The 922,746-nt window shown below is 35.3% G+C and carries 840 protein-coding genes, 14 tRNA genes, 1 rRNA gene, 1 other RNA gene, 113 pseudogenes and 1 riboswitch (2 of these 970 running past the window's edge); of the genes and pseudogenes, 480 read left to right on the top strand and 489 right to left on the bottom strand.

Annotation, left to right across the window (positions count from 1 at the left end; all coding sequences use genetic code 11):
* Positions 1-13: the 3' end of a transcription antitermination factor NusB gene (nusB, locus tag AAGD70_RS05135; RefSeq protein ID WP_065094707.1), read on the top strand. It extends 470 nt beyond the left edge of the window; the window shows 13 of its 483 coding nt (coding positions 471-483); its start codon lies off the left edge, out of view; the stop codon is at positions 11-13.
* 26 nt (positions 14-39) lie between these two features.
* Here nusB and AAGD70_RS05130 read toward each other — a convergent pair whose 3' ends face one another.
* Complete coding sequence (locus tag AAGD70_RS05130) at positions 40-225, bottom strand: hypothetical protein (protein ID WP_156518002.1); 186 nt, start codon at positions 223-225, stop codon at positions 40-42.
* 36 nt (positions 226-261) lie between these two features.
* Here AAGD70_RS05130 and AAGD70_RS05125 point away from each other — a divergent pair, with 36 nt between their 5' ends.
* On the top strand, positions 262-513 hold the full coding sequence (locus tag AAGD70_RS05125; protein WP_082941394.1) for a hypothetical protein: 252 nt from the start codon (positions 262-264) through the stop codon (positions 511-513).
* A gap of 114 nt (positions 514-627) precedes the next feature.
* Here AAGD70_RS05125 and AAGD70_RS05120 read toward each other — a convergent pair whose 3' ends face one another.
* The 4 genes from AAGD70_RS05120 to yihA form a co-directional block, all read right to left on the bottom strand.
* The gene (locus tag AAGD70_RS05120) at positions 628-1,062 is read right to left on the bottom strand and encodes a hypothetical protein (RefSeq protein WP_245611029.1); all 435 of its coding nucleotides are present in this window, start codon (positions 1,060-1,062) and stop codon (positions 628-630) included.
* Between the two features lie 249 nt (positions 1,063-1,311).
* The gene (gene dut, locus AAGD70_RS05115) at positions 1,312-1,773 is read right to left on the bottom strand and encodes a dUTP diphosphatase (RefSeq protein WP_065094705.1); all 462 of its coding nucleotides are present in this window, start codon (positions 1,771-1,773) and stop codon (positions 1,312-1,314) included.
* A 400-nt stretch (positions 1,774-2,173) separates the two neighbouring features.
* A complete protein-coding gene (gene argB, locus AAGD70_RS05110) occupies positions 2,174-3,085 on the bottom strand; it encodes an acetylglutamate kinase (RefSeq protein WP_065094715.1) in 912 nt (303 codons plus the stop codon).
* A gap of 4 nt (positions 3,086-3,089) precedes the next feature.
* Positions 3,090-3,683, bottom strand: coding sequence for a ribosome biogenesis GTP-binding protein YihA/YsxC (gene yihA, locus AAGD70_RS05105; RefSeq protein WP_010962460.1), 594 nt, complete (start codon positions 3,681-3,683; stop codon positions 3,090-3,092).
* A gap of 98 nt (positions 3,684-3,781) precedes the next feature.
* On the opposite strand from yihA, the gene prfA reads away from it, so the two are divergent.
* Positions 3,782-4,861, top strand: coding sequence for a peptide chain release factor 1 (prfA, locus tag AAGD70_RS05100; RefSeq protein ID WP_065095337.1), 1,080 nt, complete (start codon positions 3,782-3,784; stop codon positions 4,859-4,861).
* 27 nt (positions 4,862-4,888) lie between these two features.
* On the opposite strand, the gene AAGD70_RS05095 is transcribed toward prfA, so the two are convergent.
* A complete protein-coding gene (locus AAGD70_RS05095; protein WP_065094703.1) occupies positions 4,889-6,052 on the bottom strand; it encodes a multidrug effflux MFS transporter in 1,164 nt (387 codons plus the stop codon).
* Positions 6,053-6,068: 16 nt separating this feature from the next.
* Between AAGD70_RS05095 and AAGD70_RS05090 the strand changes: the two genes are divergently transcribed.
* From AAGD70_RS05090 to AAGD70_RS07810, 11 genes and pseudogenes are all read left to right on the top strand, one after another.
* The gene (locus AAGD70_RS05090) at positions 6,069-6,626 is read left to right on the top strand and encodes a GNAT family N-acetyltransferase (protein ID WP_065094702.1); all 558 of its coding nucleotides are present in this window, start codon (positions 6,069-6,071) and stop codon (positions 6,624-6,626) included.
* Positions 6,627-6,894: 268 nt separating this feature from the next.
* Complete coding sequence (locus AAGD70_RS05085) at positions 6,895-7,824, top strand: AEC family transporter (RefSeq protein WP_065094701.1); 930 nt, start codon at positions 6,895-6,897, stop codon at positions 7,822-7,824.
* A gap of 209 nt (positions 7,825-8,033) precedes the next feature.
* Positions 8,034-8,168, top strand: coding sequence for an IS3 family transposase (locus AAGD70_RS05080; protein ID WP_007548354.1), 135 nt, complete (start codon positions 8,034-8,036; stop codon positions 8,166-8,168).
* Entirely contained in the window at positions 8,165-8,299 is a 135-nt protein-coding gene (locus AAGD70_RS05075) for a hypothetical protein (protein WP_259349141.1), read from the top strand. Before AAGD70_RS05080 ends, AAGD70_RS05075 begins: the two co-directional genes overlap by 4 nt.
* A 53-nt stretch (positions 8,300-8,352) precedes the next feature.
* Positions 8,353-8,505 (top strand): IS3 family transposase, encoded by a 153-nt coding sequence (locus tag AAGD70_RS07825; protein ID WP_146038203.1) that lies wholly within the window; start codon positions 8,353-8,355, stop codon positions 8,503-8,505.
* A 289-nt stretch (positions 8,506-8,794) separates the two neighbouring features.
* A pseudogene (locus tag AAGD70_RS05070) lies at positions 8,795-10,132 on the top strand (IS110 family transposase).
* 244 nt (positions 10,133-10,376) lie between these two features.
* Positions 10,377-10,547 (top strand): DDE-type integrase/transposase/recombinase, encoded by a 171-nt coding sequence (locus tag AAGD70_RS07820; protein WP_082941434.1) that lies wholly within the window; start codon positions 10,377-10,379, stop codon positions 10,545-10,547.
* A 77-nt stretch (positions 10,548-10,624) separates the two neighbouring features.
* Positions 10,625-11,449 (top strand): annotated as a pseudogene (locus tag AAGD70_RS05065) (IS5-like element ISWpi1 family transposase).
* A 265-nt stretch (positions 11,450-11,714) separates the two neighbouring features.
* Complete coding sequence (gene rmuC, locus AAGD70_RS05060) at positions 11,715-13,046, top strand: DNA recombination protein RmuC (RefSeq protein ID WP_065095210.1); 1,332 nt, start codon at positions 11,715-11,717, stop codon at positions 13,044-13,046.
* Positions 13,047-13,130: 84 nt separating this feature from the next.
* A pseudogene (locus tag AAGD70_RS07815) lies at positions 13,131-13,654 on the top strand (transposase).
* Positions 13,655-13,688: 34 nt separating this feature from the next.
* Positions 13,689-14,346, top strand: a pseudogene (locus tag AAGD70_RS07810) (IS256 family transposase).
* A gap of 64 nt (positions 14,347-14,410) precedes the next feature.
* Here AAGD70_RS07810 and AAGD70_RS07805 read toward each other — a convergent pair.
* From AAGD70_RS07805 to AAGD70_RS05040, 4 genes and pseudogenes are all read right to left on the bottom strand, one after another.
* Positions 14,411-14,575, bottom strand: coding sequence for an IS3 family transposase (locus AAGD70_RS07805; protein WP_081600772.1), 165 nt, complete (start codon positions 14,573-14,575; stop codon positions 14,411-14,413).
* Positions 14,565-14,840 (bottom strand): DDE-type integrase/transposase/recombinase, encoded by a 276-nt coding sequence (locus AAGD70_RS05050; RefSeq protein WP_082942384.1) that lies wholly within the window; start codon positions 14,838-14,840, stop codon positions 14,565-14,567. Before AAGD70_RS05050 ends, AAGD70_RS07805 begins: the two co-directional genes overlap by 11 nt.
* Before the next feature lie 124 nt (positions 14,841-14,964).
* Positions 14,965-15,045, bottom strand: a pseudogene (locus tag AAGD70_RS05045) (hypothetical protein); the annotation flags it as partial.
* Between the two features lie 147 nt (positions 15,046-15,192).
* Positions 15,193-15,477 carry a transposase gene (locus AAGD70_RS05040; RefSeq protein WP_041573518.1) on the bottom strand — a complete coding sequence of 95 codons (285 nt, stop codon included), beginning with the start codon at positions 15,475-15,477 and terminating at the stop codon, positions 15,193-15,195.
* A 139-nt stretch (positions 15,478-15,616) separates the two neighbouring features.
* On the opposite strand from AAGD70_RS05040, the gene AAGD70_RS05035 reads away from it, so the two are divergent.
* The 3 genes from AAGD70_RS05035 to AAGD70_RS05025 all read left to right on the top strand — a co-directional run bounded on the left by AAGD70_RS05035 (position 15,617) and on the right by AAGD70_RS05025 (position 18,070).
* Positions 15,617-16,117, top strand: a complete 501-nt coding sequence (locus AAGD70_RS05035) for a hypothetical protein (RefSeq protein WP_245611081.1) — start codon at positions 15,617-15,619, stop codon at positions 16,115-16,117.
* A gap of 39 nt (positions 16,118-16,156) precedes the next feature.
* Positions 16,157-16,798: a fructose-6-phosphate aldolase gene (fsa, locus tag AAGD70_RS05030; RefSeq protein WP_065095095.1), complete on the top strand. Its 642-nt coding sequence runs from the start codon at positions 16,157-16,159 to the stop codon at positions 16,796-16,798.
* A 336-nt stretch (positions 16,799-17,134) separates the two neighbouring features.
* A complete protein-coding gene (locus AAGD70_RS05025) occupies positions 17,135-18,070 on the top strand; it encodes an ankyrin repeat domain-containing protein (RefSeq protein WP_065095415.1) in 936 nt (311 codons plus the stop codon).
* Here AAGD70_RS05025 and secA read toward each other — a convergent pair.
* Together secA and AAGD70_RS05015 are read right to left on the bottom strand one after the other, a co-directional pair.
* Complete coding sequence (secA, locus tag AAGD70_RS05020; RefSeq protein ID WP_065095097.1) at positions 18,054-20,714, bottom strand: preprotein translocase subunit SecA; 2,661 nt, start codon at positions 20,712-20,714, stop codon at positions 18,054-18,056. The genes AAGD70_RS05025 and secA overlap by 17 nt on opposite strands.
* A 1,196-nt stretch (positions 20,715-21,910) precedes the next feature.
* A protein-coding gene (locus AAGD70_RS05015) for an IS5 family transposase (RefSeq protein WP_341814070.1) occupies positions 21,911-22,743 on the bottom strand; the annotation gives its coding sequence in 2 pieces (ribosomal slippage) (positions 21,911-22,377 and positions 22,377-22,743; 834 coding nt in all).
* Between the two features lie 69 nt (positions 22,744-22,812).
* Here AAGD70_RS05015 and rhuM point away from each other — a divergent pair.
* From rhuM to AAGD70_RS04965, 10 genes and pseudogenes are all read left to right on the top strand, one after another.
* On the top strand, positions 22,813-23,187 hold the full coding sequence (rhuM, locus tag AAGD70_RS05010) for a RhuM family protein (protein ID WP_341814069.1): 375 nt from the start codon (positions 22,813-22,815) through the stop codon (positions 23,185-23,187).
* 890 nt (positions 23,188-24,077) lie between these two features.
* Positions 24,078-25,547 (top strand): annotated as a pseudogene (locus tag AAGD70_RS05005) (DUF4815 domain-containing protein); the annotation flags it as partial.
* 17 nt (positions 25,548-25,564) lie between these two features.
* Positions 25,565-26,739 (top strand): annotated as a pseudogene (locus AAGD70_RS05000) (hypothetical protein).
* A 4-nt stretch (positions 26,740-26,743) separates the two neighbouring features.
* On the top strand, positions 26,744-26,938 hold the full coding sequence (locus AAGD70_RS04995; RefSeq protein WP_065094988.1) for a hypothetical protein: 195 nt from the start codon (positions 26,744-26,746) through the stop codon (positions 26,936-26,938).
* Positions 26,935-28,359, top strand: a complete 1,425-nt coding sequence (locus tag AAGD70_RS04990) for a hypothetical protein (protein WP_065094987.1) — start codon at positions 26,935-26,937, stop codon at positions 28,357-28,359. Before AAGD70_RS04995 ends, AAGD70_RS04990 begins: the two co-directional genes overlap by 4 nt.
* Before the next feature lie 24 nt (positions 28,360-28,383).
* Positions 28,384-28,944, top strand: a complete 561-nt coding sequence (locus AAGD70_RS04985; protein WP_065094986.1) for a hypothetical protein — start codon at positions 28,384-28,386, stop codon at positions 28,942-28,944.
* Positions 28,937-30,112, top strand: a pseudogene (locus AAGD70_RS04980) (phage tail sheath subtilisin-like domain-containing protein). Before AAGD70_RS04985 ends, AAGD70_RS04980 begins: the two are co-directional and overlap by 8 nt.
* Before the next feature lie 20 nt (positions 30,113-30,132).
* Positions 30,133-30,639 (top strand): phage major tail tube protein, encoded by a 507-nt coding sequence (locus tag AAGD70_RS04975; protein ID WP_065094985.1) that lies wholly within the window; start codon positions 30,133-30,135, stop codon positions 30,637-30,639.
* Between the two features lie 88 nt (positions 30,640-30,727).
* Positions 30,728-30,985, top strand: a complete 258-nt coding sequence (locus AAGD70_RS04970; protein ID WP_065094984.1) for a phage tail assembly protein — start codon at positions 30,728-30,730, stop codon at positions 30,983-30,985.
* Between the two features lie 109 nt (positions 30,986-31,094).
* A complete protein-coding gene (locus AAGD70_RS04965; RefSeq protein WP_245611003.1) occupies positions 31,095-33,230 on the top strand; it encodes a phage tail tape measure protein in 2,136 nt (711 codons plus the stop codon).
* Between the two features lie 2 nt (positions 33,231-33,232).
* On the opposite strand, the pseudogene AAGD70_RS04960 reads toward AAGD70_RS04965, so the two are convergent.
* Positions 33,233-34,057: pseudogene (locus tag AAGD70_RS04960) on the bottom strand (IS5-like element ISWpi1 family transposase).
* A 75-nt stretch (positions 34,058-34,132) separates the two neighbouring features.
* Between AAGD70_RS04960 and AAGD70_RS07800 the strand changes: the two are divergent.
* The 7 genes and pseudogenes from AAGD70_RS07800 to AAGD70_RS04930 all read left to right on the top strand — a co-directional run.
* Positions 34,133-34,315, top strand: a pseudogene (locus AAGD70_RS07800) (hypothetical protein); the annotation flags it as partial.
* Positions 34,315-34,662 carry a phage tail protein gene (locus tag AAGD70_RS04955; protein ID WP_015589018.1) on the top strand — a complete coding sequence of 116 codons (348 nt, stop codon included), beginning with the start codon at positions 34,315-34,317 and terminating at the stop codon, positions 34,660-34,662. The pseudogene AAGD70_RS07800 and the gene AAGD70_RS04955, both read left to right, overlap by 1 nt.
* The gene (locus tag AAGD70_RS04950) at positions 34,659-34,868 is read left to right on the top strand and encodes a tail protein X (protein WP_065094611.1); all 210 of its coding nucleotides are present in this window, start codon (positions 34,659-34,661) and stop codon (positions 34,866-34,868) included. The genes AAGD70_RS04955 and AAGD70_RS04950 overlap by 4 nt, the downstream gene beginning before the upstream one ends.
* Positions 34,869-35,813 carry a contractile injection system protein, VgrG/Pvc8 family gene (locus tag AAGD70_RS04945; protein ID WP_065094612.1) on the top strand — a complete coding sequence of 315 codons (945 nt, stop codon included), beginning with the start codon at positions 34,869-34,871 and terminating at the stop codon, positions 35,811-35,813.
* A 52-nt stretch (positions 35,814-35,865) separates the two neighbouring features.
* Positions 35,866-36,399 (top strand): ankyrin repeat domain-containing protein, encoded by a 534-nt coding sequence (locus AAGD70_RS04940; protein ID WP_065094613.1) that lies wholly within the window; start codon positions 35,866-35,868, stop codon positions 36,397-36,399.
* A gap of 67 nt (positions 36,400-36,466) precedes the next feature.
* Positions 36,467-36,688: a hypothetical protein gene (locus AAGD70_RS04935; RefSeq protein WP_019236453.1), complete on the top strand. Its 222-nt coding sequence runs from the start codon at positions 36,467-36,469 to the stop codon at positions 36,686-36,688.
* 8 nt (positions 36,689-36,696) lie between these two features.
* Entirely contained in the window at positions 36,697-37,617 is a 921-nt protein-coding gene (locus AAGD70_RS04930) for a patatin-like phospholipase family protein (RefSeq protein ID WP_065094614.1), read from the top strand.
* Between the two features lie 54 nt (positions 37,618-37,671).
* On the opposite strand, the gene AAGD70_RS04925 is transcribed toward AAGD70_RS04930, so the two are convergent.
* From AAGD70_RS04925 to AAGD70_RS04905, 5 genes are all read right to left on the bottom strand, one after another.
* Positions 37,672-38,586 carry a helix-turn-helix domain-containing protein gene (locus tag AAGD70_RS04925; protein ID WP_065094615.1) on the bottom strand — a complete coding sequence of 305 codons (915 nt, stop codon included), beginning with the start codon at positions 38,584-38,586 and terminating at the stop codon, positions 37,672-37,674.
* Between the two features lie 38 nt (positions 38,587-38,624).
* Positions 38,625-39,539, bottom strand: coding sequence for a helix-turn-helix domain-containing protein (locus tag AAGD70_RS04920; protein WP_082941390.1), 915 nt, complete (start codon positions 39,537-39,539; stop codon positions 38,625-38,627).
* Between the two features lie 94 nt (positions 39,540-39,633).
* A complete protein-coding gene (locus AAGD70_RS04915; protein WP_065094617.1) occupies positions 39,634-40,821 on the bottom strand; it encodes a hypothetical protein in 1,188 nt (395 codons plus the stop codon).
* Positions 40,822-40,928: 107 nt separating this feature from the next.
* Entirely contained in the window at positions 40,929-41,585 is a 657-nt protein-coding gene (locus tag AAGD70_RS04910) for a RadC family protein (protein WP_065094618.1), read from the bottom strand.
* Positions 41,586-41,755: 170 nt separating this feature from the next.
* Positions 41,756-42,679, bottom strand: a complete 924-nt coding sequence (locus AAGD70_RS04905; RefSeq protein WP_065094619.1) for a helix-turn-helix domain-containing protein — start codon at positions 42,677-42,679, stop codon at positions 41,756-41,758.
* 97 nt (positions 42,680-42,776) lie between these two features.
* Here AAGD70_RS04905 and AAGD70_RS04900 point away from each other — a divergent pair, with 97 nt between their 5' ends.
* A complete protein-coding gene (locus AAGD70_RS04900) occupies positions 42,777-43,670 on the top strand; it encodes an Rpn family recombination-promoting nuclease/putative transposase (RefSeq protein WP_065094620.1) in 894 nt (297 codons plus the stop codon).
* Positions 43,671-44,001: 331 nt separating this feature from the next.
* Here AAGD70_RS04900 and AAGD70_RS04895 read toward each other — a convergent pair whose 3' ends face one another.
* On the bottom strand, positions 44,002-55,923 hold the full coding sequence (locus AAGD70_RS04895; RefSeq protein WP_341814068.1) for an ankyrin repeat domain-containing protein: 11,922 nt from the start codon (positions 55,921-55,923) through the stop codon (positions 44,002-44,004).
* 204 nt (positions 55,924-56,127) lie between these two features.
* Entirely contained in the window at positions 56,128-57,378 is a 1,251-nt protein-coding gene (locus AAGD70_RS04890) for a hypothetical protein (RefSeq protein WP_341814067.1), read from the bottom strand.
* A 786-nt stretch (positions 57,379-58,164) separates the two neighbouring features.
* Here AAGD70_RS04890 and AAGD70_RS04885 point away from each other — a divergent pair.
* From AAGD70_RS04885 to AAGD70_RS04865, 5 genes and pseudogenes are all read left to right on the top strand, one after another.
* Entirely contained in the window at positions 58,165-59,502 is a 1,338-nt protein-coding gene (locus AAGD70_RS04885) for a hypothetical protein (RefSeq protein ID WP_065095437.1), read from the top strand.
* A gap of 54 nt (positions 59,503-59,556) precedes the next feature.
* A complete protein-coding gene (locus tag AAGD70_RS04880; protein ID WP_341814066.1) occupies positions 59,557-61,524 on the top strand; it encodes a hypothetical protein in 1,968 nt (655 codons plus the stop codon).
* 37 nt (positions 61,525-61,561) lie between these two features.
* Positions 61,562-62,386: pseudogene (locus AAGD70_RS04875) on the top strand (IS5-like element ISWpi1 family transposase).
* Positions 62,379-62,621 carry a hypothetical protein gene (locus AAGD70_RS04870; protein ID WP_065095233.1) on the top strand — a complete coding sequence of 81 codons (243 nt, stop codon included), beginning with the start codon at positions 62,379-62,381 and terminating at the stop codon, positions 62,619-62,621. Before AAGD70_RS04875 ends, AAGD70_RS04870 begins: the two are co-directional and overlap by 8 nt.
* Before the next feature lie 729 nt (positions 62,622-63,350).
* On the top strand, positions 63,351-65,297 hold the full coding sequence (locus AAGD70_RS04865; protein WP_065095082.1) for an ankyrin repeat domain-containing protein: 1,947 nt from the start codon (positions 63,351-63,353) through the stop codon (positions 65,295-65,297).
* A gap of 438 nt (positions 65,298-65,735) precedes the next feature.
* Here AAGD70_RS04865 and AAGD70_RS04860 read toward each other — a convergent pair whose 3' ends face one another.
* From AAGD70_RS04860 to AAGD70_RS04810, 11 genes and pseudogenes are all read right to left on the bottom strand, one after another.
* A complete protein-coding gene (locus AAGD70_RS04860; RefSeq protein WP_065095081.1) occupies positions 65,736-67,211 on the bottom strand; it encodes a recombinase family protein in 1,476 nt (491 codons plus the stop codon).
* A gap of 2 nt (positions 67,212-67,213) precedes the next feature.
* Positions 67,214-67,645: a DUF2924 domain-containing protein gene (locus AAGD70_RS04855; protein ID WP_065095080.1), complete on the bottom strand. Its 432-nt coding sequence runs from the start codon at positions 67,643-67,645 to the stop codon at positions 67,214-67,216.
* A 4-nt stretch (positions 67,646-67,649) separates the two neighbouring features.
* Positions 67,650-68,132 carry an ankyrin repeat domain-containing protein gene (locus AAGD70_RS04850; protein WP_065095079.1) on the bottom strand — a complete coding sequence of 161 codons (483 nt, stop codon included), beginning with the start codon at positions 68,130-68,132 and terminating at the stop codon, positions 67,650-67,652.
* Between the two features lie 25 nt (positions 68,133-68,157).
* Positions 68,158-68,868 carry an ankyrin repeat domain-containing protein gene (locus AAGD70_RS04845; protein WP_065095389.1) on the bottom strand — a complete coding sequence of 237 codons (711 nt, stop codon included), beginning with the start codon at positions 68,866-68,868 and terminating at the stop codon, positions 68,158-68,160.
* A gap of 168 nt (positions 68,869-69,036) precedes the next feature.
* On the bottom strand, positions 69,037-70,203 hold the full coding sequence (locus AAGD70_RS04840) for a phage tail protein (protein WP_065095145.1): 1,167 nt from the start codon (positions 70,201-70,203) through the stop codon (positions 69,037-69,039).
* A 289-nt stretch (positions 70,204-70,492) separates the two neighbouring features.
* A complete protein-coding gene (locus AAGD70_RS04835) occupies positions 70,493-71,293 on the bottom strand; it encodes a baseplate J/gp47 family protein (protein ID WP_065095146.1) in 801 nt (266 codons plus the stop codon).
* A gap of 2 nt (positions 71,294-71,295) precedes the next feature.
* Positions 71,296-71,631 (bottom strand): GPW/gp25 family protein, encoded by a 336-nt coding sequence (locus AAGD70_RS04830; RefSeq protein ID WP_065095147.1) that lies wholly within the window; start codon positions 71,629-71,631, stop codon positions 71,296-71,298.
* Between the two features lie 2 nt (positions 71,632-71,633).
* A complete protein-coding gene (locus tag AAGD70_RS04825; RefSeq protein ID WP_065095148.1) occupies positions 71,634-71,888 on the bottom strand; it encodes a PAAR domain-containing protein in 255 nt (84 codons plus the stop codon).
* Positions 71,889-72,353 (bottom strand): phage baseplate assembly protein V, encoded by a 465-nt coding sequence (locus AAGD70_RS04820; protein ID WP_065095149.1) that lies wholly within the window; start codon positions 72,351-72,353, stop codon positions 71,889-71,891.
* Complete coding sequence (locus AAGD70_RS04815; RefSeq protein ID WP_065095150.1) at positions 72,340-72,813, bottom strand: hypothetical protein; 474 nt, start codon at positions 72,811-72,813, stop codon at positions 72,340-72,342. Before AAGD70_RS04815 ends, AAGD70_RS04820 begins: the two co-directional genes overlap by 14 nt.
* A 46-nt stretch (positions 72,814-72,859) precedes the next feature.
* Positions 72,860-73,684: pseudogene (locus tag AAGD70_RS04810) on the bottom strand (IS5-like element ISWpi1 family transposase).
* A 55-nt stretch (positions 73,685-73,739) separates the two neighbouring features.
* Here AAGD70_RS04810 and terL point away from each other — a divergent pair.
* Together terL and AAGD70_RS04800 are read left to right on the top strand one after the other, a co-directional pair.
* Positions 73,740-74,264 (top strand): annotated as a pseudogene (gene terL, locus AAGD70_RS04805) (phage terminase large subunit); the annotation flags it as partial.
* A 21-nt stretch (positions 74,265-74,285) separates the two neighbouring features.
* Positions 74,286-74,429: a hypothetical protein gene (locus tag AAGD70_RS04800; protein WP_156518057.1), complete on the top strand. Its 144-nt coding sequence runs from the start codon at positions 74,286-74,288 to the stop codon at positions 74,427-74,429.
* A 292-nt stretch (positions 74,430-74,721) separates the two neighbouring features.
* Here AAGD70_RS04800 and AAGD70_RS04795 read toward each other — a convergent pair whose 3' ends face one another.
* Positions 74,722-75,771: a class I SAM-dependent methyltransferase gene (locus tag AAGD70_RS04795; protein ID WP_065095119.1), complete on the bottom strand. Its 1,050-nt coding sequence runs from the start codon at positions 75,769-75,771 to the stop codon at positions 74,722-74,724.
* Between the two features lie 101 nt (positions 75,772-75,872).
* On the opposite strand from AAGD70_RS04795, the gene AAGD70_RS04790 reads away from it, so the two are divergent.
* The 3 genes from AAGD70_RS04790 to AAGD70_RS04780 are packed head-to-tail and all read left to right on the top strand — an operon-like array spanning position 75,873 to position 76,629.
* Positions 75,873-76,244 (top strand): hypothetical protein, encoded by a 372-nt coding sequence (locus AAGD70_RS04790; protein ID WP_065095118.1) that lies wholly within the window; start codon positions 75,873-75,875, stop codon positions 76,242-76,244.
* Entirely contained in the window at positions 76,245-76,529 is a 285-nt protein-coding gene (locus AAGD70_RS04785; protein ID WP_064125056.1) for a DUF2610 domain-containing protein, read from the top strand. It begins immediately after the preceding gene.
* Positions 76,501-76,629 (top strand): hypothetical protein, encoded by a 129-nt coding sequence (locus AAGD70_RS04780; RefSeq protein ID WP_255356252.1) that lies wholly within the window; start codon positions 76,501-76,503, stop codon positions 76,627-76,629. The genes AAGD70_RS04785 and AAGD70_RS04780 overlap by 29 nt, the downstream gene beginning before the upstream one ends.
* 198 nt (positions 76,630-76,827) lie before the next feature.
* Here AAGD70_RS04780 and dapD read toward each other — a convergent pair whose 3' ends face one another.
* A complete protein-coding gene (gene dapD, locus AAGD70_RS04775) occupies positions 76,828-77,658 on the bottom strand; it encodes a 2,3,4,5-tetrahydropyridine-2,6-dicarboxylate N-succinyltransferase (RefSeq protein ID WP_065095117.1) in 831 nt (276 codons plus the stop codon).
* A gap of 77 nt (positions 77,659-77,735) precedes the next feature.
* Here dapD and AAGD70_RS04770 point away from each other — a divergent pair.
* From AAGD70_RS04770 to AAGD70_RS04750, 5 genes and pseudogenes are all read left to right on the top strand, one after another.
* A pseudogene (locus tag AAGD70_RS04770) lies at positions 77,736-77,792 on the top strand (hypothetical protein); the annotation flags it as partial.
* 42 nt (positions 77,793-77,834) lie between these two features.
* Positions 77,835-78,164: a hypothetical protein gene (locus AAGD70_RS04765; RefSeq protein ID WP_245611470.1), complete on the top strand. Its 330-nt coding sequence runs from the start codon at positions 77,835-77,837 to the stop codon at positions 78,162-78,164.
* A gap of 111 nt (positions 78,165-78,275) precedes the next feature.
* Positions 78,276-78,956 carry a ribulose-phosphate 3-epimerase gene (gene rpe, locus AAGD70_RS04760; protein WP_065095429.1) on the top strand — a complete coding sequence of 227 codons (681 nt, stop codon included), beginning with the start codon at positions 78,276-78,278 and terminating at the stop codon, positions 78,954-78,956.
* A 37-nt stretch (positions 78,957-78,993) separates the two neighbouring features.
* Positions 78,994-79,119 carry a hypothetical protein gene (locus tag AAGD70_RS04755; protein ID WP_281178724.1) on the top strand — a complete coding sequence of 42 codons (126 nt, stop codon included), beginning with the start codon at positions 78,994-78,996 and terminating at the stop codon, positions 79,117-79,119.
* Positions 79,120-79,301: 182 nt separating this feature from the next.
* A protein-coding gene (locus tag AAGD70_RS04750) for an IS5 family transposase (RefSeq protein WP_264718686.1) occupies positions 79,302-80,134 on the top strand; the annotation gives its coding sequence in 2 pieces (ribosomal slippage) (positions 79,302-79,668 and positions 79,668-80,134; 834 coding nt in all).
* A gap of 25 nt (positions 80,135-80,159) precedes the next feature.
* On the opposite strand, the pseudogene tnpC (AAGD70_RS04745) reads toward AAGD70_RS04750, so the two are convergent.
* From tnpC (AAGD70_RS04745) to AAGD70_RS04735, 3 genes and pseudogenes are all read right to left on the bottom strand, one after another.
* A pseudogene (tnpC, locus tag AAGD70_RS04745) lies at positions 80,160-81,387 on the bottom strand (IS66 family transposase); the annotation flags it as partial.
* A gap of 112 nt (positions 81,388-81,499) precedes the next feature.
* Positions 81,500-82,582, bottom strand: a complete 1,083-nt coding sequence (ribD, locus tag AAGD70_RS04740) for a bifunctional diaminohydroxyphosphoribosylaminopyrimidine deaminase/5-amino-6-(5-phosphoribosylamino)uracil reductase RibD (RefSeq protein ID WP_065095007.1) — start codon at positions 82,580-82,582, stop codon at positions 81,500-81,502.
* On the bottom strand, positions 82,582-83,781 hold the full coding sequence (locus tag AAGD70_RS04735) for a deoxyguanosinetriphosphate triphosphohydrolase (protein ID WP_065095416.1): 1,200 nt from the start codon (positions 83,779-83,781) through the stop codon (positions 82,582-82,584). Before AAGD70_RS04735 ends, ribD begins: the two co-directional genes overlap by 1 nt.
* Positions 83,782-83,828: 47 nt before the next feature.
* Here AAGD70_RS04735 and AAGD70_RS04730 point away from each other — a divergent pair, with 47 nt between their 5' ends.
* A complete protein-coding gene (locus AAGD70_RS04730; protein ID WP_010081891.1) occupies positions 83,829-84,290 on the top strand; it encodes a HesB/IscA family protein in 462 nt (153 codons plus the stop codon).
* 305 nt (positions 84,291-84,595) lie between these two features.
* Positions 84,596-85,270 carry an ABC transporter ATP-binding protein gene (locus tag AAGD70_RS04725; protein WP_065095009.1) on the top strand — a complete coding sequence of 225 codons (675 nt, stop codon included), beginning with the start codon at positions 84,596-84,598 and terminating at the stop codon, positions 85,268-85,270.
* Between the two features lie 238 nt (positions 85,271-85,508).
* Here AAGD70_RS04725 and AAGD70_RS04715 read toward each other — a convergent pair whose 3' ends face one another.
* Positions 85,509-86,207 carry an alpha/beta hydrolase gene (locus tag AAGD70_RS04715; protein ID WP_065095010.1) on the bottom strand — a complete coding sequence of 233 codons (699 nt, stop codon included), beginning with the start codon at positions 86,205-86,207 and terminating at the stop codon, positions 85,509-85,511.
* Between the two features lie 155 nt (positions 86,208-86,362).
* On the opposite strand from AAGD70_RS04715, the gene AAGD70_RS04710 reads away from it, so the two are divergent.
* Positions 86,363-87,499, top strand: coding sequence for a cysteine desulfurase family protein (locus tag AAGD70_RS04710; RefSeq protein ID WP_065095011.1), 1,137 nt, complete (start codon positions 86,363-86,365; stop codon positions 87,497-87,499).
* 532 nt (positions 87,500-88,031) lie between these two features.
* Here AAGD70_RS04710 and AAGD70_RS04705 read toward each other — a convergent pair.
* Positions 88,032-88,142, bottom strand: a complete 111-nt coding sequence (locus AAGD70_RS04705; protein ID WP_255356256.1) for a WPE palindromic element domain-containing protein — start codon at positions 88,140-88,142, stop codon at positions 88,032-88,034.
* Between the two features lie 186 nt (positions 88,143-88,328).
* On the opposite strand from AAGD70_RS04705, the gene AAGD70_RS04700 reads away from it, so the two are divergent.
* Positions 88,329-89,066 carry a hypothetical protein gene (locus AAGD70_RS04700; RefSeq protein WP_065095012.1) on the top strand — a complete coding sequence of 246 codons (738 nt, stop codon included), beginning with the start codon at positions 88,329-88,331 and terminating at the stop codon, positions 89,064-89,066.
* Positions 89,067-89,084: 18 nt separating this feature from the next.
* On the opposite strand, the gene AAGD70_RS04695 is transcribed toward AAGD70_RS04700, so the two are convergent.
* Together AAGD70_RS04695 and AAGD70_RS04690 are read right to left on the bottom strand one after the other, a co-directional pair.
* Positions 89,085-89,273 carry a WPE palindromic element domain-containing protein gene (locus AAGD70_RS04695; RefSeq protein ID WP_341814065.1) on the bottom strand — a complete coding sequence of 63 codons (189 nt, stop codon included), beginning with the start codon at positions 89,271-89,273 and terminating at the stop codon, positions 89,085-89,087.
* A complete protein-coding gene (locus AAGD70_RS04690; protein WP_255356255.1) occupies positions 89,266-89,388 on the bottom strand; it encodes a hypothetical protein in 123 nt (40 codons plus the stop codon). Before AAGD70_RS04690 ends, AAGD70_RS04695 begins: the two co-directional genes overlap by 8 nt.
* Positions 89,389-89,508: 120 nt before the next feature.
* Between AAGD70_RS04690 and tsaD the strand changes: the two genes are divergently transcribed.
* Positions 89,509-90,516, top strand: coding sequence for a tRNA (adenosine(37)-N6)-threonylcarbamoyltransferase complex transferase subunit TsaD (tsaD, locus tag AAGD70_RS04685; RefSeq protein WP_065095013.1), 1,008 nt, complete (start codon positions 89,509-89,511; stop codon positions 90,514-90,516).
* A gap of 352 nt (positions 90,517-90,868) precedes the next feature.
* Here the strand turns inward: tsaD and AAGD70_RS04680 are convergent, their stop codons facing one another.
* The 4 genes from AAGD70_RS04680 to AAGD70_RS04665 all read right to left on the bottom strand — a co-directional run bounded on the left by AAGD70_RS04680 (position 90,869) and on the right by AAGD70_RS04665 (position 94,041).
* Positions 90,869-91,384: an IS110 family transposase gene (locus tag AAGD70_RS04680; RefSeq protein ID WP_065095460.1), complete on the bottom strand. Its 516-nt coding sequence runs from the start codon at positions 91,382-91,384 to the stop codon at positions 90,869-90,871.
* On the bottom strand, positions 91,374-91,637 hold the full coding sequence (locus tag AAGD70_RS04675; protein WP_007552904.1) for a hypothetical protein: 264 nt from the start codon (positions 91,635-91,637) through the stop codon (positions 91,374-91,376). The genes AAGD70_RS04680 and AAGD70_RS04675 overlap by 11 nt, the downstream gene beginning before the upstream one ends.
* A 505-nt stretch (positions 91,638-92,142) precedes the next feature.
* Positions 92,143-93,309: a hypothetical protein gene (locus tag AAGD70_RS04670; protein WP_245611002.1), complete on the bottom strand. Its 1,167-nt coding sequence runs from the start codon at positions 93,307-93,309 to the stop codon at positions 92,143-92,145.
* Positions 93,310-93,465: 156 nt separating this feature from the next.
* Entirely contained in the window at positions 93,466-94,041 is a 576-nt protein-coding gene (locus tag AAGD70_RS04665) for a hypothetical protein (protein ID WP_065095120.1), read from the bottom strand.
* Positions 94,042-94,178: 137 nt separating this feature from the next.
* Between AAGD70_RS04665 and AAGD70_RS04660 the strand changes: the two genes are divergently transcribed.
* Positions 94,179-95,534 carry a phosphomannomutase/phosphoglucomutase gene (locus tag AAGD70_RS04660; RefSeq protein WP_065095121.1) on the top strand — a complete coding sequence of 452 codons (1,356 nt, stop codon included), beginning with the start codon at positions 94,179-94,181 and terminating at the stop codon, positions 95,532-95,534.
* Between the two features lie 106 nt (positions 95,535-95,640).
* Here the strand turns inward: AAGD70_RS04660 and AAGD70_RS04655 are convergent.
* Together AAGD70_RS04655 and ltrA (AAGD70_RS04650) are read right to left on the bottom strand one after the other, a co-directional pair.
* Positions 95,641-96,389 (bottom strand): annotated as a pseudogene (locus AAGD70_RS04655) (Rpn family recombination-promoting nuclease/putative transposase).
* Positions 96,390-96,484: 95 nt separating this feature from the next.
* Positions 96,485-97,735 (bottom strand): group II intron reverse transcriptase/maturase, encoded by a 1,251-nt coding sequence (ltrA, locus tag AAGD70_RS04650; protein ID WP_218914941.1) that lies wholly within the window; start codon positions 97,733-97,735, stop codon positions 96,485-96,487.
* Positions 97,736-98,517: 782 nt separating this feature from the next.
* On the opposite strand from ltrA (AAGD70_RS04650), the gene ppdK reads away from it, so the two are divergent.
* Entirely contained in the window at positions 98,518-101,253 is a 2,736-nt protein-coding gene (gene ppdK, locus AAGD70_RS04645) for a pyruvate, phosphate dikinase (protein WP_174525409.1), read from the top strand.
* 33 nt (positions 101,254-101,286) lie between these two features.
* On the opposite strand, the gene AAGD70_RS04640 is transcribed toward ppdK, so the two are convergent.
* From AAGD70_RS04640 to AAGD70_RS04630, 3 genes are all read right to left on the bottom strand, one after another.
* Entirely contained in the window at positions 101,287-101,469 is a 183-nt protein-coding gene (locus AAGD70_RS04640; protein ID WP_167347042.1) for a hypothetical protein, read from the bottom strand.
* Between the two features lie 133 nt (positions 101,470-101,602).
* Positions 101,603-102,379 (bottom strand): ankyrin repeat domain-containing protein, encoded by a 777-nt coding sequence (locus AAGD70_RS04635; protein ID WP_245611466.1) that lies wholly within the window; start codon positions 102,377-102,379, stop codon positions 101,603-101,605.
* 50 nt (positions 102,380-102,429) lie between these two features.
* Positions 102,430-102,876, bottom strand: a complete 447-nt coding sequence (locus AAGD70_RS04630; RefSeq protein WP_245611066.1) for a hypothetical protein — start codon at positions 102,874-102,876, stop codon at positions 102,430-102,432.
* Positions 102,877-103,000: 124 nt separating this feature from the next.
* Between AAGD70_RS04630 and glpX the strand changes: the two genes are divergently transcribed.
* Positions 103,001-103,918 (top strand): class II fructose-bisphosphatase, encoded by a 918-nt coding sequence (glpX, locus tag AAGD70_RS04625; RefSeq protein ID WP_065095050.1) that lies wholly within the window; start codon positions 103,001-103,003, stop codon positions 103,916-103,918.
* A gap of 81 nt (positions 103,919-103,999) precedes the next feature.
* Entirely contained in the window at positions 104,000-105,400 is a 1,401-nt protein-coding gene (locus tag AAGD70_RS04620) for a hypothetical protein (RefSeq protein ID WP_082941415.1), read from the top strand.
* On the opposite strand, the gene AAGD70_RS04615 is transcribed toward AAGD70_RS04620, so the two are convergent.
* Positions 105,361-105,687 (bottom strand): hypothetical protein, encoded by a 327-nt coding sequence (locus AAGD70_RS04615; RefSeq protein ID WP_245611065.1) that lies wholly within the window; start codon positions 105,685-105,687, stop codon positions 105,361-105,363. The two genes, AAGD70_RS04620 and AAGD70_RS04615, sit on opposite strands and share 40 nt — an antisense overlap.
* Here AAGD70_RS04615 and AAGD70_RS04610 point away from each other — a divergent pair.
* Positions 105,681-105,818 (top strand): hypothetical protein, encoded by a 138-nt coding sequence (locus tag AAGD70_RS04610; RefSeq protein ID WP_156518105.1) that lies wholly within the window; start codon positions 105,681-105,683, stop codon positions 105,816-105,818. The two genes, AAGD70_RS04615 and AAGD70_RS04610, sit on opposite strands and share 7 nt — an antisense overlap.
* A gap of 197 nt (positions 105,819-106,015) precedes the next feature.
* Positions 106,016-106,840: pseudogene (locus AAGD70_RS04605) on the top strand (IS5-like element ISWpi1 family transposase).
* 10 nt (positions 106,841-106,850) lie between these two features.
* Here AAGD70_RS04605 and AAGD70_RS04600 read toward each other — a convergent pair.
* From AAGD70_RS04600 to rpsD, 7 genes and pseudogenes are all read right to left on the bottom strand, one after another.
* Positions 106,851-107,393: pseudogene (locus AAGD70_RS04600) on the bottom strand (ubiquinone/menaquinone biosynthesis methyltransferase); the annotation flags it as partial.
* Positions 107,394-107,431: 38 nt separating this feature from the next.
* Positions 107,432-108,310 carry a lipoyl synthase gene (lipA, locus tag AAGD70_RS04595; protein WP_065095488.1) on the bottom strand — a complete coding sequence of 293 codons (879 nt, stop codon included), beginning with the start codon at positions 108,308-108,310 and terminating at the stop codon, positions 107,432-107,434.
* Positions 108,303-108,617 (bottom strand): 50S ribosomal protein L28, encoded by a 315-nt coding sequence (rpmB, locus tag AAGD70_RS04590; protein WP_006279619.1) that lies wholly within the window; start codon positions 108,615-108,617, stop codon positions 108,303-108,305. The genes lipA and rpmB overlap by 8 nt, the downstream gene beginning before the upstream one ends.
* 37 nt (positions 108,618-108,654) lie before the next feature.
* Positions 108,655-108,996 (bottom strand): DUF721 domain-containing protein, encoded by a 342-nt coding sequence (locus AAGD70_RS04585; RefSeq protein WP_010082513.1) that lies wholly within the window; start codon positions 108,994-108,996, stop codon positions 108,655-108,657.
* A 422-nt stretch (positions 108,997-109,418) separates the two neighbouring features.
* Positions 109,419-109,619: a Fe-S cluster assembly protein IscX gene (iscX, locus tag AAGD70_RS04580; protein ID WP_010962556.1), complete on the bottom strand. Its 201-nt coding sequence runs from the start codon at positions 109,617-109,619 to the stop codon at positions 109,419-109,421.
* Between the two features lie 30 nt (positions 109,620-109,649).
* Positions 109,650-109,736: transfer RNA gene (locus AAGD70_RS04575), tRNA-Leu, on the bottom strand.
* A gap of 9 nt (positions 109,737-109,745) precedes the next feature.
* Positions 109,746-110,360: a 30S ribosomal protein S4 gene (gene rpsD, locus AAGD70_RS04570; RefSeq protein WP_065095068.1), complete on the bottom strand. Its 615-nt coding sequence runs from the start codon at positions 110,358-110,360 to the stop codon at positions 109,746-109,748.
* A 113-nt stretch (positions 110,361-110,473) separates the two neighbouring features.
* Here rpsD and AAGD70_RS04565 point away from each other — a divergent pair, with 113 nt between their 5' ends.
* Positions 110,474-112,615, top strand: coding sequence for a transketolase family protein (locus AAGD70_RS04565; protein ID WP_065095412.1), 2,142 nt, complete (start codon positions 110,474-110,476; stop codon positions 112,613-112,615).
* A 17-nt stretch (positions 112,616-112,632) separates the two neighbouring features.
* Positions 112,633-112,881 carry a hypothetical protein gene (locus AAGD70_RS04560; RefSeq protein WP_156518052.1) on the top strand — a complete coding sequence of 83 codons (249 nt, stop codon included), beginning with the start codon at positions 112,633-112,635 and terminating at the stop codon, positions 112,879-112,881.
* 25 nt (positions 112,882-112,906) lie between these two features.
* On the opposite strand, the gene AAGD70_RS04555 is transcribed toward AAGD70_RS04560, so the two are convergent.
* Positions 112,907-113,596 (bottom strand): ankyrin repeat domain-containing protein, encoded by a 690-nt coding sequence (locus AAGD70_RS04555; protein ID WP_245611042.1) that lies wholly within the window; start codon positions 113,594-113,596, stop codon positions 112,907-112,909.
* Between the two features lie 39 nt (positions 113,597-113,635).
* Positions 113,636-114,865 carry an ankyrin repeat domain-containing protein gene (locus tag AAGD70_RS04550; protein ID WP_065095413.1) on the bottom strand — a complete coding sequence of 410 codons (1,230 nt, stop codon included), beginning with the start codon at positions 114,863-114,865 and terminating at the stop codon, positions 113,636-113,638.
* A 91-nt stretch (positions 114,866-114,956) separates the two neighbouring features.
* On the opposite strand from AAGD70_RS04550, the pseudogene AAGD70_RS04545 reads away from it, so the two are divergent.
* Positions 114,957-115,781, top strand: a pseudogene (locus AAGD70_RS04545) (IS5-like element ISWpi1 family transposase).
* On the opposite strand, the gene AAGD70_RS04540 reads toward AAGD70_RS04545, so the two are convergent.
* The 5 genes from AAGD70_RS04540 to AAGD70_RS04520 form a co-directional block, all read right to left on the bottom strand.
* A complete protein-coding gene (locus tag AAGD70_RS04540) occupies positions 115,756-116,652 on the bottom strand; it encodes an ankyrin repeat domain-containing protein (protein WP_065095407.1) in 897 nt (298 codons plus the stop codon). The pseudogene AAGD70_RS04545 and the gene AAGD70_RS04540 overlap by 26 nt on opposite strands.
* 132 nt (positions 116,653-116,784) lie before the next feature.
* Positions 116,785-117,948: a multidrug effflux MFS transporter gene (locus AAGD70_RS04535; protein WP_065095039.1), complete on the bottom strand. Its 1,164-nt coding sequence runs from the start codon at positions 117,946-117,948 to the stop codon at positions 116,785-116,787.
* A 402-nt stretch (positions 117,949-118,350) separates the two neighbouring features.
* Positions 118,351-119,166, bottom strand: coding sequence for a hypothetical protein (locus AAGD70_RS04530; RefSeq protein WP_065095037.1), 816 nt, complete (start codon positions 119,164-119,166; stop codon positions 118,351-118,353).
* Between the two features lie 57 nt (positions 119,167-119,223).
* Entirely contained in the window at positions 119,224-122,550 is a 3,327-nt protein-coding gene (locus AAGD70_RS04525; RefSeq protein ID WP_065095408.1) for a glycoside hydrolase TIM-barrel-like domain-containing protein, read from the bottom strand.
* A gap of 356 nt (positions 122,551-122,906) precedes the next feature.
* Positions 122,907-123,053, bottom strand: coding sequence for a hypothetical protein (locus tag AAGD70_RS04520; protein ID WP_156518044.1), 147 nt, complete (start codon positions 123,051-123,053; stop codon positions 122,907-122,909).
* 254 nt (positions 123,054-123,307) lie between these two features.
* Between AAGD70_RS04520 and AAGD70_RS04515 the strand changes: the two genes are divergently transcribed.
* Positions 123,308-124,030: a hypothetical protein gene (locus AAGD70_RS04515; protein WP_245611064.1), complete on the top strand. Its 723-nt coding sequence runs from the start codon at positions 123,308-123,310 to the stop codon at positions 124,028-124,030.
* Here AAGD70_RS04515 and AAGD70_RS04510 read toward each other — a convergent pair.
* A pseudogene (locus AAGD70_RS04510) lies at positions 124,010-124,834 on the bottom strand (IS5-like element ISWpi1 family transposase). The gene AAGD70_RS04515 and the pseudogene AAGD70_RS04510 sit on opposite strands and share 21 nt — an antisense overlap.
* 104 nt (positions 124,835-124,938) lie before the next feature.
* Here AAGD70_RS04510 and AAGD70_RS04505 point away from each other — a divergent pair.
* The gene (locus tag AAGD70_RS04505) at positions 124,939-125,241 is read left to right on the top strand and encodes a hypothetical protein (protein ID WP_341814064.1); all 303 of its coding nucleotides are present in this window, start codon (positions 124,939-124,941) and stop codon (positions 125,239-125,241) included.
* Between the two features lie 5 nt (positions 125,242-125,246).
* On the opposite strand, the gene dcd (AAGD70_RS04500) is transcribed toward AAGD70_RS04505, so the two are convergent.
* On the bottom strand, positions 125,247-125,804 hold the full coding sequence (dcd, locus tag AAGD70_RS04500; protein WP_006280485.1) for a dCTP deaminase: 558 nt from the start codon (positions 125,802-125,804) through the stop codon (positions 125,247-125,249).
* Between the two features lie 170 nt (positions 125,805-125,974).
* On the opposite strand from dcd (AAGD70_RS04500), the gene AAGD70_RS04495 reads away from it, so the two are divergent.
* On the top strand, positions 125,975-126,142 hold the full coding sequence (locus AAGD70_RS04495; RefSeq protein WP_156518055.1) for a hypothetical protein: 168 nt from the start codon (positions 125,975-125,977) through the stop codon (positions 126,140-126,142).
* An 18-nt stretch (positions 126,143-126,160) separates the two neighbouring features.
* Here AAGD70_RS04495 and AAGD70_RS04490 read toward each other — a convergent pair whose 3' ends face one another.
* Positions 126,161-126,331 (bottom strand): hypothetical protein, encoded by a 171-nt coding sequence (locus AAGD70_RS04490; protein WP_156518056.1) that lies wholly within the window; start codon positions 126,329-126,331, stop codon positions 126,161-126,163.
* Positions 126,332-126,445: 114 nt separating this feature from the next.
* Here AAGD70_RS04490 and AAGD70_RS04485 point away from each other — a divergent pair, with 114 nt between their 5' ends.
* Positions 126,446-127,462 (top strand): substrate-binding domain-containing protein, encoded by a 1,017-nt coding sequence (locus tag AAGD70_RS04485; RefSeq protein ID WP_065095420.1) that lies wholly within the window; start codon positions 126,446-126,448, stop codon positions 127,460-127,462.
* 55 nt (positions 127,463-127,517) lie between these two features.
* On the opposite strand, the gene AAGD70_RS04480 is transcribed toward AAGD70_RS04485, so the two are convergent.
* On the bottom strand, positions 127,518-127,646 hold the full coding sequence (locus AAGD70_RS04480; RefSeq protein ID WP_255356249.1) for a hypothetical protein: 129 nt from the start codon (positions 127,644-127,646) through the stop codon (positions 127,518-127,520).
* Positions 127,647-127,774: 128 nt separating this feature from the next.
* On the bottom strand, positions 127,775-129,013 hold the full coding sequence (locus AAGD70_RS04475) for a hypothetical protein (protein WP_065095421.1): 1,239 nt from the start codon (positions 129,011-129,013) through the stop codon (positions 127,775-127,777).
* A 131-nt stretch (positions 129,014-129,144) separates the two neighbouring features.
* Here AAGD70_RS04475 and AAGD70_RS04470 point away from each other — a divergent pair, with 131 nt between their 5' ends.
* Positions 129,145-130,605: a TrkH family potassium uptake protein gene (locus AAGD70_RS04470; protein WP_065095162.1), complete on the top strand. Its 1,461-nt coding sequence runs from the start codon at positions 129,145-129,147 to the stop codon at positions 130,603-130,605.
* 518 nt (positions 130,606-131,123) lie between these two features.
* Complete coding sequence (locus AAGD70_RS04465; RefSeq protein ID WP_065095215.1) at positions 131,124-132,137, top strand: IS110 family transposase; 1,014 nt, start codon at positions 131,124-131,126, stop codon at positions 132,135-132,137.
* 23 nt (positions 132,138-132,160) lie between these two features.
* Here AAGD70_RS04465 and AAGD70_RS04460 read toward each other — a convergent pair whose 3' ends face one another.
* On the bottom strand, positions 132,161-132,532 hold the full coding sequence (locus AAGD70_RS04460; RefSeq protein ID WP_065095214.1) for a phage tail protein: 372 nt from the start codon (positions 132,530-132,532) through the stop codon (positions 132,161-132,163).
* 134 nt (positions 132,533-132,666) lie between these two features.
* Positions 132,667-134,037 carry a magnesium transporter gene (gene mgtE, locus AAGD70_RS04455; protein WP_065095184.1) on the bottom strand — a complete coding sequence of 457 codons (1,371 nt, stop codon included), beginning with the start codon at positions 134,035-134,037 and terminating at the stop codon, positions 132,667-132,669.
* A 153-nt stretch (positions 134,038-134,190) separates the two neighbouring features.
* Between mgtE (AAGD70_RS04455) and prfB (AAGD70_RS04450) the strand changes: the two genes are divergently transcribed.
* Positions 134,191-135,307, top strand: a protein-coding gene (prfB, locus tag AAGD70_RS04450; protein ID WP_410541897.1) for a peptide chain release factor 2 whose coding sequence is annotated in 2 segments (ribosomal slippage) — positions 134,191-134,256 and positions 134,258-135,307 — 1,116 coding nt in all. Because the reading frame shifts where the segments join, the coding sequence is not laid out codon by codon here.
* A 1-nt stretch (position 135,308) separates the two neighbouring features.
* Here prfB (AAGD70_RS04450) and AAGD70_RS04445 read toward each other — a convergent pair.
* Positions 135,309-136,141 (bottom strand): IS5 family transposase gene (locus AAGD70_RS04445; protein ID WP_264718686.1). Its coding sequence is split into 2 segments (ribosomal slippage): positions 135,309-135,775 and positions 135,775-136,141, totalling 834 coding nucleotides; the frame shifts between segments, so codons are not numbered across the junction.
* 121 nt (positions 136,142-136,262) lie between these two features.
* On the opposite strand from AAGD70_RS04445, the pseudogene AAGD70_RS04440 reads away from it, so the two are divergent.
* Positions 136,263-137,087: pseudogene (locus AAGD70_RS04440) on the top strand (IS5-like element ISWpi1 family transposase).
* Here AAGD70_RS04440 and AAGD70_RS04435 read toward each other — a convergent pair.
* Positions 137,062-137,496, bottom strand: coding sequence for a hypothetical protein (locus tag AAGD70_RS04435; RefSeq protein WP_065095199.1), 435 nt, complete (start codon positions 137,494-137,496; stop codon positions 137,062-137,064). The pseudogene AAGD70_RS04440 and the gene AAGD70_RS04435 sit on opposite strands and share 26 nt — an antisense overlap.
* A 201-nt stretch (positions 137,497-137,697) precedes the next feature.
* Here AAGD70_RS04435 and carA point away from each other — a divergent pair, with 201 nt between their 5' ends.
* From carA to AAGD70_RS04255, 36 genes and pseudogenes are all read left to right on the top strand, one after another.
* Positions 137,698-138,789 carry a glutamine-hydrolyzing carbamoyl-phosphate synthase small subunit gene (gene carA, locus AAGD70_RS04430; protein WP_065095447.1) on the top strand — a complete coding sequence of 364 codons (1,092 nt, stop codon included), beginning with the start codon at positions 137,698-137,700 and terminating at the stop codon, positions 138,787-138,789.
* Positions 138,790-138,904: 115 nt separating this feature from the next.
* Positions 138,905-138,987: transfer RNA gene (locus AAGD70_RS04425), tRNA-Tyr, on the top strand.
* 4 nt (positions 138,988-138,991) lie between these two features.
* Positions 138,992-139,062: transfer RNA gene (locus AAGD70_RS04420), tRNA-Gly, on the top strand.
* Between the two features lie 78 nt (positions 139,063-139,140).
* Positions 139,141-140,313 carry an elongation factor Tu gene (gene tuf / locus AAGD70_RS04415; protein WP_341814063.1) on the top strand — a complete coding sequence of 391 codons (1,173 nt, stop codon included), beginning with the start codon at positions 139,141-139,143 and terminating at the stop codon, positions 140,311-140,313.
* Positions 140,314-140,327: 14 nt separating this feature from the next.
* Positions 140,328-140,648, top strand: coding sequence for a 30S ribosomal protein S10 (gene rpsJ / locus AAGD70_RS04410; RefSeq protein WP_065094535.1), 321 nt, complete (start codon positions 140,328-140,330; stop codon positions 140,646-140,648).
* Between the two features lie 9 nt (positions 140,649-140,657).
* Positions 140,658-141,380 (top strand): 50S ribosomal protein L3, encoded by a 723-nt coding sequence (rplC, locus tag AAGD70_RS04405; RefSeq protein WP_065094536.1) that lies wholly within the window; start codon positions 140,658-140,660, stop codon positions 141,378-141,380.
* A gap of 2 nt (positions 141,381-141,382) precedes the next feature.
* A complete protein-coding gene (rplD, locus tag AAGD70_RS04400; protein WP_065094537.1) occupies positions 141,383-141,997 on the top strand; it encodes a 50S ribosomal protein L4 in 615 nt (204 codons plus the stop codon).
* Entirely contained in the window at positions 141,994-142,281 is a 288-nt protein-coding gene (locus tag AAGD70_RS04395; RefSeq protein WP_065094538.1) for a 50S ribosomal protein L23, read from the top strand. The genes rplD and AAGD70_RS04395 overlap by 4 nt, the downstream gene beginning before the upstream one ends.
* Before the next feature lies 1 nt (position 142,282).
* Positions 142,283-143,107 (top strand): 50S ribosomal protein L2, encoded by an 825-nt coding sequence (gene rplB, locus AAGD70_RS04390; RefSeq protein ID WP_012673181.1) that lies wholly within the window; start codon positions 142,283-142,285, stop codon positions 143,105-143,107.
* 3 nt (positions 143,108-143,110) lie between these two features.
* Positions 143,111-143,395 carry a 30S ribosomal protein S19 gene (rpsS, locus tag AAGD70_RS04385; protein ID WP_006279181.1) on the top strand — a complete coding sequence of 95 codons (285 nt, stop codon included), beginning with the start codon at positions 143,111-143,113 and terminating at the stop codon, positions 143,393-143,395.
* A gap of 5 nt (positions 143,396-143,400) precedes the next feature.
* Positions 143,401-143,748, top strand: coding sequence for a 50S ribosomal protein L22 (rplV, locus tag AAGD70_RS04380; RefSeq protein ID WP_007549821.1), 348 nt, complete (start codon positions 143,401-143,403; stop codon positions 143,746-143,748).
* Positions 143,749-143,787: 39 nt separating this feature from the next.
* Positions 143,788-144,402, top strand: a complete 615-nt coding sequence (gene rpsC, locus AAGD70_RS04375) for a 30S ribosomal protein S3 (protein WP_010962753.1) — start codon at positions 143,788-143,790, stop codon at positions 144,400-144,402.
* A 14-nt stretch (positions 144,403-144,416) separates the two neighbouring features.
* Positions 144,417-144,830 carry a 50S ribosomal protein L16 gene (gene rplP, locus AAGD70_RS04370; RefSeq protein ID WP_065094539.1) on the top strand — a complete coding sequence of 138 codons (414 nt, stop codon included), beginning with the start codon at positions 144,417-144,419 and terminating at the stop codon, positions 144,828-144,830.
* A gap of 11 nt (positions 144,831-144,841) precedes the next feature.
* Positions 144,842-145,045 (top strand): 50S ribosomal protein L29, encoded by a 204-nt coding sequence (rpmC, locus tag AAGD70_RS04365; protein WP_064124648.1) that lies wholly within the window; start codon positions 144,842-144,844, stop codon positions 145,043-145,045.
* Complete coding sequence (rpsQ, locus tag AAGD70_RS04360; protein WP_064124649.1) at positions 145,038-145,274, top strand: 30S ribosomal protein S17; 237 nt, start codon at positions 145,038-145,040, stop codon at positions 145,272-145,274. The genes rpmC and rpsQ overlap by 8 nt, the downstream gene beginning before the upstream one ends.
* A gap of 13 nt (positions 145,275-145,287) precedes the next feature.
* On the top strand, positions 145,288-145,647 hold the full coding sequence (gene rplN, locus AAGD70_RS04355) for a 50S ribosomal protein L14 (protein WP_006279348.1): 360 nt from the start codon (positions 145,288-145,290) through the stop codon (positions 145,645-145,647).
* Positions 145,647-145,964 (top strand): 50S ribosomal protein L24, encoded by a 318-nt coding sequence (gene rplX / locus AAGD70_RS04350; RefSeq protein WP_065095310.1) that lies wholly within the window; start codon positions 145,647-145,649, stop codon positions 145,962-145,964. The genes rplN and rplX overlap by 1 nt, the downstream gene beginning before the upstream one ends.
* 6 nt (positions 145,965-145,970) lie before the next feature.
* Positions 145,971-146,504, top strand: coding sequence for a 50S ribosomal protein L5 (gene rplE / locus AAGD70_RS04345; RefSeq protein ID WP_064124652.1), 534 nt, complete (start codon positions 145,971-145,973; stop codon positions 146,502-146,504).
* A 16-nt stretch (positions 146,505-146,520) separates the two neighbouring features.
* A complete protein-coding gene (rpsN, locus tag AAGD70_RS04340) occupies positions 146,521-146,829 on the top strand; it encodes a 30S ribosomal protein S14 (protein WP_006279345.1) in 309 nt (102 codons plus the stop codon).
* Between the two features lie 21 nt (positions 146,830-146,850).
* Entirely contained in the window at positions 146,851-147,246 is a 396-nt protein-coding gene (gene rpsH / locus AAGD70_RS04335; RefSeq protein ID WP_007551150.1) for a 30S ribosomal protein S8, read from the top strand.
* A 16-nt stretch (positions 147,247-147,262) separates the two neighbouring features.
* The gene (gene rplF, locus AAGD70_RS04330) at positions 147,263-147,808 is read left to right on the top strand and encodes a 50S ribosomal protein L6 (protein WP_007551152.1); all 546 of its coding nucleotides are present in this window, start codon (positions 147,263-147,265) and stop codon (positions 147,806-147,808) included.
* 5 nt (positions 147,809-147,813) lie between these two features.
* Positions 147,814-148,185: a 50S ribosomal protein L18 gene (gene rplR / locus AAGD70_RS04325; RefSeq protein WP_065094541.1), complete on the top strand. Its 372-nt coding sequence runs from the start codon at positions 147,814-147,816 to the stop codon at positions 148,183-148,185.
* 12 nt (positions 148,186-148,197) lie between these two features.
* Positions 148,198-148,710 carry a 30S ribosomal protein S5 gene (rpsE, locus tag AAGD70_RS04320; RefSeq protein WP_010962748.1) on the top strand — a complete coding sequence of 171 codons (513 nt, stop codon included), beginning with the start codon at positions 148,198-148,200 and terminating at the stop codon, positions 148,708-148,710.
* 3 nt (positions 148,711-148,713) lie between these two features.
* Positions 148,714-149,184, top strand: a complete 471-nt coding sequence (gene rplO / locus AAGD70_RS04315; RefSeq protein WP_006279863.1) for a 50S ribosomal protein L15 — start codon at positions 148,714-148,716, stop codon at positions 149,182-149,184.
* 3 nt (positions 149,185-149,187) lie between these two features.
* On the top strand, positions 149,188-150,516 hold the full coding sequence (secY, locus tag AAGD70_RS04310) for a preprotein translocase subunit SecY (protein ID WP_065095309.1): 1,329 nt from the start codon (positions 149,188-149,190) through the stop codon (positions 150,514-150,516).
* Entirely contained in the window at positions 150,513-151,154 is a 642-nt protein-coding gene (locus tag AAGD70_RS04305; protein WP_007550178.1) for an adenylate kinase family protein, read from the top strand. Before secY ends, AAGD70_RS04305 begins: the two co-directional genes overlap by 4 nt.
* Positions 151,155-151,213: 59 nt before the next feature.
* A complete protein-coding gene (rpsM, locus tag AAGD70_RS04300; RefSeq protein ID WP_010962745.1) occupies positions 151,214-151,582 on the top strand; it encodes a 30S ribosomal protein S13 in 369 nt (122 codons plus the stop codon).
* Positions 151,583-151,606: 24 nt separating this feature from the next.
* A complete protein-coding gene (gene rpsK / locus AAGD70_RS04295; protein WP_065094543.1) occupies positions 151,607-151,993 on the top strand; it encodes a 30S ribosomal protein S11 in 387 nt (128 codons plus the stop codon).
* A 21-nt stretch (positions 151,994-152,014) separates the two neighbouring features.
* On the top strand, positions 152,015-153,082 hold the full coding sequence (locus AAGD70_RS04290; protein ID WP_065094544.1) for a DNA-directed RNA polymerase subunit alpha: 1,068 nt from the start codon (positions 152,015-152,017) through the stop codon (positions 153,080-153,082).
* A gap of 7 nt (positions 153,083-153,089) precedes the next feature.
* Positions 153,090-153,518 (top strand): 50S ribosomal protein L17, encoded by a 429-nt coding sequence (rplQ, locus tag AAGD70_RS04285; RefSeq protein WP_007550873.1) that lies wholly within the window; start codon positions 153,090-153,092, stop codon positions 153,516-153,518.
* 30 nt (positions 153,519-153,548) lie between these two features.
* Positions 153,549-153,875 (top strand): annotated as a pseudogene (locus tag AAGD70_RS04280) (YraN family protein); the annotation flags it as partial.
* 41 nt (positions 153,876-153,916) lie between these two features.
* Complete coding sequence (atpH, locus tag AAGD70_RS04275; protein ID WP_010962742.1) at positions 153,917-154,477, top strand: ATP synthase F1 subunit delta; 561 nt, start codon at positions 153,917-153,919, stop codon at positions 154,475-154,477.
* Entirely contained in the window at positions 154,474-156,015 is a 1,542-nt protein-coding gene (atpA, locus tag AAGD70_RS04270; RefSeq protein WP_065094545.1) for a F0F1 ATP synthase subunit alpha, read from the top strand. Before atpH ends, atpA begins: the two co-directional genes overlap by 4 nt.
* A 9-nt stretch (positions 156,016-156,024) precedes the next feature.
* The gene (gene greA, locus AAGD70_RS04265) at positions 156,025-156,519 is read left to right on the top strand and encodes a transcription elongation factor GreA (protein WP_065094546.1); all 495 of its coding nucleotides are present in this window, start codon (positions 156,025-156,027) and stop codon (positions 156,517-156,519) included.
* Between the two features lie 6 nt (positions 156,520-156,525).
* Positions 156,526-157,170, top strand: a complete 645-nt coding sequence (gene ribB / locus AAGD70_RS04260; RefSeq protein WP_007549343.1) for a 3,4-dihydroxy-2-butanone-4-phosphate synthase — start codon at positions 156,526-156,528, stop codon at positions 157,168-157,170.
* 71 nt (positions 157,171-157,241) lie between these two features.
* Complete coding sequence (locus tag AAGD70_RS04255) at positions 157,242-158,522, top strand: M48 family metalloprotease (RefSeq protein WP_065094547.1); 1,281 nt, start codon at positions 157,242-157,244, stop codon at positions 158,520-158,522.
* 27 nt (positions 158,523-158,549) lie between these two features.
* Here AAGD70_RS04255 and AAGD70_RS04250 read toward each other — a convergent pair whose 3' ends face one another.
* Both AAGD70_RS04250 and fabG read right to left on the bottom strand, forming a co-directional pair.
* Positions 158,550-158,879 carry a TrbC/VirB2 family protein gene (locus AAGD70_RS04250; RefSeq protein WP_065094548.1) on the bottom strand — a complete coding sequence of 110 codons (330 nt, stop codon included), beginning with the start codon at positions 158,877-158,879 and terminating at the stop codon, positions 158,550-158,552.
* Positions 158,880-158,974: 95 nt separating this feature from the next.
* The gene (gene fabG / locus AAGD70_RS04245; RefSeq protein ID WP_065094549.1) at positions 158,975-159,709 is read right to left on the bottom strand and encodes a 3-oxoacyl-[acyl-carrier-protein] reductase; all 735 of its coding nucleotides are present in this window, start codon (positions 159,707-159,709) and stop codon (positions 158,975-158,977) included.
* Positions 159,710-159,975: 266 nt separating this feature from the next.
* On the opposite strand from fabG, the gene AAGD70_RS04240 reads away from it, so the two are divergent.
* The 7 genes from AAGD70_RS04240 (at position 159,976) to AAGD70_RS04210 (ending at position 170,217) form a co-directional block, all read left to right on the top strand.
* On the top strand, positions 159,976-161,496 hold the full coding sequence (locus AAGD70_RS04240) for an HlyD family type I secretion periplasmic adaptor subunit (RefSeq protein ID WP_174525401.1): 1,521 nt from the start codon (positions 159,976-159,978) through the stop codon (positions 161,494-161,496).
* Positions 161,497-162,998: 1,502 nt separating this feature from the next.
* Positions 162,999-163,763, top strand: a complete 765-nt coding sequence (coxB, locus tag AAGD70_RS04235; RefSeq protein WP_065094994.1) for a cytochrome c oxidase subunit II — start codon at positions 162,999-163,001, stop codon at positions 163,761-163,763.
* A 15-nt stretch (positions 163,764-163,778) separates the two neighbouring features.
* Positions 163,779-165,329 carry a cytochrome c oxidase subunit I gene (gene ctaD, locus AAGD70_RS04230; RefSeq protein WP_065094993.1) on the top strand — a complete coding sequence of 517 codons (1,551 nt, stop codon included), beginning with the start codon at positions 163,779-163,781 and terminating at the stop codon, positions 165,327-165,329.
* Between the two features lies 1 nt (position 165,330).
* On the top strand, positions 165,331-166,218 hold the full coding sequence (locus tag AAGD70_RS04225; protein WP_065094992.1) for a heme o synthase: 888 nt from the start codon (positions 165,331-165,333) through the stop codon (positions 166,216-166,218).
* Between the two features lie 176 nt (positions 166,219-166,394).
* Positions 166,395-166,832, top strand: coding sequence for a ribonuclease HI (gene rnhA / locus AAGD70_RS04220; RefSeq protein WP_065094991.1), 438 nt, complete (start codon positions 166,395-166,397; stop codon positions 166,830-166,832).
* Positions 166,825-169,920 (top strand): AsmA-like C-terminal domain-containing protein, encoded by a 3,096-nt coding sequence (locus AAGD70_RS04215; RefSeq protein WP_065094990.1) that lies wholly within the window; start codon positions 166,825-166,827, stop codon positions 169,918-169,920. Before rnhA ends, AAGD70_RS04215 begins: the two co-directional genes overlap by 8 nt.
* Positions 169,921-170,082: 162 nt before the next feature.
* Complete coding sequence (locus AAGD70_RS04210) at positions 170,083-170,217, top strand: WPE palindromic element domain-containing protein (RefSeq protein ID WP_082941409.1); 135 nt, start codon at positions 170,083-170,085, stop codon at positions 170,215-170,217.
* Positions 170,218-170,247: 30 nt separating this feature from the next.
* Here the strand turns inward: AAGD70_RS04210 and AAGD70_RS04205 are convergent, their stop codons facing one another.
* The gene (locus AAGD70_RS04205) at positions 170,248-171,843 is read right to left on the bottom strand and encodes a hypothetical protein (RefSeq protein ID WP_065094989.1); all 1,596 of its coding nucleotides are present in this window, start codon (positions 171,841-171,843) and stop codon (positions 170,248-170,250) included.
* Positions 171,844-172,145: 302 nt separating this feature from the next.
* On the opposite strand from AAGD70_RS04205, the gene AAGD70_RS04200 reads away from it, so the two are divergent.
* The 4 genes from AAGD70_RS04200 (at position 172,146) to lpdA (ending at position 175,833) form a co-directional block, all read left to right on the top strand.
* A protein-coding gene (locus AAGD70_RS04200; RefSeq protein ID WP_264718686.1) for an IS5 family transposase occupies positions 172,146-172,978 on the top strand; the annotation gives its coding sequence in 2 pieces (ribosomal slippage) (positions 172,146-172,512 and positions 172,512-172,978; 834 coding nt in all).
* Positions 172,979-173,461: 483 nt separating this feature from the next.
* Complete coding sequence (locus AAGD70_RS04195; protein WP_156518010.1) at positions 173,462-173,629, top strand: hypothetical protein; 168 nt, start codon at positions 173,462-173,464, stop codon at positions 173,627-173,629.
* A 323-nt stretch (positions 173,630-173,952) separates the two neighbouring features.
* On the top strand, positions 173,953-174,384 hold the full coding sequence (locus AAGD70_RS04190; RefSeq protein ID WP_065094780.1) for an IS110 family transposase: 432 nt from the start codon (positions 173,953-173,955) through the stop codon (positions 174,382-174,384).
* A 75-nt stretch (positions 174,385-174,459) separates the two neighbouring features.
* Positions 174,460-175,833, top strand: a complete 1,374-nt coding sequence (gene lpdA / locus AAGD70_RS04185) for a dihydrolipoyl dehydrogenase (protein ID WP_065094779.1) — start codon at positions 174,460-174,462, stop codon at positions 175,831-175,833.
* Positions 175,834-175,838: 5 nt separating this feature from the next.
* On the opposite strand, the gene AAGD70_RS04180 is transcribed toward lpdA, so the two are convergent.
* Positions 175,839-176,231 carry a hypothetical protein gene (locus AAGD70_RS04180; RefSeq protein ID WP_006279962.1) on the bottom strand — a complete coding sequence of 131 codons (393 nt, stop codon included), beginning with the start codon at positions 176,229-176,231 and terminating at the stop codon, positions 175,839-175,841.
* Positions 176,232-176,300: 69 nt separating this feature from the next.
* Here AAGD70_RS04180 and murG point away from each other — a divergent pair, with 69 nt between their 5' ends.
* Positions 176,301-177,332, top strand: coding sequence for an undecaprenyldiphospho-muramoylpentapeptide beta-N-acetylglucosaminyltransferase (gene murG / locus AAGD70_RS04175; protein ID WP_065094778.1), 1,032 nt, complete (start codon positions 176,301-176,303; stop codon positions 177,330-177,332).
* Here murG and gshB read toward each other — a convergent pair.
* Positions 177,317-178,246 carry a glutathione synthase gene (gene gshB / locus AAGD70_RS04170; protein WP_065094777.1) on the bottom strand — a complete coding sequence of 310 codons (930 nt, stop codon included), beginning with the start codon at positions 178,244-178,246 and terminating at the stop codon, positions 177,317-177,319. The genes murG and gshB overlap by 16 nt on opposite strands.
* 60 nt (positions 178,247-178,306) lie before the next feature.
* On the bottom strand, positions 178,307-178,903 hold the full coding sequence (locus AAGD70_RS04165; RefSeq protein WP_065094776.1) for a BON domain-containing protein: 597 nt from the start codon (positions 178,901-178,903) through the stop codon (positions 178,307-178,309).
* A gap of 140 nt (positions 178,904-179,043) precedes the next feature.
* Between AAGD70_RS04165 and AAGD70_RS04160 the strand changes: the two genes are divergently transcribed.
* The 5 genes from AAGD70_RS04160 to lon all read left to right on the top strand — a co-directional run bounded on the left by AAGD70_RS04160 (position 179,044) and on the right by lon (position 185,002).
* Positions 179,044-179,125, top strand: a tRNA-Leu gene (locus tag AAGD70_RS04160).
* A 158-nt stretch (positions 179,126-179,283) separates the two neighbouring features.
* Positions 179,284-180,618 (top strand): trigger factor, encoded by a 1,335-nt coding sequence (gene tig, locus AAGD70_RS04155; RefSeq protein WP_065095348.1) that lies wholly within the window; start codon positions 179,284-179,286, stop codon positions 180,616-180,618.
* An 11-nt stretch (positions 180,619-180,629) separates the two neighbouring features.
* The gene (clpP, locus tag AAGD70_RS04150; protein ID WP_006280254.1) at positions 180,630-181,256 is read left to right on the top strand and encodes an ATP-dependent Clp endopeptidase proteolytic subunit ClpP; all 627 of its coding nucleotides are present in this window, start codon (positions 180,630-180,632) and stop codon (positions 181,254-181,256) included.
* A complete protein-coding gene (clpX, locus tag AAGD70_RS04145; RefSeq protein ID WP_065094774.1) occupies positions 181,256-182,533 on the top strand; it encodes an ATP-dependent Clp protease ATP-binding subunit ClpX in 1,278 nt (425 codons plus the stop codon). The genes clpP and clpX overlap by 1 nt, the downstream gene beginning before the upstream one ends.
* A gap of 15 nt (positions 182,534-182,548) precedes the next feature.
* Positions 182,549-185,002 (top strand): endopeptidase La, encoded by a 2,454-nt coding sequence (gene lon / locus AAGD70_RS04140; protein ID WP_065094773.1) that lies wholly within the window; start codon positions 182,549-182,551, stop codon positions 185,000-185,002.
* On the opposite strand, the gene AAGD70_RS04135 is transcribed toward lon, so the two are convergent.
* Together AAGD70_RS04135 and AAGD70_RS04130 are read right to left on the bottom strand one after the other, a co-directional pair.
* A complete protein-coding gene (locus tag AAGD70_RS04135) occupies positions 184,999-185,256 on the bottom strand; it encodes a hypothetical protein (protein WP_245611034.1) in 258 nt (85 codons plus the stop codon). The two genes, lon and AAGD70_RS04135, sit on opposite strands and share 4 nt — an antisense overlap.
* A gap of 72 nt (positions 185,257-185,328) precedes the next feature.
* A pseudogene (locus tag AAGD70_RS04130) lies at positions 185,329-186,744 on the bottom strand (ABC transporter ATP-binding protein); the annotation flags it as partial.
* Positions 186,745-186,973: 229 nt separating this feature from the next.
* Between AAGD70_RS04130 and AAGD70_RS04125 the strand changes: the two are divergent.
* The 10 genes and pseudogenes from AAGD70_RS04125 (at position 186,974) to AAGD70_RS07795 (ending at position 194,491) form a co-directional block, all read left to right on the top strand.
* Complete coding sequence (locus AAGD70_RS04125; RefSeq protein WP_065095349.1) at positions 186,974-188,272, top strand: Na+/H+ antiporter NhaC family protein; 1,299 nt, start codon at positions 186,974-186,976, stop codon at positions 188,270-188,272.
* 3 nt (positions 188,273-188,275) lie between these two features.
* Positions 188,276-189,108 (top strand): IS5 family transposase gene (locus AAGD70_RS04120; RefSeq protein ID WP_264718686.1). Its coding sequence is split into 2 segments (ribosomal slippage): positions 188,276-188,642 and positions 188,642-189,108, totalling 834 coding nucleotides; the frame shifts between segments, so codons are not numbered across the junction.
* A 113-nt stretch (positions 189,109-189,221) separates the two neighbouring features.
* On the top strand, positions 189,222-190,472 hold the full coding sequence (locus tag AAGD70_RS04115) for a cbb3-type cytochrome c oxidase subunit I (RefSeq protein ID WP_174525415.1): 1,251 nt from the start codon (positions 189,222-189,224) through the stop codon (positions 190,470-190,472).
* A 600-nt stretch (positions 190,473-191,072) separates the two neighbouring features.
* On the top strand, positions 191,073-191,276 hold the full coding sequence (locus AAGD70_RS04110) for a hypothetical protein (RefSeq protein ID WP_082941427.1): 204 nt from the start codon (positions 191,073-191,075) through the stop codon (positions 191,274-191,276).
* Positions 191,273-191,506: a hypothetical protein gene (locus tag AAGD70_RS04105; protein WP_010962507.1), complete on the top strand. Its 234-nt coding sequence runs from the start codon at positions 191,273-191,275 to the stop codon at positions 191,504-191,506. Before AAGD70_RS04110 ends, AAGD70_RS04105 begins: the two co-directional genes overlap by 4 nt.
* Positions 191,507-191,566: 60 nt before the next feature.
* A complete protein-coding gene (recJ, locus tag AAGD70_RS04100) occupies positions 191,567-193,306 on the top strand; it encodes a single-stranded-DNA-specific exonuclease RecJ (protein WP_065095138.1) in 1,740 nt (579 codons plus the stop codon).
* Between the two features lie 118 nt (positions 193,307-193,424).
* Complete coding sequence (locus tag AAGD70_RS04095; RefSeq protein WP_038198869.1) at positions 193,425-193,709, top strand: transposase; 285 nt, start codon at positions 193,425-193,427, stop codon at positions 193,707-193,709.
* Positions 193,710-193,730: 21 nt separating this feature from the next.
* Positions 193,731-193,937, top strand: a pseudogene (locus AAGD70_RS04090) (IS3 family transposase); the annotation flags it as partial.
* 124 nt (positions 193,938-194,061) lie between these two features.
* Complete coding sequence (locus AAGD70_RS04085; protein ID WP_082942384.1) at positions 194,062-194,337, top strand: DDE-type integrase/transposase/recombinase; 276 nt, start codon at positions 194,062-194,064, stop codon at positions 194,335-194,337.
* The gene (locus AAGD70_RS07795) at positions 194,327-194,491 is read left to right on the top strand and encodes an IS3 family transposase (protein WP_081600772.1); all 165 of its coding nucleotides are present in this window, start codon (positions 194,327-194,329) and stop codon (positions 194,489-194,491) included. The genes AAGD70_RS04085 and AAGD70_RS07795 overlap by 11 nt, the downstream gene beginning before the upstream one ends.
* 64 nt (positions 194,492-194,555) lie before the next feature.
* Here the strand turns inward: AAGD70_RS07795 and AAGD70_RS04080 are convergent.
* Both AAGD70_RS04080 and AAGD70_RS04075 read right to left on the bottom strand, forming a co-directional pair.
* A pseudogene (locus tag AAGD70_RS04080) lies at positions 194,556-195,771 on the bottom strand (IS256 family transposase).
* Positions 195,772-195,996: 225 nt separating this feature from the next.
* Entirely contained in the window at positions 195,997-196,803 is an 807-nt protein-coding gene (locus tag AAGD70_RS04075) for a YgfZ/GcvT domain-containing protein (protein WP_065094752.1), read from the bottom strand.
* A gap of 168 nt (positions 196,804-196,971) precedes the next feature.
* Between AAGD70_RS04075 and AAGD70_RS04070 the strand changes: the two genes are divergently transcribed.
* The 7 genes from AAGD70_RS04070 (at position 196,972) to AAGD70_RS04040 (ending at position 204,655) form a co-directional block, all read left to right on the top strand.
* Positions 196,972-197,253, top strand: a complete 282-nt coding sequence (locus tag AAGD70_RS04070) for a co-chaperone GroES (RefSeq protein ID WP_173862895.1) — start codon at positions 196,972-196,974, stop codon at positions 197,251-197,253.
* 100 nt (positions 197,254-197,353) lie between these two features.
* Positions 197,354-199,003 carry a chaperonin GroEL gene (groL, locus tag AAGD70_RS04065; RefSeq protein ID WP_065094753.1) on the top strand — a complete coding sequence of 550 codons (1,650 nt, stop codon included), beginning with the start codon at positions 197,354-197,356 and terminating at the stop codon, positions 199,001-199,003.
* Between the two features lie 287 nt (positions 199,004-199,290).
* A complete protein-coding gene (locus AAGD70_RS04060) occupies positions 199,291-199,794 on the top strand; it encodes a protein-disulfide reductase DsbD domain-containing protein (RefSeq protein WP_065094754.1) in 504 nt (167 codons plus the stop codon).
* A gap of 102 nt (positions 199,795-199,896) precedes the next feature.
* Positions 199,897-200,097, top strand: coding sequence for a hypothetical protein (locus tag AAGD70_RS04055; protein WP_156518028.1), 201 nt, complete (start codon positions 199,897-199,899; stop codon positions 200,095-200,097).
* Between the two features lie 198 nt (positions 200,098-200,295).
* Positions 200,296-201,639, top strand: coding sequence for an alanine:cation symporter family protein (locus AAGD70_RS04050; protein ID WP_065094755.1), 1,344 nt, complete (start codon positions 200,296-200,298; stop codon positions 201,637-201,639).
* A gap of 35 nt (positions 201,640-201,674) precedes the next feature.
* On the top strand, positions 201,675-201,833 hold the full coding sequence (locus tag AAGD70_RS04045) for a hypothetical protein (protein ID WP_156518029.1): 159 nt from the start codon (positions 201,675-201,677) through the stop codon (positions 201,831-201,833).
* A 152-nt stretch (positions 201,834-201,985) separates the two neighbouring features.
* Entirely contained in the window at positions 201,986-204,655 is a 2,670-nt protein-coding gene (locus AAGD70_RS04040) for a hypothetical protein (RefSeq protein WP_065094756.1), read from the top strand.
* Here AAGD70_RS04040 and AAGD70_RS04035 read toward each other — a convergent pair.
* From AAGD70_RS04035 to AAGD70_RS04015, 5 genes and pseudogenes are all read right to left on the bottom strand, one after another.
* On the bottom strand, positions 204,647-205,243 hold the full coding sequence (locus AAGD70_RS04035) for a Maf family nucleotide pyrophosphatase (RefSeq protein ID WP_065095376.1): 597 nt from the start codon (positions 205,241-205,243) through the stop codon (positions 204,647-204,649). The genes AAGD70_RS04040 and AAGD70_RS04035 overlap by 9 nt on opposite strands.
* On the bottom strand, positions 205,221-205,484 hold the full coding sequence (gene infA / locus AAGD70_RS04030) for a translation initiation factor IF-1 (RefSeq protein WP_007550159.1): 264 nt from the start codon (positions 205,482-205,484) through the stop codon (positions 205,221-205,223). The genes AAGD70_RS04035 and infA overlap by 23 nt, the downstream gene beginning before the upstream one ends.
* A gap of 112 nt (positions 205,485-205,596) precedes the next feature.
* A complete protein-coding gene (locus tag AAGD70_RS04025) occupies positions 205,597-208,089 on the bottom strand; it encodes a hypothetical protein (protein ID WP_065095377.1) in 2,493 nt (830 codons plus the stop codon).
* Positions 208,090-208,340: 251 nt separating this feature from the next.
* Positions 208,341-209,069, bottom strand: a pseudogene (locus tag AAGD70_RS04020) (IS5 family transposase).
* A 103-nt stretch (positions 209,070-209,172) separates the two neighbouring features.
* Positions 209,173-210,450: an adenylosuccinate synthase gene (locus tag AAGD70_RS04015; RefSeq protein WP_065094759.1), complete on the bottom strand. Its 1,278-nt coding sequence runs from the start codon at positions 210,448-210,450 to the stop codon at positions 209,173-209,175.
* A gap of 180 nt (positions 210,451-210,630) precedes the next feature.
* Between AAGD70_RS04015 and AAGD70_RS04010 the strand changes: the two genes are divergently transcribed.
* The 3 genes and pseudogenes from AAGD70_RS04010 to AAGD70_RS04000 all read left to right on the top strand — a co-directional run.
* Complete coding sequence (locus AAGD70_RS04010) at positions 210,631-211,872, top strand: hypothetical protein (protein WP_245611095.1); 1,242 nt, start codon at positions 210,631-210,633, stop codon at positions 211,870-211,872.
* Between the two features lie 27 nt (positions 211,873-211,899).
* Positions 211,900-212,724: pseudogene (locus AAGD70_RS04005) on the top strand (IS5-like element ISWpi1 family transposase).
* 19 nt (positions 212,725-212,743) lie between these two features.
* Positions 212,744-213,061: pseudogene (locus AAGD70_RS04000) on the top strand (hypothetical protein); the annotation flags it as partial.
* Between the two features lie 51 nt (positions 213,062-213,112).
* Here the strand turns inward: AAGD70_RS04000 and AAGD70_RS03995 are convergent.
* Both AAGD70_RS03995 and ccmC read right to left on the bottom strand, forming a co-directional pair.
* Positions 213,113-213,385 carry a GNAT family N-acetyltransferase gene (locus AAGD70_RS03995; protein WP_341814062.1) on the bottom strand — a complete coding sequence of 91 codons (273 nt, stop codon included), beginning with the start codon at positions 213,383-213,385 and terminating at the stop codon, positions 213,113-213,115.
* A 136-nt stretch (positions 213,386-213,521) separates the two neighbouring features.
* Positions 213,522-214,232 (bottom strand): heme ABC transporter permease CcmC, encoded by a 711-nt coding sequence (gene ccmC / locus AAGD70_RS03990; protein WP_065095173.1) that lies wholly within the window; start codon positions 214,230-214,232, stop codon positions 213,522-213,524.
* A gap of 150 nt (positions 214,233-214,382) precedes the next feature.
* On the opposite strand from ccmC, the gene AAGD70_RS03985 reads away from it, so the two are divergent.
* The 5 genes and pseudogenes from AAGD70_RS03985 (at position 214,383) to tnpC (AAGD70_RS03965) (ending at position 218,617) form a co-directional block, all read left to right on the top strand.
* Positions 214,383-215,213 (top strand): pyruvate, water dikinase regulatory protein, encoded by an 831-nt coding sequence (locus tag AAGD70_RS03985; protein ID WP_065095439.1) that lies wholly within the window; start codon positions 214,383-214,385, stop codon positions 215,211-215,213.
* A 49-nt stretch (positions 215,214-215,262) separates the two neighbouring features.
* Positions 215,263-215,391 (top strand): type B 50S ribosomal protein L36, encoded by a 129-nt coding sequence (gene ykgO, locus AAGD70_RS03980; RefSeq protein WP_006279631.1) that lies wholly within the window; start codon positions 215,263-215,265, stop codon positions 215,389-215,391.
* A gap of 49 nt (positions 215,392-215,440) precedes the next feature.
* Positions 215,441-215,755, top strand: coding sequence for an FtsB family cell division protein (locus tag AAGD70_RS03975; protein ID WP_010962526.1), 315 nt, complete (start codon positions 215,441-215,443; stop codon positions 215,753-215,755).
* A gap of 283 nt (positions 215,756-216,038) precedes the next feature.
* Positions 216,039-217,157, top strand: a pseudogene (locus AAGD70_RS03970) (IS4 family transposase).
* 106 nt (positions 217,158-217,263) lie between these two features.
* A pseudogene (gene tnpC / locus AAGD70_RS03965) lies at positions 217,264-218,617 on the top strand (IS66 family transposase).
* A gap of 36 nt (positions 218,618-218,653) precedes the next feature.
* Here the strand turns inward: tnpC (AAGD70_RS03965) and AAGD70_RS03960 are convergent.
* Positions 218,654-219,736, bottom strand: coding sequence for an efflux RND transporter periplasmic adaptor subunit (locus tag AAGD70_RS03960; RefSeq protein ID WP_065095177.1), 1,083 nt, complete (start codon positions 219,734-219,736; stop codon positions 218,654-218,656).
* Positions 219,737-219,937: 201 nt separating this feature from the next.
* Positions 219,938-220,957: a Fic family protein gene (locus tag AAGD70_RS03955; protein WP_245611099.1), complete on the bottom strand. Its 1,020-nt coding sequence runs from the start codon at positions 220,955-220,957 to the stop codon at positions 219,938-219,940.
* 100 nt (positions 220,958-221,057) lie between these two features.
* On the opposite strand from AAGD70_RS03955, the pseudogene AAGD70_RS03950 reads away from it, so the two are divergent.
* A pseudogene (locus AAGD70_RS03950) lies at positions 221,058-221,882 on the top strand (IS5-like element ISWpi1 family transposase).
* Between the two features lie 286 nt (positions 221,883-222,168).
* Here AAGD70_RS03950 and dnaG read toward each other — a convergent pair.
* The gene (dnaG, locus tag AAGD70_RS03945; RefSeq protein WP_065095058.1) at positions 222,169-223,908 is read right to left on the bottom strand and encodes a DNA primase; all 1,740 of its coding nucleotides are present in this window, start codon (positions 223,906-223,908) and stop codon (positions 222,169-222,171) included.
* 214 nt (positions 223,909-224,122) lie between these two features.
* On the opposite strand from dnaG, the gene AAGD70_RS07790 reads away from it, so the two are divergent.
* Positions 224,123-224,305 (top strand): hypothetical protein, encoded by a 183-nt coding sequence (locus AAGD70_RS07790; RefSeq protein ID WP_410541898.1) that lies wholly within the window; start codon positions 224,123-224,125, stop codon positions 224,303-224,305.
* Between the two features lie 257 nt (positions 224,306-224,562).
* Here AAGD70_RS07790 and AAGD70_RS03930 read toward each other — a convergent pair.
* Positions 224,563-224,616 (bottom strand): annotated as a pseudogene (locus AAGD70_RS03930) (WPE palindromic element domain-containing protein); the annotation flags it as partial.
* Between the two features lie 164 nt (positions 224,617-224,780).
* Between AAGD70_RS03930 and ubiG the strand changes: the two are divergent.
* Positions 224,781-225,956: a bifunctional 2-polyprenyl-6-hydroxyphenol methylase/3-demethylubiquinol 3-O-methyltransferase UbiG gene (gene ubiG / locus AAGD70_RS03925; protein ID WP_065095057.1), complete on the top strand. Its 1,176-nt coding sequence runs from the start codon at positions 224,781-224,783 to the stop codon at positions 225,954-225,956.
* A gap of 11 nt (positions 225,957-225,967) precedes the next feature.
* Here ubiG and AAGD70_RS03920 read toward each other — a convergent pair whose 3' ends face one another.
* Entirely contained in the window at positions 225,968-226,390 is a 423-nt protein-coding gene (locus AAGD70_RS03920; protein ID WP_245611072.1) for a TrbC/VirB2 family protein, read from the bottom strand.
* A gap of 157 nt (positions 226,391-226,547) precedes the next feature.
* On the opposite strand from AAGD70_RS03920, the gene metG reads away from it, so the two are divergent.
* The gene (metG, locus tag AAGD70_RS03915) at positions 226,548-228,185 is read left to right on the top strand and encodes a methionine--tRNA ligase (protein ID WP_065095055.1); all 1,638 of its coding nucleotides are present in this window, start codon (positions 226,548-226,550) and stop codon (positions 228,183-228,185) included.
* A gap of 73 nt (positions 228,186-228,258) precedes the next feature.
* On the opposite strand, the gene AAGD70_RS03910 is transcribed toward metG, so the two are convergent.
* The 3 genes and pseudogenes from AAGD70_RS03910 to AAGD70_RS03900 form a co-directional block, all read right to left on the bottom strand.
* On the bottom strand, positions 228,259-229,344 hold the full coding sequence (locus AAGD70_RS03910; RefSeq protein WP_341814061.1) for a hypothetical protein: 1,086 nt from the start codon (positions 229,342-229,344) through the stop codon (positions 228,259-228,261).
* An 88-nt stretch (positions 229,345-229,432) separates the two neighbouring features.
* Positions 229,433-230,257, bottom strand: a pseudogene (locus AAGD70_RS03905) (IS5-like element ISWpi1 family transposase).
* A gap of 184 nt (positions 230,258-230,441) precedes the next feature.
* Positions 230,442-231,893 (bottom strand): replicative DNA helicase, encoded by a 1,452-nt coding sequence (locus tag AAGD70_RS03900; protein WP_065094820.1) that lies wholly within the window; start codon positions 231,891-231,893, stop codon positions 230,442-230,444.
* 107 nt (positions 231,894-232,000) lie between these two features.
* On the opposite strand from AAGD70_RS03900, the gene AAGD70_RS03895 reads away from it, so the two are divergent.
* From AAGD70_RS03895 to AAGD70_RS03875, 5 genes are all read left to right on the top strand, one after another.
* A tRNA-Leu gene (locus AAGD70_RS03895) sits at positions 232,001-232,083 on the top strand.
* Positions 232,084-232,107: 24 nt separating this feature from the next.
* Complete coding sequence (locus AAGD70_RS03890; RefSeq protein ID WP_065094819.1) at positions 232,108-232,704, top strand: RDD family protein; 597 nt, start codon at positions 232,108-232,110, stop codon at positions 232,702-232,704.
* 142 nt (positions 232,705-232,846) lie between these two features.
* The gene (locus AAGD70_RS03885) at positions 232,847-233,077 is read left to right on the top strand and encodes a hypothetical protein (protein WP_065095364.1); all 231 of its coding nucleotides are present in this window, start codon (positions 232,847-232,849) and stop codon (positions 233,075-233,077) included.
* Positions 233,052-233,726 (top strand): RadC family protein, encoded by a 675-nt coding sequence (radC, locus tag AAGD70_RS03880; protein WP_065094817.1) that lies wholly within the window; start codon positions 233,052-233,054, stop codon positions 233,724-233,726. Before AAGD70_RS03885 ends, radC begins: the two co-directional genes overlap by 26 nt.
* 106 nt (positions 233,727-233,832) lie before the next feature.
* Positions 233,833-233,982, top strand: a complete 150-nt coding sequence (locus AAGD70_RS03875; protein WP_156518014.1) for a hypothetical protein — start codon at positions 233,833-233,835, stop codon at positions 233,980-233,982.
* Between the two features lie 133 nt (positions 233,983-234,115).
* Here AAGD70_RS03875 and AAGD70_RS03870 read toward each other — a convergent pair whose 3' ends face one another.
* Positions 234,116-237,502 carry a UvrD-helicase domain-containing protein gene (locus AAGD70_RS03870; RefSeq protein ID WP_065094816.1) on the bottom strand — a complete coding sequence of 1,129 codons (3,387 nt, stop codon included), beginning with the start codon at positions 237,500-237,502 and terminating at the stop codon, positions 234,116-234,118.
* 81 nt (positions 237,503-237,583) lie between these two features.
* Here AAGD70_RS03870 and AAGD70_RS03865 point away from each other — a divergent pair, with 81 nt between their 5' ends.
* From AAGD70_RS03865 to AAGD70_RS03840, 6 genes are all read left to right on the top strand, one after another.
* Positions 237,584-238,450 carry a 4-(cytidine 5'-diphospho)-2-C-methyl-D-erythritol kinase gene (locus tag AAGD70_RS03865; protein WP_065094815.1) on the top strand — a complete coding sequence of 289 codons (867 nt, stop codon included), beginning with the start codon at positions 237,584-237,586 and terminating at the stop codon, positions 238,448-238,450.
* 4 nt (positions 238,451-238,454) lie between these two features.
* Positions 238,455-238,811, top strand: a complete 357-nt coding sequence (locus tag AAGD70_RS03860; protein WP_065094814.1) for an Mth938-like domain-containing protein — start codon at positions 238,455-238,457, stop codon at positions 238,809-238,811.
* Position 238,812: 1 nt separating this feature from the next.
* Positions 238,813-239,622, top strand: coding sequence for a metal ABC transporter permease (locus AAGD70_RS03855; RefSeq protein WP_065094813.1), 810 nt, complete (start codon positions 238,813-238,815; stop codon positions 239,620-239,622).
* A gap of 124 nt (positions 239,623-239,746) precedes the next feature.
* On the top strand, positions 239,747-239,926 hold the full coding sequence (locus tag AAGD70_RS03850) for a hypothetical protein (protein ID WP_010082539.1): 180 nt from the start codon (positions 239,747-239,749) through the stop codon (positions 239,924-239,926).
* A 5-nt stretch (positions 239,927-239,931) separates the two neighbouring features.
* A complete protein-coding gene (gene holA / locus AAGD70_RS03845) occupies positions 239,932-240,924 on the top strand; it encodes a DNA polymerase III subunit delta (RefSeq protein WP_065094812.1) in 993 nt (330 codons plus the stop codon).
* Between the two features lie 169 nt (positions 240,925-241,093).
* Complete coding sequence (locus AAGD70_RS03840; protein ID WP_065094811.1) at positions 241,094-242,140, top strand: Fic family protein; 1,047 nt, start codon at positions 241,094-241,096, stop codon at positions 242,138-242,140.
* A 37-nt stretch (positions 242,141-242,177) separates the two neighbouring features.
* On the opposite strand, the gene AAGD70_RS03835 is transcribed toward AAGD70_RS03840, so the two are convergent.
* The gene (locus AAGD70_RS03835) at positions 242,178-242,456 is read right to left on the bottom strand and encodes a hypothetical protein (protein ID WP_341814060.1); all 279 of its coding nucleotides are present in this window, start codon (positions 242,454-242,456) and stop codon (positions 242,178-242,180) included.
* A 91-nt stretch (positions 242,457-242,547) separates the two neighbouring features.
* Here AAGD70_RS03835 and dapB point away from each other — a divergent pair, with 91 nt between their 5' ends.
* The gene (gene dapB, locus AAGD70_RS03830) at positions 242,548-243,333 is read left to right on the top strand and encodes a 4-hydroxy-tetrahydrodipicolinate reductase (protein ID WP_065094810.1); all 786 of its coding nucleotides are present in this window, start codon (positions 242,548-242,550) and stop codon (positions 243,331-243,333) included.
* Positions 243,330-244,088 (top strand): phosphate ABC transporter ATP-binding protein PstB, encoded by a 759-nt coding sequence (pstB, locus tag AAGD70_RS03825; RefSeq protein WP_065094809.1) that lies wholly within the window; start codon positions 243,330-243,332, stop codon positions 244,086-244,088. Before dapB ends, pstB begins: the two co-directional genes overlap by 4 nt.
* A gap of 219 nt (positions 244,089-244,307) precedes the next feature.
* Here pstB and AAGD70_RS07785 read toward each other — a convergent pair.
* Together AAGD70_RS07785 and AAGD70_RS03820 are read right to left on the bottom strand one after the other, a co-directional pair.
* A pseudogene (locus AAGD70_RS07785) lies at positions 244,308-244,421 on the bottom strand (winged helix-turn-helix domain-containing protein); the annotation flags it as partial.
* Positions 244,422-244,446: 25 nt separating this feature from the next.
* Positions 244,447-245,271: pseudogene (locus AAGD70_RS03820) on the bottom strand (IS5-like element ISWpi1 family transposase).
* A gap of 121 nt (positions 245,272-245,392) precedes the next feature.
* Between AAGD70_RS03820 and AAGD70_RS03815 the strand changes: the two are divergent.
* Positions 245,393-246,225 (top strand): IS5 family transposase gene (locus AAGD70_RS03815; RefSeq protein ID WP_264718686.1). Its coding sequence is split into 2 segments (ribosomal slippage): positions 245,393-245,759 and positions 245,759-246,225, totalling 834 coding nucleotides; the frame shifts between segments, so codons are not numbered across the junction.
* A 1-nt stretch (position 246,226) separates the two neighbouring features.
* On the opposite strand, the gene prfB (AAGD70_RS03810) is transcribed toward AAGD70_RS03815, so the two are convergent.
* Positions 246,227-247,343 (bottom strand): peptide chain release factor 2 gene (gene prfB, locus AAGD70_RS03810; protein ID WP_410541897.1). Its coding sequence is split into 2 segments (ribosomal slippage): positions 246,227-247,276 and positions 247,278-247,343, totalling 1,116 coding nucleotides; the frame shifts between segments, so codons are not numbered across the junction.
* 153 nt (positions 247,344-247,496) lie between these two features.
* Between prfB (AAGD70_RS03810) and mgtE (AAGD70_RS03805) the strand changes: the two genes are divergently transcribed.
* Together mgtE (AAGD70_RS03805) and AAGD70_RS03800 are read left to right on the top strand one after the other, a co-directional pair.
* Positions 247,497-248,867 (top strand): magnesium transporter, encoded by a 1,371-nt coding sequence (gene mgtE, locus AAGD70_RS03805; protein WP_065095184.1) that lies wholly within the window; start codon positions 247,497-247,499, stop codon positions 248,865-248,867.
* Positions 248,868-249,001: 134 nt separating this feature from the next.
* Entirely contained in the window at positions 249,002-249,373 is a 372-nt protein-coding gene (locus tag AAGD70_RS03800; protein WP_065095214.1) for a phage tail protein, read from the top strand.
* Positions 249,374-249,396: 23 nt separating this feature from the next.
* Here AAGD70_RS03800 and AAGD70_RS03795 read toward each other — a convergent pair whose 3' ends face one another.
* Together AAGD70_RS03795 and AAGD70_RS03790 are read right to left on the bottom strand one after the other, a co-directional pair.
* Entirely contained in the window at positions 249,397-250,410 is a 1,014-nt protein-coding gene (locus AAGD70_RS03795; RefSeq protein ID WP_065095215.1) for an IS110 family transposase, read from the bottom strand.
* Positions 250,411-250,928: 518 nt separating this feature from the next.
* The gene (locus AAGD70_RS03790; protein WP_065095162.1) at positions 250,929-252,389 is read right to left on the bottom strand and encodes a TrkH family potassium uptake protein; all 1,461 of its coding nucleotides are present in this window, start codon (positions 252,387-252,389) and stop codon (positions 250,929-250,931) included.
* A 131-nt stretch (positions 252,390-252,520) separates the two neighbouring features.
* On the opposite strand from AAGD70_RS03790, the gene AAGD70_RS03785 reads away from it, so the two are divergent.
* A complete protein-coding gene (locus tag AAGD70_RS03785) occupies positions 252,521-253,759 on the top strand; it encodes a hypothetical protein (protein ID WP_065095421.1) in 1,239 nt (412 codons plus the stop codon).
* Positions 253,760-253,887: 128 nt separating this feature from the next.
* A complete protein-coding gene (locus tag AAGD70_RS03780; RefSeq protein WP_255356249.1) occupies positions 253,888-254,016 on the top strand; it encodes a hypothetical protein in 129 nt (42 codons plus the stop codon).
* A 55-nt stretch (positions 254,017-254,071) separates the two neighbouring features.
* Here AAGD70_RS03780 and AAGD70_RS03775 read toward each other — a convergent pair whose 3' ends face one another.
* Positions 254,072-255,088: a substrate-binding domain-containing protein gene (locus tag AAGD70_RS03775; RefSeq protein WP_065095420.1), complete on the bottom strand. Its 1,017-nt coding sequence runs from the start codon at positions 255,086-255,088 to the stop codon at positions 254,072-254,074.
* A gap of 114 nt (positions 255,089-255,202) precedes the next feature.
* Between AAGD70_RS03775 and AAGD70_RS03770 the strand changes: the two genes are divergently transcribed.
* Positions 255,203-255,373 (top strand): hypothetical protein, encoded by a 171-nt coding sequence (locus AAGD70_RS03770; protein WP_156518056.1) that lies wholly within the window; start codon positions 255,203-255,205, stop codon positions 255,371-255,373.
* Positions 255,374-255,391: 18 nt separating this feature from the next.
* Here the strand turns inward: AAGD70_RS03770 and AAGD70_RS03765 are convergent, their stop codons facing one another.
* Complete coding sequence (locus AAGD70_RS03765) at positions 255,392-255,559, bottom strand: hypothetical protein (protein ID WP_156518055.1); 168 nt, start codon at positions 255,557-255,559, stop codon at positions 255,392-255,394.
* A 170-nt stretch (positions 255,560-255,729) separates the two neighbouring features.
* Between AAGD70_RS03765 and dcd (AAGD70_RS03760) the strand changes: the two genes are divergently transcribed.
* A complete protein-coding gene (dcd, locus tag AAGD70_RS03760) occupies positions 255,730-256,287 on the top strand; it encodes a dCTP deaminase (RefSeq protein ID WP_006280485.1) in 558 nt (185 codons plus the stop codon).
* Positions 256,288-256,292: 5 nt separating this feature from the next.
* Here dcd (AAGD70_RS03760) and AAGD70_RS03755 read toward each other — a convergent pair whose 3' ends face one another.
* Positions 256,293-256,595, bottom strand: coding sequence for a hypothetical protein (locus AAGD70_RS03755; RefSeq protein ID WP_341814064.1), 303 nt, complete (start codon positions 256,593-256,595; stop codon positions 256,293-256,295).
* 104 nt (positions 256,596-256,699) lie between these two features.
* On the opposite strand from AAGD70_RS03755, the pseudogene AAGD70_RS03750 reads away from it, so the two are divergent.
* Positions 256,700-257,524 (top strand): annotated as a pseudogene (locus AAGD70_RS03750) (IS5-like element ISWpi1 family transposase).
* Here AAGD70_RS03750 and AAGD70_RS03745 read toward each other — a convergent pair.
* Positions 257,504-258,226 (bottom strand): hypothetical protein, encoded by a 723-nt coding sequence (locus tag AAGD70_RS03745; protein WP_245611064.1) that lies wholly within the window; start codon positions 258,224-258,226, stop codon positions 257,504-257,506. The pseudogene AAGD70_RS03750 and the gene AAGD70_RS03745 sit on opposite strands and share 21 nt — an antisense overlap.
* A 254-nt stretch (positions 258,227-258,480) precedes the next feature.
* On the opposite strand from AAGD70_RS03745, the gene AAGD70_RS03740 reads away from it, so the two are divergent.
* The 14 genes and pseudogenes from AAGD70_RS03740 to AAGD70_RS03675 all read left to right on the top strand — a co-directional run bounded on the left by AAGD70_RS03740 (position 258,481) and on the right by AAGD70_RS03675 (position 271,605).
* Entirely contained in the window at positions 258,481-258,627 is a 147-nt protein-coding gene (locus AAGD70_RS03740) for a hypothetical protein (RefSeq protein ID WP_156518044.1), read from the top strand.
* A 356-nt stretch (positions 258,628-258,983) separates the two neighbouring features.
* The gene (locus AAGD70_RS03735) at positions 258,984-262,310 is read left to right on the top strand and encodes a glycoside hydrolase TIM-barrel-like domain-containing protein (protein ID WP_065095408.1); all 3,327 of its coding nucleotides are present in this window, start codon (positions 258,984-258,986) and stop codon (positions 262,308-262,310) included.
* Positions 262,311-262,367: 57 nt separating this feature from the next.
* Positions 262,368-263,054 carry a hypothetical protein gene (locus tag AAGD70_RS03730; RefSeq protein ID WP_341814107.1) on the top strand — a complete coding sequence of 229 codons (687 nt, stop codon included), beginning with the start codon at positions 262,368-262,370 and terminating at the stop codon, positions 263,052-263,054.
* Positions 263,017-263,277: pseudogene (locus AAGD70_RS03725) on the top strand (radical SAM protein); the annotation flags it as partial. The gene AAGD70_RS03730 and the pseudogene AAGD70_RS03725, both read left to right, overlap by 38 nt.
* Positions 263,278-263,326: 49 nt before the next feature.
* Positions 263,327-264,151: pseudogene (locus AAGD70_RS03720) on the top strand (IS5-like element ISWpi1 family transposase).
* Between the two features lie 25 nt (positions 264,152-264,176).
* Positions 264,177-264,620: pseudogene (locus AAGD70_RS03715) on the top strand (lipoyl synthase); the annotation flags it as partial.
* A gap of 38 nt (positions 264,621-264,658) precedes the next feature.
* On the top strand, positions 264,659-265,375 hold the full coding sequence (gene ubiE / locus AAGD70_RS03710) for a bifunctional demethylmenaquinone methyltransferase/2-methoxy-6-polyprenyl-1,4-benzoquinol methylase UbiE (protein WP_065095410.1): 717 nt from the start codon (positions 264,659-264,661) through the stop codon (positions 265,373-265,375).
* The gene (locus AAGD70_RS03705; protein WP_065095091.1) at positions 265,372-266,490 is read left to right on the top strand and encodes an FtsW/RodA/SpoVE family cell cycle protein; all 1,119 of its coding nucleotides are present in this window, start codon (positions 265,372-265,374) and stop codon (positions 266,488-266,490) included. The genes ubiE and AAGD70_RS03705 overlap by 4 nt, the downstream gene beginning before the upstream one ends.
* A 68-nt stretch (positions 266,491-266,558) precedes the next feature.
* Positions 266,559-268,268: an ABC transporter ATP-binding protein gene (locus tag AAGD70_RS03700; protein ID WP_065095090.1), complete on the top strand. Its 1,710-nt coding sequence runs from the start codon at positions 266,559-266,561 to the stop codon at positions 268,266-268,268.
* A 226-nt stretch (positions 268,269-268,494) separates the two neighbouring features.
* Positions 268,495-268,713, top strand: coding sequence for a hypothetical protein (locus tag AAGD70_RS03695; RefSeq protein ID WP_065095089.1), 219 nt, complete (start codon positions 268,495-268,497; stop codon positions 268,711-268,713).
* A 104-nt stretch (positions 268,714-268,817) separates the two neighbouring features.
* Positions 268,818-270,524 carry an arginine--tRNA ligase gene (argS, locus tag AAGD70_RS03690; protein ID WP_065095088.1) on the top strand — a complete coding sequence of 569 codons (1,707 nt, stop codon included), beginning with the start codon at positions 268,818-268,820 and terminating at the stop codon, positions 270,522-270,524.
* 94 nt (positions 270,525-270,618) lie between these two features.
* Entirely contained in the window at positions 270,619-270,843 is a 225-nt protein-coding gene (locus tag AAGD70_RS03685; RefSeq protein WP_010962565.1) for a hypothetical protein, read from the top strand.
* On the top strand, positions 270,821-271,123 hold the full coding sequence (locus AAGD70_RS03680; protein ID WP_233395579.1) for a type II toxin-antitoxin system RelE family toxin: 303 nt from the start codon (positions 270,821-270,823) through the stop codon (positions 271,121-271,123). The genes AAGD70_RS03685 and AAGD70_RS03680 overlap by 23 nt, the downstream gene beginning before the upstream one ends.
* 326 nt (positions 271,124-271,449) lie before the next feature.
* A complete protein-coding gene (locus AAGD70_RS03675; RefSeq protein ID WP_167347043.1) occupies positions 271,450-271,605 on the top strand; it encodes a hypothetical protein in 156 nt (51 codons plus the stop codon).
* A gap of 234 nt (positions 271,606-271,839) precedes the next feature.
* Here AAGD70_RS03675 and AAGD70_RS03670 read toward each other — a convergent pair.
* Together AAGD70_RS03670 and AAGD70_RS03665 are read right to left on the bottom strand one after the other, a co-directional pair.
* Positions 271,840-272,664, bottom strand: a pseudogene (locus AAGD70_RS03670) (IS5 family transposase).
* Positions 272,665-272,686: 22 nt separating this feature from the next.
* Complete coding sequence (locus AAGD70_RS03665; RefSeq protein WP_245611749.1) at positions 272,687-273,217, bottom strand: phospholipase D family protein; 531 nt, start codon at positions 273,215-273,217, stop codon at positions 272,687-272,689.
* On the opposite strand from AAGD70_RS03665, the gene AAGD70_RS03660 reads away from it, so the two are divergent.
* Positions 273,216-274,139 carry a patatin-like phospholipase family protein gene (locus AAGD70_RS03660; protein ID WP_065095196.1) on the top strand — a complete coding sequence of 308 codons (924 nt, stop codon included), beginning with the start codon at positions 273,216-273,218 and terminating at the stop codon, positions 274,137-274,139. The two genes, AAGD70_RS03665 and AAGD70_RS03660, sit on opposite strands and share 2 nt — an antisense overlap.
* A 92-nt stretch (positions 274,140-274,231) precedes the next feature.
* Here AAGD70_RS03660 and AAGD70_RS03655 read toward each other — a convergent pair whose 3' ends face one another.
* The 5 genes from AAGD70_RS03655 to AAGD70_RS03635 all read right to left on the bottom strand — a co-directional run bounded on the left by AAGD70_RS03655 (position 274,232) and on the right by AAGD70_RS03635 (position 279,175).
* Complete coding sequence (locus tag AAGD70_RS03655; RefSeq protein WP_065095474.1) at positions 274,232-275,143, bottom strand: helix-turn-helix domain-containing protein; 912 nt, start codon at positions 275,141-275,143, stop codon at positions 274,232-274,234.
* A gap of 25 nt (positions 275,144-275,168) precedes the next feature.
* On the bottom strand, positions 275,169-276,083 hold the full coding sequence (locus AAGD70_RS03650) for a helix-turn-helix domain-containing protein (protein WP_065095187.1): 915 nt from the start codon (positions 276,081-276,083) through the stop codon (positions 275,169-275,171).
* Between the two features lie 65 nt (positions 276,084-276,148).
* A complete protein-coding gene (locus tag AAGD70_RS03645) occupies positions 276,149-277,330 on the bottom strand; it encodes a hypothetical protein (protein ID WP_065095186.1) in 1,182 nt (393 codons plus the stop codon).
* Positions 277,331-277,429: 99 nt separating this feature from the next.
* The gene (locus tag AAGD70_RS03640) at positions 277,430-278,086 is read right to left on the bottom strand and encodes a RadC family protein (protein ID WP_065095434.1); all 657 of its coding nucleotides are present in this window, start codon (positions 278,084-278,086) and stop codon (positions 277,430-277,432) included.
* 171 nt (positions 278,087-278,257) lie between these two features.
* Positions 278,258-279,175: a helix-turn-helix domain-containing protein gene (locus AAGD70_RS03635; protein WP_065095433.1), complete on the bottom strand. Its 918-nt coding sequence runs from the start codon at positions 279,173-279,175 to the stop codon at positions 278,258-278,260.
* A gap of 120 nt (positions 279,176-279,295) precedes the next feature.
* On the opposite strand from AAGD70_RS03635, the gene AAGD70_RS03630 reads away from it, so the two are divergent.
* Positions 279,296-280,174 carry an Rpn family recombination-promoting nuclease/putative transposase gene (locus tag AAGD70_RS03630; RefSeq protein WP_341814106.1) on the top strand — a complete coding sequence of 293 codons (879 nt, stop codon included), beginning with the start codon at positions 279,296-279,298 and terminating at the stop codon, positions 280,172-280,174.
* A gap of 198 nt (positions 280,175-280,372) precedes the next feature.
* On the opposite strand, the gene AAGD70_RS03625 is transcribed toward AAGD70_RS03630, so the two are convergent.
* From AAGD70_RS03625 to AAGD70_RS03610, 4 genes and pseudogenes are all read right to left on the bottom strand, one after another.
* Positions 280,373-280,495: a hypothetical protein gene (locus tag AAGD70_RS03625; RefSeq protein WP_341814105.1), complete on the bottom strand. Its 123-nt coding sequence runs from the start codon at positions 280,493-280,495 to the stop codon at positions 280,373-280,375.
* Positions 280,496-280,517: 22 nt separating this feature from the next.
* Positions 280,518-289,016 (bottom strand): ankyrin repeat domain-containing protein, encoded by an 8,499-nt coding sequence (locus tag AAGD70_RS03620; RefSeq protein ID WP_341814104.1) that lies wholly within the window; start codon positions 289,014-289,016, stop codon positions 280,518-280,520.
* Positions 289,017-289,205: 189 nt separating this feature from the next.
* Positions 289,206-290,462 carry a hypothetical protein gene (locus AAGD70_RS03615; RefSeq protein WP_341814103.1) on the bottom strand — a complete coding sequence of 419 codons (1,257 nt, stop codon included), beginning with the start codon at positions 290,460-290,462 and terminating at the stop codon, positions 289,206-289,208.
* 711 nt (positions 290,463-291,173) lie between these two features.
* Positions 291,174-292,006 (bottom strand): annotated as a pseudogene (locus tag AAGD70_RS03610) (IS5 family transposase).
* 124 nt (positions 292,007-292,130) lie between these two features.
* Here AAGD70_RS03610 and AAGD70_RS03605 point away from each other — a divergent pair.
* A pseudogene (locus tag AAGD70_RS03605) lies at positions 292,131-292,982 on the top strand (IS630 family transposase).
* 89 nt (positions 292,983-293,071) lie between these two features.
* A pseudogene (locus AAGD70_RS03600) lies at positions 293,072-293,896 on the top strand (IS5-like element ISWpi1 family transposase).
* Here AAGD70_RS03600 and AAGD70_RS03595 read toward each other — a convergent pair.
* The 3 genes from AAGD70_RS03595 to bioB all read right to left on the bottom strand — a co-directional run bounded on the left by AAGD70_RS03595 (position 293,871) and on the right by bioB (position 297,635).
* Positions 293,871-294,728: a hypothetical protein gene (locus AAGD70_RS03595; protein ID WP_341814102.1), complete on the bottom strand. Its 858-nt coding sequence runs from the start codon at positions 294,726-294,728 to the stop codon at positions 293,871-293,873. The pseudogene AAGD70_RS03600 and the gene AAGD70_RS03595 overlap by 26 nt on opposite strands.
* Before the next feature lie 7 nt (positions 294,729-294,735).
* Positions 294,736-296,076, bottom strand: coding sequence for a hypothetical protein (locus AAGD70_RS03590; RefSeq protein WP_065095352.1), 1,341 nt, complete (start codon positions 296,074-296,076; stop codon positions 294,736-294,738).
* Positions 296,077-296,684: 608 nt separating this feature from the next.
* Positions 296,685-297,635, bottom strand: a complete 951-nt coding sequence (gene bioB / locus AAGD70_RS03585) for a biotin synthase BioB (protein WP_395462600.1) — start codon at positions 297,633-297,635, stop codon at positions 296,685-296,687.
* A 24-nt stretch (positions 297,636-297,659) separates the two neighbouring features.
* Here bioB and AAGD70_RS03580 point away from each other — a divergent pair, with 24 nt between their 5' ends.
* The 6 genes from AAGD70_RS03580 to AAGD70_RS03555 all read left to right on the top strand — a co-directional run bounded on the left by AAGD70_RS03580 (position 297,660) and on the right by AAGD70_RS03555 (position 303,612).
* Positions 297,660-298,796, top strand: a complete 1,137-nt coding sequence (locus AAGD70_RS03580; RefSeq protein WP_065095354.1) for an aminotransferase class I/II-fold pyridoxal phosphate-dependent enzyme — start codon at positions 297,660-297,662, stop codon at positions 298,794-298,796.
* Positions 298,793-299,446, top strand: a complete 654-nt coding sequence (locus tag AAGD70_RS03575; protein ID WP_065095355.1) for a hypothetical protein — start codon at positions 298,793-298,795, stop codon at positions 299,444-299,446. Before AAGD70_RS03580 ends, AAGD70_RS03575 begins: the two co-directional genes overlap by 4 nt.
* Positions 299,409-300,167, top strand: coding sequence for a methyltransferase domain-containing protein (locus tag AAGD70_RS03570; protein WP_065095356.1), 759 nt, complete (start codon positions 299,409-299,411; stop codon positions 300,165-300,167). The genes AAGD70_RS03575 and AAGD70_RS03570 overlap by 38 nt, the downstream gene beginning before the upstream one ends.
* Positions 300,152-300,763, top strand: coding sequence for a dethiobiotin synthase (gene bioD / locus AAGD70_RS03565; protein ID WP_065095357.1), 612 nt, complete (start codon positions 300,152-300,154; stop codon positions 300,761-300,763). The genes AAGD70_RS03570 and bioD overlap by 16 nt, the downstream gene beginning before the upstream one ends.
* A complete protein-coding gene (gene bioA / locus AAGD70_RS03560) occupies positions 300,760-302,040 on the top strand; it encodes an adenosylmethionine--8-amino-7-oxononanoate transaminase (protein ID WP_065095358.1) in 1,281 nt (426 codons plus the stop codon). The genes bioD and bioA overlap by 4 nt, the downstream gene beginning before the upstream one ends.
* Before the next feature lie 255 nt (positions 302,041-302,295).
* Complete coding sequence (locus AAGD70_RS03555) at positions 302,296-303,612, top strand: hypothetical protein (protein WP_156518013.1); 1,317 nt, start codon at positions 302,296-302,298, stop codon at positions 303,610-303,612.
* Between the two features lie 549 nt (positions 303,613-304,161).
* Here the strand turns inward: AAGD70_RS03555 and AAGD70_RS03550 are convergent.
* Together AAGD70_RS03550 and AAGD70_RS03545 are read right to left on the bottom strand one after the other, a co-directional pair.
* A complete protein-coding gene (locus AAGD70_RS03550) occupies positions 304,162-306,255 on the bottom strand; it encodes a hypothetical protein (RefSeq protein WP_065095360.1) in 2,094 nt (697 codons plus the stop codon).
* Positions 306,256-306,263: 8 nt separating this feature from the next.
* Positions 306,264-307,655 (bottom strand): hypothetical protein, encoded by a 1,392-nt coding sequence (locus AAGD70_RS03545; protein ID WP_065095361.1) that lies wholly within the window; start codon positions 307,653-307,655, stop codon positions 306,264-306,266.
* Positions 307,656-307,993: 338 nt separating this feature from the next.
* Here AAGD70_RS03545 and AAGD70_RS03540 point away from each other — a divergent pair.
* Positions 307,994-308,778 (top strand): annotated as a pseudogene (locus AAGD70_RS03540) (IS5 family transposase).
* An 8-nt stretch (positions 308,779-308,786) separates the two neighbouring features.
* Here AAGD70_RS03540 and AAGD70_RS03535 read toward each other — a convergent pair.
* From AAGD70_RS03535 to ltrA (AAGD70_RS03520), 4 genes and pseudogenes are all read right to left on the bottom strand, one after another.
* Positions 308,787-308,975 (bottom strand): annotated as a pseudogene (locus tag AAGD70_RS03535) (transposase); the annotation flags it as partial.
* Between the two features lie 20 nt (positions 308,976-308,995).
* A complete protein-coding gene (locus AAGD70_RS03530) occupies positions 308,996-309,517 on the bottom strand; it encodes a pyrimidine dimer DNA glycosylase/endonuclease V (protein ID WP_065095448.1) in 522 nt (173 codons plus the stop codon).
* Between the two features lie 20 nt (positions 309,518-309,537).
* Entirely contained in the window at positions 309,538-310,464 is a 927-nt protein-coding gene (locus AAGD70_RS03525) for an Rpn family recombination-promoting nuclease/putative transposase (protein WP_245611115.1), read from the bottom strand.
* 14 nt (positions 310,465-310,478) lie between these two features.
* Positions 310,479-311,729 carry a group II intron reverse transcriptase/maturase gene (gene ltrA, locus AAGD70_RS03520; protein ID WP_218914941.1) on the bottom strand — a complete coding sequence of 417 codons (1,251 nt, stop codon included), beginning with the start codon at positions 311,727-311,729 and terminating at the stop codon, positions 310,479-310,481.
* Positions 311,730-312,397: 668 nt separating this feature from the next.
* Between ltrA (AAGD70_RS03520) and AAGD70_RS03515 the strand changes: the two genes are divergently transcribed.
* Both AAGD70_RS03515 and AAGD70_RS03510 read left to right on the top strand, forming a co-directional pair.
* Positions 312,398-313,327, top strand: coding sequence for a helix-turn-helix domain-containing protein (locus tag AAGD70_RS03515; RefSeq protein WP_065095428.1), 930 nt, complete (start codon positions 312,398-312,400; stop codon positions 313,325-313,327).
* A gap of 49 nt (positions 313,328-313,376) precedes the next feature.
* Positions 313,377-314,288 (top strand): helix-turn-helix domain-containing protein, encoded by a 912-nt coding sequence (locus AAGD70_RS03510; protein ID WP_065095427.1) that lies wholly within the window; start codon positions 313,377-313,379, stop codon positions 314,286-314,288.
* Positions 314,289-314,380: 92 nt separating this feature from the next.
* On the opposite strand, the gene AAGD70_RS03505 is transcribed toward AAGD70_RS03510, so the two are convergent.
* The 7 genes and pseudogenes from AAGD70_RS03505 to AAGD70_RS03475 form a co-directional block, all read right to left on the bottom strand.
* Positions 314,381-314,965, bottom strand: coding sequence for a hypothetical protein (locus tag AAGD70_RS03505; protein ID WP_065095426.1), 585 nt, complete (start codon positions 314,963-314,965; stop codon positions 314,381-314,383).
* An 11-nt stretch (positions 314,966-314,976) separates the two neighbouring features.
* Positions 314,977-315,894 (bottom strand): patatin-like phospholipase family protein, encoded by a 918-nt coding sequence (locus tag AAGD70_RS03500; RefSeq protein ID WP_065095425.1) that lies wholly within the window; start codon positions 315,892-315,894, stop codon positions 314,977-314,979.
* 27 nt (positions 315,895-315,921) lie between these two features.
* Positions 315,922-316,155, bottom strand: coding sequence for a hypothetical protein (locus AAGD70_RS03495; RefSeq protein ID WP_065095424.1), 234 nt, complete (start codon positions 316,153-316,155; stop codon positions 315,922-315,924).
* Positions 316,156-316,215: 60 nt separating this feature from the next.
* Positions 316,216-316,681, bottom strand: a pseudogene (locus AAGD70_RS03490) (ankyrin repeat domain-containing protein).
* A gap of 81 nt (positions 316,682-316,762) precedes the next feature.
* Entirely contained in the window at positions 316,763-317,707 is a 945-nt protein-coding gene (locus AAGD70_RS03485) for a contractile injection system protein, VgrG/Pvc8 family (protein WP_065095423.1), read from the bottom strand.
* Positions 317,708-317,917 carry a tail protein X gene (locus AAGD70_RS03480; RefSeq protein WP_065095422.1) on the bottom strand — a complete coding sequence of 70 codons (210 nt, stop codon included), beginning with the start codon at positions 317,915-317,917 and terminating at the stop codon, positions 317,708-317,710. It abuts the gene before it with no gap.
* A pseudogene (locus AAGD70_RS03475) lies at positions 317,914-318,024 on the bottom strand (phage tail protein); the annotation flags it as partial. The gene AAGD70_RS03480 and the pseudogene AAGD70_RS03475, both read right to left, overlap by 4 nt.
* Positions 318,025-318,241: 217 nt before the next feature.
* Here AAGD70_RS03475 and AAGD70_RS03470 point away from each other — a divergent pair.
* Complete coding sequence (locus AAGD70_RS03470) at positions 318,242-319,255, top strand: IS110 family transposase (protein WP_065095215.1); 1,014 nt, start codon at positions 318,242-318,244, stop codon at positions 319,253-319,255.
* A gap of 23 nt (positions 319,256-319,278) precedes the next feature.
* Here the strand turns inward: AAGD70_RS03470 and AAGD70_RS03465 are convergent, their stop codons facing one another.
* The 16 genes and pseudogenes from AAGD70_RS03465 to AAGD70_RS03390 form a co-directional block, all read right to left on the bottom strand.
* The gene (locus AAGD70_RS03465; protein ID WP_065095214.1) at positions 319,279-319,650 is read right to left on the bottom strand and encodes a phage tail protein; all 372 of its coding nucleotides are present in this window, start codon (positions 319,648-319,650) and stop codon (positions 319,279-319,281) included.
* Positions 319,651-319,686: 36 nt separating this feature from the next.
* Positions 319,687-319,929: pseudogene (locus AAGD70_RS03460) on the bottom strand (phage tail protein); the annotation flags it as partial.
* Positions 319,929-322,229, bottom strand: coding sequence for a phage tail tape measure protein (locus AAGD70_RS03455; protein WP_065095402.1), 2,301 nt, complete (start codon positions 322,227-322,229; stop codon positions 319,929-319,931). The gene AAGD70_RS03455 and the pseudogene AAGD70_RS03460, both read right to left, overlap by 1 nt.
* A 100-nt stretch (positions 322,230-322,329) precedes the next feature.
* Complete coding sequence (locus tag AAGD70_RS03450) at positions 322,330-322,587, bottom strand: phage tail assembly protein (RefSeq protein ID WP_065095401.1); 258 nt, start codon at positions 322,585-322,587, stop codon at positions 322,330-322,332.
* Between the two features lie 144 nt (positions 322,588-322,731).
* Positions 322,732-323,022, bottom strand: a complete 291-nt coding sequence (locus AAGD70_RS03445) for a type II toxin-antitoxin system RelE family toxin (protein WP_065095400.1) — start codon at positions 323,020-323,022, stop codon at positions 322,732-322,734.
* Positions 322,998-323,234, bottom strand: a complete 237-nt coding sequence (locus AAGD70_RS03440) for a hypothetical protein (RefSeq protein ID WP_065095399.1) — start codon at positions 323,232-323,234, stop codon at positions 322,998-323,000. The genes AAGD70_RS03445 and AAGD70_RS03440 overlap by 25 nt, the downstream gene beginning before the upstream one ends.
* Positions 323,235-323,356: 122 nt before the next feature.
* Positions 323,357-323,863 carry a phage major tail tube protein gene (locus AAGD70_RS03435; protein ID WP_065095398.1) on the bottom strand — a complete coding sequence of 169 codons (507 nt, stop codon included), beginning with the start codon at positions 323,861-323,863 and terminating at the stop codon, positions 323,357-323,359.
* An 11-nt stretch (positions 323,864-323,874) separates the two neighbouring features.
* A complete protein-coding gene (locus tag AAGD70_RS03430; protein ID WP_065095403.1) occupies positions 323,875-325,062 on the bottom strand; it encodes a phage tail sheath subtilisin-like domain-containing protein in 1,188 nt (395 codons plus the stop codon).
* Positions 325,055-325,615, bottom strand: coding sequence for a hypothetical protein (locus AAGD70_RS03425; protein WP_065095397.1), 561 nt, complete (start codon positions 325,613-325,615; stop codon positions 325,055-325,057). Before AAGD70_RS03425 ends, AAGD70_RS03430 begins: the two co-directional genes overlap by 8 nt.
* Before the next feature lie 6 nt (positions 325,616-325,621).
* Positions 325,622-327,091, bottom strand: coding sequence for a hypothetical protein (locus AAGD70_RS03420; protein ID WP_065095396.1), 1,470 nt, complete (start codon positions 327,089-327,091; stop codon positions 325,622-325,624).
* Positions 327,088-327,282 carry a hypothetical protein gene (locus tag AAGD70_RS03415; protein ID WP_065095395.1) on the bottom strand — a complete coding sequence of 65 codons (195 nt, stop codon included), beginning with the start codon at positions 327,280-327,282 and terminating at the stop codon, positions 327,088-327,090. The genes AAGD70_RS03420 and AAGD70_RS03415 overlap by 4 nt, the downstream gene beginning before the upstream one ends.
* Before the next feature lie 4 nt (positions 327,283-327,286).
* Positions 327,287-328,465: a hypothetical protein gene (locus tag AAGD70_RS03410; protein WP_065095394.1), complete on the bottom strand. Its 1,179-nt coding sequence runs from the start codon at positions 328,463-328,465 to the stop codon at positions 327,287-327,289.
* 17 nt (positions 328,466-328,482) lie between these two features.
* The gene (locus AAGD70_RS03405) at positions 328,483-330,435 is read right to left on the bottom strand and encodes a DUF4815 domain-containing protein (RefSeq protein ID WP_065095462.1); all 1,953 of its coding nucleotides are present in this window, start codon (positions 330,433-330,435) and stop codon (positions 328,483-328,485) included.
* A gap of 1 nt (position 330,436) precedes the next feature.
* Positions 330,437-337,735 (bottom strand): neuraminidase-like domain-containing protein, encoded by a 7,299-nt coding sequence (locus AAGD70_RS03400; RefSeq protein ID WP_065095318.1) that lies wholly within the window; start codon positions 337,733-337,735, stop codon positions 330,437-330,439.
* A gap of 17 nt (positions 337,736-337,752) precedes the next feature.
* Entirely contained in the window at positions 337,753-338,049 is a 297-nt protein-coding gene (locus tag AAGD70_RS03395) for a hypothetical protein (protein WP_065095317.1), read from the bottom strand.
* 21 nt (positions 338,050-338,070) lie between these two features.
* Positions 338,071-338,754 carry a hypothetical protein gene (locus AAGD70_RS03390; protein ID WP_065095316.1) on the bottom strand — a complete coding sequence of 228 codons (684 nt, stop codon included), beginning with the start codon at positions 338,752-338,754 and terminating at the stop codon, positions 338,071-338,073.
* Positions 338,755-339,005: 251 nt separating this feature from the next.
* Here AAGD70_RS03390 and AAGD70_RS03385 point away from each other — a divergent pair, with 251 nt between their 5' ends.
* From AAGD70_RS03385 to AAGD70_RS03360, 6 genes are read left to right on the top strand one after another with little or no spacing between them, the layout of a single operon-like run.
* Complete coding sequence (locus tag AAGD70_RS03385) at positions 339,006-339,494, top strand: sigma-70 family RNA polymerase sigma factor (protein ID WP_065095315.1); 489 nt, start codon at positions 339,006-339,008, stop codon at positions 339,492-339,494.
* A gap of 52 nt (positions 339,495-339,546) precedes the next feature.
* Positions 339,547-340,359 carry an ATP-binding protein gene (locus AAGD70_RS03380; protein ID WP_065095314.1) on the top strand — a complete coding sequence of 271 codons (813 nt, stop codon included), beginning with the start codon at positions 339,547-339,549 and terminating at the stop codon, positions 340,357-340,359.
* Positions 340,360-340,382: 23 nt separating this feature from the next.
* Complete coding sequence (locus AAGD70_RS03375; RefSeq protein WP_065095313.1) at positions 340,383-341,189, top strand: AAA family ATPase; 807 nt, start codon at positions 340,383-340,385, stop codon at positions 341,187-341,189.
* A gap of 32 nt (positions 341,190-341,221) precedes the next feature.
* A complete protein-coding gene (locus tag AAGD70_RS03370; protein ID WP_065095312.1) occupies positions 341,222-341,713 on the top strand; it encodes a hypothetical protein in 492 nt (163 codons plus the stop codon).
* Positions 341,698-342,894: an AAA family ATPase gene (locus AAGD70_RS03365; RefSeq protein ID WP_245611004.1), complete on the top strand. Its 1,197-nt coding sequence runs from the start codon at positions 341,698-341,700 to the stop codon at positions 342,892-342,894. The genes AAGD70_RS03370 and AAGD70_RS03365 overlap by 16 nt, the downstream gene beginning before the upstream one ends.
* 35 nt (positions 342,895-342,929) lie before the next feature.
* Positions 342,930-345,011 carry an AAA family ATPase gene (locus AAGD70_RS03360; protein ID WP_082941387.1) on the top strand — a complete coding sequence of 694 codons (2,082 nt, stop codon included), beginning with the start codon at positions 342,930-342,932 and terminating at the stop codon, positions 345,009-345,011.
* Between the two features lie 701 nt (positions 345,012-345,712).
* Here AAGD70_RS03360 and AAGD70_RS03355 read toward each other — a convergent pair.
* The 7 genes and pseudogenes from AAGD70_RS03355 to AAGD70_RS03325 form a co-directional block, all read right to left on the bottom strand.
* Complete coding sequence (locus tag AAGD70_RS03355; RefSeq protein WP_410541903.1) at positions 345,713-346,198, bottom strand: phage tail protein; 486 nt, start codon at positions 346,196-346,198, stop codon at positions 345,713-345,715.
* Positions 346,195-346,506: a hypothetical protein gene (locus AAGD70_RS03350; protein WP_065095020.1), complete on the bottom strand. Its 312-nt coding sequence runs from the start codon at positions 346,504-346,506 to the stop codon at positions 346,195-346,197. Before AAGD70_RS03350 ends, AAGD70_RS03355 begins: the two co-directional genes overlap by 4 nt.
* Complete coding sequence (locus AAGD70_RS03345) at positions 346,506-347,510, bottom strand: major capsid protein (RefSeq protein ID WP_065095021.1); 1,005 nt, start codon at positions 347,508-347,510, stop codon at positions 346,506-346,508. Before AAGD70_RS03345 ends, AAGD70_RS03350 begins: the two co-directional genes overlap by 1 nt.
* Positions 347,511-347,547: 37 nt before the next feature.
* A complete protein-coding gene (locus AAGD70_RS03340; RefSeq protein WP_065095022.1) occupies positions 347,548-347,919 on the bottom strand; it encodes a head decoration protein in 372 nt (123 codons plus the stop codon).
* 77 nt (positions 347,920-347,996) lie between these two features.
* Positions 347,997-349,007, bottom strand: a complete 1,011-nt coding sequence (locus AAGD70_RS03335; RefSeq protein ID WP_065095026.1) for a S49 family peptidase — start codon at positions 349,005-349,007, stop codon at positions 347,997-347,999.
* A 33-nt stretch (positions 349,008-349,040) separates the two neighbouring features.
* Positions 349,041-349,919 (bottom strand): annotated as a pseudogene (locus AAGD70_RS03330) (phage portal protein); the annotation flags it as partial.
* 24 nt (positions 349,920-349,943) lie between these two features.
* A protein-coding gene (locus tag AAGD70_RS03325; RefSeq protein WP_264718686.1) for an IS5 family transposase occupies positions 349,944-350,776 on the bottom strand; the annotation gives its coding sequence in 2 pieces (ribosomal slippage) (positions 349,944-350,410 and positions 350,410-350,776; 834 coding nt in all).
* Between the two features lie 47 nt (positions 350,777-350,823).
* Between AAGD70_RS03325 and sfnG the strand changes: the two genes are divergently transcribed.
* From sfnG to AAGD70_RS03295, 6 genes and pseudogenes are all read left to right on the top strand, one after another.
* Positions 350,824-351,609, top strand: coding sequence for a dimethylsulfone monooxygenase SfnG (gene sfnG, locus AAGD70_RS03320; protein ID WP_218914935.1), 786 nt, complete (start codon positions 350,824-350,826; stop codon positions 351,607-351,609).
* A gap of 159 nt (positions 351,610-351,768) precedes the next feature.
* Positions 351,769-352,076: pseudogene (locus AAGD70_RS03315) on the top strand (transposase); the annotation flags it as partial.
* 347 nt (positions 352,077-352,423) lie between these two features.
* Entirely contained in the window at positions 352,424-352,693 is a 270-nt protein-coding gene (locus AAGD70_RS03310) for an IS110 family transposase (protein WP_082941384.1), read from the top strand.
* Positions 352,694-352,730: 37 nt separating this feature from the next.
* Entirely contained in the window at positions 352,731-353,384 is a 654-nt protein-coding gene (locus AAGD70_RS03305; RefSeq protein WP_082941385.1) for a transposase, read from the top strand.
* Between the two features lie 551 nt (positions 353,385-353,935).
* Positions 353,936-355,663, top strand: coding sequence for an ankyrin repeat domain-containing protein (locus AAGD70_RS03300; protein ID WP_065094552.1), 1,728 nt, complete (start codon positions 353,936-353,938; stop codon positions 355,661-355,663).
* Between the two features lie 62 nt (positions 355,664-355,725).
* Positions 355,726-358,167: an ankyrin repeat domain-containing protein gene (locus AAGD70_RS03295; RefSeq protein WP_341814101.1), complete on the top strand. Its 2,442-nt coding sequence runs from the start codon at positions 355,726-355,728 to the stop codon at positions 358,165-358,167.
* A 124-nt stretch (positions 358,168-358,291) separates the two neighbouring features.
* Here the strand turns inward: AAGD70_RS03295 and AAGD70_RS03290 are convergent, their stop codons facing one another.
* From AAGD70_RS03290 to AAGD70_RS03250, 9 genes and pseudogenes are all read right to left on the bottom strand, one after another.
* Positions 358,292-359,788 (bottom strand): recombinase family protein, encoded by a 1,497-nt coding sequence (locus AAGD70_RS03290; protein WP_065095307.1) that lies wholly within the window; start codon positions 359,786-359,788, stop codon positions 358,292-358,294.
* Complete coding sequence (locus AAGD70_RS03285; RefSeq protein ID WP_065094555.1) at positions 359,782-360,216, bottom strand: DUF2924 domain-containing protein; 435 nt, start codon at positions 360,214-360,216, stop codon at positions 359,782-359,784. The genes AAGD70_RS03290 and AAGD70_RS03285 overlap by 7 nt, the downstream gene beginning before the upstream one ends.
* A 42-nt stretch (positions 360,217-360,258) precedes the next feature.
* Positions 360,259-360,660, bottom strand: a complete 402-nt coding sequence (locus AAGD70_RS03280; protein ID WP_245611047.1) for an ankyrin repeat domain-containing protein — start codon at positions 360,658-360,660, stop codon at positions 360,259-360,261.
* On the bottom strand, positions 360,657-360,791 hold the full coding sequence (locus tag AAGD70_RS03275) for a hypothetical protein (RefSeq protein ID WP_255356257.1): 135 nt from the start codon (positions 360,789-360,791) through the stop codon (positions 360,657-360,659). The genes AAGD70_RS03280 and AAGD70_RS03275 overlap by 4 nt, the downstream gene beginning before the upstream one ends.
* Positions 360,792-360,975: 184 nt before the next feature.
* Positions 360,976-361,599 carry an ankyrin repeat domain-containing protein gene (locus AAGD70_RS03270; protein ID WP_156517992.1) on the bottom strand — a complete coding sequence of 208 codons (624 nt, stop codon included), beginning with the start codon at positions 361,597-361,599 and terminating at the stop codon, positions 360,976-360,978.
* A 17-nt stretch (positions 361,600-361,616) separates the two neighbouring features.
* A complete protein-coding gene (locus AAGD70_RS03265) occupies positions 361,617-362,354 on the bottom strand; it encodes an ankyrin repeat domain-containing protein (protein WP_065094557.1) in 738 nt (245 codons plus the stop codon).
* A 184-nt stretch (positions 362,355-362,538) separates the two neighbouring features.
* The gene (locus AAGD70_RS03260; protein WP_065094558.1) at positions 362,539-363,699 is read right to left on the bottom strand and encodes a phage tail protein; all 1,161 of its coding nucleotides are present in this window, start codon (positions 363,697-363,699) and stop codon (positions 362,539-362,541) included.
* On the bottom strand, positions 363,699-364,499 hold the full coding sequence (locus AAGD70_RS03255) for a baseplate J/gp47 family protein (protein ID WP_065094559.1): 801 nt from the start codon (positions 364,497-364,499) through the stop codon (positions 363,699-363,701). Before AAGD70_RS03255 ends, AAGD70_RS03260 begins: the two co-directional genes overlap by 1 nt.
* Positions 364,500-364,501: 2 nt before the next feature.
* A pseudogene (locus AAGD70_RS03250) lies at positions 364,502-364,838 on the bottom strand (GPW/gp25 family protein).
* Positions 364,839-364,879: 41 nt separating this feature from the next.
* Between AAGD70_RS03250 and AAGD70_RS03245 the strand changes: the two are divergent.
* The 10 genes from AAGD70_RS03245 to AAGD70_RS03200 all read left to right on the top strand — a co-directional run bounded on the left by AAGD70_RS03245 (position 364,880) and on the right by AAGD70_RS03200 (position 372,609).
* A complete protein-coding gene (locus AAGD70_RS03245) occupies positions 364,880-366,094 on the top strand; it encodes a hypothetical protein (protein ID WP_245611062.1) in 1,215 nt (404 codons plus the stop codon).
* A gap of 22 nt (positions 366,095-366,116) precedes the next feature.
* The gene (locus AAGD70_RS03240) at positions 366,117-366,683 is read left to right on the top strand and encodes a hypothetical protein (RefSeq protein ID WP_065094566.1); all 567 of its coding nucleotides are present in this window, start codon (positions 366,117-366,119) and stop codon (positions 366,681-366,683) included.
* Between the two features lie 54 nt (positions 366,684-366,737).
* Positions 366,738-367,886, top strand: coding sequence for a phage tail sheath subtilisin-like domain-containing protein (locus AAGD70_RS03235; protein WP_065094560.1), 1,149 nt, complete (start codon positions 366,738-366,740; stop codon positions 367,884-367,886).
* 15 nt (positions 367,887-367,901) lie between these two features.
* Entirely contained in the window at positions 367,902-368,408 is a 507-nt protein-coding gene (locus AAGD70_RS03230; protein WP_065094561.1) for a phage major tail tube protein, read from the top strand.
* Between the two features lie 52 nt (positions 368,409-368,460).
* The gene (locus AAGD70_RS03225) at positions 368,461-368,670 is read left to right on the top strand and encodes a hypothetical protein (RefSeq protein WP_245611063.1); all 210 of its coding nucleotides are present in this window, start codon (positions 368,461-368,463) and stop codon (positions 368,668-368,670) included.
* A complete protein-coding gene (locus tag AAGD70_RS03220) occupies positions 368,654-368,926 on the top strand; it encodes a type II toxin-antitoxin system RelE family toxin (protein ID WP_065094562.1) in 273 nt (90 codons plus the stop codon). The genes AAGD70_RS03225 and AAGD70_RS03220 overlap by 17 nt, the downstream gene beginning before the upstream one ends.
* 92 nt (positions 368,927-369,018) lie before the next feature.
* Complete coding sequence (locus AAGD70_RS03215; protein ID WP_065094563.1) at positions 369,019-369,276, top strand: phage tail assembly protein; 258 nt, start codon at positions 369,019-369,021, stop codon at positions 369,274-369,276.
* Between the two features lie 109 nt (positions 369,277-369,385).
* Positions 369,386-371,962: a phage tail tape measure protein gene (locus tag AAGD70_RS03210; protein ID WP_065095308.1), complete on the top strand. Its 2,577-nt coding sequence runs from the start codon at positions 369,386-369,388 to the stop codon at positions 371,960-371,962.
* Positions 371,962-372,216 carry a phage tail protein gene (locus tag AAGD70_RS03205; RefSeq protein WP_065094565.1) on the top strand — a complete coding sequence of 85 codons (255 nt, stop codon included), beginning with the start codon at positions 371,962-371,964 and terminating at the stop codon, positions 372,214-372,216. Before AAGD70_RS03210 ends, AAGD70_RS03205 begins: the two co-directional genes overlap by 1 nt.
* Positions 372,217-372,237: 21 nt before the next feature.
* Complete coding sequence (locus AAGD70_RS03200; protein ID WP_065095214.1) at positions 372,238-372,609, top strand: phage tail protein; 372 nt, start codon at positions 372,238-372,240, stop codon at positions 372,607-372,609.
* A gap of 23 nt (positions 372,610-372,632) precedes the next feature.
* On the opposite strand, the gene AAGD70_RS03195 is transcribed toward AAGD70_RS03200, so the two are convergent.
* Complete coding sequence (locus AAGD70_RS03195; protein ID WP_065095215.1) at positions 372,633-373,646, bottom strand: IS110 family transposase; 1,014 nt, start codon at positions 373,644-373,646, stop codon at positions 372,633-372,635.
* A gap of 324 nt (positions 373,647-373,970) precedes the next feature.
* On the opposite strand from AAGD70_RS03195, the gene AAGD70_RS03190 reads away from it, so the two are divergent.
* The 6 genes from AAGD70_RS03190 to AAGD70_RS03165 are packed head-to-tail and all read left to right on the top strand — an operon-like array spanning position 373,971 to position 377,538.
* Positions 373,971-374,180 (top strand): tail protein X, encoded by a 210-nt coding sequence (locus AAGD70_RS03190; RefSeq protein ID WP_065094821.1) that lies wholly within the window; start codon positions 373,971-373,973, stop codon positions 374,178-374,180.
* Between the two features lies 1 nt (position 374,181).
* Positions 374,182-375,126, top strand: coding sequence for a contractile injection system protein, VgrG/Pvc8 family (locus tag AAGD70_RS03185; RefSeq protein ID WP_065094822.1), 945 nt, complete (start codon positions 374,182-374,184; stop codon positions 375,124-375,126).
* A 59-nt stretch (positions 375,127-375,185) separates the two neighbouring features.
* Complete coding sequence (locus tag AAGD70_RS03180; RefSeq protein WP_341814100.1) at positions 375,186-375,668, top strand: ankyrin repeat domain-containing protein; 483 nt, start codon at positions 375,186-375,188, stop codon at positions 375,666-375,668.
* Between the two features lie 56 nt (positions 375,669-375,724).
* A complete protein-coding gene (locus AAGD70_RS03175) occupies positions 375,725-375,958 on the top strand; it encodes a hypothetical protein (protein WP_065094824.1) in 234 nt (77 codons plus the stop codon).
* A 27-nt stretch (positions 375,959-375,985) separates the two neighbouring features.
* A complete protein-coding gene (locus tag AAGD70_RS03170) occupies positions 375,986-376,906 on the top strand; it encodes a patatin-like phospholipase family protein (RefSeq protein WP_065094825.1) in 921 nt (306 codons plus the stop codon).
* An 11-nt stretch (positions 376,907-376,917) separates the two neighbouring features.
* A complete protein-coding gene (locus AAGD70_RS03165) occupies positions 376,918-377,538 on the top strand; it encodes a hypothetical protein (RefSeq protein ID WP_065094826.1) in 621 nt (206 codons plus the stop codon).
* Between the two features lie 82 nt (positions 377,539-377,620).
* Here the strand turns inward: AAGD70_RS03165 and AAGD70_RS03160 are convergent, their stop codons facing one another.
* Complete coding sequence (locus AAGD70_RS03160) at positions 377,621-378,208, bottom strand: ankyrin repeat domain-containing protein (RefSeq protein WP_065094827.1); 588 nt, start codon at positions 378,206-378,208, stop codon at positions 377,621-377,623.
* Between the two features lie 423 nt (positions 378,209-378,631).
* Here AAGD70_RS03160 and AAGD70_RS03155 point away from each other — a divergent pair, with 423 nt between their 5' ends.
* The 4 genes from AAGD70_RS03155 to AAGD70_RS03140 all read left to right on the top strand — a co-directional run bounded on the left by AAGD70_RS03155 (position 378,632) and on the right by AAGD70_RS03140 (position 381,960).
* Positions 378,632-379,657, top strand: a complete 1,026-nt coding sequence (locus tag AAGD70_RS03155) for an IS110 family transposase (protein WP_065094828.1) — start codon at positions 378,632-378,634, stop codon at positions 379,655-379,657.
* A 27-nt stretch (positions 379,658-379,684) separates the two neighbouring features.
* A complete protein-coding gene (locus AAGD70_RS03150; RefSeq protein ID WP_218914939.1) occupies positions 379,685-380,305 on the top strand; it encodes a DNA adenine methylase in 621 nt (206 codons plus the stop codon).
* A gap of 486 nt (positions 380,306-380,791) precedes the next feature.
* Positions 380,792-381,601, top strand: coding sequence for an ankyrin repeat domain-containing protein (locus AAGD70_RS03145; RefSeq protein WP_065094830.1), 810 nt, complete (start codon positions 380,792-380,794; stop codon positions 381,599-381,601).
* A gap of 5 nt (positions 381,602-381,606) precedes the next feature.
* A complete protein-coding gene (locus AAGD70_RS03140; RefSeq protein WP_065094834.1) occupies positions 381,607-381,960 on the top strand; it encodes a hypothetical protein in 354 nt (117 codons plus the stop codon).
* Between the two features lie 641 nt (positions 381,961-382,601).
* Here the strand turns inward: AAGD70_RS03140 and AAGD70_RS03135 are convergent.
* Positions 382,602-383,462, bottom strand: coding sequence for a helix-turn-helix domain-containing protein (locus tag AAGD70_RS03135; protein WP_065094831.1), 861 nt, complete (start codon positions 383,460-383,462; stop codon positions 382,602-382,604).
* A gap of 201 nt (positions 383,463-383,663) precedes the next feature.
* Here AAGD70_RS03135 and ligA point away from each other — a divergent pair, with 201 nt between their 5' ends.
* Complete coding sequence (gene ligA, locus AAGD70_RS03130) at positions 383,664-385,580, top strand: NAD-dependent DNA ligase LigA (RefSeq protein ID WP_065094832.1); 1,917 nt, start codon at positions 383,664-383,666, stop codon at positions 385,578-385,580.
* Between the two features lie 57 nt (positions 385,581-385,637).
* Here the strand turns inward: ligA and AAGD70_RS07780 are convergent.
* The 3 pseudogenes from AAGD70_RS07780 to AAGD70_RS03120 form a co-directional block, all read right to left on the bottom strand.
* Positions 385,638-385,754: pseudogene (locus tag AAGD70_RS07780) on the bottom strand (transcriptional regulator); the annotation flags it as partial.
* Positions 385,755-385,853: 99 nt separating this feature from the next.
* A pseudogene (locus AAGD70_RS03125) lies at positions 385,854-386,836 on the bottom strand (helix-turn-helix domain-containing protein).
* Positions 386,837-386,918: 82 nt separating this feature from the next.
* A pseudogene (locus tag AAGD70_RS03120) lies at positions 386,919-387,137 on the bottom strand (transcriptional regulator); the annotation flags it as partial.
* An 85-nt stretch (positions 387,138-387,222) separates the two neighbouring features.
* Between AAGD70_RS03120 and AAGD70_RS03115 the strand changes: the two are divergent.
* A protein-coding gene (locus tag AAGD70_RS03115; RefSeq protein ID WP_264718686.1) for an IS5 family transposase occupies positions 387,223-388,055 on the top strand; the annotation gives its coding sequence in 2 pieces (ribosomal slippage) (positions 387,223-387,589 and positions 387,589-388,055; 834 coding nt in all).
* An 86-nt stretch (positions 388,056-388,141) separates the two neighbouring features.
* Here the strand turns inward: AAGD70_RS03115 and AAGD70_RS07775 are convergent.
* Positions 388,142-388,378: pseudogene (locus AAGD70_RS07775) on the bottom strand (dimethyl sulfone monooxygenase SfnG); the annotation flags it as partial.
* Between the two features lie 770 nt (positions 388,379-389,148).
* Here AAGD70_RS07775 and AAGD70_RS03105 point away from each other — a divergent pair.
* Together AAGD70_RS03105 and AAGD70_RS07770 are read left to right on the top strand one after the other, a co-directional pair.
* A complete protein-coding gene (locus AAGD70_RS03105) occupies positions 389,149-391,122 on the top strand; it encodes a hypothetical protein (protein WP_341814099.1) in 1,974 nt (657 codons plus the stop codon).
* 404 nt (positions 391,123-391,526) lie between these two features.
* A pseudogene (locus tag AAGD70_RS07770) lies at positions 391,527-391,988 on the top strand (DEAD/DEAH box helicase); the annotation flags it as partial.
* Positions 391,989-392,286: 298 nt separating this feature from the next.
* Here AAGD70_RS07770 and AAGD70_RS07765 read toward each other — a convergent pair.
* The 3 genes and pseudogenes from AAGD70_RS07765 to AAGD70_RS03090 all read right to left on the bottom strand — a co-directional run.
* Positions 392,287-392,385, bottom strand: a pseudogene (locus tag AAGD70_RS07765) (DDE-type integrase/transposase/recombinase); the annotation flags it as partial.
* 151 nt (positions 392,386-392,536) lie between these two features.
* A pseudogene (locus AAGD70_RS03095) lies at positions 392,537-392,617 on the bottom strand (hypothetical protein); the annotation flags it as partial.
* 147 nt (positions 392,618-392,764) lie between these two features.
* Entirely contained in the window at positions 392,765-393,049 is a 285-nt protein-coding gene (locus AAGD70_RS03090) for a transposase (RefSeq protein WP_038198869.1), read from the bottom strand.
* 118 nt (positions 393,050-393,167) lie between these two features.
* On the opposite strand from AAGD70_RS03090, the gene AAGD70_RS03085 reads away from it, so the two are divergent.
* Positions 393,168-393,479 (top strand): NUDIX domain-containing protein, encoded by a 312-nt coding sequence (locus AAGD70_RS03085; protein WP_065095072.1) that lies wholly within the window; start codon positions 393,168-393,170, stop codon positions 393,477-393,479.
* 374 nt (positions 393,480-393,853) lie between these two features.
* Here AAGD70_RS03085 and folD read toward each other — a convergent pair whose 3' ends face one another.
* The 5 genes from folD to AAGD70_RS03060 form a co-directional block, all read right to left on the bottom strand.
* On the bottom strand, positions 393,854-394,732 hold the full coding sequence (gene folD, locus AAGD70_RS03080) for a bifunctional methylenetetrahydrofolate dehydrogenase/methenyltetrahydrofolate cyclohydrolase FolD (RefSeq protein ID WP_065095073.1): 879 nt from the start codon (positions 394,730-394,732) through the stop codon (positions 393,854-393,856).
* Positions 394,716-395,396: a UbiX family flavin prenyltransferase gene (locus AAGD70_RS03075; RefSeq protein ID WP_156518053.1), complete on the bottom strand. Its 681-nt coding sequence runs from the start codon at positions 395,394-395,396 to the stop codon at positions 394,716-394,718. The genes folD and AAGD70_RS03075 overlap by 17 nt, the downstream gene beginning before the upstream one ends.
* Entirely contained in the window at positions 395,389-395,655 is a 267-nt protein-coding gene (locus AAGD70_RS03070; RefSeq protein WP_065095074.1) for a DUF2312 domain-containing protein, read from the bottom strand. Before AAGD70_RS03070 ends, AAGD70_RS03075 begins: the two co-directional genes overlap by 8 nt.
* Before the next feature lie 13 nt (positions 395,656-395,668).
* Positions 395,669-396,952, bottom strand: coding sequence for an HlyC/CorC family transporter (locus AAGD70_RS03065; RefSeq protein WP_065095075.1), 1,284 nt, complete (start codon positions 396,950-396,952; stop codon positions 395,669-395,671).
* 88 nt (positions 396,953-397,040) lie between these two features.
* Positions 397,041-398,219, bottom strand: a complete 1,179-nt coding sequence (locus tag AAGD70_RS03060) for an aspartate aminotransferase family protein (protein WP_065095076.1) — start codon at positions 398,217-398,219, stop codon at positions 397,041-397,043.
* Between the two features lie 275 nt (positions 398,220-398,494).
* Between AAGD70_RS03060 and AAGD70_RS03055 the strand changes: the two genes are divergently transcribed.
* The gene (locus AAGD70_RS03055) at positions 398,495-399,667 is read left to right on the top strand and encodes an NADH-quinone oxidoreductase subunit D (protein ID WP_065095077.1); all 1,173 of its coding nucleotides are present in this window, start codon (positions 398,495-398,497) and stop codon (positions 399,665-399,667) included.
* A gap of 27 nt (positions 399,668-399,694) precedes the next feature.
* On the opposite strand, the gene AAGD70_RS03050 is transcribed toward AAGD70_RS03055, so the two are convergent.
* On the bottom strand, positions 399,695-399,838 hold the full coding sequence (locus AAGD70_RS03050) for a hypothetical protein (RefSeq protein WP_153296793.1): 144 nt from the start codon (positions 399,836-399,838) through the stop codon (positions 399,695-399,697).
* Between the two features lie 198 nt (positions 399,839-400,036).
* Here AAGD70_RS03050 and AAGD70_RS03045 point away from each other — a divergent pair, with 198 nt between their 5' ends.
* From AAGD70_RS03045 to AAGD70_RS07760, 4 genes and pseudogenes are all read left to right on the top strand, one after another.
* Positions 400,037-400,321 carry a transposase gene (locus tag AAGD70_RS03045; protein WP_038198869.1) on the top strand — a complete coding sequence of 95 codons (285 nt, stop codon included), beginning with the start codon at positions 400,037-400,039 and terminating at the stop codon, positions 400,319-400,321.
* A 21-nt stretch (positions 400,322-400,342) separates the two neighbouring features.
* Positions 400,343-400,549: pseudogene (locus AAGD70_RS03040) on the top strand (IS3 family transposase); the annotation flags it as partial.
* 124 nt (positions 400,550-400,673) lie between these two features.
* Complete coding sequence (locus AAGD70_RS03035) at positions 400,674-400,949, top strand: DDE-type integrase/transposase/recombinase (RefSeq protein ID WP_082942384.1); 276 nt, start codon at positions 400,674-400,676, stop codon at positions 400,947-400,949.
* The gene (locus AAGD70_RS07760) at positions 400,939-401,103 is read left to right on the top strand and encodes an IS3 family transposase (RefSeq protein ID WP_081600772.1); all 165 of its coding nucleotides are present in this window, start codon (positions 400,939-400,941) and stop codon (positions 401,101-401,103) included. The genes AAGD70_RS03035 and AAGD70_RS07760 overlap by 11 nt, the downstream gene beginning before the upstream one ends.
* Before the next feature lie 372 nt (positions 401,104-401,475).
* Here the strand turns inward: AAGD70_RS07760 and gltX are convergent, their stop codons facing one another.
* Positions 401,476-402,837: a glutamate--tRNA ligase gene (gltX, locus tag AAGD70_RS03030; RefSeq protein ID WP_065094790.1), complete on the bottom strand. Its 1,362-nt coding sequence runs from the start codon at positions 402,835-402,837 to the stop codon at positions 401,476-401,478.
* A gap of 150 nt (positions 402,838-402,987) precedes the next feature.
* On the opposite strand from gltX, the gene AAGD70_RS03025 reads away from it, so the two are divergent.
* Together AAGD70_RS03025 and AAGD70_RS03020 are read left to right on the top strand one after the other, a co-directional pair.
* Positions 402,988-403,692: a hypothetical protein gene (locus AAGD70_RS03025; RefSeq protein WP_065094791.1), complete on the top strand. Its 705-nt coding sequence runs from the start codon at positions 402,988-402,990 to the stop codon at positions 403,690-403,692.
* Positions 403,693-403,762: 70 nt separating this feature from the next.
* A complete protein-coding gene (locus AAGD70_RS03020) occupies positions 403,763-405,829 on the top strand; it encodes an acetyl-CoA carboxylase biotin carboxylase subunit (RefSeq protein ID WP_065094792.1) in 2,067 nt (688 codons plus the stop codon).
* On the opposite strand, the gene AAGD70_RS03015 is transcribed toward AAGD70_RS03020, so the two are convergent.
* The 6 genes from AAGD70_RS03015 to AAGD70_RS02990 are packed head-to-tail and all read right to left on the bottom strand — an operon-like array spanning position 405,778 to position 410,604.
* The gene (locus AAGD70_RS03015) at positions 405,778-407,052 is read right to left on the bottom strand and encodes a COX15/CtaA family protein (protein ID WP_245611037.1); all 1,275 of its coding nucleotides are present in this window, start codon (positions 407,050-407,052) and stop codon (positions 405,778-405,780) included. The genes AAGD70_RS03020 and AAGD70_RS03015 overlap by 52 nt on opposite strands.
* Positions 407,010-408,608 carry a glycosyltransferase family 2 protein gene (locus AAGD70_RS03010; protein WP_065095486.1) on the bottom strand — a complete coding sequence of 533 codons (1,599 nt, stop codon included), beginning with the start codon at positions 408,606-408,608 and terminating at the stop codon, positions 407,010-407,012. The genes AAGD70_RS03015 and AAGD70_RS03010 overlap by 43 nt, the downstream gene beginning before the upstream one ends.
* 14 nt (positions 408,609-408,622) lie before the next feature.
* Positions 408,623-409,099, bottom strand: coding sequence for a hypothetical protein (locus AAGD70_RS03005; RefSeq protein WP_065094793.1), 477 nt, complete (start codon positions 409,097-409,099; stop codon positions 408,623-408,625).
* A gap of 8 nt (positions 409,100-409,107) precedes the next feature.
* Positions 409,108-409,587 carry a hypothetical protein gene (locus AAGD70_RS03000; protein WP_065094794.1) on the bottom strand — a complete coding sequence of 160 codons (480 nt, stop codon included), beginning with the start codon at positions 409,585-409,587 and terminating at the stop codon, positions 409,108-409,110.
* 3 nt (positions 409,588-409,590) lie between these two features.
* Positions 409,591-409,818, bottom strand: coding sequence for a F0F1 ATP synthase subunit C (locus tag AAGD70_RS02995; RefSeq protein WP_006014985.1), 228 nt, complete (start codon positions 409,816-409,818; stop codon positions 409,591-409,593).
* 60 nt (positions 409,819-409,878) lie between these two features.
* Positions 409,879-410,604, bottom strand: coding sequence for a F0F1 ATP synthase subunit A (locus AAGD70_RS02990; RefSeq protein WP_065094795.1), 726 nt, complete (start codon positions 410,602-410,604; stop codon positions 409,879-409,881).
* Between the two features lie 231 nt (positions 410,605-410,835).
* Here AAGD70_RS02990 and AAGD70_RS02985 point away from each other — a divergent pair, with 231 nt between their 5' ends.
* Entirely contained in the window at positions 410,836-411,117 is a 282-nt protein-coding gene (locus AAGD70_RS02985; RefSeq protein WP_065094796.1) for a hypothetical protein, read from the top strand.
* Positions 411,118-411,140: 23 nt separating this feature from the next.
* On the opposite strand, the pseudogene AAGD70_RS02980 reads toward AAGD70_RS02985, so the two are convergent.
* Positions 411,141-411,293 (bottom strand): annotated as a pseudogene (locus AAGD70_RS02980) (WPE palindromic element domain-containing protein); the annotation flags it as partial.
* 153 nt (positions 411,294-411,446) lie between these two features.
* Between AAGD70_RS02980 and pheT the strand changes: the two are divergent.
* Positions 411,447-413,786: a phenylalanine--tRNA ligase subunit beta gene (pheT, locus tag AAGD70_RS02975; protein ID WP_065095350.1), complete on the top strand. Its 2,340-nt coding sequence runs from the start codon at positions 411,447-411,449 to the stop codon at positions 413,784-413,786.
* Here the strand turns inward: pheT and AAGD70_RS02970 are convergent.
* On the bottom strand, positions 413,777-416,152 hold the full coding sequence (locus AAGD70_RS02970; RefSeq protein ID WP_245611035.1) for a hypothetical protein: 2,376 nt from the start codon (positions 416,150-416,152) through the stop codon (positions 413,777-413,779). The genes pheT and AAGD70_RS02970 overlap by 10 nt on opposite strands.
* A gap of 193 nt (positions 416,153-416,345) precedes the next feature.
* Here AAGD70_RS02970 and AAGD70_RS02965 point away from each other — a divergent pair.
* Positions 416,346-417,170, top strand: a pseudogene (locus tag AAGD70_RS02965) (IS5-like element ISWpi1 family transposase).
* A gap of 101 nt (positions 417,171-417,271) precedes the next feature.
* On the opposite strand, the gene AAGD70_RS02960 reads toward AAGD70_RS02965, so the two are convergent.
* The 3 genes from AAGD70_RS02960 to AAGD70_RS02950 all read right to left on the bottom strand — a co-directional run bounded on the left by AAGD70_RS02960 (position 417,272) and on the right by AAGD70_RS02950 (position 421,856).
* Positions 417,272-418,636, bottom strand: a complete 1,365-nt coding sequence (locus tag AAGD70_RS02960) for an ankyrin repeat domain-containing protein (RefSeq protein ID WP_065095203.1) — start codon at positions 418,634-418,636, stop codon at positions 417,272-417,274.
* A gap of 855 nt (positions 418,637-419,491) precedes the next feature.
* Complete coding sequence (locus tag AAGD70_RS02955; protein ID WP_065094372.1) at positions 419,492-420,913, bottom strand: AAA family ATPase; 1,422 nt, start codon at positions 420,911-420,913, stop codon at positions 419,492-419,494.
* Between the two features lie 268 nt (positions 420,914-421,181).
* Positions 421,182-421,856 (bottom strand): septal ring lytic transglycosylase RlpA family protein, encoded by a 675-nt coding sequence (locus AAGD70_RS02950; RefSeq protein WP_065094371.1) that lies wholly within the window; start codon positions 421,854-421,856, stop codon positions 421,182-421,184.
* Positions 421,857-421,882: 26 nt separating this feature from the next.
* On the opposite strand from AAGD70_RS02950, the gene AAGD70_RS02945 reads away from it, so the two are divergent.
* From AAGD70_RS02945 to fumC, 6 genes and pseudogenes are all read left to right on the top strand, one after another.
* On the top strand, positions 421,883-423,499 hold the full coding sequence (locus AAGD70_RS02945; protein ID WP_065094398.1) for a UDP-N-acetylmuramate--L-alanine ligase: 1,617 nt from the start codon (positions 421,883-421,885) through the stop codon (positions 423,497-423,499).
* 193 nt (positions 423,500-423,692) lie between these two features.
* Positions 423,693-423,812: pseudogene (locus AAGD70_RS07755) on the top strand (WPE palindromic element domain-containing protein); the annotation flags it as partial.
* A gap of 57 nt (positions 423,813-423,869) precedes the next feature.
* Positions 423,870-425,144, top strand: coding sequence for a phosphopyruvate hydratase (gene eno / locus AAGD70_RS02935; protein ID WP_065094370.1), 1,275 nt, complete (start codon positions 423,870-423,872; stop codon positions 425,142-425,144).
* Complete coding sequence (gene cgtA, locus AAGD70_RS02930) at positions 425,132-426,154, top strand: Obg family GTPase CgtA (RefSeq protein WP_065095390.1); 1,023 nt, start codon at positions 425,132-425,134, stop codon at positions 426,152-426,154. The genes eno and cgtA overlap by 13 nt, the downstream gene beginning before the upstream one ends.
* Before the next feature lie 15 nt (positions 426,155-426,169).
* Positions 426,170-426,325 carry a hypothetical protein gene (locus AAGD70_RS02925; RefSeq protein ID WP_179943761.1) on the top strand — a complete coding sequence of 52 codons (156 nt, stop codon included), beginning with the start codon at positions 426,170-426,172 and terminating at the stop codon, positions 426,323-426,325.
* Between the two features lie 221 nt (positions 426,326-426,546).
* Positions 426,547-427,941 carry a class II fumarate hydratase gene (gene fumC / locus AAGD70_RS02920; RefSeq protein ID WP_065094368.1) on the top strand — a complete coding sequence of 465 codons (1,395 nt, stop codon included), beginning with the start codon at positions 426,547-426,549 and terminating at the stop codon, positions 427,939-427,941.
* On the opposite strand, the pseudogene AAGD70_RS02915 reads toward fumC, so the two are convergent.
* A pseudogene (locus tag AAGD70_RS02915) lies at positions 427,932-428,069 on the bottom strand (transposase); the annotation flags it as partial. The gene fumC and the pseudogene AAGD70_RS02915 overlap by 10 nt on opposite strands.
* A gap of 80 nt (positions 428,070-428,149) precedes the next feature.
* Here AAGD70_RS02915 and AAGD70_RS02910 point away from each other — a divergent pair.
* Positions 428,150-428,735 (top strand): annotated as a pseudogene (locus tag AAGD70_RS02910) (DUF6444 domain-containing protein); the annotation flags it as partial.
* A 7-nt stretch (positions 428,736-428,742) separates the two neighbouring features.
* Here the strand turns inward: AAGD70_RS02910 and AAGD70_RS02905 are convergent.
* The 6 genes and pseudogenes from AAGD70_RS02905 to AAGD70_RS02880 all read right to left on the bottom strand — a co-directional run bounded on the left by AAGD70_RS02905 (position 428,743) and on the right by AAGD70_RS02880 (position 433,820).
* Positions 428,743-430,125 (bottom strand): annotated as a pseudogene (locus AAGD70_RS02905) (IS4 family transposase).
* A 216-nt stretch (positions 430,126-430,341) separates the two neighbouring features.
* Positions 430,342-431,174, bottom strand: a protein-coding gene (locus AAGD70_RS02900) for an IS5 family transposase (protein WP_264718686.1) whose coding sequence is annotated in 2 segments (ribosomal slippage) — positions 430,342-430,808 and positions 430,808-431,174 — 834 coding nt in all. Because the reading frame shifts where the segments join, the coding sequence is not laid out codon by codon here.
* Between the two features lie 52 nt (positions 431,175-431,226).
* Positions 431,227-431,710 (bottom strand): annotated as a pseudogene (locus AAGD70_RS02895) (IS66 family transposase); the annotation flags it as partial.
* Positions 431,711-431,828: 118 nt separating this feature from the next.
* The gene (grxD, locus tag AAGD70_RS02890; RefSeq protein ID WP_065095060.1) at positions 431,829-432,185 is read right to left on the bottom strand and encodes a Grx4 family monothiol glutaredoxin; all 357 of its coding nucleotides are present in this window, start codon (positions 432,183-432,185) and stop codon (positions 431,829-431,831) included.
* Positions 432,186-432,200: 15 nt separating this feature from the next.
* Positions 432,201-432,419, bottom strand: a complete 219-nt coding sequence (locus AAGD70_RS02885) for a BolA/IbaG family iron-sulfur metabolism protein (RefSeq protein WP_065095061.1) — start codon at positions 432,417-432,419, stop codon at positions 432,201-432,203.
* 78 nt (positions 432,420-432,497) lie between these two features.
* Positions 432,498-433,820, bottom strand: coding sequence for a malic enzyme-like NAD(P)-binding protein (locus AAGD70_RS02880; RefSeq protein WP_082941419.1), 1,323 nt, complete (start codon positions 433,818-433,820; stop codon positions 432,498-432,500).
* 134 nt (positions 433,821-433,954) lie between these two features.
* Between AAGD70_RS02880 and pgsA the strand changes: the two genes are divergently transcribed.
* The 15 genes and pseudogenes from pgsA to AAGD70_RS02800 all read left to right on the top strand — a co-directional run bounded on the left by pgsA (position 433,955) and on the right by AAGD70_RS02800 (position 445,690).
* Entirely contained in the window at positions 433,955-434,497 is a 543-nt protein-coding gene (gene pgsA, locus AAGD70_RS02875; protein ID WP_065095062.1) for a CDP-diacylglycerol--glycerol-3-phosphate 3-phosphatidyltransferase, read from the top strand.
* A gap of 111 nt (positions 434,498-434,608) precedes the next feature.
* The gene (locus tag AAGD70_RS02870; protein ID WP_245611075.1) at positions 434,609-435,058 is read left to right on the top strand and encodes a hypothetical protein; all 450 of its coding nucleotides are present in this window, start codon (positions 434,609-434,611) and stop codon (positions 435,056-435,058) included.
* Between the two features lie 3 nt (positions 435,059-435,061).
* The gene (locus AAGD70_RS02865) at positions 435,062-435,550 is read left to right on the top strand and encodes a hypothetical protein (RefSeq protein ID WP_245611076.1); all 489 of its coding nucleotides are present in this window, start codon (positions 435,062-435,064) and stop codon (positions 435,548-435,550) included.
* A 60-nt stretch (positions 435,551-435,610) separates the two neighbouring features.
* The gene (locus AAGD70_RS02860; protein WP_065095064.1) at positions 435,611-436,318 is read left to right on the top strand and encodes an outer membrane protein assembly factor BamD; all 708 of its coding nucleotides are present in this window, start codon (positions 435,611-435,613) and stop codon (positions 436,316-436,318) included.
* 60 nt (positions 436,319-436,378) lie between these two features.
* Positions 436,379-437,119, top strand: coding sequence for a YebC/PmpR family DNA-binding transcriptional regulator (locus tag AAGD70_RS02855; RefSeq protein ID WP_065095065.1), 741 nt, complete (start codon positions 436,379-436,381; stop codon positions 437,117-437,119).
* A gap of 351 nt (positions 437,120-437,470) precedes the next feature.
* Positions 437,471-438,400: a M23 family metallopeptidase gene (locus AAGD70_RS02845; RefSeq protein ID WP_245611078.1), complete on the top strand. Its 930-nt coding sequence runs from the start codon at positions 437,471-437,473 to the stop codon at positions 438,398-438,400.
* A 7-nt stretch (positions 438,401-438,407) separates the two neighbouring features.
* Positions 438,408-438,638 (top strand): annotated as a pseudogene (locus AAGD70_RS02840) (SPFH domain-containing protein); the annotation flags it as partial.
* A gap of 58 nt (positions 438,639-438,696) precedes the next feature.
* Positions 438,697-439,521: pseudogene (locus tag AAGD70_RS02835) on the top strand (IS5-like element ISWpi1 family transposase).
* A gap of 16 nt (positions 439,522-439,537) precedes the next feature.
* Positions 439,538-440,164: pseudogene (locus tag AAGD70_RS02830) on the top strand (SPFH domain-containing protein); the annotation flags it as partial.
* Between the two features lie 76 nt (positions 440,165-440,240).
* A riboswitch (TPP riboswitch) is annotated at positions 440,241-440,343 on the top strand.
* The gene (locus AAGD70_RS02825; RefSeq protein WP_065095373.1) at positions 440,332-440,607 is read left to right on the top strand and encodes a SemiSWEET family sugar transporter; all 276 of its coding nucleotides are present in this window, start codon (positions 440,332-440,334) and stop codon (positions 440,605-440,607) included. (Overlaps the previous riboswitch by 12 nt.)
* A complete protein-coding gene (locus AAGD70_RS02820) occupies positions 440,588-441,280 on the top strand; it encodes a thiamine diphosphokinase (protein ID WP_065094867.1) in 693 nt (230 codons plus the stop codon). Before AAGD70_RS02825 ends, AAGD70_RS02820 begins: the two co-directional genes overlap by 20 nt.
* 469 nt (positions 441,281-441,749) lie before the next feature.
* Entirely contained in the window at positions 441,750-443,144 is a 1,395-nt protein-coding gene (locus AAGD70_RS02815) for a malonyl-CoA decarboxylase (RefSeq protein ID WP_065094868.1), read from the top strand.
* 75 nt (positions 443,145-443,219) lie between these two features.
* Positions 443,220-445,016 (top strand): translation elongation factor 4, encoded by a 1,797-nt coding sequence (gene lepA, locus AAGD70_RS02810; RefSeq protein WP_065094869.1) that lies wholly within the window; start codon positions 443,220-443,222, stop codon positions 445,014-445,016.
* Between the two features lie 352 nt (positions 445,017-445,368).
* A complete protein-coding gene (locus AAGD70_RS02805; RefSeq protein WP_167347054.1) occupies positions 445,369-445,554 on the top strand; it encodes a hypothetical protein in 186 nt (61 codons plus the stop codon).
* Complete coding sequence (locus AAGD70_RS02800; protein WP_156518025.1) at positions 445,535-445,690, top strand: hypothetical protein; 156 nt, start codon at positions 445,535-445,537, stop codon at positions 445,688-445,690. The genes AAGD70_RS02805 and AAGD70_RS02800 overlap by 20 nt, the downstream gene beginning before the upstream one ends.
* Positions 445,691-445,749: 59 nt before the next feature.
* On the opposite strand, the gene AAGD70_RS02795 is transcribed toward AAGD70_RS02800, so the two are convergent.
* Positions 445,750-445,914, bottom strand: coding sequence for a hypothetical protein (locus tag AAGD70_RS02795; RefSeq protein WP_156518026.1), 165 nt, complete (start codon positions 445,912-445,914; stop codon positions 445,750-445,752).
* 130 nt (positions 445,915-446,044) lie between these two features.
* Here AAGD70_RS02795 and AAGD70_RS02790 point away from each other — a divergent pair, with 130 nt between their 5' ends.
* Complete coding sequence (locus AAGD70_RS02790; protein ID WP_006279664.1) at positions 446,045-446,419, top strand: TrbC/VirB2 family protein; 375 nt, start codon at positions 446,045-446,047, stop codon at positions 446,417-446,419.
* Here the strand turns inward: AAGD70_RS02790 and AAGD70_RS02785 are convergent.
* Together AAGD70_RS02785 and AAGD70_RS02780 are read right to left on the bottom strand one after the other, a co-directional pair.
* Positions 446,395-447,393: a pyruvate dehydrogenase complex E1 component subunit beta gene (locus AAGD70_RS02785; protein WP_012673123.1), complete on the bottom strand. Its 999-nt coding sequence runs from the start codon at positions 447,391-447,393 to the stop codon at positions 446,395-446,397. The genes AAGD70_RS02790 and AAGD70_RS02785 overlap by 25 nt on opposite strands.
* 547 nt (positions 447,394-447,940) lie before the next feature.
* Complete coding sequence (locus AAGD70_RS02780) at positions 447,941-449,041, bottom strand: ATP-binding protein (RefSeq protein WP_065095374.1); 1,101 nt, start codon at positions 449,039-449,041, stop codon at positions 447,941-447,943.
* 581 nt (positions 449,042-449,622) lie between these two features.
* On the opposite strand from AAGD70_RS02780, the gene AAGD70_RS02775 reads away from it, so the two are divergent.
* The gene (locus AAGD70_RS02775) at positions 449,623-450,096 is read left to right on the top strand and encodes a hypothetical protein (RefSeq protein ID WP_065094871.1); all 474 of its coding nucleotides are present in this window, start codon (positions 449,623-449,625) and stop codon (positions 450,094-450,096) included.
* 368 nt (positions 450,097-450,464) lie between these two features.
* Here the strand turns inward: AAGD70_RS02775 and AAGD70_RS02770 are convergent.
* A pseudogene (locus AAGD70_RS02770) lies at positions 450,465-451,763 on the bottom strand (IS4 family transposase).
* Between the two features lie 399 nt (positions 451,764-452,162).
* Between AAGD70_RS02770 and AAGD70_RS02765 the strand changes: the two are divergent.
* Positions 452,163-452,480: an ankyrin repeat domain-containing protein gene (locus tag AAGD70_RS02765; RefSeq protein WP_065094874.1), complete on the top strand. Its 318-nt coding sequence runs from the start codon at positions 452,163-452,165 to the stop codon at positions 452,478-452,480.
* 210 nt (positions 452,481-452,690) lie between these two features.
* Here AAGD70_RS02765 and AAGD70_RS02760 read toward each other — a convergent pair.
* From AAGD70_RS02760 to AAGD70_RS02750, 3 genes and pseudogenes are all read right to left on the bottom strand, one after another.
* Positions 452,691-453,938 (bottom strand): annotated as a pseudogene (locus AAGD70_RS02760) (IS4 family transposase).
* Positions 453,939-454,081: 143 nt separating this feature from the next.
* On the bottom strand, positions 454,082-454,294 hold the full coding sequence (locus tag AAGD70_RS02755; RefSeq protein ID WP_065094866.1) for a hypothetical protein: 213 nt from the start codon (positions 454,292-454,294) through the stop codon (positions 454,082-454,084).
* Positions 454,295-454,365: 71 nt separating this feature from the next.
* On the bottom strand, positions 454,366-454,932 hold the full coding sequence (locus tag AAGD70_RS02750) for a hypothetical protein (RefSeq protein WP_065094865.1): 567 nt from the start codon (positions 454,930-454,932) through the stop codon (positions 454,366-454,368).
* A 189-nt stretch (positions 454,933-455,121) separates the two neighbouring features.
* Between AAGD70_RS02750 and AAGD70_RS02745 the strand changes: the two genes are divergently transcribed.
* Positions 455,122-456,327 (top strand): MFS transporter, encoded by a 1,206-nt coding sequence (locus AAGD70_RS02745; RefSeq protein WP_065094864.1) that lies wholly within the window; start codon positions 455,122-455,124, stop codon positions 456,325-456,327.
* A 157-nt stretch (positions 456,328-456,484) separates the two neighbouring features.
* Positions 456,485-456,691, top strand: a complete 207-nt coding sequence (locus AAGD70_RS07750; protein WP_410541902.1) for a hypothetical protein — start codon at positions 456,485-456,487, stop codon at positions 456,689-456,691.
* 193 nt (positions 456,692-456,884) lie between these two features.
* Here AAGD70_RS07750 and AAGD70_RS02735 read toward each other — a convergent pair whose 3' ends face one another.
* The 4 genes from AAGD70_RS02735 to secG all read right to left on the bottom strand — a co-directional run bounded on the left by AAGD70_RS02735 (position 456,885) and on the right by secG (position 459,723).
* Complete coding sequence (locus AAGD70_RS02735) at positions 456,885-457,295, bottom strand: nucleoside deaminase (protein WP_065094863.1); 411 nt, start codon at positions 457,293-457,295, stop codon at positions 456,885-456,887.
* 153 nt (positions 457,296-457,448) lie between these two features.
* Entirely contained in the window at positions 457,449-457,763 is a 315-nt protein-coding gene (locus tag AAGD70_RS02730; protein ID WP_065094862.1) for a hypothetical protein, read from the bottom strand.
* A 26-nt stretch (positions 457,764-457,789) separates the two neighbouring features.
* Positions 457,790-459,403 carry a CTP synthase gene (locus AAGD70_RS02725; protein ID WP_065094861.1) on the bottom strand — a complete coding sequence of 538 codons (1,614 nt, stop codon included), beginning with the start codon at positions 459,401-459,403 and terminating at the stop codon, positions 457,790-457,792.
* Positions 459,403-459,723 (bottom strand): preprotein translocase subunit SecG, encoded by a 321-nt coding sequence (gene secG, locus AAGD70_RS02720; RefSeq protein ID WP_007548880.1) that lies wholly within the window; start codon positions 459,721-459,723, stop codon positions 459,403-459,405. Before secG ends, AAGD70_RS02725 begins: the two co-directional genes overlap by 1 nt.
* 144 nt (positions 459,724-459,867) lie before the next feature.
* Between secG and AAGD70_RS02715 the strand changes: the two genes are divergently transcribed.
* Positions 459,868-460,383, top strand: a complete 516-nt coding sequence (locus AAGD70_RS02715) for a gamma carbonic anhydrase family protein (RefSeq protein ID WP_065094860.1) — start codon at positions 459,868-459,870, stop codon at positions 460,381-460,383.
* 53 nt (positions 460,384-460,436) lie between these two features.
* On the opposite strand, the gene AAGD70_RS02710 is transcribed toward AAGD70_RS02715, so the two are convergent.
* Entirely contained in the window at positions 460,437-461,678 is a 1,242-nt protein-coding gene (locus tag AAGD70_RS02710) for a hypothetical protein (protein WP_065094859.1), read from the bottom strand.
* Positions 461,679-461,842: 164 nt separating this feature from the next.
* Here AAGD70_RS02710 and AAGD70_RS02705 point away from each other — a divergent pair, with 164 nt between their 5' ends.
* From AAGD70_RS02705 to AAGD70_RS02690, 4 genes are all read left to right on the top strand, one after another.
* Entirely contained in the window at positions 461,843-464,503 is a 2,661-nt protein-coding gene (locus AAGD70_RS02705) for a valine--tRNA ligase (RefSeq protein WP_065094858.1), read from the top strand.
* A gap of 66 nt (positions 464,504-464,569) precedes the next feature.
* A complete protein-coding gene (locus AAGD70_RS02700; RefSeq protein WP_065094857.1) occupies positions 464,570-465,550 on the top strand; it encodes an AAA family ATPase in 981 nt (326 codons plus the stop codon).
* Entirely contained in the window at positions 465,547-466,119 is a 573-nt protein-coding gene (locus AAGD70_RS02695; RefSeq protein ID WP_082941401.1) for an AAA family ATPase, read from the top strand. The genes AAGD70_RS02700 and AAGD70_RS02695 overlap by 4 nt, the downstream gene beginning before the upstream one ends.
* Before the next feature lie 171 nt (positions 466,120-466,290).
* The gene (locus AAGD70_RS02690; RefSeq protein WP_245611730.1) at positions 466,291-467,379 is read left to right on the top strand and encodes a hypothetical protein; all 1,089 of its coding nucleotides are present in this window, start codon (positions 466,291-466,293) and stop codon (positions 467,377-467,379) included.
* On the opposite strand, the pseudogene AAGD70_RS02685 reads toward AAGD70_RS02690, so the two are convergent.
* Positions 467,354-468,178: pseudogene (locus AAGD70_RS02685) on the bottom strand (IS5-like element ISWpi1 family transposase). The gene AAGD70_RS02690 and the pseudogene AAGD70_RS02685 sit on opposite strands and share 26 nt — an antisense overlap.
* Positions 468,179-468,545: 367 nt before the next feature.
* On the opposite strand from AAGD70_RS02685, the gene pyrF reads away from it, so the two are divergent.
* Together pyrF and AAGD70_RS02675 are read left to right on the top strand one after the other, a co-directional pair.
* The gene (gene pyrF / locus AAGD70_RS02680; RefSeq protein WP_065095194.1) at positions 468,546-469,220 is read left to right on the top strand and encodes an orotidine-5'-phosphate decarboxylase; all 675 of its coding nucleotides are present in this window, start codon (positions 468,546-468,548) and stop codon (positions 469,218-469,220) included.
* Positions 469,221-469,269: 49 nt separating this feature from the next.
* Positions 469,270-470,046 carry a hypothetical protein gene (locus tag AAGD70_RS02675; protein WP_065095193.1) on the top strand — a complete coding sequence of 259 codons (777 nt, stop codon included), beginning with the start codon at positions 469,270-469,272 and terminating at the stop codon, positions 470,044-470,046.
* Positions 470,047-470,238: 192 nt separating this feature from the next.
* Here AAGD70_RS02675 and AAGD70_RS02670 read toward each other — a convergent pair whose 3' ends face one another.
* The gene (locus AAGD70_RS02670) at positions 470,239-470,511 is read right to left on the bottom strand and encodes a hypothetical protein (protein WP_156518015.1); all 273 of its coding nucleotides are present in this window, start codon (positions 470,509-470,511) and stop codon (positions 470,239-470,241) included.
* 92 nt (positions 470,512-470,603) lie between these two features.
* On the opposite strand from AAGD70_RS02670, the gene AAGD70_RS02665 reads away from it, so the two are divergent.
* Positions 470,604-471,803 (top strand): phage major capsid protein, encoded by a 1,200-nt coding sequence (locus AAGD70_RS02665; protein WP_065094900.1) that lies wholly within the window; start codon positions 470,604-470,606, stop codon positions 471,801-471,803.
* A 389-nt stretch (positions 471,804-472,192) separates the two neighbouring features.
* On the opposite strand, the gene AAGD70_RS02660 is transcribed toward AAGD70_RS02665, so the two are convergent.
* Genes AAGD70_RS02660 through AAGD70_RS02650 form a run of 3 tightly spaced genes read right to left on the bottom strand, consistent with a single transcriptional unit; the run spans position 472,193 to position 474,199 of the window.
* Positions 472,193-472,834, bottom strand: a complete 642-nt coding sequence (locus AAGD70_RS02660; protein ID WP_065094901.1) for an amino acid ABC transporter ATP-binding protein — start codon at positions 472,832-472,834, stop codon at positions 472,193-472,195.
* On the bottom strand, positions 472,818-473,465 hold the full coding sequence (locus AAGD70_RS02655) for an amino acid ABC transporter permease (RefSeq protein WP_065094902.1): 648 nt from the start codon (positions 473,463-473,465) through the stop codon (positions 472,818-472,820). Before AAGD70_RS02655 ends, AAGD70_RS02660 begins: the two co-directional genes overlap by 17 nt.
* Positions 473,465-474,199 carry a substrate-binding periplasmic protein gene (locus AAGD70_RS02650; protein WP_065094903.1) on the bottom strand — a complete coding sequence of 245 codons (735 nt, stop codon included), beginning with the start codon at positions 474,197-474,199 and terminating at the stop codon, positions 473,465-473,467. The genes AAGD70_RS02655 and AAGD70_RS02650 overlap by 1 nt, the downstream gene beginning before the upstream one ends.
* Before the next feature lie 125 nt (positions 474,200-474,324).
* On the opposite strand from AAGD70_RS02650, the gene AAGD70_RS02645 reads away from it, so the two are divergent.
* Positions 474,325-474,780, top strand: coding sequence for an arginine repressor (locus AAGD70_RS02645; protein WP_065094904.1), 456 nt, complete (start codon positions 474,325-474,327; stop codon positions 474,778-474,780).
* Positions 474,781-474,833: 53 nt separating this feature from the next.
* On the opposite strand, the gene tatC is transcribed toward AAGD70_RS02645, so the two are convergent.
* Positions 474,834-475,595 (bottom strand): twin-arginine translocase subunit TatC, encoded by a 762-nt coding sequence (gene tatC / locus AAGD70_RS02640; RefSeq protein ID WP_065094905.1) that lies wholly within the window; start codon positions 475,593-475,595, stop codon positions 474,834-474,836.
* On the bottom strand, positions 475,592-476,689 hold the full coding sequence (locus AAGD70_RS02635; protein WP_065094906.1) for a type I glyceraldehyde-3-phosphate dehydrogenase: 1,098 nt from the start codon (positions 476,687-476,689) through the stop codon (positions 475,592-475,594). Before AAGD70_RS02635 ends, tatC begins: the two co-directional genes overlap by 4 nt.
* Positions 476,690-477,184: 495 nt before the next feature.
* On the opposite strand from AAGD70_RS02635, the gene AAGD70_RS02630 reads away from it, so the two are divergent.
* Together AAGD70_RS02630 and AAGD70_RS02625 are read left to right on the top strand one after the other, a co-directional pair.
* Complete coding sequence (locus tag AAGD70_RS02630) at positions 477,185-477,718, top strand: HK97 family phage prohead protease (protein ID WP_065094908.1); 534 nt, start codon at positions 477,185-477,187, stop codon at positions 477,716-477,718.
* 135 nt (positions 477,719-477,853) lie between these two features.
* Positions 477,854-478,711 (top strand): hypothetical protein, encoded by an 858-nt coding sequence (locus tag AAGD70_RS02625; protein ID WP_065094909.1) that lies wholly within the window; start codon positions 477,854-477,856, stop codon positions 478,709-478,711.
* Here AAGD70_RS02625 and AAGD70_RS02620 read toward each other — a convergent pair.
* Together AAGD70_RS02620 and AAGD70_RS02615 are read right to left on the bottom strand one after the other, a co-directional pair.
* On the bottom strand, positions 478,695-479,870 hold the full coding sequence (locus AAGD70_RS02620) for a CCA tRNA nucleotidyltransferase (protein WP_065094910.1): 1,176 nt from the start codon (positions 479,868-479,870) through the stop codon (positions 478,695-478,697). The two genes, AAGD70_RS02625 and AAGD70_RS02620, sit on opposite strands and share 17 nt — an antisense overlap.
* Before the next feature lie 87 nt (positions 479,871-479,957).
* A complete protein-coding gene (locus AAGD70_RS02615; protein WP_065094911.1) occupies positions 479,958-480,884 on the bottom strand; it encodes a hypothetical protein in 927 nt (308 codons plus the stop codon).
* 126 nt (positions 480,885-481,010) lie between these two features.
* Between AAGD70_RS02615 and ychF the strand changes: the two genes are divergently transcribed.
* The 6 genes and pseudogenes from ychF (at position 481,011) to AAGD70_RS02585 (ending at position 488,680) form a co-directional block, all read left to right on the top strand.
* Positions 481,011-482,129 carry a redox-regulated ATPase YchF gene (gene ychF, locus AAGD70_RS02610; protein WP_065094912.1) on the top strand — a complete coding sequence of 373 codons (1,119 nt, stop codon included), beginning with the start codon at positions 481,011-481,013 and terminating at the stop codon, positions 482,127-482,129.
* A gap of 27 nt (positions 482,130-482,156) precedes the next feature.
* Positions 482,157-482,981 (top strand): annotated as a pseudogene (locus tag AAGD70_RS02605) (IS5-like element ISWpi1 family transposase).
* Between the two features lie 25 nt (positions 482,982-483,006).
* A pseudogene (locus AAGD70_RS02600) lies at positions 483,007-483,702 on the top strand (ankyrin repeat domain-containing protein); the annotation flags it as partial.
* Positions 483,695-485,500: a pentapeptide repeat-containing protein gene (locus tag AAGD70_RS02595; protein WP_065094598.1), complete on the top strand. Its 1,806-nt coding sequence runs from the start codon at positions 483,695-483,697 to the stop codon at positions 485,498-485,500. The pseudogene AAGD70_RS02600 and the gene AAGD70_RS02595, both read left to right, overlap by 8 nt.
* Complete coding sequence (gene gmk, locus AAGD70_RS02590) at positions 485,484-486,089, top strand: guanylate kinase (RefSeq protein WP_065095341.1); 606 nt, start codon at positions 485,484-485,486, stop codon at positions 486,087-486,089. Before AAGD70_RS02595 ends, gmk begins: the two co-directional genes overlap by 17 nt.
* Positions 486,090-486,802: 713 nt before the next feature.
* On the top strand, positions 486,803-488,680 hold the full coding sequence (locus AAGD70_RS02585; protein ID WP_065094599.1) for an ankyrin repeat domain-containing protein: 1,878 nt from the start codon (positions 486,803-486,805) through the stop codon (positions 488,678-488,680).
* Here AAGD70_RS02585 and sdhA read toward each other — a convergent pair.
* Positions 488,652-490,457: a succinate dehydrogenase flavoprotein subunit gene (sdhA, locus tag AAGD70_RS02580; protein WP_065094600.1), complete on the bottom strand. Its 1,806-nt coding sequence runs from the start codon at positions 490,455-490,457 to the stop codon at positions 488,652-488,654. The two genes, AAGD70_RS02585 and sdhA, sit on opposite strands and share 29 nt — an antisense overlap.
* 183 nt (positions 490,458-490,640) lie before the next feature.
* Here sdhA and AAGD70_RS02575 point away from each other — a divergent pair, with 183 nt between their 5' ends.
* Positions 490,641-490,787, top strand: coding sequence for a hypothetical protein (locus tag AAGD70_RS02575; RefSeq protein WP_156518125.1), 147 nt, complete (start codon positions 490,641-490,643; stop codon positions 490,785-490,787).
* Positions 490,788-490,835: 48 nt separating this feature from the next.
* Here AAGD70_RS02575 and AAGD70_RS02570 read toward each other — a convergent pair whose 3' ends face one another.
* Complete coding sequence (locus AAGD70_RS02570; protein ID WP_281173531.1) at positions 490,836-490,961, bottom strand: hypothetical protein; 126 nt, start codon at positions 490,959-490,961, stop codon at positions 490,836-490,838.
* A gap of 678 nt (positions 490,962-491,639) precedes the next feature.
* Here AAGD70_RS02570 and AAGD70_RS02565 point away from each other — a divergent pair.
* The 4 genes from AAGD70_RS02565 to AAGD70_RS02550 all read left to right on the top strand — a co-directional run bounded on the left by AAGD70_RS02565 (position 491,640) and on the right by AAGD70_RS02550 (position 496,238).
* Positions 491,640-492,152, top strand: coding sequence for a hypothetical protein (locus AAGD70_RS02565; RefSeq protein WP_065095339.1), 513 nt, complete (start codon positions 491,640-491,642; stop codon positions 492,150-492,152).
* Positions 492,121-492,381 (top strand): hypothetical protein, encoded by a 261-nt coding sequence (locus AAGD70_RS02560; RefSeq protein ID WP_065094602.1) that lies wholly within the window; start codon positions 492,121-492,123, stop codon positions 492,379-492,381. The genes AAGD70_RS02565 and AAGD70_RS02560 overlap by 32 nt, the downstream gene beginning before the upstream one ends.
* A complete protein-coding gene (locus AAGD70_RS02555) occupies positions 492,353-492,829 on the top strand; it encodes a hypothetical protein (protein WP_065094603.1) in 477 nt (158 codons plus the stop codon). Before AAGD70_RS02560 ends, AAGD70_RS02555 begins: the two co-directional genes overlap by 29 nt.
* A gap of 313 nt (positions 492,830-493,142) precedes the next feature.
* The gene (locus tag AAGD70_RS02550) at positions 493,143-496,238 is read left to right on the top strand and encodes a hypothetical protein (RefSeq protein ID WP_065094604.1); all 3,096 of its coding nucleotides are present in this window, start codon (positions 493,143-493,145) and stop codon (positions 496,236-496,238) included.
* A gap of 622 nt (positions 496,239-496,860) precedes the next feature.
* Here AAGD70_RS02550 and AAGD70_RS02545 read toward each other — a convergent pair.
* The 4 genes from AAGD70_RS02545 to AAGD70_RS02530 form a co-directional block, all read right to left on the bottom strand.
* A complete protein-coding gene (locus AAGD70_RS02545) occupies positions 496,861-498,429 on the bottom strand; it encodes a hypothetical protein (RefSeq protein WP_065095340.1) in 1,569 nt (522 codons plus the stop codon).
* Positions 498,430-498,482: 53 nt separating this feature from the next.
* On the bottom strand, positions 498,483-499,049 hold the full coding sequence (locus AAGD70_RS02540; protein ID WP_341814097.1) for a hypothetical protein: 567 nt from the start codon (positions 499,047-499,049) through the stop codon (positions 498,483-498,485).
* Positions 499,050-499,279: 230 nt separating this feature from the next.
* Positions 499,280-499,945: a hypothetical protein gene (locus AAGD70_RS02535; protein WP_341814096.1), complete on the bottom strand. Its 666-nt coding sequence runs from the start codon at positions 499,943-499,945 to the stop codon at positions 499,280-499,282.
* Positions 499,946-500,103: 158 nt separating this feature from the next.
* Positions 500,104-500,985 (bottom strand): Rpn family recombination-promoting nuclease/putative transposase, encoded by an 882-nt coding sequence (locus tag AAGD70_RS02530; RefSeq protein WP_065095473.1) that lies wholly within the window; start codon positions 500,983-500,985, stop codon positions 500,104-500,106.
* A gap of 120 nt (positions 500,986-501,105) precedes the next feature.
* Here AAGD70_RS02530 and AAGD70_RS02525 point away from each other — a divergent pair, with 120 nt between their 5' ends.
* From AAGD70_RS02525 to AAGD70_RS02505, 5 genes and pseudogenes are all read left to right on the top strand, one after another.
* Positions 501,106-502,023, top strand: a complete 918-nt coding sequence (locus AAGD70_RS02525; RefSeq protein ID WP_065095433.1) for a helix-turn-helix domain-containing protein — start codon at positions 501,106-501,108, stop codon at positions 502,021-502,023.
* Between the two features lie 171 nt (positions 502,024-502,194).
* Positions 502,195-502,851, top strand: coding sequence for a RadC family protein (locus AAGD70_RS02520; RefSeq protein WP_065095434.1), 657 nt, complete (start codon positions 502,195-502,197; stop codon positions 502,849-502,851).
* Between the two features lie 99 nt (positions 502,852-502,950).
* On the top strand, positions 502,951-504,132 hold the full coding sequence (locus tag AAGD70_RS02515; RefSeq protein ID WP_065095186.1) for a hypothetical protein: 1,182 nt from the start codon (positions 502,951-502,953) through the stop codon (positions 504,130-504,132).
* 65 nt (positions 504,133-504,197) lie between these two features.
* On the top strand, positions 504,198-505,112 hold the full coding sequence (locus tag AAGD70_RS02510; RefSeq protein ID WP_065095187.1) for a helix-turn-helix domain-containing protein: 915 nt from the start codon (positions 504,198-504,200) through the stop codon (positions 505,110-505,112).
* Between the two features lie 25 nt (positions 505,113-505,137).
* A pseudogene (locus tag AAGD70_RS02505) lies at positions 505,138-505,500 on the top strand (helix-turn-helix domain-containing protein); the annotation flags it as partial.
* 23 nt (positions 505,501-505,523) lie between these two features.
* On the opposite strand, the pseudogene AAGD70_RS02500 reads toward AAGD70_RS02505, so the two are convergent.
* Positions 505,524-506,348 (bottom strand): annotated as a pseudogene (locus tag AAGD70_RS02500) (IS5-like element ISWpi1 family transposase).
* Between the two features lie 80 nt (positions 506,349-506,428).
* On the opposite strand from AAGD70_RS02500, the gene AAGD70_RS02495 reads away from it, so the two are divergent.
* Both AAGD70_RS02495 and AAGD70_RS02490 read left to right on the top strand, forming a co-directional pair.
* Positions 506,429-509,182 carry a tetratricopeptide repeat protein gene (locus tag AAGD70_RS02495; RefSeq protein WP_065094676.1) on the top strand — a complete coding sequence of 918 codons (2,754 nt, stop codon included), beginning with the start codon at positions 506,429-506,431 and terminating at the stop codon, positions 509,180-509,182.
* Positions 509,163-509,813: a tetratricopeptide repeat protein gene (locus AAGD70_RS02490; RefSeq protein ID WP_082941392.1), complete on the top strand. Its 651-nt coding sequence runs from the start codon at positions 509,163-509,165 to the stop codon at positions 509,811-509,813. The genes AAGD70_RS02495 and AAGD70_RS02490 overlap by 20 nt, the downstream gene beginning before the upstream one ends.
* A gap of 75 nt (positions 509,814-509,888) precedes the next feature.
* Here AAGD70_RS02490 and odhB read toward each other — a convergent pair whose 3' ends face one another.
* Positions 509,889-511,061 (bottom strand): 2-oxoglutarate dehydrogenase complex dihydrolipoyllysine-residue succinyltransferase, encoded by a 1,173-nt coding sequence (gene odhB, locus AAGD70_RS02485; protein WP_065094674.1) that lies wholly within the window; start codon positions 511,059-511,061, stop codon positions 509,889-509,891.
* Positions 511,062-511,829: 768 nt separating this feature from the next.
* Here odhB and AAGD70_RS02480 point away from each other — a divergent pair.
* The 3 genes from AAGD70_RS02480 (at position 511,830) to murB (ending at position 513,983) form a co-directional block, all read left to right on the top strand.
* Positions 511,830-511,958: a hypothetical protein gene (locus tag AAGD70_RS02480; RefSeq protein ID WP_281173538.1), complete on the top strand. Its 129-nt coding sequence runs from the start codon at positions 511,830-511,832 to the stop codon at positions 511,956-511,958.
* A gap of 268 nt (positions 511,959-512,226) precedes the next feature.
* Positions 512,227-513,105 (top strand): hydroxymethylbilane synthase, encoded by an 879-nt coding sequence (gene hemC / locus AAGD70_RS02475; RefSeq protein WP_065094673.1) that lies wholly within the window; start codon positions 512,227-512,229, stop codon positions 513,103-513,105.
* Entirely contained in the window at positions 513,096-513,983 is an 888-nt protein-coding gene (murB, locus tag AAGD70_RS02470; RefSeq protein WP_065094672.1) for a UDP-N-acetylmuramate dehydrogenase, read from the top strand. Before hemC ends, murB begins: the two co-directional genes overlap by 10 nt.
* Here the strand turns inward: murB and AAGD70_RS02465 are convergent.
* From AAGD70_RS02465 to AAGD70_RS02445, 5 genes are all read right to left on the bottom strand, one after another.
* The gene (locus AAGD70_RS02465; RefSeq protein WP_167347032.1) at positions 513,980-514,207 is read right to left on the bottom strand and encodes a hypothetical protein; all 228 of its coding nucleotides are present in this window, start codon (positions 514,205-514,207) and stop codon (positions 513,980-513,982) included. The two genes, murB and AAGD70_RS02465, sit on opposite strands and share 4 nt — an antisense overlap.
* Before the next feature lie 118 nt (positions 514,208-514,325).
* Positions 514,326-514,460, bottom strand: a complete 135-nt coding sequence (locus AAGD70_RS02460) for a GIY-YIG nuclease family protein (protein ID WP_245611025.1) — start codon at positions 514,458-514,460, stop codon at positions 514,326-514,328.
* 124 nt (positions 514,461-514,584) lie between these two features.
* Positions 514,585-516,396 (bottom strand): glutamine--fructose-6-phosphate transaminase (isomerizing), encoded by a 1,812-nt coding sequence (gene glmS / locus AAGD70_RS02455; protein ID WP_065094677.1) that lies wholly within the window; start codon positions 516,394-516,396, stop codon positions 514,585-514,587.
* Between the two features lie 80 nt (positions 516,397-516,476).
* Positions 516,477-516,848, bottom strand: a complete 372-nt coding sequence (gene yajC / locus AAGD70_RS02450) for a preprotein translocase subunit YajC (RefSeq protein ID WP_015589055.1) — start codon at positions 516,846-516,848, stop codon at positions 516,477-516,479.
* Between the two features lie 140 nt (positions 516,849-516,988).
* A tRNA-Asp gene (locus AAGD70_RS02445) sits at positions 516,989-517,062 on the bottom strand.
* Between the two features lie 191 nt (positions 517,063-517,253).
* Between AAGD70_RS02445 and rpsB the strand changes: the two genes are divergently transcribed.
* From rpsB to AAGD70_RS02410, 7 genes are read left to right on the top strand one after another with little or no spacing between them, the layout of a single operon-like run.
* Entirely contained in the window at positions 517,254-518,102 is an 849-nt protein-coding gene (gene rpsB, locus AAGD70_RS02440) for a 30S ribosomal protein S2 (protein ID WP_065094671.1), read from the top strand.
* Positions 518,083-518,943 carry a translation elongation factor Ts gene (tsf, locus tag AAGD70_RS02435; RefSeq protein ID WP_065094670.1) on the top strand — a complete coding sequence of 287 codons (861 nt, stop codon included), beginning with the start codon at positions 518,083-518,085 and terminating at the stop codon, positions 518,941-518,943. Before rpsB ends, tsf begins: the two co-directional genes overlap by 20 nt.
* A 10-nt stretch (positions 518,944-518,953) precedes the next feature.
* A complete protein-coding gene (pyrH, locus tag AAGD70_RS02430; protein ID WP_065094669.1) occupies positions 518,954-519,697 on the top strand; it encodes a UMP kinase in 744 nt (247 codons plus the stop codon).
* A 7-nt stretch (positions 519,698-519,704) separates the two neighbouring features.
* A complete protein-coding gene (gene frr / locus AAGD70_RS02425; RefSeq protein WP_065094668.1) occupies positions 519,705-520,262 on the top strand; it encodes a ribosome recycling factor in 558 nt (185 codons plus the stop codon).
* 6 nt (positions 520,263-520,268) lie between these two features.
* Complete coding sequence (locus AAGD70_RS02420; RefSeq protein ID WP_167347031.1) at positions 520,269-520,643, top strand: hypothetical protein; 375 nt, start codon at positions 520,269-520,271, stop codon at positions 520,641-520,643.
* A complete protein-coding gene (uppS, locus tag AAGD70_RS02415; protein WP_065095335.1) occupies positions 520,644-521,339 on the top strand; it encodes a polyprenyl diphosphate synthase in 696 nt (231 codons plus the stop codon).
* Positions 521,329-521,955, top strand: coding sequence for a phosphatidate cytidylyltransferase (locus AAGD70_RS02410; protein WP_065094666.1), 627 nt, complete (start codon positions 521,329-521,331; stop codon positions 521,953-521,955). The genes uppS and AAGD70_RS02410 overlap by 11 nt, the downstream gene beginning before the upstream one ends.
* A gap of 24 nt (positions 521,956-521,979) precedes the next feature.
* Here AAGD70_RS02410 and AAGD70_RS02405 read toward each other — a convergent pair whose 3' ends face one another.
* Together AAGD70_RS02405 and coaD are read right to left on the bottom strand one after the other, a co-directional pair.
* On the bottom strand, positions 521,980-522,171 hold the full coding sequence (locus AAGD70_RS02405) for a zinc-finger domain-containing protein (RefSeq protein ID WP_065094665.1): 192 nt from the start codon (positions 522,169-522,171) through the stop codon (positions 521,980-521,982).
* A 68-nt stretch (positions 522,172-522,239) separates the two neighbouring features.
* Complete coding sequence (gene coaD, locus AAGD70_RS02400; RefSeq protein ID WP_065094664.1) at positions 522,240-522,746, bottom strand: pantetheine-phosphate adenylyltransferase; 507 nt, start codon at positions 522,744-522,746, stop codon at positions 522,240-522,242.
* A gap of 81 nt (positions 522,747-522,827) precedes the next feature.
* Here coaD and AAGD70_RS02395 point away from each other — a divergent pair.
* Both AAGD70_RS02395 and AAGD70_RS02390 read left to right on the top strand, forming a co-directional pair.
* Positions 522,828-522,900, top strand: a tRNA-Phe gene (locus AAGD70_RS02395).
* Between the two features lie 89 nt (positions 522,901-522,989).
* The gene (locus AAGD70_RS02390) at positions 522,990-524,003 is read left to right on the top strand and encodes a glutamine amidotransferase (protein ID WP_065094663.1); all 1,014 of its coding nucleotides are present in this window, start codon (positions 522,990-522,992) and stop codon (positions 524,001-524,003) included.
* Here the strand turns inward: AAGD70_RS02390 and AAGD70_RS02385 are convergent.
* Positions 523,975-524,256: a WPE palindromic element domain-containing protein gene (locus AAGD70_RS02385; RefSeq protein WP_156517999.1), complete on the bottom strand. Its 282-nt coding sequence runs from the start codon at positions 524,254-524,256 to the stop codon at positions 523,975-523,977. The two genes, AAGD70_RS02390 and AAGD70_RS02385, sit on opposite strands and share 29 nt — an antisense overlap.
* A 170-nt stretch (positions 524,257-524,426) precedes the next feature.
* Here AAGD70_RS02385 and AAGD70_RS02380 point away from each other — a divergent pair.
* Positions 524,427-524,805: pseudogene (locus AAGD70_RS02380) on the top strand (IS4 family transposase); the annotation flags it as partial.
* Between the two features lie 89 nt (positions 524,806-524,894).
* Here AAGD70_RS02380 and AAGD70_RS02375 read toward each other — a convergent pair.
* From AAGD70_RS02375 to AAGD70_RS02360, 4 genes and pseudogenes are all read right to left on the bottom strand, one after another.
* Positions 524,895-525,059 (bottom strand): IS3 family transposase, encoded by a 165-nt coding sequence (locus AAGD70_RS02375; protein WP_082941436.1) that lies wholly within the window; start codon positions 525,057-525,059, stop codon positions 524,895-524,897.
* Positions 525,052-525,324, bottom strand: a complete 273-nt coding sequence (locus tag AAGD70_RS02370) for a DDE-type integrase/transposase/recombinase (RefSeq protein ID WP_341814095.1) — start codon at positions 525,322-525,324, stop codon at positions 525,052-525,054. The genes AAGD70_RS02375 and AAGD70_RS02370 overlap by 8 nt, the downstream gene beginning before the upstream one ends.
* A gap of 124 nt (positions 525,325-525,448) precedes the next feature.
* Positions 525,449-525,529 (bottom strand): annotated as a pseudogene (locus AAGD70_RS02365) (hypothetical protein); the annotation flags it as partial.
* A 147-nt stretch (positions 525,530-525,676) separates the two neighbouring features.
* The gene (locus tag AAGD70_RS02360) at positions 525,677-525,961 is read right to left on the bottom strand and encodes a transposase (protein ID WP_038198869.1); all 285 of its coding nucleotides are present in this window, start codon (positions 525,959-525,961) and stop codon (positions 525,677-525,679) included.
* A gap of 85 nt (positions 525,962-526,046) precedes the next feature.
* Between AAGD70_RS02360 and AAGD70_RS02355 the strand changes: the two genes are divergently transcribed.
* Positions 526,047-526,640 (top strand): hypothetical protein, encoded by a 594-nt coding sequence (locus tag AAGD70_RS02355; protein ID WP_341814094.1) that lies wholly within the window; start codon positions 526,047-526,049, stop codon positions 526,638-526,640.
* Between the two features lie 180 nt (positions 526,641-526,820).
* On the opposite strand, the gene gatA is transcribed toward AAGD70_RS02355, so the two are convergent.
* On the bottom strand, positions 526,821-528,290 hold the full coding sequence (gene gatA, locus AAGD70_RS02350; protein ID WP_065095094.1) for an Asp-tRNA(Asn)/Glu-tRNA(Gln) amidotransferase subunit GatA: 1,470 nt from the start codon (positions 528,288-528,290) through the stop codon (positions 526,821-526,823).
* A gap of 389 nt (positions 528,291-528,679) precedes the next feature.
* Between gatA and mtaB the strand changes: the two genes are divergently transcribed.
* Together mtaB and AAGD70_RS02340 are read left to right on the top strand one after the other, a co-directional pair.
* Positions 528,680-529,906 carry a tRNA (N(6)-L-threonylcarbamoyladenosine(37)-C(2))-methylthiotransferase MtaB gene (gene mtaB / locus AAGD70_RS02345; protein ID WP_065095093.1) on the top strand — a complete coding sequence of 409 codons (1,227 nt, stop codon included), beginning with the start codon at positions 528,680-528,682 and terminating at the stop codon, positions 529,904-529,906.
* Between the two features lie 66 nt (positions 529,907-529,972).
* Positions 529,973-530,911 carry an outer membrane protein gene (locus AAGD70_RS02340; protein ID WP_065095414.1) on the top strand — a complete coding sequence of 313 codons (939 nt, stop codon included), beginning with the start codon at positions 529,973-529,975 and terminating at the stop codon, positions 530,909-530,911.
* A gap of 7 nt (positions 530,912-530,918) precedes the next feature.
* Here the strand turns inward: AAGD70_RS02340 and AAGD70_RS02335 are convergent, their stop codons facing one another.
* Positions 530,919-532,406: a type II secretion system protein GspD gene (locus AAGD70_RS02335; RefSeq protein ID WP_065095092.1), complete on the bottom strand. Its 1,488-nt coding sequence runs from the start codon at positions 532,404-532,406 to the stop codon at positions 530,919-530,921.
* A gap of 119 nt (positions 532,407-532,525) precedes the next feature.
* Between AAGD70_RS02335 and AAGD70_RS02330 the strand changes: the two are divergent.
* Positions 532,526-533,350: pseudogene (locus AAGD70_RS02330) on the top strand (IS5-like element ISWpi1 family transposase).
* Positions 533,351-533,375: 25 nt separating this feature from the next.
* Here AAGD70_RS02330 and AAGD70_RS02325 read toward each other — a convergent pair.
* Positions 533,376-533,627 (bottom strand): annotated as a pseudogene (locus tag AAGD70_RS02325) (hypothetical protein); the annotation flags it as partial.
* Positions 533,628-533,685: 58 nt separating this feature from the next.
* Positions 533,686-537,018 carry a class I tRNA ligase family protein gene (locus tag AAGD70_RS02320; protein ID WP_065094721.1) on the bottom strand — a complete coding sequence of 1,111 codons (3,333 nt, stop codon included), beginning with the start codon at positions 537,016-537,018 and terminating at the stop codon, positions 533,686-533,688.
* Between the two features lie 176 nt (positions 537,019-537,194).
* On the opposite strand from AAGD70_RS02320, the gene AAGD70_RS02315 reads away from it, so the two are divergent.
* Entirely contained in the window at positions 537,195-538,661 is a 1,467-nt protein-coding gene (locus tag AAGD70_RS02315; protein WP_065094722.1) for a peptide MFS transporter, read from the top strand.
* A 139-nt stretch (positions 538,662-538,800) separates the two neighbouring features.
* Here AAGD70_RS02315 and miaB read toward each other — a convergent pair whose 3' ends face one another.
* The 3 genes from miaB to hemJ all read right to left on the bottom strand — a co-directional run bounded on the left by miaB (position 538,801) and on the right by hemJ (position 541,117).
* Positions 538,801-540,120, bottom strand: a complete 1,320-nt coding sequence (gene miaB / locus AAGD70_RS02310; protein WP_065094723.1) for a tRNA (N6-isopentenyl adenosine(37)-C2)-methylthiotransferase MiaB — start codon at positions 540,118-540,120, stop codon at positions 538,801-538,803.
* A gap of 185 nt (positions 540,121-540,305) precedes the next feature.
* Entirely contained in the window at positions 540,306-540,635 is a 330-nt protein-coding gene (locus AAGD70_RS02305) for a hypothetical protein (protein ID WP_156518006.1), read from the bottom strand.
* A gap of 53 nt (positions 540,636-540,688) precedes the next feature.
* Complete coding sequence (hemJ, locus tag AAGD70_RS02300; protein ID WP_010082641.1) at positions 540,689-541,117, bottom strand: protoporphyrinogen oxidase HemJ; 429 nt, start codon at positions 541,115-541,117, stop codon at positions 540,689-540,691.
* A 55-nt stretch (positions 541,118-541,172) separates the two neighbouring features.
* Between hemJ and pdhA the strand changes: the two genes are divergently transcribed.
* On the top strand, positions 541,173-542,153 hold the full coding sequence (gene pdhA, locus AAGD70_RS02295) for a pyruvate dehydrogenase (acetyl-transferring) E1 component subunit alpha (RefSeq protein WP_065094725.1): 981 nt from the start codon (positions 541,173-541,175) through the stop codon (positions 542,151-542,153).
* 105 nt (positions 542,154-542,258) lie between these two features.
* On the opposite strand, the gene AAGD70_RS02290 is transcribed toward pdhA, so the two are convergent.
* Positions 542,259-542,381: a hypothetical protein gene (locus tag AAGD70_RS02290; protein ID WP_255356226.1), complete on the bottom strand. Its 123-nt coding sequence runs from the start codon at positions 542,379-542,381 to the stop codon at positions 542,259-542,261.
* 180 nt (positions 542,382-542,561) lie between these two features.
* On the opposite strand from AAGD70_RS02290, the gene AAGD70_RS02285 reads away from it, so the two are divergent.
* Positions 542,562-543,485 carry an RluA family pseudouridine synthase gene (locus AAGD70_RS02285; RefSeq protein ID WP_006279888.1) on the top strand — a complete coding sequence of 308 codons (924 nt, stop codon included), beginning with the start codon at positions 542,562-542,564 and terminating at the stop codon, positions 543,483-543,485.
* A gap of 7 nt (positions 543,486-543,492) precedes the next feature.
* Here the strand turns inward: AAGD70_RS02285 and AAGD70_RS02280 are convergent, their stop codons facing one another.
* Together AAGD70_RS02280 and aspS are read right to left on the bottom strand one after the other, a co-directional pair.
* Complete coding sequence (locus AAGD70_RS02280) at positions 543,493-544,755, bottom strand: MFS transporter (RefSeq protein ID WP_065094726.1); 1,263 nt, start codon at positions 544,753-544,755, stop codon at positions 543,493-543,495.
* A 61-nt stretch (positions 544,756-544,816) separates the two neighbouring features.
* A complete protein-coding gene (gene aspS / locus AAGD70_RS02275) occupies positions 544,817-546,619 on the bottom strand; it encodes an aspartate--tRNA ligase (RefSeq protein ID WP_065094727.1) in 1,803 nt (600 codons plus the stop codon).
* A gap of 196 nt (positions 546,620-546,815) precedes the next feature.
* Between aspS and AAGD70_RS02270 the strand changes: the two genes are divergently transcribed.
* From AAGD70_RS02270 to ruvC, 8 genes and pseudogenes are all read left to right on the top strand, one after another.
* The gene (locus tag AAGD70_RS02270) at positions 546,816-547,247 is read left to right on the top strand and encodes a hypothetical protein (protein ID WP_065094728.1); all 432 of its coding nucleotides are present in this window, start codon (positions 546,816-546,818) and stop codon (positions 547,245-547,247) included.
* A 3-nt stretch (positions 547,248-547,250) separates the two neighbouring features.
* Positions 547,251-547,874 carry a heme ABC exporter ATP-binding protein CcmA gene (ccmA, locus tag AAGD70_RS02265; RefSeq protein ID WP_065094729.1) on the top strand — a complete coding sequence of 208 codons (624 nt, stop codon included), beginning with the start codon at positions 547,251-547,253 and terminating at the stop codon, positions 547,872-547,874.
* A 752-nt stretch (positions 547,875-548,626) separates the two neighbouring features.
* Positions 548,627-549,922, top strand: coding sequence for a Na+/H+ antiporter NhaC family protein (locus tag AAGD70_RS02260; RefSeq protein WP_065094730.1), 1,296 nt, complete (start codon positions 548,627-548,629; stop codon positions 549,920-549,922).
* 354 nt (positions 549,923-550,276) lie between these two features.
* Positions 550,277-551,101, top strand: a pseudogene (locus tag AAGD70_RS02255) (IS5-like element ISWpi1 family transposase).
* Positions 551,098-551,769, top strand: a complete 672-nt coding sequence (locus AAGD70_RS02250; RefSeq protein ID WP_065095151.1) for a TenA family protein — start codon at positions 551,098-551,100, stop codon at positions 551,767-551,769. The pseudogene AAGD70_RS02255 and the gene AAGD70_RS02250 overlap by 4 nt, the downstream one beginning before the upstream one ends.
* Before the next feature lie 44 nt (positions 551,770-551,813).
* Positions 551,814-552,473, top strand: coding sequence for a TenA family protein (locus AAGD70_RS02245; RefSeq protein ID WP_065095152.1), 660 nt, complete (start codon positions 551,814-551,816; stop codon positions 552,471-552,473).
* Positions 552,474-552,520: 47 nt separating this feature from the next.
* On the top strand, positions 552,521-553,348 hold the full coding sequence (locus AAGD70_RS02240) for a cytochrome c oxidase subunit 3 (RefSeq protein WP_065095153.1): 828 nt from the start codon (positions 552,521-552,523) through the stop codon (positions 553,346-553,348).
* Positions 553,349-553,837 carry a crossover junction endodeoxyribonuclease RuvC gene (ruvC, locus tag AAGD70_RS02235; protein WP_038199503.1) on the top strand — a complete coding sequence of 163 codons (489 nt, stop codon included), beginning with the start codon at positions 553,349-553,351 and terminating at the stop codon, positions 553,835-553,837.
* Between the two features lie 44 nt (positions 553,838-553,881).
* On the opposite strand, the gene ruvX is transcribed toward ruvC, so the two are convergent.
* Both ruvX and AAGD70_RS02225 read right to left on the bottom strand, forming a co-directional pair.
* Positions 553,882-554,349, bottom strand: a complete 468-nt coding sequence (ruvX, locus tag AAGD70_RS02230) for a Holliday junction resolvase RuvX (protein ID WP_010082183.1) — start codon at positions 554,347-554,349, stop codon at positions 553,882-553,884.
* A 294-nt stretch (positions 554,350-554,643) separates the two neighbouring features.
* Positions 554,644-554,955 (bottom strand): hypothetical protein, encoded by a 312-nt coding sequence (locus AAGD70_RS02225; protein WP_156518065.1) that lies wholly within the window; start codon positions 554,953-554,955, stop codon positions 554,644-554,646.
* A 565-nt stretch (positions 554,956-555,520) separates the two neighbouring features.
* On the opposite strand from AAGD70_RS02225, the gene gatB reads away from it, so the two are divergent.
* Both gatB and AAGD70_RS02215 read left to right on the top strand, forming a co-directional pair.
* Complete coding sequence (gene gatB, locus AAGD70_RS02220) at positions 555,521-556,945, top strand: Asp-tRNA(Asn)/Glu-tRNA(Gln) amidotransferase subunit GatB (protein ID WP_065094585.1); 1,425 nt, start codon at positions 555,521-555,523, stop codon at positions 556,943-556,945.
* 132 nt (positions 556,946-557,077) lie between these two features.
* The gene (locus AAGD70_RS02215) at positions 557,078-560,044 is read left to right on the top strand and encodes an ankyrin repeat domain-containing protein (protein ID WP_065094586.1); all 2,967 of its coding nucleotides are present in this window, start codon (positions 557,078-557,080) and stop codon (positions 560,042-560,044) included.
* Positions 560,045-560,076: 32 nt separating this feature from the next.
* On the opposite strand, the gene AAGD70_RS02210 is transcribed toward AAGD70_RS02215, so the two are convergent.
* From AAGD70_RS02210 to AAGD70_RS02185, 6 genes are all read right to left on the bottom strand, one after another.
* Positions 560,077-560,496: a hypothetical protein gene (locus tag AAGD70_RS02210; protein ID WP_065094587.1), complete on the bottom strand. Its 420-nt coding sequence runs from the start codon at positions 560,494-560,496 to the stop codon at positions 560,077-560,079.
* 6 nt (positions 560,497-560,502) lie between these two features.
* Entirely contained in the window at positions 560,503-561,876 is a 1,374-nt protein-coding gene (gene cysS, locus AAGD70_RS02205; RefSeq protein ID WP_065094588.1) for a cysteine--tRNA ligase, read from the bottom strand.
* Positions 561,869-562,525, bottom strand: a complete 657-nt coding sequence (locus AAGD70_RS02200) for an exopolysaccharide biosynthesis protein (RefSeq protein WP_007549323.1) — start codon at positions 562,523-562,525, stop codon at positions 561,869-561,871. The genes cysS and AAGD70_RS02200 overlap by 8 nt, the downstream gene beginning before the upstream one ends.
* Before the next feature lie 90 nt (positions 562,526-562,615).
* Positions 562,616-563,272 (bottom strand): exopolysaccharide biosynthesis protein, encoded by a 657-nt coding sequence (locus AAGD70_RS02195; RefSeq protein ID WP_065094589.1) that lies wholly within the window; start codon positions 563,270-563,272, stop codon positions 562,616-562,618.
* A 166-nt stretch (positions 563,273-563,438) separates the two neighbouring features.
* Entirely contained in the window at positions 563,439-563,606 is a 168-nt protein-coding gene (locus AAGD70_RS02190; protein ID WP_006013840.1) for a twin-arginine translocase TatA/TatE family subunit, read from the bottom strand.
* Positions 563,607-563,734: 128 nt separating this feature from the next.
* Positions 563,735-564,508 carry an ABC transporter ATP-binding protein gene (locus tag AAGD70_RS02185; RefSeq protein WP_010082304.1) on the bottom strand — a complete coding sequence of 258 codons (774 nt, stop codon included), beginning with the start codon at positions 564,506-564,508 and terminating at the stop codon, positions 563,735-563,737.
* Positions 564,509-564,656: 148 nt separating this feature from the next.
* Here AAGD70_RS02185 and AAGD70_RS02180 point away from each other — a divergent pair.
* Positions 564,657-564,733: transfer RNA gene (locus AAGD70_RS02180), tRNA-Arg, on the top strand.
* A gap of 101 nt (positions 564,734-564,834) precedes the next feature.
* Here AAGD70_RS02180 and uvrC read toward each other — a convergent pair.
* From uvrC to def, 11 genes are all read right to left on the bottom strand, one after another.
* A complete protein-coding gene (uvrC, locus tag AAGD70_RS02175; protein ID WP_065094590.1) occupies positions 564,835-566,652 on the bottom strand; it encodes an excinuclease ABC subunit UvrC in 1,818 nt (605 codons plus the stop codon).
* Positions 566,636-568,753, bottom strand: a complete 2,118-nt coding sequence (glyS, locus tag AAGD70_RS02170) for a glycine--tRNA ligase subunit beta (protein ID WP_065095326.1) — start codon at positions 568,751-568,753, stop codon at positions 566,636-566,638. Before glyS ends, uvrC begins: the two co-directional genes overlap by 17 nt.
* Before the next feature lie 3 nt (positions 568,754-568,756).
* Positions 568,757-569,596 carry a glycine--tRNA ligase subunit alpha gene (locus AAGD70_RS02165; RefSeq protein WP_082941389.1) on the bottom strand — a complete coding sequence of 280 codons (840 nt, stop codon included), beginning with the start codon at positions 569,594-569,596 and terminating at the stop codon, positions 568,757-568,759.
* 44 nt (positions 569,597-569,640) lie between these two features.
* Positions 569,641-570,399 carry a phosphatidylglycerophosphatase gene (locus AAGD70_RS02160; protein ID WP_065094593.1) on the bottom strand — a complete coding sequence of 253 codons (759 nt, stop codon included), beginning with the start codon at positions 570,397-570,399 and terminating at the stop codon, positions 569,641-569,643.
* Positions 570,400-570,535: 136 nt separating this feature from the next.
* A complete protein-coding gene (gene hemB / locus AAGD70_RS02155; protein ID WP_065094594.1) occupies positions 570,536-571,540 on the bottom strand; it encodes a porphobilinogen synthase in 1,005 nt (334 codons plus the stop codon).
* Positions 571,533-572,558, bottom strand: coding sequence for an NADH-quinone oxidoreductase subunit NuoH (gene nuoH, locus AAGD70_RS02150; RefSeq protein WP_065094595.1), 1,026 nt, complete (start codon positions 572,556-572,558; stop codon positions 571,533-571,535). Before nuoH ends, hemB begins: the two co-directional genes overlap by 8 nt.
* Positions 572,542-574,611, bottom strand: a complete 2,070-nt coding sequence (gene nuoG / locus AAGD70_RS02145; protein ID WP_245611023.1) for an NADH-quinone oxidoreductase subunit NuoG — start codon at positions 574,609-574,611, stop codon at positions 572,542-572,544. The genes nuoH and nuoG overlap by 17 nt, the downstream gene beginning before the upstream one ends.
* Entirely contained in the window at positions 574,596-574,808 is a 213-nt protein-coding gene (locus tag AAGD70_RS02140) for a hypothetical protein (protein WP_017532424.1), read from the bottom strand. The genes nuoG and AAGD70_RS02140 overlap by 16 nt, the downstream gene beginning before the upstream one ends.
* A 66-nt stretch (positions 574,809-574,874) precedes the next feature.
* Entirely contained in the window at positions 574,875-575,081 is a 207-nt protein-coding gene (locus AAGD70_RS02135; protein ID WP_065094596.1) for a hypothetical protein, read from the bottom strand.
* Between the two features lie 893 nt (positions 575,082-575,974).
* A complete protein-coding gene (locus AAGD70_RS02130) occupies positions 575,975-576,775 on the bottom strand; it encodes a uracil-DNA glycosylase family protein (protein ID WP_065094804.1) in 801 nt (266 codons plus the stop codon).
* Entirely contained in the window at positions 576,765-577,304 is a 540-nt protein-coding gene (gene def / locus AAGD70_RS02125) for a peptide deformylase (protein WP_065094805.1), read from the bottom strand. Before def ends, AAGD70_RS02130 begins: the two co-directional genes overlap by 11 nt.
* A gap of 138 nt (positions 577,305-577,442) precedes the next feature.
* Here def and ftsA point away from each other — a divergent pair, with 138 nt between their 5' ends.
* The 3 genes from ftsA (at position 577,443) to AAGD70_RS02110 (ending at position 580,126) form a co-directional block, all read left to right on the top strand.
* Positions 577,443-578,681 (top strand): cell division protein FtsA, encoded by a 1,239-nt coding sequence (gene ftsA / locus AAGD70_RS02120; protein ID WP_065094806.1) that lies wholly within the window; start codon positions 577,443-577,445, stop codon positions 578,679-578,681.
* A 41-nt stretch (positions 578,682-578,722) separates the two neighbouring features.
* Positions 578,723-578,968: a hypothetical protein gene (locus tag AAGD70_RS02115; protein ID WP_065094807.1), complete on the top strand. Its 246-nt coding sequence runs from the start codon at positions 578,723-578,725 to the stop codon at positions 578,966-578,968.
* A gap of 144 nt (positions 578,969-579,112) precedes the next feature.
* Entirely contained in the window at positions 579,113-580,126 is a 1,014-nt protein-coding gene (locus AAGD70_RS02110) for an IS110 family transposase (protein ID WP_065095215.1), read from the top strand.
* Positions 580,127-580,149: 23 nt separating this feature from the next.
* Here AAGD70_RS02110 and AAGD70_RS02105 read toward each other — a convergent pair whose 3' ends face one another.
* Positions 580,150-580,521, bottom strand: a complete 372-nt coding sequence (locus tag AAGD70_RS02105; protein ID WP_065095214.1) for a phage tail protein — start codon at positions 580,519-580,521, stop codon at positions 580,150-580,152.
* Positions 580,522-580,537: 16 nt separating this feature from the next.
* On the opposite strand from AAGD70_RS02105, the gene AAGD70_RS02100 reads away from it, so the two are divergent.
* Complete coding sequence (locus tag AAGD70_RS02100) at positions 580,538-580,792, top strand: hypothetical protein (protein ID WP_265040193.1); 255 nt, start codon at positions 580,538-580,540, stop codon at positions 580,790-580,792.
* 150 nt (positions 580,793-580,942) lie between these two features.
* Positions 580,943-581,725, top strand: coding sequence for a type I methionyl aminopeptidase (map, locus tag AAGD70_RS02095; protein ID WP_082941408.1), 783 nt, complete (start codon positions 580,943-580,945; stop codon positions 581,723-581,725).
* A 19-nt stretch (positions 581,726-581,744) separates the two neighbouring features.
* Here map and AAGD70_RS02090 read toward each other — a convergent pair whose 3' ends face one another.
* Positions 581,745-582,986, bottom strand: a complete 1,242-nt coding sequence (locus AAGD70_RS02090; protein ID WP_065094966.1) for an MFS transporter — start codon at positions 582,984-582,986, stop codon at positions 581,745-581,747.
* 218 nt (positions 582,987-583,204) lie between these two features.
* Here AAGD70_RS02090 and rsmH point away from each other — a divergent pair, with 218 nt between their 5' ends.
* Both rsmH and AAGD70_RS02080 read left to right on the top strand, forming a co-directional pair.
* On the top strand, positions 583,205-584,086 hold the full coding sequence (rsmH, locus tag AAGD70_RS02085; RefSeq protein WP_065094967.1) for a 16S rRNA (cytosine(1402)-N(4))-methyltransferase RsmH: 882 nt from the start codon (positions 583,205-583,207) through the stop codon (positions 584,084-584,086).
* Positions 584,083-584,388 carry a hypothetical protein gene (locus AAGD70_RS02080; protein WP_065094968.1) on the top strand — a complete coding sequence of 102 codons (306 nt, stop codon included), beginning with the start codon at positions 584,083-584,085 and terminating at the stop codon, positions 584,386-584,388. The genes rsmH and AAGD70_RS02080 overlap by 4 nt, the downstream gene beginning before the upstream one ends.
* Before the next feature lie 51 nt (positions 584,389-584,439).
* On the opposite strand, the gene AAGD70_RS02075 is transcribed toward AAGD70_RS02080, so the two are convergent.
* Positions 584,440-584,739 (bottom strand): NADH dehydrogenase ubiquinone Fe-S protein 4, encoded by a 300-nt coding sequence (locus AAGD70_RS02075; RefSeq protein ID WP_065094969.1) that lies wholly within the window; start codon positions 584,737-584,739, stop codon positions 584,440-584,442.
* Between the two features lie 145 nt (positions 584,740-584,884).
* On the opposite strand from AAGD70_RS02075, the gene AAGD70_RS02070 reads away from it, so the two are divergent.
* On the top strand, positions 584,885-585,496 hold the full coding sequence (locus AAGD70_RS02070; protein ID WP_010962412.1) for a 50S ribosomal protein L25/general stress protein Ctc: 612 nt from the start codon (positions 584,885-584,887) through the stop codon (positions 585,494-585,496).
* Positions 585,496-586,044, top strand: a complete 549-nt coding sequence (gene pth, locus AAGD70_RS02065) for an aminoacyl-tRNA hydrolase (RefSeq protein WP_065094970.1) — start codon at positions 585,496-585,498, stop codon at positions 586,042-586,044. Before AAGD70_RS02070 ends, pth begins: the two co-directional genes overlap by 1 nt.
* A gap of 2 nt (positions 586,045-586,046) precedes the next feature.
* Here pth and AAGD70_RS02060 read toward each other — a convergent pair whose 3' ends face one another.
* The 3 genes from AAGD70_RS02060 to ubiH form a co-directional block, all read right to left on the bottom strand.
* Positions 586,047-586,934 carry an IS481 family transposase gene (locus tag AAGD70_RS02060; RefSeq protein ID WP_245611733.1) on the bottom strand — a complete coding sequence of 296 codons (888 nt, stop codon included), beginning with the start codon at positions 586,932-586,934 and terminating at the stop codon, positions 586,047-586,049.
* On the bottom strand, positions 586,931-587,071 hold the full coding sequence (locus AAGD70_RS02055) for a hypothetical protein (protein WP_007548293.1): 141 nt from the start codon (positions 587,069-587,071) through the stop codon (positions 586,931-586,933). The genes AAGD70_RS02060 and AAGD70_RS02055 overlap by 4 nt, the downstream gene beginning before the upstream one ends.
* A 380-nt stretch (positions 587,072-587,451) precedes the next feature.
* Positions 587,452-588,600, bottom strand: a complete 1,149-nt coding sequence (gene ubiH, locus AAGD70_RS02050) for a 2-octaprenyl-6-methoxyphenyl hydroxylase (RefSeq protein ID WP_065094972.1) — start codon at positions 588,598-588,600, stop codon at positions 587,452-587,454.
* 568 nt (positions 588,601-589,168) lie between these two features.
* Between ubiH and AAGD70_RS02045 the strand changes: the two genes are divergently transcribed.
* On the top strand, positions 589,169-589,798 hold the full coding sequence (locus AAGD70_RS02045; protein ID WP_065094973.1) for a hypothetical protein: 630 nt from the start codon (positions 589,169-589,171) through the stop codon (positions 589,796-589,798).
* Between the two features lie 74 nt (positions 589,799-589,872).
* Here AAGD70_RS02045 and AAGD70_RS02040 read toward each other — a convergent pair whose 3' ends face one another.
* The gene (locus AAGD70_RS02040; protein ID WP_065094974.1) at positions 589,873-590,886 is read right to left on the bottom strand and encodes an Mrp/NBP35 family ATP-binding protein; all 1,014 of its coding nucleotides are present in this window, start codon (positions 590,884-590,886) and stop codon (positions 589,873-589,875) included.
* 7 nt (positions 590,887-590,893) lie between these two features.
* On the bottom strand, positions 590,894-591,427 hold the full coding sequence (locus tag AAGD70_RS02035; protein WP_245611050.1) for a hypothetical protein: 534 nt from the start codon (positions 591,425-591,427) through the stop codon (positions 590,894-590,896).
* 154 nt (positions 591,428-591,581) lie between these two features.
* On the opposite strand from AAGD70_RS02035, the gene AAGD70_RS02030 reads away from it, so the two are divergent.
* On the top strand, positions 591,582-591,875 hold the full coding sequence (locus AAGD70_RS02030; RefSeq protein WP_065095232.1) for a transposase: 294 nt from the start codon (positions 591,582-591,584) through the stop codon (positions 591,873-591,875).
* 55 nt (positions 591,876-591,930) lie between these two features.
* Here the strand turns inward: AAGD70_RS02030 and AAGD70_RS02025 are convergent.
* Together AAGD70_RS02025 and AAGD70_RS02020 are read right to left on the bottom strand one after the other, a co-directional pair.
* A pseudogene (locus tag AAGD70_RS02025) lies at positions 591,931-592,790 on the bottom strand (IS630 family transposase).
* Between the two features lie 88 nt (positions 592,791-592,878).
* Positions 592,879-593,711 (bottom strand): IS5 family transposase gene (locus AAGD70_RS02020; RefSeq protein ID WP_264718686.1). Its coding sequence is split into 2 segments (ribosomal slippage): positions 592,879-593,345 and positions 593,345-593,711, totalling 834 coding nucleotides; the frame shifts between segments, so codons are not numbered across the junction.
* Positions 593,712-593,751: 40 nt separating this feature from the next.
* Here AAGD70_RS02020 and AAGD70_RS02015 point away from each other — a divergent pair.
* Genes AAGD70_RS02015 through AAGD70_RS02005 form a run of 3 tightly spaced genes read left to right on the top strand, consistent with a single transcriptional unit; the run spans position 593,752 to position 594,499 of the window.
* Complete coding sequence (locus AAGD70_RS02015; protein WP_341814093.1) at positions 593,752-594,189, top strand: IS3 family transposase; 438 nt, start codon at positions 593,752-593,754, stop codon at positions 594,187-594,189.
* 3 nt (positions 594,190-594,192) lie between these two features.
* Positions 594,193-594,354 (top strand): DDE-type integrase/transposase/recombinase, encoded by a 162-nt coding sequence (locus AAGD70_RS02010; protein ID WP_010082071.1) that lies wholly within the window; start codon positions 594,193-594,195, stop codon positions 594,352-594,354.
* Positions 594,347-594,499, top strand: a complete 153-nt coding sequence (locus AAGD70_RS02005; protein ID WP_341814092.1) for an IS3 family transposase — start codon at positions 594,347-594,349, stop codon at positions 594,497-594,499. Before AAGD70_RS02010 ends, AAGD70_RS02005 begins: the two co-directional genes overlap by 8 nt.
* Before the next feature lie 415 nt (positions 594,500-594,914).
* On the opposite strand, the gene AAGD70_RS02000 is transcribed toward AAGD70_RS02005, so the two are convergent.
* From AAGD70_RS02000 to AAGD70_RS01990, 3 genes are all read right to left on the bottom strand, one after another.
* A complete protein-coding gene (locus tag AAGD70_RS02000) occupies positions 594,915-595,685 on the bottom strand; it encodes a hypothetical protein (protein WP_065095083.1) in 771 nt (256 codons plus the stop codon).
* A 65-nt stretch (positions 595,686-595,750) separates the two neighbouring features.
* On the bottom strand, positions 595,751-596,140 hold the full coding sequence (locus AAGD70_RS01995) for a phage tail tube protein (protein ID WP_065095084.1): 390 nt from the start codon (positions 596,138-596,140) through the stop codon (positions 595,751-595,753).
* Positions 596,115-596,525: a DUF3168 domain-containing protein gene (locus AAGD70_RS01990; protein ID WP_065095085.1), complete on the bottom strand. Its 411-nt coding sequence runs from the start codon at positions 596,523-596,525 to the stop codon at positions 596,115-596,117. Before AAGD70_RS01990 ends, AAGD70_RS01995 begins: the two co-directional genes overlap by 26 nt.
* 31 nt (positions 596,526-596,556) lie before the next feature.
* Here AAGD70_RS01990 and AAGD70_RS01985 point away from each other — a divergent pair, with 31 nt between their 5' ends.
* Entirely contained in the window at positions 596,557-596,694 is a 138-nt protein-coding gene (locus AAGD70_RS01985) for a hypothetical protein (RefSeq protein ID WP_245611010.1), read from the top strand.
* 157 nt (positions 596,695-596,851) lie between these two features.
* Here AAGD70_RS01985 and AAGD70_RS01980 read toward each other — a convergent pair whose 3' ends face one another.
* The 8 genes from AAGD70_RS01980 to AAGD70_RS01945 all read right to left on the bottom strand — a co-directional run bounded on the left by AAGD70_RS01980 (position 596,852) and on the right by AAGD70_RS01945 (position 603,935).
* A complete protein-coding gene (locus tag AAGD70_RS01980; RefSeq protein ID WP_065095086.1) occupies positions 596,852-597,400 on the bottom strand; it encodes a head-tail connector protein in 549 nt (182 codons plus the stop codon).
* 134 nt (positions 597,401-597,534) lie between these two features.
* Positions 597,535-597,846: a hypothetical protein gene (locus tag AAGD70_RS01975; protein WP_065095087.1), complete on the bottom strand. Its 312-nt coding sequence runs from the start codon at positions 597,844-597,846 to the stop codon at positions 597,535-597,537.
* 362 nt (positions 597,847-598,208) lie between these two features.
* The gene (locus AAGD70_RS01970; RefSeq protein WP_082941381.1) at positions 598,209-600,395 is read right to left on the bottom strand and encodes an ankyrin repeat domain-containing protein; all 2,187 of its coding nucleotides are present in this window, start codon (positions 600,393-600,395) and stop codon (positions 598,209-598,211) included.
* Between the two features lie 141 nt (positions 600,396-600,536).
* Positions 600,537-600,677 (bottom strand): hypothetical protein, encoded by a 141-nt coding sequence (locus AAGD70_RS01965; protein WP_156517984.1) that lies wholly within the window; start codon positions 600,675-600,677, stop codon positions 600,537-600,539.
* 156 nt (positions 600,678-600,833) lie between these two features.
* Positions 600,834-600,977 (bottom strand): hypothetical protein, encoded by a 144-nt coding sequence (locus AAGD70_RS01960; protein ID WP_156517983.1) that lies wholly within the window; start codon positions 600,975-600,977, stop codon positions 600,834-600,836.
* Between the two features lie 484 nt (positions 600,978-601,461).
* Complete coding sequence (locus AAGD70_RS01955) at positions 601,462-602,040, bottom strand: RlmE family RNA methyltransferase (protein WP_065095430.1); 579 nt, start codon at positions 602,038-602,040, stop codon at positions 601,462-601,464.
* Positions 602,041-602,116: 76 nt separating this feature from the next.
* A complete protein-coding gene (locus AAGD70_RS01950; protein WP_065095125.1) occupies positions 602,117-602,692 on the bottom strand; it encodes a PopZ family protein in 576 nt (191 codons plus the stop codon).
* 19 nt (positions 602,693-602,711) lie between these two features.
* On the bottom strand, positions 602,712-603,935 hold the full coding sequence (locus AAGD70_RS01945) for a TolC family protein (RefSeq protein WP_065095431.1): 1,224 nt from the start codon (positions 603,933-603,935) through the stop codon (positions 602,712-602,714).
* Between the two features lie 129 nt (positions 603,936-604,064).
* Here AAGD70_RS01945 and rplM point away from each other — a divergent pair, with 129 nt between their 5' ends.
* From rplM to AAGD70_RS01930, 3 genes are all read left to right on the top strand, one after another.
* Positions 604,065-604,523, top strand: a complete 459-nt coding sequence (rplM, locus tag AAGD70_RS01940) for a 50S ribosomal protein L13 (RefSeq protein WP_010082596.1) — start codon at positions 604,065-604,067, stop codon at positions 604,521-604,523.
* A 10-nt stretch (positions 604,524-604,533) separates the two neighbouring features.
* Positions 604,534-604,989, top strand: a complete 456-nt coding sequence (rpsI, locus tag AAGD70_RS01935; RefSeq protein WP_006279875.1) for a 30S ribosomal protein S9 — start codon at positions 604,534-604,536, stop codon at positions 604,987-604,989.
* A gap of 146 nt (positions 604,990-605,135) precedes the next feature.
* Positions 605,136-605,447, top strand: coding sequence for an HU family DNA-binding protein (locus AAGD70_RS01930; RefSeq protein WP_006279876.1), 312 nt, complete (start codon positions 605,136-605,138; stop codon positions 605,445-605,447).
* On the opposite strand, the gene AAGD70_RS01925 is transcribed toward AAGD70_RS01930, so the two are convergent.
* Complete coding sequence (locus AAGD70_RS01925) at positions 605,444-606,151, bottom strand: pyridoxine 5'-phosphate synthase (protein WP_065095127.1); 708 nt, start codon at positions 606,149-606,151, stop codon at positions 605,444-605,446. The genes AAGD70_RS01930 and AAGD70_RS01925 overlap by 4 nt on opposite strands.
* Positions 606,152-606,287: 136 nt before the next feature.
* Here AAGD70_RS01925 and AAGD70_RS01920 point away from each other — a divergent pair, with 136 nt between their 5' ends.
* From AAGD70_RS01920 to AAGD70_RS01910, 3 genes are read left to right on the top strand one after another with little or no spacing between them, the layout of a single operon-like run.
* Complete coding sequence (locus tag AAGD70_RS01920) at positions 606,288-606,551, top strand: transposase (RefSeq protein ID WP_341814091.1); 264 nt, start codon at positions 606,288-606,290, stop codon at positions 606,549-606,551.
* Positions 606,552-606,602: 51 nt separating this feature from the next.
* Positions 606,603-607,025, top strand: a complete 423-nt coding sequence (locus AAGD70_RS01915; RefSeq protein ID WP_341814109.1) for an IS3 family transposase — start codon at positions 606,603-606,605, stop codon at positions 607,023-607,025.
* A gap of 3 nt (positions 607,026-607,028) precedes the next feature.
* Positions 607,029-607,190 (top strand): DDE-type integrase/transposase/recombinase, encoded by a 162-nt coding sequence (locus AAGD70_RS01910; protein ID WP_010082071.1) that lies wholly within the window; start codon positions 607,029-607,031, stop codon positions 607,188-607,190.
* Positions 607,191-607,804: 614 nt separating this feature from the next.
* Here AAGD70_RS01910 and AAGD70_RS01905 read toward each other — a convergent pair.
* The 6 genes from AAGD70_RS01905 to AAGD70_RS01880 form a co-directional block, all read right to left on the bottom strand.
* A complete protein-coding gene (locus tag AAGD70_RS01905; protein ID WP_010962341.1) occupies positions 607,805-608,440 on the bottom strand; it encodes a membrane protein in 636 nt (211 codons plus the stop codon).
* 128 nt (positions 608,441-608,568) lie between these two features.
* The gene (gene leuS / locus AAGD70_RS01900; RefSeq protein WP_065095001.1) at positions 608,569-611,046 is read right to left on the bottom strand and encodes a leucine--tRNA ligase; all 2,478 of its coding nucleotides are present in this window, start codon (positions 611,044-611,046) and stop codon (positions 608,569-608,571) included.
* 12 nt (positions 611,047-611,058) lie between these two features.
* Complete coding sequence (locus AAGD70_RS01895) at positions 611,059-611,655, bottom strand: murein hydrolase activator EnvC family protein (protein WP_065095002.1); 597 nt, start codon at positions 611,653-611,655, stop codon at positions 611,059-611,061.
* A gap of 53 nt (positions 611,656-611,708) precedes the next feature.
* Positions 611,709-612,035, bottom strand: coding sequence for a MerR family transcriptional regulator (locus AAGD70_RS01890; protein ID WP_065095003.1), 327 nt, complete (start codon positions 612,033-612,035; stop codon positions 611,709-611,711).
* Positions 612,035-612,340, bottom strand: coding sequence for an integration host factor subunit alpha (locus AAGD70_RS01885; protein WP_065095004.1), 306 nt, complete (start codon positions 612,338-612,340; stop codon positions 612,035-612,037). The genes AAGD70_RS01890 and AAGD70_RS01885 overlap by 1 nt, the downstream gene beginning before the upstream one ends.
* A 61-nt stretch (positions 612,341-612,401) precedes the next feature.
* On the bottom strand, positions 612,402-613,523 hold the full coding sequence (locus tag AAGD70_RS01880; RefSeq protein ID WP_341814090.1) for an MFS transporter: 1,122 nt from the start codon (positions 613,521-613,523) through the stop codon (positions 612,402-612,404).
* A gap of 700 nt (positions 613,524-614,223) precedes the next feature.
* On the opposite strand from AAGD70_RS01880, the gene ltrA (AAGD70_RS01875) reads away from it, so the two are divergent.
* Together ltrA (AAGD70_RS01875) and AAGD70_RS01870 are read left to right on the top strand one after the other, a co-directional pair.
* Positions 614,224-615,474, top strand: a complete 1,251-nt coding sequence (ltrA, locus tag AAGD70_RS01875; RefSeq protein ID WP_218914941.1) for a group II intron reverse transcriptase/maturase — start codon at positions 614,224-614,226, stop codon at positions 615,472-615,474.
* Positions 615,475-615,846: 372 nt separating this feature from the next.
* A complete protein-coding gene (locus tag AAGD70_RS01870; protein ID WP_156518069.1) occupies positions 615,847-616,005 on the top strand; it encodes a hypothetical protein in 159 nt (52 codons plus the stop codon).
* A 47-nt stretch (positions 616,006-616,052) separates the two neighbouring features.
* Here AAGD70_RS01870 and AAGD70_RS01865 read toward each other — a convergent pair whose 3' ends face one another.
* Positions 616,053-617,555, bottom strand: coding sequence for a leucyl aminopeptidase (locus AAGD70_RS01865; protein WP_174525416.1), 1,503 nt, complete (start codon positions 617,553-617,555; stop codon positions 616,053-616,055).
* Between the two features lie 96 nt (positions 617,556-617,651).
* Positions 617,652-618,293, bottom strand: a complete 642-nt coding sequence (locus tag AAGD70_RS01860; RefSeq protein ID WP_065095006.1) for a protocatechuate 3,4-dioxygenase — start codon at positions 618,291-618,293, stop codon at positions 617,652-617,654.
* Positions 618,294-618,716: 423 nt separating this feature from the next.
* Here AAGD70_RS01860 and AAGD70_RS01855 point away from each other — a divergent pair.
* The 5 genes and pseudogenes from AAGD70_RS01855 to AAGD70_RS01835 all read left to right on the top strand — a co-directional run.
* Positions 618,717-619,329 (top strand): annotated as a pseudogene (locus AAGD70_RS01855) (DUF6444 domain-containing protein); the annotation flags it as partial.
* Positions 619,330-619,383: 54 nt separating this feature from the next.
* Positions 619,384-620,756 (top strand): annotated as a pseudogene (locus AAGD70_RS01850) (IS4 family transposase).
* Positions 620,757-620,763: 7 nt separating this feature from the next.
* Positions 620,764-621,105 (top strand): annotated as a pseudogene (locus AAGD70_RS01845) (PD-(D/E)XK nuclease family transposase); the annotation flags it as partial.
* Between the two features lie 451 nt (positions 621,106-621,556).
* Entirely contained in the window at positions 621,557-622,429 is an 873-nt protein-coding gene (locus AAGD70_RS01840; RefSeq protein ID WP_218914940.1) for a reverse transcriptase N-terminal domain-containing protein, read from the top strand.
* On the top strand, positions 622,311-622,700 hold the full coding sequence (locus AAGD70_RS01835) for a reverse transcriptase domain-containing protein (RefSeq protein WP_410541904.1): 390 nt from the start codon (positions 622,311-622,313) through the stop codon (positions 622,698-622,700). Before AAGD70_RS01840 ends, AAGD70_RS01835 begins: the two co-directional genes overlap by 119 nt.
* On the opposite strand, the gene AAGD70_RS01830 is transcribed toward AAGD70_RS01835, so the two are convergent.
* The 3 genes and pseudogenes from AAGD70_RS01830 to AAGD70_RS01820 all read right to left on the bottom strand — a co-directional run bounded on the left by AAGD70_RS01830 (position 622,680) and on the right by AAGD70_RS01820 (position 624,810).
* A protein-coding gene (locus AAGD70_RS01830) for an IS5 family transposase (protein WP_341814088.1) occupies positions 622,680-623,512 on the bottom strand; the annotation gives its coding sequence in 2 pieces (ribosomal slippage) (positions 622,680-623,146 and positions 623,146-623,512; 834 coding nt in all). The two genes, AAGD70_RS01835 and AAGD70_RS01830, sit on opposite strands and share 21 nt — an antisense overlap.
* A gap of 86 nt (positions 623,513-623,598) precedes the next feature.
* Positions 623,599-624,423: pseudogene (locus AAGD70_RS01825) on the bottom strand (IS5-like element ISWpi1 family transposase).
* Between the two features lie 27 nt (positions 624,424-624,450).
* Positions 624,451-624,810 carry a DUF2163 domain-containing protein gene (locus AAGD70_RS01820; RefSeq protein WP_082941402.1) on the bottom strand — a complete coding sequence of 120 codons (360 nt, stop codon included), beginning with the start codon at positions 624,808-624,810 and terminating at the stop codon, positions 624,451-624,453.
* A 174-nt stretch (positions 624,811-624,984) separates the two neighbouring features.
* On the opposite strand from AAGD70_RS01820, the gene AAGD70_RS01815 reads away from it, so the two are divergent.
* Positions 624,985-625,248 (top strand): WPE palindromic element domain-containing protein, encoded by a 264-nt coding sequence (locus AAGD70_RS01815; protein ID WP_065094881.1) that lies wholly within the window; start codon positions 624,985-624,987, stop codon positions 625,246-625,248.
* On the opposite strand, the gene AAGD70_RS01810 is transcribed toward AAGD70_RS01815, so the two are convergent.
* The 7 genes from AAGD70_RS01810 to AAGD70_RS01780 all read right to left on the bottom strand — a co-directional run bounded on the left by AAGD70_RS01810 (position 625,211) and on the right by AAGD70_RS01780 (position 632,577).
* Positions 625,211-625,429 (bottom strand): TA system antitoxin ParD family protein, encoded by a 219-nt coding sequence (locus AAGD70_RS01810; protein WP_065094882.1) that lies wholly within the window; start codon positions 625,427-625,429, stop codon positions 625,211-625,213. The genes AAGD70_RS01815 and AAGD70_RS01810 overlap by 38 nt on opposite strands.
* A 111-nt stretch (positions 625,430-625,540) precedes the next feature.
* Positions 625,541-627,541, bottom strand: coding sequence for a porin (locus AAGD70_RS01805; RefSeq protein ID WP_065094883.1), 2,001 nt, complete (start codon positions 627,539-627,541; stop codon positions 625,541-625,543).
* 207 nt (positions 627,542-627,748) lie between these two features.
* Positions 627,749-628,570 carry a 3'-5' exonuclease gene (locus tag AAGD70_RS01800; protein WP_065094884.1) on the bottom strand — a complete coding sequence of 274 codons (822 nt, stop codon included), beginning with the start codon at positions 628,568-628,570 and terminating at the stop codon, positions 627,749-627,751.
* Entirely contained in the window at positions 628,563-629,447 is an 885-nt protein-coding gene (era, locus tag AAGD70_RS01795) for a GTPase Era (RefSeq protein WP_065094885.1), read from the bottom strand. The genes AAGD70_RS01800 and era overlap by 8 nt, the downstream gene beginning before the upstream one ends.
* 250 nt (positions 629,448-629,697) lie before the next feature.
* Positions 629,698-630,720, bottom strand: coding sequence for a cytochrome d ubiquinol oxidase subunit II (gene cydB / locus AAGD70_RS01790; RefSeq protein WP_010962802.1), 1,023 nt, complete (start codon positions 630,718-630,720; stop codon positions 629,698-629,700).
* Positions 630,713-632,119, bottom strand: coding sequence for a cytochrome ubiquinol oxidase subunit I (locus AAGD70_RS01785; RefSeq protein WP_065094886.1), 1,407 nt, complete (start codon positions 632,117-632,119; stop codon positions 630,713-630,715). The genes cydB and AAGD70_RS01785 overlap by 8 nt, the downstream gene beginning before the upstream one ends.
* Positions 632,120-632,352: 233 nt before the next feature.
* Positions 632,353-632,577 (bottom strand): hypothetical protein, encoded by a 225-nt coding sequence (locus AAGD70_RS01780; RefSeq protein WP_065094887.1) that lies wholly within the window; start codon positions 632,575-632,577, stop codon positions 632,353-632,355.
* 583 nt (positions 632,578-633,160) lie between these two features.
* Here AAGD70_RS01780 and AAGD70_RS01775 point away from each other — a divergent pair.
* Complete coding sequence (locus AAGD70_RS01775; protein ID WP_065094888.1) at positions 633,161-633,772, top strand: superoxide dismutase; 612 nt, start codon at positions 633,161-633,163, stop codon at positions 633,770-633,772.
* The gene (locus tag AAGD70_RS01770; protein WP_065094889.1) at positions 633,769-635,040 is read left to right on the top strand and encodes a M16 family metallopeptidase; all 1,272 of its coding nucleotides are present in this window, start codon (positions 633,769-633,771) and stop codon (positions 635,038-635,040) included. The genes AAGD70_RS01775 and AAGD70_RS01770 overlap by 4 nt, the downstream gene beginning before the upstream one ends.
* 51 nt (positions 635,041-635,091) lie before the next feature.
* Here AAGD70_RS01770 and AAGD70_RS01765 read toward each other — a convergent pair whose 3' ends face one another.
* The 4 genes from AAGD70_RS01765 to nuoE all read right to left on the bottom strand — a co-directional run bounded on the left by AAGD70_RS01765 (position 635,092) and on the right by nuoE (position 640,979).
* The gene (locus tag AAGD70_RS01765; protein WP_065094890.1) at positions 635,092-637,005 is read right to left on the bottom strand and encodes a hypothetical protein; all 1,914 of its coding nucleotides are present in this window, start codon (positions 637,003-637,005) and stop codon (positions 635,092-635,094) included.
* Positions 637,006-637,310: 305 nt separating this feature from the next.
* Positions 637,311-638,143, bottom strand: a protein-coding gene (locus AAGD70_RS01760; RefSeq protein ID WP_264718686.1) for an IS5 family transposase whose coding sequence is annotated in 2 segments (ribosomal slippage) — positions 637,311-637,777 and positions 637,777-638,143 — 834 coding nt in all. Because the reading frame shifts where the segments join, the coding sequence is not laid out codon by codon here.
* Positions 638,144-639,260: 1,117 nt separating this feature from the next.
* Positions 639,261-640,478, bottom strand: coding sequence for a tRNA guanosine(34) transglycosylase Tgt (gene tgt, locus AAGD70_RS01755; protein ID WP_065094689.1), 1,218 nt, complete (start codon positions 640,476-640,478; stop codon positions 639,261-639,263).
* Positions 640,479-640,979, bottom strand: a complete 501-nt coding sequence (gene nuoE / locus AAGD70_RS01750) for an NADH-quinone oxidoreductase subunit NuoE (protein ID WP_065094690.1) — start codon at positions 640,977-640,979, stop codon at positions 640,479-640,481.
* Between the two features lie 224 nt (positions 640,980-641,203).
* On the opposite strand from nuoE, the gene AAGD70_RS01745 reads away from it, so the two are divergent.
* From AAGD70_RS01745 to rnpB, 3 genes are all read left to right on the top strand, one after another.
* Positions 641,204-641,842 (top strand): hypothetical protein, encoded by a 639-nt coding sequence (locus tag AAGD70_RS01745; protein ID WP_245611030.1) that lies wholly within the window; start codon positions 641,204-641,206, stop codon positions 641,840-641,842.
* A gap of 6 nt (positions 641,843-641,848) precedes the next feature.
* Complete coding sequence (locus AAGD70_RS01740; protein WP_245611031.1) at positions 641,849-643,306, top strand: hypothetical protein; 1,458 nt, start codon at positions 641,849-641,851, stop codon at positions 643,304-643,306.
* 157 nt (positions 643,307-643,463) lie between these two features.
* Positions 643,464-643,813, top strand: an RNA gene (gene rnpB / locus AAGD70_RS01735) — RNase P RNA component class A.
* Between the two features lie 51 nt (positions 643,814-643,864).
* Here the strand turns inward: rnpB and AAGD70_RS01730 are convergent.
* Complete coding sequence (locus AAGD70_RS01730) at positions 643,865-644,635, bottom strand: response regulator transcription factor (RefSeq protein WP_065095299.1); 771 nt, start codon at positions 644,633-644,635, stop codon at positions 643,865-643,867.
* Positions 644,636-644,960: 325 nt separating this feature from the next.
* On the opposite strand from AAGD70_RS01730, the gene AAGD70_RS01725 reads away from it, so the two are divergent.
* From AAGD70_RS01725 to AAGD70_RS01710, 4 genes are read left to right on the top strand one after another with little or no spacing between them, the layout of a single operon-like run.
* Positions 644,961-645,944, top strand: coding sequence for an NAD(P)H-dependent glycerol-3-phosphate dehydrogenase (locus tag AAGD70_RS01725; RefSeq protein WP_006280098.1), 984 nt, complete (start codon positions 644,961-644,963; stop codon positions 645,942-645,944).
* A gap of 19 nt (positions 645,945-645,963) precedes the next feature.
* The gene (locus AAGD70_RS01720; protein ID WP_006279290.1) at positions 645,964-646,446 is read left to right on the top strand and encodes a phosphatidylglycerophosphatase A; all 483 of its coding nucleotides are present in this window, start codon (positions 645,964-645,966) and stop codon (positions 646,444-646,446) included.
* Positions 646,436-647,215 carry a GNAT family N-acetyltransferase gene (locus tag AAGD70_RS01715; RefSeq protein ID WP_006280097.1) on the top strand — a complete coding sequence of 260 codons (780 nt, stop codon included), beginning with the start codon at positions 646,436-646,438 and terminating at the stop codon, positions 647,213-647,215. The genes AAGD70_RS01720 and AAGD70_RS01715 overlap by 11 nt, the downstream gene beginning before the upstream one ends.
* Positions 647,216-647,257: 42 nt before the next feature.
* Positions 647,258-648,394, top strand: a complete 1,137-nt coding sequence (locus AAGD70_RS01710) for a hypothetical protein (RefSeq protein ID WP_065094692.1) — start codon at positions 647,258-647,260, stop codon at positions 648,392-648,394.
* A 3-nt stretch (positions 648,395-648,397) separates the two neighbouring features.
* Here AAGD70_RS01710 and AAGD70_RS01705 read toward each other — a convergent pair whose 3' ends face one another.
* From AAGD70_RS01705 to AAGD70_RS01675, 7 genes are all read right to left on the bottom strand, one after another.
* Positions 648,398-649,186, bottom strand: a complete 789-nt coding sequence (locus AAGD70_RS01705) for a succinate dehydrogenase iron-sulfur subunit (RefSeq protein WP_065094693.1) — start codon at positions 649,184-649,186, stop codon at positions 648,398-648,400.
* A gap of 86 nt (positions 649,187-649,272) precedes the next feature.
* Entirely contained in the window at positions 649,273-649,725 is a 453-nt protein-coding gene (gene ybeY / locus AAGD70_RS01700; protein ID WP_065094694.1) for an rRNA maturation RNase YbeY, read from the bottom strand.
* Positions 649,719-650,054 carry a WPE palindromic element domain-containing protein gene (locus AAGD70_RS01695; protein ID WP_174515860.1) on the bottom strand — a complete coding sequence of 112 codons (336 nt, stop codon included), beginning with the start codon at positions 650,052-650,054 and terminating at the stop codon, positions 649,719-649,721. Before AAGD70_RS01695 ends, ybeY begins: the two co-directional genes overlap by 7 nt.
* Positions 650,055-650,109: 55 nt before the next feature.
* Positions 650,110-650,508: an EVE domain-containing protein gene (locus AAGD70_RS01690; protein ID WP_065094695.1), complete on the bottom strand. Its 399-nt coding sequence runs from the start codon at positions 650,506-650,508 to the stop codon at positions 650,110-650,112.
* A complete protein-coding gene (gene ftsZ, locus AAGD70_RS01685; RefSeq protein ID WP_010962790.1) occupies positions 650,508-651,704 on the bottom strand; it encodes a cell division protein FtsZ in 1,197 nt (398 codons plus the stop codon). The genes AAGD70_RS01690 and ftsZ overlap by 1 nt, the downstream gene beginning before the upstream one ends.
* Before the next feature lie 246 nt (positions 651,705-651,950).
* A complete protein-coding gene (locus tag AAGD70_RS01680) occupies positions 651,951-652,409 on the bottom strand; it encodes a hypothetical protein (RefSeq protein WP_065094697.1) in 459 nt (152 codons plus the stop codon).
* Between the two features lie 84 nt (positions 652,410-652,493).
* Positions 652,494-654,002, bottom strand: a complete 1,509-nt coding sequence (locus AAGD70_RS01675) for a YifB family Mg chelatase-like AAA ATPase (protein WP_065094698.1) — start codon at positions 654,000-654,002, stop codon at positions 652,494-652,496.
* A gap of 122 nt (positions 654,003-654,124) precedes the next feature.
* Between AAGD70_RS01675 and AAGD70_RS01670 the strand changes: the two genes are divergently transcribed.
* The 4 genes and pseudogenes from AAGD70_RS01670 to AAGD70_RS01655 form a co-directional block, all read left to right on the top strand.
* Positions 654,125-654,964, top strand: coding sequence for a polysaccharide deacetylase family protein (locus tag AAGD70_RS01670; protein ID WP_065094699.1), 840 nt, complete (start codon positions 654,125-654,127; stop codon positions 654,962-654,964).
* The gene (locus tag AAGD70_RS01665) at positions 654,919-656,493 is read left to right on the top strand and encodes a penicillin-binding transpeptidase domain-containing protein (RefSeq protein WP_065094700.1); all 1,575 of its coding nucleotides are present in this window, start codon (positions 654,919-654,921) and stop codon (positions 656,491-656,493) included. Before AAGD70_RS01670 ends, AAGD70_RS01665 begins: the two co-directional genes overlap by 46 nt.
* A 476-nt stretch (positions 656,494-656,969) precedes the next feature.
* Complete coding sequence (locus tag AAGD70_RS01660) at positions 656,970-657,131, top strand: hypothetical protein (protein ID WP_156518074.1); 162 nt, start codon at positions 656,970-656,972, stop codon at positions 657,129-657,131.
* A 58-nt stretch (positions 657,132-657,189) separates the two neighbouring features.
* Positions 657,190-657,801, top strand: a pseudogene (locus AAGD70_RS01655) (terminase); the annotation flags it as partial.
* Positions 657,802-657,811: 10 nt separating this feature from the next.
* Here AAGD70_RS01655 and AAGD70_RS07745 read toward each other — a convergent pair.
* The 7 genes and pseudogenes from AAGD70_RS07745 to AAGD70_RS01630 form a co-directional block, all read right to left on the bottom strand.
* Entirely contained in the window at positions 657,812-657,982 is a 171-nt protein-coding gene (locus AAGD70_RS07745; RefSeq protein WP_082941434.1) for a DDE-type integrase/transposase/recombinase, read from the bottom strand.
* A gap of 244 nt (positions 657,983-658,226) precedes the next feature.
* Positions 658,227-659,564: pseudogene (locus AAGD70_RS01650) on the bottom strand (IS110 family transposase).
* A gap of 289 nt (positions 659,565-659,853) precedes the next feature.
* On the bottom strand, positions 659,854-660,000 hold the full coding sequence (locus AAGD70_RS07740; RefSeq protein WP_080717648.1) for an IS3 family transposase: 147 nt from the start codon (positions 659,998-660,000) through the stop codon (positions 659,854-659,856).
* Between the two features lie 59 nt (positions 660,001-660,059).
* Positions 660,060-660,194: a hypothetical protein gene (locus AAGD70_RS01645; RefSeq protein ID WP_259349141.1), complete on the bottom strand. Its 135-nt coding sequence runs from the start codon at positions 660,192-660,194 to the stop codon at positions 660,060-660,062.
* Complete coding sequence (locus AAGD70_RS01640) at positions 660,191-660,325, bottom strand: IS3 family transposase (RefSeq protein ID WP_007548354.1); 135 nt, start codon at positions 660,323-660,325, stop codon at positions 660,191-660,193. The genes AAGD70_RS01645 and AAGD70_RS01640 overlap by 4 nt, the downstream gene beginning before the upstream one ends.
* Positions 660,326-660,392: 67 nt before the next feature.
* Positions 660,393-660,488 (bottom strand): annotated as a pseudogene (locus AAGD70_RS01635) (IS110 family transposase); the annotation flags it as partial.
* Positions 660,489-660,782: 294 nt separating this feature from the next.
* Positions 660,783-661,493, bottom strand: a complete 711-nt coding sequence (locus AAGD70_RS01630) for a class II aldolase/adducin family protein (RefSeq protein ID WP_065095388.1) — start codon at positions 661,491-661,493, stop codon at positions 660,783-660,785.
* Between the two features lie 280 nt (positions 661,494-661,773).
* Here AAGD70_RS01630 and AAGD70_RS01625 point away from each other — a divergent pair, with 280 nt between their 5' ends.
* Entirely contained in the window at positions 661,774-662,391 is a 618-nt protein-coding gene (locus AAGD70_RS01625) for a hypothetical protein (protein WP_065094942.1), read from the top strand.
* A gap of 1 nt (position 662,392) precedes the next feature.
* Here the strand turns inward: AAGD70_RS01625 and tsaB are convergent, their stop codons facing one another.
* From tsaB to AAGD70_RS01610, 3 genes are all read right to left on the bottom strand, one after another.
* Positions 662,393-662,977 (bottom strand): tRNA (adenosine(37)-N6)-threonylcarbamoyltransferase complex dimerization subunit type 1 TsaB, encoded by a 585-nt coding sequence (gene tsaB / locus AAGD70_RS01620; RefSeq protein WP_065094943.1) that lies wholly within the window; start codon positions 662,975-662,977, stop codon positions 662,393-662,395.
* Complete coding sequence (locus AAGD70_RS01615) at positions 662,977-664,107, bottom strand: cation:dicarboxylate symporter family transporter (RefSeq protein WP_049973631.1); 1,131 nt, start codon at positions 664,105-664,107, stop codon at positions 662,977-662,979. The genes tsaB and AAGD70_RS01615 overlap by 1 nt, the downstream gene beginning before the upstream one ends.
* 138 nt (positions 664,108-664,245) lie before the next feature.
* A complete protein-coding gene (locus tag AAGD70_RS01610; RefSeq protein ID WP_065094944.1) occupies positions 664,246-665,235 on the bottom strand; it encodes a ribonucleotide-diphosphate reductase subunit beta in 990 nt (329 codons plus the stop codon).
* A 131-nt stretch (positions 665,236-665,366) separates the two neighbouring features.
* Between AAGD70_RS01610 and AAGD70_RS01605 the strand changes: the two genes are divergently transcribed.
* The 4 genes from AAGD70_RS01605 to AAGD70_RS01590 all read left to right on the top strand — a co-directional run bounded on the left by AAGD70_RS01605 (position 665,367) and on the right by AAGD70_RS01590 (position 667,473).
* A complete protein-coding gene (locus AAGD70_RS01605; protein ID WP_006279908.1) occupies positions 665,367-665,705 on the top strand; it encodes an outer membrane protein assembly factor BamE in 339 nt (112 codons plus the stop codon).
* 306 nt (positions 665,706-666,011) lie between these two features.
* A complete protein-coding gene (locus AAGD70_RS01600) occupies positions 666,012-666,671 on the top strand; it encodes a RadC family protein (RefSeq protein ID WP_065094945.1) in 660 nt (219 codons plus the stop codon).
* A 102-nt stretch (positions 666,672-666,773) separates the two neighbouring features.
* A complete protein-coding gene (locus tag AAGD70_RS01595) occupies positions 666,774-667,109 on the top strand; it encodes a helix-turn-helix domain-containing protein (protein WP_065094946.1) in 336 nt (111 codons plus the stop codon).
* A gap of 1 nt (position 667,110) precedes the next feature.
* A complete protein-coding gene (locus AAGD70_RS01590; RefSeq protein ID WP_065094947.1) occupies positions 667,111-667,473 on the top strand; it encodes a helix-turn-helix domain-containing protein in 363 nt (120 codons plus the stop codon).
* Between the two features lie 188 nt (positions 667,474-667,661).
* Here AAGD70_RS01590 and AAGD70_RS01585 read toward each other — a convergent pair whose 3' ends face one another.
* Positions 667,662-668,744: a hypothetical protein gene (locus tag AAGD70_RS01585; protein ID WP_065094948.1), complete on the bottom strand. Its 1,083-nt coding sequence runs from the start codon at positions 668,742-668,744 to the stop codon at positions 667,662-667,664.
* Positions 668,745-668,921: 177 nt separating this feature from the next.
* On the opposite strand from AAGD70_RS01585, the gene AAGD70_RS01580 reads away from it, so the two are divergent.
* The 8 genes and pseudogenes from AAGD70_RS01580 to AAGD70_RS01555 all read left to right on the top strand — a co-directional run bounded on the left by AAGD70_RS01580 (position 668,922) and on the right by AAGD70_RS01555 (position 673,148).
* Positions 668,922-669,866, top strand: a complete 945-nt coding sequence (locus AAGD70_RS01580; protein ID WP_245611053.1) for a hypothetical protein — start codon at positions 668,922-668,924, stop codon at positions 669,864-669,866.
* A 51-nt stretch (positions 669,867-669,917) separates the two neighbouring features.
* Complete coding sequence (locus tag AAGD70_RS01575) at positions 669,918-670,247, top strand: helix-turn-helix domain-containing protein (protein ID WP_007549995.1); 330 nt, start codon at positions 669,918-669,920, stop codon at positions 670,245-670,247.
* Between the two features lie 22 nt (positions 670,248-670,269).
* Entirely contained in the window at positions 670,270-670,644 is a 375-nt protein-coding gene (locus AAGD70_RS01570) for a helix-turn-helix domain-containing protein (RefSeq protein WP_007549999.1), read from the top strand.
* Between the two features lie 303 nt (positions 670,645-670,947).
* Complete coding sequence (locus AAGD70_RS01565) at positions 670,948-671,079, top strand: ankyrin repeat domain-containing protein (protein WP_265017781.1); 132 nt, start codon at positions 670,948-670,950, stop codon at positions 671,077-671,079.
* 3 nt (positions 671,080-671,082) lie between these two features.
* Positions 671,083-671,295: an ankyrin repeat domain-containing protein gene (locus AAGD70_RS07735; RefSeq protein WP_082941406.1), complete on the top strand. Its 213-nt coding sequence runs from the start codon at positions 671,083-671,085 to the stop codon at positions 671,293-671,295.
* 8 nt (positions 671,296-671,303) lie between these two features.
* Positions 671,304-671,363 (top strand): hypothetical protein, encoded by a 60-nt coding sequence (locus AAGD70_RS07730; protein WP_406833392.1) that lies wholly within the window; start codon positions 671,304-671,306, stop codon positions 671,361-671,363.
* Positions 671,364-671,390: 27 nt separating this feature from the next.
* Positions 671,391-672,215, top strand: a pseudogene (locus tag AAGD70_RS01560) (IS5-like element ISWpi1 family transposase).
* An 88-nt stretch (positions 672,216-672,303) separates the two neighbouring features.
* Positions 672,304-673,148: pseudogene (locus AAGD70_RS01555) on the top strand (IS630 family transposase).
* Here the strand turns inward: AAGD70_RS01555 and AAGD70_RS01550 are convergent.
* The 3 genes from AAGD70_RS01550 to AAGD70_RS01540 form a co-directional block, all read right to left on the bottom strand.
* Positions 673,143-673,403, bottom strand: a complete 261-nt coding sequence (locus tag AAGD70_RS01550; RefSeq protein ID WP_065094363.1) for a DUF6444 domain-containing protein — start codon at positions 673,401-673,403, stop codon at positions 673,143-673,145. The pseudogene AAGD70_RS01555 and the gene AAGD70_RS01550 overlap by 6 nt on opposite strands.
* Positions 673,404-673,875: 472 nt before the next feature.
* The gene (locus AAGD70_RS01545) at positions 673,876-675,972 is read right to left on the bottom strand and encodes a hypothetical protein (RefSeq protein ID WP_065094362.1); all 2,097 of its coding nucleotides are present in this window, start codon (positions 675,970-675,972) and stop codon (positions 673,876-673,878) included.
* An 8-nt stretch (positions 675,973-675,980) separates the two neighbouring features.
* On the bottom strand, positions 675,981-677,453 hold the full coding sequence (locus AAGD70_RS01540; protein ID WP_065094361.1) for a hypothetical protein: 1,473 nt from the start codon (positions 677,451-677,453) through the stop codon (positions 675,981-675,983).
* 409 nt (positions 677,454-677,862) lie between these two features.
* On the opposite strand from AAGD70_RS01540, the gene AAGD70_RS01535 reads away from it, so the two are divergent.
* Together AAGD70_RS01535 and AAGD70_RS01530 are read left to right on the top strand one after the other, a co-directional pair.
* Positions 677,863-678,768: a DMT family transporter gene (locus tag AAGD70_RS01535; protein ID WP_065094360.1), complete on the top strand. Its 906-nt coding sequence runs from the start codon at positions 677,863-677,865 to the stop codon at positions 678,766-678,768.
* Between the two features lie 47 nt (positions 678,769-678,815).
* Positions 678,816-680,123: a UDP-glucose dehydrogenase family protein gene (locus AAGD70_RS01530; RefSeq protein WP_065094359.1), complete on the top strand. Its 1,308-nt coding sequence runs from the start codon at positions 678,816-678,818 to the stop codon at positions 680,121-680,123.
* A 17-nt stretch (positions 680,124-680,140) separates the two neighbouring features.
* Here AAGD70_RS01530 and AAGD70_RS01525 read toward each other — a convergent pair whose 3' ends face one another.
* The 12 genes from AAGD70_RS01525 to AAGD70_RS01470 all read right to left on the bottom strand — a co-directional run bounded on the left by AAGD70_RS01525 (position 680,141) and on the right by AAGD70_RS01470 (position 696,812).
* The gene (locus AAGD70_RS01525) at positions 680,141-681,286 is read right to left on the bottom strand and encodes an MFS transporter (RefSeq protein ID WP_065094358.1); all 1,146 of its coding nucleotides are present in this window, start codon (positions 681,284-681,286) and stop codon (positions 680,141-680,143) included.
* 140 nt (positions 681,287-681,426) lie between these two features.
* Positions 681,427-682,470, bottom strand: coding sequence for a threonine aldolase family protein (locus AAGD70_RS01520; RefSeq protein ID WP_065094357.1), 1,044 nt, complete (start codon positions 682,468-682,470; stop codon positions 681,427-681,429).
* Complete coding sequence (locus AAGD70_RS01515; protein ID WP_065094367.1) at positions 682,467-683,516, bottom strand: threonine aldolase family protein; 1,050 nt, start codon at positions 683,514-683,516, stop codon at positions 682,467-682,469. Before AAGD70_RS01515 ends, AAGD70_RS01520 begins: the two co-directional genes overlap by 4 nt.
* Complete coding sequence (locus tag AAGD70_RS01510; RefSeq protein WP_065094356.1) at positions 683,500-685,293, bottom strand: ABC transporter ATP-binding protein; 1,794 nt, start codon at positions 685,291-685,293, stop codon at positions 683,500-683,502. The genes AAGD70_RS01515 and AAGD70_RS01510 overlap by 17 nt, the downstream gene beginning before the upstream one ends.
* Positions 685,294-686,283 (bottom strand): phytanoyl-CoA dioxygenase family protein, encoded by a 990-nt coding sequence (locus AAGD70_RS01505; protein ID WP_065094366.1) that lies wholly within the window; start codon positions 686,281-686,283, stop codon positions 685,294-685,296.
* 4 nt (positions 686,284-686,287) lie between these two features.
* On the bottom strand, positions 686,288-687,964 hold the full coding sequence (locus tag AAGD70_RS01500) for a WG repeat-containing protein (RefSeq protein ID WP_065094355.1): 1,677 nt from the start codon (positions 687,962-687,964) through the stop codon (positions 686,288-686,290).
* Entirely contained in the window at positions 687,925-690,252 is a 2,328-nt protein-coding gene (locus AAGD70_RS01495) for a glycosyltransferase (protein ID WP_065094354.1), read from the bottom strand. The genes AAGD70_RS01500 and AAGD70_RS01495 overlap by 40 nt, the downstream gene beginning before the upstream one ends.
* Positions 690,209-691,162: an NAD-dependent epimerase/dehydratase family protein gene (locus tag AAGD70_RS01490; protein ID WP_065094353.1), complete on the bottom strand. Its 954-nt coding sequence runs from the start codon at positions 691,160-691,162 to the stop codon at positions 690,209-690,211. Before AAGD70_RS01490 ends, AAGD70_RS01495 begins: the two co-directional genes overlap by 44 nt.
* 125 nt (positions 691,163-691,287) lie before the next feature.
* Entirely contained in the window at positions 691,288-692,037 is a 750-nt protein-coding gene (locus AAGD70_RS01485; RefSeq protein ID WP_065094352.1) for an NTP transferase domain-containing protein, read from the bottom strand.
* 120 nt (positions 692,038-692,157) lie between these two features.
* Entirely contained in the window at positions 692,158-694,758 is a 2,601-nt protein-coding gene (locus AAGD70_RS01480) for an ankyrin repeat domain-containing protein (protein ID WP_065095276.1), read from the bottom strand.
* A gap of 899 nt (positions 694,759-695,657) precedes the next feature.
* Positions 695,658-696,578: a patatin-like phospholipase family protein gene (locus AAGD70_RS01475; RefSeq protein ID WP_065094350.1), complete on the bottom strand. Its 921-nt coding sequence runs from the start codon at positions 696,576-696,578 to the stop codon at positions 695,658-695,660.
* Between the two features lie 9 nt (positions 696,579-696,587).
* The gene (locus AAGD70_RS01470; protein ID WP_065094365.1) at positions 696,588-696,812 is read right to left on the bottom strand and encodes a hypothetical protein; all 225 of its coding nucleotides are present in this window, start codon (positions 696,810-696,812) and stop codon (positions 696,588-696,590) included.
* A 131-nt stretch (positions 696,813-696,943) separates the two neighbouring features.
* On the opposite strand from AAGD70_RS01470, the gene AAGD70_RS01465 reads away from it, so the two are divergent.
* Complete coding sequence (locus AAGD70_RS01465; protein ID WP_065094349.1) at positions 696,944-697,471, top strand: ankyrin repeat domain-containing protein; 528 nt, start codon at positions 696,944-696,946, stop codon at positions 697,469-697,471.
* Here the strand turns inward: AAGD70_RS01465 and AAGD70_RS01460 are convergent.
* The 30 genes and pseudogenes from AAGD70_RS01460 to AAGD70_RS01315 all read right to left on the bottom strand — a co-directional run bounded on the left by AAGD70_RS01460 (position 697,448) and on the right by AAGD70_RS01315 (position 722,306).
* A complete protein-coding gene (locus AAGD70_RS01460) occupies positions 697,448-698,416 on the bottom strand; it encodes a phage late control D family protein (protein WP_065094348.1) in 969 nt (322 codons plus the stop codon). The genes AAGD70_RS01465 and AAGD70_RS01460 overlap by 24 nt on opposite strands.
* Before the next feature lies 1 nt (position 698,417).
* The gene (locus AAGD70_RS01455; protein ID WP_245611407.1) at positions 698,418-698,591 is read right to left on the bottom strand and encodes a tail protein X; all 174 of its coding nucleotides are present in this window, start codon (positions 698,589-698,591) and stop codon (positions 698,418-698,420) included.
* A 10-nt stretch (positions 698,592-698,601) separates the two neighbouring features.
* Positions 698,602-699,009 (bottom strand): phage tail protein, encoded by a 408-nt coding sequence (locus AAGD70_RS01450; RefSeq protein WP_065094346.1) that lies wholly within the window; start codon positions 699,007-699,009, stop codon positions 698,602-698,604.
* Between the two features lie 3 nt (positions 699,010-699,012).
* Complete coding sequence (locus AAGD70_RS01445) at positions 699,013-701,184, bottom strand: phage tail tape measure protein (RefSeq protein ID WP_065094345.1); 2,172 nt, start codon at positions 701,182-701,184, stop codon at positions 699,013-699,015.
* Positions 701,185-701,296: 112 nt separating this feature from the next.
* Positions 701,297-701,548: a phage tail assembly protein gene (locus AAGD70_RS01440; protein WP_065094344.1), complete on the bottom strand. Its 252-nt coding sequence runs from the start codon at positions 701,546-701,548 to the stop codon at positions 701,297-701,299.
* Positions 701,549-701,565: 17 nt separating this feature from the next.
* Positions 701,566-702,066 carry a phage major tail tube protein gene (locus tag AAGD70_RS01435; protein ID WP_065094343.1) on the bottom strand — a complete coding sequence of 167 codons (501 nt, stop codon included), beginning with the start codon at positions 702,064-702,066 and terminating at the stop codon, positions 701,566-701,568.
* Between the two features lie 14 nt (positions 702,067-702,080).
* Entirely contained in the window at positions 702,081-703,268 is a 1,188-nt protein-coding gene (locus AAGD70_RS01430) for a phage tail sheath subtilisin-like domain-containing protein (protein ID WP_065094342.1), read from the bottom strand.
* Between the two features lie 11 nt (positions 703,269-703,279).
* The gene (locus AAGD70_RS01425; protein ID WP_065094341.1) at positions 703,280-703,837 is read right to left on the bottom strand and encodes a hypothetical protein; all 558 of its coding nucleotides are present in this window, start codon (positions 703,835-703,837) and stop codon (positions 703,280-703,282) included.
* Positions 703,838-703,843: 6 nt separating this feature from the next.
* Positions 703,844-705,307, bottom strand: a complete 1,464-nt coding sequence (locus AAGD70_RS01420) for a hypothetical protein (RefSeq protein ID WP_065094340.1) — start codon at positions 705,305-705,307, stop codon at positions 703,844-703,846.
* Entirely contained in the window at positions 705,304-705,498 is a 195-nt protein-coding gene (locus AAGD70_RS01415; RefSeq protein ID WP_065094339.1) for a hypothetical protein, read from the bottom strand. The genes AAGD70_RS01420 and AAGD70_RS01415 overlap by 4 nt, the downstream gene beginning before the upstream one ends.
* Before the next feature lie 4 nt (positions 705,499-705,502).
* Positions 705,503-706,698: pseudogene (locus tag AAGD70_RS01410) on the bottom strand (hypothetical protein).
* A 13-nt stretch (positions 706,699-706,711) separates the two neighbouring features.
* Entirely contained in the window at positions 706,712-708,634 is a 1,923-nt protein-coding gene (locus AAGD70_RS01405; RefSeq protein WP_065094338.1) for a DUF4815 domain-containing protein, read from the bottom strand.
* Positions 708,635-708,650: 16 nt separating this feature from the next.
* Positions 708,651-709,337, bottom strand: a complete 687-nt coding sequence (locus AAGD70_RS01400) for a hypothetical protein (protein ID WP_065094337.1) — start codon at positions 709,335-709,337, stop codon at positions 708,651-708,653.
* Between the two features lie 20 nt (positions 709,338-709,357).
* Positions 709,358-710,575, bottom strand: a complete 1,218-nt coding sequence (locus tag AAGD70_RS01395) for a phage tail protein (RefSeq protein WP_065094336.1) — start codon at positions 710,573-710,575, stop codon at positions 709,358-709,360.
* 6 nt (positions 710,576-710,581) lie between these two features.
* Positions 710,582-711,379: a baseplate J/gp47 family protein gene (locus AAGD70_RS01390; RefSeq protein ID WP_065094335.1), complete on the bottom strand. Its 798-nt coding sequence runs from the start codon at positions 711,377-711,379 to the stop codon at positions 710,582-710,584.
* Positions 711,380-711,388: 9 nt separating this feature from the next.
* The gene (locus AAGD70_RS01385; protein ID WP_065094334.1) at positions 711,389-711,724 is read right to left on the bottom strand and encodes a GPW/gp25 family protein; all 336 of its coding nucleotides are present in this window, start codon (positions 711,722-711,724) and stop codon (positions 711,389-711,391) included.
* A gap of 5 nt (positions 711,725-711,729) precedes the next feature.
* A complete protein-coding gene (locus tag AAGD70_RS01380) occupies positions 711,730-711,984 on the bottom strand; it encodes a PAAR domain-containing protein (RefSeq protein ID WP_065094333.1) in 255 nt (84 codons plus the stop codon).
* A gap of 8 nt (positions 711,985-711,992) precedes the next feature.
* The gene (locus AAGD70_RS01375) at positions 711,993-712,448 is read right to left on the bottom strand and encodes a phage baseplate assembly protein V (protein ID WP_065094332.1); all 456 of its coding nucleotides are present in this window, start codon (positions 712,446-712,448) and stop codon (positions 711,993-711,995) included.
* Complete coding sequence (locus AAGD70_RS01370) at positions 712,435-712,908, bottom strand: hypothetical protein (RefSeq protein ID WP_065094331.1); 474 nt, start codon at positions 712,906-712,908, stop codon at positions 712,435-712,437. Before AAGD70_RS01370 ends, AAGD70_RS01375 begins: the two co-directional genes overlap by 14 nt.
* Positions 712,889-713,386: a phage tail protein gene (locus AAGD70_RS01365; RefSeq protein WP_065094330.1), complete on the bottom strand. Its 498-nt coding sequence runs from the start codon at positions 713,384-713,386 to the stop codon at positions 712,889-712,891. The genes AAGD70_RS01370 and AAGD70_RS01365 overlap by 20 nt, the downstream gene beginning before the upstream one ends.
* Positions 713,379-713,699 (bottom strand): hypothetical protein, encoded by a 321-nt coding sequence (locus AAGD70_RS01360; RefSeq protein WP_065094329.1) that lies wholly within the window; start codon positions 713,697-713,699, stop codon positions 713,379-713,381. The genes AAGD70_RS01365 and AAGD70_RS01360 overlap by 8 nt, the downstream gene beginning before the upstream one ends.
* A gap of 83 nt (positions 713,700-713,782) precedes the next feature.
* The gene (locus tag AAGD70_RS01355) at positions 713,783-714,787 is read right to left on the bottom strand and encodes a major capsid protein (protein WP_065094328.1); all 1,005 of its coding nucleotides are present in this window, start codon (positions 714,785-714,787) and stop codon (positions 713,783-713,785) included.
* 26 nt (positions 714,788-714,813) lie between these two features.
* Positions 714,814-715,185 (bottom strand): head decoration protein, encoded by a 372-nt coding sequence (locus AAGD70_RS01350; protein WP_065094327.1) that lies wholly within the window; start codon positions 715,183-715,185, stop codon positions 714,814-714,816.
* Positions 715,186-715,212: 27 nt separating this feature from the next.
* A complete protein-coding gene (locus tag AAGD70_RS01345) occupies positions 715,213-716,283 on the bottom strand; it encodes a S49 family peptidase (RefSeq protein ID WP_065095277.1) in 1,071 nt (356 codons plus the stop codon).
* On the bottom strand, positions 716,280-717,698 hold the full coding sequence (locus AAGD70_RS01340; protein ID WP_065095278.1) for a phage portal protein: 1,419 nt from the start codon (positions 717,696-717,698) through the stop codon (positions 716,280-716,282). Before AAGD70_RS01340 ends, AAGD70_RS01345 begins: the two co-directional genes overlap by 4 nt.
* Positions 717,699-717,923, bottom strand: a complete 225-nt coding sequence (locus AAGD70_RS01335) for a gpW family head-tail joining protein (protein ID WP_065094324.1) — start codon at positions 717,921-717,923, stop codon at positions 717,699-717,701.
* Positions 717,916-719,733 (bottom strand): phage terminase large subunit family protein, encoded by a 1,818-nt coding sequence (locus AAGD70_RS01330; protein WP_065095279.1) that lies wholly within the window; start codon positions 719,731-719,733, stop codon positions 717,916-717,918. Before AAGD70_RS01330 ends, AAGD70_RS01335 begins: the two co-directional genes overlap by 8 nt.
* Positions 719,730-721,214, bottom strand: coding sequence for an ankyrin repeat domain-containing protein (locus tag AAGD70_RS01325; protein WP_065094963.1), 1,485 nt, complete (start codon positions 721,212-721,214; stop codon positions 719,730-719,732). The genes AAGD70_RS01330 and AAGD70_RS01325 overlap by 4 nt, the downstream gene beginning before the upstream one ends.
* 18 nt (positions 721,215-721,232) lie before the next feature.
* A complete protein-coding gene (locus AAGD70_RS01320) occupies positions 721,233-721,703 on the bottom strand; it encodes a hypothetical protein (RefSeq protein ID WP_065094962.1) in 471 nt (156 codons plus the stop codon).
* Between the two features lie 132 nt (positions 721,704-721,835).
* Positions 721,836-722,306 (bottom strand): Holliday junction resolvase, encoded by a 471-nt coding sequence (locus AAGD70_RS01315; protein ID WP_065094961.1) that lies wholly within the window; start codon positions 722,304-722,306, stop codon positions 721,836-721,838.
* Between the two features lie 892 nt (positions 722,307-723,198).
* Between AAGD70_RS01315 and AAGD70_RS01310 the strand changes: the two genes are divergently transcribed.
* The 6 genes and pseudogenes from AAGD70_RS01310 (at position 723,199) to AAGD70_RS01285 (ending at position 729,671) form a co-directional block, all read left to right on the top strand.
* Positions 723,199-723,690 (top strand): sigma-70 family RNA polymerase sigma factor, encoded by a 492-nt coding sequence (locus tag AAGD70_RS01310; protein ID WP_065094960.1) that lies wholly within the window; start codon positions 723,199-723,201, stop codon positions 723,688-723,690.
* 51 nt (positions 723,691-723,741) lie between these two features.
* The gene (locus AAGD70_RS01305) at positions 723,742-724,539 is read left to right on the top strand and encodes an ATP-binding protein (RefSeq protein ID WP_065094959.1); all 798 of its coding nucleotides are present in this window, start codon (positions 723,742-723,744) and stop codon (positions 724,537-724,539) included.
* 23 nt (positions 724,540-724,562) lie between these two features.
* A complete protein-coding gene (locus AAGD70_RS01300) occupies positions 724,563-725,051 on the top strand; it encodes a hypothetical protein (RefSeq protein WP_065094958.1) in 489 nt (162 codons plus the stop codon).
* 179 nt (positions 725,052-725,230) lie between these two features.
* Entirely contained in the window at positions 725,231-726,268 is a 1,038-nt protein-coding gene (locus tag AAGD70_RS01295) for an AAA family ATPase (protein WP_265017850.1), read from the top strand.
* A 22-nt stretch (positions 726,269-726,290) separates the two neighbouring features.
* Positions 726,291-728,345, top strand: coding sequence for an AAA family ATPase (locus AAGD70_RS01290; RefSeq protein WP_065094956.1), 2,055 nt, complete (start codon positions 726,291-726,293; stop codon positions 728,343-728,345).
* Positions 728,346-728,846: 501 nt separating this feature from the next.
* A pseudogene (locus AAGD70_RS01285) lies at positions 728,847-729,671 on the top strand (IS5-like element ISWpi1 family transposase).
* Here AAGD70_RS01285 and AAGD70_RS01280 read toward each other — a convergent pair.
* The gene (locus AAGD70_RS01280; protein ID WP_245611097.1) at positions 729,646-730,527 is read right to left on the bottom strand and encodes a hypothetical protein; all 882 of its coding nucleotides are present in this window, start codon (positions 730,525-730,527) and stop codon (positions 729,646-729,648) included. The pseudogene AAGD70_RS01285 and the gene AAGD70_RS01280 overlap by 26 nt on opposite strands.
* A complete protein-coding gene (locus tag AAGD70_RS01275; protein WP_065095438.1) occupies positions 730,493-731,689 on the bottom strand; it encodes a hypothetical protein in 1,197 nt (398 codons plus the stop codon). Before AAGD70_RS01275 ends, AAGD70_RS01280 begins: the two co-directional genes overlap by 35 nt.
* Before the next feature lie 319 nt (positions 731,690-732,008).
* Here AAGD70_RS01275 and AAGD70_RS01270 point away from each other — a divergent pair, with 319 nt between their 5' ends.
* From AAGD70_RS01270 to AAGD70_RS01260, 3 genes are all read left to right on the top strand, one after another.
* Entirely contained in the window at positions 732,009-732,713 is a 705-nt protein-coding gene (locus AAGD70_RS01270; protein WP_245611098.1) for a recombinase family protein, read from the top strand.
* A 58-nt stretch (positions 732,714-732,771) separates the two neighbouring features.
* Positions 732,772-733,604 (top strand): IS5 family transposase gene (locus AAGD70_RS01265; RefSeq protein ID WP_264718686.1). Its coding sequence is split into 2 segments (ribosomal slippage): positions 732,772-733,138 and positions 733,138-733,604, totalling 834 coding nucleotides; the frame shifts between segments, so codons are not numbered across the junction.
* A 9-nt stretch (positions 733,605-733,613) separates the two neighbouring features.
* On the top strand, positions 733,614-734,648 hold the full coding sequence (locus AAGD70_RS01260; RefSeq protein WP_245611452.1) for a zinc ribbon domain-containing protein: 1,035 nt from the start codon (positions 733,614-733,616) through the stop codon (positions 734,646-734,648).
* An 80-nt stretch (positions 734,649-734,728) separates the two neighbouring features.
* On the opposite strand, the gene AAGD70_RS01255 is transcribed toward AAGD70_RS01260, so the two are convergent.
* Both AAGD70_RS01255 and AAGD70_RS01250 read right to left on the bottom strand, forming a co-directional pair.
* The gene (locus AAGD70_RS01255) at positions 734,729-734,896 is read right to left on the bottom strand and encodes a hypothetical protein (RefSeq protein WP_245611019.1); all 168 of its coding nucleotides are present in this window, start codon (positions 734,894-734,896) and stop codon (positions 734,729-734,731) included.
* Between the two features lie 78 nt (positions 734,897-734,974).
* A complete protein-coding gene (locus AAGD70_RS01250) occupies positions 734,975-735,595 on the bottom strand; it encodes a hypothetical protein (protein WP_022626225.1) in 621 nt (206 codons plus the stop codon).
* A gap of 172 nt (positions 735,596-735,767) precedes the next feature.
* Here AAGD70_RS01250 and AAGD70_RS01245 point away from each other — a divergent pair.
* From AAGD70_RS01245 to AAGD70_RS01230, 3 genes and pseudogenes are all read left to right on the top strand, one after another.
* Positions 735,768-736,798 (top strand): annotated as a pseudogene (locus AAGD70_RS01245) (PDDEXK nuclease domain-containing protein).
* Between the two features lie 200 nt (positions 736,799-736,998).
* Entirely contained in the window at positions 736,999-737,721 is a 723-nt protein-coding gene (recO, locus tag AAGD70_RS01235; RefSeq protein WP_065094880.1) for a DNA repair protein RecO, read from the top strand.
* 80 nt (positions 737,722-737,801) lie between these two features.
* A complete protein-coding gene (locus tag AAGD70_RS01230) occupies positions 737,802-737,966 on the top strand; it encodes a hypothetical protein (RefSeq protein ID WP_156517994.1) in 165 nt (54 codons plus the stop codon).
* 122 nt (positions 737,967-738,088) lie between these two features.
* On the opposite strand, the gene AAGD70_RS01225 is transcribed toward AAGD70_RS01230, so the two are convergent.
* The 12 genes from AAGD70_RS01225 to AAGD70_RS01170 all read right to left on the bottom strand — a co-directional run bounded on the left by AAGD70_RS01225 (position 738,089) and on the right by AAGD70_RS01170 (position 755,649).
* On the bottom strand, positions 738,089-739,471 hold the full coding sequence (locus AAGD70_RS01225; RefSeq protein ID WP_065094879.1) for a PleD family two-component system response regulator: 1,383 nt from the start codon (positions 739,469-739,471) through the stop codon (positions 738,089-738,091).
* Positions 739,443-739,739 carry a hypothetical protein gene (locus tag AAGD70_RS01220; protein ID WP_065094878.1) on the bottom strand — a complete coding sequence of 99 codons (297 nt, stop codon included), beginning with the start codon at positions 739,737-739,739 and terminating at the stop codon, positions 739,443-739,445. The genes AAGD70_RS01225 and AAGD70_RS01220 overlap by 29 nt, the downstream gene beginning before the upstream one ends.
* 4 nt (positions 739,740-739,743) lie before the next feature.
* Entirely contained in the window at positions 739,744-744,495 is a 4,752-nt protein-coding gene (locus tag AAGD70_RS01215) for an NAD-glutamate dehydrogenase (protein ID WP_065095322.1), read from the bottom strand.
* A 27-nt stretch (positions 744,496-744,522) separates the two neighbouring features.
* Positions 744,523-747,084 carry an ATP-dependent chaperone ClpB gene (gene clpB / locus AAGD70_RS01210; RefSeq protein ID WP_065095323.1) on the bottom strand — a complete coding sequence of 854 codons (2,562 nt, stop codon included), beginning with the start codon at positions 747,082-747,084 and terminating at the stop codon, positions 744,523-744,525.
* Between the two features lie 347 nt (positions 747,085-747,431).
* Positions 747,432-747,587 (bottom strand): reverse transcriptase N-terminal domain-containing protein, encoded by a 156-nt coding sequence (locus tag AAGD70_RS01205; RefSeq protein WP_245611460.1) that lies wholly within the window; start codon positions 747,585-747,587, stop codon positions 747,432-747,434.
* A gap of 482 nt (positions 747,588-748,069) precedes the next feature.
* On the bottom strand, positions 748,070-748,513 hold the full coding sequence (locus tag AAGD70_RS01200; RefSeq protein WP_065094925.1) for a PD-(D/E)XK nuclease family transposase: 444 nt from the start codon (positions 748,511-748,513) through the stop codon (positions 748,070-748,072).
* A gap of 62 nt (positions 748,514-748,575) precedes the next feature.
* Positions 748,576-750,405, bottom strand: coding sequence for a translational GTPase TypA (typA, locus tag AAGD70_RS01195; protein ID WP_065095324.1), 1,830 nt, complete (start codon positions 750,403-750,405; stop codon positions 748,576-748,578).
* A 97-nt stretch (positions 750,406-750,502) separates the two neighbouring features.
* Positions 750,503-751,099, bottom strand: a complete 597-nt coding sequence (gene pyrE / locus AAGD70_RS01190; RefSeq protein ID WP_065094923.1) for an orotate phosphoribosyltransferase — start codon at positions 751,097-751,099, stop codon at positions 750,503-750,505.
* Positions 751,100-751,102: 3 nt separating this feature from the next.
* On the bottom strand, positions 751,103-752,287 hold the full coding sequence (locus tag AAGD70_RS01185; RefSeq protein ID WP_065094922.1) for a dicarboxylate/amino acid:cation symporter: 1,185 nt from the start codon (positions 752,285-752,287) through the stop codon (positions 751,103-751,105).
* 198 nt (positions 752,288-752,485) lie between these two features.
* Complete coding sequence (locus AAGD70_RS01180) at positions 752,486-753,811, bottom strand: dihydroorotase (RefSeq protein WP_022626228.1); 1,326 nt, start codon at positions 753,809-753,811, stop codon at positions 752,486-752,488.
* Positions 753,812-753,933: 122 nt separating this feature from the next.
* Positions 753,934-754,824 (bottom strand): hypothetical protein, encoded by an 891-nt coding sequence (locus tag AAGD70_RS01175; protein ID WP_245611021.1) that lies wholly within the window; start codon positions 754,822-754,824, stop codon positions 753,934-753,936.
* A protein-coding gene (locus tag AAGD70_RS01170; protein WP_341814070.1) for an IS5 family transposase occupies positions 754,817-755,649 on the bottom strand; the annotation gives its coding sequence in 2 pieces (ribosomal slippage) (positions 754,817-755,283 and positions 755,283-755,649; 834 coding nt in all). The genes AAGD70_RS01175 and AAGD70_RS01170 overlap by 8 nt, the downstream gene beginning before the upstream one ends.
* 45 nt (positions 755,650-755,694) lie before the next feature.
* Here AAGD70_RS01170 and AAGD70_RS01165 point away from each other — a divergent pair.
* The 5 genes from AAGD70_RS01165 to ubiA all read left to right on the top strand — a co-directional run bounded on the left by AAGD70_RS01165 (position 755,695) and on the right by ubiA (position 761,440).
* Positions 755,695-756,177 carry an efflux RND transporter permease subunit gene (locus AAGD70_RS01165; protein WP_245611084.1) on the top strand — a complete coding sequence of 161 codons (483 nt, stop codon included), beginning with the start codon at positions 755,695-755,697 and terminating at the stop codon, positions 756,175-756,177.
* 88 nt (positions 756,178-756,265) lie between these two features.
* Positions 756,266-757,837, top strand: coding sequence for a transcription termination factor NusA (gene nusA, locus AAGD70_RS01160; RefSeq protein ID WP_065095046.1), 1,572 nt, complete (start codon positions 756,266-756,268; stop codon positions 757,835-757,837).
* 9 nt (positions 757,838-757,846) lie between these two features.
* Entirely contained in the window at positions 757,847-760,171 is a 2,325-nt protein-coding gene (gene infB / locus AAGD70_RS01155) for a translation initiation factor IF-2 (protein ID WP_065095417.1), read from the top strand.
* Between the two features lie 9 nt (positions 760,172-760,180).
* Complete coding sequence (locus AAGD70_RS01150; protein WP_065095048.1) at positions 760,181-760,579, top strand: ribosome-binding factor A; 399 nt, start codon at positions 760,181-760,183, stop codon at positions 760,577-760,579.
* 3 nt (positions 760,580-760,582) lie between these two features.
* Positions 760,583-761,440, top strand: coding sequence for a 4-hydroxybenzoate octaprenyltransferase (ubiA, locus tag AAGD70_RS01145; RefSeq protein ID WP_065095049.1), 858 nt, complete (start codon positions 760,583-760,585; stop codon positions 761,438-761,440).
* Positions 761,441-762,405: 965 nt separating this feature from the next.
* On the opposite strand, the gene AAGD70_RS01140 is transcribed toward ubiA, so the two are convergent.
* The 3 genes from AAGD70_RS01140 to AAGD70_RS01130 form a co-directional block, all read right to left on the bottom strand.
* On the bottom strand, positions 762,406-763,884 hold the full coding sequence (locus AAGD70_RS01140) for a UbiD family decarboxylase (RefSeq protein WP_065095405.1): 1,479 nt from the start codon (positions 763,882-763,884) through the stop codon (positions 762,406-762,408).
* 95 nt (positions 763,885-763,979) lie between these two features.
* Positions 763,980-765,050, bottom strand: coding sequence for a Fic family protein (locus AAGD70_RS01135; RefSeq protein ID WP_065095106.1), 1,071 nt, complete (start codon positions 765,048-765,050; stop codon positions 763,980-763,982).
* A 10-nt stretch (positions 765,051-765,060) separates the two neighbouring features.
* Positions 765,061-765,213, bottom strand: coding sequence for a hypothetical protein (locus AAGD70_RS01130; protein ID WP_167347041.1), 153 nt, complete (start codon positions 765,211-765,213; stop codon positions 765,061-765,063).
* A gap of 258 nt (positions 765,214-765,471) precedes the next feature.
* Here AAGD70_RS01130 and AAGD70_RS01125 point away from each other — a divergent pair, with 258 nt between their 5' ends.
* A complete protein-coding gene (locus AAGD70_RS01125) occupies positions 765,472-766,230 on the top strand; it encodes a DsbA family protein (RefSeq protein WP_065095105.1) in 759 nt (252 codons plus the stop codon).
* Positions 766,231-766,420: 190 nt separating this feature from the next.
* Positions 766,421-767,017, top strand: coding sequence for a TIGR02217 family protein (locus tag AAGD70_RS01120; protein ID WP_065095104.1), 597 nt, complete (start codon positions 766,421-766,423; stop codon positions 767,015-767,017).
* A 130-nt stretch (positions 767,018-767,147) separates the two neighbouring features.
* Here the strand turns inward: AAGD70_RS01120 and AAGD70_RS01115 are convergent, their stop codons facing one another.
* The 7 genes and pseudogenes from AAGD70_RS01115 to purE all read right to left on the bottom strand — a co-directional run bounded on the left by AAGD70_RS01115 (position 767,148) and on the right by purE (position 774,961).
* Complete coding sequence (locus AAGD70_RS01115) at positions 767,148-767,837, bottom strand: hypothetical protein (RefSeq protein ID WP_245611083.1); 690 nt, start codon at positions 767,835-767,837, stop codon at positions 767,148-767,150.
* A pseudogene (locus AAGD70_RS01110) lies at positions 767,830-768,654 on the bottom strand (IS5-like element ISWpi1 family transposase). The gene AAGD70_RS01115 and the pseudogene AAGD70_RS01110 overlap by 8 nt, the downstream one beginning before the upstream one ends.
* A 37-nt stretch (positions 768,655-768,691) precedes the next feature.
* The gene (locus AAGD70_RS01105; protein WP_156517980.1) at positions 768,692-768,847 is read right to left on the bottom strand and encodes a hypothetical protein; all 156 of its coding nucleotides are present in this window, start codon (positions 768,845-768,847) and stop codon (positions 768,692-768,694) included.
* A gap of 245 nt (positions 768,848-769,092) precedes the next feature.
* Entirely contained in the window at positions 769,093-771,756 is a 2,664-nt protein-coding gene (locus AAGD70_RS01100) for a 2-oxoglutarate dehydrogenase E1 component (RefSeq protein ID WP_065095163.1), read from the bottom strand.
* A gap of 185 nt (positions 771,757-771,941) precedes the next feature.
* The gene (locus AAGD70_RS01095; protein ID WP_156517979.1) at positions 771,942-772,079 is read right to left on the bottom strand and encodes a hypothetical protein; all 138 of its coding nucleotides are present in this window, start codon (positions 772,077-772,079) and stop codon (positions 771,942-771,944) included.
* 565 nt (positions 772,080-772,644) lie between these two features.
* The gene (gene mutL, locus AAGD70_RS01090) at positions 772,645-774,462 is read right to left on the bottom strand and encodes a DNA mismatch repair endonuclease MutL (protein WP_065094468.1); all 1,818 of its coding nucleotides are present in this window, start codon (positions 774,460-774,462) and stop codon (positions 772,645-772,647) included.
* 7 nt (positions 774,463-774,469) lie between these two features.
* Entirely contained in the window at positions 774,470-774,961 is a 492-nt protein-coding gene (purE, locus tag AAGD70_RS01085) for a 5-(carboxyamino)imidazole ribonucleotide mutase (protein ID WP_174525399.1), read from the bottom strand.
* Between the two features lie 436 nt (positions 774,962-775,397).
* On the opposite strand from purE, the gene AAGD70_RS01080 reads away from it, so the two are divergent.
* From AAGD70_RS01080 to AAGD70_RS01040, 9 genes are all read left to right on the top strand, one after another.
* Positions 775,398-775,694 (top strand): helix-turn-helix domain-containing protein, encoded by a 297-nt coding sequence (locus tag AAGD70_RS01080; RefSeq protein WP_012673420.1) that lies wholly within the window; start codon positions 775,398-775,400, stop codon positions 775,692-775,694.
* A 60-nt stretch (positions 775,695-775,754) separates the two neighbouring features.
* Positions 775,755-776,162 (top strand): DNA-directed RNA polymerase subunit omega, encoded by a 408-nt coding sequence (gene rpoZ / locus AAGD70_RS01075; RefSeq protein ID WP_065094470.1) that lies wholly within the window; start codon positions 775,755-775,757, stop codon positions 776,160-776,162.
* Positions 776,163-776,190: 28 nt separating this feature from the next.
* A complete protein-coding gene (locus AAGD70_RS01070) occupies positions 776,191-776,436 on the top strand; it encodes a monovalent cation/H+ antiporter complex subunit F (RefSeq protein ID WP_007548527.1) in 246 nt (81 codons plus the stop codon).
* A 6-nt stretch (positions 776,437-776,442) separates the two neighbouring features.
* On the top strand, positions 776,443-776,730 hold the full coding sequence (gene mnhG, locus AAGD70_RS01065) for a monovalent cation/H(+) antiporter subunit G (protein WP_006279703.1): 288 nt from the start codon (positions 776,443-776,445) through the stop codon (positions 776,728-776,730).
* Between the two features lies 1 nt (position 776,731).
* Positions 776,732-777,259 carry a DUF4040 domain-containing protein gene (locus AAGD70_RS01060; protein ID WP_065094471.1) on the top strand — a complete coding sequence of 176 codons (528 nt, stop codon included), beginning with the start codon at positions 776,732-776,734 and terminating at the stop codon, positions 777,257-777,259.
* Positions 777,252-777,671 carry a Na(+)/H(+) antiporter subunit B gene (locus tag AAGD70_RS01055; protein ID WP_006279705.1) on the top strand — a complete coding sequence of 140 codons (420 nt, stop codon included), beginning with the start codon at positions 777,252-777,254 and terminating at the stop codon, positions 777,669-777,671. Before AAGD70_RS01060 ends, AAGD70_RS01055 begins: the two co-directional genes overlap by 8 nt.
* The gene (locus AAGD70_RS01050; RefSeq protein ID WP_006279706.1) at positions 777,668-777,979 is read left to right on the top strand and encodes a cation:proton antiporter subunit C; all 312 of its coding nucleotides are present in this window, start codon (positions 777,668-777,670) and stop codon (positions 777,977-777,979) included. Before AAGD70_RS01055 ends, AAGD70_RS01050 begins: the two co-directional genes overlap by 4 nt.
* Before the next feature lie 138 nt (positions 777,980-778,117).
* Positions 778,118-780,031, top strand: coding sequence for an RNA polymerase sigma factor RpoD (gene rpoD, locus AAGD70_RS01045; RefSeq protein ID WP_065095295.1), 1,914 nt, complete (start codon positions 778,118-778,120; stop codon positions 780,029-780,031).
* A 140-nt stretch (positions 780,032-780,171) separates the two neighbouring features.
* The gene (locus AAGD70_RS01040) at positions 780,172-781,152 is read left to right on the top strand and encodes an SGNH/GDSL hydrolase family protein (RefSeq protein WP_065094473.1); all 981 of its coding nucleotides are present in this window, start codon (positions 780,172-780,174) and stop codon (positions 781,150-781,152) included.
* A gap of 175 nt (positions 781,153-781,327) precedes the next feature.
* On the opposite strand, the gene AAGD70_RS01035 is transcribed toward AAGD70_RS01040, so the two are convergent.
* Together AAGD70_RS01035 and carB are read right to left on the bottom strand one after the other, a co-directional pair.
* Positions 781,328-781,924 carry an IS110 family transposase gene (locus AAGD70_RS01035; RefSeq protein ID WP_245611006.1) on the bottom strand — a complete coding sequence of 199 codons (597 nt, stop codon included), beginning with the start codon at positions 781,922-781,924 and terminating at the stop codon, positions 781,328-781,330.
* A 376-nt stretch (positions 781,925-782,300) separates the two neighbouring features.
* Positions 782,301-785,735 carry a carbamoyl-phosphate synthase large subunit gene (gene carB, locus AAGD70_RS01030; RefSeq protein WP_065095294.1) on the bottom strand — a complete coding sequence of 1,145 codons (3,435 nt, stop codon included), beginning with the start codon at positions 785,733-785,735 and terminating at the stop codon, positions 782,301-782,303.
* Positions 785,736-785,873: 138 nt separating this feature from the next.
* Here carB and AAGD70_RS01025 point away from each other — a divergent pair, with 138 nt between their 5' ends.
* The gene (locus tag AAGD70_RS01025; protein ID WP_245611005.1) at positions 785,874-786,014 is read left to right on the top strand and encodes a hypothetical protein; all 141 of its coding nucleotides are present in this window, start codon (positions 785,874-785,876) and stop codon (positions 786,012-786,014) included.
* 139 nt (positions 786,015-786,153) lie between these two features.
* Here AAGD70_RS01025 and AAGD70_RS01020 read toward each other — a convergent pair whose 3' ends face one another.
* Together AAGD70_RS01020 and AAGD70_RS01015 are read right to left on the bottom strand one after the other, a co-directional pair.
* Positions 786,154-786,909, bottom strand: coding sequence for an SDR family oxidoreductase (locus AAGD70_RS01020; RefSeq protein ID WP_006279711.1), 756 nt, complete (start codon positions 786,907-786,909; stop codon positions 786,154-786,156).
* On the bottom strand, positions 786,896-787,711 hold the full coding sequence (locus AAGD70_RS01015; protein ID WP_065094475.1) for a YihY/virulence factor BrkB family protein: 816 nt from the start codon (positions 787,709-787,711) through the stop codon (positions 786,896-786,898). The genes AAGD70_RS01020 and AAGD70_RS01015 overlap by 14 nt, the downstream gene beginning before the upstream one ends.
* Before the next feature lie 134 nt (positions 787,712-787,845).
* On the opposite strand from AAGD70_RS01015, the gene AAGD70_RS01010 reads away from it, so the two are divergent.
* Positions 787,846-788,166 (top strand): TrbC/VirB2 family protein, encoded by a 321-nt coding sequence (locus AAGD70_RS01010; protein ID WP_015589492.1) that lies wholly within the window; start codon positions 787,846-787,848, stop codon positions 788,164-788,166.
* Positions 788,167-788,308: 142 nt separating this feature from the next.
* Positions 788,309-788,437 (top strand): hypothetical protein, encoded by a 129-nt coding sequence (locus AAGD70_RS01005; protein WP_255356231.1) that lies wholly within the window; start codon positions 788,309-788,311, stop codon positions 788,435-788,437.
* A 537-nt stretch (positions 788,438-788,974) separates the two neighbouring features.
* On the opposite strand, the gene recF is transcribed toward AAGD70_RS01005, so the two are convergent.
* The 3 genes from recF to AAGD70_RS00990 all read right to left on the bottom strand — a co-directional run bounded on the left by recF (position 788,975) and on the right by AAGD70_RS00990 (position 792,155).
* The gene (gene recF / locus AAGD70_RS01000; protein WP_065094476.1) at positions 788,975-790,054 is read right to left on the bottom strand and encodes a DNA replication/repair protein RecF; all 1,080 of its coding nucleotides are present in this window, start codon (positions 790,052-790,054) and stop codon (positions 788,975-788,977) included.
* Between the two features lie 16 nt (positions 790,055-790,070).
* The gene (gene bcp, locus AAGD70_RS00995) at positions 790,071-790,538 is read right to left on the bottom strand and encodes a thioredoxin-dependent thiol peroxidase (protein ID WP_065094483.1); all 468 of its coding nucleotides are present in this window, start codon (positions 790,536-790,538) and stop codon (positions 790,071-790,073) included.
* Between the two features lie 189 nt (positions 790,539-790,727).
* Entirely contained in the window at positions 790,728-792,155 is a 1,428-nt protein-coding gene (locus tag AAGD70_RS00990) for a sensor histidine kinase (protein WP_065094477.1), read from the bottom strand.
* A gap of 65 nt (positions 792,156-792,220) precedes the next feature.
* On the opposite strand from AAGD70_RS00990, the gene AAGD70_RS00985 reads away from it, so the two are divergent.
* The 4 genes from AAGD70_RS00985 (at position 792,221) to AAGD70_RS00970 (ending at position 795,262) form a co-directional block, all read left to right on the top strand.
* Positions 792,221-793,396 (top strand): aspartate aminotransferase family protein, encoded by a 1,176-nt coding sequence (locus tag AAGD70_RS00985; protein WP_065094478.1) that lies wholly within the window; start codon positions 792,221-792,223, stop codon positions 793,394-793,396.
* Positions 793,397-793,410: 14 nt separating this feature from the next.
* Positions 793,411-793,917, top strand: coding sequence for a ribosome maturation factor RimM (rimM, locus tag AAGD70_RS00980; RefSeq protein ID WP_006279718.1), 507 nt, complete (start codon positions 793,411-793,413; stop codon positions 793,915-793,917).
* Between the two features lie 62 nt (positions 793,918-793,979).
* The gene (efp, locus tag AAGD70_RS00975; RefSeq protein ID WP_006279719.1) at positions 793,980-794,546 is read left to right on the top strand and encodes an elongation factor P; all 567 of its coding nucleotides are present in this window, start codon (positions 793,980-793,982) and stop codon (positions 794,544-794,546) included.
* 8 nt (positions 794,547-794,554) lie between these two features.
* Positions 794,555-795,262, top strand: a complete 708-nt coding sequence (locus AAGD70_RS00970) for an inositol monophosphatase family protein (protein WP_065094479.1) — start codon at positions 794,555-794,557, stop codon at positions 795,260-795,262.
* On the opposite strand, the gene hemA is transcribed toward AAGD70_RS00970, so the two are convergent.
* From hemA to AAGD70_RS00955, 3 genes are all read right to left on the bottom strand, one after another.
* Positions 795,225-796,439, bottom strand: coding sequence for a 5-aminolevulinate synthase (hemA, locus tag AAGD70_RS00965; RefSeq protein WP_065094480.1), 1,215 nt, complete (start codon positions 796,437-796,439; stop codon positions 795,225-795,227). The two genes, AAGD70_RS00970 and hemA, sit on opposite strands and share 38 nt — an antisense overlap.
* Positions 796,440-796,510: 71 nt before the next feature.
* Positions 796,511-799,408 carry an ankyrin repeat domain-containing protein gene (locus AAGD70_RS00960; RefSeq protein ID WP_065094481.1) on the bottom strand — a complete coding sequence of 966 codons (2,898 nt, stop codon included), beginning with the start codon at positions 799,406-799,408 and terminating at the stop codon, positions 796,511-796,513.
* 2 nt (positions 799,409-799,410) lie between these two features.
* The gene (locus AAGD70_RS00955) at positions 799,411-800,349 is read right to left on the bottom strand and encodes an ankyrin repeat domain-containing protein (RefSeq protein WP_065094482.1); all 939 of its coding nucleotides are present in this window, start codon (positions 800,347-800,349) and stop codon (positions 799,411-799,413) included.
* A 45-nt stretch (positions 800,350-800,394) separates the two neighbouring features.
* Here AAGD70_RS00955 and AAGD70_RS00950 point away from each other — a divergent pair.
* A protein-coding gene (locus AAGD70_RS00950) for an IS5 family transposase (protein ID WP_341814070.1) occupies positions 800,395-801,227 on the top strand; the annotation gives its coding sequence in 2 pieces (ribosomal slippage) (positions 800,395-800,761 and positions 800,761-801,227; 834 coding nt in all).
* 1 nt (position 801,228) lies between these two features.
* On the opposite strand, the gene AAGD70_RS00945 is transcribed toward AAGD70_RS00950, so the two are convergent.
* The 4 genes from AAGD70_RS00945 to ispH all read right to left on the bottom strand — a co-directional run bounded on the left by AAGD70_RS00945 (position 801,229) and on the right by ispH (position 806,427).
* Entirely contained in the window at positions 801,229-802,080 is an 852-nt protein-coding gene (locus AAGD70_RS00945) for a hypothetical protein (protein WP_065095158.1), read from the bottom strand.
* Between the two features lie 37 nt (positions 802,081-802,117).
* Positions 802,118-804,022: a molecular chaperone HtpG gene (htpG, locus tag AAGD70_RS00940; protein WP_065095160.1), complete on the bottom strand. Its 1,905-nt coding sequence runs from the start codon at positions 804,020-804,022 to the stop codon at positions 802,118-802,120.
* Positions 804,023-804,630: 608 nt separating this feature from the next.
* Positions 804,631-804,888: a hypothetical protein gene (locus tag AAGD70_RS00935; RefSeq protein ID WP_065095159.1), complete on the bottom strand. Its 258-nt coding sequence runs from the start codon at positions 804,886-804,888 to the stop codon at positions 804,631-804,633.
* A gap of 609 nt (positions 804,889-805,497) precedes the next feature.
* Positions 805,498-806,427 carry a 4-hydroxy-3-methylbut-2-enyl diphosphate reductase gene (gene ispH, locus AAGD70_RS00930; protein ID WP_065094716.1) on the bottom strand — a complete coding sequence of 310 codons (930 nt, stop codon included), beginning with the start codon at positions 806,425-806,427 and terminating at the stop codon, positions 805,498-805,500.
* 20 nt (positions 806,428-806,447) lie between these two features.
* Between ispH and AAGD70_RS00925 the strand changes: the two genes are divergently transcribed.
* On the top strand, positions 806,448-808,283 hold the full coding sequence (locus AAGD70_RS00925; RefSeq protein WP_065094719.1) for a peptidoglycan D,D-transpeptidase FtsI family protein: 1,836 nt from the start codon (positions 806,448-806,450) through the stop codon (positions 808,281-808,283).
* A gap of 2 nt (positions 808,284-808,285) precedes the next feature.
* On the opposite strand, the gene AAGD70_RS00920 is transcribed toward AAGD70_RS00925, so the two are convergent.
* Positions 808,286-808,594 (bottom strand): hypothetical protein, encoded by a 309-nt coding sequence (locus tag AAGD70_RS00920; protein WP_010081942.1) that lies wholly within the window; start codon positions 808,592-808,594, stop codon positions 808,286-808,288.
* A gap of 146 nt (positions 808,595-808,740) precedes the next feature.
* Positions 808,741-809,448, bottom strand: coding sequence for an isoprenoid biosynthesis glyoxalase ElbB (gene elbB / locus AAGD70_RS00915; RefSeq protein ID WP_065094717.1), 708 nt, complete (start codon positions 809,446-809,448; stop codon positions 808,741-808,743).
* A 293-nt stretch (positions 809,449-809,741) separates the two neighbouring features.
* Between elbB and AAGD70_RS00910 the strand changes: the two genes are divergently transcribed.
* A complete protein-coding gene (locus AAGD70_RS00910; protein ID WP_341814087.1) occupies positions 809,742-810,632 on the top strand; it encodes a hypothetical protein in 891 nt (296 codons plus the stop codon).
* A 36-nt stretch (positions 810,633-810,668) separates the two neighbouring features.
* On the opposite strand, the gene AAGD70_RS00905 is transcribed toward AAGD70_RS00910, so the two are convergent.
* The 9 genes from AAGD70_RS00905 to AAGD70_RS00865 form a co-directional block, all read right to left on the bottom strand.
* The gene (locus AAGD70_RS00905; protein ID WP_065094444.1) at positions 810,669-811,220 is read right to left on the bottom strand and encodes a 5-formyltetrahydrofolate cyclo-ligase; all 552 of its coding nucleotides are present in this window, start codon (positions 811,218-811,220) and stop codon (positions 810,669-810,671) included.
* Positions 811,204-811,824, bottom strand: a complete 621-nt coding sequence (locus AAGD70_RS00900; RefSeq protein ID WP_065094443.1) for an oxidoreductase — start codon at positions 811,822-811,824, stop codon at positions 811,204-811,206. Before AAGD70_RS00900 ends, AAGD70_RS00905 begins: the two co-directional genes overlap by 17 nt.
* A 103-nt stretch (positions 811,825-811,927) precedes the next feature.
* Entirely contained in the window at positions 811,928-813,073 is a 1,146-nt protein-coding gene (locus AAGD70_RS00895; protein WP_065094442.1) for a SurA N-terminal domain-containing protein, read from the bottom strand.
* 168 nt (positions 813,074-813,241) lie between these two features.
* Positions 813,242-813,332: transfer RNA gene (locus tag AAGD70_RS00890), tRNA-Ser, on the bottom strand.
* Between the two features lie 403 nt (positions 813,333-813,735).
* A complete protein-coding gene (gene ppa, locus AAGD70_RS00885) occupies positions 813,736-814,242 on the bottom strand; it encodes an inorganic diphosphatase (RefSeq protein ID WP_065094441.1) in 507 nt (168 codons plus the stop codon).
* A gap of 59 nt (positions 814,243-814,301) precedes the next feature.
* Entirely contained in the window at positions 814,302-815,525 is a 1,224-nt protein-coding gene (locus tag AAGD70_RS00880) for a hypothetical protein (RefSeq protein WP_065094440.1), read from the bottom strand.
* Between the two features lie 107 nt (positions 815,526-815,632).
* On the bottom strand, positions 815,633-816,745 hold the full coding sequence (gene mnmA / locus AAGD70_RS00875; protein ID WP_065094439.1) for a tRNA 2-thiouridine(34) synthase MnmA: 1,113 nt from the start codon (positions 816,743-816,745) through the stop codon (positions 815,633-815,635).
* A 316-nt stretch (positions 816,746-817,061) separates the two neighbouring features.
* Positions 817,062-818,138, bottom strand: coding sequence for a rod shape-determining protein (locus AAGD70_RS00870; RefSeq protein WP_007548791.1), 1,077 nt, complete (start codon positions 818,136-818,138; stop codon positions 817,062-817,064).
* Positions 818,139-818,161: 23 nt separating this feature from the next.
* Complete coding sequence (locus AAGD70_RS00865; protein ID WP_065094438.1) at positions 818,162-819,574, bottom strand: carboxypeptidase; 1,413 nt, start codon at positions 819,572-819,574, stop codon at positions 818,162-818,164.
* A 275-nt stretch (positions 819,575-819,849) separates the two neighbouring features.
* Between AAGD70_RS00865 and AAGD70_RS00860 the strand changes: the two genes are divergently transcribed.
* From AAGD70_RS00860 to AAGD70_RS00845, 4 genes are all read left to right on the top strand, one after another.
* On the top strand, positions 819,850-820,329 hold the full coding sequence (locus tag AAGD70_RS00860) for an OmpA family protein (protein ID WP_065094437.1): 480 nt from the start codon (positions 819,850-819,852) through the stop codon (positions 820,327-820,329).
* 169 nt (positions 820,330-820,498) lie between these two features.
* Positions 820,499-821,794 carry a tRNA lysidine(34) synthetase TilS gene (gene tilS, locus AAGD70_RS00855; protein WP_065094436.1) on the top strand — a complete coding sequence of 432 codons (1,296 nt, stop codon included), beginning with the start codon at positions 820,499-820,501 and terminating at the stop codon, positions 821,792-821,794.
* 12 nt (positions 821,795-821,806) lie between these two features.
* A complete protein-coding gene (gene ftsH, locus AAGD70_RS00850) occupies positions 821,807-823,645 on the top strand; it encodes an ATP-dependent zinc metalloprotease FtsH (protein ID WP_065095472.1) in 1,839 nt (612 codons plus the stop codon).
* A 154-nt stretch (positions 823,646-823,799) separates the two neighbouring features.
* Entirely contained in the window at positions 823,800-824,468 is a 669-nt protein-coding gene (locus AAGD70_RS00845; protein WP_010081999.1) for a hypothetical protein, read from the top strand.
* On the opposite strand, the gene tmk is transcribed toward AAGD70_RS00845, so the two are convergent.
* Positions 824,461-825,051: a dTMP kinase gene (tmk, locus tag AAGD70_RS00840; RefSeq protein WP_010081998.1), complete on the bottom strand. Its 591-nt coding sequence runs from the start codon at positions 825,049-825,051 to the stop codon at positions 824,461-824,463. The genes AAGD70_RS00845 and tmk overlap by 8 nt on opposite strands.
* A 108-nt stretch (positions 825,052-825,159) precedes the next feature.
* Here tmk and AAGD70_RS00835 point away from each other — a divergent pair, with 108 nt between their 5' ends.
* From AAGD70_RS00835 to AAGD70_RS00825, 3 genes are read left to right on the top strand one after another with little or no spacing between them, the layout of a single operon-like run.
* Positions 825,160-825,732, top strand: a complete 573-nt coding sequence (locus tag AAGD70_RS00835) for a thioredoxin family protein (RefSeq protein WP_065094434.1) — start codon at positions 825,160-825,162, stop codon at positions 825,730-825,732.
* Positions 825,733-825,737: 5 nt separating this feature from the next.
* Positions 825,738-827,456 carry a monovalent cation:proton antiporter-2 (CPA2) family protein gene (locus tag AAGD70_RS00830; protein ID WP_065094433.1) on the top strand — a complete coding sequence of 573 codons (1,719 nt, stop codon included), beginning with the start codon at positions 825,738-825,740 and terminating at the stop codon, positions 827,454-827,456.
* Between the two features lie 54 nt (positions 827,457-827,510).
* Positions 827,511-827,747 (top strand): hypothetical protein, encoded by a 237-nt coding sequence (locus AAGD70_RS00825; protein WP_156517982.1) that lies wholly within the window; start codon positions 827,511-827,513, stop codon positions 827,745-827,747.
* On the opposite strand, the gene AAGD70_RS00820 is transcribed toward AAGD70_RS00825, so the two are convergent.
* From AAGD70_RS00820 to AAGD70_RS00805, 4 genes are read right to left on the bottom strand one after another with little or no spacing between them, the layout of a single operon-like run.
* Positions 827,710-828,357 (bottom strand): SURF1 family protein, encoded by a 648-nt coding sequence (locus AAGD70_RS00820; RefSeq protein ID WP_065094432.1) that lies wholly within the window; start codon positions 828,355-828,357, stop codon positions 827,710-827,712. The genes AAGD70_RS00825 and AAGD70_RS00820 overlap by 38 nt on opposite strands.
* Before the next feature lies 1 nt (position 828,358).
* The gene (gene bfr, locus AAGD70_RS00815; RefSeq protein WP_065094446.1) at positions 828,359-828,835 is read right to left on the bottom strand and encodes a bacterioferritin; all 477 of its coding nucleotides are present in this window, start codon (positions 828,833-828,835) and stop codon (positions 828,359-828,361) included.
* A gap of 59 nt (positions 828,836-828,894) precedes the next feature.
* Positions 828,895-829,380, bottom strand: a complete 486-nt coding sequence (locus tag AAGD70_RS00810; RefSeq protein WP_065094431.1) for an RDD family protein — start codon at positions 829,378-829,380, stop codon at positions 828,895-828,897.
* Positions 829,380-830,018 (bottom strand): HAD family hydrolase, encoded by a 639-nt coding sequence (locus tag AAGD70_RS00805; RefSeq protein ID WP_065094430.1) that lies wholly within the window; start codon positions 830,016-830,018, stop codon positions 829,380-829,382. The genes AAGD70_RS00810 and AAGD70_RS00805 overlap by 1 nt, the downstream gene beginning before the upstream one ends.
* Before the next feature lie 151 nt (positions 830,019-830,169).
* Here AAGD70_RS00805 and AAGD70_RS00800 point away from each other — a divergent pair, with 151 nt between their 5' ends.
* The 3 genes from AAGD70_RS00800 (at position 830,170) to AAGD70_RS00790 (ending at position 833,052) form a co-directional block, all read left to right on the top strand.
* Entirely contained in the window at positions 830,170-831,006 is an 837-nt protein-coding gene (locus AAGD70_RS00800; protein ID WP_065094429.1) for a hypothetical protein, read from the top strand.
* Between the two features lie 863 nt (positions 831,007-831,869).
* The gene (locus tag AAGD70_RS00795) at positions 831,870-832,400 is read left to right on the top strand and encodes a phospholipase D family protein (protein ID WP_065094428.1); all 531 of its coding nucleotides are present in this window, start codon (positions 831,870-831,872) and stop codon (positions 832,398-832,400) included.
* 109 nt (positions 832,401-832,509) lie between these two features.
* The gene (locus AAGD70_RS00790; protein WP_065094427.1) at positions 832,510-833,052 is read left to right on the top strand and encodes a hypothetical protein; all 543 of its coding nucleotides are present in this window, start codon (positions 832,510-832,512) and stop codon (positions 833,050-833,052) included.
* Positions 833,053-833,174: 122 nt separating this feature from the next.
* Here the strand turns inward: AAGD70_RS00790 and AAGD70_RS07725 are convergent.
* The 11 genes and pseudogenes from AAGD70_RS07725 to atpG form a co-directional block, all read right to left on the bottom strand.
* Positions 833,175-833,310 (bottom strand): annotated as a pseudogene (locus tag AAGD70_RS07725) (IS66 family transposase); the annotation flags it as partial.
* 81 nt (positions 833,311-833,391) lie between these two features.
* Positions 833,392-834,090, bottom strand: coding sequence for a ribonuclease III (gene rnc / locus AAGD70_RS00785; protein WP_065094445.1), 699 nt, complete (start codon positions 834,088-834,090; stop codon positions 833,392-833,394).
* A 205-nt stretch (positions 834,091-834,295) separates the two neighbouring features.
* Positions 834,296-835,372 carry a quinone-dependent dihydroorotate dehydrogenase gene (locus tag AAGD70_RS00780; RefSeq protein ID WP_065094426.1) on the bottom strand — a complete coding sequence of 359 codons (1,077 nt, stop codon included), beginning with the start codon at positions 835,370-835,372 and terminating at the stop codon, positions 834,296-834,298.
* Between the two features lie 130 nt (positions 835,373-835,502).
* Positions 835,503-835,574 (bottom strand) — tRNA-Cys (locus AAGD70_RS00775).
* A 5-nt stretch (positions 835,575-835,579) separates the two neighbouring features.
* On the bottom strand, positions 835,580-836,476 hold the full coding sequence (locus AAGD70_RS00770) for a class I fructose-bisphosphate aldolase (RefSeq protein ID WP_065094425.1): 897 nt from the start codon (positions 836,474-836,476) through the stop codon (positions 835,580-835,582).
* A 58-nt stretch (positions 836,477-836,534) separates the two neighbouring features.
* Positions 836,535-837,545 (bottom strand): molecular chaperone DnaJ, encoded by a 1,011-nt coding sequence (locus tag AAGD70_RS00765; RefSeq protein ID WP_065094424.1) that lies wholly within the window; start codon positions 837,543-837,545, stop codon positions 836,535-836,537.
* A 55-nt stretch (positions 837,546-837,600) separates the two neighbouring features.
* Complete coding sequence (locus AAGD70_RS00760) at positions 837,601-839,907, bottom strand: AAA family ATPase (RefSeq protein WP_065095378.1); 2,307 nt, start codon at positions 839,905-839,907, stop codon at positions 837,601-837,603.
* A 204-nt stretch (positions 839,908-840,111) separates the two neighbouring features.
* Complete coding sequence (locus AAGD70_RS00755; protein ID WP_174525407.1) at positions 840,112-841,320, bottom strand: DEAD/DEAH box helicase; 1,209 nt, start codon at positions 841,318-841,320, stop codon at positions 840,112-840,114.
* Positions 841,321-841,373: 53 nt separating this feature from the next.
* Entirely contained in the window at positions 841,374-841,625 is a 252-nt protein-coding gene (locus AAGD70_RS00750) for a cold-shock protein (protein ID WP_006279919.1), read from the bottom strand.
* Positions 841,626-841,799: 174 nt separating this feature from the next.
* Positions 841,800-843,134: a TldD/PmbA family protein gene (locus tag AAGD70_RS00745; RefSeq protein ID WP_065094421.1), complete on the bottom strand. Its 1,335-nt coding sequence runs from the start codon at positions 843,132-843,134 to the stop codon at positions 841,800-841,802.
* 18 nt (positions 843,135-843,152) lie between these two features.
* Positions 843,153-844,025 (bottom strand): ATP synthase F1 subunit gamma, encoded by an 873-nt coding sequence (gene atpG / locus AAGD70_RS00740; protein WP_065094420.1) that lies wholly within the window; start codon positions 844,023-844,025, stop codon positions 843,153-843,155.
* A 231-nt stretch (positions 844,026-844,256) separates the two neighbouring features.
* Between atpG and AAGD70_RS00735 the strand changes: the two are divergent.
* Positions 844,257-845,081 (top strand): annotated as a pseudogene (locus AAGD70_RS00735) (IS5-like element ISWpi1 family transposase).
* A gap of 53 nt (positions 845,082-845,134) precedes the next feature.
* Here the strand turns inward: AAGD70_RS00735 and AAGD70_RS00730 are convergent.
* The 4 genes from AAGD70_RS00730 to AAGD70_RS00715 all read right to left on the bottom strand — a co-directional run bounded on the left by AAGD70_RS00730 (position 845,135) and on the right by AAGD70_RS00715 (position 849,359).
* Positions 845,135-846,355: a heme biosynthesis protein HemY gene (locus AAGD70_RS00730; protein ID WP_065095435.1), complete on the bottom strand. Its 1,221-nt coding sequence runs from the start codon at positions 846,353-846,355 to the stop codon at positions 845,135-845,137.
* Positions 846,352-847,083: a hypothetical protein gene (locus tag AAGD70_RS00725; RefSeq protein ID WP_065095110.1), complete on the bottom strand. Its 732-nt coding sequence runs from the start codon at positions 847,081-847,083 to the stop codon at positions 846,352-846,354. Before AAGD70_RS00725 ends, AAGD70_RS00730 begins: the two co-directional genes overlap by 4 nt.
* Complete coding sequence (locus AAGD70_RS00720) at positions 847,076-848,305, bottom strand: lipoprotein-releasing ABC transporter permease subunit (protein WP_065095109.1); 1,230 nt, start codon at positions 848,303-848,305, stop codon at positions 847,076-847,078. Before AAGD70_RS00720 ends, AAGD70_RS00725 begins: the two co-directional genes overlap by 8 nt.
* A gap of 133 nt (positions 848,306-848,438) precedes the next feature.
* A complete protein-coding gene (locus tag AAGD70_RS00715; protein WP_245611091.1) occupies positions 848,439-849,359 on the bottom strand; it encodes a sugar phosphate nucleotidyltransferase in 921 nt (306 codons plus the stop codon).
* Positions 849,360-849,876: 517 nt separating this feature from the next.
* Between AAGD70_RS00715 and ltrA (AAGD70_RS00710) the strand changes: the two genes are divergently transcribed.
* Positions 849,877-851,127 carry a group II intron reverse transcriptase/maturase gene (gene ltrA, locus AAGD70_RS00710; protein WP_218914941.1) on the top strand — a complete coding sequence of 417 codons (1,251 nt, stop codon included), beginning with the start codon at positions 849,877-849,879 and terminating at the stop codon, positions 851,125-851,127.
* A gap of 155 nt (positions 851,128-851,282) precedes the next feature.
* Here the strand turns inward: ltrA (AAGD70_RS00710) and AAGD70_RS00705 are convergent.
* From AAGD70_RS00705 to AAGD70_RS00685, 5 genes and pseudogenes are all read right to left on the bottom strand, one after another.
* Positions 851,283-851,594 (bottom strand): annotated as a pseudogene (locus AAGD70_RS00705) (sugar phosphate nucleotidyltransferase); the annotation flags it as partial.
* A 112-nt stretch (positions 851,595-851,706) separates the two neighbouring features.
* A complete protein-coding gene (locus AAGD70_RS00700; protein ID WP_065095123.1) occupies positions 851,707-852,942 on the bottom strand; it encodes a hypothetical protein in 1,236 nt (411 codons plus the stop codon).
* Positions 852,943-853,026: 84 nt separating this feature from the next.
* Positions 853,027-853,383 (bottom strand): succinate dehydrogenase, hydrophobic membrane anchor protein, encoded by a 357-nt coding sequence (gene sdhD / locus AAGD70_RS00695; protein ID WP_010963113.1) that lies wholly within the window; start codon positions 853,381-853,383, stop codon positions 853,027-853,029.
* Positions 853,380-853,757 (bottom strand): succinate dehydrogenase, cytochrome b556 subunit, encoded by a 378-nt coding sequence (gene sdhC / locus AAGD70_RS00690; RefSeq protein WP_010963112.1) that lies wholly within the window; start codon positions 853,755-853,757, stop codon positions 853,380-853,382. The genes sdhD and sdhC overlap by 4 nt, the downstream gene beginning before the upstream one ends.
* A gap of 100 nt (positions 853,758-853,857) precedes the next feature.
* Positions 853,858-855,362: ribosomal RNA gene (locus AAGD70_RS00685) — 16S ribosomal RNA — on the bottom strand.
* 153 nt (positions 855,363-855,515) lie between these two features.
* Here AAGD70_RS00685 and AAGD70_RS00680 point away from each other — a divergent pair.
* Positions 855,516-856,130, top strand: a complete 615-nt coding sequence (locus tag AAGD70_RS00680; protein WP_065095124.1) for a hypothetical protein — start codon at positions 855,516-855,518, stop codon at positions 856,128-856,130.
* A gap of 509 nt (positions 856,131-856,639) precedes the next feature.
* Positions 856,640-856,816: a hypothetical protein gene (locus AAGD70_RS07720; protein WP_410529688.1), complete on the top strand. Its 177-nt coding sequence runs from the start codon at positions 856,640-856,642 to the stop codon at positions 856,814-856,816.
* A gap of 191 nt (positions 856,817-857,007) precedes the next feature.
* Here the strand turns inward: AAGD70_RS07720 and AAGD70_RS00670 are convergent.
* The 3 genes and pseudogenes from AAGD70_RS00670 to AAGD70_RS00660 form a co-directional block, all read right to left on the bottom strand.
* Positions 857,008-857,859: pseudogene (locus tag AAGD70_RS00670) on the bottom strand (ParB/RepB/Spo0J family partition protein).
* Positions 857,856-858,698: a ParA family protein gene (locus tag AAGD70_RS00665; RefSeq protein WP_006280226.1), complete on the bottom strand. Its 843-nt coding sequence runs from the start codon at positions 858,696-858,698 to the stop codon at positions 857,856-857,858. The pseudogene AAGD70_RS00670 and the gene AAGD70_RS00665 overlap by 4 nt, the downstream one beginning before the upstream one ends.
* 90 nt (positions 858,699-858,788) lie before the next feature.
* The gene (locus AAGD70_RS00660; protein ID WP_065095054.1) at positions 858,789-861,269 is read right to left on the bottom strand and encodes a response regulator; all 2,481 of its coding nucleotides are present in this window, start codon (positions 861,267-861,269) and stop codon (positions 858,789-858,791) included.
* 160 nt (positions 861,270-861,429) lie between these two features.
* Here AAGD70_RS00660 and hemF point away from each other — a divergent pair, with 160 nt between their 5' ends.
* The 7 genes and pseudogenes from hemF to AAGD70_RS00625 all read left to right on the top strand — a co-directional run.
* The gene (gene hemF / locus AAGD70_RS00655) at positions 861,430-862,254 is read left to right on the top strand and encodes an oxygen-dependent coproporphyrinogen oxidase (protein WP_064124995.1); all 825 of its coding nucleotides are present in this window, start codon (positions 861,430-861,432) and stop codon (positions 862,252-862,254) included.
* Between the two features lie 80 nt (positions 862,255-862,334).
* Positions 862,335-863,132, top strand: a complete 798-nt coding sequence (locus AAGD70_RS00650) for a hypothetical protein (RefSeq protein ID WP_245611068.1) — start codon at positions 862,335-862,337, stop codon at positions 863,130-863,132.
* A 50-nt stretch (positions 863,133-863,182) separates the two neighbouring features.
* Entirely contained in the window at positions 863,183-863,533 is a 351-nt protein-coding gene (locus AAGD70_RS00645) for a hypothetical protein (protein WP_245611069.1), read from the top strand.
* Positions 863,534-863,601: 68 nt separating this feature from the next.
* Positions 863,602-863,673: transfer RNA gene (locus AAGD70_RS00640), tRNA-Glu, on the top strand.
* A 28-nt stretch (positions 863,674-863,701) separates the two neighbouring features.
* Positions 863,702-864,223: pseudogene (locus AAGD70_RS00635) on the top strand (16S rRNA (uracil(1498)-N(3))-methyltransferase); the annotation flags it as partial.
* A 40-nt stretch (positions 864,224-864,263) separates the two neighbouring features.
* Positions 864,264-865,088 (top strand): annotated as a pseudogene (locus AAGD70_RS00630) (IS5-like element ISWpi1 family transposase).
* A 31-nt stretch (positions 865,089-865,119) separates the two neighbouring features.
* Positions 865,120-865,299 (top strand): annotated as a pseudogene (locus tag AAGD70_RS00625) (RsmE family RNA methyltransferase); the annotation flags it as partial.
* A gap of 158 nt (positions 865,300-865,457) precedes the next feature.
* Here the strand turns inward: AAGD70_RS00625 and AAGD70_RS00620 are convergent.
* Both AAGD70_RS00620 and AAGD70_RS00615 read right to left on the bottom strand, forming a co-directional pair.
* A protein-coding gene (locus tag AAGD70_RS00620; protein WP_341814070.1) for an IS5 family transposase occupies positions 865,458-866,290 on the bottom strand; the annotation gives its coding sequence in 2 pieces (ribosomal slippage) (positions 865,458-865,924 and positions 865,924-866,290; 834 coding nt in all).
* Between the two features lie 90 nt (positions 866,291-866,380).
* Positions 866,381-867,001, bottom strand: coding sequence for a ribonuclease D (locus tag AAGD70_RS00615; protein WP_341814086.1), 621 nt, complete (start codon positions 866,999-867,001; stop codon positions 866,381-866,383).
* A 172-nt stretch (positions 867,002-867,173) separates the two neighbouring features.
* Here AAGD70_RS00615 and AAGD70_RS00610 point away from each other — a divergent pair.
* Positions 867,174-867,246 (top strand) — tRNA-Gly (locus AAGD70_RS00610).
* A 716-nt stretch (positions 867,247-867,962) separates the two neighbouring features.
* Here the strand turns inward: AAGD70_RS00610 and AAGD70_RS00605 are convergent.
* Both AAGD70_RS00605 and AAGD70_RS00600 read right to left on the bottom strand, forming a co-directional pair.
* Positions 867,963-868,103 (bottom strand): hypothetical protein, encoded by a 141-nt coding sequence (locus AAGD70_RS00605; protein WP_156518032.1) that lies wholly within the window; start codon positions 868,101-868,103, stop codon positions 867,963-867,965.
* A 127-nt stretch (positions 868,104-868,230) separates the two neighbouring features.
* Positions 868,231-871,047 (bottom strand): WPE palindromic element domain-containing protein, encoded by a 2,817-nt coding sequence (locus AAGD70_RS00600; RefSeq protein ID WP_174525408.1) that lies wholly within the window; start codon positions 871,045-871,047, stop codon positions 868,231-868,233.
* Positions 871,048-871,147: 100 nt separating this feature from the next.
* On the opposite strand from AAGD70_RS00600, the pseudogene AAGD70_RS00595 reads away from it, so the two are divergent.
* The 4 genes and pseudogenes from AAGD70_RS00595 (at position 871,148) to AAGD70_RS00580 (ending at position 878,980) form a co-directional block, all read left to right on the top strand.
* Positions 871,148-874,351 (top strand): annotated as a pseudogene (locus AAGD70_RS00595) (phosphoribosylformylglycinamidine synthase subunit PurL).
* Between the two features lie 1,009 nt (positions 874,352-875,360).
* Entirely contained in the window at positions 875,361-875,513 is a 153-nt protein-coding gene (locus AAGD70_RS00590) for a hypothetical protein (RefSeq protein WP_156518033.1), read from the top strand.
* Positions 875,514-875,929: 416 nt separating this feature from the next.
* The gene (uvrA, locus tag AAGD70_RS00585) at positions 875,930-878,725 is read left to right on the top strand and encodes an excinuclease ABC subunit UvrA (protein ID WP_065095384.1); all 2,796 of its coding nucleotides are present in this window, start codon (positions 875,930-875,932) and stop codon (positions 878,723-878,725) included.
* A gap of 54 nt (positions 878,726-878,779) precedes the next feature.
* Positions 878,780-878,980 (top strand): hypothetical protein, encoded by a 201-nt coding sequence (locus tag AAGD70_RS00580; RefSeq protein WP_065094950.1) that lies wholly within the window; start codon positions 878,780-878,782, stop codon positions 878,978-878,980.
* 1 nt (position 878,981) lies between these two features.
* Here the strand turns inward: AAGD70_RS00580 and AAGD70_RS00575 are convergent.
* Together AAGD70_RS00575 and AAGD70_RS00570 are read right to left on the bottom strand one after the other, a co-directional pair.
* Positions 878,982-879,814 (bottom strand): IS5 family transposase gene (locus tag AAGD70_RS00575; protein WP_341814070.1). Its coding sequence is split into 2 segments (ribosomal slippage): positions 878,982-879,448 and positions 879,448-879,814, totalling 834 coding nucleotides; the frame shifts between segments, so codons are not numbered across the junction.
* Positions 879,815-879,900: 86 nt separating this feature from the next.
* Positions 879,901-880,725 (bottom strand): annotated as a pseudogene (locus AAGD70_RS00570) (IS5-like element ISWpi1 family transposase).
* Between the two features lie 58 nt (positions 880,726-880,783).
* Between AAGD70_RS00570 and AAGD70_RS00565 the strand changes: the two are divergent.
* Positions 880,784-881,236: pseudogene (locus AAGD70_RS00565) on the top strand (ComF family protein); the annotation flags it as partial.
* On the opposite strand, the gene AAGD70_RS00560 reads toward AAGD70_RS00565, so the two are convergent.
* The 5 genes and pseudogenes from AAGD70_RS00560 to AAGD70_RS00540 all read right to left on the bottom strand — a co-directional run bounded on the left by AAGD70_RS00560 (position 881,207) and on the right by AAGD70_RS00540 (position 888,109).
* Complete coding sequence (locus tag AAGD70_RS00560; protein WP_065094921.1) at positions 881,207-882,772, bottom strand: UDP-N-acetylmuramoyl-L-alanyl-D-glutamate--2,6-diaminopimelate ligase; 1,566 nt, start codon at positions 882,770-882,772, stop codon at positions 881,207-881,209. The pseudogene AAGD70_RS00565 and the gene AAGD70_RS00560 sit on opposite strands and share 30 nt — an antisense overlap.
* A pseudogene (metC, locus tag AAGD70_RS00555) lies at positions 882,747-883,980 on the bottom strand (cystathionine beta-lyase). The gene AAGD70_RS00560 and the pseudogene metC overlap by 26 nt, the downstream one beginning before the upstream one ends.
* Before the next feature lie 7 nt (positions 883,981-883,987).
* The gene (locus tag AAGD70_RS00550; RefSeq protein ID WP_065094920.1) at positions 883,988-884,272 is read right to left on the bottom strand and encodes a BolA family protein; all 285 of its coding nucleotides are present in this window, start codon (positions 884,270-884,272) and stop codon (positions 883,988-883,990) included.
* A 70-nt stretch (positions 884,273-884,342) separates the two neighbouring features.
* Positions 884,343-886,265 (bottom strand): molecular chaperone DnaK, encoded by a 1,923-nt coding sequence (gene dnaK / locus AAGD70_RS00545; RefSeq protein WP_065094918.1) that lies wholly within the window; start codon positions 886,263-886,265, stop codon positions 884,343-884,345.
* 86 nt (positions 886,266-886,351) lie between these two features.
* Complete coding sequence (locus tag AAGD70_RS00540) at positions 886,352-888,109, bottom strand: ribonuclease E/G (RefSeq protein WP_065094917.1); 1,758 nt, start codon at positions 888,107-888,109, stop codon at positions 886,352-886,354.
* Positions 888,110-888,258: 149 nt separating this feature from the next.
* Here AAGD70_RS00540 and rpmG point away from each other — a divergent pair, with 149 nt between their 5' ends.
* Together rpmG and AAGD70_RS00530 are read left to right on the top strand one after the other, a co-directional pair.
* Positions 888,259-888,459: a 50S ribosomal protein L33 gene (gene rpmG, locus AAGD70_RS00535; protein ID WP_006279743.1), complete on the top strand. Its 201-nt coding sequence runs from the start codon at positions 888,259-888,261 to the stop codon at positions 888,457-888,459.
* 25 nt (positions 888,460-888,484) lie between these two features.
* Entirely contained in the window at positions 888,485-888,760 is a 276-nt protein-coding gene (locus AAGD70_RS00530; RefSeq protein ID WP_065094916.1) for a helix-turn-helix domain-containing protein, read from the top strand.
* 67 nt (positions 888,761-888,827) lie between these two features.
* Here the strand turns inward: AAGD70_RS00530 and AAGD70_RS00525 are convergent, their stop codons facing one another.
* Positions 888,828-889,709, bottom strand: coding sequence for a zinc ABC transporter substrate-binding protein (locus tag AAGD70_RS00525; RefSeq protein WP_065094915.1), 882 nt, complete (start codon positions 889,707-889,709; stop codon positions 888,828-888,830).
* Here AAGD70_RS00525 and AAGD70_RS00520 point away from each other — a divergent pair.
* Entirely contained in the window at positions 889,701-890,441 is a 741-nt protein-coding gene (locus tag AAGD70_RS00520; RefSeq protein ID WP_065094914.1) for a metal ABC transporter ATP-binding protein, read from the top strand. The genes AAGD70_RS00525 and AAGD70_RS00520 overlap by 9 nt on opposite strands.
* Complete coding sequence (gene ubiB / locus AAGD70_RS00515; protein WP_065094913.1) at positions 890,438-891,868, top strand: 2-polyprenylphenol 6-hydroxylase; 1,431 nt, start codon at positions 890,438-890,440, stop codon at positions 891,866-891,868. The genes AAGD70_RS00520 and ubiB overlap by 4 nt, the downstream gene beginning before the upstream one ends.
* 48 nt (positions 891,869-891,916) lie before the next feature.
* Here the strand turns inward: ubiB and AAGD70_RS00510 are convergent, their stop codons facing one another.
* From AAGD70_RS00510 to AAGD70_RS00495, 4 genes and pseudogenes are all read right to left on the bottom strand, one after another.
* Complete coding sequence (locus tag AAGD70_RS00510) at positions 891,917-892,051, bottom strand: hypothetical protein (protein WP_259349199.1); 135 nt, start codon at positions 892,049-892,051, stop codon at positions 891,917-891,919.
* A 248-nt stretch (positions 892,052-892,299) separates the two neighbouring features.
* Positions 892,300-893,124: pseudogene (locus tag AAGD70_RS00505) on the bottom strand (IS5-like element ISWpi1 family transposase).
* 20 nt (positions 893,125-893,144) lie between these two features.
* Positions 893,145-893,561 (bottom strand): hypothetical protein, encoded by a 417-nt coding sequence (locus AAGD70_RS00500; protein ID WP_065095452.1) that lies wholly within the window; start codon positions 893,559-893,561, stop codon positions 893,145-893,147.
* Positions 893,562-893,718: 157 nt separating this feature from the next.
* Positions 893,719-895,101 (bottom strand): annotated as a pseudogene (locus AAGD70_RS00495) (IS4 family transposase).
* An 81-nt stretch (positions 895,102-895,182) separates the two neighbouring features.
* Here AAGD70_RS00495 and AAGD70_RS00490 point away from each other — a divergent pair.
* The 5 genes and pseudogenes from AAGD70_RS00490 to AAGD70_RS00470 all read left to right on the top strand — a co-directional run.
* Positions 895,183-895,797: pseudogene (locus AAGD70_RS00490) on the top strand (tRNA pseudouridine(55) synthase TruB); the annotation flags it as partial.
* Between the two features lie 12 nt (positions 895,798-895,809).
* On the top strand, positions 895,810-896,082 hold the full coding sequence (gene rpsO, locus AAGD70_RS00485; protein WP_006279944.1) for a 30S ribosomal protein S15: 273 nt from the start codon (positions 895,810-895,812) through the stop codon (positions 896,080-896,082).
* A gap of 14 nt (positions 896,083-896,096) precedes the next feature.
* Entirely contained in the window at positions 896,097-898,370 is a 2,274-nt protein-coding gene (gene pnp / locus AAGD70_RS00480) for a polyribonucleotide nucleotidyltransferase (protein ID WP_065095169.1), read from the top strand.
* 205 nt (positions 898,371-898,575) lie between these two features.
* A pseudogene (locus AAGD70_RS00475) lies at positions 898,576-899,392 on the top strand (IS66 family transposase); the annotation flags it as partial.
* Between the two features lie 62 nt (positions 899,393-899,454).
* A pseudogene (locus AAGD70_RS00470) lies at positions 899,455-900,314 on the top strand (IS630 family transposase).
* A 54-nt stretch (positions 900,315-900,368) separates the two neighbouring features.
* Here the strand turns inward: AAGD70_RS00470 and AAGD70_RS00465 are convergent.
* Positions 900,369-901,193, bottom strand: a pseudogene (locus tag AAGD70_RS00465) (IS5-like element ISWpi1 family transposase).
* Positions 901,194-901,314: 121 nt separating this feature from the next.
* Between AAGD70_RS00465 and AAGD70_RS00460 the strand changes: the two are divergent.
* The 3 genes from AAGD70_RS00460 (at position 901,315) to AAGD70_RS00450 (ending at position 906,312) form a co-directional block, all read left to right on the top strand.
* Positions 901,315-902,147, top strand: a protein-coding gene (locus tag AAGD70_RS00460; RefSeq protein ID WP_341814070.1) for an IS5 family transposase whose coding sequence is annotated in 2 segments (ribosomal slippage) — positions 901,315-901,681 and positions 901,681-902,147 — 834 coding nt in all. Because the reading frame shifts where the segments join, the coding sequence is not laid out codon by codon here.
* A gap of 408 nt (positions 902,148-902,555) precedes the next feature.
* Positions 902,556-905,132 (top strand): DNA polymerase I, encoded by a 2,577-nt coding sequence (gene polA, locus AAGD70_RS00455; RefSeq protein WP_065094661.1) that lies wholly within the window; start codon positions 902,556-902,558, stop codon positions 905,130-905,132.
* Between the two features lie 49 nt (positions 905,133-905,181).
* Positions 905,182-906,312 (top strand): hypothetical protein, encoded by a 1,131-nt coding sequence (locus tag AAGD70_RS00450; protein WP_065094660.1) that lies wholly within the window; start codon positions 905,182-905,184, stop codon positions 906,310-906,312.
* A 36-nt stretch (positions 906,313-906,348) separates the two neighbouring features.
* Here AAGD70_RS00450 and AAGD70_RS00445 read toward each other — a convergent pair whose 3' ends face one another.
* From AAGD70_RS00445 to AAGD70_RS00430, 4 genes are all read right to left on the bottom strand, one after another.
* A complete protein-coding gene (locus AAGD70_RS00445) occupies positions 906,349-907,128 on the bottom strand; it encodes an exodeoxyribonuclease III (protein WP_065094659.1) in 780 nt (259 codons plus the stop codon).
* A complete protein-coding gene (locus tag AAGD70_RS00440; RefSeq protein ID WP_065095285.1) occupies positions 907,128-907,835 on the bottom strand; it encodes a uroporphyrinogen-III synthase in 708 nt (235 codons plus the stop codon). Before AAGD70_RS00440 ends, AAGD70_RS00445 begins: the two co-directional genes overlap by 1 nt.
* Positions 907,836-908,088: 253 nt before the next feature.
* The gene (locus AAGD70_RS00435) at positions 908,089-908,559 is read right to left on the bottom strand and encodes a hypothetical protein (protein ID WP_065095286.1); all 471 of its coding nucleotides are present in this window, start codon (positions 908,557-908,559) and stop codon (positions 908,089-908,091) included.
* Positions 908,560-908,629: 70 nt separating this feature from the next.
* Positions 908,630-908,714, bottom strand: a tRNA-Leu gene (locus AAGD70_RS00430).
* A 62-nt stretch (positions 908,715-908,776) separates the two neighbouring features.
* Between AAGD70_RS00430 and tldD the strand changes: the two genes are divergently transcribed.
* The 3 genes from tldD to AAGD70_RS00415 all read left to right on the top strand — a co-directional run bounded on the left by tldD (position 908,777) and on the right by AAGD70_RS00415 (position 911,729).
* Entirely contained in the window at positions 908,777-910,195 is a 1,419-nt protein-coding gene (gene tldD / locus AAGD70_RS00425) for a metalloprotease TldD (protein ID WP_065094657.1), read from the top strand.
* 55 nt (positions 910,196-910,250) lie between these two features.
* Positions 910,251-910,391, top strand: coding sequence for a hypothetical protein (locus AAGD70_RS00420; RefSeq protein ID WP_156517969.1), 141 nt, complete (start codon positions 910,251-910,253; stop codon positions 910,389-910,391).
* A gap of 90 nt (positions 910,392-910,481) precedes the next feature.
* Positions 910,482-911,729, top strand: a complete 1,248-nt coding sequence (locus AAGD70_RS00415) for an IscS subfamily cysteine desulfurase (RefSeq protein ID WP_065094656.1) — start codon at positions 910,482-910,484, stop codon at positions 911,727-911,729.
* Positions 911,730-911,784: 55 nt separating this feature from the next.
* On the opposite strand, the pseudogene AAGD70_RS00410 reads toward AAGD70_RS00415, so the two are convergent.
* The 5 genes and pseudogenes from AAGD70_RS00410 to AAGD70_RS00390 form a co-directional block, all read right to left on the bottom strand.
* Positions 911,785-912,696: pseudogene (locus AAGD70_RS00410) on the bottom strand (Rpn family recombination-promoting nuclease/putative transposase).
* Between the two features lie 208 nt (positions 912,697-912,904).
* The gene (dxr, locus tag AAGD70_RS00405) at positions 912,905-914,068 is read right to left on the bottom strand and encodes a 1-deoxy-D-xylulose-5-phosphate reductoisomerase (protein WP_065094655.1); all 1,164 of its coding nucleotides are present in this window, start codon (positions 914,066-914,068) and stop codon (positions 912,905-912,907) included.
* Between the two features lie 82 nt (positions 914,069-914,150).
* On the bottom strand, positions 914,151-914,648 hold the full coding sequence (locus tag AAGD70_RS00400) for a hypothetical protein (RefSeq protein WP_065094654.1): 498 nt from the start codon (positions 914,646-914,648) through the stop codon (positions 914,151-914,153).
* 206 nt (positions 914,649-914,854) lie between these two features.
* Entirely contained in the window at positions 914,855-915,556 is a 702-nt protein-coding gene (locus AAGD70_RS00395) for an ABC transporter ATP-binding protein (protein ID WP_065094653.1), read from the bottom strand.
* Positions 915,549-916,331 carry an MlaE family ABC transporter permease gene (locus AAGD70_RS00390; protein ID WP_065094652.1) on the bottom strand — a complete coding sequence of 261 codons (783 nt, stop codon included), beginning with the start codon at positions 916,329-916,331 and terminating at the stop codon, positions 915,549-915,551. The genes AAGD70_RS00395 and AAGD70_RS00390 overlap by 8 nt, the downstream gene beginning before the upstream one ends.
* Before the next feature lie 196 nt (positions 916,332-916,527).
* Here AAGD70_RS00390 and AAGD70_RS00385 point away from each other — a divergent pair, with 196 nt between their 5' ends.
* The 5 genes from AAGD70_RS00385 (at position 916,528) to AAGD70_RS00365 (ending at position 919,542) form a co-directional block, all read left to right on the top strand.
* The gene (locus tag AAGD70_RS00385; RefSeq protein ID WP_156517970.1) at positions 916,528-916,782 is read left to right on the top strand and encodes a hypothetical protein; all 255 of its coding nucleotides are present in this window, start codon (positions 916,528-916,530) and stop codon (positions 916,780-916,782) included.
* Between the two features lie 148 nt (positions 916,783-916,930).
* A complete protein-coding gene (rpmF, locus tag AAGD70_RS00380; protein ID WP_065094662.1) occupies positions 916,931-917,113 on the top strand; it encodes a 50S ribosomal protein L32 in 183 nt (60 codons plus the stop codon).
* A 10-nt stretch (positions 917,114-917,123) separates the two neighbouring features.
* Entirely contained in the window at positions 917,124-918,161 is a 1,038-nt protein-coding gene (gene plsX / locus AAGD70_RS00375) for a phosphate acyltransferase PlsX (RefSeq protein ID WP_065094651.1), read from the top strand.
* On the top strand, positions 918,154-919,110 hold the full coding sequence (locus AAGD70_RS00370) for a beta-ketoacyl-ACP synthase III (protein ID WP_065094650.1): 957 nt from the start codon (positions 918,154-918,156) through the stop codon (positions 919,108-919,110). Before plsX ends, AAGD70_RS00370 begins: the two co-directional genes overlap by 8 nt.
* A 240-nt stretch (positions 919,111-919,350) precedes the next feature.
* Positions 919,351-919,542: a hypothetical protein gene (locus tag AAGD70_RS00365; RefSeq protein WP_156517971.1), complete on the top strand. Its 192-nt coding sequence runs from the start codon at positions 919,351-919,353 to the stop codon at positions 919,540-919,542.
* Positions 919,543-920,082: 540 nt separating this feature from the next.
* On the opposite strand, the gene AAGD70_RS00360 is transcribed toward AAGD70_RS00365, so the two are convergent.
* The 3 genes from AAGD70_RS00360 to mnmE all read right to left on the bottom strand — a co-directional run.
* A complete protein-coding gene (locus AAGD70_RS00360) occupies positions 920,083-921,099 on the bottom strand; it encodes an NAD(P)/FAD-dependent oxidoreductase (RefSeq protein WP_065094373.1) in 1,017 nt (338 codons plus the stop codon).
* 168 nt (positions 921,100-921,267) lie between these two features.
* A tRNA-Ser gene (locus AAGD70_RS00355) sits at positions 921,268-921,355 on the bottom strand.
* A gap of 47 nt (positions 921,356-921,402) precedes the next feature.
* A protein-coding gene (mnmE, locus tag AAGD70_RS00350; RefSeq protein WP_065094374.1) for a tRNA uridine-5-carboxymethylaminomethyl(34) synthesis GTPase MnmE crosses the window boundary here: on the bottom strand, positions 921,403-922,746 show its 3' portion. Its footprint extends 201 nt past the window's final position; only the last 1,344 of its 1,545 coding nucleotides appear in the window; its start codon lies off the right edge, out of view; its stop codon occupies positions 921,403-921,405.

Genomic DNA, 922,746 nt, shown 5'->3' with positions numbered 1-922,746 from the left:
TAAAAATCCTTAGCAGTTATAACCAGCAAGCACAAGGTGTCATCCGAGTAGCTGACACTGGCTTCCATGTAACCTCATCAAAAATAGACTTCTTGCGTTATCTCCTGTCATCCCAGTGCCCCGACACTGGGATCCAGTCCTTTCGCACAGTTCCATCAAAAACGTTGTAAAGGCTTTCGTGTTTATCAACTTAGTGCCCAATCTGGATCCCAGTGTCAAGCACATAACTGTACGAACATTGTAGTTTGGGCCACCAGTGGGGTGTCATCCCAGTGCCCAGACACTGGGATCCAGCTTCTATGCAACTTAATTAAAAACGTTTATTTTAGCGTAAGACAACTACCTTTAGCTCATCAGCTCAGTTATAAGCAAAATTTCTGGATTCCAGTGTCAAGCACTGGAATGACATCATCTGTTGTGCAATTTACCTTCAAAAATGAATGTTCGTACAGTTATATGTCAAGCACTGGGATAACAAGAAAGGGAACACTGGAATTTTTGTTTCAGCATTAGCCATGCATCTAAACAGATACGTTGCCTTGAGAATCGCAACATCCATGCAGTTATGCGCGTAACACTGAAAATCAAAAAAAACAAAGAGGCAGACTTGATCTACCTCTTTTATACTTAGCTGTCTAGTCTCTTCTCTTGAGCAACTTGTTTAGCAATAACTGAGCCTAAATAAGTGTTAACCTCTTTAGCACCATCTTTGTCTAAACCTAATGTTTTATTCCACTTTGTTTCATTTACTGCCTCGAACTTACCTTCATCGCTTTTCTCTTTTAGTGAACCTATCTTGAAGAGTAAAGTATTGCCTATCGTCTCGTCATTATCAAACTGACCATCAACAGCAATACGGTAGTTCTCGCCTTTTAAGCTGAAGTCTATATACCATTTATCCTCTTCCGCATTATCTTTAACTTGGTTATCCTTTTTCATTTCCTCATACACCTCTTTTGTTACTAGCAATTTTGCTTCACCATTAACAACAATCTTCGGAGCTTTCAACTCAGATATTTTGTTGTTTCTGCTAATAGTATATATTGCTAAATAAGCCAGCATAATATTAATACCTGCTAATATAAATGCTTCAGGTGTAGTTGCAAAAGCTGCAGTTGAAGACCTCCAAAGCGGTGCTGAAAGTGCTACTATTGCACCTATGGCACACAGAGCAGCAAGTGCTACAAATGCAATGTTTGTTTTGTGGGACTAACCACGATGATTCTTGAAATATTTGGAAGTTAGCATAAACGACCTCAAATATTAATATGCTTAAATAAAAAAACTGTCATAGTCAAGCTTTTTCGTAAGCTACCTGCCGCTTGAGCCAAAGCCCCCTGCATTGCGACCGGTTTCTTCTGTGCAGAACTCTTCTCTGTCATCCCAAATTACCTGAGATACAGGAGAAATAAGGATTTGTGCGATTCTATCTCCTCTTTTTATTTCGTATGGCTGATTACTTAGATTAATTAGACAAATTTTAACTTCACCTCGATAATCAGAGTCTATAGTGCCCGGAGAATTTAAGACAGTGATTCCATGTTTTGCAGCAAGACCAGAACGTGGGCGGATTTGCCCCTCAAAACCGTTTGGTATTGCAATCACAATTCCAGTTGGAACAAGTAATCTTTCAAGTGGATTTAAAACAGCAGAATCATTCAATGCAGCATAAAGATCCATGCCAGCACTCTGCGTAGTTGCATAACATGGAAGAGACAAGTCTTCTCCGTGTGATAATCTTTTTATTTCTACTTTAATTTTACTTCTTTGCACTCCAATTTACCATCTATGAAGACTCAATTATAGCATGTAAATTGTATCTGCAAAAGTGATAAATGTTACATCGTAAATGATGTCATTCCAGCGCTTGACGCTAGGCCATAAAATTCCTTGACAAGTTCAGTGCTCCTTTTTTTGTCATCCCAGTGCCCCTATGATGTCATTCCAGCCTGGAATCTAGTCCTTATTATGCAGCCACTTGGTTGAAATTAAGTCTTCTGGATCCCAGTGTCTGGGCACTGGGATGACACCCTGACAACCGTCATCCCGCTACTTGTTAGCGGGATCTAGAGATACCGCGATTCATTTGCGGTATGACGTAGATTGCTGTCATTCCAGTGTCAGCTACTTGAATGACACCCTCTTGGTATTCGTATAGTTGTAAGCAGTATAGCTATAAATCACTCACAATCGATATACTTGAATTATTCTCAGTAAATAAATCAAGCATAATGTTAGGTATTCTACCATCAACTATGTGAACAACTCCAGCACATTCCTCCGTCATTTTAACGTATGCCATAAGCCTTTCAATAAATTTTTCCCCTTTAATTTTCCCACAATCAATCGATGCATTTAAATTTTTAACAGATATCTTCCTGCCACCAATTTTATCTATTTCTTCATCTGTGTCACTCAAGATTATCATTTTAGATGCAGAAACTGCAATTGCAATTGCGCTTGCAGTGCTATCGGCATCAATATGATATGTTTCCCCATCTTTTCCATGACCAATTGGTGCAATAACTGGTATAAAATCTGATTCTTCAATAAAAAATAATATATCAGGATTAATTTCAGTGGGTCTACCGATGAACCCCATGTCTAATATCTTTTCGATATTATTTGATCTATCTTCTCTAAGCGTAGCGGTTATTTTTTCGGCTTTAATTAAGTTACCATCTTTTCCACATAATCCAATAGCTGAACCACCAGCAGAATTTATATGCTGAACAATTTTTTTATTAACTGAACCACACAGTGCCATTTCAATGATTTTCATAGTGTCTTTGTCTGTAAGTCTGATACCATTCACAAACTTACTGTTCATATCCAGCATTTTTAACACCGAGTTAATTTCATATTCTCCGTCATGAATTATTACCGGATTTATACCAAGCTGCTTCAACAAGACAACATTATGCACAAAAGTATTAAATAGTGTTTCATTTAAGATTATTGTACCACCGCATTTAATGACAAAAGTCTCGCCTACAAAGCTAGGTATGTTAGATAGCACTTCAAGTAATATTTCTGCTTTTTGTTCAAATGATACCTCACCCTTTAAAAATTCACTACTCTTCATTTTTTTATCTTGTAAACTTGAAAAACTCATCTCTTACCTTGGTTATTTTATGCTTAACACGGATGCTCATTTGATGAATTGACACATTCTCATTATTAATCCATTTTTGAATATCTTCTATAACAGCACCTAAGCTTTTTTGACTTACTTTATCTATTTTTGTTAGCACAATGTTAAAGTTAATGTTATTATATATTAACCAATAAATGAAGTCTTTGTCTATTTCTTTTAATCCTACCTTGCTATCTATCAACACAAACACTCTTCTTAGATTTTCTCTTTGAATTAGATAATACTCAATTAAGTTTAAATATTGTATAATTTCCTCCTTGCCTGCATGAGAGTAGCCATACCCTGGCAGGTCAACAAGCCTGAACTTATCATCGTACATAGAGTAAAAATTTATTTGTCTAGTGCATCCAGGTTTAGAGGAAACTCTGGCAGCTTTTTTGCTGTTTATCAGTAAGTTGATCAGACTGGATTTTCCTACATTTGATCTACCAGCAAACGCAATCTCTGGAGCCGACTCATTTGGTAATGATTTTATGTCCGAAGCTCCAAATATGAAATTGCAGTTTGATGTTATCTGTTTTGCCATTATATTCAACTAGAAGGTAGTAGGTATATTATAGTGTTATTGCTTGATATAAGAAATTTTTTATTTCAGTATATATTACTTAGCTAGATCTGTGCTATATGGATATGGAAAATAATTTACAAGACTTAAAGAAAAAATTTAATGATATAGAGAGAAATTTGGAAAATCCTACCAATTTAAGTCAAAAAGAATTCATTACCCTTTCAAAGGAATACTCTGAGCTCAGGCCAATAATCAAGATAATTGATGAATATAACACGCTGAAAGAGGAAATTTCAGACTTAGAAGAAATAATGAAAGATGAAAACAGCGAAGGTGATATAAAAGAGTTAGCAAAAGAAGAATTCTTCGAAAAGCACAAGGTATTATTACCAAAAATAAAAGCAAAATTAAAGTTAGCATTATTGCCCAAAGATGAAGATGACTCAAGAAATGCAATATTAGAAATTAGAGCAGGCACAGGCGGAGAAGAAGCAGCATTATTTGCAACAATGTTATTTCGTATGTACCAAAAATATGCAGAAAGAAGAAATTGGAAGTTCGAGCCAATAAGCATTTCTAATACAGGTATAGGTGGCTATAAGGAAGCTTCTGCACTCATTAATGGAACAGAAGTTTTTGCAAGGTTAAAATTTGAATCAGGGGTGCACAGAGTACAGAGAGTGCCAGAAACTGAATCCTCAGGAAGGTTGCATACCTCTGCCGCTACTGTTGCGATATTACCTGAAGTAGAAGAAGTTGACTTTAAAATAGAAGAAAAAGACTTACGCATAGATGTTTATAGATCCAGTGGTCCTGGAGGGCAATCAGTGAATACAACTGACAGCGCAGTAAGGGTCACCCACTTGCCAACAGGGATAGTTGTGATACAGCAAGATGAAAAATCGCAGCACAAAAATAAAGCTAAAGCGCTCAAAGTATTGAGGGCAAGGCTATACGAAATTGAAAGACAAAAAAAAGAAATGGAAAGGTCAACAATGAGGAAAAGTCAGATTGGCTCTGGGGATCGCTCCGAGCGCATAAGAACATATAATTTTCCACAATCAAGAATAACAGACCACAGAATTAATCTAACTTCACATCGATTAGAGCAGATTATAAAAGAAGGTGAACTAGATGAGTTTATTGAGGCATTAATTTCACGTAATGAAGCAGAAAGATTGGCCGGGGAAAGTTAGCAGCCTACAATGGAATATCTTTATTAATTACATAGGATCTTTTAAACGCAATAGATAGACAGTAAAAACAAGTTCTAGTACTATCGCGGATAGAACAAGAACAGCTACACTAATTGTTTGACCATTGTAAATGTAGCTTGTTAAGCCGATAAAAATAGCCATGATAAAAGCTCTAATGAACGAAAGTGCAGAAGAAGCCGTACCTTTAATTTTAGGGAAAACATTTAATGATGCATTAAAAACTACTGCCTGGCAAATTGCACAACCGATAGAAAAAATAATCATAGACAGTGTTACTAAGTAGAAAGAGTGGGGTACAATTATACTGAATATTACAAGCAATAGAGACCCAATAGCACCCACGCTCGTACCAAAAATTACACACTTTATTGCTCCAAGTTTCTGCAAGATTTTGCCAGCAAATAGACTGATGAATGAGAAGCACCCAACTATTGCACCTTGATGTAGTGCATAAATAGTGCTAGATAAACCAAAAGTCTTCATATACAGAAAAGGTCCACAAGTGATGAATGACATATAAGCGGCAGAAAAGAGGCTTGACATCAAAGACAACGTAACAAACCTCGGATTAGATAGTAGTTTTCTGTAATCTTTCATCGTTTTTTTTAAGCTGAAAATATCGCGGTCCTTTTTTGTTTCTGGTAACGCTAAAAGCAGCAAAACCCAAGAGATTAAACAAAGTATTGCAACAGTTGCATAATTACCACGCCATCCTACAATTTCATTGATGAAACTGCCTAACACTGGCGCAATTGCCATGACAACTGTAAGAACAGAATTCATGATTCCAATAAATTTCACCGCTTCGTCACCTTTATAGCTGTCTGCAACGATTGCAAACACAACTACAGATGTGCTGGCACCAATGCCCTGAACAAAGCGAGAGATTAAAAGCCAAAAAATCGACGGTGCAAAAACACAACCAACAGCGCCGACGAGTAGCAAAGTGTTGCCTATGATCATAATCCTTCTTCTGCCATAGCATTCAGACAATGGACCGAAAAACAACCCTCCTATGCAAAAGCCTAGGAAATTATAAGCAATAGTTAATTGAATTGTTCCTTCTGATACGTTAAAATAGCGCACCATATCAGGAAAACTAGGTACGGAAATGTCAATTTCAATGAACTTGGCAATTAGAGACAGGATTAACAGAAATGGTAGTAACATTTGAGATTTTCAATTAATGAATAAAAATATCACATTTGAAGCGTTGAAAGAAGAACATTTTTTACTGTTATTAAAATGGTTAGAAACACCTCACGTAAAGCTATGGTGGGATGCGGATATAAATTGGACACCAGAGTTAATTGGGAAAAAATATAGCAATTATATCAAAGGATTCAAACGTTTGAAACTTAAGACACAAATTATTGAAAAACCAATGCATGCATTCATTATTAATTGTGATGGAGTTGATATTGGTTATATTCAATACTATAACAAACATGATTTTCCACCTGAGCAGGGCTACGATACTTCTGAGCTTCCAGAAAGCTGTGCTGCTATAGACTGGTATATCGGAGAGCTGGGTTATGTGGGCAAAGGCATTGGTCCACAAGCTTTGAATATATTTTTAAACGAATTTGTCTTTAAAGTTTCTGAAAATGCTTTTGTTGACCCAGATACAGCAAATGTTCGTGCAACCCGTGTTTACGAAAAAGTTGGATTTAAAAAAATTAGGGAAAGTAATGGTACAATCTTAATGATCAAGGCAAGAATTCCTGAGAACCATGCAAGATGAGTGTTTTTTCAACAGTCCTTCTAAATTACTACAAGCAGTTTAATTTTTAGTAAATATGTCATTATTCAAAAATATGCAAGAAGCTTTATAGAAACTTAACATAATTTTATCATAAAAATGTCATTCTTAAGTCCTGTGTAAAAACAAATTTTGGCACTAATTTAATTAACTATGAGCTGGATAAATTGGGAAATAAATTTTGTTTACTTTTACAATACCTTAAGATCTAATGTTACTTTATCAGTCAAAAGTATCACAATAGGCTAGTATGTTCTTTACTCTTTTCCTAAAAATATTACCTATTTATATTACGATATTTATTGGTTATTTAGCAGGAAAATGTCTTAAAATTGATAGAAACACTATATCTCAAATACTCTTTTATATAGCTAATCCAATAGTGATTTTATATGGAGTCTCTCATACAGAAGTTAATTTAAAAGTAATTTCTCTGCCGATTTTGATATGGTTTATAGGTAGCACTATGTCTTTATCAGTGTATTATCTTTCTTCTTTTTTATTTAAGGATAACACGAGAAACATATTAGCGTTTAGCTCGGGCAGCACAAGTATGGGTTATTTTGGCCTGCCGATTGCCATGGCTTTATTTGATGAAGATTCAGTATCTGTATATGTTGTTTGTTATGTAGGAATGGCGCTATTTGAAAACAGCTTAGGATTTTACATAGCTGCAAATGGTATTTATACCGCAAAAGAATGCATATTAAAGTTGTTCAAACTTCCTTCGCTTTATGCGATGGTTCTGGGCTTCTTTTTAAGTATATACGATATACAAATACCTACTTTTTTAACAGATGTTATGATGAATATTAGAAGTACATTTGTCACATTAGGGATGATGCTACTTGGAGTGAGCATTGCAAATATTACAAGCTTTAAAGTAGATTGGAAGCTTGCTTTGATCACTATTACAGCAAAGTACGTATTCTGGCCATTATTTGTTTTAGGAATCGTTCTTATAGACAAACATGTTATAGGTGTATACGACGAGAGCATATATAAAGCACTGATGTTGCTAGCTATTATTCCAGTTTCTGGGTCCAGTATAATACTTGCTAATATTTTGAATTATCAACCAGATAAAGCTACTCTGTTGCTTTTAATCAGTACTGCAGTGGGACTGTTTTATGTTCCACTAATAATATCATTATTTTTTACTAAACTTGTTCCTTTTTGATCAAAAATTCAAGCGCTTGCATAACCATTATTTGGGTAACAACACAAGACATTGATAAAACTTGAATTTATGGCTAAAGCAACTTCTACAATTTGGTAACCCGTCATCCCGCTACTAGTTAGCGCCGCGGCGGTAAATTGACCTTACCCAGAAAAAGTAGAGAGAAAGTTAAGACGTTTTTGGAGTAAAATAAAACGTTTTTTCAAAATATGACAAATAGAAGAGAATATACAGCAGAATTCAAATTAGAAGCTGTTAAGCTGGTTAAAGAAACAGGTCAAGCAAGTACAAAAATAGCAAAAGATCTAGGTATAGATGGCAGTATGTTAAGTAAGAAAATATGATGGAAAAATGTCTGGAGCATACGCATTTCCAGGCAAAGGCTCCTTATGACAAAGAAAGATTTGATCTAAAAAAAGAACTAACAAGAGAAAGAGACATTTTAAAAAAAGCCCTGGGCAAAGAAAAAGAGTAAAGTATTCTTTTATATAGAAATTGCTATAAAACACAGGAACTATGTAGGGTTTTGTGCTGGTGGTATGGGTTGCTAAGGAAAAAAGCAGTAAAGAATTAGCAAAAGAAGGGCTTCTAGCAGATATTCAAAAAATACATCAAGCTTCTAAATGCAGATATGGAGCCCCTAAAATTCACGCTGAATTAAAAGCTTTAGGCAAAAATTAAAACAGTACAAAGTGTTATGCAAGCATCGAACAGACGAAATCTGTCAAATCAGAAAGAAACACACAAATTTAAGTTTTTAGTAGTTTTCAAGTATAGTTGTACAGGGAGCGCCTTTGCAGTTATGACCGACATTTTCAATGGTGCCTAAGTGCCCGTATGCAAGCATGGTTTTGGAAGGAACGGTCAAATCATTGATGGAGTCATTTAGACTACCTCGGTTAGGAGATTGTACTATCAACCGTTCCAAGCTGAAGCGTTTCCCTATTACAAATTATATGTAGGAGTTACCATGAAAAAAGCAAAAAGTAAATTAGAAATAGTGAATCCTAATGCAGCAGGAATAGACATTGGTTCAGCTGTACACTATGTGTGTGTACCTGAAGGAAGAGATGAACAACGCGTTCAGAAATTTGGCTGCTTTACTGAAGACCTTCATAACTTAGCACAGTGGTTGAAAAAGTGTAAAGTTACAACAGTAGCTATGGAATCAACAGGAGTATATTGGATTCCTTTATTTCAAATACTTGAGTCATACAAATTCGAGGTAAGATTGGTAAATGCACGGCATGTAAAGAATGTACCTGGTAGGAAGTCTGACGTTCAAGATTGCCAATGGCTCCAACAACTGCTTAGCTACGGACTGCTTCATGGATCGTTTAGGCCAGATAATCAGATGTGTGTATTGCGCAGTTACGTGCGGCAACGCAAAAATCTCACTGAAAGTGCATCTACACATATTCTGCGTATGCAGAAGGCATTAATTCAAATGAATATACAATTACACAAGGTTATTAGTCATATTACTGGGATAACTGGTATGAAAATCATTGAAGCTATAATTGAGGGCGAAAGAGATTCTGAAAAATTGGCAGAATTCAGGGACGTGCGAATGAAAAATGATCAGTCTACTATTGCAAAAGCGTTAGCTGGTGACTATAGAGAGGAACACTTATTCACGCTAAAGTAAGAATTTGAACTATATAATATTTATCAAGAAAAAATAGCAGAATGTGATAGAAATATTGAAGCCTATTATAAAACGTTTGAAACAAAGTCTTGTGAAAGCAAACAGCTAAGTAAGCAAAAGAATAAAAATAGCAAAAGTAAGCCAAGCTTTGCTTTGTATGAGGAACTGCACCGAATAACTGGTATGGATTTCACTAAAATTCCTGGATTTGATGTATTAAGTATACAAACCATAATTTCAGAAGTTGGTATAAACCATAGTAAATGGCCAACAGAAAAGCACTTTTCATCGTGGTTGGGACTCAGTCCTGCTAATAAAGTTACAGGGGAAAAAGTGTTTAACACAAGAACACGTAAAGTCATTAACCGTGCTGCAAATGCTTTGCGAATAGCTGCTCATTCTGTAGGAAATAGTAAAAGTGCATTGGGTGCATACTACAGAAGATTGAAAAAACGACTAGGAGCACCAAAAGCAATAACAGCTACTGCAAGAAAAATGGCATGCATATTTTATAGTATGCTCAAATACGGACAGGAATATGTAGAAAAAGGAATGGAATACTATGAAACACGCTATAAAGATAGAACTGTAAAAAATTTGATCAAAAAAGCGAGCGAATTTGGCTACATATTAGTTCAACAAGAAGAGTTAGTTGAGTGAGTTTCTTAGGAGAAAATGGCATTAAAGCCAAGTTTAGACGAAGGTTCAAAAATAAAAAACAGCAAATAAGCAACCGAGTTGTGGCTCCGAACATATTGGATCAAAATTTTACTACTGATCAGCCAAATAAAGTTTGGGATTACCTACATAAAAACTAAAGAAGGTTGTTGGCGGCAATAATTGACCTATATTCACGCATGGTGGTTAATGAGTAACATGATAATTAGTTATAGATTCTTTATTGATGGCCGTTGATAAACGCAAACCCGATAAAAATCTGCTGTTACATAGCGATCAAGGGTCAGAGTATACCTCTCAAAATTACCAATTTCTATTGAATACAAAAAACATCATTTCCAGCATAAGCCATAAGGGCTGTTGTTACGATAACTCTGTTGCAGAAAAGTTCACTTAAAAGGGAGCTGCTTATTGAGAGGTTGTCCGGAAACAAGTAAAAGGCTATAATATCTGAAATTTTAGTACGTGGTAAAGATGAGAAAAAAGTATCCAACAGATCTAAGCGAAAGGGAATGGGCAAGAATAGAAAAACACTTCAGAGTATCATACAAGAAAGGAGGAAGGCCGCCAAAGTATAGCAAAAGAGAAATATTAGAAGCAATTTTCTATGTATTGCGTACAGGGTGTCAATGGCGGTATTTACCAAATGATTTTCCGCTATGGAAGACTGTGTATGAGCAGTTCAGGCAATGGAAGAAGCAGGGAATTTTTGAGAAAATGAATTATGAAATATAGTAGAAGAAAAATAGGAAGGAATGAGCAGCCGAGTGCCTGTATAGTAGATAGTCAATCTGTAAAGACTACAGAAAAGGGGGGATCAAAGGCTATGATGGAAGTAAAAAAGTAAAGGGTAGAAAAAGGCATATAATTACAGACACTCAGGGTTTTATACTAGGTTGTTACGTAGGCGCTGCTAACGAAAATGATAGAGATGGTATTAAAATAGCATTAAACAATATGAGAACAAAATATACTAAAGTTAAAAAAATGTGGGCTGACATGGGATACCAAGGAAGAAATTTAAAGAATCACATAAAGGAAGAATATGACATAGATATTGAAATTGTTAAAAGGCCTCCATGTAGATTTTGGGTGCACAAAGATACGCCACCTGAGCTACTACCAACAAGAGAACAAGGGTTTAAAGTACAGCCAAGAAGATGGGTTGTAGAAAGGACTTTTGCTTGGGTTAATAGGAATAGAAGGCTATCGAAGGAGTATGATTTACTCACAACATCCACTGAGAATTTCATATACCTAGCTATGAGTAGGGTTATGTTAAAGAGGGAATATGCTTGAATTTACTTGTTTCCGGACAACCTCTGATACTTCTCGCTCAACAAACCAGAACTGCCATATTTGAATACATAGAAATCTTTTATAACAAATAACGTAGACATTCTACTATTAACTATTGCATTCCTGCACAATTTATTCTCATGATAAAAACGTCTTAACTTTCTCTCTACTTTTTCTGGGTAAGGTCACCTCTTTAGGTGCTCCTTTTTTCTTTCTTATACACACAAAAATCATATAGAATTGTAAATACAGCTTTTTTATTCTGATGCTTTTCAATTCTATAGCTCTGGTTGTCTCTCTATTACTATTTTTCTACATTATCGTAAAAAAACTGAGCGAAAAGAAAGCAAACCTTGAGGGTAATTTATGTAAATTAGAGCAAGAACTTCAAGAAACAAAGCAAAGTTTGCTTACGAAGAATGAAGAAATAGTTGATTTAAGGGTCAAAAGAGCAGAACTTGAAGTAACTCTGCAAAAAGAACGTGAGGAAAAGAAAAAGGAAATAGAATTACTAACAAAAGCAGAGGAGAGATTAACAAACACTTTTAAAGCGCTCTCTCTTGATGCCTTGCAAGTGAACAATAATAATTTTCTGAACTTAGCGAAGGAAGTCATTGATAACAAATTAAAAGAAACGGAAAGCGATTTCAAAAAAAGACAAGCAACGATCAACGAAGTTGTAACTCCAATAAAAGAAAAATTAGAAAAATTCGATAATGAAATACGTGAGCTAGAAAAAGAGAGGGTAGGGGCCTATGAAGGTTTAAAGGAGCAAATTGGAGCGCTGATGAACCAAACTTCCAGCCTTGCTAATGCCTTGAGAAAGCCTCACATCAGAGGAAAGTGGGGTGAAATGCAGCTCAAAAGGGTGGTAGAAATAGCAGGAATGATTGAATATTGCGATTTTTTTACTCAACCGTCAGTGGTTGATAAAAACGAGGATAATTTATTGCGTCCTGATTTAATAATCAAAATGCCATCTGGAAAGCAAATAATAATAGATGCTAAAGTGCCGCTTGATTCTTACATGGATGCTATATCACAAAATGATTTGCAAATACAAAAGGAGAAATTAAAGAATCATTCCCTGGCAATAAAAAAACACATAAATGACTTGGGTAAAAAAGAGTATTGGAATCAATTTGAAAATACGCCAGAACTTGTGGTGCTTTTCTTAACAGGGGAGGGGGTTTTTAGCGCAGCACTGGAATATGAGCCTGCTTTGATAGAGATTGGAGTGGAAAAAAAAGTGATCATTGCAACACCGATCACTCTAATTGCGTTGCTGAGAGCAATAGCGTATGGATGGAAGCAAGAGATGATAGCTGAAAACGCAAAGAAAATCAGTGAACTAGGTCATATTTTATATGAGCGCATTTGCACAATGGGTGAAAACTTTGATAATTTGCGCAGGAGCTTAAAAAGTGCTGTTGATCATTATAATAAAACTGCTGGCTCTCTTGAAGTAAGGGTGTTTCCTGCTGCTCGAGAATTCAATAAGCTTGGTATACATGCAAAAAATAAAAGTTTAAGTGCTGCAAAGGAATTAGAGTCTTTACCACGCAGTTTACATACTGAGGAGCTGAAAGTAGATTAGGCATCTTAACAGGGAATGTTCAAAAAAGTGTGTCAAACCAAAAAAAAAGTAATGAATTGATATAAAAAAAATGGAGGTTTGACAATGAGTCAAAAAATAGTAAACAGAATTACCGGATTGGTAGATTATAAAGAATTAGAAACAAATATCCTGTCGTCTATACGAGAAGGAAGGCCGTTGACAGGAAGGGATGGAGCATTTACACCATTTATAAAAAGACTGCTGGAGGCAAGTTTGGAAGGTGAAATAGAAAATCACTTATTAGCTGAAAGTGAAGAGAATAATCGAAGAAATGGGAGAAATGGAAAGACTTTACGGACAAGTGCAGGTTCATTTGAGCTTTTGACGCCTAGAGATAGGGAGGGAAGCTTTGAACCCCAAATAGTCAAAAAAAGGCAAACAAACCAGAGCTTGAAACGAAGATTTTGAGCACATTTGCCAGTGGTATGGGCTATAGAGATATAGCGTCACATGTTGAGGAAATTTATGATCACAAAATGTCGGCGGCAGAGATATCAAGTATTACCGACAAATTACTGCCGGTAATCAATGAATGGCGCAGTCGTCCATTACAGTCTGTGTATCCAATAGTGTTCATGGTTTTTTAAAGTCAAAGAGGACGGACATTGTGTAAGTAAATGTATGTACAATATATTGGGCATAGACCAAAATGGCAGAAAAGAAGTATTAGGTTTTTATTTGGCTGAAAGTGAAGGAGCTAACTTCTGGTTGGGAGTACTAAATGATCTCAAAGAAAGAGGAGTAGAAGATATTCTAATTGCCTGTGTAGATGGGCTAAAAAGCTTTCCTGCAGCCATAAATAGTGTATTTCCTAATGCAGAGGTACAGCTATGTGTGGTACATCAGATACGCAATTCTCTAAAATATGTATCTAGCAAAGATGTGAAGATTTTTATGAGTGATTTGAAAAAAGTATATCAGGCTTCAAGTAGAGAAATTGCTGAAAATTATCTGCTTGAGTTGGAAGAAAAATGGGGAGAAAAATATCCACTAGTCATAAAATCCTGGCAGAATAATTGGATCCGGCTATTTCAAGTATTCTGGCCCAGTCAGGAGGCTAATTTATACTACCAATCCTATTGAGGGACTGCATAGACAGATTAGAAAATTTACTAAAACTAAGGGCTCATTTACCAGCTTGTATAAACAGGTATATTGTGCTATAAAAAAGGCAGAGCAAAATTGGACTATGGCCATACCCAATTGGGCTTTAACTATATCTCAACTTGATATCTTCTTTCCCGGCAGATTGAAAATTGACCTTACCCAGAAAAAGTAGAGAGAAAGTTTGGAATGTTTTTCACAAAGAGAATGATGAATCAAAATGCTCAGGAATGCAATAGTTAATAGTGACGTTGTTTGTTATAAAAAATTTCTATATATTCAAATATAGCAGTTTTGATATGCTGTTTAGAGTGCCGAGAGGTGTCTATTGGTAACTCCCTTTTTAGAGAACTGAAGAAGCTTTCCACAACAGAATTGTCGTAACAACAACCTTTATGACTCATCTATGTTTTTTATGGATAAGAGATATTGATAACCTTGCGAAGTATATTGTGAACCTTGATCACTATGTAATAGTAGATTTTTGGCAGGTTTACGCTTGTTAACGGCCATTAATAAAGAGTCCATAACCAATTGTTTATTTATTGAACTGCTCATTGACCAGCCAACTACCATGCGTGAATATAGATCGATTATTGTTGCCAAATATAGCCATCCTTCTTTGGTTTTTATATAAGTAATCCCATACTTTATTTGGTTGATCGACAATAAAGTTTTGGTCTAATATATTGGGAGCTACGACTCTACTGTCCGTTTGTTGTTTCTTAATTTTAAATTTTCTTCTCAATATAGCCTGAATACCATTTTTCTGCATAATACTTTGCACTGTTTTTAAGTTGCAACTTTTACCCAAAGCCTTTAATTCAGCATGAATTTTAGGAGCTCCATATCTACATTTAGAAGCTTGATATATTTTTTGAATATCTGCTAATAACTCTTTATTTGCTGATTCTCTACTGCTTATTTTCCTTGTAGTCCACTTATAGTAGCCACTAGCAGAAAACCCTACATAATTCCTGCACTTTATAGTGTTTACTATGCTCTTTTATGAAAAAATATTTTACTCTTTTTGACTGGCCAGGGCTTTTTTTAAAATGTCTCTTTCTCTTGTTACTTTTGCTAACTCTTTCTGTAAATCAAATCTCTCTTTGTCATAAGGTGCTACATCTGGAAATGCATTTGCCGCTGACTTTTTTTCGTTATATTTCTTCATCCATTTTCCTAATACACTATCCCTTATTCCTAGATCTCTTGCTACTTTTGCAACTGGTTGACCTACCTTTCTTTGTTCATTTGCCAGCTTAACAGCTTCCAATTTGAATTCTGCCGTATATTCTCTTACCATTTCTAATCCTCCAAAATTTTATTTTACCCGAAAAAACTCCTTTCTTTCTCTCCACTTTTTCTGGGTAAGGTCACTCTATTTATAGTACAGATGAAGAGAATTGGATTTATATACCAGTGCCGAAAATAGTTGACAAAGATTGTGTATACTTATTACAATTGTTTGGGTACCAGAAGTTTTTACGGCAACAAAGTATGCACTAACTATAAGTAAGGAAGACTTTAAGCAGGCAATAAAAAAAGTGAAGGAACGTTTAAAAGAGATTAAAGGAGAGAAGAAAAAGGGAATACGGCAGAAAATGAATCTTATTACAAATAGCATAAAGGGCTTTTATTCTAGTGTTAAATCGGACCTAGATTGGCAAGCCAAACGTAGTCTTATTAGGACATTAGTAAAAGAAGTCAACATTGATCTTGATAAAGTAGATGTAGTATTTAAGATCAAAGAACTTGAAAACCCCGCCCAGAATGGACAAAATCAAAAGATGGTACATTGTCTAAGGGGTCTGGGCACTGGGATGACATCTTTTTTCTTGGTACAAATTACTCTTATGTCTCAATATTTGTACAGTTGTGTTATCGGCCGTTTGATGTTTACAACGCAGGAAGTTCATACGGTTGTAAGTCAAGCGGTAGGATGACAAGATTTTGCAAGGGTATTTTTTTTATGGGAGATTAATATGGAAATTTTTCTTGATAGCGTTGATTTAAATGAAATTAAAGAACTAAAGGAGTTCATTGACGGCATAACAACTAATCCTTCTTTAATAGCAAAGTCCGGGCGTAAAGATAAATACGAGGATTTAGTGCGTGAAATATGCTCTATTATAAAAGGGCCTGTTAGTGTTGAAGTTGTTGCAGATAGCCATGAAGAGATGATCACAGAAGGTCTGAATTTAGCAAAAATTGCTGATAATGTTGTGATCAAATTACCTCTTACACATGAAGGATTAATTTCTTGTAAAAAGTTGTGGACAGAGCATAAAATACCTGTTAACATCACATTATGTTTTTCTCCTGGACAAGCACTGCTTGCCGCTAAGGTCGGTGCTTGTTTTATTTCCCCCTTTGTTGGTCGCCTTGATGATATAAGCTATGATGGCTTATCGCTAATAGAAGATATATGTACTATATATTCTAATTACGGTTTTGATACTAAAGTTCTTGTTGCATCAGTGAGAAGCCCAGCGCATGTAATAGAAGCTGCAAGGCTTGGTGCTGATTCAATTACTGTGTCAGCAAAAGTACTTAGACAATTAATTAATCACCCACTTACTGACCAAGGACTAGCAATATTTGAAAAAGACTGGGGTGTAAAATAATAAACGGTTACAAATGAACATAAAAATTGGCGTATCCGTTCAGGCAATGGCGTCAACTTAAGAGCCTTCATTAGCAAACTCTCCTAAAGACATGATGGCGTTTGCTACCTTATTGCGGCTGCCCTGGTCGAATTTTAACTTTATAGCTAACCCAAGAAAGGTTTCCCTACATCATACCGCCGAGGCGCTAACGAGTAGCGGAATGACGAATTTGTTGTTTTTCAAATTGTAGGTAAACCTAAAGCTATAGAAAAAAAGAAGAACCAGTTTCTTAGTTTTTCATTGACATAATCCACTCCATATGCCATAATAAAATTTTATATCTTGGAGAAGGAAATGACATTAAGGTTAATACTACAAGAAGTCAACAGTAGTCCAGATCTGAGTAAGGAAAATTTAATTGATAGAATTAAAGATAAGCTGCAGCAGGAAAATCAACTTATATATGATGAGTGGAAAAAAAGCGAATTTGATATAAATTACACGTTTATAGTGCTCAAGTGCAATTTATTACTTATAGCAGCTGAAAATGGCTATGAAAAAGTAGTAAGATACTTAACAAAAAACGGAGCTAATGTTAATGTACAAGATGAATGGGAAAAAACCTCCTTACATTATTCTGCTCAGCATGGGCATGCACAAGTAGTAGAAGTTTTGCTAGAAGAAGGAGCAGACGTTAATGCACAAAATGAAGATAAAGGGACTCCTTTGCATTATGCAGCTTATAGTGGTCATATAGAAGTAGTAAAACATCTTATAAAAAAAGAGGCAGATGTTAATGTAGTGGACAGATATGGAAGAAGTCCTTTACATTATGCTGCTGAGAATGGATACACACAAGTAGTAGAAGTTTTGCTAGAAGAGGGAGCAGACGTTAATGCACAAGATAAAGACGGAAGAACTCCTTTATATTATGCTGTTTATTACACTCATGGTGAACATCCAAGACTAAATTATCAACATCCAAAAGTAGCGAAACTTCTGCTAAATTATGGTGCAGATCCATCATTTATTCATAGACCTAAAGCTATAACAGCAGGAATTACTGTAGGTATATTAGCTGCCATTGTTGCTCCATTAGCACTCATTTATGCTACTGCATTACCTGCACTAGCAATAGTTGGAATTACTGTGGCATCTGCACTGATCGTTGGTGGAATTTCCTATGGGGTTGCATATAAGTCATCAGAGCATTCATTAAACAGTAAGCTAAGTGAGGTTAGATGCAGTAACATAGGTGGACAGACTACAGCTCCTAATTCACCACAGTAACCGCGCCGTGGCAGTGTTTGTACTTCTTTCCAGAATTACAAGGGCACTTGTCGTTTCTTGAGACTTTGGGAAGTCTGCTATTTCTAGCAGAATGTAATCTATTGCCTATCTCTTGGTTGTCTGCCAACTTAAAGTGCGCTAGGCGATGAATGGTGAGTTCCTTCCATTTTTCAAGCATCGACTCAAACATCAAGAAAGCTTCGCGTTTAAATTCATTCAGTGGATCTTTCTGCCCCATAGCACGTAAGCTTATGCTTTGTCTTAGGCTCTCTAGAACTGAAAGGTGTTCCCTCCATAAATGATCAAGTGTCATTATCATCATTTGCTTCACGATCGTATTCCACAAATCTGTAGTGTGCTGACTGTTGAAATATTTTTCTTTCTCAGTAAAAAATTCTTGTATCTTATCATTTACATAATTCAAAGCTTCTTGTTTATTCAAAAACTTTGCCAAGTCTTCTTTATCAAGCGTTGTTCCATACCTTGTATGAAATTCTTTGACTATATCTTCAATATAATCCTCATAATAGCCACTTTGGATTATACCTTCTACTACGCTCTCATTTACTTCGCTATACACTTCAAACAAATCATTAATTTCGTTGCCTAAGATATTGTTTCTCTGCTTAAAAATAACTTTACGTTGGTTATTGATTACGTCATCAAACTTAAGTAGAGATTTCCGCACGTCATAGTTTCTAGCTTCAACTTTCTTTTGCGCTTTCTCGAGTGCCTTATTGATCCATGGATGATGAATAGCTTCGTTATTCTTTAACCCTACTTTTTGTAAAAAGCTTCTCATTCTATCAGAACCAAATATTCTCATTAGGTCATCTTCGAGCGATAAAAAGAACTTAGAAAGTCCAGGATCCCCCTGACGACCAGAACGGCCGCGTAATTGATCATCTATTCTCCTGCTTTCATGTCTTTCGGTTCCAACCACACATAAACCACCAGCTTTTATAGCAATTTCCTTATCTTTTTTTACTCTTTCAACTATTTCTTGGTATTTTTTTTCTCTTTCATCAGCATTTTTTATCTTCTTTAGCTCCACCTTTGCAATCATTTCAGCATTTCCACCAAGCTGAATATCAGTTCCACGTCCTGCCATGTTAGTTGCTATAGTGATACTACCTGGCACTCCAGCTTGCGCTATTATGTACGCCTCTTGTTCATGATAACGAGCATTCAATACTGAATGCTTAAGAGAATGGCTTTGCAAAAGCGCAGAAAGCTTCTCAGAGTTTTCGATGCTCACCGTGCCAACAAGGACCGGTTGAAGGCGTTTGTAGCATTCTTCTATAAACTTCAACACAGCATTAAATTTTTCCTTTTCTGTACCGTAAATTTCATCATCAATATCAACTCTTTTTACAGGTACATTGGTTGGAATTTTTACTACATTTAATCTGTATATATCACGAAACTCTTCTGCCTCTGTTGCTGCTGTTCCCGTCATTCCGGAAAGTTTATTGTACATACGAAAGTAATTCTGAAATGTGACCGATGCTAAAGTTTGGTTTTCATGCTGAATTTCAAGATTCTCCTTCGCTTCAAGTGCCTGATGAAGACCATCGGAATATCTCCTGCCCTCCATCATACGCCCAGTAAATTCATCAATAATCACTACCTTGCCATCCTTTACTATATAATCTTTATCAGCAGTAAACAGCTTATATGCACGTAATGCTTGGTCTATATAATGAGTCATTATCATGCTGTCAGTATCATAGAGCGAGGAATTTTCAGGAATGAGATTGTATGACCTTAGTAGTTCCTCCACTCGTGAAATACCATCTTCAGTCAAGAATACCGTTCTACCTTTTTCATCTACTTCATAATCGGAGTCAACTAATTTAGTTACTATTTTATTGATATGCTTATATATCTGATTGTTTTCCTCAACCGGGCCAGAAATAATAAGCGGAGTGCGAGCTTCATCAATGAGTATTGAGTCCACTTCATCAACTATTCCGTAGTGAAAGCCTCTCTGAACCATGTCTTCTTGAGAAAATTTCATATTGTCTCGCAGGTAATCAAAGGCAAGCTCGTTATTTGTGGAATACACGATATCTGCACTGTAAGCCTCTTTCCTCTCTTCGTCTGTCAAGTTATTCGTAATAAACGCAACAGAAACCCCAAGAGAATTATATAATTTGCTCATCCACTCTGTGTCTCGTTTTGCAAGGTAGTCGTTAACAGTTACGACATGTACGCCTTTCCCTTCTAAGGAATTTAGATATGCTGCTAAAGTTGCAACGAGTGTCTTTCCCTCTCCTGTTTTCATTTCTGATATCATGCCATTGTGGAGCACCATTCCACCAATCAGTTGAACATCAAAGTGCCTCATGTTAAGAAACCTTCGAGAGGCTTCACGCACAACTGCAAATGCAGGTACGAGAAGATCATTTAACGTTTTCCCATTTTTCAATTCTCGTTTGAATTCTTCAGTTTTACCAGCAAGCTCCTCATCAGATAAGCTCTGCATTTCTGTTTCTAATGCATTTATTTGCTGAACAATTTTCCTAAAGGATTTTATTATCTTCTTGTTTGTGGAACCAAATATCTTTCTTATAAAAAAGAATGACAACGTAAAAATGAAAAATATAAGAATGGCTGTCAAAATTAGCGGAGAATCTAGCATAAACTTAAGTAACGTCTTATTTAATATGAGATTATATTACTAAATGCAGCCTACAGCAATTACATATTAGATTTGGGGAGTCTTTGGAAAGTCTTTTTTAAATCAAGAATTAAGAGTTTGCCAGGCAATTCCTACCCTCGAAGGCCTTTCTATCAACACATAAAGACTCTATTGCATTATTTTAGGTGTTTGGTAATCTTTAATTCTAGATCAAACAAATTTATAGCAGCCTGTATGAGGTAACTAGTTATGCACGGTAATATCTACCAGCTAAAGGTATTGATGCTATTTTTGCATCGAGGAGTGCTCTATCAGCACTCTTTTCGCTTAGGTACAGAAATAGAAGAGGCCAGAAAGTTCGATGATTTAGTATTTGAATGTACCCAAGGTAGTAAGAAAGTATACCGTTTTTTGCAGGCTAAACACACACAAGATGAAGATAACAAGAAAATTGGAGTAGGGAACTTACTTACAAAAGATAAAAGTGGTGAGTTTGGATTAGCAAAGTATTTTGTTTCTTACCTAAAGATCAAAAATAATCAAGATTTTGCAGATGGTAACCTGAAAGATTTTATTATCTGTACTAATATCGATTTTGATCTGGATCAAAGCACAGCACGAAACACAGTGAAGAAGTTGAAGGTAAAAACTTTAGGACCAAACGAGGAAATAGAAATTTTAGTTGAAGTAATCGACACTAGTGATGTCTTTTTTAAAGATGGTGGCACTAGATATAAGTTCTCTTATATTCACAATAACATGATTTCAGTAGTGCAACCAGCATTTGAAAGTGCTGTAGAAGAAGCGATGGAAGAATTAGAAGAGGAGATAAAAAAACTCCAAAACAAGCCAGATCAGAACTCAAAAAGGAAATTGGAAAGAAATCAGACGTGGCAACGTGAATTTGGACGAATGATGAATGAAGGTAGGTTGGAAGACAATATAAAAGAATTTTTTGATAAGTTAGTATTTGCAGTAAATCAGCCTAACGAGATAAAACTAGCAGAGATCATTAAGAATGAGCTGGGCGAGCAATTTAATGATATTGACAGAAAAAATGTTTATGCTCGCTTCCAAGAAAAAATGCTAGATTGGATGAAAGAAAAAGGGAGACGTTTTCTTACACATGAAGACGGAAGAGAATTCTTTCGCAAGATGAAAGAAGAAATCTTAGAGGTTGTCCACAAACCAGTAAATCAAGCATATTCCCTACTTAACATAACTTTACTCATAGCCAGATATATGAAACTTTCAGTAGATGTTGTAAGTAAATCGTACTCCTTTGATAGCCTTCTATTTCTATTGATCCAAGCAAAAGTCCTCTCTACCACCCACCTTCTCGGCTGTACTGAAAATCCAGGATCCCGTTGTGGCAATAGTTCTAGTGGTGTATCTTTATGCACCCAAAACCTACATGGAGGCCTTTTGACAATTTCAATATCTATCCCATATTCTCTCTTTACGTAATCCTTTAAATATTTTCCTTGGTATCCCATATCAGCCCACATTTTCTTAATATTGCTGTATTTTTCCTTCATATCGTCCAATGCCATCTTCACCCCATCTCTGTCATTTTCGCTTGCAGCTCCTACATAGCAACCAAGCACAAATCCTTGAGTATCTGTGATTATATGTCTTTTTCTCCCCTTTACCTTTTTCGCACCATCATAACCTTTGACCCCCCTTTTTCCGTGGTTTTTACCGATTGACTGTCCACTATGCATGCGCTCGGCTCCTCATTTCTTCCCATTTTTGACCTACTATATTTAGTGATATCATAGTTCATTTTCTCAAAAATTCCCTGCTTCTTCCATCTTCTAAACTGTTCATGCACAGCCTTCCACGGCGGAAAATCGTGTGGTAAATAGCACCATTGACATCCTGTGCGCAGTATATAAAGAATTGCATTTACTATCTCACACTTACTGTATTTTGGTGGCCTTCCTCCTTTCTTGTACGATACTCTGAAGTGTTTTTCTATTCTTGCCCATTCCCTTTTACTTAAATCTGTTGGATATTTTTTCCTCATCTCTTACCTCAATATTCTTTCTTTATATACTACGTATTCCTTGGTTTGTGGACAACCTCTAAACCTAATATGGGTTTAACAAATTGGCGTAAAGCACCTAAGGGAAAAATCTTTTTTTCTGACACGCAAGTAGCAAAAAATGAAATTGCTCAGCTAAACAGGATAGTAAATATGTATATAGATTATGCAGAGTTTCAAGCTGCTAGAGGTAAAGTAATGTATATGAAGGATTGGAAAGAGAAACTTGATGCATTTCTAAAATTTAATGAGCAAGATATATTGCAGAGTTATGGCAAAGTTTCTCATGAAGTGGCAATTACCTTAGCTACAAAAGAATATGAGATATTTAGAAAAACACAGGATAAGTCGTACAAATCAGACTTTGATAAATTGATAGAAGAAAAGAAAAGTCTTGATCAAAAAAGTGTAAAAGCTCAGGGCTAAATCTCATAAAAATAAAGAAATCAAGAAGAGGTAAAAATTGCTTTATATTGTTTCTTCTAAGCATTTATCTTTCATTTCTTTTGCCAGATAGCTTGAAAGAGGTGCATATGAGCTGAAAAATATCAAGTTAGTTTCCTAAATAAAACCTTCATACAAATTTTTTCTTTACAATGAATAAAAATGACGTTAAACTTACACGTAAGTTTATTTGCACCAATGAAATCATTAAGAGTACCTTTCATTTGCCTTTTAAAGGGTGTTACAAGCGTTAGTTAGGTCAGGGTATTTCTATCCTCAGATCATAGAATCGTCTTAAAACGCAATTACGGGCCATTTGTTTTTATTTGTCTTTCATTTCTTTTATCAGATAACTTTGAAAGAGAGCTTTAGCCACACACACATATCCATAGCTTATTATTATTGTAAGTAAAAGGGAAACGAACAGAGTAGTATGTTTTAAAGTCATACTACTTATTATTATTATATAATAATAGGGGTTATTTTGAAAACTGAAAATCGAACAAAGTCCTCTATATTCCTACCATCTTGCCTTCTTGTTCAGACTGCAGTCTCAAAATCTAAAGATGCTCTTAAACTATTGAAAATCTGGTATTTTTTTAATTATTAACAAATTCTGACTTCGTAGACTGAGCAGAATCTGAACAAAATTGGCCAAGACTGAAAACTGAAATATTTAAGCAGTAAAGGATTTTGGTAAAAAAGTTTAGATATCTAAAATTTGATCATTATAAACCCAAACATTTGGATTTTCTTCTAGAACAATATCCCCATACTCCGGTGATTTATAATCAGTAGGTAAAATTTTCTCATAAACTGTAACATTCTTGTTTAGTTGACTGTCAAATCAAGCAGAGAGTGTTACTGTTAACTCTACAAATGGGGAATTTTATCCAATTTATAACATTGAAAATGGGATGCTGATAGAACATTCACCACCTCCACAAGCAAATATAGTAACCACAGCTCTTGCCCGTTATGACAAAGAGGCAAATGGTTCCTACGTTGTAAATGGCCTTGAAGTAATGTTTTTGCAAAAGGAAGAAGAGGGCAAAAAGCAAGTATTCGTGATTAATGAGGGTAAAGCTCATGTTGATGGTTATGAGATTGAGTTACCTCACAGTATTCGTGTTTCTTTTGATGAAGATCCGAATATAAAATCAGTTGAATCAGAACCACACACTTTTCAGCCAAATAGCCAAAGAGTAATGGAACTTAAAGTTAATGATTTTCCAATCAGTGAAATTAAAAAAGTAGATATCACTGTTCAAAAAACCATTACCATTACTCATGGTTCATATTCTGGAGCTATTGATCCGATACCTGACTCTGCAGTACTTGAGATTATTCAAATTAAACAAGGCAATGTTATTTATGAAAACAGTATAGATTACAAACTAAACGCAGGAAATGTTGATTGGTCACTACCAGGAAAAGAACCAGCACCTGGAAGTAGTTACCTGATAACCTATCGCTGTCGCACTCATGTAAGCCCTGAAGATATAAGTGAAGAAGGGTGTAAAGTAAAAGGAGCAGTTGATAATAGTCTGGTTTTGATTGATTATACCTGGAAAATGCCACGCTATGATTTAATTACTATCGATAGCAAAGGAGTGGTAAGGAGAATAAAAGGAATTTCCCACTCTTGGAAACCATCGATGCCTCAAGCACCTTCTGGACAACTTTTGCTCTGCTACATTCATCAGACATGGAAAAACGGAGAAAAAGAAGGGGTAAAAATAGTGAATAATGCTATTCATGCTGTACCGATGAATGAGCTTGAAGCAATGAAAAAAGGAATAAATGATCTTTATGCGCTGGTTGCACAGGAACGTCTACGCAGTGATGCAAATTCAAGAGAACCTACTACCAAAAAAGGAGTATTTGTAGATCCGTTCTTTGATGATGATATGCGTGATCAAGGAATTTCACAATCTGCAGCAATAGTAAATAGGGAGCTGATATTGCCGATAAACGTAGAAATCATTGATATTGAAAGAGGTAGAGAACCTTATCTTTTACCTTATAAACTTGAACCGGTACTGGAGCAGCTTTTACAGACTAAAGGAGAAAAGATTAATCCATATCAAGCTTTTGATCCAGTTCCGGCACAAATTACTCTAAATAAAAACATTGACCACTGGACAGAGGTTACCACTAATTGGAAAAGTCCAGTAACCAGAGTATTTAATGTTAAAGAAACAACAGAATTGCTGTCAAGTACTTCATACGAAGCTGAATTTATGAGAGAAGCAGTACAAGATTTTGAAATTGAAGGTTTTGAGCTAGGTGAAAGGCTTAAAGAAGTAAAATTTGACGGCATCATTATCCAACCTATGTAAAAATAAAAAGAAAAAAAGTGGAAAATCAAGGACAAATAAGTGGAAAAATAAAAATCCCAGCAAATATTCCAGCAGGTACTAAATTAGTACAGTTTTGTGGTGATAAAGGAAGCTATGGAGAAGCAACGTACACTGGTAAAAAACTATTACCATAGAAGAGAGAAGAAGAGTTATCGCAGCAAGAAGAGTTGATCCTTTAGCACAAACATTTACTTTAAATGAGAGCAGACACATAGGGGGTCTAGATTTATGGTTCACAAACAGCGGCAAAAAACGTGTTGTTGTGCAGATTAGAGAAACAGCAGTGGGAATGCCCTCGCAGACTGTTATTGCTGAAAGCTATATTGAGCCGAAAGATATAAAAGTAGATGGCACAGCAACACGTATAGAATGGTCGCCAGTGTTTTGCCATGCAGGAGAGGAGTATGCAATAGTGCTACTCACTGATGATGCAGATACTGCAGTAAAAATAGCAGAACTTGGCAAATATGATGCAGTAAATAGCCGTTGGGTAACAAGCCAGCCATATCAAGTAGGAGTATTACTGTCGTCTAGCAATGCAAGTACGTGGACTCCACATCAAAATTTAGATTTAACGTTTCGATTACTAGCTGCAAAATTTAGCGAAAGTTCTCACGTTATTGATCTGGGCAAAGTTACTGCAAATAACGTATCAGATTTAATTGTTTTGACGAACGTCGAAAAAGTAGCATTTGATACCAATGTAGAATTTATCTTAACAGATGAAGAGGGAAAAGAGAACTTTTTGTCTGATAATTTGCCATTTGCACTGCGTGAAAGATTATCTGGAGAGCTAACGGTAAAAGCAAGCCTAAAAGGAGGGCGAGAAAAAAGTCCAGTGCTATATCCTGGGTTACAGCTAGTTATGGGCAATCTTTCAGAGTCTGGGGATTATGTTACAAGAAGCATTACAGCAGGAGCTAACACCAAGATCACCATAACATATGATGCGCTAATACCTGGCACTGCAGATGTAAAAGCATATGTGCAAAAAAATGTGGATTGGCAATTAGTAAATTTAACATCAGGAAAACCAATTGGAGAAAATTGGGTAGAGAGAGTCCACATACTGACAAACTTTAATGGCAATGAGACAAGGATAAAATTGGTTTTAAGTGGAACAGTTGTCTATCGTCCTAAAGTCAAAAATTTGCGAGTGATTATTACTTGAATCAATGCCAAATGACCAAAGCAAACGAGGATATACACTACCACATCCAGAAAATATTGCTGTGCAGGATGTTGTTCGTATCCGTACCACAATTGAGAAAATAGATGAAGATATTACCGAAAGAGAAGATGAGCATAATCAACTTAAGAGTAATTTTGAGCGGTTTAATTTTGAGACTTTTTTAAATTTTTGGAAATGAAAGAAGCAATATACCAAAGGATAAAGGATTTAGCAGCAAATAGCACACCTGATCAACTGGCATATCTTGCAAAATCGCTGGAATTGATAGCAGATAAAAAAGCTATTTCCAACGTTGTGCAGATGACTGAAGTAAAAGGAATAATTGATGCACTACAAAAAAGACTTAAGGATTTAGCAGAAAACAGTACTCCAGATCAATTAGCATATCTTGCTAAAGCATTGGAATCAATAGTCGACAAAAGTGCAGTTTCTGAAATTGTACAGATGACTGATGGTAAGCTAAAAGAACTTCTTGATAGTACAAAAAAACACTTAACTGATCTGGATAATAAAAAAGCTAGTTCTTTAGCAGTGATCTCTGAATCAGAGAAGCAGTTATTAAAGAGAATTGATGAAAAAGGAACAACAAATTTATCGCTACTTGATACGAGAAAGAATGCAAATATTGCAGCAATAAATAGTATTAGTAACAGTCATAAAGATGGTCTTAAAGGTTTAGTAGAAGATTTTCGTGCTGTTACCACTGGCTCATCAATTATTAGGGAAATAGAAACTCGTGATAACCAATTAAAAACATCCCTGATAAATGAGGTAAAAACTCGGGATGAACAGTTAAAAGCGTCTCTTATAAATGAAATAAGAAAGCGCAACATGGTTGAACCAGGGTCATTACCTTTCTTATTTGGTGTACTTGGCAGAAAAAATAATTATTTTGGCCACGGAACTTTTACGACAGAGCTTGGAAAGTGGAGTAGTGATATAACAAAAACTGACTATATGTTACAACTACTAGCAGGTAGCCATACGTACAATACAGATTACGTTAGTTTTTATCGGCCAAGACAACTAAGTTTTATAGAGGGAAGCAAGGGAACATTTATTTACGGAGAGTTATGCACAAAAAGCTTTTCGGGTAGTTATGATGAGATATACTATTACCCATATGCTGCACTTGGAGTAGTATTTGTAAAAAATACAACCAATGTGAACATAAATAAAGCAATAGAATTTGTTGGATCATCGTATTCGAGTACGGAGTATGGAGGTGCAGGATTATTTGTGGGAACATCAGATAATACCAATTCTAATAAATCAAGAATTTCAAGAATAATATGGAAAAATGTTTACCAATACACGAGTTCTGATAGCAAATTAGCTGGATCTGGTAATGTGGAGATTCCAGCAGGAAAAACAGTTGCAATATTACTTTACACATCATCTTATCTGTATTCCAGAACACAAGTTAGTCAAGGTATGCTTGCATCAAATTATGTACACAACTATGGTCAATTTATTCAGTGGGGGATTTATAACATACGTAGCAATTTTCTGACCACAGGGCTTGAAGTAGATGTGGAGAGAACGCTAAAAGCTTGGCAATGTCCAGGGTTATCTAGCACATGTGAGATTTGGCAGTAAATCAAATAGGGAGGGAGAAAAACTGTGAGCATTTACATACGTTTTGAAAACCACAAGCAGATTGAAACAACAACACTTGAAAGCAAGCCAACTGGAAATGATTGGTATGAAGCACCAGAAGATTTTGATTGGCAAAAAAGTTATTGTTTAACAGAGGGAGGCAAAATTGCTCAGCGAAACCAAGAAGATATTGAATTGGAATTACTGCAAAATGCGAAGTTTTCTGCACTTTCTAATCTTCGTGCTTATTATGATAACTATACTAACCAATACACAGGAGTATCTCATCAAAAATCTAAATCGTATCAAATACAAGAGAAAGCCGCAGCGAACATCTTAGCAGCACCAGAATCTACAAATGACAGGGATACAGAAATTATAGAGCCTTTAGCAAAAGTCCGTGGTATTACGGTTATTGAAATGGCAAGAATAATTGAGGAAAAAGTGAAAAAAGCAGTAAAAGAAATAATGAAATGTGAAGAGCTTGAAGATTTAGCCAAGAGAAAGATTGAAGAAGCCAAGAGTGAAAATGAGCTACAGACTTTGCTCGATGATTTCAGGAAAAAAATACAAAGAAATGGCTGAAGAATTTTTACATGGCGTAAATGTTATTGAGGTAACCTCAGGAGCAAGAACAGTACGCACAGCTAAATCATCAGTGATAGGTATAATTGGTACTGCACCTGAAGCTGATGAGCAAAAATTTCCGCTAAATAAACCAGTGTTAATTGCAGGAAGCTTAAAGGAAGCAGCAAAGCTCGGAAAGAGTGGCAGTTTACCTTCTGCAGTAAATGGAATATTTTCCCAAATCGGTGCAACAGTAGTAGTTATTCGAGTTAAAGAAAGTGATCCAAAATTAAAAGAAGAAGAGACGCTGAAAAATATAATTGGCGGTGTTGATAAAGAGACTGGAGAGTATCAAGGGATTCAAGCATTCCTCAGTAGTGAAAGTATAGTTCATGTTGCTCCAAGAATATTAATTGCACCTCAGTTTACTCATCAGTTACCTGAAATAGATGGAGTAAATTCAGTAGTGAGTGCTTTAATTTCCATAGCAAAAAAATTAAGAGCAATTATTGTTGCAGATGGACCAAATACTAATGATGAAGAAGCAATAAAATGGAGAAAAAGTGTAGGCAGCTCAAGAGTTTACGTAGTTGATCCTTGGGTTAAGGTATTTATTGAAGGAAAAGAAGAAATCTTGCCATCGAGTCCATTTGTAGCTGGTTTAATAGCTAAGATAGACAGCGAGTAAGGCTTCTGGCATTCACCTTCAAATAAAGAGATAAATGGCATTGTTGGAACAAGCAGGCCTATTGATTTTACGCTCGGTAATACAAATTGTAGAGCAAACCACTTGAATGAAAATGAAGTAACAACGATAATTCATCAAAATGGCTATAGGCTTTGGGGAAATAGAACATGTTCAAGCGATTCGAAATGGGCTTTTCTATCAGTGAGGCGTACTGCAGATTTAATTAACGACAGTCTACTTCGAGCTCATTTATGGGCAGTTGATTGCAATATTACCAAAACTTACATAGATGATGTGATTGAGGGGGTGAATTCTTATCTAGCAAGTTTAAAAGCACAAGGAGCAATTATCAGTGGAAAATGTTACGCAACTCCAGAACTCAATACACCAACAAACATTGCAAGTGGAAAAGTATACTTTGACTTTGAGTTTACACCACCATATCCGGCTGAGCAGATTACTTTTCGTTCACGGTTGGTGAATAGTAAAATATCGTAAATTTTATTAAGGGAAGAAAGATGCTACCAAAGATTTTAAAGAATTTTAATGTATTTGTTGATGGTCGTGGTTATGCAGGAAAAATAGATGAAATAACCTTGCCAAAACTTACCATAAAAACAGAGGAATACAGAGCTGGTGGTATGGATATTCCAATAAATATTGATATGGGCATGGAAAAGCTTGAAGCAGACTTTACTTTTGCTGAATACGATACAGAACTTTTTAGGCTATTTGGGCTGATAAATGGGAATTCAGTAGCTTTGACGCTCCGTGGTGGAATGCAAGGGAGTGGTAGTAACGATATTGAAGCTGTAGTAATCAATCTCAGAGGCATATTCAAAGAATTTGATTTTGGTAATTGGAAACCTGCTGAGAAAGCAATGCTGAAGTGCACTGTAGCTGCCCATTATTATAAACTTACTATAGGTGGTAATGAATTAATAGAAATCGACGCTGAGAATATGATCCGTAAGATTAACGGTGTTGATCAAATGGCCTTGCTACAAACAGTTTTAGGAATATGAAAACTTATTTGAAATTTTATTTTTTAAGGAGAAGTATATTAAAATAACTTTAAAAGTGTAAAAATATTTTATTTTTTAGGAGAATTTTATGGAAACTATAACACTTAATAACCCAATAGAAGTTGATGGTATTTCTGTCTCAGAGCTTACTGTCAGACGTCCAAAAGTAAGGGATTATTTAGCAATAGAACGCCTTAATGGTAGTGATCTAAGTAAGGAAGTAACTTTGACTGCCAATTTGACATCAGTTGCAAAAGAAGCGATTGAAGAGTTAGATATTGCTGATTATGTGAAAGTGCAAGAGGTATTAAAGGATTTTTTTTCACCAATTATCCAAAAAACTTGAGATTAGAAATACTAGTGCTTGGCTCTATCATAGGCGGTGGAGTTGAGCACATTCTTGATATGGAGATTAGTGAGTTTATTTTATGGAGCAAATTAGCTAGGAAGTTCAAATGTCAGTATTATCGATAAAAATAGGTGCGGTACTTGATGGCAGTTTTAATACTGTAATAAAGGGAAGTAGTAGTCAACTTACCCGTCTTGGTGAGAATATGAGAAAGCTTGACTCATCTTTAAAATCAGTATCAAAGTTTAAGCAGTTGGGTAGTGATGTTTTAACTAGCAGAAGGTCATGGAAAGGTTTTGAGGATCAGGTAAAATCTTTAGCTAAACAAATGAAAGCAATAGAGAAACCAAGCAAAACTTTAAAAGCTGAGTTTGATAAAGCTAAGTTTTCTGCAACAAAAGCAAAAGAAGCATATTTGAAAAAGAGAGATGCCTTGCATTCATTCAATGAAGAAGTAAGAAAAAGTGGAAGAAATATTAAGTACTTAGTAAGTGACCAACATAAACTTGGCTCTTCTATTGAAGTATTAAAAGGTAAGTATGGTAAGCTTGGATCTGCAATACGTAGTCACCAAAGTTTTTTAGCAAGCAAAGCACATTTTAAGTCACAAATTATAGAGACTATTGGGCTAGGGCTAACGCTTGCAGCTCCAGTTAAAGTTGCAATTGACTTTGAAAGTGCTATGGCTGATGTTACAAAAGTGGTAGATTTTAAAAAAGGAACGGATGAAGCAACTAAATTTGCAAAGAAGTTAAAAGAGATGTCACGTACTATACCATTATCAGCCGCAGAACTGGCACAAATAGCTGCAAGTGGTGGTCAACTTGGTATCAAGAAAGAAGATCTTTTTATGTTTACAGAAACAGTGGCAAAAATGTCTACAGCATTTGATATGTCTGCAGAGCAAGCAGGTGATTCTATAGCTAAACTCTCTAACGTTTATGGAATTGATGTTAGTAAAATGGAATACGTTGGTAATGTAATCAATCACTTATCAGATAACACTGCTGCCAAAGCAAAAGATATGGTTGAAGCTCTAGCAATAGTTGGTGGTACTGCAAAACAATTTGGTCTTGACATCAAGGAAACAAGTAGTTTAGTAAATGCCTTCGTTAGTTTAGGTAAACAACCAGCAAAAGCTGCAACTGCTATAAATGCTCTACTTAGTAAACTTCAGACTGCTGAAGAACAAGGAGGGGATTTTAAAGCAGCATTAGAGCAAATGGGCATAACTGCAGAAGAAATAGTACAAAGAATAAGCGAAAACGGCGAAGAAGCATTACTCTACTTTTTTCAAGCTCTAAAGAAAATGGATAACCAGGAACGTTCTACAATCCTTATGAAACTTTTCGGTCAGGAATATCAAGATGATATTGCATTATTAGCTGGAAGTTTTAACAAATACGAAGATGCTATAAGGTTACTATCTGACACAGAAGAGTACAAGAGCTCGTTGCAGAAAGAATTTCAAAACCGTGTAGACACCACAGCCAGTAAATTACGACTTCTTCGCAACGCAATAGCTGAAGTTGGTATGAACCTGGGTTCAGTGATGCTGCCTACTTTAAAATCTATAGCTGAATTTTTACAAGAAAAAACTAGAAGCATAGCGTTATTTGCAGAAAAATATCCAACTTTAACCAAAGCAATCATGGGTACTGTAGCAGCCTTGATAAGTTTAAAAATTGTAGCAGTGGGACTAGGATACGGATTTACATTGCTAGGAAGTACGATTTTTAGTCTGAAAGCAAACCTACTTGGAGTATTTTCATTTTTATCAGCTACAGTTTTTCCTGCAGTAGTAACAGGACTAAGAGCAGTAACACTCGCTATAATGAGTAACCCTATAGGACTTTTAATAGCAAGTCTTGCTACTGGTGCAGCACTTGTTATAACTAACTGGCAAAAGGTAAAAGACTTTTTCTCTAACTTTTTGGAGTACATAAAATCACTCATTAAACCTATAGGAGAAGCTTTTTCATGGATAGGGGAAAGTGTATTTGGAAAAGTATTGGGGAATAGCACATTGAAAGAGCTTAAAAAAAAGAAAAGTATTGTTACTGAAGTAAAAGCAGTCCATACTCCCTTAAAGAGCAACATTTTCAACAGTGGAAATCCTTTGTTAGGTAACAGTATAATTAAAGAATTTTCCAAGAGAAATAAGAATATCTTTAGAGTCAAAAGCCTTATCGAAGAGAAAAAGTCCACAGAAAACGATAAGAGGTTGTCCGGAAACAAGTAAATTCAAGCATATTCCCTCTTTAACATAACCCTACTCATAGCTAGGTATATGAAATTCTCAGTGGATGTTGTGAGTAAATCATACTCCTTCGATAGCCTTCTATTCCTATTAACCCAAGCAAAAGTCCTTTCTACAACCCATCTTCTTGGCTGTACTTTAAACCCTTGTTCTCTTGTTGGTAGTAGCTCAGGTGGCGTATCTTTGTGCACCCAAAATCTACATGGAGGCCTTTTAACAATTTCAATATCTATGTCATATTCTTCCTTTATGTGATTCTTTAAATTTCTTCCTTGGTATCCCATGTCAGCCCACATTTTTTTAACTTTAGTATATTTTGTTCTCATATTGTTTAATGCTATTTTAATACCATCTCTATCATTTTCGTTAGCAGCGCCTACGTAACAACCTAGTATAAAACCCTGAGTGTCTGTAATTATATGCCTTTTTCTACCCTTTACTTTTTTACTTCCATCATAGCCTTTGATCCCCCCTTTTCTGTAGTCTTTACAGATTGACTATCTACTATACAGGCACTCGGCTGCTCATTCCTTCCTATTTTTCTTCTACTATATTTCATAATTCATTTTCTCAAAAATTCCCTGCTTCTTCCATTGCCTGAACTGCTCATACACAGTCTTCCATAGCGGAAAATCATTTGGTAAATACCGCCATTGACACCCTGTACGCAATACATAGAAAATTGCTTCTAATATTTCTCTTTTGCTATACTTTGGCGGCCTTCCTCCTTTCTTGTATGATACTCTGAAGTGTTTTTCTATTCTTGCCCATTCCCTTTCGCTTAGATCTGTTGGATACTTTTTTCTCATCTTTACCCCGTACTAAAATTTCAGATATTATAGCCTTTTACTTGTTTCCGGACAACCTCTAAGATACTTGCTGACTTTGCAAGGAGTAAATTTGAAAATAAAGAACAAAATAAAACTCAGAACATTACTAATAATTACACTATCAGCATTAAAGCAGAACCTAACCAAGATGTACGTAGTCTTGCAGATGAAGTAATAAAAAGGATAAGAGAAAAGTCACGTGATGTTTTATTTGATACGGTAGAGACATTTTATTGATGCTATCTCTTGGTCCGTATAAGTTTGCTCCCACAAGTTTAAAGTATAGCAGAGAAAATCGTTGGAGCACGATTGAGTGTATTGAAAATATGCCACTATTACAAAATATCGGTCAAGGTGTAGAAAATATAGATTTAGAAGGAATGATTTATCTGCATAATCTCAACGGGCTAAATCAATTAAAGAGTGTGAAAGAAGCTGAAAAACCACATATTTTAGTAGATAGTTTAGGTAATATTTTAGGACAATTCGTAATTACTAGGTTAGAAGAAAAGCAGATGTATTTTTTACCTAATGGACTACCAAGAAAAGTTGAATTTAGTTTGAGTTTAAAAAGCTATAGATGACTGTATACTATGTGAGTAAAGAAAATGAGATGTTAGATCTGATTTGCTGGAAACATTACGGATTTACTGATGGAGTAGTGGAATTAGTACTAGCAGAGAACTTAGGTTTGGCAGAATACGGAAGCTTTTTGCCTGCAGGATTAAAGATAAAGCTTCCTACTATTAAGAAAACAGTACAAAAGTCAAAATTAAAGGTCTGGGAATAAATGCAGCCAGATTTTATAATAGATAAATGTGAATCAATTAAAGATAGAGTTATATCATTGCACCTTACAGATGAATCAGGAATAATAGATGATGTAGTTGAAGTGTGTGTTGATTACAGGGATGAAGACATAGATATTCCGAATGAATTGAACATAGCACTAGGTTATAAGGAATTTGGAATCTTTCCAATGGGTATATATACAGTCAACGAAGTGACTATACAGGGTCCACCTAAGACTCTACTAATCAAAGCTCATGCAACAAATTTAAGAATATCTTTGAAGGCAAAAGTATCAAAAGAATGGCGCCAAATTACCATAGAAAACTTAGTAAAAGAAATAGCCCAAAAACATGGATATGGATACAAAGTCGCTGAGGAATTTAAGAATGTATTGATACCCCATATTAATCAGGCAGATGAAAGTGATATAAGTCTGTTAACAAAGATCGCAACAGAGCGTGAAGCAATGGCAAAATTAGCTGGTGGGTATATATTGTTTATTTCAAAGAATATGGCAAAATCAGCCACAGGAAAAGCTTTAGGAACAACGACTATTAGACCTCAAGATACAATTAACTGGAAAGTGCATTTTACCGTACGTGATAAGTATAATTCAGTAGTGGCAAAGTGGCATAGCTATGAAAAGGGTGAAACTATTAAAGAAACAGTTGGTAGCGGCGAGCCAAGTTATATTATGTTAGAAATGTACTCAAATGCAGAATCAGCACTAAGTGCAGCAAATGCTAAGTTAAAACAACTAAAGCGAAATAATGCAGTATTGGATATCACTATACCTGGTAATCCAGAGTTATTTGCAGAAGCTAAACTTAATCTTATAGCTTTTAATCAAGCAGTAGATGGTGAATGGATAGTTAACAGAGCGGAGCATACTTTAAATAGCTCAGGTTACCTTACTATGTTGTCAGCATCTTTGAGTAAGTAATGTTAATAAAAAATGAGTAAATGATCTATTTAATATTAAAAAGATGTTGAATATGGATAAATTGGGTCAAGATACAAAAAACAAGCTGCATTTTTGGTGGCTTATAACAGTAATAGTATGTATTATTGCTACCTATTCCTACATGAAGGCAAGAGCTGCAGATAATTATAAAACGATGTTACGCATTGCTTCTCAAAATTGTAACTTAGAGACTGTAAAATTCTTAGTAGAAAATCTATTAGATATTAATGTGCAGATCCCTAAATTAACAGCACTACATTATGCTGCAGAAGAGGGATGTGCAGAGGTTGTAAAATTCCTAGTAGAAAAAGGAGTTGATATAAATGCTACAAAATATGAAAGATGGACACCTTTACATGCAGCTACATATGAAAGCAAATTGGAGATAATTAGATTTTTATTAGACAAAGGTGCAGACCCTACCATTAGAGACACAGATGGAAAAAATCCAAGAGATGTAGCTGTATTAAGGTCAAGGCACAATAAAGATAAACCTTACAAGGAAATCATAAAGCTACTTGCTAAAGCAGAAGATCAATACGAATCAACAAAAAGTAATCACTAAAGCTGTAAGTTTTCTATAATCTGCATATAAATTTCCAAAACTATCCATAACAAGTTAATATTTTCACATGAAAAAGCAAAAAATCCCAATAGCGGTAATAATAACAATAGTTCTACAGACTGTAGGATTCATATGGTGGTTGGCAAAACTTGACTTACGTGTACACATCCATGATAAATTTATAGAAAAAAACCAAGAACTAATCGAAATAGTCTATCGACTTGAAGAGAGAGTGAAAAACCTCACTGAAGAAGTCAACGAACTTGAAGCTATTCACAAACACAAATAAATTTTACAGTGACAAAGTACATTTTATCTGTAGATGGAGGTGGCATTAGAGGGATAATACCTGCCATTATTCTTGCAGAAATTGAATCTAGGACAAAAAAGCCAATTTCCCAGATTTTTGATTTAATGGCAGGCACCTCAACCGGTGGGATTATTGTTGCTGGACTTTGTAAAAGCAATAAACTTCAATACTCTGCCAATGATTTGGTTGAACTTTACCAAGAGTATGGAGCATATATCTTTCAATCATCATTTTGGAGAAAATCAATTGCTTCTTGGCTGAGTGGTTCTCAGTACTCGTATAGAAATATGGAATTTATTCTCAACAAATACTTTGGTGAAAGTACTATGGCCGATGTTGCGAGTAATCTACTACTCACCAGTTATGACATTCACAATAGTTGTGAGTTTTTCTTCAAAAGTTGGAAAGAAGAAAACATTAAGTTGAAAGATGCACTCAGAGCTACAACAGCTGCCCCAACGTACTTTACACCAAAACGTCTAAAAATTAGCCAAACAGAGAGAGTGTTGATAGATGGCGGAGTGTTTGCTAATAATCCAGCGGCTTGTGCATATGCAAGTGCTAAGAGGTTATTTCCAAATGATGAGATTATACTGCTATCAATAGGCACTGGTGGAACAGATAGAAGTATAAAGTATGCTAACTCAAGGAAATTTGGCAAAATAGGGTGGGTCAAGCCACTACTGAATGTGATGTTTGCCTCTGGATTGGATTGCGTTGATTATCAACTAGAACAAGTAATAGACGATAAATATATAAGAATACAATCGGAATTGAAAGTAGCATCGACTGAGATGGATAACATTACATCAAAAAATATCAAATTTCTTCAACAGGAGGCAAAGGCAATGATAGAGGACAATCAAAAAGTGATAAACAAATTCTGTATAGAAATATTAAATATATAACTATTTTTACTTATATCTTAATATAATATTTCTTAGTACCGTCTTTAACACAATTCAATTTTCACACTCATCAGTAGTTAGGCCACTTGCTCGCACAATAATATCAATAGCAACACCTGCCTTTGCTAGATTTTTTGCAACCTTGATCCTTTCTGTTTTTTTAACTTTTTCCTTGCCACTTTTCATATCTTCAGATAGAGATTTGACTAACGCATCTAATGATTCTTGTTCTCCGTACTCATCCATTAAACTCAATAGCTTTTTGCTTTCTCTTGTTTTAGGTAGCAGAACTTTAATATTCACTGATAATGCATCTGATATTTCATATAATTTATCAAATGTTATAGCAGTATGCCCTCTTTCATAGTCGTGTATTTCCTTGAGTGTTAAACCAACTTTATCAGCCAAATCTTTTTGAGTGTATCTCCTTATCAATCTCCATTCTCTTATTCTTTGTCCTATTCTGTAATATATAGAATCAGTGCAGATTTCTCTCTCTGTACTATCATACTCGTAAATAGATAAACCCGTTGCCTGGGAAATAACATCAGTAGAAACTCCTTCTTTCACTAGATTTTTTGCTATTTCCAACCTTGCCTCTTCTTGATTAATTTTTTCGCTAATATGAACAAACCTGACTAATGAAGGTACTATTTTGCCTAACTTTTGATTCTCGTATATTTTCGTTAGATAGAGTATTTCTTCGTCTTCATCTTTATACTCTCTTACTGTTATTGGTTTAGGTAATAGATCTACAGCATTAACTGATAATACTCTTGCTATTATATATAGTACTCCAATTGGAATAGGAGTATAACCATTCTCATAGCTGTTCACTTCTTGGTATGTTAAACCTACTTGACCTGCTAATCCTATTTGAGTATGACCTCGCATTAACCTACTATTTTCTATTTTTTGCCCTATTCCATAACTAACATTGCTTGCAGAAACAAACACATATACCTCCATTTAAGAAAAAAACTTTATTGCTATAATTTTTTCATGAGCTACCCATCTAAAACTATATCAACAGGTAAACCTACCGCTTGCAAAATAATATCAATAGAAATTCCCCCTTTTACTAAATTCTTTGCAACTTTGATCCTTTCCGCTTTTCTCACTTTTTCTTCACAAATCCGTATCCCTTCAAACAAAGACTTTATTAGTGCATGCCGTAGTTCTTGGCTCTCAATTTCTTTGTATTCTTTAATCAAATCAAGCAGCTCATTTTCCACTGTACTACCTTCATCTTTCTCTATTAGTAGATCTGTAATATTAATCGATAACGCTTCTGCCATTTCATATAATTTATCAAGTGGAACAGCAGTCCTTCCTTGTTCATAGTTGCTTATTTCGTCACGTGTTGTATTCATTTTCTCTGCTAAATCCTTTTGAGTATACTCTCTCACTAGCCTCCATTCTTTTATCTTTTTTCCTATTTGGCAGTATATAGAACCAACTTTTTCTTCAATACATTCATCAGCAGGCAGACCAATTGTTTTTGCAACAATATCAACAGAAACTCCTGCTTTAACCAAACCCTTTGCAATTTTTATTTTTTCTGATTTTTTACTACTTTTTTCACTAACTTTGACAAATTTAGTTAATAAACAAAACATCTTACGTAACTCCTGATCATTAATCTTTTTATATTCTCTTACTAGATTTAATATTTCTCCTTCCTCATTTTTAAAGCCGATTTTCTCCTTTGATGCAGTAATGAGATCGGTAATACTTACTGACAATGCACCTGCTATAGCGTACAACCTTTCGATTGAAATTCTACGGTTCCCTTTTTCATATTGAAGTATTACCCAGTACTTTACACCAAGTTTCTCTGCTAAATCTTTCTGAGTGTACCCTCGCTCTAACCTCCAATTTTTTACTTTTTGCCCTACTTCATAGTCTAAACTTCTTTCCACAAAAAGAACCTTGCATATAATATTTTCTATTATAGCTCAAAGGCTCCAGATATAATAGCTAGACTCTGGAACCTTTAAATTGGTTGTAGATGAATTAAAGTGCCCTACAAGTTTCTTTACTATTTTCACGTACTTTGTCTGCCCATGAAAACAATTTTTCACTTACTTCCTTCTGCTTTTCACTCCATATGCCACATCTAGTGAAACTACCTTTCTCTACTGCTTCTTTAAGTTTTACTCCCCCGAAAAGGCAATTTTTTCCAATTTCTTCCCCTATTTGTTGTAATTCAGCCCACATTTCCTTGTTTTCTACTCTGACTTGTACTTGATCATATTTTTTTACATCGTGGTACAATATAACATTTAGCTTACCAATGCTTGTAGGAAATTCTAACACAACAGAGCTACCATCTGATACATCAACGTAATTTCTTGCACCTCCTTGCTCCCTTCTAACCTCAACTGCATCATTGCCAATTTTTAAAATATTACTTCCTAACTTTCTGTTTTGATCCATACCTTCCAGTATTTTGGCTACTTCTACCTTGCTATCTTCAGAAAATTCCATGAAAAGCATTTTGTTATCTATTTCGATACCTATTAATGCTCCTTCCTGAACAGCACTTTCACCAGCTTTTCCTAGTTCTTCTAGTTGCTTATCTATCTGTGGCTGAATTTCTGGTTGTAGCTCATTATAGATTTCACCTATCAGTTTATTCTGTAGTAGAGTATCATGAAACTCTGCACCGCTTAACATTAATTTACGTATTACCTTTTTACGATCAACCTTATCAAATTTATGAAAATGTGTACCTAATACTACATACTCTGCGAAACTCCATTCCCCATCATTACATGCATTTAGCCTTGCTCCATCATCTATTACTTCATCTATAACTTTATTCATCTCTTTTAAACTTTTTGCTCTTACCACAGCACTTTTAAACCAGCTCAATTTTTCGCTTTCGCTTATACTTGGCTTTATTTTTTGCAAGGCAGAGGTAAATGGATTTTTATCTTCTTGATCACTTATAGGTTTTGTGCCATATATGTAATCAAGTCCCTTTCCGTAGTTGATTTGAACGTCTCTATTAGGGAAGGGCACTTCTCCAGGTTTTTTAGCCTTATTGGTTTTGCTTACAAAGGTGGACTGCTGGTTAACACGACCAATTCCTATAATAGCATTTAACATCTCACCTTCTGATAATTTATCAAGATCAACGTTTAATTGATAAGTACCTCCTTTCTTATCATCAAAAGGTACAATTATTTTATTACCCATATTATCCTCACTATTAAAAATACTTTTTAAGCGTACAATAAACTTTATTATTATACATTCTATTACTCATTATAAATTATAGTGAGTAGATTTGCAAATATTTTCTGCTATAACAATCCGTTTTCTCGAAAGCTGAAATAGCCTCCACTTGTGATGATAATATGGTCAAACAATTTTACGCTTACAGTACTACATGCTGCTGCTAAGCTCTTCGTTACTTCTTGATCTTCTTCTGATGGTTCTAAGCGTCCCCCAGGATGATTGTGTGACATTATTACTAATGTTGCATTCTTTATTAATGCTTTTCTTATAATTTCCTTTATGTACACTGGTGCTTTTTCCATTTCACCAATATAGGATTCTTCTCCGATTAGTTGGCGCCTTTTATTCAAGTACAGTATTTTTACACATTCCCTCTCTGCATGACCTATACTTACGTTCAAGTATTCTACTAGCCCTTGTAAGTCCATGATTGGTTCTCCCTTGAGCTTTTCTCTCAGTACCCTTTCTAGTGTTTCCTTAACGCACATAATCATTGCTACTGCAGAATCAGTTACTCCTTCTATAACTTTCAGGTCATCCATTTCTCTACCTAAAATCCTTCCTACTCCCGTATAGCTATTCACCAGATTTTTAGCAATTTCTTGAGCTTGTGGCCTTTCATGTACTGCACTTAAAAACGTTTCCATTATTTCACGATCAAGTAGTGCTTTGCCTTTGCTTTCTAATATTCTGAATTCGATTTCTTCTTTACTTTTATTCATATAATTTACCCTTCACTAACAACAAACTTTTTTTAGATATTTACTGCTGTTTTTATCAGCATTGGCATAGAGCCATAGCTTTCGAGTGAAGTCAAATCAATTTCTCAATCTTTTTTACTTATTTTTTCATCTAAGAGTAAAGATATTAATATATATACTGATTTTTTATTTTAAATCTGTTGAATTTCGCCTAAAGAGAGGCCTGTTATTTGCAAAATAATATCGGTAGAAATTCCTCCTTTCACTAAATCCTTTGCAATTTTCATCTTTTCTGCTCTTTTCACTTTTTCCTCGCAAATTTGTATGCTTTCAAACAGAGATTTTATTAGCGCATAGCGTAATTCTTGACTCTCAATTTTTTTGTATTCTTTTATTAAATCAGGTAGCTCACTTTCTACTATCTCATCTTCCTCTATGAGCAGATCTGTAATGCTAATTGATAATGTTTCTGCTATTGCATATAATTTTTCCAGTGGAATGGCCACACGTCCTTGCTCATAGTTGCTTATTTCATCACGTGTTGTATCCATTTTCTCAGCCAAATCCTTTTGAGTATACTCCCGTACTGCCCTCCACTCCTTTATCTTTTTTCCCATTTGGCAGTAGATAGAACCAACTTTTTCTTCAACACATTCATCAGCAGAGAGGCCAATTGCCTGCGAAACAATATCAACAGAAATCCCTGCTTTAACCAGGCCCTTTGCAATTTTTACTTTCTCTGCTTTTTTACTACTTTTCTCACCAACTCGGGTAAATTTTGTTAGCAAGTAAAACACCTTGCGCAACTCTTGATCATTAATCGTTTTATATTTTCTTACTAGATTTAATATTTCCTCTTCCTCGTCTTCAAGGCGGATTTTTTCATTTGATACAGGAATCAGATCCGTAATACTAATTGATAACACCTTTGCTATAGCGTATAACTTTTCAATCGAAATTTTTCGTGTTCCTTTTTCATATTGTAGTACTATTTGATACGTTACTCCGATTTTTCCCGCTAAATCTCTTTGAGTATATCCTCGCTTTAACCTCCAGTTTCTTACTTTTTGTGCTATTTGGTATCTTAGAGAGACAGTAGTAGTATGCTTTGCCATACAGAAATAAATATTATACAGGTTAACATAAATCAAAATTGTTGAACATTTCTTCACAATTGTGTATAATTATTAATGCTTTTTATCTTACTTTCTCATGGCTCTTTCGAAGTTTCTTGACGCACGCAACGATTATGCATTTAAAAGAATATTTGGCACCGAGAAGAATAAAGATATTCTTATTCATTTCTTGAACGATATTTTGGGCTTCACTGGCTTAGCTGCTATTCACGATGTTGAATTCTTAGCTACCATTTTGGATCCTGAAATTGCCGCTAAAAAGCAGAGTATTGTTGATGTTCTTTGTAAGGACTCTCAAGGTTCAAGATACATCATAGAAATGCAGTTCACTAAGAGCAAAGGCTTCGAAAAGCGTGCTCAATATTATGCTGCTAAAGCCTACTCAAGTCAAGCTGATCAAGGTGATAATTATCATAATCTCAAGGAAATTATCTTTATTGCTGTTGCTGATTGTATTATTTTTCCAGATAAGGATGAGTACAAATCTAATCATGTCATTTTAGATCAAAATAGCTTTGAACATGACTTAAAGGATTTTTACTTCGTATTCATAGAACTACCAAAATTTACAAAGACAAAAGAAGACCAACTAGAAAATATAGTAGAAAAATGGTGTTACTTTTTTCGCTATGCAGGAGAAACAAGGGAAGAGGATCTAGATAAGATAGTTGGTAGTGACGTAATAATAAAACGAGCTTATGAAGAGATGGATAAGTTTAATTGGTCAGAAGAAGAGTTACTAGCATATGAACAAATGAAAAAACGTATAATGGATGAGATTGCTGCTTTTGCTCAAAAATTTGATGAGGGTCTTAGACTAGGTCAAGAAAAAGGTAGACAAGAAGGTAGACAAGAAGAAAAAATCGAAGTTGCAAAAAACTCACTCAAGGCCGGTGTCTCTATTGATGTTATAGCTCAAATTACAGGTCTCTCTCATTCTGAAATTTCACAACTCAAAGAAAAAACATGATATTCCTACTTATTCGCTTTAACATTTATGAAAACCTTCTCTAAGTTAGACATATCCCCTAATTAAGAATCTAGTGAACTGTCTAAAATGGCTATAAAGATTGCACATAGAATTATATAAATTACTATCATAACGTTATCCAAATTTCTGTATCAAAGCTACGTGCTGTAAGTTCAATATGGAAAACACATTAACCACTTAGCATTTAATGTCTACTTCATCCATTTTAGTATTAAGACTATCAAACTTGCTACTGGTTTCCCTAATTATTTTGGCTACCCTCACTTTAAATTTTCCACTACTTGGCATATTATACCTTCCGTATTCTCATCTACTTACTCAAAGTATTTCCAAGCTTGGTTACTCCTACATCAGAAAGACAAGTTGATACTTTATCCTTTGGTAGGACATTTGTACAAAAGCACTTCTTGCACTTTTCTAAAACATTATTTAACCCAACATTACCACTAAATTCAACTCCTCTTTCAAGACTTGCTGTTATTTCTGGATATGCGTCTTTAATTTCAACACGTATTCTAGCTTGTTCTTTTGAGCCCAAATTTCTTATTTTACCTTCTACAAATGAATCAAATTTTCTAAGAGCGAACTCAACTGCAACTTCTCTACTTGGTATAACTTCTACTCCTTTGCTTATTAAGTTTTGATAGCGTCTACCTGGAGTATCATCTAACGCATCGGCAACACAACTCGCAAGGGCAATATTTTCATTATTTAGGAAATTATTCCAACCAACAGATGATATACTTTGTGGTATGTTGTTATTATCACTTTTTACATTAATATCATCATTCTTATCTGCAATGTTGTATTGAGTAGGTAATCCAGGAATTATAGAGAAAGTGCTAGCTGCTAATTTTTTTGCCCAGGAAATACAATTATTTATCCACGAATATGGTCTTGTGCCACTACTTGCTGCTATCTCATGTTGATTACTTGAATCTATAGCAAGAGTTTTACGTGATAAGTGATTCTGATGACGATTGTGATCTCCATGGTGATGACGGCGTCTGCGTTGTACAGGCTTTTCTCTTTCTTGATTAAGTTTTTCTTCTAAATATTTTACAATGTTACTATGTCCTCTGCCTCTAGCAATATCTAGTGGTGTCCTATCAGCTTCACATTTAGCATTAATATTGGCCCCTTTATCTATCAGGTACTTCACCATATCCAAATGACCGCTCCAAGAAGCCCAGTGCAGTGGTGTATGACCTTGTTTATCAGCACTATTAACTATTATCCCTTTATCGAGAAGAAACTCTATAATATTCCTGTGATCATTTATAACAGCAAAATGTATAGGCTTTCTGCCAAGAATATCCTCAGCATTAACATTAGCTCCCTTACTAGTAAGAAACTTAGCAACATCTAAATGACCTTTCAATGTAGCCCAATGTAGTAATGTACACCCATATTTATCAGTAGCGTTTACATCAACATCTCTCTCAACAAGAAACTTGACCATGTTCAAGTTACCACTCCAAGCATAATAATATGCACCATGCCTATCTTTGCTCACATCCTGAGCAATAAGACCTTTAATTTTTTCAAGATAATTACCTTCTACAGTAGTCAATAATTCTTTATCTAAGTGTGCCTGCATTAAAACTCTTTTTGCATCTGAATTAAAACCAGAACCATCTAGAGGTGTTTTACCATTGTTATCTTTAGCATTAATATCAGCATTATTGCTTATAAGGCACTTCATTGCATCTAAGCGATTGAACCATGAAGTAAGGTGTAGAGGAGTTTTACCATACTGGTCTCTAGCGTTAATATCAACACCTTTATTTATAAGGTATTCTGCCATATCTGAGTAATTATAAATAGAAGCAAAATGTAATAACGTCCAGCCATAACTATCTTTAGTTTCTAAGCTAGTACCTTGACTTACAAGATTTTTGACTTTAATAAGATTATTTTCCAGTACAGCAATCAACAACTCATTATATTTTTTATATAGGCCTGATTGCGCTTGCTTTAAAATTTCTACTATATCTGTGTAACCTTTTTGATCAGCAATATCTAGAGGTGTTTTTCCATCTTTGTCTTTAATATTAACAAGATTAGCTCCTCTACCTATAAGATACTTTGCTACATCTAAGTGACCATTCCAAGAAGCCCAATGTAGTGGTGTCCAACCACTATTATCCTTAATGCTAGCATCAATTTTCTCCTCATCTACAAAATATTTTACTATATCCAGCTTACCGTTGGAAGCAGCGCAGTGTAGAGGAGTTTTACCACTATTATCTTTGACTTCTAAACTATTTTCTTTGCCTATGAGACATTTCATTGTATCGAAGTAACTATTCACAAGATCTGAGGCACTATCTAGAGATGTGTTGCATGAAAAAGTTCTACCATCATTGTATTTTATCTCTAAAATAGCCCATTTGTCTACGAGATATTTTACTATATCTAGCCTACCCTCATAAGCAGCATAATGCATAAGAGTCCAGCCATCATTATACTTAGTGTCTAAACTAGTGCCTTGACTGACAAGATTTTTAACTTTGCTAAGATCACCACCTTGTACTGCAGCTATCAATTGTTTATTCAGACTTAATTGAGTTTGTTGCAAATACTCTACAACATCATCATGTTTTTGACCAGTAGCAACATCTAAAGGTATTTTACTATTCTTGTCTTTAGCATTAATATTAGCCTTTTTATCTATAAGATACTTTACTACATCCAGATGACCACCCCAGGAAGCCCAATGTAGAGATGCCCAACCATTATTATCTTTTATGTTAACATCAATTTTCTTTTCATCTATAAAATATTTTACTACATCTAGCTTACCATTGTAAGCAGCATAGTGTAGGGAAACTCTACCACTATTATCTTTGACTTCTAAACTACTTTTTTCACCTGCAACGAGATATTCTACTACATCTAACTTACCTCCATAAGCAGCACAATGCATAAGAGTCCGGCCATCAATATACTTAGCACCTAAGCTAGCTCCTTGACCTACAAGACTTCTAATTTCATCAAGATTACCATATTGTGCTGCAATCAATAATTCTTTATCTAGTTGCACTTGTTTTAAATACCTTTCTACATCATCGTGTTTTTGATCAGTAGCGGCATCTAGCGGTGTTATGCCACCTTTATCTTGAATGTAAATATCAGCTCCCTTATCTATAAGGTACTTTACCATGTCTAAATGACCATTCCAAGAGGCATAGTATAGAGGAGTGCGACCATCTCTATCAGTATCATCAATGCTCATTCCTTTGCTGAGGAAAAATTCTATAATGTCTTTGTTATTATTTTCAGCAGCAACATGTATGGGTTTCCTGCCAAAAATGTTCTCAACGTTAATATTAGCACCCTTTTCTATTAAAAAGTTAGCAACTTCTAAGTAACCTCTCCATGCAGCAAAATGTAGCGGTGTCCAACCATTTTTGTCAGACTCATTAACATCAACACCTTTCCCAATAAGGTACTTTAGTATATCCAAATTACCACTATAAGAAGCATCACATATAGAGGGACCACAACGATGATCTTTACCCTCTAAACTAACACCATTTTCAACAAGGTATTTAAATATACCAAAGTGACCTTTTAATACAGCATTGCGCGAAGGAGTGTTACCATCTCTGTCTTTAGTATTAACATCAGCTCCTCGATTGACAGAATCTTTTACTTTGCTCATATCTCCAACTTTTGCAGCATCTAGCAATTCTTGATCTAATTCTTCTCTAGCATTACTGACAATATCTCTAACTTTTCTTACAGTAGACCCACAATCTTCAATTATCCACATCCCTTGCAGAACCTGACCTCCTGGAATCCAAGTAAATACTCTACGCCTATCATTGTCATATTTAGCATAATCAGCAGCATATAAATGTTCTTTAAGCTTAACATTCATTATAGAACAGTTGTTACCATCAGGTTTAATCATCCACACATCTCGTGCAACTCTTCCCCCTGAAATCCAAGTAAATACCATTCGTCTATCATTATCATAATTAAAATAGTTACTAGCAGCATACAAGGTTTCATTAAATGCAACATTCACTATATAAAAATTGTTACCATCAGGTTTAATCTTCCACCTAAACTTATCATTTTCTTCATTCTTTGGAGTCCAAGTAAATGCCATTCGTCTGTCATTATCATAATTGAAACATTTGTTAGCAGCATATAAATATTCATCCTGATAAACGTTCTTTATACATACTTTTGAAGCAAATATTGCATTCCTTACTGATTTTGGTAATCTATTTTCTAGCTTTTCAAGGCTAGATCTTGTTTCTAAAGGAACTTTAGGATAATACTTCATCTCCATTGCTTCTTTAATGTAAGAAGCTAACTTAAATATTGCATTATCATTTAGATCACCACTCTTTTGCATTGCATCAAATACAGCTATGTAACCTGAAATCAGCTGACCAATATAACCATGACTGCGTACACAGCTTAATATTTTTTTCGTATCTACTCTTCCATATGCATCATCTACAACTTCTTTAATTATATTATCAAATAAGTTTTTATCAAAATTATAAATTCTATTAGTAAGTTCAGTGGTCGAAGCACTACAATTACTCGATATATTACCATCCAGCTTTCTCTTTGCTTTACTTTTTATTGAATATCTTAACTCTTCTATAAAAGACTTTGCCCACTTTTTTACATTAGATGAAGCATCTACTTGATTTATAATTTCCTTCCTTATACTCTCAATCTTTCCCATCATCTTATCTGGGTCATTACTTTCAGACTCGATATCAACACTCTTATTAAGGAAGAATTTGACCATATCTAGATTACCATTGCAAGCAGCTACACGTAGAGGTGTTCTACCATTATTATCTTCAGCAATAATATTAGCACCTTTATCAACAAGAAGCTTAGCTATATTTAACTTACCTTCTTGAGCAGCCCAGTGTAAAGAATTACAACCATGAATATCTTTGTCTTTAACATTAACGGATCCTCTATTAAAAAGAAGCTTAACCACATCTAATCTACCTTCTTGAATAGCTACATATAAAGGTGTTAATTCGTGCTTATTTTCGGTATCAATATTTCCAATTCTTCTGATTAAGTCTTCAGCTTCACTGATGTTATTTTGTACTATAGCATTAAACATCTGATTTTTTAATACAACCACTTTTTCTTTATTAAGGTCCCCTATAATATCTTCTGAGTTACAAGTAGAAATTATACATTTCGAGTTAGAGAGTATTGTATCATTAAAAGCAAATATCATCTCTCTTGCTGGCTGGTAGGTATTCCAATTCTCTACTTTTATTAGAGTATTATTTTTATGTAATAGAACTAAGCTATCATTAATAACTTCTGCATCAAAACCTAATATAGATTTATCTCTGAAATCGACTAAACCAATATCATTATTATTAATTGGCTGATTATGGTAAATCTGTAATCCTTGTTCATCTGGTTTGTAATATCTGAAAAAATTAGGATTTGTTTCTATATGTTTAAGTTCTAGATTTGCACTATCGATTTTGTAAAATTTATTGTTTATCCGCAATATAATGTATTGATGTTCTGGACTTTTTAAGTAATCAATTAAACCAATAGATAAAGACCATCTGATGCCCTTACTATCTAATATTGTAATATTTTGTATTTCTAAACTGTCTTCCGTAAGATCAGAAATTGGTTTGTTATAGCATTCGTTTATATAATTCCTTTCACCTTCCCTTATATTTATACTATTAATATCCATTACATTTAATTCAGCAAAATCGATAATGTCATAAGGTATGCTTTGATGAAGCACCGCTCTATTTTTTATCTTTAAATTAAGTCTTATAGGAGATGAAAGGGGATCATACTCTAATGTATGATTATATTCTGGTAGTTTGATAATATACTGATATTGCCCTTTTCCCCCTTCTACTATGATGTCTTGATAGTGATTACATTCTATCATATAGCGATTATAATCATACTTTCCTCTATTGTCGTGGTATCTTTGGTAACTACTTGCAAAATCGGAATTATTATAACTGAAATCAACAATTATCTGATCTGAATATACACCACCAATTATCACTTTTTCTGCAGGTATTCCCATGTAATTTTTAGTGACTTCTATTTTAGATACTGGAATGTTTAAATTATTATTGTTAGCAATATCTTTTGTAATTTGGTATGCATTAGGTAACTCTAGATTTAAAATATTTGCTTGTATAAATGCTTTTAATTTTTTTTCACCATTTTGTACAACTTCTCCATCAATATCCTTTCCTAAACCATTTAACTCTTGATACCAGATATCCTTTACTATATCAGATAAAGACTTATCTTGTATTACTACAGATTCTGTTATTCCCTGATATTTTGCTTGAATTACTAAGTTTTTAAAATCATCTATTTTAGTACTCGAAACAATACTTTCCATATCATCAGCTAAAAGATTTAAACTATAGCCACCTTTTCCTATATCTTCACTTATCTCCAACTGTGTAATATTAGCACCTTGAACATCTATTACATCAAAGTTTTCTTTTCCTGTATCACTTAAATCACTCACTATCTTAGCGTTATCACTATTATCATTAACAATAAATATTGTTTGTTTTAACCCTCTATAATGCACATTTTCTTTATTTACTACTCTAACTTCATAATCTTGATCTTGACAATCAAATGAACCCTGATGCACTTCTGTATTTTTTACGTTAATTAACCTTGTTTTACAGTGAGTAGTAATATTTTGTTTGCTATCAGAGTTTGACACATAGTTATACGTATTAACTAATTTTATATTATTACTACCATAATGTATTACTCCTTCATGCAAATCTACTACAACATTATTAGCTTTAACATTCATTACTAGAGTATTTTCTTTTCCTGCTCCACCTTTGAGGGTACCAGACATAGAATTATTAATAATAAAAATAGTTTCATTGTTTTTAGAGCCAATATAACGTATATTACTACCCTCTGGAATATGCATTACTGCTGGATAATTTGCTGCTGCTGTTAACGTTTTTGGCCCTGAAATATATAATATCGATCCTCTAGGAAATGTTTGCTTTTTTGTATTGCCAGGATCTTTCCTTTTCGGATTAGTAAAAATAAAAGGTTCGCCTGAGAGAGTAAAGCTCTCTTGACAGTTTCTATAAATTTTGCCACTGTTACATGGAGCGAACGCATCGTCACCTGTGTGCTTTGTATTGATTATTTTGCTGCATTGAGATTTTTGTATCGGATTTGTTAATGGTGCATCTACAACTCTTAAACCAAGATTTTCATATTCATATTCATATTCATATTTTGTTAGATGAGGGATATGTTTTGCACCTGTATTAACAATATAAACTTTCTTTTCTTCGATCTCTTGATAGCATTGAGGACTATTCTTTATACCACAGATAAACCTTTCCCAACCTTCACTCATAACCAAAGTATAAGGTGTCATAGTCAATATCTTAGAGATATCAATAGAAGACAAATCTCTTTTTACACTAGAAGCTATATTAATCTTGTCAAAAGAGATATCTTTATATTTTTTTTCTAAATCACATGTCCACTTCATCTGCGTCGCACAACCAGGACCATACGATGATGGCATAATACATATAGGCTGTGCACCCATATTTTTAATCACCTCACTATGTTTCTCTTCAATGGAGATTACGTATTGTACAACCGCATCTATGTCATAATTGTCATTTAACAGTTTAATAGCTGCTTCTTTTACGTAAGTTAAATAACCTTTTATTCTAATTGTATCTTCATATTCTTTTTCTACATCTCTTCCTGTAAAAAACTTAATCACCCCTGCAAAAAATACTTCCGCTTGTTCACCACCAGGTAATAGAGGCACTTGCTCTGCTATTGCTTTAGTATACTCCATTCTTTCATGAATTTTTACGCCCATTGTTATCAATACATCAGCAACCATAGTAACTACTGCTGCCCTACCTAAAACTTTGCCTGCAGCAGATAAACCCCTTAAAATCTTAGTAGTAGCACTTACACTTTTTATCGTAAAACTAACCCCTGCACTTATAGGCCTTATGCTCATACTTGCTAGTTTTACACCACTACTTGTTGTCCAATAATAATTTAGTGGATGATTATTACCTTGAGCTATTTCGTTTATACTGTATCCAAATTGATAAGCAATGGTTGCAAATGTAATACTTTGAACTACAGGATTACTGATAACCTTAACAAAAGCTTGACGTGCAGGCCCTGGTATTTTACCAATCAGTTTTCCTACTTTACTACTAGGAGAAATATTTACACTCGTCCTAACATCATCCATAGCATCTAGTATACCATTGATACCAAATACTTGCTTTAAAGCATCATTATCATGCCGTCCAAGTGTTGCTGTATCACCTATACTATCAAGCAAGTCATATATAGCCATAAGGGAGAAAAACTTTCCACCTTTTACTCCTTTTATTTTTGCTGAATCAAATTTATTACGATCAAATGCAATTCCTTTTTCTTTAAGGCTGCTTTCTACATTACTAATATAATCTGCAAAAACTTTTTCACCAAGATCATCAAAATGACTTTTAAACCTGTCGAAAGTATCTTCCCTAACTCCTTTTGCTAATAAATTCTGTTTAATTTCCTTTACAATATCATTGTAATCTTGATTAGTTTGAACATCACCTATGTCTTCAATGTATTTTTTATTCTCTAACAACTGCTTATCATTTGATAGTTGATGTAATTTATCAAAGATTACTTCTTTTCCATCTTGAAATATACTATCTAGCTTTATTCTATAATCATCAATTTTTAAATAATATTCGCTACCTTGCTCTTTAATTTCTTCTATTATAGCATACTCTTTATCGCTGCTTACTTTTAACTTTATCTCAAGATTTTTCTCATCCAGTATATAATTTTCTATACTCTTAATATTTGCAGCATCATCTATCATTAATTCTTTATCATTACCACTATTGTCTTTGAATTTTACATTTACTTTACCACCATCAATCCTCACTTGAGGAGAATCTATTGTTATAATTTTTGTGTCATGAGCTTCAATACCAAATAACTCTTTAATAAGTCTTTCTTTTTCATCCTCTGTAATCTTTTCTTCATCAAACGAATCTATGCAGGCCATACTTACACTTCTTTCTCTTCTTGGCTTTTTACTTGGTGAATACTCCGGCGATGAAGATTTTCTTTTAGAACACTGCCCTACAGTAGGCAACATATGATGTGAACTATGAACTACTCCAACAGGAATAAATCCTTCCTCAGCTGTCCTACTTGTTAAAATAAGTTTATTCGGATTATTAGATCCTTTATCGAAAACAACACCGATAAATTTTACCTCATCACCATCTGTAAGTGTTTTATAGGTAACACCTTCTTTGTACTCTTCATTTATTTGATCATTTGCTTCCCTCAATAAAGCTTGAGCCCCTTTACCCTGCCTTGATGCCTTAAGTTCTAACCCTATTGGAGTGTACTCCTCAGCATTTCCACCTTGAGCCACAAACTTAATACCATGAACTAGCATGTCAATACGTTCCCCTCTACCAGTTTGAAACTCAGTTAAAACTAATGCTCTAGTTTCTGGTGATTCCTGTAATTTTAAGTCACTATAATAACTAAACACTCCATTCAATATTCCATGGAAATGAGCTTCTTTATTAACGAGACTCTTAAAAGGAAAGATTCCTTCTCCAATTTTTTCTAATAATCTACTATATCCTCTTATTGATAAGGATTGGATATCTAGTGCTTTATCAAATGTTTCTTTTAACTCATTAGGATAAGTAACTTCTTTAAAAGTACCTTGAAATCTATTATCTCCGTTGTTGTACTCTTGTAAAGAATTGTATTTTTCAGTCCAAATAGTAAGATATCTTTTAAAATCTGACTTATATCTAGTATCAAAATTAAGATTTAATTCGACTATTTCCCTATTCTCTATTTCCCTATTTAATCTATCAAGAGGAAGCACTTCATTCATCCCGTTCAAAACATCTTTTCTGTTAGCTTCAACAATATTTATTACATAAACCAACTTTTCTGTATTTTCTGGAATAAGCACCATTGTTACAACTGCATGACTCGCATCAAGATTAGCTGACAGCCTCTCCCTGGCTCTTGCAGCTGCTGTACGTCCAAGCCCACGAAGATTAGGATGTACCTCGGTAGGTATATTGTTTCCATAGATAAAAATGTATTTTTTGAAACCAGTTTTTAAATCTTCAATTCTATTTAACAGTAGTGATTGCCCCAGTAAAAACCTGCTAAAATAATGATTATCTCCCTTCTCCGATGTACCAGGAAACGTATGATAAATACGCTCTAAATTATCTTTCACCTGTCCTTTTAATTCTATTGTTCCAATCCTTTGCGTATCCCAGTCATCAGCAGATTTTAGCATATCTTGAAAAAGAGGGATTATTTCTTCTCCACGATTTGATACTTTAATATCAGAGATAGGAGATGGATTATCAAGATTTACACCAACACATAAAATGTTATCCGCAGTAGTTAAAACTCGCTGAACGTTTGGCTGGAAGCCTTGTGCATACTTTTCTGCTTGTTGCAAAGCTTTATCTGGAGTAGCATTAGTACCTGCTCCCGCTTTTAACTCAATAATAATAGGAATAGAGTCTAATGCACGATCAGGACCACGAGCTAGCAGGATAATATCTGCATAACCCCTACCTGCAAATTGCTCTGGATAAACTCTAAGATTATACCTATAGTGGAAATTCATGAAAACGCCTACCATAAATCCATGATGTGCTGCTTCACGTGCACTACTATCATAGGTTAATGAGTTTTCATATTTAGAATGAACTTTACTAATCTCTCTAAGAATTCCCTCAAGAGATTCTTTAGCTGCTTCTTTATCAGAATTAGCAAGTTTTTCTATATCACCTTCTGGATTACTCCATACTCCTTTTTCTATTTCATGAAATTCTTTGCTAGTAGCAGAATCAAGTATCCCTTTAGTTTCCATATTAACAAAAATACCATCCTTTCCTTTATAGATCTGTACTAATCTAGATTCCATTTTACCATTAATTTCATTCTTAATCTCTTCAATTCTATTCTTAATATCTTGTTCAGTCAGTCCCTTAGACGCTATGTTCTCCTTTAATATGCTCTCCAACTCATTAACAGTAAACTGATGGCCACGCTTACCTTCTGAAATGGAAAATAAATCTATATTATTAATAGCGTCTTCAGCATTTCCAATTTGACCATTTTTAACAATAGCTACTTTTAAAGTTTTCGAAGTATCAAAACTAAAATAAATCTTTTTAATATTTAACTTTTCTGCAATCCCTGTATCCAGCAAAGTAGAAAAGCTCCCTAAGAAGAAGTGAGTAAAAAATCCTGCTTTTTCTACAGAGTGTAAATAAGATGGAATCTGATCCACAAATGACTGAAATCTTGTTTCAAAAGATCTAAAATCCTCTTCTTGCTTGCTTGTGCCAACTTCTGTACCTGCTTCTTCTATTAATAACTGTATTAACTCAAAGTCTTGTGGCCTTACTTTACCCATGACTCTTTTTAAGCCTTTTGCAAGCTCTTTATCATTATCAACAATACTTCTTTCAAGACCAAAATTATAATGGTTTCGTTTACCTGGTGCACCAACATGAAATAATTGTATTTGAATATCCCCATTACCATATGGAGGAAGTTGCACTTCACCAGAAACACTAATTGTTGCACTAAGCATCCCACTCATTGCTCTTATTTCAGGTTCACCTCCCCAAGTATTAAGTTTTCTCATGTTTTCTAAGTAATCTTTGAAACTTAGTCCACTTTCACCTTCAACAAAATTTCTAAACTCGCTTTCATGATAACTTATGTGATAAACTACTCGATTGCGAAATACATTTCTTACTAAGTTTGCAAATGTATCATCATAATTCGCAGTACCTAAATTCCGAACCAAACCTCTAATATGATCTAAATTTTGGGTTACAGTTCCATCATTTCCAAATAGTACTTCATACCTTTGTCGAAATAAAGCATCGTCGTTTCTGACGGGTATTAAGTAAGCCATAGTAACAGACCAAAACAAGCAACTACCGTCTCCTGGAACATCGATTCTCTTAATCCGACTTCCACTTTCGGAATCAACATCAGATCTCCGATAACGCTTGAAATGAGGAATTTCTTTAGCTTGCTCTATATATTGTATCTCATCCGATGATTCAGTAATCTTTGAATTAACACCTTCTTTTTTTAAATGATCTGTTGGATATTGTATCTTGAACATAAACCCCCTTCATTATATTATACTAAACCTACTATACCAAGCTTATTATATAACAATTAGAGATATCAATAATAAAAGCTATTTTTACCCATATGCTGGCTTATGTATATAACATTTGTATTATAATGCAACATCTTTTTGACAGAAGCTAAAGTAGTAACAAGAAACCACCACCTGCTTTATAGAATTGCCTTATAATACTTCTCAATCACCCAAACCTAATTGCTCACATGCCTTGCTTAATTTAACCTCAGTTAAGCTAGCAGGCTCTTCAGATCTAGGCTTACCGTATGATGAAAATTTATTTAGTGAATCAACATCTCTTTTCTCTAACACAGATCGTATATACTCCGCTTGCCTAGAATCCATAAATTCTTTGATTTGATCAGGATTAGCCTTATCTAGTATTGCCCATACTGGTACCATATAACCTTTATCAATTAGAGGTACTAATAACCTTCCTTGAAATACGGAATTACTTCTCATCTCTTTATTTAACAATAAGGTACGATGGCTATTAAATCCATCTCTCATCCACATATACATAAAAAGATTTACTCCTTCATCTATACAAGACCTTGAATAATTTTCTAATTCTTTTATATATTTCAACCAAATATAATAATAATCTTCTGAAATACTACTTGGCTTTAAGCAGTCAAACAATTTTTGAAACTGATCAAAGCGAAGTGCACTCTGTAGCGTGCCTAAACTACCATAATAACCATTTTCAGCTAAGTCTCTTTTTAGAAATTCTGGATATTTATCAGGGCTTATCTGGCTGAAACAAAACTCGAATATTTCAGGATAACTATTACAACGACTACCTGCTGCATACACTGCTGTTTTCATGAAGATCTCATCCTTTTTCTGTTCGCTCATCTCACTTTCAGGTAATGATTTTATTTTATTCCAGAAGAATTCCACTGCCTGCTCTTGCTTAAAACTCATAGCACATTTAAGCCCGTACTCATATGGATGACAGCCATCTAAATTTAGTTTAGAGATGTAACCACTGATAAAATGTGACCAAAACTGCGCTAAAAGACCTGACCCGCAACACCTAACTAAGTGCTCATACTCCAATAGACTACTCTTACCTTGAGCTGATAGGCTTTTTTTTCTTTCCTCAAATAAAGCAATAATATCTTCTTCTAGACAGTACCGACAGGCAATAGCATACTTATCAAAGAGATTACCTGAATCTGGCGCAATTAACTTTTTGCCTACCACTTGCCTATCAAGCTTAACTCCACGTAAATTGTCTACTTTTTTCCAACAATCCTCACTAGACAGAACTTGTGCAAGAAAATTACGTCCTTTCTTGCCACTTTTTTGATGTAAACGCCAATTTGCATAGCACCAGCGTTCAATTTGAAAAAGCTTAGATGCTCTATAGGGATCATCCTCTTTAATAGACGAAAATAAAACTTTTGGAATATCTGAACGCAGCATGATCACCTCTCTATCAATGAAAAAACATGGAAACTGTTACATCTAACATACACTATAGTAACTTGATACCATTTGAAGTAAGATATCCCGTTTCTAAGTTTTGTCAATCCTTAATTTGAATTTTTTTTAGACTTGAATAACCTTCGACAAAAGGCGCTTAATAGGTCCAATATATAGTCTTTTATTACTTTTAAATTCTGTTTTTATTATAAGTTTACCTTAATTATTCTTTCTTAGGTAAATTGCTATTAATTTAGCAATACACATCATTAATAACTTAAACAACACAGCCATTTCCAGCACCCAAAACCAGCTAATGAGAGAAGAGTTTTTTTTGGGATCAGCCGGTCTACCAAACGATACATACGAACTTTTTTATATGGTAGTTTCATTATACGCTAAAACTAACCACATTAGCCCATTTCACCCACATCTACATACGAACTATTTTGCCTAAGCTTATGAAAATAATTTAAATCTTCTATTTTTATAACCTTATTTTTACGCGGCTTGTTCTCACAAATATACGACCCTTTTTGCAATCTTAGGAAGAGTCAATAATTCAAATTTTTGTGGCACTAAAATAGGAATTTCTTTAGTTACAGCAAGGTCTATTTTTTCGTAAGTAAAAGTGTTTTACAATTAATTATTAGAATGAAAATATCATACTTGGCTCTCAAGAAATTTCCTGTTGTACAGTGGTAAGGTTTGGAGAAAAAGATTGGCTTGGCAACGATAATTTACTAGACTAAAGTTTATATTAAAATACAAAATGGGGTTGCGGGTATGGAATCTGGTTTGGATCACAATTACAATAAAATACTTGATATATTAAAAGGTGCTATTAAAGGCGACGATAATCAAGTTAAAGCAAGAAAACATCTTAGAGTAGAAAGATGGTTGAGGGTTTATATTCAATTAATTGAAGATTTTGATGAGGGAAAATTAAAATTTTTCTCTGATATATTCTCTGATAATTCTTGTTGGGATGGAGTAAGATTAAAAAATGAAATTGTTGGTGAAAGGTTAACTGAAGAAAAAAATAAAAATGGAAAAGAGAATCCATTAAACATTTCTAAAAGATATTACTTAGCATGTAAATACTGCTTAGAAGGTGAGATACCTAGATTATTTGAGCAAGTATTTATAAAGTTTAAAAATAGTGCATTTGAAGAAGATGTTTCTGATGATGAGCTAAAAGATGAACTTTTGGATCACCATAAAGAGAGTAGCCCTATAAAAGCTTTTTGGTCTTCCCTTATTAATAAACAGATTGGAAAACTAAACGAATATACAACAGTTGAAGGTTTAAAAGAAGCCATACGAGTAAACTCACGTAAAAATTGGGAAGAGGGTATAGAATACTTTTATAATAAATTGCACAGAGATCCTAATATTTCTAGTCAAGATAAAGATGATCTGTTAATTGAAGCAGCTTTATCTGCAGTAAAGGGTTACAAAGAAGTAGACACCATAGAGTTTTGCCTGTCTAAAATGGATGATGAGCAAAAGAAAAAATTACTAGATAGAGATTATAAGGAAAATACTTATTATGCAGTGTTGAATGTGCTAGTAGGTCAGTATTACTTTGATTCTTTTATGGAATTAAGCCGATTGTGTAGTCAGATTGAATGTGAACGTTACACAACTTTTTTATCTTCATTATCAGATCAAGTACTGAAGAATCCAGATCTGTCTGAAGAAACAAAAAAATGTATGATGAATGTTTGGGAACGTATAATAAAATTAAAAACTCAAGACCGCGGGGAGCAATCTATTTCCTCTATTTTTGTAGACTATTCAGTTACATATACAATAGCAAATTTAATTGTGGATCCAAGTAGACAAGGGGTAAGTAAAGAAGAAATATTAGGGAAGATATTAAAGCACGTAAAAGAAATGAGTGGTGAAGAGATGATAAAGGTTAAAGATTCTGTATTAAGTAAAATTCAGTTATTTCATGGGGGTAAAAAATTGCAATTAGGAGAACAAGTATTTTCTAAATTAGCTCAAGAAGCTTCTAAAGAATCAATTTTGCGTGAAGCTGGTGATACTTTGCCACAGTCAAGTCTCAGTACGACTGATACCCCATATAATATAAAATCTTTAGGCCATAGCAAATAGGAGAGTAATATGCCAAGTAATGTCAAGCCGCTTGAGTTGGTACAGCTTCTGTTAATGAGAAATAAATCAAAAGACGAGTTCCTAGATTTTCAAAAAAGGTTCCAATCGTTTATCAATCAATCTCCTTCTTTTTTGCATTCAGTTGGAAAGCCAGGCTTTTTCCCTAGTTTCTTTTTTGGTATGTTTGCTACTGTATTAGACACAGAACTTGCTACTAAAATTGGTATCAAAAAACTTCATTTTCGTTTTGATGATAATAGAACTTTAAAAATAGCTATATTAACTAATGAGGGACTTAAGTGTATAACGGTGTCTGATCAAGTTGATGGTAACATGCATCTAAAGTTCTCTCAAGGAGAGTTAGAAAAAATAGCACAGAAATGGAAAATGGGAGCAGAGTTTGATAAACTAGAAAAAGAAGAGCATGAAATAACAATTACAGGAAAAGAAGTAAAGTACGGAAAGGTTGATCCAGCTTTTAGTAAAAAGACTGATTATTCACAAAAAGGTTTTACAGAAATAGAAAAAGATCGTGACCAACAAGACCTAGAGAGCTTAATTTCAAAATTGAGTAATCAAGATTTCGAAGAAGTAAAAAAGAACGCTAGAAGAATGTTTAATTATATTACAAATGTCTATAAGAAATATGAAAAAGAAACTCTATTTAGCGGTAAAGAATCAAGTCATCATGGGTTTTTAGCTGGGTTTTTGATAAATTTTAAGTATCGTTTTCACCTAAAACTTTATCTCGAATTATTTGCTGGAAAAGGTTACGCAGACATTATTTTACTTGTGCGCGGTTCTGATAAGTCGCTAAGCTCTATTCCTATTATTATTGAGCTTAAAGCAGGTACTGGTGAGATAAGTACAGTGATAAAAGCATTGAAGCAAGCACAAGATTATGTTAAGGGCTCTTTTTCTAACTCTATAAGAATGATTACTATAGCTAATGAAGCTATTTGTGTAGGATTAAATTTTGACATGGTTCATCACGAAAATGTTAAAATTGATGTAGAAAATTTTCTTAGTCGAGAAGGTAATTCTGTAATAGAAAAGTTACTTGGCACTGAAGCAGCAAATGCTGAGGTGATAAAAACACAGCTAGAGTATCTTTACTATGGAATTGTTTGGAGCAATGGTGGAAGTGATAATATTAATTATGTCAGCAGAATGATCTTAGGTCAGCTAGTACTTATTTCTAATATTATTAAGCGTGAAAAGTTAGGTAAACATATTTTTATTTATGATCAAAATGATAAAATGGCTACTGGATCACAGAAGCGCCCAGAAGCAGCAAAAGAAAGTATTGCGGATTGTGTTACAACTATAGTGCTAACTTTAGGTAAGAAGGTGCTTATACTCAACATAAATGAAAAAAATGAATTTGCATTGAGAGTGCCAGATAATAAAGGAATTCCTATTGAAAATATTAGGGGAATTCAAAACGTCAATGACATAAAGATACAAGAAATAACCTGTAACTTATACAGTACACCTAGTAATAAGAATCCATTTGATCAGTACTGTAATAAGAATAAGGGAATTACAGTAAATACGTATGACTCATTGGACAAATACAAAAGAGGTAAAGAAATTTTACAAGGTAATTTTACTCCAATTGTGGAAAATAAAAAATTTAAAGCAGCTTTGAGCAAAGCTATAAAATCTGGTAAATATGATGATTACAAAAAACTATTTGAAGAAATTTCTCATATACTACATCCTTTCAAATCATTAATAAGCAATGAGGCTACATTTCAAGCTGTATTGCATGGTTTATTTAGTAGCTACGGAGAAGATAATATAAAAGTTATTACTGAATTTCAAATAGGTGGTGGAGAGAAGTTGGATGTTATGTTGGTTATAAATGCTACTGATCAAAAAAAAGAATACCCCCCAGTTGGAATAGAGCTAAAATTTGCTAAGAAAGGAGATTTGGATAAAAAAGAAAAAGAGGCTAAGGACCAGTTGACAAGATATAAAGAAGGTGAAGCGTATAAGAGGTTGTCCGGAAACAAGTAAAAGGCTATAATATCTGAAATTTTAGTACGGGGTAAAGATGAGAAAAAAGTATCCAACAGATCTAAGCGAAAGGGAATGGGCAAGAATAGAAAAACACTTCAGAGTATCATACAAGAAAGGAGGAAGGCCGCCAAAGTATAGCAAAAGAGAAATATTAGAAGCAATTTTCTATGTATTGCGTACAGGGTGTCAATGGCGGTATTTACCAAATGATTTTCCGCTATGGAAGACTGTGTATGAGCAGTTCAGGCAATGGAAGAAGCAGGGAATTTTTGAGAAAATGAATTATGAAATATAGTAGAAGAAAAATAGGAAGGAATGAGCAGCCGAGTGCCTGTATAGTAGATAGTCAATCTGTAAAGACTACAGAAAAGGGGGGATCAAAGGCTATGATGGAAGTAAAAAAGTAAAGGGTAGAAAAAGGCATATAATTACAGACACTCAGGGTTTTATACTAGGTTGTTACGTAGGCGCTGCTAACGAAAATGATAGAGATGGTATTAAAATAGCATTAAACAATATGAGAACAAAATATACTAAAGTTAAAAAAATGTGGGCTGACATGGGATACCAAGGAAGAAATTTAAAGAATCACATAAAGGAAGAATATGACATAGATATTGAAATTGTTAAAAGGCCTCCATGTAGATTTTGGGTGCACAAAGATACGCCACCTGAGCTACTACCAACAAGAGAACAAGGGTTTAAAGTACAGCCAAGAAGATGGGTTGTAGAAAGGACTTTTGCTTGGGTTAATAGGAATAGAAGGCTATCGAAGGAGTATGATTTACTCACAACATCCACTGAGAATTTCATATACCTAGCTATGAGTAGGGTTATGTTAAAGAGGGAATATGCTTGAATTTACTTGTTTCCGGACAACCTCTAAGGTAATTACTGATGCTGGCAAAGTGAAACTGGTGTATGCTGTTTTTAATGAAGGTGCAACAGATGAAGGTTCCCTTATAAAAATTAGTGATGAGTTTGTAGAGGTAGATGTAAGACATAGTTCTGTGGTTGCTTTTGGTCAACAGCCAGGTAATCTCCAACAACCTTATGTTCAACAAGCAGGTCCATCTCGAGCAGTTAATCAGTGATCTAGTCTTAAGAAATAGTCGTCTTACTTCTTTTTATATCACATTTTTATTTAAGTTTGCCCTGTACGTAAATTTGATCATTGCCTATTTCATCCATATCTATATACGAACTATTTTGCCTAAGCTTATGAAAATAATTTAAATCTTCTATTTTTATAACCTTATTTTTACGCGGCTTGTTCTCACAAATATATGACCTTTTTTGAAGGAGTAAACAATTGAATTCTTTATAACACTAACTATAGTAGTTTCGAAAATGAATGATAAATTTTCATTACGAGATTACCCCCTAAAAGCTGCGAGTTTGTATGTTAGTGCACTATCATTTATTTTAGAAAACACTATAGCATGGTACTTTCACTAAAATATTTTTTAAAAAAGTTAGTTGACTTATAAATAATTCTCTACTAATACTGGCATGTGTTTTTTATTCTGCTGAAGTGGCTCCGCAGGTTACTGTATAAGCTTCAGCAGTTTTTGCACTCCTTTAAAGCATCATATTCCTATATATTAAATATCGCTAGTGCTTCTCAATTTTGTTGATCTATAGTAAAACTGGCTAAAACTTGGAGTCATAAGCAACTTTTAACCTCTCTATATACTCCATTGTTACTCACCATGAAAACTTAACAAAAGCTTAACGACGTGAGTAGTAAAAAAATTATGGTTATTGACTTAATGTTATAGATCGCATACAATATACCATATATCTTAGCTTAAGGGGTAAGTATGGGTGAGTCTACTGGGATAGTAAAATCTATCATCAATCTACTAAAACCAAAATCCAAACCAGAACCATCTGATTTTGAATATGAATCCATTATAGAACATTTATCATCTAAAGAGCATTTATTAAATGAACTGATGAATGATATGTGGTACTCAGGAGATTTACCATCAGTTAGAAACTATAATGAACCATCATCTTTGATAGATAGCAAACTTGGATTAAGTGAACAGATTTGTGTTTGGTTTGCTCTAGATCATGATCTTACACCAAGTCAAAAAAATTTAAACAAAAAGTTACTTAGTGCTCTAAAATGTTTAGCTTCTAACTGTGGTTCATTTGATAATACTGAACCTCTTGAAGAATTTTTATATGACAATAAAAACAATAAAGATTTAAAAATAATTCTTAACCTCAAAAGAGGAGAATCTCAATCAACAGTATTGCATGCGGTTGCAGGAGCAAATATTGGTGGATTTCGTCGCACAGGAAATCAGGCTATAGATTTACTCTTAGAAGCAGGCGCAGATCCTAACATACAAGATAATAAAGGAAAAACACCATTATACCTTGCTGCTGCCAAAGGTCATTACAATAATGCAAACTCTCTTCTCTTAAAAGGAGCTAACCCTAATATAACAAGTAGAAAGGGCAAAACTCCACAACGAATAGCAACTAATAACCTCTACTATAATATTGAAGAATTATTTTTAACTGATAAACAGAAAAGGATGAATAAGGAATTGTATGACTTACTTGTACTCGATTCAGACTGCACTGAAAATTTAAAGGAGTTTTTAAGTAAGCATAAAAGAGATTCAGACCTAAAAGTGGTGCTAAATATTCGGCAAGGAATGGGTGAATCAAAAGTGTTTTCGTATGTTGATCGTTTTGCTTGGGACAATGAAGGTCTTGCTCAAGAGTTAAGAAAGATATTTTTAGAAGCAGGAGCATTAGATTATGATATAAATATTTATCGTCAGCAAAAGAAAGGACAGGCCAGTAAATTACTCGTTAATTTAACTTCAAATCAAAAGGAGAAGTTAAATAAGTTTTCTGATAAGGTATTTCGAGCTCAAAACATGGCTGAACTTGAAGAGATTGTAAATGATGCTATAAAGTCTGGTGTACGTTTAAATTATTCTTCTTCACAAGATTTTTTTTTAGGTAATGAGTACACTTTTACCGATTATGTGATGAAAAAAATCAGTGAGTTAGAAAAGAATCCTAAAGTTGCTAGTAATATAATATGTCAATTAGTATCAAAAGGGGCAGTGTTTGGTAATACAGTTGATGCTAACACACTGACATCAGAATTTAAAGAGCATAAAACTAACCTAAAAAAAGCTTATAGAGATTATATTAGCAATTCTCATAAGTTTATTGAAATCGCAAAAAGTGCAACCAATAGCGAGCTAAAAGATGCAAGAGTAGACAACTCCGTTTTTTACTTAGAATATTCTAAAGATAGTAAAATAGACATTATAAAGATAACAGATGGGGCAAGGGATTTAGGTCTAACCGATGGAGATGTAAAGTGTGGAAGAAATATAGTAAAGATCGGTAGTAGTGAAGTAGAAATTCAAACTGAAGGTGGAATAAGGTATTACACAGATCTTACAGAAGGCAGCGATATAGTATTAACCTTCTATACTAGTTTGGGAAATGTAGATGTTAGACTGTATCCTGACATACAGGATAAAAGCAAAATTATAGTAAAAGTGAGTAATAGAGAGGAAATATTAGAAAAATTCAAAGATCGAAAAGAAGAATTAGGTAATGATTGCGCACTTGGTGAAGATTTGGTTTATGATGCTATTGAAAATGGGTACTTTGAAAGATCTGGTGGATTAATGCGCCCTGAGGTAATAACCGAGTCTAACAACAAATGGACAGAACGTGAAGAGTTAAGAAGGACTTCTGATCCTAGGAGAGAAGTTTCTAGGTAGATTAATTTGCTAAAAAAGTTGAAGATTATTATTTAAATATAAACTACTGTAATTTATAGATTAAGGAGTTCGTATCAATGTCTATGATCTTTTAAGAATACTCTTTTATATTGTTTTTAAGCTGGCTACAAAATGAGGATATGGAACATACAATTGGCTGAGCCGCCTTTTACAGAATTTCTCTCCAGATCTACTATTAAAATATGCAGCTAAAATTGGATACATCTTCTACCGCTGTTGCAGCTAATATGTCAAAATCTTCATCATTTATATTGATATTTTCGCATAATTGATTTTGTAACATTTATTTGCTCTTCTGTATCAATTTCAACATCTTTTTGTGTGGCTCTTTGTAGTAGCTCCTTTTGCAATAACCTTTTTTAATTTTCTGGCACATACTTTTTTCGATGTTTTTTCATATTGTTGTTTTTATAAACGTTACGATGCTGAGCCGTAAAATTTCTTCAATTGCTCACCCCAAAGCATCGGTATTTCCCTTAATTCAGCTAACTTCAAATCTCTTGGCTGCCTCCCCTTTACTATGTCTTCCTTTATTTTTGGAGCTAAATAATTTAATCTTAAAATTTGCTGTATACGTCTTGTACCTATATTAATTTTGGCACTTAGCTCTTTTATATTTGCGTATTTTCCTTCCTCTAGTTGCCGTTTCCACAGGTAGGCTCTTACCACTGTTTTCAGTAGCGCATTATTTGTTTTTCCTTCTGGCTCTACTACTGTACATTTGTTTCCTTTCTTTTTTATTGGTATAAATTCTATCTTATCCTCTGAACTCACTTCTATTCCATCCTCTCTTACCATTACTCCCTTTATTAACTTTTTCACTACTTCTTTCTGCTTTCCAAAACTTAGATTTCTCCACTCTTCTTCCCATTTTTCATATAGCTGTTCAGCTTTCTTCATCACTTCTTTTTCCACTTCTCCAGCAATTATTGTTCTGTTCACTGATCCACAATCCTTCCCCCTTAAATGGTTATTGCACACATAATATCGGTACCTTTTATTTTCCTTTTTTGCATAGGTCAACGTCATATTTACATCACAGCTCTTGCACTTTATTATCCCCTTTAGTAGCGCTTCCTCATATTTTGCTTTTCTATATGGCTGATTCTTTATTAATTCTTGCGCTTTTTGCCATTTTTCTTCTTCTATTATTGCTTCATGTTTTCCCTCATATTGCTTCTCATAATGTCTGATTTTTCCCATATATGTTGGATTTGTTATTATTCTCCTTACCGTGGCCTTTTTAAAGATATCTGATTTTGTTCGGTACCCTTGGCTATTTAACTCTCTTGCCAGTTCTGCCATTGATTTCAGCTCCATGTACCTATCAAATATATGTTTCACCGTCTTTGCTTCTTTTTCATTTATTATTAATTCTTTATCTTTCACATCATACCCTAGCGGCAAAGTTCCACCCATCCATAACCCCTGCTCCTTTGATGTTGCTATTTTATTTTTTACTCTCTCTACTATCATCTCTCTTTCTAACTGTGCTGCTCCTGATAACACTGTTTGTACAAACTTTCCCATTGGCGTATTATTATCAAATATCTGCGTTACTGCTACAAAATTTACTCTATGCCTTCTAAAAAATGATGTTACTTCGATGCTGTCTTTTGTTTCTCTCGAGAGCCTATCTAGCGTATATACTACTACACAATCTACTTCTCCTGCCTTTACATCTTCAAATAATTCCTTTATCGCTGGTCTTTCTAAATTTTTCCCTGAAAATCCTCCATCATCGTACCTTTTGGCCAATGCTACCCAGCCTTCTTTGCTCTTTATATATTTCTCACATGCTACTCGCTGCGCATCAAGACTGTTAAACTTTTGTTCTAGTCCATCCTCATTTGACTTTCTCGTATATATTGCACATCTTACTTCTTTTAGCATTTTCAACTTCCATTTTTTTCACGCATTCCAAATAATAAAGGGCCGTTGTAACTCATTCCCATTATTTTTCCGGCTACTGCTGACAATGACGTAAAAAATTCTTCTCTGTAGATTAAACCCTTATCTGTTACCATTACCGCATGCATCTCTTCTCCTCTCTCTAATATTAGCTCTGTTCCTGCTACTGGAAGTTTGTCACTACTTATTCTTTTTCCCTTCTCTAGTTGATCTGCTAGATACTCTAGTCTTTTTGCTCCTTTTCTTGACATTTTTCCATAAGCTTCCTCCTGCATTCTATACGCTAATCTAGGTATCAGATATTTCTTTGAGTGTTTAGGTGCCTCTTCCCCAAATACCTTCTTCCACGTTTTTCTCAGCTCACCCAAAGGTTTTCTCTCTAAATTCATTACTTTCTTTTCTGTTTCTCTTTCCATATTTTCAGCCTCTCATAGAAGGTTCTATTTGTTCAAATAACTTTTCAATTCTGTCCGTTTCTTTCTTCAATATCTCGGTTATCTCTTTGCTATTTTTCGCATAATCCATCGCTGTTATTCCAAATTTATCTGCTTGCTCTATTTCAGCCCCTGCTTTTACTAGCTCCTCCACTATTTCTTTTTCTCCTACCATACATGCAAGATGCAGCGGAGTGCATTTATTGCCATACTCTTCAGCATTTACATTCCCTCCTGATTTTATCAATTCTCTAACTGTTTCTAGACGTTTCTCCGTTATCGCTAGATGCAGTGCTGTATGTCCTCTTACATCTGCTGCATTCACATCTACTCCTTTTTCGATTAATAACCTCACTGTTTTTACCTCTACTGCATAATGTAGAGCTGTTCTTCCTTTTTCGTCTCTTTCATAAATATTTTTAAACGAGTTCTCTAATAGTGACTCATCTTTTTTACCCAGCTTTACCATAACTTACCCCACCTTTTCTTTAAACCTAAGCCTTCCTTTTTACCACCTCATCTATCATTGCATTCACTTGGCTGATTATCTTGCTTGCTAAATTTTGACATTCTTTCTTTATTAGCGATTTGTCTCTCTTCCTTATTTCTCCTATCTCTATTATTTTTAGCTCCGGCATGTAGCTTCCATTCAACATGTCTGCTATTTCTCCCACTAGCCCCTCTATTCCATAGCACGTCAGTTCTCTACTTTTTGTTATTCCTCCTTTTTCTCTCAAAAATTTACTCGCCTTTTCACTCTCTTTGCTATCACATAGACGATACTTTTCACTTTCCCAGATGTAATACATTGGCGTTGCGCCGTACTTATTCAGTTGATTAACTTCAGCTCCAGCCTTTACCAGCTCTTTTATTATTTCAACTCCTGCTCCTCCCATCTTGCACGCAGAGTGGAGTGGCGTACATCCAGTGACATATTGAGTGGCATTTACTTCTGCTCCCGACCTTAGCAGCACTTTTACATTTTCTAAACTCTTTGCGAATACTGCACAGTGTAGAGGTGTATAACCATTTTTATCTCTTGCATTTACCTCTGCTCCTTTTTTTATTAATAATCTCACTGTTTTGTAATCAGAGATTTCTACTGCTTGATGCAAGATCGTCTCTCCTTCTTCATTTCTTTTATTAATGTCTTTAAATCCGTTACTTGATACTTCTTTAAAAAACTTACTCTTGCTAAAACTCATTTCATACCTCACAAAATTAGCTTTTCTAGCGCCAGACAAATTTCTTATATTTACCTGCTGCTATTCAAGTCATGTCCTTTTTAGCATGAGAAAGCAAGTCTTTTTCTTTTTATTTCATACACTTTTACCTATTATTAATATAATATATGAGTATCTAAATATAAGTACTTAACTTATTAGAGATATTATTCGACTATCTTTCCAACTTCTGTGCAAATGTCGATGTTCATGCCACTTCAGTACTCCCGGGTAAAATACTAAAATGTGCTTTTCTAATTCGTGTATTGAGTCTTTTTGCTCTGAATCCAAATCATTTTTATAGTAAACGTTGTGTTCTGCTAAAACATATTTTCTGACCTTCTGATCTGTATAATTTTCTACTTTATAGTTGTGAGTAACGCTAAATCTTTCTAAAATTGGCTTGTGTTTTAAATTCCAATATTGCCCTGAAAGTTTATCGCTTCCCAATACAAATTTATTTCCTCTTTCTTCTACGCTACTAACTGGAAAGCACGTATTTATGTCTCCTAAATCCCAACTGTCTGATAATACTATCTGCGCTTTTGCAAATTTAATCGATGGTAATAAACTCTGTGGTAATGGATATAGTGCTTTTAAGTTGTACCACAAATGATTTCTTTCATAAATACTGTTATAATTCTTTGTGTGAGGCTCGGTTTCTCCAAGGATTGCTACATCTAGGCGATATATATCATTGCTTAAAGCTCGTTCATAATGATCGCGTAGATAGTTTTCTATAATCCTAATAACTGGACCACTAGACCTGAAAAAATTTACTCTTCCAAATGATAACACTGGTCCATCTTTTTCTATTTTTACCCCTGAATAATCAGAAAGAAGATCTCCAAATAAACTCTCATCCAATATAAATCTCTGCGCATTATAATAATCGTTAAAAATCCTCATCAATCTGGATCTTACAGGCAGTGATAGTTTTGCCAGCTCTACTACTGCATCTACGAAGAAGTCATTTGGTACCTCTTTTATCCCTACTTGCAACTCAAAAAAATGTTTACCAGGTGGTTCTTCGATAATTTTAATATCTTCTATATTTGCCCATTTTAGTGCTATTTTTAGTGATGCTGGAGTTCCTCTCAGTCTTTGAAATTTTACTCCTTCTATTACGGCTTTTCTTCTATCTTTTACCCAACGCAGTATCTCTTCTAAACCATATTCCTCAATCAACCACGGCAATGTTTCTTCTTCTAATCTAAATTTAAACCCTCTTATGCAACTTGGATTAACTTTATAGTCGATTGTTTCTACTAGCGCTTTTTCTTGCTTTGTTGCGTTTGGCGGTAATAAACTTTTCATTTGTCTTTTCTTTCAAGTTGCTTTAATTTCCTTTATTTAGGTAGCTTATGAGTAAGCAAGAGATCATTGCAGAACTGATCAAAAATAAAGATGTTCTTAATATCGAAAACACTTTCCATAATATTTGACCATATTATCCATACTTTAAAAAACAAATTACAACTTCTGGAAGAAAATCGATACTTTCGTCTCCCTAACATCGGTCATTTTTATCCAGTAAACCACTTATTGCACGTAATCCTCTCACTTGGTAAAACTTTTATGATTCCACAAAGCAAAAAAATACGTTTTAAGTCCTATCTAACTTGACGTAGCCAAGCACTGTACACTCATTCCCCAGAACCACAACATCCTCTCTTGGCTCGATTAATTCTACGTTTTCTACACCCTCTACAAACAAATTTGCTATTATCCAAGATCTTGTAACATTCCATCCCAGCCTTCTATTTGCTTCAAACTTCTTAATGAACTGCTTCTTGATTTCCTCCTTCGATATTACAGGACTTATGCTCATTCTGCTGTGAATATCTATTTCCGTAATATTGCAACCAATTACTGTTACTGTATCTGTTAAAACCCTTATATCATCTCTAGTAACCTGCTTTTTTACAATTTCAAGTAGCTCTTCTGAAGCTATGCCAGTTGTGGATAATTGTGTTGATAAGATTGAAATTTGTACTTTCCCTGGTATAGTTGATTCCACTAGTGCATCTTTTACTCTACTATCTGCTGACAGTGCATAATACCTATAATACTCCTTGCTTCCACACGTGCTTGAGCCTACTATCTTTGCTTTAATTCTTTTTCTAAATCGTTCATCATCTTCCCCTTTTTCCCTTTCTACACCATAAAACTCAGCTAAATTATCAAGATCTTCTCCCATTGCAAACTTCAGTACATTACTTTTTACTGCCTCATTTATTCTTTGTCTTAGTAACAATTCCCTCCATGCTGCTACCTCCAGAACTTTCATTGCTGGATCCGATTCTACTAATCCTGAAAAGGTTTCATCTCTACGGACTAACTCTTCTTTCATTCTTGAAAATATTTCCTCGAAATTTGGCTTTTCTACAATATTTAGCTGCTGCATCTTTAAACTACAATTTCATCAAAATGAATGTTTTTCCCGCTTGGTAAGTATAATCCTTCTAGGTCAAGCGTTACTTTTCCTTCTTTCACCTCTGTCATTTTTACTTTTTCTAGCTTAAATCTTTCCTCCCACCTTTGTAGAGCTTCTGCTACTGCTGAATAGATTTCCAAAGTTAAATCTCTATTTATTGGCTTATCTACTAATTCAAATAGTCTTGACCCATAATCTCTCCTCATTATTCTACTGTTAATAGGAGTGGTCAGTATATCAATTATTGATTGTTTCAGATGTTCTATTCCTTCTAATTCTTTTCCTGTTTTGGAGTCCATCCCTTTCATTTTTAGCCTGCAAACACGTTTTCACTACCTTTTATTACTTTAAAACCACATGAAACTATATCTCCTACTCTTCCTACACTAAGACCATTTGCAAACACTGTTTTTGATCCTTGAATCATTACTTTTCCTTCACTAAAACTGTCTCCTTGTCTACATATTGACTTACCGTTTACAAAAACATTATTACTTCCGCTAATGCAGAAATGCGGTGTTACTTCTACACAATAATCTCCTACTCGTACAACCGATTTATTCATTTAATTAAGGTTTATTCTATCTGCTTTCAGTTTTATTTCGCTCTTCGTCATCTCTATGCTCGATTCCCCAGCTTTCAGTGTTATTTTGTCTACTACTTCAATCTCTAAATGATGCTTCTCTTTATCATATAACAATCTTGTTCCATCCTGAAACTTCACACTATTTATTTCTTTTTTATTCTCTGGTGCAGAGTATTTTTCCTGATATATTCCTCCTAATACCACTCCTAATGATAGTTCACCAAGAGGAGAAAATACCATTACTTGTTCATCGATATCTGGAGGAGACCAATCTCTATCTTTTCCTGCTTTGCTTGTTATCCATGGCAGATAATCTGTTACAATATCTCCTATTTTCACTCTTACTTTTGCTTTTTCATAATCTACTTCTTTCACCAATCCAATACGGATAATATTCGCTAATTTTCTATTTAGCTCTGAAATTGCAAAACTATGGTCTAACATGCACTTCACCTATCTCAATAACATGTGGCATTATGCCAGTTGACCATACTGATTTACCCACGTGTACCTCATGAAACCATTCAACTAGCCACACAAGATAAGCATCCAATTCTGGCCTAAATCCGTCAATTTCTGCAGATATAAATTCACCTGGTGAAATATTTTTCATATTCCAAGTATTCTTATTTACTACTCTCACAACCTCAGCAGCTAGTGTTCTAACAACTACCGAGGAATCCTCGACTGTTCCATCAACGACAATCCTCGCTTCAAACCTGGCTTTCAATGCTAATTCTTCTGTTCCAGGATCTTTTCCAGATTCTAAACTCACAAGCTCTACAAATAACGCTGGCGCTAATAATTCTTTTCTTATCGATGGATAAATTTCACAAGTTTGAATTGCTGGTATTTCTCTCTTCAGCGTAGTGCAGATTGCGTTATGCAAATCTTTGAAATTCATACACTTTCTGTAATATAACTTAGAGGTTGTCCGGAAACAAGTAAATTCAAGCATATTCCCTCTTTAACATAACCCTACTCATAGCTAGGTATATGAAATTCTCAGTGGATGTTGTGAGTAAATCATACTCCTTCGATAGCCTTCTATTCCTATTAACCCAAGCAAAAGTCCTTTCTACAACCCATCTTCTTGGCTGTACTTTAAACCCTTGTTCTCTTGTTGGTAGTAGCTCAGGTGGCGTATCTTTGTGCACCCAAAATCTACATGGAGGCCTTTTAACAATTTCAATATCTATGTCATATTCTTCCTTTATGTGATTCTTTAAATTTCTTCCTTGGTATCCCATGTCAGCCCACATTTTTTTAACTTTAGTATATTTTGTTCTCATATTGTTTAATGCTATTTTAATACCATCTCTATCATTTTCGTTAGCAGCGCCTACGTAACAACCTAGTATAAAACCCTGAGTGTCTGTAATTATATGCCTTTTTCTACCCTTTACTTTTTTACTTCCATCATAGCCTTTGATCCCCCCTTTTCTGTAGTCTTTACAGATTGACTATCTACTATACAGGCACTCGGCTGCTCATTCCTTCCTATTTTTCTTCTACTATATTTCATAATTCATTTTCTCAAAAATTCCCTGCTTCTTCCATTGCCTGAACTGCTCATACACAGTCTTCCATAGCGGAAAATCATTTGGTAAATACCGCCATTGACACCCTGTACGCAATACATAGAAAATTGCTTCTAATATTTCTCTTTTGCTATACTTTGGCGGCCTTCCTCCTTTCTTGTATGATACTCTGAAGTGTTTTTCTATTCTTGCCCATTCCCTTTCGCTTAGATCTGTTGGATACTTTTTTCTCATCTTTACCCCGTACTAAAATTTCAGATATTATAGCCTTTTACTTGTTTCCGGACAACCTCTAAAGCGCTATAAAAATGTTCCTGATAATCTCTCGCATGTAACACAAAGTTGGGATACTGCGGTTTCAACAAGCGACATGAGCAACTTTAGTGTCTGCACCACCTGGGCAAAAATAGATAATAAATTCTATTTACTTGATGTATATCGCGCAAAGCTTGAGTATCCAAAGCTTAAAGAACAAGTTTTATCACTAGCTGCAAGATGGTCACCACACGCGATTTTGATCGAAGCCAAAACAAGTGGTCAGCAATTAGCACAAGAGCTGAAGGCAAACAGTCATTTGCCCATTATCGAAATAGTGCTACATGATGGTAAGCTCACTCGATTCCACCGGATTGCTCCGATGATAGAGTCTGGCAAGGTTTTTCTGCCGCACCAAGCAGTATGGCTGAACGATTTTGAGTATGAAATTTTAATGTTTCCAGAAACGCGCCACGACGACCAAGTGGACAGTACCGTGCAATATTTGCAGTGGGTGAGAGATAGTAGCTCTAGGGTTGCAGCTATACGAGCATTGTGATTTGAGTCTACCAGTACTGGGATGACAGCTAGGAGACAACCGTCATCCCGCTGCTTGTTAGCGGGATCTAGAGATACCGCGAATGAATCGCGGTATGACGTAGGACTGCTGTTATTCCAGTGTCTGGGCACTGCCGTCTTGGATGGAAAGGCTGGATCCAAGTAGTCAGCTACTCGTATGACATCTTTGTGTTTGAGGCAAAACCAGCTATAACATTTCTTCGCAAACAAATGTTCGTACAGTTGTGGGTCGTGCACAACTCTATTCCTATAGTGAGTAGCTCCCTCCTATCTCATTTATATCATATTTTTAACTTACCCAATAACATAAATTACTTTAGCTATGCTATAGCTAAAGTGGCTTAGGTTTACTTACAATTTGAAAAACAACAAATTCGTCATTCCGCTACTCGTTAGCGCTGCGGCGGTATGATGTAGGGAAACCTTTCTTGGGTTAGCTATATCAATAGCATTGCTTTAAAAAGAGTGCCCATATTTTCAGTCAACCTTAAGAATTCACTAAAGATCCTATTCTTTTGTTCATCACTTGCGTTTTTCATTAAAGCCTGGGTTCTTTCTTTTATGCCAAAAAGATATAAAAATTCTCTTTGAGTTAAAATCTCGCAATCTACGTGTTTTAATGAATCTTTTAATGCTTGAAAGTTCACAAGTGCGGTAATATCACTATTACCAACATTCTCAAGAAAATTAGCATACTTATGTTGTTTTATCGATTGCAAAGTGCTCTTATATGCGGGGTATACATAACCGTAATCTACAATCAAAGCAGCTCCTTTATTATTATATATCTTCTTCTCAAGTTTTTTTAATATTTCAACCCCAACTGAACATATTTCCACCACTGCACCATTAAAAAATTTTCCATTTGTCATCTGAGTAGCTGACACTGGAATCCATGATTCTTTTTTTCTGGATTCCAGTGTCACGCACTGGCATGACACCAAGAGACTGCCATCATCTTGTTTTGTCACCATATTTTCATACCACCCCTCATCATGATATACAAACTGATCTATCGGAAGAGCGTCAAAGAACTCATTTGCTAAAAAAATGGTTGGTTGTTCTGGTAGGTCGTCAATATTTTTGTGCCAATTAACATCTAAGCCTTTTAATTTTTCCTTTTGTATCTTCCGTAAAGTAGGGCTTATTTCAACTAAGTGGATCAACATTGAATTAAAAAAGCTGCTGTATTTTTTAGTGACTCTTATTATATCGTGAATGAGTGTTCCTTTGCCTGGCCCAAGTTCAACTAGAGAAAATTTTGATGGCTTTCCTAATTTTTCCCATGTATGCATTATCCAAACTGCAATTACTTCACCAAATAATTGGCTGATCTCAGGTGCGGTAGTAAAATCACCATCCTTACCAAGCGGTAATTTACTTGTATAATAGCCGTATTTTTCATGGTACAAAACGGCATTCATGAAATCACTGATGGATATTGATCCTTGACTTTTGTCAATTAATTCGTGTATATAAGTGAGCATGTTATTAATAAATGTTTAACTATAGCGTGCCATAATATAAAATAGTAGAGTATTTATATATATAGTATAAACTTAAGTTTGTGAGTAATAGTGCTTCAGTTATGGACGACAAAAACACCGATTATGTTGCCCTTATACCTCAAGATGATAGTATTGAATACAAATTTGAAGAAGCTGTCAATTTTATAGAAAACAAGGTTATAAATGCTGATGGGCTAACTTTAGCGGAAGTGTTTCAAGTGCTAGTTCAAATGCTAGATGGTGATCTAGCATTGGTAAAAAAAGTACTAGCATATGCTAATATTATGGCAAAGCATGGAATGAAGGTAGCAAAAGAGTCGCAATTAAGCAGAGCTGATGTTCGCCGAGCTTTGGAAGGTAGAGAAAGTGTTATCAATAGACAAGATTTTATAAAGAAACCACCTCTTCCACCTGCTATAAAATCGACCAAAAAGAAAAGTAGAGGTCTTTAAATGGCCGAATCTATAAAAAAATTTACTGTACAATGTGACTTCAAAGGACAAAGTTCACCTTTTGCAATATACATAGGAAATCCAAAAAGTGATGCTCATCCAATTCATCATCAAGATTCCTGGCTTGTAAAAGAACGTGGAGGGAATATTCCTAATAAAGTAAAAGAAAGTCTACAAAAATTATATAAACTATCTCAAGAAAATGGAGTCTCTTTCTCAGAGTTATGCGCGTATGCCATTACTGTGGTTAGTAATAATGATAAAAAAAGCGATAGCAAAAAATAGCAAACTGCTCTCTTATCATCCAATATCTTCTTCCTGTCTTTCCTATACCTTCTCTCTTGTCATCCCAGTGCTTGACACTGGGATCCAGCTAGGTTGGTGAATATAAAAGTAGCTAATCTCATTTATATTAAAACACTACGTTTTTGATGGGGTTGCGTGAAAAACTGGATTCCAGTGTCAAGCACTGGAATGACACCACCTGCCACACAAATTGCCTACAAATTACAATGTTCGTACAGTAAGTACTGAAATGACATCATTTACTATGTAATATTGTGTCATATTACAGATATATAGTTTAATCCCTCAATATTTCATTTATAGAGATTTTCGATCTCGTCTTTTCATCCACTTTTTTTACTATGACTGCACAATAGGTTGAAATATTATTTTTAGATGGAATAGACCCTGATATCACTACAGAATAAGGCGGTACTTCGCCATAAAATACCTTGCTAGTTCCTCTATCAATAATCTTTGTTGATGCCCCAATAAACACACCCATGCCAAGGACTGATCCTTCTCTCACTACCACACCCTCGGCTACCTCGCTACGTGCTCCAATAAAGCAATTATCTTCTATAATGACAGGTGAAGCTTGAATAGGCTCAAGGACTCCACCTATTCCCACTCCACCGGAAATATGACAGTTTTTTCCTATTTGCGCACAGCTACCAATCGTTGACCAGGTATCTATCATTGTTCCTGAATCAACATATGCACCAACGTTGATAAAACTTGGCATTAGAACAACATTTGTACCTATATAAGCAGATCGGCGAACAAAACACCCAGGAACTGCTCTAATTTTTAACCGGCGAAATTTCTCCTCATTCCATTCACTAAACTTGTTACCGATCTTATCAAACCAGCAATTAGTATTATCTATTATTTTATTTTCTTCGGTGAGAAAATGTAATAATATTGCCTGCTTTATCCACTTATGTACTACCCATTCTCCACTTGATAGCTTTTCTGCTACTCTAATTTTGCCACTATCAAGGAGCTCAATTACCTCTTTAATTGCTATTCTTGCTGTTTTCTTTAGATTACAGTCATTAAATTTTTCTCTATTTTTCCAAATATCTTCTATCTCACTCTGTGCTTTTTTTAGTTGCAAATCTTCCATTTGTTATATATATATATTGATATTAAATTTGTAGCTCTGTATCATTTAAGCTTGTTACTACTTTATATGTAAGTGTTATGAAAATACAATGTAATAGTTGTACTAAAACTTACTTAGTATCCCCCGAGCAAATTGGCGCATCTGGAAGAAAGGTAAAGTGTACGAACTGCAATCACATGTGGCATGAATATCTAGAAGAAGTGTCAAACAAATCGCACTCTGCTAATATACAGGAAAAAAAAGTTAGCGGAAGGAATTTTTTACAAAATCTAGCATTTACCACTCTAGCTTTTGCAACAGCTACAGGATTATGCGTCGTAATTGCTAATGGCATCTTTCCTAGAGAGATGAACAAAGCATACAAAACGATCAGTTCATATAAGGATTCAATAAGCTATAAATTAGGGTACAAAAAAGAACAAACAGAAAGTCCAAATGTAAAAGAACTTGCTGTAAATAAGTTTTATCAAGACTACCTTTTTTTATCTAATTTAAGATCTAGTTAAATAGGCATAAGCCGTCGCCGGTATCGGTATTCAGTTTCTCTAGCTACTCAGATGGTGCTTAGGGTGACAGAGTTTTAAAAATAAGTTATTTTTTAGCAAAAAAGGCAGCTCATGAGTATTAAAATTGCACCTTCTATACTTTCAGCAGATTTTGCAAAATTAGGGGAAGAAGTAAGAAAAATTAGCGATTTAGGTGTGGATTACATACACATAGACGTTATGGATGGGAATTTCGTTCCAAATATTACAATTGGTCCTAGCGTTGTCTCTGCAATACGTAAATATAGCAATCTTCCTTTTGATGTGCATTTAATGGTCAAATCTCCTGGTAACCACATTGAAAGCTTTATAAATGCTGGTGCTGATATTATCACTGTACATGCAGAAGCAGAGACACACCTTGAGAGGTTGATAAGAAAGATAAAGTCATACAAAAATGTAAACGACGAAAAAAAACCGATTCAAGTTGGAGTTTCAATTGTTCCTTCAACTTCTCCAAGTGTGCTTGAATACATAATACATGAGCTAGATATTGTGCTGATTATGACAGTCAACCCTGGCTTTGGAGGACAGGAATTCATTCATTCACAGTTGAACAAGATATCTACTATAAAAAAAATGATACAAGAGCGTAACCTTAAAACACAAATTTCAGTAGATGGTGGAATTAACTTTTTTAACGCAGCTGATATAATAAAAGCAGGTGCAGATATTTTAGTTGCGGGATCGGCGATATTCAAGGCTGAAGATATTAAGAAGGCCGTAAACGATCTTAAAAATCCATCGTTGTGACCCTATATAGCTAAAGTGGCTTAGGTTTACCTACAATTTGAAAAACAACAAATTCGTCATTCCGCTACTCGTTAGCGGAATCTATGCTGAGATACCGCGGCGGTATGACGTAGAAAAACCTTTCTTGGGTTGTATCCGTTCAGCTAAGCGGTGTGAGAGATGATAGATAAGAGGTTTTGGAAAGGATTGAGACCCCTTTGTTTCCATGTTAAGTATAATGAAATTATCCGTTCAAGTTCCCCGCTTCGATTGGGTAAAATATGAATTTTTGCGATAAACGACATAAGAGGTTGTCCACAAACCAAGGAATACGTAGTATATAAAGAAAGAATATTGAGGTAAGAGATGAGGAAAAAATATCCAACAGATTTAAGTAAAAGGGAATGGGCAAGAATAGAAAAACACTTCAGAGTATCATACAAGAAAGGAGGAAGGCCACCAAAATACAGTAAGTGTGAGATAGTAAATGCAATTCTTTATATACTGCGCACAGGATGTCAATGGCGCTATTTACCACACGATTTTCCGCCGTGGAAGGCTGTGCATGAACAGTTTAGAAGATGGAAAAAGCAGGGAATTTTTGAGAAAATGAACTATGATATCACTAAATATAGTAGGTCAAAAATGGGAAGAAATGAGGAGCCGAGCGCATGCATAGTGGACAGTCAATCGGTAAAAACCACGGAAAAAGGGGGGTCAAAGGTTATGATGGTGCGAAAAAGGTAAAGGGGAGAAAAAGACATATAATCACAGATACTCAAGGATTTGTGCTTGGTTGCTATGTAGGAGCTGCAAGCGAAAATGACAGAGATGGGGTGAAGATGGCATTGGACAATATGAAGGAAAAATACAGCAATATTAAGAAAATGTGGGCTGATATGGGATACCAAGGAAAAGATTTAAAGGATTACGTAAAGAGAGAATATGGGATAGATATTGAAATTGTCAAAAGGCCTCCATGTAGGTTTTGGGTGCATAAAGATACACCACTAGAACTATTGCCACAACGGGATCCTGGATTTTCAGTACAGCCGAGAAGGTGGGTGGTAGAGAGGACTTTTGCTTGGATCAATAGAAATAGAAGGCTATCAAAGGAGTACGATTTACTTACAACATCTACTGAAAGTTTCATATATCTGGCTATGAGTAAAGTTATGTTAAGTAGGGAATATGCTTGATTTACTGGTTTGTGGACAACCTCTAATGCCGTATCTGCTGTTCAGCATGGTTGTTTGTCAGCGGAATGTTTTCTGGGTCATCTAAAAAATTCCACATCATTCTTTCAGATTTCAAAATATTTTTCGCAACTCGAGAAGCTCCAATTGCTTCAGGTAAGTAGGATATCTCCTTCAAGTAATACCTTGTACGTTTTCGCAATTTCCTGGCACGTCTGGTAAATCTAAAAACATAGTTGATCTATCTCATTTTTCAGTAGAGCTTTTTTTAGCGCAAACAACTCAATGGTAACATTTCTCAAATAACAACCGAGAACTTTAACTTCAATGTTCCAACTATGCGCTAACCTTTCAAAGTCTCGTATCAAATGAGCCCAGCAGATTTGCCTGTTTTTATCGGCAAAGTAGTTGTATGCTGCGTACCTGTCGTAAGCTATTGCGATTGCAGAACTTACTATTTTGTAAAACCTTCATTCCTCTTGACTCTGTCAATTTTATAAAACTTGCTGTATTACTGGCAAACATCCAGCACCAACCAAGTTTACTTTTGTTATAATGGCTCGTTTCATCGATATGCAGAACTTCACTTTTACTTACTTCTTGCTCGATTTGCTCATATGCTTCTTGGCATTTTTCTGCAACTCTAGCCTCGCTATTTGACACGCTACCAACACTGATGTCCAGGTTGAAAATATTTTTTATAATATTTGCTACTTCTCTTTTCGAGTTCTTGTAAAATCCGCTCAGCGCCGCGATTGTTGACTTAACTTTTGGACCAAATGTATCCGCAGTAACACCTTCTGGTAGCCTGCTACTTTTTCTTTTTCCACACTTGCAACAGCGGCCATTGGTATTCCACAACATAAGCTGGCAAATCAACTTTTTGATGAATGTATGGCTCTTTCGATATCGCAATTTCTCCTCCGCACTCGCAAGAACTCTATTTTCACCACTTCATCTGCTTCCATTTTAGGGCGATACTTTCCTTCATGCCCAATCTGTGCCCCTATTTTCCTGTCACTTTTTTTCTTTTTCTTCTTTAGCTTGTATAACTCTTTTGAGCTCGGTATCGATGAATTTTGTGAATTCAGACCTAGTCTTTCTTTCAATTCAGCATTTTCGATTCTTAGCGCCTTATTCTCAGATCTAAAATTTTCGTTTTCTATCTCTAACCTCTTTATCTCTGCTTTTAGTTGCTCTATCTCTATTTTAAAGCTTCCACAGAGCTTGAGAAGACTAGCTAGTAGATCAGACATATTTACCACACATACTACTTGTGATATTATGTTTTTAGCACTCCTTGTCTACTTTTTATTTTACCGCTCCGCTGAACGGATACCTTTTTTTTACTGTTTGAGTATGTAAGGATTATGACGACCTATCCCAAACCTCAACTATATCCTCACTAAACTCTATTATCTTTGTTTTTTTAAACTGATAACAGTTGTTAATGAATTGAATCCCTAAATCTCCTACAAAAGGAGTGGCATCATTGCCTAAAATTTTACCACTGCGGCATATTATCAACCTGTCGATTAAATTACACTTTAATAGTTCTGTGATTAACACTCCTCCACCTTCAACTAATAACCTTGTTATACCGATTTCTGAAACAAGTTTTAATGCCATGTCCTTTAGGCAGGCTTTGCCTGCATCGTTTGAATTGACTTTCAAGTAGTTAATATTTTTTATTTTTTCTTTTACTTCTTTATTCGTTATCACCCAAGTTGTTACTTTATCTGCAGTCTTTGCAATGTTATGCTCTTCCTTTAATCTCCCTTGGCTATCTATAATTAGCCTTATTGGCGATCTACTTCCGAGTCCTGGTAATCTGCAAGTTAAGAGTGGATCATCATTAATAAGAGTATTGCTGCCAATCATAATTGCATCATATTTCGTTCTGAGCTCATGCACCCAGTTTCTCGTATTTTCACTTGTTATCCATTTGCTATCGCCTGTAAATGTTGCGATTTTTCCGTCAAGAGTTGTTGCGACTTTGCAAGCTATAAATGGTCTATGTAATTCTTTAGTGGTGAAAAAACCGACATTCAGTTCTTCTGCTTCTTTTTGCATAATACCTTGCTCAACTTCAATTCCTGCTTCTTTCAGAGCTTTAATGCCTCCACCTGAAACTCTACTATCTGGGTCAATAGTTGCAATTACTACTCTTTTTATGCCAGTTTTTATGATTTTTGCAGTGCAAGGCCCCGTGACTCCGTGATGACAACATGGCTCAAGAGTGATATATATAGTTGCGCCATGAGTTGAATCTTTAGCGTTTTGCAAAGCGACTACCTCCGCATGCGGACGCCCACCAATCCCTGTATATCCCTCACTAACAATTGTACCATCTTTTACAATAACACACCCGACAGCAGGATTTGGTGCAACATTTCCAAGATTTTTTTCTGCAAGCCTTAATGCAATTGACATGAAATGATCATCAGTCATTAGAAAGAAGTCATTTCGTATGAGGTATCAAAAATTCTTCTGTGCTCGTGTATAGCAAATCTATCTGTCATACCTGAGATATAGTCACATATTATTACTGAACGCTGAGATTCACAAGCGAGTTTGCTCCACTCTGTGGGAAGTAATCCTGGGTTTTCATAAAAACATTGAAAGAGTTCCTGTATTATGCGTTTTGCTTTGTTCATCGTTCTACTCAGTTTATAGCTTCTGTATATTTTCTCCATGTTGAATCTTTTCATTTCTTTTGTAGCATTCGCAACTTCTGGTGAAAATGTGACTAGCATTTTATTTAGACTTCTTACGTCTTTTACGCTTTTTATTTTGTGATCTTCAATATTTCTTTCAGTCTGAGAAACAACATCACTTATCATAGTTCCTATAGTTCCACTCAGTGATTCATGTATGAGTTTGCTCTGAGGCAATTCTGAATATCTGCTCCTTATGTCTTTAAACATTTTTTCAATTAAAGGAACATTCAGCAAATCTTCGATGGTTACTAAATTCGCCCTGAGTGCATCATCAAGATCGTGAACACTGTAAGCAATATCATCGGCAATTGAAGCAACTTGCGCTTCAATGCTTGAAAATTCTTCAAGTTTTAGATCATATTTTTTGTTGTATTCTAATAACAGCTGATTACTTGTAGAAGACTCCGCGTTTTGACCAAGCAAGGGACCGTTATGTTTTGCAACTCCTTCAATCACCTCCCAACTTAGATTCATACCATCAAAATCAGCATGTTTTTGTTCAAGATAAGTTAAAATCCTTATAGCTTGAACATTATGATCAAACTCATACTTCTCATTATCAAGATTCAAATCTTGAACTGATTTCTTTAGAGCATCTTCACCTGCATGACCAAATGGAGGATGACCAAGATCATGTGCGAGCGCTATGCATTCAGTGATATCCTCATTTAAGCCAAGTCTACGCGCAATGGACCTTGCAATTTGTGCAACTTCAAGGCTATGAGTAAGCCGAGTGCGATAGTAGTCGTGCTCATAATTGATAAAAACTTGTGTTTTGTACTCCAACTTTCTAAACGCATTAGAGTGAATGATACGGTCCCTATCACGCTGAAAGCAGCTGCGATTCTCATCTTCTGGCTCTTTGAAGTATCTCCCTTTTGTTTTGCTTGGAAAACATGCATAATTTAATAGAAAATTATTGTTTGACATGTAAAATTTCTACTATAATAAGTTATCAATAATAAACGGTGGTTACTATGTCAACAAATTACAACATCAACTTAACTGATAATGCACTAAAAAAAATCCACTCTCTTGCAGAGCAGGAAGGGGATAAGAGTTCCATTTTACGGGTTGCAGTTTCAGGTGGTGGATGTTCTGGCTTCAAATACAATTTTCTTATGGATCAAATGAATAAAAATCTATCTTTGGATGATGAAGACGATGATTACGATGATGAGTTTGATGACGAAGACGAAGATGATGATTATGAAGAAAGCGAGGACTATAGAAGCCACTCCAGTTTTAGCGAAAAAGGTAAAGATATAGTAATTAATGATGAAAATGGCAATCCTGTATTAATGGTTGATAATTGTTCAGCAAAATTTTTAAATAACTCAGTTATAGATTATACTGAGGATCTCAGTGGTTCTGGTTTTCAAATAAAGAATGCCTTTGCTAAATCCCAGTGTGGTTGTGGCAACAGCTTCTCAGTTTAGTCAAAAATTTGATGTCATTCCAGTGCGTGACACTGGAATCCAGCCTTTTACGAAATCCCATCACAAACGTTGTGTTTTAACATAGGATTAGCTACTTTTATGCTCACCAACTTAATAAAATTCCTGGATCCCAGTGTCAGCTACTTGGATGACACTCTTCTCTGGTGGAGGGTGCTCTCAAGTCACAACGTTCATATAGTTGTATACTTGACACTGAGGTTTATTCTTCTATTTCTTTTTTACTGGTTATGCACTATCATTTGCTATGCAAGCACAACATTTGTATGGTTATAGGTCTTTTAAACATGGGTGGTAATGTAGCACTAGAACTAACTTCTGTAGATAAAAGCTTCAAGGACAATTCTGCTGTTGTAAAGGATATCAACTTAAGTGTTACAAGAGGGCAAGTAGTAGCGCTGATTGGCAATTCAGGTGCAGGGAAAACAACTATATTGCAAATCGCAGGCTTGTTGGATAAGCCAACTTCAGGTATAGTTACGATAGATGGAATAAATTGCACACAAGCCAGTAATAAGCATAAAACTCATGTAAGAAGAAATTTTCTTAGTTTTGTTTATCAATTTCACTATTTGTTACAAGAGTTATCGGTGTTGGAAAATATTATGCTTCCTCAACTCATTGCAGGAAAAAGCAAAGCTGAAGCAAAAAAAAATTCGCAAGCAACATTGGAAAAATTTGGTCTGGAAAACAAAGCAAGTAGCATGGTATCTGAAGTTTCAGGTGGGGAAAGGCAGAGAGTTGCAATTGCAAGAAGCATTGTAAATTCTCCAAAGCTTTTACTTGCAGATGAGCCAACAGGAAACTTAGATCCAACAAATTCTTTTAACGTGTTTTTACTGCTACATTCATACGTAAAGGAAAATAACAGCTCTATGCTTATAGTAACACACAATCATCTCCTTGCAGAAAAGGCAGACTGCATTTTCCAATTGAGAGATCGATCATTAGTGAAGTTGTGAGTAGGAAAAATAGCACAATTTCTATGCCTTATACTTATCTAACCAATGATCATTAACAGAGTACAACTCGCATGAAATGCTTTCATTGCTTTTTATACACGGACTTTTTAACTTACGCTGTTTACTTAGGGAACACCCCGATAACATAAACACAGCTAAAACAAAAAATAATAGCTTTTTAAACATAACAAAACCTTTTCATTTATATTACTACACTCATTTCTCTTGTTTGTAAAGATTAGGCATATTCTTTTACCCTTACCTCTTTTTTGACCTTTTGAGAAGAAATAGTTGCACTATTCAAGCGCAGTTTTATATAATTGTCCACGATTTGAGTCACTTCCTCTTCTTTATCCTTTAGAAAGTGATTAGTATCATCTATTATATGGTATTTCATGTGATCACTTCTTACTGAATTTATCAACCTTTTTGCTAATTCTGTTACATCGCTTTCTTCTGAGATTGTATCATTACTGCTTTGTATTATAAGCCCAGAAACTGGACAGGGAGAAAGAAAAGAAAAATCGTACTTAGTTACCGGAAGAGAAAGAGCAATAAAACCCACTATCTCAGGGCGGCGCATTGTTAGCTGCATAGCCACCCATGCTCCAAAAGAAAAACCAGCGATCCAAATTGGAACATTGCTAGGATTATGTTCCTGAAGCCAATCAATGGCTACCGCAGCGTCAGTTAATTCTCCTATACCCTTATCAAAAGTTCCGGTAGATTTTCCCACACCACGAAAGTTAATTTTCAATGCAGAAAAATTGTTATCGATAAAAGACGTATATGTACTATGTACAATTTTACTATCCATATTACCACCATATTGAGGATGATGATGTAAAACCAGCACAACCGGCGAGTTGGCATCTTTGCTTTGGTGGTATTCACCTTCTATCTTTCTTGTTGCATTATTTAAAAAAACTTCAACCATGATAACTCCTAATAAGAACCCGCTTGACAGGTATTGATGACGTGAGTTATTAATTATGTATTAATTTCGCTGTTTTTGCAATAAATTTTTTATCGTGTTAAAGCTAACGTACATAGTTATGATTATAGTTGATGGTAAACTTATTTAAGTGACAGATGAGTCCATTCTCTTTAGAAAACAGTGGTTGCGTATATGCTGATTACAATGCAACTGCTCCAATTAGTGAAAATGTAAAAAAAAGTATATTTGAGGTCTTGTCAAAACAAACGCTCAATCCATCATCACTACATAAGAGAGGACAAGAAGCGAGGAAGATTCTTCAGGATGCAAGAGATAACGTACGTGGTGCTATTGGCGTCTCAAGTGATAAAGAAATAGTTTTTACGTCTGGTGCAACTGAAGCGAATAACCTTGTTATGAGAGGAATAGCAGGCTACCTGCATATAATTTCAGCTATAGAGCATCCTTCAATTCTTAATTCTGCATGTAATCCATATATAATACCTGTTAATCAGGAGGGCATTGTTGACTTTTTAGAGCTAGAAAAAATTCTAAGCGAACTTAAAGGAAACAAAGCAATAGTTTCAGTTATGATGGCAAATAACGAAACCGGAGTTATTCAACCTATTGAGGAAATAGCTAAAATAGTACACAAGTTTGGAGCAATTTGCCACACTGACACTGCTCAAAGTGTTGGGAAAATTAAAGTTAATATGGAAGATTTAGGAGTGGATTTACTCACTTTATCCGCCCATAAATTTGGCGGTGTAGCAGGCAGTGGAGTTTTAATATTCAATAAAGAACTTGCGATAGAACCTATTATAATAGGTGGTGGACAAGAGAAGGGATTTCGTGGTGGTACGGAAAATATTGTTGCAATTGCAGGCCTTTCTGCCGCATTGCAAAATATTCCAGATCTTCTATCAAAAATGGATGAAGTAAAGGAGCTACGCGATCAATTAGAGTGTGAATTATTAAATCTTGCCAGTGACATAAGGATCTTCGGTAAAGACTCAAAGAGGCTGCCAAACACAAGTTTTATTTATATGCCAGGAGTAAAGAGTGATGTGCAGCTCATGCATTTTGACTTGAATCATATTGCAGTTAGTAATGGTTCCGCATGTTCTTCTGGAAAAGTTGAGCCTTCCCATGTTTTGCTTGCAATGGGGGCAACAAAAGAGCAAGCAGAGTGTTCAATTAGAATCAGTATAGGTCCAGAAACTAAACCACAAGACATAAAAAAAATAGTGGATTGTTGGTATAATATCTACAAGCAGAACACCTTGGTATAGATAATACGTGGTATCATGCAGGGAGCTATAAATTAGATGTAAAAAATTCCTTTACAAGTTTCGCCAGCCCCCTTATCATGAAACTGAAGCTATTTATTTATCTTCTCTGTACAGATTAAATGACAAAAAAACTCACGTATCTGGCGTCTCATGTTTAATTTTTTGCACTATGTGCATTCTATGTCTTTATCAAATTTCTGGGTTTTTACCTACACAAGCTGAAATACGCTTATAAAGCATTTAAAACATTAAAAAACGCCAACTTAAAAAATGGATAGTGAATAACTAGCTACCCTAGGGTTTCTTTTGCCTTTTTTTCTGTTTAATAAATTTCTTAACGTTTATAATTTAGATTAGTTGCAGCTTAAAAGCAGCTGAATCGCGGTTATTAAGTGTTTAGAATAAAAAAACGCCATACTTGAAAGTATAATGTAAGTAATTAGCCAACCACGGGGCTTCTTTTGCCTTTTTTTTCATTTGGTAAATTTCTTAATGTTTATGGCTAAAGCAATTTAAGAGACCGAAAATGGTGTCATTCCAGCGCGTGACGCTGGAATCCAGTTCTTATTACCTGGTGTAAAGTTAAGTTTCCTGGATCCCAGTGTCTGGGCACTGGGATGACGCCTCTGGGCACTGCCGTCATAAAGGAACCAGTGTCAGCTACTTGAATGACATCATAGGGGGTGCTGCCCTGACAATCGTCATCCCGCTAACAAGCAGCGGTATGACGGTTATCAGTAAACATGAATTACTTTAGCCATGCAATCAGGCTCCCTAAAAACACTTTATAGCTCTTGAGTATAAAAAAAAATTCCTTTAATAATAAGGCATGCTAATCAGGAATTTAATAAAACAAGCAACTCAAGTAGGAAGCAGTGAAAATGCAATACGGTATGTCGAATATCTCTATCAATTTGAGAAGTTTAGAAACACATTAAACCTCACTTTATCACTAATAAAGCAAAATAGGCTCTCATTTGAAATATACCAAGAGGGATTAGTGGATATGGAAGAGGGAGTGTGTAAGACAATCAGGTCTTCCAGTGTAAATAGATATGTTATTGTACTGAGGAAGTCAAACCCATACATTATAGTGCATGAACTTTCACACATGGTTGAAAATGAACTGAACTTAAGTTTGGAACAGGAATTTCTCCATAAAGTTTACCAGGATATTGAGCAGAACCTAAAGCAAGCAAATATTCTTGTGCAGAAAATTATCGGCCAAGTTATATTTAAGGAGATACAGGCTTATCAAACTGCAAAATCACGTGCATCTGAATTATTTGCACGCTACTTTGAGCTGTTTGCTTGGGCGCAGGAGGTTTACCCTAAAGATAAAGAATACTTAATCCGCACTCAAGACTTAAACAAAGTGTTCCTTGCTACTGATCAATGGAAAAAGAGCTACCTGGATCCACAAATGATGGAGAGAATAGATAAGGAAATTAAGGAATACAGCAATAAAACTGCCACTAAAGACGTAACCAAAGTGCAAAGCAGTTGGACTAATAAATTTTCTCCTGGGGGCAAAAAAATTAGCTCCATATTTGAAGATGATGATTAGCTTATAGTGCAGGTTTTCCTACGTCATACCGCTGCGAACCGTCATACCGCGATTCATTCTTTTGGTGTACGAACATTGCAATTTGCAGGTAATTTGAGTAGTAGATGGTGTCATTCCAGTGCTTGACACTGGAATCCAGTTTCTATTGTACAGCCACCTGGTGTGCTCATTTAAAGTGAAGTTTTCTGGATCCCAGTGTCTAGGCACTGGGATGACACCATTCTTTTTCCTGGATCCCAGTGTCTGGGCACTGGAATGACACCTTCCTAGTGGAAATTGCTCTCAAATCATAATGTTCGTACAGTTGTGCGCGGCATCTCATCAGCTAACAAGCAGCGGGATGACGGTTGTCGGTAAATCTTTTAGCTGTAGAAGTTAACTTTGCAGTTAACTTCTACAGCGTTTCAAGATATAGTTTTGACAATAAAGTGCTCGAATATACATGAAAACCATTTTAGCTGTTGAAACAAGCTGCGACGAAACTGCAGTAGCGATTGTAAATAGTGACAAGCAAGTCCTTGCTCACGAAATTCTCTCCCAAGCAGAACACAAAAAACGTGGTGGAGTGATCCCTGAAATAGCTTCACGTGCTCATATGAAGCATTTAAGTGGTCTAATAAAAAGCGCCGTGGAAAAATCTAACCTTAACTTTTGTGACCTCAATGCGATTGCAGCAACATCAGGACCAGGACTCATAGGTGGATTAATAGTTGGTACAATGATGGCTAAAGCAATTGCGCATGTAGCACAAAAACCGTTCATTGCAGTGAATCACTTAGAAGCGCATGCATTGGTTATTAGGTTACTGCATGAGGTAAAATTTCCATTTTTAGTCCTACTAATATCAGGTGGTCACTGTCAATTTTTAATTGCACAGGATGTAGGTAAATACATTAAACTTGGAGAAACGCTCGATGATTCACTAGGAGAAGCATTTGATAAAGTTGCTAAGATGCTGGGTTTAAGCTATCCCGGAGGGCCATTAATTGAAAAGTTAGCTAAAAAAGGCAATGGTGCAAGATTTAAATTGCCAAGGGCAATGATAAAACGTTCTGGATGTAACTTTTCGTTTTCTGGAATTAAAACAGCAGTAAAAAACTTAGTGCAAGAACTTAAAATGAGCGAGCAAGATGTGTGTGATGTATGTGCTTCGTTTCAAGAGTGTATTAGTGACATACTGCTGGACAGGGTTAGTAATGCGATTATTATGGCCGAATCTTTAAATATCAAAATCAATGACTTTGTGATTACCGGCGGAGTTGCAGCAAATAATTTCTTGAGAGAAAAATTAAAACAACACATAAACTTAAACATATTTTTTCCTCCCAACAACCTATGTACAGATAATGCAATAATGGTTGGATGGGCAGGAATTGAAATGTTACAGAAAAGCTATATAGATTCTCTCAATTTTGCACCAAGACCTAAGTGGGAGTTAGAGAGTTATTAAAAGCTCTCAATTCTGAATTATAGCTAAAGTGACTTAGGTTCTCTAATTGCACATAAGTCAACAATAATTTTCACACAAATCAAAACAGCATATCTTCTCCATAATCCTTGGTAATTTTACATAAGTTAAAAGTAGCATATGGTTTTCTCCGCGGTCTGAGATGACAATAAATTTGTCAAGCCGCATTATACTTGTTAGGCGGAAGTGGACGGCAACATATTTACCACGAAGTCTAACTAAGTTCTTGCTTGTCCCTTCCATCGGCATTGCTATCTTTATTTTCAATAAAATTATTGTCCTATGCTCTTTTGATGTTTATTGATAATAAAATTCTGTTTTATCAACCAACATCCTATGCATAATTACAGCTAATTTTCTTGCTACTGCTACAATTGCTTTTTTCATTCCTTTTTTCTTCGCAACCCCAGTTTTTTAATTTAAATGTCCTCTTGGTAACTGTAAGCATTGTTTGTGCAGCTTCATATAACATACTTCTACATTCCGCTGGTCCCATCTTTGATATGCTGCCATGCCGATCAACTTCTCCAGAAGAATATTGCCTTGGTGTCAACCCTATATATGCTCCAACTGTATCAGATTTCTCAAACCTATGTGGGTTATCAATTGCAGCTTTATACGTCATTGCTACTATAATCCCCACTCCTGGAACAGTAGTTAACAATTTACAATCATCGTCTTTTTCACCTTGTTCTGAAAGCATTTTGTCAAGCTTTCTTAATGACTTTTCTATTGCTTCCAAACTACAAACTAACGCTTCAATTGAACTCCTACTGATTTCATCCAAATTATTTATTGCCTCTTGTATTCTTAAAGCGAAAGTTTCAAATTTTGATCCTTTATCGACCATGTATCTTCAACAACCCTCTTATTGTTCCAATAACCTGCTGTTTGCTACACATTAGCTGTCTTCTGCTTCCAAGCGCTATTTTAATTTGACAACTGATTTTACTAACACTTCTCATCATCTGCGCTATACCCCTTGCATCGTTTTTATCATTCTTATTGATTCTTGCAGACAACGCTGCTGCCATATGCCTTGCATCTACACAAATTACTGGTAATCCAAAACTCCTTAACTCTTTGCACATTGATATTGACAACTGTCCACTTTCTATTCCTATGGATTCGTATTTTTTGCCTTGGCTAATCTGCTATTGCCTTACTTTCGCTTGCAACAACTTCTTCCTTAACAACTTTTCCTTTCTCATCAACGATACTTATAAAAGTTTCTTTTAATGAGATCGCTATAATATTTCATGACCTACTGTAAAAGTTTAAATTATTTTTGAAGAACCAATTCATTGAATTTGTTACTTCGTGCTAAAATAATGGACTCCATCATTCAATAGCAATTACAGTATGTTTAGCTATAATTTGAAAAACAAAAATTCGTCATTCCGCTACTAGTTAGCGGGATCTAGAGATACCGCGGCGGCATGACGTAGGATTGCTGTCATCCCGCTGCTTGTTAGCGGCTAAGAGATACTGTGAATAAATCACGGTATGACGGTTAAGTATCCCGCTACTTGTTAGCGGGATCTAGAGATACCGCGAATAAATCGCGGTATGACGTGTTGCTTGGGTCAGCTATAGAAGCAAAACTCATCATTTTGAAAGAGGAGGAGATTTTTCCGGACCTTCAGCAGGGATTGATTTTGGATCTGATAATTCTGTATTTACCTTGATTGGCTCTAATGGAGTTTTCTGCTCTTCCGGTTTATCGTCTGGAATTGGAACAGGCCAATCCATAATGTTTTGCGGTATAGCTTCTGCTTCTTTAGCCTCTCTTTGGTCTGTTGAAGATGATGCATCAACTCCTGCATTTTTGGTAACTTCTTGTTTTAGTTGTTTATTTTCTTCTTGTAATTGTTTCAAATCTTCTTTTAATTTTTCTATCTCTAAATCTTTCTGTTTTATTTCCTCACCCTTTCTCGCATCTCCTTTACTCATCTCATCTGCAAGAGACTTTTCACCTATATTAGGTTGTTGACTTGCCAATTCTAAAGTCTCTATTTTTTTCTGTAGCTGATTTAATTCTCTAGCTAATTCTTGATTATTTAACCGCTCTTCATTCAATTGACTTATTGCATCAGTCAATTTCTCCTCTCTTTCTAATAACTGTTCTACTAACTGCTTTTTATGATCATCCTTTAAACCTTCCACTATTTTCTTCACATCATTTCTCAGCTCTGTGTTTTCTGCTCTCAATTTACTTAGTTCAATCTCACCTTGATCCAATTTTTTCTGTAGTTCCTCATTTGCTCTATTTGTTGACTGAATCTCACTTTCTTTGTCTTTTAACTGATGATTTAAGCTCTTTATTACATCACTTTTATCCTCTGCTGATGCGCTTACCACTTGTTTTAACTGTTCATTTTCTTCACGTTTTTCAGTTAGTTCTTTTTCCAGTTTTTTCAATTCGTGTTCAAGCTCTTTAACTTTTTCTTCTGATATGTCTAACGCTAATCTATACTTCTCACCTTCTTCTGTTATCTCTTGATTAAGTCTTTGCAATTCTGCTTTGTCTTTCTTTAGTTGCGTATTCTCTTCCTCTAATTCCTTTACTCTATTTTCTAATTCCTCTCCTTCTTGTTTATATTCTTCTTCATCATCAAACGTACCACTCTCAAATATTTCATCTTCACTACCAAATTCACTACTAGTGGACACAGAGCTTCTACACGAAGAAGGTGTGCCAGGAGAAAAATACCCACTACTATTTGGTGTAGGTAATTGCGATGATAGATCTTGTGTGGGCTCGAGACTGTCCATACCTTGACCTATATCAGTAAAAGCTTGATGCAGAGTTTTTCCATTGATAAAAACTTCTTTGTTTTGCTTAACTAATTTTAATATTTCGTCTTTTGTCTCCTTTGGTAATGGATCTGTGAACTTTAAATCACCAAATTTTGGCTCACCAATGACACTTTATATACCACCAGAATCCAATTTTACAGTCATGCTGCAGTCTATGTTATTACCTTCAGAGTCCTTAGCCTGCCAGTTAATGGTCATTTCACATGAGCTTGAACCAGTAAAATCATAGTGCCTTTCGCTGCCTTTTTTGGTCGCAGTTATTTGACTATCTTTCCCTAAAGATATGTTATAAACCTTACCTTCACTGCTGGCCCTTAAAATATTGCTAATTTCTATTGGTTTTTCTTCATTTTCAAATCTAATTTTGAAGTCATTATCTTTTGTTGAATACGCTAAGAAATTTTGACTAGGCAGAGACGACTTAAGTTCTTTATGCATTGCGTCTATTGATTGCTCAAATTTTTGGAACTCCTTTTCCCACTTTAAATTTATCTGTCCTGTAATGTTTTCATCTTTACGTAAAGGACCAATAAAATACCAGATTAAGTTTTTTTTCTCCAATTGTTTTATAGTCTCCCGAAAGCTGCTGCAAGATTCAATCACATCTAAAATATCCTTTTTCTGCTGTTCATCTACATTTAAACTTTGACCCTCAGCTATAAATACACTTTCATCCTCCTCTGGCATAATTTTATATTTTTAGAGAATATGCTTAAATAGTAATATTTTTAATTTAAAAATTAATTAACAGAAAGCGTAAATTAAATTGAGTATTTGTAGATTCTCCCTATATACTATAAGGTAGTTACCACTTAAGAAGCAGTATGGACAATACCATTATAAGAAAATACGATATTAGAGGTATAGTAGGCAAAGACTTGCAGATTAATGATGGGTACGAAATAGGCAGAAAGTTTGGCCAAACCGTAGCTAATGTTTGTGTCGGCTACGATAGTAGAATAGATTCACCAGGTATAGAAAGAGAATTAATTAGGGGCTTAACTTTATCCGGTGCAAATGTTATACGCGTTGGACTATGCTCTTCACCTATGCTTTACGCTGCAACACAAATCACACAGGCGGATCTTGGTATCATAATAACTGCCTCTCATAACCCCAGCGAATATAATGGCTTTAAATTTTTTAGTAATAAAAAAGTCTTCTCAGATCAAGAAATGAAGGAAATTATAAGCAGTCCAATTAAAAACAGCACAAGAATTGGAAGCTTAATTAACATAAATATATATAGTGAGTACATTAGCATATTGAAAAGTGCAGTGAAGAATAATACTACACAGAAATTAAAAATAGCCTGGGATTGTGGAAATAGTCCAGCCAGTGGAATTATAAGGTATATTGAAAAGATCTTGCCTGGTCATACGCACATCGTAACCAATAACTCTATAGATGGGGCATTTCCACTGCATGATCCAGATCCCATAGAGGAAAAAAATCTCGCTCAATTAATTGACATTGTGAAGGAATATGGATGTGATCTTGGCATTGCGCTAGATGGCGATAGCGATAGGGTGCGCTTAATTGATAATAAAAGCAGTGTTGTTTCCAATGACCATTTATTCATAATTTTTGCACGTGAAGTGTTGGAGGAATATCCAGAAAGCAAAGTTATTGCCAACGTAAAAATGAGTATGAAAGTGCATGATTTTGTTAGTAAGTTAGGAGGGCAAGTTATTACCTGCGCTACTGGACATTCACTAGTTAAGAAGAAGATGGTAGAGGAAGAAGCAAAGTTTGCTGGTGAATTGAGCGGGCACTTCTTCTTTTCTGAGCTAGGTTTTGATGATGGGCTATATTCTGCTGTTAAAGCAGTTGACATTTTGCTTAAGAAAAACCAAAGCCTATCTCAGGTAATTGAGGATTTACCGAAGTTATATATCACTCATGAAGTAAAGATTGTAGTGAAAGATGAGAAAAAATTTCAAATAATTGAATCAATAAAGAAAACACTGGAGAAGCAAAATATTGTATTTTCAGATCTTGATGGTGTTAAAGTAACCGATAATAAAGGTTGGTGGCTTCTTAGGGTATCAAATACGCAAAACTGCATTACAGCAAGATGCGAAGGAGAGACTTTAGAGGGTTTTGAACTTACTAAAAAGGTTTTGTTCCATTACATTGATGAAGCAAGGTCTTTAAATTGTAGCTACTCACAGAAATAAATTTGATTTATAAAATTGACATGAAAGTATAAAGATAAATAGGCTAAATGTACTTATCACCTGGTCAGGCTGCAGCATTATTTCGTGTAACCGTTTGCGGGTCCACTTAATTCTGCAATTCTTTGATCTCACTCATGGAGAGGCCAGTAAACTTAACAATAGTGGTGACATCAACATTATTAGCCAGCATTGTTTTTGCAATTTCAATTTTTCCTTCCTTTTTAGCATCATCAAGTTTTTGTTCAAGAACAGCCCGTTCATCACGAATACGTTTTATTTCCTGTTCGTAGGCAATAAATTCTTTCTCTGACCAGTTGAATCTATTTAGTTCTTCATATGCCTTTTTAATTATTACATCACTACCTATTATCTTTTCCAATTCTTCTTCGCTAGTTTCATCTGCATATTTAAAATAATAGATCCATTTTTCAACTATACTCTCCAATTGGTCTTCTTTAGTTTTAGGAAATTTTGGTAACTCAATAAATGTAAAATAAAAATCTTTTAAATCATGTTCATAGCTATCTTTGTCTAACATTACATGATCTGACTTATACTCAGATTTATTAGGAAAGAGAATACAATCAGCAATAGCTATAAATAAGCTTTAGCAGCGTAATATTGAGCGCGTTTTTCAAAGCCTTTAGTTTTGGCAACTTGCATTTCGACTATTACTTGCACCCCATTTTCATCCCTGCAAAGAACATCAACGATACTTTGTTTTTTAGAGGCAATTTCAGCATCTTGAATAGTGCTGAGGAATTCTATTTCTTTTATTTCATCTTTGCCAGTGAACCCCAAAATATCATTGAGAAAGTGAATGAGGATGTCTTTATTTTTTTCAGTACCAAAAATACGCCGGAACGCAAGGAGAGTAGACCAGGAGAACTTCCCTCCTGGCCCCTTCCAGAACCCTACGTGAAACTCGCGCTTCATAAGGCTCCCACTAGTCATTGCCCTAACCCTATACTCAATTTCCAGTGCACAAACAGACTTGGTCTGCTCTTTGCAGTTCTTTCTAGTACCTTAGCTGCTTTGGTTTTGTGTCCTCTCAGCTTTTTGTACTTTGTCTGGAACCACTTTCTGAGTTTCCTATTAAACATTCTTATTATGCTATCTAGTGCAGTTATATGATGCTTCCCGTAATAGTTAAACCATCCTCTCAGGATTGGATTACATATTCGTGATATATCTTCTATTTCCAAGTTTGTTCTTCTAGCAAATTTCCAGCTTCTAATTTCTTTCTTCATCTTGTTCAGACTTTCTTTACTTACAGTTGGAGTAAAGCTTACAAACAGACTACTATCTTTTCTATTTCGTACAAGTCTTTTTCGAAATTCATATCCAAGAAATGTAAATGATACATTCTCATGATTATCCCTTCGTTTTCCATCTTGACAATAGATAATTTTGGTCTTCGTATGTTTTATTTCCAATTTGCAAATCTTCAGTCTCTGTTCAAGTTGACCAAGAATTAGTTGTGCTTGACTCTTGCTTACACAATGTATAACACCATCATCAGCATATCTTGCCCACTTTACACTTGGATATTCTCTTCTCATCCACATATCAAAGCTGTAGTGCATAAATAGGTTGCTTAAGATAGGACTTACTACACCCCCTTGCGGCACCCCACTGAGACGCTTTATTTTTGTCCCATCTTTTTGCTGTATCTCTGCACTTAGCCATCTTTGTATATATAAGAGAACCCACTTATTTGTGGTATGCTTTCTGACTGCTTTCATCAGTAGATTGTGGTCTATGTTGTCAAACATTCCCTTGATGTCGAACTCTATTAACCAATCTTGGTCGAAGCATCGCCTTCTCGTTTTTCCTATGGCATCTAATGCTGACTTATTTGGCCTATAACCATATGAATCCTCATCAAATACCTTCTCAAGTTCTGGTTCTAAAACACTTCTCACCACTTCCTGTGCTATACGATCGGCAACAGTTGGTATCCCAAGTGTCCTTGTTCCTCCTTCTGTCTTAATTATATCACAAGCCTTGACTGCTGGTGGAAAATAACTACCAGAAGATAGCCTATTCCATAGCTTGTAAAGGTTCTTGCTTAAGTCTTGATCAAACTTTTCAATTGTTAGATCATCAATACCTGCTCCTCCTCTGTTTTCTTTAACTCTTTTATAAGCCGAAAACACTAGAGATTTCGGTATATCAAAAGGCTTTGTTCGTTCAATCATTTTCATCCTCCTTCAAGTTGAATGATTTACTAAAGTCGACTAGCTCAACCCCTTCGCTCCATAGTCATTACAACCACTTCTTCACTACTACGAGTTGATCCGCCCCAGTGATTTGCATTGCTACTCTAAAGCTTGAGGATTAGCCTCTTGCTTATCTCGCTTTTCATCAAATCGACTGGTTCCTGCAGTTCCTTATTAAAGCCCAGATCAGACTCGCGCCACCTTTATGCCGAACACCACCTACACAGTAATCAGGTTTCTTGTAAGCTCATTAAGAGGAGAACGACTCACTCCTCCTTTCGATGTTCACTTCCCTTTTCGACACGTTCATCAGTGGTTCACTTACGTTCGCCTTTCTGATCCACACCTTCCAGCTCTTACGCTGATTTTTCCTTAACGCTTATGACCCTATCTCTTAAATAGAGCCACTTAAGGTGGTTTGAAACCTGCTCCTGAAAACCGATTTCGAAGGACCTTCCTTCATCTTCAATAAAGCTTCTCACAAACATTACTTTGTTTGTTACTGCAGCACACCATCATTCTTGGGGTCGAGAAATTTAGAAAGAGCCATAAAAAAAATTTTTAAATGTATCTTTATATTATATATTCTTATTGATAATAATTCAATAATTTGTCATCTTTTTTGTTAACTTTACTGATGTTGCCAGAAGGAACGTTGTTGCAAAATTTTGTAAAATTTATTATCCTAAGGTTTCAAGTTCTCACAGGTTTATTGGAACTATATGTACAATGTGTTTATCAGTGAAAATCCGGAGAAAATGATGGGGGAAAAGTTAATACATTACTTTAGCCAGGGTAAATGCGAAGGCAATGCAGAAATGAAAAATCTGCTGGGAGGAAAGGGGGCAAATTTAGCAGAAATGTGCAATGTTGACATTCCTGTTCCACCTGGTTTCACAATTTCCACCTCTGCTTGCAAAGTCTATTATCAAGACAATAGATCTTCTGTCATCCAAGTAGCTGACTACTCGGATCCAGAAAAAAATGTGGTCACGCACTGGAATGACATATGTAGTGGAATCAAAAACTACATGGCGATGCTCGAAAATGACATCGGTTGTAAATTTGGGGATTTAAATAATCCCTTATTAGTTTCAATACGCTCTGGTAGTGTTAGTTCAATGCCGGGCATGCTTGATACTATTTTAAATGTTGGTCTAAATGATGAAACCGTTGTTGGGCTTGCAAAAAAAAGTGGCGAACGTTTTGCTTACGATAGCTACTGCCGTTTCATCATGATGTACTCCAATGTTGTACTACAGCTTGATCATCACCTATTTCAAGATGTTGTTGATAATAAGCAGCAAAAGAGTGGAGCAAAAAGCTTAGCTGATCTTGATGTTGATGTTTTAAAGAGAATTGTTAACGATTTTAAAAAGATAGTATATGAAAAAACTGAGAAACATTTCCCGCAGAACGTTGAAGAGCAATTGTTAAACTCAGTTAATGCAGTATTTGCCTCTTGGAAAAATGATAGGGCTGTTTCCTATAGAAGAATACATAATATTCCTGAAAACCTTGGAACAGCGGTCAACGTGCAAGCAATGGTTTTTGGTAATTTAAATGATAATTCTGCAACTGGTGTGATATTTACACGAAATCCTTCAACTGGAGAAAAAAAGCTTTTTGGTGAGTTTTTGGTTAATGCTCAGGGTGAGGATGTGGTTTCTGGTGTTTATACTCCTATGCCAGTTGACGGAGAGCAAAAAAACACCATGGAGAAGTTGCTGCCAAGTGTTTACCTGGAATTATGCGCAGTATGTGAAAAACTTGAAAGGCATTATAAAGACATGCAGGATATCGAATTTACTGTGCAGGACGGTAAGTTATGGATTTTGCAAACTAGGTCTGGCAAGCGTACGGCTGAAGCTGCTATTCGCATAATAGTTGATATGGTAAACGAAGGAACGATTACAAAGGAAGAAGGAATATTGAGAATTGATCCAAAAACTTTTGACAATTTGTTGCATCCAGTTCTTGACGTTAAGAGTGACCAGAAAGTAATAGGGAAGGGACTGCCGGCTTCTCCAGGGGTTGCTTCTGGATATGTAGTGTTTAGTGCAAGTGATGCTGAAAAAGCTGCAGAGCAGGGTAAAAAAGTGATTTTAGTAAGGTCAGAAACGAGTCCTGAAGATATTAATGGAATGAATGCTGCAAGTGGCATAGTAACAGCACGTGGAGGGATGACCTCGCATGCTGCTGTTGTAACTCGTGGAATGGGTAAGCCTTGTATTTGCAGTGTGAGTGGACTTTATATCGATAAAGATGGAACTTTCTTTTCTGTGTGGGATACAAAAGTAAATCAAGGTGAACCAATTACCATCAACGGAGGAACAGGGGAAGTTATGCTTGGCATTCTTCCTACAATTTCACCTGAATTATCGCAAGAATTCAAAACGATAATCAACTGGATAGATGAAATTAAAACGATCAAAGTGAGAGCGAACGCTGATACTCCAAAAGATGCAAAAATTGCAAAAGAATTCGGTGCAGAAGGCATAGGCTTATGTCGCACAGAACATATGTTTTTCGCTAGTGATAGAATCGAATTCATTCAAAAATTGATAATAGCTGATGATGAAAATGAAAGGACAAATGCATTAAATAAACTCGAAGAAATGCAAAGGTCTGATTTCAAAGAAATATTTTCTATTATGGAGGGCAGGGAAGTCACTATACGTTTGCTTGATCCACCTTTGCATGAATTTTTACCCAATAATCAGTCTACTATAGAAAAAATTGCTAAATCACTGAATAAGTCAGTTGAATCAGTAAAAAATAAAATAGCACAGTTATCGGAAAAAAATCCAATGCTTGGCCATCGAGGTTGTAGACTTGCCATTTCTCATCCTGAAATATATAGCATGCAGATTAGGGCAATACTTAGTGCTGCAAGTGAATTAAAGAAAGAAAAGAAGATAGAAGTGGAGCCTGAAATCATGATTCCTTTTATCATGAGCGAGAAAGAATTTATTCTGATATGCGAGCTAGCAAAGAAAGAATCCTCTGTTATCTCAGCTGGGATCCAGACGCAGATTCCAGCGTCACGCGCTGGAATGACATCAGACAAGGCTTATTCAATTGGAACGATGATAGAACTGCCACGAGCGGCACTGATTGCTGATAAGTTAGCAAAACATGCAGAGTTTTTTAGTTTTGGCACTAATGATTTAACGCAAACAACCATGGGACTTTCAAGAGATGATTCAGTTAATTTCCTTGATTCTTATAAGGAAAGCAACATATTCGAAAACGACCCATTTGAAGTGCTGGACATCGAAGGGGTAGGGGAGTTAATCAAGATGGCCATTGAAAGAGGCAAAAAAACCCGAAAAGAAATAAAACTGGGTATATGTGGAGAACATGGTGCAGATCCAGGATCTATAGAGTTTCTCATCGAATCAGGGGTGGATTATGTTTCATGCTCACCCTATAGAGTACCGATTGCAAAGTTAGTGGCAGCACAGTTTAGCATAAAATCTAAGTTTGTTGGGTAAGTGAAAAACATTGGACCGCCTTGTGGAGCTCTATCATTCAAGTGCTCCTTTTTTTGTCATTCCCATGCGTGACACACAACTGTACGAACATCGTGATTTGAGAGCAATCTTCATAAGGGAGGATGTCATCCCAGTGCCCAGACACTGGGATCCAGTTTTCCATGCAATCTCGCAAAGACATTTGTTTGAGTATAAGACAGCTACTTTTACGCTCACCAGTTCAGTGTGCTTCTACAATAAAATTTCTGGATGCCAGTGTCACGCACTGGCATGACACCATCTGTTGTGCGAATTACCTCAACAAAAGCAAATGTTCGTACAGTTATGTGTCACGCACTGGCATGACATCCTATATTTTTACAACTTGTGAATTTACGTGTTCAACTTTATTTTCTTCCATTTCTCTATAGCTTGGTAATGTAGAATTTTTTATATGCAACCCGGTATATATTGCAACCAAAGCAGCTATAATACCACAAACTATAGCACCAGCCACAGATGGAACCATCACAGCAGCAGCAATGAATAATCCTGTAACAACAACTCCAACAACATCTTTTGTCAATGAGGTGTAAAAATCCTTTTTGCTCTCTTTATATTTAGTTTCTTGTTCATTTGGCATAGAAAATTGAGCATCTACAAAGCCGTTAGCTTTATTATCATTATTTGGTGTGGCAGTTTGCTTAGTATTTGTTTCCTCTGGTATTACAGGCGTTTTATTTTTGTTATTATGATTATCACCATTGGTACTGGTTAGAGGAACTGTTGCTATAGGTCTACTACCAATGTTCCCATTACTGCTGCAAGGTTTTGCTCTGTTTTCTTCATTAAGCTTACCACTATTCAAGAACGCATTAACAATTTCAGTTTTACCTACCTGTATGGCCACTTCTAAAGCCTCTTTCCTGTTTGCAGGACTCACGTAACCTAAAATTAGCTCAACTTCTTGGACATTACCTTGAACAATAGCAGAATTCAAGGCATGCAATTTTTCTTCTTCATTAAATTTGCCACTATCCAAAAGTACCTTAACAACGTCAGCTTGTTTTGTTATTGCAGCTATATCCAATATAGTCCTGGAAGCAGTATCTGTAAGATGGATTACAGCATCTAAATCTGTAAACAATTTTACAAAATCTAGAAATACGCTACGATCGCCGGTAATATTGGACTCTCTTACAGCATTTGCAAACGAGTCAAAAATTGCCGAATTTGTTTTTTTCCTTGTATTAGTTGCCCGTAAAGTACTTCAGCAGTCATACCAGGGTTTATGGAGTTACTAGAATCTACTTCATTGCTGTCTGCTTTATTTTCTCTTATATCAGGTGTGTTTTGCTCCTCTTCTTCCTTGTTTATTGCTGCGGTTATTTGCTCTTGTTGAAGGGGTTTACACCCATTTTGGAGGAGAAAATCCTTAACGCGTGTGTTGTTATTTTCGGTTGCATGTTTTAGAAGTAAGTCTTCTAATGAATTGTCTCCTTCACATTTATCTTGGAAATTAACTTCTTTCCACTTTGGTTCCTTTTGCAAATCTTTAAGACTAGCAATTCCCTTATCATCATATTTTACAATTGTAGCTATCTTTCGATACAACTCTCTAATATCATCATTACTATATATCATAACTAAACCTACTACTATATGTTAGTTTATTACAGCAACTTTCCCAAAACCAGTCAAGACATATTGCAGTTTCAAGCAGCATGATATATATTCAATGCTTTATTTATAGTTCTTAAAGCAAATGATGGAAGATTTAGCCTATAAATTAGTTAAAGTGACCGAAGCTGCGGCGCTTGCTGCATATAAACTAGCAGGCTTCGGCGATGAAAAAAAGGCTGATCAGGTTGCAGTTGATGCCATGCGTACAGTATTAAATTCAATGGAAATAAATGGTACTATCGTAATTGGTGAAGGTGAGAGAGATGAAGCGCCGATGCTATATATTGGCGAGAAGGTTGGCACTGGAAATGGTCCTGAGATTGACATTGCTGTTGACCCACTTGAAGGCACTACAATCTGCGCTCACTACAAACAGGGGGCAATGTCTGTTCTTGCTGCAACGAAAAAAGGTAATTTTTTACATGCACCTGATGTTTATATGGAAAAGATAGCGGTAGGAAAAAATCTTCCAGAGGGTGTAGTCTCACTAAAAAATAGCCTTGAGAAGAATCTAGACAATTTAGCCAAGGTAAAAAAATGCAAAGTGAATGATCTTGTGGTAACTGTACTTAAACGTGAAAGGCACAATGAATTAATAGAGAAAATCAGGAAATTAGGAGCAAAAGTTAAACTAATAGATGATGGTGATATTGCGGCCGTAGTTTCACTAGTAAATGGCAATCATGATATGTATATCGGTATAGGAGGAGCACCAGAGGGAGTGCTTGCGGCTGCAGCGCTAAGCTCTATCGACGGACAGATGGAGGGAAGATTAGTACTTGATACGGATCAGTTAAGAGAAAGAGCAAAAAATTTAAATATTGATGACCCAGAAAAAGTCTACGCCGTAAAAGATATGGCAAGAGGTGAATCAGTGTTCATTGCAACTGGAGTAACAAGCGGAGAACTTGTGGATGGAGTTGATAACGTCTGTTCAACTAGTTCTTTAATAATTCTACCTAATAAGCTGATAAAGCTGCAAACAATGCAGAACTTATGTTAGCTTTTTTAGTTTCTAATTTTAGCTTTACAACATTTAGCATTAAGATATAATCAAGTTTACTTATAACAATAGAGGTGTGAAATGTTTTCTAGTATTATAAATCTATTTAATGGTTTGTACAAAAATTCGAGTACCAAGGAAAGTGAAGAAAAGTTGACTCTTCTATCTCCTCAAGCAAATCTTCAATTCGATGAGATTCAGGTACAAAGTGTGCTCTCAGATTTTGAGGAATTGGAGTTTAAGGATAATAAGTGTTTTGACAAAATAGCAGACGATTATGAAAAGAAGGGGGAGAGTGCCCTTTTTAACTATGTAATATTGAATAAGCGGAAAGAAATAATCGATATATTAGATAGGAATCTTCCTCTTCTCGAAGAACAGGAGGAGTTTAGAAAGAAATATAGTCAATATGTTCTTCAAGTTGACAAAGGAATGAGTTATGGAAAAGAACTTCAAGATGGACTTCGGTCTTTTAAAGATAGGGCAGAAGAAGTGTTATCAGATTTTGAAAAATTGAATTTCAATTTTAAGGATAATAAATGTCAAGATTCTTCTGATTCTGTAAATTATAATAACGGCCGGCCAGCAGATCCATTTGAAAAAATAGCAAACTATTATCGACGGGAGAAGGAGAGCATTTTCCTTTTTAACTATGTGGTATTAAGTAAGCAAAGAGAAATAATGGATATATTGGATAAGAAGCTTACTTCTAAAGATCAGGAGGAGTTAAAAGAAAATTTTAAAAAGAGGTTGGGTAGATATCTTCTTCGAATTGACGAAGGAATGAATGATGCAAAAGAATTTCTAAACGAAGATGATCTAACTGGTTTCTTTGATGGATGTTATTGGCCAGACAAAAAGGCAGGACATCTTGTTAATCATTATGATAATCTTAGTATTAATATTACTAAACCTGGACAGAGTTTAGAAACTAGTCGTCTTTTTAGCAAAAAAACTAAAAGGATGGAAACAATTAAAAATGAGGTACAAAGGGTAAAAATATACAGTAATGATAAAAGAATAGTAACAATTGAGAAGAATGAGAAACAACAGAGGAACTACTCCTTTACAGAATTTGCAATATGTGACATCGAAATTAGTTGGGGTGCAAAAGATGAATCTGGAAAAGACCTTAACTGTACTGTTGTTCTAAATATAAATTTAGGTCAAGTTAGTATTAAAAAATCAACTATTGACGGTAAAGATGTTGAACCAAAGAAAATTTTAGAGTTAGCTAAGCAAAACGAGGCTGTGCTTATAAAAGGTAAAGCTTTACATGAAGTTTTAGCAGCACATTTCATTAAGCAAACACCATGTGAGGAAAAGAAGGATACGCAATCGCACGAGAATATTGTTGTACCTGGTTCTGGTGCACCTCGCTCGGCTATTGATGAGGAAATAACTGTAGAGCATCCGTCCGGGAAAGCGGCAAATAAAGATAATCATAGAGAAAATGTGAGTTTACAACAAATGGTGCCATGAAAGTAGCTGATACATAACTGTACGAACGTTTGTTTGCGAAGAAATGTTATAGCAGGTTTTGCCTCAAACACAAAGGTGTCATTCCAGTAGCCTCCTTCCCCTGTCATCCCAGTGCCCAGACACTGGGATCCAGGAAACTTAATTGCAAGCAATGCATTGGGTTTGGTGAGTATGGGTTTTGCGTTATAGAATGAAGCACTTTTGGTGAATTTATAAAGAAAACTGGATTCCAGACTGGAATGATACCATCTTGGATGGAAACCAGTGTCTGGGCACTGGGATGACATCCTCCCTAGTGGATTCAAATCACAATATTCGTATAGTAAGCACTGACCACTTTTGCTTCAATATTTGCGATGCCCCTGAGCAGATACAATTATTCTATTATCAGGAGGATGCCGTTAATCGCCTTGTATGATGCTACTTGTAACACTTATACCCTGAACGGAGACAGTTTAGGCTGTTATGCCTGGCGGCTTTATTGAAATAAGTTTTTCAACACTGCTAACAATAAAGTCAGTTATATCGTCAGCTACCTTATCGAATTTATTGTTTAGAGGTTGTCCGGAAACAAGTAAAAGGCTATAATATCTGAAATTTTAGTACGGGGTAAAGATGAGAAAAAAGTATCCAACAGATCTAAGCGAAAGGGAATGGGCAAGAATAGAAAAACACTTCAGAGTATCATACAAGAAAGGAGGAAGGCCGCCAAAGTATAGCAAAAGAGAAATATTAGAAGCAATTTTCTATGTATTGCGTACAGGGTGTCAATGGCGGTATTTACCAAATGATTTTCCGCTATGGAAGACTGTGTATGAGCAGTTCAGGCAATGGAAGAAGCAGGGAATTTTTGAGAAAATGAATTATGAAATATAGTAGAAGAAAAATAGGAAGGAATGAGCAGCCGAGTGCCTGTATAGTAGATAGTCAATCTGTAAAGACTACAGAAAAGGGGGGATCAAAGGCTATGATGGAAGTAAAAAAGTAAAGGGTAGAAAAAGGCATATAATTACAGACACTCAGGGTTTTATACTAGGTTGTTACGTAGGCGCTGCTAACGAAAATGATAGAGATGGTATTAAAATAGCATTAAACAATATGAGAACAAAATATACTAAAGTTAAAAAAATGTGGGCTGACATGGGATACCAAGGAAGAAATTTAAAGAATCACATAAAGGAAGAATATGACATAGATATTGAAATTGTTAAAAGGCCTCCATGTAGATTTTGGGTGCACAAAGATACGCCACCTGAGCTACTACCAACAAGAGAACAAGGGTTTAAAGTACAGCCAAGAAGATGGGTTGTAGAAAGGACTTTTGCTTGGGTTAATAGGAATAGAAGGCTATCGAAGGAGTATGATTTACTCACAACATCCACTGAGAATTTCATATACCTAGCTATGAGTAGGGTTATGTTAAAGAGGGAATATGCTTGAATTTACTTGTTTCCGGACAACCTCTAAATGAATATAAGTCATAAAGTTTGGTAAATATCTCATTTTGATAGTGCATAGGGGCAAATTCTAAGCAGATAAATTTTCCATGTGGTTTTAATACCCTGTGCGCCTCATTTAAAGCCTTCTTACGGTCAGAAACATTTCGAATGCCAAAAGCTATTGTGCAATAATCAAATTCGGAGTCTTCAAATGGTAAACTTTCTGCACTTGCACATACCCAATCAAAATTAATTTGGTTTGAATTTATAGCTTTATCACGTCCTCTGCTTAGCATATTTTGATTTATATCGCATACTGTAACCTTAGCACTTGGCTCTTTTCTTACTATTCTTATTGCTATATCTCCAGTTCCTCCAGCAACATCTAAAACCTGAGAGTTTTTTGTAAAATGCACACTATTTACCATCTTATCCTTCCATAATCTGTGCATTCCGAGGCTCATTATATCATTCATGGTGTCGTAGCGACTTGCCACGGAATCGAATACCTCTTTAACTAATTGCGATTTATTCTTGATTTTTATAGTAGACATTACGTAAAGTCTCTCAACTCCTTTATAATTGGTAAAAATTAATTTGAATTAACATAACGACAGGCCTTGAGCCTGTTAAAATCTTCTTCAGCGTGGTATGATGACCGAATTAGTGGGCTTGATGCAACCACTAAGAAACCTTTGGAGTAAGCAATGTATTTATAATGCTCAAATTCCTCTGGGGTAACATACCTATCAAGTTTTGCATGTTTTGGAGTTGGTTGTAGATATTGACCAATTGTAATAAAATCAACCTCAGCACTGCGCAAATCGTCCATAACCTGAAATATTTCCTCTTTTGTTTCTCCAAGACCAACCATAAGCCCCGACTTTGTGAAAACTTTAGGATTAATCTGCTTTACCATCTTCAGTAAATATAGTGAATGAAAATAGCGAGCTCGTGGTCTTATTTTTGCATACAATCTCGGCACTGTTTCAATATTGTGGTTATAGACATCAGGTGATGCAACAGCGATTGCTTCAAATGCTCCTTTCTTATTTAAAAAATCAGGAGTTAAAATCTCTATTGTTGTTTCTGAAGTTATCTTTCTAATTTCTTCTATGCACTGTATAAACTGATTTGCGCCACCATCTGGTAAATCATCACGATCAACGGAAGTAATAACAACATGCTTTAAGTTTAACTTTTTTATCGCTTTTGCTAAATTTTCTGGCTCATGAGGATCTAGTTTATCAGGAATGCCAGTTGCAACGTTGCAAAATGCACAAGCACGAGTGCAAACAGAACCGAGAATCATCACAGTAGCATGACGCTTATTCCAACACTCACCAATATTTGGACATGCAGCTTCTTCACATACTGTATGTAAGTTATGCAGTTTAACGGTGTTTAAGGTCTCATTAAATACTTCACCGGTCGGAGCTTTTGCTCTAAGCCATGGAGGCTTACTATGCATCTGAAACGGCTAACTCTACCTCTTGCTTTACTAAAACTTTTTTCAACCTTCTTTTTATCTTCTGCGCTTTCTCACTTAGTTTAATCGTTCTTGTGTTGAGCAAAAAAGCATCCAAATCACCTTTGTAATCTATAGTTCTCAAAGTTCTTGTTGCTACACGAAATCTAAACTTTTTATTCAATATATCACTCGTCAACGTAACCTTATGTAAATTTAAAAGAAAGGTACGCTTTGTTTTACGATTCGAATGTGATACCTTATTACCAAAAGATTTTTTTCTATTTGTTAATTCACAAACTCTACTCACTTCAATATACCAAATTATTCTATGTACTTAGATTACCTTATATAGTCAAATAGTCAATACTCTCTTGCTTAATTTTTATACCATATACTGCTTTATAGCCAAAAAATATCGTGATTTTTTCTATTATAAGAGAAATCATATGCTGAATTTCCAATGCTTTGCTGCCATTTGTTACTACCAGATGCAACACACCCGAATTTATATTCTGTGCATATGAGATCTTTTTCGGTTTTGTACACTCTGCTATTTCTTTCCCTACTATATTTCGCCAGTTTAAAATCAGACGTATTTCATTTTTGCTAATCTTATTTTTCATGCATTTTAATGCATAGTTTTCTATTATAGACTTTAATTTTTTTGGACCGCTACGTTTGAGCATTTTTCTGTTTTTTTAGTAGGTAGATAATATAAAAGTATACATATAACTTGAGATTTTGTCATTACTGCTACATGTTTGTGAGATACCGTGACGGTATGACCATAGTCGTCATTCCGCGGCGTGTTCGCGGAATCTAGCCCTGGTCACGCTACTTAGATGACAACCTTCTAACTGCTTTACAAAGACTCTACCCTCTGGCCTCACACCATAAAAAGCAGTATTTTTATGTAAAACTTATCTCAACGTAGCACTTGTCAAGTAAGTCGTTCCATTCAAAAATTTTTGTTTTGCCTCATAATTAACCTTATAGCTGTTTTAATTGTAATTGGTTAAATTATTATTAACTTGCTAGGCTAGATCCAAAAAATAGCATAATCAATATGCAAATTGTAATAGAAATCACGTTTGCGTATGGTTTATTGCTATGCGGTTAATCTTTCCTCAATCCAAGCTGCTTGAATAGCTTCGAGTATTTTTTCGTTACAGCGTTTTTCATCATCATCAAATTCCTCTAAACTCAAGACCTTTTTTTTAAGCTCAGTGAATCTGATACTAATTATATTCTCATCTGGAAATTTTTCCTCCAGAGCTTCTACAATATCTTCTATATCAAGCCATTTCATACTTTTTTGTATTTATCTGCTAAGTTAAATTGGTGCCCATGGGGAGACTTGAACTCCCAAGGTCGCAAAACCCACGGATTTTAAGTCCGCTGCGTCTACCGATTCCGCCACACGGGCTTTTTTTATCTATCTAGAGTAAAACTCTACTACTAAATTGACTTCCATGTCTGCTGAATAAGGAACCTCAGAATATTGAGGTGACCTCAAATACTTCACTGAATGCTCTTTACTATCTGCTTCTAAATAATCCGGAGCCTTGCGCTCTTGTTTTTGTTCAGCCTCTACTACTACAGGAATTTTTGCTACCCTTTCTCTTATTTTTATTATATCACCTGGCTTCACTCGATAACTCGATATGTTAACCACCTTATCATTAACTGTAACGTGCTTATGAGATATGAGCTGCTTTGCTGAGTAAATTGTTGGAACAAGACCAGAGTGGTATAAAACAGAACTTAATCTCGATTCTAAGATACCGATAAAATTATCAGCCGTATAACCCTTTCTGTTATAAGCATCTAAAAATGTACGTCTGAGCTGCTTACTTGAAATCGCATAGTAAAACTTAAATTTCTTATGTGCAGCAAACTGCTTACCAAAGTCGGATAACTTCTTGAATCCAAGAATACCATGTTGACCTGGAGGGTATTTCCTTTTGTTTACTGGGTCTTTAGCTCTACCCCATAAATTTACACCAAGTCTACGGCTAATCCTATACTTTCTAGTGATAACAGTTGTCATATAAAAACTCTCACGATTTAACTTTAGATTATTAAGGATTTTAGCACTCAGTGTCAACTTGTTTTTGCTGATATAATCTTTTATACTTCATTTTTAAGTTTTTCTATTAACACATGAATCATTCACATTTAAAATCTATGGCAAACGCCATCCGTTTTTTATCAATTGATGCAGTACAAAAAGCAAACTCTGGACACCCAGGTATGCCACTTGGCATGGCAGATGTTGCAACTGTTTTGTTTGCTAAATATCTGAATCATAATCCTGATGATTCTAAATGGTTCAATAGAGATCGCTTTGTTTTATCAAACGGTCATGGGTCAATGTTACTATATTCAATATTATATTTGACAGGTTATATTAGCATAGATGAGCTAAAAAACTTCAGGCAAATGGGATCCAAGACCCCAGGTCATCCAGAGTTTGGCTTGACTTCCGGAGTAGAGGCAACAACAGGCCCGCTCGGTCAGGGGTTTGCCACTGCTGTTGGCATGGCACTTGCTGAATCGATTCTTAAAGAACAATTTGGAGATAGCTTAATTAATCACTACACTTACGTGATGCTAGGGGATGGCTGTCTTATGGAAGGAATAAGCCATGAAGCAGCATCACTTGCTGGGCATCTTAAATTGAATAAGCTCATAGCCCTTTTTGATGATAATGATATCTCTATAGATGGCGCTACTTGTCTTTCCTGCTCTGATGATGTAGAGAAACGCTTCTTAGCGTATGGATGGAATGTTGACAAAATTGATGGCCACGATTTTGATGCCATATCCTTTGCAATAGAGCAAGCAAAAAAGTCTGGTAAACCTACAATGATCTGCTGCAAAACCATTATCGGAAAGTTTTCAAGCCGTGCTGGCACATCCTCTGCTCACAGTGGTGCTTTTTTGGAGGAAGACATTAAACAGATGAGAGAGAAATTAAACTGGAATTATGAACCATTCCATGTGCCAGAAGATGTGAAAAATGCCTGGAAGAAAACTGTTGAGAGAGCAAAACAAAACTACACGATGTCATTCCAGTGCTTGACACTGGAATCTAGGAAAGAAGAAAAAGAATGGATTCCAGTGTCAAGCACTGGGATGACAGAAGAGAATGCTGAGATGACAGGGTATCATGCAGAACTTCAAAGGCGACTAGATGAGCGTCTGCCGGATAACATCAATTCGGTGTCATTCCAGTGCTTGACACTGGAATCCAGTGAAAATAAAGAACTTCAAAGGCGGTTAGATAAACGTCTACCAGATAATATCGCTGGTGTTTTAGCTGACCTGAAGAAACAAATATGTGAGCTAATGCCAAACGAAGCTACACGTTCTTCTTTCGGCATGGTAATGGAACTTTTAACACAACATATGCCGGAATTAATCGGCGGTTCTGCTGATCTTACTGGGTCAAATTGCACTAAATATAAGCACATGCAGGTAATAAATAGCAATAATTATAGAGGCTCTTATGTCCACTATGGAGTGAGAGAGCACGCTATGGCAGCATGTATGAATGGTATGGCACTTCACGGCGCGATTCTTCCTTATGGCGGCACTTTTTTGGTATTTTCCGACTATTGCCGTCCTGCTATACGTCTTTCAGCTCTGATGAAGCAGCAGGTTATGTATGTCATGACTCACGACTCAATTGGAGTGGGAGAAGATGGCCCAACTCATCAGCCAATAGAGCATTTAGCCTCTTTGCGTGCTATACCAAATCTATATGTTTTTAGGCCAGCCGATGCAGTTGAAACTCTGGAGTGTGTTAGCATTGCACTCGAAAAAAAAGAGTCACCTGCACTGTTTGCGCTCTCAAGGCAAAACGTAAGTTACATGCATTCTGATATCGATCAATCTACTAATCTATCGAAGTTTGGTGCATATATTTTGTGTGAATGTTCAAAAGAATTAAAAGTGACGATATTTGCTACGGGGTCCGAGATTGAAATTGCAGTTGAAGCAAGGAAAAAATTGCAGGAAAAAGGTATAGGTACAAGGATTGTTTCTATGCCATGCTGGAGGCTTTTTGACGAGCAAAGCGATGAATATAAAGCGGCAATATTAAATAATGACAGCATTAAAGTTGCAATTGAAGCCGGAAGTGAAATGGGTTGGCATAAATATATAGGTTCAAACGGTATATTTATTGGCATGAAAAGCTTCGGAGAATCAGCACCTTATAAAACACTTTATGAGCATTTTAATATCAGTGCTGATCACGTAGTAAAATGTGTGTGTGAGAAACTGGTTTACATTCAGTAGACTTCTTGCATAACCATATGAAAGCCCACTCTTCTTTGTCATTCCAGCGCGTGACGTTATCCAAGATGATGTCATGCCAGTGCTTGACACTGGAATCCAGTTTTCCATCCAAGACGGTGTCATCCCAGTGCTTGACACTGGGATCCAGTTTTCTTTACAAATTCACCAAAAGTGTTTCATTCTATAACGCAAAACCCATACTCACCAAACCCAATGCATTACTTGCAATTAAGTTTCCTGGATCCCAGTGTCAAGCACTGGGATGACACCTTTTCCGGTAGAAGATCACTATCAAATCACATTGCTCTGGTCATTATGATCACCATTATTTTGTTCAACTGATTGATCGACCCTAGGTGAAGAAGAATCATCATAAGGTTGTGTGTCAGACTTTTCTTCGTCAGACCCAAATAACCATGAAAAAAAGCCACCAAGAAATGATCCTATTAATGAAAAAGGCTTCATAAGTATACTAAACAAACTACCAAAAAAAGAGCTCGGCTGTTCTTCTGTTTGTGCAGGTTCTATGGGAGCAACAGCCTCCACACCTTCAGCTTTTATATCAGTTCCTTTTTCTGCACTGGTGGTGCTGGTTTGTCCTCCATGATTTTGTGTTGGTGTGCTAGGTTCTCCAGAAGCACCAGCATCTTCCCCTTGACCCCCTTCACTATCTGTCGATGATTCATTCACTGGATCAGTTTTTTCTGCGTTTTGCAATAGAGCTTTTATTTCTTCGTTAGTAGTCAAATCGAAAGGAGTTTTCCCATCTTCATCTACTGCATTAACATTGATTCCGTCTGCTTTTAATAGAACTTGCACTATCTTCACATGGCCATTTTTAGCGGCATAATGTAAAGGAGTCTTTTCACTTTTATCCATTGCATTAACATCTGCACCTCCAGCTAATAGATCGTTTACGTTCGAAAGAAGTTCATCGCCAAGTTTGGCAAGAGTATGTAAAGGAGTTGTTTCATATTTAATCTCGGATTCTAGTGTAATATCTTTAGAAGTGTTAGAGTATCATATAGAAGTGAGTTTTGTTTTGTTATTCACATCAGTAATAATCTTTACAAAATCTACATCATTTTCAACAAAATCTTTGTTCAGTGATGCGTAATGATCAATGACTTGCTTTTTTATTGATTGATGAGATCTTTTAATATTTTCTATAATTTGATTTACTTCTGTTCGTGAGAAGCTAAAAACTTCAGTATTGCTAAGGGAAGATTGCTCACCATCCGAAGAACCAAAGAGTGGAGGGTATACACGATAATTAAAATCTTTGTATTTAAATGTAAGTGGCCCAGTTCCTATAAAATCTACTTTGTGATCTCCCTCAAGTTGTGATAAAAAATTATTCCATTTATCTTGGTTAAACTGATTGATATCAAGCCATGAGTAAACTAATACTTTATCTTGAACGTCTCCAGATCTTACATGAATACTGTTCTTCCAGTACTTCTCTTTACTGGATTTTATTTCTCTTTCTTTGAACTCGTCAGTATCAAGCTTTCCAATATCAAAAACACCGATCCACATACTATAGATGTTATTGTCAGCGTATTTCGAAAAGATTTGTCTAATCTGATGAATATTTTCAGCTAATTGCATTCTTTCACCCCCATTTAGAGAGCAATGAGAATTTATAAAAATGTTAGTTAGTTTATCTTGGTAATCGTGGTCTAATATTTTGCTACCAGAAAAATATTCACTTTTATCATAGTTTTTTCCTTCTTCTTTAATACTTACAGTTGAATTAGTACTTGTTTGTGTTTCTTCTTTAGCATTACCTTCTTGTTTTTCTTTCTGTTGTGTACCAGTATCTTCCCCTGGATTTCCTTCATTACTTTCCGGTGATTTACCACCTAGACCATCATCAGATTTTTCTGCAGGTTGCAATAGAGTTTTTATTTTGTCATCAGTGGCTAAATCAAAAGGAGTGTCTCCATTTTTATCTTTTTTATTAACATCTGCTCCTGCTCTTATTAGATCCTCTACTATTTCTTGGTCGTTATCTTGAGCAGCCAAATGTAGAGGAGTCTTTTTTCCATGTTTACCTTCTATATTAACATCGATTCCTTCTGCTCCCAGTAGCGCTTTCACTTTGTCTATCCTGTTCTTTGAAACAGCCCAATGTAAAGGAGTCCATTCTCCAAATTCATCTTTTACATTAACATTGATTCCTTCTGCTCCCAGTAGAGCGTTCAATACATTTATATCTATGTTGTCCTTTTTAACAGCTAAATGCAAAGGAGTATTGTTATGTACATCTACTGCATTAAGAGGTTGTCCGGAAACAAGTAAAAGGCTATAATATCTGAAATTTTAGTACGGGGTAAAGATGAGAAAAAAGTATCCAACAGATCTAAGCGAAAGGGAATGGGCAAGAATAGAAAAACACTTCAGAGTATCATACAAGAAAGGAGGAAGGCCGCCAAAGTATAGCAAAAGAGAAATATTAGAAGCAATTTTCTATGTATTGCGTACAGGGTGTCAATGGCGGTATTTACCAAATGATTTTCCGCTATGGAAGACTGTGTATGAGCAGTTCAGGCAATGGAAGAAGCAGGGAATTTTTGAGAAAATGAATTATGAAATATAGTAGAAGAAAAATAGGAAGGAATGAGCAGCCGAGTGCCTGTATAGTAGATAGTCAATCTGTAAAGACTACAGAAAAGGGGGGATCAAAGGCTATGATGGAAGTAAAAAAGTAAAGGGTAGAAAAAGGCATATAATTACAGACACTCAGGGTTTTATACTAGGTTGTTACGTAGGCGCTGCTAACGAAAATGATAGAGATGGTATTAAAATAGCATTAAACAATATGAGAACAAAATATACTAAAGTTAAAAAAATGTGGGCTGACATGGGATACCAAGGAAGAAATTTAAAGAATCACATAAAGGAAGAATATGACATAGATATTGAAATTGTTAAAAGGCCTCCATGTAGATTTTGGGTGCACAAAGATACGCCACCTGAGCTACTACCAACAAGAGAACAAGGGTTTAAAGTACAGCCAAGAAGATGGGTTGTAGAAAGGACTTTTGCTTGGGTTAATAGGAATAGAAGGCTATCGAAGGAGTATGATTTACTCACAACATCCACTGAGAATTTCATATACCTAGCTATGAGTAGGGTTATGTTAAAGAGGGAATATGCTTGAATTTACTTGTTTCCGGACAACCTCTAACATCAATTCCCTCTTTTCTAAGTAGAGCGTTCAATACATTTATATCTATGTTGTTCTTTTGAAGAACAGAATGTAAAGGAGTATCTTTATTCTTATCTGCTAAATTAACATCGATTCCATCTTTTCCCAATAGGGCTTCTACTACCTCTTTATGGCCCTTTACAGCAGCCCAATGTAAAGGAGTGTTTCCACCTTGATCTTTTGCATTAACATCGATCCCTTCTACTACCTTTTTGTTGTTATCTCGAGCAGCCCAATGTAAAGGAGTCTTTCCATCTTGATCTGTTGCATTAACACTTGCTCCTTCACTTATTAGACGCTTTACTTCATCAATATCACCACTTTCAGCAGCCTCAAGTAATTCAGCTGCGTTTTGCAATAGAGTTTGTATGTCTTGATTAGCGGCTAAACCTAAAGGAGTCTCTCCTTTATCATCCTCTGCATTAACATTTGCCCCTTTGTCCAATAGATCTTTTACTATCTCTGCATGGCTATTTTCAGCAGCCCGATGTAAAGGAGTCTTTCCATCTTTATCTTGTGCATTAACATCGATCCCTTTTACTTTCAGTAGGGCATCTACTGCATCTTTACGGCCATGTGCAGCAGCCCAATGTAAAGGAGTCTTTTCATCTTGACCTACTGCATTAACATCTGCCCCATTATCCAATAGATCTTTTACTATCTCTGCATGGCCATTCGTAGCAACATAATGTAAAGGAGTGTTGTTATATTCATCTACTGCATTAACCTCAGCTCCTTCACTTATTAGACGCTTTACTTTATTAGTATTACCTTTTATAATAGCAGAAAACCAATCATTATTTATACTTTGTAAATTACTCATCCCACACCTCCTGTAAAACTATATTGTTATGATAAAGTCGTTAATAATCTATGAGCTCTCACCCCCTGTAAAATTATATTATCATGATAAAGTCATTAATAACCCATGAGCTCTGGATCACGCAAATAATGGTTATTCCCTGTGTTTTTCAGTACATTTGAGCTGGCTGTACATAAGAATTGCAATTGTAGAGCATGCTATTGTTAATAGTAAATTTGGTAAAATACCATAGCGAAAAAATTTTCCTACTATATATATTCCAATAGCCCCAAACATCATATTGCAGAATGAGAGGACTGCACTACCAAGCCCTATACCTTTGATCGTTTCTAAAGCAGAGGTTACGTTATTGCTTATTATTAATGCAAGTCCGATATTGGCTGGAATCCAGGCGACTTGAAGAATGAATATATTCAACTTGTCCGCGAAATAAAAATATACCAATAAACTATCGGATATTATCGGTAACACCAAACCTATTATTAGCATTTTGCTAACCCCTACTTTTGGTACATACCTTCTATTAATTAAAGTTCCAATTATGTAAAATATGACTATGATCGATATGAGGTAGCCAAAATACTGTACTTCAATGCCCATCGATTCAAATATGAACGGGTAATTAGCAATGTATGCCCAAAGCCACATGAAAGTTAATCCATGAATGGCTGAAAACCCAAGGAAACGATAATTTCTAAATATTGATATATATTGCTTGAAGATATTAGTAGTTATGTTAGTTATACTGGTTTCATTTTTATTTACAGTGAGTGTTTCTTGTAACTTAAAGTAGATAAAAATAAGTATAGCAATTGCTGCGAGTGACATAATAAAAAACAAAAATTTCCAATGATAACCATGTGAAATTATATAACTGCCCACCACTGGAGCTATTCCAGGTGAGAGTGCCACAACCATATTTAATTTTGAAATTACTCTCGAGTATTCACTACCCGAGTATATATCCCTTATTGCTGCATACCCAACAACACCTGCAACACCAGCCCCTGTTCCTTGTATGAAGCGAATTAGTATCAAGAGCGCAATGCTGTCGGCTATATAACACATGACACTTGCCAAAGTAAAAATTGTCATACCAATCAGCATCATTGGACGCCTACCATAATGGTCCGATAATGGACCATAAATTAAGCCAGATACCGCAAATCCAACTAGATTTAAGCTAATTGTAAGCTGCACTACACTGCCTTCTACTTTAAAATAATTGGCAATGCTTGGTAGTGCAACTGAGTATAGGTCAGTTGCCATATCGACAATTGCTACAGACAATATCATAATAAGAGAGATGATATTTTGCGAAAGAGCTGTTTTCACTTAATGATTTACTGGATTAAATATACTTAATTATAATGTATTTTTTTCATTAGTATATTAATTTAACTACTGAAATTAAGAGTAGCTATTCGAGAAAAAGCCTGTGAAGGCTCTATCCAGTAGGGTGTCATCCCAGTGCCATGACTACTTGGATCTAGTTTCCATTATACAATTTCATCAAAGCAGTTTACTTACTTGCAATTAAGTTTCTGGATCCAAGTAGTCATGGCACTGGGATGACAGGAGAAGGAGGCTACTTAGATGACACCCTCCTAGTGGATTCAAATCACAATGTTCGTACAGTTATGTGCTTTGACACTGAAATCTTAAGCTAAAATCATGAAAAGCACGAATTTCAATATCTTACCTTTGATTATTCACTTTAAGCTTTAAGTCTTCAACAGAAGATGCATTTGCCTCACTTACTACCTTTAGTGGTTCACCAAGGCTATGTTCCACTTTTGTCTCAAATTTAAAGCCCAATTTTTCGCAAAGCTTCTGAAAATATTCAACAATAACATCAAACAAATTCTTACCACTTACTTTGTAGTTTTTTAGCTCTTTAGGAATGGTAAGAAGTACTTTACCATCTTCATATGTTACATTTTTATCTTCACATTTCAGTTTAAACTCCGCTGAACTGCAAAAACCTGGTGTTTCGATATATGTACAATCATCATAGTTAAGCATTTTTGTATATTTCATGCTAAAACTAAGCTTTATACAATTGGGTTCACAACAATCCATAATATACTCTCTTGTCATACAGTTGCTTTGCGTTGACAAATGAAAAGATCCAAGAGCTTGACTCATATCATTAGGAAGAAAATGAGTATATCCGCCCTGATAATAGTTATTTATTAACTCCTCAATAATAGAGTTATTGGGAATTATTGCACCAACGTGTTTAAACATTTCTGTAAAAATTTGTCTGAGAAATGGACGATAATTCCCTTTTCCGTTTTCATCCCGTAGAATTAGATTTTTATGTTTTGAATACAGATTGTTAATAAATTCGTTAGTTATTTTTTGTCCGTTAATAGCAAGGCCGTGTGTTCTATTAAGATCCTTATATGTTCCCTCACCAGAAATTACTTCGTCCCAAGTGTTAGCTTTGAAATCAGCATATTTGAGCTTCTTCACTTCAGCTTTCAACGCATTGACCATTTCCTTTGACATGTTATATCTCTACCATTAATACCTGTATATTAATTCTAGCACTTACTTTATTAAATTTCAATTACTAAATGAATTTATCACTTTCACTTCCGTACTTTCCAGCGAGTCACCGTAAGTCACTGCTTTTAGGTAAAACTTTTTCCCCATTTGCACTTCGAAAGATATTATTGAATCATCAAGTAGAACAAATTTTTCACCTGCAGTCTCTTTAGTGCCTTCTTGCCCTCTAATTAGGTTGCTAAGCTTATATTTATTTTTATCTATAAGTTCAGCACTCTGGAATTTCACTATCTCTTTTCCAACCAGTGCTAAATTGCTTACATTTATAGTACTAACGTTAGTGCTTGTAAAACCCTCTTCTGTCATCCCAGTGCCCAGACACTGGGATCCAGGAGAAATATGGTCAAGCGCTGGAATGACACCATCACTTAAATAATGGTTATATGAAGAACTCAATACACCAAAACGTAACACTACTATAAGCCCCTCGTCGGTAGATTCCATTACATATCCGTAAGTAGACTGCTTATTTGTGCTTGCGATAGGCTTATAATCCTTATCGTTGTACGAAATAAAGAGCGTTGCTCCCTTCCAATTCCTTTCCTCACCAATTAAAGTAAAGCTTGCAATATTACCTTTAATATGCGGTAAATCTATCATTTCTACGATGGTTTTGCTGATATGAGAAGGAGGGTATTCCTTCAGCATAAGAGACCTTGTTGAAGGAAAAGAAAGCTTATATATGGAGCTGTCATAACCAACACCACTTACTTGAATGGACATGCTTTCAAATTTCGTTTTTATAATTCTCACCGTATGTTTTTTCTCACTGTCTAAAATCGTTATTACATCACTTGGCACAAGCCATGCATATTTTATCGGTAGCTTGAAATTGTATATATTTCTCTCTTGCCACGAAGAATAAAGTAAAACCTCAGCGATATTTTGCGCCTCCCCCTCCTCTATAATCAGCGGTATTTCAACTGTTATAGCAGTGCCTTGCTTTGGCAACTCAGCGTATTTAACATCAATTGGATAGCCAAAATTGCGGTTAAAGTAAACGATGTTAACTTTATTGTTTAAATCTAATTGACTGATATTAGCAAGTTTTGAATTGTTACTGAAAACCGTTTCACCAATTGGTATTTCAGTCGTAACTCCCCTGCCCTTTTGGACAAATTTCAGTTTAGAGTCCTGTTCAACCACATCAAAAAAATAGCAACTTTGCAGCATTTTAATAATTGAACGTACCGATTGCTGGTCATTTATCACATACCCAGACAATAACCCTTTGACGTTGCTTGTATCGAACTGATCGCTTTTTAAACCTGTTTTTTGTAACAGATCCGATAAAACATCGGAAATATTAAGCTGTGAAAGCTTTCCCTGAATCCAATGTCCTGTCTGCCAATTATGGCAGTCAGTCCACATATCACACAAATTGGGGAAATAAGGAAATGGCCTTGCATCCCACGCCCAGAGAAACATTTTTTCTACCATTTCCGAGCTTTGCCACTTCTTTAGCGTTCCTTCAATTGCAATTTTTTGCGAAAGAAAGCTCACCTCTCCGTTTGAATATCGTAGATATTTGCTCTCTATGCTGCCTTTATCAACAAACACATTTGGCTCATTAGTGCAGCCGTTCATACTGGGAAATCCATACTCAGTAAACCATATTTTTTTCATTTTTGGTTGCCATTTCGTTTTACTACCACATGGATTTATGTGAGTTTCACTCCACCATTTTGCTATGTTTTTCCACGCATACCTGCTGTCGTTATACTTTACTCTTTCAGGCTCACCCTTTGAGTAATCATAGAAATAATCATACCCCACTCCACTGCTCCAACCGCCCATTACATCTTCCGCAGAATAGCCAAAAGGAGGCTCTGGACCATCAGTCAGTGGAAAATAAGCATCTATGCCAACAACGTCGATGTACTCTGAAGACCACAGTTCATCCATATTATACCAACCATCATATGAATGGTATTCACTCCAATCAGCAGCGTAAGTTACCGTTACTTCTTTTCCAAGCTGAAGTTTTATTCGCTTTGCAAGCTTAACTAGCTCTATAACGGCAGGGTAATTACCTTGTTCATCTCTAATTTTGGTAAGCCGCACAAGTTCAGAACCGATGATAAACCCTTCCACTTTAGTTTGTTTGGCAATGCTTGCATAATGCTCTATAAATTTGTTATATTGATTCTCAAAAAAATCACTTATATCCCCAGGAGTCCCGCTCAATTTTCCTCGCCACTCTTTGTTCTTTGTGTCAAGCAAGGGCATTGGATAGAGCATCACCTTGTAGCCTCTGCTGCGTAACTCTTCTATATATCTTATCAACGCTGCATCACTAACTGTGCCACCATACATTGGGTTTCCACTCGCATCTTTTGAAATTAGCTGAGCATTATCTCTGGTTACACCCCCTACTTGCCAATCATCAGGTAATATTGCGGAATCATCTTGAAATTCAACTGCAGGATATATTTTACAATCTTTAATGTTCAGATCATTCACAAACCAATTGACTACTACCGATACCCTCTCAACATTTGGCAAATCTTCTTTTAATTGATCCAAAGAAAGCATTGCATCGCTCTTTTTAGTGTGGTTGTTGTGATTTACCCTTTGCGCCAGCCCATATGGGATATATTGGTTGCTGCTTATTTTCTCTTGCGCGATTTTCTTCTGTATTTTTGTATCATACACAAATTCTCCTGAGCCTGGTATAATATTGATATTTCGAATATTTTCTGCTATTGAAAATCCACTAGGCTTTAATGCAGTTTGCACTTCAAATGTGAATATCGGGACGCGATTGTTATAGTCTGCTAGAAGAAAATTCTTGATGACTATGTAAGATATTCCCCTATAAGCCGGCATGTTTCCTTCACCTTCAATTGATGACATAAATGGATCAGGATTTTGGTCTTCTGCACCGCGGTAAAAAGTATAATCTATTTCATCAAAGCTAAGTGATGTTGTATCTGCCCAGATTCTGTTTAATTTTTCTACTTTCCCCTTGCAGATCGCAATTGCAAGCGTTGCATAGTAATTATATGTAACGTTCATACCTCTTCCAATTTTACTTTTGGTGGTTATCGCCTCTTCTTTTATTGGCTGTGACCAAATAATGTTCCCTGCAACACGAGCAGTGCCATAGATAATTGGGATCGTTCTGCCGTAGGTTGAGGTTTGAACCTGCAGATTCTTTAGTCTCGCTCCATGCGTTACTTTCTGTTCTGCATCCAAACCAAATATTGCACCATCGAGCTGTGCACCAAGAAGAGCACCTAGTTCTGAGCCGATAATCTGGCCAATTGGCCCAAAAATGCTGCCTGCTTGACCAAAAATTGATGATAAAACTATTGTGGACATAATGATCCTCCTTTTGATAGATTTTTTTGAAATTGTTGAGAAAGATCCAAGTGTCACGCTACTTGGATGACACCTATAACCTTGTCATCCCAGTGCGTGACACTGGGATCAAGGAATTTTGATTGGACAACGAGTTGGTAAGTGTAAAGGTAGCTAATCTTATGTTAAAACACAACGTTTTTAATGGGATTGCGTGAAGACTGGATTCCAGTATCAGCTACTTGCATGACACCATCCTTTTTTCTGGATCCAAGTAGTCAAGGCACTGGGATGACAAAAACGGTACAGTCCGCGGTAGCGCGTAACGCTGGAATCTAGTACCTCATTCTCTTGTCATCCCAGTGCTTCCTCCTTTGTCATCCCAGTGCTTGACACTGGGATCCAGGAATTTTAATTGTAAGCAAGCACACTGAGTTGATAAGTATAAAAATGGCTGAAAAATAAACATTTTTGATGAGGTCACATAGAAAGCTGGATCCCAGTGTCAAGCACTGGGATGACACCCTTCCCTGGTGGACTCAAATCACAATGTTTGTACAGTTGTGCATAGGATGACGCAGATTAAGAATAAAAATCAAGGAAATTCAATAACTTACAATAAATAGTTGAAGTTTTTAATTAAGAAAAGCACATGAGTAAATCGTGTAGCTATAATCATTGTAAGCAACAATGAAAAAGTGCGGAAGTAGAAATTTGGGTTGACAAAATAAGAAAAAATATAGTATATTAATAATATTGATATTAACTTGAACTAATTATGCCAGCAGTAGTAAATACACCAGACAACATACAAAGACCGTCAAAATTAAAAAAAGCAAAAGAAATTCTGCTAGCTCCTGTAAGGTGGCTAATCACAGGTTTATTTATAGTATTACTTATAATGCTCATTATCTCGGCCCTAGTCTTTATTCTAGCCTTCATGGCATTGGATAAACTGTATCATCTTGCAGGAGGCAAAGCACCAGAATGGTTAGAGCAAAGAGCTGAAGCATTTATGGAGGCAGCACGTATTCCACAAACAACGCATGATACTGATGTAAATGATGCAATTAATATTAACGTTCAAAAGCTAAAAGAAAACTACGGTGAGCCTGATATTGATGATAAGTTTATAGAGGAAATAGAAGGATTTATTGATCAGTTAGAGTGCATAGCAAATGGCACACAAAAAGCTGCAGATAAAGATCAACTTACAGAAGATGAGAAAAAACATGCACTTGAGTGCTTGAAGCGTATAAAAAATAACCCTGGTACACATAGTGGAAGCGGGTTAACATTGAAGCAAGTTTTAAATTTAGTTTGGAAGGCTTGCAACGATCAAACTAGAGCAAATAATATAGCTATTAATACCCGCATATCACAGAGAAAATATCAACTGGTTAAACATTTAGTAGAATCGCAAACAGAATACGGAGTGCATGGTGGTCGTGGTTCAGAGGTTGTCCGGAAACAAGTAAATTCAAGCATATTCCCTCTTTAACATAACCCTACTCATAGCTAGGTATATGAAATTCTCAGTGGATGTTGTGAGTAAATCATACTCCTTCGATAGCCTTCTATTCCTATTAACCCAAGCAAAAGTCCTTTCTACAACCCATCTTCTTGGCTGTACTTTAAACCCTTGTTCTCTTGTTGGTAGTAGCTCAGGTGGCGTATCTTTGTGCACCCAAAATCTACATGGAGGCCTTTTAACAATTTCAATATCTATGTCATATTCTTCCTTTATGTGATTCTTTAAATTTCTTCCTTGGTATCCCATGTCAGCCCACATTTTTTTAACTTTAGTATATTTTGTTCTCATATTGTTTAATGCTATTTTAATACCATCTCTATCATTTTCGTTAGCAGCGCCTACGTAACAACCTAGTATAAAACCCTGAGTGTCTGTAATTATATGCCTTTTTCTACCCTTTACTTTTTTACTTCCATCATAGCCTTTGATCCCCCCTTTTCTGTAGTCTTTACAGATTGACTATCTACTATACAGGCACTCGGCTGCTCATTCCTTCCTATTTTTCTTCTACTATATTTCATAATTCATTTTCTCAAAAATTCCCTGCTTCTTCCATTGCCTGAACTGCTCATACACAGTCTTCCATAGCGGAAAATCATTTGGTAAATACCGCCATTGACACCCTGTACGCAATACATAGAAAATTGCTTCTAATATTTCTCTTTTGCTATACTTTGGCGGCCTTCCTCCTTTCTTGTATGATACTCTGAAGTGTTTTTCTATTCTTGCCCATTCCCTTTCGCTTAGATCTGTTGGATACTTTTTTCTCATCTTTACCCCGTACTAAAATTTCAGATATTATAGCCTTTTACTTGTTTCCGGACAACCTCTCAAGTGCATGTTTTACTGGTACCTTCAACAGTATTGTCTCTTCCTTGTACACTTTTGAAGAGTTTTCCTTCTTGCAAAAAGCAGATAAGAATACTATAAAGCAGGAATTTGAAAATGAGCTGCAAAAAAAGGGAGAAGAACTATTTAATCAGCTTTCCAATGATAAAGAAAAAAAAGAAGTTGCAGAAGCCTTAAGTAATCCTTCTACAAATTTCTTTTCAAGCTATGTAGAGTCATTTAAAAACCACTCTGCACGTGCAGTTTTAGGTGATAAAGAATGCGACAAATTAGTTAAAACTCATCTTAGTAATCTTCAGTACAATAGCACAATATCTTGCTTTACCTAAAGTAATCACTTAACTAACGGCAAAGTGATACCATGCTGATTCATATATTTTCCTTTCATATCATCATATGATTTCTCGCATTCACTTTCGCCGCTTAAAAATACGAATTGGCATGCGCCTTCATTAGCGTAAATTTTCGCAGGAAGTGGAGTGGTGTTTGAGAATTCGAGTGTAACATGACCTTCCCATCCAGGTTCTAAGGGAGTAACGTTTACTATAATTCCACATCTTGCGTAAGTTGATTTACCAACACAAATGACCAGTACATTCCTTGGTATACGAAAATATTCCACTGTACTTGCAAGCACAAAGCTATTTGGTGGAATTATGCATACGTCTGTTTCTTTATCTATAAAACTATTCTCAGAAAAATTTTTAGGGTCCACGATAGCTGAATTAACGTTAGTAAAAATTTTAAATTTATTATCCACTCTTGCATCGTAACCATAAGATGATAGTCCGAAAGATATAACACCTTTGCTGCTTTTGTGATTCACAAAAGGTTCTATCATTCCAAAATTTTCAGCTTTTTCTCTTATCCATTTATCTGGCATAACTGCCATAACTGTTCCTTAAAGTTGTGTAATACTTACAATAATATAAAATAAAATTTAAATGTAAACTGTAGCTTTTGTCATGCAAGTAGCTTGTATCAAATCACAATGTTCGTACAGTTATGCGCATGGCGCTGGGATGACAATGGATTATTAACTAACAAATTGTACTTCGTCACATGGTAAACGATGTCATTCCAGTCTGGAATCCAGAAAACTTACCAGGTAATAAGAACTGGATCCCAGTGTCTGGGCACTGGGATGACATCCTCCTAGTGAAAATTGCTCTCAAATCACAATGTTCGTACAGTTATGCGCATGGCGCTGGGATGACAATGGATTATTAACTAACAAATTGTACTTCGTCACATGGTAAACGATGTCATTCCAGTCTGGAATCCAGAAAACTTACCAGGTAATAAGAACTGGATCCCAGTATCTGGGAACTGGGATGACACCCTCCTAGCGGAAATTGCTCTCAAATCACAATGTTCGTACAGTAAGCTGCTTGCAGACACCATTGTTACAATGTTCATGCAATTAAAATAGCGGTAATTGGATTAGCTATAGGTCAATCACAAGAGAAAATCAAAGCTTTTCAGTTTGATTTTTTGTTACAATAATTAGATTTATGTTCTTAACTAAAAATAATGCTTAGAAACTTTCTCCTGATTTTTGTATTCGTATTATTCACGCCGCTGTCAAATGCTGATGCCAGGAAATACATCAGAATTGTTGGATCTTCAACCGTTTTTCCTTTTATCTCGTTTATAGCCGAGGAGTTCAATCGTGTATTCCCTTTTAAGACTCCAGTTGTGGAATCAATAGGAAGTGGATCAGGGTTCAAAATGTTTTGCTCAGGAATAGGGGAAGACACGCCAGACATCACCACTTCATCTCGCCCTATGAAGGAAGTAGAAAGAGAACTATGTAAAAGGAATAAAATTAATGAAGTGATAGAGATCATCATTGGCTATGATGGAGTTGTCATTGCAAATTCAAATCAAAGCCATAGATTTGATTTCACAAAAAAGGACTTATTTGAAACTTTATCTGCATATTCTCAAGAAAATGATAAATTAGTAAAAAATAATAAGAAGTTTTGGTCTAATGTAAATCAAGCCTTACCAAAAACAGAAATTGAAATTTATGGTCCACATCAAAATACAGGCACATACGAAACTTTGGTTAATTCTATTATGCTTGATCAATATTCATGCATGAACTCAAGAATTTTCAAAGAGAATTACAAAGATCAGGAAGAAAGAAAGAAAGCATGTGGTAATATAAGGGATGACGGAAGGTATATAGAAGTTGGAATTAATGAAAACATAATAATACAAAAATTGAAAAGTAACAAGAATGCCTTAGGGATATTTAGTTTTAGCTTTTTAATGAGGAATCAAGATAAAATACAAGGGAGCACAATTGCAGGAATTGAGCCAACTTACGAAAATATATCATCGGGAAAATATATATTAGCAAGACCTCTATACCTTTACATAAAGAAAGAACACCTGGATACTGTTGATGGATTAAGAGAATTCATTAAAGAAATTATAGATTCGATCGGCATTGAAGATGGGTACCTATCTAGGCTTGGTCTGATCCCACTTTCAAGTGAAGATATAAAGAAAGCTTCAGCAAAGGTTTATGATATAACGTGACGGCAACACTTTTTTTATATTCTTTGTTCTAGCGGTGCGCACAACTGTACGAACGTTATGATATAAAAGTAATTTTTACTAAGAGAGGTGTCATTCCAGTCTGGAATCCAGCTTTCCATCCAAGAGCCAGTGCCTCTTTCTTGTCATCCAAGTACCCTCTTCTTGTCATTCCAGTGCTTGACACTGGAATCCAGCCTTTTCATAATCATCAAAACGTTGTATTTTAACATAAAACGGCTACTTTTATGCTTACCAACTTAATAAAATTCCTGGATCCCAGCGCGCCGCGCTGGGATAACAATGGATTACTGATTAACAGCTTTTTGCATTATTGCAATACTCAGAAACAACTGGGTCCGAGCTTTTCGTATTTGGGCTTTCTGATTTCTCACAAACCTTAGCAATACCAGCACCTATTAATATAACTGCTGCTAAAACTGTTAAAGCCAGTGCAACTGCAGGATACGCTAGCACATAGGCTGCAACAGCACCAACTGCGCATAGTCCACCAACACCTAGAGAAATCTTCCCTTTGTGTTCACTCCAGAAGGTTGTTTCGTTCTTTTCTGGGGTTTTGTTGTCTGCAGTCAGTGCAGAGTTTTCGGTGTCTTGACCTAGATCAGTGTCATCCATAAAAGCATTAAATTCATCATTCTCAAACAAATCATGATTGATTTCTTGTGAAAATCGAGTCGCATACGCTTTATCCCATGCTATCTGATCATCAGTCTTGGCATTATCTAGTGTATCTTTACTAAGTTTTTCCTCAAATTCTTGAATCAAATCTTGAAAGCATTGCTCACCTACTCCAGGTATTTTAGCAAGATATTTTTGTGCCCTTACAAGTTTACTCATTACATAGTTATTTCCATTGGGCTCGAACCCAAGGAGCCCTGGAGAAGCAGCATCAAACATTAATTTAAAGCTTTCTTTTATCTTTTCCACATCTTCTTGGTTCAATTCTCTATCATAGTTAATCATCAGAGGACAAACTAAAAGGGCATCTATGCTTCCATCATTCCAATATACCCCTAGCTCTAAAACCCTTGCTGCATTTTCACCACAATTCTCTAATGCTGCTTTAACTTGATCAATATCAAGGTTTTCTATTGCTTCTTCTAAGTTGGAACCAAGATCCATTACCCTCTTGTGCTCTTCCATTTCTTGAATAACTTTTCCAAGAACAGGTCCGTTATTAGAATCGTTGGTCCTTTCTTGCAGGCCTCTAAGCATATTTATTGTGTTAACACTATCACCTCTTGCTAGATCGTATTCTGTATTACACAAAAAATCACGAGTTTTTTGATCAGCTTCCTTCCAAATTTGTTCAATGATCTCTACTTGAGCTTTAATTGTAATGCTACAACACATAACAAAATCTAAAATTGTACCTTTGTCACTAGTCAAAGTCCACTCGTGGCTCAAAACTGCTTGTATATCATTATGTTCATTATTGTCGAGTACGTTCTGGACTTCCTGAAAATTGCCATTCCGGACTGCCTGTCTTAATGAATCTAGAATTTCTTCTTGTGCATTAGTTAATTCAACCATATCTTACCTCTAATAAAAATTTAATTATCACACATATTTACAAGTAAATCAAGTATACTGTTAATAAAGGCCAACAAAATGCTTGACGTTAGAGTAGCTTTTATGGCTTTGTATAGCGAGGAAGTAACTCTATGAAAAATCATCAACGTTTACAAACTTTACGTTCAATTGCATTTATTGTGGGAATATTCCTATTGCTGTTTAGCTTAGCAATGCTTATTCCTGCTATTACTAATAAATGTCTCAGCTACAAATGGAAAAATTTCCTCGCTGGATTCATAATTACCTGCACATCTGGCGCAATTTTTATTTTACTCGGTAAATTAAGTAGATTGCATGGAATGCCAGCAATTTTTGCGATTACTAGTTGCACCTGGATTGCCTTGTCTCTGTTTGCAGCTATTCCTTTCTATTTTGATAATCTGAGCTATGTTGATGCATTGTTTGAAACGATATCTGGCATCACAACCACAGGGGCAACTATATTTAATGATATTGAAAAACAATCTCCAGGAATATTGCTGTGGAGAGCAATGCTACACAACATGGGGGGTTTTGGTGTAATAACTATAGGAATTGCAGTGTTTCCTATGCTCAAGATTCTCAGCCTAAATAATTTACTTTATTCTGAATATTCAGATGCTACCAAAAGGAAGTTGCCGAACACGCGAAGCGTAGTGATTCATGTTACAGCAATATATTATGGCCTAATTTTGTTATGTATATCTTCCTATTATCTAGCTGGTATGCCACTGTTTGATGCAATATGTCACGGAATGTCCGCCGTATCAACTGGTGGATTTGCTAACTATAATGATTCTATAGGGCACTATAATAACCCTATGTTAGAAGTCATAACGATCATTTTTATGATTTTGGGTTCTCTGCCTTTTCTTAGCTATTTAAAAATTATAAGACGGTTAGACATTTGCTATGATGAACAGGTCTCTTACTTTGTTAAGATAGCTACTATCTCATCTTTATTTGCTTGTTTTTGGTTGTATAAAAATGTTGATTTAGGAGTGTCATTATCATTTAGATGCAGCACATTTACCATCACTTCCTTGATTACGTCAACTGGTTATGCAATCTGTAGTCATATAGATTGGAGTTTCATTTCAGTCTTAGCTTTTTTTCTAACCTTTGTTGGTGGATGTAGCGGTTCTTCAAGTGGTGGTGTCAAAATCTTTCGTTTGATCATTTTTCTAAGATCTATAGAAAATCACTTTCGCCTTTTATTGAACCCAGGCGCAGGCAATAGGGTAAAATTCAATGGAAAAACCCTGGAGAATGATGAAGTTCACTCTGTCTTTATATTTTTTGCAATTTTCATGTTAACGTTTACCATTTCATCAATAGTGATGTCTTACTTAAGCAATGCAGACTTTATAACTAGCATCAGCTCAGTCTCTGCAACGCTTACAAACTCTGGCCCGGGATTTAGTAATTTAATAGGTCCTTCGGGTAATTATTCCTCTTTCAGTAATGAAGTAAAATTATTTCTATCGTTTTTAATGCTGCTTGGCAGACTTGAAATATTGCCAATCTATTTTTGTATAGGCAATTTATTCTTATTTAATAGAAAGAAATAGTTGGTGAAGTTGTGAAATTTGATATTATAGCTAAACTGACTTACGACAATTTGAAAAACCGTCATTCCGCTACTCGTTAGCGGAATCTATACCGCGAATAAATCTACAACTGTACGAACATTGCAATATGGCACATAGTAAACGATGTCATTCCAGTGCTTGACACTGGAATCCAGCTTCTATGCAACCTCATCAAAAACATTCATTTAGTGTAAGATCAGCTACTTTCCATACTAGTTTACAAGCAAACTTTTCTGGATCCCAGTGTCAAGCACTGGGATGACATCATAGGGGCTTGTATCTTGTCAAAAGCATCTAATGTTTTAAGCTTATGCATTAGATGGAGAAGGGAAGAACTTTGTAAATTGCCCTAGATACAAAATCTGTGTTTTAGAAAAGAGCTCCCTTCTCAAAAGTAGAGGCTGGACGGTATCGTAGAAAGACCTAAATGGTTCTAATTCTGTATTCACAAGGTTAGCCTTACTTTTCATTTTAAATGGTAACGTATGAGGTTATATATGATCAACAACTTTTTAGGTATAGACATATCAAAAGATCGCTTTGATATTTTTCTCTCATTTATAAGTAAAAAAGGAAAACGTGAAACTAGGAAAAGGAGCTTTAAGAACGATGATCATGGGTTTCAAGGTCTGCTGAGCTTTCTACAAAAACATAATATAGAACAAGTAAAAGCCTGCATGGAAGCTACTGGTTGTTATAGTGAAGCTCTGGCTGAATTTCTACACAATGCTGGACATTTTGTTAGTGTTGTAAATCCTTATTGTATTAAGTCTTATGCAAGGAGTAAGCTTGTACGACAAAAGAATGACCAGATTGATGCAGAGATTATTGCAGATTATTGCCAAAGACAGGAACCAACTCGCTGGACACCACCTTCTTCTGAAAAGAAAAAATTAAAGCATCTTTATCGTTGCTCAGCTGCATTAAAAGATGGATTAACATTCGTAAATAATCATTTAGAAAAGAAGGAGAGACTGCCTGAAGAAGTTGCAAATGCTTGGGAAAACCTTGCAGTGAACATAGAACAATCAATAGAAACAATAAAAAACTCCATACGTGAACTATTAAAACAGCACAAAGAGTTGTTGGAAAACTTTCAACTCTTATTGACTATTCCAGGAATAGGAGAGGAATCAGCAATAGCTATTTTAGCTGAAATTCCTGACATAAAAGCTTTTATAAATGCCAGACAATTGGCAGCATATGCTGGAACTATACCACGAAATATAACATCAGGATCATCTGTATATGCCAAGCCCAGATTAAGTAAATCAGGTTCACGAACATTGCGTAAGGCAATATATTTTCCCGCTATAGTAGCTAAAAATCACAACCCTATTATTGTGATTTATTGCGAGAGGTTAAAAGAGAAAGGCAAGCATAATATGGCAATTGTGGGAGCTGCAATGCGTAAGTTACTTCATGTAGTTTTTGGTGTTTTAAGTTCAAAAAAGGCCTTTGATCCAGATCATATCAAGAACTATAGAACTAGGAGGTTGACTGAAGTTTAAAATCAAAAATTGAATGTAGTTGGTTAGTGAATATGTGTACCACTATAACTCTTTAAACTTAAACTAAATTCAACTTTTTTCGGCAGCCCACCAGGAAAAAAAGATATCTGTCTTTCCTCTAATTGTGTAATCACAAACTGTCCTAAAAAATTACCTAAACTATCTACTAAAGTGTGTGGGATCTGATCTTTTTCAGCTTCTTTCATATTCTTTAGTTGATTTAGCCCCTTAAGACTATTAAGGTAAATGGTTATTTCTAGCTCTATATTTTCTACTCCTTGTCCTATGTTTTGAAGTGACGGCATTACATCAATACATTCAATTACGCTCCAGCGATTCTTTTTGTTATACTTTAAACTTGTTGGAACAAACTTATATGGACCAAAAGATAACATTTTTATATTTTTCTCGTTGACTTACAAGACGGTATCTACTCGGATGACATCATAGGGGCTACTTGGATGACACCATCTGCCACCTGCAAATTGCAATGTTTGTACAGTTGTGGGCGGTATAGCTATAGATAGTATTAGCTATTTAATAAAAAGATCGTAGCTAAACCAAGAAATATAAAAGCTGAGAGAATATCAGTTGTTGCCGATGTTAGGATTGAAGAAGAAACGGCAGGGTCAGAGTTTAAACGGTGAAGCATTATAGGAATGAAAGTTCCGATGAACGTTGCAATAATTGACATCATAATCATGGAGACCACAAAAATCATCTCCACTTTGAAGCTGTGAAACCTTATTGCTAACACTACTAATGAAATAGTAGATAAGATCACCCCGTTTATAAGACCTATTAAAAATTCTTTCATCAGTATTCTTTTTGCATTTTGCTCAGTTAGATATTTTGTTGCGATTGCCCGGATGGTTAGCGTTACTGTTTGGGATCCTGCATTTCCGCTCATTGATGCAATTATCGGCATGATTATTGGCAGTACTATAAAACTTTTTATTACATCATCGAAAAAGCCAACTACTATGGAACACATTGTTGCAGCTAAGAGGTTAAACAGTAACCAAGGTAGCCTTTTAATTATAGTTTTATGTATAGGGGCATTTATATCGGCTTTAGAAGATACACCGCTTATTTTGAGTACATCCTCTTCTGTTTCTTGTTGAACAACTTTTATCACATCTTCAATTAAGATCACACCAATAATTTTACCATTCTTATTTACTACCGGAGCCGATAATAGAGAGTAATCTTTAAATATTCTTGCTACTTCCTCTTGGTCTATTCCAGTTTTAATGATTTTTATGTCATGATCCATTATCTCTTTTATTATTGTGTCTCCTGAGTGAGATATTACCTTATTTAAATTAACACTGCCTATAGGCTCTAATTTTGAGTTGATAATGAATATCTGGTGAAATTTTTCTGGTATTTTTTTATAGTTGCACACAAATTCTGTCAGTTGATTTATTGTCCAATAATATGGAGCTATAACCATATCTTTATGTATTAACCTTCCTGCACTTTCTTCTGGATATGATAGCAACTCCTCTACCGATTTCTGAGTTTTGCTGGGCAAATAGTAAAGTATATTTTCTACAGACTTTCTATCTAAATCTTTCACTATGGTTACTATATCTTCTACATCAAGGAGCATTAGTAACTTTGCTGTATTTTCTATTCCCAATGTTTCTATGATCTCTATTTGTAAATCTGGCACTACATGCACTAGGGCATCACTTAACAAATGTTGATCGAGGATATTAACTAATTTCTCCCTGTGATCACTGATTGAAGTAGATAAAAAATAAGCTAACTGAACGCTATCTATCGTTTTTACAATACTACGAACATTCTCTAGCTCCTCGTTATCAAGTGACTCTATTAAGTCATCAATAGCCTTTTTGTCTAAACCATAATGGGAACTTATTTCAATATTCATTACTTTACCTTGTTTTTTAATAAATATACGCGCTTGATTTCTTTAAACATTAAAGTATAATGAAATTATTTAAATTAACTATCATATGGTTAAATTTCTATTTTGTTTACTGTTATTGTTATTGATAGTAAATATATTAAAATCTAAAGTATAATGAAAACTTATCCAGAAATTCTTGAACACTTTCAAAGCTTAAATAAAAGTATTTCTCTTATCAGGAGGTGTCTTTGACATAGAAAAATTAAAGTTGCGTCTTGAAGAGCTTGACTCCCAAGCGTCGAATGATGACCTATGGCAAGATAACCAAAAAGCACAAGAAGTTTTAAAAGAACGTTCTAAAATTAAGAATGACGTAGAGTCGTTTTTAAAACTGGAAAGCGATTACAACGATGCCATCAGCTTAATGAAGTCTGCTATTGATGAAAATGATGAAGAATTTTTCTCTGAAGTTGAAAATGAATTAGCTAAGCTAGAGAAATTAATCAAGTGTAAAGAAACAGAGTCCTTATTTACTGGTGAAGCAGATAATAATAACTGCTTTTTAGAAATCCACTCAGGAGCTGGCGGAACCGAGAGCAATGATTGGGCTGAAATGCTGATGCGCATGTATATAAGGTGGGCAGAAATTTATCACAACTTTAAAGTTGAAGTTGTAGAAAAATTAGAAGGAGAGTCAGTTGGTATAAAGTCTGCAATGATAAAAATCGTTGGAGAAAAAGCTTATGGGTGGGCAAAAAGTGAAAGTGGAATTCACAGGCTGGTTAGAATATCGCCATTTGATGCAAATGGTAAACGTCATACCAGTTTTGCAAGTGTAGGAGTAACTCCAGTGATCGAAGATTCAATTGATATTGCTGTGGATGAAAAGGATCTAAAGATCGACACCTACCGTGCTTCCGGAGCAGGCGGTCAGCATGTGAACAAGACTGAAAGTGCGGTACGCATTACGCATATTCCAACTGGTGTTGTAGTTCAATGCCAAAATGGTCGTTCTCAACACAGAAATAAAGATGAGGCGTTAAAATTACTTAAAGGACGTTTATACCAAATTGAACTGGAAAAAAAAGAACAGAAAATGGCTGAAGAATATGGTAAAAAATGCGATATAGGCTGGGGCAATCAGATCAGATCGTACGTTATGCATCCATATCAAATGGTGAAGGATTTAAGAACCGGACATGAAGTGGGCAATATAAATTCTGTTTTTGATGGTAATATAGATTGTTTCATAGTTAGTGTGCTTACTAAGAGGTTGTCCACAAACCAGTAAATCAAGCATATTCCCTACTTAACATAACTTTACTCATAGCCAGATATATGAAACTTTCAGTAGATGTTGTAAGTAAATCGTACTCCTTTGATAGCCTTCTATTTCTATTGATCCAAGCAAAAGTCCTCTCTACCACCCACCTTCTCGGCTGTACTGAAAATCCAGGATCCCGTTGTGGCAATAGTTCTAGTGGTGTATCTTTATGCACCCAAAACCTACATGGAGGCCTTTTGACAATTTCAATATCTATCCCATATTCTCTCTTTACGTAATCCTTTAAATCTTTTCCTTGGTATCCCATATCAGCCCACATTTTCTTAATATTGCTGTATTTTTCCTTCATATTGTCCAATGCCATCTTCACCCCATCTCTGTCATTTTCGCTTGCAGCTCCTACATAGCAACCAAGCACAAATCCTTGAGTATCTGTGATTATATGTCTTTTTCTCCCCTTTACCTTTTTCGCACCATCATAACCTTTGACCCCCCTTTTTCCGTGGTTTTTACCGATTGACTGTCCACTATGCATGCGCTCGGCTCCTCATTTCTTCCCATTTTTGACCTACTATATTTAGTGATATCATAGTTCATTTTCTCAAAAATTCCCTGCTTTTTCCATCTTCTAAACTGTTCATGCACAGCCTTCCACGGCGGAAAATCGTGTGGTAAATAGCGCCATTGACATCCTGTGCGCAGTATATAAAGAATTGCATTTACTATCTCACACTTACTGTATTTTGGTGGCCTTCCTCCTTTCTTGTATGATACTCTGAAGTGTTTTTCTATTCTTGCCCATTCCCTTTTACTTAAATCTGTTGGATATTTTTTCCTCATCTCTTACCTCAATATTCTTTCTTTATATACTACGTATTCCTTGGTTTGTGGACAACCTCTTAGAGGTTGTCCGGAAACAAGTAAAAGGCTATAATATCTGAAATTTTAGTACGGGGTAAAGATGAGAAAAAAGTATCCAACAGATTTAAGTAAAAGGGAATGGGCAAGAATAGAAAAACACTTCAGAGTATCATACAAGAAAGGAGGAAGGCCGCCAAAGTATAGCAAAAGAGAAATATTAGAAGCAATTTTCTATGTATTGCGTACAGGGTGTCAATGGCGGTATTTACCAAATGATTTTCCGCTATGGAAGACTGTGTATGAGCAGTTCAGGCAATGGAAGAAGCAGGGAATTTTTGAGAAAATGAATTATGAAATATAGTAGAAGAAAAATAGGAAGGAATGAGCAGCCGAGTGCCTGTATAGTAGATAGTCAATCTGTAAAGACTACAGAAAAGGGGGGATCAAAGGCTATGATGGAAGTAAAAAAGTAAAGGGTAGAAAAAGGCATATAATTACAGACACTCAGGGTTTTATACTAGGTTGTTACGTAGGCGCTGCTAACGAAAATGATAGAGATGGTATTAAAATAGCATTAAACAATATGAGAACAAAATATACTAAAGTTAAAAAAATGTGGGCTGACATGGGATACCAAGGAAGAAATTTAAAGAATCACATAAAGGAAGAATATGACATAGATATTGAAATTGTTAAAAGGCCTCCATGTAGATTTTGGGTGCATAAAGATACGCCACCTGAGCTACTACCAACAAGAGAACAAGGGTTTAAAGTACAGCCAAGAAGATGGGTTGTAGAAAGGACTTTTGCTTGGGTTAATAGGAATAGAAGGCTATCGAAGGAGTATGATTTACTCACAACATCCACTGAGAATTTCATATACCTAGCTATGAGTAGGGTTATGTTAAAGAGGGAATATGCTTGAATTTACTTGTTTCCGGACAACCTCTTATATCTTTTCCTATTTCTTCATTTTTAACATATTCGTGTAGAGCTAAAGAAGTTATAGCTGCACATGCTGCAATCAAGCCAGTTTGTGCTATAATGAATAGTGATAATCCTCCTACAAGTATAGATGTTAATCCAATAGCTAGGTTTATAATTTTACTTTGTGTTGTTTGTTGCGTCGCTTGGCTTTGATCTGCCTGTTTATCCTCTAAAGCATTCGATGTTGTTTTTGAGGCAATTTTTACCGCGATTGTTGCAATTGCGGTCATAGCTAATCCTATGGCTATTTTTGCTAAGAGAAAAAATGATGGCAATATCATTGCAAAGAATAGTAAGCCAGCTCCTACAATTAGTAACTTATTTTTAGGTTGGATTTCATTTGACATAATAAACCTCTATTTCATAACTGCCGGAGTATACCTAATATAAAATATGGAGATAGTCAACATATTTTATGAAAGGGCGCGTTAAAAATTTTTTTCATATTGTTCTTCGCCGCCTCGTGGTTAAATTTGGAATTTTAGAAAGAGTTACGTATTATTTGAAATTCTTGTATACTGTTTTGAATCAATTAAATAGATAATGAAGTGCAGGACGCAGTTTTAATTTTACAAGATGGCAAGTGCTTTTGGGGAAAATCAGTAGGTAAAAAAGGCAAATGCATAGGTGAGGTCTGTTTTACCACTGGTATGACCGGTTATCAGCATACTATAACTGATCCTTCTTTTGCCGATCAAATTATAACGTTCACTTTTCCTCATATTGGTAACGTTGGAATAAACCATAAGGATAATGAAGGAGAGAAAATTTTTGCAAGTGGTGTGGTTATGCGTGAACTTTCTTCTATGTCCCACCCTTCTTCATATATCAGTTTAAATGATTGGTTAGAGAAAAATAACGTGATTGGGATATCAGGAGTTGATACTAGAGCTTTAACGAGACATTTGAGAGAACATGGGTCTCAAAATGGAATGATATGCCCGTTAAGCGAGACGCATGCGTTGGACAAATTGAAGGAATACAAATCTGTAAATGGGATAGAAATAACCAATAAAGTTAGCTTGCATAGTAATTTTAAAAGTGACCTTAATGCAAAATATAGGGTTGTAATCGTTGATTTTGGCGTAAAAATCAGTATAGTTTCACGCTTAATAGAACTTGGTTGTACAGTTGAATTAATCAGACCAAGCACAGGTTTTGCTCAAAAAGTGTTGAGTATGAATCCAGATGGTATAGTGCTTTCAAATGGTCCTGGTGATCCGCAAGAAATAGGAAAAAGTGTAGTTTCAGAAATAGACATTATTATAAAATCTAAAATACCAATTTTTGGCATATGCATGGGCCATCAATTACTTGCGATTACTTTGGGGGCAAAGACCATCAAGATGGATATAGGTCACCGAGGGAGTAACCATCCAGTTTATGATGTAATTAGTGGAAAAGTTGAGATCACTAGCCAAAATCATGGTTTTGTTGTTGATTCAGCTTCTCTTCCAAGGAATGTTGAAATTACTCACATTTCTCTATTTGATAATAGTGTAGAGGGAATAATGATGGAGGATTACCCAGTCTTTTCTGTGCAATACCATCCAGAAGAAGCGCCAGGTACGCATGATTCGCATTATCTATTTAAGCATTTTATTGATAATATTGCGTTATATAAAATGAAATCTGCATGATTTTAATCAAGGTAGGTTTTATTGCTTGATTTTTTAATTTTAGGTGTTTAGTATTTAAATACAATAAAAGCTTGAGTTAAGGTACTAAAATAGCGTTCTCTTAACAAATTTTTGTGGAGGAGTGACCGAGTGGTTAAAGGTAACAGACTGTAAATCTGTCCGCGTGAGCGTACGTAGGTTCGAATCCTACCTCCTCCATTGTGCGGGTATAGCTCAATGGTAGAGCTCTAGCCTTCCAAGCTAGTGACGTGGGTTCGATTCCCACTATCCGCTCTTTTTTTTGTTGTATTTTTATAAAATCAACATATTATTTATTGATGTATTTGTATTTTAGGTAGAAAAGTTTAAATTATGACAGCAATAGTGGAAGCATTTGGAAAGCCGCATGTAAATGTGGGAACAATAGGACATGTGGATCATGGGAAGACAACGTTGACAGCGGCGATAACGAAGCATTATGGAAATTTTGTAGCGTACGATCAGATAGATAAAGCGTCAGAAGAAAGGAAGAGGGGGATAACGATAGCAACAGCGCATGTTGAGTATCAGACGGAAAAAAGGCATTATGCACACGTTGATTGTCCTGGACATGCTGACTATGTAAAGAACATGATAGTAGGTGCAGCACAGATGGATGCGGCGATATTGGTAGTGTCAGGGGTTGATGGGCCAATGCCACAAACGAGAGAGCATATATTGCTGGCGAAGCAGGTGGGTGTTGGATATATCGTGGTGTATATAAATAAAGCTGATGTTGCTGATGCTGATATGATAGATTTAGTGGAAATGGAAGTGAGGGAATTGCTGAATAAATACGGATTTCCAGGGGATGAAGTGCCTGTTGTGGTTGGTTCAGCACTCAAGGCGCTGGAGGATGACAGCAGCGAATATGGAAAAAAATCAATAGACAAATTGATGGAAAAGTTAGATGAATATGTGGCGGTTCCACCAAGGCCTGTGGATTTACCATTTTTATTGCCAATCGAAGATGTATTTTCGATATCGGGGCGAGGAACAGTGGTAACAGGAAGAATAGAGAAGGGAGAGATAAAGACGGGAGAAGAGATAGAGATAATAGGTCTGCAAGCGACGCAAAAGACGATATGCACAGGGGTTGAGATGTTTAAGAAGTTGCTGGATAAGGGAAGTGCAGGACTCAATGTAGGAATATTGTTAAGAGGAACAAAAAGAGAAGAAGTGGAGAGAGGGCAAGTATTAGCAAAACCGGGGACGATAACGCCGCATAGAAAGTTTAAGGCGGAGGTTTATATATTAAAGAAAGAGGAAGGAGGAAGGCATACACCATTTTTTGCGAATTACCAGCCACAGTTTTATTTAAGGACAACGGATGTAACTGGGAGCATAAAATTACTAGATGGGAAGGAGATGGTAATGCCAGGAGATAATGTGAGTGTAGAAGTAGAATTGCAAGTACCGATAGCAATGGATAAGGGATTGCGTTTTGCGATAAGAGAAGGCGGTAGAACTGTTGGTTCTGGTGTTGTTTCTGAAATTTTGGAGTGAGTGTAGTAACTAAGATGAAGCAAGATATATATATTAACATTAAGGCTTTCGATTGTTCTTTGTTGGAGGAGTGTGTTCGAAAATTTGTTGATGAATTAAAGCGGTCCAGTGCAAAATTATCTGGTCCGATTGCGTTGCCAAGAAAAGATTCTAAATTTATTGTTAATAGATCTCCTCACGTTGATAAAAAATCTCGTGAACAGTTTGAAATAAGAACTTCTAGGCGTTTGATTGTTTTACATGATCTTACTCCTACTATGATGCAGATGCTTACAGGTTTATCTTTTTCTGCTGGCGTAGAAGTGGATTTAAAAGTCAAGGAAGTTAAGGTTTAGGAGAAGGAAATGAAGAGAATAAATTCGCTGAGGAGAATTGGTTTACTAATGATGAATATTGGTCATACTGCTATGTATTCTGACAATAGTCGCATGGCTGTAACTTTATTGCATCTCAGCGAAACTTATATTATTGATATGAAAGGACAAGATAAATGTGGCTATAATTCAGTTATTTTAGGCACAGGAGATTTTAAAAATATAGCAAAACCTCAGTTGGAATATTTAAAGAAAAAGGGTATAAATAATAAATGTAAGTTATACGAAAGTAGATTAAATGACCTGTCGGGAATAGAATGTGGTAAAAAAGTGGAAATCAATCATTTTGTGGTTGGTCAATATCTTGATATTACGGGTTATTCTATAGGTAAAGGATTTGCTGGTGTGATGAAGCGGCATAATTTCAGTGGGCTTAGGGCATCTCATGGTGTTTCTATTGCTCACAGGTCACAAGGTTCCACTGGCCAATGTCAGGATCCTGGTAGAGTATTCAAAGGAAAGAAAATGGCTGGTCATTTAGGTAACAGCAGGATAACTGCACAAAATATGAAGATATTATCCATTGATCATGAAAATAGTATAATTGCTGTGAAGGGTAATAATGTTCCTGGGTTTAAAAATTCCTATGTTTTTGTAAGAGATGCAGTTAAAAAATCTTTACATAAAGATGTTCCTTTTCCGGTAGGTCTGCTGTTAGATGTAAATGATGATGCTAGTAATTTGGTAAGTTAGTTATGGAATGTAATTTAGTTAATCTATCTAATAATAATGTAGGTACTGCTCAGCTCAATCCTTTGATATTTTCTGCTAAGCAAAAATTGAGTATTTTGCATGATATAGTGAGATGGCAATTAGCGAAGAGAAGAGCTGGTACTCATAAAACAAAAGGTATCAGTGATGTCTCTGGTACAACAGCTAAACCTTATGGTCAAAAACGTACCGGTAGGGCAAGACAAGGGAGCTTGCGATCTCCTCAATTTAGAGGTGGTGGGGTTATTTTTGGCCCTGTTGTGAGGAGTCATAGTTATTCTCTTAATAAGAAGGTACGCAAATTTGGTTTAAAAATTGCTTTATCTCTAAAGTATTTAAATAATCAAGTAATTATTCTGGATAATTTAAATATTGATGTGAAGAAAACGTCTGAAGTGTGTAAATGTATTAAAAATTTTAAATTTTCTTCCTTTTTGATAGTTGGTGATTATGGAGATGATTTGTTGCGTGCGGCTAAAAACTTGCACTATGTAGACTTAATCAAACCTATTGGGTTAAATGTTTTTGATATATTGAATCACGAATGCGTGATGTTGACAAAGGATACTTTAAAGCATCTTGAAGGTAGATTGTTATGATCAAATATAATAATATAATAAAATCTCCTATAATTACAGAAAAGGCCTCTTTTTTGAGGGAGAAGTTTAATAAATATTCTTTGTATGTTTTTGTAAATGTAAATAAGCGTCAAATAAAGTTGGCAATAGAGTCTCTATTTGATGTTAAAATTTCTTCTATAAATGTTGTTAGAGTTAAGCCTAAATATAGGCGTTTTAGGGGTGTGATTGGTTGTGAAAAACAGAAAAAGAAAGTTTATTTTTCTTTGATGGATGGTCAAAAATTAGATATAATGAGCGTTTAATATGGGTATGAAATTTTTTAATCCTGTTACTCCGTCTTCTCGTGGGACTGTGTTAGTAAGTAAAGTTGGTTTATCAAAAGATGAGCCAGAAAAGTCTCTTACATCTGGTAAAAAGTCCAGTGGTGGAAGAAATAATCATGGTAGAATTACAACTCGTCATAGGGGTGGTGGTCACAAAAAGAAGTATAGAGTGATAGATTTTAAGCGTAATAGAAGTGGTCAAGGTATAGTTGAAAAAATAGAGTATGACCCAAATAGAAGTGGGTTTTTGGCGTTAATATCATATAAGGAAGATGATATTAAGTCTTATATATTAGCTCCTCAAGGTATGAAGCCAGGTGATGTTGTTACAGCTGGGAATGATGCTGATATTTTGCCAGGGAATTGTTTGCTACTCAAGCATATACCTGTTGGTTCTTTCGTTCATAATGTTGAGCTGAAGCCAGGTAATGGTGCTGCGATTGCTAGAGCTGCTGGTTGTTATGCACAAATCGTTGGTCGTGATGGCCAATATGTTTTATTACGACTCAGGTCTGGTCAAATTAGGTTGATTTTATCTTCTTGCAAGGCTACTATTGGTGTAGTATCTAACCCTGACCATAAGAATAGAAAGTTGGGTAAAGCTGGGAGAAGTAGGTGGCTTGGGATTAGACCTACTGTACGTGGAGTTGCAATGAATCCGGTTGACCATCCTCATGGGGGCGGGGAAGGAAAAACCTCTGGTGGTCGTCATCCTGTTACTCCTTGGGGTGTTGCAACAAAAGGAAAGAAAACTCGGAAGAGAAATAAATCTAGTGATAAGTATATAAAACAGTTGAAAGGTTAGTTTATGAGTAGATCTGCATGGAAGCCTCCTTTTTGTCATCCTTCTATATTAAAGTCGGTGAATAATGCTTTAAACAAGGGGTTTGTTAACATGGCTATAAAAGTTCATTCCAGGGCTTCTGTAATTCTTCCTAATTGTTTAGGTTTAAAATTTGCTGTTTATAATGGTAAGGATTACATTCCTGTGAATGTTAATGATCAGAATATGATAGGTCATAAGTTTGGTGAGTTTTCACCCACTCGTAAATTTACTGGGCATAGTGGTGATAAAAAGGCGACAAGAAGGTAATTGATATGAAAAACAGAGATGTAATAGTTAAAGCTGGTTCTAGGGTTTTAAAATCAACTCCTCGTAAATTGAATTTGGTTGCTGGTTTAGTACGTAATAAAAAAGTTTCTTTTGCCACTGTGCAATTAAGATTTTGTGAAAAGAAAGCTGCAGGTCTTATAAGGAAGGTATTAAATTCTGCGATTGCTAATGCTCAAAATTATGGATTGGATATCGATAATTTATATATAAAAGAAATTTTAATAGGTAAGTCTCTTACTTTGCGTAGGGTATGTCCAAAAGCTATGGGTAGAGCTAATAGAGTTAGTAAACGTTATAGTAATATAACTGTAAAATTGGGGGAAATTATATGATTCATAAAAATAGAAAATTAATAAGGAAAGTGCAAAAATATGGGAAACGTTAATCCTAAAGGATTTAGGTTAAAAATAATTAATACTTGGTCATCTATTTGGTATGCTGAGAAGGGTTATAAACAAGGGTTGCATCAAGATTTATCTATTCGCAGTTATATAAATGAATCTTTTAAGCATGCTGGTGTTTCTAAAGTAATTATAGAGCGTACGATCGATTTGGTATCTGTAATAATACATTCTTCTAGACCTGGAGTGATAATAGGTAAGAAAGGCTCGGATATTGAGAAGATAAAGCAAAAGATAGCTGAAAAAGTAAAAAATAATGTGGAAGTGAATGTAGTAGGGGTTAAAAGGTCTGAAATAGATGCAGTTTTAATATCAAACAGCATTGCACAGCAGTTAGAAAAAAGGGTTTCATTTAGAAGAGCGATGAAAAAAGCTATTCAAAGTTGTTTGAGGATGGGTGCTAGAGGTATTAAAGTAAGTTGTTCTGGGCGCCTTGGCGGAGCTGAGATAGCTCGTACTGAGTGGTATAAAGAAGGCCGTTTGCCTTTGCATACTTTACGTGCTAATATAGATTATGCTTTTGCTGAAGCAAAAACTATATATGGCATCATAGGAGTTAAGGTCTGGGTTTATATTGGTAACTAATTAGGTATATTGAAATGTTTGTTCCTAAAAAAAGTAAATATAAAAAAGTATTTAAAGGACGAATTAAGGGTAACACGAAAGGTGGTAGCACATTATCTTTTGGAGATTATGGTCTAAAGGCTATAGAAGTAGGTAGGATTCAATCTAAGCATATTGAAACTGCAAGGCGTGTAATATCTAGAACATTAAAACGCTCTGGTAAAGTGTGGATAAGAATTTTTCCTGATACCCCTGTTAGTAAAAAGCCGGCGGATGTGCGTATGGGTAAAGGGAAAGGTAGTGTTGAGTTTTGGGTATTTAAAGCTAAGCCCGGTAGAATGTTGTTTGAAATTAGCAGTGATGTTCCCATGCATTTAGCAAGATTGGCGCTTGAAAAGGCAACTGCTAAGCTTCCTATGAAGTGTAAATTTGTATCTAATCATAATTAAATGGAGTTGCAATGGATATAGCTGACATTGAATCGAGGTCCTCGCAAGAATTGCATGAAATTCTTGTGAATTTGAGAAAAGAGTTTGTTAATTTGGTTTTTCAAAAAAAGCTGGGCCAGTGCAACAATATTTCGCGTTTTAGCTTAATAAAAAAGAGCATAGCTCGTATTCTAACTACATTAAATAAAAGAAGAAGAGAGGAAAAGAATGCCTAAAAAGGTTTTTTGTGGTACTGTAACTAAGGCTGAGTGTGATAAGACTGTAAAGGTTTCGGTATTACAAGTGTATAAGGATGAGCTGTATAAAAAGGTTATAAAAAAATACAAGAAGTATACAGCACATGATGAGAATAATAGTTGTAAAGAAGGGGACAAGGTTTTAATACAAGAACACAAGCCTATTTCTACTACTAAAAAATGGGTTGTTGTTAATAGCTCACATTGAATAGGATATTTACATGATTCAAAAAAATACATTATTGGAAGTAGCTGATAATTCTGGTGCGCGTGCAGTGCTTTGTATTGGTTTATTGGGTGGTAGAAAATCTGCATCTATAGGTGACACAGTTATTGTATCTACTAAATCTATTACTCCAAGAGGGAAGGTTGAGAAGGGAAAAGTATATAGAGCAGTTGTGGTGAGGGTGAAAAGCCCTATTAGAAAATCTGATGGTTCTGTAATTCGTTTTTCTAGCAATGCTGTAGTTTTGATTAATGATCAAGGTGAACCACTTGGCACTCGGGTGTTTGGTCCGGTAAAAAAGTTATCATCTGGTTCTTTTATGAAGATAATGTCATTAGCTGTTGAGGTTTTATAATGAGTGCTAAAATAAAAAGTGGTGACGACGTTATAGTTTTAACTGGTAGAGATAAGGGAAAAATTGGTAAGGTAATCAAAGTTATAGCACGTGATGCTAAAAAGAAAGTAATTGTTTCTGGAGTGAATGTGCATAAGAGACATACTAAACCAAAAGCTGGTAGTAGTGGTGGTATATTAAATAAAGAGTTAGCTATTGATATATCCAACGTTGCAACATTGGACCCTAAATATAAAACTCCAACTAAAGTGGGGTTTAAGGTTATAGACGGTAGAAAAGTGCGTTTTGCAAAAGTTTCTGGAGAAGTGATAGATTAGGTTGATATGTTTAAAGAATTATATAAAGATAGCGTAGTAAAGTCCTTAAAGGATAAGTTTAATTACGGCAATATAATGCAAGTGCCTAAACTTGTCAAGGTGTGTATCAATATGGGCGTTGGAGATGCTGCTACAGATAGTAAAGCAATAAATGAACCACTTGATAGCCTATATTTGATTGCTGGGCAGAAGCCTTTATCAACTTTTGCAAAAAAATCTATTTCTGGCTTCAAGATCAGAAAAGGTGCTACAGTAGGTTGCAAAGTAACTTTGCGTAGAGATAAAATGTATGAGTTTTTAGAAAGATTGATATATATTGCTTTGCCAAGGGAAAAAGATTTTAGAGGATTTAGTGTGAAGCAATTTGACGGTAATGGTAATTTTTCCTTTGGTATAAAGGAACATATCTCGTTTTTAGAAATAGACTATGATAAAATAAGTAAAATTAGAGGTATGGATATTAATATTATAACAAGTGCAGTTAGTGATAAGGAAGCAAAGGAATTATTACTGGCTCTTAAATTTCCTTTTTTTGATTAATTAAGAGGAGAAATATATGGCAAAAAAATCTATGATAGAAAGAAATCTTCGCAGAATAAAGTTGTGCGATCAATATAAAGAAAAAAGAGAAAAATTGAAATCTATAATAAATAATAAGAATTTGTCTATTGTAGAAAGGTTTACAGCTCAAAATAAATTAATTAAAAAATTGCCTAGAAATTCTTCTAAAACCAAAATTAGAAATAGGTGTGCTTTAACTGGGAGACCAAGAGGAGTATATAGAAAATTTGGTTTATGTAGAATTGTTTTGCGTGATTTATGTTCTTTTGGGCAAATTCCAGGAGTTACAAAGTCTAGTTGGTAAATATAATATAAGGAGTATATTGTGGCGTTATCTGATAGTATTGGTGATTTTTTAACAAGGATACGTAATGCTCAATTGGCAATGCATAGGGCAACAAGGGTACTATTTTCTAAGATGAATTCTTCTATATTGGAGATTTTAAAAGAGGAAGGGTATATCCTTGATTATGAAAAGCAAGTTGTAGATAATTTACCTTCTTTCATTGTAAAATTGAAGTATTATGAGAAGTCACCTGTAATTAGTGACATAGTTAGGGTGTCAAAGCCTGGTTGTCGTCGTTATTCTAAGTATAAGGACATTTCTAAAGCATATAATGGTCTTGGTATTTTTATTATATCGACACCCAAAGGAGTGATGACTGATTATAATGCACATAAGTTAAAGGTTGGTGGAGAAGTTTTGTGTCGTGTGTTTTAAATAATAGGAGAAATTCATGTCTCGTATAGGTGCTGCTCCTATCAATATTCCTGCTGGTGTTTCAGTTGAATATAATAATGGTAGTATGTTAATAAAGAGTGCTAAGGCTGAAAAGGAAGTTAGCTTGATCAGGGATGTTGTGTGTCAGATTATTGATAATCAGCTATTGCTTTCTGTTGATCAAGATAAAGATAATTATGATAAAATAAAGCCTATGTGGGGCACTTATAGGAGTAATATTAATAATATCATTAACGGCATGGTTGATGGTTTTTCTGTTAATCTTGAGATTAACGGTGTGGGATATAAGGCAGAGTGTGATGGTAAGTATTTGACTTTGTATCTTGGTTATAGCCATAATGTTAAATATAAAGTGCCTAAAGATGTTGAGATTAAGTGCATAAAGCCAACTCACTTAGTAGTTAGTGGTATGGATAAGCAGAAGGTCTATATGGTGGCGTCTGATATATGCAAAATTAGAAAATATGATCCTTATAAAGGTAAGGGTGTTGTAATAAAAGGCAAATTTATGCTGCGTAAGGTTGTAAGTAAAAAGAAGTAATAAAAATGAAAAGATCGTATAATTTTTTAAGTAATTCTGAAAAAAGGAAGTTACGTAATGGAGCGAAGCTTGACAAGAGCGCTGAACGTTTACGTATATCCATATTTAAATCTAATAGGCATTTTTATGTCCAGTTAATTAATGATGTAAAAGGAATAACTCTCACTTCAGCTTCTACTTTGGATGCTAAAATTAAGGATGTATGTAAAGGGAAAGTCAACGCTGAAACTATAAAACAGGTTTCTTCTTTAATGGTTGAGCGTCTGTCTGGCATGAAATTAGAGCAGCAGCTTACGTTTGATCGTGGAGCGTATAAATACACAGGATTAGTTTCTCAATTTGCTGAGGCTTTAAGAAGTTCTGGATTTGAATTTTAGAAGGTTTTGAATATGGCTATAAAGAATTTACAAAATAATAATGATTTATCAGAGCTTTTAGTTTCGGTACGAAGAGTGACAACGGTTACCAAAGGTGGTAGAAGATTTTCATTTTCAATTTTGGTTGTTGTTGGCGATGAGAAGGGTAGGGTAGGGTGTGGAATAGGTAAGCACGCAGAAGTTGCTGAAGCAAGAGTCAAAGCTGTAAATGCTGCAAAGAAATCAATGATTAGAGTGTACTTGCGTGAAGGTAGAACTTTGCATCATGATATTAAAGCTAAATTTTGTTCTGGTGAGATAGTTTTAAGAACCGCAAGAGCCGGAACAGGTATTATTGCTGGTGGAGCGATTAGATCAGTTTTTGAGGTGTTAGGTATAAAGGATGTGGTAGCTAAATCCACTAGATCAAATAATCCTCATAACGTTATATGTGCGGTGTTTAAGGCTTTTGATAGTATGTTATCTCCTCGTCAGGTAGCAAGCAAAAGAGGCAAAAAGATTAGCGAGATAGTTGGAAACAGGTAAAGTATGAATAATGCTGTAAAATTAAACTCTATATTTACTAAATTATCTAAGAAAAAGAAGCCTAAGTTGCTGGGTAGAGGTATCGGTTGTGGTAAAGGTAAAACATCCGGTAGAGGGCATAAAGGGCAGAAGGCTAGAAGTGGAGTTTCTATAAATGGTTTTGAGGGTGGACAACAGTCTATATATACTCGTTTGCCTAAAAGAGGTTTTAAGCCTATACGTAGGAGCATATACTCTATAATTAATGTTGGCGATATACAGCGCTTAATGGAAGCTAAAAAAATAGTGAAAGACTCTGTTATAGATAAGGAGAGGCTGTATAAATTAGGTTTTATAAAGTCTATTAAGGATAAAATTAAACTTCTTAATAAAGGTAAGTTGAGCGAAAAATTTGTGTTTCATGTTGATTTTGCGTCAGAAGCTGCAAAAAAATCTGTAGCTTCAGTTGGTGGTAGTGTGGAAATACTATCGTAAGTCATGGGCAATAAATCAGCATTTAATAGCTTGGATCCTACGTTGTTATATAAAGGCGATTTATTAAAGCGTATATTTTTTACGCTAATAGCTTTAATTTGCTATCGCTTGGGTACTTATGTGCCTATTCCTGGAATTAATCTTGATGTAATTAATGATATATTTCCCAAAGATGGCTCAGGCGTTTTTGGAGTATTTAATTTATTTTCTGGTGGTGCATTGGCTAGAATGACAATTCTAGCATTGAACGTTATGCCATATATAATGGCTTCTATCATTATTCAGTTACTTTCTTCTGCGATTAAAGGAATGAAGGAAGTTAAGAATGATGGAGAGTCAGGCCGTAGAAAGATGAATTCTTATATACGCTATCTGACCATAGTAATTTGTGTATTTCAATCAATTCCAATTTTGGTTGGATTGGAAGGGATGAATAGGGAAGGGGTATTGGTTGTAATCGAACCTGGTGTTATGTTTCGTACAATAGGTGTTTTCAGCCTTTTAGGTGGAACTATGCTTTTAATATGGCTTGGTGAACGAATCAGCGCTAGCGGTATAGGCAATGGTATCTCATTAATCATTTTCACGGGTATAATATCAGAGTTACACAGCGCTTTGTCATCTTTGTTAACGTTAAATAAAAACAGTAGCGTATCGTTATTTATTATCCTTTTTGTTTTGGTATTGTTTTTTTTGCTGCTACTCTTAGTCATTTTTGTAGAGTCTTCTTATAGAAAGGTTATTGTTCAACATCCTAAAAAGCAATTTAAAAGATTACATAATGACGATTTTACTTATATTCCATTGAAGATTAATTTATCTGGTGTAGTACCAACCATTTTTGCTAATGCAATTTTATTGACACCTATTTCAATTGCAAATTTCTATAAGGGGCACGCTTTTTCTGATTTTATTTTGAATTACTTTATGGCAAATAAAGTAGTATATATTGTAGCCTATTTGGTGCTGATAGTATTTTTTAATTTTTTCTATACCAATTTTATATTTAATCCAGAGGAAAACGCAGATTTTCTTAAAAAAAATGGTGGTTTTATACCTGGTAGAAGGCCTGGGAAACATACTTCTGATTACCTTCAAGATATAGTTTTTAAGTTGACATTCATTGGCTCTGCGTATTTGGTAGTCATATGTACTGTACCTGAAGTTATGAGATATTATTATGATATACCATTTATTTTTGGTGGGACGAGCTTACTGATTATAGTGAACGTTATTACTGATACTATTATGCAAATACAATCTTATATTTTTTCAAATAGGTACGACAACTGGATAAAGAAATATGAGTCTAAAACGAGGAAAGTAAGATGATCATTACGATTTTTGGTCCTCCAGGTTCTGGTAAAGGTACTCAGTCAAGCTTGTTAATAGCAAAATATAATTTAAAATTAATTTCAGTAGGGGATTTATTAAGGAATATTATATCTAGCAGTAGTGAGTTAGGTAAAAAAATAAAGGGTACCGTGGAATCTGGTAATTTAATTCAAGATGAAATTATATGTGGATTATTACGTGACCAGCTTGCATTAGTGGATGATAATTGCTTATTAGATGGTTTTCCGAGAAATTTAAACCAGGCTCATTTTTTGACTCAAGTTTTGCAAGAAAAATATAATAGGGATGTTGACATTGTAGTTGAGCTGCAGCTTGACGATAATATTGCAATCGATAGGTTAAAAAATCGTCTCGCGTGTTTGGACTGTAAAAGCATATATAGTGTATCTTCTTTTAAGAGTACTACTTGTGCTAAATGTAAAAGTACGAGGTTAGAGAAAAGAATTGATGATGCTGATATGTCTGCAATTAATAAGAGAATAAGTGAATATCACCTTCAAATGAAAGGTTTACGCGAGTATTATAAAGGCAAATTATTAACAATTGACGCTAATTTGAGTGTTGATGAGGTAACGCAAGAGATTGAAAGTAAAATTTCTTGTAATTTGGTTTGACTCTGAGTTGTTTTATGGTATAAATTAAGAGTTGTTATTAATAAAGTATCGAGGTACCAGTGGCACGTATTGCAGGCATAAATATTCCAGTGAGGAAATGTGTTCCTTTTGCATTAACTTATATATATGGTATAGGTATTGCTACTGCGAATGTAATTTGTCACGCTTGCGAAGTTGATAAGCGCAAACGTGTTTCAGAATTACGAGATGAAGATATAGAAAAGATCAGCGGTTTCATTAGACAAAATTATGTTATAGAAGGTGAGCTCAGAAAAGAAGTGGCTATGAACATAAAATCTTTAGTGGAAATGGGATGCTATAGAGGGGTGAGACATAGAAAAGGTTTACCTGTGAGAGGGCAAAGGACTCATACTAATGCTAAGACTCGTAAAGGTAGATCTCGGTTGCCTATTGCTGGGAAAAAATAAAATTTATTATTATTGTGAGTTTTAATGAAAAAAGTCAAAACGGTTGGTAAGAGTAAGAAGGAGTTTATTACTGGTGTTGTCCATATTCGTGCAACTTTTAATAATACTTTTGTAAATGTAACTGACGTTCATGGTAATACGCTATGTCAAACTTCTGTGGGTGCATGTGGTTTTTCAGGTTCGAGAAAATCCACACCTTATGCTGCAGGTAAGGCTGCGGAGTCTGCTGCAAAGAACGCAATGGAGAGATTTGGTATGAAGGTTGTCTCTGTAATAATTCGCGGTCCTGGCTTTGGTACCGAAGCTGCGGTTAAAGCACTTCAGAGCTGTGGGTTGACTGTGACTTCAATTGCAGATAAAACCGCAATTCCTCATAATGGGTGCAGGTTAAGAAAAAAAAGAAGAGTATAGGATATTTGAAAAGGTTGTTTTATGTATTATAATAATGATGTTTCTCTCTGTAGCAATTTAGATAAATTGATTAAACCTAGTTCAGTTAAGGTAATATCAGATGATTCAAGTGAAAAAAGTGATATAGTGCTAGAACCGTTGGAAAGTGGTTTTGCTTTAACATTAGGTAATGCATTAAGACGTGTAATGTTATCTTCTCTTAAAGGTAGTGCTGTTTATGGAATAAAAATTGAAGGTGTAACTCATGAGTTCACTTCAATTCAAGGGGTGAGAGAAGACGTAACTGATATAGTATTAAATATGGGTATGTTGAGGTGTAAATTAAATGGTGCTTCTAATAAATGCTTAAATTTAAACGCTAAAGGGCCTTGCCAGGTATTAGCTGGGATGATAGAAACTGATGATCAATGCTCTATTGTTAATAAAGATTTGTTAATATGTACGCTGGGGCAAAATGTGGAGCTTAACATGACCATATATGTGGCTAGCGGAAAAGGTTATCTTCTTGTAACTAAATATAAAGAAAATGAACTTTTGAAGCTTATGAGTGAACAGGATTTAATTGGTTTTATTCCAGTTAATGCTTTGTATAGCCCTGTCAACAGGGTTTCGTACAGGGTAGAGAACAGTCGTGTTGGCCAAGTGACTGATAAGGATAAGCTGATATTGTCAATTGAAACTGATGGTACAATTTCTCCGAGTCAAGCTGTTGACTCTGCTGCAAGAATATTACAGGAGCAACTTCAGCCCTTTATTAGTTCTGATGTAAGTTATAAAAAATCGCAGGTTTCTTCGTCTAGTGGTGCTAAAGATTTGGGTTATGACCCTGTCTTATTGCGTAAGGTAGATGAAATGGAATTATCTGTCAGGTCTCATAACTGTCTGAAAAACGAAAACATCACTTATATAGGTGATCTTGTGCAAAAGACAGAAGGTGAAATGTTAAGAACTGCTAATTTTGGCAGAAAGTCTTTGAATGAGATTAAGGCAGTTTTGACTAATTTTGGCTTGTCTTTGGGTATGAATGTGCTAAACTGGCCACCTAAGGATATAGATGAGTTGGCTAAACAACATACTGATGAAGATTAGGTGATATATGAAACATGGAATAAAAAAACGTAAACTATCTCGTTGTACTGAACATAGATTATCGACGTTAAAGAATCTATCTATCTCATTAATTAACCATGAGCAGATTGTAACTACTTTACCAAAAGCTAAGGAACTTCGTCCATATGTCGAAAAGTTTATTACAATTGCTAAGAATAAGAATACTTTACATGGTAGAAGACTTTTGCTTTCACGCCTTCATAATAGTAAGTTAGCAGTTGATAAGTTATTAAACGTCTTAGCCAGCCGTTATCAAGATCGTAAAGGTGGGTATTCTAGAATAATAAAATTTAGCACTCGAAAGGGTGATTGCGCTTCAATGGCAGTGATAGAACTGGTTGATAGGGATATTGCAGCAAGAGGTAAGGTTTATAGTAAAAATAAAGAAGGAGGCAAAGTAGTTACACAAAGTTAATTGTTATCATAATTGTTCTTCTTGTGGTAAGTAGGTTACTTTGGCGAGTTATTAGTTTTAGTATATTTAAAACTGAAATGGTATAATGTTATAAAACGCCGTTACCGTTGCAAGTTCGGTGAAATTGACTTAATTGTATCTAAAAAAAAGGAGCTGATTTTTATAGAAGTTAAAACAAGTTTACTTGGAAAAGAAATACCGATATCTCATCTTCAATGTCAGTCTATTATAAATTCTTCTAAGTATTTCTTAAGTAAAAACCTTAGTTTTTTAGATTATTCAGTCAGATATGATTTATATTTTCTTTCCTTAAAGAGAAGACCTGTTTATATAAAAAATGCTTGGATTGAAGAATGAAAGATTTGTAGCTGAATTAATTTAGATTTACTGGATTTAATATGAAAAAGACCCAATACAATAATTTAGTTTCATCTTACGCTAGAGTGCTATTTCATGTCTCAGGAAGCAGGTTAGGTATTATAAGGAAAGAAGTAGAATTTTTGTTGGCTTTTTTTAAGGATCAACGTGATGTTTTTGTGTACCTATCTCATCCTATGATTTCTTTTGCACACAAAAAAGAAGTGATGCTTTCTATAAATGAGCACTTGAGTGAGAATTTAGTAAAATTTATTATGGTTATATTTGCAAATAAACGCTCTAGTTTATTGATCCTTATATTAGAAAAATTCTTAAGTCTTGCAAGAGAAAATGAAAATGAATTCGAAATTACTATAAAGTCAGCAGAAACTTTAAAGGAATCTGATATAAAAATAATTACTGAATCTTTGAGCTTTCTTGGTAAAATAATAAAAGTAAGCAATGTGGTTGACCCTTCTATACTAGGTGGCTTCGTAGTTAGGTATGGTTTTAATTTGATCGATGCTTCGCTAAAAAGTTACTTGGATAGGTTAGTTGACTTAAGTAAAATGGAAATATTAAAAGTAAGGAATTTTGTATGAAGAACAGTATGAATGTTTCTGAGATAGCAAGTGTAATAAGGGAAAAAGTTGAGACGTTTGATAATCCTATAAAGCGGGAAAATATAGGTGAAGTAATTTCAGTAACAGATGGTATCGCATTGGTTTATGGGCTGGAAAAAGCAAAATTCGGTGAAAAGGTATTTTTTGCAAGTGGTGTAGAAGGAATAGTTCTCGATTTAGATCATGATACGGCTGGAATAGTTGTGCTTGGTAATGACCGTGATGTGAAAGAAGGGGACGTTGTAAAATGTAGTGGTGATGTTGTGCAGGTGCCTGTAGGGCATGAATTGTTAGGGAGAGTTGTAAATGCGTTGGGCCATCCTATGGACGACGGTGGGGAAATTAGAGCCAAAAACAGAATGGATATAGAATCTAAAGCGCCAGGCATTATTGATCGTAAGTCTGTGCATGAGCCACTGCAAACAGGAATTAAAATTATAGATTTGCTAATTCCAATAGGTAGAGGGCAGCGTGAATTAATTATTGGTGATAGACAAATTGGTAAAACTACTATTGCGCTTGATACTATTATCAATCAGAAGAAGATTAACGATGAGGTAAACGAAAATCAAAAAGTTTACTGTGTTTATGTTGCTATTGGGCAAAAAATTTCAACAGTAGCAAAAGTGGTAAATAAGCTGAAAGAAAGCGGAGCATTAGAGTATACAACTGTAGTTGTGGCTAGTGCATCTGACTGCGCGCCTATGCAATTTTTAGCACCTTATGCTGGTTGCACTATTGGGGAATTTTTCCGTGACAAAGGAATGCATTGTTTGATTATATATGATGATTTATCTAAGCATGCTGTGGCATATAGGCAGATGTCTTTATTGCTCAGACGTCCTCCTGGTCGTGAAGCTTACCCTGGAGATATATTCTATGTACATTCTCGCTTGCTTGAAAGAGCTGCTAAAATGTCTGATAAAAAAGGGCAGGGTTCTTTAACTGCTTTGCCAATTGTCGAAACTCAAGCTGGTGATGTATCTGCATATGTGCCAACAAATGTTATTTCAATTACCGATGGGCAGATCTTTCTTGAGTCTGAATTATTTTATAAAGGATTTCGACCTGCAGTAAATATAGGTTTGTCAGTTTCACGGGTTGGTTCTGCTGCACAACTAAAGTCTGTGAAGAAAGTTGCTGGTTCTATAAAGCTAAGCTTAGCTCAGTATAGAGAATTAGAAGATTTCGCAAAATTTGGTTCTGATCTTGATGCTAGTGTTCAATTATCCTTGAATAAGGGTAAATATCTTGTCGAGTTATTAAAGCAAAAACAACATTTATCTATGTCAATAGAAGAGCAAGTAGTGCTGATGTATATTTTTTCTAACCTATATAATCAGTTAAGTAAAATACAAATAAGTTACATTAATAAATTTGAACATGATCTTATTAATTATTTTCATACTGTGCATCCTGGGGTTTTAAAAAAGTTGTCAAATGACATGAGTGATGATATAAAAGGTGATATTTTTAACATTGTGAGTAATTTCGTTACTCAATTTAATTGCGTTTAGGTGGTGATTATGGCTTCATCCATTATTAATAAATTTCCTATAACGAGTGAAGGTTTTGAGAATATGCAAGCCGAACTTGAAAAATTAAAGGAAGAAAAACCTTCTGTGATACAGGCTATTTCTGATGCTCGTGATCAAGGTGATTTGTCTGAAAACGCAGAGTATCATGCAGCACGGGAAAGGTTAGGTTTTATTGAAGGCCGTATAATGGAGATAGAAAGTAAGCTCTCACATGCGGAAGTAATAGAAGTAAAAAATTTGTCTGGTGATTCAGTAATGTTTGGTGCAATTGTGACATTAAGCATGTTAAGTGATAATAACGGTGAAGTGGAATATGTTTATAAGGTTGTAGGCGAATATGAAGCTGATGTTTCAAAGCAGTTAATATCTACTAGTTCACCACTTGGGAGTGCCTTAATCGGCAAAAAAGTCGGTGAATATGTGGAAGTGACAGTGCCAAATGGAGAGAAATTGTATAAAATAGTTAAGATTGAATTTAAGTAAATTATTATGGTACAGGCCACTTATGCTTCAATGAGTCTACCAGGTATTTCTTCTGTGGAAGATGTATTAGAGGATGCTCGTTCCGGTAAATTATTCATTTTAGTTGATGATGAAAATAGAGAAAATGAAGGCGATTTGATTGTCTTAGCTGAGAAAATAAAGCCGGAACATATGGCTTTTATGGTTAGGTACGGTACAGGGGTTGTTTGCTTAGCAATGACTAAATTTCACATGAAAAGGTTGGGCCTTAATTTCATGGAAAAGAAAAATATTGGTGAAAATCATACCGCATTTACTACATCAATTGATGCACGTTATGGCATTACAACCGGTGTTTCAGCAGAGGATAGAACGAAAACTATACATGCTGCTATCAACAAGGATGGTACTCAGGATGACATCATAACTCCAGGTCATGTTTTTCCTGTAATTGCACATAAAGGTGGGGTGGCACAACGTGCTGGTCATACTGAAGCGAGTGTTGAAATGGCGAAGTTAGTAGGGTTTGATCATTCAGCAGTTATTTGTGAATTAGTGAATGATGATGGCTCTATGATGCGCTTACCTCAGTTACTTAAATTTGCTGAACAACATAAAATTAAGTTAACTACCATCGACAAACTTATCAGTTACGTTAAAAATTTAAACTAGCGTTTATAAATTTGTATAATTTAAGTGTTAAAATATAGAATTTCTATAAATTATACAAGCACAGAATTTTCATGTTTAGAGTTGCTAAGTTTTTGACCTTATTGTTCTTTTTTGCATATTATAATAATGCTTACTCTATTAACATTATTAGAGATAGTGAAGTGGAAGCAATAGTGAAAGAGCTAGCGCAACCTTTATTTTCTGCTGCGGATATTGATCATGAGCAAATAAAAGTTTTTATAATTAATGACAATTCGATTAATGCTTTTGTAATTAACAATAACAGTATTTTCATTCATTTAGGACTTTTACAATATTCGGCTAAACCTTATGTCCTGCTTGGTATATTAGCACATGAGATTGCTCACATATCTGCTGGTCATATATTGCAAATGAGTAGTGCTATGGGTTATTTTCAATCGATAGCAATGATTAGTTATATGGTAGGATTAGTTTCTAGTATTATCATTAACCCTCAGGTTGCTGGTGCAATTTTGCTTAGTGGTGTAGCGTTTAGTTCAAGGCTATTTTTTAACTATTCTCAAGAGCAAGAAAGTGTAGCAGATAGCTATGCTTTAAGGTATCTTGATGAATCTGGCTATGATAATTCAGGTATGAAAGAGATTTTTGATTATTTTAAAAGTATTGAGCATGAGAACACCGAGGAATATTTCCGCACTCACCCACTTAGTGAGAAACGTATATTTGCTGTACAAAATTATAAGGTTAAAAACAACGTAAAACCAATTTTTGCGGATAAGTTACTAAAGTTTGAGCGTGTGGTTGCCAAGCTAGACTCTTTCTTTGCTCCTATTCATGTGTTATCTAATAAATATGAAAATAATTCTGAGTATGTAAATGCTATAGTTTGCTATAGGCAAGGAAAGATAGAAGAGGCTATTGCTAAAGTTAATTCATTGATTCAAGAGTCACACAGTGATCCATACCTATATGAATTAAAAGCAGAAATGCTATACAAGGCCGGAAATTTAAGTGAAGCAATAAAAATGTATGAGGAATCGCTTAGGTATTTATCTGAGAAAAACAGTTATTTAGTGAAACTTGCATTATCTCATACTTTATTATTACACGGTGATGCAAAAAAGGCGATTTTTTACCTGGAGCAGATTTTGAATGTAGAACCAAATAACGCTTTTGTCTGGAAATATTTAAGCATTGCATATAAATGTGAAGCTGATACGGCAATGCATTATTTTGCCTTGACAAAAAAGGCTTGTATTGAAGGTGATTTAAAGCAATTTACAAAATATGCTGAGCTAGCTGTTAAAACTCTACCAAAAGATAGCCCTTATTTGTTGCAAGTTGAAGATATGAAGCGGTTTAATGGATAACAAAAAAGCATTTCTGCACTTTTTGGATTATTTTTGTCCACACTTTTCCAACATAGTTTTTGCTTCATCGCTTACGTTGGGCATAATTTTCGTTATGATAGTTTTAGCGCCAAAAAATACACCACAGAACACGCCAAGAGCAAAGAGGGCTGGCCACGGCATCCTGCCAAATATTGCAAGCAAAGCTGCACCAATTATTACTACCGTCATAAGTGGACCGCCTATCCCCCAAACATAACCAATAATATTGCATATTACTTTAGTTGTGTCATCCATATCAGGGTCAGCTGCATAACCTGAGAAAGAGAAAAGCAATACTACGCAAAAAACACTAAAAAATTCCATTATAGAGCTCATTTTTTTGCCTCTAAATAATAAATTAACGTAAACCTAAACCTACACATATTTTTGTTTTAAAGTAAAAATTATAATTTGTCCATACATAAGTGTTGCTACATAAATAACCCACCATTAATGTTAAGCACATGCCCTGTTATATATTTTGCTTCATCACTTGCTAAAAATAAGACCCCTGCTGCTATTTCTTCCCCTGTTCCCATTCTTTTCATTGGAATATTATCTAATATTTTTCCCTTTTGCACTTCATTTAAAACTTCAGTCATTTTAGTATCTATAAACCCAGGAGCAATACAATTTACTGTTATATTACGACTTGCAACTTCTTTTGCTATAGATTTGCTCATAGCTATTATTCCAGCTTTAGACGCCGCATAATTTGCTTGCCCGGCGTTTCCTGTCAGCCCTATTATTGAGGAAATATTTATAATTCTTCCCCAATTATTCTTAATTAGTTTTCTGCATGCTTCTCTACTCAGCTTAAATGTAGAGCTCAAGTTAATATCAATTACTTTTTGCCATGCTTCATCTGTCATTCTCAATAATAAACTGTCTCGCGTAATACCCGCATTGCATACGAGCCCGTCAAAGCCTTCCATCAGCTCACTTGCTCTATTTATTAGTTGATTTACTTCCTCAGCATTTGATAAATCACAAGGGAGTACATGCATGTTTTTTTCATATTGTTTAGCAACTTCTTCGAGCACTTCTTTTTTTGTGCCAGAAATACATAAAGTTGCTCCGGCTTTGTGCATAATTTTTACAATTGCTTGCCCTATTCCGCCTGATGCGCCAGTGATCAGGAACTTTCTGCTTTCCAATCCAAACATAATAACTTTATATTATCTTAATTCCTAACAGAATATTGACTAGTTGGCAATAGATTTCTTACATAATATAAGTAACTCAGATATTCACAAAATAAAGGAAAAGTTATAATAAAGTTAAACATCAAAAAATTTTAAAAACATAGTTGATGCAGGAATTGTTACTAAATAGTTTATTCTGGTGTTCTACAGTCTAAATGGAATGCTTAAATTATAGATTCTTTGTTTTTGTGTGTTATCTTGAGTTAACACAAATTCACAGTAGTATTATGATAAGTAAGTTGAAAAAGCTTAGCACTGGATTTTCTTTGACAGGCCTGATTGGCCATAGTGATAATATAAATATGCAAGGAGCAAAAAATAAAAAGAAGAAGTACCCAAAGTTTTTAGATAAGACGTTCGCATTGATTGATGCGATGATAAATTTTATTTTAAAACGCGAAAGTAATAACGTAAATGAAGTCCTGAAAGTAACATGGGGACCACTATTTTTTGGTCTGGTAGTAATACTCATCTTTTTTGGGATAGGTGGTATTTGGTCGGCTATAGCTCCAATTGACGGTGCGGTGCATGCAAGTGGAGAAGTTATTGTATCTTCAAATAGAAAAATAGTTCAACACTTGGGCGGAGGAATAATAAGCAAAATTTTAGTAAAAGAGGGTCAAGCAGTTAAAAAAGATGAGCCTCTAGTTTTGTTGAGTGATGTTAACGAGAAGGCGAATTTAAGTATCATCAAAGAGAAGCTCTTATCATTTTTAGCAACAGAAGCAAGGCTTCTTGCAATCAGAGTAGATTTGGACACGCTCGAGTTTCCTGATGAGGTTAAAAAATTATCTCACGATGAACTTGTAAATAAAGCGATAAAGAATCAAGTAAAGTTGTTCAACTCTCAGAGAAAGAGCATATTGGGAAAAACAGACATACTGCAACAACGTATAAAGCAGTTAAATGATGAATTAGCGGGGCTAAACTTTCAACTAAATGCAGCTCATAAGCAATATGACTTGATAACTGAGGAGTTGGAAACAAAAAGACAATTACTTGATAGTGGCCATATAAGCAAACCACACATTTTAGCTTTAGAAAAGCAGTTTGCTGAAATTGAAGGCAGAGTTGGACATTACCGTTCTGCAATATCTCAAGTGCAGCAAAAAATTGGAGAGAACGAATTAGAAATTATAAACGTGAGAAATGATTCTCAAGAAAGAGCAAACGCTGAACTTAAGGAAGTTAGTACGTCTATTGCAGACTTGAAAGAGAGACTGATGGTTGCTGAAGATTCATTAGCACGTACAATAATTAAATCGCCTCAAGATGGGATAGTCACAGATATAAGATACCATACTGAAGGTGGTGTTATACAATCTGGAGTTCCGATCATGAGCGTAGTGCCATCGGATGATGACCTAATAATAGATGCTAAAATTCAGACCAGAAACATAGAAGAGATACTGTCAGCACAAAAGAAAGATAGCAACATAGTCTCTATTGATGGGCTAGAAGGGCTAAAGGTTAAAGTTCGTTTAAGTGCTTACAGTGCACGTCGTTTAAGTTTAATTAATGGTATAGTAAGCAATATTTCTCCCGATGCCCTTGATGATCCAAGGCTAGGGCGTTATTATTCAGTACGTGTAGTGATACCAAAACCAGAGCTTGCTCAGTTTAAAAACGTATACCTATACCCTGGTATGCCAGCAGAAGTGTACATAGTTACTCAATCCCGTACTCTTTTATCATTCTTGTTTACGCCTATAATTGCAACAGTCGATAGGTCTTTTATAGAAAGGTAGCTCACTCGTTAAAGTAGTAGTGAAAGTGCCGTAATAAAATTTAGGTACATAATTAGACAATAGGCTTCTTGCACTACCTCCCAGTGTCATTCAATAGAAACGAAAAACCTACTTGACACCCTTCGCCAGCGCCCTTATCATGATAGTGAAGCTATTGTATTTGCTTTCGCCAATCTGCAGATTAAAAGGTAAGGATTACTTAATGTATCGGCGTCTTATGTTCAATTTTTTGCAGTATATAGATACTGTATGTCTTTACAAAACTTCATCTACATCTAGATTTTTATCTAAATAAGCTGAACGCGCTTATAAAGCGTTACAAGACATCAAAAAATGCCAATACTCGACAGAGATAGTAAAAGACTAGCTAACTCGGGGATTCTTTGTCTTTTTTTCTGCTTAGTAAATTTCTTAAACATTTGCAGCGTAGGTTAGTTGCAATTAAAAGCAGCTGAATTTCGCTTGTCAAGCGTTTAAAACATAAAAAACGCCAATATTTTAAAGCGGATAATAACCCCAGGGCTTCTTTTGCCTTTTTTTTATTTGGTAAATTTCTTAATATTTATAGCTAAACGACAATCGTCATCCCGCTACTTGTTAGCGGGATCTAGAGATACCGCGGCGGTATGACGGTTTGTGGCGGTATGATGATAAGGTTTATACCTTGTCATCCCAGTGCTTGACACTGGGATCCAGGAATTTTATTAAGTTGGTGAGCATAAAAATAGCTGTTTTACGTTAAAATACAATGTTTGATGATTATGGAAAGGCTGGATTCCAGTGTCAAGCACTGGAATGACACCATAGGGGCACTGCCATCATAAAGGAACCAGTGTCAGCTACTTGAATGACATCATAGGGACACTGCCCTGACAACCGTCATCCCGCTACTTGTTAGCGGGATCTATGCTTTGAGATACTGCGAATGAATCGCGGTATGACGGTTAAGTAAGGGATCTATGCTAAGAGATGCCAAAGACCTTCATGAAACTTTGCCCATTTGGCTTCTCTAAAGATTTCGTTTACAGAATCTAGTAACTCAGCTATGCAGAATGAAAAAAGTTTGTATGGTATACAAATAGTGTGCTTTTTTATAATTATTTTCTATAATGCATAAACCTTTGGTCCAAGCTATAAATGCTACCATAGGCATTAAAAGTTAATTAACAACAAGATTTTGATCTTGCAAATCATAAACTTATCATAAATTAATAGTGTCTGTTACTGCTTTTAGGTGTGAGGCTAGAGGGTTATTAGCAGTAACAGACACTATTAAACTTATTATAGAATTTACTTAAAGTAAATACTTAATTTAAAATATTATAATATTTTTACTTACAATAGATTTATGTAAATGCTTTTTTCCTCAAATTAGTATTGTACTATTATACTTGTTGAATGCTAAAAAATTATTAACCATCACTAATCTCTATTTGCATAGTAAGTTTATATATACTATTATACAGTATATCACTTAGTTTTATAGCAAACAAACAAAAGATATGGTGAAGTTATTTGCACTATTGATAATATTTTACTCAAATATATCTGTTGCCTCTGCTCCTACTTCCTGGCAATTTGGATTTCCTGCTCCTGCAACTGAAGTAATGGAGGCTGTAGTTAGGTCACATTCGTTTGTGATGCTTGTGATGGTTGCAATAATGCTCTTTGTGTGGGCGCTGCTTGCTTATATAGCGTTTCGCTTTCGTAAAAGCAAAGTAACAAACATAAGTAAAACTACCCATAGTGTTCCTTTAGAAATTATTTGGTTTGTTATACCAACTATCATTGTTGGAATATTAGCCTTTGAAAACGCTAAATTACTGAAGCTACAGGAAGAAATACCGAAAGCTGATATAACACTAAAAGTTATTGGCCATCAATGGTATTGGAGCTACCAATATCCAGAATATCAAGGTGTGTCATTTGATAGTTATATTAAGGGAAAAGAAGACTTTATCGAAGGAGATTTAAAGCTATTCTCTGTTGATAACAACATCGTTTTACCCGTTAATGCTAACGTTCGTTTACAAGTTACAGCAGGAGATGTGATACACAGCTGGGGAGTACCAGCTTTCGGTGTAAAAATTGATGCAATACCAGGAAGGCTGAATGAGGCGTGGTTTAATATCAAAAAGCCTGGTGTTTATTACGGGCAGTGCTACGAATTGTGTGGTCAAGGCCATGGATTTATGCCAATTGTTGTTGAAGCAGTAAGCAAAGAAGATTTTAATAAGTGGATTGAAAATAGAAAATTAGTGAGTTAAATTTGGAGTATAGATATGAGTGACGTACCAAAGGGCATAAAGCGTTGGTTGTTTTCCACTAATCATAAAGACATAGGGACACTGTACATTATTTTTTCCATATTAGCTGGAATTATTGGTGGATTATTATCGGTGATTATTCGCACTCAGCTAATGCACATTAATATACTTAACAATAACTATCAATTATATAACGTAATGGTTACAGGGCATGCGTTGATAATGGTGTTTTTTATGATAATGCCAGCCCTCATGGGAGGATTTGGTAACTGGTTTGTGCCTCTTATGATCGGTGCACCCGATATGGCATTTCCTCGTATGAATAATTTAAGTTTTTGGTTATTAGTGTCATCTTTTATTTTGCTCATTCTCTCAGCATTTGCTGGCGAAGGTGCAGGTACGGGTTGGACTTTATATCCACCTTTATCACAGGTAATGTCCCATCCAAGTGCAGGAGTTGACCTTGCTATACTTGCACTTCATGTTGCTGGTATGTCGTCAATTGTTGGGGCGATCAACTTTATAGTTACTATATTTAACATGCGCGCAAAAGGCATGTCATTAACTAAGATGCCACTATTTGTTTGGTCTGTCTTGCTAACAGCATTTATGCTGATTGTCGCCTTACCAGTGCTTGCCGGTGCTATAACTATGCTTCTTACTGATCGCAATATTGGTACTTCCTTTTTTGATCCTGCCGGTGGTGGCGATCCTGTGTTATTTCAACATCTATTTTGGTTTTTTGGTCATCCAGAAGTTTACGTAATTATTTTTCCTGCATTTGGCATCATAAGTCAGGTTGTATCAACTTTTTCTCACAGACCTGTATTTGGTTACATAGGGATGGTTTATGCAATGATAGGTATAGCAGTATTTGGCTTTATGGTTTGGGCTCATCATATGTTCACTGTTGGGCTTAGTGCTGACGCTGCTGCATTTTTTAGCACTACCACAATTTTTATCGGTGTTATAACCGGTATAAAAGTCTTTAGTTGGATTGCAACTATGTGGGGCGGAGCAATTGAGTTTAAAACCCCTATGCTATTTGCGTTGGGTTTTATTTTCATGTTTGTTGGCGGTGGCATAACGGGAATAATTCTTTCTCATGGTGGAATAGATAAGCTCCTGCACGACACCTATTATGTTGTTGCTCACTTCCATTATGTCATGTCACTTGCTGCATTATTTGGAGCTTTTGCTGGCTTTTATTATTGGATTGGTAAAATGTCGGGTAAACAATATAATGAGCGCTTAGGTCAAATCCACTTTTGGCTTACTTTTATTAGCACCAATATCACTTTTTTACCTCAACATTTCTTAGGATTAGCTGGTATGCCAAGGCGTATACCTGATTATCCTGATGCGTTTATCCCTTGGAATTATATATCCTCAATTGGTTCGTATATGTCCTTTGTTTCAGTTATGTTTTTTGTGTTTATAGTTATACATCTCTTCAAATGGGGCAAAAAAGCTGGAGATAATCCTTGGGAAGGTGACACCTTGGAATGGACGGTATCTTCACCACCGCCTTTTCATACTTTCGAAAAACCACCAGTGATAAAATAGAATGCATACAAGTGTTTTGCTCAATGTTGAATCAACAATACTGGATTTTTGGCGTTTGCTGAAGCCAAGGATAATGTATCTTGTGGTATTTACTGCAGTTGCTGGTATGGTTACTGCACCAGGTAGTATGCACCCTTTTCTAGCACTAATATCTCTTATATGTGTTGCTCTTGGCTCAGGATCTGCAGGTGCTATAAATATGTGGTATGACAAAGACATAGATCTGCTCATGGAAAGGACAAAAAACCGCCCTATACCTTCAGGTAGAGTTTCTGCAGAAAGCGCGCTTGAATTTGGTATAACTCTTGGAATATTGTCAGTATTTATCATGGCAATAGCAGTAAATTATATTTCTGCTGCTTTGCTTGCAGTTAGCATATTATTTTACGTTTTCGTATATACAATTTGGCTAAAAAGGCGTACTCCGCAGAATATCGTTATCGGTGGTGCAGCAGGTGCTTTTCCTCCAATGATTGGCTGGGCAGCTGTAACTAATTCTGTCAGTTGGGAAAGTTTCATTTTATTTTTAGTAATTTTTATGTGGACTCCGCCACACTTTTGGGCCCTATCTTTAAATAAGTCTGAAGACTATGCAAAGGCATCGATTCCAATGTTCAATATTGTTTATGGTCCGGAAAAAACAAGAAAATATATATTAATTTATAGTGTCTTGCTGGTGCTAACTAGCTTGCTTCCAGCTCTATTCTTGAAAAAGGCTTTACTTTATCTAAGCATGGCAATTTTTGTAGGTTGCATCTTTATTTGGTACGCTGTATCTGTTATGAAGTTCAAGAACCACAACTCACAGAAACAAATGTTTTCTTATTCAATTTCTTATCTATTTTCCCTATTTGCCAGTATTATTTTTTGTTCTATTGATTTATTTTAGTTATGAAAGAACGGCAGAAGTATAAAAACTATTTTTTACTTTTCCTTTTGGTAATGCTCGTTGTCACACTTTTTTTTGTTTCTATAATAAAATTTAAAGGTGCAGCTTAAACTACCTTTAGAAATTGTGCTTTCATAGAAGCAACTATATACTTTATTAATTCATTACAGTGAAAGATGAGCAAAAAGGAAGTGACAATATATACGGATGGGGCGTGTTCTGGTAATCCTGGAGCGGGAGGATGGGCAGCTATCATATTATTTCAAGATTATAGAAAAGACATTTATGGTAGAGAAGAAAATACCACAAATAATAAAATGGAGTTAACAGCAGTAATCAATGGACTGAAAGCGTTAAAATTTTCTTGTAATATTAATTTATATACGGATAGTCTCTATGTTAAACATGGTATAACAGAGTGGATAAATAAGTGGAAAATGAATGGCTGGAAAACAAGCAATAAAAAATCAGTAAAAAATATGGAATTGTGGAAAGAGCTAGACAACGTTGCTTCACAACACGAAATTGATTGGAAGTGGGTTAAAGCACACAGTGGCGATAAGTATAATGAGGAGGCTGATAGTTTAGCAAGAAAAGCAATAATCGATGCTTAAAAAAATTACTATATTATTTTCCGTAGCTTTATTATTCATATTGTGCTTCTTTATTTTTTTTAAGCCTTTAGAAATCAATATTAATTATATTAATTTCTATGTTAAACATAAAATATCAAAAATATTTGTTGGCTCAAGCGTTAATATGGAGAATACCTCAGTTGTTTGGCAGAAAGATGGCAAAGATCCGTATTTAGTCATTACAGATTTGGCAATAGCAAACCCTAATTTTACTATAAAAGTTCCTGAGCTTTTTGTACATTTTAAGTTAAGTTCCTTATTTAAAGCTAGCACAAATCTCTCTCAGGTTTCAGCTGATAATGTGCATGTATGTATCAAGAGAGAAGAAACTAATGTTAATCCGCAAAACTCATTAGACCTTTTGGATAATCATTATTTAAGTAATAACCGCCTTCCTTCGGTGTCATTCCAGCGCGTGACGCTGGAATCTAGAAAAAAAGAAACAAGTAGTCAAGCTACTTGGATGACAAGGACGAGTGCTGGGATGACAGGAAAAAAAGATACTGGGATGACAGGGAAGAATTTCAAGATGACAGAAAGTAGTGCAAAAAATCTATTAAAAACAATAAGGGAATTTTTTTTTGACTTAAATGCGGATTCAAAAATTGAATTTACTAACATCGCTATTAATAAAGGCACGGAAGATGAATTTTTTATTGATAAATTGTATATAGGGAAGGGGGAAGATTTTAATGTTTTAGATATTCATGTGAATACAAAAGATGGAAAGGGATTTTTGGATGATTTATCAATTACGATAAAAAATCGCAACAATTTGTTAAATGTGTACGGGACATTTTATGATCTAAAATTGGGACTATTGAGCGAGTTTTCTACATTAGTTAAAAGCTACAATTTGGACAAAAATGTAGGATTCAAAGGAAGCTTCTCAGTGAAAATTAATAAAAAGGATGAAATTGTAGATGGAAATATATACGTATTGAATACAGAAAATTATTTGAACAAAAATTTAGCCTTAACTAATGTAAATATAAATTTAACATATAGTGATGGAATTATTAGTGTAAAAAACTTCCATTTTAAGTTAAATGACACGTATCTCTCTTTAATAGGCAAGATGAACTTTAGTACAAGCCATGCTTTGCTTAGAATTAATATTAGTAAGTTTGCTGCAAAGGATTTATGTACTTATGTACCAGATGGTGTAGTAAATAGTAAATTTAAAAGCTGGTATTGTGATAATATTGATGGGAATGTTTTAAACACAATTGTAAGTTTCAATGGCAAAATTAAAAATTTATTTAATAACGATCTGTCAGATATCGTAGTAGTTGCTGATATAGAAAACGGTAGCGTAAAATTTGATGAAGATTTTGAGCAAGTAAAGGAATTAAAGGGTGATTTGATCATCAAGAATAACGATCTTGAAATTACTGTAAATAGTGCTAAGTTTCAGAATTTCACTATTAATGGTGGTGATATTGAAATGAAATCTCTCAATAAGGAAAATTCAGTTCTAACCATTAATGGCCAAGCTGTAAGTGATGCATATGGTTTATATGAGCCTATAAGATTTAAGCTGGATGATGTGGTGAAGGTTGAAAGGGATAAAGTAAGTGGAATGGCAAAATCTGTATTCAGTTTTCGCATTTTTAATCTAAATGCTGATGACAAAAAAGTAGATTTTTCGGCCAATTTTCATTCCGAAATTGACAATTTGGCCGTCTATAATGCAAGTCTTGGTAAATATGATATTAAGCTTAGTTTTGGCAGTGACTTTATAGATTTAAATGGTAGTGGTATGGTGAATAACACACAGCTATTATTTGACCTGAAAAGTAGCAATAGGAATGAAAGTTTCGCCTGGAATTTGACCGGAGATTTACCTGCTCAAATATTTAATTTTGATAGTGGCTATGTCAGTGCAAATTTAGAGTCAGTGATAAATCAAGATAAGACGGGGTATGTTAATGGTGATATAGATTTATCAGAATTTGAATCACATTCAAGCTACTTAGGGTGGAAAAATCGCTTTGAAGATCACAATAAAATTTTGTTTTCTACAAGGTTAAAAGGAGCAGGTGAATTGTTAGTAGATAAATTAGACATTGTAGGAAATGACCTAGATATAAAATTCAGCGGAAGAGTAGAAAATGGAAATTTATATTTAAATTCTAGTAGCTTTAAATTGCCTGATAATGATTTTAGTATAGAAATTGAATCAGGTAAGGAGAAAAATGCCATAACTATTTATGGTGAGGAAATTAACTTAAGTGATATTTTAGGCTTGCTTGGCAAAAACAGTAATGGATTAAATAAAGATATAGAGATTAGTATGAATGTTGACAATGTAATTATGAAAGAAGGCATCGTTATCAAAAATGCTAAGCTGAATGTAACCTGTACTAAAGGTAATTGCAATGGAAGTCAATTTACAGGGCAGTTTCTGGAAGATAGCAGCAACATACTAGCAGAATACAGTGGAATAGGGCTCGAAATATATGCGGATAATTCAGGTATGCTTTTGCGTTCCTTAGGCATTAGTAAATCAATTAAAAACGGCAAATTGTCTTTTTATCTCTCTCCTCAGAGAGAAAGTGGAGAACATTATGGTACGTTATCCATTAGCAATTTCTACATCAAAGATGCTCCACTACTTACTACTTTATTGTCGATGTCTTCATTGCCTGGCATTGTAAATGCCATAAAAAATGAAGGTGTATACTTTTATAAATGTAATGCACCTTTCTCATACAAAGACGGCTCTGTCGAAATTGAAGAATCTTGGCTTGAAGGAGCGGAATTAGGCATTAGCACTAGCGGTAAGCTCGACATTAGAAATTATAAATTCCAAGTTGAAGGACAGGTAATACCAGCATATTCAATTAATAAATCTTTGTTAAAAATTCCTATAATTGGGAAACTTCTTACTGGCGGGAAAAGTAGGGGAATCGTTTCAATAGACTATAAAGCAAGTGGTGATGACAAAAACAATAACGTATCTGTTGATCTTATCTCTTCGCTAACTCCAAACCTATTAAAGAGGTTATTGGGAGTGTTTGATCGCATTATGACAAAAACTAACAAGGCTATTGTCAGCAATTAAAGTGGTATGAAAAAAAAAATTTGGTTCAATATGACCAAAAGGGAAGTTGTTCAACAGTATCTGTTCAGCGGAGTGGCAAAATAAGGTAGACGAGAAAAGACAACTATAGGAACAAATGGGTGTCATGCAAGTAGCTGACACTGGTTTCCATCCAAAAGGGCAGTGCCCAGACACTGGGATCCAGAAAATTTGATTGTGTACTATATAGCATTTTCGATCAAAAGCTGGATTCCAGTGTCAAGCACTGGAATGACATCAAGGGGCACTGGAATTTTTGTTTCAATATTTGTACATTAGCCATGCATCTGAACAGATACTGTAAATTAGCTATAGCCCATCAGATGAGTTGTAATGGTTATAATTGTCTGATAAGTGATCTCTAACATCGTGACCTAACTCATTGGCATCAGGCTTAACATCGTGATCTAACTCATTAGCATCGAGCTTAAACAAAGAAAGATTGTCATCAGATTTTTCCTCTTTAGACCCAAATAACCATGAAAAGAGTGATGAGATAGAATCAATAATAGATTTAATTGTTGAAAAAATATTGGATAAGAAACTACTGGGTTGCTGAGTATCCTCTTCGGCTGATCCTGGTTCAGGCTCTTTTCCTGCTGTGTCATCCACATCTTGTTCAGGTTTACCTCTGCTTATGAGTGTCTTATCTAACCATTTAGATATATTCTTGTCGGGATTATGAAAATACATTTGACTTATCTCCTTATTTTCATCAATGTAAATCACTAAAGTTGTATTCTCGTTTCCCAATCCATCACATTCACTAACGAGCGATTCATGAGAGTTCTTAATGTCTTTAATAAATTGAAGTTTTTCTTCTTCTGCTGAAAGATAATCTCTGTGTTCTGCTCTATAAGTGGTGCCTTTGTATTTAAAACTAAACATTGATCCATGGTCTTCATATTCATCTACTAGTTCATGAATACTCTTGACATTTTGTATAGCTTTAAATTTTTCTTCTTCTGAAAGGTTCTTGTGATATTTATAAAGTGTACCTTTATATTTAAATTGAAACATCGATCCACGGTCTTCATATTCATCTAATCCAGAGTTCTTGATACGTTGTATAATTTGAAATTTTTCTTCTTCTGAAAGATCTTTGCGGTATATACTACCAGTTGTATCCTTATATTTAAATTGAAACATCCATCCACGGTCTTTATATTCATCTACACCCATCTGCTTGCAAATAGCTTTATAATTTTTTTCTTCTACCTCTCGTCCAACAACATTTGCTATGAGTTCAGTATCCAGAATATTCAAAGTTCGGACTGTTGCTGATGGTGAAAAACGTAATTGAAATATGTGACCTAGCTCATGACCTAGAACAAAATCCATGGTACTTTGCTTATATGTCAGAATATTCTGATAATCTGTTACTCCTCGTGTAATATATCCTGGACCACCATCTTCATCTATGCTGAGAAGATTGTTATACTTTGTATAATCGCTTCTATTATTGAAAATGTAAACCGTTATATCTTTACTTATGCTACTATCTTTGAAGCAAAACTTTTCTTTAAATGCCTCATAGGCAGTTTTAATGTCTGTTTCTATTTGGTTTTGTTCCTGCTCAGATAAGTTGTCGTATTTTATAGTACAATTTATATACCCGTATTTAACGGTAAAGCTGTTAGACAAAACATCATGTATATTTGTGGAAAAATAATTGAACTGCTTTGACTCAGCTTCCTTGTACAATTGATGCCCATATTTATCACTAGAATACTTTGGTAGTTTAGGTACTTTGGCAATTAAGTTTTTGTTACTATCAAAAAAAGAAATGTCTGTATTACCAATTTCACAATTTTGTATAGATTGTCCACAAGTGCCATCATTTGCACAATCGTGATGATTTGGGTCAGTCTTCTTATAAAACCATGCATTAGTGTATTTTCCCATTTTGATACCTCACTACCAAACCTTACTATATTATTATCTTGGTAAAAATCATAATAATTCGTTAACTTGTATTTTAAATCTGTATCAAATGTGCTTTTCTCGTAAGGTATCAATTGTGAAGTAATTAACTTTATTTGTTTAAAATTTTGCTAAAATAGCTCTTTTTATACTATGTTTTATATAGCTAAACTGACTTAGATTTACTGACAATTTGAAAAACAAAAATTCGTCATTCCGCTACTAGAGGTTGTCCACAAACCAAGGAATACGTAGTATATAAAGAAAGAATATTGAGGTAAGAGATGAGGAAAAAATATCCAACAGATTTAAGTAAAAGGGAATGGGCAAGAATAGAAAAACACTTCAGAGTATCGTACAAGAAAGGAGGAAGGCCACCAAAATACAGTAAGTGTGAGATAGTAAATGCAATTCTTTATATACTGCGCACAGGATGTCAATGGCGCTATTTACCACACGATTTTCCGCCGTGGAAGGCTGTGCATGAACAGTTTAGAAGATGGAAAAAGCAGGGAATTTTTGAGAAAATGAACTATGATATCACTAAATATAGTAGGTCAAAAATGGGAAGAAATGAGGAGCCGAGCGCATGCATAGTGGACAGTCAATCGGTAAAAACCACGGAAAAAGGGGGGTCAAAGGTTATGATGGTGCGAAAAAGGTAAAGGGGAGAAAAAGACATATAATCACAGATACTCAAGGATTTGTGCTTGGTTGCTATGTAGGAGCTGCAAGCGAAAATGACAGAGATGGGGTGAAGATGGCATTGGACAATATGAAGGAAAAATACAGCAATATTAAGAAAATGTGGGCTGATATGGGATACCAAGGAAAAGATTTAAAGGATTACGTAAAGAGAGAATATGGGATAGATATTGAAATTGTCAAAAGGCCTCCATGTAGGTTTTGGGTGCATAAAGATACACCACTAGAACTATTGCCACAACGGGATCCTGGATTTTCAGTACAGCCGAGAAGGTGGGTGGTAGAGAGGACTTTTGCTTGGATCAATAGAAATAGAAGGCTATCAAAGGAGTACGATTTACTTACAACATCTACTGAAAGTTTCATATATCTGGCTATGAGTAAAGTTATGTTAAGTAGGGAATATGCTTGATTTACTGGTTTGTGGACAACCTCCTATAGTATTTTCTAAAACGAATGATAAACGTCTAAAATGGTATTACCAACTAAAAGGTGTAAGTTTGTACATTGATGCATTAGAGGTCTGAGGCGACTTTTGATGGTGTGCCAACAATGCTCTATCGGATTTAGATCTTACTATTACCCACAAATATAAATGTTTGTTGCATAGCTCTTAATGGCATAACTTTTGCTTGAAATAACTGTTTATATGGTGCAATTTACAGCTTTTAGTTGCTAAAATTATAACTCTTAGTTTAATAATTTTAATCTAATAAGCTTTCAGGTTAATAAAATTAAATTATTTGAGTAAATACAATACTATGTTTTTATTTGTGGGTAATAGTAAGGCTTAAAGCAAAATGTAGTACGAACGGTAGGTGGATCTAAAAGATCGAATTACAATCCTGTATACAGCATTTTGCATTATTGTTTGATTATATTTATAGGTACAAAAATGGCTAGAATAATTTTCATGGGAGTAGATGTTTCCAAGGAAGCATTGGACATCTCAATTAATGGCAAGCATACGCGCATAGCAAACGTGAGTGATGCTATATCTAAGTTTATAGAAACAAATATAGTCGATTTACCCATCAAGTTATGTGTAAACTGGTGGCTATGAAAAGCTCATTATAAAATTGTTGCAAGATAACTGTCCATAAAGCTCACCCGAATCGGGTATATGCATTTGCCAAAGCTTGCAATCATTTTGCAAAAACTGACAAGTTAGATGCTAAATTACTGGAAAAATACGCTGAATTTGTCAGTAAAGACGGTGAAGTAAAAGGATGTATAATTTCACAAAAGCAAGAGGAATTAAAGGAGCTGGGGGCAGTTGAGCGTAATTTAAATGATGCAATTCATGCAAACAAGTGTCGCCTGCAAAGTGCGACGGGAAAAGCTAGAGAATACATAGAAAGACAGATAGGGTTTGCTGAAAAACAATTGAAAGAAATTAGGCAAGACATAGAAGACACAATAGATTCTGACCCTGAATTGAAAGGAAAAAATGAGCTTTTAATCAGCTATAAAGGTATTGGGTCAAAGACGGCGAGCGTTCTACTGACAGAGGTGCCTGAGCTTGGTAGATTAGAGAATAGAGAAATTGCATGCTTAGTTGGAGTTGCACCTAAAACTAGTGAAAGTGGAAGAAAAGTTGGCAAAGCTCAAATCAAAGGAGGCAGGTTTTATGCAAGGAAAGCACTATACATGTCAGCTCTTGTTGCTATGCGCCACAACAGAAAAATGAAAGCGTTTTATCAGCGTTTGGTTGATTCTGGCAAAGCTGCTAAGGTTGCATTAGTTGCTGTCATGAGAAAAATTATCGTTTGTTTAAATGCCATGATAAAAAATAACAACTTTTATCTTGACTCTTAAGACGGTAGATGACAGACCATTGATTGTATGGGTTCCATCTGTTATATATAATCTTTTTGAATACGAAGAAAACTGATGAATGAGTATGATATTACGGTTATAGGTAGCGGTCCTGGTGGTTATATAGCGGCAATTAGGGCGGCACAGCTTGGGTTTAAAACTGCAATTGTGGAAAAAGAAAAAAATTTAGGCGGTATATGCTTAAATTGGGGATGTATACCAACAAAATCACTGCTTAGAGCATCTGAGGTTTATAGGCTAATAAAAAGATCAAAAGAGTTTGGTATAGAAGTAAAGGGAGCGAATTTTGATATACAATCAATAGTGAAATACTCAAGAAACGTTGTTGATAAATTGTCAAGCGGTGTTGCATATTTGATGAAAAAAAATAATATCAAAGTTCATCAAGGTTTTGGTAAACTTGCAGGCAATAGTACTATAAAAGTCGTTAGCGATAAGGAAGAACAAGAAATTGTTTCCAAGCATATCATTTTAGCAACAGGCGTGAGGGCACGGAATCTGCCTGGAATAGAGGCAGATGGAGATTTAATATGGAATGCGCAGCACGCTATGACTCCAGAGAGATTACCAAAATCGCTACTAATTGTAGGGTCTGGTGCAATTGGAATAGAATTTGCAAGTTTTTATAGTACTTTGGGGGTTGATGTAACAATCATAGAGATAAAGAGCACTATTTTGCCGCTGGAGGATAAGGACATTTCAGATTTAGCACAAGAAATATTCACAAAACAGGGGATAGAAATATATACAAGCAGTAGCGTAAAAGCTCTTACTAAAAGTAAAGACTCTGCTCAAGTGCTACTAAGTAGTGGTGAGAGCAAAGAATTTGAGAGGGTGATTGTTGCGGTTGGAATTCAAGCAAATATTGAAAATATAGGTTTAGAAAATACAAAAATTAAATTAAGCCCTTCTGGCTTTATTGAAACGAATGAATGGTATGAAACTAGTGAATCAAATGTGTATGCAATAGGTGATGTAGCTGGCCCACCATGTTTAGCACATAAAGCGAGCCATGAAGCCGTGATCTGCATTGAAAAGATTGCTGGTAAAAATGCTCATGCGTTAAAAAAAGAATGCATACCAAATTGCACTTATTCTCATCCACAAATAGCGAGCATCGGCCTTACTGAGGAACAGGCAATAAAAGGTGGGTATGATATAAAAATAGGAAAATTTCACTCTAACTTTAATGGTAAGTCTGTTGCACTCAGTGAAACTGAAGGGTTAGTGAAAACGATTATAGATAAAAAAACCGGAGAAATTCTGGGTAGCCACATGATAGGTGCAGAAGTAACGGAGTTAATTAGCAATTTTGCTCTTGCAAAGCAACTAGAAGGAACAGACTTCGACATAAAATCTACGATTTTTCCTCATCCAACCATTTCAGAGATGATACATGAATCAGTGCTTGCTGCAGATGTTAAATAGTTGAACTAACGTTCCATCGTTTTAGAGTTGTCAATGTCTTGAGTAGTAGTTTGATTAGGCACTTTAGTTTCAATAGATTGATTACCACCAGCATCAGAATTCTGTAACTCTTCTTTCAATCCCTTAGCTGCTTCTTTAACTTCAAGCTTTGCCTTTGGATGAAGATCTTCTGGGCCTTTTCCTTTAGTATCCAAACCTTGTTGTAGATTAGTGCTTTTCATTTTATTATGCTGCTCGTGCTCAGGTAGGTCAACGACCGAATTGAAAAGAATTTTTATTATATTTTTTAGCAGTTCTAAAAAACCTCCGCTTCTGCCTTCTCTTTGTTCTTGAGGTTTATTTTTCTCATTAGGTTCTTTTTTACTATTACTTTTAGGCATTTTTAACTCAACTATCATAACGCTTAATAAAATTCTACGTGCAAATTGTTAAATAACAGTTAACAATCTAGGATTTATTATTTACAGATGGATATTATTTTAGCAACAGGTGGCACAGGTGGGCATATCTTTCCGGCCATAGCTTTAGCAAAAGCACTAAAGACACAAGGATACAATTGCATATTATTCACTGATAAAAAAACAAATAAAAATACCGACATAGAAAGCTACACCTTACCATTACGTAGACCAAGCAGCAACAAATTTAAGTTTTTCCTTTTCTTGATATACAGCTCTATGTTAGCACTGTATCAAGTAAGAAAATTAAAACCAAAATCGGTCATTGGTTTTGGTAGCTATGCTTCTTTTCCAACTCTTCTTGCAGCAAGAGTTCTTTCTATACCTATAATTTTACATGAACAAAACACAGTTTTAGGGAGAGTAAATAGATTCTTTTTCAAGAGTGCAAAATTAATTGCAACCAGCTTTCCGGAGACTAAATATGCAGAGGGCAATAAATGTATTTTTACAGGAAATTTTGTTGATATAAAAGCACAGAGCCATTCTAGCACTGAGAAAATCCTAAATATATTGGTCATAGCAGGCAGCCAAGGTGCAAATTTTTTTGATGATGTAGTAAGCAGCGTGATTTGTGATTTACCTATTAAAATGAAAAAGAAAATTAGAGTGACGCAGCAATGTACGAAGAAAAATATAAACAAGGTCAAGAGTCTATACAAAAGTGAAAAGATCGATTGTGAATTGAGTGAATTTTTTGATGATATGGAGAATAGACTGGCCAATGCTCACTTGGTAATTAGCAGAGCAGGAGCAACTTCAATAGCAGAGATCACTCTTGCTAGGCGTTCTGCTATATATATTCCTTACCCTTACTCAAAAGATAATCACCAATTTTATAACGCAAAATATATTGAAGACTCGAGAGCAGCTATAATAGTTGAGCAGAATAGTGAAGCAAAAAAAAATCTAACAGAGGTACTATTTGATCTATTAAATAATTCTCAAAAATTGCGTGATATGACCAATAGTACAGAAAAAACAGGGATAAAGAATGGGACTACTGAGTTTGTTAAGGTGATTGTTCACAGGTTTAGTTGATGGCTGCTTGCTTTTTCTTCAAACACGTCCCAAAGATCCTTTTCTAGCGATATATTATACAATTTATTGATATAAACTACTCCCGTGGGTGAAGTTGTGTTAATTTCGAGCAGGAAGTCATCTATAATATCAATACCAACAAATATTAGCCCCCTTTTCTTTAATTCAGGACCAATTTTGTTACATATTTCATTGTCCCTATCGTTCATTTGAGCGGGTTCAAAACTTGCTCCAAGCCGCACATTTGTCCTGATCTCTCCACTGATTTTTGGAATTCGTTTCATTACACCAATTGGTTGGCCATAAAGTAGCAATATTCTTTTATCTTTATCTATGTTTTTACAAAATGATTGTGCAATCACAGGGCATTCGTATTTTGCTATCATGAGATCCACTACTACTTGAATACTATTCTCATCTTGTATTCTTATCACATCGTTTCCTCCATAACTATACAATGGCTTCAGAATAATATCTTGATAGTTGTAGTAGAAATCTCTAATCATTGATATATTTTCAGTAATCAAAGTTGGCGGAATTAGCTCTGGAAATAATGAAGTTATCAATTTTTCAGGACAATTTCTTATTTCTGTTGGATTGTTAATTACCAATGCGCTGGTTTTTTCTAAGATATATGTTGTTGTAATATAACGCATATCAAAGGGTGGATCCTGTCTGATAAATATGATGTCCATTTCATTCAGGTTGATTGCTACATCCTCTTGAGAGATAAAACTAAAATCATCAACGCTGACTTTCTGAGCCAGAGCAATTGGATGGTTTAGCTTTAGTGCTAAATTGTTAGGAGCATAGACAAAAACTTCGTGCTTCCTCCTTTGTGCTTCCTTTATTAGCACGAATGTAGTGTCAGTTTCAAAATTTATATTTTCATCCATCTGAAAGGCAACTTTCATTTATGTTCTCTACCTATTGTCACAATTGTACAAATGTTATAATTTGAAAGCGATTTTTGCCTAATGGCGTAACTTACTGTACCTATATCGTACATAACTCACAACTTGTTTTACTCCCTTTACTTTTCTTGCAATTGATATTACAGCTTTTAATTCCGCTTTATTTTGGGCTATACCCATCAAATAAACAACTCTATCAACCGTATTAACGCTATAATTAATTGATTTAATATTTCTTTTCCCCAGAAGTCTTGTTCTTATTTCCGCTGTTATCATGCCATCTACAGTAGTGTCTAGCATGGAAGCCATTTGTATTGGTATTACTCTTATTTCATTTATCACTTCTTTAATTTCTTTTTGCTGCCAAGCTATTTTTTCTGCTGTAAGTTGTTTTTCAGGAGTGTCAACACTTCCAATGAGCAATACTCTTCCTTCACTTACTTTAACCTTTATGGATGAAAATAGCCCATGTTTTAAGAGCCCCTTATTAATTCTGATGACCATAGTCGTATCATCAATGATATTTCCCAAGGATTTGTCCTGCATTGTTATTGCTGTTGCTGTCGCTGTAGCCACCACACCACCTATTATAAGGGTTGTGCAACCACTTTGTGTAATCAAAAAAATTGCGAGTAAGAAGCTTGTTATTAATCTCATTATTGATTTTCAGGGTTTAGAGCTTTCATTAAGAAATGTTAATAAGCTTTTTTGATTGTGTAAATACTATAAATTAAGTAAGACTTTAAACCTTGAATATTTTTAATGGAATACCTATAATAGGGTACTGAAAATTTCTTGCGGATATGGCGGAATTGGTAGACGTGCCAGGTTTAGGTCCTGGTGAGCTTGCTCGTGGGGGTTCAAGTCCCTCTATCCGCACTTTAAAGTCATGTAACTTAGGTTTTAAGGGAAAATTTATAATCACTAAATACACTTTTGTTTGTGTAAAAACCTGTTCTTAAGGATTGTGTTTAACTTAAATTCTGGTAAAATGACTCTATTAAGATATGAATTAAAATGTTAATAAATGAATTATGATGTCTAATAATATACCTCAAAATACAGTCGAAGTAAGTAGCGTATATACCTACAAAGAGCTTAGTATAGATAAACTAAAGTATGAGTATGAAATCACAGTTGGTAGTGATTATATAAAACAAAAGGTAAATTCCAGGTTGCAAGAGATAGCAGAAAATGCAAAATCACCTGGATTTAGGGCTGGAAAGATGCCCTATGACCTTGTTATTGCAAATTATAAAAACGAGGCTTTGGAATATGTGATAAATAATACAATTGATTATTGCTCAAGTGATTTGATGAAAAAAATTGAAGTCAAGTCTCACATTTATTCTAAGGTTGATGTTATATCATTACCAGATCTGGGCAAAGAAAATGAGGAGGGCAATTTTGTATACAAGCTGTCTTTTGAGTCGATGCCTGAAGTACCGATGATAGATCTTGACAAAATAAACTTAAAGAAAATTGAAGCAAAGATTGAAGAGGAAGATATAAAAGAATTTATTGATTCTATCAAAACAAAGTTCCCCAATTTTGCCTCTGTTGATGATGCTTCTTATCAAGCGAAAGATGGGGATAAATTGATAATTGATTTTGAAGGGCGGATTAGGAATAAGCTCTTTCAAGGTGGAAGTAGCAAAGATTTTGCCGTTAATTTAGGGTCTGGCACATTTATTAATGGTTTTGAAGATCAATTAACTGGTATGAAAAAGGGAGAAACAAAGAACTTTAAGTTGAAATTTCCTGAAAATTACCAAGCCATTTCCCTTGCAGGACAGGAAGCTGATTTTTCTGTGCGAGTTAATGAGATTCAAATTGCCAAAGATTTTGAAAATGATGATGAAATAGCTAAGAGTATTGGGTTTAAAGATTATTCTTTGCTAATAAATCATGCAAAAAAAATGATTGGTGATCAGTGCACCGAAATGAGAAATCTCTTAATTAAAAAGGAGCTGTTTGATTATTTGGATGCTAATTATAGTTTTGATTTACCCACAGACATAGTAAAACAGGAGCAACAAAGAATGGAAGGAGAATTGGGTGCTCAAAATGATTCTCGTAAAGAAGCTGAAAAACGTGTAAAGCTTGCTATGTTATTTATGAAATTTAGTGCAGAACATAAAATATCATTAACTCAAAATGATGTTTTGAGTGTTATTGTAAATCAATATGTCAGTAAAGATGTGCAATTTGACAGAGTACTTAAGCATTTTGAATCAAATAAACAATTTCAAGAATTAGTTAGAGGGCAAGCGCTTGAGTATAAAGTGACAGATTATATAATAGAAAAAGTTAGTAAAGAAGAGCAGATTGTTTCTGTGAAAGAATTAAAGGAATTATTTGATAATATTTAATAGGAAAAGGTATGACTCTTATACCAATTGTAGTTGAACAAACTAGTCGCGGTGAGCGCGCTTATGACATATATTCAAGACTAGTGAAAGAAAGAATAATTTTTGTAACAGGTCCTATTGAAGACAATATGGCCAGTGTAATAGTAGCACAGCTTTTATTTTTAGAATCGGAAAATCCCGATAAAGACATTTGTATGTACATCAACTCACCAGGTGGTGTTGTAACTGCTGGTTTGTCGATCTACGATACAATGCAGTATATAAACCCAGACGTTTCAACTTTATGTATAGGTCAAGCTGCATCTATGGGTTCTTTATTGCTTGCAGCTGGTACGAAAGGTAAGCGCTACTCTCTACCTCATTCAAGAATTATGATACATCAGCCATCTGGTGGTTATCATGGTCAAGCAACTGATATAGAAATACATGCTAATGAAATTTTGCGGGTTAAGAAAAAACTAAATCAAATTTATGAAAAACATACTGGAAATTCACTGAAGAAAATTGAAGGAATGATGGAAAGAGATAAATTCATGGATCCTGAAGAAGCAAGGAAAATTGGCTTAATTGACAGGGTGATAGCTGAGCGTACAGATATTGAAATTGAAAATATTAAAGTTAAACAAAAGGTGGGTTAATGGATAACAATAATGATTTACACTACTGTTCTTTTTGCAACAAGGCGCAAGATGAAGTAGATAAATTGATTACTAACTCTTCGGATGGTTTAAAGGTGTTTATTTGTAATGAGTGCATAGAATTATCCCATAAAGCAATAAGTCAAAAGAAAGATAGATCTTTTAATTCAGATCGTATATCTGATATGAAGCTATTACTAAAGAAACCTGAGGATATAAAAAACTTTCTCAGCAAGCATGTTGTAGGTCAAGAACACGCGCAACACGTTTTATCTGTAGCTATGTATAACCATTGTCAATCCATGGTACAATTTCATGCTATAAGTGATATTGAAATCGAGAAGTCAAATATAATGCTTATTGGTCCCACTGGTTCTGGTAAGACTTTGCTAGCCAAAACACTTGCTAAAGTTTCAGATGTGCCATTTGCTATGGCTGATGCGACAACTTTAACTGAGGCAGGTTATGTGGGTGATGATGTAGAAAGCGTGTTGTCGCGTTTATTACAAGCTGCAAATTATGACGTTGTAAAAGCACAGCGTGGTATAGTGTTTATAGATGAAATAGACAAGATTACAAGAAAATCTGAAAGCACTTCAATAACCCGTGACGTTTCAGGTGAAGGGGTCCAGCAAGCTCTGCTTAAGATTATGGAGGGTACAGTTGCTTATGTTCCGCCACAAGGAGGGCGAAAACACCCACAACGAGAGTTTATACAAGTGGATACTAGTAACATACTGTTTATTTGTGGAGGAGCTTTTGAAGGCCTCGATAAAATTATTGAAGCGAGAAAAAAGGGAACGTCAGTTGGCTTTGGAGCAGATATAAGTCAGTCTAAAGAGCAAAAGAAAAAGAATGCTTTACATGATGTTCAACCTGAAGATTTAATCAAATTCGGTTTAATACCCGAATTTGTAGGGCGGGTTCCAATAACTGCTGTTTTAGATGAGCTGGATCATGAAGATTTAATACATGTGTTGACAGAGCCAAGGAATGCACTAATAAAACAGTACAAAGCATTGCTTGCGTTTAGCAAAGTAAACCTTGAGTTTTCAGATGAAGCAATATCAGCTATTGCTAAAAAGGCTATAAGCTACAAAACAGGTGCAAGAATGTTACGTGCTATCTTGGAGTCACTTTTGCTTGACATTATGTATACATCTGGAAACGGAGGCTTTGAAGGTAGCACTATAGTAATCACTAAGAAAATGGTAGAATTAGGAAAAGCAACGGTTAATCATAATAACAATGGCAATGTTATAACGGTTAATGATTAATTTGAGGCATATATTATGAACATTGAACGTGCTGTAAGCTCTAGTTTTACTGCATTGCCAGTATTACCTTTAAGAGATGTAGTAATTTTTCCAAATATAATGGTGCCTTTATTCATAGGCAGAGAAAAATCTGTTAATGCACTAGAGTATGCAATAAGTAGTAGTAATCACCAAAATGAGATTTTTCTTGTAGCACAGAAAGATGGCTCTGTTGATAATCCAGAGCCTGAAGATCTTTATGAAGTAGGTGTGTTAGCAAGCATTGTACAACCGTTAATAAAATTACCTGACAATGCAGTAAAAGTTATAATCCGGGGGATAAGAAGGGGAAGAGTTGTAGAATATATTAGCTCTCATACTTTATTACAAGCCAGGGTAGAGTTAGACAATCATTATAAAGAAGATGAAGACAATATTGATTTAGAAGCTTTAAGGCGGTCTGTTGTAGACGCGTTCGATAGCTGGTGTAAGCTAAACAAGAAAAATCAACCCGAGGTTGCCATTAACTCCATTGATCAAATCAAAGAAGTTGATCAACTTGTAGACACGGTAGCTTCACATTTAAATATAAAAGTATCAGATAAACAAAGTATACTTGAGGCTTATGACCCAGAAGAGCGTTTAAAAAAAGCTTTTGCTTTTATTGAGAGAGAAATGAGTATTTTGAACGCACAAAACCGTTTATATAAGACAATTAAATCGCAAGTTGAAAGCACTCAGAAAGTTTACTACCTTAACGAGCAATTGAAAGCTATACAGAAAGAATTAGGCGAATTTGAGAATGGTGATGAAGGGAATATGCTCAATGAATTTGAAAAAAAGATAAATGAAACAAAGCTTTCTCAGGAAGCAAGAGAGAAAGCTATAACTGATTTGAAGAGATACAAGAAAATGAATCCCATTTCTCCTGAAGCTACAGTTATATCTAGTTACTTGCATTGGTTGCTTGAGTTGCCATGGGGAAAGTACAAAGATGCAAAAATTAACTTAAATGCAGCTAAGAAAATCTTAGATGAAAATCATTATGGCATAGAGAAAGTAAAAGATAGAATAATAGAATTTTTAGCGGTATTAAAAAGAGTAAAAGAGATAAAAGGTCCTATACTTTGCTTAGTTGGACCGCCAGGTGTTGGTAAAACTTCTTTAGCTAAGTCTATGGCAAGAGCAGTAGGAAGAGATTTTGTTCGCATAGCTCTTGGTGGTGTGCGTGATGAGTCTGAGATACGAGGGCATAGGAAAACTTATATTGGCTCAATGCCTGGTAAAATCATTCAACACATGAAAAAAGCTAATTCATGCAACCCGCTTTTTCTGCTTGATGAAATAGATAAGATGGGTTCTGATTCGCGTGGCGATCCTGCATCTGCATTACTTGAGGTTTTAGATACTGAGCACAATAAACACTTTACGGATCATTACTTGGAAGTTGAGTTTGATCTTTCAAGTGTAATGTTTGTAGCTACGGCAAACAGCTTAAATTTACCACATCCTTTGCGTGATAGGATGGAAATTATACAATTGTCCGGGTATACTGAAGATGAAAAAATCAGTATTGCTACACACCACCTTATTCCGAAGTTAAAGAAGGAGCATGGTTTGTATCAGAAGGAATGGGACATAACTAATGAGGCGTTATACGAGTTGATACGTTTATATACACGTGAAAGTGGTGTGCGGAGTATGGAAAGGGAGCTTGCAAAGCTCATGAGAAAGGCAGTTAAAGAAATATTGACTGATAAAAATAAGAAAATATCCGTAGGGGTTGACAATTTACAAGATTATTTAGGGGTACGTAAATATACCTTTGGCATTGCGGAAAATGAGAGTTTAGTAGGAATAGTAACTGGGCTCGCCTATACTGAAACAGGTGGTGATATTTTGATGATAGAATCAGTCCTAATTCCGGGCAAGGGAGAAATAAAATACACAGGAAAGCTTGGAGAGGTTATGCAAGAATCTATAAAAGCTGCGTATAGTTATATTCGATCAAATTGTTTGTTTTTTGGTATAAAGCCCGAAAAATTCCAAAATAATGATATACATTTACATGTACCTGAGGGTGCGGTACCAAAAGATGGCCCTTCTGCTGGCGGCGCGGTATGTACGTCTATTGTTTCTCTTATGACGAATATACCAGTTAACAAAAATGTTGCTATGACAGGCGAAGTGACATTGCGTGGTAGAGTTTTAGCTATTGGGGGCTTAAGAGAAAAATTGCTTGCAGCGCTCAGAGGATCAATCAAAACTGTGATTATACCAAGTGAAAATGAGAAAGATATGCAAGAGATTCCGGCAAGCATCAAAGAGGGGATCAACGTAGTTTTTGCTAAGAATATTGATGAAGTTATGAAAGTTGCTTTAATGCACCCTACTACTCCAATTGATGGTGATGATAATCAAAATAGTGTGCCTTCCTCTATAGAAAGTAAAGATGATACTTTTCCTATGTCGGAAACATTGAAGCATTAGATTAAAAAAATATTATCAATCTCCATTTCTCTTTTATCCGGCAAAAATCCACCAACTTGCGCATTCCATAGGGCCTTATACATTCCGTTTTTATCGAGAAGTTCCTGATGCGTGCCATCTTCTAAAATCTTACCTTGATCAAACACTAAAATGCGATCCATATGCAAAAGCGTAGATAGGCGGTGGGCTATTACTATTGTAGTTTTATCTTGCATCAACTCCCATAGAGATTCTTGAATATTACTTTCAGTCACAGAATCAAGTTGTGATGTTGCTTCATCCAGAATTAATATAGGAGCATCTTTTAAAATAGCTCTTGCAATTGCAATACGCTGCCTCTGTCCTCCTGAAAGTTTTACACCTCTTTCTCCAACGAGAGACTCATAACCTTAGGGTAATTTTGAAATAAACTCATGAGCATGTGCTTTTTTTGCCGCTTCAATTACTTCATCATCGCTAGCATCTGTTTTTCCATAGCGAATGTTTTCCATCAGAGTTCTATGAAAAAGTGATGGATCTTGTGGAATCATGCCAATATTTTTGTGTAAAGAATCCTGGGTTACATTGCGAATATCTTGTCCATCAATTAAAATTTTTCCAGATTGTACATCATAAAGCCTAAGAATCAGGTTTACAAATGTTGATTTACCAGCACCTGAATAACCAACAAGTCCTACTTTTTGACCAGACTTAGTTATTATGGATTTGTCTTCAAATATTGGTTCTGCATCTTTATAATGAAAATGAACTTTATCAAAACTAATTTTCCCCTTTTGAACGACCAGATCTGCTGCATTTAGCTGATCTTGGATTTCAGGGATTGAAGTAATTGTTCTCAAAGCTTGAGTAATCCTTCCCCATGACTTAGAGAATTGTGAGAAATCTTTAGCTATCATCCAAAGAAAATTAGCTATTGCTATATTAACAGTAAGAACAAAAGCAAAATCTCCAGCAGTAATTGACCCTTGCCCTCTTCCTTTAATTAGGAAATATAAATTAAGTATTTGCATGATTAGAAATAAGAAGCCATAGAAAGTAAAAATCCACGTATACAGCCACTGAAGTCTTTGCTCTGCTTTAACAGCCTCGCTATGAGTAGCTCGCAAAGATAATCTTTCTTGGTATTTGCTGGCAAATAACCTTACAGACATGATATTTGAGAAGACATCTACCATTTTACCAGTAATGCTTGAGCCAAGCTCTGACCATGCATCTGCAAGACGCGTTACCTTTCCTGCAAGTAAGAGGGAAGACAGAACAAATAATGTAGACCAAGTCAACATCAATAAAGCAAAATTAATATTTACTTGCCATAAAAAGTAAATTGCGATACTAAGCGCTAATGCACGACCCATGACCCTGTCAGCCATAATTTGCATGATATCTGGAATATAATTTGTCAAATCATTAACCTTGTTAGCAAGACTGCCGGAGAAGTTATTTTGATAGTAGCTATTATCCTGATTTAATAATATGGCAATACTCGATTCAACAATGTTTTTACGGAGATTAGGGATCATCTTAATTTCAAAAAAATAGTTGTATAATCTATTCATACACTCAAGTAAAAATAGTATTAGTACATAGGATATAGCAGGAGTTGCTATGCTACGAAAAAGATCATCTGCACTGATACGATCTATAATAACTTTTATTAAATATGGATTAAAGGAAATATCGATAGCCCAGACTAATGCTGTCAGTAATACTATCCCAATATGAAACAGAAATGGACGCAGCATTTTCAAGATGAAAGATACAACCTGCTTTGTTGTTATGTCATTCATATTTTTTACTTATTCTATCTCCCAGTTTTATTCAAGTAGATGATATATTATAATAGTCCTTTTCATGGAAACCTTTTCTGGTAGATTGCTTTCTAGAAAAACCTTGGTCAAGGTGCTAACTGTGGTTTATAATAATATAAATTATATCATAGTTGATAGCGTTTATCAGAGCTGGAGTAGAGGTATGTTTTATCTTACAAATTTTTTGCCTATTTTACTGTTCCTATTTCTTTTTGTAGGAAGTGGTATATATTTTACTGTTCTTGGCGTGTCAAATGCTTTTTATCAGTTATCTCCACTGGTAGCCATTGCTCCTGCCATAGCTCTGGGCTGGGTTTTATACAAGGGCAATACTGAAGAAAAAATGTATGCCTTTCTAGATGGGGTAAGAGATCGTAATATTATCACTATGTGCATCATTTTTTTACTTGCAGGTGCATTCAGTGAAGTAACTAAAGCAATCGGTAGTGCTGATGCCACAGTTAATTTGGCTCTTTCATTTATACCAACACAATTTTTACTCATAGGATTATTTTTTGTAGCAGCTTTCATCTCCACTGCTATTGGTACATCAATGGGCACCATTGCAACAATTGCTCCTATTGCAGTTGAACTGACACAAGCTGGGATTTCTCCTTCCTTAGGAGTTGCAACTGTTGTAGGAGGAGCAATGTTTGGCGACAATTTATCTATTATCTCTGATACTACAATTGCATCTGTGATGTCTCAAAAGGCTGATATAAAGAAAAAATTAAAACTGAATGCAAAAGTGGCACTAATTGCTTCTATATTCACAATAATTATATTATTTTATAGCTCAAGCAATAGTGCTGCTATTTCAGTTAAGGAGTATTCTTTATTGCTTGTGACTCCTTACATAATACTTATATTGCTTGCAAACTTTGGAATTAATGTATTTACGGCATTGGTTTTAAGCATAACTTTTGCTGGAATCATTGGATTTATAAATAACAACAATTATGGTTTATTGTTTTTAAGCCAAAATATCACTAAGGGGTTTATGAGTATGCATGAAATTATGCTACTGTCATTAATGGTTGGCGGGCTTTCAGGACTGGTAGGTAAAAATTCTAAGGAGTTTGCAGATAAACTTTCATCTTGGGTTATGATACAACGTGGTGGACAAAAAACAGCGCAGTTATTTATTGCAAAAATAGTCAGTATATTTGATATTTTACTTGCAAATAATACCATCGCTATAATTTTTAGCGGTGAAATTGCTAGAGATATTGCTAAGAAATATGAAATACCGCCTCACTATAGTGCAGCATGGCTAAGCATATTTTCTTGTGTATTTCAAGGATTAATACCGTATGGCGCTCAATTGCTTTTGGCTAGCACTATTGCTGGAGTTTCACCTTTGGCAGTCGTGCCACACGTATACTATTGCTATGTTTTAGGTATTAGAGGTTGTCCACAAACCAAGGAATACGTAGTATATAAAGAAAGAATATTGAGGTAAGAGATGAGGAAAAAATATCCAACAGATTTAAGTAAAAGGGAATGGGCAAGAATAGAAAAACACTTCAGAGTATCATACAAGAAAGGAGGAAGGCCACCAAAATACAGTAAGTGTGAGATAGTAAATGCAATTCTTTATATACTGCGCACAGGATGTCAATGGCGCTATTTACCACACGATTTTCCGCCGTGGAAGGCTGTGCATGAACAGTTTAGAAGATGGAAGAAGCAGGGAATTTTTGAGAAAATGAACTATGATATCACTAAATATAGTAGGTCAAAAATGGGAAGAAATGAGGAGCCGAGCGCATGCATAGTGGACAGTCAATCGGTAAAAACCACGGAAAAAGGGGGGTCAAAGGTTATGATGGTGCGAAAAAGGTAAAGGGGAGAAAAAGACATATAATCACAGATACTCAAGGATTTGTGCTTGGTTGCTATGTAGGAGCTGCAAGCGAAAATGACAGAGATGGGGTGAAGATGGCATTGGACAATATGAAGGAAAAATACAGCAATATTAAGAAAATGTGGGCTGATATGGGATACCAAGGAAAAGATTTAAAGGATTACGTAAAGAGAGAATATGGGATAGATATTGAAATTGTCAAAAGGCCTCCATGTAGGTTTTGGGTGCATAAAGATACACCACTAGAACTATTGCCACAACGGGATCCTGGATTTTCAGTACAGCCGAGAAGGTGGGTGGTAGAGAGGACTTTTGCTTGGATCAATAGAAATAGAAGGCTATCAAAGGAGTACGATTTACTTACAACATCTACTGAAAGTTTCATATATCTGGCTATGAGTAAAGTTATGTTAAGTAGGGAATATGCTTGATTTACTGGTTTGTGGACAACCTCTTATTGCAGTGTTATACATTGTATTGAACAAAATTGAGAAAAAAGATTGTGCTTAACATACAAGACAACGCTCCGCTCTGTAGAAAATGGATGTTCTTGGCAGTATGTGCTCTTGCTTGCTCTGGGTTACTGTCAATAATTGTTATTTTTCTACGATTGCCTTTTATCTCTTCTCTTATTCCTTCTGCACAATATATTTTTGATAATGCGCTGGTGATACACGTGAACTTGTCAATTTTAGCGTGGATGTGCTCTATAATATCTCTGCTCTTTATCATAAACCTACAAAATACCAATAGTTGGTTTAACTTTTCATGGGTTCTATCAACCCTTTCGATGCTGCTCATGTTTATATCCGCATTCGTTCCAAACACTGAAGTTATCAAAAATAACTATATTCCCGTGTTACAAAACAAATTATTTTTGTTTGGACTCAGTTTGTTTATTGCCAGTATATTAGTAAATACAATGCTAGCATACACATCAAAAAAAGAGGTTTCATATCTCTCTGTGGGGCAAATTGGGCTGGTTATTATACTTGTATCGTCATTTCTTTGCTTTGTTTTAGCATATAATAATATGCCTCCAGGTCTATATCACTCAGATAATAATTTATTTTACGAATATCTCTTTTGGGGAGCTGGACATTTATTGCAGTTTGCTTTTACTCAAGGAATGTTTTTAGTGTATTTAATAATCAGTGATGTTAGTTTAGCGTCAAACAGTAAAATTACTATTTTACCACTATTTATAAACACAATTTTAGCTGTAGGCGCACCGTTTATATATTTTGTTTGTCCAGTTGATAGTGCCAAGTTAATACAGTTTTTTACTTGGCATATGAGGATTGCTGGAGCAGTTTTGCCGTGCTTTTTGATAATATTAGTGTGCTACAACATCAGAAATTTTATTAATGATAAAAGCAACTATTTATTACATTCATTTTTGTTGTTCACTTATGGAGATGTGCTCGGAGTGTTGACTATTGAAGGAAATGTCACCATTCCCGCTCATTATCACGGTTCTGTAGTTGGGATCACTATAGCTTTTATGAATTTCATTTATTGGCTGTTACCCAAATTAAACTTTAAAGAGGTAAAAAACTCCATGGTAAGATTACAGATTTATGCCTACAGTATAGGGCATTTTCTCCATATCACTGGTCTTGTGTGGCTTGGTGGATATGGTGCCTTAAGAAAAGTTGCAGATCTGCCAAGTATTTCATCAATGTTAGCACGCACGTGCTTCATTATAGGTGGCGCTATATCAGTTGTTGGTGGAATGTTGTTCGTAATAATTGTGCTTTTACATCTGTTAAAAGGCAAAGCGCGTACCAACTGACCCATAGAAACAAAAAACTTACTTGACAAACTCCGCCAGCGCCCTTATCATGGTACTGAAGCTATTTATTTATCTTCATCTGTGCAGATTAAACAGCAAGAAAACAACGTAGTTGGCGTCTTATTTTTAATTTTTTGCACTATGTGCACCTTATGTCTTCACAACATTTCTAGGTTTTTACCTATATAAGCCGAAACGCGCTTATATAGCGTTTAAGACAGTATAGTACGCCAATTTGCAGGATTAGAGAGTGACAACTAGCTAACACGGGGTTTCTTTTGCCTTTTTTTCTGTTTAGTAAATTTCTTAACGTTTATAATTTAGATTAGTTGCGGTTTAAAAGCAACTGAATCGCGGTTATTAAACGTTTAGAATAAAAAAACGCCATACTTGAAAGTATAATGTAAGTAATTAGCCAACCACGGGGCTTCTTTTGCCTTTTTTTTCATTTGGTAAATTTCTTAATATTTATGGCTAAACGACAATCGTCATCCCGCTACTTGTTAGCGGGATCTAGAGATACCGCGGCGGTATGACGTAGGACTGCTGTCATTCCAGTGCTCCTTTTTTTGTCATCCGAGTAGCTGACACTGTCCTCCTTTGTCATCCCAGTGCCCAGACACTGGGATCCAGCATTTCACGCAATCCCATCAAGAACGTTGTATTTTACATAATACTTTTATGCTTACCAACTTAATAAAATTCCTGGATCCCAGTGTCAAGCACTGGGATGACAAAAAAAGGAGCACTGGGATGACAGGAGAGGGAGGCTACTTGGATGACATCATAGGGGCACTGGGATGACACCATTCTTTTTCCTGGATCCAAATAGTCAAGGCACTGGAATGACAAAAAAAGGAGGCACTGGAACGACAAAGTGGAGTGTCTGCTTCTGTCATCCTATGATAGCTAAAAAGACCTGGTCACGCGCTGGAATGACACCGAAGGGGCTACTGCCCTCTTGGATGGAGACCAGTGTCAGCTACTTAGATGATACCTTTTTTCTACTTAGTTTAGGTTATGCAGAAGTCTAATACAATTATAGAACAAGCTTAAAAATTCTGGTAAAGTAGTTTTATTTACAAAGAAAGAATATGCTACTTGAAATTGAAAAGCGCAGCATAACAAATGCATTGTGGAAGTTGCAAGAAGCAGATCAAAGGCAAATCTTAACTCTTACACAGAGATTTGAGTTACCAGAAATATTAGCAAGAATATTGGTTACTCGTGGTGTTAACATAGAAAATGCAAGCGACTTCTTATATCCACTAATCAGATCGCTATTACCAGATCCCTTTCACCTTCTTGATATGGATAAAGCTGTTTCTCGTATAATACGGGCAATAAAAAATGATGAAAACCTTGCAATATTTGGTGACTATGATGTTGATGGTGCAACGTCGTCAGCATTGATTAACAGGTACCTGAGAGCAATCGATATACACTCTATAATCTACATTCCAGATCGTGTTGATGAGGGCTATGGATTAAACACAGATGCTTTATTACAACTTAAAAAGAATGGAATTGATTTATGTATTTCCGTTGATTGCGGTACGCTTGCATATCAACCGATAGAAGATGCAAAGGCTTTTGGTCTTGATATTATAGTTGTCGATCATCATCTTGGTACGGAAAAATTACCAAGCGTCGTAGCAGTTGTGAATCCAAACCGCCTTGATGAGAGCTCTCCTTATAATAACCTAGCAGCAGTTGGAGTTTCATTTCTGCTAATTGTTGCTCTTAATAAAAGCCTACGTGAGCAAGGATTTTTTACCAACAAAAAAGAACCAGATTTATTTGATCTGCTGGATTTGGTTGCCCTGGGAACTGTCTGTGATGTTATGCAGATCACAGGCCTCAATAGAGCACTTGTCTCACAAGGATTAAAAGTTATGTCAACAAGAAAAAACGTTGGCTTGCGTGTTTTATTTGATGTTTTGGGAATCCTTGAAAAACCAAGTGTTTCTCGATTAGGGTTTAGTATTGGGCCATGCATAAATGCTGGAGGAAGAATTGGAGAAGCATCGCTTGGTGCAAGGTTGCTTTCCACCGATGATGATGAAGAGGCACATTCAATCGCGCTAAAATTAATAGATTTGAATAATGCAAGAAAAGTGTTAGAAAATGAGGCTCTCTTGGAAGCTACAGCACAAGCGGAAAAGTCTGCCCAATCAGGTGCGAATTTTATAATGATAAGTGGCAATTGGCACCAGGGAATAATTGGTATAATTGCATCAAGGCTAAAGGAGCAGTTTCACTTGCCAACAGTAGTGATATCTTTAAATAATGGAATAGGAAAAGCAAGCTGTAGATCAATTTTTGGAGTTGATATCGGTGCTGCAGTCCTTTCCGCAAAGTTTATAAATTTGATTATTGAAGGTGGTGGCCATAGTATGGCGGCAGGATTTTCAATTAAAGAAGACAAAATAAATGATTTGCATGATTTTTTTACTGAAAGATTTTCAAACTCTATAAATGAGAAAACTTTAAAAGCTGATAGTATAGTAACTGCTAAAGCAATAAATTTGTCTTTATGGAATCAATTGCAACGCTTGGGACCATTTGGAGTTGGAAATCCTGAACCAAGGTTTATTATCCAAGGAGCAAAGATAAGAAAGCCTGAAGTTATAGGAGTTGACCATATAAAATGTTTTATTGTTGATGATAATGTTATGGTAAGAGCTATTGCATTTCGTTCTGCAAATACTCATCTTGGCTCTGCTATCATGCAGGGTAATGTTAAAGCTATTTTGGGTAAGATCTCTATGAATTACTGGAATGGCAATAAATTTGTACAATTTTTAATAGAAGATGTATTGACCATTAGTTGAGTATATCTGTTCAGCAGAGTGGCAAAATAGGTAGACAAGATAAACTGACCTTACCCAGAAAAAGTGGAGAGAAAGAAAGGAGTTTTTTCGGGTAAAATAAAATTTTGGAGGATTAGAAATGGCAAGAGAATATACGGCAGAATTCAAATTGGAAGCTGTTAAGCTGGCAAATGAACAAAGAAAGGTAGGTCAACCAGTTGCAAAAGTAGCAAGAGATCTAGGAATAAGGGATAGTGTATTAGGAAAATGGATGAAGAAATATAACGAAAAAAAGTCAGCGGCAAATGCATTTCCAGATGTAGCACCTTATGACAAAGAGAGATTTGATTTACAGAAAGAGTTAGCAAAAGTAACAAGAGAAAGAGACATTTTAAAAAAAGCCCTGGCCAGTCAAAAAGAGTAAAATATTTTTTCATAAAAGAGCATAGTAAACACTATAAAGTGCAGGAATTATGTAGGGTTTTCTGCTAGTGGCTACTATAAGTGGACTACAAGGAAAATAAGCAGTAGAGAATCAGCAAATAAAGAGTTATTAGCAGATATTCAAAAAATATATCAAGCTTCTAAATGTAGATATGGAGCTCCTAAAATTCATGCTGAATTAAAGGCTTTGGGTAAAAGTTGCAACTTAAAAACAGTGCAAAGTATTATGCAGAAAAATGGTATTCAGGCTATATTGAGAAGAAAATTTAAAATTAAGAAACAACAAACGGACAGTAGAGTCGTAGCTCCCAATATATTAGACCAAAACTTTATTGTCGATCAACCAAATAAAGTATGGGATTACTTATATAAAAACCAAAGAAGGATGGCTATATTTGGCAACAATAATCGATCTATATTCACGCATGGTAGTTGGCTGGTCAATGAGCAGTTCAATAAATAAACAATTGGTTATGGACTCTTTATTAATGGCCGTTAACAAGCGTAAACCTGCCAAAAATCTACTATTACATAGTGATCAAGGTTCACAATATACTTCGCAAGGTTATCAATATCTCTTATCCATAAAAAACATAGATGAGTCATAAAGGTTGTTGTTACGACAATTCTGTTGTGGAAAGCTTCTTCAGTTCTCTAAAAAGGGAGTTACCAATAGACACCTCTCGGCACTCTAAACAGCATATCAAAACTGCTATATTTGAATATATAGAAATTTTTTATAACAAACAACGTCACTATTAACTATTGCATTCCTGAGCATTTTGATTCATCATTCTCTTTGTGAAAAACATTCCAAACTTTCTCTCTACTTTTTCTGGGTAAGGTCAATTTTCAATCTGCCGGGAAAGAAGATATCAAGTTGAGATATAGTTAAAGCCCAATTGGGTATGGCCATAGTCCAATTTTGCTCTGCCTTTTTTATAGCACAATATACCTGTTTATACAAGCTGGTAAATGAGCCCTTAGTTTTAGTAAATTTTCTAATCTGTCTATGCAGTCCCTCAATAGGATTGGTAGTATAAATTAGCCTCCTGACTGGGCCAGAATACTTGAAATAGCCGGATCCAATTATTCTGCCAGGATTTTATGACTAGTGGATATTTTTCTCCCCATTTTTCTTCCAACTCAAGCAGATAATTTTCAGCAATTTCTCTACTTGAAGCCTGATATACTTTTTTCAAATCACTCATAAAAATCTTCACATCTTTGCTAGATACATATTTTAGAGAATTGCGTATCTGATGTACCACACATAGCTGTACCTCTGCATTAGGAAATACACTATTTATGGCTGCAGGAAAGCTTTTTAGCCCATCTACACAGGCAATTAGAATATCTTCTACTCCTCTTTCTTTGAGATCATTTAGTACTCCCAACCAGAAGTTAGCTCCTTCACTTTCAGCCAAATAAAAACCTAATACTTCTTTTCTGCCATTTTGGTCTATGCCCAATATATTGTACATACATTTACTTACACAATGTCCGTCCTCTTTGACTTTAAAAAACCATGAACACTATCGGATATACAGACTGCAGCGGGCGACTACGCCATTCGTTGATTATCGGTAGCAATTTGTCGGTAATACTTGATATCTCTGCTGCAGATATTTTGTGATCATAAATCTCCTCTACATGCGATGCTATATCTCTGTATCCCATACCACTGGCAAATGTGCTCAAAATCTTCGTTTCAAGCTCTGGTTTGTTTGCCTTTTTTTGACTATTTGGGGTTCAAAGCTTCCCTCCCTATCTCTAGGCGTCAAAAGCTCAAATGAACCTGCACTTGTCCGTAAAGTCTTTCCATTTCTCCCATTTCTTCGATTATTCTCTTCACTTTCAGCTAATAAGTGATTTTCTATTTCACCTTCCAAACTTGCCTCCAGCAGTCTTTTTATAAATGGTGTAAATACTCCATCTCTTCCTGTTAATGGTCTGCCTTCCCTTATTGATGACAGTATATTTGCTTCCAGTTCTTTGTAATCTACCAAACCGGTAGTTCTGTTTACTACTTTCTGACTCATTGTCAAACCTCCATTTTTTTATATCAATTTATTACTTTTTTTTCGGTTTGACACACTTTTTTGAACATTCCCGGAAATGCAGAAAAAAAATGTTCAACATTATATCAGGAGTCCTTGTCGTTTTAATCTGCACAGATTGCGAAGTTAAATGAAATAGCTTCACTGTTATGATAAGGGCGCTGGCGAAGGGTGTCAAGCAAGTTTTTCGTTTCTATATGCGCTACCTTAAGACTTCAACGTCTTAACGCACCTAACTCCATCTGCATATAAATTTGCATGGCTCTTTCCAGTATTAAGCAATGCAAGTCCAATGTTGTCTACACTAGAGCGCAGTTCCCCTATTTCCTCATTATTTTCATTCGTTACTTTAGTGCCAATATCTGGAAGTGCGTTATCTCCCTCAACAAGGTAAAGTTTTCTTCTGAATATTTCTTGTCTGCTCATTCGATTTACGACTTCCTGACCTATATAACACCCCTTATTAAAGCTTATACCGTTTACTTTATTGATTAAAAATTGCAGCGGAAATGATGAATTCTGCACCATATCTTTCGCTCCATCTGGAACAAGGTTTTGAATTCTAACTTTTTCATACTGAGTAAAATCCCCAACCGGCTCTTTCATTTCATCTTTATGTATGATCCTCATTCCTAGCAGCTTGTGCCTTGGATCTTGAAAAATAACTTGTGATTCACTACTACACTCCGCCAACTTAGTATTAAACAAAACTCCAACCTTATATAGTGCGCTAACGTCTTTAATTTTCACTTTCAAATAAGTTTTAAGCAAATCCAGTTTCTCGATTATTTGCTGCAAGTGCATGTTTTCGCACTCCAAGAGGGTGTATTTACCATATTCAATAAGAAAAAAATCATATAGATATTTTCCCTGAGGGCTAAGCAATAAAGAGTAAATGGCTTTTTGGCTATCCAACTTATTAATATCATTGGTTATAATACCCTGCAGAAAATCTCTAGTGTCAGGCCCATATAGCACTATCACACCACGACTTAAGAATGGTATATAACTCATGAAATCTCTATAAATAAATCTAAATTTTATTATATAACATTAGGCTCTTTTTAAAAACTGCTTTTGGCGTGCATATTTTACAAGCTCCAGCCCTTGAAATCTAACTTACGAGTATATATATATAAACTTATAAGTTAATTTGTTGATGAGGAAAAACAAATGTCAAGTATAAGTTTAAATGTATTAGATGATAGCGTGCTGATCAAGCCTATTAGCGAAGAAAAGCAAGGTGGAATTGTGCTTCCATCAAGTGCTGAAAAGAAACCTACTAAAGGTGAAGTTATAGCAATTGGTGAAGGTTCACGCAATTCAAGTGGCGAACGCGTAACTTTAACTGTGAAAGCTGGTGATAAAGTGTTCTATCGCCAATGGGCTGGTACAGAAATAGAACATAATAATGAGAAGCTTATCGTGATGAAGGAATCCGATATACTTGCTGTCATTAAGTAGCAGTCTTTATTTTACTAAACTGAAACAAAGCGCAACATAGCGCATTGTAAATGGTTTTATTATAGTTTTCTAAATTTTTTATTAACAAGAGGTGATAAAAATGACTAATGTAGTAGTATCAGGTGAGCAGTTGCAAGAAGCCTTTCGTGAAGTCGCAGCAATAGTGGATTCAACGGTAGCAATAACTGCGGGACCTAGAGGAAAAACAGTAGGGATTAATAAGCCCTATGGAGCACCAGAAATTACAAAAGATGGTTATAAGGTGATGAAGGGTATCAAGCCTGAAAAACCATTAAACGCTGTGATAGCAAGCATCTTTGCACAAAGTTGTTCTCAATGTAACGACAAAGTTGGTGATGGTACAACAACGTGCTCAATACTAACTAGCAACATGATAATAGAAGCTTCAAAATCAATTGCTGCTGGAAACGATCGTGTTGGTATTAAAAACGGAATACAGAAGGCAAAAGATGTAATATTAAAGGAAATTGCGTCAATGTCTCGTACAATTTCTCTAGAGAAAATAGACGAAGTGGCACAAGTTGCAATAATCTCTGCAAATGGTGATAAGGATATAGGTAACAGTATCGCTGATTCCGTGAAAAAAGTTGGAAAAGAGGGTGTAATAACTGTTGAAGAGAGTAAAGGTTCAAAAGAGTTAGAAGTTGAGCTGACTACTGGCATGCAATTTGATCGCGGTTATCTCTCTCCGTATTTTATTACAAATAATGAAAAAATGATCGTGGAGCTTGATAATCCTTATCTATTAATTACAGAGAAAAAATTAAATATTATTCAACCTTTACTTCCTATTCTTGAAGCTATTGTTAAATCTGGTAAACCTTTGGTTATTATTGCAGAGGATATCGAAGGTGAAGCATTAAGCACTTTAGTTATCAATAAATTGCGTGGTGGTTTAAAAGTTGCTGCAGTAAAAGCTCCAGGTTTTGGTGACAGAAGAAAGGAGATGCTCGAAGATATAGCAACTTTGACTGGTGCTAAGTATGTCATAAAAGATGAACTTGGAATCAAGATGGAAGATCTCACGCTTGATGATCTTGGTACGGCTAAAAATGTTAAAATTACTAAAGATAATACCACAGTTGTCAGCGAAAATAGCGATTCTGACAGTGTGAAAGCTAGAATCGAGCAGATTAAATCTCAAATTGAAACTTCAACTTCTGATTATGATAAAGAAAAGCTAAGAGAACGTTTAGCGAAATTATCAGGTGGCGTTGCTGTGCTCAAAGTTGGTGGAGCAACTGAAGTGGAAGTTAAAGAACGTAGAGATAGAGTCGAAGATGCGCTGCATGCAACAAGAGCTGCAATTGAAGAAGGTATAGTTCCAGGTGGTGGGGTTGCGCTTCTTTATGCTTCATCTGTTCTCGACAAATTAAAAGGTGCAAGTGACGAGGAACAAATAGGCATAAACATTATCAAGAAAGTTCTCAGTGCTCCAATTAGAAGGTTAGTCAAAAATGCTGGTCTTGAATCTGCTGTTATAATTGACTATTTGATTAAGCAGAATGATAAAGAGCTTATATACAACGTTGAGGCTATGAATTACGCTAATGCATTTACAGCTGGTGTGATTGATCCAGCAAAAGTGGTTCGTATCGCTTTTGAAACAGCGGTATCTGTTGCGAGTGTGCTGATAACTACTGAATCTATGATAGTTGATGTACCAAGCAAAGAAAATGCTTCATCTCCTATGGGTGCAGGAGAAATGAGTGGCATGGGTGGATTCTAAGTAGAATGAAACCGTGGAGCAATTGCTCCACGGTAATTCCAAAAAATCTCACATTTTACTATTCGTTAAAGGTAATACGTTTGGTGCAGAAAGGCACCACTGTTTGCATCCGTTTCACTCCTTTATATTGTGGTTGTCTAATAACAAAAAGGCAGCATAAAAGAACTATAATCCCTAGTATATTTATGCTAGTATAATGCTATGTTAATAAATAATCTATATAATGCTATTAAATATAATAATTAAAATCTAAATCACTTTCTCTATAAAAGGAGAAATTTACCTTAATGAAAATACATATATATTTAATATTGTTTTTATTTTTTTCTTGCACTCAACTATATGCTGACGAGGAAATTGCAAAATTTGATTTACTTATTGGCGAGATAAATGAAGCAAGCCTCACTCTCAAAGGTGCAATAAGGGTTACAGTAAAACCAGGCTGGCACATATATTATAAAGATCCTGGAGATTTCGGTTTTCCCACTTCTTTTGATTGTAAGGGTAACACATTAAACATAGATATTTACTGGCCTACTCCAAAAAAACATAGAGATAAAGTAGGAAGAGAGATATTTATCAGTAACGTATATGAGGACATGGTGTTATTTCCCTTTAAGATGAATGTGTTTTCAAATCAAGGGTATATTGACCTTAACTTCCATATAAATTATGCGATATGTAAAGATAGGTGCATCCCTAAAAATGCTGAGATAAAAATCAAACAGCCACTGAAGAATTTTATAGATTCTGATGTCAATGAACTTATAAATGAGTGGTATGAAAAATAGGGTTCTCATGGGGTAGGTGTCATTCCAGTGCGTGACACTGGAATCTCATTTACTTTTTTGTTCACTATGTGAGGAACTTGGGCCTACAAGTATATAAACATAATGGTTTCGCATAAAAAATTTAGATCCCAGTGTCACGCACTAACTGTACGAACATTGAGATATAAGAGTAATTTGTACCAAGAAAAAAGATGTCATCCCAGTGCCCAGACACTGGGATCCAGATTGGACACTAAGTTGGTGAGTATAAAAGTAGCTAACCTTATGTTAAAACACAATATTTTTGGTGAGGGGTTGCATTAAAAGCTGGATTCCAGACTGGAATGACATCGTCTTAACATTGTACCATATTACAATGTTCGTACAGTTATGTGTCAGCTACTTGGATGACAAGAAAAGGTTTCTAGAATGACGGAAACGAAGTCATACATAGAAAATAGGTTGGGTATTTTCAACTTTTGTATGTATACTTAAGTCAAAACACTCACTTTTAGTATGTAAATGGATATAGTAAAGTTTGTTTTATTACTGCCAACAATATTACTCATGCTAGTTGCTGGTGTTTACCTATCGATTAAACTAAAATGGCTACAGGTATTTAGATTACCATACGCCCTTTCACTCCTTGGAGCTAAAAAAGGAGAAAATAAATTTTCTTCTATAGCCGCTCTGTTTACAATTTTAGGGGGAAATTTAGGAGTAGGAAATATTTCAGGAACTGCTGTTGCTCTAAAAACCGGAGGACCGGGCTCTATTTTATGGATGGCAATAATTATTGTTATCACTTCTGTGATAAAATATGTCACTTGTTATCTAAGTATAAAAACCAGAAAGGAAAAGAACGAACGGTTTATAGGTGGCCCTGTAGCCTACATGACTGATGCGTTTAACTCTAGGAAGGCCACAATTGTCTTTCTAGTTATCATGATGATGGTTTCAATAACAGTTGGTAACCTTGTTCAGGTAAATTCTCTATCAATACCACTTAATATGATAGATGTGCCTGTAGTTGTTGGTGGCATTGTAATGGCCATAATATTTTTTGTTGTTGCAGCTCTCAGCTTAAAAAAAATTAAAATTTTTATATCGGCTATGATACCGATAATGACGGTAAGTTACCTCACACTTTGCGGTATCATATTATTTAAATTTAGTGAAAATATTCTTCCTTCTCTAAAACTAATAACAAGCAGTTTTTTTACAACCAGTAGCTTTAACTCTGGTTTATCTCTAGGTTTGATTCTAGAAATGTTGACTATTATTCAAGTCGGAACTTTGCGAGGTATTTTTGCAACAGATATAGGGCTTGGCCTTGAAGGAATCGTACATTCTTCAATTGTTCCTAAGAAAAATAATAATAAATTTATTATTGAGCAGAGTCTAATTACGATAATATCGCCTTTTATAGTTGCGTTTATAGTGTTTATTACAACAATGGTACTGCTTGTCACAGATTCTTGGGTCACTGATTTAGAGAGCACTAACATGTGCATATTTGCTTTTAGAAAGGCAATGAATTGGCCTTATATTGACTATTTAATTATGGCCATAATGTTTTGTTTTGCTTTTACTACTATTTTTACTTGGTTTTTTTGCTCAAAACAGACAATACGCTATGTGTCTATGGATAATAAATACACTAAAATCTGGATTGTAATTTTTACCATGATCATTCCGCTTGGTGCGATAGGTAAAGTCCGGTTGCTATGGGATGTTGCTGATATCTCGATTGCTGCTTTGTTGTTTATCAACATACTCGCTATACTCAAGCTAACCTCTCAAGATCCAGAAGTGTTTACTATGAGTAGCAGATATTTGAAGTTGCAAAAACAGAGCTATAGCTAAAGCAATTTAGGCTATGCAGCTGTTGTGATATAAGAGTGATTTCCGCCAAGAAGGATGTCATCCCAGTGCCCAGACACTGGGATCCAGGAATCTTGATTGGCACTAAGTTAGTGAGCATAAAAATAGCTAATCTTATGTTAAAACACAACATTTTTGATGGGGTTCGTGAAAGGCTGGATTCCAGACTGGAATGACAACTTAAATCGTTTGATGTTACCATAAAATAGCTTGTGTCATCACATTAGTAACACAACCTTCCTTAATAAAAATTCAACCAATGCTTGTGATAATTATATTAGCTAGTATTAGCTAGAACTAAAGGCAGAGGGTTATTAGTGAGGGATATATGGGCACTAACGATACACAACAAGAACACATTTATAATGAGCGCATTCAAGAAATTTTTCCTTTATTTGATAAAATAAAAAAGGAAGACGACCCAATTTATAATGCTAGAGTTGATTTTAACACAGTAAAGTTTTTAACAAAACACGCCAACTGGAATTGGGACGAAGAAGAAAACAAAGATAAAGCATATGGAGTTATTCTTCAGAAATGCGACAAGACAAAGAAAGCTGGACAAGAGCTTGAAAGTGAAGTTAAAGAAAGGTTGAAAGAGTATGTTGATGATGTTGCAGGAGTTTCAATATACGGTAATCACGCAAGTATTACGCTGGAAGATAACAAAAAAGAGTTTAAAATTAGCGAATTTTTAAATAGTGATTTTTGTGAGAAGAATGAAATCTCGGGATTTTCAACATTGCATAGTGATGGAAAGAGCGGAATGCATGGTTTTGTTGCCAAGGAAGAAGGGAAAAAAATAAGACATTATGTCGTAACTGATGGTTCATATGAAATGACTTTAAAGTGGTATGCGGAGGGGAAGGAATGTAAGATCAAAATTAAGATTGATGCTAACGGTGTAGACCTTGTTAAAGGTGATGATTTTTCTCTAGAACGGTTAGAAGTAAACAGAGATGTAAAAATAGGTGGTTTATTCTTGCATGAAATACAATTCAGGGAGAAAGGACAAGGAAAAGCGAATGAGATGCAACATAATAAAGACAGTAACGAGCTATCATCTGAAACTACGACAAGAATTGATGTTAATAGAGGTGTTAGCGTTCAAGCTACTGATATAACTCAAAAAAAAGAAGACCACCATTCACATTTTGGACTACAATCTAACAGCAGAAGGCAGTCTTACGATAACGGAATTGGAAAAGATTTTGACGATAAAATTAATTCTCAGGAGGCTAAAGAAAAGCGTGAGCTTAGACAAGCAGCACGAGAAGCAAATTCGGGAGGTCAAGTTTATAACCTACAATCGCTTTTTGAGGAGAATCCTCAGAACAAAAAAACTCCTCCGCCACTTCCACCTAGAACTAGTTCACTACCACCTGAAAAAGGTGTTTTCGATGAGCAAGGGGGAGCCAAATCTGGAAGCCAAAAACCAGATGACTTGCGCGAAAATGAGCAAACACCTAATAATCAGCAAAAAGGTGCAACTTCTGATTCTTCAGATAGTTCTACTTTCACCAAGTCTGTAAGCCACAATCAAGATAATAGGCAAGAAGATGAACGGTATGACAATCCTACATTTGGACATGCTGTACCTGGAAGCCAAAAACCAGATAGAAGTGAGCAAACACCTAATGATCAGCAACAACCTAAAACCCAGCAACAAGAAGGAAATAGCAAAGGCGATCTGTTACAAGACATCAGAAATTTCAAGAAAAACAACTTACGGCACATTGATGTTGATGATAGAAAAGCATCAATTGCAGGAAGTAGAAAAAATAACCCATCACCGTTAGAGACATTAAAGGACAGAATTCCTTATTCATCTTCTCCAGATAACAGTGATAACCAAGATGCTAGTGATGCTAAGTGGAAAGAAAGTGAACAGCCGCTCTCTGCTACAGCACTCAATAATAAAAGTGACTCGGGCTATTCATCTCCAACTCATGACAATAATGAACAATCTCAAGTAAATCCTGAACAGTTAAAGAAGAGCTTAGAGAACATTGAACAAAGTGATCAAACTCCACCTGAAAATCTTCTTAAAGAAATCAGAGATAGATCACAGCAGGATAATAGAGGATTAAGGCAAGTTGATCCTACTGATAAACTGTCACAAGATAAAGAAGATGGATTGCAAAAAGACGATTTAGCAGATGTAAAAATAGTGGAAGGTCCAACTGTTAGTGTCTCTGCTTCAACACCAAATAGTATAAGTGATTCAGGCTATATATCTCCAACTAATAGTGATAGTAAATCTCAAACAGATTTAAAACAGGTAGGAAGGAAATTAGAAGAACATATTAGACAAAGTAATCTAACTCTATTTGAAGAACTTAAAAATACATTAGGTCAAGAAAATCTCGGGTTAAAACCAGCTGATCAGAGTCAGATTAGCGAAGAAACTAAAAAACGCTTGAGAGAAGTTGGGTTGCTCAAAGACAGCTCAACAGACATAAAAACAAACGATTCGGGCTATTCATCTCCAACTCATGCCAATCATGAACAATCTCAAGTAAATCCTGAGCAGTTAAAGAAGAGCTTAGAAAACATTGAACCAAAAGAAATCGGAGATACGAGTGAGTTAAAAGAAGCATTGGATAAAGGGTTAAGAGAACCGGCACAACAGGCTACTAAAGAAAATATTCCTAAAGATTCATTCTCAGAAAACGTTTTAGAAAAGATAGGAGAAGGTAAACAATATGACCCTATACGTAAGTGGTTAGAAAAAACAGTGGCAGAACGAGAAAATGCTGACACTAATCCAACCGTAGATAAAAATAGCGAACTATATAAATTACTAGAGAAAGATGAAGCACAACTGAAAGCTGGAGTAATAGAAGAAGAAAGAGGAGATACTTTAACAGAACACACTGATGGTTATGATCGCAATAGAATTGCATTAGCTAACAGAAATAAAAGACCACTAGATTGGGCTAAACAGGTTGCTGAGTCACAACAAAAAAAAGATACTAATAAAGGTATTTCAATATAAATTGAAGTTAAAATAATTGCTTAGCAAACAATAGGTTTCATGTAATGGTAACCCTATAACGGAAGAGTAGGAGCCGCGTAAGAACAATACGAACACTCCAGCTAGGCCTTGTATATTGCATCCCCCCGCCCTATTTTTCCACTCTTCTGATGCTAAATAATACTTAATTTCTTGTTCACTGAGACGTTTAAATTTCACTATTGTAACCACAGTCCTGATATGTTGTTTAGATTGATCGGGAGTTAATAGACATACACTGGTGTATACTCTATGCCTTCTTCCTGATAACAAGAGGATACATTTTTCTGCTTGCTCAACGTTTTCAGCTTTGAGCAATATCCTTCTACCACAAGCAACAACTGTATCAACACCAAGCACAAAGTAATTTGGATTTGAGCTTTGTATTTTCTCCGCTTTACTTTTTGCCATACGGATTGAGTAATCCTTCGGAAGTTCCTTTTTTAAAGGGGCTTCATCTATATCTGCTGGCAAAATTAAACCTGGCTCAATGTTTATTTGTCTTAGTAAAGCTATACGCCTTTTCGATGATGAAGCAAGAATAAGATTATTTAGAGATCGTTCTGTCACTTGTACCTTTAAGCCTTCTAATGATCCTACCCTTTCTCGCATTCCTATCGTAAATGCTCATCTCAACTAACACCCTATCCCCTATAATGATGCGTATTTTACTTCTTCTCACTTTCCCTGATACATGACAGATAATCTCATGTTCATTGTCCAGTTTCACTCTAAATTCTGCTGCAGGTAGTAAAGCAGTTACTGCCCCTTCCACTTCAAAAATTGTTTTCGATTTCTCGTCTTTTATCATATGTTATATTATAATTTAATAATCTTTTTTAGTCTACTATAGATTTTAAATTATTATCAACACAAAAGACCTTTTGCGCCCTACTTAAGTTGCAACTTAACCCCAACCATCTTCACAATGATACCCTACCTACGTTTCTACTCTCTGCCACCTTCTCAATAGAACTTATAGGACTTATGTTGAAAGATAAATCATTATCACAATTTTCTTCATCGCTATCAAGTCCACTATCAACGCTTAAAGATCTGAGTAATGTTGTCTTCTCTCTCAGTGGAACATAAGACTCATTATCAACGCTTGAAGATTTTGATAACCCGCTCTTCTTTTGTGGAGCATTACCAGACTCATTAGAAATTTCTCCCGTTAATTGATTGTTGAAGCTCCTTTGTTCATCAGCACGAATTTTTTCTTCCAGTCCATCAAGCATTCCTACCAATTCATCACCCCATTCATTTTCTTCTTCTAATAATTGTTTACACTTTTCTTTCTCACGCTCTAGCTCGTTTCTTAACTCTTCGACTTTATCTTCATCTTCATCTTCATCTTCATCTTCATCTTTAGTGAGTTTAAGTGTAAGTACCGTATCTCCTGGAAATTCCTCGTACTCGTTTTCTAGCTCTTCAATGTTGAGTTTTAGTCTCTCTTCTCCAAGTGTATCTTGTAAATCGCTATCCTGCCTATCTGATTCTTTAATCTTTTGCTCAATTTCTACTTGTACCTTATATTCCTGATCTAATTCTCTTAGCTGATCTTTCAAGCGCTCTTTCTGCTGGCGTTGTTCAACCATTATCTGTTCCGCATCTTCTCGTGCTTGATTTAGCTCTTTTTCCAAATTCTTCTTTCCTGCATTAACAATTTTCAGCTCTTCCTTTAGCTTTCTTTTTTCTTCATATACACCTTTAAGTTCTTGTGCTTTCCCTTGTAGCTCTTTTAACACACCTGCTAATTCTTCATTTTTTTGTGCCAGTTCAGTTTGCAATTCCGTGTTTTTTTGCTCCTCTTTTTCAAACCTGTCTTGTAAATTGCTATTCTGCTTCTCTAACTTTACAATTGTTTGATTAGCTTCTGCTTGGGTTGTTTCTAGTTTCTCCTGTAGTCGCTGGTTTTCTTGTATTAATTCATGGTGCTTTTTATTTATCACTTGCAACCCTGCTTCTATTTCTTGCTTCAATTCAACAGCTTCTTTTTTCAAATTTGACATTTCTTGCTTCAATTCAACGTTTTTTTCGGACAGCATCTGATTATTTAAAATCAATTCATCCATTTGTTGTGAAGCAAATTCTGTCTGAGTTCCAGTGTGCTGTAAATTGACTTCCGTTTTAGTTTCGATTTGTTGTGAAGCAACTTCTGTTTGAGTTTCAGTGTGTTGTAAATTGACTTCCGTTTTAGTTGATGCATTGCTATTAATAGAAGGAGGAAGGCTATTGTCAGCATCAACTTTAGGGTCTAATTCCTCCTCTGGTTCCTTATCTTGATAGGCCGTTATAGATTCATTTTGAAAATTATTATTAGCAGTAGGCACAACATCAGCAGCCTTACCCTTTTCTAGTACAGCATCATATAAGGAGAGACTTTGAATATATAATTCATCATTTTGCTTTATCAATTCTAAGATCTCCTCCGATAGCACAAAATCTTCATCATTAAATTTTAGTACTTCAGTTATGCCATCACTACTCACATTCATAATCATGGTACAAATTGAAACATTCCCGGACTCATCCTTTACAGGCCAAGTACTTGTCATTTCATAACATGCGCCTTCTTTAAATTCATAATATCTTTTCTTATCTTCTTGATGAGCGTGTATTTCATGTTTTTTATTGCAATAGATATTCAATTCTTTAATATCTTTCTCTTGCTGTAAAATATCACTAACTCTGGTTGGCTCACTTCTATTGTAATTAATAAGATTGATATTCAAAACTCTATGAGTGTTATCAGTTTCTGTGTAATAAGCTCGAAGCTCTACGCCTTTCTCTCCAAGATATTTACTTGCAGCTTCTTTTCCCTGCTCTGCCAACTTTATACATTTATCTATATCTTCCTTAAAGCTCTTATTAGCAGACTCTGTTACTGCTTTATCTATGTACGTTTGTTTAAAATCTCTATCGTTTATTAGGTCATAAAAACTCCACTCATCTCTATAAGCCTTCTGTATAGCAGTGAAGTCACTTTCTTCTTTCAAAAGCATTAAGAAGCCTACCTTGTCTTCTAGGTCTTTTAGTTTAAAGCCTGTTATTATCTTCTCTAATTGAGAATCAAATTCTTTATTGGCAAAATTTTCAGCAGGATTATTTAAATTTTTTAACTCTTTGTATAATTTATTATTTTCTGCAATTGAGTGGCAGAACTTTATTATAGCAGAGTCCTTAGTGAAAGAATTGTCTTTTTCCATTTTATTGATACAGTCCTTGAGGGATGTAAAATGCGATTCAAGCCATGACGAATATAGATCGTATTCATAAGATGCCAACAAGCAATGTATTGCATTCCAAGCACATGATGCTACCCTTATAACTGATTCAACATCATAATTCTCTGACTGATTACTTGTTTTTCCTGCCTCTGCTGTTTTTTCTTCCTTAGCCAAACTTCCAGTCATAATACGCCTCCTTAACTATATTTATATTATATCAATTAACATATATCAAAAGAAATCAAACTGTATAACCTTGTCCTACACTAACTTTTATGATTACTTAATTGTGTAAAAATAACTGCAAGTGTTAAACTTGAGCTTTTATTTTTCATTATACATTTCTTACTACATGTTTATACTGCTGTCTTGCATAATAGACTATTCGAAGTTACACAAGTATTTTTTTTATTAGATAAGAGTTAGTAAGAGCCTGTTCATAATTTTTTCAGAAGTAAGGCAGTGAAAGCCAGAACTACCATTTGTAGGCTAGTATTGAGTTTTCGCTCACAATTTTTCCACAATCTTCTACATTTTTCTAACCAAGCAAAAGATCGCTCCACAACCCATCTTTTGGGCAATACAACAAAGGAACGTAATTCATTTCTTTTGATCACTTCAACGGTTGCACCAATAATCGTTTTTATTTGAGTTACAAAATTCTCTCCAGTATAGCCTGCATCAACCAGTACATTTTTAACTCCCGAGAGGTTTTCTTTTGCATTTTCGACCATTCTCACAGCACTGCTACGGTCAGTTATCTCTGCTGTTGTTGTATAAATTGCATGCTTGCGTATCTACTGCAATACGGCCCTGAAATCTTCTTGCCTGCATCATAGCTTCAGCAGTATCTGCATTTTTTATACTCTGTGCATCAATTATGCAGAAGCTTTTCCGACCATTGTTTTGTCGCAATTATTTTTTTTTAATACCAGCTCCAGAACACTTTCTTTATTTGCATCTGGTTTTTCACTCCACTTCTTAAAATAGTCGTAACAATTGCGCCATTTTGGGAACTCTTTTGATACCATTCTCCACTGGCAACCACTTTTTAACACGTATAACACTCCACAAAATACATCATGTAAATCAAGTGTTCTTGGTTTTGTCTTCTTTCTGCAAGATTCCAGATCTGCTACAATAATCTCAAACTTTTCTCGACTTATGTCACTTGGTTATAAACTTCGCATATCCTACTTTATATACTTTATCCTCTCACTTTATCTCTTTTTTGAGATTACGTACAGGCTCTAAGATACAAAGACGTTTTTAGAAATCTTTAAGCTTAATAACATCCTCTCTCTTTGGACTAGTTGAGATTAGATGAATTGGTACACCTATTAATTTTTCTAACCTGTCTATATATTTTATTAAATTAATAGGCAATGCTTCAATCGACCTTTTACCTTGAGTGTTTTCCTTCCAGCCAGGAAATTCTTCATATATTGGCTCTAATTCCTCTTGTATTGAATGTGATGCGGGTAAATAATCATACATTTTCCCGCTGTACTTGTAATCAGTGCATATTTTAATTGTATCAAAAGAATCAAGCACATCTAATTTGGTTAATACAATGCTTGAAACTCCAGAGAGTTGTACGGCCTGGCGCACTAAACCCGCATCGAACCATCCGCAACGCCTTCTTCTATTGCTCACTGTTCCAAGCTCCTTGCCTATAGTAAATAAGCTATTCCCCACTTCGTTCTTTTGCTCAGTAGGGAATGGACCATTGCCCACTCTTGTTGTATAAGCTTTTGCCACACCAATAATGTAAGCATTGTAGGCTAATCCTGAGCCTGTTATTGCTTGCGACGCTACAGTATTGCTTGAAGTAACAAAAGGGTAAGTTCCGTGGTCGATATCTAAAAATGTACCTTGGGCGCCTTCAAATATTATTTTCTTACCTTCTTTCATCAAGTCATTTAATATCTTCCATACAGGTTTTTTATATGGAAGAATTTTTTCTGAAATCTCTCGAATTTCCTTTAATATTTCTTCTTTTTTAACCACCTGGTAGTTAAGGCCTTTCCTGATAGCATTGTGATAATTCAAAAGAGTATCCACTCTTTTATTGAGCTCATCTGCGTTTTCTAAGTCACAAAGGCGTATAGCTCTCCTGCCAACTTTATCTTCATAACATGGCCCTATCCCTTTGTTTGTTGTACCAATTTTGTGATTTCCATTTAAATCTTCAAATAGCTTTTCCTTGTCCTTATGTACGCTAAGTATTAATGGGCAGCTCTCGGATACCATCAAGTTGTTATAGTTTACGTCTACTCCTTTAACTTTCAATGACTCTATTTCTGAGATTAGAGCGTGTGAATCAAGAGCAACGCCATTTCCTATGATAGATATTTTGCCCGTTCTCAAAACAGCAGAGGGCAGTAAATTTAATTTATAAACCTCATCATCTACTACTATAGTGTGCCCTGCATTATTTCCTCCCTGAAATCTCACAACTACATCTGCATTCTCAGAAAGATAATCTACTATTTTACCCTTGCCTTCGTCACCCCATTGCAGACCAACAATTACAATATTATTCATCATTATTTTCTAGATTAATACATAAATATTAATGCAATATGCTACAAATGAAAAGAGAAATCTACGCCTTTCCTACACCTCTTAAATAAAGAAATATACTGTCGATTTTCTTAATATATTACCAAATTATTCATCATTATATGATATAACTTACAGCATATTTACAGTAAGGTGTTATTTATGAAAGAGACAAAAGGAAAAAATAATAAGAGTCCAGTAGTTAGATTAAAGGCCACAGCTAAAGAGTTCAATTTTAGTAAATTAAGAGCAGATCAAGATAATAAATTAGCGAATTCCGGTGAAACAATGTTCTTAGATTTTCAAAGGATGAATTTTATTATTAACGGAAAAGAAATAGATAAAAATCTTATTATTGCATTTAAGGAAGGAGCTAAGCACCGCAAAAGCGAACTTTTTAATAGTGATGATATATATAATGACGAAATATTTAACAAAAAAGGAACAAGAGAAATAGATACGGATCATGGCAAAGCTTTTGTTGCTTCAGTACTCGAAGATATTGAGAAAGAGCTTGTAAGTAATGCATTGGGTGAGCTATGGAAAAATCACTGTGAAAATCCCAAAACTGCCAATCATCAAAAAACCGATTCATATAAGAAAGAATTTGAAGAATTTTACAATGCTGGCCACGGGTATATCCATCTATTACCTACAGAGAGAGATAAAAACAAGGATTACCGTTCCTTTGCAAAAGAAGTTTTCAAAAAAATGTTCAGATACGCTGGGGCAGAAGTTCCAAGTAATGCTATTTTAGAAGAGCTAGTCACCAATTGTAATCAAGCAGGGTATGAGGCTGCTCCATTTATACAAACCCAACTTGCACTTGGACAGTCGTTCATAGTAGAAAATCCTAAAAAAGTAATAAATATTGATTGTGCTAACCAAAATAATGTGAGAATTAGATCTGATATGAGGCTACCAATACTCTCTGTTAAAAATCAAGTTATGCATGGCGATAAGATATGTAATCTGTCTAGTTCATTGGAATTTACAATTGAATCTCACAATGGTGAAGACTTTGTAACATACAGAGATGGTAAATTGTCACTTACTATTCCTAAAGAGTTAAAAAATTATAAAGATAATGGCAAGAGCTTGTTTGACATTGTTAAAGAATATTTTCAGAAATTCTGTGCAAAATTAGGATTTAAACCTGAGACAAAAATACAAATAGAGCATGGCTTCGGTGCTCAAAGTAACTATTTAGATGGTACAATATCAACCACAGGATCAGATGCAAATGAAGAATTTATCAATCTTTTAAGCGAAAATCTCAGAGAGAGGTTATTGGGGTCAGGAGTTGCTCTAGAAGATGAAGATGTTGATGATATTGTTGAAGTCAGAGTATCTACCGTTATAGATCTATTGAGAGGTTGTCCGGAAACAAGTAAAAGGCTATAATATCTGAAATTTTAGTACGGGGTAAAGATGAGAAAAAAGTATCCAACAGATCTAAGCGAAAGGGAATGGGCAAGAATAGAAAAACACTTCAGAGTATCATACAAGAAAGGAGGAAGGCCGCCAAAGTATAGCAAAAGAGAAATATTAGAAGCAATTTTCTATGTATTGCGTACAGGGTGTCAATGGCGGTATTTACCAAATGATTTTCCGCTATGGAAGACTGTGTATGAGCAGTTCAGGCAATGGAAGAAGCAGGGAATTTTTGAGAAAATGAATTATGAAATATAGTAGAAGAAAAATAGGAAGGAATGAGCAGCCGAGTGCCTGTATAGTAGATAGTCAATCTGTAAAGACTACAGAAAAGGGGGGATCAAAGGCTATGATGGAAGTAAAAAAGTAAAGGGTAGAAAAAGGCATATAATTACAGACACTCAGGGTTTTATACTAGGTTGTTACGTAGGCGCTGCTAACGAAAATGATAGAGATGGTATTAAAATAGCATTAAACAATATGAGAACAAAATATACTAAAGTTAAAAAAATGTGGGCTGACATGGGATACCAAGGAAGAAATTTAAAGAATCACATAAAGGAAGAATATGACATAGATATTGAAATTGTTAAAAGGCCTCCATGTAGATTTTGGGTGCACAAAGATACGCCACCTGAGCTACTACCAACAAGAGAACAAGGGTTTAAAGTACAGCCAAGAAGATGGGTTGTAGAAAGGACTTTTGCTTGGGTTAATAGGAATAGAAGGCTATCGAAGGAGTATGATTTACTCACAACATCCACTGAGAATTTCATATACCTAGCTATGAGTAGGGTTATGTTAAAGAGGGAATATGCTTGAATTTACTTGTTTCCGGACAACCTCTCAAGATAAAACAGCACCAGAAGTATTGATGGAATTAGGCTCTTTACCTTCTTTGATAAAAGGTCAGGTTAATCATAATCAAGTGCAGTCTGTTGTAAATACTTTTATTAAGTTAATTATTGAAGGGAAAAGCGAAGTATACAAAAAAGGAGGTGCGATTAATGCAATTGATGCAATTCATAAGGAGATAGATAAGGCAATTGTTGAACAAGAAAAAAAAGCAACCAACAAACAAGATATAGAAAATGATAAATGGACAGATAGAATCAAAAAACAGAAATTATCTGTGGAATCACATGAACATCTACCTTAAAGATACTAGTAGGCTCTTTAAATATTTTAGAGTTCATGGTTACAACGGTTGCTATTTTACAGTGCATCTCACAACACTTTCTTCAAAAATATACATGTTAACATACCCTGGACGTACAAGATCACACTTATACCCAAGCTTTTCATAAAATACTTTCGCTTTTTGAAAATTCATGGTTGCAACGGTTGCTATTTTACAGTGCATCTCACGACCATAATCATGAACTTCTTCCATTAGCTGCTTTCCCATACCTTTTCTTCTATAATCAGCAAAGCAAGTCAGTGTAAATTGAACCATAGATAACAAAACCGCTACAACCTGCAATAATTTGTTCAGTATCATCGCGAATAAAAAAAGCAAATGGGTCCTTTATCAACGGTTTCTTCATTAATCTTTTTGAGTAGGAATTCAATGTCTTTGCTACTTGGTGATGTGGTGTGTTCTATTTTCATCTCTCGGCCTAATACCGCATACTGATTTCTCTCTTTATCTTATATAAATTAATTAAGTAAAGTGAATACAGTATCCACACTACTAAAAAAAATGTGGCACAAAACATAAACATTGCAACCAGTGGCAACAGCAGGGAACTTTCTATTGCTATTCCACCTTTTCTCAAAATGCTTGCTGGCTGATGGAGAGTGGACCATAAATTCACGGAAAATTTTACTATAGGAATATTTATAGCACTAAAGATGGCAAATACTGCTGCTGATTTTTCTGCCCTCGCTTCATTATCAAAAGCGCTCCACAATGAAAGGTAGCCAACATATAGGAAAAGTAAAATCAGCATTGAAGTAAGTCTTGCATCCCATACCCACCAAGTGCCCCAGGTTCCTTTTCCCCAGATGCTGCCTGTGATTAAACATATTGCCGAAAAGACTGTCCCTGCAGGAGCAGCAGCATGTGCCAAGACACTAGCAATGCTATTGTTCCATACCAATGAAATGAAACTGAGTGATGCAATTAATCCATATATTCCAAGAGCAAGCCATGCAGAAGGCACATGAATGTACATGATTCGTACAATTTCTCCTTGTTTATAATCTTCTGGAGAGAAGAATAACGCCAAAGACATTCCAATTAAAAAACATGCGAAACAAATAACCCCAAGCCAAGGTAGAGCTTTCTTAGAAAAATAAGAGAAATTTGTAGGCTTTAATAAAAACATTCGTTTTGAGAATAATTGTGTTAAGAATTTACCAATTAGTTTGAGTTTTATCAACAGGATAGTTTTTCTATATTTACGTAGGTCAACAAATTAGCATAATTTCAGTAGCAGATTGCTAGCCATTATTTTTAGTATAACACTATATAAAACATGACCATTAAAAAGCTTAATCTACACTTAGTATCAGATTCAAGTGGTGAAACTGTTATATCAGTTGCAAAATCAGCTCTGAAACACTTTCGTTCTATAGAAACGATCGAATATGTTTGGTCTTTTGTGAAAAAAGAGGAGCAGATTGACAAAATTCTGGAGGAAATTAATAGGAAAAGTGATGAGCATAATTTTGTTATATGCACTATTACTGATGATGAGCTAAGAAAATATTTAAAAGATAACTGTATAAAGTTGAAAATTCCCTATAGAGCAATATTATCACATATTATTAGAGAAATTTCGTCCTATCTTGAAATTGAAAAAGACGAAAAGCTTGACTTGCATACTGAGATAAATAACGAATATTTTCAGCGCATTGAGGCAATAAACTACACTATTAATCATGATGATGGACAAAATATTCAAGATATTGATAAAGCAGATATAATTTTGGTTGGAGTTTCACGTACATCAAAATCTCCCACCAGTACGTATTTAGCTTACCGAGGCTATAAAGTTGCAAATATTCCTTTTGTTAGTGGAGTACCCTTTTATGTTGACTTGGCAAAATTAAAAAATAAACTAACGATAGGGGTAACAATAGACATAAGTAGGCTAATAGAAATACGCAAAAATAGACTTACTTCAATTAACAACGAAGATAACAATATATATGCTAACCCTGAGAAAGTAGAAAAGGAAATTAAAGAAGCAGAGGAACTATTTAAGCAGAATAACTGGCCAATTATTGATGTCACGCAAAAGTCAATCGAAGAAGTATCAGCAACAATTATACAGTATTTTAATAAAATGTTATCAATTGACTAACTCTTGATAAGTGATTATAATGTAAAGTAATTTAATTCTTACTATAGATATGAAAGTCAAAGGGTCGCTAAAATCTCATCGTAACAGAGATAAAAATTGTAAAGTTGTGAAAAGGGGTGGTAAGATTTACATTATAAATAAGGTAAAGCCAAGGTGTAAAGCGCGTCAAGGTTCTTAGCTTTTTGTTCACCTTTTCATGTTATATATTTTTTATATGTGAAAGTACGGTGCTTATATCTAAAAAGAAGCAAAAGTTACTGTGTTTAAGCGCAGCCTTACTCATTTCTTCCCTTACATTATATTTCAGCATTAGCACAATTACAGGTAAACGTGGCTTATTGACGTTAATCGATTTAAAAAAAGAAATTGAGTACAATAAACTTTTGCTAAAGGATGTCTCTTCTGAAAAGGAAAAGTTGGACAACAAAGTATTTGGCTTATATGAAAAAAGCTTAGATTTAGATCTGCTTGATGAGCAAGCAAAAAATGCTTTAGGTTATGTGAACCCTAATGAACTTATGGTTGTTCTTGACGTGGAATAGCAGTAGAGATCTCCCTACGTCATACCGCCGCGGCGCTAACACGTAGCGGGATGACGGTTTTTCAAATTGTCGGTAAATCTAAGTCAGTTTAGCTATATTGTCTCTCACACCGCTTAGCTGAACAGACAATGGCGTCAACTTAAGGAAAAATGTCAGAGATTGTGTATAAAATTTCTCTCTAAAATTTTTACCATTAAATTACCCAAAAGCTGCAATAAACAGCACTTTTGTTTCTGTTTTATTTCAACAAAGAAGTCTAAAATGTGTCCTTTTTAGGTGAAATATGCAAAAAGGAAAAAACCTTATTCTACAAATTAAAAATATAATATACTCGAAAACTTTTCAGAAAATCCATTGTGTTGAGTTTTACACGAACAAGCTTTTTCGACAGTATTTTCTATGATTTTAAAGTTAGTTAAAAAAAGTTTGGGAATAGAATGTGAACTTATGGAGCCATTGACATGTACCCTCAAAGCAAGCTTTTTCTAAAGCAAGGTATAAGATTTGCCATACAGGCTTTCAAGAATTTAAGCATCCAAACAGCCTATCAGGATGAACCTGAGTTGGAGAGGCTATAGACTTATTGCAGCAGATGGTTCTGGTACCCAGCTCTGGGGAAATTGTATCCGAGTTTGAACCAAATGGAACAACAGGCACCATTGGCAATTTGTTTGTTGATTTGTGTACTTCGCTGATTTGTAGTGCTCGTCTTGCAGCTTGGAATATAGGTGAACAAACGTTGGCGGCAGAGCAATTACCCGAAGTTATCACTCAAATGCGTTTATTAAATCAAGAGAAATTATTATTTATCTATGATCGTCTTCAGTAAAATTCATTCAGCAGCATTATGATTTGGAAGTAGATTTTATTTTTCGCTTGCAAAAAAGAAATTATAGTAAGCTATGGGAACGCTGGCGAATTAGATTTTGATTTTATATTAGAAAATGAAAAGCTAAAAAATAAAATGAAAGGACAGAAAGTAAGAGTTATAGTGCTGACATTAGCCAACTGAGAAACAGAGCTTTTGACCGAGACTTTGGAGCAAAGCTGATGTGTTAAGGTGGCACATAGAGGAAACGACTCAAAGTAGGAGCAGAGTTAGAGAATTTTTCTGGAGAGGCTGTATACAAGAATTTTGGGCAAACTTGGTCATGTGCAATATATTATCGCTTCATATGTGTGATGCACAAGGGCCTTGGAACCCAGATCAAATTACTGAGTATCGTTTAAATTTTTCAGTTTTATTTGGTGTAATGAGGCAGAAACTCTATCAGGTACTTATTGCGCCAAAAAACTTTCAAGCCCTTTTTAAGTATACGCGCTAAAGTTAAAATCCGACCGGGACAGCCGCAATAAAGTAGATAAGCCTAAACGCCATCATGTCTTTAGGAGAGTTTGCTAATGAAAGTTCTTAAGTTGACGTCATTGTCCGTTCAGCGGAGCGGTAAAATAAAAAGTAGACAAGGAGTGCTAAAAACATAATATCACAAGTAGTATGTGTGGTAAATATGTCTGATCTACTAGCTAGTCTTCTCAAGCTCTGTGAAAGCTTTAAAATAGAGATAGAGCAACTAAAAGCAGAGATAAAGAGGTTAGAGATAGAAAACGAAAATTTTAGATCTGAGAATAAGGCGCTAAGAATCGAAAATGCTGAATTGAAAGAAAGACTAGGTCTGAATTCACAAAATTCATCGATACCGAGCTCAAAAGAGTTATACAAGCTAAAGAAGAAAAAGAAAAAAAGTGACAGGAAAATAGGGGCACAGATTGGGCATGAAGGAAAGTATCGCCCTAAAATGGAAGCAGATGAAGTGGTGAAAATAGAGTTCTTGCGAGTGCGGAGGAGAAATTGCGATATCGAAAGAGCCATACATTCATCAAAAAGTTGATTTGCCAGCTTATGTTGTGGAATACCAATGGCCGCTGTTGCAAGTGTGGAAAAAGAAAAAGTAGCAGGCTACCAGAAGGTGTTATTGCGGATACATTTGGTCCAAAAGTTAAGTCAACAATCGCGGCGCTGAGCGGATTTTACAAGAACTCGAAAAGAGAAGTAGCAAATATTATAAAAAATATTTTCAACCTGGACATCAGTGTTGGTAGCGTGTCAAATAGCGAGGCTAGAGTTGCAGAAAAATGCCAAGAAGCATATGAGCAAATCGAGCAAGAAGTAAGTAAAAGTGAAGTTCTGCATATCGATGAAACGAGCCATTATAACAAAGGTAAACTTGGTTGGTGCTGGATGTTTGCCAGTAATACTGCAAGTTTTATAAAATTGACAGAGTCAAGAGGAATGAAGGTTTTACAAAATAGTAAGTTCTGCAATCGCAATAGCTTACGACAGGTACGCAGCATACAACTACTTTGCCGATAAGAACAGGCAAATCTGTTGGGCGCATTTATCAAGAGATTTTGAAAGATTAGCGCATAGTTGGAATATTGAAGTTAAAGTTCTCGGCTGTTACTTAAGAAATGTAGCTACTGAATTATTTGCACTAAAAAAGGCTTTGCTAAAAAATGAAATAGATGTTTTTAGATTTGCCAGACGTGCCAGAAAATTGCGAAAACGTACATGGTATTACTTGAAGGAGATATTCCACTTACCTGAAGCAATTGGAGCTTCTCGAGTTGCAAAAAATATTTTGAAATCTGAAAGAATGATGTGGAAATTTTTAGATGACCCAGAAAATATTCCGCTGACAAATAACCACGCTGAACGGCAAATTCGGCATTATGTCGTTTATCGCAAAAATTCATATTTTACCCAATCGAAGCGGGGAAATGCATTCCTTGAACGGATAATTTCGTTATACTTGACATGGAAATAAAGGGCCTTTTCACAATCTCCTATCTATCGTTTCTTAAACCACTCTGCTGAACGGATACAAAGGATCTTATGTCTTAAACCTTATCACCAGGCTTAACAAATAGGTGGCCCAATACTATTAACTTTATGGGTTTACCTTCGTTATTTGCTACTATCCAAACCCCATCGCTCTCATGATCAACAATTTCTATTGGTGCAAATACTACATAATTATTATCATCAACAATCTTTATTCCAAGAGCACCATCGTCACTTAAGCTCAGGGCTGAAGAAGGAACTTTATATGCAAATCTTTTGCCTGAAGGTAGTCTTACGTTAGCAGTTAGTCCCTGCAAGGATATCATTTTATTATTAGTTACCTTTACCTCTACCCTATAAGACCCAGTTTTAGGTTCAGCAATTTTACTAATAAAACTTACTTCACCTGCTAATTCTTTTCCGTCCAGCAAATTAATTTGAGCTGTACTGCCTAGCTCTATTTTATTTACTTCATTCTCCGAAACGTATAACACCACAAGAATTTGATTGAAATCAACCACGTCAGCTATTTTTTGCCCAACATTAACAAAATCTCCTTCATTTGCATTGATTTTATCAATATAACCATCTATAGGAGATTTGACTGCAGTGTTTTCTAAATCCAATTCTAGCCTTTTTAGGTCAGCTTTTGCACTTTGTAACGCAGTAAAAGCTGCTTCTACTTTTATTTGTGCTCCATAGCCTTTTTTATTCAGTTTGTGAGAGGAATCATACTCAATTTCACGCTGCTTTAATAAAGCTTTAGCTTTCTGAGCTTGCTCAATTCTGTCATCATTTTCTATCTTTAACACTACATCATCTCTTTTTACCTTTTCACCATCAGGTAAATAAATAGCAATAATCTTACCACTTATTTTTGAGACAAGGCTAGCTCTATGTAAGGGATTTACTGTACCAGAAAAATTTAAATATATAGTGCGGTTTTGCGGCGCACATTCTTGAGTTTTTACTGAAAAGTTACTAGTTGCATTATCACTGTAAACCGCCTGATCTTTTTTTAAAAATGCACTGCTGATAAAAAACAGTAGAATAAAAGCAATACTGGAAATGATGATTACTTTATTTCTCATCTTTAAACAATAGAATTTGTTAACTAATTTTGTTAGAAACAACTGCATAAATTTTCGAATCAGAAATGTAAGTATAATACATGCACCATTGTCACTCCATAAATAATTTTATATGAGAACAAACACAAGATTTTCCTACAATCAGTAAGTTTTTTATTGCTAAAATGCAATTTTTAATCGAATAAAATTGCAAACAAAGTTGTGCATAAGACTGGATTTAAAAAAATCTCGAAAAACATACTAAAACTTTTAAATAATAACTTTATATCTAGTGGCTTTGCCTTCTCCAAGACGCTGTAAGTATTTCATCCCTAGCAGTTTCTTTGTAATTGCCTCTACTGTTCTTGGAGGAAATCCTAGAGCTTCTATAGCATCTTTTCTACTAAATTCTTTATCTGCAAGGCTAAGTGCCCACTCCCAGAAGAATAATTGTTTTCTTGATAATAAATATTCAGTATTCTCCCTCTCAAGAATATAATGCGCCTCATTTGCTTGCGTTTTGAGCACATTAAGAAAAAATATTAACCATGGGGAAATATCTTCTTTGCCACTTTTCCAGCTACTTTGTGTTTTATTAAGCGCTAAATAGTAATCAAGTTTGTTAGTTTCAATTATCTTTTCATGTGATACAATAGATACAAAATCATAACCCTGCTGCAACAGCATTAAATTAGTCATCAATCTACTAGTTCTGCCATTCCCATCTTGAAAAGGGTGTATTGCCAGATACTCAAAAACAAAGTTAGCAACAATAATAAGAGGATGCTTAAATTTATTATTTAAGGACCAGTGATACCAATCAATAAGCTCTTGTACTTCCTTTCTAACAAGGTAAGGTGGTGTGGGATCAAAAATTATACTAACAACTTTTCCATTCTGATCTTTTGCCTCAACTCTATTAGAACTTGCTTTGTATTTTCCTCTATGATACAAATCTTTTTCACTATAAAGTAGCATCTGGTTGTTAATGTGCAATATTGATGACTCACTAATTGGAATATCCGTATAATCATGAAATATTAGTTTAAGCATTTCTAAGTAGCCAGCAATTTCTTGCTCATCTCTATTTTTAAATTTTTTGACACGTAGGTTTTTATATAGATCCTCAACTTCTTTATCGGTTAGACGATTTCCTTCAATACGGTTAGAAGCGCCAGAAGATGTAACAATAACTGAATGAGTTAATCTTTCAATTGTTTGTGGTAGTAGTTTTTTCGTTATCTGCCAGCTATTTTTAACACTATCAACTGCAGTAATTAACTCGTACACTTGCTCAATTACAGGCCCTTCTAGGTTGAGACGTGTACTAAGAGGTTGTCCGGAAACAAGTAAAAGGCTATAATATCTGAAATTTTAGTACGGGGTAAAGATGAGAAAAAAGTATCCAACAGATCTAAGCGAAAGGGAATGGGCAAGAATAGAAAAACACTTCAGAGTATCATACAAGAAAGGAGGAAGGCCGCCAAAGTATAGCAAAAGAGAAATATTAGAAGCAATTTTCTATGTATTGCGTACAGGGTGTCAATGGCGGTATTTACCAAATGATTTTCCGCTATGGAAGACTGTGTATGAGCAGTTCAGGCAATGGAAGAAGCAGGGAATTTTTGAGAAAATGAATTATGAAATATAGTAGAAGAAAAATAGGAAGGAATGAGCAGCCGAGTGCCTGTATAGTAGATAGTCAATCTGTAAAGACTACAGAAAAGGGGGGATCAAAGGCTATGATGGAAGTAAAAAAGTAAAGGGTAGAAAAAGGCATATAATTACAGACACTCAGGGTTTTATACTAGGTTGTTACGTAGGCGCTGCTAACGAAAATGATAGAGATGGTATTAAAATAGCATTAAACAATATGAGAACAAAATATACTAAAGTTAAAAAAATGTGGGCTGACATGGGATACCAAGGAAGAAATTTAAAGAATCACATAAAGGAAGAATATGACATAGATATTGAAATTGTTAAAAGGCCTCCATGTAGATTTTGGGTGCACAAAGATACGCCACCTGAGCTACTACCAACAAGAGAACAAGGGTTTAAAGTACAGCCAAGAAGATGGGTTGTAGAAAGGACTTTTGCTTGGGTTAATAGGAATAGAAGGCTATCGAAGGAGTATGATTTACTCACAACATCCACTGAGAATTTCATATACCTAGCTATGAGTAGGGTTATGTTAAAGAGGGAATATGCTTGAATTTACTTGTTTCCGGACAACCTCTAAGACGAAAATTCTTCCAGTTCATATTCTTCTCACATGCATATTATGTGAGATAATGTGAGATAATGTGATAAAAGTCAATAGTAAGCTTTATATGCACAGCAGAGCTAACTACAAAAATTATACATTTTCAAGTGATCCTAACCATATCAAAAACTACAGGGCAAAGCTGTTAGAGGAAGGCTTAATTAGTTAAAAATTTCAATCTTATGTAAAATATTGTCTTATTTTGTAATTTTCTTGTTGACTAACGAGATGATATCTACTTTTCAATAAACTCCATTTGCATTTCTTGTATACTGCTTTCTATTTGCTTTATTTGTTCTATCAACCTTTCCTCTAAGTCAAGATTACCGCTCAGCCTCGCTTCGGTTCTTTCTTTTCGTAATGCATTTAACTCTTTTAGTAACACTATATTATTCCACACAATTTCTGCAGATTTTCTCTTGTTCAGTTGGCTATTTAGTACACTAGTTTTTTCAAATACATACTTTATAACGTTAGACTGCTTCAATTCTTGCTCTTTATCGAGTTTGCTTTTGTTACTTATTACATCAATTACACGCTGTTGTAATTTTTTCATCTCATTAGTAAATTCAAAATGAGAAAATTGCTCAAAAAATATAGGACGGTTCAAGATTTCAGGAAATTCTACGGCTATACGCAAAATTACGGCCTGATTTTGCTCTGCTTCAATTAGCTCTGGAGATTTATTATGAAGATACTCACCTTTTGTTGCTCTAGTTTTACTATTAAAAATCTGTTTTTTGAAGCTACTTCTTAGTTCACTAGCCTTATTGTAAAAATAATCTCTGTAATACCTTCTAATACTGCTGTTGCTAATAGTATTTACATATTCCATGAACTTGTGCTCAAGAATTGAATATTTTTCCGGAGCCAGTTTTTCATAATTTTGCAAATTGCTATCGATTATGTGATGCCATAAATATTCAGAATGCAGTTTTGTTGAATGGTCAAGAGCAGTCAACACGTCTTCTTTCTTGTATTCCAGTTCGTTACATATATCGTATGGATCTTTATTACTCGGCAAAGTCACAAACTTTAACGTGTATCCAGGCTCTAATATTGGCAGAGCAAGTTCTGCAACTCGGGTAGCAGCATGACGTCCAGCACTATCGCCATCCATACAGATGGAGATTTCTTTAGCAAATCTCCATAGATTTTTTATCTGTTCTGCAGAAATTGCGGTACCAAGCGGAGCAACTGCATTACTAATTCCCGCTTGATGTAGCGCTATAGTGTCCATATATCCTTCAACAACAAATATGTGCTGTTTTTTACGTATTTCGCTTAAAGCAAAGTTTAACCCGTATAAATTCTCCCTCTTCTTGAAGAGCTGACTCTCTGGGCTGTTTAAATATTTTGGCTGTTGCTCAAAGCTCAGCGCACGTCCGCCAAAACCAATAACTCTTCCTGCAATGCTCTGTATAGGAAATATCAGCCGGTCATAAAAATAATCACGAAAATTTTTGTTTACTAATCCAATATCAATTAAAATTTTGTCTTCAATACCTGAAGAGTTTAAATACTCTTTCAAACCAGAGCTTGGTGCATAACCTATCTTAAATTTATCTATGATTTTAGGTGAAATCTTACGCTGCTTTAAATAATCTACAACACCTTGATTTTTTTGTGCAAACCAATTTGCAGCTAAATCAAGCGCTAAAAATAGTTTATTGTCCTCTTTTGTAATACTAAGACTTTTGGGCAGTTCAACACCTGTAACCGATGCTAATTTTTCCAATGCTTCTTTAAAGCTTAATCCTTCAGTTTGTGAAATAAATTCAAATGCATCACCACTGGCTGAACAACCAAAACAGTAATATAACCCCTTAGTATTGCTCACCGAAAAAGATGGGGTTTTTTCGTTATGGAATGGACAGAGCCCAACAAAACTATCTCCTCTTTTTATTAATCTGACTTTTTTACCTACTATGTCGGATAATAATAATTTTGATTTTATAATATCTATGTGATCCATCTTGTTAAATTAGTAGTAGGATAAAAATTATATAGAATTTATACACATCTGACTCGAAATTTATTTCTATAACTAAAGCAATTCAGATTTACCGATAATTTGGTAAGCTATGAACTCGTCATTCCGCTGCATGTTAGCGGAATCTATGCTGAGATACCGCGAATGAATTCATAACTGTACGAACATTCATTTTTAAAGGTAAACTGTACAGCGAATGGTGTCATTCCAGTGCTTGACACTCACTGGAATCCAGCTTTTCGGTAATTTTATCGAAAATGTTTGCTCGTTTACAATCAATTTTCCTGGATCCCAGTGTCTGGGCACTGGGATGACACCCTACTTAACCGTCATACCGCGATTCATTCCACAACTGTACGAACGTTGCAATGTGACATGATGTTGCATAATAAATGATGTCATTCCAGTGCGTGACACTGGAATCCAGCTTTTCGGTAATTTTATCGAAAATGTTTGCTCGTTTACAATCAATTTTCCTGGATCCCAGTGTCTGGGCACTGGGATGACACCCTACTTAACCGTCATACCGCGATTCATTCCACAACTGTACGAACGTTGCAATGTGACACGATGTTGCATAATAAATGATGTCATTCCAGTGCGTGACACTGGAATCCAGTTCTTATTATACAGCTATCTGGTGTACTTATTTAAAATTAAGTTTTCTGGATCCCAGTGTCTGGGCACTGGCCCTTCCTTGGTGGACTCAAATCGCAACGTTCGTACAGTTGTGGAATGAATTGCGGTATGACGTAGGAAAACCTTAGCTATAGCTTTAGAACTCCCAAAAGATCAGAAGCATTGAATGACTTGACAGAAAGTTCAAACCCATATAAAATGTCCTTATTTCTTATATGTTAGATGTAATATCAATTGCTTCAGATCATGCTGGTTATGAATTAAAATCAGAAATAAAACCTTACCTGGAAACCCTAGGTTATAGAGTGGTAGATCAAGGCTGCACTGCTCAGCAAAAGTGCGTGGATTATCCAGACTATGCTGTTAAAGTTGTAGAAGATATAACAAGCAAAAAAGCAAATTATGGGATATTAATTTGTGGTACAGGTTTGGGCATGAGTACTGTGGCAAATCGTTTTGAAGGAATCTACGCTGCTTTGTGTAATAGTGTTGAAATCGCAAAATTAGCTCGCGAGCATGGCAACGCAAATGTACTGTGTCTTGGTGCAGGATTTACTGCGAGTGGATTAGCAAAAGACATAGTCAAACAATTCCTCGAAACAGAATTTTCAAAAGAAAGCAGACATAAAAAACGCCTTGATAAACTCAGCAATATAACCTCTAAGAAAAAAAAAACAAAAACTTATAACGAAGATGAAATATCAAAATTCGCTAAAATGGCAGGCCAGTGGTGGGATGAGAACGGCAAATTCAAACCATTGCACATGATGAATCCTGTTAGAGTATCTTACATTATTGAGAAAATAAAAGAGTTAAAAAAATGCAATTTAAAAGAATTATCATTGCTTGATGTCGGGTGTGGTGGTGGCATTTTGTCAGAGTCAATGGCACGCGTTGGCATTAACGTTGTGGGAATAGATGTATGTGAAGAAAACATAAAAGTAGCGCATTCACATGCGAAAAAAGTAGGGTTAAATATAGAATATATACACACCAGCATTGAAGAGCTAAGCAATGACAAGAAGTACGACGTGGTTCTGCTGATGGAAGTAGTTGAACATGTGGATAATTTAGAGCTTTTCATGAAAAAAGCGATAGAACTGCTAAAACCGGAGGGGTTAATCTTTATATCCACAATAAATAGAACTATTAAATCCTTTTGTCTTGCAATAATTGGTGCAGAGTACATATTAAATTGGCTGCCAAAAGGTACACATAACTGGAATAAATTTCTCAAGCCGTCAGAAATTGCAAATCACTTAAGAGAAAATAATGTAACGCTGCAAAACATGGCTGGCATGGAGTACAACGTAATAAAGCGTGAGTGGAATCTAACTAAAGGCGTGGATGTTAATTATATACTCTGCGGTTTGTTAGATTTAACTCTATAAAAGCACCATTTTCACTTCCAATACTTTGAAGGATCTTGGCCAGCTTTTATACAGTAGCCTTTATTAGTTAGCGCCCAACCGGAACGACAAGCATAACCTGTACCTACACGTTCATATCCAGGAGCAGCAACACACTTTCCATTCTCCAAGGTTTGACCTTTAAAAAGACAACAAACTTCTTTTTCTGTTACCTTTGTTACAATTTGAGGAGCACCAAAAAACACAGCAACAAACATACCCAGTGCGAAAAGTGCAGGCCAAGGCATTCTGCCAAATATTGCAAGTAAGCTTGAACCAATTATTACCACTGTAATCATTGGTCCACCTATTCTATGAACGTAACCTATTACATTACACATTACATCTGTTGCTCCATCAGCGTGTGCATCAAATGCATAGAAAACTATAAATAGAATTACAAGAAAATTTCTCATTGTTCTTTCAATAATCATGCCTGATTGTTTCTTATTTTAATAAAATTTCAGTAAATAGCTTTTTTCAAAAATTATGCTTAACCCAATCAATATTTATTTATTACTGCCTTTTTAATACTATAATTAACTCAGTTGATTTTTATCAAAATGCTAAACCATGGAACAATTCGAGAACTTTTACATCACCACGCCAGTATATTACGTAAACGATAAGCCGCATATTGGTCATGCATACACTTCTCTCTTGTGTGACGTGGTGGCAAGGTTCATGAAACTAGCTGGGAAAAATGTCAAATTTACCACCGGTACAGATGAACATGGACAAAAAATAGAAAAAGCAGCTAAAGCAAAGGAAATGCAGCCAAAAGAATTTACAGATGAAGTGAGCGTTTCATTTAAAGAATTGGCTAAGTTCATGAATTTTGAGTATGACGATTTTATTCGCACTACGGAGGAACGTCACAAAAAAGCAGTTATAGCTTTATGGAATAGACTTGAAGAGAGAGGGCAAATATATTTGGATTCCTATTCGGGTTGGTATTCAGTTCGTGATGAAGCATTTTATCAGGAATCAGAGCTGATAGATGGCAAAGCACCAACAGGCGCAGAAGTTCAGTGGATAAAAGAAGAGAGCTACTTTTTTCGCTTGTCAAACTGGCAAGACAAATTACTGGAACTCTATAAAAATCAGCCAAGTTTTATCTTTCCTGAGAGCAGAAGAAATGAAGTGATATCGTTTGTAAGATCAGGGCTCATTGACCTCTCAATCTCTCGCACTAGTTTTAACTGGGGAATAAAAGTACCAGGTAATGACAAACACGTAATCTATGTCTGGATAGATGCATTAACCAATTATCTTACATCAATAGGTTTCCCTAGTACTGAAGGTGAGGAATATAAGAGGTTTTGGGCAGAACCAGAAACACAGATTCCAGTGTCAAGCACTGGAATGACACCAAACCAAGGGAAAACGCAGATTCCAGTGTCAAGCGCTGCAAACCTAGCTGACAACTCTTTCAACGTTCATGTAATCGGTAAAGACATATTGCGCTTTCATGCTGTATATTGGCCAGCGATTCTCCTTGCAGCAGACCTGCCACTGCCAAAACAAATTGCAGTTCATGGTTGGTGGTTGAACGAGGGAGAGAAAATATCCAAGTCCCTTGGTAATGTCATAGATCCAATTGGCCTCGCTCAAGAGTTTGGTGTTGATCAGCTACGCTATTTTCTCCTTCGGGAAGCAAGCTTCGGTCAGGATGGCAACTTTAGTAAGAAAAATATGATCAGCCGGATAAATTCAGAACTGGCAAACAACATAGGCAATTTAGTACAAAGAACAATTTCATTTTTACACAAGCAATGTTCTGGAATTGTACCAACAATCGATCAAAGCCTACTTAAAGGTGAAGAAAGTCTTCCAGGTTGCAAAGCTATACTCGATCAAGTGATGAATCACCTATCAAAGTATGAATTTAACCATATCATACTTCTAATCATCAACATCTCTTCTGAAGCAAATGCCTACATAGACAAAAGTGCACCCTGGACACTAAGCAAAACTGACAGAGAGCGCATGAATTTAGTAATTTACAAGTTACTGGAATATATCAGGATAATAGGCATTTTATTGCAGCCAATCGTTCCCAAGTCAGCAGAGATGATACTAAATCAACTGCAAATTCCGAAAGAACAACGAGATTTAAAATCTTTGTGCGACGCGTGCGTAAGTTCAGGCATAACATTGCCTAAACCTACGCCGGTTTTTTTGAGGGTTGATGCTAAAGAGGAGAAATAGTGTAAAAACTATTTCTCCTGGATGGGATTATCTTTAGTTAACAACGGTGCACACCGCTGTCTACATATTCAAGTTAGGTGGCAAGTGCCTTAGTTACTTTAGCAAAATATGGTTTAGTAACATCAGCATCTATCACTACTACTTCAGTCATTGCCGACTTAACCTTTCCTAGGCTCCATGCAAACCAGCCTTGACCATTTTCTTCTTTAGTTGGCTGACTTTCTGGGCTAGAAATCTCAGTACCTTTTTCATCACCAGATTCTGCATCATAAAATACATCCTGATCCTCAGAAAGACTCATTAAATAACTTTTAGCAGCATCAACATTTAAATGATCAGGTTGCTTAGGAACGTTATCAATATTTAAATAATCCAAACTATTAGCTCGTTGCTTTTGCTCACTGGAAAGAACCTCAAGATTTAAATAATCCAAACGAGTTAGTTCTTGCATGCTAGGTTTAGATCCATCTTCACGCTTAAACTGCTCTTCCGGACTAGAAACCTTAGTACCATAAATCCTACTGTACAAGCTGCTTCCAACGCTGTTAAGTGCTCCTCTTACAGATGCAATTGACGCATCATAAGTATTTTTCAAGCCACCTCCAATACCACTAAGTGTTCCTTTTGTAGACTCAGTTGATGGCACATAATTATCGTAAGCATATTTGCCAGAATACAAGACACCATTAACTGCTTCTTTTGCAAACCAAACAGCGCTATTAACTGTTCCTTTTGCAAGCTGAACAGTGCCATCAGCAATTGCCACTTTTAATTTGTCTTCTTCTATCTTTTTATTTTTTTCAGCTAGTTGAGTTTTTTGCTCAGAACTTTTCTGCTTTTGAGTGCGTACTTGATCTTTTAACTTAGAATTTTCTTCCTCTTGAGCTTCTACTTTATTTTTTAACTTAGAATTTTCTTCCTCTTTAGCTTTTACTTCCGCTTCTTTTTTAGCTAGTTGAGTTTTTTGCCCAGAAATTGTTTGCTCTTGAGCTTTCATTTTATTTTTTAACTCAGAATTTGTTTTGTTCTCACTAATTGCTTTATACGAAAGTGCAATAGTTACAACAGAAAACACAGCATAACCAATAATAAATGGCAAGCCAACACTTAATGCTGCAACTGGAGCTAAGAAACCAATATAAGGAGCTGCAGCAAACACTCCAGATGCTAATAAAGTGAAAGTAGCCAGAGTTCCAGCTATATAATAGGGTACATTGTTTTTAGAGGTTGTCCGGAAACAAGTAAATTCAAGCATATTCCCTCTTTAACATAACCCTACTCATAGCTAGGTATATGAAATTCTCAGTGGATGTTGTGAGTAAATCATACTCCTTCGATAGCCTTCTATTCCTATTAACCCAAGCAAAAGTCCTTTCTACAACCCATCTTCTTGGCTGTACTTTAAACCCTTGTTCTCTTGTTGGTAGTAGCTCAGGTGGCGTATCTTTGTGCACCCAAAATCTACATGGAGGCCTTTTAACAATTTCAATATCTATGTCATATTCTTCCTTTATGTGATTCTTTAAATTTCTTCCTTGGTATCCCATGTCAGCCCACATTTTTTTAACTTTAGTATATTTTGTTCTCATATTGTTTAATGCTATTTTAATACCATCTCTATCATTTTCGTTAGCAGCGCCTACGTAACAACCTAGTATAAAACCCTGAGTGTCTGTAATTATATGCCTTTTTCTACCCTTTACTTTTTTACTTCCATCATAGCCTTTGATCCCCCCTTTTCTGTAGTCTTTACAGATTGACTATCTACTATACAGGCACTCGGCTGCTCATTCCTTCCTATTTTTCTTCTACTATATTTCATAATTCATTTTCTCAAAAATTCCCTGCTTCTTCCATTGCCTGAACTGCTCATACACAGTCTTCCATAGCGGAAAATCATTTGGTAAATACCGCCATTGACACCCTGTACGCAATACATAGAAAATTGCTTCTAATATTTCTCTTTTGCTATACTTTGGCGGCCTTCCTCCTTTCTTGTATGATACTCTGAAGTGTTTTTCTATTCTTGCCCATTCCCTTTCGCTTAGATCTGTTGGATACTTTTTTCTCATCTTTACCCCGTACTAAAATTTCAGATATTATAGCCTTTTACTTGTTTCCGGACAACCTCTTATTCATCATCTCACGTATTATAAAATATAATACCATTATAAAAGGATTTTTAAGAAGTTGTCAAGCTATCTTTACATAAAAAAAATAATTGATAAACTTGGGAACAAGAAGATTGCTGCCAAGCTATGAACTATGCCTTTCCGTGTAATCTTTAAATGCACCTCTGTTAGAGTCAAAATATAGCTTCACACTGCCAATTGGTCCATTTCTCTGCTTTGCAATAATGAGCTCTGCAATGTTTCTAATTTTTTCCATTTTCTCTTGCCATTCCCGATGTTTATTGTTTCCTTCATTTGGCTGTTTTCTTAGTTCATAATACTCTTCTCTATAGAGAAACATTACTATATCTGCGTCTTGCTCTATGCTCCCTGAATCACGTAAATCAGAAAGTTGTGGTTTTTTATCATCCCTCTGCTCAACAGAACGAGAGAGCTGAGATAGTGCAACAATGGGAATATTTAGCTCCTTTGCAATTGCTTTCAAACCCTGCGTCACTTCCGAGATTTCTTGCACTCTATTTTCATTACTCCTTTTTGTTGTTCCTCTGATTAGCTGCAAATAATCAATGAATACCACTTCTACATTATATAATTGATACAGCAAGCGTATTCTGGTGCGAAGGGCACTAATTGATAGCGCAGGGGTGTCATCTATGATGAAAGGCAGTTCAGATAATTCTGTACTAGTATTGATAAATTCATGCAATTCAAAATCACTAATTCTCCCGGTTAATGCCTTATAATAACTAATCCCTGAATCTATAGTGATCAGCCTTGCAGTTAATTGCTCTGCTGACATTTCGAGCGAGAAAAACGCTACATAGTGTTGCTTATCTGCTCTTTTTTGCAACATCTTACAAGCATTAAGTGCGATGTTTAGCGCCAATGCTGTTTTACCCATAGAAGGCCTTGCAGCTAAAATTAATAAATCAGATTTTTGTAGACCACCAAGAAGCTGATTTAGATCTTGAAGTCCGGTTGTAACGCCTAGCGCTTCTGGATTATTTTTCAGTGTGCTGATCTTCTCAACTACATCTTTAATTGAACTTGCAAGTTTTATATATGTTTTCTCACCTTGTTTTTTTACTGCCAAATTGAACAATTTTGTCATTGCTTGTTCAATTTGCGCCTGTGCAGGATTTTCAATATCGTAGTTGTAGCTATCACCAACTATTTCTTGCCCGAGCTTAATTAAACATCTCCTTAAGTAAGTATCACGGATTATTTTAGTCAAACTATAGATATCAAGCGCAATACTTGCCTTCGCTGCAAGCTTTGCTAAGTACTCTACCCCACCACATTCGGTAAACGCTTGGTCGTTCTCAAAAAACATTTTGAGGCTTAGTTCATTGGCAACTATACCGTGTTTCCTGGTTTTGGATATTTGCGTAAAGATACTCTGATGTAATGGATCATAGAAATTCTCTGCCGTAATTGTATCTTCAACTGCATCACAGATTCTATTATCACGAATCATTGCACCAATAAGCATCTGTTCAGCTTCTAGATTATGCGGTAATTTACATATTTCCTTGTCTACACTTCTTGAACTGAGGAGACTAGCTAATTCATTCATTTTAAGTTTTGAGAGTAACTGTTGATTATTGTAGAATATTTAGTTTTGATTTGAAAGACATATAAAATTTGACTAATTTTGTGCTACCTATAGCATTAAACCTTAAGGCCCCTGTGGTGGAATGGTAGACACGGCAGACTCAAAATCTGTTGCTTGCAAAAGCATGCTGGTTCAAGTCCGGCCAGGGGCACGTTAAATATTGGAAAGCATATATATGTTACATAAATTTTTTAATCGTTTATTCTCTATTTTTTCTTCTATAAATGTTATTCAAAAGGTAAAGAAAGACGAAAATGGAATATGTTATGTAACGGGCCTCAGGCGCTATATATCAGTATTGCTTGATTTGATTATTATCGTTTTGTTCTTGCAGTTTTGCGGCCAAGCCTTAAATCAGCTCTTTATGAACTCAGAGGATAGCAAAATATTAAGCCAAATTGCCGCGAAATATGAAATGCAAGTGCCATTATCTACAGAGGAAACAGTAACGCAGAGTAGACTCATTAAGTTACTGATCCTAAATCAAATAGTCCAGTTTATTATGCTCTTTTGCTATGTAATATATATGTGGGTAAAGTTTGCTACTACACCTGGAAAACTATTATTTGGGCTCAGAGTTGTGGATGCACAAACCTTCGGAAAAATGACTTTAAGGCAAGCAACCAAGAGATTTTTTTCCCTCATACTATCAGTTGCACCATTATTCTTGGGCTTTTTATGGTCAAATTTCAACAAACGCTGTCAAACTTGGCATGATAAGATCGCAGGCACAGTGGTTGTCACGAGTAAAAGCCTTGGAAAGCAGAGCTAAAAACTACTTGACACCCTTCGCCAGCCCCTTTATCATGATACTGAAGGTATTCATTTATCTTCAATCTGTGCAGATTAAACGACAACAGTATTACGTATTGGCGTCTTATTTTTAATTTTTTGCACTATGTGCACGCACTGGGATGACACCTCTGGGCACTGCCGTCGTAAAGGAACCAGTGTCAGCTACTCTGATGACAAAGGAGGACAGTGTCTCAGCTACTTTCATGACACCATTTGCTGTCTTTAAAAATGAATGTTCTTACAATTGTGCGTCATGCGCTTTATTAAATATTTTACTTAAAAATCTAATTTCTTATTATACAAGAGATAAGCAATTCATTGATGATGAAAAATTACAAAAAGGGGCATAGAAAGCGCCTAAGAGAGAAAATTATTTTAGATAATGGACAATCATTACTTGATTATGAAGTTTTAGAGCACATTTTATATTCAGCATATAGTAGAATTGATGTAAAACCGGTGGCAAAGAGTTTGATAGAAAGTTTTGGCAGCTTAAATAAAGTTTTTAATGCTGACCTGGAAGCGCTGCAAAACGTTGATGGTGTCAGCAATGCAGCGATATCTGCCATCTTTTGTGTAAAACAAGCCTTTGTTCGTTCTGCAAGAGAAGAAATAAAAAACCTGCCTGTAATCGATAACTGGGAAAAATTGCTTGATTATTTAAGAATAAGTATAGGAAGCCTCAATAAGGAAAATTTTCGCGTCATCTACATGAATAAGAAGTATCGTCTAATAGCGGAAGACCTGCAAAATATTGGTACAGTAGATCAAACTCCTCTTTATGTCAGAGAGATCATCAAGCGCGCACTTTTGATTGGTTCAACATCCATTGTAATATCTCACAATCATCCAAGCGGAGATACACAACCTTCAAATAGCGATATATCTCTCACTAGACAACTAGCAGAAGCTTGCCAAAGTATAGGAATAGAATTAATAGATCACATTATTATTACATTCAGTAGCTATTTTAGTTTCAAGGAAAATAGGTTGTTGTGAAAGCCTTTATAGCTACAGTAACTTAGATTTACCGACAATCGTCATTCCGCTACGTGTTAGCGGCTAAGAGATACCGTGACGGGATGACGTAGGGGTTGCCGAGAACTTGTCATTCCAGTACTTGACACTGGAATCCAGTTTTCTTTACAAATTCACCAAAAGTGCTTCATTCTATAACGCAAAACCCATACTCACCAAACTCAATGTATTACTTGCAATTAAGTTTTCTGGATCCCAGTGTCACGCACTGGGATGACAAGAAAGAGGGCACTGGAATAACAGGAGAAGAAGGCACTGGAATGACGAATTTGTCGTTTTTTAAATTGGTTGCTAAACCAGAATGACTTTAGCTATAGATTCTTTTACCGCACTCTTGCAATCAAGTTTCATCAAAAGTCAGATTGCAGAGTTAAATCTTCCACCCAAATAACCACACACTCTACTTGCTTGTTTGGATATATTTCTTGTACTAAGGTTTTATAGATTAACATCTGTTTTTTTATTTCATTTAATAAGGAAACAGAAACGTTACGGTGTGATTTGTAGTCAATTATGATTGCTTTATCTTGCGTTATGCATAGCCTATCTAGTCGTACTAATACTGACTTGCCATCAATTGTTCCACTCAGTGTAATCTCTGATTTGCCTTCCAAGTCAAACAAATAGCCATATTTTTCATTAAAGGCCAATATTTTACTGTAAATTTCATCCTTATCTTCACTGGTGTTTATATTGTCAAGATATTTTCTGACCCAATTTTTTCTCCTTTCTTTTTCTATCTTGGGCATATATTGTAATATGCTGTGAATGATCAGGCCTCTTGTATAACCATCTGTCATCCAAGTAGCTGATGCTGATTTTCCTTCTTTTTTACTGGATCCAAGTGTCAAGCACTGGGATGACAGGGGAGGACGCTGGGATGACAAGGAAGGATGTTGGAATGACGAAAGAGGGCGCTGGAATGACATTGATAGGTTTGGCGGAAGCGAAATGACCGGAATATCAAAATAATCACGTTTTTTATAAATATAAGGGTAGTTTGCATTCACACATAGCACTTCAACTTTTTCTTTAAATATTGGCTGTAAACCCCTTTGTTTCTTTTCATATGGTTCTCCATACTGAGTGATTAGATCATACCAAGAGCCCTTTTGCACTGGCTCTTTACTTAAGATGTATAACTCATCTTCAGCACGTGTGAGTGCTACGTATAATAAACGCAAATATTCATTATAATCCTCTAGTTTTTTCTCTCTTTTTACTTGATCACAATAAGCGTTGTTGTTTTTTCCACACCAAAATGGCACTTCTGTTCCATCAAAGATAATGCTTTCACTGTTTCTTGGCACTGTGTTTGTATCAACCAAAAATACTATGGGAGCTTGCAGACCTTTTGATTTATGAATTGTCATTATTCGCACAGCATTGCGTTCTGATTGCATATCATTCTTAATCTCCGGATTATTCTCCTTGATCCATTGAACAAATGCTTGAAGAGATGGATTTTCAAATTGCAACACAAGGTTCATAAATTCGTCTAGAACCTCGAAGCACTCAAGACCTAGCCTTGCAGCAAATTTCTTCTTACCTGTGCGCAGTATATGCGTGAATAATGCGAGAGGGGATTCTGTGCGAGATAAGTTAATGAGATAGTTTAATTCACTATAGATAACCACAGAATAATCCTGAATTCTTTCCCATAGTGAATGCTCTTTATGGTCGTATGCAATGTTAAATAAATCATCCTCGGTGAAATTAAATAGCGGTGATCTTAAAGCATTTGCAAGAGCTAAATCATTTGCCTGGAGGAGTAAAAATTCGGCCAAAGCTATTAAGTCCTGCACGGCTATATAGTCCATAATTCTAAAATAATCCCGGCCTACAACTGGCACGTTTGCTTTTTTAAGTTCGCTTATTATGTAATCAACTAATACGTTTCGTTGTCGTACCAGAACCATAATGTCTCTTGGTTCTATATGGCGATCTTTAGCGACTAAAATCCGCCCTTCGTTTAACCAATTGTGAATTCTGTTAGCTATTGTTTGAGCAAGTAATCGATCTGCTATTGTATAACCTTCCTTGCATGTCAGAGGAATTTGTAAAGCTTGCTGTTCTTTCTCTTTGCGCCTTGGTAACGCTGGCCAAATTTCAATATATCCTTGGTCATTTTCTCTATGTGGAACATGTTTTATTTCATTATCATTAAAAGATATTTCTGCGCGGAAGTTATTAAATATTCTATCTACAAGCATCAAAACTTCTGGAGTTGAACGAAATGACTTTTCAAGTTGGCATGATATCCAATCTCTACCACCAGTTTTCGTATGAAAGTATTGTTGCATATAGTTGAATAGATGGGGATTTGCTCCTTGAAATCTGTATATGGATTGTTTTACGTCACCAACTACAAATAAGGTTCGCTTTTCATCATCACCGGCAAAAAATTCATCGCAGAGATTTGTTATAATTTTCCACTGGCTGATGCTATTGTCTTGTGCCTCGTCAACAAGGATGTGATCTATTTTTTGATCCAAGTTAAACAATATCCAATCTTTATAGTTTGGATTGCTGAGAAGATTTGTTGCTAAGTTGATTATATCATTGTAGTCAAGCAGTGCATTTTTTGATTTTTCACTATTATATAAATCAACATATACTTTAAATACACCAAGTAAGCTACTGGTTCTCTTGAATATTTGATAAGAGTTCATGTCTCTTATATGGGTAAATACTACATTCTGAACGCTCTCTATTATTTGCTCTGCATCTCTAAATTTCTCCAAAATACTTTTTGTTGCAATGGATGATATGCTCTTTTTTTCGTGCGATTCTGATTTTAGAAATACCTTGGCTAGGTTTTCTATTTTGGTGTCATTCCACTTTATTCCGGTGTCATCCGAGTAGCTGACACTGGTTCTTTTTTTCTGGATTCCAGTGTCAAGCACTGGAATGACAGTAGAATAAAGTATTGCACTATAACTCTGATCTCTTTTACTGCCTTCACTTAATATCTCGGCTAGTCTTTCCACGTGCTCAATTGTTTCACTCTGTAAGTCATGAATTTCATCTGGGGCGCTCAATTTATCTTTGATATATTTCGAATCATTTGCTGATATCGATCTTTTTATACATAAAGTATAAAGCAAATCGCGTAGTTTATTTTCATCAATTTCAGTTGCAATAAGGTTGATATCATCCTGCACAGTTTCGTTATGAAGCACTTTATTGAATATGATGGAATGTAATTCTTTACATTCACTCAGCGTGCAATTTGGAGCAATGCCAGCTTCTATAGGAAAGCTGGAGATTAATTTGTAACAGAAAGCGTGTATGGTTTGTATAGTTAGACCAAGATTTTCCAGTTCAGAGAAAAGCCTTCTTGCTCTTGTTAAGTGACGATCAAGTGCTTCATTTTTTCTGGATCCCTCCGTTATCCCAGCACTCTCCTTTGTCATCCCAGTGCTTGACACTGGGATCCATTCTTTTTTTTTACTGGATTCCAGCGTCACGCGCTGGAATGACATCGGAAAGAAATCTAGTTGTTCTAGATCTGCTGCCAACACACTATCTGAACATATTGCCCACTTACTGAGTATGCTGTGAATGCGATTCTCCATCTCGTTTGCTGCAGCATTGGTGAACGTTAAGCAGAGAATATTTCTTTTGTTTTCTAATAAAAGTCTCAATACCCTGTCTATTAAGATTTTTGTTTTGCCTGTACCAGCAGATGCATTTACCCACACAGAGAAATTAGGATTTATGGCATTTGATCTCATCAGAAGTGCGAAAACCTTATAAAAGTTGACTAGAATAGCATTATACATATAATGTAAAAATAATCTTAGTGAAGATATATAATGAAAAGTTTTTGTGTAAAGGCGCCTGCAAAAATCAATCTTTTTTTGCATGTTGTAGACAAAAAAGAAACAGGGTATCACTTGATTGAAGGTTTATTTGTCTTTGCTAATCTCTCTAATTTTTTGGAAATAAAAGTAGGTGAGAAGGATTCTAGATACGATAACTCTACAGTTGAATTTATAAACTCCGAGTCTAAAATAAATAACCAATATAACACTGTAATGAAAGCGGTTAATCTGCTGCTTAGGCATGCTCCTGTACGCACTAAAGTCACTGTAAAGGTTGTAAAAAACATACCAATTGCTGCAGGACTTGGTAGCGGATCCTCAGATGCTGGAGCTGTGGTACGTACGCTAGGGAAGCTGTGGAAGATTGATAGGACGATTTTAAATGAAATAGCCTTAAACGTTGGCGCTGATGTTCCCGCAAGTGTAGATAGCAAGCCTGTTTTTGTTAGAGGTATTGGTGAAGAATTGTGCCACATAAAAAAGTTCTCTTTACCCACGAATGTGGTGCTTGTGAAACCGAAAAAAAAGTTTTTGAGTACACCAGAGGTATTTTCCAAACATGAAGGAAAATTTTCTGAGCCAATTAAATGGAGCGATGACGCTGAAAAGGATTTGTTGAAGTTTCTTAAAGAGACGAGAAACGATCTTCAAGAAATAGCAATAAGCCTTGTACCTGAAATTAAGGATGTGATATCAACACTTGAGTCACAAGAAGGCTCTATACTTTCTCGCATGTCAGGCAGTGGTGTAGCATGTTTTGGAATATTCGATAGTGAGGAAAATGCAAAAGCTGCTGCAGTTAATATCGGAAAAAAGCAACCAGAATGGTGGGTATGTGACACTCAATTAATAGTTTGACTTTATGCCCTTAATTTCCGAGAATAAAAATCTTATAAATGGTTACAGGGAAGGAAAATTTTTGGTAAACAATCAAGAATATTATGGCTCAATTATAATTTTTCCTGAAAAGGTGATTAAATTGAAAGAAAGTGATATAAATAGCAAGGAACATTTTAAATCTTTTTTAACAGAGGAAATAGAAATTTTGATAATAGGTACTGGTAAAACACGCAATATACTAAGTTCTTCAGTGAAGTCCTATCTTATGGAACAAAAAGGTTTAAATTTTGAATTTATGACAACAGGTTCTGCATGCAGAACCCATAATATTCTGATATCCGAAGATAGATTTGTTGTCAGTTATCTAATAGCCATATAGCATGTTTGAAATGTTTACCCAGGATTTTTTCATCAACAGTCTAGTTGCAGTAGTCGTAATTAGCCTAGTAACAGGCGCTTTAGGATCGTTTATGATATGGCAAAGGTTATCTTATCTTGGTGATAGTTTGTCCCATTCTTCATTGCTTGGTATTGCACTTGCTTTGATCTTTAAGATTAGCCCATCGCTTAGCATAATGCTCATTGCAATTACATTTGCTATACTACTTTCTCTTAATTTTAACAGATTATATTCTGCTGATACGATATTGAACATTGTTACCAATGTAGTTTTATCATCGAGTTTAATACTTATGTCTTTTCTTCCATCTGGCAATAATAGTATTATTAGCTCACTGTTTGGTGATATATTAACGCTCGATCAAAGTGATATAGTATTGATTTTTTTAACCTCTGCAGTAGTTACTTTGATATTAATATTTAGATGGCGTTATTGGTTAATGATTTCAATTAATCAAGATTTAGCAGTAGTTGAAAAAATTAATGTTACCTTTGTTAGACTAGAATTTTTAATCACTCTTGCTATATTTATAGCAATTGCTGCCCAATTAATAGGAATATTACTCATTGCTGCATTTTTGCTAATACCAGCAGCATCTGCAAGGCTCATTTCGAAAACTCCAATGGAGATGATTATTGTTGCAACAGTTTTTTCTGTAATCTCTGGGATATCAGGTCTCATGTTATCTGCAAGTTTTGATTTGTTAACTGGACCTGCAATTATACTTGTTGCAGCCGTATATTTAATTATCGCTTATTTTATAAGGCTAGTATTAAGCAGGTTGGCTTAATTTTAATCTCGAATGTTAATAATTTTGTAATATACTCATTATAAAACATCACTATCTTAGCACAATTTGCTATATTATTGTTTATGTGCTAATGATAAGTTGTTAGTTTTATGGAGTAAGCAATATGAGCGAAGAAGGATTTTTTTCCAAATATATATCTCAACCTGTGAAAAAATTTTATAATTATATTACAGGAAAAACAGAAGAGTCAGATGATGTAGCAGGTGATGTGCATAATATTGCACAAGGAGACTCAGAGTCTTTGGATACTCATGTACAGTCAAATGAGAATGATATCATATAGGTGGCATGAGGGTTACACCATCCAAAGTTAAAAGATTCCTAGAGAAACCTGATGCTTTAAGTGGTGTGTTAATTCATGGAAGTGATAACAGTAGGGTTGATTTTTATGTACAAGAAATAATTGCCAGTTTGGATGAGTATTCAGTTCAGGTGATGGATTTTGCAATAGTGAATAAGTCACCCGGTTTACTGTTTTCTGAATTGGCAAACATTTCGATGTTTACCAGCAAAAAATTAATTAAGCTGATAAATGTGAGTGGAGGTATATCCAAAGAGTTAAAAAACGTGTTGGATTATAACGCAAGTGGTCATTATGTAATGATGACAGCAACTGATCTTCCACACAATTCTGCAACCAAAAGTTATATGGAGAGTTCAAAAATTTTTGGTGTAATTGCTTGCTATAAAGACAGCAACAGCAATCTTTATGATATTATATCAAGTTACTTAAAACAAAATGATATAAAATGCACAAATGAGATAATTCATCATTTGCAGTCTTATTTTAACCATAGAAAGCTGCCTATATGTTCAGAACTTGAGAAGTTAGTTTTGTACTTAGGGGAGAGAAAAGACCTAAAACTTACTGATATAGAATTATGCTTTTCAACTTCCGGCAATGACTATGCTACACTTGATGATTTATGCTCTGCCATAGCAAGTAAAGATATGTCGCGCTTCATTAGAATTTCTGATGCATTGATATCGCAAGAAAATTTTTCACCGATAGCACTAATTCGCATTATATCAAATTATTTCCTACGCCTTGAAACCGTTTTGCTGTCAGTGCAAGGTGGAATGAGTGAGCAGGCTGCGATTGATCAGCTATGCCCTCCATTGTTTTTTAAACAATTGCAGAGTTTTAAATCTCATTTGAAAAGTTTGCAACTTTCAGAACTTAAGAAGATCTTGGAAAAATTGATAAGCTTAGAAGTTACCTGTAAAAAAACTGATTTAGATCATAAAATGATTTTTCAACATGCACTGACGGGTAGCTGACTACTCGGATCCAGCCTTTCTTATAATTTCATCAAAATGTTGTATTTTAACATAAAATAGCTGCTTTTATGCCTACCAAAATTCATTCTTTAGTGTGTGTCTCACAAGTATTCTTTGCTAATAGGATATTTTCGAATATAATTGAATATAACTAGATAAAAATACAGATATGTTTGACATTTCAAAAATTGTAATAACACCTGAAATGTTAAAATTAGTTGCTGAAATTGATGAATTTAAAGGAGCATGGCAATTGTTTGGTAATTTAGCTCCAGAACGTTTACAAATGCTCAAAAAAATCGCAGCAATTGAAAGTATCGGTTCTTCTACTCGTATTGAAGGGGCAAGATTATCAGACCGTGAAGTTGAGCAATTACTATCCAAACTTGATACACGCTCATTTCGTTCTCTAGATGAACGAGAAATAGCTGGATATGCGTATGTGTGTGAAGAAGTATTTCAAAACTTTAACAAGATGCCATTTACAGAAAACACTATAAAACAGTTTCACATCTGGCTTTTACAATTTTCATATAAAGATCAAAGGCACATGGGAGAATATAAAAAATTCCCCAATCATGTTGAAGCGTTTGATGAATCTGGAAAAAGCTTGGGCATAGTTTTTGAAACAGCCTCTCCATTTGAGACAGCAACACAAATGCAAGAACTTATTTATTGGACTAGCCAGCAATTAGAGGTGAAATCGTTACACCCTCTATTAATTATTGGCATCTTTATAGTTACTTTTTTGGCTATCCACCCCTTTCAAGATGGAAATGGAAGGTTATCACGTATTCTTACAACTTTCTTACTGCTAAAGTTAGGGTATACATACGTACCTTACAGCTCTCTTGAAAGTGTAATTGAAGGTAACAAGGAGAGTTATTACTTAGCTTTACGTCGTACTCAACAATCCTTGAAGACGAGCAGCTATGATTTTAATCCATGGCTTATATTCTTTTTAAGGTCACTACAAAAGCAAAAATTTCATCTTGAACAAAAGGTGTCACATGAAAAAGTGTTAAATCTCTATTTACCACCACTTTCTGCTAAAGTATTAGCACTACTCAGCAAACATGGACGTCTTACAATTAAGGATTTGGAAAATATTACTAAAGCAAACTGCAATACCTTAAAGAAGCACGTATCTAATCTCGTAAAGAGTAATCACATCACTCAGCATGGAAAAGGCAAAGCAACCTGGTATGTAATATAGAGCTCAATAGGATATGTATTCATTTTGAATTGTTAAATTATTCAGCTATAGAATATAGATCACAGCTGTACAAACATTGTAGTTTGAGCCCACTAGATCCCAGTGCCCTATTCTTGTCATCCCAGTACCTTCTCCTGTCATCCCAGTGCCCAGACACTGGGATCCAGAAAAGTTTGCTTGTAAGCAAGCAAACTAGCATAGAAAAACGTTTTCGATGAGATTGCAGAAAGGCTAGATTCCAGACTGGAATGACATCGTTCACTATGTACCATATTGCAATAGTTGTGGTCAAGGCACTGGGATCTGGTAGACCCAAATTGCAGTGTTCGTACAGCTATAGAATATAGATCAGAAGTGACAGAGCTTAAAAAAAGGCCTAATATTCTTAATAAACGCTAGAAAGCTTTATGAAAATCAGAGTTGGAGTAATAGGCTGCTTAGGCAAAATGGGCAAGAAAATACTCAATGAATTAATTACAAATACCAAAGTGGAAATAGCAGGTGCTGTTGCCCGTTCAGGCAGTAAGTACATAGATTCAGATATTGGACCAATTATAGCCAATCTAGGAATCAAGGTTACAAGTTCTATCAGTGACGTATTTGAGTTATCCGACGTTGTAATAGATTTTACAACTAAAGAATGTATGTTAGACTGCCTTAAAGCAGCTGTAAAATTTAAAACACCGCTGGTTAGTGGCACAACTGGAATAGAAGGTGTCGATTTAAAAGAGTATGCTGCTGAAGTTCCAATATTGTGGTCAGCAAATATGAGTGTTGGGGTTAATGTGTTGCTGAAATTGGTAAAAAAAGCTGCTGAGCTTTTAGGTAATGAATATGACGTTGAGATTTGGGAAATGCATCATAACTTAAAAAAGGATTCACCATCTGGAACAGCTATAGAACTTGGCAAAACAATTGCTAACGCTTCAAAAGTGGATTTTCAGTCCAATCAATATTTACATAGTGGTTCAAACATAAGGAAAAAGGGGGGAATAGGTTTTGCAGTATCTCGTGGAGGTGGAGTAATAGGAGATCACAGCGTGATGTTTGTTAATTCTGATGAACGGATAGAACTAAACCACAAAGCAATTGATCGCACAACATTTGCTAGAGGAGCTGTTCAAGCAGCAGTATGGCTATACGAAAATAAAAGAGAAATTCCGGGGCTCTATTCAATGCAGGATGTGATATGAGCAATACACGTGCCTCTGTTAAAGATTTAAATCTCTGGTACGGCTCTAAGCAAGTTTTATTCGATATAAATTTGAATATTTATAAAAGAAAAGTTACTACTTTTATCGGACCATCCGGGTGCGGTAAATCAACATTTTTGCGTTGTTTTAATCGTATGAATGACTATGTACCAGGTTGCAAAACTGTTGGTGAATTAGATATCGATGGGCTGGGTGATATATATTCACGCGATATGGATGTTGTACTACTTAGAGCAAAAGTTGGTATGGTATTTCAAAAGCCAAATCCTTTTCCAAAATCAATATATGATAATGTTGCTTATGGGCCAAAATTGCATGGTATGGCGAAGGATAAGCAAAAATTGAATGAGATGGTGGAAAATAGTTTAACCAAGGTTGGTTTATGGGAAGAATTGAAGGACAGATTGCAAGATAGCGCACTCAATTTATCCGGTGGCCAACAACAGAGGCTATGCATCGCTCGCGCAATTGCAGTGAAGCCAACTATTTTATTAATGGATGAACCGTGCTCTGCTCTTGATCCAATGGCAACCAATGCAATCGAAAATCTTATACAAGAGCTGAAATTAAGATTTACTATAATTATGGTGACTCATTCAATGAAGCAAGCTAAAAAGTTATCTGATAGTGTAATTTTCTTTCATAATGGCAGAATTGTTGAGTCTGGAAGCACTCAAGAAATATTCGAAAATGCTCAATCTCCCTTAACAAAGGAGTATATCCTGGATCATTAAATTTCTGTCATCCTATGGCTTTGCGATTAAATCCATTAGCTTCAAAAATTGTAATACTTAAAAATATAATTGAATAATTATTAATAATAGTGTATAATTATTAACGTTTTTCAGGCATTTTTGTTATGGGTGCGCCAAGTAAGCGTTTAGAATACAGTTGGTGAAAATCCAACTTAGGCAAAGTCTAGCCAACAGCCTAGAACAGACCATTATGCTGCGTGGTCTTGATGTGATATATGAGAATTTCATTCTTTGCATATTACGGTGTACTGTAGATTTGCTGATATTCAAACCAAACTTTTCTTGAATTCTTATTTTCATTTCTTTTATAGTAGAGGTTGTCCGGAAACAAGTAAATTCAAGCATATTCCCTCTTTAACATAACCCTACTCATAGCTAGGTATATGAAATTCTCAGTGGATGTTGTGAGTAAATCATACTCCTTCGATAGCCTTCTATTCCTATTAACCCAAGCAAAAGTCCTTTCTACAACCCATCTTCTTGGCTGTACTTTAAACCCTTGTTCTCTTGTTGGTAGTAGCTCAGGTGGCGTATCTTTATGCACCCAAAATCTACATGGAGGCCTTTTAACAATTTCAATATCTATGTCATATTCTTCCTTTATGTGATTCTTTAAATTTCTTCCTTGGTATCCCATGTCAGCCCACATTTTTTTAACTTTAGTATATTTTGTTCTCATATTGTTTAATGCTATTTTAATACCATCTCTATCATTTTCGTTAGCAGCGCCTACGTAACAACCTAGTATAAAACCCTGAGTGTCTGTAATTATATGCCTTTTTCTACCCTTTACTTTTTTACTTCCATCATAGCCTTTGATCCCCCCTTTTCTGTAGTCTTTACAGATTGACTATCTACTATACAGGCACTCGGCTGCTCATTCCTTCCTATTTTTCTTCTACTATATTTCATAATTCATTTTCTCAAAAATTCCCTGCTTCTTCCATTGCCTGAACTGCTCATACACAGTCTTCCATAGCGGAAAATCATTTGGTAAATACCGCCATTGACACCCTGTACGCAATACATAGAAAATTGCTTCTAATATTTCTCTTTTGCTATACTTTGGCGGCCTTCCTCCTTTCTTGTATGATACTCTGAAGTGTTTTTCTATTCTTGCCCATTCCCTTTTACTTAAATCTGTTGGATACTTTTTTCTCATCTTTACCCCGTACTAAAATTTCAGATATTATAGCCTTTTACTTGTTTCCGGACAACCTCTAAGAGGTTGTCCACAAACCAAGGAATACGTAGTATATAAAGAAAGAATATTGAGGTAAGAGATGAGGAAAAAATATCCAACAGATTTAAGTAAAAGGGAATGGGCAAGAATAGAAAAACACTTCAGAGTATCATACAAGAAAGGAGGAAGGCCACCAAAATACAGTAAGTGTGAGATAGTAAATGCAATTCTTTATATACTGCGCACAGGATGTCAATGGCGCTATTTACCACACGATTTTCCGCCGTGGAAGGCTGTGCATGAACAGTTTAGAAGATGGAAAAAGCAGGGAATTTTTGAGAAAATGAACTATGATATCACTAAATATAGTAGGTCAAAAATGGGAAGAAATGAGGAGCCGAGCGCATGCATAGTGGACAGTCAATCGGTAAAAACCACGGAAAAAGGGGGGTCAAAGGTTATGATGGTGCGAAAAAGGTAAAGGGGAGAAAAAGACATATAATCACAGATACTCAAGGATTTGTGCTTGGTTGCTATGTAGGAGCTGCAAGCGAAAATGACAGAGATGGGGTGAAGATGGCATTGGACAATATGAAGGAAAAATACAGCAATATTAAGAAAATGTGGGCTGATATGGGATACCAAGGAAAAGATTTAAAGGATTACGTAAAGAGAGAATATGGGATAGATATTGAAATTGTCAAAAGGCCTCCATGTAGGTTTTGGGTGCATAAAGATACACCACTAGAACTATTGCCACAACGGGATCCTGGATTTTCAGTACAGCCGAGAAGGTGGGTGGTAGAGAGGACTTTTGCTTGGATCAATAGAAATAGAAGGCTATCAAAGGAGTACGATTTACTTACAACATCTACTGAAAGTTTCATATATCTGGCTATGAGTAAAGTTATGTTAAGTAGGGAATATGCTTGATTTACTGGTTTGTGGACAACCTCTTAGTAAGCACACTAACTATGAAACAATCTATATTACCATCAAAAACAGAATTTATATTGCCCACTTCATGTCCGGTTCTTAAATCCTTCACCATTTGATATGGATGCATAACGTACGATCTGATCTGATTGCCCCAGCCTATATCGCATTTTTTACCATATTCTTCAGCCATTTTCTGTTCTTTTTTTTCCAGTTCAATTTGGTATAAACGTCCTTTAAGTAATTTTAACGCCTCATCTTTATTTCTGTGTTGAGAACGACCATTTTGGCATTGAACTACAACACCAGTTGGAATATGCGTAATGCGTACCGCACTTTCAGTCTTGTTCACATGCTGACCGCCTGCTCCGGAAGCACGGTAGGTGTCGATCTTTAGATCCTTTTCATCCACAGCAATATCAATTGAATCTTCGATCACTGGAGTTACTCCTACACTTGCAAAACTGGTATGACGTTTACCATTTGCATCAAATGGCGATATTCTAACCAGCCTGTGAATTCCACTTTCACTTTTTGCCCACCCATAAGCTTTTTCTCCAACGATTTTTATCATTGCAGACTTTATACCAACTGACTCTCCTTCTAATTTTTCTACAACTTCAACTTTAAAGTTGTGATAAATTTCTGCCCACCTTATATACATGCGCATCAGCATTTCAGCCCAATCATTGCTCTCGGTTCCGCCAGCTCCTGAGTGGATTTCTAAAAAGCAGTTATTATTATCTGCTTCACCAGTAAATAAGGACTCTGTTTCTTTACACTTGATTAATTTCTCTAGCTTAGCTAATTCATTTTCAACTTCAGAGAAAAATTCTTCATCATTTTCATCAATAGCAGACTTCATTAAGCTGATGGCATCGTTGTAATCGCTTTCCAGTTTTAAAAACGACTCTACGTCATTCTTAATTTTAGAACGTTCTTTTAAAACTTCTTGTGCTTTTTGGTTATCTTGCCATAGGTCATCATTCGACGCTTGGGAGTCAAGCTCTTCAAGACGCAACTTTAATTTTTCTATGTCAAAGACACCTCCTGATAAGAGAAATACTTTTATTTAAGCTTTGAAAGTGTTCAAGAATTTCTGGATAAGTTTTCATTATACTTTAGATTTTAATATATTTACTATCAATAACAATAACAGTAAACAAAATAGAAATTTAACCATATGATAGTTAATTTAAATAATTTCATTATACTTTAATGTTTAAAGAAATCAAGCGCGTATATTTATTAAAAAACAAGGTAAAGTAATGAATATTGAAATAAGTTCCCATTATGGTTTAGACAAAAAGGCTATTGATGACTTAATAGAGTCACTTGATAACGAGGAGCTAGAGAATGTTCGTAGTATTGTAAAAACGATAGATAGCGTTCAGTTAGCTTATTTTTTATCTACTTCAATCAGTGATCACAGGGAGAAATTAGTTAATATCCTCGATCAACATTTGTTAAGTGATGCCCTAGTGCATGTAGTGCCAGATTTACAAATAGAGATCATAGAAACATTGGGAATAGAAAATACAGCAAAGTTACTAATGCTCCTTGATGTAGAAGATATAGTAACCATAGTGAAAGATTTAGATAGAAAGTCTGTAGAAAATATACTTTACTATTTGCCCAGCAAAACTCAGAAATCGGTAGAGGAGTTGCTATCATATCCAGAAGAAAGTGCAGGAAGGTTAATACATAAAGATATGGTTATAGCTCCATATTATTGGACAATAAATCAACTGACAGAATTTGTGTGCAACTATAAAAAAATACCAGAAAAATTTCACCAGATATTCATTATCAACTCAAAATTAGAGCCTATAGGCAGTGTTAATTTAAATAAGGTAATATCTCACTCAGGAGACACAATAATAAAAGAGATAATGGATCATGACATAAAAATCATTAAAACTGGAATAGACCAAGAGGAAGTAGCAAGAATATTTAAAGATTACTCTCTATTATCGGCTCCGGTAGTAAATAAGAATGGTAAAATTATTGGTGTGATCTTAATTGAAGATGTGATAAAAGTTGTTCAACAAGAAACAGAAGAGGATGTACTCAAAATAAGCGGTGTATCTTCTAAAGCCGATATAAATGCCCCTATACATAAAACTATAATTAAAAGGCTACCTTGGTTACTGTTTAACCTCTTAGCTGCAACAATGTGTTCCATAGTAGTTGGCTTTTTCGATGATGTAATAAAAAGTTTTATAGTACTGCCAATAATCATGCCGATAATTGCATCAATGAGCGGAAATGCAGGATCCCAAACAGTAACGCTAACCATCCGGGCAATCGCAACAAAATATCTAACTGAGCAAAATGCAAAAAGAATACTGATGAAAGAATTTTTAATAGGTCTTATAAACGGGGTGATCTTATCTACTATTTCATTAGTAGTGTTAGCAATAAGGTTTCACAGCTTCAAAGTGGAGATGATTTTTGTGGTCTCCATGATTATGATGTCAATTATTGCAACGTTCATCGGAACTTTCATTCCTATAATGCTTCACCGTTTAAACTCTGACCCTGCCGTTTCTTCTTCAATCCTAACATCGGCAACAACTGATATTCTCTCAGCTTTTATATTTCTTGGTTTAGCTACGATCTTTTTATTAAATAGCTAATACTATCTATAGCTATACCGCCCACAACTGTACAAACATTGCAATTTGCAGGTGGCAGATGGTGTCATCCAAGTAGCCCCTATGATGTCATCCGAGTAGATACCGTCTTGTAAGTCAACGAGAAAAATATAAAAATGTTATCTTTTGGTCCATATAAGTTTGTTCCAACAAGTTTAAAGTATAACAAAAAGAATCGCTGGAGCGTAATTGAATGTATTGATGTAATGCCGTCACTTCAAAACATAGGACAAGGAGTAGAAAATATAGAGCTAGAAATAACCATTTACCTTAATAGTCTTAAGGGGCTAAATCAACTAAAGAATATGAAAGAAGCTGAAAAAGATCAGATCCCACACACTTTAGTAGATAGTTTAGGTAATTTTTTAGGACAGTTTGTGATTACACAATTAGAGGAAAGACAGATATCTTTTTTTCCTGGTGGGCTGCCGAAAAAAGTTGAATTTAGTTTAAGTTTAAAGAGTTATAGTGGTACACATATTCACTAACCAACTACATTCAATTTTTGATTTTAAACTTCAGTCAACCTCCTAGTTCTATAGTTCTTGATATGATCTGGATCAAAGGCCTTTTTTGAACTTAAAACACCAAAAACTACATGAAGTAACTTACGCATTGCAGCTCCCACAATTGCCATATTATGCTTGCCTTTCTCTTTTAACCTCTCGCAATAAATCACAATAATAGGGTTGTGATTTTTAGCTACTATAGCGGGAAAATATATTGCCTTACGCAATGTTCGTGAACCTGATTTACTTAATCTGGGCTTGGCATATACAGATGATCCTGATGTTATATTTCGTGGTATAGTTCCAGCATATGCTGCCAATTGTCTGGCATTTATAAAAGCTTTTATGTCAGGAATTTCAGCTAAAATAGCTATTGCTGATTCCTCTCCTATTCCTGGAATAGTCAATAAGAGTTGAAAGTTTTCCAACAACTCTTTGTGCTGTTTTAATAGTTCACGTATGGAGTTTTTTATTGTTTCTATTGATTGTTCTATGTTCACTGCAAGGTTTTCCCAAGCATTTGCAACTTCTTCAGGCAGTCTCTCCTTCTTTTCTAAATGATTATTTACGAATGTTAATCCATCTTTTAATGCAGCTGAGCAACGATAAAGATGCTTTAATTTTTTCTTTTCAGAAGAAGGTGGTGTCCAGCGAGTTGGTTCCTGTCTTTGGCAATAATCTGCAATAATCTCTGCATCAATCTGGTCATTCTTTTGTCGTACAAGCTTACTCCTTGCATAAGACTTAATACAATAAGGATTTACAACACTAACAAAATGTCCAGCATTGTGTAGAAATTCAGCCAGAGCTTCACTATAACAACCAGTAGCTTCCATGCAGGCTTTTACTTGTTCTATATTATGTTTTTGTAGAAAGCTCAGCAGACCTTGAAACCCATGATCATCGTTCTTAAAGCTCCTTTTCCTAGTTTCACGTTTTCCTTTTTTACTTATAAATGAGAGAAAAATATCAAAGCGATCTTTTGATATGTCTATACCTAAAAAGTTGTTGATCATATATAACCTCATACGTTACCATTTAAAATGAAAAGTAAGGCTAACCTTGTGAATACAGAATTAGAACCATTTAGGTCTTTCTACGATACCGTCCAGCCTCTACTTTTGAGAAGGGAGCTCTTTTCTAAAACACAGATTTTGTATCTAGGGCAATTTACAAAGTTCTTCCCTTCTCCATCTAATGCATAAGCTTAAAACATTAGATGCTTTTGACAAGATACAAGCCCCTATGATGTCATCCCAGTGCTTGACACTGGGATCCAGAAAAGTTTGCTTGTAAACTAGTATGGAAAGTAGCTGATCTTACACTAAATGAATGTTTTTGATGAGGTTGCATAGAAGCTGGATTCCAGTGTCAAGCACTGGAATGACATCGTTTACTATGTGCCATATTGCAATGTTCGTACAGTTGTAGATTTATTCGCGGTATAGATTCCGCTAACGAGTAGCGGAATGACGGTTTTTCAAATTGTCGTAAGTCAGTTTAGCTATAATATCAAATTTCACAACTTCACCAACTATTTCTTTCTATTAAATAAGAATAAATTGCCTATACAAAAATAGATTGGCAATATTTCAAGTCTGCCAAGCAGCATTAAAAACGATAGAAATAATTTTACTTCATTACTGAAAGAGGAATAATTACCCGAAGGACCTATTAAATTACTAAATCCCGGGCCAGAGTTTGTAAGCGTTGCAGAGACTGAGCTGATGCTAGTTATAAAGTCTGCATTGCTTAAGTAAGACATCACTATTGATGAAATGGTAAACGTTAACATGAAAATTGCAAAAAATATAAAGACAGAGTGAACTTCATCATTCTCCAGGGTTTTTCCATTGAATTTTACCCTATTGCCTGCGCCTGGGTTCAATAAAAGGCGAAAGTGATTTTCTATAGATCTTAGAAAAATGATCAAACGAAAGATTTTGACACCACCACTTGAAGAACCGCTACATCCACCAACAAAGGTTAGAAAAAAAGCTAAGACTGAAATGAAACTCCAATCTATATGACTACAGATTGCATAACCAGTTGACGTAATCAAGGAAGTGATGGTAAATGTGCTGCATCTAAATGATAATGACACTCCTAAATCAACATTTTTATACAACCAAAAACAAGCAAATAAAGATGAGATAGTAGCTATCTTAACAAAGTAAGAGACCTGTTCATCATAGCAAATGTCTAACCGTCTTATAATTTTTAAATAGCTAAGAAAAGGCAGAGAACCCAAAATCATAAAAATGATCGTTATGACTTCTAACATAGGGTTATTATAGTGCCCTATAGAATCATTATAGTTAGCAAATCCACCAGTTGATACGGCGGACATTCCGTGACATATTGCATCAAACAGTGGCATACCAGCTAGATAATAGGAAGATATACATAACAAAATTAGGCCATAATATATTGCTGTAACATGAATCACTACGCTTCGCGTGTTCGGCAACTTCCTTTTGGTAGCATCTGAATATTCAGAATAAAGTAAATTATTTAGGCTGAGAATCTTGAGCATAGGAAACACTGCAATTCCTATAGTTATTACACCAAAACCCCCCATGTTGTGTAGCATTGCTCTCCACAGCAATATTCCTGGAGATTGTTTTTCAATATCATTAAATATAGTTGCCCCTGTGGTTGTGATGCCAGATATCGTTTCAAACAATGCATCAACATAGCTCAGATTATCAAAATAGAAAGGAATAGCTGCAAACAGAGACAAGGCAATCCAGGTGCAACTAGTAATCGCAAAAATTGCTGGCATTCCATGCAATCTACTTAATTTACCGAGTAAAATAAAAATTGCGCCAGATGTGCAGGTAATTATGAATCCAGCGAGGAAATTTTTCCATTTGTAGCTGAGACATTTATTAGTAATAGCAGGAATAAGCATTGCTAAGCTAAACAGCAATAGGAATATTCCCACAATAAATGCAATTGAACGTAAAGTTTGTAAACGTTGATGATTTTTCATAGAGTTACTTCCTCGCTATACAAAGCCATAAAAGCTACTCTAACGTCAAGCATTTTGTTGGCCTTTATTAACAGTATACTTGATTTACTTGTAAATATGTGTGATAATTAAATTTTTATTAGAGGTAAGATATGGTTGAATTAACTAATGCACAAGAAGAAATTCTAGATTCATTAAGACAGGCAGTCCGGAATGGCAATTTTCAGGAAGTCCAGAACGTACTCGACAATAATGAACATAATGATATACAAGCAGTTTTGAGCCACGAGTGGACTTTGACTAGTGACAAAGGTACAATTTTAGATTTTGTTATGTGTTGTAGCATTACAATTAAAGCTCAAGTAGAGATCATTGAACAAATTTGGAAGGAAGCTGATCAAAAAACTCGTGATTTTTTGTGTAATACAGAATACGATCTAGCAAGAGGTGATAGTGTTAACACAATAAATATGCTTAGAGGCCTGCAAGAAAGGACCAACGATTCTAATAACGGACCTGTTCTTGGAAAAGTTATTCAAGAAATGGAAGAGCACAAGAGGGTAATGGATCTTGGTTCCAACTTAGAAGAAGCAATAGAAAACCTTGATATTGATCAAGTTAAAGCAGCATTAGAGAATTGTGGTGAAAATGCAGCAAGGGTTTTAGAGCTAGGGGTATATTGGAATGATGGAAGCATAGATGCCCTTTTAGTTTGTCCTCTGATGATTAACTATGATAGAGAATTGAACCAAGAAGATGTGGAAAAGATAAAAGAAAGCTTTAAATTAATGTTTGATGCTGCTTCTCCAGGGCTCCTTGGGTTCGAGCCCAATGGAAATAACTATGTAATGAGTAAACTTGTAAGGGCACAAAAATATCTTGCTAAAATACCTGGAGTAGGTGAGCAATGCTTTCAAGATTTGATTCAAGAATTTGAGGAAAAACTTAGTAAAGATACACTAGATAATGCCAAGACTGATGATCAGATAGCATGGGATAAAGCGTATGCGACTCGATTTTCACAAGAAATCAATCATGATTTGTTTGAGAATGATGAATTTAATGCTTTTATGGATGACACTGATCTAGGTCAAGACACCGAAAACTCTGCACTGACTGCAGACAACAAAACCCCAGAAAAGAACGAAACAACCTTCTGGAGTGAACACAAAGGGAAGATTTCTCTAGGTGTTGGTGGACTATGCGCAGTTGGTGCTGTTGCAGCCTATGTGCTAGCGTATCCTGCAGTTGCACTGGCTTTAACAGTTTTAGCAGCAGTTATATTAATAGGTGCTGGTATTGCTAAGGTTTGTGAGAAATCAGAAAGCCCAAATACGAAAAGCTCGGACCCAGTTGTTTCTGAGTATTGCAATAATGCAAAAAGCTGTTAATCAGTAATCCATTGTTATCCCAGCGCGGCGCGCTGGGATCCAGGAATTTTATTAAGTTGGTAAGCATAAAAGTAGCCGTTTTATGTTAAAATACAACGTTTTGATGATTATGAAAAGGCTGGATTCCAGTGTCAAGCACTGGAATGACAAGAAGAGGGTACTTGGATGACAAGAAAGAGGCACTGGCTCTTGGATGGAAAGCTGGATTCCAGACTGGAATGACACCTCTCTTAGTAAAAATTACTTTTATATCATAACGTTCGTACAGTTGTGCGCACCGCTAGAACAAAGAATATAAAAAAAGTGTTGCCGTCACGTTATATCATAAACCTTTGCTGAAGCTTTCTTTATATCTTCACTTGAAAGTGGGATCAGACCAAGCCTAGATAGGTACCCATCTTCAATGCCGATCGAATCTATAATTTCTTTAATGAATTCTCTTAATCCATCAACAGTATCCAGGTGTTCTTTCTTTATGTAAAGGTATAGAGGTCTTGCTAATATATATTTTCCCGATGATATATTTTCGTAAGTTGGCTCAATTCCTGCAATTGTGCTCCCTTGTATTTTATCTTGATTCCTCATTAAAAAGCTAAAACTAAATATCCCTAAGGCATTCTTGTTACTTTTCAATTTTTGTATTATTATGTTTTCATTAATTCCAACTTCTATATACCTTCCGTCATCCCTTATATTACCACATGCTTTCTTTCTTTCTTCCTGATCTTTGTAATTCTCTTTGAAAATTCTTGAGTTCATGCATGAATATTGATCAAGCATAATAGAATTAACCAAAGTTTCGTATGTGCCTGTATTTTGATGTGGACCATAAATTTCAATTTCTGTTTTTGGTAAGGCTTGATTTACATTAGACCAAAACTTCTTATTATTTTTTACTAATTTATCATTTTCTTGAGAATATGCAGATAAAGTTTCAAATAAGTCCTTTTTTGTGAAATCAAATCTATGGCTTTGATTTGAATTTGCAATGACAACTCCATCATAGCCAATGATGATCTCTATCACTTCATTAATTTTATTCCTTTTACATAGTTCTCTTTCTACTTCCTTCATAGGGCGAGATGAAGTGGTGATGTCTGGCGTGTCTTCCCCTATTCCTGAGCAAAACATTTTGAACCCTGATCCACTTCCTATTGATTCCACAACTGGAGTCTTAAAAGGGAATACACGATTGAACTCCTCGGCTATAAACGAGATAAAAGGAAAAACGGTTGAAGATCCAACAATTCTGATGTATTTCCTGGCATCAGCATTTGACAGCGGCGTGAATAATACGAATACAAAAATCAGGAGAAAGTTTCTAAGCATTATTTTTAGTTAAGAACATAAATCTAATTATTGTAACAAAAAATCAAACTGAAAAGCTTTGATTTTCTCTTGTGATTGACCTATAGCTAATCCAATTACCGCTATTTTAATTGCATGAACATTGTAACAATGGTGTCTGCAAGCAGCTTACTGTACGAACATTGTGATTTGAGAGCAATTTCCGCTAGGAGGGTGTCATCCCAGTTCCCAGATACTGGGATCCAGTTCTTATTACCTGGTAAGTTTTCTGGATTCCAGACTGGAATGACATCGTTTACCATGTGACGAAGTACAATTTGTTAGTTAATAATCCATTGTCATCCCAGCGCCATGCGCATAACTGTACGAACATTGTGATTTGAGAGCAATTTTCACTAGGAGGATGTCATCCCAGTGCCCAGACACTGGGATCCAGTTCTTATTACCTGGTAAGTTTTCTGGATTCCAGACTGGAATGACATCGTTTACCATGTGACGAAGTACAATTTGTTAGTTAATAATCCATTGTCATCCCAGCGCCATGCGCATAACTGTACGAACATTGTGATTTGATACAAGCTACTTGCATGACAAAAGCTACAGTTTACATTTAAATTTTATTTTATATTATTGTAAGTATTACACAACTTTAAGGAACAGTTATGGCAGTTATGCCAGATAAATGGATAAGAGAAAAAGCTGAAAATTTTGGAATGATAGAACCTTTTGTGAATCACAAAAGCAGCAAAGGTGTTATATCTTTCGGACTATCATCTTATGGTTACGATGCAAGAGTGGATAATAAATTTAAAATTTTTACTAACGTTAATTCAGCTATCGTGGACCCTAAAAATTTTTCTGAGAATAGTTTTATAGATAAAGAAACAGACGTATGCATAATTCCACCAAATAGCTTTGTGCTTGCAAGTACAGTGGAATATTTTCGTATACCAAGGAATGTACTGGTCATTTGTGTTGGTAAATCAACTTACGCAAGATGTGGAATTATAGTAAACGTTACTCCCTTAGAACCTGGATGGGAAGGTCATGTTACACTCGAATTCTCAAACACCACTCCACTTCCTGCGAAAATTTACGCTAATGAAGGCGCATGCCAATTCGTATTTTTAAGCGGCGAAAGTGAATGCGAGAAATCATATGATGATATGAAAGGAAAATATATGAATCAGCATGGTATCACTTTGCCGTTAGTTAAGTGATTACTTTAGGTAAAGCAAGATATTGTGCTATTGTACTGAAGATTACTAAGATGAGTTTTAACTAATTTGTCGCATTCTTTATCACCTAAAACTGCACGTGCAGAGTGGTTTTTAAATGACTCTACATAGCTTGAAAAGAAATTTGTAGAAGGATTACTTAAGGCTTCTGCAACTTCTTTTTTTTCTTTATCATTGGAAAGCTGATTAAATAGTTCTTCTCCCTTTTTTTGCAGCTCATTTTCAAATTCCTGCTTTATAGTATTCTTATCTGCTTTTTGCAAGAAGGAAAACTCTTCAAAAGTGTACAAGGAAGAGACAATACTGTTGAAGGTACCAGTAAAACATGCACTTGAGAGGTTGTCCGGAAACAAGTAAAAGGCTATAATATCTGAAATTTTAGTACGGGGTAAAGATGAGAAAAAAGTATCCAACAGATCTAAGCGAAAGGGAATGGGCAAGAATAGAAAAACACTTCAGAGTATCATACAAGAAAGGAGGAAGGCCGCCAAAGTATAGCAAAAGAGAAATATTAGAAGCAATTTTCTATGTATTGCGTACAGGGTGTCAATGGCGGTATTTACCAAATGATTTTCCGCTATGGAAGACTGTGTATGAGCAGTTCAGGCAATGGAAGAAGCAGGGAATTTTTGAGAAAATGAATTATGAAATATAGTAGAAGAAAAATAGGAAGGAATGAGCAGCCGAGTGCCTGTATAGTAGATAGTCAATCTGTAAAGACTACAGAAAAGGGGGGATCAAAGGCTATGATGGAAGTAAAAAAGTAAAGGGTAGAAAAAGGCATATAATTACAGACACTCAGGGTTTTATACTAGGTTGTTACGTAGGCGCTGCTAACGAAAATGATAGAGATGGTATTAAAATAGCATTAAACAATATGAGAACAAAATATACTAAAGTTAAAAAAATGTGGGCTGACATGGGATACCAAGGAAGAAATTTAAAGAATCACATAAAGGAAGAATATGACATAGATATTGAAATTGTTAAAAGGCCTCCATGTAGATTTTGGGTGCACAAAGATACGCCACCTGAGCTACTACCAACAAGAGAACAAGGGTTTAAAGTACAGCCAAGAAGATGGGTTGTAGAAAGGACTTTTGCTTGGGTTAATAGGAATAGAAGGCTATCGAAGGAGTATGATTTACTCACAACATCCACTGAGAATTTCATATACCTAGCTATGAGTAGGGTTATGTTAAAGAGGGAATATGCTTGAATTTACTTGTTTCCGGACAACCTCTGAACCACGACCACCATGCACTCCGTATTCTGTTTGCGATTCTACTAAATGTTTAACCAGTTGATATTTTCTCTGTGATATGCGGGTATTAATAGCTATATTATTTGCTCTAGTTTGATCGTTGCAAGCCTTCCAAACTAAATTTAAAACTTGCTTCAATGTTAACCCGCTTCCACTATGTGTACCAGGGTTATTTTTTATACGCTTCAAGCACTCAAGTGCATGTTTTTTCTCATCTTCTGTAAGTTGATCTTTATCTGCAGCTTTTTGTGTGCCATTTGCTATGCACTCTAACTGATCAATAAATCCTTCTATTTCCTCTATAAACTTATCATCAATATCAGGCTCACCGTAGTTTTCTTTTAGCTTTTGAACGTTAATATTAATTGCATCATTTACATCAGTATCATGCGTTGTTTGTGGAATACGTGCTGCCTCCATAAATGCTTCAGCTCTTTGCTCTAACCATTCTGGTGCTTTGCCTCCTGCAAGATGATACAGTTTATCCAATGCCATGAAGGCTAGAATAAAGACTAGGGCCGAGATAATGAGCATTATAAGTAATACTATAAATAAACCTGTGATTAGCCACCTTACAGGAGCTAGCAGAATTTCTTTTGCTTTTTTTAATTTTGACGGTCTTTGTATGTTGTCTGGTGTATTTACTACTGCTGGCATAATTAGTTCAAGTTAATATCAATATTATTAATATACTATATTTTTTCTTATTTTGTCAACCCAAATTTCTACTTCCGCACTTTTTCATTGTTGCTTACAATGATTATAGCTACACGATTTACTCATGTGCTTTTCTTAATTAAAAACTTCAACTATTTATTGTAAGTTATTGAATTTCCTTGATTTTTATTCTTAATCTGCGTCATCCTATGCACAACTGTACAAACATTGTGATTTGAGTCCACCAGGGAAGGGTGTCATCCCAGTGCTTGACACTGGGATCCAGCTTTCTATGTGACCTCATCAAAAATGTTTATTTTTCAGCCATTTTTATACTTATCAACTCAGTGTGCTTGCTTACAATTAAAATTCCTGGATCCCAGTGTCAAGCACTGGGATGACAAAGGAGGAAGCACTGGGATGACAAGAGAATGAGGTACTAGATTCCAGCGTTACGCGCTACCGCGGACTGTACCGTTTTTGTCATCCCAGTGCCTTGACTACTTGGATCCAGAAAAAAGGATGGTGTCATGCAAGTAGCTGATACTGGAATCCAGTCTTCACGCAATCCCATTAAAAACGTTGTGTTTTAACATAAGATTAGCTACCTTTACACTTACCAACTCGTTGTCCAATCAAAATTCCTTGATCCCAGTGTCACGCACTGGGATGACAAGGTTATAGGTGTCATCCAAGTAGCGTGACACTTGGATCTTTCTCAACAATTTCAAAAAAATCTATCAAAAGGAGGATCATTATGTCCACAATAGTTTTATCATCAATTTTTGGTCAAGCAGGCAGCATTTTTGGGCCAATTGGCCAGATTATCGGCTCAGAACTAGGTGCTCTTCTTGGTGCACAGCTCGATGGTGCAATATTTGGTTTGGATGCAGAACAGAAAGTAACGCATGGAGCGAGACTAAAGAATCTGCAGGTTCAAACCTCAACCTACGGCAGAACGATCCCAATTATCTATGGCACTGCTCGTGTTGCAGGGAACATTATTTGGTCACAGCCAATAAAAGAAGAGGCGATAACCACCAAAAGTAAAATTGGAAGAGGTATGAACGTTACATATAATTACTATGCAACGCTTGCAATTGCGATCTGCAAGGGGAAAGTAGAAAAATTAAACAGAATCTGGGCAGATACAACATCACTTAGCTTTGATGAAATAGATTATACTTTTTACCGCGGTGCAGAAGACCAAAATCCTGATCCATTTATGTCATCAATTGAAGGTGAAGGAAACATGCCGGCTTATAGGGGAATATCTTACATAGTCATCAAGAATTTTCTTCTAGCAGACTATAACAATCGCGTCCCGATATTCACATTTGAAGTGCAAACTGCATTAAAGCCTAGTGGATTTTCAATAGCAGAAAATATTCGAAATATCAATATTATACCAGGCTCAGGAGAATTTGTGTATGATACAAAAATACAGAAGAAAATCGCGCAAGAGAAAATAAGCAGCAACCAATATATCCCATATGGGCTGGCGCAAAGGGTAAATCACAACAACCACACTAAAAAGAGCGATGCAATGCTTTCTTTGGATCAATTAAAAGAAGATTTGCCAAATGTTGAGAGGGTATCGGTAGTAGTCAATTGGTTTGTGAATGATCTGAACATTAAAGATTGTAAAATATATCCTGCAGTTGAATTTCAAGATGATTCCGCAATATTACCTGATGATTGGCAAGTAGGGGGTGTAACCAGAGATAATGCTCAGCTAATTTCAAAAGATGCGAGTGGAAACCCAATGTATGGTGGCACAGTTAGTGATGCAGCGTTGATAAGATATATAGAAGAGTTACGCAGCAGAGGCTACAAGGTGATGCTCTATCCAATGCCCTTGCTTGACACAAAGAACAAAGAGTGGCGAGGAAAATTGAGCGGGACTCCTGGGGATATAAGTGATTTTTTTGAGAATCAATATAACAAATTTATAGAGCATTATGCAAGCATTGCCAAACAAACTAAAGTGGAAGGGTTTATCATCGGTTCTGAACTTGTGCGGCTTACCAAAATTAGAGATGAACAAGGTAATTACCCTGCCGTTATAGAGCTAGTTAAGCTTGCAAAGCGAATAAAACTTCAGCTTGGAAAAGAAGTAACGGTAACTTACGCTGCTGATTGGAGTGAATACCATTCATATGATGGTTGGTATAATATGGATGAACTGTGGTCTTCAGAGTACATCGACGTTGTTGGCATAGATGCTTATTTTCCACTGACTGATGGTCCAGAGCCTCCTTTTGGCTATTCTGCGGAAGATGTAATGGGCGGTTGGAGCAGTGGAGTGGGGTATGATTATTTCTATGATTACTCAAAGGGTGAGCCTGAAAGAGTAAAGTATAACGACAGCAGGTATGCGTGGAAAAACATAGCAAAATGGTGGAGTGAAACTCACATAAATCCATGTGGTAGTAAAACGAAATGGCAACCAAAAATGAAAAAAATATGGTTTACTGAGTATGGATTTCCCAGTATGAACGGCTGCACTAATGAGCCAAATGTGTTTGTTGATAAAGGCAGCATAGAGAGCAAATATCTACGATATTCAAACGGAGAGGTGAGCTTTCTTTCGCAAAAAATTGCAATTGAAGGAACGCTAAAGAAGTGGCAAAGCTCGGAAATGGTAGAAAAAATGTTTCTCTGGGCGTGGGATGCAAGGCCATTTCCTTATTTCCCCAATTTGTGTGATATGTGGACTGACTGCCATAATTGGCAGACAGGACATTGGATTCAGGGAAAGCTTTCACAGCTTAATATTTCCGATGTTTTATCGGATCTGTTACAAAAAACAGGTTTAAAAAGCGATCAGTTCGATACAAGCAACGTCAAAGGGTTATTGTCTGGGTATGTGATAAATGACCAGCAATCGGTACGTTCAATTATTAAAATGCTGCAAAGTTGCTATTTTTTTGATGTGGTTGAACAGGACTCTAAACTGAAATTTGTCCAAAAGGGCAGGGGAGTTACGACTGAAATACCAATTGGTGAAACGGTTTTCAGTAACAATTCAAAACTTGCTAATATCAGTCAATTAGATTTAAACAATAAAGTTAACATCGTTTACTTTAACCGCAATTTTGGCTATCCAATTGATGTTAAATACGCTGAGTTGCCAAAGCAAGGCACTGCTATAACAGTTGAAATACCGCTGATTATAGAGGAGGGGGAGGCGCAAAATATCGCTGAGGTTTTACTTTATTCTTCGTGGCAAGAGAGAAATATATACAATTTCAAGCTACCGATAAAATATGCATGGCTTGTGCCAAGTGATGTAATAACGATTTTAGACAGTGAGAAAAAACATACGGTGAGAATTATAAAAACGAAATTTGAAAGCATGTCCATTCAAGTAAGTGGTGTTGGTTATGACAGCTCCATATATAAGCTTTCTTTTCCTTCAACAAGGTCTCTTATGCTGAAGGAATACCCTCCTTCTCATATCAGCAAAACCATCGTAGAAATGATAGATTTACCGCATATTAAAGGTAATATTGCAAGCTTTACTTTAATTGGTGAGGAAAGGAATTGGAAGGGAGCAACGCTCTTTATTTCGTACAACGATAAGGATTATAAGCCTATCGCAAGCACAAATAAGCAGTCTACTTACGGATATGTAATGGAATCTACCGACGAGGGGCTTATAGTAGTGTTACGTTTTGGTGTATTGAGTTCTTCATATAACCATTATTTAAGTGATGGTGTCATTCCAGCGCTTGACCATATTTCTCCTGGATCCCAGTGTCTGGGCACTGGGATGACAGAAGAGGGTTTTACAAGCACTAACGTTAGTACTATAAATGTAAGCAATTTAGCACTGGTTGGAAAAGAGATAGTGAAATTCCAGAGTGCTGAACTTATAGATAAAAATAAATATAAGCTTAGCAACCTAATTAGAGGGCAAGAAGGCACTAAAGAGACTGCAGGTGAAAAATTTGTTCTACTTGATGATTCAATAATATCTTTCGAAGTGCAAATGGGGAAAAAGTTTTACCTAAAAGCAGTGACTTACGGTGACTCGCTGGAAAGTACGGAAGTGAAAGTGATAAATTCATTTAGTAATTGAAATTTAATAAAGTAAGTGCTAGAATTAATATACAGGTATTAATGGTAGAGATATAACATGTCAAAGGAAATGGTCAATGCGTTGAAAGCTGAAGTGAAGAAGCTCAAATATGCTGATTTCAAAGCTAACACTTGGGACGAAGTAATTTCTGGTGAGGGAACATATAAGGATCTTAATAGAACACACGGCCTTGCTATTAACGGACAAAAAATAACTAACGAATTTATTAACAATCTGTATTCAAAACATAAAAATCTAATTCTACGGGATGAAAACGGAAAAGGGAATTATCGTCCATTTCTCAGACAAATTTTTACAGAAATGTTTAAACACGTTGGTGCAATAATTCCCAATAACTCTATTATTGAGGAGTTAATAAATAACTATTATCAGGGCGGATATACTCATTTTCTTCCTAATGATATGAGTCAAGCTCTTGGATCTTTTCATTTGTCAACGCAAAGCAACTGTATGACAAGAGAGTATATTATGGATTGTTGTGAACCCAATTGTATAAAGCTTAGTTTTAGCATGAAATATACAAAAATGCTTAACTATGATGATTGTACATATATCGAAACACCAGGTTTTTGCAGTTCAGCGGAGTTTAAACTGAAATGTGAAGATAAAAATGTAACATATGAAGATGGTAAAGTACTTCTTACCATTCCTAAAGAGCTAAAAAACTACAAAGTAAGTGGTAAGTGCTTGTGCATTTTGCAACGTTGCAACTGGCATTCCTGATAAACTAGATCCTCATGAGCCAGAAAATTTAGCAAAAGCGATAAAAAAGTTAAACTTAAAGCATGTTGTTATTACTTCCGTTGATCGTGATGATTTACCAGATGGTGGCGCAAATCAGTTTATACAGTGCATAGAAGAAATTAGAAAGATAACTTCAGAAACAACAATAGAGATTTTAACTCCTGATTTTTTAAATAAGAAAGGAGCATTTGAGAGGTTGTCCGGAAACAAGTAAAAGGCTATAATATCTGAAATTTTAGTACGGGGTAAAGATGAGAAAAAAGTATCCAACAGATCTAAGCGAAAGGGAATGGGCAAGAATAGAAAAACACTTCAGAGTATCATACAAGAAAGGAGGAAGGCCGCCAAAGTATAGCAAAAGAGAAATATTAGAAGCAATTTTCTATGTATTGCGTACAGGGTGTCAATGGCGGTATTTACCAAATGATTTTCCGCTATGGAAGACTGTGTATGAGCAGTTCAGGCAATGGAAGAAGCAGGGAATTTTTGAGAAAATGAATTATGAAATATAGTAGAAGAAAAATAGGAAGGAATGAGCAGCCGAGTGCCTGTATAGTAGATAGTCAATCTGTAAAGACTACAGAAAAGGGGGGATCAAAGGCTATGATGGAAGTAAAAAAGTAAAGGGTAGAAAAAGGCATATAATTACAGACACTCAGGGTTTTATACTAGGTTGTTACGTAGGCGCTGCTAACGAAAATGATAGAGATGGTATTAAAATAGCATTAAACAATATGAGAACAAAATATACTAAAGTTAAAAAAATGTGGGCTGACATGGGATACCAAGGAAGAAATTTAAAGAATCACATAAAGGAAGAATATGACATAGATATTGAAATTGTTAAAAGGCCTCCATGTAGATTTTGGGTGCACAAAGATACGCCACCTGAGCTACTACCAACAAGAGAACAAGGGTTTAAAGTACAGCCAAGAAGATGGGTTGTAGAAAGGACTTTTGCTTGGGTTAATAGGAATAGAAGGCTATCGAAGGAGTATGATTTACTCACAACATCCACTGAGAATTTCATATACCTAGCTATGAGTAGGGTTATGTTAAAGAGGGAATATGCTTGAATTTACTTGTTTCCGGACAACCTCTGAAGCAATCGCTGTTGCATCACCTGATGTCTATAACCACAATATTGAAACAGTGCCGAGATTGTATGCAAAAATAAGACCACGAGCTCGCTATTTTCATTCACTATATTTACTGAAGATGGTAAAGCAGATTAATCCTAAAGTTTTCACAAAGTCGGGGCTTATGGTTGGTCTTGGAGAAACAAAAGAGGAAATATTTCAGGTTATGGACGATTTGCGCAGTGCTGAGGTTGATTTTATTACAATTGGTCAATATCTACAACCAACTCCAAAACATGCAAAACTTGATAGGTATGTTACCCCAGAGGAATTTGAGCATTATAAATACATTGCTTACTCCAAAGGTTTCTTAGTGGTTGCATCAAGCCCACTAATTCGGTCATCATACCACGCTGAAGAAGATTTTAACAGGCTCAAGGCCTGTCGTTATGTTAATTCAAATTAATTTTTACCAATTATAAAGGAGTTGAGAGACTTTACGTAATGTCTACTATAAAAATCAAGAATAAATCGCAATTAGTTAAAGAGGTATTCGATTCCGTGGCAAGTCGCTACGACACCATGAATGATATAATGAGCCTCGGAATGCACAGATTATGGAAGGATAAGATGGTAAATAGTGTGCATTTTACAAAAAACTCTCAGGTTTTAGATGTTGCTGGAGGAACTGGAGATATAGCAATAAGAATAGTAAGAAAAGAGCCAAGTGCTAAGGTTACAGTATGCGATATAAATCAAAATATGCTAAGCAGAGGACGTGATAAAGCTATAAATTCAAACCAAATTAATTTTGATTGGGTATGTGCAAGTGCAGAAAGTTTACCATTTGAAGACTCCGAATTTGATTATTGCACAATAGCTTTTGGCATTCGAAATGTTTCTGACCGTAAGAAGGCTTTAAATGAGGCGCACAGGGTATTAAAACCACATGGAAAATTTATCTGCTTAGAATTTGCCCCTATGCACTATCAAAATGAGATATTTACCAAACTTTATGACTTATATTCATTTAAAGTAATTCCTAAAATTGGCAGCATAGTTGCTAAAGACAAGAGTTCTTATGAATATTTAGTGAAGAGCATCAGAGAATTTCCAACTCAGGCTGATTTTAAAATGGAGATTGAAGAGGTAGGTTTTAAGAATGTTGAGTTTCATAATATGAGCTATGGAATAGTGGCATTACACATTGGAACAAAATGAATATTAAACTCTGGTATAGAACCCTAGATTATTATCTCATCCTTCCAGTGTTTTTTTTGCTCACTATAAGCTTCATTCTTGTTTATTCAGCAAGCCCTGTAATTGCGCAGCGTCTTTCTCTACCACAGGATTATTTTATACGGCGCCATACAATTTATATAGTCCTGTCACTAATTACCTTGGTGACATTTTCTTTTCTCAACACAAGAACTATACTTAACCTCTCATTCGCAGGTTTCATTTTATTTACTATTCTAGTGGCAGCTGCGATAATACTTGGTATAGAGGTAAAAGGTGCGAAACGATGGTTACATATTGTCAAAATTTCAGTTCAACCATCTGAGTTCGTAAGGCCATTTTTTTCTATTGTTATAGCTAGTATCTTAGCCAGCGAAATGAAGTTTAAAATACACATATCAATCATAATATTTCTGTTAGTTTTTGTGTTGTTACTTTTGCAACCTGATTTCAGTATGTCTATGCTTTTAACATATTCTTTTATTGGTCAAATGTTTATTGCATGTATACCATTTTTATACTTTCTATGCATAATAGGAATGGCCACAACTGGAACTACAATAGCTTACTTATGCCTCCCACATATAAAGCAAAGGATTTACAATTTTGTCTTTTTTACGCAGCGGGATAACTTTCAAGTCACAAAATCATTAGAAGCATTCAAAAGAGGTCAATTAACTGGGGTTGGACCTGGTGAAGGTAGCGTAAAAGCCTCTCTTCCTGATTGTCATACAGATTTTGTGTTTTCTGTTTTAGCAGAAGAATTTGGTTTGATTACGTGCTTAGCCACATTGATGTTATTTGGTATCATTTCCGCCCGCTTGCTTTACGTTGCATATAGGGAAAATGAATTATTCAATCTGTTGGTGATTCTTGGTATCTCAATTCAATTCATCACACAATTCATAATAAACACAGGGGTAACATTGAGTATTTTTCCCACCACCGGCATAACCCTGCCACTACTTAGCTATGGTGGCTCTTCTCTTTTATCTTCGAGCATCGCACTTGGCATAATGCTGTCTTTTAGTAGAAATCAAGCTATCGCATTAAAGTTTCATGAGCGTATTGCGCTTAGAAGACATGCTGTAGACTAATGCCATACCTTTCCCCTTTCCCCTGAAACTAAAATCTATATACTTAACTTTAGAAACTTTAAAATACGATGCGATCTAATATTAGGCAGTTATTTTACTATATAAAGCCTAATCTATCTTATTTCATCATAGCTTTTATTGCAGTTTTATTTTCAGCCTTAACGATCCTCCTCTTTGGCAGGGGTTTGAGCAATATAATTGATTCTGGCGCAGGGCATAATTTTACTACCAAACTATTAATTGCAATACTTATAGTTTTAGCCATTTCTCTCACTGCATTTACTCGGTTATATTTCATTGGCATTGGCAGCGAGAAAGTTATCGCAAGAATCAGATACGACTTATATAGCAGTATCACTAACTTGCAACCAAGTTTCTTTGAGAACACAGGCGTACAAGATGTTATCTCAGCGTTAGTTACTGATACATCTGTGTTGCAATCAATAATAAACAGCAGCTTACTAACCATATTACGAAATTTTGTGATTCTGATTGGCAGTGTTGCCATGTTATTATATACAAATATACAACTAACTGCGTATGCAGCCGCAATAATACCTATACTACTCATTATCATGACCTCACTTGGAAAAAAAGTGCGTAGCTATGCACGCTTTGCCCAGGATAAATTAAGTGAGCTTGCGTCATTTAGTGAGGAAAATTTTAGATCTATAGTGACTATCAAATCGTTTGTACTCGAAGAAAATGAAAAAACCCGTTTTAAGGAGTATTTAAACTCAGTATCAAAATCATACGTAAAATTAGTACTCTTGCGTGCTATTTTAGTAACTCTAGTTATCACGTGTGTGATAGGTTCACTAGTTGTTTTGCTCTTTTTTGGTATTAAAGAAGTCTTAAGCAATAATATAACTATTGGAGAACTCTCCTCATTTGTGTTTTATTCAGCGCTTGCGACAGGAGCTATAAATAATTTGAGCGATAATATCAGTGATTTACAACGAGGTCTTGGAATAGTAGAGCGTTTATTTGAATTTAAAAATATGAAAAGCTCTATAGTAGATCCCGATGATCCTATAAAAATTTGTAGTGTTCAAAAAGGAATTTCGTTTAATGGTGTAACATTTTTTTATGAATCTCAGTCTGATAAGCCAGCGTTAAATAACGTATCATTTTCTATAGAGGCAGGTCAAGCAGTATCAATTGTTGGACCATCTGGCAGTGGTAAAAGCACCATTTTAAAGCTTCTGCTCCGTTTTCATGATCCAAACAAAGGCAGCATTACTATCGATGGGCACAACATTAAGTCAATTGCACTAAATGACCTCAGATCGTTGTTTGGCTTAGTGCCACAAGATCACATGATATTCTCTTGCTCAATAATGGAAAATATACTATACGGCAAACCTGGTGCTGAATATGAGGAAGTAAGGCAAGCAGCTATCAGCGCTTACGCGATGGAATTTATTGATAAGCTGCCTGATAAATTTGATACATTTGTAGGAAAAAGAGGGTTAAAACTTTCTGAAGGACAAAAACAACGTATTGTAATAGCAAGGGCCATACTCAACAATCCTCAGATTTTAGTACTGGATGAAGCAACCTCTGCCCTTGATTATAAAAGTGAAAACCTCGTGCAAAAAGCCTTGAGCAAGTTAATGCAAAACAGAACAACGATCGTAATTACACACAGACTATCAACCGCACTCAAGACTGACAAGATTATAGTAATTAATCATGGAAAAGTGGAAGAAGTAGGAACTCATGACTCTCTAATAAGTAAAGACGGGCTGTATGCAAAACTGGCGAAGATACAGTAGGCATGAAATATTGTGTAAATTAAAAGAGAATTTAAGCTATATCGTTGTTGATTTAATGAGTATGCTAGATTTAATGTTAAAATTATTAATTTTTTAATTTTATTATTTTATAATGGTTCCATAGTTATCCGGAAATTTCGTGATCTGTAGTTTCTTTCATTCACGTTATATTCATAGCTTGTTCTATCTTAATGTAATTCTAATTTTGACTGTATAGGAGGTCTCTATGTTAAAACATAACTATAGTGATAAAATCAATAATCGCTATTCATATACTAACAAATTTTCTTATAGTGATGAGGGTGTAGACGAGACGATCAAGGATAAAATCACAACTGAAGATCAGGTAGTAACTGATGATGTTAAAGAGCCTGATGCTGGTAATGATGGTTACAGCGAAGGTATGGCTTTCTCTTACCATGATTACGACAATGTCTTAATATAAACTATGACTTTCCTGATCTAGGAAGATAAAATAGTTAAGATAAACCTTCAACTAGTCCCACTTATTCGCTATATTGTTGGAGGTTTTCATAGTTTTTCTAGTTGATGAACATTTTCAAGCAGGTTTCCTCTCTAATTTCCAGCAAATTAAACGAGTTGAAGCAAAGGGGTATTATAAGCACGAATGCAACAAACTTTATCGTAGAGCCTCCAAGCAATAGAGCGCATGGAGATATTTACACAAACATTGCCATGGTACTTGCAAAGCATGAAAAGAAGAATTCAGTCGAGATTGCAGGGATGTTAGCAAGAGAATTTGAACTTTTTGATGAAGTTGCAAAAGTGGAAATAGCAGGCCCTGGTTTCATCAACATGCACTTAAAAATAGAAGTGTGGCATGGAATTTTAAAACAAATAAATGAGCTAAAAACAGAGTTTGGCACCCTAGATATAGGGAACAATCAGGCCATCAATGTTGAGTTTGTATCTGCAAATCCAACTGGTCCACTGCATATTGGTCATGCAAGAGGAGCAGTATTTGGTGACGTTCTGGCAAACTTACTAAAAAAAGTTGGTTATAAAGTTACTAAGGAATACTATATTAATGATGCTGGAGCGCAGATAGATACACTAATTCGGTCAGTGTATTTGCGATATAAAGAAGCTCTGGGAGAAAAAATTAGTGTTGAAAAAGGTTTGTACCCAGGTGAATATTTAAAACCAATAGGGGAGGGGCTAGCTAAAAAATATGGCAAGGAATTTCTAAAAAAGCAAGATAATCAAATAATTAGGGAATATACTTTAAGTTTTATCTTAGAACTCATAAAGGAAGACATGAACTTGCTTGGAGTAAATCATGATGTTTTTACTTCAGAGTATGAGCTGCAAAAAAGTGGCAAGATCGAAGAGAGTATAAAGATATTATCTGACAAGGGTTTGGTGTATGAAGGGTACCTGGAGAAACCAAAAGGCAAAGAAAGTGAAAATTGGACTTCCAGAAAAGAAATGTTATTTTGCTCTACAAAATTTGGTGACGACGTTGACCGAGCATTGAAGAAAAAGGACGGCATTTGGACTTATTTTGCCTCGGATATTGCTTACCATTTTGATAAGATATCACGTGGTTTTAATAATATGATTGTAGAGCTTGGTAGTGACCACGGTGGTTATGTCAAAAGGCTAAAAGCAGTCGTTTCTGCGCTAAGTGATGATCAAGCAAAAATAGAGGTAAAACTGCATAATATTGTGAATTTTTTCGAGAATGAAAAACCTGTTAAGATGTCCAAAAGATCAGGAAACTTCCTAACAGCAAGAGATGTAGTGGAGGAAGTTGGCAGGGATATCACTCGTTTTATAATGCTGACACGCAAGAATGATATGGTCTTGGACTTTGATTTTGCTAAAGTTAAAGAACAGTCAAAAGATAATCCTATTTTTTATGTGCAATATGCGCATGCTCGTGCTCATTCGTTAATGCGTAATGCTCCAAAAGAGCTCCCAACAGCAGATCCTTCACTTTTAAGGACAGGTGGAGAGCTCTTCCTCATAAAAACCTTAGCAAAGTGGCCAGATGTGGTAGAAATTGCAGCAAGGCTTTGTGAGCCACACAGAATTACTTTCTACTTACTTGAAGTTGCAGAAGCGTTTCACGTTTTATGGGGGTATGGCAAGAGTGATTTAAACATGCGTTTCATACTGGAAGACAACTTAAACCTCACCGCTGCAAGAATGTTTCTCGTGCAGGCCTTAGCACACGTCATCGCTTCTGGACTTTCTATCTTCAATATAGAGCCTTTGGAAGAGATGAGTTGATTTTTTTATGCAAGATTGTTTTTTCAACGAATAGAGAAGTTGACAAAATTAAGTAAAAATGTTATAGTTTATAGTAGTATTTTCTGGTTAATATATGGCTCACAGTCAAAAAAAGCTCAATGTTAATGTAAGTTTTGACAGTAAATTGGCTCAGTATCTTACAGAAATGGCAGAGACTCAAAATAAAACTATTCCTGAAGTTTTAGTAGATTTAGTGGAAGAAGAGTTCGAAGAAGATGTAGAGCTATCCAAAATAGCTGACGATCGCCTCTCTGAAGGTGAAGAAGAAGTAGAGGATGATGAAAACATCTGGAAATAAAACTTACACTATAAAATTCTTAAAAAATGTTATTGAAAAAGAAATTCCAGCTCTTCCGGCAAAGATTAAATTAATGGTTCAGGAGGCCATAAAGAAACGCCTTACAGTTGATCCTTTTAATCTAGGAAAGCCTTTATGTCATAGCTTTAGAGGGCAATATAGGATAAGGGTTAGCAACTACCGTATAATTTACATCATAAATCATTCAGAACGTAAAGTACTTATTACTGCAGTGGGGTATAGAAAAAACATTTACAAACACAGAAGATTACACAATTAAAAATATAAGAAAGATCTCACCGCTGCAACTTGTCCAAGCCTTAGCACACGTCATTGCTTCTGGACTTTCTATCTTTAATATAGAGCCGTTAGAAGAAATGAGTTGATTTTTTTTTGTTACAATATGTAATGATCAAAATATTATTCAAAGTAGGGTAAAGTTATGACGATCAGTTTGAGGGAGTATTCAACTGTATTCACTGAAGTTGCGGAACAGACAGATTTAAATGGAAATAACATAATTGAAAGAATAAAAGGGCATTAGCATAGATCCCGCTAACAAGCAGCGGGATGACGGTTGTCAGGGTGTCAGGCTAGTACCTTCTCTTGTCATCCCAGTGCCCAGACACTGGGATCCAGAAAAGTTTGCTTGTTCACAAGCAAACTAGCATGGAAAGTGGTTACAACATTTTCGATGAGATTATATGGAAAACTGTATTCCAGTGTCAAGCACTGGAATACATCACAGGGGCACTGGAATGACACCCTTTACGGGCTCTTAAATTGCAACTATAAATGTTTAAGAAATTTACCAAATGAAAAAAAAGGCAAAAGAAGCCCCATGGTGGTTGGCTATTTACTATGTACTAAAATATCGGCGTTTTTTTTATTCTAAAACGCTTGATTAAGAGCGATTTAGCTGCTTTTAACTTGCAACTAACCTACACCGCAAGTGTTTGAGAAATTTACTAAGAGGTTGTCCGGAAACAAGTAAATTCAAGCATATTCCCTCTTTAACATAACCCTACTCATAGCTAGGTATATGAAATTCTCAGTGGATGTTGTGAGTAAATCATACTCCTTCGATAGCCTTCTATTCCTATTAACCCAAGCAAAAGTCCTTTCTACAACCCATCTTCTTGGCTGTACTTTAAACCCTTGTTCTCTTGTTGGTAGTAGCTCAGGTGGCGTATCTTTGTGCACCCAAAATCTACATGGAGGCCTTTTAACAATTTCAATATCTATGTCATATTCTTCCTTTATGTGATTCTTTAAATTTCTTCCTTGGTATCCCATGTCAGCCCACATTTTTTTAACTTTAGTATATTTTGTTCTCATATTGTTTAATGCTATTTTAATACCATCTCTATCATTTTCGTTAGCAGCGCCTACGTAACAACCTAGTATAAAACCCTGAGTGTCTGTAATTATATGCCTTTTTCTACCCTTTACTTTTTTACTTCCATCATAGCCTTTGATCCCCCCTTTTCTGTAGTCTTTACAGATTGACTATCTACTATACAGGCACTCGGCTGCTCATTCCTTCCTATTTTTCTTCTACTATATTTCATAATTCATTTTCTCAAAAATTCCCTGCTTTTTCCATCTTCTAAACTGTTCATGCACAGCCTTCCACGGCGGAAAATCGTGTGGTAAATAGCGCCATTGACATCCTGTGCGCAGTATATAAAGAATTGCATTTACTATCTCACACTTACTGTATTTTGGTGGCCTTCCTCCTTTCTTGTATGATACTCTGAAGTGTTTTTCTATTCTTGCCCATTCCCTTTTACTTAAATCTGTTGGATATTTTTTCCTCATCTCTTACCTCAATATTCTTTCTTTATATACTACGTATTCCTTGGTTTGTGGACAACCTCTTAGACTGCGATTGGCGATTTTTCCAATTTTTGACGTATTGTTCAACTAGTGAAGAATCTCCTGTTATGATCAGTAGGTTTTCAGCATTTCTTTGCTGAGCGGCATCTGAAAAGTTAAATGATCCGGTTATGATTTTTTGCTCATCAATAATAATTACCTTGCTATGAGCAATAGCGGGTTTAAAGTCAATCCATATCGGAATTTTGTGCTCAAATAATTCGTTAATTACACTATGTTTTGAACTAGTTTGTGATTCATCTAGAATAACCTTAATATCAACTCCACGCTTTTTAGCTTGAACCAAGGACTCAGCAATAGGCTTTGAGGTAAATTGGTATGCCTGAACCAACACGGATTTTTTAGCATGATCCACGGAATCAATTATTAGGTTGGTGCAATTTTCTCCAGGAGTAAAACATACTGTAGTTTTTGGACAACTAGAAAATCCTGATAGAAGCAACCAAGTTAATAAAACTAATAAATATCTACTCATGACTAAATACATCCTTTCAATTGACGGCGGAGGCATAAGAGGCATCATACCAGCCATAATATTAGCAGAAATAGAAAAGAGAGCAAGGAAGACAATTTCCCAGATTTTTGATCTTATGGCTGGTACTTCAACTGGTGGGATTGTTGTAGCAGGGTTATGCAGGAAAGATGAACAAGGAAATCCCCAATACTCAGCCAATGATTTAGTTGAATTTTACCAAGAATACGGGTCATATATTTTTAAATCTTCATTCTTCAGGCGATCAATATTATCTTGGTTTAACTGTGCACAATATCCACATAAAAATATTGAATTTGTACTGGATAAATATTTTGGAGAGGATATTCTAAAAAATACATTAAGTAAGGTACTGATAACAAGTTATGATATTCACAATAATCGTCCATTTTTCTTTAAAAGCTGGAAAGAAGGTAATATTAAGCTGAAAGATGCACTCAGAGCTGCAACGGCTGCCCCTACTTATTTCATACCAAAACATCTAAAAATCAACCAAAAGGAAATGGTATTAGTGGATGGAGGGGTTTTTGCAAATAATCCAGCGGCTTGTGCATATGCAAGTGGTAAGAGGTTATTTCCAAATGATGATATTCTACTGTTATCGATAGGTACTGGAAGAACAGACAGAAGCATAGAGTATGCCAATTCAAAGAGATTTGGAAAAATAGGCTGGATAAAACCACTAATACATGTGATGTTTTCTTCAAGTTTAGATGCAGTAAACTATCAACTTAATCAAGTTATAGCTGATAAATATATACGCATACAATCGCAACTAAAAATAGCATCACCTGACATGGATAATATTACATCAAAAAATATCAAATCTCTTCAGCAAGAGGCAAAGGCAATGATAGAGGACAATCAGGAACTGATAGATAAATTCTGTGATGTTTTATCTTGATACGTAGAAATGCCAAAAAAATTCTGCAGAGCTAAATAAGGGTTTAGAATAGATAATATATTAACCATTTTTACTTATATCTTAAACACAATTCAATTTTCACACTCATCAACAGTTAGGCCACTTGCTCGCAAAATAACATCAGTAGAAACACCCGCCTTCACTAGATTTTTTGCAACCCTGATTTTCTCTGCTTTTTTAACTTTTTCCTTGCCACTTTTCATATCTTCAGATAGAGATTTGACTAATGCATCTAATGATTCTTGTTCTCTGTACTGATCCATTAAACTCAATAGCTTTTTGCTTTCTCTTGTTTTAGGTAGCAGAACTTTAATATTCACTGATAATCCTTCTGCTATTTGATATAATTTATCAAATGATATGGCAGTGTATCCTATTTCATACTCGTGTATTTCCTTGAGTGTTAAACCAACTTTGTTTGCTAAATCTTTTTGAGTATACCTTTTTATCAATCTCCATTCTCTTATTCTTTGCCCTACTCTATAGTATATAGAATCAGTGCAGACTTCTTTCTCTGTATTATCATACTCGTAAATAGATAAGCCGGTTGCTTGGGAAATTATGTCAACTGAAACTCCTTCTTTAACTAGATTTTTTGCTACTTCTAATCTTGCCTCCTCTTGATTGATTTTCTCGCTAATATGAACAAACCTGACTAATGAAGGTACTATTTTGCCTAACTTTTGATTCTCATATATTTTTGTTAGATAGAGTATTTCTTCGTCTTCATCTTCATACTCCCTTACTGTTATTGGTTTAGGTAATAGATCTACAACATTAACTGACAGTACTCTTGCTATTACATATAGTACTTCAATCGGAATAGGAATATACCCATTTTCATAATTGGTTACTTCTTTATATGCTAATCCGATTTTACTTGCTAACTCTGCTTGAGTACACCTTTGCATTAATCTACAATCTTCTATTTTTTGCCCTATTTTATAACTTATAGAACTAATATCTCTTACAGAAACAAACATATATACCTTACTTAGAAATAAATTTTCATGCAATTTGATCAGCGGATAAACCAACTATTTGCAAAATAATATCAATAGAAATTCCCCCTTTTACTAAATCCTTTGCAACTTTGATCCTTTCCGCTTTCCTCACTTTTTCTTCGCAAATATGCATCCCTTCAAATAAAGATTTTATTAATGCATTACGTAGTTCTTGGCTCTCAATTTCTTTGTATTCTTTAATCAAATCAGGTAGCTCATTTTCTACTGTACTACCTTCATCTTTCTCTATTAGTAGATCTGTAATATTAATCGATAACGCTTCTGCCATTTCATATAATTTATCAAGTGGAACAGCAGTCCTTCCTTGTTCATAGTTGCTTACTTCGTGACGGGTTGTACTCATTTTCTCTCCTAAATCTTTTTGAGTATACTCTCTCACTAGCCTCCATTCTTTTATCTTCTTTCCTATTTGGCAGTAAATAGAACCTCCTTTTTCTTCAACGCATTCATCAGCAGACAGACCAATTGTTTTTGCAACGATATCAACAGAAATTCCTGCTTTAACCAGACCATTTGCAATTTTTATTTTTTCCGATTTTCTACTACTTTTTTCACTGACTTGGACAAATTTGGTTAGCAAACAAAACATCTTACGTAACTCCTGATCGTTAATCTTCTTATATTTTCTTATTAGGTTTAATATTTCTTCTCCCTCATCTTCAAGACAGCTTTTTGATACAGGAATAAGATCCGTAATACTGATTGATAGTGTCTCAGCTATAGCATACAACCTTTCAATTGAAATTCTACGGTTCCCTTTTTCATATTGCAGTATTACCCAGTACTTTACACCAATTTTCTCCGCTAAATCCTTTTGAGTATACCCTCGCTCTAACCTCCAACTTTTCAATTTTTGCCCTACTTCATAGTCTAGACTTTTTTCCACGCAAAAAACCATATATATAATATTTTCTACTATAGCTCAAAGGCTCCAGTAAACTCTGGAACCTTAAAATAAATGAATTAAAGTTCCCTAAAGGTTTCTTTACTACCTCCAAATACCCTATTTACCCATGAAGACAATACTTCATCATTGCTAATCTCTTTTATAGCATACTTTTCACTCCATATGCCACATCTAGTGAAACTACCTCTCTCTACTGCTTCTTTAAGTTTTACTCCCCCAAAGAGGCAATTTTTTCCTATTTCTTCGCCTCTTTTTTGTAACTCAGCCCACATTTCCTTGTTTTCTACTCTGACTTGTACTTGATCATATTTTTTTACATCGTGGTACAATATAACATTTAGCTTACCAATGCTCGTAGGAAATTCTAATACAATAGAGCTTCCATCTGACATATCAGTATAGTTTCTTATATCTCCTTTCTCGCTTTTAACCTCTACTGCATTATTGCCCATTCTTAAAATTAAACCTCTGTTTGCTTCCAGTATTTTGGCTACCTCTACCTTGCTATCATCAGAAAATTCTATATATGATGTTGTATTGTCTATCTCGAAATCTATTAAGGATCCTTCTTGAACAGCACTTTCGCCAGCTTCCTCTAGCTCTTCTAGTTGCTTATCTATCTGTGGCTGAACTTCTGGCTGTAGCTCATTATAGATTTCACCTATCAGTTTATTCTGCAGTAAAGTATCATGAAACTCTGCACCGCTTAGCATTAATTTACGTATTAGCTTTTTTCGATCACTTTTTTCTAATCTGTGAAAATGTGTACCTAATACTACATATTCTGCAAAACTCCATTCCCCATCATTACATGCATTTAGCCTTGCTCCAGCAGCTAGTGCTTCGTCTACAGCCTTGTGCAGTTCATTTGGACTTTTTGCTCTTACCACAGTACTCTTAAACCAGCTCAACTTTTCACTTTCACCTCTACTTGGCTTTATTTTTTGCAAGGCAGAGGTAAATGGATTTTTATCTTCTTGATCACTTATAGGTTTTGTGCCATATATATAATCAAGTCCCTTTCCGTAGTTGATTTGAACGTCTCTATTAGGGAAGGGCACTTCTCCAGGTTTTTTAGCCTTATTAATTTTGCTTACAAAAGTGGACTGCTCTTTAGCACGACCAATTCCTATAATAGCATTCAACATCTCACCTTTTGATAATTTATCAAGATCAATGTTTAATTCGTAAGTACCTCCCTTTTTATCATTAAAAGGTACAATTATCTTATTACCCATATTAGCCTCCGCTATTAAATATACTTTTTAAGTGTATAGTTGTTATACACTCTACTACTCATTATAAATTATAGTGAGTAGATTTGCAAATACTTTCTACTATAACAATCCGTTTTCTCGAAAGCTGAAATAGCCTCCACTTGTGATAATAATATGATCAAATAATCTAACGCTTACAGTACTACATGCTGCTGCTAAGCTCTTCGTTACTTCTTGATCTTCTTCTGATGGTTCTAAGCGTCCCCCAGGATGGTTGTGTGACATTATTACTAATGTTGCATTCTTTATTAATGCTTTTCTTATAATTTCCTTTATGTATACTGGTGCTTTTTCCATTTCACCAATATAGGATTCTTCTCCGATTAATTGGCGCCTCTTATTCAAATACAGTATTTTTACACATTCCCTTTCTGAGTGTCCTATACTTACGTTCAAATACTCTACTAGCCCTTGTAAGTCCATTATTGGCTCACTCTTAAGCTTTTCTCTGAGCACCCTTTCTAGTGTTTCCTTAACACACATAATCATTGCTACTGCAGAATCAGTTACTCCTTCTATAACTTTCAGGTCATCCATTTCTCGGCCTAAAATCCTTCCTACTCCTGTATAAGTATTCACCAGATTTTTAGCAATTTCTTGAGCTTGTGGCCTTTCATGTACTGCACTTAGAAACGTTTCCATTATTTCACGATCAAGTAATGCTTTGCCTTTGCTTTCTAATATTCTGAACTCTATTTCCTCTTTACTTTTATTCATATAATTTACCCTTCACTAACAACAAACTTTTTTTAAATATTTACTGCTGTTTTTTTATCAGCATTGGCATAGAGCCATAGCTTCCGAGTGAAGTCAAATCAATTTTTCAATCTTTTTTACTTATTTTTTCATGAATAGGTGAAGATATTAATATATGGTGATTTTTTTATTTTAAACTTGTTGAATTTCGCCTAAAGAGAGGCCTGTTATTTGCAAAATAATATCGGTAGAAATTCCTTTTTTAACTAAGTTCTTTGCAATTTTGATTCTTTCTTCTTCTCTAATTTTCTCCTCACAAATTTGTATGCTTTTAAACATAGATTTTATTAGTACATTACGTAGTTCTTGGCTCTCAATTTCTTTGTATTCTTTAATCAAATCAGGTAGCTCATTTTCCACTTTACTACCTTCATCTTCTTCTATTAGTAGATCTGTAATATTAATCGATAATGTTTCCGCTATTGTATACAATTTTTCCAGTGGAATAGCCACACGTCCTTGTTCATAGTTGCTTATTTCGTCACGTGTTGTATCCATTTTCTCAGCCAAATCCTTTTGAGTATACTCTCTCACTAGTCTCCATTCTTTTATCTTCTTTCCTATTTGGCAGTAAATAGAACCTCCTTTTTCTTCAACACATTCATCAGCAGAGAGACCAATTGTTTTTGCAACAATATCAACAGAAACTCCTCCTTTAACCAGACCTTTTGCAATTTTTATTCTCTCCGTTTTTTTACTATTTTTCTCACTAACTTGAACAAATTTGGTTAGTAAACAAAACATTCTACGTAATTCCTGATCATTAATCGTTTTATATTTTCTTACTAGATTTAATATTTTCTCTCCCTCATCTTCAAAACAGATTTTTTCATTTGATACAGGAATTAGGTCTACAATACCAATCGACAATATCTCTGCTATAGCATACAACTTTTCAATCGAAATTTTACGTGTTCCTTTTTCATATTGTAGTACTATTTGATACGTTACGCCAATTTTTCCCGCTAAATCTTTTTGAGTATAACCTCGCTTTAACCTCCAGCTCCTTACTTTTTGTGCTATCTGATACTTTATCAAGGTATTTGCCATAAATATTATACAGGTTAATACTACCAAATAAAGATATACAAAAACTTCTACGTTTCAATTTTAGTTGAATATTTCTTCACAATTGTGTATAATTATTAATGCTTTTTATCTTACTTTCTCATGGCTCTTTCCAAGTTTCTTGATGCTCGCAATGATATAGCTTTTCGCCGTATCTTTGGTACCGAAAAAAATAAAGATATTCTTATTCACTTTCTCAATGATATACTAGGTCTTACCGATGACAATAAGATTAAAGATGTCTCCTTTCTCAGTCCCATTCAAGACCCTGTCATCGCCTCTCAAAAGCAAAGCATTGTTGATGTTCTCTGTGTTGATTCTACAGGAATAAAAACAATAATTGAGATGCAAGTCGCTAAAACTACTGGCTTTGAAAAACGTGCCCAATACTATGCCGCTAAGGCCTATTCAAGTCAAGCTGATGTAGGTGATCAGTATCATGATCTTAAAGGCGTTATCTTTATTGCTATTGCTGATTTCATCTTATTTCCTAATAAGCTGGCTTATAAGTCTGATCACGTTACTTTTGATAAGATGACCTTTGAACATGATCTCAGAGACTTTAGTTTTACTTTTATAGAGTTACCTAAATTTAAAAAAAGAGAAGATCAATTAGAAAATATAGTAGAGAAATGGTGTTATTTTTTTAAACACGCCGGTGAAACAAGTGAAGAGGATCTAAAAAAAATAATAGGAAGTGATTTAATTATTGGCAGGGCTTATGATGAGCTGAACCAATATAATTGGAGTAAAAAAGAACGTCTTGCTTATGACCAAGCTAAGAAACGTACCGATGATTATTTATCTAGTCTTGAAGAAAAACTTCATGAAGGCATCCAAATCGGCCATCAAAAAGGTAAAATTGAAGGTAAAATTGAAGTTGCAAAAAACTCACTCAAGGCCGGTGTTTCTATAGATGTTATAGCTCAAATTACTGGTCTCTCTCATTCTGAAATTTCACAACTCAAAGAAAAAACATAATACTCCTACTTATTCACTTTAACATTTATGAAAACCTTTTCTAAGTTAGACATATCCCCTAATTAAGAATCTAGTGAACTGTCTAAAATGGTTATAAAGATTGAACATAGAATTATATAAATTACTATCATAACGTTACCCAAACTTCTATATCAAAGCTACGTGCTGTAAGTTCAATATGGAAAACACATTAACCACTTAGCATTTAATGTCTACTTCATCCATTTTAGTATTAAGACTATCAAACTTGCTACTGGTTTCCCTAATTATTTTGGCTACCTTTACTTTAAATTCTATTATAAGCTTTCCACTATTTGGCATATTATATCTTCCATATTCTCATCTACTTACTCAAAGTATTTCCAAGTTTGGTTACTCCTATATCAGAAAGACAAGTTGATACTTCTGAATGGCTGTGAACTGAAGCACTACTTAAATAACTTTGAGGCTCTAAACTCATTTGCTTTGCATCATCAACTTCTAATCTACCATCTCTGTTGTGTAATATCTGCTCTATTGATTGATTTAGCAGACCCTTATTAAATTGAGCTATAAACTTGTCAAATTTCTTCGGACTTAATTTACCAGCTTCTTTACCAGGACATGCTTTCTCTACATATGAGTTTAAAATCCCTGAAATTTCATTGAATTTACCACTCATGACTTTTCTAGTAATCTCTTTCTGCATTCCCATATAATCAATATTTAATCGATGCATTGATACACCACTTTTTAATCCAGCTTGCTCTACTACTTTCTCAAATCTCTTTGTAATGTTTAATGTATAACCCTGTGCCTCTAGTGGAGATATAGACTGATCTACTGTAGAAATATATTTCTGACCTGTAAACTTTCTAGCCAGCAGGTCAAGTAACATTATTGTACCATTTACATCTACTTGCGCATCAACTTGTGAGATTGAATCCTTAGTGCTCGATATTTTCTCAGGTTTAGGATTTAATAACCCACCCACAGAGCTTTTTACCCAACTAAACAAATCATTTATCCATGAAGATGGTCTTGTGCCACTGCTTGCTGCTATCTCAGGTTGATTACTTGAATCTATAGCAAGAAGATTACGTGATAAGTGACTACGATGACGAGCATGATCTCCATGGTGATGACGGCGTCTGCGTTGTACATGTCCCCCTCTTTCTTTATTGAGTTTTTCTAAGCACTGCACAACATCACTACATTCTTCACTTTTATCATTTACTCTGAGTTTTTCTCTAACAATATCTAGTGATGTTCTACCGTCAGCAGTTAAAGCATTGATATCAGCACCCTTTTCAACAAGATATTTAACTACATTTAATGAATCCAACTGCACAGCCCAATGAAGAGGTGTCCAACCTTCATTATCTTTGACCTTAATATCAGCATTGTTATCTAAAAGAAGTTCAATTATATTAAAATTGTTCTTTTGAATGGCCCAGAACACAGGAGTCCAATCCTGCCTACCCTGAACATTAACGTTAGCACCTTGTCTGATACTGTCTCTAACTTTCTCAAGATCTCCTTCTTCTGTAGAAATTAATAATTCTTTATCTAGATCCAATTGTTTTTGTTTCAAAACTTCTATTATATCTTCGTAACCCTTTTGAATAGCTAGGTCTAAAGATGTCTTGCCGTACATGTCTGTAGCCTTTAAATTAGCACCCCTGTCAAGAAGTAGATTTACTACATTCAACCTGTTTGCGTCAACAGCAATATGCAAAGGTTTCCTATTGTATGCATCTTGAGCCTCAATATTAGCACCATTTTCAACAAGGTACTTTACTATATCCAAATGACCATTCCAAGAAGCAATAAATAAAGGAGTTCTGCCATAGCGGTTTTTTGCCTCTAAATTAGCTCCACTTTTAACAAGATATTCTAATACATCTAAATAATTATTCCGAGAAGCAATGTGTAGAGGAGTACTACCGTCACCATATTTGGCTTCTAAGTTAGCACCCTGGCTAATTAGATTTTTAATCTCATTAAGCTCACGACTCACTACAGCAAATAACAACTTTTTGTCTAATTGTACTTGTCTTAAATATCGTTCAACATTATCATATTTTTTATCAATAGCAATATCCAGCGGTGTTTTTCCATCTTTATTTTTAGCTTCAATATTAGCCCCTCGACTTGAAAGTACTCTAACTATATCAAGCCTGTCTTTGAAAACTGCATGATGTAAAGGTGTCTGGTCATCTTTGATTTTAGCTTCAATGTTAACACCTTTATCTATAAGAAATTCAATTATTTTAGGTGTAGTATTATTGTGCTGAATAGCCACATGCAAAGGTGTTAAACCATCATTAGTTTTAGCTTCAAGGCTAGCCCCTTTATCTACAAGAAGCTCAATTATTTTCAATTGACCATAAGCATTTGCTATATGTAAAGGCGTTTCCCCAATGTTAGTTCTAGCCTCAATATCAGCATTTCGATTTAAAATTGCCCTAGATATATCAAGCTTATTATCATTGTCAGCAGCACAGTGCAAAGGCGCCCAACTACGTTTATCTCTAATATTAACATCTGCACCCATACTGAGAAGATCCTCAACTTCACTAAGATTATTTCGTCTCACAGCATCAAACAGTTGCTCTGTCGATAGAATTGCTTTTTCTTTATTAAATTCCACTATAACATCTTCTGAGTTACAAGTAGAAGCTATACACTTTGAGTTAGAAACTATTACATCATTAAAAGCAAACATCACCTCTCTTGCTGGCTGGTAAGTATCCCAATTCTCTACTTTTACAAGAGTGTTATTTTTATGTAATAACAATAAGGTATCATTCATAACTTTCATATCGAAATCTAATATAGACTTACCTTTCAAATCAACCAGACCAATGTCATTCTTATTAATAAGCTGATTATGATAAATCTGTAACCCTTGTTCATCTGGTTTGTAATACCTGAAAGAACTAAAGTCATCAGCTCTTTCTCCAAATTCTTCTGGTTCCATAATTCTATTATTCAGTTCTATAGATAAATCCCAGTTTTTATTAACAGAAGAATAGTAATCCGATATTGATAATGCTCCTCTATCTGATAACAATAGCAAATCATTATTTAGCTTCAAAAAAAGTACTTTGTCTGAGTCAAATGTGAAACAATTATGATGATTTAAAAGGTTAGTACCATTAACACTAAACCTTCCATCTACTTTTAAGCTATGAGAGCAATAATCTCGCTCTAATTCTCCATTCTGAAGTTTATAATATTCTTCCCCATTAAATGTAACTGTAACATCTTTATAATTTGGCAGCAGGGTTACATTTAGGCCATTTTTATTAATCTTTATTTCTCCTTTATTATTTTCTATAAATGGTATATCATCTAATGTACAATTTAATTGGCTAAAATCTAATATACCATTTGCTTGAGCAATCGTAATATTAGCGTTTTTGTTATCGAAAAGATAAAGATGACTTATATTACTTGGAGCTTCCCAGTAAAAATTATGATGTTCTTTATCAGGATAAAAAATATGATTACTGGAACTACCTATAGTACTATGATAATTAGCACTTGATAATTGCTTTGTAATATTAAAGTTTGAATTGTCTATCTTTCGTAAATTATCTAATTCATCATCTAATACAACGTCACTATCTACACTTTTTGCCACATGCAAGTTTGTTACTACGCTGGTCTTACCATCTACTTTTATTAGAGTTGGAGTTACAAATAAACCATCTTTTGTTTTTATCAATGTTTGGTTATCTACGCTTATAAAGTTCCCATTTTTATTATAGATATTTGCCATGCCGTCAGCACTAGTCACCTTATCTATATCACTAAAATTCATCGGCAATAACACCAAACCTTTTCCATGAATGGAATCACCAAAATAACCCTTTATTGTGGTAAAATTCTTTACTGTTATTACATCATTGCCACCTTTACCGTCCACATAATCTGCATAAGAAACTTTTATGTGATTAGCTTTATTGCTACCAATAATAGAATGTATGTTTACTGAATCTGTAGTAAGATTACCTTGTGTTATGACTATGTTCTTTTGTCCTTCTATTCCTAATTTACACACAAAATTATCCTTTGCTATGTAGAAGAAATTAGTGCCTTCTTTATAAATTTTGCAGTTATTTAACTGATTATTGAAATAATATCTATTTTGTACATCAAGTCCTTGACTACTGACTCCATAATTATCAAGCAATATGTTTTTGCCATTAAAAATAACATCAATGGTATAATTAGAAGTTACATTTATAAAAGCGTTATTATTTGACATATAAAATAACATCTTTACAGACTCAGAAGGATTACTTCTGTTATATGAAACTGCATTATAGCAATCAGTTGTATATTCTTGTAAAAACCACCTTTCTACTATCTTCTTTAGTATAGCGCCCTGATTCCCTCTGGATTTGTCATCATAAGGATCACAACTCATTGGTAGTTCTGCTAGCTCCTGTGTACTGACAACTTGTTTAATAACGTTATCCCCCTGAGGTCCACAAACAAGATTATAACCTCCTATTGTACTTGGAACCACCCTGTTAAAATTTCGAGCAATTTCTACATTGCAGAATGGGTATATAGCTCTTACCTCTTGCTCAAAATTAAACTTAGTGCTAATTATTCTCATCTTACGATCACACAGACTCTGTGCCTTAAGCATACCAATACCAATTCCTTCCCATTGCCTCTTATTACGAGAATAAGAATTAGTAGCATATTCTTCTTTCTTAATCAGTATAGAAGGTAACGACATGACTACCTGAGTATAGCTATCCTTATCAAATTTATCTAAGATCCTTGATATATACTGTTTATATATCTCTTTTGCCTGTAGATCATTTTCTATATAATCTGGTACTTTTTTATCAAGAAAGAAATCCCAATACAAGTCATGTTTCTCTTGATCTGTAAGTTTTATATGTTCTTCTAATTTTTCTACTTCAAGTCCTGCTTCTACAAATTGTGCTATAATGATTACAGCAACTGAAATAGCAGCGCCAACCGGACCGGCAAATTCTCCTATTATTCCTGCTTCCATACCTATAGCTGACATTGTTTCCGTAACAACTGCAGGTACATCTGCAGCTATAAAGATGGAATTAGTTGCGATGTTTAGGTCAGCAATCTTTATATCTACAGGATCTGTTGCATTTTGTCTTGCTTTAATTGATTCTGCTAGCCCTAAAAATGCCGCAAAATTACTTATAGCACGCCCCATAACTGGAGCAAACCCCTTCAACATCTGAGAATCAAGCTTTGTTCCCAACTCTAATATCTTTCCAGAGATTTTTTCACCAATCTTTGGCATTACCCAGAGATTTAATGCATCGTAGCCTAATCCCTCTATGTCTCTATTTGCTATATGCTTACCAACTAAGAATACTGTAAAGGCAAGACCTGCACCTTCTGCTACTTTTCCTATTTTTTCTGCTACTCCGGATCTTCTCAGAATATTTTTCACTTCTTCTTTGTTCTCTATATTATCCTTCATTTCTTTCACAATATCCCTAATCTCTGGGTCTATTGAATCCAGATCTATGTCTTTAATCTTTGCTACAAATGCTTCTTCAACATTTTTGTCTATAACTTCACCTTCAGATATCTTCTGAGAAACCTTGAAAAGCTGATCATAAAACTCAATATTCTTTACTCTTTCTGCTACCTTGTCAGCATTGAATAACTCTTTGATACGTTGTTCTTTTTCCTCCTCTGTAATCTTTTCTTCATCAAACGAATCTATGCAGGCCATACTTACACTTCTTTCTCTTCTTGGTTTTTTACTTGGTGGATACTCCGGCGATGAAGATTTTCTTTTAGAACACTGCCCTACAGTAGGTAACATATGAACTGAACTATGAACTACTTCAACAGGAATAAATCCTTCCTTAGCTGTCCTACTTGTTAAAATAAGTTTATTTGGACTATTAGATCCTTTATCGAAAACAACACCGATAAACTTTACCTCATCACCATCTGTAAGAGTTTTATAGGTAACACCTTCTTTGTATTCTTCATTTATTTGATCATTTGCTTCTCTCAATAAAGCTTGAGCTCCTTTGCCCTGCCTTGATGTCTTAAGTTCCAACCCTATTGGTGTGTACTCCTCAGCATTTCCACCTTGAGCTACAAACTTAATACCATGAACTAGCATGTCAATACGTTCCCCTCTACCAGTTTGAAACTCAGTTAAAACTAATGCTCTGGTTTCTGGAGATTCTTGTAATTTTAGGTCGCTATAATAACTAAATACTCCATTCAATATTCCCTGGAAATGAGCTTCTTTATTAACGAGACTCTTAAAAGGAAAGATCCCTTCTCCAATTTTTTCTAACAATTTATTATACTCGTTTGTTGATAAAGACTGAGTATCCAATGCTTGATCAAATGTTTCTTTTAATTCATTAGGATAAGGAACTTCTTTGAAAGCACCTTGAAATCTCTCAGCTCCGTTGTTGTACTCTTGTAAAGAATTGTATTTTTCAGCCCAAATAGTAAGATATCTTTTAAAATCTGACTTGTATCTAGTATCAAAATTAAGATTTAATTCGACTATTTCCCTATCTCCTATTTTTCTGTTTAACCTCTCAAGAGGGAGCACTTCATTTAGCATGTTCAGAACATCTTTTCTATTAGCTTCAATAATATTTATCACATAAACCAACTTCTCTATATTTTCTGGAATGAGCACCATCGTTACAACTGCATGGCTTGCATCAAGATTAGCTGACAATCTTTCTCTGGCTCTTTCAGCTGCTGGACGTCTAAGCCTACGAAGATTAGGATGCACTTCGGTAGGTATATTATCTCCATAGATAAAAATGTACTTTTTTAAACTTGTTCCTGAATCTTCACTTAATAATAATGATTGCCCTAGTAAAAACCTACTGAAATAATGATTATCTCCCTTCTCCGATGTACCAGGAAATGTATGATAAATACGCTCCAAATTATCTTTTACCTGTTCTTTTAATTCCCTTTTACCGATTGTCTGTGTGTCCCAATCCTTAGTAGATTCTAATATATCTTGAAAAAGAGGAATTATTTCTTCTCCACGATTTGATACTTTAATATCAGAGATAGGAGACGGATTATCAAGGTTGACACCAACACATAAAATGTTATCTGCAGTAGTTAAAACTCGCTGAACATTTGGTTGGAAACCTTGTGCATACCTTTCTGCTTGTTGCAAAGCCTTATCTGGAGTAGCATTAGGACCTTCTCCCGCTTTTAACTCAATAATAATGGGAATAGAGTCTAATGCACGATCAGGACCACGAGCTAGCAGGATAATATCTGCATAACCCCTACCTGCAAATTGCTCTGGATAAACTCTAAGATTATACCTATAGTGGAAATTCATGAAAACGCCTACCATAAATCCATGATGTGCTGCTTCACGTGCACTATTATCATAGACAACTGATCCTACATACTCAGAATGAACGTTATTAATTTTTTCAAGAACTTTTTTTAAAGACCTGCTAACTGTTTGCGCATCAGAATCAGATAGCTTCGCTATATCACCTTCGGGATTATTCCATATTCCTTTCTCTACTTCATGAAATTCCTTGCTAGTAGCAGAATCAAGTATCTCTTTAACTTCCATATTAACAAAAATTCCATCCTTTCTTTTGTAGATCTGTACTAATCTGGATTTTATTCTATCTTGAATTTCATTCTTAATATTTTGCTCAACGTTCCGATCTCTAATCTTACTCCTATCTATACTATTTCTTAATATGCTCTCCAACTCATTAACAGTAAACTGATGGCCACGCTTACCTTCTGAAATGGAAAATAAATCTATATTATTAATAGCGTCTTCAGCATTTCCAATTTGACCATTTTTAACAATAGCTACTTTTAAAGTTTTCGAAGTATCAAAACTAAAATAAATCTTTTTAATATTTAACTTTTCTGCAATCTTTGTATCCGGCAAAATAGAAAAACTACCTAGGAAGAAGTGCGTAAAAAACCCTGCTTTTTTTACAGAGTGTAAATAAGATGGAATCTGATCCACAAATGACTGAAATCTTGTTTCGAAAGATCTAAAATCCTCTTCTTGCTTGCTTGTGCCAACTTCTGTACCTGCTTCCTCTATTAATAACTGTATCAACTCAAAATCTTGTGGCCTTCCTTTACCCATGACTTTTTTTAAACCTTTTGCAAGCTCTTTATTATTAGAGATAATATTCCTTTCAAGACCAAAGTTATAATGATTTCGTTTACCTGGTACACCAACATGAAATAACTGTATTTGAATATCTCCATTACCATATTGAGTTTCAACTTCACCAGAAACACTAATTGTTGCGCTAAGTATTTCACTCATTGCTCTTATTTCAGTCTCACCTCCCCAATTATTAGGGTTCCTCATGTTTTCCAAGTAACGCTCAAAATCACCTTCAACAAAACCTCTGAACTCGTTTCTATGAGAACTTATGTGATCAACTACTCGATTACGAAATACGTTTCTTACTAAATTTGCAAATGTATCATCATAATTGGCAGTACTTAAATTCCTTACCAAATTCCTAATACGATCTAAATTTTGAATTACAGCTCCTTCATTTCCAAATAGTACTTCATACCTTTGTCGAAATAAAGCATCGTCGTTTCTCACAGGTATTAAGTAAGCCATAGTAACAGACCAAAATAAGCAACTACCGTCTCCTGGAACATCGATTTTCTTAATCCGACTTCCACTTTCGGAATCAACATCAGATCTCCGATAACGCTTAAGTTGAGAAAATTCTCTAGCTTGCTCTATATATTGCATTTCATCCGATAATTCAGTAATCTTTGAGTTAACATCTTCTTTTTTTAGATGATCTGTTGGATATTGTATCTTGAACATAAACCCCCTTCATTATATTATACTAAACCCACTATTTATTATCAGAGATATCAATAATAAAAGCTATTTTTGCTTATATGCTGACTTGTGTATATAACATTTGTATTACAATGCAACATCTTTTTGACAGAAGCTAAAGTAGTAACAAGAAACCACCACCTACTTTATAGAATTGCCTTATAATACCTCTTAATTACTCAACTCTAATTGCTCACACGCTTTGCTTAATTTAACCTCAGTTAAGCTAGTAAACTCTTCAGCTGTAGACTTACCGTATGATAAAAATTTATTTAGTGAATCAGTATCTCTTTTTTCCAACACAGATCGTATATACTCCGCTTGTCTAGAATCCATAAATTCTTTAATTTGATCAGAATTAGCTTTACTTAATACCGCCCATACCGGTTCCATGTAATTTTGATTTACCCAAGGTACTAATAAACTTGTAACAAGAAAGCAAGATCTATTACAAACTTCTTCCTTCAGCACATAAGTACGATGGCTATCAAATCCCTCCTTTCTCCACATATGCATAAAAAGCTTTGCACCTTCACCAGCATAATATGAGCTGTTCTCTGTTTTTATATAGTGTAGCCAGACAAGATATTTATCTTCTGAAACATTACTTGGTTTCAAATAGTCAAACAATTTTTGGAATTGATCAAAGCGAAGTGCACCCTGTAGCGTGTTTAGACTACCATAATAACCATTTTCAGCTAAGTCTCTTTTTAGAAGTTCTAGATATTTATCAGGAGTTATTTGACTAAAACAAAATTCGAATATTTCAGGATAACTATTACAACGACTACCTGCTGCATATACCGCTGTTTTCATCAAGATCTCATCCTTTTTCTGTGCGTTCATTTCATTTTCAGGTAATAACTTTATTTTATTCCAGAAAAATTCCACTGCCTGCTCTTGCTTAAAACTCATAGCACATTTAAGCCCGTACTCATATGGATGACAGCCATCTAAATTTAGTTTAGAGATGTAACCACTAACAAAATGTGACCAAAAAACTATTAAAAGGTTGCCTCCTAGAGTCTTAACTAAGTGACCATACTCCAACAGACTGCTCTTACCTTGAGCTGATAGTTTATTTTTTCTCTCTTCAAATAGAGCAATAATATCTTCTTCCAGGCAATAACGACAGGCAATCTCATATCTTTTATCAGTACTAAAAGGATTATTTGAATTTTGCACAATCAATTTTTTACCTACCATTTGCCTATCAAGCTTAACTCCGTGTAAATTGTCTACTTTTTTCCAACAATCCTCACCAGACAACACTTGTGCAAGAAAATTACATCCTTTCTGTCCACTTTTTTGGTGTAGACGCCAATTTGCATAGCACCAGCGTTCAATTTGAAAAAGCTTAGATGCTCTATAGGGATCATCTTCTCTAATGGATGAAAACAAAGCTTCTGGAATATCTGAACGTAGCATGATCACCCCTTTATGAATGGAAAAAAATGGAAACTGTTACATCTAACATACACTATAGTAACTTGATGGCACTTCAAGTAAGATATCCCTTTTCTAAGTTTTGTCAATCCTCAATTTGAAATTTTTTTTAGGCTTGAATAACTTTTTGCAAAAGGCTCTTAACAGGCTCAATACAAGGCCTTTTATTTGCTTTTAAATTCTGTTTTTTATAAATCTACCTTAATTATTATTCTAAAATAAACTGCTATTAATTTAGCAAGACATATTATTAAGATCTCAAGTAAAACAACCATTTTCAGCACTCAAAACCAAGAGCGGTGAGAACTATTTTTCTTGGAATGCGTTGGTCTACCAAGTGTACCGTTCGAACTTTTCTTTATAATAATTCTACTATACCACAAAACTAGCTATATTAGCCTATTTTTGCCGCATTTAGATATGAATTAATTTACTTAGTTTTGTTACAACAATTTCAAGCTTTTATTTTCACAACGCTGCTTTTATTTAAATCGCTCTCACGAAGGTAGGTACTTTTTTGTGGTTTTTGTAAAAAGTAAATAACTAAATTTGTCATGGCACTAATAGGCTGATGTTTTTATAAAATCTTTTCTATATTAGTTCAAGCCTTTCAAAAATTTTAAATCTCTCATATCTGCCAAGAAGGACCTGCAACTGGTTCATTAGTTAGAGGTTGTCCGGAAACAAGTAAATTCAAGCATATTCCCTCTTTAACATAACCCTACTCATAGCTAGGTATATGAAATTCTCAGTGGATGTTGTGAGTAAATCATACTCCTTCGATAGCCTTCTATTCCTATTAACCCAAGCAAAAGTCCTTTCTACAACCCATCTTCTTGGCTGTACTTTAAACCCTTGTTCTCTTGTTGGTAGTAGCTCAGGTGGCGTATCTTTGTGCACCCAAAATCTACATGGAGGCCTTTTAACAATTTCAATATCTATGTTATATTCTTCCTTTATGTGATTCTTTAAATTTCTTCCTTGGTATCCCATGTCAGCCCACATTTTTTTAACTTTAGTATATTTTGTTCTCATATTGTTTAATGCTATTTTAATACCATCTCTATCATTTTCGTTAGCAGCGCCTACGTAACAACCTAGTATAAAACCCTGAGTGTCTGTAATTATATGCCTTTTTCTACCCTTTACTTTTTTACTTCCATCATAGCCTTTGATCCCCCCTTTTCTGTAGTCTTTACAGATTGACTATCTACTATACAGGCACTCGGCTGCTCATTCCTTCCTATTTTTCTTCTACTATATTTTGTAATTTCATAATTCATTTTCTCAAAAATTCCCTGCTTCTTCCATTGCCTGAACTGCTCATACATAGTCTTCCATAGCGGAAAATCATTTGGTAAATGCCGCCATTGACACCCTGTACGCAATACATAGAAAATTGCTTCTAATATTTCTCTTTTGCTATACTTTGGCGGCCTTCCTCCTTTCTTGTATGATACTCTGAAGTGTTTTTCTATTCTTGCCCATTCCCTTTCGCTTAGATCTGTTGGATACTTTTTTCTCATCTTTACCCCGTACTAAAATTTCAGATATTATAGCCTTTTACTAGTTTCCGGACAACCTCTTATAGCTCTTTCCATAAAAGTCCGGATGTGATAGGATAAGGGTAGATGATGATAAGGAGGTTGAATGCCAGCAGCATATAGTTATGATTTAAGAAAAAAAGCAATGGAAGCGCTAGACGAAGGAGAAAGCAGAGAAACAGTGGCAGCAAGATTTAAGATTGGACGAACTACTTTATGGGAGTGGCAGCAAAGAAGAAAAGAAACAGGAGACTTTCAATCAAAAAAACTTGGAAATGGGGGTTACAATCACAAAATTACCGACTGGGATACCTTTGCCAAATTTGCCAGAGAACACGGAGGAAAGACTCTATCGGAAATGGCTAAACTTTGGAACAACGTTAGTATCCAAACGATCTATCGAGCCCTTAAAAAAATTGGATTTACGCGCAAAAAAAGACATATGGATACAAGGAAAGAAACGAAGAAAAACGTGCTGAATTTTTGAAAATTATAGCGACAAAAGAACCTAAAAACTTAGTGTATATAGATGAGTCTGGCATTGATAACACCGAACTACGGATATTGCCAGAAAGGACAGCGGTTTTATGCCTTAAAATCTGGAAAGAAAACTCAACGAATCAGTATGGTTGCAGCCTTAAGTGGAAGAAAGATAGTTGTTCCGTTAACCTTTGAAGGCCACTGTAATATGGATGTTTTTAATGGATGGTTTGAGCAATTTTTGACACCGATCTTGGAACCTGGACAGACTGTCATTCTTGACAATGCTACTTTTCATAAGTCTGATAAGATTATCGAGCTTGCTAAAGGGGTTGGTGCAGAAATTTTGTATCTGCCGCCTTATTCTCCAGATTTCAACAAAATTGAGCATCATTGGTTTGCTATAAAAAACAGAGCCAGGAAAAACATTCCTCTATTCGAATCCTTTCGTCGTGCTGTTGATTCTGCCTTCCTATGACCTGTTTGGACTATTATGAGAAATGCTATAGAGGTTGTCCGGAAACAAGTAAAAGGCTATAATATCTGAAATTTTAGTACGGGGTAAAGATGAGAAAAAAGTATCCAACAGATCTAAGCGAAAGGGAATGGGCAAGAATAGAAAAACACTTCAGAGTATCATACAAGAAAGGAGGAAGGCCGCCAAAGTATAGCAAAAGAGAAATATTAGAAGCAATTTTCTATGTATTGCGTACAGGGTGTCAATGGCGGTATTTACCAAATGATTTTCCGCTATGGAAGACTGTGTATGAGCAGTTCAGGCAATGGAAGAAGCAGGGAATTTTTGAGAAAATGAATTATGAAATATAGTAGAAGAAAAATAGGAAGGAATGAGCAGCCGAGTGCCTGTATAGTAGATAGTCAATCTGTAAAGACTACAGAAAAGGGGGGATCAAAGGCTATGATGGAAGTAAAAAAGTAAAGGGTAGAAAAAGGCATATAATTACAGACACTCAGGGTTTTATACTAGGTTGTTACGTAGGCGCTGCTAACGAAAATGATAGAGATGGTATTAAAATAGCATTAAACAATATGAGAACAAAATATACTAAAGTTAAAAAAATGTGGGCTGACATGGGATACCAAGGAAGAAATTTAAAGAATCACATAAAGGAAGAATATGACATAGATATTGAAATTGTTAAAAGGCCTCCATGTAGATTTTGGGTGCACAAAGATACGCCACCTGAGCTACTACCAACAAGAGAACAAGGGTTTAAAGTACAGCCAAGAAGATGGGTTGTAGAAAGGACTTTTGCTTGGGTTAATAGGAATAGAAGGCTATCGAAGGAGTATGATTTACTCACAACATCCACTGAGAATTTCATATACCTAGCTATGAGTAGGGTTATGTTAAAGAGGGAATATGCTTGAATTTACTTGTTTCCGGACAACCTCTTAGCGACTTATCAGAACCGCGCACAAGTAAAATAATGTCTGCGTAACCTTTTCCAGCAAATAATTCGAGATAAAGTTTTAGGTGAAAACGATACTTAAAATTTATCAAAAACCCAGCTAAAAACCCATGATGACTTGATTCTTCACCACTAAATAAAGTTTCTTTTTCATATTTCTTATAGACATTTGTAATATAATTAAACATTCTTCTAGCGTTCTTTTTTACTTCTTCGAAATCTTGATTACTCAATTTTGAAATTAAGCTCTCTAGGTCTTGTTGGTCACGATCTTTTTCTATTTCTGTAAAACCTTTTTGTGAATAATCAGTCTTTTTACTAAAAGCTGGATCAACATTTTCGTACTTTACTTCTTTTCCTGTAATTGTTATTTCATGCTCTTCTTTTTCTAGTTTATTAAACTCTTCTGCAATTTTCCATCCCTGTGCTATTTTTTCTAACTCTTCTCGAGAAAACTTTAGATGCTTGTTACCACCAACTTGATCAGACAAGGTTATACACTTAATTTTCTCATTAGTTAATACAGCTATTTTTAAAGTTCTATTATCATCAAAACGAAAAGAAAGTTTTCTGATACCAATTTTAGTAGCAAGTTCTGTATCCAATACAGTAGCAAACATACCAAAAAAGAAACTAGGAAAAAAACCTTCCTTTCCAACTGAATGCAAAAAAGAAGGAGACTGATTGATAAACGATTGGAACCTTTTTTGAAAACCTAAGAACTCATCTTTTGATGTATTTCCCATTAACAGAAGCTGTACCAACTCAAGCGGCTTGACATTACTTGGCATATTACTCCTATTTGCTATGACCTAAAGATTTTATATTATGTGGGGTATCAGTCGTACCGAGACTTGACTGTGGCAAAGTATCACCAGCTTCACACAAAATTGACTCTTTAGAAGCTTCTTTAGCTAATTTAGAAAATACTTGTTCTCCTAACTGCAATTTTTTACCCCCATGAAATAACTGAATTTTACTTAATACAGAATCTTTAACCTTTATCACCTCTTCACCACTCATTTCCTTGTTATTTACGTGCTTTAATATCTTCCCTAATATTCCTTCTTTACTTACCTCTTGTCTACTTGGATCCACAATTAAATTTGCTATTATATATGTAACTGAATAATCTTTGAAAATGGAGAAAATAGTCCGGTCTCCACGGCCTTGATTAAATCTTATTATACGCTCCCAAACATTCATCATACATTTTTTTGTTTCTTCAGACAGATCTGGATTTTTCAGTACTTGGTCTGATAATGAAGATAAAAAGGTTGTGTAACGTTCACATTCAAACTGACTGGACAATTTGTTTAATTCCATAAAAGAATCAAAATAATACTGATTTATTAGCACATTAAATACTGCATGATAAGTATTTTCCTTATAATCTCTATCTAGTAATTTTTTCTTTTGTTCATCATCCATTTTGGATAGGCAAAACTCTAGAGTGTCTACTTCTTTGTAACCCTTCACTGCAGATAAAGCTGCTTCAATTAACAAATTATCTTTATCTTGACTAGAAATACTAGAGTCATTGTGCAGCTTATTATAGAAGAACTCTATACCTTCTGCCCAATTTTTATTAGAATTTATCTGTATGGATTTTTGCAAACCTTCAACTGATTTATATTCGTTTAGTTTTCCAATCTGCTTATCAATAAGAAAAGACCAGAAAGCTTCTATAGGGCTAGTTTCTTCGATATTTTCCAATAATTCTCTTCTCAGATCATCATCAGATCCATCTTCTTCAAAGGCACTTCTCTTAAATCTCATAAATACTTGTTCAAATAATCCAGGAATCTTATCTTCTAGACAATATTTACATGCCAAGTAATATCTATCTGCAAGATCAAGCGGACTTTCTTTTCCATTTTTATTTTTTTCTTCAGTTAGCCTTTCACCAACAGCTTTATTTTTTAATTTTATTCCATCCCAACAAGAATTATCAGAGAATATATCAGAGAAAAACTTTAATTTTCCCTCATCAAAATCTTCAATTAATTGAATATAAACCCTTAACCATCTTTCTACTCTAAGATGTTTTCTTGCTTTAACTTGATTATCGTCGTCTTTAATAGTACCTTTCAATGTATCAAGTATTTTATTGTAATTGTGATCTAAGCTAGATTCCATACCGCAACTCCATTTTGTATTTTAATATAAACTTTAGTCTAGTAAATTATCGTTGTCAAGCCAATCTTTACCACTGTACAACAGGAAATTTCTTGAGAGCCAAGTATGATATTTTCATTCTAATAATTAATTGTAAAACACTTTTACTTACGAAAAAATAGACCTTGCTGTAACTAAAGAAATTCCTATTTTAGTGCCACAAAAATTTGAATTATTTACTCTTTCTAAAATTGCAAAAAAGGTCTTATATTTGTGAGAGCATGTTGTGTAAAAATAAGGTTGTCAAAATAGAAGCTTGAAATCTTTGTAACAAAGTTAGGCAAATTAGTTCATATGTAAATTTAGCTGAAGTAAGCTAATATAGCTAGTTTTACCGTATAATAAAATCACCATATAAAAAAGTTCGTATGTATCGTTTGGTAGTCCAATCCATCCCAAAACAAAAAGCTCTCACCGCTCTTGGTTTTGACCACTGGAAATGGTTGATTTGCTTGAGATTTTAATAATATATAATGCTAAATTAATGGTAATATATCCAAGAATGAAAAAAATTTTAGGCAAAATTATAATAAGAAATAGATCTTTTTTCTGTCAATGCAGAAATTCCTTTAATTTCCTATATGAAGTTTTCGTAACCCCAATCTTTGAAATAGGTGATTGTCTTGCTCAGGTACTGGATTTTGAGCTGTAAGTAGCTTTTCACCGTAAAAAATTGAATTAGCACCTGCAAGGAAACACAATGCTTGCAATTCATCTGACATTTTTTCTCGCCCAGCTGATAAACGTACATAAGATTTTGGCATCATAATTCTGGCTATTGCAATAGTACGAACAAAATCAAACGGATCAACGTCGGCCACATTCTCAAGTGGAGTTCCAGGAATTTTTATCAGCATATTAATTGGTACTGATTCTGGAGGATTATCCAAATTAGCAATGAGAACTAGCATTTTTATTCGATCCTCATTAGTCTCACCCATACCAAGAATACCACCACAACAGACCTTAATCCCAGATGCGCGTACGTGTTCTAACGTTTTTAAGCGATCTTGGAGAATACGTGTAGTTATGACTTTATGATAATATTCTTCAGATGTATCAATATTATGGTTGTAAAAATCTAAGCCAGCTTCCTTTAGCATATTTGCTTGGTAATCTTTTAACAACCCAAGAGTCACACACGTTTCAAGGCCCAATTTTTTCACCTCTTTGACCATTTCGCAAACAATTTTTAAATCTTGATCACGTGGACCACGCCAAGCTGCTCCCATACAGAAACGACTACTTCCAGCCTCTTTTGCACATTTTGCTGCTTCAATTACCTCAGCAATTTCTAACAAAGGCTCTTTTTGTAACCCGGTGTTATAGTGTGCTGATTGGGGACAGTAAGAACAATTTTCTGGGCAGCTACCTGTTTTAATACTTAAAAGTGTACTAATTTGCACTCCACTAGGATTAAATTGCTTCCTATGTTCTGTTTGTGCTGTATAAATTAGCTCAGGAAATGGAAGATTAAAGATTTGTTCTGCCTTGGCAAAAGCCCATTCTTCTGTCATAATTTAACACCTCTTAATAGATAGGTTATGTATAAACCATATGAAAAATATCATAATATACTAAAGAGTAAAAGAAAATATCGCCAATTGCCAAAAGCTATCCTGGAGAGTTTTATCAACTTTTCTACCAACGATTACCTTGGCCTAAGTCAGTCAGAAGTACTATTTGATGCAGCAAAGCTCTCTGGAGTACAGCTTGGAGTAGGATCCACTGGTTCTCGGTTGCTTTCAGGTAATAAAAAAATATTTGAAGACCTTGAGAAGAGGATTGCCCAAGACAAAGGAACTGAGTCAGCTCTTATCTTTAATTCAGGTTTTCAGGCCAATATAACGGTTCTTGCAAGCTTGTTAGATCAATCAGTGTTGGGTAACAAGCCTATTGTCTTTTTTGATAAATTAAATCATGCAAGTTTATATCAAGCTGTATTTTTAAGTGATGCTGAGCTTGTACGGTATCAACATAACGATATGAATCACTTGAGTAATTTACTTATAAAATTTAAAAATGACTTAAGATCGAAGTTCATTGTTACTGAAACAATTTTCGGTATGGATGGAGATATTGTATCAATAGAGGAAATCTTTGCTCTTAGTAAAGAATATGAGGCTTTTCTGTATTTAGATGAAGCACATGCAACAGGCATTATTGGTCGTAATGGATATGGCTTATCTACCTACATTAACCTTCAGAAAGTTCCACATCTAGTCTTGGGTACTTTTAGTAAAGCTTTAGGGTGCTTTGGTGCGTATGTTGCTTGTTCTAATGTTATAAAGAATTACCTAATCAATAAATGTCCAGGGTTTATTTATTCAACCTCTCTTTCTCCAATGATAATTGGTGCAGCAGCCAAAAGTTGGGATTTAGTAAAACATTTTACTAATCAACGCCAGACTTTATCCTTTAAGGCTGCAAATTTAAGAAACAACCTGCAAAATCTTGGATTTAACACAGGTGATTCAGTTACACACATTATACCAATAGTTCTAGGTGATGAGGATACTGTAATGAGTGCAAAAGAAAAGCTTTTGAAACAAGGGTTGGTTGTTTCTGCTATACGTCCACCTACTGTTCCTTCTGGAACATCAAGATTACGTATTGCACTCAATGTGAATCATACTGAAAGCAACCTAGACTATTTAGTGCATGTTCTTCAGCAAATATGAACTATTACTTTGTATTTTGTCACGGTTGGGGATTTGATTATAAGTTCTTTCAACCTCTTATAAATAAATATTTTTCTAAAATTCCTTACTATTGTTTAGATCTTGGTTATTTTGGAGAAGAAAACCTAAACTTACCAGAAGATGGTGCACTTATTGGTATTGGACATTCTCTTGGACTAATAAAACTAGCTTCCTTAAATGTAAAGTTTAATGGACTTATCGGTGTACAAGCTTTTATCAATTTTTTAGGATTTGATTTACGATTACACAAAAAACGCAAGTTAGAGTTGAAAACGATGATACAGCACTTTCGAATGGATCCAGTAGATACCCTGATGTCCTTCCATAAAAAATGCGGCTTAAACTACAACTCTTTCAATCGGTTAAATAAAGCAAAACTAATGCAGGATTTAGAGCTACTCACCACAGTACATCAGCTACCACGCACATCACTATTAATATTAGGTGCAACAAATGATACAATCGTACCCCAGGAACTTATCTATGATAACTTCAATAAAGATGTTAAAGTTGTTATGCATAGCAGAGGTTACCATAGTCTAGGGTTATGCGAATATCATTTTGTGTACGAGCAAATTATAAGTTTTTGTAATGGAATTACAAAAGAGATACATACAGGACAATTTTAGCAGAGCAAGCTCGTCTTATGATAATGTAGCTTTTATTCAAAAAGAATGTGCTGCAAAGTTAATCAATTTGTTAAAAAGTTGTTTTCCTGAATTTCATCCACGATCTATTTTAGATTTGGGTACAGGTACAGGCTACATTCCAGAAATTTTGTTTAGTTTCTTTCTGCAAAGCAAGTTCACTTTAAATGACATATCACCTAGTATGTTGGCAAAAACAAAAGAAAAATTAGCAGTATATAAGGAAGTTGCATTCATCTTAGGCGATATGGAAACACTAGACTTTGGCTTTCACGATCTTACCATTTCAAACCTAGCACTTCAATGGGTGCGCAATTTAAAAAAGATGATAAAGAAATCATACAATAGTTCAAATGTCTTTGTTTTTTCGTGTTTACTGGATGGTACATTTAATGAATGGTCTAGAGTCTTTACAAAATCCTTATTACCTGCACCAACTCATCAGTATCCATCTAAACAAGAATTAGAAAGCTATTTACTTCACCTGAAACCAAAAAAATATTTTTTCGACTCGCAAGAATTCACATTGTGTTTTCCAAGCGCAAGTGAATTTATTAGATACCTTAGGAATCTAGGAGCAAATCAAAGTAGCCAAGCAATTTTTTTTCCTGATCTAAGGAAGATCGTAAAAACCTATACTGGCAAGATTAATGTTACCTATAAAGTATTTTTTGGAATTTTAAGTAGATGCAGATCTTTGTAACAGGAACAGATACCGACGTTGGTAAGACTACTATAAGCAGTTGGCTCTGCCTACACACTGGGTATTCGTATTTCAAACCCATCCAGACTGGAAGTACTCTAGGTACAGATAGTCATCAAATGAGCAATTTGACTAACGCCAACGTTTATAAAGAAAATTTTGTTTATAAAAGACCCCTATCTCCCCACTTGGCAGCTTCGCTGGAGAATGATAGCATTAATATCGATAGGATTAGCTTGCCCAAAACACATAACTTAATCGTAGAGGGTGCTGGAGGAGTTTTAGTTCCAATCAATAAAACCACACTAATGGTCGATTTAATCAAAAAACTCGCCATTCCAACAATTCTAGTTGCAAGGTCTACACTTAGCACAATTAATCACACATTGCTCAGCTTAGAAGCGCTACGTGCTAGAAATATTCCTATTTTGGGGATAATCTTAAATGGACTACCCAATCAAGATAATCTTGAAGCAATAGAATTTTATGGTAGAGCACAGGTGTTAGCATCAGTACCCAAACTGCAACAAGTTGATAGAGAACATCTGATGCAAATACCACTCTCAAATCGATTAAAAGCTATCTTGGAACAATGAATTTAAGCGAACGTGACAGAAAAATCATATGGCATCCTTTTACGCAAGAGAAAGTAGCCAAATTTCCAATTGCAATTAAGAAAGCTCATGGGTCATATCTTTATGATGAGAATAATAAACCATACCTCGATCTGATTTCCAGTTGGTGGGTAAATCTGCACGGTCACGCTCATCCCAAGATTGCTCAGGCTATATATGAGCAAAGCATGACTTTAGAACATGTAATTTTTGCAGGATTTACTCATGAGCCTGCAGTAACGCTTTGTGAAAAGTTAAAAACTCTACTACCAGATAAATTATCCAGATTTTTCTTTTCAGACAATGGTTCAACTACTGTTGAGGTAGCACTAAAAATGGCCTATCAGTACTGGTGGAATCAGGGTAACCGTGAAAGAACTACTTTTCTGAGTTTTGAAGGAGGGTATCATGGAGATACATTTGGCGCGATGAGTGTAGGCGTTAAGTCCGGCTTCCATGACGCATTTTCAAATCTGTTATTTTCTGTCTTAACAGTACCTTTTCCAGAAACCTGGGACGAAGATGAAAAAATAGAAAATAAAGAGGAACATTCTCTTAAAGTACTAGAGGGTCACTTACGTGCTGGTTCTCGTAAAATTGCTGCATTAATTCTAGAGCCTTTGGTGCAAGGAGCAAGTGGCATGAGGATGTGCTGTCCAGAGTTTGTTAGAAAAGTTGTCAATTTGGTACGCCAGCATGGAATTTTGATAATTTGTGATGAAGTTATGACCGGCTTTGGCCGTACTGGTACTTATTTTGCTCTTGAACAAACTCAAATTGTACCAGATTTTTTATGTATTTCTAAAGGATTAACAGGAGGTTTTCTTCCACTTGCTCTCACAATTACTACCGAAGAAGTTTACTCAGCATTTTTAAGTGAACATTTTACTAAAGCGTTCGCTCATGGTCACTCCTACACTGCCAATCCCCTGGGTTGTGCAGCCGCAATTGCTTCTTTAGACTTGTTAGTTAAACACGATACCATGGAGTCAATTAAGAGGATTCATAGTATACATAAAAAGGAATTAGCAAATTTGTCTGAAGCTTGTAAGAACGTCGAGCGTGCACGTGTGACTGGTACAATAGCAGCTTTTGATGTTCATGATGCACAAACACTAAAGATAAAATTTTTAGAGCAAGGACTTTTAATAAGGCCACTTGGTAATTCAGTTTACTTACTACCGCCTTATTCAATAAGCACTTTTGAGCTTGAAGAAGCTTATAATAAGATCAGAAATATTCTCAGGATTTTTTCATAGTGACTTTACCAGACCACGCGATTCCAAGAAAAAATCTTCTCGCGCTAGCTGCTTTTTGTTGCTAGAAATGGTTGTATCAATTAAGTTTTTATTGAAAATTACTGGTAAATTAATAGTGATTTCGCAAAAAAGTTAAGGCAATTTTTATGATTGGTTTTTTATAAAAAAATGTTGCTTTGTGGAAATATTCAAGTAGTTATATATACAGTGGTGTTTCACTGGCTTAAGCGATATGACAATGTAGGAGGGCTTATAATGGAATTTAATTCAGGGGGTATTGGTGAAGATCCTTTAACATGTCAAAATGTTAAAAATCTTTCACTCAAAGAAAATAGTATAAGTAATCTAAAAAAAATAGGTAAGGAAAATAGTGAATCAGCAGCAATTAGTGTTGCTAGAATCGGTGCAAGTGTTGAAAAAAAAATTGCTGCAAGAAGTTATCCTTACGCAAGGAAGACTAAAACTCGAATTAAAAATCTTTCACCCAAAAGAAATGGTATACATAATCTAGATTTAAACAGAATAGGTAAGGAAAATAGTGAATCAGCAGCAATTAGTGTTGCTAGAATCAATGCAAATGCTGAAAAAAAACTGCTGCAAGGAAGTAGAAATCCTGCTATGAGATTGAATAATAAAATTGAAGAGATTTCAGATAAACGAGATCAGCTAGAGCGAGAATTGGAGGGAAGTAGCAATGCTGCTATAGAGTTGATTAATAAAGTGGAAAAGTTGAAGAAAAAGAGTGATAAAGTTAAGGAGCTTAATGAAAAAGTTTTCTCAATCGAGGCAGAAAGAAACACCCTAAAAGATCAGATTACAAAGATACAAAATGAGTTAGCACGAAAGGAAAGTGAAATTGGTAGGTTTAATGATCAGGTCAGTAAAAGCAATCAGCAGATTGAGCAGCTTAAACAACAGTTTAAGGAAAAGGAAGAACCGAAGTCTGTCAGAAATCTAGAGCAGTTGCAGAACATATCAGGGCGGAATAAAATTGAAACTACAGTACCTGAAAATAGTGCAGAAAGTGAACTTAATTCTACTCGGTTGACAGAATTTGAAGGAAATAACACACATGTACAAGCTTCTGCTACACCTGCTGAAACGGTAACTTCAACGAATGTAAAAAATATAGTAAAAGTTCCTGTTATGCTGGAAACTCCATCTGATAAAAGCGGAAGTCAAAAACTTGTTTCTGTTCAACAAGAAATGTCTTCGGTAGCTAACGAAAGCTCTGGACAAGTGAATAGTTCTCAAACCAATGGCATGCAGCCTAATAATTCAAGCAATGGAAGTATTCTTGTAACACAAAGCGTACAAAAAAATAAGTGGCCTACCACAGCTACATGGAAATTAGCGATAGCTGGAGTGCTTGCAGGAATTGCTGCATCAGTTGCATATTTTACTTTCAGTGCTAGTTTGCTGGTAACAGGAGTAATATCAGGTGTTGGAGCTTGTTGTCTGGTTGCTGCTGCAATTGTATGTTATTGTAATAAACTTTCAAGTTCACTTGAAAAGATTAGCATCGATAAAGTTGCAGTCAATGGATATACTGCAGCAGCAAGTTGTGAATAAATACAGTGGTCTATTGTTGAATAATTTGCTATGATTGTTCAATTATTAACAGATGAAAGCTTGGTAGTCCAACTCATCCCAAAAAAACTTCTTCTCACGTTCCTTGATTTTAACCACTGGAAATAGTTGTTTTATTTAAATTTTTAGTAAAATATATTACTAGATTAATATTAATTCATTTGATATGAGAAAGAAAAATTGAGGCAAGTCTATAGTAAAAATAGATACCTGTTCAATTTTTCATCTTTTTGCATAAAGTACTAAAAACTAGACAAATTATATTATATTTAACCTATCTTAGCCTTACAACTTTGCCTATGTGACCACTTTCTACCAAGTTGCTAATAGATACTAAATTAGGCAAATCTTTTTTGTCAGTAAATTTATTTGACCTGATAAGGCTGGCTTTAGCTTAAGAAGATATAAAATAAGCCCTATTCTTCAAGAATCTTATTTTTCTCCCTTCAACCTTACCTACACTCTCTGGACTTAATATGTATGTTTCACTATAAGCACATCCAAACCCTGAGCACTTCCATTGGTAAAAGATCATCTATAAAACTGTCCTAAGTTATCTCTTACGTTAAGAACATCCCTAACCGATATTAGAGTATCTGGTCCTCGCGCACCGTTATTGAATACAGCATATGATAAAACCATTTGATCTCCATCAGTAATACGTTCGCATCCTCCACATTGTGTATATCGTTGTAATTGTCGATTCGCTTCTGCACTTTTTTGTCGTATCTGCCCTGCAGTTCTAGCAAATTTTAGCTCTATCCCAATTGGATGAGTATCATCTCTTTCCACAAATCTTGACAACACTAGATCTATTCTTCCCCCTCTTTCTAATTGAAACTCAATAATTACTCTAGCAGGATTGCCAAGAGTATAAAATAACCCATGTAATACAGCTTGAAATTCAGCTTCACTCGTTACCAATGCTTGCCTTAACGGAAACAACACATTAGAAATTTCCTGAAATAATTCCGTATGCCTATTGACATCTTGCCAGCCGGTATTCATCATTACACTTGCAGCTCTGTGTACTTGTCCAACACCACCTATTCGTAAAAGATCACCTTGGAAATGCCCAAGATAATTTCTTGAATAATCATCAGGTGACTGAAATGGTGTTAAAATAACGTTTACTTGAGGATTATCATCAATCATTTCACACAATACTTCATGCACTCTAGCACCTTGCCAATGTGGACGTAATAGATCTAAGGCCATTACTGGAAATTGGTGACGCAATATTTGACGGATGTTAAGCACAACTAGTGAGTTAATACTTAGTGCAAACAGAACCATGGTCAAAGCTCTCTCTCGAACATTTATTCTTGCAATTCTTTGTCCTTGCTGGCCTAGCATTCTATCATCATTATGGTAATTGAATAGATATTTTGTTACTCTTACCAAATCTCTCCCTATCCGAGCAGTACCTTTTTCAAATGCAATACTTGCAAACGCAAACCTAGATGTGTAGGAAAATGGGCTAGAACCAGGTACTGCACGTGTGCAAGAGGCTGGATATAATAAATAGTTTTCTACATCTCTTGCAACCTCTCTCTCAGTAGGATTAAGTAATCTTTTTATCAAAGAAGGTTCTTGCTCTAAAAAGTGTTCTGCATCAAGCTGCAGACGTTGAGCATTATGGTTAAAGTTTAGCCCTACACAAACAGCATTTCTTGACGAAGTATGAGCAGATACAGATGAAATGGGACAGTTTCTAACATAACCCCTAGCTTGTTCCAACGCTTGTCCAGCGTGTTCTTGACCTGCTTTGAGCTCAATTATAATGGGAACTGAATTATTTAATTTTTCCTGACCACGCACAAGCAAAGTAATATCTGCATATCCTCTTCCTATAAGTAATTCTAGGTAGATATCAGCCATAGCGCGGTACCTAAAATTTACTAAAAATCCGGATAAAAAACCATGATCGTCAGACTCACTATCAAAATTCAATTCTTGGCGATATGCATCGTAGACATTGACGATGTATTGTAAAATTCTTCTAATGTCTCTTCTTACTTCTTGACTGTTATTATTTGCTAACCCATTTGCTCGATCTAATAAGTTGCCTTGCTGCATGATTGGAGCAATTTCTCTAAAATTATCGATGGGAGATGCATGATTTCCATTAAAATCTCTTCCTTGAGGAAAAAATACACACTCTTCTCCCCGCTGAAATATTTTATATTCTTCCCAAGCCAGATCTTCCTGTAAGTGCTGTAGCTGATTTTCTTCTATCCATAGCCTTTCTTCTTCACTGAATCTTGATCCAGGACTGTTCTCATTATCAGCAATAGTGTAGCATCTTACTATTCTCATGCCATCTTCATCTACGTCATTAGTTAGAACAGCAATTTTTAGATTTCCTTTCCCATTATCATAATTATCAAAACGAAAGTAAATTCTTTCACCATTTGCAATATCAGGGTCAAAATCTATAATACCAGAATCAAATGCAGTAGCAAACATACCGAAGAAGAATGCAGGAAAAAAACGACTCCTACCAACCGAGTGTAAAAAAGATGGACACTGGTCTAAAAAAAGTCCAACTTTTCTATTTAGCTCATCACAATCTCCATTTAACAAATCTTGAATTAATTCAGTATCTTCATCATTATTTCGCATAAACACTCCTAATTATAACTACGACTAGCCACACCACTAACACCAGCACTTTCTAACACGGTCTGTGGATCACTGAAACCACTACCTTCAGGAGACAAATGCACAGACTTCCCTAGCTGAGAAAATAACCCCTCTGCTAACTTGCTATAGTCGATGCCATCTTTCATACCTGACACATAAACCGTTTTTAGATCATTAGTGATACCATCTTTAAATAATTTAAAATCCTTATCTGAACAAAAATCTTTGACAAATTGCAAAATTTCCAGTATTTCACGCTTCTTTACAACGTTACTACTGCTATTATCACGTTGCCAATCAACAATTAACCCTGCAAGCACATCTGTTATCGGATCTATGTTCTTGGAAAATTTAACCACAGCTTTTTTATGCTCATCAAAAAGATCGCATTTCCAAAGATTCACAATAATCATTCTTGCCTTAATTTGAATATCTATTTCAGGATCTTCTAACATCAAATTTGAAAGCGAGGAAAGGAGAAACGCGTAACCACAATGTGAAAGTATTTTCTTCTCCTCAGACACTAAAACTTTTTCCTGAGACAAGTGCTTTACTACATATTGAACTGTATCAACGAACCCGCACTGTATTAATGTGTTAAGAGGTTGATACATAACTCCTTTGCCTTTATTTGATAACTCAAGTAATAATTTATGCTTTATTGGATCAGTGATTATTTCATGCAGAAGAAAATCTAAAACGGTAGCAACATTATGGTTAGCTTGAATAGCAGATAAATTAGCAACAGCTTTAACCATCAGGTTATCAATCTTTTCCTTTCCTTCCTGATTTATACGACGATAGAAGTATTCTACTCCTTCACTCCACTTGAATTCCACAGCTTTATTAAAACCCTCTACTGCATTATCATGCTTTTTAAATTCTCCAGATTTTTTATCAATCCAAAAGCTAAGTACAGGATCTTCACTATTCATAGCATTTAACAATTCATTTCTGACATATTTGCGGTTGTTAGTTGCAGGCCTGCCATTATCATCTACTTCTTCGGAAGAGAAGCCACTTTTGTAAGACTCAAGTTGCTTCTGAAATAGTGGATGAATTTTATCTGTCATACAGTACCTACAAGCCATATTGTATCTGCAAAGTGGATTCTTTACTTCATCTATTTCTTCTTCAGTTAACATTCTTCCTAGAGTAGCAGTGTTTAACCTTGCACTTGACCAACAATTCTCATCACGAAATACGTTATATAAGAACTGTAATTCATCATCTTTTAGATATTCTACCTCTCTAGTGTAGGTTTTTACCCATTTTTCAATAGCTAAACGCCTTCCGGCAGCAATATTAGAATCTGGATGTTTAATGATATTCTGCAATTTCTTAAGTATTGTAGCATGGCGATCTGTCCATCTTGGCATTGTATCCTCCATATAGAAATATTTACTGCATTATGCAAAAGTTAGAATCAAATAGCAACACTAAAATTATCAAGGACAAGAAAAATTTTATGAAAAATATTTTTTATATTTAAATATCATCTATTTTGCGCTTAACTGATGCGTAGAATTAGTGAGAAAATCAAATAGGCCATAGCGAGAATAGCGGAAGAGTTAGATGTAGGCTTTAATATATTAGACTAATGGATAAAGAAGTATAATAAGTTGAAAAGAGCTCTAAGGGAGTTACAGTACTTAGAACCTGTACATGATCTCAAGAAAGGAATAAACTAAGAGATAATGTATATAAGTTAGGATATATGAGGAGTTTATACCCAAGTGATATAAGTCGGGAAAGATTTGAGATTATGTTACCAGATCTAGAGTCCTGTAGAAAAAAAACAAAACCAAGAAAACTTGATTTGTATGATGTATTTTGTGGAGTGTTATACGTTCTGAAAAGTGGTTGTCAGTGGAGAATGCTACCAAAAGAGTTTCCAAAATGGCGCAATTGTTACGACTATTTTAAGAAGTGGAGTGAAAAACCAGATGCAGATAAAGAAAGTGTTCTGGAGCTGGTGTTAAAAAAAAATAGTTGGCGTGGTCCGACAAAACAATGGTCGGAAAGAAAAAACCAGCTTCTGCATAATTGATGCACAGAGTGTAAAAAATGCAGATACTGCTGAAGAAAAAGGCTATGATGCAGGCAAAAAGATTTCAGGAATAAAACGCCATATTGAAGTAGATACGCAAGCATGCAATTTATATAACAACAGCAGAGATAACTGACCGTAGCAGTGCTGTGAGAATGGTCGAAAATGCAAAAGAAAACCTCTCGGGAGTTAAAAATGTACTGGTTGATGCAGGCTATACTGGAGAGAATTTTGCAACTCAAATAAAAACGATTATTGGTGCAACCGTTGAAGTGATAAAAAGAAATGAATTACATTCCTTTGTTGTATTGCCCAAAAGATGGGTTGTGGAGCGATCTTTTGCTTGGTTAGAAAAATGTAGAAGATTGTGGAAAAATTGTGAGCGAAAACTCAATACTAGCCTACAAATGGTCGTTCTGGCTTTCACTGCCTTACTTCTGAAAAGATTATGAACAGGCTCTTAGGCTTTTTCCTTAGGTTTTGAAATTTCAGCTTTAGGAAGACCGGTAGACTCAGCTATTAATTCAACAGATACACCTGCTTTAAGTAGGTTTTTTGCAACTTCAATTTCTCTTTCTTTTCTACCTTGCTCTTCCCCAATTTGGATGCCTTCCTCCCTGCCTTTTTCATGGCCGATTTGGATAGCTTCTCTATTTATGACTGATCAGACTATAGCATTCTGTCTAGCAACCAATCTGGTGCTTCTCTGCCTTTTTCCCACTTGGCAAACTTCATCTTTTCTTTTAAGTAATACTCTCTATAGGCTTCTATTGGATTACTACATTTATATCGATCAGGTAACGCTTGTGTAAAAGCTTGTATATCAGCTGATTGAAAAATTAGCAAATCCTTATTATTATCACACCAATCTATAACTTCTTCAGATTTATGCGTTCTTTTATATCGCCAGGTGTACTCTTTACATAATTCTTTTCCATATCCTATCAACCAATTAAAGTTTCCTTTTGAGTGTCTAGCCCATAGAGAACAAGGGTGGTTTTTGTGAGTAAGTTTATATGGAACTTCTATATTTTGGTTTGTGATACTGACAAAAGGATTTGGCGCTTTTAATGCGATTGAAAAAACACTACTAAGTAATTGAGCAGTTTCTAATGGCATTTTCACTATGTGCTTATCGCATAACATTCGTGCTGCAATTACTGGGTTTTCATCTAGTACAAAGATGTTCATCTAGGTGTCAAAAGATAAAATCAGATTAAGTCTTTGACTTCGTTAACTGTAAGACCAGTAGTTTGAGCTATAATATCAATAGAAACACCTGCTTTTAGTAGATTCTTTGCGACCTCAATTTTCTCTGCTTTTCTGCCTTTTTCATGTCCGATAAGGATGCCTTCTTCTCTACCTTTTTCAGTAGCATCATCGAGTTTTTGAGCAAGGACAGCCTGTTCATCACGAATACGCTTGATTTCTTGTTCATAGGCAATGAATTCTTTTTCTGACCAGTTAAATCTATTTAATTCTTCATACGCTCTTTTAATTATTAGATCACTTCCTATTATTCTCTCTAGCTCTTCTTCACTAGTTTCATCTGCATATCTAAAGAAGTAGACCCATTTTTCAACTATACTTGAAAGCTGATCTTCTTTGGTTTTTGGAAATTTAGGCAACTCAATAAATATAAAATAAAAATCTTTAAGATCGTGTTCATTAGTGTCTTCATCGCGAATAGTGTGCTTTGATTTATACTCAGACTTATCAGGAAATAAAATACAATCTGCTATAGCAATAAAGATAATTTCCTTAAGGTCATGATATTGATCGCCTTTGTCAGCCTGTCTTGAATAGGCTTTAGCAGCATAGTATTGAGCACGTTTTTCAAAGCCCTTAGTTTTAGCGACCTGCATTTCGACTATGACTTGCAGCCCATTTTCATCCCTACAAAGAACATCAACAATGCTTTGTTTTTTAGAAGCAATATCAGGGTCTTGAATAGTACTTAAAAACTCTATATCCTGTATTGCACTTTTGCCAGTGAAGCCAAGAATATCATTAAGAAAGTGAATAAGGATATCTTTATTTTTTTCAGTGCCAAAGATGCGCTTGAACGATAGGAGAGTAGACCAGGAGAACTTCCCTCCTGGCCCCTTCCAGAACCCTACGTGAAACTCGCGCTTCATAAGGCTCCCACTAGTCATTGCCCTAACCCTATACTCAATTTCCAGTGCACAAACAGACTTGGTCTGCTCTTTGCAGTTCTTTCTAGTACCTTAGCTGCTTTGGTTTTGTGTCCTCTCAGCTTTTTGTACTTTGTCTGGAACCACTTTCTGAGTTTCCTATTAAACATTCTTATTATGCTATCTAGTGCAGTTATATGATGCTTCCCGTAATAGTTAAACCATCCTCTCAGGATTGGATTACATATTCGTGATATATCTTCTATTTCCAAGTTTGTTCTTCTAGCAAATTTCCAGCTTCTAATTTCTTTCTTCATCTTGTTCAGACTTTCTTTACTTACAGTTGGAGTAAAGCTTACAAACAGACTACTATCTTTTCTATTTCGTACAAGTCTTTTTCGAAATTCATATCCAAGAAATGTAAATGATACATTCTCATGATTATCCCTTCGTTTTCCATCTTGACAATAGATAATTTTGGTCTTCGTATGTTTTATTTCCAATTTGCAAATCTTCAGTCTCTGTTCAAGTTGACCAAGAATTAGTTGTGCTTGACTCTTGCTTACACAATGTATAACACCATCATCAGCATATCTTGCCCACTTTACACTTGGATATTCTCTTCTCATCCACATATCAAAGCTGTAGTGCATAAATAGGTTGCTTAAGATAGGACTTACTACACCCCCTTGCGGCACCCCACTGAGACGCTTTATTTTTGTCCCATCTTTTTGCTGTATCTCTGCACTTAGCCATCTTTGTATATATAAGAGAACCCACTTATTTGTGGTATGCTTTCTGACTGCTTTCATCAGTAGATTGTGGTCTATGTTGTCAAACATTCCCTTGATGTCGAACTCTATTAACCAATCTTGGTCGAAGCATCGCCTTCTCGTTTTTCCTATGGCATCTAATGCTGACTTATTTGGCCTATAACCATATGAATCCTCATCAAATACCTTCTCAAGTTCTGGTTCTAAAACACTTCTCACCACTTCCTGTGCTATACGATCGGCAACAGTTGGTATCCCAAGTGTCCTTGTTCCTCCTTCTGTCTTAATTATATCACAAGCCTTGACTGCTGGTGGAAAATAACTACCAGAAGATAGCCTATTCCATAGCTTGTAAAGGTTCTTGCTTAAGTCTTGATCAAACTTTTCAATTGTTAGATCATCAATACCTGCTCCTCCTCTGTTTTCTTTAACTCTTTTATAAGCCGAAAACACTAGAGATTTCGGTATATCAAAAGGCTTTGTTCGTTCAATCATTTTCATCCTCCTTCAAGTTGAATGATTTACTAAAGTCGACTAGCTCAACCCCTTCGCTCCATAGTCATTACAACCACTTCTTCACTACTACGAGTTGATCCGCCCCAGTGATTTGCATTGCTACTCTAAAGCTTGAGGATTAGCCTCTTGCTTATCTCGCTTTTCATCAAATCGACTGGTTCCTGCAGTTCCTTATTAAAGCCCAGATCAGACTCGCGCCACCTTTATGCCGAACACCACCTACACAGTAATCAGGTTTCTTGTAAGCTCATTAAGAGGAGAACGACTCACTCCTCCTTTCGATGTTCACTTCCCTTTTCGACACGTTCATCAGTGGTTCACTTACGTTCGCCTTTCTGATCCACACCTTCCAGCTCTTACGCTGATTTTTCCTTAACGCTTATGACCCTATCTCTTAAATAGAGCCACTTAAGGTGGTTTGAAACCTGCTCCTGAAAACCGATTTCGAAGGACCTTCCTTCATCTTCAATAAAGCTTCTCACAAACATTACTTTGTTTGTTACTGCAGCACACTATCATTTTTTGGATCGAGAAACTTCGAAAGAGCCATGACGGGTTAACCTAGAAAACATTAATAATTATACACAATTTTGAAGAAATGTTCAACAATTTTGATTTATGTTAACCTGTATAATATTTATTTCTGTATGGCAAAGCATACTACTACTATCTCTCTAAGATACCAAATAGCACAAAAAGTAAGAAACTGGAGGTTAAAGCGAGGATATACTCAAAGAGATTTAGCGGGAAAAATCGGAGTAACGTATCAAATAGTACTACAATATGAAAAAGGAACACGAAAAATTTCAATTGGGAAGTTATACGCTATGGCAGAGGTATTATCAATTAATATTAAGGATCTTATTCCTGTATCAAATGAAAAAATCTGTTTTGAAGATGAGGGAGAGGAAATATTAGATTTAGTAAGGAAATATAAAAAGATTAATGATCAAGAGTTACGTAGGATGTTTTGTTTATTAACCAAATTTGTTCAAGTTAGTGAGAAAAGTAGTAGAAAATCGGAAAAAATAAAAATTGCAAATGGTCTGGTTAAAGCAGGAATTTCTGTTGATATTGTTTCACAAGCAATTGGCCTCTCTGCTGATGAATGTATTGAAGAAAAAACAGGTTCTATCTACTACAAAATAGGAAAGAAGATAAAAGAATGGAGGCTAGTGAGAGAGTATACTCAAAAAGATTTAGCAGAGAAAATGAATACAACACGTCATGAAATAAGCAACTATGAACAAGGAAGGACTGCTGTTCCACTTGATAAATTATATGAAATGGCAGAAGCGTTATCGATTAATATTACAGATCTACTAATAGAGAAAGATGAAGGTAGTACAGTGGAAAATGAGCTGCTTGATTTGATTAAAGAATACAAAGAAATTGAGAGCCAAGAACTACGTAATGCACTAATAAAATCTCTGTTTGAGGGAATACGTATTTGTGAGGAGAAAGTGAGAGAGATAGAAAGGATTAAAGTTGCAAAGGATCTAGTAAAAGGGGGAATTTCTATTGATATTATTTTGCAAGCGGTAGGTTTATCTATTGATATGGTTTTAGATGGATAGCTCGTAAAAAAATTATAGCAATAAAGTTTTTTCTTAAATGGAGGTATATATGTTTATTTCTGCAAGTAATGTTAGTCCTATAAGCTACAAAATAGGGCAAAAAATAGAAGAGTGTAGATTAATGCAAAGGTGTACTCAAGCAGAGTTGGCAAGTAAGATCGGGCTAGCATATCAAGAAGTAAACAGCTATGAACAGGGATATATCGTTATTCCAATTGAAGTACTATATATAATAGCAAGAGTATTATCAGTTGATGCTGTAGATCTATTACCTAAACCAATAACAGTAAGAGAGCATGAAGATGAAGACGAAGAAATACTCTATCTAACAAAAATATACGAGAGTCAAAAGTTAGGCAAAATAGTACCTTCATTAGTCAGGTTTGTTCATATTAGCGAAAAAATTAATCAGGAAGAAGCAAAGTTGGAAATAGCAAAAAATCTAGTAAAAGAAGGAGTTTCAGTTGACATAATTTCCCAAGCAACCGGCTTATCTATTTACGAGTATAATGATACAGAACAAGAAATTTACACTGATTCTATATATTACAGAATAGGGCAAAGAATAAGAGAATGGAGATTGATAAGAAGATATACTCAAAAAGATTTGGCGGATAAAATTGATTTAACGCTCAAGGAAATACACGAATATGAAAAAGGATATACTGCCATCTCATTTGATAAATTATATGAAATAGCAAGAGCATTATCAGTGAATATTAAAGTTCTACTGCCTAAAACAAGAGAAAGCAAAAAGCTATTGAGTTTAATGGATGAGTACAGAGAACAAGAATCATTAGATGCATTAGTCAAATCTCTATCTGAAGATATGAAAAGCGGCAAGGAAAAAGTTAAAAAAGCAGAGAAAATCAAGATTGCAAAAGATCTAGTTAAGGCAGGTATTGCGATTGAGATTATTGTGCGAGCAAGTGGTCTAACTGTTGATGAGTTGAGTGAGTGATGAAGTAACAACTTGAATTCTGGATTAAAAACAGAGGTACTCAGAAATAATATATTAAGATATAAGCAAAAGTAATTGTTTATTTAATAAATCTATTTACCATCTCTGAAAATTTGCTTAGATTTCGCTTGTTCAACAGATACCTCTTCTAGTTTTTCTGGCTCATCTTCGGATCTTACTGCTAATTTGCGTTGTTTGATAACTTTCTTTAACGTCTTCACAGCTATAAAATTAATACTGAAAACACATGCAGAAGTTACCGCTAATGCTGGCAAGGGAGCTAAACTGAATGTTGGTAAAATTGCCACGATTGTAGCAGATGTTAGTAAAAATGCTAGTCTTTTGCTCCCGATTATCTTGTTTTTCTTGGACTTTATGGGGTTTAGGCTTTTTATTTTCCCTTTTAGCTTTTTGAAGCCTTTTTTGAATATGTTACCCTTTTTCAGCTCTTTTTCTACGGGTTTTATTTTAAAGCTTTTTATTTTTTCTTTTATTCCTTTTTTATCTTTTTTTACTTTAGAGGTCTTCTCCATCAACTTTAGAGGTTGCTCATGTAGCGGTTTTGGCTTATCGTTTGAAGTTTTAGCTTCTTGGCCCTTAGTATGTTTTTCGGACGAAACTATGTTTTTTAAACCTTTCTTTGCTTTGTGGTATAATTTTTTTAGTTTGCTTGGCATTTTTATGTAAATTAAGATACGATATCGCAAAATTTATCGATTACTTTTTGATTACCTTCTATCATTGCATTTGCCTCCTGCTGAAGAGATTTGATATTTTTTGATGTAATATTATCCATGTCAGGTGATGCTATTTTTAGTTGCGATTGTATGCGTATATATTTATCAGCTATAACTTGATTAAGTTGATAGTTTACTGCATCTAAACTTGAAGAAAACATCACATTCAGTAGTGGCTTGATCCATCCTATTTTTCCAAATCTCCTTGAATTAGCTATGCTTCTATCTGTTCTACCAGTACCTAGTGATAACAGTATAATCTCATCATTTGGAAACAATTTCTTACCACTTGCATATGCACAAGCCGCAGGATTATTGGCAAACACCCCGCCATCCACTAATACTCTATCTATCTGGTCAATTTTTAGATGTTTTGGTATGAAATAAGTAGGTGCAGCCGTTGCAGCTCTGAGTGCATCTTTCAGCTTAATAGTACCTTCTTTCCAGCTTTTAAAGAAAAATGGGCAATTATTCTGAATGTCGTAACTGGTAAGCAGTACATTATTTAAAGTGTTTTGTAGAGTATCATCACCAAAATATTTGTCCAATACAAATTCAATATTTTTATATGGGTATTGTGCACAGTTAAACCAAGATAATATTGATCGCCTAAAAAATGAAGACTTGAAAATATATGGTCCATACTTTTGGTAAAGCTCAACTAAATCATTGGCTGAATATTGAGGGTTTCCTTGTTTATCTTTTTTACATAATCCTGCTACAACAATTCCACCGGTTGAGGTCCCTGCCATAAGATCAAAGATTTCTGCTACCTTTTTTCTTGATCTTTTTTCTATTTCTGCTAGTATTATGGCTGGTATTATTCCTCTTATGCCTCCGCCGTCAACGGATAAAATATATTTAGTCATTGTGAAATGAAAATTTAGATAAAGATGTTAAGATTTAATTTTCCCGCTTAAGACTTGTAATTTAAACTCATCAAGTTCCTCAGAAAGATTTTTTACCCGTTCTTCCAGACGATATACCGTAACGGTCAATCCGTTGTTCTGCTCTATAAATTTATCATGAATGTGAACCCGTAAATCCAGCTTGGCAAGCCACCAAATTGTTGCTATGGTCTGTATTACCATCGTTACTATTACTGTGATTGGAATCTTTTGATTCTGCATGTTTCTCCTAACTGTGTAATAAAAAACTTTCAACTACTTCTCGTTTCCAGTTACGAAATATTACCGATCAGACTCGTGTTTCTTTTCAGCATTATAGAGCAAGTGTATAATTTCATCGTATGGTTTATCTTTATTATGCCGCGATCTTAGTACAGCTACATCTCTTGGGTTTTTTCCATCTGTGTCTCTAATGTTAGGGTTTGCGCCTTTTTCTAACAAAAATTTAATTATCTCTAGGTTACCTTTGTATGAAGCTGCATGTAATGCTGTCCATCTTTCATATTTTTCTGTGTTTATATCAACTCCTTTTTCTATTAAAAATTTAACAATCTCCAAACATCCTGCACCAGATGCATAATGTAATGCTGTTAATTCGGGAATCTGTGTATTAATATCTAATAGATTATTTGCTGAAAATTTTACAGTCTCTAAGTTACAATTTTCAGATGCAATCCGCAGTATTGTTTTATAATTGTCTGTCGCTTTTGCTTTCGTATAGCAATAGGTAATATACTACTGTTGCTATAAACCACCAAAAGTATAGCTTATTTCTTGCTCATGTTTAACACTTTTCTTAACATTGAATATTTATTTTACTGATTTTCGTTTAACATTTACTGATAGATGCTGATAATGCAGTGCGATAACCTGAACCATCTAACAAATGTTCTGCTCTGTCAATTATCCATTCACCGTCTATATCTTGATGAAATTCTAATAAGCTAAGTTTCGCCTCTGCAAATAGTTCTGGATTACCAGGCATAGTGATATCCAACACTGCATTATTTCGCTTGAGTTGTTTAATTTTAGCATTTGCTGCACTTAGTGCTGATTCTGCATTCGAATAAAGCGTTTGTATAATATAACTTGGACTACCAGAGCCAACTGTTTCTGATATAGTTGCACCTTTTTCATAGCTATGCCATTTTGCAATCACTGAGTTGTACCTGCTTACGGTAAAATGCACTTTCCAATTTATCGTGTCTTGAGGTCTAATAGCTGTTGTTCCTAAAGCTTTTCCAGTTGCCGATTTTGCTTTGCCTTTTGGAATAAAAAGTATATATCCGCCAGCTAGCTTTGCCATTGCTTCACGCTCTGTTGCGATCTTTGTTAACAGACTTATATCACTTTCTTCTATTTGGTTAATATGTGGAATCAACACACTTGCAAATTCTTCTGCAACTCTGCATCCATATCCGTGCTTTTCTGCTATTTCCTTAACCAAGTTACCCAGAGTAATTTGATGCCATTCTTTTGATACTTTCTCCTTTAATGATAGTCTTAAATTTGTTGCATGAGCCTTTATTAGTAAGGTTTTAGGTGGACTCTGCACCGTAATTTCATTAACTGTATATATACCCATAGGTACTACTCCAGTTTCTCTGTAACCCAGAGCGATATTTAATTCATTCGGAACATTTAAGTTTTCATCTCTGTAATCAACATGTACTTCAACTATATCATCTATAGTTCCAGATTCATCGGTAAGGCGTAACGATATAACTCTATCTCTAATTGATTCACATTTATCTATTACAAAATCTGGCTGCATTTATTCCCACACCTTTAATTTTGACTTTTGTACTGTTTTCTGAATAGCAGAAAGCTTTATCTTTAATCCTGCTGGCAAAAAGCTTCCATATTCTGCCAAACCTAAGTTCTCTGCTAGTGCTAATTCCACTACTCCATCCGTAAATCCGTAATGTTTCCAGCAAATCAGATCTAGCATTTCTCCTTCTTTGGTTAAGTAATATATAGTCATCTATAGCTCTTCAAACTCAAACTAAACTCAACTTTTCTTGGTAGTCCATTAGGTAAAAAATACATCTGCTTTTCTTCTAACCTAGTAATTACAAATTGTCCTTGTATCTTGTCAAAAGCATCTAATGTTTTAAGCTTATGCATTAGATGGAGAAGGGAAGAACTTTGTAAATTGCCCTAGATACAAAATCTGTGTTTTAGAAAAGAGCTCCCTTCTCAAAAGTAGAGGCTGGACGGTATCGTAGAAAGACCTAAATGGTTCTAATTCTGTATTCACAAGGTTAGCCTTACTTTTCATTTTAAATGGTAACGTATGAGGTTATATATGATCAACAACTTTTTAGGTATAGACATATCAAAAGATCGCTTTGATATTTTTCTCTCATTTATAAGTAAAAAAGGAAAACGTGAAACTAGGAAAAGGAGCTTTAAGAACGATGATCATGGGTTTCAAGGTCTGCTGAGCTTTCTACAAAAACATAATATAGAACAAGTAAAAGCCTGCATGGAAGCTACTGGTTGTTATAGTGAAGCTCTGGCTGAATTTCTACACAATGCTGGACATTTTGTTAGTGTTGTAAATCCTTATTGTATTAAGTCTTATGCAAGGAGTAAGCTTGTACGACAAAAGAATGACCAGATTGATGCAGAGATTATTGCAGATTATTGCCAAAGACAGGAACCAACTCGCTGGACACCACCTTCTTCTGAAAAGAAAAAATTAAAGCATCTTTATCGTTGCTCAGCTGCATTAAAAGATGGATTAACATTCGTAAATAATCATTTAGAAAAGAAGGAGAGACTGCCTGAAGAAGTTGCAAATGCTTGGGAAAACCTTGCAGTGAACATAGAACAATCAATAGAAACAATAAAAAACTCCATACGTGAACTATTAAAACAGCACAAAGAGTTGTTGGAAAACTTTCAACTCTTATTGACTATTCCAGGAATAGGAGAGGAATCAGCAATAGCTATTTTAGCTGAAATTCCTGACATAAAAGCTTTTATAAATGCCAGACAATTGGCAGCATATGCTGGAACTATACCACGAAATATAACATCAGGATCATCTGTATATGCCAAGCCCAGATTAAGTAAATCAGGTTCACGAACATTGCGTAAGGCAATATATTTTCCCGCTATAGTAGCTAAAAATCACAACCCTATTATTGTGATTTATTGCGAGAGGTTAAAAGAGAAAGGCAAGCATAATATGGCAATTGTGGGAGCTGCAATGCGTAAGTTACTTCATGTAGTTTTTGGTGTTTTAAGTTCAAAAAAGGCCTTTGATCCAGATCATATCAAGAACTATAGAACTAGGAGGTTGACTGAAGTTTAAAATCAAAAATTGAATGTAGTTGGTTAGTGAATATGTGTACCACTATAACTCTTTAAACTTAAACTAAATTCAACTTTTTTCGGCAGCCCACCAGGAAAAAAAGATATCTGTCTTTCCTCTAATTGTGTAATCACAAACTGTCCTAAAAAATTACCTAAACTATCTACTAAAGTGTGTGGGATCTGATCTTTTTCAGCTTCTTTCATATTCTTTAGTTGATTTAGCCCCTTAAGACTATTAAGGTAAATGGTTATTTCTAGCTCTATATTTTCTACTCCTTGTCCTATGTTTTGAAGTGACGGCATTACATCAATACATTCAATTACGCTCCAGCGATTCTTTTTGTTATACTTTAAACTTGTTGGAACAAACTTATATGGACCAAAAGATAACATTTTTATATTTTTCTCGTTGACTTACAAGACGGTATCTAAAATATTACCTAAACTATCTACTAAAACATGTGGTTTTTCAGCTTCTTTCATATTCTTTAGTTGATTTAGCCCGTTGAGATTATGCAGATGAATCGTTCCTTCTAAATCTATATTTTCTATATCTTGGCCGATATTTTGTAATAGTGGCGTATTTTCAATACACTCAATCGTGCTCCAACGATTTTCTCTGTTATACTTTAAACTTGTAGGAGCAAATTTATACGGACCAAGAGATAACATCAATAAAATGTCTCTACCGTATCAAATAAAACATCACGTGACTTTTCTCTTATCCTTTTTATTACTTCATCTGCAAGGCTACGGATATCTTGATTTGGCTCTGCTTTAATGCTGATAGTGTAATTATTAGTGATGTTCTGAGTTTTATTTTGTTCTTTATTTTCAAATTTACTCCTTGCAAAGTCAGCAAGTATCTTATCGTTTTCTGTGGACTTTTTCTCCTCAATAAGGCTTTTGCTTCTAAAGCTATTCTGATTTCTATTGGAAAATTCTTTAATTATACTGTTACCTAGCAAAGGATTTCCACTATTGAGAATATTACTCTTTAGGGGAGTATGTACTGCTTTTATTTCAGTAACAATACTTTTTCTTTTTTCAAATTCTTTCAGTGGACTATTTTCAGCAAATATGCTACTAACTGTATCTCCTATCCATGAAAAAGCTTTCCCTATAGGTTTAATGAGTGATTTCCAAAAGCTAGAGAAAAAGTCTTTTACCTTTTGCCAGTTAGTGATAACAAGAGCTGCACCAGTGATAAGACTTGCTATTAAAAGTCCAACTGGGTTACTCATTACAGCGAGCGTTACTGCTCTTAGTCCTGTTATTACTGCAGGAAAAACTGTAGCTGATAAAAATGAAAATGTTGCAATTATTTTTGTCCTTAAACCGAGAACTGTACTTGCTAAAAAAGTAAATCCATAACCTAAGCCCACTACTAAGATTTTCAAACTTATTAAAGCTGCTATAGTTCCCATGATTGCTGTAGTTAAGGTTGGATATTTTTCTGCAAATAAAGCTATGCTCCTAGTTTTTTCTTGTAAAAATTCGGCTATAGATTTTAAAGTAGGCAGCATTACTGAACCCAGATTCATACCAACTTCAGCTATTGAATTTCGAAGAAGTCGTAATTTATTGGCTGTAGTGTCTGCACGATTTTTAAATTCTTTTTGCAGAGAGCTTCCATACTTTTCTGTATTAGCCAATAACTTTATTGCATCTTCGTATTTATTAAAACTTCCAGCTAATAATGCAATATCATCTTGATATTCCTGACCGAAAAGTTTCATAAGGACTGTAGAACGTTCCTGGTTATCCATTTTCTTTAGAGTTTGAAAAAAGTAGAGTAACGCTTCTTCGCCGTTTTCGCTTATTCTTTGTACTATTTCTTCTGCAGTTATTCCCATTTGCTCTAATGCTGCTTTAAAATCCCCTCCTTGTTCTTCAGCAGTCTGAAGTTTACTAAGTAGAGCATTTATAGCAGTTGCAGCTTTTTCAGGTGTTTTACCTAAGCTAATGAAAGCATTTGCTAAACTACTTGTTTTCTCGATATCCAAACCAAACTGCTTTGCAGTACCACCAACTATTGCTAGAGCTTCAACCATATCTCTTGCTTTAGCAGCAGTGTTATCTGATAAGTGGTTGATCACATTACCAACATGTTCCATTCTACTAACATCAATTCCATAAACGTTAGAGAGTTTAGCTATAGAATCACCTGCTTGCTCTGCAGACATATCAAATGCTGTAGACATTTTTGCCACTGTTTCTGTAAACATAAAAAGATCTTCTTTCTTGATACCAAGTTGACCACCGCTTGCAGCTATTTGTGCCAGTTCTGCCGCTGATAATGGTATAGTATGTGACATCTCTTTCAACTTCTTGGCAAATTTAGTTGCTTCATCCGTTCCTTTTTTAAAATCTACCACTTTTGTAACATCAGCCATAGCACTTTCAAAGTCAATCGCAACTTTAACTGGAGCTGCAAGCGTTAGCCCTAGTCCAATAGTCTCTATAATTTGTAACTTAAAATGTGCTTTACTTGCTAAAACATTTTGGTGACTACGTATTGCAGATCCAAGCTTACCATACTTACCTTTTAGTACTTCAATAGAAGAACCAAGTTTATATTGATCACTTACTAATGACTTAATATTTCTTCCACTTTTCCTTACTTCTTCATTGAATGAATGCAAGGCATCTCTCTTTCTTAAGTATGCCTCTTTTGCTTTTGTTGCAGAAAACTTAGCTTTATCAAACTCAGCTTTTAAAGTTTTGCTCGGTTTCTCTATCGCTTTCATTTGTTTAGCTAAAGATTTTACTTGATCTTCAAAGCCCTTCCATGATCTCCTGCTAGTCAAAACATCACTACCCAACTGCTTAAACTTTGATACTGATTTTAAAGATGAATCAAGCTTTCTTATATTCTCACCAAGACGAGTAAGTTGACTACTACTTCCCTTTATTACAGTACTGAAACTGCCATCCAAGATTGCTCCGATTTTTATAGATAACGTTGACATTTCGCTGCTTCATTCCATAGGATAAATTCATTAATTTCCATTTCAAGTAAAGGCTCAATTCCACTACCAATAATAGAACTAAGCGTGATTACTTCTGACCTCAAGTCTTTTGGATAATTGGTGAAAAAAAATCTTTTAATACTTCTTGCACTTTCACATAGTCTGCAATATCTAACTCTTCAATCGCTTCTTTTGCAACTAATGTCAGATTGGCAGTCAAAGTTACTTCCTTACTCAGATCACTACCATTAAGTCTCTCAATAGCTAGATAATCTCTAACTTTTGGACGTCTAATGGTAAGTTCTGAGACAGAAATACCATCAACTGTTATTGGGTTATTAAGTGTTATAGCTTGCATATTTCTCCTTAAAAAGTTAATTAAATAAAAGTCTGCTTGGCTTTTACATAACTAATTTTTTTATTATGATTGTGGTTCTATTACGCTTGTGCTTTATTGAAGTCCATTTTTCTAAATTTTTTCAATAAAAAAGTTAAAATATATTTAATGTCTACGCAGTATCTTTCTAGCCTTCTCGTAAATTGTATCTCTATGTCCTATTGTAACTATGGTTACTTCATATTTTGCAGTGTTGACATGATATATAGTACGGTAATCACCAACCCTTAGTCTTCTGCATCCCTTAAGACTATGGTGTAGCACTTCACCAAGATTAATAGGATCAACTGTAAGCCGCTCTTTTATTGCACTTATAACCCTTGATCTTACTGTTTTCGGAAGACTTGGGAGATCTCTTTCGAGAGCACTGTCTAGGAAGATAATAGTGTATCCCAATCTACGTCCTCACTTTTAGTCTTTTTTGCACCTTCAATATCATACTCATCAGCAACTGCAGATAATAAAATGTCCTCCTCTTCAAGCTCAATTGCTTCCCTGATTAACCTTTCTGCCAGTTCTTGAGCAGGCTGCTTAGTGAGCTTGGCCAGTTCAGCAAGATGCTGTGAAGTTTCTTTGCTAAGAGCTACATTAGTTCCAAGATTTGCCATATACTTTACTAAAATCCACCACTATGATTATTTTATAATGTTTTTCTAAACTTTTCAATAAAAAAAGCGTTCAAAATATATGCTTTATATTTTAGCATTTTTGTTTAATTTTATCAACCATATCAAATCCCTAAAACCGTTTGTAGAAAGGCCATCTGATCAACACCATTTATCTTTCTAATCATATTTTCAGCATCGATTTCTATTAATTCATTACCACCGATAGTAAGTTTATAGTAATGGGCAGCTACAGTGCATTTGAGAGTTGCTTTTTCAGCAGGTTTCCAGTTACCAAAGTCAAATTCTTTAAAAATGCCTCTTAAATTGATTATTACTGCTTCAATATCATTACTTCCACTACCTTGCATTCCACCTCTGAGCGTCAAAGATACCGAATTTCCATTTATCAACCCAAATAGCCGAAAGAGCTCTGTATCGTATTCAGAAAAAGTAAAGTCTGCTTCTAATTTCTCCATGCCCATGTCAATATTTATTGGAATATCCATACCACCAGCTCTATATTCATCTGTTTTTATGGTAAGTTTTGGCAAGGTTATTTCATCTATTTTTCCTGCATAACCCCGGCCATCAACAAATACGTTAAAATTTCTCAGTATTTTCGGTAACACTTTACTTTCTCCTAACTTATTACACTATTATTTACAAGATGAGACCTGAATATTATTTGCTCAGCCGGATATGGCGGTGTAAACTCAAAATCAAAATACACTTTTCCGCTTGCAATATTTGCCGGTGTATTGAGTTCGGGAGTTGCATAACATTTTCCGCTGATAATTGCTCCTTGTGCTTTTAAATTGGCCAAATAAGAATTCACCCCCTCAATCACATCATCTATATAAGTTTTAGTGATATTGCGATCAACTGCCCATAAATGAGCCCTAAGTAAACTATCGTTAATTAAATCTGCAGTTCTTCTCACTGATAAAAAAGCCCATTTTGAGTCATTTGAACATGTTCTATTTCCCCAAAGCCTATAGCCATTTTGATGAATTATCGTTGTTACTTCATTTTCATTCAAGTGGTTTGCTCTACAATTTGTATTACCGAGCGTAAAATCAATAGGCCTGCTTGTGCCAATAATACCGTTTATTTCTTTATTTGAAGGTGAGTGCCAGAAGCCTTGCTCGCTGTCTATCTTAGCTATTAAACCAGCTACAAATGGACTCGATGGCAAGATTTTTTCTTTTCCTTCAATAAATAACTTAATCCATGGGTCAACTACGTAAACTCTTGAGCTGCCTACACTTTTTCTCCATTTTATTGCTTCTTTATCATTGGTATTTGGTCCATCTGCAACAATAATTGCTCTTAATTTTTCTGCTATGGAAATTAAAGCACTCACTACTGAATTTACTCCATCTATTTCAGGTAACTGATGAGTAAACTGAGGTGCAATTAATATTCTTGGCGCAACATGAACTATGCTTTCACTGCTGAGAAATGCCTCAATTCCCTGATATTCTCCGGTTTCTTTATCAACTCCACCGATTATACTTTGAATAGTTTCACTTTCTTTGAGCTTTGGATCGCTGTTTTCACTTTCTTTAACTCGAATAACTACTACTGTTGCACCAATCTGGGAAAATATTCCATTTATTGCAGAAGGTAAACTGCCACTCTTTCCGAGCTTTGCTGCTTCCTTTAAGCTTCCTGCAACTAACACTGGTTTATTTAGCGGAAATTTTTGCTCATCTGCTTCAGGTGCAGTACCAATTACACCTATCACTGATGATTTAGCTGTACGTACTGTCTTTGCTCCTGAGGTTACCTCAATAACATTTACGCCATGTAAAAATTCTTCAGCCATTTCTTTGTATTTTTTTCCTGAAATCATCTAGCAAAGTCTGTAGCTCATTTTCACTTTCGGCTTCTTCAATCTTTCTTTTGGCTAAATCTTCAAGCTCTTCACATTTAATTATTGCTTTTACTGCTTTTTTCACTTTTTCCTCAATTATTCTTGCCATTTCAATAACCGTAATACCACGGACTTTTGCTAAAGGTTCTATAATTTCTTTATCCTTTTCATCTATAGATTCTGGTGCTGCTAGAATGCTTTTTGCGGCTTCCGCTTGAATCTCATAAGATTTAGCTTTTTGGTGAGAATGACCTGCATATTGGTGAGTATGATTATCATAATAGAAACGCATACTATCAAATGCACAAAGCTTCGCATTATCCAGTAACTCCTTTTGTATATCTTCTTTAGTACGCTGAGCAATTTTTCCTCCTTCTGTTAAACAATAGCTTTTTTGCCAATCAAAATCTTCTGGTGCTTCATACCAATCATTTTCAGTTGGCTTACTTTCAAGCGTTGTTGTTTCTACTTGTTTATCATTCTCAAATCTAATGTAGATAGACATTCTTTGTTACCTCCAGAGTTCATAAGTTTCAGATAACCCAGGACATTGCCAAGCTTTTAGCGTTCTCTCTACATCTATTTCAAGCCCCGTGGTTAGAAAATTGCTACGTATGTTATATATTCCCCACTGGATAAATTGACCATAGTTGTATACATAATTTGATGCAAGCATACCTTGACTGACTTGTGTTCTGGAACATAGGTAAGATGATGTGTAAAGTAATATTGCAACTGTTTTTCCTGCTGGAATTTCTACATTGCCAGATCCAGCTAACTTGCTATCAGAACTTGTGTATTGGTAAACATTTTTCCATATTATTCTTGAAATACTTGATTTATTGGTATTATCTGGTGTTCCCACAAATAATCCTGCACCCCCATACTCCGTACTTGAGTACGATGATCCAACAAATTCTATTGTTTTATTTATGTTCACATTGGTTGTATTTTTTACAAATACTACTCCAAGTGCAGCATATGGGTAATAGTATATCTCATCATAACTACCAGAAAAACTATTTGTGCATAACTCTCCGTAAATAAATGTTCCTTTATTTCCCTCTATAAAATAGAGTTGTCTTGGCCGATAAAAACTAACGTAATCTGTATCGTATGTATGGCTACCTGCTAGTAGTTGCAGCATATAGTCTGTTTTTGTTATATCACTGCTCCACTTTCCAAGCTCTGTTGTAAAAGTTCCGTGGCCAAAGTAATTATTTTTTCTGCCAAGTACACCAAACAAGAAAGGTAATGACCCTGGTTCAACCATATTCCTCTTTTTCACTTCTCTCATAATTGATGAACTGCTAGGCACATCATTGATGGAGTTAAATTTGGTTGTCAGTGTTTTTAGTTGGTCTTCCCTGGTTTTTATTTCCTTCATGATCGATGAACCACCTGGCACATCATTAACAGCACGAAAGTTATCCACTAAACCTTTAAGACCATCTTTATGATCATTGCCAACACTATTTATTGCCGCAATATTGGTATTTTTACGAGTATCAAGTAGCGATATATGTGAATCTGATGATGCTTTTAAAGTGTTTAAGGAACTATCCCTAAGCTTGTTGATTTCACTTACAGATTCTGTTTTTGCTACAGTTATCGCCGATATAGAGCTTGCTTTATTGCTGTTTATGTCACTTAAGTGTTTTTTTGCACTATCAAGAAGTTCTTTTAGCTTACCATCTGTCATCTGTACAATTTCAGAAACCGAACTTTTGTCGACTATCAATTCCAATGCTTTAGCAAGATATGCTAATTGATCTGGTGTACTATTTGCTGCTAAATCCTTAAGCCTTCCTTGTAGTACATCAATTATTTCTTTTATTGTGGTCATTTGCACAACGTTGGAAATAGTTTTTTTATCTATTATTAATTCCAGCGATTTTGCAAGATATGCCAGTTGATCAGGTGTGCTGTTTGCTGCTAAATCCTTTATCCTTTGATGTAACGCTTCTATTGCTTCTTTCATTCCCAAAAATTCAAAAAAGTTTCAAATCTAAATCGTTTAAAATTATTTTTTAGTTGATTATGCTCATCTTCTCTTTCGGTAATATCTTCATCTATTTTCTCAATTGTGGTACGGATACGAACAACATCTTGCACAGCAATGTTTTCTGGATGAGGCAGTGGATACCCTCTGCTTGTTTTATCATCTGACATTCTGCTAAGTGATAATGATTCGTAGATTTTTGACTTTAGGGCGATAAACAACCGTTCCACTAAGTACTAACTTTACCCTCGTCTCATTACCATTAAAGTTTGTTAGCACATGAGTTCTTTCCACCCAGTTGTCTCCAATAGGTTTTCCTACTGTTAAATCTACTAATTGCCATTCTCCCACGTTTTTCTCTACATAAGTTTTAACATCTGCAGTGCCAGGTATCAGCGCATCATATGTTATGGTAATCTTAGTGTTAGCTCCTGCTGTAATGCTCCTAGTTACATAATCTCCTTTTTCCCCTATATTACCCATAACTAGCTGTAACCCAGGATATAGCACTGGACTTTTTTCTCGCCCTCCTTTTAGGCTTGCTTTTACCGTTAATTCCCCACTTATTCTTTCACGCAGTGCAAGTGGCAAATTATCAGACAGAAAGTTTTCTTTTCCTTCTTCGTCTGTTAAAATAAATTCTACATTGGTATCAAATGCTACTTTTTCGACGTTCGTTAAAACAATTAAATCTGAAGTATTGTTTGCAGTAACTTTACCAAGATCAATAACGTGAGAACTTTCGCTAAATTTTGCTGCTAATAGCCGAAACGTTAAATCTAAATTCTGATGCGGTGTCCACGTACTTGCATTGCTAGATGACAGTAATACTCCTACTTGATATGGCTGACTTGTTACCCAACGGCTATTTACTGCATCATATTTGCCAAGTTCTGCTACTTTGACCGCATTTTCCCCGTCATCGGTAAGTAAAACTATTGCATATTCCTGCCCAGCATGACAAAACACTGGCGACCAAGTAATACGTGTTGCTGTGCCATCTATCTTTATATCTTTTGGCTCAATATAGCTTTCAGCAATGACAGTCTGCGAGGGCATTCCCACTGCTGTTTCTCTAATCTGCACAACAACACGTTTTTTGCCTTTATTTATAAACCATAGCTCCACGCCTCCTATGTGTCTGCTCTCATTTAGCGTAAATGTTTGGGCTAAAGGATCAACTCGTCTTGCTGCGATCACTCTTCTTCTTTCTTCTATGGTAATAGTTTTTTTACCAGTATACGTTGTTTCTCCATAGCTTCCTTTATCCCCGTAAAACTGTACTAATTTAGTACCTGCTGGAATATTTGCTGGGATTTTTATTTTTCCACTTATTTGTCCTTGATTTTCCACTTTTTTTCTTTTTATTTTTACATAGGTTGGATAATGATGCCGTCAAATTTTACTTCTTTAAGCCTTTCACCTAGCTCAAAACCTTCAATTTCAAAATCTTGTACTGCTTCTCTCATAAATTCAGCTTCGTATGAAGTACTTGACAGCAATTCTGTTGTTTCTTTAACATTAAATACTCTGGTTACTGGACTTTTCCAATTAGTGGTAACCTCTGTCCAGTGGTCAATGTTTTTATTTAGAGTAATTTGTGCCGGGACTGGATCAAAAGCTTGATATGGATTAATCTTTTCTCCTTTAGTCTGTAAAAGCTGCTCCAGTACCGGTTCAAGTTCATATGGCAAAAGATATCTTTCCCCACCTTTTTCAATATCTGCAACTTCTACATCTATTGGCAGAACTAGCTCTCTATTTACTATTGCTGCAGACTGCGAAATTCCTTGATCGCGCATATCATCATCAAAGAACGGATCTACAAATACCCCTTTTTTTGTGGTAGGCTCTCTTGAATTTGCATCACTGCGTAAACGCTCCTCTGCAACTAATGCATAAAGATCATTTATTCCTTTTTTCATTGCTTCAAGTTCATTCATCGGTACAGCATGAATAGCATTATTCATTACTTTCACCCCTTCTTTTTCCCCATCTTTCCACGTCTGATGAATGTAGCAGAGTAAAAGTTGTCCGCTAGGTGCTTTTGGCATTGATGGTTTCCAAGGGTGGGCAATTCCTTTTATTCTCCTTACTACCCCTTTGCTATCTATAGTAATTAAATCAAAGCGTGGCATCTTCCAGGTGTAATCAATCAGAACCAAGCTGTTATCAACTGCTCCCCTTACTTTACATCCCTCTTCATTTATATCTTCAGGGCTTACATGAGTGCGACAGCGATAGGTTATCGAGTAACTACTTCCAGGAGCTGGTTCTTTGCCGGGTAATGACCAATCAACGTTTCCTGCGTTTAACTTATAGTCTATACTGTTTTCATAAATAACATCACCTTGTTTAATTTGAATAATCTCAAGTACCGCAGAGTCAGGTATCGGATCAATAGCTCCAGAGTATGAACCGTGAGTAACGGTAACTGTTTTTTGAACAGTGATATCAACCTTTTTGATTTCGCTGATTGGAAAATCATTAACCTTCAGTTCCATTACTCTTTCGCTGTTTGGCTGAAAAGTATGGGGTTCTGATTCAACTGATTTTATATCTGGATCTTCATCAAAAGAAACACGAATACTGTGAGGCAACTCAATTTCATAACCATCAACATGAGCTTTGCCCTCATTAATCACAAAAATTTCTTTTTTACCCTTTTTTACCCCTTCTTCTCCCTTTTCTTCTTTGTGGAGGAACATCACTTCTAGCCCATTTACGACGTAGGAACCATTTGCCTCCTTGTCATAACGAGCAAGCACTGTGGTTACTATGTTTGCTTGTGGTGGCGGTGAATGCTCTATTAATACTCCGTTTTCAATGTTGTAAATTGGATAAAATTCTCCATCAGTAGAAAAAGTGGGAGAAACATTCTCTGCTTGATAACCCCAAATGGTGGAAACTTTAAGTCTTGCTGCCCCTACTTCTTGATAATTACGTGTACCAACGGCAGGATCACGAAGATTCTCATCCTCAAGTTCTGTAATAGTGGATAGGGCGAAAAAAACACCGATGCGAACTGTGGTATTCAGTGGAATAATAAATCTTTTTCCCCCTACTTTTCTCACCGCTCCACGAAGATAGATTTTTCCCGATTCAAGTGTGACTTCGCCGGTTTCCCCATCTATGATACAGTTGCTTCCTGTTATAACATCACCATCACGAAATATCGCATCTCCTATGCCTTTGAGCTTGAAAAGAGCATACTCTTGAGTCTCGTTTAATTCTGCTGACTGTAAACCCCTTCCTGCCAGGAATAAGCTTTTTTCGTACTCTTTGTCAGGATCAAAGCGATTGTAATAGCCGTTTAAACTCATGTTACTTCCAATTGACTTCAGCCTTATAAGGGATTATCACCGTAATCTCCTCTATTTTATTCGCATTAGTTGCTTTAATGACCCAATCATTCTCCAGCTCAGTTACAGTTACTTTATGAGTATCCTTATCCCAAACATTATTACCCAGTTTTATATTTACCTCACTCCCATCTGCTATTTTTGGTACGAGATAAACACCGTTATAACTTAAATCAATTTCTGGATTTTTAATTCGAGTCGAAAAAGAAGGTTTAAACTTAAACTCTCCTGATTGTTTAAATCTTTGCCACTTTTCTTGATCTACCTCACTTAACTTCACTGCCAACATGTCATAATAGTATTTTAGCTTCGGCAGAGCTTTTACTTTGTTACTTAACTCTTTTCCTCCGTTAAATGCAGTATAATCAAGATGTATAATCACATCAGAAACTTTTTCAGTATTTTGTAGCTCTAAAATCCAATCAGATACCGCCCCTGTACCTTCAAATGGTAGATAACGTTCATCATTGAAGTTTAATTCGAATAATCCACTATCTTCTTGGTTTCCTTTTGATATTGCTATCTGCTGATTTGTATTACAGTTTACTCTTAATGATTGATTATCACTGAGTTCATTATTTTCATCGAGTAATGACCTTATTGCCTCAATCTCAGGTTTCAGTACTACTCTGTTGGCTGTTTGTTGCAATGTAGCATGAATATCCTGATAAGGAGCAACTTCTGCTTTAATAGTAATTCTTATACTTTTAATCTTACGACAATAATGACCTGGAAAATCAAGATCAAACATTTTTTCTGTTAATGCAAACTTACAGCTTCCTTGAGTTTTTAACTCATTGATTGCAATAGGACTTAGAGGTATTGTTTTAGTAATCTCCAGAGCTCTTTCATTATTATCAAGATACTCTTTGGCCATTTGCTCAAGAGCAAACTTCAAGCTATGACCTGCAAGTAATCCTTCTTTTAAGCTGTTCCAAGAGCTTGCTGTAACAAATACTCTATCGTTATTCAACTCATACTGATAAGTTTTTTCCACCTGTTTTACCATCTCTAAAGCCATCTTATAAGCTTGGAAATATATTATTGCTATTTGCCCTTTCATCCAGTCATAGAGCTCTTTACTTGTAAACTTACTTTCAAAGAATTCCCTTTTTTCCTGGTTTTGCTTGATTGACTCTTTATGTACTTTTAATTCTTGCTCAGCAATGGTTTGATTAATTTGATTTGCCTCTATTGTGTGGTTGATCTGCTTCACATCACAGGCAGCTAATTTTTTCTGTAGATCCCAATCTTCAGCACGTCTTTGATAACTTGCTATGATATTGGATAATTCTGCACCTTCTTTCTTAATATCTGCTAGAGTAGTCAGAAAATCTGCTCCTGTTTGTGTAGAAAAGCCAGGTTTAGCACCACCAAAAGAAAAACCAAATACTGTAGGTATCCAATGTGCTAATGCTGCAGCTCCAAATATACCACAAGCTCCAAGTCTTGTTGAAGTTGCTTCAGAATATGATAAGATTCCTTTCACTTCATGGTATGAACGTCCAGCATTGATTAAACTTTCATAATGCGATTCACGCTCCTCAGCATTATTTAAACTTGCACTCAGTGCATCTTTTTCTTTCTTTAAGGCTTCTATGGTCTTTTCTTTAACCGATGAGATTAAATTACTGATTATTCCTTCTTGTTTGTTGTAAAGAATAGTCAGTGACTCAGCGTCTCTCTTTTCCAGAACATCAAGTAATTCTGAGCCAAATTCTATCACCGTTTCAACTATCGATTTTGCATAACTTACCATTTTACTGAAGCGATAATGTGGTATTAGCTTCACCTCTGGTAGTGCTAGAGAATAACTGCCAGTTGCTGCTGCTAATTGCTTAGGATTAAGTGGTGGTTGAAATAAAGGTAATACTGCTTTTTTTCCTCTAACATCTAAACAATGTCTTATTTTATATAAGCGATCTTCAACTTTATCCCATAGACCAATAAAGCTCTTATTTTCAGGTGTGCAGAAGTAATTGCTGTATTTGATAAGATCATGAGCTTCATCAGATTGAACTGCGAGTTGTGAACCAGCTGGTAGTTCTGTTTCCATTTTCAATAAATCATGGTCTTTTAATTCACTGAAGGATTGAGGTTGAACTGAAAAATTTCCTTTTTTAATAGGTTTTGGGCCAAGTAAATCCCAAGCTCTGATATACAGCATCGTAGCTTGATTTAATGCTTCCCAAGATCCCTTAGCAAAGAGCATATCTCCCCAATCAATGAGGTTATCTATGTAGGAGATGATGATATACTTTTCAAATGCAGTGGTACGTTGTTTTGCAATGGTGTATGGGTCAAATGGATCAATTGCCAGTTCTTCAGCAGTTTGAGTATCATTTATCGACTCAACGATATTATCACTGTTATGCTTTTCAAAAGGCAAAAACTGCCATTCTTTATTATTATTGGTAGGGTTAAAGATATATTGATACCATTTCCTTGCTGTAGCAAAGTCCTGTTCTTTGTGCAAGTGCCAAGCAACCAGCATTGGAATATGGAAAAATATTTCCCATAGATAAAGGCCATAAGCGCCACTGAAGTCCAAAGTATCACTTGGACGATGAGAGATACTATCTGTTGGATTAAATCTTGAAAATGGAAGTTGTTCTATTTTCTGTGACTTTAGAGTTAAAATACTTTTTGGCCCACCAGCATAAGCTTTTTGACGTAAATGGCGAACATTGCCGGTGATGTTTAACCTCGTAAAAGAGAATTTTATATCTTGAAAGTTAGATTTTTGGCTTTTACCATCATATTCAAACTCAAGCTTATTTTCACTTTTGTTTATCTTGTAAGTTGATTTCTCACTAATTGCAGGTAGATCGTAATCTTTAGGTAAAAGCAAGAAAGACTCACGAATATTTTCACGCTCGAGGTTACCTTCAACGATGAACCAACCAGGTTTATTGATTACTTGCTGGGATAAGGACTTTTTAAAATTACTTAGCAATGTTAACCACTTTTTATCATCATCTTTATGTAGAAGTTCAGCATTATCCTTTTTATTAGTAACGTTAGTTTCAAAGATATTTTTAGTTTTCCCTAAATGAAGTTTATCATCACGGTTAATTACATCATAAGAAGGGTATGAAATGCTTATTTGTATTTCTTGTTTGAATACGTTATTATTTTCATCAGTACCGAAAAATGATACTTTATCACCTCGAATGATAGAGCAGGCATCGCTTTTAATATTTGAAGTTATGGTTGTCCAATAATCAGCCTCATTGTTGTAAACATATACTTTTTCACAATACTTACCATCTAATTTGCTACGAAAGAAAATAACGTTATCGCCAACTACTGCAACTTTGTCTTTACCTAGTTCTCCACTTAAGGTGTGTGAAGTCCATTTTTTATTTTCATCAACTTCATCGTCATTATAGATATCTACCTGCGAAGAGTATATAAAATTACCATTTCTCAAACCTTTATTTCCTCCAAGGAAAATAGCCTTTTTGCCAATTACTGCTACTGCTGCAAAAGCCCTCGCTTCACTAGCAGCATGTACTGTCCATTCTCCAGTTTCATCATCATAAATATCTATCTGTGAGGATTCGTAACCTCCAAAGAAAATAGCTCTCTTATCTACTACTGCTACCGATATCCATTCCCGTGCTTCACTAGTGGTGTGAGTAGTCCAACTTCCTGTTTCACTGTCATAAATATCTATTTTTGAAGAATTACCTATAGTTTTTATATCTACAAAAAAAATAGCTTTTTTGCCGACTACACCTACTCTTGCACTATACCTTCCTTCACTAGCAGTATGAGTAGTCCAACTTCCTGTTTCACTATCATAGATATCTACTTGCGAAGAACATATTACATGATTACTACTATCATAACCTTTATTTCCTGCGAAAAAAATAGCTTTCTTTCCTACTACCGCTACTGTTACACTCATTCTTGCTTCACTAGTAGTGCATGTTGTCCAACTTCTTGTTTCATCGTCATAAATATCTATTCGTGCTGAGCATTCACCATTAATCTTCTTACCTCCAAAGAAAACGGCTTTGTGATTTACTACTGCCACTGCTACATCCCACCGTCCTTCACTAGCAGTATGAGTAGTCCAGCTTCCTGTTTCACTGTCATAAATATCTATTTTTGAGGAAAATAGCTCCTTTGAGAACCGATTATTTGTAGTACCCCCAAAGAAAATAGCTTTGTTGCTTACTATTCCTACTGTTGGTTGATATCGTGCTTCGCTAGAAGTATGAGTTGTCCAATTTCCTGTGTTATCATCGTAAACATTTACTTGTGAAAAGTATTGATAATTTGGATAATTGCCACTCCTGCCACCAAAAAAAATGACCTTATTGCCAACTCCTGTAATCGTTATACTCTTTCGATTAAGGAAACTTTTGTTTAGGTCGATAATACGATATTTATAAGGAAGATTATTAATAAACTTTCCTTTCTGATTCTTACTAGCAACTAAATCTTCATCAAGAGTAAATAGATTAGATAAACTTACACTATCAAACTTTGTTTTGCCGATAACAATTACTATCCGTTTTTCTTTTCCGTTCTCTTCTTGAAGGTAAAAAGCTGCCACTTTCTTCCAGTATAATTTTTTTGCTTCATCAACTGGATCTATTTTAATATCACTTGCAAGCTTCTGTGGTGCTGTCCAACTGCCACTTGGTTTTTGAAATATGTAATTAATCGTTGCATCGATTCTTTTTTCGTTATTTTCACTTTTTTCAATTTGTTGCACCCAAAATATAAATAATCTGTTGAATGCATGTATTGGGGTTATTGTTTCAACTGGAATCGATGCCTCTATTTTCTCCCACGCAGTCCAGTAAAGTATATTTTGATTTTTCTGATCAAATACTGCTGCGCGGTAATAATAATCGTATGGTTGCGCAAGAGTTCTGCCAATAACGTACAGTGTGTTTTTTCCTTCTACTTTTTCATAACAACTATCAACTATTTTTAAACTAGTTACTTGTTCAAAATCTTCAAAATACTTCATGTATGCATCACTTACTCCTTCGTCGGTGATATTTCCTTGCATGAGCGTGTTTTGTAGTTTCTTATACTCTGGAGTAACAATTTTACGTAATGTTGGATTTAAGTAGTTTTCTGGATATAATTTTATCTTATTGCTTGCTTCCCATTCACGATAACTGGACAGCCATTTCCATTCTTCTTCCGTCAGGCCTTTAATCTCCACATCCTTATCTTTATCTTTTTCTATCTTCATCATAGCGCGATGAATGTATAGCTGAACACTATTTAGTGCTGCTTTAATCGGCGAAATCTTTGAACATTCACTCATTTCAACATCGATCAACAAAAATCCATAAAGATCTCTCATGTTTTTCAGACCTGGATTAGTATGTATCATGTACCTTGCTAGAATATCTCGCTTTTCTCTTGCTAAATATCCTTCGTCTTTTTCAGTGATCAGTTCTAAATCTTTTTCAGTATCGGTATATTTTTTCCATCCTTCACTTGCTTTTAAATTGTATAAATCCTGAAGCTTCAGTAGAACTTTGACATTGATTTCAGCTATATCCATGAGAGACTTAATCTTCATTAAAGAATTCACCGAATCTTGCTTGCCAAAACATTGCTTAAATATTTCGACTTTTTTAATAGCTTCGAGTGTATCTTTACTCCAACCAGTAAGCTGAACCATTTTCTCCGTTACTTTATCACTGCTGTAGTCATTGCCAAATAACCAGTTAATGTATTCAGGTAGTGTAGAATATGATGCTTTAAGTGTTTTATAGTTTAACAGAGTCCGAATCTGCTCAATTGACCATTTTCCCTCTACTCCATAGACACTTTTGTAACTTGTAATACCCTCTACTTCAAACTTTAGCGTTGTAAATACATCTATGTTATGAATGAGCTTTTCTAAAAATCCTTTGTCTGAAAATGACTGTGGTTTATTGGGATCAACAGTAAATGCATAAATAGCATCGAGTATTTCAGGTTGAATGTTGCCTACACACTTATATACTTCGTTATAGAAACTCTGCGAATCTTTTACTTCTTTTGTTGATTCATATAATTGTTTCGCAAGTTGCTTACTTGAAGCAGGATCAATCAATCTGCGTATTTGCTCTGTCGTAATTGCATGTTTTGTGAGCCAATCATTAAATTCAACCACATTTTCCAGATTTATTCCTTCTACGCTTAATTGTAATAAGAGCTCTGCTATTGGTATGTTTACTAATCTTGCAAGCAGAACTTGTTTATATACTTTTAAAATTTTTTCTCCGAATACCTCTTGATCATTGTGGTAGTTAATCAAAGCAGTTAATTCATTACTGTTTACTTCTAAAATATTTTGCAATGCGCTATAATTACTTGCTGTAGCAGCTAGATCTTTGAGGCTTTTTTGACTTAAAAGTGCTTTAAATTCTGGTAGACTGTCAATTTTACTTGATACACTCTCTGGTAAACTATCAGCATACAATGCAAATATCTTAGCTAAAGGTTGCTTAAATCTTTCTTGTAGATTTTTAATCTTTGCTATTTTTTTCTGATCAATTTTACTCCCATTTAGTGCTTGAGTTAATTCAGCAAATGACCAATTAAGTTTGTTTGCTAAACGAATGAAGCGATGTAGAAAGCTCAGTGCTTGATTATCAAGATTATTTATAGTTTGTTCTGTAATAGTAAGTTTTTTTGCACCTTTATAGCTATCAAGTAATGGTTGAAGCTTATCATGCTCTATACCTGTTTGTGCAATGAATTTATCAACATTTTTCAATTGATCTATTTTTCCATCTTTTATTCCATATACCTCTTTTAAATAAGCTTCTGTTTCATTATCAGACGTAATTACTTCATATTCCTCCGGAGAAAGACTCAAAAATTCTGCATCAGTGTCAGCATTTTCAATCAGTATTTTATATATCTCTGCTAAGCTTGTCTTATGCTTCTTAAGGTAAGCACGTATACTCATTAGCGGAAAATTTGCTGGAAGATTAAAAGGATATTTGGCAGTTGCAAGCTTACATAGGACATCATCTTCTTTAAGCGTAAGTTTTAGATTTTTCTCCATTATTTCATTGACAATTTCAAGATATAGCTTTTCCTTGTTGGTATTGTCACAATCGAGTTTAATATCGTAGAGATCAGGACGACGTTTTTTAAGTAATTTAGGTGGCTGCTCATATTTATCAACTATTTCCAATAATTTAACCAGATAAGCTGCAGGACTAAGTACCGATTGGCAACTTTCACATTGATTGTAATCGTCGGTATTAAAGATTTTTGGTATTTGCATTTTTTCTCCTGTAAATTTTAATGTATGTTACAACAACGTTGAGCTCGATAATGAGGCTCAGAGATGTTCCTAGCGTTTGCCATGTAAATTGAGATAAACTTTTTCCTGGCCACAGCTTTTTGATAGATATCCCGTGCTGTGCTTTCTAAAAATATATCTTTTACCGCTTCGACAAATCTATCTTCGAATAAGTCGGTAATTTTAAATGCTGAGTCGTATAAGAAGTTTTCATTATCTTTAAAACTAAGCAGCTGCTTTGCAGTTAAATCATCAAGTCCCATCTTCTGAAGACGGACAATAGCATCATTTATCATTTTTTTCTCCCTTTAAGTTTTTTAAAATGTGACAACAAAGGAAAAAGTTTCCCGAGTTGCTGCAGTTCGAATAAGTGGTACCGTATGTTCAAGTACCAACAAAATTCCTGAATCTTCAATGTCTTTTGGCTCAAAATATCTCTGTCCTGTAGGTAATCCTTTTTTTACTTTAGTACCAACCATAACCCCAAGTTCCCTGATAACTTGATTTGCTGCGTCCGTGAAATCGAAAGTAAATTTAAGATAGAGATTATTAGTTGGTACATTTGAGGGCCTAAACCTTCCGGAGGGAGTAACAAGCTCTCCATTCTCATCACCTGTGCAGAAGAGCACTTCGTTCGCAGTACGTCTGCCAAGCTCATTGAGCAGTTTTTCAGAAGTTATCAGCTCTGGTGGTGTGCTTTCACTATATTCTACAGTAACTGCACTATTTGCCCTGATAGAGCTATTTTCCGTACGTTTTATTACACCACTACTGCTATCAACTATATAATCTATACTTGACTGATAAGTTGTTTGTCCTGTAAAAACCCTTACATCTTTAATAGTGTGGTGATCTAGAGCTATTTCACCCTCAACAAAAACTTTTTCGACCTGATGGCTACTTCCAGAGCTTGAATCACCTGTTCCCCAAGCAAGATGTATAACTTGCTCTTTTATGCTGGCTGCTATTGCTGCTCTTCCTGATTGTGTAAGAATTGACACCTGTGATGAGTTTGAAAGGCTTATATAATATATATTCAGGATTTGGAAAATTTTTGTCCAAAAAAAATGAATTTTTGCCTAATTTTTTGTTGCAGTATTATTTAAAAATCGAACTGTATTATTCTCGAAAAAAAACAATAGAATATCAATAGGTTAAAAATTGCATCTGTATTATTTATTTTTGCTCCTGTCCTACAAAGTGCACCTATAAGTTCTCATCCTTAAAGCATTAATTGTTTTAGGGAAAAGTTATGAAACTAAAAACTGCCATAGTTGTTCAAAATATACGGTATCAAGCTAAGAGATTAAAACTTTTTGAATGCTTTGCTCATGAAACTCATGAAGATCTTGAGCAAGAACTTTTCTGTGAAATTTGGACTTATCTTGATAGATATGATGAAAGTAAAGGTAGCTTTAACACTTTTGTAGCAAGATTAACTGAACGTCGTGCCAATAACTTATTGGAGAAACAACTATGTATTAAACGCAACATTAATAACTACGTCAATATTGAGAAAACAGAAGCTTTTGAAGATGAAGTAGCAAAACGTACTGATGTAGATTACATGATTTCAACGCTACCAAGAAAGATGCAAAAGATATGCGAACAACTCAAGTACTTTAACTTATATGAAGTTGCTAAGATGAACAACATATCAAGAACTACTTTAAATACTATGGTAAGAAAAATACGTATAAAACTCTCTTCCATCTACTACAAGAGCAAAAAGAAAAATTGAACATAAATTCTACCTTTCCTGAATATATAACATATACCATTGAGGTGAATAAATGACTTTTAAAATTTTAAACAATAATGAAAGATTGAAAACAACTACAGGCATAAAAGTAGTAATTTTTGGTCCTTACGGTATTGGTAAAACCAGCCTCTTAAAGACTATAAGTGAACCAACACTATGTCTTGACTTTGAAGCAGGTCTGCTTGCTGTTCAAGATTGGCAGGGAGATTCAATTAGTGTTCGTACTTGGAATCAAGCTCGGGATATTGCCTGCCTAATTGGTGGTCCAAACCCTGCGCTGAAATCTGACCAAGCATACAGTCAAAAACACCATGAACATGTATCTGGCAAGTATAAAGATCTTCTTTCTGAGACTTCTAAATACCGATGCATCTTTGTAGATAGTATAACCGTTGCTTCACGTTTATGTCTTTTATGGGCAAGGATGCAACCTGAGTGTTTTTCTGATAGATCGGGAAAAGAAGACAAAAGAGCTGCTTATGGGTTACTTGCTCAAGAGATGATGGCTTGGCTCAATCAGTTTCAACATATCAGAGATAAAGACATCATCATAGTTGGCACATTAGGTCAATATCTCGATGACTGCAATCGTCCAACTTGGCTACCTCAATGTGAAGGAGCTAAAACTGCTAGTGAGATTCCAGGTATTGTTGATGAGGTAATCAGCATGGTTGGAATTAAGAAAGATAATGGCACAGAAGTACGTTCATTTATCTGTCAGACTATTAATACTTGGGGATACCCAGCTAAAGATCGAAGTGGCTGCCTGAATATGGTTGAAGAACCACATTTGGGTAAATTACTTGCGAAAATTAAAGCCAAAACTTTGGCTCCTATTGCTTAATTAAAAATTGGAGAATAATTATTATGGAACAAAGCTTTTTCAATATCGGTCAAAAAATTCCCTTTTTCAGTGTGAAAGAATATTTGAATGATCAATCGCCAATACCAGAAGATATAATCGCACCAAGGATTCTAACTAAAAGAGGTCTATTGGTACTGGGTGGCCCACCTAAGATTGGCAAGAGTGATTTTCTTATTTCCTGGTTGATTCACATGGCTGCCGGAGTTTCATTTCTCAGTATGACTCCTAGTCGTCCTATGAAAATTTTCTACATGCAAACTGAAATTGAGTATGAATACATGAAAGAGCGTTTACAGCAACTGACATTCGACCAAGAACTTTTGGATATAGCTGCCAATAACTTAATTATCACGCCAAGAGTGCAATTATCTTTCAGCAGTGAAGAAATAGATGAGATCAAAAGCACCGTTAAAGAGCGTTTCAAACCTGATATTATTGCAATTGATCCTCTTCGTAACATTTTTAACTCAAGTGAATATGGTAATGAAAATGACAACAGCGCTATGCTATTCTTTTTGCAAAAAACGCTTGAAAGACTGAGGAACATTATTAATCCAGATGCAGGTATAATCCTTACCCACCACACAAAAAAACTATCCAAAAAGATGCTGGAAGAAGATCCATTTCAAGGCCTAAGCGGTGCTGGATCTTTACGTGGATTTTATAGCACTGGCATGGTGATGTTTGCTCATGATGAAGAAAGCACTACCCGTCAAATAGTGTTTGAGCTGCGAAATGGTGAACGTGTGGCAAGCAAGCTTGTCGATAAGATAAATGGTCGTTGGAAACTTGTAGACCAATGGAGTTGATTCTTTTTTTTACTTAATTTATAGGGAACAATATGCTAACAGATTTTTTAACTGATTTTAATACTGCAAAATTACAGAGTAATTTAATACCAAAAGGTACAATAGTCAAGGTAAAAATGGCAATTAAACCAGGAGGTTATGAAAATTGGTTCACGAAAAGCTACACTACTGGCAGCATCTATTTAAACGTTGAATTTACTGTCACTGAAGGTCCATATGCAAAACGCAAGATTTTTCAAGTAATTGGTATTAAAAGTGGCAAAGCAAGAGTTGAAGGAGAAGATACTTGGGGAGAATCTGGTCGTTCTATGCTTAGAAGTATTTTGGAGTCAGCACGGAACATTCATTCAAATGACACTTCAGAAAAAGCAGCTATTGCTAGAAAAGTCAACTCTATAGCTGACTTTAACGGGGTAGAGTTTACTGCAAAAGTTGGCATTGAAGCTGATCGGTATGGAGAAAAGAACAAGATTGCTACGGTTATTACTCCAGAACAATCTGAAGTTGATTGGTTGCCATTTTGAAGTACGACGAAGAGAAGCTCTGGATTGCTGTAATTGAGAGAGCTATCAAAGATGCAGCAGGAAAAAATCTAGAGCTAAAGAAAGAAGCAATTAAATGGTTTGATTCAGAGTCTTTTGAAACTGTTTGTGAGCTAGCTAATCTCAGCTCTAAACGTATGAAAAGTATGTATGGGGGTTTTATGCAGAGAAAGGAAATAAAAGGATTATTGATTGATAATATTAAGGAGTGTGTACCTTACCTAATTCCAAACGGTAATTTTTATCGAGAGAGGACTTATGTTGGCAACTGTGACGGGGATATGATTACAGTTAAAATAGTGGGTAAAGAAGCTGGAAATTGGCATAATTTTACTAAAGGAATTAGTGGTGATATCATTGATCTTTGGACTTTAGTGAAAGGTGATATAAATTCCGCTAAGAAGTGGTTAAATACTAAAGAAAACACAACAAAACATAAAATTACATCGTTTTCAGCAAGGCATTACTTGAATGATAAATCACCAATGCCAAAAGATATAATAGGCCCAAGAATTCTAACTCCAAGTGGTCTTTTGGTCATAGGTGGAACTCCAAAAATAGGAAAAAGTAATTTTCTACTTTCCATGTTAGTACATTTAGCTGCTGGAGTATCATTTCTTGGTATGAAGCCTGCAAAGCCACTTAAGATATTCTATCTACAGAATGAAATGGAATATGATTACATAAGAGAGCGCTTACAGAAGCTAAGAATCAGCAAGAAAATCCTTGATGAAGGAACAGAAAACTTAGTTATTACTAAAAAAGTACAGTTAACTTTGAATGTGGAAAAAATAAAGGAAATTATGTCGGAAAATCTCGATGTAAAAACAGTTGATCTTATAGTAATAGACTCTGTTTTTGATTATAGGAGTATGATCTCTTTTCTGCAAAATAGTATTGATGAACTACGCTCTATAACTAATCCTACGGCTGGAGTAATAGTTACACATTACACAAAAAAAGTGTCAACAACCACGTTAAAAAAGAATCCATTTCAAGCATTGAGTGGTGCTAATGTTTTAAGAAGTTTATATACATCTGGAGTAATGATATTTAGGCCAGAAAGGAATACTCTGCAATTGATGTACGAACTTAAAAACGGCAAACCAATACCAACAAAATTCATAAACATGGTTAACGGACGCTGGATAGCCACAGCTTAACCAAATTTCTAAACTTTAAATATATTGGAGATTTTATGGGTATCTATTGTGATTTTAATACTGCAGCTCCACGAAAAAATGCACCGTTAGTAGAAAAAGAACAACTTAAAGCTCAGCTTCTGTTAAATATCAGATCATGCCTTTCATATCTATTACCAAGAGGAACTTTTCGTGGTGATAAGTTTTATGTAGGCAATGTACAAGGTGATAAAGGAAAGAGTCTAGTAGTAGAATTAAGTGGTAGTGAAGCTGGCCTATGGCATGATTTTGCAACAGGAGAAGGTGGTGACATTATCGACCTTTGGGCGGGAGTAAATAGAAAAAGTACAAGAATAGAGTTTCCTGAAGTAATGGCTTCTATAGCTGAGTGGCTTGGTCATTTCAAAACTTCAAGTAGTCCAACTGCATATTGGGATTATTACGGTGAAAACGGCCAAGCTATTGTTAGAATCTATCGTTACGATGATGATAATGGGAAGCGATATCTTCCTTTTGATATAAAAAAGTCCGACTTTGGTGCACCGAAGATAAGGCCACTCTATAATATTCCAGGTATTTTGAAGTCCGATAAAGTTATTCTTGTTGAAGGAGAAAAATGTGCAGAAGCGCTGATAGAGAAAGGAATAACTGCAACAACAGCAATGTCTGGAGCAAATGCACCTATTGAAAAAACAGATTGGACTCCACTTAAAGGTAAACACATTATTATATGGCCAGATAATGATGAAGCAGGTAAGAAATACGCTGAAAAATCTGCTATGAAACTTACTTGTCTTGGAGTTGAAGAACTTTGCATTTTGGAAATACCTAAAGATAAACCAAAGGGTTGGGACGCTGCTGATTGCGTGAAAGAAGGTGTAAATGTTAAAGAGTTCATCCTTAGTACAAAAAAGGCTCCTTCAAAAAAATCGTTGAGAATAGATACCAGAGCTTGGGCTAATATTGCTCCAGAAAGAGAATGGATTGTTAAAGATTGGCTTCCTATTGGAAGTGTTACGGCTCTCTACGGTGATGGTGGTATGGGAAAGTCTCTACTTGCTCAACAACTAATGACAGCAGCGAGCACAGGTAAATCTTGGTTGGGAATGGAAATTGAGCAGATGAAGACATATGGTGTATTTTGTGAAGATGATACAGAAGAGCTGTGGCGAAGACAGTGTGCTATAAATAGATTATATCAGTTAGATATGGAATCCTGTGACTTTCATGATAATATTGGCTTTTTATCGAGAGTGTGGAAAGATAATCTACTCATGATATTTGATAACAAAGATATAGGTAAATTAACTCATTGCTTTGAAGAATTACTTGAAGATATTAAATTGTTTCAACCAAAGCTAGTAGTTTTAGATACAGCAGCAGACTTATTTGGTGGCAATGAAAACAATCGCTCTCATGTGAGACAATTTATTCAAAGTTGTTGTGGAAAAATAGTGAAAGTAATAAAAGGAGCTGTATTATTATGTGCTCATCCTTCTGATTCAGGAATAATACGTAAAACAGGTACAGGTGGTTCAACTGCGTGGAATAATACAGTAAGATCTCGTTGGTACTTGTCAAAGCCAGATAAAGCTGATGCTTCTGGTAATGAACGAGTACTTTGCCGTAAGAAGTCAAATTATTCTGCATCTAACGAAGAAAAGATTTCATTTTATTGGCATAACGGTGCGTTTGTACAATCTGATGATACATTAAATTCAGAAAGAATAGTAAGGTCTAGCTATAATACTAAATTGGATTTAGAACGTCTAAGAAGATGTGATATAATTTTAGAGTTAATCTCTAATGAAGCGTATAGAGGAGAAGTATATACTGCAGCTAGCTTTGCAAAGTGTTTTGAAGGAAAGTTCGGACTTGGTAGTGATCGTAGCATTCGTGAAAGAATTAGTAATCTTGCAATGATAGGTCATATAAAATTTTTCAAGAAGTGTGATGAATATGGATTATCAAACACAAGATCGAAGCATGGTTACCTATGTGTAAAAGACATGGAGCTAAAAATTGCTGAAAATCAGTATGTATTGGTAAAACCAGATTACTATCTTGTACCAAACAATGGAGCGACTCTACCTGTGGAAAATAGGGATGTATGGGTCTTACATAACTCTGAGAAATAATATGGGAAAGATAATATACAATGTTAATTATTATTAGTATAATGAAAATATAATGTTACTCAATCTTCATTATAGATAACATCTATAGGAAAGCTAAAGAAGCAAATAGCCTCTTTATAGATAGCAAACGAATTAGGGGTCTGAAACAAAAATTTTTTGGAAGTAAATACCCATTCAACAAAATAGCAAAGTAAATACAAATGCTAAAAAGATAATTATAGAACAGATATAAACATGTCTGGCAAGCCTTTTAAAAATATCTGAAAATTTGAATATAGTAGGACTAAGGAATTAAAGAGAGGAGAGAAAATACTATTTCAATGAGCTGCTTGAGAAAGATCAGGACCTAGGAGCACAGATTATACCAAAAATTTCCAAATTATTATCTTTTACCAAATGCAGTTAACAGCTAAAAACCAAGAAATGTATAACATTGCAAAAGGAGATAGTAGAATTATATATTAAGTTGGCAAGATGGCAAGTTGGCAAACTGAAGAATCTGCCATTCTACCAACTTAAAATTGATAAAAATATAAGAAAATCAGTAGCTTAGAAAAAGTAATAAGTTGGTAGAATGGCAGAAAGTTGCCAACTTGAAATATGTTCCAAAGTTCCCTTCTATGGCTGATTTGAGCAAGTTGGCAGAATGGCAGATTCCTTTATATATATAATATATTACATATTAGTAGTATGTAATATATCTATTCACGTTCAAAGAACTTTTCAAACACTTCCTCAACCTCATAATTAACAAGATTTCCTATTATCCTTGAAGCCTCTAGTTCGAGTGGCAACTTAACTTCCTTTATTGGCAATGCTGCTCTTCCTTCACGTTTAAACATACCGCTATTTCCTTTTGGCATAACTGCTGCAAATCCTCCTATAAACTCATGCTTTCCTACTTTCGATCCTCTTCTTGTTTTTTGTATTTTGCCAATTGTCCATGCTCTAATGTCATAGAGATTTGCTCTAATTAACACTTCTAATCTGCTAGTTTTCGCCTTAAAAATTCTTAATCTCTTTCTTATCAAACTTAATTTTATCTTCTTTTCCTCACTGATTTCCTTAGCTGCTTGCGCTTTTAACCATAGTGCCGTTTTGTTTAACGCTTTTATAGTTGCCAGTTTTATTTTCTGCTCTTTTCTTTCAATATTGGAGATTATTTCATTAATATTGTTACTAATCAAACACTTTCTATTGCCTCAATTTTCCATATTTCACTCGAAGAATCTTTTAACGGTGGTTCAAAAATCTTGTAGAACCTTTTTTCAATCTTGATATAATTACCTATGCTAAAGGAAGTAACGTCCTGATCACGTATTTCTATAGAAGCAATTTGCTGAGTTAATGCTCCATCTGCACCTAGAGAGTACGTAGTCTCAGGACGTTTAATTAGCACTTTTATTTTACGAATACTCTCCTTATTTTTATTACAATATATGGCTTCCACTCCTAAATGCTCAAAACAATCTTCCAATAATTTTCCTATATTCATCAACTAGAACTAATTTTTACCAAAACTGCCGGACGATGGCACATTGGCAGAGGGTTCGACTGCGTATGTAAATCAGTCCCTCTATCAAACCTCCTTGGCTCTTGTTTTGCATATAGTGGCTGTCCAAGAGTATTTACTGTCTCATTAAAGTCTGCTGGTGCAAAATATGTTGTAAATGTGCTCGCTGTTCCTAGTGGAAAACAGTGCCCTGTATCTTTCTCAATAAATCTTCTCACCGTTCCTTCAGGGTCAGTTGCTTGCCCTCTATATTCCTCAAATGTTATTCCACAGAATGTAAATCCTGACCTCATATCATTCCTTAGCGCTGCTCCTTCTTGCCATCTCTCATATGCCTCTTTCACCTTACTATGGGAAGTTAATGCATCAAAAAACTCAGGGCTTACCAGTGCATGAATTCCCGTCATATATTCACCACTTAAGTTATCCTCAATATGTCGCAATACCTCCAAACACTTACGTTTTACATCTGTTGTTGCTGTTCCAAGGGCAAAATTTACTACTTTTGGTGTTATTTCAAATTCGTTGTACAGATTTAATAATTCTGACCCATCAGCATCTAAAATTATTCCTTTCAGCGCTCCCATTCGCAAATGTTCCAATGTTATTGCATGTTTGTTCCTCATCAATTGCAAATGATCGGTTATTACATCTGCCAGCGCTTTAAGTTCACTCTCTGATCCAAATGCCCTTATTCCCTGTACTTCCTCTGGTAACACTACATCATCATGTGGAATATGCGGAACCGTAAATGTTCTTACCTTTCTTTTGCCGCGTTTTCCTACTGTTGCTGGTGCTCCTGGAACTTGTGTTGGTAGTAAACTTAATACTCCGTTTCGCTCTTCTATGGTAATATGTCTAAATCTTACTGACCTACTTGGAAATAAATTTAAATTTTCAACTCGTCCATAATTTATCGGCAATATATTTATCGCATTTGTTAGTGCCGTCATGCTAAATGCTGTATTTGTAAATGGATTTTGCATTTTTTACTTTCCCCCTTTTGTGTTTTTAATAGTTTTTTTAAGCTCCCTTGCAGATGATGATCCCTCGTCCTTCAAGTTGCTTTATTGCTGCAGCTTTCTGTTCTTCAGTGATATTTGCTGGCCACACAACTGCATGATCTGCTAACATTGCGACACGAGTAATAATTACCGCTCTAGTATTTTCTATTGCATTTACATCACTTACTATTACACCCATCGCTGTTTGTGTGCCATCTGTTCCAGCGGGATTAAGTACTCTAATAAAACCATCTTCCGTCTTTTTGGCAACTACTGCACCAAGCTTAATATTTTGACCTTTTGCTACTGTTATTTGATCTCTTGAATATAGACTTGATGCCTCATACTTTAATAAGTCACCCAGATTATTTTGTTCAGTTATACATGTCATATTTTCTTTTCTCCTTTTTTTCCCTTTAGTTTACCGCCATGTTTGTAGTTGTTGTACCCGGCGGTTATAAAAATACTTTAAATACTTGATTGTGCTCTAGCTTTAGCTACTTGTATCATCAAATCTTCTGATGAATTTTGTGGTAAAGTGCTGAAAATTTTATCTTTTGTTGTTCGCTCTACTAGTAGTTCCATTAACACTTCCCTGGCTTGCTCAACACTTACGCTTTGCTCTATAAATTCTCCTATCTTTTCCGGCATCTTTGATATATTACATAATCTTATTATCTCTAAAATTTCTCTACGACAGTTCTCGTAGCCTTCCTCAATAGTTGTCATACTAACACTCCTACTTTTATGATTGTTGATAAATTCAAAAAATGTTGTAACTCCATCTGCAACACCTATTTCTACTGCTTTCTCCCCAAAATATAGCCCTGCTTCCGTTGATTTGATTGCTTCTATAGAAAGGTTTCGATTACGTGCTATTAGCTGCACAAACATTTCATATAGTCGGTCTACTTCTTTTTGTAAGCTTTCCAGACTTTCAGACGTCATTGGCTCATGTGGGTTTAAATCATTCTTTCGACTACCAGCAAAGATTGTGGTGTACTTAATACCTTGCTTTTCATCAAACCTACTTTGATCTATGTGACTTGCTATTACTCCAATACTTCCTACTCCTGAAGTTCTACTCACAAATACCTTTTCAGCGCTAGAGGCTATAGCGTACGCAGCAGAATATGCATCATCATTTGCTATTGCAATAATTCTCTTTTTTGTTCTTGATTCATAAATAAAATCAGCTAGGTCAAAGACACCGTTTACTTCCCCTCCTGGACTGTCTATGTCAAGTAGAATCGTCTCTATGCTTTTATCTTCTAAAGCGCTCTCTATCTCTTCATGAATATTTTCATACGAAGTCATATCTAAAATATGATCAAAAGCTTCTGTTTTTTTAGTCAAAACTCCATAAATACGTATTATTGCTATTCCTTTTGGGTTTATATGAAAATGCTTTAAGTTCTTAAAGATAGGTTGTTTGCTGTTATATAACGATAGTAGTTCAAAGCTTCTTCTCTCTACCATTACTGGTTTATTTATCCACACCACTTCCTCCACTTATTCTACTTTATGATTAACATCAGAATCGAAACAAAGTCCAAAAGAATTAGCTCGCTTTTGATCTTCTGCTATTTCTTGGTCAATTTCTTCTACATCGTAACCCATTTCTGATACTACCTCTGCTCGACTCTTAAATCCATTTCTTACTGCCATTTGTTGTGCTTGCTGGTCTTTTAAAGGATCCACCCAATCAAATCCCTGTGGTATCCATTTTACTTCTTCTTTCGCTGCTTTTACTACTTTTTCATCTATACTCAATTCTCCAGAAAGTACTGCTAATTCTAGCCATCTATTCCAAATAGGTCTACAAAACTGGAACACTATCACGTTATGCTGTAACATTGCACACCTTCTGCGAAACTCTATCAGCCCTGCTCGAATGGATGAATAATTAACACCTGTTAAATCTCCTGTTAGCTGCTCATATGTTATTCCTGTACCTATTGCTATTGCCCTCAGTTGCTGTCTCATGAATGCTTCATAACTTCCTCCAACATCTGATGGCTCTGAAAATTTTATGTCCTCTCCTGGGTCTAAAAGCTGCATTGTTCCAGGTTCCAGGCCAGATAGTGCTACTCCTTGCTCACTTGCTTCACCTTCTCCCATGATATTTGCTTCTGGATCGAGTCTTGTAATAAATCCAGCAAACATTGCTGCAGTTTTCTTTCTCACCAGCTCTGCATCATCATATTGATCAAGCTCATAAAGCTTCAGCAGTATATTAGAAAGCCAAGGCTCCCCTCTGATTTGCCCAGGTCTTAATGGTCTATAAATATGTAAAACATCATTTGCTGGCACTCTCACTGATTCACCAAACGAGCCTTCACCAGGGTGTTCTTTAAATAGGTAATATGCTTCTCTTTGCCCAAGCTTGTTAGAGGTTGTCCACAAACCAGTAAATCAAGCATATTCCCTACTTAACATAACTTTACTCATAGCCAGATATATGAAACTTTCAGTAGATGTTGTAAGTAAATCGTACTCCTTTGATAGCCTTCTATTTCTATTGATCCAAGCAAAAGTCCTCTCTACCACCCACCTTCTCGGCTGTACTGAAAATCCAGGATCCCGTTGTGGCAATAGTTCTAGTGGTGTATCTTTATGCACCCAAAACCTACATGGAGGCCTTTTGACAATTTCAATATCTATCCCATATTCTCTCTTTACGTAATCCTTTAAATCTTTTCCTTGGTATCCCATATCAGCCCACATTTTCTTAATATTGCTGTATTTTTCCTTCATATTGTCCAATGCCATCTTCACCCCATCTCTGTCATTTTCGCTTGCAGCTCCTACATAGCAACCAAGCACAAATCCTTGAGTATCTGTGATTATATGTCTTTTTCTCCCCTTTACCTTTTTCGCACCATCATAACCTTTGACCCCCCTTTTTCCGTGGTTTTTACCGATTGACTGTCCACTATGCATGCGCTCGGCTCCTCATTTCTTCCCATTTTTGACCTACTATATTTAGTGATATCATAGTTCATTTTCTCAAAAATTCCCTGCTTTTTCCATCTTCTAAACTGTTCATGCACAGCCTTCCACGGCGGAAAATCGTGTGGTAAATAGCGCCATTGACATCCTGTGCGCAGTATATAAAGAATTGCATTTACTATCTCACACTTACTGTATTTTGGTGGCCTTCCTCCTTTCTTGTACGATACTCTGAAGTGTTTTTCTATTCTTGCCCATTCCCTTTTACTTAAATCTGTTGGATATTTTTTCCTCATCTCTTACCTCAATATTCTTTCTTTATATACTACGTATTCCTTGGTTTGTGGACAACCTCTTAGCAGCAAAACAGATTTCTACAATTAGTCATCTAAGCAACGCCCGCATTGCAGTTAATATAGTTAGTGGCTGGTTTCGTAGTGAGTTTAAAGCCATTGGTGAACATTGGCTGGATCACGATGAGCGTTATCTGCGATCTGAAGAATTTATTCGTTGTTTGCGTGGTATATGGACAGAGTCTAGTTTTAATTTTGCAGGTGATTTTTATCGCTACTGTAACTATTCATTAAAACCAAAACCATTATATCCACTACCTGAGATTTTTCAGGGTGGTAGTTCTCGTGCTGCACGAGATATGGCAGCGCGTGTATCTGATTGGTATTTTACTAATGGTAACAACATTGAAGAAATCACAAAACAAGTAGATGATATCCGGGTCAAAGCGGCTGCAAATGGTCATCGTGTTAGGATTGGTGTAAACGGCTTTGCTATTGTGCATAAGACTGAAGAAGATGCACGACAGGTTCTACAAGAAATTTTGGCACATGCTGATTTTGAGGCAGTACAAGATTTTCATCATGAAGTTCAGAATGCTGGTAATGCTTCACCTGAGCGTGAAGGAAACTGGGCAAAATCTACTTTTGAAGATTTAGTGCAATATAACGATGGGTTTAAAACCAATCTGATTGGTACTCCACAACAAATTGCTGAACGCATAATTGCCTTAAAGAATATAGGGGTAAGTTTGATATTGTTGGCATTTTTGCATTTCCAAGAAGAAATGGAATTCTTTGGTAAAGAGGTTATTCCTTTAGTTCGTGAATTAGAATAAGGATAAACTGGTTTTCTGATGATTTAAAAATAGGGTTTAATTTTTTTGCATAAGAAAACAAGGCTTGCTGAACTTTCTACAAAAGCATAGTTGATCTCTGGATCTAGGAGATTGTCCAGAAACTAGAATAGTATTAAGAGATACAAAATGAGGCAAGAAATGAGAAAAAAATACCCAACAGATTTAAGTGAAAGGTCGAATAGAAAAATATTTCATGGTGTCATACAAAAAAGGAGCCAAAGTATAGTAAGAAAGAAATATCAGAAGCAATTTTCTATGTACTGCGTACAGGGTTGGTGAATGATTTTCTGATGTGGAAGACTGTATATAAGGCAATAGAAAAAGCAGGGAATTTTTGAGTAAATGAATTACGAAGCATAATAGACGAAAAATAGGAAGAAGTGAGCAACCAAGTGCCTGAATCTGTAAAAACTACAGAAAAAGGGGTTATGATGAAAGTAAAAAAGTAAAGGGAAGGTGGTATATTGCTTGGTTGGAAGCATGAAAAGATAATACCCTCTCAGAGTGGATAGGTGGCAGGTTGGGTTCTTTTCTGAAGCACTGTGTGATTCATATAGCCTATTTAAGCTAAATTCACATATGAACTTGTATCTTTATGATGTAAGGTATTAGAGCTAAAATATCTTGCAGGGAAGGGTGAAGCCGGATGCGAACTAACGCCAATAAGGCCGAAAATTAGATTTTGCTCCCCTTCCAATAGAGTTAAAAGACTGAACAGTATCTTTGGAATTATATCCCGTATTTACAAGGTTGGTCTAAACTCTCAATTTATTATAGTCTTGGAGGTAGTTTTATGCAAGTCAATGCTGTTTTAGGTGTAGATATTTCTAAACAAAAATTTGATGCTTGCTTGTTGATAGGCAGCAAAGAACGACATAAAGTTTTTCACAATAATCAAGAGGGTTTTGAAAAGCTTGTAGCTTGGTGCAATGGACATGGAGCAGACTTTATTCACCTGTGTCTCGAAGCAACTGGTTGTTATAGCGAAGATTTAGTTACCTTTATGTATGATCTGGGACATAATGTAAGCGTGGTAAACCCAGAAAGCTTTTGGCAAAAGTGAGCTACTTAGAAACAAAACAGATAAATCAGACGCTGCCATGATTGCTAGGTTTTGTATTGCTAACAAACCTGATCTTTGGAAACCTATTTCTCCTGAAGTTAGGCGTTTAAGAGAACTTTATCGTTGTTTGCAAACGCTTAGAAATGACAAGTTGCAACAAACGAATCGCTTAGAAAACAAAAACATGTATTCCAGTTGTAAACAAGCCATACTTGAAGTAATTACCACAATAGAAACACAAATTGCTGTGCTAGAGAGAGAAATTAACGGGCATATAGATAACCATCCACACCTAAAAAATATGATAGAAAAGATCAAGACTGTAAAAGGCATAGGATATCTTACTGCTGTTGCTGTTGTTGCAGAAATGCCATCAGTTGATAATTTTGATCATGCTAGACAATTTGCAGCTTTTGCTGGTCTAAATCCAGGACATTATCAATCAGGGTCATCTGTAAGTAAAAAAAGTCGAATATGTAAAATAGGATCTGAGCGTATTCGCAAAGCTCTTTATATGCCAGCTATAGTAGTCAGAAACCGTAATTCTCACTTTCAAAAGTTTTGCCAGCGTTTAGCCAGTAAAGGAAAATGCCCAATGGTTATAATTGTTGCGCTGATGAGAAAACTAATGCATGTATTTTTTGGTATTCTTAAAAACAATCAACCATTCAATGGTGATTTGGTAAAATAATGTTAACAGTTATGTTCAACAGTTTTGAGCATTCAACATAGAAGACCATGCCTAAAATGCTGGTACTATAGTAGATTACATTGTATCATTTTGCTTTGACTTTGACAGAGTTGCTTGGTGAAAAAGTTAGTGTAACTATGGATAAGTACGACTACACAAACTAAAAGTACTTATCCATAGTTACACTAATTTATAGAAGATGTAAGCCTAAATTTTCTTGTCATTTTTTATTCTTTTTAATCAAATAACTTGTTGACAGTAGAGACAGTATCTAATTTCCCTGACTTTGTTGCAAAGATTGCAAGTTCCTATTTTCATAACCCTACTTTTACGTAGCTTGTTCTCACAAAGATACGATCTTTTTGGGATCTTTGAAGAAGTAAATAATTGAAATCTTTGTAATACTTGGTTGCAATGTTTTTTAGAGACAAAAGGTATTTTCCTATATCTGAATACAATAAATTTGTAATTCTGAAAAAAATATAAAACTATTGCTAATTATAATAATTGTGTAATAATTAAAACATAAGTTTTTAAGTTAAGGTAGTGTCGTGGGTAATCAATTGGAAGAAGTATCTAGTCCAATAAATATTCAAGCAGATTTAGAAGAGAACAGTATGGTTGATGGAATAGAAAAGCGGTCAAAAGAACAAGGTTTTTATGCAACACAGACCATACCAATTTATCAAGTTAATCAAAATATTACGTATTCATATTTAGCTACGCTCGATAGTCACTTAAAAACAGATGAGCATTGTGTACACGAAAGTAATATACATACTGACTTACTTAATTTTGCTTTTCATGGTTCCTTAGAGAAAGTTCAAGATCTATTAAACAAAGGAGCTAGTGTTGAGATAAAAGACAACAATGGTAACACGCCTTTGCATCTTGCTGCTGGCAGGGGCCGCTTCGTAATCGTTGGAACCCTGTTAAAAAAAGGAGCTACTGTTGAGGTAATAAACAATGAAGGAGCTACTCCGCTGCATATCGCTGTTCAGATGGGTCACTTAAACGTAATTCAAGTTCTACTAGATAATGGTGCTGATGTTGATGCGCAAAAAGATAATGGTGACACTGCCTTACATATTGCTGCTAAAGCAGGCCACTTAGAAGTAGTTCAAGTTCTATTAGGAAAAGGGGCTAGTGTTGAGGCACGAAACGAAGAAGGATGCACTGCTCTTCATTCTGCTACTGAAATGGGTAAATTAAAAGTGGTTGAGTACTTTATAAGTGAAGAAAAAATCAATATTAACCAAGCAACCGATGATAATGACACTCCTTTGCATATTGCCGCTGAAATGTGTCACTTAGACGTAGTTCAATTTCTGTTAGAAAAAGGAGCCAGTGTTGAGGCACGAAACAACGAAGACTGTACTGCTTTGCATATTGCTGCTAGCGAGGACCACTTAGAAATAGTTAAAGCTCTATTGGGCCAAATGAATAATGCTGACATACGAAAGAATAGTTTCAAATGTGTATTGCATATTGCTGCTCGAGAGGGTTACTTAGAAATCGTTAAAGCTCTATTAGACAAAGGTACTGATATTAATGCAACAAACTATGAAGGCGATACTGCTTTAAATGAAGCTGCTGGATGTGGTCATTTGGAAGTAGTTCAATTTCTGTTAGACAAAGGAGCTAGTTTTGAAGCACGAAACGAAGAAGGATGCACTGCTTTGCATATTGCTTGTGAGGTGGGCTGTTTAGGCATAGTTAAAGCTCTGTTAGAAAAGGGATCTGATGTTAATGTAGTAAGCGAAAAAAATGGCGATACTCCATTACATGAATCTGCTAGAATGAATCGCTACGATATAGTTGAATATCTTGTAGAGGAAGAAAAGGCTACTATTGATGTAAAAAACTTTAGAGGTGAGACTCCTTCCGATTTGGCAGATTCTAATGGTTACAAAGATATAGTTAAGTATCTTAGTCTTCGAGTAAGGGAGTGTCCCAAAACCTCGGGAAGTCTGGCTGATGATAAAAATGTGATACAGTATCAAAAAGTGACAGAAAATAAACACCTAACTATAACTAATAGAGCAATAAAGACCAGTTTCTGTGTAGGGATAATGACCATGTTGACAAGTGTGGCTATTGGATGTACTGCTATTCATCTTAGTTTATCAATATCAGCTACTGCTGCATTGATTGTTGGGGCCATTGCTGGTGGCATTACATATGCAGTATTAAAGCCTAATAGTAGGCTAAATGAATGTGAAGTGAATAGGCAAAGCTTACCTCAAATGCCTAAGGACGAATGTTGCATGTCATATTAGTTCTTGCATTTTATGTCATGCGTGTGAAAATGGTGCGTAGTATTTTTAACCGAGGTGGAGTTATGGAATTGAATAAATTGCAGGAAGTATTAAATTCTGCTAACGCTGATGTTCGTTTAAGTAAGAGTAATGTAGTTAGTAAAATAGAAGAGAGATTAAAGCAAGTAGATCCAGGTACATTGTGCCAATTAAGTTTTGCTGTTTTAAAAAACAACAAACAAATGGTAGAAACCCTTATAAAAGGAGGAGCTGATGTTAACACAATTGATGCGTACAATCGTGATCCATTATATTATGCTATCTCACAAGGGAACACAAGAATGGTAGAGATCCTAATAAAAAATGGAGCAAGTGTTAATAAGAAGTATAATGACGGAAGCACTCCTCTACATCATGCTGTCTTGAGCCAAAAAATAAAAATAGTAGAGTATCTTATAAACAATGGAGCTGATGTTAATGCGTTAGATGAAAAACGGCGCACTCCATTATACTTAGCTGGACGAAGTACAAAAATGGTCTCGATTCTCATGAAGAAGGGGGCATTACCTTTACTGGAAAACAGAGATATTGAATTTTTAAAGGATCTAGCTAAACGCATTAAAGATGATGATACAGAGTATTTAAAGGAGGTAAAGGTAGAACAGAAGGAGGGGCGGGTAGATGATAAGTATGAGTCAATTAAATACTCGTTGCTGCTTAGTGATAACAGCTCTTTGACCTCTATTATTAAAAGGGAAAAATTCAAAAATTTAATATCTGATTGGTCTTTCAACGTACCTGATTTAAAAGATAACCAAAAAAATTTGAATAAGGCACTGTTAAATCTTCTTACAGACTTTCCATTTTGTGACATTACAAGGTTTGAGGACTTTTTACACGATAACAAAGGTGATGATCTAAAAGCTGTTCTCAATCTTCAAAGGGGAGAATCCAAATTGACAATACTACATGTAATACAAGGTATGGAGTATTTAGCAGTGGAAAAAGACATAGGTTGTGCAGTTAGTGCATTTATGACTTTACTTTTAAAATCTGGTGCTGATCCTAACATAGTTAACAGTGAAGGGCAAACACCTTTGCACTATGCTGCTTATTATAATACTTTAAATATACCTTTGCTTCTGAAAAAAGGAGCACGTGGTCAAACTGACAGACAAGGAAAAACTCCTCTAGACATTGTAATTATTAACAAAAAACCTTTTGAAGTGAATCTTTTAGAACAGATCTTTTTAACTCAGGAGCAATTGGAAGCAAAAAATGATTTAGAAGGTATTTGCGGTCATAGCTTTAACACTAATCGACTAAGAAAGTTTTTCAATCAGCACAAAGGAAATGAAGGTCTTAAAGAGATTCTCAATCTTCGTGATTGCGAAGGAAAGTCTCGAGTTTTTCAAAAGATTAGGGAGGCTTGTTATGGTAATGAAACTCATTTCAAAGAAGCAAAAAAGTTGCTGCTAGAAGCAGGAGCGATTGATTACGAAGAGTGGAAGGACAAAAAACGTTTGCCTAAGCTTAGAACTCTATGGGATGATTTAATATTAGATCAGTCGGAAAAGTTGAAAATATTTTTGGGTAGGGTAAATAAATCCAAAGATATAGATGAGTTAAAACGCGTTGTAAACGAAGCTATAGAACTTGGGGTAAGGCTGAACTTTCCTAACCATGGTAGTATATACGGAAAGGTATATGAAAAGGAATATAGTTTTACAGATTTTGTGATAAGAAAGATTAGTGAATTAAGAAAGAGTTCCGAAGGTTCAAGGAATATAGAGGTTGCTAGTGGTATAGTATGTCAATTGATATCAAAAGGGGCAATTTTGTACAACATAAGCAGTATATATGTAATTGACGAACTGGAAGAGTTTGAAAGCCACAAAGCTAATATGAAAAACGCTTATGCAGATTATGAGAATCGTGCTTTAGATTTCATAACAATCGTTCAAAGCGCAACAAGTGGTAAGGTAAGAGACGTAAAAATCGACAACTCTACTCTCTATCTTGAATATTCACAGGATAGTAAAGTAGATGTTGCAAAGATTACAAATGGAGCAAGGGGTTTAGGTATCACTCAGGAAGGTGTACAATACGGAAGAAATATAATAAAGATAGGTAAGAGTGAGGTAGAAATTATAACGGAAAACGCTATAAGGAATTATGTAGGCCTAGCAGATGGTAGTAATATAGTATTGACTTTCGATACTGGCTTGGGAGAGTTGGAAGTGAGATTATACCCTGATAAGCAAAATCTAATAAAGGTAGAAGTAGAAGATCAAGAAAAGTGGAAAAAATTACAGAATTGTGAGGAACGAATAGGGGAAAAATGTTTGCTTGGTGGGTGTTCAGTACGTGATGCTATTGAACGAGGTTTTTTTACTAGATCTGGAGAGTTGATTCGTTCTGAAACAATTAATCAATCTGATGCAACAAAAGTGGACTCTTGGACAAAGCGCGAAAAAATGAGAAAAGCTTCAAGTCTTGAAGAAACAGTAGGCCGTTTTCTATAATGAAGTGATGGTGATGTTAAGTTAACATTTTAAAAGATTTTTTGAGAAATTTGTCTTATTTGTATCTGTTCAACCAGTGGTATCGACTTAAGAGCTTCAATTGACGTCCAAAAGAATGTGATTTTTAACACTCCCATGCCAACTTATAAAATTTCTCAAGCTGCTCACTCCACAGCATTGGTATTTCCCTCAATTCAACCAACTTCAATCCTCTTGGCTGCCTCCCATTTATTATGTCTTCCTTAATCTTTGGTGCTAAATAATTTAACCTTAAAATTTGCTGTATACGTCTTGTACCTATATTAATTTTGGCACTCAGCTCATTCACACTTCTATATTTTCCCTCTTCTAGTTGCCGTTTCCACAGATGGGCTCTCACCACTGCTTTCAGTAGCGCATTGTTTGTTTTCCCTTCAGGTTCTACTACTGTACATTTGTTTCCTTTCTTCTTTAAGTTCATTGGCACAAATTCTATCTTATCCTCCGAACACACTTCTATTCCATCTTCTTTTACCATTACTCCTTTTATTAACTTTTTCACTACTTCTTTCTGTTTTCCAAAACTTAAATTTTTCCACTCTTCTACTTTTTTTTCCCAATTTTCATATAGCTGCTCTGTCTTCCTCATCACTTCTTTTTCCACTTCTCCAGCAACTATTGTTCGATTTACTGATTCACAATTCTTTCCTCTTAAATGGTTATTACATATATAATATCGGTACCTTTTATTCTCTTTTTTTGCATACGTCAGCGTCATGTTTACACTACAGCTCTTGCACTTAATTATTCCCCTAAGCAATGCTTCCTCATATTTTGCTTTTCTATATGGTTGATTCCTTATCAATTCCTGCGCTTTTTGCCATTTTTCTCCTTCTATTATCGCCTCATGCTTTCCCTCATACTGTTTGTCATAATGTCTTATCTTTCCCATGTATATTGGATTTGTTATTATTCTCCTTACCGTTGCCTTTTTAAAGATATCTGATTTCGTTCGATATCCTTCTCTGTTTAACTCTCTTGCCAATGCTGCCATTGACTTCAGCACCAAATGTCTTTCAAATATATGCCTTACCACCTTTGCTTCTTTCTCATTTATTATTAATTCTTTATCTTTTACATCATACCCAAATGGCAAAGTTCCTCCCATCCATAACCCTTGTTCTTTCGATGTTGCTATTTTATTTTTTACTCTCTCTACTATCATTTCTCTTTCTAGTTGCGCTGCTCCTGATAACACTGTTTGTACAAACTTTCCCATTGGCGTATTATTGTCAAATATTTGTGTTACTGCTATAAAATTTACTCTATGCCTTCTAAAAAATGACGTTACTTCTATGCTGTCTTTTGTTTCCCTTGATAACCTGTCCAGCGTATATACTACTACACAATCTACTTCTCCTGCCTTTACATCTTCAAACAATTCCTTTATCGCCGGTCTATTTAAATTACTCCCTGAAAAGCCTCCATCGTCATACCTTCTTGCCAATGCTACCCAGCCTTCTTTGCTCTTTATATATTTTTCACATGCTACTCGCTGCGCATCAAGACTGTTAAACTTTTGTTCTAGCCCGTCTTCATTTGATTTTCTCGTATAAATTGCGCACCTTACTTCTTTTAGCATTTTTTCTCCTTATCTCTCATTCCAAATAGGAGTGGCCCATTGTAGCTCATTCCCATTATTTTCCCTGCTACTGCTGATAACGACGTATAAAACTCCTCTCTGTAGATCAAACCTGTATTTGTTACCATTACAACGTGGACTTCTTCTCCTCTTTCTAGTATCAACTCTGTTCCCTCTACTGGCAGTTTATCGCTACTTATTCTTTTTCCCTTCTCTAGACGATCTGCTAGGTATTCTAGTCTTTTGGCACCTTTTCTTGACATCTCTCCATATTCTTCCTCCTGCATTCTATAAGCTAATCTTGGTATCAGATATTTCCTCGAATGTTGCGGTGCCTCTTCCCCAAATACCTTTTTCCATATTTTCCTCAGCTCTTCCAACGCTTTTTTCTCTAAACATTTTACCTCTTTTTCTACTTTTTTTTCCATATAATCACCTTTTCAAACACAGCACTTCTGAATTTTTAAACGCTATAGATCCACAAGCTCTTCTTTTACACCTGCTGCCATACTTTCCCTTGTTCTTTCTATAAACTCCCTCTGCTTATTTGCGATTTTTACGTTCTCTAACACTTCTTTTATCTCTTTATTATTTTTCGCATAATCTATCGGGGTTTTGCCAAACTCATCCTTTTGCTCTACACCTGCTCCGGCTTTCACTAGCTCTTCTACTATTTTTATCTCTGATACCATGGAAGCCAGGTGTAACGGGGTAAATTTGCTACTTCGTTCCACTGCGTTTACATCGGCTCCTGCCTTTATCAGCTCTTTTGTGTTTTCTACACATTGCCCCATGACTGCTAAGTGCAGTGGTCTATATTGTCCCGCATCTGCCACATTTACATTTGCTCCTTTTTGGATTAATAACCTCACTTTTTTTGATTCCCACCGCGTAATGTACTTCCTTTTGTGTCTTTTTTATTAATATTTTCTATTGAGTTATCTAATACCTCTTTCCATGCCTTATTAAACTCTTCTCTCTCTTTCTTATTAAATTTTACCATAATGTTCCTCAGCTATTAATGTAATATAAAGTGGCTCCAATTTGGCTCACTTTAGCGCTTAGCAAATCTTGTTTATTTACTAGCTACTTTTTCACTTAGTGCTATTTTGGCATAAAAAGCAAGTTTTTTTTGCTAAATTTACACATTTTTTCCACATATTATGTTAAGATATAAATCTATATGCTTAATCTATTAAATCCACCTCCTGCAGTTGTAATTCATTTACGTTTCGTTTCTCCATTACCTCCTCTATTGCCTTGTTTGCTTCTCCATACATCACTTCTACATCTCTCATATTCACTCCCTTCTTTTCTAGATAACTTGTCACTTTCGGGTAAATTTTTGCATAGTTTAGTGGGCTACATCCAAATTTATCTACTGTATCAAGATCTCCTCCTGCATTTATCAGCTCTTCTATTGTTCCTATTCTTCTTGCTAAACAGGCTAAGTGTAGTGGTACTGCTTTATTGTTTGATTTTGCATTTACTGTAGCTCCTCCTTCTATCAGCACTTTCACATTTTTTCTTCTTCCTAAAAACGCTGCTAGGTGCAACGGTGTCTCGCCTCTATTGTTTCTATCGTTTGTACCTGCACCTTTTTCTATTAATAACTTTATTACTTCTGGCTCTGACACCTGTGCTGCTCGGTGCAATATTGTGCAACCTGCTGCGTCTTTTTCATTTATTTGTTGAAACCTGTTTTCTGATAATGCTTTCAATAACCTATCAAAAACATTCCTTGCTTCTTTCCTTGACATAACATACCTCACTTTCCCTTTGAAATTTTCGCAACCAAACTCTTTGCTCATCTTTTTGAGCTCCCTTCTCACCACATCTTGCTTAAGTCTGCCTCCACCACTTCATCAATCATTTCGTTCACTTTGCACATTATCTTGCTTGCTAAATTTTGACATTCTTTCTTTATTGATGATTTGTCTCTCTTCCTTATTTCTTCTATCTCTATTATTTTTAACTCAGGTAAATAGCTCCTATCCAACATATCTGCTATTTCTCCCACTAGACCCTCTATTCCATAGCACGTCAGTTTTCTACTTTTTGTTATTCCACCTTGCTTTCCCAGAAATTTCCTCGCCTTTTCATTCTCTCCATTATCCCATAGGCCATACCTTTCACTCTCCCATATATAATACATTGGTGTTGCACCATATTTATCCAGTTGATTAACTGCAGCTCCCGCTTTTACTAGCTCTTTTATTATTGCAATTCCTGCCCCTAGCCTACATGCAGAGTGCAGTGGCGTACATCCGTTGATATATTTAGTGGCATTTATTTCTCCTCCTCCCCTGATCAGCACTTTTACATTTTCTAAACTTCTCGCAAATACTGCGCAGTGCAGTGGTGTATAACCCTTTTTATCTCTTGCATTGATGTCCGCTCCTTTTGTTATTAATAACTTCACTGTTTTGCAATCGGAGATTTCTACTGCATGGTGCAATACTGTTTCCCCTTTTTCATCTTTTTCATTAATATTCTTAAACGAGTTCTCTAATAATTCATAAAATGACTTATTAAAAGCTTCTCTCTTTTCCTTGCTAAATCTCATTACATACCTCACTATAAAAACATACGCCAATTTGGCTCTCTTTAGTGCAAGATCAATTTTTTTTGTTTACTTGCTACTATTAAAGTTATGTGCGTTTTGGCATGAAAAAGCAAGTCTTTTTCTGTTTATTTCATACACTTTAACCTATTATTAACATAATATATGAGGATATAAATATAAGTACTTAACTTATTATAGATATTACTTGGCTATTTTTCCAACTTCTGTTCAAATGTCGATGTTCGTGCCATGTTAGTACACCTGGGTAAAACACTAAAATGTAATTTTCTAACTCCTGTATTGCATCCTTTTGCTTTGAATCCAATTCGTTTTCAAAATGAATGTAGTGTTCTGCTACGCTAAATCTTATTATTTTGGGGGTAGAGAAATTCTTTACTTGATAGTGGTGAACGGCAAAAAATCTTTCTAAAATTGGCTTGTATTTTAAATTCCACAGTTCTTCAGATAGTTTGCTACTTCCCAATACAAATTTATTTCCTCTTTCTTCTACGCTACTAACTGGAAAGCACGCATTTATGTCTCCTAAATCCCAACTATCCGATAATATAACTTGCGCTTTCGCAAACTTAATTGCCGGTAATAAGCTCTGTGGTAGCGGATATAGCGCTTTGAAGTTATACCACACATGATTTCTTTCATAAATACCGTTATAATTCTTTGTGTGAGGTTCGGTTTCTCCAAGTATTGCTACATCTAGCCTATACAGATCATTACTTAATGCTTGCTCATAATGAACACGAAAAGTACTAAACTTAAAACTTGGATTTAAGATTTTTAGCTCAAATGCGTTCTTCCGACCAAATGACAGTACTGGTCCATCTTTTTCTATTTTTACCCCTGAATAGTCAGAAAGAAGATCTCCAAATAAACTCTCATCCAATATAAATCTCTGCGCATTATAATAATCGTTAAAAATCCTCATTAGCCTCGATCTTGCTGGCAATGATAGTTTTGCTAGTTCTACTACTGCATCTACGAAGAAGTCATTCGGTACATCTCTTATCCCTACCTGCAACTCAAAAAAGTGTTTACCGGGTGGCTCTTCAATGATCGTAATATCTTCTATATTTGCCCATTTTAATGCTATTTTAAGTGATTCTGGTGTGCCACGCAGTCTTTGAAATTTTATCCCTTCTTTTATCGCCTTTCTTTTGTCTGTTACCCAATGCAGAATCTCTTCTAGACCATATTCCTCTACTATCCATGGTAATATCTTTTCTTCTAGGCTGAATTTAAACCCTCTTATGCAACCAGGATCGACTTTATAATCTATTGCATCAACCAGCGCTTTTTCTTGTTTTGTTGCGTTTGGCGGTAATAGCATTAATTCAACTCAACATTTAAACTTCTTAAGGCAGCACACTCATTCCCCAGTACCATAACATCTTCTCTTGGCTCGATTAATTCCACGTTTTCCACTCCTTCTATAAATAGATTTGCTATAATCCACGCCCTTGTTACACTCCATCCCAATCTTTTCGTTGTTTCAAATTTTTCTATAAATCTCTTCTTCACTGTTTCAACAATATCTGGTCTTTTAATGCTAATTCTGCTGTGGATATTTATTTCAATAATATTGCAACCAACTACTGTTATCGTATCTGTCAATACCCTTATATCATCCCTGGTGACTCGCTTTCTTACAATATCAAGTAGTTCTTCAGACGCTATGCTATTTGTGGATAACTCCGTGGATAAAATCGAAATCTCTACACTCCCTGGCACTTTTGATTCAACCAGCGCGTCCTTTACTCTTCTATCTGCTGAGAGTGCATGAAACCTATAATGCTCTTTACTTCCTCCTGTGCTTGAGCCAACTATTCTTGCCTTGATCCTTTTTCTAAAATGTTCATCCTTTTCCCCGTTCTCCCTTTCCACTCCGTAAAATTCAGCTAAATTATCAAGATCATTTCCCGTCGCAAACTTAAGTAAATTACTTTTTACCGCTTCGTTTATTCTTTCTCTGAGCAAAAGTTCTCGCCATGCTGCGACTTCTAATACCTTCATCGCTGGGTCACTTTCTACTAATGCTGTAAAGCTTGCATCACGCTTCACTAACTCTTCTTTCATCCGAGAAAAAATCTCTTCAAAGTTCAGTGGTTCAATAATATTTGGCTGCTCCATCTTTATACCACAACCCCGTCAAAGCGAATATTTTTTCCACTTGGCAAGTACAATCCTTCTAAATCAAGCGTTACTTTCCCTTCTTTTACTTCTGTGATTTTTACTTTTTCTAACTTGAATCTTTTTTCCCATTTTTCTAGTGCTTCTGCTGTTGCCGCATAAATTTCTAACGTAAAATCACGATTTACTGGCTTATCTACTAATTCAAGTAACCTCGATCCATATTTCCTGCGCATAACTCTACTAGCAACCGGAGTGGTCAAAATATTAATTATTAGATTGTTTCAGATGATCTAAACCTTCCAGTTCCTTCCCACTAGTAGCACTCATACCACGCATCTTTTTTACCCTGCAAATACATTTTTGCTATCACCCATCACATGAAAACCACACGATACCAAGTCACCTGTGATGGGAAGTTAAAAGAGCTCCTAAACGCTGCAAGATCGCACTTGAATGAGATAAACAGCAATAAGGAAAATTCAATATCGGCAATAACTGGAGCAAAGACAGAGTCTGTAAATGAAATCAATACGCTAAAAACTAAAACCTTGGATACTTTAAAAGCGTCATCAGATTCATACGTATCGCTACTTGACACGAGAAAAGATGCGAATATTGCGGCAATAAACAGTATTAGCAACAATCATAAAGATGGTCTTAAAGGTTTAGTAGAAGATTTTCGTGGTGTGAATGATGTGCCAGATGGTTCATCAATTATGAAGGAGATGAGAACTAGGGAAGATAAACTAAATACACTGACAACTAAATTCAACTCCATCAATGATGTGCCTAGCAGTTCATCAATTATGAAAGAAGTGAAAAAGAGAAATATGGTTGAACCAGGGTCATTACCTTTCTTATTTGGTGTGCTCAGTAGAAAAAATAATTACTATGGTGACGGAGCTTTCACAACTGAATTAGGTCAATGGAGCGGTGATATAACAAAAACCGATTACATGTTGCAATTACTTGCGGGTAGCCATACATACGATACAAGTTACGTTAGTTTTTATCGGCCAAGACAATTGTGTTTTGTAGAGGGAAATAAAGGAACATTTATTTACGGAGAGTTATATACAAGAAGTTTCCCTGGTAGTCGTCGGATATACGCATATCCCTATGCTGCACTTGGAGTAATGTTTGTAAAGAACACCACAAATAGTAACATAACAAGAACATTAAACTTTGTTGGTACATCGTATTGGAGTTCAGGATATGAAGGAGCAGGAGCATTTGTAGGAACGCCTGATAATACCAATTATAATAAATCAAGAGTTTCAGGAATAACATGGAAAAATGTTTACCAATACACGAGTTCAACTAGCGCATTTGCTGGATCTGGCAATGTAGAAATTCCAGCAGGAAAAACTGTTGCAGTGTTACTTTATACATCATCTTATCTATATTCCAACGCAAAAGTTAGTGAAGGTATGCTTTCAGGTGATGTATATATCTATGGTCAGTTTATACAGTGGGGGATTTATAACATACGTAACAACTTTTTAACTGCAGGGCTTGAAGTTGATGTAGAGAGGACACTAAGGGCTTGGCAATGTCCAGGATTAGATGCCACCCACAAAATCTGGAATTGATACCAGAAAACGGAGAAAACCAATGCCAATTTATATTCATTTTGAAAATAACAAACAAGTAGAAACAACAACGCTTGAAAGTAAGCCAACAGGGAATGATTGGTATGAAGCACCAAAGAGTTTTGACTGGCAAAAGAGTTATCGGTTAACAGAAGGAGGGAAAATTGTTGAACGGAGTAAAGAGGATATTGAGCTGGAATTACTGGAAACTGCGAAACTTTCTGCACTTGATAGTGTGCGTTTTTATTATAATAACTATACTCACCAATACGCAGGAGCTTCTCATCAGAAGCTTAAGTCGTACGAAATACAAGCGAAAGCCGCAGAGAACATTTTAGCAGCACCAGAATCCATAGATGAAAAAGATGCAGAAATCGTAGAACCTTTAGCAAAAGTCCGTGATATCCCGGTTATTGAAATGGCAAGAATAATTCAGGAAAAAGCCAAAAAAGCAGTAAAAGCAATAATCAAATGTGAAGAGCTTGAAGATTTAGCCAAGAAGAAAATCAAGGAAATCAAAGATAAAGAAGAGTTGCAGAATTGTCTCAACGATTTTAAACAAAAAATGCAAAAGGTTTTAGAAAGCTAAAAAAGAAACCTTTTCTCTATCCACTTTCCGAAATTCAACATTACAAGGAGAAAAATGACAGAACAGTTTTTACATGGGGTAAATGTTATTGAGATTACCTCTGGTGCAAGAACAGTACGCACAGCTAAATCATCGGTAATTGGCGTAATTGGTACTGCACCTGATGCTGACGAGCAAAAATTTCCATTGAATAAACCAGTATTAATCGCAGGAAGCTTAAAAGAGGCAGCAAAGCTTGGGAAAAGTGGAACGCTACCTTCTGCAGTAAATGGAATATTTTCCCAGGTTGGTGCAACAGTAGTAGTTATTCGAGTTAAAGATGCTGATCAAGAAGAAGAAACGTTAAAAAACATCATTGGAGGAGTTGATGAAGAAACTGGGGAATATGAGGGCATTCAAGCATTCCTCAGCAGTGAAAGTATAGTTCATGTTGCCCCAAGAATACTAATTGCTCCTCAGTTTACTCATCAATTACCTGAAAATGCTGCAGTGGTTAGCGCTTTAATTCCTATAGCAGAAAAGCTAAGAGCAATAATAGTAGCAGATGGTCCAAATACCAATGATGAAGAAGCAATAAGATGGAGAAAAAGTGTAGGCAGTAGCAGAGTTTACGTCGTTGATCCTTGGGTTAGAGTGTTTGAAGGAGAGGAAAAACCGCCAAGTCCATTTGTAGCCGGTTTAATAGCCAAAGTAGATAGTGAACAAGGCTTTTGGCATTCGCCCTCAAATAAAGAGATAAACGGTATTGTTGGGACAAGTAGAGCTATTGATTTTACGCTCGGTGATGCAAGTTGTAGAGCAAATTACTTAAATGAAAATGAAGTAACAACGATAATTCATCAAAATGGCTACAGACTATGGGGAAACAGGACATGTTCAAACGATCCAAAATGGGCTTTTTTGTCAATAAGGAGAACAGCGGATCTAATCAATGATAGTCTACTGCGAGCTCACTTATGGGCAGTTGATCGAAACATTACCAAAACTTATATAGATGAAGTGATAGAGAGTGTTAATTCCTACCTAGCAAGTTTAAAAGCACAAGGAGCGATTATTAGCGGAAGATGTTATGAAACTCCAGAGCTCAATACACAGGCAAATATTGCAAGTGGCAAAGTGTATTTTGACTTTGAGTTTACACCACCATATCCGGGTGAACAGATTACTTTCAGATCACACTTGATCAATGGTGAAATACTGTAAGGGGAGAAAAAGAAAATGTTACCGAAGATTTTAAAGAATTTTAACGTATTCGTAGATGGTAGGGGTTACGCAGGAAAAATAGATGAAGTAACCTTGCCAAAACTTACCATAAAAACAGAAGAATATCGTGCAGGTGGTATGGATATTCCAATAAATATTGATATGGGGATGGAGAAACTTGAAGCTGATTTTACTTTTGCAGAATATGATTCAGAACTTTTTAGGCTGTTTGGCCTCATAGATGGAAATTCGGTTTCTCTGACGCTAAAGGGTGGATTACAAGGCAGTGGAAGCAATGATATTGAAGGAGTAATTATCAACCTTAGGGGAATATTTAAAGAGTTTGATTTTGGCAGTTGGAAACCTGCTGAGAAAGCAACACTGAAGTGTACCGTAGCTGCGCATTATTACAAACTTACTATAGGTAGCAATGAATTAATAGAGATCGATGCTGAGAATATGATTCGCAAGATTAATGGTGTTGATCAGATGGCCTTGCTACAAACGATTTTAGGGATTTGATGTAGTTGACAAAGTCACATAAAAATGTTAAAATGTAATAAGTTGTAGGTATATGGCTGCTATGGATTCTAAAGCTCATGTAAATTCTGAAGATCAGTTGACTAGTTTACTCACTAGTGTAGCTCAATCTCAAAACAAATCCGTTTTAAAACTATTAGCTGAGTTAATGGAAGAAGAAATTGAAGATATGGAATTATCTAAGATTGCTGACGAACGCTACAAAGAAAAGAGGGTTAAACATCAAGATGCCTTCTGGGTATAATATAGAATATTCAGAATCTGTTATAAAGAAAGACATTCCGGCTCTTCCAGCAAAAGTAAAGTTAATGATTAAAAAGGCAATAATGGAGCGTCTAACAGTTGATCCAATTGGACTTGGAAAGCCATTAAAGCATAACTTAAGTGGACAACGTAGTCTACGGGTGAGTACCTATCGTATACTTTATTATGTAGATGTACCAGAACATACAGTAGTTATTACTTCAATTGAACACAGAAAAGATTCTTATCAAAGCTAATCCTGTTTATAGCACCATAATCATAATAAAAAAATTAGTTAAATAAAAGCCGATATAGACTTTTATTTAATTAACTTTTAGGGAGGAAAAATATGAAAACAGTAAAACTTGATAACCCAATAACAGTAGAAGGAATTGAGGTTTCGGAATTAACTTTTAGACCTGTCAAAGTAAGAGACTGCCTTGCAATGGAACGTGCCGGTAGTAGTGATTTTGAAAAAGAAGTTGGATTAATAGCAAATCTAGCATCTGTAACAAAAGAAACAATTTGGGAGTTATATTTTGCAGACTACATGAAAATACAGGAAGCGTTGAAAGATTTTTTTCCATCGGTTACACAAAGGACTTAAGGCTAAATGTACTAATGCTCTGTTCCGTTATAGGTGGCGGAATTGAGCAGGTACTTGAGATGGAAATAAACGAATTTATTTTGTGGACCAAAGCTGCGGGAGAGTTTAAATGTCAACATTATCAGTAAAAATAGGTGCAATACTAGATGGTAGCTTTAATAGCGCAATGGCAGGAAGTAGTGCTCAACTTTCCCGTCTTGGGGGTACAATAAGGCAACTTGATACATCGATGAAATCGGTATCAAAATTTAAGGAATTAAAGCATGAAGCTCTAGCTGCTAAGGTATCTTTGAACAAATTGGAAAAGAAATTAGAGTCCTTGTCGGGAGCACCTTTAAAGGCTGCTTTTGATAAAGCAAAGGCGTCAGTAGCAAAGGCGAAAGAAGCTTATTTACAGAAAAAAGACGAAACTTCAAAGGCTGCTCTTGACAAAGCTAGGAAGTTAGCGACAGAGGCAAAAAAAGCTTATTCACAACATAAGAAAGACAAAACTTTAAAAGCTGAGTTTGATAAAGCTAGGGCAGAAGTAAAGAAGGAAAAAGCAGCATACTTACAAAAGAGAAATACTCTACATGCATTCAGTGAAGAAGTAAGAAAAAGTGGAAAGAACGTTCAGTCCTTGATAAGGGATCAACATAAACTTGGTGCTTCTGCAGACAGGCTGAGAGGTCAATACAGTAAGTTGAGTACCGCCATCAAGGATCGGGACATGTTTTTGGGGAGAAAAGCGTACTTTAGATCACAAATGTTGGAGACGGCTGGGCTTGCATTAACGCTTGCAGCGCCAATTAAAGTTGCGATTGACTTTGAAAGTGCTATGGCTGATGTTAAGAAGGTAGTGAAATTTGCTGAGGATGATGCAGCTTATAACCAAGGAGCCGCAGAATTTGGCCAGAAATTAAAGGAATTATCCCGTACGATACCACTATCGGCTGCTGAGTTAGCACAAATAGCTGCAAGTGGTGGACAACTTGGTGTTAAAAAAGATGATCTGATTAAGTTTACGACAACAGTGGCTAAAATGTCCACAGCATTTGATATGTCTGCAGAACAGGCAGGTGATTCTATAGCTAAACTTGCCAATGTTTATGGAATTGATGTAGACAGGATGGAATGGGTGGGTGACATTATAAATCACTTATCAGACAAGACTGCTGCTAAAGCAAAGGATATGGTTCAAGTGTTAGCTATAGTTGGTGGTACTGCAAAACAGTTTGGCTTTGGTATTAAGGAGACAAGTAGTTTAGTAAATGCCTTCATTAGTTTAGGTAAACAACCAGCAAAAGCTGCTACTGCAATAAATGCTCTACTTAGTAAACTTCAAACCGCTGAGGGACAGAGCAAAGAGTTTAAAGCAGCATTGGAAGATATGGGAATCACTGCAGAAGAGATGACACAAAGGATTAGCGAAAACGGCCAAGATGCACTACTTTATTTTTTTGAAACTCTGGAGAAGGTAGATAAACAGGAACGTTCGCAAATCCTTCTCAAGCTATTTGGTCAGGAATATCAGGATGATATTGCATTGCTAGTTGGAAGCCTAAAAAATTTTAAAGAGGCTATAGCTTATGTAGCTGACGAGAAAAAATTTGAAAAGTCCATGCAAGAAGAGTTTAACAATCGTACAGCAACTACAGCAAATAATTTGAGACTACTTAGAAATGCGATAGCAGAGGTAGGAATGAACCTGGGCTCAGTAATGCTACCTCCTTTAAAGTGGGTAAGTGGTCTTTTAAGAGAGATAACTAACCCCATAGCTCGGTTTGCAGAAAAGTTTCCAGTTATTACTACAGGAATAATGAGTACCATAGCAGCACTAATAGGTCTTAAAGTTCTAGTAGTAAGTGGTGGTTATGCATGGAATTTAGTTAGAGGTGGAATGCTCGCTTTCTCGGTTGTTTTGCATGGGGTACTGAAGCCTGCACTAATATCATTAGTGACATATGCTATTCCAGCGGTAATTACTGGACTGAGTGTTTTAAAAGCTACAACTTTGAGCTTAGCAACAAAAGCTTTTCCTCTACTATCATCAGCTCTACCTGCAGTAGCAGCAGGAGTGAGATTTTTGACAGCAGCAATTGTGAGCAACCCTATAGGGGCTATTATTGCCTTACTTGCATCTGGTGCGATACTTGTTATATCTAACTGGCAAAAGGTAAAGAACTTTTTCTCTAGCATCTGGGAGTACTTAAAATCAATAATAAAACCCATTGGAGAGATGTTTTCATGGCTGGGAAATACTGTCGGTAGTATATTTGGAAAAGTATTTGAAAACAGTCCGCTGAAAGAATTTGAAAAAAGAAAAAGTATTATTACTGAAATAAAAGCAGTCCATACTCCCCTTAAGAGCAGCATTCTCAGCAATGGAAATCCTTTGTTGAATAACAGTATAATTAAAGAAATATCTGAGAGAAGAAAGAATAATATAAAAGTCAAAAGCCTTATTGAGGAGAAAAAGTCCACAGAGAGCGATAATGATAAGATATTTGCAGACTTTGCAAGAAGTAAGTTTGAAAATAAAAAACAAAAAACTATGAATAAAACTCAGAACATCACTAATAATTACACTATCAGCATTAAAGCAGAGCCAAATCAAGATGTTCGTAGTCTTGCAGATGAAATAATAAAAAGAATAAGAGAAAAGTCACGAGATGTTATGTTTGATACGGTAGATCCCATTTACTGATGCTATCCCTTGGTCCATATAAAATTTCCCCAACGAGTTTAAAGTATAGCAAAGAGAAGCGTTGGAGTGTGGTTGAGTGCATTGGCAAGCAATTACTACAGAATATTGGCCAAGGGGCAGAAAATATAGATTTAGAAGGAACAATTTATCTTCATAATCTGAGTGAATTAAAGAATATGAAAGAAGCAGAAGCAAATCAAATACCCCGCACTTTAGTTGATGGCATGGGAAATGTTTTAGATACCGTCTTGTAAGTCAACGAGAAAAATATAAAAATGTTATCTTTTGGTCCATATAAGTTTGTTCCAACAAGTTTAAAGTATAACAAAAAGAATCGCTGGAGCGTAATTGAATGTATTGATGTAATGCCGTCACTTCAAAACATAGGACAAGGAGTAGAAAATATAGAGCTAGAAATAACCATTTACCTTAATAGTCTTAAGGGGCTAAATCAACTAAAGAATATGAAAGAAGCTGAAAAAGATCAGATCCCACACACTTTAGTAGATAGTTTAGGTAATTTTTTAGGACAGTTTGTGATTACACAATTAGAGGAAAGACAGATATCTTTTTTTCCTGGTGGGCTGCCGAAAAAAGTTGAATTTAGTTTAAGTTTAAAGAGTTATAGTGGTACACATATTCACTAACCAACTACATTCAATTTTTGATTTTAAACTTCAGTCAACCTCCTAGTTCTATAGTTCTTGATATGATCTGGATCAAAGGCCTTTTTTGAACTTAAAACACCAAAAACTACATGAAGTAACTTACGCATTGCAGCTCCCACAATTGCCATATTATGCTTGCCTTTCTCTTTTAACCTCTCGCAATAAATCACAATAATAGGGTTGTGATTTTTAGCTACTATAGCGGGAAAATATATTGCCTTACGCAATGTTCGTGAACCTGATTTACTTAATCTGGGCTTGGCATATACAGATGATCCTGATGTTATATTTCGTGGTATAGTTCCAGCATATGCTGCCAATTGTCTGGCATTTATAAAAGCTTTTATGTCAGGAATTTCAGCTAAAATAGCTATTGCTGATTCCTCTCCTATTCCTGGAATAGTCAATAAGAGTTGAAAGTTTTCCAACAACTCTTTGTGCTGTTTTAATAGTTCACGTATGGAGTTTTTTATTGTTTCTATTGATTGTTCTATGTTCACTGCAAGGTTTTCCCAAGCATTTGCAACTTCTTCAGGCAGTCTCTCCTTCTTTTCTAAATGATTATTTACGAATGTTAATCCATCTTTTAATGCAGCTGAGCAACGATAAAGATGCTTTAATTTTTTCTTTTCAGAAGAAGGTGGTGTCCAGCGAGTTGGTTCCTGTCTTTGGCAATAATCTGCAATAATCTCTGCATCAATCTGGTCATTCTTTTGTCGTACAAGCTTACTCCTTGCATAAGACTTAATACAATAAGGATTTACAACACTAACAAAATGTCCAGCATTGTGTAGAAATTCAGCCAGAGCTTCACTATAACAACCAGTAGCTTCCATGCAGGCTTTTACTTGTTCTATATTATGTTTTTGTAGAAAGCTCAGCAGACCTTGAAACCCATGATCATCGTTCTTAAAGCTCCTTTTCCTAGTTTCACGTTTTCCTTTTTTACTTATAAATGAGAGAAAAATATCAAAGCGATCTTTTGATATGTCTATACCTAAAAAGTTGTTGATCATATATAACCTCATACGTTACCATTTAAAATGAAAAGTAAGGCTAACCTTGTGAATACAGAATTAGAACCATTTAGGTCTTTCTACGATACCGTCCAGCCTCTACTTTTGAGAAGGGAGCTCTTTTCTAAAACACAGATTTTGTATCTAGGGCAATTTACAAAGTTCTTCCCTTCTCCATCTAATGCATAAGCTTAAAACATTAGATGCTTTTGACAAGATACAAGGACAATTTGTAATTACTCGTTTTGAAGAAAAGCGAACGTCATCTTTCCCTTGCGGGTTACCAAAGAAAGTTGAATTTAATTTAAGTTTGAAGCTTTATTCATGACTATATATTATTCGACAAAAGCAAATGATATATTGGACTATATTTGCTGGAAGCACTATGGATTTACTTCAGGAGCAGTAGAAATAGTATTAGAAGAAAACCCTGGACTTGCAGAACATGGGAGCTTTTTGCCTGCAGGGTTGAAAATTAAGTTGCCTGTAATTGAGAAACCTTTACAAAAATCCACTTTAAAGATTTGGGGATAAAATGCAGCCAGAGTTTGTCATTGAAGGGTATGAATTAACAGAAGATCGCTTAGTGTCAATGCATATTACTGATGAATCAGGGACTATAGAAGATGTAGCTGAAATATGCGTTGATTACAGGGATGATAACATAAAGGTTCCAAAAGAGCTGAAAATTGCTTTGGGATATAGAGAAACAGGAGTACTACCCGTAGGTGTATATACAGTCAATGAAATTACGGTACAGAGTCCACCACAAATCTTAACAATCAAAGCTCACGCGACAAACTTGATGATATCGCTAAAGGAAAAAGTATCTAGGGCATGGGACCAGATTACACTTGGTGATTTAGTCAAAGAAATAGCAAATAAGCATGGATATGGGTACAAAGTTGCTGAAGAATTTAAAGATATATTGATGCCACACATTGATCAGACTGAAGAAAGTGATATAAATTTGTTAACTAGAATAGCCATAGAGCGAGAAGCAATGGCAAAATTAGCAGGAGGATATATATTATTTATTCCCAAAGGTGCAGCAAAATCAGCAACAGGAAAAGCTTTAGGAACAACGACTATTAGACCTCAAGATACAATCAATTGGAAAGTGCATTTTACTGTACGTGATAAATATAATTCAGTGATAGCAAAATGGCATAGCTATGAGAAGGGAGAACCAATATCAGAAACAGTAGGCAGCGGTGAACCAAGTTACCCTATACAAACAATTTACCCAAATGCAGAATCAGCATTAAGTGCAGCAAATGCCAAATTTAAACAACTACAGCGTAATAATGAGACTTTAGAAATGACAATACCAGGTAATCCAAAGTTATTTGCAGAGGCAAAACTTAATCTTGTAGGGTTCAATCAAGATATAGATGGTGAATGGGTAATTGATAGAGCAGAGCATACTTTAAATAGTTCGGGATATCGTACTGCATTATCAGCATCTTTGAGTAAGTGAAATCCATGTTAAAAGAAAATAAGTAAATTGCTGATTTAATGTGGAAAAAAATGCTGAACATGAGCAAGAAACAAGCTACACTGTGGTTTATAGTGGTAATAGTATGTGTTGTCATTACGTATTACTATCAAAAATCTAAGGCTGCTGAGAATTATCAGAAAATGTTAGAAGTAGCAGCTAAGAACTGTGACTTAGAAACTGTGAAATCATTAGTAAAAAAAAGTAGAGATGATTCAAATATTAGTAAAAAGGCATTATATTATGCGGCAGAGAAAGGATGCTTAGAAGTTGTCAAATTTCTGTTAGATGAAGGAGTAGATATAAATACTAGTTTAGCACTACTTGGTGCCGCTGACGGTGGTCAATTGGAGGTTGTAAAACTTTTGCTGGAGAGAGGAGCTGACCCTCATGTTAGAGGCTGGAAAGGAACAACTCCAAAAACTATAGCAATGAAGAGGTCATCTTATTATAGCAGTGAGCCTTACAGAGAAATTATAGATTTACTTGTTGAGGCAGAAAAAAGTTATAAAGCAGAAAAGTAACGACTAATTCATTTCTACAGTTTGAAACAAAAGCTTTCATAATAAATTAAATCATTATGCAAAACCAAAAAATCCCATTAGCAGTAATTGTAACGATGATAATACAGACGGTAGCAACAATTTGGTGGCTCGCTAAGCTAGATTTACGGGTTCATATTCATGATAAATTTATAGAGCAGAACAACGGATTGACCGTTACGGTATATCGTCTGGAAGAGCGGGTAAAAAATCTTTCTGAGGAACTTGATGAGTTTAAATTACAAGTTTTAAGCGGGAAAATTAAATCTTAACATCTTTATCGAAATTTTCATTTCACAATGACTAAATATATCTTGTCCGTTGACGGCGGAGGCATAAGAGGCATCATACCAGCCATAATACTAGCAGAAATAGAAAAGAGAGCAAGAAGACCGATAGCTGAAATCTTTGATCTGATGGCAGGCACTTCAACCGGTGGCATTGTTGTTGCTGGATTGTGTAAGAAAGATGAACGGGGAAATCCTCAATACTCTGCAAATGATTTAGTTGAGCTTTACCAGGAGTATGGAGCATATATTTTCAAGTCTTCATTTTTTAGGCGATCAATATTATCTTGGTTTAACTGTGCACAATACCCATACGAAAACATCGAGTTGATATTGGACAAGTATTTTAGTGATGATACTCTACAAAACACTTTAAGTAATTTGCTAATCACAAGTTATGATATTCATAACAACTGTCCATTTTTCTTCAAAAGCTGGAGAGAAGACAGAAATTTTGTCAGACTAAAAGACGCACTCAGAGCCACAACAGCAGCCCCAACATACTTTGCACCTAAGTATTTAGAAGTTAAGCAAGAGAAAAGAGTGTTAGTAGATGGAGGTGTTTTTGCCAATAACCCAGCAGCATATGCGTACGCAAATAGCAAAAAACTTTTCCCTAATGAAGAAATCGTTCTGGTGTCAATTGGCACAGATCGGCTATCTAATCGAATCAAGTACAGAAAATTAGGAAAAATAGCCTGGATAAAGCCTCTATTAAATGTGATGTTTGCATCGAGCCTTGATGTAGTGAATTATCAACTAGGTAATGTAATGGACGACAGATACATCAGGATACAATCACAACTGACAATAGCGTCGGCTGAGATGGATAATATTACATCAAAAAATATTAAATGTCTGCAGCAGGAGGCAAATGCAATGATAGAAGGTAATCAAAAAGTAATCGATAAATTTTGCGATATCGTATCTTAATTTACATAAAAATGCCAAGCAAACTAAAGAAATTATACCACAAAGCAAAGAAAGGTTTAAAAAACATAGTTTCGCCCAAAAAGCATACTAAGGGGCAAGAAGCTAAAATTTCAAACGATAAGCCAAAACCGCTACATGAGCAACCTCTAAAGTTGATGGCACTAGAGCAGAAGACCTCTAAAGTAAAAAAAGATAAAAAAGGAATAAAAGAAAAAATAAAAAGCTTCAAAACGAAACCCGTAGAGAAAGAGCTGAAAAAGGGCAACGTGTTCAAAAAAGGCTTCAAAAAGCTAAAAGGGAAAATAAAAAAATTAAACCCAATAAAGGTTAAGAAAAATAAGATAATCGGGAGCAAGAAGTTAGCATTTTTACTGACATCTGGCACGATTGTGGCAATTTTGCCGATGTTCAATTTAGCTCCTCTTCCAGCATTAGCCATAACTTCGGCATGTGTTTTCAGTATTAACTTCATCGCAGTCAAAACATTGAAGAAATTTATCAAACAACGCAAATTAGCAGCAGAATCTAAAGAAGAGTCAACTCTAGCTGAACCAAACAAGCCGGAAGAAGAAATTCAAGATGTATCGATTCAGCAAGTAGCGGAAAATTCTAAACAAAATTCCAGAGAATAGCTTAGTTTTGTGCCATTTATTACAAATATAAACTAGTTTTAGTATATGCCAAATCCTTAGTTGTTCAGGTGCACAAAATTCCTTATACCTTTGTGTTCAAACAAGTTTCTCCCTTTTTATTTTTAATATTTGGATCTGCTCCTGCTTCTATAAGGAGCTTCTCCAGTGAAGTGTGGCGCATACGATTAACTGTATGTAAGGCAGTATCACCATTATAATTAGGAATATTCACATCTGCTCCTGCTTCTATTAAAGTTTTCATTGTTATAATACCACGACTGTTACCAATACAAAGTACAGCTATATGTAATGGGGTGTAATTATCTCTGCCACGAGCATTTAGATTTGCTCCATTTTTTATCAAGTATTTAAGTATTTCTATTTCAAGGCTATCTCGTGAAACAGGAGGAGACGCAGCTACATGTAAAGGAGTGTCACGACTATAATCAGGAGCATTCACATCCGCTCTCTTTTTTATTAAATATTTCACCATCTCAAGATTACCATGTGCAACAGCCGTATGTAAGGGAGTACGACCATTTATATCTCTTGCGTGAAGATCCCACTTCCATTTTTCTATAAAAATTTTCATTGTAGTAAGATGATTTTTCTCAGCAGAAGCATGTATCATAATCATTGCTTCTCCCTCAAATTCTTCTTCACTAGCCATATTATTTAGCCCTTATATATTTTAGAAGTTATAACAGAAAAAAAATTGTTATGTCAAATCATGAGTTAGCTCTAGGAAGATATTCTATAAACGTTGGATATATTTTCCTTGCTAACTTCTAATGCAGACATATTTTCAGTGTAGCAAATAAAGAAAAGGAGATGGTATGAATAGTTATTGCTTGGTTGGAAGCATGAGAAGATAATACCTTCTCAGAGTGGATAGGTGGCAGATTGAAAATTTTTGTGGGGCCCTTTCTGCTTTTTGCAGTATAGGAAAAAGACCTCGTAAAGGAGATTAATCGCCCCTGCCACCGAAAACCATCGTGCGGCCCATAAAATTTGGTGACCGCGTATAGGAGAATGGACCAACCGGTAATATTCTACTCTGATATTTTATAATATTCAATAAGAGGGAAAATTTATGCGTTATATAGGTGTTGATTTACATACTAATAGTTTTACTGCTTGCTACTTAGAACAGGGAAAACCAGAGTATATTAAAACATTTCGCTTGCAGGATTTAGGTGGTTTCATTAAAAGTCTTCAAGAAACAGATGAAGTAGCCTTAGAGGCAACAGGTAATAGCTGTTTCTTTTATGATGAATTATCACCTTACGTTAAGCGCGTTGTAATGATTGCTCCTTTGCAATTTGAAGTTATTCGTCGTTCTGTAAACAAAACAGACAAGCACGATGCGAGAGCTATTGCTTTTTTTCTAAGTAAAGATATGTTGCCTGAAGCAAAATGCAAAAGCAAACAATGCCAGCAGTTAGCTTCTATTCTTAAAACAAGAGATAAGTTAGTAAAATCGCGGGTATCTTTAATCAACAAAATGCATGGACTTTTTAATTACCATGGAATAAAGATTAAAAAGGAGGTACTCACAACCAAATCTGGATTTGAACGTTCTCTTGGTAAACATGATTGGAGTTACTTGGAAAGGGTTGAGATTGAAGTGATTAGCAGTAATCTGGAAGTCATTCGAGAAAGTCTCAAAAAACTTGAAAAGGAAATTATAGCTTTTGCTAAGCAGCTTCCTGGGTTTAATAATCTCATCAGCATTAAAGGCATTGGTGCAATTTCTGCAGCTATCTTCGTTGCAACAATTGGTGATATTAATGATTTTAGTAACCCAGAAAAACTCACTGCTTATTTTGGAGTTGTACCGCGAGTTTCTCAATCCAATCAACAGTGCACAATTGGAAGAATTACCAAACATGGATCAAAAATAGGACGTACTTCTTTAGTACAGTGTACTTGGATTGCTATACGTTATAGTCCTTACCTGAAAAGTTTTTACGAGCATGTGAAAAAGAAGCGTGGTTCTGCTAAGGCTATTATTGCAACTGCTAGGAAGTTTCTCACAACTATCTTTTATACTCTTAAAAACAACTGGGTTTTTAAAGATTTTACAAAATTTGAATTTTTTACTGGACAGCAATCATAGGAGCAAATAAAGAAAAGGAAATAAATTTTGCTTGTAAAGTCTCCTCTCCGTTACCCTGGAGGTAAGAGTCGCGCCGTTTCTCAAATTATTAATAAATATATTCCAAAAGGGTTACCTATGCTTTGTTCTCCTTTTATAGGCGGAGGATCAATAGAGTTAGCGTTAGCTAGCAGAGGAACAAAAGTTTATGGCTATGACGCCTTTGAACCATTAGTAAAATTTTGGCAGGTGCTTTTAGAAGATGCTTCTTACCTTGCAGAGGTAGTGCGGAAATACCAGAATATGACATCTGCCATGTTCTATAGCCTACAAAAAACATTTTTCACCCTAAGAGATAGAGTTGAAATCGCTGCAGCATTTTTTGCATTAAATCGCTCATCCTTCAGTGGTACAACATTGTCGGGCGGTATGTCTCCAGGACACCCACGTTTTACACTAAGTTCAATAGAAAGATTGGCAAAATTCTCAATTAAAAATCTTACTGTAGATTTAGCTGACTTTAAAAAAAGTATTCCTAAACACGCAAATGATTTCTTATATTGTGATCCTCCTTATTTAATTGATCAAAAACTATACGGAAGAAGAGGTACAGATTTTGACCATGAAGAAACTTTTGTCGACTCGCGATGGATGGGTTTTATCGTATAATGATTGTGAGGAAATACGGGACATGTATACAGAGCATCGTATCATTACACCCAAATGGACGTATGGAATGGGTAACTCTAAAAAATCGAATGAGATTTTAATCTTGAGTAAAGACTATAGCAAGGTTGTATTTTCAGTATCGCGGTCAAAACACACTAAAGAAATTAACGCAAACTAGCAGCAGAATCTAAAGAAGAGTCAACTCTAGCTGAACCAAACAAGCCGGAAGAAGAAATTCAAGATGTGTCTATAAAACCAGTAAGTAAAGAAAATTCAGAGCAAATTTCTAAGGAATAGATTTCTACATTAATATACTACCTTAAATACTTTTCTATTTCTATTTAAATATTATTTACTCAATATAAAAGTAGTAGTAAAACTAGTGGTTTCTTTGTAAAATACTAACTAAACGGGTACGCGAGTTAATAATTTAAAAACGTTTCTCGCTGCATACTCTAATACAAACACACTTTTTGTGGGGTTGCTATGACAGTAGAAAAGATTTTACAAAAGGCTGCAAAGGAAATTTATCACTTCAGACATCCTAGTATTTTTTCTTTATTAGTTCATGCAGCCTTCAAAGAGATTATCAATAGTAGATTTGGTACTAAAATTTTACATTTCTCTGCAAAACGCAATCTTTACAACTTATTTCTATTCTTTGTAAAATATGATGCTAATGTTGATGCAGTAAATAGAAAGGGCAATACAGTACTACACATTGCCTCTCAATATGGATCCACAGCAATAGCAGAGATTATTGTAGTTATGAGCAAAAATGTTAATGCTCAGAATATCGATGGCGACACTTCTTTGCATTATTCAATAAAGTATAAGCACCTTGATGTTATGCAAAAGTTGTTACAATGCGGTGCAGACATCAATTGCCAGAATCGTCTCGGTGAATCTCCTCTTCACATGGCTGTAAAATATGCTGACACAGTAACGTTGGGATTGCTGATCAAAGGGAACGCTTTTCTTGAAATTAAAAATATAGAAGGAAGTACCCCTCTTCACCTTGCAGTTTCATTGAATAAAAAAGATCATGTGGAGCTTTTATTGCAAAATAGAGCAGATATTAACGCAATCGGAAGAGATGGTTGTACTCCGCTACATCTTGCTGTTATGAATGGCAATAAAGAAATTGTGGAATTATTGCTGAGTAAAAAAGCAAATGTTTATCTGAAATATTTTTATAACTCTGAAGAAGGTTATACAGCACTGGAAAACGCTGTAGCAAATCGAAACAAAAAAATTGTAGCATTGTTTCTGCTTCATGGAATCATTTTAGAGTAGTGGAGATGTCTTACGAACAGATCGTTATATACGGTACAATATTAATTATTGCTATTAAAATATTTCTTTTTTTTAGGGGAATATACAAAAACCTCGTCAGAACATTTCATTTGAGAGAGAGTGAAAAGAAAACAGAACAAGAACTTCACCTCGACATCCAGGTTTATAAAGAAAATCTAAAAGTAGTCGATATTGCAAAGCCAGTGGGCAAATGGACACAAATGGTTATACTGAATGATGGGTTGATGCAGCGTTTGGCTCAATTGATAGCGGAAGAAGGCGATGAGAAGGGATACTGGCAGCTATTTGTGAAAGCTCAAGCTTCAACTCAAGGCAAATATAAGGGAAGAGGGCGGTAGCTCCGTTTGGTAGCAAAGGGGAGTGTTAAATAAACCATACGCGTCAAGTTAAGGCCCAATATAGCACCATTTAAACTTGTTTGTTACATTTATTTTTTGGGAAATTTTGATCTAAAATAAGATAATTCTTTTAGAAGAATCTATAAATTACTAGCTTTATTGCTTAATATCTAAAATAATTTTTACCACTTTTCTTTTTCCTTATGCTACTTTCCCTTAACTTGACGCGTATGGTTTATTTAACACTCCCTAGCAAAGTTTCCCATTGTTGTTGGCTTCCTGAATTACATGCGGGAAATCCATGTCATACAACTTGTTTCTCTTTCGCTGCTGAACCCTTTTTATTCTTTATGAACAGTTTTACAACAGCCAACATTTGTGCAGAGCCATTGCTACTGCATTCATTAGAATCAGCACCTTTTTTTTAGTAACGACTTTATTTTACCTAAATCTTTGCTTGAAACAGCCTTGTATAATTCGGGTTCACAAAATAACGTATCGCTCTATAGAGATACCTTTTATAACTCTTATTATTTTCTGTAGTTTTCTCACCTTCACCCTCCTTTAAATTTAAAACATGTAAAATTTTTGTTAAATATACAAATGTCCATAAAGATATACCTTTTCTATAAAAATAAGTTTTATTGATTCTGCTTCTCTTCGCTAATTTTTACTACCTCTGATAAAGATGAACTCAATAAATCCTGTAATCTTTGATCTTCAATTTTTTGACATTCTTTCATTATATTTAATATTTTCATTTCTCCTTCACTATCTTCATCTTCGTAATAATTTTCTTCTGTTGGTCCACAGAATAAAACTCTAGCATTCACTAATGCTTTTTCTGCTTCAGATAGCTTTTTAAATGACATGCAATCTACACCTTGTTCATATCTGTGTATTTGCTGTTGTGATAATCCGATTTTATTCGCTAACTCCAACTGAGTACATCCTCTTACGAACCTCCAATCTTTTGCCATTTGTCCAATTTTGTGCTTTATAGACTTTGTACCTATTATACTCTTGCCAATTTGAATTTCCCCTGACAAAAGTTTTACTAATACACAAAATGCACTGCGAAATTCTTGGTCCTTAATTTTTTTTAAATTTTGCAGTATACTCAGCATCTTTTCTTCCTTGTAACTAACATAACCTGTTGTAGGAAATATATCTTTAAAACTAGCCGATAATACTTTTAGCATCTTTTCTGCATTTTCAGGTGAAACAGCATCTATCCTTTGTTCATATCTTCGTATTTGTGACGTTGATATACCAGTTTCCTTTGCTAACTTCGCTTGAGAATATCCCCTTAATAACCTCAACTCTTTTATCTTTTGAACTACTTGGTAGCTTAAAGAGTCGATAGCAATTTTCTCTCTGGTAGTGGTCATTTTTTGCACAATTGCAGAACAAACATATAATACAGTATTATTGAGTTTGATTAAAGTTTTACTACTTCTGCCAAAATAATAGGCATAAACTTCAGGAAATTGATATCTCACAATGTAGCTAAGGCTAGAAGCGAGCAGAAATCTCTACTAATTAAATATTTTTCTATTTCTATTTAAATATTGTATATTAAATATAAAAACAGTAGCAAAGCTAGTGGCTTCTTTGTAGAATACCAGCTAAACGAATACAATGGTCAATAATTTATTTACAATTGACGCTGTATACTGAAACAGTGGTTGAGGTAAGTTACTATGAGTGAAAATGCATTACAAGAAGAAATAAAGCGTCACAACGAGTTGTACTATCGGGAAAATATATCAGAAATAACCGATGCAGAGTACGATGAACTGGTAAAAAAAGTAGATATTCAAACCGTTGGTACTGCACCTGATAGAAGATTTTTAGAGGTGGAACATATTGTACCAATGCTCTCGTTGGACAAGGCTCATGGACGAGATGAAGTTGAAGAGTTTCTTGCTAGGGTTAAAAAACTTCTGAATATGCATGAGTTGGAAATCATATGTGAACCAAAAATTGATGGCTTATCGTTTTCTGCGATTTATGAGGATGGTGTATTTATTAAGGGTTCGACTCGTGGAGACGGTTACCATGGTGAGGATGTTACACAAAATGCCGCAACTATAGGAGGATTGCCTAAAGTTTTACCCGATGTAAAGGGCAGATTGGAAGTTAGGGGCGAGGTATATATAAGAAATGATGATTTTTTAAAATTAAATAAGGATAACCAATTTTCAAATCCACGCAATACGGCATCCGGTTCACTAAGACAATTGGACCCAGAAGTTACCGCCAGTAGACCACTCAGGTACTTTGCCTATTCTTTGATTAGTGGTGGAACAGAAAAGACCCAGCTTGAAGTATTAGATAGGCTGAAGGAACTTGGATTCTGTGTAAATGAACATCAATGCTTAGCAAAAAATGTGGACGAAATGCTGGGGTTTTATAACAGAATCTATAATGACCGTTATAGTTTAGGCTATGATATTGACGGAGTTATCTTGAAGGTAAATAATTTAACATTACAAAGTCGTCTTGGGAATACCAACAAGGCTCCAAAATGGGCGATAGCACACAAGTTTCCAGCAGCTCATGCAAAAACTAAGATAGTTAAAATATTAATACAAGTAGGCAAAACGGGTAAATTGAATCCGGTTGCTGAATTAGTTGAGATAAATATAGGAGGGGTAATCGTTAGCAGGGTAAATCTGTATAATAAAGATGAAATTGAAAGCAAAGACATCAGAGAGGGCGATATTGTAGTAGTAGCACGAGCAGGCGACGTCATTCCAAAGATTGTAGAAGTGGACAAAAATGCTCGTTCTCCGAATGCACCAAAGTTTATATTTCCGAATACCTGTCCAGAATGTGAAAGTGAAGTACAGATTGAAGGAGCAGCAATAAGATGTTCAGGGGTTACCTGTAAAGCTCAAATCATAGAAAGGTTAAAATATTTTGTTTCCAATGATGCTTTTGACATTACCGGCTTTGGTGATAAGCAAATAGAGTTCTTTTATGACCTTGGTTTGATAAGGAAAATATCTGACATTTTTGCTCTCGAAGAAAAACTAAAAAATTTTAACTTAAGCGAGCTAAATGGATGGGGAAAAAAAGCAATATCTAATTTACTCAAATCCATTAACAGCAGAAGAGTTGTGAGTTTGGATAAATTTATATGTTCTCTAGGGATTCGATACGTCGGACCACACGTAGCAAAATTACTAGCAAAACATTATGGCTCATATGAAAATTGGTATTCTGCTGATGAAGAAGAATTAATGAACATAATAGGTGTAGGAGAAAAGATTATAGATTCATTAATATCTTTCTTCTCTGAAAAGGATAATGTTGAAATGGTAAAGAATCTCGCCTCTCAACTAAAGATTGAGCCTGTTAGTGCTAATGTGAGTAATTCTCCTCTTAGCGGCAAAACAGTGGTCATCACAGGAGAATTATCAGGAATGAAAAGAAAGGAAGCGCAAGCAGAGGCAGAATCTTTAGGAGGAATTGTGAGTTCAAGTGTATCAGATAAAACGGACTTCTTGGTTGTCGGCGAAAAACCTGGGTCAAAGTATCACAAAGCTGTGGAACTAGGTGTTAAAATTTTAACCGAGGAGGAATGGAATAAACTAATCCTGGGAAAAGAATAAGCCCTTCTCGATCAATTCTTGTATCTACTTTGCCTTTTTAAAAATGGCACCTACGAATTTATTTGCTAGGTCCTTTTGGGTATATCCTCGCTTTAACCTACAGCTTCTTACTTTTTGTGCTATTTCACACCTTGTAGTACACTTTGTGTTATTGTTAGCTTTTTTTGAAACCATACTTTATTTACAAAAACAACTACACATATTGTATCATAAAATTTTACCAAAGTCTATTATTTTTTTCCACGTATCCATAAGCTCTATATGAAATTCTTGCTATGGATGCCTATTTGGGGTTTCAAGTTCCTCTGCAGTTAAGTCAGATGCTCGTGAGATAATATTGATAGAAACGCCTAATTTAAGTAGACTTTTTGCAACCTTGATTTTCTCTGCTTTTTTAACCTTTTCTTTGCTAGTCTTCATACCTTCAGATAAGGATTTGACTACCGTATTCAATACATCCCGAGATTCTTGATCCTCAATTTTTTTGCATTCATCTATGAACCTCAATAGCTCATTTTCATATTCTGTTAGTCCAAGAAATAGAACTTTAATGTTAACTAATAATACCTTTGCTATCTTATCTAATATTTCAATTGGAATGTCGGTGTATCCTTGTTCATAGTCATGTATTTCCTTAAGTGTTGAACCGATTTTATTTGCTAGGTCTTCCTGAGTGTATCTCCGTATTAACCTCTGCTCTTTCATCCTTTTCCCTACTTTGTAGAGTATAGAACTAGTACAAACTTCTTTTTCTGTATCATCATATTCGTAACTAGACAAGCGAGTCGCTTGAGAAATCATATCAACTGAAACTCCTTCTTTAACTAGATTCTTTGCTACTTCTATTCTCGCTTCTTCTTGACTAATTTTTTCGCTAACATATACAAATCTTACTAATGGATAAAGCTTCTTGCGTAATTCCTGGTCCTTAATTTCTATATGTATTTTTGTTAGATAGACTATTTCTTCATCCTCATCTTCATACCAACTGTTTTCCTTCAGTTCTGTTGGTCCTGGAAGTAGATCTATAATACTAACTGATAATGCTCCTGCTATTATACATGATTCTTTGACTGTAATAGGCTTGCACCCTAGTTCAAAGCTATGTATTTCCTGATATGTTAAACCAATTTTGCTTGAGTATATCCTTGTATTATCCTACAACCTTCTATTTTTTGCCCCACCTCGTAGTTTATTGAGCCAATATGCTCTAGGTTATCGTAGATAAAGTCGCTTTTTCTTATGGAAGGAAACATATATTATTTATAGAAACAAACATATAACTTATCATAAGATTTTATCAAAATCCAGCCCCTATAAGATATTTTATTGCAAAAACTACACAACTTTATTAATAGATAAACCTGTTGTTTGCGAGATAATATCAACAGAAATTCCTTCTTTAACTAGACTCTTTGCAACTTCGATCTTCTTTGCTTCTCTAACCTTTTCCCTACAAACACGTATGCCTTCAAATAAAGATTTGATTAGCACATCGCGTAACTCCTGGCTCTCAATCTTTTTGTATTCTTCTATTAAACTTGATAGCTCTGTCTCATCTTCATTTTCTGTTGTTTCGGGAAGAGGTTGTCCACAAACCAAGGAATACGTAGTATATAAAGAAAGAATATTGAGGTAAGAGATGAGGAAAAAATATCCAACAGATTTAAGTAAAAGGGAATGGGCAAGAATAGAAAAACACTTCAGAGTATCATACAAGAAAGGAGGAAGGCCACCAAAATACAGTAAGTGTGAGATAGTAAATGCAATTCTTTATATACTGCGCACAGGATGTCAATGGCGCTATTTACCACACGATTTTCCGCCGTGGAAGGCTGTGCATGAACAGTTTAGAAGATGGAAAAAGCAGGGAATTTTTGAGAAAATGAACTATGATATCACTAAATATAGTAGGTCAAAAATGGGAAGAAATGAGGAGCCGAGCGCATGCATAGTGGACAGTCAATCGGTAAAAACCACGGAAAAAGGGGGGTCAAAGGTTATGATGGTGCGAAAAAGGTAAAGGGGAGAAAAAGACATATAATCACAGATACTCAAGGATTTGTGCTTGGTTGCTATGTAGGAGCTGCAAGCGAAAATGACAGAGATGGGGTGAAGATGGCATTGGACAATATGAAGGAAAAATACAGCAATATTAAGAAAATGTGGGCTGATATGGGATACCAAGGAAAAGATTTAAAGGATTACGTAAAGAGAGAATATGGGATAGATATTGAAATTGTCAAAAGGCCTCCATGTAGGTTTTGGGTGCATAAAGATACACCACTAGAACTATTGCCACAACGGGATCCTGGATTTTCAGTACAGCCGAGAAGGTGGGTGGTAGAGAGGACTTTTGCTTGGATCAATAGAAATAGAAGGCTATCAAAGGAGTACGATTTACTTACAACATCTACTGAAAGTTTCATATATCTGGCTATGAGTAAAGTTATGTTAAGTAGGGAATATGCTTGATTTACTGGTTTGTGGACAACCTCTAATGTTGGATTCCATGGACCAGGTAACAATGCAGCAATCACCTTTAGTTTTTCTGTAGAATCAAGTAACGCCTGTGAAAACGCAACTGATTCATGCTGATTATCAGCACCATAACCCGCAGTAAAACGAACTTGAGTTAAGCCATACTCAAACCCTGCACGTTCAGCAATTTGTGCCAGCTTACGGTTATAGCCAATGTCCCAATTGGTACGTTGTGTTATTTTACTAACCACCAAACCACCTGAAACATTAGGAATCCAATAGGCAAATTTTACAGGTTTTTTTGATACAGCAGACATTTTCTCCCTCCTGTCATAAGTATTTTAGTATATAGTCAAACTCTTTGAATTAGGTTACAGAAAAACATATCAATAGTCTCTGATAATTTACTAGTCTTACTTTTAATCTATTTTTTCATATTAGCCCAAAACTTTTCTATTGGTTTTAAGTCTAGTGAATATGGTGGCAAAAAAAGATAACTCTACAACCCACTGATTCTATCAATTCCTTTGTCTTTTTGGGCTTATGAAAACTAGCATTATTCAATACTACAACACTCTGCCATGAGAATATTTTAGCAAAAACATAGATCAATTAGCATCACAGCAAATTTATTTATTGACTACTGTTTCAAAAAGCGCAAAAAAGTACGTATATTTGTGAGGGCATTTTACATAAAAATTGGGTTGTGTAAATAAAAGCGTAAAATTATTACAACAAAATCAGGTAACCTAGTTCGTATGTAAATATGACCAAAATATGCTAATACAGCTAACTTTACAGTATAGTAAAATTATTATAATAAAAAGTTCGTATGGATCACATGGTAGACCAACTGATCCCAAAAAAAACACTTCTCACGACCCTTGGTTTTGAATGCTGGAAATGGTTGTGTTATTTGAGTTAGTGGTAATTAATGTTAAAGAGTGAAAATTAGTTTATTTGGAAATAAAAGGAAAATTTATTGCAATTCTATATTTAAAATAGAATAAAGCTCTTTTTGCATCATGTATTAATAAAAAAATATATTTTTTTGCGTACCCTTTCGTTTTAATTAATATGAAGTGATATGACACCTAATGTAGAGTTTAAAGATAATCACGGCACATCAATATCAAATTTGGAAAATGTTAAAATTATAACCTTGAGTGATGAGAAAGGTAATAAGTATACTTTAGATGCAAGCAATGGTAGTCTGGAATTAAAATATAAACAAAATGGTCAAGGTGAAATAAGCTATAAAGTAGGAGGTTTAGCGGCAGCTTTTAAAAGTCTACTTGATATGAAAAGTACTAACAATGATGAACATACAGTACTTGAAGAAAAGTTAGCAGAAAAGTCCATAGTGGAGGCGATATTTTATGCAAAAGATTTTGATAAGGGTGATAGAATCTCTAACTTGATACTAGATAGTACATTTCCTAGGCGAGATGTTCTGCCTGCTTACCTAAATAAAAAGGCTGATGTTGAAAATGTATATACTAAGGAAGAAGTAGATGAAGGATTAAATAAAAAGGTTGATGTTGAAAATGTATATACTAAGGAAGAAGTAGATGAAGGATTAAATAAAAAGGTTGATGTTGAAAATGTATATACTAAGGAAGAAGTAGATGAAGGATTAAATAAAAAGGTTGATGTTGAAAATGTATATACTAAGGAAGATACAGATAGAGGATTTATTTCTCGTGACAGTGACGGAATCAATAGATTAGCAAGGGAATTATTTTATAAACATGATCCCAATGCAACTTCAATTTTAGTTAATACATTAGGGAAGCTTCTTGATGAAAAATATGAAATATATGGTGATAATAAAACAGCAAAAGATTTTTTGGCAGAAAAGGGTAATTTTGCTAAAGCTGATGGCTCTAATATGAAAATTTTAGAATTCACGAAAAAAATACTTGATGCAACAGAGGATATAGGAGAGGGGAAAAAGAAATCAATTTTAGTGGAGAAATTAGGTAGATTTCTTGATCAAACTGCTGATAACGAAAATGCTTATGACGGTAAGATAGCAAAAGCTTTTTTAGGAGACAAGGGGATGCAGGGATCAAAAGGTGCAGATGGTCCTCAAGGTCCGGCGGGTAGGGATGGAAAAAGCCCATCAATTGAGGAAGTCGCTGTACAGCTACTTACTGATGAAAATAAAGGTATATTGGGAAAAACAGTACTTGATATAACTGATAGCACTGGTCAAAATCTTGCTACTCATGTTGCTAATAAAATAAATCTTAATTCGCAGGATTTTATAAATAAAGCTGATCCAATAAAACTTGCTGAGTTGCTTTTTAATAAAAGTAACGTAGATCAACTTGCAGCCAAAAAGATTGCCGAAGATAAAGTTAGCTCGTATAAGATTTCTGAACTAGTATTTAACGATGCTAAGAATGCGCTAGCAGAGAATCATCAGTGGGATCAAAAGAGCTTTATTGAAGATATAATAAAAAATGTCAGCACTTCTAGGTTAGCTGAGTTGTTATTTAATGCTAGCAGTATAGAGAAAGGTGAAGCAAAAAGAATTACTGAAGGGAAGGTCAGCCCTGAAAAATTAGCTGAGTATTTGTTTAATGCAAGTGGCTTAGGCGATAATATAGATGAGTCGAAGACGTTAGTCAATAACGTAACTCAGCACCTTTTGAATACCAAGGTAGATGAAATAGGGAAAGCGGTTGTGAAGGATAATGAAAATAGAGAGATCTTAGCAGGTAGTCGTATTTTGCAGGAAGGAGTGGCAGAAAAATTAATTAGTAGCAACACAAATAAATTGGGACAAGCTATTCTGAATGTGAAAAACAAATTTGGTAATGACGCAAAACCTGTGCTGGAAACTCATCTTGCCAATAACAGCAGCTTTCAGGAAGCTGTGGCAGGAAATCAAGATTTAAGGACTGCAGTAACAGCTAATTTTGGGAGCAATAGAGATTTTTGCAATATTGTAAAAAGAGATCTTAGTAGAGATGAAGAAAGTCTGTTAATTGATAGGCTGTCTTTTTATGAAATTCCAGATGATCCAAATGCTCCGCTTTCTTGGAATTGGTAATGTAATTTTTGCTAGACCAATCGATTCCAAAAAAACTAGTTCTCACGCTTGCTGTTTTTTGTTGCTGGAAATGGCTGGATTATTTAAGCTTTTAGTAATATATGTTGTTAAATTAATAGCAATTTATTTAGAAATAACAGAAAAATTTATAATAGTTCCATACTCCAAATGGAATAAAATCCTTTTTATTGGGATCTTCCTTTTTGTAGAAAATACTTCCTAATTTCACTATTTCCTTTGGCTAAGGTCATAATACTGAGATACTAATAGTGTTGACAATCTACTAAATCAACATATTATGAACAAGTGATAGTGGGTAACATATGAGTTCTGTCAGTAATCAAGGAAAGTAAAGTATTATAAAGAGTTTGGAAAAAATCAACCTTGATCTACAAGGTGAATCTATGAAGCTCTTCGATGGCAAAGAATCTATAATAGTAAAACGTCGCAAACCTGTTGTTAAAGGAATATTAGAGCATTTAAAAAGCCCTTCCATCACTAACTGTAATACTATGATTGATGCAGAAACTGGGTTTGGCAAGACTTATGATATTGGATTGTGGAGTCATGTGCTAGCTAAAACAGGATATCACCATTTAGTTGCAGTGCCAAATGGCAATTTAGTTGAACAAGCTAAGAAAATGATAGATGGTGCATTTATTGCAGACGTTAAAACACCTAAAACTGTGCAAGAAATTAAAGATGCGCTGAAAGTCACTAAACCTACAACAATTATAGTAACACATGATCTGCTTTTACAGCAAGAGAATGATCGAAAATTTGAAGAGCAAAACGGTGAAAAGCCTAAATTGTGGGTTAGTGTTGATGAAGCAGATAGCATTAACAAGCAGCAGGCCTTTGAAAATATGTGCAAGCTTGATGAGGAATATCCTACAACTTACCTAACTGCAACACCAAAACGAAGGATTTTAAAAAGATGTGGAAAGATTGTTAGCCCTATAAGATCAAGTAGGCACTGTATTGCAAACACTATCAGAACAATGAGTGTTATTGCAAAAACTAATAGAAGGGAAAAATTTATTCTAGCGTTAGCAGTCAATACTGTTTTGTATCTCATAACTATAAATGTACTGTTTACTATTGTAAATAATTTTATTGTTGTAGAGGCTGTAAAAATCGGTCTTACAAACCCTTTGCTGTTTATATTGAACTGCTCATTGACCAGCCAACTACCATGCGTGAATATAGATCGATTATTGTTGCCAAATATAGCCATCCTTCTTTGGTTTTTATATAAGTAATCCCATACTTTATTTGGTTGATCGACAATAAAGTTTTGGTCTAATATATTGGGAGCTACGACTCTACTGTCCGTTTGTTGTTTCTTAATTTTAAATTTTCTTCTCAATATAGCCTGAATACCATTTTTCTGCATAATACTTTGCACTGTTTTTAAGTTGCAACTTTTACCCAAAGCCTTTAATTCAGCATGAATTTTAGGAGCTCCATATCTACATTTAGAAGCTTGATATATTTTTTGAATATCTGCTAATAACTCTTTATTTGCTGATTCTCTACTGCTTATTTTCCTTGTAGTCCACTTATAGTAGCCACTAGCAGAAAACCCTACATAATTCCTGCACTTTATAGTGTTTACTATGCTCTTTTATGAAAAAATATTTTACTCTTTTTGACTGGCCAGGGCTTTTTTTAAAATGTCTCTTTCTCTTGTTACTTTTGCTAACTCTTTCTGTAAATCAAATCTCTCTTTGTCATAAGGTGCTACATCTGGAAATGCATTTGCCGCTGACTTTTTTTCGTTATATTTCTTCATCCATTTTCCTAATACACTATCCCTTATTCCTAGATCTCTTGCTACTTTTGCAACTGGTTGACCTACCTTTCTTTGTTCATTTGCCAGCTTAACAGCTTCCAATTTGAATTCTGCCGTATATTCTCTTGCCATTTCTAATCCTCCAAAATTTTATTTTACCCGAAAAAACTCCTTTCTTTCTCTCCACTTTTTCTGGGTAAGGTCAGTATAGTTTTGGTGAAAAAAAGTCGAGGTCCTTATAAAGGGTTGTTTGATTTACCAGGTAGAAATTGCTGAAACGCTTGAAGAGGCACTTGTAAGAGAAATTAGAGAAGAAACAGGTTGTTTAGTGAAACAATACGACCAAATCCAAACAGTTACTAGCCTATATCATTATAATGAAGACAATGTAAATAAATGTCTAAAACATATAGCAGTTTTATACAAAATTGAAATCATAGGAGAAATAAAGCGAGAATCTGATGGAAAAGATTCTGATGGTTGTATATGGCAAAGTATAGATACTATAAACTATAAAAAAATTTCTCCGATAGTTCATATAGCAAGTAAATTCACAAAATGAAGACTATTATTTTTATTACAGGTGTATCTACGGTTGGAAAATCAAGTTTGGCTCATATATTAGGTTCAAAGCTTTTTATGCCTAGAAACTTTGCAATTCCACTAACTATAGCTAACCCAAGAAAGGTTTCCCTACGTCATACCGCCGCGGTATCTCAGCATAGATTCCGCTAACGAGTAGCGGAATGACGAATTTGTTGTTTTTCAAATTGTAGGTAAACCTAAGCCACTTTAGCTATACTTGTAGAGAAAAAAGAATAGATGATGATCCTAAATATTTAATAAATTTGACTACTGAGGAATTTCAAAAATCTCAATTTTTTATTAATTGTGATATGGTACATTCTATCTTCATATAGCTTTCCTCTTCATACCTCAACTAATGAAATCAGAAGCATCAACTCCCTTTTGCAAGCAAGCAGCAATAACAGTGTTCATCATTAGAAATGCAATGGTCATTGGGCCAACGCCCCCGGGTACTGGGGTCATAGCTTTGGCTTTCCCTTTTATTCCTTCAAAGTCAACATCACCTACAAGCTCTCCTACGTTAACGCTATTTATGCCAACGTCGATCACTATTGCATCTTTCTTTATCCAGTCTGCTTGAACAAAATTTGGCTTTCCTACTGCTGCAACTACTATATCCGCTTTAGAGCAATATTCAGCTAAATCTTTACTCTGTGAGTGCAAGATGGTAACAGTGCAGTTTTCTTGCAACAATAGATGAAACATTGGTTTACCTACGATATTTGACCTGCCAATCACAACTGCGTTTTTACCAGAGAGGTTTTCTTCAATTGATTTAATTAAATGCAAAGAACCTTTAGGAGTGCAAGGTATAAGGCAATTTTTTTCACCTTTAACTAATTTGCCAACGTTCTCATCATGGAAGCCATCTACATCTTTTTCAATACTCACTGCATTAATTACTCTGCTTGCACTAATGTGATTTGGTAAAGGCAACTGTACTAAAATTCCATGTACAGATTGATCTTCATTGAATTCATTAATTTTTCCAATTAACTCATCTTCTGAAATATTATCAGGCAAAACAATAGTTTCAGAACTTATGCCTATTGATTCTGCTTTTCTTTGTTTATTACGAACGTAGACCTGACTTGCTGGATTGCTACCAACGAGAATTACTTTTAGGCAAGGAAAAATATTATGCTCCCTCTTTAGAACATGAATCTTTTGTGATAGCCTCTCACACAGGTCGTTTGCTATTTTTTTACCATCAATAATAATTGTCACTTCCTTGCCACTCCTTAAAGTTGGGTAATTTGATATCAAATAAATCCAATACTTTGCCAACAGAATGATTAATAATATCATCCAACGATTTCGGGTTAATATAAAAAGCTGGCACCGGTGGAGTAATAATTGCTCCCATCTCCGTTAATTTTAACATATTTTGTAAATGCCCAAGATGTAGTGGTGACTCTCGCACCATAAGAATTAATTTTCTTCTTTCTTTTAACGTTACATCTGCAGCTCTTGTTAGTAGATTGGAAGTGACACCTGATGCGATTTCAGACATTGTCTTCATAGAGCATGGTGCTACAATCATTCCTGAGGTTTTAAATGAGCCGCTTGCTATTTTTTCTCCTATTTTTTCTTCAGAATAGTAAAAATCTGCAAGTGATATAATATCTTCAAGTTTTTCTTTAATCTCATGAGCTAGAGTTGTTTTTCCAGCACGACTTATCACTAAATGAGTTTCATAACCAGGTTTGGTGTCATTTGAGTAGCTGACATTGGAATCTATACACTTTTTCTGGATGGAAGTAGTCAAGCTACTTGGATGACCGATGGATTGTACAAGAGATTTGTTAATATTTCTTAACGCCTCTAAAATACGTACACCGTAAATAGAACCAGATGCTCCACTTATTCCAATTACAATTCTGCTATTCACTTAACTCTTCTTCGCAACTCATTCCCAATGCACGTTTATAGGTATCAAGCAATATTTCCTGTTCCTCTCTGTCATCATCATCCATCTTCCTCAGCCTAATAATTTGTTTCATCACTTTTATATCCCAACCTTCATCTGCGGCTTTTGCATATACATCACGAATGTGATCTTGCACATCCCTCTTTTCTTGTTCAAGTTTTTCGATTCTCTCTATGTAACCCTTCAATTCTTCAGTCGTTATTTTTACTGTATCTTCCATGAAACTCCACTAATTAATTGCTGCTACTAATATTACCAGTTTTTACTTGCACTTCAACAACAGTAATAATATTTTTATCTTTTTTTAAAATCTTAAAGCGAAAACCATACATGGAAAACTCCTCGCCTTCGTCAGGAATGCGCTCTATTTCATTCACAATCATACCTGCTAGAGTTGTAGCTTCTTCATCAGGGAGATTCCAGTATAACTGCCTGTTAATGTCCCTAATAGTAGATTTTCCTTCTATGTGATACATATTATCAGATATTTTCTTTATAAAATTCTCCGTAATCAAATCATGTTCATCCGAAATTTCTCCAACTATTTCTTCCAGTATATCCTCAAGAGTTACAATTCCCTGCAGTGCTCCATACTCATCAATAACAAATGCAAGGTGTTTCCTGTTCTTACGGAAGTTGTGAAGTTGCACGCTGAGCGGTGTACTTTCTGGTATGAACCAAGGCCTTGACATAACTTGGGTAATGTCAACTTCTTCCGCTTTATTATTCTTTTCACGCAAAGCATTTATTAGAGCTTTCACGTGAATTACACCTACAATGTTATCTGGTTCCTTCTGCCATAAAGGTACTCTACTGTGACTGCTGGTTAAAATCTCTCTTATTAACTCTTCTTTATTCCGATCTATATCAAGAGAAAATAGGTTTCTTCTATGGGTCATAATTTGTGATATCTCTGTCTCAGCCAAATCAAGTATGCTGCTTAGCATATCTAAATCCTGTTGCAACATAGTTCCTTCACTGCGGTGAAGAGTAATCATATTACGCATTGCATCCGCTGCAGATATCACTTCCTTATCTTTATGCAGCCCACATAATTTGAGGATGAGGTTAACAATAAATTGAATACCTAGTGTCAATGGAGAAAAAATCTTTACAAAAAACAATACAAAATAAGCAGAAAATGATGCAAATTTTTCAGGATTTTGAATAGCATAAGTTTTTGGTAGAACTTCGCAGAACAATAAAATACAAAATGTCATTATAATTGTTGATAGGAGAATGCCCTCATTTCCAAAAAGATTGATAAATATTGCTGTAAATAAAGCAGAGCAAGTAATATTAATAATTGTATTGCCGAGCAATACTGTTCCTATTGTCAATTCTTTCCTATTTAATAAGCGGTCTATTATCTTGGCTCTTTTGTTACCGTCTAGCTTTAGCTTATTAACTCGAGAACGGCTAATTGAGGTTAAGCCTATTTCTGCTCCTGAGAACAAAAACGATAAAACTAACAAAACAAAAATTGCTGATGACACCAAGACCAATAACCAATCCATTAAAGTACGATGTTATTGTGATAAAAAATAAAATTAATTTTACATGTTATGAGAGGCATTTGCAAGCCTGAATTTATATTGCCGAATTTTATATATCTTTAATCTTAAAAAACAAATCATAAAGCATATTATACGCTGCGTTCACATGCTCATCCTCAATGATAAGTGGTGGGGTTACCCTTACTACTTTGTTGTTTAAAACCCTAGTTATTATTAAACCTTTATCAAGAGATCGACTAATAATTTTATCAGCTACAGGAGTTGCTAGTTCTATTCCCATTAGTAACCCTTCTCCACGAACTTCTAAAATCATCTCAGGAAATTCTTTAGCTAAAAGCAACAGCTTTTCTTTTAAATATTTACTAATTCTTTTAACATGATCAAAAAAGCCTTCTTTTAGCATTATATCGAGCACTGCATTACCAACAGTCATGGCAAGTGGATTGCCACCATAGGTTGATCCATGAGTTCCTGGAGTAATTGCTTCTGCTATGTAATCTTTCACTAAACATGCAGCTACAGGAAAACCGTTACCCATAGCCTTCGCACAGGTTAGCATATCAGGTTCAATGCCGACATTTTGATAATGAAATAAAGAACCGATGCGTCCATATCCGCACTGCACTTCATCAAAGCACAAAATTATTTCTTGAGCTTTTGTTATTTCCCTTACTTTTTGAAGATATTCTACGTCTAGTGGATATACTCCGCCTTCGCTTTGTATGGGCTCTAAAAACACAGCAGCTATTTCATTATTGATTTTTTCTTCTAATGCTTTAGTGTCATTTCTTGGCACTTTATCAAAACCAGAAAGAAGCGGAGCAAAACCTTCGCGTGATTTTTCATTACCTCCAGCAGAAATTGCAGCAATACTGCGGCCATGAAACCCTCCTTCAATTGTAACAATACGATTACGTTTTGCTTGCCCTTTTGAATAAAAGTAACGACGAATAAACTTAATTGCAGCTTCTGTTGCTTCAAGTCCACTTGAGCAGAAAAAAACTTTATCTGCAAAAGTAAGGGTTGTTAAACGGTCAGCAAGCCTTTCTTGCTCGGGAATAGTGAAAATGTTAGAGCAGTGCCATAATGAACTCGATTGCTCTTTCAGCTTATCTGTAATGTATGGATGACAATGCCCTAAAGAAGTTGTAGAAATACCTGCAGCAAAATCTAAATATTTTTTACCATCTTTATCAAAAAGATATGCCCCTTCTCCCCTGACTATAGGAGTGTCAAGTCTATTATACGCATTAACAACATGATCCATTTTATAAGTATTGTGGTATTATCTATACTATACCTGAAATGAATCCATTAACACAAAGCTTTTCCTTTAACCTCTTATGCTACTTCAACTAAAAATTTGGCTAATGCAAACCTTTTTTGTCATTCTATAGCTAAAGTGACTTGGTTTTACCAACACTTATTAGCCATTGTAAAAGTTTTTGTTTCTATTGAATGATAGTTGTAGCCTATGCAAGAAGTTTATTGACTTTGAGCGCACTTTAGCCTATACAATTTTAATATCTTAAACTACTGGACATGCCCGATCTAAAGACAATGATGTTAAATTTTGGACCTCAGCACCCAGCTGCACATGGAGTGTTGCGTCTTGTTTTAGAGATGGATGGTGAAGTGATCGAGAGGGCAGATCCCCATATTGGGCTTTTGCACCGCGGTACTGAAAAATTAATAGAACATAAAACGTATCTTCAAGCTTTGCCTTATTTTGATCGCCTTGATTACGTATCACCAATGTCACAAGAGCATGCATATTCACTTTGTGTGGAGAAATTGTTGCAATGTGAAGTGCCAATTAGGGCAAAGTATTTACGTGTCTTGTTTTGTGAACTGACGAGGATACTAAATCATTTACTGAACGTTTCTTCTCAAGCACTTGATGTTGGAGCAATGACCCCTCTTTTATGGCTCTTTGAAGAAAGAGAAAAAATACTGGAATTTTACGAAAGAGCTTCAGGTGCAAGGTTTCACGCAGCTTACATCAGGCCAGGTGGAATTGCAGCAGATGTTCCAGAAGGTTTGATTGAGGATATTGCAAAGTTTATAGAGCAATTTCCAAAGTATATAGACGATGTTGATGAACTTTTAACAGAAAATAGGATATGGAAGCAACGCACTGTAGGAATTAGTGAAATATCAATTAAACAGGCACTTGATTGGGGCTTTAGTGGCCCAATGTTGCGCGCTGCTGGGCTTGCTTGGGATTTGCGAAAAAGCCAGCCATATGAGATATATGATCAACTAGATTTTGATATACCGATCGGCCAAAATGGCGACTGTTATGACCGTTATCTAGTTAGAATGGCAGAGATTAGGCAATCTATCAGTTTGGTGAAGCAGTGCATAGAGAAAATGCCTGAAGGGCCAATAAAAACTGAAGATAGAAAAATTTCTCCACCGTCAAGAGCAGAGATGAAAAAATCTATGGAAGCTCTGATTCACCATTTTAAGCTCTATTCAGAAGGATATCACGTACCAGAAGGTGAGGCTTACGCAGTTGTTGAGGCACCAAAAGGTGAGTTTGGAGTGTATATAGTTTCAGATGGTACCAATAGACCTTATAGGTGCCGAATAAGAGCACCTGGCTTTGCGCATTTACAAGCCTTAGACTTTATGGCAAAAGGACACATGCTTGCTGACGTTGCAGCAATTATTGGCTCACTCGATATAGTTTTTGGTGAGATTGATAGGTAATCATTGGTACCCGTTCAGGCAATGGCGTCATGCAAGTAGCTGACACATAACTGTACGAACATTTGTTTGCAAAGGCAGTATGTTAAGTGTTATAGCCGATTTTGCCTCAAACACAAAGGCAGTGCCTTGACTACTTGGATCCAGAAAAATTGATTGTGTACTATACAACATTTTCGATCAAAAGCGTAACCGTTCACTGTTAGACTGCATTCTGTGATTTTTAGCAAAACATGATCTTTCATTTGAGCTTCCTTCAATTTAAAATAAATACAGAAAATTGCTACCTATAGCTAAACTGACCTTACCCAGAAAAAGTGGAGAGAAAGAAAGGAGTTTTTTCGGGTAAAATAAAATTTTGGAGGATTAGAAATGGCAAGAGAATATACGGCAGAATTCAAATTGGAAGCTGTTAAGCTGGCAAATGAACAAAGAAAGGTAGGTCAACCAGTTGCAAAAGTAGCAAGAGATCTAGGAATAAGGGATAGTGTATTAGGAAAATGGATGAAGAAATATAACGAAAAAAAGTCAGCGGCAAATGCATTTCCAGATGTAGCACCTTATGACAAAGAGAGATTTGATTTACAGAAAGAGTTAGCAAAAGTAACAAGAGAAAGAGACATTTTAAAAAAAGCCCTGGCCAGTCAAAAAGAGTAAAATATTTTTTCATAAAAGAGCATAGTAAACACTATAAAGTGCAGGAATTATGTAGGGTTTTCTGCTAGTGGCTACTATAAGTGGACTACAAGGAAAATAAGCAGTAGAGAATCAGCAAATAAAGAGTTATTAGCAGATATTCAAAAAATATATCAAGCTTCTAAATGTAGATATGGAGCTCCTAAAATTCATGCTGAATTAAAGGCTTTGGGTAAAAGTTGCAACTTAAAAACAGTGCAAAGTATTATGCAGAAAAATGGTATTCAGGCTATATTGAGAAGAAAATTTAAAATTAAGAAACAACAAACGGACAGTAGAGTCGTAGCTCCCAATATATTAGACCAAAACTTTATTGTCGATCAACCAAATAAAGTATGGGATTACTTATATAAAAACCAAAGAAGGATGGCTATATTTGGCAACAATAATCGATCTATATTCACGCATGGTAGTTGGCTGGTCAATGAGCAGTTCAATAAATAAACAATTGGTTATGGACTCTTTATTAATGGCCGTTAACAAGCGTAAACCTGCCAAAAATCTACTATTACATAGTGATCAAGGTTCACAATATACTTCGCAAGGTTATCAATATCTCTTATCCATAAAAAACATAGATGAGTCATAAAGGTTGTTGTTACGACAATTCTGTTGTGGAAAGCTTCTTCAGTTCTCTAAAAAGGGAGTTACCAATAGACACCTCTCGGCACTCTAAACAGCATATCAAAACTGCTATATTTGAATATATAGAAATTTTTTATAACAAACAACGTCACTATTAACTATTGCATTCCTGAGCATTTTGATTCATCATTCTCTTTGTGAAAAACATTCCAAACTTTCTCTCCACTTTTTCTGGGTAAGGTCAGTTTTTCCCCTATTAAGATTTGTCGATTTAGTTGTAGCGCAGTTGCTCACCATAAATTTGGTGCTCTCTTTCAATCAAAGGTGTCTTGCTGCTTGAGATGTTTTCTTTGTAAAGATTTAGCTTATCTTTTACATCTAAACAGAATTAACACGATTTGGCTTTTTGTAGATGAGTAATTCTCTAGGGATTATCCTATTGAATTCTATGATATTATTTTTTGTAACATTGTTATACACGTCATGATAAGGGGGCTGGCGAAGGATGTCAAGTAATTTTCTTATTTCATTTAAATTGCTTGTAACCTTCTTATACACTCATCTTTACCAAGAATCACCATGATATCAATGATTCCAGGTGCATCCATTACTCCAGTTATAGGGGCGCGTAATGAGTGGTATACATCGCTTATTTTCATATCGTGCAATTTTGCACATTCCTTGATCTGAGAAGATAAAAAACCCTTATTCCAATTTTCATCACCGATCTTTGACAGAAATGATGCGAGTAACTTAATTATATTGAGGTTAGATTTGACAATTTGACAAGCTTCTTCACTTAAATCAAGTGGCGGATCTTGAATATAAAATTTTGCTAAATCCAATAATTCGGTCAGGTAGTTTGCTCTTTTTTTTAGCTCTGTCAGTCCCTGCAGTAAATAGCCCTTTTTTTTGTCAGTTAGAGTATTTTCTCTAAGCATTAGAGTCAGAATATCTTCATTGCTCATATTACTAATATAGTGGTTATTCAAATGCTCCAGTTTTTTGAAATCGAGCCGTGCAGGTGAACGACCAATACTTTCTATATTAAACCACTCTATTGCTTGCTCATCGCTAATAATCTCATCGTTGCCGTGACTCCAGCCAAGTCTCAGCAAGTAATTACGCATCGCTTTTGGCAATATTCCCATCTTTTCATAATCGCAAACGCTTGTGGCACCATGCCTTTTGGATAGCTTATTCCCATCTTCCCCATGAATAAGCGGCACATGTGCAAAACGTGGAATGTCAAAATCAAGAGCCTGGTATATTAGCAACTGTTTAAAGGTATTAGTGAGATGGTCAGAGCCACGTATAATATCGGTTATTCCCGCATCATGATCGTCAACCACTACGGCAAAAATATATGTTGGAGTGTTATCAGAACGTAAGATCACTATATCATCAAGCTGCTCGCTATTTACTTTGATTTGGCCGTATATTTTATCATCAATGACGATCTCTTGCGAATCCGGCACTTTAAAGCGAACAACAGGCTTTACGTCTGATGTCACACTAATACATTTGTGCTTATATATCTTGCCCTCTTCTCTTGCTTTTATTTTCTTTTCTGCAACTTCATTTTCAGGACAGTAACAGTGATATGCCCTACCCTTCTCAACTAAAAGGTTTGCTACTTCTTTATGCCGCTCTATTCTTTTTGATTGATATACTATTTCCCCATCACAGCTCACACCGAGCCATTTTAGCCCTTCTATAATTGCATCAATTGCTTCTTGCGTTGAACGTTTTCTGTCGGTGTCTTCAATCCTTAGCAAAAACCTGCCACCATGATGCTTTGCATAGAGCCAATTGAATAAAGCAGTACGAGCCCCTCCAATGTGCAAAAACCCTGTGGGTGATGGAGCGAATCTAGTGACTACGTCTGGCATGTTATTGTTACAGTAAAGTATAGGCTATGATACCCAAAATCCACGTTTGTAACAATGTGGAATTTATTTATTCTGAGAGATAAGATTTACTTGTTTTTCATAAAGTTATGTTGTATAATTTAGTGTTGGTTAAATATAGCGAGGTATGTTATGATTGGATCTGTAGATATAGAAAGCTTGCTCGAACAAGCTAATATAAGTTGGAGCCACACTGGTCCATCTGATAAAATAAAACTAATAGTGTGGGGAGACAATCTCTTGCATTTAGCTGCAAGAACAAAAAATATTGAAAGATTTTTGTTCATTTTCAAAAAAAGTATTGAAAGTGATGCTCGTTTATTAGAGTACAATGACGATCATGAAAATCCATTCCATATAGCGGCGAAGATGAGGATATTACCGGATGTAGTGAGAGGAATATTTGAGCATTTGGATTCTTCGGAAAAAGTAACAAAAGAAAAATCAGAAAATTTTAAAAGTTACATTAAAAATGCATTAGGCAATAGATGTGCGTTAGATAAATCTAAAAGGACTCCTCTTGATTGGGTTAGTAAGGATGTTAAGAAAGAAGTAAGAGAAATTGCAGGCATAAAAGACAGTCTTATATGTAATCAGAAGTTTCACCTGTGTTTATATATAGTAGGAGCTATAGCGTGCATTGCTGCTTTATGTTTGTCTTTATACTTTTTATTTTTAGTTTCTCAATCTCTTGCACTGGCTACGATGGCTGGGATAGTTTCTGGTGGGGCTGCGTATCTGTCAGGCAAAGTGTGTAGTGAGATACATAACTTGCATGACATGAGCACTCCAGTGGAAACTTTTAGTAGTACAGATCTTGCAAGGGTGGCTGTCTGATATATAACAAAAAGTTGCAGGCAATGATATAGAAATTTACTTTCTCAGCTTAAGAAAGTATACTTATACGATGACGGAAAAGAAGTACAGTAAGATTTTAATAGCAAACAGAGGAGAAATTGCCTGCAGGATTATCAGAACTGCTCGTAGGATGGGTATATCTTGTGTATGCATATATTCGGATGCAGATGTAAATTCTGTGCATGTAAGACAAGCAGATGAGTCAAGATATATCGGCCCTTCGCCATCTTGCCTCAGTTATTTAAACATTGAAAAAATATGTGAAGTAGCAGTTGAAACAGGTGCTGAGGCAGTTCATCCTGGCTATGGTTTTTTAGCAGAAAATCCAGATTTTCCACGTGCTTTGCAAAAACACAATATAGATTTCATAGGTCCCAGTGCAGAAACAATAGAAGTTACAGCCAACAAAATAACAGCAAAAGAAGCGGCAAGAAAAGCTGGAGTGAATGTAGTGCCAGGATATATGGGTAAGATCAGCGATGCTGCCCACGCAGCTCAAGTTGCTAAAGAGGTCGGTTTTCCCGTTATGCTCAAAGCTGCATCAGGCGGTGGTGGCAAAGGAATGCGAATTGTAAACTCCAAAAAAGAAATTGAACTAGCATTTACATCAGCCACAAATGAAGCAGAGAAAAGTTTTAAGGATGGCAGTATCTTTATAGAGAAATATATAGAGTTGCCAAGACATATTGAAATACAAATCATAGCAGATAAATATGGCAATATAGTTTGTCTTGGAGAAAGAGAATGCTCGATACAAAGGAATAATCAGAAAATAATAGAAGAAACGCCAAGTCCATTCATTAGTGAAGAAGTAAGACAAAAAATGTATGTTCAATGTGTTTCTCTGGCAAAGCAAGTTGGCTATTTTTCAGCAGGCACTGTTGAGTTTGTTGTAGATAAAGACCAAAACTTCTATTTTCTTGAGGTAAATACGAGATTGCAAGTTGAGCATCCAGTAACAGAATTTATAACTGGAATAGACATAGTAGAAGAAATGATTAGAACTTCCTGTGGAGAGAAATTGAGATTCAATCAGGATGATATTAAACTTACTGGTTCTGCAATAGAAAGTAGAATTTGCGCTGAAGACCCATCGAAGAAATTTTTCCCTTCCAGCGGAAGAATAAAATATTACGATAAACCGGGTGAAAATGATTATGTAAGAATAGATGATGGAGTTGCTGCAGGTTCAGAAATTAGCACGTTCTATGACTCAATGATTGCAAAAGTTATAACATATGGAAAAGATAGAGTAGAAGCGATCAGCAGAATGCAAAAAGCATTGTCTGAATGCTATATAGAAGGAGTAACAAATAATATAGAATTTCTAGAATCCATCTTCCATCACCCAAATTTTATCGCAGCAAAGCTCCACACGAGATTCATTCCAGACCATTACCCCAGTGGGTTTCACGGCGATTTTGTTACAGAGGAGTATATTAAAATATTTATTTTCACTGCGTTATATGTTCATTTGGAAAATGAAGAAAGGTACTATTACGAAGCAGTGAATAAAACATCTCAGGTGTCATTCCAGCGCGTGACTAGTAAAAAAGAAGGGGCACCAGTATCAGCTACTCGGATGGCAGGTGACCGTGCAAGAGATTTATTCATAGTGAATATAAATGACAATGAGTACTCCGTAAATGCAAAATACCAAGATAATATATTAATAACAGTATATAATCACAATAAATACTCCGTTATAGGCAAGTGGAAATCAAGTCATAAATTACTATATATTACAATTAATGATGATGCTGATATAACATTTAAAGTAGAAAAACAAGGCAGTAAATACTTCATAAGACATGCAGGCATGAAAGCTGAATGTTGTGTATTCAAATCTCATGTAGCTGAATTAAGTAAGTTAATGCTAAACAATAAAACAGAAGAGATTTCAGTAGATGCTGTAAAATCCCCAATATCTGGCTTATTAGTTAAATTACACGTAAATGTAGGAGATCAGATAGAAATAGGACAACCTTTATTTGTGGTGGAGGCAATGAAAATGGAAAATATCATATGTGCTGAAGCAGCAATGGTGATAAAAAATATTCCCGTTCAAGAAGGAAAAAATGTGCAGATTGGTGATGTAGTCTGCTTTCTTAAATAACACAAGAAGTACAAACTTGACCCAAACAAGATAAATGAAAACACTTGATGAGCTATGGCAATGGCTATTGGTATGTGTAACAAAAGAGTAACCACTCCTAAAATTATCTGAATGATCATGGAGAGCAGCATAATATATACCGGTTTTACGCTAGCATTTTTTACTGTGAGTATTACTACCAAAGTTAGTATTAGCAATGCCAGTGCTCGATGTATAAATTGCACTGTCGCTCTGTTCTCAAAGATATTCAGCCATATAGGCTGTAAGAAAAATAAATCTTCTGGAACGATTTGTCCGTCCATTAGTGGAAAGGTATTGTAAATCAAACCAGCATTTAATCCCGCAACAAATGCGCCGAAAATTATTTGTATTACAATTAGAATCAGAATAAGTATTGTGTAATATATACTACTGTTAGTAGATTGAAATCCTGTCATCCGAGTAGCTGACACACAACTGTACGAACGCTTACTTTTGAAAATAAATTGCACAGCAAATGGTGTCATGAAAGTAGCTGACACTGGAATCCAGCTTTTACTATGCAGCCACTTATTTAAAGTTAAGTTTTCTGGATCCCAGTGTCTGGGCACTGGGATGACATCTTTCTTGGTGAAAATTACTCTTATACTGCAATGTTCGTATAGTTGTGTACGTAACACTGGGATCCATATTTGGTAATCAAAAAATTGATATGACAATAATGCAAAGATAATTAATGCTAATAATAAGTGAAGTGCAAGCCTATAGTGGCTAACATGAGGTTCAGTTACTAAACCACTTTTAACCATATACCAACCAGCAAAAGCTTGTAAAGCTCCAAATAATAATGCCATAAATAGCCTTATTACTACCTTTTTAGATATTTTTCTTCTTAATGTGAAATATATAAATGGCAGGACAAAAACTAAACCTGTTAGTCTTGCAATTAATCTATGCACATACTCTATTAAGTATATAGCGCGAAACTCCTCCATACTCATACCATAGTTGAATGCTTTATACTCAGGTGTAGCTTCGTATTTTAATTTTTCTTGTAGCCAGTCTTGCTCATTCAGTGGTGGTAATGTTCCAGTAATAGGTTTCCACTCCGTGATTGACAATCCTGCTTTTGAAAGTCTGGTAAATCCACCAATCCCCACCATGAGAATTACCATAATACAGCAGAGAAAAAGCCAAATAGCTACAGGTTTTGCTTCCATAAACCATGCTGAGTTTTGTTCCATCGCTCAGGGTAAAGAATAAATTCCCATAAGGCAAGAAAAGCTGCAACACTATGTAGCAGACTATAGACCGGAAAAAATATCGATACTATATAAAAATAAAAAGGCATCTTTTGCTGTTTGACAGCTATTACCAAAAGAATCAGGTTAGTAACGTATACCACTACAAAGTAGTACAAAAATAATTCATTTAAAACTTTAGTTAATATCAATGAAAGCAATAAAAATGGAGTAGTAAAAAATATAAAAGCTGCAGAGCCAACAAAAAGATTCAATAGCAAAATTCCCTTAAATCCAGTGTGTTTATAAAGTGACTTTATATTTTTTAAATGAACAATATAAGTTTGCATATAGCCTTTGATCCAGCGCGCTCTTTGCTTAATCCAAGCAAATACAGCAATTGGTGACTCTTCCAATGTTTCTGAGTCAATCATCCTGGTTTTATATCCCATTTGCGCAAGTCTCAAACCGAGGTCAGCATCTTCGGTAACACTGTAAGCATCCCAGAAAAACACTTTTTTTAGAATTTTTACTGAAAAATGATTACTGCTACCACCCAAAGGCATTGGCATGTTCATTTTTTGGAATCCAGGCAATAAGTATTGAAACCAGTTCATATACTCCAGAGAAAAGGATTTTGTGAGAAAATTATAATCACAATTATAGTAATTTAATTTCGCCTGTACACAGGCTAACTTATCGTCGCCCTTATTAAATTCAATCAGTGCTTTTTTTAACTGCAATGGGTCTGGTTTATCGTCCGCATCATATATTACTGCATACTTTCCTCTAGCAAAGCTCATAGCATAATTGCATGACTTGGCTTTTGTTCTAGGCAAAGAATGAGGCACTTTTATTACTTCAAAATACTGCAGTAAAGTGTACTTTTCTATAGCTGCTAGCGTTTCTTGGTCATCACTTTCTACCTGAAGCTTCACATCTAATTTTGATTTTGGATAATTCAAACTTTCAATGCTTTCGATCAATTGCTCTATCACTGCACTTTCTTTAAAAGCAGGCAATAAAATAGTATATATAGGAAAATCTTCTTCATTCAGCTTACTATAATCCACTTTTTGGTTGGAGGTTTCACATAAGCTAAAAACTGTAGCTATAAACTTGAATAAATAACTAGAACATCCGATTATAAATATCAACATCAAAGCAAAATATGTATATTTCTCTGTTAGTGTTAAAATTGAAGTTACAATAAAGAAAGAAGCAAAAAATATTGAGCTTAGTTTAATGCTTTTAGCTGAAAAATTAGGATTCTTGTAATATAAGTAGTTGCTTGCAAATTCTGAAATACCAAAGTGCGAGTTAAGAAGATTTAAAATCTGTTCGCTATCCACTTTTATTAATACATAGTCAATACCGTAATGAGCTTCGACCCAACGGTTGATATCTCGGCTTGTGTCTTCAACCATAAAAAAAGTAGTATTATTTAATTTTTGCCAAGGAATTATATTAAATTTATAGTAAAAAAGTTTCTCTGGCTCTTTGCACAAACTAGAATCAAACTTAATTTTTTCTACATTATCAGCTTGAAGTATAGGCAATTGTTGCATTGAACCTAATGCAATTTTTTATTTAAGTCACGTGAAAATGAAGATATGACCTCGCTACTACGCTTATCATCTTTACGTTCATGCATTATTTTTTTTACAGCATCAGCAGCTATATTCGCTGTGTTAGCCTGTAAATCTCCAAGAGCTTTTTCAACTTGGTCAGTGACTTTCTTCAAGTTAGAATGGGCATTGTCATCTAATGTCTGATCTAGCTGCTGTCTATTGTGCTTAATGATACTATTAGCTTTATCAAGTGCTTCATTCATCATTTTATTAACTTCTGCATCTAATTCTTTGTATTTTTTAGAAGATTTTTTGTAATACTCCAACATATCTTTCCTGAATTTTTCAGTTTCTTCACTTGAAAATTTGCTTTTGTTACGCTTATTGTTAAGCGCATTTTTTATCACTTTCTTTAGCAATTTATACGAAAGGACAAAACTTACCAAGAAGGCAAGACCGATAATCAGTGATGTAGACATAAAAACCCCTAAAATTCTTTGGACACCAAGTCAGCAATAAATTCCTCTTCAATTTCAGAATTAGTCAATTTAGTATAATAAATTAAAGCAATACTAGTAGCCATTTGTTTTAACTGATCAGTATATTCAGATTTAAATTCTGCCACTTTTTTTTCAATAAGCTTGCTCTTTTTTTTGTCTTCCTCTTCTAATATATTCTTAACATTAGCTCTCATTTCTTCTACCTGAGCAAGTGCATCATCTATGATTTTTTTTGCCTGTATTCTAGCTTGGTTTAAAGCGGCATTATACTTGGCAACCTGATCTTCCGTGAGTCTTAAAAGATGAACAGAACTATTAAAAGAATCCAATACTTCTTTACTTCTAGTGCTTATTATTTCATCTAACTTTGGCAAAAATAAACAACTTACTACGAAAAAAAGTGAAGAGAAAAAAATTAAAAACCAAAAAACTTGAGAAAAGAAGGTTGAAACATCAAGCTGTGGCATCTGTTAAGCAGCAAATATTAATAACATTGCAAGTACAAACGCAAGCAATCCCATGATTTCAACCATGGCAGCACCAATATAAACATAACTTTTCATTTTACCTTCTGATTCAGGGTTTCTCGCAATCCCATTTAACATAGCAGAGAAGATATTAGCTATACCTAAACCAGCACCGAGCATTCCAAACACAGCTAAACCAATTGCTATAAATTTTAAAGCTACTAAATCCATATATTTACCCTTAACTATTTCTTTATAATATAATTGTAAAATATTCTACAAGGAAGTCAATTACTTTACTGCATCTGACAAATATACACATGTTAATATAGTAAATATATAAGCTTGTAAAATTGCAACAAATACTTCAAACCCTATCAATGCAATTATGAACAAAAACGGCGCAGGAGTGAGAAATATGTTCATATTTACAATAAACCCTGCTATCACTTTGATGATTGTATGACCAGCAATCATATTTGCTGCAAGCCTTATTGATAGGCTAATCGGTCTTACTAAATAAGCAAACAACTTAATAATAATTATTATAGGTGCAAGCCACGAAGGAGTTCCTTTTGGTAGCAATATGCGTAAAAATTCTACTCCCCTTTCTTTAAATCCAACAATCGTTATATAAATAAAAACCACCATCGATAAAGCAAAGGTGACTATCACATGACTTGTGACCGTGAAACTATAAGGAAGAACACCAACCAAATTACATGATAAAATGAAAATAAACACTGTAAATATCAATGGAATGTGCTGCAAGCCTTTGCTTCCAGTGTTATTTTCTATTATTGAAATAACAAAATCATATACATACTCAACTGCAGCTTGCAAATATCCTGGTATTACTGCCCCCTTCTTTATTCCAAAAAGCAAAAAGAGTATCACCAATATCACCGAAATCATCGTGAAAAGAGATGAATTGGTAAAGCTTACGTCATACCCAAATAACCTAGGTAACTCTATTATTGTATATACTTTAAACTGCTCCAGCGGATTTAATGCCATTTTAATCTGAATTATCAACAGTAAATAAAGTATGAATTTTATAGGACAAAGTCAAGAATTAAGATAGAGCTCTGTGTTATTATAACATTGATACATTAACAAAATATGTAATTAGAGTGTTAATTACAGTCAGCTCTGTATTTTAAAATTTACTAATCTTATTAAATTATTCAATATCTTGACTTAACATTTTATTTTAATTATAATTTAATTTTTAATATGAGGCTTATTATGAATGAAATGGATTTTATTAATCTACCTTTAGATTTAGAACAGGAGCTTGGAGATGGGTACATCAAGCTAACGGATAGTGACTTTAATGGATATACTGATCACCACTCACAAAAAGGTGAAGTACTAGATGAAAGTCACAATGTGATAGGAAACTTCACTATTAATGATTACATCGGTACAGTCTGTGAAAATGACCATAAGTTTAATTTTCATCAGTCCAGGCAGATAACCCTAGAAGGTGACATAGAAAAAATTCTTTCTCTTTACAAGAAGATATAAAGTTACAAAAGCTTCTACATCGTTGCTTGTAATGCTCTAGTGTACAAACATTGCAATTTGTAGATAATTTGCGTAGTAGGTGGTGTCATTCCAGTGCTTGACACTGGAATCCAGTTTTTATTGTACAACCACCTGGTGTACTCATTTAAAATTAAGTTTTCTGGATCCAAGTAGTCAGGGCACTGGGATGACATCTTTCTTAGTTTCTTGTATCACAATGTTCGTACAGTTGTGCTTGTGATACAGAAGTTACCTTTTATTCCATTACAACAAGCTTTAAAAGCACTACATTTTATATTACAATAACTCTTTTATTTCTTTAAAGGTTCATGAAATTCACATTATCTTGGTTATTAGAACACTTAGAAACCAATGCTAGTTTAGAAGAAATTACCGATAAGTTAACTCACATAGGGTTGGAAGTAGAAGATGTGATCGACAATACCAAATTAGCTGGTCTTATTGTTGCAGAAGTATTAGAGGTGATACAGCATCCAAATGCTGATAAATTAAAATTATGTAAAGTAGATGACGGGAGTAAAATTCTACAAATAGTTTGCGGAGCAAACAATGTTAGAGAAGGTATGAAAACTGTGCTTGCATCTCTTGGTAGCACATTGCCAGAAAGTGATTTCACAATCAAGCCCACAAAAATACGAGGAGTGCTAAGTGAAGGGATGCTCTGCTCTGCTTCTGAACTTGCGCTGGTTCAAGAGGAAAGTGAAGGAATAATCGAGCTTTCCGATGATTATAAAGTAGGGGATAAATTTTTCAATTGTGACCCTGTAATTGATATAAATGTTACCCCAAACCATGGAGATTGCTTAGGCATTTATGGAATAGCTCGCGACCTTGCTGCAACTGGAATTGGGACATTAAAGACTTTAAGCATTCCACAACTTACCAGCTCCATAAATTCACCAATCGATGTTGAAGTTACTGACGGGGAAAGTTTTATTAGTGGAATATACATCGCCAATGTAAAAAATCAAGAAAGCCCAAAATGGTTAAAAGATAGGCTGGAATCGATAGGAATGCGCTCCATTTCTGCAATAGTTGATATCACGAACTATATTATGATATCTTTCAGCCGCCCAATGCACGCGTATGATGCAAAAAAAATAGAAGGAGAGCTCACAGTACGCAAAGCAAACGACGGAGAAAAATTTGCTGGTTTAAACGGTAAAGAATACTTATTAAACAAAGACATGAGCGTTATTTCTGATGATAAAAATATTCATGGAGTTGCTGGAATTATAGGTGGTAAGTGCAGTGAATGTACTTTTGAAACTACCAATATTTTTTTGGAATTAGCTTTGCTCGATCCAATCTCTATTGCTAAATCCTCAAGGGAGCTGAGCATCTCCACAGACGCTAGTTACAGATTTGCACGTTCAGTTGATCCTGGATTTACTTTTGATGGACTCAACCTTGCAGCTAAAATGATTCTGGACTTATGTGGTGGAGAAACCTCAAGCGTAGTGTCTGCTGGCAGTTTAGATAGTGCTGACACCAAGGTGAGCTTTGATTATCAGGATGTGAACAAGTTTGGAAGTGTGTCTGTATCGCCTGATGAGGTGCTTGATATCTTAACGAAACTAGGGTTTAGTATTGATAAAAAAACCGAAGGCAATTGGAATGTACAAGTACCAAGCTGGAGACCGGACGTGACAATACCGGCTGACCTAATCGAAGAAGTAACAAGGATATACGGCTATGACAAAATAAAAGAAGAACCACTACCAAATAATGTTGAAGAAGTAGATAGTACATACGACAATTTGCGTATTTTGATGACAAACAGAGGGTTTCATGAAGTGCTAACCTGGTCGTTTATGAGTGAATCAACAGCTGAAAAATTTGGTTACTCGAATAAGTTATTTATCATCGATAATCCGTTTAACAATAACTTTAATATAATGAGACCAAGTATTATGCCAAATTTATTGCAAGTTACTGCTGATAATATTGCCCATGGAATATCTGATCTTGCAATCTTCGAAATCGGGCCGATTTACGATGGTGAAGCTCAGTCTAAACATGTCTTAAGTGGAATAAGAACAGGAAATAATTTACCGCGAAACCATTATAATACTGATAGGAAAGTAGATGTTTTTGACGCAAAGGCTGATTGCATAGCAGCTTTGGAGTTTTTTAACGTCAATTGCGATAATTTAACGATAGAGAGAGCAGAAAAAGAATATTATCATCCAGGAAAGTCAGGCACCTTATCTTTTAGAAGTAAAATAGTTGGTTATTTTGGAGAACTGCATCCAAGTATACTGGATTTTTTTGATATCAAACAAAAAGTTGTAGGCTTTGAGGTAATATTAGAAAATATCGGAAATTTACCTGTAAGTAGAAAGAAATTTATCGATTATAAATACCAAAGTGTAAAACGTGATTTCGCATTTATTGTAAATAAGGATGTGGAAGTAGGTAACATAATCAATGTGGTAAAAAAAAGCTCAGAGCTCATCACAGAAGTTTTAGTATTTGACGTACACCATGGAAATAATATAGAATCGAATAAGATGTCTATAGCATTGTCAGTTACTTTCTGCTCTCCAACTCACACTTTAACTGAAAAAGAGATCCAAAAAGAATCAAGTGCTATAGTTAATTTAGTATGTGAAAATACCGGAGGAACTTTGAGAACTTATCGTTGAGTCACAATCATAGTTTCCTGCCGTTGCTGTGTCACACTTACTTCATCCAATTTATTTCCAATATTGAATTCAATATCCTTGAAAAATCTATCCCACATTCCATGCAAATGCTCTTCTATTTTAGGCCACACATCATTTTTAAATGTTACCCCATCATCAGAAAATAAATCACCTAAAAAGGCTCCAACACCTTCATAATTTGACTGAAAACATTGAAGAAATGTCTCTCCTTCTTTATAAGTATTATGTGCCACATTTAACGCTTTTCTCTCTGTAGTCTCTTTATAAGCATTTGATGCTCCAATCTTTATTGCACCAAACATAACTTTACTCCAGTTCTTAACTTTCTGTATACAACCTTCACTATTTCCTGGTATATTATTTATTATATCTTTTGTCAAATTATCTATCAAAGGAGACAATAAACCTTGATAAAAGTACTTGATATTATTTTTTGTTTTTATCACAGGACTTTTTATGCATTTTTCTGCCAAATAGTATTCAAGTTCCGCTTCCTCTAACAACTTCTTAACTGCTTCTGTGTTAAAAGTTTCACGCTCGAACTCCTTCAGTAAATCACCCTCTATTATTGCAAACTTTATTTTTTCGCGAGATTCTAGTTCTTCTATATAATCATTTTTTGTTTCTTCATTTATCAACAATCCTTTTTCTTCTAATTCTAACTGTTTTAATGCTTTGAGAATTTCTTGGTTATTTTTCAAATGCTTCTCTATTAATATTGTACTTGGATGCTGTTCTCCTTTCCTATTTCGCTCACCTTCTAAATATTTGTTTAAATCCTCATTTTCTTCTATTACTTTCCTTAACGATATAGGTTGCTCTAAGCATTCTGCAATTTCCGCTCGGTGCGCATTAATCCTCTGTACTAAATCTGGCTCCTTTTCCTCTAACAGCTTACATGAATCCTCTATACCCTTTGCTTGGCCTTTGAGTACATTTTGTATTTTGCATTTCGTTATTTCTAAATATATGTTTGCTACAAAAGCATTTACTTTATCTGAAGCTTCTTTTAAATTCTCACTCAAAGAACCTTTTATCTCCTTTTCTAAATCCCGAAACTGGTCTATTAAGCTGAGCATGCCTAATAGGCCTAACTCACCCTTGGCTTTTTTCATTACTGATTTTACTAGCCTTTGCTCAACTTCTTGATCATCATACTCGAACTTAAAAAGACCTTCTAACCTTCTTCTTAAAACATCACCTGCTAAATTATTCTTTTTTACATCTCCATATATTTCTTTCAATTTTTCATGTATCCTAATATATCTTTTTTGTCCTTCTTTTTTTAAAAGATCAATCTCTTCTTTAGCATTACCTAGAGCTGTCTCTGTTTCTCTACTATGTATATATTTATAAACATCAATAATTGTTCTCTTAGCTATCTTCCCTTCTTCTTTAAGCCGCTTCCATTCTGCTTTAAATATAGGAAGCTCACTATCATCTAAAACATCCGGTACTTTTGCTCCTGCTTTTTTCAGATCTCTTATTATCACTTCTTTCTCACCTGGTAATTCCTTACCTTGACTCTCTAATTCCTGTCTCACTAAAGAATTTTTTATCTCATCTTCCAGTGAAAAACCTTCTTTCCGTCTATCCAGATGAAACCTAACTGCTTGTATAAAGGCAACTTGATAGGCGTTGTATATTAAGTGAGTTGTCAACTTAAAATCTATGCTACTTACCACTTTTAACCTGAATTCGTCCAACAATTCCTTCAATTTATCATATGTAATCTCTTTCTTTTCTAGCTTTATCAGTTCTTCCATAGTCTTCGCAAATTCCTGAATAGAAGTTGCAAGCACATCCTTGATTTCATTGCGTAAGGGCTTAAGACCATTTTTTAAATTGATGTTAGTTGACAATTTCAGTACGATGCTATGCTCTGAATCCCGCGTCACATCAAACCACTTGTTATTTTCATTTTCATACAAATCTCTAAGCAATCGTTTAAATTGCGGTGGAAATTCTATTTCCATATCCCACGCAATATTTGGTCCAGTAACTTCCTTTTCATGAAAAGACACCTCAATATTTTGATGCTTATTAGAATACCGCCCCATACTTATTTTAAGAGCAGTAACTAAAGAGTGAGATAAATCTCTATTTAAAAGATAAAAAGTAGCCAAAGCAATTGTTGCAGGAACAACTAAGGCTACAAGTACAGCCATATTAACAAAAATTGCTATTGCAGCAAGAACACCATATGCCAATCTTTTTGCTGTACTTTCACTTACTTCACTTTTTTTTGTTTTATTCTCCTCTGAACTGATTTGTGTCTTATCATTTGTTTTTAATTTATTATATACGGCTAATCCTAACGCAGTGAAAACTATATAAGGAAACATTAAAACTGATAGAGCTAAATTTAATATTTTCTTTTCTGGGCAAGCTCGATTTACCTCTTTAAATATTCTACTTGATATATTATACCAAGAAGTAAAAAAATCAGAGTTATAATCTTTATAATGAAATATACTGAGAGGTTGTCCGGAAACAAGTAAAAGGCTATAATATCTGAAATTTTAGTACGGGGTAAAGATGAGAAAAAAGTATCCAACAGATCTAAGCGAAAGGGAATGGGCAAGAATAGAAAAACACTTCAGAGTATCATACAAGAAAGGAGGAAGGCCGCCAAAGTATAGCAAAAGAGAAATATTAGAAGCAATTTTCTATGTATTGCGTACAGGGTGTCAATGGCGGTATTTACCAAATGATTTTCCGCTATGGAAGACTGTGTATGAGCAGTTCAGGCAATGGAAGAAGCAGGGAATTTTTGAGAAAATGAATTATGAAATATAGTAGAAGAAAAATAGGAAGGAATGAGCAGCCGAGTGCCTGTATAGTAGATAGTCAATCTGTAAAGACTACAGAAAAGGGGGGATCAAAGGCTATGATGGAAGTAAAAAAGTAAAGGGTAGAAAAAGGCATATAATTACAGACACTCAGGGTTTTATACTAGGTTGTTACGTAGGCGCTGCTAACGAAAATGATAGAGATGGTATTAAAATAGCATTAAACAATATGAGAACAAAATATACTAAAGTTAAAAAAATGTGGGCTGACATGGGATACCAAGGAAGAAATTTAAAGAATCACATAAAGGAAGAATATGACATAGATATTGAAATTGTTAAAAGGCCTCCATGTAGATTTTGGGTGCACAAAGATACGCCACCTGAGCTACTACCAACAAGAGAACAAGGGTTTAAAGTACAGCCAAGAAGATGGGTTGTAGAAAGGACTTTTGCTTGGGTTAATAGGAATAGAAGGCTATCGAAGGAGTATGATTTACTCACAACATCCACTGAGAATTTCATATACCTAGCTATGAGTAGGGTTATGTTAAAGAGGGAATATGCTTGAATTTACTTGTTTCCGGACAACCTCTGAATCTCATTTTCATCGAGCAGATAATTGTCGTGTATTAGCTTTGGCTATGTATTTTTTGTATACTCTTCTTGTACTTAAATGTAGACCAGCATAGCCCTAATTTTTTTATATATTTTACTTCTTTCTCTGTATTTAATAATAGGCTTGAAAATAAATGGTAAGCCTATAATTGTTAAGCTTAGAGCTAGGGTTGAAAGTATACAACAGGCTTTGTGTTTACTATGTAGCTCTTTCAGGTAAAGCATCAAAAATCTACAAAATTTTTTGTAATTTTCTTCGATGTTTTTTTTGCTATGAGCCTTGCTAATGAACATATCTATTGCGGTATGACCGTTATTGCACTTAATGTTAAGGTCTGCACCTTTTTCTGTTAACAACTGAGCTATATCAAAATAATCCTTTTGAACAGCAAGATGTAGAGGTGCAAAACCTTGTTGCTCACAAATGTTCATATTGGCTCTAACTTCCAATAACATTTTCACAATTTGTGTATGGCCTTTTTTAACTGCGAGTAGCAAGGGAGTTCTGTTACATTTAGTAACAGCATTAACGTTTACCTTAAGCTTCAATAAGAGCTTAACTGTTTTAGTGTTACCATTATGGCTAGCTTTATGCAGCCTAGCGTTACCATTAAAATCTTGATCGTTTGCTTCTATTCCCTTTGAAACAAGAAATGTTACCATTTTTCTATTATTATGCTCAATAGCGCAATCTAACGCATCAAAACCATGGTTGTTTTTTGTGCAAAAAAACTCTTTAAGTTTAATTTTATCGTTACTTGCTTGCTGTTTTTTTGCAATAAGTTTTACTATTTGCATTTTGTTGTTATACGCTGCTAGGAAAAGCGTAGTGTTATTTTCTGCATCTTTGGCTTCTATATTTGCACCTTTCTTTATCAGATATTCTATAATTTCTGCTCTGCTGTCATAATGTGCGGTGCATTGATAAATGGTTAAAAACAAAGGAGTACGAAAATTGTTATCTTCACATTCGAGATTTGCTCCGCTATCAATTAAAATTTGGACGCTTTTTTTAGAACCGTATAGTGAAGCTATATGAAGAGGAGTATAGCCCTCTTTGGCATCTTTTTCATTAATTTTTGCGCCTTTTGTTATCAAAAAATCTATTAATTCCGTGTCATCTTGTAGTGCAGCAAGGTGCAGTGGAGTGAATCCATTTTTATCCTTGGAATTAATTGTCAGTTGGTTAACAAAAAGTTTAGCAACTTTCTTGTGTCCATGCATAATGGCGTAATGCAGAGGGTTTCTATTTTCGTTGTCTACGACATTGAAATCAGCTTCGTGCTCTAGTAATGACTTTACTCCAACTAAATCGCCTTCTTTTGTGAACTTATGCAAGAGAGTGATTCCACTTGCATCTTTTGAATTAATATCAAATCCATTTTCTACTAATTGGTTTATATCTTCCTCACGCGCCATATCACTTCAATCTCTAATTAAACCCTTTTCGCGTTAATAATACTCCTACTTGATTAAGTTTAAATGAATCTGTGAGAAATGGCTAGTGCATTCTTGCATAACAAACTTTTGGCAGCGCATCGGATGAAACGAAAAAACTTACTTGACACCCTTCGCCAGCCCACTTATCATGATAGTGAAGCTATTGTATTTGCTTTCGCCAATCTGCAGATTAAAAGGTAAGGATTACTTAATGTATCGGCGTCTTATGTTCAATTTTTTGCAGTATATAGATACTGTATGTCTTTACAAAACTTCATCTACATCTAGATTTTTATCTAAATAAGCTGAACGCGCTTATAAAGCGTTACAAGACATCAAAAAATGCCAATACTCGACAGAGATAGTAAAAGACTAGCTAACTCGGGGATTCTTTGTCTTTTTTTCTGCTTAGTAAATTTCTTAAACATTTGCAGCGTAAGTTAGTTGCAATTAAAAGCAGCTGAATTTCGTTTGTCAAGCGTTTAAAACATAAAAAACGCCAATATTTTAAAGCGGATAATAACCCCAGGGCTTCTTTTGCCTTTTTTTTCATTTGGTAAATTTCTTAATGTTTGTGGCTAAACGACAACCGTCATCCCGCTACTTGTTAGCGGGATCTAGAGATACCGCGAATGAATCGCGGTATGACGGTTCGCGGCGGCATGACAAGAAAGGAGCAGCAGGATGACGCCTCACCATGTCATTCCAGCGCGTGGCACATATCTGTACGAACATTGTTATAATAAGAGTTCAAGAGAGATGTCATGAAAATAGCTGGCACTGGAATCTTGTTCCAATGTTAAATGACACAAAGTTGAAAAAGTAGAGCAAGAATTACTTACAATTCAATAATTCTCCAAAATCAATTATGTTTGAAAAGTAATCACTATCTATAACGTCATCACTCACACCATTAACGTGAATAAGAACTGGACGGCATGAAAAGCCTTTTGGACGCTTTAGTGTATCTATTTTCTTTTGTACTTCTTGTATTATTGAATGACCGATTTTATTTTTTGAAAATTTGATTTCGCAAATGTAGAGAGTGTTAAACTTGGTTTGAATCATGTAATCAATTTGACAACCAGCACCTGTCTTCCTCTGAAAAAATGGATTTTCGCTTACTATTCCATCAATTCCCAAGATATTATGTATGCTCTTTCTATTGTTAAGCACCAAATTTTCAAACTGAAGCCCAACGATTGTATGCCACTCTGGCAGGGACGTGAATAACCCCATAGAATAGGTGTCACGATTAATTTTTCCTAGATTTTTTTCAATATATTTTAGATAAAACCTTAAATAATTATCTTGAAGTCTGTACTTCCTGAGTCGTGAATCAGTACTCGTTTTTATATTCCAAGTGTGATCCCTTGCAATAAAACCAGCAAGCTCCAGCTCATGTAGATACTCAGAAATGCGTCCATGTCTTGCAATGTTTAAAGCAGTACAAATTTCTTCCTGTTCTTTAGCTCCAGTAGAAAGAGCTCTCACTATTTGCTTGTAAAAAGCTGTTTTTCGCATGAATAGATCTGAAAATATTTGGTCAAATTCCTCAACTAAAAATCCACCTCTTGTAAAACAAAGCTTTTTAATATTTTCTTCAGCACTGTGTTTAAAATTTACCTCTTCTAAATACTTTGGGATTCCACCGGTTACTGCAAGCACCTTAAACTTTTCGTATGCTGAAATATTTTTTGGCCAAAATTCATTGCAATCAGAAAGTGATAATTCTCCGAGTGTTAAAGTCAACGATATTCTTCCCACAAAACCAGTACTACTAAGTATATTTTTTTCAATCCAGGATGAAGCTGATCCACAAACAACAAAAATTAGCTTGTTATTATTTTTTAGCTGTGTATCCCAAAAATTCTTTATTTTGCCTAAAAAAGTTGGATCTTTTGAGCCCATCCAAGAAATTTCATCAAAGAGCAACAATATTTTGCCAGATAGTAAACGTTCACCAACTGCCCATAGTAAGTCACTCCAATCGTCATATCTAGCAAAAGATGTATTAAATTGTCTAGCAACTTGTCTAGAAAATTCATTAAGTTGGTGGGATGTTGTAGTATGCTTTTCTGGTGGCAAACCTATAAATGAGTAATACTGCTCGAAATGCTTACCAAATTCTTGAATTAAGCGACTTTTTCCTATACGACGCCTTCCTTTGACTACTACAAAAGATGCAGTATTTTTTTCTGTAAGCTCCAGCAGTTGTTTTAATTCAGCTTGCCTACCAATAAACGATAGAGACATAAAATACAAAATATAAATCTTTGTCTCCATTATACATGATGAAATTGGAGACGTAAATAAGTAAATTTTGATCTTTGTCTCTATAATGCTATAGCTAAACTGACTTACGACAATTTGAAAAACGACAAACTCGTCATCCCGCTACGTGTTAGCGCCGCGGCGGTATAGCTATAAATTGTTGATATCTTTTTTATATCACATTTTTAACTTACAATAGTTAGCCAGCGTTCCTTACATTAACCAAATCTTTCAAATTCTGCACTCACCACTACCTATAACTCACTTTCACGCAATATTGATCGTTCTTAAAAAGCAATCTAACATTTTTTATTCCTTGATTGCGAAGCTTTGATGCAGCTGATTTAGCAGCCTGAGCACTTTTAAAAAATGCAACATATCCCTTACTTTCTGCACTGTCTTGTTTCGGGTGACGTTTCTGCATTTCTTTTTCATATCGCTTTCTGTAATGAGGAGTATTTTGTATCAATTGTTCTGACATCTTTCTTAGGTATTGAACTTTTACTTTTGCAAGCCCAGATTTATGAAATCCTAAGACTTGAGCTGCTTTTTCTGATAAGTCTATTATTCTGCCTTCAATAAAAGGCCCTCTATCGTTAACCCTTGTAACAAGCTTTCTTCCATTTTCTAAATTAGTGACAAGAACAAAGCAGGGTAGGGGCAAAGTCTTATGCGCTGCAGAGATCAAGTGACGGTTAAACACTTCACCATTTGCTGTAAGCGTGCCATGATCTTCTATTCCATACCACGACGCTGTCCCTATCTCTTCATAGTGTTTACAGTTTTTTGGATAATAAGTTATACCATTTATTGTGTAGCTGCTGCCAATTTTATAATGACCTGCAGTGCAGTTAAACCTGTTGCTAAAACTGCAACTGCTTATCAAAACAAATGTTAGACATAGAAAGGTTAGGTTTTTTATCATTGTATTCGGTAAGAGGGTTCGATACTATGAGGATTTTAAATTATACTATAATAAATTTAGTAATGAGTAAACATCTACTGCTAAATATTAACAAAACTCAAAAAGGAATAATACATATTATTGGTATAGGTGGAATCGGAATGAGCGCTATTGCTGAAATTCTTCACAATTCCAATTACAAAGTTCAAGGCAGTGATGCACAATCAAACAATAATGTGGATAGATTACGAGAGCTGGGTATAGAAGTTTACATTGGTCACAATGCTGATAATATAAGCCAAGCTCAAATAGTCGTACATTCTTCTGCAATAAAATCTGATAATGTGGAGTTAATTGCGGCAAAAAATAACAATAAAACCGTTTTGCATAGATCAGACATGCTTACTGAACTTTTAAGAGATAAATATGTGATAGCGGTTTCAGGTTCGAGCGGTAAGACAACGACAACAGCAATGATTGCCTCCATTTTTGATCATTCTAATATTGATGCAACTGTAATTGTAGGAGGAATACTAAATTCGTATCAGAGTAATTCAAGACTTGGAAGGAGTAACATTTTTTTAATCGAAGCTGATGAGTCTGATGGAACCATGCTAAAAATTCCTGCAAATATTGCTGTCATAACGAGTATTAACGACGATCATATGGATCATTATGGTACATTTGACGATGTTAAGCATGCATTCTCTCAATTTATAAATAAAGCAGATTTTGCAGTTTTGCCTGATTCTGTAGACATTAGTTATGATGCAAATAACTCTATGATGTTTGGATTTGAGGATGCCAATATTAAAGCTGTTAATATTAAACAGCATGCTAACAGCATAGAATTTGATGTGTTTATTGATGATAGTTGTATGGTTCAAAATAACTGGATCCCAGTGTCAAGCACTGGGATGACACCTTTATGTTTTGGAACGATACCGATGCCTTTCCCTATTTCCCCTACTCCTTTGTCATCCCATCACCCTCTGTTATCCCATCACCTTCTGTCATCCCATCACCTTCTGTCATCCCAGTGCGTGACACTGGGATCCAGCCCTTTAAAAAACATAGTACTATCAAACGCAATAGGTATTCACAAAGTAAGCAACGCCTTGGCTGCAATATCAGTTGCGATAAAACTCGGGATTAGCGATGCAGAGATTAAAAAAGGCCTTTTGGAATTCAAAGGAGTAGCAAGAAGATTCTCTTTGATTGCCAATATTAAAGGTGTTAAGTTAATTGAGGATTATGCCCATCATCCAAATGAAATATATGCAACTTTAACGGCTGCACGTTCGATTACTAAAGGAAAAGTAATAGGAATTATCGAACCACTTCGTTTTGCTCGCATTCGTAATTTTTTTGATGAATTCATACGAATTTTCATGATGTTTGATTATGTCATCCTCACTCCTGTTCATCCCCCAGAAGACAAGCCTATTCCTGGTTGTGGGATTGATGATATACAAAAAGCTTTAATCAGTAATGGATTTAATAACACAAAAATTATGAATGATGTTTTGCTCATTTCACATTTTATTAGTGATTCGACAAGTCCAGGTGATATAGTATTATTTATTGGTGCTGGTAGTAATATAGCTAAATTGGCAAAGGAAGCTGCAAAGCTCATAGCAGAAACTATACAAACATCTAGTTAAACGATAGAATAAATGCAAGTACTGGTGTCATGCAAACTGGAATCTAGTCAATTATATATATGGAAAATGAATTTAATTGAGAAAAAGAATCCGGACTGGGAGGATTTATATGATAAAATTGTGTAATAAGGCTGGATCCCAGTGTCGAAGCACACAACTGTACGAACGTTGTGATATGGGGGTAACTTCCACTAAGAATGATGTCATCCCAGTGCCCAGACACTGGGATCCAGAAAACTTAATCGTAAATGAGCACACCAGGTGGCTGTATAGTAAAAGCTGGATTCCAGTGTCAAGCACTGGAATGACAACTAGAATTATCTTCAGATCACACGTTTGTACAGAAAGTTTACAGTAGGGATTTAATGCAATGAATAAGATAATCAATAACGTATTTGCAAGAGAAATTTTAGATAGCAGGGGTTACCCCACTGTTGAGGTAGAGATTGAGCTCTGTGATGGAGCAATAGGTAGGGCATCTGTACCTTCTGGAGCTTCAACCGGTAAATTAGAAGCCTTGGAACTCAGGGATCAAGATGAGAAAAGGTATTGTGGTAAGGGAGTGCTGAAAGCTGTTCAAGCTGTAAATGGGATAATAGCAGATGAAATCATCGGCATGGATGCAACAGGTCAAAATGCGATTGATAAAGCATTAATTGAACTAGATGGAACAAAAAACAAATCAAAACTTGGAGCAAATGCAACTTTGGGTGTGTCTCTTGCAGTTGCAAAAGCAGCAGCAAACAGCTTCAATATGCCGCTATATAGATATTTGGGAGGAAAGCAGACGAGTGTTATGCCGGTTCCACTCATTAACATAATTAATGGTGGAGTACATGCAGACAATAAGCTCGATTTCCAAGAATTCATGATTCTTCCGGTCGGTGCTGAGACTTTCAGTGAAGCGATTAGAATATCTGCGGAGGTATTCCACAACTTACGTAGCATTCTTAAGAAAAAAGGTTATAGCACAAATGTAGGGGATGAAGGTGGTTTTGCACCAAATATTGAAAGTACTGAAGAAGCACTTGATTTGATCATATACGCTATAGAATCAGCAGGTTATTCAGCGCAAAGTGATTTTGCACTAGGCCTTGATGTTGCTTCATCTACTTTTTATGAAGATGGAATTTACAAATTTGAACACAGAGATCTTACTTCAGAAGAGTTGACTGAATATTATTGTAATCTTGTGGAAGGATATCCAATAATTTCTATAGAAGATGCAATGAGTGAAGACGATTACGAAGGTTGGAAATTACTTACTGCAAAATTGGGGAGTAAAATTCAATTGGTTGGGGATGATTTATTTGTTACAAATTGTGAACTAATAGGCAAAGGAATAGAAGAAAAAATGGCAAATGCTGTGCTGATCAAGCCAAATCAAATAGGAACGTTAACAGAAACTTTTGCTGCTATTGAAATGGCAAAATCAAACAACTACAAAGCTGTTATTTCTCACCGCTCAGGTGAAACAGAAGACACAACAATATCTCATATAGCAGTTGCATCAAATTGCGGGCAAATAAAAACCGGGTCGCTATCGCGTTCTGATAGACTCGCGAAGTATAACGAGCTAATCAGAATAGAAAGCGCATTAGGAAAGGATGCTAAATATTATCGTGGGTTAGCATGGGTTTTATAGACGAAGTAAAATTGTGTTTAAAAGCTGGTGACGGTGGTGATGGCTGTGCAAGTTTTCGTCGAGAAAAGTTCGTTGAATTTGGTGGTCCAAATGGTGGTAATGGAGGAAAGGGTGGAAACATAGTTTTCATCAGCGACGCTAATCTCAACACTTTGCTTCATTTTCGTTATAGAAGACACATTAAAGCAGATAGTGGAAAAAATGGTGCAGGCAGGGATAGATCTGGCACAGCAGGGAAAGACGTTATACTTAAAGTTCCAGTTGGTGCACAAATAATTGATGAAGAAAGTGAAGAGATAATAGTCGATCTTGACAAGCCTGATATGGAATTTTTAATAGCACAGGGTGGAAAAGGTGGACTTGGAAATACTAATTTTAAATCTTCTACTAATAAGGCACCAAGACATTTTACTTACGGTCAGCCTGGCGAAGAAAAACATGTATTATTAAAACTAAAAGTTTTATCAGATATTGGAATTATTGGCATGCCAAACGCAGGTAAATCAAAATTTTTGACTCGCTGCTCAAATTCCGATACAAAAGTAGGCGATTATCCATTTACCACCGTAAGACCTCATTTAGGCATGGTAAAAGTGGATGATAGCGAAGTTGTAATAGCAGATATTCCTGGAATAATTACTGATGCTCACCTTGGAGTTGGGCTCGGGCATAAATTTTTAAAGCACATAGAAAGGTGTCAAATTTTACTTCATTTAATCGATGTAACTCACGATGACGTTGTTTCGGCTTATAGTTGTATCCATAATGAATTGGAACTTTACAATAGTGATCTTGTTGAAAAAGAAGAGATTGTAGTATTAAACAAATGCGACTTATTGAGGGAAGCAGAAATTCTGGAAAAGAAGAATCACCTAGCTAATTATCTCAATAAAGAAGTGCTGTGCTTATCAATTAATGGTGATTTACAGCCTATTTTAAGATTATTAAGTGAAAAATTGAAAAAGAGTAATTCTAAGGAAATCGATGTATATGATCCTTTTAAAGCGTAAATTTTCTATTTATGGATGTACAAGAATGGTAGCGTGCAACCAGAACTAAGCGTACAGCTGTGCAAACATCGTGATTTGAGTCCACCAGAAGGGTGTCATCCCAGTGCCCAGACACTGGGATCCAGGAATTTTATTAAGTTGGTAAGCATAAAAGTAGCCGTTTTATGTTAAAATACAACGTTTTGATGATTATGAAAAGGCTGGATTCCAGACTGGAATGACACCATCATAAAGTGAATCAGTGTCAGCTACTTGCATCTACCATGCAAGTTACCTGAAAATTGCAATGTTCGTACACTTGACTACTTGGATCTAGTATGATTTAATTAACCAAGAAGTAGGCATGAAAAAATTATGTAGTGAACCAGTTTGCATAACACCAGGAGGAAAATATGGATAGAAAGACGAGAATAGAATCAGACAGCTTAGGGGAAGTAAAAGTACCAAGTGAACATTACTGGGGAGCGCAGACTCAGCGTTCTTTAGAAAATTTTAAGATTGGCACAGAAAAAATGCCAGAGCCTCTGATTAAAGCATTAGCAATAGTAAAACTTGCAGCAGCGCGTGTTAATATGAAACATGGTGTTATAGATGATAGGGTAGGGGACGCAATTTGCACAGCCGCGAGGGAAGTAATAGATGGCAAATTTAATAATGAATTTCCGCTTGTTGTTTGGCAAACCGGATCCGGAACGCAGACTAATATGAATATGAATGAAGTGATCAGCAATCGTGCAATAGAGATTTTAGGTGGCAATTTGGGTAGTAAATCTCCGATACATCCAAATGATCATGTGAATTATGGTCAGTCGTCAAATGACACCTTTCCAACAGCAATGCATATAGCAGCAGCAGAGCAAATAAACTGCTTGCTTATTCCAAATCTTGAAAAATTGCATAAGGTGCTGGATAATAAGGTTCAGGAATTTAAAGATATAATAAAAGTAGGACGTACTCACTTACAAGATGCAACGCCCCTAACACTAGGACAGGAGTTCTCTGGCTATGCAGTCCAGATTAAAAAGGGGATAGAGAGAGTAAAATCAACTTTAAGTGATATATATGAGCTTGCACAAGGTGGCACTGCAGTTGGCACGGGACTCAATACTAAAAAGGGTTTTGCTGAAGATTTTGCTAGAGAAGTTGCAAAAATCACTAATCTTCCATTTACTTCAGCAGGCAATAAATTTGAAGCGCTAGCAGCAAATGATGCTTTAGTTGAGCTCAGTGGAACACTCAATACAGCAGCAGTCAGTTTAATGAAAATTGCAAATGATATAAGGCTGCTTGGTTCTGGTCCAAGATGCGGAATTGGGGAAATAATGTTACCGGAAAATGAGCCTGGTTCTTCAATTATGCCAGGTAAAGTGAATCCAACTCAGTGTGAAGCGGTGACTATGGTATGCACTCAAGTTATGGGAAATCATGTTGCTGTGACCATTAGTGGTTCAAACGGTCATTTTGAATTGAATGTGTTTAAGCCAGTGATAATTTACAATGTTTTGCAGTCTATAAGACTTTTAGCTGATGCAAGTTTAAATTTTACAGAAAAATGTGTAATTGGTATTAAAGCAAATGAAGAGAGGATAAAAGATTTACTGAATCAGTCGTTGATGTTGGTCACTATATTAAATACGCATATAGGGTACGACAATGCAGCAAAAATAGCGAAGCTTGCTTATAAAGAAAATATCACTCTAAAAGAAGCAGCAGCAAAACTTCAACTGCTCACTGAGGAAGAGTTTGAAAGGATAGTGAAACCAGAAGAAATGGTAAATTATTTGTAACCGCTCACACTTAATTCTTCAATCTCACTAATAGAAAGGCCAGTAAACTTGACAATAGTGTTAACATCAACATTATTAGCTAGCATTGTTTTTGTAACTTCAATTTTCCCTTCCTCTTTACCAATTTTTTGTATCCGTTCAGCGGAGTGGTAGAATAAGGTAGACAAAGTGATCTAAAAAGATAATCATAGAGCAAAAGTGAGGTAATGTGGTAAACCTTTTAGAACTTTGCAAAAATTTACAGCAAAAAATAGAAAAACTGAAAGCAGAGATAGAAAACTTAAAAGCAGAAAATAAAGCTTTAAAGATAGAGAACGCTGAATTAAAGGAAAGGCTTGGTTTAAACTCGAAAAATTCATCTCTACCGAGCTCTAAAGAATTGTACAAAACAAAAAAGGACAAGCCAAAAAGCGAAAGGAATGTTGGCGATCAGGTTGGGCATAAAGGAAATTTTCATGCCACAATGGAAGCGGATAAAGTAGTAAAAATAGAGTTGCCTAATATTTGCGAATGCGGAGGAGAGCTTGTAATATGCGAAAAACCTTATGTGCACCAAAAAGTTGATCTTCCGGAAATTAGGCCTTATGTAGTAATTGGAACATGGTCGTTGTCGGAGATGCAGAAAAAGAAAAAGTAGCAAGTTACCAGAAGGTGTTACGCCAGATACATTTGGTCCAAGGGTTAAGTCTATAATTGCAGCACTCAGCGGATTTTACAAAAACTCAAAGCGTGAAGTGGCTAGTATCATAAATGACATTTTTAATTTGAACATAAGTGTTGGCAGCATATCAAATCTTACTATTACCCACAAATATGAGGTTCGTGAGCAAGTCGCCATCCTTCTGCTAAATCAAAGAGACGTTTATATCCTTTCCAAAGAACATAAGGTCCTGGTTCTGGGTCATTTTTTCTTGCTAAATGGCCTCCAAGTTCATGAAACAGCTTCTTTTATGTTGGGAACTACACTTGGACATGGTTTTCTGTGTATTTTAACGTATAAAACTTTCCATTCCTCTTCAGCTAATAAGGTAGTACATGGTAATGTTGCTTGCAATTGATGTAATAAAGAAGATCCTCCAAGCAATAATACTCACAACTGTTAGATATCTCATTAGTCTTTCTGCTATTCCAAGCCTACATTCTTCAACTTTGAGACCGGATTTAAAATTTTATGTAATATCTCTATTTTCCATCTAAGGCAATACCAACTAATTTTTTCAACAGCTTCATCGAAAGTATTAACTGAAAGATTCGTTAATAGCATCCATTCTAGCGGTTTTTTTTAAGGGAAGGGGAGTTTTCTCAACAACATAAACTGCATAAAGTGGTAATTTAGGTAGTTCTTCCGTCTTATGCCTAATATTATTCTTAGATGGATTCATCATAAACTTTCCAAATCTAACTTCCAAACGTGCTGTTCTTTTTGGCTTATTATCTTTTACAGGAACTTCAACTTCTACCGTACCTGCACAATGAGAGAAATGCCCATAACTTCTGCTCACCTTTTTCAGGATATCGAGATTTTCTATTTACTGCTCTATCTCTGCATGCTCTAACTAGCACTGCCGAATTAAGATTATGTGCAAGCTCAAAAAAGTCATATATATCTGCTTCTCTATCGCATACAGTTATAGTCTCAGTTTGAGTTGGATCAATAATATTATTTGTTTTTCTTAAAGTTTCCAACCACTTTACGCTTTCTTTATCTTCAATGCGATCGCTCTTTTTTTTAAGGTTTTCAGTTTCTTCAGGTCTTGAATAAACTTTTTGATCTAGTATCCCTAGTACCAAACCTTCTATACTAACGGCAAGAGCTGTATGCATTATAATACCTTTTGCAGTATCATAACTGGACAAATTTGCTAATCCGCTTGTTTTTTTATGGTTATTATATATAATGTAACTGGTATCTTGAATGACAAGAACCCTCTTGTGAGCTTTTGTTCTCTCAACCGTCTTATTAATATGTGTAGCTAAAATATCACTTTCTTTTACATTCTCATTTTGAAAAAAACGGTATGCTGCTTTTGCTTCTGACCAACTTCCGCATGCCTCATTAATTGAGCTTTCAGGTAAACTTATCAAACTATCAGCAATCTTTACTAATCGGTCAGTTAATCTTTTATCTCCAAGTACAGCATCTCCAAATTCATTTTTAGCCCATTCATTACTCTCGTTTACCATTTTTATACCCTCAATATTTGCAAACTTTAATATTGTAATATTTTACTTTTTAGTCCATTTATATTTGTGGGTAATAGTAAGATTTGATATGCTGCCAACACTTATGTTCAAATTAAAAATGTCATTTATGATACTAGCCACTTCACGCTTTGAGTTTTTGTAAAATCCGCTGAGTGCTGCAATTATAGACTTAGAGGTTGTCCACAAACCAGTAAATCAAGCATATTCCCTACTTAACATAACTTTACTCATAGCCAGATATATGAAACTTTCAGTAGATGTTGTAAGTAAATCGTACTCCTTTGATAGCCTTCTATTTCTATTGATCCAAGCAAAAGTCCTCTCTACCACCCACCTTCTCGGCTGTACTGAAAATCCAGGATCCCGTTGTGGCAATAGTTCTAGTGGTGTATCTTTATGCACCCAAAACCTACATGGAGGCCTTTTGACAATTTCAATATCTATCCCATATTCTCTCTTTACGTAATCCTTTAAATCTTTTCCTTGGTATCCCATATCAGCCCACATTTTCTTAATATTGCTGTATTTTTCCTTCATATTGTCCAATGCCATCTTCACCCCATCTCTGTCATTTTCGCTTGCAGCTCCTACATAGCAACCAAGCACAAATCCTTGAGTATCTGTGATTATATGTCTTTTTCTCCCCTTTACCTTTTTCGCACCATCATAACCTTTGACCCCCCTTTTTCCGTGGTTTTTACCGATTGACTGTCCACTATGCATGCGCTCGGCTCCTCATTTCTTCCCATTTTTGACCTACTATATTTAGTGATATCATAGTTCATTTTCTCAAAAATTCCCTGCTTTTTCCATCTTCTAAACTGTTCATGCACAGCCTTCCACGGCGGAAAATCGTGTGGTAAATAGCGCCATTGACATCCTGTGCGCAGTATATAAAGAATTGCATTTACTATCTCACACTTACTGTATTTTGGTGGCCTTCCTCCTTTCTTGTACGATACTCTGAAGTGTTTTTCTATTCTTGCCCATTCCCTTTTACTTAAATCTGTTGGATATTTTTTCCTCATCTCTTACCTCAATATTCTTTCTTTATATACTACGTATTCCTTGGTTTGTGGACAACCTCTTAACTCTTGGACCAAATGTATCTGGCGTAACACCTTCTGGTAACTTGCTACTTTTTCTTTTTCTGCATCTCCAACAACGACCATGTTCCAATTACTACATAAGGCCTAATTTCTGGAAGATCAACTTTTTGGTGCACATAAGGTTTTTCGTATATTACAAGCTCTCCTCCGCATTCGCAAATATTAGGCAACTCTATTTTTACTACTTTATCCGCTTCCATTGTGGCATGAAAATTTCCTTTATGCCCAACCTGATCGCCAACATTCCTTTCGCTTTTTGGCTTGTCCTTTTTTGTTTTGTACAATTCTTTAGAGCTCGGTAGAGATGAATTTTTCGAGTTTAAACCAAGCCTCTCTTTCAACTTAGCGTTCTCAATCCTCAAGGCCTTATTTTCTGCCTCTAACTCTTCTATCCTCCCTTCCAACTTTTCTATTTTTTGCTGTAAATTTTTGCAGAGTTCTAAAAGGTTTACCACATTACCTCACTTTTGCTCTATGATTATCTTTATTATCTTGCTTTGTCTACCTTATTTTGCCGCTCCCCTGAACGGATACGGTTTAAGACATAAGATCCTTTTTCATAGCTATACTACGTTATCCAGCGTCTGGGCACTGGTTTCTTGGTACTGATTCCGCAATAATTTTTTTTTCCTTCAATAAACTTTGCAGTTCGCCTTTTTCGTACATCTCGCGAGTGATGTCGCAACCACCAATAAACTCTTCCTTTATATATAATTGTGGAATTGTTGGCCAATCAGAAAACTTTTTTATAGATTCACGTATTTCATCATTCTCCAACACGTTAATATACTTAAACTTCACGTTCAATTTTTTTAGGATTGACACGACGAGTCCAGAGAATCCGCATTGAGGAAAATCAGAAGTGCCTTTCATATATAATACCACATCATTTTCTGCGATATCTTTTTTTATTTGTTCAAAATTGCTCATAAATTCACCTTATTTTTAAGTATTAGTTTCCAGTTGCAAGGCGTGTATAGACTGACCTTCCAGAGCTTTATATACCATTTTATGCTGTTCTATTCTTGTCTTTCCAAGAAAGCGCTTGGAGGTTATTTTTAAATGATAATGATCATCATCTCCAGCAAGGTCATGAACCTTTATATCAGCGTCGGGGAACGATTGTTTGATGATCCTCTCTAATTCGTGAATTGCAATAGTCATTGATTTACTTTAAATTACAATACTTTCATTATAAATCTAAAACGACTGGGTGCAATTGAATTATTGATTATATAGTTACTAATATTGTGAAGATAGTAGATTCAGTGTGTTAAGTGCACTAGCAAGGCGAGATTTTAATTGATTTTCATATTTACTCCAATCTTGTATTGCCTTTCTTGCAACACCTGAATCAACTGCGGCTTTTGCAACAGCAGGAGATACTATAGAAATTAATCTTGGGTCAAATGGAGTAGGTATTATATATTCACGTCCGTAGCTCATTTTACGACCGCCATAGACTGCAGATATCTCACCTGGTACTGGCTCACGGGCAAGCTTTGCTATTGCATCTGCAGCTGCAATTTTCATTTCATCATTTATTGTTGTTGCATGTACATCAAGCGCTCCTCTGAATATATAAGGAAATCCCATTACGTTGTTGACTTGATTGTTGTAATCTGACCTGCCAGTTGCGATTATTGCATCTGGCCTCACAGATTTTGCAAACTCAGGCCTTACTTCTGGATCGGGGTTGGCGAGAGCGAAAATAATCGGGTCTTTGCCCATACTCTTTAACATCTCTTCATTTAACACATCTTTTGCAGATAATCCGATGAATACATCAGCGCCTTTTATTGTATCAAGTAGAGAACGTTCGGAAGTATCAATTGCATATTTTTCCTTCCACTCATTCATGTCCTCGTTTCTACCTTTGTATATTACTCCTTGCTTATCACACAGCACTATATTTTTAGCGCCCATGGACTTTAGTATTTCTAAACATGCAATACCGGCTGCTCCAGCACCATTCATAATGATCTTAACGTCCTCTAATTTCTTTCCGACAATATCAAGAGCATTTTCTATGCCAGCTGCAACAACCACCGCAGTTCCATGCTGGTCATCATGGAACACTGGAATATCCATCAGTTCATTCAGGCGTTTCTCTATTATAAAACAATCGGGAGATCTTATATCTTCTAAATTTATCCCCCCCCAACTTGGTCCAAGATACCTTACTGCATTGATGAAATCTTCTATATTTTCTGTACCAACTTCTATATCAACTGCATCAATATCAGCAAGACGCTTAAATAAAACAGCTTTGCCTTCCATGACAGGTTTTGCAGCAAGAGGACCGATATTACCAAGTCCAAGCACTGCAGTGCCATTTGAAATGACAGCAACACAGTTGCTTTTTGCTGTATAATCATAAACAACCTCAGGATTTTTAGCTATTTCAAGGCACGGAGCTGCAACACCAGGGGAATAAGCAAGTGACAAATCATACTGGGTAGATAAAGGTTTTGTTGGCATGATTGAAATTTTACCAGGGTTACCACCTCTGCTGTGATACTTAAGCGCTTCTTGTTTTGTGGTACTATCTAAATCATCGTTCATCATTACATCCTTATATTTTAAGCTTGTATTTTTTAAGTATATGGAGTTTTTATAAATGTTCAATTGTAAACTATTAACTTGTGAACTCTGTTGTACTTCTGTATAAGTTTACCTATTACGTAAGATGATATTACATGCTTAAGAAGAACTTGCCTAATTTGCTTACGATTTCTCGTGTGCTTGCGATACCAGCAATAATATTAAGTTTTTATATAGAAAATAAGTATGCAGACCTGATAACAATATCAATCTTTATATTTGCATGCATTACAGATTTTTTTGATGGTTACTTAGCGCGTGCGTGGAAAGTCCAATCGAAATTTGGCAAGTTATTTGATCCAATTGCTGATAAGTTAATAGTAGTTTCAACGATAATTATGCTAGTTTATAAGCATAAGATAAATGATTATACGATAGTACCATCAGTTATCATCGTTTGTAGGGAGATATTGGTTTCGGGTTTGCGGGAATTTCTTATAGCTACAAACGTTAGCCTACCTGTAAGCAAAGCTGGAAAAATTAAGACATTTCTGCAGATGGTTGCTGTAGTAGCACTAATAGTGAGCAATTATGAAACAGTTCAATATACAGGTGCAATTTGTTTATGGGTTGCAGCTATTATAACTGTGTGGTCAGGCTATAATTATATCCTAGCCGGCATCAAACAGATTGATTAAATCTCCTAGGAAATAGTTAATAGACAAGAGTAGTTAATATCTTAGTGATATTGACTCAGAAAGCAAAAAGGTGTATAATTGTATTAACTTACAACTAATTAGGTTAATATTATGAAAATACCTAGTGGCAAATTTTCTTCTACCAAAAAGGTTCCAGGAAAGAATAAGAAAAAAAGAGATTTTGAACCATCAGAAGAGTTTTTTTGGGATTTTTGGCCAACAGTTGATAAAGAAGTCAAAAGAGAAAGGCTAGAACAAGAGCTATTAACACTAAAAAAAAGAGAGCTATATAGACAATGTGCATCATTGGTAACAATGGTTCCATTTGCATTATTTATGGCTATTGAACTGGAAAAAATATGTAGCGATCAGGTATTACTTGGCGTGATAAGTGGCGCGCTAAGCCACACTATATTACCTTTCATGGTCCTATCTCTTATTTGTGCACTATATTTAATTTACAATAATAGGAAAATAGCACAAAAAGAACGAGAGTTGAAGAATATTGAAAATGGAGAGGAAGTAAAGGAAAAAGAGCACAATATTTCTGATATAGGTTAGTGTTTGATCTATATTGAGGCTATAACAACTGCACTGGCTATTGTAGGTATGATAATGGGTGAAACATCTTCACTTGAAGCAGCAGAGGATGCAATTTTATTTCTTGCCAATGCAATTGCTTTTCTTGCAACTCTTGCTTCTTATATTGATAAGCATGAAAAAAATAAGAAAAAGGAAACAGAAAAGTCTGATCTTGATGAGAAATCTAGCAAGAAAACTAGCAATATGTCTGTAGCCGGATTGGCTCTTGCTGGTTCTTCTATATTTTTAATAAGAAGGATAATGTTAATGGCATTAGCATCGTCCTTAAATCCTGCTGTTGGACCTACTTTAGGCTTGATAGGTATTGCACTTTTTATGGTTGTACAGGTATTAACTATACATTCCTACAGCAAGACGCTGAAAGATCCAAAAGTGGAAGGACGAGGTGAATCAAGAAATGCAGGTAGTTCTGACCGTAGTTATAAAGAAGAAGGGCAGGCTATTGCCTAAGAAATTTATTTATTTAAGTAATATTTAGGTCTATACTTTATTTTGATCGAAAAAAATCTTATGTATAAGACTTTAATCACGTGCTTTATTTTTCTGGTTTGCTCCTTTACGCAGTCACATGCGGATGATCTTGAAAAAACTGAAACTGAACTATATGAAGAAGCAGTTGAACTTTTTGACCAGAAAAAATATAAACAAGCTATTAGGGCATTTCATAAGATAGAGGATTTGTATCCTTTTTCTTATTGGGCAATGAAAGCAAAATTATTATCTGGGGTCTCTCACTATAATATGGGTAACTATAGCAGTGCTGCAAGTGATATGGATGATTATATATATGTTTATTCAAATGGTGAAGATTTACCATATGTATACTACTTAAGGGTATTATCTTATTACATGCAAATTAATAAAGTGCAACTTGGACAGCAAACTGTATATAAAACTTTAGAGCTAGCCACTGAGTACATTAATCTCTTTCCAGGCAGCGAATATGTAGACGAGATAAAGGAAAGAGCAAAATTAATCACAGAACATATATCAACAAAAGAGTATTCTATCGGTAAATTTTACCTGAGGCGTGGTGAATATTTAGCAGCAATTAAGCGTTTCCAGAATATGGCAAGCTATAAGGATTCTAAATATTTTTCTAAGTCTATTAACTATTTAATAGCAGCCCATTCAGCTCTTGGCCTTGACTTAGAAGCTGAGCAGTATGAAAGTATGTTATTAGCAGAAAACCTGCAAGATGCCAAGCCGGAGGCTTGAAAATTTGCTTTAGTTTTTTCTATACTTTGATATATAATTTAGATTTTTAACTATTTGAATATGGCTGGTCATTCACAATTTTCAAATATAAAACATCGGAAAGGCGCTCAGGATGCAAAGCGCTCTCAAAAATTTACGAAGCTGATTAGAGAAATAACAGTTGCTGCAAAGCAAGGGCTGCCCGATCCCGAACTCAACCCGCGCCTTCGCTCTGCTATATTTGCTGCACGCAAGGAAAATCTACCAAAAGATAAAATAGAAACAGCAATAAAAAATGCAACCGGTAACGTTGCTGGAGAAAATTATGAGGAAATCCAATATGAAGGTCATGGCCCTTCTGGCACTGCACTCATTGTCCATGCCTTGACTAATAACCGCAACCGTACTGCTTCTGAGGTACGTTATATATTTTCTCGCAAGGGTGGAAACTTGGGAGAAACAGGAAGTGTTAGTTACCTCTTCGATCATGTAGGCTTAATCGTCTATAAAGCAGAGGATGTGAATTTTGATGATTTATTTAATTATGGGATCGAGTTAGAAGTATTGAACGTTGAGGAAAATGACAAAGAAGGATTACATGTTATAACTTGTGAAATAAAAGATTTTGGTAAAGTACGCGATGCCTTTTATGCAAAATTCGGAGAACCAGAACTTGCTCGTCTTTCATGGCAGCCAAAAGATCTGATTGAAATTAGCGATAAAGAGTTGATTGATAAATTATCTACATTGGTTGAAGAACTAGAAGATAATGACGATGTACAGTACGTGGAAGGTAATTTTACTTTTGTTGATGCTGTTTAAATGATGAAGCTGATTATATTTGTGCTGCTCTTTATCTTACCGTTATATACCGCTGAAACATCAGCAGATCTTGCGCAGTATGCAGCCAGTGCCTCTCTTTCTTGTCATCCCAGTACCCAGACACTGGGATCCAGCAAAATTGATTGTAAACAGCACACTATACAACATTTTCGATTAAAAAACTGGATTCCAGTGTCAGCTACTTGCATGACAGAAAAGGAACGTACAAAGGCTGCGCCCATAGGGTGTCATCCCAGTGCCCAGACACTGGGATCCAGCAAAATTCAAGCACATTATGCAACATTTTCGGTGAAATTACCAGAAAGCTGGATTCCAGTGTCAGCTACTTGCATGACAGAAAGCAACCTAACCCACTCTCCAGTGTCACTTCAGCAAGGAATCAGGAAAAAAAAAGATATTACTTTGGTGGAGGGAAGCAACGTAGGAAACTTAGTACATGATGGAAAGTTGTTATTCATATCCAGCACCATAAAATCCTCTTTCTTTGCCACGGGAATTGAGCAAGGGTTGGCGCCAAATACAGTGGTGAAATTGATCAACATATATAAAGATTTCGGTGTTGATTTTAAAAAAGACATTGTGCCGAAGAGTAAATTGGAGGTTCTTTTTGAGAGATCGCTCAGTAATCGGAAGACTGAAGAAAAAATTTTATATGCTTCACTGACAATAAACAAGAAAGCTATTAGTTTATATCATTATAAATCGCAAGACGGCAAAGAAAGGTATTTTAATAAAGAAGGAATAAGCTTAAAAAATGGCGAAATTTTTGCAAATCCTTTAAATGGAGATTATCGCATATCCTCAAAATTTGGCAATAGAAAGCATCCTGTTCGCGGTAAAATTGCTTTTCACAAAGGAGTGGATTATGCAGCTAAACTTGGCACTCCCATATACGCTGCTGCAGAGGGTGTGGTAGAATATATAGGAAAGAATGGTGGCTATGGAAATTACATCAAAATAAAACACAAAAATGAATATTCAACCTGTTATGCGCATATAAGTAGATTTAGTGGCGATATAAAGTTAGGCTCTAAAGTAAAGCAGGGGCAGGTCATCGCTTATGTTGGTAGCACTGGTGTTGCAACAGGACCCCATTTACATTACGAAGTTATATATAACAGCAAACACATCGATCCGCTTACGATAGCGCATAAAACTGAAGTAAAATTGCCTGATCATGAATTAAGAGAGTTTAAACTATTTGTAAATAAGATAAATAAAACGATCAACAGAGAGGGTTCAAGTGAAAAAGAAGTTTAAAGACAATATGGATAAGAATACGATAAACGATAGAATTTGAGTCAAATTCGGGCTTTTCCTGTACTAATAGCGCTAGGATTAATTTTATCGCTGCTTTTTTGGGCATATGACAGCACAATTGCACTTGGAGTTGCTGCTGTTTCAATTTTGACTTTTCTTCAAGGATTTTTTATTAATGACCCTAATGAAGCAAGAGTGATAGAGTTTTTTTGGTCATTATATTGGAACTTATTTTAAGAGGTTGTCCGGAAACAAGTAAAAGGCTATAATATCTGAAATTTTAGTACGGGGTAAAGATGAGAAAAAAGTATCCAACAGATCTAAGCGAAAGGGAATGGGCAAGAATAGAAAAACACTTCAGAGTATCATACAAGAAAGGAGGAAGGCCGCCAAAGTATAGCAAAAGAGAAATATTAGAAGCAATTTTCTATGTATTGCGTACAGGGTGTCAATGGCGGTATTTACCAAATGATTTTCCGCTATGGAAGACTGTGTATGAGCAGTTCAGGCAATGGAAGAAGCAGGGAATTTTTGAGAAAATGAATTATGAAATATAGTAGAAGAAAAATAGGAAGGAATGAGCAGCCGAGTGCCTGTATAGTAGATAGTCAATCTGTAAAGACTACAGAAAAGGGGGGATCAAAGGCTATGATGGAAGTAAAAAAGTAAAGGGTAGAAAAAGGCATATAATTACAGACACTCAGGGTTTTATACTAGGTTGTTACGTAGGCGCTGCTAACGAAAATGATAGAGATGGTATTAAAATAGCATTAAACAATATGAGAACAAAATATACTAAAGTTAAAAAAATGTGGGCTGACATGGGATACCAAGGAAGAAATTTAAAGAATCACATAAAGGAAGAATATGACATAGATATTGAAATTGTTAAAAGGCCTCCATGTAGATTTTGGGTGCACAAAGATACGCCACCTGAGCTACTACCAACAAGAGAACAAGGGTTTAAAGTACAGCCAAGAAGATGGGTTGTAGAAAGGACTTTTGCTTGGGTTAATAGGAATAGAAGGCTATCGAAGGAGTATGATTTACTCACAACATCCACTGAGAATTTCATATACCTAGCTATGAGTAGGGTTATGTTAAAGAGGGAATATGCTTGAATTTACTTGTTTCCGGACAACCTCTAAGTCTGGAATATGTGTAACGCTTCCCTTTTCAAGCAAATATATAGTTTCCCTAAAATTTCAGAATATCAACACAGAAAAAATAAAAGTGAATGATGCCAATGGAAGTCCAATAGAGATTTCAGCAGTGATTGTTTGGAGAGTGAGCAGTCCTGCAAAGGCGTATTATAATGTTAACAACTATCACGAATTTGTTTTTGTACAAAGTGACTCAGTAATAAGAGAATTAGCAAGCAATTATCCGTATGATAGCGAAAGCGATGAGGAATCTTTACGTAAAAATTCTGATAAAATTTCAGATGAATTGCGGTCAATGTTACAACAAAGATTAGATATTGCAGGAATTGAGATTACAGAAGCGAGAATATCGCATCTGGCATATTCATCTGAAATTGCACAGGTAATGCTAAGACGCCAACAAGCACATGCTATCACTTCGGCAAGAAGGCTTATAGTGCAAAACGCAATAGGAATTATCGAGGAAGTAATAGCTCATTTTGAAAAAAACAAAAGCTTACAATTAGATGGCAAGCAAAAGGTTCAATTGATAAATAATTTGCTGGTTGCCCTAATCTCTGAGCAAGATGCACAACCGACGATTAGTTTGGATAATAATTAGCATAGAAGCCGATTGGGTTTCATAAATGCAAGTCACTATTAATTTCTTGATTAATAGACTAAATGATGTTATAAATTACACGCATTAGGGGTGCTCTAGAAAAGCTGAGAGTACATAAAGTACAACCCTTTGAACCTGATATTGTTAAAGCAAGCGTAGGAAAATGTATGTATATAAATATTGAAGAATGCTTCGGCTTCATTGCGTTAATTGCATCTCTAATTGGATTATCACCTCAAGTATATAAAGCATATATCACTAAAGTTACTCGTGATGTATCGATGTTAATGTTAGTAAACTATCTTATTTGTTCATTGTCTTGGATTGGCTATGGTCTTTACCAGAGCTCAATTTTTATGGTGCTTAGCAATATTGCTGGATTAGTGATTAGCATAATATCAATTATTCAAAAATGTTACTACGATGCAAAACCTGCACCATGATCATGTGCTGCACTGCAGTACACAACAACAATATCGTTCTATTGTAGTGCTAAATGGAAAAATACCGAGCTCATCGTTTTTTAAACGAGATATACCTATTATTGCTGTAGATGGAGGAGCAAACAAGCTTCTATCAATTGGCGTAAAACCTGATCTTGTAGTAGGAGATTTGGATAGCGTAAATCTGGATTTACGTGCTAATTTGAATACGATATATCTACCTGATCAAGATTATTGCGACTTTTCTAAAGCAATGGCTCACTTAAAAACAGTAAAGTTATTGCCATCAATAGTAACGGGTATTACTGGAGGAGCAATTGATCACATACTACAGAATATTAACATTTTTCTAAGTACGGGCAGTATCTTTTACACACCTTCACCTCCCATGGTAGGTTACACTTTACAAAAAGGTATTACCCATTTTTTTTCTTTGCCAAAAAATACTAAAATATCTTTACTTGGTATACCGAGAGCTCAAATATCAACTAAAGGATTAAAATGGGAACTGCACCTTAGTAATTTTGCTTTTCCGGGAAAAAATTCTTGCTTTAATCGAAGTTTAGGCAATAAGGTATCCGTAGAAGTACACAGTGGTATATGTCTAGCAATGATTTATTTAGAGACAGTAGATGATGCTGCAAGACATCATGTGCGTCAAGTTAAGAAGTAAATAGACTTCTTGCATAACCCAAACTAAGTAGAAAAAAGGTATCATCCAAGTAGCTGACACTGGTTCCTTTATGACGTGTCATTCCAGTTTCAGCTACTTGAATGACAGCAGTCCTACGTCATACCGCCGCGGTATCTCAGCCGCTAACAAAGCGGGATGACGAATTGCTTAACTATCATAATAAGGGGGCTGGCAGAGTTTGTCAAGTAAGTTTTTTCGTTTCTACTGAATGACAGTTGTGGCTTGGGAGGTAGTGCAAGAAGTCTATTGTATTACTGAATTATTAATAATCTAGTAATAGTGCCTGCTATGTAGCTAAATTTTCTTTTAACTTAAGCTATATGTAGCTAAAATAACTTGGGTTTATCGACAACCGTCATCCCGCTAGTGGGATCTCTTGTTAGCGGCTGAGATGCCGCGGCGGTATGACGTACTGACTTGCATTAGCCATGTATAATAAAGGTAATCTATGACAAAAGAATCATTGGTAAAAACTGATATAGTGAAAGTTGAAGACAAAAAGGCGGTAGGAAGCTTTTTTAAAATACTAGGTGGAGTGGCAGATGCTGTAAGATCGTGGATTGGTAACATCAGTCCTGATTTAAGCAACAGTCGCGATATCGATAGTTTAGTCTTGAAGATGAACGAGTGCTTAAACCCAAAGGGAGGGGAGGTTTCAGCACGTAAGAACGCTGTATCTCTTGGTAACCTGTACTTGAGCTTATCAGAGAAAGGTAAAATAAAATTTCTACAAACCCTGGCAGAAAAATTTAATCCGAATAAAGCGGAAATAGATGAGAAAATTAGAGAGTATAAGAAAAACCAAGATCCCGAGTTAAACTATAAATTTGAACAGGATTTAATAAAAATTCTTGAATCACCGCGTTCTAAAATATTAAAGCAATTTATTTCTTTACCAGAAGGCCTTAAGTTTATTGTTGATATGCGTTCTGACGTGCTTAAGCTAAAGAACCAATATAGAAGCTTGAATCCACTAGAGAACGAATTAAAAAATATACTCTATACTTGGGTTGATGTTGATCTACTTGATCTTCGTCAAATCACCTGGGATTCACCTGCATCATTGCTAGAAAAACTTATAAAATATGAAGCTGTGCATAAAATTTCCTCTTGGGATGACTTAAAAAACAGGCTGGGTCTCTGTTTTGCTTTTTTTCATTACAAGATACCAAACGAACCTCTAATTTTTGTAGAGGTTGCATTGGTGGATAAGATTGCAGATAGTATTCAACACCTTTTAGATGAGTCGGTACCTTCAAATGATCCAAGTAGTGCGAGCACTGCTATATTCTATTCAATATCAAATACTCAAGCAGGGTTATCTGGAATCAGCCTTGGTAATTTTTTGATCAAAAGGGTTGTAGAAAAGCTATCACAGGAATTTAAAAGTATAAAAACATACGCAACTCTTTCTCCAATACCTGGCTTTACGAAATGGCTAAAAAACAATCTAAACCAAGATGTCACTTTATTGGGCAAACTAAATATAAAACAATCTAGTGCAGAAATTTTAGAAAGTGCAGAGCAATTAAAAATTAACGTTGAATGTATAAATGAAACTAAACAATGCATGCTTAAACTATGTGCATATTATTTACTAAAAGTGAATAATAGTAATGGGAATGCTTATGATCCGGTGGCGCATTTTCATTTAAGCAATGGTGCATCGATAAAACAATTAAACTGGATGGCGGATACTTCTGAAAAGGGTATTAGTCAGTCGGCTGGAATGATGGTGAATTATCTGTATGAGTTGCCTAAAATAGATAATAATCATGAGAATTATATGATTAATAAAGTGATTTCCTGCTCGAAAAAAGTGTCGTCTATGTTGAAGGAGTAAATAGTCTCTTAATAAAGGATTGCCCTCACAACACTTAAAATGTAAAATGGTTCTACTTAAATAAAATAGCCATAAATGAACAACATAAGAAATTTTGCAATAATAGCGCATATAGACCACGGTAAGTCAACGCTTGCTGACCGTTTAATAGAGGAATGTAACGGCCTTGAAGCAAGAGAAATGATCAATCAAATACTCGATTCAATGGATATAGAACGCGAACGTGGGATTACAATTAAGGCACAGACAGTAAAACTCAATTATACGGCAAATGACGGTAATCAATATTGCCTAAATCTCATGGACACCCCAGGTCACGTTGACTTTTCTTACGAGGTAAGCCGAAGCTTAGCCGCATGTGAAGGTTCACTTTTAGTGGTAGATAGTAGCCAGGGCGTTGAAGCACAAACCCTTGCAAATGTATATAAAGCTATTGACAACAATCATGAAATAATAGTTGTGCTCAATAAAGTTGATCTTCCTGCTGCAGATCCAGAAGGGGTAAAACTCCAGGTTGAGGAAATAATCGGTATTGACGCAAGTGAGTCAGTTTTAATATCAGCAAAAACTGGACTTGGAATAAAAGATGTACTTGAAGCAATAGTGGCAAAACTTCCAGCTCCTCAAGGTGATGTAAATGCTCCACTGCAAGCAATTTTAGTTGATAGTTGGTATGACACTTACTTAGGAGTGGTAATTTTAGTGCGAGTTAAAAATGGAGTGCTAAAAAAAGGCATGAGAATTGTTATGATGTCTAATAATGCTACATATCAGATAGATAATATCGGTATTTTCACCCCTAAAAAAGTGATGACGGGTGAACTTTCAGCGGGTGAAGTTGGTTTTATAACTGCTTCAATGAAGGAAGTAGCAGACTGCAAGGTAGGGGACACTATCACTGAGGAAAAGAGACCTTGTAGTAAAGCACTTCCTGGATTTAAAGAAGTGCATCCTGTGGTATTTTGTAGCATTTTTCCTCATAAAACGGATGATTTTAAATATCTAAGAGAAGCTCTAGAAAAGTTACATTTAAATGATGCAAGTTTTACCTTCGAGGCTGAAACTTCAAATGCACTAGGCTATGGATTTCGTTGTGGTTTTTTGGGAATGTTGCATCTTGAAGTTATTCAAGAAAGGCTCGAGAGAGAATTTGATTTAGACCTAACAGCAACTGCACCGAGTGTTATATATAGGGTTACAACACGAGGTGGTGAAGTTTTGAATATTCATAACCCAAGTGATATGCCAGATCCAACGAAAATTGAAATTGTGGAAGAACCATGGATTACCGCAACCATAATGGTCCCTGACCAATACTTGGGAGAGATTCTATCTCTATGTGAAGAAAGGAGGGGAGAACAGGAGGATTTATCTTACATTGGTAACACAACAACAGCATTGTTAAGATATAAATTACCACTGTCTGAAGTTGTTTTTGACTTTTATGATCGATTAAAATCAATTTCCAAAGGATATGCAAGTTTGGATTGGGAAATTTCCAGCTATCTGGTAAGCCAAATAGATAAATTAAGCTTTTTAATTAATGGAGAGCCCGTAGATGCACTGGCTTGTATCGTTCACAAAAGTAGGGCAGAAAAAAGGGGGCGTGAAATATGTGCACGCTTGAAGGATTTAATACCACGTCAGCAATATAAAATCGCGATTCAAGCGGCAGTGGGTGGAAAAATTATTGCCAGAGAAACGATTAATCCATATAGAAAAGATGTAACAGCTAAACTCTATGGTGGAGATGTAACGCGAAGAATGAAACTACTTGAAAAGCAAAAGAAAGGTAAAAAAAGGTTACATTCTATAGGGAACGTAAATATTCCACAGAATGCTTTTATTCAAGCCTTGAAGATAAGTGATTGATCTTAAAAGACTTCTTGTATAGTTTTTGGCAACAACCGTTAGAAACGAAAAAACTTACTTGACAAACTCCGCCAGCCCCCTTATTGTAGTATTAAGGGTATTTATGACTCAAAACTTGTTTTTGATCTGCGCAGGTTCAACAACAAAAATTCAGTAAAAAACTCAGAGTATTTATTGGCGGATTACATAAAATTATAGCGGCTGCATGTCTTTTAAATTTTTTCTACATTCAGCCAAATCGCGCTTATTTTAAGCGTTAGCACATTATTACAGCGCCACTTACAGTAATATAGAGTCAAAACTCGCACCACGGGGCTTCTTTTGCCTTTTTTTTCATTTAGTAAATTTCTTAATGTTTGTGGCTAAAAGAGTCCAAGAGAGGTGTCATGCCAGTGCTCCTTTTTTTGTCATCCCAGTGCTTGACACTGGGATCCAGCATTTCACGCAATCCCATCAAGAACGTTGTATTTTACATAACACTTTTATGCTTACCAACTTAATAAAATTCCTGGATCCCAGTGTCTGGGCACTGGGATGACACCCTTTTGGATAGAAACCAGTGTCTGGGCACTGGAATGACACCGAAGGGGCTACTGCTGTCTTGGATGGAAACCAGTGTCAGCTACTTTCATGACACCCTGACCTCGTCATCCCGCAGCGGGATCTCTTGTTAGCGCCGCGGCGGTATGACGTAGGATTGCTGTCATCCCGCTACGTGTTAGCGGGATCTATGCTAAGAGATACCGCGAATGAATCGCGGTATGACGGTTAAGTAGGGTGTCATTCCAGTCTGGAATCTAGTTCTTATTGTACATTTACTTGGTGTAGAGTTAAGTTTCCTGGATCCAAATAGTCTGGGCACTGGGATGACATCGTTTACTATGTGATATCGTGCCATATTACAATGTTCGTGCAGTTGTGTGTCAACTACTTTTGTGGCACTGTTTGTTATTCAATCTTTATGCTAGTTTTACTAAAAATTATAGTATTTTAGGTATAATTGCAATATCTAAATTTAAGGTATAGAGATGAACCCTAGGAAAGTTTTTAATATTCTTTTTATAGTATTATTTATTTCTTTTTCTCATGTTGGGAGTGCTGCCGCTGACACTAATACTGATACAACTGCTCAAGTAATATGTAACATTATTGGCTACGTTTGGGGAATAGGCGGACCGCTTATGACCGTAGTGATAATAGGTGCAGCTTTGCTTGCGATATTTGGTAGAATGCCATGGCCAGCTCTTTTTGCACTCGGTATATTTTGTGCTGTATTTTTCGGTGCTAAAACTATCGTCATAAAAGTAATGGGTGGTATAGGCGGCACTGGAAATACTTCTTTGATGGACCAATGCGGAACAGGAGACACAAAAAAGAACTATTTTTTTCTAAAACAGACCTGATGCACGGCTTCAACTATATCTTCCACTTGCGGTAATGCTTTTTTTTCTAGATTTGCAGCGTAAGGTAAGGGGATGTCCTTGCCAGTTACACGTACAACTGGAGCATCAAGGTAGTCAAATCCTTGTTCCATAACAACGGCTGACAGCTCTGCTCCTATTCCTGCAAATGGCCATCCTTCTTCTACACTAACTAACCTATTAGTCTTCTGAATAGAGTTAATAACAGTTTGAGTGTCAAGTGGTCTTAAGGTTCTGAGGTCAATAACTTCAGCTTCTATACCTTCACTCGAAAGTAAATCTGCTGCATTTAAGGCATCCATTAATTTTAATGAAAAAGCAGTGATAGTTACATCCTTTCCTTCCCGTATAACAGCAGCTTTGCCTATCTCAAGTAGATAATCTTTGTTTGATAGCTCAGAGTCAGAAACTTCATGCTCATGTCCATAAGCTATTTCGTTTTCTAGAAATATTACCGGATTAGGGTCACGAATTGCAGCTTTAAGCAGACCTCTGCAATCGGAGGCAAAATAGGGTGCTATTACTTTTAACCCCGGTATATGCGAATACCAAGCTGCAAAGCATTGAGAATGTTGTGCAGCAACTCTTGCTGCAGCGCCATTTGGTCCACGAAATACTATAGGGCATCCAAGTTGTCCGCCTGACATATAATTTGTTTTTGCTGCGGAATTCACAATTTGGTCAATAGCTTGCATAGAAAAATTAAAAGTCATAAACTCGACTATTGGCTTTAATCCAGCAAATGCCGCTCCAACAGCAAGGCCAGCAAATCCATGTTCGGTAATAGGCGTATCAACTACTCTGTTTTCTCCAAACTCTTTCAGTAATCCTTTCGTTACTTTATAAGCACCATCATACTCTGCAACTTCTTCACCCATGATAAGCACATCAGAGTCGTTTTGCATTTCTTCTCTAATTGCTGTGCATAAAGCTTCTCTTACACTTAAGGTTGCCATTTATAAACTTTTATAGACTTTAACTAAAGTAACTATATCAGAATTACTGGGGATAAGTAAAGTGTACAAATTAAGTTTTACAAACATCATGACCAACTCATTCCAAAAAAAAATCTTCTCACGCTTGCTGGTTTTGGTTGCTAAAAATGATTGTATTGCTTGTGTTTTTAATAATATATACTGCTAAGTTAATAATAATTCACTTGGGAATAACAGAAAAATACATGATAATTTTATATTTCAAATAGAATAAAATCCTTTTTATTGATACTGTCTTTTTTTGTAAAAAACATTCCTAACTTTTCCACCACTTTTTCTGGCTAAGGTCAGTATAACTTTTGCTTGAAATAACTGTTTATATGGTGCAATTTACAGCTTTTAGTTGCTAAAATTATAACTCTTAATTTAATAATTTTAATCCAATAAGCTTTCAGGTTAATAAAATTAAATTATTTGAGTAAATGCAATACCATGTCTTTATTTGTGGGTAATAATAAGAATAACGAAGGTTGGCTCAGCTACACTTCTATAATTTCAATTTTTATGTTTACCGTATAAAAGAAGTTTCTTCTGTCTGTGTCTCCCTGTTTGAAACCAACCTTATTCTCTCTCTTTCTTGTTCTGAACTTAACCCGCGAAGCGCGTGATCGAAATCTTTCTCACTAATCTTAGACCGTCTTTCCTCAACAGCACACATTTTTGCCTCATTTACTAATTGCTCTAACTTAGCCCCAGAATAGTCTTCAGTCTTTTCTGCAATGTTTCTAAGGTTTAACTCTTTATCGGCTTTTGTACCTCGCATATAAAGTTCCAATATCTTTTGTCTCGCTTTCATGCTTGGATTAGGGATAAGAACCTTCTGACCTAAACGTCCAGGTCTAATAAGTGCTGGATCTATATCATCGATACGGTTAGTTGCACCAATTACTATTATATCTTTTCTGCTCTTAAATCCATCTATTTCAGTTAATAACTGTGTTAAACTCTCTCGACAATGGTCAGCTGAGGTATTAGCGGTACTTCTTTTTTGAGCAACTACATCTATTTCATCTATAAAGACTATACAAGGAGCATGTTTTTTTGCTACTTTAAAAAGCTCGCGTACAGCATGTGCACCATGACCAACATATACTCCAATAAGATCAGGGCCTGAGATGCTTATGAAATTCATATTTGATTCACCTGCAATTGCACGAGCGATAAGTGTTTTACCATTTCCAGGAAGGCCATGTAATATGTAACCTCTTAGTGAATTAATACTTTTATTTCCAAACAGCTTGTGCATTTCTTCTGTCATTTGGTCACGGCAAATCATCTGCAACCTTTGTTTTAAGGGGTCATCAATTATAGCATCAGCAAATGTTGTTCTTTTATCATCTGAATTAGCTAATTCTATTGATATAGGCAGCTCTACTTCCTTTAGTTTGCTGAATATTTTATCATATATAAACCAAGCAATAAAAAAGAAAACGACAAGTAACACACAAGGCATAGCTTCACTAACATAATGTGCAGCTAACTCATACCCTTTACTGAGCAACATTGTATGCATATAGGCAAACAAAAAAGCGATAGAGACAATAGTTGCCACGCATAGTAAACAGATTGCAATTCTTTTTAGTAATTCTGAAATTTCAATTTTTTTCATCTTAATACCCTATACCAACTTCAAACTAAGAATAATTTTATCTAGCTTACCTATTTTAGCTTGATTAGAGCGTTCAGAAAAATTATCAAGTACGTACTTTAACTTATTAAATACTAAAAACAATATATCCCCATATTGTCACATACATCTTTAAAGTTTACCAAATTCATTTTCAAAAAACAAGATTTTATTATTAACCCGAATTCTGGATTAGATTTTAGGTAAATTATTGAAAGTCTTGAATTTTACTAAATTAGTAACTAATCTTAAAATGCTTACTGCTTTATCGTAAATGCTAAAACAATAAGCTATTGATATTCTTGTTTTTTTTAATCTCCAATCCAGAATTCGGGTTAAAAACGCTAACTTGTATCTTCAAGAAGTAAGACATAATAGCTCTAAAATGTCTTGCAAGGAAAGGTAAAGCTGAATGCTAACTTATGCCAGAAAGATACCGTCTTGTTTGCCTTTTTGAGTAGTATCATCTTATTTTTCCTATAAATTTTGTTTATAACGCCTAAGATTTACAATATTTTAATCCCGGTAGAATATCTTATAAAATCAGATTATATGTTATACCTATGGAAATAGATAACTTTCAGCAATATTACAACCAAGAAGAAATGAAGACAGTAACATTAGCTCAAATTTATAAAGACTTGGTAATAAAGATATCCGATATAGTCGAACAAAATGGTGGAGCTATGACATGGGCAAAAGTTCCAGATACTAAAAATATTTTCATAGAAATAAAAATTGACACTTTAGGGCAAGGTAAAATTCAATTTTCAAAATTAACCCAAGAAAATCAAGCAGTATCCGTGCAGAATGATAAAAATATAGCAACAATTCAGTTTAATTATACAATTGATCCAGAATATACTTATTCTAGTTGCTATGGTAATAGATGTGAAAAATACCATTATGCTCAACAATTGTATTATGACTTTTTAATGATACAAGCTTCAGTAAAATATGATCAGTTAATTGACTGCTATAAATTAAAATTTGATAAAAAAAAAGATATTTACTTGATGAGAGGAATAACAGAGTAAATCATATTAACGTGGAGACTAAAATAAGATTTCAAAATCAAGATGGTTCATATCTAGTAGATGAAAAATCTAAATTCAGTTTGTACGCTTGCACTTGCTTTGATAAAGAGTGCAATGATAAGTTAGATTGAGCGTTCAGTACTATCTTACACACTTAAAAGATATGATCAGAATTATAGCTAATATTAAGGAAAGCTAAATGACCTTACCCAGATGGTATGAATAAGTATTGCTTGGTTGAAAGCAAGAGAAGATAATAACTTCTCAGAGTGGGTAGGGGCAGGTTGGTACTTTTTCTGGGGCACTTTCTGCTCCTATATGGAGTATAGAAAAAAGAAGACCTTGTTATCCAGACCATACGCGTCAAGTTAAGAAGCAAGGGTAAGAAAATTCAATGAACTTAAGGTGAATACTCTAGTTTTTCTATGTCTGTCTTTCACAGAAAATTGTGACCAGTCTGTGGTAAGTTTTTTCAGGAAAATTCTCAAATTATTAATTTTGCTGCTTAACGCTAAAAACACTCCCTAATCCTTCTTTTTAATTCAATGAATGCCTTTGTTAAACTCAGCTCTGTATTCTCTTTCAGTTTTATACAACCAACTATTCCATGAAATATAAGAATTGCGCACAATTTAGCGTATAGTTCACATAATACTCTGTATGGTTTGCCTTTAAGTTCGTCAAGCCTGATGTGACTCTTATACAATTTAAATAATAATTCAATCTGCCATCTTACCCTGTAAATTGTTAATACTTGTTCAGCGCTGATTTTACTCTCTGGAACGTTAGTTATGAATATCGACCAATCCAGCAATTTTTGATTCTTTTGAGAAAATATGTGATTTTGCTAACTTATTGGCCCTTCTTCTTCTAATTATAGACTGTTCTTCAGTTAACTTCTGACATATAATTCTCACTTTAATTTTTACTTCTTTTCCTAATAGCACCTCCATCTCTAGAAGGGATTGACCTTCTAAACATTCCAACAACTCTATTTTTTGATTTGTTTCTATATCATATATATTGGTATCAACGGCTAACAAAATAAGCTCCAGCTTTATCAATTTGTTCAAAAGAACTTGGTACAAAGCAACCTAAGTCAGATATTAGCAAATCATCATTTGATATATTGCTTAAATGGTTTCTATAACCTTGATCGGACCTTATTCCCTCTGTTAAATCAAGTTGGTCTAATGTCTGATTTAGGTAGTCGAAAACTAACTGTAATTTTATTCCAGACTTAGTATTGCTCTCATAACCACTGTAGCTAGTACCATAACCTTTATATATATCCTCCATACCATTAGGTAGAGCTACTATCCAATAGCTTAACGCTTCTAAATTGCTTCAAAATCCTGCAATTAACCTGTAAGCTATTTTTAAATAAAACTAAAGATTCATTATACATTCTTTTCATAAATTCCACTGCTTTCTCAGTAAATCTAAAATCCAAACCCTGTTTTGTCATTACCACTGAATCTTCATTTAATAGTTGACACATTTCATCTATACTACAGTTTTCAACTCCTATGTTACCCAAAATTATAGCTTTTACGAATGATGAACCACTCAACTTTCTCTTTCTTTTAACAAAGCCTGTTGCTGTTATCTGCTTTCTCGTTAAAAAATTCGTTGAGGGTTTTTGATAAATGAGTTATTTTGTTCATTATAAGTTCTCTTGTTTTGTTTGATAAATTTAAGAGGGCTTATACCTTATTTTTTCCCTTCCTTCTACTAACTTTCCTCTCACTTTCCCTTAACTTGACACGTATGGTTATCCAGACCGGACGATTCCAAGAAAACTTATTTTCACGGGTAGCGGTTTTGGGCGCTGGAAATGGTTGTATCATTTAAGTTTTTAACAGCATATATTGCTAAATTAGCAATAGTTTATTGAAGACTTTCATCAAAAATTATTCCATAAAAAATTTCTAAATAGGGGTTGACAAGTTTTAAAGATGGAGTATTATGCTCAAAATATAATTACTAATGTTGAGGGGTTATGGATTAGGATCTAAGGTGTTTTTTTTATTCACTTCAATCAAAACGTATTAGGGGGTAAGGTAATGTTATTTCAACATTTCATAAATATAGAGGGAAGGGATAATCATAGCAATACCCTTCTGCACTTAGCTGTTAACAACAATAATTATGAAGAGGTAAAAAAGCTAGTACAGGAAGGGACTAGTATTAATGCTAAGAACGAGGATGGATTAACACCTTTTGAATTAGCAAATTCCCGCAATAGATCAGAGATAGTAGCTTTTTTTGTAAAGTACAAAGATAATACAGGTAATACATTACTGCATTATGCTGCAGAAAAAGGTAATTTAGAATTAGTTAATCTTCTACTGGAGAAAGGGGCTGAGGTCCACTGCCATTAAGTTAAGGAAAGAATGGTTAAAAACTGAACTAAAAAGTCAGAAATAATTAAGGATTTATGACAAATGCTGAAACAGAATAGAGTAAACTTTAAAGCAGATAAACTCTGAAGTGTAAATTACTTAAGAAATAGTTTGTTTAGAAGTCATTTTACAGGAGCTATGGCAATAAGCTACCCAGTTATTATCAGAAGATATGAATACTACCTCTAGTCAAAATATGTGTTTTCTAACCCTTTTTTGGTAATTGAACGAACGAAGATAAGGTACCTTATGACGATCAACTTTCCTTCCCTTTCTTACCGCCAAAGTGTTCATCAAAAATAGCTTTGATAATTGATCCATAATGCAGTCAGTATCTGATTCCGTAGCAAAAATGTCGAAAGCCAAGTTTTTGATCGCGTTAAATGAGACAGATTTGTTAATGCTCCTCTTAAGCTTATCATCGGTTAAGTCCATATTCAACGCTTCTTCTACATCTTCTGTCATAACACTTTCTAGGTTGCTAATAATGATAGCTGACCAAAAATCCTGTTTAACAGACTCAACACTTTTTCCTGTAAAATTTTCTAGACTTAGTCTTCCTTTGAGTTTTGCAAAAAATGTCTCAACTCCCCAGCGTAAAAAATATAACTCCTTAAATCCTCCAGTTTGAAACTTTTGTTCATCCATTAATGATGTAGCTAACACTTCAATTTCACCAGATGGCAGTACCACTTTGAAGCGTTATTCCACTATTTTCTTGTTTTATCTTACGCTGAGCACATATGGTAACCTCAACACTAGATGGGCTTTTTTCTTCAAACATAGCATTCACTTCATTAAAAGATGATCTGGGACATCGAATGACATAAGCAATTTTTCTTTTTGTAAGGCTAGAAAGAAATTTATAAGATAAATATACAAATCAGTAAGTCATTAGTATTTACAACTTTAAGCATTTTATCTGCTAAGTTAATTTCATGAGTGTTACCTCTATCTAACACTGACCTTATGGCAACATTATTTATAACAAACCGCAAAGGTTGCACTTGCATAATCACCTAAATCTTTTGGTTTTTGGTTACGTATTTTTCTTGAGCCAAATTCATTTTTTATTTCAACGCTTGTTGGTAAAATGATTTTGGAGGCATCAAGAGCTAACACTCTAAAGCCAAAACAAGTTTTAAATTTTTGGTCTTGGTAGTACAAGGAAACCACACCTTCGTTAATTTCTGAAAATGCACTGTGTTTCATTTTTTTTCTTGCTTGACTAAAAGCACTAGCAGTAACGGTATAGTCTTTTTTCCTATATAAAATAAATTCGTTTAGTATTACTTGCAGCGACTTTACACTTTTTCTTAAAATTAAGATAAATATGTCAATAAAAGATAACTTCCTCTTTCTCATAAAATCTTTTGAAGATGATTTATGGGATTCTATAAATTCTAGACTTGCCAATTCATTTTGAATAAATTTTATTACTGCCTTTTTTACTCATACTACCTTTAAACTTATTGGTATACATCATTATCCCATAAAATCTATCTTTTTTCCTTAACTTAATGGCAGTGTGACTTGGAATATCTTCGTGAACTACATTTTCCTCATAACAGATTAGGTACTTATCCCCAGTTGATGTCTTCATGCCTGATGAATTTTGCATTTCGGGTGTCACGTTGGATAGCGAGTTTGACTATCGCTATATCTTCCTCATGTTCAATCGCTTCTTGTATAAACCCCTCTGCTAGCTCTTGAACTGATTGGTTTTTCACTTTAGCCAAGCGAGTAAGATTCTTTAAAACTTTTTCGCTAATGTTAATACCTGAATCTGCCATATGTTTTACCAAAATCTACTACTATAACAATTTTACAACATCTTTCTAAATTTTTCAATAAAAAAAGCAGTTTACGTAGGTACTTTCCACCCATTTCCAGCAGTTTTTTCTTCTTCTGTTTCTTCCATTTTAGAGCCTGGTTCTTCATGTGTATCAGTCACAGGTTCTTTTTCTGCTTGCATTATTTTACCTGATATGTACTCCTTAGCTTGCTCAGCAAGCTCGATTACAATAGCTACTCCAATTGCAGTTGCAATCAGAAGTACTGGTATTGTAGCTCCCATAGCTAACAAAGAACTAACTGTAGTTGATAAAGACGATAAAGAATCTACTTTAATTATTGGAGTCAAGCCACATGCAACAAGGCCAACTCCGGCTGCAACACTTCCAATAAACAAGCCAGCTAGACACGCAGTTTCTTTTAATGTTAACCCGCTATGACGCTCATATGGAATTGGATACAAAAGAATTGTTATGAAAGCTGCAATTAATGGCACTACATAGATGGCTCCAACAGTTCCGCCTATTATCAGAGGTGAAAGACTAGTGAAACTTAGTAAGAGACCTATTAAAGTGCCTATTATAGCTCCTATTATTGCTGCCACGCCTAGCATCGCTAAATAAATTACACCCACCATAACTTTGTCCCTATGTTAATAACATTTTAGTTTCACACACCATAATAAAAAAGTCAACCCACACCTTAGGTTGCAAAATCCCAAAAAGCAGCCAGAATAGAATAAGCAAACATTTACGAATTGAATTTAGTGCAAACAAGGGTGTTGATATCAGCTATTCTCTGCAGAATCGCAATATGGTATGACCATATGCTCTTTATCGATCTGGTTAACATAATTAGTAGAGAGTTTTGTTGTGCAAAAGATGTTTACTACAGCATACTGCAATTGTTTGGAATTGCAGGACTGGGTGCTATGGTAAGGCCACTTGGCGCATTCATATTTGGTCACATTGGTGACAGGTATGGAAGGAGAATGGCATTAACAATCGCTATCTTGCTAATATCGATTCCGTCTAGTCTCGTTGCGTTTATTCCAGGTTATAGTGAAATAGGTATAACCTCCACTATATTGCTTCTTGCAATCCATGTGACACAAGGGATTGCGCTTGGCGCTGAACAAGGAGGCAGTTCTGTTTATCTCATAGAGCATTTACCTAATAAGAAAAAACTAGGAATGTTTTTTGGAATAATAAGTTTTGGTCGCTCCATTGGCATCTTGCTCTCTGTGATTGTAGTGATCATCTGCAAAAAAAACACTGATTTTAACGCTTGGGGTTGGAGGTTGCCGTTTACTTTTTCATTTGTTTTGGGGTTAATCAGCGCATATAGTGTATACACATTAGGAGAAACTCCAGCATATGAAGAAAGTCGAAAACAAAGGAATTTATCTGATTTGCCAATAATAGAGCTTATAAAACGCTACAAGAGAGCTCTGTTACTTGCCGTTTTAATATCTGTACCTGTTAATGTTGCTGTTGGATTTACCATATTTCTTCGAACAATTGCAAAAGAAATAGTGTCGGTTGAGACGTATGTAACAACATATGTCAATGAAATTGTGCTCATTATAACCAGTATATTAATGCCGGTATCTTCAATAGCGCTCGGAATGTTAGCTGATAAAGTAGGAAAAGAGCGCACTGCAATCTTATTTACAGTGATCACAATGGTACTGTGTTGTCCTGTGTTATCTACTGCATACTACTATAAAAGTTATCTTATAATTATGCTTAGTGTAATGGCTCTTTCTATAATAGAAAGGGGTATAAATCCTATAGGAATAGTTGCATCTGAACTCTTTCCTACCAATGTTAGATTTAGTGGTGTGAGCTTATCACGCAATATCTCTTATGCGTTACATGGAGGATTTACTCCTATGGTTTGTATTTGGTTGACTGTAACATTTCCTCAAACAAACCTTGCTGCTGGGCTTTATATAGTCTTCTGCTTGTTGGTCAGTGTGGTAGCAATATTGCAAATAAAACCGCAAGATAAGAAATTTGATTGGTCTTAGTTTTCTCCTATGTGATTTGATAGACCGGGAAAGGGTTTCATCTAAGTAGCTGACACCCTGACAACCGTCATCCCGCTGCTTGTTAGCGGGATCTAGAGATACCGTGACGGTATGACGTAGGACTGCTGTCATTCCAGTCTGGAATCCAGAGAAAAGGATGATGTCATCCCAGTGTTCCTGTAATGTCATTCCAGTGCTTGACACTGGAATCCAGCCTTTATTATGCAGCCACTTGGTTAAAATTAAGTCTTCTGGATCCCAGTGTCTGGGCACTGGGATGACAAAGGAGGGCAGTGTCAGCTACTCGGATGACACCCTGCTGGTGGACAATGTTTGTATAGTTGTGCGTCACGCGCTGGAATGACGAATTACTTAACCGCCATACCGTCACGGTATCTCCTAGCATAGATCCCGCTAACACGTAGCGGGATGACGATTTTGTATCGGAAAACAAGTAGCGGAATAATGACAACCACGTCATACCGCCGCAGTATCTAGCCGCTAACACGTAGCGGGATGACGATTTTGTATCGGAAAACAAGTAGCATGACGATTTATCAAATGTTCCTTAGTTTCTCAAAAAAATCCTTTAACAAAAAAGAGCATTCTGTTTCTAATATTCCACCATAAACTTCAGGTATATGGCTGCAAAATTGAAATATCTTAGCACCATTTTCAATTCCTCCACCTTTTGGATTATAAGCTCCAAAGTACAATCGTTTAATTCTGGCAAAGGAAATAGCTTGAGCACACATCGGACATGGTTCTAATGTTACGTACATATCAGTATCACAAAGCGTGGAAGTTGAAAATGCTTGTCTGATCGCTAACATCTCTGCATGTGCAGTTGGATCGTTAGATATATTGTGTGCAGAGGAGATGATATTGTCTCCACTAACCATTACAGCACCTATTGGCACCTCACCATTTTTCTGAGCAAGTTTGGCTTGCTCTATGGCAAGCTCCATATATTGATACTTGAACACTTGTTATTTTCAACAGATACAATTTTCTTTTTTTAATTTTTCTATCCTCCGTAAGTCGTAAATTTTACTACTTGGGTTTGACTCAACAACTACAACATTTTCTTCACAAGGCGATATATAGCCTTCATCACTTAGCTAATTGTATTCATAAGGAGTAACGTTAGTCAAGGATGTATTATGTGAGCCTGTATAATCATGCTCACTTTGAATTCTAGTTAATTGCTTTGAATGATAATTATCTGTTTCCCGTTTTAAATATTCTTTTATTTCTTCTATCGATTTGAATTGATTTGCTTCTCTTACACCATATTTTTCTTCTATATCCAGTATTACAGCTACTATTGCTTTATCCTCCAGTTTATCTAGTTCTTCTTCGCTGACATTGTCAGCACCTGTGTATTCTAATAATTCTTTTACATACTCATATAAAGATACAAAATCCTTTAACACCTAACCTTCTCTATTAGTTTTATTTATCAAATTTTTATGTTTTTACCAACCGCTGCTTCAATAAATGATACAAAAAGAGGATGAGGAGAAAACGGCTTTGATTGAAACTCTGGATGAAACTGCACACCAATAAACCACGGATGACTCTCTAACTCCACTGCCTCTATGTACGTTCCATCTTCTGATATGCCACTGCATAGCAGTCCATTTTTTTCCAAATCATCTTTATAATCTGAATTGATTACATATCTATGTCTGTGCCTTTCTGAAATAGTAGTGTTACTGTATGCATCCATCATTTTAGAGTTTGCATTTATATTACATTTGTATGCCCCAAGTCTCATGGTTCCACCAAGATCGTCATCTTGATCGCCAGCTAACTTAACGATTGGATGTTTACAGTTATGAAATTCTTCAGAGTGTGCATCTTCAAGCTTAATAACGTTACGAGCAAACTCAATAATTGCAAGCTGCATACCAAGGCAAATTCCGAAAAATGGGATATTATTTGTACGGGCATAATTTATTGCTAATATTTTACCCTCTACTCCGTCATCACCAAACCCCCCTGGGACAAGGATTGCATGAGAATTCTGTAATTTCTCTCCTATAAGTTTTTCATTTATAGGTTTTTCTTCCTTCTCTCTTGAGTTAACCCAATTTATCCTTACTTTGACTTTATTACTAATCGCACCATGATTTAATGCTTCAACTAGTGATTTATACGCATCAGGGAATTCGGTGTATTTTCCCACTATAGATACAGTAACTTCCTGTGTTGGGTGCCTTATAGAGTGCACTATTTGATCCCATTCAGTCAAGCTTGGTTTTGGCTTACTTAAATGAAAGTGCTCCAAAATTTGCGTATCGAGCCCACATTTGCTATACAACACCGGTAACTCATATATATGACTCACATCAGGGGCAGGTATCACATTAGATAAAGAAACATTGCAAAGCTTAGCTATTTTCTCTCTTTGATTATCGAAAATTTCTTTCTCACTGCGGCATAATATAATATCTGGTTGTAACCCCGCGGAATTTAACTCTCGAACTGAATGCTGCGTTGGTTTTGTCTTTAATTCTTGCGCTGCGGTAAGATATGGTATTAAAGTTAAGTGAATCAGGATAACTCTTTGTTTTCCTAATGTGTAGTTAACTTGGCGTATAGCCTCCAAAAATGGTTGGCTTTCAATGTCACCTACAGTTCCGCCTATTTCACATATTACAAAATCTAAACCTTCCGTACCATTAAAAATGAACGATTTGATCAAATCTGTCACATGAGGAATGACTTGCACAGTTTTGCCCAGATAATCACCACGCCTCTCTTTCTTCAATAACTCATGATATATCTTACCAGTTGTTATATTGTCATCTTTTGTTGCTTTAATTCCAGTAAAACGCTCATAATGCCCAAGATCCAAATCAGTTTCAGCACCATCTTCGGTAACAAACACCTCTCCGTGCTGAGTTGGGTTCATTGTCCCAGGATCAATGTTGAGGTACGGGTCAAGTTTTCTGATACGGATCTTAAAACCGTGAGCTTGAAGAAGCGCACCAACACTCGAAGCAACTAAGCCTTTACCAAGCGATGACACAACTCCACCTGTGACAAAGATAAATTTAGCTTCCTTCATTAATTTTCAAATGGAACAGAAGTAGATTCACTTTCTTGCTTTTTTTCTAATATAATTTTTTCTGCGATCGATTTTTTATGTACGTCTTTTGAACATAATCCTGACAATAGCAATGTGTTTATAATAAACAATCCAGCAACAATAGCCGTTATTCTGCTGAGCGGGTTTTCAGAAGATTTCACCGGAATCATCGAATTGACCCCCTGTTGTGTATTACTAAAACCACTTAACGAACTACTTCCAGGCGGCTGCAAGAGCACTAAAATTACTAACACAACAACCAATATTATTTGAAATATACTTAATACCGCTACTGACATTATAGATAGGGCTGAAAATAAAAATTTTAGCAGTACAAAGCACGTAAGTCAAGAACATCTGTCACCCAAATAGCTTGAGACCTAAGTATATATTTACTGCCTACCTTATTTTGATTAACATATGCATAAGACTTTGGGCTTAATATGTATCACATTTTAAAATACAAAGATTATGAACCAAAAATAGACGAAAGTGCTTTCATCGCAGGTGGTTCGCATATCATAGGCAAGGTTGAAATAGGAAGAGATGCAAGCATCTGGTTTAATTGTGTGGTCAGAGGGGACGTTGGATCAATAAAAATAGGTAATGGAACAAATATTCAAGATGGAACGGTAATTCATGTGGATAGAAACCCAGGTGGTGACACAATTATTGGCAGTATGGTCACAGTGGGACATTTTTGTATGTTGCACGCATGCACGGTGCATGATAAAGCGTTTATTGGTATGGGCTCTACCGTGATGGACCATGCAGTTGTGGAGTCTGAAGCTATGGTAGCTGCTGGCTCGCTAGTGACACATGGAAAAGTAATAAAAAGTGGGGAAATATGGGCTGGCAGGCCAGCAAAGTTCTTCAAAAAGATGTCGAATGAAGAAATTAAACATATCGCGCAGTCGGCACAAAATTATATTATGTTAATGAAGGAATACAAAAACTGAAGTTCGCGTCAAGTGTTTTACTTGACACGTACGTCTCAGCTCAACAAACTGTGTTAAGCTACCTTGTTTTTTCCCCCACTTACTCCTTGCACTTCCGCTCTATTCACTTGAGTACTAGGTAATGCTGCATATGTAATACCACCGGCTACGAGTGCAGATGCTACTGCTATACCAATCATTACTAACATCTCTAACTTAACTGTACGTTCAAGTGCAGTAAATGCTATCAGTCCAGCAGCAAGACCCATACCAACAGTAGCGGTATACTTCGCTCCATTGCTTTGTTTTGGTTGCTGAATTGCTTTGATTTTATCTTCTAATTCTTTATTTTTCTTCTTAGCTTCAGTCAATTTAGTTTGTAAGTCTGTTTTTTTCTGCTCAACTGCACCCTTTTGAGCTTTTAATTGTGTTATTTCATCATCTTTCTCTTCTAACTGTTGCTGTAACGCCGTAGCATCTAATGCTTCCAATTCTGTTATTTTAGTATTTAATTCTTCTACTTTAGCTTTCTCTTCAGCTAATGTATCAACTTGCTGTTCATGTTCTTGAATTTTAGCATTTAGTGTAGTTATTTCATCATCTTTAGCTTTTAACTGAGCAGCAGTATCATTTGGTGCTGCTTGCAACTGCTGAACTTGATCATTTAGCTTATTTATTTCATCATCTTTAGCTTGTAACTGTTGCTGTAAGTCCGCAACTTCTTGTGTATTTTGTTGAGCTTTTAATGCTGTTATTTCATTCTCTTTCTCTGTTAACTTTTGCTGTAACGCCACAGCATCTAATGCTTCCAATTCTGTTATTTTAGCATTTTTCTCTTCTAACTGCTGCTGTAACGCTGTAGAATCTATTGCCTTTAGTTTTTCCACTTCAGCTTCTAAGTCTTGTTTTTCCTGCTGAGCTGTGTCCAATTGATCTTGTAATTCTTGTGTTTTAGTTTTCAATTCTTCTACTTGTTTTCTGGGATGTTTAAGCATCTGCACCTTAACTTCTTTTTTTTGATCATCAAGGCCTAACAGGGCTTTTATGGCTGCTACGGTAGCAGAAGCTTTTCCGCTACCTTGTTCGTTAGCTGAAGATATAGGCATGATTACAATATTATCTTCTTGATTTTTTTTTTCTTTTTCAAACAAACCGGTAATATATAATTGCTTATTACCTAGTGAAAAACCCGCATAAAACTTTTTAGAACTTGAAATGTTTTCATACTCTTGAAATTTTTTAAAATCATCTTGCGCTGTAATAAGCATTATTTCATTATTGATAACCTTTATTGTACCATTAATCTCCATAAACATATTAAACCTCAATATATATAATTAACATCACATAATACCTTTAGAACCTAAGGTCAAGTAATATTTTTATCATAGCATAGAAAATTTATGTTCGTAAACAAAAAATTTTGGCGTAAAATTGCCGTAATTGTGCTAACTTAGAGCTTAAAACTTAAGAAATATTTATGTTAAAAGAAAAATACGGCTTTAAAGAAATTGAAGACAAATGCAACATATTATGGGAAGGCAGTAAAGTTTACAGGTGGAATGGTGAAAAGGATAACACTTTTACTATAGACACACCTCCACCGACAATATCGGGAAAACTCCATATTGGCCATATATTTAGCTATTGCCACACGGACTTTATTGCAAGGTTTCAGCGCATGCTGGGGAAAGATGTGTTTTACCCAATTGGGTTTGATGATAACGGGCTTCCCACTGAAAGATTGGTTGAACAAACCTATAAAACCCGTGCAAAAGAAGTTGGCAGAGAAAAATTTATAGAAATGTGCCATGAGGTTATTGAGAAATCAAAGCAGGAATTTAAGGAATTATTTAAATCGGTTGGCATTAGTTATGACTGGGATTTGGAATACCACACGATCAGCAAGGAAACTGTGACGCTTTCTCAAATGTCATTCATTGATCTATATAATAAGGGATATGCGTATAGAAAAATGCAGCCCATCCTTTGGGACCCGGTTGATAAAACCGCGATTGCGCAAGCAGAAATAGAAGATAAAGTTTTTGAGTCATCCTTAAATACGATAGTTTTCTCTACTCAAGAAAATGAGCAGATCAATATTGCAACTACGCGACCTGAACTACTTCCAGCATGCGTTGCAGTTTTTTGTCATCCAGAGGATACGCGCTACACTCATCTGATCGGAAAAACAGCGGTAGTGCCAATAACAGAGGAGAAAGTTCCAATAATAGCAGATGATAAGGTTAAAATAGATAAAGGCACCGGGCTTGTTATGTGTTGTACATTCGGTGATGAACTCGACATATATTGGCAGCAAAAGCATAATCTACCGATGAAAATTATCATCGATCAGGATGGGAGAATAAGCCTTTATGATGTCATTCCAGTGCTTGACACTGGAATCCAGGAAAAAGAGCCAATGCCAGCGATGACAGAGGAAGATATCATGTCAGCGTATGGTCAGAAAGAAGAAGAATGGATCCCAGTGTCTGGGCACTGGGATGACACCATAGGGGCTACTGGGATGACAGGAGAAAGGGCTACTCAGATGACAAAAGAGGGTGGGTGTGATCAGAAAGAAGAATGGATCCCAGTGTCAGCTACTCAGATGACAGACGATATACTAAATGAAATAAATGGACTAAAAATTGTAGCAGCAAGAAAGAGGATGATCGAAATCCTAACTAAAAAAGGACTTTTGATAGAAAGCACTAACATTTCTCATTCTGTTAAGTGTGCAGAAAGATCTGGTGCACCACTTGAGATATTGCCTACTTATCAATCGTTTATCAAGATCTTAGAGCAAAAAGCTCAAGTGTTAGATAAAGTAAAAGAATGCAATTGGCATCCAGCTACTATGCGTAAACGCATGGAAGTGTGGATAGAAGGACTAAATTGGGACTGGTGCATCTCAAGGCAGCGCTATTTTGGTGTGCCATTTCCAGCGTGGTATTCCAAACGTAAGGGTGAAGAAGGCAAAATTATTCTAGCTGAAGTAAAGAACCTGCCTATAGATCCACTCAAAGACTTGCCAAAAGGGTATAGCAAAGAAGAGATTATCCCAGATCAAGATGTAATGGATACTTGGGCCACAAGTTCAATTACTCCTCAACTGAGTGCACTGGCAGTAAACAGTGAGTTTAGCTTACCAAATCATCGCTATGATACGATATTTCCTGCAGATCTGCGCAGCCAGAGCCATGAGATAATAAGAACTTGGGCTTTTTATACTATTTTAAAGGCACATTATCATGCAAATTCTTTACCTTGGAAAAACATTATGATCAGCGGTTGGTGTTTAGCAGATGATAAGAAAAAGATGAGTAAATCAAAGGGTAACATCATCACTCCTCATGTAATACTTGAAACTTATGGAGCTGATGTAGTGCGCTATTGGGCAGCGAACTCAAGGCTTGGAGTTGATACAGTCTACTCTGAAAATATATTCAAAATTGGCAAGCGCCTAGTTACAAAACTTTGGAACGCTAGCAAGTTTGTTTCCATGTTCATGGAAAAGCATCAAGTGATGAGCATAAATTCTGCTCACGAGACAATGGATAAGTGGATATTGTCTAAGTTATACAAAGTTATAGAAAGAGCAACGAATAACCTATTACAGTTTGAATACTGCGAAGCTTTGAGTGCAGTAGAAGAATTTTTTTGGAAGGATTTTTGTGATAACTACTTGGAATTAGTAAAAAAACGTGCGTATGGAAGCAGTTTAAGTGCAAAACAAAGCTTGGCGTATGTACTGAATATTATTTTGCGGTTATTTGCACCTTTCTTGCCTTACATTACAGAAGAGATATACCACCAGTTGTATAGTTATAATTCTCTACACAATCAAAGTAATTGGCCGAGCAAAGAAGAACTTATCTACGATAAATATTCAGAGGAAATGGGAGATAATGTTATTCAGATATTAAACATTATCAGAAAGATAAAGGCAGATAATAATGTATCAGTTAAGCATCTGATAAAAAAGTTGATGATAAAAGCAGATCTACGAGAGGACAAATTGAATCAATCCGCACAGAATGATTTGCAGGCAGTTTGCAATGCGGAAACGATAGAGTGGATGCAGTCTGAGCTTGAAACTGAAGACGGAAAATACATAGTGAATATAGACTTATACTGATTTTTATAGCTTTACTTCCTTTAATATCCATGCTATTGTAATCATTATTAGTATGAGGGAATAATAATGGGGGATTTATATAATAAAGCCAATGCACCGTATCTTATAGCTGGTGCTCTTGCTACTTTGGTATTGCTTGCATCTGGGACACTTGCTGTTGCTCCTTATGTTGCATTCTTATCTCCAATTGCAGCCTTTAATGTAGCTCTTCCTGTTGCTTTGAGTTTATCTATACTTTCTATTTTGGTGCTTGCACTTTCATGTAAAATGATCAGCCAGAATAAAAAGCTTGATGCACAAAAAGCAGAACCTAATGAAAAAAATGGATTAGCTAAAGAGCAAGAAAATATAATACAAAGCTTAGAGCCTCAAATCAAAAAGCTAAAAGAGCTAAATAAGAGGCTTAGTAGTCAATACAATGAAATTGTAAAGCTAATTGGTAGTGCTGCAAAAAAAGATGAAGTGGAAGAGCTAATTAGTAGTTTCACGGCAAAATTAGATGAAATTTCAAAGCAAGCTAATAATGCTACAACAAAAGGTGAAATGGAAGAGCTAATTAGTAGTTTCACGGCAAGATTAGATGAAATTTCAAAGCAAGCTAATAATGCTACAACAAAAGGTGAAATGAAAGAGCTAAGTAAGAAGCTTAGCGATGAAATGGAAAAGCTAATTGGTAGTCTCATAACAAAAGAGGAATTAGAAGAAAGGCTTGGTAGTCTCATAAAGAAAGTTGAAGTAAAAGAAGAGCTGCGGATGAAGTTTTATGAAAAAGATGAAGAAAGAGGAAAGATAACATTTGATGATGTTATACTTCCAAACAATATAAAACAAAAGTTGATGATGATTTATGAACCAGATGCTCTAGAAAATGGAGAAGGATACATTTTGTATGGTCCACCAGGAACTGGTAAGACTATGACTGCTAAGGCGATTGCAAGTGAAACTAGATTCAAATCTGCATTTATAAGTGTTTCTGGATCTGATTTGCTTAATGTGTCAAATATAAATAAGGTTTTTGAGAAAGCAAAAAAAACACTCCTTGTATAGTTTTTATAGATGAAATTGATAGCATTGGCAAAATACGCAGTGATAATAATGTAGAATCTTTAAATAATTTATTAGCTGAATTGGATGGATTTGAATCTAGAAAAGGTGTGACGGTGATTGCTGCAACTAATCACTTAGGTGTTTTAGATAGGGCACTTATTAGGGGAGGTCGTTTGTCCATACACATTAAGATTCCTACATTAGACACAGACACACGTAAAAAAATAATAAATGAGTATTTTCAGAAGAAAGAATTGCAAAATATATTTATTGACACAATTTTACGCAATACTAATGAGAATTTTTCACCAGCAAATCTGATTAGTTTATTAAAGGAAATAGAAGATTGTGGAAGTAAAGTACTTAACAATACTAAGATTGCGGTTATTTGTCGAAGTTTTAAGAAGACTCATAATATTAAAAAGGTGTCGAATAAGCAGACTAACGGGAAAATTGAAAATTCTATAGGAGAATCACAGCAATACACATCCAGACCATCATATAACCTGAATGACGCTTTATGTGATTCTGGATATACCAGTATATGTTCTACCCCGATCAATAGCTAACTAGACATTATAAGTACAATGGTACACTCGATACATAAGGTCTAAGTCATTTTTTAGCTAGCAGGCTGAAAAAGGAAAGTTTGTTGTAGGTGCAGCACTATAATTCCTCCACAGATAAGAGAATTTTAATAAATATATACAAGACTGCTGAACGTGGGGGGGAGGGGAGTAATGAGCAATTTGTTTAACAAAGCTAACGCATTTTATTTTATAGCTAGTTCCTTAGCTACTCTTACGTTACTTACATCTTTAGCACTTACTGTAACTTCTAATGTGCCTCTTCCTCTAATTCTTGCTTTAGCTACATTATCTGTTTTGGTGCTTGCACTTTCGTATAAAATAATTGGTAATAATAAGAAACTGGAAGTTGAGAGAAATAAATTCGCTCAGAAAGAGCAAGAGTTAGAAAATAAAATAACTCTGGAAAAAGAAGCTGCAAACAAAGAAGTGGAAAAATTAAAACATGAATTAACTCAAGAAAAGCAAAATTTAGACAAGAGAGTAAAAAAATTGGATCAGAAAGTAAATGAGTCAGAAGTTGAGAGAGAATCTCTTCTTGAAGAAAAAAAATCTTTAGAGAAAAAATTAGAAACAGCAAAGAATCGTACGTTTGAAATAGACAATGAATTGGACAAAACAAGAAAGGAAATAGGTAAGCTTAATGAGCAGGAAGAGAAATTAAAACTTGAAATCTCATGTTTGAAGAAACAGTTGGAAGAAAGAAGTAGATTTATTGCAAAGCTGAAGATGGAAGTGGATGATAATAAACATTTAGAGCTAGAGAATAAGGGGTTGAATGATAGAATAGAAACGTTACGTGAAGTACAAAAGGCACTACGTGAGAAAAAACATGAATTTAGTGAAAAAGTAGAGGCATTGAATAAGGAAAAAAATAAACTTTCTAAAGAAGTAGAGGAATTACGTGAAGAACAAGAAAGGCTGCATGCAAACTTAGATAAGCTACAATGTAAAATTAAAGAGGTCAACAAAGAAAAGAAAAATTTATCTAAAGAATTAAAAGAGAAATTTGAAGAGTTAGATGAAGCAAATGGTTTAATTAAAAATCAATCTTTTGAGTTAGATGGGATAAGAAAAGATTGTAATAATGAAGTAAAAAGTTTAAGAAATTCACTTTTAGAACGAGACAGTCAAATAGAAGATTTTTTGAAAGAGAAAGAAAAACAAGTGAATTTTGCGCAACTGTTGATAAGAGGTTGTCCGGAAACAAGTAAATTCAAGCATATTCCCTCTTTAACATAACCCTACTCATAGCTAGGTATATGAAATTCTCAGTGGATGTTGTGAGTAAATCATACTCCTTCGATAGCCTTCTATTCCTATTAACCCAAGCAAAAGTCCTTTCTACAACCCATCTTCTTGGCTGTACTTTAAACCCTTGTTCTCTTGTTGGTAGTAGCTCAGGTGGCGTATCTTTGTGCACCCAAAATCTACATGGAGGCCTTTTAACAATTTCAATATCTATGTCATATTCTTCCTTTATGTGATTCTTTAAATTTCTTCCTTGGTATCCCATGTCAGCCCACATTTTTTTAACTTTAGTATATTTTGTTCTCATATTGTTTAATGCTATTTTAATACCATCTCTATCATTTTCGTTAGCAGCGCCTACGTAACAACCTAGTATAAAACCCTGAGTGTCTGTAATTATATGCCTTTTTCTACCCTTTACTTTTTTACTTCCATCATAGCCTTTGATCCCCCCTTTTCTGTAGTCTTTACAGATTGACTATCTACTATACAGGCACTCAGCTGCTCATTCCTTCCTATTTTTCTTCTACTATATTTCATAATTCATTTTCTCAAAAATTCCCTGCTTCTTCCATTGCCTGAACTGCTCATACACAGTCTTCCATAGCGGAAAATCATTTGGTAAATACCGCCATTGACACCCTGTACGCAATACATAGAAAATTGCTTCTAATATTTCTCTTTTGCTATACTTTGGCGGCCTTCCTCCTTTCTTGTATGATACTCTGAAGTGTTTTTCTATTCTTGCCCATTCCCTTTCGCTTAGATCTGTTGGATACTTTTTTCTCATCTTTACCCCGTACTAAAATTTCAGATATTATAGCCTTTTACTTGTTTCCGGACAACCTCTAAGATGCGTAACAGACAATATAGAAGAACCAATAAGAAATAATGATGGAAAAGCAATATTAGATACGATTCAAATATTAAAGTCTGCGTTACAAGGAGAAATTGCACGGCTTTTGCCAGACGAAACGCCTTCTTCTTCGCTGGAAGATCTTGGATATGAATCATTATTTGTCAGTCGCTCATCCACCCCGACCAAGTTGCCAAATTCACTATTGACAGAATCTTATGAACGCAGTCAGTTCAATCAGAGTGAAAGTATTTGCAAAACACAACAATGAGTCTTATTATAAGATAAATCATGCAAGATAATGAATCCAATAATATGCGCACTGGATACACAAGACTTAAATAAGGCTATTTCTCTAGCTAATGCTCTGCGTGGTAAAGTTGGCATGGTAAAGCTGGGATTAGAATTTTTTGCTGCTCAAGGTCTTTCTGGAGTGCAAGAAGTTGCAAAATGCAATGTACCAATTTTTTTAGATCTGAAATTGCATGACATTCCAAACACTGTAGCTAAAACAGTTGAAGTAATAAAAGTTCTGAACGTTGAAATGTTAACTCTGCACATCAGCGGTGGAACAAAAATGCTTGAAGAAGCGCTAAGTGTAGTGCAAGGCACAAAAATAAAGCTGATTGGAGTGACAGTGCTAACTAGTATGAGCAATGAGGATTTAAACGAGCTTGGAGTAGCAAGAGAGGCAAAATCACAGGTAATTTTGCTTGCAAAGCTTGCAAAAAAGATTGGACTCCATGGAATAGTCTGTTCTGCACTAGAAGCTCAAGAAGTGCGCCGAGAATGCGGTGAAGACTTGAAAATTATTACTCCAGGAATTCGTATAGATCCAGGTCATGACGACCAAAAAAGAACAGCAACACCAAAAGAAGCAATAAATTCAGGAGCTGATTATATCGTCATTGGCAGACCCATTACAAAAACTACAAGTAGTGCGGAGCTAATATTGAAATCCATGAAAGAATTTTAATATAATAACTTAATTTATAAAAATACTAACATATTAATTAGGAATAAGCATGAGTAATATCAATAGAATAATACGCGAAGTAATCAAGGAATTCCGCTCAAAATTACCAGATAAGGAAATAGAGGAATATTCTGGCAAATTGAATAAGCTACATATCTACCAGTGCAATAAGCATATAATAAAAAATAAGAAGCTATATCATTATACAATAAATGGGAAAACCCATGCTATGGGTCAGCATGGGCATAATTTTGTCAAGAGTTTAGAAGTTATCTTGAGGAATAAGCCACAAATTTCCTTAGAAGAGGTAATTAATTTTGGTATTGATAGTTGTTATGGAGCATTTGAGATGATATTTGAATCTCGCTCTGGTGTTACAATAGATGATGCAGTTAATTTTGTAAAAGATAGCTTATCTAGTAAATTTTATAGATTCCATGGCAGTGGGATTTTCAAAGTAATATTAGAACTTAATCCAGAGAGCTCTCTTGAAGAGATAGAGAAACAATTTAGCAAAGTAGTAGATCCTTACTTTCTTAATGCTTGGAGTCGAGAAAGTGAAAGGGCTTTTGCTAAGATATGTAGGTTATGTAGAGAAGGACATGTGGAGAATATGCAGAAATTTGATTTTAGCAATTTTAATTTAGATCAAGATAGTGCTGGAGCATTAAGAGCACTGTTACAGTATTGTGTTGACGTTTCTAATCAAAAAGCTTTAGGTGATTCACATGAATTGCATAGAGAAGAGATGGAGGGGATATATAAATTTGATGATAATTACGATTTAAATTTAGATAGTGATCATAATGATAGTATCTGGCATTGAAATTATACTACAATAATAAAATAACTGGATAAAAATTATCACCAAAAAAATTCAAAAAAGTGCTTGACATAAAAGAACGAACATTATATAGTGTCATTACCTTTTATTTTACCTCGCTTAATTTAATTACTGGATTAAGCTTACAGTACTAAGCGTGGCACAAAGTGCCACGCTATTTTTCGGTTTACATTTTCAACAGATAAAAAATGATGCCATTTCAGTGCCAAGCACATAACTGTACGAACATTCATTTTTAAAGGTAAATTGCACAACAGATGATGTCATTCCAGTGCTTGAAACTGGAATCCAGAAATTTTGCTTATAACTGAGCTGATGAGCTAAAGGTAGTTGTCTTACGCTAAAACAAACGTTTTTAATTAAGTTGCATAGAAGCTGGATCCCAGTGTCAAGCACTGGGATGACAAGAAAGGGAGCACTGGAATGACATCGTTTACTATGTACCATATTGCAATATTCGTACAACTGTGGGAAACATCTATGGATGCCATTCCTATTACCTTATTTCCATTTTTATTTCATTTTCAAAGGAGGCTATTATGTCACTTACCGATATCGCTCACCGTATCAATGAACTCGCTTCATCATGGGAGCAATTTAAATTAATAAATGATCGCAAACTAAAAGAAATTGAAAGCAAAGGGCGTGCTGATTCTGCAACAATTGAGCAGCTATGCAAGGTAAATAATGCCATTGATAGTTGCAAAGAGCGTTTAGACTTGATCGAAACTGCAGCTCAACGCCCAGAAGTAAATACAGATTTTAGCACAAGCGATAAATATTTTTCTGATTATATCCGCAAGGGAATGGAAAGCGGTTTATCACACAAAACCCTCAGTGGAGATGACAGTGATATCGGGGGGTATCTAGTTACTCCGCATATTGTAAAACGCATAAACAAGCGCGTAACTGATTCGTCCCCAATGCGACAAATATGCTCCAGTCAAAGAATCTCTACTGAAACATTGGATTACATTATAGAAGATTTTGACCGCGCCGGTGCAGGTTGGAGCAGTGAAACAGTAGATGATGAGGACGGTGGCAATAAGTCTAAGTATGATTTTGCAAAAGATACGGACACGCCCAAAATCCAAAAGATTTCCGTCACAACTTACGAGTTATATGCTCAACCACAAATATCACAAAAGTTACTCGATGATGCGTTTGTCGATGTTGAGAGTTGGCTGGTGGAAAAGATTGCCGAGACTTTTAGTAAGGAAGAAAGCGAAGCCTTCATTAAGGGTGAGGGCACTTTTCAACCAAAAGGAATTTTAGCTTATGAAAATGGAAACAGTTATAATAAAATAGAGCAAGTTAAAACTGAAAAATTAGATAGTGATTCAATAATGATGTTGTATTACTCTCTGGACGAATATTATTCCAAAAATGCGTCATTTTTGATGAACAGGAGTACGTTGAAGGATATCAGGCTGCTAAAATCTCAAACAGGTCAGTATCTCTGGCAGCCAAGTCTGTCGCTTGAAGCTCCAGATACTTTAATGGGAATACCAGTATATCAATCTGCCGATATGCCACCAGCGCCAAACAATCAGCTACCAGTAATTGCGATGGCAGATTTCAAACAAGCTTATAAGATTGTAGATAACAGAGGAATGAGAATATTAAGAGACCCTTATACGAATAAACCTTATGTGAGGTTTTTTGTCACTAAGCGTGTCGGCGGAGAGGTTGTAAACACCAGTGCTATTAAATTGTTGAAAGTTGCGAGCAAGTACTAAAAACTTCCGCAGCATCATCTTTATAGCTGATCAAAGCAACACGTCATACCGCGATTCATTCCATAACTGTACGAACATTGTGATTTTGGCCCATCAGGAGGGTGTCATCCCAGTGCTTGACACATATAGCTAAACTGACTTAGATTTACCGACAGTTTGAAAAACAAAAATTCGTCATTCCGCTACTTGTTAGCGGAATCTATGCTGAGATATCGCGGCGGTATGACGTAGGAAAATCTTTCTTGGGTTAGCTATAGTTTGCTATATTATGTGATTTTATTCTTAGCGTTGCTTCTTATATTATGTAATTTATTTTCCATAATATACATTATGTAATTTTCGATGCTAAGATCTGTTATAGCTCTCAGTATGATATGAGTGATTCTCTTTTAATAATTATTTTTTAAATAGTTTGTTGGTTCATCAATTTCTTTAGGATTGATATCTACAATTATTTTTCCGTTTTTTAACAAAATAATCCGATCTGATATTTTTGTTAAAAAATCCAAATTGTGAGAAGCGATAATCATAGTAATACCCATATCTCTAACTGATTGTAGTAGTTCCACAACGTCGACTATTGTTGCTACATCTAAACCAGACGTTGGCTCATCGCATAATAGAATCCTTGGATTCATCATTAAGCTTCTGGCAAGCGCAACCCGCTGTTTTTGCCCACCGGATAGATTACTAGGGTAATCATTTTTTTTAGAGGCAATACCCAAAGACTCAAGTAGTGAATCACTTTGATCCTGAGTTTTGTTTTTAAGTTTGGGAGCATATGTAAGATTTTCCCAGACAGTCATATGTGGGAAAAGTTGAAAATCCTGAAATACAAAACCAGTACTATCATTGCATTCAATGCTACCAGAATCTAAAACTTCGAGTTTTTGTATACAACGTAACAATGTTGATTTACCACTACCAGAAGGACCAGCAAGACCAACTATAGATTGTTCTATAATCAGGTTAATATTATTAAGTACTGGAACATTATTAAATAACTTACAAACGTTATGCATTTTTATCATGTATACCTTTCTGTTCAATCTTTTTGCCTATATATTCAATTAGTAATACAAGAGCGTAATAATAAGCCCCAGCAAGACAAAGTGGTATAAAATAAGTAAATTGTTCTGCTGCAAGCATTTGCGCAGAGCGCATAATATCAATACCACCAATAGTAGAGATTAATGCCGTTTCTTTAAGAAGTGCAATGATCTCATTTATCATTGTAGGAAGAATATTTTTAACAACTTGTGGTAATATAATATCTCTCCACATATAGAAACTAGGTATTTGTAAAGTTTTAGCTGCTTCAAACTGGTTTTTTGATATAGTTTCAATACCAGCTCGTAAAATCTCAGCAATATAAGCACAGCTATTTAGACCAAATGCTATAATGCCAGCACTAAATATGTTTAATTTAATTCCTGCAATGGTTGGAGTCATAAAATAAACAACACTTAACTGTAATATAAGGGGGGTGCCACGTATTACAGATATAATTCCATTAATTAATGGAATACAGATCTTATTATATCTGAGTACTGAAAATAACCCTCCTAGACTCATACCTAAAAGCAGTCCTCCAATCAATAATTTTAAAGTAAAGGCAAGGCCTGTTCCAACAAACAAGAAATTAGAAATTAATTCTTGCATCAGTTATCTCCTAGCCATTTTTCTGCTATCTTTTGTATTACACCTTTACTTTCTAAACTTTTTAACGCCTCGTTTATTTTATCCTTTAAATCAGATCCTTTATTCACAGCAATAGAATAACCATTATCTGACTTAGCGATGGCTGACCATGATAGACCAGGATTTTTTTTGCTAAATACTTTACCTTGGAATTCATCAATTAGGACGCCATCAACATGACCAGACTTTAATGTTTCTACAGCTTGATTATTATTGTCCATAGCAATAATTTGAGCTGTTGTAGGAACATGCTCTTTTAGCCAAATTTCCATGACAGTTCCTAGTTGAACGGCTATCTTCTTGTGAGTTAAATTGTTTATACCGGCTATGGGTTTATTTTTGTGATATAGAATACCAAATTCCCCTGTATAATAACTATTTGAAAAATCAAAATTTTTTTCACGCTCTTCTGTGCTACCAATAGTAGATATAGCAGCATCTACAGAATTACTTTGTAATGCTGCAAATATAGTACTAAACTGCATATCTTTAAACATTGCTTCTTTACCTAACTCTTTTGCTACTAATTGAGCAAGCTCAATGTCAAAGCCAGTAAATTTACCATTTTTATAATATTCAAAAGGTGGATAATCTGCAGAAATTGCAAATCTAATGATATTATCGTGTTTATCTTCCTTACATCCTGTTAATAGAATACTTATCACTATAATAGCATTTAAAATATATTTTTTCATATTACTAATTTATATTCATATTTTATTCATCTTATGAGTATAGACATTAAAAATTGAATAGTCAAGGAATAATGAATATAATTTCAAATATACTTATTACATATTCAATATGAGGAAAATGCATAATGCATGACAACACACTAGGTGAACATATTTTAAATATTATTCAAAATCATGAAATTTTAGAGCAGAGCGATTTACAGACCTTGCTTAAAGAAAGAGGGCACAACATTCCTCAGGCTACTTTATCAAGAAAATTAAAAAAACTTAAAATTGCCAAAGTTGCTGGTGTATATAAAGTAATCGATATCAACCAGTATCAATTACCATTGATACTTAATATGCAAATTTCGGATTTTGGTTTAATAGTACTACATACCCAACCAGGACAAGCTAGCAGTCTGGCTTACTTTCTAGATCAGAAGTATGTTATTTATTCATTAAATAATAGCAAAAACATAGGAATTATAGGAACTATAGCAGGTGATGATACAGTATTATTGATCATCAAAAGTAAGGCTGAACTTAACAAAGTATTACAATCAATTTATGAAACATTTCCATATTTAAGTCCTGAATAAGAATGTTGTAAGTTAAAAATGTGATATAAAGGAGATAAGAGGGATTCCTTTGTTTAAATCTTTGTCTTCTTTTTTTCAATATACCTACATATCAGAATGGACAATTCATATAGAATCAGCATAGGTATTGCAAGCCCTACTTGGCTTAATACATCAGGTGGAGTTAAGATTGCAGCAATAATAAAAATTACCACTATCGCGATTCTGCGTTTATTTGACAAATTTTGTGTAGTGAGTAACCCTACTCTCACCATTAATGTGAGTATGACTGGAATTTGAAATGCAGTGCCAAATGCAAACATAAATTGGAGAACAAGGTCTAAATATTCGCTAACTGATGGCATAAACTCTATTGGTATACCGAAAGATTTCCCACTATGTTCAAAAGTGATGAAAAACTTCCAGGCTAAAGGAAATATATAGTAATAGACTACAGTAGCTCCCGTTACAAATAAAACCGGTGTTGCAATTAAGTATGGCAACAACACTGCCCTTTCACTTTTATATAACCCAGGTGCTAAGAACATATAAAATTGCCATGCAAACACAGGAAAAGAAAACAAAAGTGCGCTCATTATTGCAACTTGGAGATACACAAAAAATGCCTCTGTTAAGTCTGTGTAAATTAAAGAAAAACCTTCGCTACCTTTTGTTGCTTCTATTAAAGGTGCGAGTAAAAAACGGTATATATTTTCCTTAAAGTAATAACAAAAACCAAAAGCAACGCAAAAAAATAGAAAGCAAAAGATAACTCTTTTTCTGAGTTCCGCAAAGTGCTCATAAAATGAGGCGTATTTGTTTGAGTTCCAGTTCATACTCTACTATAGCACAATAGTGCTATATCTAACATTCTCAGCGAAAAAGCCCACTCATTGTCGTACCACGCTGCAACTCTACAGATGTCGCCTGTAATATATGTACCAGTTAAATCCACAATTGCACTATAAGGGTTATGTACAAAGTCTATTGAGACTAAAGGTTCCGTGCATATAGAAAGTACATTTGACATTGGATAACCCTCTGTCATCTTAGTACCCTCTGATGTCATCCGAGTAGCTGACACTGGGATCCAGAAATTAGATTCCAGCGTCACGCGCTGGAATGACGTAGAGGAGAGAGCTGCATCCTTAAACATTTCATTGATTTCTTTAACGGTCGCTTTCTTATCAGTCGTAAATTTAAAATCAACCATAGAAACATTGCTAACCGGAACTCTGACGGCAGTGCCATCTAGCTTTCCTTTTAATTCAGGGATGACAGAACCAATTGTTTTTGCTGCCCCGGTTGTAGTTGGCACCATAGATAGTCCGCAAGCCCTTGCTCTACGCAAATCTTTATGATTACCATCAAGAACATTTTGATCATTCGTGTAGGCATGTATAGTAGTCATAAAACCGCTTTTTATACCTAAACTGGAGTGTAGGACTTTCACAATCGGAGCAAGGCAATTTGTAGTGCAAGAACCTGCTGATATCACTTTATGCTCTTTTTCGAGCATATCGTTATTCACACCATAAACTATAGTGACATCAGCATCCGGAACTGGAGCAGAGACAATTACTTTCTCTGCATTGTGCCTTATTGCTTCTTCACGCTTGTTAAATGCACCAGTACATTCAAGTATTACATCAACATTCCAAGGAATATTTTCAGGGCTCCGTTCTCTATATAAAGAAAACTTTTTGCCATTTATAGAAATCCAATTTTGAGACTCATTAAAATCAATATCACCACTGAATTTGCCATGAACAGAATCGTATTTAATCAAATGTGCATGCTGCTTTGCACTGAGCGATCCATTGACAGCTACAACTTCTATTTGTTTGCTATATTCCTCTATTTCGAAAATAGCACGCAATACGCCTCTGCCTATTCTACCCAGACCATTAATTCCTACACGAATCGTCATCTCTTCATTCAAAAAATTTAATTATAGAGAATTATCTTGATTAAAACTATAACATCATGTAATAGCAACATTTAAACTTTAATAGGAGCTAATTATGAGTATAAAAGAATTGCAACAAAAGCTGCTCGCAACAATCTCAGGTAGTCCTTCTACAAGACTGGAAAATGTTACCATCGAACCAGTCATGAGAAATGCTAGATTAGAAGAGTTAGGCCGAAATGCTGATCGTCCTTCTACAAGACTGGAAAATGTTACCATCGAGCCAGTTATGAGAAATAATAGATTACATTCATAGCATAACATACAGCCAGCTACCCTTCCCCCTACTTTCATCCCAGCGCGTGACGCTGGGATCTTTATTGCTTTCATAGTCTCTTTATTATTTTGTAACTAAAAAAAATACTTCCCCTTTTTAGAGAACTGCATATAATAGATTTGACATTGCAGTGCATTGTGCAAACAGAATTCCCAATACTATAACCTACAGGAGGCTTTATGAATAAGAAATTTCTCTATTCACCATTGTCAATAAAAAGCATAGGAGAAAACGGTGTATTTTCTGGTTATGCTAGCGTTTTTAATATAGTTGATAAACAAAATGACCTGATCTTACCCGGAGCATTTAAGGAAAATTTAAACAGAAATAAAATAAAACTCCTTTGGCAGCATAATCCTGACGAACCTATAGGTAGTATCATAGATATTTATGAGAATGATGTTGGTCTGTATATAACCGCACATTTACTTTTGGGTATTCAGAAAGCAGAAGAAGTGTATTTGATGCTCAAAACTGGAGCAATTAACGGACTTTCCATCGGCTATATACCTATAGAGTATGATGTTGATCATAAAAGCGGAGCTAGAGTGTTAAAACAAGTGGAATTATGGGAAGTCAGTTTGGTCACTTTTCCTGCAAACTTAGCTGCTCAGGTAATCAATGTGAAAAATCAGAACAATGAACAGGAAGTGTTAGCAAGAGCGATAGGAAAAGCAAATGCTGTACTTACAGACATGTGTATTTCTGCTTAAAGTGTATTAGGCGAGCAAAGACTTTACCATAATTTGACACCTGCATTAGTATTTATTTAACATTTATACTAATATATATAACTTTACTACTATTAAAATTTTCTGTAAATTAAAGTTAAAAAACAAGGTAATTTTATGCCAAATATTAATAATACGGTTAATTATGAAATTAATGTTAAACAAAAATACAGTTGGTCTACTGTATTTGCTTGGTTGTACCTAAAAACGATTGGACGAATACTACCAAAGAAATGGAACAAATGGGCGGAAAATATTCTATATTGCGATAAAACTACTGAAAGTAATGAAATTCGGACTGATGATCTTAAAACAACAGATGAAAGTGCTCAAATTGATTTAAAACCTGAAGTAGCAGTAAAAGAGAGCCAGAGTGAAGTAATGAGTGAAGATGAAGGAATTCAAACTGAAGTAAGTGATGAATTCATTGATGAAGACTACGATAGTATGGAAGAAGTAAGCACAGAGGAGGATGAAGAATTACAGAAACAACTAGAGGATGTAAGTCAGGAACTAGAACTTGAACGTTCACAAAATGTCCTCCTAAAAGAGGAAAATGAAGAATTGAGGTCTAAACTTGCAGAATGCGAAAAAGATTATACGGAATTGGAAGATGTTTCGCAAGAATTCCTACTTCCTGTTGGAAAATATATAAACAAATTAAAACTAGATAAAGAAAGTGAGAAGGAGATAACATCTTCTATGAGCGGTAATCTGAGTGAAAAGGCTTTCGCAGAAGGGGTCGTAAGAGTTAAAATGAGAAAGTTTTCAGATAACGTTCAAGAGCTAGCATCAAGTATAAGAGATAAATTTTTATCTCCAAACCAGAAAATGTGTAGTCGCGTCCTTGGGGAAAGAAATACATATCAACTTAGTGCTAACAAGGCAAGCACACCTAGTTCCTCGATGAGTCACACTAATACTGCAAGCATATATCCATCAAACCGCCAGAAAATAGTTAAAGTAGGCTCTTAGCATAAAGCACCAGCTCCTCTTTTGTTAAAGTGTAGGAGCTGTCTTCCCAATGTTGCCTGAGCAACTCTAAGTTTTTACCTAAACTTTTTCCTGGCTGGTGACCTATACTTATTAAATCATCGCCAGATAAAGGAAATTTTGGAATATTGAATGTATTAGCAAATGAAATGTATTTATCAACATTTTCTCCAGACTCAACGCCACAAATTTTTACTAAATCACAATATAATTCTCTACCAAATAAAGATATGTATTTTTTTTGCTCTTTTTCTGAGAGTTCTGTTTTGATATCGTTGGATAGTAAAAATAGCAGCTTTTTCTTTTGCTTGTTCGAAAGACGTAAAAATTTGCTTACATATTCTCCAAGACTTAGCCTGTCATTTTTTTTAGTAGTCCTAAGAAGTAACGCTAATTTTACTAGTGCACCAGTGCCAAAAAGAAGTGACGAAGACAGAATTTCGCATTTTACTTCTTTTGGGATAATTTTTTGTAACACATCAGATTCTTGCATGCTCTTAAGTGTTGGAAAAGGATCATTGCACTCCAGCAATTTAAGTATTTCATCTCTTATTCTCTCTCCAGAGAGGTTTTGGATCATATGCGAATGCTTTTTGCATACGTTTAGTATTTCATCACTCAAATCTCCGACACATATTTTTGCATGAAAACGAAATGCTCTTAAAATACGTAGATAGTCTTCTTTAATTCTATCTTCAGCGTTGCCTATAAAGTTTAACCTTCGCGCTTTTAAGTCCTCTATACCACCAAAGTAATCATATATATGGCCATGCTTATCTGCGTATAGAGCGTTAAATGTAAAGTCACGCCTTGAAGCATCCGCTTGCCAATTATTGGTAAATTCTACTTTTGCATGCCTGCCATCACATTTCACATCATGCCTTAGTGTTGTGATCTCAAAAGATCTTTGATTTAGAACTGCAGTTATAGTCCCATGTTTTAAGCCAGTTGGAATAGTTTTTATATTACAGAGTTTTAGCGCTTTAATCGTTTGATTGGGAAGCAAATTAGTAGCTAAATCGATGTCGTGGACATCACGCTGCAAAATTGAGTCTCTCACACACCCGCCGACAAGCCTAGCCTCACCACCAAATTTCTCTATGGCATCGATGATTAAACTAGTCTCATGGTCAACTTGCATTTAGGTTAGTACGTACTGCAAGTTCATATTATATGAAATGCTTGCAAAAGCCCTATATAAAAATATACAGGGCTATGAAGATTTATTTTACACTTCCAATTGTGATATTTGTTGTTGATGAAATGTTTTTTCTGTTCTTGATTCCTCCATACTACATCTTGGTGAGCTTGAAGGGTTTTGCTTTTCAGAGTGCTCTATGCGCTGCGTTATATCATGAGCGCACTGCTTTGCAACATCCATAATTTTTCCATCAGCATTTTTTGCCAATAACTCATCAAATCTCTTCTCAACCTCTGCTCTCTCAGAGATATCCTTTGAAAGGTTACAATATTCCAAGATCTCGTCTAGCTGAAGTTCTTTTGCTAATAGGAAATCTTCTTGCTCTTGCTCTTGTTTAAGTTTAGCTTCCTCTTGTAATTGTTTTGCTAAACTTTTATTTCTATCAAGCAATGGTTCGAAATGCAATCCGCCTTTGTTTATTACATGCACAATACTACTATCATCATAATCAACTTTATTGTATTCACCTGCATTTTTTGAACCTGAATTGTCTATTAATTGATGCAAAAACCGATCTTGTTGGATGTCAATAGCACGCAATGGGTTACTCTCTACAACATGCAATTTCACACCATACTTTTCACAAAGTATTCTGCCTTCAATGTCAGAATCACCCCATCTACTGTTGTTCATGATATTTGCTGTATAATCACTTACAGTCTCATTACGGCGCTGGCCATTGTTATCATAACTATTGGCAATTGCATCTATAAACCATTCTGGCGGATTCTTTTGCGCAAATTCCCTACAATCATTTCTTAATTTTTCGATAGTAACTTGCTCTCCTGTCTGTTGTTCTAGACTTTGTCTGAACGAGTCAAAAAAGCAGCTTCCATTACCAATTGCTTGCCCTACATAAAAATTGTCAGGGTAAGAATTACTATTTAAAGAAGTTACTTCACTCTCAACATCATGAAAATCACTTAGTAGCTTCTGCTTCTGAGCTGTAGTCATGGTTTTACCTCAATTTAATATATGTTACTATACCAACAAAATTATTAATAAGCAACTAATTAAGTATAGCAAAAATCTTTAAATTATGCAATATTTATATATATATTTTAGCTTTATTTAATAAACATGAGTTTTAACTGTGGCATAGTTGGGTTACCAAACATAGGAAAATCAACCTTATTTAATGCACTTACAGAGTCAAGTACAGCCGAAGCTGCAAATTATCCTTTCTGCACAATTGAGCCAAATATAGGCAAGATTTCGATAAAAGATCAGCGTTTGAAACAAATCGCAGCAATTGCAGGCTCAGAGAAGATAATTTATAATCAATTAGAAGTTGTAGATATTGCAGGTCTGGTAAAGGGTGCGAGCAAAGGTGAAGGGCTCGGCAATAAATTTTTAAGCCATATCAGAGAAGTTGATGCCATCGTTCATCTGCTCAGGTGCTTTACGGATGACGATATTAGCCACGTACACAGTAAAATAGATCCAATATCAGATGCTGAAGTGGTAGAAATGGAATTAATCCTAGCTGATATTGATAGCATAGAAAAAAGGCTTCCTCAATTGGAAAAGAAAGCAAAGCAAGGTGATAAAGAGCTAAAGAGACAACTTGAATTAATGCAAGAGGTACTGGCTACTTTAAAATCAGGTAAACCTGCAAGAAGTTTGGAGAATATCGATGGAGATGAGATGAAGTCGCTTCAATTGCTGACAACAAAGCCCGTTATGTACGTTTGCAATGTTGAAGATACAAATGTTATAACTGGCAATGAATTATCTAAAAAGGTAGAGAGAATGGCGGAGGAAAATAAAAGCAAATTTTATTGCATTTCAGCAAAACTCGAAGCAGATATTGCAAATCTTGATACTGAAGAGGAAAAACAGAGTTTTTTATCAGAATTTGGCTTACAAGAATCAGGCCTTGATGGAGTAGCGCGTATTATGTATGAAGTGCTGAGTATGATAACTTTCTTTACTGTGGGCCCCAAAGAAGCACGGGCATGGCCAGTAAAAATAGGGTCAACAGCTGACAAAGCTGCAGGTGTAATCCACACTGATTTTGAGAAAGGCTTTATAAAAGCAGAGACAATAAGCTTTGCAGACTACATAAAGTATGGAAGTGAACCGGCTTGTAAAGACGCAGGAAAAATTCGCTTTGAAGGCAGAGATTACATCGTGCAAGATGGTGATATAATGCACTTTAGGTTTAGAGGTTGTCCGGAAACAAGTAAAAGGCTATAATATCTGAAATTTTAGTACGGGGTAAAGATGAGAAAAAAGTATCCAACAGATCTAAGCGAAAGGGAATGGGCAAGAATAGAAAAACACTTCAGAGTATCATACAAGAAAGGAGGAAGGCCGCCAAAGTATAGCAAAAGAGAAATATTAGAAGCAATTTTCTATGTATTGCGTACAGGGTGTCAATGGCGGTATTTACCAAATGATTTTCCGCTATGGAAGACTGTGTATGAGCAGTTCAGGCAATGGAAGAAGCAGGGAATTTTTGAGAAAATGAATTATGAAATATAGTAGAAGAAAAATAGGAAGGAATGAGCAGCCGAGTGCCTGTATAGTAGATAGTCAATCTGTAAAGACTACAGAAAAGGGGGGATCAAAGGCTATGATGGAAGTAAAAAAGTAAAGGGTAGAAAAAGGCATATAATTACAGACACTCAGGGTTTTATACTAGGTTGTTACGTAGGCGCTGCTAACGAAAATGATAGAGATGGTATTAAAATAGCATTAAACAATATGAGAACAAAATATACTAAAGTTAAAAAAATGTGGGCTGACATGGGATACCAAGGAAGAAATTTAAAGAATCACATAAAGGAAGAATATGACATAGATATTGAAATTGTTAAAAGGCCTCCATGTAGATTTTGGGTGCACAAAGATACGCCACCTGAGCTACTACCAACAAGAGAACAAGGGTTTAAAGTACAGCCAAGAAGATGGGTTGTAGAAAGGACTTTTGCTTGGGTTAATAGGAATAGAAGGCTATCGAAGGAGTATGATTTACTCACAACATCCACTGAGAATTTCATATACCTAGCTATGAGTAGGGTTATGTTAAAGAGGGAATATGCTTGAATTTACTTGTTTCCGGACAACCTCTAATGAACTTTCAAAAAGTGATGCGAGTCAATTATTAGAGGAAAAAAAAGAAAAAGTAGAGAGTCAGTTTGAAGAAAAAAAAGTGAAAGAAACAAACAGTAATTCCAAGGACCGCAATAGAGTAAAACCTATAACTAAAAAAGATGAAAGTGAAAAGAAAAATTTACAAAAATGGACAAAGCTAAACAGAGAACCAATAAAAGAATGGGGTCATAAAGATATACAAAGCAAGTCAATATATAAACGACAATATGATAGCCTTAATGAGCATCTTCCTACAACTGTATTTATTGATGATTACAGTAAGCAATTTTTTTACTGTATTAAGAAAAATAACTTACCTTGCTTAAGAGGAATAATAAGTAAGCTAGAAAAAATTGGATTAACAACTCAAGAGATACTAAGGTTTAGAAATAAATTGGGTGATACTCCTCTCATTTATTCAGTTAAACAAGGTGAGGTAGACATAGTGCGCTTTCTCTTATTACAAGGTGCTGATCTTAGAGTAGTTAATAATAATTTTCAATCCCCAATTGATATAGCAATCGAAAAAAAGCAGATCAATATAATAAATGCGATTGCCGAAATGATGCCACACCTTTTGGAGGATAGAAAAATAGACAATAAAGAAAGCTCAGCAATGTACGATTGGGCTGTGAAAACGAAAGAAATACAGTGCGATAAGCAAGATGATTAGATTTTTGATATTAATTTTAGTTGGTCATTTATGTTATGGAAACGAAACAAATGATGAAAAAAATCAGATTAGTGATTTTTTAAACGCTTTGCGTGATGCAAAATACGTATCTTACAGTAAAAAAGACTTTGCTGAATTTTTGGTGCAGTGCCACAAAGAGGGCGTGCCAGAAGATTTTAAGAAAGGTTTTGGTTCTAACTTAAATGGAGCTAATTTTAACCAACTGTACCTAAGTAAATCTGTTTTTAATGGAGTAAGTCTGATTGGTGCTGATTTTTCTAACACCGATTTATCCGACGTGTCTTTCATTGATGTTGATTTACGTGGTGCTAATTTCTCCAATGCTAATTTACATGGCATTAAAATAAAAGGTACAAATTTGAGTTTTACAAAATTTGTTTCTGCAAACTTAACAGATATCGTATTTGATCAGTCTAATGTTAGTTATGCTGATTTTATCAGTTCCGATCTCAAAAAAGTAAGTATGCACAACGTAATTGGTTTGCATACTAATTTCTCGAATGTGAAAATGAATTTCTCCAACTTATCAAACTCGAATGTTGGCCACGTAAATTTTAGTGATAGTGAAATAAACGATACCGTTATGCAGAAAAACAACCTTGATAATGCAAGTTTCTTTGGAGTGGATGCATATAAATTAAAGATACAATTTTCTTCATTAAAAAATGCTAACATATATGGTGCAGAGTTAAAAGAATCAGACTTTACAGGTAGCAATCTTTCCGCTGCCTACCTTAATTCTTCTATCATAATTAACAGTAACTTCGACGAAACTAATTTAAGCAACACACAAATTTCCTATGTGAATGACGATAATTCAAGTTTTGTTCAATCTATACTAAATGGTTCCAAGATAAAGCATACATATGTTTCTGAAGCAAATCTTCAGGATGCTGATTTATCCAATATTGATTTTAGTTTTAGTGAACTGCATCAAGTTAATGTCTCTAATGCTGACATTCGTCACGGAAAGTTTCATAATACTAAAGTTGCGAATTCTAACATGAATGGCTCATTTTTTGACCATTCACTATTCACCTCTGCGAAGATAGAAGATTCAGACCTTTCTACAACTTCAATGTATAAGATAAAAATCCAAGACTCTCAAGTTTATAACAGTACACTTTCTCGCCATAATATTGATTCCAGTGAAATAGAAAATTCAACATTCTTTAATTTATTAGCTGATAATTCAAGCTGGTCTAATTTAAAAGTAACTAATTCAAATTTTATTGAAAGCGATTTCAGATCTTCTTTGCTTCACGCTAATGCCTTTAGGAAAACTAGCTTTTTTCTTAGCAATTTGAGCAATTCAACAATTAGTGATATGTCTTTTCTCTCTTCAAGCATATATAAAAGTTCAGTTGTTGATGCTCACTTAACAGGTTGCAAATTTGATAATTCAATTTTGATTGACAATAAAGGACAGAAAAAACTTGCAGGTTCAGAAAATGCTATAACTTCGATTAAAGATTTGCAAGAGAAAATATCACAGGGTGAAAAATTTAATGTAAATTATTCTTACTTTGAATTTAAGAATATGAATTTAGAAAATGCCGATTTTTCTAATTCAACATTGAGTAGAGCAAAGTTTGTAAACGTTAATTTGAATAAGGCAAATTTTGAAAAAACCGATTTGCGCTATACTGTCTTTGATAACTCTTCTCTTATTGGCACCAACTTATCAAATTCTAATTTAGAAGGTTCTAGCTTTTTAAACTCTGATCCAAAAAGCGCCATGTTAAAAAATGCAAAGAAAAATGACCGTAAAAAGTGAGGGCGTATTATTGGTTCTATCCTCCCCTTCTGGAGCTGGAAAAACTACTATATCAGCAAAATTACTTGAGCAATCAACTAATTTAGTTAGGTCTGTTTCTATGACTACACGCAAGCCTCGCCCCGGCGAAATAAATGGAAAAGACTATTTTTTCGTTACCGAAGAAAAATTTCACGAGTTATGCGAAGCTGGTCAGATGCTTGAATACGCCAAAGTTTTTGAGAATTTTTATGGTATACCAAGAGATTTTATAGAGCAAAACCTGAGCAGTGGAATAAGCGTTTTACTAAGCATAGACTGGCAAGGAGCATTTCACTTATTCAAGCTCATGAGAAAAAAAGTTGTGAGTGTTTTTATACTTCCCCCTTCAATGGAAGAGCTTAGGTTGCGTTTGCAAAAGCGTAATAGTGATGATGCAAGCGAAATAGAGCGCAGATTAGCCGAAGCTCAAAAAGAGATAAGCAAACGTGATAAATATGATTATGTAATAATCAATGATGATATTGACAAAAGTGTAGAAGAGATAAGCTCCATACTAAATAAAGAAAGACTTAAAAAACTAAAAGAAAAACCAAGTCTGGAAGACTGATAAAAACATTAATGTATCTGTTCAGCAGAGTGGCAAAATAAGGTAGACGAGAAAAGACAACTATAGGAACAAATGGGTGTCATGCCAGTGCGTGACACTGGCATCCAGTCCTTTTGCACAGTTCCATCAAAAACGTTGTAAAGGATTAACCGCTTTCGTGTTTACCAACTTAGTGCCCAATCTGGATCCCAGTGTCAAGCACTGGGATGACAAGAAAGGGAGCACTGGAATTTTTGTTTCAGTATTTGTACATTAGCCATGCATCTGAACAGATACACATTAATTTGCAGCTATAGTTTCTTATCCTATTTTAGCCAGTAGCACGTTTCGCACTTTAGCTATATTTATTATTTTTTAAGATTAAATGGTTAAAATAGTAGACAACTGTTCAAGTGAGGTTTAACTATGACGGCAAACTTTCTTACAGAAATTAATTTTCTGCCTTCTTACCTGCCTTTCTATCTGTATTTCAACTACATATAGCTAAAAGTAACTTAGGTTTACTGAAATATGTTTATGGTTAATTATAGGCGATATCTTGAGTTGTCATTCCAGCGCGTGACGCTGGAATCCAGATTTTTTAGACTGGATCCTATGGTCAAGCCATAGGATGACAGAAGCGGTCTTTGTTAGCTATATACAACGTTTGACTTAATTAAAAAAATTGAATCTTAGCTGACAACTTAAATAGCTTTTAATATTGAGGTTTTAGTATGGATATAGATCTAAACGCACTAACTACTAATGCAAAAAAATTAGATGAATACATAGATAAAAATGAAAAGCAAGAGCGGGATAGAAAAGACGAACAATTGTATGGCATTATAGAGAGAAAGGTAAAAAAAGAAGAACACAAGCGTGAAAAACCAAGAGGTCAAGATGGAGCTCTCAAGGAGTGTAAAAGGTTATTCAAGGAAGGTGCTAGCCCTGAAGTATTAACTAAATTAGAAGAATCACTTAGAGAACAAGAAAAATATTATAGGTATTATGTCCAATGCTTCCTTCCAGTGCTAGATAAAGCAATAAAACGATCGAAAAAAATATCAAATGAAACAAAAGAACGAGTAAAGCAAGTAATTTCAGAAATTACTGATAATAGCAAATATTGTTCTAATAGTATTACCCACAACAAAAATGATCGTAGGAATAGTGAAGATAGTGAAGCAGAAAGTGGCTACGGTAGCGATATTGAAGATGATCATAAAGTAGAAATAAGCAACGAAATAACAAATAGCAATGCTCTATTACTAAAAGCGATCAAAAATGGAAATAACAGGAAATTTAAAAAATATCTAAAAGATTGTACGGATATTAATAGTATGAAAGGTGAAAAAGACAACAATATTTTACACCTTATCGTGTCGTTGGAAAAGAAACAGAAATGCAAGTTTCTAGGTACCCTAATAAAAACGGTCACCGAGGAAGATTTAGCACAACTCATTAATAGTAAAAATCAGGAAGAACAAACGCCTCTTCATCAGCTGCTTCAGCATATAAAAGGAAAGAATGAGGATCGATCATGTACAGATAGAAAATTTGAAAAAACTAAAAGGTATGAAACCCTAGAACTATTGCTAAAAAACGGTGCAGATATTACTGTGCAAGATAAAGATGAAAAAAATGCTCTGCACTATATTGCTTCATTCAAAGGAGAACAAAAAGTTACATGTTTGGAATTGATTTTAGGTTTAGTAAAAAATGGAACAATATCTAAAGATAAATTAGGTAAAGCTATAAATGCTAAGAATGGAGAAGGGAACACACCCCTAGAATTGGCATTAAAGAAAAAAGCAGAAAAAAGAAGTATCGAATACCTACCGCAAGGAACAATTTTTGATACAGCAACTGCTTATGACAATACAACAAAATTTTGTACAATGCTGCTAGAAATAGGCGCTGATCCCTGTTCTCTGGAGCTGAAAGATCCAAAATTCCATACTAAAAAGTACTATTTAACTTTACGAGATCTAAAAGATTATTCAGGGACTCCACAGAAAGCACAGGAGAAAGCTAAAGAACTAAAAGAGAAGCTTGAAGAAAAATACCACTGTAAAACTGCTTCAAAAAAATGCAAGTCTGGCATTAAAGAAGCAGGTTCTGGTATAAAAAAAGGAGTATCTGCTGTAGCAGGATTCATAGATCCAGCAAAAAGGACCCGCGAACTGTTAGCAATCACGATAACGATTACTGTTATTGCAATGGTAACATTTGCTTTCTTTCAGGGTCAAATGGCAATTGGAGCAGCCATTCCTATCATAGCTGTTGCTGGAGTTATATGCCTTACTTTAACTTTAGGATTTAGTGGTATTAAGAAACTTTTTGAAAAATCAACCAACAAAGCACAGGACACATTTAACGACAAAAACCGCTCTAATTCAACAACAGAGCAGAATCAAGCTTCGAAGAACCTTGTTAATAATGATCAACAGAATTTAAGAAATGAGACTAAAAATCAAGCAGTACAAGAGTCACCAAATCAACCAGAGCATACAGAAAACCCAGCTACTAAAATGAGCGATGTATCAATACTACGTCAATTCATGAATAAGCTAGATGGGCTGACTAATAAACCCTCTTCTCTGGCGCTATGAAATCAATCTCACCGCTCAGAGTTTTTTCAGCCACTTTTTTATAATCAATTTTTACGTTAATTTGCCCTTTCTTTTCTTCAAGCCACGCTATAGTGTGCTTCATCCAGTTTTTGTCATCACGTTCAGGAAAGTCTTCACGAGCATGGGCACCTCTGCTTTCCTCGCGATTAGCTGCGCATTCCATGGTAATAACCGCTTGTGGGATCATGTTAGCAAGCTCCAGTGCTTCAACTAAATCACTATTCCACATCATACTGCGATCCTCAAGTGAAATATCAGGCATCATTTTTGCTACCTTTTTTATAGCTTTTTTGCCTTCTTCTAAAACTTCAGCAACACGGAAAACTGATGCGTATTTTTGCATAGTGTTCTGCATTTCACTGCGTATTTTTGCTACTTTTAGCCCACCAGAAGCAAATCGCATTTTATTGAATCTATCTACTATCCAGTCTGTGCAGTCTGAATGCAATTTTTTATGTGGTGTACCGGATTTTAGTTTCTCTCTTGCTCTGAGCGCTGCAGCTCTGCCAAAAACCACAAGATCAAGAAGCGAGTTAGAACCAAGTCGATTTGCACCGTGCACAGAGACGCACGCAGCTTCTCCAATTGCAAATAGTCCATCTACCACTTCTTCCTTACCTTGCTTCAGCGTGATCACTTCTCCATGATAATTGGTTGGAATGCCACCCATGTTGTAGTGAACAGTCGGAATGACCGGTATTGGATCTTTAGTGACATCAACTCCAGCAAAAGTTCTTGCGGTTTCGCTGATGCCCGGCAATCTGAGCTTTATTACTTCCGGATCAAGATGCGCTATAGTTAAATACATGTAATCTTTTTTCGGTCCAACTCCCCTTCCCTCTCTAATTTCAATTGTTATTGCACGACTTACCACATCACGGGAAGCTAAATCTTTTGCTTTTGGTGCGTAATGTTTCATAAACTTTTCGCCCTGAGAATTAACGAGGTACCCCCCTTCACCACGGCATCCTTCTGTCATCAAGCACCCTGAGCCATATATTCCTGTTGGATGAAATTGTACAAATTCCATATCTTCAAGCGGTAATCCAGCCCTTACTACCATGCCATTACCATCACCTGTGCAGGTATGCGCACTTGTTGCAGAGAAATAAACACGTCCATATCCACCTGTTGCTAGCACCACTCTATGCGCACGAAATTTATGTAATGTACCGTCGCATAGCGACCAAGCAAGAACTCCGCAGCATGCTCCGGTTTCGCTATCCATAATTAAATCAATCACAAAGTATTCAACAAAAAATTCAGCGTTGAATTTAAGACACTGCTGATATAGAGTGTGAAGGATTGCGTGCCCAGTTTTATCTGCCGCCGCACAAGTGCGTTGAGCTGATTTTCCTTTACCAAAGTGAGTTGTCATTCCACCAAAGGAACGCTGGTATATTTTGCCATCTTCTGTACGAGAAAAAGGTACGCCAAAATTTTCAAGTTCAATAACAGCTTTAGCAGCGTTTTTACACATATATTCTATTGCATCTTGATCACCAAGCCAGTCTGAACCTTTTATTGTGTCATATGCATGCCAGCGCCAATCGTCTTCACCGATATTACCTAAAGCTGCACTAATTCCGCCTTGTGCTGCAACTGTATGACTTCGTGTAGGGAAAATTTTAGAAATGCAGGCAACTGAAAAATTAGTTGCAGCCATCCCAAGCGTTGCTCTGAGCCCTGCTCCACCTGCACCTACTACTACCACATCATACTCATGTTCTATGATCTCATACGCTGACTTATCCATATTTACTTATTTTATCATTACAGGCTTATGATATCACAGAAGTAGAAAAAATCTATACAAGTTTTCTGTAGCTATATCGCTGCGGTATTTCATAATAGATCCCGCTAACACGTAGCGGGGTGACAGCAGTCCTACGTCATACCGCCGCAGTATCTCAACCACTAACACGTAGCGGGATGACGGTTGTCAGGGTGTCATCCCAGCGCCTCTATGACGTCATCCCAGTGCTTGACACTGGGATCCAGCTTTTTTGTAATTTTATTGAAAATGTTGTATAGTCGTTTGTTTACAATCAATTTTTCTGGATCCCAGTGTCAAGCACTGGGATGACACCCTACTTAGCCGTCATACCGCGATTCATTTGCGGTATCTCATCCGCTAACAAGAGATCCCGCTAACACGTAGCGGGATGACGAGCTTATTGTCATGCCGCCGCGAACCGTCATACCGCCACGAACCGTCATACCGCGATTCATTCGCGGTATCTCTAGATCCCGCTAACAAGCAGCGGGATGACGATTGTCGTTTAGCTATAAATATTTAAGAAATTTACCAAATAAAAAAAAGGCAAAAGAAGCCCTGGTCATTATCTATTTTCAGTATTGGCGTTTTTTAAGTCTTAAACACTGCAATTTAGCTGTTTTTAAATGCAACTAACCTTAGCTATAAATGTTTAAGAAATTTACTAGGCAGAAAAAAAAGGCAAAGAAAACCTAGGGTAGCTAGCATTCAAATTCTCCCTTGTTCTATTTGACGTCTTTTGATGTCTTAAACGCTTTATAAGCGCGTTTCGGCTTGTATAGGTAGAAACCCAGAAGTTTTATAAAGACATGAGGTGCACATAGTGCAAAAAATTAAGCATGATTTACGCCAAATACAAAGTTCCCTTTGTCGTTTTAATCTGCAGATTGCGAAGATAAATAAATAGCTTCAGTTTCATGACGTGTATAACAATGTTACAAAAAATAATATCATAGAATTCAATAGGATAATCCCTAGAGAATTACTCATCTACAAAAAGCCAAATCGTGTTAATTCTGTTTAGATGTAAAAGATAAGCTAAATCTTTACAAAGAAAACATCTCAAGCAGCAAGACACCTTTGATTGAAAGAGAGCACCAAATTTATGGTGAGCAACTGCGCTACAACTAAATCGACAAATCTTAATAGGGGAAAAACATTATGAAAACGTCAAAACTGACATTAGTATGTGATATATATGAGTTAACAAATAAAGATAGAAAGAATATACAAAAACTAGCAAGAAAAATAGAGGAAGGGAAAGGTATTGCTGGAAGGTTCAGAAATGGAATATTCAAAAAGTCCAGCTATAACGCAAGTACGATTCTTTTAGCGAAAATAGCTTACAAATATCAGGGTAGAGAGGAGACATTGTCACTACTACATTATGCTATAAGTCATAAAAATAATCAAGCTGTAAAAGATCTTTTAGAAGAAGCCAAAAAACAAAAACTATTAAAGGAAGTTCTGAATGAAGAGATGACCACAAAACATTCAGATGGTCGGGAAGAAACTCATACAATACTTACAGATGCTATATCACGTAGAGACAATGACATGATTAGAGCAGTGTTAAAGATCTCTGAGGAAAATGGTATCTTGAAAGAGATTGTCAAAAAAAGAATAACGATAAAACATTCAAATGGCAAGGAAATCCCCATTCACCTATGCTGAAGCGTGTGAAAATAGTGAAGCTGTAAGAGAACTGGGAAATATTCTTAATAAGAGAGCAACCCAGCAGTCCACTGTTGTAACAGCCAAAACTACTACAGTTAGAAGTGAAAAAGTGCTTCAAGATACTATCGGTAATATCGAGACACCGGCTAACGCATGTGAAAATAGTAATAAAAGTAGTCTTGAAGAATCTATAGAACATGAATACCTTAAACCATGCGAAAAGTAATACAATAGCTATAAAAGATATCGCTACTTCAATAGAAAAGCTTGATAATGCTGGAATATGCGAAAAAAATGAAACTGCCGCAAAAGAAGCTGCTATACAAGAGCAAAAAGTTTTTAGCAATGCGGATTCAGCAGAAGCTAAGAAACCTTTGGAAGATGTTCTTAATGAGAAAACAACCATAGGGCAGCAGGTTGTAACAGGCAAAAGTGTGCCGGCTGAAGAGGAAGTGCATGAAGTATGTAATAAACCTGTAATTGTTGGTGTAGTGTTATTGGCAAGTGGTGTTGCATTGTATATCATGAAAATGCCTGTAGTAGCAGCGGTTGTGGGAATAGTTGGATTAGCTTGTATAGGTCTTGCGCTGTATAATATCATAAATCCCAACACCAAGCTCGAGAAAGTAGAGGAACAATCGATTACTGCTCATCCTCCTTTGAAGACAATATAAACAAGATAATTTCTTCTATACGGACCTCAATGGTGTATGCCTTCAACAAATGGTCAAGTTTTAACTCAAAATATTAAAAAACTAAGCAAAAAAAAGTGTTGACTTGTAATTTAATGATAATTAAGGTATGCTTAATTGATAATGGGGGTAATATGCTAAGTTTTTTTGATAAGCCATTTGAAGAGCAAGTAGAAAAATAATAAAAATTGAAAATGCAGAAGGTTTAAGGCTATTACAAGCATTAATTGGTGTTAGAAGTTCAGCTACATTTATAAAATATTACTCAGGTTTTATAATAACTAAGATCAACATTATGTATGCAAGACTTTATGGTGAGTATAAGCTGAAAGAGTTTTGCCTTGAGGAGTATGAAAAAGTCTTAGATGCAAAATTTCGAGAGATGGATAAAGATATAATGGGTGAATTAGTCAGCAAAGATAAAAGTTTTAAAGATAGAGATTTTGATAAAATAATACCCGATAGTGTAGGATTAAGGAAATTATTAAATGATAAAGCTAAGCTAGTTAAAGATAGTATTAGGGAAGATTTAAAGGAAGTGGTATTGGAATCTGTTCAGGATAGGAATAACAGAATCAAAGAATCAGCTTCTATTTCAGACTACAGACATTGTGGTAGTGATAGACAGATTATTGAGTATGTGCGTAATACGGATATAACAGGGCTATGTACCATGGGTTATGAGCAAGTTTTAGATATCTATGATAATATTGCTAGAAAAACAATAGAAGAGATAGACAATGAAATCATAAGTACGGTCATCGAAAGTCCAGGGCAAGAAAAAGGGTTAGTGAAAGCAGATGCAGTAGTTGAAAATTTGAAAGGAGAAGTAGGTAGAATAAATGGGCAGTTAAAATCTGTAACAAAAGAGCATAAATTGTATGAAAGTGAGATCAATGAGTATTCTAATTTCATAAAAGGGGTAAAAAATCATACTATTTTATTAGATTGGTACAATGAACTGCTAAAGCAAGTAAAGGAAGATTCAGACAAAAATGCAGCACATGTATTGCATAATTATAATAAGTCTGAGTTAGATACGAATGTAAATAACTGGTTGATTGATCAAATTTTTGATAAGGTACTGGATAACAAGTTAGAGGAACTGAGGAAAACATATCAAGTTGAGAAGGCTGACATTGAGTATCCCGAGGGTAAGAATTCTTTAAAGCAAGAAGTTAGAAAGGTGTCACAGCCTGTTATATTGGATCCTAAAAAATTTGTTAGTGCAATGCAAAGTGCGCCAAGTGAGTTAAGGAGTAATAAAGAAAGGGTAAGCAAAGTTGTAATTGATGAGATTAAGGCTATAGAGACTCTTGTTAACGAAACAAAAGAAACTTTAGAGGAATTATCATTAAAAGCAACTGAAGATTGGAAAAAAGATGAAAGTAACGAATTAAAGGTTAGAAATTTTTTAACAATACTATCACAAGAATTAAGTAAAAGTATCTTAAAACTCTCTAACACAGAAGATCATTTATTAGATTTACAGAGCAATACTCTAGAATCTGTGAAACATACACTATCTAAGTGGGTAGAAAACGAGGATAAATTTATAGAAAAAATCCTTGTTGAAGTATTGAAGAAAAGAGAGTATCACAGGTTAGCATTAACACTAACCATTCAATTAATAGAACCACACAATGTAATAGAGGTAGAACAAGACATTTTAGATACTATATTGCTTAAAGCTATAGAAAAAGACAAAAAAGATATGGCATTACTCTTGATATGTAATGGAGCTAACATTAATAAGTCTGGTGTTACTACAGGACTAGGTGGTGAGTTATTAGAAACAGTAGCGGTGGAAGAAATTGCACGTTTGTACAGAGAAATGCCAGTAATTGGAACAAAATATAGGAAAACAAAAGATGGAGATTGGGAAATAACCGGATTCACCGTAACGCAACCTCATACACGTAAACTGAGTGAAGATGAAAAAATTATAGAATTCTGTAAAGTTATTAGTTTAGAGGAATTAAGTGAACTATTTCCTGAAGATTCCTTTCCAAAAAAATCAAGTGATATTGCTATTGATTACAGGAAAAAAATATCTGAAGGTAAATTAGAAAGAGTCAAAGATGCAAAACAAACAGGGATGGAACAAGTAACACAACATTTAGAAGCAAAAGAGCATAAGAAATTAATACGTAATTGCTCCATAGGTGGTGTAGGTGTTGGTGGTGGGGCAGCAGCTATTGGTTATTCTTTTGCCCTCTTTAGTGGCCCAATAGCTATTGGTGTTTTTGCTGGTATTTTGGTGCTTAGCTTAGCTGGTTCCCAAGGATATTATAAGCTTTTCAAAGAGAAAAGTGATCTTGTAATAAGTAGGGACGATATTAAGGATTTAAATCAAGCAATTAACTTACTTGAAGAGTTGTTACAAGAGAATATCTTGTTAGGGGCCAATAATACCATCTTAAAAGAAATAAGGCAGGAAAAAGAAGAAATAAATAAGGGCAAGGAGAAGTTGATAAATATCTCAAAGCTTAAAAGGCTTGTTTCAGAAATTAAAGTAAAAGGACAGAAGGACGCGATATTCAAAGAAAAAAAATGGAAGGATGATGCAAAGCTTATTGCGTTATTAATCGCAGATTTTGAATTTGAGCTTGATGCAATAAATAAAATAGAAGGAATAACATTTGAAAAGTTTGCAAAAGAAATTATAGAAAATAGAAGAGATTACATACAAAGCTTAAAAGAGCAGGATATAAAGGATAAAGAGCGTGAAACAATCAAGATACTTTCAACTGAGTGTAGTAAACAAGCAAGTTTATTAAACATAATAGCACGAAAAGCAAAACAGGACAAAGAAAAAGGCAGACAAGAAAAAGAGGAAGTGCGGGCAAGAGTAAAAGCTGTTCGTTTAATGTATAGTAAAGCCTCCAATTTTAAAATACCTGTAGAAACGATAATACAAAATCAGAGTGTGCAAGAATGCTTAGAGCAGCAGTGTACTTTTCTAGTGTTAAATACAGACTATGCAGAGAAATTTAAGGACATCTTTGGTAAATATAAGAGCTTCAAAGAAGAGTTAAAGAGTAAACAATCTATTGGTAAGGAAGAATTTGATAAATTGTCAGAATTAGCTGATGAATTTAATAGAGCAAACAAAAACTTTACTCAGCGTAAGGATAAGGAAAATGAATCTGTAAAAGATAACTTAAGATTTGATGATGAGGCTATCAACGAATTGAGATCCCATGTAATTGAGGAAATAAAACAGGCAAGAGCAGCTGCGGAGGAGGAAATAAAAGTATTAAGAGAGGAACAGAAAGCAGCTGAGGAAATAGTGATGCAATTACAAATGTCAGGTTCAATACAAACACCAAGTTCTGCATTTAATAATGTCACTAATGAACCAGTTGCAGGTCCTTCTTGGCGAATATAAGGGTTTTGGAGTTTCTATAGTGTGAAAGGTTTGAATTTGTAAATATTATTTTATATAGCCTTTCTACCATAGAGAATATCAAAAAATTACTTTTTATAAAAACACAAGTTTATTAGCATCGCAAAAAAATTAAATATTTACTTTCTCCAAAATTGTAAAAAAGTGCGTATATTCGTGAGAACTTGTTTGGTGAAAATAGGGTTATAAAAATAAAAACGTAAAATTATTGCAACAAAGTTAGGCAAATTAGTGCGTATGTAAATTTAGTAAAAGTAGGCTAGTATAGCTGGTTTTGCGGTATAGTGGAATTATTATATAGCAAAGTTCGCACAGATCTAGTGGTAGACCAATTGATTCCAAAGAAAAATGTTCTCACGCTCATTGATTTTAACCACTGAAAATGGTCACATTGTTTAAATTTATTAATGCTATATACTACCAAATTAATAGTTGCTCATTTAAGAACCTCCTTCAACTTTACCCAACTCGACACATATACTTTTTGAAACATTGCTGCAAGTAGAAAAAAACAGGTTACCCATCTTAACTTCTTTAAATTTGCTCACAATCTCTACTTGATGCATAAGGTTTTTGTTACACTCCTTTCATCTACCGATTACCTCTACCTACCGCCTTTACCTTTGCTAAGGTCAGAAATACGACTAGCTTCAGGACCTTCTAAACTCGACTGTGGCAGGCCACCAAAATTACTGGAATCACTAACACTAAGCGATATAGGTGCTTCTACTGGTCCACACCCTCCTCCCACTCTGTGATATCCTAATTCTAGATAAGTACGTAGTAATTGATCAATTTGTTCTCTATTTTGAATGTATGCTTGCAATTGCACATCTTGAAATCCCGGATCATTCCTGAATAATTGTGAAATGCTCACTCTTATGTTCTGAAAGTAATTTCTATCTCTGTTTGGGTGGCCTCTTCCAAGAAAATCACGCATAATATTTACAACATTCTGAACTTGTTCTCCAGGATTTTCATTTAGGACTCTATTAATATCTGTAGCATTTTCTAATGCCCATAAACCACAATTCCAACCATCTGTTTGCTGACGAACAGAAACATTATTAATCCTGATATTATTTCCTAAGTTATTTTGAATGATATCGATAATACCACCTGGAACAGCAGTAGCAGTTGAATCAGCATAGTACCCAACATAGTTCCCATTTTGACGTTCAATCACTAGTGTAACCCAATGAGTATTATTTAAAGTAATGATTAAAGTTAAACGCTGTTGTTCTTCATTTTCCCTAAATTGATTTAATACTCTAACAATGTGCTCGTTACCGTCATTCCTTGCCAAATTAGCTACTTCAAAAGTGTGATTACCTTCAGTACGAAGCTGATATCGCAATCTTCCAGCGTAAGCTATATCAATTTGTTGAAGCCAGTAATCATAATGTCCATTTCTCGTCGCAAATTCTAGTGTAAGTAGATCATTTACTTCTATCCCTTGATTTCCAAGAATATCTCTTATTTGTCTTCGTTGACCATGTGCTACTTGCGCAAAATTGACAAGATTATCAAGTTGTGCACGCTGGTTTTGATTGAGTTGTATTCTATTTATTTGCTTAATTGTCATGTTATTTCCTAGAAGTTGCCTAAGAAAATTGATCTCAGATGCTGAATACTTGGCAAATTTATCTCTATCTCTAAAATCCTTTTCACGAATCGCCTCGAATACTGTTGCAATTGCCTCTCCCTGACTCTTGCCCTTTCCATGCATGCATACTTTGTATTGCTCAAAATTTAGGTCTTCTTCCCTTAAATTTGGATTTTGCCGTCTAATCTCTCGCACTAGAGCATTTCTCTCCCTTGTACTGAACCTCAACCCATCACTATTAGAACGATCAGAAATACTGTAGCATCTGACAACTTGCTGTCCGTCACGATAAACAGCAACTTTTAGGTTTGCCGTATTTCGATTTTCACCATTACGTGGATTAACACCATGGTTATCAAAACGAAAATAGACTCTCTCATTTGCATTTAAGATATTAGCATCATGTGCAGTAGAAAACATACTAAAAAAGAATACAGGAAGGAAACGACCTGCACTTACATGATACAAGAAAGATGGACATTGATCTAAAAAAGATTCAAATCCTTGTCTGAATCCTTCAAGATCTCCATCCACCAAACTCCTAATAAGTCCATCACCATTACTCATACAAAATACCCCTTATTTACTACGACCAGAAACACCAAGAGTTCATAAGTGGATTACTTATTACCACTAAGCGTAAAGACGCTTTTTTTCTTATAAGAAGAAACACCACTTACACTAGGAGTTCCAAGCTCAGACTGCGGACTATCATCAACTGGCAAAGTTGTTTTCTTACTACCATGAGCTTTAGATCGTGATCGCAAATTACTGCAAGGACCATCACCTACAGGACCAGGTGGTAAAATTGTTTTCTCTAACTCAGAGAATAATTCTTCTGCAAACAGACCGTAATCTACATTTACTCTTTTACCTTCCCTACCGCATAATCTAAGGTCTCTTATTATTAGTTTTTTAAAGAGCTCAAACTTTTCAGGAAAGCAATCTTTGGCAAATGACATCATATCTAATATTTCTTTTTTCTCTATTTCTTTTTCTTCATCAGTCTTATAAATGTCTTCTCGTCTCCAATTGACTATTAACTCTGCAAATACACCACTTGTAGGAACTGTATAATTAGAAGTATTAACAGCAGCTTTTCTGTATTGATACAAGCTACCACATTCCCAAAATTCCATAATAAGAGATCTAGCTTGAACATTTGATTCAGGATTTTTCAACATCACATCTGAAAGAGAGGAAAGAAAAAGCTCATAGTCTCGCTGTGAGAATATTTTGTCCGAACAGTCTCCTCCTGCTGAAACTTCTTTATAACACCAGCACTGTACCAAATCATGAACCGTATCAAAAAAACATGACTCTATTAATTCAGCAAAAAGGGAATATACTCCTTTATCTTTCTGTGATAATTTCTGTAAAAGAGTATCTTTATCGACTATCTTATTTACACAAAAATCTAAAATAGGGGCGTCTTTCTCAACAGATTGAGGACGAGAAAGAGCAAGAATAGCTTCTGTGAGCTTCTTTTCCTTATCTTCTTCTTTTCCTTATCTTCTTCTTTTAAATGATTATAAAAATGCTCTACCCCTTCACTCCACTTAAGTTTTACAGCACTATCAAAACCTTCTACTGCATCATACTGCTTTAATTCCCCAGATTCTCTATCAATCCAGAAACTTAATACAGGATCTTCCCTTTTCATACCGTTCAACAATGAGTTTCTTATGTATATGTCAGTTACAGGATTACCATAACCATCAACTGCATTCGAGGAAAAACTACCTTTGTAAGATTCAAACTGCTCTTGAAAGAGATGGTGAATTTTATCTACTACGCAATACCTACAAGCTATATCATATTCTGAAAGTGGATTATCTACCCCACCTATTTTCTCTTCAGTAAACCTTTGACCTAAAGCAGCATTATCCAACCTTACACCTGACCAGCAACCTTCATCTTGGAATACATTACGCAAAAACTCCAGCTTATCATCCTTGAAGTATTTTATATGCTCCATAAAGTTGTCATGAAGGACTCCCACCCATCTCTTGATAGCTGACTTCCTCCCGGCAGTAACTGTTGGATCTGGATGTTTAATAGCTTCCTGTAATTTTTTGGACATCGTAGCCCGAAGCTCTTTCTGTGTTGGCATTAACCCCTCCTATTAAGTATTAACAGTGTTATGTAAAATAAGACATTATACAGACATTATACAGACATTAGAATGGATTGCAATATTAAAATTACTAGAATAGAGAGTTTAATAAAAAAACGTTATGGCTAAAACTTCTTTTCTTGAATTTTCTCAATATAATCAACAGAAAGACCAGTAGTTTGAGTTATAATGTCAATAGAAACTCCTGCTTTAAGTAGATTCTTTGCGACCTCAATTTTCTCTGCTTTTCTGCCTTTTTGATGGCCGATTTGGATGCCTTCATGAAGTTTTTCTTCAAGACTAGATAAATAATCATCGGTACGTTTCTTAGCTTGGTCATAAGCAAGACGTTCTTTTTTACTCCAATTATATTGGTTCAGCTCATCATAAGCCCTGCCAATAATTAAATCACTTCCTATTATTTTTTTTAGATCCTCTTCACTTGTTTCACCGGCGTGTTTAAAAAAATAACACCATTTCTCTACTATATTTTCTAATTGATCTTCTCTTTTTTTAAATTTAGGTAACTCTATAAAAGTAAAACTAAAGTCTCTGAGATCATGTTCAAAGGTCATCTTATCAAAAGTAACGTGATCAGACTTATAAGCCAGCTTATTAGGAAATAAGATGAAATCAGCAATAGCAATAAAGATAACGCCTTTAAGATCATGATACTGATCACCTACATCAGCTTGACTTGAATAGGCCTTAGCGGCATAGTATTGGGCACGTTTTTCAAAGCCAGTAGTTTTAGCGACTTGCATCTCAATTATTGTTTTTATTCCTGTAGAATCAACACAGAGAACATCAACAATGCTTTGCTTTTGAGAGGCGATGACAGGGTCTTGAATGGGACTGAGAAAGGAGACATCTTTAATCTTATTGTCATCGGTAAGACCTAGTATATCATTGAGAAAGTGAATAAGAATATCTTTATTTTTTTCGGTACCAAAGATACGGCGAAAAGCTATATCATTGCGAGCATCAAGAAACTTGGAAAGAGCCATGAGAAAGTAAGATAAAAAGCATTAATAATTATACACAATTGTGAAGAAATATTCAACTAAAATTGAAACGTAGAAGTTTTTGTATATCTTTATTTGGTAGTATTAACCTGTATAATATTTATGGCAAATACCTTGATAAAGTATCAGATAGCACAAAAAGTAAGGAGCTGGAGGTTAAAGCGAGGTTATACTCAAAAAGATTTAGCGGGAAAAATTGGCGTAACGTATCAAATAGTACTACAATATGAAAAAGGAACACGTAAAATTTCGATTGAAAAGTTGTATGCTATAGCAGAGATATTGTCGATTGGTATTGTAGACCTAATTCCTGTATCAAATGAAAAAATCTGTTTTGAAGATGAGGGAGAGAAAATATTAAATCTAGTAAGAAAATATAAAACGATTAATGATCAGGAATTACGTAGAATGTTTTGTTTACTAACCAAATTTGTTCAAGTTAGTGAGAAAAATAGTAAAAAAACGGAGAGAATAAAAATTGCAAAAGGTCTGGTTAAAGGAGGAGTTTCTGTTGATATTGTTGCAAAAACAATTGGTCTCTCTGCTGATGAATGTGTTGAAGAAAAAGGAGGTTCTATTTACTGCCAAATAGGAAAGAAGATAAAAGAATGGAGACTAGTGAGAGAGTATACTCAAAAGGATTTGGCTGAGAAAATGGATACAACACGTGACGAAATAAGCAACTATGAACAAGGACGTGTGGCTATTCCACTGGAAAAATTGTATACAATAGCGGAAACATTATCGATTAATATTACAGATCTACTAATAGAAGAAGATGAAGGTAGTAAAGTGGAAAATGAGCTACCTGATTTGATTAAAGAATACAAAGAAATTGAGAGCCAAGAACTACGTAATGTACTAATAAAATCTATGTTTAAAAGCATACAAATTTGTGAGGAGAAAATTAGAGAAGAAGAAAGAATCAAAATTGCAAAGAACTTAGTTAAAAAAGGAATTTCTACCGATATTATTTTGCAAATAACAGGCCTCTCTTTAGGCGAAATTCAACAAGTTTAAAATAAAAAAATCACCATATATTAATATCTTCACCTATTCATGAAAAAATAAGTAAAAAAGATTGAAAAATTGATTTGACTTCACTCGGAAGCTATGGCTCTATGCCAATGCTGATAAAAAAACAGCAGTAAATATTTAAAAAAAGTTTGTTGTTAGTGAAGGGTAAATTATATGAATAAAAGTAAAGAGGAAATAGAGTTCAGAATATTAGAAAGCAAAGGCAAAGCATTACTTGATCGTGAAATAATGGAAACGTTTCTAAGTGCAGTACATGAAAGGCCACAAGCTCAAGAAATTGCTAAAAATCTGGTGAATACTTATACAGGAGTAGGAAGGATTTTAGGCCGAGAAATGGATGACCTGAAAGTTATAGAAGGAGTAACTGATTCTGCAGTAGCAATGATTATGTGTGTTAAGGAAACACTAGAAAGGGTGCTCAGAGAAAAGCTTAAGAGTGAGCCAATAATGGACTTACAAGGGCTAGTAGAGTATTTGAACGTAAGTATAGGACACTCAGAAAGGGAATGTGTAAAAATACTGTATTTGAATAAGAGGCGCCAATTAATCGGAGAAGAATCCTATATTGGTGAAATGGAAAAAGCACCAGTATACATAAAGGAAATTATAAGAAAAGCATTAATAAAGAATGCAACATTAGTAATAATGTCACACAACCATCCTGGGGGACGCTTAGAACCATCAGAAGAAGATCAAGAAGTAACGAAGAGCTTAGCAGCAGCATGTAGTACTGTAAGCGTTAGATTATTTGATCATATTATTATCACAAGTGGAGGCTATTTCAGCTTTCGAGAAAACGGATTGTTATAGTAGAAAGTATTTGCAAATCTACTCACTATAATTTATAATGAGTAGTAGAGTGTATAACAACTATACACTTAAAAAGTATATTTAATAGCGGAGGCTAATATGGGTAATAAGATAATTGTACCTTTTAATGATAAAAAGGGAGGTACTTACGAATTAAACATTGATCTTGATAAATTATCAAAAGGTGAGATGTTGAATGCTATTATAGGAATTGGTCGTGCTAAAGAGCAGTCCACTTTTGTAAGCAAAATTAATAAGGCTAAAAAACCTGGAGAAGTGCCCTTCCCTAATAGAGACGTTCAAATCAACTACGGAAAGGGACTTGATTATATATATGGCACAAAACCTATAAGTGATCAAGAAGATAAAAATCCATTTACCTCTGCCTTGCAAAAAATAAAGCCAAGTAGAGGTGAAAGTGAAAAGTTGAGCTGGTTTAAGAGTACTGTGGTAAGAGCAAAAAGTCCAAATGAACTGCACAAGGCTGTAGACGAAGCACTAGCTGCTGGAGCAAGGCTAAATGCATGTAATGATGGGGAATGGAGTTTTGCAGAATATGTAGTATTAGGTACACATTTTCACAGATTAGAAAAAAGTGATCGAAAAAAGCTAATACGTAAATTAATGCTAAGCGGTGCAGAGTTTCATGATACTTTACTGCAGAATAAACTGATAGGTGAAATCTATAATGAGCTACAGCCAGAAGTTCAGCCACAGATAGATAAGCAACTAGAAGAGCTAGAGGAAGCTGGCGAAAGTGCTGTTCAAGAAGGATCCTTAATAGATTTCGAGATAGACAATACAACATCATATATAGAATTTTCTGATGATAGCAAGGTAGAGGTAGCCAAAATACTGGAAGCAAACAGAGGTTTAATTTTAAGAATGGGCAATAATGCAGTAGAGGTTAAAAGCGAGAAAGGAGATATAAGAAACTATACTGATATGTCAGATGGAAGCTCTATTGTATTAGAATTTCCTACGAGCATTGGTAAGCTAAATGTTATATTGTACCACGATGTAAAAAAATATGATCAAGTACAAGTCAGAGTAGAAAACAAGGAAATGTGGGCTGAGTTACAAAAAAGAGGCGAAGAAATAGGAAAAAATTGCCTCTTTGGGGGAGTAAAACTTAAAGAAGCAGTAGAGAGAGGTAGTTTCACTAGATGTGGCATATGGAGTGAAAAGTATGCTATAAAAGAGATTAGCAATGATGAAGTATTGTCTTCATGGGTAAATAGGGTATTTGGAGGTAGTAAAGAAACCTTTAGGGAACTTTAATTCATTTATTTTAAGGTTCCAGAGTTTACTGGAGCCTTTGAGCTATAGTAGAAAATATTATATATATGGTTTTTTGCGTGGAAAAAAGTCTAGACTATGAAGTAGGGCAAAAATTGAAAAGTTGGAGGTTAGAGCGAGGGTATACTCAAAAGGATTTAGCGGAGAAAATTGGTGTAAAGTACTGGGTAATACTGCAATATGAAAAAGGGAACCGTAGAATTTCAATTGAAAGGTTGTATGCTATAGCTGAGACACTATCAATCAGTATTACGGATCTTATTCCTGTATCAAAAAGCTGTCTTGAAGATGAGGGAGAAGAAATATTAAACCTAATAAGAAAATATAAGAAGATTAACGATCAGGAGTTACGTAAGATGTTTTGTTTGCTAACCAAATTTGTCCAAGTCAGTGAAAAAAGTAGTAGAAAATCGGAAAAAATAAAAATTGCAAATGGTCTGGTTAAAGCAGGAATTTCTGTTGATATCGTTGCAAAAACAATTGGTCTGTCTGCTGATGAATGCGTTGAAGAAAAAGGAGGTTCTATTTACTGCCAAATAGGAAAGAAGATAAAAGAATGGAGGCTAGTGAGAGAGTATACTCAAAAAGATTTAGGAGAGAAAATGAGTACAACCCGTCACGAAGTAAGCAACTATGAACAAGGAAGGACTGCTGTTCCACTTGATAAATTATATGAAATGGCAGAAGCGTTATCGATTAATATTACAGATCTACTAATAGAGAAAGATGAAGGTAGTACAGTAGAAAATGAGCTACCTGATTTGATTAAAGAATACAAAGAAATTGAGAGCCAAGAACTACGTAATGCATTAATAAAATCTTTATTTGAAGGGATGCATATTTGCGAAGAAAAAGTGAGGAAAGCGGAAAGGATCAAAGTTGCAAAGGATTTAGTAAAAGGGGGAATTTCTATTGATATTATTTTGCAAATAGTTGGTTTATCCGCTGATCAAATTGCATGAAAATTTATTTCTAAGTAAGGTATATATGTTTGTTTCTGTAAGAGATATTAGTTCTATAAGTTATAAAATAGGGCAAAAAATAGAAGATTGTAGATTAATGCAAAGGTGTACTCAAGCAGAGTTAGCAAGTAAAATCGGATTAGCATATAAAGAAGTAACCAATTATGAAAATGGGTATATTCCTATTCCGATTGAAGTACTATATGTAATAGCAAGAGTACTGTCAGTTAATGTTGTAGATCTATTACCTAAACCAATAACAGTAAGGGAGTATGAAGATGAAGACGAAGAAATACTCTATCTAACAAAAATATATGAGAATCAAAAGTTAGGCAAAATAGTACCTTCATTAGTCAGGTTTGTTCATATTAGCGAGAAAATCAATCAGAGGTTGTCCGGAAACAAGTAAATTCAAGCATATTCCCTCTTTAACATAACCCTACTCATAGCTAGGTATATGAAATTCTCAGTGGATGTTGTGAGTAAATCATACTCCTTCGATAGCCTTCTATTCCTATTAACCCAAGCAAAAGTCCTTTCTACAACCCATCTTCTTGGCTGTACTTTAAACCCTTGTTCTCTTGTTGGTAGTAGCTCAGGTGGCGTATCTTTGTGCACCCAAAATCTACATGGAGGCCTTTTAACAATTTCAATATCTATGTCATATTCTTCCTTTATGTGATTCTTTAAATTTCTTCCTTGGTATCCCATGTCAGCCCACATTTTTTTAACTTTAGTATATTTTGTTCTCATATTGTTTAATGCTATTTTAATACCATCTCTATCATTTTCGTTAGCAGCGCCTACGTAACAACCTAGTATAAAACCCTGAGTGTCTGTAATTATATGCCTTTTTCTACCCTTTACTTTTTTACTTCCATCATAGCCTTTGATCCCCCCTTTTCTGTAGTCTTTACAGATTGACTATCTACTATACAGGCACTCGGCTGCTCATTCCTTCCTATTTTTCTTCTACTATATTTCATAATTCATTTTCTCAAAAATTCCCTGCTTCTTCCATTGCCTGAACTGCTCATACACAGTCTTCCATAGCGGAAAATCATTTGGTAAATACCGCCATTGACACCCTGTACGCAATACATAGAAAATTGCTTCTAATATTTCTCTTTTGCTATACTTTGGCGGCCTTCCTCCTTTCTTGTATGATACTCTGAAGTGTTTTTCTATTCTTGCCCATTCCCTTTCGCTTAGATCTGTTGGATACTTTTTTCTCATCTTTACCCCGTACTAAAATTTCAGATATTATAGCCTTTTACTTGTTTCCGGACAACCTCTTAGGAGGCTTTCGATTTGATGTGAGAAATCCAGTAGGATCGTTCACTGGAAGGACAGAAGAATTACGAGAACTACACAAATTAATACAAAAAAGTCAAGGTGTAGCCACAGTAATATCACAACTAGTTTCTATCTGTGGTTTGGGAGGAATAGGTAAAACTGAACTAGCCAGAAAATATATTGAAAAGCACAGTAAAGATTATGACAACAATATTATATGGATAAATGCTGCAACCTATGAAACTATAGTGCAGTCTTTTTTCAGATTAGCTAAAGGTCTTTTAGGCATTCCTACAGAAGATAGGGATATTGAATATATTGTAAGAGATATATATGCTTTTTTTGCCAAGAGAAAAAGTCTCTTTGTTTTCAATAATGCAGAAAAATATAGAAGTGAAGGTCAAGATGCTGGTATTAGTCAATTTTTACCGTCCCACTTTTTATCATCTGATGATAATAAACCTAGTGTTCTGATTACCTCTCGTAATCAGAAGTGGGGAGATATAAAACCGTTAACATTGGGTACATTTACCGAACCAGAATCAATAGACTTCATTAAAAAAGCACTGGGTATAAAAGATGGATCACAAGAAAATGAAATAAAGAGTTTAGCAGAGACATTACAGCATTTTCCTTTAGCTCTGCAGCAGGCAGTTGCATATATAAAAGAAAGGGATATAGCATTAAAGAATGTAGGCCTGAGGTTTGAAATCAGTGATTATTTAAAGAGGTATAAAGAGGAAGCAGAAAAGTTACTTGATTTTGAATTTCCTGAAAACAGCAATGATAGTTACACCGAGACAACTTTTATAACCTGGAGAATTACTATTAATAAAATCAAAGATAACCAAGAGTACGGCCAACAAGCCAAAGAAATTTTAGATACCATCGCCTATATTGCTCCTGACAACATTCCTGTAGAAATGTTTTTAGGATTAGAGCGCAATAGAGAAAAGTTAGGTGATGCTATCCAACTACTTAAGCAATATTCAATGATCAACTCAGGAGAAGAGCAAAATTTAGTCAATATTCACAGGTTAGTACAGCAAGTAATAAGGATAGAGTTAGAAAAACAAGGCAAAAACAAAGTTGTGAAAAAGACTTTTGAATTACTAAAAGAAAGCTTCCCTGACGACAGTGATAAATTAGAAGATTATGCTAAGAAGCGACAATTATTGCCGCACTTAGAAGCGTTTTTATCACATATAGATAATTGGCTAGCAAAAAATCCTTCAGAAAAACAAACAATAGAAAAGGATTATCTTGTGTATTTGTTAATATGGATGAACGATGGATACCATGACTTGGGTAATCCCAGAAGACAAAAGGAGCTGCTTGAACAGGCTTTATCTATCTTTAAGAAATATTATGGGCCTTATAATTTTCAAGTTGCTATAGCGCTGGCAAATCTAGGTATCGCTTATGGGGATCTGGGTAATCATAGGAGACAAAAGGAGTTACTTAAACAGGCTTTACCTATTCTTGAGAAACATTATGGCTCTGACCATTTCCAGGTTGCTATTATACTGACAAACCTAAGCAACGCTTATGGGGGTCTGGGTAACCCTCAGAAAGCAAAAGAGTTACTTGAACGGGCTCTAGCAATTCAAGAGGAACATTATGGGCCTGATCATTCCCAAGTTGCTGTTATATTGACAAACCTCGGTATCATTTATGGGAATTTAGGTAACTATGAAGAAAAAAAGGAGTTGCTTGAACGGGCTTTAGCAATTCAAGAGAAACATTATGAGCCTGATCATTCCCAAGTTGCTAGCACATTAGTAGGTCTAGGTACCTCTTATAGAGCTTTAGGTGATTCTCAGAAAGCAAAAGAGTTACTTGGACGGGCTTTACCTATTCTTGAGAAACATTATGGCTCTGATCATTTTCAAATTGCCATTGCATTGATAAACCTCGGTATTGTTTACGGTACCTCAGGTGATCCTCAGAAACAAAGGGAGTTGCTTGAACAGGCTTTACCTATTCTTGAGAAACACTATGGCTCTGATCATTTTCAAGTTGCCATTGCACTGACAAATCTAGGTAATGCTTATGGGGATTCAGGTAATCCTAGTAGGCAAAAGGAGTTGCTTGAACAGGCTTTACCTATTCTTGAAGAATACTATGGTTCTGATCATTTTCAGGTTGCCATTGCATTGGCCAATCTAGGTGATGCCTATGGGAATTTAGGTAATTCTCGGAAAGCAAAAGAGTTGCTTGAACGGGCTTTAGCAATTCAAGAAAAACATTATGGACCTGATCATTTCGAAGTTGCTAGAACATTAGTGAGCTTCGGTACCACTTATAGGACTTTAGGTGATCCTCAGAAAGCAAAAGAGTTACTTGAACAGGCTTTAGCAATTCAAGAGAAACATTATGGATCCGATCATTTCCAAGTTGCTATCACATTGACAAACCTAAGTAACGCTCATGGAGATTTAGGCAATCTTCAGAAAGCAAAAGAGTTGCTTGAACGGGCTTTAGCAATTCAAGAGAAACATTATGAGCCTAACCATTTTACAGTTGCTATAATACTAAAAAACCTAGGCGGAACTTATGGAGACTTAGGTGATTCTCAAAAAGCTAAAGAGTTGTTTGAACGGGCTTTACCTATTTTTGAGAAACATTACGGTCCTGATCATCTTGAAGTTGCTAAACTATTGGCAAACCTAAGTATTACCTATGGGGATTTAGGTAACCCTCAGAAAGCAAAGGAGTTGCTTGAGCAGGCCTCATTTATTCTTGAGAAGCATCATGTCCATGATTACTTCTAAAGTTGTTGAACTATGGGAAATTCTAGGCCCCGCTTATGGGGCTTCAGGCAGTCCCCAGAAGGCACAAAAATTTCTTGAGCAAGCTTTGCCTGTTTTTGAGAAATATTATGGCCGTGATCATTTTAAAGTTGCTAAAGTACGAGTGAGTCTCGGTAACGCTTACAAGGATTTATGTAACCCTCATAAAGCTAAAGAGCTGCTTGAAAGGGCTCTAGCGATTCAAAAGAAGCATTATGGGCCTGATCATTTTGAAGTTGCTAGAACACTAGCAAATCTAGGTAATGTTTACAGGGATTTAGGTAATCCTCAGAAAGCTAAAGAGTTGTTTGAGCGGGTTTCACCTGTTTTTGAGAAACACTATGGTTCTGGTCATATTCAAGTTGCTAAGCTACTGGTAAGCCACGGTGGCACTCATGGGGATTTAGGTGACCATAAGGAAAAAAAGGAGCTACTTGAACAGGCCTTTCCTATTTTTGAAGAACATTACGGCCCTGATCATCCGGAAGTTGCCAAACTACTGGCAGACTTATGTGAAGTTTATGGTACCTTAGGTGACCACAAGAAACAACAGGAGTCGTTTGCACGGGCTGTATCTATCTTTAAGGAACATCAGAGTCCTAATCATTTCTGAAGTTGCTAAACTGCTGGCAGAATTAGACAAAGTTTAGGTTTTGAGCAATACTAGACTAACAACAACTCATTTGAGCTACACTTCCAAAACTAATCTGTTTGGATCTTCTATGTAATTTTTTACCTTAACAAGGAAAGTTACTGCTCCTTTGCCGTCAACTATTCTGTGATCGTAAGAGAGAGCAATGTACATCATAGGTCTGATTTCTACTGCATTACCAACAGCAACTGGCCTGTTTTGTATTGAATGCATTCCAAGTATTCCAGATTGCGGAGGGTTTATTATCGGAGTGGAAAGAAGTGAACCGTATACTCCACCGTTTGAGATGGTAAATGTTGCACCTTCCATTTCTGATACTTGTAATTTACCCTCACGAGCTTTTTTGCCAAGAGCAACTAAAGTCAACTCAATTTCTGCAAATGACATCTGATCGGCACCCCGAATAACTGGTACAACAAGACCTTTATCGGTGCCAACAGCAACACCTACGTCATAGTAATGTTTATATATGATTTCATCGCCTGAGATTTCAGCGTTAATTTCAGCAATTTCTTTCAATGCTTGCACCGCTGCCTTTATAAAAAACGACATAAAACCAAGTTTTATTCCATATTTTTTTTCAAAGGCGTCCTTATATTTTGCTCTTAGATCCATGACATTCTTCATGTCAATTTCATTGAACGTGGTCAGTATTGCAGCAGTATTTTGCGATGCTTTCAAACGAGCGGCAATTACTTGCCTTATTTTGCTCATTTTTACTCGTTCCTCTCTTTGCTCTCCATTTACTACACTTTTTGGCAATTCATATTGTTTTATTGCAGGTTGTTCAGCTTTGTTCATATGGCCTATCACATCTGCTTTTGTTATTCTGCCTCCCATGCCAGTTCCTTTGACGCTTTCTGCACTGATTGCATTTTCTTCCATAATTTTACGAGCTGATGGAGCATCTTTTTTAGCAGCACTTTCGCTTTTATCTTCTTTTCTCGCTTCCTTTTTTACTTCTCCCATGGAAAGCTTCGCTAACAATTGATCAGGACTTATTACATCATCTTCTTTTATAAGAAATTCAGTTATTTGCCCTGAAGCTTCTGCAGTTAATTCGAGTGCTGTTTTGTCAGTTTCAATTTCAAAGATCAAGTCATCTACTTTTACTGCTTCTCCAATACCCTTCTTTATTTTTACTATACCTTCTGTAACTGATTCACCACCAAGAGTTTTTGGTGCTCTGATTTCTATAATTTTGCTCATAAAACAACTTCCGTATAAAACTTTCTATAGATTTATACATGAAAAGAGACATGTAATAAACTAATAAATTCATTGAGGCTCTTATCATTTAGAAGTGACAAACGGATAACATATTCCCAAATGTCATTCCAGCACGTGACGCTAGGCCATAAAAATTCCTTGACAAGCTTTGCTAGCCCCCCTATCATGGTACTGAATATTTAGTTATCTTCATCTGTGCAGATTAAACAGCAAAAAAAACAACGTAGTTGGCGTCTTATTTTTAATTTTTTGCACTATGTGCACCGTATGTCTTCACAACATTTCTGGGTTTTTACCTATATAAGCTGAAACGCGCTTACAAAGCGTTTAAGACAGCAAAAAACGTCAAATTGACAAGGGAGAATTTGAATGCTAGCTACCCTGGGTTTTCTTTGCCTTTTTTTTCACTCAGTAAATTTCTTAACGTTTATAATTTAGGTTAGTCGCATTTAAAAGCGGCTGAATCGTAGCGTTTAGAATAAAAAACGCCAATATTTTGAAGTACATATAAATAACTAGTTAACCATGGGGCTTCTTTTGCCTTTTTTTTTATTTGGTAAATTTCTTAAATATTTATAGTTGCAATTTAAGAGCCCGTAAAGGGTGTCATTCCAGTGCTCCTTTTTTTGTCATCCCAGTGCTTGACACTGGGATCCAGTTTTCCATATAATCTCATCGAAAACATTGTATTTTAACGTAAAACATCTATTTTTATGCTTACCAACTTAATAAAATTCCTGGATCCCAGTGTCTGGGCACTTGGATGACACCATTCTTTTTTCTGGATTCCGGACTGGAATGACACCGTCTTGGATGGAAACCAGTGTCAGCTACTTGAATGACGAGAAAGGAGCTACTCGGATGACACCGTCATAAAGGAACCAGTGTCAGCTACTTGGATAGGGGGCACTAGAATCCAGTAAGCTTATTTATGCATGTAAAAGGTTATTATTTTGTAAAGTCAAAGTTGCTTTTGGTTTTAAGTTAAAGTACAATAAATGCAAAGGCTCATATGATGAATTAAACTGGATCCAAGTACTTGAATGACATCAGAGAGAGGGTAACCGAGGTTCATGCGATACACGCTACCAAAGTGTTTAAGTAATTAATTAGGTTAAAGTTTGGTATTCAAACAGTCGTACATATGCTAGTCAAAATAGGTACCAGAGGAAGCAAGCTTGCAGTTGCCCAGGCTTTGGAAGCAAAACAAAAGTTGCTGGACTCTTTTCCTAACTTATCTATTGAAATTGTTAAGATAAAAACTTCTGGAGATAAGTATGCAAACGCAAATCTTGCTGAAATAGGAGGTAAAGGATTATTCATTAAAGAAATTGAGGCTGAATTGCTCGAAAATAATATAGACATGGCAGTTCATTCGCTAAAGGATATGCCTGCGTTTTTCTCAGGGAGTTTAACAATTCCTTGTGTTTTAGAAAGGCTAAGTCCATGCGATGCGTTTATTTCTCATAAACACAATAGCCTTGAATCTTTGCCACAGCAGGCTACTATTGCCACTTCTTCAATAAGAAGAAAAGTTCAGTTGTTAAATGTTAGACCAGATTTAAATATAGTACCGCTACGTGGAAATGTAACAACTAGATTGCAAAATCAAAGTTTTGATGGAATAATTCTAGCTGAAGCAGGACTCATAAGATTAGAAAAACATCACTTAATTACAGAGGTATTGCCACCAAAAGTTATGTTAAGTGCAGTGGGACAGGGAGCGATTTGTATTCAATGTAGAAGGAATGATGTAAAAATTATCGATCTTTTAGAGAAAATTAATAATAATATGTCTTTTATAGGAGTGAAATCAGAGCGCAGTTTTATGAAGACAGTGAATGGTTCATGTTTTACACCACTTGCAGCTTTGGCTGAATATGTGAGCGAAAATATGCTACACCTTCGTTGTATGTTGGCAGATGGAAAAAATATATACTTCACTGAGCGCACTTCATTTATAGAAGATGCGGAGAAAATGGGTATGGATGCAGGGTTAGAGTTGAAATCAAAATGCTTATAAGCTTACCTAAAGTACGTGGAATCTATCGTTATGACATCTTAATGTCTAAAGCGACGTGGTTAAATGTCGGTGGACGAGCTGATATATTATTTAAACCACGTGATATTGAAGATTTAACATGCTTGATTAAAAACACTGAGTTGCCAATTAACGTTATCGGTGCAACATCCAACATAATAGTGCGAGATAGTGGCATTCGAGGAATAACAGTAAAATTGGGTAAGGAATTTTCATATATAAAAAGTAAAGGTAACAACTCTATTGTTGCAGGTGGTGCTGCGTTACTTAGTAACTTTGCTTACTTTGCAGGAGAGCAACAAATTAGTGGACTTGAGTTTCTAGTTGGAATTCCAGGAACAGTTGGTGGCGGAATAGAAATGAATGCAGGTGCATATGGTAGTGATATCGCAAGTGTTGTACAATCCATAAAAGCAGTGAATCTAGAGGATGGAAACCTATATGAGTTCTCCAGCGAAGAAATGGGGTATTTTTACCGTGGACATAGCCTAAAAGGAAATTGGATTTTTGTTGAAGCTGAGTTTAAAGGAGTAAACTCAGAGTATGAGCTTATACTGCAAAGGTTAAAGGAAGTTATTGAGAGAAAAAATAAAAGCCAGCCAACAAGAGGAAAAACTGCTGGGTGCATATTCAAAAATCCAAAAAACTACCGAGCATGGGAGTTAATTGATAAATCTGGCTGCCTAGGGTTAAATATTGGTGGAGCTAGAATCTCTAAGAAACATTGTAACTTCTTGCTCAATTACGATAATGCAACTGCATCTGACTTGGAAAACCTTGGCAACAGAGTAAAAGATGCAGTAAAGGATAAATTTAATGTTGAACTTGAGTGGGAAATAAGGGTTTTGGGTAGCTATTAGATAGTTTTTATAGCTTCTGTATATTCGTTCAGGAGAACGGCAAATAAGGTAGACAAGTAATCTAAAAAAATAATCATAGAGAAAACGTGAGGTAATGTGGTTAATCTGTATCCGTTCAGGGTAGCGGCAAGACCATAGAGTAAAAGTGAGTTTACAACAAATGGTGTCATCCCAGTGCGTGACACTGGGATCCAGCTTTTGATCGAAAATGTTGTATAGTGCACAATCAATTTTTCTGGATCCCAGTGTCACGCACTGGGATGACACCTTTGTGTTTGAGGCAAAATTGGCTATAACACTTAACATACTGCCTTTGCAAATAAATGTTCGTACAGCTGTGTGTCACGCACTTTGCTTCAATATTTGTGATGCCCCTGAACAGATACCCCAAATTCGTTTAATTAAATTTGACGTTATACCTATATACAGGGTCCCATTTCGTTCACTTGCAAGTATATAAACATAATAACTTTTCATATATAGTAACCTGGATCCCAGTGTCAGCTACTTGCATGACACCATTTGTTGTAAACTCACTTTTACTCTATGGTCTTGCCGCTACCCTGAACAGATACAGAAGTTTAGCTTTAACTTAAATGGACTACTCAACCGTGACAGACTTAGCTAAATTTCTTGGACAATCTGCATCTAACCCTTTTTTTGCTGCAGTAAAGTAAGCAAGGAATTGCATAGCAACACTGTAGATGATTGGAGAGATAAAATTATCAGTGTCTGGAAGTTGCACCACATCTGCGCAAACTCCCCTTAGGAATGGCGCTCCTTGTTTATCACTGAAGGCAATTACTTTGCCTTTTCTTGCAATAATCTCTTGTATATTAGATAGCGTTTTAAAGAATAAATCATCATAAGGGATAATTGCTATAACAAGCACAGTAGAGTCTATTAAAGCAATAGAACCGTGCTTCATTTCTCCCGCTGCAATACCAATTGTATTGATGTATGAAAGCTCTTTTATCTTCAATGCACCTTCCATTGCAACTCCGTATGAACTTCCTCTGCCAATTAAAATAACGTTATTGTGTTCTAATATGCTGCCTGATATATGTTGTATTTTCATCACATTTAAAACATGCTCAACATACTTGGGAATAGAGTTAATAGCGTTGCTTAGCTGTTTTATTCTCTCTCCACCCAGTATACCTTTTATTTTTCCAAGCTCCACGGCAAAGCATGCTAAAGTTGCAAGTTGCGCAGAAAAGGTTTTTGTTGAAGCAACACCAATTTCTTGCCCAGCAAGAGTATGTAACACAATATCTGAGATCTTTTCAATGCTGCTGCTAAATGTATTAGTTATACTTATGATTGTTTGCTTCTGTGATTTCGCATAACGCAGCGCTTCTATGGTATCTGCAGTTTCGCCAGATTGAGAGATAAATAACCCAATGCTGCCTTCTTCTAGCTTGACGTTGCTATACCTAAATTCTGATGAGATTTCTAGATATACTCGAACTTGAGCAATACTTTCCAGCCAATACTTCGCTATTAGCCCAGCAAAATAAGATGATCCGCATCCAACTATAGTAATGTAACTCAGCTCAGAAAACAATTTTTTGTTGACCTCTTTATATTGCTTGTAAAATTGATTTATTGTTTTGTTTAATGCACGCGGTTGCTCAAAAATCTCTTTTAACATGAAGCTAGGGTAGCCATTTTTGCTAATTAGAAAATCACTTGGACTACTATTTTCTATACTGCGTTTAACTTGTGTACCATTGTTGTATATACTAACTCCACTAGATTTTATCACTGCAATATCATCATCTTCCAAATGCGATATTTTTTCCACAAATGCACTTAAAGCATTAGAGTCAGATGCAGCAAACACTGTGTTACAGTTATAGCCTATTGCTAAAGGCAAATTTCTCTTCGCAACAAATAAGGCGTCTGGATATTCTGCAAATAATAAGACCAAGGCAAATGAGCCGTGTAGGTTGTTTAAACACTTAAATAGAGAATCAACTGGCGACAATCCTTCATCGAGATATAAGGTTAGCATGTTTGGTATGATCTCTGTGTCAGTGTCAGTATGGAATGACATGCCCCTTTCTTCTAGGCCCTTTTTTAGCAGATTGTAATTCTCAATTATGCCGTTATGAGCAACAACAACATTATTTGTACGAATGGGATGAGCATTTTTAAGGCCTGGAACTCCATGTGTAGCCCAGCGAGTATGTGCTATACCAACTGTACTGTGAGACATCTTGCTGTCATCAACAACTTCACATAACCTTTCGACTTTACCTTCTGATTTTTTGACTTCTATCTTACCTTCGTTATTTATGATTGCTATACCTGAGGAATCATATCCCCTATATTCCAATTTTTGTAACCCAGTTAGTAAGGTTGGTATTACTGAATCACCACTACTTACTACACCAAATATTCCGCACACAAATGGATCACCAAACAAACTTTTTTCTAAACATGTTAAGCATTTTTGCCTTTATTACTGGTTGATTTATATTCTTTTTATCATTCTTTCGATTTTACCTTTTTAATTGGTTTAGCTGCTACTTTTTGAGTTTCTTTGCTTAAAACCTCAGATATAGCGGACTTTAGAACTTTTATCTCAACTTTTGGTGCTATTTCTATTATAAATTGTGCATTTGCCTCATCAACTTTATTAACTTCACCTATTATTCCACCAGAAGTAATGACTGTATCACCACGTTTTATTTGATCTATCATCTTTCTATGTTCTTTTAGTTTTTTTTGTTGCGGGCGAATAATGAGAAAATAAAATACCACAAATATTAAAATCAATGGAGTAAAACTAGCAAAAGATGCGCCGATACTTGATGTATTGCTAGTTGCATCTGCTGCAAAAACTTCAGAAATGAGCATATTTAATCCTAATTGTTAATGATAAAAACAAACCTATTTAAGTATTAATTACAATACCATGCCATATCAAGTTTGGTGAAGGCGTTTCTCAATACCGGCAATAATACTGCGAATTCTAAGTTATGCTAAAACTAATATGACGGGAGTGATGAGACTTGAACTCACGACCTCATGCGTGACAGGCATGCGCTCTAACCAACTGAGCTACACCCCCCTAATTTCTTTTTAGCGTTTTCGGGCTTCAACTTTAAAGCTAATAAACATGTTGCCCTTTGTCAATATTTTTTGTTTGCGCTTTGCTGTCTTTTCTATTACTATGTAAATAATTTAATTTCACACATGGCTTGTACAAGTAGTCCCATTAGGGTTATGCCATGGAAGATAAACTATTTGGAGGAATGATATATGACAAATTTGCCTAAAGTCACTGTGCGTGATTTAGCTGAATCTGGTGTACATTTTGGTCACAAAATTAGTCGCTGGAACGCAAAAATGGCTCCATACATATATGGAGTGCATCAAGAAAATCGTATACATATAATTGATTTGCGAAAAACACTACCATTGCTACAGGTGGCCATGAAGGCTTTATATGACGTTGCATTTCAAGGTGGTCGCATTCTATTTGTTGGTACAAAGTTTCAAGCTTTTGATATTATTGCAAGTGAAGCGATTCGTTGTGGTCAATATTATGTGAATCATCGTTGGCTTGGTGGTATGCTTACTAATTGGGGCACTGTTTCTTCTTCGATAAAAACCTTGATGCAATATGAGAAAATATTAAATGACGAGGATAGCATTTTAACAAAGAAAGAATTGGGAAACATTGAAAAGAAAAAGCAAAAGCTTGATAAGGCGCTTGGCGGTATTAGAGAAATGGGAGCAATTCCTGATATCTTATTCATCATTGATACTAATAAAGAGCATATAGCGGTTAAGGAGGCTAAGAAGTTAGGAATTCCAATAGTTGCAATACTTGATACTAATTCTGATCCAGATGGTATTACTTATCTAATACCTGGAAATGATGACTCAAGAAAATCAATAGAGCTCTATTGTAAATTAACTACCGACTCTATATTAGCTGGAATAGAGTCTAGTCTAGCAAAATCTGGAGTTAAGATTGATGATATAAGGGGTGATGAGTTTATTCAAGAAAAAGAAGATGGTATTGTGCAAACTAAAAGGAGACGTAGTAAAGTTTACAAAGAAGAAGAAAGGGAGGTAGTAACAAATGAAGATGAATCCAGATGATATAAGAGAATTACGTGATAGAACAGGGCTTGGCTTAAGTGACTGTAAAAAAGCATTAGAAGAATGTGATGGTGACATTAAGAAAGCCGTTGATAAGTTACGTACAATAGGTCTTGCTAAAGCTGACAAAAAATCTGATAGAATAGCTTCAGATGGACTCGTTGCTATGTGTTTGACTGAAAATTATGGTGCATTGGTTGAACTCAATTGCGAAACAGATTTTGTTGCAAGGAATGAGAAATTTATAGAGTTAGTTTCAAATTTAGCATCAATTGCTCATCAAGAACGCTGTACTAGCGTTGATGAGTTAAAAAATGCCAAGTATGAAGGCATTGGCACAGTGCAGGAAGCTATTATGAATGGTACATCAGTTCTTGGTGAGAAGCTAGAGTTAAGCAAGCTTTGTTACTTAGAAGCTAAGGATGGAGTTGTTGCTGGCTACGTACATGGTGATGTGTGTGGCTTAGGTAAGATTGGTGCTTTAATTGCATTGCAATCATCTGGTGATAAGGCGAAGCTACAAGAGATTGGGAAACAAATAGCTATGCATGTAGTTGCTATGAAGCCTGAAGCTTTGTCTATAGATGATTTAGATCAAATGAAGTTGAAAAATGAACGTTCTATAATTGAAGAGCAAGTGAGGGGCTTAAATAAACCTGAAGAAGTAGCAAAAAAAATAGTAGATGGACGAATGGCTAAGTACTATGAAGAAGTTGTTTTACTAGAACAAAAGTTCATAAAGGATGATAAAATGAAGGTTTCTGATTTTATAAAATCAAGCGAGGTGAGTGCTATTAAATTATCTAATTACAAGTTACTTGTTTTGGGTGGTGCAAACTAAATGGTAAAAAATGTTTCCCTCAACAAATGAAAAAAGCGAAATAAAATATTCCAGAGTGTTATTTAAAATCTCTGGTGAAGCTTTAATGGGGTCACAGTCTTTTGGCTATGATATGGGAATAATAAGCCAATTATGCAAAGATATAGCTGATATTAACAGGCTTGGAGTTCAGGTATGTATTGTTGTTGGTGGTGGTAATATCTTTCGTGGCACATCTGCGTCTTTAAGTGGCTGCGAAAGAGCAAGCAGTGATTATATTGGAATGCTTGCAACTATAATCAATGCTTTAATTTTACAAAACTTTTTAGAGAAAAATTTAGTAGCTTCGAGGGTATTATCTGCAATACCCATGGCCACTGTATGTGAACCTTACATAAGAAGGAAAGCTATTCGTCATTTAGAAAAAGGTAGAGTGGTAATTTTTGCAGCAGGCACAGGCAACCCATTTTTTACTACAGATACAGCTGCAGCTTTACGTGCTGTTGAAATGAATTGTGATATTATTCTAAAGGGTACGCAAGTAAGTGGTGTATACTCCGCTGATCCGAAAAAAAATGAGGATGCTGTAATGTATGATAGGCTTTCTTATACGGATTTATTGACTCGTGATTTAAAAGTTATGGATGCATCAGCAATTTCACTTGCTCGTGAGAATTCTATTCCCATTATAGTTTTTTCTTTGAAGGGAGAAAAAATAGTCAATATTATTAAGGGTCAAGGTACTTATACTATAGTTTCAGATTGTAAACATTAGGTAATTTATGTTAAATGAAATAAAAGCTAAAACAAAAGAAAGAATGCTAAAAACTATTCAGTCCTTTCATGATGATATTAAAGGCGTACGCACTGGTAGAGCTAGCGCATCGTTGCTTGATGGTATAGTTGTAAATATCTATGGTGGACATCAAAAGTTAAATCAGGTTGCAGGTGTTTCGGTTATAGATAACAAAACTCTATTAATTAAAATTTGGGATATTAATGTTGTCGGTGAAGTGAAAAATGCTATATTAAATGCCAACTTGAATTTAAATCCTGTTGTTGAGGGTAATACCATACGTATAGCTCTTCCGGACTTAACACAAGAAACCCGTGAAAAATTAGTGAAATTATTGCATCAGTTTGCTGAAAATGCACGGATTGCCATTAGAAATATACGTAGAGATATTATGGAAGAAACAGAAAAAATGAAGGAAAATAAAGAAATCTCAGAAGATGATTTTCATGGTGCTAAGAAGGAAATACAAAATATTACTGATAATAATATAAAAAAAATTGATGGTGAATTGTCCATCAAAGAAAAGGATATACTGAATCACTAAGGTAATATGAAAGAAGCCTTCAGTAGTGAATATGAACGTTGTGATTTGAGAGCAAATTCCACCAAGAAGGGTGTCATGCAAGTAGCTAACACGCAACTGTTACGAACATTTGTCCGCGGAGGCAGTGTGTTAGCCGTTTTTGCCTCAAACACAAAGGTGTCATCCCAGTGCTTGACACTGGGATCCAGCTTTTCATACAATCTCGTCAAAAACGTTTGTTTTAGCATAAGACAGCTATTTTTATGCTTATCAGCTCAGTGTGCTCACTTGCAATCAAATTTCTGGATTCCAGTGTCGGGGCACTGGAATGACACCCTCCTGGTAGCACAATGTTCGTATAGCTGTGTGTCAGTTACTTTTATGACATCGGGTGAACTTTAAATGTTGAATCAAGAATCTTTACCGAAACATTTAGCAATTATTATGGATGGTAATGGTAGATGGGCGAGCAATCAAGGAAGGGTAAAAATTGATGGTTATAAAAAGGGCAGTGAAGTTGCATACGATATTGCCAAGTATTGTACGGACTTAACCATACCCTACTTAACTTTGTATGCATTCTCTATGGAGAATTGGCTTAGACCCAAAAACGAAACTGACTGTCTATTTGATTTATTTTACTCCGTTTTAACTAATGAAGATAAAGTCAATTTCATTTGCAACTGTAACATTAAGTTGAATTTTATTGGCAATTTAAGTCTGTTATCCAGTAAAATATTGGATCAAATTAAAAAAGCAGAAGAAATGACACATAAGAACGATGGTTTATTACTCACTGTGGCAGTCAGTTACGGAGCAAAGCAAGAAATTACACAAGCTATAAGCAATATTATAAAAGAAAATATTGCTTATGTATCAGAAGAGGAATTTGAAAAATTTCTGTATACTAAAGATTTGCCAAAATTGGATTTATTAATTCGCACTGGCGGCGAAAAAAGGTTAAGCAACTTTTTATTATGGCAAGCAGCTTATGCTGAATTGTATTTTTGTGATACTTTATGGCCTGATTTTTCTTGTCAAGATTTGAGTAAAGCATTAGAAGATTATACAAAAAGAGAGAAAAAATATGGTAGATAATAATTTTATAATTAGAATGTTGTCCTCAATAGTAATATTATTCATATTTTCCTTTGCTACATATTTTAGTGATTTATCGTTTTACCTATTGATTTTTTCAATAGCAGTTTTATCTTCTTTTGAATGGTATAATCTAACCCAAGGAAACAAAATTTTATACGTTTTTGCATTATTATTGATTGCACTACCAAGCGCCTCATTAATATATTTATATAATCTACCACAGGGAAAATACGCATTAGTATGGTTCGTCTTAACCATTTGGGGAATTGACATTACTGCCTACCTATTTGGCAAGAATTTTGGTGGAGCTAAAATTTGCCCAATTCTTAGCCCTGGAAAAACTTGGACAGGACTTCTTGGTGCGATTTTAGCTGGAGTAGTGTGCACAATTTTTGGATCAATATTTTTTGGTCTATTTTCAATTTTTTATTCTCCAATCATTGGCCTTGCAATTGCTATTCTAGCGCAACTTGGCGATTTCACTGAGTCACTTGTTAAAAGAGCTTACGGTGTTAAAGATAGTGGAAGTATGATACCTGGCCATGGAGGAGTGCTCGACCGTATGGACAGCTTCATTTTTACTGCCCCTCTTATTGCTATTTACATAAGCTAAGTCTGCAGAAGAAATAAAGTGCCATTAGAGGTCATCCCTAGTCAGCTCCCCAACCGCTTCTACAGTGCAGTCATGGACAAACGTCTTTTCACAATAAGGGCAGGCTATTTCCTCTTCTTCTCCCATATCTAAATATATTAATGGATGGCCAGAACCCTCATCATTCTCATCACCATGACAACAAACTTTTCTTTTATTAACCCTCACTTTTGACATGCTACTCCTTTAGCTTATAACATTTTATATATTAAATATACCTATCCAGAAATAAAAAACAACAAACACTATTCTCCATTTTTTATCCTATTCAGGTTAATCAATTCGTTTTGAACGCCTTTTGATACAAATTTGCTAACATCTTCTCCTAATCTTGCTATTTCCTTTACAAAACTTGATGAAATAAATTGAGTATCTTCAGAAGCGGGAAGAAATATAGTTTCGATTTCAGGAAGAAGTTTATAATTTACCCAACTCATTTGAAACTCGTAATCAAAATCCGATACTGCTCTTAATCCTCTAATAATAACAGAAGCATTCTGCTCTTTGGCAAACTTCACTAGCAACCCATTAAAGGATATAACATCTGCATCAATTCCTAGTCCTTTAATTTCATTTTCAGCCATGCTTGTGCGTAGCTTTGTGTCAAAGGCAGTATGCTTATTAACGTTTTCTGCAACTCCTATTATTAATTTATCGACTAGTTTACACGCTCTTTTGATTATGTCAAGATGCCCAAAAGTTATAGGGTCAAATGTGCCAGGGTAGATTCCTGTTCTGTTATTAATGTTCATCCTTTATTTTTATATAAACTACTTTAAAAACTTTTGATAGACATAATAACATTTTTTATCTAAAAATAAAAGTATACAGTTGGCCTGATAGCTCAGTTGGTAGAGCAAAGGACTGAAAATCCTTGTGTCGCTGGTTCGATTCCTGCTCAGGCCACTTTCCTTTCTTATTAAATTTACCTTTTTATTGTAAAACGTTCTATAATATGTTATGATATTGATATAAGTGTTGAGAGGGTAAACTATATGTATAAATATTATAGCAGAATATTTAATATCCTATTAAATATAGTTCTATTATTAAGCAATATTACTTATGCTGGCGTTAGTGAAAAACCGGCATCTCAACATGTAATCAGAAAAGAAGAACCAGCGTCAACTGTCTTGACGGCAGAAAATACAGTAAATAATGACATAGTTGTTGGTTTATTGAAAAAGGAAGGAGCATTTGGGCGTGAGGTATCTCAAATTTATGAGATATTCAATAATTTTGGAGTTAAAACCGTACTCATTGATTACAATAAAATAATTAACCTAACAGGAATCCAAGAAAAGTCGCTTATCTTTGCAAAACAAGATGAAGTGTTGGCGCTAGCACTAGACCGAATAAAAATTGAAGTTGCACGATTCATTAAAGAGCAAAAGATAAATAGAATATTTATTCTAAATGATCTTCATCAGCCAAAAACTCGCATTGCTGATTTTTACAACGATCTTGCTACTAAAGCAATTGTAAAAATAGTAGATGACAATCCTGCAATTCATTTACTTGGCATATGTGGTGGGTTACAAGACATTATGCGTGCAAAAGGAATTGAAGTAGCGGGTTATGAAAGACAGCAAAAGACCCATTTAATGTCAGCGCTTAATCCAAAGCAGGAAGATGTGCCTTTACAACAGATAAAGATTGTTCCAAATAGTCGTTTAGCAGAAGTGATAGCCAAATTCCTAATACCTGATGAAAATGGTTGGTTTTCAACATATTTTCCAGATGCTAACTATGCTCTCTCAAAAGTAGTAAGTAATACGCCAGAAAATAGAAGAAAATTGGAGTCACTTGGATATAAAGTTGCAGCATTTTCCAGTGAGGGGGTAATAGAGGCTATTGAAGATAAGCATGGTAATGTTCACTTTCAAAGTCATCCAGAAGCCCTTGTTGTGAAGTCAGATAAAAACCTCTATTTATCAAATCACAAGGAACGTCAAGTGTCTACACTAGTTGCTATAGCGATTATGAATGATTTTCTTTATCGTGCTTAATGCTAAAATAGTGGTTTATATGTATCCGTTCAGTAGAGTGGCAAAATAAGGTAGACGAGAAAAGACAACTATAGGAACAAATGGGTGTCATGCCAGTGCGTGACACTGGCATCCAGTCCTTTTGCACAGTTCCATCAAAAACGTTGTAAAGCGCTTTCGTGTTTACCAACTTAGTGCCCAATCTGGATCCCAGTGTCAAGCACTGGGATGACAAGAAAGGGAGCACTGGAATTTTTGTTTCAGCATTAGCCATGCATCTGAACGGACAATGGCGTCAACTTAAGGAAAAATATCAGTGATAGTGTATAAAATTTCTCTCTAAATTTTTTATCATTAAATTATCCAAAGAGTGCAAGAAACAGCACTTTTGTTTCTATTTTATTTCAACAAAAAAGTTTAAAATGTGTCTTTTTTAGGTGAGGCATGCAAAAAGGAAAAGATCTTATCTTACAAATTAAAAATGCAATATACTCGAAAACTTTTCAGAAAATCCATTGTGTTGAGTTTTACACGAACAAGAAAACTTCCTTTTTCGACAGTATTTTCTATGATTTTAAAGTTAGTTAAAAAAAGTTTGGGAATAGAATGTGAACTTATGGAGCCATTGACATGTACCCTCAAAGCAAGCTTTTTCTAAAGCAAGGTATAAGATTTGCCATACAGGCTTTCAAGAATTTAAGCATCCAAACAGCTTATCAGGATGAACCTGAGTTGGAGAGGCTATAGACTTATTGCAGCAGATGGTTCTGGTATGAGATTACCCAGCTCTGGGGAAATTGTATCCGAGTTTGAACCAAATGGAAACTGACCTTACCCAGAAAAAGTGGAGAGAAAGTTTGGAATGTTTTTCACAAAGAGAATGATGAATCAAAATGCTCAGGAATGCAATAGTTAATAATGACGTTGTTTGTTATAAAAAATTTCTATGTATCCAAATATTGCAGTTCTAGTTTGTTGAGCAGAGTGTTGTGAAGTATCAATAAGTATTTCTCTTTTCAATGAGCTAAAGAAGCTTTCTGCAACAGAATTGTCGTAACAGCAGCCTTTATTACTCATCTATATTCTTTACAGCTAAGAGATATTGATACCCTTGCGCAGTATATTGTGAACCTTGGTCACTGTGCAGCAGTAGATTTTTAACAGGTTTACGCCTATTAATGGCCATTAATAAAGAGTTCATAACCAATTGTTTATTTATTGAACTGCTCATTGACCAGCCAACTACCATGCGTGAATATAGATCGATTATTGTTGCCAAATATAGCCATCCTTCTTTGGTTTTTATATAAGTAATCCCATACTTTATTTGGTTGATCGACAATAAAGTTTTGGTCTAATATATTGGGAGCTACGACTCTACTGTCCGTTTGTTGTTTCTTAATTTTAAATTTTCTTCTCAATATAGCCTGAATACCATTTTTCTGCATAATACTTTGCACTGTTTTTAAGTTGCAACTTTTACCCAAAGCCTTTAATTCAGCATGAATTTTAGGAGCTCCATATCTACATTTAGAAGCTTGATATATTTTTTGAATATCTGCTAATAACTCTTTATTTGCTGATTCTCTACTGCTTATTTTCCTTGTAGTCCACTTATAGTAGCCACTAGCAGAAAACCCTACATAATTCCTGCACTTTATAGTGTTTACTATGCTCTTTTATGAAAAAATATTTTACTCTTTTTGACTGGCCAGGGCTTTTTTTAAAATGTCTCTTTCTCTTGTTACTTTTGCTAACTCTTTCTGTAAATCAAATCTCTCTTTGTCATAAGGTGCTACATCTGGAAATGCATTTGCCGCTGACTTTTTTTCGTTATATTTCTTCATCCATTTTCCTAATACACTATCCCTTATTCCTAGATCTCTTGCTACTTTTGCAACTGGTTGACCTACCTTTCTTTGTTCATTTGCCAGCTTAACAGCTTCCAATTTGAATTCTGCCGTATATTCTCTTGCCATTTCTAATCCTCCAAAATTTTATTTTACCCGAAAAAACTCCTTTCTTTCTCTCCACTTTTTCTGGGTAAGGTCAGTATGGGAAAAGGTGAAAGATGTACTAAAAAACCCAGAGATGATAAAAAAGGAATACCAACGTAGAGTATTAGAAAATAAAAATGATGAATCATCAGAGAAAAAGTTTGCAAGAAGAGAAAATCAAATAAAAGAAGGTATCGAAAAATTAATGGAAGATTATTATAGTCAAGAAAATGCAGGAGAGAAAGGATATATAAGCGAGGAAGAATTTAAACAGACAATGAGAAAAATGAAAGAACGCTTACAAGGGATAGAAGAAGAGAAAAAAAAGGTAGTTGATCAGAAGGCAGTAGAAAAAGGAATAAGTCTTATTATAAATAGCATAAAGAATTTTTATTCTAGTGTAAAATCGAACCTGGAACAGCTAGATTGGCAAACTAAGCGCGGCATTATTAAAGCATTAATAGGACAAATTAACATTGGTTGTGATCAGGTAGAAGTAGGATTTCAGATCGAAGAACCAGCACAGGATGGGGGAATTCTTAATTTGTATCATTGTAGTACACATCATAATAAGGGGGTTGGCAAAATGTGTCAAGCAAGTTTTTTCGTTTCTATAAATCTGGATTTCAGCGTTATGCGCTGGAATGACAACGTGAGGTAAATTTTTCAACATCCCAAAATTACAGAATTCAGTCTGTTTAATTAAGTGTGAACTGTTACACGAAAATTTTGTAAACAGATTAATATACCCTGTTTTTGCTATTCATCTAAAAATGGAACCATAGAGTACGTTGAGGAGCGTAAGCAAATTTTAATGCAAAAATTACTATCAAAAAATAGATTATGCAAGAGGTCTAATTATTCTGCCGCAATTTTGCTCTATCACACTTGCCACATTTAATATTCCAGCTTCATCATAATAATTTCCAATCACTTGCAAGGCAAGTGGTAAACCCTCATTGGAGAGCCCAACAGGAACAGAAATAGCAGGCAATCCTGCCAGACTTGCCGGCACAGTAAACACATCATTGATGCACATAATTAGCGGATCTGGCTTTTCATTTAAGCCAAAAGCTTCTGTTGGAGCAGATGGCACAAGTATGTAATCTATTTTTTCAAACGCTTTTATAAAATCATTTCTGATTAATGCCCTGATACACTGTGCTTTTTCGTAATATTCATTGTAATGACCTGAGGAAAGCGCATAAGCGCCAATTAAAATTCTTCTTTTCACCTCTTTACCGAAACCTTCTGCTCTTGTTAGTGAATACATTTCTTCAAGGGTATCAACATCAACCCTTAATCCATAACGCACACCATCGTAACGAGCAAGATTGGATGAAGTTTCAGCAGAACAGATTAAATAATAGACTGGTATTGCATATTTAGTATGTGGCAGAGTAATGTCAACAACTTCAGCGCCATTTTCTTTTAAATAGGAAGCAACTCTTTCCCAATTATGAACTATTTCCTCTGAAATTCCATCCATCCTATATTCTTTTGGTATACCAATACACTTACCCTTGACATCACCATTTATAAAGCTAGAAAATTTAGGCACTGGCTTTTCGCTCGATATTGAATCTTTTGTATCATAGCCACAAATTGCTTCCAGCATTAATGCTGAATCAGAGACAGAACGAGTAATGACTCCTGCTTGATCCAGAGAACTCGCAAATGCAATCATACCAAAACGCGAGCATCTTCCATAAGTTGGCTTTATTCCAACCACTCCACAATAAGCTGCTGGTTGGCGTACAGATCCACCGGTGTCGCTTCCTAACGCTCCAGCGCATAAAAATCCAGCAACCGATGCTGCAGATCCACCAGATGATCCACCAGGAACAACTTTTTCCCCATCACTTTTTCTAATCCACACATTTTCAACAGGGCCAAAATAGCTATTTGTGTTCGCAGAACCCATAGCAAATTCATCCATATTAAGCTTACCGAGCATGGCTGCTCCACTTTTTAAAAGCAAGTCAGACACCGTAGATTCGTAAGTCGGAACGAAATTTTCCAGCATTTTTGAGCATGCTGTTGTTTTTATTCCTTTTGTACAGAATAGATCTTTGATGCCAACTGGTACACCCATGAGCGGCGAGATTAAATCATCCTTTTGCCTAGAGAAATGTTCATCTGCAGCTTTAGCAGCTTTCATTGCTATCTCTGGGGTTTTTGTTATAAATGCATTTAATTTCTCATTTTCAACCGCACTGATGTGCGCCTCTACGAGTTCAACGGCAGAAAAACTCTTTTTTTTGAGCCCGTCATGCATTTGTGTAATACTTAACTTTCTTAGTTCATTCATCAATATTTAATTTTTAGCAAGACGTTAATTATAACATGGCACGATAAAAAATCCATACATTTATAGTTACAGCTAGAAATGTAGCTAAGGTAACTTAGATTCACCGACAATCGTCATCCCGCTACTTGTTAGCGGCTAAGAGATACCGCAGCGGTATGACGTAGAAGCTATACTTTTATACTCACCAACTCAGTATCCAATCCGGATTGTATCTTAAAAAGGTCAAAAGACTATAATAAGCAAAGGAGTGATACTGTGTCTGAGTGAAAATCGTTGAGATCCCAGTGTCTGCTGCTTGCATAGCATTTATTTACAAAAAAATAGTCATGCAAGAGACTTTGCTTGGATATTTGATATAATTTAGGTCTATTAAAGCAAAAAATACTAACATGAATGAAGTGATAACATTTGGTTGTCGTCTAAATTTTTACGAGAGCGAGTTAATCAAAGAAGCATTAAAAAAAGCAAAGAGAGAAAATGTTGTTGTGGTGCATAGCTGTGCAGTGACAAACGAAGCAGAACGTCAGGTAAAGCAAAAGATACGTAAGATTTACAAAAATGATCCAAATAAAGAAATTATCGTAGTTGGTTGTGCTGTTCAGTTGGATCCAGAAGTTTACAGTAGCATTCCTGGTGTAAGTAAAGTGCTTGGTAATCAAGATAAGCTAAAAGCTGAAAATTACTTACTAAATGACGATAAAATCTTGGTCAGTGATAACCAAGTAGAACCTGTTCTAATTAATGGATTTGAAGATAAGTCAAGGGCATTTATTGAAATTCAAAATGGTTGTAATCATAGCTGCACATTTTGTTCAATTACTGAGGCAAGAGGGAATAATCGATCTGTGCCAATAAACAGTATTATAGAGCAAATCAGGATCTTTGTAGAAAATGGATATCAAGAAGTAGTGTTTACAGGGGTTGATATTACTGACTTTGGTACAGATTTGTTGGGTAAGCCATCACTTGGTTCAATGATTAGGAGAGTTTTAAAGGATATACCAGAGTTGAAGAGGCTAAGACTTTCCTCTATCGATGTTGCTGAAGTTGACGACGAATTAATGGATTTAATAGCTAATGAGTCAAGACTTATGCCTCATTTACATTTGAGTCTACAATCTGGTAATAATTTAATACTAAAGAGAATGAAGCGTCGTCACAACAGAGAACAAGTGATAGAATTTTGTCATAAAATGAAGAGCTTGAGGCCTAATATAGCATTTGGCGCTGATATTATTGCTGGATTTCCAACAGAAACTGATGAAATGTTTCAGGATACAGTTGATTTACTGAAAAAAACAAATATAGTTTACCTACATGCTTTTCCATATTCAGAGCGGAAAAATACACCTGCTGCACGAATGCCACAAGTACCAGAGAATGTGCGTAAAGAACGAGTAAAAAATTTAAGAGAAGTAAATAAAGAAATTGTGAGCAGTTTTTGTCAATCCTTGATCAACACTAAGCAAAGTGTTCTGGTTGAGCAAAATAATGTCGGTAGAGCAGAAAATTTTGCATTAATAAAGCTTGAATCAAGAGCGCAAGCTAAAAGTATTGTGAAAGTTAATGTTACAGGCGTAGAGAATAATTATTTAATTGGAAATACTCTTTCTTAATTTTTGTACATTAAAGAAATATATGATATGATGGTTATACTATAAATGATAATTATGGGTTCATTTGTGATAACTAAAAGATCTATTACTTTATTTTTGATTTTAATTTCATGTGTCTATTTTTTTATTACTTATATCGGTAATTATGTACACGTTGAACAAGTTATTGGAACACAACTCTTAAAACTAGAAACGGACAATAATGAAGATGTAATGCATTCTAAAGAGGTTACTGAAAAAGAAGTACTAACAGAGGATTTAAAATATCAAGAACCTGAAAATAGTCCTATTGAACAACCTTCTATTCTCCAAGTAGCTGATCAGAAAAATATGTGGTCACGTATCGCAGATCAAGCTGAGCCTACAAAAGAAAAATCAAAAAAACTTGATTTTTATGTTAGCGCTAACGGTGGTAAGGTATACCATGATAATTCAGAAACATTTGTAAAGGGTATAAAGGCAATAGGGGAGAGAGTCCTAACTTTAGTTGAAAGTCATTATGGTTTTATAATAAAAAATATAGTGGCAGATGAAATTAAAAGTATACAGCAATTTGATGGTAAAATTGATTTCCAGTGGTTTAGCAGCGTGTCTTTAGGTTACTATGCTGGAGAAAATGGTAAAATTGATTTTGAAGCCGCGTATTCTATAGCCAATATTGAAGATAGTAATTCTCCTCCGGTATTTGATAAATCAGCAAGTATATTTGCGTTTTTGTTAAACTTCTATTATAATCCCAGCGTTCAGGATACACAATTTGCTCCGTACATCGGTCTTGGTATAGGGCCAACAGTTTTTAGATTAAAAAGGATTAATGGGTCACCCCAAAATTCAATGCCACTGAATGTTCCTTGGTTTGCTTATCAAATAAAACTTGGTGTTGATTATTCAATAATCCCAGAAATCAAAACCTTTCTCGGCTATCGTTACTTTAGCGTTCCGATACCTGTTGCAGATGACATATCTACTCACAATATTGAAGTTGGTTTGATATTTAATTTTTAGTGATAATTTAATATATATATAAATTCTTATCTTTTCTATCTAACAAACCAAATGTTGGTACGATTGTTGCTTTTAAAAAAATGACAGTTTCTACTGTTCTAATATTATTCGCTAGCCTTTTTGATTTCTGATGCAATAAGCTTTGCTTATCTTCTCTATGTTCTATAAGCCCGCCGATTACCATAATTTCACCGCTCTTAATTTTTAACATAGAGTTCATTTCTCTGATTTCAACAATTGGAATGTCGCTATTTAATTTCATTTTACTCTGCTGTGCGACGTACTCTATATCTGGATCTTTAGTGTAGCCGTTAATTCTTGATAAAGTTGGATGTATATCCATGAATATTTCACTAGTATCAATGTTAATGCTTGGGTGGATTATTAGCACAACACCTATTGGGACGCTATTCATCTTGGTAATTAAGGTCTGATTAGAGTTTCTAGTATCTTTTTGTATATCGGAGGTAAAATAAATATGGTTTTTAGTAAATGAAATCATCGCTTGCTGATTATTTATAGCATGTACTCTGGGGCTTGAAATTACAGTTGAAGTGCCAAATTTGTCTAAATTTTTTACTAAATCTCCTAGATCATTCGCACCAAAGTTCATTGCTAGGTTAATAATGGAGTTATCTTGATTTATTATAGACTTAGTTCCATCTTGTAAGTCATTTAAGTTCATACCAGAAAGGTATTTGTCATCTAGCACAACTTCAACTATTTTTGCCTCTATCATTACTTGAGAAGACGCTAACTTCTTAACCTTATTAATATATTCTTCAACAGCTTTGTGGACATCTTTTCTAGCATTCAAAATAATAACACCAGCTTCTCTGTTGGATGAAAGGAATTCGCCATCATCCACCCCGTTAACATCCATTATTGCATTCAAGCCTTTTTCTAATGAGTTCCATAAGTCACTACTGTATTGAGACTTCATAACATTGTTATAGTCCCTATCAACGTTACTTCCATCACTGTTAGTAATATTGTTACTAATGACGAAACTGCTTTGAGCAGAATGTTGAATATTGATGAAGTCTACGTAATAATTTTGCGCGTATGGCAAGTCCTGCTCAATTCTAATTACACCATTACTTATTGAGTAACGCAGTTTGGCGCTATTTGCTATACTCTGAATTACTTCGTTTATATCCTTATCTTTTAGCTTTAAAATAATATTACCTGATATTTTTGGGTCCATATCCAAGTTAACGTCAGAAAGTTTTCCTATCTCAATCAGCAAATCTTTTACTGATACTTCTTCACTAACATTAATAGAAATAAGCTGATTACTGATTGTGAGATCGGGAAACTCTATTGGTAAAGGCATAATTTCTGGTATTGCCGGTTCATTAATCTCCAAAGAGGTGTTATATTGTTGCAACGGATAATCGTGCTTATAATTGTCTATGTTAATAGGATATTGCTTGGTAGGTAGATGTGTGCAAGAAATAATGAAGAGGAGTATTAAGCATTTAAAAATAGCCATTAGAACAGCATACAAAATCTATACTAATAGATTTCTATAAAAATATTAAAAATGTATTTAGAGGTTGTCCGGAAACAAGTAAAAGGCTATAATATCTGAAATTTTAGTACGGGGTAAAGATGAGAAAAAAGTATCCAACAGATCTAAGCGAAAGGGAATGGGCAAGAATAGAAAAACACTTCAGAGTATCATACAAGAAAGGAGGAAGGCCGCCAAAGTATAGCAAAAGAGAAATATTAGAAGCAATTTTCTATGTATTGCGTACAGGGTGTCAATGGCGGTATTTACCAAATGATTTTCCGCTATGGAAGACTGTGTATGAGCAGTTCAGGCAATGGAAGAAGCAGGGAATTTTTGAGAAAATGAATTATGAAATATAGTAGAAGAAAAATAGGAAGGAATGAGCAGCCGAGTGCCTGTATAGTAGATAGTCAATCTGTAAAGACTACAGAAAAGGGGGGATCAAAGGCTATGATGGAAGTAAAAAAGTAAAGGGTAGAAAAAGGCATATAATTACAGACACTCAGGGTTTTATACTAGGTTGTTACGTAGGCGCTGCTAACGAAAATGATAGAGATGGTATTAAAATAGCATTAAACAATATGAGAACAAAATATACTAAAGTTAAAAAAATGTGGGCTGACATGGGATACCAAGGAAGAAATTTAAAGAATCACATAAAGGAAGAATATGACATAGATATTGAAATTGTTAAAAGGCCTCCATGTAGATTTTGGGTGCACAAAGATACGCCACCTGAGCTACTACCAACAAGAGAACAAGGGTTTAAAGTACAGCCAAGAAGATGGGTTGTAGAAAGGACTTTTGCTTGGGTTAATAGGAATAGAAGGCTATCGAAGGAGTATGATTTACTCACAACATCCACTGAGAATTTCATATACCTAGCTATGAGTAGGGTTATGTTAAAGAGGGAATATGCTTGAATTTACTTGTTTCCGGACAACCTCTGAGTGGAACGTTAAAATTAGCTAACGGCTCTTGTTCTTCCACAGCATCAAAAAATTCTTCTTCCTCTTCTGAAGTAGCAAGACCTAAATTATTCCCTTCTTCTACATTAGAAACAGGTTCCTGTTCTTCCATAGCATCAAAAAACTCTTCTTCCTCCTCCAAAGTAGCAACAGATTCTACTTTACCTAAATCATCACTATTGTTATTCAAATCAACAACTTTTCCATAATCATCTGCAACAGCCTTATTCATATTATAACCTTACCTCAAGTAACCTAAGTATAGCATAAACAATGACAACTTTCAACTACTAATAATTTAACCTAATACCAACACTTAAATCCTGATATTCTTTAGAATAAAAGTTAGTTCCAATTTCTGTATTAATGTCCAAAGATAAGGTAAGGGTCTGCTCTTTTATATATTCAATCCACGTATTTATTGCTTCCTTAATTTTCTCATCTCCTGTTTTGATTATTACTCTGATTCTATCGGACATATGAAAATCAGCTTGTTTCCTGGTTTCCTGAATGAGCCTCACAACATCTCTTGCAAGCCCTTCTAGAATCAATTCATCATTTAAAGTGGTGTTCAGAATCACAATCCCTTTGTTGGTATCAAACACGGAGGAAAATTCACTGTTTGCTTTTAATAATAGTTCATATTCGCCTTTTTCTATGATGTAATTTTCTGACTCGTCCCCCAAAAATATGAGACCTCTTTCTGTCATTCCAGCGCGTGACGCTGGAATCTGCGTCTGGATCCCAGTGTCATTTACTCGGATGACACCGGATTCAACTTGTTTCCACTTTCCTTGTTTAACATATTGAACCAGTGTCTTAATCTTCTCCGGAACTCTCTTTCCAAGCATAGGGAAGTTGAGTTTTAACTCTAGTGATGCAATATCTTCAAGTCTGTTTACTAACTCCAGTTTTTTTACATTTACCTCATCTTTTATCATCTCTTGATATTCATCTTCAAGAAAACCGCAGGAAGACTGATGATAAATCCTCATACTGCCAAGTGGCTGCCTGATACGTATATTAAAAGTGTTTCTAATAGAGAGTGCAGAGTTGCACATCTCTCTCACCAAATCCATCTTGGCAATGAGCTGACTATCAAACTTCTCTAATTGTGGGAAATCAGCCAAATGAACAGATGTTTCTTCATACTTAAGCCCTTGCCATATAGTCTCTGTTATAAGTGGCAACAAAGGAGCTGCAGCACGAAGTATGTAATAAAAAACCGTATATAGAACATTATAAGCATCAGTTTTATCCTGATCCAAATCACTTTTCCAAAAACGCTCGCGACTGCGACGAATATACCAATTATTTAGCACTTCAAAAAAGTTCATTAAAATTTTGCAAGCCTCTTGGGAGTTATAGCTGTTCATAGAAGCTTGGATACTTTCTACAGCTTCAAAACATTTGGAAATCGTGTAGCGATCAATAGTACTTTGATAATCCTTACACACTTCAGCTTTAATTCCATCTGCATTTGCATACATAGTAAAAAAGTGATAACTGTTCCACATAGGTTTTATTACGTTTTTCAGAACATCTCGTATTGAGTTTCCTTCTTTATCGAGTAGCAAATTACCACCACAAACAATGGATCCAGAAAGCATAAGAAAACGCAGTGCATCAGAACCGTATCTATCAAAAACCTCCATTGGATCTGCATAGTTATTCAAACGTTTGGACAATTTTTGCCCTTTTACATCCAAAACAACACCGTGGCATATGCAGTTCTTAAATGGTTCCCTATCAAACAAAGCAGTGGACAATACAAAGAGCGTATAAAACCACCCCCTGGTTTGCGCTATGTATTCAGTGATAAAATCCGCAGATTCAAACCACTCCTTATTTTCAAACGGATAGTGGACTTGCGCAAATGGCATCGAGCCAGATTCAAACCAGCAGTCAAACACGTCAGGTACACGGCGCATAACTGATTTTCCTGTTGGATCATCAGGATTTGGTCTTGTTAAAGTATCGATAAATGGTCTGTGCAAGTCGTCTATTTTAACATTAAAATCTCTCTCCAGTTCTTCTATTGAACCATATACATCTACTCTTGGATATCTCGCATCGTCTGATTTCCATACAGGGATTGGCGTACCCCAGAATCGATTGCGTGAAATTGACCAGTCGTGTGCCCCTTCAAGCCATTTTCCAAATTGACCATCTCTAATGTGGTTTGGTATCCAATTAACTCTCTTATTTAGCTCTACCATTCTGCTTTTGAATTTTGTAACAGCAACATACCAAGAAGGCATAGTGCGATAGATCAAAGGAGTGTCAGTTCTCCAGCAGTGTGGATAATTGTGAATATATTGCTCAGTTTTGAACCAGTTTCCTTGTTCTTTCAATTTTTTTATTACTGTATCATTGGTATCAAAAACATGAACTCCCGCTAAATCCGAAACTTCAGCAGTAAATTTTCCACTGTTATCAATTGGACAAATAACTGGAATATCATGGCTTTGGCAAAGGTAAAAATCTTCCTCACCAAATCCAGGAGCAGTGTGCACAACGCCAGTACCATCTTCTTCCGTCACATAATCAGCAATAAAAACGCGAAATGCATTTTTTGTGTCTTTAAAATAGTCAAACAGTGGTTTGTAAGAAAGACCTGCAAGATCATTCGCTTTAAGTTTTATATTGCAGTTTTCATATGGAATATTGCTTTGTTCAGAGTGGCTGATAAATTTCTCTAAGTAGCTTTCAGCAAAAATGTATATTTCACCATTCATTGAACTTCCTTCACTACTCCCTGTCATCCCAGTGCCCAGACACTGGGATCCAGAAATAGATTCCAGCGTCACGCGCTGGAATGACATCAAAGGGTGGACTGACACTGCACAATACTTAATATCTTTTCCTATTGCTAAAGCCAAGTTGCTCGGCAACGTCCAAGGAGTTGTAGTCCAAGCAAGTAATTTACACTTTCGTTTAACACTTTTAAATTGCTGTGGGTTTTCTAAAAGCTCAAATGCAACAGTTACAGCTTTGCTAACTTTTTCTCTATACGCGTTATCAAGCCTTGTTTCGAAATTAGATAATGGAGTTTCGCATGCCCAGCTATATGGTACAACGCGCACTGATTCATACACCAGACCCTTATCATAAAGCTGCTTGAATGCCCACATGACCGACTCCATGAATGATTTATCCATAGTCTTATAGTCATTGTGAAAGTCTACCCACCTTGCTTGCCTATTTACATACTTCTCCCACTCTGATGAAAATTTCATCACAGAAGTACGGCAATGATCGTTAAATTTATCTATACCAAACTTCTCTATCTCAGTTCTACCAGATATTCCAAGTTCCTTTTCTGCTCCCATCTCAGCCGGCAATCCATGGCAATCCCAGCCAAATCTACGTTCAACCCTTTTTTGAAGCATAGTTTGATATCTTGCAAATGCGTCTTTGATGAAACCAGTGAGTAAATGTCCATAATGCGGAAGTCCATTTGCAAACGGAGGCCCATCGTAAAAGACAAAACAATTATCCTTGGAACGTTCTTCAACTGACCGCTCAAAAACTTTGTTTTCCTGCCAAAATTTTATGATTTCCTTTTCTAACGATGAAAAATCAGGACTACTTACTGTATCAGGATAATGCTTTGACTTCATGTTCGCTATGTAAAACTAAAGAATATAGGGCTTTCTGAAAAATTACAAATTCAAAAATATTTCCGTAGCTCACACCCCAACAAACTATTCTGCCGAGCTTCCAATACCTTTTTTTAAGTTTTACTTGCAGTTTTTATTGTTTTACTTAACATTAACCCAAGCTTTAGGGGTATTTTATGGATCAGAAGACAGATAAGTTTCCACAATTTTTAAAAATGTTGTGCTTTGTTGAAATGTGGGAACGTTTCTCTTACTATGGAATGAGGGCACTTTTGGTCCTATTTTTGACTTCTCACTTAGGTTTCACTGATGAGAGGGCCTTTACTATTTACTCATTATTTGCTGCAACAGGTTATGCTATACCAATACTTGGAGGTTTTTTAGCTGATAAGTTGATGGGGTTCCGCAACATGGTGTTGCTTGGAGGGATAGTGATGATAGCAGGTCATGCTTGCATGTCATTAGTTGACTTTGAACCAGGTTTATTATATTTAGGTTTATCTCTAATAGCCATAGGTACTGGTATGTTTAAAGGGAACGTAACTAACTTACTTAGTTCATGCTATGGCAAAGACGATCCTGAACGTAGCAGAGGCTTTACTTTATTTTACGTAGGCGTGAATATTGGAGCAATATTGGCTTCTATTTCATGTGGTTATGTAGCCCACTTGTTTGGCTGGCACTACGGCTTTGGTTTAGCTGGTATTGGGATGTCTATAGGGCTAATCTTTTTTCTCAAATTTCAGAATCTTTTAGGAGATAGCGGCCTTTCTCCTTATCCAGAGCTTATGAATAAGCGCATATTAGGGATTAAAATTTTTGGTATAGTATTGATAGGAAGCTTTCTGTCATCATCAATAATTGCTAAAATGCTTATACATAGTGAATTTTTTACTAATATGCTCATATTTGTTGGAATAACAGCTCTGGGCATATTTACTTATATAATATCTAAATTATCAGCAGAACAAAGACGAAAATTAGTGGCATTATCTATTCTTGTGGTATTTTTCTTGTGTTTTTTTGCTTTAGAAATGCAGCTTGGCTCTTTGGTTAACTTATTCACCGAAAGAAACGTTATTAACAATGTATTAGGTATAACAATTCCAGCTTCAGTTTCTCAAGCCATAAATCCTTTGTCAATTATAATATTTGGCTTTCTTTTTGGAACATACATGAAGTTTAAGCAAAAATATGCAACTTCCATGTTTACCCTTGGCCTTCTGACAATGGCTATGTGTTTTTTCACACTGTACATAGGATGTTTAAACTCTAACATTGAAGGTAAAGTAGAATACTTATATTTAATAATTGCTATCTCCTTTATGGGACTGGGAGAATTATGTATTGCTCCATTAGTCCAAGAACAAGCAACTACACTAGCCCCCAAAAACCTTAGAGGAGTAGTGATGGGTATAGTAATGCTGTCATTAGCGTTTTCTAACCTAGCCGGAGTTGCAATATCAAAATTTATGTCAGTTCCTTCAGTAAATGGTAAAATAAATTATTTAGAATCTTTAGAAATATATAAAGAGGGTTTTTTAAAGGTGGGAATATTTAATTTAATGCTCGTTATTGTATTTTTATTCTTCTTCAATTTTATACATAAAGTTGTTACTAACTCATCTTGTACAAAAAATTGATATAGGTAAGCTCAAATTTGTAGGTTTAAGGTACCCGTTCAGCAGAGGTAGCAATTAAACTTTGTAACTTTTGAAAAAGATTATGATTGCATTTTTTCAATGCTCTTTGCTTAAGACTTATATTTAACGCTGCTTAAAATCAGTGAAATGCACACCCCAGCAAACTACTCTGCCGAGCTTCCAACACTTTCACATTTACTATTTTGTCCCTGTATTTATCTTCAGGGTCATCAATGCACACTGATTGCATATATGGGCTTTTACCAATAATTTGGTTTTGGTGTTTACCTTTTTTATCGCTAAATAGAACAGGTATAGTTTTGCCTACCATACTCTGGTTAAACTCAAGTTGTTGCTTACTAATTAATTTCTGTAAACGAAGAAGGCGCTCTGTTTTAACCTCTTCTGGTACTTGATCTTTTCTTTCCGCTCCCGGTGTGCCTGGTCTTGGGCTGTATTTAAAACTATAAGCCTGAGCATATCTAACTTTTTCTACTAATTTCATAGTTTCTTCAAAATCTTTTTCGGTTTCTCCAGGAAAACCAACAATAAAATCAGAAGAAAATTCGATTTCAGGTTTCAATTTGCGAAATCTGTCTATTATTTCCAAATACTCCTCTGCAGTGTGTTTCCTGTTCATCGCGTGCAATATTTTATTCGAACCAGACTGCACAGGCAGGTGAACAAACGGTATGAGCTTTGGCTCTTCCGCATGTGCCAAGTAGAGAGATTCATGCATATCTCTTGGATGAGAAGTTGTATAACGAATCCTCTCTAGCTTTTCAATTTTAGCAATATGACTAATTAATTTTCCTAAATCCCACACTTCCCCTTCGCACTCCCCATGGTAAGCATTGACGTTCTGACCAAGCAAATTGATCTCATTTGCCCCATTTGCAACTAATTTCAATGCTTCACGAAATATTTCATTTACTGGCCGTGAATACTCAGCTCCACGAGTATAGGGCACTACACAAAACGTACAAAATTTATCACAACCCTCTTGTATGGCAAGAAATGCAGAAGACCCCTGGCTATTGCCATAGCATTCATCTGGCAATTTATCAAACTTTGCAACTTCAGGAAAATCAGTGTTTATTACATGACCTTTACTTCTGCTTGCTTTGACTATCAGCTCCGGTAAGGTAGCGATACTCTGCGGACCAACAACAATATCAACAAAAGGAGCCCTTCTGAACACTTCTTCTCCCTCTGCTTGCGCTACACACCCAGCCACCACTATAGTCATTTCTTTTCGTAACGAATGAATCTTCCCAAGCTCTGAGTAAAGTTTTTCTGCTGCCTTCTCTCTAATGTGACAAGTATTCAGTATCACTAAATCGGCTTTCCCTGCATCACTAACAACGTTGAACCCCAAAGGTTTAATTACATTTTCCATTAAAACGGAGTCATAAACGTTCATCTGACAGCCGTAAGTTTTAATATATAGGCCTTTCATATTTGGTATGTCTTTTTCAAAATTTCTTCACCCTACACGTAAATGTCTAACAGACCAGCGCGTGACGCTAGTGAACTTGCTAGCACAATAGATTTTGACAAAATTATACGAAAAACTGGATCCCAGTGTCAAGCACTGGGATGACAAGTTCTCGGCAACCCCTATGTCATACCATCACGGTATCTCTAGATCCCGCTAACAAGTAGCGGGATGACGGTTGTCAGGGTGTCATGAAAGTAGCTAACACTGGCTTCCATCCAAGAGGGCAGTGCCCTCTTCTTGTCATCCCAGTGCTTGACACTGGGATCCAGGAAAAAGAATGGTGTCATCCGAGTAGCTTGACACTGGCATCCAGGAAACTTAATTGCAAGTAATGCATTGAGTTTGGTGAGTATGGGTTTTGCGTTATAGAATGAAGCACTTTTGGTGAATTTGTAAAGAAAGCTGGATCCCAGTGTCAAGCACTGGGATGACAAGAAAGGGAGCACTGGAATTTTTATTTCAGTATTGTACATTAGCCATGCATCTGAACAGGTACGAGCTTTCTGCTTTTTTTGGGTAAGGTCAGTCAAAAAGGTTTTACAACAACCATAATAACTATAACTATTATCAATACTGTAACTGCTTCATTTAAAACGCGAAAATAAATATGTGACTTCTTATTCGAACCCATTGCAAAATTTTTCCTATATTTTGCAAGTAGCATATGAATAATTAACATCAAAAGTATTGCAAATGCTTTTACATGAAACCATCCTTCACGATATGCTTCCCTAATAACCATTAGTGTAATTCCAAGACCAAGTGAGAAAAGCATTGCAGGGTTTATGATATATCTAAGTAGCCTCTTTTCCATTGTTTGAAGCAAGCTATCATTTTCCGATCCCGGTTTTACAGTTGCATGGTAGACATAAAGCCTGGGTAAATAAAGCATACCTGCCATCCACATGATAACAGAGATAACGTGAAAAGCCTCAAGCCAATGGTAATAGTTCATTAGCAAAAATTTAAAATTCCTGGTATTGTGTTAGTTTAATGAAAAAGAAATCGATATGAAAGCAGAAAATTTCACTAAAGAACAGATAATTGGATTCTACAGGAAAATGCTACTCATACGCAGATTTGAGGAAAAAGCAGGACAATTATATGGGATGGGATTAATAGGCGGGTTCTGTCACCTATCAATAGGACAAGAAGCAGTTGCAGTTGGAACTCAAGCTGCATCAAAATTAGGTGACGCTTTTATCACAAGTTATAGAGACCATGGCTTAATGCTCGCATGTGATTCTGATCCAAATGTTGTAATGGCAGAGCTTACCGGCAAAGAAACAGGATGCTCGAAAGGTAAAGGTGGTTCGATGCACGTATTTGACGTTGAAAAAAAATTCTTCGGCGGGCATGGAATAGTGGGAGCACAAGTTCCAATTGGCACAGGAATAGCATTTGCTAATAAATATAAGAAAAAAGATAATGTGGTATTTACATATTTTGGCGACGGTGCTGCAAATCAAGGACAAGTATATGAATCGTTTAATATGGCATCTTTGTGGGAGTTGCCTGTGGTTTACATCATAGAAAATAATGAATACGCAATGGGAACCTCCGTGCAAAGATCAACTTTAGTAACAGAGTTATATAAAAGAGGAGAAAGTTTTGGTATTCCTGGAAAACAAGTTGATGGAATGGATTTTTTCTCTGTTTATGAGGCTACAAGCGAAGCAGCGGAACACACACGCAGCGGAAAAGGGCCTATCCTGCTTGAAATGAAGACATATCGATATCGCGGTCACTCAATGTCAGATCCTGCTACTTATCGCTTAAAAGAAGAAGTTGAAGATATGAAGCAAAATCATGACCCTATAAGCACTTTAAAGAAATACATGACAGATAATAAAATGGCTTCAGAAGAAGAGTGCAAAGTAATTGATAAGGAAATACGTGATTTAGTAAAAAAGTCGGAAGATTTTGCCAAAAATAGTAAAGAACCAAGCGTTGATGAGCTGTATACTGATATTTATAAATTTGTTAGCTAATTTTTTTATCCAGAACTGTACAAACATTGTATAGTAAACGATGTCATCCAAATAGCTCCTTCTCCCGTCATCCAAGTGCCCTCCTTTTTTTGTCATCCCAGTGCTCTAACTACTTGGATCCAGCTGAGTTGGTGAGTATAAAAGTATAGCTAACGCAAGCTCTACATCATGCCGCCGCGAACCGTCATACCGCGATTCATTCGCGGTATCTCTAGATCCCGCTAACAAGCAGCGGGATGACGGTTGTCAGGCTAGCTGTCATCTCAGTAGTCTCCTTCTCCTGTCATCCGAGTAGCTGACACTGGTTCCTTTATGACGGCAGTAGCCCCTTCGGTGTCATTCCAGTGCTTGACACTGGAATGACACCAATAATTGACATTTCACTAGATATTCATTATAAAGAATGGAATGCTACAAAGTATAAAAACCATATTAATAGAAGACGATAACGTTAGGCTGGATAGGTACATCAGAAGAATCTTTCCTGATTTAAAGCAATCTGTAATTGAAAAATCTTTAAGGAAAGGATTAATCAAAGTTGATGATTGCAAAGCAAAGTCCAGTGATAGAGTAAATTCTGGGCAAACTATAACGCTGAAGCACTTGAATTATATTGAAAACGCTAATTCTGATCGCAAATATAATGAAAAGTTAGTGAATCTACTAAGAGAGAACATATTATATGAAGACGAATATATACTAGCTATAAACAAACCCGCAGGGGTCATCGTTCAAGGTGGCGTAAAAGTAAAGATTAGCATGAGTGATTTGCTTGACCAAATAAGAGAGGGAGAAACATTTAAAATTGTCCATAGGCTAGATAGAGATACGAGTGGAGTGATAATATTCGCACGCAACGCTAATGTTGCCAGATACCTTATGGAAGAATTTAAAGGACGAAGAGTAAAAAAAACTTATTTAGCATTAACTTCTGGCATACCGAGCAAGGATAGTGGAACAATAGACTATCCATTGGTGAAAAAATATGTTTCAGGTCAAGAAAAAGTGGTCGTTGATGAAAATTCACCTCAGAATGCCACTACGCATTTTTCAATTATAGCAAAATCCAAACACAATGTTGCTTATTTAAAATTACAACCAATTACCGGCAGAACCCATCAGTTACGTGCACATTTAGCTCATATAAATTGCCCTATTCTTGGTGACGGTAAATATGGTGGTAAAAAAGCTTTTATTGATGGGATAGCAAATAAAATTCACCTTCATTCGCATTCTTTATCTTTAAAACTGCCAAACAATAAAGAAATCACTATCACCGCTCCTATCACTAAACACATCGAAAAATCCATTGAAGCGCTATTTTTCGACTGAAACGATTTCACCAATCAACTTTTCTGTCTTTGGCTTTAATTTGAAGCACAGATATTAGGCTAATTAATGCGCAGGCAGTAAGATAAATGCCTGCTGCAAGTTTTGTTTCGGTTTTTTCTATAAGCCACATGCATATGGATGGAGAAAGGCCACCAAATATTCCTGCAGATATGTTATGTGCGAGGCTAAAGCCCGTGCACCTAACTTTCGTTGGAAATAACTTGCAAGCAAGAGAATTATATATTCCAAAAGATGCACTTATTGGTATGGTTATTAGCCAATAAGTGGGCGTTATAACATAGTGGTTATCATAGGACAGTAGCGAAAATGCCGGTAAGCTAGCGCAAGCTAATACTATTAGTACAGGAACCATCACGTTTTTCCTCCCAACTTTATCAGATAACGTTGCGAACAACACTGCAGATGTTCCAAATATAATTTCGCTTATAATTCTTACTACATTTTTAATATCGATGCCTGACAGGGTAAATTCTTTTACAGATATGTTGTAAAACATGATTGCTGAATAAACGATTGCATTTTGAGCAATACCAAGTCCAATTGCTATCACAAATGCTTTTTTATAGTCCCTGATTAACTCTAAAAATGGAGAATTAGATAAGCTTTTATTTTGATCGTGCACTTTATATGCTAAGCTCTCTTCCATTATATATCTTGTTAAAAAGCCTATTATGCCCATAATGAAGCAGAAATAGAAGGGCAACCTCCAGCCCCAAATTTCATAATTTTCACCTGTAAACTTTTTGCAAACAGCTATCATTACAAAGCATGTAATAGAACCAAGAGCACCACTAAAAGCTTTCATGCTACCTAAAAAGCCTAGATTTTTTTTATCGCTTGAATGCTCTATTAAAAAAGCTGAATTGATACTTGTTTCTCCACCTGCTGCCATTCCTTGTGTTATTCTACAAAGCAGAAGCAGTATAGGAGAAAATATTCCTATTTCTTTAAAGCTTGGTATAATCGCAATTGCAGTAGATGATATCGAAGCTAATATTACGGAAGTCAGCAAAATTTTCCTTCTGCCGTATTTATCTCCAATGTAACCAAAAATAAATGCACCAAGTGGTCTAAATCCAAATCCAATTGCAAAACTACCAAGAAATTTGATTGTGTTTAAATAATCGCTTTCTGAAGGAAAAAAAACATTGCTTATTATATGTGTTAAAACTCCAAATAGAGTTAATTCATACCATATAATCATGTTGCAGATTATGCCCGATAGTATTGCCTTTTGGATGTTAGTCATAATCTTTCGATTTAACATAACCTAATATATCATTAACCGGTGCTCCTTGCTATAAGATTTTTCACTCAATGATCTGCAAAGACAACTCACGTAAATGCTTATCCTCCACCTTGGAAGGAGCACCCATTAGAACATCTTCACCTTGCTGGTTCATAGGAAAACAGATTACTTCACGAATATTTGGCTCATCAGCAAGCAGCATAACTATTCTATCAACTCCTGGTGCTATTCCACCATGAGGAGGAACACCAAATCTGAATGCACGTACAAGTGCACCGAATCTTGTATCAACTTCTCCCCGGCTATAACCTGCAATGGCAAAAGCTTTATACATGATATCCAGTTTGTTATTACGAATCGCCCCACTTGACAGTTCTATTCCATTGCAAACAAGATCATATTGGTAAGCAAGGATATCCAGTGGATTTTTGTCCTCTAAATCTTTCAGACCACCGTGTGGCATGGAGAATGGGTTATGAAAGAAATCGATTTTTTTACTTTTATCGTCATATACAAAATATGGAAAATCAATGATCCAACAAAACTTGAAGATATTATCATCTATAAGACTGAGTTCTGACCCTAAAAGAGTGCGTACTTTTCCTGCAATGTTTGCCGCCTCATTCTCTTTGTCAGAAGCAAAAAATACACTATCTCCTGGCTCTATGTTTGTTGCTTCTCTTATGTGGTTTAGCCTATTTTCATCAAGAAATTTAGCAATTGGGCCTTTCGCAGTTCCATCTTTATCAAACGTTATATATCCGAGACCCTTAGCACCGAATTCTTTTTGCGCATGTTCTATCTTTTTATCAAAGAAGCTGCGTGGTTCCTCTGCTGTTTTAGGTGCAGGAATGGCTCTCACTACCATACCACGCTCAATATTGCTTTTGAAAATATTGAACCCTGAATCACGGAAAATTTCTGTAACATCGCTGATTAATAGTGGATTACGCAAATCTGGCTTGTCAGAACCATACTTAAGCATTGCCTCTTTGTATGTAATGCGTGGAAAATCTTTATCGACAGACTTGCGAGAAAATTTGGCGAACACTTTATATAAAGCAGATTCAATAACGTCAAATATGTCCTCTTGAGTCACAAAAGACATTTCAAGGTCTAGCTGGTAAAATTCCCCAGGAGAGCGGTCAGCCCTTGCATCTTCATCACGAAAACACGGTGCGATTTGGAAATATTTATCAAACCCTGAGACCATGAGCAACTGTTTGAAAATCTGCGGAGCTTGTGGCAATGCATAGAACTTGCCAGGATTTAGCCTGCTTGGCACTAGGTAGTCGCGTGCTCCTTCAGGAGAGGAAGCAGTGAGTATTGGAGTTTGAATCTCTAAAAATCCTCGCTCTATCATGAGCTTGCGGAGCTCTGCAATAATTTGTGAGCGCAAAATAATATTGTTGCGGACTTTTTCACGTCTTAAGTCAAGAAATCGATATTTAAATCTCATGTTTTCTGGGTATTCTTGCTCGCCGGTAATGCTTGCCAATATACTTCTTTCTTCTTTTGCTATTTCTTCATCAAAGTGGAACTCAACTTCCGACTCAACGCGCAAATTGTTGACTATCACCTCGATTTCTCCGGTAGAAATAGAGCTGTTTACCGTATCTTCAGTTCTAGCTTCAACTATTCCTGTAACAGTAATTACACTCTCCAATTTTAAATTTGATATCTCATCAAAAAAGTCTTTGTCATTATTAAATACTAGCTGAGTGATTCCGTAGAAGTCTCTTAAATCAACAAAAATTAGGTTACCATGGTCGCGCTTACGATATAACCATCCAGAAAGGGTAACTTCCTTTTCTACGTCGTTCTTCCTCAGTTCATTGCACGTATGAGTTTTATAGCAGTTCATATTTGTTTTACTTCTAAATTCTTTAAGAAGTATAGAAATAAACCTTATTACATACAAGCCCGTTCGTCAGATATTTGCGCAATTTTCGAAATAGAGCAGTACTGCTTTTATATTGTCTTTACCCGCAAAAAAATTGCACAATTTCTATAATTATGGTATAATAGCAAGGGTATTTTTAATGAATTAGATACAGGAAATGCCACTTACACAGATCATAACATATAGCGTAACATTACTTGCTGTAGCTGCAGTATTTCTCTTTTTGAGAAAAATATACAAAAATCGCATTAGAAAAATCATATTTCCTAGAAAAGTTTTTAAAGAAGAGTGGGAAGAAGACAGAAAATTCAATGAATTATATCAAAAAAATAAGCAAAAAGAGTTGATGAAACAACAAGAAACGCTACGCGAGAAACAAAAAGATGTGCAAGTTTATAAAGAAGATCCAGAAATAGTTGACATAGCAAAACCGGTAGGTAAATGGACAAAGATGGTTATGATGGGTAATGGTTTAATGCAGCGTTTTGCACAATTGATACATAGAGAAGGCGGACAGAAAGGATTTTGGGAGCTGTTTGTAAAAGCTCAGGCTTCAACTCAAGGTAAACATAAGGGGAAGGGCAGATAATCCATGCTTGAATGTGAAAATTTATCCTGCGCTCGTAATAATAAGGTACTATTTAAGAATCTCAGTTTTAAAGCTGAGCTAAAATCAAAGATTCTAATCACTGGTCCAAATGGTAGTGGTAAAACCAGCTTAATTAGAAGTTTATCTGGACTTTTACCGCCGGTATCAGGCAATATAAGGCACTGCGGAAAAGATATATATGATGATCCAAAATCCTATATACCTTCTATGGTCTATATAGGCCATAAGAATGCCTGTAAAGATAGCTTAACTGTTGCTCAAAACGTAGAATTCTGGGCAGGAATACGAAATACTAGAGAATTGATTGTGGCAGCTATTTGTTGCTTGCAGTTGCAACCTGTACTTAATATTAGATATGGCGAACTTTCTGCAGGCTGGAAAAGGAGAGTTGCGCTTGCTCGCCTCTTGATTTCTAATGCAAACGTTTGGCTGATAGATGAACCATTTTGTAATCTTGATAGTGCAACGTATGAATTAGTGCTGAACTTAATCTCAATACGCTCTGAGCAAAATGGTATAGTAATTATTACAGGGCATAGCTCTACAGAGCAATTGTGTGATTTTACAACGATTGATATACGCGATTTCAATAGACTTCTTGCATAGTTTTTGGCAACACGTTAACAACCGTTAGAAACGAAAAAACTTACATGACACCCTTCGCCAGTCCCCTTATCATGAAACTGAAGCTATTTATTTATCTTCAGTCTGTGCAGATAAAACGACAAAAAAACTTAGTATATCTGGCGTGTCATGTTTAATTTTTTGCACTATGTGCACCTTATGTCTTTATAAAACTTCTAGCTATACAAGCTGAAACGCGCTGTTCAAGACATCACCCAACGTCAAATTTTAAAATAGAGAGTGAATAACTAGCACGGGTTTTCTTTGCCTTTTTTTCATTTGGTAAATTTCTTAAATATTTATGGCTAAACGACAACCGTCATCCCGCTACTTGTTAGCGGGATCTAGAGATACCGCGAATGAATCGCGGTATGACGGTTAATTATTCTGCGGCGGTATGACGTAGAGCTCGCGTTAGCTATACTTTTATACTCACCAACTCAGTATCCAACCTGGATCCAAGTAGTCAGCTACTCGGATGACATCTTTGTGTTTGAAGCAAAACCAGCTATAACATTTCTTCGCAAACAAATGTTCGTACAGTTGTGCGCGTGATGCTGGAATCTAGACAACAATTAGATCCTATTGTCAAGCAATAAGCTACATGTGCTATTTATTTAGTAGATTAAATATGAAGTTTAAAACTCTGCTATTGACTTCCTGTAGAACTAGTGAAAACCAAACTTGCTTAAAACCACTTAATTAGTTATAGTTATAAGTTTAGGTACAGTAAAATGACAGCTTTTGTCCCCTTGATTATTTTTTTAATCTTGTATCTTGGAAGTGGTGCTTATTTTTCTTTTATCGGAACTGATAATCCACTTCATCAGGTTTCACCAGTAATCTGCTTATTGCCAGCACTATTTTTTGCTGTCTCACGTGGTACAAATAAAATTCAGCATAACATCGATACTGTTATCAAGGGCATGGGTGACAAAAACACCCTTACTATGTGTTTAATTTTTTTATTTTCTGGAGCATTTTCTGCGGTGACTCAATCAATCGGTAGCGCAGACACTGTTGCTAATTTAATTCTTAATTTCCTTCCAGCAAGATTACTGCTGCCTGGAGTATTTTTGGCTTCTGCTTTTATTTCAACTGCAATTGGCACATCTATGGGAGTTGTTGCGCTGATGGTACCTATAGCTGTTAATCTGGCAAAAAGTGGAGCTTTTGGTCTCGAAATAGGAACTGCAACTGTAGTAGGTGGTGCCGTGTTTGGCGATAACCTTTCGATGATATCTGATACCACCATTGCATCTGTTTCTTCACAGGAAGCTTCAGCAAAAGATAAACTTAAAATGAACTCTAAAGTTGCACTTATTGCCAGCATTATAACACTCATCTACCTAGCAGTTGCCTCAAATAGTACAAAAATTATTTCTATATCAAATTTAGATTATTATTCTATAATAAAAATTATTCCTTACATTTCTTTAATAATCATGGGGCTGCTTGAAGTCGCCACTTTAGTAACAATAACTATAAACATAATTATTGCTGGTGTGCTAGGAATAACTTTTTTTGACTATGCTATCATTCAATTTCCTCATGACGTGTATGACGGTTTCAAAAAAGTAAACGAAATAGTGATATTTGCTCTATTTATCGGTGGATTGAGCCATATAATGTACAAGCAAGGTCAAAAAGCGTTGCATAAACTCATCGATGAAAGCAATATCACAAAAACTAAAGCTGAATTTGTGATAGCAGGAATTGCGTCTATGTTTACTACCTTAGTTGCCAATAATACCATTGCTATTTTACTAAGTGGTGGCATTGCAAAAAGGCTTGCACAAAAACACAGTATTGCGCCACATCGCAGCGCATACTTATTAGATGTTTTTGCTTGTGCTACAAAAGGTATCTTACCTTATGGTTCCCAACTATTGCTAGCAGGTAGCATCGCCTCTGTATCACCTATTTCTTTATTAACACAGGTATATTATTGCTTTATTCTAGCGGCAGTTACAATAGGCGAAATAATCATCAACAGCAGAAAAGAGAAATATTGTGCGGCTGCAACTTAGAGTTTCTCTTTTTTTACCCATAAGGAACGGAATTACTTGACACCCTTCGCCAACCCCCTTATCATGAAACTGAAGCTATTTATTTATCTTCTCTGTACAGATTAAATGACAAAAAACTCAACGTATTTGGCGTCTCATGTTTAATTTTTTGCACTATGTGCACCTCATGTCTTTATAAAACTTCTAGCTATACAAGCCGAAACGCGCTGTTCAAGACATCAAAAGACGTCAAATAGAACAAGGGAGAATTTGAATACTGGCTACCCTGGGGATTCTTTGCCTTTTTTCCTGCTTAGAGGTTGTCCGGAAACAAGTAAAAGGCTATAATATCTGAAATTTTAGTACGGGGTAAAGATGAGAAAAAAGTATCCAACAGATCTAAGCGAAAGGGAATGGGCAAGAATAGAAAAACACTTCAGAGTATCATACAAGAAAGGAGGAAGGCCGCCAAAGTATAGCAAAAGAGAAATATTAGAAGCAATTTTCTATGTATTGCGTACAGGGTGTCAATGGCGGTATTTACCAAATGATTTTCCGCTATGGAAGACTGTGTATGAGCAGTTCAGGCAATGGAAGAAGCAGGGAATTTTTGAGAAAATGAATTATGAAATATAGTAGAAGAAAAATAGGAAGGAATGAGCAGCCGAGTGCCTGTATAGTAGATAGTCAATCTGTAAAGACTACAGAAAAGGGGGGATCAAAGGCTATGATGGAAGTAAAAAAGTAAAGGGTAGAAAAAGGCATATAATTACAGACACTCAGGGTTTTATACTAGGTTGTTACGTAGGCGCTGCTAACGAAAATGATAGAGATGGTATTAAAATAGCATTAAACAATATGAGAACAAAATATACTAAAGTTAAAAAAATGTGGGCTGACATGGGATACCAAGGAAGAAATTTAAAGAATCACATAAAGGAAGAATATGACATAGATATTGAAATTGTTAAAAGGCCTCCATGTAGATTTTGGGTGCACAAAGATACGCCACCTGAGCTACTACCAACAAGAGAACAAGGGTTTAAAGTACAGCCAAGAAGATGGGTTGTAGAAAGGACTTTTGCTTGGGTTAATAGGAATAGAAGGCTATCGAAGGAGTATGATTTACTCACAACATCCACTGAGAATTTCATATACCTAGCTATGAGTAGGGTTATGTTAAAGAGGGAATATGCTTGAATTTACTTGTTTCCGGACAACCTCTAAAAGAGTTTTCTGATCTTATTGATAAAATAAAAGAACACCCTTTTAATGTTGAATTGATAAATAATACATTAGATTATGAAAAATTCAAATTCTACCTTCAGCAGTATTTTCTGTATTGTATAGATTGCGCTCGTGCTTTTTTAATTGTTGCAGCTAGAGTTGATGATATTGAAATGATGAGTAGTTTAATCAATTTGGCACAAGGAGCATTTTATGTTCGAGAACAGTATAAAAAATATTTTGAAGATTGTGATCTATCTGATGATCACAAAAAGTCAAGAGCTTGTTCTGCCTTTACTGACTTTTTCATGAGTGCCGCATATCACAATTCTGTTAATGAAGCTTTAGTAGCATCTTATTCTTGCTTTAACATATACCAAATCGTTGTACGCTATATGGTAAATGAGATAACAACTAAAGGGGTTAAAAATAACAAATACAAAGAGTGGATCAACATTTATAGTAGCGAAACAGTAAATGCTGTAATTGATGAGGTTACTGATATTACAAATAAGCTATATAAAAAAGCTAGTGACTGTGAAAAAAAGAGGATGTATGAGTTTTTTAAGAAAGGGCTGGAATTAGAAATAATGTTTTGGGATGAGGCATATTACTCTAATATATCTAGCAAAGAATATTAGCAGCGGATTATTTACGTTAACTTGATCTTTTATCGGTAACTACAATGTTCAGTGGCATAATTAGGAGCTGTTACGGGTCAAATCTTTTAAAGGATATAATTGAGCATCCTTTTAATGTTGAGTTAGCGAATAATACCCTAAATATAGAGAACTTCAAGTTCTATGCTCAACAAAAGACGTTGTTCTTAGATGATTATATTCGTACCACCTTAATTACTGCATCCAGAATGGAAGATTATAGTAGTATTATCTCGCTTGCTGAAGTAGCCCAAAGAGTAGTGACTGTTAATAGAATGCTATATGACTACTACTTTACTATGTACGGTATAAGTCGTGGAAAGAAATCTCTTGAGTGTTTTAATTTCACTAATTTCCTTTTATCCATCTCGTATAGTAATACCTATGAGGCTATGACGGTTTTGTATTCTTGCATGTTTATATACGAGACTGTCGTTGATAACATGAAAAATAGATTCAAGAAAAATAATAGATATAGGGATTGGTTTGATTTTTGTTACAGTGATTCAGTAAAGTCTGGATGCATTATTTTAGAAAATATTGTTGATGGATATTGCAGCAAAGCAAGAGAAAATGAAAAGAGCAGAATGCTTGAGTTGTTTAGAATAACTGCACAATTTGTGTTAGATTTTTTGAACGGTGCACATAATTTTTCAAGATTCAATCAATTTCCTAAGGAACATTGACAATTTTAAGCTAATTTGTATCCTTAATAAGTATTTTTTAAAATGCTATGAAAAGTAAAGAACATGATTTTCATTTAGTGGATCCAAGCCCTTGGCCAATTGCTGTATCAGCAGCAATTCTTATTCTTGCACTTGGATTAGTTGGCGCGCTTCATAAACAAATTGTCGGAATGTTTTGTTTAGTTTTGGGAATCTCCGCAGTATCAGGGGTGCTGTTTTATTGGTGGAGAGATGTAATAAGGGAGACCATTTATGACAAATGTCACACTGCCATTGTAAAACATGGACTCAAATTTGCAATGTACTTATTTATTCTCTCGGAGGTCGTATTTTTTATAGTGTTCTTTTGTTCATTCTTTAAAGCATGGCTTGATCCAGTTTTTTTATTTGAGGCGTTTTCTCCTGCAAAAAAAGTTGAATGGCCCCCTGAGGGAATTTTGCCACCTGATCCGTGGTCACTACCGTTCATGAATACGTTAATATTATTGCTTTCTGGTACAACAATTACTTGGGCAAATCACTCTTTACTTAAAAATGATAAAAAGAGCATGATTAAAATGCTGTCCATAACTATATTGCTTGGAGTTTTTTTTATAATAGTGCAAGCAATAGAGTATCATGAAGCGAGTTTTTCTCTACAAGAAACAGGAGAAAAGCTTATTTATACATCCAATTTTTATATGATTACCGGTTTTCACTGCGCACACGTTATAATAGGAATAATATTTTTATCAGTGTGTTTATTTAGAGCACGGAAAGGCCAATTTACACTTCAGGACCATTTGTGCTTTGAGTTTGCCTCCTGGTATTGGCACTTTGTAGATGTAGTCTGGATATTTTTATTTTTGTTTGTCTATTGGTTAAGCGTTTATTAAGTGGTTAAAATAATAGGTCTAGATCCAGGAATAAGCAAGACTGGGTGGGCCATTATCAGCCTGAACGAAAAAAATAATATTGAATTTTTGGGCGGCGGTACCATATCAACTGATGGTAAATTGGGTACAGGTGAACGCCTACATATAATTTTTGAACAATTAAAGAAAGTAATTTCCCTATACTCTCCTAATGAAGCTGCAGTGGAGAAAATTTTTGTTAATAAAAATCCTAAATCTTCACTAACTTTAGGATATGCAAGAGGGGTTGTAATTTTAGCGTTAAAAATAACAAAGCTAACTATGAATGAATATGATGCAAACTATGTAAAAAAAAGCATTACCGGAAATGGCCATGCTGATAAGGATCAGATTATATTTATGGTGAAGCAAATAGTTAAAAATTTGAGTATAAAATGCCACCATGCTGCTGACGCTCTTGCTGTAGCAATTTGTCATGCTTATACGAAAGGTTCTTGTTTTGTTGAGTAACTTTTATATGGGATTCAGTTTGAAGATTTCCAGATCTGGAAAAACTATTTGATTGTATTTATCTTGTCTAACGTTCGTTGCAAAATAATACATGCGGAGATTTTATCATCTATTTTTTTCGATTTTGTGATTGATATTCCAGTAATTTTTAGTGTATGAGTTGCGATAGATGTTGAGAAGCTTTCGTCTTGTAAGTATATATTTACTTTATATTTTTTTATTATTTTATTTGCAAATTGGATTATAGTTTTACACCATTTAGTTTCTTGCTCGTCCATTTTTAATGGTAGTCCTATTACCATTGATCCAGATTCATTTTCTTTGAATATTCTATGCAGATAACCTAAATCTTTGCTCATATTTTTTCTGTGATATATGCTATGAGCTGTGGCTATGAGCTGTGTTTTATCGCTAAATGCTATGCCTATTTGCTTTTCTCCCATGTCAAGGCACATTATGCGCTTATCTTTTGGAATAGACTTTAGAAACTCATCTGGATTTCTATGTAGCATCTATTAGACTTCCTTTAAAGTGACCTTACCAAAAAAGTGGAGAGAAAGTTAAGAAAAATTTTTACAAAAAGAATAATGAATCAAATTGCTCAGGAATGCAATAGACTTCTTGCATAACCCAAACTAAGTAGAAAAAGGTATCATCTAAGTAGCTGACACTGGTTTCCATCCAAAAGGGCAGTGCCCCTATGATGTCATTCCAGTGCTTGACACTGGAATCCAGACTTTAATTGTTATACTTGTAAATAAGTCTGGAACGTTCATCTCAAAATGCAGTATTTTTGTTGAAATAGCTCAACTGGATTCCAGCGTCACGCGCTGGAATGACACCTTTGTGTTTGCATAGCTGTACGAACATTGTGATTTGAGAGCAATCTCCACAAGGGAGGATGTCATTCCAGTGCCCAGACACTGGAATCCAGGAAAAAGAATGGTGTCATCCAAGTAGCTGACACTGGGATCCAGAAGACTTAATTTCAACCAAGTGACTGCATAATAAAGGCTGGATCCCAGTGCTTGGCACTGGAATGACAGCAATCCTACGTCATACCGCGATTCATTCGCGGTATCTCGGCCGCTAACAAGTAGCGGGATGACGGTTATCATTTAGCTATAAATATTTAAGAAATTTACCAAATGAAAAAAAAGGCAAAAGAAGCCCTGGTCATTGTCTATTTTCTGTATTGGCGTTTTTTTAAGTCTTAAACGCTGCAATTTAGCTGCTTTTAAATGCAACTAATCTTAGCTATAAATGTTTAAGAAATTTACTAAGCAGAAAAAAAGGCAAAAGAAATCCCGTGTTAGCTAGTTGTCACTCTCTAATCCTGCAAATCGGCGTACTATACTGTCTTAAACGACTTATAAGCGCGTTTCAGCTTATATAGGTAAAAACCCAGAAATGTTGTGAAGACATAAGGTGCACATAGTGCAAAAAATTAAAAATAAGACGCCAACTACGTTGTTTTCTTGCTGTTTAATCTGCACAGATGAAGATAACTGAATACCTTCAGTTTCATGATAAGGGGGCTGGCGAGGTTTGTCAAGTAATCTTTTGCATTTAACCCGTTTCTATGGGTAAAACAATCTGCATACTACTTAGCTAACATGAGTTTTGTTTTGACTTTTTGTGTTAATTTTGCAGAATATTAAGATTATCATTTAAATAAAATACATGACGAAAGAGGATTGGGAAGCGGTAATTGGGCTTGAGGTGCACGCTCAAATTTCTTCTAATACGAAGCTATTTTCTAGCTCATCAACGGAGTTTGGTGCTGAGCATAACACTCAAGTTTCTCTAGTTGATGCAGCAATGCCAGGTACGCTGCCGATACTAAATTATTACTGCATAGAGCAAGCAATACGCACCGGTCTTGCACTTTCTGCAGAAATTAATAAGTGTTCTTACTTTGATCGGAAAAATTATTTTTATCCTGATTTACCGCAAGGTTACCAGATAACCCAGTTTTTTGAGCCAATAGTTAAAAACGGTAGAGTATTTATCAACGATAATGAAAAAGAAATAAGAATTGCGAGAATTCATTTAGAGCAAGATGCAGGAAAGAGCGTTCATGAGGAAAGCAAAACTTATGTAGATTTAAATCGTGCAGGGGTTGCTTTAATGGAAATTGTTTCAGAACCAGATCTCCGTTCATCTGCGGAAGCTGCAGAATGCATGAAAAAATTGAGGCAGATTTTGCGTTACATTGGTTCATGTGATGGTGATATGGAAAAGGGATCACTTCGTTGTGATGCAAATGTTTCTGTCCGCCTAAAAGGCAGTAATACATTTGGCACTCGTTGTGAGATAAAAAATCTGAACTCGATACGTCATATTGTGCAAGCTATAGACTATGAAATACAAAGACAAATTGAAATTTTAGAAAGTGGAGAAGAAATAAGTCAAGATACCTTATTGTTTGACGTTGCTTCGGGAAAAACAAAAGTGATGCGAAACAAAGAGGATGCAAGCGACTACAGGTATTTCCCTGAGCCTGACTTGTTACCAGTTGAGGTAAGCCAGGAGAAGATTGATTTAATTCAATCATCTTTGCCTGAGTTACCGGATCAAAAAAAGCTGCGATACATTGAGGAATTGGGTATCAACGAATACGATGCAAACGTCATTACCTCCGATAAAGCAATTGCTGATTATTTTGAGGAATTGATAAAAAAACATGATTCAAAACTCGCCGTTACCTGGTTAACTGTAGAGCTTTTCGGTCGTTTAAATAAAGCAAATATTGATATTGTGAGCTCCCCAATCAAAGCAAATGCTTTGTCAGAACTCTTAGATTTTATCGTTGATGGAACAATCTCTGCTAAACTTGGCAAACAAGTATTCGATAGTATGTTTGAAACTGGCAAACCTGCATCTTTAATTATAGAAGAGCAGGACCTAAAACAGATCACAGATAAAGGTCAAATATCAGAAGTTATCGACACAATCATCAATAGCAACCAAGATAAAGTTCAAGAATACAAAAGCGGTAAAACAAAATTATATGGTTTCTTTGTTGGTGAAGTCATGAAATTCACCAAGGGAAAAGCCAGCCCTGATGTTGTGAATTCAATTTTGAGTGAGAGATTAAGTAATTAGTCACATTTTTTTATTTACATAACAGCACATCTCGTAGATATTCCAAGGTCTTTGTTACGATATCTGTATATCATGACATATAACTTTTTTACCATTTGTTGGTACTATTTTTAAAATTATGTGAGGTTGAGGATGCCTGAAACTTATCCTGCTTGGGGAAGAAAGCGGTCTCTTCATGGTGATATCTACCAACTAAAGTGGGTAATGCTGCTTCTCAAACGTGCAGTAGATGTTGGATATTCTTTCCGTTTAGCTACAGAAATGGAATCAGCTACGGGTTTTGATGATATTGTTTTTCAGGATAGGAAAAATGAAAAAATAGTACATAGGTTTATACAAAACAAACACAAGCAAAATGAATGCGAAAAAATCGGTGTAGGTAAATTGCTTTCAAAAAATAAAAGTGGTGAATTTAGCGTTCCAAAATATTTTGTTTCCTATCTAAAGATTAAAATTAATCCAGATTTTGCAGATGGTGACCTAAAGGACTTTACTATCTGTACTAATATCGGTTTCGATCTAGCTCAAAGTACAACACAAAATACAATAAAAAAGTTGAAAGCAAAAACTTCGGGACCAAACAAGGGAATAGAAATTGCAGTTGAAGTAATAAGCACTAGTGATATTTTTTTTAAATACGGCGGTACGAGATACAAGTTCTCTTGTACTCACGATAACATGATTTCAATAGTGCAACCGGCATTTAAGAGTGCTGTAAAAGAAGCAATAGAAGAATTGGAAAAGGAGATAAAAGAACTTCAAGGCAAATCAGATCAAAACTCAAAAAGAAAATTGGAAAGAAATCAGGTATGGCAACGTGAGTTTGAGCGAATGACAAATGAAGGCAAGTTAGAAGAGAATATAAGGGAATTTTTTGATAAATTAGTATTTGCAGTAAATCAACCTAACGAGATAAAACTAGCGGAAATCATTGAGAATGAGTTAGGCAAAGAATTTAATAATATCGATAAAAAGAACGTTTATGGTCGCTTTCTGGTAGAAGTTCTGGATTGGATGAAAGCAAGAGAGGGAAAGTTTCTATCACATGAAGAAATAAATGAGTTTTTTGAAAAAATAAGAGAGGAAATTTTAGGAGCGGTATGGTTTGATGTAAGAGGTCCAGTCAGACTATTTACAGGAAGAGATGAGGAATTGGGAATGCTACATGATTCGCTACAACGCAATCCCAAAGGTGCTGTAATTTCATACATAACGTCTATTAGTGGTCCTGGGGGGATGGGAAAAAGCCAGTTGGCTAGAAAATATGCTTGTAAATATAGAAGATATTATGACGGCAATGTTATATGGATAGACGCTGAAAACTTTGAAACTATGAAAGATTCTTTCTTGAGATTAGCTAGAGATAATAGACTAGGTATTTCTCCCAAAGATAAGTACAGAAACGACAAAACGATAGAAACTATTGTTAGAGAAGTATTTGCTTTCTTTGCAAGAAGGAGGAGCCTGTTCATTTTCGATAACGTTCAAGAGTACAAAAAGATAAGTAAATTTTTGCCATTTTCTTTATCTCCTGATCTTAACAAGCCTCATATTTTGATTACCTCGCATGATCAGGAACTGGAAAAGGGAATAGACGTTATAAAGCTAGGAGAATTGGAACAAAGAGACGCTATAGAGTTTGTTAAAAAAGGATTTAATATACTAAAAAAAGATAAATCGCAAGATCGGGAGATAGAAAATTTGGTAAGAAGGTTGCAATGCTTTCCTTTAGCTATACAACAAGCAATATCATATATCGAAGATCAGAGAATAATAGAGAAGTTTAAAATTAGTGATTACCTAAAAGAGTATGAAAAGAAAGCTAAGAAGTTGCTTAAGTCTAAAATATTTCAAGGAATTGATAATAACTATACTAAAACAACTTTTACAGCTTGGGAAGTTACGATGGATAAAGTAAGAAGTGATGAACAATATGGACCATTAGCTTCAGAGATTTTAGATATTTTGGCTTATTTTGCACCTGATAAAATCGCTAGAGAAATATTCTTAAATTCGGTAAGTGATTATAAGAAAAAGCAGTTAAAGCTAGCCATCCGTTTGCTTGTGAGATATTCCATGGTGGGCGGTGAACAAAACCAAAGTGTATTAAATGTCCATAGGTTAGTGCAGAAAGTAACTGAATTAAAATTACAAGAGAAAGGCAGAGAAGAAGAAGTTCTGAGGAAAGTTCTGGAATTGGTAAAAAGTGGCAATATAGCAATTAGTCATATTGTGTCTATTTGGGAATATGCAAGTAAATACGGTAAGTTGATTGATGATTTTTATTTTCGTCCTATTTATAGTGAACAAAAATATACGCCATTACATTTACTTGCTGAGAGTGGTGACTATGAAGCAGTGGAGATCTTATTAACACATATAGAAGAAAGACACACAGGTAGACTGAGCAAGGTTGTTAATGCTAAAGACGAAGATGGCTATACCCCCTTACACCTTGCTATTTACAGCGGAAAATTAGATGCGGTTAAATATCTTATTAGTAAAGGTGCTGATATTAACGCTAAAGATAAATACGGTAATACTCCATTACACATGGCTGCTGGAGGTGAAAAGTTGGATATAGTGGAACATCTTACTAGAAATGGTGCTGATGTTAATGCTGAAGACAAGTATGATGAAACTCCACTATGCGTTGCTATTCGGAGTGGAAAACTAGAAATAGTGAAATATTTCTTTAATAAAGGTGCCGACATCGATAAATACGACGGTACTATATTACATTTAGCTGTTTGTAATGAAAAACCGGATATAGTAGAATATCTTATAAGCAAAGGAGTTGATGTTAATGCTAAATACCATAAAATGCCATTACATCTAGCTGCTTCACGTGGGCTAGGTAGGGCAATATTTTTTATTCAAAAAGGTAGTAATATTAATACCAAGAGTAAAAATGGTAATACTTCACTACACCTTGCTGCTATTGTGGGAAGAGTTGATATAGCAAAAATATTACTAAAACACAACGCAGACGTTAACACCAAAAATAATGAAGAAAAGACAGCATTACATTATGCTGCTAAATATAATCACCAAGAGCTTGTGGAATTGCTTTTAGCTCATGGTGCATCCATCCTATGACTTGGGCTTTAATAGCTGCAGTACTATAGCTGTTATACGCCAAAAGTAAGTATTAGATATAACAAATAGAAGAAATTAGATAGAATGATTAAAGGGACAAGGATATAAAGGTTTAACTTAAAATAACCTGATAAAATTTGAATCACACTTCCAAGTGCTGGCACCCATGAAAGTAATAAAGTTGCAAAAATTAGCAAATTTTTTGTAACTTTTGGCGTTGTATATTCGTTTTCTAATTTGTGGTATGATTTTCGTATAGAGATTGTTATTCTACCTAAGTACCAATTAACTATTCCACCAAGGCTTGATCCTAGTACTCCAAAAAATAACATAAGTAGTGGAGTGTAATACGACCTGAAATAAAGCATAGTATTGAACACAAAACCTTGATGTATGGGTAAGACTAATGATGATACTAGACTATCTGTGAATAACAGAAAGTAATTTTCCATATGAGTTTACCAAGTTGTTGTACCATCTTCATTGTCAGAAATTGTAATCCCCATTTGTTTCAACTGATCCCTTATTTTGTCTGCAGTATTATAATCTTTATTTTGTTTTGCTGCTCTTCTTAAATCTATCAATCTTTCTATTTCTTGATGACTCACACCAGCAGTAAACCGCTCTTGATAACTTGACTCAAGAAGACCAATAAATCTGGCGCTCTTAACAAAACTCTCAGTTAATTTAAGCTTTTCACTTTCATTACTCATCTTGTTAATTTTTGCAGCCATTTCATGTAATATAGCTAGAGCTTCAGGAATGTTTAAGTCGTTTTTTAAAGCGTCTATAAAATCTTTAGAAATCTCTGCGTTACTTTCATCAATATTTGTTGTATCTAAACCACGTAATAACCGATAAAATTTATTTAAGGTTTCCTGTGCGTCAGAAATAACGTTTTCTGTCCAATCAAGTGGTTTTCTGTAGTGAGTTTTGAGCAGTGCATAGCGTATTACTTCACCCTTTATTCCACTATCTAGCAAATCCCTTACTTTGACTATATTAAATAAGGACTTGCTCATTTTCTCTTCATTTACTGTAAGAAAACCGTTATGTATCCAGTATTTTGCAAACATTGATCCAGCAAATGCAGACTTACTCTGTGCAATTTCATTTTCATGGTGAGGAAATTGTAAATCTATACCGCCACCATGAATATCAAAATCTTTGCCAAGATAAGCATATGACATCGCTGAACACTCTATATGCCATCCTGGTCTTCCTTCTCCCCATGGGCTATCCCAATAACTTGAAAGTTTGTAGTCAATATCACTTGCAGGCTTCCACAGCACAAAATCTCCCGGGTGCTTTTTATTTTCATTAACTTCAACTCTGCTACCTGGAACCAATTCATCAGTTTTTTTTCCTGATAAAGCACCATACTCATAGTAAGATTCTATATTAAAATACACGTGTTTGTCAGATTCGTAAGCGTGGCCTGATTGCAGTAAATGTTCAATTAATTCTATAATATAATCTACGTTTTCCGTTGCTTTTGGCTCGTGTGTTGGCTCTGCACAATTTATGCTTCTCATATCTTCATGAAAAGCCTTGGTGTAATATGTGCTGATACTTTCTATGTTGCTATTTTTTTCACTTGCTGCATTAATTATCTTATCATCAATGTCGGTTATGTTACGCACATAGGTAACTTTGCCATAACAAAACTTAAGTAGCTGAAATAACACATCATACACAACAACAGACCGTGCATTGCCTATATGTGCTGTGTCATATACTGTTGGTCCGCAAACATACATTTTCACATGATCTTTATCGATTGGTGTAAAAAGTTCCTTTTTTTTTGTTAAGGTATTGTAAAGCCTAACCATATACGAAGCTTTTGAGAAAAGAAAATGCCCCAATGATAAGTTGTGGCCCTTTGACTACTACAACAAGAGTAAGCAATAGCCCACACAATGATATTAAAACTCCCAATATGGACAGAAACCCATCTTTACTCATAATACCAAGCGAAATAAGAGTCGTACCAATTGCAGGAATGAAGTTAGTAAGAGGTAGTGGAAGAGCTATTGATAACGCACAAAGCAGCATTATAAAAGCTAAAATTTTTTCACCGGGCCCATAGAAAATAAAAGACATTCTTGGTCTCATGAACTTTTCTATTTTTTTTAATGCTGGAGAAGTTTTTTCCACCACAAGAGCTAGTGTTGAACGCTGAAAAGATTTTCTTTCTAGCCAACTAGGCATCCAAGGAGAATCAAATCCAAATAAAAGCTGCAATGAGAATAAGATTAAAGGTATAGAAAGAATAGTTGTATAACCAGGTGGAACCGGTATAGGCACCGATAGCGGCAAGGAGAAGATGATTATTAAAATACCAAAACCACGCTCATGCAAAGCTGTTTTAATGTCAAACAAAGTTACTTTATCGCTATCATTGTTATTGGTATCTGCAACTTCTTTTAGAATATCAGAAGCTAATTTATCACTTTTAGTCAACTTATCATTTTTTGACACGAAAAACCTTTGATAAAAATAATTCTTAACACAATTATTGTTTTATTTCAATATGCATTATTCATTTTGCGCTAGTAATTCGTTCTTTTGTTAAAGTGTTGTAAAGCTTTTAAGAAGAGAAAGTGCTCCGGTTATAAGTTGTGGTCCTTTGACTATTACAACAAGGGTAAGCAACAACGCACACAATGACACTAAAACTCCCAATATGGATAGAAACCCGTCTTTACTCATAATACCAAGTGAAATAAGAGTTGTGCCAATTGCAGGAAGGAAGTGAGTAAAAGGTAATGGAAGAGCTATTATTATTGCACAAAGCAACATCATAAAAGCCAGAATCTTCTCACCAGGCCCATAGAAAATGAAAGACAGTCTTGGCTTCATGAATTTTTCTATTTTTTCTAATACAGAGGAAGTTTTCTCTACCACAAGAGCTAGTGTTGAACGCTGAAAAGATTTTCTTTCTAGCCAACTGGGCATCCAAGGAGAATCAAATCCAAATAGAAGCTGCAGTGAGAATAAGATTAAAGGTATAGAAAGAATAGTTGTATAACCAGGTGGAACCGGTATAGGCACCGATAGCGGCAAGGAGAAGATGATTATCAAAATACCAAAACCTCGCTCATGCAAAGCTGTTTTAATGTCAAACAAAGTTACTTTATCGCTATCATTGTTATTGGTATCTGCAACCTCTTTTAGAATATCAGAAGCTAGTTTTTTATCTTTAGTTAGTTTCTCACTTTTTTGCACAATTATCCTTTAATAAAATATTCCTCCTAAGCTAACATAGTTGTTGCTGTATTTCAATATTTGTTATTTATTTCACACCAACACTTCATCTCTTTCATTTTTTAACCTTACTAAGTTTTTAAACAGATGACATGCACCTTAGTGCATGTCACGAAGTATGAGGACGCTAACGATCCGGTTCATTAGACGATAATTTTTCTGAGTCCTTAAGCTCCTGTTTAAGGTTTTTGATGCCTTTTCCTAAATCACCCATAACTTGCGGTAATCTGCCTGCACCAAACAGAACTAAAATTATTATTAAGACTAGAAACAATTGCCATGGTCCTAAACTCATTTTCACCTCCATTTAAAATATTGACCTTTAAATATTAAAACTTGACTGAAGTCAAGTAACACATAGATTATATCACCTTTATTTAATTATAAATCAAGGTTTTTTAATTATTTTATAACAATCCCAAACTAGATTATTTTCTTGCAGCGAATAAGTGGAAACTTTTCGCTTAACTGTAGAGTAGAAGAGAGCTCACTAAAAAACTTTGCTAGCGTATCGTCTTTAGGCTTATGGTATATATCGCTAGAAACTCCTGATTGAATAATTTTACCATTTTTCATTACGTAGATAAAATCTGCAACTTTCAATGCTTCTTGCGGGTCATGAGTTACCATTAGCACAGGGATATTTTTACTTCTGAAAAGGGACAATATATGTTGTCTTATTCTGCACTTGAGCAGTATATCTAAATTAGAAAATGGTTCATCTAACAACACAACATCAGGGTTTTGTGCCATCACTCTTGCTATTGCAACTAATTGTTGCTGTCCTCCAGATAAGGCGTTAGGGTACATATTTTCATATTTTTCTATATTGAGTAACTTCAAGATTTCCAATGCAATTAGGTGCTTTTCTCTCTTGGAAGAGCTGCGGATAGCAAAGGTTATATTTTCTACTACTGTTTTATGAGGAAATAATGCAGAATGCTGAAAAACCAATCCGATATTTCTATGCTCTATAGCGACTGATGCCTTATTGCTTGCAACTAACCTATCATTTATAAAAATAGTTCCAGATTTTGGATTTTCTATCCCCGCAATTAATTTCAAAATTGTTGACTTGCCACAGCCAGAATGCCCCAATAAACATGCAACATTTCCTTTCTTTACTTTAATGTTTATATTGCTTAAAGCAAAGTCGTTTTGATTGTTATAGAAATAACCAATGTTGTTAACTAGCATTAATCTTACTTAAACCATGTTATTAAATATAATAGCATTATACTCAAGAAGTACAGAAATGTTTTTTGTCTTCATAAATTGGTTATGCAAGAAATCTAGAAAAGAGAAGGATTTTTTGCTATAACTTTACATAGATGGTAGGAAACACGGGACTATAGCTCAGCAGGATAGAGCGTTGGACTCCTAATCCGAAGGTCGTGCGTTCGAATCGCACTAGTCCCACCACATTGCTTCACAAATTTTATGGAGATTTTTTTTCACAAATACGCACACCTTTTTTTGCGGTTTTAAGATATAAATTCCCTAATAATAAAACGGGTTTTGTGTCATTCCAGTACTCCTCTCTTATAATTCACGTATTTAAGAATGACTTCTGCTAAACCTTTACTAATTCCATGTACGTTTTGAATTTCAGCCAGAGAAGCTTTGCTTATATTTTTTACTGAACCAAAATAAGACATCAACGCTTTTTTTCTTTTGTTGCCAATGCCGGGTATTTTGCTTAATTGTGAAACTATAAACTGTTTATCGCGTTTTTTTCTATGTGAAGTTATCGCAAAACGGTGGGCTTCATTACGCAGCGATTGTAAGTAAAGCATGACTTTGCTGTCATTTGCCAGACTGAATTCTTCCCTGCCCAGCATATAAAATCTTTCATTTCCTGCGTTACGATCAGGACCTTTTGCCATACAAGCAAAAGGAACGTTTATATTCAATACTTCCAGTACATTCTGTACTATGGAAACATGCCCAAGTCCACCATCAATCAATAGAAAATCAGGAATTATGTCCTTTATCTTGCCGGAGAAACGTCTGGTCAGCACTTCTTTCATCATTTTATAGTCATCGCCTGAAATTTCTTCTTTTATAGTAAATTTTCTGTACTCACTTTTTAAAAAATCCTCCTGCCCTGCAACAACCATTACACCAATTTGCTGGCTTCCAGAAATATGGCTATTATCATAAACCTCGATACGCTTTGGAATGCTTGGTAACAAGAAAACTTTGCTAAGCTCCTCAAGCTTTTCTAGGTTATTTCTATAATCGATAAGCTTCTGCTCTAAGCTACGCTGAGAGTTATTGTAAACAAATTTTAATAAATCACGCTCTTTTTTATTCTTTGCATGCAGAACTTTTACTGGCTTTTGAGCAACCTTATATAGTGCTTGTTCTATAATTTCCTTATCCACAATAGAATCTGGAACGTAAATTTGTATTGGAGGTATGTTAGCTGAATTATAAAAATTGACCAAAAAGGTGGATAAAATTTCATCATTTGAGTGATCACCACAGTTCTCGGCAAAGTAAGGAGTGCTGCCGTAGTTGTCTTTATTTCTGAACGATAACACACTAATACATGCTAGATCCTCTTCACGTACAATACTGAAGAAATCTGCATCTTTTTCAAAAGAAAAATCCGTGTGCTGTATTTGAATTTGCTCAAGAAACTTTACCCGATCTCTATATATAGCAGCAAGCTCATAGTTTTCTTCACTACTGCACTTTCTCATTGTGAAAAGTAACTGTTCTTTCACTTCCTTATTTCTTCCAAGCAATGTATTTCGTGCCTGTTTTACTGATTGGCAATAGTCGTCTTTTGTGATTTTGTTTATGCATGGTGCTGAGCAGCGCTTAATTTGATACTCAATACATGGTCTTTTTGTTGAGGAAAAGTATTGATCTGAACATACTCTTAGGAGAAAAGCTTTTTGCAATGACAATATAGTTTGCTTAACAGCAGCGGCAGATGTAAAGGGACCATAATAATGAAACTCATTCTTCTTAAATTTACCTCTATATTTTGCTATTCTTGGATAATCGTGCTTGGAAATTGTTATATAAGGATAAAATTTTCCATCCTTAAGCACAATATTATAAAGTGGTTTCAATGATTTTATTAACTGTGCTTCAAGAAGCAGTGCTTCGATTTCATTCTCAGTGATGAATATTTCAACCTTAATAACCTGTGAGAGCATAACTCTAATTCGTTCAGAAAGGTTTTCGAATTGAAGGTAGTCGGATAACCTCGACTTCAAGTTTTTTGCTTTTCCAACATATAAAACTTTATTCTTATCTCCAACCATCTTATACACGCCACAGGACTGTGGAGATGATTTGATTTGTTCTTTATATTGCCTGAGCATTTATCCATTGCTTAACCTGTATGAGGTTAAAATCTGCTACTAAATGAAAGATGGAAACTACATTTTTAAGCAAAGATAATCTGTTTCTTCTCAGCTTATCAGAATCACAGTTAATCTTTACACTGTCCATAAACTGATTGATAAACGGAGCAAAACCAGCAAGTTCATCAAGCGCTGCATTAAAGTGGTTATTTTTTATTGCTTGTTTTATGTTTTTACAAGCAGTTATAGCACAATTTGATAGTGCAATTTCTTCATTTTCAATCAAAAGCCTCTTACCGTAAGATGCACTATAAGTAGTGCCATCACTTTTCCTTACTTTGCTCATCATGTTACTGACTCTTTTGTAAGTGCTTAGAATCTGTTCACCTTCTGGCGTGCTAAGATAACGATCCAATATAACAGTTTGCTTTTCTGCTGTCAGCAGATCATTAATATCGATTTTATATAGTATTGAATCTACGACATCTTGCCTTATATCTCTATTTTTTAAAATAACCTTGAATCTTTCTAAGCAGAATCTAAATACTAGTTCTGAAATTTGTTTTCTATTTGGCTTATCAACTGACGTTGTATTTTTATTAAATAGAAGCCTTGAATATAAAGATACTGACTTGTCTATCATTAGCCCAATTGGAATATGCAAATTGTTTTCAAGTATTGTCCTAATTATACCAATTGTCATTCTCCGCAAACCAAATTGATCATACGAACCAGAGATTTTTTCACCTGCTGCAATTAAACCAACTAAGCTATCCACTTTGTCTGCAATTGACACAGCAATTGCAGAAGGAGATTTAGGACACTCCTGCTCTGGCCCGATTGGCTTATAATGCTCAGTTATAGCTTCCACTATTTCTTTATCTTCTTGAAAATAAGAAGCATAATATCCATCCATTATTCCTTGCAATTCTGGAAACTCTCTTACTATCGATGTTGCCAAATCAGCTTTTGCCAAATATGCAGCACGTTCAACTTTTATCAGCGAAGCATGTGGAATAAATATAGCTATATGCTTTGACAGAGCCGTAATACGCTTTACCTTTTCCCCCACACTGCCAAGTGAAGCATGAAATAATATCGAACCTAATTTTTTGACATAATAATCTAGATTTTCCTTTTTATCTTGAGATATTAAAAATTGGGCATCAGCAAGACGTGCTTCTAATATTCTTTCGTGTCCTTTAACAACTTCACCATTGTTGACGTTGACAACAGTGACAAAGTGTGAAATTCTCTTTCCATTACTTAAAGCAAGGTATTTTTGTTGTGTATTAACTATACTAAGTATTACTTCCTTCGGTAATCCAAATGACTTTTCTTGATTCACTTCACCAAACAGTACGATTGGCCACTCTATAAGCCCTGTCAATTCATTTAGTAAATAATCATTTTTCTCAAGTTGTAAATTCTGCTCTTTTGTGAATTTATTAATCTGATCTAGTATAAATTGCTTTCTTTTGTCCATTTGGAGAATTACACTGTTTTTTTCTAGCAATTCAAAATAGTCTTTAGGTGTTTTAACAGTAAGCGCCGTACCACTTGAGAGAAATCGATGGCCATATGTTGTGTTAGATGCTGTAATCCCTGCAAAAGATACAGGTATTATTTCATCATTTAAAATGCATAAAATGTTTTTAATTGGCCTAACCCATCTTTCTTTTCCTTCGCCCCATCTCATGCTCTTCAACCAAGAAAAGTTTTTGAGCATTTCCTCCAGTTGATTTTTGAGGAATTCTCTGATGTTAAATGAGCAGCTTTCTCTTTTAATGAAGTAAAAATCCTCATTATTTACTTTTCGAACGAGCAAATCTTCTTCATTTTTCTGATATTTTCTTAAAAAACCTTCGATAGCACTTTTTGGTGCGTTAATGTTTGGTCCCTTAACTTCGTTATTGGAATCCTTTAGCTCCAAAGCATTTATGTTGTCGACAAATAGGGTAATGCGACGTGCCGTTATAAAAACCTCCATTGATGTAAATTTTACATTATTTTTGTTAAAAACATTGGCAATACAGCTCTTAACTTGAACTGTAGCTGAATTCTGCATTCTCGGTGGTATTTCTTCTGAAAGGCACTCAAATAACAACTGCAACGACATACGCTATTTACTCATGTACAATTCACAACATTTTTTTGTCAGCTCTCTAACTCTACCAATATAAGCTGTACGTTCATTCACACCAAGCACACCTCTTGCATCAAGCAGATTAAGTAGGTGACTAGTTTTAATACATTGGTCATAAGCTGCCATTGGTAGCTCCTTTTCAATAAGGAACTTGCACAATTTTTCCGTATCTTCGAATTGCTGCTGTACCACTTTAGTATCATAATAATCTAATGCTAGATAAGAAAATTCATATTCTCTTTGTTTAAAAATATTTCCGTAAGTTACACCGTTATCGTTCCAAATTATATCGTAAACATTATCTACACCTTGTATGCACATTGCTAAACGTTCCAACCCATATGCCACCTCACCAGGAATCATCTTGCAATCAATCCCTCCAACTTGCTGTATATAAGTAAGCTGTGTTACTTCCATTCCATTGCATGTAACTTCCCATCCAAGTCCTGATGCTCCAACGCTCGGATTTTCCCAATCATCTTCAACAAACTTAATATCATATTTTTCTGTAGATATGCCAAGAACTTTTAAGCTATCTAAATAGACGTCTTGTAAATTATTACCAGATGGCTTTATTATAACTTGATATTGGTGATGTTGATACAAACGATTAGGGTTACCGCCATAGCGACCATCTGCTGGCCTAATTACTGGTTGTAGATATGCAATTTTTGCCGGTTTTGTATCAATTGCAGACATAATTGTTGCGGGATGTAATGTGCCAGCACCAACTTCAGATGTGTATGAGTGAAGTATAACACATCCTTCACTAGCCCAAAAATCTTGTAACTCTTTTATTATACTTTGTAAGTTCACACAAATTGCACACTTTTTATACTAAATATATAAATAAATAAGTACTATTCAATATTTATTTTTTTTGCAGCACTATGTAAATAATCACCTAAAACTGCTGAACTTTCCCTCACATACTGAATTATGCTCTTATTTAGGACAATTGCATCATGCATAGTTAAATCGCAGAATATAAATGCTATTAAATACAGTAAAATCACCGCATAAAATGTGTGAAAAATCCCCTCAAATGTAATTGACATTGCATTATTATAGCTGAGCTGTATTGAACTTATTGGCCATGGTTTTATCACTTCTACGACATTAAAAAATACGTAAGGTATCATAAGAAAAAAGAAAAAGTGCATAAAATCATTAAACCAAAATGGGCATTGAAACATCTGCTTACATATATTCCCATAGAGTTTACTTACAGCATAATAAATTGACATTATTGCTGGCATTGAAAGTGCTACAGTCAGTACTTGCCCTGACGCTATTTGTATTACTATTTCTTCACCACTGTTTGCTGAAGGGTCCTGAGCATGAAAAATAAATATTCCAATTAATTGCATTACTAACATAACTATTGCCAATTTTGTAAAAATAGCAGCTACAACTATTCCTGAATTTGGCATTTTATATAGTAAATATTCGCCTCCATATGTAAGAATTAATATAGCATCGACAATAAATAATATTAAAAAAGAAGACCAATAGTTCTGCCAACCTGGTAAATATCCTATTCCCAAAAAAGAGCTTACTGTTTTGGCAGGAAAAACCTTGCCTAGCATCTTTCCCAAAAATTTAAAAAAAATCCCCATGCCCTAAGTAACACTTAGTTATATTATTTATAATACTGTATTGTAACGGACTTATCAATAACTTTAAACATATATTGGAAAATTTTAGGCAATATGCAGCAACAGTAGAAGAACATGCGCCAAAAATTTAGTAATTTTATAGGGCTTGTGCACTTAAATTTTTTGCAATATCAAGTGCAGCGTAAGTGAATATTGCACTTGCACCCGCACGTTTGAAACCAATCAAAGATTCATAAATTACCTTGTCATAATCTAGCCAGCCATTATTTGCAGCAGCTTTTATCATTGCGTACTCACCGCTTACTTGGTAAGCAAAAATCGGAAAATTAAACTTATCACTTGCTGTTTTGATAATATCCAAATATGGCATACCAGGTTTAATCATAATAAAATCTGCACCTTCATTTATATCTATTTCAATTTCGCACATTGCTTCGCGCGCATTTTTATAATCCATTTGGTAACCACTTTTGTCTATAGAATGTGATAGCCCACATGAACCAACGACTTGCCTAAATGGAGCATAGAAGCTAGAGCAGTATTTCACTACATAAGATAATATTAATACGTCTTGAAAGTTGTTATCATCTAATGATTTTCTGATTCTTCCTATTCTACCATCCATCATATCAGAAGGAGCAACTATATCACATCCTGCCTTCGCTAAAGCAAGTGCTTGCTTACACAGCACTGATATAGTTTCATCGTTTTCTACATCCATCTGATTATCTTTTAAAATGCCGTCATGGCCGTGAATAGTGTATGGATCCAGTGCAACGTCTGCAATAATACCAATTTCAGGTACCTTCGATTTTACAGCACAAATTGCTCTGCAGATTAAATTGTTAGGGTTATATGATTCCTCAGCATTTTTAGATTTTAATTTGTTATCAACTACAGGAAAAATTGCAACAGCATTAATTCCTAAACCCTTAGCTTCCTTAATTATGGAAACCAGCCCATCTATTGAATAACACTTTACGCCTGGTAAGCCAGAAATTGGTTCAGTTGTTCCTTCTCTGTCATGAACAAACAGAGGAAAAACTAAATCATTTACTGATAAACTATTTTCACTTGTTAAATTGCGAACCCATTTGCTCGAGCGCCTGCGTCTTAATCTTGTATTTGGAAAATTAAACATTGGATCCAGGCAAGTTCCCAGTAAAGAGCAACACCCCTGAAATGAGTATCACCCAAAGCACCGATATTGGTAGAAATACTTTCCAACCAAGGCGCATTAGTTGATCATATCGATAACGAGGTATTGTTGCTCTAATCCAAATAAATATGAGCAATAGTAGAACTATCTTCAAAACGAACCAAATTAAACCTGGAATTTTATAAAGCAAACCAAGTTCTAACGGAGGATACCATCCCCCCAGAAAGAATATTGTCATCATAGCACTTGCTAAAATCATATTTGCATATTCTCCAAGAAAAAAGAGGGCAAAAGGCATGGATGAATATTCAACGTTATATCCAGAGACAAGCTCTGCTTCAGCTTCTGGTAAATCAAATGGGTGACGATTAGTTTCTGCAAGCAAAGAAATAAAAAATATTATTCCTATAGGCATTAGTAGTAAATCAACCCAAAATGGCATATTGTGTTTCGCTACCACCATCTCTCCAAGATTTAATGTTCCAGTGGTAATAACGACTGTAGCAACTATTAAGCCTATTGAAACTTCATACGAAATCATCTGAGCAGCCGACCGTATAGCGCCAAGAAATGCATAATTAGAATTGCTTGACCAGCCTGCAATAATCACGCCGTATACTCCCAGCGACGATATAGCTAGCACATAAAGCACTCCAACATTAATATTTGCTATAACCTTAGGAATAACTACTTGCTGGCCATTTTCTACAATTACTTCAGCACCAAACGGTATAACTGCCCAGGCAATTAATGCCAAGATAAAGGTAAGCATTGGAGCCATAATGAACAGTATGGTGCTCGCTCTAAATGGTATTATCGGCTCCTTAATCAGGAGCTTAATAGCATCTGCAAATGGCTGCAATAGCCCAAAAGGTCCAACTACACTTGGGCCGTGCCTCAGTTGAATTGCAGCAAGGACCTTACGCTCAAAGTATGTCAAATATGCAACTGAAAGTAGTAGCGGTACTAAAATAAATAAAATATTAACTAGCGTGTTCATAAAAAGCTTTAGTACAATCTGCCATTATTTTTGAAGCGCGACTTATTGAATCCGTCATATAAAAATTACACTCCTTTAAAGTAAAAGGTGTATTACTTAAATTTATTTTACCATTGCTGATTGGTACCCATGTGTTTTTTACCACTTGATCAGCATTTCTAAACTGTGGACCGATAGTATCTAATTTTTTTCTTACGTCAAATAAACTATCATATGGTAAGGAAAGATCCAAATATTGCGAGAGATTTTTAATAATTAACCAATCCTCCTTTGCTTCACCTGGAGGAAATACAGCTAAATTTGTTCTTTGCACTCGACCTTCAGTGTTTACATAAGTTGCATATTTTTCTGTATATGCAGCACCAGGCAAGATAACATCTGCCACATGTGCACCCTTATCACCGTGATGACCTTGATAAATTACAAATGTATTTTCTAATTTTGATGTATCAATTTCATCTGCACCAAGAAGATAAACCACTTCTGTTTCACCACTTTCTGCATGTTCCAATATTTGATTAATATCCCTTTCGCCTTTTTTAGGAACAAACCCAATATCTAGCCCACCAACTCTTGCTGCAGCTTTATGCAGCACATTAAAGCCATTCCAGTCATCTCTGACCATGTTAAATTTTTCTGCAATTTTGCCAGCTAGAATTAGAACTGATTCAGAATCATCTCTTATCAACGCATCTTGACCGATAATCAGCATAGGGTTTTGAGCAGCTACCAGCAGCTCACAGAACTTATGATTTCCATTTGCTATTTCACTCAAAATACCAGGATTATCGCCCAATTTCTCAACATGATACAAATATTCAATGTTAGGACCAACACTTGCAACAGGAAAGTTGCCCTGTAAATATCTCTTTCTCAATCTTACGTTAATGATCGGTGCTTCTATCCTTGGATTTGTATTTATAAGCAGACATAAATCTGCATTTTCTATACCTTCAATAGTGGTATTGAACACATACGATCCACGATTACTTGGTATAAGCTTTGCACCATCTTGCCTACAGTCTATATTCCCCGAGCCGAGCTTCTGCATCACTTCTTTGAGTAGAAGCATAGACTCACAATCTGCTAAATCACCTGCAATTGCAGCTATTTTATTTGATTTTGTATTCTTTAATTTCTTTGCAGCAACAGTTAATGCTTCATTCCAATCAACTGGGGCTAATTTACCATCTTTTTTTACATAAGGTCGATCAAGACGCTGAACTTTTAGTCCATCATAGGCAAAGCGGGTTTTATCTGATATCCATTCTTCATTTACCTCTTCGCTCAGCCTTGGTAATATTCGCATAACTTCCAGGCCACGATAATCAACTCTAATTGCGCTACCCAGAGCATCTAGCACATCTACAGTCTCACAATGTGATAGCTCCCATGGACGCGCTGTAAAGGAGTAAGGCTTTGAAGTTAAAGCCCCTACCGGGCAGAGATCTATAATATTTCCAGATAATTCAGAACTAATATGCCTTTTTATGTAAGTGCTAATCTCTACATTTTCTCCCCTTCCGATTCCTCCAAGTTCATTTGTACCTGCAACATCAGACAAAAATCTAACACACCGAGTGCAATGAATGCATCGATTCATCGCAGTCTCAATCAGTGGTCCGAAGTGTTTTTTTGGCACAGCCCTCTTATGCTCATCAAGTCTGCTGGTTCCTTTCCCATAAGCCATCGTGATATCTTGCAAATCGCATTCACCACCTTGATCGCAAATTGGGCAATCAAGCGGGTGGTTAATTAGCAAAAACTCAAGCACACCTTCACGTGCTTTTTTAACCTTAGGGGTATCAGTGTGAATAATCATCCCTTCTGCAACTGGCATTGCACAAGAGGCTACTGGTTTTGGAGGTCCACCCTCCACTTCAACCAAACACATTCTGCAGTTACCAGCAATTGCTAAACGCTCATGATAACAAAAACGTGGAATTTCAACGCCCACGACTTCACAAGCTTGAATTATAGTGAGCCCATGCTCTACTTCACATTCCTTAGAATTAATAGTAACTTTAACCACAACTATTATACAGCTTCCCACTTTATAGGATTGCCGCTTATCTCATCTTCAACCAGATTGCCGTTGTCATATTGAGCAGACATATAATTCATGCGCGAGTCACGATCTATATATCTAACAGGTTTTACCGGTTTATCTTTATACATTTTTTGCTCAGCTTTCTTACGCTGAGTAGGGTTATTTTTACTAGCTGTCTTTGCTTTCCCACCTGCTGCCATATAAACTCCTAAAAACTTTTCATTCTATTTTAACACTTAAGTATACAGCGTCAATATTTAATAACTTTAAAATTTCAATAGATCTCTTATTATAATCATTTTACAATCATTGTTTAAATAAAAAGTTACCCCTTGATGCCATTCCAGCGCATGACGCACAGCTGTACGAACATTGCAATTTGCAGGCAATTTGCGTGGCAGATTCAAGTAGCTGACACTGGTTTCCATCCAAGACAGCAGTAGCCCTTTTGGTGTCATTTCAGTGCTTGACACTGAAATCCAGGTTTTGATTGGATACTGAGTTGGTAAGCATAAAAGTATAGCTAACGCGAGCTCTACGTCATACCGCGATTTATTCGCGGTATCTCAAAGCATAGATCCCGCTAACACCTTACTATTACCCACAAATAAAAACATAGTATTGTATTTACTCAAATAATTTAATTTTATTAACCTGAAAGCTTATTAGATTAAAATTATTAAACTAAGAGTTATAATTTTAGCAACTAAAAGCTGTAAATTGCACCATATAAACAGTTATTTCAAGCAAAAGTTATGCCATTAAGAGCTATGCAACAAACATTTATATTTGTGGGTAATAGTAAGCGCTAACACGTAGCGGGATGACGGTTGTTGTTTAGCTATAAATATTAAGAAATTTACTAAATAAAAAAAAAGGCAAAAGAAGCCCTGGGGTTATTATCCGCTTTAAAATATTGGCGTTTTTTATGTTTTAAACGCTTGACAAGCGAGATTCAGCCGCTTTTAATTGCAACTAACTTACGCTGCAAATGTTTAAGAAATTTACTAAGCAGAAAAAAAGACAAAGAATCCCCGAGTTAGCTAGTCTTTTACTATCTCTGTCGAGTATTGGCATTTTTTGATGTCTTGTAACGCTTTATAAGCGCGTTCAGCTTATTTAGATAAAAATCTAGATGTAGATGAAGTTTTGTAAAGACATACAGTATCTATATACTGCAAAAAATTAAACATAAGACGCCGATACATTAAGTAATCCTTACCTTTTAATCTGCAGATTGGCGAAAGCAAATACAATAGCTTCAATTTTATGATAAGGGGGCTGGAGGAGTTTGTCAAGGAAGTTTTTTCGTTTCTAACGATTGTTAACATGCTGCAAAAAACTATGCAAGAGGTCTACCACTTTATTAGGTATTTGTGCAGTTATTGGTGTTATCAAGATACTCCCTAATCTTCTTCAAATCCTCCCAGGCTAAACGTTTTTGCATTGGCTGACGCAGTAGGTAAGCTGGGTGAAATATAGCGGCTGTGGTGATTGAATTGGACAAATATTGGTTAGTGTACGTATGAAATCTACCACGCAAATTCGATATAGTTTTTGTGCTGTCAAGAAGGCTATAACACGCAATTCCACCAACTAAAACCAAAATCTGTGGTGAAACTAGTGCAATATGCTTCTCAACAAATGGTCTGCACATATCAAGCTCTAGGTCGGTTGGCTTTCTATTGCCAGGTGGACGCCAAAATACAGTATTGCTTATGTATACCTTAGTGCGATCAAGATTGATTGCATTTAACATTTTATCGAGCAACATTCCACTTGCACCACAAAATGGTATGCCTTGAAGGTCTTCATTTGCCCCTGGAGCTTCACCAACGAGCATAATTTTTGCATTTGGATTACCATCGGAAAAGACAGTATTAGTTGCAGTTTTTTTTATTTCACAACCTTCAAATAATTCAACTGCACTTCTTAATTCATCCACACTACTACATTTACTTGCAAGTTTCCTTGCTTCAATTATCCAGTCACTTGGAAACATGGATTGCTGCTCTTTTTTCTCGACTTCGATTTGGACGGCAGGAGGCTGCACAAGCTTGCTATCTGTCTCCTCTTCTACTTTCTTTTCCTCTTCACCTTCTGTTAGTGTGCAATCAACGCCCACTTCATGGTAAAACTTTAATAATTCTAGGTCTTCATTGCTCATGATACTTTTTAACCTTTTGTGCTTTTTTCATGGCCATATCATACTTTAATTTAGATAAATGTCTAATATATAATATGCCGTTTAAGTGATCTAATTCATGCTGAATACACCTTGCAAGCCAACCACTAGCTTTTAGTGTTTGTTCTTCATTATCTAAGTCTTTATATTTCACAGTTAAATACTTTGGACGCTTAATTTCATAGCTTTGCTCTGGAATTGAAAGGCATCCTTCCTTGAGAATTACTTGTTCATCAGATAATTCTGTAATCTCAGGATTAATCATGTAAAATTTGCCAGTCGATTCATACCCTACTGGCTCATTTTCAATTATTTCTAGCTGAATGTCCATAACAAAAACTCTCTTCAGCACCCCAACTTGCACTGCAGCAAGGCCAAGACCTTCTGCATCATACATAGTTTCGAACATGTCGTTTACTAATTCTTTAATTTTATCGTTTATATCTGTTACTTCACTGGCACGTGTGATTAGTCTTTCATCAGGGGCAATTACAATTGGTAATATGGACATAAAAATTATAATTTTATGTTTTGCTTTTCCTTTTGTCCAGAATTTAGTGTATATTAAAATGTTGCTATATCTATAATAGAAATATAAATTATTAAAGAAAGCTACAATTTAAATGAAATTGCGTAATAAGGTTAACTAATGTACTCTGCAGTAATAGCAAAACCAAAGAGAAATGTTTTTGCTGTTTTAGACATAGGTACAACAAAGATTATTTGTCTAATTGTTAAGATAAATGGCAACTTCAGCTATAAAGTAACAGGAACGGGTTATAAGATTGCAGAAGGTGTAAACGGTGGGTCGATAACTAATGTAAAACACGCAAATTACTCCATCTCATCAACTATAGGTTTAGCTGAGCAAGTATCAGAAGAAACCATAGATCAGATATATGTAAACATTGCTGGATGTGGCATCTCATCTTTCAATGTACATAATGAAATTATTGCAGCTAACCATGAGATTTCTGAGCGTGATATAAGACGTGTAGTTTTTCAAACATTTGAGAAATATATTGAAGACAATGTTATCATTCACAATATACCACTAAAATATCACTTGGATGACATGACTGACATAAAAGAAGTTGGTGGATTGTACGGAAAAAGACTATCTGCTGATGTTAATGTTGTCACTGCTTCGCGTCCAGCGCTTACCAATATTGAAAACTGTATTACCAATAATGGTGGATTAAATATGGCGGGTTGTATTGCTTCTGCATATTCTACAGGTCTTGCGTGTCTCAGTGGAGATGAAAAAGAGCTCGGGACTGCTATTGTTGATATAGGCGGTGGATGCACTGCAATTGGAATTTTCAAAAGAGGGAAACTTGTGTATGCAAGCAGCGTTCCAATTGGTGGTGTTCATATCACTCGAGATATTGCTTACGGGCTATGCACAAGCATAGAACGTGCAGAGTATATAAAAATACTGTATGGTAGCACTATCGTAACTTCAATAGATGAGAATGAGTACATTACAATGCAAAACAATGAAAATGATGAACCTACTCAAGTATTCAAATCTGAGCTTATTAACATCATAAGACCAAGAGTTGAAGAAATACTTGAAATGGTAAGAGAGCAATTTCAAGAGCAGAAAGATCCAATTAATAAAGTAGTGATCACAGGTGGAACTAGTCAACTCACAAGCATGAAGGAAATTGCAGGCTATATATTCAATAAACAAGTTCGAATTGGGTCCCCTGAGTCTCTCAGTGGCCTTGATGGCGAATATGATAAAAATCCTGTATTTTCTGCTGCTATAGGTTCTATAAAGCTAATAGTTGACACTTTTTATAAAAATAACTCTGGTATGTTAGGACAAGATGGTAAAATGAGTAAGTTGTACCATTGGGTTAAGTCAAAAGTTACAGTTTAATTTTACTGAATGAAATTCTTATATCTATCAAAGGAAACATTATGAATAAAAAACATTGTTTCAAAATTAATAAACTTGTTCGTGATCATACAACTGAAATTACACGTTCCCACGGAATTATTGTTTATGAGAGGGTGATGGAAAAAGATGAATACATTGAATGTCTCAAAGATAAACTTTTAGAAGAAGCAAAGGAGGTTATTGCCTCTTGTATCTTGTCAAAAGCATCTAATGTTTTAAGCTTATGCATTAGATGGAGAAGGGAAGAACTTTGTAAATTGCCCTAGATACAAAATCTGTGTTTTAGAAAAGAGCTCCCTTCTCAAAAGTAGAGGCTGGACGGTATCGTAGAAAGACCTAAATGGTTCTAATTCTGTATTCACAAGGTTAGCCTTACTTTTCATTTTAAATGGTAACGTATGAGGTTATATATGATCAACAACTTTTTAGGTATAGACATATCAAAAGATCGCTTTGATATTTTTCTCTCATTTATAAGTAAAAAAGGAAAACGTGAAACTAGGAAAAGGAGCTTTAAGAACGATGATCATGGGTTTCAAGGTCTGCTGAGCTTTCTACAAAAACATAATATAGAACAAGTAAAAGCCTGCATGGAAGCTACTGGTTGTTATAGTGAAGCTCTGGCTGAATTTCTACACAATGCTGGACATTTTGTTAGTGTTGTAAATCCTTATTGTATTAAGTCTTATGCAAGGAGTAAGCTTGTACGACAAAAGAATGACCAGATTGATGCAGAGATTATTGCAGATTATTGCCAAAGACAGGAACCAACTCGCTGGACACCACCTTCTTCTGAAAAGAAAAAATTAAAGCATCTTTATCGTTGCTCAGCTGCATTAAAAGATGGATTAACATTCGTAAATAATCATTTAGAAAAGAAGGAGAGACTGCCTGAAGAAGTTGCAAATGCTTGGGAAAACCTTGCAGTGAACATAGAACAATCAATAGAAACAATAAAAAACTCCATACGTGAACTATTAAAACAGCACAAAGAGTTGTTGGAAAACTTTCAACTCTTATTGACTATTCCAGGAATAGGAGAGGAATCAGCAATAGCTATTTTAGCTGAAATTCCTGACATAAAAGCTTTTATAAATGCCAGACAATTGGCAGCATATGCTGGAACTATACCACGAAATATAACATCAGGATCATCTGTATATGCCAAGCCCAGATTAAGTAAATCAGGTTCACGAACATTGCGTAAGGCAATATATTTTCCCGCTATAGTAGCTAAAAATCACAACCCTATTATTGTGATTTATTGCGAGAGGTTAAAAGAGAAAGGCAAGCATAATATGGCAATTGTGGGAGCTGCAATGCGTAAGTTACTTCATGTAGTTTTTGGTGTTTTAAGTTCAAAAAAGGCCTTTGATCCAGATCATATCAAGAACTATAGAACTAGGAGGTTGACTGAAGTTTAAAATCAAAAATTGAATGTAGTTGGTTAGTGAATATGTGTACCACTATAACTCTTTAAACTTAAACTAAATTCAACTTTTTTCGGCAGCCCACCAGGAAAAAAAGATATCTGTCTTTCCTCTAATTGTGTAATCACAAACTGTCCTAAAAAATTACCTAAACTATCTACTAAAGTGTGTGGGATCTGATCTTTTTCAGCTTCTTTCATATTCTTTAGTTGATTTAGCCCCTTAAGACTATTAAGGTAAATGGTTATTTCTAGCTCTATATTTTCTACTCCTTGTCCTATGTTTTGAAGTGACGGCATTACATCAATACATTCAATTACGCTCCAGCGATTCTTTTTGTTATACTTTAAACTTGTTGGAACAAACTTATATGGACCAAAAGATAACATTTTTATATTTTTCTCGTTGACTTACAAGACGGTATCTAAAACCTCAGATGAAAACCTTGAAGAGTTAGCCGATTTACTTGAGGTCATACATGCATTAGGCAAAGAAAGTGGACTATCAATAGAACAAATTGAAGAAAAGCGTATCTCTAAAAAACAAGAGAGAGGTGGTTTTGAGAATCGTATCTACAATACTTATATTGAGGTGAATCCTAAGAGCATCGATTACTATCACAAAAAATCTTCAGATTATCCTGAGATAGTAGTTGTATAGTTCAGATTATTAAATAGACTTCTTGCTTGACCACTTGTCATATAAATGACTTGACACTAGGATCCATAGGGCTTATTTTTATAATATGTAAAATTATTATGTTTATGTACTTGCGAGTAAGCGTACCAATTACAATAAGACATGGAAAATATGAACATAACTATACACTCACAAGAAGATTTTGAATTTATGCGCAAGGCTGGCAGGCTTGCTGCTGAAACTCTTGATTTCATTGCACCATGCGTAAAGGTAGGGGTGACAACCAATGAGTTAAATGATCTATGCCATGACTTTATAATTAATGCAGGTGCAATTCCAGCACCACTAAACTATAGGGGGTATCCAAAATCAATTTGCACTTCAAAAAATGCAGTTGTGTGCCATGGTGTTCCTGATGATAAACCGCTTAAAGATGGAGATATTTTGAATATTGACGTTACGGTGATTTTAAATAGCTGGCATGGTGATACAAGTCGCATGTTTTGGGTTGGCAAGCCATCAATAAAAGCAAAACGTTTGTGTGACGCTACTTATCATGCATTGATGGAAGCAATTAAACAAGTTAAACCCGGCAATAAGTTAAATGAAATAGGGCTCGCTATAGAGAAATATATTAGAGATTTTGGATATTCTATCGTACGCAGCTACTGCGGACATGGTATAGGAAAAGTCTTTCATGCTCCACCAAATGTAGTGCATTTCTATGATCAAGATGAAAATCTTGTCTTGAAGGAAGGTATGTTTTTTACAATAGAGCCAATGATTAATGCTGGAAAACATGAGACTCTGCTCAGTAAACTTGATGACTGGACAGTGACAACACGCGATCTTTCACTTTCTGCTCAATTTGAACATACGCTCGGAGTAACTAAAGATGGTGCTGAAATATTCACATTATCACCTAAAAATTGGCACTTCCCGCCATATAATTAGATTTTTTTGAACTCTGCAACTATTTGGATCTTGAAGAAAGCTCACCCTTAGTTTGCGATATAGCAACTAGCCCAATTAATGCACAGAAAATCATGTAAAAACTAGCTGAAGTCTCTTGTCCTGTAACCTTGATAATTGTTGTGCATATAAATGGTGCAAGGCCACCAAAAAATCCAGCAGCTATATTTCTTGATAAACCAAATCCGCTGTATCGAACCTTTGTTGGAAATAATTCGCACATAAGTGCACTGACAGGACCAAGCGATGCAGCTATTGGAATTATAAAAAGAATGTGTGCCATAAAAGTGAGCAAGTAATCGCCAGTACATAACATTGAAAAAACTGGATAACTTACTATTACAAAAGTTATAAATGCAAACTTCATAACTTTTTCTCTTCCTATCTTATCAGAAAGTATAGCAAATAATATTGTCAATCCTCCGAGCGCAATTTGACTCAGTATTTCCACTATATGATTAAAATGAGTATTTACTGTTAATATTTTATTCGTAAGCACATTGAAAAATACCAAATATATATAGAGAGACGCATTTTCAACCAAGTCAATACCTATTGATATTAGAACAGGCTTTTTGTAATTGTTTAATAACTCTTTTAGTGGCAATTTAGACGGATTTTTCTGTCTTTTATACTCTGGGCTTTCATCAAGTATATATCTCATATATATGCTAGTTAATCCCATTGCTAAACTGAAAATGAAAGGTAATCTCCACCCCCAAGATTCAAAATCAGATACTTTTTTGCATATGAGTACCGCTATCAGGCTTAATACTGAACCAAAAATTGCGCTTAATACTTCAATGCTGCCAAAAAATCCTTTTTTGTTTTTAGGAGCATGTTCTATTAAAAATGGTGCATTTCCTGCTTCTCCTCCAAGAGATATACCCTGCAATAATCTTAAACACACTACCAGCATTGACGCTAGTATTCCAATGCTTTGATAACCTGGAACAAAAGCAATTAATACGGTTGATAAAGTCATTAATATAATCGAGAGCAATAAGGCAACTCTTCTGCCATGTTTATCACCAATGTGACCAAATATAGCAGCACCGACTGGTCTCATTAAGAAACCCACTGCAAACACTCCAAAAGCCTTCAATACGCTGGTTAGTTGATCATCCGATGGAAAAAACACACCACCTATTATGTTTATTAAGTGGCCAAAAAGCATGTGGTCATACCACAATAAAGTGTTACAAATCAAACTTGAAAATATTACTTTTGTTATTTGCTGCATAATTTCCCTATAGCCTGTTTGATCTTATATATGAAAAAAAATGTGAACGTTATGTGAATATTATATTAACAATATTAAACCTTAATTTTAATATTATTGCTCATATATTCCGATAAGATACCATATTTTGGCAAGAAAATCTATGTACATAAATAAAATTGATGTGAAGAGTAGAGTAGAGTAGGATATCTACACCAACTGTACTTAAATTTTTTGATATGACACACACTCCAGTTTTGTTAAAAGAGATGCTATCACTACTATCACCGCAGGATGGTGGCATATACGTGGACGCCACATTTGGAGCTGGAGGGTATAGCAAAGCAATATTGGAGTCAGCTGATTGCAAAGTATATGCAATTGATAGAGATGAAACGGTAACTAAGTTTTATGATGATTTAAGCGTTAAATATCCCGATAGAATAAAACTATTTATTGAGAAGTTTAGTAATATTAAAAATTTATTAGATAGCAACAATATTGAAGGTATCGATGGAATAGTTTTTGACATCGGAGTTTCATCTATGCAGCTTGATAACGGAGATAGAGGGTTCTCATTTTTACATGATGGTCCACTCGATATGAGTATGGATAACTCTTCTTATATAAACGCTTCAACGTTTGTTAACGCTTTACGCGAAGAAGAAATTGCAAATACTATATATAACTATGGAGGAGAGCATCATTCTCGCAAAATTGCAAGAGCAATAGTAAATGCACGGAAGAAGAAAAATATCAAAACTACATTTGAGCTTGCGAATATTGTACGTTCCGTGGTATTTCGTGGAAAAAGCAAAATTGATCCTGCAACCAGAACATTTCAGGCAATCAGAATATGGGTAAACGATGAGCTGGGAGAACTTGAAAAGGGCATTAAAGCTGCATCTGAGATTTTAAGTGAGAATGGCAAATTAATTGTCGTCACCTTTCATTCCTTAGAAGATCGTATAGTCAAAACTTTTTTTAAAGATTTATGTGCTACTGATTGCAAGACATTCTCTCTTCTAAATAAAAAAGTGATCGAAGCAAGTATAGAAGAAGTAAGTGCAAATCCGCGTTCACGCTCAGCAAAACTAAGAGCTATACAGAGGTTGTCGTGAGAACTTTCTGCATCATCTCAATAGTTGTGTTTTTTCTTAGCATTGTAGGACTATTTAAGGTAAAATTACATGTTCAGTCGTTAAATAGAGAGCTAATAAAAATAAAAAGTGAAATTAGTTTAGTACAAAGTGATATAAAAGTTTTACAAGCAGAATGGAGCTATTTGAATAATCCAAAAAGACTTGCAAGTCTTGTAAAGAAATACCTGAAAAATAACTCTTTAATACTGGCTAGCCAGGTTAAAAATCTTGACTCTTTAAATGGCCGCAGTGTGCTAGCACAACTTAAAACCCAGAATTAAATTGGTTATATTAAGCCTTACCTTTTACAGACAAGCACACCACAATAAACCTTACTTTAGTATGAAATTGCTTGCGTAAGATTTTGGCAGCCTCTTAACATTTTTTGGCATTTCAATTATGTATTTAACATTGCGTTTTTTTGCGTAGAATACTGCTTTTTCAAGAGAATCAAACTTTAATACAATCTGTTTTTTTGGATCTTTTGAGCCAACCCACCCCATTAAAGGTTCAATGTAGTAAGAGCCAGATTCAATTTTCAGGTGCCAGAAATTTGTATTACCTAAACCAGATTGTGTTGCAGTTCTTGTTGGTCTATAAATCCTAAAAACTACTTTATCGTCAATGCCCATAGTTCTTGTTAAATAAGCTTAAATATGTATCTAAATAAATCCTTTCACAAACAATTAGTATGAAAGAATGAAGTTTGAAATAAATATTTTTATGTTATATTATTATTAAATTATATTAAAAGGATTAGCTGAATAGGAGTAACCGATGACGCAACAGGAAATAGTAACAATTAATGCAGAGTTACGTGATATAACAAAAACAAAAGCGATGCATTCTCTAAGGAAGAAAGGAAACATCCCTGGAATCATATATGGAAAGGGCCATGATAATGTAAATTTGACATTGTCTGCAAAGGAATTCACAAAGCAATATAAGTCAGGCTCTCTTTCTGCACATTTGATAGAGCTGAATATTTCGGGCAAAAAGGAATATGCTCTTGTTCGCGATATCCAATTGCATGTAGTAAAGGATACTGTGCAACATGTTGATTTTCAGTTTGTTGATAAAGGCAGCGAAATTAAAATAGACATACCTCTATCATTTGTGAATGAAAGTAAAGCTCCAGGAATCAAATTAGGTGGAGTGCTTAATGTTTTGTGTCGTTCTATTGCTGTTAAATGCTCTCCTGATAAAATACCTCAGGTTATAGAAGTTGATTTATCCGGTAAAATGATTGGCCAATCTATACATATCAATGATGTAAAATTACCAGAAGGTGTTAAGTTTGTAGCTCATGAAGAAGAAAATTTTACCATTGTTACAATTTCTGCTGCCGATAGTGACGTTGAAGAACCTCAAGCAGAAACAGAGGAATAGTGCACCTGATAGTTGGGCTTGGTAACCCTGGTGGTCAATATGAGTTAACTTATCATAATATCGGCTTCATCGTAGTTGATACAATTTGCAAATATTGGAATTTCCAGTCGTTCTCTAAAAAAGCCGATTATCTAATAACCTCTGGCATAATTAATGATAATAAAATCATGTTAATAAAGCCTTATTCATTTATGAATAATTCAGGCATCCCTGTTGCAAAAATACGAAATTTTTACAAATTATCGCTAGATAATATTGTTGTCATACACGATGACGCTGATTTGGAACTTGGAAGAATAAAAATAAAGAAAGGTGGTAGCTCTGCTGGACATAATGGACTTAAATCCATAGATAGTTTTATTGGCAACGATTATTGGCGCTTGAGATTTGGAGTGGGTAGACCTGAAGATCAAAGAAGCTTAGCAGATTATGTGTTATCAAAATTTTCAAATTTTGATAATGTTACTCCCTTAGTGGAAAAAATAGCAAAAAATATACACTTAATGCTGCAAGGAGATAATACAGCTTTTATCAATTTGATTGTATAATATTACGAAACACAGGGAGTGTATGGTCCCAGAGTGTGATGGTGTGGATTTAGTATGAACAATTCAGGAGATTTTGTCCACTGTAAAGATATAAACTCAAAAGGTGTAAGACCCTTAAGAGTTTTGAGTCTTTTAGCATAATTGTAGGCCATAACAAAGTCATAAAGATGCTCTTTGAGTTGCTGGTGAGACTGATAGTAATACTTCTTAACAGTGGCATTCTTTAAAGTTTTGTTCATACGCTCAACTTGCCCATTTGTCCAAGGATGGCTAACTTTTGTTAGACGGTGTTCAATGTCATTTTCTTCACAAGCTCTATCAAATATATGTTGAAAAGCGTATTTATGGCGTTTTTGGTTGGTAAATTGTATACTGTTATCTGTCAAAATAGTGTGGATTTTATATGGTAAAATTTTAATCAAATTACGTAGAAACTCAGCAGCTATAGGTTTTGTAGCACTTTTATGCAACTCAACATACGTAAATTTGGATGTTCTATCTATTGCAACAAACAAATATAACTTTCCTTCTTCTGTTCTGACTTCTGCAATATCAATATGGAAATAGCCTATAGGATATTGTTTGAATTTCTTTTTTGGTTTAACTTCGCCATCAACATCTGGTAGTCTGCTAATGCTGTGCCTCTGTAAGCAACGATGTAGACTAGAGCGAGTCAAGTGTGGGATTGAGGTTTGCAAAGCGTAGAGACAATCATCTAATGGCAATAGAGTATGCTTACGAAATGCAACAATTACAGCCTCCTCTTCTAAAGTTAAAACAGTTGATCTTGCATGCTTCGGACCCATATCAGCGTCTTTGGCAAAAGACCGTTTTCTCCATTTAATGATAGTTTTTGGATTAAGGTTATAGTACCTGGAGAGTTTTGCTATGCTCTCTTTACTATTTTGTATTGCTCTACGAATTGTCTCTGTTGTTTTGGCGCACCCATGTAATATTTGTCCCATAATTCCTCCTTTGATGGTATTGTTTTCTCATATTTTATCATACCATCACACTCTGGGACCATACATCCCCCCCTCCCCCCCTAATTCCTATATCAAACCTTTCTTTACTAGATTATATAGTCAATATAAAAAGCCATATAAAATTGCTTCCACTGCTGCCATGAGGAAATTGCTTATTCTTGCTAACTCTTTAGTCAGAGATGACAGGGTTTTTACTGAGGAATATAACTCTCTGTCTGTTTCTATCTAAGAGCCAGCATAGCTGTGGATAAGCACGTTTATACAGATAAAAGTACTTATCCACAGCTACATCAATTTTTCTATTGACTTTTAACACAACTGCTGAACAGATACATTCGTCATCCCGCTACGTGTTAGCGGCCAAGATACCGCGGCGGTATGACATGGGAAACCTGACTTGCATTAGCTATAAAATAGTGATTTATATAAATCCCATAGCATGCCGAATGAAGCGTTTTTTGAGGAAATTTGAATTTTCAACTGCAATCAAGCCAAGATTTCTTAGTGCTTTAGCGCAGAATATTCTGTTGGAAAACATCCTATTTAATCCATCAGTTGCAAGCGCCATTGTAAAATTATCAAAGTATCTGTTACGTGAAATTTTCTTTAATAAATAACTACTGCCAACATCAGTACCAGCCGCTTTTGCAGCAACTACGTGCTTTATAACACTTTCTACATCTCTAATTCCAAGATTAAGCCCTTGACCTGCAACTGGATGAATTGAATGTGCTGCATCGCCGATAAGCAAAACTCTACCCTTATATAACTTTTTTGCGAAAGCAAAACTTAAAGGATAAAGTTTTCTTTCACCCTCTAATTTTATCTCTCCTAAATAAGAACCAAATCTTTTTTTAAGCTCTATAATAAATTCTTCTTCAGACAGATCCATTAGCATTTTTGAAATTTCAGATTTTTCTGTCCAAACTATCGAAGAAGTATAGCCACCCTTCATCGGTAGAATTGCAAATGGACCGCCAGGGAAAAAACGCTCCACAGCTAAGTTTTGGTGATGCAGTTCATGCTTTACATTAAATACTATGCTACTTTGTTTATAGTCAAATTTCACTGTCGGTATAGAAAATAACTCTGGTAATTTAGAGTTTTTGCCTTCAGCACAGATAAGTAGCGATGATATTAATTCCTGGTTATTATCAAGAATCACTTCCACATATCCTGAATCACAAGCAATTGTTTTATAGGAATGTGGAAAGTATATATTCAGTTTATTTAGAAAATTATTGTTGATTGCATTCCATATAGTAGCATTGTTGATAACATAACCCATTGGCTCTTCGCTAACCATTTTATGATTGTAATGCACAGTAACCGCATCTAATATGCATATATCAAGTATTGGCTCAGCTTCACTTTCCACAAACTGCCAAATCCCTAACTTTTCCAATATTTTTTTCGAGCCTTGAGAAATAGCAAATGCTCGATTATCATCTACTACACGTGGTAGACTATTTTTTTCAATCACAGCTACAGACACAGAGTCACAACTGAGGCCAATGGCAGTAATAAGACCAAGTAACCCACCACCTGAAATGATTACATCATAATTCATTTTATTTACGCTAATTGTAAAATTATATTTTATCTGTTTTGAAAATAGTTTAAACAAACTTTATAGACAAAGACCTATAGCTAACCCAAGAAAGGTTTCCCTACGTCATACCGCGATTCATTCCATAGCTGTACGAACATTGCAATGTGGCACATAGTAAACGATGTCATGAAAGTAGCTGACACTGGAATTCAGAAAAAAGGATGATGTTATTCCAGTGCCTCTATGATGTCATCCCAGTGCTTGACACTGGGATCCAGCTTTTTCATAATCATCAAAATGTTGTATTTTAACATAAAACAGCTACTTTTATGCTTACCAACTTAATAAAATTCCTGGATCCCAGTGTCTGGGTACTGCCCACTGGTGGCCCAAACTACAACGTTCGTACAGTTGTGCGCTGTATAGATTCCGCTAACTAGTAGCGGAATGACGGTTTTTCAAATTGTCGGTAAACCTAAGCCACTTTAGCTATATCATCTTGAGAACACCTAAAAGTAAACTTCTGTAATAAAATGTTAATTACTTCATGCTAAGATAGATCTTATTTTATTAAAGGTATTAGTTTATGACTACAGATTGCAAAGCAAAAATGTTAAATTGCATTAGTAAGTACAGAGAAGAACTTGGAGAAAACAAAGCAGCAATCAAACAAACTTTAACTAATGATAAAATCAATATAAGCGATCACTTTTACCAGGGTGATAAAATCTACAACGAAGAAATATTTAATGTAGGAGGCGAGTGTCAAGATACAAAACATGGTAACTCAGAATATACGTATGATGACTGGAAGCAAAAAATTGAAAAATCTCATGCTAAAGATTTGCTAAAAATGCTACAAGATAAAGCAAAAGACAAAATATTAAAGAGTTTTGAAGATTATGAAAAGTATCATGAAAATGCTGTTGAAGCTATAAAAAGAGAATTAGACATAGATTCGAAATTAAAGGCAATATTCAGAGAAAAGCAACAACCAGAAACTGATGAAACTCGAGCATATTATGACATTATACGAGGTTTGTATGAAAATGGAGACATGGATTCTCAATTAAAGTGCAGAGATCTTGATTGTTTTGATAGAACAATAAAAGATAATCTATCCCAAAAACAATCGGAATTAACTAATATAAAGAATAACTTTTTAGATGATACACAAAACATCTTTAAATATATTCAAGTTGAAGATAATATTTGATAGACGAATATCTATTTTATAGTAAAGAGGACAGACGAATTCTTAAAGTCTCTTTGCGTAAAGCTGTGTTTTTTTTAGAATTTTACAGCTATACAATGTTTTACTGTTTCCAAAGCAATATCTTTATAAATTTTTGCCAAATCCTCACTTAACATTAAAGGATTTCCGCAATCAGAAGCATGGCATATTTGTGGATCTAGAGGAACTCTGCCTAGAAGTTTGATGCCCAGCTCCTCAGACATTTTTTTTGCACCGTCTTTTCCAAATATGTATATTTTTGAGCCGCTTTGAATGAAATAACTCATATTTTCTACAATGCCAATAACCGGTACGCTGAGCTTTGTAAACATATCATAAATTTTGCGAGCATCGATTAAAGAGAGCTCCTGTGGAGTTGAAACTATTATCGCCCCAGTTAAGTTAAAATTTTCCATAAGACTTAAATGCACATCGCCAGTTCCAGGTGGTGTATCAACTATCAAATACTCTATATCGGACCATTTTGTTCCCATTAGCAGATTATAAAGTGCTTTTGTAATCATAGGTCCGCGCCATATTGCTGCACGATCTTTATCGATAAAATAGCCAATTGAAATAGTATGCAGTCCATACTTTTCTATAGGCATTGCTTTACTATCCTGTATTTTTGGCTTTAATTTTTCAGCGCCAAGCATTTTAGGAATTGAAGGACCATATATATCTGCATCAACCAGCGCAACTTTGTGTTTTAACTTTGCTAATGAGAGAGCAAGATTTAGCGCAACTGTGGACTTGCCCACACCGCCTTTACCAGAGGCCACAACGATTATATTTTTCACTCCTTCGATATGTAATTTAGCTTTTTGTTGCCCAGTTTGTTTTTGACAAGTAGCAACCACGGTCACTTTTGTCACCCCCGGTATAGCTTTAACAGCTTGCTCACAATTTCTTCTTAATTCTTCATTTGCTTGCGTGTTACCGGCAACTTCAAGCGCAAAACCAACGTCCCCACCTTTAATAATGATTGAGGATATTATACCAAGAGTTTTACCACTTTCTTGTTCTACGACTTTTTTTAAGCTCTCTCTTACAATTTCTTCGTTGATCATTAGCCTTTTAAGTGATTTCTTCCTGAAGTCGTTTAATCTCAGCTTGAGGAAGGCCGGTTGTCTGAGAGATAATATCAATAGAGATGTCAGCCTTAAGTAGGTTTTTTGCTACTTCAATCTTTCCTTCAATCTTTCCCTCATCAAGTTTTTGAGCGAGGATGCCTTCTTCTTTCCGCAGATCCATTATTCTTTCTTCGTAAGCTACTAAATCTTTTTCATTCCAGCTAAACCTGTCTAATTCATCGTGACAATGTCCATGTAACAAAGATAAGTTTTTGATCATATTGTTTCGTCTATTCCGGTCTTTGTGATGTATTTCTATTGTATCATCACTTTTAAACCATAGTCTACAATTATCACATTTACTTTGTTGTAACTTCAATAGTTTTATTACTCTTAATGGCTTATCTGGTATTTTTCTCAGACGTTTACCCCAATATACCCAATCACCATCATATGGAGATCTGGTTTTTTGCACTTTGATATGTCGTTTAATATCATGATCACTGTGTATAATAAGATGTATCTTGTTACTTGTCATAAAACGCCAGTTATCGTTATTATACTTTTTAAAGTATTTTCTTTTTATCCAGCATTTCCCTTTGTTTGGGTGCCTAAAGACTGACCTTACCCAGAAAAAGTGGAGAGAAAGAAAAGAGTTTTTTTGGGTAAAATAAAATTTTGGAGGATTAGAAATGGTAAGAGAATATACAGCAGAATTCAAATTGGAAGCTGTTAAGCTGGCAAATGAACAAAGAAAGGTAGGTCAACCAGTTGCAAAAGTAGCAAGAGATCTAGGAATAAGGGATAGTGTATTAGGAAAATGGATGAAGAAATATAACGAAAAAAAGTCAGCGGCAAATGCATTTCCAGATGTAGCACCTTATGACAAAGAGAGATTTGATTTACAGAAAGAGTTAGCAAAAGTAACAAGAGAAAGAGACATTTTAAAAAAAGCCCTGGGATATTTTGCCAGTCAAAAAGAGTAAAATATTTTTTTATAAAAGAGCATAGTATAGCATTTCTCATAATAGTCCGAACAGGTCATAGGAAGGCAGAATCAACAGCACGACGAAAGGATTCGAATAGAGGAATGTTTTTCCTGGCTCTGTTTTTTATAGCAAACCAATGATGCTCAATTTTGTTGAAATCTGGAGAATAAGGCGGCAGATACAAAATTTCTGCACCAACCCCTTTAGCAAGCTCGATAATCTTATCAGACTTATGAAAAGTAGCATTGTCAAGAATGACAGTCTGTCCAGGTTCCAAGATCGGTGTCAAAAATTGCTCAAACCATCCATTAAAAACATCCATATTACAGTGGCCTTCAAAGGTTAACGGAACAACTATCTTTCTTCCACTTAAGGCTGCAACCATACTGATTCGTTGAGTTTTCTTTCCAGATTTTAAGGCATAAAACCGCTGTCCTTTCTGGCAATATCCGTAGGGGTAGTCTTCGGTGTTATCAATGCCATACTCATCTATATACACTAAGTTTTTAGGTTCTTTTGTCGCTATAATTTTCAAAAATTCAGCACGTTTTTCTTCGTTTCTTTCCTTGTATCCATATGTCTTTTTTTGCGCGTAAATCCAATTTTTTTAAGGGCTCGATAGATCGTTTGGATACTAACGTTGTTCCAAAGTTTAGCCATTTCCGATAGAGTCTTTCCTCCGTGTTCTCTGGCAAATTTGGCAAAGGTATCCCAGTCGGTAATTTTGTGATTGTAACCCCCATTTCCAAGTTTTTTTGATTGAAAGTCTCCTGTTTCTTTTCTTCTTTGCTGCCACTCCCATAAAGTAGTTCATCCAATCTTAAATCTTGCTGCCACTGTTTCTCTGCTTTCTCCTTCGTCTAGCGCTTCCATTGCTTTTTTTCTTAAATCATAACTATATGCTGCTGGCATTCAACCTCCTTATCATCATCTATCCTTATCCTATCACATCCGGACTTTTATGGAAAGAGCTATAAGAGGTTGTCCACAAACCAGTAAATCAAGCATATTCCCTACTTAACATAACTTTACTCATAGCCAGATATATGAAACTTTCAGTAGATGTTGTAAGTAAATCGTACTCCTTTGATAGCCTTCTATTTCTATTGATCCAAGCAAAAGTCCTCTCTACCACCCACCTTCTCGGCTGTACTGAAAATCCAGGATCCCGTTGTGGCAATAGTTCTAGTGGTGTATCTTTATGCACCCAAAACCTACATGGAGGCCTTTTGACAATTTCAATATCTATCCCATATTCTCTCTTTACGTAATCCTTTAAATCTTTTCCTTGGTATCCCATATCAGCCCACATTTTCTTAATATTGCTGTATTTTTCCTTCATATTGTCCAATGCCATCTTCACCCCATCTCTGTCATTTTCGCTTGCAGCTCCTACATAGCAACCAAGCACAAATCCTTGAGTATCTGTGATTATATGTCTTTTTCTCCCCTTTACCTTTTTCGCACCATCATAACCTTTGACCCCCCTTTTTCCGTGGTTTTTACCGATTGACTGTCCACTATGCATGCGCTCGGCTCCTCATTTCTTCCCATTTTTGACCTACTATATTTAGTGATATCATAGTTCATTTTCTCAAAAATTCCCTGCTTTTTCCATCTTCTAAACTGTTCATGCACAGCCTTCCACGGCGGAAAATCGTGTGGTAAATAGCGCCATTGACATCCTGTGCGCAGTATATAAAGAATTGCATTTACTATCTCACACTTACTGTATTTTGGTGGCCTTCCTCCTTTCTTGTACGATACTCTGAAGTGTTTTTCTATTCTTGCCCATTCCCTTTTACTTAAATCTGTTGGATATTTTTTCCTCATCTCTTACCTCAATATTCTTTCTTTATATACTACGTATTCCTTGGTTTGTGGACAACCTCTAACTGCTATAAAGTACAGGAATTATGTAGGATTTTCTGCTAGTGGCTACTATAAGTGGACCACAAGAAAAATAAGCAGTAGAGAATCAGCAAATAAAGAGCTACTCGCAGCTATTCAAAAAATATATCAAGTTTCTAAATGTAGATATGGAGCTCCTAAAATTCATGCTGAATTGAAGGCTTTGGGTAAAAGTTGCAATTTGAAAACGGTGCAAAGTATTATGCAGAAAAATGACATCAGGGCTATACTGAGAAGAAAGTTTAAAATTAAAAAACAACAAACAGATAATAGAGCTGTAGCTCCCAATATACTAGATCAAAACTTTATTGTTGATCAACCAAATAAAGTATGGGATTACTTACATCAAAACCAAGGAGGGATGGCTATATTTGGCAGCAATAATTCTCACGTATGGTAGTTAATGAGTAGTGCAATAAATAAACAATTGGTTATGAACTCTTTATTAATGGCCATTAATAGGCGTAAACCTGTTAAAAATCTACTGCTGCACAGTGACCAAGGTTCACAATATACTGCGCAAGGGTATCAATATCTCTTAGCTGTAAAGAATATAGATGAGTAATAAAGGCTGTTGTTACGACAATTCTGTTGCAGAAAGCTTCTTTAGCTCATTGAAAAGAGAAATACTTATTGATACTTCACAACACTCTGCTCAACAAACTAGAACTGCAATATTTGAATACATAGAAATTTTTTATAACAAATAACGTCACTATTAACTATTGCATTCCAGAACAATTTGATGCATCATTCTTTTTATAAAAAACATTCCAAACTTTCTCTCCACTTTTTCTGGGTAAGGTCAGTTGGATTTTCACCAATTGTATTCTAAACGCTTACTTGGCGCACCCATAACAAAAATGCCTGAAAAACGTTAATAATTATATACTATTATTAATAATTATTCAATCATATTTTAAGCTTACAATTTTGAGCTTAACTGACGCTTATGGATAGGGGCAACTCTACCACCCTGTGTTATGTTTATTTTCTAACGGACGCTGATTTTTGTATCGTAATTTCTTGCTATAAATTGGTTATATAAGAGCTGGCTTCTAAAATTTTATAACCCTAATTTGAATTAATAGACAGCAGAATCGAAAGATTATTACAAGGAAAAACCTACACAGATCGACCTTTTTGTGGATCTGCGTTTCTGCTTTCTTCAACTTGTTTTGCAAAAGATGTTTCCTGTTTCTGAAGTGGTTTAGCAATTTCGCGCACAACGGCAGTAACTGCTGTTAAAAATGTTTTTAACAATGCACCTAAAGCTCCACCAACTGCTTCCCTGCCATGTATATGAGCTTGCTTTTCGTTACCGTCAGCAGTTTCCCCTGCCCTCCTTCTTGGATCCATCCTATGAGCAATCACTGAAAACAACACTCCCCTGATTGAAGACTTCACTTTTTCCTTTGCTTCGTGGACATCCCCATCTTTTGCTGTTTCATGTCCATGACTTAAGTGTTTAGCGTTCATTAGCTCCTTCTGTTGCTGGGCAAACATGCTACTTAACACTTCTTCTATCGCTTGCTTCCTTCTTTTCTCTCTAACTCTTTTCATAGATTCTGATTTATCGCGAGTGTGTTTGGTAGTTTCAAGTTCTGCATCAATATCTTCGGACGCAGCCTGACTATATAAAGTCTCTATGAGCCTATCTATACTTCGCTTTATTTGCATAGTCCTTTCGTAACTATCTAAATTGTCAATTCCTTCGTCGATCTGATTTAGAATATCCTCAAAAGCTTTTAAATATTCTTGAATATACTGTATTATGTATTGCTTATCTTCCTCTTTGTGTTGTTCTTCTTGATTTTGCTGATTTTCATTTTCTAAACTTTTCTCTCTTTTATCATCGTTATTTTCTTCAATATTATCACCGTCTTCGTCGTTCATGATTTTTTTTAATTTAATTAAAATTCTCACCAGTTACTATTGTATACGAAAAAATTAAATTAACATTAATGAAAAGCGTTTACAACTTCAGCACTGGCTAAAACGACAGTAAAACTGTCAAAAGTAACAGGATCATAATACCTCTCATACAATTCAACTGAACACCTAAGCCTTATCTTTTCCTTAGCATTAAAACTAATTTCATAATCATTATTAGAGTTTAGCATAGCAGAATTACATAATAATTCATCAGCTAACACAGAGTCTAAAATTCCATTAATTTTTATCGTAATATGTCTGCTTCCAGCAGAATCCAATACTTTTCTCCAGCCAAAAGAAGAAATATCTTTCACCTCTTCTCTATTATTACGCAAAGTAAACCTTAGGTTTCGTATATTATTTAACACAATAAAATTATTGTCATGATCTTTAATTTTTAGCTGTAATTTGCTCATTATCACCTCCTTTTATTAAAATATCAAAATTAATTGTTGAATGTAAAATTTCATCGTGCTGACTCATAGCACAATTACTTTCTAAAATAGTTTCATTATCAGAATATTTAATACTCTTAAGTATCAAGTTAATATGCCTTATAATGGCAAACATACTGCCTATATGATGGGTATATATGTCGCATGAAAATCTTGCCTTTGTAGCAAAATTGGACAGCATGTGCAGATTATTATAATTCACTACATGCAATCTTAGGTAAGGAATGGTGACCTGTTTAGGTAAGTAGTCATAAATGTTAGTAACATATTTCCTTAAATCAGAGTTTGCTTTTAGTGCTGCATAAATACTATTGTACAACTCGTTTATAGCTTGAATTTTTTCCATAATTAATCCTCACAGACACGGCTATTGCAATTTGCAGGCAATTTGCTTAGCAGACGGTGTCATCCAAGTAGCCTCCTCTTCCTGTCATCCCAGCCCCTATGATGTCATCCCAGTGCTTGACACTGGGATCCAGTTTTCCATGCAATCTCACCAAAGACGTTTATTTTAGCATAAGACAGCTACTTTTATGCTCACCCAGCTCAGTGTGCTTACTTACAAATCGAAATTTCTGGATTCCAGTGTCAAGCACTGGAATGACACCCTCCTTGGTGGACTCAAATCAAAATGTTGGTACAGTTGTGGCCAGCAATTACTGTAATACCTACCTACAAAACAACCTTTGGTTCGCGAAATGGAGAATACACCTTCTTCACTTCAGATAAATGGCTACTTACCTCCGATTCACGATCTTTGTAAATAGCAGAAACATGCCGCATAATACCTAGTTTTATCTGCTCAGGAACATTGTCATAACCAGCTTCGTATACAACATCAACTCTTATTGCATTCAAACAATTGAAAAACTCAACGTAGCCCCCTACATCACTAAAATAATACTTAAGTGTTCTCTTCTCTTGATTTTTAGACATCATTGCAGTAGCCAATACTATCTTACTCACAGGGCCATAGCTTAAATAGATCCTACGAGGTACATAATCTTCATATGAAACTTGCCATGTTTGCTTTATTAGTGACTTTTCCATATGCCACTCAGCATAATCAGTAGCCATAAAAATTAGATCTGAAATCAACTTATCATCCTGGTCATTCTCAATGCGTAAAAAAGATTTAACCTCTTCTAAAGTAACCGGAAAAGATTTAAGCTTAGATTTACGTTGCACAGATATTCTTGGTGAAGTAGATCTTATTGACATAATAACCCTCCTTTTTGATATAGCTAGAATAAGTAAGGTTTACCTCGTTTATCGTGGGACAAATCTTACTTACTTTAGCTATGCAGCTTGCATTCAAATTAAGTTGAATTGGCGCAGCAACAACTCTGAGTGCTTTATCGTATGAATATATTGAGAAGAGAACGTATTAAAGCTGTTTCTCCTTTTTTATTGATAAAATTTGAACTTATAGCATATTCAACTAGGCTGGATTTTAGTAGATTAACATTTTGGGAATGAATATTATTGAAGATGGAGTTTAACTCTTGAGCAAGCAGACCGCGAAATTTTTGCACACTGTCATATGCGATATTTTCAAGTTCATGTGCAAATTTATCTTGAGCTATAGTTGTTATATCTTCAATTTCCTTATCAAACTCCTCCAGCTTTTTTCCCTTACTCTTAGAGCTTTTCGCAAAAGTTTTCATATTAATTAAACTCAACTACTATCATAATTATAATGACAATGAAAAACTACCAAAGTAAAAAATTCACACTACTGTGTAACTCATGACTGTACGAATATTGCAATTTGGGCCTACCAGGAGGGCAATGACTCTTATCCAAGTACCCTCTCTTCTTGTCATCCCAGTGCTTGACACTGGGATCCAGGAATTTTATTAAGTTGGTAAGCATAAAAGTAGCCGTTTTATGTTAAAACACAACGTTCTTGATGAGATTACGGCAAGGCTGGATTCCAGACTGGAATGACATCATCCTTTTTTGGGATTCCAGTGCAGCTACTTGCATCTGCCACCTGCAAACTGCAATGTTCGTACAGATGTAGGTGCTAAGTTTTACAAACACCACGTTGTGCTGAACCTATATCCACTTCTTTCAATTCAGTGGTAGGTTTTGGTTCAGCGATGGGTTTTGATATTGTGTATGTAATGCCACCAGCTATCAGTGCAGATACCACAGAAGCTGCAACTATTAATAGAGCAGACAATCCGAAAGCAATACTAAGAGCAGCACCTACTGCTAACATAGCTGCAAGGCTCGCGTAGGCAACTTTTGGGGAAAATTGTCTTTTTCCTACTTTTTCTAGTGACACTTCATTTGTTTTAGTTTTGCCCAGTTCACCCTCAAGTGGTGTGTTTTCATTCTCCAGACTTCTTATTTTTTGTGTTAGTGATTCATTCTCTTTATTGAATTGTTTCAACTTAGTCTCATGTCTAGCTATACAACTTTTTGATTCTGCTAGTTCCTTTTGCGCTTTTTCTAACAACACTTTTGTTTTAGAATGCTTATTTTCGTTTTCTTCTAATTCGCTATTAAGCGTTGTATTTTTACTTTCTAGATCTTGTATTTTTTGTTCTAGTGATTCATTCTCTTCATTGAGTTTCTCCAGTACTTCCAATTTAGTCTCATGTTCAGTGACACAATTTCTCAATTCTGTTAGTTCCTTTTGCGCTTTTCCTAGTCCACCCTCAAGTGTTGTGTTTTTACTTTCTAGATCTTGTATTTTTTGTTTTAGCAATTCATTCTTTTTCTGCTCATCCTTTAGCTGAGTACGTAATTCTTTTAACTTAGCTTTACGTTTTTCAACCTTTTCTGCTTTTTCTGGAGTTTCCGTTGCGTTGTGTGTTTTGGAATGAGAAAAGGTACTAGGTACAACCTCAGATGGCTGATCACACATACTGTTTAGTCTATCTATTAGGTCTTCATCCTTTATCAATGAGCGATCTGCTCCATGTTTTATCAAAAGGTTGGCTAATTCTTTATTGTCATATTTAACAGCAAAGTGTAAAGGGATATGTCCATCTTCATCTTGTGCATTAACATTTGCTCCATTATCTATTAGATACTTTACAATCTCTACATAACCATGCACAGCAGCATAATGTAAAGGGGTATGTTTATCTCTATTTCGTACATCAACATCTGCTCCATGTTTTATCAAAAGTTTTGCTAATTCTTTATTGTTATCTGCAACAGCCCAATGTAAAGGGGTCACGCCATCTTTATCTTGTGCATTAATGTCTTCTCCATTTTCTAATATAGATTGGCCTAAAGTTTCAGATCCATCTCCATCAAAACATATTCCACTGTCGTCACTACTACTTTTATTTAAAAAGGTCTGTTCCCCATTATGTATAGTATACTGCTCTGGATGTTGATTGTGCAAGTAATCTTGTTCTACGCGCTTTTTATTATTGGCAAATCTTTGTTCTGTCTCTTGCAATTTTTGCAACATAGCATCTCTTTCTCTTATAGCTTGTTTTCTTTCTAATGTATCATCTACTTTGTTTATATTGTTTTCATTAGTGATTGAGTTTGAAGAAGTCTGTTCATCCTCATCTTGTACATAGATTTCTCTGCTGTTTGGTGTAGTTCCGTTGTTCTCTTTCTGATCTCTTGCATTCCATGCTTGCACTGCAGCAGTTATTCTATTTCCGCCCACAGCTGAATTTCCTGGAGTTTTATTATTAGACTGCAGTAAAGTGTCTTGTCTATAAGGTTGTCTTCTCGTAGCTCTTGCCTCAGCATAGCGTTGTTCTCCTTCCTCTAACGTTTTTATTATAGCCTTTTTACCTTCTACATTGCCAACAACATCCCTTGGAGTTTGGCCTTGACTATCTTTTAGTGAAGGATTTGCGTTATTGTTCAATAAAAGCTGAGCTATCTCTTGATGACCATGCAAAGCAGCAATGTGCAAAGCAGTTAATTGAGACTTAGCTCCATCAAGTTCATATATTGGTTCATTAACTTTTGCTTCCTTTGCTAGTAGGAGTTTTACTATTGGTACACTGTTACATTCCACAGCAAGATGTACCAACATATAACTTACAATTTTGTCTGAATCTAATATACTGAACATCTTATCTATCTTCAAATTGTTACAAGTGCTATATACTTTTGAGTCTGCATCTTTTAGCTTACTCCCTATTCTTTCAAGTAAATTATTCTCATTTAAACCTTCACTCTTGCTTACCTCATTTATTATTTCAAAAAACTTTTCCTTTTTTATTGCCATAACCTTCCCTCTCAATTTATTTATTATTGCTGAACAGTCTCACAAAAAAGTTAAGTTTGTCGAAATTCCATGTTTGATCTAAAAATTAGTCATAAACATTTTCTATCCAAGTAGCTGACACTGGTTCACTCTATAATGGTGTCACAGCAGTCCTACATCATGCCACCGCGAACCGTCATACCGCGATTCATTCGCGGTATCTCGGCCGCTAACACGTAGCGGGATGACAATTGTCAGGGTGTCATTCCAGTGCTCCTTTCTCGTCATCCGAGTAGCTGACACTGGGATCCAGAAAAAAGAATGGTGTCATCCCAGTACTCCTTTCTCGTCATCCCAGTGCCTATTTCTTTGTCATCCCAGTGCCCAGACACTGGTTCCCTTTATGACGGTGTCATTCCAGTGCTTGACACTGGAATCTAGTCTTTATTATGCAGCTACTTATTTAAAGTTAAGTTCTCTGGATCCCAGTGTCAAGCACTGGGATGACATCATCCTTTTTTGGGATTCCAGCGTCACGCACTGGAATGACATCACAGGGGCACTAGAATGACACCTCTCTTGGGCTCTTTTAGCTATAAACATTAAGAAATTTACCAAATAAAAAAAAGGCAAAAGAAGCCCTGGGGTTATTATCTGCTTTAAAATATTGGCGTTTTTTATGTTTTAAACGCTTGACAAGCAAGATTTAGCTGCTTTTAATTGCAACTAACCTACGCTGCAAATGTTTAAGAAATTTACTAAGCAGAAAAAAAGACAAAGAACCCCCGAGTTAGCTAGTCTTTTACTATCTCTGTCGAGTATTGGCATTTTTTGATGTCTTGTAACGCTTTATAAGCGCGTTCAGCTTATTTAGATAAAAATCTAGATGTAGATGAAGTTTTGTAAAGACATACAGTATCTATATACTGCAAAAAATTGAACATAAGACGCCGATACATTAAGTAATCCTTACCTTTTAATCTGCAGATTGGCGAAAGCAAATACAATAGCTTCAGTTTCATGATAAGGGGGCTGGCGGAGTTTGTCAAGGAAGTTTTTTCGTTTCTGTGGGCTACCTGGATTAATATTATATAGAAAGTCTGCTGCCAATAAAGCCTAAACTTACCAAATACATTTCTGTAGATTCAGATCTACTTGACTTTGGTTTAAAGTATTTTACTGTTTTAAACATTTTTTTTAGCTCGTTACAAAAATCTTTATCAGATTCTCCTTGGAAAATTTTTACTACAAACGTGCCACCATGACTCAAGAAATGCTTTGCAAAATTGAGCGCTGCCTCACATAAAAGCATAATTCTGATATGATCCAACGATTTTAAACCACAAGATTCGGGCGCCATGTCAGATAAAATTACATCAAATTTTTGATCCTTGAATTTTTCTCTTAAAATTTCAAACTCATTGATAATATCACATTGTATAAACTCTACTCCATTAATTGCGTTCATTGGTTTTATGTCAAGAGCAACCACATTTGCACCTTTCTGAGATGCAACTTGTGACCATCTACCAGGAGAAGCACCAAGATCAATAATTTTTTGCCCTTCTTGGAATAATTTAAATTTGTTATCCATTTCTACCAGCTTATATGCTGAGCGTGACCTATAACCATCCTTGCTAGTTTTTTGCACATACTGATCATTCAAATGACGATGTAGCCACCTTGTTGAAGATAGTTTTCTGCCTCTAGCCGTCTTTACTCTAGTTTTTATTGCTAATACCCTACTTATTATTGATTATATCTTTAAGCTCTTTTTCAACTACTTCTTTTACCAGTGCATGTAGATATTTATTCAGCCATTCTGAGAGCTGAGGTTTTAAAAGAGATGTAACTAATTCTTCAACAGTAAGGTTCGCTTTTTTTTGTTGTTTATGCTGTAATTCGTTTTGCATTTTTCCAAGCAACGCTTTGATCTCTTCCATATTCTCTTTTAAAATTAGATGATCGTTATTTTGTGCTTGTAAGCCGCTATTACTCGCTTTGTTATTACTCATTTGGATATTATCGTACAAATAAATATCTTTTTTTTCTTCTGAATTGTAGCTATGGCCATTAAATTGGTTACTGTTGCAAGCCATTTCTTCACTTTGGTCATCATTATCAATGTCCTCTTCTTTACCATTTTCTTTTTTGCCATCTTCTTCCATGTCTTCTGGATACTCTTCCTCAAGGTATAGTACATCATCATTTTCATCCTTTATTTCTGCTTTATCGTTACTCGTGTTTTTACCCGATATAGCTTTTTTTATATCTTCTAGGATATCTTTTACAGATTGATTGCCTTGTTCATCATGCATAGTGCTAATACCATTAAATTTAGAGGTTTATACTATTTATCATAAAAAGCAAGTTGTAAACACTAATCACATAATTGCTTTTTGCTTCAACTAAGTCTGAACGTGTTTTAAATAATGCATCTTCAGTGTCCAAAAGGTCAGATGTACTCTTTAAATTTAAGTTTACTTCTTGCTCAACTCCTTCCAATGCTAGAGCTGCTGCTTTTTCCGCTTCTTGACTTGCTTTGATAATGGCCTTTGCTGTCAACACATTATTCCAAGCATTTACAACTGCTTGTTCTATATTTTTTACCGTTTCATAATAATCGTAGGTAGATTTTTTTGCATCCATTTTAGCTTTACTGACACCAAAAGCATTAACTCCTCTCTTAAAGATTGGAACATCAAGAATAAAAACTACATGAACATTTTCTAATAGTTTGTCTACCTTCATACCATCCCCCCCAAAATTTTTGCTTGCGCTTAGATTTAAAGAAGGAAGCCACTTGGAGCTTTCAGCGATCACTTCCATTCCGGCTGCTCTTTTTTGATAAACTGCTGCTTTTAGAGATAAATTATTGGTTTTTGCTAACTGTAAACATTCATTTAGTTCTGGAACAGAAGGTAGTTTATCATTAGCTTCAGAAAGGTCATCAGCATCTTCGCCAATTAAATGATAATAAGCAATATTTGCCAACTTTAATTTACCTTCAGCATCAACTCTTTCGGATATAGAAGATGAAAATTTTGCTTTTGCTAACAAAACTTCAGCATTGGTTACCTCTCCAAGGGAAAAGCGTTTTTTCATAGCTGACAAATGTTCCAAAGAAACGCGTTCTTTATGTTCTCTGAGCTTTAATATTTCTGTCTTTTGTAAAACATTAACATATGCTTTCACAGCATTAAGTGCAAGCTCTTGTTTTAATTGCTGAAATCGCATCTTTTCTGCTTTGAGAAGATGGCTTGATCGACTGAATGTGGCAAAGGTACCACCTCCATCGATTAATTTCTGGCGCAATGTAAGTTTTTTTTCAGATGTATCAAGATTAAAGTTACTATCGAAATTGTATTGCAAATTAATGTCAGGTAAAAATCCAGCTAACCCAGAAGATTTATAGTGTTTTTCTGCGCTTTTATATTGGTAAAATTGAGACTTTATTTTTGAGCTATTTTTGATGGCTTTGCTTATCACTTCTCCCACATCGGTTGCATAGCAACTTATAGTACTAAAAATGATCGCAAGTGTGATAATCAATCGAAACATTCTAATTCCTATGCATATTGGTTGCGCAGCTCAATTACTAACATAAATTACTTTAATAATCAATAACTAATATTGTTGACACTATTGAGAAATTAAGTATATCATAGCTTACTATTGTTAGATCAAATAATGAAGACTTTTTTCTTAAAGGAGAAACAAATCAATAAAAAGTGGTTTGTCATAGATGCAGAAGGATTAGTGGTAGGGAGGCTTGCAGCATTTGTAGCGACACTATTACGTGGAAAGCATAAACCTGAGTATACACCTCATATGGATTGTGGCGATAATGTAATTATTATCAACGCAGAAAAGGTGCATTTCACCGGAAAGAAGCTTAAAGATAAAATTTACTATAAGCATACAGGTTATTCTGGTGGTTTGAAGAAAACTACTCCAGATAATATTTTAAATGGCAAATTTCCTGAGCGTGTAATAGAAATGGCAGTGAAAAGGATGCTTGATGATGGGCCTATGGCACGTAGACGCTTTGAAAATTTGTATGTTTATTCTGGTTCAGAGCATAAGCATCAAGGACAGCAACCTGAAAAGATAGATTTTGCCTCTTTGAATCGTAAAAATAAAAAGTAATGGAGTAAAAATGAAGAGTTCTACAATAAATAACAATGATTGGTCAGAAAAGACAATTAAATCAGCAGTTGATTCGCTTGGTCGTTTATATGCTACAGGCCGAAGAAAAGAATCTGTAGCAAGAGTATGGATAAAGCCGGGGAGTGGAAAATTTAGTGTTAACAAAAAAGGCGATCTAATTTCTTATTTTAAAAGAGAGTCAGTGTGCCAAATAGTAAAAATGCCATTTGTTGCAACTTCCACATTGGATAAATACGATGTATTTGCAACTGTAAAAGGTGGAGGGCTATCTGGTCAAGCAGGTGCTCTAGCTCATGGAATAAGCAGAGCTTTAAGTAGTGTAAGCCAAGATTTGCATTCTATACTACGTAATGGTGAGTTCTTAACTAGAGATTCACGTGTTGTTGAACGTAAGAAATATGGTCAACATAAAGCTCGGAAAAAGTGTCAATTTTCTAAGAGATAGTTATTTTATAGGGGTGTTTTTTTGTAAGTATTATACAAATATTTGCAAAAGTGTATGATATCCTCTATTTTTGTGATGAATTTAGTTGACTATCGGTGTCAACATAATATGCTATTTATGTGATTTTTTCAATATTAAGGTAATTTATGAGTAAAGAAGATATAATAAAACAATTAAAGGAAGATTGTTCTAGTCAGAATATAGATATAACAAAATCTGATTTGAGCAAGATTCATGATGCGTTTATTAAAATAATAAAGAATGAGCTGCATGGGAAAGGTGAAATACGTTTGCATGGAATAGGAACATTTTCTACTGCTATCAGTCAGGAAAAACAATGTCGTAACCCCCAAAGTGGTGAGATCATGACTGTTCCTAAAAAGACAAGGGTAAAATTTAAAGCAAGCCAAACTCTTTTAAGTATTTTAAATGAGAAGGAAAAAGCAGCAGTTAGTTAGTTAGACATTGTCATTTTCATTGTTTTTACTACGCTGTGTAAGCCGTAAAATACAGCTTCGCTAATTAAATAGTGGCCTATGTTAAGAGCTGAGATGTGAGGTATTCTTGTCATCTTCTTAGCGTGTTTATAAGTTATGCCATGTCCTGCGTGGCATTCTATTCCTAATTTATTGACGTACTCTGCAGCATTAGTAATTAACTGTAACTTTTTTTCTGATGGATTATCACAGTAACCCCCTGTGTGAATTTCTATTATGTCAGGTTTTGTCCCTAGCTTTTCAAGATATTTTAGTTGATCAATATTTGGATCGATAAACAGTGAGACTTTTATGCTAGAGCTATGCATTTCCTCTATTATACTAGAAAGTTTACTGTGCATATTCACGATATCCAGGCCACCTTCGGTTGTTAATTCTTCTCTTTTTTCTGGTACTATACTAATCGAATAGGGTTTTACCTTTTTTGCTATTTCAAGCATTTCTTCCGTGGCTGCAATTTCAAGATTTAGCTCAGTGCTAATGCTTTTTTTTAGGTTAAATACGTCTTCATCTCTAATATGCCTTCTATCTTCTCGTAAGTGTACAGTAATAAAGTCTGCTCCAGCGTCAATGGCTATTTCTGCTGCTTTCAATGGATCTGGATAAGAAGTTCCGCGTGCGTTGCGGAGGGTTGCAACGTGATCGATATTAACACCTAGTTTCACAATCTACCTCAGAAATTATTTATAGATTATACATGTTATTAGGTTTTTTGCATAGTCATTGTTTGACCTTACCCAGAAAAAGTGGAGAGAAAGAAAAGAGTTTTTTTGGGTAAAATAAAATTTTGGAGGATTAGAAATGGTAAGAGAATATACAGCAGAATTCAAATTGGAAGCTGTTAAACTGGCAAATGAACAAAGAAAGGCAGGTCAAACAATTACAAAAATAGTAAAGGATTTAGGAATAAAGGGTGGTTTATTAGGAAAATGGATAAAGAAACACAACGAAAAAAAGTCGGCAGCAGATGCATTTCCAGGTAGAGGTAACATGGCTCCTTACGACAAAGAGAGGTTTGATTTACAAAGAGAGTTAGCAAGAGTAACAAGGGAAAGAGACATTTAAAAAAAAGCCCTGGCCAGTCAAAAAGAGTAAAATATTTTTTTATAAAAGAGCATAGTAACTGCTATAAAGTACAGGAATTATGTAGGATTTTCTGCTAGTGGCTACTATAAGTGGACCACAAGAAAAATAAGCAGTAGAGAATCAGCAAATAAAGAGCTACTCGCAGCTATTCAAAAAATATATCAAGTTTCTAAATGTAGATATAGAGCTCCTAAAATTCATGCTGAATTGAAGGCTTTGGGTAAAAGTTGCAATTTGAAAACGGTGCAAAGTATTATGCAGAAAAATGACATCAGGGCTATACTGAGAAGAAAGTTTAAAATTAAAAAACAACAAACAGATAATAGAGCTGTAGCTCCCAATATACTAGATCAAAACTTTATTGTTGATCAACCAAATAAAGTATGGGATTACTTACATCAAAACCAAGGAGGGATGGCTATATTTGGCAGCAATAATTCTCACGTATGGTAGTTAATGAGTAGTGCAATAAATAAACAATTGGTTATGAACTCTTTATTAATGGCCATTAATAGGCGTAAACCTGTTAAAAATCTACTGCTGCACAGTGACCAAGGTTCACAATATACTGCGCAAGGGTATCAATATCTCTTAGCTGTAAAGAATATAGATGAGTAATAAAGGCTGCTGTTACGACAATTCTGTTGCAGAAAGCTTCTTTAGCTCATTGAAAAGAGAAATACTTATAGAAATTTTTTATAACAAACAACGTCACTATTAACTATTGCATTCCAGAACAATTTGATGCATCATTCTTTTTGTAAAAAACATTCCAAACTTTCTCTCCACTTTTTCTGGGTAAGGTCAATTGACAACTGTCCACTTTCTATTCCCATTGATTCATATTTTTTGCCTTGACCAAGAAAAAATTCAGCTATTGCCTTACTTTCTCTTGCAACAACTTCTTCCTTAACAATTTTTCCTTTCTCATCAACGATACTTATAAAAGTTTCTTTTAGTGAGATCGCTATAATATTCCATGAGACTGCTCCTACTAATAAAAGTTTAAATTATTTTTGAAGAACTTATTCTACTGAATTCGTTACTTCGTGCTAAAATAATGGACTCCATCATTCAACAGCAATTACAGTATGTTTACCCTTTTTCTTGTTATTTTTCTAATCTATAGCTAGCGTTCAAAACCATATTCGAAAATACGTTTTCGGATTTTTTTTAATGCTGTTTATTTCATCCTCAACATCGTCTCTACCTTTATGAACTAAGTAGCAGCATTAAAAATTATAACGTACCCCTATCTCTAGAGTTGCATCTGGTATTTGTTTTGCTTTTATACCACTTAGTTGCCCACCCATGGTCATACCAACTGCACCAATTATCTGCGGAGTAATTTCATAATCAACACCTAACTTTAGTTTATAGGAAATAGAACTCAGTATTTTATCTACTACAGATGAACCAGCAGCTTCACCACCTGATTCTGGAGCACCTTGTGTTTCTTCTTCCTTTTCTTTTTCTTCTTGTGAACTATTGCCATCACCATCAACTGTATCACTAACACCAAAGCCAAAAGGTGTTATTTGGAGATATCCTCCTAAACCTCCGCTGACATATAGTTTAACGGGATCAATATCAAGGTCAGGATAGAAGCGGTAGTTTGCCAATAAGCTAGCTCCTATGCTCTTTAATGACTTAATATTACTGAGAACCTCAAGTTCAAATTTAGAGTTTTGGTCATAATGGTAACCAAGAACAACACCAGGTTTCATTTTAAAGCCACCACCCCAACCAGCACCAAAGTTTAAACCTGCATAGTACTTATCTTCTGACTTACTTGCACTATTACTAGCTGCACCTGCTAGAGATGAAGTAAGCAACACAGCCAAAACGCACAATCTCTTTATTTTCATATAACTCCTCATACAAAAAAATATATAATGCATAAGTATATATCCTTTATATTAAAAAAGATATAATTACATGTCAAAAAAAGTATAGCCATAAAATCAGATTATATAAAACGTACTACTCAGGTCTTTTATATAACTATATTTACTATCTTATTTGGTACAGCATATACAGTGCGAACTTTGCTTTGATCGATCTTACTGGACATAGAATCTATCGCTATTTTCTTCAATTTTTCTTGAGGTAAGTTAATTGCCACCTTGATTGTTGTACGTAATTTTCCATTGATTTGCACGGCTATAGTGACTGTATCGTCAACTAATAATGATTCATCAGCTTTTGGCCAAGGTTGTATACCTTCGCCTCCTATTTCTTGCCATAAGCTTTCAGCTAGGTGTGGTATGAACGGTTCGATTACTCTGATTAATATACATATACCTTCATCAATAAGAGATTTTCCAGTTTTTACGTCTATTTCAGCTATTAAATTCGTCATCTCACGAAATTTTGCCACTACGCAGTTTAATCTGCAGTTTTCCAAGTCATCTGTAAGTCCGTGTAAGAGTTTATGAATTTTTTTTCTGTACTCTAGAAGTTCACCCGTAACACTTTCATTATCATAGTGTATATTCACAGGCTTAAGCTGCATTACCATACGCCACAATTTATTTACATAACGAGAACAACCTTCCACGCCATCATCGGACCATTCCATATCTTTCTCTGGAGGAGTGTCGGACAACACAAACAAGCGAGCAGTATCAGCACCATACTTTTCTATGATAAAGTTTGGGTCAACTGTGTTCTTTTTCGACTTGCTCATTTTCTCGACTTTTCCAATTTGAACCTTAGCTCCTTGTGCAATCAACTCTTTTGCTTCTGCGGGAAATAGCCACTTACCATTTTCGTCTTTATAAGTTGCATGGCAGACCATTCCTTGAGTGATTAAAGTAGAGAAAGGCTCTTTAATATCAAAATAGCCACATTTGGTTAAAGCTCTGCAGAAAAAGCGTGAATAGAGTAAATGCAGAATTGCATGTTCTATTCCACCTATATAATAATCAACAGGCATAAAACGATTACATGCATCTTCGTCTATTGATTTATCTTCACTACAGAATGCAGCAAAATACCAGGAAGATTCAAAAAAGGTGTCAAACGTATCAGTTTCACGCTCTGCTTGCTTTCCACACTTTGGACAATAAACAAATTTCCAAGTTGGGTGCTTATCCAGCGGATTGCCACCACTTGTAAATTCTACATCTATTGGCAGAACTACTGGAAGATCTTTTTCTGGAACTGGCACAGTTCCACAATCCTTACAATATATAATAGGTATAGGACATCCCCAATAACGCTGTCTTGAAACTCCCCAATCGTGTAGACGATAGTTTGTTGTTTTCTTACCTATCCCTTTTTCTTCAAGTTTTTTAGTGATTACTTTTTTTGCTTCACTAACCGTCAATCCATTTAAGAATTCAGAGTTGCACATTATTTCGCCGCCAGTGTAGGCTTCTTCTAGAGTCACTATGGCTTGTGCACCCTTTTCATAAATAACAGGAATAACCGGCAAATCGTATTTCTGTGCAAATTCAAAATCACGCTGATCATGTGCAGGGCAACCAAAAATCGCGCCTTCCCCATATTCCATCAACACAAAATTCGCTATGTAAAGCGGCAATTCCTTATCAAGAAATGGATGTTTGACGTTTAATCCGGTGTAAACTCCTATTTTTTCATCGTTCTCTCTTTTCGATTTTATTTCTTGGATCCCAGTGTCAAGCACTGGGATGACAACAGAAGAACCATTCTTTAAATCCTGCACAATAGGATGCTCTGCTGCCACTGCACAAAAAGAAGCCCCAAACAAAGTATGAGGATAAGTTGTAAAAACTTTTAATTTCTTATTCAGGCCAACTACTTCAAACTCTATAGTTGCTCCTTCAGATTTTCCTATCCAACGCTCCTGCATTGTTTTGACTTTTTCTGGCCAATTTTTTAAACTTTGCAAGCACTTGAGTAAATCTTCAGCGAAATCAGTAATCTTTAAAAACCATTGGGACAACTTACGTTTTTCAACAACTGCACCTGATCGCCATCCTTTTCCATCAACCACCTGTTCATTTGCAAGCACTGTTTGGTCCACTGGATCCCAGTTAACCCATGACTCTTTTCGATAGGCAAGCCCATGCTTTAAAAAATCCAGGAAAATTTTTTGTTCGTGTTTGTAATAATCAGGCTCACATGTGGAGAGTTCACGCTCCCAATTATAAGAAAGACCTATAGATTTCAACTGTGTACGCATATTATCTATATTCTCTTTTGTCCATGTTTCGGGGCTAATATTGTTGTCCCTTGCTGCATTCTCAGCTGGTAATCCAAACGCATCCCAGCCAATTGGATGCAAAACCTCAAATCCATTAGCTCTCTTGTAACGCGCTATCACATCCCCTATTGCATAGTTACGTAAGTGTCCCATATGAATTTTACCAGATGGATATGGAAACATTTCCAACACGTAACACTTTTCTTGTTTACCACTCTTGCTTACAGAAAAATCCCATTTATCTTGATAAAATTTTTCAACATTTTTAAAATCATATTTCATATAAATCCAAATTTAATCACAGTTTGTGTGCGCCAAAGGATCAACCGCTTGGCCGTTATGTCGTATTGTGAAACACATCTGCGGATCTTTATCTTGTGTGCTTGATTTACCTGCAGATCCAATCACTTGACCTTGCTTTACTTTATCACCAATTTCAACATGTATGTTTTTTAAATAGGAGTACACAGTCATGTAATTATCTTTGTGTTCTACTATAATTAAATTTCCATACCATCTCAGCCCTTTGCCTACATATATCACTTTGCCGGGTGCAGAGGCAATTACGTTCGTTCCATTTTGAGCAGCAATTTTTATGCCATCCTTACACGTTTCATCAGAAGAGGTAGCTGAACCTTTAACTGGCATTACAAATTTGCAATTTACCCCCACATTTTGTGCATCATTGTTATCTCTGTATATCCTATTTATGATGGCTTTTCTACTTTCTTTTTGCACTGAAGGCTCCCTAATTAAATGGTACTCTCTTGTATATTCCAGATCTCTTTTTCCGTAAAATTCTTCGCCTTTAAGCAGCACAGGTGCAGGTTTTTGCAGGCCACAGCCTATTAATATTGCTAATAACATAAGAAATGAGGCTATACGCCACATTTTAGATATATCGATTTTCACAAAACTCCAAAACTTTAGCGAGACGTAGTGTTTCACGTCTGCTTGTTACTTTCCTCGTTATTTATTCTACTAGTTAAATAGTCTCTTAAATCGGTAAGTTCTTGCAACAAATTCTTTGGATCACGATTCACATTACCAAATTCCTTTTGCACTCCTTTTATTGTATATCCTTTATCATATAGCATGTACTTTACTTGCTTTATGGCCTCTATACACTTACGATCGTATAGCCTTCTTCCTTTACGCTTTGTAGGCTTAATTTGATGAAATTGACCTTCCCAGAATCTCAAAACATGCTGTTCCAAATGTAGCTCTTCAGCTACTTCCCCAATCGTATAAAATAATTTTTCCTTGTTCATTAATTATTGATTGATTTTTTTATAATTTTTGAAGGCCTAAAAGAAATTGAATTTCTTGCCTGAATCATCACTTTCTCCGATGTATTTGGTATATTTCCTGGCCTTTCCTTCTTTTTTTTGACCAAGAATGTTCCAAATGATGATATTTTTACTATTCCATCCTTTGCCAAGCTCGTCTTTATTTCGTCCAATATATCATCTATTATCGAAGCAGAGTCTTCCTTTGATAATCCTATTTCTTGGTTTATATTTTCAGCTATTGTTGCCTTAGTTACTGCTGTGTCTTTTGTTATAACATGATCCATAATTGAGTAAGTATCGCAATATGTAAACACAATATAGCAACTGACTTAAGGTTCAGCTACTTTATTTTTTAGGGTATGTCTCTTTTGTAGCATAATTTAAAATACTAGCAACTGCCAATATTGCAAATATCGCAAAAAGCGCCATTTTATGATCTGTAAAAAGTGCTAACATTGACACTATAATTCCGCTCATGATGAACATAAACCCATTGATAATGGATGATGATGTGCTAATGTATTTTCGTTTCACAATCTCGCTGCCGACAGTAAAATTAAGCATATGTCCTCCCGCAAAAAACCCGAACATTAACATACAAAAGTACACAATGTGAGCTGTTAAATGGCTGTATAGTAAAATAATAATTGAGACGCCTTGCAATAAAGCAAAAGCAGAGATTACATGTTTCCTATTTTTAAATAAGTTTGAGATTCGATCTGCAATTGGAGCACCAACTGCAAGACCAAGCCATAGTATTGCAGTTGCTACACCTGACTCCATTGCATCGAGTTCTGAATTGCTTAGTAACCTTGGAGCCCACAGGGTGTTAAGTGCTAAAAATGTTCCAAAAGTAATAGCACCCACCACTGAAGTTATCCAGATATCTCTTAATTTTAGCACTGTGAGTACAAAGCACATTACTGTTCTTATAGAGCTTTTTATTGTGCGCTTTTCTGAGCTGCTTTCTGGAAGTGTGTTTGGACAAAAAAGCGTAAGTACAAATATCAACACACCAAATAGTATTATGCATACAATCAGATTTTTCCAATATGCATCTTCGGCAAGCAAGCTAGAGAACAGTATTTGAATCACCAAAGCAGAAAGGCTTGAAATTGTCTGCACTAGTGAAAACATTAGTCCAAATTGGGCAGCGAAAAAACATATGCTACTTGTGTGAGCAGCACCAATAAAACCAAATGATGCTCCAGTTGCAATCAACACTTGAGATAAAATCAAATGAGCAAAATTGTCACTATTAATAAGGACAAAGAACCCAAAGATCATAGTTAATAATGAGAAAAAATAAATTTTTTTACTGGAAAAAACATTAAACGTTGCTCCACTAAAAAATTGTAAGATGGCGAAAGTCCAAGTATATGATGAATTAGCCAGTGCAACTTGCGCGATTGTAAGTCCAAGTTCCTTTTCAAGATTTACACTTATAAAGGTATAAATTATCTGCATGTTGCTGAATATAACAACCAAGTTACTAATCAGCCAAATGAACCAAGCCTTAGCTCTGCTTTCCATAAGATTTATTTTTATAAGTAATCTATTAGAAATTTAACACTAAGTCTCTTTTTAAGCTATTGTTTCCTGACTACTGTTATAGCTAACCCAAAAAACGGTTGTGTGCTGCAGTAACAAACAAAGTAATGTTTGTGAGAAGCTTTATTGAAGATGAAGGAAGGTCCTTCGAAATCGGTTTTCAGGAGCAGGTTTCAAACCACCTTAAGTGGCTCTATTTAAGAGATAGGGTCATAAGCGTTAAGGAAAAATCAGCGTAAGAGCTGGAAGGTGTGGATCAGAAAGGCGAACGTAAGTGAACCACTGATGAACGTGTCGAAAAGGGAAGTGAACATCGAAAGGAGGAGTGAGTCGTTCTCCTCTTAATGAGCTTACAAGAAACCTGATTACTGTGTAGGTGGTGTTCGGCATAAAGGTGGCGCGAGTCTGATCTGGGCTTTAATAAGGAACTGCAGGAACCAGTCGATTTGATGAAAAGCGAGATAAGCAAGAGGCTAATCCTCAAGCTTTAGAGTAGCAATGCAAATCACTGGGGCGGATCAACTCGTAGTAGTGAAGAAGTGGTTGTAATGACTATGGAGCGAAGGGGTTGAGCTAGTCGACTTTAGTAAATCATTCAACTTGAAGGAGGATGAAAATGATTGAACGAACAAAGCCTTTTGATATACCGAAATCTCTAGTGTTTTCGGCTTATAAAAGAGTTAAAGAAAACAGAGGAGGAGCAGGTATTGATGATCTAACAATTGAAAAGTTTGATCAAGACTTAAGCAAGAACCTTTACAAGCTATGGAATAGGCTATCTTCTGGTAGTTATTTTCCACCAGCAGTCAAGGCTTGTGATATAATTAAGACAGAAGGAGGAACAAGGACACTTGGGATACCAACTGTTGCCGATCGTATAGCACAGGAAGTGGTGAGAAGTGTTTTAGAACCAGAACTTGAGAAGGTATTTGATGAGGATTCATATGGTTATAGGCCAAATAAGTCAGCATTAGATGCCATAGGAAAAACGAGAAGGCGATGCTTCGACCAAGATTGGTTAATAGAGTTCGACATCAAGGGAATGTTTGACAACATAGACCACAATCTACTGATGAAAGCAGTCAGAAAGCATACCACAAATAAGTGGGTTCTCTTATATATACAAAGATGGCTAAGTGCAGAGATACAGCAAAAAGATGGGACAAAAATAAAGCGTCTCAGTGGGGTGCCGCAAGGGGGTGTAGTAAGTCCTATCTTAAGCAACCTATTTATGCACTACAGCTTTGATATGTGGATGAGAAGAGAATATCCAAGTGTAAAGTGGGCAAGATATGCTGATGATGGTGTTATACATTGTGTAAGCAAGAGTCAAGCACAACTAATTCTTGGTCAACTTGAACAGAGACTGAAGATTTGCAAATTGGAAATAAAACATACGAAGACCAAAATTATCTATTGTCAAGATGGAAAACGAAGGGATAATCATGAGAATGTATCATTTACATTTCTTGGATATGAATTTCGAAAAAGACTTGTACGAAATAGAAAAGATAGTAGTCTGTTTGTAAGCTTTACTCCAACTGTAAGTAAAGAAAGTCTGAACAAGATGAAGAAAGAAATTAGAAGCTGGAAATTTGCTAGAAGAACAAACTTGGAAATAGAAGATATATCACGAATATGTAATCCAATCCTGAGAGGATGGTTTAACTATTACGGGAAGCATCATATAACTGCACTAGATAGCATAATAAGAATGTTTAATAGGAAACTCAGAAAGTGGTTCCAGACAAAGTACAAAAAGCTGAGAGGACACAAAACCAAAGCAGCTAAGGTACTAGAAAGAACTGCAAAGAGCAGACCAAGTCTGTTTGTGCACTGGAAATTGAGTATAGGGTTAGGGCAATGACTAGTGGGAGCCTTATGAAGCGCGAGTTTCACGTAGGGTTCTGGAAGGGGCCAGGAGGGAAGTTCTCCTGGTCTACTCTCCTCCCTACGTCATGCCGCCGCGGTATCTCTTAGCCGCTAACAAGCAGCGGGATGACGATTGTCAGGGTGTCATCCCAGCGCCCCTATGATGTCATCCGAGTAGCCAACACTGGTTTCCATCCAAGACGGTGTCATTCCAGTGCTTGACACTGGAATCCAGACTTTAATTGTTATACTTGTAAATAATCTGGTGAAAATAAACGTTCATCTCAAAATGCAGTATTTTTGTTGAAATAGCTCAACTGGATCCCAGTGTCTGGGCACTGGGATGACACCATAGGAGGCTACTTGGATGACAGCAGTCCTACGTCATACCGCCGCAGTATCTCTAGATCCCGCTAACAAGCAGCGGGATGACGGTTGTCAGGGTGTCATGAAAGTAGCTGACACTGGAATCCAGAAAAAAAGAAATATGTATCAGCTACTTTCATTTGCTGCGCCTCAAAAATAAACGTTCATGTAGCTGTAAGTCAAGCCATAAATCCAGTATAAAGACCTTTAATTATTGGCTTCGTAGTACTTTTCAACCAACTTATTAAGTAACCTTACACCAAAACCTACTGCTCCTCTTGGGCAAATGTCAGTACCTTTTTCGTGCCAAGCAGTGCCTGCGATATCTAAATGTGCCCAGCAAGTTTCATTCACAAAACGCTGTAAAAACTGTGCAGCCATTATGCTATCTCCACCAGAGCCTACAGGAGCAATGTTTTGAACATCAGCAATCGGTGAATCAATAATTTTGTCATAAGTTTCATTCATAGGAAAACGCCATAACTTCTCACTTACTTCATTTCCTGCATCAATCAGACGGTTTGCTAATTCATCATGATTTGAAAAAAGACCAGCATATTCGTTATTTCCAAGTGCAACCACTATAGCACCAGTTAAAGTTGCAAGATCAATCATAAATTTTGGTGAGAATCTGTCTTGCGTATACCATAAAGCATCTGCAAGTATGAGCCTTCCCTCTGCATCGGTATTCAACACTTCTATCGTCTGTCCAGACATTGAAGTTACTATATCACTCGGTCTTTGAGCATTACCATCCACTGCATTTTCTGCAAGTGCGACCACACCGATCGCATTTACTTTTGCTTTTCGTCCTGCTAAAGCATGCATCACCCCAACCACAGCAGCAGAGCCTGCCATGTCATATTTCATCGACTCCATACCACGTGAAGGTTTGAGCGATACTCCACCAGTGTCAAACGTTATGCCTTTACCAACAAAAGCTATTGGCTTTTGTTCTTTAGCAACTCCATTCCATTTTATCACTACTAATTTTGGTTCTTTACTACTTCCTTGTGCAACTCCAAGCAAGGCTCCCATTTTTTTCTCTTCCATCTGCTTTTTATCAAGCACCTCGATTTCAAGGCCAAGCTTAGTAAGTTCTTTTTTTATATGATCAGCATAGGATTCTGGATATAGAATGTTAGGAGGCTCTGTTATAAAAGAGCGCGCAAGGAATATACTCTCACCTTCTTGCCTTAAGTGCTCAAATGATCTTTCAGCATTACTTAATTGCTCATCTTTTACTAATACGGTAATCTCCTCTACCTCTGTAATTTTCTCATCCTTTTTAGTTTTATACTTATCAAACTTAAAACTACGCAGAAACGCACCATATGCAACATTTGCTGCACTACCTTCGATTAAAACCGCTGCTTTTTTAATTTTTAATCTGCTTAGCTCACAATATATTTTACCACCAATATTTAATTCTTTATTTTCATTCCATTCATCCTTCTTACCCAGTCCAACAACTATAACATTTTTTTCTTCTGGCAAAGCAGTAGAGAAAAATTCACCAAAACTTCCATTGAAATCGCTAAATTGCTTTATATTATCTATGACCTGTTTTCCTTGCAAAACTCCGCCATCATTTACGGTTTCGTTGTCTTCAAATAAACCCATTACTATTGTTTTAAAATCGGGCGAAATTTTAGAAATTGTTATTTTCATTGCTGGCATCTCCATTGCAAATAATTGTAAACTGTACATAAAACACAGCAAAAACATCAGTAAGATATTTTTCATATACATCCTAAGTACAATAACACTTAAGTTTACTATGGACTCCCTTACATGCAAGGTTTTTTATCTTTTATTAGAGAACTTATTATATCCGCCCAAGGTAATGTTAAACGTATAGGTTTTTATGACCTGATCACTGTAAGTAAATGGTGTTATGAGAAGGCTTGCAAGCCCATTACTAACAAAATCTCCAAGAACAGGATCAGCACAATTATCGCAATTATGGTCAGCAAAAAACATTTGCGTTGTGAATTCTGGAAAATCTGGATGTTGAACTAGAAAGTTGATATGTGGAGCTCTATCACCAATTTTACCAGGTGCTATCGTAACAAAATTATAATAGCCAAGATTATTCACTACAAACCTTCCTGATCCAGCAAAATTCGGATCATCCTCTATATTCTTATCGTAATGGTTCACGCCGCGTGAATTCGCGTGCCATATAGAAACTACAGCATTTTGTATTGGTAAACAGTTTATATCAGTAATTCTACCCACTATGTGTATTAATTCTCCTGTTGCACTATTTGGAGAACCAGGTTTCCTTCTTAAATTGTTTGAAGAGCTAAAATTTTTTGGCCTTGCATCAAGGTCATATATTTCCGGAGTTTCAATGCAGTTGAGCAAAACAGGATCAGCTGCAAATAGCGGCAAACTGAATACCATTTGTACTAAAAACGCTAATAAGATATTTTTCACATTCATTTTATTTATAATAGACTTCTTGCATAACCATATAACAAACTTTTATTGGAAATAGAAACGAAAAAACTTGCTTGACACCCTTCGCCAGCCCCTTATCATGAAACTGAAGGTATTCAGTTATCTTCATCTGTGCAGATTAAACAGCAAGAAAACAACGTAGTTGGCGTCTTATTTTTAATTTTTTGCACTATGTGCACCTTATGTCTTTATAAAATTTCTAGGTTTTTACCTAATATAAGCTGAAACGCGCTATTTAAAACATTAAAAAACGCCAACTTAAAAAATGGATAGTGAATAACTAGCTACCCTAGGGTTTCTTTTGCCTTTTTTTCTGTTTAGTAAATTGTATCCGTTCAGCGGAGTGGTAGAATAAGGTAGACAAAGTGATCTAAAAAGATAATCATAGAGCAAAAGTGAGGTAATGTGGTAAACCTTTTAGAACTCTGCAAAAATTTACAGCAAAAAATAGAAAAGTTGGAAGGGAGGATAGAAGAGTTAGAGGCAGAAAATAAGGCCTTGAGGATTGAGAACGCTGAGTTGAAAGAGAGGCTTGGTTTAAACTCGAAAAATTCATCTCTACCGAGCTCTAAAGAATTGTACAAAACAAAAAAGGACAAGCCAAAAAGCGAAAGGAATGTTGGCGATCAGGTTGGGCATAAAGGAAATTTTCATGCCACAATGGAAGCGGATAAAGTAGTAAAAATAGAGTTGCCTAATATTTGCGAATGCGGAGGAGAGCTTGTAATATGCGAAAAACCTTATGTGCACCAAAAAGTTGATCTTCCGGAAATTAGGCCTTATGTAGTAATTGGAACATGGTCGTTGTCGGAGATGCAGAAAAAGAAAAAGTAGCAAGTTACCAGAAGGTGTTACGCCAGATACATTTGGTCCAAGGGTTAAGTCTATAATTGCAGCACTCAGCGGATTTTACAAAAACTCAAAGCGTGAAGTGGCTAGTATCATAAATGACATTTTTAATTTGAACATAAGTGTTGGCAGCATATCAAATCTTACTATTACCCACAAATATAAATGTACTTATAAATAAAGTATTACAATATTAGAGTTTGCAAATATTGAGGGTATAAAAATGGCAAACGAGAGTAATGAATGGGCTAAAAATGAATTTGGAGATGCTGTACTTGGAGATAAAAGATTAACTGACCGATTAGTAAATATTGCTGATAGTTTGATAAGTTTACCTGAAAGCTCAATTAATGAGGCATGCGGAAGTTGGTCAGAAGCAAAAGCAGCATATCGTTTTTTTCAAAATGAGAACGTAAAAGAAGTCGATATTCTAGCTTCACACATTGATAAAACAGTTGAAAGAACAAAAGCTCATAAAAGAATTCTTGTGATTCAAGATACAACTTATATTTCATACTCAAGCCATAAGCGGATTGGGAACTATTGCTGGAAAAGGAGCAGTAATGCATACAGCCCTTGCTGTTAGTACGGAAGCTGGGAATACTGGATCAAAAGATTTACTCGAGGCAACTCATTTCTGAAGAAGAAAAAAGACTAAAGAGCCATCGTAACAACGTTCATATTGAGGATAAAGAAAGTATGAAATGGCTAGAAAGTTTAAAGAAAACAAATAATATTATAGATCTGGCCCAAACCGAAGCTATAACTGTATGTGACAGAGAAGCAGATATGCATGATTTTTTTGAACTTGCACATAATCTTAACTCAGAAATTTTAGTAAGAGCTTGCCACAACAGAAATGTAAATAAAAAATTCATGCATACCAGGAACAAGCAAAAATTATGGTCATTGATCCAAGGTCTCCCTTGCGCTGGAAAAGTAGAAGTTGAAATCCCTGCTAGAGATAACAAGCAAAAAAGGACAGCGTTTTTAGAAATTAGATTCGGAAAATTTATCACATGAAGGCCATATAAAATGTAAAGAAGGTCACATAAAATATAAACCGACAGAGTCTACAACTTCACGCAATTCATGTTGTTGAAAAAAACTCTCCTCCCGAAGCAAGTCCTCTAGAGTGGATGCTTTTTTCCGGTCAGTACTTTTGAAGAAGCTGTTGAAAAAGTTAGTTGGTATTGTTTGAGATGGAAAATAGAGATATTGCATAAGATTTTAAAATCTGGTCTCAAAGTTGAGGAATGTAGACTTGGAACAGCAGAAAGATTAATGAGGTATTTTAACAGTCATGAGCATTATTGCTTGGAGAATTTTCTTTATTACATCAATTGCAAGCAACATTACCATGTACTGCCTTATTAGCTGAGGAAGAATGGAAAGTTTTATATGTTAAAATACACAGGAAACCATGTCCAAATATAGCCCCTACTATAAAAGAAGCCGTTTCGTGAACTTGGAGGTCATTTAGCAAGAAAAAGCGACCCAAAACCAGGACCAATTACTCTTTGGAAAGGGTGGAGACGTCTCTTTGATCTAGCAGAAGGATGGAGACTTGCTCATGAACCTCATATTTGTGGGTAATAGTAAGGTTTCTAAGGGAGGGAGTAGTAGTAATACTGCTTCCTTACCTGACCAGTTTGCTCGTGATAAAGGTTTTGAGAAACGCGCTCAATACTATGCTGCTAAAGCTTATTCAAGTCAAGCTCACAAAGGTGATCAAGATCTTAAAGGAGTTATTTTTATTGCTATCGCCGATTTTATCTTATTTCCTAACAAGCTGGCTTACAAATCTGATCACGTTACTTTTGATAAAATTACCTATGAACATGATCTCAAAGATTTTAGTTGCACTTTCATCGAGCTACCAAAGTTTAATAAGACAAAAGAAGATCAGCTTTCAAATATTGTTGAAAAATGGATTTATTTTTTTAGTGCGACCCTGAAAGTCGTGGTTTTGTGGTGGTTAAATTCCACTTTCCCTAGACATCGGGGATAATGTATATCTCACATTTTAAAGGGTGGCAACCTTTGGGGTGCAAGCATGAGATAAAAGCAGGTAACACTAAACCTCATGGTGAATCCTTGCAAACAGAGTTAGATATGATTACGAGAGGAACCTATGTTTGAATTGTCATCAAAGCATAGTATGCGAAAGGAGGTTGAATTACGCATAGACCAAAACGGTATGAAGCAAAAGTGGAACTAAAGATTGAAGACTTTAGTTATTGATGTTCCCAGCTTCCGGCAAATAGTAGGAATCTAAGTTTAACGTGAAACGAAGCCATGGAACGGAGTAACCACATAAAAGCTCTTATATTCATTAAAATATAAGTAGGTAGCCAACCACAAGCTGCTATGTGGAAGGATTGTTTAAGAAGCTAATGCCCAAAGTAATATCTGGGATATGCAGACGTAAACACTTTAATTTGGAAGGTAAAGTGGTGAATAGTAGTGAATATGTTATGGACCAGCAAAAAGCTAGGTATGAATGGAATGGAATTCCTTGGCGAAAGCTGAAGAAATCTTCATTTAAGCTACAAAAACGAATTTACCAAGCTTCTAAATGTAATGATATCAAAAAGATGCATAATCTTCAAAAATTATTGCTCAAATCAACAAGTGCAAAAACACTCGCTGTTAGGAAAGTAACACAGGACAATAGGGGGAAGAAGACTGCAGGTATTGATGGAAAGGCTAATCTTAATCAAAAAGAAAGATTACAACTATCATATTCTTTAGATATAAAAGAAAAAGCAAAGCCATCAAGACGCGTTTGGATCCCAAAACCTGGTAAGCCATCGGAGCATCGCCCGCTTGGTATACCTACTATATCGTGTCGAGCAAAACAAACACTTGTAAAAATGGCTTTAGAACCAGAATGGGAGGCAAAACTTGAGCCAAACACTTATGGTTTTAGACCTGGTAGATCATGTCATGATGCAATTGAAGCCAGATTTGATGTGCTAAAACAGAAAACAGCATATGTATTAGATGCTGATATTTCTGGATGTTTTGACAATATTAACCATAATAAACTGCTTGAAAACCACACCAACGTTAAAGAAAATCATAAGAAGATGGTTAAGGGCAGGCGTTATGGAAGATGGAAAGTTTCAATCCACAAAACGTGGTACAATTCAAGGAGGGACGATCTCACCGTTGCTAGCTTGTGTTGCATTACACGGATTAGAGCAACATATCAAAAAAGCATTAACAAACGAACTCTTTCAATGCATGAAAAGAAAATATGGTAGGATATCGCATAAAAACGCGCAAAAGTCTATTAGTGTAATTTTCTACTGTGATGATTTTGTCATCATACATGAAAATGAAGAGATTATTCTTAAAGCAAAAATTTTAGTTGAAGAATGGTTAGAAACCATTGGACTAAAATTAAAGCCCTCTAAAACAAGAGTTTCTCATACATTAAGAACCATTGATGAAACAAAACCAGGATTTGATTTTCTTGGATTTTCAATAAGAGGTTGTCCACAAACCAGTAAATCAAGCATATTCCCTACTTAACATAACTTTACTCATAGCCAGATATATGAAACTTTCAGTAGATGTTGTAAGTAAATCGTACTCCTTTGATAGCCTTCTATTTCTATTGATCCAAGCAAAAGTCCTCTCTACCACCCACCTTCTCGGCTGTACTGAAAATCCAGGATCCCGTTGTGGCAATAGTTCTAGTGGTGTATCTTTATGCACCCAAAACCTACATGGAGGCCTTTTGACAATTTCAATATCTATCCCATATTCTCTCTTTACGTAATCCTTTAAATCTTTTCCTTGGTATCCCATATCAGCCCACATTTTCTTAATATTGCTGTATTTTTCCTTCATATTGTCCAATGCCATCTTCACCCCATCTCTGTCATTTTCGCTTGCAGCTCCTACATAGCAACCAAGCACAAATCCTTGAGTATCTGTGATTATATGTCTTTTTCTCCCCTTTACCTTTTTCGCACCATCATAACCTTTGACCCCCCTTTTTCCGTGGTTTTTACCGATTGACTGTCCACTATGCATGCGCTCGGCTCCTCATTTCTTCCCATTTTTGACCTACTATATTTAGTGATATCATAGTTCATTTTCTCAAAAATTCCCTGCTTTTTCCATCTTCTAAACTGTTCATGCACAGCCTTCCACGGCGGAAAATCGTGTGGTAAATAGCACCATTGACATCCTGTGCGCAGTATATAAAGAATTGCATTTACTATCTCACACTTACTGTATTTTGGTGGCCTTCCTCCTTTCTTGTACGATACTCTGAAGTGTTTTTCTATTCTTGCCCATTCCCTTTTACTTAAATCTGTTGGATATTTTTTCCTCATCTCTTACCTCAATATTCTTTCTTTATATACTACGTATTCCTTGGTTTATGGACAACCTCTAAGAGGTTGTCCGGAAACAAGTAAATTCAAGCATATTCCCTCTTTAACATAACCCTACTCATAGCTAGGTATATGAAATTCTCAGTGGATGTTGTGAGTAAATCATACTCCTTCGATAGCCTTCTATTCCTATTAACCCAAGCAAAAGTCCTTTCTACAACCCATCTTCTTGGCTGTACTTTAAACCCTTGTTCTCTTGTTGGTAGTAGCTCAGGTGGCGTATCTTTGTGCACCCAAAATCTACATGGAGGCCTTTTAACAATTTCAATATCTATGTCATATTCTTCCTTTATGTGATTCTTTAAATTTCTTCCTTGGTATCCCATGTCAGCCCACATTTTTTTAACTTTAGTATATTTTGTTCTCATATTGTTTAATGCTATTTTAATACCATCTCTATCATTTTCGTTAGCAGCGCCTACGTAACAACCTAGTATAAAACCCTGAGTGTCTGTAATTATATGCCTTTTTCTACCCTTTACTTTTTTACTTCCATCATAGCCTTTGATCCCCCCTTTTCTGTAGTCTTTACAGATTGACTATCTACTATACAGGCACTCGGCTGCTCATTCCTTCCTATTTTTCTTCTACTATATTTCATAATTCATTTTCTCAAAAATTCCCTGCTTCTTCCATTGCCTGAACTGCTCATACACAGTCTTCCATAGCGGAAAATCATTTGGTAAATACCGCCATTGACACCCTGTACGCAATACATAGAAAATTGCTTCTAATATTTCTCTTTTGCTATACTTTGGCGGCCTTCCTCCTTTCTTGTATGATACTCTGAAGTGTTTTTCTATTCTTGCCCATTCCCTTTCGCTTAGATCTGTTGGATACTTTTTTCTCATCTTTACCCCGTACTAAAATTTCAGATATTATAGCCTTTTACTTGTTTCCGGACAACCTCTCATTGTCTCCTGGGTCAAGTCTTTATAATTCACAAGAAATATCTCAATATTTGCAAAGTCGTACTTTCCTGATAAAACATCTTCTTCTTTAATATCAATACTATTTAATATCCCTTCAATTTCTAGATTATCAGTTTTTAAATCGCTGTTTAATATTATACTACTGGCTGTAAATCCACTTGAAGATTTATAGAGTATATTATCAATATTTAAATCTTCATCATAGTCAGTGAATCCCATTACTTCTCCACCTGCGAGCTTTAATTTCCAGCACGTAGCGGTGGTAAGTAATTCTCCAGCTAAATGATTTTTTAGTGTGGTTTGCATAGGGGCCTCCTGCTTAATTGATTAAATTTGAAAGTAGCTATACGGCCAGTAGAATAAGGGCAGTGTGTTCTTTTCTCATCATCTAAGTAGCCATAAAGCGTCATTCCGGTGACCATAGGGTGTCATTCCAGTGCTTGACATACAGCTGTACAAACATTTGTTTGTAAAGGCAGTATGTTAAGTGTTATAGCCGGTTTTGCCTCAAAGACAAAGGCAGTGCCCAGACACTGGGATCCAGAAAAATTGATTGTGCATTATACAACATTTTCGATCAAAAGCTGGATTCCAGTGTCAAGCACTGGAATGACAGGAAAGGGGTGCTGGGATAACAAGGAGAGAAATACTGGTATGACAAAAATTGGCACTGAGACGATAGAAAAGGAGCACTTATGGAATATGGCTACAAAGGCTTATACTCTTCAATATTGCCTAATTTAGCATCCTCAATACCTGAAAGGATTTCTTTAATGATGTTATAGCTTAGCTCCGGGTTATCTTCAACAACTTGACCAATTTTAGCCCAATGCTCGATTTGTTGTGGTACGGAACGATTTTGTAACATGGAATGGGACTGTACTATTTCCTCAAATTCTCCATCAAGATTTACTGTTATATCCATGATATTGTTACTTCTACTTTAAGCTATTATACCATATATTGGAAATTTTTTCAATATAAAATTTTCATCTGGAAATACACACCACAGTTAACTGTGGTGTGTACTGGCTGGTTAGAAAGAAAACTTCACACCAGTAAGAAGGAGAATTCCTTGGTTAGAAGGTACATCAGCATCAGACTCATCTTTCAGCTTACCTGTTTCGTTAGTCATAAAATAATGGAGAGCTGCGTAAGGAACAAATTTGCTCTTACTGCATGCAGGAGACAGATCATATTGAACGCCAAGTGCACCATCATGAAGCATATCTTTGTCATTCATTCTGCTGCCAAAGTACGTCAAACTTGTGTAGATATTCTCATGTTGATACCCAGCTCCTACAGTCCAATACATGGTATTGTTATCGAATTGAGCTAAGCCTTTAATTCTTTCATACTCTTTATTGTCCTTACTTTGATCTTGAGGATCCTTTTCAGGAATTTGTTTATAGTCATCATTACCTTTTATTTTAATACCCTTCGGTTGACCAGATTTGCCCAAGTATGCAAAAGAGGCAGCAAATTTTATGCCTTGATCTTCATTAATCTTATAATCAGCGCTTACACCCAAATTAACACCCATCAGATCATTATACTCCACAAATTCCTTATAAAGATGCTTATCTTTACTTGGTTGCTTTGGAAAGCCATATTCACCAACTGCAGAAGTTTTAACTTTTATGTTATATTTATCAAAGTCATATTCATATGATGCACCAGCACTTACTATGTGCTCATAGTCTGGACCGACATGCTTTATCTCTTCTTTATGCTTTATCACCTTGGTACCACTTATATCCTCCTCAAAAGGAACTGTTTCTTTTACAGTAAACAAACTACTATCATAACGAGGTGCATAACTGATACCAAACCTTGCGCCCATATAATTTGGTGAGTAGTAAGCAACTCTAAATGGCAGTGTAGTCATAACGCCTTTGTTATATTTCCCTGCCATGCGGAAAGAGAATTTTTCACTTTCACTCGAAAAACTTTCAGTGTAAAGACGTGGTGTTACATAAAATGGAAAGCTTGCAGCGCTTCCTTCTAAGTTCACTTTTCTGAACCAATCACTATCTGCAGCTCCGTCAACAGTTGCAATTCTTGTTGCATCAAGTCTCATCAGAGCCTCAGGACCAAATTGATAACCAAGCTTCACGTCACCATATTTTGAGTTAACAAACACATGCGCACTTCTGCCTTTTGCAGCATAAACACCCTGTGAAGCTCCCTTACCTTCGGTCACTGGGACATGAAACTGCACGTCAGCACCATAAAGAAGACCTAAATCTTCATTCTTATTTTCTGCTCTGAGGTGCAATATTGCATCAGCAATCATACCCATATCGTTGCTGTAATCACCAATATTTCCTATTCCTTCATAGAATATTGGATTTGCTCCTCTTGTTATATCTGGAGTGGCATCATAATACTCTGTAGATCTGTTTGGCATAACGTTATAACGTTTATAATCTGCGCCACTTGGTCCAGCTTTGCCATAACCTTGAGCATCAACAACACCACCAAAAGTTATTCTTAAATTACTTTGCCCTTGATTGGTATCGATAATATCAACTCCACCAACTGAAACAACAGGACTTGCCTTACCTTTTTCCTCTGTATTTTTGTTAACAACTTTTACATCCTTCTTTACATCTTTAGCTTCAACTTTAGCATTCTTAGTTTTAGAACGCTTAGTTTTTGAAACTTTACCTTTTTCTATATTAGAATTCTTAGCGTTTAGAGCTTTCGCTTTTGAATCCTCTATAAGCTTTGCTTTTTTCTCATTTGCTAGCCTGATCTCCTCTTTTTTCTTCTGCTCGGCTGCTAATCTCATCTCCTCCTTTTTCTTAAGCTCTTCAGCTTTTTTTCTTGGATCAGCATTACATATTCTGTCCATCTTTTCTTTCAGTTTTTTATTTGATGTTTTCATAACTTCTGTTTTTCCAGAAGTTTTTGTGCTCTCTTGCTTTTTTATTTCCTTCATACTCTCATCAGGAAAGTCAGCTGCAAAACTGCTGAAAGAACATAAAGTTAATAAAGAAACTAGAGCAGTTCTAGTATACATAGACTTTTTCATGAAGTGCCCCCAAAAAATTTCGAAATCATATCTTAAATGTAAATAGTATAAAAATGTTGAAAATTCAACTTAAAGCAACCTTATAACGAAAATAAAAGTAAAATGCAATACCTTAAAAGCAACTTTCTTAATATGCTCAACGTGTATATTAACCAAAATTTAGTACAGAGGTTCGCTTGTTAGTGCATTATAACTCGACTATTTATTCTATGGAAGTAAAATTTTTCCACCACAAGTTCTTTCCCATTCTTCTTTAAATTTCTTTAGGTATTCTTTTTTTTCGCACTCTAAAAGCAGCTCTTCCGCACTTTTGTTGTAGCTTTCAGTAGTAATCCTTCCCTGATGATGCATGAACCTTAAGTAAATCAAATAAGTGTTAATTACATCTGTTTCACAATAATCTCGAATCTCTTGTATCTTGCCGCTATCGTATAAGTCCATAACTTGTGACCCATCAACTCCAATCTTACCAGGAAGATTAAATGCTGCACAAACTTCGTTCATTTTTACTCTCGCAGAAGCTCCAAAATCAGAGAGGGATTCAAGTAAGTCACAATGCCAATCACTGCTATATCTCTGATTGTAACTATTCCACTTATCGCCAGCTTTATGAAAATATTCCGCTTGAATGCCATGGACCATAGCACGATACTTCAGCACTGGTATATCAAAAGTGCGTCCGTTGAACGAAACTAATCTTGGCTTTTTCTCTGATATGTAGTTAAAAAATCCTTTCACTAGCTCCTTTTCACTGGAATTTAGTGTGCCTCCAGATCTTATTTCTTGCAGTGTGAACACCTCATAACCACTCTGGTAGCTTATATTGCAAAGTAAAAAACTAATAACTACAACAAGGTGAAAAGGCTGACGCAGAAAAGAGTTTTGCCCGTTTGTTATTTCAAGATGATATTTTGTTAATGCATCCCTCTTCTCTTCTACACTACTATCATCACTAATATTGAGTAAATTTTTGCAGGAATTTACATCTGGTATAGTTTCAATATCAAATACCAATAAAGAATTAAGCATTGCCTATATACTCCTCCGGACGGTCGATCCAAGGTCGCACTTTCACAAATAAAAAGAGGTGTACCTTGCACTCAAATAATTTTTCTAGTTCAGCACGCGCTTCGATATTAATTTTTTTAATATTACTGCCATCTTTTCCTAGCACTATTTTTTTATGACTATCTTTCAACACAAATATGATCTGCTTGATGACTAAACTCTTATCTTTTTTTTCCTCAAATTGTTCAGTTATAACAGCTGTAGAGTATGGCAATTCTTCACGCAAGTTCAAGAATAATTTTTCTCTCGTAATTTCTGCTGATAAAAAATTTGTCGAGGAATCGGTTATTTGATCTTCTTCATAAAACCAGGAGCTCACCGATGCAACTTCAGACAAGTAATTCATCAAATCAGAAAGTCCATCATTCTTTAATGCTGATATCATAAAAACCTTTTCAAATTTATAAAGCAAATTCAGATGCTCATGCGCCATCTTTAATTCAGGCCTTTTTACCAAATCAGTTTTATTGATAACCAAAATGCATCTGCCTTTTGTGCGCTGCAGCCGCATAAATATAGTCTTAATTCTTTCTATATTTTTCAAATAATTGCTTACATCAACAAGCAACAAAGTGATGTCACTATCCTTAACTGCCGACCATGCAGATTTGACTAAAGCTTTTTCAAGTTTTGTTTCTGCTGAGAAAATTCCTGGGGAGTCAGTAAAGACAATTTGTGTGTTGTTGCATGTTGCAACACCCCTTATTTGCGTCCTTGTTGTTTGCACTTTAGGAGTGACAATTGCAATTTTCTTGCCTATGATGCTGTTAATTAATGTAGACTTCCCAGCATTTGGTAAGCCAGCTATGGTTACAAATAAGCATTTTTGTTCTTTCACAAAGAAAATTATAAAGAAAACTGAATGCCCGCGTCAAGCTACTTATATGACAAGAAGGATGACAGAAACCTTTTTGGTTAGCATGCAAAAAGGAAAAAAACTTATTCTACAAATTAAAAATACAATATACTCAAAAACTTTTCAGAAAATCCATAGGAGGGTTTGCTAATGAAGGCTCTTAAGTTGACGCCATTGCCTGAACGACTGCTTGATTTAAGGGTAACGTTTTAACCATAAGGTCACTAACTCCTTAATATGTGTGTTCATAATTTGATTTTCCACGAAAGACATAATAGCAATAACCAGTGTAAGTTAAAATGATTGGTAAAAGCGGTATTATAACAATGAGCATTAAAGATAAACTTGGCCCAGAAGCAGCTGCATCCAGAATGGTATATTGAAAAGGTATAATCCATGGGTAGATACTAATTCCTAAACCTAAATATCCCATAAAAAAAATAGCAATACTGAGAAAGAATGGACGGTACTCCCGTTTAGTATTCTGAAGATCAAACCACAGCATGAAAAATAGCCAAGATGTGAGTAATGGAATAGAAAATAAATAATAAAAATTTGGCATGCTAAACCAAAAGTTTTTAATACGTTCATTTAAAAATGGTGTCACTACACTCACTAGTCCCATGAAAATACCTACAAAACCAAGCGTATAAGAAGCAACCTTGCGTGCCCATTCTTGTGTTATATTTTCTGTCTTCATTATGAGCCATGTAGAACCTAAAAGTGCATATCCAAATATCACAGCAATGCCTGTCATTACACTAAAAGCACTTGCCCAATCAAATTGGCCACCAGAAAAGTTGCGTCCGTTTACTTCTACACCATGTATAAATGCACCTAAAATCATGCCTTGGCAAAATGCAGCACCAAGTGACCCAAAATGAAAGGCATAATCCCATAATCGCCTGTATTTTCCTTCTGCCTTAAAACGAAACTCAAAGGATACTCCGCGCACTATAAGGCCAAGCAGCATAATAATGATTGGAATATAAAAAGCAGGCATTAATATTGAATATGCAAGAGGAAAAGCAGCAAACAACCCTCCACCACCCAATACCAACCATGTTTCGTTTCCATCCCAAAATGGTGCAATTGAGCTTATCATGTGATCACGGCATTTATCTGACGGTGCAAAAGGAAGTAAAATACCAATACCTAAATCAAACCCATCCATTAAAATATACAGTAAAACAGCTATGGCAATTAGTAATCCCCAGATTAGGGGTAAATTAATTAAGGAAGAAAAATCAAACATGATTGTTGTCCTTTCCAGATGTACCAGCATCAATCACTGAAGCTCCAATACCGTGTTTATAAAATTGCTCTTCTTCTTTAATGACAGGAATTCCTTTATATATAAGTTTTAGGATATAGTAACTGCCTGCTCCAAATATAAGGGTATACATAACGATAAATGCAATCAAAGACCATGCAACCTGAGGACCGGTAATCGCAGGTGAAAATGATTCAATTGTGCGCATAATTCCATATACAGTGTAAGGTTGACGACCAATTTCAGTAGTAAACCAACCTGCAAGTAACGCTATGAACCCAGACGGCATCATTGATATCCACCATCCATGTAAGAAACAACTTTGGAATAATTTGCCACGAAGATACTGTATAACACTTACTAACCCAATTATGATCATTAAAATTCCAACTCCAACCATTATACGGAAGGACCAGAATACCCATACTACAGGTGGTCTATCTTCTTTTTTCCATTCCTTTAATCCTTTTACTTCTCCTAAAAAATCATGTGTTAAGATCAAGCTGGCAAGATTAGGAATTTTTATCTCGTAGTGATTAATTTCATTTTGCTGATCCGGATAAGCAAATAAAAGTAAGCCAGCCCCTTTTTCGGTTTCCCATATACCTTCCATTGCAGCAATCTTAGCAGGTTGATGCTTTAGAGTATTTAATCCATGCTTATCCCCCACAAACAACTGAAATGGTGCAGCTAAAGCTACCATAATGGTTGCCATACCAAACATAATTCTTGCTTGAGGAGCATGTTGCGTTTTCCAAAGATAAAACGCCCCTACACCGCCCACCACGAACGCTGTTGTAAGATAGGCTGCTGTTACCATATGAATAAAGCGATAAGGGAAAGAAGGATTAAAAATAATCTCTAACCAATTGGTTGGATATAGGAGACCATTCTCACCAATCGTGAATCCAGTGGGTGTTTGCATCCAGCTGTTGGCTGCAATAATCCAAAAAGCTGAAATAAGCGTTCCCACTGCAACAATACAAGTAGAAGCAAAGTGCATACGAGGACTTACCCTATTCCATCCAAATAGCATAATACTCAAAAAAGATGCCTCCAGAAAAAAGGCTGTTAAAACCTCAAAGGAAAATAGAGGGCCGAGAACATTGGCTATGCGGTCAGAAAAAATCGACCAATTGGTACCGAGTTGATATGACATTACAACTCCAGATACCACTCCCATGCCAAAAGCAACGGCAAAAATCTTGATCCAGAATTTATAAACATCACGGAAACGTGTATCACCAGTCTTAAGCCAACACCATTCCAAAAAGGCTAGAAAACTTGCAAGCCCGATCGTGAAAGCAGGAAATATAATGTGAAAGCCTATTGTGAAGGCAAACTGAATTCGAGCTAATAATAAAGGATCAAATTTAAACATTTTACCTAATACCCATGTATTACAAATAATAGCCAAATCTGCCTATAATTCAATCCATTTTTTCACAAAATTGACCTTACCCAGAAAAAGTAGAGAGAAAGTTAAGACGTTTTTGTCATGAGAATAAATTGTGCAGGAATACAACTGTTCTCCCTTGTCATACCGTCACGGTATCTCTAGATCCCGCTAACACGTAGCGGAATGACGATTGTCAGGCCAGCGCCCCTATGATGTCATCCCAGTGCTCCTTTTTTTGTCATCCCAGTGCCCAGACACTGGGATCCAGGAAACTTAGTTGCAAGTAATGCATTGGGTTTGGTGAGTATGGGTTTTGCGTTATAGAATGAAGCACTTTTGGTGAATTTATAAAGAAAGCTGGATCCCAGTGTCAAGCACTGGGATGACACCCTACTAGCAGAAGTTACTCTCAAATGTTTGTTCATGTTAGCTACAAACATTAAGAAATTTACCAAACGAAAAAAAAGGCAAAAGAAGCCCTAGTCATTGTCTATTTTCAGTATTGGTGTTTTTTAAGTCTTAAACGCTGCAATTTAGCTGCTTTTAAATGCAACTCACCTTAGTTTAAATGTTTAAGAAATTTACTAAGCAGAAAAAAAGGCAAAAGAAACCCCGTGTTAGCTAGTTGTCACTCTCTAATCCTGCAAATCGGTGTACTATACTGTCTTAAACGACTTATAAGCGCGTTTCAGCTTATATAGGTAAAAACCCAGAAATGTTGTGAAGACATAAGATGCACATAGTGCAAAAAATTAAACATGAGACGCCAAATACGTTGAGTTTTTTTGTCATTTAATCTGTACAGAGAAGATAAATAAATAGCTTCAGTTTCATGATAAGGGGGGTGGCGAAGGGTGTCAAGTAACTTTTGCATTTAATCCATTTCTATGGCTTATATAATAATCGTTATTGTAGTATAATTTAGAATAATGCAATAGATACCTAAATGTTTTAGCTATTAATTATATGTTGCACAAGAGCACATATTGCAATACTATCTAGGTTAGAAATTGAGGAGGTTGAATGAATTTTACTTTACCTGAATTACCATATGATAAAACAGCTTTAGAGCCTTACATATCTGCAAAAACTTTAGACTTTCATTATGATAAGCATCATAAAGGGTATTTAAATAAACTCAATGAGCTGGTTGAAAATACGGATTATCAGCATGTGAAAATTGAGGGATTAATAACAGAAGTTCATGGTAATAGCAGCAACTTGCCTATATTTAATAACGCAGCACAAGTTTGGAACCACACTTTTTATTGGAACTCAATGAAAAAAAATGGTGGTGGTAAGCCTAAAGATAGTAGTCTTTTAGCAAAAAAAATTCAGGACGATATCGGTGGCTTTGATAAATTTTATGAAGAATTCTCCAATTATGGAGTAAGCCAGTTTGGTAGTGGATGGGTGTGGTTAGTGTTTGAAAAAGGAAAGCTTAAAATCACCAAAACTCCAAATGCAGATTTGCCATTAATTTATGGTCAAGTTCCATTACTCACTATGGATGTGTGGGAGCACGCCTATTATTTAGATTGTCAAAACCGTAGAATTGACTACATAAAAGTTTTCCTTGATCATTTGATTAATTGGGATTTTGCAGAAGAGAACTTAGAAGAATATATGAGATGAATATACCCCAGGTAACAAAATTAGATAATGGTCTGCGCATAATAACTGAGCAGGTGCGTGATATTGATTCCGTAGCTTTAAGTATACGAGTTGGTGTTGGCAGTAGAGCGGAAAGTGCAAATCAAAATGGAATATCCCATTTTCTAGAACACATGGCTTTCAAAGGGACGAAGACAAGAACTGCCTTTGAAATTGCAAAAGCTTTTGATGACATAGGTGGAGTTTTCAACGCTAGCACCGGTAGAGAAAGCACCACCTATTATGCAAAAGTTCTCAAGAAGGACATCAAAACTGGTATTGATATATTAATAGATATATTGATGAATTCAACATTTCCAGAAGATGAATTGGAACGTGAGAAGGGCGTTGTAATACAAGAGATTTTTCAGACTAATGATTCACCAAGTGACATTGTTTTCGACAAATATTTTGAGGCAGCTTATAAAGATCAACCTTTCGGCAGGTCAATCTTAGGCACGCAAGATACTGTAAAATCTTTTACTCGAGAAGATCTAGATAATTACATAAATGAGCATTACTTTGGCGAGAATATGCTATTTGCCGTTGCAGGAAATGTTGAACATGAAGAAGTTGTTGCATTAACCAAAGATTTTCTCTCAAAGATTCATTCTAAAGAGCTGAAAAAAAGCCAAAATGCGAGCTGTACTGGTGGTGAGTATTTAGAACATCGTAAATTAGATCAGGTGCACTTGCTAATTGGTCTACCTAGTGTTTCTCGCCATGACGATAAATATCACACGTTTCAAGTGCTTGATTCTATATTAGGGAGCGGAATGTCATCACGTTTATTCCAGGAAGTAAGGGAAAAGCAGGGATTAGCTTACTCTGTTTATTCATTTAATTCCAGCTACACTGATACAGGGATGTTTTCCATTTTTGCTGGCACAGATAGTAGTAACTTAGATAAGCTTTTAAAATCTATAACGACAGAGTTGAAAAAGTTGTCTACAGATAATCTGAAGGAAGAAGAGGTAAATAGAGTGAAAGAGCGAGTAAAATCCCAAATTTTGATGTCACGCGAAAGTGTTAGCTCACGTGCTGAAACATTGGGACACTACTACGGTAACTATAATAAATATATCAGTAAAAGTGAATTAATAGAAAAAATTAGTGCAGTTACCACTGCTAACGTAAAAAAAGCAGCAAAAGAATTATTATCTCAGCATGAAAAAACCACTCTAGCTGCAATTGGAGAAATTAAATCATTGCCAAGTTACAATAAAGTGGTTTCTATGCTTAAAGCTTAGTGCATTAGTTTTAATTCTTCTGTCAGTTAACTCTTGTTTTTTACACATAAATCACTTATTTCTTCCAATCCCTTCTATATTTCTGCTTTGTATAACCCTTTCCGTATAATTTTTAGTAGGTACTGGTGGTGCAAGTGGTTTTTTGCTTACAGGGTTTGAGTCTATACCTTTCTTTTGCCGATGATAGTTCTGTGCTTCTTGAACGGTCTGAAATATAGGCTCCCCATCATTATAGTTTCCTCTCACAGAGTTTGAGTTTATGTCTTTCTTTTGCCGATGATAGTTCCGTGCTTCTTGAACGGTCTGATGTGTAGGCTCCCCATCATTATAGTTTGAGTTTATATCTTTCTTTTGCAAATCAGCGTTCAATAACTTTGATATGTTTTGCTCCAGCTGGTCGCCTTTATAATTATTGTTAAGATCTTTGATTTTCTCTTTTTTCTCGATTATTTGAGCTAAGGACTCGACAATAATATCTTTGTTTATTCTTGAAGCATCTATTGGCTTACTTCCTTTGACAGTAATTTCACTACTTCCTTGCTTATTACTTACATTATAGCCCTGCCCTTCAATTTTTGTTGCCACTTCTCTTCTAAATAAATTGCAAATAGCATTTATTACCTCTTGAATACAATCTTGAAAAAAAGCTTTGATTGCCTTGAATTCTTGTGCTAAGGAAACGATTTGAATATGTGCGTATTTTTTACCTGGTGATAACTCTTCAGCATTCTGGTATATAGATTCTATTTGCTGAGGGTCAAGCATCATTGCATGACGTTTTGAGCGTGTTGGGTTTGCTTGTGTTTCGGATGACGACATGTCCTTAATATCTTGTTTTTTATTCTCACCATCAGCAACCATACCATCACTTGATTTCCTTTTTTGAGGAAGTGATGATAATAACTCTTCAGTGTTCTGATATATGGGCTCTTTTTTCCTAAGATTTTCGTTTTTGTTATCATTAAGCGCCTTATCATGTAACTTTGTGAATTGACTAAAATTATCTTGTATTATCTGCTGAACGTCTATTGGTTTACTTCCTTCAACAGTAATCCCACTTTCTCTTTCCTCACTACTCACACTATAGCCTTGCTTTTTGATTGCTTCCATTACTTGTTTTTTAAAAGCATCTTGAACATTATGTATCGCTTTTTTTGATCTAACACCATCTTCATTCAGAAGAAGCCTAATTCCTTTCATTTCTTCTTTTAAGGAGATGGTGCTTTTATTAGCTGTAGCATATAGTGATTCTTCTTCCCTTAAATTTTCATAAATTGGTTCTTGTACCAAGTTAGCATTGACAAACTCCTGTACTCTTTCTAGATAACCAACATTTTTGTCCTCTTTAGGTACTTGAATGCCTTCAAATTTAATATTGTTTATATCTTCAACACTCAGCCCATTTTCTTTAAGCCATCCCTTTCTTTTGCTCATTGATTCAACGAACTCATTAATTCTTTTTATGTTACCCACACTATCATCAACCAACATAACAGTTTTTGGTAACCGACCATTGTGATTGTTCTTATAATTCACAATTGCCTCACAGATGTGCAAATTCTTTCCGACTTGACTTTGTTGTTCTCTAACATCTAACTCTTGCAACTGACTATCATAATCTCCTGGAAACCCACCAAATACAGAAATACTACCTGTTTGTTTTTCAGATAAACCTAAATAATATTCCGCTACTTTTTTTACAGCATTTGGATATCCTGTATATGATGCAATATTAACTTCTATTCCACCTGAAAGTGCAGATTGTAATGTAGATTTCAACCTCTCTTCATTTTTTATTCCACCTGTACTCCCTAGAAAATTTCCTATATCAATGTCAGTCACTGCATTATTTTGAGTAGAAACAAAGTCACTTTTGCTTAACCTAGAAAAAGCATTGTGCATGTGCCCATTAGTAATAGTGTTATCAAAGTCAAATATTAATAGGGTATTGTTTCCTTTAGCCATATCTTCACCTCTAATCCTTACAAATCATGGATAAAGGTTAACATTAATAGATTAATTATTTATTATAGCACTTCTGAAGGAAAAATAATAAAAGGAAGAGTTAACAGAATAGACTTCTTGCATAACCCAAACTAAGTAGAAAAAAGGTATAGCTATACCGCCGCGGTATCTCTAGATCCCGCTAACACGTAGCGGGATGACGAATTACTTAACCATCATCTACACCGTCATACCGTCACGGTATCTCTTAGCATAGATCCCTTACTTAACCATCATACCTTAGAGGTTGTCCACAAACCAGTAAATCAAGCATATTCCCTACTTAACATAACTTTACTCATAGCCAGATATATGAAACTTTCAGTAGATGTTGTAAGTAAATCGTACTCCTTTGATAGCCTTCTATTTCTATTGATCCAAGCAAAAGTCCTCTCTACCACCCACCTTCTCGGCTGTACTGAAAATCCAGGATCCCGTTGTGGCAATAGTTCTAGTGGTGTATCTTTATGCACCCAAAACCTACATGGAGGCCTTTTGACAATTTCAATATCTATCCCATATTCTCTCTTTACGTAATCCTTTAAATCTTTTCCTTGGTATCCCATATCAGCCCACATTTTCTTAATATTGCTGTATTTTTCCTTCATATTGTCCAATGCCATCTTCACCCCATCTCTGTCATTTTCGCTTGCAGCTCCTACATAGCAACCAAGCACAAATCCTTGAGTATCTGTGATTATATGTCTTTTTCTCCCCTTTACCTTTTTCGCACCATCATAACCTTTGACCCCCCTTTTTCCGTGGTTTTTACCGATTGACTGTCCACTATGCATGCGCTCGGCTCCTCATTTCTTCCCATTTTTGACCTACTATATTTAGTGATATCATAGTTCATTTTCTCAAAAATTCCCTGCTTTTTCCATCTTCTAAACTGTTCATGCACAGCCTTCCACGGCGGAAAATCGTGTGGTAAATAGCGCCATTGACATCCTGTGCGCAGTATATAAAGAATTGCATTTACTATCTCACACTTACTGTATTTTGGTGGCCTTCCTCCTTTCTTGTACGATACTCTGAAGTGTTTTTCTATTCTTGCCCATTCCCTTTTACTTAAATCTGTTGGATATTTTTTCCTCATCTCTTACCTCAATATTCTTTCTTTATATACTACGTATTCCTTGGTTTGTGGACAACCTCTTAACATAGATCCCGCTAACAAGTAGCGGGATGACGGTTGTCAAGGTGTCATGAAAGTAGCTGACACTGGTTTCCATCCAAGACGGTGTCATCTAAGTAGCCTCCTTCTCCTGTCATCCCAGTGCTCCTATAATGTCATCCCAGTGTCAGCTACTTGGATGACATTATAGGAGCACTGGGATGACACCCTACTTAACCGTCATACCGCGATTCATTCGCGGTACCTCTTAACATCTTACTATTACCCACAAATATAAATGTTTGCTGCATAGCTCTTAATGGCATAATTTTTGCTTGAAATAACTGTTTATATGGTGCAATTTACAGCTTTTAGTTGCTAAAATTATAACTCTTAGTTTAATAATTTTAATCTCATAAGCTTTCAGGTTAATAAAATTAAACTATTTGAGTAGATACAATATTATGTTTTTATTTGTGGGTAATAGTAAGCTTAACATAGATCCCTTACTTAACCGTCATACCTTAACATAGATCCCGCTAACACGTAGCGGGATGACGATTGTCGTTTAGCCATAAATATTAAGAAATTTACCAAATGAAAAAAAAGGCAAAAGAAGCCCCGTGGTGGTTGGCTATTTACCATGTACTAAAATATCGGCGTTTTTTTTATTCTAAAACGCTTGATTAAGAGCGATTTAGCTGCTTTTAACTTGCAACTAACCTACACCGCAAGTGTTTAAGAAATTTACTAAGCAGGAAAAAAGGCAAAGAAACCCCGTAGTAGCTAGCATTCAAATTCTCCCTTGTCAATTTGACGTTTTTTGCTGTCTTAAACGCTTTGTAAGCGCGTTTCGGCTTATATAGGTAAAAACCTAAAAATTTTTAAAGACATGCGATGCACGTAGTGCGAAAAATTAAACATGAGACGCCAAATACCCTAAGTTTTTTGTCATTAACCTGCACAGATTGCGAAGATAAATAAATAGCTTCAGTATCATGATAAGGGGGCTGGCGGAGTTTGTCAAGTAAGTTTTTTGTTTCTATTTCCAATAAAAGTTCGTTATATGGTTATGCAAGAAGTCTAATGAAGAAAAGACTTAAAGAGAGGCCAAATCAAAGTGCAATGGTATTTCACTAATCCAATTATTTTTTTCCTGATCTAGCCTATCATCCAATATTGCCTGCCTTATTGATGCCATTAACTTATTCATAAAGAAAATATTATGAATGGTAACGAGCGTGTAAGCCAGGAGCTCTTTAGCTTTCAGTAAATGGTGTATATAAGCTCTTGAATGTTTTCTGCAGGTAAAACATAAACAGTCACTTTCAATTGGGTTATCGTCTAGCTCGAATTGTTGATTCCGCAAATTAATATGCTCTTTGCACTTTGAAGAAATAGAATTTCTGTTTTTTACTTTAACAAGTGCGCCACCATGCCTTGCTAAGCGGGTTGGATGCACACAATCAAACGTGTCAATTCCAAGACTTACTCCATGAAAGATGTCCACAATTCCACCAATACCAAGCAAATGAGTAGGCCTGTCTTTTTTTAGGTGGTCCATAGTGAAAGAAACTACATCGTACATCTGCTCTTTACTTTGACCAAGTGATCCACCTATTGCTTGACCGAAAAATGGTAAATTGTTGATAAAATCACAACTTTCTCTACGTAAATCTTGATGTACTCCGCCTTGACTAATTCCATACAGTGCCTGCTTGCCATTATTGTTTTTTTCAAATTCATTTAAAGAGCGTTCAGCCCATCTGTGGCTCATGAGCATTGATTTTGCTGTGTACTCTTTGCTTACGTGAAATGGAGTGCATTCATCTAAAACTAGGATTAAATCTGCACCTAATTTCTGTTGAATTTGTATAGATTTTTCAGGAGTTAAACAATAAGTTTTACCATTAATGTAAGAACGGAAAATTGCCCCATCCTCATTAATTTTGATCAAAGTTTTTTGTTTTTTTCTTATTCCTTTTATCTCTTCCGAAACTGATCCGTGGCCTAAGCTAAATATCTGATATCCACCTGAATCAGTTAGCATTGGCCCATTCCATCCCATCATTTTGTGCAAACCACCAAGTTTTGCAACAGTATTCTCTCCTGGTTGAAGCATTAGGTGATAGGTGTTGGAAAGTATGATTTGGGTACCAGCTTCACTTATTCTTTCAATATCTGCAGCTTTAATTGCAGCTTTTGTTGCGCAGAATATAAAAGCGGGGGTTTCTACGCTTCCATTTGGAGTTTTAATTGTTCCAACTCTTGCAGAACCTGATTGCTTGATTATCTTAAATGCAAATTCTTCTTTCATCTATTTGCCTAAAAGTTCTGCTATGATGTTTTCTACTTTCTCAGGAGTAAGATTTTCATAGAAGTCATTATTGATCTGCACAACGGGAGCATTAACGCATGCACCTAGGCATTCAACTTCTTTTAAAGTGAACAAATTGTCTTTAGTAGTCTCACCGATATTGATTCCAAGTTTCTTTTTAAAGGTGTTTAAAACTTCTTCACTATTGCATAACCAGCAAGGAGTTGTTCTACAAATTTGTATTAGATATTTGCCTACTGGTTTTAAATTATACATGGTATAAAAGTTTGCCACTTCATATACACGAATATGTGGAATATGCAGCATATCAGCAACATAACGCATAGCAGATTCAGAAACCCATCCGCATTGCTCTTGAACCAGGTATAGTAAAGGCATAACAGCACTACCTTCTCTATCTTTGGGATACATCTCTATAAACTTTCCTGCTTTCTTGAGGTTTTCTGATGTAAAACTAAACTGCTCTTCTTTTTCTATCATTCATGAGACTCGTGTAAACTTTAACAGATTATACCTGTAGAACCAATGATTGCAATTGTTGGTTTTTTGAGAAATAGCATAAAGCTTCTTAGCCCTCTTCAAGCTTATATTTACCTTTTAGTATAAAATATTATATTAATTTTTTAATTTTAGTTAAAATTTTCATTGACATTAACACACAGGAGTAATCATAATAGCATTTTATTAATATTTTAAATAAAATTATGTCTATATTAAGAAGATTGCTCGGGATCAACTCAAATACACCGGAAATTAAAGAAGCGATAGGTTTTAATCCAACAAACGTAGAATTAATTGAGGGGAATGGAGTTGCTTACGGACTCAGCTATCAAGATAATGGTAATGGGAGCAGTAAAGTAAAATTACTTATTAGTCCATTATATCAATCAAAAACATACGAATGTGGTACAAATATCAGCGTAGCAAATGAATTCAAAGATCAATTATCTCTCACATTAATAGAAGATTCAGCTGAAATAGATAAAGTTGGAGTTATCTTTCCTGAAGAAGGAATTAGCGAAGAAGGAGAAAAATGCGTTAAAGGCTTATCTTTTAACACTTACGGAATTAAACAATCAGTTAATACTCCTTCAGTTGAACATTTAGATAAAAGAAAATTACAAAAGAATATTGATAATAATAGTCTTGCAAATGTGGGCAATAGTTACTTTCAACCAAGAGCAGTGAAAGTTGGTAATGGTGACGTAATTGTAATCGCCCATAACTTAAAGGATCAAACTTTAGTTTCTTGGTACTTAAAGTCAAGCGAGAGCGGAAAATTTAAGGTATTGACTGGAGAAAAAGGTGTTACAGAAAGAAAATTGTTCAATTTTGATAATTAGGGGCAATTGGCATTAAATGGAAACACGATGCTTTATTCGCAAGTGAGCAAAAGGATTACTAAGGAAAATCAAGAGGTGAGAAAAACACGTATTTTTAAATTTGATATGGCTAAAGTGATTCAGGGTCTGAAGGATGGAGTTAATGGCTTTTTACTTGGTAATCGAAAAGGTCAAATAGATAATAAAGCACTATCTCTTTCTAGAGAACATGAAATAAGCTTTTTGCAGTATGTTGAACAAACGGAAGGAAATGATCTAGTTGCTTTTCTTGAAAATGACCAATCAGCTAATGAGCAGAGGTTACATATAGCAACTCTACTTAAAAATGGATCAGTGTCAGATTTTCCTATCTATCAATTTACAGATCCTATAGAGCAATTATATATTAAAGGCAACGGTCAGGGTGGTTTTATCGTAACTGCGGTAAGTGGAGAAAATATTGTAACTTTTAATCAAAACGGCTCTGGAAAATCTTCTGAAGCAACAATAATACCGGCAAATAGCATCAAAACTCTCAGTGATTTTGTTAATATCATTAACGGTCGATTAACGCCAGATATTATTTCTAGTAGTACCGTGGCTCCTATAACTGTTGCAGAAACGGTTGTGACTTCTAAGAAAACGCCGACTGCTGCAATTACTAGCACAGCAGAAACCGACGCTGTGAAGACTACTAAATTGACAACGGAAGCCGTTGCACCTACTTCTACAATAAGTAAACCTTCAACGGAGTCAACGACAGTAGCAAAAACAACTACTACTTCACAAGCGACCACGGTTGCTACAACGTCAACTAGTGTGCCGATAGTAACTTCAGGGACTGAGACAAGTACTGTAAAACCTACAGCAGCGACTGGTGCGTCGACTTCTACGATGAGTAAACCTTCAACAGAGTCAACGACTCAAACAAGTACAGTAACAGTGAAGCCAACAACAGAAGCCGTTGCACCTACTTCTACAACGAATAAACCTTCAACAGAGTCAACGACTCAAACAAGCACAGTAACAGTGGAACCAACTGCGCCAACAACAAGCTCAGAGAAAACTACACAAACAGTATTTAGTATACCAAGTACTAGAACAAAAGAGTCAACAACTCCTATATTCACCACGACTTTACTTCCTCAGTCTACTTCTTCACCACAACCTACTCAACTTGCTATAGGGTCTAATAAGGCAGGAATGATAGGGGGATCTTTGGTTGGAGCAATAGGTATTGTTGGAATTATAGGATTCATAGCATATAGATATGTTAAGGGTCGTAATGCTGCTCCTGTATTAGAACTAACTGATTTGGGTTATAGAAGGCGATCATCTTCAAGTAGCGATGAAGAAATTTTTACCACTGGTAACAGAATGCGAACTATATATCAATCTGAAACAGTGCTAAATAGTATATCAGTAGAAAGTAGTAGTCGATCAAGAAGTAGCTCATCGTCTTCAAGCGGTGGACCAGGCTCTTGACTAACTGAAGCGGAGTCTAAAAGTGAAAAAAGCTTATCTTGGGATAGTGATGATGTGCCGGAATATCACCTTTAGCTATTTGTCTAAATGTTTTTAATATGTAGACTGTTAGGAAATTGTCTTTTGCTTTTGTGATTTTCATGTTAAAGTATAATTCCTAGGTGAAATAAGTAGCTGCTGTTGTGTGATAAACATAGCAGAGGAAAGTCCGGGCTCCAAGGAAAAATAGTGACGGGTAATGCCCGCCGGAGGTAACTCCAGTTATAGGGCTACAGAAAATTACCGCCTAAAATATTTTTAGGTAAGGGTGAAAAGGTGTGGTAAGAGCACACCATGGCAATGGCAATATTGGTAGTCGAGTAACCAACACTAGGAGCAAGATTAAATAGAAGTAGATTTTATGTTTTCCTCATATCTACTCGGGTAAATCGCATGCGGTAAATGGTAACATTTACTCCAGATAAATAGCTACATAAACAGAACTCGGCTTATATTTCACCTAGGCGTTCACATGATACGTGCGATATAAGCCATGCTATATTTAAATGTGTAGGCATTTCATGCGTTGTCCTTCACTTGTTCTGCTTGATAGCCATCACTACTTTCGCCTACATTAACATTAAAATATTCATCATCATCAATATACTCTTTCAGAACATACCCTCTGCCCCAAACGGTTTCTATGTGGCTTTTTCCATCATTTGCACTTTCAAGTTTCTTACGTAATTTGCACATAAAAACATCAACTATCTTGTTATCTGAAGGTTCATCTAAGCCATTGTAAAGATGATTTAAGAACATTTCTTTTGTTAATACTGTTCCTTTACGCAGTGCTAGCAATTCTATCATAGAATACTCTTTATTAGTAAGGTGAACCGTTTTACCTTTCACCTCAACAAGCCTGTGATCAAAATTGATATTTATATTACCAATCTTTATCACCGATTCAGGATGGCCTTTAGTACGACGCACTATGGCCTTAATTCGAGCTAATAACTCACTTTTATGAAATGGTTTGGTTAAGTAATCATCGGCACCATACCCGAGTCCTTTAGCTTTGTGATTGACAGCGGATATACATGAAAGTATTAAGACAGGAACTTTGATTTTTGCACTTCTTAGTCTTAGCAATATATCATATCCGTCAATATCACCAGGCAAGTGTATATCTAAAATAACTAGGTCATAGTAATCTCCGTTTGAGGAAACCATATTATTGTTATAATCTTGTGCAGAAGTAACAACGTCACAGAAATGTCCATCAGAAGTTAAGGCGTTAACCACAGTCTTTGCACTTACTTGATCATCTTCAATTAATAATATACGCATATTTTACACCCCATAAATAATTTATAATTTTAGTAATATATATAACTAAGGAAAGTAATAAATCAAATTTTTATTAACAAATGATCAAAATTACACTTATTAATTAATAGTAAATATATTGTTCCAAAGTTATATAAATAGATCTAAAATATAATAGACATACCATGATAGTAATAATATTTTTAGTAAATATTGAATTAAAGTTACTATTATTAAAAGAATACTTCGGTTAATAAATATTTAACTATTCTATATGTCTGTGTTATATTTTTAATTTACTTATCCTACTATTTTAAAGTATAAGTAATATTTTCAGGAATATTGTGTGGCAATATCAATTTTAGGTGCTGGTGCATGGGGTACAGCAATCGCAATTTCATTAGGTAGTAAGAAAGATGTGATTTTGTGGACTCGCAATGAAACTACATTTGAATCAATCAACGGGAAAAGAGAAAGTGACAAGCTACCCGGTTGTCGAATTTCTGATAATGTGTCAGTAAAATTGGCTATTGAAGACACAATTAATGCTTCAGTAACAATCCTCGCTGTTCCCACTCAGTCTCTGAGGAAGGTATGTCAGCAATTGCATAATTGTAATCTGAAAAAAGATGTAGCAATAATTTTAGCTTGTAAGGGAATAGAAAAGTCTACATTAAAATTACCTAGTGAAATAGTAAATGAAATTTTACCTAACAATCCTATTGCTATTTTTTCAGGTCCTAGCTTTGCTGTAGAAGTTGCAAGAAAATTACCCTATTCAATGGTTCTTGCATGCCAAAATAACACATTAGGTTCAAAGCTAGTATCAGAGCTGCAACAAGAAAATGTTAAATTGGAGTTTAGTAACGACATTATAGGAGTACAGATTTGTGCAGCGTTAAAGAACGTTTTTGCTATAGCGTGTGGGATTGTTCTAGGTAGTAAACTTGGGTTTAATGCTCATGCAGCATTGATTACGAAAAGTATGAGCGAAATTAAGGCTTTATACTCAGCAAAAATTGGTGACGGTAGTGTGGATATAAATACACTACTTGGGCCAGCATGTCTGGGTGACCTAATTATGACATGCACATCCTTGAATTCAAGAAACTTATCTTTTGGGTTTAAAATAGGTAATAGTGACAATGGCTTTAATGTTCAGCAGATTTTGTCAGAAGGCAAGTCAGTGATTGAAGGTTTTAGCACTGCTGAGTCCATATTTAATTTAGCAGGAAAGCTAAAGATAAAAATGCCTATATGTGAAGCGGTCTATAGATTATTGTATGAAAGCGCCTCTATAGAGGATACTATTTCTGTTCTTATAAGTTAATTTTGTATTTGGATATATTGTGAAATTTTTATATAAATTAATATCAACGTGGTGGCTGTCTGGAACAGTAAAAAAAATGCCAGGTACTGTAGGTAGTTTGGCTTCTTTTCCGCTTGTTCCTGTAATCCTGAGCAACAAAATTTTAGGTGCAGCAATTATTTCTTTTTTATTCTTAATTGGATTATGGTCTACAGGTAATTATATAAAACATTACAAGACTTCATGTGATCCAAAAGAGGTAGTAATTGACGAAGTGGTTGGTCAATTGCTGACGATACTTTTAGTTTCGATATTGTTAAGCCAAGAGATGAATTGTTCTTCATTGTTGTTGTGCTTTTTTTCTTTTAGGTTTTTTGATATAATAAAAACGTGGCCTATAAATTTAATCGATAAAAATACCAAAGGTCCTTTAGGTATTATGCTAGATGACGTTATAGCTGCAATTTTAGCCTGTGTTCTTATAGGAGCCTTTTATTGTTTATTGTTGGTGTATGCAGGATAAAAAAATTTATTATTCAAGCTTAATTGTTCAAAATCTAAAGGATTATATACTGTACACAGCGAATTTATCTGAGTGGGAAGTACACGATGAATTTGATAACATCATATTTACAATAAATGGTACCAGGGAGTCATTATTTAATTTTGTGTTCTGTGGAGATCAATGTACCGAGCTTTCTATACAAAAAACTCTAGATTATCTCAGAACAAGAGATATAGAAGCAACATGGGTAATAAATTCACATATGAAAATAAGAGATATTTTAGAAAAGTGTGAAATAAAACACGTTAGCACACCAAAAAAAGCTTTACTTAATATGAAAAATTACTTTTTACCTGCTGATGTTATTCCAAACTTGAGGTTAAATGCTGTGAATGGTAGCAACCTCTTAGAACAGTTAGATCTACACACTTCTAAAATTTTTTATCATGGCGTTGGAATTGTCAGCACATTTTTTCGCGGATTATCAAATTATGATGATAAGAACTCAAGATTAAGATTTTTTCTTGTAACACTAAATAATGAAATTATTGGGACATGCGGTCTTTATGTTCAAGACAGCGTAGCTGGTTTTTATAGTGATGGAGTTTTACCAATTTACAGGAATCGTGGAATAGGTACCCAAATGGTTTTAGAAAGAATAAAGATAGCTAAACAGCTTGAATGCAAATATATAGTAGCACATTGTATGAAATCTTCTGTGAACCTTTATAAGAGATTGGGCTTTCAAATGTTAGGCAATCTTTACTTATATACCTCTTCAGCATAATTCTGAGCGGTTACAAATTTTTACATTTGTTTTAAAAGTGCTATGTTTTTTTTGTATGAAGTGGTTTTAATATTGATTCTAATATTATTCTTTCTCTCTTATTCTAAATTAAAAATTAGTAATAAGATTAAGAACTTACAGCATCAAAATGTTATCATAAATAATTTAATTGATACTGTGAATGATGGGTTTTATATTTGGGATGCAAAAAAACGTATAGAAAAGTTCTCTCCCAATTTACTAATTTTGCTTAATACTGTTTTTTACTCATTTAATGAGTTTGTGAATTTTTTTGAGCAATCAAAAAGCTTAATCAAAAATTTTGTTGAGGCAAAGGAAATAAATAAATCTTTTACTCTAGATTTAAAGTCAAAAGACAGTGAGGTTTATTGCATATGTTACGGTAGAAGCATAATAGATGATTCTAACAATGTGATAGGTGTGCTGTTATGGATAAGGAATGTCTCAGACTGTAAGATAAAGGCTAACGGACTTGAGTTAGAAAATAGTAAGCTTACACAGGAAGTGGAGAGCTATAAAAACGTTTTCAACTCTTTACCATTTCCAATACTAAGATATAACAAGAGTAGAAAGGTGGAATTTTATAACTTGTTTTATGATAAATATGTAGATGGTTCTAAGAAATTTGCTATTACCGGTAGCGCTCATAGCACAAAACCAGGAAGACATGTCATAACTTATAAGAACGAACCTAAGGTTTTCGATTTTGTTAAAATTCCAATACAAGGTTCTGGTAGCATAGTAATGTATGGGAAAGATGTTAGTGATGCAGAGAAATTATATACTGAATTAAACAGTTATTTAGCTACACAGAAAAATTTGCTTGAGAGGTTACCGGTTGCTATAGTAATATATAGTAAGAATCAAAAGCTAAAATTTTATAATAATGCTTTTATAAAAACCTTTCAATTTGACCCAAAATTTTTGGCATCTTACCCAACTTATCACGAAGTTATGCTTTACCTCTTCGAATCTAAAAAGCTTTTAGAAAAAGAGGATTTTCAAACTATTAGTAACCAAAGACATGAGTTGTTCAAAAAATTATTTGAATCGTACGATGATACGATGCACTTCACAAACGGAAAAGCGTTCAGGGTATTAACAATACCCTACGCTTCGGAAGGTTTGCTGTTCTCTTACGAAGAATGCAAAAGATGATACTTAAACTCCTTCTCTCTCTACCATGAGCTGTTTTACTTTCGCTATTGCTCTTGCTGGATTAAGTCCTTTAGGACAAGTTTTTGTGCAATTCATTATTGTATGACAACGATACAACTTGAATGGGTCGTTTAAAACATCAAGTCTTTCACCTGTCTTATTATCACGGCTGTCAGCAATCCATCTGTAGGCTTGTAATAGTATTGCTGGTCCTAAAAATTTATCACTATTCCACCAGTAGCTTGGACAACCAGTTGAACAGCAAGCACATAATATACAGTCGGACAAGCCATCTAATTTTTTTCTATCTTTAGGAGATTGAGAGTATTCTTTATTTGGTAGGGCAGGCTTATCTGCTTGTAACCAAGGTTTAATTGATTTGTATTGCTCATAAAATTGGCTCAAGTCCGAGACTAGGTCCTTTATCACATACATGTGAGGTAATGGATATATTTTTACGTCACCTTTTATATCGTGTATAGATCTAGTACATGCAAGAGTATTGGTTCCGTCAATATTCATGGCACAAGATCCACATATGCCTTCTCTACAAGAACGTCTGAAAGTTAAAGTCGAATCTATTTCATCCTTTATTTTTATTAATACATCAAGTACCATAGGGCCACAACTATCCATATCAATAAAAAATGTGTCTATTCTAGGGTTTTTCTCGTCATCAGCAGACCAACGGTAAATTTGAAATCTTCTGATGTTTTTTGCTCTAGCAGGAATAGGATAAATTTTGCCCTTTTGATTAATTTTAGAATTCTTTTGCAAAGAAAACTGAACCATATCACTTACCTTTTATTGTTTATAGCTAAAACCCTTTGTAGATAACATATTTTATTATCATCTACTATATTTTTATTAAATTCCTTTTAAATCGCACACATATTGTAGCCAAGCGAAGCTAAAATCTCTCTTTCTAGATTTTTCATTATAATTTCTTCATCTTTTTTTTGGTGATCATAACCAAGTAAATGCAGTAATCCATGCACTAATATGTGTGCAATGTGAGCAAGAATGGGTATACAATACTCATGCGATTCTCTTTTTATTGTGTCTATTGAAATTGCTATGTCTCCTAAATCGCACTCATTAGACAATTGTTCATACGGAAATGATAGTACGTTAGTTGGCTTATCCATTTCTCTAAATTTTAAATTAAGTTGATGTAGCAAGTCATCATCAGCCAGAGCTATTGATATATTTGGTTTATAGTGGTCTATTTTTAATTCTTTTAGAGAAGCATTGATGACACCTAATACAAAATTTTTAGGATTTTCTATAATGCTGCACCATTTCTTGTCAAGAATATTTACTTCTAACATGAGTGACACATCAGTAAGGGTGTCATGCAAATAGCTGACACTGGAATCCAAAAAAGAAGAGTTATAGACCCTTGTGTCATGTACACAACTGTACGAATATTGTACACTAGAAGGATGTCATCCCAGTGCCTAGACACTGGGATCCAGGAATTTTGATTAGACATCAAGTTAGTGAATATAAAAGTAGCTAATCTTATATTAAAACACAACGGCTTTAATGTGGTTGCATTAAGGCTGGATTCCAGTGTCAAGCACTGGAATGACACCTTTGTGTTTGATGCAAAATCGGCTATAACGTTTAATGCACTGCCTTCGAGACAAATATTCATACAGCTGTGCGTTGCGTGCTGAGATGACATCATTTAGGAACTGAAATGACAGGTATTACACATCACTCATCCTTATTATTTCATTCCATTCAATTTCCGAAACTGGGGCAATTGATAAACGTGGTTGTTTTAATATAGCCATATTTTTCAAAAGTGGGTTTTGTTTTATATTATTTAACGTTACTTGGTTATTTAAAAGTTTCAAAAACTTTACATTCACTAATCCGAACTTGGGATCATTAACATGATAATACTCTTTAAATACTTCAACGATTCCAATTATTGCTTTCTCTTTACCTGTATGATAAAAAAACGCAAGATCGCTTGCTTTCATAATTTTCATGTAATTTTGAGCTTGATAATTGCGCACACCATCCCACTCAACTACCTGCTCCTTTTCCATTTTTTGCCATGAGTATTCACTTGGCTCTGACTTGAGTAGCCAAAATTGCATTATTTTTTTCTTCTTAAGTAAGCTGGTATATCATAGATATTGCTGCCCCACTTAGCTCCTTCGCTTACCTGTTCAGCTGGTTTTGTTTCCAGTGTTTTGTCTTGCGTACTTTCACTTTGACTATATGGCCACTTAAATTTCTCTTTCTCTGAGTCTTCGCTCTGACTTATAGGTGAAGTTTCTGATTTATTATTGCGACCATCAATGCCAGTTGCAAGAACAGAAACTCTAACTCTTCCCTCCATCGCTTGATCAAAAGTAGCACCAAATATTATATTTGCATTTTCATCTACTTCTTCACGCACTCTATTGGCTGCAGCATCAACTTCAAACAGAGTCATATCTCCGCCACCAGTAATGTTAATTAATATTCCTTGCGCACCTTTCATTGATACATTATCAAGCAATGGATTGGATATTGCAGCTTCCGCAGCACTAATTGCTCTATCTTCTCCTTCTGCCTCTCCGGTGCCGATCATCGCTTTGCCCATCTCGCTCATTACTGTTTCTATATCAGCGAAGTCAAGATTAATAAGCCCTGGCATGACCATCAAGTCAGTTACTCCTCTGATGCCAATGTGCAGAACATTATCAGCAAGTTTAAATGCATCAGAAAATGTAGTTTTTTCATTTGCAATTCTAAATAAATTCTGATTTGGAATGACAATAAGTGTATCCACGTATTTTTGCAGTTCTTCAAGTCCAAGTTCTGCAATGCGCATGCGGCGCACACCTTCAAAACCGAACGGTTTAGTTACAACTCCAACAGTCAATATCTTTTTTTCTTTTGGCGCTCTATCCTTAACTGCGGCTCTTGCTTCTCTGGCTGCTTTTGCAATTACCGGTGCTGCACCGGTTCCAGTACCACCGCCCATTCCTGCTGTGATGAAAAGCATATGACTATCTTTTATATGCTCCATAATCTCATCAATTGACTCTTCTGCTGCACCTTTGCCGACATCAGGCAAAGCACCAGCACCAAGCCCCTTAGTTAAATTAATGCCAAGCTGAATTTTTTTATCACATAACGACTTTTCTAGTGCTTGAGCATCGGTATTTGCGACAACAAAATTCACTCCTTGCAAATTAGATTGGATCATGTTATTCACAGCATTTCCACCAGCACCACCCACTCCCACAACGGTAATCCTTGGGTGTAATATAGGTAACTCCGGCAGACTAAGATCAATAGACATTTAAATTACTCAAATTTAGCGAATTCACTTGATAATAAGTTACCGCTTTTTTAATAATATGCAAATACTTTTCACTTCTATAGGCGTAAACAGTAAACGGGATTTACTTATTCTTAACATTTATACTAATAAGTGCCGTTAATTATAATAACTAGATTCTTAAATGACATCACTTAACCGATGCAAAAAATAGAAAATGTTTACAAAAAGGGACAGAGACTATCCCTTCTTGTTTTGTTGAAGTTATTATATAGCTTCTCCTTTTTCTTTTCCTTTACATGCTTCAAACGCAACATCTTTTAATTTTGAGGCAACTTGATATGTTCCATAAAGAACAGCAGCTGCAGCAATTGCCATTATGGCACCCGCAACTATCTGACCAGCAACACCTGTTCCGATAAATCCAGGTAATGAAGCAGCTATTGCTTGATTTGTTCCAACAAAGTAACTGGCAGTCTTAGCAAGAAACCCAGAAGCTTCTGCTGCACTAACAAAGCCTGCTTTCATATGCATTGCTGTAAAGACAATACTTGCAACTGCAAGCGGAAATAATGCTGTTCTTAACTTATTATCCTTAATATACTGACCAAACCCACCAGCAGCACCTGTAACTCCCCAGTGTTCATTACCAGCTTGTGTGTATCCCTCTGAAATAGCGCGAAAAACACTATGTTCTTGTTCGTAATTATATTTTGTTAATGCCATAACTCTACTCCTTAAATAGAATGTTAAAATTTCATTAAGGGCAGTATACAATGAAACAAATTATCTGTCAAGTAAACTAATTTTTTAATATACCCTTATCCTATAATTCAGCGCTTCAGCAATGTGTGCTCTTTTTACTTCTTCATTTTTTGCAAGATCTGCAATGGTTCTTGCAACTTTTAATACACGTGTGTAGCCCCGATTGGAAATATAATTTTCTTTCAGTACGTATTTTAGCAATTCTAACCCTGCCTGATCTGGTTCAGTAAATTTATTAAATGCTTCACCGCTCACTTCTGCGTTACAACGAACATTCAATTTACTATAACGCTCAGTTTGAATTTTTCTCGCTGCTATTACTCTTTCTCTTATAATCTTGGTACTTTCTCCCTCCACAGAGATTTCAGGAGAGAGTATGCTGACGTTTGGCATTTCAATGCATATGTCTATTCTATCAAGCAATGGTCCTGATATTTTGTTTTTGTAATCTGTGCCACACTTTGGAGCTTTGTTGCACGATCTGCTTGCATCACCTAGATAACCGCACCTGCAGGGGTTCATTGCAGCTATAAGTTGAAAATTGGCTGGATAAGTAATGTGAGCGTTCGCCCTTGCAACGGTAACTTTTCTATCTTCAAGTGGTTGGCGCAGAGAATCAAGCACGAGTCTTGGAAATTCAGGTAACTCATCAAGAAATAACACGCGATTGTGAGCCATGGTAATTTCTCCGGGTTTTGCATTCTTTCCTCCTCCTATCATTGCTGGCATGGAACATGAGTGATGAGGTTCACGAAAGGGGCGAGTTACTTTGAATATTTCATTACCAGTTTTTGTTATGCTGGAAATAATATTAACATCAATCATCTCCTGTTCGGTCAAATCAGGCAGCAACCCTATAAAGCGTTTAGCAAGCATTGACTTTCCAGTACCAGGAGGGCCAACAAGAAGCATATTATGCCCACCTGCTGCTGCAATTTCAGCTGCTCTTTTTGCAACAACTTGGCCTTTAATATCCTTCATATCGGGAACCAATCTTTTTTCTTTGGGTGCATCACTATATTTAAAAATTACTGGCTGAGTTAATTGTTCACCCTTAAAGTGTCTGATAATATCAGTTAATTTCTCTATAGCTAGAATTGAAACATTCTTTACCCATGAAGCCTCTACTCCATTTCCCCTTGGGCAAATTACTCCTTTATTTGCCTGTTTTGCATTGATCGCTGTTGGCAGCACTCCTGAAACTGGAATAACTCTGCCATCAAGGGCAAGCTCACCCATAATGATATAAGACTGAACTTTTTCAACTGGTATCACATTCATTACAACAAGTAGTCCAATAGCAATAGCCAAGTCATAATGACTGCCTTCTTTCAGCAAATCCGCAGGGGAGAGATTAACTGTAATTCTTTTTGGAGGTAGTAGTAGATTGATTGAATTTAACGCTGCTCTGATGCGTTCTTTGGATTCCGCAACAGTTTTATCTGGCAATCCAACAATATTAAAAGCTGGAATACCATTTGCCATATGAATTTGTGCATTGACATTTACTGTGCTAATTCCCTGAAGCGCAACGGTATTTATATTTGCAATCATAATATATTATATAAAATTGTTAATACAATATATTAAAGAAGCGATGAAGTAAAGGCTACAGCAATTAAAGATGGCTTAACTTAGCAAAAAAGTGTAGTATTCTATCACTTTGCTGATTACAAATGTTTATAAGGATAATCACTTTTTTCTTACTATATTCAAGTACGGCTTTTTGTAGTGATTGTAATTTTAATTTACCATACTGTGGGCTCAGTTGTAATCTGGATCTATCATATAGAAATTTAAGTAATATAAAAAAGTTATTGAATAACGACGATAAGTTTGTTGCGCTTACGTTTGATGATGGGCCTTCCAACAATAGAATAAACGATATTATTAATGTTCTGGAAAGCTATGAAGCAAAAGCAACATTTTTTGTGCTTGGTGAACGTATAAATGAAAAAACGTCTGAAATAGTAAAGAAAATTCATGAATCAGGTCATGAGTTAGGCAATCACTCTTGGTCGCATAGGAAGTTGACATCACTTTCAAGTGAGGAACAATTGCAAGAATTGGAAAAGACAAATACAGCAATTAAAAATGCAATAAAACAAGATGTAAAATGGTTTCGTCCGCCATATGGATGTTATGACGATAATCTGATTGAAAATACTGATCAATTAAATATGTATTCAATATTATGGACAGTTGATTCGCTAGATTGGCAAGGTGATAAGCCAGAAACTTTAGTTGAAAGAGTTTTAAGTAATGTACATAATGGAGCAGTTATACTGTTTCATGATCACAATAACAGGTCAAACACAATTGAAGCTTTACCTCATATTATTAAAATACTAAAAAAATCAGGTTATAAGTTTGTGACCTTAAGTGAGTGGGAAAAAAGGGTTTGTAATACGGTAAAAGCCAGAAGTGTAACAATAAAAGAGGGGAAAAAAGTGCATTTTGAAGGAATGTTATGTGGACAAAAAACAAAGTCTTTAACCGCAGAGCATTCATATTAGGTGGTATTCAGCTTACCATTTCTGCGGTTTTTAGTTGCAGGTTATATAATTTACAAATACGAAACAGACAAAAGTACGAAGCACTATCTAATAGTAATAGAATAAGAGTTGCTACTATTATGCCTAAGCGGGGCAAAATTTTAGATAGGAATAGCATTGAACTTGCGGTAAACAAAATTTCGTATGTTGTTTTGTTTGATGGTTCTGGTAAGGAAGTTGATTTGCAGACATTATCAGAAGTCGAGTCTAAAATAGCAAAATCGTCAGAAAAAATAACTGCTCTTTATAAACGTTATTACCCGTTTGGTTCAATGTGTTCTCATGTAATCGGATATACAAAAAGACAGCAAGGCATAAGTGAAGTAGGAATCAGCGGTATTGAATATACATATGATCATATATTGAAAGGCAAGTCAGGAAAATCTGAGCAGGAAATAAATTCTAAAAAACGCGTCATAAAAGAATTATCAAGCATACCACAACAAGACGGACAAGATGTACAACTGACAATTGATATTAATCTGCAAGAGAAAACCGCAGAGGTATTTAAAGATCACCAAGGCTCCGCAGTGGTAATTGATGTAAATAATGGAGAAATTTTAGCATTATATAATTCACCTTCTTACGATAATAATCTTTTTGCTAGCAGGCTATCAAATGAGACTTGGGAAAACTTGAATGCTCCTTCATTACCGCTTGTGAATCGTGCGTTATCATATCAAATTCCACCTGGTTCAATATTTAAAGTAATAGTTGCGCTTGCGGGTTTAAAAGACGGGATAATAACACCAGAAGAGAAATTCTCGTGCAAGGGCTATATGAAAATAGGTGAGCGGAAATTTCGTTGTCTGAAAAGCAAAGTCCATGGGTATATATCTTTAAATGAGGCAATGGCATTATCATGCAACACTTACTTTTATAATATAGGAAAAAAAATAAGTGTAGACTCTCTAGTAGAAATGGCCAGAAAATTTGGTATTGGAAGTGGGCCACTGATTGGAACGTTTAAAGAAGAAGCTCCAGGGTTGTTGCCAGATAGAGATTGGCGTACACGAAAGCTATATTCGCAGTGGTATTTAGGTGACACTATCAACTTAGTTATAGGACAAGGGTATATGCTTACAACACCACTACAGCTTGCAGTTCTTGCAGCGAGGATTGCAACAGGAAAAGAGGTAATTCCCCACATTAAGATGAATGAAACGATACAAGATTTTCCCGATATTGATGTGGATTGTGAGCATCTTAGCATAGTTCGAAAAGCTATGTTTGATGTGGTGAATTCTAAAACTGGAACCTATAAGAAAGGGCTAAGCGGTATACAAATTGCCGGTAAAACCGGTACACCAGAGATAAACTCTAAGGGCGAAAGTCATAAGTTATTTATCGCTTATGGCCCTTACCATAACCCGCGCTATGCAATCTCTGTGTTTATAGAACACGGCAAAGCCCCACGCCAAGATGTTGCTATAGCTAATGAAATATTTCAGTATATGCTTGAAACTATGAGTATTAAACTTCTTGCATAACCATATAACAAACTTTTATTGGGAATAGAAACGAAAAAACTTACTTGACACCCTTCGCCAGCCCCCTTATCATGGAACTGAAGCTATTGTATTTGCTTTCGCCAATCTGCAGATTAAAAGGTAAGGATTACTTAATGTATCGGCGTCTTATGTTCAATTTTTTGCAGTATATAGATACTGTATGTCTTTACAAAACTTCATCTACATCTAGATTTTTATCTAAATAAGCTGAACGCGCTTATAAAGCGTTACAAGACATCAAAAAATGCCAATACTCGACAGAGATAGTAAAAGACTAGCTAACTCGGGGGTTCTTTGTCTTTTTTTCTGCTTAGTAAATTTCTTAAACATTTGCAGCGTAAGTTAGTTGCAATTAAAAGCGGCTGAATCTCGCTTATCAAGCGTTTAAAACATAAAAAACGCCAATATTTTAAAGCGGATAATAACCCCAGGGCTTCTTTTGCCTTTTTTTTCATTTGGTAAATTTCTTAATATTTATAGCTAAACAACAACCGTCATCCCGCTACTTATTAGCGGCTGAGATACCGCAGCGGTATGACGGTTCGCGGCGGCATAGTAATTCGTCATCCCGCTGCTTGTTAGCGGGATCTAGAGATACCGCGACGTCTCACCTATAGCCTTCAGTGCTCCTTTTTTTGTCATCCCAGCGTCACGCGTTGGTTTCAACATTATATCATGAACTTTCTAAAATTCATTGAGTTATGCTTTCAAACGGTAGTGCCGGGGTGTGAGTATAACGATTATCAGTATATAAAAGTCATAGCAGACAGGCTGGAAGCAGCGAGCGCTGGTGAAGTGAAACGAATAATATTCAATATGCCTCCGCGTTCAATGAAATCCCTGTGCGCTAGTGTTGCGTGGCCCGCATGGATACTGGGAAACCAACCAACTGCGAGAATAATAGTTGCAAGTTATTCTCAGCGGCTCAGCGAAAAGCACTCGCTCGACACCAGGTGCGTGATGCAGTCTAGTTGGTATAGAGCGCTATTTCCAGAGATAGAACTATCCAAAGACCAGAATACCAAATATAAATTTCAAACAGTGCAGAGAGGATACAGAATCGCAACATCAGTTGGTGGAACACTAACTGGTGAAGGTGGTGATTTTATCATTGTGGACGATCCGCTCAGTTCTGCTCAAGCTTTGAGTGAAACGCTTAGAAAGCGTGCCACAAACTGGTTTGATCAGACTTTAGTAACCAGGCTGAACGATAGAAAAAAAGGAGTCATCGTTCTTGTAATGCACAGGCTACACCAGGAGGACTTAACTGGACACCTTCTCAATAAGCAGCTCCCTTTTAAGTGAACTTTTCTGCAACAGAGTTATCGTAACAACAGCCCTTATGGCTTATGCTGGAAATGATGTTTTTTGTATTCAATAGAAATTGGTAATTTTGAGAGGTATACTCTGACCCTTGATCGCTATGTAACAGCAGATTTTTATCGGGTTTGCGTTTATCAACGGCCATCAATAAAGAATCTATAACTAATTATCATGTTACTCATTAACCACCATGCGTGAATATAGGTCAATTATTGCCGCCAACAACCTTCTTTAGTTTTTATGTAGGTAATCCCAAACTTTATTTGGCTGATCAGTAGTAAAATTTTGATCCAATATGTTCGGAGCCACAACTCGGTTGCTTATTTGCTGTTTTTTATTTTTGAACCTTCGTCTAAACTTGGCTTTAATGCCATTTTCTCCTAAGAAACTCACTCAACTAACTCTTCTTGTTGAACTAATATGTAGCCAAATTCGCTCGCTTTTTTGATCAAATTTTTTACAGTTCTATCTTTATAGCGTGTTTCATAGTATTCCATTCCTTTTTCTACATATTCCTGTCCGTATTTGAGCATACTATAAAATATGCATGCCATTTTTCTTGCAGTAGCTGTTATTGCTTTTGGTGCTCCTAGTCGTTTTTTCAATCTTCTGTAGTATGCACCCAATGCACTTTTACTATTTCCTACAGAATGAGCAGCTATTCGCAAAGCATTTGCAGCACGGTTAATGACTTTACGTGTTCTTGTGTTAAACACTTTTTCCCCTGTAACTTTATTAGCAGGACTGAGTCCCAACCACGATGAAAAGTGCTTTTCTGTTGGCCATTTACTATGGTTTATACCAACTTCTGAAATTATGGTTTGTATACTTAATACATCAAATCCAGGAATTTTAGTGAAATCCATACCAGTTATTCGGTGCAGTTCCTCATACAAAGCAAAGCTTGGCTTACTTTTGCTATTTTTATTCTTTTGCTTACTTAGCTGTTTGCTTTCACAAGACTTTGTTTCAAACGTTTTATAATAGGCTTCAATATTTCTATCACATTCTGCTATTTTTTCTTGATAAATATTATATAGTTCAAATTCTTACTTTAGCGTGAATAAGTGTTCCTCTCTATAGTCACCAGCTAACGCTTTTGCAATAGTAGACTGATCATTTTTCATTCGCACGTCCCTGAATTCTGCCAATTTTTCAGAATCTCTTTCGCCCTCAATTATAGCTTCAATGATTTTCATACCAGTTATCCCAGTAATATGACTAATAACCTTGTGTAATTGTATATTCATTTGAATTAATGCCTTCTGCATACGCAGAATATGTGTAGATGCACTTTCAGTGAGATTTTTGCGTTGCCGCACGTAACTGCGCAATACACACATCTGATTATCTGGCCTAAACGATCCATGAAGCAGTCCGTAGCTAAGCAGTTGTTGGAGCCATTGGCAATCTTGAACGTCAGACTTCCTACCAGGTACATTCTTTACATGCCGTGCATTTACCAATCTTACCTCGAATTTGTATGACTCAAGTATTTGAAATAAAGGAATCCAATATACTCCTGTTGATTCCATAGCTACTGTTGTAACTTTACACTTTTTCAACCACTGTGCTAAGTTATGAAGGTCTTCAGTAAAGCAGCCAAATTTCTGAACGCGTTGTTCATCTCTTCCTTCAGGTACACACACATAGTGTACAGCTGAACCAATGTCTATTCCTGCTGCATTAGGATTCACTATTTCTAATTTACTTTTTGCTTTTTTCATGGTAACTCCTACATATAATTTGTAATAGGGAAACGCTTCAGCTTGGAACGGTTGATAGTACAATCTCCTAACCGAGGTAGTCTAAATGACTCCATCAATGATTTGACCGTTCCTTCCAAAACCATGCTTGCATACGGGCACTTAGGCACCATTGAAAATGTCGGTCATAACTGCAAAGGCGCTCCCTGTACAACTATACTTGAAAACTACTAAAAACTTAAATTTGTGTGTTTCTTTCTGATTTGACAGATTTCGTCTGTTCGATGCTTGCATAACACTTTGTACTGTTTTAATTTTTGCCTAAAGCTTTTAATTCAGCGTGAATTTTAGGGGCTCCATATCTGCATTTAGAAGCTTGATGTATTTTTTGAATATCTGCTAGAAGCCCTTCTTTTGCTAATTCTTTACTGCTTTTTTCCTTAGCAACCCATACCACCAGCACAAAACCCTACATAGTTCCTGTGTTTTATAGCAATTTCTATATAAAAGAATACTTTACTCTTTTTCTTTGCCCAGGGCTTTTTTTAAAATGTCTCTTTCTCTTGTTAGTTCTTTTTTTAGATCAAATCTTTCTTTGTCATAAGGAGCCTTTGCCTGGAAATGCGTATGCTCCAGACATTTTTCCATCATATTTTCTTACTTAACATACTGCCATCTATACCTAGATCTTTTGCTATTTTTGTACTTGCTTGACCTGTTTCTTTAACCAGCTTAACAGCTTCTAATTTGAATTCTGCTGTATATTCTCTTCTATTTGTCATATTTTGAAAAAACGTTTTATTTTACTCCAAAAACGTCTTAACTTTCTCTCTACTTTTTCTGGGTAAGGTCAAATTTGATGACACCTTTTTGTTCATTAACTGCAGTAACAAATTCAAGTTTTCCGATATCAATGCCAATAAAATTTTGATAAGATGTAACCATAAAAAACCTCGAGAGTTTAAGTTAAAATTTAAGATTGTAAACGGGTGCATATATATGTCCCAAGCAACTATTCAAACGTCTCGAAGAATAGACCTTGATATCTACGTATGTTATAATACTACCGTCTTACGGTCGCTCAAGCCTGCGATAATCACATTTTTATAGAGTTATCTTCCTTCTTGCTTCTTTTATATCACATTTCCAACTTACAACCGTCATAAAGGAACCAGTGTCAGCTACTTGGATGACGGGAGAAGGCGCTACTTGGATGACAGATAGTAGTGCGAAAGTCTCTTACAACTTACTTTTAATTAGTCTAACCCATGCGTGCCAATCCCTCTCACCAAGATTGCTTTCAAAAGATAGGAGATCCTTTACAGCTTTTAAGCAAATTTCTTCACTTGGAATTGATAACTCCTTATTCATTGCTAACGTTAAACATTGAGTTTTGCACGCTTGTTCTAAATGATACGTGTAAAACATTGCTTCTTGTATAGTCCGACCACACGTTATAGATCCATGATTACGCATTAACATGACAAAATTTTCTTTCAGATCAGCTATTAACCTCTTTCCTTCTGTATCGCTAAGTGCTAGGGAATTATAATTATGGTAAGAGATTTTATTGTAAAAGTGCAGTGCCCATTGACTTATAGGAAGCAGCCCATCTTTGAGAGAAGAAACCGCTACAATAGAAGGTGTATGCAAGTGAAAAATTGCTTGAATATCTTTCCTTGCTTGATAAACAAAACCATGAATTATATAGCCAGTTCTATTATATTGATATTCTTTGCCTTCAACTACATCTCCATCAAATGATACTTTCATTAACGAACGTTCATCTACTTCATCAAAACGCATACCAAACGGATAAATATAAAACGACTTTTGATCTTCAGAACGCACTGAAAGGTGAGTATATGTATGATCATCGAACTTAAGGTAGGACAAAATCTGATAGGCATAGACTAGATCCCTTTTTACTCTGCTCTTTGTTAACAACACAATCCTCTGTTAGAATCTTCTGAAGGTTTATACGCGAAAAGAGACTTGTAGTAAACTAATAAGTCTATGCCACTCTGTCTTGCTTTCTGAATACCAAACACTTTTGTGTTGTAGCTTGCTTAAAAATAGTTATCGTTATTATAGAGTTTATATACAGAATTTATGTTTTTAAATTACATAATATCTTAACTACAAAAATAATTTTCTATATAATATTTCATATGTTTTAAAGCTTCATTTTTATGTTATTATAAATGTAAGTTTCAAGATTGAAAATAATATGGTAAATATTAACACAAAAAAACAGCCAGCAGGATTTTTCATATCTCTCTCTGGTCTTTCGGGAAGTGGTAAACTTTCCACAGCAATAGAATTATCTAATATGATAAACGCATTAATTGTAAATAGTAAGTTCTATAACAATGTTCAAGCTTGCTCTATATACGATGGTGTCTTTGAACGTGATCAAATACCTAAAGAAGTTCAAGATAGAATATATGGCATTATGCAAATTATGCTTCAGGTAATAGAAAATTATCCGATTCACTCAAAAAATTACATATTTATTGATGAGTTGATGGAAAATAATGATCAGAACATGAGGATGTATGATTCAATAGTAAGGCTTAGTAAAAAAATGAACACAGAAATCCTTCCTGTGGTACTTAGGTGTGATCTACCGACATTACAAAAGCGTATTGCATTAAAAAGGCAAAGAAAAAATAGGAAGGTGATTAATGTAAATAGCATGATAGAGCAATGTAGGATTAACAATTTATTTACACCACCGAGTGCTATAGAGATAGAAAATTCAGATATGAGTATAAAAGAAGTAGCTCAAGAGATAGTAAACCAGATGCACAAGCTTAGCCAAATTAGCATGTACGCAAAAGAATAGTTTATAATGATTTCATATACTGAGGCTCATTTAAATATAGAGCTTCAACTTCTTTTAATTTTTGCTTGTTCTTCAGTCTATAATGAACTAATAGTCCTGCATGGCTAGCATTTAAATTGCAATCCATATGTGTACTGCTTGTAGCGTGACCAGGGTCACGTACTGCAGTTGGACCAGATAGCGGCAATAAATTGAAATCAAATAACTGCGTATAAAACCCTTGAGCATTTTTGATTATAGCTCTGATATTTTTTTTGCTATTTGCACAAAGCAAAGATATTGCGTAGGCTTGAACTTCCAGCGCACTAACTCCGTATAACGGCTTATTTGTAGCAAGATTTATACCTTGTGCAGCTGATATACCAACTCTAATTCCAGTGAAACTTCCTGGTCCAACTACTACCGCCAAATGATCTATTTTATCATAATTATAGTTGTGCTTATCAAACAAAGTACTTAGTATTTGAAAAAATGATTCTGCATGACGATTGCTGGTGAAATTGCGCTCTACAAAACAGTTACCATCATAATCAACTATTGCTATTGAACTACCAATACCTACAGTATCAATCGCTAAAATAGACATTACTTAAGCTTATCATAGAGTTTTGAAAATATCATAGTAAAGGCACCATTACCCATAACATTTGCTGAAGTGATTATTGGATCAAACACTATATACAATGCTGTGATTAACGAAAGCATTTCTGGAGAAAATTTGAGGTATTTCTCAAGAATAGGTAGCATTACCATAATTCCTCCTGCCGGCACTGCAACGATAGCAAACTTAAATAACAAAAAATAGAGAAGGAAAGTTACATAGTCTGTTGTGCACAATGAATAACCGGAGGCAATTATCATTGATAATATTATGATAAAAAAGCAATCACCTACTAAATGAAAGCTAGCAGTTATTGGCACAACAGACGATGCTATGTCAGGTTGCTTTACATTTTTTTTGCTTCCTTCAAGACTAAGAGGCATAGTTGCATTACTAGACATTGTGCTCATCGCAGTAATAAATGCCGGTATCATATTGCCTATACTAGCTATCCAGCTTGTGATCTTGAATGAATTTGCTGCTCCATATAAGAGGAAAACATAAAGGTAGGTTGCAGATGCTATAATAATGAAAATTATTGAGTAATCCTTAAATATTATAGATAAAACTTGATCATGCTGCATTTTTAAAGCAAGCCCAAGTACAAATATTGGAATAATCGGCGTCAAAAACGTCTTCAAAATAAAGAGAGTTAAATCTAACATTTTGTTCGAAAGCTCTTTGCTTTTCTTGGGTAGCAGTGTGGACACTACTATGCTGGACACAAATCCACAGGCAAGGGCATAAAAATTAGAAAGCAATGCAGGCAGCCTAAACGACCATAAGGGAACAATTGTTTCTTCATACGTTATATCTTGTATTGAATGAGTGTTTTGTATGATAAAATGCCCAACAGAATAAGCTATTAAACTTGAAGCCAGATTTGACAAGAAGATCATTATAATAAGTAACAATATGAACTTTATAGCTGACTGCTTAAGATTGTTAACACTGCTAAAGATTAACGCAAAAATAATAAAAGGCATTATAAATAGCAAAACCTCTTTTATACTCAGGCTCGTTGAGTACAAGAAGGTTTTTGCTTCCATTGGAACTAAATGACCAAAGAATGCAACTGAAGTGATGACCGTGAGTAAGATTAATAGTTGTAGCACGTTCTTATATACCAATGTCCTATGGACATATATATGGTAAGTTAGTTGTTAAGTAAAGCAAAACTGTCTAAACTGCACAGCAAATGGTGTAATGAAAGTAGCTGACACTGGAATGACAAAGAAGAGTGAAATTAGCACTCACTTATTATTCGTGTCGTTTTCAGTAAAAGCCTCCTCCCATGTGCCTTGAGTTGCTGCACGGCTATACTCTGTTACTCTATTTTCAAAGAAATTCGTATGTTCCACGCCATTTAGTATTTCATCAAGCCACGGAATAGGATTATCATTAACATCATATATGGACTCAAGACCTAATTGCATTAACCGTCTGTTTGCTACGTAGCGTATGTAATTGCGCACTTCTTCTGCAGATAGTCCTTCAACGTCTCCGAAATTAAAAGCAAGCTTTATAAACTCATCCTCAAGCTCAACAATAGTGCGGCATGCAGAATATAATTCCTCTTTAAACTCATCGTTCCAAATTTCATTATTCTCTTTAATAAATGTATTAAATAACATAATAATTGAATTGGTGTGCAAAGTTTCATCACGGGCTGACCAGGCGATTATCTGCCCCATTCCTTTCATTTTTCCAAAGCGTTGGAAATTGAGCAAAATTGCAAACGATGCGAATAACTGCAACCCCTCGGTAAATGCACCAAACACTGCTAGGGTTTTAGCTACATGTTTTTTATCATGTTTTTTGCTTTCCTCAAATTCTAGCATATACTCATACTTCTTTCTCATAGCATCATACTTTAAGAATGCTTGATACTCGCTTTCTGGCATGCCAATTGTGTCTAAAAGATAAGAATAAGCTGCAATGTGTATAGTTTCCATATTGGAAAAGCTTGCAAGCATCATGCATATTTCTGTTGGCTTAAATATATTTGAATAATGCCTCATGTAGCAGTTATTTACTTCAATGTCTGCCTGAGTAAAGAATCTAAAAATCTGAGTTAGTAGATTTTTCTCTACGTTTGAAAGTTTAGTTTTCCAATCCTTTACGTCATCAGCAAGCGGAACTTCCTCAGGTATCCAATGGATTCTTTGTTGCTGCAGCCACGCATCATACGCCCAAGGGTAATTAAAAGGTTTGTATATTGGATCTGCTTCTAACAATGACATAAGACACCTATTATTTTCTAAAGTAAATATTATATTAAGTGATATTGAGAATCAGTCAATTTAACTTTTTTGAAATTTGACGGCAGATAATTTATTAGTGTATTATAGCTTCAAGTAATTTATCAACAGAGATGCGAGTATTAATATCTTTTATTTTATTATTTACAGTGAGCTGCACTCACACTATTCACAATCACGGAGCTCCTGGCATTAGTGTTGAATTATGGAGCAAGATAAAAGTAGGTGACGATAAAGAAAAAGTGGTTCACACTTTAGGATCACCAACATTAGTATCAAAGTTCGATGACAATGTTTGGTACTATGTCTCATATAAAATTAAACAAGCCAACTTTTTAGGAAAAAGGAAGTATAGTAGTAAGTCTCTGCAAATTTCATTCGACCAGGACGGTAAAGTTGAAGATACAAAAGAAACTGACATCTTAGAGAGATCTTTGGCTGTTTCTGATTGAAAGTTTGCTAACTATAGAGTTTTTCTCACTCTTCTTTGCATCCAAGAACCGTATAACGTCATCCCAGTGCCCAGACACTGGAATCCAGGAAATTTAATTGCAAGTAATGCATTGGGTTTGGTGAGTATGGGTTTTGCGTTATAGAATGAAGCACTTTTGATGAATTTGTAAAGAAAACTGGATCCCAGTGTCTGAGCAACAAGGACAACATTGCAAATTTAGAGTTCAAAAGGGTTATTCCTCGAGAACTACTGCGTCAGAAAGCTGGCGCTGAATTTGTATATAATGTTGATCTTGGAGGTTTTTATGAATAATAGTGAGAGAAAAGAGAAATTAGAAACTCGTATTCTATCAAGTAGAGGTAGGTCTTTACTTGACCATGAGCTACTGGAACGTAATCTATCTGCGTGTGCAGAAGGAAGAGAAGTCGCTAAAAGGCTAATGGAGCTCTTTAGTAGTTTAGGAAGGGTAATTAATGCTGATTTTTATGAGCTAAAAAATGTTACAGGAATGAACGATGGAGCAATAGCAAGTATCTTTTGTCTGAAAGAGATTTTTGATAGGATACTGAAAGGTAAGTTAAAAAAATTGTCAATTCTTGATAATAGAGAAGAGCTACTAAAATACTTTAAAGCAGCAATAGGGCAGTCACGAAAGGAAAGCTTACGAGTAATATACTTAGATCGAAGTGATCATTTAATATATGAGTATATTCAAGACTGTGGAACTATAGACAGAGTACCTCTGTATGTCAGGGAAATAATAAAACAGGGATTACTGATTGATGCAGCATCTGTTGCAATTTCACACAATCATCCAAGTGGAGATATAGAACCTTCAAAGGAGGATGAGGATAACACACTTACATTAGCTGCAACCTGTGAAAATGTAGGAATGAAATTAATAGATCATATAATCGTAACACAGAAAAGCCACTTTAGTTTTTATGACAGTGGTTTATTGTAATCTGTAGACCGGAAGGAAAGTTCTCCAACTTTCCTTCTTTTTTTCACTTTATAAATTAAAAAATTCAATATAAGCTTGAACAGCTAAAATTAGTAATGAAAGGTGGAATTAGGCAAAAAAATAAAAGAGCTTAGGTTATACTGTGGTTTGACACAAACTGAATTAGGAAAAAGAATAGGTGTTTCATATAGACAGATACAAAGGTACGAAAATGGTTCAAATTGCATTTTAGCTAGTAGACTATATGACTTAGCAAAAGCCCTATCGATTGATGTTGCTGATTTTTTTACTGATGTGCATGACGACTCACATGAAGCTTATGATGAGGAGATATTAAAATTAGTTAAAGGATACAATGAAATTAAGAGCAAAAGGTTACGTAGTGTAGTTTATATATTGGTAAAATCTTTTTCTCAAAGTATATTATCTGATACGTAAAATGACCATACAACATCCTATCGATAAGCAAATAGGTGAAAGAATAAGGAAAAGAAGGCTAATGTGTGGTTTTAGCCAAAGAGACTTAGGAAAAAAGCTTGAAATTTCATTTCAGCATATACAAGGATATGAAACTGGAGAGGTAAGGCTTGTAGTTGATAGATTATATAATTTGGCAGAAGCTTTGTCAGTTGATATGTCATATTTTTTTACTAAAACCTCTGAAGACTTACGTGATAAGGCCTTCCATAGTGATGTAGGTAGCGAAGAAATATCAAGATTAGTAAGAGAATATAGAAAAATTAAAGATGAAACATTGCGTGATATTGTGCATTCAGTGATAAAGGCTCTTGCTAACAAATAGTACAAATTTTAAAGTTCAGGTATTTTTTATAATATAAAACACTTCTACAAGCAATACTAATTAAAGTAAATTATTTATGGTAAATTTGATTAAGTTTTAAAAACTACTTTACTTTGTAATAGTTAAATTGTTTACTATTTATTTCTGATAGACAAGTGGCTATGTGAAACATAGCCACTTGTCTCCAATCAAGAACGTCCTACGGATGTCGTTTTGTTGTCTTTTAATTTATTCACCCAAGAAAAGGTCTCACTACTTTTAGAATTTTGGTCGCCCCACCTTCCACATCTAGTAAAACAGCCTTTTTCTACTGCTTCTTTAACAGACATTCCACCAAATAAACAACCCTTTCCTACGATTTCTCCTATTTCTTGCAACTCGTTCCACATTTCTTCATCTTCTACCTCAATTTGTACTTGATTATAGTCTGCTGTGTCATGGTATACCATTAAATTTAGCTCTCCTAGGCTAGTATAAAATGTGACTGCAAAAGCACTGTTATCCGATATATCCACGTAGTCTCTTTCACCGCCTTTCCCAGTTTTGACTTCAACTTCACCATCACCTATTTTTATAATATTGCCACCAAGGTTTAAGTCTCCTTTACTTAAGCCCAAATTTTTTGCACCTTCTACAACTTTAGCAACATCAACTATGCAGCTATGTGAAAATTCCATATAGAAGGTCTTATTATCGATTTCTACATTTTCAACAGTTCCTTCTATAGTAGCGTTCTCTCCAACTTCCCTGAGTTTTGTGAGCCTACTATATATTTGTGGCTCAATTTCTTTTTGCACCTTTTGATGAATTTCAGTTATTTTCTTATCAACTTGTACATTAAAATCTGCTCCATTTAATGCTAACTTCCTGATTATATCCTCTTGTTTATTCCCTTTGAATTCATCACGATACATCTTAAACATTGTAACGTTAGCGAAGCCAAAGCCATCTTCATTGGCAGCATTTATTCTTATTCCTAAGTCCAAAGCTTCATCGATAACTTTACTTAACTCGTTTATATTTTTAGCTGCAATAGCTTTTTCCAGGAATTCATTTAGTTTCATATTTTCATATTCACTTAGTCTTATCCTGCATAAAGCTGATCGAAATGGATTGAGCTCCTCAGGATATGTTAAGACAGGTAATTTACTAATCTTTTTATTCGCTGTTGGAGCAGCTTTTATAAAATTAGGTAATAACCCTTCTTTTGCTATTCGCTCTACCGCTTTTAACATTTTACTAGACAATTTTTTACCATTTATTTTTTTCATTGTAACCCTCACTTAATTTCATTACTATTCGATCATATCGTGATAAATATTATTTAATTGTTAATATTATACGACTTATTGATTTACTGTATGTTATAATAACAAGTTTTGCGGGCATTTACACTAGAAAAACACATCTTGTAAAAATTATTTCAATTTCAATCAAAGTTGGGTATTGTGATTGTAAAACTGAAAGAAATGGATCTCTTGTCTTACTCCACTGAAAAGTTGAAGAAGCATTGTCAGCTACTTGATAATGAAGAAAAAATAATTCTATATGAGCAGCTGCTAGACAAGGCTAAAGACATACTTGAAAATTCAAGAGATAATGTTTCTGAACTGAAAAAGATCAGTAAAGCTGCTGTAGCAATAGAGGAAACCACCGATAAGCAGTTACTAGAAAAGTTTAATGATGACCACCCGCTAAGAGAAGTGGACATTTTAATCTACTCTCCTCAGGGAAATACTGAATATCTATTCAGCATAGATAACTCGTCAGAGCTTTATGATTTAAAAGAAGATAAGGATAAAGCTCTTTATAATGCAGTAAAATCAAATGATGTTGAGCTTGTAAAAAAGCTGCTAATGATCCTTTTACCTACAGAAGTAGGTAATTTTGATGTAGAATACTTGGAAGAATTGAAAATATTGCTGTCAGGAATTCACAAAGAATTGCAATTATCACAAGATATGAAAAATTATCTTGTGAAGACGATAAAGTTCTATAGTTTTTTATGTAGTAATTTTAGCTTATTAGTTGCAAATCCTACTGATGTAAAAGCTATGATCAATCTATTTGCTACTCAACCAAATATTGATTACCAAATAGATAAGCTTCTGCTTTCTTTTATTGTGAGAGATGTTGAGGAAAAAAAGCTAAATTCTGAAATCAAACACATGATAGAGCTTCTTGAGCAGCATGAAAGATTTGCTGAGCTCGAATATAAGGTTAGAAGATTAAGATCAGAGTTTGCATGTGGCAAAAGCAGATATTCGGCTGAAGTAATACGAAATAGCATTGCAGAACGAGAAAAAGAGATGAGGGAAATTGAGAAAAAATACGTAAGGCCAAACGATTTAATTAGCGAGAGGCAGAAATTATTAAAGCAATTACTTTGCTAGCTTTTTTTCCACTTCATAAAATTTGTTGTAAATTTGAATAAGAGGTGAAAAGTGCAATTAGGTAAAAAAATAAAACAACTTAGGTTAGATCGTGCTTTGACACAGACCGAATTGGGAAAGAGAATAGGTGTTTCGTATAGACAGATACAAAAGTACGAAAATGGTTCAAATTGTGTTTTGGCCAGTAGATTATATGATTTAGCAAAAGCACTATCGATAGATGTTGCTAACTTTTTTACTGATATGCATACTGACTCACATGAAGCTTATGATGAAGAAATACTAAAGTTAGTCAAAGGATATAACGAAATTAAGAGCAAAAGGTTACGTAGTGCAGTTTATATATTGGTAAAATCTTTTTCTCAAAGTGATAATACATAGTTAATATTATCTGATACGTAAAATGACTATACAACATCCTATCGATAAACAAATAGGGGAAAGAATAAGGAAAAGAAGGCTAATGTGTGGTTTTAGTCAAAGAGACTTAGGAAAAAAGCTTGAAATTTCATTTCAGCATGTACAAGGATATGAAAGCGGAGAGATTAGGCTTGTAGTTGATAGGTTATATAAATTAGCAGAAGTACTATCGGTTGATATGTCGTATTTTTTTACCAAAGCCTCTGAAGACTTACATGATAAGGCCTTCCATAGCGATGTAGGCAGCGAAGAAATATCAAGGCTAGTGAGGGAATATAGAAAAATTGAGGATGAAACTCTGCGTGACATTGTTCATTTAGTGATTAAGGCTCTTGCTAATACAGGCTTTAAAGCATAAATTCTCTCCTTGAATCGTTGAAGAAAACTTAAACTTTCATTTTCTTCATCATTTTGCTTTTGATTTTCTTTCACTTTGATGCGTGTAGTTATACCCTACACAAAGTATAATGTTTTAAAAATAAAAACCTGCACCATAAAATATTGAGATTTAGAATATTAACTTATAAAGTCTTTTCGGCAGTTTTAGTGAGGGTTTATTAGCAAGGATGTTGGAGGTTAGAAATGACTATATCTGAAGGTGTAATACAGGGTATAAGGCATAATGATAAGAACGAGATAGGGGAATGATTTTTTGGTCAAGATGGCTTTGCATCATCCAGCTAAGTTTGATAGCTTAGAAGTAACAAAATTTTTAGTAAATAATAAAGGTGTAAGTTTTAACACTAAAACTAATGACGAAAACAAGCCTATTCATATTGCAGCTGATTTTTGAAATATTGATATTGTAAAGTTTTCTCTTAATCAGGGAGTAGAAGTTGGTACAAAAGGTAAAAACAATTGGACTCCTTTGCATTATGCTACCAATAAAGGATATCTAGGAATTGTAAAGCTTCTAATAGAAAAGCAACAACAAGAATCATTTATTAATAATTCTAAAACTACAGATCAGTCTACTATGCTGCCAAGGAAGGACATTTACCATCTGTAGAATTTCTCATAGAAAAAGGAGCAAGAATTGATATTAGAGGTTGTCCGGAAACAAGTAAAAGGCTATAATATCTGAAATTTTAGTACGGGGTAAAGATGAGAAAAAAGTATCCAACAGATCTAAGCGAAAGGGAATGGGCAAGAATAGAAAAACACTTCAGAGTATCATACAAGAAAGGAGGAAGGCCGCCAAAGTATAGCAAAAGAGAAATATTAGAAGCAATTTTCTATGTATTGCGTACAGGGTGTCAATGGCGGTATTTACCAAATGATTTTCCGCTATGGAAGACTGTGTATGAGCAGTTCAGGCAATGGAAGAAGCAGGGAATTTTTGAGAAAATGAATTATGAAATATAGTAGAAGAAAAATAGGAAGGAATGAGCAGCCGAGTGCCTGTATAGTAGATAGTCAATCTGTAAAGACTACAGAAAAGGGGGGATCAAAGGCTATGATGGAAGTAAAAAAGTAAAGGGTAGAAAAAGGCATATAATTACAGACACTCAGGGTTTTATACTAGGTTGTTACGTAGGCGCTGCTAACGAAAATGATAGAGATGGTATTAAAATAGCATTAAACAATATGAGAACAAAATATACTAAAGTTAAAAAAATGTGGGCTGACATGGGATACCAAGGAAGAAATTTAAAGAATCACATAAAGGAAGAATATGACATAGATATTGAAATTGTTAAAAGGCCTCCATGTAGATTTTGGGTGCACAAAGATACGCCACCTGAGCTACTACCAACAAGAGAACAAGGGTTTAAAGTACAGCCAAGAAGATGGGTTGTAGAAAGGACTTTTGCTTGGGTTAATAGGAATAGAAGGCTATCGAAGGAGTATGATTTACTCACAACATCCACTGAGAATTTCATATACCTAGCTATGAGTAGGGTTATGTTAAAGAGGGAATATGCTTGAATTTACTTGTTTCCGGACAACCTCTTATAGCCCTTCCCATAATAGTCCAAAAAGAGTAAGATATGGATTTATAGTAGTGAAGGTAAGGATGCCAGTAGCATATAGTTATGACTTAAGGAAAAAGGTAATGGAAGCGTTGGATGAAGGAGAGAGTGGAGAAACTGTTGCCAAGAGATTTAAGATCGGAAAAACAACTTTATATGAGTGGAAGAAAAGACGTGAGAAAACGGGAGATTTTCAGTCAAAAAAGCCTGGAAGCGTGGGCTATAACCATAAAATTACCGACTGGAATGCATTTGCCGAATTTGCAAATGAACAAGGTAGCAAAACTCAGTCAGAGATGGCTAAGCTTTGGGGCAATATTAGTAGACAAACAATTCATCGAGCACTTAAAAATATAGGATTCACAAGAAAAAAAAGACCTACGGGTACAAAGAAAGAAATGAGGAGCTCAATTTGCAAAGGTTATAGCGACAAAAGAACCTAAAGAATTAGTGTATATAGATGAGTCTGGCATTGATAACACTGAAGACTACCCTTATGGATATTGCCAGAAGGGACAGCGGTTTTATGCCCTAAAATCTGGCAAGAAAACTCAACGAATCAGCATGCTTAAGTGGAAGAAAGATAGTTGCTCCGGTAACCTTTGAAGGCCACTACAATATGAATATCTTTAATAAATGGTTTGAGCAGTTCCTGACACCGATTTTGGAACCTGGACAAACTGTTATCCTTGATAATGCTACTTTTCATAAGTCTAATAAGATTACTGAACTTGCTAAAGGAGTTGGTGCAGAAATTTTATATCTACCGCCTTATTCTCCCGATTTTAACAAAATTGAGCATCATTGGTTTGCTATAAAAAACAGAATTAGGAAAAACATTCCTCTATTCACATCTTTTCATCATGCTGTTGATTCTTCCTTCTTATGACTTTTTTGGACTATTATGGAAAGGGCTATAACTCTCGCTTGTGCGCTTCATGTCCTGGTTGCCTTCCTGGATTCCTGTTACTCTTCTTTTTTGTTTTTTTACATCTTGTGATGGTGGTAGAGATAAATTTTTTGAATTTAAACCCAGCTTGTCTTGTAACTCTATTACTTCCTTTCTAAGATTTTCTATCTCTGCTTTCAGATCGGCATTTTCTGACTCTAACACCACAATCTTCTCTTGCAGCACTTCTATCATTAAACCCTCTCTATCTAGCTTATCTTCTCTATACCACTATACCATTTTTGTAAACTACTTTCTTATATCGTGAACGGTTACTAGAAAAGCTTTCGAACTATGCAAGGTATCTTTTTGCCTTTACTATTTCTTTATTGTTTTAAGGCAACTGTCTGAGCTCCTCTGCCTTAGCATTATATCTCCACTTTCTGCAAGTTATTCCATTAAGTAGTAAAAATATTAGACTTGCTGCAAAACTAAGAAAAAAAGACCAAAGATAGAGCAGATTGAACTTACAGTAAAAATAGAACAAAAAACTCCAACAATAAATTGTACAAACTTCATCAGGTTAACTTTAACTTAAGAAAACATAAATCAAATTTTCTTGCTAAAAGACCTTACTTTTTCTCCAACCTTACTCAAACGCACTCTAGCTTAATGCATAATTTTACCCATAAACAACCTTATCTTTGGTACTTTTATTAGTTACAAGTCATCTAGAAAACCCAGATGCTCTACGAAGCCCACCAATCAATATCAGATCCTGCTCTTGTCCTATAGCATTCAATATAGCGTATAACAAAACCATCGCATCTTCCCCAGTAATACGCTTGCATCCTCCACAAAATTCGTATTCACTTAACTGTCGATTTGCCTCCACCCTTTTTCGTTCAACTTGCTCTGCGGTGTTAGCATACTTCAACTCTATTCCAATTGGATGAGTATCATCATTTTCCGCAGATTTTGATAATATTAGGTCTATTTTCCTTCCTCTCTGTAGCTGGAACTCAATAATTACCTTGGCAGGATTACCGCAACTTTGAAATATCCCACGCAACAAAGCCTGAAATTTAGCTTCATTGTTCACGAGTAGACGGTTTCCATTTAATAACGGAGACAACAGACGAGAAATCTCGTTAAATAAAACTTCATACCTAGCCCTGTACTCACCATTCACATTACCATCATTACCAAAATTAGGCGCAGCACTCATCAATTCATCTGCAAATTGATGTAAGTTCCTAACGTTACCCATTTGTTCTGAGAACCTACCCTCAAAATAACCTTCTCTATGAGAACGTGAGTAAGCACGTAGTGATTTAAACTTCCTTGCAGAAACCACTTGTAGATGATTCTGGGCATCCACCTTACAAAGCACCTCACGTACCTTAGCATCACCTGTGGCTTGAGGTAGTAACGATAGGTCCAATGCCTTATCTGGCAAAGTCTGCCACTTCAAATGACGAAAAATGTGAAGCACAACAAAACCAATACTTGATACAAATAGAGCTAGAGTTAACGTATGCCTTACAATTTCTGCTGCATTTCCCCTACCACCTATACGTCTCATTCTCTCTCTTTGAGAGCAGTTAAATAGATACTTGTCAACCGTTACTACCCTTCGTCTACCAGCTACTCTTAAAAGATCGGCTGTGGACAAAACATTTCCCAAGAAAAACGATGACATACAGGAAAAAGTGTCACAATGAGGTGATTGAGTGAACTCTGATTCTATGGGTTGTGAAAAACGTTTTACACTCCCAATAACTTCATTTCCATGAGGATGTAGTAACCCCGGTATTAAGGAAAGACCACCTTCTGAAAAGGCCTGCACAGAAGTTCGTAGACCATCACCTCCACGCAATTGAAAATTTAACGCTACACAAACAGCACTTGGTGATGAGGTATGAATAGGCAAAGACGAAACAGAACAACTTTTAGCATAATCTTTAGCTTGTTCTAACCCTTCCTCATCACCAACCTTCAACTCAATTATAACTGGAACTGAATCATTTGCCTGATCAACACCACGAACAAGCAAAACAACATCTGCATAACCTTTTCCTATGAGTAGCTCTGGGTAGACACCAGCCACAGACCGGTATCTAAAATTTACTAAAAAACCACACAGAAAACCGTGGTAATCAGACTCTGCACCGAACACTAAGCTACCTTCATGTTCATCATGTATATCAACAATGTATTGCAAAATCCTTTTAACATTAGTACGCACTTCTCCTGCGTTATCATTTGCCAACTCATTCATCAGGTCTAACAATTCACCTGGTGCTCTGATTGGGTTAATTTCGTGAAAAACTGGTGCTTCATATTCATCACGTTGAGGGAAACTGTGTCCTTCATCAAAATGCCTACATTCCTCTCCAAATCGAAATATTTTATACTCTTCCCAGTCCAGATCCTCATCTTCCTGTAATTCTTGTGGAAGATTTTCTTCTACCTGCTGCTTCTCTTCTGCACTAAACCTTGACCCAGGGCTGTTCTCATTATCAGCAATAGTATAACACCTTACTATTCTTCTATCTTCTTCATTAGTAAGAACTGCAACTTTCAGATTTCCACAACCGTCAAAACGAAAATAAATTCTTTCATCATTTGGATCTGCAATACTAGAATCATGTGCAGTAGCAAACATGCCAAAGAAGAATGCAGGAAAAAAGCCGTGCTTATTAGCAGAATGCAAAAAAGATGGACAATTGTTTAAAAAATCCTCAAACTTCCCACTGAACTCAGTACAATTTCCATTTAATAAATCCCTAACTAATTCATCATCTTCATCATTACCATGCATAAACACTCCTACTTGTTAATAACTACAACAGGCGAACCACTAACACTAGTGCCTGCTAACGTGGATTGAGGAACTTCAGTGCTAGCAGAGGATAAATTCAAATTTCTTGCCGACTTACACAACTCTTCTATTAAATTGCAGGAGCTAGTTGCATCTATCATCTTAGAATTCCTTGTTTTATCTAAACTATTTGCTATCCTCTCTTTTAATGATTTAAAGCTTTTGTCTGAACAACAATCTTTAGCAAACTTTAAAATACTCAAGACCAAATCAACTTTTTCACCATCGCCAGCACTTTGAGTATTCTTGCTGTTCTCCTGATCTACAATCAAATTTGAAATTGCATTTTCCATTGCAACAAAAGCAATCCTATCTTTAAAAGAATCAACAACATTTATTTTATTTTGGTTAAATACGCTAGATCTCCAAAGACTGCTAATAGCTGACCTTGCTTCATTCCTGTTATCCAAGTCATAATCTTTAGAAACTACAACAAATGAAAGCGATGAGAGAAGATGTGCATATCCTCTAGGTGAAAGCATTTTCTCTACTTCAGATCTTGAACATCCCTCGCTCAAGTACTGGATAACATACTTAGTTGTGCAAAGAAAACCGTGCTCTACTAAGCAACTAAGAGGACGATAGATAACACCCCTATCTTTCTTATTCGGTAGCCCGAGCAGTGACTTATGATCTACTTTCGCGCTTATGACTTTACCTAGAAGGGAATTTAAGGTAGCAGCAAGTTTATAGCCAGATTGAAATGGAGATAATTTTGCAATAGCAGAAACTAGCAACTTTTCTCGCCCTTCTTTCCCTAATTTTTTTTCAGAACATAGAAGATTATAGAAGTGTTCCACTCCCTTACTCCACTTGAAATCTACAGCCTTATTAAATCCATCTTCTGCTTCTATATTTTCTTTGAGGTCACCTGATTTTTCATCAATCCAGAAACTGAATACATGGTCATCCTTCTCTACAAAGCGCAACAGTTCAACTCTTGCAAGTTTGTCGTTGGCAGCCAACTCCCGATTCTCCTTACTCGCGCCTTTATGACATAAATCAAGCTTAAAAGACTCCAACATCTTGTTGAATAGTTGCCTAATTTCACTCTTCACACATTCAATACATGCTATTTCATAGATAGCAAAAGGATCCAATATATCTAACCTGGCCAACTCTTTCACCAATCTAGCAGGATTTAACTCTATACCTGACCAACAAGATTCATCACGAAACGCATTACATAAGAGGTCCGATTGCTCAACGGTTAGACCCTCTACTGTTACAGGGTGAGCCTTGACCCATTCCTCAATAGCTGAAGTTCTATCACCTTTAACAACATCCTTCAGCTTACTTATTACTTTGCTAGAGATAATCTCTTTATCTTCTTCAGAATCAGAACTGAGACGAGATCTTTTGCTTGGGCCTGCATTACCCTTCAAATCTTCCGTTCCACGTTTAGTTTTACTTTTTGGCATCTAATTACCTCAAAATCAAATATTCAATGAAGGTATTATACAAGCATTAGAATAATATACAAATCGAAAAATTAGTGTGCACCTAAATTTAAGCAGTAAGTATAGACCTGCTGCAAAAGAGGAGATATAAAGAGAGATGTAGCAAGAGGGAAGATGAGCTTAAATTATCAAATCAACGTTATTCTACTTTACCTCACTAGCATTTTCCTTACCTTGAACCTTACTATTACTCACAAATATAAACATTCGTTACGTAGTTCTTAATATGTCTACAGAGACGAAATTTCCCGAATTATTTATAATTAACCCTCACGATCACATTCTGGGACCATACATCAGAAAACTTTTATATTATTAGTTTTGTAGTAAAATTATATGAGTACATCATATCTATTAAATCAGAAGCTTTATGGATTATAGACTGAGAGCTTATTTGTTTGGGGTTATCTGGTTTATACTTAGCTTATTTAGTAGTGTAGCTAATGATACTATATCAAAATATCTAAGTTTACATCTTCAGAGTTTTGAAATAATTTTTTTCCGCTTTCTGTTTACCACTATTACCCTTGTACCTTTTATGTTTTACTATGGAATAGAAGCTTTTAAAACAAGTCAAATATCTATTCAAATAACTAGAGGTGCATTATTGTTTTGTGGAACGGTCTTATGGACCTATGGATTGAGTACTTTCCCCATAGTAACTGCAACGATTATAAGTTTTTCTATACCATTATTTGTTATACTTCTTGCAATCCCTTTACTAAACGAAAATATAATTTGGCAAAGATGGATAGTAACTATTATTGGTTTTGTTGGTATTGCTATTACTATCAAAGCTCATAGTGAAGACTTTAATCCTAAAATTCTTATTTTTATTGTATCTGCATTAATCTTTGCTATATTAGACATACTTAATAAGAAACTTGTGATAAAAGAGTCAGTAATAAGTATGTTATTTTATTCAGCTCTAACGACAACTATTTTTTCTACTCCACCTTTGTTATTTTATTGGCATATGCCTTCCTTGTTGGAATTAGTATTACTGCTGATTCTGGGAATTAATTCAAATCTAATTTTGCTCTTTATCTTAAAAGCTTTTACTCTTACTGATGCTACTGCACTTGCACCTTATAGGTACATAGAGCTAATAATTTCTGCAATAGTAACATACGTTATATTTAATGAATTACCTGATAAAAGTGCTTTATATGGTACTTTGATATTAATATCTTCAACCTTATTTATAATTTATTCGGAAAGTAAGGCAATTAAGCAAAATAATGTAACAACAAAAGTTTATGACTCTCATTGTTAATGGTATTTATTTTAGATGCTAAGCTATATTTTTAAGGTGATAATAAAATGCACATAACTATTATAGGAGTAGGGTATGTAGGCTTAGTATCTGGTACAATGTTATCGGAGCAGGGCCATAAAGTTGATTGCATTGACATAAATACTGAGAAGATTGAACTTTTGAAATCAGGGAAAATTCCTCTATATGAACCTGGATTAGCAGATTATTTAGAGAATAATATAAAGTCACAAAGGATAAGATTTTTCGATTCGTATTTTCAAATAAATCCCAATACAGAAGTAGTATTTATAACTGTAGATACTCCATCAGACTCCCTAGGAAATGCAAATTTAAAGAATGTATATAATGCAGTAAGTGAAGTTTCTGAGAGAGTTAATCAAGATTGCTTAATAGTGATAAAGTCAACTGTTCCTCCTGGTACTGCAGAAAATATACATAATTATTTATCTAATAAGGGCTATAACTTTGATTTGGGGGTGAATCCAGAGTTTTTCAAGCAAGGCTCTGCAGTATCAGATTTTTTATACCCAGATAGGATAATAATAGGAGTAAAAACTAAGCTAGCTAGGGCAAAACTAGAAGTTATATATAGACCATTTATAGATAAGAATATTCCGTTAATAGTCACTGATACAGTTACTGCTGAAATGATTAAATATGCTTCTAATGCTTTTCTAGCAACAAAGGTTGCTTTTATCAATGAGATGGCAGGTTTATGTGAGCTATTAGGAGCAGACATTGACCTTTTAGCTAACAGTATGGGAATGGACCATAGAATAGGTAAGGAATTTCTCAAAGCTGGTCCAGGATTTGGAGGATCATGTTTTCCTAAAGATTTGTCAGCTTTAATAAGGCTTGCTGAAGACCACAATGTTAAGCTACAAATTTTAAATTCAGTTAAGGAATCTAACTATAATCATATAACAAACATTGCTAAAAAGGTAGAATATCTATTAAATGGAGTCCAAAATAAAAAAATAGCAATATGGGGGCTAACTTTTAAGTCTGGTACTGATGATGTAAGAAATAGCCCAGCTATAGATATTGCACAATTGTTAGTGAATAACAAGGCTAAAATTACTGCATATGACCCAATGGGGATGGATAATGCTAGGCAAGTTCTAAAGGATATAGAGTACGCGGACAATGCTATAGGGGCTGCAAGGGACGCGGAAGCCTTGTTATTGTTAACGGAGTGGAAAGAATTTAAAAATCAAGATTTTGCAAGTTTAAAGAGTATTATGGCTGCACCTAATGTTTTTGATTTCCGTAATTTATTAGATAGCGAGCTGTTACTAAGATATGGTTACCATGTTTATTCCTTGGGTAAAAAATCTATCTACAAAGTTTAACTGTTGAGAAATTTTTTTTACACCGCTTTACTTAGTTTTTTAAGATCTTTGCTTGATAGTATGGAAAAGCAAACGAGTGCAACAACAGAGCAAATGGAAAAAAATGAAAACATAATACTGTTACCACAGTGCTTAACAAGTACTCCTAAGAGCACGCATGAAAATATTGAACTTGCAATATACCCAAATAATCCTGTTAAGCTTACAATTGCACATACATTATTTTGTGGAGCAATTTCTACAGCTATAACACCTGTCAGTACTTGCACTCCAAATATAAAGAATCCTGATAAGATTGCACCAAGGTTCATAAGAATTATGTTTTGACCAAAGTTCATTGCAATAAAAGTGAGTGCTATACCCAACATGTAAAATAATGCCAGCAAGCTTCTATTTTGAAAGAAGTACATATCACTAATTCTTCCTGTGATTAAAGTTCCAAGGATTCCACCTAAATCATATACACCTGTTATTAGTGAGGATTGTACAAGAGAAATTTGTAATTTATCCCTTAAAATTATAGGAAACCAAAAGAAGATTCCCATTTTTATAATATAAGCACAAAAAGTAGCACAACATAGAAACCATATGGAACTTGTTACCTTGATACCTATTTGAGATTTATGCACCTTATAATAGGTAGTAAAGTTGGCAATTTCTTTGTAATATGCTTTTAATATTATATAAATTCCAAAAAGTAAGCATAAGAGACCAGAGTACAAAAATGCACTCTTTGCATCATACATTTTTATTATACTTGGTAATACAATTAAAGTAATACAAGAACCAAGTTGCTGAGATGCGCTCATAACTCCCCATGATGATGCAATTGAAGAGATGCTAGAGTTTGTAACCATAAACTTGGTAATAGCTGGCCAACCTAACCCTTGTGTCCAAGCTAATAATATTAATGTTAACAGTAATAAAGTTAGATTATTATATGATAAAGTTATACCAATGGTTAATAATCCAGTTGCAATATTGCATAGCCCAAACATAAATAATGGATTATTTTTGGAGTCCATGATTATTCCATTAACAAATTTTGATACTCCATAAAAAAAAGAAAAGCAGGCAAAAAAATAGCTTAATTTTACATGGTCAGTATCTATTAACAGTGGTAGAGCAATTGGTATACTTTGTCTTGATAAATAAAGCAGCATATATCCACAGAAGAATAGTAAATATTGAAAGAAGACAAAGTTCACACCTATTCCCAAATAGCTCTATGCAGATGCTAGCATAATACTATATTGGTATAATATTGTTTGACAAGAAGTTTGCAAACAATTAGTGCAGAAAATTACTTACTTAGTATCTTTCTTATAGCAGATACAGTAGCATTAATATCTTCATAGCTTATATCTCTATGTGTTATAGCTCTGATTTTACCTTTGATGTTAGCCATTCTAATTCCATAATTTGTCATTAGTACGTTTATTAATTCTTGAGTAGATATACAATTAGTACGTAATGAAAAATACGCTATATTAGTTTTATACAGGTCGATATCAATTATAACTTGATCTATGGAGTCTAGGCCTTCTATAAGGTGCTGCATTTTTTTATGATCTTCTTCTAAAGAATTTACATTATTATGTAGAGCATATAAACATGCAGCTGAAATAATGCCAGCTTGGTGCATACCTCCGCCAATTTGAAACTTATAGTACCAAGCTTTTTCAATAAACTCTTCACTTCCAAGCAATATTGCGCCCATTGGAGCACCTAATCCTTTACTAAAATCAATGAATACCGAATCAAAATAACTTGCATACTCCTTTGGAGATATTTTAGTATGAGCACAAGCGTTGAACAGTCTTGCTCCATCTAAATGAGTGAATACGTCATTCTCTTTACAAAGACTTGAGATCTCTTGAATATATTCTAAAGGCCACACAGCTCCACCTCCAAAATTTGTCGTTTGTTCGATAGAAACAAGCCCAACTCTCGGAATATTTCTTAAACTAGGACGAGTAATAAACTCAACAATTTGTTCTCCAGTAAATATTCCTCTCGTACCTTTGATGGGCAAAGGAGTGGCATGTGCCTGGGCTGCGATCAAGCCAGATTGTACTATAAGCGGATGTGAAGTTTCATCAAGCAGCAAGTAATCACCAGGTCTTTGAATGTGTACTTTATAAGCAATTACATTGGACATCGTTCCTGAAATCAAAAAGATTCCTGCAGGTTTACCTAATATTTTACATGCGGTTGCCACTAATTCGTTCACAGTTGGATCTTCACATGCAGCTTCGTTTCCAACTTTTGCTTTAGCCATCGCTTCCCTCATTTTAGCTGAAGGGTCAGTGTTTGAATCGCTAAAGAAATCTATTTTTATTCTCATATTAAATTTAACACAACCTCCTTTATAATTTCAGCAGCTTTCATGATGTCTGTTTCCTTTGTGCCAAGATGGGTAACTGCTCTTATATGAGACTCGATCCAAGGAAAAAGCAATAAACCATAAGCTTGGCACTTACTCAAGAAAACCTCATTAGTTACATTTAGTGCTTTTATACTAAAGCTTACTATATTAGTTTCTGGATAAGGTAGTACCAGTTTTATGTGTGGAATTTCTTTAATCTTATCTGCAAACAATTTAGCGAGCTTATTATCTTCTTTAAGCCTAGAGATATTATTCTGTAGTACGTATTTTGCTGCATTAGCACAATACCCTATCTGATGATAACCACTACCTAGCCAAACCTGTAGCTTTTTAGCCCTTTCAATTATCTCTCTTTTACCCATAAGCATTGAACCAAAAGGAGCGCCAAGTCCTTTAGTAAAAGAAAAGCTCATTGTATCCACATATTTAGCATAATCTGCTAAAGCAATATTTGTTTCGATATGAGCATTAAATATTCTCGCACCGTCTAAATGAAGATTTACATTGTGAGCTTTTAAAAAGTGATATAACTCGACTTGTTTTTCAAAAGGATAAATTTTACCATTAAACCCATTTATACTATTTTCTATAGAAACAAGACTCACCTGAGCAAAAATTTTATACCTCGGCTTAGAATTAATAGCATATTCTACTTCATCAACATCTAAGATTCCGCTATTATTTCTAATACAATTAAATACGATATTATTTACTTTTGCATTGCCTGCGCTATCGAAAAAATTAACGTGATAATTATAATGAGTTATTAGTTCATCACCAGGACTTGTTTGACTGGCAATGGCTAATCTATTTGCAAGCATACCGCTGGTTACAAATAATGCTTCTTCTACTTTGAATAATTGTTTGCAATATTCTGATAAGTCATTACAGCTTTTGTCTTCACCATAAGCAAAATCTCCAACAGTTGCATTACTTATTGCATTTATAATGTTGGAGCTCTGCAGAGTTGTAGTGTCACTTCTCAGATCAATAATTTTTTCCATCTTCTTTTTCGACATTCAAACAACCAATTTGAGCATTCCAAAGTTCCTTGTAAAGACCTTGCTTAGAAACTAGTTCAGCGTGTTTACCATCTTGGACAATTTTTCCTTTGTTAAATACTATAATTCGGTCCATGTGTAAAAGTGTAGAAATACGGTGTGCTATAGTAATCGTAGTTTTATTTTGCATCAGTTTAAATAAACTCATTTGAATTGTTTTTTCTGTTATAGAATCTAACTGACTAGTTGGTTCATCGAGAAATAATATTGGAGCGTTTTTTAAAAATGCCCTTGCTATTATTATTCTTTGTCTTTCTCCTCCAGATAGCTTGATGCCTTTTTCTCCAACTGTAGTTCCATATTGATCTGGTAGAGTCATAATGAAATCGTGAATACCAGCTAGCTTTGCAGCTCTCATTATTTCTTCGATAGTAGATTGAAGTCTACCATATATGATGTTTGCTAAAATAGTATTATGAAATAACAATGGGTCTTGAGGTATTACAGATATTTGTTGCCTCAAAGAACTCTGTGTAACTTCTGATACTATTTGATTATCAATCTGTATATTACCTTTTTTAACATCAAATAGCCTTAGAATTAAGTTTATAAAAGTAGATTTACCACCTCCAGAATAACCAACTAGACCTACCTTTTCGCAAGGATTAATGGTAACTGAAAAATCTTGAAATAATGGCTCCTGACCTTCATAAGAAAAAGAAACATTATTAAACGTTATTCTTCCACTTAATAAATTTAATTCTTTAGCATTTTCCTTATCTTGAATTTCTGGTACAGTAGTCAAGATTGGCAATGCATCTGAAACTTTGCCAAAATGAGTAGAAAATTGTGTAAGATTCCTAGTTAGATGGTTAAGAAACTCTATAATTGATATATTAATTCCAAGTACAAGAGCAATATCTCCTATTGCGATCTTGTTCAATTGATAATCATGAATTAAAAAGTACAAGTTTACTGCTTGGAGTATATCAAATGAATAGCCATATATAAACCAAAGCCAAAAGTATGCCCATTGTAATTTTCTCTCTGCAATAGTTCTTTTCTTGCATATTTGAAAAAATTTGTGTCTCTCATGTGCTTGCTGAGAAAATAACCTTACTGATATAACATTTAAAATACTATCTGCTATACTAGCTATTACTTGTGAATTTTGTTTAGAGTAATTATCAGCTAATTCAGTAAGTACACGAAAGCTGAAAATCGAGACTAAAATAAAAATGTTTACCCAAGTGAATGTAGCGATTGCAAATTTTATGTTTACTAATGATAAGGTATAAATAGCTAAGACTAATGCTATGCTGTAACCGAAAAAACAATCTATAAGCAATCTTATTAACTCTATCACACTATCCATTAAGTTACTGACCTTATGTACTAAGCTTCCAGATAAATTGTTCTGATAATAGGAATGGTCTTGTTGGAGTAGCCTACAAAAAGATATATCAGCTATCTTTTGACGCATTAAGGTAAACATTCGAATGTCAACAAAATAGCCATAGAATCTAAAAGCAGTAGTGATAAGTAATGCCATACCAAGATAAGCGCTTACAGGTAATAAAAGATTTTCAATTACATTACCTTCCTGATATTTTACAGCTGTATCTAGAATATTTTTTACTAAATACTTTCTAAAAGACAAATCAACAGCTACCACCAGGGCAACTAAAAACATTATAAGTACATTAAGCTTGAATTTAGATACTATATTCAAGATGAACATCAATACACATTTGAAGCTATCAACTCTACCTCTGTTCATTTATAATGCTAGCTCCACTACGTTGACTTTTTTATTGAGAAATACAAGTAGTGAAAACCATAAATTTTTGTATATTTTTCCTGAAATGTCTCCAGCATCATGTAGTGCTGATGCTCTATTTAGAATAAGTAGCTTATATAAATCTTGCTTAGTCTCAGTAGTGTCGATCTCAGAAATATTTGTAGTTGTGTCTGTAATAAAGGCTAACCAGCTCTTGATAAGTTCTTCCATGTTTTTTGCTTTTATACTTTCCTGGTAGCCAAATAATGACAAGCATTTTCTCAGTATAGATTCTGTTAACTCACCACAATTGAGTATACCAAAAACTGAAGGCTGAGGTTTTGGCACATAGGGAAGATCTTGATCTTTTACAATCCACCTTGTTACATAAGCAAATCTATCTTTAGCATCTGTATTCTTATCACTACCATGCCATAACCGTGAATCAAAAACTATCGCATCTCCTGCTGAAATAGGTAGTGACTTAATTTTATAATTTTCTCGGTTATTTGAGTACTGATCAAAGAAATATGGGTACCAAAAATCAACTAAAGGCTGTATTTCCCATTTATGACTGTTTTCTATAATTTGCAGTGCACCTGAAGTTTCACTGACATTATTCAAAGCTAACCAAACAGAAAAGTGGTAAGGATCATTGAAACTATAGGAGATGTCTTGATGGAAGGGAACTGCATCTATTAAATCAGCAGTTTTACATATAACATTTGATTTTTTCTGCAGTATATGACACTGAAGTGACTTTTCAAGGTAATTTTTAATAATTTTATCTAATGCTTGAGAGATAATTCTAGTTACTTGAGATAACATGCCCCATCTGCCAGTACAGTTTAAGTAGTCAGAAGTTGAAACACTTAGTTCTTGGGATAGCTTTGATATTTTATTTGTTATATCACTTAAAGACTGAGTTATTAGTTCTAAAGGAACCAGATTTTTGATAATAAAAAAACCATTTTTTTGTAGTATTTTCATATGATTAACACCTGACATCAATGACTGATAAGTAATCTGTTAAAGGTACAACAGAAGAAATTTTGAATCCTTTTACTTGTTTGAGTATTTTTTCCCAATCGCTTAATGTTCTTAGTTTACCTCCTGTTTCAACCATGACATTAATATCTACAGAGCCTCCAGCTGGAGAGCGGTAATCTAAAATAGTTTCTATCAATAAAATACGAGATATTCCTTTGACCAATTTTAAATAAGATAATACTTTATCATCATCATAATGCTGCAGAAAGCGGCAAAAGACACCTAATTCATAATTTGTAGCTGATAGTTCTTCCTGAGTTATAAGTTTGACTTTTAAATTTTCTACTAACTGTCTTGGTACTTTATGTTCGTTATATAGGCCTATAGAACCTTTATTGTGTATATCAGAATAAGCAAGAAATAAAGAGTGTACACCAAATAGCAATATATTCTTAGCACCATCTATATTGATCCTAGAATTAAACTCTTTAGTATCAAACCTAGAATATCCTAGCAATGCTTGGTAAAACGCTATTTTCTTATCTTCTGATGCTTCTCTTTCCTTAAAAGATTCAAATGAAGAGATTGACTTCTGTTTTAGTATATCGGCAATCTTTAACCAATTCTTTTCAGCGGCAACTCTTGCCCACATCGTTGCTGCTTTTGGCAAAAATGGTATTTCCTTAAAACACTTACCTTTTGATGATAGTTTCCATAAGTCCTCGTCCTTATCGTAATCAATAAACCCTATTTCCCACAACGCCCTTAACAGCCTTTCTAGATTTGGTACGACAATGTTTAACTTTTTAGATAAAACCGTCACAGTTGCAGGTAAAATATTTAACAAATCAAGTTCAATAGCAACGCTTGTTAGGTACGTTTTCCAAAAGGCTGAAAGTTCTGCAGAAATCCTATGCACTTGAGATTTTTTACCTAAATTAAAAATACTAAACTTTACATTTCCGGTAATATCGATTTGTCCTAACACACCTTCAAAAGTTTCAACTTTTGCCATGCCATTATAGAATGCTTCTACCATTTTAAATCTCTGCTGGTAAACAGGATCACCATTAATATCTATATGAAACCAACCATGTTGATCTTCTGCAACAGAATAGCCTTTATGAAAAACATTAAGATTCTTATACCATTTATTATGTACTAACTTTCCATGATGATTAATATGTGTAGCTTTACCATCTTCATAGACTACAGCGATACCATCCTTAAAATCTCCAACATAATCATATTCCTCCTGATAAATCCTGTTGCCATTTAAATTAATATGAAAACATTTATCATGTCTTCTAACTACACAAATATCTTCCTGATAATTTCCAATCCATTGATACGACTGTTTGTATACTCTACATCCAGATGAATCAATATGGTAACACCCTGTATCATCTTCTACGGCCGCTCTATTAAAGTAGAATCCAAAAGTTTTTAGAAATCTATTATGATAAACTGCTTCTCCTCTTACATTGATATGATAAGCACCTGTCTGATCATAAACCGGTGCAAGACCGGGCTCATGAAATTTACCAACCTTTATAAACCTATTTTCATACAAAGGATTTCCTAGTAATTCGTGAAAGCTCTCACACGGTGAAATTTTAATAGATTTAAGATTATCTTTGATTAATTGATCAAAGGTTTTCTCATGTTGCATGTTTTGCATAATTTATAATTTAAATAATTCTTTTGTAAGCTTAGGTACTCACTACTCTGCCATATTTCCTCGAGTTTAACCTCATTAACATTACCAAAATTTCCTAATGTCTTACGGAGTTCATCTGGGGCACAGCAAGGACTAAACTTTCCTTCATTGTTTATCCATGCTTCTTTACCTAAAAATGGGCATTGACCACCTGGAGCCAAATCCCTAATACCTTCTTGAGAAAGGATTGTGAAGTTTTCTAATTTTATCTTTTTACCATTTGGCAATAGCATATTATCTCTAAGTTCGTATAACCTTCTCACCTCCGTGTTCCATCTACTAATTGCTAATTCATCTCTTCTCATAGATAGATCCTTAATTTCCTTAAAATGCGCCCAAAGATGATGTCCTTTAACTCTATCTATGCCGTTTTTTATGGCCATCTTAACTATGTCATAGAGTTCATGTAAATTACTTTCCAAAAATGTTAATTGTAAAGTAACGGTACACCTTTCACCTGTATCGCTAAAGTATTTATCCCTCACTTCAAGGAAAGTTTTTAAATTTTCTGTCACTACTTCCCATTTTGAACCTTTCATGATTCTTTCATGAGTTTCTTTAGTTGCTCCATTCCAGGAAATCTTAACATCAGATAAAATTGGTACCAATAATTCAGCCCATTTCTTAGCTCCTTTAATAGGGAAAGAACCATTGGTCGTGAGGTTAAGCTTCAGGCCGAACTCATGGCACAAATTGATTATTTCATCAAAGCTTTTGTACATTAAAGGTTCACCCATAGTAGAAGGAATGATTTCCCTTAAAGGTGTGCCAGCTGCTTCCTTAATTACTTTTCTGATAGTTTCTATCGACAGTATCTTAGGTTTTATTCCTTTAGCTTTCTTTTCTTCTTTAACTTTGCTGTATGGTGAAAAACATTCGCACATTATACAAGCAAAATTGCAGTAATCTGGATTAGTATCAAAAGTAATTCTCCAAGGACCAGGTTTCAAAGCTACTGACTTGCCTTTCTTTTCAATAGCATTACGGTAAATCTTGTTAAGTTTCTCAGTATGCTCACTTATAGAAGGTATATTTCCATTTTTAGTATAAGGATAGCCTTTTTGGGTAAGTTTACTATATAACTCCTGATCTGTAGATAGGATTTGCATTTTTTCTGATAAACTACTTGCATCTCTGTGCTTAAACAATAGTCGATCTCTTACATATTCTGCCATGCCACCATAATCGGCTGTTATAACTGGTATTCTAAGTTGCTGTGCTTCATGTATTACTAACGGTGAATTTTCACCCCAAATTGAAGGAACGACTATTGCATCAACTTTATTAAATACGTCAGTAACTATATTCTTGTTATCATAACTTCCCATCCATTCTATTCTTTCTTTAACAATAGGTAAAAATTGATCGGTAATCGCTTTTAAAGCTCTAGTTTCTTCTCTTGCTGCTCCCCAAATTCTAAGTTTTGCTTTAGATGATAAGTGAGAAAAAGCTTTCAATAATAGATCAACACCTTTTTCGGGAGTATGAGTACCAATATAACCGAAAATAAACTCTTTTTCTTGTGCTCTATTTCTATTCTTAAGACGATTGAGATCAAAACCATAATCAAGATAAGAAATTTTGTTTATCGGAACATTAAAATTCTGAGTAAATTTGTCCATCAAGAATTTCGATGGGGAAATAAAGTAATCTATATAGTCTATTATTTTCCTTGTGTGCTTCATTCTAGTTGCAACCCATTGTTCCCAATAATTTATGTCTAAATTCAGGAATTCTTTATCTCCTGTAAAATATCCTTTGTAACATTGGGTTGCACATTTTTGATCCTTTTGTCCATCACAAAGCCGTAACAAATCTTCAGAATTGCGTTGAATAAACCTTCCTCTTGGACACATTAACCAAAAGTCATGTAGCGTAAAAATTGTAGGTATATTTTCTTTAAAAGCAATTTCTGGTAAAGTAATTGATAGATGATTAAGATGACCAAAATGTATAAGATCTGGCTGAAAGTTATCTATTACTCTTTTAAATTGTATATCTACTTCTTCATTGATAAATTTGTAACGATATTTAGCTATGGGTATATTAATTAAATGCAGTAAGATTCTGGAATCACTACGATCTAGGACTGTAGTGTAATAAAAATCAGGTAAAAAGCTATTTTCATACCTAGTAAATACTTGTACCTCATTGTTATTTGCTAGTTCATGAGCAAGAGTTTGGCTATAAACCTCTGAACCAGCACTATAATAAGGAGGGTAACCATGAATAACTTTTAATATTTTCATATATTACCATATCTATATTGTTAGGATATTGTTGTGTATTGTTTTGTAGACTTTTTATAAATTTACTTAATCCTACTTCTAATGAATGTTTTGGAGACCAACCAAGTAGCTCTTTAGCTCTAGTAAAATCACCATGGAACTTAGTTACATCAAAATTTCTTGGAGGATAAAAATCAATTCTAGAATCACTTTTCGTGACTTTTAATATTGTTTTTGCTAAGTTTTCTAAAGTACATGGGCTATTAGTAGTAAGATGAATAGCAGGAAGAGAAGATTTTTCGCTTTGTAAATATTTAACAGTTAAGCATATACCCTCTATAACATCATCCAAATAGGTAAAATCAAAAACACATTCTTTACCTTCTATTTTAATTGGATCACCTCTTAATGCATTAATACAGAGTGCAGGAATTACTCTACTGTTATGATCTAGTAAACCACCGTATACATTTGAAAAGCGTAATATTGCTACATTAAAATCTTTTGAACTTGTTATTTGTTCCTCAATAAATGCTTTACCTTTTGCATAATTATTTATTGGATCGATACTAGCAGATTCTGTAACTGGCAGTTCCTTCTGCTCTCCATAGACTTCCCTACTACTTGCATATATAAACCATGGTTTATTTGAAAGTGACTTACATAACCCTAAAAACTGCATTGTACCATCAACATTAATTTTTCTACACAGTTCAGGATAAAGTTCACCATGTATAACTCGAGAAATTGCAGCCAGATGAATAATTCCTGTACACTTAGCAAGTAGTGGTACTATATCTTCTGAAAAAAAACTGAGTGGATTGTTGTGAAACCTAATATCACAGCTTATTACTTCATGGCCCTGGTTTTCTAACTTTTTCACCAAGGTTGACCCTATCAAACCTGCAGCACCTGTTATTAATATCCCCATGTATACCCTCTCACTACAACTAGGAAAATTTGTCGTACCAATTATCTTACAAGTAAGAATCAAAAGATATTATAAAACCAGTATAAAACAAATGTCAACTTAAATTAATGAATAAAAAAATGTAGTTATGAAAGAAAAGTTGGCCGCCTTTTTTTTTGAAAATAGTGTTCGGCTTTAATCAAATCCTCTTTATTATTTACTCCCATTGCTTCTCTTTCATCAGAAACTACATAACCTACACTCAAGTTATTGTTTGCTGCAATGGGTACTATATCATTAAGACAATATTCATTGGTCGAATTATTAAATTTTATTTCTTTTACTAAGGTAAAAAGATCTTTAGCATATGAAACTATTATTCCAGAGTTTGCAAGAAGCATTTTATCGCCATTTTTTAGGATTTTTTGAACATTTCCGTAATTATCAATTACTAATCTTCCATATTGTTCATCTTGACTATTGAATCCAAGAAGAACTAAATTATTATACTTTAAACAATCAGTCATTTTCATAACTGTATCACTAGATATAAAGGGAGTGTCTCCATACTGTATTAAAACTATGTCTTGATCAGATAACTCCTCCAGATTTTCTAGAGCAATTTTAACTGCAGTGCCAGTACCTGTAATATCTTCTTGAATTATTAGTTTTATATTGTATTGATCGATTATACTTTTTAGGGTATCAAACTTTTCTAAATCTTTTAGAAGGGAGTTGTTAACAACAATTGATAAGCTTTTTAGACTCAGCGATTTTGCATTAGAAATTATATGCTCTAAAAGAGTAAGATTTCCCACTTGGTGCAACGCTTTTGAATATTCAGAATTCATTCTACTGCTCTTTCCTGCTGCTAATATTATCAAAATGTTACTCATACATGACTTAGGGATTGATTAGATAGTAAGTTAATTTATAATTAATAAGATGTAAAGCCCACTATAATTTTCTAAATGATCTAGATCTTGGCACCCTCATTAGAGTTTCATTTAAGAGAGCTATAACTTCAAACTCTTTACTCGATTTTCTACGCTGACATCTTGTAAACTCTGATCTGGACTTTTTAATATTTCTAATAATCTACTTGCAAGGTTTGAGTGTTTATTAATTACTGCAACCTGGACTAATGACTTGCCTTGATCATCACGAGCATTTGTTACAGCTACGCGCTCATCAGGTTTTATTGCTTTCAGCTTACTGATAATTTCAACATTACCATTTTTTGCATTCTCAAACAGCTCTTCTACTAATTTCAATAGGTTAGTAATATTCTGGTCTCGAGAAAGATCAAGTGGTGTTTTACCTTCTTTATTCTTGATGTTATAAATTGCACCATGTTTCAACAAAGACTTTACAGCTTCAAAAAAGCTATTTTCAGTATCAACATGCAACGATGTAGTGCCTTTAACTATTGTTTTAGCATTAATAAAATCACTCAATTTATTGTGGCTTACACGTTGTAACAAAGCTTCAATAATTTCTTTATGACCTTTGGAAGCAGCAGTGTGTAATGGTGTATTACCTTTGTTAGTAACTTTAGTAGCATCAGCTCCATTTGCTAGCAAGATATTTACAACTTTTATATGCCCATTATTAACAGCATAATGTAATGGCGTTCTTCCATCCACGTTTTTCGAATTAATGATTGCTCCATCTCTAATTGAACTCTCAATTCCTAAATAATTATTATCTTCTATAGCCTTAAATAACTTCTCAGTCAATTTTAGTAATTTTATAACTTCTGGGTTTCCTCTTCTTTCTGCAAAGTGTAATGGTAAAACATATCTATCTCCTTCAGCTCCAGCATTAAAGTATGCTCCGCTCATAAGTAGAGACCTAACTATATCTAAATTACCAATTTGTGCCCCTAAGTGTAAAGGCGTAGCATTTTTATCCATTTTTGCATTAACATCCGCTCCATTTATAATAAGAGTTTTAACTACCTTAGGATGACCATATTGAGCTGCAAGATGTAGGGCTGTGCCTTTATTTTGATTTTCTTTTACATTTACATCAGCACCATGTTTCAATAGAACGGTTGCTATCTGATCATAACCTTTTTCTGCTGCAAAATGTAAAGGAGTCCAATTTATGTGATCTAGAGCATTAACTTCTGCCCCTTTTTTTAAGAGCAATTCAACCACCTCTAAATGATCATGGTCTACTGCAAAGTGTAGAGGTGTAGTACTTTTAACTGTTTTAGCATTAATGTCTGCTCCTTTATTAAGCAAAGATTTAGCAACTTCTAAATTACCATCATATGTTGCACAATGTAGAGGAGTCCAACTTCTGTTATCTAGAGCATTAACATCTACTCCATTTTCAACCAAGAAATTCATTATTTCCAAGTGATTATGCTCTGCGGCCAAATGTAGAGCTCTTCTACCATCATCCATCTTTGCATTTATATTTGCTCCTTTTGCAATTAAGCTCTCTACTATTTTTAAAGAAAAACCATTATATGCTGCATTATGTAAAGGAGTCCAATTCTGATCATCCACGTTGTTAATGTTTGCTCCATTTTTAATTAAAAAATCACTCACCTCGAAATGACTTTGCTGAATTGCTAGATGCAAAGGTGTAAAACCTTCGTTTTTTTTAGCATTAACATTGGCTTTTTTCTCTATTAGTAGCTTCACTACTTCTAAGTGACCATTCTGAGATCCTATATGTAAAGCTGTGGAATTATCGTGGCCTTTAGCATTAACATCAATTCCCCTTACTAGAAGAAGAGACTTAACTACTCCAAAGTGATTACGTTCTGCTGCTAAATGCAGAGGTGTAAGATTCTCATAATCCTTAGCATTAACATTAGATTTTGCTTTTATTAAAATGTCTACTAACTCTAAAAAGCCATTTTGAGACGCTAAATGTAGAGGTGTAATCTTATCACCTGTTTTTGTATTAACGTTTGCTCCCGCTTCAAGCAGAGCCTTAACTATATCTAATCTACCAGTTTGTGTTCCCAGATGTAAGGCTGTAATGTTCGCATCAACTTTATGATTACCTACTCCTAAAGATCCAGCATTAATATCAGACCCATGTGAAACAAGAGCTTTAACTACCTCGAGATTACCATTTTGTACTGCAGAATGCAAAGGTCTTGCTCGATCATTATTTACAGCATTAACATCTAATCCCTTTTCAATAAAAACATTTACTATATCTAGATGACCATTCTCTGCTGCTAGGTGTAAAGGTGTATTAAGTTTATCTGTTTTAGTACTAAGATCTGCTCCATTTGCAATCAAGGTGTTGACTATATCTAAATAGCCTTGCTGGGATGCAAAACTTAAAGGTGTAAAGCCTAGAATGGCCTTATGGTTTACATCTGCTCCATGAGCAATAAGAAAGTTAACCATCTCTAAGCGATTTTTTGCAATTGCAAAATACAGTGGCGTAAAGCCATCGTACTTAATCTCTGAATTAATATCTAAACCTTCTCCTAATAAAGTGTTGACTAAATCCAACTGACCATTTCCTGCTGCTAAATGTAGCGGTGTAAGACCAAGATGTTTCTGAGTTTCATAATTTTCATTTAAAAACTCTACAAAAAATTGCAGCTGATCCAGATTATTAGATATTCTATTAGTAAACATAAAAGCCTCGCATTGAAGAATTTATGTAAAATATAGCATCTACAAGTTTTTAAGCAAGATAAATCTTCTTCTTAAAAAAGATACTGTAATCCAATCTGTGTGCTTATAACTTTTTTATTTGATCATGAGTGATCAGCTGTCTCAGCTGCAATAGAGACACCTGCCTTAAGTAGCTACGTCAATTTTCTCTTTTTTTTCGCTGATGATGATGTCTTCATTCTTCTCAGTAACCAACATTCCTTTTAGAGTATAATCGTTACGTGCACCAAGAAACTTGGAAAGAACAATAGGAAATCCACTTAAAAAGCATTAATAATTATACACAATTCTGAAGAAATATTCAATCTTTTTATTGTTTTGAATGTGTTGATGAAAAAAACGTCTGTCAGAGATCATCTGAGAATTGCATTTTAGGCTTTAGATGTAGAAGGGGTCTTATCGTCTTTTTATAAATACTCTAAAAATAGGCTTAAATCGCCAAGAGATGGATATCATGAATTTAGTAGCGTAAAAACATCAAAGATACCTCATATCATAAAGTTTAATGTCAACATTTGGTAGCAACATTCCCGATTTACAAAGCAGAGGCAATAAAGGTTGCAAATAATCTACGTATGTTGGACGTTTCTGTTGATGCTATTTCTAAAATAACAGATTTATCTATTGAGGAACTTGAAAATCACGCTTCCAAAACTTAACCTGAATTAAAAGCAACATTAGTTTACTGATTTCTACACAATATATTAAAATATCAATGAAGGTGATTACATAATTAATTATCTGCATTGCTGAATGAAATTCTTGTGCTTCTGTATTCAATATATAATATTAAAAAAATATTTTAGTAAATTTATTAAAGTAGATACTAGAAACTCGCTTATTTCGTTTTTCTAGCTCAGTTATAGTTTTGGATTTTGCTTGCAGAATTTGTCTATCACTTTCTGGTTATCCTCTATCATTTTACTTGCCTCTTGCTGAAGAAATTTGATATTTTTGAGTGTAATATTGTCCATCTCAGTCGATGCTACTTTCAATTGCGATTGTATTCTTATGTATTTATCATCTATTACTTGTTCTAGTTGATAATCAACGCAATCCAATCCAGAAGCAAACATCACATTCAGTAGTGGCTTGATCCACCCTATTTTGCCAAATCTCCTTGAGTTAGCATACTTTATACTTCTATTTGTTCCACCAGTGCCTATTGATAGCAGTATAATCTCATCATTTGGAAATAACCTTTTACCACTTGCATATGCACAAGCCGCTGGATTATTGGCAAACACTCCGCCATCTATCAACACTCTCTCTCTTTGGCTAATTTTTAGACGTTTTGGTGTGAAGTACGTTGGAGCAGCTGTTGTAGCTCTGAGTGCATCTTTTAACTTAATGTTTTCTTCTTTCCAACTTTTGAAGAAAAATTCACAACTATTGTGAATGTCATAACTGGTGAGCAGTAGATTACTAGCAACATCGGCCATAGTGCTTTCGCCGAAGTATTTGTTGAGAATAAATTCCATATTTTTATATGAGTACTGAGAACCACTCAGCCAAGAAGCGATTGATTTTCTCCAAAGTGATGCTTGAAAGATATATGGTCCATACTCTTGGTAAAGTTCAACCAAATCATTGGCAGAGTATTGAAGTTTATTGCTTTTACAAAGTCCAGCAACAACAATTCCACCGGTTGAGGTTCCTGCCATTAAGTCAAAGATCTGGGAAATTGGCTTTTTTGTCCTAGATTCAATTTCTGCTAGAATAATGGCAGGAATTATTCCTCTAATTCCTCCTCCATCTACAGATAAAATGTACTTTGTCATTTGTTATAGTTATTTTTGTCTCTGCTCAAGCTCGTTAACTTCTTCAGCAAGGTTTTTGACCCTTTCTTCAAGACGATAGATGATTTCTGTAGTCCTTTGGTTTTGTTCTATAAATTTATCATGCATGTGTACTCTTAAGTCGAGTTTGGCCAGCCACCAGATAAATGCTATTGTTTGTATTACCATAGTAGCAATTACTGCTACAGGGATCTTTCCTGTACTTTGGTTTTTCATCTTAAAGTTCTCTTGCACAAATAGCTGCGTATTGATATATACAAGATTCATCAAAATTACGTCCAAAAAATCTTTTCTAAAATAAAGTTAATTGGTTGCACTGAACAAGCGATGCAAATAATATAAGAGACATGAAATCTAGCCTTTTTCGAAAATTATTAGTAAATTCGATAATACCAATAATATGTACTATCTTTTTGTTTCAACATTTTAGACCTTCAAAAAACATACCAATAAAAAGTAATGCAAATGGCAATAATCTGGAAAGATTGTCTACTGCAGCTAAAAAATGTAACTTAGATACTGTAAAGTCCTTAATAAAAAATGTGGTAGATATCAATGCTACTCATCATTTTGGCGCAACATCATTACACTATGCTACAAGCGGAGGCTGTTTAGAAGTTGTAAAATTTCTAATTAAAGAGGGCATTGATATAAATATTACTGATGCTTTTGGCTGGACAGCTTTGCACTATGCTGCACAGGAAGGACGTTTGGAAATTACTAAATTTCTACTGGAAAATGGAGCACATTCTCTTGCTAAAAATAAAGATAAAAAAACTCCTTTAGATCTTGCTGTAGAGGAATTAAACAATAATAAAGAAAAAAAAGATATTTATGAGGAAATTATCAATTTACTTTCCCATAACTGCTGTTAATATAGTACGATAGCCCAAATTATCAATTACATGCCCAGCCTTATTTATTATCCAATCACCATAAACTCCTTTGCGAAACCCCAAAAGGTTGATCTTTGCTTCGGCAAATAATTCAGGACTTCCTGGCATTGTGATATTAAGTGTTACTGTACTGCTCATCAGCTGATTTAATTTTGCAGATGCTGCACTTTGCGCCAAATCACTGCTTGCATAAACATCTCGCAGAATATAGCTTGGTTCCTGATCACCTACTTTTTCTGTTATAGTCTCTGCTTTTTCATAATCATACCAGTAGGCAATAACCGAGCCATATTGATTACGCTCATTAAATCTTACTTTCCAATTTGTAATATCTCCAGGTGTGAAAGTAATAGTGCTTAAAGTTTTTCCGGTAACTGATTTTGCTTTTCCTTTTGAAACAAACAGTAAATACCCTCCTGCAGGTTTTGCTATTGCTCCATAAATTTGAGCAAGCCTGGTTAAAAAATGCATATCGCTCTCTGCGGTCTGATCAATATGTGATATCATGATACTTGCAAACTCTTCAGCAACTTTAGCTTGATAGCCATGTTTGTTTGCGATTTTTTCCACTAAATCACTTAAAGTAGTTTGATGCCACTCATTAAACACTTGTTCCTTTAAAGACTGTTTTAAATCTGCTGCATGACTCTTAATTTTTAACGCCTGTGGCGGGCCTTGTAACACAATTTCATTTACTATGTAATCTCCCATTGGCACAATGCCAGTTTCTTTATATCCAAGTAAAATATTCAGCTTTGCTCCAGTTCTAGGAATCTCAAATAACGAATCACGGTCATCAAGGTGAATTATAGCAGTATCACTTATTACTCCAGCTTCATCAGTAATATGCATTGATACCAATCGACTCTTTATCAGCTCAGTGATTAAAACTCCCTCTACTGAAATACTAAAGTCTGGTGTCACTTTAATTCCATAGTTTTACTACTTGCTTTTGTATTGCTTTTTGAATTACAGGCAGTTTAATGGTTAACCCTGCAGGAAGAAGCTCATACTCTGCAAGACCAGGATTAGCTTTTAATACAACCTCAACTGTGCCAGAGCTGAATCCATAGTGTCTCCAGCAAATAAAATCTAACATGTCATTTTCTTTAGTTTTGTAGTACATCATTGTCAGCTGCAGTAAAGTCAGTAGTGTTATTTTGTGATGATAAATTGCTATAATGTTTTAAACTTAAATGAAACTCAGTTTTCCTTGGTTCACCATTCGGAAAAAAATATTTCTGTGTTTCTTCTATTTTTACGATAACAAAATGGCCTAAAATGTTACCTTGGCCATCAATAAGTAAAAGAGGTTTCGATGAATTTCGCATATTATTTATTTGCTTCAGCCCTCCTGAATAGATTACTCCTGCAAGCTCAACAATGTCCTCTCCAGGACCAATACTTTGGAGCAATGGCTTTTCCCCAATACGCTCAAGTGCAGGCCAGCGATATTCACTTCTGCGTGTAAAGCCTTGCTCAATTAATGAAAATCTATATGGACCAAGAGATAACATAATTTAATTTATATCGTAAAGTGCGCCACTAAATTGTTCTCTAATTCGTTCCATTACTTCATCAGCAATGCTGCGTGCATTCTGCTCAGGGCTTGAATGAATATTGATACTAAATTGCATTTTGTTTTCTACAGTCTTACTTTGTGCTGTAACGGGGTACTTAAGAGAATCACTGATAACGTTATTTACAGATCTAACTTCTAGTCTAGCCTCATTTTTTTTACTCCATAGATTATTGATTGTTTTAAAAGGCTGAGTAATATTATTCCAAAATTTTCCTACCCAATCAGAAAAAGACTTCCATACAATTTTCACTGATTCCCAGATAGTAACAAAAAAGTTCTTTACTGCTTGCCATTTGGTAATTATCAAAGTTGCAGCAACAGCAATACCACCAATAATCAGCCCCATAGGGTTGCTCATCACGGCAATTGTTAATGCTTTAAATCCAGCAATAATTGCTGGAAAAACTGCAGAAGTAGAATAAAGACCTATTTTTACCAAAGTAATAACAGATCCAAACATTCTCCAAGTAGATAAAAGAGCGAATAAAGAACCTTTTATAAAAGTCCAAGCATATCCAAGAGATATAGCTGCTATTTTAATGCTAATCAACGCTGTAGCAGTACTCGTGATTACTGTAGTCAGTATTGGATATTCTTTTGCATACAGCGCTACTTGTGTAGTTGCTGACTTGAGAAGATTAACAGTAAAATTTAAAGGTGGTAATAATACCGCACCAAGATTCATACCCAATTCTGCTATTGAGTTCTTAAGTAACTGAAGATTATTTGCTGTAGTATTTGCTCTATTTTCAAACTCTCTTTGCATTGAGCCATGATATTCTTCGTTTATTAATCGCAAAGATTTTCTATATTCATCTAGACTACCAGTAAGTAGCGCTATATCATCCTGATATTCAAGACCAAAGAGGTCAAAGAGAACGCTAGAACGTTCTTGCTTATCTAATTTTGCAACTGTTTCTAAAAACTTAAGTAATGTACCTTGTGCATTCTTACCGATTGCTTTCTCAAACTCCTGAGCATTTATTTTTAGCACTTGAAACGCTTTTTGAAAATTGCCACCTTGTTTACTCGCTGTTTGCAACTTGCTGAGCATTGCATTAATCGCCGTACCTGCTTTTTCAGGAGTTTTGCCAAGACTAATGAAGCTACTTGCTAAAGCTCCTGCTTCCACTGCAGTTAAACCAAATTGCCTTGCTGTACCACCAATCCTGTTTAGCGTTGGAACAATGTCCTGAGCCTTTGCCGCAGTGTTATCAGAGATATGGTTTATCGCATCGCCAACGCTTTTCATTTCACCAATTTTAATTTGATAAATATTAGAAAGTTTAGCAATAGCGTCGCCTGCTTCTTCTGCTGACATATCAAATGCAGTTGCCATTTTGGCCACAGTGTCTGTAAAGATTGTAAGATCTTTAGCTGCAATACCAAGCTGACCACCACTTGCAGTAATTTGCGCAAGTTCTGCTGCAGATAGCGGAATTGTTCGTGACATTTCCTTTAATGTTTCCCCAAGCTTTGTTAAGCCATTTACATCTGTATCTTCAAACTTTACAACTTTCTTTACATCAGCCATGGCACTCTCAAAACTAATTGCAGCCTTAAGTGGTGCTGCAAGGGTGAGGCCAAGTGCCACGGTATCCATGATTTGAGCTCTAAAATTTGCTCTTTGCGCTAAAACTCCCTTACGTTTTTGCATTACGGAATTTAAAGCTGTATAGTTATTTTTAAGCTTTTCAATAGAAGAGCCAAGTTTAGCTTGATCTCCAATAAGAGATTTTATATCTCTACCACTTTTACTGAACTCCGTGCGTAAATGGTGGAGAGCACTTCTTTTTTGTAAATAAGCTGTTTTAGCTTTCAGTGCTGCAGTTTTAGACCTTGTAAACTCATTTTGCAGACTCTTACTTGGTTCTTCTGCGTTTTTTATCTGCTGAGCAAGAGATTTTGTCTTTATTTCTAGTTCATTCCAAGAACGCCTAGCAAGCAGAGCATCGTGGCTTAATTGTTTAAACTTGGATACTGATTTACTTGATGATTCAAGTTGTTTTATCGTACTACCAATACGAGAAAGTTGCTTCGTGCTACCTGCTATCGTACTATTAAAACTGCTTTGCAGTGTTGCTCCAATTACTATAGAAATTGCCTTCATTTGTATAATTTTCCGCTACTTTCAAACCAAGTAATAAATTCTTCAATATCCATATCAAGCCACTGATTGATTCCACCACCAACCATTGAGCTAAGTGATAATATGCTCAGCCTTAAATCTTCTGCTGAGACAAAAAACCTTGTAACGCTCCCTGAATCTTATTGTAGTCTGCAAGATCAAGTTCTTCTACTGCTTCTCTTGAAATACTTGCAAGATTTCCAATCAGTGCTACTTCTTTCTCTGCATCACTATTACCCATACGTTCAACAGCTAAACGGTCTCGAACTTTTGGACGACGTAGAGTTAGCTCTGAAACTAAAATTCCATCGATTTTTATTGGTTCAGTTAATTTAATTTTTTGCATTAATTTTACCCTTTTATTTAAATCCCTAAAGCTGTGCGCATAGAAGTCATTTGATCAACACCATCGATCTTGCGAATCATGTTTTCTGCATCAATTTCAATCAATTCTCTGCCATCAATGGTAAGCTTATAATAGTTGGCAGCAATTATACATTTTAGTGTTGCTTTTTCAGCAGCCTTCCAGTTACCAAAATCAAGTTCCTTAAAGAGCCCTCTTAAGTTAATTACTACTGATTCGGCATCACTACTTCCCTGCAAACCTCCTCTTAAAGTAAGAGAAACAGCATTATTGTTTATCAATCCGAAAAGTCTAAAGAGCTCAGAGTCATATTCAGAAAAAGTGAAATCTGCTTCAAGCTTTTCCATGCCCATATCAATATTTATTGGAATATCCATACCACCAGCTCTGTATTCTTCTGTTTTTATGGTAAGTTTTGGCAAGGTTACTTCATCTATTTTTCCTGCATAACCACGACCATCAACAAATACGTTAAAATTCTTTAGGATCTTTGGTAACATCTCTCTTTCTCCTTTTACAATATTGCGCCACTCACAAGGTGTGACCTGAAAGTAATCTGTTCAGCTGGATATGGTGGCGTGAACTCAAAATCAAAAGACACTTTTCCGCTTGCAATATTTGTTGGTGTATTGAGCTCTGGAGTTGCATAACATTTTCCGCTAATAATCGCCCCTTGCGCTTTTAAATTTGCAAGATAAGAATTTACCCCCTCAATCACATCATCTATATAAGTTTTGGTAATATTGCGATCAACTGCCCATAAATGAGCTCGAAGTAGACTATCGTTGATTAAATCTGCAGTCCTTCTCACTGACAGAAAAGCCCATTTTGAGTCATTTGAACATGTTCTATTTCCCCAAAGCCTATAGCCATTTTGATGAATTATCGTTGTTACTTCATTTTCATTTAAGTAGTTTGCTCTACAATTTGTATTACCGAGCGTAAAATCAATAGGCCTGCTTATGCCAACAATACCGTTTATTTCTTTATTTGAAGGTGAATGCCAAAATCCTTGTTCGCTATCTACTTTCGCTATTAAACCAGCTACAAATGGGCTAGACGGCAAAATTTCTTCTTTTCCTTCAATAAACACCTTAACCCATGGGTCAACAACGTAAACTCTTGAGCTACCTACACTTTTTCTCCATTTTATGGCTTCTTCATCATTGGTATTTGGTCCATCTGCAACTATTATTGCCCTTAGCTTTTCTGCTACTCCTATCAAAGCTGCTACTACTGGGTTTTTAGGATTTTCAGATTCAGGCAATTGATGAGTAAACTGAGGTGCAATTATTATTCTTGGGGCAACATGTATTATGCTTTCACTGCTGAGGAATGCTTGAATTCCCTGATATTTTCCAGTCTCTTCATCAACTCCACCAATTATATTTTGAATAGCTTCACTTTCTTTGAGCTTTGTATCACTGTTTTCACTTTCTTCAACTCGAATAACTACTACTGTTGCACCAATTTGGGAAAATATTCCGTTTATTGCAGAAGGTAGTGTTCCACTTTTCCCAAGCTTTGCTGCTTCCTTTAAGCTTCCTGCTATCAGTACTGGTTTATTCAGTGGAAATTTTTGCTCATCAGCTTCAGGGGCAGTACCAATTACACCTATCACTGATAATTTAGCTGTACGTACTGATCTTGCTCCTGAGGTTACCTCAATAACCTTTACTCCGTGTAAAAATTCTTCTGGCATTTCTTCCCTTTTTAACTTTCTTGCATTGTTTTCCTGAAATCATCGAGCAAAGTCTGTAGCTCTTCTTCACTTTTGACTTCTTTAATTTTCTTCTTGGCGATGTCTTCCAATTCTTCACATTTCATTATTTCTTTTACTGCTTTTTTTGCCTTCTCTTGAATTATTTTTGCCATCTCTACTACTGAAATTCCTCTCACTCTTGCTAAAGGCTCTATAATTGCTGCATCTTTTTTATTTATAGATTCTGGTGCTGCTAGAATGTTTTTTGCGGCTTCTGCTTGAATCTCATAAGATTTAGCTTTTTGGTGAGAATTCCCTGCATATTGGTTAATATAGCTATCATAATAAAAACGCATACTATCAAATGCACAAAGCTTCGCATTATCCAGCAACTCCTTTTGTATATCTTCTTTAGTACGCTCAACAATTTCTCCTCTTTCAATTAATCGATAACTCTTTTGCCAGTCGAAATTCTTTGGTGCTTCATACCAATCATTCCCAGTTGGCTTATTTTCAAGTACTGTTACTTCTATCTGTTTGTTATTTTCAAATCTAATATAAATTGGCATTATTTGCTACCTCCAGAGCTCATAGGTTTCAGATAATCCTGGACATTGCCAAGCCTTTAGTGTTCTCTCTACATCTACCTCAAGCCCTGTGGTCAGAAAATTGCTACGTAAGTTATATATTCCCCACTGGATAAATTGACCATAGTTGTGTACATAATTTGATGCAAGCATACCTTGACTAACTTGTGTTCTAGAATATAGATAAGATGATGTGTAAAGTAACATTGCAACTGTTTTTCCTGCTGGAATTTCTACATTGCCAGATCCGGCCAATTTGCTATTAGAACTCGTGTATTGGTAAACATTTTTCCATATTATTTTCGAAATTATTGATTTACTAGCATTGGTATTATCTGGTGTTCCCACAAATAATCCTGCACCCCCATACTCCGTACTAGAGTACGATGATCCAACAAATTCCATTGTTTTATTTATGTTCACATTTGTTGTATTTTTTACAAACACTACTCCAAGTGCAGCATATGGGTAATAGTATATCTCATCGTAACTACCCGAAAAACTGTTTGTGCATAACTCTCCGTAAATAAATGTTCCTTTATTTCCCTCTATAAAATTGAGTTGTCTTGGCCGATAAAAACTAACGTAATCTGTATCATATGTATGGCTACCTGCTAGTAGTTGCAACATACAGTCGGTTTTTGTTATATCACTACTCCACTTTCCAAGCTCTGTCGTAAAAGTTCCGTGGCCAAAGTAATTATTTTTTCTACCAAGTACACCAAATAAGAAAGGTAATGACCCTGGTTCAACCATATTGCGCTTTCTTATTTCGTTTGTAAGCAACGCTCTTAGTTGATCATCTCTAGTTTTTATCTCATTATGAATGTTTTTAGTTCGAGTTTCTATTTCTCCTATAATTGATGAGCCAGATGGTACATTATTAACAGCACGAAAATCTTCTACTAAACCTTTAAGACCATCTTTATGACTGTTGCTAATACTGTTTATTGCTGCAATATTCGCATCTTTTCTCGTATCAAGTAGCGATATGTGTGAATCTGATGATGCTTTTAAAGTGTTTAAGGCATTATCTCTAAGCTTGTTAATTTCATTGACAGAATTTGTTTTTGCTGCAGTTATTGACGATATTGAGTTTGTTTTGTTGCTGTTTATGTCACTTAAGTGTTTTTTTGCACTATCAAGAAGTTCTTTTAGCTTACCATCTGTCATCTGCACAATTTCAGAAACCGCATTTTTGTCAACTATTGATTCCAATGCCTTAGCAAGATATGCAAGCTGATCTGGAGTGCTGTTTGCTACTAAATCCTTAAGTCTCTTTTGTAGTTTATCAATTATTTCTTTTATTGTTGTCATCTGCACAACGTTGGAAATAGCTTTTTTATCTGCTATCAATTCCAGCGATTTTGCAAGATATGCCAGTTGATCAGCTGTGCTACTTACTGCTAAATCCTTTATCCTTTGGTGTAATGCTTCTATTGCTTCTTTCATTCCCAAAAATTTAAAAAAGTTTCAAATTTAAATCGTTTAAAATTATTTTTTAGTTGATTATGTTCATTTTCTCTTTCGGTAATATCTTCATCCATTTTCTCAATTGTGGTACGGATACGAACAACATCCTGCACAGCAATGTTTTCTGGATGAGGTAGTGAATATCCTCTGCTTGTTTTATCATCTGACATTCCGCTACGTGACAATGATTCGTAGATTTTTGACTTTAGGACGATAAACAACCGTTCCACTTAAAACCAATTTTACCCTCGTCTCACTAGCATTAAAATTTGATAGTACATGAGTTCTCTCCACCCAACTTTCTCCAATTGGTTTTCCTGATGTTAAATTTACTAATTGCCATTTTTCTCCCCCTCCCACGTTTTTTTCTACATAAGTTTTAACGTCTGCAGTGCCAGGTATTAGCGCATCATATGTTATAGTAATTTTAGTGTTAGTCCCTGCTGTAATACTTCTTGTAACATAATCTCCAGACTCTAAAAGATTACCCATAACTAGCTGTAACCCAGGATAGAGAATAGGACTTCTTTCTTTTGACCCTTTTAAATTTGCCTTTACTGTTAGCTCTCCAGATAGTCTTTCACGCAGCGCAAGCGGCAAGTTATCAGACAAAAAGTTTTCTCTTCCCTCTTCATCTGTTAAGATAAATTCTACATTGGTATCAAATGCTACTTTTTCAACATTTGTCAAAATTATTAAATCTGATACGTTACTTGCAGTAACTTTACCAAGATCAATAACGTGAGAATTTTCGCTAAATTTTGCAGCTAGTAATCGAAAGGTAAGGTCTAAATTCTGATGTGGTGTCCAAGTACTTGCATTGCTCGATGACAGTAATACTCCTACTTGATAAGGCTGGCTTGTTACCCAACGGCTATTTACTGCATCATATTTGCCAAGTTCTGCTATTTTTACTGCAGTATCTGCATCATCGGTAAGTAATACTATTGCATGTTCTCTACCAGCTTCACACCAAACAGGAGACCAAGTAATACGTGTTGCTGTGCCATCTATCTTTATATCTTTTGGCTCAATATAGCTTTCAGCAATGACAGTCTGCGAGGGCATTCCCACTGCTGTTTCTCTAATCTGCACAACAACACGTTTTTTGCCTTTATTTACAAACCATAGCTCTATACCTCCTATGTGTCTGCTCTCATTTAAAGTAAATTTTGCGCTAAAGGATCAACTCTTCTTGCTGCGATAACTCTTCTTCTTTCCTCTATGGTAATAGTTTTTTTACCAGTATAAGCTGTTTCTCCATAGCTTCCTTTATCGCCGTAAAACTGTACTAATTTAGTACCTGCTGGAATATTTGCCGGTATCTTCACCTTTCCCTTTAATTTTCCCTGGTTGTTAGCTGTGAGCATATTTTTTTACCTCTTATACAGTAGGCTGAATGACGATACCATCGAACTTCACCTCCTTGAGCTTTTCATTTGGCTCAAAACCTTCAATTTCAAAATTCTGTACTGCTTCTCTCATAAATTCAGCTTCGTATGAGGCACTTGACAACAGCTCTGTTGTTTCTTTAACATTAAATACTCTGGTTACTGGACTTTTCCAGTTTGTTTTTACCTCTGTCCAGTGGTCAATATTTTTATTGAGGGTAATTTGTGCAGGAACTGGATCAAAAGCTTGATATGGATTGATCTTTTCTCCTTTGGTCTGTAAAAGCTGCTCCAGTACCGGCTCAAGTTTGTATGGCAATAAATAAGGTTCTTTACTCCTTTCAACATCAATGATTTCTACGTTTATCGGCAATATCAGTTCCTTATTTACTATCGCTACAGATTGCGAAATTCCTTGATCACGCATATCATCATCAAAGAGTGGGTCAACAAATACTCCTTTTTTGGTGGTAGGTTCTCTTGAATTTGCATCATTGCGTAGACGTTCATAGGCAACCAGAGCATAAAGATCATTTATTCCCTTCTTCATTGCTTCAAGTTCATTCATCGGTACTGCGTGAATAGCATTGTTCACTACTTTTATTTTTTTGCCTTTTTTCCACGTCTGATGAATGTAGCAGAGCAAAAGTTGTCCGCTAGGTGCTTTAGGCACCGATGGTCGCCAAGGGTGAGCTATGCCTTTTATCCTTCTTATTGCGCCTTTTGCATCTATAGTAATTAAATCAAAGCGTGGCATTTTCCAGGTGTAATCAATCAGAACCAAGCTGTTATCAACTGCTCCTTTTACTTTACATCCCTCTTCACTTATATCTTCAGGGCTTACGTGGGTACGGCAACGATAAGTTATTTGATAACTACTTCCAGGAGCTGGCTCTTTGCCGGGTAATGACCAATCAACGTTTCCTGCATTTAACTTATAGTCTGTACTGTTTTCATAAATAATATTGCCTTGTTTAATTTGAATAATCTCAAGTACTGCAGAGTCAGGTATCGGATCAATGGCTCCTGAATATGAACCGTGAGTAACAGTAATGGTTTTTTGAACAGTTATATCTACTTTTTTAATTTCACTTATTGGAAAATCATTAACTTTAAGTTCCATTACTCTTTGGCTATTTGGCTGAAAAGTATGTGGTTCTGATTCAACTGATTTTATATCTGGATCTTCATCAAAAGAAACACGAATACTGTGAGGAAGTTCAATCTCATAACCATCAACATGAGCTTTGCCCTCATTAATCACAAATATTTCTCCACCTTTTTCGTCCCTTTGCAAAAACATTACTTCAAGGCCATTTACAACGTAGGAACCATTGGCTTCTTTGTCATAACGAGCAAGAGCGGTAGTTACTATGTTTGCTTGTGGTGGTGGTGAATATTCTATTAATACTCCATTTTCAATATTATAAATTGGATAAAATTCTCCTTCAGAAAAACGTGGAGAAAGACCTTCTGCTTGATAACCCCAAATGGTGGAAACTTTAAGCCTTGCTGCCCCTACTTCTTGATAATTACGTGTACCAACAGCAGGATCACGAAGATTTTCGTCCTCAAGTTCTGTAATGGTGGATTCTAGATAATAAACACCTATACGCACTGTGGTACTCAGTGGAATAACAAATTCTTTTGCTTCTACTTTTCTAACTGCTCCACGAAGATAGATTTTTCCTCCCTCAAGCGTAGCTTTACCAGTTTTTGCATCTATAATACAATTGCTTCCTGTTATAACATCACCATCACGGAATATTGCATCACCTATGCCTTTAAGCTTAGAGAGAGCATATTCTTGGGTTTCGTTTAATTCTGCTGACTGTAGACCTCTTCCTGCAAGAAATAAGCTTTTTTCGTATTCTTTGTCAGGATTAAAGCGGTTATAATAGGCGTTTAAAGTCATTTTATTCTAGAAAAATTCAAAAGGTTACAACAAATGAAAAAGTCTCTCTTGTAGCAGAAGTCCTGATTAATGGTACTGTATGTTCCAAAATCAATAAAATCCCATGGTCTTCTATGTCTTGGAGTTCAAAATATCTCTGTCCTGTAGGTAATCCTTCTTTTACTTTAGTACCAACCATAACCCCAAGCTCCCGTATAACTTGATTTGCTGCGTCCGTGAAATCGAAAGTAAATTTAAGGTACAAGTTATTGGTTGGTACATTAGAGGGTTTAAACCTACCTGTAGGAGTTAGAAGCTCTCCATTCTCATCACCTGTACAGAAGAGAACCTCATCAACAACACGACGTCCAACTTCCTTAATTAATGTTGCAGAAGTAATTAGTTCCGGTGGTGTGTCTTGAGTATACTCTATAGTGATTACGCTATCTGCTATAATTGCACCATTTTCTACACGCTCAATAGCGCCTGCGCTACTATCAACTATATAATCTATGCTTGACTGATAAATTGTTTGCCCTGTATAAACTTTTACATCTTTAATAGTGTGGTGATCTAAACTTATCTTGCCGCCTGCTGTAAAAGTTTTTTCAACTTTGTAGCTGCTTTCCCAGGTAGAATCTCCAGATCCCCAAGCAAGATGTATTGGTTGCTCTTTTATGCTCGCAGCAATAGCTGCTCTGCCTGATTGTGTGAGTACTGACATAGTTGATTGTGCAGTTGATATTATGTATATACAAGATCCGTGGAAAAAACGTCCAATTTTTTTGCAATAATAGGATCAAAATCTTTCCAAGGGCGATTTAAGTGGCGATGTTCATGCCAAGTAACCATACCTAGATAGAATGCTGCTACGTAATTTTCTAGCTCATGAATGGGATCTTTCTGTTTTGAATCTGAATCATTTTGACAATCAACATGATATTCCATTAAATTAGACTCTATTATTCTTTGATCAGTAAAACTCTTTGCTTCGTAGTAATAAGTTATACTAAACCGCTCTAAAATCGGTGTGCATCGAAAGTTCCAAATTTGCTCAGAAAGTTTATCTTCACTTAAGTGAAATGTATGCTCTATTTCTTCATAAATAGTCGATGCAAAACAAGCATTTATATCCCCTAAATTCCAACTATCTGACAATACTATCAATGCTTTAGCAAACTTAATTTCTGGCAATAAACTCTGTGGTAGAGGATGTAGTGCTTCTAAGTTGTACCACTCATGATTTCTTTCATATGCACCGTTGTAATTCTTCATGTGAGGTTCTGTCTCTCCTAATATTGCAACATCTAACCTATATAAATCATTACTGTAACTTCTATCATAATGTGATCTAAAAGTGCCAAATTTAAATCTTGGATTTCCTATTTTCAGCTCAAATGAGTTTTTTCTTCCAAACGATAATACTGGTCCTTCTTTTGCTATTTTTACACCTGAGTAGTCTGAAAGAAGATCTCCAAAAATACTTTCATCTAACATAAACCGCTGAGCATTGTAATAGTCATTGAATATTCGCATTAATCGAGATCTTGCCGGTGCAGAAAGTTTTGCCAGAGCAATTACACTATCGACAAAAAAGTCATTAGGAACATCAGAGATGCCAATTTGAAATTCAGCAAAATGCTCTCCTGGTGGTTCTTCTTGAATGGTAATATTATCAATGTTTGCCCACTTCAGCGCCATCTTCAGTGACTGTGGTGTACCGCGCAAACGTTGAAATCTTATTCCGTTTTGCTTAGCTAAGACCCATTCTTTTAATGCACTCTTAGTAGCTTTCTTACCCCAGGATAAAATTTCTCCCAAGCCGTATTCCGCTACTAGCCACGGCAACATTTCAGTCTGTGGGTTAAATTTAAATCCCCGTAGAGAATTTGCATCAAGAGAATAATTAATTATGTCTGTAAGTATTTGCTCTTGCTTTGAAGCATTTGGAGGAAGTATCACCAATTTTTACCTAACACTTAAATTATTTAAAGTAACGCATTCATTATCTTGCACGACGATGTCTTCTATCGGCTCTGTAAGCTCTATATTCTGCATACCTTCTATAAAGAGGTGGGCAATAATCCATGATCTGGTAACATTCCACCCTAAACCTTTAGCAGATTCAAGATCTTTGATAAATTGTTCCTTTGCAGCTTCGATAACATCTTTGGATGCAGTAGGGTAAATATGCACTTTAGCATGAATAGTAATGGGAATAATACCACAGCCAATAACTGTAAGCGTATCTGTTAATACACGAATATCATCGCGAATAACGTGATTTCTGACGATCTCTAGCAATTCTTCTGAAGGTACTCCATCATTTTCTGTGGAAAGTATTGAAATCTGTACACTTCCTGGTATAGGTGATACCACTTGCGCATCTTTTACTCTTGTGTCAGTAGATAATGCATGATAACGATAATGCTCTTTGCTTCCTGCTGTTGACCAACCAACAATTTTGGCTTTTACCCGCTTTCTTAAGGATTCATCATCCTCTGATTCCTTCCGCACAACGCCATAAAATTCAGCTAAGAGATTAAGGTCATTGTCCTTTGCAAAAGCAAGTAAATTTGCTTTTGCTGCATCATTAATCCTTTGCCTAAGCAAAAGTTCACGCCAGGCTGCCACTTCCAGGATTTTTATTGCTGGATCACTCTCAGTTAGCGCAGAAAAATTTTTATCTCTATGAACTAACTCTTCTTTCATGCGAGAAAAGATTTCCTCAAATTTTAATGTTTCGACAATATTTGGTGTTTTCATCCTACTACCTTATACTATAATACCATCAAGGCGGATCAGCTTTCCATTTGGCAGATAGATTCCTTCTAAAATGAGAGTTACTTTACCTTCTTTTATTTCTGTTATTTGTACACGTTTAAGCTTAAATCGACGCTCCCACTTTTCTAATGCTTCTGCAACTGCTGCATAAAGTTCTTGTGCAAAACCAGGTACAATTGGATGATCAATCAGCTCAAATAACCTTGATCCGTAATCTCGGCGCATAACACGAGTGCCAACTGGCGTAGTTAAAATATCAACTATTGATTGTTTTAAATGCTCTATACCACTTATTGTTTTACCAGTTTCAGAACTCATACCACGCATATTATTTACCCTGCAAAAACGTTATCACTCCCTTCTTCTGCTATTGCTCCACAGGAAATTAGGTCACCAGTACGAGCAATGGCTTTGCCATTTACAAACACTGCTTTCGACCCTTGTGTCATTACTTTTCCTTCACTAAAATTATCTCCTTGCCTACAGACAGGTCTTCCGTTTATAAATACATCTCTGCTTCCACTTATACAAAAATGCAGCAACGCTCCTTCACAGTGATCTCCTAGGCGTATAACTGATTTATTCATTCCTTTCCCTAATTTAGATTTACTCTTTTTGCTTTTAGTTTTATTTCGCTCTTTGTTATCTCTACACTTGATTCCCCAACATTCAGTGTTATCTTGTCTACTACTTCAATCTCTAAATGATGTTTCTCTTTATCATATGTAAATCTTGTCCCATCTTGAAATTTTACACTATTTACTTCCTTTTTATTCTCTGGAGGAGGGTATTTTTCCTGATATATTGCCGGTAACACCACCCCCAAAGACAATTCTCCCAATGGTGATAATACTATTACCTGTTCATCAATATTTGGTGGTGACCAACTTTCAGCTCTATTTGTTATCCATGGAAGAAAATCTGTTACAAGTTCACCTATTTTAACTTTTACTTTAGCTTTTTCATAATCTATTTTTTCGACAATGCCTATACGGACAATGTTGGCCAATTTCCTCCGCAATTCTGAAATTGCAAAATTACTTTCCAACATTCACATCGATTAAATGAGGTTTTATTTTACTCACTTCCCAAATCGATCGCCCTACATGCAATTCGTGCGCCCAGTCTACCATCCACACTAAATATGCATCGAGCTCTGGCCTAAAATCATCTCCTCCTCCTGATATAAATTCTCCTGGTGAAACATTTTTCACGTTCCAAGTATTTTTATTTACTACTCTGGCAACCTCAGCAGCTAATGATCTGACAATAATAGGGGCATTTTCTATTGTGCTATCGATCACTATTCGTGCCTCAAATTTTGCTCTCAGCGCTAGCTCCTCTGTTCCTGGATCTTTTCCTTGCTCTAGACTTGACAATTCTATAAATACCGCTGGAGCTGCTAACTCTTTCCTTATTGCTGGATAAACCTCACAAGTTTGAATTGCTGGTATCTCTGCCTTTAGCGTATTACAGATTGCCTCATGTAAATTAGTCCAAAATGCCGTCATAAAATAACTCATGTGTAAAATATTTTTCAAATATCCTTTCAACTTCATAATTAACAAGATTTTCTATTATCCTTGAAGCCTCAGGTTCAAGTGGTAGTTTAACCTCCTGTATCGGTAGTGCTGTTCTTCCTACACGTTTAAAAATACCACGATAGCCTCTTGGCATCGTTGCCATAAATGCATCATTAAATGCTGTTCTTATTTTTGCTTGTTTTATATTTCTCATTCTCATATCATACAGATATGCTCTAATTAAAACCTTCAAAGTGCTTTTCCTTGCCTTGATAATTCTTAGTCTTTTTCTAATTACTTTTAGCCTAATTTGCTTTTCTTCACTGATTTCTCGGACAGCCTGAGATTTTAACCATAATGCCGTTTTGTTTAGCGCTCTTACCGCTGCCAATTCTATTTTGGCTTTGTTAGCATCAATGTTGTGAATAATTCTCTCAATATTTTCATTAACCTCAATGTTAAACATCCTTCTCTCCAAGTACTGTACATTTTATATTCCATACTATTCCTGAATTATCTCGCAGTGGTGGAGAATATACTTTATATTTACGACCATCAATAACAAAAATATCTCCCACCATTGGCCTCAGTACATCAAAAACATTTACCTCAAGAAAAAGCATCTCTCCCACAAATTGTCCTTCACCAATCTCGTATAATTTATCTGGCTGTTGCTTTAATACCTGTACCATATATGACTTATCCTTTGATTTATAACAAGCCACTTCTCCTAAATGGGCAAAACAATCTTTAAATAATCTCTTAATATTCTCTTGCACATTTCTCCGCTATATACTAACATTTATATGCTAAGAAGAGGTAAAGCATTCTTCTGCCTCACACCGCTTTATATTTGCTCTACCTATGTTACAACGATCTTGACTAGTATTGCTGGACGGTGGCACATTGGCAGAGGGTTTGACTGCGTATGCAAATCAGTCCCTCTATCAAATCTTCTTGGCTCTTGTTTTGCATATAGTGGCTGTCCAAGTGTATTTACTGTCTCATTAAAATCTGCTGGTGCAAAATATGTTGTAAATGTGCTCGCTGTTCCTAGTGGAAAACAGTGCCCTGTATCTTTCTCAATAAATCTTCTCACAGTTCCTTCAGGGTCGGTTGCTTGTCCTCTATATTCCTCAAACGTTATACCACAAAACGTAAATCCTGACCTCATATCATTCCTTAGCGCTGCACCTTCTTGCCATCTTTCATATGCTTCTTTCACTTTACTATGCGAAGTTAATGCATCAAAAAACTCAGGGCTTACCAAGGCATGAATTCCAGTCATATATTCACCACTTAGGTTATCTTCTATGTGCCTCAATACCTCCATACACTTACGTTTTACATCTGTTGTTGCTGTTCCTAGTGCAAAATTTACTACTTTTGGCGTAATTTCAAATTCGTTGTACAGATTTAATAATTCACTGCCATCTGCGTCCAGAATAATCCCTTTCAGCGCTCCCATTCGCAAATGCTCTAACGTTATTGCGTGTTTGTTTCTCATTAGCTGTAAATGATCGGTTATTACATCTGCCAGCGCTTTAAGTTCACTCTCTGATCCAAAAGCTCTTATTCCTTGTACTTCTTCTGGCAGCACTACATCATCATGCGGAATGTGCGGAATCGTAAATGTTCTTACCTTTCTTTTTCCTCTTTTTCCTACTGTTGCTGGTGCTCCGGGTACTTGCGTTGGTAGTAAACTTAACACTCCGTTGTGTTCTTCTATCGTAATATGTCTAAATCTTACTGACCTACTTGGAAATAAATTTAAATTTTCAACTCGTCCATAATTTATCGGCAATATATTTATCGCATTTGTTAGTGCCGTCATGCTAAATGCTGTATTTGTAAATGGATTTTGCATTTTTTTCTCCCCCTTATTAATTTAAGTTACACTCCCTTGCGGACAATGATCCCTCGTGCTTCAAGTTGCTTTATTGCTGCAGCTTTCTGCTCTTCAGTGATATTTGCTGGCCATACAACTGCATGATCGGCAAGAAGAGCAATACGAGTAATTATTATTGCTTTAGTATCTCCATCTTTGCTATTTACATCGCTTGTTATTACACCTATCGCTGTTTGTGTGCCATCTGTGGCAGTTGGATTTATTACCTTAATCATGTTGTCTTTATCACGACCAACAACTGTACCAAGTTTAAGATTTTGACCTTTAGCTACTGCTATTAAGTCTCTTGAATACAGGCTTGATGCCTCATACTTTAATAAGTCACCTAGATTATTTTGTTCGGTTATAGTACTCATTTTGCTTTTCTCCTTTTGTTATATATTTTAAATGCCTGATTGCGCACGACTTTTCGCTACCTGCATCATCAACTCTTCTCCTGAATTCTGTGGTATTGCACTCAGTATCTCTGTCTTTTTCGTTCGCTCTGCAAGTAATTCCATTAAAACCTCCCTTGCTTGCTCAACACTTACGCCCTGCTCAATAAATTCTCCTATTTTCTCTGGCATTCGTGATAAGTTACATAAACGTATTAATTCAAGAACTTCAGTACGATACTTGATTTTATTAGTTGAATTATCAGTTTCTAGGTCAGTTGTAGTTTGTTCGTTCATAGTAATACTCCTGTTTTTATTAATAGATTTAAACTCTGAAAGAATTGTAATTCCATCTGCAAGACCTATTTCTACTGCTTTCTCGCCAAAATATAGCCCTGCTTCTATTGATTTTATTGCCTCTACAGAAAGGTTTCTATTGCGTGCTATTAGCTCAACCAGCATTCCATATAAACGATTCACTTCGCTTTTTAGGTTTTCTAAACTCTCAGAAGTTATTGGCTCATGTGGATTTAAATCATTTTTTCTACTTCCTGCAAATACTGTCGTATATTTTATTCCCTGTTTTTCATCAAACCCACTTTGATCTATATGACTTGCTATTACTCCTATGCTTCCTACTCCTGAAGTTCTACTCACAAATACCTTTTCAGCGCTAGAAGCTATAGCGTACGCTGCAGAATATGCATCATCATTTGCTATCGCTATTATCCTCTTTTTTCCCCTTGCACTGTAAATAAAATCAGCAAGGTCAAACACTCCATTGACCTCTCCTCCAGGACTGTCTATATCCAACAGGATTGTTTCTATATCACTATCTTCTATTGCTTGTGTAATTTGTGCTTCTATTTGATTATAGGAAGTCATTCCAAAAATATCATCAAAAGTTTCTGACTTTTTTGTCAAGATTCCATGTATCGGTATTATTCCTCTTTCACTATTTCTTACTGCATGTTTTATATTTTTAAAGATAGGCTGCTTTCCTGTTTGTAGTGACAGTAATTCAAAACTCCTTGGTTCTACCATTACACATTTGTTTAACCATGTTGTTTGTTGCTTCATATCACCTCTTGATTGGCCGTAACGTCAGAATCAAAACTTAAGCCCAGTTCACTTGCACGTCTTTGATCTTCAGCAATTTCCTGATCAATTTCTTCTACATCGTAACCCATTTCTGATACTACTTCTGATCGACTCTTAAATCCATTTCTTACTGCCATTTGCTGTGCTTGCTGATCTTTTAGCGGATCCACCCAATCAAACCCTTGTGCTATCCATTTTACTTCTTTTTTTGCTCCTTCTTTTCCCTTTGTCCATTCTTCACCTATGTCTAGCTCTCCAGAAAGTAGTGCTAACTCTAACCACCTATCCCATACAGGACGGCAAAACTGAAATACCATAATGTTATGCTGTAACATCGTGCACCTCCTGCGAAACTCTATCAATCCTGCTCGAATGGATGAATAATTAACGCCTGTTAAATCTCCTGTTAGCTGTTCATATGTTATCCCTGTGCCTATTGCTATTGCCCTGAGTTGCTGTCTCATAAACGCTTCATAACTTCCTCCTACATCTGACGGCTCTGAAAATTTTATATCTTCTCCTGGGTCTAAAAGCTGCATTGTTCCAGGTTCTAGGCCAGATAGTGCTATTCCTTGCTCATTACTTTCACCTTCTCCCATGATATTTGCTTCAGGATCAAGTCTCGTAATAAACCCTGCAAACATCGCTGCTGTTTTCTTTCTTACTAGCTCTGCATCGTCGTATTGATCAAGCTCATAGAGCTTTAGCAGTATATTAGAAAGCCATGGCTCTCCTCGGATCTGACCAGGTCTTAGTGGTCTATAAATATGTAAAACATCATTTGCTGGCACTCTCACTGACTCTCCAAATGAGCCTTCACCTGGATGTTCTCTAAATAGGTAATACGCTTCTCTCTGCCCAAGCCTATTGAACTCAATCCCGTTTCTAATTACATTACCGTTGGCAAGGGTTTGATTGCTCTTATCGTCTAAATGCTCTGATTCAAGTACTTGTAATTGCAGAGGTACACAAAGACCATCTTCGTATCTCAGCCGTACAAAACATTCTCCTCCCTCTATCATACTTCTGCATACTAGAGTTTGTAATCCGTAAAAATCACTTATCCCATTACTGTCTGCTTCATCTGTCCATTTCAGCCATAATTCTTGTACTTTCTTTCGAAATTCTCCATCCCTTGCTTTTGATTGCGGTTTTATTCCTGTTCCAATAGAGTTACTTACTATTGTATCAATGATATTTGCCGCATATGGGTTTTTTCTCACCATATCCCGAGAACGGCTACGTAAGTGCTCAAGGCTCTGAGAAAGTAAATTATTTATGCTTCCTGTTTCTCCTTGCCAATACATTACCCTTCTCCCTGAGCCTGATGCATCCCAGGCTGAATTTTTGATTTTTGGCTTGTAGAATAATTGTTTGAAGGTTTTTAGTAGCATTTATAAAATTCCTTTATTTGTTGAAAAAACAATCTTTCTTTTAGGTTTCACACCTACAATTTTCAATTCAGCCTTAATACGTTGCCGTAGATTCAGCAAGTCATTTATCTGGACTTCAGCATATCTCACCACATGGTCACCATATGCAATTGATACTACTCGCTCTCCGTTTTGCAGCTTCTTTATTGCTTGTTCAACTTGAAACAAATACTCTTCGTTATACATTTTTCAACCACTTACTCTGTCTTACTTTTTTAGGCTTTTTACTTTCCATTTTTCCACTCAGACTATTCCATTTACTCTCTGGCCAACGATCAATTCCAAGCGCAATAGATGCAGCTCTGGCATAAATCCGGCAATCTAGTACTTCATTTCTTTCTCTTACCTTTTGCCACTCTTGTTTAGTGTATCCTTTTACTACCTTGCTGACTAATTGCTCTGCCGTTAGCTGCTTAAAATATTCAGGTGCATATTCTGGAAAGTGACAATATCCAGGTAGAGCTTTTCCTTCTTCTTCTTTTAAAATATTAAGTAGTTGAAAAAGCTCTGACTTTAATATCGATACTCCTACTGGCCAGAGCTTTATTCCTCTCTTTAGCTTTTGACCACCAACTGTTACATCTACTCTACTTGGGCTACTAAGTGGTACTAGTGCTTTATTTACACCTTTCACTGCCATTACTCTTCCAGATCCTTGATGACCTCTTACCCAATTGTATACTTCCTGTGTTGCATACCCTGCATCTACTGCCATCATGCTTATCATGTATTCAAGACCATTTTCACCGATAAAATGATGATTGAGTAACTCCGAAAGTTTTTTCCATACTTCTCTACCCCCAGTATCTCCTTCAAATACTCGATAGTCTATTGACCAACTTTCGCGGCTTTTTCCCCAGGCTACAACTTCTACTTCTAAACGATCTTTTTGTACATCTACTCCTGCGGTAAGTACCACTTCTCTCCTAGGTACTGTGCCTACGGGAAAAAATTCTCTCCTGTTAAATAATTGCTTCCAATCTGGTACTTCTCCCTTATCTACCCAGGTTTCTCCAAGCGTTGTGTTGATCCAAACTTTCAGTAATTGTTCACTTTCTTTGGCATGCAGAAAATCCTCTACTGCTTGTTGCCAACTATACCAGCCAACTGGGCTATAAAGACTTGAAAGATGAAATCCTTTTTTTACCCCTATAGCTCTCCATTCTCCACGCTCAAGCATCTCTGTCTTTTGATGATTTTCTATCTTTCCGCTACATTCTATGCAAATATAATGTGCTGTTCTCGAATCATTATTTTCCCATTTTATTTGTGACCATTTTAAAACTTGATAATAACTACAATGCGGACAGGGAACAAAAAAGTATCTCTTATCTGTCGCTTCAAACTCCTTTTCAATTCTGCTTATTCCATGAATCGTTGGTGTTGATACCAGAAAAATCTTTCGACGTGCAAATGTATTGGTTCGAGCTATGCTGAGTAAAACTGGATCTCCTTCTCCTCCTGAATCTCCAGGGTAAGCATCTATTTCATCAAGAAAGAGGTATTTTACTGGCATAGATCTCAGTCCTACACTGCTATTTGCTCCAGTTATTACTACTATTCCACCTGGAAACTCCTTACTCTGTACAGTATTGCCTGAATCTCTTGACCTTGGGTCTTTTACTTTACTTTTTAAACATGGTGTACTCTCTATTAATGGTGCAAATCTTCCCTTCGACCAACGCTTTCCCATTTCAACTGTTGGCTGTACTACTAGCATTGGCCCTGGTGTTTGGTCTATAATATAGCCTATCCAATTATTTCCTGCTTCTGTTCCTCCAATCTGCGCTCCTTTCATGAATATTACTTTTTCCGCTGGAGAAGATGGAGATAGTGAATCCATGATTTCTTTTAAATAAGGAGTTCTCTCTGTTCTCCACTTTCCTGGCTCTGATGCTGCAGTTGGCGCTAAAACTCGATACTCATTCGCCCACTCTGATACTTTAAGCTGCGGATCTGGTCTTAAACCTTCAGAAAAAGCTCTAGCATATATCATTGCCTGCATCTACTCACAATTGGTTCTAACTCAACACCATTAACAGTAGGACTACACTCTTCCAGTTCCATAAACATCTTTTTCTGAAATTCGTTTTCTATATATCTTTTTCTTATCTCACTTAGCATTATTGCTACAGCAAGAGCAAATATCCCTGTCATTGTTGCAAAAATGATTGCACTGCTTATTGTTGTTGCTGTTAAACCTATATATGCTGCTACTGCTATTGCGCTGACCGTAATATAGATGCAGATAATGTTATTATGCTTTTTCATCCTTTTATCTGCTATTTCTCTCTGTGCTATATATTTATTATTAAGGGTTGGAAATTTGACAGCTGTATCTCTACAGAGCAATGCCCCATTTTTTTCAGTAAACAAAACTTTTAGTAATTCTAAATTGTTTGATTTGATTGCTAAATGTAAAATAGGTGTATAATTTGCTCCTTTTTTCAGCAATAACTTTACTACATGTAAATGCCCTTTTTCTGCAGCAAGGTAAATCGGTGATAAACCTTTATTATTTGAAATATCAATATCAATTTCTTCCTTTAAAATTGCATCTATAAGCTCAATTTCTCCTTTTTGTGCAGCTAAATGCAATAGACTATTCTTTTCAGAACCGTATTTATTACTCATCAAAGCCTTTTTTATCTCAGGTTTAGCGTAATCAAATGGTGTCTTGCCGCTATCGTCTTTTACCAGAGGGTCTATATCTTCTCGAGTTAGTAAAACTTCTATTGTTTTAAGTCTTTCAGCGTAATGTAGTGGTGTTCTATTTTCGTAGTCTTGCAAATTGACTTGAGCATTAGGCTCCTTTATTAAGCATTTGAGGATATCAAGACATAAGTCTCTTTCATCGTAATTAGTATTACTTACAGCTATATGCACAGGTGATAATTTCATTGAGTTTTGTCCTATGCGCGCGCTATTTACATCTGCTCCTAGCCTTAGCAGTAACTTTACTATCTCCAACTTTTTGTTATTAACTGCATAGTGCATTGGTGTCTGATTTCGTGCATCAAAAACCTCGATTTCAGCGTTTCCTTCTTCCACTAAAATTTTGACAATATTCTCATGTCCTATGCCTGCTGCTAGATGTAATGGAGTATGATGCAAAGCATTTCGTATATTAACGTCAATACCTTTTCCTATCAAATATCTAACTGCATTAATTTCACCTATCATTGCAGCTAAATGAAGTAAACTATCTTGTTCTGACCCGTATTTGTTATTAATTAGCGCTTTCAATATTTCTGCTTTTTTCCCTTCTTTGGCGTAATCAAGAGATGTTCTGCCATCATTATCTTCCACAAAAGGATTAATATTCTTTTTCGTGAGCAGCAGATCCACCATGCTTAACTCGTCAAACTCTATAGCGCAATGTAGTGGGGTTTTTCCGTTTAATCCTCTAACATTAACATCTAATCCAGGTTGATTGATGAGACACTTTATTAACTCTAAACTTAAGTTATCAGCCATTTTACATTCAAAATCTTTTTATATTTGAAATCTATTGTTAGATAATTCTTGGAGTGAGTTTGTAATCTCTTCAGTTAGCACCATATGAATCTTTTCAGTGTCACTCAGTGATGCAAGCAGCGCTGAAACTCTATTTGGAATATTAAGCAAATTATTACGAACAACTCTTGCTACGTTAAATGCTTCAGTTTTTACCTCTTCAATTGACACAAATTTGCCTATTTCAGCTTTCACTTTAGCTTCCAAAAGTTTACCACGCTCCGTTTCATTTTTTATTCGCGTTTTTAGCAATATCGTTGAAAGTTTTTCTCCGCGCTCTTTTCTCCTAAGTGGTTGACTTGGATCTCTTATTGCTGCTACCGCTTCATTTGCTTGTTCTCGGTCAATAAGTCCATCTTCCAGCTCAACTATTCCTTTTTTTACTAAAGAACAGACATATTGCCTCGAAAACCCTTTTTCCCTTGCCCACTCTGCTTGCGTAATTCTCACCTTTTTTTCTCCTTTTTAGCACTGCTCAGCTATAATTTCGTAAGTAGTTAACATTTGAAATATATCTAACGCTAAAGAAGGCCCGAGGTCAGGACCACCAAACCCGCCAGCATGGCTGGAAGGACCCACTTTCTATGGTGTTTTTAATATATTAAAATCTTTACTAAAATTCATAACATAGAACATTAAAGCTAAAGAGTCCGCTTCATTATCATCCATTGGACAAAAACCCTTTTCCTGTACTGCCTCAATGACATCAGCTTTACTTGCATTACCCTTGCCAGTTATAAAACGTTTAATAGTCTTAACCGAAACACCTTGATAGGGAATATTGCTTTCCTCACACCAAGCAGAAAGGTGTGCTAAAAACCCTCCATAGATATGTGCAGCATCAGTTCCTAGATGTCTTCTCACTTCTTCAAAGTACACAACTTCAATACCTGGAAATTTATACTTAAGTGCATTAAGCCAATTACGAAAATTTAAAAACTGCATTCCACCACCACTAAACCTGCTAACATGAAAACTCTTACTTCCACTTTGTACTATTCCATCATGTAAAATAGTCCAACCAGTTTGTTTACCAAGATCTAGTGTAAGCATTCCCCTTTCAATCGTCAGGTACATATATATACAAGATTTGAAAAAATTACGTCCAAAAAATCTTTAATTTTCGAAATTTAACAACTAAAAACTAACATGAAAACTCTTTTACAGCCAGTTTGTTTGCCAAGATCCAGTGAGCTTTCAATTGTTGTGTACATATATATACAAGATTTGGAAAATTTTTGTCCAAAAAATCTTCAATTTTTGAAAAATTTTTTATAATTCTTGAATTTGAAAACCTTCTAAACATGATTTTTCTACTTTTAGAGGTTTTTTTATTATTCTAATCTTATATTTTATATGTTTTTATATATGTGTATATTTTTATATATGTATTATATATATATATTATATATAAGGGTTTCAGGAAGCTAGAATCCTCCATATTGGCGGACTTCAGATATGCCGTTCCTAGGAACGGTTTTAGGAACGCATGGTGAAAACCCGCCATACAGGCTAGTTCTAGATTCCTGATTCCTAATTCCTGATTTAGGAAGCCAGTAATTAGGAACGGAACTTAAGGTTATAGAGAGCATACTTTTCAACTATTTTCCTCTTAAAAATTTAAGCTATTCTTTTAATAGCGAAATCCACATTTTTAGCTCTTTAGGTGATATTGAATTTCAAAATATGAAATTCTTATATATTTTTAATATAACTTTAGGAAGCCTGAGCTACCCATTCTTAAAATATTGAAATCCATTTAAAATAGGTTCCAAAAACCTAAACTGTATTATTTTAAATTGCATCAGTATTATTCTCAAAAAAAAATAACAGAATATCAATAGATTAAAAATCGCATCAGTATTATTTATTTTTGCTCCTGTCCTACATAACAGCATTAATAACTCTCATCCTTAAAAGCATCAATTTGTTTTTAAGGAAAGTTATGAAATTACAAAACTACCATATAGTTATTAAAAATGTAAAATATCAAGCTTATAGACTGAAACTTGCTAAGTGCTTTATTAATGAAGCTCACGAAGATCTTGAGCAAGAACTCTTCTGTGAAATTTGGCCATGCCTTGATCAGTATGATGAAGATAAAAGTAGCTTTAACACCTTTGTAGCAAGATTAACTGAAAATAAAGCTATTAACCTGTTAAAGAAACAGCGATGTGCAAAACGTGACATCAATAACTATATTAGCATTGATGTAACAGAGCTACTTGAGAGTGAAATAACAAAACGCATTGATGTAGACTATATGATCTCGGTTTTACCAAAGGAATGGCAAAATATATGTGAGCAACTTAAATTTTTCAACTTACATGAAGTTGCCAAGATGAACAACGTTTCAAGAACCACTTTAAACAATATTATCAAGAAGATACGTGCCAAACTTTCTCCTATTTACTACGCAGGCAAAAAGAAAAATTGAACAAAATTTTTGCCTTTCTTGTATATATATACATCGTAGCATGGATAAATAATGGTTCTTACAATTTTGAATAATAATGAAAGATTGCAAACAATATCAACTGTAAAAATGGTCATCTTTGGCCCTTATGGTATTGGTAAAACAAGTCTCCTAAAGACCGTAGATGAACCAACACTTTGCCTTGATTTTGAAGCAGGGCTTCTTGCCGTTCAAGACTGGCAAGGAGATTCAATTAGCCTTCGCACTTGGAATGAAGCTAGAGATATTGCTTGTCTTATAGGGGGGTCTAATCCTGCGCTGAAGTCTGATCAAGCATATAGCCAAAGACACCATGAACATGTATCTCGTAAGTACAAAGATCTTTTTTCTGAGTTTTCTAAATACCGATGCATCTTTGTAGATAGTATAACCGTTGCTTCACGTTTATGTCTATTATGGGCAAAAATGCAACCTGAAGCTTTTTCTGAGAGATCAGGAAAGCAGGATATGAGAGCTGCCTATGGATTACTTGCTCAGGAAATGATGGCTTGGCTCAATCAATTTCAACACATCAGAGACAAAGACATCATCATAGTTGGCACTTTAGGTCAATATCTCGATGATTTCAATCGTCCAATTTGGCTACCTCAATGCGAAGGGGCTAAAACTGCTAGTGAAATTCCTGGAATAGTTGATGAAGTAATCAGTATGGTTGGAATCAAGAGAGATGATGGAACGGAGAAACGCTCTTTTGTTTGCCATACTCTAAATCCTTGGGGATACCCAGCTAAGGATCGTAGTGGACGCCTGAGTATGCTTGAAGAACCACACTTGGGGAAGCTGCTTACAAAGATTAAAAGCAAGTTTTAAAATTTAAACATGGAGAATGATATATGTTAGAAGACCTGTTAACTGACTTTAACACTGTAAAACCGCAAAGTAGATTGATACCAAAAGGTACAATAGTAAAGGTAAAAATGACAATCAAGCCTGGAGGTCATGAACACTGGTTTACTAAAAGCCCCACTACTGGTAGCATTTATTTAAATACAGAATTTACCGTTATTGAAGGTCTATACGCAAAGCACAAGATTTATCAGATAATTGGTATTAAAAGTAGTAAAGCAGAAGATACTTGGGGAGAAATGGGTCGCTCTATGCTTCGCAGTATCTTGGAATCGGCACGTGACATTCATCCACATGATAACTCAGAAAGTGCAATCCTTGCTCGTAAGCTAAATTCAGTTGCAGAATTAAATGGGTTGGAGTTTACAGTAAAGGTAGGTGTTATAACTGATGAATATGGAGAGAAGAACAAAATTGCTTCGGTAATTACTCCAGAATACCGTAAAAATTATGAAATTGACAGAGTACCATTTTGAAGTACGACGAGGAAAAGCTTTGGTCTGCTGTCGTTACTAGAGGTATTCAGGACGCAGTAGGAAAAACCCCAAAGCTAAGAGAAGAAGCAATTAATTGGCTGAATTCAAAATCTTTTGAAACTGTTTGTGAGCTAGCTAATCTCAACTTTAAACGTATGAAAAGTATGTATGGGAGTTTTATGTCTAAAAAGCAAGAAAAGATAAAAGCATTATTAATTGATAATATCAAAGAGTGTGTTTCTTACCTACTTCCAAATGGTGAATTTTACCGAGATAAAACTTATATTGGAAACTTAAATGGAAATACAATTACAGTTAAAATAGTAGGTAAGGAAGCTGGTGATTGGCGTAATTTTACTGAAGGGACTAGCGGTGATATTATTGATCTTTGGGTTTTAATTAAAGGTGATATAGATTCTGCTAGGAAGTGGCTCAATAAGAAATCAAAGAGTGGAGAAAAAAGGGAGAGAGCAGAAAAAATATTTTCTGTAAAGCAGTACTTGAGTGATCAATCACCAATACCAGAAGACATAATAGCTCCACGAATTCTCACTCCAGGTGGTCTTTTAGTCATTGGTGGTACTCCAAAGGTTGGCAAAAGTTATTTTCTTCTCTCTTTGCTTGCACATCTTGCAGCAGGAGTATCGTTTCTTAAGATGAAGTCAGCAAGGCCACTAAAAATAATCTATCTGCAAAATGAGATGGAGTACAATTACATCAGGGAACGCATACAACAAATCATAACTAATCAAAGGCTGCCAAATCTAGCAGAAGAAAACTTGATTGTTACTACAAAGATGAGATTAACTTTAAACGATGAAGGTATAGAGAGAATAAAAGAGATTATAGGAGAAAAATTTAAAACGATAGACCTTATCGTTTTGGATTCCCTTGACTATGAAAATATATTTTCCGGTCTGCAAAGCAGAATAGAAAAATTACGTTCTATAATTAATCCTATGGCTGGAATAATTATTACACGTCATACCAGAAAAGTATCCACAGCTACATTAGCAAAAAGTCCTTTTCAAGCTTTAATTGGTGCTAATGCTTTAAGAAGCTTTTATACATCTGGTATGGTAATGTTTCAACCAAATAAACGTGCAAATGTCTTGCAAGTAGTATATGAGCTAAGAAACGGTAAATCAATACCAGCAAAATTCATTAGCAGAGTAAATGGGCGTTGGCAGAACTCTAAAGTTATAGCTACGGCTTAATTTGTCTGCAAAAACGGACAGCATGGTAGAGCTAAAAACTCAGATTTTGCAAAACATCAGATCTTGTCTTTTTCATCTGTTACCAAGAGGGACATTTCGTGGTGATAAGTTTTATGTAGGTGATGTACAGGGTAACAAAGGCAAAAGTACTGTAATAGAGTTAACAGGCGAAAAAGCTGGATTATGGAAAGATTTTGCAACGGGAGAAGGTGGTGACATTATCGACCTTTGGGCAACAGTACACGGGAAGAATGCGAAAACAGAATTTCCTGAAGTAATGCTCTCAATAAGTGAATGGCTTGGCATCAAAGAAAAAAATAATATTAGAGATCTAGAACAATATCTGACTTGTAGTTGGAACTACTACGATGAAAATAACCAATTGATTGTAATAGTCTACCGTTATGATCCTCCTTTAGAGAAAAAACAGTTTAAACCATTTGATGTTAAAAAACAAAGATTCAAAGAGCCAGAGATAAGGCCACTCTACAACATTCCAGGTATTTTAAAGTCCAATAAGGTTATTCTGGTTGAAGGAGAAAAATGCGCAGAAGCACTTATAGAGAAAGGAATTACAGCTACAACTGCGATGTTTGGAGCAAATGCGCCTATTGATAGAACAGATTGGACTCCGCTAAAAGGTAAACAAATTATCATTTGGCCAGACAATGATGAAGCAGGTAATAAATATGCCAAAAACGCTGAAAAGAAACTTTTAGAACTTGGTGTTGCATCACTTGCTACGCTTAAGATTCCACCAGATAAACCAAGGAGTTGGGATGCTGCTGATTGTGTGTTAGAGGGAATAAATATTGAAGAATTTATCCTTAGCACAAATAGTCCTTATCATAGAAAGCCACTCAGAATAGATACTAGAGCTTGGACTAATATTGCTCCAGAAAGGGAATGGATTGTAAAGGATTGGCTTCCTGTTGGTAGTGTTACAGCTCTTTACGGTGATGGTGGTGTTGGAAAATCTCTCCTTGCTCAGCAATTAATGACTGCTGCTAGTACTGGTAAATCTTGGCTAGGGATAGCAATTGAGAAAATCAAGACATATGGTGTATTTTGCGAAGACGACACAGAAGAGCTTTGGCGTAGACAATGTGCAATAAATAAATTATATCAGCTTGATATGAAGTCTCCTGATTTTCTTAACAACATTTGTTTATCATCTCGTACAGGAGAAGATAATTTACTGATGGTATTCAATAGTAAAAGTACAGGACAATTAACTACTTACTTTCAGGAATTACTTGAAGATATTAAATCATTTCAGCCAAAACTTGTAGTTCTGGATACAGCAGCAGATTTGTTTGGAGGTAACGAAAATGATCGCTCTCATGTGAGACAATTTATACAAAACTGTTGTGGCAGAATAGCACAGATAATTAAAGGGGCTGTTTTGTTATGTGCACATCCTTCGGATTCTGGAATAATACGCAAAACTGGCACAGGAGGTTCAACAGCATGGAATAATTCTGTTCGATCTAGATGGTATTTGTCAAGACCAGAAAAGACTGGTAATGATCGTGTTCTTTGCCGAATGAAATCTAATTATTCTGCATCAGAAGAAAATAAGATTTCATTTTGTTGGCAAAATGGATCGTTTTTGCAATATGATACAAATTTTAATTCAGAAAGGGTAGTAAGGGATGATTATAATAATAAACTGGATTTAGAGCGCTTGAGAAGACATGATATAATTTTAGAATTAATTGCCAATGAAGCATATAAAGGAGAAGTGTATACTGCAGCGAGCTTTGCAAAATGCTTTGAAGGAAAGTTGGGACTTGGTAGTGAACGTAGCATTCGTGAAAGAATCAGCCATCTTGCAACCATAGGTTATATAAAATTCTTTAAAAAGGCTGTAAGATCAAGTACAAGGTCAAAGTATGGTTACTTGTGTGTAAGAGACATGGAGCTGAAGATTGCTGAAAATCAATATAGATTAGTAAAACCAGATTATTATCTCTCGTCAAACAATGGAGTAACTCTGCCTGTTGAAAACCCAGATATTTGGGTTATGCGTGATCTTACCAAATTAGATTGGCAGAATGGCAGATTGGCAAACTGAAGAATTTGCCAATCTGCCATTCTGAATTTAGTAAAAATACAAGAAAATCAATATCTTATATAGTTTTGTACAAACGTCAGATTGGCAAGATGGCAAAAAGTTGCCAACTAGAAGGAGTAGCCAAAAGCGCTCTTCTCAGGCTGGTTTCAGCAAGTTGGCAGATTGGCAAATTACCTTATATATATAAATATACTATGGTTATATCATAGTATATTATAAGTATAAATTGTACTACGTAAGAGAATTTTTTAGTATTTTTTTATAGTCAAAGTAAAAGGGTTAATCCGATAACCATGTGATGATCTTTGCCAACCAAGTGTTTGTATTACATCATTACGTTCAATACTTAATCCTAATTTCTCAGCCAATGTAGCTTTGATCGTTTTTTGCATCTTGTTTAATGGTTTTCTGATTTGATGTTCTAAATCTGCTTCTAAACTAAGAGGTTGTCCGGAAACAAGTAAAAGGCTATAATATCTGAAATTTTAGTACGGGGTAAAGATGAGAAAAAAGTATCCAACAGATCTAAGCGAAAGGGAATGGGCAAGAATAGAAAAACACTTCAGAGTATCATACAAGAAAGGAGGAAGGCCGCCAAAGTATAGCAAAAGAGAAATATTAGAAGCAATTTTCTATGTATTGCGTACAGGGTGTCAATGGCGGTATTTACCAAATGATTTTCCGCTATGGAAGACTGTGTATGAGCAGTTCAGGCAATGGAAGAAGCAGGGAATTTTTGAGAAAATGAATTATGAAATATAGTAGAAGAAAAATAGGAAGGAATGAGCAGCCGAGTGCCTGTATAGTAGATAGTCAATCTGTAAAGACTACAGAAAAGGGGGGATCAAAGGCTATGATGGAAGTAAAAAAGTAAAGGGTAGAAAAAGGCATATAATTACAGACACTCAGGGTTTTATACTAGGTTGTTACGTAGGCGCTGCTAACGAAAATGATAGAGATGGTATTAAAATAGCATTAAACAATATGAGAACAAAATATACTAAAGTTAAAAAAATGTGGGCTGACATGGGATACCAAGGAAGAAATTTAAAGAATCACATAAAGGAAGAATATGACATAGATATTGAAATTGTTAAAAGGCCTCCATGTAGATTTTGGGTGCACAAAGATACGCCACCTGAGCTACTACCAACAAGAGAACAAGGGTTTAAAGTACAGCCAAGAAGATGGGTTGTAGAAAGGACTTTTGCTTGGGTTAATAGGAATAGAAGGCTATCGAAGGAGTATGATTTACTCACAACATCCACTGAGAATTTCATATACCTAGCTATGAGTAGGGTTATGTTAAAGAGGGAATATGCTTGAATTTACTTGTTTCCGGACAACCTCTGAACAATATTCGAAAAATATTAAGACATGATACAGCTTTTTTATTTATAACTTCAACGCTATTAACATATACCATACCTTTAACTACCTGTAACTCCAAAAGCTTTGTTGGTACAATTGGTTCAACACGTTTAAGCGAAATATATGAAGCTGGTAAAACTTGCAAAGAAGTATTTTCTACTACCTTTGGTACTCCTCTTTTAGCTGCCTCTTGGAATATCTCAGTTAAAGTCTTAAGCTGACAAAACAGTTCTACCATTGGCACTATATATAGGCTCAATAATAGATTCGGTATATCTTTTTTTAGGGTGATGAGAACTGTCGGATGGACTCTAAGTTTATCTATGGTTAAAAATATTGCATCAGTACAAAAATCAAGGATTATTAGATTTACAATACGACCTTGATTACAAATATAATAAACTCCTTTTTCCACTTTTTCCCACATAAGTCTTGAATCATTCAACTTTGTTTCAAGCCAGTCTATGATCTTTTCTGTATTTAAGTATATGGATAAGAGATGAAATCTCTGTTTTTGATAAGTATTAGGCAGAATATGACGAGAACAGTTTTCACAAATAGCGTCATCACATGCTTCATCAAAGTCTGGATCAATGAAAATCTCATTGCTACAATTTGGATCAATTACATTTGGCCAATCAAGATGATCTTCTTCACGAGAACAAACAATATAGTACCTTTCTTGCATTTTTATTAATCCAAGATCAAATAAGTATCTTGCTGCTTTAATGTGATTTTGACTTAGATTAACCCAAGAACTATTTAAACTTAAAAGATCAGCAATTTGCTCGTGAAAGGATTTTAAGACCATAAGATTGTTCTATATGTTTCTTCAGTTCCTCTCTTTCCTTTTTATTGAGTGGATGCTCTGAATAATAAACTTCCCCACTTATTTTGAAAGAAAATGTTACCTTTTTGTTTTGGAACATTACTTTAGCTGATTGAATAGATTGTAGTATATTGCCAATAGATGACTTTAAAATATGTAACTCTGGTGCAATAGGATCATACGGCTTTACACTCAAAGTAAGATATGTATTACTATTTTTGAAATAATCTGACTTAAAATTTAACTCAAATATACAAATATTAGGGTCAGAACCCTCTATACATGCTTGAAGAAATTTATGCACTTGTAGTGGAAAGTTCTTATCCTGTATATTTACAAAAGTACATTCGCAGTTAAAATAACCACTTACAATACTATTTGCTATTTCCACAGCTTTATTAGTATTTTTAGCACAGAGATTAACCTTTGTACCATCAAGCGAAAAACCTAAAATCATCCACTCAGGTTTATGACCATGAACAACTTTGTTTGAATTAAGCAGTAAATCCATGTCACTTCCTCGACGTACAAACATATATATTCGATCTTGATGATGGAAAAAACCCTGCAACTGGTCATCATCCTTAAGTATCTGCTCTACGGCTTCTTGTGACATAAATTCCTTAAATGAAGTATTTATTTGTCTTGGTGATTTCTGTAGAGCAAATGATACGAAACCTTTCTTTTGTACTTTATCAAAGTGATAGACAAATTTTAGAAGTTTGCAATTTATGTGAAATAGTAAAAACAATAAGGATCTTTTATCATACTTAGTGTTATTTTTTATCAGGTATGATCTCATTAACTCTTGAGTAAGGGCAAATCTTGCTACTTCACTGACTGTAGCCTCAAGCTTTGTACGATCAAAGTAGCTAATGAGATAATAGTTAAAAAGAGAGTCAGAGTAACTGGTAAGTATCTTACGTTTTTGTTGAGTGGATCTATCGTCATAATCTCCGTCCTGAAAAAGTTGTCCATTTAAATGATTTTTAAAGCAATGCTGAAAAATGATGCTCAGTTGTTTACCAGAAAGGGAATCTAACCAAGATTGACGTATATTATAATCCTGAAAACGTTCTAGTAAAAGGTTGACCGGAACTTCTAAATCACTTTCCCAGAATTCGTAACTTGGATGAACATTCATACCATATTAAATAAGCTATATTATACATAATATGACAATTCAAGCAAAGATTTTTTGGACATAATTTTTTCAAATCTTGTATATTTAATTAGGGAGAATTTGTGTAAACTAGATAGCTTTCTTAAATGGAACATAAGGTGTGCATTGGTTTAGTTTAATAGAAGTCTCCTAACCTATAAAAAAATTCACAGGAAGAAAAACATGCAAAAAGGGGAATTAACTATTAATTGCCGTTATGAACCTCACAGGTTGGCGGGTACATATTTGGCAAATGCTTATGAACAATTATTGAAATGTAAAACAAAGGAGGTAGAAGAAAATGACAACGGTAAGCTTGTATGCAAGAGTTTCATCAAGACAACAGGCACAGGAGAATACAATAGAGAGTCAGATTGTAGAATTGGAGCGTCGCATTGGTAGTGATGGACATGAGTTATTAGATGAGCATAAGTTTGTCGATAATGGTTATAGTGGATCAAATTTAGAACGTCCTGGCTTAGAGAGTTTACGTGATAGAGTAGCAGAAGGTAAGATTGATAAGATATATATTCATTCACCTGATCGGTTATCACGCAAATCTGCATACCAAGCGCTCTTACTCGAAGAGTTTAGAAAAGCAGGTTCAGAGGTTGTTTTCTTAAATCATAAATTTGAGGATAACCCAGAATCTAATATGTTTTTAGGAATTCAAGGATTAGTAGCAGAGTATGAACGTGCAAAGATTATGGAACGTAATCGCAGAGGAAAACTTCATGCAGCTAAAACTGGCCGTATCAGTGTAATGAGTAATGCACCTTATGGTTATCGCTACATAGCAAAACATGTAGGTGAAGGAAGTGCTCAGTTTGAGATTAATGAAGAAGAGGCAAATGTAGTACGCAAAATATTTAATTGGGTTGGTCAAGAAAGAATAAGCATCAATGAAGTTATACGTAGACTTAGCGAGATATCGGTAATAACACAAACAGGAAAGGAACGTTGGAAAAGAAGTACTATCTGGAAGATGTTAAGAAATCCTGCTTAGAGGTTGTCCACAAACCAAGGAATACGTAGTATATAAAGAAAGAATATTGAGGTAAGAGATGAGGAAAAAATATCCAACAGATTTAAGTAAAAGGGAATGGGCAAGAATAGAAAAACACTTCAGAGTATCGTACAAGAAAGGAGGAAGGCCACCAAAATACAGTAAGTGTGAGATAGTAAATGCAATTCTTTATATACTGCGCACAGGATGTCAATGGCGCTATTTACCACACGATTTTCCGCCGTGGAAGGCTGTGCATGAACAGTTTAGAAGATGGAAAAAGCAGGGAATTTTTGAGAAAATGAACTATGATATCACTAAATATAGTAGGTCAAAAATGGGAAGAAATGAGGAGCCGAGCGCATGCATAGTGGACAGTCAATCGGTAAAAACCACGGAAAAAGGGGGGTCAAAGGTTATGATGGTGCGAAAAAGGTAAAGGGGAGAAAAAGACATATAATCACAGATACTCAAGGATTTGTGCTTGGTTGCTATGTAGGAGCTGCAAGCGAAAATGACAGAGATGGGGTGAAGATGGCATTGGACAATATGAAGGAAAAATACAGCAATATTAAGAAAATGTGGGCTGATATGGGATACCAAGGAAAAGATTTAAAGGATTACGTAAAGAGAGAATATGGGATAGATATTGAAATTGTCAAAAGGCCTCCATGTAGGTTTTGGGTGCATAAAGATACACCACTAGAACTATTGCCACAACGGGATCCTGGATTTTCAGTACAGCCGAGAAGGTGGGTGGTAGAGAGGACTTTTGCTTGGATCAATAGAAATAGAAGGCTATCAAAGGAGTACGATTTACTTACAACATCTACTGAAAGTTTCATATATCTGGCTATGAGTAAAGTTATGTTAAGTAGGGAATATGCTTGATTTACTGGTTTGTGGACAACCTCTTATATAGGACGAGCAGCTTATGGTAAAACTAAGGCATGCTCGAAGCCACAAGTAAGGAAATCAAAAAAAGGAACTTGTGGTAAACTCAAAAATGGTCATTTTAGTAATGATAAAGAGAACTGGATTTACGTTCCAGTGCCAAAAATAATCAGTGATAATTTATTTGATTCAGTGCAAGTACAGCTAACTGAAAATAGGCAAAGGGCAAGAGCTCGAGAAAGAAAAGAAACTTTTTTGTTGCGGAGTTTAACAGTATGTCAGCGTTGCCAATATACTTATTGTGGTGTATATAGTAGAAATAAACGTTATTCTTACTACCGTTGTTCTGGCTCCAGGTTTAATGGCAACAGAATATGTGACAATAAATCAATACGCACTGATGTATTAGATGCAGTTATATGGGAAGAAGTCAAGAGTATACTAAAAGAGCCAGATAGGATTGCAAATGAATATCAACGTAGATTGTCAGAGAACAAAAAACCTCTACATAATCAAACACGTGAAAAGCAAGAAAGTAAGTTAAGATTAAGTATAAAAAAATTTATAGATAGCTATGCCAAAGGGTTTATAAGCCAAGAAGAATTTGAGCCAAGAATTACAACAATGAAACAGCATTTAAAAGAAATTGAGGAGGAAAAAGAAAAAGTACTTGATCAAAAGAAATTACAACAAGAATTGAGCCTTGTTACAGATAGCTTGAAAAACTTTTCCTCAAGTGTTGAATCAAAACTTGATCTGGTAGATTGGCAGACTAAGCAAAATATTATTAGAATGTTAATTCATCAAATTGAAATCAATCACAATCACTTGTATATAGTATTTCGCATAAAAAGTCTTGCAAACTTTGATCAAAATAGCCATAATAGAATTATGCAATGTTGTACTAGTCGTATGGGCACTGGGATGACACCCTACTTAGCCGTCATACCGCGATTCATTCGCGGTATCTCAGCCGCTAACAAGCAGCGGGATGACGAATTATTTAACCGTCATACCGCCGTGGTATCTCTTAGCCGCTAACACGTAGCGGGATAACGGTTATCAGGGTGTCATCCAAGCAACCTCCTTCTCCCGTCATCCAAGTAGCTCCCCCTATGGTGTCATTCCAGTGCTTGACACTGGAATCCAGGAAACTTAATTGCAAGTAATGCATTGGGTTTGGTAAGTATGGGTTTTGCGTTATAGAATGAAGCACTTTTGGTGAATTTGTAAAGAAAACTGGATCCCAGTGTCAAGCACTGGGATGACACCATTTGTTGTAAACTCACTTTTACTCTATGGTTATACTACCTTGCTGCTATCCTGAACGGATACAGTGGGCTTATTAAATTATAGAATTACTTTAGCTATAGAATAAAGTCTAGTGTTACTTCACGCCAAATGTGGTGGTGCTGAGTAGGCAAGCCGGTCAATGGGCTACATTTATATACTGCACGCATTGCATTATCTGCTATCGACCTGAAAAGTGGATTATTTCGATAGGAATCACTGTCTGCTACATCCGCCATAATTATCTCGCCTTGACTGGATAACAATAAGTTAATTTTTATATTAAAATTTTCTTTGTAAGCTATGCTTTCAGGAATGCTCCAGCATTTTGTGAGCTTGTCTCTTATAGAGTTAATAATTTCTGTTACAACTAATTCATCCTTTTTGCTCTCAACGCTTTTTTCGTTTCCTATTTCATTTTTTGCCCCTCTAACATCCCTTCTTAGTTTTTTCTCTACACTTTTTTTTCTTTTTGGAATTGGAATGAATTCTTTACCCTCGTTAATAATGACTTCTTCTTGCATTTCGATAATTTGCCTCGGTTGTGCTACAACAGTGTGCTCAACTATTTCTTTTTTCCTTTGTGGTATAGGAACAGCTAACGTATCATTCGTTTGGGCTTTTGTTGAAGATAACGAAAAAAGCAAAAAACAACATAAAGACAAAAAAAGAATATAATTAGAATAGAAAAAACGCATATGTTAAGCAGCTTGTTTTACTGGTTTAAAGCTAATATTGCACGTAAAGTCAATATATTTTAGTTGATGGACGAGTTTGAAGTCAATAAGGAATCCCTTCAAAGCTGAAGGCAAGCGGAAGATTGTCTTCTCGACAGACAAAGGAATTGTATAATGGATTAAAAGGAACCGTATGACAAAAATTATAGCAAAAGAATATACAGAATTTTTAGAGCAGTTGAAGGATCATATTGCAACAAACCGTTATAAGGCAGCACTTGCAGTAAATAGTAAGCTTATTTTGCTTTACCACCATATTGGTACAGAGATCCTAAAACGCCAAAAAGAACATACCTGGGGAGCTAAGGTAATTGATCAACTAAGTAAGGATTTGAGAAGTACATTTCCAGAAATGAAAGGCTTTAGCACGAGAAATCTGAAGTATATGCGTAAGTTTGCCGAAGAATATCCTGATGTTGAATTTGTGCAGGAGCCTCTTGCACAATTAACTTGGTATCACAATATCACTCTTTTGGAAAAAATAGAAAGTCATGAAATAAGATTATTTTATGTAAAAAAAGCTATTGAACATGGCTGGTCACGTAACATTATGGTGATGCAGATAGAACTTGGACTACATAAACGTCAAGGAAAGGCAATAACTAATTTTAAAGAAAAATTACCATCTCCACAATCCGATCTAGCACATTACACATTAAAAGATCCGTATATTTTTGATTTTTTAAGTATAGGTAAGGATGCTCATGAAAGAGAAGTAGAAAAAGGACTCGTAGGACATATGGAAAAATTTCTGTTAGAACTCGGTGAAGGATTTGCATTTGTTGGTAGACAATTTCATTTAGATGTTGGTAATAAAGACTTTTATATTGATTTATTATTCTATCATTTAAAGTTACGTTGCTTCGTAGTGATTGAACTAAAAGATAAGGATTTTAAGCCGGAATATGCTGGTAAAATGAATTTTTACTTTCTGCAGTTGATGATTTACTGAAGCACTCGACAGATCAACCTTCTATAGGGTTAATCTTATGTAAATCTAAAGACGATGTACTTGCTAAATATACACTCAAAGACATAAATAAACCAATAGGATTAGCGGAATATCGAATAACTGAAAATCTACCAGAGAACATAAAAACAGCTTTACCGACGATAGAAGAATTAGAAGCTGAATTATCCAAAATTTCAGATAAGGAAAAGTAATGGTTACTAAAATCATTCAAACAATTATTTAGCAAACCAAAAGCTCAGCATGGAGGCTCAGGAAGAAGAGTGGCAGCCAATAACTTACTCTCTCATAGCCTTGAAACTTTGGAAGCAGACAGTAACGGAGTAAGTGATTTTTATGGATTACAAGCTCTAGGTGTACTATCCTATAATATCATACGGTCAATATACTCTAAATGAGATGGAAAGATGAAGGCATCATTATAGCTGCTAAAAAATACGGCGATAAAAACTTAATTCTCTCTCTGTTTACAAAAAATCATGGAAAGCGCAGGGGATTAACTAAGCTAACAAACAATAGCAATTATAAGTTTCAGATAAGTAATCTATTACATGCAGAATGGAGTGCTAAGTTACCTGAAAATCTAGGTTTTTTTAAGTGCGAATTAATCGAATCTCCATTCCATCATTTCTTTCAAGATAGGTTAAAAAGCATTACTATTGTTTCTTTCTCCTCTATTTTAGAAAAAGTGCTTCCAGAAAGTGAACCCTGTGCCATGCTGTATGACAATTTTCGATATTTCATCGATGTAATTAAACACAACAATCAGTCTTGGCAAAGCCATTATCTTAACTTAGAGCTTCTGCTTCTTACGCAATTGGGATTCAAGTTAGACTTATCCAAATGCGCTGTAACAGGTGTTAAGGAAAATCTGCAATTTATTTCTCCAAAAACTGGTAGAGCAGTGTCAAAAAAAGTAGGAGATTATTATGCAGATAAACTCCTACCTTTTCCACAAATGTTGCATGATGTATACAATAATACCCTACAAAACAGCTACTCATTCCAAGAATTTCAGTTAGGACTGAAAGTCACAGGATATTTTTTAAATAAGTATCTATTTTTGCAGTTAAACGTGAAATTTCCAGAGCTGAGAAACCTCATGTTGTCGCTTTAATCTTAGCAGTCCTACGTCATACCGCGATTCATTCGCGGTATCTCTTAGCATAGATCCAGCTAACAAGCGCGGGACGACGGTTGTCAGGGTGTCATCCCAGCGCCCCTATGATGTCATCCCAGTGCCCAGACACTAGGATCCAGAAAAGTTTGCTTGTGAACAAGCAAACTAGCATGGAAAGTGGTTACAACGTTTTCGATGAAATTATATGGAAAACTGGATTCCAGTGTCAAGCACTGGAATGACAAGGTATAAACCTTATCGTCATGCTGCCGCGAACCGTCATACCGCGATTCATTCGCGGTATCTCAGCATAGATTCCGCTAACGAGTAGCGGAATGACGGTTGTCGGTAAACTTAAGCCACTTTAGCTATAGCCAGTAACCACTCTATTTCTACCACTGTTTTTTGCTTTATATAAATATCTGTCAGCACGTACTATAAATTTTTTAATATCATCAAAGTCAGATCCTTGCATTTCTGCAATTCCAATGCTCACAGTTACATTATGGGTTGTATTTTTATCCGCAAGTACAAAAGGTTCTTTAGCAATAATTTTTCGTATTCTCTCCGCAATAGTATACGCATCTGATACATTGGTATCTGGCATTACAACAACAAACTCCTCACCACCAAACCTAGCTAGTAAATCTGTCACTCTGATATTTTCAGAAATTCTTTTCTGTATTTGCTTTAAAAGTTCATCTCCAGCACTATGCCCAAAACTGTCATTCACTATCTTAAAATAGTCTATATCAAGTATCATAAGAGACAACCTTCTATCCTTTTCCACAGAGTCCTTAACAATGTTTCTTAAGTGTGCATCAAAATATCTTCTATTATAACAGTTAGTTAATGGGTCCTTTATAGACATTTCCGCATTATTAAATAAATTCATTCTCAAGGCATCTTGATATCTTTTGCGTTTTACTTGCGAATTAACCCTTGCTATTAGCTCACCCTCATCCAAAGGTACTGTTAAATAATCATTAGCACCTACATCAAGTGCTTTTACTAAATTGTTTTTATCATAATCCTCAGAAAGAATCAGAATTGGTGTATAACGTGTTTCCACCTTACTACGAAACTCAGAACACAAACGCAAGCCGTCAGTTTTTGAAAATTGCATATCAGAAATGATCAGGTCGTAACCATTCTCAATACCAACCTTCAATGCTTCTATTGGATCACTCAGTATTTTAATTGACCTAAAGCGTTGCTTTAATATATTATATATCTGCTCTGCTTGATGAACATCCTCATCTATAACAAGTATGTTAGCATCAAAAATCTGATTGGAATAATCCATAATACTGTTTCCTGCGACTCCACCAATCTCAGCGTTAGTTTCTCCTCTCAAACGCAATTCATCGATAATCATTTTTAAGCGCGTGAGAGACTTAATTCGTGCAGATAAAGCAGTTTCGTTTATTGGTTTAGTCAGAAAATCATCCGCGCCAGCATTAATACCTTGCACTCTATCATGAGTATCATGCAGCGCAGTTACCATAATTATTGGAATATGGGTTGTCAAGGGATCACTCTTTAGCTCCTTACAAACTTCAAAGCCATTCATCTTTGGCATCATGATATCAAGTAATATAATATCAGGCTGCTGCTTTGCTACTAAATCTATAGCTTCTTCACCATCATGAGCTACGATAACCGTATAGTACTCTGCTTTTAGTCGAGCTTCTAAAAGCTTGACATTAGATAGTACATCATCTACTACCAGAATCTTCGCTGTCATTATCTTTAGATGTATTATCTATATCGTAAGTAGGATAAAGCTTACCATTTTTACCAACTATGTAATTTACTTTCTCAGTATTACACTCTTTATATAAGTCTTCAACTCCTGCGTCTTTCAATAACCTCCTAGCTTTTGATTTTATAATCATAAGATACTTATACACATTCCTAATAAGATCAATAAATACAGGTACCTTATTTTTATCAAGAACAATTATGCTCACTAAAGCTACAACTAAAATTTCTGAAAGACCTATATTGAACATTTTCCTAGGAAGCAAGTACTTTAATCCTTCTGATTATAAATATTAATTTGCTTAAATCAAGTTTAGAAGCAACCATCTCATCTAAAAAACTATTATAACGTTCTATGTAGTCCTTATCATCACAAGCCCAGGTTTGAACCTTATCTTCGGGGTTATCAGTAGCTTTTATGACTTTAACAGCTAGCTTGTGATGGTAATTGCTTAAATCGTCCAATAAATCATTAACTAAGCTGCGATCCCAATAAGAAGAGCGGCTTTTCATCTTGATGGCAATTGTTCTAATCAGATCAAATCTTAACAGCGACTTTAACTCAAAGTATATTTTACCAGCATCAAGAATGGACAAAGATGTCTGTTCAGCAACAGATATAATGTCCAGTGCATAAGCAAGAATGCATAGATCAGCAACTTTTTTTGCTAGATCTTTATTTATATTAAGTTCTACTAAAGAAGTTGATCCATGGCTATAGATCTTTAATAGGTGTTCATCTAAAACATCAGTTAAGTTCTGGCCTAAAGTTTCAATTGCATCTTTAAATTTTGTAACATCATCCAATTCTACAAAGCTAAGCTTGCCAAGATTTTTCACTAGCCAAAATGATACTCTGCCAATAAATTTCTGCACGTTCCTCACTATTTGTAAGTATGAGTTAACATCAATTTTTCCATCCAATTCATCAATTTTCTGCCACAGGCTGTTTAAATCATACAGGTGGTTAACAACAATATATATGTTAACCGCTTCTTGTATCTTAATTCCAGTGTTCTCAGCCAAATTATTGATGAATATACAGCCCATTCTATTCACCACATCATTTGCAATGCAAGTAGAGATAATTTCTCTACGAAGTTGGTGTTTTAATATGAAATCCTTAAACTTTGTTACCATCTTTTTAGGAAAATAACCTAGCAAGTAGTCATGAGATATAAGATCTTTTTCAGACAGATCGGAATGTATAATTTCATTTTTTATTGCTGTTCTAGCATAAGACATTAGAACAGAGAGCTGAGGAGAACTGAAACCTTCTGCACCAGTTAACATCCTTGCTATCTCTTCTTCAGTTGGAAGAAATTCTACGCTTCGGTTTAACAGCCCAGATTTTTCTAAACTGAGCAGTAACCTGTGGTGCTGCTCCAATCTCTCTTTAGCTTGCAAACACTCAAGAAGTAATGCTTTTGTTTCAATTTTGTTGTGGTTCTCAAGCACTTTGGATGCAACTTCATCCACCATACTTGCCAGTATTTCATTCCTTTTTTCTAAAGAAATACCCCCTGCTTTCATAGCTGAAACAAATGCAATCTTAATGTTAACTTCAAGGTCCGAACATATCACTCCGGCTGAATTATCAACAAAGTCTGCATTGATATATCCACCTTTTTCAGCATATTCTATTCTTCCAAACTGTGTACAACCAAGATTTCCACCCTCTATAAACATAGAAGCTCTAATATCTTTACCATTCACTCTTAACTCATCGTTTGCTTTGTCACCGACCATGCTATGATTTTCACTCTTTGCCTTAACAAACGTGCCGATTCCTCCATTCCATATGAAGTCCACTTTTGCTTTCAACAGATATCTAATCAAATCACTTGGAGGTAGCATATCTTCTGTTATATCAAAGCACTTTTTTATTTCTTGAGAAATGTTTACTTGCTTACTGCTACGCTCAAATACTCCTCCACCCTTAGAAATCAAATCTTTGTTATAATCCATCCAAGTTGAAAATGGTAACTCAAAGAGACGTTTACGCTCTGTGAAACTCTTTTCTGCATCAGGGTTTGGGTCAACAAAAATATGCATATGGTTAAATGCGCCGATTAAATGTATATTTTTTGAAAGCAGCATACCATTTCCAAATAAGTCGCCAGCCATATCCCCAATTCCAATAACAGTTGCATCCTGGTAAATATCCTTATTCATTTTCCAAAAATGCCTCTGTGCTGTAATCCATGCACCTCTGGCTGTAATACCCATTTTTTTGTGATCATAACCTGCTGATCCACCAGATGCAAATGCATCACCAAGCCAAAAATTGTATTCAGAGGCTATTTGGTTGGCATAATCAGAAAAAGAAGCAGTGCCTTTATCTGCTGCAACTACCAAGTATGGATCATCCTCATCATACCTAATCACATCCTTTGGTGGAATTATTTTACCATCAACTACATTATCAGTAATATCAAGCATTCCTCTGATAAAATCCTTATAGCACTCAACACCTTTCTCTCTTAAAATATTCTTATCTTTATAAGCTTGCTTTATTACAAACCCACCCTTTGCGCCAACAGGTACAATAACCGCATTTTTTGTCATCTGAGCTTTCATGAGCCCCAAAACTTCAGTGCGAAAATCTTCCGTCCTATCCGACCACCTCAAGCCACCACGGGCTAATTTTCCTCCTCTTAGATGTATTCCCTCAAAAAGGTTTGAATAAACATACAATTCACGATATGGGCGAGGATCAGGCAAACCATTCACTTTACTTGAGTCAAATTTTATAGATAAGTAGGGTTTATTATCTTGATAATAACTGGTCCTTAAAATAGCCATTATCAAGTTAAATATCGAGCGCAAAACGTAATCATGTGAAGCATTGCTGATTTCCTTTAGAAGTTCCTCGATTTTTTCTGTCAAAATGTTAGTAGTTTCTGCCCTATCGATATCTATTTTAGTATCAAACCTTGAGTGAAATAATTCTATCAAATACTTTACTACTTTTGGATACTCTGAGACCACTTTTTGCATATATTCTGGGTTATAGTTAAATGACGTCTGCTTTAGGTAAGCACTTAACGCTCTAACCAGAAGCACTTCCTTCCACTTGAGCCCAGCAATAATGATCAAACTATTGAAATAGTCATTTTTAATTTCCTTGCTAAACACTTTCGCAAGTGTTATTTCAAATTGCTCTTTTAGAGTAATGTTGTCTATTAATTCATCGACTCTTGACAACACAAAATGGTGTATCCATATTCCGCCGTTAATTTCTATGTAATAGCCATTATGAGATAGAATTTTAGCTCCCAAATTCTTAGTGATCCTTAATATCTTCGATAATTCAAGGCCTCCATTGTTTGGAGTATAAACCTTTAATTGATAATTAAGATTATCACGAGTAAGTCTTAAATCGACCTCGCTAACTCCTTTCTTCCTCACTATCTCCAATTTTTTCATATCGTAATATGCGTCATGAGGTTCGAAACTCTCTTGATAGCTTATTGGAAATGCCTTGCAATAACGGATGAATATATCCTCAACAGTGCTAAAAGTATTGTATAAATTGTCTATAAAACGATCTTCCCACTTTTCTGTAATGTTTCTTAATTTGTTTTCGATACGCAAAACTTCATCATCAAGAACGCTAGCATTTTTGGTCTTTAGCACTACATGCAATTTCATCAAATCATATTCATTGATAATGTGATTGTTATAAATATCTGAACTTCCTGCACTTGTCTCATCCTTCAATATGTCACGTATCTTGAACATTAGCCTAGCGCTAGCATAATGCATCGGTATCAGCACTATGCAACTAATAAAATCCCCGACTCTTCTTAAAAATAATCTGACCCTTGGCCTAATCGCAAGAGACATGATCGAAATGCAAATTTTAAATAATTCGTCTTCATTTGATTGGAATAATTCATCACAAGAGAACACTTGCAAAATAGAAATCAAAGCTTTATTGTTGTGGCCCCCGGTTACAAATCCTGCATTTTTTTCTATAACTTTAACTTTATCTTTTATTATTGGAATAGTTCGAATATCTTGGACCTCCGCTACAGAAGTAAATAGCCCGAAAAAACGCCGTTCCTTTACTACATTACCCTGGTCATCAAATTCTTTTACTCCTATACAATTCATGTATGTACGCCGATGGACTATTGAGATTAGATCTGATCTCAATATGTATAGGGAATCAAGGTTTGCAGAAGGAATCAACGTACTTTGACCTACTCTCATCAGGCCAAGGTCCTTTTTGCTATCACAGACGAGTTTTTCATCTTTACCAGCAATATATTCTTGATAACCTAGAAATACAAAATTATTGTTCTTTAGCCAAACTAGAAAATCTTTTTGCTCTTGATTTCGGTCTGGTGTCATTCCAGTGCGTGACACTGGAATCCACGTGTCCTTTTCCTGGATCCCAGTATCAAGTACTGGGATGACAGAAAGACTTGCCTCATCAAGTTTCTTGAGCATTAAGTACCAATCTTTCACAACACAATTAACTGCTTTCAGCGTTTTTTGTAGAGATTCTTTTAATGTATCAACAAAACTGTCACTTATACCTTTGATAATTACATATATAACTGACTCTTTGACTCCATTGCTTTCTTCCAAAGGGTAAATCTCGTCTATTAGGCCATCTTTTCTTTTAATGTTAATTATGCTGTTGCCGTAATAGCATATGGTTAAATTGTGCGATTTAATAGTTGCAATAACAGAGTCAACCAAAAATGGCATATCATCGTTTGTTATCTTAATCGTGGTCAAATCTCCTTCTATTCCTGGTATATCATCTATATTACTTACTACTAACTTACTTTCATCTTTTTCTTTTTGAGAAACAAAATTGTAAGCATCGTTTACAATATATAGCAAAAACTTATCATTGGCTTTTAGGTCGCTTTTATAAACAAAACTATAAAAATACTTAATAAATTTTTTAATTTTTTCTTTATCTTGCTGATTTTCTTGATCAGCTAACTTAAATAAAGACTCAGTGTCAACATTATGATCTATACACATTTTTTTTAACAAAAATACACAGTGAACTTAAACCTTTTTAACTAAGATTTCATTATCAAGAGCGTACACTATTAGCTCATCATTTTCTACTACTTCCCCTGATAAAACTAATTTAGCTAAATTATTTTGAATACACTCTTGTATAACCCTTTTTAATGGCCTTGCTCCATATTCAGGGTCATAGCCAGTTTGTGCTATTAGTTCTTTAGCTTCCTGTGACAAACTTATACTCAGTTTACGCTTAGCAAGTGTTTTTTGTAAATAAGAAAATTGAACATTTATAATTTTATAGATGTCATCTCTGGTTAAACTGTGGAATATAATAATTTCATCCAGTCTGTTTAAAAATTCTGGACGAAATGCCGACTTAACTATTTGCATCACTTCATTTCTTATAGAATCAACATTCCCTTTAAGCATTATCTCAGCGCCAAGGTTAGAAGTTAAAATCAGTATGGTGTTGCGAAAATCAATTAATTTACCATGACTATCAGTGAGTCTACCCTCATCCAAGATTTGCAGCAATAGATTAAATATATCTGGATTTGCCTTCTCTATTTCATCAAACAGAATAGCCTGATATGGCCTTCTTCTTACTGCTTCGGTTAATCTGCCACCTTGCTCATAGCCAACATACCCCGGAGGTGCGCCAATTAGCTTTGAAACAGAGTGTTTTTCCATATATTCTGACATATCAAAACGCAGAAGCGCTGATTGATCGTCAAACAGAAATTCAGCAAGGGCTTTTGCCAGTTCCGTTTTTCCAACCCCGGTTGGGCCTAAGAATAAAAATGAACCGAAAGGTCGATTAGTATCTTGCACACCAGAGCGAGAGCGCCTAACTGCATTACTTATTGCTTCTATTGCATTTTTCTGCCCTATTACTTTTCTTCCTATTTCATTCTCCATGTTAAGGAGTTTTTCCTTTTCACTGTGCATCATGTTATCAACTGGAATTCCCGTCCACTTTGAAACAATGTTTGCAATGTCATCTCCAGTCACTTCTTTCTTTAAGAAGCTATCAGTAACCTTTTCCTGATTTTTTAATTCATTCTCAAGCTGAGGAATCACACCATACATCAATTCCCCTGCCCTTCCTAAATTTCCACTCCGCTGAGTTAATTCCAACTCTTTTCTAGCGTTATCTAATTTTTCGGCTGTTTCTTGTATTCTAGCTATTTTATTCTTTTCCATCTGCCATTTGCTGTTTAAGTCAGCAAATTTACTGTTTAGGTTTTCAATCTCCTCATTTATCTTTTTTAAACGCTGTTTAGAATTTTCATCACTTTCTTTTTTTAGAGCCTCTGCTTCAATCTTTAGCTGTATAACCTTTCTCTCAAGTTCATCAATAACTTCAGGCTTGCTATCCATCTCAATTCTCACCCTGCTTGCTGCTTCATCAATCAAATCAATTGCTTTATCAGGTAAAAACCTATCTGTTATATATCTATTGGACAACGTTGCAGCAGCAATTATTGCACCGTCTGTAATTCTTATACCATGATGCACCTCATATCTTTCCTTCAAACCCCTGAGTATTGAAATGGTATCAGTTTCAGTTGGTTGAGAGATAAACACAGGCTGGAAACGCCTTGCAAGTGCAGGATCTTTTTCTATATGTTCACGATATTCATCTAAAGTTGTGGCTCCTATACAGCGAATTTCTCCACGCGCAAGAGCAGGCTTTAGCAAATTTGAAGCATCCATTGCACCACTTGTTGCTCCTGCTCCAACTAAAGTATGAAGCTCATCTATAAACAAGATAACTTTTCCCTCCGCTTTCGAAAGCTCATTAATAACTGCTTTTAACCTTTCTTCAAATTCTCCTCTAAACTTCGTTCCAGCGATTAAGCTACCCAGATCCAAAGCTAAAACCTTTGCATCACGCAAACTAAGTGGCACATCGTTTGCAACAATTCTGTTTGCAAGCCCCTCGACTATTGCAGTTTTTCCAACACCAGGTTCACCGATCAGCACTGGATTATTTTTTGTCCGCCTTAGTGATACCTGCATAGTTCTTCTGATCTCTTCATCACGACCAATTACAGGATCAAGCTTTCCTTGCATAGCAAGCTCTGTAACATCTTTTGTATATTTCTTTGCTGCGTTTAATTTTTCCTCACTGTTTGGCGAGTCTGCACTGCTGCCTTTTCTCATTTCTACAATAACTGAGTTCAGTTTTTGTGGAGTCACATCATTCTCTGCCAGAATTTTGCCTACAGTATCATCTTTTTGTGCAGTGAGGCCTTGCAGTAAACGCTCGACAGCAACAAATGAATCTTTATTCCTCCGAGCAATACCAATTGAATCTTCAAAAACTTTTGCTATTTCTCTTGAAAGCTGAAGGCCACCACTTCCTGGACCTTCAATTACTAGCAACTTTTTTATTGCGCTATCCACAGCATCAGAAATACTTTGCACATTTCCACCACAAGCGTTTATCAAATCCTGAACTAAACCTAATTCATCCTCAAGCATCACTTTGAGTAAATGCTCAGGCATAAAAATCTGATGCCCAGCCCCCAACGCTTTCATTTGAGCACTTTGAATTAGACTTTTTGCTTTTTCGGTAAATTTATTTAAGTCCATAACACCAGTTAAATTCGTATTTGCTGATGTATATAACAACTGATTTCATAAATTTAAACCTAAAGTTGTTTATTGTTAGGTATGAAATTTAAAACTTTCTTAAAAAAGGAACTATCATAGTAACCATACAAATATCTTGTATCTCAAGACCTTTGGTTTTTGTTGCTGAAAATGGTTGTATTATTTAAGTTATTAACAATATACAATACTAAGTTAATGTAATTTATTTGGAGATGACAGGAAAATTTATTGTAACTTTATATTCTAAATAGAATAAAGTTCTTTTGTTAGTATTGTCCTTTTTGTAAAAAATATTCCTAATTTCTTCATCATTTTTGTGGGTAAGGTCAGTTTTCAGTTACTCTTTTAACAGCTAAAGTTTTGCCGCTAAAGGAGCGTGTGAGAAGATGCTGTAAAGCTTTCACCTTACCCCATCTTCCTTGTTGGACAGCTTTAACAATACGTCTTTGTAGCCTCATAACAACTTTTGGCATTTCTTCCATGATAACTGGTTCCATGCTTCAGAGCTGTTGGTAGGCGCACTTACAGTTTTACTTGTAATCATCTGCTTCTCTACCTCAAGTGGTTAACAAAGTTTCTTGTCACGAGGGACCAAATGAAAGTCTGCTCGTTTTCACGCGAATTAATGTTACAAATTCTATCCATTTCGTTACAAAATGGCATTCGCTTTCTCCATTATCCTTTACCTGCATTTTCATCAGCGTTCCTTGCGGTTTGCTTGCCATATAGGCGGAAATACAGGCTTACCCTGTTCCTTCTGTCATACAACAGTGGGTTAGGTGACTTCTCTATACCGGTGATTTGCGTACATCCAGAAATGAAAAATGTCACATTACCTTTTGGTCGGAGCTTATCAGCATCTTTAGCTCTTTAATCGTTACGATACTTATGAAGCTTCACTTACGTTCACCATACCACTAAGCCTAGCTCTCCAACCACATGATGCTTGTAGTTTATGCTCCTTTCACGATTGAGCATCTTCTTTTTCAAGAGGAGGTTTATTGTCCGCATCGCTTGGCACCAACCGGTTACCCGATTCGCACTGATGCGTAGACTCAGATGGCAAAACATCTGGTTTAATAAGTTTTAGAACTCTTTTAGTTTCTTTCTGAAGGAATTCCTCTCCTTTTAAACAATATGACCGAAGACTTTCAGGTCGCACCATTTCAATAATTAGCTGGGTTCCAGCAGAATCAGTACAGAAAACATCAACAATACTTTGTTTTTTAGAGGCAATCTCAGCATCCATGATAGTGCTGAGAAATTCTATTTCTTCTATTTCATCTTTGCCAGCGAAGTCCAATATATCATTGAGAAAGTGAATGAGAATATCTTTATTTTTCTCAGTGCTAAATATTCTCTTGAACGCGAAATTGTTTTTTGGATCGAGAAATTTCGAAAAGGCCATAATTAAATACAATTAGGAGACGAATAATTATACACTATTTTTCGCAAATGTTCAACCTCTGATTACTCCTTATTCTTTGCCCTTCCTGCACGCTTACGTTCATTTGGATCAAGGAATTTCTTGCGTAAACGTATAGATTTTGGAGTTACTTCCACCAATTCATCATCATCTATATACGCTATCATATCCTCCAGTGTCATTATCTTTGGAGGGGTAAGTTTTATGGCTTCATCACTACCTGAAGCTCTTACATTGGTTAATTGTTTACCTTTTAGCACGTTTATCTCCAAATCATTGTCACGGCTGTGCTGGCCGACAACCATGCCACAATATACCTTGTCCTGTGGCTTAATAAACATAATTCCCCTGTCTTGCAAATTGAAAATTGCATATGCCACAGCCTCACCCTTATCTGTAGAAATTAAAACTCCATTGCGCCTTCCAGAAATTGGACCTCTATGTGGAGCATAACTGTGAAATAAACGGTTAATTATGCCCGTACCCCGAGAATCAGTTAAAAACTCTCCTTGATAACCAATTAATCCTCTTGATGGCACTAAAAACGTTAATCTTGTCCTGCCATTACCAGAAGGTCTCATGTCAGTCACTTCACCTTTTCGGAAGCTGAGTTTTTCCATGATGATTCCACTATATTCATCATCTACATCAATTACTACTTCCTCTATAGGTTCAAGTTTTTTGCCATCTTCTTCCTTAAATAGCACTCGAGGGCGTGATACCGAAAGCTCAAAACCTTCTCTCCTCATATTTTCAATTAACACCCCAAGCTGTAGCTCACCACGTCCACCTACTTCAAACGCTTCACCGCTTGGTGCCAAAGTCACAGTAATTGCAACATTTGTTTCTGCCTCCGCGTATAAGCGATCCTTTATAGCAGTTGAGGTAAGCTTTGTACCTTCTTGCCCAGCAAAAGGCGAATCATTAATGCTCAGAGTAATCGCCATTGTCGGCGGATCAACTGGAGTTGAGCTTACTGCAGTTGTAACTTCTGGCGCCGCTATAGTGTCTGAAACTGAAGCTTCCTCAAGTCCTGCAATTGCAATTATGTCTCCCGCCACAGCTTGTTCTACTGGAATGCGTTTCAAGCCAGAAAATGAGAGCAACTTAGTTAATCTTCCTCGTTCAATTACTTTGCCATCGAGGTCGAGCACCTTAAGATCTGAATTGACTTTTGCAATGCCCTGATAAACCTTTCCTGTCAATATTCTGCCAAGAAACTTATCAGACTCAAGTAGAGTGACCAACATAGCAAAAGGTGCATTTTGATTATAAACAGAAGGTTTTATATAATCTATAACCGTTGAAAATAATGGGCTTAAATCTTTTCTTTCATCAGAAAGCTCCTTAGCACACCAGCCATTTCTACCTGAAGCATACAACACTGGAAAATCTAGCTGCTCGTTGGTTGCATCAAGGTTAAAAAATAACTCATATATTTCATTTAATACTTCATCAATTCTGCTGTCTGGTCGGTCGACCTTATTGATTATCACAATTGGCTTCAAATTTGCTTTTAGTGCTTTTGAGAGCACAAATTTTGTTTGTGGCATGGGACCTTCTGCAGCGTCAACCAGCAGCAATACACCATCTGCCATGCACAATACCCTTTCTACTTCTCCACCAAAGTCCGCGTGCCCTGGCGTATCAATAATATTGATCTTTTCATCGCCCCACATTATTGATGTGCACTTTGCAAGTATTGTAATTCCGCGCTCACGTTCTTGGTCGCCACTATCCATAACTCGCTCTTGAACTTCTTGATTCTCGCGGAACGTACCACTTTGTTTTAACATGTTATCAAGCAAAGTAGTTTTACCATGGTCAACGTGTGCGATTATTGCTATATTTCGGATCGATTTAAATTCGTTCATTTTCTATCATTTCAAAATTAATTTAGTAATAAGTATACATAAAATACACTTAGAGTAAATAACTAAAGCTGTGCTGTGCTTCCAAGATATTATAGGATTACTTTGTTAAATATTCTCTACTCCCAGGTTTTGTTATGGGTAGTTGTTTTAATTCACTTGGAAGTTCTTCCTCGCTGTAATTTTTGATGTTCAGTTCAATCAAAGATATGACAGGAAAAGGCAGTTTCGTTTCACTATTTCTCTTTATCAAAGAAGCTTCAGCAACAACTTTACCTCCTTTCCCTTCTGCACATTCCACTGCTTCAAGTGAAGATTTGCCTGTGGTTATCACATCCTCGATAAGTAATATTTTCTCACCCTTTTTGATCTTAAATCCACGGCGTAATTCAAACTTACCATTAACGCGCTCGCAAAACATTGTCTTTATTCCAAGCTGCCTGCCAATCTCATAACCCACAATTATTCCACCAATTGCAGGAGATAATATTAAATCTATGGAGCTATTTAATTCTTTTTTTATTTTATCTGCTAATAATGCGCAAACTTTCATGGCTCTGCTTGGATTTTCAAAAATCTTCGCACACTGTATGTATGTGCCACTATGCAGTCCGGATGATAAAACAAAATGCCCATGCAAAATTGCTTCTGCTTCTTTAAATTCTTTTATTATTAGGTTATTTTCGTCTAATATCATTTTTCAAGTTTCACTATTACATTCTTTATTAATTATCTGAGTTATGCAAATATCAGACCACACATTTATTGCAGTTTCAAACATATCGATGATCGTGTAAATAGGTAAAATAAGTCCCATGATGTGCAAAGGAACATTCATCGACATGAGATAACTGCTTGCCATAAAATAGCATCCCATCGGCACTCCAGCGTTACCAATTGCAGCTCCTGTAGCTAAAAAAATCCATATCAACATTTCGCTTAAGGAAAATACGTATCCGTTCATTTCTGCAACAAACATTACAGTGATTAGTATAAATGCAGCACATGCATTCATATTAATTGTTGTGCATATTGGTAAAATAAAAGACGACAATTTCTTTGGCACCTTTAGCTTGTTCTGCACACATTCTATAGTTGTTGGCAATGTTGCACTGGATGATTTAGAAAAAAACGCAAGTATGAGTGCCGGCATAACCCCTTTCAGCGTTTGAATTGGTGATATGCCTTTATACCACATAAATAGCGGTAAAATCAGAAATGCCTGCACAAAATTTGCAGACATTATGCAAACAAAATACCATAAAAGGTTGTAGAACTCACTACCGCCTTTTAATTCATGCAAAAAACATGTAATAAAAGACCAAACAGCAAGCGGAATAAATTTTAATAACCCTTGAGCAATTTTAAGTAGCGTATCAAAAAGTGCAGAGAATACTTGATATAATATATCCTGCTTTTCTTTTGAAAGTGAAACAATAGCTCCACCCATCAAAAAAGCGATTAATATGCTACCAATCATATTATTTTCAAGAAAAACTTGCACAAAATTAGAAGGAATGAGTGATTTTAAATATGAAAAATAACTGTGGTTATTGCTGTTAATACTCCCTATTGTATTACTTATGAAATTTTTTCTTGCTGGATCTATTAACAAATAAAACGATAATGCAACAAACGCAGCTATAATAGTTGTAAGCAGAGTATAAAATAGTGTTTTCTTAACTAAGACTTTGATTTCAATTGAGTCTTTGAGCCCGGAAATTGTGGAAACTATGGATAAAAAAACCAGAGGTAAGCTTATTAATTTGAGCAAGCTGATAAAGATATCACTAAATAGCTTTGCTATTTCAAATATGATTTCATTGTTTAGGTAGTAAGCAACTATTGCAAGCAGTATAGAAAAGAGTATTGCAAACTTGTGCATTGAAAATAAAACTTCAAAGTAACATTATACAATAATTTTGCTGTTTTGGAATCAGATTGATAGACAAAATAACTTTACAGATTAGGGAAAGATAAGAGGATGTGTTTATTCGGAGACAGTGTAAGATTTCTTAATTTAAATTTAGGTGCACTTAGCCCATTCTGGTGATAACAAATTGGAATAGATAAGATATGATAACTAACTCTTCTGCGAGTATATAGTTTTGCCGGACACAACAGTACGTACTACGTGTCCTTTTACTTTGCGACCATCGAAAGGAGAATTCTTTGATTTACTAGCAAAGTTGTCAGTTTTAATTTCCCATTCATGATTGAGGTCAACTAAAATTAAGTCTGCAGCAAGGTTTTTTTGTATACGACCACGTGGTATGTGTATTATATCTGCAGGCTTATATGTCAATTTTGCAAGCACATCAAGTAGACCCATTTGCCCACTGTGATAGAGTTCAAGTGAAAGGGGCAGCATTGTTTCAAGACCAACAATACCAAATGCAGCATTTTCAAGTGGTAGATCTTTAGAACTACGATCATGCGGAGCGTGATCAGTTGCAATGCAATCAATCACACCTGTCTTTAAACCTTCAACCATAGCTAAACGATCTTCTTCAGTGCGAAGCGGCGGATTCATTTTTGCAATTGCTCCATGTTGTTTTACTATATCTTCAGTCAAAGTGAAGTGATGAGGGGTTACTTCGCACGTAACATTTAATCCCAAATCTTTTGCACGTTTAATAGCATCAAGTGAATCTTTTGAAGAGACATGTAGAATATGGTAGTGCACATTTTCCATATCCTTCATTAGCAGTATATCACGATTTACCATAACCGATTCTGACGCACTCAAGATCCCCTTTACTCCCAATTCTTCAGAAATTTTACCTTCGTTGATTGCGCCACCAGCAGATAAATTTAAATCTTCTGCATGTTGAGCAATAGGAACATTCAGCATACTTGAATAAAGCAGCGCCTGTCTCATAATCATTGGGTTCATAACTGGCATGCCATCATCGGTGAACCCAACCGCACCTGCTTCCTTTAAAAGTGCCATTTCAGTCAGGTGTTCTTCCGAAGTGGTGATTTTAGCGTAAAATTCAACGTTTACATGTGAAGTTTCAAGTGCTCTATATTTCAAATATTTAGCCAAAATAACGCTATCAATTGCTGGAACAGTGTTTGGCTGACAAACTACAGTTGTAACTCCCCCCGCAGCTGCAGATTTGCTGCCTGTATATATAGTTTCTTTATGTTCCTGGCCTGGTTCACGAAAATGTACGTGAATGTCAATAAGGCCTGGCATTAGAACAAGCCCTTTACAGTCTATTGTTTCATCAACTCCACTTGTTGAAAATAATGATTCACCAAAGTCAACAATTTTATCCCCTTCAGTCAATAATGAACCTTTTATATCAAGTTTAGTTTCCGGGTCGATAATACGAGCATTAGTATACGCAATTTTATAGCCTTCCTTTTGCCCTGTTTGCAACAAATCCCAAGTTTGAGTCATTATATTTGAGTATCGATTATAAAATAAATTTAAAGTTTTTTTAATAAAACACAACCAAATTAAAACACAGACTAAGAGCTGTCTTGAATTAAAGTGCTTTCATTACCCTAAAGATTTGGTTCTTATAACCTAGTTAGCTCAGTTTTAACGTTAATGTGTGAAACTCTGAGTTCTGTTGAAGGATTTTCCAGCTGAATATCTAGCTCATTCTGTATGTTCGATAAACAAATTAAAGCTGAATCAAAAATTTCATCACACTGCTTTGCTTCATGTATATCATCAATTATTTCCTCGAATTCTTCCACATCATCCATTTCTTGCGGCGCACTTTTTAATATCGCTTTTATTTGGTTTAAGTTTTGACGAATTTTCTCCTGATATCCAACAATTCTCTCTTGATATATATCAATCATTTTTTGACATGCGTTGCCTCTAAATGGATGTTCTTTTTTCTCTTTTATGTAAGAACTTTGAAAGTCTTTACAGTTAAGGATTGCTTCTCTATGTTTTTTTATGTCATTAATTGCGCTGATTATCGACTTATCTATTTTCTTTAAATTTTCTTCCCGTTCTTCTCTTTTAATTATACTTTTGGATTCATTTTTTATCTGGTTCATTTTGTCATACAGGTTTCTGCATCCTTTGTAAGATGCCATTGGTTGTAATATTCCTTCTTCTACACCTTTATTGTAAAAATTCTTCAACTCATCATTTGATAGTATTGTTATAGCATCTTCCCTTTTACTCTGTGATTTAGGATACTTTTTATTCAATAAACTAACATGATTTAACAAAAAATCTTTAACTAGCCCTTCTTTTTTTACTTCGGATAATTTTTCTAGTGTTTCTATATATTTCAGAACTTCCGCAAAGAGCTGTCCACCAGAAGGAGCAAATCCTTGAAGTGGTTTACTCTGTGCTTTATAAAAATCGGTTTGTAAAAAATTTTCAGCTTGTTTTTTTATTACTGAAAGTTCATTAAGAGGTTGTCCACAAACCAGTAAATCAAGCATATTCCCTACTTAACATAACTTTACTCATAGCCAGATATATGAAACTTTCAGTAGATGTTGTAAGTAAATCGTACTCCTTTGATAGCCTTCTATTTCTATTGATCCAAGCAAAAGTCCTCTCTACCACCCACCTTCTCGGCTGTACTGAAAATCCAGGATCCCGTTGTGGCAATAGTTCTAGTGGTGTATCTTTATGCACCCAAAACCTACATGGAGGCCTTTTGACAATTTCAATATCTATCCCATATTCTCTCTTTACGTAATCCTTTAAATATTTTCCTTGGTATCCCATATCAGCCCACATTTTCTTAATATTGCTGTATTTTTCCTTCATATCGTCCAATGCCATCTTCACCCCATCTCTGTCATTTTCGCTTGCAGCTCCTACATAGCAACCAAGCACAAATCCTTGAGTATCTGTGATTATATGTCTTTTTCTCCCCTTTACCTTTTTCGCACCATCATAACCTTTGACCCCCCTTTTTCCGTGGTTTTTACCGATTGACTGTCCACTATGCATGCGCTCGGCTCCTCATTTCTTCCCATTTTTGACCTACTATATTTAGTGATATCATAGTTCATTTTCTCAAAAATTCCCTGCTTCTTCCATCTTCTAAACTGTTCATGCACAGCCTTCCACGGCGGAAAATCGTGTGGTAAATAGCACCATTGACATCCTGTGCGCAGTATATAAAGAATTGCATTTACTATCTCACACTTACTGTATTTTGGTGGCCTTCCTCCTTTCTTGTACGATACTCTGAAGTGTTTTTCTATTCTTGCCCATTCCCTTTTACTTAAATCTGTTGGATATTTTTTCCTCATCTCTTACCTCAATATTCTTTCTTTATATACTACGTATTCCTTGGTTTGTGGACAACCTCTAATAATGTATACCATACATTTATCGTAATGACAGCAGTGTTTTTATCCACAACATGTGTGTTTTTTGTTTTCTTTCTTATCCAACAAGTTTTCGTAGTTGTTATGTGTGGAGTGGGGATAATTGCTTTGGCGGGAATTATAGTGAATAATAACATACTATTACTTGATGCCTTTCATCACCAAATTAAGGTACACAAAAATGACATCAAGCGATGTGTAATAAACGCTGCAATTTCTCGCGTTAGGCCAATATTGCTTACCGTTGCAACCACAGTTCTTGGTTTAATACCGATGATTACCAGGTTAAATATCAATTTTTTTACGCTACAAATCACATATGATGCTCCATCAAGCCAGTGGTGGGTTGACATTTCAACAACCATAGCAAGTGGAATATTGGTTGCAACGGTTTTAACTTTATTCTTTACTCCTGCGTTGCTTGTTATACAAAGACATGAAAAAACTTGACTTAAATTAGCAATCATTTAACATTTAAGATAGTGTTCTTTGCCCGTTGGAGCTATAATTATAACTAATTACATTGGATTTATTTATTATGATTGCTAATCGTAAAAGCAGTGTTAAGCAGAAAAGTAACAAGAATAACATAGTTGGAAGCCTTGATGTAATAAAAACAGCAGGAGAGCTTTCACTTCAAAAAGGTTTAGATTTTGATGTTGTAATAAAGGCACTAGAAAGTGCTATAGAAGCAGTGGCTTATCAAAAATATGGTAGCAAAAGTAAAATTGTAGTTAATATAGATAGAAACACAGGCAAAGTTACTTCATACAGAAAACTAAAAGTTATTGATGACGAATCAAATAGAGAAGAGAATACTGAGTATGAATCAATTACGCTGACACAAGCTAAATTAATAAAAGAAGATGCAAAAATTGGAGATACTGTTAGTGAATTACTCTCTCTTAACACTGATCTTGCTTCAGCAAGAATTGCCCAGCAAAAAATTGCTCAAATAATTAAAGATGAAGAGTCAAAAAAGCAATATGAGGAATTTAAAGATAAGGTGGGAGAAATAAGGTATGGTATTGTTAAACAAGTAGAATATTCAGATCTTATTATAGACATAAATGGCACTAGGGCATATCTTCCATTACGAAATTTAACCGGTGGTGAATCATTTCGTGAAGGCGATAAGGTTAAAACTTATATACAGACTGTTAAGCGCTCTGATGATGGACGTCAAATTATTCTTTCTAGGACTCATGAAGGCTTTTTAGAGGCATTATTAAATCAAGAAATACCAGAAATTGCTGATGGGTTAGTAACAATTAAAGGTATAGCTAGAGACGCCGGCTCAAGGTCTAAGGTTGCTGTTTTCTCTCCTGACAAGAACATTGATCCAGTAGGTGCTTGTGTTGGAGTTAAGGGAGATAGAATAAAAACCATTATACACGAATTAAATGGTGAAAAAATTGACGTTATAAATTACTCCTCAGATTTGGGTCAATTTGTTATTAAAGCCATTACTCCTGCAGAAGTATCGAAGGTTATTATTGATGAAAATGAAAATTGCATAGAATTAATAGTTGCTGAAGATCAATTGAGTTTAGCTATAGGAAAAAAGGGCCAGAATGTAAGATTAGCTTCAGAGCTTGTTGGATGGAAAATTGAGATATTAAGCACTCAGCAAGAATCAGAAAGGCGAAGTAAAGAACTTAGTCAATGTTCAGCTTTATTTGCTGAAGCTTTAAACTTAGAAGAGATTATGGGTCAGCTATTGGTGACAGAAGGTTTTTCAAGCGTAGAAGATATATCCAGCGCTTCAATTAAAGAGCTTGCTTCAATAGAGGGCTTTAATGAGGATATTGCAAACGAACTTCACAATAGAGCAAACAAGTATCTGAAAGCAGAAAATGATAGAAAAATAGAAGAGCTAAAAAGTCTAGGTATGGAAGATGATGTAATCAATTTAACTTTATCAATAGACAATAAAATTGCTCTTAGTAAACATGATATTAAGACTTTAGAGGACATAGCAGATTTATCAAGTTATGAGTTTTGCAGCATACTCTCTTCCTCAGCTGATAATAAGATGAATTCAGAAAATCTAAAAGATACAGTAGACTCAATAATCATAGAAGCACGTAAAAAGCTTGGGTTAATATAATAAAATAATATGAATAATGAAGATATTAGTAATAAAAAATTAACGCTCCAAGGCTTAAGCAAGCTTAAATTAGACCTCAATTTAAACTCTTCAACTAGCCCAAGTACTGGAGCTACAATAGTAAAAAAAAGAAGAAAAAAATCTCATGATGCAGAAGAACATAATTTATTTGACGAGAGTAAATTATGTTCTTTAACAGAGAAAGAACAAATTTTTCGCATTAATGCTGTGCAGAATGCTGCTTTGCTGAAAGAAAGAAATCAGAGAGAAGAAAAAGAGAAAACAGCAAAAGAAGACAGCAATAAAGAGATTGACGAGAAAAATGAAGCGGACGCTTTATCTAAGAAAATAAATAAGCAAGTTTTAAGTAATACCCACTTAGTTGAACCAAAAGAAGATAGTATTGACCATGAGGACAACGATAAAAAGTCTTTTAAAGTCAACAAAGATATATATTCTAAGCATTCTAAACTGGTAATTGCACAGGCAATAGATGAAAAAACTGAACAACCCCCTGTATTTAAGCAAAGGTTTGGTATAAGAGGTAGAAAGTCAAAGTTTACTAAGGGTAAAAATATATCAAGAGAAGTTATTATACCAGACAAAATAACTATCAGGGAGTTATCTATTCGCATGGCAGAAGATAGCAAGAGTGTGCTAAAAATGTTCAAAGAAGAAGTCGGTGAGAGTTATAGAGTAGATGATCTGGTGGATCCAGATATAGCATGTGAAATAGTGGAAAAATTTAATCATACGGCTAAACGAGTGAGCAATACCAACAGAGAAAAAGATTTATTTTTTATAGAAGGCAGAGGAAGCCTGCCTAAAAAACCTAAACCACCAATCGTCACTTTTATGGGACACGTCGATCATGGTAAAACCTCATTGCTCGATGCATTTCGTGAATCTAATGTTGCAGAAAGAGAGTCAGGTGGCATAACTCAACACATAGGTGCTTATCAAATAACGATAAAAGATAAGCAAAAAATTACCTTTATTGATACACCAGGACATGAAGCGTTCACTGCGATGCGTGCACGTGGTGCCAATATTACTAATATAGTTGTAATAGTAGTTGCAGCTGACGATGGAATCATGAAACAAACAGTTGAAGCAATAAATCATGCAAAAGCAGCAAATGTTTCTATTATAGTTGCTATTAATAAAATTGATAAATCTGAGCCTGGTGATGTAGAAAAAATAATTAATAGTTTGCCTCAATATGATCTCATTCCTGAAGAGCTTGGTGGTGATGTTATGATTGTGCCAGTATCAGCAAAAAAGAAAACTAATTTAGATAAACTAGAAGAGACGATTTTGTTAATCGCTGAATTAATGAAGCTAGAAGCAATAGAAGATTGTCGAGCACTTGGATGGGTAATAGAATCCAAAATAGATAAAGCGAAAGGAATATCAGCCACATTGATAGTTGAGGAAGGAACGTTAAAGGTTGGTGATATATTGGTAGTTGGTACAACATACAGCAAAGTACGTAGTATGGTTAATCACCTCGGTCAAAGAGAAAAAGCAGCACTACCCTCCGCTCCAATTGAAATTACTGGTCTAAATGGTGTGCCAAATGCTGGAGATAAATTTGTTGTTATAAATTCTGAAAAGCAGGCGCGTGAAATTGTTGAATACAGGCTAGAGTTAATCAAGAAAAAAGAAGAAAATTTAGATGAGGATGATTTAGATATATTCAGCCGTAATAACAGTGAAATAGAAGAATTATCTGTAGTTTTAAAATGCGACGTAACTGGATCTATTGAAGCAATATCAAGTTCAATTGATAAACTCGGTAAAGACCAAGTGAAATTAAATATCCTACACAAAGCAGTAGGAGGGATAACAGATTCAGATGTGCTGCTTGCAGAAGCATCAAGTGCAGTAATTTTAGCTTTTAATGTAAAAGTGGACTCAAAAATAAGGGACTTGGCAAAACAAAAAGGTGTAGAAATACATACTTATAACATAATATACGAGCTCATTGACGACATGAGAATGTATTTAACTAAAATGTTAAAGCCTGTTACACGAGAGGTTCGTGTTGGCTTTGCATCTGTGAGGCAAATATTTAATGTATCTAAAGCTGGTAATATCATTGGATGTTATGTAAGTGATGGAGTCATAAAAAAAGATTCTTTAATTAAGATAGTGCGTGGTGGCAAATTGGTGCATGAAGGAAAGTTAAAAGCACTACGTAGATTTAAAGATGATGTTAAAGAAGTAGGTGTAAACTTTGAATGCGGAGTATCACTAGAGGGTAATATCGATATTAAAGTTGGAGATATTTTGGAAGCTTATCAATTAGTGCAAGAAGAAAGGGTGTTATAGTAGCTGGATATGAAAAAGGAAATTAGAAACCTAAAGATAGCATCGGTATTGCATAGAGCAATATCAAGAGTTCTAATGGAAGGTAAGGTGTTCAATAAAAATATAGCGGTATCTGACGTAAAATTAAGTAAAGATTTGAAAAAAGCAGATGTATATATTGTGTTATCTTCATTGAATATCCAAGTAGCTGACTACTTAGATCCAGAAAAAAGACGCACTGGAGATCCTTCTGAGAATAATTGTGATCTTAACACTGTTGTTAATGAAATGAACCAATCTGCATGGTCAATACGTAAATCTATACTGTGTTATGTTGATTTGCGATTTATACCTGAGTTAGTTTTCAAGCCTGATTTAGCGTTCGATAATTTTGTTAATGTAAGCAAAATATTACATAATCACACTTAATTAATGTATTTCAACCATTACTTTTCATTAATGAGGTTGTACAGTTTAACAGGTTTGTGGCTTGTGCTATTTCCTAGTTTGAGCGGTATTCTTTTAGCCTCAACTTCTCTATCATATCAGGCTCTTTTTCTCCTTGTTTTGTTTACTATAGGTGCATTTTTAATGAGACCCGCAGGGTGCATAATCAATGATATCTTCGATAGAAAAATAGATGCGCACGTTGAACGAACAAAATATAGGCCACTTGCAAGTGGTGCATTAAACATAAAGCAGGCTTTGGCTTTACTTTCACTGTTACTGTCTATTGCCCTGGTAATCTTATTATTAACTAATAAAACTACACTTATACTTGGAATAATCTCAATGTGTATGATAGCTACTTACCCTTTATTAAAGCGGTATGTTTGGTGGCCACAATTGTTCTTAGGGTTTACCTTCAATATGGGATCGCTCATGGGCTCAGCAGCAATAACAAACCAGATCAGTATAGAATCCTTGCTGTTTTATATAGGATGCGTCTTCTGGACACTTAGCTATGACACCATATACGCTCATCAAGATAAAAAAGATGATGAAAAACTCGGAATGAAATCTACCGCATTATATTTTGGTGATACAACAAAATCTTGGTTGAAAAGATTTTATTTAATATCTCTTATGACGTGGCTATATGCTGGTATCTTATCATCATTAAATAACATTTTTTATATTGCTCTACTTGCCGTAGGGTTCATATTTCACCGCCAACACAAAAATTTCAATCCTGACGATCCCAGTCAATGCATGTCCATATTTAAAAATAATTTCTACGTAGGGTTGCTGCTCTTTTTCGGCATTCTTTTAGATAGAATTATCACCTAGGTCTCAAGAGTTTCGGCTCTAATGAAATCAATAGACTCAGGTAGCCCGCAGAAACGAAAAAACTTCCTTGACAAACTCCGCCAGCGCCCTTATCATGAAACTGAAGCTATTTATTTATCTTCGCAATCTGTGCAGGTTAATGACAAAAAACTTAGGGTATTTGGCGTCTCATGTTTAATTTTTCGCACTACGTGCATCGCATGTCTTTAAAAATTTTTAGGTTTTTACCTATATAAGCCGAAACGCGCTTACAAAGCGTTTAAGACAGCAAAAAACGTCAAATTGACAAGGGAGAATTTGAATGCTAGCTACTACGGGGTTTTTTTGCCTTTTTTCCTGCTTAGTAAATTTCTTAAACACTTGCGGTGTAGGTTAGTTGCAAGTTAAAAGCAGCTAAATCGCTCTTAATCAAGCGTTTTAGAATAAAAAAAACGCCGATATTTTAGTACATAGTAAATAGCCAACCACCACGGGGCTTCTTTTGCCTTTTTTTTCGTTTGGTAAATTTCTTAACGTTTATGGCTAAAGATTACACGAATGTTGCAATTACAAAAGCGTTTCTACTAGGAGGGTGTCATCTCAGTGCCCAGATACTGGGATCCAGGATTTTGATTAGCATTAAGTTGGTGAGCATATAAAGTGTTATGTTAAAATATAACGTTTTTACGGAAAGTCTGGATCCCAGTGCTTGACACTGGGATGACACCTCTGGGCACTACCGTCATAAAGGAACCAGTGTCAGTTACTTGGATGACACCATTCTTTTTTCTGGATTCCAGACTGGAATGACACCGTCTTGGATGGGAACCAGTGTCAAGCTACTTGCATGACACCATCATAAAGTGTCACACGCTAGGATGACAAAAAAAAGGGCACTGTGACGGACTTAAATCACAATTATCAGTTAATACTAATCGCGGCATTACAAAAAACGCCAAACTTTTTTCTGCTTTTATGCAAGAAGCCTAGTCCATATATTCTTCCCACTTCTCCGTAACTTTTCTTACTATTTCCTCACTCATCCCAATTTTCTTTCCCCACTCTCGTTTGGTTTCAGGCGGAATTTTGTTTGTCGCATCAAATCCCATTTTACCTCCCAGGCCGCTTTCAGGGGAAGCAAAGTCTAAATAATCAATAGGTGCATTTTCTATCATGATTGTATCACGCACAGGGTCCATCCTTGTTGACATTGCCCACATCACTTCCTTCCAATCACGTATATTTATATCATCATCAACAACGATAATAAACTTCGTGTATAAAAACTGCTTTAGAAAAGAAAGTATGCCCATAACAATTCTTTTTGCCTGCCCTGGATAGGATTTTTTTATCGACACTACCGCTATTCTATATGAGCAACCTTCCGGCGGCAGATAAAAATCCACTATCTCTGGAAATTGATTAATAAGAATGGGCACGAAAATTTCATTGAGTGCTTCACCAAGAATCGATGGTTCATCAGGTGGCTTGCCAGTGAAAGTGCTAAGATATATCGGGTTTTTACGCATTGTAATTGCAGTAATGTTAAATTCTGGAAATTGCTCAACAGAATTATAGTAGCCAGTGTGGTCTCCGTATGGCCCTTCGTCTTGATATCTATCCAAACTCACATAGCCTTCCAGAACGATTTCCGCGTGAGCTGGCACTTGAAGTGGAATAGTCTTACAATTTACAAGCTCAAGCGGCTTCTTTCGCAGTAGTCCAGCAAATTGGTATTCTGACAATGTTTCTGGCACTGGGGTTACTGCAGCAATAATCGTTGCAGGATCACTACCGATCACAGCAGCAGCAGGAAATTTCATATTTTGTTCCTTCTCTTTCCATCGTTTGTGGTGACCTGCACCACCACGATGTGCAAGCCAACGCATTAGAGTCGTTTTTTTATCTATGACCTGCATACGATATATTCCAAGATTGAAATTATCTTGTTTGTCTCTCGTGGGGCCTTTTGTTACCACAATCGGCCAGGTGATAAGTGGTGCAGGTTCATTTGGCCAGCATGTTTGAATGGGCAGTAGACTTAGGTCCACTTCATCTCCGGTTAGCACTACCTCTTGACATGGAGCTTTGTTCACGACTTTACTTCGCATCGATAACACGACTTTTAGCAGAGGAAACATCTTCATAGCATCTTTAAAGTTTTTTGGCGGCTCAGGTGATTGCAAAAATGCTAAAAGTTTACCAAGATCTCTTAGCTCACCAGGATTTATGTTCAGTCCCAAGGCAATTCTTTCAATAGTACCGAATAAATTCACTAAAACTGGAATCGAATTTTTGCCGTTTTCTGTGACAACATTTTCAAAGATGATAGCTGGTCCTTTGTTTGACAAAACTCTGCGGTGAATTTCTGTCATTTCAAGAACAGTTGAAACCTCCTCCTTAATCCTAATCAGATCTTTTTTTTCCTCTAAGGCTTTAATGAAGTCACGTAAGTTGTTGTACATATTCCAGTTTTTAAAATTTTAAGTTTACATTTAGTTTTCAAGCACTTTATTGAAATTTGACCTATGCACTACTTTCCTGCCTAGCGAGCTTTCAGTTAATTTGAGATCAAATCCTCATATTGCTTACTAAGTTTGTATTTCCTTCCTCTATTGGAAAAATCTACAATCTTGATAAACCCCATTTCCACCCACTTTTTACAAAGTTGCGCACTGGTACGAGGCTTAAAATTAAATAGTTCGCCAACCTGACTAGCTGTAATAGCGGAAAACTCCTGGAAGAGCTCAAGAGCTTTGCGTTGTTTAGGATCAAGCTTACGTATAAGATCAGTCTGATCAGTGTGGTATTCTTCTTCATTTATACGTTGTAAAACGTTCTCAAATGAATTTGCCATACCTTCTACGAAATACTCCACCCACTTAGTGATATCTGCTTCAGCTCGTCCCATGTAATAATTGTGCGATGTTATTGCTTCATAATAAGCCCCTAGATTTTTAGCATAATATTCTTCCAATGAGTAAAGCCCTTTTAGGTCATATCCACCAAGGTGTAAAATTAATGTAGTCAACAATCTTGCAGTACGACCATTACCGTCATAGTAGGGGTGAATTGTTACAAATTGATAATGAGCAATACCTGCAATAACTGGGCAAGGCACTTGCTCACTGTCACAAATCCAATCAATCATACTGCTCATGAGCTTTGGTATATCCTTTGCTTCAGGTGGCATATAAATTATTGCACGTGTACGGCTATCACGAATAACGTTTTGACCATTACGATAAGAGGTTGGCTTCACTTTAGATTTTCCACTTGCCATTACTAGGGCATGAAGCGTTTGAATGGCTTTCTCAGTAATAGGGATCGTTCTCGCTGCCCATTGTTCAACTTGGGTTAAAGCTGCATAATATCCTTTAACCTCATTTTCATCTCTCCTATATTTTGGAAAGTGGCTTTTACCACTTAAAACCTCTTCAATCTGTTTAGGCTCAAGTCGATTTCCTTCAATCATAGTAGAGTAGTGTGTTGTATAGAGCCGTGCAGTTTCACGAAGGGACGAGAGCATCGATACAGTGAGTGGCAAATGTAACACTTTTTCTTTTGCTGCTTCAATCTTCATAAGGCAATTAGCAATTTTAGAAGTAATCGTATAATTTGGCATCGGCATAATATCTGCATTACATTATTTCTATATTATGCTGATAAAATGCAGATAATACAACATTTACACGACGCCGACCATAAACAGCAATAAATTCGGCTGATTGAGAAAGAAGTTTGTCTTGTAGAATAGCTATTTCTTTTTCTCTACCAATTATTGGCTCGTTCATATGTTTATTCCACGGAAAATTATACACAGCGGAAACAACTTAAATCTACGCTCCGCGCGCCTCTGCTACCAAGCCTTCTGATGAGCTTTTCAGTAATGTGCTTGAGTTTCATTGTACGTAAAGTTTGTACTTGCAGCAAAATTGGCTATAAAATACACTTGATACAAATGTTTTTATGTATTAACATTAGATGCTTCTTTTAATATACAGATAAATGTGTACTAAAAGTTTTATGTTGTAGGTTTTTAAATAAATTGTATGTCTAGGGTATCGTTTTTATTAATTTTAATAATAGCAATAGCAAGCTTGCCGATAATAAATAATTGGCTCTCAAATCGCAGCCAAATGCTAAACGATGATTATATAGGTGAGAAATTAGATAATTATATAAGTAGAAATTTTGATAAGATCATAAAAACTCTCAAAGAGGAGTCGATTAAAAGTAGTTACGCTGCTCGAGATAATGTAACCAAAAGTAAAATTTCACAATACAAGGATCAAATATTTGACCTTACTTATCCTTACTCCGGAAATGAAAATAGTAGTGTTATAGCTGTAGGCTTCCTTGACTATTCTTGTGGACATTGCAAAGCTATAAAGAATGATATAAAGCAGTTAATTAACGACGGCAAAATTAAGTATATCTTTAGGGATGCTCCAATACTTGGTAACGCTTCTTTAAAGGCAGCAAAAAGTGCTTTAGCTGTCTATTTTCTCGATAAAGAAAAATATTTCGATTTTCACCATGCTGCTTTAAGTCACAAAGGAGAATTTTCAGACGAAAGCATATTGGATATAGTGAAAAACATAGGGATTGATGAGGACGATTTTAATAATTCCATGAAAAATAATGCAGACAAAATTGAGCAAATGATAAATGGCAGTAAGCTCCTAGTAAGAGATTTGGGAGTAGGTGGTACACCTTTTTTAATAATTGGAGATAGCCTGTTTGTAGGAGCAACTGATTTGAATGTATTACGCAAAAAAGTAGATGAATTAAGTCACAAGCAAGGCTAGTTACAGTTTGCCATAAAATTTTATTTTTTTGCTTGACAACTCAAATGAACCTTAGTACAGTAGTTGTGGGTATGACAGCAGTTTAACTCAGTGGTCTCATCCACTTTCCATAGCGTCATTTACTATGTGAAATGCTTTCAAATTACAACATTTTCTTCAACCAAACTATTTTACTTTCACAGGAGGGCATATGTCATTCACAGAAATTAGATTTCCAGAAAATATATCTTATGGTTCCGCTGGAGGACCGGAATTTTCCACTGACGTTGTAACAACTCACAATGGTTGTGAACAGCGCAACATCAATTGGTCTCATGCACGCACTAGATACAATATAGCTTACGGAGTCAGATCAAACGAGCAGCTATTAGAACTAATAACATTTTTTCATGCACGAAAAGGTAAAGCAATAGGGTTTCGTTTTAAGGACTGGTCGGATTTTATAGCCATCAATCAAGAGATTGGTATAGGAGATAACAAAAAAACGACTTTTCAGCTAATCAAAACTTATGTAAGTGGGGAAGATAAGCATATACGCATGATCAAAAAGCCAGTACATGGGACAGTAAAGATTTATTTAAATGGTAAAGAAGAGAGTGAATATTCAGTAAATTATTCAACGGGAGAAATAACATTTATGAAGCCACCAGTAAAAGATGCGATAATCACTGCGAGCTTCGAATTTGATGTGCCCGTACGCTTTGATACAGATTACTTAAACGCTTCTATTGATGACTATGGAAGCAATAGCTGGAATAATATCCCCTTGGTGGAAGTGAAATTTTAGTTATGAGCAAGCATAGATCTACATCATAGTAGGGCTATTAGTCACCATAAATTGAAAAAATTAAGCACCACTGAGGCTCTATATTTAAATGAGCCTCAGTATATGCAATTATTTTAAACTTTATCACCAGCTATATACTACAATGTTGCTGAGCTTTGCTAACATTTACACTTGAAGCTTGGGGAGATTCTAGCTTAGTGCTTTCTCCTTCCTGCAAAATAGAAAGCTTCAACAACTCCTTTAGAGCTGATTTTGCAAGTATTGTATCATCTTTGTTTAAGATGTAGTCTAGCATGCCGTTTTTCTGTAAGAGATTAACAAAATATCTATCTCCCTCATTAAGAACCTCTATCTTGTTAATACAAGATAATACTAAATCCGAATTCTTTGTTGCTAAAATTCCATTCAAAAAGATATCTAATTTTGTTTTGTCTTCAGTCAAGTCTCTAGCTAACCTATTTCTGATGTTATCATTATCAAGCACAGTGTACTCGAGGTACGAGCAAGGCTCAATAAGTATAAAGTCCTCTAAAGGCACTAGTTCTGGATAGGTGCCAGCGTAATCAAGTATGCCACACTCAGTAATACACCCTCCTTTTCTTATAACACAGCAATTGAGACGACCATGATACATTGATAACAAAGAAAAAAGACGTATTATACTTGTACCTCTATCTTTCATTTCCTCGAAAAGCTTCCTATCATTTATTAATTTGTGCAAAATGTAATCCATAGCAGGACCTGGTTTGCGGAAATGAAACATATTATTCTCTTCAAAAATGGCCTCAGAGGTTGTCCGGAAACAAGTAAATTCAAGCATATTCCCTCTTTAACATAACCCTACTCATAGCTAGGTATATGAAATTCTCAGTGGATGTTGTGAGTAAATCATACTCCTTCGATAGCCTTCTATTCCTATTAACCCAAGCAAAAGTCCTTTCTACAACCCATCTTCTTGGCTGTACTTTAAACCCTTGTTCTCTTGTTGGTAGTAGCTCAGGTGGCGTATCTTTGTGCACCCAAAATCTACATGGAGGCCTTTTAACAATTTCAATATCTATGTCATATTCTTCCTTTATGTGATTCTTTAAATTTCTTCCTTGGTATCCCATGTCAGCCCACATTTTTTTAACTTTAGTATATTTTGTTCTCATATTGTTTAATGCTATTTTAATACCATCTCTATCATTTTCGTTAGCAGCGCCTACGTAACAACCTAGTATAAAACCCTGAGTGTCTGTAATTATATGCCTTTTTCTACCCTTTACTTTTTTACTTCCATCATAGCCTTTGATCCCCCCTTTTCTGTAGTCTTTACAGATTGACTATCTACTATACAGGCACTCGGCTGCTCATTCCTTCCTATTTTTCTTCTACTATATTTCATAATTCATTTTCTCAAAAATTCCCTGCTTCTTCCATTGCCTGAACTGCTCATACACAGTCTTCCATAGCGGAAAATCATTTGGTAAATACCGCCATTGACACCCTGTACGCAATACATAGAAAATTGCTTCTAATATTTCTCTTTTGCTATACTTTGGCGGCCTTCCTCCTTTCTTGTATGATACTCTGAAGTGTTTTTCTATTCTTGCCCATTCCCTTTCGCTTAGATCTGTTGGATACTTTTTTCTCATCTTTACCCCGTACTAAAATTTCAGATATTATAGCCTTTTACTTGTTTCCGGACAACCTCTCAGCTAATTCGATAGATTCTTTATCCTCATCTACAAAAGCTTTTTCATTTCTATTTAACTGTATGATCTCAGCTTTGCTATTGCTGCGTAGACTAGTTTGCCCTATTAACCTCTCAAATATTTCTGTATTCATATATATTCTATATTAATTAAAGTAAATATTAATGATATTTACTTTTTAAATAAAAATAAATGAAAATTTTAATAAAAATTGTAGCTTTTTCAATAGAATGAAAGTCTTTTTATATTTGTCTGAGCATCAAAGAGGTTTGATTGGTGTGATACGTTTTCTATCGCGCCTGGCTGCAGTGCCCAGCGTCAAGATCTGATGAACAATGTTCGCTTGCCAGCTTTCGCTTCAATATTTGCACAATTGTGCTAGATCCCCTGCATAACCTGCTTTAAAATCTCCTCCTGTTGCTGAGCATGGACACTAGCATAACCACATGCAGGAGATGCGGCAGCAGGTCTTGCGATACACTTAGGTCTTTTTGCTTGAATATCGAGATTGGACAACACTTCTTCTATCAATGGGTTTACAAAAAACCACCCTCCCATATTTTTTGGTTCTTCTTGACACCATACAATTTCAGCGTTCTCGTATTTCTCAAGTTCATTACTTAATTTATCGGCCGGAAACGGATAGAATTGCTCCAAACGTATCACTGCTATATCGTTTATTTTTTGTGCTTCACATACTTCAATTATGTCGTAGTAAACTTTACCACTGCATATTACAACTTTACGTATTTTATCATTTAGAACCAAATCTGTTCTATATTCTGGGATTACCGTGAGGAATTTTCCTTCAAAGTCAGATAGGTTAGAAACTGCTCTTTTATGACGCAGTAGCGATTTAGGTGTAAATACTACCAGAGGCTTACGAAAGTCTCTATGCATTTGTCTGCGTAAGACATGGAAGTAATTTGCCGGAGTGGAACAATTAACTACCTGCATATTATCTTCTGCGCAGAGTTGCAAAAATCTCTCTATACGCGCGGAGCTATGCTCAGGTCCTTGCCCTTCATAACCATGAGGCAGCAACAAAACTAGACCGCTTGATCGCAACCACTTTGTTTCTGCAGATGCGATAAACTGGTCGATCATAATTTGTGCACCATTTGCAAAATCACCAAATTGTCCTTCCCAGAGCATCAGTGAATACGGGGAATCAAGGCTATATCCATATTCAAAGCCCATTACAGCATACTCTGATAAAGCGCTATCTATGACCTCAAAGTGAGCCTGTTCTTTGTTTATATTATTTAGCGGAATAAACGCTTCTTCTGTTACCTGATCAACAAGCCTTGAATGACGGTGCGAAAAAGTTCCACGACCGGAATCTTGTCCTGATAAACGTACTCCTATTCCTTCTACGAGTAACGATGCAAATGCAAGACTTTCGGCAGTTGCCCAGTCTATATTACTACCAAAATTTATGCTGTCTATTCTGCCATCGAGTATTTTTCTAATCTTATTGTTAATGTTAAAGTTACTTGGGATATTGCTATTTATATGCACACCCAATTTTTTCAGCTCACTAGGCGAGACACCAGAATCCGTATAGTATTCGCTCAAATCGTTCAACTTTGCCCTTCTTAATTTTGACCACACTCCATAAAACCAGTCAGCTTTTTTTGGAGTATAAGTCACTGATTCAGCAAGACTTTTATCCAATCTTGCCCTGAACTCACTGCGCAATTTATTTACTTCATCGCCATCTAATACTTTCTCTGCGATCAACTTCTCTTCATACAGTGTTCCTGGAGTTTTATGCTTTGATATTACCTTGTACATAAGTGGCTGAGTGAAATTCGGCTCATCGCCTTCATTATGGCCATATTTGCGGTAGCATATTATATCAATCACTACGTCCTTTTTAAATTTCTGCCTATATTCCATCGCCAAATTCGCAACAAAACTCACAGCTTCAGGGTTATCTCCATTAACGTGAAACACTGGAGCTTCTATTGATTTTGCTACATCAGTACAGTAAAAAGAGGACCGCGCACAACACGGATTAGCAGTAAAACCAACTTGGTTATTAATGACAATGTGCACAATGCCATCCACTTTATAGCCTTCAATATTGCTTAAGGTCAGAGTTTCAGCAACCACTCCTTGACCAATGAAAGCCGCATCACCATGAATTGATATTCCAAGCACAGATCTTATATTCTGTTTTGCTCTTATTCTTCCAGCCAAAACCGGATTTACCGCTTCAAGATGAGATGGATTAGGGCATAAACTTAAATGTATTTTTTTACCACCGGCAAGTGCTCGATCAGAAGAATAACCAAGGTGATATTTAACATCACCGGACACCTCAAGACCACTTGGGTATGCAAGATTGCCTTGAAATTCAGACAGCATTGCCGCATATTCTTTCCCCATCACTTTGGTTAGAACATTGAGTCGTCCGCGGTGAGCCATGCCAAGGACTATTTCTTCAATACTAAAAGCTGCAGAATCACTAATGATTCTCTCAATTGCAACGATAGCTGACTCTCCACCTTCGATAGAGAAACGCTTATACCCAGGAAATTTCATATGGAGGAATTGCTCGAACATTTCGGATTCGACCAAGTGCCTCAGTATTTCTTTTTTGTCTTGTGAGCTCAGCGTATAGGTTTGATTTTCGATCTTTTCCTGCAGCCATATTCTCTCCTCATAAGAGGAGATATGCATAAATTCAAAACCGATATTCTTGCAGTAAATATCTCTATAGATTCCAGTGTCACTTGCCGGAGATAGATTCGAATATTTCTGATAATCTATTTGTTTATTTCCGTTTGGTGATAATGGATCAAGATCTGCAAAAAAATGACCATAAGACCTGAAAAAATTTGCCAAATCGAAAGCCGAATCATCCGTCTTGGTTACATGCTGCGGACTGCAGGTCTCCGTTTTCTTAACTTCTAAATTGCTTGAAAAAATTCTATACCAATCTTCCCCGATTGATTTATCGCCCTGTAGATAACGGCTATACATTTCTTCCACAAATTCTGCATTATCACCATAAAGGCAACTTAAACTCGACATAATCACTATAAAAAGTATCAAATACTTATAAGTATAACTTAAGTTTTTTAAAAAAGAACTTTTTTAGTTTCTATACGTCATACCGCGATTCATTCGCGGTATCTCTTAACATAGATCCCGCTAACACATAGCGGGATGACGATTGTCAGGGTGTCATTCCAGCGCGTGACGCTGGAATCCAGTTTTTATTTGCAGCCTACTTGACTCGAAGCTAAGTTTTCTGGATCCAAATAGTCAAGGCACTGGGATGACAAAAAAAGGAGCACTGGAATGACAAAGCTATAGGTTGCAAGCGAGACGTCATACCGCCGCGGCGCTAACAAGAGATCCCGCTAACACGTAGCGGGATGACGGTTGTCGTTTAGCTATAAACATTAAGAAATTTACTAAGCGAAAAAAAAGGCAAAAGAAGCCCCGTGGTTGGCTAATTACTTACATTATACTTTCAAGTATGGCGTTTTTTTATTCTAAACGCTTAATAACCGCGATTTAGCTGCTTTTTAATGCAACTAACCTTTAGTCATAAATGTTTAAGAAATTTACTAAACAGAAAAAAAGACAAAAGAAACCCTAGGGTAGCTAATTATTCACTATCCATTTTTTAAGTTGGCGTTTTTTTATGTTTTAAATGCTTTATAAGCGCATTTTAGCTTATATTAGGTAAAAACCTAGAATTTTATAAAGACATAAGGTGCACATAGTGCAAAAAATTAAACATGAGACGCCAGATTCGTGAGTTTTTTTGTCATTTAATCTGTACAGAGAAGATAAATAAATAGCTTCACTTTCATGATAAGGGGGCTGACGGAGTTTGTCAAGGAAGTTTTTTCGTTTCTATGAGCTACTTGGATGACGAGAAAGGAGCACTTACATATTTATGGCAACCTCTTACCTCCGCTCAAAAAGTTTTTCAATATCACTGAGTTTCATTTCTATATAAGTTGGTCTTCCGTGGTTGCATTGCCCGGAATATGGGGTTTTTTCCATTTGTCTCAGCAGCTCATTCATTTCATCTAACCTCATTTTTCTACCCGCTCTAATTGATCCATGACAAGCGATAGTGGCCAATATTTTGTTCACTTTATCTTCTACTGGCAATGTATCTTCTATTTCCGTTAATCTATCGACTATATTAATTAGCATCTCTTTCACATCTATTGCTCCCAAAATTGCAGGGATTTCTTTTACTATCACTTTATTTTCTGATTTGATCTCAATATCAAAACCCATTTCAAATAACTTATCTTTATAAACTTCAATCATCTCCATTCCGGCTTGATTTTTGATTTCAACCGTTTCAGGAAGAAGTAGTTTTTGTCTTTTTACACTTGATTTTTGTTTTAAGCATTCATATACTAGCCTTTCGTGGGCTGCATGCTGGTCGACTATAATCAATTTGTCTCTTACCTCGGCAATAATGTAAGTATTATAGACCTGACAGCGTGCAAACCCGAGCGGGTGGCTCTCTATCAAATCAACTTGCTCTAACACCTTTTTTTCTAGAACCATAGTCTCCGCTTGTGATGGTAATTTCTGTATGCCGGTATAATCAAACGATTTTGACTGTTCTGATAAGCTTTTTACTCTTTCATTTGGAGAAGCAAATTCTTTTATTAGTTGATTTTCAAAAGGACTTGGCCTTCTTTCATTTTGAACATTAGGTTTATCAAAAGGATCTGGCAATGTTGAATCCATTTTCTGGTCATGCGCTAGAAAGGTGCCTATCCTTCTTGACAATGCTTTAATTAATCCTCTTGTCACTATCTCATATATGAGCTTCTTATTCTGAAACCTTACTTCTGACTTATTTGGATGCACATTTACATCTACTTGATCATAAGGTATCTCTAAATGTAACGCTGCGAAAGGATACCTATCGCTTGGAATAAAATCATGATATGCATACCTAACTGCGCCAATAAGTAGATTATCTTTGATTGGCCTTCCATTAACAAACGTATAGATCTGAGTTGACTTACCACGATTGACGGTCGGTTTACAGATGTGTCCCGTAAGTTTAATGCCGTCTTCTTCTTCATTAATCTCCAGAGAACTGCCCTGAAATTCTTCTTCTACTTCACACAATCTATGAAATAACGAAGTCTGCTTAGCGTATTTTAAGAGCTTTTTATTACCTGAAGTGAGAGTAAACCCTATATGATAGTTAATCATTGCTAGGTTGTTTACAATATCAACAATGCTTTGAGTTTCTGCTCTTTCAGTTTTTAGAAATTTTAGTCTATTTGGAGTGGCAAAAAATAAATCTCGTACTTCAATATGTGTGCCTTGTGATAAAGAGTAAGGAGTTTGCTCCCCTATTTTCTCTCCACCCTCATAACTTATAGACCATGCTTCATTTGCTTCTCTTGCCTTAGACGATAATTTTATCCTACTTACTGCTGCTATTGAAGGCAGAGCTTCTCCTCTAAAGCCAAGATGCTTGATTTCTATCAACTCATTGTCGCTCAATTTTGAAGTAGCATGGCGCATAAACGCAAGTTCTAAATCGTTTTTTTCTACTCCGTTACCATCATCTGTCACAATAATAAGGTTACGCCCACCACTTTCTATTTTAATCTCTATTTCTAAACTTCCAGCATCTATTGCATTTTCCACTAATTCCTTTACTACACTTGCTGGCCTTTCTATCACCTCCCCCGCTGCTATACGGTTTATGGTTTTTGTGTCTAAAAGAATTATTGCCATAGATTTATTATGAAACTGGTTTTTCTTTTACTTCTTTGGTCTGTTTCTCTCTCCACTTTTTTAACCTACCTGCAATTTCACTGTTGGAAATTGACAATATAGATACGGCAGTAATGGCAGCATTATATGCTCCATTTTCTCCTATAGACATGGTTGCAACTGGAACACCCTTTGGCATTTGAACTATAGAGAGTAGACTGTCCAGCCCATTTAATTGTTTACTATGCACAGGAACGCCGATAACTGGTAAACAAGTTAGTGACGCAACCATACCAGGTAAATGAGCTGCACCTCCTGCACCAGCTATAATAACCTTAAAACCTTCTTCTTGTGCAGATTTAGCAAAATTGAAGAGCCTTTCTGGTGTTCTATGTGCAGATATTATGAATATATCATGTGAAACTTCTAATGCTTTTAACATATCAACAGTATGGACCATAGTGGTGTAATCTAACTCACTTCCCATAATAACAGCAACATCTTTTTTTATTTTTGTCATATTCAACACAATTTTACTTACTAACTAAATAATGTTCCAGCTAAAAAGCAACAAATATTTAAATTATATTATAAATATAATATATAGAATTCTCGTTAAAATAGAAATTTTAAAAATTTAAATAAATATTTATATTAAGATATAGAGATATAAACTTCTTATGTAAGATAAATTTATAAAATAATTATTTTTGTATTTCAAGCTTTGTAATCTTAGCTTGTTCTTTCTATAAATGGTTTTTTCAGATAGACTGATGGTAAAATGGTAATTTAAAATTACTAGAAATTTGATAAAAATATTAATATATAATCAACTTAAAGTTTTAAATATTGATATCATATAATTATTGACAAGTTACATGATATTAATATCTTGGTATATTAAATATTATGTTATAATGTTTAATAAAGTTAATTGATATGTGAGTGTAAGAATTATGGAAATAATATCGTTAAATAACTTAGACAGTGCAGGAATAAAAACAAAGTTGCTTTATATAATAAATAAAATTGTAGAAAAAAATGCTTGGACTCAGGCTTTTGCAGCTGAGAAACTTGGTATTGATCAGCCAAAGGTATCGCAAATTAAAAATGGTAAAATAGATGGTTTTTCTTTAGAGCGATTGTTAGGATTTCTAAAAAAACTTGATCATGAGATAACAATCACGATGACAGAAAGCCAAGAAATAAAATCTGAGGCAGAAAAAGTAAAACATGAAGTTGAATCGCAATAGATACAAAGTTGACAACTTGTTTTTTGTGATATAGTATAAAACTTATTAAGGTAGTATCTTATGGCTGAGTCTATTGTAGAAAACTGTATAGAACGGGTAAGTAACCGTTTCAAATTGGTTCTGTTGGCAAGTCAAAGAACACATGATTTAAATACAGGGGCAAGTAATCCAATTCAAGCAGCTAAGTTTAAAGGTCATAAAAATACCATAGTTTCCTTACATGAAATAGCAGGAAAACAGGTGGATACTCATGAGCTGTTTAGCCTTTTGGTAGGTAGATGCAAGGAATACATGAAAGGAAATATGAATAATGTTTACAGCAGTAATACAAGTAAGCTAGCGAATTTATTAAATTTTTCTGATAACACAGATCTTGATGCAAGTCAAGAAAGCCAAGATTATGAAGTGGATGGTGAAATAGATGATGAAATAAATGATCAAGATGGCGATGAAGAAGTATCCGTTTAGAAATCTACTGAAGTTACATAGTCTTTAAATGATTTGCATTGCTATCTATACACTGTTGTTCTGTATGAGTGTAATGTTGTGTTGCATAGTGTCTAAGTCAAATGATGTGTACAATAAGGTTTTAGCGTTCAATAATTTCTCAACGCAAGTAGTTGTACTTATAACAGCAATATCAATCATTCTGAATAATTTTTTTTTAATTGATATAGCATTGTTGTATGCTAGCGTTAGCTTTATATCAACTATAGCACTAATGAGATTAATGTTGTTTTGATAATTTATGATAGGATCCATTTTCATATTTTTAGGTATTTGTTTGATAATTATTTCAAATATAGGGGTGATCAGATTTCCTGATTTCTATACTAGGTTACATGCAGCAGGTATTACAGATTCTAGCGGTGCAACGTTATTGTTAATTGGTTTTGCTTTGCAGAATGGATTTTCAATCAATACTGTTAAAATAGTATTATTAATTTTTATAATATGGGTAGCTAACTCAACTAATAGCTATATTTTAGCGCGCACTCATTATAAAGTTAAGAAAAAAACTGTTAAAGAAGGCTAAGGTGTTAGAAATATTAAATGTAGTGTTATTTTTGTTGTTACTAACAGTTACGGTTTTTATAGTTTTCTCGCGACATTTAGTCGTAAGTGCTGTTCTAATGTGTGTATTTAGTTCACTGATTGCGCTTATATACTTAATTATGAATGCACCTGATGTTGCAATTACTGAAGCTTCTGTTGGTGCGGGGCTCAGTACAGTTTTTACGTTTGCAGCACTCTCCTTGATAAAGAATCATAAAGTAAATCTATCTCATAACCCTATAACGCTTTTTTTTATGTTATTTCTGGCTGTATGTTTGTCATATTTTATGATTCAATTGCCAGATTTTGGCAGCCACAATGCTCCGATCCACTTGCATGTTGCTCCTTATTATGTGGAAAATACCGAAAAAGCTACCGGTATTCCTAATATAGTGACAGCTATTTTGGCAAGCTTTCGTGGTTATGACACGTTTGGAGAAACTATAGTAGTTTTTACTGCTGCGCTTTGTATAACGTTGATATTAAAAGAAGAAAAAGAAAATGATTAAAGATCCGATATTAAATGCAGTAACATTTTTGATGATACCTTTTATCATTTTATTTGGTTTATACATACAATTTCACGGTGATTACACTCCGGGTGGAGGTTTTCAAGCAGGAATAATTATTGCCTCCGGGATAATATTATATTCAATGCTATTTGGTGTATCTACAACTCTAAAAGCAATACCTTATTCTGTAATTAGATTGACTAACGTGTTAGGTATTTTAATTTATGGAGGAACGGGCGTTGCAACAACTTTACTTGGCCAAAATTTTTTATCTTATGATATCTTGTTAACCAATAATAGAACCGGTCAAAAATTAGGTATTTTTTTGGTGGAATTAGGTGTAGCATTTACTGTCTGCTCCTCTATGTTAATTATATATATAAATTTTGCTCGTAGGAAAAAACAATGACTTTATATAATTATACGATTATTATTGTATTAATGGTGCTAGGTTTATATATTATTATAAACGATAAAAATTTAATCAAGAAAATGATAGGGGTAAGCGTCTTCCAAGCATCTGTTTTGTTATTTTACATATCTCTAGGATATATAAAAAGTTCCTTGCCTCCTATATTGGTTTCAAATTTTTATTCATATAGCAATCCTATACCCCATGTTTTAATGCTTACTGCTATAGTGGTTGGAATTGCAACATTTTCAGTTGGATTATCCATAGCAGTAAAAATGGAAGAAAAGTATGGAACAATTGATTAAGACAAGTGTACATAAATTAACAGTATCTTAAACTATATGAAGTAACAAATAGCCACAAGTTAAAAGTAAAATTATAGACTTGCTCGTTGTAAGTTTGTTTGTTAATAAGAAATAAAATTATAAACTATAAAGGTAATGATGTCAACTATTAATGATGCAGAAGATAAGAAAAAAATTATCAAAGATCTGGTAACTAAGAGTATAAAAAAGGGTGGTTTTATCACCTTTGATGATATAAATGATAAATTATCAGATGAAAATTTTTCGTCTGACTTTATAGATGATGCTATATCTTTATTGCAGGATTCCGGAATTAATGTGCTTGAAAGTAGCGAAGATGAAGAAGATATTCCTTCCAACAGTGATGATAGTAAACTTGATGATGATGACACATCGCCAAATGTTACTGCAACTTTAGTACAAAATGATGATCCAGTGAGGATTTATTTACAAGACATGAGCTCCGTAAAGCTTTTATCAAGGGCAGATGAAATCGAGATAGCAAAAAAAATTGAATCTGAAAAGCATAACATGTTACGTGCAATAATTGAAACATCAGTAACATTAAAGGTGATAAAAGTATGGCATGATGATTTAAGTAATGGAGCTCTCTTACTGAGAGAAATTATAGATCTGGATGCAATTTATAACTCTGATTTTAATGTGGTACCCAAAGAAGAAAGTGAAGAAAGTGCTGAAGATGTTGAGTACTGTAGTGATGATGAGAAAGATAGTAAAAAAAGTGATGATGAGAAAGACGGTAATAATGAAGATATAAGTTCAGTCAATTTAAATGTTTCTATTCTTGAAATGGAAAGTGACTTATTGCCAAAGGTCATAGTTGCATTGGATGAGGTAATTACTTTAACAAATGAAGCGTTGATATTAAGAAAAAATTCTAAAAATTTCTCTAATGAGCTAGAAAATTTGTATAATCAAATATGGTCTATAGCATTACAAATTAAGTTAAGTGATGCTGCTGTTGCCAGAATTACACAAGAACTTTATAAGATAAATAGATCCGTCACGCTTGAAGAGGCTAATCTTATTGCTGAGGCTAGAAAATACAATATCGATAGAGAAAGTTTCTATAAAGTTTATGATGACGTGCTTTTAAAGCACGAGTTGAAAGAGATAAGTCTTTTAAAGATCAATGAAAATCAGTCCTCTTTTACAGGTGAATTAAAAAACAAATTTTTAAGGTTTATAGACGATAACTCTGAACATATAGCTAGTACCTTGAACGGTATTAAGCAGCATATACAGGAAGATAACGTACAAGAATTTAAGGAGCTAATCAGGAGAATACAAAAACACGAACGAGAAGTCTCTGAAGCAAAGCAAGAGATGATTAAGGCTAACTTAAGGCTAGTAGTTTCCATTGCTAAGAAGTATTCAAAAAGAGGCCTTGATCTGCTTGATTTGATACAAGAAGGCAATATTGGTCTTATGAAGGCCGTGGATAAGTTTGATTACAAACGTGGATATAAATTTTCAACTTATGGCACTTGGTGGGTAAGACAATCAATCACTAGGGCAATACCTGAGCAGTCTAAAGTAGTTAGAATACCAGTTCATATGGTGGAAATTATCAGTAAAATCAACAGAGCATTAAGAAAGATGACTCATGAGATGGGAAGAGAGCCGACGTTAGAGGAATTGAGTGTAGAACTGACAATGCCACTGGAAAGAATACGCAAAGTTATGAAAATAGCAAGGGATCCAGTAAGTCTTGAAGCTCCAACAGGAAAAGATGATAGTAGTACCTTCGGTGATTGTATAGAAGATAAGCGAGTCTCCAGACCAGAGGATGCTGCAATACTTGCTGATTTGCGTGGCATTACAACCAATGTTCTTGCAACTTTAACACCAAAGGAAGAAAGAATTCTAAGAATGCGTTTTGGCCTTGGTAAAGATGGGAAGGAACATACCTTAGAAGAAGTAGGAAAAATTTTTAATGTAACACGTGAGAGAATTAGGCAAATAGAGGCAAAAGCACTGCGCAAGTTGAAACATCCAAGCCGCGCTAGAAAACTTAGAGGGTTCTTTTAAGTATACGTGTCAAGTTAAGAAGAAGCTGATTTTGCCCGGAAAAAATGGAGAGCAAGTTAGGCCAAAGTTGTATAATTTCACCGCTATTTTTCTTTTTTTATGGATCTAATGAAACAACATGCTAATCTACGGTAAATATTATGACAAACAAAAATGACAATTCTAATTCAAAGTATAGAAATTTTTATGTTCTGGGTGATAGTTTATCCGATAATGGCGCAATCATTGGAATTTTAAATAACTTATCCTTTGCAAAAAGCGTAAAGTTTGATGACCCTTTTTATCAAGGAGGATCTTTTAGCAATGGCCCTACTGCTGTTGAATATATAGCAAAATATTTAGATTTAGATGAATTTAAACCTGGGTGGAGTTATTCATTTTTTGGGAGATGCCACGAACAGCAAGGTCAGAATTACGCAGTTTCATATGCAACAGCATCTGAAATTTTTGACCCTATTTTTTCTTATTTCTTCAATAAATTTCGTTTAGCTAACCAGCTAGATGCGGTAATTAAACATCATCCAGATATAGGTAAAGAAGATTTATTTTGCATCATAATCGGCGGAAATGATGTTATGGTTGCCACTGCTTATGACGATACTAAAGCGGAAGAAGTGTTGGAACAAGCAGTGAGTGAAATATGTAATGCACTTAAGGTTCTAAATGAACATGGTGTTAAGCATGTAGTTGTTGCAAACGCACCTGAAGTTGGCTTAATACCAGCTTTTAATAGAGATGAAGAAGCAAGGGAACTAGCTACAAAGCTCACGGGGAGTTTCAATGCAAAACTGGCTAAAGGCTTAGATTATATGAAGAAAAGTACAAATCTTGAAATAAAAGCATTTGATCTTAACTCTAAAATGAGAAGTATATTTAGCGAATACAAGAGCAAAGGTTTAAATTGTCAAGATGCATGCACATCGAACATTGCAGACCAAGTTGGGAGATTTAAAGAAAATATAAAAATACTCTTAAAGTTGATATTTAAAGGGGAACTTGACGTTCACTATAACCCTGGGTGTAGCAAAGAAACACTAAAGGATTATTTCTTTTTTGATTATTTCCATCCAACTGCGGAACTTCATCATGAAGTTGGTAATGAAGTGTATGAGTTGATTTGACACAGTTTTTTTGAACATATCCTTTTAAATAGTAACCAGACTGCATTCTGTGATTTTTAGCAAAACACGATCTTTCATTTGAGCTTTCTTCAATTTAAAATAAATACAGAAAATTGCTGCCTATAGCTAAACTGATTTAGATTTACTGACAATTTGAAAAACCGTCATCCCGCTACTATATAGTTATTGATATATATTTTCTTTTAAGCTCTTGGTTTTGATCGATAAATGTAATCATTTCATCTTCTAAAGTTTTAATTTGATTACGTAAAATTGCAAGAAGTTCCTCTATTTGTTTGATTATAGATGTATCAGTTACCTGTTGGATTTGGGTTTTTTGTATTTTTGCTATTTCTACAAGTTGGTTTCTACGAGATAATTTTTGTTTCAAGCAATCAATATTACCATTATCAACTGTTAAAGGAGTAACACGCATATCTGTATTATTGATATAACGTGAAATGATACTGCAGTCTATTTTATCAGTTTTTGTAGTAATACCAAGGCTTTTAGCATAGTCTCTAACCCATCTAGGTTGAATGACGTACACCTCAAAACCATTGCTTAGTAAAGTATAGGCATATAATTTTTCGTATCCATCAGTTGCCTCAAGACCAACTTTGGTTACATTATGCAAACGTAAAAAGTCCAGCATTTCATCAATGGATTGTACATTGTTTTCAAATATTTTATAATGCTCAAGTGGGTGAATGTGGAGATCTAATTTACTTTTGCTAACATCAATGCCAGCAATAATGTTTGATGAATTCATAATTCCTCCGTAATAATAACATATACTGCATTTTCCAGCCTTATATACGAGCCTAAAAGCTCAATCAGTTGTTCGGAACTTTCAGTATAATAAACCAGAGAAGAGAACCTTGCTGAACAACGATTCTTATAATCAAGGGGCGTGACGGTTCCTCTTCTCTGTGTGTCTTTAATATCACTACTTTGATATTTATAAAGACTTGTTCTTAACATATAAGGGAAGTGTCCTCTAGGTAAGATTGTGGAGTATTCGTTGTAGCATTTGGCTGTTCAATTACGCTAGTTGATTCTTTAGGTATACTATTTCCTTCAAAATTTCCATCTTTTTATTATGTTCTCTTTAGCATTTTGAGAGTGAATTATTCTAGTTTTGATATTTAAACGTTTTGTATCTGCTGTAATGATTTCACTTCCAATTTGCTATTCTTTACATATTGAATTGCAAGCACTAACGCTTTACTCCCAGAAGCTGTGGTACTGTAAGCTATATTTTGCAAAATAGCAGTTCTCCTGATATCTTTGCTATCTGAGACTGATTTCACACCTTTTGAAGTATTGATCACTAGATTTATTTTTCCATCTTTGAGCATATCAACTATGTGGGGTCTGCCTTCTCTCACTTTATTTACAGTTTGTGCAGCAATGCCATTATTATTCAGATAAGAAGCTGTACCTTTGGTTGCATATATTTCAAAACTCAGTTCTTTCAACATTCGTACAACAGGCAATATATACTCTTTATCATCATCTTTTACTGAAACCAGAGCTGCTCCTTCTGTTGGTAACTTGTATCCCGCAGCCATATGCACTTTTGCAAGTGCAGCTTCGAAAGATGAGTCAATTCCCATCACTTCTCCTGTTGATTTCATTTCAGGACCAAGTAGAATATCAATTCCCGAAAAGCGCGTGAATGGAAAAACAGCAGCTTTAACTGCAAAATGATTGAAAGGCTCGTTTTCCTGATTCAATTTTTTACCCAAAATAACTTGAGTGGCAAGTTTTGCAATAGGGATGTTAATTACTTTGGAAATAAAAGGAACTGTGCGACTAGCCCTTAGATTCACTTCAAGTATGTATACATCACTAGACTTCTTGCATAACTCGATTTCTGAAGGCAATTTTGTCGTCAAAGCTTGTCTGCGCTCCTCAAATACATTCGAGTATTCTGTGGTGCTCATCTGCATTTTTTCTAAAAATTTCTCATCACAAACAGGTTCTGCAAGAGGTCTATTCTCTTGAACAGCAAACTGAATGTTTATCAGACCTTTCACTTCTAGTGCAAGAGCTATTCTTTCAGTTTGTAGCTTAATCTCTTTTATTACTTCGTCACTCAATGTATTTGTCGGTATTGAGCATGTTGAATCACCAGAGTGGATACCAGCTTCTTCAATATGCTCCATGACCGCTGCAATGAAAACTTTTTCCCCATCACATACAGCATCAACGTCAACCTCAACTGCATTGACTAAAAATTTATCAAGAAGCAGCGATCCGTGTTCAAAAATTTTGGTTTGATTCAAGACATACTCTTTGAAGCTCTGAGTATCGTGTCTAATCGACATAGACTGACCGCCAAGGACATATGATGGCCTGACTACTAGTGGAAACCCCACCTTTTCTGCGTTGGTTAACGCTTCTTCTACTGAATGGCAGATAGAATTTTCAGGTTGTTTTAAATTAAGTTGCAAAGCAAGGTTTTTAAACCTCATGCGATCTTCTGCAAGGTCAATAGAATCAAACGAAGTTCCCAGAATTTTGAAACCTCTCTCGTTAAGCACTTTGGCTAACTTTAAAGGTGTTTGACCGCCTATTTGAACTATTACACCAACCAGTGTGCCATTTTCTTGCTCTTTACTTAGTATTTCAAGCACATCCTCTGCAATGAGTGGTGCAAAATATAAACGATCAGCGGTATCGTAGTCAGTTGAGACAGTTTCGGGATTACAGTTGATCATTATTGTTTCATACCCCATTTCTTTGGCGGCAGAAGCTGCATGTACGCATGCATAATCAAACTCAATACCTTGACCAATGCGATTTGGACCACTTCCTAAAATGACAACCTTTTCTCGGTCAGAAATATTCGCCTCACATTCCGTTTTATTTTCAACATCACCCTCATAGCAGCCATACATATAAGCAGTGCTCGATTCAAATTCAGCTGCACAGGTGTCTACGCGTTTATAAACTTGTTTAATGCCAAATTTTTTTCTTATTTCTTCGATTTGTTTTACTCGATCTCCAGCGTGTAACGCTGGCTGGATCCCAGTGTCACGCACTGGGATGACAGAGGTAGGTCTATTACTTAACTTTGCCAACCTTGCATCCGAGAATCCCATCTTTTTTAGTTCTAATATTTCATATGCAGTTTCAGGAAGGCTATTTTCCTTGATTTTTTGTTCAGCTAATATAATTTGCTGTATATTTTGCAGAAACCATAAGTCATATCCTGTAATCGAATTTATTTCTTCTATGCTAATTCCGTGGCGCATTGCGTCAGCAGCAATCAGTAATCTGTTTGGCAGCAATTTTGCTAATTGAGATTTTACGTGATCAATATCAATGTTCTCAGGAAATACTTCATCAAGTCCTGTAAGATCAGTTTCAAGTGAACGGAAAGCTTTCTGTAGTGACTCATTAAAAGTGCGGCCGATTGACATTACCTCTCCCACTGATTTCATGGAAGTTGATAATTCACAATTCGTCCCCTTAAATTTTTCAAACTCAAATCGAGGAATTTTAGTGACGATATAATCAATCACTGGTTCGAATGCTGCTGGTATTATTGGAGCGCAGTCGTTACGTATTTCATCGAGCGAATAGCCAATAGCAAGTTTAGTTACAACTTTTGCAATAGGATAGCCTGTTGCTTTTGAGGCAAGTGCAGAAGAGCGAGAAACCCTTGGATTCATTTCAATTACAACAAGGCTTCCATCTTCTTTAGGATTCACTGCAAACTGAACATTTGCACCACCGGCACTAACATCAATTTCTCTCAGCACTGCTATAGATGCATTTCTCATCTGTTGGTATTCTACGTCACGCAGAGTCAAAGCAGGAGCAACAGTTATGCTATCCCCAGTGTGCACTCCCATTGGATCAACATTTTCTATCGAACAGACTATTATGCAGTTATCTTTACAATCGCGGATAACTTCCATTTCATATTCTTTCCAGCCGATAATTGATTCATCTATCTGAACTTCATTTATTGGCGAAATTTTGAGAGCACTTTCTGCGATATTGAAAAACTCCTCTTTATTATATGCTATGCCACTACCTGCGCCACCAAGAGTGAATGATGAGCGGATAATTGCTGGTAATCCAACGTAATCCAAAGCCTTTTTTATTTGTTCTTGATTTTTTATAATGATACTTTTGGGGTATTTCAGTCCTATTCTATCCATGGACTGACGGAATAACTCTCTATCCTCTGCTTTTTTTATTGCTTCTCTGTTTACCCCTATTAATTCTACGTTGTATTTGTCTAACACTCCATCATCTGCAAGTTTTATTGCGCAATTGAGTGCTGTTTGCCCGCCCATTGTTGGCAATATTGCGTCTGGCCTCTCCTTAATTATAATTTTCTCTATGATTTCAGGCAGTACCGGCTCAATATAAGTTGCATCAGAGAATTCAGGATCTGTCATTATAGTTGCGGGGTTGGAGTTAACCAAAATGACTTTATAACCTTCACTTTTTAATACTTTACAGCTTTGCGTTCCAGAATAATCAAACTCGCATGCCTGACCTATAACTATTGGGCCTGCTCCTATTACTAATATAGATTCTATATCTGTGCGTTTCGGCATAATTACAATAACGGTCTCTATTCAAGTAATGTTACCAATCTTTCCTGTATATGTGAATTTTTATTAAACCTATTAGCTAATTACTTTTAGGCTTGACGCATAACTGTACGAACATTGCAATTTGCGTGGCAGATTCCAGTGCTTGACACACAGCTGTACAAACATTCATTTTTGAAGGTAAATTGCACAGCAAATGATGTCATTCAAGTAGCTGACACTGGTTCCTTTATGACGGCAGTGCCCAGAGGTGTCATCCCAGTGCTTGACACTGGGATCTAGAAAACTTAACTTTAAATAAGTGGCTGCATAATAAAGACTAGATTCCAGACTGGAATGACACCGAAGGGGCTACTTGGATGACACCCTTTTGGATGGAAACCAGTGTCAGCTACTTGCATGACACCCTTCCTAGTGTAATTTATTCGGGAGATTTGCTAAGCGGTAAGATTTTTCCTGATATGCTGCAGTCTTCAGAAGCTAATTCCACAAATTTATCTGTTAGTTTATCAGGTGACACCAATTCAGATCCAGGAAATGCCTGCTCACTACCCACAGGTCCTTCCGTGTATACAGCATTTACACATAATTTTGTATGTTTTGTCTCAGATGCATATATCTGCACCATTATTTCTAGTGCAACTTTACTTGCAGCATACGGCATCCAATATGGATAAGAGGAAGGAGAAAGTGTCACTTCTGAGGTCATGAATATCGCTCTTCCAGCATTAGACTTTTTTAGCATTGGATCTAAGTTTTTTAGTAAGTACCAATTGGCAGTAAAATTTGTATTCATTACGTTCTGTAGCTCTTCAATCTCACAGTCATGAATGGGGTTCAGTTTGCCTAAAATTCCAGCACACGCAACTAATATATCAAGTGCTCCAGATTCTGATAATTTCAGGCTTTCTATCATGTTTGTCAGTATCTTTACATTCTCAAAGTCTAAAAGATCAAGCTGAATTAGTTTCACAGAGCCTTCTTTAAATTCTTCAAGCTCTTCAATTTCATTATATAGTGGCTTGAGATTATCAAGAGATCTTGAAATCAGAATCACACATGCACCTTCTCTTATAAACCTTTTTGCAACAGCAGAGCCTATTCCACCTGAAGCTCCGGTGATTAAAGCTACTTTACCTTCTAACTTACCCATTTCTTTCTCCTTAGCGAGATCCATTGAAATATTTTAGCTGAAAATTGAATTTTGCTCCATATATAAAAATCAAACTTAGCATATAAAAAAATAGTAATGACACTACCACACCACCTAAACTTCCATATATCAAATCCAGTTGGTCAAAGGAAGCTTTTAAGTATTGCTTAAAAGCTGAAGCAGAAATCGTCCAAAGAATAACAGCTACACAAGATCCGGGAAATACGTCTGATAAGTTTTGTTTTATGTTTGGCAACATAAAATATAGCCAAGAGACTATCATAAAAAGTACAAATTCAATAAGTAAATACCTAGTATAACTTAGTCCCTGATAGGAAAAATCAATTAGCATTGGCACTAATGTAGAGAACACTATAGTTAGAGTTATAATAAGCGTGATCACTAAAAATTGTAATATACTGAGTACCCTTCTCCATATATAAGGCGGCGAAACCGGAATTTTATAAGCTTTGTTCAATACTGTTCTTAGCCCTTCAATTGTTGACGAGGCGGTCCAAACAGCACCTACAATTGCTAAAGTTAGTAAGCTTTGCGGCGGGCCTGATATTATCTCCCTAATGCGTGGCATCAAAGATGATAAAATATCCTGTGGCATGTTATCAATGATAAATACCCAGCCAATGTTATACTGGTCTAAGAAACTTGCGAATGTTGACGCCACAGCCATTAAAACGATGAGAAAAGGAAATATTGATAACAGAATTAAAAATGATAAATACCCTGCGTGCTCCACCCCATCGTTATGAATTGTGTCAATCAAAGCGCGGTAAAGGCAATAAACAATACCGTAAAATTTCTGCAGCATGTAATATAAACGAACCAAGAAAAGTATTCTAAATGAAATAAAGGATACTTTTAAGCAAAAAATCCTCACCATTTACTTAAATTTAATCAAAGTGAAGGATAATCCAGCATTAAATAGAAATTATCGGAGGCGTAATGAAAAATTTTCTTCTACTTGTGGCTTTAATTCTCTCCTTTGCATTTGATGCAAATGCTGCAAATACTTTTGTTGATAAAAATGATACAACATCATCAGTGATATGCAAGATAATAGGCTATACTCATGGCATAGGTGGACCAATGATCACAATAGTGATAATTGGTGCAGCGTTGCTTGCAATATTCGGTAGAATGCCGTGGCCAGCGCTTTTTGCACTCGGTGCATTCACTGCTGTGTTTTTTGGCGCTCCTGTAGTCGTTTCAAAAATAACACCAGGAGGTGTGATTTGTAAAGACGGTGCAGTAGCGGATAAGTAATAGAAATTATTGGAGGCACAAACGTAGTTTTCTTTACTTGAAAGTGGTCAAGCTGACCACTTTCAGTGTCTATGAATACCTAATAAATTCTCTTTCTGTAATCATATCAGTTAAAGTTTAGATTCCAGCGTCACGCGCTGGAATGACAAGGCTTATCGTCATGCCGCCGCATACCGTCATACCGCGATTCATTCGCGGTATCTCATCAGCTAACAAGCAGCGGAATAACGGTTGTCGTTTAGCTATGAATATTAAGAAATTTACCAAATGAAAAAAAAGGCAAAAGAAGCCCCGTGGTTGGCTAATTACTTACATTATACTTTCAAGTATGGCGTTTTTTTATTCTAAACGCTTAATAACCGCGATTCAGCTGCTTTTAAGCCGCAACTAATCTAAATTATAAACATTAAGAAATTTACTGAGCGAAAAAAAGGCAAAGAAACCCTAGGGTGGCTAGCATTCAAATTCTCCCTTGTCAATTTGACGTTTTTTGCTGTCTTAAACGCTTTGTAAGCGCGTTTCAGCTTATATAGCTAGAAACCTAGAAGTTTTATAAAGACATGAGGTGCACATAGTGCAAAAATTAAGCATGATTTACGCCAAATACATTAAGTTTTTTGTCATTAATCCACTGCAGAGATTGCGAAGATAAATAAATAGCTTCAGTTTCATGATAAGGGGACTGGCGAAGTTTGTAAAGTAACTTTTGCATTTAATTTAAAGTAAAAAAAACAGAAATGTTTTGGTTTGAGGTTTAATTGCCGGAATTTACAATTGGGAGTTGCCTGTATGAGCTTTGAAAGAGGTACTATTCATTTGATAATTCAAAAAACTTGAAAGAATAAAGATAGCTATTGAAATTATCTTGATTTACATCAGTTATCCAAGTTTGACATTGAATACTTAACACTTCCTCCATTAACGCCTTTCTGTAATGTTTATCCAGATGAGACATTATATCATCAAGTAGAAGAAGTGGTGCCTTATTGTAATGAATACACCTTGCTTTTACACTGGATAAAATAATAGAAAGCAGTAATAACTTTTGTTCTCCAGTGGAGCACAGATTTATTGGTACGTTTCTTTTTTGACAAAAAACCCGAAAATTATCGTTATGCACACCAAAGGTTACTCTACCAGTCAATGAATCTTTTTCTCTGTTTTCCTTTAGACGATTCTGAAAATATTCTGCAGTATCGTCCAAAGTTAGCTGGCTGCTGAATTTCAAACTTGCCTTCGGAAAAAACTCACTGGAATGGTTATCAATTGTGTCTTGTAGTGTCTTTAAAACAGACGATCGCATACGTAAAATACTAACTGCATTAACGGCCATTATGTTTTCAAGACTAGAGAGCCAATTTTCGTCCAAGGTGTTCTCTCTCAACAGTTTACTTCGCTCACGTTTAGCTTTTCTGTGTTTCATGTAGCAGCAAGTGTAATTTTCCTCAAACAGTGAGACTATACGGTCTAAAAATTTTAATCTGTCACTTGGAGAATTAAGAAGAACATAGTCCATTTGTGGAATCAGCCATATTACATTGGATATCTTATACAAAGATGAATAACTCAATTGCGTTTTTCCATCAATTTGTATTAGTTTCTTATCAAAACTCTTTGCGATACCAATTGAATTAAAATCCATCCCATTAAAAAAATCATAGTGCACTACCCAATCTTCATTACTGAATCTATTTTGTATCTCACTGGCTTTTGCTTTTTTCATTCCATTGCTTTTAGCAAGCAACGAGATTGCTTCAAGTATATTAGTTTTACCAATACCGTTTTTGCCAGTTATTACAACTGAGCTATCATCTGAATCCAGTTCAAAGTTTGAGTGGCTACGAAAATTATGTAATTTCAGCTTTTTTATGTAGCAATGGGTAGCCATTAACCTATTCTTTAGTTTATATTCTCTTTACTTCTTCCAGAACCTCATCAACATGTCCACTAACTTTTACATTTTTCCAGATCTTCACTATTTTACCTTTTTTATCTATTAAAAAAGTAGTGCGTTCTATTCCCATATACTTTTTGCCAAACATACTTTTCTCTACCCAAACACCATATTTTCCCAACATTTCAGCATTCTCATCAGAAACTAAAGAAAACGGCAGAGAATATTTTGCTTTGAAGTTAGTGTGACATCTAACACTATCTTTTGATACACCAATTATCACTGTGTCAAGGAAAGAAAAATCATCTATTTTATCTCTAAAGCCTTTTGCCTCCATTGTACAACCCGGAGTATCGTCTTTAGGATAAAAATAAAGAACTACATTTTTTTTATCAAAAAATTCACTCAGTGATAAATTTTCACCAGAATCTGCTGGCAAGCTAAAATCGGGTGCATTATTTCCTACTGCTAATTCCATACCTTGCTCCATTAATAACACTTCCATCTATAGTAGTATATTGTAGTCAGAGTATCAAATTTTATATATAGCTAACAGATAAGATTCTTGATGGGGGCTTATTGATGAATTTCTGCCTACCTTCTCGGCTTGCCGCTTTTGATAAAGTGTGGTTTTCGTCTGATGTAAGGCCATATCAAATAGATCCTATTAAAAATCAATCGAATCTTCACATGTTTGTTCTTCATAAAAGAAGTTCAATGTTATCGTAGTACCAAGTTTCGCTTCACTTTTAATGTCAAAAGTTCCACCCATTAACTCTACTAATTTCTTGCTTAGCGGTAATCCGATGCCCGTACCTTCGTTTCTATACCCCGAATCTGCTTGGCCAAAAACAGACATAACTTTATATATGTCCTGCTGCATTATTCCTATTCCATTGTCATGAAACTCAATAGTTAATAAGTTTTTTTCTATATTTTCTTTTATCACCATTCTTATTAAACCATCTTTGGGAGTAAACTTGATTGAGTTTGATAATAAATTTATTATAACTTGTTTCATTCTCTTGGGATCTGCAATGACTAATAATTGTTTATTAGTCATCTCTTTTTTTAAATTAATCCCGGCTTCTTTTAATTTAGGTAATAGCATATTTACGCATGAATCCATTATTTTGTTCAGGTTAAACTTCACTTTTTCTACTGTTAAACTACTTGATTCAGCTTTAGAAAAATCGAGCACATCATTAATTAAGGTAAGTAAGTGTGTTCCTGCATTATATATATCGTCTGCATACTCCTTGTATTGAGAATTATCCATTGAACCTAAAGTTTTATTTTTGATCAACTCCGCAAATCCAATAATAGCATTAAGAGGTGTGCGTAATTCATGTGTAACGCTTGCAAAAAACTTTAGCTTGTTTGCATTTTCTTGCTCTAATGTCTCTTTTATCTGCTGTAATTCAATGTTAGTTTTATGTTGCTTGGCTAGCATTTGGGTATTAGAAAAGTGCAAATAGAACATTATTAATATTAAGATTATTAATAATAGGCCCAAAAATGTTAAAAACAGGCCATATGCTATAACATAAGAATTATTGTAGTTTCGAAGAATCTTCAAAAAAAACGACGGTTTAACGCTATTTTCATGGAATATAGGGAAAATAGAAGTTGATGTATTTCCTGTAGTATAAAATATTTCTTGGTTACTTAATAGTTTATCAATTTCATCGTTTGTAAGTAACTGTTCATAATCATAATCTTGAGTGTTAAAATTACTGAATATTATTCTGCCGTTTTGATCATACAGTATTAAGCTGAAATCCTTTACTTTGCTCACTGATTGTAATAATTCAGCACGTAGTTTTACTAGTTGGTTTATGTAGTCAAAATTTTTGTATTTAATGTGATGCTTTTCTATTAGTAAATAATGGTATTTTTTTATTATGCCATTTTCCAGTACGCTTTTTAAGTTTACACTTGAATCACGGTAAGAAGAAAGGAAATTACTCCTTAGTAAATGATTACAATATATCACACTGAATAAAATCATAAAGATCGATGAGAGTAATACAATAACTTTTGTGTATTTGTTTTTCTTCAACGCAGAAAACATCAATTTACCTAGCTTATACATATCCTTCTTATTGTGAAACAACGGTTTTTATGTTATTAATAATAAAATTTAGCATATAATATTTTATGACAATTTCTCCTATTTTGCCAGTTTATTCTCCTGTTAATATAAATTTTTCTCATGGCAAAGGTATCTACCTATATGATGTTGATGGTGAGCGCTACGTAGATTTTCACTCCGGAATAGCCGTTAGTAGCTTAGGTCACACTAATTCGCGATTAATTAGTGCTCTTAAATTGCAAGGAGAAAAATTATGGCATATATCAAATACCTATAATATACCTGCTGCCAATAATTTTGCAGAAAAATTAATAAACAATAGTTTCGCTGACACTGTATTTTTCTCAAATTCTGGATCAGAGGCAGTAGAATGTGGACTTAAGATTGCTAGGATCTATCAAAATGGAAAAGGCAATAAAAATCGTCACAGAATTTTAACATTTCATGGTGCATTTCATGGAAGAACCTTTTTAACTTGTGCTACAAACGATAAACAGAAATTTTCTGAATTACTAAATCCCTACATTGATTGGTGTGATAACATCGAGCCCAATATTGAGAGCGTAAAGAAAGCAATTTCAAGTGGTATAGGCGTTATATTAATAGAACCAATACAAGGGCAAGGTGGTATCAAAGTAATGAATGAAGTCTTTATGAAAGAACTAAGAAGGCTGTGTGATGAAAATGACATATTGTTATTTTTTGATTGCGTACAATGCGGTGCTGGTAGGACAGGAAAATTATTCGCATACGAACATATAGGAGTGGAACCTGATATATGTGCTCTTGCAAAGGGAATAGGCGGGGGGTTTCCGCTGGGGGCTTGTCTTGCAACTGAAAAGGCTGCTAAATATATGGCAGTTGGTATGCACGGTTCCACTTTTGGTGGCAATCCGCTTGCAACCTCAGTAGGTAATGCTGTGCTCGAAGAATTGCTCAGCCCCGGCTTTTTAAAAAATGTTGAAATTAGAGGTAAATACTTAAAAAATAAACTAGAAGACTTAGCAAGTAAATTTCCAATAATAGAGGAAGTAAGAGGGAAAGGGTTAATGCTTGGAATAAAAGTGAAAGCAGACAATCAAAAGTTTGCAGAAGAGTTAAGTCATCGCGGCTTGCTTACTGTTGGGGTAACATCAGATAACGTTGTGAGAATTTTACCTCCACTCATTATCACCGAAAAAGAGATTGATGAAGGCATCGAGATTTTGACTCAATATTTATCTGAGAAATCTTCTGATTAGATACTTGCATTAATATGAACGACAATCTGGTATGCTTAGGAATTATTACCTCTCCTCACGGAATTAAAGGAGCTGTTAAAGTAAAAACCTTTACTGAAAAGCCTGAAAATATCTCCTTATATGGTAAGCTAATAAGTGGTGATGAGAATTATAAAATAGACTCAGTATCCGTCATAGGTGATAATTTAGTAATAGCTACAATAAGCGGAGTAAATTCCCGTAATGAAGCAGAGCTTTTAAGGAATAAGAAGCTATATATAGAAAGAAGCAAGTTACCAGAGCTAAATGATGAGGATGAATTTTACCAAAGTGACCTTGTAGATATGGAAGTAAGGCTGAAAAGTAATGAATTATATGGCTATGTAAAATCTGTGTATAATTTCGGCTCAGGGGATATATTAGAAATTTTAGTTATCAGCACAAAAAAACGTATTATGCTGTCTTTCACTAAAGAGATATTTCCACATATAAATATAAAGGGGAGGTATATAGTATTAAATATACCAGAATTTATTGACTAATAAAGACTTTGATATTTATATAAAGCTATTTATAATTGTAAGATCAAACTGAAAATGTAATTATGGCAGAAAGAGCTAACGATATTAGACCAGGTCAGGTGTTGGAACATAACGGCGGATTATTTTTGGTTGTAGGTATTATGCATACTCAACCTGGTAAAGGTGGTGCATACATACAAGCTGAAATGAAAAATATCAAGACCGGAGCAAAACACTATGAAAGATTTCGTTCTGATGCAACAATCAGAAGGGCAATTTTAGATGAAGAGGAATATGTTTACCTTTTCACTGAAGGAAACATTGTAAATCTTATGCATCCAAGTAATTACGAGCAAATCACTATAAATTTGGACTTATTGGGAGAAAAAAAAATTTATTTACAGGATAACATGAAAATTAAAGTTGTAGCTTATCAAGACAAAATAATTTCTGCGCATGTGCCTGATTATGTTACACTTGCTGTGAAAGAAACAGAGTCTGTTATTAAAGGACAAACTGCTACTGCTTCTTATAAGCCTGCAATTTTGGAAAACGGAATGCGCGTTAACGTGCCTCAATTTATAAAAGAAGAGGATAAAATTGTAGTATATACTCCAGGTGACAGCTATTATGAAAGAGTGAAAGAGTAAAAGGAAGAATGTCCCTCTCATCACCACGAATTAATGTGATGCTTGATTCTGTGCGTAATGCTTCCAAGCAGCTTATGCGCGATTTTAATGAATTGCAAATTTCTAATGTTAAATCAGCAGACTTTATTAATAAAACTTATTCAAAATCCAAGCAAACCATATACGATTGCTTGCACGACTACAAACGAGACTATGGTTTTATTTTTGAAGATGATACTGATCAAGAAGTAAAAGATAACACTTATACCTGGTTTATTATGCCTATAGAGGGCAGGGAGAACTTTTCTAGTTGCATGGTTTATTTTGCAGTATCAGTCTGTCTCATTCATAAAAATAAAGTTGTGGCAGCTGTAATTGATGCTCCGGCTCTTAGAGAAACTTTTTGGGCAGAAGAAAAGAAAGGTGCTTTTCTTGAGGATTTTAGATCTCGTCATGTAAAAATGCGAGTGAAAAGCCGTGAAGGGGGTCTAATAGATGTAAGTGGTAATTTGTTAAATAAATTGCTGCCTGGCAATAGTAATGTACGCTCCATAGGTTCAACAATTTTAGGCTTTGCATACCTTGCGGCAGGAAGGCACAGTGGAATAATTTACTCTGGAATTAATCAATATAAGGCTTTACTCGGTAAGCTTTTCCTGCAAGAAAGCGGTGGAAGGTTAACAGAAAATAATGGGTTAATTATTGCTGATGATATTGCAAACAGGCTACAGAAATAGACAGCTTTTCGAAAACTTTTACAAGAGACTCTGTTAAATGTTCTATCATTTCATCGGTATGATAAGGTGTAGGGGTAATACGGAAACGCTCAGTTCCTCTTGGAACTGTCGGGTAATTTATATGTTGAACATATATTCCATACTCATCAAATAATAATTTTGATGCTTTTTTGGATAACTCTGAGTTGCCAATTATTATTGGAATTATATGAGTTTCTGTTGGAATGAAGTTAATTCCTGCATTTCTCAGTGAGTTTTTTACTTTTTCAACGACTTGCTTTTGCTTTTCCCTTTCAATGTTGCTCGATTTTAGGTGCTCAACGCTTGCCTTTGCTGCCGCTGCTAAAACAGGCGACATAGCAGTGGTAAAAATAAATCCTGGAGCGGAACTTCTTATTACATCTACCAAGCTCTTTGAAGACGCTATATACCCACCCATCACTCCAAAAGCCTTTGATAGTGTACCTTGAATAACGGTTATTCTATCCATCAGACCTTCTCTTTCTGCAATTCCGCCACCATGTGAACCATACATGCCAACTGCGTGCACCTCATCCAAATAGGTAATTGCATTATGTTGATCTGCAAGATCACATATCGCTTCAAGCGGCGCTATATCGCCATCCATTGAATATACGGATTCAAGTACTATTATTTTTGGTGTCTTTTTGTCTATAGACTTGAGTAACTGCTCTAGATGATTAACATCATTGTGTTTAAATATATGTTTTGGCCTTTTTCCTGATTTTATGCCTTCTATCATCGAAGAATGGTTCTTCTCGTCTGAAAAAATTACTACGCCCGGAATAACAGACGATAAAGTGCTAAGTGTTGTCTGGTTAGCGAGGTAGCCACAAGCAAAAGTTAAAGCAGCCTCTTTTTTATGCAAACAAGCTAAGGATTTTTCAAGTTCGACAACCTCTTTTGTTGTACCAGATATATTTCTTGTTCCTCCAGCACCAACAGATGAATTTTGGATAGCGGCAATTACACTCTCATTTTGTGACATTCCCAAATAGTTATTACTGCACCAGACTATTACTTCCCTATTTCTTTCATAGTCCATAATGTGGGGGAGCCTACCTGGTAATGACGCAAAGTGCGTAAATTCACGGTAGCGCCCCTCATCTTTTATATCTTTTATTTTATTCAAGAATATTTCTTCGTAGTTTACCAAGTTTTTATTCACTAATAATTAACATAATTATAATAAATTATTAAACGATAGACTACTATATTTATTCATCGTCAGCTACAGCAAGGTGTACTTTTTTGCATATCATCAACCTTTTCGACCTTATCGTTTTCAATTAAGGTTTTAGGCCTATAGCAGTAGGTAACTATAGCTACAATAAGACAACCAGCTCCAACTGCTATTCCTACCGCTAACATTTCCAAGTAAACTGCAACAGCCACCCCTGAAATAATACCAGCTATTGCAAGTGCAGAAGCAGCTATAACAGGCAGCTTACTACTTTTTGTATTTTGTGGAATAGCATTATTTTTGCCTGAATTATTAGGCAACCCGCCATTGGTTTGAGTATCATTCACCTGCTCAGATTTGTTGTTAGCTACTGAAGGCACTGGTTCTGGTGTTGGCACTGGATTCGGTGTTGGTGTTAGATTCGGTGTTGGCACCAGCGTAGGTGTTAGAATTGGATCTTGTGTTAGATCCGGTGTCAGTCCTGGCGTTGGCGCCGGCGTAGGTGTTGGAATTGGATTCGGTGTTGGTGTTAGGTTCGGCGTTGGCACCGGTGTAGGTGTTGGAATTGGATTCGGTTCTTGCTGCCTGGTGGTAGTTTGAGTACCATCTTCTTGTCCAGGGATTTCGTTAGTTGATGTAGGTACTGGATCTCCTAGAGGACTATTGCCATCATCACTTGAAAAATCTATTAAATCTTTTTCTAGTGCATCATCTTGGTGCTCTTTAGACACGATTTTATCATGCTCACCATCACTCACAAGACTACGTGCTTCTTCAGGCGTAGTTACTGCTGCATTAGCAGAGGCTTCTGTACCTTCAACATCACCACTCGCAGAACTCTGTGGTGAAAGTGGTGGTGAACCTTGTTGATCACCTTTACTTTCAGACTCTACCGGTTGAACAGGAGTTTGTTTATCCTCACCATCAATTGATAACACGGTAGCACTTTTACTTTGAGGAACAAGAGCGTCCTGTGTACTTAAACTTTCAATATCATCCGTTTGTTCTGGAACTGGAGTCTCAGAAACTTCTTGTTGCTCTTGAGTATTAGAAGGCTGTGCCTTAAGTTTTGCACTTTCTTCTGGTACATGTTCAGCAGGTTGAGCATGAGCTTGTTTTTTCTCATCATCAATATTAACAGGAGCTTCGTGACTACTTGTAGTAGCGCTAACATCAGTTACTGATGATACAGCAGCCTTAGCATTCATTTCAATGTTACTGATCTTTTCTGTAAGCAATTCTCTAACTTTTAAGAGTTTTCCTTTCTGAGTATCTTTTTTTTTCTTCTTAGTAGAAGCTAGACCGTCAGTGTTCCCCTTCTCTTGAAGTTTAACATTTACTTGGCTTAGGACTCTGCTCAAAACAAGCTTATTATTATTGCTTTTTAGAAAATCATTCATCCGCTCAACATCGTAGATAACATTATCATCAACACTAAACGATTTCTGCTTTATACTTTTTTTATTTTTAGACATTTCACCCCTCCTATAATTATTACCTATAGCTTCTTCTATTGAAGCCTTTTCATTATCCATAATATTTTCTCCTTTGTCAACATTTTCTTGTGGCTGCTTACTGCCAGCACTTTCAAGTCCTGGATTTTCTGATTGATTGTTATCTTCTTCATTCACTACTTGACTTGAGGCTGCAGTTCCATTTACTAAGTTACTATTTGATTGTACATTATCCTTAAAAAAATTTAGTATTTTTGCACGATTCTGCTCCTCAGCCTTCATTCCGCCTGGATACTTCGCTATATAAACTCTTCTCTCCTTACATTTTCCATAAGCATTTTGTGCGTGTTGTATGATTCCTTCAGTTATAACAGCACCTTTCTTTACAAACAATTCAACTCTTTCTAGCTCACCTAGTTCAATGGCTTTTTCAAATTGATCTTTACTAGTCTTCTCAAGAAACGTTAATACGTTTGAATGAGCTTGCTTTCTACCTTCCTCATAGTCTTTACAAACCTCTCGTGCGTATTGTATGGTTTCTTCAGTTATAACAGCACCTTTCTTTACATACGATTCTATTTTTTTCAGATCACCTTGTTCAATGGCCTTTTTAAGTAGCTGTTCATTATAAATATCCACAAGAAACGTTAATACGCTTGAATGAGCTTGCTTTTTATCTTTCTTACAATTTTTACAAGCATTTTGTGCGCATTGTATGATTTCTCCAGATATAACAGTATCTTCCTTTACAAGAGATTTTATTCTTTCCAGATTACCTTGTTTAATGGCCGCTCTAATATGAATATTCACAAGAAACATTAATACGCTTGAATGAGCTTGCTTTTTATCTTCCTCACATTTTTCATAAACACCTCGTGCGTATTGTATGGCTTTTTCAGTTATAACAGCATCCTTACTCTCAAGCAATTCTATTACTTCCAGATTACCTGCTTCAATGGCTTTTTTAAATTGATCTTTACTAGTCTTCTCAAGAAACTTTAATACGCTTGAATGAGCTTGCTTTCTATCTTCCTTATAGTTTTTACAAACATCTTTTGCATATTGTACAATTTCTTCAGTTATAACAGCACCTTTCTTTACATACGATTCTATTTTTTTCAGATCACCTTGTTCAATGGCCTTTTTAAATAGCTGTTCATTATGAATATTCACAGGAAACGTTAATACGCTTAAATGAGCTTGCTTTTTATCTTCCTCACATTTTTCATAAACACCTCGTGCATATTGTATGGCTTTTTCAGTTATAACAGCATCATTATTCACAAGCAATTCTATTACTTCCAGATTACCTGCTTTAATAGCTACACTTAAAGGACTCTCACGATGACTATTTTTAGCATTAACATCCTTACCGTTCGCAAGAAGTCTTTTAGCCCTGTCAATATTACCTTCCTTAGCAGCATGATGCAAAAGCCCTCCTGGGTGTAACACGTTAAGAAGGAATGATTTAGTTCCTGAAGCTACCATGTCTAAAAATGTCTTACCAGATTTATCTTTAATTTCCTCATTAGCTCCCTGTCTAAAAATGTCTTACCAGATTTATCTTTAATTTCCTCATTAGCTCCCTCTTTTAAAAGCAACCTTACTATTTCATCCTTATTGGAAGCAGCAGCATAATGTAGAGCTGTTTTGCCATCGCTATCTTGAGTGTCAATCTTAGCACCACTTTCAACAAGCAACATTACCATTTTATTAACATTCTGAATGTCACCATAAGAGGAAACGGCATAATGTAAAGCTGTTTTGTTATTCCTATCTTGAATATTAACATCAGCGCCATTTTTAATAAGTGAGTTTACTAAATCATAATCGCCTTTTTCTACAGCATAGTGCAAAAGTTTTATAGCAGGATCTCTACTCTCAGTATCTTTAAATTTATCTAGTATCGCTTCCACGCATTTCTGATTGCCAATTGACGACGCCCTTTTAAGCTTTTCACATATACCACGCCAAGATAGAATAGAATCTAGTTCTTTTTCTAAATGCTCTAACAAAAATTTAATATAGCATCTCTTACCAGCACCAATAAGCAGACTATCAAGCTCTTCATCTTGCGTGAATAATATACCTTCGTGCATCTTTACACATCTTTCCACAAGCGTATCATTAGCTGCAATGGCTAGAAGTACCAATTCTTTTACCGTACCATTCTCTTTTTTATATATTTTTTCTATGAGCACTTTACGCACGCGCTCATGATCTGTTTGTGCCGTCAAATTAAGTTGCTGTGAGCAAAAATCCTTCAGATCTTTAAGATCAGGGTTAATAGGTATGTCATCTTTCTCTTCCTTTATATTACCCATAACTTCATCCAAATTCGTATAATCACCATTTTTTGCTTTATTTATAATATCTACCAATTTATCAAAGGCTAAACTTTTAGGAATGATATCAGAGGTTGTCCACAAACCAAGGAATACGTAGTATATAAAGAAAGAATATTGAGGTAAGAGATGAGGAAAAAATATCCAACAGATTTAAGTAAAAGGGAATGGGCAAGAATAGAAAAACACTTCAGAGTATCGTACAAGAAAGGAGGAAGGCCACCAAAATACAGTAAGTGTGAGATAGTAAATGCAATTCTTTATATACTGCGCACAGGATGTCAATGGTGCTATTTACCACACGATTTTCCGCCGTGGAAGGCTGTGCATGAACAGTTTAGAAGATGGAAAAAGCAGGGAATTTTTGAGAAAATGAACTATGATATCACTAAATATAGTAGGTCAAAAATGGGAAGAAATGAGGAGCCGAGCGCATGCATAGTGGACAGTCAATCGGTAAAAACCACGGAAAAAGGGGGGTCAAAGGTTATGATGGTGCGAAAAAGGTAAAGGGGAGAAAAAGACATATAATCACAGATACTCAAGGATTTGTGCTTGGTTGCTATGTAGGAGCTGCAAGCGAAAATGACAGAGATGGGGTGAAGATGGCATTGGACGATATGAAGGAAAAATACAGCAATATTAAGAAAATGTGGGCTGATATGGGATACCAAGGAAAATATTTAAAGGATTACGTAAAGAGAGAATATGGGATAGATATTGAAATTGTCAAAAGGCCTCCATGTAGGTTTTGGGTGCATAAAGATACACCACTAGAACTATTGCCACAACGGGATCCTGGATTTTCAGTACAGCCGAGAAGGTGGGTGGTAGAGAGGACTTTTGCTTGGATCAATAGAAATAGAAGGCTATCAAAGGAGTACGATTTACTTACAACATCTACTGAAAGTTTCATATATCTGGCTATGAGTAAAGTTATGTTAAGTAGGGAATATGCTTGATTTACTGGTTTGTGGACAACCTCTCAAATGAATTATCAACATCTGAATCCACCTCTGCTGGCGAACCTGCAACAACTGCATTATCGGCACCTTTAAAATACTTATTGATATCATCTAGTAAATTTTCTCTACCAGTTTTTAACTGCTCGGGAATGGTAAGTGTTACTTTACCTTCTTCATACTCTACCTTACCATTCTGAGATTTAAGCGTGAACTCTAAAATAGCATCAAGCCTGCATATTTCTATATTTGTATCCTGTTGCTTAACAGGCATACTTGGACAATACTGAATATTTAGGGAATCTTGGCTATTACATATAATACTTATCTTTCTATCGTTAGCGTCAGGCAATTGTAGGTTATGCTCAAAAAATATAGGAAAGAGCTGCATGAGCAAAGAGCCGTCATACCCGGCTTGATTGCAATTAGTAATTAACTCTTTCAGTATATGATCATCTGGAACTTCTGCCTTAGCATGCTTAAACATTTCTATTAAAACATGCTTTACAACTTGGCGTTTACTACTTTGAAGCTCTTGATTATACCTATCACACAACTGGCCAACAAAATCTTTACTTATGGTTTTACCATTGATTATAAAATTCATTCTAGGTAAGTCTTTATAAGCTTGCTTACCAGAATTCGCATCAGCATTATTTTTGTCTGCCCTTACTTGACTGAGCAAAGATTGCGTTAGCTTAAATTCTGATCTAGTCGCTCTGTTGGTATTTTGTTCTTCTTCAGCCTCTGAACAATTACCTGAATCCCCAGAATTTTTCGTACTTTTAACTTTATTTTCTTTTGCAGTATCTACTGCTGGTGGCATGAGCCCACCAAGTAAACTCCAAATCATGTTTTACCCCTAATTAATAGCTAAGCTAAGTATAGCATTAAACAGAAATCTTGCCAAGCAAATTATTAACTCTCTTAGCAAACAGACTTACATCATCCATCTCTTCACCTTCCACTATACAAGCTTGGTAAAACAATAAGTGAACCATGTCCTCCAATGTTGGGTTTTCACCACTTTCAGCATAAGATTTCATTATATTTTTTATTACAGGATGTTTAGTGTTGATTTCCAGCACCTTTGGCGTGCGGTAATTTAGCTGCTTTTGTTCGCGCAAGAAACGCTCCATGCGAAGATCCATAGCACCTTCATCAACCGCTAGGCATACGGGACTACCGGTTAACTTTTTGGAAATTTTTACGCTTTTTACTGAATTGCCAAGAACTTTGGTGAAATATTGCATTATAGAATCTGTATTTTCCTCAGTTTTTTCTTCTTTCGATTTATTTTCTTTATCTTTCTTATCTTCTTCTGAAGAGAATTTTTCCAAATCAACATCTGCGCGGGTTACAGACTTGATTTTCTGATCTTTATATTCATGAATCACGCTAGTCCAGAAATCATCAACTGGATCAACAAATAGGAGCACTTCTAGTCCTTTACTGACGAATCCTTCAAGTTGTGGACTGTTTTTCACTGAATCCAAGCTATTTCCGGTGAGATAATAGATATGCTCCTGCTCAGGCTTCATTCTGCTTATATAGTCATCAATGCTGACTAATTTCTCATCACCAGTGCTCTGAAATCTGCAAATTGAGAGCAGCGCTTCTCTCTCATCAGTTGGCATAGCTTCACAAAGACCCTCTTTTAATACTGCACCAAAATTGGTCCAGAATTTTGTGTACTCTTCCAAATTCTCTTTTGCCTTTTTACCGAGCTCTGATATCGCGCGTTTAGTGAGGGATTTCCTGATTTGCTCAACAACACGATTATTCTGCAGCGTTTCTCTGCTGATATTAAGAGGCAAGTCCGGTGAATCAACCACGCCTTTCAGAAAACGCAAGTATTGTGGTATGATCTGTACGTTATCTTCAGTAATAAATACCTTGTTTACATATAACTTCACAGAGCAACGTCTATCTGGATGAAATAAATCAAAAGGTTTAATAGAGGGAACATAAAGCAAATTCGTATATTCTATTGCACCTTCATTTTTATTATGCAATATCATCCAAGGTTCACCACCAACATGCGCAACACTGCGGAAAAAATCGTTGTGCTCCTCCTGAGTAACGTCATTTTTTGGCTTAGTCCAAATTGCAGCCTTACTGTTTAACTTTTCACTTTTTCCTTCTTCATCTATGAATTCAACAGGAAAATTTATATGATCAGAGTAAGTAGTGACAATGTTTTCAACACGAAATTTATCTAAAAACTCATTTTCTTCAGGATGCATAATGAGTGTAATTTTGGTTCCGCGAGGGACTTGATTATCTGATTTACTTATTGAATATTCTCCATCTCCCTTGGATTTCCAGACCCAAGACTCCTCCTCTCCAGCTTTTCTTGATTCTACTATTACTTCCGATGCAACCATAAAGCTTGAATAAAAACCAACACCAAACTTACCTATCAGCTCTACAGTTTGACTTGAATCTTTATTATTCTTGATCGCATCTAAGAACTTTTGCGTACCAGAGCTTGCAATTGTACCAAGGTTATCTATTAAATCTTGTCTGTTCATTCCGACGCCATTATCAGTGATATATAGCTCGTTCTTATCTTTATTGGAGCTAATAGTAATTTTTAATTCATCACTCAAATCTAGCAAATTAGGGTTTAGTTGAGATTCATAGCGCAACTTATCACATGCATCTGATGCATTTGATATTAATTCACGCAGAAAAATGTCTTTATTGGTGTAAAGTGAATGAATCACTATATTCAGTACTTTCCCTACCTCAGCGTCAAATTTTAAATTTTCAGTTTCTTGTACATTATGCATTTTGAGCTCCATTATTTGCCTACTACCCTAATAATTTAAGTATTGAATCACGATCTTTCAAGGTCACGTACACCAAAATTAATGTGGGTGTAGTTATTATGACACCCAATTTATGGGATCTCTTGCATAACAAACTTTTAGCAGCGCATTGGATGAAACGAAAAACTTCCTTAACACCCTTCGCCAGCCCCCTTATCATGAAACTGAAGCTATTTATTTATCTTCGCAATCTCTGCAGTGGATTAATGACAAAAAAACTTAATGTATTTGGCGTAAATCATGCTTAATTTTTTGCACTATGTGCACCTCATGTCTTTATCAAATTTCTAGCTACACAAGCTGAAATACGCTATTTAAAACATCAAAAAACGCCAACTTAAAAAATGGATAGTGAATAATTAGCTACCCTAGGGTTTCTTTGCCTTTTTTTCTGTTTAGTAAATTTCTTAACGTTTATAATTTAGATTAGTTGCGGCTTAAAAGCGGCTGAGTCACGGTTATTAAGCGTTTAGAATAAAAAAACGCCATACTTGAAAGTATAATGTAAGTAACTAGCCAACCATCGGGCTTCTTTTGCCTTTTTTTTCGCTTGGTAAATTTTTTAATACTTAGATTAGTTGCAATTTAAGAGACCAGAAATGGTCAGTGCTTGGCACTGGAATAACGTCCTCCTTTGTTATCCCAGTGCCCAGACACTGAGATCCAGGAAACTTAATTGCAAGTAATGCATTGGATTTGGTGAGTATGGGTTTTATGTTATAGAATGAAACACTTTTGGTGAATTTGTAAAGAAAACTGGATCCCAGTGTTTGGGCACTGGGATGACACCATTCTTTTTCCTGGATTCCAGACTGGAATGACACCATTTGTTGTGTTTAACAAAGTTCGTACTTAGCTTCATATTAGCCGTAAACATTTAAGAAATTTACCAAACGAAAAAAAAGGCAAAAGAAGCCCTGGTCATTGTCTATTTTCTGTATTGGCGTTTTTTTAAGTCTTAAACGCTGCAATTTAGCTGCTTTTAAGTGCAACTAACCTTAGCTTAAATGTTTAAGAAATTTACTAAGCAGAAAAAAAGGCAAAAGAAACCCCGTGGTAATTAGTGTTCACTCTCTAATCCTGCAAACTGGCGTACTATACTGTCTTAAACGACTTATAAGCGCGTTTCAGCTTATATAGGTAAAAACCCAGAAATGTTGTGAAGACATAAGGTGCACATAGTGCAAAAAATTAAAAATAAGACGCCAACTACGTTGTTTTCTTGCTGTTTAATCTGCACAGATGAAGATAACTGAATACCTTCAGTACAATGATAAGGGGGCTGGCGAAGCTTGTAAAGTAATTTTTTCGTTTCTATTCCCAATAAAAGTTTGTTATATGGTTATGCAAGAGGTCTAATGAATCGCGGTGTGACGTCTTAGCTATAGATGCTGATTTGTGTGATTTCAAGAGAAGCTTAGTAGATAAGTTGTGTTTTAAACCAGATTTGGTATTTTAAACTGAACATTTTCAGTAATACCACCTGGCATAACTGAAATTTTTACACTCAGGTTTACTTTTAGGTAGTCTATTAATTCATCAACTAATATGTCAGGAGCGGAAGCACCTGCGGTGATTCCTATCTTTTCTACGCCCTGAAACCAGCTTTTATTCACACAGCTATAATTATCAATCAAGTAGGCTTTTTTTCCTCTGGCAGTGCACAGATCTAATAAGCGGTTTGAATTTGAGCTATTTTTACTTCCTACAACTAACACCATGTCTACAATTTCAGCTAGCTTTTTAACAGCATTTTGTCTGTTTTGCGTTGCATAGCATATGTCCTTTAAATCTGGACCTGTTATGCCTGGAAACCTGAGCTTCAGAGCAACAATAATTTCACGGGTGTCGTCGATGCTTAACGTGGTTTGTGTAACATAAGATAAATTATCTGGATCTTTAACTTTTAAATTGCGTACGTCCTGCACAGTTTGCACTAAAATGATAGGATTATTTACTCTTCCTCTAATTCCCTTAACTTCTGGATGGTTTTCATGCCCAATGAGAATTAGTTCTTTACCACCGTTTTCATACCTTTTTGCCTCTTTATGCACTTTGCTGACTAAAGGACATGTTGCATCAATCACTTGAATACCCTTTCTTTTTGCCTCATCTTCTATATTTTTTGATACTCCGTGCGCGCTGAAGATCAGTATTCCTCCATTATCTTCAATTTCCTCGATACTGTTCACAAAAACCACTCCTTGTCTCTTAAAGTCCTCTACTATATATTTATTGTGAACAATTTCGTGTAGCACATAAACTTGGCGCTCGTTTTTGTATTTTTCTAAAGTAATAGCTAATATGTCCACAGCTCTTTTTACCCCGGCACAAAAACCTCGTGGTTCAGCTAAAATGATTTCCATTTTTGTCAAATCAAGTAAATATGCAAGCATTACTTAAAAATAAGCTCCGCTCACTGTATTTTATAGTACCACTATTTATATTTTATATAATAATTATTTTTCGCATATTCTCTTTCACATTTGATCAACTTACTACTTCAGAAAATTTTAGAAAAGATAATATAGTACATAAACAACCCGATATTTTAGATAGAAATGGAGTGGTAGTAGCAACAAATGTGCCCACAACATCACTATATATAGATGCAACCAAAGTAAAGAATCCGGAAAGTATAGCAGCACAACTGTGTTCTACTTTGCATGACCTCGAATACAAGAACTTATATAGAGTACTTACTTCAGAAAAGAAATTTGCTTGGATAAAGCGGCACTTAACTCCAAAAGAACTGTTAGCAATAAAAAACGCCGGCGTGCCAGGAATAAACTTCTATAACGATGTAAAACGTATATATCCTCACAGTAATTTATTTTCACACGTGCTTGGTTACACTGACATAGATGGCAACGGTATTGCAGGAGTTGAGGCATATATAAGTAAAAACAAACAACATTCTGTTATCCAAGTACCTGATATACAGTTGTATGAATGTTGCAACTTGAAAGCAATTCCTACACAGCAACTCCCCACACAACAGATCCAGTGCGTGACACTGGGATCCAGATATAAAAATACTGACAAATTACGTGATGAACAACGGATTCCAGAAACATATGTCAAAAACAATGTTTGTGATGAAATTGCGCATAAAACTGGATTCCAGTGTCAGTGCACTGGAATGACACCAGACCAAGCTTCTGCACAATCTTCTGTCATCCAACAGGGATGGTCACGCTCTGCTGATCAATATGTTCAACTATCCTTAGATACACGAGTGCAAAGCATAGTGCATGAAGAGCTAACTAAAGCTGTAAGCAGATATCAGGCACTTGGCGGAGTAGGAATTGTTTTAAATGTGAGAAATAGTGAAGTTATCTCGATGGTCAGCCTACCTGATTTTAATCCCAACTTACAGAATAAGGCAGAAGACGTACAAAAGTTTAATCGCGCCAGTCTTGGGGTATATGAGATGGGGTCGGTATTAAAATACTTTACAATAGCCGCAGCGCTTGATGCGAACGCTACAAAAACTAGCGATTTATATGACGTATCAACACCAATCACCATTGGAAAGTATAAAATTCAGGATTTTCATAAATCTAAAATTCCAAAAATTACTGTGCAAGATATATTTGTAAAATCATCCAACATTGGTGCAGCAAAAATTGCAGTCAAACTAGGTATTGAAAAACAGGTAGAATACTTTAAAGCTATGAAGCTATTTTCTCCTTTGAAAATAGAAATACCAGAAAAATCTACACCGATAATCCCGGATAAATGGAGTGAAAACACTTTAATAACAGCATCTTATGGTTATGGCATAGCTGTAACTCCTATACATCTTGCACAAACTGCAGCAGCATTAATCAACAATGGAATATTTCATAACGCAACCTTGATATTGAATAAAAGAAGCATAGGAGAGCAAATTATCTCAAGAAAAACCTCCAGGGAAATGAGAAAATTATTACGCGCAGCAGTAACAGATGGCACTGGCAGAAAAGCAAAAATAAAGGCATATTCAATAGGAGGAAAAACTGGATCGGCGGAAAAAGTTGTAGATGGTAAATATAGCAAAGATGCAAACATAGCATCATTTATAGGAGTGCTAACTATGCTTGACCCAAGGTACATAGTGCTAATTGCTATTGATGAACCTCAAGGGATGCACCATACCGGGGGAATAATTGCTGCGCCTATAGTAAAGAACATTATAAATAGAATAGCGCCTATACTAAATGTTACACCTGAGATGTAAAATTATGATTGCTTTACTACAACTTCAAATTTATCATCACCAAAATCCTTATTAATATACCAAGAACCATCATCTTTAGTTACAAATTCAAGACCTTTAAGGTCTTTTTTTATTGTCTTTCCATTTTGACCATCAATAGCGATATTAATATCGAATGTAATAATGTCTAGATTTATCATAGCTTCTTTCCCGCTGCACGAATTTAGACTGAACTTGCCTAACATGACATCATTAAAACTCACTTCCCCTGTATAGACATCACACTGACCGTCCACACAACACGTAGTTTCAATATAGAAAAGGTCTGACATATAAAACACCTTACGTTTATAAAAAAAGAGCTAAAGCCCTACGCCATACCGTTATAGTCAGTAAACCTAGAGCACTTTAGCTATAATACAGCTAAGAATGTAAAATTCAACAGTTAATTGTGTAAGGAAGTCTAAATCACTATATCTTAGAGGAATGGCTGTTTAGTTTTTTTGTTAATCTTTTTTACCATGCTGTCAATCATATGCTTTATCCCTTGATATACAGAGTATGTACTTTCGTCGCTACGCATATAAGCAGAACAGGAAAATACATTATGTTCTTCGTCTTCTATTGATAACTCTGTATCGCATTTTATGTGCTCGCCGCCAAGCCTTTCTATCAACTGTTCTCTGTCATCTCCTATAGTTACCTTAACCTTACTTTCTTCTTTACCTATCTTGCTACTTAAAATTGAAACAATGATGGCTGGAGATATGCATATCGCTCCTATTGGCTTTTTTGTAACAAAAAATTCTGAAACTAATCTTTCAAATTCAGGCATTACTGTCACCATGTCTTTACTTTCAGCTAAGTCAGATAAATTTTTCGCAACCCCGTATCCACCAGGTACAACTAGCATGTCAAAATTTTCAGCTTTGGCTTCTTTTAAGTCATATATTTCGCCTCTTGCGATTCTTGCTGATTCTGCAAGCACATTCCTTTTTTCTTTCACTGCCTCCTTTGTTTTATGATTCATAACTTGTGTGATATTGATATCAGGTGCAAAGCATTTAACATCCACATCCTGCTGATCAAGCACAAGCAGACTTAAAACCGCTTCTCTTACCTCTGCACCGTCAAGGTGACCACACCCTGATAAAACCACAGCAGCTTTTAATTTTTTTTCACCCATAAAGTACCTTAATTTCATGTAATCTAGATATTTTAATACAAATTCTATATTTGGAAAGAGGTTATTATATTAATTATCTCATATTTATTATAATATAATTAATAATTAGTATATATAATTAGGCATATTGATAGTTGATGAAGTTGAATATGGCACCTACAAACAGTACGTTTTTTGACACTGACTACCCAGAACTAAGAAAAGCTATTTCAGATATAATAGAAAGCATTGCACAGTTCCCACAGGAAGAAAAAGGGAAGTTGTTTGAAGCCCTATCAGAACAAGTTAGAGAGATGAACCTCAAAGATTTAGGTTTAGCAATTAATGACCAAGGCTTGCAAAAGGAGGTAAATAAAGAATTATTTATAAAACTCATTGAAGAAGCACTTAAAGGGTTAACTTCTGAAACCGTTGACTCAAAAATAATAGAAGAGGCGTTAGAATCTGTTAACCAACAAGCAATAAGTAATGTTATAAATAATAATAAAGGTCCGCTGGATAATCTAGTCAATTATTTTAAATCAGCATCTGCAAATGAAAAAATAGGAATAGCTTCTGCTGGAATGGTATTAGGAGTAGCATTTTCTCCGCTTATTGTGCTTGCTACATTAATAGCGCTTGTAGCTATTGGAGCACGTTATGTAGGAATAGGTATAGGAAAGGCAGGGGGAAAAATAAAAGAAGGTGCGATTGATGCAGGAAAAGCAGTGAAAAGTTTATCTAAAAATTTAGGGGATAAATTGCCTGAGGTTGGGCCAAAAAAAGATAACTTTAGTAAATTATACAACAGTTTGGCTCTAGAGATTATAGGCTATAATATGTCCGAAGAAGGTGAAAAAATAAAAAACGCCCAGAGTAAAGCAAAGGTCATAGGCATGCTTCAAAATGAAGGGCAGCGATCTGCTATACAAGAGTTAGTAAAGAATGGAACTATTCAAAATTTTTCAGAAGATGATATGAAAAAGCTTAGAGAAAAAGGTACTAGTACTTATGAAAGTGATAAGGAAGCACTTGAGGAACTTATGGAGAAATTTCAATCTAAAATTATGGCCATTGGTGAGGGTAAAATAGAGGAGGTAGAAAAAATGGTTAATGATAAAGTTAACCAAATGAAGTCACCAGTTCCTCAATTAGATAGTCCAAGTTCTGAACAAGCGAGTACAGGAGAAACCAAAACCCTCTGATGGCTTGGAGAGGGAGGGAATGGGAAAGGTAGAGATCTATTCTTTTTTATCCACTTTTTTGAGCAATCCACTTCTACACCTAACACACATTTCAGTGATTATAATATCCAATTTTTGATCATGTTTTTCTACAGGTAAATCTTTACAATATTGTTTCTCATAGGCTACACCTATAAATATTTTTCCAAGTGGCCGCAGTTTTTCTATCATTGTATCATACCAACCACCGCCAAAACCTAATCTATTAAAATGATCATCAAAAGCAATAACAGGAGTAATGATTGTGTCGGGAATTACATCTTCATTTGTTTCGTTCCATTCCTCAAATTTTAGTAACTTATTTTTATTAGGAATTGCTACTTTATAATCTAAATCGAGTAAACTATGCATCAAAGGGACAACATCTATTTCTCCATCCATTGGAATATAAGCCGCAATTGTTTTACCTTTAACGTAGCTTAAGTTCTGATTAAAGAGATTAATAAGGGAATTTGCCGCATAACTGGAATAACTTTCATCAATATCTTTTCTTATAGCTCTATATTGCTCTCTTATTTCCTTTTTGTGCTGTTTAATATCTTTGAACATGATCTATCCATTTCGCAGTGAGTTTTTCTTGTAAACTATTTTGCTTCAAGCGCTCACTTAAAAAATCAAAGTCAACAAGATCCATATCCTGGTCTTGATTACTGCAACTATAAACAAAACTTCTTTTTTCTGTTTCCTTATTTATATGTTGCTGAATACATTGAGCACAGATTTCTTTCATCATACACTGCATAGGAGAATTAACTGATGATATTGCTATGTGGCCTGATTTCAGATATGGCTTTAAAATTGTTTTTCTAGCTTCATTCACAGCTTTCATCATTTTGTCAGAACCAATAGTGATAATTTTATCTATAACGTTCAAATTAATACCTAATCTTCCTTGTTGATAAGAGACTATTGCATCAACTATATTACCATGAAAGGATTTATCTTGATCTCTGCTTGTTTCTATCAATCCTTCTTCACATGCCCAAACTACTGCATTTGATGCACGCTCTATCAGTGCTCGTTTAAATACATCACTTAACTTCTTATAGCCAGCAAAGTACAAAACCTTGTTATTATTTTCAAGACATGCCTTCCCTATCGAAAATAACACTGCATTTCCAACTCCACCACCAATTAGCATTATATTCTTCATGTGCTATTTTAACTACATTTGTTCAAATTTTTTGAAATTTTATAGAACAAAGTAATTTATATAGTTCTATACACAAAGACAGAGACAAGGACACTCTCTGACTTCAACTATACCGATAACTGACAGCTGAATTTTTACGCATATCATCTAATAACAGGTTGCTTTGTATCATAATCTTTTGTTGGTACATCTGCTGTTTAATTGCTTCTATATCCGCTACATTACTCTTGATATCACACAACATCATCAACTTTGCAGTGCCATTTTCTCTCAATTCTACTATTTCATTCACACTTGTTTTACTAAATAAAATCTGTAAATCAGGATTTAAATCTCGCATTTTTATTTCAAACTCTTTTGCGTTTGGCAACTTAAAATCATCTGCTAATTTGTCAAAATTTAAACAATTGACCTTTTGCTCTTTAAAATTAGAGAATAAACTTTCTGAACCTTCAACCACAATCTGTTTTAATTTTAAAGTGCTTTCCAGCAGTGTATGATTAAGTTGTACTTTATCTATTACTTTTATAACAGAGTAACCTTCACTGAAACTGAATGGACCTGCTATGTCGCTGGTTTCTAATCCTTCTAAAACGCTCTTGAGTTTTCCTTTTAGCTGACTTAAATTAACTGTTGCTTTACGCATCTTTATTGGAGATTCTGGGTTATTACTGTTGCGTAATTTTTTTACTAAATCTTCAGCTATACCATAAACGTCCTTGTCTTTTTGATCAGGAATTATAAACTCTTGGAACGTGATAAGATAATCCGGCTTTTCTGTTTGCCTTTTTACATCATCTACTTCTTTATCGCTTATATTAATAAATGGCACAATTCTTACTTCAATAATTTTGCTCCACAGTAACTGACATTTTATTTGTTTTCTTAAAATACTAAGATCTATATTATGCTTCTCTATGTATTGATCAACTTCATGAGCATTAAGTTTAAAACTTTGGGTTAAAAATAACATGACAGCATTATCTAACTCCTCGTTGCTCAATTTTATATTCAGCCTCTGCGCTTCATTGGTAATGATAATTTCGTCTATTAGCTCCCTAAGAACTTGAGGCCTTGCTTCTTTTTGATTAACACTTTGAGTGCCAAACAATGAATTTATAAAGTTGATGCGTTTTTCGATATCTAAATTTGAAATTGGCTCGCCATTTACATCTGCAATAATTTCAATCTCGGTTGCAAGCAACCTAAGTGGCAACACTATTAACAGTAAGATTAGTATTTTATACATACAAGTAAAGTTGTTTAGTTAATAACCAATTCTATAATAAATACTGAATCAATGCTAGCCAACTTTTTAATAGTTAAAGACGGAAATAAAAACCATTGCAACAAGATCAGGTAAACAGGCTAAAAACATGCCAATATAGCGAATTTAGACCGTGCTAAAAACAGTATACGGAAGGAAAGGGATTCGAACCCTCGATACGACTTTTCAATCGTATAACGGTTTAGCAAACCGCCGCCTTCAGCCGCTCGGCCACCCTTCCAAATTTAGAACCTAAAGATTATATAATACCAAGACCTCTACCACCTGTCTAATGCTTTTAATTGCAATATTTGTATCTGTTCAGATGCATGGCTAATGCTGAAAAATTCCAGTGCTCCCTTTCTTGTCATCCCAGTGCCCAGACACTGGGATCCAGGATTTTGATTAGCACTAAGTTGGTGAGCATATAAGTGTTATGTTAAAATATAACGTTTTTACGGAAAGTCTGGATCCCAGTGTCACGCACTGGGATGACATCGTTTACTATGTGCCATATTGCAATGTTCGTACAGTTGTGCGCGGTATCTCAGCATAGATTCCGCTAACAAGTAGCGGAATGACGAATTTGTTGTTTTTCAAATTGTGGGCAAACCTAAGCCACTTTAGCTATAAATCAATAAAAACTAATTTCTGCTTTTTTCAATGATTTTCTTTGCTTCTTCCACACCAACCCATTCTCCAACTGCTACCGTTTTTCCCTTTTCTAGATCTTTATAATGAGAAAAGAAATGAGTAATTTTATCTAGTAGGCTTTTAGATAAGTCAGAATAGTCCTTTATATTGTCATAATAGCTATCAACACTGGAAACAGGCACAGTTAATATTTTCTCATCTTCTCCTTTTTCATCTTTAGTGAGTAATGCGCCTATCGGACGCACCGATATTAAAACACTAGATGCTAAGGGAAATTGAGTTAGCACCAAAACATCCACAGGATCACCATCACCTGCGCAGGTATTTGGTATAAACCCATAATTGCAAGGATAAGTCATTGAGGTAGATAAAAATCTGTCAACTTGTAACAACCCAAGCTCTTTATTAAATTCATACTTTACAGGCTCAGCATTTGCACTTATTTCAATTACCACATTCACTGCATTTGGTCCCGCTGTTATTTTACTTAAATCCATAAATCACCTCTTAACTTAAGAATAAGCATTATACAATATGTGCTTTTAAGTTGCCACATTTATGTAATTCTAAACTTATTTTGCACGGGCTGTCCTAAATTTTCATTCGTCATCTTATTGACTGTTGAAAGTGGTGGTTCCTGTGATAATTGAAATAAAGCATATACTATTACGATAGTAAGCACTGCAGCAATTACTAGATTAGCAAAATTATCCTGTGGTAGAACACCTTTTATTGGATTAAATAATTTTTGCTCCATAAAGAAATAATCAGCAACATATAACCCAACAGATAATACAAACACACCTAAAATAAGTTTACAGACTGTGTTTTTATGATTTTTCTTGCTGAGTATGAAATTTGGCCTACATTTATTCTCTTTTTGTGGCACTGAGTAGTATATATTTTTAGGGCTTGTTACTAATTGTTCAAATTCATCACTATTTTGGTTTTTTAACAGTTGCTCTAGGGTGTTTTTTGTATTTATAGGATATATTAATCCATCCATTTTTAATTCTTTCTCTTGTCGATCCACATTCTCATGGTTGATTGTATATTTGATGGTTCCATCTCTACTTGATAATCCGATCATGTGTAGTTTGCCAGCTAAGAACATTATATAGCTCTCTATTAACTGATTCTCACATATCTCTAATACTTCTCTTTTTACTGTTTTGTTAGATGACGAAAGTTCTTTATAGTGACCACCCAAAGAAAAGAACAATGCTATATCTTTATCTGCTTTTATGTCATGAATGGAATAATAGCTGCTGATAACGCACTTATTTAATGCAAATTCTCTGTCATATTTGTTTAATGTATTTCCTTCACTTAGTAACTTTCTAAGACCAATGAGTACTTTATTTTCAAAATCTTCTTCTGTTTTAAATATTGGTTCTCTCTTTGGATTTGCTAAAATGTTAAGTAAATCTAATTTTCTTCCATCTACTACTTCATTTATATCTCTATTTAACTCAGACCCTTTAATAACGTCATATATTTTATCTATGACATCTCTAGTATTCAGGCTATTGTTTTCACTTAGAATTTGATAAGCTTGAGCATAAATTAAAAACAGCCCTTGTAGACTAAATTTTAAGTTAAAATATTTATCTAATGGTTCCTCTTTTTTTCTAATGAATTCAGACAAACCAAAATGATTTCTGTGATCCATAAAACGACCTAAGTCAGCATGTTGAAAGCTACCTAAAAAAATAAATAACGTCTCTAATAAATTACCCTTACCAACAATTTTTATTAGTTCTTCAACTTCCTTAACCATTGCTAAAACCTATAATGTTCTACTTTATAGTATAAGGGATACATGGCAAAATAGCAATAAATATTATTGTACGTTTACACTCTGTATCAAAGAATTAAGCCCTTTAGTTAAGAACATATCCATCCACCGCCGATAACTTGCTCATCTTTATACGCTACACAGGCTTGACCTGGACTGATGCCAAAGTAATCGTCGTTTAAAATGACACAGGCTTTATTTTTTTCGTCAGTTGAATGTATTGTTGCTAAACTTCCCGCATGTGATGATCTCAGCTTCACAGTTACTTCCATACCTTCCTTTGGTTGTTCTAACCAATTTAACTCTTTGATCAATATCTTTTTTTGCATTAACGCGTTGATCGGGCCTACTATAACCTCATTATTCTCTGTATTAATTTTTATCACGTAAAGAGGTTCACTGTACCCAACACCTAAGCCTTTTCTTTGTCCTACTGTAAAATTTACTATGCCACTGTGCTCACCTAACACTTTTCCATTAATATCCACTATTTTACCTTTCTGTACAGATTGTGGAGCTAATTTAGCTATTGTTTTACTATAGCTTTCGGAAACAAAGCATATATCTTGACTGTCTGGCTTTTCAGAAATTTGTAAGCTGAAATACTTTGCTAATTTTCTTATATCACTTTTATAGAACCCACCTAGTGGAAATCGCAAAAGCTTTAACTGCTCCTCAGTAGTTGCAAACAAAAAATAACTTTGATCTTTACTTTTATCAATGCTTCTGCACAACTTTACCTCACCATTTTTTTCTAACCTTCTCACGTAATGTCCTGTTACGAGCACATCCGCACCAAGATTTTTTGTAACTTGCAATAGATCACGAAATTTTACCGTTTGGTTACATCTCACGCATGGTATGGGAGTTTCCCCACGCATATAGGTACTCGCAAAATCCTCTATTACTTCCTTTTTGAATATTTCCTCATAGTTTAAAATATAGTGAGGAAAGCCAACACTTTCAGCTACACGCTTAGCGTCATAAATATCCTGTCCAGCGCAGCATGCACCCTTTCTTGCGTTAGCATTACCGTCAGTGCCATAGAGTTGAAGAGTCACACCTATCACCTGGTACCCAAGGTTATGTAGCAGTGCTGCAGCAACCGAGCTATCAACTCCCCCGGACATTGCAACAATAGCCTTGGTCTGGTGCGGAGCTTTATCTTTTAGCAGAGGTTCAATTTCAAATTCTTTTAGCATAATCGCCTTAATTTATAAACGCAAATCTTGTGTCATTCCAACATACAACTGTGCAAACGTTTTGATTTGGGGGCAATTTACATAGTAGATGATGTCATGAAAGTAGCTGACACTGGAATCTAGCTTCTATTACACAAATTCATTAAAACAGCATATTTATTTGTAATCAAGTTTCCTGGATCCCAGTGTTAGCTACTCGGATGACACCCTTTTCTGCTAGAAGTTGCCTTCAAATTACTTGGTGCATGACACTGGGATCTCATTTATATTACATAATTCCATCAAAACAATTCGATAAACTACCTTCAAAAATAATTTAATCTTGCTTGAATAAAACATGGCCAAAATAATCCATGTTTTCAAGCACTTTTCCACTACCTAAGGCAACACAACAAAGTGGGTCATCTGCAACACGAACCGGTAATTTTGTTGTTTCACTGATAACTTTACCTAGATTACGTAATAATCCACCACCACCGGATAAAACTATTCCTCTATCGACTATATCAGAAGAAAGTTCAGGTGGAGTGCTCTCCAGCGCAGTCTTAATAGCAGAAATTATCTGATGTACAGGCTCTATTAAACTCTCTGCAACTTGGTATTCTGATAAAAGCATTTCTTTTGGCATGCCACTCACTAAATCCCTGCCTTTAATTATCATTCCCTCTTTGTTATTTTCACCTGGCAGACTGGCTGAACCTATGCTTTTCTTAATTTTCTCAGCGGTTGTTTCACCGATTAATAACTTATGATTTTCACGAATATATGATTTTATTGCTTCATCCATAATATCGCCACCTACTCTGGCAGAACGTGAATAAACAATTCCGCCTAAAGAAATAATTGCAACTTCAGTTGTACCGCCTCCTATATCAACAATCATAGAACCCTCAGGTTCAGTAACCGGGAGCCCAGCTCCGATTGCTGCAGCCATTGGTTCTTCAATTAAAAATACTTCATTTGCACCAGCACTTTCTGCTGCATCTTGTATAGCACGCCTTTCAACTGGCGTGGATCCAGATGGAACGCATATGATAATATTAGGTTTATTAACAGTGAATTTTGTGTTTGCACTGCGTATGAAATATTTTAGCATTTCTTCCGCACTTTTAAAATCAGCAATGACTCCATCTTTTAAGGGCCTTATCGCCTCTATTTCTCCAGGCGTTTTTCCAAGCATCATTTTAGCTTTTTTACCAAAAGCATAAGGAACGTAACTTCCTTTTTCTTTTATTCTTGCTACAACTGAAGGCTCATCAAGCACTATTCCCTGATTTTTCTGATAAACTAAAGTGTTTGCAGTACCAAGGTCTATAGCAATATCGCTAGCAAACAAACCTTTGAAAGTAAAAAGGCTATAAAACTTTCCGGTTAATTTTCGAACAAAATTCATACATAACTCAAGAAAACCATTTATTAAGACAAATTATACTTTTCAGATAAGTAGTAAGTAACACACTCAACGTCTAAACCCTTACCTGTTACTTTTTTTAGCAGTTCCAGGCCACACTTTGCACTGTATACATTTTGAGATAACCAACTGATAAGTAAACTAAAATCTCCTTTTATTATAGCACTTAATGATTCGTAATGATTCTTTTTAACGAAAGAGAAAATCTGCACAGCAGCAATTAAAGCAATAATTTTTATAGGAAAGTAGCCCATAACACCGCTTGCCCAATATTCATCTTGAAAATAAGTGTTTAGCTCATTTTTAGCTTTTACTGGAATTTTATAGTGCTTCATACCTTCCAACCACGCATCATGCAGGTCTTTAACTTCCAATGTGCCATTTATTATATCTTGTTCTAACTTAGTTCTCAACATAATATGAGCTAACAGACTAAATTCATCTGCATTTTTTAAAAAAGAAGAAAGGTTTATTTCATTGAAAACCAAGTGCAAATTTTCAACACTGCTATTAGTTTTGCCTTTTATAGCAAACTTCTCTTTTATGTGTGGTTGAATGAACTCAATAAATTCTCTGGATGTTCCAATCATCCTTTCCATGAATAACCCTTGAGTTTCATACATAACATGTCTCATAATTGGGCTACTTATAGAATTTTGCGCTAAACATTTTTGATAAATTGCATAACCACTATGCCGTAAAAGTGAAAATAAACCATAACAAAAATCAGATTCATCATAATCTATAGGGTAGTAATAAGAAGTACGAATCTCATTTAGTGCAATACCCATTTGCTGTAAACATAATGAGCCAAGTTCAATCTGTTTCTGAGTAGCAACTTTTTGTATATTAGTAACCTTATCCTTTTTCTGCTTTTCAATTATTTTATCTACATTTTCGCTAAAAAATTTGCCTACCTTGGGGAATACTTCCCTTATATTCTTTTCTGTGATATCAGAGTCATAGTCAGCAAGCAGTGAGTCGTATTTTGAGCATTTTAATTGCTGCGATTTTATAGAAGCTACTTCGCGAATGAGTGTGATTAAATCAGTAAAACGTTCTTTTAGTTTTTCTAAGTTACTGGTTTCAGAATGAGATAGCTTCCATAAATTTTGGCATTCAACCTTAGCTTTGGATAAAGACTTTACTAAATCAATAGGAACAGCACTGTTGCTTTTATGTATTCTCTCTATTAACTTTAGCTGCTGAGTATTTGCACTTTTTTTGTTACCAAGAGCATCTGCTAATGATTCCTTTATTGCGTCATGAGAGATAATTTCATGTCTGATTTCTTCTAGAAGACTCATTTGTTCAACTTTGTCCTCTATATTCAATTGGCTTTGGTTTAGTACTTTTAGCGTATTTTCGATATTCTTTACCCTATATAATACTTCCTCTAAAAACTTATAAGATTTCATATTTGTTCATTATTTTAGAAAACATCTGTTTAACATCGTGATAGATTAATAATAAAGTTAAAAGTATATTTGCTTAAAGTACAATAAAAAATTGTACTTTTTATTCTTTTATTGGATTTTTCTACTCAGAGTCTAGCATATTATAGGAAAATTAATTGTAAGGTTGTAGAAAAAGTATTTAGTATTTTATTTCTCTTGACTATATTACAATATGGAGAGATATTAGCTACTGAAATTAAAGTTACGCACTATTTAAAATTTATGGAGGTTTAGTAATGTGGAGTAGACTGGTTATAATGTGCTGTTTTTGTTTATTACTTACTGGTGTAAGTTCTTGCCCAAAAAAAGGAGCAAATACAACAAATAAAATGAATTCTGTTGTTAAGCAGATAGGTGATAAAAGAGTTTTCTTTGGTTATGATGAATCTAGTATTGCTGAAGTAAGTGCAGATGCATTACTTGACGTAATGGAAGTGTTACAAGATAACCCTGACGCGAAGGTTACTTTAACTGGTCACACTGACAACCGTGGTTCTCATGAATATAATCTTGCGCTAGGCGCTAGAAGGGCAGATGCAGCTAAAAAATTTATGGTTAGTTGTACACCCTACATAGAAAACAGAATAAAAACTGCTTCTAAAGGTGAAACTGAGCCTTTGGTTAATGTAAAAGATGATTCTAGAAATTCTAAATATGAAAAAGAGCATGCTAAAAATCGTAGAGTGGAATTTTCATTTTCTGGAATAAAGAAATAGATTAAAACCTGGATCCCAGTGTCAAGCACTGGGATGACATAAAGAAAGGGCACTGGGGTGGACAAAAAAGGACAAACTTGTCATATTTCGTTGCTTGTTAGCGGGATCTATATATACCACAAATAAGTCGCTGTATGACGTAGAGACTATCTGGCCATCAAGAGATATAATGGAATTAGAGTTATTATTTCAAAATGTGGTTAATAGTTTTGCTTTCTATAATAATCAAGTTGCAGTTGCAGTATCAGGTGGTGTAGATAGTATAGTCTTACTGCACTTAATGACTAACTGGGCAAAAAAAAACAAGCTTTCACTTCCTATAGCATTAACAGTAAATCATGGATTACGTCCAGAGTCTCAAAAAGAAGCTGATTTTGTTGTAAGTTATGCAAAGGAACTTGGAGCAAAGGAATCGTTCATATTAAATTGGGAAAAGCAAAATATTAAAGGCAATATTCAGTTACAGGCACGAAAAGCACGGTATAAGTTACTAGCAGAGTGGTGTAAAAACAATAATGTTAAATGTTTGCTCGTCGCTCATCACAAAGATGATCAAGCAGAAACGTTCTTATTAAGATTAGAGCGAGGTAGCGGCGTAGATGGATTATCATCAATGGACTACAAGTCTTTCCTAAATGGTATTTATATATTTAGGCCATTGTTAAATTTTAGTCGTAGTGAAATAGAAAAGTACGCTAAGCTTCACCAGTTAAAATGGATCGAAGATAGAAGCAACTATGACTTAAAATACAGGCGAACTTTATACCGTAACTTACTTAAAGCAAGTGATAATCAAGAGATTTTAACAGAGCGAATATGCCTCACAGCCCTTCATATGAAAAGAGCTGCAAAAGCGTTGATGCACTACACACGCCTTGCATTTAATGACTGTGTTAATGTTCATGATCTTGGTTATATTGAAATTAAACTAAGTGAATTTTATCAATTGCCAGAGGAAATAGCCTTGAGGCTTCTTCTTTACTCTATAATGGCAATTGCCAGTAAACATTATAAACCAAGGTACAACAGCCTTATCGTAATATTTAATAAAATATTGCAAAAGGATAGTAATGTTAACTGTACACTTTCTGGGTGCAAAATAAGAAAATATGGAGAAAATATCTTAATAATTAGAGAATCGTCAAGGATACAAGAAATTACCGTAAACCTACCTTTAAATGAACCTATTGAATGGGATAACAGGTTTAGCTGCACAATACTTGGGAATCAAGAGTGTTCAGTTATCATCGCTCCATTAAAAAAAACACAAAAAGTTCCTGAATTTCTGAAGGATTATAACTGCTGCCCTGAAGTTTTCTACTCTTTGCCTGTAGTGCTAAAAGATGGAAAGGTGCTTGCTTATCCTGATGTAAATTATAACGGAAAAAATACCAATGACGATAAGGTTCAATGCATTATTAATAGCACGATAAAACAAAATTTGGTAAGCTTGATTAGTATTTAGTTAGAAATAGAAATGAAAAAATTTTTAGAAGGCTTATTGATCTGGTTAGTAATTATTGTTCTTATTTCAGTTGCTTATATTCAGTTCAGCGGAAATGTAGGTAAAAGTAAAACAATTATACCTTTTTCGGAATTTTTAACTAGACTAGAAGACAATGATGTAGAAAATATTGTCATAAAAAACCAGAGCATTGAGGGCAAGTTTAGGGACGGTTTAAGTTTCAATTCAAGCGGTGTCATATATAGCGACCTAATAAAAAATTTACATGATAGAAAAGTGAGATTCTCCTTTTCAACTGGAGATTCTGTCATGAACGTAATTGGTGGATTATTTATCTCATGGGTCCCAACATTTATCTTTATTGGCTTCTTGCTATTCTTTCTTAAACAAACACAAGCGGGAGGCAACAGAACTATAAGCTTTGGCAAGTCAAGGGCTAGACTCATGACTAGTGGAAAAAAAGTAACATTTGATGATGTTGCCGGAATTGATGAAGCAAAAGAAGAGCTAGTAGAAATCGTTGATTTTCTTAAACAAAGGCAAAAATTTCAAATATTAGGTGGAAAAATACCAAAAGGGTGCCTTTTGATTGGCTCTCCTGGAACTGGTAAAACTTTACTTGCTCGTGCAATTGCAGGAGAAGCTAATGTGCCATTCTTTAGTATTTCTGGATCTGATTTTGTTGAAATGTTTGTGGGTGTTGGTGCAAGTCGTGTTCGTGATATGTTTGATCAAGGCAAGAAAAATGCTCCTTGTATAATTTTTATAGATGAAATAGATGCGGTGGGTAGACAGCGTGGCATTGGCCTTGGTGGCGGCAACGACGAAAGAGAGCAAACATTAAATCAGTTATTAGTTGAGATGGATGGCTTTGAGTCTAATGAAGGTGTAATAATAATTGCTGCGACTAACCGTCCGGATGTCTTAGATTCAGCACTGCTTAGACCTGGTCGTTTTGACCGACAGATTACTATTTCTTTACCCGATATAAATGGGCGTGAGAAAATATTAAATACGCATATAAAGAAAATATCAATAGCCCCTGATGTAAATGTGAAAACAGTTGCAAGAGGAACACCAGGCTTTTCTGGAGCTGATTTAGCAAATTTAGTGAACGAATCTGCGCTTATTGCTGCAAGAAGAAACAAGAAGATTGTTACCATGGACGATTTTGAATATGCACGTGATAAAGTGATGATGGGCGTAGAAAGGCGATCTCTCATTATGACAGAAGAGGAAAAGAGACTGACTGCATACCATGAAGCTGGTCATGCAGTAGTTGCTATCAACATGCCTGCCTCTGACCCGATACACAAAGCAACTATTATTCCAAGGGGTAGAGCCCTAGGTTTAGTGATGAGACTACCAGAAACAGATAGAGTGTCCCTCACAAGAGAAAAGATGCTAGCAGATATAACTGTTGCAATGGGTGGACGTGTGACAGAAGAGCTAATTTTTGGCTATGATAAAGTCACAAGCGGTGCATCTTCGGATATAAAACAAGCATCAGATTTATCACGTTCTATGGTAACAAAATGGGGAATGAGCGACAAAATAGGTCCGATCTATCACAATCGCGAACAAACCATGCATGGTTCTGACATAATTTCTGAAGATACGTTAAAACTTATAGATGAAGAAGTGAAGAAAGTTGTGTCTTCTTGCTATGAAAAAGCAAAAGAGATTTTGACCAAGCATAAGAAAGGCTTAGATCTCATTGCCGAAAATCTACTGGAGTTTGAAACTTTAACAGGAGATGAAATAAAGGACATATTAAATGGAAAAAAAATTGTTAGAGAGGAAAATGAGAAGAATGAGAAAATAAAAAAATCCTCTCTCTATGAGAGTTGACCTCATCTTAAAAATGCTAATCAGCTAACGCTGCAATAAAACATTCAGAATTGTAACTGTCAATATAAATTGTATTAAAATATTCATAATATTGCATTTTCATCACAATAATGCTATCATTCAGTTAGTATTAATGTTTAATGAGGCGTGAGTAATGATTGATATAGCTTCTATTGGTGTAAGTACAGTTATTGATCAGAATTATAGAAGAAAAGCACAATTATGTTTATCAGGATTATTTGTAACTGTGTCAATAGCAACTGTTACCTGGTTTATTTTCCCTGCGTCACAAAATGTATTAGCTCCGTTTTTACTTCCGGCTATGTTCTTGCTCTTCACTTTATCGATGGGTTATTACATGTTCATATTTAGTTGTGAAGAAAAATCTTTGGTAAAGAATGTTCTTGGTATGGTTGAACCGGCTGAATCGGTAAAGAGAGTGCATTGCCAAGAAAATATTAAGTCCTTATTAGCAGAAGTGAGAAGTACTACGAAAGATAGGTTTCGCAACGTGCTTGTTAATCTTTGTTTTGAAGATCGTAGTAAAGCACACAAACTTGCATTATATGTGAAAGAAATTGACGATATTGTGTCTTCAATAAAAAATAAAGACCTCTTAGACCATTTTGATCAATTTTTTACTATTACTGAAGTAAGCAATAAAAAAAATAGAAGTGAATTAATGAACCTCGCAAGGGCATATAAGATGATAAGTGAAGAAGATCCAGACAAAATACAGGATTTTTTAGCTACTCAAACAAAAAGTTATTCATATGAAATAATGTTACCTGAAATTGATAATTTTCTATCACAAGCTAGGTGATTTTATCAATAATTTCATTGTGTACGTGATTATCATTTTTTGTTTCAATTCCAGTGATAACACTGCACCTAACGGGCTCTTTTATGGCTATTTCCTGAAATCCTTTTCTGACCTTATTGTAAAAATTAACATCCATTTCTTCATATTTATTCTTGTCTTTTGCTCTATTTAACCCAACTTTAACATCAATATCTAGAATGAATGTAATATCTGGATATTTAATTTCCACTAGCTTATGTAAGTCCCTTATTAGCCCTAAGTCAACTCCAAACCCATATCCTTGATATGCAATAGTTGAATCAATAAACCGATCACAAATCACTATTTTTCCTTCTGCAAGAGCTGGTAATATTAATTTTTTCATATGTTCGCGCCTCATCGAGATAAGTAGCAAGAGTTCAGAAATAGAATCAATATTATTCGTTAACAATACTCCTCTTACCTTCTCTGCAAAGTTAGTGCCACCTGGTTCTCGAGTCAATACCACATTATTTTCGCCGCGAATTTGCTTAAAATGATTTGCAAGTAGCTTAGATTGTGTTGTTTTACCAGAGCCGTCTATTCCTTCGAAAGTTATGAACATAAGTTTTATAATTATAATACTAAAAAAGAATATGCAAACAGTATACATAGAAACCGTTTGACATTTAAATAATAAGACCGTAAATTACATGTGGTATAATAATAGTCTATGGTTGCTCTGAATACTCCTAAAGTCGATTTTAGTTTTACTGCAAAAGATTTTAATCTTTTGGGGGTGGATAATAAACACTATACATTAAGTGACTGTTGTGGAAAAAATGGTCTTATTATAATATTTATATGCAATCACTGCCCTTACGTTCAGTCAATTATTAGCAATCTGGTAAGCGATGTTGATCAATTGAAAAAAGATTATCAGGTGAATACCGTTGCAATAATGCCAAATGATGTAAATGAATATCCAGAAGATTCCTTTGAAAATATGATTAATTTTGCCAAGGAAAATAAGTTTACATTTCCATATTTAATTGATAGTACACAGAAAATAGCTAAAGAATACGGGGCTGTTTGCACTCCTGACTTTTTTGGCTTTAATTCCAATTTAAACCTTTGCTATCGCGGACGTTTTAACGATGCAAAAAAAGAAAAGGTTCAAAGCTATGAAGTAGGAAGTAGTGACTTATTTCAAGCTATGAAATTTATTGCAGAAACTGGTAATTCTCCAATTGACCAAAAATCAAGTATTGGCTGCTCAATTAAATGGTCTAATTCTACAGGTTAAATATCATGCACAGTGGCTCTCAGCATTTGTTTGATATTATAATTTTACTTTCTGCTGCTGTGTTTATAGTCATAGCGTTTTGGAAAATGAATATTAGCCCAGTGCTTGGTTACTTTGTTGCAGGTGCAGTTATTGGTTCTCATGGGTTTAATCTGATACACTCAGCTGAGGTAATGGATAATCTTGCAGAATTTGGTGTAGTTTTTCTATTATTCATTATAGGCCTTGAATTGACATTTGAACGCCTGATCGCTATGCGTATTCATGTATTTGGGTTCGGTTCTCTTCAAGTTATAGTTACTATGGTAGCAATATGGTGCATCGCTCTTGCTTTCGGAGTGAATATGAATATAGCAACAGTTATTGGTGGTGGGCTTGCGCTATCCTCAACAGCAATAGTGTTGCAGGTTCTGCAAGAAAAAGGTTCTCGAGCAAGTCAGGTTGGTAGGTTGTCGATAGCAGTACTATTAATGCAAGATTTTGCAGTGGTACCATTAATAGTATTGGTACCTTTACTTGCTGGCAATTCTGAGCACAGCCTGATAAGCTCATTGGCAGGCTCATTAGTGCAAGCAGCTATTGCATTAGTGCTGATATTTATAACTGGTAGATTATTACTTAGACCTTTATTTTCGGTTATTGCTAAAATGGAAAGTAATGAGGTCTTTATATCAACAACGCTTTTAATAGTATTAGGAGCAGCATTTATTACTGAGCAATTTCATTTATCGTTAGCATTAGGTGCATTTGTCGCTGGATTGTTAGTTGCAGAAACAGAATATAGACACTCAGTGGAGCACGCGGTATTACCATTTAAAGATTTGTTTCTTGGCTTATTTTTCATGACTGTTGGTATGTCCATCAATACCGAACTTTTACTCAATAAGTTACCACTAATTACTTTATTATCGATTATCCTTATCGTTTTAAAAACATCTATCATATATATATTGTGTAGATTTTTTGGGTTTAAGAGTGCACCTGCTATACAAGCTGGGTTACTGCTTTCACAAGGCGGTGAATTTGCATTTATTTTATTTCGCTTAGCAGATGAGCTAAATGTGCTACCAAGTGAAATCGCTCAAGTACTTATGATGGTAACTACAGTAACCATGGCTTTCACTCCTCTTTTATCAGGGCTTGGAGATTGGATAGCAAACTCATTTAGCACTGAGAAAACAATATTAGATGATGAAGCTGTTGAAACAGATACACAAGATCTTTATAACCATGTAATAGTTGCTGGATTTGGCAGAGTGGGATATATGGTAACAAAAATGCTTACGGCAGAGCATTTGAGTTACGTTGTTGTAGATATTCAATCGAAAATAGTCAAAGAAGGAAAAAGTGATAGTTTTCCTATATATCTTGGAGATGTTACAAGATGTGAAATTTTAAAATCAGTAGGAATAGAAAGAGCTCAAGCTCTCGTTATTTCAATAAAGAATGAAGTTACTATAAAGAAAGTTGTTTCTTTAGTTGCTGCAAGTTTTCCGCATGTAAATATTGTAATACGCTTACCAGATCTGAGTAATGTGGAGGTTTATAGAGATCTAGGAGCTAGTAAAATTATTCCTGAAACATCTGAGATAGGATTGCAGCTAGGTGGAGCTGCACTGAGCCTCAGTGGTATTAGCGAAAGTGGAGTTACGTCTTTAAAAAGTAGATTTAGAAAAGGCAATTATAGTATGTTAAAAGACCTTGGTAGTGATAAAGATGAATGACTGCTTTTCTAATTTTATGTACAGAAAGCTTCAAGCTTTATTGAGGTCAGATGCATGGCTAATGCTGAAACAAAAATTCCAGTGCTCCCTTTCTTGTCATCCCAGTGCGTGACACTGGGATCCAGATTGGGCACTAAGTTGGTAAACACGAAAGCGCTTTACAACGTTTTTGATGGAACTGTGCAAAAGGACTGGATGCCAGTGTCACGCACTGGCATGACACCCATTTGTTCCTATAGTTGTCTTTTTTCGTCTACCTTATTTTGCCACCCTGCTGAACAGATACATTGAGGTTTTGCCTATAGTAAATCACGCACATAATCAACCAAGTTAAGGAAAGTGCAAACCAAGTGATTGCATATTCCAAATGCTTCATTGGCTGTATAGCTACTTTGCTGCCAAAATTGTTCGGCCACAATACACACTTCTCTAGCTTAATACCTAACTCATTGGAAATTTCTTCTGTACTCAGGGTAAACCATGTATTCGAAGCAGTATCGTTCTTGATAAACCAATTTTTGCTTTTATTGCTATCGCAATATAAAATTCCATCTGCAACTACTTTTTCAATTTTTACTTTTTTCTCCTTTTTTTCTTTTTCTCTGACTATTCCTTTATTCACCAACATGTAACGTCCAGTGGTAAGCAACATAGGAGACAGCACATGATAGCCGTGTTGCCCTGCAAAAACATATAGTTCTATGTCACTTAGAATCCCATCAATCTTGACGTGTCTGTAGTTAAGTTGTGCAAGATCATCATTGGGCAACAGATGAACAACAGGAAGACTCATATTTTTGATAATATTATTCTTCCAGTTCAATCTGAATACTTGCCATAATCCCAATAAAAAAAGGAGCAAGCAAGGTACAATTAAAATAAATACTATTTTTTTTAACACCCTATATTTGTGTTCTTAAATAGTTTTCAACACCCATTAGTTCAATAAAGTCAATCTGCTTCTCAATCCAATGGAAGTGCTCTTCTTCATTTTTTAGCATCTCTTCTAATAATATTATACTAACAAAATCCTTTTCTTTCTCAGCAATAGAAATCGTTTCTTTGATATCCTTAATACCTTTTCCCTCTAATTTCAAATTAGCTTCTAAGATTTTCCGTATTGTGTCTTTTGTAAACTTTCCATCATACTTTGATATTTCATTTGTATCTTGAAAATTTGGTATACCTTTAAGCAATAAAATCCTTTCTGCCAACTTGTTCGCATGTTCAAGTTCTTCGTTAAGCTCATTTTTTACCTTTTCTGCAAGTCTATTAATTCCATTGTTTTTGAGAACCGCAAAATGCAAAAGATACTGGCGTACAGAAGTCAGCTCATTGGTCAATAATTTGTTCAAATGTTTTACTATCTCTTCATTCATAATCTTCCCTGAGTTCAATTTATCAGCATAATTTACATGATAATGATAGTTATAGCAACTCATTTAATAGTTCCTTTGATAACAACCGTATTAAATAGCATGTCGTGGTATGTCTGTTTTTTCTTAGAGAAGCAAGCAACTAGATACCAATAGAGGGTGAGCAGCACTATAATTACTTTCAATGCACTCAAGACATTCACTAATACCTCCTGATCTTGCAAAAATTCAGTAAGGACAACTACTACACTGTTTAACAAAGGAAGAAAAAACTGGGAAGTGCTTCTGTCAAAAGCTAAATTCAAGTCTATTTTAGAATCATCTAAATTGATAGTATATATATTCATCAACTGTTGACCTGGAGTTGCTTGGGCCTTTGAAGATATAAAATATGTGAAGTAACTACAATTTACACACATGTATGATAGATGTAAGATCAACGGAGAATCCTCTAATAGCAGTATAATTAATAAAGTTGGAATTAATAAAATTGCTACATCTATTAAATATGCGCAAAGGCGCCTTTGTATACTGGCAATCTCTGTCATTACCTATCTTCTAAATACTTTATTATAAAATCTGTAAGTTTATCAAAATGTTGAAAACATAACAAATCTTCATAACCGCTTATTGATTGACCGTATATAATAGGTAAACAATTGGCATTTTGTGCACACAGAACATCTGTGATGCTATCACCAACGAAAAACACATTTTCTCTATTTATAGGTAACGTACTCTCTTCTAGTGCAAATAGCAGTGGGGTTGCAGATGGTTTATCTTCTGCAGTATCGCATGACCCAACTACTCTTTCAAAGTAAGAATCTAGTTTAAAATAGGCAACTTCTTTACGTAAATTAGTATTTTTCTTATTACTTACTATTGCTAGATAAATATTGTGGCTTTTCAGTGTCTGCAACATTTTCTCTACTCCTTGATTCAGAGCAATGTTTTGCAATAGTGCATCATCTAAATATTGTTGGTATATCTGATTTGCTTTTTTCCACTGATCGCCAAATAAATTGACCATATAGCTCTTTCTCGACTCATGGGAATTTCTATCGGCAGCTTTATTACTATACCCCATTGAGTTTATGGTATGCTTAATAGCATTAAAAATGTTATCTTGAGTGTCAACTAAGGTATTATCCCAATCGAATACTACTGCTAATGGGCTGTTTTTCATTTCTATATTGTTATATATTTTAAATTAATAAGTAAATAACATTTTAATAAAAAAAATATAAATAGAACGCTCTACCACAAGTTATGTTAACTGTTTTTTATATAATTAGCTAATATACTGGTTATATGATATGTTTTAATAGGTAACAGGTATGGCCCGGGCATCTAAAGAAAGTGTTGAAAAAAAGTTTAAAGATGTTTTTGAACGTTCTCCAGGTGCTTTTCCAGAAGGCACCTCATTAGAAGAGAAGGTTAATTATATTGCAAAAGGAACCAAGGCTCTAAAAGCTGTAAAAAGTAAGGAGCTTGAGAACAAAATGAAAAACGTTGCAGAATTGAGTCAGAAATTTGAAAGTCAAAAAGGACGTGCAGATGAAAAAGTACGTCAAGATTTTGAAAGAATTGCTGAGCTTGACCAACAATATAAAGGGAAGGGCATCTTCACAAGTGAAAAAGTTGCAGAATCAAAAAATGACAAAAAATTTCAAGAAGCAGCTAACACTCTTAGAGAAACTACAGCAGAAGGTAAAAGCGTTGAACAGAGTGGACAAAAAAAGACTTCTGAAGCTTCTGTGCAAACAGATACACAGCCACCAGAGCACGATTCACAAATCGTTAATCCTTCAGTGAGCAAGAGTTCTGTAAAAGAGAAGCTCAACACTGAGCCGAACAAAAAAGATAACACGCCTCAACCACAAGAAAATCAAAAAGAAGAAGGGTTTTTGAGTCTTCTGAAGCGCTTTGTTAAGAAAATATTAGAAAAACTTTTAGGTGAAGGTGAAAAGGATGTAGAGAATGCTCGTGGCATAAAAGAAGATGCTCAAAGAGATACGTCAAATAACGAAGAGCAACAAAAGAGTAAGCACTTTGATAAAATTTTAGATCAGGACCAAAGCATAAGCAAGGGCTTAGGGCAAGCAACACAACTTGAAAACCCAACAATAACACCTGTTAATACTCCTAAAGTAAATACAGGTCGTGAAAGGTGATCCGCTTTCAAGCTTCATTATACCGCCACGAACCATCATACCGCCGCGGTATCTCATCCGCTAACAAGTAGCGGGATGACGATTGTCAGGGTGTCATCCCAGTGTCCCTATGATGTCATCCCAGTGCCCTGACTACTCGGATCTAGCAAGCTTTGCTTGCAAATAAGTCTAATACGCGTCGCGTTTTATGCCAAAACACAATTGGAGTTACATGCAAAATAGATCCCAGTGTCAGCTACTCGGATGACAAAAAAAGGAGCACTGGGATGACACCATTTGTTGTATTTACAAAGTTCGTACTTAGCTTCATGTTAGCTATAAACATTAAGAAATTTACCAAGCGAAAAAAAAGGCAAAAGAAGCCCCAGCTAATATCTATTTTAGAACATTGGCGTTTTTTAAGTCTTAAACACTGCAATTTAGCTGCTTTTAAATGCAACTCACCTTAGTTTAAATGTTTAAGAAATTTACTAAGCAGAAAAAAAGGCAAAAGAAACCCCGTGTTAGCTAGTTGTCACTCCCTAATCCTGCAAATTGGCGTACTATACTGTCTTAAACGACTTATAAGCGCGTTTCAGCTTGTGTAGGTAAAAACCTAGAAATATTGTGAAGACATAAGGTGCACATAGTGCAAAAAATTAAAAATAAGACGCCAACTACGTTGTTTTCTTGCTGTTTAATCTGCACAGATGAAGATAACTGAATACCTTCAGTTTCATGATAAGGGGGCTGGCGGAGCTTGTCAAGTAAGCTTTTCGTTTCTGACAGCTGTTAACGTGCTGCCAAAAGCTATGCAAAAAGTCTATTGACAGGTGATTAAACTATAATGTAGCCTATCGCCATATATCCTGGGGTGGGTTGTTGTGAGGCTTTTTCACTTTTTATTCTTATTAATGTGTTTTTCTCTGTATTACTATGCGGGTTTTATATTTTCGCCCTGCCCAAAAGCTACGATTTGCTTTTCACCTGGAGAAGATTGTGCTGTGCCGATAATCAGCGTAATAGATCAGTCTAAAAAATCTATCCTAGTTCAAGAATACACATTTACTCTTGAAACAATTGCAAAATCTTTGATCAATGCTAAAGAACGTGGCGTTGATGTTAAAGTCATCTTAGATAAATCGCAACTCTACTCAAAATATAGTGTTATAAATGAATTATTTTCAGGTGGAGTACCAGTTTGGATCGATGATAAGCCAAAAATTGCTCATAATAAGATAATGATTGTTGATAATCAAAAAGTTATCACAGGGTCGTTTAACCTGAGTAAGACAGCTAAAAAAGGAAATGCTGAAAATTTATTAATTATTACAGATTATCCTGAATTGATTCAGCAGTATGTGAAAAACTGGGAGGCACGAATGTCACAGTCTTATAAATATGCTCCCAACTAATCAAAAGCACTTGCTTAAAATCAGTTCTAAAAACAGCAAGAGAGAGCTTTTTTGATTGACTGGCATAATGATTATGATATAATAAACCAAAAGTTTAAGGAATAAAGTAATGGATTATACAAATGATGCTGCCGGTAGCTACACTGCCGTTCATGATTTTTTTCAAAACAATGGTGTTGGAGATTACAAAGTTCAATGCAGTTATGGTGGGGTACCGTATGCTACTGATGAGTACGTGCATTCTGGCGATAAATTTTGGAGTAATAATTTTATAGACTCACATTTTGGAAGGGAAATAAAAATGTATCCTCGAAGTGAACTTTTAGCTAAAGAATATGCTGGAAGTACGCTGCCAGTTTCAATATCACTAGATAAGGATTTAATAAAAATAAAGGAATGTCAGAAAAAAACGAAATTTGTGGAACTAGAAAGGGAGTCAGGCAATTTAGTGTATGATAAGCAACAGCATGTAAAGTGTTACACAACGAAGCTATCATATGATGATGTGCATATTTACAATAACGATAAAGTTTCAACATTTAGCATAAAATACGACGTGCCAAATGATCCGAAATACAGTTTAAATATAACATTTACAAAGGTTAATGATAATAAATCAGGATTTTGGCAAAAATTTAAAAACATGTTTTAACGTGACCATTCACTGGTTTTTACTCAATCAACCAACAACAGTTAATATCAAATTTTTATAATTAAAAAATATGCTATTTTTTAAAACTTTCATTCTCCTTGACTCTGTCAACTTCACAAAACAACTCTTGGACCAAATGTATCTGGCATAACACCTTTTGGTAACTTGCTACTTCTTTTTTTTCCGCATCTCCGACAACGGCCATTGATATTCCACTACATAAGGCTTGATTTTTGGTAGATCAACTTTTTTATGAATAATACTATGCTTCTCCTTAAGTTGACCATTTCCCCTAAACGCTATTAGCTTCCTTAAAACTTACATTAATGCCTATTTTGCCTAAACTGAAGCGTCTTTTCCAATTTTTTCTAGCATCAACTCAGCAGCTTTTTGTTCAGCAATCTTTTTACTAGAAGCACATGCAGAAACTTTACCATAATCTCCTATGCAAACTGATATAGTAAATTCAGGATTGTGCGCTGGTCCAGTTTGTTTTACAAGCTCATACTCTGGTAAAGGCAATTTGTTTTTCTGAGTCCACTCTTGCAGTGAGGTTTTAGGATCTTGAGGGGGGTCAAGCATGCCTTTAGCTAACTTTTCCCAATATTGGATAATAAATTTTTCAACATTTTCAAGCCCGCCATCAATATAAATTGCACCTATTAGTGCTTCAAGCGAGTTTTCTAAATTTTTTAAGTTACACCTCCCTCCATTGCAGCGTTCACTATTATTCATGATGATAAAGCTGCCTAATTTTATTTCTTTAGCAACATTAGCAATGGTGTTGCCACAAACTAAATCCGTCTTTCTTTTTGCCAATGCTCCTTCTTTTTCTTCAGGAAATAGTTTAAACAGTGTGGCAGATACGACCATATTCAAAACACTATCGCCCAAAAACTCTAGTCTTTCGTAGCTTACAATCTGGTTTTTGCTATTCCTTTTATTTACGCTTGGGTGAGTTAGTGCCTCTTCTAATATTGCATAATTTGTAAATTTATAATCAATGATCTTAGATATTGCATCATTCAAACTCTTCATACCCATTATTTAAAAGAATAACACTTCCTACCACACCTTTATACCAAAGAATTAGTTTTGTTTTATTAAAATAATACCAACAACTTCCAAAATATACAGTTTAATAGACTTCTTGCATAACCATTATTTGAATAATGATTCATCGATGTCATTCCGGCGTGTGACGCTGGACCAGTGTCGGCTACTTAGGTGACAGAGAAGATGTCTAATGTATACAACCCACCACCTCACTAATGTTACTAAATCCATCTCTCCTTATTAGTTCTGCAAGTTCTAGATTAATTTTGTTTACAACTTGAGGTCCGTGGTATATGAGAGCAGTGTACAACTGCACCAAAGAAGCTCCTGCCTTTATTTTTTTATATGCATCAGCACCACTTGAGATTCCTCCGCATCCTACCAACAATATTTTGCCCTTAGTAAGTTTGTATATATCGCTCAATAACTCGGTTGAAAGTTTAAACAGCGGTTTGCCACTCAACCCACCACTCTCGTTGTGGTGGGAATGTAAGTTATTCCGACTGATCGTAGTGTTGCTCACTGTTAATCCGTCAATCTTATATTCCAACACAAGCTCAGCGATATTTTCTTTCGTTTGCTGATCTATATCTGGTGAGATTTTTAATATTATTGGTATGGATTTAGAATTATCAATTGATTTCCGGGTTAGAGTTACGGATTTCAACAATTCCGATAATTCTTGCTTATTGTGCAGATTGCGTAAATTAGGCGTGTTTGGGGATGAGATGTTCAGCACTATATAATTGCTTTTTCCATATACTATCTTTATTAAGTCAACATAATCGCTGATTTGGTCCTTTGATGTACTGTTTTTTCCTATGTTGATGCCAAAAATGCAGTCATCAAGCTTGGTTTTATCTATTTGTTTAAGAAAGTAGTCTATTCCTTTATTGTTAAATCCCAATCTGTTAATTACCCCTTGATCTTTAATTAACCGAAAAATTCTTGATTTTTTGTTTCCATATTGTGGATTACGAGTTACAGTACCAGTTTCAATAAATCCAAAACCAAATGAAAGCATAGGCCTTATAACTTCTGCATTCTTGTCAAAACCTGCAGCCAGACCCACGGGGCTTCTGAGCTTATTACCAAAAAAATTCACACTCAAAGATTCTGGTAGCTCTATAGGTTTTCTATAAGGCATTTTCTTTAATGCCATAATTGCCAAAGAGTGAGCAACCTCGGGCGGTAGTAAAAACAATAAATCACGTAATATCATTTTGTAAAACACTTTGCTTATTTTTAGTTTATTTTTTACCATGAAACGCTATAAGAGTATAACCATAACTTGAAAAGAAATTGATTTTACTTATGAATAATTTTCTCTATAGGTTACACACTTAAAGCTACTGTTGAATTGAGCAACTTTTACAAGATATAGAAAATGAAAGAGGCCGGGACCGGAATTGAACCGGTATAAAAGGATTTGCAGTCCTCTGCATAAGCCATTCTGCCACCCAGCCGTTTTTTATGTGTAGATATCCATTATATCTTTTAGCATAGATAAAGCTTCCTCCCTTTTGCGTTGGAAAGTGTTACGTCCAATGATTGAACCATTACCACCACCCTGCTTAATTTCTTTTGCTTCATTGCATATGTCATTCACTGATTTCGACTCGCCACCAGAAAAAACTACTATTCTTTTTCCTGCAAAACAAGATCTTTTAACATATTCAATTCTTTTAGATAATGATTCAATATTTTCTGTTTCTATTTTCTCCCTTTCCAAATATTTAGTTGGAAGTTTTACTTTTATTATATTAGCGCCAAGCAAAGCTGCCATGTGTGCAGCATAGGCAATAACATCAACCGCTGTTTCACCTTCTTTGGAAATTCCTTCACCGCGTGGATAAGACCATAACACTACTGCAAGCCCATAAGATTTGGCTTCAGCTACGATTTCACGGGCTTCTTCCATCATATCGAAACACTTAGCAGAACCAGGATATATAGTAAATCCAACAGCCAAGCAGCCCAAACGCAGTGCATCTTTCACAGAAGAGGTTATTGCTTGATCAGAAGTCAGATTCTTCGAATGTAAGGAGTTGGAACTATTAAGTTTCAAAATAAGTGGGAGCATTCCAGCATAAGTTGAAGCACCAGCTTCAATCATACCAAGTGGAGCAGCATATGCACTTACTCCCGAATCAACTGCAAGCTGAAAATGATAATGTGGGTCATAAGCATCAGGGTTAACTTCAAAACTTTTTATTGGCCCGTGTTCAAACCCTTGGTCTACAGGGAGAATTACTAATTTGCCAGTGCCGCCAAGCTTTCCATGCATGAGAATACGAGTAAGATTTGCTTTTACCCCGGGGTTTTCACTTTCGTAGTGGTTTAAGATTTGTCTTATTTCTTTACTCATTAACGCTATGAAGTTCGTTTAAAGTATAGCAAAAACCACAGTTGAAGCAAAGATCTTTTTATGGTTCTTGTCCTGCAGGTGTACCTAAAGATGTAACGTTAGGATTGGTGGTGTGCTGTTGTGGCTTTTTTTGGATTAAATCTCTAAAATACATTTTGACAATAGGAAGAACAAGTGGCATAAGCACTAGCTTGTAGTCACACCATGCAAATTTTTCTTTATAGCTAAATTCTGCATCTTCTTCATATAAGCGCTGAATGCAATGTTCACTATATAGTTCAGATGCCTTTGTAAAAGTTCTAAGTAAAGCAATAAGTAATAAATCCAATGCTAAATTAATCATCAGCATTGTTCCATATTGAGCAGGCCAGCCATTTTGTGCTACCTCTGACACTAGACCACATATAGCAAATGTTGCTGCGATACATATCACATAATTATCAGCAGCAATAAGTAGATTGTATCTTCGATTTAATCTATCCAGATTTTCCTCTTGTGAACCTTTTTGTTTACTTGCTGCATAAATAATACCACAAAAGGATATAATAAATAACAACGGCCAAATCCCTATGCTAAATGCATAAAATTGATAAGCGATGCTTTGCACCGTGCCACTATTAGCAAGTTGCGATAAGCAATACTCAACTTTCAGCGATGAAGTAAACACCGCATTTGCTAATATAAAAAATAAAAGTGCTCTATTTATAGCTTTGCTTCTACGTGATAATATTCCATAAATTTTTGTTTGCCTCCTCCGTTCTTCTTCACTTGATAGCCTTTCATATTGACTAGGAGTTTTTCCTTCTTTTAAAGCGTTGAGATGCTTCTCTAGCTCTTTTTTATCTGCACTAAGTTTTTGAAACTTTTCTGTAGCTATCTTTTTCTTCTCTTCATCTTTTTCTTTGTCAGAGTGGCACTTTAATGAAAGCTTTCTAAAGCTCCGTTCAACTAACTTGAGTATATCGTCAAACTCCTGGCTTATTACTTCTTCCGCTTCTATTCCTAGTCTTGAAAATAAATTCTGTAAATCTTGATTACTGTAATATTGATTTCTAGTTAAACTTGCCACTATAGCCTCATTAAAAAAGGCAATTATACTATAAATCCAATACTCAAGCAAGAATTTAAACTATATCAAAAGCAATTTTATTTTCTACTCTATTCATATAGATTCTTAGTTTCTTTCCTTTTATTAATTTACGATTCAGTATTTCTTCCGCTAAGTAACTTTTTATCTCTTTTTCAATAAGTCTCTCTATCGGACGTGCTCCCATTTCCTTACTATAACCCATTTGTACAAGATAAGATTTCACTTCATCCTCTACTAAGCAGTTTATGCCTTTTTGCGTCAGTTGCTTTTTCAGTTCTAGGACAAATTTATCCACAATATGCAAAATCACATCCGTACTTAAGTCAGAAAAAGAAATAATCGCATCAAGACGATTACGAAATTCAGGGCTAAAAACCTGTTCTATCGCTTTTTCGCTATCACCAATGTTAAAATTTTTATGCCCAAAGCCAACAAAACTTTTGCTGCGTTCAGCTGCTCCTGCATTAGTTGTCATAATTAAAATTATATTGGAAAAGTTAACTTTACGTCCGTAAGTGTCTGTAACACAACCATAATCCATAATTTGTAGCAATATATTATAGATATCGCTATGGGCCTTTTCAATTTCATCAAGCAACACAACACTATATTGATTGTTAGATACAGACTCTGTGAGTAATCCACCCTGATCATAACCTACATATCCAGGAGGAGAACCAATCATCCTTGATATCGTATGAGACTCAATGTATTCGGACATATCAAAGCGTATAAGATTCATGCCCATGCTTTCTGCTAATTGTTTTGCTAGCTCGGTTTTACCAACACCAGTTGGCCCTGCAAAAAGATAACTTGCTAAAGGTTTATTGTAATTTCTTAACCCAGATTTAGCAATTTTAATAGAATTAACAAGAGATTCTATTGCCTGCTCTTGGCCAAAAATCACCTTCTCTAGATTAGCTTTTAAAGATTTTACTTTCTGTAAATCATCAGATTCAGATCCACAAGGCACATTTGTAATTCTAGTAATGGTATTCTTAATATCTCTACTATTTACAATTTTACCCCTGTTTCTTAGCAATTTACAATATGCCCCTGCCTCATCAATAACATCAACCGCTTTATCAGGTAATATTCGCCCAGTAATATACTTATGCGAAAGTTCAGCCGCAGACCTAATGGCATTTTTTGTATAATATACTCCATGATACCCTTCATAGTAGTGCTTTATACCATCTAGTATCTTTATCGTTTCATTAACAGAAGATTCTTTAACATTAATTTTTTGAAACCTTCTCGCTAGTGCTTTATCTTTTTCAAAACTAGCGCTGTATTCTCTATATGTAGTTGCACCTATACAACGCAGTGTACCTCTTGCAAGCGCAGGTTTGAGTAGGTTACCTGCATCAAGAAAGCTACCACTTGTAGAACCTGCTCCAATGATAGTGTGTATTTCGTCAATAAAAAGGATCGCACCTGGTTTTACCTCAATTGCTTTTATTATAGATTTTATTCTCTCTTCAAAATCACCTCTGTAGCGTGTCCCTGCAAGGAGTGATCCTAAATCCAAAGCATAAATTATACTGGACCTGAGTGCACTTGGAACACTGCCTTCAATGATCTTGAGTACCAAACCCTCAACTATTGTTGTTTTGCCAACACCTGGGTCTCCAACATATAAAGGGTTGTTTTTTCTACGCCTCAATAATATTTCTATAGTGCGATTTAACTCATAATCACGACCAATAACATAATCTATTTTTTTGCTTCTTGCATAGTCATTTAAATTTTTACAATAACTTTGTAGAATTTCCTCATCTTTTAGTAGCTCACCTTTATTTACTGTAGTAGGAGCGTCATTATTTTTATCAAGTTTTACTTTATGATTGGTGGTATATTCATCTATATCGTTAGAGTATTTCATATTAGATATATGGTAAATCAAATTGGAATCTTTCGCATTTTGTTTCTGCAATAGATTTTCAACGTATAAGTCTTGCCTAGACAAAATTTCTACTAGAACATTTGCTCCATTTATTTCTTTTTTTCCCAAGCTATGAGCCCGTATTATTGCTCTGTGTATTATGCATTGAAACATTGAGCTAGGTTTAACTCCACTGATAATCAATTCAGAACTGCTTTGTAAAAACCCTTTTATATTATTATTATAATCATTAGCCTTAATATTGCACCTTGATAGAATGTTATCCATATTTATGATTTCATCGGCTCTGATATTACATCTTGATAAAACGTAATTTACATCCACGTCTTTAGTTAACGCCAGCAATAAATGTTCTACTTTTGCATATTTAAGATTAAAATTAGAAGCAATGAGTAGTGCTCTATTCAAACTTGCCTCTAAGTTTTTGGAAATCATCTCCTATTCTCTTTAAAAGTGGGAACTCATATATAATGAATAGCACACAATTATTAAAAAAATTGAAATCCAGCAGTTCGCTGTAGCCAATTTGAATCCCCACTATGGATCTACGTCACAGCACCGCAACATCTCAGCATAGATTCCGCTAATGAGTAGTGGAATGACGAGTTTTACGCTTATCAAGTTGTAGGTAAATCCTATTTAATACGCTTTTTCTAGTACTCTGCTTTTCTTCTTAAATGCATTGATCTTTTTTCTACCGTATTTAGTCTTTAACGTATTTGGCCTTTTAAAGACCTTTTTGCTGTTACGTTTTTTAAATTGCACACTACAATCAAAATTTAGCTCTCCTTCTTTGTCTGCCAGTGCAGGCAGTCTTCTCTTATCTTGAGGTGTAACAAAAGATATCGCATACCCTTCAGCTCCAGCGCGTGCAGTTCTACCTATACGATGAATATAGTCAGCTTGCGATTGTGGTGCATCATAATTGATAACATGTTGAATGTGGGGAATATCAAGGCCGCGAGAAGCAACATCTGTTGCAACCATGATTTGATTACGGCCACGACGAAAAGAATTAATGACCCTTTCGCGCTTGTGCTGCCTTAAATCACCATGAATTGCTAAAGCGCTATAGTCATCTTTGTGCAATCTGTTAGCTAGCTGATCCGCTCCTCGCTTTGTTTTGACAAAGATAATGATTGATCCTTCGCGCTGACATAGTTGTGTAACAAGCTTTTCATATTTTTCTGATTCTGATGCATAAACAATTTCTTGCTTAATTTTTACAGAAGTTGTAGCCTCACAATCAACAGAAATACGTTCTGGTCGATTAAGGTACTTCTCAGCAAGTTTTACTATATCTCCAGGAAGAGTTGCAGAAAACATAAGAGTTTGCCTTATTTTAGGCAAATGCTTCATAATTTCTTCAATCTGAACTCCAAAGCCCATATCAAACATACGATCCGTTTCATCAAGCACAAGAACGCTAACATTGCGAGTAATCAAAGTTTTACGCTCAATATGGTCTATAATACGACCAGGAGTACCTATTACAATTTGTGGTTTTTTCTGAAGCTGATTTAGCTGCCTAAAAATAGGCTCACCACCAATCAACAAAGCGACCCTTAGTGCAGAATTTTGAGATAAGAGTTTTCTTATCTCATTTGTTACCTGATGCGCAAGCTCTCTGGTTGGCACGATGACTAAAGCTGAACCAGTGTTAGGCTCATTCAGCAACTTAGCAACCAACGGAATAGCAAATGCTAAAGTTTTTCCAGTCCCCGTTTGAGCAGATCCGAGAATATCTTTACCTTGTAGCGCTAAGGGAATCGCTTGTATTTGAATCGGAGTTGGGACGAAAAGATTATTTTTATCTAGAGCTTGTCTAAGCGAAGCTGGGAGATCCATCTCATGAAAATTATTCACAATACGTTAATCCTGTTAAAAGACTTCATAATAGATTAATCTTCCAATCTTAAATTTATTGCAGATTTTTTATCTTCTCCGTTTCTACCGCGCTCCTCTTTAACCTCATAACTCACCCTTTCTCCTTTTATTCCCTTCTCTTTATTCTCTCCTTTAAGTGCCTCAGGTCTTATTCCCGAACGTTCCAATGTGCTAATATGTACAAAAACGTCACCCCCTTTACCTTCTGGCTTGATGAAACCATAGCCTTTTTCGGCATTAAACCATTTTACATTACCAAATTCCATTTAAACAACTCCTAAATTATTAACTAACATTACTAATGTGATGAAAAACTTTGAAATTACGATTGAGAATGCTTTAAGCTTAGCTATTGAAACTAAACCTTTATACTCCATAGTCTATTCTTAACATTACATGACAATAATACACAATTGTTGTACTTGATGCAAATAAATTTTTTAATCGTTAAGCGAACCTGCAACCGTCATTTCGCTAACTTTAATCGTTGGTGAATTAAATTGCCCACAAAAAGTTAGATCATCTGCAACGACTAAATTGCTAAACATATCCTTCAAATTGCTAGCAATGGTAATCTCATGTATTGGATACGTTATTTTTCCATTTTCTATAAAAAATCCGGAAGCGCCTTGGCTGTAATCGCCATTGATTACATTGACACCAAAACCAAATAAATCAGTTACATATATTCCCTCTTTCACTTCCTGAATTAATTCTTCAAACGATACATCACCATTCTCAATGTAGAGGTTACTAGCTGCAGGAATAACTGCAGCATTACTTGCACGAGTTGCACTTCCGGTTGTTTCTGAGTCTAATTTTCTAGCCGAGTATAAGTCTAAAATCCAATTTTGTAATATTCCGTTTTTTACAAATATATTTTTCTTGCTAGTTATCCCTTCTCCATCAAATGGTCTCGATGCTATGCCTCTTGGCAACAATGGATCATCGATAATGTTAATTCTATCATTGAAAATCTGAGCGTTTAAACTACCCCTCAAGAAAGAACTGTTGCTTATAATACTGCTCCCATTTATAGCAGAAGCAAAACTTTTTACTAGCCCTTTTGCTGCTCTTTTTTCAAAAATAACTGGAAATTTACCAGTTTTCATTGTACGTGAATTCAATTGATCAACTGCTCTTTTTGCTGCTTCTTTTCCCATTAACTCTGGCAACTTTAAATCACTAAAATTACATGCTATATCATAATCGTAACCAACCTTCATTTCACTTTCTCTTCCAGCAACAACAGAGACCTGATTAGCAAAGGTTGATTTACTAAACGAGCCAATAAAACCAGAAACAGTCGATAATACTGTATTCACTAAAGCGTATGAAGAAGAGGCTCCTTCAGAATTAGTGATACTCTTATGTGCAAGGGCTGAATTTTCTGCAGCTTCAGCAATTTCTTTTAGGTTATCAACGGTTACAACATTATTATCTGAGATACTTAAATCTGCAGAAGAGATATAATTACTACCATTTACAGCAAAATTAATGCAAGGATCTTCTGGCGCATTCTTTGCCATTTCTACCACTTGACTTACCGTATCACTAAGATTATTCAAATCGTTTGTAGAAATATACGCAGCTTTGTTTTTACCTGCTATAGCTCTGATTCCTACAGTGCAATTTTTAGATTGTGATATTTGCTCAATTTTTGATAGACGCTGAGAAACTGAAGTCTTATTAGTTTCATATATTGTAACTTCCGCGTCTTGATTCTGCTTTTTTATTAATTTAGTGATATCTGCTGCAATATTTAATATATTCATTTTCTATTCCTTAGATTTTTATAAAGACTCTGCACCACCTATAACTTCAATTAAATCAGTTGTAATTGCTGCTTGACGAGAACGATTATAAAGCAATGCTAATTTGTTCAGCATCTCTTTAGTGTTTCTGTTTGCTGATTCCATAGCAACCATCCTAGCACTATTCTCACTTGTTGCACTTTCAAGCAAAGCAGAGTAAAGAGCAATTACAACGTAATCTTGAACCAAAGATTTTAAAATAAATTCAATATTTTGTGGTTCATACTCATAGCCGTAATCTATTGTTGGACCAGCCAGAGAGCTATCAATCAAGGATGAGTCTTTACTCCATGGTTTTATTGTTTCCAACATTGGTTTTTGCGTGAAGGTATTATAGAATTTACTATAAAAAACTTTAACTTTATCGTATTTACTTAAATCTATACCATCAACCAAAGCTTCTACGTGCTTTAACGTGATTCCCTTACTATTTTCAATTTTTAAGATACTTTTAGAGTCAAATCTATTTTTACCTACATCAAAAGCTTTTTTACCAAGAAATACAATATCTACTCTTTTGCCATTTGCGATTGACTTATTTACACGCTCTTGACTAAATTTGACAATAGAAGAGTTAAAGTTGCCGCACAAGCCACGATCAGACGCAACAATGAATACTAGGTAAGAACCGTCGTTACTGACATTTAGAATTTTTGCCAGTAATTCTTGATCAACTGATAGCATTAATGAAGAAATAATGTTATGCAGCTTAGATACATATAATTTTGAATTTAATAACTTCTTTTGGCTTTGTAACAACTTTGCTGCAGAAACCATTTGCATTATTTTCGTGGTTTTCTGTACAGATTTAATATTCTTAATTCTTAAGGATAATTCCTTTAAGCTCTTCATTTTGTATACAACCCTGATTTATTAAAATATATAACTGTTAGTGTCTAAAAGCAAGTTTTTTTGACATTAAAACCAAGTCTAGCTAAGAAACTTGCAGGTTTATTGTTTGGAGATAAGGATTATATTAAGAAAGTGCTCTAACTTCAGCAATATCAATGTGAAAGTAGCCTAAGAGGTTGTCCGGAAACAAGTAAAAGGCTATAATATCTGAAATTTTAGTACGGGGTAAAGATGAGAAAAAAGTATCCAACAGATCTAAGCGAAAGGGAATGGGCAAGAATAGAAAAACACTTCAGAGTATCATACAAGAAAGGAGGAAGGCCGCCAAAGTATAGCAAAAGAGAAATATTAGAAGCAATTTTCTATGTATTGCGTACAGGGTGTCAATGGCGGTATTTACCAAATGATTTTCCGCTATGGAAGACTGTGTATGAGCAGTTCAGGCAATGGAAGAAGCAGGGAATTTTTGAGAAAATGAATTATGAAATATAGTAGAAGAAAAATAGGAAGGAATGAGCAGCCGAGTGCCTGTATAGTAGATAGTCAATCTGTAAAGACTACAGAAAAGGGGGGATCAAAGGCTATGATGGAAGTAAAAAAGTAAAGGGTAGAAAAAGGCATATAATTACAGACACTCAGGGTTTTATACTAGGTTGTTACGTAGGCGCTGCTAACGAAAATGATAGAGATGGTATTAAAATAGCATTAAACAATATGAGAACAAAATATACTAAAGTTAAAAAAATGTGGGCTGACATGGGATACCAAGGAAGAAATTTAAAGAATCACATAAAGGAAGAATATGACATAGATATTGAAATTGTTAAAAGGCCTCCATGTAGATTTTGGGTGCACAAAGATACGCCACCTGAGCTACTACCAACAAGAGAACAAGGGTTTAAAGTACAGCCAAGAAGATGGGTTGTAGAAAGGACTTTTGCTTGGGTTAATAGGAATAGAAGGCTATCGAAGGAGTATGATTTACTCACAACATCCACTGAGAATTTCATATACCTAGCTATGAGTAGGGTTATGTTAAAGAGGGAATATGCTTGAATTTACTTGTTTCCGGACAACCTCTAATGGTAATTTCTACACTTTGTGGAATTTTATAATATATAATAAACACAATTAAAACTATTACAACTTGAACACTTATGATCCCATTGTTCTAGTTCCCTGTTACAATTTTTACACTTCCAGCCTGGATCAGGCAAAGCTTCTGAGCCCATCTTGTTTAGCCAATAAATTACCTTGTCGTGTTCTTGCAATGTAACCTTGAGTTGTATTACAATAAAGTAGATTGACATGTAATTAGCTTTTTTCATAGCAGTGTCTAAATATTGACTTGCAAGATCATATTTACCTGAACTCATTGAGGACAAAGCAAGTAAACAGTAACTAAAATAATAATCAGGGCGTAAGTTGTATAGTCTTTCAGCACCTTTACTATTTAAATTGATGTACATTTTAGCTGACTGAGGAGTAGGATTTACTGTATACTCTGCCTCTAGCACTGCAGAAGCTTTTCTGATTTTTCCAAGTTTAATATATAATTCTGCCTTTAAATAATTGATGGGCTGAAAAATTGCACTATAACGTTGTGCTCTAAATAAAGACTTTATAGCCTCCTTAAAATTTCCTTTACTTTCATATTGCTTTGCTAAAGCGAAATAAAACACTGCAAACATTTCTTTATGATCAAAGGGGAGAAAAATATTGGACTTAACTGCTTCCTTCAACCTCAAAATTGCATTAATCCAATCTTCTTTCAATATGCAATGCTCTATTTGAAAGGGAATAGATAGCATTTTATCGTTAATTGAACTAGAGCAATATTCTATAAATTTTTGAAAGACTACTTTTTCTTGTTTGAGGTGGACAATCAGCTTATTGGCTAGAAGTAGAGCTAAGTTACGATTTTTATTTGCAATATTTGTTAAACCGTTACTGAAAAAGCTGTAATTTCCCGTCTTACCTGAGTTAAAGAGCTTTATTAAAAACAACCTATCGCTCTCCTCACTCAGACTTTTAACTAGCTTTTGGGCATTCTCTATATTGTCTAAGTCTATGCTAAAGAAAGCTTCAAAGAGAAGCAATTCTTCCCTATCCCTTCTTCTATTTCTTATGTTGGCAAATGTTGATGAAATGGAGGAAAAAAAGCGTACAAGTGTAATTAATAAAAATAATAAAACTACACAAGTAAAAATAATGAAATATAGATCAATACTTATAGTGTAATTGCCTAATTCCAATTTTATTACTTCACCACTTACCTTGACCCATATACCAAATAAAAACGAAAAAGCGAAAATTATAAAATAAATCATGAGATATATTGTAATAAGTGATGATATATTGTTGAAATATTCTTAGAAGCTACAATAAAACCATTCAATTTATTCAGCCATGGCTTGAATTCTGAATGCGTTAAATTGCTTACTGTAACAGTTATATTTTGCCAATCATTATCATTTATTGACTCCTCAATTTCTGCGAATTTTACTCTTAATGGATCATTTCGGTCGTCTACCTTTATCCAGTTTGAAATGATTTTTTTAGACAATGTACTTTTGTTGTAATCGATAGTATCAATAGTTTTTTCAAAAGATAACTTCAATTCGTGTAAGGTATTTATCTCTTTCAAATTTTCTAATTCATCTACTGCATTTTCTATCTCTGGATCGTCAAGCTCTGATATCAAAGGCTTTATTGAATTTATATGGTTATCAAATTTAGCTTCTCGCAATAACGAATCCTTCATTTTAACCACAAGTAATAGCAATTTTGCAAGGTTCTTACATCTTGAGTTATTATCACCTTGCTCACATTGAGTATGCTGACTTCTCTTGAGGTCAAATATCTTTTTTTCTATTCTAGATTGATTAACTTCAAGCAACATTCTAAATTCATCCATGTTTTCCGTTAAAGCTTTCACATTGTTTTCACTCTCTTGCTGATTTATTTTTAAAAAGATTATGTTATTTATTGTGATGTAACCGGTAAATAACAATACAATTAAGAACCAACCTATGTACTTTTGCTGAGTATCATTCATAACGTAGTACCTCCGCAGGATCTTGTGCAGCTGCCTGCAATGCAGGAGCAATTGTCGCTAAAAATGATAAGAATAATGCAAGTGCAGAAATGTTCACTACATCTTGAGGAACTAATATCATTGGCAAACTTGAAAAAAAGTATATCATAGGATCAAACAGCTTGACGTTAGTAATGTTTTCTAAAAACACTCTAATATTTTCGATATTGAGAGAAAAAACGACACCTATAATACAGCCAAGACAAGTTCCCGTAAAACCGATTAATAGACCACAAGCGCAAAATATACGCATAATGCTTCCACTTGTTGCACCAAATGTACGCATAATTGCAATCGCGGATTTCTTTTCTTGCACTATCATCATTAAATTTGAGATAATATTAAACGCTGCTACAACTATAATCAAAGTGAGAATTAAAAACATCACATTTCTTTCAGTTTTTAAAGCACTAAAATAATGGCTTTGCTGTGATTGCCAACTTTCAGCTTCCATTCCTATTTCTTTTTCTATAGCATCTGCCAGCTTATCAGCTCTAGTAACGTCGTCTACAAGTACTTCTATATTTTTTATGCTATTTTTATAATTAAAAAAGGCTTGTGCTGATTTTAGAGGCATATATATCAAGGTATTATCATACTCAAACATACCCATATCAAATATTGCTATAACTTTATATTTTTTCATTCGCGGCATTTCACCAAGTAATGCATCAAATTCTTCAGATGATATAAACGTAATTTCGTCGCCATAGTCAACGTTCAAAGCTTCTGCCAATCGTGCTCCTATTATTATCCCTTCATCAAATTTTTTTACATCACCTATAATTACATTATTTATAACGGCAGTACTATCAAGCAAATCTTTAGTTGACATACCTCGCACTACGCTACCTGCAATTTTACCATTTGCTACAATAATAACTTGATCATTGGTCATAGGAGTAGCTTTTAATATACCAGGAATTTTCTCAATAGATTTCGAAACTGTGCAGTAATCTGAATTTATGTTCCTATCAAAATAAACATTAATATGGCCATCAATGCCAAGTATTGAGTCAAGCAACTTTGCTCTGAATCCGTTCATCACAGACATCACCACTATTAGTGTTGCAACTCCAAGGGCAATACCGATAATAGAGAACAAAGTCATTATAGAGCAAAATCTGGCATTTTTCGCTCGCAAATAGCAAGCAGCCATAGTAATTTCAAAGGCAATGGACATTACAAAATATTTTGAGGTTAAACATTATATTTTTGAAACTTCGTATAATTGTAGACTTTTCTTTATTTGAAAACTAGAGATTTTTGCTTCCTTAAATTTAGCAGACTTATAGAGTATCTTTAACATTAGAATTTCAAAATCTTCCATATACATCATCCAACCTCACTATATCATTATCAGATAAATGCTCTCCTATCTGAAATTCAACTATTTCAAGTGGAAAGCTTGTGCTTCTATTTTCAATCCTATGGGAAACTTCCCTTGGGATTTCTATCATATGGTCTTTTACTATAGCATATTCTTTGTCTTCTAAACTAACATACCCAACTCCTGATAGCACTATATGGTATTCATCTCTATAGTGATGGAATTGCTTAGAAGTGCAGCTTAATGGATTTATAAAAAGATATTTTATAAGAAAATTTTCGCTCATTAAAATTATACTACAAAATCCCCATGGTTTAACTTCTTTCCTTATCGCCTTTACTTTCTTAACTTTATGAATAAACGAAATTAGACTTTTGTTTGGTTGCTTACAAGCTCCACCCAATAAATTTTTATTACTTTCTGTCGTTGAAACTGGTTCTTTTTCTCTAATCACATGCTGAAATGACACCGGTTCTTTACTAAACTTCTCACTCAATTCTAAAACTGAATTCCAAGTTCCAACATCCAACCAATCGAAATTAGCTTCTATCATTGCAACGTTTTTTGCTTTCTCCATCACCAAGTAATCAATGGATATGCCTTCAATTCCTGCAAAATCTCGTTGTTTTAAATACAGAAATCTCTCTTGCGGTGTGAAATGTTTAAAACATAAATTGTAAAGATTCAGGGCAGATTTTTTGATCTCATCTATGTAGCGTTTTGCTTTAAACACAAATATTCCAGAGTTCCAATAATGATCGTTACTTAACTTACGCTCGGGCTTTTCTGTAAAATCTTTCACTATATGACATTTTTCTTTCTGATCATATACTGCATTTATATAGCCGTATTCAGAATTGAATTCATGAGGCTTAACCCCAAAAGTGACTGTGTGCTGCAGTAACAAACAAAGTAATGTTTGTGAGAAGCTTTATTGAAGATGAAGGAAGGTCCTTCGAAATCGGTTTTCAGGAGCAGGTTTCAAACCACCTTAAGTGGCTCTATTTAAGAGATAGGGTCATAAGCGTTAAGGAAAAATCAGCGTAAGAGCTGGAAGGTGTGGATCAGAAAGGCGAACGTAAGTGAACCACTGATGAACGTGTCGAAAAGGGAAGTGAACATCGAAAGGAGGAGTGAGTCGTTCTCCTCTTAATGAGCTTACAAGAAACCTGATTACTGTGTAGGTGGTGTTCGGCATAAAGGTGGCGCGAGTCTGATCTGGGCTTTAATAAGGAACTGCAGGAACCAGTCGATTTGATGAAAAGCGAGATAAGCAAGAGGCTAATCCTCAAGCTTTAGAGTAGCAATGCAAATCACTGGGGCGGATCAACTCGTAGTAGTGAAGAAGTGGTTGTAATGACTATGGAGCGAAGGGGTTGAGCTAGTCGACTTTAGTAAATCATTCAACTTGAAGGAGGATGAAAATGATTGAACGAACAAAGCCTTTTGATATACCGAAATCTCTAGTGTTTTCGGCTTATAAAAGAGTTAAAGAAAACAGAGGAGGAGCAGGTATTGATGATCTAACAATTGAAAAGTTTGATCAAGACTTAAGCAAGAACCTTTACAAGCTATGGAATAGGCTATCTTCTGGTAGTTATTTTCCACCAGCAGTCAAGGCTTGTGATATAATTAAGACAGAAGGAGGAACAAGGACACTTGGGATACCAACTGTTGCCGATCGTATAGCACAGGAAGTGGTGAGAAGTGTTTTAGAACCAGAACTTGAGAAGGTATTTGATGAGGATTCATATGGTTATAGGCCAAATAAGTCAGCATTAGATGCCATAGGAAAAACGAGAAGGCGATGCTTCGACCAAGATTGGTTAATAGAGTTCGACATCAAGGGAATGTTTGACAACATAGACCACAATCTACTGATGAAAGCAGTCAGAAAGCATACCACAAATAAGTGGGTTCTCTTATATATACAAAGATGGCTAAGTGCAGAGATACAGCAAAAAGATGGGACAAAAATAAAGCGTCTCAGTGGGGTGCCGCAAGGGGGTGTAGTAAGTCCTATCTTAAGCAACCTATTTATGCACTACAGCTTTGATATGTGGATGAGAAGAGAATATCCAAGTGTAAAGTGGGCAAGATATGCTGATGATGGTGTTATACATTGTGTAAGCAAGAGTCAAGCACAACTAATTCTTGGTCAACTTGAACAGAGACTGAAGATTTGCAAATTGGAAATAAAACATACGAAGACCAAAATTATCTATTGTCAAGATGGAAAACGAAGGGATAATCATGAGAATGTATCATTTACATTTCTTGGATATGAATTTCGAAAAAGACTTGTACGAAATAGAAAAGATAGTAGTCTGTTTGTAAGCTTTACTCCAACTGTAAGTAAAGAAAGTCTGAACAAGATGAAGAAAGAAATTAGAAGCTGGAAATTTGCTAGAAGAACAAACTTGGAAATAGAAGATATATCACGAATATGTAATCCAATCCTGAGAGGATGGTTTAACTATTACGGGAAGCATCATATAACTGCACTAGATAGCATAATAAGAATGTTTAATAGGAAACTCAGAAAGTGGTTCCAGACAAAGTACAAAAAGCTGAGAGGACACAAAACCAAAGCAGCTAAGGTACTAGAAAGAACTGCAAAGAGCAGACCAAGTCTGTTTGTGCACTGGAAATTGAGTATAGGGTTAGGGCAATGACTAGTGGGAGCCTTATGAAGCGCGAGTTTCACGTAGGGTTCTGGAAGGGGCCAGGAGGGAAGTTCTCCTGGTCTACTCTCCATAGAGTTAGTTTCAGAGGCTAACTTAGACGCTTTTTGAGTAGAAGCATAAAAACTATTCAAATCACCTATGAAATGATCTGAAGGCAGAATTAACATTGTCTCGTTTTCATTGCAGAGAAGTGCAGCAATTAATATTGCCGCTGCTGTTCCAATTTTCACTGGTTCGAAAATCACTTTATATTCTTGCAGCGCATGTAATTCCTCCATCACTAATGACTCGTACTGTATATTTGTAGAAATTATGGGCGGCATATAATCGCTTTTTAGCCTCAACAAAGTGTTGTGAAACATAGTGTTCTGACTAAATATTTTCTGAAATTGCTTTGGCTTAGATAAAGGCCAAAGTCTGCTACCACTACCACCACACAATATTACAGGGCGCATTTAGTTAAGAAAGTTGATTAAATAATTAATATCTTATACTGAGGGCAAAATGCATGCAAGTTTTTGTTGTAAAATGATTAAATAGAGGGTAGGTATCAATTTAAAGTAATGGCTAAGGAGAGTGAGTGTGTGTAGCGCCTTGCCCTTGCTGTGAATTTCTTCTATTTTGTAATTTCTCAACATGACCTTTGCTTTTACCACTTAATATTTCATTACCCTTATTTTGTTCTTCCTCAGGACTCTTTAGTATTTCATTACTCTTGCTGATTCCTTTATCATTCTCTTGTTTCTTCAAGTCTTTTTCAATATCTGGCCTCCTGGCGTTAAGCTCTTTCCATGTGCCTATAATTGGGTCGAGATCAGGGCGATTTTCTTTTTGTTTTGCTTCTCTTTTACCATCTTTAACTACCTTAAAATCATTCTCTGCTTCTTTCCAGCATTCTTTCAATTGACATTCCAACATAGTTAAGTAAGCATCACCATATTTTTTCTTATTTGCTACAAACAATAAAATTGGAGCCTTAAGTATGGTAGCTCCCATATTCACTAAATTTTTTATTGCCATTGCAGGAGTAAATAAAAGATAACCAAAAGACTTTGCAATTGGGTTTTGTTTGCTTATTAAATGCTTCCCTAACTTTATAGGAAGAGAAGTCAACAATTTAGTACAAACTTTAGCCAAGCTTGTAGCAAAAACAATAGGAACAGATATGAGACTTTTATCTAGCTCTAGATTACCATTTTGATCTCTAATTTCTGAAAAATGGGTGCTTAGCTTCTTGTAATCACTAGTGTATAATAATTTTCCATTTCTTCCTTTTTCATCGACAACTTCCTGAACTTTACCTTCTTTATTTTTCACCTTTTTAATTAGCACAGAAGAGTTAGTTAATTCAAATGGATATTGAGGATCCTTAGGTTTTTGAGCTTCAAAAATTGGCACGTGTTTTTCAAGATCGATTTTTGAAAACTTAAATGGCTTATAAAATTTACTATAATCATTAACCTCACGCCTAGCTTTATCAACTAAAAAGTCAATAGTAAAGTAGGATTTTTTATCAATTTTCCTAACTAAGTCTAGATTAAACTTGTATCCATTATATTCAAGTTGGTACCTTGGATTTCCCTCTTCATCTTTTACAAGTTTTCCACTGCTATCTTTTTCTTCTATAATTTTTCCAGACCTTACAATCTCATCATAATTTTTTGGGTACCGGCATTTTCGTCCATCCTTATATACCATTACCTTTCTAAGGTCTTTGACGTAAACTTGAGATTCAGGTGAGGTAAATAGATCCTTCACTTTTAGCGTAAGGTCCGTTCCCCACTTTTTCAATGTCTCTAACATATTGCTAAACCAAAATCGCTATAATGCTATAGCTCAATAATAAAACTAGTACACTAATAATATATTAACACAGCACCGGTGATTTTACAAGAAAATATGCCTGTAGAAGATAAAGATTGTAAAAGCGAGGGTTATATAAGTAATGCTTGATAAGTACTTTATGCATGTAATTGTAAAAATCCTCAAAGGTACGCTGTGTATATAATCTTCGCATACTACCTGCATTCCAAGAACTGCGTGCCAAAAAATGCAAAACAACAATACAACAAAAAATAAAAGCTCTAGAGGGTGATTAATAAATTTTTCACTAAAAGACAAAGAGCTATCAGTATAAAATGTGCAAGAAAATGAATAGATAAACCAAGGAAACAGGAACAGTAAAATTACCGCAGAAACACGCTGAACCCACCAATGATGTACTGAATTTCCAGATTGACTCATATAAACATAAATAAAAAAGCCATAGTAGAAAGAAGTAACGTTACTGTCAGCAGTATAGCACTCCTTGAAACGCCAGTAATTTCTAAATTAAGCCCAACATCCCACAATAAATGACGAATACCATTAAGAAAATGATATACAAAACTTATAAAACATAAGACATAAGCTAATTTAGCAACAGGAGTGAATAATAATGCATTTAAGTACCTTACTATAAGTAACTCAGGAAAGTAAACATGTAATATGAAATACCAAGAAAGTATCATTAATAAAAGGAATAGCAAGATACCAGTCAATCTATGCATAATAGAGAAAAAACTAGTAACTTGTACTTTATATATTTGTAAATGTGGAGAAAGAGGTCTATCACTCATAAAATTCCGTTATCGGGAAATTAAAATAAAGTAGAAGTAAAGACAGCAGTATAGCACATAACAACACCATCATTAAAAATGGTAAGTTATGCGCAAAGCCTAAGGAGGTAATCCAGCTGCAGATTCCCCTACTGCTACCTTGTTACGACTTCACCCCAGTCACCGATCCCACTTTAAATAACTCCCTCCTTGCGGTTAGGTCGTTAGCTTCGAGTGAAACCAATTCCCATGGCGTGACGGGCAGTGTGTACAAGACCCGAGAACGTATTCACCGTGGCGTGCTGATCCACGATTACTAGCGATTCCAACTTCATGCACTCGAGTTGCAGAGTACAATCCGAACTGAGATGGCTTTTAAGGGATTGGCTTAGCCTCGCGACTTTGCAGCCCATTGTAGCCACCATTGTAGCACGTGTGTAGCCCACTCCATAAGGGCCATGATGACTTGACATCATCCCCACCTTCCTCCAGTTTATCACTGGCAGTTTCCTTAAAGTCCCCAGCATTACCTGATGGTAACTAAGGATGAGGGTTGCGCTCGTTGCGGGACTTAACCCAACATCTCACGACACGAGCTGACGACAGCCATGCAACACCTGTGTGAAACCCGGCCGAACCGACCCTATCTCTTCGAATAGGTATAATTTCCATGTCAAGGAGTGGTAAGGTTTTTCGCGTTGCATCGAATTAAACCACATGCTCCACCGCTTGTGCGGGTCCCCGTCAATTCCTTTGAGTTTTAATCTTGCGACCGTAGTCCCCAGGCGGAATGTTTAACGCGTTAGCTGTAATACAGAAAGTAAAACTTCCCATATTTAACATTCATCGTTTACAGCGTGGACTACCAGGGTATCTAATCCTGTTTGCTCCCCACGCCTTCGCGCCTCAGCGTCAGATTTGAACCAGATAGACGCCTTCGCCACTGGTGTTCCTCCTAATATTTACGAATTTCACCTCTACACTAGGAATTCCTCTATCCTCTTTCAATCTCTAGATTAGCAGTTTTAAAAGCAATTCCAAGGTTGAGCCTTGGGATTTCACTTTTAACTTACTAATCCGCCTACGCGCCCTTTACGCCCAATAATTCCGAATAACGCTAGCCCTCTCCGTATTACCGCGGCTGCTGGCACGGAGTTAGCCAGGACTTCTTCTGTGAGTACCGTCATTATCTTCCTCACTAAAAGAGCTTTACAACCCAAAGGCCTTCTTCACTCATGCGGCATGGCTGGATCAGGCTTTCGCCCATTGTCCAATATTCCCCACTGCTGCCTCCCGTAGGAGTCTGGACCGTATCTCAGTTCCAGTGTGGCTGATCATCTTCTCAGATCAGCTATAGATCATTGCCTTGGTAGGCTATTACTCCACCAACTAGCTAATCTAATATAGGCTCATCTAATAGCAATAAATTTTTCCCCCGTAGGGCGTATACGGTATTAGTTGCCGTTTCCAACAATTATTCCGTACTACTAGGTAGATTCCTATACATTACTCACCCGTCTGCCACTAAGTTATACCATAGCAAGCTACAATATAACTCCGTTCGACTTGCATGTGTTAGGCCTGCCGCCAGCGTTCATTCTGAGCCAGGATCAAACTCTCAAATTTAGACTTCAACCTATAAAAGGTTGAGGGTACATCGGATAAATCCGACAAAAAATAATTTAGCTTAATACTGCTGTCTTTATTTCTACTTTAGAAATATTTTAATCTCCAACTATTCAAACAACTTTGAGAATATTATTATGTGATATAATCACTATGTCAATATGTTTTTGCAAATCAAAAGCATTAATGTATAAATATATAACTATTTGGAATATTACCATAAAAAAATACATCTTTCTGCTTGCACTCGCGCCAATGTTAGTTGGCATCACATTATACTTATTGCGCAACATTGATAACACAAAACAATCTATAACTGCAGGTGACAAGTTTTACGAAGTATTATTCTTAAAAAAAGATAATAAGCCGCTGCTAGAAGAAATAGATTCAAATTGGGAGTATTTAGCAAATTTTGAACGCGCATTCAATCATATCTCAGATTCAATGCCAACAGACACAGCATCTATTTATAATGATTTGGCAGATGATAAAGATGCTCCTGGTGTTTTGCGTGAGTTAGCACAATATTTAGAAGTAATGAGCTTACTTCACTCCAACGGTGAAAAAATAAATAAAGACAAAATTGATAATTTAGAATCAAGCACAGTATACCCTTATTCAAGCCAAGAAGCCATCGCTATAGTAAAGATACACAATAACGACGTTAAGGGTGCAACTGAAATATTGCGTTCCCTATCAAATGATAGAAAATGCCCTATCCTAATCAAAGCTAATGCACAAGAATTACTCAGGATATATGGGAGTTAACTCATTGGACTTTTTGCATAGCTTTTGGCAGCGCATTGGATGAAACGAAAAACTTCCTTGACAAGCCTCGCCAGCTCCCTTATCATAAAACTGAAGCTATTTATTTATCTTCGCAATCTGTGCAGGTTAATGACAAAAAACTTAGGGTATTTGGCGTCTCATGTTTAATTTTTCGCACTACGTGCATCGCATGTCTTTAAAAATTTCTGGGTTTTTACCTATATAAGCCGAAACGCGCTTACAAAGCGTTTAAGACAGCAAAAAACGTCAAATTGACAAGGGAGAATTTGAATGCTAGCTACTACGGGGTTTCTTTGCCTTTTTTCCTGCTTAGTAAATTTCTTAAACACTTGCGGTGTAGGTTAGTTGCAAGTTAAAAGCAGCTAAATCGCTCTTAATCAAGCGTTTTAGAATAAAAAAAACGCCGATATTTTAGTACATGGTAAATAGCCAACCACCACGGGGTTTCTTTTGCCTTTTTTTTCATTTGGTAAATTTTTTAAATATTTATGGCTAAAGATTGCACGAATGTTGCAATTACAAAAACGATTTCTACTAGGGTGTCATCCCAGTGCGTGACACTGGAATCCAGCCTTTATTATGCAGCCACTTGGTTGAAATTAAGTCTTCTGGATCCCAGTGTCACGCACTGGGATGACACCATTCTTTTTCCTGGATCCAAGTAGTCAGGGCACTGGGATGACAGCTACCCTGACAATCGTCATCCCGCTGCTTGTTAGCGGATACCGCGGCGGTATGACGTAGAAGTTATACTTTTATGCTTACCAACTTAATAAAATTCCTGGATTCCAGTGTCAGCTACTTTCATGACACCAACAGTTGATATTGGTTTGTTGCTTTGCTAGCCAACTACTAGCTATGCCTCAAGTTTCCTATTCAAAATTTTCAATATCAAATCCAATTCATTTGGATTATCATACCGTATCATAACTTTACCCTTAGAATTGTTGTCATTAATTTTGATCTTTAAACCAAGTTGAGAAGATATAGCGCCTTCTATTACCGTCATATCTTGATTTCTAGTATATTTCTGTTCTTTTTGGTTGTTGCCTTGATGCAAATCTTTTATCAATTTTTCAGTTTGTCTAACGCTTAAGCCTTGAGAAACTATTTTTTCTGCAATATCTTCCGCATTTTCAACATTAATCAACGCTCTTGCATGACCCATAGACAACTTTTTTTCGTTGATAATTGTTTTCACCCTACAGGAAAGTGACAACATCCGAATCATATTGGTTATGTGGCTGCGGCTTTTGCCTATAGCTGAAGCTAATTCTTCATGTGTATAGGAAAACTCATCTATCAGTCTCTTATACGCTTCACCTTCTTCTATTGGATTAATATCTTGCCTTTGTATGTTTTCAATAATGGATACTTCCTAGCATTCCTTGTCGCTCAGATCTTTTATGATAACGGGTGCACTATCAAGATTTGCAATCTTGCTTGCTCGCCAACGACGTTCCCCAGCTATTATTTCGTAACCATCATCATTTGAATCTTTGCGTACCACGATAGGCTGTATAATGCCACTTTTCTTTATCGAATTTGCAAGCTCTCTTAATGATTCCTCGTCAAAATGTTTCCTCGGTTGAAATTTGCTTGGGTGCAGTAATGAAATAGGCAAATACTCTTGTCGATCTTCTTTATTATCATAATTATCGCCTATGAGACCGGCAAGACCTCTGCCTAAGCGTCTATCATCCTTCATACTACGCCCTCGCTCACTAGCTTCTTCTCCTTACAACTGCTCGCGTGCTTTTTTAAAATTTCCCTTGCCAAACTTATATATGCTTGTGCACCAGGACACTTAAGATCATACACAATAGCGGGTTTTCCATGAGAAGGCGCTTCTGATAACCGTACGTTACGTGGAATAACAGTCTCATACAATGGGATGATAGTTTTGTATACTTTATCATTTAAATACTGGCAAATATCGTTTTTAATCTGTTCACTGAGTTTGTTACGCCTATCATACATTGTTAACACTATCCCTTCTATTGCCAAAAAAGGGTTTAGGTTATTCCTTTTTATCAGCTCTACAGTTTTAACTAAATGGCTTAATCCTTCCAGAGCAAAAAATTCACACTGAAGAGGAACAATAATAGAATTAGCAGCAGTCAAGGCATTAATGGTTAGAAGCCCAAGTGATGGAGGGCAATCGATGATTATATACTCATAATTATCGCGTATCTTCTCCAATGCGCTTTTTAGTACGAATTTTCCTCGCTCAAGTTGCGATAATTCAATTTCTGCAGCTGACAAATCAACTACTGACGAAATTAGCGATAAATTCGGAATTTCCTTTATATTGAAAATTGCCGATTCTATCAATTTATTTTCGCTGCTTAGTAGTATTTTGTATATGTTTTTTTCTTCCCTACTACGATAAGAAATCCCGAGTCCGGTGCTAGCATTTCCTTGAGGATCAAGATCTACCAATAAAGTGCTTTTTCCCACAGCAGCAAAGGCTGTCGACAAATTTATACTAGTTGTGGTTTTGCCAACTCCACCCTTTTGATTTACTATTGCAATAATCTTGCTCACGCCTTTTATCTTATGTATAAAATAATTCTATTGTATATATGCAAGAAACTTTTGCATTAGAAAATTTTTTTGTTGCTAATCACACTAAAATTAGACTGTCTTTTTTGCTTTGTGTAACACACTTTGAACCTTGTTTCCTAATTCATTCAGAGTGAATGGTTTTGGCAAAAAGTGAAAATCTTCTATATTGATGTCATCACTCTTTAAAAAAGCATCTTCTGCATACCCAGAAATAAAAATAACGTTGATATTTGGCCTATGGATCAATGCTTCTTTAACTATTTCTGGGCCGCTCACCTCTGGCATGATTACATCAGTGATTATAAGATCTATATGTTGACTTTTTTTACTGATTATTTCTAGCGCCTCGCTGCCTATGCTTGCTTCTATTACATCAAATCCTTTTCTTTTGAGTGCTTTAGAGATGAATTCCCTTACTGAATCTTCATCTTCGATTAATAAAATTATACCATTACCTTTAATTTCACTTACTACCGGTTTTTCTGTTTCTTCACTATCTTCCTCTCTATCATTTTCATCTGATATGTAAACCATGGGCAAAAATATGCTAAATTTAGTTCCATGATTTACTTTGCTAGCAACATAGATGTATCCTTCAGTTTGTTTAATAATGCCATATACAGTAGAGAGGCCAAGACCTGTACCAGAGGTAATATCTTTGGTAGAAAAAAATGGATCAAAGATCTTTTCAGTTGTATCACTCGTCATTCCACATCCAGTATCAATTACTTCAATCACAACATAATTTCCATGTTCAATCGCTTCCTTGTCTGGAGAAAACATATCCTGAGGTGTAGAATTTAATGAGTCAATCTTTTGATTAAAGGTTCGTATAGTTAATTCCCCGCCCTTTTCCATAGCAGCACTAGCATTGACTGCTAAGTTAAGTATAACTTGCTCTAATTGCCCTTGATCAGCCCTAACAGCACCCAAGTCTCTACCATAATAAATGTTAAATTTTATATTTTCACCTATTAATCTTTTTATCATTTCATAAAGATTAGCTATAGTTCTATTTACATCAATAATTTTTGGCTGCAAGGTCTGTCTTCTTGAAAAAGCAAGCAATTGTCTTACTAAATTTGATCCACGCTTTGCATTTTGCTGTATCTGTATTATATCTCCAAAAGATGGATCACCAGCTGAATGCTGGAGTAAAAGCAAATCGCAAAATCCTATTATCCCAGTCAATATATTGTTGAAATCATGCGCAATACCACCTGCTAACTGCCCTATAGCTTGCATCTTTTGATAATGCTCAAGCTTTATCTCTAGGTTTTTGTGTTCAGTATTATCAATAAAATAACAAATTATGAATATCATTTTATTATGAAGAAACTTATTGAAATATATTTTTATGTTATTACCGCCGTTGAGCTGCACATCAAAGTACGCATTATTTATTCTATTACTCGAAAAATATTCACGTATTTTCACATGATAACTATCCAATATCAATGTAAAGATTGAATTATTATCTGACCCTGCAAGCTTTATTAGTGCCGTATTTTTCTTTACAAAGTTGCCGTTTATGTCACATTGTGCAATAGCAATTGATGAATTTACAAAACAAGGGTGTAATTGATAATCAACAATATTTGATTCGGTTGGTGTTATAAAGCCATATATATAGCTATGGTTGTATTTATCACAAAATATAGCAGTGCTCATATAAGCCTTGAATGGAATACCACTTATAGTAAAAAACAAAATTTCATTATCGGTTGTTGTATTGTTATATTTAGATTGAGATATAAAATCACTGATTGAGCTACCTTTTTCCAGTTTTTTCAGTTCAAATATGTCTAAAAATCTTTTATTTACAGATAAAATCACCCCTTTGGCATTTGCGATGTAAGTTCCTATACTGTGTTTTTCTATTAACTCTTCATATACCTGCTCCTTGTTTATCTGTGTTGCTTTTAACACAAAATACCCATCAGGCCTTGCTATTGGCACTAATGATAAATTTAAAATCTTATTACTATTTATAGCAATTTGGGGATTATCTGGTATCGGCTCAAAGAGCAAAAGAAAGTTAGATACTCTATTCTTCTTGTTTAAGGAAATGCATACCTGTATAGAAGAGTTATTTTTTAGTGCATGATAGAGTACTTTTTTGTCTGCTTCTGAAACATCTCCTATTTCAAGAATCTTGCCTAACGTAATGTCATCATCTATATGATCTTTAAACCTTTCGTAGAACCTTGCATCAGCATAAATAACACCCTCATCTTTATGTAAAATAAGGCAAAATTCTGTATTATGATTTAGTGCATTTGCAAATATTGCATTTTGAAATTCTATAGTATTAAGTAGGTATCTGTAGCGTTTTACATTATACATCATAAAGAGAGTTGTTAGAATGCTAACTAATAAATTAATCTCTATATTAATATGCTGACTATATATATCAAAAAAGTAGAGTATCGATATTGCTACTGGAGGTAAGAGCATAATAACTGCCATCACAACAATTGACATTCCATAATTTCTTAGTATGAAGTCAACCCTGTTCTCTTTTTTGTTATCTATGTATCTCTTATTCATTATTGTTACTTGGCATTGTTGTACATACGAAAATGTTCTATTATATTGATTTAATTATTATAGATTTATTAACGTCTTTGATAGATAATTATCATCCAAATCTAATTAAGTTCCTTAAATATCAGATATAACAATGTTAATAAGCTAGCAAGAGGATATTATGGAAAAACAGAAAACACAAGCATTTAAATGGTTTTGTGCACTAAGAGATAAGATCATAGAATCTTTCTTATTAATTGAAAAACAATCATCCGCAGAGCCAAAGATCGAAAAGAGAAAGTGGGATCGCCCAGGTGGTGGAGGTGGTGAATCTACAATTATTTTTGGTAATGTTTTTGAAAAAGTTGGAGTAAACGTTTCAAAAGTACACGGAAAATTTGCAGATTCAGCCATTAATGAAATTCCTGGTGCAAGTGAAAGTAACGGAGAGTTTTGGGCAAGCGGTATATCTTTAGTGTCTCATATGCAATCGCCCCTTATCCCTGCAGCACATATGAACACAAGGCTGATATATACTTCAAAACAATGGTTTGGTGGAGGAATGGATTTTACGCCAATATATAAAAATGAAGAAGATTGCAAGTATATCCATGAATCAATCAAAATGACATGTGATAGATTTGACACCGGATATTATCCAAAATTTAAAGAGCAATGTGACAACTATTTTTTCTTACAACACAGAAAAGAGCCGCGTGGTATTGGTGGCATTTTCTATGATAATCTGAGTTCTGGCAACTGGGAAAACGATTTTGAGTTCACAAAAGCAGTAGGTGAAGCCTTTTTGGAAATTTATTTGCACATCATACGTAAACATATACAAAAATCTTGGACAAAAGAACAACGAGAAAATCAATTAATAAAACGTGGCAGATATGTAGAATTCAACCTGTTATACGATCGTGGCACAAGGTTTGGTTTAATGACTGATGGCAATCCAGATGCAATTATGATGTCAATGCCACCACTTGTTAAGTGGTTATAGAGAGCTGCTATTAGTAAAAAATAAATCATCATAGTTTAAAATTGTACCATGGTAGTGAGCTTTTATATAGGGGTATAATCATGGGTATAATAGATAATTTTTTAATTAAATCTGTCAAAAACAATGACATAAAAGGTGTTAAACTGACTCTAATTCTCTATGATGCATTAAATAGTTTTAGAAAATTCTTTTCAAAGACTATGTCTCTCAAGAATACAGGATCATTTGATATAAATAATAATCAAGCTTTAAATCAGGCTTTAGGACATGCTACAGATCACAAAATAATGGAATTGCTGATTAATCGTGGAGCTGATATCCACTCAATAGATGAGAATGGAAAGAATGTTATAATTCGTGTTATTGAGAGTTTAGCAGAATCAAAAAATCTAAAATTGGATAGTGAGAAAAACTTACCAGCAGAGATAATTCTTCACCCCACAGTTTCCTTTTTACTAGGAAAAGGCGCAGAGTATTATTCTACAGATGATTTGAATGTTGAAGCTATACAACAAAAACCTCCTAGAACCTCTGAATATGAGCCAATAACTATGTACGCTGAGGTGAACAACAATGTAATACCACCTCAAAAACCTCCTAGAACTTTTGAGTATAAGCCAAAGAGCACTAATTATGATGCTTTGCCTTCAAAAGAGCCAATTTACGCTGAGGTGTATGATGCTAAGGTTAGTAACTCATTAGGGGAGAATGGTTATTTGAGTGTATCAGAAGAATCTATTTATGCTGAAATATATGATTCACATAAAAAATCCATTGAAAATTTATCATTGGAAGATAGTGGTTATTTGAGTATATCAGAAGAACCTATTTATTGCACTATAGATGATCTTTCAGAACAAAAAAGCCTACTAGCCTAAAACAGAAAGAGCCAGAACAGTCGTCAGAACCTATTTATGCTAGGGTAGATTTGTCCAAGAAAAGAGCAGAAAGAAAAGCAAAAGACATAAAAGCTAATTCTGGAACTTGCCATGGGTTAGTGCAAGATAAAGTGAATGATTGGCAAGTGAAGCTAAATGAGCTAAGTGCTAATAAGTCGATAAGTCAGCAACAGACTAATGATCAAAAAATTAAGACCAAGGCTGGCTTTAGTGTAGAAGAAATAAGGCAGAAATATGAGCGTAGAGATTCTGGCTATGATTCCGATACAAAAGTTGAACAACAATTAGAATTAGCTCCTAAATCTGAGATAGGTTCAGTGAGTATTGAGCATGGAGTAATAGGAGGCTGTCGATATAAGATTACTGATATATCCCTCTAACTATGTGATTCAAAATAATTGAATTGACTTTATATATGTAATCGATATAACCTAGTTAGATTCAAGTTGACTCTTTCGTCTAGTGGTTAGGACACCACCCTTTCACGGTGGTAACACGGGTTCAAATCCCGTAAGAGTCACTCAAGTAGAATATAATTAAAGTTTTGAATGGGAAAAATTAGGCTCTATGTTGAAGAAGCTTTATCACAAGGCGTGAGTTTAGCACTTAATCCACAACAAAGTCACTATATTTGCAATGTAATGCGGCTTAAGAAGTATGATAATCTCTCTCTTTTTAATGGAAAAGATGGAGAATGGTTAGGAGAAGTAGTTAATATATCGCGTAAATTGACAGAAGTTACACCCAAAGAATGCACTAAACAACAGCAATATGAGGAAAATTTATACCTGTATTGTGCCATGGTAAAAAGTGCTGCTTTGAACAACATAGTAAGACAGGCAACTGAAATGGGAGTAATCTGCATTCAATTTATTTCAACGGAACGTACAGTGGTAAAAAATATTAACCTAAGTAGAGCAAAATTACAAGCAATCGAAGCAGCGGAACAATCAGGTAGGATAAGTATACCAGAGATTTTGCCTCCTATTAACTTTTGTGAGTTACCTGATTCCCAGAGTAAAAATTTTGTTTTGTGTGATGAAACAGGTAAGAGGTTGTCCGGAAACAAGTAAAAGGCTATAATATCTGAAATTTTAGTACGGGGTAAAGATGAGAAAAAAGTATCCAACAGATCTAAGCGAAAGGGAATGGGCAAGAATAGAAAAACACTTCAGAGTATCATACAAGAAAGGAGGAAGGCCGCCAAAGTATAGCAAAAGAGAAATATTAGAAGCAATTTTCTATGTATTGCGTACAGGGTGTCAATGGCGGTATTTACCAAATGATTTTCCGCTATGGAAGACTGTGTATGAGCAGTTCAGGCAATGGAAGAAGCAGGGAATTTTTGAGAAAATGAATTATGAAATATAGTAGAAGAAAAATAGGAAGGAATGAGCAGCCGAGTGCCTGTATAGTAGATAGTCAATCTGTAAAGACTACAGAAAAGGGGGGATCAAAGGCTATGATGGAAGTAAAAAAGTAAAGGGTAGAAAAAGGCATATAATTACAGACACTCAGGGTTTTATACTAGGTTGTTACGTAGGCGCTGCTAACGAAAATGATAGAGATGGTATTAAAATAGCATTAAACAATATGAGAACAAAATATACTAAAGTTAAAAAAATGTGGGCTGACATGGGATACCAAGGAAGAAATTTAAAGAATCACATAAAGGAAGAATATGACATAGATATTGAAATTGTTAAAAGGCCTCCATGTAGATTTTGGGTGCACAAAGATACGCCACCTGAGCTACTACCAACAAGAGAACAAGGGTTTAAAGTACAGCCAAGAAGATGGGTTGTAGAAAGGACTTTTGCTTGGGTTAATAGGAATAGAAGGCTATCGAAGGAGTATGATTTACTCACAACATCCACTGAGAATTTCATATACCTAGCTATGAGTAGGGTTATGTTAAAGAGGGAATATGCTTGAATTTACTTGTTTCCGGACAACCTCTAAAGCTGACAAAGTGCTGAAAGGCAAAAAAAATGTTGCTATTATTGTTGGCCCTGAAGGTGGTTTTTCATCTTATGAACTTGATCTTGCCGATAAGTTTTGTCAAAAATTGAGTCTAGGAAAAAGAATTTTAAGGGTCGATACCGCTGTGGTTGCTGCACTAACTTTCACCAATTGGTGTAGCTAGATTTTTAAATATGGCTAAGATAAAGAAATCTGGTTCAGTGTTGCGCGCACAAAAACTCTGTAGACTCTCCACGAAGCAGTCTGTTGTTAAAGAGGAGCTAATAAAAAACGTATTCTAAGATAATATTAAATCTTAGAGGTTGTCCACAAACCAGTAAATCAAGCATATTCCCTACTTAACATAACTTTACTCATAGCCAGATATATGAAACTTTCAGTAGATGTTGTAAGTAAATCGTACTCCTTTGATAGCCTTCTATTTCTATTGATCCAAGCAAAAGTCCTCTCTACCACCCACCTTCTCGGCTGTACTGAAAATCCAGGATCCCGTTGTGGCAATAGTTCTAGTGGTGTATCTTTATGCACCCAAAACCTACATGGAGGCCTTTTGACAATTTCAATATCTATCCCATATTCTCTCTTTACGTAATCCTTTAAATATTTTCCTTGGTATCCCATATCAGCCCACATTTTCTTAATATTGCTGTATTTTTCCTTCATATCGTCCAATGCCATCTTCACCCCATCTCTGTCATTTTCGCTTGCAGCTCCTACATAGCAACCAAGCACAAATCCTTGAGTATCTGTGATTATATGTCTTTTTCTCCCCTTTACCTTTTTCGCACCATCATAACCTTTGACCCCCCTTTTTCCGTGGTTTTTACCGATTGACTGTCCACTATGCATGCGCTCGGCTCCTCATTTCTTCCCATTTTTGACCTACTATATTTAGTGATATCATAGTTCATTTTCTCAAAAATTCCCTGCTTTTTCCATCTTCTAAACTGTTCATGCACAGCCTTCCACGGCGGAAAATCGTGTGGTAAATAGCACCATTGACATCCTGTGCGCAGTATATAAAGAATTGCATTTACTATCTCACACTTACTGTATTTTGGTGGCCTTCCTCCTTTCTTGTACGATACTCTGAAGTGTTTTTCTATTCTTGCCCATTCCCTTTTACTTAAATCTGTTGGATATTTTTTCCTCATCTCTTACCTCAATATTCTTTCTTTATATACTACGTATTCCTTGGTTTGTGGACAACCTCTAAAGTGTTTTGCACAAACAAAAAACTTCTATTACATCTGGTGGTTAAAGATATCCACGTTTTCCCAACCCATTAAGTCTAACTCAATACGAGTAGGAAGAAATTCAAAGCACTTTTGGGCCAATTCTTTTCTATTTTCACGTTCCAACATTAAGTCTAGCTTTTCCTTTATCTTGTGGAGATACAAAACATCAGATTCAGCATAACTTTTTTGTTTGTCTGTTAAATTTTCGTTTCCCCAATCAGAAGATTGCTGCTGCTTATTTAGTTTGGTATCAAGCAGCTCTAAGCACAACTCTTTTAAGCTATGATTATCTGTGTAAGTGCGAACTAAACGTGAAGCTATTTTTGTGCAATAGCAAGGAAGTGCCCAAGCTTCCAAGTAATAACGTATTATGCTCACATCAAATCGCGCGAAGTGAAATATTTTAGTTATATTTTTATCCTCTAATATTTTTCTCAAATTTGGCGCTGTATAATCGTTCTTAAGTTGAACTAAGTGAGCGTTGCCATCATTAAAAGAGAGCTGCACAAGGCATAATCTATCTCTGCTATGAAGTAGCCCCATTGCCTCGGTATCAACAGCTATAGACCTTACATCATCTGGTATTGAACTAGCTGGCAAGTCGTCTTTATATAAAAATATTCCCATAAAGCTTTGTGGAATAATTAAAAACTTATGATAATCAAAAATGAGCCTTAAGTATACGAAAAGATCATAGAAGGAACCACGCAAATTTATGGGCTCTCACATTTTTCGTGTACACGGGGTTTACAAATCGCTGTATATGCCTATAATTAAGTAAATTTAGGTTAATTTAATTGCGGGAGTAGCTCAGTTGGTAGAGCGCAACCTTGCCAAGGTTGAGGTCGAGGGTTCGAACCCCTTCTCCCGCTCTTTACTTTCAAAATCATTTCGTCAAAAATCCCTTGACACATTTCGTCAGCCCCCTTATCATGAAACTGAAGGTATTCAGTTATCTTCATCTGTGAAGATTAAACAGCAAGAAAACAACGTAGTTGGCGTCTTATTTTTAATTTTTTGCACTATGTGCACCTTATGTCTTCACAATATTTCTAGGTTTTTACCTACACAAGCTGAAACGCGCTTATAAGTCGTTTAAGACAGTATAGTACGCCAATTTGCAGGATTAGAGAGTGACAACTAGCTAACACGGGATTTCTTTTGCCTTTTTTTCTGTTTAGTAAATTTCTTAAACATTTAAACTAAGGTGAGTTGCATTTAAAAGCAGCTAAATTGCAGTGTTTAAGACTTAAAAAACGCCAATACTGAAAATAGACAATGACCAGGGTTTCTTTTGCCTTTTTTTCGCTTGGTAAATTTCTTAACGTTTATGGCTAAACGACAATCGTCATCCCGCTACGTGTTAGTGGGATCTCTTGTTAGCAGCTGAGATACCGCGAATGAATCGCGGTATGACGTAGGACTGCTGTCATTCCAGCGCGTGACGCTGGAATCCAGTTCTTATTACCTGGTGTAAAGTTAAGTTTCCTAGATCCCAGTGTCTAGGCACTGGGATGACAAGAAAGAGGCTACTTGGATAACAGAAGAAGGAGGCTACTTGGACAACACCCTGACAACCATCATCCCGCTACGTGTTAGCGGGATCTGGAAATACCGCGGCGGTATGACGTAGGACTGCTGTCATTCCAGTCTGGAATCCAAAAAAGGATGATGTCATCCCAGTGCTTGACACTTGGATCCAGCTTCTGTGCAACCTCATCAAAAACATTCATTTAGTATAAACTTTCCATGCTAGTTTGCTTGCTTACAAGCAAACTTTCCTGGATCCCAGTGCCAAGCACTGGGATGACACCCTTTTGGATAGAAACCAGTGTCAGGTACTCGGATGACACCATTTACAACCACTCTCCTACCCTTTCTAGCTGTTTATAGCTGTTAAATCTCAGGAATTTATCGAAATATGGAGAGGCAATAAAGGGAATAGCATCTCTTAAATAATTAGATAAAAAATCTGGCAGATCATTCTGAAATTCTTGCATTTTTTGTCTATAATTTTGTATAGAAATAACTTTTATTTTATCATAATCAAGTTTCCAATAAGCAAGTTCTGAGACTTCCCTTCCGGTCACATACTCTACCGCTAAAGCTTGCAAAATTAATTGCGGAAAAAACCCCGACATCACTTCTTCATTGGAAGGTGGTGAACCAAGCTTATAGTCTATAATTGCTACTTGCCCACTTGGTAGATACTCAACTCTATCACATCTTGCTGTCAGTAAGATTTCTTGAGGGATAAGATCTCTATTTGTCATCCAAGCAGTTTCATACTGATCACAAGAACCAGCGTCACGCGCTGGAATATGAAATATCGGACAGGAAAAGCTCTTTTCCAACTCAACATAGTTGCTTCGAGTTTCATCAAGTTCGACAAAAGATTGAATTACCCTCTGTAGTCTTACCCACCACATATTTGAAAAATTAAACTGACTAGTCGAGAATGCTTCTCGTGCAATGCTCATTGGCGATTTTTTGTTGCGTAAATATCTTGCAAGAATGTTGTGTACCATAGTGCCAAATTCCAATATCGATGGCTTAAAATTCAAGTCTCTTAATTGTTTAAGACCCAGTATATATTCAACGTAAAATGAATAAGGATTACGAATTAGCTTTTCTATTGCACTGCAAGACATCACCTGCATTTTTTCTTTTCTAACTTCGGTTTGAGGTTTTGGCATAGGCTGAGTACATGGAACAATACATTCAGGCGTATTTAATATCCTTAGCCAATCACGATACGGCTGCTTCCCCTCCTTGAGCAGAATTTCCAAACGCTGCAATAGAATTGGCTTTCTATGGCTTAGCGATCTTGTAATATAAACCTTACTTGCACAAAACAAATTGTGTAAAGTATAAAAAAAATACCCCTGCTCTTCTTGCGCAGAAGGAAGATTAAATTTTTCTCTCGTAAGTGCATTCAAAAGCGGACTTTGAAAGCTTGGCGCTTCATTAAATCCAGCAAGTATTACAACTTTGTTGTGATATAAGCTGAATTTATTCAAGTCACTTGCTACAAAGAAAAACTCTTTCTCTAAAAATAAGGTCAGAATTTGGCTATATAACTCTAAGGAGCATTTAATTCCTACACCCTCACATGCATTTGAGAAATTACAGGTAAAATTACCTATTTCACTATTTAGCTCTGAAAAATTTATACCAGATAATATATTAATACACTGCAAATGAGTTGCTACCACATCGAAAATAGAGCAATTTATAGAACGAAGTAAAGGATTAAATATAACCTCTAACTTACTGATAATAAGTAATATATCTTCTTTGTATTTTAGCTTTTTATGGGCATTGATAGCATTTATAATATCGCTCAGGCCATTTGTACTAAAGTTGCGTAATATCTCTATTTCAAATTCAGATAAAATCCGAGTGTACTCTTCTTGAGTGTAACCAAAAGTCACTAGCCTATGTTTAAGGAGCGAAAGTAATGACACACTGCTCCAATTTGAGGTCAAAACTTCGATACTATAAAGCAGAAGCGTTATATAAGGGTAATTTTCCGGTATGGCACTGTGTTGCCTTGATAAACATGCTATACGAGCTGCAAGTAATTTATCAAAGACGACCAAAGAAATGTTTTCATAACCTTCATTTTCTATAATTAATGATGTCACTTGTGCTTCTTCCTCTCTGGAATCACAAGTGATGACTTCAATATTGCCAACATGTCCACTACTAACTTTGCTTAGATCGGCAGTTGTATCAAAGATGCAATCAAGATATTCCGCAGAACCTCCTGTCATCCCAGCCCTTTCTTCTGTCATCCAAGTAGCTGACACTGGGATCCAGTTTTCATTATACAGCCACCTGGTGCGCTCATTTAAAGTTAAGTTTTCTGGATCCCAGTGTCGGGGCACTGGGATGACACCAGAACACGCTTCTGGCAGAAAACTAACATCCCTTCTATCCACTTTTAAATAATCGAGCAGATCTCTCAGGCAATATTGATAGTGTTTTTTATCAAGCGATTTCCAGTCTTTCTCTTTAATTTTCAAATTCAGGTTAGGCAAAATTATTTTTCCAAATGGCAGATCATATATAGCCTTGATCAACGACTTATCCTTTCCAATTCCAACAAAGATTATATGTTGGTCTTTTTGTAAAGAGGTTATCATATTGTTTATGTAATCACTCTTATGTTTTAATATATCTACTACTTCTAAATCTTTTAAAGTTTTACTCCAAGTCTCAGTGAGTAAGCTTATGAAATTCTCTATTTTTTTTGAATGTTCATCAAATTGATAACAATCCGTTGTTTGGGTAGATTGAATTTTATCAAGCAGTGATGGCAGACTATAAGCTAAATCAATTGGAAAATTATCATTATTTTTTCTATTCCACTCCAATATGAATTGAATGAGTAGCAGCGTCCTCTTTGTTGGATTGATAACTTTAACTCTATCAAGATTTAATATTAAATCCTCCTCATCGATGTTCTCTAGCGAAACTATCTCTGGCAAAATTATGCATTTTTTAGCGTTATAATTCTTGAATGCACTCAGCAGCGCTATCACATCCCTCTTGCAAGGAAGTATGATCTTTACTTCAGGAATTTTTTCTCTTTCATATTCAGAAAATATGTGCTGAACCAGCACATCGAAAAGGGATTCATCCACATTAACGGTAAAAACTCTTCCCACTAACAGTAACAATTAATACAATACTTTTATTGTATAGAAATTATTCAAAATATAAACGTGCTTGTATGCTATTATATATTAAAATCTTTTATAACATTACATGACAAACATCAGAATAGAAGTTTTAAATAAATGTGAGCAAGTTGGCTGCAGATGGTTAGTCAACGTTTACTCGATTTATATACACAAAGAATTACCACCAAAATTATATGAAGAAATTTGTGGGCTATTTTATAATAAAGTCATACAAGACTGCCGTTATTATTCCTACAATGAAAACCTTGAAGAAGTTCAGTATGATTTCATAGAACCACAAGCAAAGTGGGGCTTGGAGATAAGCTTTTTACCTGGCATGACTGACAATGTGGGCAACACAGCAAAACAAATTATTACAGAATATTTAATAAGCAAAGGCTATATCGATCCATCTGTCATGCAAATTTCCCCCTCTGTCATTCCAGCGCGCGACGCTGGAATCTATAGATCCCAGTGTCTGGGCACTGGGATGACGGACGAAAGGGCTGGAATGACACCAATTGAGATTAAGGCAAGAAGTTCAAAATTGATTTTGGGTAAAGGAAGCATGCCAACTGAAGATGACATAAAACAAGAATTTAATCCTATCACTCAGTATTGCACACTTATCTGTAAGAACTATAGCTGGAAATATTATGGTAAATACAAAGCAAACTCTTCAGCGCTCTCTTACTTGTCATCCCAGTGCCCAGACACTGGGATCCAGAAAAAAGATGTAGATTCCAGTATCAGCTACTCAAATGACACCATTAATGGCAAAGCCAAATCTGTTAACTTAAATGTGAGTGACCAAGAACTTGAGAAAATCAGCAGAGATGGAATCGATGGTAATGGCACTTTAGGGCTCTCGCTGGCAGCAATGAAAGCTATAAAGGATTACTTTAAAAAACTCAGTAGAAATCCATATGATATTGAACTTGAGTCTCTGGCACAGACTTGGTCTGAACATTGTAAACACAATATTTTTTGCTCCCCTATTGATGAAATAAAAGATGGCCTATACGCACATTATATAAAGCGTGCAACGCGTGAGATAAATTCTGACATATGTGTGTCAGTTTTCTCCGACAATGCCGGAGGAATAATTTTTGATGATGATTACTTGATTGTAGATAAAGTTGAAACCCACAATAGCCCTTCGGCACTTGATCCGTTTGGTGGAGCAATGACCGGAGTGCTTGGAGTTAATCGTGATATAGTGGGTTTCGGGAAAGGCGCGGAGCCTATAATGAATACCTATTATTTCTGCTTTGCCAAAGAAGCAAAAGGCAAATTTTATAGGGACAAGGAGCGTACCGATGAGATTTTACCGCCAAAATATATAATGAAAGAAGTGATTCATGGCGTTAATGTTGCTGGTAATTGCTCTGGTATTCCAACACAACTTGGATCGGTATATTTTGACGATAGATTTTGTGGAAAGCCGTTAGTCTTTGTTGGCAGTGTCGGAATTATTCCGCGCAGTATAAATAATGTACCTTCACACATCAAAGGGCCTAAAAACGGCGATAAAATCGTAATTATTGGCGGAAGAGTTGGAAGAGATGGAATTCACGGTGCAACGTTTTCTTCAGAGGCTTTGTCGGGAAACAGCCCTTCAACGATTGTGCAAATTGGTGACCCTATAACACAAAAAAAATTATCCAATGCCGCCTTGGAAGCAAGAGACCTCGATCTTTATAATGCAATAACAGATAATGGAGCAGGCGGTCTATCATCGTCCATCGGTGAAATGGGAAAAGATGGATTTGAAGTTGATTTGAGCAAAGTTCTCCTTAAAAACGATGGTATGGCTCCATGGGAAATATGGATATCAGAATCACAAGAGAGAATGACCTTAGCAGTGCCAGAAGAAAATCTCCCTATGTTTAAACAAATCATGAAAAAACATGATGTGGAGGTTTGTGTAATTGGAGAGTTTAACGAAAGTGGTAAAGCTGTTGTTAAATGTCCTGAAGGGAAAGTAATAATGGACATCGAAACTGAATTTCTGCATGATGGTAATCCCAAAGTGCATTTACAGACAAAGCCGTGGACTGGAGAATCTAATCGATCTGCTGTCATTCCGGAACCCTCTCCTGTCATCCCAGTGCTTGACACTGGGATCCAGCAGGCTTTGCCTGCAAACGTCTTATGCCAAAACCCATACGATGGTGGAGCTGAGCGTGAAATGGATTCCAGTGTCAGCTACTTGCATGACACCTTTGAACTAAAAGAAATGCTAAGCAGACCAAACATACGCAGCAAAGAGTTCATAGTGGTGCAATATGACCATGAGGTTCAAGGGTCGTCAGTGCTGAAACCATTGCAGGGCAAGGGAAGAGTGTGCAGTGAAGCTATTGTTTCAAGGCCAATCCTTTCTTCAAATAAAGGTGTTGTAAAATCGCAAGGGTTTGGCTCGAGTTATGGGGAAATTGACACTTACCATATGGCAGCATGTGCGATTGACACTGCCATACGCAATTACGTAGCTGCAGGAGGAAATATAAATCATCTAGCGTTGCTCGACAATTTTTGTTGGTGTGATGCTTATAATCCAGAAAGGTTGTGGCAACTAAAGAGAGCCGCAGAGGCTTGTTACGACTTTGCAACTGCATTTAAAACACCATTCATATCCGGAAAAGATAGTATGTTTAACGACTTTAAGGGATATGACGAAAATGGCGAGAAAGTGATGATATCTGCACCACCTTCACTACTCATTTCAGCAATTGGAGTTATAGAGAATATTGAAAATGCAGTATCGCTTGATGTGAAAATGCCGGGGGACTTAATATACGTGCTTGGAGAAACACTTGATGAACTTGGTAGATCTGAATATCAATTATACAGTGGAATAGATAATAACAATGTACCAAAAGTTGATGCAAAGAGCGCTAGGAAGTTGTATGAGCGTTACAACCAGGCAATAAAAGATGGCATAATTGCCTCTGCAATTGCACCAAACTTAGGCGGATTAGTTGTTGCTCTGGCAAAATCGCTAATTGCAGGAGACCTTGGTGCTGAAATCGATCTTTCACTAGTGCCAATAGGAAAAATACAAAATACAGACATAATAAACAAGATAATAATGTTTTCTGAATCGCAAAGTAGAATTTTGGTTACTATTGCACCACAAAATCAGAAGAGGTTTGAAGAATTGTTTGAAGGTGCAGTTTATTCATGTATTGGCAAAGTAACAGAGAAAAAGGTGCTAAACATAAAGGATGTTTTAAAAGTAAATCTAAAAGATTTGGGAAATAGTTATTATATAGCTAAAGTGACTTAGGTTTACAGACGATTTGATAAACGACAAACTCGTCATCCCGCTGCTTGTTAGCGGCTAAGAGATACCGCGAATGAATCCACAACTGTACGAACGTTGTAGTTTGGGAGCAATTCCCACCAGTGGGCCAGTGCCCAGACACTGGTTCTATGCAACTTAATTAAAAACGTTTGTTTTAGCATAAGACAACTACCTTTAGCTCATCAACTCAGTTATAAGCAAAATTTCTGGATTCCAGACTGGAATGACATCATCTGTTGTGCAATTTACCTTCGAAAATGAATGTTCGTACAGCTATGGAATGAATCGCGGTATGACGTAGGGAAACCTGACTTGCACTAGCTATAGCATGTCAGTTTAAAATATTTTTTTTGATTATGCTAAATAACTCTTTTACTATATGTAATGTTTATTTAGAATGAATGTATGTTATTAATTTTGGGTAGGTAATTATGTCTATTTTATCGATACTCCTGTTTATCAGTCTTTCTTTACTCAACACTTCAAATAAATTGATGATATGTGCTGCCTTATTTGTGGGAGCTGCTTTAGTTGTAAATTCAATAGTTGAATTTTATGGCAAAAGTAAAGCTACGTACAGTTTAATAGTGTGTACAGTGCTATGTTGTGTTTTTAAATTGCAAAGTTTTAGTTTGATGATATTGATTTCATATACTGCAATTTTAGTCTCTCTTCTCTCAAGCATAATTATTTTTGAAAAATTGAGGTCCAAGTTGAATTTTCATATGGCAAATTTCATTACTTTAATTATAGCATCAGTGGTTGATAGTGCCGTTGTATGTGTTGGATTACTATATAAATTTTCTGCAGGTAAATGCTTATCAATATATATTAGAGATTTAATTTTTAAGTTTTCTTATGTGTCAATATTGAGCATCTGTTTGTTTGTAGGAATGTATTTATTTTGCTTGACAAGCAAGAAATATTTTAAGATTTCCACATAACCTGTTTTCTGATATAGCTAAACTGACTTTGGGTCCTGGGGGTGTATTTGGTGGTCCTAATACGTAACAACAGTTTAGAATTTATAGGTAGCCTAAACCCACAACTGTACAAACATTATGATTTGAGCCTATCAGGGGGGTGTCATTCCAGTCTGGAATCCAGAAAAAAGAATGGTGTCATCCCAGTGCTTGACACATAGCTGTACGAACATTCATTTTTGAAGACAGCAAATGGTGTCATTCCAGTCTGGAATCCAGAAATTTTGCTTATAACTGAGCTGATGAGCTAAAGGTAGTTGTCTTACGCTAAAACAAACGTTTTTAATTAAGTTGCATAGAACCAGTGTCTGGGCACTGGCCCACTGGTGGGAATTGCTCCCAAACTACAACGTTCGTACAGCTATGTGCTTGACACTGGGATGACATCATAGGGGCACTGGCCTACTTCACCGTCATACCGTCGCGGTATCTCAGCCGCTAACAAGTAGCGGAATGACGATTTATCAAACGCTGCCTAATTTTCCGTAACAGTTGAAAAAATCAATAGAAAATCAATATATCACTATAAATTCACGTATTTTGAGGCTATAATGATTAATACGCTGTATGGTATAATATGGACGATTTTATCAGAGTTAAGGGCGCAAGGGAACATAATCTGCAAGGTGTAGACGTCAATATACCGAAAAATAAGCTAGTTGTTATAACTGGGCTAAGTGGTTCTGGCAAGTCTAGCCTCGCATTTGATACGATTTATGCAGAAGGCCAACGCCGGTACGTTGAAAGCCTGTCAGCTTACGCGCGTCAATTTCTCAACATTCAGGATAAACCAGATGTTGAGTCGATTACAGGTCTCTCTCCTGCAATATCTATCAACCAGAAATCGATCTCAAAAAATCCAAGGTCAACAGTTGGAACTGTTACCGAAATTTACGATTACTTGCGCTTAGTATATGCACGAATAGGAGTTCCTTATTCACCTGCAACTGGATTACCAATAACAAAACAAACGGTGTCTCAAATTGTAGATACTATAATTGCGTTACCTTTAGAAACTAAGATATATATACTTGCCCCTGTTGTGCGTGGTAGAAAGGGAGAACATCTTAAAGAGATATTGGAAATTAAAAGACAAGGTTACGTAAGGTTCAAAATAGATGGTGAAGTGTACAATGTAGATGACTTGCCTAAACTCGATAAGAACAAGAAACACGACGTTTTTGTGGTTGCAGATAGAATATCAATATTGGGCGATATAGGAAATCGACTGCCAAGTAGTATAGAATCCGCACTAAAACTTGGTAATGGTCTAATGTATGTAGAAATAGTAAACCTACCTGACAACCATAATTCCGAGTATAAAAATGGTCAAATTCTGACTTTTTCAGAGAATTTTGCATGCCCCGAGTCTGGTTTCACTCTTGAGGAAATAGAACCAAGATTATTTTCTTTTAACAGCCCTTACGGTGCATGTGGTTCGTGTAATGGGCTTGGTAAAAAACTAAGTGTTGATATAAAGCTAATAGTACCGGATGAAACTCTTTCAATATCTGAGGGTGCTTTAAAGCCAGTGGGATCAATGTTCCGTCAAGTGCACACAGGTTATGGATTTCTAAAAAGTGCAATTCTATCACTGGCTGAAAACTACAAATTTAACCTTGATATTCCGTGGAAGAACATAGATCAAGAAGTAAAAGATATGATACTCTTTGGCTCTAATAAATTTCAAGGTTTGATCAGTATCTTGGAGAACCAGATGGATTATGATGAAACACTTGTTGAGCGATATTGCTCTGTCACTCACTGCAGAGAATGTACTGGCTATAGATTGAAAAAAGAAGCGCTTACAGTAAAAATTGATAGCAAACATATAGGTGAAATATCTAGGCTCAGCATCGATGAATCCCTTAAGTGGTTTGAAAATTTGCCAGACAAGCTCACAGAACAACAGAAGCAAATCTCAAGTAAAATATTAAATGAAATAATCAAGAGGCTAGCATTTTTAAAGAATGTAGGGTTGAATTACCTAACGCTTGATCGAGAATCTAGCACTCTCTCTGGCGGTGAGAGTCAGAGGATCAGACTTGCTTCACAAATTGGCTCTGGTTTAACAGGAGTGCTGTATGTGCTTGATGAACCCTCGATAGGCCTTCATCAATGCGATAATGATCGGTTAATTGCTACACTGAAAAACTTGAGAGACATGGGTAACACTGTAATCGTTGTTGAGCATGATGAAGATACAATAATGGCTGCTGATTATGCGATTGATATTGGTCCTGGAGCTGGCGTAAATGGTGGAAAAGTTGTTGCAGAAGGAACACCAGACCAGGTGCAAAGAAATTCAGAGAGCATAACAGGGCAATATTTGAGTGGAGAGAAAAAAATTTTAATTCCAAGGAGAAGAAAGCAAGCAACTCAGTTCATAAAAGTAATAAATGCATGTGAAAATAACTTAAAAAATGTGAACGTTAAATTTCCTATAGGGAATCTTATTTGTGTTACTGGAATATCAGGAGGGGGAAAATCAAGTTTAGTCATAGAAACGTTATATAAATATTCAGCACATAAGATACATCATTCGTCTGCAAGGTATGGTCAGTGTGATAGAATAGAAGGCCTTGAATATATAGATAAAGTTATAGAAGTCGATCAGTCGCCAATTGGTAGAACTCCTGCGTCAAATCCAGCAACATATGTCGGTATGTTTACTCATATAAGAAATTGGTTTGCAGGTCTTTCGGAGTCAAAAGCAAGGGGATATAATATAGGCCGGTTTTCATTTAATACCAGAGGGGGAAGGTGTGAGGCTTGTAAAGGTGATGGGCACTTAAAGATAGAGATGCATTTTCTACCGGACGTTTATGTGAAGTGTGAGCAGTGTAAAGGGCGAAGGTATAATCGGGAAACATTGGAAGTTACTTATAAAGAAAAATCAATCTCTGATGTGCTTGATATGACGATAGATCAAGCTTGTGGTTTTTTTGAAAACCTTCCAATGGTAAAAGAAAAGTTGATTTCTTTGCAGGAAGTGGGGCTTGGCTATATAAAACTCGGACAGTCGTCAACAACGTTGTCTGGGGGTGAAGCACAACGAATAAAGCTGTCCAAGGAGCTATCAAAACGATTTACCGGAAGAACATTGTATATTCTTGATGAGCCAACAACTGGATTACACTTTGAAGATATAAATAACTTACTAAAAATACTCCATAGATTAGTCGATCTGGGAAACACTGTTATAGTTATCGAGCACAATTTGCACGTTATAAAAACTGCAGATTATATAATAGACATCGGACCAGAGGGCGGAATAAAAGGCGGAGAAGTGATTGCTACTGGAACTCCAGAAGAAGTGGTAAAAATTCCAGAAAGTGTTACAGGCAGGTATCTTAAAACGTATTTATTATAAACTATTTCTTAATTATATTAGGCTAGGTTGCATATTTATGATTTGGAGATAAGAATGTCAGTATATCGATACTTTAGAAGGTACGTTGAATATGGAGTTGTACCTGCTAAGAAAGCAGAAGATAACACACTAGTTCCAGAAAATAGTTTCTATAAATCTGTACGTTACGTTGATAATGTGCTAGGACCTGTGAAAGATGTAATTTGTGGAGTTGAGAGTAAAGGCGATTATAAGAGGTTGTCCACAAACCAGTAAATCAAGCATATTCCCTACTTAACATAACTTTACTCATAGCCAGATATATGAAACTTTCAGTAGATGTTGTAAGTAAATCGTACTCCTTTGATAGCCTTCTATTTCTATTGATCCAAGCAAAAGTCCTCTCTACCACCCACCTTCTCGGCTGTACTGAAAATCCAGGATCCCGTTGTGGCAATAGTTCTAGTGGTGTATCTTTATGCACCCAAAACCTACATGGAGGCCTTTTGACAATTTCAATATCTATCCCATATTCTCTCTTTACGTAATCCTTTAAATATTTTCCTTGGTATCCCATATCAGCCCACATTTTCTTAATATTGCTGTATTTTTCCTTCATATCGTCCAATGCCATCTTCACCCCATCTCTGTCATTTTCGCTTGCAGCTCCTACATAGCAACCAAGCACAAATCCTTGAGTATCTGTGATTATATGTCTTTTTCTCCCCTTTACCTTTTTCGCACCATCATAACCTTTGACCCCCCTTTTTCCGTGGTTTTTACCGATTGACTGTCCACTATGCATGCGCTCGGCTCCTCATTTCTTCCCATTTTTGACCTACTATATTTAGTGATATCATAGTTCATTTTCTCAAAAATTCCCTGCTTTTTCCATCTTCTAAACTGTTCATGCACAGCCTTCCACGGCGGAAAATCGTGTGGTAAATAGCACCATTGACATCCTGTGCGCAGTATATAAAGAATTGCATTTACTATCTCACACTTACTGTATTTTGGTGGCCTTCCTCCTTTCTTGTACGATACTCTGAAGTGTTTTTCTATTCTTGCCCATTCCCTTTTACTTAAATCTGTTGGATATTTTTTCCTCATCTCTTACCTCAATATTCTTTCTTTATATACTACGTATTCCTTGGTTTATGGACAACCTCTAAGAGGTTGTCCGGAAACAAGTAAATTCAAGCATATTCCCTCTTTAACATAACCCTACTCATAGCTAGGTATATGAAATTCTCAGTGGATGTTGTGAGTAAATCATACTCCTTCGATAGCCTTCTATTCCTATTAACCCAAGCAAAAGTCCTTTCTACAACCCATCTTCTTGGCTGTACTTTAAACCCTTGTTCTCTTGTTGGTAGTAGCTCAGGTGGCGTATCTTTATGCACCCAAAATCTACATGGAGGCCTTTTAACAATTTCAATATCTATGTCATATTCTTCCTTTATGTGATTCTTTAAATTTCTTCCTTGGTATCCCATGTCAGCCCACATTTTTTTAACTTTAGTATATTTTGTTCTCATATTGTTTAATGCTATTTTAATACCATCTCTATCATTTTCGTTAGCAGCGCCTACGTAACAACCTAGTATAAAACCCTGAGTGTCTGTAATTATATGCCTTTTTCTACCCTTTACTTTTTTACTTCCATCATAGCCTTTGATCCCCCCTTTTCTGTAGTCTTTACAGATTGACTATCTACTATACAGGCACTCGGCTGCTCATTCCTTCCTATTTTTCTTCTACTATATTTCATAATTCATTTTCTCAAAAATTCCCTGCTTCTTCCATTGCCTGAACTGCTCATACACAGTCTTCCATAGCGGAAAATCATTTGGTAAATACCGCCATTGACACCCTGTACGCAATACATAGAAAATTGCTTCTAATATTTCTCTTTTGCTATACTTTGGCGGCCTTCCTCCTTTCTTGTATGATACTCTGAAGTGTTTTTCTATTCTTGCCCATTCCCTTTCGCTTAGATCTGTTGGATACTTTTTTCTCATCTTTACCCCGTACTAAAATTTCAGATATTATAGCCTTTTACTTGTTTCCGGACAACCTCTGATTATAAATTTCAAATTTTTTGATAATTTGAATTACGTAAAAATCTATGCAAAGTGGATATACCAAGCTAATCAGAATACGTTTCAGAACGCAGAAGTCATAATTCCTATACCGTTACATAAAATGCGCTTGTTTAAACGTAAATATAATCAAGCAGCGTTGCTCGCAAAAGAGTTGAGTAAGTTGTCCAATTTATCCTATACGCCATTTGCAATAAAACGCCTTCGCCATACCACATCTCAAGCTGGTCTTTCACTTAAACAGCGTGAAAAAAACTTAAAGAAGGCTTTTAAAATAAGCAACAAGAAAATTATCGAAAATAAAATCGTGATATTAGTTGATGATATGGTAACAACCGGAGCAACTGTAAGATCTTGCTCTCAAGAAATTTTAAACTCCGGTGCAAGAGAAGTGAGAGTGCTATCGCTTGCAAGAACGGTAGCATGTTAAAACGTGATTTTTAATAACCTCAACATCACTAAATTCAAAAGTTTGATTCCCTATGATTTGAAATTTCTCATGTCCTTTTCCTGCAACTAGCAGAATCATACCCTCGTTATAGGCAATATCTACGCCTTTCTCTATAGCTTCTCTCCTACCTCCTATCTCCAGTGCATCAGGGCAATGTAGCAAAATATCGTGGCGAATTTTTGCCGGATCTTCATCACGCGGATTATCATCTGTAATTATTACTTTGTCTGCATACATTTGTGCTATTTTGCCCATTTCTAAACGTTTCGTCTGATCGCGATTTCCACCGCATCCAAAAACTAGAATTATTTTTTTGTTGATATGCCATTTTAAAGACAACAGGGCTTGTTTAAGCGCACTTGGAGTGTGTGCGTAATCCACGAATGTAAAAGGTTTCACTTTTTCCATTCTTCCTGGTGGAGAAATGAGTTTTTCTACGCATATTTCTCTGTAATTTAATCCAGATATACCAATTGCACATAGCAGATTATATGCTTGAAATTTTCCTAAAACTGGGAAAAATGTATTGTAAATTTGGTTATCAATTTTTACTGTAAGATGTTGACCATTAGGGGTTGGTGTTTGCTCTAATAAAGTAATATCAGAGCCTGTTTTTCCATAGGTGATAATTTTGTTGCTGCGTTTTTCAGCTATTTTAAGCAATGCGCAGTATTCATCTATATCCGCATTTAAAATCGCTGTTTTTCCTTCTGGTAATACTTCGTAAAATAACCTTTTTTTAGTTTCTAAATATTCACCAAGACTTTTATGGTAATCTAAATGATCTTGCGAGAAATTAGTAAAAGCTGCAGCACTCAACTTTAATCCATGGATTCTGTATTGATCAATCCCATGACTTGATGATTCCAACACTAAGTGTTCTATACTTATACCACGCAATGTTGCGTAAAGGTCTTCTGCACCTGGAGTGGTAAGGCTGTTGCTATTACCTTTTCTGCCATTATTGATGCATGTTCCAAGTGTTCCAATAGACGCAGCATTATAGCCAGAGTTTTGCGAGATCTGGCGGCAAAATTCTACTACTGAAGTTTTACCATTTGTACCAGTTACAGCAGCAACATATTTGGGCTGTTTGAATTGATAAAACCTGCTGACTATTTCGCTGTATATTTCTTGAGGGTTTGGGTGTTCAAGCACTGCAAAGCTCGAAGTATCTGTCATTCCAGTGCGTGACACTGGAATCCAGTTTTTATTATACAATTGCCTAGTGTGCTCATTTGCAATTAAATTTTCTGGATCCAAGTAGTCAAGCACTGGGATGACATCTTTCTTGGCCCCTTGTATCACAACGTCTACACAGTTGTGTACGTAACACTGTGATTCAGTAGGAAGGATATGGATTCCAGTATCGCATGTTGCGTATTCTTTACTCCTTTCTGACACACAAACAAAAAGATAACCTTCCTTGACTCTCTTGGGATTACATGTAACGCCCTTGATTTCAACATCAAAGTCAACATCAATAATGTTATGCAGTAATTCTCTCAGTTTCATCTGCCAGCTTTGATATTCAAACATGGCAACCTTGCTAGTGCAGCATTTAAATCAGAGATTAAATCTTCAGGATCTTCCAGTCCACAAAATATCCGTATAAAACTTCCACCATAATCTGAATTCATTACAGATCTTGACATAGATCTACGATCTATTGGTAATATCAAACTGTCGCACCCTCCCCAAGAAGCACCAATACTAAAAATTTTCATATGATCAACCATGCAGCTTAGTTCTTCACATGAATATTCTCTATCCAGTATTATACTGAATACGCTACTTGCTCCTTTGAAGTAACTTTTCCATAATTCGTGTTGAGGATGGGAGGGAAGTGCTGGGTACAAAACTTTTTTGATTTTTAAATGTTTTTCTAGCCACTTTGCCATTTCCATTGCTGTATTTTGGTGCCTTTTCATACGTGTGTGCAGTGTTCTTAGTCCCCTATGTGCAAGGTAGCAGTTGTGCGATTGAATGGTTACCCCATAATTTTTATGGCTCTCATAAAGCAATTTAAAAGTTTCACCTTCAGCAACCATAGCTCCCATCACTAAATCTGAGTGACCGGCTAGATACTTTGTCACCGCATATAGTGCAACATCAACTCCATAATCAAGCGGCTTAAATAACAAAGGAGTGGCCCATGAATTGTCACAAACGGTCACAATTTTATGTTCCTTAGCAACTTTTACTATATGCTCTATATTCGAAATCTCAAACGTTACAGAACCAGGAGTCTCGATCATTATCAATGAAGTATTACTCTGAATTAAATCAGTTATATCCTGTGTTGGATCATAAAAAGTTACTTCTGTTCCTCTTTTTGGTAGCTCATTTTCTGCAAACCTCCTAAGCCTATAATAACTATTATCTTGAATTAAAACGTGCGAGCCTGCTTTAGCGAAAGTTAGAATAGCAAAAGTAAGTGCAAATAGTCCGGAAGGATAAATAAGCGCTTGTCCACTCCCTTCAATTTCAGCCAGTGCATTTGAAAGATAATGAACAGTAGGAGTACCAACATTACTGTAGCTATAATCTCTTGCAACACCATCGTTGATTACATCGTATATACTTTCTCCATTTGCTGCATTTAAGTAGTCCTTGTAAGTAGGAAATAATATGGTAGAAGAATGATAAACTGGCGGGTTCATGGAACCTTTATAGTCATTAAATTTTCTTCCTGCTTTAACTAATATAGACTCTTCCTTCACATTTTTATTATTTATTTTTTAAATTGTACTCATCTTGCGTATACAAGTGAAGAGAAATTGCATGTATTAGCTCTATCTCACCCTTCAATAACTCATAAATCAACTTGTGTCTTTTTAGAACGCTCATTCCAATAAAGCCGTCAGATATTAATATTAATTTAATGTGCGAAGGTAATATTGAAGATGAAGCAAAATAATGATCAGCATGCTTTGCTGATTCATCGATAATGTTGATATCAATTACATCTATCGAATCGCGTATCTTTTCTTCTATTGTTTTAATAATATCCATAATGGCTTCTTTAAGCAACAATATGCTCCTCTTGTCATCCCAGTATCAGCTACTTGGATGACAATCGCAATTACTTATTCTTTTCTTTATTATCTATGTCTTGATAATCAGAATCTACTACTTTTTCCTCTTTATCATTTGGATTTCCTTCTGATGAAAAGCCATTTTCAGCACTATTTTGTTGAGATGTTTGATACATAGCTTCTCCAAGTTTCATAGATAATTGAGAAAGATTAGTGACTTTCTGCTGTATTGAATCAGCGTCATCAATGTTATCAGATTTACTAACTTCTTTTAATTCGTTAACTGCATTTTCAATAGCAGATCTATCTTCTGGTGAAACTTTATCACCATACTCTGTCAGAGACTTTTCTGTAGAATGGACTAAGCTATCTGCTTGATTCTTCACTTCAATAAACTTTTTGCGCTTTTCATCTTCTTGCGCTTTTTCTTCAGCTTCTTTTACCATGCGATTTATTTCATCATCAGATAAACCACCTGAAGATTGAATGCGTATTTTTTGCTCTTTTCCAGTAGCTTTATCTTTTGCAGAAACGTGTGCTATTCCATTTGCATCTATATCAAATGTCACTTCAATTTGTGGCCTTCCGCGCGGAGCAGGAGGTATCCCTTCCAAACTAAACTGACCGAGTAGCTTATTATCAACTGCCAGTTTTCTTTCACCCTGATGCACCTTAATTGTAACAGCTGTTTGGTTATCTTCTGCAGTTGAAAACACCTGAGATTTTTTAGTAGGAATTGTAGTATTACGTTCAATAAGTGGAGTGAATACTCCTCCTAGAGTTTCAATACCAAGAGAAAGTGGAGTCACATCAAGTAGCAACACATCTCTTACATCACCTTGAATGATCCCCGCCTGTATTGCAGCTCCAATTGCTACAACTTCATCAGGGTTAACTCCTCTATGTGGATCTTTGCCAAAGAATTCTTTAACTTTCTCTATGACTTTTGGCATACGAGTCATGCCACCAACGAGAACCACTTCGCCAATTTGACTAGCAGACAAACTAGCATCCTCAAGAGCTTTTTTACAAGGAGCCATAGTTCTTTCGATTAAATCATTCACTAAGCTTTCAAGTTTTGCTCTCGTTAATTTCATATTTAAGTGTTTTGGACCACTTGCATCAGCTGTAATAAACGGTAGATTTATTTCCGTTTCCATTGCACTTGATAATTCAATTTTCGCTTTTTCAGCAGCTTCTTTGATTCTTTGCATAGCCATTGGATCATTTTTCAAATCAATGCCATTACTTTTCTTGAATTCATCTAGTAAATAACTCACTACTCCATTATCAAAGTCTTCACCTCCAAGATGAGTGTCACCATTTGTAGCCTTTACTTCAAAAACCCCTTCACCTATTTCAAGTATTGAAACATCAAATGTACCACCACCAAGATCATACACCACTATTGTGTGTCCATGTTTTTTATCAAGACCATAAGCAAGCGCTGCAGCAGTTGGTTCATTTACTATTCTGAGTACATTTAATCCGGCGATTTTTCCTGCATCTTTTGTTGCTTGACGTTGAGAGTCATTGAAGTATGCTGGTACTGTTATCACAGCATCTTTTACTTCCTCTCCAAGATAAGCTTCTGCTGCTTCTTTCATGTTTTGTAGTATAAATGCACCAATTTGACTAGGAGAGTATTCTTTATTATCAGTGGTTTTAATCCATGCATCACCATTTTTTGCCGCAAACACTTTATACGGCACGTTTAGATTTTTCATTTCAGAATCACCGTATTGACGGCCTATTAATCTCTTAGTAGCAAAAAAGGTATTACTTGCATTGGTGGTTGCTTGCCTTTTTGCTGGAGCACCAATCAATTTTTCTCCTGATGAAGTAAATGCAACTATAGATGGAGTAGTTCTTGCTCCTTCTTTATTCTCTATTACCTTTGTGTCTTTGCCCTGCATTATTGCAACACAAGAATTTGTTGTTCCGAGATCTATACCTATTGCTCTTCCCATAATGAGTACCCCATTGTAAATATTATCTGACATAAGAATATATAAGTATAGGGCTCATTAATTACAAGCCCAATTTAGGTTTCTAATTAGTTATTAGAACTTAAAAGGCGCGAAAGCCACTTAGTCAGCCAAAAATTGCCTCGTAGTTTATTTGAATGATCAGCTTCTTCATTGCTGCTATCCCCAATTTGGTATCCAGAGTTCTGTAATGGCTTATAACCGTTTAAATTAACATCATCTCCTTGTTTTAAAACAAATGCATTTACATCTAAACTGTTATCAATACTGACGTTCAATGTAATATTAAACTCTTTTTCGATTGTAGAAACTGTATTCCGTTTATTATTAAAAATATGTGCTATAACTGCACTGTGCGCTACTAAATCAAAAGACTTATTTCGATTCTTGTTAGCAATATGTTGTAAATCCCTTAGTATTGATGAAACAATTACTTCGTTTGATTTTACTCTTCCAATACCCTTGCAGTGTAAACACTCTGTAGTATTAATTTCTTGTATGTTTGGTTTAATTCTTTGTCTTGAAAATACCATTAAACCAAAGTCATTTATGTAGCTAAATTGAACTTTAGCTTTATCGTCTTTAAACGCTTGCTTTATAGCAGACTCAACAGCTCTGCAATACTGATATTTCAACATGTCAATAAAATCGACTACTATTAATCCTGATAGGCCCCTAAGATTCACCTGTCTTGATATTTCAGGTACTGCTTCCATATTGGTTCTATAAGCTGTTTCTTCTATGCTATCTTCTCCTGTCATCTTTCCTGAATTTACGTCTATTGAAACAAACGCCTCAGTTAAAGTTATTATCAAAGACCCACCAGATGGCAATTCTACTCTATTGCTATATAACTCAGAAATTTGATCTTCGATTCCGTAGTAAGTAAAGATCGGAACATAACCTCTATACAATCTATAGCGCAACTTACTACCTTTTAGTGCATTGTTAGCATATTGCCTAACTGCTTCAAAAGCTTCCTTTCCAGACACTATAACTTCTACACCATCGCTACAAAAATCACGAACAGATCTCATAATTACATCTGCTTCGTTGTAAATTAATGATGGAGCATTTACAGAGAAGGCATTTTTTTGAATGCTCTGCCATAATGAGGATAAATAATTGTAATCCTGCTCAATTTCTTTCTTATTTTTTCCTGAACCAACAGTTCTTACTATTAAACCTGATCTTTTTGGCAAGTTTATTGAACTCAGTATCTCCTTTAACTGCTTTCTGACATTAACATCTTCAATTCTGCGAGACACTCCACCTTTACTCATGGAATTTGGCATGAAAACACAGTATCTACCCACTAAAGTTATGTATGTTGTAAATGAAGCTCCTTTATTGCCTCGTTCCTCTTTAGTTAGCTGAACCAATACTTTTTGATTTACTGAAATAACATCTTGTAATTTGTATTTTTTATATAAAGGTACCTCTCTTACAAAACCGCTACCTGACTCGTTAACATTCTTACTAGCTGCAGAATCTAAAGAGACACTTGCTGGGACTTCTTCTGTACAATCGTCATTTGAGTAGCCCTCAAAGATAATTTCCTTTTCTGGAATATTGAAGTAATCTAGAGATATCTCGGAAAAAGACAAAAAACCTTGCTTATTTTTTCCATATTCAATAAATACGGCTTGCAAAGAAGGCTCTATACGCTTTATATAAGCAACGTATATATTACCTCTTAATTGTTTTTTTTCCTTGAATTCTTGTTCAAATTCTACAACCTTGTTATTAATTGACAAGGCAACTCTTACCTCATTAGAACAGATAGAATTTTCTATCAATAATACCCTTTTACCACTATTTGTCACTTATTTACCGTTTGCTTTTTATTCTGAAGTTAACTTTATGCTACTTAATGCACTGTTGATTGTCAAGGATTTTGCAATCTGCATTATTCGATTGACTTTTAGTATTTTGCGTAATAAACTCGCATAGAATTTATTATATCATTATAAGTATGGCGAAAAAAAATGCTTCTTTGCTTGTTAAGTTAGTCAGCACTGCAATCAAGACAACAAGAGCTGGTGAAGAAAAATCAACAGGCTATTTTTATGTAAAAAAGCGTAATCCAAAAAAGCTCACCAGAAAACTGGAGTTTAGAAAGTATGACCCAGTAGTCAGAAGGCATGTGCTATTTAAAGAAGAAAAATTAAAGTAGTTTTTTTATAGGAAAGTTTATTATTATGCAAAATTTACAATTAAGTTATCCTGTAATAATAGAGTTGGACAATGTAAAGGATACAAAACTGAAATTAATAAAGGTCATTGCACAATTAATAGGTAAGAGATACACAACACAGAAAAAAGCAGCAAACGCTCTAAAGATTGATCAGCCTAAAGTATCTCAAATCAATAGATCAAAAATCGAAGGGTTCTCCTTAGAATACTTGCTTAACTTATTGGTTGCATTGGACCAAGACATAAACGTAAGAATAAAGCATAATTCTAAACCTGCATAATATGTAAAGGACAAATGGTAATTTAAAAATTGCAGAACAATAAAACGGTAAGCTAAAAGGGAGCTTATTACTCAACAAAACAAGACTTAAAATTTTGTGCAATGCTATCGATTATAGCTAGATATGTATCTTTTCCAGGCTCTATGTCTGATCCAATAGGATCAAGAACTACCATTTTTGCGTCATTAGAAAGGGTATTAGGCTTTATGCTATCTTCTTGTGAATGAGCAAATATACATTTAACGTTTTCTTCCTTCATTATCTTTTTTAGCTTCATTAAACTCTTCATACCTATGTAAGAATCCTCTTCTATAGAAAGAATAGCGCTTGGATGATTTAGACCGAAATATTTTTCAAAATATTGATAAGCATCATGAGTAACGATGTATTTTTGATTTTTAAAATCATTCAGTTCTTTCATAATTTCTTTTACTTCTTGGTCTATTTTCTTTATAGCTTTTGTTGCATTAGAGTTGTATCGATGGAAATTTTCTTTATCTATGTTAGACAATGTTGCACTTATAAAAAGTATCATGCTCTTTGCATTTTCGGGACTCAGCCAAATGTGTAAATCTTTTTCATCTTGAATGTGAGTGATTTTTCTAGAAAATGAATGTGGCCGAGCAGGAAGTAGGTTGATTGCCTTTGACAATTGTACTAGTTCTTTATTATTTTTGGCAAAAGTTTGAACAAACGTTTCTAAGTTATCGTCAACATAAAATATAACGTCACTTGATTCCAAATTACTCGCATCAGATGGCTTTAATATATAATTATGCGCAGATGTTGCATAGCCAAGCAATTCTGGTTCTAAAATCCCTTCTGTCACAGAAGCCACAAGTGAGTGGATAGGTTTAATTGTAGCTACAACTTTTAAATTGGATGAAAAGGCAATATTATAGTATAGTGTAAATGAAAGTAATAGAAAAAAAGTCAGTAAATGTCTCATATAAACGTTGAGAAGAAGTTAAATTTTGTCAATAAATTGAATAATGTCAATAATCGTGTTCTAAAAATAGAAAATCTTGCTCTCACATATGATGGTAAAAGAATCCTTGACAATATCAATATGTTCATGGAAAGAGGAGACGTAATTACAATACTTGGTCCAAATGGTGGAGGTAAAACCTCTTTAGTGAAAGCAATTGCTGGTATAAATAAAAATTATACTGGAAATATTGTGTTAGCTGAGAACACAAAAATTAGCTACATGCCGCAAAATTTTAGTGTTAGTAATTTGATGCCAATAACAGTTGAGTATTTTCTTTTAAATAGCTCCTTGAAAAGACTAAAGAAAAATCAATCCATTATTACAGAAACGATAGAGTTGGCTGGTATTGGTAACATTTTGAAAAATCAAGTATTAGAAATTTCTGCAGGGCAAGCACAATTATTATTGCTTGCACGTTGTTTAATTGCAGAACCTGACTTGATCATTCTAGATGAGCCAGTTAGTGCAATGGATATTAACGCACGGGCTAAGTTCTATGATATTATAAGCAAAATGGCAAAAACCCGATTAGTGTCGATTCTTATGACTTCTCATGATCTTAACTCTGCTCTACCATGCTCAGATTACATAATTTGTATAAATAATACTGTCTACTGCCAAGGTAAGCCTGGTGAGATTATGAAGAATAAAACCCTAAATGAAATATTTAGCAGTTACGCAGCGAAATGATTCAAAATATTTTGCGTCTTCTGCACATAACTACGGTGCTGACGCGTTACAATATATTACCTTATTTACTTCCACCATCAAAAAAATCAATAAATAAAATACAAGGCCACAAGCTAAAGTGTGCTCTTGAAAAATTAGGTCCGGTGTTCATTAAGTTTGGGCAGTCTATCTCATCACGTACTGATGTTTTAAATGAGGATATAACAAATAACTTGTTATTGATATGTGATAGATTGCCATCATTTTCACACAAAATAGCAGTTAAAACTATAGAAAGTGAGTTTAATTGTAAATTGAGCGACATTTTTTCAAGCTTTTCTGAAAAGCCAATTGCAGCAGCATCGATTTCTCAGGTGCATAAAGCGGTTACAACTGAGGGTAAGGAAGTTGCTGTGAAGGTTTTAAGGCCAAATATTGAGAAGACATTCTCAAGGGATATAAAAATGCTTTCTTGGCTTGCAGAAATTGCAGAAAAATTTAGCGAACAATCAAAAAGGCTGAAGCCGATTGAATTAGTCAAAACTTTTGCTGAAATTTGCCGATTAGAGTTAGATCTACGTTTTGAAGCTGCTCACTCTTCAGAACTAAAGGAAAACACAAAAAATGACAGAGGTTTTTACGTACCTGAAGTAGATTGGAATAGAACTTCGAAAAAGGTTTTAACATTAGAATGGATAGAAGCAACGCCAATATACGAAGTTGAAAAACTGAATAATCGTAAGCAAATAGCTATCAATCTTATAGAATCGTTTTGCAATCAAGTATACAGAGATTGTTTTTTTCATGCTGATATGCATCCTGGAAATCTAATGGTTGATAGTAATAACAATATTATTGCCCTGGATTGTGGAATCATGGGTAGAATAGATCGTGAGACATGCTATTACGTTATAGAGATACTCAAAGGCTTTTTAAATCGGGATTATGATCACGTTGCAAAAATGCATTTTAGAGCTGGTTATGTCTCATCACAGCATAGAAATTTTGTCACAGCTTGCAGGGCAATAGGTGAACCCATTATTGGGCAGCCTATACAGAAGATTTCATTTGCTAGTTTACTTGCTCAGCTATTAAAAATAACGGGTGATTTTGATATGAAAGTTCAAACACAATTGTTATTGCTGCAGAAAACTATGATTTTACTGGAAGGAACATGTAGAAAGATCTGCTCAGAAATCAATATGTGGAAAGTAGTTGAAGCGTGGATAAGCAGTCAACATGAAAATAAAATAGGGTATAGGGAAAAAATTAGAAGTTCTTATCCCATAAAAACAATCCAAGGAATATTTAGCCTTATAGAAAAATTGAACCTAATAGCTGATGAAAAATTAGAAAACATCCAAATTAAAAATAAATCAAATGGAAAAGTCTATTTTTTGCTGTGGTCTGTAATTATAATTCTAATTGTTAAATTTTTAATTTCTTAAACTGTGAGAAAAAACTGCATCAAGCCCAATTTTTATTCAACTTAATTTTTAATCTGCAGGAGCCGAGTTGAGAATGTCCAATTTTCCACTTTCTTTATGTATCTGTTCAGCAGAGTGGCAAAATAAGGTAGACGAGAAAAGACAACTATAGGAACAAATGGGTGTCATGCCAGTGCGTGACACTGGCCTCTTGTTTCAATGTTAAACAAAATACCATAGAATTCAAAAAGACAATTCCTAGAAAATTTCTACATCCAAAAAAGGCATAAGTTATGTTAATGCTGTTTGAATGAGATGATATAAAGATAAGCCAAATTTTTACAAAGAAAACATTTCAAGCAGAAAGACACCTTTGATTGAAAGAGAGCACCAAATTTATGGGGTGAGTAACTGCGCTATTTCAACTAGAGGTTGTCCGGAAACAAGTAAATTCAAGCATATTCCCTCTTTAACATAACCCTACTCATAGCTAGGTATATGAAATTCTCAGTGGATGTTGTGAGTAAATCATACTCCTTCGATAGCCTTCTATTCCTATTAACCCAAGCAAAAGTCCTTTCTACAACCCATCTTCTTGGCTGTACTTTAAACCCTTGTTCTCTTGTTGGTAGTAGCTCAGGTGGCGTATCTTTGTGCACCCAAAATCTACATGGAGGCCTTTTAACAATTTCAATATCTATGTCATATTCTTCCTTTATGTGATTCTTTAAATTTCTTCCTTGGTATCCCATGTCAGCCCACATTTTTTTAACTTTAGTATATTTTGTTCTCATATTGTTTAATGCTATTTTAATACCATCTCTATCATTTTCGTTAGCAGCGCCTACGTAACAACCTAGTATAAAACCCTGAGTGTCTGTAATTATATGCCTTTTTCTACCCTTTACTTTTTTACTTCCATCATAGCCTTTGATCCCCCCTTTTCTGTAGTCTTTACAGATTGACTATCTACTATACAGGCACTCGGCTGCTCATTCCTTCCTATTTTTCTTCTACTATATTTCATAATTCATTTTCTCAAAAATTCCCTGCTTCTTCCATTGCCTGAACTGCTCATACACAGTCTTCCATAGCGGAAAATCATTTGGTAAATACCGCCATTGACACCCTGTACGCAATACATAGAAAATTGCTTCTAATATTTCTCTTTTGCTATACTTTGGCGGCCTTCCTCCTTTCTTGTATGATACTCTGAAGTGTTTTTCTATTCTTGCCCATTCCCTTTCGCTTAGATCTGTTGGATACTTTTTTCTCATCTTTACCCCGTACTAAAATTTCAGATATTATAGCCTTTTACTTGTTTCCGGACAACCTCTAAATCTTTTTCTAATTGTTCCAAGAGATCAATTTTTTTTAAAATTCTTGTATAATTAGCTGCTGTTTCTAAAGTGAAACTTGACAACTCATCATTTACAAAATTACTTATACTACTGTTCTTGGTTGGAAAATTTTTTCCCAAAATTCTATTCATTAATGTTTTAAAAAGACCTAATGGCTGTTCTACATAATTGTTCAAGTCAGTATATATAACAAACTCAGCTATACCTTTTGCCTCACCTGTAAAACCTTCTAATGCATGAGATAAATCCCTTAACGTTTTGTTATATTGTTTCTCTGCATTTCCTAGCTTTACAGCTTTGATCAGAGAATCGAGATTTTTTTTATAGTTCTCACTTTTAAATGGATTATTCATACTAATTACAGCTCATTATTTATTAAAATATAGATCTAAAATATTAAGATCTAGTAAATGTTACTTTTGTAATTCATGTAGAACTATAGCTATAATAAGTAAGATTTCCCTACGTCATACCGCCGCGGTATCTCCAGATCCCGCTAACAATTTACTATTACCCACAAATATGAGGTTCGTGAGCAAGTCGCCATCCTTCTGCTAAATCAAAGAGACGTTTATATCCTTTCCAAAGAACATAAGGTCCTGGTTCTGGGTCATTTTTTCTTGCTAAATGGCCTCCAAGTTCATGAAACAGCTTCTTTTATGTTGGGAACTACACTTGGACATGGTTTTCTGTGTATTTTAACGTATAAAACTTTCCATTCCTCTTCAGCTAATAAGGTAGTACATGGTAATGTTGCTTGCAATTGATGTAATAAAGAAGATCCTCCAAGCAATAATACTCACAACTGTTAGATATCTCATTAGTCTTTCTGCTATTCCAAGCCTACATTCTTCAACTTTGAGACCGGATTTAAAATTTTATGTAATATCTCTATTTTCCATCTAAGGCAATACCAACTAATTTTTTCAACAGCTTCATCGAAAGTATTAACTGAAAGATTCGTTAATAGCATCCATTCTAGCGGTTTTTTTTAAGGGAAGGGGAGTTTTCTCAACAACATAAACTGCATAAAGTGGTAATTTAGGTAGTTCTTCCGTCTTATGCCTAATATTATTCTTAGATGGATTCATCATAAACTTTCCAAATCTAACTTCCAAACGTGCTGTTCTTTTTGGCTTATTATCTTTTACAGGAACTTCAACTTCTACCGTACCTGCACAATGAGAGAAATGCCCATAACTTCTGCTCACCTTTTTCAGGATATCGAGATTTTCTATTTACTGCTCTATCTCTGCATGCTCTAACTAGCACTGCCGAATTAAGATTATGTGCAAGCTCAAAAAAGTCATATATATCTGCTTCTCTATCGCATACAGTTATAGTCTCAGTTTGAGTTGGATCAATAATATTATTTGTTTTTCTTAAAGTTTCCAACCACTTTACGCTTTCTTTATCTTCAATGCGATCGCTCTTTTTTTTAAGGTTTTCAGTTTCTTCAGGTCTTGAATAAACTTTTTGATCTAGTATCCCTAGTACCAAACCTTCTATACTAACGGCAAGAGCTGTATGCATTATAATACCTTTTGCAGTATCATAACTGGACAAATTTGCTAATCCGCTTGTTTTTTTATGGTTATTATATATAATGTAACTGGTATCTTGAATGACAAGAACCCTCTTGTGAGCTTTTGTTCTCTCAACCGTCTTATTAATATGTGTAGCTAAAATATCACTTTCTTTTACATTCTCATTTTGAAAAAAACGGTATGCTGCTTTTGCTTCTGACCAACTTCCGCATGCCTCATTAATTGAGCTTTCAGGTAAACTTATCAAACTATCAGCAATCTTTACTAATCGGTCAGTTAATCTTTTATCTCCAAGTACAGCATCTCCAAATTCATTTTTAGCCCATTCATTACTCTCGTTTGCCATTTTTATACCCTCAATATTTGCAAACTTTAATATTGTAATATTTTACTTTTTAGTCCATTTATATTTGTGGGTAATAGTAAGATATCAAATAGTGCAAATTTTTCTATGATATGCGGTAGTGGTGTATATGTAAGATCAATTGCTCGTGATCTTGGAATTGCATTAAATTGTTTTGGACACATTACAAAATTAAGAAGAACTATGGTAGGTGACTTTAGAGAAAATGAATCAGTGACAATTGAGCAACTTACTAAAAAAAACACAACAACTTACTCTCCGATGTCATCCCAGTGCTTGACACTGGGATCCAGATATACAAATACTTACAAATCATGTAATGGACAAAAGATTCTAGGAGCATATGTCAAAAACAATGTTCGTGATGAAATAGGCTGGATCCCAGTGTCAGCTACTTGGATGACAGAGGGGGGTGGGATGACAGAAGATGATGGAGTGACAGGGAGTAATACAAAAAGTTTCGTCATCCCCATTGAATCGGCTTTAAAATCGATGTTCAAAGTTGAAATTTCCCTAGAAGATGCGGGGAAAATCAGAAAAGGTCAGGAAGTTGTATTAAATAACTTGCGTAATTTAAAGAATCATGATATTTGTTGTACGGTGGTGGGTAGTGTACCTATTGCAATCTGCAGTTTTATTTATGGTTGTGTGAAACCTATTCGTGTTTTTAATATTTAAAATGAGGTTTAGATGTCGATAACATCCGAAAAGAAAAAGAGTTTGATAAATATATATGCAATTAAAGAAGATGATACAGGCTCATCTTTTGTACAATGTGCAATTTTGACCGAGAGGATCAGTAACTTAACTGAGCATTTTAAAGTGCACAAGCATGACCATCACTCTAAGCGTGGTTTACTTATATTGATAGGTAGAAGACGCAAGCACTTAAATTATATAAAGCGTAAATTTGGTAATGAAGCCTATCAGGAATTAATAGAGAAGTTAGGCATTAGAAAATAATCGAGGAATTTAATATGTTTAAAATTATAAAAAAATCTATAGAGTGGGGTGGTCGTGCCTTATCTTTAGAAACAGGAAAAATAGCACGCCAAGCTCATGGTTCAGTAGTTGTAAATTACGGTGATACTTCTGTTTTAGTAACTGTTGTACGTAAAAAGAAGGAAGAAAGCGTTGATTTCCTACCTTTAAATGTGCAGTTTATCGCAAAAAGCTATGCCATGGGTAAGATCCCTGGCGGGTTTTTTAAAAGAGAAGGCAAGCCATCTGATAGAGAAACTTTAATCTCAAGAGTAATAGATAGAAGTATAAGACCACTATTCCCAGAAGGATTTCATGATGAAATTAGTGTGGTGTGCAATCTATTAACTTATGATACAGTCAATCCTCCTGAAGTGCCAGCATTGATTGGTGCTGTTGCAGCTCTTGCAATTTCTGGTGTTCCCTTTCACTTTACTATAGCTGGAGTGATGGTTGGTTGTGATGAAAATAATAACTATATACTCAACCCTTCTGTTCAAGAGATGAAAGCAAGCAGCTTGGATCTGTTTTTGTCTGGTGATGAAAATTCAATTTTAATGGTTGAATCAGAAGTGAAAGAGCTCTCTGAAGAAAATGTTTTTAATGCAATAAAATTTGGCCATGAACACCTTAAGCCTGTCATTAAGCTCATAAAAGAGTTTGCTGATACAATTGGCAATAAACCTGAGAGCTTTGCCCCTATTGATGCATCAGATATAACACAAGAGCTCGAAAAATACGGTAAAGATTTTGAAAAAGCATATTCGCAAACAGTAAAACAAGAGCGAGTTCAAGCTCTAGAAGCGATCAGAGAGAATATATTGAATACTCTTAAAGAAACTGGAAAAGACGAAAAGTTAATTACGTGTGCAGTAAAAAACTTTGAAAGATCTTTAGTACGTGAAATAATTAGGAAGAAAAGTGTAAGGATAGACGGTCGTAAGCATGATGAGATACGTCAGATAGAAGTTGAAGTTGATATTCTGTCCAAAACTCACGGTTCTGCACTATTTACAAGAGGCAATACTCAGGCACTGGTTGTTACTGCTCTTGGCACCACTCAAGATGAGCAAATTGTGGATGATATTGAAGGGGATAGACGTGAGCATTTCATGTTGCATTATAACTTTCCCTCATTTGCTGTTGGAGAAACTTCTGCTGCGCGTGCACCAGGAAGAAGAGAAATCGGTCATGGCAAACTTGCTTGGAAAGCAATTCATCCTGTTTTACCCGATAAGTCTGAATTTCCTTATACAATAAGAGTAGTGTCCGAAATTTTGGAGTCTGATGGTTCTTCTTCTATGGCAACAGTTTGTGGGACTTCTCTTGCTTTAATGGATACGGGTGTGCCAATAAAGGCCCCTGTTGCTGGAATTGCTATGGGTCTCATCAAAGATAAAGACGAGTATGTAATACTTTCCGATATACTTGGTGATGAAGATTATCTTGGTGATATGGACTTTAAAGTAGCAGGAACTAGTGAAGGGGTTACGGCGCTACAAATGGACATGAAAATTTCTGGTATAAGCTTTGAAATTGTTGAAAAATCTTTAGAACAGGCAAAAGCTGGAAGATTACATATTTTAGAAAAAATGAATGCAGTGATTTCAGAACACAGTGATGATGTCAAAGACCATGCACCAAGGATGTTATCATTTTACATAGATAAAGACAAAATTTCTGCTGCTATAGGTTCTAAGGGGAAAAATATACGCAGTGTGTGTGAAAGAAGTAATGCAAAAATTGAAATAGGAGATGATGGTAAAGTTTCTGTTTTTGCTACGAGTGGCACTGAAGCTGAAATTGCAAAGAGTATGATGATTGATTCAATAACAGAACTAGAACAAGGTTCTATAGTTGATGTCAAGGTTGTAAGAATAGAGAAGTCTATTGTAGAGCTTGAATTTCTTAATGGCAGAAAAGGAAAAATGCACATAAGTGAAGTAGCTAATGAACATATAGATTCTATAGAGAGCGTACTTAAACAAGATGATACTTTCAAAGCACTAGTAATTGACTTCGAAAAAGGTGGGTGTCCAAAGTTGTCAAGACGTCGGGTTGATCAAGAGACGGGAGAGTTTTTTGAAGGTGAGCTTTACAACGAGGAAAGGAAAGATGGTCCAAATGACAGGGATAATTATTACAATAATTCATTTAGTAGAAAACCTGGAGGAAGTCACCATAAGAGGCCTCCTCGTCCTCGTTCTGGTTTCAGCAACAGAAATAGGCCGAAATTTGGTAATAATGATTCATCATCAGGTTTTTATTAAGAGTAAACTTCTTGCGTTACCTCTCGTCATTCCAGTGTTAAGCACTGGAATGACACCCTTTCTGGTGAAGGTTGTTCTCAAATCACAATGTTAGTACAATTGTGGTGTTAGCTATAGCTAACCCAAGGTATCCGTTCAGCGGAGTGGTAGAATAAGGTAGACAAAGTGATCTAAAAAGATAATCATAGAGCAAAAGTGAGGTAATGTGGTAAACCTTTTAGAACTTTGCAAAAATTTACAGCAAAAAATAGAAAAACTGAAAGCAGAGATAGAAAACTTAAAAGCAGAAAATAAAGCTTTAAAGATAGAGAACGCTGAATTAAAGGAAAGGCTTGGTTTAAACTCGAAAAATTCATCTCTACCGAGCTCTAAAGAATTGTACAAAACAAAAAAGGACAAGCCAAAAAGCGAAAGGAATGTTGGCGATCAGGTTGGGCATAAAGGAAATTTTCATGCCACAATGGAAGCGGATAAAGTAGTAAAAATAGAGTTGCCTAATATTTGCGAATGCGGAGGAGAGCTTGTAATATGCGAAAAACCTTATGTGCACCAAAAAGTTGATCTTCCGGAAATTAGGCCTTATGTAGTAATTGGAACATGGTCGTTGTCGGAGATGCAGAAAAAGAAAAAGTAGCAAGTTACCAGAAGGTGTTACGCCAGATACATTTGGTCCAAGGGTTAAGTCTATAATTGCAGCACTCAGCGGATTTTACAAAAACTCAAAGCGTGAAGTGGCTAGTATCATAAATGACATTTTTAATTTGAACATAAGTGTTGGCAGCATATCAAATAGTGAACACAGAGTTGCATTAAAATGCGAAAAAACATATGAGCAAATCGAACAAGAAATAAGCAGAAGTGAGGTTTTGCATATCGATGAAACCAGTCACTATAACAAAGGAAAACTTGGCTGGTGTTGGATGTTTGCAAGCAATACGGCAAGTTTTGTAAAATTGACAGAATCAAGAGGAATGAAGGTTTTGCAAGACAGCACATTTTGCAATCGCAATAGTTTGATAGTATAGCTCTTTCCATAAAAGTCCGGATGTGATAGGATAAGGATAGATGATGATAAGGAGGTTGAATGCCAGCAGCATATAGTTATGATTTAAGAAAAAAAGCAATGGAAGCGCTAGACGAAGGAGAAAGCAGAGAAACAGTGGCAGCAAGATTTAAGATTGGATGAACTACTTTATGGGAGTGGCAGCAAAGAAGAAAAGAAACAGGAGACTTTCAATCAAAAAAACTTGGAAATGGGGGTTACAATCACAAAATTACCGACTGGGATACCTTTGCCAAATTTGCCAGAGAACACGGAGGAAAGACTCTATCGGAAATGGCTAAACTTTGGAACAACGTTAGTATCCAAACGATCTATCGAGCCCTTAAAAAAATTGGATTTACGCGCAAAAAAAGACATATGGATACAAGGAAAGAAACGAAGAAAAACGTGCTGAATTTTTGAAAATTATAGCGACAAAAGAACCTAAAAACTTAGTGTATATAGATGAGTATGGCATTGATAACACCGAAGACTACCCCTACGGATATTGCCAGAAAGGACAGCGGTTTTATGCCTTAAAATCTGGAAAGAAAACTCAACGAATCAGTATGGTTGCAGCCTTAAGTGGAAGAAAGATAGTTGTTCCGTTAACCTTTGAAGGCCACTGTAATATGGATGTTTTTAATGGATGGTTTGAGCAATTTTTGACACCGATCTTGGAACCTGGACAGACTGTCATTCTTGACAATGCTACTTTTCATAAGTCTGATAAGATTATCGAGCTTGCTAAAGGGGTTGGTGCAGAAATTTTGTATCTGCCGCCTTATTCTCCAGATTTCAACAAAATTGAGCATCATTGGTTTGCTATAAAAAACAGAGCCAGGAAAAACATTCCTCTATTCGAATCCTTTCGTCGTGCTGTTGATTCTGCCTTCCTATGACCTGTTTGGACTATTATGAGAAATGCTATAGAGGTTGTCCGGAAACAAGTAAATTCAAGCATATTCCCTCTTTAACATAACCCTACTCATAGCTAGGTATATGAAATTCTCAGTGGATGTTGTGAGTAAATCATACTCCTTCGATAGCCTTCTATTCCTATTAACCCAAGCAAAAGTCCTTTCTACAACCCATCTTCTTGGCTGTACTTTAAACCCTTGTTCTCTTGTTGGTAGTAGCTCAGGTGGCGTATCTTTGTGCACCCAAAATCTACATGGAGGCCTTTTAACAATTTCAATATCTATGTCATATTCTTCCTTTATGTGATTCTTTAAATTTCTTCCTTGGTATCCCATGTCAGCCCACATTTTTTTAACTTTAGTATATTTTGTTCTCATATTGTTTAATGCTATTTTAATACCATCTCTATCATTTTCGTTAGCAGCGCCTACGTAACAACCTAGTATAAAACCCTGAGTGTCTGTAATTATATGCCTTTTTCTACCCTTTACTTTTTTACTTCCATCATAGCCTTTGATCCCCCCTTTTCTGTAGTCTTTACAGATTGACTATCTACTATACAGGCACTCGGCTGCTCATTCCTTCCTATTTTTCTTCTACTATATTTCATAATTCATTTTCTCAAAAATTCCCTGCTTCTTCCATTGCCTGAACTGCTCATACACAGTCTTCCATAGCGGAAAATCATTTGGTAAATACCGCCATTGACACCCTGTACGCAATACATAGAAAATTGCTTCTAATATTTCTCTTTTGCTATACTTTGGCGGCCTTCCTCCTTTCTTGTATGATACTCTGAAGTGTTTTTCTATTCTTGCCCATTCCCTTTCGCTTAGATCTGTTGGATACTTTTTTCTCATCTTTACCCCGTACTAAAATTTCAGATATTATAGCCTTTTACTTGTTTCCGGACAACCTCTTAGAGGTTGTCCACAAACCAAGGAATACGTAGTATATAAAGAAAGAATATTGAGGTAAGAGATGAGGAAAAAATATCCAACAGATTTAAGTAAAAGGGAATGGGCAAGAATAGAAAAACACTTCAGAGTATCGTACAAGAAAGGAGGAAGGCCACCAAAATACAGTAAGTGTGAGATAGTAAATGCAATTCTTTATATACTGCGCACAGGATGTCAATGGTGCTATTTACCACACGATTTTCCGCCGTGGAAGGCTGTGCATGAACAGTTTAGAAGATGGAAAAAGCAGGGAATTTTTGAGAAAATGAACTATGATATCACTAAATATAGTAGGTCAAAAATGGGAAGAAATGAGGAGCCGAGCGCATGCATAGTGGACAGTCAATCGGTAAAAACCACGGAAAAAGGGGGGTCAAAGGTTATGATGGTGCGAAAAAGGTAAAGGGGAGAAAAAGACATATAATCACAGATACTCAAGGATTTGTGCTTGGTTGCTATGTAGGAGCTGCAAGCGAAAATGACAGAGATGGGGTGAAGATGGCATTGGACGATATGAAGGAAAAATACAGCAATATTAAGAAAATGTGGGCTGATATGGGATACCAAGGAAAATATTTAAAGGATTACGTAAAGAGAGAATATGGGATAGATATTGAAATTGTCAAAAGGCCTCCATGTAGGTTTTGGGTGCATAAAGATACACCACTAGAACTATTGCCACAACGGGATCCTGGATTTTCAGTACAGCCGAGAAGGTGGGTGGTAGAGAGGACTTTTGCTTGGATCAATAGAAATAGAAGGCTATCAAAGGAGTACGATTTACTTACAACATCTACTGAAAGTTTCATATATCTGGCTATGAGTAAAGTTATGTTAAGTAGGGAATATGCTTGATTTACTGGTTTGTGGACAACCTCTAACTATTGCATTCCAGAACAATTTGATGCATCATTCTTTTTGTAAAAAACATTCCAAACTTTCTCTCCACTTTTTCTGGGTAAGGTCAATTAGTAATTAATCTTGAAATACTTACTGCTTTATCGTAAATGCTAAAACAATAAGCTATTGATATTCTTGTTTTTTTAATCTCTAATCCAGAATTCTGGTGAGAAATACATTTCCCCGCTTCGATTGGGTAAAATATGAATTTCTTCTACTAGGTTTTGATATTACATATGTGTACATCCCCATCATGAATGCTATTTTCGGTAAAATCTCTTGCAACGCTCAAAAGCAGAAAAACAAAAACTTGATTTTCTCAGCTAAATAGTGGACCATCAAAAGCACGCATAAATATCTACAATGAAAGAAAAAACTTTCACAATCATCGATGGCTATGGTTTTCTTTTCAGAGCTTACTATGTACTACCTCACTTAATTACCACAACAGGAATGCCAATAGGTGGTGTATATGGCTTTCTGAATATGGTTCTTAAGTACATTGCCCATTCGGACTACTTAACTATAGCACTTGATGCAGGGAAAAAGAATTTTAGGCACAATTTATATCCTGAGTACAAAGCGAACAGAGTAACGCCTCCTGAGGATCTAACTCCACAGTTCACCATACTGAGGGAAGCGGTAGAAGCTTTTAACCTCAGCTATGAAGAAATTGAAGGTTATGAAGCAGATGACATAATCGCAACACTAGCTGCAAAATACGCCAACCACCAAGACTTTAAAGTGGTAGTCGTTTCATCAGATAAAGATTTGTTTCAACTCTTGAACCACAATATTTTAATATTCGACCCCATTAAAAATATATATATAGATGAAAAACAAATAGTAGAAAAATTTGGTGTAAACTCACACAAGCTTCTTGATTTATTTTCTCTAACTGGTGATGCATCCGATAACATTCCAGGCGTTCCGGGAATAGGTCCAAAAACTGCCACTAAATTATTAGATGAATTTGATTCATTGAATAATATTATAGAGAACATTGATAACATCGAGCAAACGAGGATTCGTAATATTCTTACCGAACATAAGGAAAAAGCATTAATTTCAAGAGAACTTTTATCACTATGCGAAAAAGTAGACCTTCAACATGATATTGCAAAATATGAAGTCCATTCTCCAAATATGGAGAAACTATTATCCTTTTTAAAGAAGTATGAATTCAATTCCTTAATAGGGAAAGTGGAAAAGCTTTTTTCTTACAATGGATCTAGCACAGAAAAGAAAACAGAATATAGTAGTGAAGAGTTAGAGAAATTTTTAGAGCATTGTAGATACGAAGGCAGAATTGCAATTCATTACCACCTTGAAAACAATGTATTAAGTCTATCTTATAGCGAAAGTAATATTTTTTATATAGAGCAAGACAGCATACAAGATGCACTCATTACAATTAACTCAACTTTACTCTCAAATGGGGTGCTTAAAATAATACATAACATTAAAGAGATCAGGAAAATCTTTCCTGTAGTAGAGAAGATGCTAGATTCAGTTGATGATTTGATGATAATGTCGTATAGCTTGGATACAGGAAAGCATGATCACAGTATTCCAAACATAGTTGCACATAATTTGAGTGAAAATGCAGAAATTTTCTCGGCAAAAACTTTAATAGCGATTCATGAAAAGCTGAAACAAAGATTATTTCAGGAAAAATTGTTCACAATTTACGAGCGCTTCGATAAGCCACTTATGAAAGTAATATTTGATATGGAGAAAAATGGAATATTGCTAAATATTCAAAAACTACAGGAGCTATCCGATAAATTTCAGCAGGTAATTGCCGTGCTTGAAGATGAGATATATAACTTAGCAGAGGAAAGATTTAATATTGCGTCGCCAAAACAATTAAGTGATGTTTTATTTAATAAAATGGGGCTTAATAAAAAGAAAAAGTCAAAAAAATCTGGATCGTATAGCACCAATTATGAAGTTCTAGAGGCACTCGAAGAAGAAGGGGTAGAAATCGCAAGTAAAATCTTAAATTGGCGACATTTAAGTAAATTAAAAGGCACCTACACTGATGCACTAATAAAGCAAGTTGATTCCATTGATGGTAGGATACACACAAACTTTTCAACGACTGCAACTGCAACTGGAAGGCTGAGCTCCAGCAATCCTAATTTACAGAACATTCCTATCAGAAGCGAAGAAGGAAATCTCATTAGACAAGCATTCATTGCGCCAAAAGGGCATAAGATAATTTCTGCTGACTATTCACAAATAGAATTGAGACTCCTGGCACACGTTGCAAACGTTGCAGCATTTAAAGAAGCTTTTGCAAACGAACAAGATATTCACGATATCACCGCTAGGCAAGTTTTTGGAGTGCAAGAAATAGATGAGCAATTAAGACGCAAAGCAAAATCCATTAATTTTGGAATTATATATGGCATTAGCCCATTTGGTCTTGCAAAACGGCTTGGAATTACCATTGCGGAAGCTGCTGAATACATTAATTACTATTTTTCCTGTTACCCAGAAATAAAGGCCTATATGGAAAAAGCAGTGTCTATCGCAAGATTGCATGGTTATGTAGAAACTTTGTTTGGCAGGAGATGCTTTGTAAGAGACATAAACAATACAATTCCTTATATAAGACAATTTGCAGAAAGGGCAGCAATAAACGCACCACTGCAAGGCACCGCCGCTGATATAATAAAACGTGCGACGATTCAGCTTTTTGACCAATTAAAAGTAGGTAAAATAATCCTCCAGGTTCACGATGAACTACTGGTTGAAGTAGAAGACGAAAAGGTACAAGAAACAGCAAAACTTATGAAAGATATAATGGAAAATGCAATAGAAATTTCTATACCACTTGAAGTAGAAATAAAAGTTGGCGACAACTGGGGTCTAAATTCCCTTAATTATGACTTAAACATCGTGAATTCTAGGAGTATAAATCATTTGAACTAATACGAAAAATATGTTAGAATAGAACATAGCAAATGCAAATAGGTCAGCCATGACAGGCCCACAAGTAAAAAGTTCAAAACCTCCAAAGTTACCTAATGAAGGTGAGAAAACTTTTGAAAAAGAGGAACATCAGTTAATCTATCGTGCTTTCTTAGATATTTTAGAAAATCCAGAAACTCTAGAAAAGCAAACGAAACAGGAAATAGAAAAGAAGAAACAGAAATTGAAAGAAGAACTTTCAGATAAAGAAAAACAAAAATTACATCGTGATCTGGAGTCATTAAACAAACAATTAAAGCGATTACAGAATGGAAATGAAAAGAAAATTTTTACTTTTATATCAAAAAATCATGAAGGTATATTCAAGAAAATCAATCATGAAGATATAAAGTTACTAAGTGAAGAGAATTTTTCTCAGTTTTTACTTTCCGTATTTGAGAAAATTAGAGAGAAAAAATTAGCTAATGAGGAGAATCTCAAGAATGGTAAAATAAAAAAAGTAGTAGATGACTGTGTAGCTGATATACGCGGTACAGAAGCTAAAGATTCATTCATAAAGCTTCCCGGGTGGCTGTTTGGAATAAAGGTAGATCCTAAAAACTTTCTTGGCTCTTTTAAAGATGGGTTATTAGAGAATATACCATTCTTAGGTAAAGACAAAAAAGAGGAAGATGAACCACCACTTAGTGATGAAGAGATGGTAACAACGTTCTTAAGCAAGATCTTTTTTCCTGTCCTTCTTTCCACTATTCCAATGTTAATTTTTGGTCCTACTACACTCGGAGTAGTTCTTACTGCTATCGGCACAATATTTGTCGTAAAGAGAGGAGTTGAAGTTCTTTTTTCAAATAACAAAAAAGGTACTTTGTATGACCCTAGCTCACAAGATAAAGATGATACAGAAAAGAGAGCAAAATTGAATAAAAAAATTTGCGATGGTATCAATAAAATTTTAGGAACCCCAGTCGAGAAGGCTAAAGGGAGTGAGCAACCCATTTCTGTTTCTGAACAAATTTCCCAAGGAAAAGAAAAGAGTGAACAACAACCTGTTCCTGAGCAAATTTCCCAGGAAAACAACAGGGGAAACGAAGAAAGCAAACAGCAAGATCAACCTTGGACAAGAAAGGAAAACAAACGAAGGGAAGAAAACACAAGCAACAAACAAGCAGGGATTACCTAAGTTTGCCAAAAAGTGAGTTGTGTAAGAGGTCTGCTATTATTCTATAACGCATACAACAGGAGTATGATCAGACGGGTTTTCTAGCTTACGCAATCTATCATCTACGTAGCATGTTTCCAATTTATCTACAGCTTGTGGTGATAACAGCATATAATCTATTCGCATTCCTTGATTATTTCTGAGTGAATTGCCTTGATAATGCCACCAAGTAAATTGTTGCAAATTTGGGTGAGATATTCTAAACGCGTCTTTAAACCCAAGATTCAAGACTGCTCTTAACTTCTCACGTTCTTTTATATGAAAGCACACTTGGCCATTCAATAAATTTGAATCAAAGACATCAATTTCATCCGGTGCAACATTATAATCGCCAGCTATAATAGTTAACTCTTCATTCTTTAACAAAGTGCTCATCCTTTCATATAGATTATCAAAAAACTTGAGTTTATATTCAAATGCTTGAGAGTCCAGGCTTTGACCATTTGGCACGTATACACTTCCCACCCTTATCTTACTATTGGTATACTTTATCACACACTCTATATAACGTGCTTCTTGATAACCTTCTACGATATCAATCTTAAACTTCTCCAATATTGGATATTTAGATAAAACACAAACGCCATTTCTTGCAACTTGTCCATAGATAGCATATTCATATCCTAACTTTTCTATCTCTGCATAAGGAAATTGCTCTTCCGTACATTTTATCTCTTGCAGCAAAACTATATCTATCTGACTATCAACTATAAAACTACAAAGTTGGTTAACTCTTTTACGTATGGAGTTTACATTCCAAGTTGCAATCTTTAGCATCAGCAATCCTTATTAATTATATCAATTAAACTCTCCCCAGTAGGCAACCTCGATGTTATAATTTTTTTCCATTTGATTAACTTTAAACTATCAGCAATGTTCTTACTCATGGTATATGCAACTGCATTATTCATCACATGAGATAGCCCACTTTTTAGAACTAATGAACAAAATATCCTTGCTGTCTGTGAGGAAAAAAAAGCAACACTATCAATTTTACCATCCAATAGTAAATTTTTACACCTATTAGTTAGATTCCTTTTTATAATTGTTTTATAGAGTACAACTTCTCTTACGTTGAAATCTTCTTCAGATAATCTCTTTTTTAGGTCACATGATACTTCTTGTCCCCTTATATATAAGAACTTTATTGCGTTTGAATAATGAGCTTTTATAAATGATATCAGATCATCAACGTTGCTGTCTGCTGAGATTATATCAGAAAATCCCAAATTTTTTGCAGCCTGCATGGTTGAATTACCAACTGTAATAATCGGAAAGTCATCCTCTTTGCATATTTGACTAAAAGCCTTTACACTGTTTTTACTTGTAGATATCACAACGTCAAATTCGTACGCAGATATATCAGGATTTAAGTACTTTATTGTGAATACTGGTTCTATAAAAACTTTGTATCCATACTTTCTCAATATATTTCTTGTATTGAACGAGTCCAATAAAGGCCTCGTTAATAAAATAGACTTCATTCTGATTTATTTCACTACTAGTAAAATAGTACCCTTTATACACAAATTACTGAATAAAAACTTTTATTTTGATAGCTTGAGCAATTATTCAAGTAATTGATGTGGAAGTAGGAGTACTAAGCGCTCCTACCCCAATAAGCCCACAATTTCTGCTTACACTTTTTTGACGCTAATTACGTTGAACTCTTTTGAATGGCTTCCTTCAGTGGAATTATATAGCTAATATTCCTGTATAAGTTAAATAAGTTAATACTTAAGCTGCTCCTGCAACTAGGGAGTGGTCATCAGTAGGTTTTTCTGCCTGTGGTTCGCTAATCATAGTTCGAACGATATTAGCTGCCATAATAGCACAGCCTAGAATAAAAAAAGGCGTAGAAACAAAATAAATAACAGAAGACTCAAAAAGCGACATAGATGCAATACCTCCTATTAGAAATGAAGCACTGGATGCTATATCAAGACAGATCTTTGTTGGTTTTTTTTGTCCTGCTACACCAAGTTGCTTCTGTAGAAAATGATCCTTTAATGACCATATATTTAAAGCAAACGAAAGTGCACTTAATATAGTGCCGGCAATACTAAAATACAGACTTAAGACAGGAATATTCAAGACCAATGCCGCTATGTATCCAATGAAAGAGATAGTAGATAGTGTAGTAACTAAGCGTTTTGAATAAGTTCGTACCTTCTTTCTGTGGGCTAACTTATTTTTTTCATCATACATAGCATAAATATTACCTAATATGTTATATTATAGCATTAATTAATTCAACAAGCAATATAGAAGCTAAGAGTGCCCGAGAGAAGACTTGAACTTCCACAACTTAAAAAGTTACTAGCACCTGAAGCTAGCGCGTCTACCAATTCCGCCACCCGGGCTTTTTATAGTTTACTATGTTAAAGTTAAATAATATACTTAAACAATTTTTAGTTCAAAGGTAATGCCAAATCTAGATCAAATATTTTTTGCTAAAAACAATGTTAATATTAATAACGTATATAAAATAGTCAATAACGCTTTGAGCAATAGCGATGGTGGTGAGCTGTTTCTAGAATTTTGCCAGTCGGAGTCCTTGGTTTTTGAGGATAACATATTAAAACACATGGACTTGAATACTAGAAGGGGATTTGGTTTAAGGTCTTTTTGTGAAGATAGTACATCTTTCGTTTGTTCTTCTGAGATCAGCGAAAAAGAAATTAGTAATGCTGCTTCTATGGTAAAAAGCTCAGTGTCTTTAAACAAGACAAATTCAATAAATTTAAACGAAGAGACAAAAAGCCTATATTCGAGGATTAACCCTATAAATGAAATGGATCTGAATTCAAAGATTAAACTACTCAATGAGGTTAACGAATATATAAGATCTAAAAATAACTGCGTGAAGCAAGTAAAAATAACTTTAAGTGGAGAATGGCAAGTCGTACAAATAATAAAGGGTGATCACAGATTAAGCGATATCAGGCCTCTGGTACGTTTCAATGTGCTAGTCATTGTAGAAAAGGACGGCCGTACCGAAAGAGGTTCTGCAGGGCATGGTGGAAGGGACCCTTATAGTAAGTTTATTTCTGAGAAAAAGTGGAAAGAAGTTGCAAACCAAGCGTTAGAACAAGCACTGGTAAATCTTGAAGCAATTCCAACTCCAGCCGGAGAAATGACAGTCGTTTTAGGTCCAGGATGGCCAGGAATATTGTTACACGAAGCCGTGGGTCATGGACTTGAGGGCGACTTCAATCGCAAAAAAGTCTCAGCATTTTCAAATTCTATGGGTAAACAAGTAGCAGCTAGTGACATCACAGTAGTTGATGACGGAACTCTGCCTAATTTGCGTGGCTCTATCAGCGTAGACGATGAAGGCACTCCACCCAGTTATAATATATTGATAGAGGATGGGATCCTCAAAGGATACATGCAGGATCATATGAACGCTAAACTCATGGGTGTGAATCCAACTGGTAATGGTAGAAGAGAAAGTTATAAAAAAGTTATTATGCCGCGCATGACAAACACCTATATGCTGCCTGGAAAACATACACCGGAGGAAATAATATCTAGCGTAAAGAAAGGTCTATATGCAGTAAACTTTGGTGGCGGGCAGGTTGATATAACGTCAGGAAAATTTGTTTTTTCGTCTTCGGAAGCTTACCTAATAGAAAATGGCAAAATTACACAGCCAGTAAAAGGAGCAACACTAATTGGTGATGGGCCAAAAGTGCTAAAAAAAGTATCCATGGTTGGCAACGACTTAAAGTTGGACCCCGGTGTTGGCACATGCTCAAAAGATGGACAAAATGTGCCCGTTGGAGTTGGTCAACCAACACTCAAAGTCGACGCAATAACTGTTGGTGGAACTGAGATATAGATAAGGGCTAAAACGGATTCCAGCGCACGGCGCACAGCTGTACAAACATTGTGATTTGGAAGCAATTGCCACCAGTAGGGTGTCATCCCAGTGTCTGGGCACTGCCTTTGTGTTTGAGGCAAAACTGGCTATAACATTTAACACACTGCTTTCGCAAATAAATGTTCGTACAGTTATGTGTCAGCTACTTGGATGACACTTTTGTACTTGATGCAAGATTATATCTTGAAAAAATTAAGTTTTAATGCTATAAAATAATTGTAAATTTTGTCTCCGTGGTAGCTTTATGAATGTTGAAAGTAAAAAAATACATGATACTAAAATAAAATTACCAATATTTCTTGATTATCAATCTACTACTAAAGTGGATCCCCGTGTTTTAGAGGTGATGATACCTTACTTTGGTGAGTTCAGCAATACACACTCTCGCAGCCATTCATTTGGTTGGACTGCTGAAGAAGCAGTGGAAAAAGCAAGGAAACACATCGCTGATCTGGTGAACGCAGATAGCAAAGAAATTATCTTTACCTCAGGTGCAACTGAGTCAAATAATACAGCAATCAAGGGCGTTGCTCACTTTTATAAAAATAAAGGAAATCATATAATAACTGTCTGCACGGAGCATAAGTGTGTTCTGGATTCTTGTCGGCATCTGGAAAATGAAGGCTTTAAAGTTACATATTTGCCTGTTAAGCAAAACGGAATTATAGATTTATCAAAGCTTGAGGAAGCAATTACTGATAAAACAATCCTGGTTTCAGTGATGATGGTAAATAATGAAATCGGAGTAATTCAGCCTGTCAAAGAAATTGGTGTAATATGTAGAAAGCATAATATATTTTTCCACACAGATGCAGCTCAAAGCTTTGGAAAAGTTCCAATTGATGTTAATGAGATGTGCATTGATCTTATGAGTCTCTCTAGCCACAAAATTTATGGACCTATGGGAATAGGCGCATTATATGTACGTAGAAAGAATCCTCGTGTTAGGCTGATACCACTAATTAGTGGTGGTGGACAGGAAAGAGGCATGCGTTCTGGAACAGTTCCAACACCTCTTGCAGTTGGTTTTGGTGAAACGGCACGTATTGCTAGAGAAGAAATGAAAAAAGAAACAACTAGAGTGGAAAAATTAAGGGATATTTTGTATAATAAGATAAAAGAAGCGTTTCCTGATATCGTTTTAAATGGTGATTATGAAAATAGAATTCCTGGCAACCTAAACTTGAGCTTTCCCTATGTTGAGGGTGAGTCTCTCATCATGGCAATCAAGGATTTAGCAGTAAGTTCTGGCTCTGCGTGCACGTCTGCGTCTCTTGAGCCTTCCTATGTCGTACGGTCGCTAAATAATGGCCATGACCTTGAGCATTCATCAATTAGATTTGGCCTAGGCCGATTTACAACTAAAGAAGAAGTTTTGTATGCAGCAGATCTTGTTGCTAAAAATGTTGGCCGACTGAGAGAAATGAGCCCACTTTGGGAGATGGTACAAGAAGGAGTAGATTTGAACACCGTGAAATGGGACTCTCATTAAATGTATCCGTTCCAACTGCAAATGCACTTTGAAATTACTCTGTAACCGTTCACACTTAATTCTGCAATTCTTCAATCTCACTAATAGAAAGGCCAGTAAACTTAACAATAGTGGTAACATCAACATTATTAGCCAGCATTGCTTTTGCGACTTCAATTTTCCCTTCAATTTTGCCTTCCTCTTTACCGATTTTGATGCCTCTTTCTTCGCCAATTTGGATGCCTTTTTCAGTAGCAAGATCAAGTCTGTATTCAAGAATGGCTTCTTCTTTGCGTAGATCCATTATTCTTTCTTCATACGCTATTAGATCTTTTTCATTCCAGCTAAACCTGTCTCATTCATCGTAGGCTAACTTTATTATTGGTGCTTTTTCTGCTATTTTCCTTAAGTCTTCTTCCGTAGTTTCATCTGCATATTTGAAGAAAAATAACCAACGATCCACTATGCTTGCTAGCTGTTCTTCCTTATTCTTAGGAAATTTCGGTAGTTCAATAAATACAAATTGAAAATCTTTTAAGTCATGCTCATTGGTTTTCTCATCTCTTATAGTGTGGCTGGATATATAATCAACTTCTTCAGGAAGTAAGTTACAATTTGATATAGCAATAAAGAAGACTTTCTTTAAATCAATGTAGTTGCCAGATTTATCTAATTGTCTTGAGTAAGCCTTAGCAGCATACAGTTGAGCTCGTTTTTCGAAGCCTTTGTCGCGAGTGAGCTGCATTTCAATCACATACCTGGCCCCACTAGAATCCCTGCAAAGAACATCAACTATACTTTGCTTATCAGATGCAATTTCAGGATCCATTATAGTACTGAGGAATTCCACTTCTTGTATAGTATTTATCTCGGTAAATCCTAAAATATCATTCAAAAAATGTATGAGAATATTCTTATTTTTTTCAGTGCCAAATATTTTTTTGAAGGTCAAGTCCAGCTTAGGGTCGAGAAACTTAGATAAAGCCATAGCCAAAGTGCTTAAAAATATTAATAATTATACACACAATTATTCAACCATATTTTTGAAGATAGCTATAGCTATGCCGCCGCGAACCGTCATACCGCGATTCATTCGCGGTATCTCGGCATAGATTCCGCTAACTAGTAGCGGAATGACGATTGTGCATCGTGCTTTGCTAAAAAAAAATCACAGAATACAGTCTGGTTACATTACTCTAGCTATACGCAACAACTTTACTTTCAACAACTTTATTAGCAATAATACGACTTTCATAATCAATATTTATTATATCAGATAGTGAATTAATATCAGTATAACTACCAAAACTTTCCATTGTTGATTCCACTACCTCTACTATTTTTAAAAAGCCGATTCGTGACTTCAAAAATTCATTAACAGCTATTTCATTTGCAGCATTGAGCACAATACTGTTTGTTTGTGAAGCAGAAGAGTTTAACACTGCCATGCTAAGCTTTAGCGCAGGAAAACGCTTATGGTCTGGTTCTTGAAAGGTCAATTTTCCTTGCTTTGTTAAATCTAATTTACGATTTAAAGCTGATCTTTCCGGCCAAGACAAAGCATATGAAATGGGAATTGCCATGTCAGTCTCTGCAAGCACAGCAAAGTTGAACCCATCCTTATAAGTTACAATTCCATGTACTATTGACTCAGGATGCACTATTGCTTCAATTTTATCCGGGCTGATGTTAAACAAGTTATGTGCTTCTATTATCTCTAGTGCCTTATTCATCATTGTTGCGCTATCAACCGAGATTTTCTTTCCCATATTCCAAGTGGGGTGACTAAGCGCCTGATCTACCATGACATTTCTTAATTGCTCAGAACTATAATTTAAGAATGGTCCACCAGAAGCAGTAAGTATGATCTTTTCTATGCATTTGTCGTCATTTTGCAAAATTTGAAAAATTGCGTTGTGCTCAGAGTCAATAGAGATTATTTGTACGTTTTTTTCTTTAGCTTTTTTAAGTAATAACTTTCCACCGCAAACAATGCTTTCTTTATTTGCTAATGCAATGACTTTGGTACCGCTTTCTATAACCTCCATAACTGGCTCAAGGCCTGCAATGCCAACTATTGCAACAACTGAGAGATCAACAGGTATGGTAGCAATATTTGTAGCACCAATTGCTATTTTTACATCTGTACCAAGTAGATTTTCTTTTAAATCTTTGTAAAACCTTTCATCGGAGATAGCAACGTATTTTGCATTCAGCAGTTTTGCTTGGTGTGCCAGTAGAGCAAAGTTCGAATGGGCACTTAGTGCTTCCACTTGGTATTCTTCTTTTCTCTTTGAGAGCAAATCTACAGTCTTTTTTCCAACACTTCCTGTTGACCCTAAAACTGAAACCTTTTTCACTAAGACAAACTCATGTTAATTATAACAACAGCAACTTTTCTTATTAGGCCTTCTCGCATACTATTCAGCAGTTTTTAAGCGTTTAACCAAGTTCATGCCCGTGGTCATCACCAACAGATGGTGAAGGACCAGGTGAAAAAGATTGACCATGGTGATCACCTGCATCATGCATGTCTTGCAAACCATCAGCATTATGAGCTATTTCGTTATTGGCATGAGGGTAATCATCTGAGTGATGTCCATCATCACCATGAGCCATGTCCATTCCTTCTGATGGCATATCTTCCCCACCTCCACCTGAAAAATATTCTGCAAGGCCTTCAAGAAGTTTTATGCCAAACATATTACCTGACTTTCCAAACAGTGTTACTAAACTACTGCCACTCACCAAACTTTCAAACACATTATTATAAGCAGCAATCGCCCCTTCATGAAAGTTGAACAACCATTTCATTCCATCCACGACTGTTGAAACAGAGTCACTGTGACCAAGACCAAAACCACTTTTCTCACCAGCGGCTTCTTGGTGTTGTTGCTGCGCTTGCCATTCTGCAATATTTGGACCTTGAGCTTCACTCATAAATTTTTACTCTCAACCTTAAGCTATTATTTTATCACAAATATTGCAAAATATCAATAGAGCTTTTGAATATATAACTAATACAAACAATTCTGTTATCTGATATAGGGCCCAGTTTGAAAAAAATCTGAATTCCAATGTCCACTACCTTTTACAAAGTTAAAACTTAAAAATATGACTGTTAGCAATAGTGTATATATCTTTAGCTATATATAATGAATGAATTTTTTTATATATTCGTTATTAGTATTTTGTATTTCCTGAACAGTTCCATGGGAAATGATCTCCCCTTCATATAATACTGCTATTTTATCAGCTATTTTAAATGCGCTATGAATATCATGTGTAATCGTGATAATTGTAGGGTTAAGATCTCTAGATAATTTTATTATTATCTCGTTTACTATATCTGACATAATTGGGTCCAATCCTGAAGTTGGTTCATCCAATATGATGATTTCTGGGTTGTGTGCAATTGCCCTTGCAAGTGCCACTCTTTTTTTCATTCCACCTGATAGCTCTATTGGAAACATATCTGCTATATTTTCTTCCAATCCAACATCATTTAGCTTTTCAATTGCTAGCTGTTTTGCCTCCTTTTTGCTGATATTAAAGCGTTTTTTATAATTAAAAGATATATTTTCCCACACTGTAACATAGTCAAATAAAGCGGAATTTTGAAATAAAACCCCAAATTTATTTTTGCTTTTACTATTTATTTTAATAGACCCTGAGTCTGGTGTCAGCAAGCCAATGATTATTTTTGTTAATACAGATTTGCCGCTTCCTGAGCCGCCAAGTATGACTAATGATTCCCCTTTTGATATATCAAGATTTAGATCTTTTAGTACTGTCCTGTCATCAAAAGATAAGCTTAAGTTCGATATTGATATTATGGGGTTACGCATGTATCAAAGTAATCATGTAGTTTGCTAAAATGATCAGTATGGACGATAAAACAACAGTTGATGTTGTAGCAACACCTACTCCTCGTGCACCTTCTTTGCAATGGTAACCGTAATAGCAACTTGAGACAGAAATTATGGCGCCAAAAGCAGTTGCTTTAGCTAGCCCAGTTACAAAATCGTACGTATTAAAGAACTGAGCTGTGTATTTAATGTATATATTTAGATTGTGGTTAAATTCGAAGACTGCAGTGACATATCCTCCAAATATTCCTATTAGATCTGCACATACTGTAAGTATGGGAAATACTATGATTGACGCTAAAATCCTTGGTGCAATTAAATATTTGAAAGGGTTAATGTTCAAAGTTGTAAGGGCATCTATTTGCTCGGTGATGCGCATCGTACCAATTTCTGCTGCAACTGATGATCCAACCTTTCCTACCATTATTAAGCTGATCAAAACTGGTCCTAACTCTTTAATGATAGTGATCGTAACAAGTTTGGGTATTATCTGTTCTTGGTTAATTAATGGGTCACTCAAGCTACTTTGTAAAACTATCGCCGCTCCTATAAAAACTCCAGTGAGCCCAACAATTGGCAGAGAGAAAAAGCCTATCTCTATAATTTGTCTTGCTACGTTGCTAAAATAATATGGCGGCACAAGGCAGTGGTATAGAGATTGAATAAAAAATATGAATGCACTACCAAGCCTTAACAAAAAATTGATAAAGTACCTACCAATTATCCTAACACTATTTATATCAAAAAAGCTCACTTTGTATTCATTTTAGCTAGAGGTTAGTCTTACTGATTTTATTAAAATTTTTATTAACTTTATCGCAAAGTATAGCTGAGATATGTTTTAAGTTCAACATACTTGATGTTTTAATTTAAAGCTCATATAGCTAACCCAAGAAAGGTTTCCCTACGTCATACCGCCACGGTATCCACAACTGTACGAACGTTGTAGTTTGGGAGCAATTCCCACCAGTGGGGTGTCATCCCAGTGCCCAGACACTGGGATCCAGCTTCTATGCAACTTAATTAAAAACGTTTGTTTTAGCGTAAGACAACTACCTTTAGCTCATCAGCTCAGTTATAAGCAAAATTTCTGGATTCCAGTGTCAAGCACTGGAATGACATCATCTGTTGTGCAATTTACCTTCAAAAATGAATGTTCGTACAGCTATGGATTCACTCGCGGTATAGATTCCGCTAACGAGTAGCGGAATGACGGTTTTTCAAATTGTAGAGCCACTTTAGCTATAGAACTCAATTACATAAGCAAACCTTACTTATTTTACTATCCCTGTTTACTTCCTGTAAAAAACATGTTACTAATGTATTGTATTTTGTAGTAGAATGGAGGAAATTTTGGCAGTTCCAAAAAGAAAAAAGTCAAAGTCAAGGCGTAATATGCATCGTTCTCATCATGCTATTCAGCCTAAGAATATTGTGGTGTGTTCAACAACTGGGGAATTCATGTTGCCTCATAACGTAGCAGTTGATGGCAGTTACAAAGGAAAACGGGTTTTCATCAAGCAACAGGCAGAGTGACTATTATGATATGTTACCTACGGTCAATAATAATATAGTTATTGCACTTGACGCTATGGGGGGCGATTTTGCGCCTCTTTCCGTAATTCAGGGTGCTGGTTTTTTTTTAGACAACCTTGTTGACCCAGGCATTAAAGTTTTTTTTCATATTTATGGAGATAAGGAAGAAGTATCTCCTTTGCTTTCAAAATATAAAAAAGTCAGTAACAATTCTGAGTTTACTCATTGTTCTGACAATGTTCTTGCAAATGATAAGCCATCTTTTGCACTGAGGCATCGTAAAGACTCAAGTATGAAAGCTGCCATTGAGGCAGTAAAAAAAGGTAAAGCTTTCGGAGTGGTGTCTTCAGGCAACACCGGAGCATTGATGGCAATTTCCAGATTTATTTTAGGAACATTACCAAATATTTATCGTCCTGCTATTGTCTCTATCTGTCCAACTAAGACAAAAAGCTTCGCTTTGCTTGACCTTGGTGCAAATGTTGATTGTAATGCCGATTCGTTATTCCAATTTGCATTAATGGGTAGTATATTTGCAAAAATAGCATTAAAAATTGACAATCCTGAAGTTGCTTTGCTAAATATCGGTACAGAAGAAGTTAAAGGTAATGACTCAGTGCGCGGCGCTTTTGAGTTGCTTAAAAACGCTTCTGGCATTAATTTCAAAGGATATATAGAGGCAAGTGAATTTTTAGAGGGTAATATAGATGTGATTGTTGCTGATGGTTTTGTTGGCAATGTAATGCTCAAAACGGCTGAGGCAACCGCTAGTACCTTTATCAATCTAATAAAGCAGGAAGTATTCAACTCGTGGATAGCGAAAATGCTTGTTGGTATATTGTTAAAATCCAAACTAAATAAAGCATTAACGCGTTTTAATCCCCAAATTAGAAGTGGAGCTATGTTTTTAGGGCTGAATGGTATCATCATTAAAAGTCATGGAAATTCTGATGCTATTTCTTTTGCCCATGCCATAAAATTTGCAGTAAATGCAATTAGTGAAAATTTAAATCAAAAGATAATTAACGGGGTAAGTCATATTGAATAAAAGTTTCATATTAAGCACTGGATCTTACCTACCAAGAAAAATGTTGAGTAACAACGAAATTGCATCGATAGTTGAGACGAGCGATGAATGGATAAGGCAGAGAACAGGAATAGTTCAAAGGCATATAGCAGATGAAGGAGAGTTAACATCAGACTTAGCTGTAAATGCAGCAAGAAATGCTATAGAAAAAGCTAAAATTTCAGTAGATGAAATTGATTTAATCATAGTTGCCACAACAACGCCTGATAAAACTTTTCCTAGCTGTGCAACGATTGTACAAAGTAAGTTAAAATGTAAAAACGCATTTGCTTTTGATGTACAAGCAGCATGCTCTGGTTTTATATATGCAGTTACAATCGCAGACTCGCTTATCAAATCTAACAATAGCATTAAATGTGCGCTCGTTATTGGCGCTGAAATAATGTCTAGGATTGTTGACTGGGAAGACAGATCAATTTGTGTACTCTTTGGTGATGGTGCTGGTGCAGTGATAATAAAATCAGAAATGGGTAGCAACGGCATCATATCAACAAACTTACACTCTGATGGCAATGTGGACATACTATGTACGAACGGAGGGATATCCTCAACTGGTGATTCTGGAAAAATATGCATGAATGGAAGAGAAGTGTTTAAACATGCAGTGGATAAGTTAACAGCCTCAGTAGAGGAAACTCTGAAATGCAATAATTTGAAAATCACTGATATTGACTGGTTAATTCCCCATCAAGCAAACATTCGTATTATTGAAGCAGTAGTAAAGAAATTAGATTTTCCTATAGAGAAAGTGATTAATACCGTTGATAAGCATGCAAACACCTCAGCGGCATCAATTCCACTGGCCTTAGACTATGCAATACAAGAATCAAAAATAAAATCAGGAAATCTGGTACTGCTGATTTCAATAGGTGCAGGCCTGACCTGGGGTTCCGTGTTGCTGCGCTATTAAACTTCCTGCATTACCTCCTGTCACCCAACTCGTAGAACATCACAGGTTGCACCCATAAGGCACAGCCCATAACTGTACGAACATTGTGATTTGAGTCCACCAGATCCGAGTAGCCCTTCGTTGTCATCCGAGTAGCCCCTTTCTCGTCATCCCGCTACGTGTTAGCGGGATCTCATTTCACTTTATGAGGGTTGTCATCCCAGCACCTCTTTTCCCGTCATCCCGCTAACAAGCAGCGGGATGACGAGTTACTATACCGCTGCGAACCGTCATACCGCGATTCATTCGCGGTATCTCAAAGCCGCTAACAAGCAGCGGGATGACGGTTGTCAGGCCAGTGCCTCTACGATGTCATCCCAGTGCCCAGACACTGGGATCCAGGAAAGTTTGCTTGTAAACAAGCAAACTAGCATAGAAAAACGTTTTCGATGAGATTATATGGAAAACTGGATTCCAGTGTCAAGCACTGGAATGACACCATTTCCATGAATATTGCTCTTAATTTGTAACTAACCTAAGCCATAAATATTAAGAAATTTACCAAATGAAAAAAAAGGCAAAAGAAGCCCCGTGGTTATTATCCGCTTTAAAATATTGGCGTTTTTTATGTTTTAAACGCTTGACAAGCGAGATTAAGCTGCTTTTAATTACAACTAACCTACGCTGCAAGTGTTTAAGAAATTTACCAAGCAGAAAAAAAGACAAAGAATCCCCGAGTTAGCTAGTCTTTTACTATCTTTGTCGAGTATTGGCATTTTTTGATGTCTTGTAACGCTTTGTAAGCGCGTTCAGCTTATTTAGATAAAAATCTAGATGTAGATGAAGTTTTGTAAAGACATACAGTATCTATATACTGCAAAAAATTGAACATAAGACGCCGATACATTAAGTAATCCTTACCTTTTAATCTGCAGATTGGCGAAAGCAAATACAATAGCTTCACTGTCATGATAAGGGGGCCGGCGAAGGGTGTCAAGCAAGTTTTTCTTTTCCATGGATTCCCTTTGAAGTTGAATATTGAAAATTGACTGGAGAGTTGTGGATTACTTTGTATATGTCATGACAAGCCATTGCGCTCTCGGCAAAACCACTTAATATTAACTTTAGTTTGCCTGAATAAGTAGCTATATCTCCGATTGCATATATTCTATCCCTACTGGTTTTTAAGGTAGCCGGATCAACAACTATGCGGCCATGTTCTAACTGTATACCCCAATTGTTTATTGGACCAAGATTCATTGACAGTCCAAAAAATGGCAGCAAAAAATCAGCGGATATTTCTTTTTCTTCCTTAGAGGCAATGTTTTTTACTATCACTGCGCTCAACTGCCCATTACCTCCTGCTAGTTCGTGTAATTGATATGGCACTACCAGTTCTATCTTTCCATCATTTTCAAGTGATTCTAATTTATTTCTAGTTTCAGGAGTGCAGCGAAATTCCTTTCTCCTATGTATCACATAAATTTTCTTTGCAACTTTAGAAAGTTCTACAGTCCAATCAGCTGCAGAATCACCCCCCCCTGCAATGACTATAGTTTTGTCCTGAAAATCGGAAATTTTATTTACACTATAAAATACAGATTTATTTTCATATTCTAATATACCACTTAAGGGTGGACGGTTAGATTCAAACATTCCGTTACCTGCAGCAACAATAATGGCTTTGCATTTTACCTCTGTACCTATGTTCGTTATGATAGTAAAGTTTTCACCTTCGTTATTTGAAATCTTTTCCACTTTTTGACTTAAATGGTAAACAGGCCCAAATGGTGAAGCTTGCTCCATTAGTCGCTCAATTAATTTTTGGGCAGTAATTACAGGATAACCAGGTATATCATATATTGGCTTTTCTGGGTAAAGAGCTGTGCATTGTCCTCCTGCTTGATCCAAAACATCTATTATATGACATCTCATATCAAGCATTCCCGCTTGAAAAGCAGTGAATATTCCAACAGGCCCTGCACCTATTATTACGATATCGGTTTCCATATTCAGATGGTGATCTATTTATAGATATTAGCTTTCTTTGCTAACAAGGTCAATTTACAAAGGGATGTATTTTTAAAAGATGTGGCTAGATTAGACAAGATTTCCAGCGTTATGAACCACATAGTCCAAATAAGCTCTAAAAATCAGCTAGCATAGCGAGATGCTGTGCGGACGGAATGGGATTCGAACCCATGGTACGCTCATCACGTACGTCAGTTTTCAAGACTGGTGCCTTAAACCGCTCGGCCATCCGTCCATTTCTTTTCTATCACAACATTTGATTTTAAGCAATCTATAAAAGCTTTACTTGCCCACGCAAAAGTTGCTAAATATACTGTTCAATATTTCCTCAACATTAATAATTCCAATCACCGCACCAAGTTCAAATGCAGCAAGCCTCAAGTCTTCAGATATCAACTCAATTGGATTATCGATATTAAAACGTTGTAAATGTTCCAGTGCCTTCTTCATGTGATTCCTATGTCTTTGCCGAGTAATCACAGGAGTGTCTCTATCATGCCCAAATTTCTCCTCTGCCTTCTCTTTTATGAGGGAGATCAACTTGTTTGTACCTATTCCCTTTAAAATAGAAATAGGTAGAAAATCTACATCGCCAACCAGTATATTTTTTTCACTAACTGCATTGTCAGCTTTGCTCAGAACATAAATGGTGTCATTTTGGTCTGATGTCATTCCAGTGCGTGACACTGGAATCCAGCTTATCTCATCATGAACATTGTTTTCAGCACATGTTTCTAGAATCCATTGTCTATTGCATAATTTGCAAGTATTTTTATATCTGGATCCCAGTGTCAAGCACTGGGATGACACCGTTTGTTGATTACAATATTTGCATAGTTGTGTGTCAAGCACTGGTACTACAGATGGTATATTGCCTGTGGCTTGATAATTGACATCGTGTCGTTGTTCAAAAGGAAATAGTTCTATTCTTAAATCAGCTTCAAAAGACCTCTTTTTCGCTCGACTTATACCTTCTGATTCTATTGGATCTGAACTCTCACGAATTCCAGCAGTATCAGAGAGAATGATTGGGTATCCACCAATGTCAATATGAGCTTCAAGTATATCTCTTGTTGTGCCTGCATATTCAGAAACAATAGCAATATCACGCTTGGCTAAGAAATTAAACAGAGTTGATTTACCGACATTTGGTTTACCAGTTATTACAACATGTAAACCCTCACGCAACCTTTCACCCCGTCTATTATCATTTAAATGCTCTTGTATCAACCGCACAAGAGCTCGCACTTCATTATTAATTTTTTCCAATTCATTTTTTTCTGTCCAAACATCCTCTGGAAAGTCTATATATGCTTCGATTTTGGATTGTATCGTTATTAATCTTTGCCTCCAATTGCTGTATAGTCTCTCCAATTCTCCTGATATCTGCTTAATCGCTTGTTTAGCTTGCATTTTCGTCTCAGCATCAATTAAGTCTGCAATCCCTTCTATTTGAGTTAAGTCAAATTTACCATTTAGAAAAGCCCTAAGTGAGAATTCTCCAGGCCTGGCCATAACGAAAATTTTTGATAATTCCTCCAAGATGATTTTTATAACTGCCTTGCTTCCATGCACTTGTAACTCTATAACGTCCTCGCCAGTGAAACTGTTTGGAGCAGGGAAATA

The sequence above is a fragment of the Wolbachia endosymbiont (group A) of Nomada flava genome, assembly GCF_964027055.1.
GTDB classification, from domain to species: Bacteria; Pseudomonadota; Alphaproteobacteria; order Rickettsiales; family Anaplasmataceae; genus Wolbachia; species Wolbachia pipientis.
Note: the sequence above shows the minus strand (reverse complement) of the source record. Positions and strands in the feature narration are given on the sequence as shown.

Bases quoted from the DNA above. Each gene is read 5' to 3' on its own strand.
- AAGD70_RS05130 (WP_156518002.1), bottom strand. From the start codon at position 225: ATGTGCTTGACACTGGGATCCAGATTGGGCACTAAGTTGATAAACACG.
- AAGD70_RS05120 (WP_245611029.1), bottom strand. From the start codon at position 1,062: ATGCTGGCTTATTTAGCAATATATACTATTAGCAGAAACAACAAAATA.
- argB (WP_065094715.1), bottom strand. From the start codon at position 3,085: ATGAAGAGTAGTGAATTTTTAAAGGGTGAGGTATCATTTGAACAAAAA.
- yihA (WP_010962460.1), bottom strand. From the start codon at position 3,683: ATGGCAAAACAGATAACATCAAACTGCAATTTCATATTTGGAGCTTCG.
- prfA (WP_065095337.1), top strand. From the start codon at position 3,782: ATGGATATGGAAAATAATTTACAAGACTTAAAGAAAAAATTTAATGAT.
- AAGD70_RS05095 (WP_065094703.1), bottom strand. From the start codon at position 6,052: ATGTTACTACCATTTCTGTTAATCCTGTCTCTAATTGCCAAGTTCATT.
- AAGD70_RS05090 (WP_065094702.1), top strand. From the start codon at position 6,069: ATGAATAAAAATATCACATTTGAAGCGTTGAAAGAAGAACATTTTTTA.
- AAGD70_RS05085 (WP_065094701.1), top strand. From the start codon at position 6,895: ATGTTCTTTACTCTTTTCCTAAAAATATTACCTATTTATATTACGATA.
- AAGD70_RS05080 (WP_007548354.1), top strand. From the start codon at position 8,034: ATGACAAATAGAAGAGAATATACAGCAGAATTCAAATTAGAAGCTGTT.
- AAGD70_RS05075 (WP_259349141.1), top strand. From the start codon at position 8,165: ATGATGGAAAAATGTCTGGAGCATACGCATTTCCAGGCAAAGGCTCCT.
- AAGD70_RS07820 (WP_082941434.1), top strand. From the start codon at position 10,377: ATGGCCGTTGATAAACGCAAACCCGATAAAAATCTGCTGTTACATAGC.
- rmuC (WP_065095210.1), top strand. From the start codon at position 11,715: ATGCTTTTCAATTCTATAGCTCTGGTTGTCTCTCTATTACTATTTTTC.
- AAGD70_RS07805 (WP_081600772.1), bottom strand. From the start codon at position 14,575: ATGAGTCATAAAGGTTGTTGTTACGACAATTCTGTTGTGGAAAGCTTC.
- AAGD70_RS05040 (WP_041573518.1), bottom strand. From the start codon at position 15,477: ATGGTAAGAGAATATACGGCAGAATTCAAATTGGAAGCTGTTAAGCTG.
- fsa (WP_065095095.1), top strand. From the start codon at position 16,157: ATGGAAATTTTTCTTGATAGCGTTGATTTAAATGAAATTAAAGAACTA.
- AAGD70_RS05025 (WP_065095415.1), top strand. From the start codon at position 17,135: ATGACATTAAGGTTAATACTACAAGAAGTCAACAGTAGTCCAGATCTG.
- secA (WP_065095097.1), bottom strand. From the start codon at position 20,714: ATGCTAGATTCTCCGCTAATTTTGACAGCCATTCTTATATTTTTCATT.
- rhuM (WP_341814069.1), top strand. From the start codon at position 22,813: ATGGGTTTAACAAATTGGCGTAAAGCACCTAAGGGAAAAATCTTTTTT.
- AAGD70_RS04995 (WP_065094988.1), top strand. From the start codon at position 26,744: ATGCCAAATGACCAAAGCAAACGAGGATATACACTACCACATCCAGAA.
- AAGD70_RS04990 (WP_065094987.1), top strand. From the start codon at position 26,935: ATGAAAGAAGCAATATACCAAAGGATAAAGGATTTAGCAGCAAATAGC.
- AAGD70_RS04975 (WP_065094985.1), top strand. From the start codon at position 30,133: ATGCTACCAAAGATTTTAAAGAATTTTAATGTATTTGTTGATGGTCGT.
- AAGD70_RS04970 (WP_065094984.1), top strand. From the start codon at position 30,728: ATGGAAACTATAACACTTAATAACCCAATAGAAGTTGATGGTATTTCT.
- AAGD70_RS04965 (WP_245611003.1), top strand. From the start codon at position 31,095: ATGTCAGTATTATCGATAAAAATAGGTGCGGTACTTGATGGCAGTTTT.
- AAGD70_RS04955 (WP_015589018.1), top strand. From the start codon at position 34,315: ATGCTATCTCTTGGTCCGTATAAGTTTGCTCCCACAAGTTTAAAGTAT.
- AAGD70_RS04950 (WP_065094611.1), top strand. From the start codon at position 34,659: ATGACTGTATACTATGTGAGTAAAGAAAATGAGATGTTAGATCTGATT.
- AAGD70_RS04945 (WP_065094612.1), top strand. From the start codon at position 34,869: ATGCAGCCAGATTTTATAATAGATAAATGTGAATCAATTAAAGATAGA.
- AAGD70_RS04940 (WP_065094613.1), top strand. From the start codon at position 35,866: ATGGATAAATTGGGTCAAGATACAAAAAACAAGCTGCATTTTTGGTGG.
- AAGD70_RS04935 (WP_019236453.1), top strand. From the start codon at position 36,467: ATGAAAAAGCAAAAAATCCCAATAGCGGTAATAATAACAATAGTTCTA.
- AAGD70_RS04925 (WP_065094615.1), bottom strand. From the start codon at position 38,586: ATGGAGGTATATGTGTTTGTTTCTGCAAGCAATGTTAGTTATGGAATA.
- AAGD70_RS04915 (WP_065094617.1), bottom strand. From the start codon at position 40,821: ATGGGTAATAAAATAATTGTACCTTTTGATGATAAGAAAGGAGGTACT.
- AAGD70_RS04910 (WP_065094618.1), bottom strand. From the start codon at position 41,585: ATGAATAAAAGTAAAGAAGAAATCGAATTCAGAATATTAGAAAGCAAA.
- AAGD70_RS04905 (WP_065094619.1), bottom strand. From the start codon at position 42,679: ATGGCAAAGCATACTACTACTGTCTCTCTAAGATACCAAATAGCACAA.
- AAGD70_RS04900 (WP_065094620.1), top strand. From the start codon at position 42,777: ATGGCTCTTTCGAAGTTTCTTGACGCACGCAACGATTATGCATTTAAA.
- AAGD70_RS04895 (WP_341814068.1), bottom strand. From the start codon at position 55,923: ATGTTCAAGATACAATATCCAACAGATCATTTAAAAAAAGAAGGTGTT.
- AAGD70_RS04890 (WP_341814067.1), bottom strand. From the start codon at position 57,378: ATGCTGCGTTCAGATATTCCAAAAGTTTTATTTTCGTCTATTAAAGAG.
- AAGD70_RS04885 (WP_065095437.1), top strand. From the start codon at position 58,165: ATGGAATCTGGTTTGGATCACAATTACAATAAAATACTTGATATATTA.
- AAGD70_RS04880 (WP_341814066.1), top strand. From the start codon at position 59,557: ATGAGAAATAAATCAAAAGACGAGTTCCTAGATTTTCAAAAAAGGTTC.
- AAGD70_RS04870 (WP_065095233.1), top strand. From the start codon at position 62,379: ATGCTTGAATTTACTTGTTTCCGGACAACCTCTAAGGTAATTACTGAT.
- AAGD70_RS04865 (WP_065095082.1), top strand. From the start codon at position 63,351: ATGGGTGAGTCTACTGGGATAGTAAAATCTATCATCAATCTACTAAAA.
- AAGD70_RS04860 (WP_065095081.1), bottom strand. From the start codon at position 67,211: ATGCTAAAAGAAGTAAGATGTGCAATATATACGAGAAAGTCAAATGAG.
- AAGD70_RS04855 (WP_065095080.1), bottom strand. From the start codon at position 67,645: ATGGAAAGAGAAACAGAAAAGAAAGTAATGAATTTAGAGAGAAAACCT.
- AAGD70_RS04850 (WP_065095079.1), bottom strand. From the start codon at position 68,132: ATGGTAAAGCTGGGTAAAAAAGATGAGTCACTATTAGAGAACTCGTTT.
- AAGD70_RS04845 (WP_065095389.1), bottom strand. From the start codon at position 68,868: ATGAGTTTTAGCAAGAGTAAGTTTTTTAAAGAAGTATCAAGTAACGGA.
- AAGD70_RS04840 (WP_065095145.1), bottom strand. From the start codon at position 70,203: ATGAAAAGTTTATTACCGCCAAACGCAACAAAGCAAGAAAAAGCGCTA.
- AAGD70_RS04835 (WP_065095146.1), bottom strand. From the start codon at position 71,293: ATGCAGCAGCTAAATATTGTAGAAAAGCCAAATTTCGAGGAAATATTT.
- AAGD70_RS04830 (WP_065095147.1), bottom strand. From the start codon at position 71,631: ATGAAAGGGATGGACTCCAAAACAGGAAAAGAATTAGAAGGAATAGAA.
- AAGD70_RS04825 (WP_065095148.1), bottom strand. From the start codon at position 71,888: ATGAATAAATCGGTTGTACGAGTAGGAGATTATTGTGTAGAAGTAACA.
- AAGD70_RS04820 (WP_065095149.1), bottom strand. From the start codon at position 72,353: ATGTTAGACCATAGTTTTGCAATTTCAGAGCTAAATAGAAAATTAGCG.
- AAGD70_RS04815 (WP_065095150.1), bottom strand. From the start codon at position 72,813: ATGAATTTCAAAGATTTGCATAACGCAATCTGCACTACGCTGAAGAGA.
- AAGD70_RS04800 (WP_156518057.1), top strand. From the start codon at position 74,286: ATGACAGCTAGGAGACAACCGTCATCCCGCTGCTTGTTAGCGGGATCT.
- AAGD70_RS04795 (WP_065095119.1), bottom strand. From the start codon at position 75,771: ATGCTCACTTATATACACGAATTAATTGACAAAAGTCAAGGATCAATA.
- AAGD70_RS04790 (WP_065095118.1), top strand. From the start codon at position 75,873: ATGGACGACAAAAACACCGATTATGTTGCCCTTATACCTCAAGATGAT.
- AAGD70_RS04785 (WP_064125056.1), top strand. From the start codon at position 76,245: ATGGCCGAATCTATAAAAAAATTTACTGTACAATGTGACTTCAAAGGA.
- AAGD70_RS04780 (WP_255356252.1), top strand. From the start codon at position 76,501: ATGATAAAAAAAGCGATAGCAAAAAATAGCAAACTGCTCTCTTATCAT.
- dapD (WP_065095117.1), bottom strand. From the start codon at position 77,658: ATGGAAGATTTGCAACTAAAAAAAGCACAGAGTGAGATAGAAGATATT.
- AAGD70_RS04765 (WP_245611470.1), top strand. From the start codon at position 77,835: ATGTGGCATGAATATCTAGAAGAAGTGTCAAACAAATCGCACTCTGCT.
- rpe (WP_065095429.1), top strand. From the start codon at position 78,276: ATGAGTATTAAAATTGCACCTTCTATACTTTCAGCAGATTTTGCAAAA.
- ribD (WP_065095007.1), bottom strand. From the start codon at position 82,582: ATGACTGATGATCATTTCATGTCAATTGCATTAAGGCTTGCAGAAAAA.
- AAGD70_RS04735 (WP_065095416.1), bottom strand. From the start codon at position 83,781: ATGTCAAACAATAATTTTCTATTAAATTATGCATGTTTTCCAAGCAAA.
- AAGD70_RS04730 (WP_010081891.1), top strand. From the start codon at position 83,829: ATGTCAACAAATTACAACATCAACTTAACTGATAATGCACTAAAAAAA.
- AAGD70_RS04725 (WP_065095009.1), top strand. From the start codon at position 84,596: ATGGGTGGTAATGTAGCACTAGAACTAACTTCTGTAGATAAAAGCTTC.
- AAGD70_RS04715 (WP_065095010.1), bottom strand. From the start codon at position 86,207: ATGGTTGAAGTTTTTTTAAATAATGCAACAAGAAAGATAGAAGGTGAA.
- AAGD70_RS04710 (WP_065095011.1), top strand. From the start codon at position 86,363: ATGAGTCCATTCTCTTTAGAAAACAGTGGTTGCGTATATGCTGATTAC.
- AAGD70_RS04705 (WP_255356256.1), bottom strand. From the start codon at position 88,142: ATGACGGCAGTGCCCAGAGGCGTCATCCCAGTGCCCAGACACTGGGAT.
- AAGD70_RS04700 (WP_065095012.1), top strand. From the start codon at position 88,329: ATGCTAATCAGGAATTTAATAAAACAAGCAACTCAAGTAGGAAGCAGT.
- AAGD70_RS04690 (WP_255356255.1), bottom strand. From the start codon at position 89,388: ATGAGATGCCGCGCACAACTGTACGAACATTATGATTTGAGAGCAATT.
- tsaD (WP_065095013.1), top strand. From the start codon at position 89,509: ATGAAAACCATTTTAGCTGTTGAAACAAGCTGCGACGAAACTGCAGTA.
- AAGD70_RS04680 (WP_065095460.1), bottom strand. From the start codon at position 91,384: ATGGTCGATAAAGGATCAAAATTTGAAACTTTCGCTTTAAGAATACAA.
- AAGD70_RS04670 (WP_245611002.1), bottom strand. From the start codon at position 93,309: ATGGACAGTCTCGAGCCCACACAAGATCTATCATCGCAATTACCTACA.
- AAGD70_RS04665 (WP_065095120.1), bottom strand. From the start codon at position 94,041: ATGCCAGAGGAGGATGAAAGTGTATTTATAGCTGAGGGTCAAAGTTTA.
- AAGD70_RS04660 (WP_065095121.1), top strand. From the start codon at position 94,179: ATGGACAATACCATTATAAGAAAATACGATATTAGAGGTATAGTAGGC.
- ltrA (WP_218914941.1), bottom strand. From the start codon at position 97,735: ATGATTGAACGAACAAAGCCTTTTGATATACCGAAATCTCTAGTGTTT.
- ppdK (WP_174525409.1), top strand. From the start codon at position 98,518: ATGGGGGAAAAGTTAATACATTACTTTAGCCAGGGTAAATGCGAAGGC.
- AAGD70_RS04630 (WP_245611066.1), bottom strand. From the start codon at position 102,876: ATGATATATAGTAATGATGATATTAGAGAGTTGTATCGAAAGATAGCT.
- glpX (WP_065095050.1), top strand. From the start codon at position 103,001: ATGGAAGATTTAGCCTATAAATTAGTTAAAGTGACCGAAGCTGCGGCG.
- AAGD70_RS04620 (WP_082941415.1), top strand. From the start codon at position 104,000: ATGTTTTCTAGTATTATAAATCTATTTAATGGTTTGTACAAAAATTCG.
- AAGD70_RS04610 (WP_156518105.1), top strand. From the start codon at position 105,681: ATGACATCCTCCCTAGTGGATTCAAATCACAATATTCGTATAGTAAGC.
- AAGD70_RS04615 (WP_245611065.1), bottom strand. From the start codon at position 105,687: ATGTCATCCCAGTGCCCAGACACTGGTTTCCATCCAAGATGGTATCAT.
- lipA (WP_065095488.1), bottom strand. From the start codon at position 108,310: ATGCATAGTAAGCCTCCATGGCTTAGAGCAAAAGCTCCGACCGGTGAA.
- AAGD70_RS04585 (WP_010082513.1), bottom strand. From the start codon at position 108,996: ATGCTCAAACGTAGCGGTCCAAAAAAATTAAAGTCTATAATAGAAAAC.
- iscX (WP_010962556.1), bottom strand. From the start codon at position 109,619: ATGAAATGGCTTGATATAGAAGATATTGTAGAAGCTCTGGAGGAAAAA.
- rpsD (WP_065095068.1), bottom strand. From the start codon at position 110,360: ATGACAACTGTTATCACTAGAAAGTATAGGATTAGCCGTAGACTTGGT.
- AAGD70_RS04565 (WP_065095412.1), top strand. From the start codon at position 110,474: ATGAATCATTCACATTTAAAATCTATGGCAAACGCCATCCGTTTTTTA.
- AAGD70_RS04560 (WP_156518052.1), top strand. From the start codon at position 112,633: ATGAAAGCCCACTCTTCTTTGTCATTCCAGCGCGTGACGTTATCCAAG.
- AAGD70_RS04540 (WP_065095407.1), bottom strand. From the start codon at position 116,652: ATGAGTAATTTACAAAGTATAAATAATGATTGGTTTTCTGCTATTATA.
- AAGD70_RS04535 (WP_065095039.1), bottom strand. From the start codon at position 117,948: ATGATATTGTCTGTAGCAATTGTCGATATGGCAACTGACCTATACTCA.
- AAGD70_RS04530 (WP_065095037.1), bottom strand. From the start codon at position 119,166: ATGTCAAAGGAAATGGTCAATGCGTTGAAAGCTGAAGTGAAGAAGCTC.
- AAGD70_RS04525 (WP_065095408.1), bottom strand. From the start codon at position 122,550: ATGTCCACAATAGTTTTATCATCAATTTTTGGTCAAGCAGGCAGCATT.
- AAGD70_RS04515 (WP_245611064.1), top strand. From the start codon at position 123,308: ATGCCAGCAGTAGTAAATACACCAGACAACATACAAAGACCGTCAAAA.
- dcd (WP_006280485.1), bottom strand. From the start codon at position 125,804: ATGGCAGTTATGCCAGATAAATGGATAAGAGAAAAAGCTGAAAATTTT.
- AAGD70_RS04495 (WP_156518055.1), top strand. From the start codon at position 125,975: ATGGTAAACGATGTCATTCCAGTCTGGAATCCAGAAAACTTACCAGGT.
- AAGD70_RS04490 (WP_156518056.1), bottom strand. From the start codon at position 126,331: ATGAACATTGTAACAATGGTGTCTGCAAGCAGCTTACTGTACGAACAT.
- AAGD70_RS04485 (WP_065095420.1), top strand. From the start codon at position 126,446: ATGCTTAGAAACTTTCTCCTGATTTTTGTATTCGTATTATTCACGCCG.
- AAGD70_RS04475 (WP_065095421.1), bottom strand. From the start codon at position 129,013: ATGGTTGAATTAACTAATGCACAAGAAGAAATTCTAGATTCATTAAGA.
- AAGD70_RS04470 (WP_065095162.1), top strand. From the start codon at position 129,145: ATGAAAAATCATCAACGTTTACAAACTTTACGTTCAATTGCATTTATT.
- AAGD70_RS04465 (WP_065095215.1), top strand. From the start codon at position 131,124: ATGATCAACAACTTTTTAGGTATAGACATATCAAAAGATCGCTTTGAT.
- AAGD70_RS04460 (WP_065095214.1), bottom strand. From the start codon at position 132,532: ATGTTATCTTTTGGTCCATATAAGTTTGTTCCAACAAGTTTAAAGTAT.
- mgtE (WP_065095184.1), bottom strand. From the start codon at position 134,037: ATGAATATTGAAATAAGTTCCCATTATGGTTTAGACAAAAAGGCTATT.
- AAGD70_RS04435 (WP_065095199.1), bottom strand. From the start codon at position 137,496: ATGTCAAATGAAATCCAACCTAAAAATAAGTTACTAATTGTAGGAGCT.
- tuf (WP_341814063.1), top strand. From the start codon at position 139,141: ATGACAGCAATAGTGGAAGCATTTGGAAAGCCGCATGTAAATGTGGGA.
- rpsJ (WP_065094535.1), top strand. From the start codon at position 140,328: ATGAAGCAAGATATATATATTAACATTAAGGCTTTCGATTGTTCTTTG.
- rplC (WP_065094536.1), top strand. From the start codon at position 140,658: ATGAAGAGAATAAATTCGCTGAGGAGAATTGGTTTACTAATGATGAAT.
- rplD (WP_065094537.1), top strand. From the start codon at position 141,383: ATGGAATGTAATTTAGTTAATCTATCTAATAATAATGTAGGTACTGCT.
- AAGD70_RS04395 (WP_065094538.1), top strand. From the start codon at position 141,994: ATGATCAAATATAATAATATAATAAAATCTCCTATAATTACAGAAAAG.
- rplB (WP_012673181.1), top strand. From the start codon at position 142,283: ATGGGTATGAAATTTTTTAATCCTGTTACTCCGTCTTCTCGTGGGACT.
- rpsS (WP_006279181.1), top strand. From the start codon at position 143,111: ATGAGTAGATCTGCATGGAAGCCTCCTTTTTGTCATCCTTCTATATTA.
- rplV (WP_007549821.1), top strand. From the start codon at position 143,401: ATGAAAAACAGAGATGTAATAGTTAAAGCTGGTTCTAGGGTTTTAAAA.
- rpsC (WP_010962753.1), top strand. From the start codon at position 143,788: ATGGGAAACGTTAATCCTAAAGGATTTAGGTTAAAAATAATTAATACT.
- rplP (WP_065094539.1), top strand. From the start codon at position 144,417: ATGTTTGTTCCTAAAAAAAGTAAATATAAAAAAGTATTTAAAGGACGA.
- rpmC (WP_064124648.1), top strand. From the start codon at position 144,842: ATGGATATAGCTGACATTGAATCGAGGTCCTCGCAAGAATTGCATGAA.
- rpsQ (WP_064124649.1), top strand. From the start codon at position 145,038: ATGCCTAAAAAGGTTTTTTGTGGTACTGTAACTAAGGCTGAGTGTGAT.
- rplN (WP_006279348.1), top strand. From the start codon at position 145,288: ATGATTCAAAAAAATACATTATTGGAAGTAGCTGATAATTCTGGTGCG.
- rplX (WP_065095310.1), top strand. From the start codon at position 145,647: ATGAGTGCTAAAATAAAAAGTGGTGACGACGTTATAGTTTTAACTGGT.
- rplE (WP_064124652.1), top strand. From the start codon at position 145,971: ATGTTTAAAGAATTATATAAAGATAGCGTAGTAAAGTCCTTAAAGGAT.
- rpsN (WP_006279345.1), top strand. From the start codon at position 146,521: ATGGCAAAAAAATCTATGATAGAAAGAAATCTTCGCAGAATAAAGTTG.
- rplF (WP_007551152.1), top strand. From the start codon at position 147,263: ATGTCTCGTATAGGTGCTGCTCCTATCAATATTCCTGCTGGTGTTTCA.
- rplR (WP_065094541.1), top strand. From the start codon at position 147,814: ATGAAAAGATCGTATAATTTTTTAAGTAATTCTGAAAAAAGGAAGTTA.
- rpsE (WP_010962748.1), top strand. From the start codon at position 148,198: ATGGCTATAAAGAATTTACAAAATAATAATGATTTATCAGAGCTTTTA.
- rplO (WP_006279863.1), top strand. From the start codon at position 148,714: ATGAATAATGCTGTAAAATTAAACTCTATATTTACTAAATTATCTAAG.
- secY (WP_065095309.1), top strand. From the start codon at position 149,188: ATGGGCAATAAATCAGCATTTAATAGCTTGGATCCTACGTTGTTATAT.
- AAGD70_RS04305 (WP_007550178.1), top strand. From the start codon at position 150,513: ATGATCATTACGATTTTTGGTCCTCCAGGTTCTGGTAAAGGTACTCAG.
- rpsK (WP_065094543.1), top strand. From the start codon at position 151,607: ATGAAAAAAGTCAAAACGGTTGGTAAGAGTAAGAAGGAGTTTATTACT.
- AAGD70_RS04290 (WP_065094544.1), top strand. From the start codon at position 152,015: ATGTATTATAATAATGATGTTTCTCTCTGTAGCAATTTAGATAAATTG.
- rplQ (WP_007550873.1), top strand. From the start codon at position 153,090: ATGAAACATGGAATAAAAAAACGTAAACTATCTCGTTGTACTGAACAT.
- atpH (WP_010962742.1), top strand. From the start codon at position 153,917: ATGAAAAAGACCCAATACAATAATTTAGTTTCATCTTACGCTAGAGTG.
- atpA (WP_065094545.1), top strand. From the start codon at position 154,474: ATGAAGAACAGTATGAATGTTTCTGAGATAGCAAGTGTAATAAGGGAA.
- greA (WP_065094546.1), top strand. From the start codon at position 156,025: ATGGCTTCATCCATTATTAATAAATTTCCTATAACGAGTGAAGGTTTT.
- ribB (WP_007549343.1), top strand. From the start codon at position 156,526: ATGGTACAGGCCACTTATGCTTCAATGAGTCTACCAGGTATTTCTTCT.
- AAGD70_RS04255 (WP_065094547.1), top strand. From the start codon at position 157,242: ATGTTTAGAGTTGCTAAGTTTTTGACCTTATTGTTCTTTTTTGCATAT.
- AAGD70_RS04250 (WP_065094548.1), bottom strand. From the start codon at position 158,879: ATGAGCTCTATAATGGAATTTTTTAGTGTTTTTTGCGTAGTATTGCTT.
- fabG (WP_065094549.1), bottom strand. From the start codon at position 159,709: ATGTTTGGATTGGAAAGCAGAAAGTTCCTGATCACTGGCGCATCAGGC.
- AAGD70_RS04240 (WP_174525401.1), top strand. From the start codon at position 159,976: ATGATAAGTAAGTTGAAAAAGCTTAGCACTGGATTTTCTTTGACAGGC.
- coxB (WP_065094994.1), top strand. From the start codon at position 162,999: ATGGTGAAGTTATTTGCACTATTGATAATATTTTACTCAAATATATCT.
- ctaD (WP_065094993.1), top strand. From the start codon at position 163,779: ATGAGTGACGTACCAAAGGGCATAAAGCGTTGGTTGTTTTCCACTAAT.
- AAGD70_RS04225 (WP_065094992.1), top strand. From the start codon at position 165,331: ATGCATACAAGTGTTTTGCTCAATGTTGAATCAACAATACTGGATTTT.
- rnhA (WP_065094991.1), top strand. From the start codon at position 166,395: ATGAGCAAAAAGGAAGTGACAATATATACGGATGGGGCGTGTTCTGGT.
- AAGD70_RS04215 (WP_065094990.1), top strand. From the start codon at position 166,825: ATGCTTAAAAAAATTACTATATTATTTTCCGTAGCTTTATTATTCATA.
- AAGD70_RS04205 (WP_065094989.1), bottom strand. From the start codon at position 171,843: ATGGGAAAATACACTAATGCATGGTTTTATAAGAAGACTGACCCAAAT.
- AAGD70_RS04195 (WP_156518010.1), top strand. From the start codon at position 173,462: ATGGCTAGAATAATTTTCATGGGAGTAGATGTTTCCAAGGAAGCATTG.
- lpdA (WP_065094779.1), top strand. From the start codon at position 174,460: ATGAATGAGTATGATATTACGGTTATAGGTAGCGGTCCTGGTGGTTAT.
- AAGD70_RS04180 (WP_006279962.1), bottom strand. From the start codon at position 176,231: ATGATAGTTGAGTTAAAAATGCCTAAAAGTAATAGTAAAAAAGAACCT.
- murG (WP_065094778.1), top strand. From the start codon at position 176,301: ATGGATATTATTTTAGCAACAGGTGGCACAGGTGGGCATATCTTTCCG.
- gshB (WP_065094777.1), bottom strand. From the start codon at position 178,246: ATGAAAGTTGCCTTTCAGATGGATGAAAATATAAATTTTGAAACTGAC.
- AAGD70_RS04165 (WP_065094776.1), bottom strand. From the start codon at position 178,903: ATGAGATTAATAACAAGCTTCTTACTCGCAATTTTTTTGATTACACAA.
- tig (WP_065095348.1), top strand. From the start codon at position 179,284: ATGTCTAATAATATACCTCAAAATACAGTCGAAGTAAGTAGCGTATAT.
- clpP (WP_006280254.1), top strand. From the start codon at position 180,630: ATGACTCTTATACCAATTGTAGTTGAACAAACTAGTCGCGGTGAGCGC.
- clpX (WP_065094774.1), top strand. From the start codon at position 181,256: ATGGATAACAATAATGATTTACACTACTGTTCTTTTTGCAACAAGGCG.
- lon (WP_065094773.1), top strand. From the start codon at position 182,549: ATGAACATTGAACGTGCTGTAAGCTCTAGTTTTACTGCATTGCCAGTA.
- AAGD70_RS04125 (WP_065095349.1), top strand. From the start codon at position 186,974: ATGTTTTATCTTACAAATTTTTTGCCTATTTTACTGTTCCTATTTCTT.
- AAGD70_RS04115 (WP_174525415.1), top strand. From the start codon at position 189,222: ATGTTCTTGGCAGTATGTGCTCTTGCTTGCTCTGGGTTACTGTCAATA.
- AAGD70_RS04105 (WP_010962507.1), top strand. From the start codon at position 191,273: ATGACACCATTCTTTTTCCTGGATCCAAATAGTCAAGGCACTGGAATG.
- recJ (WP_065095138.1), top strand. From the start codon at position 191,567: ATGCTACTTGAAATTGAAAAGCGCAGCATAACAAATGCATTGTGGAAG.
- AAGD70_RS04095 (WP_038198869.1), top strand. From the start codon at position 193,425: ATGGCAAGAGAATATACGGCAGAATTCAAATTGGAAGCTGTTAAGCTG.
- AAGD70_RS07795 (WP_081600772.1), top strand. From the start codon at position 194,327: ATGAGTCATAAAGGTTGTTGTTACGACAATTCTGTTGTGGAAAGCTTC.
- AAGD70_RS04075 (WP_065094752.1), bottom strand. From the start codon at position 196,803: ATGAGTTATATACCATTCTTAAGTCGTGGTGTGATAGTGCTATATGGG.
- groL (WP_065094753.1), top strand. From the start codon at position 197,354: ATGACTAATGTAGTAGTATCAGGTGAGCAGTTGCAAGAAGCCTTTCGT.
- AAGD70_RS04060 (WP_065094754.1), top strand. From the start codon at position 199,291: ATGAAAATACATATATATTTAATATTGTTTTTATTTTTTTCTTGCACT.
- AAGD70_RS04055 (WP_156518028.1), top strand. From the start codon at position 199,897: ATGGTTTCGCATAAAAAATTTAGATCCCAGTGTCACGCACTAACTGTA.
- AAGD70_RS04050 (WP_065094755.1), top strand. From the start codon at position 200,296: ATGGATATAGTAAAGTTTGTTTTATTACTGCCAACAATATTACTCATG.
- AAGD70_RS04040 (WP_065094756.1), top strand. From the start codon at position 201,986: ATGGGCACTAACGATACACAACAAGAACACATTTATAATGAGCGCATT.
- infA (WP_007550159.1), bottom strand. From the start codon at position 205,484: ATGATAAAAGACGAGAAATCGAAAACAATTTTTGAAGTGGAAGGGGCA.
- AAGD70_RS04025 (WP_065095377.1), bottom strand. From the start codon at position 208,089: ATGACTGGAAGTTTGGCTAAGGAAGAAAAAACAGCAGAGGCAGGAAAA.
- AAGD70_RS04015 (WP_065094759.1), bottom strand. From the start codon at position 210,450: ATGAATAATATTGTAATTGTTGGTCTGCAATGGGGTGACGAAGGCAAG.
- AAGD70_RS04010 (WP_245611095.1), top strand. From the start codon at position 210,631: ATGAAAGAGACAAAAGGAAAAAATAATAAGAGTCCAGTAGTTAGATTA.
- ccmC (WP_065095173.1), bottom strand. From the start codon at position 214,232: ATGTTTTTATTAAAGCCTACAAATTTCTCTTATTTTTCTAAGAAAGCT.
- AAGD70_RS03985 (WP_065095439.1), top strand. From the start codon at position 214,383: ATGACCATTAAAAAGCTTAATCTACACTTAGTATCAGATTCAAGTGGT.
- ykgO (WP_006279631.1), top strand. From the start codon at position 215,263: ATGAAAGTCAAAGGGTCGCTAAAATCTCATCGTAACAGAGATAAAAAT.
- AAGD70_RS03960 (WP_065095177.1), bottom strand. From the start codon at position 219,736: ATGCAGTTGTTTCTAACAAAATTAGTTAACAAATTCTATTGTTTAAAG.
- dnaG (WP_065095058.1), bottom strand. From the start codon at position 223,908: ATGGATCACATAGATATTATAAAATCAAAATTATTATTATCCGACATA.
- AAGD70_RS07790 (WP_410541898.1), top strand. From the start codon at position 224,123: ATGGTGTCATTCCAGTGCTTGACACTCACTGGAATCCAGCTTTTCGGT.
- ubiG (WP_065095057.1), top strand. From the start codon at position 224,781: ATGTTAGATGTAATATCAATTGCTTCAGATCATGCTGGTTATGAATTA.
- AAGD70_RS03920 (WP_245611072.1), bottom strand. From the start codon at position 226,390: ATGAGAAATTTTCTTGTAATTCTATTTATAGTTTTCTATGCATTTGAT.
- metG (WP_065095055.1), top strand. From the start codon at position 226,548: ATGGAACAATTCGAGAACTTTTACATCACCACGCCAGTATATTACGTA.
- AAGD70_RS03900 (WP_065094820.1), bottom strand. From the start codon at position 231,893: ATGAATGAATTAGCTAGTCTCCTCAGTTCAAGAAGTGTAGACAAGGAA.
- AAGD70_RS03890 (WP_065094819.1), top strand. From the start codon at position 232,108: ATGTTACATAAATTTTTTAATCGTTTATTCTCTATTTTTTCTTCTATA.
- AAGD70_RS03885 (WP_065095364.1), top strand. From the start codon at position 232,847: ATGACACCTCTGGGCACTGCCGTCGTAAAGGAACCAGTGTCAGCTACT.
- radC (WP_065094817.1), top strand. From the start codon at position 233,052: ATGAAAAATTACAAAAAGGGGCATAGAAAGCGCCTAAGAGAGAAAATT.
- AAGD70_RS03870 (WP_065094816.1), bottom strand. From the start codon at position 237,502: ATGAGATCAAATGCCATAAATCCTAATTTCTCTGTGTGGGTAAATGCA.
- AAGD70_RS03865 (WP_065094815.1), top strand. From the start codon at position 237,584: ATGAAAAGTTTTTGTGTAAAGGCGCCTGCAAAAATCAATCTTTTTTTG.
- AAGD70_RS03860 (WP_065094814.1), top strand. From the start codon at position 238,455: ATGCCCTTAATTTCCGAGAATAAAAATCTTATAAATGGTTACAGGGAA.
- AAGD70_RS03855 (WP_065094813.1), top strand. From the start codon at position 238,813: ATGTTTGAAATGTTTACCCAGGATTTTTTCATCAACAGTCTAGTTGCA.
- AAGD70_RS03850 (WP_010082539.1), top strand. From the start codon at position 239,747: ATGAGCGAAGAAGGATTTTTTTCCAAATATATATCTCAACCTGTGAAA.
- holA (WP_065094812.1), top strand. From the start codon at position 239,932: ATGAGGGTTACACCATCCAAAGTTAAAAGATTCCTAGAGAAACCTGAT.
- AAGD70_RS03840 (WP_065094811.1), top strand. From the start codon at position 241,094: ATGTTTGACATTTCAAAAATTGTAATAACACCTGAAATGTTAAAATTA.
- dapB (WP_065094810.1), top strand. From the start codon at position 242,548: ATGAAAATCAGAGTTGGAGTAATAGGCTGCTTAGGCAAAATGGGCAAG.
- pstB (WP_065094809.1), top strand. From the start codon at position 243,330: ATGAGCAATACACGTGCCTCTGTTAAAGATTTAAATCTCTGGTACGGC.
- mgtE (WP_065095184.1), top strand. From the start codon at position 247,497: ATGAATATTGAAATAAGTTCCCATTATGGTTTAGACAAAAAGGCTATT.
- AAGD70_RS03800 (WP_065095214.1), top strand. From the start codon at position 249,002: ATGTTATCTTTTGGTCCATATAAGTTTGTTCCAACAAGTTTAAAGTAT.
- AAGD70_RS03795 (WP_065095215.1), bottom strand. From the start codon at position 250,410: ATGATCAACAACTTTTTAGGTATAGACATATCAAAAGATCGCTTTGAT.
- AAGD70_RS03790 (WP_065095162.1), bottom strand. From the start codon at position 252,389: ATGAAAAATCATCAACGTTTACAAACTTTACGTTCAATTGCATTTATT.
- AAGD70_RS03785 (WP_065095421.1), top strand. From the start codon at position 252,521: ATGGTTGAATTAACTAATGCACAAGAAGAAATTCTAGATTCATTAAGA.
- AAGD70_RS03775 (WP_065095420.1), bottom strand. From the start codon at position 255,088: ATGCTTAGAAACTTTCTCCTGATTTTTGTATTCGTATTATTCACGCCG.
- AAGD70_RS03770 (WP_156518056.1), top strand. From the start codon at position 255,203: ATGAACATTGTAACAATGGTGTCTGCAAGCAGCTTACTGTACGAACAT.
- AAGD70_RS03765 (WP_156518055.1), bottom strand. From the start codon at position 255,559: ATGGTAAACGATGTCATTCCAGTCTGGAATCCAGAAAACTTACCAGGT.
- dcd (WP_006280485.1), top strand. From the start codon at position 255,730: ATGGCAGTTATGCCAGATAAATGGATAAGAGAAAAAGCTGAAAATTTT.
- AAGD70_RS03745 (WP_245611064.1), bottom strand. From the start codon at position 258,226: ATGCCAGCAGTAGTAAATACACCAGACAACATACAAAGACCGTCAAAA.
- AAGD70_RS03735 (WP_065095408.1), top strand. From the start codon at position 258,984: ATGTCCACAATAGTTTTATCATCAATTTTTGGTCAAGCAGGCAGCATT.
- AAGD70_RS03730 (WP_341814107.1), top strand. From the start codon at position 262,368: ATGTCAAAGGAAATGGTCAATGCGTTGAAAGCTGAAGTGAAGAAGCTC.
- ubiE (WP_065095410.1), top strand. From the start codon at position 264,659: ATGTCTACTATAAAAATCAAGAATAAATCGCAATTAGTTAAAGAGGTA.
- AAGD70_RS03705 (WP_065095091.1), top strand. From the start codon at position 265,372: ATGAATATTAAACTCTGGTATAGAACCCTAGATTATTATCTCATCCTT.
- AAGD70_RS03700 (WP_065095090.1), top strand. From the start codon at position 266,559: ATGCGATCTAATATTAGGCAGTTATTTTACTATATAAAGCCTAATCTA.
- AAGD70_RS03695 (WP_065095089.1), top strand. From the start codon at position 268,495: ATGTTAAAACATAACTATAGTGATAAAATCAATAATCGCTATTCATAT.
- argS (WP_065095088.1), top strand. From the start codon at position 268,818: ATGAACATTTTCAAGCAGGTTTCCTCTCTAATTTCCAGCAAATTAAAC.
- AAGD70_RS03685 (WP_010962565.1), top strand. From the start codon at position 270,619: ATGGCTCACAGTCAAAAAAAGCTCAATGTTAATGTAAGTTTTGACAGT.
- AAGD70_RS03680 (WP_233395579.1), top strand. From the start codon at position 270,821: ATGATGAAAACATCTGGAAATAAAACTTACACTATAAAATTCTTAAAA.
- AAGD70_RS03660 (WP_065095196.1), top strand. From the start codon at position 273,216: ATGACTAAATACATCCTTTCAATTGACGGCGGAGGCATAAGAGGCATC.
- AAGD70_RS03665 (WP_245611749.1), bottom strand. From the start codon at position 273,217: ATGAGTAGATATTTATTAGTTTTATTAACTTGGTTGCTTCTATCAGGA.
- AAGD70_RS03655 (WP_065095474.1), bottom strand. From the start codon at position 275,143: ATGTTTGTTTCTGTAAGAGATATTAGTTCTATAAGTTATAAAATAGGG.
- AAGD70_RS03650 (WP_065095187.1), bottom strand. From the start codon at position 276,083: ATGGTTTTTTGCGTGGAAAAAAGTCTAGACTATGAAGTAGGGCAAAAA.
- AAGD70_RS03645 (WP_065095186.1), bottom strand. From the start codon at position 277,330: ATGGGTAATAAGATAATTGTACCTTTTAATGATAAAAAGGGAGGTACT.
- AAGD70_RS03640 (WP_065095434.1), bottom strand. From the start codon at position 278,086: ATGAATAAAAGTAAAGAGGAAATAGAGTTCAGAATATTAGAAAGCAAA.
- AAGD70_RS03635 (WP_065095433.1), bottom strand. From the start codon at position 279,175: ATGGCAAATACCTTGATAAAGTATCAGATAGCACAAAAAGTAAGGAGC.
- AAGD70_RS03630 (WP_341814106.1), top strand. From the start codon at position 279,296: ATGGCTCTTTCCAAGTTTCTTGATGCTCGCAATGATATAGCTTTTCGC.
- AAGD70_RS03625 (WP_341814105.1), bottom strand. From the start codon at position 280,495: ATGCCAAATAGTGGAAAGCTTATAATAGAATTTAAAGTAAAGGTAGCC.
- AAGD70_RS03620 (WP_341814104.1), bottom strand. From the start codon at position 289,016: ATGTTCAAGATACAATATCCAACAGATCATCTAAAAAAAGAAGATGTT.
- AAGD70_RS03615 (WP_341814103.1), bottom strand. From the start codon at position 290,462: ATGCTACGTTCAGATATTCCAGAAGCTTTGTTTTCATCCATTAGAGAA.
- AAGD70_RS03595 (WP_341814102.1), bottom strand. From the start codon at position 294,728: ATGCCAAGTAATGTCAAGCCGCTTGAGTTGGTACAGCTTCTGTTAATG.
- AAGD70_RS03590 (WP_065095352.1), bottom strand. From the start codon at position 296,076: ATGGAATCTAGCTTAGATCACAATTACAATAAAATACTTGATACATTG.
- AAGD70_RS03580 (WP_065095354.1), top strand. From the start codon at position 297,660: ATGTATAAACCATATGAAAAATATCATAATATACTAAAGAGTAAAAGA.
- AAGD70_RS03575 (WP_065095355.1), top strand. From the start codon at position 298,793: ATGAACTATTACTTTGTATTTTGTCACGGTTGGGGATTTGATTATAAG.
- AAGD70_RS03570 (WP_065095356.1), top strand. From the start codon at position 299,409: ATGGAATTACAAAAGAGATACATACAGGACAATTTTAGCAGAGCAAGC.
- bioD (WP_065095357.1), top strand. From the start codon at position 300,152: ATGCAGATCTTTGTAACAGGAACAGATACCGACGTTGGTAAGACTACT.
- bioA (WP_065095358.1), top strand. From the start codon at position 300,760: ATGAATTTAAGCGAACGTGACAGAAAAATCATATGGCATCCTTTTACG.
- AAGD70_RS03555 (WP_156518013.1), top strand. From the start codon at position 302,296: ATGGAATTTAATTCAGGGGGTATTGGTGAAGATCCTTTAACATGTCAA.
- AAGD70_RS03550 (WP_065095360.1), bottom strand. From the start codon at position 306,255: ATGCGAAATAATGATGAAGATACTGAATTAATTCAAGATTTGTTAAAT.
- AAGD70_RS03545 (WP_065095361.1), bottom strand. From the start codon at position 307,655: ATGCCAAGATGGACAGATCGCCATGCTACAATACTTAAGAAATTGCAG.
- AAGD70_RS03530 (WP_065095448.1), bottom strand. From the start codon at position 309,517: ATGAACATCTTTGTACTAGATGAAAACCCAGTAATTGCAGCACGAATG.
- AAGD70_RS03525 (WP_245611115.1), bottom strand. From the start codon at position 310,464: ATGAAGCGCGAGTTTCACGTAGGGTTCTGGAAGGGGCCAGGAGGGAAG.
- ltrA (WP_218914941.1), bottom strand. From the start codon at position 311,729: ATGATTGAACGAACAAAGCCTTTTGATATACCGAAATCTCTAGTGTTT.
- AAGD70_RS03515 (WP_065095428.1), top strand. From the start codon at position 312,398: ATGGCAAAGCATACTACTACTATCTCTCTAAGATACCAAATAGCACAA.
- AAGD70_RS03510 (WP_065095427.1), top strand. From the start codon at position 313,377: ATGTTTATTTCTGCAAGTAATGTTAGTCCTATAAGCTACAAAATAGGG.
- AAGD70_RS03505 (WP_065095426.1), bottom strand. From the start codon at position 314,965: ATGCCAAGCAAACTAAAAAAATTATACCACAAAGCAAAGAAAGGTTTA.
- AAGD70_RS03500 (WP_065095425.1), bottom strand. From the start codon at position 315,894: ATGACTAAATATATTTTATCCGTTGACGGCGGAGGCATAAGAGGAATA.
- AAGD70_RS03495 (WP_065095424.1), bottom strand. From the start codon at position 316,155: ATGCAGAATCAAAAGATTCCAATCACAGTAATAGTAACGATGGTAATA.
- AAGD70_RS03485 (WP_065095423.1), bottom strand. From the start codon at position 317,707: ATGCAGCCAGATTTTGTAATAGATAAATGTGAATCAATTAGAGATAGA.
- AAGD70_RS03480 (WP_065095422.1), bottom strand. From the start codon at position 317,917: ATGACTATATATTACTTAACCAAAGAAGGAGAAATGCTAGATCTGATT.
- AAGD70_RS03470 (WP_065095215.1), top strand. From the start codon at position 318,242: ATGATCAACAACTTTTTAGGTATAGACATATCAAAAGATCGCTTTGAT.
- AAGD70_RS03465 (WP_065095214.1), bottom strand. From the start codon at position 319,650: ATGTTATCTTTTGGTCCATATAAGTTTGTTCCAACAAGTTTAAAGTAT.
- AAGD70_RS03455 (WP_065095402.1), bottom strand. From the start codon at position 322,229: ATGTCAACGTTATCTATAAAAATCGGAGCAATCTTGGATGGCAGTTTC.
- AAGD70_RS03450 (WP_065095401.1), bottom strand. From the start codon at position 322,587: ATGCAAGCTATAACACTTAATAACCCAATAACAGTTGATGGTATTTCT.
- AAGD70_RS03440 (WP_065095399.1), bottom strand. From the start codon at position 323,234: ATGGCAAATCTTGGAACTAATGTAGCTCTTAGCAAAGAAACTTCACAG.
- AAGD70_RS03430 (WP_065095403.1), bottom strand. From the start codon at position 325,062: ATGGCTGAAGAATTTTTACATGGCGTAAATGTTATTGAGGTAACCTCA.
- AAGD70_RS03425 (WP_065095397.1), bottom strand. From the start codon at position 325,615: ATGTCTATCTACATTAGATTTGAGAATGATAAACAAGTAGAAACAACA.
- AAGD70_RS03420 (WP_065095396.1), bottom strand. From the start codon at position 327,091: ATGAAAGAAGCAATAGAAGCGTTACATCAAAGGATAAAGGATTTAGCA.
- AAGD70_RS03415 (WP_065095395.1), bottom strand. From the start codon at position 327,282: ATGTCAGATGATAAAACAAGCAGAGGGTATCCACTGCCTCATCCAGAA.
- AAGD70_RS03405 (WP_065095462.1), bottom strand. From the start codon at position 330,435: ATGAGTTTAAACGGCTATTACAATCGCTTTGATCCTGACAAAGAGTAC.
- AAGD70_RS03400 (WP_065095318.1), bottom strand. From the start codon at position 337,735: ATGCAAATACCAAAAATCTTTAATACCGACGATTACAATCAATGTGAA.
- AAGD70_RS03395 (WP_065095317.1), bottom strand. From the start codon at position 338,049: ATGATAAATGATGCTATTGTCCGTCTTCAGAAGATGGGACTTGATGAT.
- AAGD70_RS03385 (WP_065095315.1), top strand. From the start codon at position 339,006: ATGAAACTAAAAACTGCCATAGTTGTTCAAAATATACGGTATCAAGCT.
- AAGD70_RS03380 (WP_065095314.1), top strand. From the start codon at position 339,547: ATGACTTTTAAAATTTTAAACAATAATGAAAGATTGAAAACAACTACA.
- AAGD70_RS03375 (WP_065095313.1), top strand. From the start codon at position 340,383: ATGGAACAAAGCTTTTTCAATATCGGTCAAAAAATTCCCTTTTTCAGT.
- AAGD70_RS03370 (WP_065095312.1), top strand. From the start codon at position 341,222: ATGCTAACAGATTTTTTAACTGATTTTAATACTGCAAAATTACAGAGT.
- AAGD70_RS03360 (WP_082941387.1), top strand. From the start codon at position 342,930: ATGGGTATCTATTGTGATTTTAATACTGCAGCTCCACGAAAAAATGCA.
- AAGD70_RS03350 (WP_065095020.1), bottom strand. From the start codon at position 346,506: ATGAATATAGGAAAATTATTGGAAGATTGTTTTGAGCATTTAGGAGTG.
- AAGD70_RS03345 (WP_065095021.1), bottom strand. From the start codon at position 347,510: ATGCAAAATCCATTTACAAATACAGCATTTAGCATGACGGCACTAACA.
- AAGD70_RS03340 (WP_065095022.1), bottom strand. From the start codon at position 347,919: ATGACATGTATAACTGAACAAAATAATCTGGGTGACTTATTAAAGTAT.
- AAGD70_RS03335 (WP_065095026.1), bottom strand. From the start codon at position 349,007: ATGGTAGAGAGAAGAAGCTTTGAACTACTATCGTTATATAACAGCAAA.
- AAGD70_RS03310 (WP_082941384.1), top strand. From the start codon at position 352,424: ATGCAAGTCAATGCTGTTTTAGGTGTAGATATTTCTAAACAAAAATTT.
- AAGD70_RS03305 (WP_082941385.1), top strand. From the start codon at position 352,731: ATGATTGCTAGGTTTTGTATTGCTAACAAACCTGATCTTTGGAAACCT.
- AAGD70_RS03295 (WP_341814101.1), top strand. From the start codon at position 355,726: ATGGAATTGAATAAATTGCAGGAAGTATTAAATTCTGCTAACGCTGAT.
- AAGD70_RS03290 (WP_065095307.1), bottom strand. From the start codon at position 359,788: ATGCTAAAAGAAGTAAGGTGCGCAATTTATACGAGAAAATCAAATGAA.
- AAGD70_RS03285 (WP_065094555.1), bottom strand. From the start codon at position 360,216: ATGGAAAAAAAAGTAGAAAAAGAGGTAAAATGTTTAGAGAAAAAAGCG.
- AAGD70_RS03275 (WP_255356257.1), bottom strand. From the start codon at position 360,791: ATGGTAAAATTTAATAAGAAAGAGAGAGAAGAGTTTAATAAGGCATGG.
- AAGD70_RS03270 (WP_156517992.1), bottom strand. From the start codon at position 361,599: ATGAGCAAAGAGTTTGGTTGCGAAAATTTCAAAGGGAAAGTGAGGTAT.
- AAGD70_RS03265 (WP_065094557.1), bottom strand. From the start codon at position 362,354: ATGAGATTTAGCAAGGAAAAGAGAGAAGCTTTTAATAAGTCATTTTAT.
- AAGD70_RS03260 (WP_065094558.1), bottom strand. From the start codon at position 363,699: ATGCTATTACCGCCAAACGCAACAAAACAAGAAAAAGCGCTGGTTGAT.
- AAGD70_RS03255 (WP_065094559.1), bottom strand. From the start codon at position 364,499: ATGGAGCAGCCAAATATTATTGAACCACTGAACTTTGAAGAGATTTTT.
- AAGD70_RS03245 (WP_245611062.1), top strand. From the start codon at position 364,880: ATGAAAACCACACGATACCAAGTCACCTGTGATGGGAAGTTAAAAGAG.
- AAGD70_RS03240 (WP_065094566.1), top strand. From the start codon at position 366,117: ATGCCAATTTATATTCATTTTGAAAATAACAAACAAGTAGAAACAACA.
- AAGD70_RS03235 (WP_065094560.1), top strand. From the start codon at position 366,738: ATGACAGAACAGTTTTTACATGGGGTAAATGTTATTGAGATTACCTCT.
- AAGD70_RS03230 (WP_065094561.1), top strand. From the start codon at position 367,902: ATGTTACCGAAGATTTTAAAGAATTTTAACGTATTCGTAGATGGTAGG.
- AAGD70_RS03225 (WP_245611063.1), top strand. From the start codon at position 368,461: ATGGCTGCTATGGATTCTAAAGCTCATGTAAATTCTGAAGATCAGTTG.
- AAGD70_RS03220 (WP_065094562.1), top strand. From the start codon at position 368,654: ATGCCTTCTGGGTATAATATAGAATATTCAGAATCTGTTATAAAGAAA.
- AAGD70_RS03215 (WP_065094563.1), top strand. From the start codon at position 369,019: ATGAAAACAGTAAAACTTGATAACCCAATAACAGTAGAAGGAATTGAG.
- AAGD70_RS03210 (WP_065095308.1), top strand. From the start codon at position 369,386: ATGTCAACATTATCAGTAAAAATAGGTGCAATACTAGATGGTAGCTTT.
- AAGD70_RS03205 (WP_065094565.1), top strand. From the start codon at position 371,962: ATGCTATCCCTTGGTCCATATAAAATTTCCCCAACGAGTTTAAAGTAT.
- AAGD70_RS03200 (WP_065095214.1), top strand. From the start codon at position 372,238: ATGTTATCTTTTGGTCCATATAAGTTTGTTCCAACAAGTTTAAAGTAT.
- AAGD70_RS03195 (WP_065095215.1), bottom strand. From the start codon at position 373,646: ATGATCAACAACTTTTTAGGTATAGACATATCAAAAGATCGCTTTGAT.
- AAGD70_RS03190 (WP_065094821.1), top strand. From the start codon at position 373,971: ATGACTATATATTATTCGACAAAAGCAAATGATATATTGGACTATATT.
- AAGD70_RS03185 (WP_065094822.1), top strand. From the start codon at position 374,182: ATGCAGCCAGAGTTTGTCATTGAAGGGTATGAATTAACAGAAGATCGC.
- AAGD70_RS03180 (WP_341814100.1), top strand. From the start codon at position 375,186: ATGAGCAAGAAACAAGCTACACTGTGGTTTATAGTGGTAATAGTATGT.
- AAGD70_RS03175 (WP_065094824.1), top strand. From the start codon at position 375,725: ATGCAAAACCAAAAAATCCCATTAGCAGTAATTGTAACGATGATAATA.
- AAGD70_RS03170 (WP_065094825.1), top strand. From the start codon at position 375,986: ATGACTAAATATATCTTGTCCGTTGACGGCGGAGGCATAAGAGGCATC.
- AAGD70_RS03165 (WP_065094826.1), top strand. From the start codon at position 376,918: ATGCCAAGCAAACTAAAGAAATTATACCACAAAGCAAAGAAAGGTTTA.
- AAGD70_RS03160 (WP_065094827.1), bottom strand. From the start codon at position 378,208: ATGGCTAGTGAAGAAGAATTTGAGGGAGAAGCAATGATTATGATACAT.
- AAGD70_RS03155 (WP_065094828.1), top strand. From the start codon at position 378,632: ATGCGTTATATAGGTGTTGATTTACATACTAATAGTTTTACTGCTTGC.
- AAGD70_RS03145 (WP_065094830.1), top strand. From the start codon at position 380,792: ATGACAGTAGAAAAGATTTTACAAAAGGCTGCAAAGGAAATTTATCAC.
- AAGD70_RS03140 (WP_065094834.1), top strand. From the start codon at position 381,607: ATGTCTTACGAACAGATCGTTATATACGGTACAATATTAATTATTGCT.
- ligA (WP_065094832.1), top strand. From the start codon at position 383,664: ATGAGTGAAAATGCATTACAAGAAGAAATAAAGCGTCACAACGAGTTG.
- AAGD70_RS03105 (WP_341814099.1), top strand. From the start codon at position 389,149: ATGACACCTAATGTAGAGTTTAAAGATAATCACGGCACATCAATATCA.
- AAGD70_RS03090 (WP_038198869.1), bottom strand. From the start codon at position 393,049: ATGGCAAGAGAATATACGGCAGAATTCAAATTGGAAGCTGTTAAGCTG.
- AAGD70_RS03070 (WP_065095074.1), bottom strand. From the start codon at position 395,655: ATGGAAGATACAGTAAAAATAACGACTGAAGAATTGAAGGGTTACATA.
- AAGD70_RS03065 (WP_065095075.1), bottom strand. From the start codon at position 396,952: ATGGATTGGTTATTGGTCTTGGTGTCATCAGCAATTTTTGTTTTGTTA.
- AAGD70_RS03060 (WP_065095076.1), bottom strand. From the start codon at position 398,219: ATGGATCATGTTGTTAATGCGTATAATAGACTTGACACTCCTATAGTC.
- AAGD70_RS03055 (WP_065095077.1), top strand. From the start codon at position 398,495: ATGCCCGATCTAAAGACAATGATGTTAAATTTTGGACCTCAGCACCCA.
- AAGD70_RS03050 (WP_153296793.1), bottom strand. From the start codon at position 399,838: ATGTTGTATAGTACACAATCAATTTTTCTGGATCCAAGTAGTCAAGGC.
- AAGD70_RS03045 (WP_038198869.1), top strand. From the start codon at position 400,037: ATGGCAAGAGAATATACGGCAGAATTCAAATTGGAAGCTGTTAAGCTG.
- AAGD70_RS07760 (WP_081600772.1), top strand. From the start codon at position 400,939: ATGAGTCATAAAGGTTGTTGTTACGACAATTCTGTTGTGGAAAGCTTC.
- gltX (WP_065094790.1), bottom strand. From the start codon at position 402,837: ATGCCAGACGTAGTCACTAGATTCGCTCCATCACCCACAGGGTTTTTG.
- AAGD70_RS03025 (WP_065094791.1), top strand. From the start codon at position 402,988: ATGATTGGATCTGTAGATATAGAAAGCTTGCTCGAACAAGCTAATATA.
- AAGD70_RS03020 (WP_065094792.1), top strand. From the start codon at position 403,763: ATGACGGAAAAGAAGTACAGTAAGATTTTAATAGCAAACAGAGGAGAA.
- AAGD70_RS03015 (WP_245611037.1), bottom strand. From the start codon at position 407,052: ATGGAACAAAACTCAGCATGGTTTATGGAAGCAAAACCTGTAGCTATT.
- AAGD70_RS03005 (WP_065094793.1), bottom strand. From the start codon at position 409,099: ATGTCTACATCACTGATTATCGGTCTTGCCTTCTTGGTAAGTTTTGTC.
- AAGD70_RS03000 (WP_065094794.1), bottom strand. From the start codon at position 409,587: ATGCCACAGCTTGATGTTTCAACCTTCTTTTCTCAAGTTTTTTGGTTT.
- AAGD70_RS02995 (WP_006014985.1), bottom strand. From the start codon at position 409,818: ATGGATTTAGTAGCTTTAAAATTTATAGCAATTGGTTTAGCTGTGTTT.
- AAGD70_RS02990 (WP_065094795.1), bottom strand. From the start codon at position 410,604: ATGGCATTAAATCCGCTGGAGCAGTTTAAAGTATATACAATAATAGAG.
- AAGD70_RS02985 (WP_065094796.1), top strand. From the start codon at position 410,836: ATGAATGAAATGGATTTTATTAATCTACCTTTAGATTTAGAACAGGAG.
- pheT (WP_065095350.1), top strand. From the start codon at position 411,447: ATGAAATTCACATTATCTTGGTTATTAGAACACTTAGAAACCAATGCT.
- AAGD70_RS02970 (WP_245611035.1), bottom strand. From the start codon at position 416,152: ATGTTTCCTTATATAGTTTTCACTGCGTTAGGATTAGCCGTATATAAT.
- AAGD70_RS02960 (WP_065095203.1), bottom strand. From the start codon at position 418,636: ATGGCGCGTGAGGAAGATATAAACCAATTAGTAGAAAATGGATTTGAT.
- AAGD70_RS02955 (WP_065094372.1), bottom strand. From the start codon at position 420,913: ATGTCTCTATCGTTTATTGGTAGGCAAGCTGAATTAAAACAACTGCTG.
- AAGD70_RS02950 (WP_065094371.1), bottom strand. From the start codon at position 421,856: ATGATAAAAAACCTAACCTTTCTATGTCTAACATTTGTTTTGATAAGC.
- AAGD70_RS02945 (WP_065094398.1), top strand. From the start codon at position 421,883: ATGAGGATTTTAAATTATACTATAATAAATTTAGTAATGAGTAAACAT.
- eno (WP_065094370.1), top strand. From the start codon at position 423,870: ATGAATAAGATAATCAATAACGTATTTGCAAGAGAAATTTTAGATAGC.
- cgtA (WP_065095390.1), top strand. From the start codon at position 425,132: ATGGGTTTTATAGACGAAGTAAAATTGTGTTTAAAAGCTGGTGACGGT.
- AAGD70_RS02925 (WP_179943761.1), top strand. From the start codon at position 426,170: ATGTACAAGAATGGTAGCGTGCAACCAGAACTAAGCGTACAGCTGTGC.
- fumC (WP_065094368.1), top strand. From the start codon at position 426,547: ATGGATAGAAAGACGAGAATAGAATCAGACAGCTTAGGGGAAGTAAAA.
- grxD (WP_065095060.1), bottom strand. From the start codon at position 432,185: ATGAGCAATTTTGAACAAATAAAAAAAGATATCGCAGAAAATGATGTG.
- AAGD70_RS02885 (WP_065095061.1), bottom strand. From the start codon at position 432,419: ATGACTATTGCAATTCACGAATTAGAGAGGATCATCAAACAATCGTTC.
- AAGD70_RS02880 (WP_082941419.1), bottom strand. From the start codon at position 433,820: ATGAACGATGATTTAGATAGTACCACAAAACAAGAAGCGCTTAAGTAT.
- pgsA (WP_065095062.1), top strand. From the start codon at position 433,955: ATGCTTAAGAAGAACTTGCCTAATTTGCTTACGATTTCTCGTGTGCTT.
- AAGD70_RS02870 (WP_245611075.1), top strand. From the start codon at position 434,609: ATGAAAATACCTAGTGGCAAATTTTCTTCTACCAAAAAGGTTCCAGGA.
- AAGD70_RS02860 (WP_065095064.1), top strand. From the start codon at position 435,611: ATGTATAAGACTTTAATCACGTGCTTTATTTTTCTGGTTTGCTCCTTT.
- AAGD70_RS02855 (WP_065095065.1), top strand. From the start codon at position 436,379: ATGGCTGGTCATTCACAATTTTCAAATATAAAACATCGGAAAGGCGCT.
- AAGD70_RS02845 (WP_245611078.1), top strand. From the start codon at position 437,471: ATGACAGAAAGCAACCTAACCCACTCTCCAGTGTCACTTCAGCAAGGA.
- AAGD70_RS02825 (WP_065095373.1), top strand. From the start codon at position 440,332: ATGTATATAAATATTGAAGAATGCTTCGGCTTCATTGCGTTAATTGCA.
- AAGD70_RS02820 (WP_065094867.1), top strand. From the start codon at position 440,588: ATGCAAAACCTGCACCATGATCATGTGCTGCACTGCAGTACACAACAA.
- AAGD70_RS02815 (WP_065094868.1), top strand. From the start codon at position 441,750: ATGACAAAAGAATCATTGGTAAAAACTGATATAGTGAAAGTTGAAGAC.
- lepA (WP_065094869.1), top strand. From the start codon at position 443,220: ATGAACAACATAAGAAATTTTGCAATAATAGCGCATATAGACCACGGT.
- AAGD70_RS02805 (WP_167347054.1), top strand. From the start codon at position 445,369: ATGTTTGTGGCTAAAAGAGTCCAAGAGAGGTGTCATGCCAGTGCTCCT.
- AAGD70_RS02795 (WP_156518026.1), bottom strand. From the start codon at position 445,914: ATGGCACGATATCACATAGTAAACGATGTCATCCCAGTGCCCAGACTA.
- AAGD70_RS02790 (WP_006279664.1), top strand. From the start codon at position 446,045: ATGAACCCTAGGAAAGTTTTTAATATTCTTTTTATAGTATTATTTATT.
- AAGD70_RS02785 (WP_012673123.1), bottom strand. From the start codon at position 447,393: ATGGCAACCTTAAGTGTAAGAGAAGCTTTATGCACAGCAATTAGAGAA.
- AAGD70_RS02780 (WP_065095374.1), bottom strand. From the start codon at position 449,041: ATGAAAAAAATTGAAATTTCAGAATTACTAAAAAGAATTGCAATCTGT.
- AAGD70_RS02775 (WP_065094871.1), top strand. From the start codon at position 449,623: ATGGAAATAGATAACTTTCAGCAATATTACAACCAAGAAGAAATGAAG.
- AAGD70_RS02765 (WP_065094874.1), top strand. From the start codon at position 452,163: ATGTTATTTCAACATTTCATAAATATAGAGGGAAGGGATAATCATAGC.
- AAGD70_RS02755 (WP_065094866.1), bottom strand. From the start codon at position 454,294: ATGGCAGATTCAGGTATTAACATTAGCGAAAAAGTTTTAAAGAATCTT.
- AAGD70_RS02750 (WP_065094865.1), bottom strand. From the start codon at position 454,932: ATGGTGGGTGTAATTTATTTAGCGATGCTAGGCGTGGCAGCAATAATA.
- AAGD70_RS02745 (WP_065094864.1), top strand. From the start codon at position 455,122: ATGCTCTTTATCGATCTGGTTAACATAATTAGTAGAGAGTTTTGTTGT.
- AAGD70_RS07750 (WP_410541902.1), top strand. From the start codon at position 456,485: ATGATGTCATCCCAGTGTTCCTGTAATGTCATTCCAGTGCTTGACACT.
- AAGD70_RS02735 (WP_065094863.1), bottom strand. From the start codon at position 457,295: ATGGAGCTTGCCATAGAGCAAGCCAAACTTGCTCAGAAAAATGGTGAG.
- AAGD70_RS02725 (WP_065094861.1), bottom strand. From the start codon at position 459,403: ATGAAGGAAGCTAAATTTATCTTTGTCACAGGTGGAGTTGTGTCATCG.
- secG (WP_007548880.1), bottom strand. From the start codon at position 459,723: ATGTCAGTAGCGGTATTAAGTATATTTCAAATAATATTGGTTGTTGTG.
- AAGD70_RS02715 (WP_065094860.1), top strand. From the start codon at position 459,868: ATGTATCACATTTTAAAATACAAAGATTATGAACCAAAAATAGACGAA.
- AAGD70_RS02710 (WP_065094859.1), bottom strand. From the start codon at position 461,678: ATGTTTATGGAGATTAATGGTACAATAAAGGTTATCAATAATGAAATA.
- AAGD70_RS02705 (WP_065094858.1), top strand. From the start codon at position 461,843: ATGTTAAAAGAAAAATACGGCTTTAAAGAAATTGAAGACAAATGCAAC.
- AAGD70_RS02700 (WP_065094857.1), top strand. From the start codon at position 464,570: ATGGGGGATTTATATAATAAAGCCAATGCACCGTATCTTATAGCTGGT.
- AAGD70_RS02690 (WP_245611730.1), top strand. From the start codon at position 466,291: ATGAGCAATTTGTTTAACAAAGCTAACGCATTTTATTTTATAGCTAGT.
- pyrF (WP_065095194.1), top strand. From the start codon at position 468,546: ATGAATCCAATAATATGCGCACTGGATACACAAGACTTAAATAAGGCT.
- AAGD70_RS02675 (WP_065095193.1), top strand. From the start codon at position 469,270: ATGAGTAATATCAATAGAATAATACGCGAAGTAATCAAGGAATTCCGC.
- AAGD70_RS02670 (WP_156518015.1), bottom strand. From the start codon at position 470,511: ATGGTACATAGTAAACGATGTCATTCCAGTGCTCCCTTTCTTGTCATC.
- AAGD70_RS02665 (WP_065094900.1), top strand. From the start codon at position 470,604: ATGTCACTTACCGATATCGCTCACCGTATCAATGAACTCGCTTCATCA.
- AAGD70_RS02660 (WP_065094901.1), bottom strand. From the start codon at position 472,834: ATGATAAAAATGCATAACGTTTGTAAGTTATTTAATAATGTTCCAGTA.
- AAGD70_RS02655 (WP_065094902.1), bottom strand. From the start codon at position 473,465: ATGCAAGAATTAATTTCTAATTTCTTGTTTGTTGGAACAGGCCTTGCC.
- AAGD70_RS02650 (WP_065094903.1), bottom strand. From the start codon at position 474,199: ATGAAAAAATATATTTTAAATGCTATTATAGTGATAAGTATTCTATTA.
- AAGD70_RS02645 (WP_065094904.1), top strand. From the start codon at position 474,325: ATGCATGACAACACACTAGGTGAACATATTTTAAATATTATTCAAAAT.
- tatC (WP_065094905.1), bottom strand. From the start codon at position 475,595: ATGAACTGGAACTCAAACAAATACGCCTCATTTTATGAGCACTTTGCG.
- AAGD70_RS02635 (WP_065094906.1), bottom strand. From the start codon at position 476,689: ATGACGATTCGTGTAGGAATTAATGGTCTGGGTAGAATAGGCAGAGGC.
- AAGD70_RS02630 (WP_065094908.1), top strand. From the start codon at position 477,185: ATGAATAAGAAATTTCTCTATTCACCATTGTCAATAAAAAGCATAGGA.
- AAGD70_RS02625 (WP_065094909.1), top strand. From the start codon at position 477,854: ATGCCAAATATTAATAATACGGTTAATTATGAAATTAATGTTAAACAA.
- AAGD70_RS02620 (WP_065094910.1), bottom strand. From the start codon at position 479,870: ATGCAAGTTGACCATGAGACTAGTTTAATCATCGATGCCATAGAGAAA.
- AAGD70_RS02615 (WP_065094911.1), bottom strand. From the start codon at position 480,884: ATGACTACAGCTCAGAAGCAGAAGCTACTAAGTGATTTTCATGATGTT.
- ychF (WP_065094912.1), top strand. From the start codon at position 481,011: ATGAGTTTTAACTGTGGCATAGTTGGGTTACCAAACATAGGAAAATCA.
- AAGD70_RS02595 (WP_065094598.1), top strand. From the start codon at position 483,695: ATGATTAGATTTTTGATATTAATTTTAGTTGGTCATTTATGTTATGGA.
- gmk (WP_065095341.1), top strand. From the start codon at position 485,484: ATGACCGTAAAAAGTGAGGGCGTATTATTGGTTCTATCCTCCCCTTCT.
- AAGD70_RS02585 (WP_065094599.1), top strand. From the start codon at position 486,803: ATGGATATAGATCTAAACGCACTAACTACTAATGCAAAAAAATTAGAT.
- sdhA (WP_065094600.1), bottom strand. From the start codon at position 490,457: ATGGATAAGTCAGCGTATGAGATCATAGAACATGAGTATGATGTGGTA.
- AAGD70_RS02565 (WP_065095339.1), top strand. From the start codon at position 491,640: ATGAAAACGTCAAAACTGACATTAGTATGTGATATATATGAGTTAACA.
- AAGD70_RS02560 (WP_065094602.1), top strand. From the start codon at position 492,121: ATGGCAAGGAAATCCCCATTCACCTATGCTGAAGCGTGTGAAAATAGT.
- AAGD70_RS02555 (WP_065094603.1), top strand. From the start codon at position 492,353: ATGAATACCTTAAACCATGCGAAAAGTAATACAATAGCTATAAAAGAT.
- AAGD70_RS02550 (WP_065094604.1), top strand. From the start codon at position 493,143: ATGTATGCAAGACTTTATGGTGAGTATAAGCTGAAAGAGTTTTGCCTT.
- AAGD70_RS02545 (WP_065095340.1), bottom strand. From the start codon at position 498,429: ATGAGTAATGGTGATGGACTTATTAGGAGTTTGGTGGATGGAGATCTT.
- AAGD70_RS02535 (WP_341814096.1), bottom strand. From the start codon at position 499,945: ATGTCCAAAAAATTACAGGAAGCTATTAAACATCCAGATCCAACAGTT.
- AAGD70_RS02530 (WP_065095473.1), bottom strand. From the start codon at position 500,985: ATGGCTCTTTCCAAGTTTCTTGATGCTCGCAATGATATAGCTTTTCGC.
- AAGD70_RS02525 (WP_065095433.1), top strand. From the start codon at position 501,106: ATGGCAAATACCTTGATAAAGTATCAGATAGCACAAAAAGTAAGGAGC.
- AAGD70_RS02520 (WP_065095434.1), top strand. From the start codon at position 502,195: ATGAATAAAAGTAAAGAGGAAATAGAGTTCAGAATATTAGAAAGCAAA.
- AAGD70_RS02515 (WP_065095186.1), top strand. From the start codon at position 502,951: ATGGGTAATAAGATAATTGTACCTTTTAATGATAAAAAGGGAGGTACT.
- AAGD70_RS02510 (WP_065095187.1), top strand. From the start codon at position 504,198: ATGGTTTTTTGCGTGGAAAAAAGTCTAGACTATGAAGTAGGGCAAAAA.
- AAGD70_RS02490 (WP_082941392.1), top strand. From the start codon at position 509,163: ATGTCCATGATTACTTCTAAAGTTGTTGAACTATGGGAAATTCTAGGC.
- odhB (WP_065094674.1), bottom strand. From the start codon at position 511,061: ATGAGCAAAATTATAGAAATCAGAGCACCAAAAACTCTTGGTGGTGAA.
- hemC (WP_065094673.1), top strand. From the start codon at position 512,227: ATGCTAGTCAAAATAGGTACCAGAGGAAGCAAGCTTGCAGTTGCCCAG.
- murB (WP_065094672.1), top strand. From the start codon at position 513,096: ATGCTTATAAGCTTACCTAAAGTACGTGGAATCTATCGTTATGACATC.
- AAGD70_RS02460 (WP_245611025.1), bottom strand. From the start codon at position 514,460: ATGAAAAGTTATTATGTTTATATACTTGCAAGTGAACGAAATGGGACC.
- yajC (WP_015589055.1), bottom strand. From the start codon at position 516,848: ATGCTCATTTCTGAAGTTTTTGCAGCAGATGCAACTAGCAATACATCA.
- rpsB (WP_065094671.1), top strand. From the start codon at position 517,254: ATGACAAATTTGCCTAAAGTCACTGTGCGTGATTTAGCTGAATCTGGT.
- tsf (WP_065094670.1), top strand. From the start codon at position 518,083: ATGAAGATGAATCCAGATGATATAAGAGAATTACGTGATAGAACAGGG.
- pyrH (WP_065094669.1), top strand. From the start codon at position 518,954: ATGTTTCCCTCAACAAATGAAAAAAGCGAAATAAAATATTCCAGAGTG.
- frr (WP_065094668.1), top strand. From the start codon at position 519,705: ATGTTAAATGAAATAAAAGCTAAAACAAAAGAAAGAATGCTAAAAACT.
- AAGD70_RS02420 (WP_167347031.1), top strand. From the start codon at position 520,269: ATGAAAGAAGCCTTCAGTAGTGAATATGAACGTTGTGATTTGAGAGCA.
- uppS (WP_065095335.1), top strand. From the start codon at position 520,644: ATGTTGAATCAAGAATCTTTACCGAAACATTTAGCAATTATTATGGAT.
- AAGD70_RS02410 (WP_065094666.1), top strand. From the start codon at position 521,329: ATGGTAGATAATAATTTTATAATTAGAATGTTGTCCTCAATAGTAATA.
- AAGD70_RS02405 (WP_065094665.1), bottom strand. From the start codon at position 522,171: ATGTCAAAAGTGAGGGTTAATAAAAGAAAAGTTTGTTGTCATGGTGAT.
- coaD (WP_065094664.1), bottom strand. From the start codon at position 522,746: ATGAACATTAATAACAGAACAGGAATCTACCCTGGCACATTTGACCCT.
- AAGD70_RS02390 (WP_065094663.1), top strand. From the start codon at position 522,990: ATGTATAAATATTATAGCAGAATATTTAATATCCTATTAAATATAGTT.
- AAGD70_RS02385 (WP_156517999.1), bottom strand. From the start codon at position 524,256: ATGGCTAATGCTGAAACAAAAATTCCAGTGCTCCCTTTCTTGTCATCC.
- AAGD70_RS02375 (WP_082941436.1), bottom strand. From the start codon at position 525,059: ATGAGTAATAAAGGCTGCTGTTACGACAATTCTGTTGCAGAAAGCTTC.
- AAGD70_RS02360 (WP_038198869.1), bottom strand. From the start codon at position 525,961: ATGGCAAGAGAATATACGGCAGAATTCAAATTGGAAGCTGTTAAGCTG.
- gatA (WP_065095094.1), bottom strand. From the start codon at position 528,290: ATGAATGAACTAAGAAAGTTAAGTATTACACAAATGCATGACGGGCTC.
- mtaB (WP_065095093.1), top strand. From the start codon at position 528,680: ATGAATGAAGTGATAACATTTGGTTGTCGTCTAAATTTTTACGAGAGC.
- AAGD70_RS02335 (WP_065095092.1), bottom strand. From the start codon at position 532,406: ATGGCTATTTTTAAATGCTTAATACTCCTCTTCATTATTTCTTGCACA.
- AAGD70_RS02320 (WP_065094721.1), bottom strand. From the start codon at position 537,018: ATGAAGTCAAAGCATTATCCTGATACAGTAAGTAGTCCTGATTTTTCA.
- AAGD70_RS02315 (WP_065094722.1), top strand. From the start codon at position 537,195: ATGGATCAGAAGACAGATAAGTTTCCACAATTTTTAAAAATGTTGTGC.
- miaB (WP_065094723.1), bottom strand. From the start codon at position 540,120: ATGAAAGGCCTATATATTAAAACTTACGGCTGTCAGATGAACGTTTAT.
- AAGD70_RS02305 (WP_156518006.1), bottom strand. From the start codon at position 540,635: ATGTACAATACTGAAATAAAAATTCCAGTGCTCCCTTTCTTGTCATCC.
- hemJ (WP_010082641.1), bottom strand. From the start codon at position 541,117: ATGAACTATTACCATTGGCTTGAGGCTTTTCACGTTATCTCTGTTATC.
- pdhA (WP_065094725.1), top strand. From the start codon at position 541,173: ATGAAAGCAGAAAATTTCACTAAAGAACAGATAATTGGATTCTACAGG.
- AAGD70_RS02285 (WP_006279888.1), top strand. From the start codon at position 542,562: ATGCTACAAAGTATAAAAACCATATTAATAGAAGACGATAACGTTAGG.
- AAGD70_RS02280 (WP_065094726.1), bottom strand. From the start codon at position 544,755: ATGACTAACATCCAAAAGGCAATACTATCGGGCATAATCTGCAACATG.
- aspS (WP_065094727.1), bottom strand. From the start codon at position 546,619: ATGAACTGCTATAAAACTCATACGTGCAATGAACTGAGGAAGAACGAC.
- AAGD70_RS02270 (WP_065094728.1), top strand. From the start codon at position 546,816: ATGCCACTTACACAGATCATAACATATAGCGTAACATTACTTGCTGTA.
- ccmA (WP_065094729.1), top strand. From the start codon at position 547,251: ATGCTTGAATGTGAAAATTTATCCTGCGCTCGTAATAATAAGGTACTA.
- AAGD70_RS02260 (WP_065094730.1), top strand. From the start codon at position 548,627: ATGACAGCTTTTGTCCCCTTGATTATTTTTTTAATCTTGTATCTTGGA.
- AAGD70_RS02245 (WP_065095152.1), top strand. From the start codon at position 551,814: ATGTTCAGTGGCATAATTAGGAGCTGTTACGGGTCAAATCTTTTAAAG.
- AAGD70_RS02240 (WP_065095153.1), top strand. From the start codon at position 552,521: ATGAAAAGTAAAGAACATGATTTTCATTTAGTGGATCCAAGCCCTTGG.
- ruvX (WP_010082183.1), bottom strand. From the start codon at position 554,349: ATGCTACATAGAAATCCAGATGAGTTTCTAAAGTCTATTCCAAAAGAT.
- AAGD70_RS02225 (WP_156518065.1), bottom strand. From the start codon at position 554,955: ATGATAACCGTCATCCCGCTACTTGTTAGCGGCCGAGATACCGCGAAT.
- gatB (WP_065094585.1), top strand. From the start codon at position 555,521: ATGACGAAAGAGGATTGGGAAGCGGTAATTGGGCTTGAGGTGCACGCT.
- AAGD70_RS02215 (WP_065094586.1), top strand. From the start codon at position 557,078: ATGCCTGAAACTTATCCTGCTTGGGGAAGAAAGCGGTCTCTTCATGGT.
- AAGD70_RS02210 (WP_065094587.1), bottom strand. From the start codon at position 560,496: ATGGAAAATTACTTTCTGTTATTCACAGATAGTCTAGTATCATCATTA.
- cysS (WP_065094588.1), bottom strand. From the start codon at position 561,876: ATGGTTAGGCTTTACAATACCTTAACAAAAAAAAAGGAACTTTTTACA.
- AAGD70_RS02190 (WP_006013840.1), bottom strand. From the start codon at position 563,606: ATGAGTTTAGGACCATGGCAATTGTTTCTAGTCTTAATAATAATTTTA.
- AAGD70_RS02185 (WP_010082304.1), bottom strand. From the start codon at position 564,508: ATGCTAGTTAACAACATTGGTTATTTCTATAACAATCAAAACGACTTT.
- uvrC (WP_065094590.1), bottom strand. From the start codon at position 566,652: ATGCTCAGGCAATATAAAGAACAAATCAAATCATCTCCACAGTCCTGT.
- glyS (WP_065095326.1), bottom strand. From the start codon at position 568,753: ATGTCGTTGCAGTTGTTATTTGAGTGCCTTTCAGAAGAAATACCACCG.
- AAGD70_RS02160 (WP_065094593.1), bottom strand. From the start codon at position 570,399: ATGGGGATTTTTTTTAAATTTTTGGGAAAGATGCTAGGCAAGGTTTTT.
- hemB (WP_065094594.1), bottom strand. From the start codon at position 571,540: ATGTTTAATTTTCCAAATACAAGATTAAGACGCAGGCGCTCGAGCAAA.
- nuoH (WP_065094595.1), bottom strand. From the start codon at position 572,558: ATGAACACGCTAGTTAATATTTTATTTATTTTAGTACCGCTACTACTT.
- AAGD70_RS02140 (WP_017532424.1), bottom strand. From the start codon at position 574,808: ATGGCAGCAGGTGGGAAAGCAAAGACAGCTAGTAAAAATAACCCTACT.
- AAGD70_RS02130 (WP_065094804.1), bottom strand. From the start codon at position 576,775: ATGAGCAATGAAGACCTAGAATTATTAAAGTTTTACCATGAAGTGGGC.
- def (WP_065094805.1), bottom strand. From the start codon at position 577,304: ATGTCCATATTACCAATTGTAATTGCCCCTGATGAAAGACTAATCACA.
- ftsA (WP_065094806.1), top strand. From the start codon at position 577,443: ATGTACTCTGCAGTAATAGCAAAACCAAAGAGAAATGTTTTTGCTGTT.
- AAGD70_RS02115 (WP_065094807.1), top strand. From the start codon at position 578,723: ATGAATAAAAAACATTGTTTCAAAATTAATAAACTTGTTCGTGATCAT.
- AAGD70_RS02110 (WP_065095215.1), top strand. From the start codon at position 579,113: ATGATCAACAACTTTTTAGGTATAGACATATCAAAAGATCGCTTTGAT.
- AAGD70_RS02105 (WP_065095214.1), bottom strand. From the start codon at position 580,521: ATGTTATCTTTTGGTCCATATAAGTTTGTTCCAACAAGTTTAAAGTAT.
- map (WP_082941408.1), top strand. From the start codon at position 580,943: ATGAACATAACTATACACTCACAAGAAGATTTTGAATTTATGCGCAAG.
- AAGD70_RS02090 (WP_065094966.1), bottom strand. From the start codon at position 582,986: ATGCAGCAAATAACAAAAGTAATATTTTCAAGTTTGATTTGTAACACT.
- rsmH (WP_065094967.1), top strand. From the start codon at position 583,205: ATGACACACACTCCAGTTTTGTTAAAAGAGATGCTATCACTACTATCA.
- AAGD70_RS02075 (WP_065094969.1), bottom strand. From the start codon at position 584,739: ATGGGCATTGACGATAAAGTAGTTTTTAGGATTTATAGACCAACAAGA.
- AAGD70_RS02070 (WP_010962412.1), top strand. From the start codon at position 584,885: ATGACGCAACAGGAAATAGTAACAATTAATGCAGAGTTACGTGATATA.
- AAGD70_RS02055 (WP_007548293.1), bottom strand. From the start codon at position 587,071: ATGGTCCCAGAGTGTGATGGTATGATAAAATATGAGAAAACAATACCA.
- ubiH (WP_065094972.1), bottom strand. From the start codon at position 588,600: ATGAATTATGATGTAATCATTTCAGGTGGTGGGTTACTTGGTCTTATT.
- AAGD70_RS02045 (WP_065094973.1), top strand. From the start codon at position 589,169: ATGACTACAGATTGCAAAGCAAAAATGTTAAATTGCATTAGTAAGTAC.
- AAGD70_RS02040 (WP_065094974.1), bottom strand. From the start codon at position 590,886: ATGATCAACGAAGAAATTGTAAGAGAGAGCTTAAAAAAAGTCGTAGAA.
- AAGD70_RS02035 (WP_245611050.1), bottom strand. From the start codon at position 591,427: ATGACAAGTAACAAGATACATCTTATTATACACAGTGATCATGATATT.
- AAGD70_RS02030 (WP_065095232.1), top strand. From the start codon at position 591,582: ATGGTAAGAGAATATACAGCAGAATTCAAATTGGAAGCTGTTAAGCTG.
- AAGD70_RS02010 (WP_010082071.1), top strand. From the start codon at position 594,193: ATGAGTAGTGCAATAAATAAACAATTGGTTATGAACTCTTTATTAATG.
- AAGD70_RS02005 (WP_341814092.1), top strand. From the start codon at position 594,347: ATGAGTAATAAAGGCTGTTGTTACGACAATTCTGTTGCAGAAAGCTTC.
- AAGD70_RS02000 (WP_065095083.1), bottom strand. From the start codon at position 595,685: ATGAACGACGAAGACGGTGATAATATTGAAGAAAATAACGATGATAAA.
- AAGD70_RS01995 (WP_065095084.1), bottom strand. From the start codon at position 596,140: ATGAGCAAATTACAGCTAAAAATTAAAGATCATGACAATAATTTTATT.
- AAGD70_RS01990 (WP_065095085.1), bottom strand. From the start codon at position 596,525: ATGGAAAAAATTCAAGCTATAAACGAGTTGTACAATAGTATTTATGCA.
- AAGD70_RS01980 (WP_065095086.1), bottom strand. From the start codon at position 597,400: ATGTCAATAAGATCTACTTCACCAAGAATATCTGTGCAACGTAAATCT.
- AAGD70_RS01975 (WP_065095087.1), bottom strand. From the start codon at position 597,846: ATGAAAACTTTTGCGAAAAGCTCTAAGAGTAAGGGAAAAAAGCTGGAG.
- AAGD70_RS01970 (WP_082941381.1), bottom strand. From the start codon at position 600,395: ATGGCAATAAAAAAGGAAAAGTTTTTTGAAATAATAAATGAGGTAAGC.
- AAGD70_RS01960 (WP_156517983.1), bottom strand. From the start codon at position 600,977: ATGTTTATAGCTAAAAGAGCCCAAGAGAGGTGTCATTCTAGTGCCCCT.
- AAGD70_RS01950 (WP_065095125.1), bottom strand. From the start codon at position 602,692: ATGCATGATGAACAAGGCAATCAATCTGTAAAAGATATCCTAGAAGAT.
- AAGD70_RS01945 (WP_065095431.1), bottom strand. From the start codon at position 603,935: ATGTTTCGATTGATTATCACACTTGCGATCATTTTTAGTACTATAAGT.
- rplM (WP_010082596.1), top strand. From the start codon at position 604,065: ATGAAGACTTTTTTCTTAAAGGAGAAACAAATCAATAAAAAGTGGTTT.
- rpsI (WP_006279875.1), top strand. From the start codon at position 604,534: ATGAAGAGTTCTACAATAAATAACAATGATTGGTCAGAAAAGACAATT.
- AAGD70_RS01930 (WP_006279876.1), top strand. From the start codon at position 605,136: ATGAGTAAAGAAGATATAATAAAACAATTAAAGGAAGATTGTTCTAGT.
- AAGD70_RS01920 (WP_341814091.1), top strand. From the start codon at position 606,288: ATGGTAAGAGAATATACAGCAGAATTCAAATTGGAAGCTGTTAAACTG.
- AAGD70_RS01910 (WP_010082071.1), top strand. From the start codon at position 607,029: ATGAGTAGTGCAATAAATAAACAATTGGTTATGAACTCTTTATTAATG.
- AAGD70_RS01905 (WP_010962341.1), bottom strand. From the start codon at position 608,440: ATGAAAATAAAGAGATTGTGCGTTTTGGCTGTGTTGCTTACTTCATCT.
- leuS (WP_065095001.1), bottom strand. From the start codon at position 611,046: ATGAAATATGATTTTAAAAATGTTGAAAAATTTTATCAAGATAAATGG.
- AAGD70_RS01895 (WP_065095002.1), bottom strand. From the start codon at position 611,655: ATGTGGCGTATAGCCTCATTTCTTATGTTATTAGCAATATTAATAGGC.
- AAGD70_RS01890 (WP_065095003.1), bottom strand. From the start codon at position 612,035: ATGAACAAGGAAAAATTATTTTATACGATTGGGGAAGTAGCTGAAGAG.
- AAGD70_RS01885 (WP_065095004.1), bottom strand. From the start codon at position 612,340: ATGGATCATGTTATAACAAAAGACACAGCAGTAACTAAGGCAACAATA.
- AAGD70_RS01880 (WP_341814090.1), bottom strand. From the start codon at position 613,523: ATGCAGATAATTTATACCTTTATAAGTGTAAATCTTGAAAAGGAACTT.
- ltrA (WP_218914941.1), top strand. From the start codon at position 614,224: ATGATTGAACGAACAAAGCCTTTTGATATACCGAAATCTCTAGTGTTT.
- AAGD70_RS01870 (WP_156518069.1), top strand. From the start codon at position 615,847: ATGACAGCAGTCCTACGTCATACCGCCGCAGTATCTCTAGATCCCGCT.
- AAGD70_RS01865 (WP_174525416.1), bottom strand. From the start codon at position 617,555: ATGTACAGTTTACAATTATTTGCAATGGAGATGCCAGCAATGAAAATA.
- AAGD70_RS01860 (WP_065095006.1), bottom strand. From the start codon at position 618,293: ATGAATGTGAAAAATATCTTATTAGCGTTTTTAGTACAAATGGTATTC.
- AAGD70_RS01840 (WP_218914940.1), top strand. From the start codon at position 621,557: ATGCCCAAAGTAATATCTGGGATATGCAGACGTAAACACTTTAATTTG.
- AAGD70_RS01820 (WP_082941402.1), bottom strand. From the start codon at position 624,810: ATGCAAACCACACTAAAAAATCATTTAGCTGGAGAATTACTTACCACC.
- AAGD70_RS01815 (WP_065094881.1), top strand. From the start codon at position 624,985: ATGTTAAGTGTTATAGCCGGTTTTGCCTCAAAGACAAAGGCAGTGCCC.
- AAGD70_RS01810 (WP_065094882.1), bottom strand. From the start codon at position 625,429: ATGGATATAACAGTAAATCTTGATGGAGAATTTGAGGAAATAGTACAG.
- AAGD70_RS01805 (WP_065094883.1), bottom strand. From the start codon at position 627,541: ATGAAAAAGTCTATGTATACTAGAACTGCTCTAGTTTCTTTATTAACT.
- AAGD70_RS01800 (WP_065094884.1), bottom strand. From the start codon at position 628,570: ATGCTTAATTCTTTATTGGTATTTGATATTGAAACTATACCAGATGTA.
- cydB (WP_010962802.1), bottom strand. From the start codon at position 630,720: ATGTTTGATTTTTCTTCCTTAATTAATTTACCCCTAATCTGGGGATTA.
- AAGD70_RS01785 (WP_065094886.1), bottom strand. From the start codon at position 632,119: ATGTTTAAATTTGATCCTTTATTATTAGCTCGAATTCAGTTTGCCTTC.
- AAGD70_RS01780 (WP_065094887.1), bottom strand. From the start codon at position 632,577: ATGTTTGTAGCTAACATGAACAAACATTTGAGAGTAACTTCTGCTAGT.
- AAGD70_RS01775 (WP_065094888.1), top strand. From the start codon at position 633,161: ATGAATTTTACTTTACCTGAATTACCATATGATAAAACAGCTTTAGAG.
- AAGD70_RS01770 (WP_065094889.1), top strand. From the start codon at position 633,769: ATGAATATACCCCAGGTAACAAAATTAGATAATGGTCTGCGCATAATA.
- AAGD70_RS01765 (WP_065094890.1), bottom strand. From the start codon at position 637,005: ATGGCTAAAGGAAACAATACCCTATTAATATTTGACTTTGATAACACT.
- tgt (WP_065094689.1), bottom strand. From the start codon at position 640,478: ATGAAAGAAGAATTTGCATTTAAGATAATCAAGCAATCAGGTTCTGCA.
- nuoE (WP_065094690.1), bottom strand. From the start codon at position 640,979: ATGATAGAAAAAGAAGAGCAGTTTAGTTTTACATCAGAAAACCTCAAG.
- AAGD70_RS01745 (WP_245611030.1), top strand. From the start codon at position 641,204: ATGTCTATATTAAGAAGATTGCTCGGGATCAACTCAAATACACCGGAA.
- AAGD70_RS01730 (WP_065095299.1), bottom strand. From the start codon at position 644,635: ATGCGTATATTATTAATTGAAGATGATCAAGTAAGTGCAAAGACTGTG.
- AAGD70_RS01715 (WP_006280097.1), top strand. From the start codon at position 646,436: ATGCAGGATAAAAAAATTTATTATTCAAGCTTAATTGTTCAAAATCTA.
- AAGD70_RS01710 (WP_065094692.1), top strand. From the start codon at position 647,258: ATGTTTTTTTTGTATGAAGTGGTTTTAATATTGATTCTAATATTATTC.
- AAGD70_RS01705 (WP_065094693.1), bottom strand. From the start codon at position 649,186: ATGGTTCAGTTTTCTTTGCAAAAGAATTCTAAAATTAATCAAAAGGGC.
- ybeY (WP_065094694.1), bottom strand. From the start codon at position 649,725: ATGTTAGAAGTAAATATTCTTGACAAGAAATGGTGCAGCATTATAGAA.
- AAGD70_RS01695 (WP_174515860.1), bottom strand. From the start codon at position 650,054: ATGAATATTTGTCTCGAAGGCAGTGCATTAAACGTTATAGCCGATTTT.
- AAGD70_RS01690 (WP_065094695.1), bottom strand. From the start codon at position 650,508: ATGCAATTTTGGCTACTCAAGTCAGAGCCAAGTGAATACTCATGGCAA.
- ftsZ (WP_010962790.1), bottom strand. From the start codon at position 651,704: ATGTCTATTGATCTTAGTCTGCCGGAGTTACCTATATTACACCCAAGG.
- AAGD70_RS01680 (WP_065094697.1), bottom strand. From the start codon at position 652,409: ATGGCATTAACAAAATATAATTACGAACAAGAACATAGTGTTTTTCGC.
- AAGD70_RS01675 (WP_065094698.1), bottom strand. From the start codon at position 654,002: ATGATTGCAAATATAAATACCGTTGCGCTTCAGGGAATTAGCACAGTA.
- AAGD70_RS01670 (WP_065094699.1), top strand. From the start codon at position 654,125: ATGTTTATAAGGATAATCACTTTTTTCTTACTATATTCAAGTACGGCT.
- AAGD70_RS01665 (WP_065094700.1), top strand. From the start codon at position 654,919: ATGTGGACAAAAAACAAAGTCTTTAACCGCAGAGCATTCATATTAGGT.
- AAGD70_RS07745 (WP_082941434.1), bottom strand. From the start codon at position 657,982: ATGGCCGTTGATAAACGCAAACCCGATAAAAATCTGCTGTTACATAGC.
- AAGD70_RS01645 (WP_259349141.1), bottom strand. From the start codon at position 660,194: ATGATGGAAAAATGTCTGGAGCATACGCATTTCCAGGCAAAGGCTCCT.
- AAGD70_RS01640 (WP_007548354.1), bottom strand. From the start codon at position 660,325: ATGACAAATAGAAGAGAATATACAGCAGAATTCAAATTAGAAGCTGTT.
- AAGD70_RS01625 (WP_065094942.1), top strand. From the start codon at position 661,774: ATGGTAAATATTAACACAAAAAAACAGCCAGCAGGATTTTTCATATCT.
- tsaB (WP_065094943.1), bottom strand. From the start codon at position 662,977: ATGTCTATTTTAGCGATTGATACTGTAGGTATTGGTAGTTCAATAGCA.
- AAGD70_RS01610 (WP_065094944.1), bottom strand. From the start codon at position 665,235: ATGTCATTGTTAGAAGCAGATCCAATATACAAACCTTTTAATTACCCT.
- AAGD70_RS01605 (WP_006279908.1), top strand. From the start codon at position 665,367: ATGCGAGTATTAATATCTTTTATTTTATTATTTACAGTGAGCTGCACT.
- AAGD70_RS01600 (WP_065094945.1), top strand. From the start codon at position 666,012: ATGAATAATAGTGAGAGAAAAGAGAAATTAGAAACTCGTATTCTATCA.
- AAGD70_RS01590 (WP_065094947.1), top strand. From the start codon at position 667,111: ATGACCATACAACATCCTATCGATAAGCAAATAGGTGAAAGAATAAGG.
- AAGD70_RS01585 (WP_065094948.1), bottom strand. From the start codon at position 668,744: ATGAAAAAAATAAATGGTAAAAAATTGTCTAGTAAAATGTTAAAAGCG.
- AAGD70_RS01570 (WP_007549999.1), top strand. From the start codon at position 670,270: ATGACTATACAACATCCTATCGATAAACAAATAGGGGAAAGAATAAGG.
- AAGD70_RS01565 (WP_265017781.1), top strand. From the start codon at position 670,948: ATGGCTTTGCATCATCCAGCTAAGTTTGATAGCTTAGAAGTAACAAAA.
- AAGD70_RS01550 (WP_065094363.1), bottom strand. From the start codon at position 673,403: ATGATAGAAGTGCTGCAAGAGAAGATTGTGGTGTTAGAGTCAGAAAAT.
- AAGD70_RS01545 (WP_065094362.1), bottom strand. From the start codon at position 675,972: ATGCATGGTAATGATGAAGATGATGAATTAGTTAGGGATTTATTAAAT.
- AAGD70_RS01540 (WP_065094361.1), bottom strand. From the start codon at position 677,453: ATGCCAAAAAGTAAAACTAAACGTGGAACGGAAGATTTGAAGGGTAAT.
- AAGD70_RS01535 (WP_065094360.1), top strand. From the start codon at position 677,863: ATGGATTATAGACTGAGAGCTTATTTGTTTGGGGTTATCTGGTTTATA.
- AAGD70_RS01530 (WP_065094359.1), top strand. From the start codon at position 678,816: ATGCACATAACTATTATAGGAGTAGGGTATGTAGGCTTAGTATCTGGT.
- AAGD70_RS01525 (WP_065094358.1), bottom strand. From the start codon at position 681,286: ATGCTGCTTTATTTATCAAGACAAAGTATACCAATTGCTCTACCACTG.
- AAGD70_RS01520 (WP_065094357.1), bottom strand. From the start codon at position 682,470: ATGAGAATAAAAATAGATTTCTTTAGCGATTCAAACACTGACCCTTCA.
- AAGD70_RS01515 (WP_065094367.1), bottom strand. From the start codon at position 683,516: ATGGAAAAAATTATTGATCTGAGAAGTGACACTACAACTCTGCAGAGC.
- AAGD70_RS01510 (WP_065094356.1), bottom strand. From the start codon at position 685,293: ATGAACAGAGGTAGAGTTGATAGCTTCAAATGTGTATTGATGTTCATC.
- AAGD70_RS01505 (WP_065094366.1), bottom strand. From the start codon at position 686,283: ATGAAAATACTACAAAAAAATGGTTTTTTTATTATCAAAAATCTGGTT.
- AAGD70_RS01500 (WP_065094355.1), bottom strand. From the start codon at position 687,964: ATGCAAAACATGCAACATGAGAAAACCTTTGATCAATTAATCAAAGAT.
- AAGD70_RS01495 (WP_065094354.1), bottom strand. From the start codon at position 690,252: ATGAAAATATTAAAAGTTATTCATGGTTACCCTCCTTATTATAGTGCT.
- AAGD70_RS01490 (WP_065094353.1), bottom strand. From the start codon at position 691,162: ATGGGGATATTAATAACAGGTGCTGCAGGTTTGATAGGGTCAACCTTG.
- AAGD70_RS01485 (WP_065094352.1), bottom strand. From the start codon at position 692,037: ATGAGTAACATTTTGATAATATTAGCAGCAGGAAAGAGCAGTAGAATG.
- AAGD70_RS01480 (WP_065095276.1), bottom strand. From the start codon at position 694,758: ATGTTTACTAATAGAATATCTAATAATCTGGATCAGCTGCAATTTTTT.
- AAGD70_RS01475 (WP_065094350.1), bottom strand. From the start codon at position 696,578: ATGACAAAGTACATTTTATCTGTAGATGGAGGAGGAATTAGAGGAATA.
- AAGD70_RS01470 (WP_065094365.1), bottom strand. From the start codon at position 696,812: ATGAAAAACCAAAGTACAGGAAAGATCCCTGTAGCAGTAATTGCTACT.
- AAGD70_RS01465 (WP_065094349.1), top strand. From the start codon at position 696,944: ATGAAATCTAGCCTTTTTCGAAAATTATTAGTAAATTCGATAATACCA.
- AAGD70_RS01455 (WP_245611407.1), bottom strand. From the start codon at position 698,591: ATGTTAGATTTTATTTGCTGGAGACACTATGGATTCAGCTCTGGCACA.
- AAGD70_RS01450 (WP_065094346.1), bottom strand. From the start codon at position 699,009: ATGTTATCTCTTGGTCCATATAGATTTTCATTAATTGAGCAAGGCTTT.
- AAGD70_RS01445 (WP_065094345.1), bottom strand. From the start codon at position 701,184: ATGAAGGCAATTTCTATAGTAATTGGAGCAACACTGCAAAGCAGTTTT.
- AAGD70_RS01440 (WP_065094344.1), bottom strand. From the start codon at position 701,548: ATGCAAAAAATTAAATTAACTGAACCAATAAAAATCGATGGAATTTTA.
- AAGD70_RS01435 (WP_065094343.1), bottom strand. From the start codon at position 702,066: ATGTTACCAAAGATCCTAAAGAATTTTAACGTATTTGTTGATGGTCGT.
- AAGD70_RS01430 (WP_065094342.1), bottom strand. From the start codon at position 703,268: ATGCCAGAAGAATTTTTACACGGAGTAAAGGTTATTGAGGTAACCTCA.
- AAGD70_RS01425 (WP_065094341.1), bottom strand. From the start codon at position 703,837: ATGCCAATTTATATTAGATTTGAAAATAACAAACAGATAGAAGTAACA.
- AAGD70_RS01420 (WP_065094340.1), bottom strand. From the start codon at position 705,307: ATGAAAGAAGCAATAGAAGCATTACACCAAAGGATAAAGGATTTAGCA.
- AAGD70_RS01415 (WP_065094339.1), bottom strand. From the start codon at position 705,498: ATGTCAGATGATAAAACAAGCAGAGGATATTCACTACCTCATCCAGAA.
- AAGD70_RS01405 (WP_065094338.1), bottom strand. From the start codon at position 708,634: ATGACTTTAAACGCCTATTATAACCGCTTTAATCCTGACAAAGAATAC.
- AAGD70_RS01400 (WP_065094337.1), bottom strand. From the start codon at position 709,337: ATGTCAGTACTCACACAATCAGGCAGAGCAGCTATTGCTGCGAGCATA.
- AAGD70_RS01390 (WP_065094335.1), bottom strand. From the start codon at position 711,379: ATGAAAACACCAAATATTGTCGAAACATTAAAATTTGAGGAAATCTTT.
- AAGD70_RS01385 (WP_065094334.1), bottom strand. From the start codon at position 711,724: ATGCGTGGTATGAGTTCTGAAACTGGTAAAACAATAAGTGGTATAGAG.
- AAGD70_RS01380 (WP_065094333.1), bottom strand. From the start codon at position 711,984: ATGAATAAATCAGTTATACGCCTAGGAGATCACTGTGAAGGAGCGTTG.
- AAGD70_RS01375 (WP_065094332.1), bottom strand. From the start codon at position 712,448: ATGTTGGAAAGTAATTTTGCAATTTCAGAATTGCGGAGGAAATTGGCC.
- AAGD70_RS01370 (WP_065094331.1), bottom strand. From the start codon at position 712,908: ATGACGGCATTTTGGACTAATTTACATGAGGCAATCTGTAATACGCTA.
- AAGD70_RS01365 (WP_065094330.1), bottom strand. From the start codon at position 713,386: ATGTTTAACATTGAGGTTAATGAAAATATTGAGAGAATTATTCACAAC.
- AAGD70_RS01355 (WP_065094328.1), bottom strand. From the start codon at position 714,787: ATGCAAAATCCATTTACAAATACAGCATTTAGCATGACGGCACTAACA.
- AAGD70_RS01350 (WP_065094327.1), bottom strand. From the start codon at position 715,185: ATGAGTACTATAACCGAACAAAATAATCTAGGTGACTTATTAAAGTAT.
- AAGD70_RS01345 (WP_065095277.1), bottom strand. From the start codon at position 716,283: ATGAAGCAACAAACAACATGGTTAAACAAATGTGTAATGGTAGAACCA.
- AAGD70_RS01340 (WP_065095278.1), bottom strand. From the start codon at position 717,698: ATGCTACTAAAAACCTTCAAACAATTATTCTACAAGCCAAAAATCAAA.
- AAGD70_RS01335 (WP_065094324.1), bottom strand. From the start codon at position 717,923: ATGTATAACGAAGAGTATTTGTTTCAAGTTGAACAAGCAATAAAGAAG.
- AAGD70_RS01330 (WP_065095279.1), bottom strand. From the start codon at position 719,733: ATGATATATGCTAGAGCTTTTTCTGAAGGTTTAAGACCAGATCCGCAG.
- AAGD70_RS01325 (WP_065094963.1), bottom strand. From the start codon at position 721,214: ATGGCTGATAACTTAAGTTTAGAGTTAATAAAGTGTCTCATCAATCAA.
- AAGD70_RS01315 (WP_065094961.1), bottom strand. From the start codon at position 722,306: ATGCTTACACTAGATCTTGGTAAACAAACTGGTTGGACTATTTTACAT.
- AAGD70_RS01310 (WP_065094960.1), top strand. From the start codon at position 723,199: ATGAAATTACAAAACTACCATATAGTTATTAAAAATGTAAAATATCAA.
- AAGD70_RS01305 (WP_065094959.1), top strand. From the start codon at position 723,742: ATGGTTCTTACAATTTTGAATAATAATGAAAGATTGCAAACAATATCA.
- AAGD70_RS01300 (WP_065094958.1), top strand. From the start codon at position 724,563: ATGTTAGAAGACCTGTTAACTGACTTTAACACTGTAAAACCGCAAAGT.
- AAGD70_RS01295 (WP_265017850.1), top strand. From the start codon at position 725,231: ATGTCTAAAAAGCAAGAAAAGATAAAAGCATTATTAATTGATAATATC.
- AAGD70_RS01290 (WP_065094956.1), top strand. From the start codon at position 726,291: ATGGTAGAGCTAAAAACTCAGATTTTGCAAAACATCAGATCTTGTCTT.
- AAGD70_RS01280 (WP_245611097.1), bottom strand. From the start codon at position 730,527: ATGGTCTTAAAATCCTTTCACGAGCAAATTGCTGATCTTTTAAGTTTA.
- AAGD70_RS01275 (WP_065095438.1), bottom strand. From the start codon at position 731,689: ATGAATGTTCATCCAAGTTACGAATTCTGGGAAAGTGATTTAGAAGTT.
- AAGD70_RS01270 (WP_245611098.1), top strand. From the start codon at position 732,009: ATGACAACGGTAAGCTTGTATGCAAGAGTTTCATCAAGACAACAGGCA.
- AAGD70_RS01250 (WP_022626225.1), bottom strand. From the start codon at position 735,595: ATGCGTTTTTTCTATTCTAATTATATTCTTTTTTTGTCTTTATGTTGT.
- recO (WP_065094880.1), top strand. From the start codon at position 736,999: ATGAGATGGAAAGATGAAGGCATCATTATAGCTGCTAAAAAATACGGC.
- AAGD70_RS01225 (WP_065094879.1), bottom strand. From the start codon at position 739,471: ATGACAGCGAAGATTCTGGTAGTAGATGATGTACTATCTAATGTCAAG.
- AAGD70_RS01220 (WP_065094878.1), bottom strand. From the start codon at position 739,739: ATGTTCAATATAGGTCTTTCAGAAATTTTAGTTGTAGCTTTAGTGAGC.
- AAGD70_RS01215 (WP_065095322.1), bottom strand. From the start codon at position 744,495: ATGTGTATAGATCATAATGTTGACACTGAGTCTTTATTTAAGTTAGCT.
- clpB (WP_065095323.1), bottom strand. From the start codon at position 747,084: ATGGACTTAAATAAATTTACCGAAAAAGCAAAAAGTCTAATTCAAAGT.
- AAGD70_RS01205 (WP_245611460.1), bottom strand. From the start codon at position 747,587: ATGGAAGAAATGCCAAAAGTTGTTATGAGGCTACAAAGACGTATTGTT.
- AAGD70_RS01200 (WP_065094925.1), bottom strand. From the start codon at position 748,513: ATGGCCTTTTCGAAATTTCTCGATCCAAAAAACAATTTCGCGTTCAAG.
- typA (WP_065095324.1), bottom strand. From the start codon at position 750,405: ATGAACGAATTTAAATCGATCCGAAATATAGCAATAATCGCACACGTT.
- pyrE (WP_065094923.1), bottom strand. From the start codon at position 751,099: ATGATATTAGACGAAAATAACCTAATAATAAAAGAATTTAAAGAAGCA.
- AAGD70_RS01185 (WP_065094922.1), bottom strand. From the start codon at position 752,287: ATGCACAAGTTTGCAATACTCTTTTCTATACTGCTTGCAATAGTTGCT.
- AAGD70_RS01180 (WP_022626228.1), bottom strand. From the start codon at position 753,811: ATGACTCAAACTTGGGATTTGTTGCAAACAGGGCAAAAGGAAGGCTAT.
- AAGD70_RS01175 (WP_245611021.1), bottom strand. From the start codon at position 754,824: ATGCTTGATTTACTGGTTTGTGGACAACCTCTTAATGAACTTTCAGTA.
- nusA (WP_065095046.1), top strand. From the start codon at position 756,266: ATGATTGCTAATCGTAAAAGCAGTGTTAAGCAGAAAAGTAACAAGAAT.
- infB (WP_065095417.1), top strand. From the start codon at position 757,847: ATGAATAATGAAGATATTAGTAATAAAAAATTAACGCTCCAAGGCTTA.
- AAGD70_RS01150 (WP_065095048.1), top strand. From the start codon at position 760,181: ATGAAAAAGGAAATTAGAAACCTAAAGATAGCATCGGTATTGCATAGA.
- ubiA (WP_065095049.1), top strand. From the start codon at position 760,583: ATGTATTTCAACCATTACTTTTCATTAATGAGGTTGTACAGTTTAACA.
- AAGD70_RS01140 (WP_065095405.1), bottom strand. From the start codon at position 763,884: ATGTACAACAACTTACGTGACTTCATTAAAGCCTTAGAGGAAAAAAAA.
- AAGD70_RS01135 (WP_065095106.1), bottom strand. From the start codon at position 765,050: ATGCCGATGCCAAATTATACGATTACTTCTAAAATTGCTAATTGCCTT.
- AAGD70_RS01130 (WP_167347041.1), bottom strand. From the start codon at position 765,213: ATGAACGAGCCAATAATTGGTAGAGAAAAAGAAATAGCTATTCTACAA.
- AAGD70_RS01125 (WP_065095105.1), top strand. From the start codon at position 765,472: ATGTCTAGGGTATCGTTTTTATTAATTTTAATAATAGCAATAGCAAGC.
- AAGD70_RS01120 (WP_065095104.1), top strand. From the start codon at position 766,421: ATGTCATTCACAGAAATTAGATTTCCAGAAAATATATCTTATGGTTCC.
- AAGD70_RS01115 (WP_245611083.1), bottom strand. From the start codon at position 767,837: ATGCTTGAATTTACTTGTTTCCGGACAACCTCTGAGGCCATTTTTGAA.
- AAGD70_RS01105 (WP_156517980.1), bottom strand. From the start codon at position 768,847: ATGAATACAGAAATATTTGAGAGGTTAATAGGGCAAACTAGTCTACGC.
- AAGD70_RS01100 (WP_065095163.1), bottom strand. From the start codon at position 771,756: ATGTCGAGTTTAAGTTGCCTTTATGGTGATAATGCAGAATTTGTGGAA.
- mutL (WP_065094468.1), bottom strand. From the start codon at position 774,462: ATGGCAATAATTCTTTTAGACACAAAAACCATAAACCGTATAGCAGCG.
- purE (WP_174525399.1), bottom strand. From the start codon at position 774,961: ATGACAAAAATAAAAAAAGATGTTGCTGTTATTATGGGAAGTGAGTTA.
- AAGD70_RS01080 (WP_012673420.1), top strand. From the start codon at position 775,398: ATGGAAATAATATCGTTAAATAACTTAGACAGTGCAGGAATAAAAACA.
- rpoZ (WP_065094470.1), top strand. From the start codon at position 775,755: ATGGCTGAGTCTATTGTAGAAAACTGTATAGAACGGGTAAGTAACCGT.
- AAGD70_RS01070 (WP_007548527.1), top strand. From the start codon at position 776,191: ATGATTTGCATTGCTATCTATACACTGTTGTTCTGTATGAGTGTAATG.
- mnhG (WP_006279703.1), top strand. From the start codon at position 776,443: ATGATAGGATCCATTTTCATATTTTTAGGTATTTGTTTGATAATTATT.
- AAGD70_RS01055 (WP_006279705.1), top strand. From the start codon at position 777,252: ATGATTAAAGATCCGATATTAAATGCAGTAACATTTTTGATGATACCT.
- AAGD70_RS01050 (WP_006279706.1), top strand. From the start codon at position 777,668: ATGACTTTATATAATTATACGATTATTATTGTATTAATGGTGCTAGGT.
- rpoD (WP_065095295.1), top strand. From the start codon at position 778,118: ATGTCAACTATTAATGATGCAGAAGATAAGAAAAAAATTATCAAAGAT.
- AAGD70_RS01040 (WP_065094473.1), top strand. From the start codon at position 780,172: ATGACAAACAAAAATGACAATTCTAATTCAAAGTATAGAAATTTTTAT.
- AAGD70_RS01035 (WP_245611006.1), bottom strand. From the start codon at position 781,924: ATGAATTCATCAAACATTATTGCTGGCATTGATGTTAGCAAAAGTAAA.
- carB (WP_065095294.1), bottom strand. From the start codon at position 785,735: ATGCCGAAACGCACAGATATAGAATCTATATTAGTAATAGGAGCAGGC.
- AAGD70_RS01020 (WP_006279711.1), bottom strand. From the start codon at position 786,909: ATGGATCTCGCTAAGGAGAAAGAAATGGGTAAGTTAGAAGGTAAAGTA.
- AAGD70_RS01015 (WP_065094475.1), bottom strand. From the start codon at position 787,711: ATGCTGCAGAAATTTTACGGTATTGTTTATTGCCTTTACCGCGCTTTG.
- AAGD70_RS01010 (WP_015589492.1), top strand. From the start codon at position 787,846: ATGAAAAATTTTCTTCTACTTGTGGCTTTAATTCTCTCCTTTGCATTT.
- AAGD70_RS01005 (WP_255356231.1), top strand. From the start codon at position 788,309: ATGACAAGGCTTATCGTCATGCCGCCGCATACCGTCATACCGCGATTC.
- recF (WP_065094476.1), bottom strand. From the start codon at position 790,054: ATGGCTACCCATTGCTACATAAAAAAGCTGAAATTACATAATTTTCGT.
- bcp (WP_065094483.1), bottom strand. From the start codon at position 790,538: ATGGAATTAGCAGTAGGAAATAATGCACCCGATTTTAGCTTGCCAGCA.
- AAGD70_RS00990 (WP_065094477.1), bottom strand. From the start codon at position 792,155: ATGTATAAGCTAGGTAAATTGATGTTTTCTGCGTTGAAGAAAAACAAA.
- AAGD70_RS00985 (WP_065094478.1), top strand. From the start codon at position 792,221: ATGACAATTTCTCCTATTTTGCCAGTTTATTCTCCTGTTAATATAAAT.
- rimM (WP_006279718.1), top strand. From the start codon at position 793,411: ATGAACGACAATCTGGTATGCTTAGGAATTATTACCTCTCCTCACGGA.
- efp (WP_006279719.1), top strand. From the start codon at position 793,980: ATGGCAGAAAGAGCTAACGATATTAGACCAGGTCAGGTGTTGGAACAT.
- AAGD70_RS00970 (WP_065094479.1), top strand. From the start codon at position 794,555: ATGTCCCTCTCATCACCACGAATTAATGTGATGCTTGATTCTGTGCGT.
- AAGD70_RS00960 (WP_065094481.1), bottom strand. From the start codon at position 799,408: ATGGTAGCTTCAGGAACTAAATCATTCCTTCTTAACGTGTTACACCCA.
- AAGD70_RS00945 (WP_065095158.1), bottom strand. From the start codon at position 802,080: ATGATTTGGAGTTTACTTGGTGGGCTCATGCCACCAGCAGTAGATACT.
- htpG (WP_065095160.1), bottom strand. From the start codon at position 804,022: ATGCATAATGTACAAGAAACTGAAAATTTAAAATTTGACGCTGAGGTA.
- AAGD70_RS00935 (WP_065095159.1), bottom strand. From the start codon at position 804,888: ATGGTGTCATTCCAGTCTGGAATCCAGGAAAAAGAATGGTGTCATCCC.
- ispH (WP_065094716.1), bottom strand. From the start codon at position 806,427: ATGGAAATCATTTTAGCTGAACCACGAGGTTTTTGTGCCGGGGTAAAA.
- AAGD70_RS00925 (WP_065094719.1), top strand. From the start codon at position 806,448: ATGCAAGCATTACTTAAAAATAAGCTCCGCTCACTGTATTTTATAGTA.
- AAGD70_RS00920 (WP_010081942.1), bottom strand. From the start codon at position 808,594: ATGTCAGACCTTTTCTATATTGAAACTACGTGTTGTGTGGACGGTCAG.
- elbB (WP_065094717.1), bottom strand. From the start codon at position 809,448: ATGGGTGAAAAAAAATTAAAAGCTGCTGTGGTTTTATCAGGGTGTGGT.
- AAGD70_RS00910 (WP_341814087.1), top strand. From the start codon at position 809,742: ATGAACCTCAAAGATTTAGGTTTAGCAATTAATGACCAAGGCTTGCAA.
- AAGD70_RS00905 (WP_065094444.1), bottom strand. From the start codon at position 811,220: ATGTTCAAAGATATTAAACAGCACAAAAAGGAAATAAGAGAGCAATAT.
- AAGD70_RS00900 (WP_065094443.1), bottom strand. From the start codon at position 811,824: ATGAAGAATATAATGCTAATTGGTGGTGGAGTTGGAAATGCAGTGTTA.
- AAGD70_RS00895 (WP_065094442.1), bottom strand. From the start codon at position 813,073: ATGTATAAAATACTAATCTTACTGTTAATAGTGTTGCCACTTAGGTTG.
- ppa (WP_065094441.1), bottom strand. From the start codon at position 814,242: ATGGATTTAAGTAAAATAACAGCGGGACCAAATGCAGTGAATGTGGTA.
- AAGD70_RS00880 (WP_065094440.1), bottom strand. From the start codon at position 815,525: ATGGTTAAGGAAGTTGAAGAACTAATAAAAATTGTTGGTAAGGGTAAT.
- mnmA (WP_065094439.1), bottom strand. From the start codon at position 816,745: ATGCTAAAAGAATTTGAAATTGAACCTCTGCTAAAAGATAAAGCTCCG.
- AAGD70_RS00870 (WP_007548791.1), bottom strand. From the start codon at position 818,138: ATGAATTTTGTTCGAAAATTAACCGGAAAGTTTTATAGCCTTTTTACT.
- AAGD70_RS00865 (WP_065094438.1), bottom strand. From the start codon at position 819,574: ATGAAATCTTATAAGTTTTTAGAGGAAGTATTATATAGGGTAAAGAAT.
- AAGD70_RS00860 (WP_065094437.1), top strand. From the start codon at position 819,850: ATGTGGAGTAGACTGGTTATAATGTGCTGTTTTTGTTTATTACTTACT.
- tilS (WP_065094436.1), top strand. From the start codon at position 820,499: ATGGAATTAGAGTTATTATTTCAAAATGTGGTTAATAGTTTTGCTTTC.
- ftsH (WP_065095472.1), top strand. From the start codon at position 821,807: ATGAAAAAATTTTTAGAAGGCTTATTGATCTGGTTAGTAATTATTGTT.
- AAGD70_RS00845 (WP_010081999.1), top strand. From the start codon at position 823,800: ATGATTGATATAGCTTCTATTGGTGTAAGTACAGTTATTGATCAGAAT.
- tmk (WP_010081998.1), bottom strand. From the start codon at position 825,051: ATGTTCATAACTTTCGAAGGAATAGACGGCTCTGGTAAAACAACACAA.
- AAGD70_RS00835 (WP_065094434.1), top strand. From the start codon at position 825,160: ATGGTTGCTCTGAATACTCCTAAAGTCGATTTTAGTTTTACTGCAAAA.
- AAGD70_RS00830 (WP_065094433.1), top strand. From the start codon at position 825,738: ATGCACAGTGGCTCTCAGCATTTGTTTGATATTATAATTTTACTTTCT.
- AAGD70_RS00825 (WP_156517982.1), top strand. From the start codon at position 827,511: ATGGCTAATGCTGAAACAAAAATTCCAGTGCTCCCTTTCTTGTCATCC.
- bfr (WP_065094446.1), bottom strand. From the start codon at position 828,835: ATGAATGAAGAGATAGTAAAACATTTGAACAAATTATTGACCAATGAG.
- AAGD70_RS00810 (WP_065094431.1), bottom strand. From the start codon at position 829,380: ATGACAGAGATTGCCAGTATACAAAGGCGCCTTTGCGCATATTTAATA.
- AAGD70_RS00805 (WP_065094430.1), bottom strand. From the start codon at position 830,018: ATGAAAAACAGCCCATTAGCAGTAGTATTCGATTGGGATAATACCTTA.
- AAGD70_RS00800 (WP_065094429.1), top strand. From the start codon at position 830,170: ATGGCCCGGGCATCTAAAGAAAGTGTTGAAAAAAAGTTTAAAGATGTT.
- AAGD70_RS00790 (WP_065094427.1), top strand. From the start codon at position 832,510: ATGGATTATACAAATGATGCTGCCGGTAGCTACACTGCCGTTCATGAT.
- rnc (WP_065094445.1), bottom strand. From the start codon at position 834,090: ATGAAGAGTTTGAATGATGCAATATCTAAGATCATTGATTATAAATTT.
- AAGD70_RS00780 (WP_065094426.1), bottom strand. From the start codon at position 835,372: ATGGTAAAAAATAAACTAAAAATAAGCAAAGTGTTTTACAAAATGATA.
- AAGD70_RS00770 (WP_065094425.1), bottom strand. From the start codon at position 836,476: ATGAGTAAAGAAATAAGACAAATCTTAAACCACTACGAAAGTGAAAAC.
- AAGD70_RS00760 (WP_065095378.1), bottom strand. From the start codon at position 839,907: ATGATTTCCAAAAACTTAGAGGCAAGTTTGAATAGAGCACTACTCATT.
- AAGD70_RS00755 (WP_174525407.1), bottom strand. From the start codon at position 841,320: ATGGATCTCCCAGCTTCGCTTAGACAAGCTCTAGATAAAAATAATCTT.
- AAGD70_RS00750 (WP_006279919.1), bottom strand. From the start codon at position 841,625: ATGGAATTTGGTAATGTAAAATGGTTTAATGCCGAAAAAGGCTATGGT.
- AAGD70_RS00745 (WP_065094421.1), bottom strand. From the start codon at position 843,134: ATGAATATATTAAATATTGCAGCAGATATCACTAAATTAATAAAAAAG.
- atpG (WP_065094420.1), bottom strand. From the start codon at position 844,025: ATGAAGAGCTTAAAGGAATTATCCTTAAGAATTAAGAATATTAAATCT.
- AAGD70_RS00730 (WP_065095435.1), bottom strand. From the start codon at position 846,355: ATGATTTATTTTATAATTTTCGCTTTTTCGTTTTTATTTGGTATATGG.
- AAGD70_RS00725 (WP_065095110.1), bottom strand. From the start codon at position 847,083: ATGAATGATACTCAGCAAAAGTACATAGGTTGGTTCTTAATTGTATTG.
- AAGD70_RS00720 (WP_065095109.1), bottom strand. From the start codon at position 848,305: ATGTCCATTGCCTTTGAAATTACTATGGCTGCTTGCTATTTGCGAGCG.
- ltrA (WP_218914941.1), top strand. From the start codon at position 849,877: ATGATTGAACGAACAAAGCCTTTTGATATACCGAAATCTCTAGTGTTT.
- AAGD70_RS00700 (WP_065095123.1), bottom strand. From the start codon at position 852,942: ATGTTAGAGACATTGAAAAAGTGGGGAACGGACCTTACGCTAAAAGTG.
- sdhD (WP_010963113.1), bottom strand. From the start codon at position 853,383: ATGAGTCAATCTGGAAATTCAGTACATCATTGGTGGGTTCAGCGTGTT.
- sdhC (WP_010963112.1), bottom strand. From the start codon at position 853,757: ATGAGTGATAGACCTCTTTCTCCACATTTACAAATATATAAAGTACAA.
- AAGD70_RS00680 (WP_065095124.1), top strand. From the start codon at position 855,516: ATGTCAATATGTTTTTGCAAATCAAAAGCATTAATGTATAAATATATA.
- AAGD70_RS07720 (WP_410529688.1), top strand. From the start codon at position 856,640: ATGGCTAAAGATTGCACGAATGTTGCAATTACAAAAACGATTTCTACT.
- AAGD70_RS00660 (WP_065095054.1), bottom strand. From the start codon at position 861,269: ATGAATAAGAGATACATAGATAACAAAAAAGAGAACAGGGTTGACTTC.
- hemF (WP_064124995.1), top strand. From the start codon at position 861,430: ATGGAAAAACAGAAAACACAAGCATTTAAATGGTTTTGTGCACTAAGA.
- AAGD70_RS00650 (WP_245611068.1), top strand. From the start codon at position 862,335: ATGGGTATAATAGATAATTTTTTAATTAAATCTGTCAAAAACAATGAC.
- AAGD70_RS00615 (WP_341814086.1), bottom strand. From the start codon at position 867,001: ATGGGAATATTTTTATATAAAGACGACTTGCCAGCTAGTTCAATACCA.
- AAGD70_RS00605 (WP_156518032.1), bottom strand. From the start codon at position 868,103: ATGTTTTTGATGAGGTTGCACAGAAGCTGGATCCAAGTGTCAAGCACT.
- uvrA (WP_065095384.1), top strand. From the start codon at position 875,930: ATGGACGATTTTATCAGAGTTAAGGGCGCAAGGGAACATAATCTGCAA.
- AAGD70_RS00580 (WP_065094950.1), top strand. From the start codon at position 878,780: ATGTCAGTATATCGATACTTTAGAAGGTACGTTGAATATGGAGTTGTA.
- AAGD70_RS00560 (WP_065094921.1), bottom strand. From the start codon at position 882,772: ATGAAACTGAGAGAATTACTGCATAACATTATTGATGTTGACTTTGAT.
- AAGD70_RS00550 (WP_065094920.1), bottom strand. From the start codon at position 884,272: ATGGATATTATTAAAACAATAGAAGAAAAGATACGCGATTCGATAGAT.
- dnaK (WP_065094918.1), bottom strand. From the start codon at position 886,265: ATGGGAAGAGCAATAGGTATAGATCTCGGAACAACAAATTCTTGTGTT.
- rpmG (WP_006279743.1), top strand. From the start codon at position 888,259: ATGGCGAAAAAAAATGCTTCTTTGCTTGTTAAGTTAGTCAGCACTGCA.
- AAGD70_RS00530 (WP_065094916.1), top strand. From the start codon at position 888,485: ATGCAAAATTTACAATTAAGTTATCCTGTAATAATAGAGTTGGACAAT.
- AAGD70_RS00520 (WP_065094914.1), top strand. From the start codon at position 889,701: ATGTCTCATATAAACGTTGAGAAGAAGTTAAATTTTGTCAATAAATTG.
- AAGD70_RS00525 (WP_065094915.1), bottom strand. From the start codon at position 889,709: ATGAGACATTTACTGACTTTTTTTCTATTACTTTCATTTACACTATAC.
- ubiB (WP_065094913.1), top strand. From the start codon at position 890,438: ATGATTCAAAATATTTTGCGTCTTCTGCACATAACTACGGTGCTGACG.
- AAGD70_RS00500 (WP_065095452.1), bottom strand. From the start codon at position 893,561: ATGAATAATCCATTTAAAAGTGAGAACTATAAAAAAAATCTCGATTCT.
- rpsO (WP_006279944.1), top strand. From the start codon at position 895,810: ATGTCGATAACATCCGAAAAGAAAAAGAGTTTGATAAATATATATGCA.
- pnp (WP_065095169.1), top strand. From the start codon at position 896,097: ATGTTTAAAATTATAAAAAAATCTATAGAGTGGGGTGGTCGTGCCTTA.
- polA (WP_065094661.1), top strand. From the start codon at position 902,556: ATGAAAGAAAAAACTTTCACAATCATCGATGGCTATGGTTTTCTTTTC.
- AAGD70_RS00450 (WP_065094660.1), top strand. From the start codon at position 905,182: ATGACAGGCCCACAAGTAAAAAGTTCAAAACCTCCAAAGTTACCTAAT.
- AAGD70_RS00445 (WP_065094659.1), bottom strand. From the start codon at position 907,128: ATGCTAAAGATTGCAACTTGGAATGTAAACTCCATACGTAAAAGAGTT.
- AAGD70_RS00440 (WP_065095285.1), bottom strand. From the start codon at position 907,835: ATGAAGTCTATTTTATTAACGAGGCCTTTATTGGACTCGTTCAATACA.
- AAGD70_RS00435 (WP_065095286.1), bottom strand. From the start codon at position 908,559: ATGTATGATGAAAAAAATAAGTTAGCCCACAGAAAGAAGGTACGAACT.
- tldD (WP_065094657.1), top strand. From the start codon at position 908,777: ATGCCAAATCTAGATCAAATATTTTTTGCTAAAAACAATGTTAATATT.
- AAGD70_RS00415 (WP_065094656.1), top strand. From the start codon at position 910,482: ATGAATGTTGAAAGTAAAAAAATACATGATACTAAAATAAAATTACCA.
- AAGD70_RS00400 (WP_065094654.1), bottom strand. From the start codon at position 914,648: ATGAGTGAAGCTCAAGGTCCAAATATTGCAGAATGGCAAGCGCAGCAA.
- AAGD70_RS00395 (WP_065094653.1), bottom strand. From the start codon at position 915,556: ATGCGTAACCCCATAATATCAATATCGAACTTAAGCTTATCTTTTGAT.
- plsX (WP_065094651.1), top strand. From the start codon at position 917,124: ATGTTACCTACGGTCAATAATAATATAGTTATTGCACTTGACGCTATG.
- AAGD70_RS00365 (WP_156517971.1), top strand. From the start codon at position 919,351: ATGACGAGTTACTATACCGCTGCGAACCGTCATACCGCGATTCATTCG.
- AAGD70_RS00360 (WP_065094373.1), bottom strand. From the start codon at position 921,099: ATGGAAACCGATATCGTAATAATAGGTGCAGGGCCTGTTGGAATATTC.